Source organism: Roseateles sp. (genome assembly GCF_965262435.1).
Taxonomy (GTDB): domain Bacteria; phylum Pseudomonadota; class Gammaproteobacteria; order Burkholderiales; family Burkholderiaceae_C; genus Paucibacter_A.
Genome location: NZ_OZ253537.1, coordinates 7501 through 916794 on the forward strand (window position 1 = coordinate 7501; position 909294 = coordinate 916794).

Consider the following 909294-nt stretch of genomic DNA (forward strand, 5'->3'; position numbering starts at 1 on the left):
GGCCATGTGACCGGGCGTTTTGCTTAAATATTAGCCTGACGATGACCTACTTTCACACGGGAACCCGCACTATCATCGGCGCTGAGGCATTTCACTGTCCTGTTCGGGATGGGAAGGAGTGGGACCGCCTCGCTATGGTCATCAGGCTTAACTGGTTGGCTTCTTGTTGATTTTTAAATCAACAACAAACCCAATTTGTAGAGTTGCGCAGTATACCCGAGTATCTCGGGTATTGCACTTCGAATCAGCTTTGATTTTGATTGCGTTCACACGTTCAATTGAATGAACAGACTTCTGAAGAACAACATAACTTGCATTGACGACTCAATAGTCCTTGTCCGGCTCAGTGATCGACTCGCGTCGCTCACGAACTGTCAAAGTTATAGGGTCAAGCCTCACGGGCAATTAGTACTGGTTAGCTTAACGCATTACTGCGCTTCCACACCCAGCCTATCAACGTCCTGGTCTCGAACGACCCTTCAGGGGGCTCTAGGCCCCGGCAAGACTCATCTTGAGACGAGTTTCCCGCTTAGATGCTTTCAGCGGTTATCTCTTCCGCACTTAGCTACTCGGCGATGCCACTGGCGTGACAACCGATACACCAGAGGTGCGTCCACTCCGGTCCTCTCGTACTAGGAGCAGGCTCTCTCAATCTTGCAGCGCCCACGGAAGATAGGGACCAAACTGTCTCACGACGTTTTAAACCCAGCTCACGTACCTCTTTAAATGGCGAACAGCCATACCCTTGGGACCGGCTACAGCCCCAGGATGAGATGAGCCGACATCGAGGTGCCAAACACCGCCGTCGATATGAACTCTTGGGCGGTATCAGCCTGTTATCCCCAGAGTACCTTTTATCCGTTGAGCGATGGCCCTTCCATACAGAACCACCGGATCACTTTGTCCTACTTTCGTACCTGCTCGACTTGTCAGTCTCGCAGTCAAGCACGCTTATGCCAATGCACTATCAACACGATTTCCGACCGTATTTAGCGTACCTTCGAACTCCTCCGTTACACTTTGGGAGGAGACCGCCCCAGTCAAACTGCCCACCATACACTGTCCCCAATCCCGATAAGGGACCAAGGTTAGAACCTCAAACACACCAGGGTGGTATTTCAACGTTGGCTCCATGAGAACTAGCGTCCTCACTTCAAAGCCTCCCACCTATCCTACACAGATCTGTTCAAAGTCCAATGTAAAGCTACAGTAAAGGTTCATGGGGTCTTTCCGTCTTTCCGCGGGGAGATTGCATCATCACAAACATTTCAACTTCGCTGAGTCTCTGGAGGAGACAGTGTGGCCATCATTACTCCATTCGTGCAGGTCGGAACTTACCCGACAAGGAATTTCGCTACCTTAGGACCGTTATAGTTACGGCCGCCGTTTACTGGGACTTCAGTCAAGAGCTTGCACCCCATCATTTAATCTTCCAGCACCGGGCAGGAGTCACACCCTATACGTCGACTTTCGTCTTTGCAGAGTGCTGTGTTTTTAATAAACAGTTGCAGCCACCGATTCTCTGCGGCCCCATTCTGCTCACCAAGTCAATGGATCACATACTAGAGGCACACCTTCTTCCGAAGTTACGGTGTCAATTTGCCGAGTTCCTTCTCCAGAGTTCTCTCAAGCGCCTTAGAATACTCATCTCGCGCACCAGTGTCGGTTTGCGGTACGGTCGTCAATAGCTGAAGCTTAGTGGCTTTTCCTGGAAGCAGGGTATCACTCACTTCGTCTGCAAGCAGACTCGTTATCACGCCTCATCTAATTCCCCCGGATTTGCCTAAGGGATACGACTACACGCTTGAACCAACTATTCCAACAGTTGGCTGAGCTAACCTTCTCCGTCCCCACATCGCACTATTGATCGGTACAGGAATATTTACCTGTTTCCCATCAGCTACGCATCTCTGCCTCGCCTTAGGGGCCGACTCACCCTACGCCGATGAACGTTGCGTAGGAAACCTTGCGCTTTCGGCGAGGGGGCTTTTCACCCCCTTTAACGCTACTCATGTCAGCATTCGCACTTCTGATACCTCCAGCAGGCTTCACAACCCACCTTCACAGGCTTACAGAACGCTCTCCTACCACGTGCAATAAATTGCACATCCGCAGCTTCGGTAACTGGCTTAGCCCCGTTACATCTTCCGCGCAGGACGACTCGATCAGTGAGCTATTACGCTTTCTTTAAATGATGGCTGCTTCTAAGCCAACATCCTGACTGTTTTAGCCTTCCCACTTCGTTTCCCACTTAGCCAATTTTGGGGACCTTAGCTGGCGGTCTGGGTTGTTTCCCTCTTGAGTCCGGACGTTAGCACCCGGTGCTCTGTCTCCCAAGCTGTACTCATCGGTATTCGGAGTTTGCAATGGTTTGGTAAGTCGCCATGACCCCCTAGCCATAACAGTGCTCTACCCCCGATGGTAATACTTGAGGCACTACCTAAATAGTTTTCGGAGAGAACCAGCTATTTCCAAGTTTGTTTAGCCTTTCACCCCTATCCACAGCTCATCCGCTAATTTTGCAACATTAGTCGGTTCGGACCTCCAGCACCTGTTACGGTACCTTCATCCTGGCCATGGATAGATCACTTGGTTTCGGGTCTACACCCAGCGACTAATTCGCCCTATTCGGACTCGATTTCTCTACGGCTTCCCTATTCGGTTAACCTCGCCACTGAATGTAAGTCGCTGACCCATTATACAAAAGGTACGCAGTCACCCTTGCGGGCTCCTACTTTTTGTATGCATACGGTTTCAGGATCTATTTCACTCCCCTCCCGGGGTTCTTTTCGCCTTTCCCTCACGGTACTAGTTCACTATCGGTCGATTACGAGTATTTAGCCTTGGAGGATGGTCCCCCCATATTCAGACAGGATTTCTCGTGTCCCGCCCTACTTGTCTTACGCTTAGTTCCACACCGCAGCATTTCTCATACGGGGCTATCACCCGCTATGGCCGGACTTTCCATTCCGTTCTGATATACACGATGCTAAAACGTAAAGGCTACTCCAATTTCGCTCGCCGCTACTTTCGGAATCTCGGTTGATGTCTTTTCCTCGAGCTACTGAGATGTTTCAGTTCACCCGGTTCGCCACAATGACCTATGTATTCAGTCAGAGTTACCCCTCGCGGGGTGGGTTTCCCCATTCAGAAATCTCCGGATCAAAGCTAATTTGCCAGCTCCCCGAAGCTTATCGCAGGCTATCACGTCTTTCGTCGCCTGTAATCGCCTAGGCATCCACCATATGCACTTAGTCACTTGACCCTATAACTTTGACAGCGCTGACGGCACTGTCGGTCAAGAACTCGTACAGACCCCATTCATGAGTCCATACGTTTATTGAGTATTTACGCGTTACGCCGTTCTTCATACCTAAACAATTTCTTGCTCAGTTGAAGTCTTGTGTTTGACGCAATCAAAATGTTGCCGACGGCACGGTGTCTAGCCCCTCAAATCCGAAGATTCGCGAAGAAACTAAACTTTCCGTCGACAACGCTGATTCGACTCTACAAATTGTTAAAGAACAACAGCCAATAAAGGCTGGCAAACCACAACATCCAACCTGGACGCTTTGGTTTGCCAACTCTTGAATGAATAGTCTTGGTGGAGGATAACGGGTTCGAACCGTTGACCCCCTGCTTGCAAAGCAGGTGCTCTCCCAACTGAGCTAATCCCCCTCAAACCGCGCCATGCGTCGTTGCTCAACACTTCACATAGCGCTGCTATGCATCAGTGTCTCGCGCCTTGCCTGGCACGCTTTGTGTACGGTGGTGGGTCTGGCTGGATTCGAACCAGCGACCCCCGCCTTATCAAGACGGTGCTCTAACCAACTGAGCTACAGACCCACGCGTTCATCACTCGTGGCCTGCGGATCTGAGGCTTACCTGCTTTTCCAGCTATGAGGCTAGCTCCACAGGCTCACTTCTTCTATTCATTCACTGTTGTGATACAGCCGATAAGTGTGGGCGCTTCAATCTGAGTGCATGTGGATCTCGCTCATGACTTGTTGCATGCAACAAACCACTGCTCGACCATTTTCTAGAAAGGAGGTGATCCAGCCGCACCTTCCGATACGGCTACCTTGTTACGACTTCACCCCAGTCACGAACCCTGCCGTGGTAATCGCCCCCCTTGCGGTTAGGCTAACTACTTCTGGCAGAACCCGCTCCCATGGTGTGACGGGCGGTGTGTACAAGACCCGGGAACGTATTCACCGCGGCAAGCTGATCCGCGATTACTAGCGATTCCGACTTCACGCAGTCGAGTTGCAGACTACGATCCGGACTACGACCGGTTTTCTGGGATTAGCTCCCCCTCGCGGGTTGGCAGCCCTCTGTACCGGCCATTGTATGACGTGTGTAGCCCTACCCATAAGGGCCATGATGACCTGACGTCATCCCCACCTTCCTCCGGTTTGTCACCGGCAGTCTCATTAGAGTGCCCTTTCGTAGCAACTAATGACAAGGGTTGCGCTCGTTGCGGGACTTAACCCAACATCTCACGACACGAGCTGACGACGGCCATGCAGCACCTGTGTCTAGGTTCTCTTTCGAGCACTCCCAAATCTCTTCAGGATTCCTAGCATGTCAAGGGTAGGTAAGGTTTTTCGCGTTGCATCGAATTAAACCACATCATCCACCGCTTGTGCGGGTCCCCGTCAATTCCTTTGAGTTTCAACCTTGCGGCCGTACTCCCCAGGCGGTCAACTTCACGCGTTAGCTACGTTACTGAGAAGAAACCCTCCCAACAACCAGTTGACATCGTTTAGGGCGTGGACTACCAGGGTATCTAATCCTGTTTGCTCCCCACGCTTTCGTGCATGAGCGTCAGTACAGGTCCAGGGGATTGCCTTCGCCATCGGTGTTCCTCCGCATATCTACGCATTTCACTGCTACACGCGGAATTCCATCCCCCTCTACCGTACTCTAGCCATGCAGTCACAAATGCAGTTCCCAGGTTGAGCCCGGGGATTTCACATCTGTCTTGCATAACCGCCTGCGCACGCTTTACGCCCAGTAATTCCGATTAACGCTTGCACCCTACGTATTACCGCGGCTGCTGGCACGTAGTTAGCCGGTGCTTATTCTTCAGGTACCGTCATTAGCCCACTGTATTAGAGCGAGCCGTTTCTTCCCTGACAAAAGCGGTTTACAACCCGAAGGCCTTCTTCCCGCACGCGGCATGGCTGGATCAGACTTGCGTCCATTGTCCAAAATTCCCCACTGCTGCCTCCCGTAGGAGTCTGGGCCGTGTCTCAGTCCCAGTGTGGCTGGTCGTCCTCTCAGACCAGCTACAGATCGTTGCCTTGGTGGGCTTTTACCCCACCAACTAGCTAATCTGATATCGGCCGCTCCAATTGCGCGAGGTCTTGCGATCCCCCGCTTTCACCCTCAGGTCTCATGCGGTATTAGCCACTCTTTCGAGTAGTTATCCCCCACAACTGGGCACGTTCCGATATATTACTCACCCGTTCGCCACTCGTCAGCTTAACCTGTTACCGTTCGACTTGCATGTGTAAGGCATGCCGCCAGCGTTCAATCTGAGCCAGGATCAAACTCTACAGTTCGATCTTGATTTACTCAACGGAATCGACTTAAACCTCAAACTCACTTTTACATGAGCCTGCATAGTTCAAATCTATTTTCCGTGAGCGTTTAAAGTCCAAGAGACTTGAATACAGTCGCCTGCATTCAGCACTCATCTTCAAACGCCCACGCTTATCGGCTGTTAATTTTTAAAGAACCAAGAGAACCGAAGCTCATCTTGCTCAAGCCAGACTCTCATCTGATCTTGTCGCCATCAACTTGCGTCAACAGCACAGAAGCGAGATTATGACTGATTTTCTTTATACTCGTCAAGCTATTTGCTTAACTTGTTTTGAAACTCAAATCTCATCGGATCGCTTCGATCTTCACCACACAAAAGCAAGACTCTTTCGAGCCCTGCTGCCAAACCGCAGAAGCAGTCTTTGCGAGCAGCGAAGCCCTCTACTGTAGCACAGGAATTTTCGACTCAGCAAGAAGATCACGACTTTTGATCGTGCTCACGATTCGATTCACGCATGACAGCAGCACTCCGCCAGCAGCAGAGGCCACCTGACGGAACACAGCCTCACAGGAGGCTATTGCAAGGGGCTGCTGGACTTGTGCGCCGAGAACGTCGACTGCGCCTCGCGCTGCGGGTCTTCACTGGCCAGGACCGCGGCGATGCCGCGAGCAAGCCGAGATGCATCGGCTCGCAAGACGCGCTGCTTCACAGAGGGAATCTGCGAGGGATGCATCGAAAAGTTGCGCAAGCCCATGGCCAGCAACAGATCAGTAAAAGCAGGGTCGCCCGCCATTTCCCCGCACACACTGACCGATTTACCCGCTGCGGTCGCATCGGCAATCGAGCCGGAGAGCAGTTGGAGTACCGCCGGATGCCATGGGTCATACAGATGCGCGACCGCTTCGTCTGCACGGTCGATGGCCAAGGTGTACTGGATCAGGTCATTGGTTCCGATCGAGACGAAATCCACGTGCCGGAGTATCAAAGGCAGCATCACGGCGGCCGCAGGTATCTCTACCATCACACCGAGCTCGACACGCGTGAACGCCTGACCCGCGTCCGTCAACTGCTGCTGCACTTTTCTGACCGATTCCAAGATCTGACGAACTTCGCTCAGGTGGGCAACCATTGGAATGAGGAGTCGCACCTTGCCGAAGGCACTCGCACGGTAAATGGCCCGCAGCTGTTGCCGGAACATGCTGGGCTCGGCAAGGCTCCAACGGATGGCGCGCAAGCCCATAGCCGGGTTGAGCACATGCTCATGGCGCAACTCGCTGGCACTCATGCGATCCAGAGGCTTGTCCGCCCCAACATCCACGGTCCGGATGGTCACGGGCATGCCGCGCATGGCTTCGACTGCCGCACGGTAGGCCGCGAACTGCTCGTCTTCACTCGGCAGTTCACCATCGCGGTTCATGAACAAGAACTCGCTCCGGAAAAGGCCGACACCCGTCGCTCCGGATTCAACTGCACCAGCCGCGTCGGCAGGCAGCTCAATATTGGCATGCAGTTCGACACGCTCGCCATCCAGAGTGACTGCTGGCGTATGACGCAGGCGGGTCAGACGGGCTCGCTCAAGTTCACTCTGGCGCTGCCGGAAACGGTACTCCTCCAGCATGATGGGCGAAGGATTGACGATCACGGCACCGGCATCACCGTCGATGATGACCCAGTCATCATGGCGAATCAGGCGAGAAGCCTCGCGCGTGCCGACCACCGCGGGGATGTCCATGCTGCGCGCGACGATGGCGGTATGGGAGGTCTTGCCGCCGATGTCGGTGATAAAGCCGTGGAACACGCTGCGCTTGAACTGCATCATGTCTGCGGGCGCAATATCGGCCGCCACCAGCAGCAGCGGGTCCTCGCCGGCGAAATCACGTTGCACGACGCTGGCGGCGTCGACTGGCGTATGCCCTTGCTCGCGCGCCAGGGCGCTGAGCACCCGTTCGACCACCTGCTCCAGATCCGCCTTGCGCTCGCGCAGGTAATCGTCCTCCATCTCGTCAAACTGGCGAGCCAAGACCTCCAACTGCGCAGACAAGGCCCATTCCGCGTTGTAGTGGCGCTCGATGATCCACTGCTTGGTGGCGCCGGTCAGCGCCTCGTCGTGCAGCAACATCAAGTGGACGTCGAGCAGTGCGGCCAGCTCATGAGGCGCATCGCCGGGCAGGTCCTGCTTGAGCGCCTCCAGCTCCGCGGCAACTACGTCGCGCGCGCGCAAGGCCCGCGAAATTTCGGACTCGACCTGCGCTTCACTGATGAAGTAGTGCGCCACATCAACCCGACTGGACGCCACCAGCACTGCCCGGCCAATGGCCACGCCGCGCGAAACAGGGATACCGAAGACCTGAAAGCTCATGCGCCGACTTTAGCAGCGCAGCAGCCAGATCAGCGCCGTCATCGAGACGTCATTCCGGCGTCACGGCCTCGTCATTGCCGCCGCCGAGCATGGCGATGCCAACAACGACTTGCATGAGGCCACCATGAGGGATCTTCCGCTGCCCACGCTGCCCTTCTCCGATCTGCGGGCCCTGAAGAGCGAGCGCCGCCCTGGCTTGCCCCAACCTGAAGCGCGCCCCGCGCCAGCACGCCTGGACGTCAGCTGGGCCCGGCACGAAGAGGATGTACGCGAAGCCCAGCGCCTGCGTTACCGGGTGTTTGCCGAAGAGATGGGGGCCCGCCTGAGCGTGCCTGCCGGAGCGCCGGCTCGCCATGACATCGACAGCTTTGATGCCTTCTGCGAGCACTTGCTGGTCCGAGAGGTCGACGCCCATGGCCGCATCGGCCAAGTCATCGGCACCTATCGAGTCCTGACTCCGGCTGCGGCCAAACAGGCCGGCGGCTGGTACAGCGAAACCGAGTTCGACCTGACCCGCTTGCGCGGCTTGCGCGAACAGATGGTGGAACTGGGCCGCTCCTGCATCCACCCCGATCACCGCTCGGGCGGCGCCATCATGGCGCTCTGGGGCGCGCTGGCGGAATTCATGATGCGCAACAAGCTGGACACCATGATCGGCTGCGCCAGTGTCAGCATGCGCGACGGCGGCCATTTCGCCGCCAGCCTCTGGAAACAGCTGGAGCAAAGCCATCTGGCCAGCATCGAATGGCAGGTGCGTCCGCGTCTACCACTGCCGGTGGAAGAGCTGCGCCACGACCTGGTGGTGGAAGCGCCGCCGCTGATCAAGGGCTATCTGCGCTGCGGCGCCCGCATCCTGGGCGCGCCGGCCTGGGACCCCGACTTCAACACCGCCGACCTGCCCATGATGATGCGCTTGGCCGACCTGCCCTCCCGTTACCGCCGGCACTTCATGGGCGGACAGTAATCGCCGCCCCAGCCAGATTCACTGCCCCTCGCCAAACTTGTCATTGACGAGGGCCGTGATGGCGTCGTGAGCGGCCCGCTCATCGCTGCCCTCGGTTTCCAGCTCCACCTGCGAACCCAGGCCCGCCGCCAACATCATCACCCCCATGATGCTCTTGGCATTGACGCGCCGGTTGTTGCGACTCATGAAGACCTCGCACTGAAAGCTACCCGCCAGCTTGGTCAGCTTGGCCGAAGCGCGGGCATGCAGGCCCAGTTTGTTGCTGATGGTGAGCGTGGACTTGATCATTGAAACTCAGGACTCCAAAGAAGGGTTCACCGGCGGCATGCCTGCGACTTGCAAATTTCAGGATGCAGCCTCGGGTGTCTCGGCCAACACGATGCCCGCGTGGGCGCCGCTGACCGCACGCTCGGCCAAGCTCGCCAAAGGCTGACTTACGTAGCAGAGCGAACGCCACAGCATCGGCACATTGACGCCGCTGACCACCTGAACGGCGGCACTGCGCAAACGCAGCGCGGCGTTGCATGGCGTGGCGCCGAACACATCCGTCAGCACCAGGTTTTCGGCATGCCCGCCCGCATGCAACAGGGCCCGAGCGGCCGATTCCACCGCATCGGCCGACATCTCCGGCGTCACATCCAAGACCTGCAACTGCCGAGCGCAATCCGGATAGGTGTGCTCGGCCACGGCTTTGAGGGCCGAGGCCAGGGGCGAATGAGCGATCAGTAGCAATCCGGACATAGGTTTTCATTATCAATGCTGCGCGCGCCCCTCGGCCCCGTGCCGCACCACAGCTTCACCACCGAACTCACGTTTCCAGCTTCATAGAGTTGATGAAGTTGTCCCAGGCCGCAGGCTGGCGCTTGGGTGCCAGCATGACCGCTTGATAGACCCACACGCCGCGCGTGAACACCGCGATATCGGCCTCGGCCGCCCCGGAGCCCGCCAGCCCACCCAAGTGGATCTGTGAGGCCTCCGGACTGGGCGTCATGCCTGGCACCTGCAAAGCCTGACTGGCCGCTGGTGCGGCACTGCCAGCACCCAACTTGTTACGTAAGGCGTCGCGCATCTGTCGCATGGCCGGGCTGACCAGCGCCGGGTCCCGAACTTCCGCCCAAGACAAGGAAAACGTGATGCCATCGGCCTTGCACTGAGCCATGCCCATGCGAACAGGCTCGCTCGGTGTCGCGGGGCGGCTGTAAACCTCCGGCTTGCAAGGGAACATGAGCACCATGCCGGACTCGGCCGGGCGCACCTCACGCCAATCCAGGCCTGGGGAACAAGCCGACAAGCAAGCGGCAAACACCAGAAGCTGCGTCTGGCGCAAAGCCAGCCTGACACGTGAGTGCATTGAGTTCATACGGGCATTATCCGAGGCGGCGGCCCCGCACCGGGGCGCACAATGAATTGCATGGATACGCCCAGCCTCAAACCAAACAACTCCCCCACCCCACAAAACGCCATCCTGCCGGCGATGTCCCTGGCCGGTGTGCGCGTGCTCGACCTCTCTCGCGTGCTGGCCGGTCCCTGGTGCACCCAAACTCTGGCCGATCTGGGTGCGGATGTCATCAAAGTCGAGCGGCCCGGCAGCGGCGACGACACCCGCGCCTGGGGCCCGCCGTATTTGAAAGATGCCCAAGGCAGCGACACCAGCGAGGCCGCCTACTACCTGGGCGCCAACCGCAACAAGCGCTCCATTGCCATCGATATCGCTTGCAGTGAAGGTCAGGATTTGATCCGCCGACTGGCGACCCAGGCCGACGTGCTGGTCGAGAACTTCAAGGTTGGCGATCTGGAACGCTTCGGCCTTGATGCACAAACCCTGCAGGACGCCAACCCGCGTCTGGTGGTCTGCTCCATCACAGGATTTGGCCAAACCGGCCCTTACCAGGACCGTGCTGGCTACGACTATGCGATCCAGGGCATGGGCGGGCTGATGAGCATCACCGGCGAGCGCGACGATCGACCGGGCGGCGGCCCGCAGAAAGTCGGCGTGGCCGTGGCCGATCTCTTCACCGGGCTTTACGCCACCGTGGCCATCCTCGCCGCTCTGCGCCACGCCGAAGCCACGGGCCGGGGTCAGGTCATCGACATGGCCTTGCTGGACACCCAGGTTGCCATGCTGGCCAACGTCGGATCCAACTTCCTCTGCACAGGGCGCGCTCCCGGGCGCATCGGCAATGCCCACCAAAACATCGTCCCCTATCAGGTGTTCGAGGCGTCCGACGGCCACCTGATTCTGGCCGTCGGCAACGACCTGCAGTTCGCAAAGTTCTGCGACATCGCCGGCCACGCAGAATGGGCACGGGACCCTCGCTTTGCTCGCAACAGCGACCGAGTCCGGCATCGCGGCGAATTGGTGCCCTTGATCGAGGCCGCCATGCGCAGTCGCCCGCGCGATCTCTGGCTGCGCGCCCTGGAAACCGCCAAAGTACCCTGCGGCCCCATCAACAGCCTGGCAGAAACCTTTGCCGACCCCCAGGTGCAGGCGCGGGACACCGTCGTGCCACTGCCGCACCCCTTGAGCCCCGAACTGCGCGTGGTGGCCAACCCCATCAAGCTGTCCCTGACCCCCGTGAGCTACCGGCGCCCCCCGCCGCTGCTCGGTGAGCACTCGCGTGAGATCTTGCTGGAGGCTGGCTATGCAGAAGCTGAGATCGAAACCTTGGTCGCGAGCGGGGCCGTGCGCTGAGCTGAGCCGAACCGAAGCAAGCGGCTTCTGCAGTCAATTCACTGGCTTCGGTGTGCAGAATTCACCGAATTTTGATTCCAGGCTGCACCCACTCCAATTTCCCCCGGATCGGGGGATGGACGCTGCCAGGCTTCACCATGACCATGGCGACCGCTGCAGGAGAACCCTTAAGCCGGGAGTTCTATTCCTCCACCCATAAGCACAACAACGAGTCAGCGACACACCCCTCGCCTTCCAGCCCATGCGCAGCAACACCCCACCTTCCGCCAGCTCCGGCGCCGCGAACGATGTCGCCGGCGAGCCGAGCCATGCGCAATGGGCCGAAATCGTGCAGCAACTGGGCGCGGAAATTGCGGGGCCGCTGAGCGCGGCGCTGGAGCGCATCCACAAGCTGGTCAGCACCGGACAGATCGACCGTCAAAGCCTGCGCGCCTTGCGCGAAAGCGTCAGCCAGGCGCGCGAGGCTGGCATGGTCGGCCAGCAACTGGCGCGGTTGGCGTCGGGGCGCCTGCACCTGTCACGCGAAAAAATGCACCTGACCCAGGTGCTGCGCAGCGTGCTGGCCCAGCGCAGCCGCGAGACTCAGGCACGCGGTATCCAGGTGCGTCAGGTGCTCAAGCCCATCGAGGTGATGACCGATGGCTCCCTGCTATTCGCCCTGCTCAATGCCTTGATGGACTGGGCCTTGTCGAGCACGCACAGCTCGATCGACTTGCGCCTGGACCTGACGCCCTGGCCGGCCAAGGCTCGCCTGGTCTGCCGCTTTGCCCACCGCTCACTGGACCTGCTCGACGACCCCCGCGCGGCCGAAACACCGGCGGCCTTGAACTCCCTGGCCTGGCGCCTGGTGGAGCAGACGGCCATCACCCTCGGTGTGCTGCCCTTGCGAGAGGACGAAGCTGGCATCACGGTGCTGACGCTGGAGTTCCCGCACATCGTCGGCGACGAGACCAATGGCCTGGCCGCCACCGAACGCGTACTCGATGCCGAACCGGACGGAGAGCATCAACCGTCCAGCAATTCCAAGCCTCTGGCCGGCAGCCACGTTCTCATCATTGCCCAACGCCGCGAGTTGCGCAGCCAGTTGCAGATTGCGATGCAGCACATGGGCCTGATCGTCGACGGCGTTGGCAGCATGGAAGAGGCCCATCAATTCTGTGCCGAAGGCCTGCCCCATGGCATCGTCTTCGAGGCCCGCCTGCGCGGCCCTGAGTTCGACCGCCTCTATGCCGAAGTGATGCGCGAAGTGCCTGACTTCAGCTTCGTGGAGGTGCTGGACGAAGCACACAAGACCCAGCTTTCCACCGCCACGCCAGACGGCCTGGCCCGTATCTCGCGCCAGCATGTCAACGACGCTCTGCCCTCGGTGCTGCTGTTCGAACTGTCAAAAGGCCTGTGAAGGCGGCGCCACGGCGCAGGCTCTAAACTCCGGGGCATGAAGAAGACCTCTCGTTTGCTCGCCCCCGCCCTGCTGGTGCTGGCCCTGGCCGGCGGCGCCTACTTGGCATACCAAAGCCTGGGTGCCCGCGACACCGCGCCGCGCGTTGACTATGTGCTGCTGGACGGCAAGAAGGCTGATTCCAGCCAGTGGCGCGGTCAGGTCATGCTGGTGAACTTCTGGGCCACCAGTTGCACCACCTGCGTCAAGGAAATGCCGCAGATCGTCGCGACCCACGAGAAGTTCAAAGGCCGCGGCTTCGACACCCTGGCCGTGGCCATGAGCTACGACCCACCGGCCTTCGTCGCCAAGTTCGCCGAAAGCCGCCAGCTGCCCTTCGGCGTGGCCATCGACAACACCGGCCAGATCGCGCAGAGCTTCGGCCGCGTGCAGCTGACACCGACCACGCTGCTGATCAACAAGCGCGGCGAAGTGGTCAAGCGCTATGTCGGCGAGCCGGACTTCGCGGCCCTGCATGCGCTGGTCGAGAAGCTGCTGGCCGAATCGGCCTGAGGCCACTCCAACGTACGAGCATGTCGATGCCGTTGGCGCAAAACCCCAGACGCTGCCTCAGTGCCCTGCTCGCGGCGCTCGCACTCGGCACGCACATCCCGGTTTGGGCACAAGACGGTCCCAGCGCAAAACCCACTGCGCCCCTGGTCTTGGCAGGCGAGGACGATTGGCCGCCCTACAGCGCCGCGGAAAAACCAGGCGCCGACACGCAGCGCCCGCCGGTGGGCTTCAGCGTCGACCTGATCCGTGCGGTCCTGGCCACGCAAGGCGTGCAGGTGCAAATCATCACCGTGCCCTTTTCGCGTTGCATGCTCTACGCCAAGACCGGCCAGGTCGCGGGCTGCTTCAACGCCACCATCACCGACGACAACCGCAACGATTACATCTGGCATCAGCCGGCCATGTTCGAGGAAGAGCTGTCCATCTTCGGCCGGGCAGACGACCCCAGCCCAGAGATGCGCTTGTCCGATCTGCGCGGCAAGCGCGTGGCTTACACCAACGGCTACACCTACCCCAGTGAGTTCATACACGACGCGCGCATCCAAAAATTCAGCGCGGTGTCCGATTCAGCCCTGATCCGCATGCTGCTGAACAAGCGCGTGGACTACATCCTTTTGAACCGCACGCCGGCCTGGCTGCGTATCGACAACACGCCCGAGTTCCGCGGCCAGTTGCGCCGTACAGGACTCGTCTCCATGGATGGCTTCTGGATGGCGTTTTCCAAGCAGCACCCGCAGGGCGAGCGCTTGGCTCAGCAATTCAGCCTCGGTTTGGCGCAGATGCGCAAGGACGGCAGCTACCAGCGCTTGTTCGACGAGTTCAAGCGCCGGGTCCGCTACCGCTGAGGGCGGTGCCGACCCAGCCCTGACGAACCGATCTCAGGGTGCGACCGGAGCTTCGGCGCCGGCGGCCAGCACGCCGTGCGCCTGCTGGTCAGCGTGGTAGCTGCTGCGCACCATGGCGCCCACAGCGGCGTGGGTGAAGCCCATCTTGTAGGCCTCTTCCTCGAACATCTTGAAAGTGTCCGGGTGCACATAGCGGCGCACCGGCAGGTGGTGGCCGGAAGGAGCGAGGTACTGGCCGATGGTCAGCATGTCGATGTGGTGGGCGCGCATATCGCGCATGACCTGGAGGATTTCCTCGTCGGTCTCGCCCAGACCCACCATGATGCCGCTCTTGGTCGGCACGCCGGGCACTTCTTCCTTGAAGCGCTTGAGCAGGTTGAGGCTGAACTCGTAGTCCGAACCCGGGCGCGCTTCCTTGTAGAGGCGCGGCGCGGTTTCCAGGTTGTGGTTCATAACGTCCGGCGGTGCGGCCTTGAGGATGTCCAGCGCACGGTCCATGCGGCCGCGGAAATCGGGCACCAGCACTTCGATCTGGGTCGAGGGGCTGAGTTCGCGCACCTTGCGGATGCACTCGGCAAAGTGGCCGGCGCCACCGTCACGCAGGTCATCGCGGTCCACGCTGGTGATCACCACATACTTGAGCTTGAGCGCGGCAATGGTCTTGGCCAGGTTCTCGGGCTCGTTCACATCGAGCGGATCGGGGCGGCCGTGGCCGACATCGCAGAAGGGGCAGCGACGGGTGCACTTGTCACCCATGATCATGAAGGTGGCCGTGCCCTTGCCGAAGCACTCACCGATATTGGGGCAGGAGGCTTCTTCGCAAACCGTGTGCAGCTTTTGCTCGCGCAGGATCTGCTTGATCTCGTAGAAACGGGTGCTGGGCGAACCGGCCTTGACGCGAATCCAGTCGGGCTTTTTCAGCGTCTCTGCGGGCACGATCTTGATCGGGATGCGCGCCGTCTTGGCCTGGGATTTCTGCTTGGCCGTGGCGTCGTACGCCTCGCCTGTCTTTGCTTCGTGAGTGATGTTCTCGGTCGCCATGCCAGCCTCGTTTCGTCAACGCTCCAGCTGGGCTTGCAGCCGTTCCCCGAAGCGCTGGGCCACTTCGGGCCAATCCGCAAAAACCCCAAGTGTAACGAGGTCCACCGTGCGCAGCCCCGCATAGCCACAGGGGTTGATACCTGCGAAGGGTTGCAGGTCCATGGCCACATTGAGGGCCACGCCGTGATACGTGCAATGGCGCGTGACCTTGATGCCCAGGGCCGCCACCTTGCCCAGGCCACGGAAGGGGTCGTCGGCCGGCGCCGGGCCGGTGAGCGCCGCATGGGCAAACGGGTCGTCCAGGCGCACATAGATGCCCGGCGCGCCGGCCACGCGATGGCCGGTGACGCCGTAGCTGTCCAGCGTCTGGATCACCGCCGTTTCCAGGCGAAATACAAACTCACGCACATAAATGCCCAGGCGCTGCAGGTTGACCAGCGGGTAGGCGACCACCTGACCGGGGCCGTGGTACGTCACCTGGCCGCCGCGGTTGGTCTGCACCACCGGGATGCCGGCGGGCGCCAGCACATGGTCGGCCTTGCCGGCCAGGCCTTGGGTGTAGGTGGGGGGATGCTCGCAAAGCCAGAGCTCGTCTTCGGTCTCGGGCCCGCGCTGTTCGCTGAAGGCCCGCATGGCGTCGACCGTCTCGGCGTAGTCGACCCGGCCCAGGTTTTTCACAATCATGGCGACATGGTAGCCAAGCCTGCAGGGCGGCGTGAAATCGGCTACCGTCTGGCCCTTTCCGAAACGGAAGCTTTCACCGATGCCGACGATGCGCACTTTCTCTCTTTGGAAGAAAACCGTCTGGACGGCGGCCCTGCTCACCCTGAGCAGCAGCGCCGCGCTGCATGCCCAGGAAGCCCCAGCGCCCGAGCCTCCGCCCACAGCGCTGGAGCGCGCCGTTCAAGCCTACGAAGCCGGCGAGCTGAAAACCGCCGCGCGCGCCTTCACCGCCCTGTCGGCACAGGCTCGCCCCCTGCCCCTGGCCGACTACAACCTGGCCATGATGCATTTGCGCGAGGAGTTGCCCAAACCCAGCGCGCGCCGCGCCGAGCGCCTGCTGAAGCGAGCGGCAGCGGGCGGCTTGGTGCGCGCCGAACTGGCGCTGGCTCAACTCTATGAGCAAGGCCTGCTGGGCAAGCCGGACCTGGCCAAGGCCAAGGAATGGAATCTGCGCGCTGCCAAGCGCGGCAGCAGCGAGGCCCAGGTCGCCCTGGCCACGGCCTTTTACCTCGGCCGGGGCACGCCGGCGGACCCAGAACAGGCCGCGCACTGGTACCGAGAGGCCGCCAAGGCCGGGGACGTGGGCGCGCAATACCTCTTGGGCTCGATGTACGAGAGCGGCTATGGCGTGCCGGCCGACCTGCGCCTGGCGCGCTATTGGTACGACATCGCCGCGCGCAATGGCGATGAAGGCGCGCCCTACAAGATCAAGGCGATCGACGCGCAGCTGGGAAACTAAGCCCCAACCTGCTCAGAGCACGACCTTGACCATGGGGTGGGTCGTCAGGGTGCGGTAGAGCTCGTCGAGCTGTTCGCGGCTGGTCACGCGCACGGTGATGGTCAGACCCAGGTAGTTGCCGGCCTTGCTGGGACGCTGCTCCACGGTCGCGGCGTCGAAGTCCGGGTCGAAGGCCTGGGCCACCTTCACGATGGCCTCCACATAGCCCTCGACCTTGGCGCCCATGACCTTGATTGGAAAGTGCGAGGGGTAGGTGATCAGCGACTGCTCGGGCGGAATGTCCGGCGGCGGCTGCATGGGAGGGAATTGGCTCATGGTGCTTCTTCAATCAGTAGATTCAGATCAGTGGACGCAGATGCGTCGCTTCAGATCGATTGCAAGGGCTTGGCTCGCTGGTAAGCCTCGTACAGCCGGGCGTAGACCGGCCCGGGCTTGCCGTGCAGAGCGCCATGGCCAACCGGCTGGTGGTCCAGGCGCGTGACGGCCAGCACTTCCTTGCCGGCGGAGCTAAGAATGATCTCGTCAGCCGCAAAAAGCTCAGCCTCGGAGATGGGCCGCAAGTTGTAGCCGATGCCGCATTCCTCGCAGAGCTCGCGCAGCAACTCGACGCGTATGCCTTCGAGCAGGTCCTCGCTGCGAGGCGGGCCCAGCAGGGCGCCCTCTTTGACGATCCAGACATTGGAGGACGCGCCCTCGGTCAAGAAGCCGTCGCGCAGCAGAATCGTCTCGGCGGCGCCTTCGTCGGCCGAAATCTGCCGCGCCAGCACATTGCCCAGCAGCGAGATGCTCTTGATGTCGCCGCGCTGCCAGCGGAAATCACGCGCGCTGATGCAGGCCACGCCACGGTGCCGCTCTTCGGCCGACATCGGCTTGGACGGCATGCTGTAGGCGAACACCGTGGGCACGGCACCCTCAGGCATCGCATGGTTGCGCGGCGCGACGCCGCGGGTCACTTGCAGATAGACCAGCTGCTCGTCCGCTGCGACGCCGCGCACCAACTCACGCGCCAGCTCCAGCCACTGCGCGCGCAGCAAGGGGCTGGCGATGCGCAGCTTGGCGAGGTTGCGCTCCAGTCGCTCCATATGCGCTTCGAAGCGAAACAGGCGCCGCTCGTAGACCGGCAGCACCTCGTAGACCCCATCGCCGAAAATGAAGCCCCGGTCCATGACCGAGATCTTGGCCTCGGCCAGAGGCTGGTAGCTGCCGTTCAGGTAGCAGCGGACATCGGGCAAAGCAAGCATGCGGGCCTCCGGCAGCCAAGGTGAAGCGTCGTCGTCAAGCCCCGAGCTTACGCCCGGCACGGCCACGCCGAGGCAGGATCACTTGATCCACAAGCGCATGGCGTCCCAGGCGCGGCCCAAGATGCCGGCCAGCGGTACTTCTTCCAACACGACCAGAGGCACTTCGGCCACCGCCACGCCGCCAGCGGTGCTGACCTTCAAGGTGCCGACGCGCTGGCCCTTGCTCAAAGGAGCAACCAGGGGGTCGGTGCGTTCGATCTGGGTCTGCAGCTTGGCACCGTCGCCGCGTGGCACGGCCACAAAGACAGGGCCTGCGGCGCCGAGCTTGGCCTGCGGGCTGGCGCCCTTCCAGACCGGCACGGTGCTGATGGCAGCGTCCTTGTCAAACAGGCGCACGGCATCGAAGGCCGAGTAGCCCCAGTTCAGCAGCTTCTGGCTTTCGGTGGCGCGAGCTTCCTTGGAAGCCGTGCCCATCACCACACTCAGCAGGCGGCGCTTGCCATTGGGGAACTCGCGCTGGGCGCTGGAGACCAGGCAGTAGCCGGCGGCTTCCGTGTAGCCGGTCTTCATGCCGTCGACGCTGGGGTCGCGGCGCAGCAGCAGATTGCGGTTGTCCTGGCGGATCTTGTTGAAGGTGAAATCGCGCTGCGAGTAATAGCTGTAGTACTCGGGGAAGTCGCGGATCAGGCTGGAGGCGATCACGGACAGGTCACGCGCGCTGCTCTTGTGGCCCGGCTCAGTCATGCCGGTCACGTTCTTGAACTGCGTGTTCTTCAGACCCCAGGCCTGGGCTTGGCGGTTCATCAGCGCCACGAACTGCTCCACCGTACCGGCCACACCTTCGGCCAGGGCCACCGAGGCATCGTTGCCGCTCTGGATGATCATGCCGCGCAGCAGCTCGTCGACCTTGGGCGTCATGGTCGTGTTGATGAACATCAGCGAGGGGTCACCTTTGCGCTCGTCCCAGGCGCGGGTGGACACCGGCAGGGTTTGATCGAGGGTCAGGCGCTTGTCGCGCAGGGCTCCAAACACGACATAGGCCGTCATCAGCTTGGTCAGCGAGGCCGGGTCATTGGGCGTGTCGGCATCGCGCTCGGACAGCACGCGGTTGGCGCTCATGTCCAGCAGCAGGTAGCTGCGCGCGGCAATCTCGGGACCGGGCTGCTGCGCGGCTGCTTGGGCCGGGGCGGCCGGCGCCTGCGCCAGCACCACGGGCGAGACCAGGGCCGCAGCCGCGGCAATAGAGAAGGCGAGAGGGAGCGAATAACGATTCATCACAGGGGTTCTTTCGACTCGCGATCAGGCGAATCCAGGCAGGAAAACAGAGGGCAGCAAAAAGCTCAGGCGCGCCAGTTGCGCACGACCAGATCGCGCAGCAGCGGCAGCTGGCCGTGGAAGAAATGGCCGACGCCAGGCACCACGACCACCGGCAGCGACTGCGGCCGCGCCCAGTCCAGCACAGAGCTCAGGGGCACGACATCGTCCACTTCGCCGTGGATGACCAGGGTGTCCGAGGGCACAGGCGCGGTATCGAAGCGACTGGTCGCCGGGCCTACCAGCGCCAGCCTTTCGGCGCGCTGGTCTTCGGGCAAGCGCAGCGCGGCTTGCGAGGCCACATAGCCACCAAAGGAAAAACCGGCCAGCACCAGGGGCTCACCTGGCTCGCGCAGGGCAGCCAACACAGCCAGGGCGTCATCGATCTCGCCACGGCCTTCGTCCCAGCCGCCTTCGGACTTGCCAATGCCGCGGAAATTGAAGCGCGCCACCCGGTAGCCCAATTGCACAAAGGCGCGCGCCAAGGTCTGCACCACCTTGTTGTCCATGGTGCCGCCCTGCGTGGGGTTGGGGTGGCAGACCAGGGCCAGGCCACGCGTGGGCGGCATGGGCAGGTCGGCATGGCCGCTGGCCGGCTGGTCGATGGCGCATTCGATGGCACCGGCCGGGCCGGGTACCAGGCGCTTTTCGGTCAAGGAATTCATGGCGAGCGCGGCGACTCTTCAGCGGCCGACGTTGTCGGGCAGCACCAAGCGCTCGACCACTTCGCCGCCTTTGAGGTGCTTGTCGACGATCTCGTCGATGTCGCTCTGATCGACGTAGGTGTACCAGACCGCCTCGGGGTAGACCACGGCCACCGGGCCACCGGCGCAGCGATCCAGGCAACCGGCCTTGTTGACGCGCACGCCGCCCTGGCCGCCCAGGCCCAGATCGCGCACACGCGCCTTGCAGTGGTCGAAGCCTGCCTGCGCGCCGTGCTGAGCACAGCTGTTGTCACCGTTTTCGCGGTGGTTCAGGCAGAAGAAGATGTGGCGCTCGAAATAGCTCATGTCGCCATTGTAGGGAGCCAGGACAAGAAGCCCTGGGGTTCACCCTTTGTTTCAAGACTCGCGGCGGGCGATCACGCGCAGCAACCAGGCCAGGGCCGCAAACGGCCAGACCCATCCCAGCCATTGGGCCAGGCCGTACATATTGATGAAGCGGCCCAGTTCCCAGGTTTGCAGGCGCTCTTCGAGGTAGGGGTCGGTCGGCGCCTGGCTGACCAAGGCGATCAGGCTGCTCAACACGATCAGGCCCAGGGCCGCATTGACCCGGCGCGGCAAGGCACTGGCCGCCATGCCCAACAGCGCTCCAACCAGCAAGCCCGGCCCACTGGCCAGGGTCAACCAGGACCAGGCATGTTGTGGGCCGAAATTGAGGCCCGTGGAGATGGCCGTACCCAGGGCGCCCAGGCCCAAGGCGCCGAGTGCCAGCGCCAGCCGGCGCTTGCCCGGTCGCGCCACCGACAGCGCCACCAGGGTAGGCGCCAACAAGCCCAGGGCGATTGCAATCGCCTCCAGGCCAGGCGGCAGCGCGCGCACGGCGCTCTCGTTCAACTCGTCACCCCACTGCAAGGCCCAGGGGGTGCCAGCCAGCAAATCGACCGCCGCCACCTGCAGGCGCGGCAACCACTGGCCCAGACCCAGTGGCACCGGCGCAGGAAACAGCAAGCCCAAGGGCCAGAGCGCCAGCAGCGCCAACGCGCCGGCGCTGTGCGGCTGAAACCAGTAATCGCGCACATCCCCCCAACGCCGCAGACCGCCCAAGCGGTAGATCAACCAGGCCAGAAACAGCCCCAACCAAGCGCCGGCACCGTTCAGCAAAAAGTCGCCCAAGGCTGGCACCCGGTTGGGCAGGAAGTACTGCAAGGTCTCCAGGCCGTAGGACAGCAAAGGCCCGGCCACAGCGGTCACCAAAACGCCGGCGCGCAAGCTCCAGCCGCTGCGCATGGCGGCGGCAAAACACAAGAATCCGAGGGGCAGATAACCCAGCAGATTCGCCTGCAGGTCAAACCAGCTGAAATAGGGCGACCAGGGCAGGCGGAGCATGCCGCGCAAGTCCAGCCCGGGCGGCCACATCCAGGGGCCAAAGGGATAGAGGCTGGCGTAGACGATCAGCGCCAGATAGGCCAGCAGCAGCCAGGATGCAGAGCTTTGGCGGCGCATCGCTAGCGGGCCCGTGGGTCAGAAGGGCTTAACGACCACCAGGACGACGATGGCAATGAACATCAGCACGGCCGACTCGTTGAAGACACGGAACCAGCGGTGACTGCGGCGGTTGGCCGACTGCTCAAAACTGCGCAGGATGGACTTGCAGGCATGGTGATAGCCGATCACGCCAAGCACCAGCAACAGCTTGGTGTGCATCCAACCCTGGTTGAAACCGCTGAAATTCAGCGCCCACATCCAGCCGCCCAAAAGCAGGGCCGGGATCATCAGCAAGGTGGCAAACCGGTAGAGCTTGCGTGCCATCAAGAGCAGGCGCTCGCGCTCGGCATGGCTGTCGGCCGGCACCATGGCCAGGTTGACGAAGATGCGTGGCAGGTAAAAGAGACCGGCGAACCAGCTGGCCACGAAGACGATGTGAAAGGCTTTGATCCAGAGCATCGCCGCATTATGCGTGGCGGCTTGACGCGCGCGAGGAACCGCCAGAAGCGGTCGATTTCGCCGCGCGCAGACAAAAAAAAGCCCCGGCCATGAAGCCGGGGCGAGAAAGCCTTATCGCTGTCATCACGCTAAGGCTCCTGCTCAGGGAGGAAAAGCAGGGAACGACCACCTTGCGGCTATCATTCAAAGTGAATTTTAACATAAGCGTCATCCGGAGGTGCATCAGGGAAGTCGCGTAGATTGCGCAGTCCCTCACGCCGGCCCGAGCCTCCGCGCTGCGTGAGCCTAAAGCCAGCCCCAGCCTCCCGTTCATTACAACCTTGCCTCGCCCGGAGTTCCCTGTGTCCCTGCCCGCCCCCTACCCCGCCAGCCGCCCCCGCCGCCTGCGCCGCGATGCCTTCACCCGGGCCCTGGTGCGCGAGCACCATGTGCGTGCCAGCGACCTGATCCTGCCGGTGTTTGTGCATGAGGGTGAGAACCGGATGGAGCCGGTGGCCTCCATGCCCGGCGTGGCGCGCCTGAGCCTGGACCGCCTGCTCGACGTGGCGCGCGAATGCGTGGACCTGGGCATTCCGGTGCTGGCGCTCTTCCCGGTGATCGACGCCTCGCTGAAGACGCCCGACGGCCGCGAAGCCACCAACCCCGACGGCCTGGTGCCGCGCGTGGTGCGGGCGCTGAAGGAGCAGGTGCCGGAGCTGGGCGTACTGACCGATGTGGCCCTGGACCCCTTCACCAGCCACGGCCAGGACGGCGTGCTGGACGAACGCGGCTACATCCTCAATGACCCGACGGTCGAGATCCTGGCCCAGCAAGCCCTGGTGCAGGCCGCCGCCGGCGTGGACATCGTGGCGCCCAGCGACATGATGGACGGCCGCATCGGTGCCATCCGCACGGCGCTGGAAGCCCACGGCCACATCCACACCCGCATCATGGCCTACAGCGCCAAGTACGCGAGCGCCTTCTACGGCCCCTTCCGCGACGCGGTCGGTTCGGCAGCCAATCTCGGCAAGGCCGACAAAAAGACCTACCAGATGGACCCGGGCAACAGCGACGAGGCCTTGCGCGAGGTCGGCCTCGATCTGGCCGAGGGTGCCGATATGGTGATGGTCAAGCCCGGCATGCCTTACCTCGACATCGTGCGGCGTGTGAAGGACGAGTTCCGCGTGCCCACCTTCGCCTACCAGGTCAGCGGCGAGTACGCCATGATCAAGGCCGCTGCCGCCAACGGTTGGCTGGACCACGACGCGGTGATGATGGAATCCCTGCTGGCCTTCAAGCGCGCCGGCGCTGATGGCGTGCTGACGTATTTCGCGCTGGAAGCCGCCCGCCTGCTCAAGCACGCGAAAGCTGGCTGACCCCAGGCATGCGCCTGTTCCACATCCACGGCGACCAGTTCACCGAGCTGAACCAACTGCCGGCCGACTTGCCCAGCGATGGCTTCCTCTGGCTGGGCTATGGCCGGCGCGAGTTCGAACTGCAGCTGGGCGAGATCCAGCAAGGCCTGCAGCGCTGGGGCTGCGGTCAGGTGGTGGACCTGCATGTCTCCGACCTGCTCAACAACCAGCTGCCCTCGCATTTCGACTACACCAGCTGGTACGACCTGTTGGTGTTCCGGCGCCTGGCCGCTGCGCCGGGCCATGAGCACCTGCTGGCCGACCCCGAGCACGGCACGCTGCACAGCACCCATGAGGCGCTCAAGGCCATCGACACCAGCCCGGTGGGCTTTGCGGTCTTCGACCGGGTACTGCTGACCGTGCACCCGACCGACTGTCTGGTGCGCGACTACTTCGCCAGCAAGATGGGCGCCCTGGCTGAAGGCCGCGATCTGCGCGGCAGTGCCCGCCTGCCCAACAGCCCGGCCGAACTGATGCTGCGCATGGTCAACCACATGGTGGACAGCTATTTGGAGCTGCGCCGCCTGCTGACCCGGCAGATGACGGCGCTGCAGCGCACGCTGATGGACGCCAACAGCCATTTCGACGACTGGCCCCTGCTGCTCGAATCACGCGACGCCTTGCATCGGCTGGAGGACACCTGCGAGGATCAGCGCAGCGCCATCCAGGAATGGATCGATGTGCTGGACGATTGGCCTTCGGCCGAGGAGCCCGCGGCGCGGCGCGAGCGCGAGCTGCTGCGGGTGCGTTCACGTGATGTGCATGAGCACATCGAACGGGTACTGGCCCATGTGCGGCGCATGGAGTCATCCAGCGAGTCGGCGGTGCAGATGCACTTCTCGGCCCTGGGCCACCGCACCAACTCCATCATGCGCACGCTGACGGTGCTGACCGCCATCTTCCTGCCGCTGAACCTGATCACCGGCATCTTCGGCATGAACTTCGACGGCCTGCCGCTGATCCACAAGGCGGCCGGCTTCTGGGTCGCCTTCGGCCTGATGCTGGCGGTAGGGCTGGGCCTGGGCCTCTTCTTCTGGCGCAAGCGCTATTTAGGCACGCGCCACGGCTGAAGCGTCGTTTCAGCGTGCCGCGTAAGGGTCGGCAAAGCCCAAGGCCTGCATCAGTTCGCTTTCACGTGCCTCCATGCAGGCAGCCTCGTCATCTTCCTCGTGGTCATAACCCTGAGCATGCAAGGTGCCGTGCACCAGCATGTGGGCGTAATGCGCGGCCAGATCCAGGCCGGCCTCTGTCGCCTCACGCTCCACCACTTCGGCGCAGATGACCAGATCGGCCGTCACCACCGGCTCGTGGCTGTAGTCGAAGGTCAGCACATTGGTCGCGTAGTCCTTGCTACGGAACTCTCGATTGAGCTGCTGCCCCTCTTCGGCGTCGACGATGCGAACGGTGATTTCACCGGGCAGCTCGAGTGCCTTGCGAATCCAGCGCACCACCTTGTGGCGCGGCAGATGCACTTTGTGGCGCGGGTCGGCAAATTGCAGGGACAGACTCAGTTCGGGCAGACTCATGGCTGGGCTTTCTTCGCTTTGGGGCTGAGGTGGCGCGCCTCGTAGGCGTCAACGATGCGCGCGACCAAGGGGTGACGCAGCACATCCGCACTGGTGAACCGGGTCATGGCCACCCCATCCACCTGCGCGAGCACCTGCTCGGCATCGACCAGGCCGCTGCTCACGCCCTTGGGCAGGTCGATCTGGCTGGTGTCGCCGGTGACCACGCAGCGGCTGCCAAAACCAATGCGGGTCAGGAACATCTTCATCTGCTCGGGCGTGGTGTTCTGTGCCTCATCGAGGATGACGAAGGCATGGTTCAAGGTGCGGCCGCGCATGAAGGCCAGGGGCGCCACTTCCAGCTGACCTTTCTCGAAGGCCTTGGTCACCTTGTCAAAGCCCATCAGTTCGTACAAGGCGTCGTAGAGCGGGCGCAGATAGGGGTCGACCTTTTGCGTCAGGTCACCGGGCAGAAAGCCGAGGCGCTCACCGGCTTCAACTGCGGGGCGGGTCAGAACAATGCGCTGCACGGTGCTGCGCTCGAGCGCGTCGACCGCGCAGGCCACGGCGAGAAAGGTCTTGCCCGTGCCGGCCGGGCCCAGGCCCAGGGTGATGTCCTGGTTGAGGATGTTGTGCAGGTACTCATGCTGACGCGGCGTGCGCGCGGCCAGATCGGCACGGCGGGTGCGCAGCACGAGCTCAGTCGCCCGTGCCGGAGGCAGGGCGGCCGCGGACGTCTTGGGCACCGATCGCCGTGCCATACGGGCCGGCCCAAGTTCAGCCGCGGCTTCGGCCAAAGCCATCTGCATGAGCTCGGGGGCCAGAGCCCGGCGGCTGCGCTCGTAGAGGGCGGCCAGGAGCTGCAAGGCCCGCTCGGCGGCCGCCTTCGGCCCCTCGATGCGGAAACGCTCGTTTTGCCGACCGATGCGCACGGCCAGCGCCACCTCGATCTGCCGCAAATGCTCGTCCAGGCTGCCGCACAGATGGGCCAGACGCTTGTTGTCGACCGGGGCGAACTCATGACGAAGGATCACGGCGGCACTTTCTTCTAGGGATTTGGCAATAACAGCATTGTCACCCGGCCTTGTTCACTGCTGCAGCGTCACCGGCCTCCTGCACAATCGACGCCCATGCACAGCTTGTTACAGGAAGACTCGCCACGGAGCGTTTCGCGCCGGATGGCAACCACCGGCCCGATCGCACTGGCCCTCGCGCTCACTGGCGGCGCCGCCCAAGCGGCGGCCAGCCCGCCGCTGGGCGCCCTTCCCCTGGCCGGCCTGGCCGGCATGCTCCTGGTCATGGGGCTGGCTGTGGCCGCCTTCGCTTACCGGCACAGCCATGAGCGCGGTGCCGGCCTGGGGCTTGGTGCCTGGCTGCTCTGCTTGGCGCTGACGGCAGTGCTGACGGTGACCGGCGCGGGCCTGAGCCCCGGCCTGGCGCTGGGCTTGCACCTGAGCCTGGCGGCCTTTGGCACCTGGTGCAGCATCAAATTTCTGCTCCACCGGCCAGTGCCAATGCCGCTGTGGCAAGACCTGGCCCTGTTCGGCCAGTTGCTCTTGCTGCCCGCGCTGGCTGTCGCCCTTCGCAACCATGCCAACCCAAACGCAGCGCTTCTGCTGCACAGCGTGCCCTTGCTGCTGACCTTGGAGTCCTTGCTGGCCCTGACCCTCAGCTGGAAGCGCCGCGCCAGTCTCCATGTCGCCAAGGGCGGCAAGCCCGAGCCATCACCCGGCAGCCGGCGCCCCGAGGCGCGCTTTGCGCCGGCTTTGCTGGCGCTCTGTGGCCTGGGCTTGCTGGCGACCGCCGTCGCGGCCATGCCGGTGGCGCCGGGCCTGAACGGGCTGCAAGACATCAGCGCCTGGCTGGCCTTGCTGCTGCCGGCGGCTTTGCTGGCCATGGGTTTGCAATACCTGCTCGGCTTTGCCCGCGACCGGGTGGAAGCCGAAAAGGAACATGCGCAGTTCGAACAGCGCATGCAGGAGCGGGTCAGCGAGATGGAGCGAAACTTTGGCGTGATCGCCGAGCAACGCCTGGAGCAGGTGACCGAGCGCGAGCGCAAGCGTATCGCGGCCGACCTGCACGATGACCTGGGCGCCAAGCTCCTGACCATCGTGCACACCAGCGAATCGGATCGCATCTCCAGCCTCGCCCGCGAAGCCCTGGAGGAAATGCGGCTGTCGGTGCGCGGCCTGACCGGCAAGCCGGTTCAGCTGCTCGACGCGCTGGGTGACTGGCGTGCCGAGGTGGTGTCGCGCCTGGGCCAGGCCAATATCAATGCCGAATGGAAGTCGCCGTCCGAAGATCTGGTGCACACGCTTCCAGCGCGGGCTTACGTGCAAACCACACGGATCTTCCGCGAGGCGGTCAGCAACATCATCAAGCACAGCGGCGGCACCAACTGCATGATCAGCTGCTCGGTGCAGGACGGTGATTTTGTGGTCGTGATCCAAGACAATGGGCAAGGCATTCCAGCCGAGCTCGACGGCCGCCTGGACCGGGGTCATGGCATGGCCAGCATGAAGTCGCGCGCCAAGCAGATGCAGGGACAATGCTTGGTTGAATCGGGCCCGGGTTGGGGAACCGTGATCCGCCTCACAATCCCGCTCTGAATTCGAGCGTCGGCCGCCATGCCGCCTTCAGTTTCTTTTTTCATTTGTCGAAATTGCCGTATCGCTGGAACCGCTTCCAGACTCTTTGAATGCCACCCAGTAGGCACGCATACCGCGTGACCACGGGACGACCGAGACCGCCATGGACCACATCCTGCTGCTTGAAGACATTCCCGAGATCCGCGCCTGGCTGAAGGCCTTGGTGAAACAAGTGTTCGCCAATGCCCAGATCACCGAGTGCTCGCGCGTGCAAGACGCGCTGGCCTTGGTCAACAGCCAGCGCTTCAACCTGGCACTGCTGGACCTGGGCCTGCCCGACGGATCGGGCGTGGACGTGATCGCTGCCTTGCGTGAGAAGCAGCCTGAGGTGCAGTCGGTCATCGTCACCATCCATGACGATGACGAGCACCTGTTCCCGGCCCTGCAAGCGGGCGCATTCGGCTATCTGCTGAAAGAGCAGTCCCGCGAGCTGCTGGTCGAACAGCTGCAGCGCATGAGCCAGGGAGAGCCGCCGCTCTCACCCTCGATCGCCCGCAAGGTGATCTCGCACTTCGCCAACCAGAAGCGCCCGCAGGCGGCGGCTGTGTTGCACGAAGTCTCGCTGACCGACCGCGAAACCGAGGTGCTGCTGCGCGTGGCCAAGGGCTTCACCTTGCCAGAGATTGGTGTGCAGCTGGGCCTGTCCCGCCACACGATTGCCGACTACGTGAAGCAGATCTACCGCAAGCTCAACGTGTCCTCGCGCGCCGAAGCGGCACTGGAAGCGCAGCGCCTGGGCCTGTTCGGCAGGAACTGAAGCTCAGCCGCCGGGGGCGCACGATAATGCGCCGATGATCGGCAGACTCACAGGCGTCATCGCGGAAAAATCGCCCCCGCAGCTCCTCATTGATGTGCAGGGCGTCGGCTATGAGGTCGACGTGCCCATGAGCACCTTCTACAACCTGCCGGGCCTGGGCGAGCGCGTCGCGCTGCTGACCCATTTCGTCGTGCGCGAGGATGCGCAAATCCTCTACGGATTCCTGAGCAGCGAGGAGCGCGCCACCTTCCGCCAGCTGATCAAGATCAGCGGAGTAGGCCCCAAGATGGCGCTGTCCCTACTGTCCGGCCTCTCGGTCGCGGAGTTGGCGCAGGCGGTCTCGAAGCAGGAAGCCGGCCGCTTGGTCAAGGTACCGGGCATCGGCAAGAAGACCGCCGAGCGCCTGCTGCTGGAACTCAAGGGCAAGCTGGGCCCCGACTTGGCCCTGCCGGCCAGCCTGGTGAACGACAACCAAGGCGACATCCTGCAGGCCCTGGTGGCCCTGGGCTACAGCGAGAAGGAAGCGGCCGCGGCGCTCAAGCTGCTGCCGCCGGACGTGGGCGTCAGCGAGGGCATCAAGCAGGCCCTGAAGTCGCTGTCGCGTTGATGATCTTGATGGCCTGCTGCCGGAGCCTTTTCGCATGAGCATTCAAACCGACGACTTCGCCAGCCAGGTCAGCCGCGTCATCAGCGCCGCACCGGCTTCGCCGCGCGAAGAAGCGATCGAGCGCGCCTTGCGGCCCAAGCTGCTGGACGAGTACGTGGGGCAAGCCAAGGCGCGGGAACAACTCGAGATCTTCATTGGCGCCGCGCGCAAACGCGACGAAGCCCTGGACCATGTGCTGCTGTTCGGGCCGCCGGGTCTGGGCAAGACGACGCTGTCCCACATCATTGCCGCCGAGCTCGGGGTGAACCTGCGCCAGACCTCGGGGCCGGTGCTGGAGAAGCCCAAGGACCTGGCCGCGATCCTGACCAATCTCGAGAAGAACGATGTGCTCTTCATCGACGAGATCCACCGGCTCTCGCCCGTGGTCGAGGAAATCCTCTACCCGGCGCTGGAGGACTACCAGATCGACATCATGATCGGCGAAGGCCCGGCCGCCCGCTCGATCAAACTCGATCTGCAGCCCTTCACCCTGGTCGGTGCCACCACTCGCGCCGGCATGCTGACCAACCCGCTGCGCGACCGCTTCGGCATCGTCGCGCGGCTGGAGTTCTACACCGCCGCCGAGCTGCAGCGCATCGTCACCCGATCGGCCGCCCTGCTGAACAGCCCGATCGACACTGAGGGCGCGCTGGAGATTGCCCGGCGCTCGCGTGGCACGCCGCGTATCGCCAACCGCCTGCTGCGCCGTGTGCGCGACTACGCTGAAGTCAAAGGCGACGGCCGCATCGGCAAGGACATCGCCGACAAAGCCCTGGCCATGCTGGACGTCGACCCGCAGGGCTTTGACCTGATGGACCGCAAGCTGCTCGAAGCCATCGTGCACCGCTTCGACGGTGGCCCGGTCGGCCTCGACAATGTCGCCGCCGCCATTGGCGAAGAAAGCGGAACGATCGAAGACGTGATCGAGCCCTACCTGATCCAGCAAGGCTTTCTCCAACGCACTCCGCGCGGCCGCATTGCCACGCTGGCGGCCTACCGCCACCTCGGTATGACCCCACCGAAAGCACACGGGCAGTTGTTCGGGGACGAGTGAACCCTTTGAATCTCGGAGGCTGCCTCGGCAGGGATGTCGGTTCAAGGCACAAAGCAGCCTTCTTATTCTCCCTCGTGAGGCCCTGCAGTCCGGGCCGCCGCCGGGCTCATGGTTCCGGGGTCGGCCCTGGCGGGCCGACTACCTTGCGCTGCTCGCGCCTCGGGGCTGGCGCATAACTCTCTTCACTCACTGCGTTCGTTCCGTTCAGACAGACGCGCCAAGTCAGCGCTTGAAGCGCGCGGGTACGCGCGCGCCCCGAGGCGCTGCGCTGCTCAGCCCTTCACAAATCGCCCAGCGGCGGCCCGAACTGCAGGGCGCTTGCATCGCGATCGATGTGCCCCTCGACGGTGGAACACGCCACCTTCGGAGGTGGCTCGGCCCGACGACGGGCGATTTGTGCGCGGCCGAGAGCGCAGCGGAGCGGCTCAGGCGCGCATGAAGTGCGCGCTTCAAGCACTGACTCGGCGCCACTGTTTGACCACAGTGAGCGCAGCGAACGGAGGGAGTTTGGCGCCGCTGAGCCGCGCAGTGAGCCCCGAGGGGAGTCGGCTCGCAGAGCCGGCCCGGGCACCATGAGCACGGCGGCGGGCCGAGCCACCGCAGCGAAGAAACCAGGCCATCGAACTTCAGCTCTGTGCCGAATACAGACTCCCACATGCCATCCTGCCGAGCAATGAAAAGGCCGCCCGATCTTGCGATCGGGCGGCCTTTGTTTTGATCCGGAGCCCTTCTAGGCGCTCCGGGATCAAAGGGGCTGGCTTGTGGCCGCTGTTTACTCGGCAGCTGGCTCGGCGCCTGCGTCGACGCTGGCCATCTGCGCAGAAGCCAGTTCCTCGGCTTCTTGCTGAGCAATGGCGCGGCGCTCGGCGTCGTCCATCTTCTCTTTGGCGAAGCGGGCGCGGTGGAAGGCCATGCCGGTACCTGCGGGGATCAGGCGGCCGACGATGACGTTTTCCTTCAGGCCACGCAGCTCGTCGCGCTTGCCCATGATGGCAGCCTCGGTCAGCACGCGGGTCGTTTCCTGGAAGGAAGCGGCCGAGATGAAGGAATCGGTCGACAGCGAAGCCTTGGTGATACCCATCAGCACGTCGGAATAGGTGGCCGGAACCTTGCCTTCCTTGCGCAGACGATCGTTGGTATCGAACAGCTCCGAGCGTTCCACTTGCTCGTTGATGATGTAGCTGGAGTCGCCGGCATTGGTGATCTGCACACGACGCAGCATCTGGCGAACGATCACCTCGATGTGCTTGTCGTTGATCTTCACACCTTGCAAACGGTACACGTCCTGCACTTCGTCAACGATGTAGCGAGCCAGCTCTTCCATGCCCAAGAGGCGCAGGATGTCTTGCGGGTCGGCAGCGCCGTCCACAATCAATTCGCCGCGGTTGACCACCTGGCCTTCGTGCACCAGGATGTTCTTTTCCTTGGGCACCAGCTCTTCGTGCTTCTTGCCATCGGGGTCGGTGATTTCCAGGCGGTTCTTGCCCTTGGTCTCCTTACCGAAAGACACCGTACCGGTCAGCTCGGCCAGCACACCCACATCCTTGGGCGAACGGGCTTCGAACAGCTCGGCCACACGCGGCAGACCGCCGGTAATGTCTCGAGTCTTCTGACCTTCCATCGGGATACGTGCAAGCACTTCACCCGGGGCCAGGTCTTGACCGTCACGCACCTGCACCAGCGAGCCGACCGGGAAGCCGATGGTCACCGAGTGGTCGGTGCCAGGGATCTTCACTTCGTTGCCGTTCGCGTCCAGCAGCTTGACCTGCGGACGCACGACCTTGGCGGCACCGCGACGCTTGGGATCGATCACCACCAGGGTGGACAGACCGGTCACTTCGTCGACCTGCTTGGCCACGGTCACGCCTTCTTCCACATTCTCGAAGCGCGCCTGACCGGCGAACTCGGTGATGATGGGGCGGGTCAGCGGGTCCCAATTGGCCAGGATGGTGCCAGCCTTGATGGCCTGATCCGGCTTGATGCTCAGGATCGCACCGTAAGGTACCTTGTGGCGCTCGCGCTCACGGCCATGTTGGTCGGCAATGATGATTTCGCCGGAACGGGAAATCACCACCAGCTCGCCCTTGCCGTTCGTCACATAGCGCATGGTGGCGTTGAAGCCGATCAAGCCGTCGGACTTGGCGTCCACGCTCGAAGCCACAGCTGCACGCGATGCCGCACCACCGATGTGGAAGGTACGCATGGTCAGCTGGGTACCCGGCTCACCGATGGACTGGGCGGCAATCACGCCAACCGCTTCACCGATATTGACCAGGCCACCGCGGCCCAGATCGCGGCCATAGCACTTGGCGCACAGGCCGAAGCGTGTGGCGCAAGTCAGCGGCGTGCGGACCTTGACCTCGTCGGCGCCGGCAGCTTCCAGCATGTCGAGGTTGTCCTCGTCCAGCATGGTGCCTGCGGCCAGCAGCACGTTCTGAGTCTCGGGGTGCAGCACATCGATGGCGGCCACACGACCCAGAATGCGGTCGCGCAGCGATTCGATCACTTCACCGCCTTCGACCAGGGCGCGCATGGCGATGCCGTTGTCGGTGCCGCAATCGTCCTCGATCACCACCAGATCCTGCGTCACGTCAACCAGACGGCGGGTCAGGTAACCCGAGTTCGCGGTCTTCAGCGCCGTATCCGCCAGGCCCTTACGAGCACCGTGGGTGGAGATGAAGTACTGCAACACGTTCAGGCCTTCGCGGAAGTTCGCGGTAATCGGCGTCTCAATGATGGAGCCATCAGGCTTGGCCATCAGACCCCGCATACCGGAGAGCTGGCGAATCTGAGCGGCAGAACCACGAGCGCCGGAGTCGGCCATCATGTAGATGGAGTTGAACGATTCTTCGTTCACTTCCTTGCCATGACGGTCGATGGTCTTCTGCTTGGACAGCTGGCTCATCATGACCTTACCGACTTCGTCGCCGGTCTTGCCCCAGATGTCCACGACCTTGTTGTAGCGCTCGCCGGCGGTCACCAGACCGGAGACGTATTGCTGCTCGATCTCCTTGACTTCCTTCTCGGCGCGGGCGATCAGCACCGGCTTCTCAGGCGGCACCAGCATGTCGTCAACCGCGATCGAGATACCCGCACGCGTGGCCAGCTTGAAACCGGACTGCAGCAGCTTGTCAGCCAGCACCACGGTTTCCTTCAGACCGCACTTGCGGAAGGAAGTGTTGATCAGGCGCGAGATTTCCTTCTTCTTCAGGGCCTTGTCGATGTTCGAGAACGGCAGGCCCTTGGGCAGGATTTCGCTCAGCAGCGCGCGACCGACGGTCGTGCTCACCAGCTTGGTCTCGGGGATCCACTCGCCCTCGGCCTCGCCCTTGGTGTACTGAACCATGCGGACATTGATCTTGGCCGTGATCTCGACGGCGCCGTTTTCCAGCGCGCGGATCATTTCCGAGATGTCCGAGAACACCATGCCCTCGCCCTTGCCGTTGATGCGTTCGCGGGTCGCGTAGTACAGACCCAGCACCACGTCTTGCGACGGCACGATCGACGGTTCACCGGAAGCCGGGAACAGCACGTTGTTGGAGGCCAGCATCAGGGTGCGGGCTTCCATCTGCGCTTCGATCGACAGCGGCACGTGAACAGCCATCTGGTCACCGTCGAAGTCGGCGTTGAAGGCCGAGCAGACGAGCGGGTGCAGTTGGATGGCCTTGCCTTCAATCAGCACGGGCTCGAAAGCCTGGATGCCCAGACGGTGCAGCGTGGGCGCACGGTTCAGCAGAACCGGGTGCTCCTTGATGACCTCTTCCAGGATGTCCCAGACCACGGGGGTGCCGGATTCGACTTCCTTCTTGGCCGCCTTGATCGTCGTCGCGATGCCCATGGCTTCGAGGCGCGAGAAGATGAAAGGCTTGAACAGTTCCAGGGCCATCAGCTTGGGCAGACCGCACTGGTGCAGCTTCAGAGTCGGGCCCACGGTAATCACCGAACGACCGGAATAGTCGACGCGCTTACCCAGCAAGTTCTGACGGAAACGACCGCTCTTGCCCTTGATCATGTCGGCCAGGGACTTGAGCGCACGCTTGTTGGCGCCAGTCATGGCCTTGCCGCGACGGCCGTTGTCCAGCAGCGAGTCCACGGCTTCCTGCAGCATGCGCTTTTCATTGCGCACGATGATTTCAGGGGCCTTCAACTCGAGCAGGCGAGCGAGACGGTTGTTGCGGTTGATGACGCGGCGATACAGGTCGTTCAGGTCGGAGGTCGCGAAGCGGCCGCCGTCCAACGGCACCAACGGACGCAGGTCCGGCGGCAACACGGGCAGCACTTCCAGCACCATCCAGTTCGGCTTGATGCCCGAACGCTTGAAGGCTTCCATGACCTTGAGGCGCTTGGAATTCTTCTTGACCTTGAGCTCGGAGCCGGTCATGTCGTTGCGCAAGCGATCGATCTCGACGTCGAGATCCATCTCTTCCAGCAACTTCTTGATGCCCTCGGCGCCCATCAGCGCGATGAACTCGTCGCCGAATTCCACGCGCTTCGCGTCGTAGTCGTCCTCGGTCATGATCGCGAATTTCTTCAGCGGGGTCATGCCCGGATCAACGATCACATACGCTTCAAAGTACAGCACGCGTTCGATGTCGCGCAGCGTCATGTCCAGCACCAGACCCAAGCGCGAAGGCAGGGACTTCAGGAACCAGATGTGAGCGCAAGGCGCGGCCAGGTCGATGTGACCCATGCGGTCACGGCGAACCTTGGTCTGGGTGACTTCAACGCCGCACTTCTCGCAGATGACGCCGCGGTGCTTCAGGCGCTTGTACTTGCCGCACAGGCACTCATAGTCCTTGATGGGGCCGAAGATCTTGGCGCAGAACAGGCCGTCACGCTCGGGCTTGAACGTGCGGTAGTTGATCGTCTCAGGTTTCTTCACCTCGCCGAAAGACCACGAGCGAATCTTCTCGGGCGATGCGAGCCCGATCTTGATTGCGTCGAAATGTTCGTCGGGTGTGAACTGCTTGAAAAGGTCCAGCAAGCCTTTCATGCATAACTCCTTGGTTTTTTAGTCGGATACAAAACGTTCAGCTCAAAGGAAGGGGCACAGCCGAGCGCTTCATGCGCCACGGCGGAGACCCCCCGCCCTGCCTTAGTTGCGTTCCAACTCAATATCGATACCGAGCGAACGGATTTCCTTGACCAGCACGTTGAACGATTCCGGCATGCCGGCTTCGATCGTGTGCTCACCCTTGACGATGCTCTCGTAGACCTTGGTCCGGCCGTTCACGTCGTCGGACTTGACCGTCAGCATTTCCTGCAGGATGTAGGAGGCGCCATAAGCTTCCAGCGCCCACACTTCCATCTCACCGAAACGCTGGCCACCGAACTGAGCCTTACCGCCCAGCGGCTGCTGGGTGACCAAGCTGTAGGGGCCGGTCGAACGGGCGTGCATCTTGTCGTCCACCAAGTGGTGCAGCTTCAGCACGTGCATGTAGCCGACGGTGGTCGGGCGCTCGAAGCGCTCGCCGCTGCGGCCGTCCGACAGATAAGCCTGGGTGCGCGTGGCGGTCAGGCCCTTCTTGGCGGCGATGTCATCCGGGTAGGCCAGCTTCAGCATGGCGCGGATTTCATCTTCCTTGGCACCGTCGAACACCGGCGTCGCAAACGGCACGCCATGGCGCAGATTGCTGGCCATCTCGAGGATCTCGTCGTCGCTCAGGTCGTCCAAATGCTCGGCCTTGCCGCCGGACTTGTTGTACAGCTCATCGAAGAACTGACGCAGCTCGGACACGCGGGCGTGTTCCTGCAGCATGTCACCGATGCGCTGGCCAATGCCCTTGCCGGCCCAGCCCAAGTGAACTTCCAGCACCTGACCCACGTTCATCCGCGAGGGCACGCCCAGCGGGTTCAGCACGATGTCAGCCGGCGTACCGTCGGCCATATAGGGCATGTCTTCGATCGGAGCGATCTTGGACACCACACCCTTGTTACCGTGGCGGCCGGCCATCTTGTCGCCAGGCTGCAGGCGGCGCTTGACGGCCAGGTAGACCTTGACCATCTTCAGCACGCCAGCCGGCAATTCGTCGCCTTGCGTGAGCTTCTTGCGCTTTTCTTCAAAGCCCAGGTCGAAGCTGTGACGGGTCTGCTCCAGGGAGTTCTTGATCGACTCCAGCTGGTTGGCGACTTCGTCCTCGGCAGGACGGATGTCGAACCAATGGAACTTGTCGACGCCGGACAGATAGGCCTTGTCGATGACCGTGCCCTTGGCGATCTTCTGCGGGCCGCCGTTGGCCACGCGGCCAATCAGCAGCTTTTCGATACGGTCAAAGGCGTCGGCCTCGACGATGCGCAGCTGGTCGTTCAGGTCCAGGCGGAAGCGCTTCAGTTCATCGTCGATGATCTGCTGAGCGCGCTTGTCACGCTGGATGCCTTCGCGGGTGAAGACCTGCACGTCGATGACGGTGCCCGAGGTGCCTTGGTCGACACGCAGGGACGTGTCCTTCACGTCGGAAGCCTTCTCACCGAAGATGGCGCGCAGCAGCTTCTCTTCCGGAGTCAGCGTGGTCTCGCCCTTCGGCGTGACCTTGCCCACCAGCACGTCGCCGGGGTTCACTTCGGCGCCGACGTAGACGATGCCCGACTCGTCCAGGCGAGCCAGTTGCTGCTCGGACAGGTTGGGGATGTCGCGGGTGATTTCTTCGCTGCCCAGCTTGGTGTCACGCGCGTTGACCACCAGTTCCTCGATGTGGATCGAGGTGTAGCGGTCTTCGGCGATCACGCGTTCGGAGATCAGGATCGAGTCTTCGAAGTTGTAGCCGTTCCAGGGCATGAAGGCGACCAGCATGTTCTGGCCCAGCGCCAGTTCACCGATGTCGGTGGAAGCGCCGTCCGCGATGATGTCTTCAGCAGCCACATGGTCACCGCGCTTGACGATCGGGCGCTGGTGAATGTTGGTGTTCTGGTTGGAACGCTGGTACTTGATCAGGTTGTAGATGTCGACGCCGACTTCACCGGCCACGGTCTCCGCGTCATTGACGCGAATCACGATACGGTTGGTGTCCACGTAGTCCACGATACCGCCGCGGCGAGCTGCCACCACGGTGCCCGAGTCCTTGGCCGCCACGCGCTCGACACCGGTACCCACCAGCGCCTTTTCGGGGCGCAGGATGGGCACGGCTTGACGCTGCATGTTGGCGCCCATCAGTGCGCGGTTCGCATCGTCGTGCTCCAGGAAGGGCACGAGCGAGGCAGCAACCGACACGATCTGGGTCGGGGCCACGTCCATGTACTGGATGCGCTCGGGCGAGGTCAGCACCGATTCACCGTTTTCACGGGCCGAGACCAGCTCGTCGATCAGCGCGCCTTCCTTGCTCAGCGAGGCATTGGCCTGAGCGATGACGTACTTGCCTTCCTCGATGGCGGACAGGTAGTCGATCTGCTTGGTGACCTTGCCTTCGACCACGCGGCGATACGGCGTTTCCAGGAAGCCGTACTCGTTCAACTGAGCGTACAGCGCCAGGGAGTTGATCAGACCGATGTTCGGGCCTTCCGGCGTTTCGATCGGGCAGACGCGGCCGTAATGGGTGGGGTGCACGTCCCGGACTTCGAAGCCGGCACGTTCGCGGGTCAGACCGCCCGGGCCCAGAGCGGAAACACGACGCTTGTGCGTGATTTCCGACAACGGGTTGGTTTGGTCCATGAACTGCGACAGCTGCGAGGCACCGAAGAATTCCTTCAGTGCAGCCGAGATCGGCTTGCTGTTGATCAGGTCATGCGGCATCAGGGCTTCGGTCTCGGCCTGGCCCAGACGTTCCTTGACAGCCTTCTCGATACGAGCCAAGCCCGAGCGGTACTGGTTTTCGGCCAGTTCGCCCACACAACGCACGCGACGGTTGCCCAAGTGGTCGATGTCATCGACTTCGCCACGGCCATTGCGCAGCTCGACCAGGATCTTGACGACGTCCAGGATGTCCTCGTTGGACAGCGTCATCGCGCCTTCGGGCGTGTCGCGGCCAGCACGGGCGTTGAACTTCATCCGGCCCACGCGCGACAGATCGTAGGTGTCGGCGTTGTAGAACAGGCGGTTGAACAGGGCCTCGACCGCGTCTTCCGTCGGCGGCTCGCCGGGGCGCATCATGCGGTAGATGGCGACGCGGGCAGCCAGCTGGTCGACGGTTTCGTCGGTGGCCAGGGTTTGGCTGATGTAGGCGCCTTCGTCCAGTTCATTGGTGAACAGGCACTGCACGTCCTTGATGCCAGCCGAGCGCAGCTTCTTCAGCAGCGCATCGGTCAGCTCGTCATTGGCCTTGGCGATGATCTCGCCGGTGTCGCCGTCGACCATGTTCTTGGCCAGCACGCGGCCGAGCAGGAAGTCTTCGGGCACGGTGACGTGCTGAGTGCCGGATTGCTCCAGCTGGCGGGTGTGGCGCGCAGTGATGCGCTTGTCCTTCTCGACGATGACGGCACCGCTCTTGTCGGTGATGTCAAAGCGAGCGACTTCGCCCTTCAGGCGGTCGGCCACGAACTCCATCTGCGCACCCACGTCCATCAGACGGAAGTTGTCGAAGACGAAGAAGTGGGCCAGGATCTGCTCGGGATTCAGGCCGATGGCCTTGAGCAGGATGGTGACCGGCATCTTGCGGCGGCGGTCGACGCGGAAGAACAAGATGTCCTTGGCGTCGAATTCAAAGTCCAGCCACGAACCGCGGTAAGGAATGATGCGGGCCGAGAACAGCAGCTTGCCGGACGAGTGGGTCTTGCCCTTGTCGTGCTCGAAGAACACGCCGGGCGAGCGGTGCAGCTGCGAAACGATGACACGCTCGGTGCCATTGACGATGAAGGAACCGTAGTCGGTCATCAGGGGCACTTCGCCCATGTAGACCTCTTGTTCCTTGATTTCCTTGACGGTCTTCGCCTGGGGCGATTCACGGTCGTAAATGATCATCTGCAGACGCGCGCGCACGGCGGCTGCATAGGTCAAGCCCCGCTGCTGACACTCACGGGTGTCGAACGGTGGCTTGGCGATGTTGAATTCGAGGAATTTCATTTCCACGAAACCGTTGTGCGAAACAATCGGGAACGCGGAAAGGAAGGCTGCCTGCAGGCCTTCGGCCTTGCGTTTGGCGGGGGGAACGTCCTTTTGCAGGAAGGCCACATAGGCCTCTTTCTGCATGGTGAGCAAATAGGGAACGTTGAGAACGCTCTCGCGCTTGCCGAAGCTCTTGCGAATCCGCTTGCGCTCGGTATAGCTATAGGGGGTTGCTTGCGCCATAAACACTCCGTGTCGAGAGCCCACCCCTGGCCGTGGGACGGGCTTCGTCGGCGACTGGCTTCACGAGCCACATCCAGAACGGATGGCTCGATGCTTGGTGGTTGGCCACTACCAACCGCTGGCGGACAACCCTGGCATTGCACCTGGGCCCGACCAAACCGGATCTCTGCAGTCGGATCAGAGAACACTTGAAAGAACCGCGCATCATACCCCGCGCGAAGCTTTCAACTATTCTCAACAGGACTAACCCCTAAAACAGCAAAAGGGGGAGGTCCGTAGACCTACCCCTTTCAGGCTTTGACCGATGCTTCTTGCTGCTTGCTGGAATCCCCAAGACCTCGTCAGGCGGGACATCAACAAGAGCGCAGAGCCGGTCGCAACCGGGTCAACGGGGGAAGGCTGCAAAGCCCGCCCCCTGAGCCAATTACTTGACTTCGACCTTGGCGCCGGCTTCTTCCAGCTTCTTCTTGGCGGCTTCGGCATCGGCCTTGGCCACGGCTTCCTTGACAGCCTTGGGAGCGCCGTCGACCAGGTCCTTGGCTTCCTTCAGACCCAGACCGGTGATTTCGCGCACGGCCTTGATGACGGACACCTTGTTGGCGCCGGCTTCCAGCAGCACAACGTTGAACTCGGTCTGCTCTTCAGCAGCGGCTGCACCAGCAGCGGCGCCACCAGCGGCCGGAGCGGCCATAGCAGCAGCGGACACGCCGAACTTCTCTTCAATGGCCTTGACCAGGTCATTGAGTTCCAGAACGGTCATGGCGTCCAGGGCGGTGATGAATGCGTCTTTATCGAATGCCATTTGAGGCTCCTAGATTCAGTTAATGGTTGCTTTAACAGCAGATCGTTCAGGCAGCAGGCGCGGCTTCGGCCACTGCTTCGGCTTCGGCCGGAGCAGCTGCACCACCACGTTGCTCGGACACAGCGGCGATGACGCGTGCGAAACGCGACACCGGCGACTGCATGAGACCCAACAGTTGCGCCAGCAGGACTTCCTTGCTGGGGACCGATGCCAGGGCTTTCACGCCGTTAGCATCCAGTGCCTTGCCACCGTAGGCTCCGCCCTTGATGATCAGTTTGTCGTTGGTCTTGGCAAAGTCAGCGATGACTTTGGCCGCGGCCACAGCGTCTTCAGAAAAGCCATAGATCAGCGGGCCGACCATGCTCTCCGAAGCAGCCTCGAACGGGGTACCGGCGACGGCACGACGCGCCAGGGTGTTCTTCAGCACGTGAAGATACACACCCTTGGCACGCGCTTCGACGCGCAGCTTGTTCAAGGCTTCAACGGTGAGGCCACGGTATTCGGCCAACGCCAGGGTCTGCGACTTCGCCGCTTGGGCTGCCACATCCGTAACGACGGCTGCTTTCTCGTTGCGATTGAGACTCAAGGTCTACTCCTCACAAAAACGTGTCCTTTGCCTTGCGGCTCCGGACACACCCGGGTTCAGCGACCTTCTGTCCAGGAAACCCATCCTTCGCCCAGTTCAGAACGAAGAACAAATCAGACCTTTACAGCGGGACCGCCATCTGCGTTGGTTTCCGGCCCGGCTTGCACCTGGCTTTCGATTAAGCCGCGCCACTGAAAAGCGACGCGACACCAACGGTCTTGGATGACCTGAAGCTCGCGCATTTGCGAACACCCGGCCTTTGCGCTTGAGAGCACAAAGGCCTTCGGCGCGCACAAGACAGTCCGCTGGGAACTGTCTTCTGTCGAGCCTCAGCCCACCAATTCATCAGCGCGGCGCCAGACAAGCGCCGCACCTCATTTCTTCAAACTCAGGCCGAAGCTTGAGCGTTGATGCTGGCCACTTCCACGCGGGCGCCAACGCCCATGGTGGAAGAGATCGCGACCTTGCGCAGGTAGACACCCTTGCTGGTGGCCGGCTTGGCCTTGTTCAGGGCTTCGATCAGGGCGCGCAGATTGCCTTCCAGCTTGTCGTTGTCGAACGAACGACGACCCAGCGTGCCGTGAATGATGCCGCCCTTGTCAACGCGGAACTGGACTTGACCAGCCTTGGCGTTCTTGACTGCAGTAGCCACATCAGGAGTGACGGTGCCGACCTTGGGGTTAGGCATCAGGCCACGCGGGCCCAGCACTTGACCCAGGGTACCGACGATACGCATCGTGTCCGGGGACGCGATCACGACGTCGAAAGGCATGTCGCCAGCCTTGATACGCTCGGCCAGGTCTTCCATGCCGACCACGTCAGCACCGGCAGCCTTGGCTTCTTCAGCCTTGGCACCTTGTGCGAACACAGCCACGCGCTTGGTCTTGCCCAGGCCGTGAGGCATCACGACCGCGCCGCGAACGACTTGGTCAGACTTCTTGGCATCCACGCCCAGTTGCACGGCCACGTCGATGGACTCGTCAAACTTGGCGGTGGCCAGGCTCTTCACCAGGGCCAGCGCTTCGCTCAGCGGATACAGCTTGGTGGTTTCGACCTTGCCTTGCAGGGCCTTTTGGCGTTTAGTCAGCTTTGCCATCTCAAACACCCTCCACCAGCACGCCCATCGAGCGAGCGGAACCAGCAATCGTACGAACGGCAGCGTCCAGATCAGCAGCGGTCAAATCCTTGACCTTGATCTTGGCGATTTCTTCCAACTGGGCGCGGGTCAGCTTGCCGACCTTTTCCAGATGGGGCTTTGCCGAACCCTTGTCCAGCTTGACAGCCTTCTTGATCAGGGCAGTCGCCGGGGGCGACTTGATCACGAAGGTGAAGCTCTTGTCTGCGAAGGCGGTGATGACCACCGGCAACTTCATACCCGGCTCGTGGCCTTGGGTCTGAGCGTTGAACGCCTTGCAGAACTCCATGATGTTCAGACCGCGCTGACCCAGCGCCGGACCGACCGGAGGCGAAGGATTAGCCTTGCCTGCCGCAACTTGCAGCTTGATAAAGCCGACAATTTTCTTGGCCATGATTTCTCCTGACAGAGCCGCAGCGGCCGCGCCGCAACTCTTGAGTGCTAGCGCAAGGGACTGGAGGCTTGACGCCTTTTACCCTTGCTCCTCTTGCCCGCGTCTCGTCGCGGGCTGACTACGGACAGGATGCGCCGCTCTTGCGAGCGGCACGAGCCCTGTCAGGCTCTTGAACTTATGATGCCGATCAGACCTTCTCGACCTGCGAGAAATCCAGTTCGACCGGTGTGGCGCGGCCGAAGATGGTGACCGAGACGCGGACTTTGGACTTGTCGTAGTTGACGTCCTCGATCGCGCCATTGAAGTCGGTGAACGGGCCTTCCTTGACTCGCACCACTTCGCCGACCATCCACTCAACCTTGGGCCGGGGCTTCTCGACGCCCTCTTGCATCTGGCTGACGATCTTCATCACTTCGGCTTCCGAGATGGGCGCCGGGCGGTTCTTGGCGCCGCCGACAAAGCCGGTGACTTTGGACGTGTGCTTGACCAAGTGCCAGGTGTCATCTTCCATGACCATCTCCACCAGCACGTAGCCGGGGAAGAAACGACGCTCGGTCACGGCCTTCTTGCCGTTCTTCAACTCGACGACTTCTTCGGTCGGCACCAGGATGCGGCCGAACTTGTCTTGCATACCGGCGCGATCAATGCGCTCGCGCAGATTGCGTTCGACGGCTTTTTCCATGCCCGAATAGGCGTGCACAACATACCAGCGCTTGGGAAGCCCGACCGGGGCTGCCGCAGCCTCCGTCACCACTTGGCCTAGTTCTTCAGTCATTGCAATCCTTCAACGCTCTACAACGCTTGCCTTGCGGCTCAATTCCAGCGCGAAAGACGCCCGCAGGCGCCCATTCACGTTCGATCAACCCCGCCAACCCAGAATGAGGTCATAGATGACCCATTCCAGCGTCTTATCCGTGATCCACAAGAACAAGGCCATGACCACGACGAAGGCAAACACATAGCCGGTCATCTGGCGCGCTTCTTTGTGCGTCGGCCAAACCACCTTGCGCACTTCGCGCGACGAGTCGCGACCGTAGGCGATCAAAGACTTGCCGGTCTCAGAAGTGAAGAACGCCGCCAAAGCTGCCGCCAACAACGCCAGCAAAGCGCCCCACTGAACCCACTGGCCTTGCTTGGCAAGACCGTAATAGGCCACCAAGGCAGCAACCAGCAGCAGCGCAGCAACACCCAGCTTCGCCTTGTCGGCGCTGGTGGTCACGGTTTCGACTTGAGGATTCGACATTGATTCAATTCCATGCAGAGGCTTGCGACTCTGCATTCAGCATTTCGGTTTGGCGGTGGCAATACCCACCAGCAGCAAAGCCCGCCGGGATGCACTCCCGCGGGCCGATGTCTGGACCAACAAACCAACTTCCGCAATCAACGGTAGTTGGCAGGGGCAGAGGGTCTCGAACCCCCAACCTTCGGTTTTGGAGACCGACGCTCTGCCAATTGAGCTATGCCCCTGTGGCCGTACAAATCTTAAGCGAGGATGGTGGCAACCACACCCGAACCCACGGTACGGCCACCTTCGCGGATAGCGAAGCGCAGACCGGTTTCCATGGCGATCGGAGCGATCAGCTTCACGGTGATGCCGACGTTGTCGCCAGGCATGACCATTTCCTTGTCCGCGGGCAACTCAACAGCACCGGTCACGTCAGTCGTACGGAAGTAGAACTGGGGACGGTAGTTGTTGAAGAACGGAGTGTGACGGCCGCCTTCTTCCTTGCTCAGCACATAGACTTCAGCAGTGAAGTGCGTGTGCGGCTTGATCGAACCCGGCTTGCTCAGCACTTGGCCGCGCTCGACGTCTTCGCGCTTGGTGCCGCGCAGCAGGATACCGACGTTGTCGCCAGCTTGACCTTGGTCCAGCAGCTTGCGGAACATTTCCACGCCAGTCACGGTGGTCTTCTGCACGTCGCGGATACCGACGATTTCGATTTCTTCGCCGACCTTGATGATGCCGCGCTCAACGCGACCGGTCACCACGGTGCCACGACCCGAGATCGAGAACACGTCTTCCACCGGCAGCAGGAAGGCGCCGTCCACGGCACGCTCAGGCTGGGGGATGTAGGTGTCCAGGGCATCGGCCAGGCGCATGATGGCTTGCTCGCCCAGATCGCCCGTGTCGCCTTCCAGAGCCAGCTTGGCCGAACCCTTGATGATGGGGGTGTCGTCGCCAGGGAAGTCGTACTTGGACAGCAGCTCGCGCACTTCCATTTCCACCAGTTCCAGCAGCTCGGCGTCATCCACCATGTCGCACTTATTCAGGAACACGATGATGTACTTCACGCCCACTTGGCGAGCCAGCAGGATGTGCTCGCGGGTCTGGGGCATCGGACCGTCAGCGGCCGAGCACACCAGGATCGCGCCGTCCATCTGTGCGGCGCCGGTGATCATGTTCTTCACATAGTCAGCGTGGCCGGGGCAGTCAACGTGAGCGTAGTGGCGGTTGGCCGTTTCGTACTCAACGTGGGCGGTGTTGATCGTGATGCCGCGTGCCTTTTCTTCAGGTGCAGCGTCGATCTGGTCGTAGGCCTTGGCCTCGCCGCCGAACTTCTTCGACAGCACGGTTGCGATCGCAGCCGTCAGGGTCGTCTTGCCATGGTCCACGTGACCGATGGTGCCGACGTTGACGTGCGGCTTGGTGCGTTCAAACTTGCTTTTTGCCATTTCTGCGCTCCTGAGAAGGACTCGATCAGACTAGAAGAAGAAAAGAGGTGGTGCCCATGACGCGGATCGAACGCGTGACCTCTCCCTTACCAAGGGAGTGCTCTACCACTGAGCCACATGGGCATCGGCACAGGTTTGCAGGCAAGACAACCAACAAACCGGTAACGACACAAACAACAATACTGCACCTTGCCGCTCCACACCCGACGCTGGAGCGGGAAACGGGAATCGAACCCGTGTCATTAGCTTGGAAGGCTAAGGTTCTACCATTGAACTACTCCCGCCCGGGAGTCTTGCGACCTTGCTTGAGATCGAGCTGCCGGACCAGCCGACAGCTCGAATCAAGAAAAGTTTTGCCTTGGTGGAGGAGGCTGGATTCGAACCAGCGTACGCGTAAGCGGGCAGATTTACAGTCTGCTGCCTTTAACCACTCGGCCACCCCTCCGAGGCAAGCCTGCTACTGTAGCACAGCATTTTTCACTCGCCAAGAAATTTTCTGGATTTTGATGCATGCGGCCCATCGCGGTCCGCCGGGGCGACCCATCCGACGCAGACAGGAACCCAAGCTTGATGCAACGCGGGATGAAAGGCAGACCGGCCTTTCGAGCCATTGCACAGAAATGACCCCAGGCAGACCGGGCTCGATCAATCGTCAGACTTGTCACACAGCGGCCTTGACAGGCGCTCCCCTCACCGCCGCCCCGGTCAATACCAATGTGCTACCAAGAGTGCCGCCGATACCAAGGCTTGGCGACCTCCGACTGCCGCGGTTGAGCCCAGCTCCAGAAGCAACACAAGTCGCCAAAAGCATGGTGGCAACATCGCCACAGCAGGGAAAACACGAACCGAAAAGTGGTAGCAAAGTGGCACTACCGGGCCGTATAGTGGCATGGCATTGGTTGCATTCGTACGTCATAGGAGGCACCAGACACATGCCAATTTGCAGATTGGCATTGCACTGGTTCCGCGTCGTAACAGGCCGACTCATCCATTCCGGCCAATATCGAGGAGCAGTTATGAAGGTCAAGAAGAATCCCATCGCCGCGGCAGTCACGCTGACGCTGCTGGGCGCTTCGCTCGCCGCACAGGCGCAGCAAACGGAAGCGAAGCAAGACACCGCTCAGTTGGAGCAAGTTGTCGTCACCGGTATCCGCGCTTCACTGCAAACCGCAGTGAACATCAAGAAGAATTCGAACGCCGTTGTCGACGCAGTTTCTGCAGAAGACGTGGGCAAGTTGCCGGACGCCGACGTGGGCCAGGCACTGGGTCGCATTCCTGGCGTGTCTGTGGGCCGTGATTTCGGCGTGGGCGCCTCGGTGTCGATCCGTGGCACCGACCCGCAAATGACCTACACAACCTTGAACGGCCAGACCATGGCGTCGACGGGTTGGTATGACCAAAAGGCCATCGATCGCTCGTTCAATTATTCCTTGCTGCCTTCTGAACTGATTGGCGGCATGGAGGTGTACAAGACGTCGCAGGCCGATTTGACCGAAGGCGGCATTGGCGGCACCGTGATCGTCAAGACCCGCAAGCCCCTGGACATGGCGGCCAACACGGGCTTCGCCAGCGTCAAACTGGGCAAAGGTACGGTCAGCACCGACCTCAACAAAGAAGCGTCGGCTTTGTTCAGCTGGCGCGATGCGCAGAAGAAATTCGGCGTGCTGGTCGCTGGCGCCATGGAAAAGGGCGACTACATGCGCCGCGGCATTGAAGCCGATGGCCGCTGGTCCGGTGACGTGGTGCCGGGCACCTTCTTCCAGGAAAAGCAGCGCTCCGCCGTGAACGTCACCTTGCAGGCGCGGCCTGCAGCTGGCATGGAGTTGGGCCTGAACTACACCCGCCTGGAGTACAAAGCTCCTGCAGGAAACACCACGCACTACGCCTTCACCTTGCAAGATCCGGGCAAGGACTACGCCGACACCAAGGCTTGTACGCTGGCCAACCCCACAGCCGGCCTGCTCTGCTTGAAGACCAAGCTGGATGCATCGAACGCGTCGAGCACCTTCATGCAAACCTGGGCGCGTGACGCCACCATGAGCTCGGACAGCCTGGTGCTGAATGGCTCCATGAAGGGTGACAAGTTCAAGCTGGAGGCCGTTGCAGGCACCACCAAGGCCGACGGCGGCACCTCGCTGACCAGCAACTACAGCTATGTCGGCTGGGGCAATGCTCCCCTGCTGCCGAAGTGGGAAGGCACGACCGACGCCACCGGCAAGCAGATCGTGATGACCCCGAGCAAGGACATGAATGTCGGCCTCAACCAACTGCCGGCAACCTCGGGCCCCGAGTCCTGGGCAACCGCTCGCGGCCCCAACAAGGACAAGGAAACCTTCGCTCAAGTTGACGCCACCATCGACCTCGAATGGGGTGCGCTCACTTCGTTCAAGACGGGTGCCCGGACCACCAAGCACACCTTCAGCAAGACCGAGTTCCGCCCGACTTTTGTCACGCCTGGTTTGACCGCTTCGACAGCAAGCCTGTTCGACGGCTCGATGCCGGTCGGCACCGCAGGCTGGAACGTGCCCAAGCCCAATCTGTCCGCCATGTTTGACTTGGCCAACTCCAACGTCAAGGGCTGGGTGGAGTCACGCGGCGGCTTCGGCGAACTGGAGGAGAAAAACACCGCCTTGTACGGCATGTTCGACTTCGATCAGGACCAATGGCATGGCAACTTTGGTCTGCGTTACATCCGCACCAAGGCCACCGCCTCGTCCTACTTCTTTGACGGCAAGTCTGACATGACCAACGTCGTCGAAGCGAACCGCGGCTGGAGCACCACCAAGAAAAATGCCGACGCGACTTACAGCGACTGGCTGCCCAGTTTGAATGTGGTGTATGACCTGAACAAGGAAACGAAGCTGCGCTTCGCTGCCTCGTCGGCGATCACCCGTCCGAACTACGACAATATGTTCATTGGCGGTTCCACTGCAGGCTGGCAAGACACCTTGCCGGGCAACGAGACCGTGACCTTCGGCAAAGTGGGCCTCAAGCCGATGAAGTCGAACCAACTGGACTTGGGCCTTGAGTACTACTACGGCCGCGGCAATCTGGCTGCTGTGACTTTCTTCTACAAGAAGGTCAACAACTTCATCACCACCGACACCCTGCTGAATCAGCAGATCGGTTTGATCAGCCCAGACACCGGCAAGGACAACTGGACGATCAACACCTACAAGAATGCTGGTGGCGGTAAGATCACCGGCTTCGAAGCCCAGATCAACCACGGCTTCGGCAATGGTTTCGGTACATCGGTCAACTACACCTTCACCGACGCCACCGCGCCTGGCAAGAGCTACCAAGACGAGCTGAACGTCTTCACGCTCTCGTCCAAGCACAACGCCAACTTGGTCGGCTACTGGGAGTCTTCCACCTACTCTGCTCGCCTGGCCTACAACTGGCGCTCGAAGTACATGGTGCGCGAGACCGGCTACTACAGCAACCGCATGCATGACGCCTTCGGTTCGCTGGATCTGAGCCTGGGCTGGAACGTAACCGACAAGATCCGCGTGAGCTTCGACGCCACCAACCTGCTGAAGAGCGACGACATCCAGTACGGTGCCGCCGGTGCCAAAACCTCCTTGCGCGCATCTCTGAAGGAAGGCTACCCCGCCTGGTCGTTCATGGGTGAAACCACCTACCGCCTCGGCGTCAGCGCCAAGTTCTGATCGAACCAGCGCCTCACCAAGCAAAAGCCCGGCAGATGCCGGGCTTTTTTCTTGAGCAAACCAAACATCAAGAATCGAAGAAGGTATTGACCGTCAAACGACCTCGCCTTGGGTCTGCACACACACCGATGCCAGGATTGATACAAGCGCTGTGCAGCAAGCTCCCGGGGTAGACCACCAAACGATTGAACCGCGCAGGCATCATTCCTAAGAACTGGAAATGATCGTCGGAGTCATCAAAATACCGCGGCTTGGGCGGTGCCCGGTGCAATTCATCACTATAAACATCAGAATATGTCTGCAAATTCTCAGAGGTGATCCGCTGAAAACCAGTCGCCTTGTGCCGATAAAAACCTGTGCCTCCATGCTCGGGGCCACAGAGATACAACAACACAGCCATATGGTAGGGCGAACTCGAATCGAAATGAGGTGTTCGCTGCATCACGCCCAAGCGATCCGGCGCTACCGTGGTCAACGAGAACTCACAAGCACTTTTGTTCAAGTCCAACTGCTCAGGAACCTGAAAGTTAATCTTGATCAAAGGCTCCAGCAGCTCCACCAGCCGCAGCGAGTACTCAGAAGGCGCCGTAGCACGCAAACCAGGGTAGCCCTTGCCTTGCTCATAACCCGGGCACGGCGAGAACTGGCTTTGACACGCCGCTTCCACCATCTCCGTCGGCTCGGTCAAGAAATCATCGATGAACACCACCGCCTGCTCACCGATCTGGACCGACTGCACGTCAGGTGGCATGCGAATCGCAATAGTCATATTCATTCTTTCTACATCAAGGCCGGTATCAAGGGCCGCAAATTCTGGCCATGCACAAGCCTAGCGATTGTCGCCAATGGCTTCAGCCAGCTCATTTTCGCTGCATTTCTCGATATGCAGCCAAAAAGCCGGTCAACCATTCGCGGTGACCAATCAACTCGCCGGACAAGGCCTTTTCCAAACCCTTGACCTGATTAAGCTCTTGAGCGTAGGCCTGAACCTCGTTGGCAGTCATCGCGCGCGCCTTTGTCGGATACTTCATGCCATACAAAACAAAAAGGAAATTCTCGACATCAAAGAGGTCGAATCGACTGAAGAAATCCGACTTCTTCGGCGGATTCACACGCCACATGGCCAAACGCTGCGCGAGAACCTCGGATATCTTCGCCTCTTCGGTATTCAAACGCCAAAATTCGGAGTCGCGGCGGTCAGAAATACAGTAATGCAATTGCACAAAGTCCATGACCCGCTCCCAGGTGTAGGCGACCACCTGATTGCAGTACGCTGCCGCAGCCGACATGGTTTCTTTTTCGGGGGAGAAATTCCTCGCGAACAGTTCTGCAGCAAGATCCGTGACAAAGATCGAAGTCGCCTCAAGCGGCTCTACAAAACCCTGAGCCAAGCCAAGTGCAACCACATTTTGGTGCCAGAACTTTTCCCGGTAGCCAATCCGCATGCCGATCTTTCGGGGCGACAACTGCTCGGGGCACTGTCCGAGATGCGCCGCCAAGCCTTCCAACGCCTGCTCTTCTGGCATGAGCGAGCTCGCGTAGACGAAGCCAACACCGCGACGGTTGGTCAATGGAATATCCCAAAGCCAACCTGCCGTATGCGCTTTGGCCAAGGTATACGGCGGAATTTCGCAATGTAGCTCAGTCGGAACCTGAACGGTCAAGGCTGTATCCGTCAATATCTGCGAAGACTTGTCGACAAAGGGGACCTTGTACAAACCGCCGAGCAGCAAAGAATTGAATCCCGTGCAGTCAACGAAGAAGTCAAACTGCAACTGCTCACCTTCCTTGGTCAACAAATAATCAACATCGCCGCTTGAACTCAAGACGGCATCGACCACGGTCGCCTGTTTGCGATGCACACCGAGACGTTCCGTGGCATTTCTTGCGAGTAGCTGCCCGAACTTCAAGGCATTGAAGTGATACGCATAATTGATCGGTGCCTCAAACGGAGCCGAAGAGATTTTCTTCGGTGCCTTCATGGCATCCGCCAAGGCGGTCACTTCCGTCAGCGATGAAAACTCCATGTCAGCTGCGTTCTGCAAATACATGGCCGTCACATCAAGCCCGCCGGGGTACGGCGAGGAGAACGGATGGTAGTAAGAATTGGCGGCCTGATTTTGGCCCGGGGCCAGCCAATCGGTGAACTTGATGCCCACCTTGAAGGTCGCATCACATTCAGCCAGAAGCTCTGCCTCTGAGATGCCGAACTTCATCAAGGACTTGCGGATGTGCGGCACTGTGCCCTCACCGACCCCAATAATCCCAATTTCGGCTGACTCGATCACTGTGATCGAGATGTCCTGTTCCGCTCTCAACTCAACAGCCAAATGATTGGCAGCCAACCATCCGGCCGTGCCGCCACCAAGGATTGCAATTCTTTTGATGCGCATTCTCAAATCAACCTATCAATTGATGTTTGCCGCCCGACTGAGTGTGACCCCAAGATCCCGGTATTCCTCGTCGCGACATTTCAATACTGAACATCGGAGTAATCCTCAGCGGTGGCGGCCTGAACTTGGACGCTGAGGTGCGGAAAGAAGGGCACTTGTAACTATTCCCGGAAAAATGCTCTACGCCCTGCAGAACAGACCCATTTATCATCATGCCCGAGCTCCAGCAGTCATGGAATCCCTTCTTCAACCTAGATGTCGAACATTCGAGGCGATCCATGAGATTTGCAAACCGGGCAGCCCTGCTAGTATTGGGCGGATTGATGGCCGGATGTATAAGCCTGCCGAGCTCCACAGACGGTCTGCCAGACTTCAACCAGCAAGATATCGACTCCTGTAAGAAGCTCAGCCTTGCGACGGTGAAGCCGAATATCAGAGTGGTCGTGCCCGCGATTTCATTGCCAGACCGACTCAATTGCACTTCAGGGAGCATGCCGGGTTCGACAAGTTGTTCGACCATTCCCGGTATCAAATATCCCGCCATTGAAGAAGACCTCAATTCGGATGCTCGCGTCAATGTCCTGAGCGAGTGCTTGCTCGCCAAACTGCAGGCGCGAGCCGCATTGGCTGCTGCCCAACGGGGCGGCAACAGGCCGAGTTCGGCCCCAGCATTGGCAACGCCTCCAGAACTCAGCGCCCAGGTGGAAGCCAAAGCGCGGCAGCTGCTCGGAGCCCCCGCCTCAGCGGCCGCCCAAGCTGCCGACACCGTGAACGGCAGGCACATCCAAGAGCGCAAAGACTGCGCGATCTGCCCGGCGATGGTGTTGATTCCAGCGGGAAGCTTCAGCATGGGAAGCAGCAGCCAACTCACAGAACAGCCGATACACCAGGTCGCGATCTCAAGTTTCTTGCTAGGCAAGTACGAAGTGACCCAGGGGGAGTGGATGGCCATCATGGGCAGCAACCCCAGCGCCAATACAGCTTGTGGAGAGCGCTGCCCGGTCGAGAGGATCAACTGGAATGAAGCCCAAACTTTCATCCATCGCCTAAACCAACTCACGGGCTTGAACTACCGACTGCCCAGCGAAGCGGAATGGGAATACGCCGCCCGGGCCGGCACAACGCTGTCCACAGATCCTGAAGAAGAGGTGGAGCAACTGCAGCAAAACGCCTGGTACAGCAAAAACAGCAAAGGTCATGTCCACCCGGTCGGTCAGAAAGCGCCCAATCGATTTGGCTTGCACGATATGCAAGGCAATGTCTGGGAATGGGTAGAAGATGCGTTCCACGAGAACTACCTAGGTGCGCACACCGACGGCCAAGCCCGTCGGAGTCACAGCGAAACGACCAAGCGCGTGCTGCGCGGCGGTTCATGGTTCAACGAACACAAGCTGTTGCGCCCACATCACCGCAACTCGGACTCGCCCGAAGCCCGCTTTGTTTTCTTCGGCCTCAGATTGGCGCGAGATGTGACGCCCACTTCGGCCCGCTTAAAAGAGGCCCAGGCCGACCCCGCCACCACATCGGGCAAGGTCAATGCATCAGGCCTCACACCTTGATGTAAATCCCACGCCGATCCATCAGCTTCACGATCAGCGACCACACCGCCACGAATGCCAGCGCAAACGCCAGTGAGGCGTTGAACGGCCCGGCCAGACGGCCGATCCAGCCGAAGGCGCCGGCGTAGAGCGAGGCCATCAAGCCGAAACCTTCGAGCAACACCGTGCACATCCAGGCGCCGGCGTATGCGGCGATGGCGTTGACACCGAAACTGCGGCCCAGGGCCGGCCAGCCGGCTTGGTCGATCAGGCGGTGAGCCAGGGCCAAGGCCAAGGCGCCAAGGCCGCCGGTCCAGAGCACGAAGCTCGGGGTCCAGAGTTGCTTGTTGAGCGGCTGGAACTCAGCCACCAACAGGCCCAGGCAGGCACTGCCCAGACCCAACAGCCACAAGCTTGGCTGCTGGGCGCGGCGGAGGTATTGACCCGCTTGCAGACCCAGCAGACTGGTGGCCAGCGCGCCGAGGGTGCTGACCAAGCCTTCCGGATCGTGGCCCAAGCCGGTGGCGGCGTTCCACTCATAGCCGAAGCGACCGAACAAGGCGGCATCCCAGCGCGACGCGATGTTTCCCACTTTGTCGAGGCTGCCGCCCCAAGCCAGCAAGGCGCCGTAGCCCAAGAGCAGCGCTGCCAGCAAACCCCATTGCGAGGCCTGACGACGCAGTTGCAGGACGACCAGGCCCGTCACGCCAAAGCAGATGGCAATGCGCTGCAACACGCCGGGAATGCGCAACTCGGGCTTGCCCATCAGCCACCAGGCCAGCAGGTGCAGCACCAGACCCAGGGCCAGGATGCGTGCCGCGCGGATCAAGACCGTGCGGCGCAAGGGCGCGATCGGCGCCTGCGCATCAACCCGCGGTCCCAGGGCCAGGGCCAGCGAGACGCCGACGATGAAGAGGAAGAAGGGGAAGATCAGGTCGGTGGGCGTGCAGCCGTGCCAGGCCGAATGCTCCAAGGGCGCGTAAACATGACCCCAATCGCCGGGGTTGTTGACCAGCAGCATGGCCGCCACCGCCAGGCCTCGCAAAGCATCCACCGACGCAAACCGTTGGCTAGCGCTCATCTCGGTCCGCCCTTCCCATCGCATACAAACAAGAACACAGAGTCACTCGACCCAGCCGGCGTGGGCGAACGGTCAAGGCGACCGGATTCAAAAATCACACAGGCTGCTCAAGGCCGGCTCGGCCGCCGGCACCGTGTCCAACTGGGCCACGCCACCGGCGCGCAAACGCTTCACTTCAGCGTCCACCTCGGCCGGGCTCAGCACCTTGTTGCGGGCGTGAAAGACCCAGTCCACATCCTGCTCGTAGGCCCGCGCCTGGCCGCTGGCCGGCAGCAGACCGCCGGGCGAGAACCAGAGGTTGAAGTTGATAGACATCAGCGAGACCGGGTAGTTGCGACCGCCATGGGTCGCCAGCTGCCGGCCATCGAGGAAGAGCTTGACCTGGCCGCCCGAGACCTGCATCAAGAGCTGGTGCCAGCCATTCAGGTTCGTGAATTCCTCGTGCGACTGGTTGTAGCTCTTCCAGGGTTCGAGCTGCACGGTCTGCCAGGCGATGCCGTAGAGCCGCGTCTTCTCGCTGCCCCAACCACCGTTGGGCAGGTATTCCCAATCGATCTCACTGAACTCGGGATCGAAATCATGGCGCAGCGGTGCGACCACATAAAAGGTCTGGATCACCGGGTCGCCGTCAACGCCGCGCACGGGCACATCGCTGAAGCGCAAGCGGGCCGCATACGTGCCTTCCAAATACTTGCGCTGGTGGCAGATCTGGGCCTGCGCCGTGCCGGCGCCATTGCCGTCGGTGTGTGCGGCCAGACGCAGCAGGCGGTTACCGGCTTGCTGCGGATCATCAACCAGGCTCAGCTGCTCGGCGCTCCAGCGCGCACCCGTCACGCCGGGATGGCCGGCCTTGCTGCGTGGCGTCCAGCCCTGGGCCCAAAGACCGCTCAGCTCGCGGTAGCTGAAGTCATCGAAGAAAAGGCCGCCAGGCGCAGGTAGGGCGGCATGAGTCTGAACCGCCAGCAAACTTGCCGCAGCAGCGGCCAGGCTCAAAAAGAAACCTCGCATGGCCTCAGCGGCTCGCAGCTGGAGCGGCATCACCAGCCGCCGGAGCAGCCTCTGCCGCTTGTGCGCCCGGGATCTTCACGAAGAACATCAGAACCAAGGCCGGTACACCACAAGCAATCGTCCAAAGGAAAAAGCTCTGGTAGCCCATGGCCACCTGGATATCGCCGCTGATGGTCTTGGAAAAAATGAAACCGAGTTGCATGACGCCAGAGCCGAGCGCGTAATGCGCGGTCTGGAACTTGCCCGGCGCGACCGCCTGCATGATGTAGAGAATCATGCCGACAAAGCCGAAGCCGTAACCGAACATCTCCACGGCCACGGCCGCGCTGATGTGAAACATGTCCTGCGGCAGGCTCACGCTGAGGTAGTAGAAGGTCACATTGGGCACGGCCATCATCAAAATCAGCACTGGCATGGCGCGCTTGAGACTCAGCCAAGACGTGAAGTAGCCACCCAGGATGGAGCCGACCAGAAAAGCCGCCGTCCCCACCGTGCCATAGACGCCGCCCACCTGTTCGGTGCTCAGCCCCAAGCCGCCCTTGTCACGCGCCTCGATCAGGAACAAGGGGCCGATGGTCTGCACCTGCCCCTCGGCAAAGCGGAACAGCACGATGAACAAAATCGCCAACCAGATGCCCGGCTTGCGCAGAAAGTCGCCGATCACCTCGCGCAAGGTGCGCGCCACACCCGCGGCACTGATGTCGGCCGTCTCGGTGTTCAAGGTGCCGGGCAAGGCATAGGCGTTGTAAGCGGCCAGCAGCGCCAGCAACACCGCCAGCAAGACAAAGATGATGGACCAGGCGTTGAACACGCCGTAGCGGGTTTCCAGATGCCCGGCCAGAACCAACAAGCCGCCCAAGGTCAGAAACTTGGAGGCATTGAAGAAGGCGCCCTGCCATCCCGCGTAAGCGGCCTGCGACTTGGCATCGAGCGCAGCCATATAGAGCCCATCGCAGGCGATGTCGTGGGTGGCCGAAGCGTAAGCCAGCACGAAGAGCACGCCGATGGAGGCTGCAAACCACATCGGCAACTGCAGGGCCAGTGCCATCAGGCCGAGTCCAGCGGCACCGGTGAACTGCATGGCCACGACGATCAGCTTCTTGCTGCGTGCCAATTCCAGGAACGGGCTCCACAAGGGCTTGATCGCCCAGGCCAGTCCCAGCAAGCCGGTCCAGCGGGCGATCTGGTCATTGGCCACGCCCATGTTCTTGAACATCAGGCCGGCAATCAGCATGACGACAAAGAACTGCATGCCCTGCACAAAGTACAGGCTGGGAATCCATCGGATCGGGGAACGCCCTGCCGCGGCTGACGATTCTTGGCTCATGGCCGGTCTCCTCGTGTGTTGTTCTCAGGCTGACAAGGCGCGCCGGGCTCAGGCATCCAGACGCACAGGCGACTGCGCAGCAGCCACATGCTCGCCCTGCAACCATGCCTGCAGGCCGGCCAGAGCGCCATCGGCATAACCCCAGCTCACCACGGTCGGACCCGGCACATCCAGGGCCTGGAAGGGATTCCAGAGCACCAAGTGCAGATCGGGCGTCCAGGCGCGGGCGTTCTGGCCGTAGCGCATGCGGTGGGTCGAGGCGACGGTATTCAGGCGTCCGTCCTGCGGTACCGTGGCCCAGTCCAAGGCCAGGATGTCATCGACGAATTCGATCTGGGCATTCGGGAAGGCGCGGAACAGCTCGACGATTTGCGCACCCGAGGGGCCGGCTTCCGAGACGCCATCGGTCGGCACCTCGGGCTGCACGAACACGCGCAGCGCCGCATCGCGGGCCGGCGGCGTGGCGCCGCGCAGGGCCGTCAGGCCGGCAGCCCAGGCCTGGCGCATCAGGCGGTCATCGGCAGCGCGCGGCTCGCCCTGGTAGTCGTCGTGGCGCACCGGGTAGGCGGCGGCCAGCTTGTCCAGGCGGGCTGCGGCGATGCGGCCCTGCTCCAGCGTCAGCTCGCCGCGCTCGAAGGCGTCTTTCAAGGCTTGGATGGACCTGCCTTGCTCTTCCAGGTCGCCCTGGGCCAGGATCATGTCGGCGCCGGCCTGGATGGCCATCACGGCGGCGCGGGCGTAGCCGTAGCGCTCGAAGATGGCCTTCATCATCAGCGCGTCGGTGATGACCACCCCGTCATAGCCCCATTCGCGGCGCAGGATGTCGCCCAGGATCTTGGTCGACAAGGTGGCCGGGTGATCGGGGTCGATCTGCGGGTAGACGATGTGGGCGGTCATCACGGCCGGGGCGGCATCGCTGGGCTTGTGGCACATGGCCTTGAAGGGGCGCAGCTCCAGCGCGTCCAGCTCAGCACGGCTCTTGTCCACCGTCGGCAGAGCCAGGTGCGAGTCCACATGGGTGTCGCCGTGGCCGGGGAAATGCTTGACGCAGCAGGCCACGCCTTCTCGCAGCGAGCCGGCCATCCAGGCACCGGCCAAACGGGTCACATCATCGGCATCTTCCGAGAAGCTGCGCTCGGCGATCACCGGGTTGGCCGGGTTGTTGTTGATGTCCAGCACCGGCGCGAAGTTCCAGTTCACACCGATCGAGGCCAGGCCGCGGGCGACCGCGGCGCCGACCTTCTCGGCCAGGGCCGCATCATCGGCCGCGCCCAGAGCCATGGCCGAAGGCGCTTGCGGCAGGAAGGTGGCGCGCACCACCGAACCGCCTTCCTGGTCGAGGCCGATCAGGGCGCCGGGGCCCATCACCTCGCGCAGATCGCGGGTCAGTTGGCGCACTTCGGCTTCGGTGCCCAGGTTCTTGCGGAACAGGCAGACGGCGCGCACCTGGTTGGCGCGCAGGAACTCGGCGGTGGCCGCGTCCAGGGACTTGCCCTGGATGTCGACCATCACCAGCTGGCCGGGATGAAAAGCAGTCATGACAGCCGGCCCCGATCAGTTCGTCTTGGTGACCTTGGCCAGATGCGGCGGCGCATCCGGGTTGCGGCCGCGGGCGCGGGCCAGGGCTTCCACCATGGGGTAGAAGCTCTGCACCACGGCGATCGGGTCCAGGTCTTCATTGCCGGTGCAGGCCAGGGGCAGCTCGGCGCCGGGCGTGCCGGCCGGTGCGGCCAGCAGCACACGGGCACCACGGCCGCGCATTTCCTCGGCCAGGGCGATCAAGCCGGCCTGGGCCGGGCCACGCGGCGCGAACACCAGCATGGGGTAGCCCTCATCCACCAGGGCCATGGGGCCGTGCTTGACCTCGGCGCCCGAGAAGGCTTCGGCCTGGATGCCACAGGTCTCCTTGAACTTCAGCGCCGCTTCCATAGCGATGGGCAGACCCGTGCCACGGCCGATGACGAAGAGCTTGTCCGCGTCCTTGAGCACCTCGACGGCCACATCCCAGCGCTGCTTGGTGGCCTCCTCCAGGGCCGAGGGCAGCTGCTGCAGAGCAGCCTGCAGGTCTTCATCACCGCTCCAGGCGGCCACCACGCGAGCGCCGGCCACCAGCTGGGCGATATAGCTCTTGGTGGCGGCCACGCTCAGCTCGGGGCCCGAACGCAGCGGGAACACGAACTGCGCGGCATCGGCCAGAGGCGAGCTCTCGGCGTTGACGAAGGCCACGGTGCGGGCACCGCCTTCACGGAAGAATTTCGTCGGCGCGACCAGATCAGGGCTTTGGCCCGACTGCGAAAAAGCCAGCGAGACCAGGCCATCGCAGACGATCTTGCTCTGGTACAGGGTGATCAGCGACATCGGCAGCGAGGTCACCAGGCGGCCCATGCGCGCCATCATCAGATAGGCCATGTAGTGGGCGGCGTGGTCCGAGCTGCCACGGGCCACGGTCAGCAGGGCCGTGGGCGGCTGCTCGCGCAGGGCCTCGCCGAGCTCGGCATAGGCGTTCTGGTCATGGGCCAGCTGGTTCGCGACAGCGGCGGGGGCACTCAGGGCTTCTTGCAACATGCGCGAGGCATGCACCAACTCAGGCGAGGTCAATTTCTTCTCCTTCAACGACCACGCCTTGCAACTGCAAATCACGGTCCAGTACAACAAAATCCGCCCAAGCACCAGGCTGCAGGCGACCGCGATCTTCCAAACCCATGTAGTCGGCCGCGTAGGTCGACACGCGCCGCGAGGCGTCTTCAATCTCCAAGCCCAGGCCGACCAAGTTGCGCAAGGCCTGATCCATGGTCAGGGTGCTGCCGGCCAGCGTGCCGTCGGGCAGGCGCACGCCGCCCATGCACTTGGTCACGCGGTGGCGGCCCAAGCTGTATTCGCCATCGGGCATGCCGGCCGCGGCCGTGGAATCGGTGACGCAGAACATGCACGGGATCGAGCGCATGGCCACGCGGATGGCACCGGGGTGCACATGCAGCAGGTCGGGAATGATCTCGGCGTATTTCGCGTGAGCCAAGGCTGCGCCCACCATGCCGGGCTCGCGGTGGTGCAGGCCGGACATGGCATTGAACAAATGGGTAAAGCCACCGGCGCCATGGGCCAGGGCCTGCACGCCGTCTTCGTAAGTGCCGGCCGTGTGGCCGATCTGCACCTGGAAGCCTTCAGCACGCAGCTCGCTGATCAGCTCCAGCGTGCCGGGCAGTTCCGGCGCCAGCGTGATCAAACGGATCGGCGCCAGCGCATGCAGGGCATGGATCTCGGCCAGGGTCGCGGGCTTGGCAAAGTCGGGCTGGGCGCCGAGCTTGCCGGGGTTGATGTAGGGGCCTTCCAGATGCACGCCGAGCAGGCGGGCCGAGCCCGGCGCGCGCTGAGCGCAAAACGGGCCGAGGGCGCTGAGCGCCGAGCGGATCTCGTCCAGCGGCGCCGTCATGGTGGTGGCCAGCATGGAGGTGGTGCCGTGGCGCACATGCAAACGCGCGATTTCACCGGCGGCGTTGCCGCCTTCCATGGTGTCATGGCCGCCACCGCCGTGCACATGCACATCGATGAAGCCCGGCAGCACGATCTTGCGCGCACCGGCATCGTGCCGGACCTGGCTTTCTGTGACCGGGATGCCGTGGATGGCGCTCACGCGCCCTTCCGCGTATTCCAGTCGACCCCGTACAAAGCCTTGCGGCGTGAGGATGTCTGCGTCGATGTGCTGTACTGGGGTCATCCTTCGCCTATCCCTCGCGCCGCATCTCGGCGACAAAGTCGTAGTAATCGCTGCGGCAATAGGAATGCGTCAGCTCGACGGCATGACCCGATTCCAGATAGCCCACACGGGTGATGAACAAGACGGCCTGCCCCACCGGCACTTCCAGCAGGCTGGCGAGCTTGGTGTCGGCATTGATGGCACGGATGTGCTGCAGCGCGCGCACCGGGGCGCCGCCGAGCTTGGCCAGGTGTTCATACAAAGAAGCTTGCACCGCGGCCGGGTCCGGCAAGACCGTCTCGGGCAGCACGCTGACCTCATAGGCCATGACCACGGTGTCGGCCAAGCGCAAGCGCTCCAGGCGCGCCACGCGCTCGCCGGTGGACAGGCCCAGGCTCAGCTGCTCATCCGGTGCGGCCGGCGTGAAGCTGCGGGTCAGCCAGCGCGAGCTGGGCTTGAAGCCACGTTGTTGCAGCTCTTCCGAGAAGCTGGTCAGGCGCGAGAGCGGCTGCTCCAGCTTGGGCGCGATGTAGTTGCCCGAGCCGCGCTTGCGGATGATCAGGCCTTGTTCCACCAGGCGGTCGATGGCCTTGCGCGCGGTCACGCGCGACAGGTCCAGCGACTCCGACAGCACCCGCTCCGAGGGCAGCGCCTCGTCGGCGTGGTAGACCCCTTCGCGGATGGCCTGCGCCAGCTTGTGGGCCAGCTGCATGTACAGCGGCGAAGCGGCGTCCGGATCGGGCTTGAATTGAAATGCGATGCTCATCACGAAATCCTCAGCGTTGCAGTGCGCTGCGCACCAGGTGCAGCGCACCCTCGGCCGAGTCACCTCGAGGTGACACGCAGCGGGCACGAATGGTGCCTGAGAATTCAGAGCTCAAACGCACAGCGATGCTGCCGCACAGCGCCAGAGGCAGTTCAGATTGAGGATCCAGGGCGTGGGCGAGGCGTTCCAGCTCGCTCACGGCGTCGGCAACAAAGCCAGCCGCCACCGGATCGTTCGGGGCGTGATCAAAGACCAGCGGGGCCAGGCTGGCATAACCATGCTGGCCGGCGGCAGCGCACCAGGCCAGGATGGTGGCTCGATCCTGACCGGCCACGGCCCAGACGGCACGGGCCAGCGCACCAGGCTCGGCGCGGCCGTCCAAGGCCTGCTGGGCGTGGCGCATGGCCTTCAGACCCAACCAGGCACCGCTGCCTTCATCACCGCAAACCCAGCCCCAGCCGCTGATGTAGGCGCGCTCGCCATTGCGGCGCAGGCCTTCACCGACGGTGCCGGTACCGGCCGCGACCACCGCGCCGGGCTCGCCGCCATGGGCGCCCAGCAAGGTCGTGAAACCGTCGTTGTCCAAGGCCACCAGGGCATAGCCGGGCTGCAGGGCAGAGAAGGCCTCGACCTGCGCCTCCACGCCCGTGCCCGACAGGCCCAGACCGATGGCGCAACGCGAAAGGTCCAGCTCACCCAGGTCCGCTTGCGCAGCTGCGGCCTGCACGGCCTGCTGGATGTGACGCCAGGCTTGCTCGGCGCCTTGTCCCAAGGCCGAGGGGCCGGACTCGCCCTGCCCCAGAAGCACACCGGCCCGGTCGCTCAAGCGCACCCGGGTGCCGGTACCGCCACCGTCCACACCAATCAGGTAGAGCACCGCCGCCGAAAGATCGGAAGCTGTGGCGCCCTCGAGGGCCGGTGAACGAAGGATGACCGTTTTCATATTAATACCAGTTTAGTACCAAAAATGAAGACCCGTCAATTGCTGGAGAACCCTTGTTGCAGCTTTGCGCAAACCGGGCGTCAGAGGTGCAAATTGGCACAGCGCTGATCTTCAGCACCATACCAATTTAGAACCAAGCTGGCGACTGGTAGCAGCCCGGAGTGCATGCAAATCTTGAGTCAAGCTTGAGCAGGTCTTGAAGAGGTCTTTAGAGCAAGGCCCTATTGACCGGCGAAACGACAGATTGTCGTTGACGCCTCTTTCGTTTTTGAGCGTGCTGACTCGGGGATAGCCCTGAGCAGCGGCGTCAAAAAATCAGTCCAGCGACCAGTCCATGGCGCGGCCGTGCTGCGCCAAAAAGGCCGAGGCCGCACTGAAATGGCCGCAGCCGATGAAAGGCTGGGGCGGCCGCAGGGCCGACAGCGGCGAGGGATGGTTGGCTTGCAGCACGCAGTGCGGCACGGCGCACGGGCCTTGGGCTGCCGCGATCAGCGGCACCTTGGCCTGCGCGTACGCGCCCCAGAGCATGAAGACCTTGGGCGCAGGGTCGCGCGCGGCCGCGGCGATCAGGGCGTCGCTCAGAGCTTCCCAGCCCTGTTTGGCGTGGCAGGCGGGTGCGCCGTCCTCCACGGTGAAACAGCTGTTGAGCAGCAACACGCCGCACCGTGCCCAGGCCCCCAGATGCGGCGACATGGGCGGCTGCTGGCCCAGGTCGCGCTGCAGCTCCTTGAACAAATTGCGCAGGCTGGGCGGCGGCGTGATGCCCTCGGGCACCGAGAAGGCCAGGCCCTCGGCCTGCCCCGGCCCGTGGTACGGGTCCTGACCGAGGATGAGCACACGGGTCTCGGCCAGCGGGGTGAGGCGCAGGGCACGCAGCGGCTCGGGCGGATAAATCAGCGCGCCAGCCTCGCGGCGGCGCTGCAAAAAAGCCAGCAGGCGTTGGCCCTCGGCGCTGGCCGCCCAGGCATCGAGCACCGGCTGCCAGCCGGGATCCACGGGGGCCAGCAGGTCCAGGCTCACAGGCTTGCTTGCCAGGGCTTCAGGCGAACAAGGCGGCCAGCGCCTCACCCGGATCGGGCGCACGCATGAAGGCCTCGCCGACCAGGAAGGCATGCACGTTCGCGGCGCGCATGGTCTGCACATCGGCCGCAGCCAGGATGCCGGACTCGGTCACCAGCAAGCGCTCGGCCGGCACACGTTCCAGCAGACCCAGGGTGGTGTCCAGCGTGACTTCGAAGCTGCGCAGATTGCGGTTGTTGATGCCGACCAGCGGGGTCTTGAGGCGAAGGGCGCGGTCCAGCTCGGCACCGTCGTGCACCTCGACCAACACCGCCAGGCCCAGGCTTTGCGCCACGGCCTCCAGATCGGCCATCTGCGCGTCATCGAGGCAGGCGGCGATCAGCAAGATGCAGTCGGCCCCCATGGCCCGCGCTTCAAAGACCTGGTACTCGTCGACCATGAAGTCCTTGCGCAGCACCGGCAGCGCGCAGGCCGCGCGGGCCTGCTGCAGGTAGGCAACCGAGCCCTGGAAGAACTGCGCATCGGTCAGCACGCTCAGGCAGGCGGCGCCGTGGCGGGCATAACTCTGCGCGATGGCGGCAGGCTCGAAGTGGGCGCGCAGCACGCCCTTGCTGGGGCTGGCCTTCTTGATTTCGGCAATCACAGCGCTGCGGCCCGCAGCAATCTGGGCGCGCAAGGCCGCTTCGAAGTCGCGCAGGTCAGCGCGGCGCTCGGCGCTTTCCGCCTCCTCGCGCAGGCTGACCAGGGAGCGCTGGCGGCGCAGCAGGGCCAGCTCTTCATGTTTGACCGCAACGATGCGGCGGAGGATGTCGGACATGGTGTGGATCGGCAGATGGAAGATGCGAGGGCGCTCAGCCGCGGCCTAAAGCCTGTGTGGCGGCCACGAACTGGTCGAGCTTGGCGCGGGCCGCGCCGCTGGCAATGGCCGCGCGGGCGCGGGCGATGCCGTCGGCGATCGAGCTGGCCACATTGGCGGCGTACAAGGTGGCGCCGGCATTGAGCAGCACGATGTCGCGCGCCGCGCCGTCCTCATTGGCCAGGGCGCCGAGCAGCATCACGCGCGATTCCTCCGGGCCGGCCACGCGCAGGCTGCGGTTGGACACCATGGCCAGGCCGAAGTCCTCGGGGTGGATCTCGTACTCGCGCACCTCGCCGTTCTTCAGCTCACCGACCAGAGTGGCGGCGCCCAGCGAGATCTCGTCCATGCCATCCTTGCCATAGACCACCAGGGCATGCTCGGCGCCCAGGCGCTGCATCACGCGCACCTGGATGCCGACCAGATCGGGGTGGAACACGCCCATCAGGATGTTGGGCGCGCCGGCCGGGTTGGTCAGCGGCCCCAGGATGTTGAAGATGGTGCGCACGCCCATCTCCTTGCGCACCGGGGCGATGTTCTTCATCGCCGGATGGTGGTTGGGCGCGAACATGAAACCGATGCCGGTCTGCGCCACGCTCTCGGCCACCTGGGCCGGGCTGAGCATGATGTTGGCGCCCAGCTGCTCCAGCACATCGGCGCTGCCGGTCTTGCTGGAGACACTGCGGTTGCCATGCTTGGCCACCTGCGCGCCGGCAGCGGCAGCCACAAACATCGAGCAGGTCGAGATGTTGAAGGTGTGGGCGCCATCGCCGCCCGTGCCCACCACATCGACCAGATGCGGGTGCAGGGCCGGCTCCAGCGGCACCTTGTTGGACAGCTCGCGCATCACCTGCGCGGCGGCGGTGATCTCGCCGATGGTTTCCTTTTTCACCCGCAGGCCGGCCAGCAAGGCGGCCGACATCACGGGCGACATCTCGCCGGCCATGATGCGGCGCATCAGGGTCAGCATTTCGTCGTGGAAGATTTCCCGGTGTTCGATGACGCGGGTCAGGGCTTCGGTGTCGGTGATCGGCATCTCAATTTCCTCTCAAGCGAAGTACTCGCGCACGGCCGCCACAGCGTGGTCCACACCGGCCGCATCCACATCCAGATGGGTCACAAAACGCAGGCGATAGAGGCCCGTGGCCAACACGCCGCGCGACTTCAGATAAGGCAACAAGCCGGCAGCCCGCTCGCCCTGCGCCACATCCACAAAAACGATATTGGTCTGCGGCGCTTCCACGCTCAAGCCCGCAATGCCTTGCAGGCCCTGGGCCAGGTGCTGAGCCAGGGCATGGTCCTCGGCCAGGCGATGGACGTGATGGTCCAGCGCGTGGTGAGCCGCAGCCGCCAGCACACCGGCTTGCCGCATGCCGCCGCCCAGCATCTTGCGCCAGCGGTGGGCGCGCTGGATCAGCGCCGCCGAGCCGCAGAGCACCGAACCGACCGGCGCACCCAGACCTTTGGAAAAACAGACCGAGACGCTGTCGAAATGACTGCAGATGCGCCGGGCCGCGGCATACGGATCCGCGGCATCCACGGCCACCGCGGCATTGAACAGGCGCGCACCGTCCAGATGGCGCGTCAGCCCATGTTTCTGCGCCAGAGCCGAGGCCGCGGCCAGGTAGTCCAGGGGCAGCACCTTGCCGCCGATGGTGTTCTCCAGCGTCAGCAAGCGGGTGCGGGCGAAGTGAGCATCATCGGGCTTGATATTGGCTTCGATGTCGGCCAGCGACAGCGAGCCATCGGCCTGGTGGGGCAGCGGCTGAGGCTGGATGGAACCGAGCACGGCCGCACCGCCACCTTCCCAGCGGTAGGTGTGCGCGAACTGGCCGACGATGTACTCCTCGCCGCGCTGGCAATGCGCCATCAGCGCCGCCAGATTGCTCTGCGTGCCGGTGGGCATGAAGAGTGCCGCCTCAAAGCCGAGGCGCTCAGCCAGAGCCTGCTGCAAGGCATTGACCGAGGGGTCATCGCCAAACACATCGTCGCCCAAGGGAGCGGCCTGCATGGCCTCGCGCATCGCAGCCGTCGGCTGGGTCACCGTATCACTGCGAAGATCGACAACAGTGCTCATGGTGCTCAAAGGGCCCGTTGGAGAAAGTTCTTGAGCATCGCATGGCCATGCTCGCTGAGGATGGATTCGGGGTGGAACTGCACCCCCTCCATCGGCGCGGCGGTGCCGGCCAGCTCGCGGTGGCGCACGCCCATGATCTCGCCGTCCTCGCTGCGCGCGGTGATGTCGAAGACCGCGGGCAGCGTGGCCTCCTCGATCACCAGCGAGTGGTAACGGATGACGCTGAAATCACGCGGCAGGTCGTGGAACACGCCCTTCTGGTCGGTGCTGATGGTGCTGGCCTTGCCATGCATCTGGGTTTTGGCGCGAATGATCTTGCCGCCCATGGCCGCCCCCATGCTCTGGTGGCCCAGGCACACGCCCAGGATGGGCAGCTTGCCGGCGAAATGCTGGATGGCCGGCACGCAGATGCCGGCTTCCGCCGGAGAGCACGGCCCGGGCGAGAACACCAGGTGATCGGGCCGCAAGGCCTCGATTTCGTTCAGGGTGATCTCGTCATTGCGAACGACTTTGACCTCAGCGCCGAGTTCGCCAAAGTACTGCACCAGGTTGAAGGTGAAGCTGTCGTAGTTGTCGATCATCAGCAGCATTTAGAAGCCCTCCTCAACCAGTTCAGCGGCGCGCAGCAAGGCGCGGGCTTTCGCTTCCGTTTCTTTCCACTCCAGCTCGGGCACCGAGTCGGCCACGATGCCGGCCGCGGCCGAGACGTACAAAGTCTGATCCTGCACGATGCCGGTGCGAATGGCGATGGCCAGGTCCATATCGCCGGCAAAACTCAGGTAGCCGCAGGCGCCGCCGTAGATGCCGCGCTTGACCGGCTCCAGCTCGTCGATGATTTCCATGGCGCGGATCTTGGGCGCGCCCGAGAGCGTGCCGGCCGGAAAGGCGGCGCGGAACACATCCATATTCGACAAGCCCTCGCGCAGCCGGCCTTCGACATTGCTGACGATGTGCATCACATGTGAGTAACGCTCCACCGCATAGGCATCGGTCACCTTGACCGAGCCGATCTCGGCGATGCGGCCCAGGTCGTTGCGGGCCAGATCGATCAGCATCAGATGCTCGGCGCGCTCCTTGGGGTCGGCCTTGAGCTCGGCTTCCAGGGCCAGGTCTTGCTCGGGCGTGCCGCCGCGCGGCCGGGTGCCGGCCAGGGGTCGGATGGTGACCTGCTGGCCCTCGGCCGTGCGCTCATGCCGCACCAGGATCTCGGGCGAGGCGCCGACGATCTGGAAGTCGCCCATGTCATAGAAATACATGTAGGGGCTGGGGTTGAGCGAGCGCAGGGCGCGGTACAGGCTGAGCGGTGACTCGGTGTAGCGCTTGGACAGGCGCTGGCCGAACACGATCTGCATGCAGTCGCCGGCGGCGATGTAGTCCTTGGCCTTGAGCACGGCCGCTTCGAAATCGGCGCGCGCAAACTCGCGCTGCACCGGATGCGCCTGGCCGCGCTTCACCTGGGGCGCGCTGACGCTGTAGCTGAGCTTGTCGCGCAGCTCGGTCACGCGCTTCTTGGCTTTGTGGAAGGCCTCCGGCTGGGCAGGGTCGGCATAGACAATCAGGTAGAGCCGGCCCGAGAGGTTGTCGATGACGGCCAGCTCCTCGCATTGCAAGAGCATCACGTCGGGCGTGTCCAGGCCGCCGGTTTTCTCGGTCTTGGCCAGCTTGGGCTCGATGTAGCGGACCGCGTCGTAGCCGAAGTAGCCGGCTAGGCCGCCGCAGAAGCGCGGCATGCCGGGGCGCAGGGCCACCTTGAAGCGTTGCTGGTAAGCCTCGATGAAGTCCAGAGGGTCGCCTTCATGCGTCTCGACCACGGCGCCGTCGCGGATCACCTCGGTCGTGCGCCCATGGCTTTTGAGCACGGTGCGGGCGGGCAGGCCGATGAAGGAGTAACGCCCGAAGCGCTCGCCACCGACCACGGATTCGAGCAGAAAGCTGTGCTTGCCCGAGTTGCCGCCGTAGGCGCCAGCGCCTGCGCAGAGTTTCAGGTACAGGGACAGCGGGGTTTCCAGGTCCGCGAAGGCCTCGCTGATCAGCGGGATGCGGTTGTAGCCCAGGGCGGCCAGGCTTTGGAATTCAAGTTCAGTGATCATCACGTCAAACCCTTGCAGGCAGGCGACGCGCCCCGGCGCTTTGTCTGGGCGGTGTGGGCGGCGCGTCTTCATCATCAATGGCTTGTTCGCGGTCCACCCTGTGGCCTCGCACCCTGGAGGCGCGGGCGTTCAGCAAAGGTTCAGGTGGACATGGGCCGGGGCGAGGTCTCGGACAGCGCGCGCATCGCGCATCGCATCTCGAGGTTCACGCCCGCAGCAAGCAGCGGGCCAAGCGGCGTCTTCTTCAGCGGAGGAAGGCGAGCGGGCAACGCCAGGGCCAGGCTCCCCGGTCGTGCGACCCCTTGATGTGCTTGCGCGTGATGAACATAGTGCGGGCGAGTGTAGCAGCCCCATTCAAACAGGCGCTGGCAGAGCGGCCGGCTTGCGGCCATACTGCCGCTTACCTTTGCTTACCTCAGGGACAGCAAAGCTGAACACACCACAACAAAGACAACGGAGACACAACGAATGCTTGGAATTTCTCTTCAGGCCCGCCTGGCCGCGGGCCTGTTTGCACTGGCCGGCCTCTTCCTAACAGCCGCGGGCAGCGGCGCTCAGGCACAGACGGTGGATCTGGCAGGGGTGAAGTACGAAACCCAAGCCGACGTCGGCGGCCAGAAGCTGCAGCTCAATGGCGCCGGCATCCGCTACAAGGCCGTATTCAAGGTCTACACCGCCGGCCTTTACATGGCCGAGAAGAACAGCAATGCCGACGCCGTGCTGGCTGCACCCGGCGCCAAGCGCATCCACCTGGTCATGCTGCGCGAAGTGGACGGCAATGAGCTCGGCAAGCTGTTCACCAAGGGCATGGAGCAGAACGCGTCGCGCGAAGAGTTCGGCAAAGCGATCAACGGCGTGCTGCGCGTGGCCGAGATCTTCTCCACCCGCAAAAGCCTGACTTCGGGCGAATACTTCTGGATCGACTACATCCCCGGCACCGGCTCCACCGTCTTCCTGAACGGCAAGCCCATGGGCGCGCCGATCAAGGAACCCGAATTCTTCAGCGCCCTGCTGCGCATCTGGCTGGGCAAGTCGCCGGCCGATGACCAGCTCAAAGAGGCCCTGCTGGGCGTCAAGCGCTCTTTGCGGGACCGAGGCTGATCTGGTCGAGACGGTCCAGGTGCTGCAGAGCGGGCAGCGCTGTGATCGGCTCGCCATGGTTGTAGCCATAGCTGAGCAGCAACACCGGGCAACCGGCCGCCGCGGCGGCGCGCGCATCGTTGCTGCTGTCGCCAATCATCCAAGTCTCGGCCGGCGCCGTACCCAAGGCTTCGCAGGTCTTGAGCAGGGGCAAGGGGTCGGGCTTTTTGCGCTCGAAGTCGTCGCCACCGAACACAAGGTCGAAGAAGCCTGAGAGCTCCTTGCGCGCCAACAGCTCGCGCGCAAAGGCCGCCGGCTTGTTGGTCAGGCAGGCCATGGGCCGCCCGGTCGATCGCAAGAGCGTCAGGCCTTCGCGCACGCCGGGGTACACCTCGGAGAACTGCCCGTTGAGCTGGCGGTAATGAGCCTGATACGCCGCCCACGCCTGCTCGTAGCGCTGGGCCGGATCGGCGCCGACATGATCCAGAGTGCTGCGGATCAAATGCTCACTGCCTTGCCCCACCGTGCGCTCGACAAAAGCCCGCCGCACCTCAGGCAGGCCTAACTCCGTCAATACACGGTTCAGGACCGCGACAAAATCGCCAAGGGTATCGACCAAGGTGCCGTCGAGGTCGAGGATGAAAGCAGCGGGGGGGATCGTCGGAAGGTGCATCAGATTCAAGGAGACAGAGAAGAAAAAGGTCGAACTGCATCGGCCACGAGGGCGTGATTCAAGGCAGGCGCACGCGGTCGCGCTCCTCGACCCGAACTTCTTGCGTTCGACCACCGCCGACCGAGTAAGTGATCCACAAAACCTTGCGCTCGCCCGGCGCCGGGTCAAAACCGAACAGACGATTGCTGACCTCGACATCAAGGCGGTCGCGGCGCATCTGAGACTGCAGGCTGTCGGTCACGTCGCGGGTCTGGCGTCCGACGCCGTAGCGGGCGCTGATGATGCGCAGGTCGCCACGGTTGTAGGCTCTGTCATTGCCAGCGCCCTGACCCCAGCCGCCCTGCCACCCGCCATGGCCCCAGTTGCCGCCGCCCCAGCCGGTGAACTGGTTGCCGTCGACATGGCTGTATTCGGGGTAATCGAAGATGCGGGTCTGGCCGTCACGGCCACGGGCATAGATGCGCAAGATCTTGTTGCGGCCCGGATCCGGGTCGACACCGAAGACATTGTTCTCCAACTTGAATTGACGGTCCTGGCGGGCCAAGTCCTTGAGGCGCGGCGTCACATCGACATGGCGCCGCTCGGTGCCGTAGCTGGCTTGCAGAATTTGGTACTCGCCGTCATCACTGTTCTGGCCGCGGCCCTGGCCCCAGGCCGACGCGCCCGGGCGCACCGGACCTTCGCCCCAGCCGCCTTGCCAGCCGCCCTGGCCCCAGTTGCCGCCGCCCCAGCCGGTGAATTGGCTGCCGTCCACATCCCCGTGCTCGCGGTACTCGAACACATGCTGATCGCCGTCGCGGCCGCGTGTGTAGATGCGCAAGGTCTTGGTTTCGCCGGGCGCCGGGTCGACGCCAAACAGCTCGTTGACCAGCCTGAAGCGGCGGTCCTGACGGGCCAGCTCTTTGAGGCGCTGGGTGACGTCGACATGGCGCTGGGCTGTGCCGTAACTGGCTTGCAGGATCTGATACTCACCCTCATCCTCGTCGCGGTAGGCCGAGGCCGGGCCGACCAGGGACAGCAGCAGCGCCAGCGCCAGCAGCAGGCCCCGCCCGATGGCGTAGGGAAATGGACTTGGGGCAGATGTATTCACTGAGACAGACTCCATGCGGTGCGGCAAGCGCTGAGTTTCATGCATGGCAGTATCCACCCGCGTGCTCCGGCCGGCAGAGGCTGGACATTCAAAGTCGCAGGCCCGGCGCCCCCAAGGGCGCACGAGCCGGAACTCGGTTCATGTGCAAGTTTTGGCGTCCTGAACGCAGGCAGACTGTGCAGACTTCCCACATGCGTCCAAGCCCGCCGCCATGCCGCCCTTCAAGCCCTTCAAGCTTTCCCCGCTGTTCACCCGCGCAAGCTCATCCACCGCATGGGTCCGCCTCGCGCTGGGCCTCTGCGCCTTGCCTCTGGCCGCCTGCACCGCCGTGGGCGAAGTGGCCTACGACCTGCGACTGGAGCATGAACGCGATCGCTGCCAGGCCTTGCTGGCCAACAGCGAGCGCAACAGCTGCCTGGAGCGGGTACGCGATAGCGCTCGCCAGGCCGAGCAGGTGCGCAAACAACACGAAGACGGCAAAGACAAGCGCCCCGCCGACCGCGGGGATCTGTGCTTCACCCGAAGCACAGGCGAACGCGTCTGCCCCAATTAGAGGGGGGGGGGGTGAACAGGTGAACAAGTGAATGGGTGAAAGTGCAGCGACAATGTGGACAATTGTCTTCAATGAGGACATTTGTCTAGAATGCCGGCATGGACAGCAAAAAAGAGCTGCTGCTGGCATTACTGCAGCAAGATCCCTTCATCGGCCAGCAGGCGCTGGCCGAGCGCCTGGGCCTGTCGCGCTCGGCCGTGGCCGGGCATATCGCGGCGCTGACGCGCGAGGGCCGCATCCTTGGCCGGGCCTATGTGCTGCCGCAGCAGGCGCCGGTGCTGTGCATAGGCGGCGCCAATATCGACCGCAAGCTGCGCACCCTGGGCGCGCTGCAGATGGGCAGCTCCAACCCAGCCGTGATGAGCGAAAGCCTGGGCGGCGTGGCGCGCAATGTGGCCGAGAACTTGGCCCGCCTGGGCCTGCCCACCCAGCTGATCACCGCCGTGGGTGAGGACGCCGCCGGTCAGGCCTTGCTGGCGCAAGCGGCGGCCGTGGGCCTGTCCACCCAGGGCACGCTGCGCGCGGCGGACGCGCCGACGGGCAGCTACACCGCCGTGCTCGATGCGGCCGGCGAGATGCAGCTGGCCCTGGCCGCCATGCCTCTGGCCGAGCGCCTGGACCCGGAGTTTCTGCGCCGCAGCTGCGCCCAGCGCCAGCAGGCGCGCCTGATCGTGCTGGACCTCAATCTGCCGGCCGAGAGCATCGCCCTGCTGCTGCGCGAGGCGCAAGAGAACCCGGGCCGGCGCCTGCTGGCCGTGGCGGTCTCTGAGGCCAAGATGCGCCATCTGCCGGCCCAGTTGCAAGGCTTGACGACCTTGCTGCTGAACCGCGGCGAGCTGGCCGCCCTGCTCGGACACACCCTGCCCGCCCACGACCCGCAGCAGCCCCTGCCCGCCCTGGCCCAGGCCCTGGCCGAGCTCCATGCCCGCGGCCTGCCCCAGCTGGTGCTGAGTCTGGGCGAGGCCGGATTGATCTGCAGCGAGGCCGGCCAGGCGCCGCTGCATCTGCGCGCCCCGGCCGTGCCGGTCTGCGATGTCACCGGCGCCGGTGATGCCCTGGCCGCCGGCGTCTGCGCCGGCCTGCTGCAGGCCGAGGCCAGCTTGGCCAGCGCCTGCCGCCTGGGCCTGCGCCTGGCCGCCCTGACCGTGCAAAGCCCCCACACCGTTCACCCCGAGCTCAGCCCCGCGCTGCTGCAAGAGCAAGAAGACTTCACGAAGCCACACGCATGAACCCCACCTCCCGTACCACCCGCACCACCCCCTCCGCCGATTTCCTGGTCTTCTCCGCCGAAGTGGCCGCCGCGCGCGCCGCCGGCCAGCCCGTGGTGGCCCTGGAGTCCACCATCATTTCGCACGGCATGCCCTACCCGCAGAACGTGCAGACCGCCCGCGAGGTGGAGGCCCTCATCCGCGCCGAGGGCGCCGTGCCGGCCACCATCGCCATCCTGGACGGCAAGATCCGCATCGGCCTCTCGGACGCCGAGCTGGAGCTGCTGGGCCGCTCGCCCGAGGCGATGAAGGTCAGCCGCCGCGACCTGCCCTTTGTGCTGGCCAGCGGCCGCATCGGCGCCACCACCGTGGCGGCCACCATGATCTGCGCCGAGCTGGCCGGCATCGAGGTCTTCGTGACCGGCGGCATCGGCGGCGTGCACCGCGGCGCCGAGACCAGCTTCGACATCTCGGCCGATCTGCAGGAGCTGGCCCAGACCTCGGTGGCCGTGGTCTGCGCCGGCGCCAAGAGCATTCTGGACATCGGCCTGACCCTGGAATACCTGGAAACCCACGGCGTGCCCGTGCTCAGCGTGGGCCAGGACCACTTCGCCGCCTTCTACACGCCGGACAGTGGCTTCAAGGCCGACTTCCGCCTCGACACGGCCGCCGAGCAGGCCCGCTTTCTGCGCTGCAAATGGGACCTGGGCCTGCGCGGCGGCGTGGTCGTGAGCAACCCGGTGCCGGCGGCCGAGGCCATGCCGCGCGAGGAAATCGACGCCATCACCGCCCAAGCCCTGCAAGAGGCCGAGGCACAAGGCATCAGCGGCAAGGCCGTCACGCCCTTCCTGCTGGCCCGCATCAAGGCCCTGACCGAAGGCCGCAGCCTGGCCACCAACATCGCCCTGGTGAAGAACAACGCCCGTGTCGGTGCGCAGCTCGCCCGCGCCATGCAGGCCTTGGCCTGAAGACCAGGCCCGTTCACGGAGCAGCAATACACGCCATTTCTTGATCGCTTAAGCTCGGGCACCCCATTCCTCAGCGCACCATGTCCCGGTGCCTGCGCCGAAAGCGAACAAGAAATGCGCCTCAAGCCCGTCGCCCTGAGCACCGTCGTCCTGCTGAGCCTGGCCGGCGGCGGCTGGTACCTCCAGCAGCACAAGAAACCAAGCCCGGGCGCCGACAGCGCAGCGCCTGCCAGCCCTGCTTCCGCCGCGAGCAATGCAAGCAGCAAGAGCCCGCCGCAAACCGTGGGCGTCATGGCCGCCCGGCTGCAGGACGTGCCCGTGACGGTGGAAGCCAGCGGCACCGTGGCCTCGCTCAAGACCGTGGACCTGCGCGCCCAGACCAGCAGCGTGGTGCGCGAGGTGCTGATCAAGGACGGCGACACCGTGCGCCGGGGTCAGGTCTTGTTCCGCTTCGACGACCGGCCGGACCGGGCCAATGTCGAGCGCGCCCGCGCCCAGCTGGCCCGCGACCGCGCCAGCCTGGCCGATGCCGAGCGCCAGTACAAGCGCGCCCAAGAGCTGCGCGCCCAGAACTTCATCGCGCCCAGCGCCCTGGACAGCAGCCAGGCCGCGGTGGAAGCGCAACGCGCCGCCGTGCAGGCCGACGAGGCCGCCCTGCAAGCCGCGCAGCTGAGCCTGGGCTACAACGAGCTGCGCGCGCCCATGGACGGCCGCGTCGGCCTGATCAGCGTCAACCCCGGCAGCCTGGTGCAAGGCGGCAGCGCGGCAGCCACACCCCTGCTCAGCATCGTGCAGATGAACCCCATCGGCGTGAGCTTCAATCTGCCGGAAACCCAGCTGGCATCGCTGCTGGCGGCCACGCGCGCCGCGCCGGGCGAGAAGAACCCGCCCGCGCTCGATGCCCAACTGCTGATGCCCGGCGCGCGCGGGGGCAGTGATCAAGCGGCCAAGGAACAGCCCCTGAAGGGCAAGCTCGGCTTTGTCGACAACCTCGTCGACAGCACGACGGGCACCATCAAAGTGCGAGCCGAGTTCGACAACAGCCAGCAGACGCTCTGGCCCGGCCAGTACGTGCGCATCCGCATGACGCTGCGCACGATCAAGGACGCGGTGGTGGTGCCGCAGGCGGCCATCATCCAGCGAGGCAACGAGCGCTCCGTCTACGTGGTGGGCGCCGACAAGAGCCGCCGAGATGCGCCCGGTGCAGACCCGCTACCCCTTCGGTGACTGGGTGGTGGTCGAAGGCCTGAAGGCCGGCGACAGCGTGGTGGTGGAAGGCAAGCAAAACCTGCGCCCCGGCACGCCGCTCAAGCCCCAGCCGGCCCAGCTGAACCCGGCCCAGGGTGGCGGCGGCAAACGCGGGGCGGCTGCTTCTGCGGCTTCTGCGGCCTCCGCTGCGTCCAGTGCATCCGCCGCCGGAGCCTGAGCATGCGCCTGACGGAAGCCTTCATCCGCCGGCCGGTCATGACCGTGCTGCTCAATCTCGCCCTGGTGATCGCCGGCCTGGCGGCCTGGAGCAAGATCCCGGTGGCCGCCCTGCCCTCCTACAACACGCCGGTCATCAATGTGCAGGCCAGCCTGCCCGGCGCCTCGCCCGAGACCATGGCCTCCTCGGTGGCCCTGCCACTGGAGAAGCAGTTCTCCACCATTGCCGGCTTGAGCGCGATCTCCTCCAGCAGCATCCTGGGTTCCACTTCACTGACCCTGGAGTTCGACCCCTCGCGCAATATCGATGCGGCCGCGGTCGATGTGCAGGCGGCGCTGTTCCGCTCGCTGCGCGCCCTGCCCACCGAGATGACATCGCCGCCCAGCTACCGCAAGGTCAACCCGGCCGATGCGCCGGTGCTGCTGGTGGCGCTGACCTCGCCCTCGATCAATCTGTCCGAGCTCAGTGACTTTGCCGAGAACCTGATCACCCCGGCCCTGTCCACGCTGGACGGCGTGGCGCAAGTCTCCATCTTTGGCCAGAAGCGCTATGCGGTGCGCATCAAGGTCAAGCCCGAGCTGCTGCAGCAGCGCAACTTGACGCTGGAAGAGCTGCAGACCGCGATCCGCGGCGCCAATGCCAACACCCCGGTGGGCGTGCTCGACGGCACGCGTCAGACCCTGACCATCCAGGCCAACAAGCAGCTCAAGAACGCGCGCGAGTTCGGCGCCATCGTGGTGGGCAGCCGCAATGGCGCGCCCATCTTTCTGCGTGATGTCGCCGAGGTGCAGGACAGCTTCGAGACGGTCAAGTCCTTCGCCAGCTTCAACGGCGAGCGCTCCATCACCCTGGCCGTGCAGCGCCAGCCCGATGCCAACACCGTCAAGGTGGTCGATGCGGTCAAGGCCATGCTGCCGCGCTTCCAGGCCCAGCTGCCGGCCTCGGTGCAGATGAGCACCTTGAACGACCGCTCGCTCTCGGTGCGCGAATCGCTGCACGACGTCTACTTCACCCTGGCCCTGACCGTGGCCCTGGTGGTGATGGTGATCTTCATCTTCCTGCGCAAGGCGGTGGCGACGCTGATCCCGACGCTGTCGCTGCCGATCTCGCTGATCGGCGCCCTGACCCTGCTCTACGCCCTGGGCTACAGCCTGGACAACATCTCGCTGCTGGGCATTACCCTGGCCGTGGGCCTGGTGGTGGACGATGCCATCGTCATGCTGGAGAACATCGTCCGCCATGTCGAGGACGGCATGGAGCCGTTTGCGGCCGCCGTGCGCGGCGCGCGCGAGATGGCTTTCACCATCGTCTCGATCTCGATCTCGCTGGTGGCGGTGCTGATCCCCATCTTCTTCATGCCGGGTGTGATCGGCCTGCTGTTCCACGAGTTCGCGGTGGTGGTCAGCCTGTCCATACTGGTCTCGGCTGTGGTCTCGCTGAGCCTGGTGCCCATGCTCTGCAGCCGCTTTCTGCGCCACCACGAGCCGCAGGAGGAAGGCCGCTTCGGCCGCCTGTTCGAGCGCGGCTTCAACGCCGTGCTGGCCGCCTACACCCGCAGCCTGGACGCCGCCCTGCGCCACCGCCGCTGGGTGCTGGGCGTGGCCCTGCTGAGCTTTGCCGCCAGCGCCTGGCACTACGACCGCATTCCCAAAGGCTTTTTCCCCGAGGAAGACATCGGCCAAATCCAGGCCAGCACCGAGGCCTCCGAAGACATCTCCTTCAACGCCATGCAGGTGCTGCAGGAGCAGGCCGCCGAGATCGTGCGCAAGGACCCGGCCGTGGCCAGCGTCTCGGCGGCGCTGGGCGCCGGTGGTGGCGGCGGCAACGCGGTCAACACCGGCCGCATGTTCATCAACTTGAAAGCACGCGGCGAGCGCCCGCCGATGAAAGAAGTGGTCGAGGGCCTGCGCAAAAAGCTGCGCGCCGTGCCCGGCCTGGCCGTCTACCTGCGCCCGGTGCAGAACCTGCAGCTGGGCGGGCGGCAGAGCAAGAGCCGCTACCAATACACCTTGCAATCGGTGGCGGCGGGCGAGCTGAACAGCTGGGCCAGCAAGCTGCAGGAAAAGCTGCGCGGCGACCCCATATTCCGCGATGTGACCAGCGACTCCCAGCTGCGCGGCCTGCAGGCCAACCTCATCATCGACCGCGAACGCGCCGCCCTGCTGGGCGTGCAGATGCAGGACCTGCGCAGCGCGCTCTACGCCGCCTTCGGCGAGCGCCAGGTCAGCAGCATCTATGCCGAGAGCAACACCTTCCAGGTCATCATGGAGGCAGCCGACAGCGAGCGCCTGAACGAAGAGGCCTTCGGCAAGATCTATCTGCGCGGCAAGGGCGGCGCTCTGGTGCCGCTGACGGCCTTTGCCAGCGTGCAGCGCGGCCTGGGGCCCACCTCGGTCAACCACCAGGGGCAGCTGCAGGCCATCACCCTGTCCTTCAATCTGGCGCCCGATGTGCCCCTGGGCAATGCCACGGCCAAGCTAGATGGCTACGTCAAGGAGATCCAGCTGCCGGCCAGCATCATCACCAGCTATGGCGGTGATGCCGCGGTGTTCCAGGATTCGCAAGGCGGCCAGCTGCTGCTGATTGGCCTGGCGATTGCGGTGATCTATGTGCTGCTGGGCGTGCTCTACGAGAGCTATATCCACCCCATCACCATCCTGGCTGGCCTGCCCTCTGCGGCCGTGGGTGCGCTGATCACGCTGGAGCTGTTCGGCATGGACCTGACGCTGATCGCCACCATCGGCATCCTGATGCTGATCGGCATCGTCAAGAAGAACGCCATCATGATGATCGACTTCGCGCTCGACGCGCAGCGCCAGGGCGGCATGAGCCCGGAGGCGGCGATCCGCGAGGCCTGCATCCTGCGTTTCCGCCCCATCATGATGACCACCCTGGCCGCCTTGATGGGCGCTCTGCCCATCGCCCTGGGCCTGGGCGCCGGCGCCGAGCTGCGCCAGCCCCTGGGCCTGGCCGTGGTCGGTGGCCTGATCCTGTCGCAGGCGGTGACGCTTTACATCACGCCGGTGATCTACTTGGCACTGGACCGCTTCAGCGGCAAAGGCCCGGACACCCGGGTGGTCGATGAAGCGCCGGCCACGGCGTCCACCCATGCACAAACCGCCTGAAACCAGAGGGGTTAGCGCAAATCCACCACGCGCGCTGCGGCAAGTTCTTTGCTGCGGTGCTACCTTGTCGCACCTGCTGCCTTGCGCAGCGCCAACGAAATGAACACCTCCATGCTTTTTTCTGCCCTCCAAGTCGGCGCCCTGACCCTGCCCAACCGCATCCTGCTGGCCCCGCTGACGCGCACCCGCGCCGACGCCGGCCACATGCCCAATGCGCTGATGGCCGAGTACTACGCCCAGCGCGCCAGCGGTGGCCTCTTGATCACCGAATGCACCATGGTGGCGCCCCACACCTCGGCCTTCATCAATGAACCCGGCATCTACAACGCCGAGCAGATCGAAGCCTGGAAGCACGTCACCGCCGCCGTGCACGCCAAGGGCGGTCGCATCTTCATGCAGATCTGGCACGCCGGCCGCGCCGCTCACCCGGCCATGAACGAAGGCACGACCCCGGTGTCCTCAGGCTCGGTCGCCATCGAGGGCGAGGTGCACACCCCCAATGGCAAGGAAGCCAATGCCCAGCCGCGCGAGCTGCGCGCCGATGAGATCCCGGCCCTGGTCGAGGCCTATGCCCAGGGCGCGCGCAATGCCATCGCCGCCGGCTTTGACGGCGTCGAAGTGCATGGTGCCAACGGCTACCTGATCGACCAGTTCCTGCGCGACGGCGTCAACAAGCGCAGTGATGCCTACGGCGGCTCGCTGGAGAACCGCGCCCGCTTCCTGTTCGAGGTGCTGGATGCCGTGACGGCCGCCATCGGCGCCGACCGTGTGGGCCTGCGCCTGTCGCCGCTGAACAGCTACAACAGCATGGTCGACAGCGATCCCGTAGGCTGGATCGGCTTCCTGGCCGAGAAGGTCAGCGCCTACAAGCTGGCTTATCTGCACGTGATGCGCGCCGACTTCTTCCAGGTGCAAAAAGCCGATGTCTTGCCCGTGGCCCGTGCCAAGTACCAGGGCGTGCTGATCGGCAATATGGGCTACAGCGGCGAAGAGGCTGAGCAGGCCATCCAAGCCGGCCTGCTCGACGCGGTCGCCTTCGGCACCAGTTTCCTGGCCAACCCGGACCTGCCGGCCCGCCTCCAGACCGGCGCCGCGCTCAATGCACCGGATGCCAGCACCTTCTACACGCCGGGCGCCAAGGGCTACACGGACTACCCGACGCTCTGACTGAGCCTCTGAGCTGAGCAAAGCTCCACACATTTGCGGGCAGCCTCAGGGCTGCCCGCTTTGTTTTGGGGCCAGCGCCCGTGCCGCTGGCTAGGCACGAAGGAGGATGGCCGGCATGGTGACGACGATCAATCGCTGAGCTTTCTGCCTCCTGTTGGCGGCTGATTTCTCGACCATGCGCCGCATGATCTCGGGCCTGCGGCGACACGAATCACCTCGTGCCGAAAAACCGCCACGTCATGGTCGCTTGAGCGCAAGCGACCCGGCTTGGCCGTCTTTGCCCACTCAGGCGCGCGGCAGCGCCCCTTTGCGCCAGGCCTGACCCAGCGTCACCAGGCCACGTTCCAGCAGCATCAGCACCTGATCAAAACCGCTGGCCGGGCCAAAGTATGGGTCGGGCACATCCTGACCGGCCATGCCGGGCACCAGGTCCATGAACAGGTGCAGGCGATGCTGCAACTCGGGGGGACAGATCTTGCGCAGGGCGACCAGGTTGTCGGTCTCCATTGCCAGGATCAGCTCGTAACGCTGAAAATCCTCGGCGCGCACCCGACGCGAGCGCCACTTTTTGTCGATGCCCAGGCGCACACGCTCGAGCGCCGCCGCCGCCCGCTTGTCGGCCGGTTCACCGCGCGGACCGGCATGGACGCCGGCCGAAGCCACATCGACAAAGGCCGCATCGGCACCCGGGCCGAAGCCGCCCCGACGCGCCTTCAACAGCGCCTCGGCCATGGGCGAGCGGCAGATATTGGCCGTGCAGACGAAGAGAACGGCGGGCACGGCAATCAGCGCGCGAGTTCGGCGCGCATGGCGTCGATCACGGCCTTGTAGTCGGGCTTGCCGAAGATGGCCGAGCCGGCGACAAAGGTGTCGGCGCCGGCATCGGCGATCTGGCGGATGTTGTCGACCTTGACGCCGCCGTCGATCTCCAGGCGGATGTCACGGCCGCTCTTGTCGATGATCTTGCGCGCGGCTTCCAGCTTTTTGAGTGCGCTGGGGATGAAGCTCTGGCCGCCGAAGCCGGGGTTGACGCTCATGATCAGGATCAGGTCAACCTTGTCGATCACCCACTCCAGCACATCCAGCGGCTCGGCCGGGTTGAAGACCAAGCCGGCCTGCTTGCCCTCGGCCTTGATCAGCTGCAGGGTGCGGTCCACATGCTTGGAGGCATCGGGGTGGAAGCTCACCAGATCGGCACCGGCCTTGGCAAAGGCCACGGCCAGGGCATCGACCGGCTCGACCATCAGGTGCACATCGATGGCGGCGGGCGTTCCGTCCGGCTTGACCGAATGCTTGCGCAGCGCCTCGCAGACCATGGGCCCGAAGGTCAGATTGGGCACGTAATGGTTGTCCATCACGTCGAAGTGGATCCAGTCGGCGCCGGCGGCCAGGACATTTCGGACTTCTTCGCCCAGGCGAGCGAAATCGGCGGACAGGAGGCTGGGGGCGATGCGGTATTGAGGGGTGCTCATGGCTGGCTGCTGGCGCGCGGGCGCTCGGTGGGGCGGATGGGGGATTTTAGAAGCCCCCGGCCGGCCGCCTCGCTGCGGGCAGACAAAACTGGCCCGGAGCTCAGCCCGGCAGGTGGCAGACCGCCTCGATATTGTTGCCTTCGGGGTCGATGACGAAGGCGCCGTAGTAGTTGGGGTGGTAGTGCGGGCGCAGGCCCGGCGCGCCGTTGTCGCGGCCGCCGGCGGCGATGGCGGCGGCGTAGAAGGCATCGACCTGCGCCCGGCTGGCGGCGCGCCAGCAGAGATGGCAGCCCGTGGTCACCTCCGGGCCGCCGTAGGGCGAGGGGCCGTCGATGAACCAGACGTCGCTGCGCTTGCCCTCGGGCTCGCTGGCATCCGGGTGGCCGAAGCCGACGATGTTGGCGCCGAAATTGACCTCCAGCGCCAGGGTGTAGCCCAGCGGCGCCAGCGCGGCGGCGTAAAAGGCTTTGGCTTGGGCGATGTCACGCACGCGAAAGGTCATGTGGTCCAGCATGGCTTGGCTCCTGGCAATGAGGTTCGAGGCCAGGCTGGGAATCAACCGGGCACCAAAAGACTGTAATTTCATACAGCACTCCAAGCAATAGACCTAACGGCCTGCGCCATGGACTCCGGTGCGATTGCCGGCTCCGGCGCCGCGCCGGCAGATCGTCCCAAGCCGAGCCGAAGTTCAGGCCTTGCGCACCCGCTTGGTGCCGGCCGCAGCTGCAGCCTCTTGCCCCGAGGCCAGGCCTCCGAAACAGCTGAGCAGCAGGATGTCGATGATTTGCGCATCGCTGTACTGGCCGGCGGCCTTGAGCAGGCCCAGCACCGGGTCGCAGGCGCGAGCAAACAAGGTGTAGAGCAGCACCTCAGGCGGCAGCTCGGCGCGCAGGCTGCCGTCGGCCTGACCGGCTTCGATCCACTCGCCCAGCAGGTCGGACAGGCGCAGCAGCCGGTCCATATAGCCCTTGTGCGCCACCAGGGCGGCGCGCAGCGTCGAGTTCTGCGAGGGAAGCGAGGGCATCTCGCCCGCCAGCTGCACCTGCATGGTCCAGCGGGCCACGGCGCGCAGCTGCTCCATTGGCGCGGCGGGCTGCTGGCGCAGACGTTCCACCTCACCCAGGGCCAAGTCCAGCACGCGCACCATGGCGGCGGCGGCCAGTTCTTCCTTGGAAGCGAAGTGCTTGTAGAGGCTGGCCTTGGCGATGCCGACATCGGCCACCACCTCGTCCACCGTCATCAGGTCAAAGCCTTTTTCGGCCAGCAAGCGGTTGACGGACGCCACGATGGCGTCCTCACGCACTTGCAACACTTGTTCGCGAAAAGAGACTCTTGCCATGCGCAGATTCTAGGGGGCATCGGCCACCAAAACGACGGGGCAGTTCCTAAACGCCCGAATTCGTAACTTTTTATACGCAGCAGTTGACTTTGTGAACTACTCAGTTCACATTTCATCCCAAGCAGTACAGATCACTCACGACCCACGGGCCTCACACCCAGCACATTCGGCGAAACCTTCGCCCACCCAACCGGCACGCAGACGCAGCACAGCCCACGGAGACCCATCCATGTTGAACTGGCTCATCAATCCCTCCCGCCTGGCACGCCTGGCACGCAGCGAGCTGTTGCCCGACGGCAGCGCCTGCGTGTCGCCGCTCGCGCCTGCCCAAGTCAACATGCCGCGCCTCGAGCGTTGGCGCGAAGCGGTGCGCCTGGCCGGCATGGAGCGGGCCCTGGACCCGGCCGCCACCCAGGGCCAGCTCAGCCTGCTGGTGCCCGAGGACGCCGCCTTTGCCGCCTTCGAGGCCGAGCTGGAACAAAGCGGCAGCAGCTGGGCGGCGTTTTGCGAAGACCGCGCCGCCCTGCGCCGCTGGCTGCTCGGTCATGTGCTGCCCCAGCCCTGCACGGCGCAAGCGCTGCGCAGGCACCGCGGCGCAGCGCTGGACACCCTCGGCGCCCACGCCCTGCGCCTGGCCTCCGCCTCCGACAGCCTGGCAGCGCCCGCCCTGCTCGACGCCAGCGGCCGCCGCGCCCAGCTGCTGAGCAGCCGCCAAACCGGGCCGCAGCGCCATCTGCATGTGATCGACCGGGTGCTGCAGCCAGCGGCGCATGGCCTGCTGGACATGATCGCCCAGAACCCCGAGCACCGCGATTTCCTGGCCGCCCTGCGCAGCACCGGCCTGGACTCGCTGCTGGCCGGCAGTGGCCCCTTCACAGTACTGGCGCCCAGCAACGCCGGCATGGCCCGCCTGGCCCCGCGGCTGGGCCTGCGCGAGCGCGAGCTGGCACGGCGGCCGGAGCTGCTGCGCCAGGTCTTGCTGCAGCACCTGCTGCCGACTGACTGCCCCGTGAGCGAACTACCCTGGGGCGGTCAGCTGCGCACCGCGGCTGGTGAGGCCTTGGGCTTCAGCGCCTTGGGCCTGCTGGGCGAGGGTGAACAGCTCCAGCCCCTGCTGCCCGGCAGCGACCAGTTGGCGCGCAACGGCCGGCTGCATCTGGTGGAACAGCTGCTGATCCCGCCGTCGCTGCAGGACGATAGCGCGCCGGATGTTGCTGCCGACGAGCTGACTTCCATACCGCTGCCGCTCTGGCGTGCACCGCCCTGCGCGCCTCGCAGCCACGCGCACTGACGCCGGCGCCACGCCCTCGGTTCACTCCCCACTTTTTTCCTCCAGCCTCGCCCCCAGGCGCGGCCGGGCGGGCGCGAGCCTGCCTGCCTTGTTCGTTGTCTCTCGCATGGGCCTTGCCCTCGTCTTTCAAACACTCTCTCTCGTTCAATTCAAGTAAGGAGCACGACGATGTCAATCATCAGTTGGTTGAAACCTTGGATCCTGCTGGGCTCTGCAGCCCTGATGCTGAGCGCCTGCGGCGGCGGTGACGACCCCGCGCCGCCACCGAAGCCTGAGCCGACCCTGGTCGATGTGGCCAAGGCCGATGCGCGCTTCAGCATCCTGGTCGAAGCGGTGGTCGCCGCCGACCTGGCCACCACCCTGTCGGGCGCAGGCCCCTTCACCGTCTTTGCGCCGACCAACGACGCTTTCGCCGCCCTGCTGACCGAGCTGGGCGTGACCAAGGAGCAGTTGCTGGCCAACAAGGACCTGCTCAAGACGGTGCTGACCTATCACGTGCTGCCCGCCCGCGTCGCCAAGGCCAATGTGCCGGCCGGCAAGGCGATCACCACCGTGCAGGGCGGCATCTTCAAAGTCGATGTCGTGGGCAATGATCTGGTGATCACCGATGGCCGCAACCGCAAGGCCAAGATCACCGCCACCGATGTGGCCGGCAGCAACGGCCTGATCCACGTCATCGACAAGGTGATCTTGCCCGCCAACAAGGACCTGGTAGAGACCGCCATCGCCACGCCCGACCTCAGCATCCTGGTCGAAGCTGTGGTCGCCGCCGATCTGGGCAGCACACTCAAAGGCACCGGCCCCTTCACCGTCTTCGCGCCGACCAACGCCGCCTTCGCCGCGCTGCTGACCGAGCTGGGCGTCACAAAGGCCGAACTGCTGGCCAACAAGCCGCTGCTCACCAAGGTGCTGACCTACCACGTGCTCTCGGGCCGCGTGCTCAAGGCCGATGTGCCGATCGGCACCGCCGTCAACACCGTGCAAGGCGAAAGCCTGACGGTGGACACCAACCTCGACATCACCGACCGCAACGGCCGCAAAGCCCGCATCACCGCCACCGACGTGATGACGAGCAACGGCGTCGTGCACCTGATCGACAAGGTCATCCTGCCCAAGCAGTGATCGACCACCCCTTCACTTTTTCACTGTCCCACCCACCACCAAAGGCAACACCATGAAGCACTTCATCGCCATCACCGCCCTGAGCCTGAGCGCCCTGTCTGCCCAAGCCAAGGACATCGTCGACACCGCCGTCGCCGCAGGCAACTTCAAGACCCTGGCCACCGCCCTGCAAGCGGCCGGCCTGATCGACACGCTCAAGGGCAAGGGCCCCTTCACCGTCTTTGCCCCGACCGACGCGGCCTTCGCCAAAGTGCCCAAGGCCGATCTGGAAGCCCTGCTGAAGGACAAGGCCAAGCTGACCGCCGTGCTGACCTACCACGTCGTGCCTGGCAAGGTCATGGCCAAGGACGTCAAGGCCGGCAAGGTCAAGACCGTGCAAGGCAGTGAGCTGACCATCGGCACCACGGGCGGCGTCACCGTCGACCAAGCCAAGGTGACGGCCACCGACATCGCAGCCGACAACGGCGTGATCCACGTCATCGACAGCGTGATCATGCCCAAGTAAGACAGCGCCTCGCAGCGCAAACCGCCAGGGGTGATGAATCACCCTGGCGGTTTTTCGTTTTTCTGGCCAAGCCTCAGCACGGGGAGGACTGCAACCGGCACAAAGCAGCCGCCTTGGTCTCCCTCGTGAGGCCCTGCAGTCCGGGCCGCCGCCGGGCTCATGGTTCCGGGGTCGGCCCTGGCGGGCCGACTGCCTTGCGCTGCTCACGCCTCGGGGCTGGCGCATAACTCTCTTCACTCACTGCGTTCGTTCCGTTCAAACAGACGCGCCAAGTCAGACCTTGAAGCGCGCGAGTACGCGCGCGCCCCGATGCCCTGCGCTGCTCAGCCCTGCACAAGTCGCCCAACGGCGACCCGAACTGCAGGGCGCTTGCATCGCGGTCGATGTGCCCCTCGACGGTGGAACACGCCACATTCGGAGGTGACTCGGCCCGACGACGGGCGATTTGTGCGCGGCCGAGGGCGCAGCGGAGCGGCTCAGGCGCGCGCCGAAGCTTGCTTCAAGCGCGCTTCAAGCACTGACTCGGCGCCACCTGTTTGACCACAGTGAGCACAGCGAACGGAGGGAGTTTGGCGCCGCTGAGCCGCGCAGTGAGCAGCGAGGGCAGTCGGCTCGCAGAGCCGACCCGGGCACCATGAGCACGGCGGCGGGCCGAGCCACCGCAGCGCGAAAAACCGTCAAACGAGTTTCAGCGATGAGCCGACTCAGCCGCCTGCCGGCGAGCGAAACGCCGCACGCGCCGCAGCCACCTTCTCGCGCGTGATGCATCCCGGCGCGTGGTCATTGATCAAACCCATGGATTGCAAGAAGGCGTACATGGTGGTGGGCCCGACGAACTTCCAGCCGCGCTTCTTCAGGTCCTTGGACAAGGCGCGCGAAGCATCAGATTCGGTGACGATCTCGCCGGGCAAAGGTTCGGCGTGGTGGCTGGGCTCGAAGCCCCAGATGTAGCGCGAGAGCGAACCCTGCTCCGCCACCAGTTCCTGCGCGCGGTTGGCGTTATGGATGACGGCCTCGATCTTGCCGCGGTGGCGCACGATGCCGGCGTCCTGCAGCAGGCGCTCAATGTCGGTCGGGCCGAATCGCGACATGCGCTCGATCTCGAAGTTGGCAAAGGCCGCGCGAAAAGCCTCGCGTTTGTTGAGGATGGTGCGCCAGGACAAGCCCGACTGAAAGCCCTCCAGACACAGCTTCTCGAACAGGCGCCGGTCGTCCGCGACCGGAAACCCCCACTCGGTGTCGTGATAGTGCAAATAGGCTGCATCGCCGGCGGCGGCCGCACACCAGCGGCAGCGCGGCCAGCCATCGGCGGGCAAATAGAGGGTTTGTTGCGGGGTCATGACGCGATCCGGAAAAAGCGGCCAAGCCAGCAGCCGCGCAGGGGAATGGGCCGCAGCATAGCGCCGCCGTCGGACGATCAACCTAGAATCGGCGCCATGCCAAACCCTCAATTCAAATGCACGGTGCTTGTGCAAGTCCTGCCCGAGCAGACCGACGTCGCCCAGGGCGTGCACGCCTTCAGCTACACGATCACGATTGAGAACATCGGTGATGTCAGCGCTCAGCTGATCGGCCGGCACTGGCACATCGCCGACGCGCGCGGCCATGAGCAAGAAGTTCATGGCCTGGCTGTCGTCGGCCACCAGCCCTTGCTGGCGCCGGGCCAGAGCTTCCAGTACAGCTCCTGGGCGCAGATCGCCACGCCGCAAGGCAGCATGCGCGGCCGCTTCCTGTGCGCCACCGAAGACGCCACGGTGTTCTACGCTGAGGTGCCCGAGTTCATGCTGGCCGACAGCGGCGCCCTGCATTGATGCTGACGCTGCGCCCCGCCCCGAGCTGGGACCTGACGGCGCTGCTGAATGCCGCCGACGCGCGCGCCGAACTGGCCGCGCGCAACCTCTGGCTGGCCCGCCTGCTCGAATGGCTGCGCCACCCGGCCAGCCAAGAGGAACTGCGTAGCGGCGCCACCTTGCTGCCGGTGCTGCGCCTCAAGCACCTGCTCAATGTGCTGGAACGCAACCCGGCCCATGCCCAAGCCGTGACCCAGCTGCTCAACTCGATCTGGCGCGATCTCGATGCCAGTGGCCTGTTTGCCGATGTCGGTTTCGCGCCGCGTGTGGCGCTCTGGGCCGAGTTCCAGCACCGCCTGCAGCAACGCCTGCTGCCGCGCACCGCCGACACCCGCGATCTGGCCGAGCTGTTCGGCCTGCTCTTCCCCGAGCGCAGTGACGAACAATGGCTGCTGGCCCTCGATGAAGCGCTGCTGCTGCGCCTGGCCGCCCTGCTGAATCCGGCCCTGCCGGCGGCCGCCGAATGCGCCGCGGGCGACGCCGCCCCACAGTGGCGCGAAGCCATGCTACGCGGCCTGACCGTGCTGGTCAGCAGCGTGCGCGCGGCCGGCCTCTCCGGCCCTTTGCGCCGGCGCATGAGCCCAGATTTGCTGGCCGACCAGCCCTTCGAGCAGCTGGCCGGCGCCTGCGACGGCCTGATCCAGGCCCTGCAAAGCGGCGACGCCGCGCGCAGCGCCCAAGCCCTGCAGCTCCTGCGCGCCCTGCTCGACATCTGCCAGCGCGCCGCCTCCAGCGTGCCCGAGCATTTGGAAGCCTTCGGCGTGTCGGTGGACATCGTCTTCGCGGTCGAACAGATGCTGGCCCGCATCGAACGCATCGAAGCCTTGCTGGACTGCCTGGGCGCGGAACACCATCCGCGCGAGCTGGCCCGCCTGCTGGCCGGCCTGGTGCGCGTGGGCCATGAGCGGCGCAGCATCCGCACCCTGTTCTCCCACCATTACTCGCTGCTGGCCCGCAAAGTGGCCGAGCGCAGCGCCGAAACCGGCGAACACTACATCACCCGCAGCCGCGAGGACTACCGCCAGATGCTGCGCCACGCGGCCGGCGGCGGCGCCATCATCGCCGGCACCACCTTCGCCAAATTCATGGTCATGGCCCTGGGCCTGACCGCCTTCTGGGCCGGCTTCTGGTCGGGCGTCAACTACGCCGCCAGCTTCGTCATCATCCACCTGCTGCACTGGACCGTTGCCACCAAACAGCCGGCCATGACGGCGCCGGCCATGGCCGCCAAGCTGCAGCACATCAACACGCCGGCGGGTCTGAGCAGCTTTGTCGACGAGGTGGCCCACCTGCTGCGCTCGCAGATCGCGGGCATCCTGGGCAATCTCGCCGTGGTGGCGCCGGTGGTGCTGGCGGTGCAAGGGCTGAGCCAAGTCCTGACAGGCGCGCCCCTGGTGGGCAAAGAGAGCGCCGAGTACGTGCTGCATTCGCTCAGCCTGCTCGGCCCCTCGCCCCTGTTTGCGGCCTTCACCGGCGTACTGCTGTTCGCCAGCAGCTTGATTGCCGGCTGGGTGGAGAACTGGTTTGTGCTGCACCGGGTCGAAGCCGCCATCGGCTGGAACCCGGGCCTGATCGCTCGCCTGGGCCAGGCGCGTGCGCAACGCTGGGCGGCCTGGTGGCGTGGCAATGTCTCGGGCCTGGCGGCCAATATTTCGCTCGGTCTGATGCTGGGCCTGGCACCGGCCTTGCTGTCCTTTGTCGGCCTGCCGATTGAGGTGCGCCATGTGACCCTGTCCACCGGCCAGCTGGCGGCCGCCGTCGGCACCCTGGGCTTCGAGGTGCTGCAGCAGCCTGCGTTCTGGTGGTGCGTGGCCGGCATTGCCTTGACCGGTGTGCTGAACCTCGGCGTCAGCTTCTACCTGGCCTTGCGTGTGGCCCTGCGCTCGCGCGGCATTCAGCTGGCCGACCAGGCCTTGCTGCGCCGCTCGATCTGGCAGCGCTTCCGGGAGCAACCGCGCAGCTTCTTCCTGCCGCCGAAAGACTGATCCGGCCGGCCGACTTATTTTTCCTGTTCGTCCTGTTCCGGCAGGCGACGCTCGCCACCCTTGCGACCGGAAAACATGGTCCACCAGATGATGAACACGAACAGCGCCAAGGCCCCCAAGGCCTCTAGCAAAAGCAATCCCATCGCAGCCTCGATTTCCAGGAGTCAGTGGCTGCGGCAGGGCGCAGCCGGCGCGATTCTAGGCCTGCTGGCCGCTTGCTCCAGCACGCCACTGCCGCCCGAGCCCCCGGCTCGCCTGCCCGCAGCGGAAATAACGCCCGAACGCGAAGCGGCCAGCCCGAGCCGGCCACGTGAGGTGCTGCAGCGCGAACGCTCGCGCTGGGTGGCGGTCGACTGGAGCGAGCTGCCCGGCTGGGGCGAGGACCGTGCGGCCGAGCTCTGGCCGGCCCTGCTGCAGGGCTGCGCCCGGCCGGCCGCCGGCTGGGCCGAGCTGTGCGCGCGCGCGCTGCGCAGCGCACCAGGGGACGACCACGCGGTCACGCTCTGGCTGATGCAACATCTGCAAGCCTATCGGGTCGAATCGCCCGAGGGCGAGACCCAGGGCCTGCTGACAGGCTACTTCGAGCCCATGCTGGACGCCACGCGCAAGCCCCAGGGCGACTACCAGGTGCCGGTGCATGCAGCGCCGGTCGATTTGCAGCAGCGCCGGCCCTACTTCAGCCGCCAGCAACTCGAGGGCGAGCAGCGCCAGCGCCTGCGCGGCCTGGAGCTGGCCTATCTGGACGACCCGCTGGACCTCTTGATCCTGCAGATCCAAGGCTCGGGCCGGCTGCGCATCAAGGCCAATGCGAACGACGACAGCGGCACCTGGGTACGCCTGGCCTTCGCCGGCCACAACGACCACCCGTATCAATCGATCGGCAAGGCCTTGATCGAGCGCGGCGAGCTGCGCCCGGGCGAGGCCTCCTGGCCCGGCATCCGCGACTGGATGCGCCGCAAGCCGCAGCAGGCGCGTGAACTGCTGTGGGGCAACCCTCGCTATGTCTTCTTCCGCGAAGAGCCTCTGGCAGACCCCAATGTCGGCCCGCGTGGCGCCCAAGGCGTGCCGCTGACGCCAGGCCGCTCCGTCGCGGTGGACCGCGCCAGCATTCCCTATGGCACTGCGCTCTGGCTGGAAGCAGGCGACCCCCTGCAAAGCGGCAACTCGCCGCTGCGCCGCCTGGTCATGGCCCAGGACACCGGCAGCGCCATCACCGGCGCCGTGCGCGCCGATTTCTTCTGGGGCTGGGGCCGCGAAGCCGAGACCCAGGCCGGCCGCACGAAACAGCCGCTGCGGCTGTGGGCGCTGTGGCCGAGGGGGAAGACTTGAAGGGTGAACAAGTGAACGGGTGAACAGGTGAACGCCGGGTGTTCTCCACGATTCACCATTCACGACTCACCATTCACTTGTTCACCTGTTCACCTATTCACCACGCCCTCACTCCCCCACCACCACACCCTTCCAAAACGCATAACGCCCCCGAATGGCGGCAGCGGATTCGCTGGGCTCGGGGTAACTCCAGACCGCGTCGGCGTTCATCTCACCGTTGACGAACAGGCTCAGGTAGTGAGCCTGGCCTTTGTCGCTGCTGCTGCGGTGGTTGCTGAAGCTGGTGTACTCGCGCTTGAGCGAGTCGGCGGGGAAGTAGTGGTTGCCGTCCATCAGCACGGTGTCATCGCTTTCGGCGATCACGACGCCGTTCCAGATTGCTTTCATGCTTGCGGGCCTCCCCGAGTTGGATCAGGCCGGCATTCTAGGAGGCCCTCCCCCGCACACGGCGGTTTCAGTTGCGCCCGGCCATCACACCGCCGTCCACATCCCAGATCGCTCCGGTGACCCAGGCCGCGCGCTCTGACAGCAAGAAGGTGATGACTTCAGCCACGTCCTGCGGCGTGCCCACCCGCCCAATCGGGTGGAAGCTGTTGAAACCTTGCAAGGTACTCGCCACCTCGGCCTTGGGAATGAAGCTTTCGTAGATCGGCGTCTGCACCACCGCCGGCGACACCGCGTTGACGCGGATGCGATGCGGCGCCAACTCCATGGCCAGATGCTGGGTCAGCGCATGCAAGCCGGCCTTGGCCATGGAGTAGGCCGAGGACGGCGTCGCCGCAATCGCCTGCCGGGCCCACATGGAGCCGATGTTGACGATGACACCGGGCCGCTGCGTCTCGACCCAGCGCGCTGCCACCGCCTGAGTGATGAAAAAGGTGGCCTGATTCAGGCTCATGTATCGCTCGTAATCCGCCAGCTGGTGCTCGAGAAAGGGCTTGGGGGCAAACACCCCGGCGGCGTTGACCAGGAGGTCGATATCACCATGCTCGGCCCTCAGGGTTTCGATCAGCGCCGCGGTTCCGGCGGGGCTGGCCAGATCGGCATTCAAAGCGCTGACCGGGCCCAGGCGGGCCAGCTCCTGGCGCGCCGCCTCCGTCTTCTCGGGGCGCCGACCGACGATCAGCACCTTGCCGCCAGCGACCAGCACCTGGCGGGCGACTTCCAAACCCATGCCGCTGCTGCCGCCCACGACGCACAGCTTCTTGCCTTCGAACTCTGGCTTGCTCATCTGAAAACTCCAATGCTTGAATTTGAATAAAGAGGAAAGTACGAGCTCGGCTTGAGCTTGGCCACAGAACAAGAAATACTTTCTGTAGACCCAAGCTGACTCTGTGATCTCGCCAGGCCGCATAAAAGCGAAACAACGACAAGATGGGCGTATTCTTGGCAATCGAGGCCACGCCCACAAACCATAAAAACCTCAGCAACGAGATAGAAAAAGTTTTCGATCATGAAGCTGCCTGTCCACTTGAATGCCTTGCGCGCCTTCGAGGCGAGCGCTCGCCACCAGAGCTTTTCGGCCGCCGCCACCGAGCTCCATGTCACGGCGGCCGCGGTCGGTCAGCTGGTGCGTTCGCTGGAGGACTGGCTGGGCATGCCGGTGTTCCAGCGCGCCAGCAGCGGGCGCACCCGGCTGATCCCGACCGAAGCGGCCGAACAGGCCTTGCCCGAGATTCGCGCCGGCTTCGAGCGCCTGGCGAGCGGCCTCGCCCACCTTCAGGACGCGAGCCCCGGCCGCGGCGCGCTGACGGTGACTTGCAGCCCGGCTTTCGCCGCCAAATGGTTGTTGCCTCGCATCGAGCGCTTTCAAACCGCCTGGCCCGAGATCGAGCTGCGCCTCGACACCAGCCACAAGCCCGTCGACTTCATCGCCCAGCGCATCGACCTCGGCATCCGCTACGGTGCCGGTCGCTGGCCTGGCCTGCAGGCCGAGAAGCTGATGGACGAGGAGATCTATCCGGTGTGCTCACCGCGCCTCATGGCGCAGGCCCCGGAGCGCTTACGCCAGCCGGCCGATCTGCTCGGCCAGGTGCTGATCCATGACCTGTCCATGGACGGCCATGCCGACTTCCCGAGCTGGGAGCGCTGGCTGCAGCAAATGGGCGTTGCCGGCGCGACCGCGCCCCTGCGTGGCCTGAGCATCAACAACTCCGCGGCGGTCCTGCAGGCGGCCGCGGAGGGCCAGGGCGTGGCATTGGCCCGCAGCGTGATGGCCCACGATGACCTGGCTGCAGGCCGCTTGCTGCGGCTCTTTCCTGACCTGAGCTGTCGCAGGCCCTTGGCTTACCACCTCGTACATCGCGGTGAAGGCCGCTTGCCGCCCAAGCTCATGGCCTTCCGCGACTGGCTGTTCGCCGAAGCTGCTGCAGCCCCTGCCGCATCCACAGCGACAATGCCGGTGTGAAACGCTATTACTCGCACCAAAACAAAGACATCTTCGTCACGGCCGGCTCGGCCAAAGAGCTGGCACCGGGCAGCTTTGGTGTCTGCGCCATCGGCGGCGGCGCGGAGGGCTGGGCGGTGGTGCACATAGGCCCCGAAGGCGATGTCGCCGACCTCGGCGGCGAGTACTACTTCGCCACGCCCGAAGAGGCGCTGGAATTCGTCAAAGAGCTGATCGACCTCATGGTGGATGCGGCGGCCTGAAGGCTGTCGACCGACCCGCGCATCACCCGCCCCTTCCGCGTTGCGCACAAATGCGCAGTAGCGCGGCAAAACCCTGAGCCCAAGCCCGGAACCCCACCGCTATGCTCGCTCCGCCTCGGAGGCTAGGTCGTCTCCGGAGTGGGGCCGCTCCAGGCGCTGGAGCTTGTGTTCGCCCCGTGTGCCGTTTTCTGGTTTTTGTGGGCCCGACGCTGGTGCAGCGGCTGCCCGGCTCCGACTGTCTCGTGTGAATCCTGTGCCTCGCCCTGCTACCGCTGCTGCTACTGCTTGTTTCGCCTCTGTTCGCGCAGTCCGCCCCCTTCGCTTCCTTCGGTCTTCAGGCTCAACAGCGGCCACGAGGCTGGCATCCCTGCTCTGCGCCCTGGCCATGGGCCTTGGCGAATCCGCACTCGCGGCGCCCCGGGTGGCCTTGGCCGAACGAGTGGCCGAGCCTGAGGTCCACCAGATCACCTGGCTGATGCCCGACAGCAAGGTCGCCGGCCCGGGGCCGGGCCGCAGCCTGGGCTTCTCCGACCGACTCGTGGGGTTTCTGAGCGAGCGCATGCCCGAGGTCCAACACCGCAGCCTGGTGGCCAACAGCAAGCGCAGCTGGCAATTGCTGGCGCTTGGCGAGCCGGTTTGCATTCCAGCAGCCCTGCGCACGCCCGAACGCGAGGCCGTGGCCTACTTCATCGACGCCCAGTGGGTGCCGCCGCCACAGCTGATCGTGCGCCGTGACCGGCTGGAGCGCCTGCCGCGCAACAGCGCCGGCGAGGTGGACCTGGCCCGCCTGCTGGCCGACACCAGCCTGCGCGGCGCCTTGTTCGAAGGACGAAGCTACGGCCAGCACCTCGACGCCTTGCTCAAGCAGCCCCCCAAGCCCAATGCGGTCTCGCTTTACGCCCATGCCGGCGCGGCCGACAAGCTGCTGAACATGGTGCGAGCCGACCGGGCCGACTACACCCTCGACTTCAACTTCATGCTGCGCTTGCGCGCGCCCGACAACGACGCCATCCAGCGCAGCGCCCCCCGCATCCACAGCGAGGCTGAGCTCCTGACCCTGCCTGTGCAGGGTGCCGACGAAGGCATGATCGGCGCCATGGCCTGCCCCCGCAACGCCTGGGGCTTGGCCGCTCTGCAACAAGTCGACCGGGTGCTGGGCACACCGGCCGGCGCGCGCTTTCTGCGCGAGGCGGTCGAAGGCTTGCTGAGCCCCGAAACCCGCCGCCACTACGGCAGCAAGATCGACGCGTTCTACCGGGAGCGGGCCCGGCCGTCCAAGCCGGACTGAGCTGAGCTGGCGCCGGTGCGTAGCTGCCGGAGCGGCAGCTCAGGCCTGGGCCAACAGTGCCGCGCCCAGCGCCTCCGCCACCTCAATGCCATCGACACCGGCCGACATGATGCCGCCGGCATAACCGGCACCTTCACCGGCGGGGTAGAGGCCTTTGATGTTGAGGCTTTGGTAGTCGCGGCCGCGGGTGATGCGCAGGGGCGAGGAGGTGCGGGTTTCGACGCCGGTGAGCACAGCGTCGGGGCGCGAGAAGCCCTTGATCTGGCGCTCAAACGCGGGCAAGGCCTCGCGGATCGCGTCCAGGCAGTACTCGGGCAGGCTGCCGCGGCCTTTTTGCTGCAAATCGGTCAGGGTCACGCCGGGCTTGTAGCTGGGTTCGACATTGCCCAGCACCTTGGAGCGCTGGCGCTTGATGAAATCGCCGACCAGGGCGCCCGGCGCCAGATAGCCGCCCTCGCCGAGCTCGTAAGCGCGGCTTTCCCAGATGCGCTGGAAGGCCATGCCATCGAGCGGGCTGACCGGGCCTTCGTGCTTGCCGTCCTGGCGGTAGTCCTGCGGGCTGATGCCGACGACGATGCCGGCATTGGCATTGCGTTCGTTGCGCGAGTACTGACTCATGCCATTGGTGACCACGCGCTCGGGCTCGCTGGTCGCGGCCACCACGGTGCCGCCCGGGCACATGCAGAAGCTGTAGACCGAGCGGCCGTTCTTGGCGTGGTGCACCAGCTTGTAGTCGGCTGCGCCGAGGATGGGGTTGCCGGCGTTGGGCCCGAAGCGGGCCGCGTCGATCACGCTTTGCGGATGCTCGATGCGGTAGCCGATGGAGAACGGTTTCGCCTCCATGAACACGCCGCGCTGATACAGCATGGTGAAGGTGTCGCGGGCGCTGTGGCCCAAGGCGAGCACCACATGGTCGGTGCGGATCTGCTCGCCCGACTCCAGCGTCACACCGCGGATGTGCTCGCTGCCATCGGCGCCCTTCTCGATGCGCACATCGCTGACCTTTTGCTCGAAGCGGATCTCGCCGCCCAGAGCCTCGATCTCGGCGCGCATCTTGATCACCATGCTGACCAGGCGGAAGGTGCCGATGTGGGGCTTGCTGACGAACAGGATCTCTTCGGGCGCGCCGGCCTTGACGAATTCGGTCAGCACCTTGCGGGTCAGGTGGCGCGGGTCGGAGATCTGGCTCCAGAGCTTGCCGTCGGAGAAGGTGCCGGCGCCACCCTCGCCGAACTGCACATTCGATTCGGGGTTCAGGCGCTGCTCGCGCCACAGGCCCCAGGTGTCCTTGGTGCGCTCGCGCACCTGCTTGCCGCGCTCCAGCACGATGGGGCGCAAGCCCATCTGGGCCAGGATCAGGGCAGCAAAGATACCGCAGGGGCCGAAGCCGATGACCACAGGCCGGGGGCGCTCGCCCCCGTTGAAGAAGTCCGCCGGCGCATGGCCGACGAATTTGTAGCCGGTGTCGGGCGTGGGCTTGATGTGCGGGTCGCCGGCGAACTGGGCCAGCAAGCTCGCTTCGTCGCTGAGCTCGCAGTCGACGGTGTAGATCAGCTGGATGGCCGACTTCTTGCGCGCGTCATAGCTGCGCTTGAAAACGGTGAAGCCCAGCAGCGCCGCATCGCTTTGCAGCCCCAGGCGCTGCAAAACAGCCGGGCGCAAAGCGTCTTCGGCGTGGTCCAGCGGCAAGCGGAGTTCGGTGATGCGGAGCATGGTGTCTTGGGGTGGTTCAGGGTGAGCGCAGGGCAAAAATGTGCGGCTCAAAAAAACACAGGCCCCACCGGGAGGAAGGGCCTGTTGTCAGCGCAGAAGGGGCCGTCAGTCATTGCAAGCAAGACCTGGCTCCCTCGGCCACGGGGCTTCAGCCGCCGCTGCTGGGGCGCTTGCCCGGGTTCTTCTTGCTGCGGGTGTGCGCGCCGCGCTCCAGGCTGGACTTCTGGCCGTGCGGGGCAGTGAAGGTCACGCCCTTGGGAGCGGCGGGACGGGGAGTGGCGCGTGCTGCGGCTTCGGTGATGATTTTGTTGCCCATGATGGCTCCGGTACGGAAAAAGAAATCGGAAAAAACTGCAAAACCCGGGGTCTTGCCCACCAATCCACTGCCGCCGCCCGCACAGACTTTGAGCGGCTGCGGCAGGGTGGGTCGTGGATCGAACCTGGGATTTTACTGTGTTATCACGCGCGCCGGGCTTTTTGTCCCCTCATGCCCTGCCTGGAGCCTGCAGCAACTGCTCCAGGGCGACCGGCCGGTGCAGCAAATAGCCCTGGCTGAAATCCACTCCCAACGCACTCAGACGGCTGAGCGCGGCAGCGCTGTCGACACAGCCGGCCACGGTGCGCAGGCCGATGATCTGGGCCACGTCGACAAAGGCGCGCACGGCCGCTTCGTCGAGTGGATCTTCGGCCAGGTCGCGGCTGAACTGGCCGGCAATCTTCAGATAGTCGAGCGGCAAGCTCTTCAGATAGCCGAAGCCCGAGGCACCGGCGCCAAACTCATCAAGAGCCGCGCTGGCCCCCAGAGCCCTCACCTGCTCCAGGAACAGGGCGGCGTCGGCCAGGCCGGCCACGGCGGTGTGCTCGCTGATCTCGAAGCAGAGCTGGCGGCAGACCTCGGGCCCGGCCTCTTGCAGCAGCTCCAGCGCCCAGCGATGGAAGGCACGGTCGCCGATGGCCTGCTCCGACAAATTGATGCTCAGCTCGCCCACGCTGCGCGGCAGCAAGGCCTGCAAGCGCTGCACCACTTCAGCGAGCACCCAGCGGTCGATCTGCGCCGCCAGCTGGAAGCGCGCCGCTGCGGGCAGGAAGGCGCCGGGCAGCAAGAGCGGGTCGCCCGCCGGCGCCGGCTCTCCGACCATGCGCAGCAGCACTTCAGCACGCACATGGCCGGGCGCCAGGCGGTGCCCCGGCCGCAATGACACACGTTCCTGCGCCTGGTGCAGGTCCTCGATGCGCTGGCCGTGCAGCACAAAGCGGCCTTCGCTGAGCGCCCGGGCGATGCGCTCGTTCCACTGCAGCTCGCCGGCGCGAGCGGCGGCGGCGGCATTGCTGTCCTGCCAGACATGGACGCGGTTGCGACCGGCCTGCTTGGCGGCATAGCAAGCGCCATCGGCCGCCTTCATGGCCAGGTCAAGGTGGCTCCAGCGCGCATCGAGCGGCACCAGGCCGACGCTGGCGCCGACGGCAAAACGCCGGCCGTCATGGATGAACTGAAACGCCTCCATGCGCTCGCAGATCTGTTGCGCCACCCGTTCGGCCTGCAGCGGCGGGCAATGTTCCAGCAGCACCGCGAACTCGTCCCCGCCCAGGCGCGCCAGACTGTCGCGGCTGCGCACCACGCCCAAGAGCAGGCGCGCCACCTGCTGCAGCAGCAGATCGCCGACGGCATGGCCGCAGGCGTCGTTGACCGCCTTGAACTGATCAAGGTCGATGCACATCAACGCATGTTGGGCGGGCGCCGCCTGTGGCTGCGAGGCCTGCGCCTGCTCCAAGGCGGCCCGCACGCGCTGTTCGAACTCGCTGCGGTTGATCAGGCCCGTCAAGAGATCGTGGCTGGCCCGGAAGCTCATCTCGCCGGCCTGGCGTCGCTGTTCGGTGACGTCGTGAAAGACCAGCACCGCGCCGAGCAGTTCACCGCGCTCATTGCGAATCGGTGCGGCCGAATCGGCCACGCCCAAGCGGCGGCCGTCGAGAGCGATCAGCTGGGCTTGGCCCGCCAGGCCGGCCGGCTCACCGGTGGCCAGGCAGCGCGCCACCGGGTTCTCGACCAGCTCGCCGCTGAGCTCGTGGACCACATGGAAGACCTGCTCCAGCGGCCGGCCAAAAGCCGCCTCGCCGCGCCAACCGGTCATGCGCTCGGCGGCCGGGTTCAGCCACTGGACGCGGCCGCGGGCGTCGGTGGTGATGACGGCATCGCCGATCGAACGCAGGGTCACCCGCAGCAGCTCATGCTGCTCGGCCAGCTCGGCGGCCAGCTGTTCGGCGAGCTCGGCCGCCAAGCGGCGCATCTCGGTCAGGTCCCAGTTGCAGCCGACCAGGCGCAGGGCGCGGCCCTGCCCATCGCGGATGACGCGGCCGGAGGCGCGCAGATGATGGATGCTGGCGTCCGGCCAGACGATGCGGAACTCGATCAGAAAGGGCTGGCTGCCCTCGATGGCCTGCAGCACCGCTTGATGCACGTCTGCCAGGTCCTGGGGGTGGATGTGGCGAGTCCAGAGCTCGTAACCGTTCAGCCCCTCCTTGCCCGGGGCCGGCGGCGACAGGCCGTACAGCCGGTACATCCAGGCGTCCCAATGCAGATAGCCGCTGCTCAGGTCCCACTCCCAGATACCGATCTGGCCGCTGTCGGCCGCCACGGCCAGACGCTCCTCGCTGGACTTCAGCCGCGCCTGCATCTGCACCTGCGTGCTGACATCCTCGACCGTGCCGACGAAGCCGAGCAGCTGCTGATCCGGCCCCAGCACCGGCCGCGCCCGTGAATGCACATGGCGTTCGCTGCGGTCAGGCCGGCGCAGGCGGTATTGCTGGTCGAATTCGCACAGTTCCTTGGCGCAGCGCTGCCATTCGGCCAGGACGCGCCCGGCATCGTCCGGATGCAAGGTAGCCGGCCAGCCCCGCCCTAGGCTCTGAGCAAGACTGAGGCCGTAGATCTGCTGCCAGCGCGGGTTGGTATAGCTGCATTCGCCCTGCGGGTCGGTGCCAAACACCCCCAAGGGCGAGGACTCGCTCAGGGTCCGCAACCACACCTCGCGACGCGCGAGCTCGCGTGCATTGGCCCGGGCATCCAGCTCGGTACGCCGGCCCTGCAGTGCCAGCGCAGCCGCTACGGCCAGCAAGCGCAGCACGCCGGCCTGCGCCTCGCTGAGCCGGCGTGGCTCATGGTCGAGCACACACAAAGTGCCGACAAGATGGCCATCGCGCAAGCGCAGCGGCATGCCGGCATAGAAGCGCAGGCCGCGGCGCCCCGGGCCGCCGCGCACCACCGGGCTGTCGGCGAAACGCGGGTCCAGCGCCGCATCGGCCACCTCGAACAGATCGCTGCCCAGAATGGCGATGTCGCAACAGGTCAGCTCGCGCGGCAGCTCGCCCACATCGGCCAGGCCCACGCCGGCCTTGAACCAGACCCGCTGCGCGTCCACCAAGGCCAGGCGCGCCACCGGCGCCGCGCATGCCAGGGCGGCCGCCTGCACCAGGGCGTCAAACTCCGGCTCGGGTGGGCTGTCCAGCACCTCCAGGGCGTAGAGCGCGGCCAGACGCTCGGTCTCGGCGGCAGGCGCTGGCATCTGTGTCATGGCGGGCTCCCCCGGCTGGCGGGCCGGAGCCACCGACCCTGCCAGCAAATTGTTACGACTGATTGTGAGCCGGGGCGTCGCCTCCGGCACCCGGGTTCGCCCTGATGGCCCGTGCCCTGCCGGTGCGCTGGCGTACCGACGCCAGCCCGGGTCCGCGCCACATTCAAGCGCACTCACGCTCAGCCACCAGGATGGACCCCATGACCTACGCTCTACCCCCCCTCGCGGCACGCCGCCTCGTACCCGCGGCCGTCGCCGCCTCGCTCTTGCTCTTGCTCGGCGCCTGCAACCGGGCGCCCGAGACGCCGGTCACGCCCACGACTTCGGTGGGCAACCAGATCGACGACACGGTGATCACCACCCGCATCAAGACCGCCTTGCTCGAAGACCCCAGCATCAAGAGCCTCAGCATCGATGTCGAGACCCGCAAGGGCGAAGTCATCCTGAGCGGCCATGCCGATCAGCAAAGCCAGATTGACTTGGCCGGTCGCATTGCCACCGCGGTGGTGGGTGTGAGTTCGGTCGACAACCATCTGGCGCTCAAGGGCCCGTCCGCCTCGGTCGGTCAGACCACCGACGATGTGATCGTCACCAGCCGGGTCAAGACCGCCCTGCTCAATGAACCCCTGGTCAAGAGCTTTGACATCTCGGTCACCACCCTCAAGGGCGATGTGCGCCTGACCGGTTTCGTCAACAACCAGGCCCAGATCGACCGCAGCATCGCCGTGGCACGCGCCGTCGAGGGCGTGCACAGCATCCACGACGAGCTGACGATCAAGAAGTAAGCGATGCGGCCCGGGCGTTGAGCAGGGCCTGGGCCAGGGCTCGGCCGCTGCGCCAGGCACCTTCGACCTTGCCGCCCATCAGCCAGTCGCCACACAGGCCCAGGCCGGCGGCCGCATCCCAGTCGCAGCCCAGGGTCAGGGGCGGTGCGCTGTCGGCATAACGCCATCGATGCACGGCCAGTTGATCGGGCGCACGGCCACCCAGCTCGGCAAAAGCGGCCAGCAGGGGCTCGCTGGCCTGTTCGGGCGTCAGCTCCAGATTTGCCTCGCTCCATTCGGCCTCGGCATGCAGCAACCAGGTTTCGCCGCTGCCCGCCAGCGCACGGCCCGGCTTGCTGCTGTCGCGAGCCACCCAGCGCAAAGGCCCCTGGTTGACGAAGGCGGCATCGAAATCCAGGTCAAGCGCCTGCTCGTAGCGCAGCATCAGCGCCCAGCTGCCACGCATGCGGGCGGCAGCGGCACGGGCGCGCAAGGCTTCGCTGTGGCCGGCCAGCAAGGGCGCGGCCTGCGGCGCGGGCACAGCCAGCAGCACCGCGGCGAAGGCCTGCGCGGCCAGCGCCTGATGCTCGGCTTCGGCCAGCTGCAGCTGCCAGGCGCCATCGGCGCGGCGCTGCAGGCCTTGCACAGTGGCCTGGACATGAAGCGGCAAGGACTGCGCCAGCCAGCGCGCCGGCGCCGTCATCTGCGGCAAGCCGACGAAGCGCTCCGTCTCACTCTTCCCGCGCTCCGCTGGGCTGGGGCCGAACACGCGCAGGCGCGGCTGCCAGGGCGTAGCCACGCCAGCCGCCTGCCAACGCGCCAGCTCGGCGCGGAACTCGGGGTCGCGGGCGGTGAAGTACTGGGCGCCATGGTCGCATTGCCAGCCCTCGCCGCGGCGTGTGCTCATGCGCCCAGCCGGGCCTCGGCTCTTCTCGAACAGTTGCACGGGCACGCCGGCCGCCTGCAAGGCCTGGGCGCAAGACAAACCGGCCAGGCCGGCGCCGACGATGGCCACGGGGGCGAGAGAAGAGAGAGACATGGGCAGCGGCGCTCCGGGCAATGACGGCCACGATTGTCCGGTTCTAAGTGATCGAGGAGCTGGCCACCTCGGGATGCGCCGGGGCCCGGGTCGGGCATTGCCGGCCGGCGCTGCGGCGTGGCCACGCTTGGGCTAGGCTGCAGCCCATGTCATCCCCACACCCCGCCCCGCCCCTGCACCCCAAGAAGCTGCTGCACAGCAAATGGACTGCGTTGCAGCCGCAGCAGCGCGAGCGTCATTTCATGGTCAGCCGCGTCATCGCGCCCGAGATTGGCCCCAGCGGCCAGCCCGGCCCGGTCGAGTGGATCGAATTGGAGGCGGTGTTGTCCAAGCGCGTACAGCGCTTGGCCTGGCGCGACTTGCGCGACAGCGAGCGCTGGCGCCAGGGCTGGCTGGCATGAGCGACGTCGCCCCTTTCCAGGGCATGGCCAGCCTGCCCGAGGGCTACCGCGCCCTGGTGATCGGCGCCTCGGGCGCTTTGGGCGCGGCCTTTGAGGCCCAGCTGCAAGCCGACCCGCGCTGCGCGGGCGTCATCGGCCTGCACCGGCAGTCCGCGCCAGCCCTGGACTTTGCCGACGAGGCCAGCATCGCCACGGCCGCGCAAGCCCTGCGTGAACAGGCGCCCTTTCACATCCTCATCAACGCCGCCGGCCTGCTGCACAGCGCCGACTTCATGCCCGAGAAAAAGCTCGGCGAGCTCAGCTACGCCCAGCTGCAGGCCACCTTCCTGGTCAACACTTTCGGCCCGGCCCTGCTGCTGCGGCACTTCCTGCCGCTGATGGACAAGCAGCGCAGCGTGCTGGCCCTGCTCTCGGCCAAGGTGGGCAGCATCGAGGACAACCGACTGGGCGGCTGGTACAGCTACCGGGCGTCCAAGGCTGCCCTGAACATGCTGCTCAAGACCGCCGCCATCGAAGCCAAACGCAGCCTGCCCGGCGCGGCCCTGATTGCTCTGCACCCAGGCACAGTCAGCTCAGCCCTGTCACGCCCGTTTCGCGGCGACGAGATCGGCCGCGCGCCAGCCCTGGCCGCGCAAGAAATGCTGGCGGTGCTGGACCGCGTGCAGGCCGAGGACAGTGGCAGCTTCTTGAGTTACCAGGGCGAGCGCCTGCCCTGGTAAACGCATGCTCAGCGCGTGAGCAAGAGATTGCCCACGCCGTGGTTCATGGCATTGAGCAGATCGCCGTTGTCCTGGGTCAGCTCCCAGGCGAACAGGCCGGCCAGGCCTTGCTTGACGGCGTACCGGCCCTTGGCGATGACAGCGCGCGGATCGTCATAGCCCATCCAGAGCTTGTGCTTGGGGTGGAACAGGCTCCAGGACTGGGTCTGAGCATCGAACTGGGCCAGATAACCGTTCACGCCCTGGCCCTTGGGGCCTAGGTAGCGGGCGGCGATTTCGCGGTAGCCGGCCGAGCCATCGGCGCCGGGGTAGCCGCCGGTCTTGAAGGCACCCGTCTGCGGGCGATCAACGCCGGCAAAGCCACGGCCGTACATGGCCACGCCGCCCACCAGCTTGGCACGCGGCACACCGGCGGCCTCGAGGTTGCGCACCGAGCGGTCGAGGCTGTCGTCGGCCTCGATGCCGGCGGCGTTGCGGCTGCTCATCAACGTGCTGTGGTGGCCCGCCGCGGCTGACCAGTTGCCGTAGAAGTCGTAGGTCATCATGAAGATGAGATCGAGCGCCGGCGCCGCCTGCTTGAAGTTGATGCGCTTGACCACCGTCTCGCCACTGTTGATCGCGGTGCTCAGCAGATAGGGCCGGCCGGTCTCGGCCTCCAGGCGCTGCAGGCCACGGCGCAGGTCGACCATCAGGTCGGCATAGGCCTGGCCGTCGGTCGGGCTGCCCAGGGGCACGCCGTTGGCGGAACCGTTGTCGCCCGGGTGCTCCCAGTCGATGTCGATGCCGTCGAAGCTCGGGTGATCGCGCAGGAACTGCAGAGACGACTCGACAAAGACCGCGCGCTTGGCCGCATCGGGCGCCATATGGAAAAAGCCGTCCGAGCCGCCCCAGCCACCGACCGAGGCCAGCACCTTGACCTGGGGCTCGCGCGCCTTCAAGCGCGCAAAGGCGGCGTCGAAAGTTTTCTCGGCGCCGCCGGTGCTGAGCTGGAAGTCCTTCTTGCCCACGCAGCGCGCTGCGTCCTTGGCGATCTGGCCCGGGCCGCAGAGGCGCAGAAAGGAATACAGCAAGTGCGTCACGCTGCCGGCCGGGATGCGGTCGACGTGGGCAGCGCTCTCCCACATGGGCACGTAGACACCCACGACTTTGGCGCTTGTGCGCTCGACCGGCAGCGGCTTGCCGCCGAACACGGGGTAAGGCGCAGCATCGACCGCCTGGGCCGAGGCCGTCAACAAGGACAAACAAAGCGCGGTGGCCGCCAGGGCCGAACGGGAGGTGGACAGCGACAAAAACATGATCAAAAAACAAGCTCCAAACCAGGACGCTGGAGACTAGCAGGCGCCGGCGGCGCCCCATACCGGCAAGCGCCCGCGGGTCTCAAGATTGGCTTAAGCCACGCGCGAAAGGCAGCGCCGTTCGCCCAGTCACGGCGCCAGATCGACGCGCAGCTGCAGCTCGCGCTGGGTCTGCGATTCGGCCGCCCGGGTGCTGAACACGCCGCGTTCCTGCGCCTGCACCGCCGCACCGGTGCGCGCCACCGTCAGCCATTCGCCCAGGCGCAGCTGCACGCTGCTGTCGAGCTGGGTCTGGCCGGCCGGCTGGCCGTTCGGGCCGGGCTCGCCCGAGGGGGTTTGCACCTTGAGGTCCAGGCGCGCCGGCTGCTGGCCGCCGGGCCAGAACACGGCCACGGTGAAGCCACGCGTCTGCTCGACAAAGCCGCTGCGCGGCACGGCGCGCACGCGCGCATCCGCCATAGTGGGCGTGCCGCCCCCGGCCGCCGCCGCGCCGTCCATCTGCACCGACACATCGACCCACTGCACCGGCACTTTCTCGTTGAGCTGGAACTGCGCCTGCCGGCCGTTCAGCACCAGCACGCGCTGGGTCTGCTGGCCGCTCTGGCTGTGGCTGCTGGTGCTCAGGCTCACACCGGGCGTGGGCGAGACGCTGCCGCCCGTGCCCACCACCACGGCCCCGTCACGCACACCGGCCAGGCTGGCGCCGTCCATGCGGCTTTCCACCCAACGCATCTCAACCCAGAGGTTGCGGGGCGGCAGCTTGGCCACGGGCTGAGCCCAGCCGAGCATCGGCATCAGGCCCAGGGCAATCAGAAGCAAGCAGGCCCGGCGGGGAAGGAGTGAGTGGGATGCGTTCATGCGCCCAGCATAGGCCGCCGCGACTTAGCGCGCCAGCGCAGCCAGGGCCGGTATGCCGACCGGCGGCTGGGCACACCAGGGCAGCCAGAAGAGGCGCTGCGCCAGATGCTCGTCCGCGATGCGCTGCATCTGCCGCTGCTCGCCAGCCAGGCGGGCGCTCAAGAGCGGGTCGTGCGCGCCAGCGGCCAGCAGGCTGCGGTTCATGACCCAGGCAAAGGGCTCGATGCCGGCGCGGCGCAGATCGCTTTGCAGCGCTGCTGCTTGCGAGACCGGCGTCTGCTCGGCCAGGGTGACCAAGAGGATGCGGGTGTAGGCCGGGTCTTGCAAGCGCATCAGCGGTGTGATCAGTCGTGCGCTCGCACCACCACCACCGCCACCCTGCAGCTCGCGGCGCATCTGGCGGTCGTAGGCGCCGGTGGCGTCCATCAGCAGCAGCGAGTGGCCGGTGGGCGCCGTGTCCAGCACGACAAAGGCGCTGCGCGCCTCGCTGACCACGCGCGAAAACGCGTGGAACACGGCCACCTCTTCGGTGCAGGGCGATTGCAGGTCTTCCAGCAGCAGGGCGCGGCCGGCCTCATCCAGATCGCGGCCCTTGTGGGCCATGACCTTGGCGATATAAGCCTCGGTCTCGCGCTTGGGATCAATGGCATCGACGCGCAAACCGGGCAGCTCGCCCTGCAGCGTGGGCAGCACGTGGGCGGCCGGATCGGTCGTGCTGAGATGCACCGCATGGCCGCGCTGCACCAGGCCGATGGCCAGGGCGGCGGCGATGGTGGTCTTGCCCACGCCGCCCTTGCCCATGACCAGGAAGAGGCCCCGGCCGGCGGCGGCCAGCTCATCGCACAGGGCCGACAGGCGGGCGGCCTCATCGGGCGCCGCCAAGGCGGAAGCGCCCAAAGCTTGGGCCGGCAACGTTGTGGAGGGATCTTGAAACAAGGCGCGCAGCGCGGCCAGGCCCACCATGTCCATTGGCCGCAGCGGCAACTCTCGGCGCGGCAGTGCGGCCAAGGCTGCGGGCATGGCGGCCAGCGCCGTCTGGCCCTGGGCTTCGAGGGCGGCCGCCACCGGGTCATCCGAGACGCTGGCATGGAAGACGCCGTTGACCAACAGACGCTGGCGCTTCAGCCCCAAACTCTGCAGCTCGACGGCACTGCGCGCGGCCTCGTCCAGCGCGCCACGCTCGGGTCGGGCCACCAGCACCACCTCGGTCAGCGCCGGGTCGCACAAGGCCGCCAGCGCGGCCTGGAACCGTGCCTCCTGCATCTTCAAGCCCGAGTGCGGGCCCAGGCAGGAAGCACCGCGATCGTTGTCGGCCAGAAAGCCGCTCCAGGCCTTGGGCAGGCTGAGCAGGCGCAGGGTGTGGCCGGTGGGTGCGGTGTCGAAGACGATGTGGTCAAAGCCCGGCGCGCCTTCGGCCAGCAGGCTGGCGAACTCGTCAAAAGCAGCAATCTCGGTGGTGCAGGCGCCGCTGAGCTGCTCGCGCACCGTGTCCCGCTCGGCGGCACTGGCACCGGCGCCCAGCTGCGCCAGCACGCGCTGGCGGTAGTCCTCGGCGGCCTGGTTGGGGTCGATATTCATGACCGACAGGCCCGGCGCTCCGGGCACGGGCACCGGCAGCTGGCGCAGCGGGATGGCCAGCATCTCATCGAGGTTGGAGGCCGCGTCGGTGCTGACCAGCAGCACGCGCTGGCCGGCGTCGGCCAGGGCCAGGGCGGTGGCGGTGGAGCAAGAGGTTTTGCCGACACCGCCCTTGCCGGTGAAGAACTGGAAGCGTGGGGTGTTCGAGATGTCCATGGGCCCAGCCTAACGCAGCATCAAGGCCTTGACTGTGCGCTGGGTCATGCCGCCTGCGTTCTTCCCTTGCGCAAAGGCCACAGCAGATTCAGCCCCAGACCGGCCAACACCAAACCGGCGGCGATCAGCTTCCAGGCTGGCAGGCTTTCGCCCAAGACCAGGGCCGCAGTGCTCATGCCGAAGACCGGCACCAGCAAGGCCATGGGCACGACGGTGGCCGGCGCATGACGGGCCAGCAGCCAGCCCCAGGCGGCGTAGCCGAACAAGGTGTTGCCCAGGGCCTGCCAGAGCACGGCCGCCCAGGTGCCGAGATCCGCCTTGTGCAAGCCCGCCGCCATGGCTTGCGGCCCCTCGACCAGCAGGGACAGCAGCAGCAAGGGTGGCACGGCGAAGACACTGGTCCAGACCATATAGGCCAGCATATTCACCCGCCCGGCCTGCTTGCCGACCATGTTCGCGCAAGCCCAGCTGAAGGCCGCGGCCAGCACCATGGCCAGGCCCAAGGGCGTGGCGCTGCCGTCGGTGTGGCTGGCGATCAGGGCGATGCCCGAGGCCGCCAGGCCCAGAGCCAGCCATTGGTAGCACCGTACCGGCTCGCGCGTCAGGCGCATGGACAGCATGAGGGTGAAAAACACTTGAGTTTGAATCACCAGCGAAGCCAGGCCGGGCGAGATGGCGGGCTGCGGCCCGCGCATGGCCAGAAAGAGCAGGCCGAACTGACCGACGCCGATCAAGAGTCCATAGCTGGCGAGATTGCGCCATGGCAAGTCAGGCCGCTGGATGAAGAACACGGCCGGCAGCACCGCCAAGCTGAAGCGCAAGGTGGCGAACAACAAGGGCGGCAAGGCGTCGAGTCCGAGGCGGATGACGACGAAATTGCTGCCCCAGATGGCCACCACGGCCAGGGCGAGCAGGAAATGTTTGAAAGGCAGGCGGGCGCTGGCGCTCATGTCCGGGGGTTCACGAAGTGAAGACCCAGACTATCAGCTGGCTGAGGTCGCAGGGCCGGCATTGGGCGCTGTGCGCGCGCCAACCATGAGCCTCCTGCCTGCAGGGACCAAAGCCGGCAAGCGCAGCCCCGCCCCCGACTCAGGCGCCGCGCCGGCCGGTAGCCACCACCCCGGCCAAGGCCAGCAGCCCGGCCAGCAACAAAGCAGCAGCACCGGGCTCCGGCACCGGCGACACCTGACCGGCACCGTTGATGGTGTTGACGAAGCTGCCCATGTCCTTGTTCAGATAGCCGCTGGTCACCAGCACATAGCGGCCGCCCGCGTTCAGGTCAAAGTTCATGGTCGCCGGGCCGAAACCGAGGCCGCTGACGCCCTTGAGGATGTTGACGCGTGCGTCAGCCGGGTTGAATGCGGTCTGGTAGAGGAACAGGTAGTTGTCCCAGACGCCGCCGGTGGTGCCGGTGTCGCCGGGCACCAGGCTCTCGAAGCTGTAGCTGCCGGCTTGGTCGACACTGAACTCGAAGGCATTGAAATGCACCGCATTGGCCACGGAGGACAAATTGGGGCCGCTGCCGATCAGGCGTTGGAAGGTCGGGCTGGCGCTGATGTCGCCGCTGAACTGGTAGCTGGCAGCCTGCGCGGCACCGCCGGCGCTCAAGGCGCCAGCGGCACAAGCCAGGGCTGCAAGACGAAAACGGCTGTGGGTCTTGAGTTTCATGGAAAAGGTCTCCTCCTCGATCGATGTTGTGAGCGCGGGCCCCTGCGTGCAGACAAGGCACGAAGAAAAAGCCCGCGACGGCTCCAGCCAAGCTCCGCCCTAACGGTCGGTTCAGCCGGGGAGCGGAATATAGAGTTGTTCCGCCTCACTTCGCGTCAGGGAAAACCAGCCTACGCCGACAGAGAAGCTTTCAGCGCTGCCGCGCCGCCCGATCGGCCGGATAGATGACCACGCGCTGCAGCCAGAGCGCGAACTTGTGGCCGCGCGGCTGGGCCGTGCCCTGCAGGCCGGCCAGCAAGGCGTCCGCCCGCAGCTGCAGGCGGCGGCCGCTGGCGTCCATGCGGCAGCGGGCCGGGTCGAGCCGGGCTTGCACGATCCAGGATTCGGGCAGGTCCACCCCGGCACGGCGCACCTCCTCGCAGCTCAGCCAGGGCTGACCGTCCAGGTCGCGTTCGATGTGCAGGTAGGCGCCCATGAAGCTGTAGCGCTGCCCCTGGACATCGGCCCAGCGCGCCGGCGCGGCCCAGGCCCAGAGTTCAGCCAGGCCGGACAGCAGGGCCGGCAATAGCAAATAGGTCAAAGACAGGGCGCTGAACAGCGCGCCCCACAGGCCCACCCACCAGACGGGCAGCACGCAAAGCAGCAAGCCCAGCAGGAACTGGCCCAGCAGACGCGCACCCGAACGCTCGCCATCCGCACGCCGCCACGCCGCCTTCATGGCGCGGCGCAAGGCGTGGCTGCTACGGGCCGCAATCGCATCCAGCTCCGGCATGGGCATGGTGTGTCGCGCCTTCAGCCGCCGCGCAAATGCCGCAGCGGCACGCCGCCCCCGGCCTTCACTTCACCGAGCGAAAAGCTGGTGTGCACATCCTTGACGTTAGGCAGGTGCAAGAGGGTGTCGATGGTAAACCGGCTGAAGGCCTCCAGATCGGTGGCCAGCACTTGCAGCTCAAAGGTGCCGGCGCCCGAGATGTAGTGGCAGGAAATCACCTCGGGCAGCTTGCGGATGGCGTCCTCCAAGGGCTTGGTCGAGGTGCCGGTGTTGCGGTCGGCGTCCACGCGCACAAAGGCGAGCACGCCGAGGCCGATCTTGCGGCGGTCGATCTCGGCGCGGTAGCCGGTGATGAAGCCCTGTTCCTCCAGCCACCGCACGCGCCGCCAGGTGGGCGCGGTGGACAGGCCGATGCGCGCCGACAGTTCGGCATTGGAAAGCCGCGCATCCTTCTGCAGCTCGGCCAGGATGGCGATGTGATAGCGGTCCAGGGTGTCGCCCTGGGGCTGATCACCGGCCAGGCCGGCATCTCCCGGCGCCGCTGCAGCCTCGTCGGTGGACTGCGGGTTTTTACCAGACGACGACCTTCTGATTGCCATTTGTTTCCCGAATTTAGATTTCGGGAAAGATTATTGCTCAAGCAGCCGATTTGCAAGCCCAAATAGCAAGCACCGCTCGCCGCCCTTTCCCTACACTTCTGCCTGCCTTCTGACGCGGGCGCGGCCGGGCCGCGCCCTCTGTACATCAGGCCCCAGCACCGGACATACTGCCGGTCACCCGCACACGGGAGCATGGCCGCCACAAGCGGCAGCAGCCAGCCCGGTTCCACCCCGAGACAAGCCGAGACACCCCACATGAATGCTCCCCTGCCCGACCACATCCTGCGTGCGCTAGAGAAGGTCACGCTGGACGACAAATACGCGCTCGACGCCGGCCGCGCCTTCATGAGCGGGGTGCAAGCCCTCGTTCGCCTGCCCATGCTGCAGCGCACGCGCGATGGCATCCAGGGCCTGAACACCGCCGGCTTTGTGTCGGGCTACCGCGGTTCGCCGCTGGGTGGCTACGACCAGGCCCTGCAAGCGGCCAAGAAGCATCTGGCCAAGCAGAACATCGTCTTCCAGCCCGGCGTCAACGAAGAACTCGGCGCCACCGCCGTCTGGGGCACGCAGCAGCTGGACCTGTTCAAGGAAAAAGCCAAGTTCGACGGCGTTTTCGGCATCTGGTACGGCAAGGGCCCGGGCGTGGACCGCTGCATCGACGTGTTCAAGCACGCGAACATGGCCGGCACCGCAAAGCATGGCGGCGTGATCGCCATTGCCGGCGATGACCACATCGCCAAGAGCTCCACCGCCGCCCACCAAAGCGACCACGTCTTCAAGGCCGCCGGCTTCCCGGTGTTCTTCCCCAGCAGCGTGCAAGACATCCTGGACATGGGCTTGCATGCCTTTGCCATGAGCCGCTTCTCGGGCCTGTGGTCGGGCATGAAGACGATCCAGGAAATCGTCGAGTCGTCCGCTTCGGTCAGCGTCGACCCGGACCGCGTCAACATCATCCTGCCGGAAGACTTCCGCATGCCGGCCGGCGGCCTGCACATCCGTTGGCCCGACCCGCCGCTGGACCAGGAAGCGCGCATGATGGACCACAAGTGGTACGCCGCCCTGGCGTACGTGCGCGCCAACAAGCTGAACTACAACGTCATCGAGACCAAGCAGGACCGCTTCGGCCTGATCGCCTCGGGCAAGGCCTACAACGACACCCGCCAGGCTCTGCATGACCTGGGCCTGGACGACGACACCTGCCGCCGCCTCGGCATCCGCCTGCACAAGGTCAATGTGGTCTGGCCGCTGGAAGCGACCATCACCCGTGATTTCGCCGACGGCCTGCAAGAGATCTTGGTCGTTGAAGAAAAGCGCCAGGTCATCGAGTACCAGATCAAGGAACAGCTCTACAACTGGCGCCCCGATGTGCGCCCGCATGTGCTGGGCAAGTTCGACGACGACGCCGACTCCGGCGCCCTGGGTGGCGAATGGGGCATGGCCAACCCGAGCAAGAACTGGCTGCTGCGTCCGCAGGCCGACCTGACCCCGGCCATCATCGCCCGCGCGATTGCCAAGCGCCTGAAGAAGCTGGGCGTGGACGCCGATGTGTCGGCCCGCCTGGACGCCCGCGTGGCCCTGATCGACGGCAAGGAAAACGCCCTCAAGGCCGAAGAGAAGACCGCCGGCGGCGCCGACCGCACGCCCTGGTTCTGCTCGGGCTGCCCGCACAACACCAGCACCCGCGTGCCCGAGGGCTCGCGTGCCGTGGGCGGCATCGGCTGCCACTACATGGTCACCTGGATGCCGGGCCGCAACACCGCCACCTTCACCCAGATGGGCGGCGAAGGCGTGCCATGGGTGGGCCAGTCGGCCTTCACGAACGAGAAGCACATCTTCTCCAACCTCGGTGACGGCACCTACTTCCACAGCGGCATCCTGGCGATCCGCCAGAGCATCGCCTCGGGCGTGAACATCACCTACAAGGTGCTCTACAACGACGCCGTCGCCATGACCGGCGGCCAGCAGGTCGGTGAGCGCGCCGAAGGCCACAGCGTGCTGCAGATCATGCAGAGCCTGATCTCGGAAGGCGTGGCCAAACTGGTGATCGTGACCGACGAGCCCGAGAAGTACCAGGGCGTGTCCCTGATCGCCGGCGTCACCGTGCACCACCGCGACGAGCTCGACGCCATCCAGCGCGAGTTCCGCGAGATCCCGGGCACCACGGCCATCATTTACGACCAGACCTGCGCCACCGAAAAGCGCCGCCGCCGCAAGCGGGGCAAGCTGGTCGACCCGGCCAAGCGCGTGGTCATCAACGAGCTGGTCTGCGAAGGCTGCGGCGACTGCAGCATCCAGTCCAACTGCCTGTCCATCGAACCGCTGGACACCGATTTTGGCCGCAAGCGCCAGATCAACCAGAACAGCTGCAACAAGGACTACAGCTGCGTCAAGGGCTTCTGCCCCAGCTTCGTCACCGTCGAGGGCGGCGAACTGAAGAAGCCCAAGAAGGACAAGCGCCTCAACCCCTTCGACGCCTCGCTCGGCGCCGTGCCTCAGCCCATCATCCCTAACGCCGAAAAGGCCTGGGGCATTGTGGTGGCCGGCGTGGGCGGCACTGGTGTCATCACCATCGGCCAGCTGCTGGGCATGGCCGCCCACCTGGAAGGCAAGGGCGTGATCACGCAGGACGCGGCCGGCTTGGCGCAAAAGGGCGGCAGCACCTGGAGCCACATCCAGATCGCCAACAGCGCCGACGCCATCCACTGCACCAAGGTGGGCACGGCCGAGGCCGATCTGGTGATCGCCTGCGATTCCATCGTCGCCGCCAACAAGACCACCCTCGCCGTCATGCGCGAAGGCCACACCTTTGTGGCGCTGAACACCCACGGCTCGCCGACCGCCAGCCTGGTCAACAACGCCGACTGGAGCTTCCCCGGCGCCGCCTGCGAAGCCGCCGTCATGGCCGCGGTGGGCAAGGAGCATCTGGGTCTGTTCGACGCCGAAGAAGTGGCCGTCAAGCTGATCGGTGACTCGCTCTACACCAACCCCCTGATGCTGGGCTACGCTTGGCAAAAGGGCCGCGTGCCCCTGAGCTATGCCGCCCTGATGCGCGCCATCGAGCTGAACAATGTGCAGATCGACAACAACAAGGCCGCCTTCGAGTGGGGCCGTCGCTGCGCCATCGATCTGGCTGCCGTGCAAGGCCTGTACGCCGCCCGCCAGGTCATCAACATCGTCAAGCGCCCCAGCGTGGACGAGCTGGTGGCCAAGCGCGTGGACTTCCTGACCGGCTACCAGAACGCGGCCTATGCCGAGCAGTACAAAGCCTTCGTCGAGAAGGTGCGCGCGGCCGAGGGCAGCCTGAGCAGCACGGCGCTGACCGAGGCTGTGGCCAAGTACCTGTTCAAGCTGATGGCCTACAAGGACGAGTACGAAGTCGCCCGCCTGCACACCGACAAGAGCTTTGTCGAGAAGGTGGCCAGCCAGTTCGAAGGCAATTACAAGCTGGTGCACCACCTGGCCCCGCCGCTGCTGGCCAAGAAGAACGCCAAGGGCGAGCTGGTCAAGCAGCAGATGGGCGCCTGGGTTCGCCCGGCCTTCGGCCTGCTGGCCAAGCTCAAGGGCCTGCGCGGCACGGCACTCGACGTCTTCGGCTACACCGCCGAGCGCAAGATGGAACGCGCCCTGATCGGCGAGTACCGCGCCGCCATCGAAGCCATCCTGGCCAAGGGCTTGACCGCCGATCGCCTGAAGCTGGCCACCGAGATTGCCCGCATCCCCGAAGAAATTCGCGGTTATGGCCATGTCAAGGAGCGCCATGTCCACGCGGCCAAGGCCAAGTGGGAATCGCTGACGCATCAGTGGAAGCAACAGGCCTGATCCTCAGGCGCTAACCCGCTAACCGAAAGCCCGCCCTGATATGGCGGGCTTTTTCTTTGGGCCTTTGGGCCTTTGGGCGGCTGCGGTTGCGCTTGCGCTTGTGTTTGAACAGCCGGAACCGACCACATAGTCAAGGAGACACAGAGGAATTCAGAGGCGATGAGGGCTTCGACTTCTTTTCACCGTGCGCGCGATGATCGGCATTGATCCCAGCGCATGTTTGCGCTGAGCAAGCGGCTGCGCATGACGGTGCGGCAACTACGGCTTTGCAGCGGTTGCGGTCATCCGCTACTGTGAACCGAACTCACGATAGTCGTCATCAAGCGGTCACTGGGCTAGGTGACCGCGCGATGCACAAACGTCAGGTATTCGAGGTGCAAAGGCAGCTTTGCCCAAGCTGTTCTTGCCCACCGTCGCGGACCCGCGCAACCGCCCAGCTGCTTTACCATGACGCCGGTAAGACGCAAAGTGACGGGCATGAACCCGTGCGGCGTCGGCAGGCTCCATCGAGCCCGCACTAGCGTTTGGCAGAGGAGCAAGCGTTGACGATCCTTCAAGAAATCTACAACTGGTCCAAGATCCTGCCTTTATGGCAGCAAGACGCGATCCGCAGGCTCTACATCGACCGAACGTTGTCGGACACTGACCTTGAGGACCTCTACGCAATGGCCAAGGCGGAGCATGGCATCGTAGATCCTCAAAAGCGGACGCCAGCGGGATTGACGGCGGAACAGATCGCCGCGCCGTCCGTGCCAAACCGGCTCGTCCAGATCACCGCCATCAAGAATCTGCAGAACGTCAACGCGCTGGCCGAGGGTCAAAGCCTGCCAATCGCTCCCACCGGCCTGACCATCATCTACGGGGAGAACGGGGCGGGCAAATCCGGCTACTCGCGGGTGCTCAAGAAGGCGTGCAGAGCCCGGGACCAAGCCGAGGCAATCCTCCCCGACGCCCGGAAGCCTCGCGATCAGTCGACAGCGCCCGAGGCCACCTTCGACACCATAGTGGACGGTGCCACGACACCGCTTTCATGGAAGGGCGGCGGAACCTCGCCGGAACAGTTGTCGGAGATCTCGATCTTCGACTCGCACTGCGCGCACGCCTATCTGAACAACGACGGTGACTTCGCCTATGTCCCATACGGCCTCGACACCCTCGAAGCCTTGGTCAAAGCATGCGTCGCGGTAAAGCGGATGGCGACAGCCGAGCAGTCGGCCAACAAGGTCAACCTCGAACCGTTCGCCGTCCTGTCAAAGACGAACACCAAGACCGGCCGGCTTCTCGTCGGCCTTTCGGCGGCCACCAAGCCCAAGGAGATCGAGGAGCTCGCTGCCGTTACACCGCAAGACCTAGAGCGGCTCGCCATCCTGAACAAGACGTTGGCGGAGGCCGACCCCAAGCAGAAGGCCCAAGCGCTCCGGCTGCGGGCCAGCCGCTTCAATGGCCTAGCCGGTCGAATCGCGTCCGCCCTCGCCGTTGTGGACGACTCCAAGATAAAGGCTCTGCGGGATCTGGTCGAGAAATCCAACCGTGCGAAGCAAGCTGCTGAACTGGCGTCAAAGCAGTTCAAGGTCACCCCGGGCTTGCTGCCCGGGACGGGCTCCGAGCTATGGCAGGAGCTGTTTGAGGCGGCCCGGAAGTTCGCTGCGACCTCCCACACGGGGCATGCGTTCCCGTCCTTGCCCGAGGATTCCGCCTGCCCGCTGTGTCAGAACACGCTAGGAGCCGATGGCATTACCAAACTGGCGTCGTTCGACGCCTTCATCCAGCAGGAAGCGGAGAAGGCTGCCAAGGCGGCAAAGTCGACGGCGGCGGCTGCCTATCTCGCGATCAAGGACGCGAGCATCGACTTGTCAATCGACGATGCGTTGGGCAAGGAACTCGCGGACGCCTTTCCAGAATCCTCAGAATTGTTCGCGTCGTTCCAGAAGGCGATGCGGGAGCGCCGCGCCGCAGCGATGAATGCCGCCGGTGGCGCCATGCTATGGGACGACATCGCCGCGCTGCCGGCCGATCCGAGCTTCATGCTCATCGACATGGCCAAGGCACTCGGGATCGAGGCCCAGGCCCTAGAGGACTCGATGGACGAGAAAGCCAAGGCGGAGCAGGTCGCGGAACAGGCGGAGCTTGATGCCCGGGCGAAACTCGCCGAGATCAAGGCGACGGCGTTGGAAGCCATCGAGAAGCTGGTCCTGAACGACAAGCTGGAAGCATGTGCGACGGCGATCGTAACGACCGGCATCTCACAAAAGTCCACCCGGCTCTCGAACGAAATGGCGACGCAAGAGGTCGCAGACGCGCTGAACGCGGAGCTGCGCGCGCTGAACGTCCACGAGCTCCAAGTCGTGATGAAGGCGGCGACCGTCGGCGGGAAAGTCCAATATAAGCTAGCGATGCAGCTTCCCGGGGGCGGTAGGCCCTCGACGATCTTGAGCGAAGGCGAGCAGCGGGCCATCGCGATCGCGTCGTTCCTGGCGGAGGTGAAGCTGGGCAAGGGATTGGGCGGCATCGTCTTCGACGACCCCGTCTCGTCACTCGACCACCGCCGGAGGTGGCATGTGGCCACGAGGCTTGCCGAAGAGGCAAAGCACCGCCAGGTGATTGTTTTTACGCACGACATCTACTTCCTCTGCATCCTCCAGCAGGAGGCCGCACAAGCAGGCTGCGCCGAGTCGACGCAGTGCATCGGAAGAGGGCAAGCCGGCTTCGGCGTCCAAGCCAGCCGACTGCCGTTTGACACGCTCAGCACGTCCAAACGGGTGAAGGCCCTTCGGAACATGTGCGACGAGGTATTGCGGGTCCACAAGACTGGCGACGAGGCCGAGGCGACGCGGCTCAGCCGGGAGGCCTATTCGCACCTTCGGATGGCCTGGGAGCGTGCCGTGGAAGAGGTCTTGTTTCAGGGCGTCGTTACACGCTTCGCCGAAGGCGTCTCGACCCAACGACTCAAAAGCGTGATCGTCGAAGACAGCGACTACGACGCGGTCGACGCAGGCATGACCAAGAGCTCGAAATTCTCAGGCCATGATGCCGCCACGTCCGCGCAGCTTGCAACGCCGCATCCCGACGACCTGCGGTCCGATATTGACAAGCTCGAAGCATGGCGCGTGGCAGTGGAGGCTCGCAAAGCCACCGTCGAAGCGAGGCGGAAGTAGCTACTTAGGTATCGAATCCCGCAAGCTCTTATGGCTGCTTGTTGAAGAGTTCAGGCCGTTACACCTGCCACTGGTTGAGCGACTGAAGATGCGCAACGCGGCCGCGGTCATTCAAGCTACGCCAGGCTTACCGCATCGGGTGAGCGACCGGTCGCGGGAGCGCAGCGGTCCAAGCCAGCAGCGACCCGCCGTTGACCGCTTCCGGCGGTCGCGGACCTTCGTTCTGGCATAACGTACGACCGACACCAGCCTATAGCCGACACATCAGTTGCACTGGGCCCGCCAGCGAGTTGTGCAGCCATGGTCAGTGCAAACCGGCTCCCAGGGCCAACGAGGCCAGAGTCCGCACGCCTGGGCGCCGCCGGCGCACTCACCGGACATAGGACAACGACCGTGCCATCGTGAACTTCAGCACCTCCATCGCGAAGGTGGAGCCGACATCGAAGAGCTGCGTGCCAGCGATCAAGCGCTTGTAGTCCGCGTCGTAGGCGGCGATGCCGGGCACGAGGACGTGCAGCAGGTGGTTGACGTCGCCGCTCAACCGGTAGAAATCGACCACCTCGGGAAACGCCTGCACGGTGGCGAGGAAGCGATCGGACCAAGCACCAAGCTTTCCTGCATACGCGAGGCAGTACGCACCGAGACAAAACGGGGAAGCCGACATTGAGCGACTGCGCGCCAGAAGAAACAGGCCTGATCGCGGGCTGAAGCCTCAACCGCAAAAGTGCCCACTCGCAGGCCCGCCTCGTGGCCCTATCCCGCAGGCCTGAGTCGGTGTTTTTCCGGCGATGATGTTGCCCAGACACCCCGGAGCCCGCGCATGAGCAGCAGCAACAGCAGCCCCCCCGCCGCCCCCTTCGACCGCATCCACGCCCGCCGCACCGAGCTGGGCGAGGGTCTGACCATACGCCGCGCCCTGCCGACGGCGCAGCGGCGCCGCGTGGGTGCCTGGTGTTTTCTCGACCACATCGGGCCCGTGCAGTTTGAGGGTCAGGCGCTGGAGAACGGCGGCCTGCATGTCGGCGGCCATCCGCACATCGGCTTGCAGACCTTCACCTGGATGATCGAGGGCGAGATCCTGCACCGCGACAGCCTGGGCAGCGAGCAGCTGATCCGGCCCGGCGAAGTGAACTTGATGACGGCCGGCCACGGCATCGTCCACACCGAAGATGCGCCCGCCGGCACGGCGCGCATCCACGCGGCCCAGCTCTGGATCGCGCTGCCCCCGGGCGAGGAAGACCGGCCGCCGGCCTTCGAGCACCATGCCAGCCTGCCGCGCTGGCAGGAGCAAGGCGCGCAATGGACCCTGCTGGCCGGCAGCCACGCCGGCCGCACGGCGCCGCCGCGTGTCTACACGCCGCTGCTGGGCCTGGAGATCCATGCACCGAACGAAGCCGTCGAGCTGCAACTGAATCTGCGCAGCGATTTCGAGCATGGCCTGCTGCCGCTGGAAGGCGAACTGGGCCTGGCCGGCGAGACCCTGGGCACGGGCGAGCTCGCCTATCTGGCGCCGGGGCAGGCTCCCGCGTCCATCCGCCTCAGCGCCGGCGGCCGCCTGCTGCTGCTAGGCGGCGAGCCCTTCCCGGCCGAGATCGAGATGTGGTGGAACTTCGTCGGACTCAGCCGCGCGGCGGTGGCCCAGGCGCAGGCCGATTGGGATGCGCAACGCGAAGCCGGCGGCCCGCGCTTCGGCCGGGTGCAGGGCGACGAAGGCCGGCGCCTGGTGGCCCCGCGCCTGCCGGCCAGCGGCTACAGCCCCAGCACTCCGCAGGAGTAAAGCGTCAGGGGCGCCGGCAGACCATCTCCGGCGCCTGATAGCCCCAGACGATGCGGGCTTCGCCCTGGTGCTCCCAGAAGCTCTCATTGCGGCCGACGTAGCGGCTTCCGCTGGCGCTGCGCTCGGCAAACATCAGCGAGTTGCTGTCGCCGAATTCGGCTACCAGGGTCGGCGGCTCTGTGGCGAAGAAGTTCACCACCACCTCTTTGGCGGCATTGCCATCACAGGCCCAGCGGATCGGCCCCTGCGCCGGCAGCAGGCGGTAGCGAGCCTGCAGCTCGGCGATGCGGCGGACATAGCTGTCTTTCACGCAGGCCGGTTTGTCCTCGCTCTTCCAGCACTCGTCCCGGCCCTTGACCCAGCCGCGCTGCTCGGCCTTGAGCAGGGGCGGGCGCTCCTTGGCGGCCTTTTTCAAAGCCTGGCTGTAGACCTGACTCAGCTGCAGGTCCAGCTGCGCGAGGCCGGCATCGGCGCAAACCAGGGCGGCCATGCTGCCGGGCTGGACCTTGGCGCAGTCGAAGGCCGGGCGCGGCCCTGCCGGCGCAGCGGGCGCTGCGCCACAGAAGAGCGCCAGCAGCAGGCCCATCTGGCCTCGCCGCATGCGGCTTGAGCTACGCTGAGCGAGGACCAGGGAACGCAGGGAGAAGCAGAACATGGCAGGGGCTCCGAAAGTTAGCAGCGATCAGAGATTAAGCGATCTTGCCGCGCTGCCGGCGCTGAGCCGGCGCCGCCTGGTTCTGGGCCTGGCCCAAGCCGGTCTGCTCAGCCTGCTGCCCACGGCGGTGCATTGCGCGCCGGAGCTGTGGGTGCACAACGTCACCCGTCTCTACAGCGTACCGGTGGCGCGTATCGAGCGCCCTCGTTCCGCCCAGGACATCGCGGCCGCCTTGCGCGCCTGGCCGGGCCAGGTCGCTGTGGGCGGCGGGCATTTCAGCATGGGCGGTCAGGTGGCGATCACTGGCGGCCTGCAGCTGGATCTGCGCGATATGAAAGCCCTGGTCTGGCTGCGGGCGGAGCAGATGCGCGTGCGGGTGCAGGCCGGCATGAGCTGGCGGGATCTGCAAGACCATCTCGACCCACTGGGCCTGGCCGTCAAGACCATGCAGAGCTATTCCAATTTCAGCATCGGCGGCTCGGTCTCAGTCAACTGCCATGGCCGTTATGTCGGCCACGGGCCTGTAGGCCGCACGGTGCAGGCGCTGCAACTGGTGCTGGCCGATGGCCGCATCGTCGAGGCCAGCCGCAACGAGAACGCCGAGCTGTTCCGAGCGGCACTGGGCGGCTACGGGGCGCTGGCAGTGATCAGCGAGGTGGAGCTCGATCTGGCCCGCAACTGCAAGATCCGCCGCGAAGTGAAAAGCGTGGCGCTGGCCGACTACCCGGCCTACTTCCAGCGCGAAGTGCTGACTCGCGAGGACTGCGTGCTGCACAACGCCGATCTGCTGCCGCCACGATTCGACCGGCCGGTCGCGGTCAGCTGGCGCCGCTGCGCAGACAGCACGCCGCTGACCGAGACCGCCCGCCTGGTGCCACGCGGCGCCAGCTACCGGCTGGAGCAGAGCCTCATCTGGGTGATGAGCGAGCTGCCCGGTGGGGCCTTGTTGCGCAGCCAGGTCGTGCACCCCTTGCTCAGCGCCGGCACGGCCGTGCAATGGCTGAACCATGAGGCCAGCCTCGATGTGGCCCAGCTGGAGCCGCGCCAGCGCACACGCTCCAGCTATGTGCTGCAGGAGTACTTCATTCCGCCACGGCACTTCCTGGCTTTCGCCCGCTCCATGGCGGCGCTGCTGCAAAAGCACCGGGTGATGGCGCTGAACGTATCCATACGCCATGCACCGGCCGACACCGACAGCCTTCTACCCTGGGCCCGGGAGGACGTGTTCTGCTTCGTGCTGTACTACAAGCAGGGCACCGACGAGGCAGCCCAGGCCCGGGTGGCCGGCTGGACGCGCGAGCTGATCACCCTGGCCCTGGAGCACGAGGGGCGCTACTACCTGCCCTACCAGCTGCATGCCAGCCAAGCGCAGTTCGAGCAAGCCTACCCGGAGGTGAGCGAGCTGCGCCGGCTGAAGCAGCTGCACGACCCGGCCAAGAAGCTCAGCAATCAACTGTGGGCACTCTATCTTTGATTGCCTGCCAGAAAAGCGAGCCACATAGGCGGCCTCGCCCGCTGGAACCCGCCTTGGCTGACTCGCAACGGACCTCGGTCCCTACCCCCTTCCGGGGGTGTTGTCATTTGAATTCAAACGAATACACTGCCTCGCATCGGGTCTCCACAGGCCCGCAGGAGCAGGTCCATGACGCAAGTCCCGAGCACGACGATGGAGCCGCTGTCGGCGCGCATCCCCAGCGATCTTTACCTCTGGCTGGCCCAACTCAAAGTGGAAGGCGCCAACACCAACAGCGACAAACTGCGGGTGCTGCTGGGCCAGCTGAAGCGCCAGCACGACGGGGCCTTCGACTTCGTCACCGCCTTGGCCTGGTGCCGCGATCTGGCTGCCCGGCCACGCAATGCCCTGGCCCTGCTGGAGGCCGAAACCGGCCGGCACTCCGAGGTGCTGAGCCAGGCCCTGGAACACATCAGCCACGCGATGGCGCTGCTGATCAGCGCTGAGGTCGGCAGCCTCGAGCAGGCAGCCCAGCTGGAAGACAAGCTCGTGCGCCGCAGCTTGGCCCACACCGAATCCCTGCTGCGCCAGGCCACCACGCCGAGCGCTGCGGCCTTCGACCCCGATGTGGTGCAGCGTCACTTGAGCGGCACCCTGCAATTGGCGCAAGCCATCCAACGTCTGCAACACAGCAGCCCCCAAGGAGACTGATATGGCCGAGACCCTGAGATCCCGCGTCACCCGTGCAATGGCCGGCGGTGTGCATGCCTTGCTGGACCGCATCGAGGACCGCGCGCCCGAAGCGATGATGGAGCAGGCGCTGCGCGAACTCGACCAGGTGGTGGACGAGGTGCGCCACGAGCTGGGCACCGTCACCGCCAACCGGCATCTGGCCCAGCAGCGCCACGCCGAGCTGAACCGCCAGCACGACACGCTGAAAGTGCAGATCGACACCGCCCTGGGCCAGGGCCGCGAAGACCTGGCGCGCGCCGCTGTGGGCCGCCAACTGGACATCGAGACCCAGCTGCCGCTGCTGGAGGCCAGCCTGGCCGAGCTGGCCCAGCAGGAGGGCGAGCACCGCGGCTATGTCGACGCCCTTCTGGCCAAGCGGCGCGAGATGGAGGCAGCGCTGAGCCAGTTCCGCCAGAGCCGGGCCAGCAGCGCCGGCACGGCCGCCAGCCCCGGCAGCAGCGCCGCCCAGATCGAGCAACGCATGGCCGGCGCCACCGGCGCCTTTGACCGCATCTATGAGCGCCAGACCGGGCTCGGCGGCGTCGCCCGCGCCGGCCGGCTGGAAGATGCCAGCAAGCTGCAGACGCTGGAGGAACTGGTGCGGCAGACGCAGATCGAGGCGCGCCTGGCCCAGCTCAAGCTGCCCGGCACGGACGGCCAGGCATGAGCTTGTTCACCACCCCGGAGAACCTGCCTTTCGGCATCGCCTTCGCCATGATCGTCGGCATCGCCCTGCTGGAGGGCCTGGGCATGATGATCTCGATGAGCCCCAGCAACTGGCTGGACGACTGGCTGCCCGAAGCCGGCCATGACAGCGCGCTGGACCGGGTGCTGGGCTGGCTGCATCTGGGCCGGGTGCCGGCCCTGGTCGTGCTGCTGCTGTTCCTGACCGGCTATGCCTTGTTCGGCTACAGCCTGCAGCTGGTCAGCCGAGGTCTGGTCGGCCACTACCTGCCGGCCTGGATCGCCGGGCTGGCTGCGGTGCCGGCAGGCCTGACCACGACACGCGCCCTGGGTGCCCTGGTGGCCCACATCATCCCGCGCGACGAGAGCACGGCCGTCAGCGCCCAGAGCCTGCTGGGCCGGGTCGCCACCGTCTATGCCGGCCACGCCCGCCAGGGCCTGGCCGGGCAAGCACGGGTGCGCGACGAGCATGGCCGCGTGCACCACCTGCTGGTCGAACCCGACCTGGCCGACGAGGTCTTCGAGGAAGGCAGCGAGCTGCTGCTGGTGCGCAAGAACGGCGCCATCTACCGAGCCATCCGCAACCCGCACCCGGGCCTGGTCGAGCGCTGAGGCGCGGCACATCTGTTTCAAGGAGGAAGAGGAAACCCATGGACAACAATTTGATTGAACTCGGCAGCATCGCCGGCATCGCCCTGCTGGGCCTGTTTGCCATCGGCCTGGTGTTCGCGCGCTTGTACAAGCGCTCGACCAAGGAGACCGCATTCGTGCGCACCGGCCTGGGCGGGCAGAAGGTCATCATGGACGGCGGCGCCATCGTGCTGCCGGTGTTTCATGAGCGCGTGCTGGTCAATATGAACACGCTGAAGCTCGAAGTCATGCGCCGCGAACGAGAGAGCCTGATCACCAAGGACCGCATGCGGGTGGACGTGACTGCCGCCTTCTTCGTGCGCGTGCAGCAGACGGCCGAGGCCGTCAGCACCGCGGCCCAGACCCTGGGCACGCGCACCCTGGCGCCCGAGGCGCTGAAGTCGCTGGTGGAAGACAAGTTCGTCGACGCGCTGCGTGCCACGGCTGCCACCATGACCATCCAGGAGCTGCAGGACAAGCGTCGCGACTTCGTGCAGGCGGTGCAGAACGCGGTGGCCGAGGATCTGGAGAAAAACGGCCTGGAGCTGGAATCGGTCTCGCTGACCAGCCTGGACCAGACCGACAAGCAGTTCTTCAACCCCAACAATGCCTTCGACGCCGAGGGCCTGACCCGCTTGACCGAACAGACCGAGGCGCGCCGCAAGCAGCGCAACGATGTCGAGCAGGAAACCGAGATGCAGGTGCGCACCAAGAACCTGGAAGCGCAGCGACAGAAGCTGACCATCGAGCAGGATCAGGAATTCGCCACCCTGGCCCAGCAGCGCCAGGTCGAGACCGCGCGCGCCGAGCAATCGGCCCAGATCGCCACCCAACAGGCCGAGCGCAGCCGCGAGGCCGAGGCGGCCAAGATCGAGGCCGAGCGCCAGGTCGGGCAGAAGAAGATCGAGGCCGAGCGCGAGATCAAATCGGCCGAGATCGAGAAGAACCTGGTCGTGCAGACGCGCGAGATCGAGCTCGAACGCAAGACCGAGATGCAGCGCGCCGAGCAGCGCAAGCAGGTGGAGATCGCCCGCCAGGACATGGCGATCGCGATTGCCAACAAGAGCAAGGAACAGTCGGTGGCCGATGCCCTGGCCAACCAGGCGCGCGCCGATGCGGTCAAGGCCGAAGAAGGTGTGAACACCGCCCGTCAGGTGGCCGTGGCCGAGCGGGAGAAGAACATCCAGCTGATCGAGGCCAGCAAGGAAGCCGAGCAGCTGGCCATCGCGGTGCGGGTGTCGGCCTCGGCCGAGAAGGAAGCGGCGCTGGACCGCGCCGAAGCCCTGACCATCGAGGCGCGCGCCAAGCAGGCGGCCGCCCTGGCCGAAGCCGAGGGCCGGCGCGCGATCAACGAGGCGCTGAACACCTTGTCGGCCGCGCAGATCGATCTGCAAGTGCGAACCCTGCTGCTGCAGCAGCTGCCGCAGATCATCGAGCAGGCGGTGCGGCCGATGGAGAAGATCGATTCGATCCGCATCTTCCAGGTCAATGGCATGCCCGGTGCAGCCGGGGACTCGGGCAACCCAGGCGCTGGCACGCCAGCGAACGGCACCTTCCCCGAGCAGGTGATGAACTCGGCCCTGCAGTACCAGATTGCCAAGCCCATCGTCGACGCAGTGATGAAGGACGCGGGCCTGAGCAACGAGGGCATCACGGGCATGGCGCACAGCCTGGCCGGCATGCTGCAGCCGCCGGCCGAACTGCGCAGCTGATTGGAAGCCGCCGCGGGAACGCTGCGGCCTGCGCTCAGGCCTGCAGCTCCCGGTGCAACCAGGCCCGGGCCAGGGCCCAGTCGCGCTTGACGGTGGCGGGCGACAAGGCCAGCAGCTCGGCGATTTCCTCGATCTCCAGGCCGCCGAAGAACTTCAGCTCGACCACCTGGGCGGCGCGCGCGTCCACCTGCTCGAAAGCCAGCAAGGCTTCGTGGACGCGCAGCAGCTCCGGGCTTTCGCCTTCGGCAGCCACTTGCTGGGCCTCGGTGAGGGTCAAGGAGACCAGGGGCACGTCGCGCTTGAGCGCTTGTTTGGCCACGGCATGGTTGACCAGGATGCGCCGCATCATCAGCGCGGCCATGCCCAGGAAATGGGCTCGGTTCTGCCATTGGGTGCGGGTCTGGGCGGCCAGGCGCTCCCAGGCCTCGTGGGTCAGCGCCGTGGCGCTGAGGGTGTGGCCGGCGTACTCCTTGCGCATCTGGGCTCGGGCGCCGCGCTTGAGCTCGTCGTACAGAAAGGTGAACAGCTCGTTCACGGCGGCAGCGGGCGAGCCGGCCGGCTCCTGGCTGGCCAGCCAGCGGGTGATTTCCTGCGGGTCGAGCGCAGGAAGCGATGGGGCCGGGCTGCTCATGAAGTTCATTATCAAATGGGCAGGGCGCAGTCCGCTTGCGGGTGGACCCGCAGGCCCATGAGCCTTTTCGAACGGCCAGCCTGCGTTAGCAGGCAAGACCACCCATCGGTGGCCGCTGCGAAAGACGCCCATGAACTCTCTGTCACCCTTGTCTGCGTTGGCCAACTCATCCGGCCTGCCGCAATTGCTCTTGGCCCTGGCCCTGCTGCTGTTCAGCCTGCCCAGCCCGGCACGCGAACAGCCCGATCCGGTGGCCTTGGACGCCGCCTTCAAGCCCGCCGAGCAGGCGGCGCAGTTGCTCAGCCTCACCGAGGCCAAAGCATTGAAGGGACTCAAGCGGGTGGCGGTGTCGCAGTTCAGCGTCGAGTTCGTCACCAGCGACAGCGTCAGCGCCGAAACCTCTGGCTTTGCCGCTGCCGGGCGCGCCCGCGTCACGGCCCATCACCGTCTGGTCGGCGTCGGTCAAGCCGAGTTCCAGGCCCTGGGCGAAGCCATGCATGCTGAGTTCCTGCGCCAGCTGCAGGCCAGCGGTCTGGAGGTGGTGCCGAGCGAGCAAGTGCTGGCCGCCCCCAGCTACCGCAAGCTGGCGGCCACGGGCCTGGCGATGCCGGACATCCAGGACGGCGCCATCACCGTGGCCCCTGCCGGCATGACGCTCTACGGCGCCAACCGCCTGGCCGCACAGACGGCCCAGCCCGCGGGGATGTTCAGCGGCCTGCAGGCCTTCGGCAGCGCCATGTCGGCGATCGGCAATATCAGCGAGCAGCAGGCCTTGCAGGCAGAACTCGGCGACGCCGCCTTGCTGGACGTGCATCTGCGCGTGCATTTCGTGCAATTGACCAACCAGAACAAGGGCTTCTTTGGCCGCCTGGCCAGCCAGGCCTCGGTGTCGGCCCAGACCGCGCCCAGCATTCGCAGCGCCCGCATGGGCGTGCAGGTCGGCGCCTACAGCGCCCAGTTAGCGCTCAAGCAAGCTCTGACCCTGGACCCCAGCGCATTCAGCGAAGTGCGTGAATCGGCCAGCAGCAAAGCCGAGATCGCCGGCGCGGTGCTGGCCGGCCTGATCAGCCTGGCTAGACGCTCCGGCAGCAAGAACAACAGCGACAGCCAGCGCTTCGAAACCGTGGCCGAACCGAACCGCTACCGCGAGGTGCTCAGCACCGGCCTGGCCCAGACCCAGGCGATGCTGGTTGCGCGGCTGCAGGCGGAGCGCTGAGGCGGCGCATCAGCATCTCCAGCGGCCCTTGCGGAAAGCGGCGCAGCCAGGCCTGCGCACGCGTCTGGGCAGAGCTTTGGCGGGCGGCGCCAGGCACCCAGCCCGTGCCGTATCAGACTACGGCCGCCCAGAGCCTCAAAACATGGGGCACTCCGGACGCCACAGCGCTCAGGCCGTGCCCGCCAACACCCGGCTGATGGGGCTGACGCCACCCGCTTCCATCAAGGCCGTATGGATGGCGGCCACCAGCTGCTCTTCCAGCACCGGCTTGTGCAGCAGCACCAAGCCCGCGGCATGAGCTTCACGCAGGCGCTCGGGCGCGGTGTCGCCAGTGATCAGCACGGCCGGCAAACCAGGCAAAGCATTGCGCAGACTGTTCAGGGCTGAGATGCCGTCGTCGCCATCGCGCAGGCGGAAATCGGTCAAGACGATGTCGGGGCGGCGCACCATGCACTTGAGCAAGGCCTCACGGGTGCTGCCGGTGGTGACGACCTCGCAACCATGGCTGCTCAGCAAGGCCCGCATGGCTTCGCGCACTGGCGCCTCGTCGTCAAGCACCAGCACATAGAGATGCGGCAAACGCCTTGCCGCTCCGGCCGGCGCCAGCTCGGGCACGCCGCTGCCTTCGGCCGCGGCAATGCTGAGGCTGAAGCAACTGCCCTGGCCGGGCGTGGAGCAGAGTTGCAGCGGCAGGTCCAGCAGGTCGACCATGCGGCTGACGATGGACAGGCCCAGGCCCAGGCCCTTGGCGCGGTCGCGCTCGGCATTGCCGATCTGGTAGAACTCTTCGAAGATGCGCGCCTGCTCGGCCGGCGCAATGCCGCGCCCGGTATCGCGGACATTGATGCGCCAGATCAGCTCCTCGCCGTCCTCGTCATCGGCCTCGGCCACCACCTCGACATGAACGCCACCCTGGTCGGTGTACTTGATCGCGTTGTCGATCAGATTGCGCAGCACCCGCTCGAGCAGCAGAGGGTCGGTGTCCACATAAACCGCGGCCGGGCAGTCCAGCTTCAGGCTCAAGCCCTTGCCTTCGGCCGTCTGCGCCATTTCCTGGCACAGGCGCTGCAGCCAGCTGCTCAGGCAGAACACCTGGTTGGCCACCGGCACCACCTGGGCATCGAGCTTGGAGATGTCGAGCAGGCCGTCCATCTGCGAAGCCAGGGACTGCAGGGCGAGATTCATATGCCGGCCGATTTCACTGCTCTCGCTGTCCAGCGGGCGCCTCACCAGGGCCGAGCCGAGCAGGGACAGGGTGTGCATGGGCTGGCGCAAGTCATGGCTGGCCGAGGCCAGGAAGCGGGTCTTGGCCTCCATGGCCTGCTCGGCCTTTTGCAGGGCCAAGCGCAGCTGCTGGTTGGTCTGGGCCTGCTGCTGGCGGATCTGCACGGACTCGACGAACACGCGGTAGGCGTCGCGCCCGAGGCTGGCCAGAATCCAGGCGAAGCCAAGGATCAGTGCGCCCAGGGCGACTTCCAGCCAGCTGCTGTCCCGACCGCCGGCATGCCAAACCAGCCAGGACAGGCTGTTGGCCAGGCTCACCGGCAGCAAAAAGGCCAGCAGCACCGGCGCATAGCCGGCCGTGGTCGCGACCGAGCCGGCACACAGGCCCAGCAGCAGCATGGTTTGCACCATGCGCTGGTAGTCATCAAAAAACGGCACGAAGCTCAGCGACGCACTGAACACCAGGCCGTTGAGCAGGCTCAAGCCGATGGCAGCGCGCAAGCGTCGCGCCAGAGACAGGTGGTGCCAGCTGGCCAGACGACCCAAGCCCCACCAACGCAGCGCCAGCACGGCCAGCACCACAGCCAACCAGAGCAAGGTCAGCCAATGCCCGCTGCCCTGCCAGGCCATCACGCTGATCACCGCGGCGCTGATGCCTACCGGGTAAGGCATGCGCCGGCCTTGCTGCGCCAGCAAGCGCAGCAACTCCTCGTCAACACTGGCCTGTTCGGCCGCAATCGGTCGGTTCATGAAAGAAAGTCTGCCCTCAGGGCGTTCGCTGGGCGCCGACGATCAACGCGGTGCCGCCAGGTGCATGCCGGTGATCAGGGCGCGCAGGCGCAGCTGATCGATGTCCAGCCGGCGCATCTGAGCGCGCACATTGGCGCGCTCCTCATCGGTCTTGACCGTGCGCAAGACCTGCTCCAGGCGCTGCAGCTCGCCGTCATTGCGCTGCAACTGCTGCTGCAGGCTGTAGAGCTGCTGGCCCAGCTGGTAATGGTTCATGAAAGCGTCTTCGCCGGCCTGGCCGCGGCAGCCACCCCAGTAGGTCTGGTTGCGCAAGCCCTCGCGCCAACCCGAGCTGGCCGTGCAGTAGCTGCGAATGCCTTGCTCCCAACCCTTGTCCCAGGCGCTGCGATCGGGCGCGACGCCTATTTTGGCGCAGGCCTCCACATGGTCATCCAGGCGCTGCGCGCTGCGGCCTTCGCGCCCGTCGGCCAGGCCGCGGGCCGACCAGTCCGCCTGGCGGCATTGGGATTCACTCATGCTGGCGCAGCCGCTCAGCGCAAACGCCAACAGCAGACAGACCGCCACGCCGGTGGCACGGTTCCAACGCCTATTTTTCATGGGCAGGATGCTAGCCCATGGACAAGCTCCGGAACGCGAGTTTCGTCAAGCCAGCATCACGCGCGCGGGCTGCTTCGCATCTTGCAGCACCCCATCGAGCAGGTCGAGGTAGTAGGCCAGTGGCGGCGTGCGCTTGCCAGGGTGCTTGGCCAGGTCATCCCAGCGGCGCAGCTGGATGGCCCGCGAGGCCTGCGGCTGGGCCAGGAACAGCAAGCGCTCCTCGGCGTTCATGCGCCCGCCCTGCAAGGACAGCGAGTGCAGCGAGGCCGCCGACAAGCTCTCGGCATAGGCCGGGTCACTGCCGACCAGGAAGCGCTTGGCCTGCACATGGAGGCGGATCGGCTCCAGCACCTCGGCGCTGAAGCCGCCGCTGGACAGCAGCACCAGGGCGCGGCTTTCATGCTGGTCATCTTGCAGCACGGCCTCGGCAGGGGCGTCGAGCAGTTGGCCGAGATCGTGCAGAAAGGCAGCCGCCACCAGGGCATGGTCGGCATGGGCCCATTCGGCCAGCTGCGCGCACTGCAGCGCATGTTCCAGCGCACTCACGGCCTCACGGCGCTCCAGGCGCTGGCCCGTGTAAAGCAGGGCGCCACGGCGCTGAAACAGGGCTTCGATCTTGCTGACGATGTCCATGACAGGCACTCCGGTAAACACAACTTCCAACGGCAGGCATCTTGCGCCCGCGACCGTGACCGGGGCGTGACGCGGCCGTGAGCGCGCCGTGAAGGTGAAGATTGCACTAGGGCGGCATTCAAATTCCCTGAACCCTGGCGTCAAGCGCCATGAACCGCCGGGCCGAGGCAACGCCGCACACTGCCGACATTGCGACACGCCGGCGCCACGCGCCAGACCGCCATGACGACTTCAGCACCAGCTTCCGCCCCCGAATCCGCTATACAGCGCTACAGCCCGCTGGCCATGGCCTTGCACTGGCTGCTGGCCGTCCTGATCATCGCCACCTTCGGCTTCGGGGTGTACATGGCCGACCTGCCCTTCTCGCCCAGCCGCATCAAGCTCTACAGCTGGCACAAATGGGCCGGCGTGACCATCCTGCTGCTGTCCACCGTTCGCTTGCTCTGGCGCCTGGGCCACCGCCCGCCCGCCGATGGGCCCATGCCCGCTTGGCAGGCCCGCGCCGCCCACGCCACCCACCTGCTGCTCTACGTGCTGTTCTTCGCCGTGCCCCTGGCGGGCTGGGCCTACAGCTCAGCGGCCGGTTTCCCCATCGTCTGGTTCGGCGTGTTGCCCCTGCCCGACTTTGTGCCGGTGGACAAGGCCCTGGCCGACACCCTCAAGGAAGCCCACAAGCTGCTGGCCTTCGCCATGGCCGGCCTGGTGCTGATGCACATCGCCGCGGCCCTGAAACACCAGTTGCTGGACCGCGACGGACTGCTGCTGCGCATGATGCCGGCGCGCCGCTGAACCGAAGATTCACGAACCGAAAGCCCGAGCCATGAAAACCACGCGATTGATGCACGCCCTGCTGGCCGCCAGCCTGTTCGCCACCCTCCCCGCCAGCTGGGCGCAGAGCAAACCAGCCGCGGCCGCCAAGCCCACGGCTCCAGCCGCGGCTGCCGTGGCCGCCACGCCCCAGCTGCAAGCCGCGGGCAGCGAGTTGCTGTTCGTCAGCCGCCAGATGGGCGTGCCGGTGGAAGGCCGCTTCAAGAAGTTCGACGCCCAGCTTGCCTTCGACCCCAAGAAGCCCGAGACCGGCCGGGTCAGCTTCAGCATCGAGCTGGCCAGCGCCAGCATTGGCGCCCCCGAATTCGACGCGGAACTGGCCAAGGCCGCCTGGTTCGACAGCAAGCGCCTGCCCCAGGCCAGCTTCCAGAGCAGTGCCATCAAGGCCCTGGGCGGCGGCAAGTTCGAGGTCAGCGGCAAACTCAGCATCAAGGGCCAGAGCCGCGACCTGAGCGTGCCCATCAGCCTGACCCAAGCCGGCGGCGTGACCACGGCCACCGGCGCCTTCGTGCTCAAGCGTCTGGAATTCAAGATCGGTGACGGCGAATGGGCCGACACCTCCATGGTCGCCAACGAGGTGCAAGTGAAGTTCAAGCTGCTGTTCAGCGGCATTGCCCCGCTCTGAGGCCGGCCACCACCGCGTTTCCCTCCCGAAACCACCGTCAACCCTGCTTTTTTCCCAAGGAAGTCCCGACATGAAAAAGACCCTGATCGCCGCACTGACCCTGGCCGCCGCCGGCTTCGCGCAAGCTGAATCGGCCACCTACGCCATCGAGCCGACCCACACCTACGCCACCTTCGAGATCTCGCACTTCGGCGTGTCCACCAATCGCGGCCGCTTCGACAAGAAGGAAGGCACGGTCACCCTGGACCGCGCTGCCAAGACCGGCCGCGTTGAGCTGACCCTGCAGATGGCCAGCATCAACACCGGCTCGGCCGCCTTCGATAAGCACCTGCAAAGCGAAGACATCTTTGACGCCGCCAAGTTCGCCACCGCCAAGTTCGTGGGCGACAAATTCACCTTCGCTGGCGACAAGGTCACCGAAGTGGCCGGCGAGCTGACCCTCAAGGGCAAGACCGCCCCGGTGACGCTCAAGGCCGTCGGCTTCGGTTGCTACCAAAGCCCCATGCTCAAGCGCGAAGTCTGCGGTGGCGACTTCGAAGCCACCATCGACCGCACCCAGTGGGGCGTGGATTACGGCCTGGCCTGGGGCTTCCCCAAGGCCGTCAAGCTGGTGATCCAGGTCGAAGCCGTCAAGCAGTAATTCGGCACCGGCGCCCGACCGCCTGCCCGCCCGCCGAGCCCTCGGCCGGCGGGCTTTTTCATGGCGCTTCGTGAAGTCCGTCACAGAGGGCCGCGAGCGGCTTGGCGGAGGCTTCTGTACAGCCTGCCGGACTGTCGCCCGCTCCTGCAATTCAGCCGTCCACCCACACCGTGTGTCGCGGGCACATCGCTCGCCCCGTGCGGCTTGCGTACAGTGCGGCCAAAGACCCAAGGTTTCCCTCCGCCCATGCCGACCTCGCCCGCTTCATCTCCGACGCCCTACCAACGCTGGCAGCAGTTCTCCGCGCTGGTGCTGCGCTGGTTTCACATCTACGCAGGCTGGCTGGTCAGCATCAGCTGGAAGAACTTCATCATCCTGGCTGTCGCGCTGATCATCGGCGCCAATATGGTGTCGAACCTGCCGCCCTTCACCTGGCGTATCACCGAGCAGGTGGAGGACAGCTCCATCCCGCGCAGCAAGCTGCCGCGCCTGCCTCCGGCCCCCAAGGCCGAGAAGCCTGAAAAACCTGAGAAGGCGGCCAAGCCCGGCGGCGTTCACTACGAAATCAGCATCGACGAGCGCGGCGTGCGCGTCCTGCCGCGCACGCCTGGCAGCGAGAAAAGCAGCGAGGGAGCCGCCTCCGAGCCTGGCGGCGAGGAGGGTGGCGTGCACATTCCCTTCCCGGCCTCCACCGACCGCAGCGACATCCGCCGGGCCGTCGAAGAAGCCCGCGCCGCGCTGGAAAAGATTGCCGAGAACGCCCGCGAGGCGCAGGAGCGGGCCGAACAAGAAACGCAAGAAGCCCAGGAAGCCAAGCAAGCGGCCGAAGAGGTGCGCGCCGAAACCGAGCGACTGATCGAACAGGCGCAGAGCGGCGGCCCGCATTCGCGCGTGCGCGTCATCCATGCCGGTGACTTCCTGGTCGACCTGGCCGCACTCTGGGTGCTGGGCTCGGTGCTGATCAAGATCACCTACAAGGGACGCATCCAGGCCGAGGTGAAAGCCGCCCAGGCGACCGAAACGGCCGAGGCCGAGTCGCTGAAGCGCCAGGTCATCGAGGCACGCATGGCCGCCATGCAGGCGCAGGTGGAGCCGCACTTCCTCTTCAACACCCTGGCCTCCATCGACCATCTGATCGAAACCGACCCGCCGCGCGCCTCGCAGATGCAGAAGAACCTGATCGCCCTGCTGCGCGCCTCCATGCCCACCATGCGCGAGGCGAACGCCAGCGGCGTGCGTGATCTGGGCCGCGAGTTGGCCGTTATCAAGCCTTACCTCGAAATCCTGCAGATGCGCATGGAAGAGCGGCTGCAGACCGAGATCGCCGTGCCCGAGGGCCTGCTTTCGGCAGAGTTCCCGCCCATGATGATCCAGAGCCTGGTCGAGAACGCGATCAAGCATGGCCTGGAGCCCAAGGCTGAGGGAGGCAGTCTGCTGGTCAAGGCCGAAGTCACGCATGGCAAGCTGGCCGTGACCGTGGCCGACACCGGCCTGGGCTTCGGCCGCGCGGCCACCGCCGGCACCGGCGTGGGCCTGGCCAATATCCGCGAGCGCTTGATGATCCTCTACGGCTCGCGCGCCAGCGTCACCGTCACCGAGAACCAACCCAGCGGCACCGTGGTGACCATCACCGTGCCTTACCGCAGCCGTGCCGACGATCAAGAAGGAGCATCCGCATGAAGAGCTTTGCCAAATTCACCCTGGCCCTGAGCCTGGTTCTCGCCCTGGTGGCTGCGGTGTCAGGCATCTGGCTGTGGCAGGAGATGTTGGCCCACCCGGGCGTCAGCGTCAGCATCAACGGTGAAGACCTGGGCCTGCAGGAACTCGGCCTGCACGAGTTCGGCGTCGGGCACTGGGGCGAACTCGTGCTGGGCGGCCTGGCCGTGGGCTTTGTGATGGTGTTCGTCCTGCCCTTCGTGCTGCTGCTCGGCGTCGGCCTGCCGCTGCTGATCGTCGGCGGCGTGCTGCTCGGTGTGCTGGGCATGGGCCTGGCGGCCATGTTCAGCGTCGGTGCCTTGCTCGGCTCGCCCTTGATCGTGCTGGGTCTGCTGATCTGGCTGCTGCTGCGTGACCGCCGTGCCAAACCGCAAGCCCGCGCTTGAAGCCCGAATCCCGACATAACATCCGCGCATGAACACGCCGAACACCTCCACCGCCCCCACCCGCGTGCGCGCCATCCTGGCCGACGACGAACGCCTGATGCGCGAGCAGCTGCGCAGCCGACTGACCGAGGTCTGGCCCGACCTTGAGATCATGGCCGAGGCCAAGAACGGGCTGGAAGCGGTGGAGCTGGTGCGCGAGCACCGGCCGGATCTGGTGTTCCTGGACATCCGCATGCCGGGCCTGACCGGCGTGGACGCCGCGCGCCAGATCGCCCAGCTGCCCGAGGATGACAGCTGGCTGGTGCCCGAGATCGTTTTCATCACCGCCTACGATCAGTACGCCGTCGAGGCCTTCGAACAAGGCGTGGCCGACTATGTGCTCAAGCCCGCCGAACGCGAGCGCCTGCTGGTGACGGTGGAGCGCATCAAGAAACGCCTGGCCCAGCGCAACGAGGCCGCCGTGCCCGACACCGCCGAGCCGGCCGGCGCACCGCTGCAGCAGCTGCTGCACAAGCTCTCCGGTCAACTCAACCCCGGCGCCAAGCCCGACTATCTGCAATGGATCCAAGCCACGGTGGGCCCGGCCATCCAGATGATCCCGGTCGAAGACGTGCTGTTCTTCATCAGCGATGAAAAGTACACCCGGGTGCAGACGGCCCGGGTCGAGGCTCTGATCCGCAAACCCATCAAAGAACTGGTGGACGAGCTCGACCCCAGCCTGTTTTGGCAGATCCATCGCTCCACCCTGGTCAATGCCCGCGCCATTGATGGCATCACGCGCGACTTCCGCGGCCGCCAGATGGTGGGCGTCAAAGGCCTGTCCGAGAAGCTCGAAGTCAGCCGCAGCTACACGCATCTGTTCAAGGGCATGTAAGCCGGCGGCTAGGCCGCGCTCGGCTGCCCCAGGATGGCGGCGAGATGGCGCCGGATCATGGCTTGCATCTGGGCCTGCTCTTTTGGGCCGACGCTGCCCCATTCCAGATGCCGCATCACTCCGGCTCGGGCGACACGAAACACCACCATCTGCCCGAGCAGGGCGACCACCGTCAGCCGAGCCTCCGGCGCATCGCGCGTGGGGTCGGCGGCGCGCACCAGCTGGGTCATGGTGGCCAGCACGCGGCGCATGAAGCGCTCGTACACCAGGTCGAAAGCAGCTGTCGGCGCCTGTTGCTCGCGCATGATCAGGGCAGCCCAGGGGCCACTGCCGGGGTCGGCCAGCATGGCCACCATGGCATCGCACAGCTTACCCAGCGAGACCGTGGCCCGCGCCGCGGCGTCATTCTTGCCGCTGCGCGGAGCCAACATCTGCTCGAACTGGTCCAGGGCCGGCCCGATGCGCTGCTCCACCGTGGCGGCGATGTGCTCAAAGACGGCCAGGTACAGGCCTTCCTTGCCACCGAAGTGGTAGCCGATCAGGGCGGGGTGCACCTCGGCGGCGGCGGCGATATCGCGGGTGCTGACCGCGTCGAATCCGGCGCGCGCGAAGGCCTCGGTGGCGGCCTGGATGAGGGCGGTACGGGTGACTTCACTGCGCGACTGAGTGGCATGAGGGGTTCGGGCCATGGCCCGAATTAGAACCCAGCTGCTGAGCGGCGATCATCGACCAGCCGGCCTTGCTCCATGGTGAGGATGCGATCCGCAAGTGCGAGCACCTTGCTGTCGTGGGTGACCATCAAAACCGTGGTGCCGCGCTCGCGCGCCAGAGCCTTGAGCAGATGCACCACCTGCAGCGCAGATTCGCGGTCCAGGGCAGCTGTGGGTTCGTCCGCCAACACCGCGACGGGGTTGCCCACCAAGGCCCGCGCAATCGCCACGCGCTGTTTCTGCCCCCCGGACAGCTGGGCGGGCACATGGTGCAGGCGTTCTGCCAGGCCGAGCTGTGCCAGCAGATGACGACCGGCCTGCGCCCAGGCTTGAGCGGCCTCTCCACCATGCACGGCCAGGCCAAGCCGGACGTTCTGCAGCGCGCTGAGGCTTTCGTGCAGGTTGTGTGCCTGAAAAATGAAGCCGAGCTGGCGGCGCATCTGCACCCGTTGCGCTTCGCTCGCGCCACACAGCTCTTGACCAAGAAGGCGAACGCTGCCCAGCTCGACACTGCGCAGGGCGGCCACGAGCGTGAGCAAGGTTGTCTTGCCCGAGCCCGAGGCGCCCATCAGCACCGTCAGCTCGCCGGCATGGATGTCCAGATCGATGTCGAACAGGACCTGCTTGCGAGCCTCTCCGAGACCGAAAGCATGCTGCAAGCCGCGCACCGCCAGCGACACAGGGCCCACATCGTGTGGCGCAGCCATGCTCAGAACAGCTCCGCTGGATTGGCGCGGGCCAGGCGCCGCGTGGCGATCGCACCCGACAGCGCGCACATGGCCACCGTGCCCAGCAGGACCGCGCCGGCGCGCGGCGCGCTCATCGCCATCGGCAGCCCCGTCTTCCAGGCCACCACGGCATACAGCCCGCTGGCGATCAGCAGACCGGGCACAAAGCCGAGCAGGCCCAGAATCACGGCCTCCTCGAACACAATGCCCAGAAAGAAGCGCTGCGGGTAGCCGATCGCCTTCAAGGTGGCGTACTCCTTCAGGTGGTCGGCCACATCACTGGACAGCACCTGGTAGACGATCACCACGCCGACCAGGATGCCGATGACGATGCCGAAGCCGAAGATCAGGCCGATCGGGCGCTGGGTGGTCTGGAAGCGCTGGTCGTCGGCAATGACGGCATCGAGGCTGCGCACCTTCACATCCCCCGCAGCGCGGAAGCGCTCGCGCAGCAATGCCGCCACGACAGCAGGATCGGCCCCCGCTTGCAGCTGCACCAGGCCCAGATTGGGCGCAGCCGAGCTGCGGTTTGGAAAGAGGCGCAAGAAGGTCTGATCTGAAGCCAGAAGGTAGCCATCGGCCGAGAAGCCGCCACCGATGGCGAAGTGCCCTGCCACCTTCAGGCTGCGGGCGCGCAGTTCCAAGAGCCAGGTTGCATCGGGCTGTGCAGCCAGCACAGGCGCAGCATCGATGTGGCGAGTGCGCGCATCCATCAGCACTGTGTCCGCCAGGTTCAGCAGCCCCTGCTGCCGGCGAATCTCGACCTCATGCAGCGGTGTCTCCGAAGGGTCGAAGCCCAGCACGTCCAAGGCGCGCACGCTGCCGTCTTCCTGACGCCAGTCCAGGCGGCCCAGGAAAACGGCGCTGACCTGGCGCACGCCCGGCACGGCCGCGGCCTGCAGCAGGCGCACCCGCGGCAGCGGGCTGGCGTCGGCCAGGGTGTTCATGTCGGCGGCACTGATCAGGAGCTGCGCGTCCATGGCCCGGTAAGGCAAGGCCACGCTGCCCAGCAGCGCACCGTGGAAGCCCAGCTGCATCAGCACCAGCAGGCTGGCAAAGGCGACCCCGCCCAGCGCCGCGTACAAGCGCGTGCGGGAGTGGCTCAGCTGCAGCCAGCCGATCGGCAAACGCCCCAACAGGCGCTCCAGCCAGCGTCCGGGCCAGGCCCCAGGCAGGCGGCTCATGGCGCCCCCGGCGCCAGCGCAATGCGGGCACGCAGTTCAAGGCCGACCAGGGTGCGCGCGCGCGCCGAGGAGGCCGGATCCAGCTGCACCGTCACACGCAGCACCCGCGCGTCGGTGTTGGCGGCCGGGCTGGCTTCGGTCAGACGCTGGCGCCCGACGGACAGGCCGATCTGGCTGATGTGCCCTTGCAAGCGCGTGCCCAGGGCCGGCGCCTCCAGGCTGACCGGCAGGCCCGCGCGCAGATGCCGAACCTCATCCTGATGCACCTCCAGCTCTGCCGTCATCACCCGGGTGTCGCCAAACTCCAGCACGCCAGACGCTCCAGGGCGCTCGCCCACGCGGCTGCGCAGGGCGATCACCGTGCCCTCGTGCGGCGCCCGCAGCACGCTGCCGGCCAGGTCTTGCCGCGCCCGATTGAGCTCGGCCCGGGCCGCCTCCACGCCTTTCTGCGCCAGGCGCAGGTCGGGCTGCGTGGCCGCATCGCCGGCGTATCGCGCCTGGCCGGCCTGCGCGCGCGCCAGCAGCTCCAGCGCTTCGTCCCGCTGCGTGCGGCGCTGGTCGAGCGCCGTGGGCGACACAAAGTCCTGCGCGGCCAGGGCCTCCCAGCGCTGGTAGTCCTGGGCGGCTGCCCGCGCCACGAGCTCGGCCCGGCGCAGCTCCGCGGCGACCTGGGCCTGGGCCGAGGAGACCTCGCGTGCAGCCTGCTGCAAGGCTGCCTCACGGCTGGCCAGCTGGCGCTCGGCCACCAGCAGCGCCGCCTGGCGGGCCTCGGAGTTGCCAAAGGTGACCAAGCGCGCACCCGCGGCCACCTGCTGCCCTTCGTGAACATGAAGCTCGGCGACTGGCGCATCGCCGGCGCCAAACGGTGCGGCCAGCATGCGCAGTTCCCCCTGAGGCGCCAGCCGCCCCAGGGCAAGGACCTGGGTGGGCGGCGCCAGGCCAGGCTGCGCGGCCTTGGTGGCGGGCGCCGCCCACCACGAACGACTTGCCAGCACGGCACCGAGCAGGAGCAAGGCGAACGCGGCGGCGCCCAGTGCGGCCGGCCAGCGCGCGACAACCAGGGCCACCGAGGCGGATTCAGCCCGGTGCGCGCCAGCGCCGCCGCTCCGATCCACCACCAGCAGGGGCAAGCAGGGCGAGGCGGGAGCGACAGGCGCTGGCGGGCAAGCACGGGATTCGGCAGACATGGCAAGCCTTAATTTGTCCATTTGATCAAATTGTACGACTGGACAAATTAAAAACGCAAGATGCGTCCATCGCGACGGGCGCACGCCCACTCACACCAGCGGAACCGCCATTCAACGGACCTCTCAGCAGCCCATCTCCGAAGCGCTTGACAGCCGCCATTCTGCGATTAAAGTGATATCACCTTTAACGGAGGAGCGATCATGAAATCCGAACGTGAACTGCGCATCGAAACCCCCGCTGGCACCCACAACGGCTATCTGGCCGTGGCCCTGGGTTTGCTGGCCTTGATGGGCGGCATAGCCCTGGTGTTCGGTGCCGTGAACTTGGGTCCCAAGGCCCTGATCCCTGCACTGGCGCTGCTGCTGATTGGCGTGCTTGCTCTGGCCGGGCTCTATATGCAGCAGCCCAATGAAGCGCGCATCCTGACCTTGTTCGGGCGGTACAGCGGCAGCGACCGGCGCGAAGGCCTGCGCTGGGCCAACCCACTGATGATCAAGCGCAAGATCTCGCTGCGCTCGCGCAATCTCAATGCGCCCACGCTCAAGGTCAATGACAAGCGCGGCAACCCGGTGGAAATCAGCGCTGCCGTGGTCTGGCGCGTGCAGGACACGGCCCGTGCGGTCTTTGAGGTCGATGATTTCGAGGTCTATGTGCGCATCCAGGCCGAGGCCGCGATCCGCCATCTGGCCGCTCAGTTTGCCTACGACGAGGGCGATGATCTGAGCAGCGGCGAAACCACGCTGCGTGCCGGCCAGGACGAGGTGGCTGCGGCCCTGGTCAAGCAGCTGCAGGAGCGCTTCGGCGACGCCGGCGTCGAGGTGCAGGACGCCAAGATCACCCACCTGGCCTATGCGCCGGAAATCGCCCAGGTGATGCTGCGCCGCCAGCAGGCCGAGGCCATCATCAGCGCCCGCAAGAAGATCGTGCTCGGCGCGGTCAGCATGGTGGAGGAAGCGCTCAAGGGCCTGAGCGAGCGCTCCATCGTCGAACTGGACGACGAGCGCAAGGCCGCCATGGTGTCCAACCTGCTCGTGGTGCTGTGCTCGGACAAGGAGACGCAGCCCATCGTCAACACGGGTACGCTGTACAACTGAGGCCACCCCGGCCTCAGCCCACGACACCATGGCCAGCCCTGACAAAAAGAGCTTCGCCCTGCGCCTGGACCCGGCGCTCTGGGCCGAGATCGAGCGCCTGGCGGCGCAGGAGCTGCGCTCGGCCAATGCGCAGATCGAGTATTTGCTGCGCGAGGCCCTGGCGCGGCGCGGCATCAAACCGGCGGTGAACCGCAGCCCGCGCGGCCGGCCGCCCAAAGAAGGCGGCAGCGGCAGCGAGGACACAGACGCCAGCGAGCCTTGATCGATCAGCCGCCCGGCTTCTCGACCTGCGCCGCCTGCGCAGCATTGGACGCGGCGCCCTTGGCCGCAAAGGTCTCGCGCAGTCGCTTGAGCTTCTCGCGCGGGTCTTCCTTGCCCGAACCTTCGTTCAAGCGCATCTCGGTGATGAAGCGGCTCGGCACGCCCATCACCAGCTCACGGTTCTTCTTGCGCCGCCGCAAGGTGCTAACGGCCAAGGTGGTACGCGCCCGCGTGATGCCCACATACATCAGGCGCCGCTCTTCTTCCAGGCGCTGGGCGGTCATGTCCTCGTCATCGGCCTTGAAAGGCAGCAGTCCTTCGTTGACGCTGGCCAGAAACACATGCGGCCACTCCAGGCCCTTGGACGCATGCAGCGTGGTCAGGGTCACTTGGTCCTGCTCTTCATTGCGCTCGGACAGGGAGATGATGACACTGATGGTCTGCGCCACCTGCAGCACCGACTCCTTCTGCGCCTCCATGGTCGTGCCGCCGTCATTGGTGACCTGGCCGCCGCAACGCTTGGCCACCCAATCGACGAAGTCGAGCACATTGTTCCAGCGCGCCATGCCGACCTTCTCGTTCTCCTCGCTCTCGATCAGGTGCTGCTCGTAGCCGATGTCCTTGAGCCACTCCAGCAGCAGCGCCTTGGCCGGCTCGGCGCCCTCGGTGTGGCGGGCCCGGTATTCCAGCTCATTGACATAACGCCCAAATTCATGGAGCGAGCCGATCGCCTTCTTGCTCAGCACAGCCGCCAGACTCTCGGCGAACAAGGCCTCGTACATGCTGCACTTCCACTGACCGGCAAACTGGCTCAGCGCGCCCAGAGTCTGGTGGCCGATGCCCCGCTTCGGGGTGGTGATGGCGCGCAGGAAAGCCGGGTCATCGTCCTGATTGACCAGCAGGCGCAGCCAGGCACACAAGTCCTTGATCTCGCTCTTGTCGAAAAAGCTCTGGCCGCCTGAGACCTTGTAAGGGATGTTGGCGCGGCGCAGGGCCTGTTCGAAGATGCGCGCCTGGTGGTTGGCGCGGTAGAGGATGGCGAACTCCTTGAAGTCCTTGGCCTTGCCATCGCCGCGCAAGGCCTGGATGCGTGCCACCGCGCGCTCGGCCTCATGTTCCTCGCCATCCGACTCGATCAGGCTGACCGGCTCGCCGTCGCCGAAATCGCTCCACAGCTTTTTCTCGAACAGCTTGGGGTTGGTGGCAATGACATTGTTGGCCGCGCGCAGGATGGCGCCGGTGGAGCGGTAGTTCTGCTCCAGCGGGATCACCTTCAGATGCGGGTAGTCGACCGGCAGGCGCTTCAAGTTTTCAATGGTGGCGCCGCGCCAGCCGTAGATGCTCTGGTCGTCATCGCCCACGGCGGTGAACATGGCGCGCGGCCCGACCAGCACCTTGAGCAGGTCGTACTGCACGGCATTGGTGTCTTGATACTCGTCCACCAGCACATAGCGCAGCTGGTCCTGCCAGCGACCGCGCGCCTCGGCGTCCTCGCTGAGCAGGCGCAGCGGCAGGCTGATCAAATCATCAAAGTCCACCGCCTGGTAAGCGGCCAGGCGCTCCTGGTAGCGCTCCATGACAACGGCCGCGGCGCGTTCGTTGTCGTCGCGGGCCATGGCCATGGCCTGCTTGGGCGTCAGGCCCTGGTTCTTCCACATCGAGATGGTCCACTGCCAGGATTTCGCCTGGTTGGCGTCGACCGTGCCGCCGGCGTCGCGCAAAAGACCCAGCACATCGTCGCTGTCGAGGATGGAGAACTGCTCCTTCAGACCGACCCGCGTGCCCTCCTGGCGCAGGATGCGCACGCCCAGCGAGTGGAAGGTGGAAATCACGAGATCCTTGGCCGCGCGCGGGCCGATCAGGCTCTTGGCACGCTCGCGCATTTCCTGCGAGGCCTTGTTCGTGAAGGTGATGGCGCCGATGTGCTTGGCCGCATAGCCGGCCTGCAGCAGGCGCGCAATCTTTTGCGTGATGACGCTGGTCTTGCCCGAGCCGGCGCCCGCAATCACCAGGCAAGGACCATCCAAATGGTGGACGGCCTGGAGCTGGGCGGGGTTGAGCTTGGAGGCGGGCTTGGCGGACATGGCGAGCGGAGGGGAGGACGGGCGATGATAGCCATTCGTGGCAGCCGCCCGGCTCGCCGCCCATAAACTGCCCCGCATGCCGATGACCGCGCGCCTCCGTTCCACCGTCCTGCTGCTCTGTGGCCTGCTTTGCGGGGTGCTCGGCAATGCAGTCCAAGCCCGGGACCTGCTGGCCGTGGGCACACAGTTCCCACGTGTCCTGGAGCTGGACTCCAAAGGGCAGGCGCGCGGCATGGCCGTGGACCTGTTGAACAGGGCCGCGGCGCAGCAAGGCCACAGCCTGCGTTTCGAGATCCTGCCCTGGGCGCGGGCCCAGCTGATGGTGGAGCAGGGCCTGGCCGACGTCTTGATCGGCCCCTACCGCAGTCCGGAACGTCTGAGCCGTTTCCTGTTCTCTCAACTGCCTTTTTATGAGGACGCCCTGGTCTTCTACGCCAGCCCTGCCAAGGCCGAGCTGTGGCGCGGTGACTGGAGCAGCTTGTCCGGGCGCTCGGTCGGCCTGGTCCTGGGCTGGGCCTATGGCGAAGCCGTCGAGCATGCCCGCAGCAAGCTGCTGATCAGCAACCCCGGCGACGTCGCCACCGGTCTGCGCATGCTGCAACGCGGCCGCATCGAACTGCTGGCCAGCAACGAGCGCAACACCACGCCAGTGCTGGAGGCCCTGGGCCTGACGCAGCAGTTTGTGCCCTTGCAGCCGCCGATCGCCGTGCAGGCCGGGCACTTCGCCTACCCTCGCAACGCCCAGGGCGAAGCGCTGCGACTGGACCTGGACCGCAGCCTGGAGACGCTGCGCAGCACCGGCGTGCTGCGTGAACTGGGGCGGCAATGGGGAGTGAGGGTTCCGGATTGAGCCTGAGCAACAAGTCATGAGCCATGCGGGATGCGGGCTGAAACTGAGGCCGTGCGCCAATCAAAAGCTGCCGTCATCGGCGTCACGGAAACTGAGCCCGTCCACCTTTATGCTTCGCTCATGAACAGCTCAACGCCCTCCCCCCAGCGCCGTCGATTGCTTCTGAGTGCCCTGGCCGGCTCGACCGCCCCCCTCTTCATCCGCCACGCGCGGGCCGACTCGGTGGAGCGATTCGCGCTCGGTGTCGCCTCGGGCTGCCCGCGCCCGAGCACTTTGGTGCTGTGGACACGGTTGAGCGGGAGCGAGCTGCCGGCCCAGGTAAAGGTCGACTGGGAGCTGGCCGAAGACGAGGGCTTCACCAAGCCCGTGGCCAAGGGACAGGAGCTGGCTGTGGCCGCAGACGGCCACAGCGTCCATGCCGAGCCAGCCGGCCTCAAGCCAGACCGCTGGTACTGGTACCGCTTCACCGCCCTGGGCGCCCGCAGCATGACTGGGCGCACCCGCACGGCGCCGGCCGCAGATGCCAAGGTCAGCGAGCTGCGCTTCGCGATTGCCTCCTGCCAGCGCTGGGACCATGGCCGTTATGCCGCCTGGGCCGATATGGCGCGCCAGGAGCTGGACTTGGTGCTCTTCCTGGGCGACTACATCTACGAAAATGCCGCGGTCTCCAATGCATCGGCCAGCGGCCCGTCGCCACGCGTGCACCAAGGCGGTTTGTGCCGCAGCCTGGACGACTACCGGCAGCGCTATGCCCAGTACAAGAGCGACCCGGCGCTGCAGGCCATGCATGCCCGCGCCCCCTGGATCGTCACTTGGGACGACCACGAGGTCGACAACGACTGGGCCGGCGACAGCTCACAAGGCCTGGAGGCCGATTTTCCGCAGCGCCGCGTGGCGGCCGCCCAGGCGTATTGGGAACACATGCCATTCCCCAAAGCCTTGCGACCGCGCGGCCACGAGATCCGCATCCATGAGCGCTACGACTGGGGCCAGTTGGCGCGCATCATCAGCGTCGATGGCCGGCAATGGCGCGACCCGCAGGTCTGCCCCAAGCCCGGGCGCGGCGGCTCCAACACTTTGTCGATCAAGGACTGCCCCGACTTTCTCGATCCGCGGCGCAGCCTGCTGGGCGCCGCACAAGAACAATGGCTGGCGCAGAGCTGGGACGCTTCCCGAGCCTGGAATCTGCTCGCCCAGCAAACCTTGATGGCGCGCATGAACTGGCAAGAGAACCCCGAGCGCCCGGGCGTCTACTGGACCGATGGCTGGGATGGCTACCCGCTGGCCCGGCGGCGCCTGCTCAGCGAGATGGCGGCGCGCAAGCCTCGCAATGCCGTGGTGCTGGGCGGAGACGTGCATGCCAACTATGTGACCGATCTGCGCGCCGATTTCGACCTGCCCGTCGGCGCCGGCAACCCGGTGCTGGCGACGGAGTTCTGCGGCACCTCGATCAGCAGCCAGGGCCTGGACCAGAGCCGCATCGACCGGGCGCTGCCGCACAACCCGCATCTGCGCTATGGACGCGCCGACCAGCACGGCTATATGCGCTTCCAGCTCAGCCAAACCCAGCTGGAAGTGGAATTGCGCAGCGTCAAGGAACTCTGGGATGCGGGCAGCGCGCTCGAGGTCTCGGCACGCTTCGCGGTCGAATCAGGCCGGGCCGGCGCTCACTCGTTGAGCGAGACCTGACGTAGCTCGGCGCTGTCGGCCACCGGCGTGGCCCGCAAGGCACTGGCGCCTGTGGCCAACTGTTGGCGCGGGCGGTTCTCCTGCTGCACCGTGGGCGACGGCTGGGGTGCTGCCAAGGCCGCTTGGGTTTTTGCCATGGAGGTGGTGGCCGGGATGTTTTGTGCGGTCGCGGGCCCTTGCAGATACTGGCGCCCCAGCCAGCCGCCGACCAAGAGGCTGACCGCGATCACGCTGACCAGGGCCAATCGCTTGCTGCGCCGCGGCGACTCATGCAGTCCTCCGGCTCCTGCTTCCACAGTTTCCGTCGCGGCGTCAGCCGCGGCGGCGTCCTTGCCCGGCATCGGCGTCAGGCTCAGGGCGGAGTGATTTTCGCCCGCCAGCCAAGCCCGCAAATCGTCGGCCAAGGCCTCGGCGCTGACGTGACGGCGGTCGGCACGGGGTGCCACCGCCTTGTGCAGCAAGGCATCCAGACTGAACTGCTCGGCGCCACTGAGATTGGACCAACTGGCCGAGGGCGAGGCCTCATCGACATCGCCACCAAAAGCCGAGGGCAGCCGGCCATCGACCAGCATGTAGAGCAAGGCGCCGAGACCGTAGACCTCGCTGCCCAGGCTGGGCGGCTCGCCGGCCAAGGCTTCGGGGCTGGCGTAGCCGGGCACTGAGCCCAGGCCCATGCCGCGCTCAAACGGGTCTTCCGGGTCGGGCATGCGCATCAAGCCCATGCCCATCAGGGTGAGTCGCTGGTCGGGGGTGACCCAGATCATGCCGGGGTCCACCTCAGCCAGCAGCCAGCTTTGCTGGTGGGCATAGCGCAGCACCTCGCAAAGCTGCACCACCAGGCTCAAGCGAGCCCGCAAAGGCATGTGCGAACAGGCCCTGATGATGGGCTGGCCCTCGGCCCAGCCGAGGATCATGTAGGGCTGGCCCAAGGGCGTAACGCCGCTGTCGCTGGGCACGGAAATCTTGGCATGCGAGAGCTGGCCCAGGTCATGCGCCTGGTCGGCGAAACGCAGCATCACACCTGCGGCGCGTTCGCTGCGCGGCAGCACCAGCACGGCGCTGGACTGCCCCGTGGCCAGCGCATGTTGGGCGCGGTACCACTGGCCGCCGGGGCCGGCGTCGACGCCATGCACGGCGGCCGCGAGGCGCCAGACGCCCAGGGCTGTGCCTTCGCGCAGCGTGGTCGGTGCGGCCGGGGGGGGAAGGGCTAGTTCAGGCATTCGCATAGGGTTTGTGCTGACATGCTAGGGGATTGCGCCCGGCTTGGGGAAGAGGCGTGGCCCTCGAACCGGGGGGCCCCGCGCATTTGCTCACGCGATTCGGGGCTTATTCACACCCTCGGTGAGCCAGCACAAGCACTGCGGCCCAGGCCCGGGCTGCAATTCGGGTCGACTGGAGCCCGCCGTAGCCGTCTGGCCCTTGCGATACTGAAGCTTCATATGAGTGCCATTCTCGCCGTCACGCTGCCCTTTTTCGCCCTGGTCCTGTGCGGTTATGCGGCCGCTCGCCAAGGCCTGCTCGCAGAGAGCGCTATTCCGGGGCTCAACAGCTTTGTGCTGTTCTTCGCCCTGCCCTGCCTGCTGTTCCGCTTCGGCATGAACACGCCGGTGCTGCAACTGCTGAACCCGGCAGTGCTGGGCGTCTACTTGAGCGCCGCCCTGCTGGTCGTGGGTTTGTGCATTGCCCTGACCCTCTCGGCCCGGGTGCAGCTCAAGGATGCGGCCTTTGGCGCCCTCGTGGCCGCCTTTCCCAACACCGGCTTCATGGGCGTGCCCCTGCTGGTGGCCTTGCTCGGGCCGGCGGCGGCGGGGCCGGTGATCTGCACCATCCTGGCCGACCTGTTCTTCACCAGCTCGCTGTGCATCGCCCTGGCGCGCGCCCATGACGCGGTGGTCGGCGCTGATGGGCGCAGCGCCGCCGGCGCGGCAGCACGGCAAGCCCTGCGCGGCGCGCTGTCCAACCCCCTGCCCTGGGCCATCGCCCTCGGCGCGTTGGCCAGCGCCAGCGGCCTGCGCCCGCCCGGCCCCGTGGACAGCGTGATCCGCATGCTGGCGGATGCCGCCACACCGGTGGCCTTGTTCACCATCGGCGCCGTGCTCTGGCGAGCCGGCCGGCATGCGCACAGCCGCACACCGCCGGAGCTCTATCTGCCGGTGGCCGCGATCAAGCTGCTGCTGCATCCGGCCCTGGTGCTGGGCCTGGGCCTGGGCGCGCGCCGTCTGGGCCTGCCGTTGGGCGGCTTCGAGCTGACCGTTCTGACCCTGGCGGCCGCCCTGCCCAGCGCCAGCAATGTCTCCCTGCTGGCCGAACGTTATGGCGCCGACAACGGTCGCATCGCCCGCATCATCCTGGCCAGCACCAGCCTGGCCTTCCTGAGCTTCAGCGGCCTGGCCTGGTGGCTGCAAAGTCACCCGCTCTGAGCGCCCTCGTGAAGCCAGACACGGTCGGCGCTCGGTTCAAGCGCCCTCCGAAACTGCTTCTTGAGCTGCATCAAGGCAAGGCGGCCGCAGGGGTGAGAATGTGACGGATTCATGACAAACCGAATCACGCCATGAGCACAGCCGCACGCAAGACCGCACCCGTCGCCCCCAAGAGCCGCAGCAGCGCCACCAAGCCGGCGCCCCGCCGCAGCCGCAGCGGCGACACCGCCGGCCGCCAGGACCCGGCCGGCATTGCCCGCCACGTCGTCAAGGAGGCCGTGGCCGCCGCCCAGGCGCGCGAGTTGGAGGCCTTGAAGGACATCGTTGCCCGCCAGGGTCCGACGGCATTGGCTTCCTCGGTGCGCGCCGTCGTGGCCGGCTGCGCACCCGACGATGCCTTGGCCCTGCGCCAGGCCTTGCTGCAGGAGCTGCAGACACCCGAAGGCAGCGAAGCCGGCGTCGACCCCGACCAGGCCCTGTCCAGCCACTGGCGCCACGGCGCCTACCCTTACAAGAACCTGCTGTCGCGCAAGAGCTACGAGAAGCAGAAATACCAGCTGCAGGTCGAGCTGCTCAAGCTGCAGGCCTGGGTCAAGAACAGTGGCCAGCGCCTGGTCATCCTGTTCGAGGGCCGCGATGCCGCTGGCAAGGGCGGCACGATCAAGCGATTCATGGAACACGTCAACCCGCGCGGCGCCCGGGTCGTGGCGCTGGAAAAACCCAGCGAGGTCGAACGTGGCCAGTGGTATTTCCAGCGTTATGTGCAGCACCTGCCGACAGCCGGTGAGATCGTGCTGTTCGACCGCAGTTGGTACAACCGCGCCGGCGTCGAACGTGTGATGGGGTTTTGCAGCAACGACGAGTACACCGAGTTCATGCGCCAGGCGCCCGAATTCGAGCGCAATCTGGCGCGCAGCGGCACGCATCTGGTCAAGCTCTGGTTCTCGGTCAGCCGCGAAGAACAGCGCCGTCGCTTCAAGGAGCGCGAGGCCCATCCGCTCAAGCAATGGAAGCTCTCGCCGATCGACCTGGCCTCGCTGGACAAATGGGACAGCTACACCAAGGCCAAAGAGGCGATGTTCTTCCACACCGACATCGCCGAGGCGCCCTGGACCGTGGTCAAGTCGGACTGCAAGAAGCGCGCACGCCTGAACGCCCTGCGCCATGTGCTGCACCAGCTGCCCTATACCAACAAGGACCTCGACAAGATCGGCCCCCTGGACCCCTTGCTGGTCGGCCGGGCCAATGTGGTCTACGAGCGCGGAGAGGGCCAGGGCCAGGGCACCTGAGCGGCCATGACGCCGGCCTTGCGAATCAGCGGCCCCTCGGGGCCGCGGTCCAGCACAGCAGCCAGCAGGCCCGGCATGAAGTTTTCAATCTGGGCGCGGGGCTTGCCCTGGCCTCAATCGAGGCTGCTCATCAGCTGCGAATCGCCCGCCTGACGCAGGGGCAGGTAAATGTGGAAGATGGCGCCGGGGTTGTCGCTGCCGTCGTCGACGCGGTTCTCTGCGTAGATGCGACCCCCGTGGATCTCGATGATCTTGCGGCAGATGGCCAGGCCCAGTCCGGTGCCACCCGAGCCGTCCTTGGTCTGGCTCGACTGCACAAAAGCATCGAAGATCTTTTCCAGCTCCTTCGGCGGAATGCCTGGCCCTTGATCGGCCACGGAGATGTGGACCTCGCCCTGCGGCGCCAGAGCGGCGCGCACATCAAGGGCGCCACCCTCGGGTGAGAACTTGATGGCATTCGCCATGACGTTGCGGATCACTTGCTGAAAGCGCAGCGGGTCGACCTTGGCGGCCAGCGGCGTGGCCGGTTGGCGCAGCGACAGGCGCAAGGTCCGCCGCGCCATCAGCGGCTCGAGTTCGCGCATCACGCCCTGGATCAGGCCGCGCAGGTCGCAGCGTTCCAGGTCGAAAGTGCCGACCGAACTCTCGATCTTGGACACATCGAGCAGGTCGTTGACCAGGGCCAGCATGCGCTGCCCGGCCTGCTGGATGTCCTGGAACATGCCGCCCAGCTTGGCCTGCTCGCCCGAACGCGCCAGCCCGAGCTCGGAAAAGCCGAGGATGGACTGCAGCGGCGTGCGCAGCTCGTGGCTGATATTGGCGACGAACTCGCTCTTGGCGCGCGAGGCTTCCTGAGCGACGTCGCGGGCCTCGCGGGTGGCCCGCTCGGCGGCGCGGAACTCGCTGACATCTTCCAGCGTGCACAGAATGCCGGCGACCCCGCCGTTCTGATCGGGCACGCGCACCTTGGTGATCAGCATGTCGCGCAGGCTGCCGTCGCGGTGCTTGATCTGGGTCTCGTAACGGATGCGGCCGCCCTCACGCAGCAAGCGTGCGTCCTGCTCCTCATGAACCGAGCACTCGGCCCGGGGCATGAAGCCGCCGACCGCCTGGCCGATGGTGGCGAAGCGGCTGCGGCCGGTGAATTCTTCCCAGGCCTGGTTGACGGTGACGTAATGCCCGGCCACATCGAACATGGACACCGGCAAGGGACTCATCTCCTGCAGCAGCGCACTGAAAGCCAGCTGGTGCTGCAGGCTCTGCTGCGCTTCGCAGCGCTCGGTCACATCGACGGCGCTGCCGGCAAAACCCGTCAGGCCCTGGCCACGGACCTCCTGCAAGGGCAGGACGGACATCTCAAAGCGGCGCATCCGGCCATCGGGCGCCAACAAGGCGAACTGGGCCGTGCGCGCCTCTTCGAGCGGGCCGCGTGGGTCGAACAAGGCCTGCACCCTCGCGCGGTGTTCCGGAACCACCAAGTCGGCCAGGAACAGGCCCTGGGCATCCCGGCTCGGCAAGGCGCTGAGGCTGGCCCAGCGGGCATTGACAAAGCTGATGGCACCGCTGGCGTCGGTGCGGAACACAAACTCCTGCAGGCTGCGCAGCAACACGCGCAACTCCTGCTCGCGGGCCGCCACACGCTCATGAGCCCGGCTCAGCGCCGCCCGCCCGCGCGCACTGTTGCTCAGGCTGCGCAAGACCACCCAGGTCGTGCCGGCGATGAGCAGGATGCCGGCCACAGCGATGCCGAGCAAGACGTGGAGCATGTCGCGCCAGCCTTGCAGGGCCAAGTCCACGGGCTGCTCGACCAGCAGCACCAGCGGGCGGGTGCGCGAGGCGCGGAAGGCCACCACCTGAGATCCTGCAACCGCACCGGCGCCCACATAACTGCCAAACTCAGTTGCGGGCAGCCAGTCACTGAAGACCGGATGGGCACTCAAGCGGCTGCCGGGTGCCTGGGGCACGCTCTCACTGCTGGCCAGCAGCTGGCCGTCAAAGCTGCTCAGCAAGGCGGCGCCCTGCAGATCGGCCAGGGCCTGACTCTGGTAATTGGCCAAGGTATCGGGGTTGATCATGGCCAGCAACAGCAGGCGCCGACCGCCGCCCAGATTCAGCGGGCGCAGCAAGGGCAACATGCTGACTGGCGACGTCACCGGGCCGGCGTGCAGATCGCGCACGCCGCGGCCGGGCAAGAGACGGCCCAGGCGGTCAGAGCCCTCGCTGGGCCAGTTGCCCAGCAAGCTCAGATCAACCTGCAGTCCGGCCTCGCCCGCCTCCGAGCTGGCAAGCACCCGGCCTTGAGGGGTCAGCAGCGCCACACTGCGCAGCACCGTCTGCCCTTGCAGGGCCTGGCGCAGGCCGGTCTGGGTGGTGATGGCGTCGCCACTGCCGCTGGCAGCATCGGCGCTCAGCCAGTTCGGCAACGAAGGACTCTCGGCAAGAACACGCAAGCTCAGCGATGCGGCCTCGACGGCACGGGTGATCTGGTCTTCCAGCACCCGGCTCATCAGCTCGGCCCGGGCCCGCGCGGCGCTCAACGCTTCGTTGCGCTCGTACCAGGCCAGCACAGCCAGGGCCAGCAGCAAGGCCAAGCTCAACAAACCCGCGCTCAGGTAGACCCGCAGCCGCTGCCGCTGGGCCGGCCGGTCGTGGGTCTGGATCGTGGTCGTAGAGGAGCGCGTGCCCATGGTGCTCAACCTTCGTCGATCAGGGTTTCAAAACTGGGCGGATCCGCGTTGATCCGCTCGCGCAGCGCAATCATCTCGCCCGCGTTGGCCAGCAGCAGGTCCACCAGCATGGGGTCAAAAGCCAGGCCGCGTTGCTCGGCCAGCATCTGCAGCGCTATGGCATCGTCATACGCAGGGCGGTAGCAGCGGTCCATGGTCAGGGCATCAAAGAAGTCGACCACGGCGACGATGCGTCCCGAGAGAGGGATTGCCGCGCCAGCCAGACCCAAGGGGTAGCCGGCGCCGTCCCAGCGCTCATGGTGATTCATGGCCACCTCGGCGGCGAGCTGAAACAAGGGGATGCGGGAGCGACCGAGGATCTGTGCCCCCATCAGCGGGTGGCTGTTCATGATGCGCCGTTCCTCGGCACTGTAAGTGCCGGGCTTCTTCAGCACATGGTCGGGCACACCGATCTTGCCGATGTCATGCATGGGCGCGGCCCAGCGCAACATGCGCGCGGCCGGCGCCGTCTGGCCGGCCAGCAGCGCCAGCGCTTCCGCCAGGAAGCCGATGCGCAAGATGTGCACACCGGTGTCGTCGTCGCGAAAGTCGGCGGCGCGCGCCAGACGCAGCAAGGCCTCGTGGTGGGCGCGGGTCACCTCGCGCAAGGCCTCATTGCGCTCGTGGTACATGCGCCCCAGGTCGGAGATGATGCACTCCATCTGGGCCGAAGCGGCAGCATCGAACCGCAGGCTGGAGGGCTGAAGAAGTTCGGGGGCCGCCAGCAGATCGGCCGGATGCGCTGAAGTCGTCATGAGCATGATTGCAAAGCCTTCGCCGGAAACGTCAAGGCGGTGTTCAGTCGATCAGCCACAGCGCAGCCAGGCTGTCGATCAGCTGCAAGGGGCTGAAGGGCTTGACCAGATAGTCATGGGCGCCGGCCTTCAGGCCTGCTTCCCTGTCGCGCGCCTGGCCACGGGCACTGAGCAAGATGACATGGGTGTTGCGCAGCGTCGGGTCGGCGCGCATCTGGCGGCAAGCCTCCAAGCCATCGATGCCGCCAGGCATCATCACGTCCATGAGCACGAAGTCCGGCAGCAGCTTGCGGGCCTGCTCCATGGCGGCATCGCCGTTGGCCGCCTCGTGGATTTCGTAGTCCTCGAATTCCAGCGTCATGCGGATCAGCCGGCGGATGTCCGCATGGTCATCGACGATCAGGATCTTCTTCATGGCGGGGACTCCGGTCAGATTTCATTTCAGTGCGGCTAATTTATCATTTATATCAATTGATGGTCGGGAAAAAATGCGTGTGCTTCCGTATAAATTCGGCAAAATCACACAATGACTGAATCAAACAAGCGCAGTGACGAAGACAGTGCCGATTTCAGCACCATGGAAGTGGCGCGCATGCTGGGCCTGGCGGTGCGCTCGGTGCAGCTGATGGTGGACCGCGGCGAACTGACCGCCTGGAAGACGCCGGGCGGGCACCGCCGGATCTCCAGCGAATCGGTGCGTGCCTGGCAGCTGCAGCGCCAAGGCCCGGGCGCCCTGGCGCGCAGCGCAGCGCGGGCCGCCCTGCCGCAGCCCGACAACGGCACCGCGGCCAAAGCCAAACCCCTGCGCATCCTGGTGATCGAAGACTCGGTGCACTACCAGAACCTGATCGGCATGCTGCTCAAGCAGCAATTCCCCGAACTCGAATTGCACAGTGCCCACGACGGCATCGTCGGCCTGGCCATGGTCGGCCAGCTGCAACCCGAAGTGCTGATCGTCGACATCCTGCTGCCTGGCATCGACGGCGCCACCTTGATCACCAGCTTGCGCTCCCATGTGCAGTTTGCGCACAGCCGCCTGATCGTCGTCACCTCGCTGGACGAGGACCAGCGCCAACCCTTTGCCTTTGCCCTGAGTGGTGTGCCGGTGGTGCACAAACCGCGCCTGGTGCTGGACCTGCCCGCCGCCTTGCACGCGGCACTGGCCGCGGGAGCCGCCGAGTGAGCGCCCTGGCCCAAGGGTCCGCGCAGCGGCGCGTGCTGCTGGTCGAGGACGACCCCTCACTGCAGCGCTTCGTCAGCATGGTGCTGGAAGACCTGGCCGTGGAATTGACCGTCTGCGGCGATGTCGGCTCGGCCTTGCTGGCCCTGCGCCGCAGCGCATTCGATCTGCTCATCACCGACCTGATGCTGCCCGACCGCTCGGGCCTGGACCTGCTGGCCGAGCTGCAGGCCCTGCCAGCGCTGCGCGGCAGCGCGCGCCTCGTGGCCTTCAGCGCCGGCCTGCAGCCCGAGGTGCGCAGCCGCCTGCAGACCTTGAACGTCGAACGCTTGCTGTTCAAGCCCTGCAGCGTCGGCGAACTGGAGGCCTGCGTGCTCGAGGTCCTGGGCCCAGTGCCCGCGGCCAGCGATGCGCCCACGCCGCCGCCGCAGCAGCAGCCCGCGCCGCAGGCCGACCAGGAGGCCATCTTGCGCAATTTCGGCGGTGACGCGGCGCTCTACCGCGGCTTTCGGGCCGCAAGCCTGGAGCAGTTCGCCCAGGACCTGCAGGAAGGCGAACGCGCCTGCACGACTCGCGACACCCCGGCGTTGCGGCGCCTGGCCCACAGCCTCAAGAGCGTGCTCCTGATCCTTGGCCTGGACGGCAGCAGCGATCTGGCGAACCGCCTGGAACGGTTGCTCGAGCAAGCACTGAACGCAGGCAGCGCCTGGCCGGCCGAGGCAGATGGCCTGTGGCAGGAGCTCAGCCTGCAGCTGCGCGCCATCCGGGCCGACACGCCCGAGCCATGAGTCCACAGCGGCCGGCGGCTGATGCCATCGAGCCCGGCGCGGCCGAGCCCCGATTCGCAGCGCTGTACGAAGAGCTCAAGCTGATCGCCCGGGCGCGCTTGCGCCGCGCCGGCCCGTCACGCCTGCACCTGAACACGACCGCGCTGGTGCACGAGAGCTTTCTGCGCCTGAATCGCAGCGATGTCGCGCCCCACTTTGCCAGCTCCGGCCATTTCCTGGCCTATGCCGCCCGGGTCATGCGCTCGGTGATCGTCGACCTGGCGCGTGAACAAGCGGCCGAGCAACGCGGCGGCGGCCAGGCCGATCTGAGCCTGGACACCGAAGGCCTGGCCGCCCTGCCGGGCGCGAGCCCGGAGCCGGCCGTGCTGGCGGTGCATGAGGCCTTGCTGGCCCTGCAGGACCTGGAGCCGCGCTTGGCCCAGGTGGTGGAGCTGCGCTATTTCGGCGGGCTCAGCGAGGGCGAGATTGCCAGCAACCTGGGCCTGACCGAACGCACCGTCCGGCGCGACTGGCAAAAAGCCCGCGCCTTGCTGCTGAGCATGCTCACGGCTTGAACGGCGGCCCGGCCGCAGCGCTCCATGCACAAGCAGCCACCGCGCTGCGCAGCAAGGCGGCACGCCCATCCATGCTTGCCTGCGACGCGACGCCGCTCAGCGCCGGCTCCGGCCAGGCTTCACGCCACAGGCGCTCGGCCTGCGCCCAAGCTTGGGCCTGCAGCGGTCCGGCCGGCGTGGCGCAGCCCAGCTGCAGTCGCTGCGCGACCACAGCCCAGGCCAGCGGGTTGCGCAGGCCGATGCTGCCGCGCAGCAAGACCACGGCTTGATCCAAGTCCTCTCTAGGCCCGCTGCTGGCCTGAGGCAGGGCAGAGCGAACCTGTGCGCGCAGCGCCAGCAAGCGGGCGTGGTCCAAGGCGATATAGGGCTCCGCCTTGGGCAGCAAGGCCAGGGCCTGGTCCACGGTGAGCAGCGCCGCCCTTGCATCGCCCTCCTTCAACTGCAAGGCGGCCCAATGGCTGAGCGCAGCGATGCGGCCGCTGTCCTGCGGTGCCGCCTCGGCATAGAGACGCAGCGCTTGTTGCAGCACGGCACTGCGCTCGCTGGCGGCGAAACCACGCTCGACCAGCACATCGTGGCGCGCCAGGGTCCACTCGGCGCGCAGCAGGCCGGTGGCCGGCAGCTGCGTGTCCAACTCGCCCAGCACCCGAGCCGCGGCCTCGCGCTGATCCGCCGACCACAGGGCCCAGAACAAGGAGAGGCCGGCCTCCGTGCTGCGCGCATGACCCGCCCCGAGGCGCTGCTTGAGCAGGCGCCAGCGCAAACCCGCCAGCTCCAAGCTGCGCGCCTCATCGCTGAGATAAACCGCCACCGTGGCGCTGAGCCGCAAGAGTTCCTCGGCCAGCTCGGGGTCGCTGGGCAGGCGTTGCTCGATCTGCGCCATCTGCTGCTGCAGCAGGCGGCGCATGCCGGCGGCGGGGTCCTGGGCATCGGCCTGGCGCGGGTCCAGGGTCTTGAAGAGTTCCAGCAAGTACGTCTTGATCGCCTCGGCGCGGCGCGCCTGTTCGGCCGCCTCGCGCGCCTGCCACCAGCTGCTTGCCAGCCCCAGACCGAGGCTGAGGCTGACCGCCCCCGCCGCCGTCAGCAGCAGCCAATGCCGGCGCGCCGCCTTGAGTTGGCGCGCCAGCCAGGAGATGCGGCGCGCCTGCAGCGGCAGGCCCGCCAGGTGGCGACCGATGTCATCGCTGAAGGCCTGGACCGAACCATAGCGCTGGGCCGGTTCGCGCGCCAGGGCCTTGGCCAGCAAGGCATCGATATCGCCGCGCAGCCAACGCTGCAGGCGCCGCCGGCTCAAGCCGCAGTGCTCGGCATGACCGGGCTGCACCGACTCGGAGGCCAGCAAGGGGCCGGCGCTGTCTGGTACGGGCGGGCGGCCACACAGCAGCTCCTGCAGCACCGCCCCCAGTGCGTAAACATCGGTGGCCACGCTGATCGTGCCGCCCTGGACCTGTTCGGGCGCGGCATAGGCCGGTGTCGCCAACAGCAATCGGCTCGGCTCGCCCAGCGCGGGCTCGGGCCGCAGCAGCTTGGCAATGCCGAAGTCCAGCAGCTTGACCTCGCCATGCTCAGTCACCATCAAATTCGACGGTTTCAGGTCCCGATGCACCAGCAAGCAACCATGGGCGTGCTGCACCGCCGCCATCACCTGCTGCATCAGACGCAAGCGCTCCCGCGGCGCCAGCGCACGGGCTTGGCAGTGAGCGCTGATGTTCAGGCCCGGCACGTACTCCAGCGCCAGCCAGGGCTGCAGCTCGCCGCCGGGCAGTTCGGCCGTGCCGGCGTCATAAAACTGAGCGATATGGGGGTGCTGCAAGGCCGCGAGGATGTCACGCTCCTGGGCAAAGCGCCGCCGCCCCTGGCCCAGCAAAGCCAGGGCATGGGGCAGCTTGAGCGCCACCTGACGCTGGTAAGCGCCGTCACAGCGCTCGGCCAGCCAGACCTCGCCCATGCCCCCCTGTCCCAGTCGGCGCACAAGGCGCCAAGGCCCCAGCACCTGATCCGGGCTGAACTCAGGCTCGCCCACCGTCTCGCTGCCCAGCCGCATGGCGGGCAGCTCCAGGCGCGGCGTCGCCGGCCCGTCCTGCGCCAGCACCCGGGCCAGGGCCGGACGCAAATGCAGCGCAGCGGGCGGCAGCGCCTGCAACCAAGCGGCGCGCTCAGCCTCCGGCAGATCCAGGGCCGCGTCCAGCAGGGCCGAGAACTCGGGCCAATCCACAGCGGCGCAGGGCAAGCTCGTCATGGGCAGCCATGATGCCAGTGCGGCCGAACAGAACGTCAGGACTGCGGGCGGCGCCGTTGCTGAAGCCTCAGGCCAAGGCCCAGCAGACCGAGCGCCAGCAACGCCGCGCTGGAGGGCTCGGGCACGGCGCTGACCGTGAAGTCATGGCCGCTGGCACCGACCGTGTTGAGCGCCGCCACCGAAGGGCGCAGATAGAAATTCGCCGTGTGGCTGAAGTCGGACTGAGCCCAGCGCGCCAGAGTGGCACTGGAGTCGACCGAGGCGCTCGCGTACAACATGCCCGAGACCATCAAAGAATGGCCAACCTCGGTGTCCAGAGCCAGGCTGTACCAGCCCGTGCTCTGCGTCTTGGCGTTCCAGCTGAAGATCTTCTGGGTGTTGCTGGTCCGGTCCGTGAGGCGAATCTCGGCCAGGCCGTCGACGGCCAAGTGCCCACCCATCTCGAAAGAGGGCTGACTGATCTGCCCCTCGATCCACAGCAGCAATTCATAGCGCACTGGCGCGCCCAAGGCCAGCCCGGCGCCCTGAACCTGCACGGTGTCGGCAAAGGTGGCCTGGGCTGTGCCGAAAGAGTAGCCGTAGTAATGCGGCGCCGGGATGCCGCTCGGGTAGGCCGATTCGGCAAAAGCCTTGAGCCGTCCCATCGACGCCTCCAAGCTGGCCCAGCCATAGCCGCCATTGCTGCCGTCGACCCGGGCCGCCAGGCTCTGTGGCACTTGCGCCTCGGGCCGGTCCATCCAGTTGAAGTGCTCGGTGCGCGTGAGGTCCTCGCGCGGCCCCGGCGCAAAGGTCGAGGCCAGGGTGTTGACATGGCCGGTGATCTGGTAGTTCTGGGCCTGCGCACCGGCCGCCGCCAACAGCAAGCCCAGCGCCAGGCACAAGCCCGCACCGCTGCGTGTCATCGAGTTTTGGGTCTTCATCTTCCGCTCCTTGAATGCCGAACGCGCACCATGCGCACTCGCTTCAAGCCAACGGAAACCGGGCGCTGAACCCGGACATGGCGAACTAGGGGGGCCTGCGTTCAGACGCCGCTGTGCAGCATGCCCAAGGTGCGTGCACGTGTCACTGCATGGCGGCGCGAACCGGCGGCCAGCTTGCCGTACAGGCCCTTGAGGTGCCATTTCACGGTCTCAGTGCTGACCCCCAGGGACTGGGCAATTTCCTTGTTCGAGTAGTTGCGCGCCAGCAGTTGCAGGATCTGGCTTTCCTTGGGCGTGAGGGACTCGGGGCCGGCGCTGAGCGGACCGGGCGCCGGCTGGGTAGGTTCCACGGCCGGCCGCAATGACGGGGGCGCCACCGGCTCGCTGGCACGCGCGGCCAGCAGGCTGCGGTAGCCCAGCAGATGCAGCATGGTGCGCGGGTCCTTGAGCTTGAGTGCATCGCCCTGCTCGTGGGCCAGGCGGGCCAGGCGGGCGTAGGAGTAGGCCTGGGCCATCTCGTCGGCCTCGGCCCAGGCGTCGGCCAGATAGGCCAGCAGGGCCGGAGGTGGCTTCCAGCCCGGGATGCTCATGCCGCGGTGCAAGGCGGTCTGGGCGAAATGGATGGTGGCACTGGGCGCGGTCATGCCGGGCGGCGGCGGCAACTTGGCGCCGCCGTGGCGGTGCACCTCGGCCAGGGCTTCGGCCAGCTCGACGGCCAGCGCCGTGTAGCCAAAGCGTTCGATCAGCGCCTGCGCCTCGCTGGCCGCAGCCAGGGCCGCTTCGGTGGCGCCCAGCTGGGCCTGGGCGCGGGCCTGGCGCACCAAGTTCAGGGCCAGGTTCACATTCGACTGGGCGGCGCGGTAAAGGGCGATGGCCTCGTCCATCACCGCCACCGAGGCCGGCGCCTGGCCCAGGGACAGCAGGGTCAAGGCCAGCTCGCTGCAGGCAAAGGCCTTGATGGTGCCGGGCGGCGCCACCCGCAGCAGGGCCAGGGCTTCGTGCAGCACGGTCTGGCTTTCCTCGAAGCGGCCCAGATGGCGCAGCACCCGGCCGATCTGCGTCTGGCTGGTGCCCATCAGCACCGGCCAGCCGGTGCGCGCGGCCAGCTCGGCCGCCTGCTCGAAGCAGCTGGCGGCATTGTTCAGGTCACCGAGCTCCAGCCAGGCATTGCCGGCATTCATGGTGACGATGCAGACAAAGCGCCGCATGCCCATGCCGCGCGCCAGCTCGGCCGCGCGCAGGAACAGGCCCGCAGCGGTGGCCGGCTCGCGCAGGCACAAGGGGAAGGCCTGGGCTGCCAGCTGCCAGGCTTCGGCCGCCGGGCCGCCAGCGACCGGGGCACCGCTGGTGGCGGGCGCGTGTTCATCGGCCGACTGGCTGATGCTGAACTCACTGCAGGCCACCCCGCGGGCAATGCCGGCGCGCTGGGCGTCGCCGCTGGCGGCGCAGACCGACTCGGCCTGGCGCAAGGCCTGCAGCTCGCGGCTGCGCTCGCCGCTGGCCTTGGCCAGGGCCGCCTCGACCAGCCAGCAGTCGCCCACGGCCCAGGCGTAATCGGCCTCACTCAGGCCAAGCAGGCAGGCACGCGCACGGCGCAGCTGGGTGTGGGCCTCGTCCAAACGGCAGAAATGCACGGCGATCTCGCTGGCCGCCAGGGCCAGGCGCAGGCCCAGGCGCGCAGCCAGCGGCGGCGGCAGGGGCTTGCCTGCGGCCTGGGCGATGGCCAGGCGGCGCTCGCTCTCGGCGATCAGCTTGAGGGCACGCAGGCTGTCGCGCTGGCGCAGATGCCAGGCCATCTCGGCCAGGGCTTGCAAACGGGCGAGGCCGCCGGCGTCCTCCAGCTCCTGCTCCAGCCCGGCCAACTCCTCATCGCACAGCTCGAACTTCATGACCAAAGTCTAGGGGCAGCCCCAGGTCTGCCGCCTCAGGCAAAGCCCCCACCCATGGGGTCCGGCCGGGCCTCCAAAACCCTTGGGGTCAGCCCCAGTCCGCCCCGTGCTGCACCACTTTGCACCAGAGCGGTGCCCGGCACGCACGCGAGGGCTCAGGTTTTCCCGGGTGGGCGACGGTCACCCCTCCACCCGCGGCGGGGGGGGTGGGGCCAGACCCCGCTGGCTAAGGTGCGGGCATGCAGTGGGCCGGCCCGGCCCACCCTGGCATACACCGAACCGCAACGGAGGATTCCCCCATGAACCACAGCCCCCTGGCCGGGAGCGCGCGCATCGGCGCTGGCCTGGCCCTGCTGAGCGCCCTGCTGGCGCCCCAGGCGCAAGCCACCCAGCTGCCGCCGCAGAACCTGGCCCAACTGATCGCCCGCGCCGATGTCATCGTCAGCGGCCAGGTCACGGCGATGAAGGACGGCATCCAGGACGGCCTGCCCTACACCGAGATCACCCTCAAAGTCAGCAGCAGCGCCAAGAAGTCGCTGATGGCCAAGAGCGATTACACGATCCGCCAATACGGCCTGCTGCGCGCGCGCAAGCTCGACGACGGCCGCTACCTGCTGCCCGCCAAGATCGAGGGCATGCCCAGCTGGCAGGTTGGGGAACGGGTGATGGCCTTCATGAACAAGCCGGCGGCCCGCTCGGGCTTCAGCACCCCCGTGGGCCTGGCCCAGGGCAAGCTGACCATCACCGGCAACAAGGTCAGCAACGGCTTCAACAACGTCGGCCTGTTCGAGGGCATGGTGGTGGCACCGGGCCTGCTGCGCCGCAACGAAGCCCGCATGCTGGAAAACCGCGCCGGTGGTGTGGACCTGAACACCTTGCAAGGGCTGGTGCAACGCAGCCTCAAGAACAACTGGCTGGCCACGGGAGCAATGCGCTGATGAACACCCACTTCAAGACCACGCTGCTGGCCGGCCTGCTGCTGGCCGCCGCCAGCGCCCAGGCCGCCGGCCCGCTCTACCTGAACGACAAGCCGGGCAACCCGCAGCCCCTGCGCTGGGACACCAGCCAAGGCCCGATCAAGGTCTACACCGATGTCGGCGTGTTCACCCGCAAGAACGACGGCAGCGTGTTCCTTAGCGCCGAGCAGGCCAACGCCATCACCGCGTTCGCGCTCAAGCAATGGAGCTCGGTCGCCACCTCGACTTGGCGCGCCCAGACCGACCCGGCGCAGTTCACCCCCTTCACCGCCGTGCCCAGCATTGGTCGCGACGTCAATGACGCCGCCAGCGCCCAGTTGGTCTATGGCCAGTACAACCAGGGCGGCTTCTACGTCATCTACGACGAAGACGGCCGTGTGCTGGAGGAATTCTTCGGTGTGCCGCGTGACCAGGTGCTGGGCATCGCCATGCCCGAGTTCGCCGAAGACCGCGACGGCGACGGCTACCCCGAGACCATCGTCAAGGCCACGGCCTTGATGAATGGCTGGATGGTCGGCCACGAAAACCCGCCCGTCGGCCAACGCTCGGCACCGCCGGCCGACGTCAACGGGGCGCGTTATGCCGGTGTCTTCACACACGAGTTTGGCCACGCCATCAACCTCTCGCACTCGCAGGTCAACGGTCAGCTGGCTTTCATGAGCCAGCCAGGCTACGGCCGCGACCTCTACCCCGGTGTGCCCGGCTGTGTGGCACCGGTGCACCACTGGCTCTATGGCCCGGCCGCCAGCCATATCGACCCCAAGCAGGTCGAGACCATGTTCCCCTTCATCGACCCGCAAAGCGTGGCCAAGGGCCGCTCGATCGGCCAGGAGATGAGCACGGTGGACCGCGCGGACGACATCGCCGGCATCTCCAACCTCTACCCCACAGCCGACTACCAGGCCCGCACCGGTTCCATCGCCGGCAGCTTGCTGCTCAAGGACGGCAAGACGGGCTTCAGCGGCATCAACGTCGTCGCCCGCAACGTGCGCGACCCGCTCGGTGACGCGGTCTCGGCCATGTCGGGCGACCAGAGCCAGGGCAAGCTGGGCCCGGACGGACGCTTCCGCATCAACAACCTGAAACCGGGCGAGCGCTATCAGCTCTACATCGAGGAAATCAGCGGCGGCGGCTACCCGACCCGGCCGGCCATGCTCTTGTCCCAGGCCGAATACTGGAACAGCGGCGAGAGCCATGACCCGAAGCTGGACTCGCCCTGCCTGGCCGGCGCTATTGAGGTGCAGGCCGGCACGGTCAGCCCGGCCGACATTGTCTTCAACGGCCACCGCGACGGCGTGCAGTACGACTTCATCGGCGGTGTCTTCTTGAGCAGCATGTCGGCCGATGGCCAGCGCGCCGGTGGCGCCTACGGCTTCGGCTACCCGCTGTACTGGGACGCCAAAGAGGGCATTCAGCTGTTCCCGGAGAACCTGGACCTGCTGTCCTCCTCGAGCAGCAATATGTCCAGCGATGGCCGCAAGATGCTGGTGGAGGCCAATTTCGACGGCATCGTTCACACCGACCCCGATGGCTACAGCTACACCATCAAGCAGATGGCGCTCTGGGACTTCGACACCGGCCAGGCCAGCCCCATGGGCGCACTCAGCGATGAGTGCGGCCTGGGCGGCGCCGCCGGCGTGACCAGCAGCTATGGCTTCGGCATGAACGCCAACGGCACCGCCGCCGTGGGCTACAGCGGCCACAAGAATGCCGATGGCAGCTGCGTCATGCACGACTGGGACACCGACCTGGGCTTGCAGGTCGTGCCCTACCAGTGGACGGCCGCAGGTGGCGGCAAGGCCCTGAAGCTGGACGGCCTGGACCTGCGCGGCCTGCCCTGGATGCGCGCCAACGCCGTCTCCGGCGACGGCCTCGTGGTGGTGGGCACGGCCAACTACACCCGCGCCATTGGCTGGGTGGGCGACGCCAATCCGGTGGACCTGAGCGCCCTGACCGGCGCGATCAGCGCCGATGCAGTCAACTTCGACGGCAGCCGCGTGCCCCTGGCCACGGCCCAGGGCATGGTGATGTGGAACGCCCTCAAGGGCACGGGCCCCGATGCCTTCACGCCGCGCAGCAGCCCCAAGTACTGCATCGACATGCCCTTCATCAGCTGGGACGGCATCGACCACTGCGCGGTCGATGGCGCGGCCTGGGTGGAAGCCAATGCCGGCATACCGCAGCTCAACATCAGCGCCATCAGCGCCGACGGCCGCGTGGTGCTGGCCCGGGCCGGTGATTTCTTCACCATGTTCGCCGGCTTCATGTGGGTGGAGGACATCGGCTGGATCGGCCTGAACGACTTCCTGAAGAAGCAGGGCGTAGTCGAAGCAGACAAGTACGGCCTGGAAAACCCGATCGCCCTCAGCGGCGGCGGGCAGGTGCTGATGGGCGGACTGACCGGCGCGCAAGCAACCTGGCGCGTCGACCTGAGCACCGTCTACGTCTGCAAGAACGGCCAGTCCAGCGCCATCGCTTTCCCGGCCGGATTGAGCGACCCCATCAAGGCCGGCGCCAAGCTCGGCCGCTGCGAAAACCTCTGACCCTGTGACGAGGCGCTGCCTCGTCCCTAACGGAAGCCCCCCATGAAACTGCGCAACTCCTTCTTTTCTCTTCAGGCCCTGGCCCTGGCGGCCTTGCTGGGCAGCGCCTCTGCGGCGCACGCCGAGATGACGTTCTACAGCTCGCAAGCCTCGTTCCAGGCCGCCATCTCGGCGCCGGTGGTGGACCGCTTCGACGACCTCTTCTGGGCCCAGGGCCCGGGCTCGCTGTACCGCGAGCCGGGCGCCGGCTACGGCTATGTGGTCAATGCGCTGAAGTTCGACGGTAGCGACTACTCGAGCTTCTACAACGCCGGCAGCGATGCCGATGTCTGGCTGTCCACCGACCAGGCCACCGACGTCATCAGCTTCGACTTCAACTACACGGACAAGGTCTACGGCGTCGGCGGCTTTTTCTTCGGCACCGACGCGCTGGGCGCCTTTCAGCCGGGCCAGAGCATCAAGCTGAACGCCCTGGACGCCGACGGCGTCGAACAGGTGGTCTTCATCGAAAACGCCCAACCGGGCACCTTTTACGGCTTTGCCTCGACCAGCCAGATCCGCTACTTCGAGATCAGCGCCGTGCAGCCGACCGGCGGCCTGACCTGGGTGGCGGCCAATGATCTGGTGCTGGGCACGGTGGCGGCGGTGCCGGAGCCCAGCAGCGGCGCCCTGCTGCTGGGCGGGCTTGGGCTGCTGGGCTGCGGCGCCGCCCGGCGTTCGACAAAGGCGAAACCCAGGGCTGAGAATCCGAGAAATCCGCAAAACTGACAAACCGCTGCCAAGGGGGCTGCGCCAGCGCAGCCCCCTTGGAATGAGCGCTTCGAGGCCGCCTGAACCTGCGTGAACAAGCGCACGGCAGGCGGCCTTTTCAATTGATAAAGCTAGTTTTTATCATTTCTATTATTTAAAGTGGAGGCCTGTACCGCAAACCGAGGACGTCGACATGAGCGCGCTCCAAGTGATACCCGATCCCAGCGACCACGCGCTGTCCCCCGTGCGTGAGCGCCTCGACACGGGTCGCAGCCAGGAGTTCTTGAGCTGCCAGTTGGGCGGCGTGTCCTACGGCATCCCGCTGCGCTGCGTGCAGGAAATCCGCTCCTACGAGGCGCCCACGCAGATCGCCAACGCGCCGGCCTGGGTCAAGGGCATCGTCGATCTGCGCGGCGTGATCGTGCCCATCGTCGATCTGCGCATGAGCTTCGGCCTGCCCCAGGTGAACTACGACGCGCTGACCGTGACCGTGGTGCTGCACATGCGCGAGCGGGTGATCGGCGTGGTGGTCGACTCGGTCAGCGATGTGCTGGCCCTGAGCGGCCCACAGATCAAGCCCGCGCCCAGCTTCAGCCACGCACTGGACGCTAGCTACATCGCCGGCATCGGCACGCCAGACGCCGAGGACACACAGCGCATGCTGATCTTGCTGGACATCGAACGCCTGCTCGGTGGCGCCGCCATGGGCCTGCTGCCCGCCGACCTGCTGCCGCTGAACTGAGCCATGCCCCACGCCAATCACCCGCTGCATCGCGCCTTCAACCCCATCCGCCACCACCAAGCCTGAATCACACCATGAAGCTGATTGCCTCGCTGGGCATCACCCAGCGCCTCTACCTTGTATCCGCCGTGGTGTGCAGCAGCCTGGCCGCGGTGACGATTTACGCCTGGTCCAACTTGGGCTCGGTCACCGCCACCGCCCTGCAGACCGAGACCGTGCGCGTGCCACAGCTCTCGCGCATGAGCCAGATGGAGCTCAATTTGACGCACGCCTCGCTGGAGCTGCGCCACGCCATCCTGGCGCCCACGCCCGCGGAGCAGGCCAAGGCCTTGACCGAAATCCAAGCCCGTCGCCAGCTGATCCAGGAAGAGCTGGATGGCTTTGAGCAGCACCTGAGCACCGAGAAGGGCAGACAGATGTTTGCCGGCCTGCCCACCAAGCTGCAAAGCTTCTGGCAAACCGCCGAACAAGACATTCGCATGCTTGAAGAGGGCCGCAAGGCCGATGCCTACGTGCATCTGACAGACCAAACCGTGCCCAAACGCAATGAAGTGCTGGCCGTGCTGGAGCCCTTGGTCAACTACCAGACCGAATTGCTGGTGCGCGATCTGCAAAGCGTGGAGACACGCACCGTGCAGATCGAGCGAGGGCTGGAGCTGCTGGTCGTCGGCAGCATCCTGCTGCTGCTGAGCTCCACCTTCATGATCGGCCGGGCTTTGCGTCACCGACTTGGCCTGGCGCGGGCCGTGGCGGAACGCGTGCGCGACGGCGACCTGACGCCACTCGGCGAAGACCCACGCCGCGATGAGTTCAGCCCCTTGCTGGCTGCGCTGCGGCAGATGCAGTCCGGCCTGTCAGACCTGGTCACTCAGGTGCGGGGCAGCTCGGAGAGCGTGGCCACAGCCAGCAGCGAGATCGCGCAGGGCAGTTTGGAACTGTCCAGCCGCACTGAAGAGCAAGCCAGCGCCCTGCAGCAAACCGCAGCCTCGATGGAGCAGTTGGGCGCCACCGTGCGCCAGAGCAGCGAGAGCGCTCAGCAAGCCAACCAACTGGCCCAAGGCGCCAGCCAGGTGGCCATCCAAGGCGGCCATGTGGTGGGCCAGGTGGTCAGCACCATGAAGGACATCAACGAAGCCTCACAGCGCATCGCCGACATCATCGGTGTGATCGATGGCATTGCCTTCCAGACCAACATCCTGGCGCTGAACGCCGCCGTGGAATCGGCACGGGCCGGTGAACAGGGGCGAGGCTTTGCCGTGGTGGCCAGCGAGGTGCGCCATCTGGCACAGCGCAGCGCCGCTGCGGCCAAGGAAATCAAGAGCTTGATCACCGCCAGCGTCGAACGGGTGGAAAAGGGCTCGCAGCTGGTGGACGAAGCCGGCGCCACGATGGACGAAGTGGTGCGCGCCATCCAGCGCGTGACCAACATCATGGGCGAAATCAGCGCCGCCAGCGTCGAGCAAAACGCTGGCATGAGCCAGATCAGCGACGCCGTCACACAAATGGACCTCACCACACAGCAGAACGCGGCCTTGGTGGAAGAAAGCGCAGCCGCAGCGGACAGCCTGCGCTCGCAAGCGGCTGGCCTGGTGCGGGCTGTGGGGGTGTTCCATCTGAGCGAGCAGGACTCGCCGAAGCCGGCGCTGGAGCAGGTGCGCAGGCTCAAGCCGGTGGCACAGCCCCAGGCTTTTGCGCCCAGCCCCGCCTCGAACGCCGCCTGGGCTGGACAAGAGCGCCGCGGCGCCGATCGCGCAAAGAATGTGGTTCGACCCAACTTCAAGGCCGCGCCGACGAAAGCGTCGCACGCCAGCACGCACGTCGCCACCGCCACTGGCACGGACACCGATCAATGGCAGAACTCCTGATGCACGCCGCAGGCGCGCCAACAAGCCTGACCGAGCGATAGCGCACAGACCCGCGCCGGCTGCCGCGCCAGCATTCGGGCTTCTTGAGGAGCTCGATGATGAATGTGTCCAAACGCTTGGCTCTGGGCTTTGCTGCCGTGTTGATGATTCTGGTGATCGTGGCCGGCATCGCCATGGTGAAGGTCTACGCCATCGAAGGCGCACTCCAGGCCAACAGCCAGGAGCACACACAAATTCAGCGTTACGCCATCAACTTTCGCGGTTCGGCGCATGACCGCGCCATTGCCAGCCGGGACTATGTGCTGGCCAGCACAGCGGAGCAACGCAGCAAGGAGGCCAGCACCATGGCCAGCTTGGCCAAGTTCTATGCGGATTCGGCGGCACCGCTCGAAGAAAAGATCAGCTGGTCCGCGGACGCGCGCGAACTCAAGCGCCTGTATGGCGCGATCCAGGCGATCGAAACCGAATCCGTCGCTTCAAGCCAGGCCGTGATGAGCGCCATGGATCAGGGCGACACCGCGACAGCCGGCGCCGCGCTGTGGACGCGGGTGAAGCCGCAGTACGTGCGCTGGCTGGGCGCGATCAACGCGCTGATTGATTTCGAGGAGGCGCGGGTCCAGGCGCTCAACAAGGTGGCGATGGATGAGGCTGAGGGCTTTCGTGCCGTGATGTTGACGGCGCTCGCCTTGGGTCTGATCTGCGGCAGCGCCCTGGCTTGGTCCATCTCCGGAAAGATCTTGGGGCAGTTGGGGGCCGAACCGGCCCGCCTGAGCGAGGTGGCGCAGCGTGTGGCCGGGGGTGATTTGAGTGAGGTCGAGGGTGCGGCGCAGGCCACGCCGGGCAGCGTGCTGGCCTCCCTGGCCGCCATGCAACAGGCCCTGGCACGCGTGGTCGGCCAGGTGCGGCAGGCCTCGGACTCGATCGCCACCGGCTCGGCCGAAATCGCCAAAGGCAATCTGGACCTGTCGCAGCGCACCGAAATGCAAGCCAGCAGCCTGCAAGTGACCGCGGCCACCATGGACGAACTGGGCAGCACGGTGCGCAACAACAGCGACAGCGCCAAACAGGCCGATCAGCTCGCCAAGCAGGCCTCCGCGGTGGCCGGACAAGGCGGCGAGGTCGTGGGCAAGGTGGTCGCCACCATGCAGGACATCAATGAAAGCAGCCGCAAGATCGGCGACATCATCAGCGTCATCGACGGCATAGCCTTCCAGACCAACATCCTGGCGCTCAATGCGGCGGTGGAAGCGGCGCGTGCGGGCGAACAGGGGCGTGGCTTCGCCGTCGTTGCCTCGGAGGTCCGCAGCCTGGCCCAGCGCAGCGCCGAAGCAGCCAAGGAAATCAAGTCCCTGATCGGCCGCAGCGTCGAGCAGGTGGAGCAAGGCAGTGCCTTGGTCGGACAGGCCGGCCAGACCATGGGCGAGATCGTGCAGTCGATCCAGCGGGTGAGCGACATCGTGGCCGAGATCACCGTGGCCACCCTGGAGCAAGGCACGGGCATCGCGCAAGTGGGCCAGTCCGTCAGCCAGATGGACCGTTCCACTCAGCAAAACGCCGCCCTGGTGGAAGAAAGCGCCGCGGCCGCGGAGAGCCTGCGGGTTCAGGCCCAGGATCTGGTGCAAGCGGTCGCGGTGTTCCGCCTTCAGGGTGCGGGCCAGCCAGGCAGGCCGCCGCACCTTACGCCGCGGCCGGCCTGAGCCCGCTCAGATCGCCAGCGGGTCCACGTCCACCGCCCAGCGCAGCACGCCCTTGTGCTCGCGCTTGAGCAGGTGCAGCTCGGGCATCCAATGCCAGAGCAGGCGCTGCAAGTCGCCGCGGCTGCCGGCCTCGACCAGCATCTGCAGGCGCTCGACATTGGCCACCCGGGCGACGCTCATGGGGATGGCCGGGTAGATCAGCGTGCCGCGCGCCTCGGGCAGGGCCTGGGCAAAGGCGGACGCTGCTTTCAGAAAACCCAGGGCCGCCTCCGCCGTGCGCCCCTCGGCGCGCAGCAAGGCCAGATGGGCGAAGGGCGGCAGGCCGGCCGATTCGCGCTCGGCCAGCTGGCTCTTGGCAAAGGCTTCGAAATCATGGCTTTGCAGTGATTTATAGAGTGCATGCTCGGGGTGCCAGGTCTGCACCCACATCTCGCTGCGTGCCGCCGCTTCGGCGTCACGCCCGGCCCGGCCGCCGGCCTGCATCAGCAAGGCAAAGAGCCGCTCGGGCGCGCGGAAATCACTGCTGAACAAGGCGCCATCAGGGTTGACCGCTGCGACCAGGGTGATGCGGCGGAAGTCGTGGCCTTTGGTCACCATCTGCGTGCCGACCAGGATGTCGACCTCGCCGCTGTGCACGGCCGCCAGCTGCGCCTCCAGCTCGCCTTTGTGCTTGCTGCTGTCGGCATCGATGCGCAGCACGCGGGCGCCGGGCAACTGCTCCTGCAGCTGCTCTTCCAGCCGCTCGGTGCCGCGGCCCAGAGGTGCGATGTCCTGGTTGCCGCAAGTCGGGCAGGCGCTGGGCACCCGCTCGGTGAAACCGCAATGGTGGCAGCGCAGGGTGCGGTCGCCCTTGTGGAACACGCGCCAGGCGCTGCAATGCGGGCAGTCGCTCTTCCAGTTGCATTCGGCGCAGTGCAAGACCGGGGCATAGCCCCGCCGATTCAGGAAGATCAGGCTTTGCTCGCCGCGCGCCAGGCGCAGGCGCAGGGCCTCCAGCAGCGGGGCGGTCAGCGCCGTCGTGACGCCTTTGCTCAGCGGCAAGCGCTTCATGTCAAAGAGGCGCACGCGCGGCAAGGCGCCGCCACCGATACGACCCGGCAGCAGCAGGCGCTTGTAGCGCCCTTCATTGGCTTTTTGCCAGCTCTCCAACGAGGGCGTGGCCGAGCCCAGGATGACCGGGATTTTTTCCTGATGGGCGCGGTAGATGGCCAGATCACGGGCCGAGTAGCGGGCACCGTCCTGCTGCTTGTAGGACGGGTCGTGCTCCTCGTCGACGACGATCAGGCCCAGGCGCGGCATGGAGGCAAACACGGCCAGGCGCGTGCCCAGCACCAGATCGGCCTCGCCCATGTGCGCGGCCAGCCAGTTGCGCAGGCGCTGAGCCGGCGTCAAGGCGCTGTGCAGGGAGACGATGCGATGGCCGGTGGCACCATCGGCTTGCAGGCCACCGAAGCGCTCGGCAAAACGCGCTTCCAGCTGCGGCGTCAGATTGATCTCGGGCACCAACACCAGGACCTGGCGGCCTTGCGCCAATGCATGTTCGGCGGCGCGCAAATAGACCTCGGTCTTGCCACTGCCGGTGATGCCGTAGAGCAGCACGGGTGCGGGGGCACGGTCGCGGGCGGCATTCAGCAAGGCGTCGAGCTCGTCCAGCACCTGCTGCTGGGCCGGGTTCAGCGTGGGCCGTGCCGGTGCTGGTGCCGACGCATCGGTCGGCGTGGCCAGGAACTTGTCGAGCTTCTTGAGCCGCGCCCGGAGCTGGGCGCTGTCCAGCTCGCGCAGCTGCGGCGGCAGCACGGCCAGGGCCAGCTCACCAATGCTGCGCTGGTAATAGCTGGAGGCAAACTCCAGCAGCTGGCACCAGGCCGCGCTCAGGGGCGGCAAGCCCTCCAACTCGGCCAGGATGGGGCGCAGCATGGAGGTTTCGACCTGCCCCTCGGGTTCACCGGGCCACACGATGCCCATCAACTCGCGCCGACCCAAGGGCACACGAACCAGGCTACCCGGTGCGAGCGCCCGCTCACTGAGATAGTCCAGCGGGCCGCTGAGGCCGCTGTGTTGCGGCGCCTCGACCGCGACGCGGATGCGCAGCAAGCCGGCCAGCTCAGTCATGCGCGCAGCTCAGGCCGGGCTCGAGACCCGTCGCTTGAGAGTTTGAATGAGCTTTACGAGCTAAGTGCATGATTTAAAAGGGCCCGAAAAACAATGCACCAAATCTGTGGATAACTTTGTGGGGAAAGTTCGAAGAATGCACGCCGGCACGATGCGTCACCACACCGACCAATGCCAGACCATTCTCCTCCGCGCCGCGCCGCTGTCTTATAAATCAAGCACTTAGCGAGCAATCGGGAAAACACCAAGCTGCAGTGCAGCACAGGCCCCGGGTCTGTCTCGCTTCGAGAAAATTGGGGATAAGTCTCTACCCTGAGTGCTTACTTCACGTTTTGTGGCCGTGTTTTTTGGCCCGGCCGCAGCGGCCGCCGGGCCCGGGCCGCGCTCAGACGCCGGCGCGCAGGCGACGTGAGTGGGCATGCACCTCGTCCACCAGGGCCGTGACATGCTCAGGCGGGGTGAACTGGCTGATGCCGTGTCCCAAATTGAACACATGGCCGTCCCAGCCACCGTCGGCGCGCTGCGGGTTGCCAAAACTGTCCAGCACCGAGCGCACCTGCTCGCGAATGGCGTCCGGCGGCGCGAACAAGACATTCGGGTCGAGATTGCCTTGCAGGGCGACCCGGCTGCCGACCTGAGCGCGGGCGCGGCCGAGGTTGGCTGTCCAGTCCAGGCCCACCACATCGGCGCCGGCATCGGCGATTTCGTCCAGCCAGAGCGCACCGCCCTTGGTGAACAAGATGCGCGGGATGCGCTGGCCTTCATGCTCGGTCTTGACCTGAGCCAGCACCCGGCGCGAGTAGTAGAGGCTGAAGCGCTGGAACATGCCGTCGGCCAGCACACCACCCCAGCTGTCGAACAGCATCACGGCCTGGGCGCCGGCTTCGATCTGGGCGTTCAGGTACTGAGCCACGGCGTCGGCATTGACCTGCAGGATGCGGTGCATCAGGTCGGGGCGGGCGTACATCAGGCTCTTGACCTGGCGGTAGTCATCGGACCCGCCGCCCTCGACCATATAGCAGGCCAGGGTCCAGGGGCTGCCGGAGAAGCCAATCAGGGGCACGCGGCCGTTCAAGGCCTTGCGGATAGAGCTGACGGCGTCGAAGACGTAGCGCAGCTTGTCCATATCAGGCACGGCCAGGGCCGCCACGGCGGCCTCGTCACGCACGACCTTGGCAAACTTCGGGCCCTCGCCGATGGCGAAGGACAGGCCCAGGCCCATGGCATCGGGCACGGTCAGGATGTCGCTGAACAGAATGGCCGCGTCGAGCTTGTAGCGCTCCAGCGGCTGCAAGGTCACCTCGGTCGCGTAGTCGCGGTTGGTGGCCAGACCCATGAAGCTGCCGGCCTTGGCCCGCGTGTCGCGGTACTCGGGCAGGTAGCGGCCGGCCTGGCGCATCAGCCAGACGGGGGTGTAGTCGGTGGGCTGGCGCAGGCAGGCGCGCAGGAAGGTGTCGTTTTGCAGAGGTGCATTCATGCGCGGATTATCCGATGCCGCGATAGGCTGACCTTGCTGCAGAGCAAGCAGCACGCCTGGGACCTGTCATCAGTTACCGTCATCAAGCGCTGCGATACTCGGCCGGCACTTGATTTCGCAGGGCGGGCCGCCACATGCGGCGCTGTCCCTCGAACGATTACACACCGGAGGATATCCATGTCGGCCATCTCGATGACCAAGCGCGGCGCCACCACGACGGCGGCCGCCCTCGCCCTGACCCTTTCGCTCAGCGGCTGCGGCTACAACGAATTCCAGACCCTGGATGAGCAGGTCAATGCCAACTGGGCCGAGGTGCTGAGCCAGTACCAACGCCGCGCCGACCTGATCCCCAACATCGTCAACACGGTCAAGGGCGAGGCCAATTTCGAGCAGGAAACCCTGACCAAGGTGATCGAGGCTCGCGCCAAGGCCACCAGCATCCAGGTCACGCCCGAGCTGGCCAAGGACCCGGAAGCCCTGAAGAAATTCCAGGCTGCCCAGGGCGAGGTGTCGAGCGCACTCTCGCGCCTGCTGGTGGTCAGCGAGAACTACCCCAACCTCAAGGCCAACCAGGGCTTTCAGGACCTGCGCGTGCAACTCGAAGGCACGGAGAACCGCATCACCGTGGCGCGGAACCGCTACATCAAGTCCGTGGCCGACTACAACGTGCACACCCGCCAGTTCCCCAGCAACCTGACCGCCAAGGTGATGGGTTATGAGGTCAAGCCCAATTTCACGGTTCAGAACGAGGCAGCGATCAGCAACGCCCCGGCCGTGAGCTTCGACAAGCCGGCGTCCAAGTAAGGGCCGTCATGGCGATCTTTCGCCTGTTTCACCTCGGCCTGTGCTTGCTGCTGCTCGGCGGCCTCGGCCTGCCCGCCTGGGCGCAGGACGTCCGACCGGTGCCCGTGCTCAGCCAACAGGTGATGGACCAGACCGGCACGCTCAGCCCGGCTCAGCGCGAGGCCTTGACGAGCAAGCTGGAGCAGTTCGAGCGCGAGACCGGTTCGCAGTTGGTGATCCTGATCGTCGCCAGCAGCCAGCCCGAAGACATCGCCGCCTATGCTCAACGCGTCGGCGATGCTTGGAAGATCGGCCGCAAAGACGTGGGCGACGGTCTGCTGATCGTGGTTGCCAAGGACGACCGCAAGGTGCGCATCGAGGTGGCCAAGGCACTCGAAGGTGCGGTGCCCGATCTGGCCGCACGCTTGATCATCCAAAGTGCGATCACGCCAGCCTTCAAGGCAGGCGACTATGCCGGCGGCCTGAATCAGGCGGTCGATCAATTGCAAGCCCGCATCCGAGGCGAAGCCTTGCCGGCACCTTCAGCGCAGGGCCGCCAGACGGGCGCCGAGCAAGGCCTGGATTTCGAGTCGCTGGCAGCGCTGTTCTTCATCGGCGTCCCCGTGCTCGGTGCCGTGCTGACTGGCACCTTCGGCCGCAAGCTGGGCAGTGTGGCGACCGGCGGCATCGCCGGCTCGGCCGCTGGCTGGCTGGCCTCCAGCCTGCTGATCGGCAGCCTGGCCGGCTTCGCATCCCTGGTGCTGGTGGGCTTGATGGGTGTGGGCGCCTCGCGCGGCCGCAGCGGCCGTAGCGGACGCCACGATCTGCCCATCATCTGGGGCGGAGGTGGAGGCGGCAGCTGGGGTGGCGGCAGCAGCAGCGACAGCGGCGGAGGGTTTTCCTCCGGCGGCGGGGGCGATTTTGGTGGCGGTGGCGCCTCGGGGGATTGGTAAGGAAGATGAAACGCCTGACTCGATTGCTCAAGCACCGACTCTGGGATGAGTCAGACGCTCGCCGTGTTCTACCTGCAGCCGTGCTGCGGAAGTTCGAGCACCAAGTGTCCGCCAGCGAGACCCTGCATAGCGGTGAAATCAGAGTCTGCGTGGAGGCGAGCCTGCCGTTGTCTTATCTCTGGCGCAATGCGCCGGCAAGAGAACGCGCGATTGCCATGTTCGGCAAGTTGCGTGTCTGGGATACGGAACACAACAACGGGGTATTGATCTATTTGCTGCTGGCGGAGCGCCGCATTGAACTGGTCGCTGATCGTGCACTGAATCGCTGTGTCAGCGCAGAAGAATGGCAAAAGCTGGTGGACAGCATGAGCACGGACTTTCGCAAGCAACGGTTCGAGCAGGGTCTGGTCAACGCGATCGAAGGCGTAAGCACCTTGCTGATCAAGCATTTCCCAATCACTACTTACAGCCGCGGCATCAACGAGTTGCCAAACGCGCCGGACCTTTGCTAACGCAAAGGCCCGGCTGATGTCACTTACTTGCCCAGCTGAACGTCAGCGCCGGTGACCTTCAAAGCAACCAAAGCATCAATCAACTGCTGAATGTTGACTCGCACGGCGCCTTCATTCGCCAGCTTCAAGCGCTCAGAGCCCATGAATGCCTCATTCCATGCCGCTGTATAGGGCGTCGCAAGAGTCTTCTCTAGAACGTCTTTGTTAGTCGCACGATCGACAAGGGTGTAGCGAACCGTGGCAGTGACTGTCATGCTGGCGCCTGCAAACGGCTGGTCCAACTTACTCAAGTGAGCGACCAGAACATACTTGCTGCCCTGTTTGTTGTTCGACAGCAAACCAGCATCTTTCAAGGACAGCTCAAGCGCACGCTCAAAGTCGCTGCTGGAAACACTCGACACCCACATTGGATTGGTTTCCTTGCCGCCGGTGACGTCGCGAATTGCGACAGCCTCACGCAAGGGTGAATTGCTGACTGCTGTCCGCGTTGCCAAATTGGTGCTGGTCTGCATCTGCTCGACGCGAGCAGGAGCAGCACATCCAATCAAGGCCAAAGTCAGAGAGAGGGAGCCGAGGATACGAAGTGTTTGCATGTTGGTATCACGTCAATAGTTGGATCAGTTGGCAGCGGTCGGTGCAGCCGTTGTAACCGGAGTTTGTGAAGCCGTACCAGCTTGGCCGCAGCGCTTCTGAACAGAGGCCTGCTGAACTGCATCGTGCTCACCGCGAAGTCGTGCGTATTCGGCCTCTTGCTGCTTGGTGCCGCCCAGCGCGAACAATGCCGGCCAGAACAGGATCAAACCTACCCCTGTCAGTGTTTTGTCATTGGATGCAGCCTGATCCAGTCGGCCACCCAACTCCATATAACGACCTTGCAAGCGCTGAGTCTCTGCGCTCAGTTGCTGGCAATCGTAGCTTTGGTACTGAGTCGGCGAAACGTAGACCGCCGAGATGTCCTTGGTTGCTGTAGAGCAAGCGCCAAGGAAGGCGCAAAGGCTGACGATCAGGGTCAATCGCGAAGGCAGGCGTGCGAAAGCTGGGAGCATGGTCTGACAGATCCTGTGAGTTGGGTTTGACCGCTCTCGACATGCAGGCACATCAGGCTGCATCCATGAATTGCGATGAGCCCAAGTGACACTTCCACAGGAAATAGTCCAGCAAACGATCCTTGCGGACCGACATCTGTGACGGCAAGCAGCTATCGCTCTTTTTTATGCCGCCCCTGATCTGAAGCCGCCCTCCCTGGGCATGGCGCGAGGCCGGCGGGATGTTACCAAACGCAACAGGCGGAAAATCCAATCGGCCAACACCCCCAACGGGGGGATTTACCTCGCACTTTGCCTGGGCTTGCTCAGGTTCAACGCAGTCGGATCGGCTTCAGACTGCCGCTGAAATGCTCCGTCAGCGGCTTGCTGCCCAGGGCGGGAAACTTGAGTTTGGCTTGTGGCACGCGCACATCGGGCAGATGGTCGAGCAGGTGACGGATCAGGGTCAGTCGACCCAAGCGCTGGTCATTGAAATCCACCAGGGTCCAGGGCGCGCATTTCTTGTGGGTCGCCTTCAGCATGCGTTCACGAGCCAGCCCGTAGTCGGCATAGCGGGCCCGCGCTTCCAAGTCGATCGGCGAGAGCTTCCAGCGTTTCAGCGGGTCACCCAGACGCTCGGCAAAGCGCTGCTCCTGCTGGGCCTGATCGACGCACAACCAGTACTTGAACAAGAGAACGCCGTCGTCCACCAGGAGCTTTTCGAATGCAGGCGCCTGCTTCAGAAATGCCTCGGTCTGAGCTGGTGTGCAAAAACCCATGACGGTCTCGACGCCCGCGCGGTTGTACCAGCTGCGGTCGAACAAGGCGATTTCGCCGGCCGCCGGCAGATGCGGCACATAGCGCTGGAAGTACCACTGACCCAGCTCGCGTTCGCTGGGCTTGCCCAAGGCTACCGTGTGGCACTGGCGCGGATTCAGGGTTTCGGAAATCGCCGCAATCGTGCCGCCCTTGCCGGCCGTGTCGCGGCCTTCGACCAGCACCACCAAGCGCTTGCCCGTGTGCTGCAGCCATTGCGCCATGGCGTTGAGTTCCAGCTGCATGGGCGCCATGCGCTCCAAGTACTCGGACTTGCTGAGCTTGCTGCCGTTGCTGCCATTGCCGTTGGCGACGCCGGACTTGGGTTTCTTGCTGGCCATTGCTGCTGCTCCTGTAGGAAGGGCAAGCCTAGCGGAAATGCTGCCACTGCAGTGTCACCCGCGCCGCAGGATCTCGGCTGAGGCCCAGGGCCAGCACGCTGGCGCTACTGAGCCGCCGTTGCACAAGGGTCTCGACGGTCTGGCGTGACCCCTGCGGCAGCGACGGTACCCGCCGCCATTCAAGGCGGGCCCGCCAGTCGCCCTCGGCCCACAGCAGGCCAGCGTTGGGGGACCAGCCGCTGATGGCGGGGCGGCTCATCACTTCGAGGTCGAGAAAGGCAAAGGCCTGCAAACGGCTGCCGAAGTAGTGCGTGGCCTGCCCCAGGCCGGCACGGGCATAGGGGCGCAGCAGGCCGTCAGATTCGGGTTGTCGCGCGCCCAGCTTGATCTGCCAGGCATAGTCGAGCTCGCCGGGAAGCTGGGCGCCCCATTGGTTGAGCTTGCGCACCGAAAAGCCGCCGATTTCCTGCAGCCGCAGACGGTTCCCCTGCAGCCGCAGGTGGATGTCCGCCACCTGCAACTCGCCCGTATCAAGGCCATGCAGGCCGTTCAAGTCGAAAGCAATGCCGGTCCAGCGAAGACCCAGCGCGCGCCCCCTCTGGCGGCCCCGGACTCCGCCGAAGGCAAAGCGCATCGGCGCCGTACCGAGCGCAGGCGATGGCAGAGGCTGGGCTGGCGCGAGTTCGGCCGTGCCGACCGGCAGCGCCAGGCGCGCCAGCAGGATCCGCTGCTTGGCGGCCGTGACGGCCGCATGCTCGGCGTCCTGCAGGCCGGCAGGGTTCTTCCAGTTGGCCCAGCTCATCAGCAGTTCGAGCACACGTAGAACCTCGCGCGGCGCGAGTCCGCTCAGCGTCAGCTCAAGCCGCTGTGCGTCTTGCGCCACGGCCTGCTCGAAAGCGCTTCGCTCGGCCAGTGTGAGCTGGCGCAGCTGCTCGACGAGCTGGCGCTGGGCCGAGGGCTGGAAGCGCAGCACGCGGTACTGAGCCGGGCCGGCGGCATGGGCCTGCTCCAGGCGGTGAAACAGCTCCACCGGCACGTACCAGGATTCGTCGGCGCCCTGTCTCAGCTCGGTCGGCAGCACCAGCTCCAGTAGCTCGGCAAGGCGCCAGGCGCAGTTGCGGCTGAGGAAAAAATAGGTGAACTTCTTGCCGGCGATTTCCCAGACGTGCAGGACCAGCATTCGCAGCGCCCAAGGGTCGAGCGCCAACTCGTAGTTCCACATATCGCGGTTTTCACCTCGCACATAGACCTGGTCGTGCTCGGCAAAGTCCTTATCCGAGAATCCCGCCACATAGCCGCCGCTGAGTCCACGCGCGACGTAGACCAGCATGTTCTCGTCCTGCGGCACCAGGGCGCCAAAGTTGACGCTGAGGTCGGAGAGCCCGCCCGTGCGCTCGCCCGACCCCGCGTCGAATCGCAGCAAAGCGTGACCGAAGGCGGACGCCGGGTTGCCGAAATAACCGCTGACCAGCACGACCGAGGCTGACTTCAGCTGATCCAGATCCAGCCACTGCCAGATCTTGCCGCAGCGGCGATCGGGTTCCAGCCACTGCGGCAGATTGAGCTCGCTCGCCAGCCAAAGCTGCCGCGCCGGAAAGCGGCAGCGCGCATGTTCGCTCTCACCGGCAAAGGGCGCCAGCAAGGCACGCAGGGTCGCGACCAGTTCGGCGGCGGCATCCTCACGCCCGGTCGGGGCCAGAAAGAACTCATCACTGAGCACCTGGCTGGGCCCGCCATGGCGCGGCATGTGCAGCAGCAGGCGCCAACGCGGGTGGGCGTGCAGCCCCAGCGATCGGGCCTGCGCAATCAGGGCTTGCTCGTCGGCAGCCGACACGACGCTCGCGTCGGCACCGGCATGGGCGGGCACGAAGGTGCAGAACAAAAGCAGGAGGCCGAGCCAGACCCGGCAGCGTGCAAGGGAAATTTGGGTCAGCTTCACGACAGCGCGGCAGGCGGAGACGCCGCCTGAAAAGAGAAACGGCCCGTCCGGCATCGGACGGGCCGCAGCTCGAATGCCAGCATCACCCTGCGAGCGCCGGCGCAGTGCCGGCTAGCCACAGGGTCAGGGATTGCGTGCGATCAGATCGCGCAGCTGGCGTTGCGGGCGCTGCTGGCGGCTGCATCGAACAGGGCCGAGGCCTTTTCCATACGGCCTTGAGCGGCGTAGGCAGGCTGAGCCACCAGGCTGGCGAACTCACGGCGCAAGTTGCCACTGAACGCTTGCTGGCTGGCTGCGGAGCAGCCGGCAGCGACGTTCAGGGCAGCCAGGTGCTCGCCTTCACCCTTGGCCAGGTCGGTTTCGACTTGGGCGTAGGAGTTCAGCAGCAGTGCAGCAACCTTCTTCTTGCCGCCGGAGCAGCTATCGGCCGACGAGACGTTGGACGAGATGGCGGTGGTGCCCAGGTCCCAGGTCACGTTGGTGATCGCAGCAACTGCACTGTTGTTCGGTGCAATCATCGCGCCCAGACCGCATTCGGTGTAAATGTCGGAGAACTCACGCGCCTGCACGGCGCCTGCGCTCAGACCCAGCAGTGCTGCGGCCGTGGCGGCCAGTACTTTCTTCATCATGACAATCTCCCTCAGGGTGTGTTTTGAGTGTTTCACTGCCAAGGCCTCGCGCCCCGGAACGGTGCTCGCCTTGCGGGCGAGGCCGGCATTCTAGGGGGTGCGGGCACGCGTCAGGCGCAGCCGGCTCGTCTGTTATTACAGATCCCTGATGGGCCATCCTGCCTTGACGGGCGCTTACTGCCCGTAAGGGGCCCATGCCCACCCGGTCCTAGGTCGGCAGGGTGAGGCTCTGCCGGCCTACCCAACTCTCGCCCGGCGCCAGCTGCACCGGCTGGCGGATCTGGGCCGCCTCGATGCACAGCATCTGCTGGTAGCCCTCGGCCGGCATATCGGCCAGGGCTGCGCATTTTTCGGCGCCCGGGTTCCAGACCACCGTGTCTTCGAAGCCTTGTTGGCGAATCAGCAGCTGGCGGTTGCGGTTGATCAGCTGTTCCTTGAGGACCAAGTCTTGCTTGAGCCCATGGTAGATGCGGTCCAGATCGCCGCCGGGCAGCAGCAGCTCGACGCGCTGACGCTTGAGTTCGCCACCGGCGGCGCTGTCCTCGTACTGCAGACCGCTCAGGCCCTCGACGCTGCTGGAGTCCAGATCGTTCAAGCGCAAATAGATGTGCAGGGCGCTGGTGAAATCGAAGCTCGATTCGCCGGTGTTCTCGCAAGCCAGCTCAATCTGCAGCTCGCGGCCGCTGATGCGAACGCTGAGCTCCAACTCAAACGCGTGCGGCCAGAACATGCGGCTGGCGGCATCGTCGCTCAGGCGCAGCACGGCCAGGGCATCGTCGGCGCCCTGCTCGGCCGAAACCAATTGCCAGGGCTTGCTGCGGGCAAAGCCATGGCGCTTCAAAGGGCCGCGGGTGGCGAACTGCGGGAAGATCACCGGCACGCCGCCGCGGATCGCCTCACCGTTGGCATAGGCGGTTTTGGGCGAGACGTAGAGCTGCTCCTCACCGCCGGCCGGCACCCAGGACAGAAGGTGAGCGCCATGCAGCAGAACGGTCGCACGAGCGCCGTCGGGCGACAGCAGTTCAATCGCATCGAGGCCCTGGTGGCGGGTGATGGCAATGGACTTGGGCGTGGCGGCGGTCATGGCGAGGCTCTCGGCGATGAAGGGGTTGTTCTTGAGGATTTCAAAAGGACAACGCCCGCCTGACTTGCGTCGGCGGGCGCTGGGTTCAGAGCCAGAAAAGCGGAGCTTCCCGACCCTGGAACTTGCGAATTACTTCTGACGGAACTTGCGCAGCGCCGCGATCTGAGCCGCCATGGCAGCGAATTCGCTTTGCGCGGCAGCAAAGTCGATATCGCTCTTGGCGTTCTTCATCGCTTCTTCGGCCAACTTCTTGGCTTCGGTGGCTTTGGCTTCGTCCAGGTCCTTGCCGCGGATGGCGGTGTCGGCCAGCACGGTTACCGTACCCGGCTGCACTTCCAGAATGCCACCGGCGACGAAGACGAACTCTTCGCTGCCGTCGGCCTTCTCGATGCGCACGGCACCCGGCTTGATGCGGGTGATCAGGGGCGTGTGCTTGGGCAAGATGCCCAGCTCGCCGCCTTCACCCGGCAGCGCGACGAACTTGGCTTCGCCGGAGAAGATCTGCTCTTCGGCGGAGACCACGTCAACATGAATGGTTGCCATGATTTGTATCGTCCTTAGCGTTGAAAAAGAGAGTTAGCAGGAGCTGCCGCCGAAGGCTTGAGGCCTGCGGCGGCGAGATTCCATCAACCCAGCTTCTTCGCCTTTTCGAACGCTTCGTCGATGGTGCCAACCATGTAGAACGCTTGTTCCGGCAGGTGGTCGCATTCGCCAGCCACGATCATCTTGAAACCACGGATGGTTTCCTTCAGCGGCACGTACTTACCGGGCGAGCCGGTGAACACTTCGGCCACGTGGAAAGGCTGCGACAGGAAACGCTGGATCTTGCGAGCGCGGGACACGGCCAGCTTGTCTTCAGGAGACAGCTCGTCCATACCCAGAATCGCGATGATGTCGCGCAGTTCCTTGTAGCGCTGCAGCACTTGCTGAACGCCGCGGGCGGTCAGGTAATGCTCTTCGCCGACCACGTTCGGGTCCAGCTGACGCGAGGTCGAGTCCAGCGGGTCCACGGCGGGGTAGATACCCAGCGAAGCGATGTCACGCGACAGCACCACGGTGGAGTCCAAGTGGGCGAAGGTCGTGGCAGGCGACGGGTCGGTCAAGTCATCCGCAGGGACGTAAACGGCCTGGATGGAAGTGATCGAACCGATCTTGGTCGAGGTGATGCGCTCTTGCAGACGGCCCATTTCCTCGGCCAGCGTCGGCTGGTAGCCCACGGCGGAAGGCATACGGCCCAGCAGCGCGGACACTTCGGTACCGGCCAGGGTGTAGCGGTAGATGTTGTCCACGAAGAACAGCACGTCCTTGCCTTCGTCACGGAAGGACTCGGCGATGGTCAGACCGGTCAGGGCCACGCGCAGACGGTTGCCCGGAGGCTCGTTCATCTGACCGTAGACCATGGCGACCTTGGAGTCTTCGAGCTTCTCGAGGTTCACGACGCCCGAATCGGCCATCTCGTGATAGAAGTCGTTGCCCTCACGGGTACGCTCGCCCACACCAGCGAACACCGACAGACCGCTGTGGGCCTTGGCGATGTTGTTGATGAGTTCCATCATGTTCACGGTCTTGCCCACACCGGCGCCACCGAACAGACCCACCTTGCCGCCCTTGGCGAACGGGCAGATCAAGTCAATCACCTTGATGCCGGTTTCCAGCAGCTCTTGCGAGGGGCTGAGTTCGTCATAAGCAGGAGCTTGGCGGTGGATCGAAGCGACTTGCGCTTGATCAACCGGGCCACGCTCGTCGATGGGCGAGCCCAGCACGTCCATGATGCGACCCAGGGTGGCCTTGCCGACCGGCACCTGGATGTTTTCGCCGGTGTTGTACACCTGCGAACCGCGGCGCAGACCGTCGGAAGAGCCCAGAGCAATGGTACGCACCACGCCGTCGCCCAGCTGCTGCTGAACTTCCAGCGTCAGGGCAGAGCCCTCCATCTTCAGCGCGTCATAGATCTTCGGCATCTGGTTGCGCGGGAACTCCACGTCCACCACGGCGCCAATGCACTGAACGATCTTGCCAACCGCGTTGGTTTGAGTGTTCGACATATCGATTCCTTCAATCAGTATTCGTTGCGTATGGTTTGGCGAGCAGCGGGATCAACCCACCGCGGCCGCGCCACTGACGATTTCGCTCAGTTCCTTGGTGATGGCGGCCTGGCGGGTCTTGTTGTAGACCAGCTTCAGCTCACCAATCAAGGTGCCGGCGTTGTCGGTTGCGGCCTTCATCGCCACCATGCGTGCCGATTGCTCGGACGCCATGTTTTCCGCCACAGCCTGATAAACCAGCGCTTCGGTGTAACGCACCAAGAGCTCGTCGATCACGGACGCCGCGTCGGGTTCGTAGATGTAATCCCAGGCGTGCGAAGACTTGTCGGTGTTCGCGCTCTGCATGCCTTCGGAGCTCAGGGGCAGCAGTTGCTGCACCACCGGCTCCTGCTTCATCGTGTTGATGAAGCGGGTGTAGCAGAGGTAGACGGCCGAGAGCTTGCCTTCCGCGTACGCGTCCAGCAAGACCTTGACCGGGCCGATGATCTTCTCGATATGCGGCTGGTCACCCATCTGCGTGACATGCGAGACCACCTTGGCGCCGATGCGGTTCATGAAGCCCAAGCCCTTGTTGCCGATGGCAACGACTTCAGCTTTTTGACCGCCCGCTTCCAAGTCTTTCAACTTGGCCGTGGCTGCGCGCAAGAGATTGGTGTTCAGACCGCCGCACAGACCCTTGTCCGTCGTGACCACCACGAAACCGACCTGCTTGGCCGACTCGTTGGCGACCATGAAGGGGTGCTGGTACTCGGGGTTGGCCTTGGCGAGGTTGGCGGCGATATTGCCGATCTTCTCGCTGTAAGGACGGGCCGAGCGCATCCGTTCCTGCGCCTTGCGCATTTTGGATGCAGCGACCATTTCCATGGCCTTGGTGATCTTCTTGGTGTTCTCGACCGACTTGATCTTGCCGCGAATTTCCTTGCTTGATGCCATGATTTCTCCTGTTCAGATGGGGCGGTTCAGCGCTTGGTGCTTGTTCCGCCCCGTCATGGGCATTAAGCGAAAGACTTCTTGAACGTGGTGATCGCAGCGTTCAGCTCGGCTTCCGCATCCTTGTCCATGGCCTTGTCGGCTTCCAGCTTAGCCAGCAGAGCGGCGTGGCTGGTCTTCAGGAACTGGTGCAGGCCGTGCTCGAAAGCCAGAACCTTCTTCACGTCCAGGCTGTCCATGAAACCCTTGTTGACCGCGTACAGCGTCGAAGCCATCAAGCTGATGGGCAGCGGCGAGTACTGAGCCTGCTTCAGCAGTTCGGTCACGCGGGCACCGCGGTCCAGCTGCTTGCGGGTGGACTCGTCCAGGTCGGAAGCGAACTGCGCGAAGGCAGCCAGTTCACGGTACTGGGCCAAGTCGGTACGGATACCACCGGACAGGTTCTTGATCAGCTTGGTCTGAGCAGCACCACCGACGCGCGACACCGAGATACCGGCGTTGATGGCGGGGCGGATACCGGCGTTGAACAGGCTGGTTTCCAGGAAGATCTGACCGTCGGTGATCGAGATCACGTTGGTCGGCACGAAGGCGGACACGTCACCGGCTTGGGTTTCGATGATAGGCAGCGCGGTCAGCGAACCGGTCTTGCCCTTCACTTCACCCTTGGTGAACGCTTCGACATAGTCGGCGTTCACACGAGCGGCGCGCTCCAGCAGACGGCTGTGGAGATAGAACACGTCGCCAGGGTAGGCTTCGCGGCCCGGCGGGCGACGCAGCAGCAGCGAAACTTGACGGTAGGCCACAGCTTGCTTGGACAGATCGTCATAGATGATCAGCGCGTCTTGACCGCGGTCGCGGAAGTACTCGCCCATCGTGCAGCCCGAGTAGGCCGAGACGTACTGCATGGCAGCCGACTCAGAGGCCGAAGCGGCCACGACGATGGTGTACTCCATCGCGCCGTTGGCTTCCAGAGCGCGCACCACGTTCTTGATCGACGAAGCCTTCTGGCCGATCGCAACGTAGATGCAGGTCATCTTCTGACCCTTCTGGCTGATGATGGCGTCGATGGCCACGGCGGTCTTGCCGGTCTGGCGGTCACCGATGATCAGCTCGCGCTGGCCACGGCCGACGGGCACCATGGAGTCGATGGACTTCAGGCCGGTTTGCATCGGCTGGTCCACAGACTTACGGGCGATCACGCCAGGAGCGACCTTTTCGATCACGTCGGTCAGCTTGGCGTTGATCGGGCCCTTGCCGTCGATCGGCTCGCCCAGGGCGTTGACCACACGGCCGATCAGCTCGGGGCCGACGGGCACTTCCAGAATGCGACCCGTGCACTTGACGGTGTTGCCTTCGGAGATGTGCTCGTAAGCACCCAGAATCACGGCGCCGACGGAGTCGCGCTCGAGGTTCAGGGCCAGGCCGTAGGTCGGCTTGCCATCGGCACCGGCCGGGAACTCCAGCATTTCGCCTTGCATCACGTCGGACAGACCGTGGATGCGGCAGATGCCGTCGGACACGGACACGACGGTGCCCTGGTTGCGGACGTCCGTCGATGCACCCAGACCCTCGATACGGGACTTGATGACTTCGGAAATTTCAGCAGGATTCAAATTCATTGCTATGGCTCCCATCTGGACTAACGTCTGTTGCCAGAGCGGTAGACACAGGGATGAACGAAAGGGGGTGGCGTCGCGCTCAATCGCCTTGATCAGGCGGTGAGCGCCACTTTCATGCGCTCCAGGCGGGACTTGACCGAGGTGTCGAGCACCTCATCGCCAACCACCACCCGGATGCCGCCAATCAATGCCGGCTCCAGCGTGACATGGGCTTGCAGCTTGCGAGCGAAACGCTTCTCCAGCGCCGCCACGACCTCGGCCAACTGGGCCGGCTCGATCGGGTAGGCGCTGAAAATGGTCGCATCGGCCACGCCTTGAGCGGCATTGGCCAGCGCATGGAACTGCGCTGCCACCGCGGGCAAGGCTGCCAGGCGACCATTGGCGATCACTTCACGCAGAAAACTCTGCATGCCTTCGGCCAAGGGCTGATCAGCGGCCGCCGTCATGATGGCGAGCACCTGCTCAGGCTGGGCCTTAGGGCTGTCGGCAAACTGGCGCAGCTCGGCGTCTTGCGCCACCAGAGCCAGCGCAGAAATCTGCTGGCCCCAGGCCTTGACGTCAGCCTTCAGCGCGACTTGGTAGAGCGCTTCAGCGTAAGGACGGGCAATGGTTGCGAGCTCAGCCATGATTACAGCTCCGTCTTCAGACGGCCCAGCAACTCGGCGTGCACGCTGGCATTGACCTCGCGCTGCAGAATCTGCTCGGCACCCTTGACGGCCAGTGCGGCGACCTGCTCGCGCAGGGCCTCACGGGCACGCATGGCTTGCTGCTCGGCTTCAGCCTTGGCAGCGGCCACGATCTTGGCGCCTTCTTCTTCTGCACGCACCTTGGCGGCGTCCACGATGGCGGCGGCACGCTTTTCAGCGTCAGCCAGCTGCTTGGTGGTTTCACCGCGCGCTTGGGCCAGTTGCTCGTCGACCTTCTTGTTGGCCGTGGCCAACTCGGACTTTGCCAGGTCGGCAGCCTTCAGACCGTCAGCGATCTTCTGGGCGCGCTCGTCCAGTGCCTTGGTAATAGGCGGCCAGATGAAGCGCATGGTGAACCAGACAAGGATCGCAAAGACGATCGCCTGCAGGAACAGGGTTGCGTTGATATTCACAGCACGATCCTTTCAACCGTGAAAGGTTGGCCGTTCAATTAGATGGCGAAGGGCTTGGCGAATGCGAACAGCAGAGCGATAGCCACGCCGATCAGGAAAGCAGCGTCGATCAGACCAGCCAAGATGAACATCTTGGTTTGCAGTTCGTTCATCAGCTCAGGCTGGCGAGCCGAGGATTCCAGGAACTTGCCACCCATCAGAGCGATACCGATCGAAGCGCCCAGAGCGCCCAGACCAACGATGAGACCGCAAGCCAGCGCGACGAGACCGAGGATGTTTTCCATGATTAGCTCCAGAAGGGAAAGTAAAGAAAAAAGGAAAGGGACAAACGAACTTACAAACTTACAAACTCAACAGCAGGACAGCTGCAGCGATCAATGTTGATCGTGCGCCTGACCGGTGTAGATCAAGGTCAGCATCATGAAGATGAAGGCCTGCAGGGTGATGATCAGGATGTGGAACAAGGTCCACACCGTGCCCGCCACCAAATGGCCCAGACCCAGCCAGAAGCCACCCGACAGGGGGTTCAACTCCCAGGCCCAGACGCCACCCATCAGCGCGATCAGCATGAACACCAGCTCACCCGCAAACATATTGCCGAACAACCGCATGCCGTGAGACACGGTCTTGGCCGCGAACTCGATCAGCTGCATCAGGAAGTTGATCGGGTACAGGAACCACTTGTCGCCGAAGGGCGCTGCCAGCAGCTCATGCGTCCAGCCGCCAATGCCCTTGATCTTGATGCTGTAGAAGAAGCACATGATCAGGACGCTGGTCGACAGACCCAGCGTGGTGGACAGGTCGGCGGTCGGCACCACACGCATATAAGCGTGGTGGGCGTCATGGCCCATGGCGGCATAGGCATGCGTCCAAGCGGACGGCAGCAGGTCGACCGGCAGCATGTCCATGAAGTTCATCAGGAAGATCCAGACAAACACGGTCAGCGCCAGAGGCGAGATCACCTTGCGGCTGGCGGCGTTGTGAATCACGCCCTTGGCCTGGTTCTCGACCATTTCAGCCAGGATTTCCACGGCAGCTTGGAAGCGGCCCGGCACACCCGAAGTGGCCTTGCGCGCAGCGCGCCACAGGAAGAAGCAGCCGATCACGCCCAGCAACACCGAATAGATCAGCGAGTCGAGGTTGAACAGGCTGAAATCCACAATGCTGGTCTGCTTGACCGCTTCACCGGCAAAGTTCACTTGCATGTGCTGCAAGTGATGCTGGATGTATTCGCCCGCGTTCGGCGCGTGTCCTTCGGCTGCCATTGTCAGTTTCCGTCCCGCTTGGCGTGGCTTGAGGCCACGCGATTTTTGCTGAAACGACCCTGCAGAAGCAGGGCCACCCAATTAACTTTCAAACACCCGATCAGCCCAACCAGCAGTGCTGGCCAGTACAGCCCGGGCATCCATTTCGCAGCCGCGGCCAACATCGCCACGGCCAACATGATCTTGATCAGCTCCCAGAACATGAAGCCCAGCACGGCAGCGCCAGGAATCCCTCTGAAGAGCCCGGTCATACCCCATGCCATCAAGGCATTGGGCAGAACCACCGCCGCCACCCCACACAGGGCCGACCGCGCTTTTTCAAACCCACCCAGCACGCCGTCGCCGGCAAACCAGGCTCCCAACCACCACAGCACGATGATCAAACCACCGGCCACGGCCTGCGCCCCCACCACCCGCCAGGGTGACAAAGGCGGATGACGAGCCACCAAGGCTTGCGCTTCCTCCCGCGTGAGCGTCTTGAAAGCAGCCTCGTCGGCCCCATCCTCTTGAGCTTCTCCGCGACCGTCATCATCCCAATCAGCCGGACGGAACTTTCGCTCTGTCGCTGGCTTGGACTGCACCACCGGCGCACTTGCGGGCTTGGCAAGCTGTGAACCCCTGGAATCGCTCCGGTGTTCGCCCTCAAATTCGCTCATGTCTGGATGACGGCTGTCGGCAAAACCCAAAGATTATATGTGGAAACCCGTAGCCCTGGAAAGCCGAACCGTCGAGAGCACCCTCCAGACCCTCTGGCGCCGCCGGGCCATGGCTGCGCGCGCATGATCCGACTGGTCCATGACTTTTGCCTGACAGCCCGGGCTCCCGCCGGGGCAATCGACGCGAAATTGCTAGGCCCGGAGCCGATGCGGAGGCAGGCCCGGCACGGCCACACGCAGTTGCAACACACAGCCGGCCCAGGGCTGGGCGGCCAACTCTTCGGCCGGGCGCTTCTCGCGCGCCGTCGTCAGATAGAGCGTGTGCAGATCGGCCCCGCCGAAGGTCGGCATGGTCGGGCAGCGCACCGGCAGCTTGATTTCCATCAAGACCACACCCTCAGGTGAGAGTCGCAGCAGACGTTGCCCCTCAAACATAGCGACCCAGTAGCAGCCCTCGACATCGACCGCCGCGCCATCGGGCCGACCGCCATAGCTGTCCAGAGCCTGGCCGGCGGCACGCGGCTCGAAACGAGCGAACAACTCGCGCTCACCCAAGTGGCCGGTGTCCGCACTGAATGGGAAACGATAGATTTCGTGCGCCTTGGTGTCAGACCAATAGAGCTGGGTCTGATCCGGGCTCCAGGCCAGGCCATTGGAGGTGGTGATGCCAGCGGCCGCCTGACTGAAGCGACCTGACTCATAACGATACAGGGCAGCGTCAGGCGCTCGCGCGTCGTCGATGCTGCCAATCCAGAAGCGGCCGTGCGCATCCGGCTTGCCGTCATTGAAGCGCTGGCGCTCCGGCGCATAGGGAGGCGGAGCCAACAAACTGCAGTCGCCACTGGCCAGGTCAAGCCGGAACAGACCCTGGCGCTGCGCCACCGCCAGACCGCCGCCCTCGATCAAGGCGATGCAACCAGGCTCGCTCGCGACCGCCCAGCGGCGCAGCTCGCCGTTTGAGGGGTCGAGACGCAGGATCTGGCGCTCGGCAATGTCCACGTAGTAAAGCGCCTGCTCCTCAACGCACCAGAGCGGCGACTCGCCCAAAGTGGCGGCAGCCGGACCGGCCTGGGTGACAAGGTACAAAGGGGCGGACTCGGAACTCATACAGACCTGACGCAAGCGCAAAAGCGACATGCTACGGCCGTAACCCGATGAAACCCGGCAGGCCGGAGCTCAGTCCAGCTCGACGCGCAGATAGTGGGCGCCCGGGATGGGGTTGAAGTAGTAAGGCGGCACCGCGGCAAAACCCAGGCTCTCGTACAAGCCGCGTGCCGCTTCCATATCGTCCAGCGTGTCCAACAACATGGATGAATAGCCGGCCTGAGAAGCCCGGTCGATCAGGCCCTGAGCCAGCAGACGTCCCAGCCCAAAACGGCGGAAGGCGGGGCGGACGAACAAGCGCTTCATCTCGCAGGCATTGGGGTAGTCGACATCGGGCAGATTGCGAAAGCCTCCACAGCCGGCCACCGCACCGTCCACCAAAGCCAACAAGAGCAGACCTCCTGGCGCGGCGTACTGGCCGGGCAAGACGGCGAGCTCGGCCTCAAAGTCCTGGAAACAAAGATCCACCTGAAGGCTGGCGGCATAGTCACGCAGGATGTCGCGTGCCGCCGACCAGCTCGGGCCGTCGTCAGGCGTGATCAAGGTAATGTCGGGGCTTTCGTCCATGCAACGCCGCAGTGTAGTGAATGAATGCTGGCGGGCTCAAACGACCGGGGCAGGCGTCACCAAGAGATAGACGCCGGCGGCGCAGGCCGCCAGCAGGGTCAGGGCAAACAAGCGGCTGGCCCAGGTGTCGCGAGCCGGCGGCACGGCCGCCTGCAAGCGCTTGTCACCCGAGAACATGGGGCCGATCAGATCCTTGCTCCGCCCGAGGCGGTGGTAGGCAATCGCCGCCACATGCAAGGCCACCAGGGCGTAGAGCCCCCATTGCCCATAACTCTTGTGATAAGCGGTCCAGGCCAGGCTGATCTCCGAACTCACCTGGCTCACCAGCGGGCCGCTGAAGGCGATTTCGTCATCGGCCACCAAGCCCGAAGCCACCTGCAGCAGAAGCCAAGCCAACATGGCCAGCACCGAATACGCACCCAGCGGGTTGTGGCCGACCTCGAAATGGTCATCCGCGCGAGGGCGACCGCGCAGGTAGCGCAGCAGCGCCGCCGGGCTGTAGAGAAAGCTGCGAAAGCGCGACCAGCGCCCGCCCACCACACCCCAAAGCAGGCGAAAGCCCAGCAGCGCCAGCACCGCATAACCCAGGCGCATATGCCAGACCATGGCATTACCTCCGACCTTGGCACTGAGCACAGAGCCCAGGACACAGAGCACCAAGGCCCAGTGAAACAAGCGGGTCGGCAGGTCCCAGATCCGCACCCGCGTCAACAAGCCCTCGGACATGTGCAACCCTCCATTCAGCTGCGGCAACGATACCCCAGTCGCGCCCTGCCGACAGCCCTGAAAAACGGCCGGGTCTTCCGTACACTCAAGCCGGCCTTTGGCTGTACCGTCTGTTCAATCCACACCGAGGACGCAACGCATCATGACGACCCCGACCAAGCAACACCTGACCCTGGCCCTGCTCTGTCTTAGCGCATGGGCGACCAGCCTGCCGGCCCAGGCGCAATTCCAGAAACCGGAAGACGCAGTCAAATACCGCAAGGCGGCCTTCACTCTGATGGGCAGCCATTTCGGGCGCATGGGCGCGATGGTGCAAGGGCGCGCGCCCTTTGATGCCGCCGCAGCGGCCAGCAATGCGGACATCGTCGCCAACCTCTCGCGCCTGCCTTTCCACGGCTTTGTCGAAGGCACGGCCAGCAAGGAAAAAGGCGGTGCCAAGGCCGAGATCTGGAGCGAGCGCGCCAAGTTCGACGAGGCCGCCAAGAAGATGCAGGACGAGGTCGCCAAGCTGGCTGCGGCCAAACCCGCGACCGTGGAACAGCTGAAAGCCAGCTTCGGCCCGGCCGCCAGCACCTGCAAGTCCTGCCACGACAGCTTCCGCAACGACTGAGCCCTCGACGCCGCGCCGCCCTGCGGCTGAAGCTCAGGGCTGGCCGTTGGCGCCGTGCTCCCGGAAACCGGCGCGCTGCTCCAGGCGCGCCAAATAGGCACGGGCGGCGGGCACATCCGGCCGCCCCGCATCCTCCAAGGGAGCCACACGCCAGCGCTGCAGCGACAGACCCAACACCACGTCGGCCAAGGTGAATGGCTCGCCGCAGACAAAGGCGCCGGTCCGCGCCAACTGCGCATCGAGGATTCGGACATGGCGATGCCAGGCCGCCACGCCCTGGGCCAAAAGCTGCGGGTCTTGATGGGCCGGGCTGTGCCGCACCAGGCTCATGAAGGCGTAGCGCCAGGCGTTGTTGAACTCCCCGGCCTGCCAATCCATCCACTGCTCGACCTGCGCCCGAGCCTGCGGCCCCTGGGGCAGCAGGTCCAGGCGCTGCTCGCGTACCGCCAAATAGCGGCAGATGCTGTTGCTCTCCCAGAGCACGAAGTCGCCATCGATCAGCACCGGCACCATCGCGTTGGGATTGAGGCGAGTGAATTCGGGCGTGTCGGTCGCGGCAAAGCCCGAGCCCCAGTCTTCTCGGTCGTAAGCGAGACCCAACTCCTCCAGGGTCCAGAGGACTTTGCGGACGTTGATGGAGCTGGCTTTGCCCAGTAGTTTGAGTGTCATCGGAGTTTTGGAATGAGCGCCCAGCTGCCCGGGCAGGGCAAGACTCAGGCGAGCGCTGCGTTCACGGTCTGCGCAAAGCCCAGCACGACCCGCCGGGTCGAAGCCGACTTCTTTTCAATCTTGGTGACGGTCAAACCACCAATCTCAGCGGTATTCCCGACATGGGTGCCGCCGCAAGGCTGCAGATCGACGCCCTCGATGCGGAGCACGCGCACACGACCGGTTCCGCGCGGAGGCTGCACGCTCATGCTGCGAACCAGGCTCGGATTGGCGTCCAGCTCTTCGTCCGTGATCCAGCTGTGGCTGACGGCATGGGCCGCAGCCACCAGTCGATTCAAGCCTGCGGTCAGCGCCTCTTTGTCAAACGGCGCATCGGTATGGAAGTCGAGCCGCGCATAGCTCTCGGTGATGGAGCAGCCATCGACCGGATAGGGCAGCAGCGCGCAGAGCAAATGCGTGGCCGTGTGGAAGCGCATCAAGGCATGGCGGCGCGCCCAATTGAGGCGAGCCTGCACCTGCATGCCCGGCAGCAAAGCCGCCAGCAGCTCCTCCTGGCCCGAGGTCGGCACATGGAGGATTTCGCCCTCCGCCCCCGGCTCCTTGCTTTTGCGGGTGTCTGCAATGGCCAGCATCCGGCCATCCGGCAGCAGCACGTCGCCCGCGTCACCGGCTTGCCCGCCTCCCAGCGGGTAGAACACAGTGCGATCGAGTACCACGCCGCGTTCGTCGACGCGCAGCAGACGCGCCTGGCATTCCCGCAATGCCGAGTCCTCGCGAAACAAGGCTTCGGTCGCCTGACTCATCATCCCAAGCACTCCCGCGCGGCGTTGAGCCGCAAGCCTCCGCTTACAAGCGGACTTCGCCCGCGATCAGGGGCACGACGTCACCGCCGATCCAGGTCGCCTCCGCATCTCGCTGGACATGGATGCGCCCCGCTCGACCCAACTTGGCTCCTTGCGCGGCGACATAGCGATCGGGCGCCAGGCCCGCTTCGATCAACCACAGGGCCAGGCCGGCATTGAAGCTGCCGGTGACCGGGTCTTCCGGCACACCGATATCCGGCACGAAGGCGCGCACCTCAAATTGCTGCGGCGAAGCTGCCGGGTAGGCACCCACCACGCCGAGCTTCAGGCCCTGCATGGCCCCAAAGTCGGGCTGCAAGGCCAGCACGGCCTCGGCAGAGCGCAGGCGGGCGGCGATCCAGCCCGGCCCGTTGTCCACCCAGACCACATCCAGCACGGCATCGGCAGGCAGCCTCAAAGAATGCAGGACTTGCGCATGCAGCTCGGCCGAGACCGGGCCGGAACGCTTGAGCGGCGGCGCAGCGAACGCCAGGCGCTCGCGCTTGCGATCGCCGCCACGCTGGATCGTCACCAGGCCGATCTCGCACTCCTGCACCACCCGGCCTTTTTGCTTGGGCACTCCGCCGGCGCTCAGCCAGCAATGCGCCGAACCGAGTGTCGGGTGGCCGGCAAAAGGCAGCTCGCCACCGGGCGTGAAGATGCGCACCCGGTAGTCCGCCTCCGGCCGCGTGGGCGGCAGCAGAAAGGTGGTTTCGCTGAGGTTGGTCCAACGGGCAAAGCTGGCCATGGCGGCGTCGCTGAGCCCCTCGCCGTCGATGACGACGGCCAGGGCATTGCCCAGCAAGGGCATGGCGGTGAAGACGTCGACTTGGGCGAAGCGGCGCGTCTGCAAGCTCATGGGGTGGGCTGAGCGCCGTTGTCCAGCGCCTCGCGCAAGACCTTGCCCAGGATGGCCACACCTTCTTCGATCTGCGGCGGCGTCAAGGTCACGAAGGACAGACGCAGGGTGCGCGGATCAGGGTTCTGGGCGTAGAAGGCGGCGCCAGGCACGAAAGCGATGCCAGCATCGACCGCCTTGGGCAGCAGTTCCATGGCGTTCATGCCTTCGGGCAGGCGGATCCAGAAGAACATGCCGCCCTTGGGGCTTTGCCAGACGCAGCCCGGCGGCAGGTGCTTTTCCAGGCCGGCAGCCATGGCATCACGGTTGGCCTTGTAGCGGGCGCGGATCTTGGGCACATGCTCATCGAGGAAGCCGTTCTTGACCACCTCATAGACCACACGCTGGTTGAAGCCAGGCGTGTGCAGGTCGGCCGCTTGCTTGGCTTGCAGCAGCTTGGGGTAGAGCTCGCTCGGGGCGATGATGAAGCCCAGGCGGAAGCCGGGGGTCAACACCTTGGAGAAGCTGCCCAGGTAGATGGTGCCTTCGGGCCAGAAGGAAGCCAGGGCCGGCAGCGGCGGCTCGTCGAACCAGAGGTCGCCGTAAGGGTTGTCTTCGATCACCGGCACGCCGGCGGCCTTGGCCGCGGCCATCACGGCCTGGCGGCGTTCCAGGCTCATCACCCGGCCGGTGGGGTTCTGGTAGTTGGGCAGCAGGTAGGCGAAGCGGGTGCCGGGCGCGTCATGCGGCAGGCGTGCGAACTCGGCCGGATCCACGCCTTGCTCGTCACTGGCCAGGCTCACGAAGTTGGGCTCGTAGGGCGTGAAGGCCTGCAAGGCGCCGAGGTAGGTCGGCGTTTCCACGGCCACCGGCGCGCCGGCATCACAGAGGATCTTGCCGACCAAGTCCAGGCCTTGCTGAGAACCGCTGGTGATCAGCACCTGATCGGGGTTGACGGTCATACCCAAGCTGGCCATGCGGGCCGCCACCCATTCGCGCAGCGGCGCAAAGCCCTCGCTGGCCGCGTACTGCAGGGCTTCCTTGGCGTTGTGGCTGAGCACCTGGTCGCAAGCGGCTTTCAAGGCCTCGACCGGGAAGGTCTCGGCCGAAGGCAGGCCGCCGGCCATGGACAGGATGCCCGGTTTTTCGGTGACCTTGAGGATCTCGCGAATGATGGACGGGTTCATGCGCGCGGCGCGGCGTGCTTGGTTCCAGATGCTGCTCATGCTTCTTGTCTCCTGCTGATTCATTCAAGAAAGGCGATTCGTTCAATTCAAAAATTCTGGCCTGCCCAAGCCGGGCGCGGCGGCCTCACCCGGGCTTTTACCACCGAGCGGGGCCGAGTCGGCGTCGGCCAGCATCCAATCGACCGCCGCGCGTGCCTGCAGCACGGTCGAGTCGAAAAAAGGCAGGGGGCTCAGACGCTGCGCCTCGGCGTCAAGCAAGAGCCCGACTTCGGTGCATCCCAGGATCACGCCTTGGGCGCCGCGCGAGGCCATCTCCTCGACACAGGCCAGATAGTGAGCGCGCGATGGCGGTCGCAGCTGACCCCGGCACAGCTCTTCATAGATGACTCGGTTCACTTCTTCGGCGGCAGTGGCCTGCGGCGTCAGCAATTCCATGCCATGCCCGGCCATGCGCTCTTGGTAGAAGGAGTTGGAGGCCATGGTGTATCGGGTGGCGAGCAGGCCGACCCGGCGCAAGCCCTGGGCCTGCAGCGCGGCGGCCGTGGCGTCGACGATGTGCAACAAGGGCAGGCCAGCCTGCGCTTGCACCTCATCGGCCACCTTGTGCATGGTGTTGGTCGCCAGCAGCAGGGCTTGGGCGCCGCCGGCCTTGAGCCCGGCAGCAGCTTCGCCCAGCAGGCGGGCGGCCGCAGCCCAGTCGCCGCACTGCTGCAGCGCCTCGATCTCGGCAAAGTCCACGCTGTGCATCAGCAGGCGGGCGCTGTGCAGACCGCCCAGGCGCGCCGCCACCTCGCGGTTGAGCAGCGCGTACAGATGTGCGCTCGACTCCCAACTCATGCCACCCAAGATGCCCAACAATTTCATGGGCCCAGTCTAGCCGCCACAACCAATACAGAACCAATACACTCAGCCATACGTTTTGAGAATCTGTATCGGTATGAGCACCAGCACAGCCCTGTCCCGCAGCGCCAGCCTTTCGCTGGCCCAGCAATTGGCCCTGCGGTTTTCAGAGCGCATCCAGCAACGCCTGATCCTGCCCGGCGCGCGCCTGCCTTCGGTGCGCGAATGCGCGCGCCACCATGGCGTGAGCCCCTACACCGTGGTGGCCGCCTATGACCAGCTGCTGGCGGCCGGCCTGCTGGAGGCGCGCAAGCAGCGAGGTTTTTTCGTTCGCGATGTGCGCGATGCACGGACACCAAAGGTCAAGGCGGCCCCGGTCCAGGCCGTGCAAGCGCCGCCGACGCCGATCGACGCCAGCGCCCTGATCCGCGGCATGTTCCAGGCCGATGCGCGACACGCCCCCGGCCTGGGCACCTTGCCCGGCGAATGGCTGGACCTGCCGATGTTGCAAAGCGCCATGCGCCGCGTCGTCAGCCAGAGCGAAGAGCCGGACCAACTGGCCTTGCAGTACGGCGAGCCGGGTGGTGACCCGCGCCTGCGCAGCGCCTTGAGCCGGCGCCTGGAGGACATCGGCGTCCATGCGGCACCGGAGCAGATCATCAGCACCGTGGGCGCCACCCATGCCCTGGACCTGATCACCCGCTGCCTGCTGACGCCGGGCGACGCAGTGCTGGTGGACGACCCGGGCTGGGCGATCGAGTACGCCCGCCTGTCCCAGGCCGGCATGCGCCTGCTGCCGGTGCCGCGCGGGCCGCAGGGGCCGGACCTGGAGGTCATGGCCCGGCTGATCGCGGAGCACCGGCCGCGCATGTATGTGACCGTCTCGGTGCTGCACAACCCCACGGGCAACAGCCTCTCGCTGGCCAGCGCTCACCAGATCCTCAAGCTGGTCGAGGCGGCCGATATGTTGGTGGTCGAGGACGACACCTACGCCTTCCTGGCGCCCAACCATGCAGCACGGCTCTCGGCCCTGGACGGGCTCAAGCGCACGATTTACGTCTCGGGTTTTTCCAAGATCCTGACCCCGGCCTGGCGGGTCGGCTTTGTCGCCGCCAGCGCCCAGGTGGTGCACCAACTGACCGAGTTGAAGCTGCTGTCCACCCTGACCACCAGCCCGATGATGGACCGCGCCGTGGCCATCTGCCTGGAGCAAGGGCAGTTGCGCCGCCATGCCGAGCGGGTGATCTCGCGCCTGGATGCCGCGCGGCAACGCGTCGTGCACCTGGCCGAAGCGGCGGGCTGCCAATTCGTGACGCCGCCGCAAGGCCTGTTCGGCTGGTTGGAGGTGGGCGTGGACACCGAGCGCCTGGCTCAGCGCATGCTGGACGCCGGCTGGCTGATCGCGCCGGGCCTGCTGTTCAGCCCGACGCGCCGCGCCGGCACCCTGATGCGCATCAACTTCGCCACCTCACAGGACGCACGCTTCTGGCGCCTGCTGCAAGAGCTGCGCTGAGCCCTCGGCCCGTTTCGGGGCAGATGCCTGGTCATCCATGCTCTGCGCCGCGCTGCACTCAATCGTGCCAAGCTGCGCGGGGGACACCTGCATCAGTCGCTGCGCGACCAGGCCGATCAGGGACTTGTCTTGGCCCATGGGCCTTGCCCCGTCGATGGAGGCCGCCAAACCCACCGAGACCAAGGCCAGCGCAAGGGCTGGCGCCCACAGAAGCACCGAAGTGCTCCGAGCCATGGGCCACGCGCAATCTGTACTCCGAGTCATGCTGTTTTTCTCCCCACTGTCTGGCCAGTTTTGTTGCGTGGGATATTATTCCACCTCGCATCTCTGGGTCAATCTTGCGGAGAAGCCAAACCCTGCTTTGCGAGAGCTGGCCATGCGGCAATCGCACACGAGAAACAAAGCACTGCGGGCGCGCCGACACGCGGCAGCATCAAACGGGGGCTACCATTGAGGTTTGCTCCGCTGCATCAACTCAGGCAGCACCGACACAGACCGCCCTTGCCTTGCTCATGAGTGCCCCCGCGAACGCTGAACTCCGTTTTCTTGTCGTCGATGCCCTGGCCGGCGTGCAAACCTTTGCTCGCCAATTGCTGGAAGGTTTCGGCTTTCCGGCTCACAGCATCCGCTGCGCCAGCGACACCGACTCGGCCCTGGCCTTGGGCCTGGAATTCAAACCCGACTTCCTGATCACAGACTGGTTTGCCAAGGCGGGCATGAATGGCATCGCCCTCTACCAACGCCTGAAGATCGGCAACCCGGGCTGCCGTTTGGCCTTGCTCAGCTTCGAGGTGACACCCGCCCATGAGGCCGAAGCCCATGCCGCCGGCTCTCGCTTCCTCTTGCGCAAGCCCTTCACGGCCGACGACCTCAGAAACACCATGCAGCGCTCGCTGGAACTGCTGGCCACGGAGCGCCCCGAGTTGGCGCAACGCCTGAATGCCGTCATCAAGGCCCAGCAGGGCCCGGGCAAGCTGCCTGTCAAGCTGGCCTTGCCACCCTTGCCGCCTTTGCCACCCCAGCTGCGGGCCGGCGACCGGGTCCAGTACGGCAGCGCGACGGACACCGTGCAGTTCGTGGTGGTGCGCAGTGGCGAACTGGTGGTGCAACTCAAGGGCAAGCCCGAGCTGGTCCCCGCGCACAAATTGCAACGCCTGTGAGCCACCAGGATCTAACCCAGGATCTGGCCGCCCAACTGGCGCGCGCCTGGCGTGGTGAAGGCCTGCTGGATGCCCAGGCATGGCCCGCTGAAGCGCCGGATTCGCTGTGCGCCGACCAGGCCCTGACCGCCTTGGCCGCGCAACTGAACTGGCAGCCCACGGCGGCGGCGCAATTCTGGAAAAGCGGCGGGCCCTCGCGCCAGGCCAGCTTGAGCCATGCGCCACTGGCGCCGTCCGGTGTACGCATGGCACCCGCCGACTTCAGTGACCTGCGCCTTCAGCGCCCCGGTGTCGAGGCCGAAATTGCCCTGCGCCTGGGCCAAAGCGTCGATGCCGAATTGCTGACTCGCCTGGCACCCGAGGCCGCCGCAGAGCTGATCGATGCCGTTTGCGTGGCCGCCGAGTTGGTCAGCTCGCGCTGGCAGCAAGGCCAAGCCGCGCCGGCCTGGCTGCGTCACGCGGATGCCTTGTCCCATGGGGCTCTCGCCCTGGGTGAATGGCATCCACGCCAAAGCTGCACGGCCATTGATTGGTCACAGCAAGCCTGCAGCATTCAGCGCAACAGCGAAGCGCCACGGTGCGCACGCGGCAGCCATTCACTCGGCGACCCTTTTTGGGGCCTGCTGGGCTGGCTGCGCCATGCCACCCGCGATGGCCGCAGCCTGGCAGCCGGCTCGGTGGTGACGACCGGCGCCTGGCTGGTGCTCGGCGATCTGGCGGCCGGTGACCAGATCTGTGTGCGTTTCGACGGCCTCGGTGAGCTCCAGCTGAGCGTCTGAGTCAACAGACCTGGACTCAGTACCAGGCCAACAGCGCCAGCAGAATCGGGTAGGGCAAAGCGACCGTCGGCCGCAGGGCGGATTTCAAGTACTCCAGCAGCAGGCCAAGCCCACCGGGCCGCTGCTGCAGCCATTCGCTGTGCAACTGCATGGCTTCGCCCGACGTGGCGTCACAGCGGCGCAGGGCCTGCTCCAGACCCAGCAGACGATTCGACAAACGCGCTTGAAAGGTCTTGAGCACCGCCTCCTGCAACCAAGCCAAGATCAGCAAGGCCCAGAGCCAGGGTGCGCCCCAGACGGCGGCGCACAAGCCCATGGCGAACAACTTGAGCGCCAAGGCGGCGAGCTCGTACTGCTCATGGGCCTTGAACAAGGCCAGCCATTCCTGGCGCCGTGCCGCGTCGGCCACGTCAGCCCGCTCCGGACCGGCGTTGGCGCTCATTTCGCTTCCAGCTGTTCCCAGCGCTCCATCAAGACCAGCAATTCCTCGTCGATCTGGCCGGCCCGGTCGGTCACCTCGGCGATGCGAGCCGCGCCCTGGCTGTACAACTCGGTTCCGGCCAGCAAGGCATTGAGCTGCTTCTGCTCGGCTTCGAGCGCCGCCACCTTGGCGGGCAGCTCATCGAACTCGCGCTGCTCTTTGTAGCTGAGCTTTTTCTTGCTCGCCACCACCGGCGCGGGAGCAGGCGCTGGGGCAGGCGCGGCCGGCGTCGGGGCCGGTGCGGCCTTGGCCGCCAGGGCGGCCGCACGCTTGGACTGGACCAGCCAGTCCTGCACGCCGCCTTCGTACTCGCGCCAGCGGCCGTCGAGCTCGTTGACGATGGTGCTGGTGACCACGTTGTCCAGGAAGCGCCGGTCATGGCTGACCAGGAAGACGGTGCCGTCGTAATCAGCCAGCAGCTCTTCGAGCAGTTCCAAGGTCTCGATATCGAGGTCATTGGTCGGCTCGTCCAGCACCAGCACATTGGCCGGACGTGCGAACAAGCGGGCCAAGAGCAAGCGGTTGCGCTCACCACCAGACAAGCTGCGCACCGGCGAGTTGGCGCGTGCGGGCGAGAACAGGAAATCGCCCAGATAGCTCTTGACGTGCTTCTTCTGGTTGCCGATCTCGATCCACTCGCTGCCCGGGCTGATGGTGTCGGCCAGCGTGGCGTCGAGGTTCAGCGTGTCACGCATCTGGTCGAAGTAGGCCACCGTCAGGCGCGAGCCCTGGCGCACCTCACCGCTGTCCGGGGCCAACTCGCCGAGAATCATTTTCAACAGCGTTGTCTTGCCGGCGCCATTCGAGCCCACCAGGCCGACCTTGTCGCCCCGCAAAATGGTGGCAGTGAAGTCGCGCACGATGACGCGGTCGCCATAGCTCTTGCTGACGTTCTCCAGCTCGGCCACGATCTTGCCGCTGGCGCCGCCAGTGTCGATGTCCAGCTTGACCTTGCCCTGCACATCGCGCCGCGCCGCATGCGCCACGCGCATGGACTCCAGGCGCTGGATGCGGGCCACGCTGCGCGTGCGCCGCGCCTCCACGCCCTTGCGGATCCAGATCTCCTCCTGGGCCAGGATCTTGTCGAAGCGCGCATTGAACAGCGCCTCGTTCTCCAGCTCATAGGCCTTGGCCGCAGTGAAGGCGGCGAAGTTGCCGGGGTAACCGCGCAGCTGGCCGCGGTCGAGCTCGACGATGCGATTGGCCACATTGTCAAGAAACGCCCGGTCGTGGGTGATCAGCAGCAGCGAGCCCTTGAAGTCGTTGAGCAGGCCTTCCAGCCAGGTGATGGCGTCCAGGTCCAGGTGGTTGGTCGGCTCGTCGAGCAAGAGCACATCGGGCTGAGCCACCAAGGCCCGGCCCAGGGCCACACGCTTCTTCAGTCCGCCCGACAGCGAGCCCACCAAGCGCGAACCGTCGAGATTCAAACGGTGCAGGGTTTCCTCGACACGCTGTTCCCAGTTCCAGGCACCGATGTGTTCGATGCGCTCGGCCACCCATTCCAGATCATCCTCGGGATCGTGGATCTCGTAGCGCGCCCGCAAGGCCTTGGCCTCGGCCACGCCCTCGCTGACGGTGTCAAAGATGCTCGACTCGGCGTTCATCACCGGCTCTTGCGGCACATAGACGCTGGTCAAGCCTTGCTGCAATTGCAACAAACCGTCATCGAGTTTCTCGATTTGAGCCAGCACCTTGAGCAAGGAAGACTTGCCGGTGCCATTGCGGCCAATGAGGCCGACGCGCTCACCCGTTTCGAGTGAGAAGGAAGCGCCATCGAGAAGGGCCACGTGGCCGTAAGCAAGATGGGCGTTGGAGATGGATAGGACTGCCATGGGGGCGCATTGTCCTCGACCCGGAGCTCGACCCCGAAACACAGGGCGCCGAAGCCGCGAGAAAGGCGCCCGCCACGGGCGAAAGCCCAAGCTATTGGCGTTTCCCCTCCCCCTTCATCCCCAGGGGGTACCAGGGATTTCATGGGTTCGTCATAAAACCGGAGGATGTACAAGGAACGACGTGTCGTCCTGCACAGCTTTCATGAGCAGGGCCTCCGAATTCCCCCCGGACCTGTTGCCGGGCGCAATTTACGACTTGTATTTCAGGAGAAGAGCATGTCTACCGCTTCCATGTTTGCCCGCGCATTCATTCCCGCCCTGGTCGCCACTCTGGCTGCTGGCAGCGTCAACGCCGCCACGCTGAGTGAAGGCTTCGACACGGTCCTGCCGGCCGGCTGGACCGCCAAGAACAACAGCGTGCCCATCGGCACCACCAACTGGTTCCAGGGCAATGCCACGGTGTTCGGCTCGCAGTCGGGCGCCGCCAATTCCTACATCGGCGCCAACTTCAACAACACCGCCGGCGCTGGCGAAATCAGCAACTGGCTGATCACCCCGACCCTGAGCTTCAACAACGGCGACACCCTGAGCTTCTGGAGCCGCAGCGTCACCGATTCACTGTACCCGGACCGCCTGGAAGTGCGCTTCAGCAATGTCGGCGGCACCAATGTCGGCAACAGCGACACCAGCGTGGGCAGCTTCACCAGCCTGCTGCTGAGCATCAACCCGAACCTGGAACAAGGTGGCTACCCCGGTGAGTGGACCCAGTACAGCGCCACCATCAGCGGCCTGAGCGGTGCCACCAACGGCGCCATCGCCTTCCGCTACACCGTCAACTCGGGCGGCCCCGCTGGTGACAACTCCGACTACATCGGCATCGACAGCGTCAGCATCACGGCCGCCGTGCCGGAGCCGACGACCTGGGCCCTGATGGCTCTGGGCCTGGGCGCCATCGGCCTGCGCCGCCGCAAGCAGCTGCAAGCCCGCTGATCCCGGCCGGCCTTCGCGCCGACCGCAAACCCGCTCTGGCGACAGGGCGGGTTTTTTTCTGCCCGTGGCGCACAGGCGCCTCCGGGCTCGACCCTCAGAGCTGCAGCTCGACGCGATTGCGGCCCAGGGTCTTGGCGCGGTAGAGCGCTCGATCAGCCCGGCCGAACAAGCGGTCGGCGTCATCGCCGGTCTGCCACACAGCCACACCGATGCTGGCACTGCGTACGCCGGGCACGGCCGGCACTGGGGAGGCTGAACTGGCGATGGCGAACCGCAGACGCTCGGCCATCGCCAGAGCCTGCTCGGTGCCCATTTCGGGCAGCAAGAGCGTGAACTCCTCGCCGCCGTAACGGTAAGCCCGACCGGCCTTGAGTTCGGCTTGGAGGCACAAGGAAAACTGCCTCAGCGCCGCATCGCCGGCGCGGTGACCATGCTGGTCGTTGAAGGCCTTGAAATGGTCGATGTCCAGCATCAGTACCGCGAATGACTGCCCGGACTGCCGGGCCAGGCCCAATGCACGGCCCATGTCCTCATCCAGTGCGCGGCGATTGGCCAGACCGGTCAGACCATCGCTCAAGGCCAGTTCGCGCACCTCCTGCTCAGCCCGCATCTTGCACATCAGCAGAAAACCGAGGCTGCAGATCACCAGATAGACAAAGCTGAAAACGAAGACCGGCTCCTGCCAGCCCTTTGACAAGTCCAGATAGTCTGCTTGATCTGCCCCGAGGGCCAGCAGCAGGGCACGCAGCGGCAGGACCAAGCCCATCAGCAAATGCGCCAGGGCCACCAGTGTCTGGACCCTTGCCAGACCGCCCTGACCCGACAACGGGCCGCGCGGCGACGCGACCCGGCGATCGCGCCAAAGCACCCAGGCATTGAGCAACTGAAGCACGCCATAGGCAAAACCATTGAAGATGGTGGCGCCGACATAGCGCCCACCGAAGGCGACACCCACCGCCGTCACCGCCAGACCCATCAGCAGCAGCGGCTGCCAGCGCCAAGCCCGGCCGAGAAACTGACGAATGGCCACGAAAAGGAAGGCAACACTGAGCGCACCCAGGGCATTGGCCAGGCCGCCCGAGAGCAGCGCCGGCAGATGCCCGGCTCCGGCGAGCAAGGAATAGGACAGGCCCTGGGCGGCGATGCCCCAGGTCCAGGTGCGCAAACCATTGGCTTGATCCGCCGAGCTGCGGGCCAGCCAGAGCGTGACCGCGACAGTGACCAACAAAGCGGTCTGGGCAAGAAACAGAGTTCGAAGGTCCACGGGGCAGCAATCACAAGGGAGGCGGAGCGGCAGTTCCGCCGACATCCTAGCCGTCGAATCCATCGGCTGTTCGCTGGAACAGCACCCCAGGTCGGCGGCACGGCCTCGGTCTGCCAGCGCACGGTGGCAGGCTTGAGCGAGGCGCATGCTGCAGGCACTCTTTCACTGCAACTATGAGGTCGACACCATGTCCAAAGGTCAACGCGGCAACAAGGAAGTCAAGAAGCCCAAGCAAGACGGCGGCGGCGCCAAATCAGGCGCGCCGCTGGCCCTGCCCTCGGGCTTGGCTCCGATCACACCGGCCCGCGCCGAGCTGCCCCGCAAGAAGCCCTGAGGCCAGAGCCTCAGGCGCAGAGCTGCGCCGCATGGTGGCGCAAGTGGTCGTCGACAAAGCTGGCGATGAAATAGTAGCCATGGTCGTAGCCGGCATGGCGACGCAGGGTCAGGTCTTGCCCGGCCACGGCGCAAGCCGCTTCGAAGGCGTCCGGGAAGAGCTGGGTGGCCAGAAAGCCGTCGGCCAGACCTTGGTCGATCAAGATGCCGCCAGGGAACTGCGGCCGGCTGGCCTTGGCGTGCATGAGCATCAGGGCAGTTGCATCATGGGCGGCCCAGTCGGCCGCGTGCCCCCCCAGATAGCCCTGAAACGCCTTTTGGCCCCAGGGGCATTGCATGGGCGCGGCAATCGGTGCAAAGGCCGACAACGAACGGAAAGCGCCGGGATGGCGCTGCGCCAACACCAGAGCGCCATGGCCGCCCATGGAATGGCCGAAGACACCGGTCCGCTCTGCCGCCAAGCCGAACTCGCGCTGCACACCGGGCAGCAGCTCGTGCATCAGATAGCTTTCCATGCGCCAGTGCCGGGCCCAGGGCTGCTGCTTGGCATCCAGGTAGAAGCCGGCGCCGACACCGAAATCCCAATCCTTGGCTTCATCGGGCACTTGAGCGCCGCGAGGACTGGTGTCGGGCATCAACAGGGCCAAGCCCAGTTCGGACGCCAGACGCTGCGCCCCGGCCTTCATGGTGAAGGTCTCCTCGGTGCACGTCAGGCCGGCGAGAAAGACCAGCAGCCCCTTCGGCTGGGGCGGCAGGTAGAGCGCAAAGCGCATGGGCAAGCCGATCTCGGCCGAGGCATGGCGATAAAAGCGCTGCCGCCCGCCAAAGCTGCCATGCTCGCCAAGCAGCTCCAACGCTTGCAAAACACCCGCCACGCTCAGAACTCCACCACGGCGCGGATCGATTCGCCGCGCTTCATCAGATCGAAGCCTTCGTTGATCTGCTCCAGCTTGAGCTTGTGCGTGATCAGCGAATCGATATTGAGCTTGCCGTCCATGTACCAATCGACGATCTTGGGCACATCGGTGCGGCCACGGGCGCCGCCGAAGGCGCTGCCTTCCCATTTGCGGCCGGTCACCAGCTGGAAGGGCCTGGTGCTGATCTCGGCACCGGCCTCGGCCACGCCGATGATGATGGAGCGGCCCCAGCCCTTGTGCGTGCACTCCAGTGCATCGCGCATGACTTTGGTGTTGCCGATGCACTCGAAGGAGTAGTCGGCACCGCCATCGGTCAGCTGCACGATGTGGTCGACCACGTTGCCGACTTCCTTGGGGTTGATGAAGTGGGTCATGCCGAACTGGCGCGCCATGGCCTCGCGGCCCGGATTCAAGTCCACACCGATGATCTTGTCGGCGCCCACCATCTTGGCTCCCTGGATCACATTCAGGCCGATGCCGCCGAGACCGAACACCACGACATTGGCGCCCGCCTCGACCTTGGCGGTGAACAGCACGGCACCGACGCCTGTGGTGACGCCGCAGCCGATGTAGCAGACCTTGTCAAAAGGCGCATCCTCGCGGATCTTGGCCAGGGCGATACCGGGCACGACGATGTGGTTGGAGAAGGTCGAAGTGCCCATGTAATGGAAGATGGGCTGGCCGTCGATCGAGAAACGGGCGCTGCCATCCGGCATCAGGCCCTTGCCCTGGGTGCTGCGGATGGCCTGGCAGAGGTTGGTCTTGCGCGAGAGGCAGAACTTGCACTGGCGGCATTCCGGCGTGTAGAGCGGAATCACATGGTCGCCCGGCTTCAGCCAGGTGACACCCTCGCCCACTTCAAGCACCACGCCGGCGCCCTCATGGCCCAGGATGGCCGGGAAGATGCCTTCCGGATCGGCGCCCGAGAGCGTGTAGTAGTCGGTGTGGCAGATGCCGGTGGCCTTGATCTCGACCAGCACTTCACCGGCACGCGGACCACCCAACTGCACCTCTTCGATGCTCAATGGGGCGCCCGCTTTCCAGGCAACGGCGGCACGGGTCTTGATCATGGGAGGCTCCAAAAATAGTGGGGAAAGGGATGCTGAAACTTCAGGCTGCCGCAGCATAAACGGCCTGCCCCGAGTCTGCAGGCGGAGTTGGCCAAGAGCCTGAATTCGTGAACAAACGCACGCCAGCAAGCACCGAATCCTTCACCGATTCAAGGGGGATCGGCCCCTGAAGTCGTGACGCAGTTCACGAACAGCGAGCTCACCCCCGCAGGCGAACGATGTTGGCGCCCGCCGACCCTCCCTAGCATCCGCCCCGCCACACCAATACCACCCGAATACCAAACACACAGGGACCTCATGAACATCCGTCACATGGCCAGCAGCCTGATCCTTTCCCTGAGCGCCGCGACCAGCATGGCCGCGCCGGTGCTGATCGACTTCAACCAGCAGATCTCCACCAAGGTGGGCAACAGCCTGCAGATCAGTGAATTCCTGATCAGCGACGATTGCGCGGGCCTCAAGGGCCGGAGCGATTGCCTGGTCGGCCAAGTCGCCAACAAGAACTTCTCGCTCTTCAACAACTACGGCGGCTCCGTCACCAGGCTGAGCCGCGTCGATGGCAAGTCCTTTGACTTCCTGAGCATCGCCCTCGACCAGTACATCAACAACGGCGACAACGGCAAGACCCCGGTTGAATTCAAGTTCAACTACACCGACAAGAGCGGCGCCAAGTCCACCGTCAAGGTCGACCACAAGGCCGGCTGGGAGCAATTCAGCTTCAACCAAGGCCTGAGCCTGCTGAGCGTCAGCTGGACGGTGAAGAACTCGCAGTGGATGCGCTTCGACAACATCAGCGCCCAAGCCACGGCCAACAAGGTCCCCGAGCCGGCCACCCTGGCCCTGACTCTGCTGGCCCTCGGCGGCCTGGCTTACAGCCGCCGCAACAGCAGCAGCAACAAGCGCGGCTGAAGCCCGGCGGCCTGTGCCGCCGCCCCCCCCGCACGACCAAGCACCGTCAGCTCCAGCTGCACGGTGCTTTTTTATTTGCCTTCAGGCCTTGGCCAGCGCGCCCTCCAGCGCGTCGATGAACATGGCGGCCACGTCAAAGCCGGTCTGGTCGAAGATCTCCTGGAAGCAGGTCGGGCTGGTGACGTTGACTTCGGTCAGGTGGTCGCCGATGACATCCAGGCCCACCAGCAGCAGGCCGCGCGCCGCCAGCAGTGGGCCCACCGCCTCGGCGATCTCGCGGTCGCGCGCGCTGATGGGCTGGGCCACACCCTTGCCGCCCGCGGCCAGGTTGCCGCGCACCTCGCCACCCTGAGGGATACGCGCCAGGCAGAAGGGCACGACCTTGCCGCCGATCACCAGCACGCGCTTGTCGCCGTCCTTGATGGCGGGCAAGTAACGCTGCACCATGACGGTCTCCGCACCATCCTTGTTCAAGGTCTCGATGATGGCGCCGAGGTTGAGGCCATCGGCACCGACGCGGAAGATGCCCATGCCGCCCATGCCGTCGAGCGGCTTGAGGATGATGTCGCCCTGCTCGGCATGGAAGGCCCGGATGGCCGCCTCGCTGCGCGTCACCAAGGTGGTCGGGCAGAACTGCGGAAACTCCATCAGCGCCAGCTTCTCAGGGTGGTCGCGCAGCGCAGCCGGTTTGTTGAAGACACGCGCGCCCTCACGCTCGGCCTGGCCCAGCAGATGGGTGGCGTAGAAAAACTCGCTGTCGAACGGCGGGTCCTTGCGCATGACGATGGCGTCGGTCTCGGCCAGCACCAGCTCCTGGGTGGTCAAGACTTCAAACCAAGGCGAGACTTGACCGGTCAGCGCGATCGCGCGGGCCTGGCGCGCCACCACGCGGCCGCCGCTGCGCCAGACCAGATCCTGAGGCTCGCAAGCCCAGATCTGGTGGCCGCGGCGCAAGGCCTCGCGCATCATCACAAAAGTCGTGTCCTTGTGGATCTTGAAGGACTCCAAGGGGTCGGCAACGAACAGCAGTTTCATGGGGATGCACTCACACAAAAGGGTCAAAAAACAGAAACGGGGTCAGGTCTTGCGCAGCTTCTGCACGGCCAGGGCGGCCGAGCCGGCCACCACGCCCCAGAAGGCGGCGCCAATGCCCAGCAGGCTCAGGCCTGAGAGGGTGACGAGAAAGGTCAGCATGGCCGCGTCGCGGTGTTCGGGCTCGGCCAGGGCGCTGCTCAGGCCGCCGGCGATGGTGCCCAGCAAGGCCAGGCCGGCCACGGCCGCCACCAGCTCGCGCGGGAAAGCCGCCAGCAGGCCCACCACGGCGCCGCCCGCCAGGCCCAGGGCGATGTAGAACAGGCCGGCCGCCATCGCCGCGGTGTAGCGTCGGGACGGGTCTTCATGAGCCTCGCGGCCCATGCAGATGGCCGCGGTGATGGCCGCCAGATTGAAGGCATAGCCACCAAAGGGCGCCAGCAACAAGCCGGCCGCACCGGTGACGCTCAGGCTGGCCGACACCGGCGTGCGGTAGCCCGCCGCGCGTTGCGCCGCCACGCCGGGCAGGTTCTGCGAGGCCATGGTGACCAGGAACAAAGGCAAGGCCACGCCGATCAGGGCCGGCAGGCTGAACTCGGGCGCGGTCCAGACCGGCACCGCCCAGGCCCAGTCCACGGCCTCCAAATGCAGGCGCCCTTGCCAAGCCGCCGTCGCCACGCCGGCCAGCAGCACGCCGGGCACCGCATAGCGAGCCCAGAAACGCCGGCCCAGCAAATAGGCTGCCGCCATGACGAGCACCAAGCCGGGCGCGGTTCGGACCGTCAGCACCGCATCAAGGCCAAAGCGTGCCAGCACCCCTGCCAGCAAGGCCGAGGCCACCGCCAGCGGGATGCGGTCCATCAGGCGTTCGAACCAGCCGGTCACGCCGAACAACACGATCAAAGCGCTGCAGGCCAGAAAGGCGCCCACGGCTTCCGGCATGCTCAGGCCCGAAGTGGCCGCCAGCAAGGCCGCGCCGGGCGTGGACCAGGCGGTCAAGATCGGTTGGCGGGTCCACCAGGACAGGCCCAGGCTCGTCGCCCCCATGCCCAGGCCCAGGGCCCACATCCAGGAGCTGGTCTGGGCCGGCGTGGCGCCCAGAGCTTGTGCGGCCTGAAACACGATGGCCACCGAACTGGTGAAGCCGACCAGCACCGCCACGAATCCGGCCACCGCAGTGGACAGGGAAAGTTCCCGGTACCAGGCATTTTTTTTCAGCATGCGCGCAGCATAGCGGGCCGGCTCCGGCCTTGTTGTGGCAAGCTCAAGCCAGGACTTTGCGAACCCACCATGTGCCGTTTTCTCGCCTACCTGGGTGACACGATCTTTCTCGATGAGCTGGTCTGCAAACCGCAGCATTCCCTGGTGCGGCAGTCCTTGCGCGCCGACCAGGCCAAGGCGGTGACCAATGGCGACGGCTTCGGCATCGGCTGGTACGGCGAACGTGAGACGCCTGGGGTGTACCGGGAGGTGATGCCGGCCTGGTCGGACGAAAACCTGCTGGCCCTGTGCGCCAATGTGCGCTCCCACCTGTTCTTCGCCCATGTGCGGGCCGCCACCGGCACCGGCATCGCGCGGCAGAACTGCCACCCGTTTCACTACGGCCCCTACCTCTTCATGCACAACGGCCAGATCGGCGGCTACGGCCAGATCCGCCGTGCCATGGAGGCACGCCTGCCTGACCACCTCTACGCGCGCCGCCTTGGCGCCACCGATTCAGAGCTGCTGTTCCTGCTCATCATTGCCCGCATGGAAATTGGCGAGGGCGTGGCCGATGCCGTCAGCCAGGTGCTGCGAGAAACCATGGCCATGATGCAAGTGCTGAACATCCACGAACCGCTGCGCTTCGCCGCGGCTCTCGCCGACGGCGAGCAGGTCTACGCCTTCCGCTTCGCCAGCGACAAGCGCGCGCCGACGCTCTACATGCGAGAGGAACACGCGCGAGGCCTGGTCGTGGCCTCCGAGCCCTTGGCCGATGACCAGCAGGGCTGGGAGCTGATCCCGCAAGGCACCGTGCTGCTGCTGAGCCGCCAGGGCTTTCGACACGAAACCCTGGCCTGAGGCCGCTCAGCCCAGCGGGCTCAGATCTCGACCTTGGAGCCCAGCTCGACGATGCGGTTGGTCGGCAGGTGCAGGAAGTCGGCCGCGGCGGCCGCATTGCGGTGCATGCTGGCGAACAGCTTTTCGCGCCACAAGGCCATGCCGCTGCCAATCGTCGGGATGACGATGTCGCGCGAGAGGAAGTAGCTGGTTTCCATCTCGTCGAGGTGGACGCCGTTCTGCTCCAGCATCTTCAGCGCATAGGGCACATCGGGCTCGTTCTTGAAACCGAAGTGCAGGCTGACTGCCCAGCAAGCATTGCCCAGCGGCTCCACGTGCACCCGCTTGTCAAAACCGACCCAGGGCACCTCGTGGTGTTTGACCGTGACGAACAGGTTCTGCGCATGCAGCACCTTGTTGTGCTTGAGGTTGTGCAGCAAGGCGTTCGGCGTCACGCCGGCTTCGGCCGACAGGAACACCGCCGTGCCTTCGACACGCTGCGGCGGGCTGACGAACACAGCTTCCAGAAAGCTCTTGAGGTCGATCGCGTCTTCGCGCAGCTTGCTGCTGAGCAGGCGCCGGCCCTGCTTCCAGGTCAGCATCAGGGTGAACATGCCGATGCCAATCATCAGCGGGAACCAGCCACCGGCGAACAGCTTGAGCAGGTTGGAGCCGAGGAAGATCACATCGATGATGAAAAAGAACCCCGTGGCCAGCAGGCACAGCGGCAGCGGGTACTTCCAGCCGTAGCGGATGACGAAGAAGGTCATGACCGTGGTGATGGTCATGTCGATGGTCACCGCAATGCCGTAGGCTCCGGCCAGCTTGCTGGATGAACCGAACAACACCACGGCCAGCACGATGAAGACGAACAGACCCCAGTTGACGAAAGGCACATAGATCTGGCCCGTGTCACGCACGGAGGTGTGCAGGATGCGCATGCGCGGCAGGATGCCCAGTTGCACCGCCTGCTTGGTGACCGAAAAGGCAGCCGTGATCAAGGCTTGGGACGCCACCACGGCGGCGCAGGTGGCCAGGATGAAGAGCGGAATCTCGGCCCAGGCCGGCGCCAGATTGAAGAATGGGTTTTTCACCGAGGCCGGCTCGTCGAGCAGCATGGCACCCTGGCCGAAGTAGTTGACCACCAGGGCTGGCATGACGATGCCGTACCAGGCGATACGGATCGGCTTCTTGCCGAAATGGCCGAGGTCGGCGTACAGCGCCTCGCCGCCGGTCACCACCAGCACCACGGCGCCCAGGGCGACAAAGGCCACCCATTTGTATTCCATGCAGAAGGCCACGGCGTACATGGGGTTCACTGCCACCAGCACATGCGGGTTGGCAAGGATGTGCGGCAGGCCCAACAGGGTCAGCGCAGCAAACCAGAGCAGCATCACCGGTCCGAAAGCCTTGCCAATGCCGCCCGTGCCCAGGCGCTGCACGGCGAACAAACCCGCCAGCACCAGCAAGGTCAGGGGCAGGATGGCATCGTGCAGATGGGGCGCATAGACATCGATGCCTTCGACCGCGCCGAGCACCGTCATGGCCGGCGTGATCACCGCGTCGCCGTAGAAAATGGCGGTGCCGAACAGGCCAACCAGCATCAGCACACGGCGCAGGCGCGGGCTGCTGTTCACCGCATTGGTGGCCAGGGCCAGCATGGCGATCAAGCCGCCTTCGCCGTTGTTGTCGGCGCGCAGGATCAGCAGCACGTACTTGAGCGAGACGATGACGGTCATCGTCCAGAACAGCAGCGAGAGCACGCCGAGGATGTTGTCCGGCGTGGTGGCGACATGGCCCCCGTGAAAGACTTCTTTGAGCGCGTAGAGCGGGCTGGTGCCGATGTCGCCATAGACGACGCCCAAGGCACCGAGGGTCAAGCCGGCCAGGGCTGAGGGCGAGCGGGCCGTGTTGGAAGAACTCACGTGATGTTGCAGCACGCTTGCGGCGCCGCCGAGCCAAAAGTGCTATTTTGCGCCTGCTTTGCTGCGCTGCGGCAAAACTGATGAAACATCGGCATCGGCCGCCACAGGCTCGGCATCGGGCGGCACGGCAGCCAGCGCCTGCTGCACAAAAGCCACGGTGGCGCTGAACAGGAAGTCGCGGTTCTCGGCGCGGCTGAAGCTGTGCCCCTCGTCCTCGGCCGTCAGGAACCAAACCGGCGTGCCCGCCGCACGCACCGCCGCCACCATTTGCAAGGCCTCGCCGTAGGGCACACGCGGGTCGTTGCGGCCATGGACGATGAACAGCGGCTTGCGCACGGCCGCGGCCCGGCTCAGGGGCGAGATGCCTTGCAAAAAGGCGCGCATCTCAGGGTCGCGCTCGTCGCCGTATTCGGCGCGGCGGTTGTCGCGCCGGTAGCTCTCGGTGTTCTCCAGAAAAGACACGAAGTTGGCAATGCCCACGCGACAGATGCTGCCGGCAATGCGGGCCGACTCGTGCGTCGCCACCGCCAGCGACATGTATCCGCCATAGCTGCCGCCAGACACGATGACGCGGCGCGCGTCCATCTCGGGCCGGCTGGCGATCAGGTCCAGCAAGGCGCTGATGTCGCGCACCGCATCTTCGCGGCGGCGGCCGTTGTCCAGCTTGAGAAAGCGCTGGCCGAAGCCTTCGGAGCCGCGCACATTGGGCAGGATCAGGTGCATGCCCAGGGTCTCGACCAGGTAGCGCAAGCTGCCCGACAGATGCGTGGGCCGGGCCTGCGCGCTGGGCCCGCCGTGGATGCTGATGAACACCGGGCGCGGCCCCTTGAAATGGGCCGGCGGGGCAATGTGCAGGCCGCTGATCTCCAGGCCGTCGAAGCTCTGCCAGCGCAGCGGGGCGTATTCGGGCAACCACACCCCGGCCTCTGGTTCGGCCTCGCGGCCCGACCAAGCTTGCACGCCGGCGTCCTCAGGCGACCAGCTGAGGATGCGCCCCGGGCTGCTCGCCGAGCTGTGGTTGAAAGCCAGCAAGGGCAGGCGCGGGTGCCACTGCGGGCCCTGGATCACGCCGGCAGGCAGCTCAGCCGCCACCTGCTGCAGCGGCGGCTCGCTACCCGGCCGCGCCAGGCGCAGCACCGACACGCCCGCCTCGTTGTGCACCAGGGCTAAGGGCATGGCGCTGCCCGTCGGCGGCGCAGCCAGGGCTTCCAGATCGCCGGCCGGCTCGGGCAGATTCACGGCGCGGCGCTGGCCGCTGTTCAGGCGCAGCTGCACCAGCCGGCGAAAGTCCCCACCCATGGCCTGGCGCTGCAGCAGCACCTCCTCCTCGTCCTGGCCAGCTTCGGCGCCGCCAGGGGCGCCCAGGGCCCGGCCGCCCGGCGGGGTCGCCGGGTCCAGATCGAAGAGCAAGGTCTGGCTGCGCCCCTGGCGGGTGTGCAGGGCCACCACCGTGCCGGCCGCACTGATACGCAGATCGGTGTAGCGCCCACCGACTGTGTCGCCAAGCAGGCGCGCGCTCTCGGGCCGGGCCGGGTCCATCCAGAACAGCTGGCTGCGGGCACTGCGCGTGCGGGGCGATGGCGCCGCAGAAGTGTCTTCAGCATCGGTTTCCGATGCGTCGCTGGGCGCTGGATTGCGGCTGCCGTCCAGCTGATCCAGCACATAGACCAGACCCTCCCCCTGCGGCAAGAACTGAAAAGCGCTGACGCGCGCACCCGCCGGCGTCAGGGGCTGCGGCTCGGTCAGGCGGGCGGAGTTCGCCTCGGGCGGCTGCAGGCGGTAGAGCCGAAACGCCTCATCACCGCCACGGTCCCGGCTGAACACCAGGTACTCACCGCGGCGCGGTTCCCACTGCGCGCTGTCCACGCGCTCGCGCCCACCAGTCAGCGGCTGCGGGCGGGCACCGGGCTCGGCCAGGCGGTGCAGCTGCAGGCTGCCGCCCGCGCTGGCCAGCACCAGCATTTCGCGCTGCTGCGGATGCCAGCCGAGAAAGCGCAGCACCGGGGCTTCGACACCAGCGGTCACCACCCGCTGCAAGGCCGGCAGGCCATCGGCCTGAAGACCGGGCGGCGGCGACACAGGCCGGGCCAGAGCCAGGCCCATGCCCATGCCCGCTGCCGCCATGAGGAGCGAGACGCCCAGGCGAAGCCCCGTCTTGAAGTTCAAATCCATTGCGCGACACAAAAAAAAGGGGCGGCTGCTGACGCAGCGCCCCTGAAACCGACGCAGCATGGGCCGCGTTCGGGACTGACCGCTTGTTTACTTGAAGGTGTAGCTCGCGCTCACCGAGAAGCGACGACCCAGCTGACCGGCATTGCCCGCATCGTAGTAAGTCCAGGGCGAAACCGGGCCGCTGGTGTTGGGATAAGTCCCTTCCAGATTCAACACGCTGAAGGACAGCACCAGGTCCTTGAAGCCCTTGTAGCTGCCGCCGATGTCCACGGTGTTGGTGGCCGAGACGTAGCAATAGTCGTTGGCTCGCAGGAAGCTGTTGTAGGCCGAGGTCGAGGTCTGGCAGGTGTCGGTGGTCGAGCTCTTGAGCTTGTCCACATGGTTCAGGCGCGCGAAGCTGCTCCAGTCACCGAGCTTCCAGTTCAGGCTGACCGTGGCCTTGGTCTTGGGAATGTCGTTGGTGGTGGTGCCGACCGAGTAGGTGGTGTCGCCATTGGCCAGGATCTTGTAATCGAAGCGGCTGGTGTACGTGCCTTCGATCTTCAGCTTGAACTCACCGATGGATTCGGTGGGCATGCGCGCCGACAGCTCGTAGTCCAGGCCCGAAGTCTTGGTCCAGTTGAAGTTGCCGTACTCGCGCACCAACATCAGGATCGGGCCGCTGTTGGGCACGCCTGGCAACCAGGTCGCGGGGTTGGGATCACGGATGACCTGGCGATTCGGCGTGGACGGCGACTTGTTGGCGTCTTCCATGATGTCCACACCGCGCTGCGAGCGGATCTCGTTGTTGCGCTGGAAGTACCAGGCATCGAGGCTCAGGTCGACATATTTGGTCGGCGACAGGATCACGCCCAGGGTGAAGGAGCGCGATTTCTCGGGCTTCAGGTTGGGGTTGGCGCTGATGGTGGTGGCGATGCTGCCCGGGTTGGGCGTGCGCGAGCTGAAGCCCAGCACATTGCAGTCGCGGCTGTTCGCCGGGTCGGCCTTGCTGACGGGCCTGTCCGGGTTGCTCAGGTCGCAGCGCAGATTGTCGGCCACCGCATAGGTGCCGAAGCTGTGGAAGGACGAGGCGTAGGAGTTGCCGATCTGCGAGATCGAAGGCGCGCGGAAGCCGGTGGCGGCCGTGCCGCGCAGGGCAACGAAGGACGGCATGGCGCTCCACTTGAAGCCCAGCTTGCCGGTGTTCGCGCGGCCGAAGTCGCTGTACTTCTCGGCGCGCAGGGCGGCTTGCACTTCCAGCGCCTTGTGCACCGGCAGGCTCAGCTCACCGAAGGCGGCATAGGAATTGCGCGCGCCCGAGGTGCCGTTGGCCACCAGGCCGATGAAGTCACCGCTGGTATAGGCCTCGTTCGGGCTGGCCGACAGGGTCTCGCGGCGGAACTCGCCGCCCACGGCCACGCCGGCCATGCCGCCTGCCAGGTCGAACAGTTCGCGGCTGGCGCGCACATCGACGGACGCGATGGTGGCCTTGCCGTCGATCACCGCATCGGAGGCAACGCTGGCGATGGCCGCGGCGTCGTTGGCCTTGCCGAAGTGGTAGCTGTTGGAGGCGATCGCCTTCTTGAGCAGGGAGGAGCGCAGCTCATTGCTGCGCACGCGGCTCATATCCTGGCGTGTGTAGAGCAGCGCGCTGTCGATGTCCCAGTCGCCGATCACGCCGCTGATGCCGGCGGTGAAACGCGAGGCCTTGAGCTCGGTGGTGTCGAAGCGCGGCACATCGGCGAAGCGGTAGATCAGCTGCACGGCCTCGGGCTTGGCCTTGCCATTGGTCGGGTTGTCCGGGTGGCCGATGGGCAGGATGATGGTCGGGAAGGTCTGCAGCGAACCATCCAGCTTGGGCCAGGTCACCGCTGTGTTGGCGGTGGCGCTGCTGAAGATGCTGGTGGTCAGCGTGCGCGGCGCGACATAGGACTCGGTCGTGGTCTTGGACAGCATGACGTCGGCATACGCCGTCAGCTCCGAGTTGATGGCGAAGGTGCCGCGCACGGTGGCGCCGATCTTGTCCTGCTTGGAGATCGCCTCGGTGGCGCTGTCGACGTCGTAGCGGCACTGGCCCTTAGGCAGACTGGCCGTGCCGTAGTCGGTGGCACCCGGGCCTGCGGCCTGGAAGCCCGGCAGGCGCGTGGGCACGCCCTTGCCCACAGTCAGCTCATCGGGGCAACCCGCCAAACTACCGAGGAAGAACTTGCCTGAGCTGCTGTTGTTGGCCACGCTGAAGCCGTCAATGACGGTGCGGCCCGAGGTGCTGCTCGGCAAGCTGTAATAGTTACCCCAGAACGAGGCAGGGCTGGAAGGGCTGAAGCGGCTCAAGGATGAGCTGAGATTCAAGGCCTGGTCATAAAGCTCGGGGGCGCCGCGGTCGCGCAGGTCCGGGTACATCACGCGGTCGCGTTGGGAGACTTCCAGGCCACCGAAGACATTGAAACGGTCGCGGCTCAGGTCGCCGAAACCGAAGCTGGCGTTGGCGCTCTTGGTGCCGCCCACGCCCTTGTCATTGGCGCTGTAGGTGACGCCGGCTTCGGCGCCCTGGTAGTCCTTGCGCAGCACATAGTTCACCACGCCGACCACGGCGTCCGAGCCGTAGATGGCCGAAGCACCGTCCTTGAGGATTTCGATGCGGTCGATGGCGCCCTTGGGAATGGTGTTGACGCTGACCAGATTGCCACGGCCGAAGTTCACATCGACGGCAGCGGCCGGTGCGATGCGGCGGCCGTTGATCAGGGTCAGCGTGCCTTGCGAGCCGAAGCCGCGCAGCGAGATGGTGGACAGGCCGCTGACAAAGCCCGAAGCCGCGCCGTCACCGACCGAGCTCAGGTCGACCGCGCCGGTCGAGCGCAACAGCTCTTCGATGGTGCCGAAACCGGAGTTCTTGATGTCTTCGCGGCTGATGGTCTGCACCACCGACGGCGTTTCGCGGTCGGTGCGCTTGATCATGGAACCGGTGATGGTGACCCGCTCCAGCTCGGCCTTGGGCGCGCTGTCGGCGGCCTGCGCTTGAGCCTGGGTGGACGCAGCCAGGCTCAAGATGGCCAGGGCGATGAGGTGAGGACGCTGCTGTTGCACGAAGATTCTCCAACGGTTCTTTGATGTGAGGAGGCAGCCGGCGTCAGGGATACGGCTCCTGGCGTCAACGCTTGCGCAAACCATAAGAGCGCGTCACAAAATCGACATGAGTAAAGGTTTGTTAAAGTGAAAAAATGGTTATCTCCAGCGCTTCCCCGGCTCCATCGCTCGCTCCCGAAGCCGCTGAAACCTTCGTCGCCAAGCGCCTGAGCCTGCGTCATTTGCGGGTGCTGCAGGCCCTGGCTGACTCTGGCAGCCTCAGCGCGGCGGCCGATCTGCTGCATGTCACCCAGCCCGCCGTGAGCAAAGCCCTGGCCGAGATCGAACGCGGCCTAGGACAAACCCTGTTCATGCGCCGCGGCCGCAGCTTGCGCGCCACAGCGCTGGGCGAACGGCTTGTGGAACTGGCCCGCAAGCTCGAGATCGACCTGCAGCGCGGCGGCGGTGACATTGCCTCCATCGTGCGCGGCGCCTCCGGCGAGTTGCGCATCGGCGCCACCAATGCGGCCCTGCCGCAGATCCTGCCGGACGCCATGGCGGCCATGAAACAGGCTTATCCCAACATCACGCTGAGCGTGCGCACCCATGCGCTGACCGGCCTGATCGGCGAGCTGCGCGAAGGACGCCTGGACTTGGTGATCGCGCGCATCCGCCCGCATGAGGCGCCGGCCGATCTGGAGCCGCTGTGCCTGATCGCCCAGCCCGAGGTGGTGGCGATCAGCATCGTCCACCCCTTGGCCAAGGCCAGTGGCAAGCTGGGCTGGGAAACCCTCAATCAGCAGGCCTGGATCTGGCCCCTGCCCGGCACCCGTTCACGCAGCCTGCAAGACCGGCTGTGGCAGGACATGGGCTTGGCCCTGCCCACCAATCTGGTCGAAACCGGCGATGTGATGCTGACCCTGAGCCTGCTCAAGCGCATGCCCATGCTGACCCTGCTACCCCAGCATGTGGCCAAGCTGGCAGCACAGAACGGCATCGCCAAGATCTTGCCCCTGGACGCCGACCTCGGCCTGGCCGACCTGACCCTCTGGCATCTGCGCGAACCTCAGACCGAGGTGGTGGAGCGATTCAAGCAGTTGATGCTCGAAGCCAGCCAAAAACTGGGCTGAAGCGCCCCATCAGCTCGGTGCTCATACGTTTTTGTAGCGAGCGCCTGTCAGGCGAGGCTGAGCCGGGACTGATCAAGTCCTGAGGACTGGATCAGCCTGGCGAAGGCCGAGGCCTCTGGCCGAGGCGGACGGCGCGCAGTAAAAAACGTTCAGGCGTAGACCTCGGCTTCGGGGTCGGTCACTTCCAGCTCATAGCTCGCCGCCAGCATCGCCAGGCGAGCGATCACGCCGTACATATAGAAGCGGTTCGGGGCACTGGCACCGGGCTTTTCGCCCGGGCGCGGCAGCTGCGAGCTCTGGGCAAAGGCCAAGGGCACAAAGCTGGAACCCGGGGCATTGAGGTTCTCTTCGCTGCCGCGTTCGGCATGGATGCGGTAGAAGCCGCCGACCACATAGCGGTCCATCATGTAGACCACCGGTTCGGCCACGGCTTCATTGACACGCTCATGCGTGACCACGCCTTCCTGCACCAGCAGCTGGTGTGGCCCCTGCCCACTCTGGAACCAGTTCAGCGCCTCAGCGCCGCGCCGCCCCAGATCGGCCAGCTCTTTAGCATCGCGCAGCATCAGCGTGCCCTGGCTGTGGCCGCCGGCGTCCGGCTTGATCAGCACAAAAGGCTTTTCCTGGATGCCGTAATCCTTGTACTTCTTGCGCGTCTTGCTGAGCACCAGATCGACCTGGGTCTGCAGCGCTTCCAAGCCGTGACCGGCACTGAGATCCTCGCCGCTGACCGGCACCGACATCGGGTGGATCAGCCAAGGATCCATGCCCAGCAGCTTGCTGAACTTCTTGGCGACTTCCTCGTAGGACTTGAAGTGCTGGCTCTTGCGTCGCAGGGTCCAGCCCGCATGCAGCGGCGGCAGCAGGTACTGCTCATGCAGATGCTCCAGCACCCGCGGCACGCCTTCCGAGAGCTCGTTGTTGAGCAAGATGGTGCAGGGGTCGAAATCCTTCAGACCCAGCCGACCGCGCTGCCGCAGCAAGGGCTCGACGGTCAGGCTGCTGCCGTCGGCGAGACTCAGCTCCGTGGGCTCGGTGACGGCCGGGTCCAAACTGCCCAGACGAACGTTCAGCCCAGCTTGCGTGAAGATGCGCTTGAGGGTGGCGAGGTTGCTGAGGTAGAAGCTGCTGTGCGTCTGCTTGCCGGGGATCAGCAGCAGGTTCTTGGCCTCGGGGCAGATCTTCTCGATCGCCGCCATGGCCGCTTGCACCGACAGCGGCAGCATGTCCTGCGTCAGGTTGTTGAAGCCGCCAGGAAACAGATGGGTGCCCACCGGCGCGAGCTTGAAGCCGGCATTGCGCAGATCGACCGAGGAATAGAAAGGCGGCGTGTGCTCCATCCACTCGAGCCGAAACCATCGCTCGATGGCTGGCATGGATTCCAGGATGCGCTGTTCCAGCTCGTTGATGGGACCGGTCAATGCGGTGGTGAGATGGGGAACCATGGTCGGGGGGTGCTCGGGTCGGGCCGAAGGAGGGAAGGCAGTGCGGCGGGCTGCCTTCGATTCTAGGAGCACGCATGTGGGGCCGGCCCTGGCTTTGCCAAGCCGCCACAGTGAAAAAAGTTTTACCGCGAGGGATATGCTCGGCCGCATGAACACGCGCAGACCCGCCACTTCGCCATGAAGGCCAAGATCTTGATCGTCGAGGACCAGGCCGATATACGACGCCTGATCCGCTGGGCCCTGGAAGACACCGGGCATCAGCTCTACGAAGCGCCCAATGGCAGTCTGGCCATGGACTTGGCCCGCACCATGCAGCCCGACCTGGTCTACCTGGATGTGATGATGCCGGGTGGCATCGATGGCATTGAAGTCTGCCGCCAGATGCGCGCCGACCCAAGGCTCGCCCAGGCCCTGATCGTCATGCTGACCGCAGACGCCAGCCAGGCCACCAAGACCCGCGCCCTCGCAAGCGGCGCCAACTTCTTCCTCGCCAAACCCTTCAGCCCGGCCAAGCTGCTGGAGCTGACCGAGGTCTTGATCAAGAAACGCCAGGAAAGCGCAGCGCCCGATCCGGGGCCGTGATGTCAGCACTGGTGCTCGCGAGGGGCGGCAAGCGGCATAAAGCAGTCTTCATGTTCTCCCTCGTGAGGCCCTGCAGTCCGGGCCGCCGCCGGGCTCATGGTTCCGGGGTCGCCCCTACCGGGCCGACTGCCTTGCGCTGCTCGCGCCTCGGGGCTGGCGCATAACTCACTTCACTCACTGCGTTCGTTCCGTTCAAACAGACGCGCCAAGTCAGAGCTTGAAGCGCGCGGGTACGCGCGCGCCCCGAGCCGCTGCGCTGCTCAGCCCTTCACAAATCGCCCGGCGGCGACCCGAACTGCAGGGCGCTTGCATCGCGATCGATCTGCCCCTCGACGGTGGAACACGCCCCATTCGGAGGTGGCTCGGCCCGACGACGGGCGATTTGTGCGCGGCCGAGAGCGCAGCGGAGCGGCTCAGGCGCGTGTACCCACGCGCTTCAAGCACTGACTCGGCGCCACTGTCTGACCACAGTGAGCGCAGCGAACGGAGGGAGTTTGGCGCCGCTGAGCCGCGCAGTGAGCAGCGAGGGGAGTCGGCTCGCAGAGCCGACCCGGGCACCATGAGCAAGGCGGCGGGCCGAGCCACCGCAGCGCGACAAACCCGGCCATCGAACTTCCGCTATGTGCCGCCTGCAGCCGTCCGCGCCATTCAAAACAAAAGCCACCCGATCCGAAGACAGGGTGGCTTGTGGCCTTGCAGGGGCTGCGCTGGGCTCAAGCCCCGGCGCAGCCGAGGGCGCTCAGATCACTTGTGGTACGCCGTCTCGCCGTGCGAGCTGATGTCCAGGCCTTGGCGTTCGTCTTCTTCGCTGACGCGCAGACCGATGACCAGATCAACCAGCTTGTAAGCGACCACCGAGACGACAGCCGACCAGATCACGGTCACGCCGACCGCCTTGGCTTGTGTCCAGACCTGACCGGCGATGGTGTAGGCATCGGCCGTCACCATGCTGACCGTCACCCATTCAGCGACCAAGCTCGGGCCACCCAGATTGGGCGAGTTGAAGACTCCGGTCAGCAGAGCGCCGACGATACCGCCCACGCCGTGCACGCCGAAGACATCGAGCGAGTCGTCCGCGCCCAGCAGCTTCTTCAGACCCGACACGCCCCAGAGGCAGGCGAAACCAGCGATCACGCCGATGATCAGCGCACCGCCGACACCGACATTGCCAGCCGCCGGGGTGATAGCCACCAGACCGGCCACTGCACCAGACGCAGCGCCCAGCATCGAAGCCTTGCCCTTGTGCAGCGCTTCACCGATGGACCAGGACAGCACCGCTGCGGCCGTGGCCACCAGGGTGTTGATGAAGGCCAGGGCTGCGAAGCCGTTGGCCTCCAGCGCTGAGCCGGCGTTGAAACCGAACCAGCCCACCCACAGCAGCGAGGCGCCGACCATGGTCAGGGTCAGGCTGTGCGGGGTGAAGGCTTCCTTGCCGTACCCGATGCGCTTGCCCACCATGAAGGCGCCGACCAGGCCGGCCACGGCGGCATTGATGTGCACCACGGTGCCGCCGGCGAAGTCCAGCGCACCCCATTGCCAGAGCAGACCGGCCTTGCCGTTCATTTCATCGACCACACCTGCAGCGGTGTAGGCGTCCGGGCCCATCCAGAACCAGACCATGTGCGCCACCGGCAGGTAGCTGAAGGTGAACCACAGGGCCAGGAAAGCCAGGGCGGCGCTGAACTTGATGCGTTCGGCAAAGGCGCCAATGATCAGGCAGGCGGTGATGCCGGCGAAGGTGGCCTGGAAGGCCGCGAACACGATCTCGGGAATGACCACGCCCTTGCTGAAGGTGGCTGCGTTGGCAAAAGTGCCGGCCGCGTTGTCCCAGATGCCCTTCATCATCAATCGGTCAGTGCCACCGATGAAAGCATTGCCCTCGGTGAAAGCCAGGCTGTAGCCATAGATCACCCACAGCACCACGATCATCGAGAACGCCACCATGACCTGCATCAGCACCGACAGCATGTTCTTGCTACGCACCAGGCCGCCGTAGAACAGAGCCAGGCCGGGCACGGTCATCAGGATGACCAACAGGGTGGACAGCATCATCCAGGTGGTGTCGCCCTTGTTGGGGACCAGCACCGGTGCGGCAGCAGCAGCCTCGCTGGCAGCAGCGGCCGGGGCGGGTGCTTCGGTGGGTGCCGCGACCGGCGCAGCGCTGGCCTCGGGTGCCGAGGCCATGGCGGTGGCCGCAGCCACCGGGGCCGAAGCCGCACCGTCTTGCGCCCAGGCGGCCGGTGCGAGCACCGCGGCGGCCAGGGCCAAGGTGGCGAGAAGTTTCTTGATGATCATTGCAAATCTCCTACGGATTTGGGGGTGCCTTGCTGGCGTCTTGTTGAAGTGCGCTCGGGCGTGTTCAGAGCGCGTCCTGACCGGTTTCGCCGGTGCGGATGCGCACCACCTGGTCCAACGGAGAGACAAAAATCTTGCCGTCACCGATCTTGCCGGTGCGGGCGGCGCCCTCGATGGCCTCGATCACCTGCTCCACCACGGCGTCGGCCACAGCGGCTTCGACCTTCACCTTGGGCAGAAAGTCCACCACATACTCGGCGCCGCGGTAGAGCTCGGTATGGCCTTTCTGGCGTCCGAAGCCCTTGACCTCGGTGACGGTCAGGCCCTGCACGCCAATGGCGCTGAGGGCTTCACGCACTTCGTCGAGCTTGAAGGGTTTGATGATGGCGGTGATGAGTTTCATGAGGGTCTCCGGGGTCTTGGTTTCGATCAGACGAGCGATCGTTCAGTTCAGAAGGACTTCTTGGCCGAGAGCACGAAGCCGCTCTTGCCGAGGTTCTTGGCCGAGGGGCCGCCGACGTAGGCGTCGGTGTTGGTGCCGACCAGCGCCGCGCCGAAGGCGATGCCCGCGTACTCCTTGCTCAGGGTGAGCGAGTAGTCGGTGTAGGACGCGGCCGAGTTGTGCTTGACGTTCTGGCGGCCCAGATGCGGCACCAAGGTGAAGCCGTCGCCCAGGTCCAGGGTGGCGCTCAGGTCGAGGTAGCCGCTGCCCTTGCTGTCGGCCGTGCCGAACAGATTGGTCGTGCTGTGCGAGTACTTGGCGGTGAAGACGCCGTAGCTCAGCGCGCCGTAGACCTCGGTGGTGTTGGCACTCGGGTTCAGATCATTGCTGGGGTAGATGTATCCCAGCACGCCGACATCCAGCGTCAGGCCCGCGGCGATTTCGGTCTTGTAGCCGGCGTAGACATCCAGCTCCAGCGAAGCGCCGCCGTTGTAAGGCGCATCCTTGATCCACTTGATGGTCGAAGCCCAGGTGCCGATGTAGAAACCGTTGGCTGCCGCGTAGTCCGCACCGGCTTGCAAGGCCGGCTTGACGCGGCTCTGCGAGATGCCGCGATAGCGGTAGTCCGTGGTCACGCTGGCATTGAAGCTCAGCGGGCTGGCGGCTTCCTCGGCCTGGGCGGCCAGGGGCAGCACAGCGCCGAGCGCGAGAGTGAGGGCAGCAGCTTTGGCGAACGATGTCTTCATGCGGAACTCCTGGATGTCAACAAAAGGTGGAAGAGAAAAGCGGAGAAATGCGAGCACTTGGCGGTATGCAGTGCAGCTTCCGTGCCAGCTTTGCGCCGCAGCGCTTCGCGCTCAAGGCCTCCCGGTCTAGAGCGAAACCCGCAACTGGCGCACCAACTTGGCCTGCCCAGGCCGGGCGCCGCCCGAGCTCGGCGCACCCGATTGGTGCGGAGCACGCTTTGTGTGCCTGAAAGGCGCAGCAGCCGGGCACAATCAGCCCAGGGCCTGGCCTGCAGGGGAGCACAAGCGCACCATGTCTCTGGCAATCGTTCACAGCCGCGCACTGGATGGCCTGGCGGCCGAGCCGGTCCGTGTCGAGGTGCATCTGGCCAATGGCCTGCCCTCCTTCACCCTGGTCGGCCTGGCGGAGACGGAGGTCAAGGAGTCGCGCTGTGCGCGACAATTGATCGCGAGCTTTGACTCGTTATTAATCAATGACTTACGAGTCATTTTTCGCCGAAAAACGCCCTGAAATTAGTGATCTGGCAGGATCACTGGCAATTGTTTTTCCGGTTTCAAACAATGCCCCAAGCCCGCGCCCCACAACGCTCTATCCTGCCGCATTGCGCTGCTGCAGTTTTTCATACGGGATGAAGCTAGCGAAGGGCTGACATCACGAGGACGAGCAGGCCGCGGGGAGCAGCCATGTGACCTCCGCGGTTACATCTGTCCGGCCGCTTGGATCGCGTCGTAGATGTTCTTGCCGATGTTGGTGATTGATTCGACTGCAGGGAGGGACGCTAGAAGAGCTGTGACAACCGATTTTTTCGGCTTTCCCGAAGCGATTTGCTCCTCTATCGCGTCGACCACCTCGAGCGCCGCGTCCTTGTCGTCAGAGCTCAGGGCTGCTCTTTGGATTTCCGTACGAAGACTCTGTAGATGGTTCACAACCGAGGCATTGACGGTCACGACGTTTGTTGAGTGATCGGTTGACTGATAGTTGAACCTGGCGCTGTGGCCCGTCACGTTCACCGTCAGGTTCTGAACGGCACGTTCTGCTTCGGGCAGCCCAAGCTTGCGAACCTTCATCTGGTAAGAGGCGGGGATGCCACCAAACTTCTCGTGGAAGCCAGGATCCACAACCTGAAACGTTTCCTCTGCGCCATTCGACATCCGTCGGCGCACCAGATCATCGGGCTCAATGAGAAGGCCATCGGGGACGCCGACGATGTAGATCCCGCCTCTCTGCACGCTTGCCTTTATGCCTGACCTGACTTCACCGTTCTTCTTGAGCACCTCGATCGTGTCGGTCATCATGCTGCTGAAGGCCATCGTCGTCCCCTTCGTTAGATTGAGCTCGAAGTGTCTCATCCCAATGTGCCTCGGGTGGGGCGGCCAGGTCTGCTAAAGGGCAAGCATCCGGCCGATAACTTGACCGTCCTTGAAATACGCAGCCTTCACCGTCTCTGGCCCTTCTGAACTAGGTTCAGGCCATTCTTGAAAGCTTGTCATAGATGATCACACGATGATCTAGATTAATAAAGACCGTCCGCCTGTGCCCTGGAGGGCCAGAACTTTGAAAAAAGACCGTTCACCCCGTCCAAGCCCCTGCCTAGCCCATCTCCATTTGGGCAAGCAAAACTAGATCCTGTTTTGGCTGGTCATTCATCGCGTCATGTACACGGCTGGATCCGGATGTGCCAGTCGGTCGTTTGATGCAACCTTATCGATCAAGCCAGCAGGAATACGGATCGCAATACAGCCAGGGCAGCTTCGAGCTTTTCATTTAATCGGCACTGTTGGCTTCGGATGCCTTACCTCAATACGGCGCTTCACATGCGCATCATGATGAAAGGTAGCGCCCGCCCTTCCACCTACACATCTGCCATGGCTGCGCTGCAGAGAATTCACCCAAGTCGCCCGCGCTAGCAAGCGCCTTGCTGTGCAGCGGCATCGAATTGCGGGAAATTGCGGTGAAGTCCCGCAATTGCACCGCTCGGCCGCAATCAGTACCTCGCCGCCGCCATTGTCCGATCCGAAACCACAGCTGTTGAGCGTCCCAAACGCGGCATCCCGCAGGCGACAGTCCGGTGTGCAGCGGTAGCAGCCATTCGTACTTGCCGCTTGCGAGGTAGGCGCGTGCCCCAAACGGACATTCATAGCCAGGACCGGATGAGCGCCTCGGCCGGCGATTCGTCGTCTGGCTGCCAGTCCTTGAGGAGAGTCTGAGTCAGGCGCAAAGAGGCCGAACGGCCTCTGTTGTGGGCCATTGTCGAGCCCGGCAAGCCCCTGTCAGCGCTGTTCGCAGAGGATGCGGCAACCTATCGAGCCTCTCTTCGCCGGCCGGTGCCGTACATGCGCTGGATGGGACCGTTCCAGGTCATCGCTGAGTCTGCGGACAGTCACCGCACGAGGGTCTAGAGCTGTGTGCCAGCGGCGGTTGAGACCAATCAGTCTCGCTGATGAAAGAAGCGCGTACCAAATCGAGACTCATCGGAAGCCAGCGTGCTCAACAGCTTCCGCCGGAACGTTATTCGAGGCGCTCGAACGACATCGCGATCTGACCCATTTTGATGATGTGGCGCCGACGCAGCCCGCCGAAACTGAACACAATTCCATGGAGAGTTCACATGCGTACAGATCAAGTTCGTGCCGCGCTGGTAGCAACCTGCATGGCGCTGTTCGGTAGTTCGGCGCTGGCATGGGGTGCGCAGGGGCATCGCATCACGGGGCTGATTGCTCAGCGGTTGCTGACGCCGGAGGCTAACGCCGGCATCAAGGCGCTGACGGGAAATGCAGATTTTGCCGCCGCCGCCGTCTATCTCGACGTGAACAAGCTGGCGCTTGAGAAGAAGATCCCTGGCTCGCGCGAATGGCACTACGACGATCGGCCAGTCTGTGACGCGAAGGCTGCCAAGGCCGAATACTGTCCCAACGGCAACTGTGCGTCGACCCAAATCACGCGCCACTATCGCGCCCTCATCGACCAGCACGCTACAGATGACGAGAAGCGCTTTGCCGTCTATACGCTGGTCCACCTGATCGGCGATGTCCATCAGCCTCTGCACGGTTCGGATCATGACGACCGTGGTGGCAACGACATCAAGGTGCAATTCACGTTGCCGAGTGGGCAGAAGCGCACGACGAACCTGCATTCGGCCTGGGATACGGACTTCGTGAAGGCCACGTTCACCACGACGGACGAGCGCGTGATCGCTCAGGATCTCGTCAATCGTTTCAGCAGCGACTTCGGAGGATGGCAGCGTGGGTCAACGGCCAAGTGGCTCAAGGAAACCTACGACTATTCCAGCACCTTCGCATACGGGAAGCTGCCTGGGTTCGCATGCACCAGCGAAGACTTTGGCAACCAGAGGCTGATGCTGGATGACGAGTACGTCAGCCAAGCCATCGGCATCGTGCCGGAGCAGTTGGCCAAAGCAGGCGCTCGCATCGCCTACATCCTGAATCGTGCGTTCGCGAAGTAGCTGACGCGCCAGCCAGTTCGGCTGAGTTCGACCGCAGAACGCTCCCTCTACTTGCCCCTCTCCAGCAAGGGCGGGCGAGTCTCCACTTCCTCGACCAACCTGATCTGAGGTACTGACAAATGCCCGATATCCCTCCATGGCTGACCAGCATTGAAGACGTTGTGTTCTATGCGATTGACAAGGGCTCGAACTACGACCTGGCGTTGTATCCAACGAGCAACTCGATCGACAAGATCGCCAAACTGACGTTTGCACAACTGCTGATGGACAAGCAGGGCCAGGCGATGATGTGGAGCGTGTTGAACGCTGGCCTTGCCCTCCTAGACCGCTCGAAGATTGATCCAGCGGCGGCGTCGAAGTGCAAGACTGCGGCGGATGTCCTGGCAGCTGCGAAGGCGACCACATGATGCGTCGCTCGTACGTTGTAGTTGCCGCTGTCTTGCTCCAGAGCACGGGCGCTTGGTGCGCTGAGACGGCAAAGGAGAAGCCCGAGTGGAAGCCGTCACTGCTCGCGGACGAGGCGCCCGCGCAGAAGCCATGGGAAGACGGCGCCACGTTTGCCTACAAGTCGGTGGATGGCAAAGCGTCAGCCATCGCCGATGCGGTGTTCAAGCTTGAACGCATTGAGGACCGCAAAGTCACAGGTGGGTTCTCTCGCGTGTCTTGGGGGCCAGGCGTCTATGTTCATCGAAACAGCGACGCTGCCAAGCCAAACAATGACCGCGGCCTCATGCTCAGCGTCGCTGGTCTTTGGTTCGATGATGGGCCAGCAGACGGCGCACGCAAATCCTGGAGTTGGAGCGTCGAAGCCAAGGGCGGTAGGAAGCTGACCACCGAGGATGTGGCCGGCAAGAAAGCCTACTACGACAAAGATTCTCGTCGCGTCACGGCTGGCGGTCAGTTTGTCTACGCACCTTCGGCGGGGCAGCTTGATCCCAGCAATCTGAAGCAACAGGCCTTCATGTTTTTCACGGCGAGCGCCAAGCTCTACCTGGATCGAGTGTCGGGCGGCGTCACGAGCGCCTCAGGGCGCATCACCGGCGTAGAAGCCATGGCTCGCTTCGACATCGCGCCCTTGGGGTTGGATCCTTCTGTGACCAAGGTCAACAAAACAGGCCTAGGATTTGTGCCCAGCTTTGCCGTCTGGGGTCAGCGGCAGCAAGACTTCAGCGCATCCGGTGCGCGCGCCAGGGAGAACCGCAATCTCTGGGGAGCGAAGGCGCAGATGACCTTCAGCCAGCTGGACGGCAGCGGTGTGGTCCCGGCGCTGAGCCTTGAACGTACCAAGGGTGCCGATCTTCTGACGGGTCGCGAAGATTCAGATGTCACGAAGCTCTCGTTGACCATCAAGTATTGAAGCGGCGAGTTCCCCAGGGGGCCAGTTGCGACCGCACCGCGGCGAGTGTTTGTCTATGACTTTGTGGGCGAGCTGGCCGACCTAGTGGCAGCCCAGCCCCCATTTGTCTATGACTTTGCCGTCAGGCTACCGGAAGGTGAGGCGAGGTTCGCTGGTCCTCAACTGTCCGGACGGCTGCTGAAGGCAGGTCAGAGTCATTCGCCCCAGACGTTCTGAGTAAACGGTGCATAAGTAAGCCGACATTTGATGTTATGCAGTCTGCATGACGGCTGTGCACGCGAGACCAGGCACTTGATGAGCTTCGGAGCTCAGGCCGAACCGGAAGACCGGTCCGGCCGCCGGCGAACAATACTTCGCTGGTCTAGTTCGAGAGGCGCGATTTATCAGAATGAATGGTTCGGCCTGCAGCCAATTCAAGTACCGTCAGTTTCTTGGCATTAGATGCTTTGTCTAAGGAGACAAACATGGCGATTGACCATGCACGTATTGAGCAGATCCTTGCTGCGACCGCAGCGATGGGTTCAGCAGAGTCTGCCCTCTCTCCAATTCTGGTGAGTGCAGCAGTTCGAGCGATTCAGACCTCTGGTAAAGATGTTGACGATATTCAGAAGTGTTTCGGTGAGTTGGCCCGCCGGCTCAACAACGCCAAGTCTCATTCCGAACTGCAAGCTATTCTGCTTAGCGAAGATTCTGTCAAGTACGGGCTCGATGAGTTGTGCCGAGGTGAGGTCGCCGCTCGGCGTTTGGTCGCTACTCTCGATGGCTTTCGATCTGTTTCCTTTCCAGACATCAACAGCATCGACATTGGGCAATTACAAGCGCTCAATAACTGCGATCCAAAAGCTGTAGCCTGGCGCCTTGCTCGCGGACTAGCAAAGGCTGGATCTGCAACTGATGCCGATGTCATCGTGCGAACTGCGTTTGCTGCATTGGGCAAACTTACTGATCATCCTGTCGACCTTAAAGCCGCGTTAAAAGGCCTTGGCAAAGGTAAGGATGCCTTGACTGGCCTTATCGACGGATCCATCTCCCTGCCAGGCTCAGCGGCAGATGCCAAGCTGATCATGGGCCCCTTGATCGACGCTGTTGCTGGCTCTGCTGTTGCTCAGCAGGTTACAACGGCTGTCGCAGCCGTGCAGCAAGCTCAGAGTCTCGCGACCGCAGTTCAGAACTTCAAATGGTCCTCCGCAAGTCCATCTGACAGCTTTAAGTCCATCAACGCGGCTGCAACTTCTGCTTCTGGATTGCTTGCTGCACTGGGCAACGATGAAGCCTCCGAAGCCGTTGCCAAGGCCAGCGGCTATCTGCAGTCTGCTGCCCAGATTCAGCAATGCGCCATGTTGCTGATCAATCCTGCTGGTGGCATGGGTGCCGCGCTCGCAATTGCCGGTATGGCCGGCGGCCTCGGTGGGCTTGGCGCGTTTGGTGGCGCAGGAGGCCAGGATGTCGGCGCCCAGCAGCACGAACAAGTAATGACCGCCATTGCAAATCTCCAACAGCGAATGCTTGCGGAGTTTGGCAAGGTGAACGAACGCCTTGAGAAGATGACGGTCACTCTTGGAGAGATCCTCGAAGCCGTCAGAGCTGCCAACCTTCGGCTTGGGACCATTCAGTTGGCGGTTTCCAAGATGCAAGACACGCTTGACGTCATGCTCTTGTGGCAAGAAGACCGTGCTCTCGACATCATCCAAGAAATCCAGGAGGGTGAAGGTCGCAAGTGCCGAAGTGAAGCCAATGAAGACGCTGCTGATGGCCGACCTGTACTGCGCGGTCCTGGTCTCTCAGGGTGCATCTCCTTCTATTCTGATGTCGCTGGCGACGCTGCCAGCGACCGCGGCCAGATCAAGGCTGGGCCTGACACCGTCAACGCCAGCAACCTTCGCAAGGTTTTTGGGCGCTACGCTGACAACGCCCCCATTCATGTCGTGAATGAGGATCGCTGGCGCTGCATGTTGGTGCTCAAGGCCATGCTTGAATCGCGCGCCATTGCTCTGGCAGGAAGTCCGAGCAATGAGCCTATGCTGGTTGGCGCAGTGTCTGGACTGACCTTGCTGTACGGGCTCCTGGGGCGTGACACCTTCATGGCCATCAAGGACCAGAAGGCTGTCAGTTCTGCATTCAGCGTCGTACGCGGTGTTTGCCTCGATCATGCTCGGTTCCTCGATGACCTTCGTCGTCCTGAAACGGCCATTGAGTTGACGAAGATCTATTCAATGGAATTGGAGGCATTTCTCTCCGGCCTTGAACAACTTCGGACTCAATGTACCGATCAGTTGATCAAGCAGATCAAGGCTGCTGCGTCCCCCTACCAAATTATTCAGCCAATGATGTTTCGCAACAGCGAGACTCCCACCAATGTTGACTATGTGCTTTTTGCCAATGCAGACACAGAACCGCTGAAGCTCCTATTCACGCAAGTTTCTGGTGCTCCTTCTGAGGTTCAGCTTCGTGACGCCGGCTCCTACTCCGTAAAGGATCAGGGCGGGACTCGTTACATCGGTGTCTTTGACGCTCGAATCTTGATGGACGGTGACGTTGTCGTCGATTTTGTGAGGTTGCCTGACACGCGGCTACTGTTTGACGGATGTGACTATGCGACCCTTGATGCTCTGCTTGCAGCTCAAGACGTTGTCGGCTTCTTGTCAAAGACGAACGGGAGCGCCGGGTCCACGGGCCATGCAGACATCGTTGCTGGCAACATCAAATCCCTCATTGCCAATCAGCAGGACAAATTGATTGCCCATCAAAAGAAGTGCCTAAGCTCTATCGGTGCCGTCGATATATTGGTCGCTCGAACTTTGCTCGATGACAAGATGGATTGGGGTGAAGCCAAGGAAAAGCTTCAGCGCCTTGACGAAGCTTGGAACGCTGCCCTGCTTCTGAAGGCTGTTCTGCAGACCGGTCATGAGACCGCTTATGCCCAATGCGACTTGTTGCAAAGCATGCTGAACGGCAACAGCAACTACCAGCTCTTCAACTGGGATGTCATGCGAACTTGGGCAAGCAACCAGCCCAACGCTCCTCAGTCTGGTTCTGCTGATCTCGCTGCGTTGTCACGCGCAAGGTATCAGCAGCTGACACAACTCCTGGAGAAGTTCTTCGTCGAAGCGTCTACAAGCGGTCCAAGATTGTCCCTCGGCTTCACTGCCGCTAGCGATGCGCTAAGCGCCATGATCAAGGACTACTGACTCGAGTTGCCTGCTCGTTCGCATCCGCCGTAGTCATGAAGAACGTTGGTGTCGTTCAATTCATGGAATGCCGTAGACGACACCGTTCCTTAAGTCCGACAACGCCTTGCATGCCATCACTTCGCCCGAAAGCCCTGTTCGATAGCTTGATGTGAATCCCCCCGGGATTCTTAGAAACCGGCGCCAGTGGCTTCAGAGTCGAGGGCATCATCTGCGATGTTCTGGGCGACCGCAACGGCAAACCAGTTCGCGGCTGGCGCGATCAGTTCAGCTTCACGGGTTGGGCAGACAGTGGCCGAGACCCAAACCCTAGGCCAGCGTCGAAAAGCGCCCATGGAGTGCTGCCAGGCGCGGGATCGATAGCGAAAATCTTCTTGAACGGTCCACCGTTCAACGACGCATAGGCCTCAAAAGATGGGAAGTTTCCGACCGTGGCCTGAAACGCCAAAGTCTTTGCAGCCATGTCGTAGGTGATCGTGCCACCGTAGTCGATCTTCGGGGCGCCAAGAACGAGTGGGTTTCCGGCGCTGCAACCGACAACAATCTGGATCAGGTTGCCGGCCGCTGCCGGCTGCCCCATATGGCACGCCGTCGTCTGCGCCGTGGCGGCCGTCTCATCACCCCCGGTTGCGCACTTGCGCCGGACGGTCCTTCCCGCGGCGTGGATGACGCTTGCGGTTGGAGATGCGCCTGAGATCAGCTTCACCGCCGAGGAAAGGCGCGAAGACGCCGCGGGGTCGGCTGAAAACTCACGGTGGTCGGTGTCGAAGCACTGGCCCGTCGGCAGCACGTCAGGGACCATGAACATGCCGGATTGGCCAGGCACTGCCTTGATAGCTCCTGGAGAAGTCGGATGCGACTTCGGTATGAACGCGCGAACGACAAAGCGAACAGTGTCCTGTGCGCGTACGTCGACTCCGCTGCCGAGAAGGAGGCCGAACAGCAGCGATCCGATGACCGGGGTCAGGGCTTGTCGATCCACAGGACTCTCCAATTAGCGCTCAAGCGGTATGGAGCCATACAGTAACCATGACCAAGGTGTATGGCAATCGGCTTCGTCGCGGATCCGGCCCTCAACAACTATAAGGATGTCAGGCAGGCCGACGTGACCTGCCCCCTCCCGCAGTACCAGTCGCATGGCGGAAGTCCGGGTTGAAGGTTACTTGATCTCTTTGCTTGTAGCCGGTGGCGGAAGGTTCTTTGTGCGATGGTTTCGTGCGAACTCGGCTGGAGGATTCGTCCCAAGCTGGTGTGCGGCCGCACCTCGTTGTAGTCCTGGCGCCAAGCAGCAATCGCCGTGCGTGCTTGCGCCAGCGTCTCGAACCAATGCTCGTTCAAGCACTCGTCGCGGAACTTGCCGTTGAAGCTCTCGATGTAGCCGTTCTGCATGGGCCGCTCGGGCTGGATCAAGATGTGCTGTACGCCGTGAGACTGCGCCCAAGCGATGAAGGCCCGGCAAGTGAACTCCGGCCCGTTACGGCACGGAGGGAGCAGGTCAGCCTGTCGAAACCTGTCGCGCAGGCACTGCCCCTCATTGACCGGAGCGACCACTGATTCGATTACACATCGACGGTCCATGCTGACCATCCGGCCCAGCCTCACTTGACCACGAGGCGGCCCACCTTCTCATCAATATTCCCGGTGGCCAATAACAGTGACCGCTAAAGTGCACATCTTGCGGCCGTGTGTGATCAGGTCCTACCGGTCAACGGTAGCTAGGCTGTCAATTGTTATGGATCGAGACCTCGCACTTCCAAACAGAAGCCTGAGCCGGTCAGGCTGAGCAGAATTGAAGCTGCATGTCCGCCAGGATCATGCTGCGACTCGTGCAAGAGCCCGGTTGACTCGATGAGCTTCGTTTGAAGGCGTTGGCCTTCCTCAAAGCCGACGCTGGGGAATAACTGCTCAAGGCCGAGGACCGGGGCTTAAGAACCTCAAGCGGATTACCGCTATGGGCACACTGCTGGCATACGGGCGCCGACAGCGACCGTCAGCAACCGCTGCGTTGCTGCCGCTCCCGCGCCTCAGCCGCTGGTGCTCATGAACACTGGGTCGCGTGCCCATCGTGCCGCGCTGGATGCTCATGTCCACTGGAATACGCACCAGGTCTGTTGGGCGCTGGCACAATGGTCTTGCATGGTCGGTAGCGTAGTCTCGCATCGGCGCAGAGTTCTTAGATAGATGCGGTGACTCGAAGTCGATTTCGAGTCCGGCAGCGATTTGGTGGCCTCCGTGTGCATGGCGTTTGCCGATTAGGCAGCTTTGGTCACTATCTACTCCTAGGGGGCAGGCGTTGCGCAAAGAAGCGATCCAAGTTGAACAAATTCGTGGCAGTGTTCATGCCGTCGTGATCACGATTCGTCCTGACGAATACGAAGCACTAGAGAAGCGATTGCCTGATCCTCGGGCAGTCGAGGGAGGGAAGAACAGCTATGAAACGGCGCTTCTCCCAAACGGTACTTTTGGTGAGATCCGTGTCGCGTTGACGCGCTGCACCACACAAGGGAACTTGAGTGCGCAGGCAGTGGCCAACAACGTCATCGCCGATCTGGATCCGGCCTGGCTCATCATTACCGGAATTGCCGGCGGTGTTCCTGACGCGGAGTTCAGCCTAGGCGATGTGGTGTTGACTTCGGCTTTGCATGATTTCTCGTTTGGCGCGAGCGCTCAAGGCAACGTCACTCACGAGACCATGGGCGGTCCGATGCACCCGCGCGTTGAACGCTTCTTACAGACGAAGCCATTTGGCCGCAATGGAAAACGTCTGCTGGAATTGGCAGGCCTCGTTCAGGACGGTCTTCAGTCATCGCACCCGACTGTGCCAATGGATCATGTTGGGCTGTTTGCGGCGACGTACGGTTCCGATTCACATCGGCAGAAGGTCGTCGCCTCTTTGGCTGCACGCTTTCCAGAAGGGCACCGGACGGATGGCGTTCGCTTGTACGTCGGTTCTTGTGCGAACGGGAATCTCGTGCTGAAGGACACCGAACTTCTTTCCAAGTGGCAAGAGTCGGCACGGCAGGTGATCAATGTAGAAACCGAGTTGGCCGGTGTATATGCGGCCGCGCGCAGCGCAGGGCGGCAGTCATATCCGGTGCTCGCAGTTCGAGGGCTCAGCGACATTGTCGGCTTCAAGCGAAGCGCTGAATGGACGCAGTACGCGTGCGACAGCGCGGCAGCTGTGACTGTTGCGATTCTGAGCGCGGGCGATATTGACTTCCGGGAACAACTTCCAAACCCTTAGTAGGGCCTCCCGCAGCCCCAGCGGTGACGGCCCCGGATGTCAGGGGTGGCCAAGTAGACGAACGCGCCCGACTCCTAATACCCCTGGCGCGTAACGCTTCTTTTACGGGTCGTGCTAACGAACTGACCCGATTAAAGAAGGCGTTCGCAAAGGGTAGTACCGTCGCGATTGTTGGCCTTGGCGGCATGGGAAAGACTCAGCTCGCGCTTGAGTTTGCTCTCTCCGCGGCCGAGGAATACGAGTTGGTGGCTTGGGTACGGGCGGAGACACCCGACCTCCTTTTCAGCGACCTTGCAACGTTGACACTTGCGCTGGGAGGATCCATTCCAGTTGATGACGAGCCAGCGGTGTTGTTGGCGCTTCACCGCGAGACAGCCAAGCGGCGGAAGTGGCTGCTTGTTGCCGACAACGTTGTAGATGCGGGCAGCGTGCGGCGACTACTCCCCCACGGACAGAAAGGCCATCTCCTAATGACCTCCAGGCGTCTACATCTGGACGAAGCCGGAGCGACGCAGGCGATCGATTTGGAGAAGCTCAGTCTGCGAGATTCCAAAAAATTCATGCGTCGACGACTGGGGGTTACTCGCATAGTTCCAGCCGAGACAAATGCACTTGAAGAGTTGTGCATAGCGCTCGATGGCCTTCCGCTCGCCTTAGAGCAAGCCGCTGCCTACCTAAGAGATACCCGCGGTTCTATCGTCGAATACATGATTGCGTTTCGTCGACATGGTGTGCGATGGCTAGAGCAGCGCCCGCCAAGTCTTGGGGAGTATGCTGCCTCGCTGGCGACAACCTGGATTGTGAGCTTCGAGCATCTATCGGTTCAGGCACCGGCCTCAGTTCGGCTGCTCAAGCTGTGCTCGGTCATCGCCGCGGACCGAATCCCGCTGGGATTTTGTCGGCGCGACGATACTTCTGACAGGAGCCTCGATGATGTTATCGAGCCCCTCCTGCGCTTCTCTCTCGTGAAGCGGCAGCTAGCGTCCAATACATTCAACATCCATCGGCTGGTTCAGGATGTTGTTCGGGAGTCGATGTTTCCGCGGGAGCTTTCAGAGATTCTCCAGGAGGCTGCGTGCCGTCTCGAAAGGCACCTTCCGGCAAGCTCAGAGCGCAAGACTTGGCCTCAGTGGGAAAGCTGGCGGCCACATGTACAGCGCTGCACAGAAATGCACGCGGAGTACAAGCTTGCAGATAAGTTCACTGTCACCATGGCACACCGAATGGCGAGCTACCTTCATGGGAGGCACCGATTCAAATCTGCAGAATCCCTCTATCTCCGTGCGTTGGATGGCGTTGAAGACTGGCAGGGGCCCCATTCCATGGAGGCCCGGCCGATTCTGTGCAACTTGCAGAGTCTCTACTCCCACATGGACCGTCATCCGGAAGGACAGGCTGCAGCGGAACGGGCATTAAAAATCCTCGAACTGCATTGGGGCTCGGAATCCCAGGAAGTGGTCGTAGAGCGAATGCTGGTTCAGGGCTGGAATACAGATGACTCGGGAGCCCTGGAAAAATTAGTGAAGTTTCTCCCGAGCTCCCATCCAATGCTGCAGGAACTTCGAGGCAGGTTAGTGATCGTCTTGATGAATCAAGACCGATTCGAAGAAGCTAGGCGTCACAGTGACGCCATGGTACGGGCTGAGGAGGAGTCAAATGCACCCGATCACCTATATGAGCTTAGTGAGGCACTCGTGCTTCGCGGATTGATTGAGGAGGAGCTTGGTAACAATGAAGAGGCGAGACGCAGCTTCCGTCGCAGCGGGGCACTCCGGCGCCAACTGTATGGGGCGATCAGTGAGGAGTTTGCCGGAGCGCTACAGATCCTTTCGATTGCCAGCCCGCCCGCGGTAGCCGAACGCCTGCTATTTCGTGGCCTTGCAATCCTTGAAACACTAAGGGATCCGGAAGACGAACTGATTGCGGAGGCTCGGTTTTTGCTGGGAGGCTTTTTGGAATCGCACGGACACCCCGAGAGGGCCCTACCCTTCCTACGCGACGCGTTGACCGCGTACGAGGCGGCACTGGGACCTAATAGTCTTAGCAGCCAATACTGCGCTGTCGCGTATGCGAATGCGTTGGATGCCCTTGGCCGCCTTGATGAGGAGCCGGATATGCGATCGCGGCGTGCTTCATTCCAGAAAACTCTCGATTTGCAAGTTAATTCCGTTCCATCGCGAGTGTCCGCGAAACACGATCATGCGCAAGTTTCGGTGCGTGGAGTAAGCAACCCACACGGAACTTGATGTGACCTCGCTCGGCTCCTTGAAGAATGCAATACGGACGGGCGGCGTGCAGGCAGATCCCTCAAGATTATGTTCAGCGTCTTCTGAGCACGGAATCTGGCGCCTGATGAGCACCTTGTCCGGAGGTGTTGCGCAGGGCAGCGTGTCCGGCAACTTGACCACGCGGTCCAGCGCCGAGTGCGGAAATGCTGACCGCTTCAGGCTGTAAGCAGCCGGTCGCCCCAGGACATCTCGGCGTCAAATGGGTGCGAGGTCACATGCAGGTCAGCGGCCATTCGGCAGTGGCGGTGATCGACCCGGTGCGAATGCCGACTGCACCTAATGTGGCGCCACAAAGCTGCCGTTCGAGTTGAAGCTGAGCTGCGAACGGAGGCCTGCCAAAGGACGTTTGCGTGAGCGCCCGGCTATAACTGTCGAACAGCCATGCGAATAAAGTCGGCCAACCGTAAATGGGCAACCCACTCGGTTCCTTGCCAATCGCCGTGCAACTCGACCATTCCGTTGAGAAAATTCATTCGATCTGGCAATGAAGCCATTCCGAAGGAAATCTTCTTCGCGTGGATAAGCTTGTTACATGCCTCACGGAACCGTAGAGGAACCTCATCTTTCCGTCCCTCGCGAATGCTCCCCACCTCAGTCTCGGGTCGACGATCAACTCGAATCTCGTGAATGACATCCAGCGGCCATTCTCCACCGTCAAGCAGGTTTCTTAGGATGACAGCGACCTCGATCAGCAGTTTGGTTGCCTGTGCAATTTCGTGGCGCACCCTCAGTTTGTCGAACTCATCATGATCGTCACCCGTTGACAAGCGAGCCAAGCCTTCGCTACCGAAAACAACGGCGGCAAGGTCGTAGAGCGACGCGTAGATGAGCGGCCGCTCGATCAGTAGAGCTGTTGGAAAGGCTTGCACGAGGTAGTGTTCGAAGCGAATTCTGGTTGGGGGCCAACCGGCGGGAGCGCGGCAATGGTCATCGCGCTAGCCTACCTGAAAGCAGCCTGTTGCCACGGACTGCTCATGGCCGAGTGCGGGTGGTACGCCAGCGAACTTCGTCGCCATACCGCAGTCGTTCAAGATCACATCCTGGCCGTCCGTTTTAGTGCGAGCAAGTTAAACATTCAGCAGTCTCAGTTCGGCGATCAACGGTCTTCGATGAACGGCAGCGTCCTGACATCCCAACGCGACCGCAAACCGATCAACCGAACGGTGTGACGAGCAGATAGGCCCCACAGGCAGGCGACACACTGAGCGATTGAGGTGCGGTTCACGTGCCGAGACCTTCCGAGGGCAGAACCTCGGGAGCCTCGCGTGCGAGTCGTAAGCCGGTACTTGCTACCTGTCGCGAAGCAAGACGCTGGCGTCGTCACCTTTGGGGGGCTGGCGACCGCGCTGCCAGCCGAGATTACCGTCGCGCGCCTGGCGCCCCAGCAAACAAGTGGTTGAGGACTTCCTGCGCGGGAGCGAATCATGGCCGTCACCCGCAGCCCGGCCAGGGCCTGAGATGCGTCGGGTACTGCAGATCTGGCCAAGTAGACTCGTTCTATGTCATGCGGCTCCTGCTTCGATCGCTTCGCGAATAGCGTCCTCAAATCGAAGCATGGCAGCTTGAGCCTTGGGGCCTTGAGTTCTCGCCGCCGTCCGAATCTTTGCAGCCGCGGCCTTAATCACAGGGTCGTTTGACTCTCGGGTCATCTCCAACGCAGCGGCCTTGAGCACGTCATTCACCAACTGCTTGCCTTGTTTTGATAGGCCGACATAGACGATGTAGCAGTAGTTCTGAGTTGCAGTGAGCCCGAATCGGACGTGATCGGTGTACGGATGAAAGCGCGGATGAAAGAAGCCCGCAAACTCGCCGTGCTCTGGATAGTCCTGCGCCGTGAGTGAAATCGGTTGGTAGCCAGCGGCCTTCTTGATCCGATTGCATCGTTCGCACGCCACCGCAAGGTTCCAGAAGTGGAAGGAGAAGCGGCCGTACACCGAGGCCGGAAGGACATGATCCAGCTGGCGGGAATAGCCTCCAAGCAGCAGGGATTGACCGCAGTAACAGCAATCGTCATGTTGGAGACTGGACAAATGAGCCCGAAGGGCCGACATGATCGAAGCGCCGCTGATCTCCGCGTGCGTGCCAAGCCAGATGGTGTCCCGCAGCGCGCCCCATTCATTGGCGGTGCTTGGACGCGCAGCAGCATCAAAAAACTTCTCCTCCTCAAGGATCGCCCTCACGTCCGGTCTATCCCTTTTGGTTTTGTGGCAGACGGCCAGGTATGCCTCTTCTTCGTCCAGCTTGACGCGGCCTCCAGGCAGCGTCTTCAATTGGGCTCCTCCTCGAAGCTGGACTCTGATCGGACGCTTGTGAGTTGCTGTATCGCCTCGCGGGCCGCCTTGATCACCTCGAGGCTGCGCTCGATCCCAACCCTGTCCAACTGCGCCGAAGCGTCCCTGACCCTGCGACGCATGTCGCCAAGTTCTTTCAGCAGCGGCTGCAACTGTGTCTTGTCCGGAAGGTCCGTATTCATAATTCCAATGGCGTCGGCAACGATCGCCGCACAGCGCTCATGGATCAACCGGTTGTTGGCGGTATGAGTGCAGAAGCCCTTGAAAAGGACGCCTTCCACAGACCGTCGGTCTCGCGGTTCGATCGGAGTGAGTCGCTGCTTGCTGGCGGAGAGGCAGACACTCGAATCGTCGGAGACGCTGGAAATTAGTAGAGGCGAATGCGTGGCGACGAGGATGTCACATGAGAAGTATCGGGAAATCACCGACAGGACCCGCGGCAGAACTCGTTGCCAGCTCACGTGCAGACTGATCTCGGGCTCGTCGACCAAGAACAGGCAGTGTTGTTCGGCTTGGGCAATGATCTTCACCACCAGACTGACGATCTGCTGCTCGCCTGAACTGAGATCGCGAAACGGTGTAATGCCACCTTGGGATTCCGACCGCATAAGGGCAATCTGCATGGTGGATGCGCTGACGTTCTCGGTCTGCTCCTGATTGAGCAACGCGTCGCTGCCAAGCTCGATCGTGTGGTCCATGACCCAGTCGCGTTGAGCGTGGATGCCGGCGCCGCCTGCCTTCAATGGCATCAGATAGCGGCGAGCATCGAATTCAATGAGTCGAAGGACTTCCTCGAATACCCGCAGACGCTCTGTGGAGCGGTGAATCAGAAGGAATTTTCGGCATACGTCGGTGGCAAGCCGCTTGAGGTTGGCCGTCTGATCTGACGTGCGGGCTCCCTCATAGATAAAGTTCTCAAAGCCCGGTGTCGCCTCCGACTTCAGCGGGAACCGATCCGAAGTGCTGCACGAGATTCCGATGGTCTTGCGTTGATGCTCGCTTGAAGCTTGTGCGATCTCCCTTAGGAGCAAGCTCTTTCCCTCACCGTTGTTACCGATGAGATAGATCGTTCGACCACCACCGTTGCCAGGATGCAGCAAGTTCAGCAGGGGGGAGCCGTCTATACCCGAAAGCCACGCGCGGCGTGCCGGGGGAAGGACGTAGCGCAATGCCTGGAGCGCGTAGTCGTGCTGCCGGATCTCATCAGCCGAGACGACCCGGCAAAGGCCCTCAACGTTGCGATATCCATCGGTGAACTCTCTATCGAACAGGTACCGATAGTGGGCCGTAGAGTCCTCGCGACTTGACGTCGCCCAGCGGGAGGAGATTCCGGCACCAAGGAAGAGCCTCACGATCCGACCGGAGAACTCGGCCAGCGATCCGTACTCCTGATGGCTGGCCGGGATCCCCACTGCTGCGGTGTTGATCATCAGGACCTCATTTCCGGATCCCATCGGGCGTGGGCGGATCAGCCATGCAGTCTTCTCCATGCGTGTTCCGGCCGTTCGAGGGAAGTCAATGACCGCTGCGAGCTGCCCCTCATCCAGTAAGCGTCTACGAACGTCGATAAGCGAACGGCGAGTCGTTGTCCGCTCGCTTCCGGCGATGACCATCAGAACCAACTGTGCACGGAACTGCCACCGGAGAGGTTCAAGCATTTCCGACGGATTTGCCACGCCCCGGAAAACGTCGTCATAAATGAGCGACGGCATCACTTTGCGGGGGGGGACGTCGATTCGAAACAATGCAGCCGACCAAGAGTCTTCGCGAGCACTCAGCTTCTCAAAGGCGCGAGGATCCCTTTCGTGCATGACAAGCCTCAACCTCACCTCAAGGTCGAAAGATCCGATCTGGAAGAGATAGCCATACGGGACTTGTGAATGCCGCCGACGCCATCGTTCGTTCCCACTTGTCGCAAACAGATCGCCCGTTTCGCAAAAGACGTCAACAAAGGGATTGTTCGGGTCGTTGAGCGTATTGGCGAGTGATGCGGAAAAGTGCGAGACCAGACGGTTGGTTCCGGTTTCTCGCTCCGCAAGACGCATGAACCGGTAGTCAAAAAAGTAGGCGGCGGTGCGAGGAGGGACTTCGTTCAATCTCGATAGGAAGTCGAGCGCACGGACTAGGAACTCCGGTGCAACTGCATCCACGTTGAGCCGCTGATCTCGCGCGAGGCCCAACAGTTCGTTGAGCCTGCCAACTGCCTGCGCCCACCAGTCTTGAACCTCGCGGCTGGGATGTTCGAGCCTAGACCGGGGTGCCGGGATGGTGGCGGGCTGGTCCGCCCACAGAAAAAGCATCAGGAGCGTCGTCCGCTCGTATGCCGAAGTTCCGTTGCCGCGGTAGGCAGCACGGCATTCGCCGTCGAAATGTCTCCAGAACGCGCTCGCGTCGAGTTCAAGCTCTTCCATCTTCAATCACTCCCTCAGCATGTTTTATGGAAGCATAGTGGTCGACGCGGAAGAGCGGCAGGAAGTCAGTCGTCCTTGAGGGTTGGGCCTGGGACAGCACGTATGACGTTGTGTCGGGCAAAGACAACCTGCGACACCTCATTTAGGCAACCTGCCGCCCCAATCGCTCTTGCATGGGAGTGACCTAGAGCACACAGAAATAGTTTTCGCAAGACCTGCGGCGTCCACCGGTAGCAGAACAGCTCGACAAGAGACATATCAGTCCTTTATTCGGACCAATCACCCCTGATTTCGGACCGATTTTCAAGATCCGTGTCCAGAACGAGTCGGGGCGCGTTGCACCCCGGGCCTATGCAAAAGGTGGCCGCGCCATTTGTGCGCCAGCTTGGACCAGAACTAGGCAGCGAGACTTTGCTCGGGTGACTGCGTTGTAGAGCAGCCTGCGCTTCTGGTCATCGCTTCCAACGACAGCCGCCGGCCATAGCAGAATGACGTTGTCAAATTCGCGGTTCTTCGCGCCGTGGACCGTCATCGCTCTCCAACCTCGGTCGACTCCCTTGCTGATTCGGCGACGTTGTGAAAAGACTTGGTCGATGGCCTTAGTGATCTCATCCTTGGAGAATGTGCTTTTTGAGCGAGCACGTCGCTGCACATCCATCCAATCTGTCACTTCCCGAACTACACGTGGATCACCGGCATCGGCGAGAAGCGCGGTCACCGAAGGGATGTCGTTCATATCCTGCAATGCAAGACCATCAATGAATGCACTGGCCGCTTTGCTTTCAGACTCCTCCCAAGCGACAGCGTAAGGTCCAGCACCGTTTGATGTCGTATTGGCTGCTGACCAGGTGAGGGCGCTCCGGGCGAACGTACCAAGTGAAGGCGTGATGATCGCAACGCTCCGTCCTCCCCCGTAGTACCGCAAGTTGCCATTCAGCCATGCGCCAGCAAGTGGAGGTCGAGGCGTCAGCTGGACCTTGAACATGTTTCCGGTATGTGGCGGTTGGCCTGCGCGGATTGCCGCGGCGGCTTCGAGCAGCTCCGCCACATTGGTTCGTTGCGGTTGGTTGAGTTCTTCGGCTTGGCAAACTTCTTGGAGCCAGGTACATGCGGGGTTCGGGCGCAGTTGCTCATCGAGACACTGGAACTCGTCAGCTGCAACAAACACTTGGAGCCGCATGGCCAAGCCTTGAACAAGGCGCAGTCGAGCAGCAGTCAAATCTTGAGCCTCATCGACCAACAGAATCGGATAGGAGCCGGCGACCCAAGCCCTCACCTCGGCGATCTGTACGAGGTCTCCGGCCGCGTTGCATACCCGGTCATATTGGCTGGGATCGATATCCGCATGCCCGAGTCTTGACGCGAGAGATCTCCACCGCCGCACGAGCGACCAAGCGAAGCTGTCAAGCGTGGTGCAATTTGCTCGCTTTCGGAGAAGCGGAACTTGGGCGAGTCGCTCCTCAAGTCGGCGGCGCGAGCCATGCATGAAGGTCAGAGCAAGAACCTTTTGGCCTTCTGCCAGCGGCGAGGCCTCCAAGTGCGCGCTCAGAGCGCGCATCAGCTGATAAGTCTTCCCGCAGCCCGCGCCTCCTGAGAATGCCTGGATTGTCACGGTTGGAACACCCAAACCCCATCGCCGTCGCGCACAAAACGGGCAGTCGCGTTCGAGCCAGCACAGGCGCATGCCAAACCCGACAGAAGGTCCGCTGCTCTCTCGCGGCAGGTAGGCGTAGTCGCAATGGCCTCAGCGACAAGTTCGTAGGCGATGATGTCCACCTTCTTGGTCTTGAGGTACGCGACGGCGTCGGCCGCCGACGCCGGCGCTACCTCACCAAGCTCCGCGAGCTTCGGGACGGCAGCACCCTCGTCCGCCAGAAGAATCCAGCCTACAGCGTCCTCAATCATGGCGCCGTCGTTCCAACGGATGATGGACGTCGGTGGTGACGGCGCGTTGCGTAACTGCTCTGCGTACTGCAGGCCCGCCCCATCGCCGTCCACAAGGCAAGAGACGCTGCGGTGCAGCCTTGTCATAAGCAGGTGGGTCTCGATAACTTTGGCGTCTTCGGTTGGAACCACGCCAACTTCGATACCAAAGGGCCTGCTCATCGTATCGACCCAACCGGCCGTCATCATGAGAGGCCGCAAGATGCACCGTAGCAGCTGGAAATCAGCTCGACCCTCGGGAATTAGTAGCGAAGGCTGCATGAGCGCACTCAGCACATCAACGCGGCTATGCTGAAAGAACTTGCGTTGCCAGTTTGGCGCTGCGACGGGCAAAGGCGCTTCCAGGAACGGCTCGGCAGACATCTCACCATCGTGCTTCTTGAGAACCAGCACCGAGGTCGGGTCTGCCATGCTCGCGACCAGCGGCGAATGCGTGGTGACAAAAGTCTGCGTCGACAAGGCCTGCACACGCTGCACCAGTCGTTGCTGAGCCGAAGGCGGCAAATGGACCTCCGGCTCTTCCAAAGCCATCAAGAATTCACCTCCTGAAGCGGCGCGCGCACGGCCGAGTTCAAGAAGAAGCAGCAGCCCCTGCATTGACACTAAGCCACTGCCTTGTCTTCCGGCGGGAATGCTGAATCCGTCGGCAGCCGCAAAGTGGGCGGACACAGCCTCCATGACCGCGCGACTATCTGTTCCGGTCAGCCGGAGCTGAACTTTTGGTGCATTCGGAAAAGAAAGTGCCAGTTCATTGTTCAGGTTCTGAATCAGAGGCGCGATGCCAGGATCCTGATCGATCGGCTGCTCGGGCGCACGCAGCCGGTCGCGCTCGGATAGTAGCGCTGCGGCTGGCTGAGCCGCTGCCGCCAATATGGTCCGCTTGAAGAGCTCATTGCCGAAAGAGAACACCTTGTCCCAAGTGCGGCTGGCTCGGACTAGGTAGAAGCTCAACTCCTGAATGAGCTTTGCCGGAACAGGAGCTGGCGGCTCCTCAGTGAAGGGGTCAATCGGTTCGTCGTGATCGTGGAAGTAGCGAAGCATTTCCACGGAAAGAGATTCAGCGTCGAACCTCGCCTGCACAGCGATCTGGCAGCAGAGCTTCCAGGTTGGATCGTCGCGCTGCGGATGCACAGTTCCAGATGCCTCGTCCACCCACTTCACTACGGCTCTGCCATCGCGGAACCACTGGCTGCAGTGCTCCGGATCGTCGTTCGGAAAGTCAGTGATGGTGGCCATCAACTTGATTCGATCTTCTGGCTGCGGGCACGACCCGTAGAAATCGTGCTCCGTTAGTTCCCGGACCAACCGATCCCGTCCGAGCAAAAGGGTCAATGCTTCGATCAGCGTGGTCTTGCCGGTGTTGTTGTCGCCTACAAAGACTGGGTGTTTTCCGAATCGAATGAAGCCAGCTCGTACGCCGCGGAAATTTTCTATCTTGAGATTGGAGACTCGCATTTTTTGCTCTTGGTTTTTCGCGCACCTGCTCCGGCCGCGCCACCCAGCTACAGCCAAACAACTATTCGTTCCAGCTCAAGGGTTTCCTTGAGCATCTCCCCTGAACTCATCTTCAGCCGATATCGATTGGTGACCAAGGTGAAGTGCAGAGGCAAGTCTTTCACAACCAGCCAACTAGCAGGAACATTTGGAATTTCCAGAGGCGTATCAGTGATCATTACAGCTTATTCTCCAGCACGCGAAAAAGGCAAGCTCCATATATGAATCGAGCGGCAAGGGATCTGATGATCACAGCGTGGTTGCTGACCTGAGCGCGCTCACGCCTCGTTAATCGCAACGGACCACTGCACCTATAGCAATCCAGAGCATCTTCTGGATAATGGTAGCCATGGACCCAAACGATCCGAGCGTTGCTCGTGCAACGCACGGCCCGCACACGGAGCCGTGTCATCCGGTGCCCACCCTGAACGCAGCGTTGCATCAACGACTGCTGCAGGAAGGAAGTGTTCGGCCATCGACTTTCGAAAGCGCTATGGCGGCTCTGGCTCAGGTTCGTGCGCGCAGAGTGGCGGAAGTGCTCAATCTGGCCAGAGAAGTCGATCACGACAAAGACCAAGACGTGCCATGAGACCGGGAGGAGCTGGCTCCCCGGGAGATGACCATGCCCTATTCCGCGCGCGATATCGACCTGCGAAGCTTGGCGCTTCATCGCCTGGTGGTCCAAAAAATTCAGGCAGATCCGCAGTTGTTCGCGAAGGCACAAGCTACGCTTGAACGAATGGCGGCAGGAACGTTGGCGGCGACGCTTCCATACGTTTTCGAATGGTGCCGCGTTTTTGACCAAGGCATGGCAGAAGCACTCGCCCTTGCAGTTGAAGATTCCGAGCGCGGGCAAACCCTCCGGTCGACCTCTCCGTTTGCAGGGATCCTGGACGACTGCGAGCGGATTGAGCTTCTAAAGGCATGGGCTACCAGCGGTTAACACAAGACACGGTAGCTAAGCCGCGACGACCTACTGCGCTTGAGGATCACCTGCCCAACCGTGGGCTCAGAAGATTGCGGCGAATTGCGGCAGACATCCGCAATTGCGGGAATTTCCCGCAATCGTGCGTATATGGCTTACAGGGGACTTCCCGTCGCCTCAGATCGACCGACGAATTCAGTCAGCGAAAGGCTGACCTCCTTAACGGGCGTCGTGCGGGTCGGTGCCGGGTGCTCGCCTGGCCTACGCAGCCGTTCCGTCGAGCCACCGTCCAGATCGTCCCGCGCGATCCTTTCAAGACCCCGCTGCAGGGCCTGTCCGTAATCGATTTCACCAAGTGTCTCGTGCTTCTCATTGTTCATGATGTTCACTACTGAATCACCTATCGGCTGCTCTCGATTTGTTGAAGGAACGCTGACACCGCCACGAATCGATGCGTCAACCCTCATCGCCGAGCAAGATGACTTCATCCAAGGCAAGGTCCTTCCTCAGTTGATGGCTGAGCTCAGCGGTCCGTCTCTCGTTGCACCGCCTCTTGAACGCTTCCATCGATTCAACTCTCTTCTGATGGATTTCCATCTTCGCTACCCGCGCATTCGACATCGGCCGAACCTTCAGCGTGAGCGCCTCCTTGAAAAGCTCGATGATGCCGCCCTCATGGGTGAGCTTTGCGACAAGGATAGCGTGCACCGGGTTCAAAGTACCTGCGTCGTGCTCCATGATGCGTGCCGCAGCCATCTGTGCGGACTCGGTTCCAACGCCGATGCGTCTCAGGAAACCGGGCTCAAATTCTTGGGTCAAACGAAGTCGAATCATCTGCTCCATCTTTTCTGAATCCGTCCTACCGAAGGTTCTTGCCAGTCCTGCTTGGAGCGCGTAACGGAACTGCTCGCGATGGACAACAGGAATGCTGGCGCCAAGAAGTTCGTTCGCAGTTGCCGCGTACCAGATCTCTTCGTAACTGGCCCCGAGATGAATCTCTTGGTGAGGTTCTACCTTCAACATCTTCAACGCCCCCGGTGTGCGAGATGTCGTGAACAGTCGGCAGCCATGTTTTAGGCATGCGGTCACACCTGGCAGGTTGTGGCTCCGACGCCAAGCAGCGACGCCGTCGCTGAGTCGGTTCTCGCGAGCGCATTCCGGGCAATGATTGAGACAAAGCGTGCTCCACGGGCGCCTGCGTAGTTCATCCACTTCCGTCCCAACGCGCTTCAACTCCTTGCCTGTAGTGAAATGCCGAGCGTTGATCTCCTCACCAAGAAACGGCCTGGCAAATGGATAGAGCGTCATGTTCTCTTCAACCCACGACTTGTCTGCCAAGATCCCAGCAGTCGAATCGAGCGCAACGAATCGCGCGGCATTGAGCGCATGAAATGCGACTTGCCTTCCTGCCACAGCCTCGCAAAATGTAGATCGCTTGAGGCCGCTTAGAAGTAGCCATCGTGCGGCATAGCTGTAAAGGAGTTCGTCGGCAATCAGGCCAGGGGCAAAGTTAAGCATCGGTTTGGTGAGGAGTGGATTGGTTATGGGTCAGGCTCTCAGCTTCTTTCCAGCACCTGCTGACGACGAGACCATCTACAGTGCATGTGCTCGTTTTCATCAGCTCGCTGGGCGTTCAAATTCGGAAAGCTCTTCCGAGTTGCTGCTGGGTCACGCCGTCGGCGGGAGCGAGATCGACCTCGTCAGTGGGCTTCAGCACCTGCAGGAGGCGTCGTATGGGCTGATCCCGTGCAACCTGGAAACGCTGCGCCAGCGTTCGGTGCTCAGGGCCTACCTCCCATTCATGTCGGCGGCACGGCGCCGTCAGGTTCTGACGGCCTGTTCTTCCAGCCAGTCTCCGCTGCCAATACGAGCAGAGAGAGGTCTGACCTGGAGCTGCTCCATGCTGGAACACCACCTGCGTGCTTGTCCTGAGTGCGCCGCTGAGCATCTGCAAGCAGGGTTCGCATACTGGGTGACCGGGCACCAGCTTCCTGGCGTGTGGGTTTGCCTGCGTCATCGCTGCGCATTGAGATCGATGTGCCGCCGCGGCCATCGCAACATGACCTGGGCAACGGTTGCAGGCGCTAAGTTTGATGTCCGGCCAGAACCATCCCGAGACCTGTTCGCAGCGTTGTGCAACATCAGCACCTGCGTGGAATGGCTTAGTGCGCAACCCTCTGTCAACTTGGAGGTGCTGCTGATGCAGTTCAGATCCAGGATGAGAGAGTCTGGCTTCAGCCGATCGGATGTCAAAGTGACCGACGAAGAGCTTCGTCAGTTGCACGAACTCATGCACCTCACCATAGGTAGCGGCATCCCTCATTTCGCGGGCTACGACAAGGTAAATTGGATTCGATTGACAGTGAGAGACCTGCGTTTCGCGCATCCGCTGCACTGGGCGATGCTGCTCGCCTTCTCCGGCGATGCATGCGAAGCTTCTCTCGCGCAAGAATACGCAGACGCGCAGGCACGCCTGCCCGAACTTGAACTCTTCGAAGACCCGTCCGTCACGCGGAGGGCATGTGCCCCCGCCTCGCTTTACAAGGCGATGGAGCAGTTCGAACGGTTGGAGATTTGTGCTCAACGCTCGTCGCTTCGCATTGGTGAAGTCCAGAGGTGGCTGCTGCGCGATCCTGCTCTGGCCGAGCACCGCAAGGCCAGTGAATTCAAGATCAAGCATCGGGCTGCCACACAATGCATAGAAGGAGCTCTGCTGCACAACCCCTCTCTTACGAGAGTTGGCGTTCTGCGTCGGGTGCCGTGGGCATTCCGATGGTTGGAAGCACACGACCCCGAGCTTCTGGGACGCCTGACGCCCGCACCATACGGGCGCCAGAGGACGCTTTTCAGTAGTCCTTCGCAAAGCCATCCTTGCGCAGCTCCATCATGATGTCCTCGTAGGCCTTCTCCGAGTTGGGCTGCTGCTTGCGCAGCACCTTCAACCCCTTGTACAGACGGCGCAGACGAGATCGGTAGGCCGACGTGTAGTGCTCCTTCTTGAGGCTGGGGTCGCCGGCCCGAATGGCGATCCGGTGCGCTTCCTTGTGGAGCAAGATCATGACGTGCGTCACAGAAGCCGAGAGGTAGACCATGTACGCGATCAGCTTGGGGTCCGGCTGGATGGGCACGGGAGTCCACTGATACTTGAACAGCACCTCAGCGAACTTGCTTGCAAACTTTTGGGTCCTGGGGATGACGAATGCGCCATCGCTGTTCATACGGCGGATGGCTTCAAAGCTGTCCTCGAAACCGGCAGCTCCTTCGGGGGTGCCGGTGAAGATCACCGGACACTTGACCACATTCGCAAGCTGCACGATGAAATGGAACACACCATTCCTCTTCGAGCGCAGTTCCGTGATGCGTTGGAGGTCATCGACGTGAATCATCCCCAAGTTGTGGGTCTTCGCGGCGCGTCCCACAGCTTTCAGCAGTTTGGGGATGTTGGAGTTCCTGTGGTCATCTGCATAGGACTGCGCCGTGCCGACCAAGTTGGCCGCCTCGTCAATCTCGTCGAGCAGGGAGAGGAGCAACGACCTGAGCGATCCGCCGACCGGAGCCTCCACGCTGATCCACACCAGCTGGGTCGTGTGCAGCTTTTTCCCTTTGTACTCGTGATGCTCAATGGATCTGGGGTATCTGGCGAGGAGGACACGGACCAGCCGGGTCTTCCCCATGCCACTGCAGCCCTCGAGAAGCATCATCCCTGCGATCGGCGAGTCGTGCGCACCCTGCTGATGAATCAGACTCTTGTCGTCATACATTTCTGCAACGGACTCAACATTCATTGGGTTGCGCGTAAGGTATGCGTTGCGGATGAGTTCATCCATTGCCCCAGCCAAGCCTGCGGCGGCTTCGTTGGGAAGATAGATGCTGTCCAGCGTCTTCAGCATCGACCGACGTTCAGTCTGCGGCATGTCCGGAGTGATAGCGAAGTTCGCTGGAGGAACATTCGCGATGAGGCGGACGATCTCGTGCTCTTCCCGCCACGTCGGGAGGGCCTCAATGAATGGATTGCCCCGCATATGCGAAGGTACCTTCTCGACGCTGTAGTTGGCTTTTACTTTCATGGTTGATCTCCTGTGAGTGAGTCGATAAAGCTGACGTCCCAGTCGTCAAACTCGTTGTATGTGCTGTCCGACCGAGTCACGAGCTCATCAGTCCTCTTGTGGCCTTTGCCTGACCCATCCTTCAGATTTCCCGCCGCACCAATCAAGATGGCAGCCTTCACCTCGTGGATGTTTCCGACCTGATCGGCCAAGCTCCGGGTGTCGCCACTCTTGTCGAGCTTTGCCTTCTTTTCTGCGGTTCTGATCTCTGCTCGCCGATATGCTTCGTGGGTAGCCGCGATGCCACTGTTGTTGTGCTTCTCTTCCAAGCCGCAGAGCCTCGTGTACTCTTCGACCACGCGGACGTCCTCCAGAGCTACATCGTGGTCTTGGTAGTTGCGTGTATCGACCATCCGCATGTGACGGAGATCGCCTGATTGGTCGTCAACCAAGTAGGCGCCCAGTGGATCATCGGGATCGAGAAGCACTTTTCCGCGAGCAGATTCGCGCTGCTCGTAGTACCGATCGTCAGCCTTCATCCAGTCCGCGGTGAATCGGAGATCTTCAAGAAGCTCTGCGCCTCGACGGCTGAGAATCGACTCGATCGTCGGCAGAAGTTGTCGTGCGGCATCGTCGCGTGTGAACCACTCAGCAGCGGGATGGAGGTACTTCAGTCCGTAGTTCCAGAACTCCAAAGGAGTTGCCGTGATCTCATGCCGCAGCATGGCTGCGGACACATGCTTCGACATGTTGTGGGTCTGATTCCATTCAGCTGCGAGCGATAACATCAAGCGTTGAAGTCCATTGATGGAGAGAACACCGTCGTAACGGACGTCGCGTTCGCCTCGCTCTTTAGCCCGGTCCCTCACGCCACCTGGCGCCCAATGCAAGACTCTGTCGTTGATGATTCCGAAGAGCCGTTCCACCAAAGATTTCCAGTCAGCACGGTATGGGGCAGCCAGCCGAAGCGCGAACTTCATGGTTTTCGCCATTTCAAGTCCGGCTTTGCTGAGAATCTCACCTCGGTCGCAGAACAGCGCCGTCGGCTTGCACCCAGCCGGCAGCGCAGCCCCGAATTCGTGAGGAGCACCGAGGCTTTTGAGCCATGCATCTTTTGGCGTGACTGCGCGATAGAGCGCCACCTTCGCCTGATCGACATTTGATGTGTCGACCGTGACGTGGATCGACAGAATTACCGACGAGAACGCGTCGATGACTGCGTAGATCACCGGCCGTCCCACCAGGATCTTTCCGTCCATCGCGCAGACCAGGTACACATCGGCGATCGTCGAGTCGATCACGTAGACCTGACCTGGATATCGAATCCCGTCTCTTGCAGTGCCGATGAGCACTTCACGATCCTTGCTCCACTTGGATCTGCTCACCTTGACAATTGCCTGCTGCCGGGCCGACTCCAGCTTCTTGAGTGCGTACACGAACTGGCTGAGCGTGATGGCCTTGGTCGGATCTACGTCCATGATGGGTGTGCCATCCGAGAGCGATCCGACCATCCTGTCGATAAAGCGTGACTTGAACTCCTTGTAGAGCTCTGTCGGGCCCCTCGAATGCCTGTTCGGTGTTTGCCTCAAGAAGACCTCGATGTCGAACCTATGGCAGTCCTCGGTGTTGATCCCCGTGAGGTGCGGGGCATGTCCGCTCTTCACCAACTTCGGTGTTCGACCTAGCTTTTTCGTCACGCTCCTCGCTTTGACCAGACGACGATCACGAAAGATGCCCGCCATTGCTGCCTTGTGTGCATCCATGCCGAACTGGAAGTAGCGACCAAGCGCTCGCGTGAGCGTCATACGGTCACCATCCAAGTCGTTCAGATACGTTCTGTAAGTGCGATAGGTAAGGTCGTAAAGGAGCTTTTCGTGGTCGAATACGTCTAGGTAACGCGTCACGTCCCTCTGATACCTCGCGTCTTGTTCCTTGTTCAGTGACGTACGCAGCATCTCAGTCGCCGGCGGCATCTCCAGATCCACCGGGGTCGTGAGCTCAGAGGGAAGCGCTTTGATGCGTTCGAGAGGCTCTCGAACAGGGGTGGTGGCAAATGCCTTCTGCGCAAGCTGAAGTACGCCATCCTTCGACATTTGGACTGCGAGCTTGTAGAGCAGAAACTCTTGACGCAACTCGTTGTAGCCAATGACACGGAAGTGATCGTGACCATTGCCACTAGGCATGCGGATGATCTTGTTGAAGAGGTCTTTGGGACTCATCGCAGTGATCCTTCTGCTTCGAGTAGTTCGGTTGTGTCCTCGCTGTACGAGAAGACCTGCATGCGTGGCCAGACCTGTGACCAGTCCATCGCATACGCGGAAATGTCGAGACGGATTCGCCCTGTGGAGATGGCGAACTTCACGACGTCTGCCGCGACGGCCGTGGAGATTCCTCTGCGCCGACTGACGACTTCTAGAACATCCAGCATCGGCAGCACCACAGCCAGCTCAGCCACCTCCATGTGCAGATGAATGTTTTTGCGCCAGGGACATTCCTTGTGAAAGCACTCGAACAGGATGAGATTGCCTTTCGCGGTCTTGCTGATCTCACGCTCGGTGAACACAGTGAATGCAACGCCACGCTGGCGCCAATACTCCTCCTCGATCTTGCGCAACTCGTGGTTGCGTTTGACTGGGAGATCCTTCGCGTACTTCACGTGAACGGCCAGGGGGCGAGCGTCACGACGGTTGACGAGAAAGTCCGTCGTCATGGTCAGCGGCTTGCCGAGCCTGATCAGTGGATGCTTCAGCCCGAAGGTCTCGGCGATCTCCACACTGCCGCTTGCGTGAGGTGCGTTCTGCAGAAATTCGTCTTCGACGCCCTCGTGCAGCAGTCTGAACTGCTCACGAATGTCCCGGGGGTTCGTCAGCTGCAGCACCCGCAGTGCTTCGATTTCGAGGAGACTGAGAACCGTGACTTGACGGTCGAACAGGATTGAGGGACGCGACTCGGTGAGGCCATGAGACGCGAACTCGTTGCGCCCCACCTGGATCCAGGGTTTGTAGCTCTCGTTGGTACCCGAACTCCGGTTCTCGCGGATCGCTCGGTCTTCGCGGTATTCGTTGGATTTGAGGCGCCGTCTAGCCATGGCGGGTCTCCCCACGATGACCACCGCGGACCACGACCGCCTGGGCATGCGATGTTCTTGCGTTGTACGAGAGCAGAAACGTCGTGAGGAGCTCCTGGAAGGTCTTCAGGTCGATCTGGCCGTCCATGGGCGAAGCCACTTGCTCAGCCTTGGAAGGTTCCCACGCGTCGAATGGGAGCTGCATTTGCTCGAAGATTCGTTCCACCTGGGGCTTGGTACCAGACCGTGTGGTGCGTGCGCCAAGTGGGCGTGTTCGATCCTTGCGTGGACCGAGAGAAAATTTGGGCATGACTTCTCCCTTGCGCCTTCAGATGCGCAATCAATTTCGTTTGGACGAGACGGGGCCTTGACTCAGCCTGGGAGAAGAATTAACCTACTGGTGTCTAACGCCGATTTGGTTAACGCCTGCCGGGCAAAGAGCCAGCGACCCCGAAAGGGTTCGTTGGTTTTTTTGTTTGTGCTGTGTCTGAGTTGCTCCTTTTCTGTTTACGTTTTGGGCATTCCAGCATATGTAAATATGCAGAACGCGACAACAAGCGAGATTGCTTGATATCAAATGGTGCATTTAGTATTTAATACGCGAGCCGCGCAGTAAAACTTGAACGCACCTTCCCTCACGGGATCCAAAATGAGAAAAGAAACTGCCTAAAAACGGCTTGATATATGACGCCCATGCGGACGGATGACAACTCTGCCTATTCGCGGAGAGCGAAGGGCGTAGTCAGAGTTGGTATTTGCATCCGTGTAATTCATTTCAGAACGTAGTCTCCGCGAGGTGTCACGTGGCGCAAAGCTTTTTGTCTCAAAAATACAACGCGCGAAAACTTGACTGCACCTTCTGTACCTGTTCCTTCATCGCAGGTTTGTCGACACGACCAACTCAGGCAACCGCGCCAGGACCCTACCACGCCTGCTAGTCTGGCACGATGGTGCAGTGTGTCGCCGTTAGTTAAAGTTCAAAGCATGACCTGGCAATTGCCCCTGCTTTTTGGCGCGTGATGTTGGTCGTGACTAAGCTTTTGCGTTATTAAATTGTCCGATTCAGAGATATTCGAAAATAATTCCAAATTAAGAGCGAACCGACCATTGGAATAGGGTGTTTGATGGATATCACTCCAGACTGAGTCGTATCTAACACGTAAATGGTGCTCGTTTGGAGCTTTCGATCCCGCACGGCTCAATAAACCTTCAGGATTGACTAATTGAAGCCGAAAGTTTCATTATTTGAAAATTATTCTCATAATTTGATAATGATTGAGGTTGCACCCAGGCTGTTCTACGAAAAACAAGCCCGGGAATTACTCAAACAGTTTCGGGAAGACAAACAGATGACCTATGCCCAACTGGCCGAGAGGCTGCAGGAGCATGGCGTCACCTTGGAAACGCGCGCGTTGATCAACAAGATCAACCGCGTGTTGCCGCTGATGTAAATCCGCGCTTATTCGCTGGCGAGGACGCGGTTTTGTGCGACCGGTCTGCGAACATGGAAATGGAATAGAAGCCGCGGCCACGGAGCCTCCTACTGCCGCAATGCGCCGCGCGTCGAAACGGGTGCTTACGCAGACATCGTTGCCGCTGGCTGAAGTGATGGACAAAGGCTTACCCTGGGCCTTTCGCCTGCAGCCCCCACCATAGATTCGGACCGAGGTCTGTCGCCACGATGGCCCGCCGCGGGCCGGGGCGGGCGCAGACATCGGCTGCTGAGGAACAGAAGGCTGCTTCCAGCTGAACGTAAGGTCAATCCAGCGAAGCGGCCGTTCAAGCGCGAAGCTCGAACACCCGGAGCCGACCCGTTGCTGTCATCGGTTCAGACACGACGAGCGACAGCAAGGTGCCCATTGCGGGTATTCGCGCGGGCTCGGTGAATTCACACAATCGACCCAGAGCGGAGATACCCATCGCGGATTTCAACGTCTCAAATCCGCCGTTCAAGGCTCGGGCTCCCTTGATGGCCGTGCACCGCTCAGAATGTGAGCGACAGCTTGTCGTCGATAGAGCCGCATCACAACTAGTCGCAGACCGACAATTGCGTCGCAGGCCTGACGGCAGATTGTGATGGGGACGCGCGATGCACGGGCGCAGACGCAGAGCAAGTTGGCGGCCGTAAAGCGTCAGCCGGGGCGGATCTCTCCCTTGAGGTCCGTCACCAGGGGTTTGCCAAATGCCGGCACCTCGCATCCCAGGATCAGCGGTGCCCATCCGGAGTGGAAGTGGGCAGAGGCGCGCGTGTCTTCCAGCGGCGCGTCCATGGGGATGACTTCTGCGCTCTCCTTGGTGATGAAGCGCAGCCCCCGCACTACGCCATCATGCAGGTACACCTCACCGGAGCCTTCGATCCAAGCGACCAGCGAGTGCTGTTTGAACCCGAAGGTCACGGGCACGCGGTAAACGCATCCCTTCCATTGCTCTTCGCGGATCTCATCGTCCTCCAGTTCGAGGACGAAGGCCGGGAAGACCGGGCGCTCGCCCAGTGCCAGTATCGCTTCTAGGACGCCGAGGTTGCGCGCGAAAGTCTCGTCGGCTAGGTCGGAAAGCGTCACGTCGCTCAATGGAATCTTCAGTTGGTCGCAGACCAGTTCGATAGCTTCGATCGACCGGCCGAACCTGCTGACGTCGAAGGCCTCGACCGGCAGCAGCGGCCGGCCGGCCTCGTTGAGGCGTGCGCCGGGCCGCAGCATCCGCAGGAAGTCGAGCTGGCCCGAGTCGGCGAGAGTCCTGGCTCCTGCCCCCTCGACGCTGAAGCTCATGCGGTGGAGGTGCTGCCCGGAGTCGGCATCGTGCCGCGCATCGGTGATCCTCAGGACGAGACCCGAGGCACCGATGTAGGCGCGTTCGTCACCGACGCGACGCATCAGGAACGGGCTCTCCACTCTGTCCTCTCCGAGGCTAAGCTCGAACATAACCTCGTGCTCTGCCACCCCGGCCACCCACAGGGGGCCGTCGACGAGTTCCTTCACCGCGAAAAGGCTAGCGTGGAGGCGGTGTTCCGTCAGGATTTCTTCCAATCCGTCGGGGAAGGGCACGGGGCGGAACATCTTCGCAGCCAGGGCTTCGTGCTGATCCGGCTGAGCGCTCACGATCGACATCAGGTTGGGGACGACGACCGTCGCCCAGTCGCCGGCATCTCCGGAGTTCGTCCGCATCAGCGCGCCTGGGATCGCCTCCTCCAGCTGCAACCGGGCGCGGGCCTTCATGAACCTTGCCCGTTGCGAGTGGCGTGACAGGCTTGCCAACTCGTCGGAGAAGTCCTTGATGCCCTGGCGCATCGTATCCAGCCTCATGGAAATCGACTGGCGATCGGACCTGAGGAACTCCACCCAGGTCTCGAGCAGGGCGAGGTCGAGGAAGCGGAAGTGCACCTGCTTGTCGGCTAGCGCCACCGCCGCTGCGCAGAAGACTCCGGACTGGCGCAGCGCCGTTTCCACGTCCACCCGATCGAATCCGATCCGAGGTGCCTTTTCCGCGGTTGTCGCACGCACCTGGACAAGCGCGGCGAGACCGGTTATCTCCTCCTGGCCGTTGGCGGTCGGAAGCATCTGCTGACACAGGTAGTCGATACCGTAATCGTCCTGCAGCTTGTTGGCGCTGAAGTTACCTTCCGTCGCCCACTGCTCGAAGATGAGTTCGCCCTGTCGTCCGATCTTCTGGGCGATCGCCCTGCGCTTCGCATCAGTCATGTCTGCTGAACCTGCTTCGTCGTTCTCGGGATCGACAGTATGGAGTCCGTCCCTGCCGCGCCGGAAGTCGAACACCGTGGACTGCTGGCTCTTCGCCTGGACGCGCCTGCCGTCGACCGATACCTCGCGTGGGGCGCGGCTGCCCGGATCGAAGGACACGAGCCGTACTCCGCCAGGAGCCACGGACTTCGAGGTCTCACCATAGAGCGATGGCACGCGATCCACTGCTTACTGGAGCCACTCGCACACGGTGATGGTACCGTCGCCCCGAAGACGATCCGCCTTGCGTTGCACCAGCCCCTCCTGCAGCAGCGCGTAGGTCAGCAGGCCCTTGCCCTTCTCCGTATTCTCCCACGCTAGGTCATTGGGACGGGTCGATGCCTGCACCCGCACCCCTCGTCGTAGGCGAGCCGTCCGAGACCGCGCGCGCCCATGGGCCCAGGCTGAAGTCGGCCGACTCCACGCTGGCCGACGAGTGGCAACGGATTGCTGAAGAGGACTCTCACCATGGACCGCTCCTCGCCGGCAGCGGTTGTCGACCCGTTGCGGTCCGAGCGCATTCCGGCAATTCGGTACGTGCCCACCGCACAAGCCGCAGGCGCCAGAAGGCCTAGCCGCTGAGTCGCAGCCAGCAGGTTGGGACGCGCAAACAGGTCATCTCCCGTGAAGACCCCGGTCTTCACATCACAAATCACACACAAAAAGCGATTGAGCGGAACGGTTGCTGCGAGGAAGGGATCCCAGTCACCTTGCTGACCGCCGATCTCTTCGTAGACCTGCGGTGGTCTGACAGCAAGCACATCCACATCCGAGCGGCGGCGGTGTCCGCTATGACGGTGAACGACAAAGTTCCGCAGGGGAAAGAACCCATTCAGTCGGAGGTACCAGTAGGCAAGCCCTTCACCGTAGTTCATCAACCTCCTCCACGCTGCTATGGCCTACGCTTCCGAATCGCCGCAATCCATGCCTCAAGCGCTTCAATGTCTGCCTTCAATTCGGAGGCGGGCGGAACTGGCGCGCGGTCGGCAGCGGCCTTGTCATGGCCTGGCAGCCACTTCGAGCACTTCCCCATTCCAGCCTTGATGGTGGCGTAGTCCTGTGCATCGACATCGACGGACTCCAAGCGCAGTGTCTGAACGCCGACCCCGAACCTTTCGACCACGTTGTTGAGCAGGACCTCCTCGATGGCCCGCTCCCAGCCCTCGCGCAGCAGCCCGTAGAGGTATTTCGCCTCCTTCTCATACCTGTCCTGCTCGCCGGTACGCTCTAGCTTTTCGGCGGCTTGCCACTCACTTTTGATGTAGCCGATCTTCTTCTTGACCGGCATCGCGACCCACGGCAGTTCCTCCGAGCAGACTCCAGCACCTTGCGACTGGTGCCGGACATGCTGATCCAACTGTTCCACAGCCTCCGCCGCCGCATACTGCTTGAGCAGAAGCAGAAAGACGACGTCGTGCGTGAAAACGATGACCTGTCGTTTCTTCGCTTCCTCGACCAGGCGACGGGCCACGCCGTCGCGCCAACGAAAGTCCAGCGAGGAAACCGGATCGTCGAAGACGATGCCAGAAGGGTCGTCAGCCGTGCTCAGCTCTGCGAAGAAGGCGGCAATCGACAGAGTTCGCTGCTCCCCCTCGCTCACCACCTTCGGAAGGGTCACGCCAGGCGCGCGGGTCAACACCAGCTTGTGATACAGGACGCCCTCGGTCCCGCCGGCGTCTTTCAGCTCTACTTCTACATGCCGGAAGCCGAGCTTGCCTAGCTCATCGGCGAAGCTGGCCTTCAGTTGCTGGGTGACCACGGCCTTCGTCAAAGAAGTGCTCTTCTGGGTCACGGCCGCAAAGCTAGTGTCGTTCACACATTGGCCGTAAGCCGCATGCCTACGCTTGCGCTCGATCTCTTCCAAAACAAGCTGCTCATTGGCAGACAAAAGCTTTCGGGCTGCCAGCTCCTGTATCTCACCGGTCAGCTTCTTGCGCTCTGCCGCAACGTCCTTGGCGCCAAGCGCGGTGATACGCGCATCCAACTGCCCCTGCAACGCCTGGACAGCCAAGCTCGCCACAGCAACGATTGGACGTTCCGCTGATATGTCGACATCGTCTGTCAGGGCACTGACCACGGCAACACGCCGGCGCTCGTTCAATTCGATCGCGCTACGCACGTCGGCTACTAGCGCTTCGTGGTCGATGGTAAGTTCCGCGAGCGTTGACTCGACAACTTCCGTTGATGTCTTGAGATCGACAAACCCCCGGCGAAGCCGGGAGAACTTCTCTCTCAAGCCTCGGAGCTCCTGCTCGATGGGCGACGTGATAAAAGCTTCAAACTTCTTCAACCTCTCTGCAGATTCAGCCCGTATGTCCTGCTGACAAAGCACGCAACTTGCATCGCTGGCTACGACCGGGAAAGTGCTCTCCGGATAGGCATGCTCATGAGAAAAGCTGCGGGCGGACTCCCACAATGCCTTCCAGGACTCAGTTCCCGTTCCAGGCAGCAATCCCTCTAGCGTCGCCTCCTTCTGCTTGCGCGCAGCATCGCTCTTTCGCTTCCCTTCTGTGCGCGCAGCGAGAACAGCGGCGATCGCATCATCCGATAGCTCGCTCTCTACAGCCTGCAGATGAAGGATCAACGCCTTAACCCGTCCAAGTCGATTTGACAGCTGCTGCTTGACCTTCGCAGGGTCGTTCGCGTTGAGGTCCAGGAGAGACTTCTCCGCATTAGACAGCCGCTCAGCGTCTTCAGGCAGCAGCCGTGACAGAGCATGAACGGCCTCGAGTTTCGTCAGGCCGGTCAGCTTGCCAAGAAGTTGGTGAACTGACGTACCTTCGGGGATCTGCTGCAGCAACGGGACGATGAGGCTGGTGGCGATGGCCTTCTGCTCCAACTCTACGCGAGAGCGGACGGCTTTGCATGCTCTGACCAGTTTGTCGAAGAGATCAAGCCCAAGAGGCCGAAAAGCCACATCGGTCTTTTCCGTTAGGTACACGCCCGCCGACTGCGTGTCGAACACGCTCACACGAGCGACGCGGTCATCTGCACCAGCAACTGTCAAGTCATGTGCCGCATTCGCTCCCCCAACCTGAAATTTAATGGTGACGACAGGGGCAGGAGGCGCTGCGCCTGACGTGACGTTTCCCAGGATGAGTTCACGCCCGCGGGCCCGACACGCATTCTTGAGGATGCGGGTGTAGCCAGTCTTGCCGGCGCCGTTGTCGCCGTACACCACCGTCATGGACGGCCCGAACCGCAGCGTCTGCCCATCAGCGAGAGCGTTTACGCCGCGGTCATGGATGATGGAGGTCAGTCTAACTGCCTCGCCGCGCTTGCCTGGCGCCGGTAGATGATCCTTGGCTAGCGGATAGGCCGCACCAGCATCCACCAAACCGTGTGGGGTCTTGCAAAGCTGCACGAGTTCATCCAAATCGGACTCCGCCAACTCATTCGTCTGGACCAGACGCCGCAAAGCATCGCGCTGCCACATTGGCCGATCAACCGACCACTGGAGAACCTCTTCATGTACGTTCACTGCAACCCTCCTCCCTGAATGCGGTAGCGGGTACCCGAGCGTCCCCATAAGAGTTTGATGTCCTTGATTCTGATGGTCATGTTCTTTGAGGGAAGCTGGGGGGGCTGTGCCAACGAAAGCTCAGGCTAGTTTCTGGAAAACTCGACCGTCAATCCGCTCGATGTAGTGCGGCAGGTCGGTCAGATGCTGGTCAAGCCGTTCACGCTCCTCGCTGGTGAAGAGAATCACCTGCTGCCCGAACCGAATCGCCGAGGAGACTCTTTTCAAGAGCTTGACGAAGCTCACCGCGCTGCTGGATTGCTGCCGAGGCTCATCGAACAGCACCATACCGGGATGGTTGGTCTCAGCGACACGAGCTACTTCAAGCATTCCGTGCTGGTAGGCCCAAATCGTGCGAATCAGGTCGCTCGCAGAGATAGACGTCTGAAGTTCGAACCCCTCAACTTCCGGTCGATAGGTATGCGCTGACACCTCGAGCTCTTCGGTTTCAAGGCTCTTGAACTCATATTCCTTGAGCTGCTCACGAATGGACCTCTCCCAGAGCCGGAGCTTGCCTCTGTCGGCTTCGGACAAATCATCATCGGGGAGCCCCGCAATTCCCAGCTCGATAGCGCGCCACTCCTTTGCCAAGCTTTCAAAGACCGAGGTGGCTTGCTCGAACCCCTGCTGGAAGCGAATGTCCTGCTTCAGGTCGCGCTCGAGTTCGACGCGCTCGTAGACGGCTGCTAGGGATGGTGCTCGGCCATCCGAAATCAGACTTTGCCGGAGCTGTTGAACGCGCTCGCGCAGCTTGGTGATGGCTGTGCGAGAAGCCGTCACTTGAAGCTTTCGCGCAGCCACCACCTTGCGCGCTTGCTCGAGAACTCCTTGGAAAGTACGTGCTTGTTCCTGAAGGAACTGGATGTTCTCATCCAAGGACATCACCGGCTGGTCCGGGGCCAGGAGGACCAAAGCGTCTGCAACGCTCTGGTGGCAGACCGGACAGGCCCCTTGTGCGAGCGCAGAGTGTTTGCGGGACCCGAACTGCCGTAACGTACGCGAGTCCTGGTTCTGCCGTATGTCTTCCTTGATGGCGGCAAGGCGTTGCTCCACACGGGCGACCTCTTGTTGCTCTGCCGAGAGTTCTCCAATTAGTCTGGAGAGCACGGACTGCTCGTCCACAACACGGAATTCGGCGTCGGCCAGCTCTTTCCTTGCCGGCTCAAAGGAGCTGGCGGTGGACGGAATCTCTACTTGTTCAAGCGCGGCCTTGCGTCCGTTCAACGTTTGGATGCGCTCAGTCAGGCTCATCCAGCCCTTGCCTTGCGGCACGTTGATGGAAGGAAAGACTAGCGGTGGCCAAGTCGCAGTCGGGGACTCTGGCGCGGACGCAATCACGCCGCCTGCAGCTACCGCCAGCTCTTTTAGCTGGCGTATTTGGATGGACCAGCGCCCCTCGAGTCGTGTCTTGCGAAGCTGCAGTTCCTGCCGCGCGAGCGCAATTCTGTGGGCGTCCATTCCAAGCAGGAACTCGACAGCGCGCTTGTGAACATCACGAATCTGAAAGTGCGTCGGGACTGGTGGAAGGACGCTAGACCATCCGCGCGTCTGCTCCGTCATGAAGAATGGAAGGACACATTGAAGGTAGAGCGGAACTTCAGTGCCGTCGTAGCGTTGCACCGTGGGGAGGTCCCAACCTAGGAAGTTCGCTAGAAAGAGATGGAAGCCGGCGCTGCGCGTCGCGCTGCCCCCACGGTTCACGAAGAAGTCCTCATAGGCGTACTGTCCCTGGGCGGTGAGCGCCGGACCCATGTGGACGGTGATGAGGTTCTTGTCGCGCTTGCCCTTCACGGTGCGATGGACTACGACTCGTCGCCCATGGTCGTTCTCAATCTCAAGCCAGATGTCCGACTCGATGACAGGATGCGAGCCGGTGCCCCCGTCTAGTTTCACCGTCATGGCGGGTGTAAGCGGCAGGTCCTGAAGGGACGTCGTCAGCATCGCTTCCATTCCCAACGCGACCAGGATCGAGCGCGCGCAGGTGGACTTGCCCATAGAGTTCTCTGCGCGGATGACGACAAGCCCATCCGGGAAGTTAAGTGTCGTGCCGTAGGTGCCGTCCGTGGTCCCGACGACGATACGAAGTTGACGAAGTCGCATCATTCACTTCCTCTTCCCAAAAATTTCGTCCACTACTGACTCGGAGACTTTTTGCTTCAGCGAGGCGGCCAATGCCTTCTCAGCGACGTAGAGCTGCGCGTCGGCAAAGATTTCCTTTGAAAACTCCCGACCCGCTTTTGAGAGCTCAATTCGAGAGCCGTCGACGCGGTTGATGAGCTTCTCACCGATGGCTAGGTCAATCGCTCGGTTCACGGCCGGGTCAAAACGGACGATGAGCGCGTCCGGAGGTAAGGCGTGATTCACGAGCGACAGAAGGTCATCGTGGTTCGCCTTCGAGCGAACTGCCCAGCTCAGTACGTGAAGTCTTGTGAGACTCGAGCGTTGTTGCCTGCAGCACTGGCTAAGAAGGATGGCTATGAGTCCGATGCGCCACGCGGGTCTCAGATCTCCTGGAAGTGAAACTGGCCGCCGCTGAAAGGAGAAGCTCGTGTTGAACTCGGTCAGGTCAAGTTCAGTCATTGGTCTCCTCCGGGAAAGAGAGTGGACAACGAATGAGCCAATCCGCGATTGCTTCCTGTGCCAAGTTTTGGACGTTGAAACTGTGAAGTTCTTTTACCTCACTGCGCAGTTCTTCCTGAAAGGACCTGATGGTGTCGGACAGGTTTCCCTTAGATGCATCTCCGTCGAGACAGCTGAGAAAGAGTGACTCTTCGCGATGGGATTTGGTCTCTAGGACCTTGTAGTAGACCTCGGGGTACTCCCGAAGTTGCTCCAGCAGCTCCTGCCCAACCAGGTACCCCTTTAGGACGTTCAGAACGAGGGCATCGCGCTGCAATTCCGTCCGGACCGTGGGAAGCTTGGACAGCTTCTCACGAAGCCGGTCGACTAGTGCGTCGTTCGTAGAGGTGTAGGCGTCGATCGCTCCATCGGACACCTCAGGCCGAGGCAGTTTCAGTCCTTCGGGAGTCGTGTTGAGCAGTTGGTCTCTGGCCACCGAGAAGTCCGACTCCTGGACCACCATGACTCGAAAGTCGTTCGCCACATAGGGAAGTTTGGCGTAAATGACTTCCTGAGTTTTCGCCGCCGCATGCGCCGCGATTTCTTTGCTGTCGAAGGCCGGAACGAAGAGTATCCAGCGACTCATCTTGAGCGGTTTGAAGATGCCACTCAGGATGCCGTGGTTCTTGATGAACTTCCCAATGTCATCGGTCATCTTGTCGCGCTGCTTCTCGTAGCGCTCTTTGACCCCAATCGGCTCCTCGCATCCGTAGCATTGAAAGACAGAGCGCTGAGAGATACAAAATCCCTCGATGCCAGCGTCGCCTTTGTCCTTCGAAGGAACGCGCTGGTAATCTGTCGGGCCGAAATGATGGGATAAGAGGCGATTCGCCCAAGCCTCCCATTCGGTTCCGACCAGCCGGCCCGAAGCTGTGGCCATCCTTCACCCCCTTTTGTTCGAACTCTTGTTCATGGCTCACTGGCCAGCTTTTTAGCTTTTGGTGCCCGATCTTACGTTCTGTGAGTCGAGAAGCTGATTAGGTCGTTGGACGAGCTTGCCGGCACAGAGACCGCTCTGACGCACGTAGCCCGGTGTTGGCGGCGTCATGCTGCACCGTGCCTACCTCTTTGCCAACCGACGGGCCACGCGCATGAGGGTGCTCGTGCCGGCATCACGGGGTAGCAGGCGCCGCGGCGCCTGCACCGGGGCGTTTCGTCTGGCCCCGCGAGGTCACGTTGGAGCGGATGACACTGGCCAACCTCATCGAAGAACAGCACAAACGTCCCACCAACTTATATTTTCAGCCAGACAGGTTTTATTAATTTGGATCAGATTGGCCAGTTCCCGACTTCAGCACTCTGTGCCGACGCCAGAAGACCTTGAGCGTGGCCATCACGGCACGCCCCAACAGCACGGGCCTGCACCTGCTGATCGACAGCACCGGCGTGAAGATGTTGGGTGAAGGGGAATGGAAAACCAAGAAGCACGGTGCTGACTACCGGCGCCAGTGGCGCAAAGTGCACCTGGGCATCGATGCACAGACGCTGGAGATCCGAGCCATCGAGATCACGGACAACGCCATCGGCGATGCACCCATGCTCCCAGAGCTGCTCGCCCAGATCCCGGCTGGCGAGCCCGTGCACTCGGTCAGCGCCGATGGCGCCTATGACACCAAGGCCTGCCACGAAGCCATTGCCGATCGACAGGCCGCGGCCATCATCCCCACCCGCAGGAACGCAAAGCCCTGGGCGGATGCCAGGGCGGCAGCCCAGGCCCGCAACGAGATCTTGAGAACGACCAGCAAGCTCGGACGAGCCATCTGGAAAAAGTGGAGCGGCTACCACCGCCGAAGCCTGGTGGAGACCAAGATGGGGTGCTTCAAGAGGCTAGGAGAGCGTGTCATGGCACGCGACTTCGACCGGCAAGTTACAGAGCTGCAGGTGCGAGCGTCCATCCTGAACAGGTTCACCAGCCTGGGCACGCCCCGAACGATGCGCGTGGGATAAATCCGTCTGGGGTGAGGGGAAGCTCGACCTCAGATTGGGAAATGCAACAGCGCTATGCGCTACGCATCGCTGTTACCAGGATCACCGATGCTTTATCCAAAATTTTTCAGCACGTAAGCCATTGATTTTATTGAATCAAAAGATCAAAACAATTGTTTAAAGCTCAACATCAATTGTTTCGCACACGCGCGAACGTGTGCGTGCCGCCCTGCAGAACAGCGGGCTTTCATTCCCACACAACAAAAGAATCACTGTGAACCTGGCGCCGGCCGAGCTGCCCAAGGAAGGCGGCCGCTTCGACTTGCCCATCGCCCTGGGCCTGCTGGCCGCCAGCGAACAGATCGACCCGCAGCAACTGGCCCAGCTGGAATGTGCCGGTGAGCTGTCCCTAGGCGGCGAGCTGCGCCCGGTGCGCGGTGCCCTGGCCATGAGCCTGGCGCTGCGCCGCGAAGCCAGCAGCCGGCGCCTGGTGCTGCCCGAGGCCAGCGCCGCCGAGGCCGCCTTGGTCGAGGGCGTGGCGGTCCATGCGGCCCGCCATCTGCTGGATCTGGTCGCGGCCTTGCAGCCGGGCAGCGACAGCCCGCTGCCGCGCGCGCAGGCGCTGCCAACCGCCGCGCCCGCCGGCGAAGCACTCGATCTGCGCGACATCAAGGGCCAGGCTGGCGCCAAACGGGCCCTGGAGATTGCCGCCGCCGGCGGCCTGAGTTTGCTGATGGTGGGCCCGCCGGGCACGGGCAAGTCCATGCTGGCCCAGCGCCTGCTCGGCCTGCTGCCGCCCCTGAGCGAGGACGAGGCGCTGGAATCGGCCGCCGTGCTCAGTCTGGCCGGCCAGTTCCAGCCCGGGCGCTGGCGCCAGCGGGTGATGCGCAACCCGCATCACAGCGCCTCGGCCGTTGCCCTGGTGGGCGGAGGCTCACCGCCGCGGCCGGGCGAGATCTCGCTGGCCCAGCACGGCCTGCTCTTTCTTGACGAACTGCCCGAGTTCAACCGTGCCGCGCTCGAAGCCCTGCGAGAACCCATGGAAACCGGCCGCATCCTGATTTCGCGCGCCGCACGGCAGGCCGAATTTCCGGCCCGCTTTCAGTTGGTCGCCGCCATGAACCCCTGCCCTTGCGGCAACCACGGCAGCGCGCTGCGCGCCTGCCGCTGCTCACCCGATCAGATTGCGCGTTATCAATCTCGCCTCAGCGGTCCGTTTCTGGACCGCCTGGATCTGTTCGTCGAAGTTCCCGTGCAGGCGCCAGATCTGCTGCAGGCCGCCGCCGACGGCGAAGCCAGCGCCGTGGTGGCCGAGCGCGTGGCCCGAGCACGAAACCTAGCCCTGGAGCGCCAGGGCTGCAGCAATGCCGGGCTCAGCGCCGCGCAACTGGACCAGCATGCAGGCCTGGAACCCGCCGCCCAGGCCTTTCTGATCAAGGCCGCACAGCGCCTGTCCTGGAGCGCCCGCAGCCACCACCGCGTGCTGCGCGTGGCGCGCAGCGTGGCCGACCTGGCGGGCAGCGGCCGCATCGAGGTGCCGCACCTCAGCGAGGCGATTCAGTACCGGCGCGGGCTGGCGCCGGCCTGAGCACAGCGCTTCAACGCAGTGCCGCCGAAGCCCCACGCCAAGCCGGATCGGCCCAGCGCTGGAAGGCGCCGAGGGCTGTGGCGTCGGGCGACTGGCGCAGCGGCGTCAGGCTCGTGAGGTCAAGCTGGATGAAGCGGCGCGGGTTGTAGCGACCCTCGGCGCGCGACTCACTGGCCAACAGCAGCTCCCGGCCACCGGGCACCCAGCCGGCGAACTCGACATAACCCAGGCCGGGCGCAGCCAAGCTCGGCGGCAGCACATCGAGCGTCCAGCCCTGCGGGCCGGCGCGCAGCAACCAGAGCTCGCGCCAGCCATCCAGCGGCTGCGCCGCAAGGGCAATCGCCCGGCCTTCGCGGCTCAGCGTGGCCGAGGCCAGCGGCAGGCGGGCGACGCTGCACTTGCTCAGCAGCAGCTGGCCCTGCTGGCGCAGCTGCAGACATTGCTCGCCGGGGCTGCTGCCGGCCACCAGGCGCAGCTGCAGCTGGGCGGAGAGCTGGCGCTCCTGCATGGCCGGCAGCGCCAGCCAGCGCACGGCATTGACGCGCATGGCAGCGTCATTGAACTCGCCCTGGTCGTCTTCGGCCAGCTCGCCCACCTCGACCTGGGCCAACTCAGCCTGTGCTTCGGCGGCCAGGGCCGGGGCCTGGCTCAGAAACGCGCGGCTCGCGGCCACGGCAGCACGGCGGCTGCGCAGCCGGTTGGCCTGGTACTGCGGCAGGCCTTGCAACGGCGCCTGCTGCAAAAGCGCGGCGCGGGCCTCGTCGCTGGCCAGGCGCTGGCTGCCGCTGAGGGTCGTGGGGCGGCAGTCCGGCTGCGTCAGCGCCAGCGCGGCGCGCGCCTTGGCCGCGGGCGTGGCTGCCGGCAGCTTCAAGAGGGCGCGGTAGGCATCACCGGCATCGCAGAGCTTGACGCTGCCGTCGCCCTGTTCGAAGGCCTCGAAGCGCAGGCCATAACGCGCCGCCACATCGAGCAGGCCGGCGCGGCGCGCGCCGCTGCTGGCCGCGATGCGCTGGCCCAGCTGGCCGATCGCATCCAGCACCTCGGCACCGACCGCCGTGTTCAGCTCGGCCGCGGGTGCCGCCTGCACGAAGGCGCTGGCCAGTGCCAAGGCCAGGCCCTCCTGCCCCTCCTGCGGCAAAGCCAGTTGCAGCTGCGCCCGCAGCGCGGGCTGATCGCTCGGCAGCGGCAGCAGCTGGCCGCGCCGCACAAAGCCGCCGCGTTCGCGCCGGTAGTCCCAGACCTGCAGCCAGTCCAGCCGTTCCCCGCGCAGCTCCAAGGCCTCGCCTCGAATCAGGCGGGCCTGCTCAGGGCTGCCTTCCTTGGGCGCGATGCGCAGGGCAGCACCGTCTTGCAGGACCAACATCGCTTGATGCGACGGCGCTGCCCAGGCCTGCAGCGCACAGGCGGCCAATGCCAAGGCCACGGTCAGCGAGCACAGCCAGGCGCCGCGCGAACGTCTGCTAACGCGTATAGGCAACGGCTGACACCACAGCGGGCGCGCACGAAACAAAAGGGCGGGCTTGCGTTCACGCATGGCTCACTCCTGCACCTGGGTTTGAGCGACCACGGGCTGAGCGGCGTTGCCCAGCAGCCCCGAGCCGATGAAAGCACCGCTGGCCGAAGGCGGCGCGATGATGACCTGCACCTTGTCGGACAGCTTGTCGGCCATGGCCTTTTGCACCAGCAACGGATGCTGGCTCAGCAAAACGCCCTCGCGCGCCATACGCTCGGCATCGACCTTGCTCAGCTGGGCAATGCGGTAGGCCTCGGCATCGGCCATCTTCTCGCGCGCACGCGCTTCGGCCTCGGCCTCGATCTGGCGTGCGCGCGCATTGCCCTCGGCCATCTTGATGCGCTGGGCGTTGTTGGCCTCGGCCTCCAGCGTGCGCTGCTCGATCTGCTTTTGCTTGAGCGGCAGGATGTGCTTCATCGCCTCCTCCTGGGCGCGCGCCGCGATCAGCTGCTCACGCTCGGCCGCCTCAGCGGCGATCTCGCGGCGCGACTTGTCGGCATGCGCCTCCAGCTCGGACTGCTTGACCTGCTGCGCCTTCAGTTGCAGCGTGAACTGCATCTTCTCGGCGGCCAGGCCTTCGGCGAGCAGGCCGTCCATGCCGGCGCGGTAGTCGGCCGGCAGGTCCACATGGCCGATCTGCAGGCTGCGCAGCTCCAGGCCCTGGCTGGCCAGCTGCTTGCTCAGCGTCTGGGCAATCGCCTGCTCGATCTCGCGGCGCTTGCTGGAGAAGATCTCGCGCACCGTGTGCTGGGCCACCACCGGATAGATCGCCGACTGCAGGGCTGGTTCAATCAGGTCGCGCTCGATCTGCTCGGGCAAGCGCGTGGCCAGGCCCGGCAACTGGCGCGTGTCGATGCGCCAAGCCAGGGTCAGGTCCAGACCCAGCGACAGGCCTTCGAGCGATTGCAGCGCGCCGGCGCCATTAGCCGCAGCCATGCGGCTGGCATGGTAGGTCTGGTCGCGCAGGGGCAAGGCGCGCACCTCGTGGAAGCCCGGCAGGCGCAACAAGCGGCCTTCGTTGGCGCTGCTGAGGCTGCCGGTGAACAGATTGGTGCGCACCGCCACCTCGCCGCGCCCGACGGTGTAGAAGGGCGGCACCATCACCAGGCAGGCGCCCGCTGCAGCGAGGCCGCTGAGCAGCAGCAAGGCCGGCAAGCGGCGCTGCAGGCCACCGCCGAGGCGGGCGGGCAGGCGGCGCAGCGATTCGGGCAGATGCAGCGAGGGGAGCTTCATGGTGGTGGCCTCCTGGGCCGGTGGTAGGGGTGAAGTCACTGTCGCTTCTGCGGCCGCGAACACGCCATGCCGGCCACGGGCGGCTTTGCTCCGTAGCGCGGAAGAAAGCTTCCGAGGCAGCACCGTCCGCGCCTCACATAATCCCGCCATGACTCGCATTGCCGTGATCGAAGACGACCGCCCGACCAGCGACCAACTGGTCGGCTGGATCCGCAGCACCCGACCCGAGCTGCAGATCGACACCTGGTTCGACCGCGACAGCGCTGAAAGCGCGCTGAGCCGCGAGCGCTACGACTTGGTGCTGCTGGACATCGAGCTGGGGCGCGAACGCCATGCCGGCGTGGCCCTGATCAATGCCATCAACAAGCTGCACCAGGGCACGCCGGTGCTGGTGATCTCGGCCATGCCAGCGGCCATTTACCGCGGCATCATGAAGGCGCTGGACGCCTGGGACTATCTGCAGAAGACCACCTTCAGCGAGGCCGAGTTCGTCGACACCTTTCTGGACATGCTGCGCGCCGCGCGCGGCCGCCAGACCGCGCCGGAGGCGGTGCAGGGCCTGGTGCTGGACCCGCTGTGGCAGCGCTCGGCCATGTGGCGCGGCCAGCGCATCAACCTGCCGCTGACGGCGCAGCGCATCCTCGCCACGCTGGTTCAGCAAAGCGGTGAGGTGGTCAGTTATGAGTCCTTGTTCGACGTGGTCAAGAGCGGGCGCAGCAAGGACAATGTTCGCAAGCATGTGGCGGCCATCCGTGAAGCTTTCCGCGAGGTTGATGCGGAGTTCGACGGCATCGAGAACGTGCCCATGCGCGGCTTCCGCTGGACGGCCCGGTGAGTCTGCTGCGCCTACTGCCGCGGATGCCGCGGGTTCCGGACATGCCCCGCCTGCCGCTGCTGGCCTTTCGGAACCGCATCGTCTTCCACAGCGTCTTCCTGCTGCTGGCCCTGGCCACCTTGCTGCTGGCGGTGACCCTGCTGCGCGAAGAGAAAGAGCGCGCCTACCAACGCTATGCGCAAGGTTTCGAGCACCAGCTGCAAGCGCTGGCGGCGCGGCTGCGCCACCCCAGCGGCCAGTTGGCGCTGCTGAACCCACAGGCCGAGGCCGAGGATGGCCAGACGCCGCTGCTGCTGCCCTTCTCGACCATCGATTTCGACGACCCGGCCAAGACACGCAGCGCCGTCGAGATGTCCGGCTGCGCGCGCGACCAGGGCGAAGGCCGCAGCCTCTGCCTGGCGCTGGGTAGCAATGCCTTTGCCGGCGGTTTTGTCTATGCCATCGGCGCGCTGCCGGCCGGTCCGCTGCAAGGCCGCCTGCCGGGCCAGCTGCTGCTGGATGAGGTGCATCGGGTGCGCATCGGCGTGCAGTGGCGCGGCCAGACCCAGCAATGGCTGGCGCCCTTCGAGGCGCAAAGTGGCGGGCGCTTCCAGCAGCGCGGCCGGCTCACCGGCTTTGAATTGCCTCCCGGCGAGACCCAGCTGCGCCCGGCCCGCCCGGACCGCGATTTCCGCGGCTGGTTGTGGCGTGAAGGCCCGTGCCTGGCCGAAGTCGCCACCTCTACCGCCGACGATTGCCCGCGCCAAACCATGTTCTCCCTGCGCGTGCCTGTAGCGGCCTTGCAGCAGGCCCTGGCCGCGCCGCGCGCGCTGGTCTGGCCGCCGGCCGATCTGAGCCAGCTGCGCCTGCACATCGAGCTGCTGGGCCCGCAGGGCGCTGTGCTGTTCGACAACCAGGCCGGCCCGGCCCATTCACCGCTGACCCTGGGTGGTCTGGGCCACGAGTTGCAGCGGGGCGAACTGCTGCGCATCAGCCAACAAGGCCGCAGCGTGGCCGAGCTGCGCGGCGCCGCGTCCGAGCCACAGGACACCCTGCCCTCGCCCTGGCTGACCCGGCTGATCCGCCGCCTGCCGCTGAGCCAGACACCACCGCCCCCGCTGGCCGAGGCGGAAGTGCTGACGCCGCTGGGCCGCTACCAGCTGCGCCTCAGCGGCGACTGGCGCAGCGTCGACCAAGCGCTCAGCGCGGTGGCGACACGGGTGTCCTGGCTGGTCGGCGCCATGCTGGGCGCGATCTTTCTGGCCTGGGCCATCATCACCCTGGGCCTGATGCGCCGCATCGCGCGGCTCACGAAGCGCGCCGCGGCCGTGTCCTACAACATGCAGCCGGCCCGCATCGACGAACGCATCGGCGAGCTCGATGTGGCCGACCTGCGCGGCCGCGACGAGCTGGGCATCCTGGCCGGCACGCTGGCCGATCTGCTCTCACGCGCCAAGCTGGCGCTGCGCCGCGAGCAGCTGCGCGCCGAGCATGAACGCGATATGTGGCATGCGGTCGGCCATGAAATCATGTCGCCGCTGCAATCGCTGCTGGCCCTGCACCCGCGCGAAGACGACCCCAAGCGCCGTTATCTGCTGCGCATGCAGCAGGCGGTGCGTGTGCTCTACGGCACCGCCAGCCCCAGCGAGGCGCTGGCCGCCGCCGCCCTGAACCCGCAGGCCCTCGATCTGGCCGGCTTTGTGCAGCTGATCGCCGAGAACGCGGCGGATGCGGGCATCGCTGCGGTGCAGCTGACGCCCTGGCAGGCGGGCGCGCTGCCGGTCGATGCCGACGAACATGCGCTGGAGGATGTCATCGCCCATCTGCTGCGCAATGCCGATCGCCACCGTCACCCCGGCACCGCCATCCGGATGACGCTGGAGCAGGCCGAGGGCATGGCCCAGCTGCATGTGGACAACCAGGGCGAGGCCATCCCGGCTGCCCTGTTCGATCGCATCTTCGACTATGGCGTCAGCAGCGCCACCGAGGGCGCCGAGCACCGCGGCCAGGGCCTGTTCGTCGCGCGCAGCTACCTGGCCCGCATGGACGGCCGCATCGTCGCCGGCCATTTGCCTGATGGCGTGCGATTTTCGATCAGCCTGCCGCTGCGAACCGGCGCTTGAAGCGCCCGCTGCGGTCGCGGCAACAGTTCAAAGCTGGCGCTGGAACTGACCGTCACGAACTCGCAGCACCTCACCGACGCTGAACTGCGGATCGCTCTCGCGCACAAAGCTCTGCACGCGGCCATCGTCGAGCTTGACGCGCACCACCCAGACCCGGTGGGACTTCTGGCGCTTCTCGATCTCATTGCCGGCCATGCCGCCAGCCACGGCACCGCCGACGGTGGCGATCTTCTTGCCAGTACCGCCGCCGATTTGGTTGCCCAGCAGGCCGCCGATCACCGCGCCGCCGACAGCGCCCAGGCCGCTGGCCTTGCCTTCGCGGCTTTCTTCATGGACAGAGAGCACGCGAGCGCAGTCTGAACACAAAACCGGCATCTCGGCCTTGCGAGCTGCGGGCTCTCGCTCGGCCTTGCTTGGAGATGCCGCCGCTGTCGCCACAGGCGCAGGCGCAGCTTCAGCCGGCCCCTGTGAACGACCGACGGCATAGGCGCCGCCCAAAAGAACCACAGCGCCAAGGACGCTGGCCATGATTTGACTGGAAGAAAAGTGCAAAGGGGCTTTCATCAAGAGACTCCAGGCCCGCCAAAAGAAGTCAAAAACGGCGGGCAGGGTTCGAGGTTCCCACGTGCCTGTGCACTTCGCGCCTTTCTGCGCGTATCAGTTGTAAGCGGGCGTAGGCCCGCCCTGGCTGCCGCTCAGAGCAGCGGTGCCAGCGCTCGCTCGGCCGCTTCCTTGCTCAGCGCCATGCGCTGCGCCCAGTCGGACACCTGGTCTTCACCGATGCGGCCGACATTGAAGTAGGCCGCGTCCGGGTGGGCAAAGTAGAAGCCCGAGACGCTGGCCGCCGGGGTCATGGCCATGCTGTCGGTCAGGCCCATGCCGATCTCTTCCGGCGTCAGGGTCCGGAACAGCGCGCGCTTGACCAGGTGGTCCGGGCAGGCCGGGTAGCCGGGTGCCGGGCGGATGCCGCGGTAGGCTTCGGCGATCAAGGCCTCATGGCTGAGCGCCTCGTCCGCGGCATAAGCCCAGAACTCCGTGCGCACACGCTGGTGCAGGCGCTCGGCAAAAGCCTCGGCCAGACGGTCGGCCAATGCCTTGAACATGATGGCGGAGTAGTCATCATGATCGGCCAGGAACTGAGCTTCCTTCTTCTCCACGCCCAAGCCGGCGGTCACGGCGAACAAACCAATGTAATCGGGCACCACGCCCTTTGGCGCGATGAAATCGGACAGGCAGCGGTTCGGGCGCTTGACCCCGTCCACCACCGGCCGCTCGCTCTGCATGCGCAGGCCATGCCAGGTCATCAAGACCTCGCTGCGGCTCTCATCGCTGTAGATTTCGATGTCGTCGTCATTGACCTGGGCGGCCGGGTAGAGGCCGAACACACCGCTGGCCTGCAGCCAGCGGCCCTTGATCAGGCGCTCCAGCATGCGCTTGCCGTCGCTGAAGACGCGCTGCGCCTCGCTGCCGACGATCTCGTCCTTGAGGATGGCCGGGAAGGGGCCGGCCAGATCCCAGGTCTGGAAGAACGGGGCCCAGTCGATGGCTTCGGCCAGATCGGCCAGATCGTAGTTGCGGATCACGCGGCGGCCGATGAACTTGGGCACCGGCGGCTGATAACTTGCCCAATCCACGGCATGCTTGTTGGCGCGCGCCTCGGCCAGGCTGACCATGGGCGTCTGCTTTTTGTTGGCATGCAGATGGCGAACCTGCTCGTAGTCGCTGCGCAGATCGGCGATGAATTTGGCGGCGCGCTCGTCCGAAAGCAGATCGCTGCACACGCCGACGCTGCGCGAGGCATCGGGCACATAGACCACCGGGCCTTCGTAATGCGGCGAGATCTTGACGGCGGTGTGCACGCGGCTGCAGGTGGCGCCACCGATTAGCAGCGGCGTGCCGCGCGAGCGGAAATGCTCGTCGCGCTGCATCTCGGCGGCCACATGCTGCATCTCCTCCAGGCTGGGCGTGATCAGGCCGGACAGGCCGATGATGTCGGCGCCCTCTTCCTTGGCGCGCGCCAGGATGTCCTGGCAGGGCACCATCACGCCCATGTTCACGACCTCGAAGTTGTTGCACTGCAGGACCACGGTGACGATGTTCTTGCCGATGTCGTGCACATCGCCCTTGACGGTGGCGATGACGATCTTGCCCTTGGGTTTGGCCTCGCCGCCGGCGTCGATCAAGGCCTTCTTTTCGGCCTCGATATAGGGCAGCAAATGCGCCACCGCCTGCTTCATCACGCGGGCCGACTTGACCACCTGGGGCAGGAACATCTTGCCGGCGCCGAAGAGGTCGCCGACCACATTCATGCCGGCCATCAGCGGACCCTCGATCACATGCAGCGGCCGGCCGCCGCTGGCCTGGATGGCTTGCCAGGCTTCTTCGGTGTCGGCGTCGATGAAATCGGTGATGCCGTGCACCAGGGCGTGGCTGAGGCGCTGGTTCACGTCGCCAGCGCGCCAGGCCAGGCGGGCCGTGTCGTCAATGGCCATGCCCTTGGCGCGCTCGGCCACTTCGATCAGGCGCTCGCCGGAATCAGCGCGGCGGTTCAGCACCACGTCCTCGACGCGCTCGCGCAGTTCGGCATCAAGATCGTCGTAGACGCCCACCATGCCGGCGTTGACGATGCCCATGTCCATGCCCGCCTGGATGGCGTGATACAGGAAGACCGTGTGAATGGCCTCGCGCACCGGATCGTTGCCGCGGAAGCTGAAGGAGACATTAGAGACCCCGCCCGAGACCTTGGCGCCGGGCAGGTTCTGCTTGATCCAGCGCGTGGCTTCGATGAAATCGACCGCGTAGTTGTTGTGCTCTTCGATGCCGGTGGCGATGGCGAAGATGTTCGGGTCGAAGATGATGTCCTCGGGCGGGAAACCGACCTCGTTCACCAGGATCTTGTAGGCGCGCTCGCAGATCTCGATCTTGCGGGCGAAGGTGTCGGCCTGGCCCTGCTCGTCAAAGGCCATGACGACAGCCGCGGCGCCGTAGCGGCGCACCAGCTTGGCCTGGCGGCGGAACTCGGCCTCGCCTTCCTTCATCGAAATGGAGTTGACGATGCCCTTGCCCTGGATGCATTTGAGGCCGGCCTCGATCACGCTCCATTTGGAGCTGTCGATCATGATGGGCACGCGGGCGATCTCGGGCTCGCCGGCGATCAGGTTCAAAAAGCGCACCATGGCCGCCTGGCTGTCCAGCATGGCCTCGTCCATGTTCACGTCGATGACCTGCGCGCCGTTCTCGACCTGCTGGCGCGCCACGGCCAGGGCCTGCTCGAACTGGCCGTTGAGGATCATGCGCGCGAAGGCCTTGGAGCCGGTCACATTGGTGCGCTCGCCGACGTTGACGAACAGCGTGCCGGCGCCGATCTGCACGGGCTCCAGGCCCGAGAGCTTCATGGCGGGCGGAATCGATGCGGCGGGGGATGTGGTGTGGGTCATGGCGGCCTTCGACGCAAAGGCAGAGCCGCGTACTCACCGCAGCCCCGCACGTGCTCAATCAAGAAAACACAGAGGAATCGGTGAGCGTCGTTGCCGGGCGCCGGCCCTGCGGTTTCCCCGGGCTGCACCTGTCCGAGCCTGGCGGCACACTCGGCTGAATGTGTGAACCCGTCGCAACGCTCCTCGGACCGGCGCATTTTACGCACCCCTCCGCGCCCGAACTCAAGCAAAGCCGGGCAAATGCCGACAATCTCCTGTGAACCCTGAACGGCCATCTTGGACCTGATCCAACTCCCCCCCAACAGCCTGCGCGCGGGCCAAGTGCTCAGCTTCGCCCTTCGCGACGCCGGGGGCAATCTGCTCTTCGCCGCCGGCCAGCCCCTGCCCAACACACCTCAGGTGCAGGCCCTGATCGCCCGCGGTGTCTGGGTGCAGGCCCATGAAACCAAGGAGTACCAGCGCGCCCTGGCGCACAAGATGGACACCTTGATGCACCAGGGCGCGGTGCTCGCCGACATCGTCAAGGTTCAGGCCGACTTTCGCCAGGAAAAAGCGCAGAAGGTCGAGCTCGGCGAGCAGGCGGCTTGGGCCGATCTGCAGATGCACGCCCACAGCCTGCTGCGCGAGCCCAAAGCCGAGGATTTCAAGCCGCGCTTCCAGCAGCTGCACAACGACGCCCTGGCGCGCCTGAACGCCAAGCCCGATGCGGTCCTGCTGCTGCTGATCTTCGAGTCCAGCCTGAACACCCAGAGCTACAGCGACCGCCACGCCCTGCTCAGCCTGGTGCTGGCCGAGCTCTGCGCGCGCCAGCTGGGCTGGCCGGAAGACTGGCGCCTGGCGCTCACGCAAGCGGCGCTCAGCATGAACCTGAGCATCACCGCCCAGCAAGACCGACTGGCCTCACAGCAAGACGGTCCCAGCCATGCCCAGCAGCAAGCCCTTGTCTCCCATGGCGACCGCAGCGCCGAACTGCTCGGCAGCCTGGGGGTCAGGTCTGAACTCTGGCTGAAGACCGTCTGCCTGCACCACGACGCCGGGCCCGGCCCGCTGGCCGGCCGCGCCCCGGCCGAACAGCTGGCGCGCGTGCTGCGCCGCATCGACATCTTCGGTGCCCGGCTGAGCCCACGGCGCTCACGCCAGGCCATGGCCGGCGCCTCGGCCGCGCGCGCCGTCTTCCTGGACGAGTTGAAACAGCCCGACGAAGCCGGTGCGGCCTTGATCAAAACCACCGGTCTCTACCCGCCCGGCAGCTTGGTGCGCCTGGCCAATGGCGAAGTTGGCATGGTCATCAAGCGCGGCCACAGCGCCACCGAACCCCTGGTGGCCTCCCTGCTGGGCAAAAGCGGCAACCCCTTGAGCGAGCCGGTGCCACGCGACACCCGCCTGGCCAGCCAGGCCATCGCCGCCAGCCTGGCACCGCATGAGCTCAAGCTGCGTGTCAACGTCGACAAGCTGCTCAAGCTGGCCGGGGCCAGCTGAAGCCAGGCTCAGCCTTCAATCCGCCTTCAGGCGGCCTGCTCGGTCAGCTGGCTCAGGAACTTGGAGCCTGAGGGCCGTGGCTGGTAGGCCGACACACCCTTAGCAATCGCCGCGATGTGGTCGGGCGTGGTGCCGCAGCAGCCGCCGGCGATATTGAGAAAGCCGCTGCGCGCGAACTCGCTCATCAGTCGGCCGGTGACATCGGGCGTTTCGTCGAAGCCGGTATCGCTCATGGGGTTGGGCAGGCCGGCATTGGGGTAGCAACTGACCGCCACCGCGCCAGCCGCCTTGGCCAACTCTTCGATGTAAGGGCGCATCAACGTGGCGCCGAGCGCGCAGTTCAGGCCGATGGCCAAGGGCTTGGCGTGGCGGACCGAATGCCAGAAGGCGGTCACGGTCTGGCCCGAGAGGATGCGGCCTGAGGCGTCGGTCACCGTGCCCGAGATGATGATGGGCAGGCGCTCACCGGTGTCCTCCATCAGCTCATCCAGGGCGAAGATGGCCGCCTTGGCATTGAGCGTGTCGAAGATGGTCTCCACCAAGAACAGATCAACCCCGCCCTCCAGCAAACCCTTGGCCTGCTCGTAGTAGGCGGCGCGCAAGGTGTCGAAATCGACATTGCGAGCACCGGGGTCGTTGACATCGGGGCTGATGCTGGCGGTGCGGGGTGTCGGGCCGAGGGCGCCGGCAGCGAAGCGCGGCTTGTCTGGCGTGCTGTATTTGTCGCAGGCGGCACGGGCCAGGCGGGCCGCGGCCACATTCATTTCATAGGCATGCGCCTGCAGGCCGTAGTCTTCCTGCGCCACGGTGGTGGTGCCGAAGGTGTTGGTCTCGATGATGTCCGAGCCGGCGGCCAGGTATTGCTCGTGGATCTGGCTGATGACATCGGGCCGGGTCAGCACCAGCAGGTCGTTATTGCCCTTGAGATCGGTCGCGTGCTCGGCAAAGCGGGCGCCACGGAAATCGGCCTCGCTCAGCTTGTAGCGCTGGATCATGGTGCCCATGGCGCCATCGAGGATGGCAATGCGCGTTTGCATGATCTCGGCCAGGCGGCCGCCGCGGGTGTAGGTGCTGGCTGAGGTGTTCATGCCGGCATTGTAGGAAACCCGACTGTGCCAGGCTGAAGCAGGGGCGGGCCGAGCTGGGCCCCGACGCAAAAAAGGCCTGCAGCGCAGGCCTTTTCAGTCACCGGAGCGTCAGCTCACTGAGCCTGACGACGGCGACGCGCCATGCCGACCACGGCCAGGCCACCGGCCAGCATCAGCAGATAGCTGGAAGGCTCGGGCACGGCAGCAGCGATGGTGCCGTTGACGCCGAAGGGCAGTTCGACGCTCAAGCCGGAGCCGGCCTCGGTGAGGGCCTCGAAGGGAGCGCCAGACAAGGCTTGGGCTGCATTGCCCTCACGCGCGTCCGAGGTCGGCGGCTGCCACGGGCCAGATGCCAGCGAACCGGCCAGGCTCCAGCGCAGCCAGTAGGTTCCTGCGTCCAGGCTGAAATCGGCCACATCGGCTTGCGCCTTGTAGATGCCGCGCTGTGTGTTGGTCAAGGTGGTTTCGGTGACGCGGTAGCCCTGGCGGCCGCCGTTGGTCAAGGCCGTGGTACCCGAGGCCACCACGGTGCCGCTGTTCACATCGCCCGAGACAATGCTCCACGTGGCATTGGTGAAGGTGAAGCCGGTCGAACCGGTCTGGTAGCCAAAGAAGTCCAGGCTTTGAACATTCCAGACGCTGCCGGCGGCGACAGTGAAATCGTCGGCCACGGAAATGCCCGCGGCAGTGTTCATGCCAAAGCCGAAGGTCGAGGCCGGCGAAGTCAGCACCGACAGACCGTTGCCACCGACCACCGGGCCGTTGCTGTAGATCACGTCAGCGTGCGCGGCGCCGGCGGCGGCCAACAAGCTCAAGAGCATCAGTTTCTTCATATCCACTCCGTCATTGAATTGCGTTACCCGCAGCCCAGGGAGTCCAAGCCCCAGAACTGCATCCCTCGTTTGGCGCACAACTCCCGTCCGCCATCGAGCACACAAGTTAACAGCGACACAAATACTTCACATCCAAGGAACTACGCTCAGGTAATCCACAGCTTGACAAGCAAAACGGCCTGCTACAAGCAGGCCGTTGGCACGAGGATCTCGTCTCTGGGATTCAGCAGCTTCAGCGGCTGCCGGCGGGCCGGCCCTTGCCCGGGCCGCCGGGTCCGCGCGCACCGCGGGGGCCCGCGCCATCGCGACGGCCGGCAGGGCGGGCTTCGCCGCGACCCTCTCCGCCAGCGTGGCCACGCGGGCCGCGCGGCGCTTGGCGCGGGTCCCGCATTTCACGGGTTTCGCGCACCGGCTCTTCGGCGCGCTCCGCGCGTGCGATGTCCAGCAGCCCCGGCAACTCCTCGGCCGACACACCCTTGAGCACGCAGAAATTCGGCAGTGTCAGCGTGGTGCGCTCGAAGTCATAGAGCAGGCCGGCGCGGTTGCGGCGCTGGGTCTGGGCCAGATCACGCTCGGCCTGTTCGCTGGCGACCCGCTCCTGCTGCAGATTGCGCCGGCGGGTCAGCTCTTCGCGGGCCGCTGCACGGTGTTCGTCGCTGAGTTCGCCGGCCGGCTGGCCGTCCAGGTCGAAGCGCTGCGTGGCCTTGCTCAGGGCAATCAGGTAGCCGGTGTTGCCGGTGAAGCGGCGCAGAAAGGCAGACAGCTGGGCCTTGCTGAACTGGCCCGGAGCCCGCTCCTGGATATCGGCCTGCACCCGCAGCTTCAAGGGCTTGAAGGCACCGCCCCCGAACAAGGCCGGAAACAAGGCCTTGAGCTGGGCCGCACAGGCTGCCGGGCTCATCTCCGTTGCCGCGGCTGCAGCGGGCGCAGCGACCTCAGCAGGCGCAACCGTCTCCGGCGCCTGGAGCGGCGTGAGCTCGCCGTCAGCGGCCACGGTGGCGGCCACAACAGTGGCTTCGGCCTGGGCTTCCACCGGGACGATGGGAGTGGGCTGCGTCGAATCGGGAATGTCGTTCATGAGGGCAAGTGCGGCAAGACTGCAAAAGGAATCGAGCGCGTATTGTCCACCCAGCGGCCCAGGCGCCCGCAAACACGGTGCTCGGCCGCTTGCGCAGCCCGCACCGACGCTCGGACCTGAGCCTAGTTCAGGCCGCCAAAGACCTTCTTGAGCAGGGCGCTGCCGGTGCCCAGGGGATCCTGGCGGATCTTGCGCTCTTCCTCGCCAATGATCTGGAACAGGCCTTCGATGGCCCGGCCGGTCACGTACTGCTGGATATTGGCATCTTCGCCGCGCAGCAGGCCGAGCCCGGCCGCCTTGCCGGCCACGGCGTTGTACTTGTCGGCCAGGGCCAGCTTCTGGGTGGCCTGGCTGACGATGGGCAGGAACTTTTCACTCAGGGGCACGCGTGTCTTGCCGGCGAAGAACTGCGTCACCGCGTCGTCACCGCCCTTGAGCAGTTTCAGGCCATCTTCCACGCTCATGCCTTTGACGGCGGCCAGCAGCAAGGGCTGGGCCGCAGGCACGGCCGCTTCGGCGGCGCGGTTCATGGTCGTGAGCAGCTCATCGACCTTGCGCCCCTGCCCCAAGTTCTTGAGCAACTTGGCGGCATCCTTGAGATGGCCGGGCAGCTCGATACGCACGGCCGGGTTGGCCAGAAAGCCATCGGCGCGGCCGAGCTGGGCCACGGCCGCCGTGCAGCCACGCTCCAGCGCCGCGCGAATGCCCGAGGCGGCATCGCCCTCGCTCAGGCCCGCACGGGCCCAGGGGCTGCACAAGCTCAGCAGCGGCAACAAAATCAAGGGGCGGCGTTCCATCATTGCGTCTCCTGGGTCAGTTGGGGAAAAGCGTCAGGGTAATTCACCCGGCGGCCTCATCCAAGGACAGCACGTCCTGGTCGATGGCGCCAAACAGACTCAGGCCGTCACGGCCCTTCATCTCAATGCGGATGCTGTCACCGAACTTCATGTACTCGGTCTTGGCCGCGCCACTGTCCAGCGTTTCGATGGCGCGCTTCTCGGCAATGCTGCTGTAACCGTGGCTGCCATCCTGCTTGCTGACCGGGCCGGAGCCGACGATGCTGCCGGCGCGCAAGCGTCGGGTCTTGGCCGCCTGAGCGATCAGCTGGCCGAAGTGAAAACTCATCTCGGCACCGGCCTCGCAGTGGCCGACCTTGCGGCCGTTCCACATGGTCTGCAGACTCAGGTCGACCCGTCCCTCGCGCCAGGAGGCGCCCAGCTCATCGGGCGTCACCGCCACCGGGCTGAAGGAGGCAGCCGGCTTGCTGTGCAAGCTGCCACCTCCCCGGGCCTGCTCTGCCGGAGCCAGCTGGCGCAAGCACCAGCCATTGGCCAGCATCAAGAGCCGCACACCCTCAAGCGCCTCGCCGGGGCTCACGCCCCGCTCGACATCGCCGGTCACCACGGCCAACTCGGCCACGAAATCGATGCCCATGGCTTCGGAGGCAAAACGCGCCGGCTCGCAAGCCCCGAGGAAGTCGTCGCTGCCGCCTTGCGACAAGCAGGGTTCGCTGTGGAAACCGTCCGGCAGCTCGGCCCCGCGGGCCTGGCGCAGCAGGGCCTCATGGCTCAGATAGGCCGAGGCTTCGAGCCACTGGTAGGCACGCGGCAGCGGCGCCAGGCAGCGCTTGGGCTCGAAATTGAAGGCATGGCGCAAGCGGCCATGGTTGAGGTCGGTGTAGAGCGTTTCCAGCTGCGGCGACAGAAAACCCCAGTCGTCCAGCACCTGCTGCATCCGGGTGGCGATGCCGCTGGCGTAATGGGCCTGGCTCAAATCGCGCGAGACCAGCACGAGCTGGCCGTCGCGGGAACCATCCTGGTAGGTGGCAAGTTTCATCGATGGTGACAATACAGCGCTGCGATGACGGCATTGTCCAATGCGAAACGATGCGCCTTGAATTCTTCACCACTCAGCGCTGGCTTCTGGCCCGCCCCTGGCTGCTCGCCCTGGCCGCGAGCCTGGGCGCGCATGCCTGGCTCATGCAGGCCGGCAGCAGCACACCACGCAGCGCGGAGCGCGCCACACCCGGCATCGCCACGGTGCGGATGCTGAATCAAAAAGTCCCGGCGCCGGTCGCATCCGGCATGACAGCCGAGCCGGCCGCAACGCGCAGGCCAGACCGCCCGCGTCGACCAGGGCCCGCCATGCCTGCCGAAGCTCCGGCCGCCGCGCCTGAATCCAGGCCAGAAAGCGCACCCGATTCCGCAACCGGGCCGGCGCCCGTGCAGGCCCCACCGGCCAGCGTCCGCCTGGCAGCGCCCGGCGAGTGGCATTACATCCTGCTGCAGAACGGGCAGTACGGCCGTGCCCGGCTCAACTGGCAGCCGGGCGAGCGCGACTACAGCTTGCTGCTGGAGCGCGAGCTGGATGGGCGGCCGCTGCCGGCCTGGAAAAGCCAGGGACAGCTCGATGCGCAGGGCTTGAGCCCGGACCGCTACGTCCAGCAGCGCCGCGGCCGCGACATGGTTGCCACCAACTTCCGGCGCGAGGAAGGCTTGATCAGCTTCTCCGCCAGCAGCGAGGAAGTGCCCTTGCCGGCCGGCGTGCAGGATCGGCTCAGCTGGTGGATACAGCTCGCGGCCATGATCGAAGCCGCACCCGAGCGCTACCCGCCGGGCAGCGAGTTGCGCCTGCCCGTGGTCGCGCTGCGTGGCGAGGCGCGCGAATGGCGCTTCGAAGTGCTGGACCAGCAAACCCTGGAGCTGCCCGGCGCCAGCATTGCCCGCGCCCTGCATCTGCGTCGGGCCGCGCTCGGGCCCTACAGCGGCGACATCGAGGTCTGGCTGGACCCGGCGCGCGGCCATATCCCGGTTCAGTTGATCATGGACCTACCTGATGATCGCGGCTGGCAAATGCAGCTGAGTGCGCCAGCAGAGAAACCCTGAGGACCCCGCATCCACGTGTGTTTTTTGACGCTTCCAACATGAAATTTCTGCAGCGAAGCGCCGAACAGGGCTGTGATCTGACACTATTTACTCACGGCCAGGTGCAAGGGGCTGCCGATAAGCCTTGAAAGACGGCACGCTGGCCGCAGTTGACGCTGAAAGGAGCCGACCATGCACATGCTTTACAACTCCCCCAGTTTCAGTGTCGTCAAGTTCGACGTGCAAGTCACCGAACCGGTCCCCGGGGAATTCCTGCAAGCCAACCCCGAGCTGCAGCTGCACCGCGGCGGCTATGAGATCGTCGACAAATTCTCGCGCCGCGAGATCTTCATCGAGGGCGCCCTGGCCCAGCAGTTCCAGGACGGCGTCGAGGCCTTGATTGAACAAGACCCGAGCGAGGAAGACCTCGATGACTTCATCGAAGGCTATGCCAGCATGGGCCATCAGCCGGTGGTGATGCACTGAACTGGCGCTAAAAAACACCGCGCCAGGCCCTTGTCCTCGGCGCGAGGCTGCGCCAAGATGGGGCAGCGCCGGCTCTGAGCCGGCGCGCTTTCAGCAAGGGATGCAGCCCATGGTCAAGCGAACAGCGAGCCCCCGGCCCGCCAAAGCCAAGGCCCCCGCCAGCGGGGGCCCTGTTGTTCTTGGCAAGCCCGCCAGCGCCACAGCGCAGGCCGAGGTGCGCAGCGCTGTGCGCCTGCTGCCCTCGCCCGGCCTGAAGGACGCGCCGGTGCTGGACCGCATGTGTTCGCAGTTCGTGCTGACCTTGACGGTCAAGCATGCCGGCCGCTTCAACCTGCGTCGAGATTTCAATGGCCTGCTCTCCTTCACCGGCCGCCATCTGGTCTGGCCGCTGCGCGTGCTCGGCCGCCTGCGGGACTATCTGAGCCTGCGCTGCCAGGGCAATGAACTCTGGCGCGGCCATGAGCAACTCAGCGACGAGGCTTTTCTGCTGCGCCATGGGGTCTGGAACGGCCCGTTCTCGGAATCCACCCTGTTCTTTTATCTCGACGAATACGTCAAGGACGCACCCAAAGACATGCTGGCCTTGCTGGCCGCCACCAGCGAATGGCTGGACCGCCAGCTCAAGCGAGAATCCACCCTGGTCGAGAAGAACATCGACGCACTCGGCACCCTGCTGCAACTGAACCCGGCCGAACGAGCCCTGCTGCTCTACGGCACGCTGGCGCGCTACCAACGAGAACTGCGCGGCGCCTTGGTCGAGTTCAAGGTCAACACCGCCCAAGAAGCCTTCGCTGCGATTGCAGCCGTGGCCGGCGTCAATGAACAGGAAGTCGCCGAAGCGCTGCGAGCCGGCTCGCGCCTGGAGCGCATCGGCATGGTGGAAAACCTGATCTCCGAGCACAACATCACCGACCTGGCCGACCTGATGAAGGTCAGCGACCAGCTGCCGCCGGTGCTGATGCGCGAATACCCCGGGCCACACGACCTGATGGCCGTGTTCACCCGGCCGGCCACGCGCAGCCAGCTCTGTGCCGACGATTTCGAATTCGTGGCTGAAGACCTGGCCCTGCTCAACACCTTGCTGCGCCAGGCCGTGGCGCGGCGCGAGCCCGGCGTCAATGTGCTGCTCTACGGCCCACCCGGCACCGGCAAGACCGAGCTGGCCAAGGTGGCGGCGCAGGCCGCGGGCCTGGATCTGTACGAGGTGGAATATGCCGACCGGGACGGCAACAGCCTCTCGGGCCGTGACCGCTACCGCTCGCTGCAGATCAGCCAGGTCTTCCTCAAGGCCAGCGCTCATGTGGCCCTGCTGTTCGACGAGGTCGAAGATGTCTTCCCGCCTCTGTCCACGGACACCGCCCAGTTGATTGCACGGCTCGATTCGGCCGCCGAGGCGCCGACCTCGGGTTCAGTGTCCGGCAAGGCCTGGGTCAACCAGATCCTGGAGACCAACCCGGTGCCGGTGATCTGGATCACCAACCGCATCGAGCAGATCGATCCGGCCTTCCGGCGCCGTTTCCAGTACCACCTGGAGCTCAAGTCGCCGCCGCCCGGAGCGCGCCTGGGCCTGGTCAACAAGGCCCTGGCCGATGTCCAGGTCAGCGCCGAGTTCGCGGGCCGCCTGGCCGAACGGCGCGGCTTGACGCCGGCGCAAATCCGCACCGCGGTGCGCTTTGCCCAGCTGGCCGGCGACCGCGAAAACTGTGAGCAAATGATCGAGCGGCAGCTCGCCAATGCCGACAAAGCCTTGGGTCAGCGCGCCCAGGGTCGAGCCATCCGACCCACGGTGACGCAATACACGCTCGAGCTCTTGAACTGCGAGTCGCGCTTCGAGTTGCCACGCATCGTCACCGCCCTGCAGCGCCGCGGTGTCGGCAACCTCTGCTTCTACGGCCCGCCGGGCAGTGGCAAAACGGCTCTGGCCGAATACATCGCCCAGACCCTGCAGCGGCCGCTGATGGTGCGCCAGGCCAGCGACCTGGCCAGCAAATTCGTGGGCGAGACCGAGCAGAACATGGCCCGCATGTTCGAAGCCGCCGAGTCGGAAGGCGCCGTGCTGCTGCTGGACGAGGCCGACAGCTTTCTGCGCAGCCGCCGCATGGCCGAGCGCAATTACGAGGTCTCCGAGGTCAACGAAATGCTGGCCGGCATGGAACGCTTTGCCGGCATCTTCATCTGCACCACCAACCTCTTTGAAGAGCTGGACGAAGCCGCGCTGCGCCGCTTCGCCTTCAAGATCGGTTTCAAGCCCTTGCGCGTCGAGCAGCGCCAGCGCATGTTTGCCCGCGAAGCCTGCGGCGACGAGGCGGCCACGCTGGACACCGATCAGATCAGCCGTTTGGCCGCCCTGGATCAGCTGACCCCCGGCGACTTCGCGGCCGTGCGCCAGCAGGTGGAAACCTTGGGCGAGGCCTTGAGCCCCGATGAGTTCCTCTCGCAGCTGGAGGCCGAGCACCGCGTCAAGCCCGGTGTGCGGGCGCGCCGCAGCATCGGCTTCAAGCACTGAAGTTCCAGCGCAGCGCTACCAAGCTGTGGCATCGTCACGGCATGAACCACCCGCTTCTTGCCCGCCTGCTGATCCTGCTCACCCTGCTGCTCGGCGCCGCGCCAGCGCTGGCCAAGCCGCCTGCCTGTCCACCCAGCGCCACCGCCCCGAGCGCGGAACAAGCCCAAACCTTAGCCGCCCAGGCACCCGACCGCGGCCTGCTTTACCGCCTGCGTCGCGACGGCATCAACTCCTACCTCTACGGCACCCTGCACATCGGCCGCATGGAGTGGCTGTTCCCGGGGCCGCAGCTGCGCATGGCCATGGCCCAGACGCAGCTGCTCGCCCTGGAGCTGGACCTGCAGGACCCGGCCACGCTGAAGGTGCTCAGCCAGCCACCACGTCAACGCGAACCGCTGCGCCTGAGCGAGGCCGAGCGCCAGCGCCTGGCCGCCCAGGCGCGCGCCGCCTGCCTGCCCGAAGGCGCACTGGCGGGCCTGCATCCGCTGCTGCAACTGAGCAGCTACACGGTGCTGCAGGCCCGCTGGGACGGCCTCGACCCCGGCTTCGGCCAGGAGCAGATGCTCGGCAGCTGGGCGCGCCAGCAAGGCCGCAGCGTCCATGCCCTGGAATCGGCCGAGCTGCAACTGCTGGCTTTGATCCCGCAACAGACCCAACAGGCGCGCCAGCTGCTGCTCAAAGGCCTGACCCAGCTCGAACGCGGCCAGGTGAGGCCGGCGCTGCGGCGCCTGGCCGAGGCCTGGGCCGCGGGCGACCTGGCGACCCTGCAGGACTACGAGCGCTGGTGCGATTGCATCCACGACGCCCAGGATCGGGCCGAGCTGCAGCGGCTCAACGATGGGCGCAACCCCGCGCTGGCGCGTGGCATCGCCGCCCTGCATGCGCAAGGCCGGCCGGTGCTGGCCGCCGTGGGCGCCCTGCATCTGAGCGGTGAGCAATCCCTGCCTCTGCTGCTGGCCCAGCTGGGCTTCGAAGTCGAACGCCTGGTGCCGCCGTCAGACGTACGCTAGGGAAGCTCTGCATGAATCCGGGCGAGACCATGCAGTGCGGATCGGGATGGGCTGCAAGGCGCAGTTTGAAGCCAATAGCTGTAGCTATTGGCGAGAAGTGCAACGCCGCAGACCGCCCGAGGCCGCGCTAGCAGGGGCCGGGTTGATTCATGCAGAGCTTCCCTAGTTTGACGTCGTACCATGCAGGCCAGCCACCCACCCTAGGAGCACTCATGGCCGACACCAACAGCTTCAGCAAATTTGTCCCGGGTTTCGACTTCCTGCAAGGCCTGGTCAAGAACGCCGGCGCGGCCCTGCCCGGCATTGGCCAGTGGGTGGCGCCGACATTGAACCCTGAGGAGCTGGGCAAGCGCATCGAGGAATTGCGCACCGTGCAGTTCTGGCTGGAACAGAACGCGCGCATGCTGGGCGCCACCATCCAGGCCCTGGAAGTGCAGCGCATGACCTTGTCGACCCTCAAGTCCATGAATGTGCCCCTGGCCCAGCTCAGCGAGGCGCTCAAGGTGCCGGCGGCGGAGCCCACGGGCCTGGCCAGCTGGCCGGCCGTTCCACCGGAAATTCTCGCAGCGGCCAGTCAAGCGACCGCTGCGCCAGCGGCCAAGCCGAAGAAGGCAGCCGAGGCGCCGGCGCCCAGCATGCCCGTGGTCGACCCCATGCAGTGGTGGGGCGCTCTGAGCCAGCAGTTCACCCAGCTGGCGGCCACGGCCATGAAGGACAGCGCCACCGATGCGGCCAAGAACCTGGCCGGCAGCATCGTCAAGCAGTCTTTCGACGCAGCCGGTGAAACCCTGCGCAAGGCGGCCACTGTGCCCGGCGCCATGGCCGGCAGTGCGGTCGGCCTGGTGGCCAAGAGCCTGACACCCAAAGCACCCGCTGCGGCCGCCCGCAAGACCGCAGCCAAGGCGGCGCCGGCCCGCAAGCGCAAGCTCTGAGCGGGCCGATGCAGCCGAGCGTCGACCCGTCGCAACGCAGCCACGCGCAGGCTCGCCTGATCGCGGCCCTGTCAGCCGAGCTGCCGGCGCACGCCCTGCTCTGGCATGGCGAGGACACGGCGCCCTATGAATGCGATGGCCTGACGGCCTACCGGCAACGCCCGCTCGCCGTGGCCTTGCCGGAGAACGAGGCGCAAGTCGGCGCGGTGCTGCGCATCTGCCAGCGCCTGCTGGTTCCGGTGGTGGCGCGGGGCGCCGGCACCGGTTTGTCCGGCGGGGCCATGCCGCATGCCCAAGGGCTGACCCTGGGTCTGGCCAAGTTCAAGCAAATTCTCGAAGTGAACCCGGTGGCGCGCACCGCCCGTGTGCAATGCGGCGTGCGCAATCTCGCCATCTCGGAAGCGGCGGCCGTGCACGGCCTCTATTACGCGCCCGACCCGAGCAGCCAGATCGCCTGCACCATAGGCGGCAATGTGGCGGAAAACTCGGGCGGCGTGCATTGCCTGAAATACGGCCTCACCTTGCATAACGTGCTTCGTGTGCGGGGCTTCACCATGGCCGGCGAGGCCGTGGAGTTCGGCTCGGAAGCGCTCGATGCGCCAGGCCTGGACTTGCTCAGCCTGGTGCTGGGCAGCGAGGGCATGCTGGCCGTCATCACCGAGGTCACCGTCAAGCTGACGCCCAAGCCCCAGCTGGCGCGCTGCATCATGGCCAGCTTCGCCGATGTGCGCCAAGCGGGCGCGGCCGTGGCAGCCATCATCGCGGCCGGCATCATCCCGGCCGGTCTGGAGATGATGGACAAGCCCATGACGGCGGCGGTGGAGGATTTCGTCCATGCCGGCTACGACCTGGAAGCCGCGGCCATCCTGCTGTGCGAGAGCGACGGCACGCCCGAAGAGGTGGCCGAGGAAATCGAGCGCATGCAGGCCGTGCTGCTGGCTCACGGTGCAACGCAGTGCCAGGTCAGTGCCGATGAGGCGCAGCGTTTGAAGTTCTGGAGCGGGCGCAAGAACGCCTTTCCCGCCTCCGGGCGCATCAGCCCTGATTACATGTGCATGGACTCCACCATCCCGCGCAAGCGCCTGGCGGACATCCTGCTGGCCATCCAGCAGATGGAGCAGAAGTACCAGCTGCGCTGCGCCAATGTCTTTCATGCCGGCGACGGCAATCTGCACCCGCTGATCCTGTTCGACGCGCGCGACCCCGACCAGCTGCGTCGCTGCGAAGCTTTTGGCGCCGAGATCCTGGAGACCAGCGTCGCCCTGGGCGGCACGGTGACCGGCGAGCATGGAGTCGGCGTGGAGAAGCTCAACTCCATGTGCGTGCAGTTCTCGCCGGCCGAGCGCGAGCAGATGTTCGCGGTCAAGCGCGCCTTCGACCCAGCCGAGCTGCTCAACCCGGGCAAGGTCATTCCCACCCTGCATCGCTGTGCCGAGTACGGCCGCATGCATGTGCAACGCGGGCTGCTGGCCCACCCCGAACTGGAGAGGTTCTGAGTCATGCTGGGCGAGTTCCAGGAACGCATACGCAGCGCCGCCGCACAAGGCGGGGCGCTGCAGATCCAAGGCCAGGGCAGCAAGGCCTTTTATGGTGAGCTGCCAAAGGGCGAGCTGCTGGACGTCTCGGCCTTCGCCGGCGTCAGCAGTTATGAGCCCAGCGAGCTGGTGATCACGGCCAAGGCGGGCACGCCGATCCGCGAGCTTGAGGCCTTGCTGGCCGAGCAAGGCCAGCATCTGGCCTTTGAGCCACCCCGCTTCGGTGGCCGGGGCACGGTGGGCGGCATGGTGGCCAGCGGTCTCAGCGGCCCGACGCGCGCCAGCCAGGGCGCGCTGCGCGAGCATGTGCTGGGCCTGAGCCTGCTGAACGGCCGGGCCGAGCTGCTGAACTTCGGAGGCACGGTGATGAAGAACGTGGCCGGCTACGACGTCTCGCGCCTGATGGCCGGCTCGCTCGGCGTGCTGGGCCTGATCCTCGAGGTCTCGCTCAAGGTCATGCCGCAGCCGCTGGCGCGCGCTACTCTGCGCTTCGAGCTGGGCCAGAGTCAGGCGCTCAACCAGCTCAACCGCTGGGGCGGCAAGCCCTTGCCCATACAGGCCAGCGCCTGGTGGGACGGCGCCCTGCTGCTGCGCCTGGCCGGCGCCGCTGCTGCGGTGCGTGCGGCCCAGCAGGAGCTGGGCGGCGAGCCCATCCCCGAGGCCTTGGCGCAACCGTTCTGGGACGGCCTGCGCGACCACAGCGACGAGTTTTTCGCCGGCGCCGAGCGGGCCGTGGCCGGTGGCGCCACGCTCTGGCGGCTGAGCCTGCCGCAGACCGCGCCGGCCCTTCAGCTGCCCGGCGAACAATTGATTGAATGGGGCGGCGGGCAGCGCTGGGTCACTACGCCCCTGCCGGCGGCGCAGATGCGCGAGGCGGCGCTGGCAGTGGGCGGCCATGCCAGCATCTTCCTGTGCCGCGACGCACACAGGCACAGCGTTTTTGCCCCGCCCAGCGAAGCGCTCTTGCGCATCCAGCGCGGGCTCAAGCAATCCTTCGACCCCGACCGGGTGTTCAACCCCGGTCGGCTCTACCCCGAACTCTGAGCCGGCGCGCCCGCATGCAGACCACGCTTTCCGCCGAATTTGAGGGCACACCCGAGGGCCGGGCTGCGGTCGACATCCTCAGCCACTGCGTGCATTGCGGCTTTTGCACCGCCACTTGCCCGACCTACCAGCTGCTCGGCGATGAACTCGATGGCCCGCGCGGCCGCATCTATCTGATCAAGCAGGTGTTGGAAGGCGCGCCCCCCACGGCCGCCACTCAGCTGCACCTGGACCGCTGCCTCAGCTGCCGCAGCTGTGAGAGCACCTGCCCTTCGGGCGTGCAGTACGCCCAGTTGCTGGAGATCGGGCGGGACATCGTCGAAGCCAAGGTGGCCCGTCCGCGTGCCCAGCAAGCCGTGCGCTGGCTGCTCAAGGAGGGGCTGACTTCGCCCGCCTTCGGCCCGGCCCTGAAGCTGGGGCAGGCGCTGCGACCCCTGCTGCCGGCCGTGCTGAAGGACAAGGTGCCTAGCCCCGCGCCCGCCGGGGCCCATGACTGGCCGACCCGCTCCCATGCACGCAAAATGGCCTTGCTGCTGGGCTGCGTACAGCCGGCCATGGCGCCGAATATCAACAGCGCCACCGCCCGGGTGCTGGACGCCGCCGGCATCCAGACCCTGGTGGCCGACAGCGCCGGCTGCTGCGGCGCGATCCGCAGCCATCTCGGTGATCATGCCGGCGGCCTGGACGATATGCGCCGCAATATCGACGCCTGGTGGCCGCTGGTGCAGGGCCTGACCGAAGCCGGCCCGATCGAGGCCCTGGTGATGAATGCCTCGGGCTGCGGTGTCACGGTCAAGGACTATGGCCGCGCCCTGGCGCACGACCCGGCCTATGCCGACAAGGCGGCCCGTGTGAGCGCCGTCACCCAGGACTTGAGCGAACTGCTGCCCGGGCTGCTGCCCTTGCTCAAACCACGCCTCAAAGCTCGCCCTCAAGCGGACGGCGGCACGGCACGCGCCAAGCTGGCCTACCACCCGCCCTGCACGCTGCAGCATGGCCAGCGGCTGCGCGGTGAGGTCGAGGCCGGGCTGCGCGAGCTGGGCTTTGATGTCCAGTTGCCCAGTTGCGACGCCCATCTCTGCTGCGGCTCTGCCGGCACCTACTCGGTCTTGCAGCCGGCTTTATCGAAACAGCTGCGAGGTCAGAAGCTGCAGACCCTGGCGCCCCTGCATGCCGACACCATCGTCTCGGCCAATATCGGCTGCATCCAACATCTGCAGAGCGGCACGCGCACACCGGTGCGGCATTGGATCGAAGTTCTGGATCAAGCGCTGGCATGAGCACCGCCCGGCGGGCTCTTGCTGCGCGCGAGATGTGCGCAGAGCGCGCAAACTCGGGCAAGTACCGAGACCACTGCGGAACCAGTGTTTCCACAATCAGCTCCTCAATGCAGGAGGGTGGAGCCCTTGTACGAAGTAAGCTCCCAGCCAGCCAGCCCGGCCACAAGCGAGTGCAGCCAAGCACTTTGACACAGCGCTCCAAATATTTCTGCCGAGCCAGCCAGCCACAAGCGAACAGACCGGGTATCCCAGGGGGATCCCGGTCTTTTCTTTTTGATCGACCCCCTACCGAAGGCCCGCTGCGGGGCCAGTGAAAGCCGAGTCATCATGTGGACTGGATTGCTGTTTGCCCTCGGCGCCGGCCTGATGTGGGGCTTGGTCTTTGTGGCTCCGCTGCTGATGGCGGACTACCCGCCGGCCCTGTTGGTGGCCGGTCGCTACCTGGCCTTTGGCGTGATCGCCCTGCCTCTGGCCCTGATCGACCGGCGCAGCCTGCAGGGGCTGGCCCGCACCGACTGGCTGGAGGCCTGCAAGCTCAGCGTCATCGGCAATTTTCTCTACTACCTGTGCTTGGCGGCTGCCATCCAACGCGCCGGAGCGGCGCTGCCGACGGTCATCATCGGCACGCTGCCGGTGGTGATCGCCATCAGCTCCAATCTGCGCGATCACCGACGCGACGGCCGCCTGCCCTGGCTGCAGCTGAGCCCGGCCCTGGCCCTGATCGCCGGCGGCATCGCCTTTGTCAACCATGCCGAACTGCAGCGGCTGGCCCTCGGCCTGGAAGCCGGTCCCGAGGCCCTGCAGCGCTACGCCCAAGGTGCGGCGCTGGCGGTGGTGGCCGTGGCTTGCTGGACCTGGTATCCGATCCGCAATGCCGACTGGTTGCGCGCCCACCAGGAGCGCAGCCCGCGTGTTTGGGCCACGGCTCAGGGCCTGGTCACCCTGCCCATGGCCTTGCTGTGCTTTGCGCTGCTGGGGCTGCTGCCGCGCGATCTGGGCCTGCTGCCCGCCGGCTTCGAGCTGCCGCTGGGGCCGCGCCCCATGGCCTATCTGGGGCTGATGGCAGCCATCGGCCTGTTCTCATCGTGGATCGGCACCCTGTGCTGGAACGAGGCCAGCCAACGCCTGCCGACCAGCTTGGTCGGGCAGCTGATCGTCTTCGAGACCCTGGCGGCCCTGGCCTATGCCTTTGTGCTGGCCGGGCGCTGGCCCTCGGCGTGGACCTTGAGCGGCATCGCCTTGCTGATCGCCGGCGTGATCCTGGCGCTGCGCATCAAACCGCAGCCCAGTAGTGCCTGATTGCCGGCCTCTAAGTCAAAGCTTGGGAATACGGATGCGGCTCACCATCAGCGAGCCCGACACCGCATAAAGCAGCACCAGCGGGTGCAGGTAGAAGCCACCCAACTCCAGACGACCCAGCCACAGCTGATCACCGATCGCGCCCTGCGCTGCGGCGGCAGCCAGCACCATCACGAGCACCAGTGAGGTGGGGATGGGCGTGCCTTCGAAGTACTTGACCTTGTCGCCACCTTCGCTGAGTGCCTCGGCCGTGATGTTGAAACGCGCCAGGCGCGACACGCCGCAGGCCACGAAGAACACCAGCACGATGCGGTCATAGAGACCCTGCATGCCGCAGCCGTAGGCAATGGCTGCGGGCGCCACGCCGAAGGAGATGATGTCCGCCAGGGAGTCGAGCTCGCGGCCCATGGCCGAGGTCTGCTGGCGCCAGCGCGCAACGCGGCCATCCAGCACGTCAAAGACCAGGGCCACCGGAATCAGGGCACAGGCATAAAAAATGTGCACGACCGAGCCGGTCTGCAAATAGCTCATCACCGCGAACAAGGCGCCCATACCGGCGAAGGCGTTGGCCAGGGTGAACCAGTCGGCGAGATGGAACTCGCGGATCATGGCGAAAGGTTTGGGTCGGTTCATGGGCAGAAGCATAAGGGAAGGCGCAGCGCATCCCGTGACAGACTCGGCATGGGCTACAGGACAGGGCCTGGAGCGCCCCCTGTTCAGCGCGGGTCAGCGCGCGTCTTTTTGCAAGACCGAGGCCGATACCGTCGTCGGGCCCTTCCAGGCCTTGCGCACCAGGTGGACGAAGAGCAGATGCGGCGGCATGCGCAGCCAGTGGCCTCGGATGTAGAGCAGCTTGCGGCACAGCGGCGTGGCCCAGTCGCGGGTGCTGGCGTGCTGGGGGCGCAGGGTGCGGCTGTAGATGAAGTCCAGCGCATGTTCGGCCAGGCCGCGGCTGCGCTCAGCCCTGAGGGCGCGCAAGGCGGTGTCCGGCACGGGGCAGGCCAGGCACTGGGCCAGGTAGCGCAAGGCCAGGCGCAGCGGCCCCTGCAAGTCCATGAACGCGGCCCGAGCCACCAGCGCATCCCAGAACTGCGGCTCGGCCGAGAAATGGCGAAGCAACAGGTCCAGATCGCTCAGATCACGCAGCAAATTGTCCGACTCCCCCTCGTGGAACAGATGGCAAGCGCTGTGCAGCACCATATCGGTGGGCTGCAGCATGCGCACGCCAGGCCAGCCGGGCACCTCGACGCTGTCGCGGATCAGGGACTGAGCATCGGGCTTGAGCCGGGCCGTGGGCGGCAGGATGGTGTGGTGCACATCGAGCGCCGTGCCGCGGTGCATCTGCTGCATGGCCGGCAGCTCGTGCATCCATTCGCGGTAGTAGCGCTGGTCGTAGGCGTCGAGCTTCTCGCCAATCCAGCCGGTCAAGATCAGCGCCGACTCGACCTCGCCGATGCGCTCGCGCGGCACCAGGATGTCCATATCGGCAAACACCCGGCCACGGGCCGCCGGCAGCCCGGCCACCACATAGGCCGCGCCCTTGAGCAAAATCAGGGGCAGGCCTTGCTTTGCCAGGGTGTCGCGCAAAAAGCGGGTTTCATGTCGAACCAGCAGGTGCTGGCGCTCGGCCATCACCGCCGCCGACTGCATGTGATTGCGTGCCCGTTCGGGCACTTGAGCCAGCAGCTCGGCCGCCTCCAGACGCCGGTACAGACGGCCCAGCAAGTTGGCATGGCGAGCTTGGCGCACCAGCAGATCCCAGTCGAGGGCCCGCAGTCCGACGATGCGGCCGGGCTCCAGCAGAATGTCGCGCAGCAGGCTCATGGCAGATTCAGGCACCTGGAGCATCGGTACGACCGGCGGTGGATGCAGCCAATTGATCAAAGACCTGCATGGCTTCTTCCAAATCGCTGTACTCGAAGCTGAAATGCTGGCAACGGTCCACCAGCTCACCGACGGCGCGGAAGCCCTCGGCCGCGAGGATGTGATAGTTCATCGCATTGTCGGCAATCTTCATGAAAGCCTCGCCGCGCGGCATCGGCGTGAGCCGGGTCGCGGCGCCCGCCCGGTAGCGGGGCAGCACCATCCAGGCCGGCCAAGCCGGCTCATCGACAGCCTCAACGCTGGCCTGCGGCGCTGCCATCAAGGCCACGGTGCCCTTGGTCGTGTCATAGACCGGCGCGGTGAAGCGGGCCTGCGGCGCAAAGCGCTGGATCACATCGATCGAGGCATTCTTCAGATTGACCGGCCGTGCCATGCCCAGCATGGCGCCGGTGTCCAGGCGGATGATGGCCAGCTCATCGGACAGAAGGCGCCAGCCGCGATTCACCAGGGCCGCACACAAGGTGCTTTTCCCAGAGCCGGGCGGCGCCGGAAGTATCAAAGTGTGACCATTCCGCGCGACAGCCGCGGCGTGCAGAATCAACACATGGTTGCTGTAGGCCGTGATGCACCAGTTCAGGCCCCATTCGATCATGGCCACGGCTTGGTCGCGCGGCAGCGGCGTGAAGGGCTCAACCCCATCGACCGTGAACAAGGCCTGCGGTCGGATCCAGCGCCGCAGTCCGCGACCCGCCGTCACGTCCACGTGGAAGTCCATGAATTCATCCGGGCCGAGCAGCCGGTGGTGCGCATAACTCTGCGCTATTTCGGCAACGATCTCGCCCAGGTCAGATCGCAAGCAACAATGGAACGGGCCGGTGGCGATGCGAAGGCCGTCACCTTCCAGCGCTTCACGCAACTGGGGCAAGGTCAGCTGATCAACTCTCATGGTCGCCGCTCGTCAGAAGCCCAGCAGCGAGCAAGTTGTCCAAAGCCTCATGGACTTCGGCCCGGCAGCTCTCTACGGCCACATCAGGCTCTTCCTCATGAACCCGTTGTGCCAAGTCAAATTCAGTCAAGCCTTCAGGATGCGCCGCCAGCTGTTCGAGCAAAAAAGTGCCCAGGGGTGAAACCAGCTTGGTCTCCGCGCTGTCCAGGTCAAAGAAAAGGCAGCCGTCTTCGTAAGGCTTCCAGATCAACTGCTTGGGTCGCAGCGAAAACCTGCAGCTCAGGCCGCATTCGGCGCCATCCTGATTCACAAGGAACTAGCGACTTGCGATCAGACCGAGAGTCCCGTGAGGTACTTGAAGTAGGTCACCACCTCGGCACGCGACCAAGTCACCACAGGTGCCGTCACGGCGGTAAAGCGGCCGGCGCCTTCGGTGTCTTTCCACATCTTCTGCACCAAACTCATGTACGGGAACTGGTAGCCCCCATTGACGATGGATTGCAGATAAACCGCTGCAGCCAAGGCGCGGCTGTCACTGTTGGCGTTCGACAGGCAGAACAGGGACCAGAAAGTGGTGTTGTCCGAGCCGCCAAAAACGCTGGCAAACGTGGTCGATTTGGTAACGTCAGTACCGGAAAACTTGTTGGTCTGCACGTCAACCGCAAGCTTCCAGCCTGTGGGTTTCCGGCCAGGAGCGGCGCAGTTGTAGCTGCCGGTCTGACTGAAATTGCCCGAAGCCGTAAAACCGGAAGGCAGCTTGCAATTGCAGGCCAGCACCGGCGTCGAAGTCAGCGCCAACAAGGCCGGCGCTGCTGCGAGGCCTCCACGCAACAAGCGACGACGGCTGCCTGAAGGCACGGGACCGGCAACGGGGCTGGCCTCGGGGGAGGCTTGGCTCACTGGCTGGTTGTCTTCGAAGTTGTTCACGTTCTTGCCTCTGTTTCAGTGCGGTGCTCGCGGAATACTCGCCGGCCAGCAGTCTGACCTGCCGACCCGTCCGTCGCGCGAGACCTGGAGTGTCGCAGACGGCTTGCCCGATTGACCTGCAGCCAAGTCCATCAAAGCAAGCGTATGGTAGAGGACTCTGTGACTGCCCCAAATGACACCTGAGCCCTCAATCCGGGGGGGTCATGGCTACTTTTGGACACAAAATCGCGAGATCGTGAAAAGTTCCTTTCGGCGAAACTCGGCTGAGAGTGCCCAATAGAGCTTTGGGGCATCTCAATGACCTATCGCGCCCCTTCGAAGCAAGAGCCTAAGAGGCGGAACTTGATGAGTGGCACTCGTACGTTCTTCCAATTTTTGATCTGTATCGCGCTGATGTCGTCCGCCACCGTGTGGGCGCAGCCGCCTGCCTCGGCGGCGCCAGCCGAGCCCTTGACCGTTCTGCTTGAGCCTGTGCCGCCCTTTTCCTACGAGGACCCCTCGGGGCAGCCGGCAGGCTACGCCGTGGAATTGATGCAAGAGCTGCTCAAGCGCACGGGCCATGGCTACAAGGCAGAATTCAATTCCTGGGCACGGATCTATCAGCGCGCCCAATCCACGCCGCGCGTCCTGGTGGTCAGCATGGCGCGCCTGGCCGAGCGCGAGTCGGCGTTTTTCTGGATTGGCCCGACCGCCGCGCGTCGGGTGTTTCTGTACCGGCTCAAGTCACGACCCGAGGTCAACCCGACCACGCTGGAGGCCGCCAAGGCCTACAAGATCGCCGTGGTTCGGGAAGATGCCGCGGAGCGTGACCTGGTCGCCCTGGGTTTTGAACTGGGCAAGCAACTGGACCGCAGCCCCGACCACGCGGCCATGCTGCGCAAGCTTTTCATTCAGCGAGACGACCTGGTCGCTTTGAACAGCACGGTGGCCGCGGCCGTGACCGGCCAGTTCGGCTACGACTACAAGCAGATCGAGCCGGTGCTCAAGCTGTCCGAAAACTCGCTGTTCATGGCCCTGAGTCGCAGCAGCGGCGAAGGCTTGCACCTCCAACTGCTGCGCGCCTGGGACGGCATGAAGCGCGACGGCACGGTGGCGGCGATCGCAGCACGCCACCCTTTCGTGGTGCTGGACTGAGCCCGACTCAGCGCCCAGCTCAGAGCGCGGCCGCCTTGAAGCTGTCGCAGGCCTTCAGATCGCCACTCTCCAGCCCGCGCTTGAACCAACGCACCCGCTGCTCGCTGCTGCCATGGGTGAAGCTTTCGGGCACCACCGTGCCTTGAGCGCGCCGTTGCAAGGTGTCGTCGCCGATCTGCGCCGCCGCATTCAAGGCCTCCTCGATATCGCCCTGCTCCAACCAGCCCTTGCTGCGTTGCGAGTGGAAGGCCCAGACCCCTGAATAGCAATCCGCCTGCAACTCCAGGCGCACACTCAGGGCGCGGTAGTCTCGCTCACTGACGCGCTGACGAGCACGATCCAGCTTGGCCGTCGTTCCCTGCAGATTCTGCAGATGGTGACCCACCTCGTGGGCAATCACATAGGCCTGGGCAAAATCACCGGGCGCGCCCAAGCGCTCGCGCAAGGTGTCGTAGAAGCTCAGATCGATGTACACCTTGCGGTCCGCCGGACAGTAGAACGGGCCCATGGCGGCTTCGCCCGTGCCGCAGCCGGTGGGGGACCGGCCCGAGAACAGAACCAGATGCGGCTGCTCATACTGCTGCTGGCCGCGCGCGAAGTAGGCCGTCCAGACATCCTCGGTGTCAGCCAGCACGGTGCGCACAAAGCGCGCACCCGCATCCTGAGCCGGCGGCCCGCTGCGCTGCGCGGCCGGAGCAGCGACCGGCAACTCGCCGCCACCACCTTGCAAGAGCCCCAGGACCGTCAAGGGATTGATGCCCAGAGCCCAGGACACCAGCAGCGCCAGCACGATGCCCCCGAGGCCCAAGCCACGCCCACCAGGCATGCGCCCCCCGAGGCCACCGAGGCCCGCGCTGCCGCCGCCACCATCAGCCCGACGGTCCTCCACGTTCTCGCTTTCGCGCTGGCCTTCCCATTTCATGGCGCACTCCCGCTGCCCCGCCCGGCCCCGCGCCAGTCGTCAGCTTGCATCCTAGCCTGAGCCTCTTGCAGTCTGTCGCATAAACCTTGGCCACCAGCCGGGCCCTGCCGACACTGGCCACCAAGCCCACGCATCCCACGGAGACAGCTCATGCGCCTCAATCGCCACACCCCCCTGCTGGCCCTGTTCGGTCTGACCTTGGCCTGCAGTGCTGCCCTGGCCGGCCACGGCCAGGACGAGCAGGATTGGAACCTGCGCCTCAAGAAGGAAGGAAACGGCTGGAGCCTGAACTTCAGCAGCACCCAGGACTACGGCAGCGGCAGCGCGCGCCTCAAGGGTTCGGGAGCTTGGGTGGAGAAGCAGCGCAGCGTCGCCGCCTTCAGCAAGCTGCGCTTGGAGGGACCCCTCGATGTGCGCTTGAGCCAGGCCAGCGGCGACAGCGTCAAGGTGGCGGCCGATGACAACATCGAGCCCTTGATCGAAACCCGGGTCGAAGGCGACACCTTGGTCGTGCGCATCCAGAAGGACGCGGGCTTCCGTACCCGCCAAGCCCCTGTCATACGGATCGAGAGCAAGAACCTACAGGCCGTAGCGCTCGAGGGCTCGGGCGATCTGCAGCTGGACCGATTCAAGGGCGAGCGCCTGAGCCTCAGCCTCAATGGTTCCGGCGATGTTCGCGTCGGCCAGCTCGAAGTGCAGGAGCTGACGGCCAGCCTGATCGGTTCGGGCGACTTGCAAGTGGCCGGCCGCGCCGACACCCAGAGTTGGACGCTGAACGGTTCGGGCGATGTCGATGCCCGTGCGCTCAGCGGCCGCAAGGTCAAGGCGGAACTGAGCGGCTCGGGCGACCTGGCCCTGGGCGTGTCCGAGACTTTGGACGCCAGCTTGCGCGGCTCTGGCGATCTCAGCTACGGCGGGCGCCCGCAGTTGCGCCAATCCATCAGCGGATCGGGCGAAATCAGCCGGCGCTGAAGCGCTTTGCCCGCCCGGGCCGGCAGATGCAGCAAAATGCGGGCATCCGCCGGAGTTGCCCACTGATGACCACTGCCCCCGCGCCGCTGCCCCCGGGTCTGGCCGAAACCCTGCTCGAATTGCAGGAGCAGAGCCCGCTGCTGGTGGCCCTGTTCGACGCGCGCGATGTGCTCTGCCACGCCAACACGGCCTTCCGCGAGGCCTATTGCGTCGAGCCTGATGGTTTGCTCACCTGGGCCGACATGATGCGCGACAACCATGCGCAAGGCCATGGCGCCCTGATTGAAGCCAGTGACATCGACACCTGGCTGGCCTCGGTCAGCAGCCGGCGCGGCAAGCTGCCCTACCGGGCCTTTGAGGTCGACCTCTGCGACGGCCGCTGGCTCTGGGTCACCGAGACCACGCAAGCGCAAGGCTGGATGTTGCTGGTCGCCAGCGACATCACCAGCCTGCGCCAGGACAATCGCAGCCTGCGCCTGGCCCATGTGCGCGCCCTGGCGGCGGCCCACACCGACCCCCTCACAGGACTGAGCAACCGGCGTCACGGCATGCAGGTGCTGCAAGACGTGCTGGTGCGAAGCGAGCCCTGGCCGCTCTGCGTCGCGCTGCTGGATCTGGACCATTTCAAGGCCATCAACGACGGCCTCGGCCATGCAGCCGGCGACCGTGTGATCTGTGACTTCGCACGCCAGCTGCAGGCCAGCATCCGCCGCGAGGACGGCTGCGGCCGCATCGGCGGCGATGAGTTTCTCTTGATCCTGCCGGCCACCGGCCTGCCGCAGGCCCAGGCCATCATGGCGCGCTTGCAGGACAGGGTGCGCAAGGCCCGACCGCTGGAGGACGACGCGAGCCGAGACTCCCAGGGCTACACCTGCTCGATCGGCCTGGCCCAGGCCATCTGGGGCGAGAGCGCGACCAGCCTGCTGGCCCGAGCCGACGCCGCCCTCTACCAAGCCAAGACCGCAGGGCGCGACCGGATCTGCCTGGCCGACTGAAAAGCGCCTTGCGCAGCACGCCGTCCAGTGATTGCATCGGGCTGACGGCGTTTGCGCACGCGCCAGACGCTCAGTCAGATTCGCCCAGGAAGCCGCCGCTCTGGTGCGCCCACAGCCTGGCATACAAACCGCCCTGAGCCAGCAGGCTGGCGTGGTCGCCCTGCTCGACGATCTCGCCGCCGTCCATCACGATCAGCCGGTCCATGGCGGCGATGGTGGACAGGCGGTGGGCGATCGCCACCACCGTCTTGCCTTCCATGAGGCGGTAGAGGCTGGTCTGGATCGCCGCCTCGACTTCCGAATCCAGCGCGCTGGTCGCCTCGTCCAGCAGCAGGATGGGCGCGTCCTTCAGCATCACCCGGGCGATGGCAACGCGCTGACGTTGGCCGCCGCTGAGCTTGACGCCGCGTTCGCCGACATGGGCGTCAAAACCGCTGCGGCCTTTCGGGTCGCTGAGGCCGGCGATGAAGGCCATGGCCTCGGCCCGTTCAGCCGCCTGCACCATCTGCGCATCGTCGGCGTCGGGGCGGCCATAGAGCAGGTTGTCACGCACCGAGCGGTGCAGCAGTGAGGTGTCCTGGGTGACCATGCCGATCTGAGCGCGCAGGCTGTCCTGGGTCACGCCGGCGATGTCCTGGCCGTCAATCAAGATGCGGCCCTGCTCCAGGTCATGGAAACGCAGCAGCAAATTGACCAGGGTGGACTTGCCGGCGCCAGAGCGCCCGACCAGGCCGATCTTCTCGCCGGCGCGGATCTGCAGGTCCAGGGCCTTCAGCACCGGCTTGGTGCCGCCGTAGGCAAAGCTGACCTGCTCGAAGCGGATCTCGCCGCGGCTGACCTGCAGCGGCTGGGCGCCGTCCGCGTCGCGCACCGTCACGCCACGCGCCAGGGTGCTGATGCCGTCCTGCACCGTGCCAATGTGCTCGAACAGGCTGGACATCTCCCACATGATCCAGTGGGCGATGCCATTCAGGCGCAGGGCCATGGCCGTGGCCGCCGCCACGGCCCCGACGCCGACCTCGCCGCGCGTCCACAGCCACAGCGTCATGCCGGCGGTGCTGGCGATCAGGCCCATGGACAGCACATGGTTGACCACCTCGAAACCGCTGACCAGGCGCATCTGCCGGTAAGCCGTGCCGAGGAACTCCTGCATCGCGCCGCGCGCGAACTGCGCCTCGCGCTGGCTGTGCGAGAACAGCTTGACGGTGCTGATATTGGTGTACGCGTCGGTGATGCGGCCAGTCATCAGGCTGCGTGCATCGGCCTGCGCGCTGGCCGCTTGGCCCAGACGCGGCACGAAGTGGTACAGCGCCAGGCCGTAGCAAAGCAGCCAGCCCAGGAAGGGCAGCACCAGGATCAGATCGAAGCTGCCCACCACGCCCAGCATGGTGATGAAGTAGATGGTGATGAAGACCAGGATGTCGGTGACGATCAGCACGCAGTCGCGCACCGCCAGCGCCGTCTGCATCAGCTTGGCCGACACCCGGCCGGCAAACTCATCGGCAAAGAAGCTCATGCTCTGGCCGAGCAGATGGCGGTGAAAATTCCAGCGCAGGCGCATCGGGAAATTGGCCGACAGACCCTGGTACTTGCTCAAGGCCTGCAAGGCGATCAGCAGCGGGCTGAGCAGCAGGATGCCGGCCAGCAGGGCCAGTCGCTCCTTCTCCTGCGCCCACAAGCGGTCGGCCGGCACCTGGCTGAGAAAGTCCACGACCGAACCCAACATGGCGAACAGCAGGGCCTCAAAAGCGCCGATGCCGGCGGTCAACACCGTCATGGCCAGGATCAGGCCGCGCATGCCGCGCGTCGCCGACCAGACGAAGGGGAAGAAGCCCAGCGGCGGCTGCGGCGGCGGGCCAGCCGGGAAGGGGTCGACCCGGCGCTCGAACCAGGAAAACAGCATCAGCGAGCCAGAGCTGCGGGCGATGCGAACGGCAAGGGCAGCAGCCGGCCCTGCGACTGCGCCGGTGCCGGCACCTGCAGGATCTCGGCCAGGGTCGGCGCAATGTCCACCACCTCCACCGGCGTCTTCACCTCGCCGCGGCCCAGCCAGGCAGGACCCCAGCCCAGGATGGGCACATGCTGGTCATAGCGGTGCGGCGTGCCATGGGAGCTGCCCCCGGTGCGGGAGCTGAACAGCCAGTTGGGCTTGATGACGAACTGCACCGGCGCCGACACCTCGGGGTGCCAGGCCTTGCGCATGGCGTCCAGGAAGGGCGTGGCCGTGTCGGCGCTGCGCAGCTGTGCGGGCGTGAAGGCGGCAACGACGCCGTTCATACCGCGCAGCAGGCGGGCGGCTTCTTCATGAACATCAGCAGGCGCCAGGCCGCGGGCCGCGATCAGCTGGTGGTCAAAGAGCACGCCGGCGGCCGAAAACTTGACGGCCCAACGGCCCTCGCCGAACTTCTGCACCAGGCCCGCGTTGAGCGCCGTCATGACCAGGCCCGGATTGAGCAGCTCGGCGTCACGGCCCTGGGTCTTGGCCCAGTCCGGCGAATCCGCAAAGCCATGGTCAGCCGTCAGCATCACCAGGTAGTTGGCGCGGCCGACCCGCTGGTCCAGGTACTGGAAAAAGCCCTGCAGGTAACGATCCAGGTGCAGGAAATGGTCGTGCGAGAGGCGCGACTCGGGGCCGAAGGCATGGTTGACGTAATCATGGCTGGACAGGCTGACCGAGAGGATGTCGGTCTGCGCATCGGCGCCCAGCTGTTCGCCTTCGATGGCGGCGCGAGCGAAAGCCAGAGTCAGCTCATCGCCATAGGGCGAGGGCAGGATGTTGCCGTAGAACAGCGGGCCCGGCTTCTCGTGCTTGGCGCCCAGAACCGCCGGCAAGCGGTTGCCATTGCCGCCATTGAACTGCCAAGGCTGTCCGTCGGGCACCGAACCGGCGTAGGCCGACTCGGGCAAGAGCGGCGCCCAGGCCTTGCCGAAGAAGGCGTCAGCCGGCTTGGCGGCATTGAAATCGCGCACCCACTGCGGGTGGCTGCTCATGTAGTACGTGCTGGAGGCGAACTGTCCGTCCTCGCTCATATACATATACGCCGTGCCCTTGTGGCCGGCCGGCAGGATGGCGCCCCGGTCCTTGCCCGAGATGCCGATCACCTTGGACGCCGGCTGGCGCGTGCGCAGCACATCACCCACGGTCTCGGCGCGCAGATTGCGCGGGCTGGTGCCGGCCAGCGGGTCGGTTTTGTGATCGATGTACTGGTAGGCGGTGTCGCCGGTGTTGTAGACCGGCGCGAAGGTCTGCGCGTCGTTCCACTCATTGCTGATGATGCCGGTGCGCTGCGGGTAGGCGCCGGTCAGCATGGTGGCGTGGCCGGCGGCCGTGACCGTGTGGCCATGGGCATAACGGGCATCGGAGAACCAGGCGCCCTGGTCGAGGAAGCGCTTGAAGCCGTCGGCCTGCAGCTGCTCCCGGTAGGCCAGCACCTGACGCATGGGCAGGCCGTCCACCACCAGGAACACGACCAGCTTGGGCGGGGCCTTTGCCGCGGCGGGCGCACCGGCGGACTCGGCCAAGGGCGCGCTCGAACAAGCGGCCAGGGCCAAGGTGATGCTCAGGGCCAGGGCCGCGAGAGGAAGTCTGGGCAAGGGTGAGTGCATGGTGAGAACGTGGTGAAACAGGCCAGCGCGGAGGCGAAGAGGCGCAAGCTTAGTCGATCACGGCGGCCCCGCCGGCCCGCGCGGCGCCACGCGCGGCAGGACGATCTCGAATTGCGCCCCCTCGCCCGGGACGCTGCGCACGCTGATGCTGCCGCCCAGGGTGGCGGTGACGATGTTGTAGCTGATGTGCAGGCCCAGGCCGCTGCCGCCCTGCCCCAGTCGGGTGGTGAAGAAGGGGTCGAAGATGCGGCCGATGTTCTCGGCGCTGATGCCGCGGCCGTTGTCGCTGAAGAGCAAGCGCAGGCGCTCGCCGTCCAGGGCCTCGGCCTGCAGCTTCAGCAGCCCGCCCTTGCGGCCGTCCAGGCCGTGGACCATGGCGTTGATGATGAGGTTGGTCAGCACCTGGCCCAGCGGCCCCGGGAAGCTGTCCAGGGCCAGGCCTTCGGGCACCTCCAGGCGCAGCTCATGCTCTTCGCGGCGCAGGCGGTTGCCCAAGGTCAGGGCCACCTCGCGGCAGACCGTGGCCAGGTCGAAGACGCGACGCTGGTCCGAGGTCTGGTCCACAGCGATCTGCTTGAAGCTGGTCACCAGGCTGGCTGCCTGCCCCAGGCTGCGCACCAGCAGCTGGCTTGATTCTTCGGCCGTCTGGCAAAAGCGCTCCAGCTCCGAACGCCGCAGCGCGCCCGATTGCACCTGCTGCAAAAAGCGCTTGCTGCTGTCGCTCAAGGTGCTGGCCATCAAGAGGCTGTTGCCGATCGGCGTGTTGAGCTCATGGGCGACACCGGCCACCAGCGAGCCCAGGGCCGCCAGCTTCTCCTGCTCGACCAGCTGGTTCTGGGTGATCTGCAGGCGCCGGTAGGCCTCGGCATTGTCCAGCGCGACCGCGGCATAGGCGCCCAGGGTGCGCAGGATGTCCAGGTCTGCGGCGCCAAAGGCGCGCAGCCTGGGGCTCAAGGCGCTGATCACGCCCAGGACCTCGCCTTTGAGCATCATGGGCACATAGAGGCCCGAGTGCGCCTCGTCCGGCTCGGCGCCGCTCTGCAACTGGGCGCGCAGCGGCGCTGCGCCCTCAGGCTGCAGGACCCGGTTGTCCTGCTCCAAATCAGCCAGGTTGAGCTCGCGTGCCTGCAGCGCGCATTGGGCCGCCGGGCCGGGCCCGTCCAGCGAGCGCTGGTAGGGCTTGAAGGCCTGGCCGCGCTGCATGACGAAATCGAAGTTGATCTGGCGCGCCTGCCAGTCCACCAGGCCGACGCCGAACACGCTGCAATCGACCAACTCATTGACATGGCGGTAGAGCGTCTGCTGGATCGCGGCCACATCGAGCGAGGCGGTGATCTGCCGGCCGATCTCGCTGAGCAGGCCGATATCACGGCGCGCCTTCTCCGCCACCTCACGCTGCGCGTCGGCGGCCTGCTTCTCGCGCGCCAGCTGTTGCTGCTGCTCTTGCAGCTGCTCGGTGCGCTGCTCGACCAGCTCGCTCAGGCGCTGGCGGCTCTGCTGCAGCACGCGCACGCGCAATCGGTAGGCCAAAGCCATGGCCAGCAAGAACAGGCCCACCATGCCCGCACGCCACCACCAGCTGCGCCAGAACGGCGGCTGGACCGCGAGCTCCAGCAGCACACGGCTCTCGCTCCAGAGGCCGTCTGGATTGGCCGCCTTGGCAAGCAGGCGGTAGCGGCCGGGGTCGAGATTGGTATAGGTCGCCAGGCCCAGATCGCCGATGCCGTAGATCCAGTCGCGGTCAAAGCCCTCGAGCTTCCAGGCATAGCGCAGCAGCTGCCGCTGGTTGAAATGCAAGGCCGCCAGCTCGAAGCTGACCATGGTCTCGTGATGCGAGATCTGCAGGCTTTCGATCAGATGCAAAGGGCCATCCAGCCCCTTCAGGGTCGGCGCCCGGTCCGGCGTCGCCGCGGCGCCACTGGCCGCGGCACCAAGGGCGGGATCGACGGCACGCACCGAGCGGTTCAGGATCAACACATCGCTGAGCACCAGCTGCGGCGGCGTCGGGTTGTCGCGCAGCGCCTCGGGTTGGAAACGCAGCAACCCGGGCCCGCCAAAGTAAAGGCTGCCATCCGGCCCACGCGCCGCCGAGCCGAAAGCAAAGCCGCCGCCGAAACGGCTGCGCCCGGGGTAGAAGCGGGCGTGCCGGCGATCCGGCTGCACCCGCGTCAGACCCTGCTCATTGCTGAGCCAGATTTCGCCATTCAAGGCATCCTGGATGGCGCTGAACTCCCCCTTGGGCATGCCGGGCAGCTCGCGCCAGGACTTGATCTCCCAAGCGTCGCCACGCGCCAGCAACTGGTACAGGCCCATCTCGGTGGCCAGCCAGATCCGGCCCTGCGCATCCTGGCGCATGCCGAAGATCGGCAGCTTGCCCGGGGCCGGCATGTCGGCGCTGGGCAGCACCGGCTGGCTGAACTGCTGCTTCTCGGCATCCCAGAGCTGCAAGCCGCCTTTGCTGCCGACCCAGAGCCGGCCGTCGCGGTCCTCCAACAAGCAGTCCACCACGTCATGACTCAGACTGCCGGCCTGCCCAGGCTGACCGCGAAACACGCTGAGGCGGCGCTCGCCGTCCAGGCGGTAGAGCCCGCCGGCGCTGCCGGCCCAGACCTGACCCTGGCGGTCGCGCAGCAGCGCGCTGATGGACGCGCCGGCCGGCGTTCGGTGGCCCAGCTCCACGGCCTGGCTGCGGCCGCGCCGCGGGTCGTAGAGCAACAGGCCGCCATCGCCGCCCAGCCACAGGCGGCCATCCGGCTCGGCCAGCATGGCCTTGATGCGCTTCAAGGGCACGGCCGAGGCGTCGATGCGCTCGGTGTCACCGCTGGGCAGGTGCACGCGGTTCAGCCCGCCGCCATAGGTGCCCAGCCAGGCATGCTCGGGGCCATCGAGCAGGGTCGCCATGACCACTTCGTTGGACAGGCTGCGCGGATCGCCGGGCACCTCCAGATAGCTGCTGAAGCCGCGTGCGGCCAGGTCGGTCAGGCTGATGCCGCGGCCCCAGGTGCCCACCCAGAGCGTGCCGCTGCGGTCCTGCATCAAGGAGGCCACGCTGTCCCCGGCCAGGCTGCTGCTGACGCCCGGCAGGTGCACAAAAGACTCGCTGTGGCTCTGCCCGGCGCGCCAGCGGTGCAGCGCCGGTGAGGCCCCCACGCCAATCCACATGGCGCCGTCCTGATCGAGCAACAAGCTGTGGACCACGGCGCGCGGCAGGCGCAGGTGTTCGGGCAAGGCCTCGGGCTGAGGCGCCGAGCGGCCGTCGGCAGGAATGCGCCAGAGCTGCAGACCGGCAGCCAGGCCGACCCAGAGCCGGCCCTCGCGATCGAAGGCCAGGCGGCGTGCCAGCAGTTCGACCGGGCTGAACTGTCCGGTCGGGCTGCCTTGCAAGGTGTTGAGCTGTTGCTGCAGGCGCCCTTGCGCGTCGATGTGCACGACCCGGTGGCCTTGCGCCAGCCAGATCCCGCCTTGGCCGTCCGCCAGCAGGCTGCGCACACGCTGTTCGTCCTGCGGCTGCGCCCAGCCCTCGGCCTGCCAGCGTTCGAAACGGCCGCTGGCCGGGTCGAGCAGGAACAGGCCCATCGGGGTGGCCACCCACAGTCGCTGCGGCCCGGCCGGCGCCAGCCCCAGCACGGGCTGGTCCTGCAGGGCCAGCTCCTTGGGCATGGCGATGCGGCGCAAGCTGTCATCGCGCAGATCGATGCGGTCCAGGCCGGTGCGCGTGCCCACCCAGATCGCCTGGCCGGCGCGGTCCTCCATCAGGCTGTGCACCAGGCCATGACTGAGCTTGCCCGGCTGCTCGGGGTCGGGCTCCCAGACCTTGAAATGGCGGCCGTCAAAGCGGGCCAGGCCATTGCCTGTGCCGACCCAGACCAAGCCCCGGCTGTCCTGCAACATGGTCACCACGCCAGAGCCGGGCAAGCCGTCAGCGCTGCCCAGCTGGTTGAAGCGCAGGCCATGCAGGGCGGCCGCCTGGGCAAGACCTGGCCCCAGGACGAGCCAACCAGCCAGCAGCAGGCGCAATAGCGCGGCCTGCAAACGGCGGTACGGGGCTCGGGCGTGCATCAGCAAGACGGTCTCTCCCACGGGGCCGTGCAAGCCTAACCCGGAGGGCGGCAAAAAGACATCGGGGCAAATCGCGGCCAGGGCACTTCGCGGCCGGCGCAACAGCGCGCCCTTCACGTGGCCTCTCGCACTCCGTGGTGCGCTGGGCTCAGCTCGGCTCTGCCCGGCAGCCGCGCGGCTCGGCCTGCCAGCTCATGAGCTCGCCCCAGCTGGAGTCGGGCGCCGCCCGCTCCATGGCCGACTCGGCGGCCTGGCTCAGCTCCAGCCCGCTGGCACGCGGGCCGGTGGCAGCGGCGGCGCCGACGCGCAGGCTGGCGAACAGCAGTTCATCCTGCAGTTCATACGGCCCGCTCAAGGCACGCTGCAAACGCGCCTGGATCTGTGCCAGCGGCGCCCGCTCCATATTCTGCAGAACCACGGCAAAGCGCAAGGTGCCGATGCGCGCGACCACATCGTGGCCGCGCACCCGGCAGCGCAGGCGGGCCCCCACGGCCTGCAACAAGCCTTGCTGCTGCAGCGCTGAAAGGGCCTGGCCGCTGCGCTCGGCGCGCGCTTCGACCTGCATCAGCAACAAGGCCGGCCGGGTGCCGACCCGGCGCCCCTGGCCCAACTCCCGGTTCATCAGCGCGGCCAGGCCCAGCATGTCTTGCAACAGCTCCAGCGCCGGCAGCTCGCCGGCACGGCGGCGCGGTCGCTCCAGGCTGGCCGGCAAAGGCATTGGCATGGTGTTCCCTCGGTCCCAAACGGCAGTGATCTTGTTCACGGTCGCAGATTCTTTTTTTGATGGTTGGCAGCCCTGGCGCCAGCGGCGCCGGAGACAGCCGGCCCCTGACACCCGAACTGCGGGTGAAGGCACGACACCCTTCGACAGCCCCTTGTGTGGCCTCCCTGGAATCGACCAGCTGTCGTGCCTTCTCTTGTTAAAACGCAGCCCGAGTCGCGAACCCGACATGGCCGAGCAAAAATATTGAGCGCTCGGTCGGCTGCTAGAGTGCCTGCCCAATGAGCGAGATCACCCAACTGCTGCGCGCCGCCCAAGACGGCGACCGCCAGGCCACCGATCAGGTGATGGCCTTGCTCTACGCCGACCTCCAGCGCCTGGCCCGACGCCGCCTGCAGCAGGCCGGCCACCTGACCCTGCTCGACCCCACCGGCCTGGTGCACGAAAGCTATCTGCGCCTGCAGGCCAGCGGCCAACTCGCCTTCCCCGACCGCAAGCATTTCCTGGCCTATGCCGCCAAGGTGATGCACAGCATCGTCATCGACCTGGTGCGCAGCCGCCAGGCCGAGCGCCACGGCGGCGGCCTGGAGCAGCTGACCCTGAACACGGCCGTGGCCAATCTGCCGCCGCAAGGCGACGAGCAAATCCTGCGCGTGCACGAAGCGCTGGAAGAGCTGGCCGCCCTGGAACCGCGCCTGGCCCAGGTGGTGGAGATGCGCTACTTCGGCGGCCTGCTGGAAAGCGAGATCGCCGAAAGCCTGGGCGTGACCGAGCGCACCGTGCAGCGCGATTGGCAGAAAGCCCGGCTGTTCCTATCCATGTCCCTGAGCTGAACGGATGGCCGAGATCGACAAAGCCCGCTGGGCCCGCCTGAGCCCCCTGCTCGATGAACTGCTGGACCTGGCGCCCGAGCAGCGCCCCGCCCGCCTGCAAGCCCTGCGCCAGCAAGCCGAGCTGGGCCCCGAGCTGAGCACAGACTTGATCGAAGACCTGGCCGAGCTGCTGCGCCGGCAAGAGGCGCTGGAGGCCGAGGACTTTCTCGCCAGCCCGGCCCTCAGCGTGGCCGAGGCCGCCAGCGCCCACAACCAGGCCGGTCAGACCGTGGGTGCCTACACCCTGGAGCGCGAAATCGGCCAGGGCGGCATGGGCACGGTTTGGTTGGCGCGCCGCACCGATGGCCGCTTCGAAGGCCAGGTGGCGATCAAGTTTCTGACCACCGGCCTGCTGGGCCGCGGCGACGCCGGCCGCTTCGCACGCGAAGGCCAGATCCTGGCCCGGCTGACACATCCGCACATCGCCCGCCTGCTCGATGCCGGCGTGGCGCCCGAACACCAGCAGCCCTATCTGGTGCTGGAGTACATCGACGGCCTGCCCCTGGACCGCTTCTGCGTCGAGCGCGCTCTCGATTGCGAGGCCCGGGTGCGCCTGTTCCTCGATGTGCTGGTCGCCGTGGCTCATGCCCACACCCGACTGATCCTGCACCGCGACCTCAAGCCCTCCAACATCCTGGTGACGGCCACCGGCGAGGTGAAGCTGCTGGACTTCGGCATCGCCAAGCTGCTCAACCGTGCGACCGACGATGACACCACGCCCCCCGGCGCCGCCACCGAACTGACCCGCCTGGCCGGCCGCGCTTACACACCGCGTTATGCCGCGCCCGAGCAGGTGCAGGGCGGCGAGGTGACCACCGCCACCGATGTCTATGCCCTGGGCGTGCTGCTCTACCTCTTGCTCAGCGGCCAGCACCCGACCGAAGGCCGCGATGAAGCGCAAACCACGCCGCTGGAACGACTGCGCACCCTGGTGGAAGTCGAGCCCAAGAAGGTGTCGGAGCGCGTGCCCAGCGGCGTGGCGCGCCAGCTGCGCGGCGACCTCGACACCATCGTCGCCAAGGCGCTCAAGAAGGCGCCGGCCGAGCGCTATGCCAATGCCGCCGCGCTGGCCGAGGACCTCAAGCGCTGGCTGGCCCATGAGCCGATCAGCGCCAGGCCAGACCGCCGCGCCTACATTGTCGGCAAGTTCATCCGCCGCCACCGCCTGGCCGTGGCCGCCAGCTGCGCTGCTCTGCTGGCCATTGCCGCTGGAGCAGGCGCGGCCGTCTGGAAAGCCCAGGAAGCGCATGAGCAGCGCGTGCAGGCCGAGGGCCTGATCGAATTCATGCTCGGCGATCTCCGCAAGAAGTTGGACCCGGTGGGGCGACTCGATGTGCTCGATGCAGTGGGGGCGAAGGCGCTGGCTTACTACGCCCGTCAGCCGCTCACACGCATGGACGCCGAATCGCTGGGGCGCCGCGCCAAGGCCCTGCACCTGATGGGCGAGATCGCTGACAAGCGCGGGCACAAAGCCGATGCCCTGGCCCACTTCAGCGAGGCGGCACGCAGCACGGGGGAACTGCTCGCCCGCGCTCCCGGCTCGCCCCAGCTGATGTTCAACCACGGGCAGAGCGTCTACTGGATGGGTTACGCCGCCCGCGAGGAGGGTCGTCAGGCCGAAGCCCAACAGCAGTTCGAGCGCTACCTGGCCTTGTCCGAACAACTGGCCAGCAAGGAACCAGACCAACTGGACTGGCAGGTCGAGCTGGCTTACGCACACAACAATCTAGGCATACTCCTGCTGGAATCGGGTCAACCGGCAGCAGCGCTGCCGCGCTTCGAGGCCGCAGCCGCCATCTGGAGGCGGCATCAGAGCGAGCGTTCGAGCATGGCCAGCGAACTGAGTACCAGCCTGGGCTGGATGGCCAAGGCACAGGAAGACCTGGGCCTGCTGGATGAGAGCATTCGCAGCCACCAGGCGAAGCTGAAGCTTCTGCCTGTGGGCGAGGCCACCGGCGCGTCTGCCGAGAGCCGGGCGGCATCCTTCACCACACTGGGCCGTTTGCATCTCAACGCGGGGCGCGGCGAACAGTCACTGCAATATGCGCTGGACGCCCTCAAAGCCTATCTGGCGCTCAGCCAGCTGGACCCCGACAACCTCGATCTTGTGCAAGCCCTGTGCTTTGCCCGCATCCAGGTGATTGAAACTGCTTTGGCAATCGGCCAGAACGAGCGCGTGAAAAGCGAGTTGCACAGCGCTGGCCTTGAGCTGCAGCGACTGCTGGCGGCGGACAAGAGCAAACCCGCTCGAGCCCTGCGCCTGCAAGGCCGCTGGCTGACGGCACGCACGCAGCAGGCGCACCCGTCGCCAGAACAGGCGCGCAGCGCACGCGCAGCACTGGCTGCTTTTCTCCAGGGCTACCCAGCTCCCAACCCCGCCAAACCCGAGTCGGATCGTGACGCACCCAGCCGCCTGGTGCTGGCGGCGGCAGCCTTGCAACTGGGTGATGCCTGGGCGCGGGACGATGTCCTGCAAGCGCGTGCGGCATGGCATAGCGTGCTGCAACACCTGCTGCCTTCTGGCGAAGCCAACCCGGACCCGCGCGTGAATTGTTTGCGTGCCAAGGCGGCGCAACGACTTGGCCAGACTCAAGTCGCTCAGGCCTTGGTCGAAAGAATCATTTCCAGCACCAGCTTCCGCCACCCGGCTTGGATGGCAGATCTGAGCCCGATGCGCCAAAACTGAGTGAGTCTTCGCATGGGTTCGCGCTGCCTGCGTTCTCGTCCCATCCATCGAGCCCACCATGCCTCAAACCAATACGCCCATCCAGAACAATGTGTTCCCTGTCACCGTCAGTGTGGTCAGCAACCGCAGCGGACAGCTGTCCTTGATGTTCAACCCGGACACAGTGGAATTGAGCTCGGAGCGCAATGCGCTGATCACCTACACCCTGACCACAGCGGGCTACCACTTCCCAACCGATGGCTCGGCCCTGGTGATCTCGGGCGACAACAACGAGTTTCCAATTGCCTGGTATGTGGACGCCTGCAATATTTCTCTGGGCGACTACAACAACAACAGTGCCAGCTACAAGTACACGATGACCGTGGTGAACAGCAGTGACGGATCGACCATCACGACCGACCCCACCATCAAGAACAATAACGAATAAAGCACACGGCCTCGGAGCGCCGGGCCGAAGCAATCAACTGGGCGCTCTCAACAGTCCTCGCGCCCTGTGCACCTCGCCTCAGCTCCTGCCCTCATCGAGCTTCGCCTGAGCCAGCAGACGCTGCTGCTGCCCGCGCACATCAATCACCACCGTGTGCGCTGTCTTGTCCTGCAGCCCCTGCCGGTTCGGGTCCCAGAGGATCTGCAGCAGACCGATGCCACCGGTGACGGTGGCCGCGGCATAACCGCCAAAACGCCTGAAGCCCAGCATCAGGGTCATGGGCTTGCCGCTGAGTTCCTGCACGCGCAAGCCCAGCAGGCGTTTGCCCAAGGTCTGGCCCGGCCAGAGCAGGGGCAGCAGGCAAAAATACAGCGCCGGCGTCACGTAGTGGCGCAGCAGCTCATCGAGCCAGCGCTTGCCGGCCTTGAGCCAGCGCATGGCCTGGGGCTGGCCGGCCAGCACCACCTCTTCGCGCAAATGTTCCAGCTGTTTTTCCTGCGCCAGGACCAGGCCGTGCAAAGCCTGGTGGTGAGACTCGAATGTCTGGGCGCGGGCTGCGGCGGATGCCGCGGTCTCGGCGGCCTCAGCGGCCTCGACTCGTGCATCCGGCTCTTCCTCCGCCCGCTCACGCAACTCGCGCAGCTCGGCCTTGCTGAGTGTGCCGCTCGCTTGGCTGGCGGTCTCGGCCGCCGACTCGGCATCAGCCTCCGGGTCGCCATGAAACAGCATCACCACCCCCTGGTAGCTGAACCAGGCCACCAGCAGCCAGGACAACCAGCGCCGCCGTAGCGCTTGCGGCGGTGGCGGCGCCAAGACCGGGGCAGCATCCGCCGCGCGACCACGGCGCCAACGCAGGCGCGCGAAGACCTCAGGACGGGTCTGGCGCAGCCAGGTGTAGAGGCCCAGGGCCGCCGCCATCATCAGCCAGTTGTTGGCCAGCTGGCTCACGAGGGCGAGCACCGCCACATCGATGCCCATGGCCAGGGCCCGCTGGCGCGGCGTGGCCAGGGGCTGGCCGAGCAGCTCGGGCGCGACATTGAAGTCCTCGGGGGTGACGGTGGCGCGCGGGTCTTGGGGCATGGGAGGTGGAACAGGCAGTGGCGTGGCAGGGAAAGCAAGGCGGCCGAGGCCGTCGGCTGCACTCTAAGCGATGACAGCTGTAGCTCACAGGCCAGAACAGACAGTCGCCACCGCCGGCTCGAAAGAGCCAGAGCCCGAGCATTCGACCGGACTCGCGGGCACCCGCGGGTCTGAAGATCCGACCTACTGCTTGCCCCCCCCCAAAAGCATCACCTGCGCCTGGCCCGCATCGCCGCCCGGCTTTGAGGGCTTCGCTCCGGGTTGACCCGCTGTGACCAATGGGCGGCGCGAGCAGGGCGGCAAGAATGAGCACCCAGCAAGGCGGCTCTCCCTCCCATGAAACTCCTGATCCTCGGCGGCACCCAATTCCTCGGCCGACACATGGCCAAACAAGCCCTGGCCGCCGGCCACGAGGTGACCCTCTTCAACCGCGGCAACCAGGGCCGGCGCCTGCTGGCCGGCGTCGAACAGCTGCAGGGCGACCGACGCGGCGACCTGTCCATCCTGCGCGGCCGGCGCTGGGATGCAGTGCTGGACCCGAGCTGCTACGTGCCCAGTGCTGCGCGCCGCAGCGCCGAGCTGCTGCGTGATGCCGTCGAACATTACTGCCTGGTCTCCACCATCTCGGTCTACCCGCAGATCGACGCGGACACCGACGAGCACGCTGCCGTCGCCGAACTCAGCGCCGAACAGCTGGCGCAGGCCGAAGCGCAAGCCACAGCCCCCGGCTCGCAGTCGGGCGGCGGCTATGGCGCGGCCTATGGCGGGCTCAAGGTGCTGTGCGAGCGCACCGTTCAGGACTTGATGGGCGAGCGTGCCCTGATCCTGCGCCCGGGCTTCATCGTCGGCCCCTATGACTACAGCCCGCGCCTGCCCTACTGGCTGCAGCGCTTGGCCGATTCAGCCCGCGATGGCGAGCCGGTGCTGGCGCCGGGCCGGCCCGAGCGGCCGGTGCGCTTGATCGACGCCCGCGACATCGCCCGTTTTGCCCTGCAGCGGGCTGAGGCGCGCCAAGGCGGCCTGTTCAACACCGTCGGCGCCGACGGTCTCAATATGGGCGGCCTGCTGGATGCAGCTCGTACTGCCTGCAGCAGCAAGGCCGAGCTGGTCTGGCTGCCAGATGAAAGCCTGCGAGCCGCCGCCGTTCAGCCATTTGCCGACCTGCCCTATTGGCTGCCCGAAGCCGACAACGCCATGATGGACATGCGCAACCCAGCCGCCGAAGTGGCCGGCCTGCGCTTCACCGCGCTGGCCCAGACCCTGGCCGACACGGCGGCCTGGCTGAGCGCTGGCCCGCGCCTGAGCAGCCCATGCCTGAGCCGCGAGCGCGAGCGCGTACTGCTCGAAGCCTGGCGGCCGGCTGCGCTGGTAAACCCCTAACGCGCCAGCGCCACAGCAGGCCGCGAGGCGGGTTTCCACCGCTGGGCGCGGCGGGTCGCTCTGCGCAAACTGGTCGTTTGCAGCGCTTCATCCGGCGCAGCCAACCGCAGCGAGACCTGGCCACCATGAAACACACCCTGCCCATACTCACCGCCACCCTGGCCCTGCTCGGCCTGGGCCACGCTCCGGTTCAGGCGGCGGGCAGCCACGGCACGGTCGGCACGGGCATCGCCGGCCAGGAGATGGCCAGCCGCAGCATCGTGCGCGCCTATTTCCGCGACATCCAGCAGGCTCGCGCGATCGCCCACAGCCGCTTCGAGACCCTGGAGTCCAAGTACGAGCTTGGTTATGTGGTGGTGAACGCCAATGCCGAGGAGCAGCGCGAGCTGCGCGCCCTCGGATTCAGCCTGCAGGCCGATGCCAAATGGCAGGGTCGTCAGCTGGCCCTGGCACGCAGCGAAGAAAAAGCCGCCAAGCAGCGCCAGCAGCGCGCCCTGGGAGGGCCGCAGCCCAGCTTTGTCGGCATTCCGAACTACAGCTGCTACCCCACGGTGGAAGAGGTGTTCGCCGAGGGCGACGCCCTGATCGCGGCACGCCCCGACCTGGCCCGCTGGGTGGACATCGGTGACTCCTGGCAGAAGACCCAGGGCCAGGGCGGCTACGACCTGCGCGTGCTGCGCCTGAGCAACGCGGCCTACCCGAGCGGCAAGCCCAAGCTCTTCATCAACGCCGGCATCCACGCCCGCGAGTACGCCACCACGCCCCTGGTGCTGGAGTTCGCCAAGCGCCTGGTGAACGGCCACGGCGTCGACGCCGACATGACCTGGATCCTCGACCAACACGAGATCCACCTGCTGCTGGCCACCAACCCCGATGGCCGCAAGAAGGCCGAGACCGGCCTGCTCTGGCGCAAGAACACCAACACCGCCTACTGCGGCGCCAACAGCAACTCGCGCGGCGCCGACCTGAACCGCAACTTCGGCTACGACTGGTTCGGCACGGCCACCGGCTCCAGCGGCAACGCCTGTTCCGACACCTACCGCGGCCCGAGCGCGGCCTCTGAACCCGAGACCCAGGCCGTCGAGGCCTACATCCGCCGCCTGTGGCGCGACCGCCGCGGCCCCGGCCGCGACGACCCGGCGCCGGCGGACGCAAGCGGCATCCACCTCGACATCCACAGCCACGGCCGCCTGCTGCTTTGGCCTTGGGGCTCGAACGGCACGCCGGCGCCCAATGACACGCAACTGGCCACCCTGGGCCGCAAGTTCGCGTTCTGGAACGGCCACACGCCGCAACGCTCCGTGGCCCTGTACGAGACCGACGGCACCAGCGACGGCCCGAGCTATGGCGAGCTCGGCGTGGCCGCCTTCACCTTCGAGCTGGGCACGGCCTTCTTTGAGTCTTGCGGCTACTACCAGAACACCTTGCTGCCCAGCAATCTGCAGGCCCTGATCTATGCCGCCAAGGTCGTGCGCGCCCCCTACCAAACGCCCGCCGGCCCTGATGCGCTGAACGTCAGCGTCAGCGGCCTGGCCGCCACCGGTGTGCCGCCGGGCACCGTGTTGCAGCTCAGCGCCAGCATCGACGACACGCGCTACAACAACAGCAACGGCGTCGAAGCCTCGCAGAACATCACGGCCGCACAGTTCTATGTCGATTTCCCACCCGGCGGCCGCCAGGCCTCGCCGCGGCCCATGCAGGCCGTGGACGGCGCCTTCGACAGCAAGCAAGAGGCCGTGCGGGCCACCGTGGACACCAGCGCCTGGGCGCCGGGCCCGCATCTGGTCTATGTGCGCGGCCGCGACGCTGCTGGCAACTGGGGCGCTTTAAGCGCCGCCTTCATCCGCATCGACCCGAACGCCAGCACGGCGCCGGTGGCCACCTTCGACGCCGTGGCCCAGGAGCGCAGCGTCACGTTCACCGACCGCAGCGCTGACAACGGCCAGATCGTCAGCCGCAGCTGGAACTTTGGCGATGGCCAGACCGGCAGCGGCGCCACCGTCAACCATGTTTACGCGGCCGACGGCAGCTACACAGTGAACCTCGCAGTGACCGACGACGAAGGCAAGAGCAGCAGCACCAGCAAGACCGTCCGCGTGGCGGCCGACACCACGCCGGTGCTGAGCAATGGCCAAAGCCTCAGCGGCTTGGCCGGCAGCACCGGCAACTGGAGCTATTACCGCGTGCTGCTGCCCCAGGGTGCACGCAATCTGGTGGTCAACACCAGCGGCGGCACCGGCGACCTGGACCTGTATGTGCGTTACGGCCAGGCCCCCGACGCCGGCAGCTACGACTGCCTCAAGGAAAGCGGCAGCAACAACGAGACCTGCAGCCTGCCCACGCCGACTCCGGGTTACGTCTACATCGGCCTGTATGCCTATGCCAGCTACAGCGGCGTCACGCTCAGGGTCACTTACACGCCCTGAGAGCTTAAGAGCTTTTCTACTGCGCCACCGTCAGGCGTCGTTGGTCGGTTCTCGGAATCCTCACGTACAGGAAGTACGTTCCGGTTCCTGCGCGCCGGCCGCCTCGACCAGAGGCCGAGTCCTTTGCCAGGCAGATCAAGTCCTCAGGACTTGATCAGCCCGGGCTCAGCCTAGCCTGACGGCGGCTCGCTACGAAAACTCTCAAGCCCTGAAGCTACAGTGCGGGCCTTGTTCGGCCCATCTTGAAGCTCGCCCTGTGATCGACCTGCCCAAACTCAGCAAACCCGAAAGCGGCCCGGCGCCGCGCTGGTTCCACATCGCCGTGGCCGGCAGCATGGTGCTCAGCTCGGTGGCCGCCGTCTATGGCTCCTGGCGCACCAGCCAGACCATGGCGGCCCTGGTCAAAGAGAACACCCGGCTGGTGATGGCCAATTCGACACCGCTGCTGGAATTCGGCACCGGCAATCAGGTGGGCGGCAAGGCGCAGCTGAGTTTCACGGTGCAGAACGTGGGCAATGGCCCGGCACGGGTGGTGTGGTTCGAGCTCAAGTCGAACGGCAAACCGGTTCCGCATGTGATCGAGATGGTGAACGAGGTGGCGCCAGAGCTCGGGCGCAAGCCGCTGATCAGCACCACGACCATCGCGCCGCGCCTGATTTCGGCCGGCAAGGAAATCCAGCTGTTCGGCTGGGACCGCCCGCCCGAGTCCGACGCCGCCGGCTTGGCGGCCTGGAACCGCTTTGACCAGCACCGCCAGCGCAAGCTCAGCGTGCAGGCCTGCTACTGCTCGGTGCTCGATGCCTGCTGGATCTCGAACCTCGAAGGCGACATCCCGAAGCCGGTCGAACGCTGCGAGACCGAGGGCCGCCTCTCACCCCAAGGCTGAGGCGGCCTCGCTCCTTAGCTGCCGCAGGACGGCACTTGCGGCTTCTGGCTGGTCTTCATGCACTGCTTGAAACCTTGCGGCAGGTCACGCATCTCCTGCGTCTGACCTGCGGCCACCGTGAACTGGCGGATCACCTGATGGGTGCAGGTGGTGGCCGGCTGGCCACCTTCGCCTTCGGCCGTGCTGCAGCGGCTGGTGTAGAGCGCGTAATGGCATTCACCGCTGGGGCTGGCCACGCACTGGAAGTTGGCCGTGCCGGCGGCGTTCGTGCTCAGCTTGCTGCTGTTGCCGCCTTCGGTGTGCGTCACGTGGATGGCGCAGCCGGTGGCCAACAGGGCCAGCGCAGCGGCGGCGGAGAAAGACAAGAGGGAACGACGAATGGCGGTCTTCATGGATGGGCTGTCCAGCGTGGCGCTGGTTGTTGGTGGATGGTTGCTGAGTAGGTCGGTGATGACACTGCCGGTGATGTGCGGCTTGGAGCCTGGATCACTGCAGATGAACGCATCCTAGGAAGGGCCGACACGGCCGTCCTGCGTTTTGCGACCCACTGCATGAATCGAAGCCTGAAGCGTCATGCCGGGCGCACTTTCGTTTCGCTTCGCGCCTGATTCGTGCGTTCTGTGCCACCGTAGCTGCAGCCGGTCGGAGCTGGCTGGTTTGGCTCTAAGCTCGCCCCTACATTGCGGTCCATGCCCTCGCTACCGAGGGTGCCCCGCACAACTTCGAAAGGTCCGCCATGTCGACAAGCCCTCGCCTCTTCAGCAGCCTTGCCCTTTCCCTCAGCCTCGGTCTGGGCCTCATGACTTCGGCCGCACAGGCCGGCGACGACGCCAACAAGCCCAGCAAGTCCTTCAGGGCCGGCATGGACATCAGCGAACAAGCAGACCTCAAGGACATCGGCCTGCCGGCTTACCCCGGCGCGCGGATCCACCGCGACAAGAAGGACGACAAGAAGGAAGACAACGGCAACGCCACCATCGGCTTTTCCTTCGGCCCCTTCGGCATGAAGCTGGTGGTGTCCAAATTCGCCAGCAACGACGAGCTGGAACAAGTCAGCCGCTACTACCGCGAGGCCCTGTCCAACTACGGCACGGTGCTGGACTGCAGCCCCGGCAGCCCGGCCGCGCTGGAAGCCAAGGCCCGCAAGAGCCGCAAGGAGAAAGACCCCAACGGTTGCGGCGAGGTCAGCGGCGACGGTGACGAACGCGTCTACAAGGTCGGCACCGAGAAGAACTTCCGCCTGGTTTCGCTCAAAACCGTGGGCCGCGAAGTGCAGTTCCAGCTGATGAAGCTGGAGTTGCGAGGCCTCTAAATGCCGGCAGCGGAAGCGACCAGCATCACAGCAAATTGATCTTCCTCGCCGCCGCCCGCAACTCCTCCCGGAAGTTGGGGTGGGCGATGTTGATCAGCTCCAGCGCGCGCTGCTTGGCCGATTTGCCGCGCAGCTGGGCGACGCCGAACTCGCTGACGACGTAGTTGATGTCGTTCTTGCTGGTGCTCATATGCGTGCCCGGGGTCAGCGTGGGCACGATGCGGCTGATGCTGTCGTCTTTGGCCGTGGAGGGCAAGACGATGAAGGCCTTGCCGCCGCGAGAGCGGTTGGCAGCGCGCACGAAATCGCTCTGGCCGCCGGTGCCTGAATAGGGCGTGGGCCCAAGGCTCTCCGAGCCGCACTGGCCCAGCAGATCGATCTGCAAGGTGGCGTTGATGGCCACCAAGTTGTCGTTCTGGCCGGCCAGATAGGGGTCGTTGGTGAAATCGACCGGGTGCATTTCCAGGCCCGGGTTGCGGTCCATGAAACGGTAGAGCTTTTGCGAGCCCAGCGCAAAAGTGGCAACCATCTTGCCGGGCAGGTAGTTCTTACGCCGGTTGGTGACGGCGCCACTCTCGACCAGGCTCATGATGCCGTCGCCGATCATCTCGGTGTGCACGCCCAGGTCGCGCTTGGCGCTCAGCTGCATGACCACGGCGTCAGGGATGCCGCCATAGCCGATCTGCAGAGTCGAGCCGTCCTCGATCATGTCGGCCACGTATTTGCCGATCGCTTCCTGCACCGGGCCGATCTTGGGCAGCCCGACCTCGGCCACCGGCTCGCTGCTCTCGATCAGGCCGCTGACCTGGGAGATGTGCACGGTGCAAGCACCGTTGGCGAAGGGCACATTGGGGTTGACCTCGAGGATCACGGCGCGCGCTTTCTTGATGGCGGCCATGGTGTAGTCGGCCCCGAGGCTGAGCGAAAAGTAACCATGGGCATCCATGGGCGAGGCCATGGAAAGCACCACATCGGCCGGGATCTGGCCGCGCTCGATCAGGGACGGCATCTCGGAGAAGTAGCTGGGGATGAAATCGACCCAGCCTTCCTTGCCGCCGGCGCGCGAGGCGGCGCCGTAGAAGAAGGCCACATGGCGCACATGCTCGACGGTCTCGGGGTCGAAGTAACCGTATTTGCGCACGGCCAGGATCTGGCCCAGCTTGATGTCGTGGAACTGCCGGCGCGCGGCGGACAGCGCATGCAAGAGCGTCGGCGGCTCACCCACCCCGGTGGGGATGATGATGAAGTCGCCGTTGCGCAGCAGGCTCAGCGCATCTTCGGCCGTGGCCAGGCGGGTCTTGCGGTAGAGATCTTGGACGGACATGGGGGGCCTGCCTTTTCTATGCTGCTGGCGGCGCGGGCTTGCCCGCGCCTGGGACAATGAGAATCACCCTATCCTAGGCCGGGCAGCTTGCGGCGCGCTTGCAAAAGAACGCGCTTGCTGTGCCTGACCTGCCCCCCGCCCATGAGTTCCGACCTCCATGTACGCCCCTTCGTTCAGGAAACCCTGGGCACGCTGAGCCTGCAGTTCTCGCACAGCGCCATCCAGAGCCGCATGGAACTGCTGCGGCCCGACGCCCTGGACCTCAGCTACACCCAGCTGATGATGGGTTTTCTGCTGTTCCAGCCGGCCCCGGCGCGCCTGGCCATGATCGGCCTGGGTGGCGGCTCCCTGGCCAAGTTCTGCCACCGCCACCTGCCCGCGGCCCAGATCCAGGTGCTGGAGATCAACCCCCATGTGATCGCCCTGCGCCAGCGCTTCGGCGTGCCGGCCGACAGCGCGCGCTTCTTGGTCAGCGAGGCCGACGGCGCTGATTTCGTGGCTGTGCCGCCGGCACCGCTCGATGTCTTGATGGTGGACGGCTTCGACCGCGAGGGCACGCCGCCGGCCCTGTGCTCGCAGCGCTTCTACGCCGATTGCCACGCGGCCCTGGCCGCGGACGGCCTGCTGGTGCTGAATCTGCACAGCCACCATGCCGATGTGGAGCTGCATCTGGCGCGCCTGCAGGCCCTGTTCGGCGACGCGCTGCTGCAGGTGAACGACCCCGACGGCTGCAATCGCATCGTCATCGCCTGCCGGGGCGAACTGCTGAGCCAGCCACGCGCCCATCTGCTGCGCCAGCCGGCGGGCCTGGACGGCGAGGCCTGGGCCGACCTGCGGCCGGCCATGGCGCGGGTCCATGCCGCTTGGCTGCGCTTGCAGAGTCAGGTCCAGCCCTAGGGCCCGTGCAGCTGCCGCCCGCTCACGCCTGGCGCTGTCGTTTCACACCGGCCTCTGTCCATCCGTCGCAGCCCGCTGGGGCGAGGCGGGCCTGAGCCCTAGCATGCGGGCATTGAGATTCCCCAGAGCGAGGAGCCCGCATGAAACAAGAACTGCTGCAAGCGCAGGCGCTGCACAAACGCTATGGCACACGCGAGGCGGTGCGAGGCCTCAGCCTGACCGTCGGCGCCGGCGAGGTGCTGGGCCTGCTGGGCCCCAATGGCGCGGGCAAGTCCAGCACCATCGCCATGCTGGCGGGTCTGAGCCGGCCCGATAGCGGCTCGGTCACGGTGGGCGGCGCGGCGCTGAGCCAGGACGAGTTCGCCTACAAGCGCCGCATCGGCCTGGTGCCGCAAGAACTGGCCTTGTTCGAGGACCTGCCGGCCCTGGCCAATATCGAGCTGTTCGGTGCGCTCTACGAGCTGCCGGCGGCGCAACTGAAGGCGCGCGCCCTGGCGGTGCTGGCCCAGGTCGGCCTGGCCGAGCGGGCGCAGGACAAGCCGAGCAGCTTCAGCGGCGGCATGAAGCGCCGCCTCAACATCGCCTGCGCCCTGGTTCATGAGCCGGACGTGCTGCTGCTGGACGAGCCAACCGCCGGCGTCGACCCGCAAAGCCGTAACGCCATCTTCGAGCAGCTGGAAGCGCTCAAGCGCGCCGGCAAGGCCTTGATCTACACGACCCACTACATGGAAGAAGTGGAGCGCCTGGCCGACCGGGTGATCATCATGGACCACGGCCAACAGGTCGCCCACGGCAGCCTGGCCGAGCTCTACCGCCTGCTGCCGGCTGCTGAAACCTTGAAGCTGGAACTGGACCGCGAGATTGACGGCGCTCTGGAAGCCACGCTGCGCGCCCTGCCCGGCGTGCAGCAGTTGCAGGCGCGCGGCAGCCAGTTGCAGATTGGCCTGAGCGAGCTGGGCGCGGGCAGCGCGGCCGTGCTGGCGGCCCTGGCCGCAGCCGGCCTCAAGCCGCGCCACATCAGCTCGGGCCGGGCCAATCTTGAGGACGTGTTCCTCGCCCTGACCGGCCGCCAGCTGCGCGACTGAGAGCTTGTGAGTTTTCTACTGCGCGACTGCCATGCGTCGTTGGTCCGGTGCTCGGAATCCTCACGTACAGGAAGTACGTTCCGGTTCCTGCGCTCCGTCCGCCTAGCCTGACAGCCGCTCGCTACAAAAATTCTCAAGCTCCAAGGCCAGCGCCGCCACGACCTGACCCTCTGCCCGCCGACAAAGAGACCGCCGCCATGAACGCCTTCCTCGCCCTGGTCCGCAAAGACCTCTACCTGCATTTCTCCAACCGCCGCGCGGTGCTGATGAGCATCATCGCGCCCATCCTGATTGCGGCCTTCTTCGGCAGCCTGTTCGGCAGCAAGAGCGGCGGCAGCGGCAAAGCCAGCCCCGTGCCGATCGCCATCAGCGACCTGGACCAAAGCCCCCTGACGGCCAAGATCAGCGCCGCCCTGCAGGCCGACCCCAGCCTGGCCGTGCAGAGCCTGGACGCCGACGCCGCCTTGGCCCAGGTAAAAGCCGGCAAGCTGCGGGCGGCCATCGTGCTGCCGGCCGGCTTTGGCGAGCAGGCGGGCCGCGCCCTGTTCGCCGGGCCCGAGGGCAAGCGCCCCGAGATCACCCTGCACTACGACCCCTCGCAGGCCATGGTCCTGCCCATGGTGCGAGGCCTGCTGGCCCAGCATGTGATGCAGCTGGTCAGCGCCGACACCTTCAGCGGCCAGGGCGCGCCCGTGATGAAGGACATGCGCGCCCAAGTGGCCGACAACACGGCACTGCCGGCCGAGCAGCGCCAGGAGCTGACGGCCATGTTCGACAGCATCGCCCGCGTGCAGGAGCGCAGCGCCCGTGCGCCGCAAGCTGGCGCTTCAGCGGCAGAATCAGACCGCAGCGGCTTCGCCATGAGCCCGCCCTTCAGCACCCGCGAGCTGGAAGCCAGCGCCAAGGCCGATGTTCCGTACAACAGCTATGCCCATTCCTTTGCCGGCATGGGCGTGCAGTTCATCCTGATGATGGGCGTGGACATCGGCGTGGCCCTGCTGCTGATGCGGCGCCAAGGCCTGTGGCAGCGCCTGCGCGCCGCGCCTTTGTCCAAGGCGCGCTTGCTGGGCAGCCGCATCGCCAGCTGCACCCTGATCTCGCTGATCATCTTCGTGCTGATCTATGCGGTCGCCATCGCCGCGTTCGGTGTGCGGGTGCAGGGCAGCTGGCTGGGCTTCGCGGCCGTGCTGCTCGCCTTCTCCCTGCTGACGGCCAGCTTCGGCCTGCTGATCGCGGCCCTGGGCAAGTCGCCCGAGGCCACCCGCGGCCTGGCCATCTTGGCCACCTTGCTGATGGTCATGCTGGGAGGCGCCTGGGTGCCGTCCTTCGTCTTCCCCGAATGGCTGCAAACCGCCTCGCTCTTCATCCCGACCCGCTGGGCCGTGGACGGCCTCGACGCCATGACCTGGCGCGGCCTGCCCTTCAGCGAGGCGCTCGCCCCGGTCGGCGTGATGCTGGGCTTTGCCCTGGCTTTTGGCGCACTGGCGATTGCGAGGTTTAGCTGGGAGGAGTGAGGGGGGGGACTCAGTGAACAGGTGAACGGGTGAACAAGTGAGCCAAGCGATCGATCCGGCCACAACGATTCACGATTCACGATTCACGATTCACGATTCACCCATTCACCTGTTCACCTGTTCACCTGTTCACCCGTTCACCTGTTCACCGTTCCCCCCACCCTCACTTCCGCGCCGCCAGCACGCCGCCGTCAAGCCGCTCCGCGCTGCCCTCGATGCGGCTCAGGCGCGGGTAGCGCAGGCCGCCGCGGTAGTCGATCTTGACCTGGCGGTAGCGGTCGCCCTCGCGCAACAGCAGCTCCAGCGGCGCCGCGCCGCTCTTGTTGGCACTGATGGCCGCGGACAGGCGCTCGCTCTTGTAGGCCTGGTGGTTGACGGCCACCACGGTGACGGCTCGGCTGAGGCCGGCCTCGAAAGCAGGGCTGCCCCAAAGCACGGCCTCGACCTTGCCGTCGCGCTTGAGGTTGAGGCCCAGGCTGTAGGCGAAGTCGTCGTTCTTCCATTCGGAATCGTCGGCGCGGGCGAACTCGCTGGGCGTCTCGGCCCAGCTCAGGCGCCAGCCGGCACGGGCCAGACCGTCCAGCGGCGCCTCGGGGCCTTTGTGGTCAAGGCGTTGGCGCAAAAATGCGGCCCAGTCACGCGGCTGCACGCGGTTCAGGGTGGCGACGATGTCCTCGAAGGTGTAGGTCAGCGGGGCGATGCGGCCGTCCTCCACGCCGAAGAACAGGCGCGCGAAATCATCAAGGCTGCGCGCCCCGCCGCTCTGCTCACGAATCCAGGTGTCGGCGTCGAGCCAGATCAGTCCGCTCTCGGCGTAGTAGTCGGCGCCGCGCTGCCAGTTGCCCCAATCATTGCCGCTGCGGCTCTTGGCCATGGCGGCTTCGTAGGTGGTGTCCTGCAGATTGCGCCACAGCCGGCCGGCGCGGTGGCTGTAGGTGGCGGCGATCTCGGCCCAGGCGTCGCGCGCCTGCTCGGGGCTGACCAGGCCAGCGCGCACCGCCAGCACCCGGCCCCAGTAATCGGTCTGGCCCTCATACAGCCAGAGCAGGCTGTCCTGCATGGGCACGTTGTACTGCGGTGTCCAGAGGTCGGCCGGGCGGCGGAACTTGCCGTTCCAGGAATGGGTGTACTCATGAGGCAGCAGGCTGCGGCTGCCGGCGCGCTTGCCCCAGTCCTTGAAGTAGCCCAGGCCCACGCCGTTCTCGCTGCTCTCGTGGTGCTCCAGGCCGATGCCGCTCATGCGGCCGGAGATGGCCAGCAGAAAGTCGTAATGCTTGAAATGCCGGGAGGCGAACAGGCGGTCAGCCTGGACCACCAGGTTCTTGTGGGCCTGGATCTGCGCCTCGCTGGCCTGTAACTCGGCGGGGTCATCGGCCATCAGGTTGAGCACCACGGGCTTGGGATGGCCGGGCGGGTCCAGTTCGATGCGGCGGGTGTGGGCGCCGGCGAACAGAGGCGAATCGGCCAGGGTCTCCAAGCTGACCGGCTTGAAGCGCAGGCGCTGGCGGCCCGGCCCTTCCTCGACTTGGCCGTCCACACGCAAGGCGCTGGCCTGGGTCCAGCCAGCCGGCAGGCTCACCTCGGCCTGCATCTGGATGGCGCTGGCATGGTGGCCGGCCGGGTAGAGCAGCATGCTGATCCACTGCAGGTTCAGCATCTCGGGCGTCATCACCACCCGGCCGCCTTCGCGCTGCACCGGGCTCAGGAACTGGAAGGCCAGGTTCAGCTCATCCACGCCGGCCGGCACCTCGACATGAAAGGCAAAGGGGTCCACCGTGTCGCGCATCCAGGCGAGCTCTTGCGTGCCGGCGTGGACCTTGAGGCCGGCCAGGCGATCCACCGTGCCATAAGGGCCATGGGCGCCGGGCAAGTAACGCGGAAACAGCAGGGTCAGGCGCCCGGCCTTCACGGGCAGCTGCTGGCGCACCTGGAAGATGTGGCGGTCCAGATCGGTGGCATCGACCTGGATGCGGATGGGGCCCAGGTAGGGCTTGTCCTGGGGCGGCGGAATCGGATGCTGGGCCTGGGCGGCCCCGAGACTGCACAGACCGCAGAGGCTGAGGATGGCGCCCGCAGCGGCGACCCGCGTCAAACGGGCCCAGCCTTGCTGGATTGGCATCATTGAAATGTGCGGCATGGTGGGTTTCTCCTCCCTGGGCCGGCGCTTGCAAGGGCAAAGGCGCTGGCGATCTTGTGAACTGGATTCGATTCGGCGGCCCTGATCAGGCAGCCGCCACGATAGCGAGCGGCCACGCTTTGCAAATCCAGGTTGACCCGCCCTCGTGAGCATTCACACCCGGCACTGGCGGCCAGGCTCAAGTGAGGCAGACCGTAGCGCGGCCGCCTGCCCCGCTTGTTCACCCATTCACCCATTCACCTGTTCACCTGTTCACTCGTTCACCACACACCCCAAGGTGAACATTGCCACCCCCGCATTTCCCGCCCCGGCCGAGGCTTGGCCTCCGCTACAGTGAGGCCACGTCCCCCCGGAGCCGCCGCATGAGCCTGAAGAACCACGATCCGACGCAGGCGGATCACTCCGGTGAGAGCAGCAGCCACACCCCGGCGCCGGGCACTGACCCGACCGCCTGGCAACAGGCCGCCAAAGCCCGCACGCGCTCGGCCAGCCCAAAGCGCGCCGCCCACCCGGTGGCCACCGAACGCCGGCCCGGCTACATCGCCTCGCATTGGCATGGCGAGCAAAGTCTGGCGCAGAGCTTCTGGCTCAACAATGTGCTGCTGTCGGTGCCGCTGGCCATGCTGCTGACCGGCGTGATGAGCTGGATCAGCGTCAAGGGCGGCAGCTTGCAAATCAGCGCCATCACCGCCTTGCTGGGCTGGCCGCTGCTGATGGCCTTCAATGTCTGGTGCATCGTCGGCGCCTGGCGGGCCGCGCGCGAATACCTGCGCATGGGCGGCGCCGCGCTCTGGGCCTGGCTGGCTCGCCTGTCCCTGGGTGTGGGCGCGCTGCAGCTGGTGGTGTCCTTGCTGTTCGGCTTGCTGCCCGATCTGGGCGAGTACTGGCAGATGGCGCGCGGCATCGACCCGATTGGCCAGGCCACGTTGAAAGTGTCGGCGGACGGCCATGTCGTGCAGCTGCGCGGCCCGATCGGCATGGGCGACGCCGGCCGCCTGCAGCGCCTGCTCGAGGCCACTCCGAGCGTACGCCGCCTGGAGCTGGCGTCGCCTGGCGGCCGGGTCTATGAGGCCGAGCAGGTGGTGGCCTTGATGAGCAAGAGCCGCTACAACACCCGCGCCGTGGGCAATTGCGAAAGCGCTTGCACCCTGCTCTTTCTGGCCGGACGCGAACGCCAGCTGATGCCCGGCGCGCAGCTGGGTTTCCACCGCGCCTCCACAGGCACTTACAACCCGGTGTTCGACGAGCTGGCCAACCAGGAGCTGGCCGCCCTCTACCGGCGCATCGGTCTGCCCGAGGATTTCATCCGCCGCACGGTCAAGACGCCGTCAAGCAGCATGTGGTACCCGCACAGCGACGAGCTGGTGGCCCACGCCTTGATCGCCGCCCTGCCGCAAACCCTGGATGTGGCCCTGCCCGCTGGCCAGGACAACCAGGCCGCCGATTTCGCCGACGCGCTGCAAGGCAGCCCGGCCTGGCATGCGCTGGACCAGCGCTTTGCCGGCACTCTGGAGCGCCTGGCTGCGCGCATGCAGGCGGCCCGCGCCGCGGCCGCCAGTGACGAGGCCTTGCAAAGCCTGGGCTATGCCGAGCTGGCGCCGCGCATGCCCGAGCTGATCGCCTCGGTCAGCCCCGTCCAGCGCCGGCAATATGCGCAACTGCTGCGCGCCCAGCTCAAGACCGCTCTGGGCCAGCCGGGAAAAGGCAGCGAAACCTGCCTGGCCTTGCTTTCAGGCCAGGTGGCGCTGCGCCGCCAGCTGCCGCTCGAGCTGCAGATCCGCGAGACCGCCTGGTTGGTCGAGGCGGCGAACAGCGAGCCGCCGCGCTTTGCGCCCAAACCCGCCACAGCCATCGAGCTGGAAGTGATGCGGCGCACGCTCGGCTCGCACAGCCCGGGCTTGCTGGCCGGCTTGTGGGAGCAGACCGCGGCGCCGCCCAGCGGCCGCGCCGCCGCCAACCGCTGCGAGACTGTCATCCAGACCCTGGACCGCGCCGCTGCGCTGCCGGTGGCCCAGCGCGAACTCTCCGAACGGGTATTGTTTCAGCGCCTTTGAAGCTGGCAGGCCTTGCCAGGCAAGACCTGACCCCAAGGCCGGCCTGCAGACCCTGGCCCCAGACTGGCGCAGATCAGCACCGGGTCGCGGCAGCGCGCACCAGAAGAGGGCAAGCACCGGGCTGGCGCGTGAGCCGAGGCTCGCCCAGTCACCCCCTCAAGCGCGGGGTCTACAGGGAATACGCGTAGCGTTGACACGCGACTGTCACGGACGCTTGGGTATGCTGACCGTCGGAAAAGTGCTGGAGGAATGGAAGCGTGAGAAGGCGCTCCGGGCTGCCGGCAACAAGGGGCAAGTCTTGCCCTTGCGCCAAATGCCCGCCAAGGAGACCGTCTTCTCTCTTTTTCCATGATTCGCAAACGTTTGGCAGCTTGGATTCAGGCGTACAGATGTCTTGCAAATGCCCTTGCTAGAACTGCCTGGCGCAAGCCTCGCAGGCCAGTACCGTCCTGGAGTTCGATTTGCCGGTTTCCTTGGAAGCCGATCCCACGAGCTCGCGTTCAAACCCTTCAAGAGAGTCACATCATGTCCAAATTCAATATCGCCAAGCTGTCCATGGCTGCAAGCATCGCTGTTCTGAGCATCGGCGCACAAGCCGATGTCCTGACGCAATGGAGCTTCAACAACAACAACCTGCTGGCCACGACCGGCGCCGGTACCGCCAGCCTGGTCGGTGGCACGACCGGGTCTTTCGCCAGCGGTGCGGGTTCCTCGGACACGAACGGCAGGGCCTGGAACACCACGAGCTACGCTGCCCAAGGCACCGGCGACAAGACCCGTGGCGTGCAGTTTTCGATCAGCACCCTGGGCTTCGAGGACATCAGCTTCAGCTACGACAGCAAGCACAGCGGTACCGCATCGGCCAATGAGCTGGTTCAGTACTCGATCGACGGCCTGAGCTTCACCGACCTGGTCGTGTTCAAGAGTGTCGATATCAACTTCGCCAATGGCCGCCTGGTCGACCTGAGCAGCATCGCCGCGGTCAACAACCAAGCCAATCTGAGCATCCGCATCGTCTCGACTTTCGCGCCCAACAGCAGCCTCTATGCTGGCACCACGTCGAACTACGCCCCGGGCGGCACCATGCGCTTTGACCAAGTGACCTTCAACGGAACCGCGGTCAGCGCCGTGCCGGAACCCACGACCTACGCCATGCTGCTGGCCGGTCTGGGCTGCGTGGGCTTCATCGCCCGCCGTCGCAAGGCTGCCTGAGCCTTCTGCCCTGGATGAGCGAACGGCGCGGCCCACCGCCGCGCCGCCTCACCCTTGTTTTTCAAACCGGGGCGCCTGTGCTGTCGCAGCACAGGCGCCACCGGCATTTGCCCGATTTCCGCGCCGCAGCGTTGCAGCGCCACTTTGCCAGGTCGAACCACCATGCCCAGAAACGCCACCCTGCTCAAACACATTCCGCGCGCCATTGCGCTTTTGCTGAGCGTTTCTGCCGCCGGCATGGCGGTGTCCGGGCCTTTCAGCCCCGACCACCAAGAGTTTGAAGCCAGCCTCTACGTGCCCTACCGGGCCGATGCCAAGGCGATTGCCGAGGCCCGCAGCTTCATCCTGAAATTTGAATATCCGCAAGTCGCGCTGGCCCAGACCGTGTCCTGGCGCCTGGAGCTGCTCGACCCGCAAGGCCAGGTGGCCCAGCGCTGGTATGGCGTCGAGACCCTGGTCCGCGGCGAAATCGAGGTCAAGGTCGACTGGGCCGGCCGTCAGAACGGCATCGCCGCAGCCGACGGCGTCTACCAGGTCCGCCTGACCGCCTCCTCAGTGGAAGCGCAGGAACTGCCCTCCGTGGGCGTGATGGCTGATTTTGTCGAAGCCAATCTGAGCGCCGCCGATGCGGAGCTGGTCGAGCAGACCTGGGACATGCAGGTCGGCTACGTCGCGCCGCCGAAGATGCCCGCCTTCAGCCCCTTGCAGACCAGCGCTTCCAAGGCCGCGGCTGCCAAGCAGGTCGGCAAGCTCGGTGGACAAGCGCTGGCCGCACCGGTCACCGGCGGCCTGCCCTACACCGTCTACCTGGGCAATCTGCACAGCCAGACCGGTCACAGCGACGGCGGCGGCCCGATCGGCAACTGCAGCGGCGAACAGCACCCGCAAGCCAATATGGGCCAGGGCCCGGCCCAGGCCTACCAGTACGCCATGGAGCGCGGCCTGGACATCCTGCTGACCTCCGAACACAACCATATGTTCGACGGCTCCACCAGCACCAACACCGGCCAGACCCCGGCCTATGCCAAGGACCTGTACAAGGCCGGCCTGGCCGCGGCGCGCAACTTCAATGCCGCCAACCCCAAGTTCCTTGGCGTCTACGGCATGGAATGGGGCACCATCAGTGGCGGCGGCCACATGAACATCCTCAACTCGCCCGATCTGCTGGGCTGGGAGTACAACGCCAACGGCGAGCTGCTGGCCGATGTCTTCACCGAAAAGAACAACGCCGCCAAGCTCTACACCTTGATGGCTCAGCGCGGCCTGATCGGCCAGTTCAACCACCCGGCCAGCTCGGGCCAGTACCTGGTCAACGGTGTCGCCCTGGGCTACACGCCGGACGGCGAGCAAGCCATGGCCTTGTGCGAGGTGATGAACACGCCCGCCTTCTCCAACACCACGAACGAAAGCGACAACGGCAACAGCGGCTACGAAGGCGCATGCAAGAAGGCCCTGGAAGCCGGCTTCAAGATCGCCTTCACCACCAACCAGGACAACCACTGCGCCAACTGGGGTGCCTCGTCGATCAACCGCAACGGCATCCTGATCCCCAATGGCACGCCGCTGACCATGGACTCCTTCATGGAGGCCATCAAGGCCCGCCGCGTCTTCGCCACCATGGACAAGACTTCGCAGCTGGTGCTGACGGCCAACGGCCGTCTGATGGGCGAGACCTTCACCAACGCCGGCCCGCTGAACCTGGTCGCCAACTACGCACCGGGCGCCGGCAAGAGCGCCGCCACAGTCAAGATCTATGAAGGCGTGCCGCAGCGCAACGGCACCATCACCGAACTGTCCAGCAGCGCGGTCAACAACTTCACGCCCGCGGTCGGCAAGCACTTCTACTACGCCAAGGTCACCCAGAACGACGGCAAGATCCTTTGGTCGGCGCCGATCTGGGTCAACCAGGTGGTGGACAGCACGGCCCCGGTGGTCAGCGCCAGCGTCAGCGGCAGCAGCGGCACGCTGACCCTGAAGGCCGAAGCCAGCGACGACATTGGCGTCACGCGCGTCGACTTCCGGGTCGACGGCCAGCTCAAGGGCAGCGCCAGCAGCGCGCCCTACAGCCTGCAAATCGCCTCCAGCAGCCTCAGCAACGGCAGCCACAGCCTGAGCGTCCAGGCCGTGGACGCGGCCGGCAATGTCGGCAGCGCCAGCCCGGTGAACTTCAACGTCAGCAATGTGCTGGACGTGACCGCCAGCGTCAGCCTGCGCCAGTCCGGCCTGGTCTACAACCGCGTCACCCAGCTCTACAGCGGCAGCATCACCCTGAGCAACAGCAGCAACGCGGCCCTGGCTGGCCCGCTGCAGCTGGTGATCCAGGGCCTGCCGGCCGGCGTCACCCTGGCCAATGCCAGCGGCAGCCGCAATGGCCTGCCCTACATCAGCCTGAACGCTGCCAGCCTGCCCGCCGGCGCCCGCATCACCGTGCCGCTGAGCATCAGCAACCCCGGCAAGCTGGGCCTGAACTACAGCGCCCGCCTTTACTCCGGCAGCTTCTGATCTGCTGCACCCTCTTCAAGGACACTCCATGAACACGCCATTTTCTTTCCCCGCCCTGCAGCGCAGCGCACTCAGCCTGGCCCTGGCGGCCAGCGCTCTGTTCGCCGGTTCGGCCTGGGCCGACACACGCTTCCACGCCAGCATCAACACGGCCGCCTGGGCCGGCAACAGCGGCTGGCTGGACTTCCAGTTCAACCCCGGCCTGAACACGGCGCCCGGAGCCCTGGTCCAAATCAGCCATCTGAGCGGCAACTTCGGCAGCGAGTTCTTCCTGGACGGCCAAGCCGCCGGCAGCCTGGCTGCGGGCTTCAGCCTAGGCAATGGCAGTGCCTTCAACAGCCTGTTTCAGGCCGTCAGCCTGGGCGGTAGCTTCAGCTTTGACCTGACATTCAGCGGCGATGTCTTCAACACGCCAGGCCAGGTCGGCACGACCTTCAGCCTCGGCCTCCTGGCCGGCGACCAGCAAAGCTACCTCGGCAACCCCGACGGCGCGCTGTTCCAGATCGACCTGATGCCGGCCGACGCCGGCACGCCTGCTAGCACCACGCTGAGCCTGCTGGGCGGCCAAAGCATCGCCACGGTCAGCGCCGTGCCGGAACCGCAGAGCTATGCGCTGCTGCTGGCCGGCCTGGGCGTGGTCGGCTTGCTGGCGCGTCGCCAGCGCGCGGCTTAAGCCGGACCGGCTTCGGTCGGCCGCTCGTCACACCGAGCGGCCATCCAGGCCGCCACCGCCGCCCGCTGGGCCTCGCTGTAATGCAGGCCCAGCTTGGAGCGGCGCCACAGCACGGCCTCGGCATCAAGCGCCCATTCCTGCTCCCGCAGATAGTGCAGCTCGGCCTCGAACAGGCCTGGCGCCACTTCGGCACCCAACTCGGCAAGGCTGCGCGCTGCCCCCAGCAGCAGATCCACGCGCGAACCATAGGCTCGCGCCAGGCGCCGCGCCAGGGCCGGCGGCAGGTAGGCGTGGCGCGCCTGCAGCGCTTGCACAAAACGTTCGAAATCGCGGTCGGGGCGCTGCGGCGCACCAATCCACGCGGACAAATCGCCACCGGGCAGGCGGGCCGCAGCGGTCCAGGCCGGGCGCGCGTCCCCGAGCATTTCACCCAGCCGATCGGCAGCATCCTCGGCCAGCTTGCGGAAGGTGGTGATCTTGCCGCCCCAGACGCTGAGCAAGGGCGCACCATCACCATGGGTCTCTAGCAGATAGTCGCGCGTGACCGCGCTGGCGTCGCCCGAGGCATCGTCGAGCAGCGGCCGCACGCCGGCATAGCTCCACAGCACCTGGTCCGGACGCACCGGCTCCTTGAAGTAACGGCTGGCCTGCTCGCACAGGTAGGCGACTTCCTGCGCCTCGATCTCGGCCTTGGCAAAGCCGGAGATGGCGGCGTCGGGCAGCTCCACATCGGTGGTGCCGATCAAGGTGAACTCACCCTCGTAGGGAATGGCGAAGATGATGCGCCGGTCGGGGTTCTGAAAGATGTAGGCGTGGTCATGGTCAAAGCGGCGGCGCACGACGATGTGGCTGCCCTTGACCAGGCGCAGGCTTTTGGTCGCCAGAGGCTCGCCCGCGGCCGGCCGCGCCACCTGGCGCAGAAAGGTCTCGGCCCAAGGGCCTGCGGCATTGACCAGGGCGCGGGCGTGGACCTGACGCTCCAGGCCGCCCTCGCTCAGCGTCACACGCCAGCCACCGCCCTCGGCCGCGGTCTCGCGCTGCGCCGCCGTCACCGTGCAGCGGGTCCGGATCTCGGCCCCGCGGGCGCGCGCGTCCAAGGCGTTGAGCAGCACCAGGCGGGCGTCATCGACCCAGCCGTCGGAGTAGACGAAACCGCGCTCGAACTCAGGCTTGAGCGGCGCGCCCAGCGGGCTGCCGCGCAAGCGCAGGCCGCTGGAGCCCGGCAACCACTCGCGCCGAGCCAGATGGTCGTAGAGGAAGAGGCCGATGCGAATCATCCAGGCCGGCCGCATGGCTCGGTCATGCGGCATGACGAAGCGCAGCGGCCACATGATGTGCGGGGCGCTCTTGAGCAGCAGCTCGCGCTCCTGCAGCGCCTTGCGCACCAACGAAAACTCGTAGTACTCAAGGTAGCGCAGGCCGCCGTGAATGAGCTTGGTGCTCGACGATGAGGTGTGGGCAGCCAGGTCCGAGGCCTCGGCCAGCAGCACCCGCCAGCCCCGGCCCGCCAGATCGCGGGCGATGCCGGCGCCATTGATGCCGCCGCCGACCACCAGTACGTCAAAATGATCCATCCCCGGACTCTAAGCCAAGGGCTTGACGCCATGTCGTATTTGCTCGCTCTCGACCAGGGCACCTCCAGCTCGCGCGCCATCGTCTTCGAACGCAGCGGCCGCATCGTGGCCATGGCCCAGCAGGAATTTGCCCAGCATTTCCCCCAGCCCGGCTGGGTCGAGCACGATGCGCTGGAGATCTGGCAGAGCCAGCTGGCCACGGCGCAAGCCGCCCTGCGCCAAGCGGACTTGCGCGCCAGCGATATCGCCGCCGTCGGCATCACCAACCAGCGCGAGACCACCGTGCTCTGGGACCGCCGGACCGGCCAGCCCCTGCACCACGCCATCGTCTGGCAAGACCGCCGCACCGAGCCCTTCTGCGCCGAGCTGCGCGCGCAAGACCTGACCCCGATGGTGCGGGCCAAGACCGGCCTGCTGATCGACCCCTACTTTTCCGGCACCAAGCTCAAGTGGCTGCTCGACCACATCCCGGGCGCGCGCGCCCGGGCCGAGCGCGGCGAGCTGGCCTTCGGCACCATCGACAGCTGGCTGATCTGGAATCTCACGGCCGGCGACGTGCACGCCACCGATGTCAGCAATGCCGCGCGCACCCTGCTCTTCGATGTGCAGCGCAATCGTTGGGACGAGGAGTTGCTGGCCCTGATGGAGATTCCGCCTGCGCTGCTGCCCGAGGTGCGCCCGTCGAGTGGTGATTTCGGTCGCGTGGCAGCCCAGCACCTGGGCGGCGAGATCGCCATCGGCGGCGTCGCCGGCGACCAGCAGGCGGCCCTGTTCGGCCAGGCCTGCTTCCGGCCCGGCATGGCCAAGAACACCTACGGCACCGGCTGCTTCATGCTGATGCACACCGGCACGCAATTCCAGAGCTCGACCCATGGATTGATCAACACCAGCGCCGCCCAGACCACGGCGAGCCCTGAGTTCGCGCTCGAAGGCAGCGTCTTCGTCGGCGGTGCCGTGGTGCAGTGGCTGCGCGACGGACTGCAGATCATCCCGAACAGCGGCGCCGTGCAAAGCCTGGCCGAAAGCGTGCCCGATGCCGGCGGCGTGATGTTCGTGCCGGCCTTCACCGGTCTGGGCGCGCCCTATTGGCGGGCCGAGGCGCGCGGCGCCATCCTGGGCCTGAGCCGCGGCAGCACGCAGGCCCACATCGCCCGCGCCGCGGTCGAAAGCATCGCCTTCCAGAGCGCTGCCCTCTTGCAGGCCATGAGCCGCGACGCCCATGCCGCCGGCAGCGCCCCGCTGCAAGAGTTGCGCGTGGACGGTGGCGCCTGCGTCAACGACCTCTTGATGCAGTTCCAGGCCGATCTGCTGGGCATCGCCGTGGTGCGCCCGCGCGTGATCGAAACCACGGCCCTGGGCGCGGCCTATCTGGCCGGCCTGAGCTGCGGCGTCTATACCGGCCTGGATGAGCTCAGCGCCCAGTGGCAGGCCGAGCGGCGTTTCGAGCCCAGCGTTGACCGCAACCGCGCCGCCGCACGCATGGCCGAGTGGGACCACGCGGTGCGCCAGGTCACTGCGCCCTGAGCACCGTCTGGCCATGAAAAACCCCGCCGCGGCACGAGGCCGGGGCGGGGTCAGGGTCTAGCGCTGACGGTGCTTACTTGAACTGGTAGCTCAGGCTGCCGTACCAGAAGCGACCGCGCGGGTCAGTGAAGGACGCCGCATAACCAGCCGCATGCGAACCGTAGGACGAAGACGCGACATAAGGCGGCTCTTCGTCAAACGCATTGCGCACGCCCAGTCGCGCGGTCACGCCCTTGATGCCCTTGTAGGCGACCGACATATTGACGCGCTCACTGTTGCGGACCTGGTGCGGCTCGAAAACGCCAATATTGGCGCCCACCGAAGACGCGGACTCCAGCCAACCACGTGTGTAGACATGCTCCAGCGTCAGGCTGACATTGCTGTACTGCCATTCAGCGGTTGCCGTGTGCTGCCAGCGCGGCACGGGGGCCACGGTGCTGTCGCCGCCGGTGCCGGCGAAGTGACCGGTGGGGCCACCGGCGTACTTCTGTGCGTCGTACTTGATCACATAGGAGCCAGCGACGCCCAGATTCAGGCGGCCACCATCACCCAGGTTCAGACGGCCGCGCACATCCACGTCCACACCCGAGATGTTCAGATCGCCGAGGTTGTCGACCGGCGTCTCCACAAACAGGATGAACTTCTGCGCATTGCGCTTGACGCGGCTGCCGAAGCGCGAAAGCAAATCAGGCGTGGTCAGCAAGGTATCCGCAGCGATGACGCCGATCGTGTCCTTCTTCGTGATGTTGTAGTAATCCACAGCCATGGTGAGCGACTTGGACGGTTCAAAGACCACACCGGCCGAGAACTGACGGCTCTTCTCAGGCTTCAAGTTCGGGGCCGCAGAAGCCTTGATAGGCACTTGAGTGTTGCAACGGCCAGCCAACTCGGTCGGATCCGGGCAAGCTGGGTCTTCCACGCTGTCAGCGGTATTGCCGAAAGAAACGGGCGAGTTCACGTCCCACAGCGTCGGAGCGCGGAAGCCAGTACCAACGGCAGTACGAAGCACCAACTCTCGTGTGGGTTGGAAACGCACATTAGCGCGCGGGTTGAAAGTGGAACCGAAGTCGCTGTACTTGTCGAAGCGCGATGACAAGCCGAGTTCCCAGCCCTTGGCGAAAGGCAGAGACAGCTCAACAAATGCTGCCTTCAAATTGCGCGAGGCCTTGGTGGCGGGCACCGTGCCTTCGCCGCCAATGTGCTGGCCGGCAGCGTAGTCGGCATTGAGCGGCCGGTCATCGGCCTTCTCGTTGCGCAAGTCGATGCCTGCTGCCATCGCCATATTGCCACCCGCCATGGGCATCAACTCCTTGTTGACCTTGAAGTCAAAGGCGGTGGTGGTGCTGGTCGACTGGCGCATCTTGCCCTCCATCGCGGCCGAGGCCCAGAGCGCATCGTGTGTGGCATCGCCGGGACCGAAGGGGTTCAGGTTGCCGGTGGCAATTGCCTTCAGAAAACGAGCTTCATGGATGTAGCCCTTGTAGTCCAGCAGGCCTTCGGCACGGGCCACATTGATGGCGGTGTCGTAGTCCCAGCCGGCGAGCATGCCGGTGGAGCCGAAGACAAAACGCTTCTGGGTGTTGGTGTTGTCGCTGATGCGGTTGCCGGCCGGGATGGCGCGCAAGGCAATGCCGGCCATGCCGGTGGCGGGCACCTCATAGCCCAGCTTGGTCAGCAGCTCACGCGGGTAGTACTTGCTGGTCACCGGCATCAGCACCGGCTCGAAAGCAAACTTCTCAGCGTTGAAGGGGCCAAAGCCTTCGCGGATCGGGGTCGGGGCGACGCGGCCGATGCCTTGGTTGCGCCCAAACGAGCCTTCGACGAAGAGCTGGTGATCCTTGGCGGCGTTGAAGGTCACGCGACCGAACACATCGGCCTTGTCTTGGTCAGGCAGGTTGTCCAGGGTGGCCGCAAAGATGAAGCGGCAGGTGCGGCGCTCCAGACCGTTGGGCGAGGGGCCGCGCACGACGATGAAGGAGGTCGGTTCACCGCAGGGGGTGAAGCGCGGGTCGGCCGGGTACTCCGGATAGGCACCGGGGCCGATCAGGCCTTCGATATAGCCCGGGAACGGGGCGCTGGACGAGGGCTTGTCGGAACCCGGCACTTCGTCGACGCCGCGGTTGTAGAAGCCCTGGTCGATGGCGCGCAGGCGGGTGTTCTTCTGGACGTTGGCGGTCAGCAGCACATTGAAGCCATTGCTGGCGATGTCGCCAAAGCCCACGGCCAGGGTGGCGCCCTTTTCCGCGCCGCCGATGCCGGCTTCGGTATTGCCGTAGCGCACCGAAACCTCACCGTTGCGGTAGTCCTTGCGGGTGATGAAATTGATCACGCCGGCAACCGCGTCGCTTCCATACACCGCTGAAGCGCCATCACGCAGCACTTCGATCTTCTCGATGGCAGCAAACGGAATGCTATTCAGATCAACCGATGCGGCGCCGCCGATGCTACCGAACGGGTGGTTAGCCAAGCGGCGGCCGTTCAGCAAGACCAGGGTGGAGTTCGCACCCATACCGCGCAAATTGGCGTTCGAAGTGCCATAACCGGTGCCTTGACCGGTGTCAGACAGCATGGCGGAGTTGGCCGAGACGCGCTTGAGCAGCTCCTCGGTGTTGGTGGCGCCGCTGGCCTCAATCTGGGCTCGTGTGACCACGGTCACCGGCAGCGCCGTTTCAGAATCCAGGCGCTTGATCGAGGAACCGGTGATGGAGACACGTTCCAGGGTTTCCTGCGCCATGGCAGGCGCCATCAAGCTCAGTCCGCCGGCATAAACCAATGCCAAAGCGGTACACAAGCGTTTTTTCTTCAACATACAACACTCCTTCTTTGTTCGAATCATGTGCAGTGGGCTTGGGCCGTCAGCCAAGCTGTCGACGCAAGCCGCAAGGCCTCACGCGGATGGTGGGGTGGCAGGATTCTTCCCTTCGGTCCAGCCCGGTCGTGCGGGGGCAAACCCTTCGAGTTGCCTTTTCGCATCGCCTCACATCAGGGGGAGTGACTTTCCACACATGACAAGTGCATCGATGCGGCCTACCCGATCGCAGGCCTCGATTCCAAGCTGGCGGTGGACTCAGCCCGGCGGGTGGCCGTTCTGCTGGCGCCAGGCCTGGATGCCGGCGACCAGGGGGCCGAGTTCCCGGCTCAGGGCCAGCAAGACTTCGGGCAATTGGGCCGGCTCACCGCTTGGCCCGCTCGCCTGCTCCAAAGCCGCGGCCCGCTCGGCCAGGCGGACCAAGCCCAGATTACCGGCCAGGCCTTTGAGTCGGTGGGCGGCACTGCCCAGAGTCGCCGGGCCGCTGATGCGCGCCTCCTCGAACAGCGACTGATGCTGGGCATATTGCTTGGCAAAGGTGCCGAGCAATTTGGACAGCAGCTCATGGCGGCCGGCGCAACGCGTCAATGCGGCCTCGAAGTCGGTGCCGGGCAGCTCCGGCCAGGTGCTGTGGGCCGGAGCTTCAACCGGGCTTTCGACGGCCGCCCGCACCAGCGGCGCTTCGCCACCCGGGGCCGCCGCAGCGCCCCGGCGCGGCATTTCAGCCGTCAGGCTCAGCAAGGTGCGGATCAACTCAGCCTGGTCGATCGGCTTGCTGATATGAGCCACCATGCCGGCGGCCAGACAGCGTTGGCGTTCCTCGGCCAGCGCATGGGCGGTCAGCGCCACCACCGGCAGTTGCGGCGCCAGTTGGTGCAGACGGCGGGTGGTCTCGTAGCCGTCCATATCGGGCATCTGCACATCCATCAACACCAGGTCGATGCCGGACGGGCCGGCTTCGCGCAGACGGGCAATCGCCTGGGCACCGCTGTCGGCGCTGAGCACATCGGCGCCGGCCACGGTCAGCATGTCCTGCAGGATCTCCCGGTTGATGTCGACATCGTCGGTGATCAGCAGACGCAAGCCCTGCAGGCTGGCGCCGGCGGCGGCCTGCGGCGCATCCAGGCGCGCGGCCGGCACCGTGGCGCCGACCGGCAGCAGGGCCGGGTCCACGCGCTGCAAGGGCAGGCGCAGGGTGAAGCAGGAGCCACGACCGAGCACGCTGTCCACCTCGATCTCGCCGCCCATGGCGCGCGCCAGCTGGCTGCTGATGCTCAGGCCCAGGCCGGTGCCGCCGAATTGGCGCGTGGTCGAGCTGTCGGCCTGCTCAAAGGCGCGGAAGATGCGCGCCTGCTGCTCGGGCGCAATGCCCAAGCCGGTGTCGCTGACGGACAGGCGCAGCCAGTCCTGCTGCGCTTCCAGCGCCAGCGTGACCCGACCTTTGTCGGTGAACTTGATGGCATTGGCCAACAAATTGACCAGGATCTGGGTGACGCGCAGCGAGTCCAAAGCCACCCAGTCAAAGCTGCACTTGTATTCCATGCGCAAACGCAAGTTCTTGGCGTCGGCGCGCTCGGACACCAGGTCGATCACCTCCTTGGCCAGGTGCACCAGATTGCAGGGCAGGCTTTCAATGTCGAGCTTGCCGCTCTCGACCTTGGAGTAATCCAGGATGTCATTGATCACGCCCAGCAAATGACGGCCCGAGCGGACGATGCGCTCAAAGCCATTGCGGCTGGCCAGCGGGTCGCTGCTGCGGCTGACGCCCAGCTGGGCCAGGCCCAGCACGGCATTGAGCGGCGTGCGGATCTCGTGGCTCATATTGGCCAGGAAATCGCTCTTGGCGCGCGCCAGGCGCTCAGCCTCGTCCTTGGCCAGGCTGAGCTCGCGCTGCAAGCGCTTGAGCGAGGTGACATCGGTGCCCAAGTTCAGGATGCCGTAATGCTGCTTGCGCGCATCGACCAAGACCACCATGGTCAGCAAATAGTCGTGCGGGCCGTCCTTGGGATGCTGGATCTGCCGCTCGCTGCTCAGGCTGAGGCTGCCGGCCAGCAGCTGGGCATCGCTTTCGGCAATCTCGGCGGCCACCTCGGGCGCAAACAATTCGGCCGGCGTGCGGCTGAGCACCTGCTCGCGACTGAAGCCGCTGGCCAGCTCGAAGGCCCGGTTGACCAAGGTGTAATGGCCGGCGATATCGCGAATGCTCAGCGTGATGGGCAGGGCTTCGAGGATGTCCTGCATGCGCTGCTTTTCGGCCTGCAGCTCGGCGGTGCGCAGGCGCACATCGTCTTCCAGACGGCCCTGCTGCACCCGCAGCTCGGCTTCGGCACGCACCCGGGCGGTGATGTCGTGACCGAAGAGCACCACACAGGGCTGGCCGGCCAGCTGCATGCGGTCCATCTTCATGTCCCACCAGATCGGCTCGCCGTCGCGCCGGCGGGACTGCCACTCGAAGTACTGGGGGCCCTCGTTCAGCGTCCGTTGGACCCAAACCATCAGGGCCGCTTTCGAATACAGGCCGCCTGGGTGCATCAGGGCGGTATCCAGGTCGGTGGCGCGCTCGCAGCCGTATTTCTCCAGCGTCTGGGCATTGGCGAAACGCAAGGCGCCGCTGTCCCCTTCAAGGATCTGGATGCTGGTCAGCGAGCTGTCCAGCAGCATGCGCAGGCGCTCTTCGCTTTCGCGCAGCTCATGGGCCACTTTTTGCTGCGCGCGCACGGTGTCGGCCAGCAAGCGGCGTGAGCCCTCGAGCGAATGGGTGACCTCCCAGAACAGGGTGCCATAACGCAGCACCAACCAACCGATCAAACCCGCCGACACGCTGAAGACCACGGCATAGCTGGCCAGCGGTGGCGTGTTGCTGGCGTTCAGACCCGGAATCACGCCGATCCGCTCCAGCAACCACAGCGTGAGATAGCCCAGAACCGCAGCCAGCGTGCCGCGCACGGCGGCCTTGGCGCCGACCATCATGCCCAGCACCACCACCAAGGCGAGCGCGCCGGACATGCCGGACGAGCGCACACCATTGCCATACCAAGCGGCAGCACCAAACAGCACCAGCAGCAAGGCGCTGCTGAAGAAGGCCGCCGCCAGCCGGGCGCCCCAGCGCAGGGCAAACATCAGCGAGCACAGGCAGATCAACAGCACCGCCGAGCTGGTACCGATGCGCGTCAAGCGCATCGACCAAGGCAGCGAGGTCTCGCTCAGTGTGCTGGCAATCTGCGCCAGCGCGCCCAGCATCACCAGGGCCAGAAAGACCCGGGCATTGCGCGCCATGACCGCGTCCAGCCGCGACTTGAAACCCTGCAAGGACTGCTGTTGCGCCGCATCCAGCGGTGGCTCGATGGCGGAAGGCTCGTCAAAAGCCTCGGTCGTGCGAGCGTTGGAAGGCGCGAACATGGGGGCGATGGTCAGCGCAAGCCCGGCCCTGGCTCAGGCGGAGTGCTGGCTGAGCTTGTGGATCACCCGCCCCAGGAATTTCTCGACCTCCTGGCTCTTGCCCAGGGCGCCCATGGCCGCCTCCAGATGCTGCTTGATGATGCTGCTCAGGTGGTCCTCCTGCGACTGGCTCAGGCCGAGGTGCAGAAAGCTGTTCTCGACTTCGGCGTTGAGGCTGTCGAAGACCTGCTTGACCTCCTGGCGCTGCGCCTGGTTGCGGGCCGAGATGTCGGTCAACGCGTCACGCGTCATGCTGACGAGGTAGCGCACATCGGCCAGGTCCTTGGTGGCCACGACCGCCTCCAGGGCGCCGACCCGCTGCACCGCGCCCTCGACCAGCAGCGCAACATTGTCGATCGCCCGGCCCATGCGATCGGACTCGGCGCGGTCCATATCGGCGCCGCGGTCCATGCGCAGATCGCGCACGAACAGCACCACCCGTCCATAGGTAAAACCGGTGTGAGGTCCGAACGGGCGGATGCGCTGACCCTCGGTCTGACTCTGCAGATGATCGAGGATGGAATTCTCCAGCGCGCTGCAGGGGCCCTTGGCATTGCCGGAGTAGACCTCGCTGCCGCCACGGATGCGCACACAGCCGTCCAAGGCGTAGCGCTGCAAGGCCTCGATCATGGCGCGCGCCACCGCCTCGTAGCTGTCGCAACCCACCAACTGGCGCTGGAACTCCAGCACCACGCCGGCCTCGCCCACCATATCGGCGGAGGACAGCACGGCATTCATCACCTCGTCGAGCTGGCCGCTCAGCTCGCGCTGGCGGTCGCGGTGGGCCAGCACCAGATTGATCTTGGCCAGCAGTTCGGGCGCATCGAAAGGCTTGGACAGGTAGTCGGCACCGCCGGCCGCGTAGCCTTGCAGGCGCTCCTCGATGCTGGTGCGCGCGGAATGGAAGATCACCGGGATCTCGCTGCTGGCGCCACCGGCCTTGATCTGGCGGCAGGTCTCGTAGCCGTCCATCTCGGGCATGTCGACATCGAGCACCACCAGATCGGGTGGGTCACTCTGGCAGCGGGCCAGGGCCTCGACCCCGCTGGTCACTTGGCTCACCTGGAAGTCGCCTTCCAGCGTGGCCTCCAACATTTGCAAGGTCAGCTCGTCGTCATCGACCAGCAAGACATGAGAACGCACCGTCATATTGCTTGACTCCCCTGGCGATCATGCTCGTTCGAAGGTGGTTCAGACACCCCGAACCCGTCTCCAACAGCCTTCTGGTTTCGACGCCCTGGCGCCGAACTTGAGAAAGCAGAAGGAGGCCGGGCCATTGAACCAGCAAAGCCGCACAGTGACCAGCCCTGCGCACCGCCTCGCGAAGGAAGCTGGCGCCGGGCAGCAAGGTCTCCGCGCTCAGAAGCCCAGGCTTTGCCCTGCACCGGCCAGGGTGGCCAGGCCGATCACGGCGAAGATGGCCGCGGCAATGCCGTGGACCAGACGCACCGGAATCCGCCCGGCGATGCGCTCGCCGAGCAGCACGGCCGGCACATTGGCGATCATCATGCCCAGGGTGGTGCCGGCCACCACGGCCACAAAGGCCTGGTACTGCGCGGCCAGGGCGACGGTGGCGATCTGGGTCTTGTCGCCCATTTCGGCCAGGAAGAAGGCGACGATGGTGGTGCCCAACACGCCCAGCTTCAGGCCCTTGCCGCCCTCTTCTTCCTCGTCGATTTTGTCCGGGATCAGGGTCCAGACGGCCATGGCGAGGAAGCCCACGCCCAGCACCCAGCGCATCACGGTGGGGCTGACTTGCGCGGTGATCCAGGCGCCCAGGGCGCCCGCGCCGGCGTGGTTGACCACGGTGGCGATGAAGATACCGAGGATGATGGGCAGGGGCTTGCGAAAGCGCGCGGCCAGCAAAAAGGCCAGCAGCTGGGTCTTATCGCCGATTTCAGCGAGGGCAACGATGCCGGTGGAGACGAGGAAGGCTTCCATGGAGGGCGAACACTTTTCTTCCTGCGGCCGGCATGTAAGAACCCATTGACCACGCACACGCCGGCCGCAAAGCAGGTGTGGGTGGTCAAAGGTCTTGCCAGGGGTCAGGTCTTGCGTGTGGCGCAATCCTTGACACTGCCCGCGCCATGGTCGAACGCTCGACCAAGTGTGTTGACGCGGGCCGGCAGCCGGGGTGGCTGCAGCGGCTACTCCCCAATGACGGCGCGATTGTAGACGCAGAGGCCGGCGGCCCTGCCTACTTGCGGCCGCCGCGCTTCAGGGTCGGGCTGGCCAGGTCGACCTCCTCAGCCTTGAGCAACAGCGCATCGGGGAACTGCTGGCGCAGGGCCAAGCCGCCCTGCTTGAAATCGGCCACGATGACGGTGCGCAGGCGCTCGGCCTGCCAATGGCGGCTGGCCAGCAATCGGGTCGATTCGCCGTCCAGCGCCGCCAGCTCTTCGGGCACCCGGCTCAGCTCGGCCAAGGGGCGGCCGCGAATCAGACCATCAGCGGCCAAGCCGGCCAGGCCGGCCGTGGTCTCCAGCTGGCGGCCGAATTCACCGATCAGCACCGCGCGGCGCGCCACAAACTCGGGGTCGGGCACGCGCTCGGCGGCCATGCGGCGGATCTCCTGCTGCATCAGCGCGGCCACCTCGCCGGCGCTCTCGTGCTTGGTCTGGGCGCTGGTGATTAGCACCGCCCCGCCCGGCAAGGCCTCGATGCCGCTGGCCGCGCCGTAGCTGAGGCCGCGCTTGATACGCACCTCCTGGTTGATGCGCGAGGAATAGCCGACGCCCAGCACCGTGTTGGCCAGGGCATTGGCTTGCTGAGTCACCACCTCCAGGGCCTGCGTCTCGGCCTGCAGCTGGGCCAGCGGCACCGGGCTGGGCGCGGCGGCCGGCGCCATCACCAGCACCGCGCTCTGGCCCGCACCGGGCAGGTCCACCAGCACCGTCTTGGTGGCCAGGGGTTTGGGGGCCAGGGCGGGCATCTGCGGCAGGGCCGTGCGCGGCGCGCGCCACTTGCCGAAATGCTTGTCGGCCAAAGCGCGCGCCTGGGCCGGGTCGATGTCCCCGGCCAGGATCAGGGTGACCCGGTCGGGCCGCAGATGCAGGCGGTGGAAGGCGCGCACGTCATCGAGCTGGATGCGCGCCAGCGTGGCCGGTGTCGCCTGGCGGCCCTGTGGGCTTTCGCCCCAGTAAAGGCGGCGCGCCACTTGCGCCGCCAGCTGGGCGGGGTCGGAGCGGCCCAACTTCAGGGCGTCAGCGGCCTGCGCCTGCATGCGCGCGAACTCCTCCTCGCTGAGGCTGGGGTTGCGCAGCATCTCGGCCAGCAGGCCCAGGCTGGCGTCCAGGCGGTTGCTGGCCACGGTCACGCCGAGCTGGCTGCTGCGCGCACCGCTGCCGATCTCAAGCTGCGTGCCCAAGCCCTCGACGGCGGCGGCCAGCTCGGCCGCCGGCACGGCCTCGGCGCCACGCTGCACGCCCTTGCCCATCATGGCCACACTGAGCTCGGCCAGACCGGCTTTGCCCGGCGGGTCATAGACGGCCCCGGTCTGCAGCAGCAGCATGGCCGTCACCAGGGGCTGGCTGCGCCGTTCGACCACGGCCAGACCCAAGCCATTGGGCAGACGGGACTGTCTGAACGCCGGCAGTTCCAGCGCCTGGGCCGAAGCCGGCCGGGGCGGCGAATCAAAGCCCACCTGAGCCGCGACCCAACCCGGCAGCAAGCCCAGTGCGGCCGCCAAGGCCGCCTGAGCCGCGGGGCGCCACAGCCTTGCGAGCGCGCTCATGGCTTGCCCCCCTTCTTCTTGCTCGCCGATCCATCGGCTTCATACAGCACCGTCACGCGCGCACCGCGCAGCACATCTCGCTTGAGCACCCGCTGCACATCGGCGGCCGTGACGGCCTGCAAATCGTTCAACTCGCGGTTCACCCACTGCACATCGCCACGCAGCAAGGCCGCCTCGCCCAGCACCTCGCCCAGACCCAGCGGCGTCTGGCGGCGGATCAGGGCGGCGGTCAGCAGCTGGGCCTTGACCTTCTCCAGCTCGGCCGGAGCGATGGGCTCCTCGGCCAGCTTGAGCAGCTCGCGCGTCAGCGGCGCCACCAGATCGGCGGCGTTCTGCTTGCCGGCGGCAATCGCATGGGCCACCAGCAGGCCGGCATCGGCATTGAGCTGGGCCTCGAAGCCAGCGCTCTGCGCCAGTTGCTGGCGATGGACCAGGCTCTCGTTCAGACGCGAGGACTCGCCCATAGCCAGCAGGCCTTGCGCGACCTGCCAGACCGGCGCATCGACGCTCGAAGCCTTGGGGCCTTGCCAGATCAGCAGGGCCGCCGGCAGCGGCACATTGGGTGCCTTGAGCTGGTGCAGCTCGTCGCGCGCGCGCCGCGGCTCGGCCACCTGGACGCGCGGCACGGGGCTGCTGGGCGGGCGAATGCTGCCAAAGTAATGGTTGACCCAGCGGTTCAGCTGCACCGGGTCAAAAGCGCCGGTGACGATCAGCACCGCGTTGTCCGGCCGGTAGTACTGGGCATGGAAGGCGCTGACGTCCTGCACGGTGGCTGCGTCCAACTCTTCGATGCTGCCGATCACCGGGCGGCGGTAGGGATGCTGCAAGTAGCCCAAGCGCGGCACGGCATTGAACAGGCGGCCGTAGGGCTCGGCCAGCACGCGCTGGCGGTACTCTTCCTTGACCACGGCGCGCTCACTGTCGAAATTGGCCTGGTCCACGGTCAGGTTGGACATGCGCTCGGCCTCGGCCCAGAGCAGAGGTTCCAGATGATTGGCCGGCACGACGCTGTGGTAGGCCGTCATGTCATCGGCAGTGAAGGCATTGTTGCTGCCGCCGACATCCTCGGTCATGCGGTCGAACTGCTCGTTGGCCATGTAACGGGTGCGCTTGAACATCATGTGTTCGAACAGATGCGCGAACCCGCTGCGGCCGGCCGGGTCGTCCTTGCCGCCAACCCGGTACCAAAGCTGCACACTGACCGTGGCACCGGCCTGGGGCAAGGCGATCAGCTCCAGGCCATTGGCCAGGATGCGGCGCTCGAAGGCCAGCGGGGCGATCTTCAGCGGCGCGACCGCGCCGTCCTGGGCTGTCGCAGCCTGAGCCTGGGCCCAGAGCACCGGGCTCCAGGCGCTCAGCAAAGCCAAGCTGATGCCCGCTCGCAAACAGCGGCGCCGCGCCAGCCCCTCCTCGCCCCCTTTGTTTTCCGTTCTGTACTTGCTGCTCACGCTGATCCCATCGTCTGATGCTTCTGCTGCCATGCCTCGCGCAGGCGTCCATGCTGCCACAAGGGTGCGCTGTCTCCGTGAAAGCCGAAAGGTGAATACCGCCACGGCCGCTGCTGACAGCTCATGTCAGCAGCATCCTGGCAAGATGCCCAGGCCCTGATGTGCAGCCTTGAGGAGTCACCTGCATGAACTATGCCTACACCATTGTCTACGTGGCCGATGTCGCCGCTTCCCTGGCCTTCTTCGAGGCCGCCTTCGGACTGAAGCAGCGCTTCCTCCATGAGTCGGGCGCTTACGGCGAGCTGGACACCGGCGCCACCGCCTTGGCCTTTGTCGACCACGAAACCGCGCTGGACAGCGTCGGCCAGCCCTATGTGGTGGCGGCCGAGAGTGCCCGGCCGCTGGGCATGGAAATCGGCTTCAGCACCGATGATGTGCCGGCCGCCTTCGCCCGCGCCGTCGCCGCCGGCGCCACGCCGCTGAAGGAACCGGTCACCAAGCCCTGGGGCCAGACCGTCGCCTATGTGCGCTGCCCGGACGGCAGCCTGGTCGAGCTTTGCACGCCGATGGCGTGACGCGCATGCGCGGCCTCGGTCCCCGCAGCCAGGAGCAACTCGCAGCGCTCGGCATCCACGACCTGGCCCAGCTGCGCCAGCAGGATGCCTACGCGCTGTATGCACAGCTCAAGGCACGATGGCCCGGGGCCAGCCTCAATCTTCTGTACGCCCTGATGGGTGCGCAGGAAGACCGCGACTGGCGCGACATCGCCCGCGAGCGCCGCAGCGAAGCCCTGTTGCGCCTGGACGACCTGGGTCTGGCACCCCGCTGAAACCTGAGGAGACCCGCATGAAACCCGACACCCACACCGACCCTCTGGCCCACCACCTGCTCAGCATGGCCTACAACAATGCCTGGGCCAACCACCGCCTGCTGGCGGCCTGCGCCCGGCTGAGCCAGGCCGAGCTGCAAGCCACACGTTGCAGCTTTTTCCCAAGCATCCAGGCGACGCTGAACCACAATCTCTGCGTGGACTGGTTCTATGTCGACGCACTGGAGCGCGAACTGGCGGGCCAGGCGCCGCACCCGGACTGCTACCAGTTCTTTGCTGTCGACGAGCCGTTTCAGAACGCCGCCGAGCTGCAGCGCGAGCAGGCCGCCGTCGACCAGCGCCTGCTGGCCTATTGCAGAGCCTTGCGCGACGGCGAGCTGGGCCGCATCGTCACCATCGCCCGGCCCGGCGGTGCCCAGCAGGACAGCCGCACACGCCTGCTTTCCCATCTGTTCCAGCACCAGATCCACCACCGCGGCCAGGTGCACGCCATGCTGGCCGGCACCGCCATCAAGCCGCCTCAGCTGGACGAGTTCTTCTGCGCCGGCGAGGCGGATCTGCGCGCCGAAGAGTTCCGCGCGCTGGGCTGGAGCGAGGCCCAGGTCTGGGGCTGATCCGACCCTAGCTCAGACCTCCGGCGCGGCCGTCGGGCCCAGGGCCAGCAAGGCCTGGCGGGTGTCGTTGAGCACGCGCTGGGCGACTCTGCGCTCGGTCTCGGGCAGCTGGCGCGCCGCTTCTGCCTCCAGCAGCAAGGGCCGCAACAAGGCATTGGCGCTGGCGCGGAACTCCTGGCCCAAGGTGTCGAGCTGGGCAAAGCTGTCGGCTCGCATGGCTGTGAGGCGCTCGCGCAGCGCCGCCTCGAAGGCCTCGCGCTTGTGTCGCAGCTCCTCGTCCTTGCGGCTGGCCTTGTCCATCATCCACTTGAGCAGGCCAGCCACCAACAAAGCCCCGCCGGCCAGCGGCACGACCGGCGCGATCACCGGCAGCACGGCCGCTGCACCCAAGGCATAGACGGCCACACCCGAGCCGGCCGCCGCGACGGCACCGGCGCCCAAGGTCAGATCGGCCACGCTCTCGGTGGAATTCTTGAGCCGCGTGCTGATCTGCAGCGCCGGCATCAGGCGGCGCAGCTGGCTGTGGTGCGGGCGCTCCAGCACGCTGGCATGAACCAGGCTGAACTCCTCGCGAAACAGGCGCAGCTCTTCCTTCAGCAGGCGCAGCTGCCCTTCCTGGCGGCGGGCGGCGCGGTCCAGGCGGCGCTCCAGCTCCTTGGCAAAGGTCGAGCGCGCCATCTCGGCCCAGACCTTGTGCTCGGTCCAGTCGTCGGTGCGCAGGCGCTCCAGCATCTGCAGCTCGACGGCATTGCCGGCATCGTGGATCAGCTCCTCGAAGTCCTCCTCGAAGCTGCGTTTCTCATGCGCAATACGTGCCTCGACCATGGCGATGCGCTGGCCCACCTGCTGGAACAGCTGCTCCACCCGCTGCGAATAGGCGGCCGCCGAACCCGCATCTGGAACCGGCGCCAGCAAGCCGCGCTCGAACTCACTGAGGCGCCGAGCCAGCACGGTCAGGCTGGAGCTCATGCCTTGTTGCAAGACCTGCTCACTGCTGGCGCCGTCCAGATAACGGCCCACGCCCAGGGCCAGATCAACATCACCCGAGAGCCGCGCCGCCGTCTGCGCTGCCGGCAGCAAGGGCCGGCCGCCGAACAGGCGAGCCGACTGGCGGCTGACGGTCTTCCACAGCGAGGGCGCAGGGCCCAGCGATTCCGCCAGGCGCGGCAGCTCCTCACCGGGCAAGAGCAAGGCCTGCGCCAGCTCCTGGGCAAATTTGTAGGCCTGCTCACCCTGCAGCTGCAGCAAGGGCCGGGCATCAAGAAAGGCCTGGCGGCGCTGGGCCTCAGGCGCCTCGGCGCTGGCCCGCCTGAGCTGGGCAAACGCCGCCTTCTGCTCCAGCGGCGACTCCAGCGCACGCAAGGCCGCATGGGCACCCAAGGCCGAATCCTGCAAGCGCGCCGCCAAGGCCGACACCAACTCGTACTCGCCCAGGGTGACAAAACCATCGGCCGCGGCCAGTGCGGCCAGGGCACGGATGAAGGCAGCGGAGAAGCCGCCATCCGCGCGGGCAAACTGCTCCAGGTCAGGGCGGTCCAACGCCGTGCTGCTGGGCGTGACGAGAGGGCTGAGGGGCTGAGAAGAACTCACAGGGATGGCGCTCCGGGCTGATCGATCAGACCCGCATCGTCCCAGATTATTCCGAGCGCGCGCCTCAGCCTTGGGCTGGAGCGCGCAAATCCTGCAAGCACAGGCCGGCCGCGCGGGCCTCGGCCTCGTGCGCTTCATCGCGCCAGGTCTCGGCCAGGGCGGCGCGGTACCAGGCTTGCATGGCGGGCAGTTCCAGCAGCCGCTGAGCATAGGCTCGCGCGGGCTCGCTCAAAGCCGGGGCGTAGCTCTGCACCCGAAAGGCCACCGGCGCGAAAAAGGCGTCGACCGCGGTGAAGGCGGGTCCGGCGAGAAAAGGGCCGCCAAAACGCGTCAGGCCTTCCAGCCACAAGGCCTCGATGCGCTGCCAATCGGCCAGCAGGGCGGGCGACCAGTCGCCCACCTGCACACGCAAGCCACAGTTCATGGTGCAGACGTCGCGCAGGCGCTGAAAGCCCGAATGCATCTCGGCGCAGGCACTGCGCGCCCAGGCGCGGGCCGCGCGGTCCTGGGGCCAGACCCGCGGGTCGAGTTCGGCCAGGTATTCGACGATGGCCAGGGAATCCCAGACCGTCAGACCCTCATCTTGCAGACAGGGCACGCGGCCGGTCGGCGAAAACAAGCGGTAGTCACCGGCGCTGCCCGGCGCCTGGCCAAACACCACCAAGCGCTCGTCAAAAGGGATCGCCAACTGCTTCAGCAGCAGCCAGAGTCGCAGAGACCAGGACGAGTAGTTCTTGTTGGCGATGAAGAGTTGCAGCATGGCGAAAACTCGCAGGCAAGGTGACGAGCGCCAGCATAAGCCAGGGCGCCGCGCCCATCGGGCCGATCCGCAGCTCATCGTGGCCAAGCCTCCGTTTGTCGCTGCAGCTGGGTGAAGGATTCACAAGTTTGACTATGCTGCGAGCCTGCAGTTCCCGTCAGCCTGCTCTCGTGTCCGTAGGACGGAAAAACAGGATTCGACACCACCGTTTCTGCCATTCTTTCTTCTGAGGTACACATGACATCGTCTGTTTCCGCTTCTGCTTCCACGGTTCGCGCATTCGGTCCCTCCTTGCTGACCCTGGCCAGCCTGGCCCTGGCCGCCACCTTGTCCCAGAACGCCATCGCGGCGGCTACAGTCAAGGCCAGCGCTGAAACGCCGCTGATTGCACGCTCCGCCCTGTTCGGCAACCCGGTCAAGAGCGGCGCACAGCTGAGCCCGGACGGCCAGTGGCTGTCCTGGATGGCGCCTGTCAATGGCGTGATGAATGTCTGGGTGGCGCCGGCCGACAAGCCCGAGGCGGCGAAGTCCATCACCGAGTCCAAGGACCGCCCGATCCCGAGTCATTTCTGGTCGGGCAACAGCCAACAGGTGCTGTTCGTCAAGGACAACGCCGGCGACGAGAACTTCCACCTCTACGGCGTGGACATCAAGACCGGCGCCCAGCGCGACTACACACCGTTTGACAAGGTGCGCGTGCGCCCCACCGGCTTCTCGACCCGCCGTGTGGACGAAATCCTCGTCGGCATCAACAACCGCGACCCGCGCTGGCACGATGTGCACCTGCTCAACCTCAAGACCGGTGAGCTGAAGCTGGTCATGCAGGCGGACGGTTATGCCGGCTTCCAGGCCGACAACGATCTGAACCTGCGACTGGCTGTGCGACCCAACGGCGACGGTGGCATGGACTTCTTCAAGGTGCAAGACGGCAAGGTCGAAGACAAGCCCTATCTGAGCACCAATCTGGAAACCAGCAGCACCTCGCCCCTGGGCTTCACCCATGACGGCAAGACCCTGTACTGGATGGACTCCCGCGAGAGCGACACCACGGCCGTGATCGCCGAAGACGTGGCCAGCGGCAAGCGCACGGTGCTGGCGCAGGACGCCCGCGCCGACCTCGGCGCCACCCTGCGCGACCCGGCCAGCGGCGTGGTGCAGGCCTATGCCGTCGAGTACCTGAGCAGCGAGTGGAAGTTCCTGGACAAGACGCTCAAGGCCGACTTCGACTGGCTGCAAAAGCAGCTGGGCAAGGGTGAGGTCTATGTGTCGAGCCGCACCCGCAGTGACGACAAGTGGATTGTCGGCATCGACCCGGTGTCCAAGGTGGCCGCCACCTATCTCTACGACCGCAAAGCCAAGAAGCTGCAAGCGCTCTACGTCGCCCGCCCCGAGCTGCAAGGCGCGCCGCTCGTGGACATGCACGGCGTGGAGATCAAGGCCCGCGATGGCCTGATCCTGCCCAGCTACCTGACCCTGCCCAAGGACGCCGACAAGAACGGCGACGGCAAGGCCGACAAGCCTGTGCCCCTGGTGCTGTTCGTGCACGGCGGCCCCTGGGCCCGCGACGGCCATGGCTACAACGGCTACCACCAGTGGCTAGCCAACCGCGGCTATGCCGTGTTGGCGGTCAACTTCCGCGCCTCCACCGGCTTCGGCAAGAAGTTCCTCAATGCCGGCAACAAGCAATGGGGCCTGGCCATGCACAACGACCTGCTGGACGCCGTGGACTGGGCCGTCAAGCAAGGCGTGACCACCAAGGACAAGGTCGCCATCATGGGTGGCAGTTATGGCGGTTACGCGGCCCTGGCCGGCGTGGCCTTCACCCCCACCACCTTCGCCTGCGCGGTGGACATCGTCGGCCCCTCGAACCTGGAAACCCTGCTCGGCACCATTCCGCCCTATTGGGAAGCCGGTCGCAAGCAGATGTACAGCCGCATGGGTGACCCGACGACCGAGGAAGGCAAGGCCATCTTGCGCGCCGCCTCGCCGCTCTACAAGGCCGACCAGATCGTGCGACCTCTGCTGATCGGCCAGGGCGCCAACGACCCGCGCGTCAAGCAGGCCGAAAGCGACCAGATCGTCCAGGCCATGCAAGCCAAGAAGATCCCGGTCACCTACGTGCTCTACCCCGACGAAGGCCACGGCTTCAACAAGCCCAACAACCGCATCGGCTTCAACGCCGTGGCCGAGGCTTTCCTCGGCCAATGCCTGGGCGGCCGTGTCGAGCCCCTGGGCGAGACCGTGCGCCAGTCCACCGCACAAATCGTGACCGGTGCGGAGCATGTGCCGGGCCTGGAGGCTGCGGCGAAGAAGTAAGCCGCTAGGCCGCTTGCCATTTCACCGCCCGTTCATGGGCGGTGATCGCGCCCCTGGGTCTGCAAAGGTCCAGGGGTGTTTTCTTGCTGTCGCATCAAAGGCCCCCAGGACTCAGAGCGAGAGCCGGCACATGCCGACCTATTGGGTGTCCTGCAGGAGGTACTGCAATCCGAGCGAACGCAGGGCGCAGGGTTCGGCACCCCACTATCTACATCCCTCCACTGCGAGCCACGTAGCTGACTCACAACTCCCTGCAAGCGCTGTCTTGTTCGTTTCTTCTGCCGCACCCCTGGCTGCCGATGGAAGCGATCTCTGTGAACAAACTACCCAGTTTTCAGGCGGCCACGAAGTCCAAATATTGCGTTGATCACGAATACTTTATGAGCTTTACGTAACACATTATTTCTTTTGCACCCCCTATTTCTTGGAGCCTCAACCGAAGCACCTTCGCCTAGAGTGCGCGAATCAATCGCATATTGAGAATCCAGGGGGAATATGAAGTCAATTCACGCCTCGGCCACGCGCCTTCGAGCAGGTCAGCAGGGGGAAATCTCTCCGAAGAGCAGCAGATCGCCGCAGAGCATGGCATCACTTGGCAGAGCCATGTGCGTCACATTCTTGGCAGTGGCATCCGGAACGATTTCTGCTGATGCAGGTGACGAAGTTTGCTTTCCCTTGTATCGCAAAGCCCGCGCCATTCCGCTGACCAGCTCATGCCAGCTGAATGCATCGACGGCCAATGTCAACTTGGGAACCTAAGCAAACACAATGTCGTGTGAGATGAGGCTGAAATGCAAGATGCGCTGATAGGTTGGCTACGTGAAGTCGGCGAGTTATCTGATGCTGAGTTGGCTGCGCAGTTTGATCAGTCAGCCCATCAGCGCCTGGTGGATCTTGCTCGTTATTGCGTCGAAGGTGTGAGCGTGCCGGTGGATCTCACGGCAGACGAGTTTGCTCAATGGGTACGCGATCTTCAGCGCAGTCATTTTGAGTGGAACAGGGCTTTAGGCCAGGCGTTGTTGGATGCCGAAGATGCCCAATCCAAGGGGGACAAGGGTACAGCGGTGCAAGTGTTGACCGAGTTCGCTAGTGCGTGCTCGTGGTTGACCTTGAGGGACATTTCTGAGGGGGAGGCTCAACGCCATGGGTCAACTTGATCGTTGTTCTTTTATGCCTTGCGCTTTGAAGCGGTCGGCTTCTTGCCTTTGTCCTCGGGGGTGACGAACCCGATAGGCCGCTTGGGCGGTTCGGGTGGCGTCATCAACTCGCGCATCGAATCTGCAAGGGCGCCTGCTCGGGGAGTACGGCATCAATGCCGGCCAGATTCGGGCTGTGGTCGAGTACATCTGGCTGGACGAACAGCCCTTGGCAGCCGTTCGCCCACGGGTGGGTGCCACCGCCGACGCACCCAACAGCGAGCAAGAGGTGTTCGCCCTGCATAGTGACCACCTCGGCACGCCGCGCGTGGCGCTGGACACCGCCGGTCGTGTGCGTTGGCGCTGGATGGGCGGCGAGCCCTTTGGCGTGAACCCTGCGGAGAACAACCCCGAGGGACTGGGTGAGCTGAACCTCAGCCTGCGCCTGCCCGGTCAGCAGTACGACGGGTTTGTGGGCTGCATTACAACTACTTCAGGGATTACGATCCGACAGTGGGTCGATATGTGCAGTCAGATCCGATTGGGCTTCAAGGTGGCGTCAACACGTTTGCATATGTTGGAGGAAATCCGCTTTCGTATGCGGACCCATTTGGTCTAAAGAGCCGGCACGATCCAAACAGTCGAGTTTGCCAAGACCATAAGACTAAGATTTCCAACTACAAAACCGACATCAACAAAAGAATTCGAGAGTTAGCAGAAAATCCGGCAAATCTTCCTTACTATCCGCCTTATCCTGGTGCGCCACCGCGAGCAAGCCAGCAGGGCCACGAGGAATTGATACGTGATTTACGCGAAAAACTCACTGACCGTGAGAAAAAATACAAAAATGACTGCGAGGACAGCGATCCTCCACCTCCGTCACCGCCACCAGAACCGATCTGCGGCGAGAACTGCAAACGAGTACTCAAGGCGGTTCGCGACACAGTGACCGGCGCGATCATTTTCACGTTCGTACTTGTCTGCGCAACTTCCTGAAGCGGATGACTTCGCTATGAATACTGATATTGAAACTTTACTTGCAAGGTGCGACTTAAGCGGAGTGGACCTTGACAGTCACAACGTGTCCGGTTTCAGCTTTGCGGGGAAAAACCTCTCCGGCGCTTGCTTTGATGATGCCATTGCTATCCAAACAAATTTCCAGGGCTGCGATCTTTATTGGGCCAGGTTCTTCCGAGCGAATGCGCAAGGAGCTGATTTTCGAAAGGCACGATTGAATGGCGCAACTTTGGATTTGGCTGATTTCTCAAACACCGACTTAAGGGGCGCAGACTTTGGACCGGACAATCTAAACGGGCAGACATCTGCTGTCGAGACAAATTTTAAAGGTGCGAGATATGATCGGCATACAGTTTTTCCTGACGGGCTGACACCCAATTCACAAGGAATGGTTTTTTTTGAGCCTGATTAACTGTCAAGAACCGGGATATTCTTCACACGTTTGACGAAGAGTTCAGGGCGCATTCTTGACCAGTCTTGAGCACATGAAGGACGCCTCCTCGCCATCCTCAGCGCCGGCAACCAGAAGACGACGCGCATGTATGACGCGCAGGCCCAGCACGTCAGTCATGTGATCGGAACAAGCGTCGGCGGAGACACAGGAAGCCGCAGCAGCCACTTTGCCGATGTCCTGCAAGGCCAGTTGCTGGACGAGTACACGCTCAAGGGAACCCAGTACAAGCCCGTGATCGAGTACATCTGGCTGGAGGACCAGCCGGTCGCTGCGGTACGGCCCACGCCGGGCGCGCCGGCCAACGGGGGCAATAGTGCGCAAGAGGTGTTCTACCTCCACACCGACCACCTCGGCACGCCGCGCGTGGCGCTGGACACCGCCGGTCGGGTGCGTTGGCGCTGGATGGGCGGCGAGCCCTTTGGCGTGAACCCTGCGGAGAACAACCCCGAGGGACTGGGTGAGCTGAACCTCAGCCTGCGCCTGCCCGGTCAGCAGTACGACGGGTTTGTGGGGCTGCATTACAACTACTTCAGGGATTACGATCCGACGGTGGGGCGGTATGTGCAATCTGACCCCATTGGGCTTGAGGGCGGGAACAACACCTATGCGTACGTCGAAAGCAACCCACTGAGCTACACCGATCTCGATGGGCTACAGGTGATCAGGCCCAGGCCCGGCCTACCAGGATTTCCGGCTCCCGGCCGCCCTCCGGGTGGAATGCGTGACCCTGACTTCCCCCCAGGCGTTGGTCCTAACCAGAGTCCCGGACCGACTCCGCCGAGTTGGTCGCGAGACATCTGGTGGCCAGACAGGAAGACCGGCCAGTGGTCATGCAAGGCGAGAGCTGACTGTAATGACAACATTCCCGGTAACTGCCCGGAGGAACCATCGAAACGCTTTTCGTTCGGTGGCGGCACAGCGAATGACCTTGGCACAGCTAGAAATGTCGCCAAAGCAAATGCCACTGCAAATCTACAATGTCAGCCGAAGCATGTTTCGTGCAAGTGCACGGGGCCCAAGGGCGAGCAGTACTCCGGGGGATGTTGAAATGAGCACTGTCATCCGAGTAGGGGACCGCGTCAGACTACTCGGTCTTCCGGATTGGCTAACGCACGATCTACCCACAAGTGAGCAGCAGGAGATGTCTGCATTCGTGGGGCAGTCGGCTTTAGTGCTTGAAATCGACCCCCACGGGTACTTCTGGCTTGGCTTTGGCAGCACGACTGAAGCCGAACACTGTGCTCACTACAGCGGGCATTCCTTCGGCGTTCCTCGTGAGTCCATAGTGCCGTCGGACGGCTGACTTCGGTCGAACACGAGGCGGCAGGGTCATCGAGGCGAAAGGGTCCGGCGGCAGGGTCCGGCCTTCAACCTGTAGGCAAGTCCTGACCCTCACGCGGCAGAGCCTACACCGCCGTCTACAAGCACGAAGGCCGCTTGGCCCAGCTCACCAGCGCCACCGGCACCGTGATGAAGCTCAGCTACAACGCCCAGGGCCAGCGCGTCAAAAAGCAGATCGGCAGCCAGCCGGCCGTTTACTACGCCTACGACCTGCAAGGCCAGTTGCTGGGCGAGTACACGCTCAACGGAACCCAGTACAAGCCCGTGATCGAGTACATCTGGCTGGAGGACCAGCCGGTCGCTGCGGTACGGCCCACGCCGGGCGCGCCGGCCAACACAGGCAATAGTGCGCAGGAGGTGTTCTACCTCCACACCGACCACCTCGGCACGCCGCGCATTGCGCTGGACACCGCCGGTCGGGTGCGTTGGCGCTGGATGGGCGGCGAGCCCTTCGGGGTGAACCCTGCGGAGAACAACCCCGAGGGATTGGGTGAGCTGAACCTCAGCCTGCGCCTGCCCGGCCAGCAGTACGACGGGTTTGTGGGGCTGCATTACAACTACTTCAGGGATTATGATCCGACGGTGGGGCGGTATACACAATCCGATCCCATTGGGCTCGCCGGAGGGATCAACCCGTACAACTACGTGGACGGTGCGCCTACGATGTACACGGATCCGGAAGGGCTGCAGGCCATACCCGTGCCGCCACCGATCATTCCTGGCGTTCCGACACCGGGTCGGCCGTCCCCGCGCCCGGTTGATCCAACCGATCCAGGTGGCCCGCAATACACACCTGTTCCATCGCCTTCGTTGCCCGATTGGTTGAAGCGCATCTTGCCGAAGTCGGCGCTTGAGCGCTGTGAGGCCGATTGCGACGCGAAGTACGACGACGATCAGAAGTACTGCGAAGCGCATTGGAAGATGCATGGCCGCAACCCGGAGGCCTACCGCATGTGCATGAGCGGCGCCCGCAAGAGGTACGTGCAGTGCTATCAGGACTGCAAGAAGGAATGCGAGAAGTGAGGCTTGTATGAGCATCGACAGCACCACCCGCGAGCTGATCGCCGATTGCCTCTCTCGTATCGAGTCAGGCGACTATCGCGCGGCGTTCGACTTGTCATCAGCCTTTATGGGGCACTTGCACGAGAAGGACATCGACCTCAACCTGGCAGTTGTCCAAGCCCTTGCATTGTTGGCCAAGGGGCATGGATGTCGTGAAGCCGATGAGTTCCTTACCGCCGAGTGGCCGGATATGGAGCCCATCCTGCGCAAGCGCTGGGCTCGGGCTGGCTTCAGTAGTCCGGGCGAGTGTCCAACTGCCTGACGGCCGCAGCCGCCGAGACGATCCCGATACCCTGACGGCCGCCGATGCCGAGCAAGCCCGGTAGGCTGGGGTCAGCCCTGCGCACCCCAGCATGAGTCTTGAGGGTCAAGCTTTGCCTGTCGCCCCCCAAAGCCGCCCGCCCGTCAATCAGCTAGCGGCGCAGCCCACCCCTCAGCCAGCCGGCCGTTTACTACGCCTACGACCTGCAAGGCCAGTTGCTGGGCGAGTACACGCTCAACGGAACCCAGTACAAGCCCGTGATCGAGTACATCTGGCTGGAGGACCAGCCGGTCGCTGCGGTACGGCCCACGCCGGGCGCGCCGGCCAACGCAGGCAATAGTGCGCAGGAGGTGTTCTACCTCCACACCGACCACCTCGGCACGCCGCGCATTGCGCTGGACACCGCCGGTCGGGTGCGTTGGCGCTGGATGGGCGGCGAGCCCTTTGGCGTGAACCCTGCGGAGAACAACCCCGAAGGACTGGGCGAGCTGAACCTCAGCCTGCGCCTGCCCGGCCAGCAGTACGACGGGTTTGTGGGGCTGCATTACAACTACTTCAGGGATTACGATCCGACGGTGGGGCGGTATGTGCAATCTGACCCCATCGGGCTGGCAGGAGGCATCAACACATACGCATATGTCGGCGGAAATCCGATTAGCCGCGTGGATCCGACAGGGCTTGAACCTCCCGCTGGCGCAGTCGCACTGAGAGACTATTTCCGGAGCATTTTTCCGGCTTCTAGAGACCCCTCGTTGCGTCCTGATGGTTTGCCGTGCGGCTATGGTTGTGGCGATGCGAAAACGGATTCGCTTGTGCCAGATTTCTTTCCAAAGGCTTGCGAAGCGCATGACCAGTGCTATGCCGATCAAGGCGGCAAGGATGCGTGTGATACCAAGTTCAAAAAGGACATGAAGGCGGAAAAGCCGGGCATGTCAGGCATGGCTTCGTTTTACTACTGGGCTGTCTATTTCGGAGGTGGCGGCGCGTACAGGTCGGCGGGAACTAAGCCATGAACCTTCACCACCGCGCACGCGCATTGATTGCAGCCACGGCTTTCGTATTGGTCTGCGTCTTGGCAGTACCAGTGGTTCTACTTCGATTGTTTGGATACCTATTCTTTGCAGGTACGACGTCGACCTGGGCTATTGTTCCGGCGATGGTGCTACTAGCACTTGTTCCTGTTGCCGCCAGGCCATTCCCGTGGAGTCGAGTTGTTGCTGTGACCTTGGGCGCTGCATATTTTTGCAGCGTGCTCTTTTATGGTTGGGGGGACTTGCAGTTCCGGCTCTCTGAAGGTCAGAGTGGCGTGCTAGACGTTGTAGAAGCGGTGCTCATCCTGATCTTGGCGGCCCTATGCGTTACTCGCTCCTCTGACAATAGATGACTTGGCTCAGTGGTAGTTTTGTCGGCATCAACACATACGCATATGTCGGTGGTAGTCCGTTGAAATATGTAGATCCACTGGGATTGGAGAAGATTATTTTACTTCCCCCAAATGACCCCAATTATCCGGCCGCGGAAAACACTCGTGATGATCCAGAAGTGTGTTTAGTTATTTCGCATGGCAGCCCCCAATCGGTTAACCACATGAATGCCAAGGCACTTCACAAATTCCTTAAAGGAAAGTGTAAGCCGAAGCAGCCAGTTAAGTTGGACGCTTGCAGGACTGGGCAAGGAGAAGATTCGATAGCCGAAAAGTTGGCAAAGTTGCGCAAAACTCCTGTAGCTGCGCCAGATGAGCGGACTTGGACAACTCCGTGGAATACCAATTTTGACAATCCTTATCCGCCTATGTCGCCGGATCCCAAGTCTAATTGGAATAATGTGCCGGATATTCGCAAGCCAGGCACATGGCGCGAATTTAATCCGTGAGGCTGTGATGAAAAAATTGGGCGTGGGTTTAATGATGCTCCTCCTGTTTGGAGGATGCTCCAAGCAGGAGGAGGCTGAGTCACGCAAGTCATCTTTTACGCTGGGTACAGGTATTCAAGTTATAAGCCCAATAAAATGCAATCAAGAGTCTGCCAGAGTTGATGTTGATATTGCAAAGACTGCGCCGCGCGAGTATGTTTTAGGCTTTTCTTCTTATCTTTCGTGCGCTGGAGACTTGAGTGAATCGTATCTGACAGTTTCAAAAAATGGGAGGTCAACTCTTGTTGTGGGTACTGGGTCCAAGGATGGATGTGAATGCTCAAAATCTGTTTCATTAAAGATATCCAACAGATTGGATTCTGGTGAGATGGTGTACGTCTTGGCAGGTGGGGAGGTAATCGGTCACGTGTTGGTTCCATAGATGCTTGGAATCGATAGGTGTTGCAAACAACAAGGGCCGCTCTCGCGGCCCTTGTTCATTTGAAGCACGGTTCATCGAAGGCGACAGGGGCAAAAGCGCGGCAGGGTCAGACCTTAAACCTGTAAGCAAGTCCAGGAGGCAGAGGGTCAAGGAGGCAGAGGGTCAGACCTTAACTTTCAAGGCAAGACCTGACCCTCGACATGAGTTCGGGTTCATTGCAGCCTGCGCGGGGCGGCGGGGCGGCCGGTTCACACGGGCGGCGGGGTCAGCGGCGGCGTCGGGCCCTGAACCTGTAGGCAAGTCCCGACCATCACACGGCAGCGCCTACACGGCCCTCACCACGAAGGCCGCCTGGCCGAGCTGAGCTCCGGCAGCCTGGTCATGAAGCTGGCCTACGACGCCCAGGGTCAGCGTTTCAAAAAACAGACCGGCAGCAACCCTGCCGTCTACTTCGCGTACGACCTTCAAGGCCAGTTGCTGGGCGGATACGCGCGCCTGACCCGCTCCGCTGCGCTCTCGGCCGCGCACAAATCGCCCGTCGTCGGGCCGAGCCACCTCCGATGTTGGCGTGTTCCACCGTCGAGGGGCACATCGATCGCGATGCAAGCGCCCTGCAGCCCGTTCCGTTGCCGGGCGATTTGTGCGCGGCCGAGAGCGCAGCGGCTCGGGGCGCGCGCGTACCCGCGCGCTTCAAGCTCTGACTTGGCGCGTCTGTCTGAACGAAACGAACGCAGTGAGTGAAGAGAGTTATGCGCCAGCCCCGAGGCGTGAGCAGCGCAAGGAAGTCGGCCCGGTAGGGCCGACCCCGGAACCATGAGCCCGGTGGCGGCGCGGGCTGCAGGGCCTCACGAGAAAGACCCAAAGCCAATGTCGTACCGAAGGTGCCCTCGCTCAACCGCCAGACCCCAACATCCCCCGCTCCTCGATGAAACGCACCACCTCGGCCACGCCGGCCAGGGTCTTGAGGTTGCTCATCACGAAAGGTTTGCTGGCGCCGCGCATGCGGCGGGTGTCGGCTTCCATGATCTCGAGGTTGGCGCCGACATGCGGGGCCAGGTCGGTTTTGTTGATGACAAAAAGATCGCTCTTGGTGATGCCCGGGCCGCCCTTGCGCGGGATTTTTTCGCCAGCGGCGACGTCGATGACGTAGATGGTCAGGTCGCTCAGTTCGGGGCTGAAGGTGGCGGCCAGGTTGTCGCCGCCGGACTCAACGAAGACCACATCGGCGTCGGGGAACTGCGCCAGCATGCGGTCGATCGCCTCCAGATTGATGGAGCAGTCTTCGCGGATGGCGGTGTGCGGGCAGCCGCCCGTCTCCACGCCCAGGATGCGCTCGGCCGGCAGCGCGCCGCTGAGGGTCAGCAGGCGTTGGTCCTCCTTGGTGTAGATGTCGTTGGTGATGGCCACCAAGTCCCAGCGCTCGCGCATGGCCTTGCACAGCATCTCCAGCAAGGTGGTCTTGCCCGAACCGACCGGGCCGCCGATGCCCACGCGCAGAGGCGGCAGGCGCTTGCTGCGGCCGGGAATGTGGTGCAGCGGGGTCTGGTGCGAAGAGCTTGGATTCATGATCGGAACAGGCGGGAGTACTGGGTTTCGTGGCGGGCCGAGAGAATCGCCAGCATGGGAGAAAAAGCCTGACGCCGAGATTCATCGGTGGTGATGGCTTCGGCCACCGCTGCGGGAATCTCGGCGGCCAGGCGGGCCAGGATGCGCTGGCCGGCGCTCTGGCCCAGGGGCACCGACTTGATGGCCGCGCCGACCATGGCCTCGGCCCAGGCGAAGGCATAGGCCAGCAGCGCGTCCTCGGGCGCGGCCTCGCTGGCGGCCAGAGCCAGGGCCATCACCAGCGGGTAGCAGGGCTGGCCCAAAGCCTGGCACTGCGCGATCTGCACCGGCGTGGCGGTGTCGTGATTGCGCAGCCAGTCCAGCAGCGAACGGCCCATCTGCTCGGACTGCAGGCGCAGCTCGGCGCTCTCGCGGGTCTGCAGCAACCAGTCGTTCAGGCGACGCAGAGTGGCCTGGTCGTCTTCGCGCCAAGCTCGCAAGGCCTGGGCCGCCAAGGACAAGTCGCCGCGCGCCTGGCTCAGGCGCAGCTGCTGAGAGAGCCAGTGGGCGGTGCTGGCTTCGTCATGCACCCAGCCATGGGCCACGGCCGATTCGATGCCCTCGGAATAAGAGAAGCCGCCGATCGGCAAAGCCGGTGAGGCCAGCCAAAGCAGTTGCAGCAGGGCGCTCATGGGTGATCGTGATGATGATGAGCATGACCATGGTCGTGCCCATGGCCATGGCTGTGCCCATGCCCCGCCGCATAGGCCCCGCCCTCCGGCTCAAACGGCGCATCCAGCGCCTCCACCTGCAGATGCGGCTGGGCACGCAGCATGTCGGCCAGCACATGGTCGGGCTCGATCTGCAAATAGCCAGGCTGCAGCTCGATGGGCACATGGCGGTTGCCCAGGTGGTAAGCCGCGCGGGTCAAGTCAAAGGGCGAACCGTGCTCCGCGCAAGCGCTGATGCGCAGCAGCGCCTGGGGCGCCGCCTCGACGCGGATCAGGCTGCCATCCTCGGCCAGCAACACATCGCCGCCGCGCAGCTGGGTGCCGCGCGGCAGGAACACGCCCAAGGCCCGGCCGCTGGAGTCCTCGGCCTGAAAGCGGCTCTTCTGCCGCGTGTCCCAGTCCAGGCTGAGGCTGGCCGCACGGCGCAGCAGCGCTGGTGCCAAGCCCTGGCCTTGCGGGATCAGGCGGGCCACTTGCAAGCGCGCTGCGGCGCTCATGCCAGCGCCAAGGTCATGTAGCAGCTGTGGGGGTCGAGCCGGTAGCTGCCGAAGGGTCCGCAAACGACAAAGCCCTCGCTGGCATAGAGCTGGTGGGCCGGCTCGAAAAATGCCTGCGTGCCGGTTTCCAAACTCAGGCGGCGATAGCCGCGCTGACGGGCCTCGGCCAGCACATGGCGCAGCATGCGGCGCGCCAGACCGCGGCCACGCAGCGCGGCGGCGGTGCGCATGGATTTCAGTTCGGCGTGCTCCGCATCCAGGCGCTTGATCGCGGCAGTGGCGGCCAACATCGGGCCCGCGGGCTCGTTCAACCACGCCGTCCAGAAGGCGATGTCCGGCTGACGCAGCTTGTTCATGTCCAACGCATGCACGCTTTCCGGCGGCGAGGTGGCGCGCATGTCCTGAAGATGCTCTTCCATGAAGGCGGCAATGCGCGGGTCGCTGAGGTCATCGAGGCGGATCAGCAGGTCGGTTTCGGTGGGCATGGCAAGTGAGGACATCAGAACAAGAAATAGCGTTGGGTCATGGGCAGGCTCTGCGCCGGCTCGCAGCTGAGCAAGAGGCCATCCGCCCGCACGGCATAGCTTTGCGCATCGACCTCCATGCGCGGTGCGTAATCGTTGTGGATCATGTCGCGCTTGCCCAGACCGCGGATGCCGCGCACGGCAGCCAGCGTCTTTTGCAAGCCATAGCGCTGGCCCACCCCGGCCGCCAGGCCGGCCTGCGACACAAAGCTCAGCGAGCTGCGCGCCAGGGCGCCGCCGAAGGCCGCGAACATGGGCCGGTAGTGCACCGGCTGTGGGGTCGGGATGGAAGCGTTGGGGTCGCCCATGGCGGCCAGGGCGATGCTGCCGCCCTTGAGGATGATGCTGGGCTTGACGCCGAAGAAGGCCGGTTTCCAGAGCACCAGATCAGCCCACTTTCCGACCTCGACACTGCCCACCTCGTGGCTGATGCCATGCGCAATCGCCGGGTTGATGGCCAGCTTGGCCACATAACGCTTGACCCGCGCGTTGTCATTGCCTGGCCCGTCGCCGGGCAAAGGCCCGCGCTGCACCTTCATCTTGTGCGCCGTCTGCCAGCAGCGCAGGATGACCTCGCCGACCCGGCCCATGGCCTGGGAGTCGGAGCTGAACATGCTGATGGCGCCAAGGTCGTGCAGGATGTCTTCGGCCGCAATGGTCTCGCGGCGAATGCGGCTTTCGGCAAAAGCCAGGTCCTCGGCAATCGCCGGGTCCAGGTGGTGGCAGACCATGAGCATGTCGACATGCTCGTCCAGGGTGTTGATGGTGTACGGCCGGGTCGGGTTGGTGGAGCTGGGCAGCACGTTCGCCTCGCCCACCACCTTGAGGATGTCGGGTGCATGGCCACCGCCTGCCCCCTCGGTGTGGAAGGTGTGGATGGTGCGGCCTTTGAAAGCGGCCACCGTGTCCTCGACAAAACCGCTCTCGTTGAGCGTGTCGGTGTGGATGGCGACCTGGGTGTCGGTGGCCTCGGCAACGTTCAGGCAGTTGTCGATGGCGGCCGGTGTGGTGCCCCAGTCCTCGTGCAGCTTGAGGCCGATGGCGCCGGCCTCGATCTGCTCTTGCAGGGCCAGGGGCTGGCTGGCATTGCCCTTGCCGAGAAAGCCGAGATTCATGGGAAACGCATCGGCCGCCTGCAGCATGCGCTCCAGATGCCAGGCACCGGGCGTGCAGGTGGTGGCCAGGGTGCCGGTGGCCGGGCCGGTGCCGCCGCCCAGCATGGTGGTCACGCCGCTGGCCAGGGCTTCCTCGATCTGCTGCGGGCAGATGAAATGAATGTGGGTGTCCACCGCGCCGGCGGTGACGATCAGCCCTTCGCAGGCGATCACCTCGGTGCCGGGGCCGATGATGATGTCCACGCCGGGCTGGGTGTCGGGGTTGCCGGCCTTGCCGATGGCGACGATGCGGCTGTTCTTGAGGCCGATATCGGCCTTGATGATGCCCCAGTGGTCGAGGATCAGGGCATTGGTCATGACCGTGTCGACAGCACCCTCATCACGAGCACGCTGCGACTGCGCCATGCCATCGCGGATCGTCTTGCCGCCGCCGAACTTGACCTCCTCGCCGTAGCCGCCGGCGCGCAGGGTCAGGTCTTGCTCGACCTCAATGATCAACTCCGTGTCGGCCAGGCGCAGGCGGTCGCCCACGGTGGGGCCGTACATCTCGGCATAGGCACGTCGTCCCAGCGTAGCCATCACAAGCTCCCTTGCACCAGGCCGCGAAAGCCGTGGACGATGCGCGCGCCGGCCAGGTCCACCAGCTCCACGGTGCGCTGCTGGCCGGGCTCGAAGCGCACGGCCAGGCCAGAACCGATGTTCAGCCGCATGCCGCGCGCCGCGGCGCGGTCGAACTGCAGGGCCGCATTGGTTTCGGCGAAATGGTAGTGGGAGCCGACCTGGATGGGCCGGTCGCCCGCGTTCTGCACCACCAGGCTCAGCGTGCGCCGGCCGGGGTTGAGCAGGTGCTCGCCCTCGGGCGTGAACAGCTCGCCGGGAATCATGCGCCCACCACCCGCGCCATCAGAGCCAGGCCCAGCAGCGCAATGCCGCCGCCCAGCACGCGGCTCAGCGGCAAGGCCCAACGCGCCTGCGTGCGGCGCAGCCACAAGCCCAGGCCCAGGCCGGCCACATGGAGCAGCCAGGTCGCCAGCACCATGCCCAGCAAGGCCAGGCCGCCGTCCAGCTCTGCACCATGAGCCATGCCGTGGAAGCAGGCGAAGAAACCCACCAGGCCCATGGCCAGGGCGGGCGCCAGTGCGCGCCGGGTGGCGGCGAGCAGGCCCAGGGCCAGCACCGAGGCGGCGATCATGGGCTCGACGGCCGGCAGCTCCAGGCCGCTCAAACCCAGCAGCGCACCGACCAGCAGCAGCACGGCAAAGGCCAGCGGTGCCTGCCAAGGCCGGCGCAGGGCCAGGCCGCTCCACAAGCCCACGGTCAGCATGGCCGCCAGGTGATCGGCCCCGCTCAAGGGGTGGAAGAAGCCGGTGATGAAGTCATGGCCGTGGGCGGCATCGCCGGTGTGCGACACGGCCACCAGGGGCAGCAAGCCAGCGAGGGCGGAGACGAGAGCGCGTTTCATGAGGGCGGATTCCTGTCGGTGTCGTGGAAATGGATGAGGGGCGTTCAAACAATCGGTTGGTGGACCGTGACCAATTTGCTGCCATCCGGGAAGGTCGCTTCCACCTGGATGTCGGGAATCATCTCGGCCACGCCGTCCATCACATCGGCGCGGCTGAGCAGCTCGCGGCCCTCGCTCATCAGCTGGGCGACGGTCTTGCCGTCACGGGCGCCTTCCATCACGGCGGCGCTGATGAAGGCCACGGCCTCGGGGTAGTTGAGCTTGAGCCCGCGGGCGCGCCGGCGTTCGGCCAGCAGGGCGGCCGTAAAGATCAGCAACTTGTCTTTCTCTCTGGGCGTCAGTTCCATGGTGTCCTGCTCGGGTGGTGCAAGGGCCATTTGCAAGTCCCGTGCCGACTTGGAGACCGCAGCGCGCAGGCGGCACGAAACCTGCTCGCAGTTCGCCCATGAGCGCCCTGCCCCACGATGTGCCGCTGCCCCTGCATCCGCCCCTTCATCCGCCCGAAGCCGGACCGGCGCCGCAGCGCGTCATCAAGATCCGGCGCGACTACAACGCCTGGGTGGCGCGCGAAACGCTGGAGGACTACGCCCTGCGCTTCACGCCGCAGCGCTTTCGCCGCTGGTCGGGCTTCCGGGTCGCCAACACGGCCTTCGGCGCGGCCTCCTTCCTGATCCTGGAGGCCGTGGGCGCCACCTTGCTGCTGCAGTACGGCTGGGCCAATGCGGCCTGGGCCATCGTCGCCACCGGCCTGATCATCTTTCTGGCCGGCCTGCCCATCAGCATCTACGCCGCCCGCTACGGAGTGGACATGGACCTGCTGACCCGCGGCGCCGGCTTCGGCTACCTGGGCTCGACCCTGACCTCGCTGATTTACGCCAGCTTCACCTTCATCTTCTTTGCGCTGGAAGCGGCCGTCATGGCCTACGCCCTGGACCTGGCGCTGGACATCCCGCCGCGCTGGGGCTATCTGATCTGCGCCCTGGTGGTGATTCCCCTGGTCACCCACGGTGTGTCGGTCATCAGCCGCCTGCAGCTGATCACGCAACCGCTCTGGCTGGTCCTGTTGCTGCTGCCTTTCGCGGCCGTGCTGTGGCAAGAGCCGCAGGCCTTTGCCGGTGCACTGCACCATGCTGGAGCACTCTCGGGCACGGCCGGCTTCGAGTTGCGCCACTTTGGTGCAGCGCTGACCGTGGGCATTGCCCTGATTACGCAAATGGGCGAGCAGGCCGACTACCTGCGCTTCATGCCCGCCCTGCCGGCCGATGCCGCGCCGGCGCAGCGGCGGCGCTGGTGGGCGGCGGTGCTGGTCGGCGGGCCGGGCTGGGTGCTGCTGGGCGTGCTCAAGATGCTGGGCGGCGCCTTGCTGGCCTGGCTGGCGCTGAGCCACGCCGTGCCGGCCGAGCGCGCGGTGGACCCCAACCAGATGTACCTGGCCGCCTACGAATATGTGTTCCCGCACTACGGCTGGGCGGTGGCGGCCACGGCGCTGTTCGTGATCGTGTCGCAGCTCAAGATCAATGTCACCAATGCCTATGCCGGCTCGCTGGCCTGGAGCAATTTCTTCTCGCGCCTGACGCACAGCCACCCGGGTCGGGTGGTCTGGGTGGTGTTCAACACCTTGATCGCCTTCTTGCTGATGGAGATGAATGTCTTCGAGGCCTTGAGCGCTGTGCTGGGCCTGTACGGCAATGTGGCCATCGCCTGGATCATGGCCGTGGTGGCCGATCTGGTGATCAACAAGCCCCTGGGCCTGTCGCCGCCGCGCATCGAGTTCAAGCGCGCCCACCTTTACGACGTCAACCCGGTCGGCGTGGGCGCCATGGCCCTGGCCTCGGCACTGTCCGTCAGCGCCCACCTGGGCCTTTTCGGGCCTGATGCCCAGGCTTTCTCGGCCCTGATCGCCCTGGTGACGGCCTTGCTCGCCTCGCCCTTGATCGCCTGGGCCACGCGCGGGCGCTACTACCTGGCCCGTGCACCATTCGGCGAAGACCCAGACGAAGGCCGCCCCCTGCGTGCGCGCCGCTGCGTGATCTGCGAGCGCGAGTACGAAGGCCCCGACATGGCCCAATGCCCCGCCTACCAGGGCGCCATCTGCTCGCTCTGCTGCAGCCTGGACGCGCGCTGCGGCGATCTCTGCAAGCCCCAGGCCCGGCTCTCGGCGCAATGGTCGGGCGCGCTGCGCCGCCTGCTGCCGCGGCCGCTGTGGCCGGTGCTGGACAAGGGCCTGGGCCATTTTCTGCTGCTGATGGGCGTGCTGCTGCCCCTGCTGGCGGCACTGTTCGGCCTGCTCTACCACCAGGAGCTGCAAAGCCTGGGGTCCGGCGAAACGCCGGCCAGCCTGCGCGCTGGCTTCCTCAAGGCCTATGTGCTGCTGAGCCTGGGCCTGGGCATTGCCGCCTGGTGGCTGGTGCTGGCCCACCAGAGCCGCGAGGTGGCGCAAGAAGAATCCAACCGCCAGACCGAGGCCTTGATGCGCGAGATCGCCTCGCACCGCCGCACCGACGAGGCCTTGCAAGCCGCCCGCGTGCTGGCCGAGCGCGCGCAAGCCGCGGCCGAGGCCGCCAACCAGGCCAAGAGCCGCTACGTCAGCGCCATCAGCCACGAGCTGCGCACGCCCCTCAACAGCATCCTCGGCTATGCCCAGCTGATGGCCGAGGACACGCACGAGCTGCCGCCGCGCCGGCGCCAGGCCGTGCAGGTGATCAAGCGCAGCGGCGAGCACCTGCTGAGCCTGATCGACGGCACCCTGGACCTGGCCCGCATCGAAGCCGGCCGCCTGAGCCTGGAGCTGGCGCCCCTGCGTTTCGAAGACTGTATGCACGAGCTGGCCGAGATGTTTGAGCCCCAGGCTGCCGCCCAGGGCTTGCAATTCCGCTTCGAGGTGCAGGGCGAGCTGCCGGCCTGCGTGCGCGGCGACGAACGGCGGCTGCGCCAGATCCTGATCAATCTGATCGGCAATGCCATCAAGTTCACGCCGCGGGGTCAGGTCACCCTGCGCGTGCGCCATGCCCGCGAGCTGGCCCTGATCGAAGTGGAGGACAGCGGCCCCGGCCTGGACGCGGCCGAGCTGGCGCGCATCTTCGAGCCCTTCACCCGCGGCAGCAGCCGCGGCACCGGCGCCACCGTCGGCGCCGGCCTGGGCCTGACCATGGCGCAGATGCTGGCGCGGCTGATGGGCGGCGAGCTGAACGCGCGCAGCACGCCGGGACAGGGCTCGGTGTTCAGCGTGCGCCTGTTCCTGCCAGCCTTGCCGGACAGCGCCCTGCCGCCGGCGCGCGCGCCGCGCCCGCGTTTAGGCTATGCGGGGCCGCGCCGCCTGCTGCTGCTGGTCGACAACGAGGAGGCCGACCGCCAGCTGCTGATCGAGCTGCTGGCGCCGCTGGGCTTTGAGCTGCGCAGCGCCAGCAGCGGCCATGATGCGCTGGACCTGATCGTCAGCGGCGGCCTGCGGCCTGACGCCGTCCTGCTGGACCTGGCCATGCCCGGCATCGACGGCTGGGAGACCCTGCGCCGCCTGCGCGCCCTGAGCCTGCCCCAGCCGCCACGCGTGGCCATCGTCTCGGCCAATGCCTTCGAAAAAGGCCAGGAGCATGAGGGCGGCATCAGCGCCGCCGACTTCATCACCAAGCCGGTGCGCCATGCCGAGCTGCTGGACTGGCTGGGCCATGCTTTGGGCTTGCAGTGGCTGGATCGACCCACGGAAGCGCCGGCAGCATTGCCGCTGAAGCACACGCCCCTGCCCGCTGAACACCTGCCCGCCCTGCGCGAGGCCCTGGAGCTGGGCCACTACCGCGGCGTGCTGGCCGCCCTGGACCGCATGCGGGCCAGCCAACCCGACTGCCAGCCTCGTGTGGAGCAGCTGCGCGAGCAGGCGCGGCAGTTCCAGTTCGAAGCCATGCTGCAGAACCTGGAGGATGCGCCATGCTGACGCCGACATTCAGCGGCACTGACGGGCCGCGCAGCGAGCGCGTGCTGATCGTGGACGATGTGCCGGACAACCTGGCCCTCTTGCACGACGCGCTCGATGAATCGGGCTACACCGTCTTTGTTGCCACCAGCGGCGAGGCGGCCCTGGCCCGCGCACGCCAGGCCCAGCCCGACATCGTGCTGCTGGACGCGGTGATGCCGGGCATGGATGGCTTTGAGCTGGCGCGCCAACTCAAAGCCACCCCAGCCACGGCCGGCATCCCCCTGATCTTCATGACCGGCCTGACCGAGACCGAGCATCTGGTGGCCGCGCTCGAAGCTGGCGGCGCCGACTATGTGACCAAGCCCATCAAGCCCAAGGAGGTGCTGGCGCGCATGCAGGTCCATCTGCGCGCGGCCGCGCAAGCGCAGGGCGCCGTGCAGACGCGGCGAGCACTCGATGCCTTTGGCTACGCCAGCGTCACCGTGCGCCTCAGCGACGGCCGTCTGATGTGGCAGACACCGCTGGCGCGCGAGCTGCTGCAGCGCCACTTCCCGGCCGAGCCCGGCGGCCTGCTGCCCGCGCCGGTGCGCGCTTGGCTGGCCCGGCAGTCGATCCAGGCACAGGAACCGATGCGCGAACCACCGCGCTTTCAGCATGAGCAAGGCGCCTGCCGCCTCAGCTTTGCCCTGCACCCCTCGGGCCTGGAGAACTTGGACGAAGGCGATGAATGCCTGCTGGTCATGCGCGAGCACAGCGACGCCGCCCTGATCGAAGCCATGGGCCTGAACTTCCGCCTGACCGCGCGCGAGGCCGAGGTGCTCTACTGGGTGGTCAAGGGCAAGATCAACCGCGACATCGGCGACATCCTCGGCGCCAGCCCGGCCACGGTGAAGAAGCATCTGGAGCGCGTCTTCGCCAAGCTGGGCGTCGAAACCCGCACGTCGGCGGCGGCCATGGCCTTGAACCGCCTGCGCCAGCTGCACCCGCAGTGGGAGTTGTGAGCCCGCCCTCAGGCCGGCTAGATCAGCGTCGCGCGGCGAGCCAGTCCAGCAGCTCGTCCGGCGGCATGGGGCGGCCGAAGCAGTAACCCTGAGCCTCCTCGCATCCGAGTTCAATCAGGATCTGGCGCTGGCCCTCGGTCTCCACACCCTCGGCCACCACGGCCAGGCCCAGGGCCCGGCCGATGCCCAGCACGGCGCTGGCCAGAGCGCGGTCGTCGGCATCGGTTTCCAGATCGCGCACAAAGCTGCGATCCAGCTTGAGCTCGCTGACCGGCAGGCGCTTCAGATAGCCGAGGCTGGAGTAGCCGGTGCCGAAATCATCGAGCGAGAGCCGCACGCCCATGGCGAAAAGCTTGGCCAACTGACCCGCGGTGCGCGGATCGTGGTCCAGCAAAAGGCGCTCGGTCACCTCCAGCGTCAGCTGCTCGGGCCGCAGGCCGTGGCGTCCAAGCAGCGAGGCCACATGCGCGGCCACATCGTCCTGCTGGAAACGGGTGGGCGAGACATTGACCGACACCGCCCGGATGCTCACCCCCTGCTCGCGCCAAGCTGCGAGCTGCTCGCAGGCGGCTTCCAAGACCCAGGCGTCCAGCGCATTGACCAGCCCGCACTCCTCGGCAACCGGAATGAAACGATCGGGCGGCACCGGGCCGCGCTGCGGGTCGGTCCAACGCAACAAAGCCTCGGCACCGACCACCGCGCCGTCGCGCAGACGCAGCTTGGGCTGGTAGTGCAGGCGCAAGGCCTGGGTGGACATGGCCAGGCGCAGCGCGCCTTCCAGCGCCACGCGCTCGTCCAGGGCCTGGTTCATGGCTGGCAGGAAGAAGCGTGCGCAGTTGCGACCGGCCCGCTTGGCCTCGTACATGGCAATGTCGGCGTCCTTGAGCAGCTGTTCCGGGTCTTGCCCATCCTCGGGGAAGCAGCTGATGCCGATGCTGGCGCTCATCAAGAGCGGCGCCTGATTGGGCAGGAGCAGCGCTGGCTCCAGGGCCGCCAGCAGCTTGTCGGCGACTTGCATGGCCTGCGTGCCGCTGCAGCCGGGCAGCCAGGCCACAAACTCGTCGCCGCCAAAACGGGCCAGGGTGTCGGCCTCGCGCAGGCAGGCTTGCAGACGGATGGCCACCTGGCGCAAGACTTCGTCACCGATGGCATGGCCAAAGCTGTCGTTGACGGTCTTGAAACGGTCCAGGTCCAGCAGCAACAAGGCGGCCGGGCTGCCGCTGAGCATGGCCACCGGCAGGGCCTGGCCCATGCGGTCGTGGAAGAGGCTGCGATTGGGCAGGCCGGTGACGCCGTCGAAATAGGCCAGGCGTTCGATCTGGCGCAAGTGCTCGTCGTGCTTGAGCGCCACGCTGCAGAGCTGGGCACAGGCCTCGACCATGCGCCGGTGAAACGGCGCCACTTCGCGCGCCTCGCGGTAGTAGAGCGCGAAGGTGGCCGCGACACGGCTGCCGTCGAGCAAGATGGGCGTGGACCAGCAGGCGCCCAGGCCGGCCGCCAGCGCCAGCTCTTTGTATTCGGCCCACAGTGGATCCGTGGCAATGTCACGCACCTGCACCGCCTGCTTGCGCCAGGCGGCCGTGCCACAGGAGCCGGTTGCCGGCCCGATGGCCAGGCCCTCGAGCGCGTTGCTGTAGCTGAAGGGCAAGCTGGGTGCGGCCAAGGGGTGAAGGCGGCCCTGCTCGTCGATGGCCAGCACCGAGCAGATCACATCGGGCGCCAGCGCCTCGACGCGCCGGCACAAGAGGTCCATCACCACGGGCAGGGGGCGACCCATGGCCACGGCTTCCAGCACCTGGTTCTGCAACTGGGCCACGCTCTCGCGCTCGCTGCGCTCGTCCATGGGACGCAGGGCCAAGAGGGTCAGGGCCGGCGCCTCGTCGCTGTCATGGGCCTGGAACTGCAGCTCGAAGCTGGTCAGACCGCCGGCGGCCAGACGCAGCTGGGCATGAAAACTGTGGCGCTTCGGGCTGCGGCTTTGCGCCAGCAGGGCTTGCCAGCGGGTCGAACTGATGTCGGGAAAGCAATCGGAAAGGTTGGCCGCGGCCACCGCCTGATCGAGAAAGAATCGGTTGGCATGGCAGATGCGGCCCATGCCGTCCACCCACACCAGGCCCAGGAAGGCCTGGTCCAGCGATGCGCAGAGGGCTTGGGCGTCAAGCGACGCGAGTCGGGTCAAGGATTGCACGTCAGCCTGCTCGCTCCGGGTGGATCCTGGATCATGGTACGCCCCGCGCTGACGGGCCGAGCATCACGGTGTTGTCCCCGCGCCGCACTTGGGGCTTCAGTGGGCACGGGCGCTCACACCGTCTGGGGAAGCGGCCGCGGACGGCCGAGCAAGCGGCGGGCGCGCCGCTTCAGATCCAACCATTGCTTGGCGCGAGCGCGATCAGTGCGCTTGACATCGATCAGGGTCAGGTCTTGACAAGCCGACAGCGTGTGCAAGCCGGCCGGATGATCGGCTCGTGCCATACCACCTTGCAACAGCAGCCCAGTGGGCGCGCATTGCACACGCGCCAGGCTGAGCTGCTCGAAGCGCAGCATGCGGGTCGCGCCGCCGTAGGTCAGCGAGCTGTCCTGCACCGGCAACATCACCGCGCCATCGGCGGCATGGAAGGGCCGGCCGGCCGGCCGGGCACCGCTGCGGTCGACACGGATGGGGTTGCCCGCATGGAGTGTCCAGGGCCCAGTCAGCGCCGGCGCATGGGCCAGATGCAGCTCGCGCTGGTCGCGCGCACCTTTGCCCACCAGTGAGAAGAACATCCACCAGCGGCCCTGGTGCTCGATCAGCGAAGCGTCGGCCACCGGCAGATCGCTGAGCAGGGCGCCTTCGCGCTGCCAGTGGTTCAGGCTGTCGTCGCCGCGGTAGAGCGCCACTTCGCCGGCCTGGGCGCTCTCGGGCACCATGAAGGTGGCGCCTTCATGCTCGAAGACCTGGGGGTAGGACAAATGAAAGGGCCGTGCCAGCACCATGCGTTGGCCGCGCCATTGCAAATCAACGGCGGACAACTCGTGGCGCTCGATCACCGCGTGCTTGGTCCGGTAGTCGAAGGCTTCGACAAAGACATGCAGAGCATCGCCGCGGCGCAGGCCGAAAGGATCGGCCAGGTAGCGCCAGGGCCCGGCCGAGGGCAGCCAGACAATCGAGGGGGCCAAGACTTGCAGGCGAGCAGCGTCGATCGCCTCAATCGGCGCCGGCACGATGCCGACCTGCCAGAAGTCGGTGCGCGGCCGCTTAAACATGGGCCGTGCTATCCTGCAGCTGCGGCTGGGCGCCCGGAGCCTTGGCGCGGCGGCTCAGCACATCGCCGTAGAAGGCGATCACGCGGGCCACGGCCTGCGGGCGCTCATAGGCGCTGAGGCAGTAGTCCACACGCTGGCGGTCGACCGACTGGCCGGGCTGCGGGCGCAAGGCAGCCAAGCGCTCGCGCAGGGCGCGGCCCAGGGCCGCCACATCACCCACCGGCACCAAGGTGGCCGGCTGGCCGGCCAGCATTTCCGTCGGCCCCTGGGTGGCGGTGGACAAGATGGGCAGACCGGCCCGCATGGCTTCGAGGATGGCTAGCGGAAACGCTTCCTCGCGCGAGGCGGAAACAAACAAGTCCAGAGACTGCAAGGCCGCATCAACCTGAGCTCGGTAGCCCAGCAAGTGGATGCGAGGGTCGCCGCCGCAAAGGCGCTGCAAGGCCTTGCGCTCCTTGCCCTCGCCCAGAATGACCAGGGCCGCATCGGCAGGCGCCTCGGCCTGGAAGGCCTGGATCAGCAGATCCATGCCCTTGCTGGGATGCAAGCGACCGACCGAGCCGACCAGGAGCTGATCGGGGCGCAGACCCAGCTCGCGGCGCAAGCACAGCGACAGGGGCGCCGGCGCGCGCTCGGGCGCCCAGTTGTGGATCACGCTGACTGCGCCGTCGAAGGCCGGCAGCTCTTGTGCCTGGCTGCGGTTGACGCAGATCAGGCCGTCCTGGCGGGCGTGGTGATGGGCTTTGTAGCCCACATGCAAGGTGGCCACGCGGGCCGCACTGCGCACCTTGGCCACCGCCTTGCAGGCCGGGCCCAGGTGACCGTGGCTGATGTCGGCGCCCAGGCGAAGGGCCAGGCGGCGCACCCGGCAGGCGCGCAAGAGCGGCAGCGCCAGGCCGTGGAACTCGATGCCAGGCCCCAGCTCGCCGGCCACGGCCGAGCCGCGGCTGCCGATCACATGGACCCGGTGGCCCAGCGCGGCCTGGGCTTGAGCGAGGTCGATGCAATGGCGTTCACCGCCGGCAATGCGCGAGGAAAACACCACATGAACGATGGTGAGCGCGGGGCTGGTGGCGGGCGTGGCGAGCGACATGGTGAGGGTCTCGGAGGCGGGCGATGGGTGTATCGAAATGAAACAGCAGCAAATCTTAACAATGCTTAACATTTCAATTCCACCTTACAGACCCCGTGTTTGCTGGGGGTGGGGCCGAAGTTGCAGCGGGCAGACTGCCGAGGCGCGGTGTTTGAGACGCTCGCCGCGAGCTGGTTCACCGAGCGCACACATCGAAAGCTCTCGCGCCCTCGGCTTTGCTTTTTGTGGAGCCGCAGCGCGGGGCTTTCTCCACGACCGGCCGCGCCGCCTTTCGCCCGCATGCAGCTCGGCCCGCAGGGGCTACGGCACAATCCTGGCCCATGTCCAAGCGCCCCCCGCCCTCGGCCCCTCCGGCAGCGCCGCCGGCCCGGGCTTCTGCTCCATCGTCTGCCGCCCCCTCGGTGGCACGCCCCGCCGCAGCCGCGGGACCCGCCGAACAGCGCCGCCTGCAGATGGCCGACATCGCCCGCCTAGCCGGGGTCTCGGTATCGACGGTGTCGCGCGCGCTGAGTGGCAGCACGCTGGTCAATGCCGAGACGCGACAGCGGGTGGCCGAATTGGCCCGCTCGCTCAATTACTCGATCAACCTCGGCGCGCAAAACCTGCGCCTGCAAAAGAACCGCACCGTGGCGGTGGTCGTGCCTTTTGAAGCGGCTTCGCGCCAGCACATCTCTGACCCCTTCTTCCTGGCCCTGGTGGGCAGCATTGCCGATGCACTGACGGACCAGGGCTACGACATGCTGCTCTCGCGCGTCGACGCCGAGCACCTGGACCTGGCCGCGCAGTTCTACGACTCGGGCAAGGCCATCGGCGTCATCATGGTGGGCCAGTGGCGCCACCACGACCAGCTCAATGCCCTGGCCGCGCGCCAACTGCCCCTGGTGGTCTGGGGCGGCGCCCTGCCCCAACAGCTTTACTGCACCGTGGGCGGCGACAACGCCGATGGCGGCCTGCAAGCGACCCGCCATCTGCTCGGCCTGGGGCGGCGACGCATTGCCTTTCTCGGCGACGCCCAGCTGCCCGAAGTCTGGCTGCGCCGCGAGGGCTATCAACACGCCTTGAAGGAAGCCGGCCTGCGCGCCGATCCAGCGCTGGAACTGGCCCTGCCCTTCGAGCCGGCGGGCGCGCGCCTGGCACTGGAGCGCTGGCTGCCCGAGGCGCCGGACTTCGATGCCGTGGTCGCCTGCAGCGACTTGCTGGCACTGCAGGCCATCCACACCTTGCGGGCGCGTGGCCGGCAGGTGCCCGATGACGTGGCCGTGGTCGGTTATGACGACATGCCCCTGGCCGCCTACTGCGACCCACCGCTGAGCACGGTGCATCAGCCAGTGTCAGAGGCGGGCGCCGAACTGGTGGCCGCGCTGATGGCCCAGCTGCGCGGTGAGCGCAGCGCTTCACGCACCCTGGGCGTGAACCTGATCGTCCGGCGCAGCGCCGCCTGACGTTCGATTGCAAGAGTTTTTTCAAAAACCTTGTTGCAACAAGGCAGATACGCGTTTCCCCTTGTTTGCAATCGATTGCAATAAGTTCCAGAATGGTGCCCAAGAAGACGGCGGTGGTGCACGATGCCCCAAAAGGCAGCAAGCCCACCAGCGGTCTCGATGTTCCGCGGGGCACGCCGCCTTCCCTGAGCGTGCCCCGCCCCTCCAAGGAGACAGACACCATGCGACACCACCAGCCTTCCTTTGCCCGCCGCCCAGCTTTGGCTGCCATCACCCTGGCCCTGCTGCAACTGCCCGCCCTGGCCCAACAGGCTGCTGCGCCCGCTGGCGAGGCCGAAGCGGCCCTGGACAGCAAGCAAGACAAACTGAAACTGAACCAGGTGGTGGTGACCGGCAGCTCGGTGCGCACGACCAAGATGAAGCAAAGCCTGTCGGTCAGCTCCATCGACAGCGAGCAGATCGCCAAGGCCGGCGCCAGCAGCGCGGCCGAGCTGCTGCGCAGCGTGCCGGGCCTGCGCTCGGAATCGACCGGCGGCGAAGGCAATGCCAACGTCACCGTGCGCGGCGTGCCGCTGTCGGCCGGCGGCTCGCGCTATGTGCAGATGCAGGAAGACGGCCTGCCGGTGCTGCTCTTCGGTGATGTCTCTTTCGGCACCGCCGACCAATTCCTGCGCGCCGACTACAGCACGGCCCGTCTGGAGGTGGTGCGCGGCGGCTCCGCTTCCACCCTGGCTTCCAACTCGCCCGGCGGCCTCGTCAACTTCATCAGCAAGACCGGCGCCGGCAAGCCCGCCGGTGCCATCGGCCTGAGCGTGGGCCTGGACGACCGCCTGATGCGCCTCGATGCCGACTACGGCGGCAGCATCGGCAACGGCACCAGCTTCCACATCGGTGGCTTCCAGCGCATCGGCGAAGGCGGCCGGCCGACCGGCATGAATGTCGAGAACGGCGGCCAGATCCGCGCCAAGCTGACGCAGAAGATAGCCGCGGGCTATGTGAGCGTCAGCGTCAAGGCCCTGAACGACCGCACGCCCTCCTTCATGCCGGTGCCCGTCACGGTGGACAAGGGTCAGATCCGCACCATCTCCGGCATCGACCCGCGCACCGCCTTCTTCATCACCCCCAGCCTGGCCCGGGACAGCGGCTACAACAAGGACGGTGGCACCAGCACCAGCAACACCCGTGACGGCCTGCGCATCAAGAGCTTGGCCCTGGGCTTCGAGGCCGGCCTGGATCTGGGCAACGGCTTCAGCGTGGAAGAGAAGTTCCGCAAGGCCAGCAACTCGGGCCGTTTCATCGCACTCTTCCCAGCAGACAACGGCAACAACGGCGCCGACAAGTCCTTCACCGGCACCTTGTTCAACACCTCGCTCGACAACTTTGACAACACCTTCAACGACCTGAAGCTGAGCAAGGTGATGCAGAGCGACGGCGTCAAGACCACCCTGGTCGCCGGCCTGTTCTACGGCGTGCAAAACGTGGCCCAGACCTGGTTCTGGAACCAGTACAAGCTGAGCATGCAAGGCGTTGGTTCGCAGGTGCTGAACGCCGCCGGTCAGCCGGGCACCGGCCCGATCGCCGAAGGCTGGACCACCTGGGGCGGCTGCTGCACGCGAACCTTTGACGTGCAGTACACCCAGACTTCTCCCTACGCCGCTGCCTCGGTCGAGCTGGGCAGCCTGATTCTCGACGGCAGCCTGCGCCGCGATGAGCAAAAGGCCAGCGGCTACACCTTGTCCGGCAACAACACGGCCAAGACCTGGGATGCGGCCAGCCAGAAGACGGTCAACTACAAGGTCGGCCACACCTCCTATTCGCTCGGCGCCAACTACAGCGTGACGCCCAATCTGGCCGGCTTCGCCCGCGTCAGCAACGGTGTGTCCTTCAGCGCCGACCGCCTGCTCTACGGCAACCCGCTGGACGGCTCGGTGCCCATCAGCATCAACGAGATCGACCAGGTCGAAGGCGGCCTGAAATGGCGCCAGGCCGGCCTGAGCCTGTTCGCCACCGTGTTCAACGCGCGCACGACCGAAAGCAATTTCGAGCTCACCACCCAGAAGTTCAGCGCCAACAAGTACAAGGCCAGCGGCCTGGAACTGGAAGCGGCCTACAGCTGGGGCGACTTCAGCCTGAGCGGCGGCGCCACCTTCACCAGCGCCAAGATCAAGGCCTCGAACGACGCCAGCATCGTCGGCAAGAAGCCGCGCCGTCAGGCCAACTTCGTCTACCAGCTGGCACCCAGTGTGATGCTGGGCGAGATCGAAGTGGGCGCCGCCCTGGTCGGCTCGGGCAAGTCCTACGGTGACGATGCCAACACCATCACCATGAAGGGCTACACCCTGGTCAATGCCTTCGTGAATGTGCCCCTGGGTGACAAGGCCCAGCTCTCGCTCTCGGCCAACAATCTGTTCAACACCCTGGCTTACACCGAAATCGAGGGCGACGGCCATGCCGCACGCGCCTTCAACGGCCGCAGCCTGCGCGCCACGCTGAAGTACAACTTCTGATCGCGGCGGCCCCATGCAACAGCCTAGCTCTGCCGTCCTGCTGGTGGGCGAGGCGCTGGTGGACGAGTTCCACGAGCGCCAGATCGCCGGCGGCGCGCCCTTCAATGTGGCGCGCTCGCTGGGGGCCTTGCTGGCCGACGAGGGCGGTGGCTCAGCCCCGGTGTGCCTGGTCAGCCGCATCGGCCACGGCGATGCCGGTGGCGCCCTGATCCGCGCCAGCCTGCAACGTTTCGGCCTGGCGACCAAGGCGGTGCAGATCGACCCCACGCATGCGACGGGCCATGTCACCGTCAGCGAGCAGTTCGCTGCCGACGGCAGCCCGGCCGGCCACAGCTTTCACATCCACACGCCAGCCGCCTGGGACTTCATCGCCGCCGAGCCGGCCTTGGCCGCGCTCGAGGCCTTGCGGCCGCGCTTCTTCTACTTCGGCACCTTGGCCCAGCGTGGCGCGGTCTCGGGCGCCAGCATCCAGGCCCTGGCCGAGCGCGCCCGAGGCTTGGGCTGCACGCGTTACCTGGACCTGAACCTGCGCGCCGGCACCGACACGCCCGAGCTGGCCGCCGCCTCGCTGGCACAGGCCGACTGGCTCAAGGTCAACGACGAAGAGCTCGGCTTGCTCTTCCGCTGGTTCGGCCAGGCCGGTGATGCGCCGCTGAACCCGCTGGGCGATCCTCATGCGCTGAGCCCCGCTCTGGCGGCACTGATGCAGCGCTTCGGCCTGCAGCGCCTGATCCTCACCCGCGGCAGCGCCGGCTATGCGGCCTTCGCCGCTGACGGTGCGCTGCTGGCGCAAGGGTCAGGTCTTGCCATCGCCCAACTGGTCGACACCGTGGGCGCGGGCGATGCCTTCAGCGCCATGCTGCTGGCCAGCCAGATGCGCGGCCATGCGCTGCCGGCCAGCCTGCAAATGGCCAATGGCTATGCCGCGGCCCTGTGCGGCGAGCGCGGCCCCATGCCCGAGGACGACGCCTTCTTCCTGCCATGGCGGCAGGCCCTGCAGCAACAGACGCTGACGGAAAGCGCTTCATGAGTCATATGAACAAACCCAGACTCAGCTTCTGGCAGATCGTCAACATGAACATCGGATTCTTCGGCATCCAGTTCAGCTTCGGTCTGCAGCAGAGCAATATGAGCCCGATCTACCAGTATCTGGGCGCGGACGAAGCCAGCCTGCCCTTGCTCTGGCTGGCCGGGCCCATGACCGGCCTGCTGGTGCAACCCCTGGTGGGAGCCTTCAGCGATCGCACGGTCAGCCGCTGGGGCCGGCGCACGCCCTACTTCCTGATCGGCGCCCTGCTCTGCAGCCTGGGCCTGCTGGCCATGCCCTTCAGCCCGACGCTCTGGTTTGCCGCCGGCCTGCTCTGGATCCTGGATGCCGCCAACAACGTGACCATGGAGCCCTACCGCGCCTACGTCTCGGACCGGCTCAATCCCAACCAGCATTCCCTGGGGTTCCTGACCCAAAGCGCCTTCACCGGCCTGGCCCAGACCCTGGCCTATCTCGCGCCCACCTTGCTGGTGCTGCTGGGTATGGACAAGGACGGGCTCGCCAGCAACAACATACCCCACATCACGATAACGGCCTTTCTCATCGGTGCGGTGTTTTCCATCAGCACGGTCTGGTGGTCGGTGCGGCGTGTGCCCGAGTTGCCACTGAGCAGCGAAGAGCTGGCGCAGATGCGCCGGCAACCGCGTGGCCTGGGCGCCGCGCTGCGAGAAATCTGGAGCGCGCTGCGCGAAATGCCGCGCACCATGCGCCAGCTCTGGTGGATGAAGCTGTTCCAGTGGTACGCCATGATGTGCTACTGGATCTACATCGTGCCGTCCCTGGCGCTTACGCTGTTCCAAAGCAGTGACCCGCATTCCGCCGGCTTTCGCGAGGCCGGCTTGGTGAACGGCCAGATCGGCGGCTTCTACAACTTCGTCGCCTTCCTCGCGGCCTTCGCGATGGTGCCCTTCACACGGCGCTTTGGACCCAAGCGCGTGCATGCGCTGTGCCTGGTGCTGGCCGGCGCCGGCATGTGGGCCATCCCCGAAATCCAGAACCGCTGGTTGCTCCTGCTGCCCATGCTGGGCGTGGGTCTGGCCTGGGCCAGCATCATGGGCAACCCCTATGTGCTGCTGGCCGGGAGCATCCCGCCCGAGCGCGCCGGGGTGTACATGGGCATTTTCAATATGTTCATCGTCATCCCCATGCTGATCCAGATGGTGACGCTGCCGCTGATTTATCACAGCCTGTTGGGCGGCCGCCCCGACCATGTGATCCGCCTGGCCGGCGCCCTGCTGGTCTGCGCCGCGATCGCGATGCTGCGCGTGCAGACCACGCCCCAGCTTTCCCAGTCCGAATTGAAATCATGAAGAACCAAGTCCAACTGATCACCTACGTCGACCGCCTCGGTGGCCGCCTCGACGGGCAGGACCTGCAGCGCCTGCGCCGCCTGCTCGGTGCCGGTGGCGCCCTCGGTGAGGTCTTCGGCGGCGTGCACCTGCTGCCTTTCTTCCATGCCATCGACGGCGCCGATGCCGGATTCGACCCGATCGACCACACCCAGGTCGACCCGCGCTTAGGGAGTTGGGACGACATCAAAGACCTGACGGACAGCCTCGACGTCATGGGGGATGTGATCGTGAACCACATGTCGAGCAGCTCGCCTCAGTTCCTGGACTACTCGGCGCGCGGCGACGTCTCACCCTATGCCGGCCTGTTTCTGACCCTCGATGCGGTCTTTCCACACGGCGCCACGGAAGCTGATCTGCTGGCGGTCTACCGGCCGCGCCCCGGCCTGCCGGTGCAGATGGCCACACTGAAGAACGGCCAGAAGAAGCTGCTCTGGACCACCTTCACCGCCGCCCAGATCGACATCGCCGTGCACCACCCGCAGGGCCGCGCTTACTTGCTGAGCATCCTGCAGACCTTTGCCGACAAAGGCATCCGCATGGTGCGCCTGGATGCCGTGGGCTACGCCATCAAGAAGGCCGGCGCCAGCTGCTTCATGATGCCGGAGACTTTTGCTTTCATCGATGAGTTCGCGGCACAGGCGCGCAGCCTGGGCATCGAAGTGCTGGTCGAGATCCATGCTTACTACCAGCGCCAGATCGAGATCGCCGCGCGCGTGGACTGGGTTTACGACTTCGCCTTGCCGCCGCTGGTGCTGCATGCCTTCTTCTTCGCCCAATCCGGCCCGCTGCAGCAGTGGATCGCGCAGCGCCCCTGCAATGCGCTGACGGTGCTGGACACCCACGACGGCATCGGCATCATCGACATCGGTGCCGACGCCAGCGACCGCGAAGGTCAGCCGGGCCTGGTGCCGCCGGCCGAGCTGGACGCCCTGGTCGAGCGCATCCACAGCAACAGCGGCGGCGAGAGCCGCCAAGCCACGGGCGCTGCGGCCTCCAACCTCGATCTCTACCAGGTCAACTGCACCTTCTACGACGCCCTGGGCCGCGACGATGTGCGCTACCTGCTGGCGCGGGCGTTGCAGTTCTTCCTGCCGGGCGTGCCCCAGGTCTACTACGTCGGCCTGCTGGCCGGCCACAACGATATGGAGCTGCTGGCCCGCAGCGGCGTCGGCCGCGACATCAACCGGCACTATTACGACGAAGCCGAGATTGCCTCCGAGCTGCAGCGCCCCGTGGTGCAGCAGCTGATCCAGCTGATCCGCCTGCGCAACAGCCACCCCGCTTTTGCCGGCGAGTTCAGCAGCCAGGCCAGCAGCCCGCAAGACCTGACCCTGCGCTGGCAAGCCGGTGCCCAGGAGGCCATCCTGCATGTGAACTTTGCTACCCTGGCCCATGAACTGAGCCATACCGATGCGGCCGGGCAACTGCAGCGCCTGCAGTTCCACTGAAGCGCGGCGAAGACGGCTCGGGTCGGCACACAGCAAGGCACTTGTTCTCCCTCGTGAGGCCCTGCAGTCCGGGCCGCCGCCGGGCTCATGGTTCCGGGGTCGGCCCTACCGGGCCGACTGCCTTGCGCTGCTCGCGCCTCGGGGCTGGCGCCTGAGCCCATATCGTCACTGCACTCACTGCGTTCGTTCCGTTCAGACAGACGCGCCAAGTCAGAGCTTGAAGCGCGCGGGTACGCGCGCGCCCCGAGCCGCTGCGCTGCTCAGCCCTTCACAAATCGCCCAGCGGCGACCCGAACTGCAGGGCGCTTGCATCGCGTGCGATCTGCCCCTCGACGGTGGAACGCGCCACATTCGGAGGTGGCTCGGCCCGACGACGGGCGATTTGTGCGCGGCCGAGGGCGCAGCGGAGCGGGTCAGGCGGGCGCTTCAGCGCCCGCTTCAAGCGCTGACTCGGCGCCACTGCTTGACCACAGTGAGCGCAGCGAGCGGAGGGAGTTTGGCGCCGCTGAGCCGCGCAGTGAGCAGCGAGGGGAGTCGGCTCGCAGAGCCGACCCGGGCACCATGAGCACGGCGGCGGGCCGAGCCACCGCAGCGCGGGAAACCCTGCCATCGAAACTCGGAGATGTAGCGGAAACCGCCCTTGCCAAGCGACTCAGCGCGGCTCCGCCAACCAGTCGGTGATCAGCCCCACTGCTTCAGATTCCATGCCGACGAAGCCATGCCAATGCTGCGGCTCGCAGGGCTCGCCGCTGGCGGGTCCGCCGCCGTCGGCCCAGATCAAGCGCTTGACCTGAGCGCCGCTGAAGCGCTGCAGCAAGGCCGGCACTTCTTGCGGCTTGCACACCCAGCAGGCATCTTTCTCATGGTGCAAAAGCAGCACGGGCTTGCGTATCGCCGCCAGATCCAGGCTCGGCAGGGCGCCGGGCTTCTTCATGGCGACGATGCTGGAGCTGAGCACCAGGCCAGCGATCTGGTCGCCGAGGGCGATGGCGCCGGAGGCCGCCGAGATCGTGCCTCGGCTGGTGCCGACCAACCACAAGGGCCGGTCGCTGCGCGCCTTCAGCGCGGCCACGACATCGGCGATATCAGCCAGGTGCGCAGGCGATGTGCGGTCTTCGTAGCCGAGCTCGGCGCCGTCGGCGCGGCGGCCAAAGATGGCCACCTGGTAGCCGGCGGCTTGAAACGCAGCCGAGCTGCGCACGAGGAAGTTGCCGCCCTGCGGCCGGCCATCGACCAGTCGGCCAAAGCCGCCACCGCCGCCCGGAAACAGCAACACCGTGGCTCGCGCCTGCTCACGCTCGGCCCAGAACACGTTCACGTTGCTGCCATCCCGTGTGGGCACCTGCAGCAGTTGGCCCTGGGCGGGCGCGGCCACGCTCAACGCTGAGAAGCAGAGCAGTAGCAGCTGCAGCATCAAGAAGCGAAAGAGAGTCATGGGCATGGCAGCGCACGGATCGAGGTGCGCGGATCTTAGAACGGCCACCGCTCACTGTGCTGGTGCGTTGCCGCGCCCGCCTTGCCCCGAAATGGGGCGCTCGCCCTGTCCATGGGCAAAAAAAAGCCCCAGGCACAAGGCCTGAGGCTGAAATCCACCCAGGGGCGGTGGAGGAGACAACTGAAGTTGAGAGAGCTATTGCAGCTTCCGTGCCAACTTCCTTTCCACTCCTCCACAACTGCCTGACTGACTCCCTTTAGGGCTTCAAACCTTGCAAGCGCTGGTCCGAAGAACTGAGTCGGAAAGAACTGACGATGTCAGCCAGTTGCCGCGCTTGCGCCTTGAGGCTCTCCGATGCCGCAGCCGACTCTTCCACCAAGGCGGCGTTCTGCTGGGTGTTGTGGTCCAGCTGGGTGACCGCGGTGTTGACCTGGCTGATGCCCGCGCTCTGCTCGCGCGTGGCCGTGCTGATCTCGCCCAGCAAGGTCGTGACCTGGCGCACCTGGCCGACCAAAGCCTCCATGGTGCGGCCCGCTTCGGCTGCAACCTCGGAACCGCTCTCGACCTTGCTGACACTGTCACCGATCAAGCCCTTGATCTCGCGCGCTGCTTGCGCGCTGCGCTGGGCCAGGATGCGCACCTCGCCGGCCACCACCGCAAAGCCGCGCCCCTGCTCGCCGGCACGGGCCGCTTCCACGGCGGCATTGAGCGCCAGGATATTGGTCTGAAAGGCGATGCCATCGATCACGCCGATGATGTCCGAGATCTTCTTGGAGCTGCCGTTGATCTGGTCCATGGTGCTGACCACGCGGTGCACGGCCGCACCACTGAGCTCGGCCGTGCGCGAGGCCAGATGCGCCATCTCATTGGCCTTGTGGGTGGTCTCGGCATTGGTGGTCACCGCGGCGGCCATCTGATCCATGGAGGCCGCGGTCTGCTCCAGCGCGGCCGCCTGCTGCTCGGTCCGCATGCTGAGGTCATTGCTGCCCAGCGAGATTTCACCCGACGCGACGGACACCGCCTCCGCGCTTTCGCGGATCTGCTCCACCGTTTGCGAGAGCTGGCCCTGCATGCGCTGCATGGCTTGCAGCAGCTGGCCCATCTCGTCCTGGCTGCTGATCTCGACCGTCGCGCTCAGGTCCCGATTGCTGATCTGGGCCGCCACATGCAAGGCCTGGCGCAGCGGCTGCATGATGGACGCGATGATGCGCCAGGCCAGCACCACGCCGGCCGCCAGGGCCAGGACAAAGACGCCGAGCACCACCCAGATCGCTTGCTGGTAGCGCGCCTGACTGGCCGCGTACTCCTGCTCGGCCACCTTCAGCTGCTCGTCGACCAGGGCCGAGACGGCATTGGTGAAGGGGTCGATGGCCGGGTAGAGCTCGCGGGTGGCGAACTGCTCCAGGGCCTCGGCGTCGCCCGTCTGCAGCAAGCCCCGGAGCTTGAGCGTGGCAGCCTCGGCCTGGGCCCGCAGCGGCAAGGCCAGCGCCAGCAGCCGGGCTTCCTCGCCTTCGATGCGGGTGGAGGTGTAGGCCGCCCATTGCAGACGCACCAGCTGCTGCGCTTCGTCCACCAGCTTCAGGCCCGCTGCAGCCTCCAACTGCTTGGCGCGAACCTTGTGGGTGGTGTCGACGATGTTGACGGCGTAGGCATCCGACACCTGCTTGAGCTGCTTGAGCGGCACGACACGGTCCTTGTAAACCGTGTCCATGCTGTCGTTCATGCCCCCCATGCTGCGCAGGCACCAGCCCCCCACCACGGCCAGCAAAGCCATGAGCACAAAGGCCAGAAGAACCAGACGCGACTTGATGCTGCTCAATCGGTTCATGAAGTACCTCACTCGTCGCAAAGACACTCGCGACCGCATCTGCACTTTAAGACGGCGCTCACAAGATGGTGAAAATTTCGCACAAGCGATCCACGCCACTGTGCAAACCCGGCAAAAGTGCGCGATTCGCTCGCCAAGCGCTGCTCACGCCCACCACCCGCATGGTCGCGCGGCATCCACAGACCCCAGGCCCAGCGATTCCAGGGCCCGGGCCATCGCCTCGCTGCGCCGCGCGCTGATCTGAGGGGCGCGCTGAAGGCGGCCATGCTCGATGCTCCCTACGCCCCGTCTGTGTGCGCGGGCTTTGCGCCAGCTCAAGGTCGAGTCAGCTCGGAAAGCGCCCAATCCAGCCATGGGCCAGCCACACCACCGGCCTACAAGGAGCCAGCGATGAGCGTTTTCAAGGATCTGTTCACTTCCGATGTCGGCCTGATGAGTGCGGCCGTGCTCGCCATCACCCTGGGCATGGGGGCCTTCTATGTGCGCTACTTCCTGCGCCATATCGCCAGCGACAGCGCCGCCGCACAAAAGCCGAACTGAAAGCCGTCGGCGGAGCTTGGCGCAGGCCCGACGCTTCAGGCCTGAACGATGACATAACCATCTCGTCCCTCGGACTTGACGCGGTACATGGCCGAATCGGCCCGCGCCATCAGCGCCGCCGCGCCTTCGCCGGAGATGGCCAGGGCCAGGCCCAGGCTGGTGCGCACCGCCAGCTGCAGCCCGCCGGCCAGCACAAAAGGCTGGCGGATGGCGGCCAGCACCTTCTGCGCCAGGGCGTCCAGCTCATGCGCCCGCTGCACGTCTTCCAGCAGCACGGTGAATTCGTCACCGGCCAGTCGGGCCACGAAATCGGTCTGGCGAAGGCTCTGGCGCAAACGCCGGCCGAACTCCTGCAACACCGCGTCGCCGATGGCGTGTCCATGGCGGTCGTTGATCTGCTTGAAGCCGTCCAGGTCCAGAAAGCCCAGGGCCAGCTCGCTGCCGTGGCGCTGCGCCCGCAAGAGGCCTTGCTCCAGCTGCTCATGGAAGTGGCGCCGGTTGGGCAGGCCGGTCAAGGTGTCGAAGCGGGCCTCGGCGGCGAGCTGTAGCTCCAGCAGCTTCATTGCCGTCAGGTCACTGGCCAAGACGAAAAATCCCTGCACCGGGCCGCTGCCATCGAGGCAATCAGGCACATGGCTGAACTGCAAAAAGCGCCGGTCTTCGGGGTCCAGGGACCAGAGCCCGAAATCGCGGCGTTCCCCCTGCAGGGCCGCTTCGATATGTTCTCGGTGGCGGGCGTACTCGGCCTCGCCGAGCACCCCGCTCAAGGTCTGCCCCAACACCTCATCTTCGGGCCGCCCGGTCCACTCCATCACCTTGCGATTGCAGAACTGCACGCGCTGCTGTTCGTCGACATAGGCAATCACGGCCGGCACGTTGTCGGTCACGCCGCGCAGGCGAGCCTCGCTGATGCGCAGCGTGCGCTCCTGCTGCTCCAGCCGGGCGCGCTTGCTGCGCAGCTCGATCAAGAGCCCCACCTGGCGCGCCAGCACCGCCAGCGCATGGGTTTGCGAGTCGCTGAGTTCACGCGGCTGGGTGTCGATCACGCACAGCGCACCCAGGGCATGACCCTCGGATGTCAACAGTGGCGCGCCGGCGTAGAAGCGAACGTGGGGGGCGCCTGTCACCAGCGGGTTGTCGGCAAAGCGCGGGTCCAGCCGGGTATCGCGCACCTGCAGCATCTCATGCGGCTGGACGATGGCATGGGTGCAGAAGGACTGCTCACGTGGTGACTCGTTGAGGTCGAGGCCGCAACAGGCCTTGAACCATTGCCGGTCGGCATCGATCACGCTGATCGCCGCCACCGGCACGCCGCACCATTCGGCCGCCAGTTGGACGAGGTCGTCAAAGGCAGCCTCCCGGCCGCTGTCCAGCAGTTCCAGCGCCTGCAAGGCCTTCAGTCGTTCGGCTTCCTGGGCGGGCAAGGGGTAGGACATGACGGGCTCCGAGCGACAAGTCCGCGCCATATTAAGCGAGCGGCGCCTGGGCTCAGTTCTGCGTGATTTTGGCTCCGCGGATCTTCACATCCGTGCCACCCTTGACCTCGACCGTGCCACTGGCCTCGATCTGGATGTGGCCACCCTGGATCACGATGCTGCCGTCCTTTTTCAGCAGCAGCCGGGCTTTGCCAACCACCAGCTCCAGGGAGTCGGCCGCCTCGATGCGCACGTTGCGGCCGACGGTCACGGTCAGGTCCTGATCGACGTTCAGGGTCTGCGAACTCGTCAGGCTCAGGCGTTCGGGCGGGCGGGGTTTGGGATCGGAGGCCATGGCGTGAGACCCCTCAAAGGCCAGCGGCTACGGCCACCAGCTGGTCCAGCGCCGCGCCCCAGCCCTGCTGGAAGCCCATGGCCTCGTGGGTCTGGCGGCCAGACTCGTCGCTGTGCATGACCGTGGCGGTGTAGAGCGTGCCCCCATCGGCATGCGGGGCCAAGCTGATGACGGCGGTGAAGACGAAGGGATGGGCGGCCGCGTCGGCCGGGCGGAAGCCGGCCTTGAGCGCGCCGGTCCAGACCAGGCGCTCGTTCGGCACCAGCTCCAGATAGCAGCCTTCATTCGGGTGCTGATCGCCGGTGGGCGACTGCATGACGGTGCGAAAGATGCCGCCCGGGCGCAGATCGATCTCGCACTCGACGGTCTGCCAGGGCTTGGGGCAGAACCACTGCATCAACAGCGCCGGTTCGGTCCAGCAGCGCCAGACCTGGGCGACCGGGGTCGGGATGACGCGCTGCAAGACCAGGTCGAGATGGGGCATAGAGCTCATGGCAGGGTTCCGTTCGGCCAAGTGTGTGGGTGGGGTGGGAAGGCTGCAGGCGATTGTGACCACCCGCGCTGCCCGCGGCAAACCGGCGGCGGCTTTCCTGCGACAGGGCGGGCTCTGGGCGGTCCCGCGGTGGGCGCCATGTACGCCATCCGCCGTATATGCCAGCACGAGGCTGCTGCCTACATTGGCTTCGTCTGACCGCACCCTCCCACCACCCCGGAACCCTCAGGAGCCCGCCATGCCCGTCCCTTCCAAGACCCCCAGCCGCCGCGTCTTCTCGCTGAAAGCCCTGGCCGCCGCCAGCGCGCTCGCCGGCCTCAGCGTCACCGGCCTCTCGGCCCAAGCGGCCGACACCATCAAGGTCGGCGTTCTGCACAGCCTGTCCGGCACCATGGCCATCTCGGAAACCGTGCTCAAGGACACGGTGCTGATGGCCATCGACGAGATCAATGCCAAGGGCGGCGTGCTCGGCAAGAAGCTGGAACCCGTGGTCGTGGACCCGGCCTCCAACTGGCCGCTGTTCGCCGAGAAGACCAAACAGCTGCTCACGCAAGACAAGGTCGCCGTGATCTTCGGCTGCTGGACCTCGGTCTCGCGCAAATCGGTGCTGCCGGTGGTCGAGGAGCTCAACGGCCTGCTCTTCTACCCGGTGCAGTACGAGGGTGAAGAACTGAGCAAGAACGTGTTCTACACCGGCGCCGCGCCCAACCAGCAGGCCATCCCGGCGGTGGACTATCTGATGAGCAAGGACGGCGGCGGCGCCAAGCGTTGGGTGCTCTTGGGCACCGACTACGTCTACCCGCGCACCACCAACAAGATCCTGCGCGCCTACCTCAAGAGCAAGGGCGTGAAGGACACGGACATCGACGAGAAGTACACGCCTTTTGGCCACAGGGACTACCAGACCATCGTCGCCGACATCAAGAAATTCTCGGCCGGCGGCAAAACCGCCGTGGTCTCCACCATCAACGGCGACTCCAACGTGCCCTTCTACAAGGAGCTGGGCAATGCCGGCCTGAAGGCCAAGGATGTGCCCGTGGTGGCCTTCTCGGTCGGCGAGGAAGAGCTGCGCGGCGTGGACACGAAGCCCCTGGTCGGCCACCTGGCCGCCTGGAACTACTTCATGTCCATCAAGAACCCGGACAACACCGCCTTCATCCAGAAATGGAGCGCCTACGCCAAGGCCAAGAAGCTGCCCGGCCATATGGACAAGCCCCTGACCAATGACCCGATGGAGGCCACCTACATCGGCATCCATATGTGGAAGCAGGCGGTCGAAAAGGCCAAGAGCACGGACGTGGACAAGGTCATCGCCGCCATGGCCGGCCAGACCTTCACCGCGCCCTCGGGCATCACCTCCAAGATGGACGAGAAGAACCACCACCTGCACAAGTCGGTATTCATCGGCGAGATCAAGGCGGACGGCCAGTTCGGCGTGGTCTGGAAGACCCCGGCCCCGGTCAAGGCCAAGCCCTGGAGCCCCTACATCGAAGGCAACGACAAGAAGCCCGATGAGCCGGTGAAGAAGTAACTTTTCTATTGAGCTGATCAAACGGGCCGCGAGGCCCGTGGTCGGCAGCCTTCCTTTTTGAACCGCGGAGCCCTCATGGCCACACTCGTGCACCGCGCGGCCTCCCTGCTGAGCGCGCTGCTGCTGAGCTTGCTGATGCTGCTACCGACGCCGCCCGCGCAGGCACTGACGCTGGCGCATGCGCGCGCCATGGCCAGCGACGAAGACAGCGAGGCCCGCATCGCCGCGCTGCATGCCGCCTTGCTCGAAGCCGCGCAAGCACCCGACCCACGCTTGCAGGCCTTCATCCAGGCCCTGGCCGCCGAGCAACTGAAGACCAGCGGCACCCGCCTGCTGATCCTGCACGCCGACGGCAGCGCCGAAGACGCCCTGAGCGGCGCGCCGCTCAGCCCGGTCCCGCAAGACCTGGCCGAGGTGATGATCAACAACCGGCTGCGCGGCGAGTTGGATCAAGCCCTGGCCGCGCTGCAACTGTTCGGCGCCAAGCCTGCCGAACGCCTGGCCGCCGCTCAGGCCCTGCAGCAGAATGCCAGCGAGCAGCAGCTGCCCTTGCTGGACCGCGCGCTGGCCCGCGAGAGCCATGAAGACGTGCGGGCCGAACTGAGCCTGGCGCGCGCCGCCGCCTTGGCCGGCAGCAGCGACCCGAGCTTGCGTCTGCAAGCTGCGCGCGAGCTGGGCCGCTCGAACCGGCCCGCCACCCAGCTGCTGATCAACCAGCGCCTGGCCGAGGAGACCGACCCCAATGTCAAAAGCGCCCTGGCCGCCTCGCTGCGCAAGCTGGAATCCAGCCTGGCCTGGGGCGAGCGTCTGGGCGAGCTGTTCACCGGCCTGAGCCTGGGCAGCATCCTGCTGCTGGTGGCCTTGGGCCTGGCCATCACCTACGGGCTGATGGGCGTGATCAATATGGCCCATGGCGAGCTGATGATGATGGGCGCCTACGCCACCTATCTGGTGCAACTGGCCTTCCGCCAGTGGCTGCCTGCCGCTGCGTTTGACTATTACTTGCTGGCCGCCCTGCCGGCCGCCTTTCTGGCCGCGGCGGCCGTCGGCGCGCTGATGGAGCGCCTGGTGCTGCGCTGGCTTTACGGCCGGCCGCTGGAAACCCTGCTGGCCACCTGGGGCATCAGCCTGGTGCTGATGCAGGCGGTGCGCAGCCTGTTCGGCGCGCAGAACGTCAGCGTCGAGAACCCGGCCTGGATGAGCGGCGGCCTGCAGCTGCTGCCCTCGCTGTCCCTGCCCTGGAATCGGCTGCTGATCATGGGCTTCGCCCTGGCGGTGTTGGCCGGCATGAGCCTGCTGCTGCGGCGCACCCGCCTGGGCCTGTTCGTGCGCGGCGTGACGCAAAACCGCGCCATGGCCTCCTGCATGGGCGTCAACACCGCCCGCACCGACACCTACGCCTTCGCCCTGGGCTCGGGCATCGCCGGCCTGGCCGGCTGCGCCCTGAGCCAGATCGGCAATGTCGGCCCCGATCTGGGCCAGAGCTACATCGTCGACGCCTTCATGGTGGTGGTGCTGGGCGGCGTCGGCCAACTGGCCGGCACGGTCTACGCCGCCCTCGGCCTGGGCCTGGGCAACAAGCTGCTGGAAGGCATGGTCGGCGCGGTGCTCGCCAAGATCGCCGTGCTGGTGTTCATCATCGTCTTCATCCAGAAGCGGCCGCAGGGCATCTTCGCGATGAAGGGGCGAGTGGTGGAGGCCTGAATGTTGAGGTCTTCCAGCCTGTGTGAAGGAAGCGAACTCCGGCCGAGTGCCTCCGCTCATGTCCCCCGGGCGGGGCTGCGCCCCGCCCTCCTCCTGATGCCAGTCTCTTTCGCTTCGACACTCAGCCGAAGCCCGCTTCCTGCCAACGATGGGCGTTCGCGGTGCATGGGTGGTGGGCTGCCCGAAAGGAAGGGTGGCTGGGTGCTCTGTGGAGCGAAGTCAAGGGGGAGGCGCGGGCGCAGCCCGGGCCGGAGGACATGAGCGCAACAGAGCGCCTAGCCACCCTGACCACCCGAACCGAACAAGACCCCACTCAAGCGAGCCGCCAAAGACCATGAAGCCCCAATCCTTCCTCAGCCCCCGCGCCTGGCTGCTTGTGGTCTGCGCACTGCTGCTGATCTGCGTGCTGGCGCCGGTGCTGAACCTGTGGGTGCCCGAGGGTCAGGTCTTGCACTTGAGCGACTACGGCGTGGCCTTGCTGGGCAAGTTCATGTGCTACGCCATCTGCGCCCTGGCCATGGATTTGATCTGGGGTTTTGCCGGCATCCTCTCGCTGGGCCACGGCCTGTTCTTCGCGCTGGGCGGCTATGTGATGGGCATGCATCTGATGCGCCAGATCGGCCGCGAAGGCCAGTACCAAAGCACCCTGCCCGACTTCATGGTCTTCCTCGACTGGAAGACCCTGCCCTGGCATTGGCAGCTCAGCGACAGCTTTCTCGCCACCCTGGTGCTGGTGCTGGCGGTGCCGGGTGGCCTGGCCTTTGTGTTCGGCTACTTCGCCTTCCGCTCGCGCATCAAGGGCGTGTACTTCTCCATCATCACCCAGGCCCTGACCTACGCGGCCATGCTGCTGTTCTTCCGCAACGAAACGGGTCTCGGCGGCAACAACGGCTTCACCGATTTCAAGCGCATCCTCGGCCAGCCCATCCACACGGCGCAGACCCGCATGGTCTTGTTCGTGCTCAGTGGCCTGGCCTTGGTCGGCTGCTATCTGCTGGCGCGCTGGCTGACCCGCTCCAAGTTCGGCCGCGTGCTGCAGGCCGTGCGTGACGCCGAATCTCGGCTGATGTTCTGCGGCTACTCGCCCCTGCCCTACAAGCTCTGCATCTGGACCCTTTCGGCCATGATGTGCGGCCTGGCCGGCGCACTCTACGTGCCGCAGGTCGGCATCATCAACCCGAGCGAGATGAGCGTGGCCAACTCCATCGAGATCGCGGTCTGGGCCGCGGTCGGCGGGCGCGGCAGCCTGCTGGGGCCGATCGCCGGCGCCTTCGCCGTCAACGGCGCCAAGAGCTGGCTGACGGTCAGCGCGCCCGAGTTCTGGCTCTACTTCCTCGGCGCGCTCTTCATCGCCGTCACCCTCTTCCTGCCGCAGGGTCTGGCCGGACTGGTCACCCGTTTGAGCACCCGATTCAGCACGCTTCGAAAGGCAGGCCAGGCATGAGCCCCGATCTGCTCGAACAAGGCCAGGAACGCCTGGCCGAACAGCAAGGCAAACATGGTGGCGACCGCAGCCCCGGCTACGCCCGCCCGCACCGCGCCGGCGAGCTGGACCTGACCCACGGCCGCATCCTCTACCTCGAAGACGTGCACGTCGCTTTCGACGGCTTCAAGGCCATCAACGGTCTGTCCCTGGACATCGCGCCAGGCGAGCTGCGCTGCATCATCGGCCCCAATGGCGCGGGCAAGACCACGATGATGGACATCATCACCGGCAAGACCCGGCCCGACCGCGGCGAGGTCTTCTTCGGCGGCACCATCGACCTGCTGCGCCACAGCGAGGCCGAGATCGCCTCCATGGGCTTGTGCCGCAAGTTCCAGAAGCCCACGGTGTTCGAGGCGCTGAGCGTGTTCGAGAACCTGGAGCTCGCCCTGCAAGGCCCGCGCGGCGTGGCGGCGGCGCTGTGGCACCGGCTCAGCGGCGCGCAGCGCGATCGCCTGGCCGAGGTGCTGGAGCTGATCCAGCTGCAGGCCGAGGCGCAGCGCCCGGCCGGCCTGCTCAGCCACGGCCAGAAGCAATGGCTGGAGATCGGCATGCTGCTGATCCAGGAGCCGAAGCTGCTGCTGCTCGACGAGCCCGTGGCCGGCATGACCGACCAGGAGACCGAGCGCACGGCCGAGCTTTTTCTGCAGCTGAAGGGCCGGCACAGCCTGATCGTGGTCGAGCACGACATGGGCTTCATCGCCCGCCTGGGCGGCACCGTCACCGTGCTCTGCGAAGGCCGCGTGCTGGCCCAGGGCCCACTGTCCCAGGTGCAGGCCGACGAGCGCGTGATCGAGGTCTACCTCGGACGTTGAGCGGCATGCAAATCAGTTCCATCAACCCCTTCTCACCCTGCCTGCCATGCTGATCGCCCAAAACCTCCAGCAGTACTACGGCGGCTCGCACATCCTGCGCGATGTCTCGCTGCGCGTGCAGCCCGGCCGCATCACCGTGCTGCTGGGCCGCAACGGCGTCGGCAAGACCACCTTGCTCAAGTCCTTGATGGGCCTGGTGCCGGTGAAAAGCGGCGAGGTCCGGCTCCAAGGCCAGGACATCACGCGCGCCAAGCCCTTCGAGCGCGCCCGCGCCGGCATCGGCTATGTGCCGCAAGGTCGCGAGATCTTCGGTCGCCTCACCGTGGCCGAGAACCTGGCCTTGGGCCTGGCCACACGGCCGGCCGGCACGCCCATCCCGCCCGAGCTGTTCGAGCTCTTCCCGGTGCTGCAGCAGATGCTGCAACGGCGCGGTGGCGATCTCTCGGGCGGCCAGCAGCAGCAGCTGGCCATCGCCCGCGCGCTGGCGGCCGGGCCGCGCCTGCTGATCCTGGATGAGCCGACCGAAGGCATCCAGCCCAACATCATCCAGGACATAGGCCGCGTCATCCGCCGCCTGGCCGAGCGCGGCCTGGCGGCCAATGGCGGCCAGCCCATGGCCGTGCTGCTGTGCGAGCAGTACTACGACTTCGCCGAGGAATTGGCCGACGACTATCTGGTGCTGGAGCGCGGCGCCGTCATCTCGGCCGGCAGCCGCTCAGAGATGGTCAGCCGCGGCGTGCGCCAGCTGGTTTCAATCTGAGCGCCGAAGCGCTCAGACTCAGGGCCGCGGCCCGGGCGCATTGGCGCGCGAAGGCGAGGGCAACCACTCGCGGTAAAAGCTCTCGATGCGTGGCCCCTGCTTGCGAATCACCGCATTGATGCCTTCGATGGCGCGTGCGCCCAAGGCCGAGCGCGAACAGCCGACATGCAAGGTGGTGGCCGCGTCAGCGCCGCGCAGCGGCAGCAGGCGCAGCTCGCTGGTTGGCAGATTCAGCTCCCGGGCGGCAAAGCTGAGCTCGGACGGGAAGGCGACGATGGCGTCGACCTTGTCATCCACCAGCATGCGCAGCAGGCCCGAGACGCTGGGGTTGCCGTGGCGCACGCTCAGGCGGGCACCAACCGGCAAGGCCTTGATCATCTGGTCGTAGCGCAAGCCCAGCGAACGCCCACCGGCCACACCGACCCGCCAGCCCTCCTGCGGCAGGTGGCCGGGCGGCACTGCCTGCAAGAGCTCGACCAGGTCCACCCGGCCCTGGGCATCGGGCACCAAGCGCAAGCGGCCCGGCCGCTCGCGCTGCAAGGTGACCAGCTGGTAGGGCAAGGCGGTCAAATAGGGCTCGCTGAAATGCACAAAGGCTTCGCGCTCGGGCAAACGCAAAAAGGCCGCCACGCAGACATTGGGCTTGCTGCGCAACTCCATCGCAGCGCGAGCGTAGTTGCCGTCCAGCACCTGGTGCTGCAGTTCGGGCAGTCCGGCCTGGAACAGCAGCAAAGCCTTGTCGACAAAGCCCTGGCCCTGGGCTGCGCCTTGCAGAATGGCCGTGGGCGGCGAGTGCACCATGACCCAGAGCAGGGTTTCCTTGTCCCCCGCCAGGCCGGAGTCCGTGGCGGACAGCGGCGCCTGCGCCCTGGCCACAGGCAAGCCCAGCAGCGCCAGCGCAAAGCCCCAGGCGGCCGCCCGGGCCACAGCCCCTGCTCGATGCCTACCGGCCTTGTTCTGCCTCTTCTTGCTCTGGTCCACGCGCTGCGCCCGCTCTCGCCAACTTCTGGGGCCAGCATACCCGAGGCCGGCGGGGCGGTTCTCACATTGCCCAGAGCCGCGGCGAAGCCTCGTCCAAATTCCACAACTCGCGCCGCCAGGCCGCGCGGCACTGGCGCAGCAATTCGAAGGCTGGCTCCACCAGGGGCGCCAGCACGCGCAACACCAGCAGCCGCTCCTGCGCCGCCGTCACACCCGCGGTGTCGCGCAGCGGGTGGGCCTCGATGCAGGCACGCACGGCCTCAAGCGCGCGCTCACGCCGCTCGCGGGACAGCGCCTCGCCGCCAGCAAACACCAGGCTGGCCAGGCAGCGCCGCCCGGCCAGGCCCAGGGAGCCGTCCATCAGCAAGGCATCGCCGCCGTCGATCAGGCCGCGCTCCAGCCAGATGCCCGGAATCTCCAGATGCTGCTGGAACTGCCCCGTGTCAAAGGGCTGGCCGGCCTGAGGCAGGCCCAGGGCGGTCAGGTCCCAGGCCATCAGCTCGGCGCCCGGCGCCAGCTCGAAGCGGGCCTCGTTGAGCGCCCGGCAGCCCGGGTAGGCCAGGGCCTCCAGCGGCAACCATTCCAGGCGCGCGCCGGGGGCCAAGCGGGCGTGCAGGCTTTGCGTGGCCAGGGCGCCGGTGCTGCTGCGGTAGAAGCGGGTGGCGCCCGGCGTGCTCAGCAAGGCATGGGCGCCCTCGCCCACGCTCAGTTCAATCTCCAAGCGGTCACCCGCAACCAGACCGCTGGGCGGATGGACCAGCACGTTGTGGCAGATCGCCTCGCCCTCGGGGTAGAGGCTTTTCAGCACCCGCAGCGGCCCCTCGTGGCGGTGCCGCAGCAGACAGCGGCCGCCCTCCAGCCGATAGTCCAGCGCCAGCCGGGCGCGCCAACCGGGCGCGTCGGGCGGGCAGATCACGCCCTCGCCCCGCTCGGGCTGTGGCATGAAGAAGGCCGGATCAGATGGAAAAACGGGGATGCGCTGCATCCCCGTGTCGCTCGCAAGAAGCGGGCCAGTACCGACCCGCTCAGGCGGGAATCATCAATCAGCCGCGCTGGCGGCGACGCACCACGGCCAGCAGGCCCAGACCCAGGCCCATCAGAGCGTAGGTTTCGGGTTCCGGCACCGGGGCGGTGTTGATGACGAAGGACAGGTTGTCGGCATAGCCGTCGTTGTCGGTGGAGTTCAGGCGCTCCATGGACAGGCTCAGATTGATCTGCACCGTGCCCACGGGCACAAAACCCTGGGTCTCGCGGTACAGCAGGCCGGTCTTGTTGGCACGGTCAGCCGCAGTGACCGGGCCCAAGATGGCGGAGCCGATCTCGGTGGAGGCGCCGTCCAGGAAGGACACGTACACCAGCGCGTTATCGCCTTGGTTGGTCCAGCCGCCCAGGTAGCCGTCGAGCTTGAAGCTGGCGTTGCCGCTGCCGATCAGGCCGCTCAGATTGCTCACGTCATAGAGCTGGTAGCCGGCCGAGGCGGGCGAGCTTTGACCGGCGAACAGGAAGCGGCCGCGGTCCACCGGGCCCGGCTGGGTGGGCAGCACCCAGTTGTTGCCGTAGGCGACCGATTGGAACAGGTCGGTGCCGGCGAACGCGGTCCAGCCAGCAGCGCCGGCTTCGGCATTGCCGTTGACGATCAGGTTCTGGCCCAGGGTGGCGGCGTGAGCGCCGAAACCGGCGGCGAACAGGGAAAGCGCCAGGGCGCTGCGAGTGATGAGCTTGTTCATGGGTGGGAGGGTGAATTGGTGAATTGGTGAATTGGTGAACGGGTGAACGGGTGAACGGGTGAACGGGTGAACGGGTGAACGGGTGAACGGGTGAGCGGGTGAGCGGGTGAGCGGGTGAGTCGTGAGTGGGCCGTGCGGGCCCGTATTGCTCACGTGTTCACTTGTTCACCTGTTCATTGGCTTGCTCACCTGTTCACCGCAAGGCCATCGCGCCTCAAGCGCCCAAGCGGTACTGGTCCAGCAGGGCCGGGCCAGACATCGCCGGGTCGCTGATCGAGGCCTCGCCGGTTTCCATATGGCCGGCGAAGCGGCGGCTGTAGTCGCCCTGGCCGGCCACACGCACGCTGAAGTCGTACCAGAAGGCGCTTTCGCGCAGCGGCAGGCGCAGGGTGCTGCTGGTCTTGGCGGCCAGGTGGATCTGCTGGGCCGGCACGTTGTAGTACTTGTTGGCCGAGACGATGAAGGTGCAGGCGAAGCTGCCGCTGTTGCTCAGCTCGATCCGCAGTTCGCCGTTGGCGGCGTCCGGCGTGACCCGCACCTCGGGGTTGGGCTGGGCGGCGGCGGCCACGCGGCGGGCGTTGCCGGTGAAATGGCGGTGGTAGCCGTTCGGGCCGAGCACCCAGAGGTCATAAGCGCCGTTGGCGGCCGGCTGCCAGCTGCCGCTCAGCTGCTTGCCGGCTTCCACCGTGTAGCGGCGCGGCAAGGCGGCCAGGTTCAGGCGGTCGTAGACATGGAACACGGCGGCCGGGCCGCTGGTGTCGCCCAGGCCATTGCCGGTGTGCGCAAACTGCAGCTCGACGCGGGCGGCGCCGACACGACCGGCGCTGACCTTGACGGCGGCCGTGGTGTGCAACTCATAGGGCAGCGCGCGGGCCGGGCGTGGGCCGGCGGCCTGCACCGGCACGTTCAGCACGGTCGGCGTCGGCGGCGTGGTGGTGCCCGGCAGCGCGCGGGCGCGGTTGGCCAGCTCCAGGGTCTTGGGCAACTGGGCGAAGAAGGCGCTGTCTTCCGGGTCGCGGAAGTTAAAGGCCGAGCTCAGGTCGCCGGCCACGGCACGGCGCCAGGCGCTGATGTTCGGCTCCATCACGCCGAAACGCTTTTCGATGAAGCGGATCACCGAGGTGTGGTCCGCCACTTCGGAGTTGACCCAGCCGCCCTTGCTCCAGGGCGAGATCACATACATGGGCACGCGCGGGCCGAAGCCGTAGGGCTTGTGCTGGTGGGTGGCGGCGGTGCCGTTGAGGATGTGGTGGTACTCGCCCGTGGTGTCCACGGTGGAGTCGCCGGCCAGATCGGCCTTGGCCGGGTCGGCGTCCCAGGTGATGTAGCTGGGCGCGGCCGGCGGCGGCATGTGGTCGAAGAAGCCGTCGTTCTCGTCGAAGTTGATGAACAGCACGGTCTTGCTCCAGACCGCCGGGTTGGCGGTCAGCGCGTCCAGCACCTTGGCGGTGTAGTCGGCGCCCTGGGCCGGGCTGGACGGGCCGGGGTGCTCGGAGCCTTCGGCCGTGGCCACGATCCAGCTGACCTGCGGCAGCTTGTCGGCCAGCACGTCCTCGCGCAGCTTGTCCAGGTCACGGGTGCTGATGCCGCGGTCCTTCAGTTGCTGGGAGTAACCGGGGCGGCCGTACCAGGCGTCGCGGAAGGGGCGGAAGCCGGCCAGCGCGTTGTCGGTGAAGTTGTCCGCCATGTTCTGGTAGACCTGCCATGTGATGCCAGCGTCCTGCAGGCGCTCGGGGTAGGTGGTCCAGGTGTAGTCGTCCAGCGGGTTGGCGTTGAACCAGTCGTGGCTGTTGTCGGTGGACGGGCCATTGCCCTGACGCAGCGGGTCGTTCGTACCGGTCCAGAGGAACAGGCGGTTGGTGTTGGTGCCGGTCTGGCTGGAGCAGTGGTAGTGGTCGCAGATCGTGAAAGCCGTGGCCATCGCGAACTGGAAGGGCAGATCGGACTGCTTGAAATAGCCCATCGAGTGGTTCTGCTTGGCCTTGGGCCAGGCGTTCATGCGGCCCTGGTCCCAGCCGGCCTGGGCATCAGGCCAGGAGTGCGGCGTGCCCGAGACACGCATGTGCGCAAAGGTCTGCTGCGTGTTCAGGTGGAAGGGCGCCAGCGCCAGCGGGTTGACCGGCGGGCGGCCCGGCGTGGCCGTCACGGCATTGGGCTGCATCCAGACGCTCTTGCCGTTGATGCCGGTCTTGTCGGCCACGGGCACCGGGAAGGGGTCGGCAAAACCCCGCACGCCGTTCAGCGTGCCGAAGTAGTGGTCGAAGCTGCGGTTTTCCTGGGTCAGGATGACGATGTGCTCGACGTCATGAATGGTGCCGCTGCGCACATGGGCAGGAATCGCCAGAGCGCGTTGGATGGCGGGCGGGAAGGCGGTCAGCGCGGCTGCGGCGCTGGCGCTGCGCAAGAAACTGCGGCGGTCTTGGGTGGTCATGGATGGGGTCCTGAAAGACAGAAAACTGGGGCGGCCCGGCGCTGAAGCCGGGCCGGGGCGAGCCGGGCTTGGATCAGGCCTGGCGGCGGCGCACGACGGCGGCGATGCCGATCAAACCGCCCAGCAGCAGCGCATAGCTCTGCGGCTCGGGCACCGGTGCGGCGGTGAAGCTGAAGTCGTCCATGACGAACTCACCGTGGTTCTGACTCTTCACTTGCACGGCATCGACCAGGCCGGCGTAGCCGCTGGCCAGGAAGCTGGGCGTGGCCGAAGGGTCGAGGCTCTGCGAGCCGGCGACGCGCTGGCCTTGGTAGAAGAGCTCGAAGCTCAGCACGGCGCCGCTCTGGCCGGCGAACCAGGCGCCGTCGAAGCGCACCGCTTGGCCAAAACCGATCAGGCTGCTGGCATCGCTGGCCAGGAAGCCGCTGGCGACGCGGCCAGCGCCCGAGTGGGCGGTGTAAGGCTCGGCTTCGGTGGAGAAAGCCGTCCAGCCAAAGCGGGACCAATCCAGGCCACCATAGTTGAGCGGCACCAGGCCATCGGCCAGGTCGTCAAAGTGGAGCACGCCGGCGTGGGCGCCGCCGGCAAAAGACAGGCTGGACAACAGGGCGGCCGCGAACGCAAAGCGGCGCAGGGACAAGGAGCGGGGCATGGGTAATTCCTCACAAAGTGACAGCGGATGCCGCGCAATTTATGAAGAGGATTTGCCACCCTGATGACAAGGCATGGGCCGAATGGCAGGGGGCTTGCGAGCCCAGAGCCGAGCTCAGTCGCCGGCCAGCTTTTCCATGAACAGCGCAAAAGGATCGGCGCGGTGCGCGCCGAAAGGCCCGCAGCGGGCAAAACCCAGGCGCTCGAACAGGCGCTGGGCCGAACGCTGCTGCACGCCGACCTGCAGGCGCAGCAAGGGCTGGCCCGCGCGCAAGGCCTCGCGCTGCAGGGCTTGCAGCAGCATTTCGCCGACACCGCGGCCGCGCCAGCCCGGCAGCACCATCAGCGTCAGCACTTCGGCGTACTCGTCATGCAGCAGCAGGCCGCCGCAGGCGAGCACGCGCTCCTGGGCATCGCGCAGCACCAGCAGACGCGTCTGCGGGCCGCGCAAGACCTCCAGCTCCGGGGCGCAGGCCGCACGGCTGGCAGGGCAGAGCTGGTGGCGCTCGGCCTCGAACTGTTCGAGCAGCGCCCGCAGCTGCGGCTGATCGACGCGCTCGCGCTGCAGACTCAAGCCCTGCAAGCCGGCCACTGGGCTCCGGATGGCGGCGCGCGGCGGCGGGTCGCCGGCACGCGCCACCCAAATCTGGGACGAACCAAGACTGTGGAAGTTCATGGGGCGGGCCTCCGAGTTTGCGGCGACAAAAGCCATGCGCAAGGGCATGGCACCAAGAACTGGCAGGGCGGAACGGGCGTTGGCGAGACGGGGCATGGCAAGAGCCTTTTTGGGGTGACCTGCACCGCGAGCGAGCAGCGGACAGGCCAAAAGCGGAGATTTGGGCGGATTGCAGGGTTTGTACGCAAGCGCCATGCCAAGTGCGGCGGTCCCGCCTGCTCGCTAACCGACAATGCCCGCCATGCGCCGCGCCGACCGCCTCTTCCAGATCGTCCAGTTGATCCGTGGGCGCCGCCTGTCCACGGCCGAATTCCTGAGCCAGCGTCTCGAGGTCTCGGCACGCACCGTCTACCGCGACATCGCCGCCCTGCAGCAGCAAGGCGTGCCCATCGAGGGCGAGGCCGGCGTGGGCTACCGCATGCGTGCCGGCTTCGACCTGCCGCCGCTGATGTTCAGCAAGGACGAGGCCCAAGCCCTGGTGGCCGCCCTGCGCTTGGCCCAGGGCCAACTCGACAGCGTGCTGGGCCGGCAGGCGGAAGAAGCCATGTCCAAGATCTTGGCCGTGCTGCCGGCGCCGGCCCGTGCGGCGGCAGAGAGCCTGGCCCTGTTCGCACCGCTGACGGGTTTGGACGATGCCATGCGCGAACGCCTGGCGCGCCTGCGCGAAGCGACCGAAGACCGCCGCAAACTGCGCCTCGATTACCTGGACCTGGCCGGCAGCGCCAGCCAGCGCACCGTGCGCCCCCTGGCCTGCTACTTCTGGGGGCCCAGCTGGACCCTGGCCGGCTGGTGCGAGGTGCGCGAGGACTTCCGCAATTTCCGCGTCGACCGCATCCAGGCCCTGAGCGTGCTGGACGAACGCTTTCGCGACGAACCGGGCAAGACCCTGGCCGATATGCGGCGCGCTTTTGAGCAACGCGATGCCGAGGCGAACGGCCCCGCTTGAGCTGGATCAATGAGGGTGCCGGGTTTCAGGCACAGACTGAAAGCTCTGCAGGGCCGGAATCGTCTGCCTCTGCCCACCCAGGAGCACATCACCATGCAAGCCAATGTTGGAACTCTGGACCGCAGCCTGCGCATTGGCGGAGGCCTCATCCTCATCGCCCTGGCCGCCACCGGCACCGTCGGCCTCTGGGGTTGGATCGGGGTGGTGCCGGTGCTCACCGGCGTGTTCCGTTTTTGCCCGGCCTACCCCTTGATCGGCATGAACACCTGCGCACGCAAAGACCTCTGAAGCCCCGGGCCCATGGCCGAAGGGCTAGGCTGGCGCGTCTTTGCTGCCTGAGCTCCCGACCATGACCCTGCTTTCCAAGTTGACCATCGCCCTGCTGGCGGCCTGCGCCTCGGCCATCTCCCTGCCCGCTCGTGCGGCCGATTCGGCCACGCCTTTGGTGACCGTGGCCCAGGTCGACCTGGCCCGCTACGCCGGAGCCTGGTACGAAATCGCCCTGCTGCCCAACCGCTTTCAAAAGCAATGCGTCGCCGACACGCAAGCGCGCTACCGCCTCGATGGCGAGCGGGTGGAAGTGGTGAACCGTTGCCGCAAAGCCTCGGGCGAGGTGGAGCGCACCGCAGGACACGCCAAGACGGTCGAGGGCAGCGGCAATGCCAAGCTGCGCGTCACCTTCTTCTGGCCGTTTTACGGCAACTACTGGGTGCTGGACCTGGACCCGGACTACCAGCAGGTGCTGGTCGGCGAGCCCAGCCGCAAGTTCGGTTGGATCCTGTCACGCACGCCGCACATGGATGAAGCCAAGCTGCAGGCCTTGCTCGACAAGGCCGAAAGCCTGGGCTACGACCGCAAGGCCTTCCAGCGCACGCCGCAGACGCAGCCGCTGGACTGAAGAAGCTTTCAGGCGCGCAAAGTGCGCGGCCACAGGCGCATCAGCAGCGCCCCCAGGCGCAGGCGCCCGGCCGGCGCTTCGATCCAGCGATAAAAGGACACGGCGGCCAGATTGCTCAGGCCCCAGGCGGCCAGCATGGCCATCAGACCTGGCCAGCCGTCGCCGAGCTCATGGCGCTCGAACAGGGCGTTGATCAGCAGCAAGATCGGAAAGTGCACCAGAAACAGCGCATAAGAATGCGTGCCCAGATGGGCCAACAGCGGCTGCAAGCGCGCCGGCGTCAGCGCGGGCACGCCGGCTTCGTGGCGGCGCTGCAACCAGGCCAGCAGCAAGGCGGTGGCCAGGGCCAGAGCGATGCGCTCGCGGAAGTCCAGCAGCAAGGCGGCCAGGCCCAGCGCGGCCAGCAGCATCAAGCCGAGGCGGCGCTGCGGCAGCAGGCCCAGCCAGTGCACCAGGGCGCCGAGCCCATACGCACCGAAGAAGTAGACGCCCCAGTTGTCCAGCGCCGCATCGCGATTGAAAACCAGCAAGGAGGCCGCCGTCAGCAGCGCGACCAGGGCCGGCCCGATCCAGCGCCGCCAGCTGCGCGGCAGAGCCAGGCCGCGGCTGAAGGCGAGCAGGCCGGCCAACAGCGCAAACAGCTGCAGATCGATGGCCACATACCAGGCACCCACGGTCAGGGCTTCAAAACCCAGCACGCCCTGCAGCAGGCCGGCATGGGCCAGCAGCTGGCCCCACCCCACTTGCGCCGGCACCAACTCAGGCAGCCAGCGCGCCACCAGGGCCGAGCAGGCCAGGGTCAGCAGCACCGCGGCCATGAAGGGCAGGGCCAGACGCTGGTAGCGGCGGGCGATCAACCCGGCCAAGCTGCCTTCCAGCAACTGGCCGCGCGAAGACAGCGCGCGCGCCGAAAGGAAACCGCCCAGCACCAGGAACACCTGCACCGCCATGCGTCCGTACTGGTAGGCCCAGGCCATCAGCGTCGGCAAGAGCTCTTCCACGGCCTCGGCCACCGGCCCGTAGGCCGACAGGTGGTGCAGCACGATCAGCTGGGCCGCCACGGCCTTGAAGCCATCGAGGTGCAGGAGACGGGACGATGCGGCAGGCCGGAGGGCCGGCAGGCTCGCGGCCGACGGGTCGGCGGACGAATTCAATGCGCTCATGAACGAACAAACGCCCGTGTCGACAGACAGCGGGCGTGCGACTTCTCTCTTTACTCTTCTGGGCGATCTTCTCGTCAAGGCGATCGCGGCTGCGGGTGCGCTCCAGCAGGGCTGCGGGAGCTAGGAAAAACCCGCAATTCTAGGGCCTGCGGCCCCGCCGCCCCCGCCTGCGCTCAGAGCTTGAGTCCGGCCAGCTCGGCGCTCTTGCGCGGATGGATCAAATTGACGCGGCCCGGCTTGCCATCGGCCCCGTTCATGCGCTCAGCGCCTTGCAGGATCAGGGCCTTGACCTCCGCGGCCTTGAGTGCCGGCTTGAGCGCGATCAGCTTGGCCGCCAGATTGGCCACCTGGGGGCTGGCCATGCTGGTGCCGCTGAGCTTCATGCGCGCGCCACCAGGCACGTAGCTGTCGACCTCAAAGCCGTTGGCATGCACGACCACGGTCTTGCCGAAGGTCGAGAAGCTGGTCTCCTGGCCGGCCGTGTCCACCGCGCCGGCGGTGATCAGATTGGGCAGCTCAAAGCCAGCCGGAATGTATTCCTGGAAGTCGGCGCTGTTGTCTTCATTGCCCGAACCGGCGACGAACACGATGTCCGGCGCGCCGGCAATGGCCGCGCGCAGGGCGTCGCGCTCGATCTTGAACAGGCGGTTCGCCTCCGCCTTGCGCGCCTCGGGCGTGCCGCCGGCGTTGTGGAAGGCCAGCGCGCCCTCGTAGGCGCTGGGGCCATAACGCCAGCTCATATTGACCACGCGCACGCCGGCCTTCTTGAAGCTCTCGACCATCTGGCCATAAGCCTCGGCCGTGGCGCGGGCTTGCGCTTCGGTGGGCAGCTTGGGTTCCAGCTTGGCGCTCCAGAGCTGGGTGGCGGCGAACACGCGGGCAAAAGGGTTGCCTTCGACGGCGATGCCGGCGACATGGGTGCCGTGCACGTAGACGCTGGCCAGGCTCACGTCCTCGCTGAAGGCCTTGACCTGATCAGCCTTGAGGCTGGACATGGCGGCGCGGAACTGGCGCGAATCCGGCGTGTCCAGCGCTGCGCGCTGATCCATAGCGCCCTTGAGCATGCCGCGCAGCTGCGGCCAGCGCGCTTCGGCCTCACCCAGCGGGCGCAGCAGATGGGGGCTGGGCAGGCTCTCGACATCGAAAGCCAGGCCACGCGGCGTGGCCGGCTTGAAGAGGTTCAGGTCCACGCCCGAATCCCAGACCGCCACCACCACCGGCGTGGCTTTCGCCTCGGCCGGGATGGCAAAGGTGCGCGGCGTCCAGAGGTCGGCACGCGCTTGAGTCTTGGTGTTGGCATCGATCACCGCCTGCAGGCCCGCGACGATGGCGGCCTTGTTGGGCGCGAACAGCTCGGCCTGCAAGCGGCTGCTGATGATGGCCAGGGCGATGCTCTCCGGCACCACCATCTTGCCGTTGGTGGCCATGGCGTCGATCTGGCTGCGGAAGGCGCCCAGCACCAGCTCGGGGTTGTAGGTCTCGGCCCCGCCCTTGCCGGACTTGATGCTCTCCTGCACATCGGCCCAGGGCAAGGCGCCATAACGCTTTTCCACCTCGGCGCGCAGCCAGGCGGCGTCACGCTTTTCCAGGCGCTGCTGCGAGAGCAGGTCGGTCAGCAGGCCGGCGCTCAGCTGGCCGCCGATCTTTTCCTGCAAGGCGCGCGATTTGGCCGTCCAGGCCGGCACGGCCGCCCAATCGCCTCGCAGCTGGGCCAGCGTGGCCAGGGCCGAGTAGTAAGCGCGCAGGGTGGCGGCGTCCTGGATGTCATAGCGGGCCAGATCGGCCTTGACCTCGGTCTCCAGCTGCGCGCCCAGGGCGCTCAGCTCGCTCAGCGGTGCGCTCAGGTATTCGCTGGGCAGCTTGGCCAGGGTGACGGTGCGGCGCGGCAGCTGGTCGGCGCGGGTGATGGGCTGGCGGGCGGAAGTTGCGGCAGTGGCTGCCTCAGGCGCGGCAGCGGCGGCGGCATGGCTGTTCATGGTCAGCGGGCTCAGGGCGGCTGCGGCGGCCAGCGAAATCAAGGTCTTGGCGTTCATGTCTCAGGTGCTCCAGTTCGGCAAAAAGTGACGAGTGAGGGCACGATAGACAGGCAGCCCGGCCTCGGCCGAGGCCAAGCGACGAGCTGCGGAATGGCCGACATGACTGGCGGGCGGGCGGAGCCCACCCGGCAAAGCTCTAGATCAAGTGCTAACGCAGACGAACACGCGGCTGCGCACTCGCCTCGGCCATGCGGCCGACCACGGCCGCGCGGGCAAAACCATGGCGTGCGAACACCGCCTGCACCGCCGCCACCTCGGCCGGCGCGCAAGCCACGAGCAGGCCGCCGCTGGTCTGTGGGTCGCTCAGCAAGGCCTGGTCCTCGGGCGCGAAGCCGTTCGGCAGCTCCACCTCGGCGCCATAGGCGGCCCAGTTGCGGCCCGAGGCGCCGGTCACGTAACCCTGGCCGGCCAGGGCACGCACGCCATCCAGCAGGGGCACGGCCGCCCAGTCCAGCTCCAGGCTGCAGCCGGCGCCGCGCGCCATCTCCAGCGCATGGCCGGCCAGGCCGAAGCCGGTCACATCGGTCAGCGCATGGACGCCGTCCAGGGCCGCCAGATCGGGGCCGGGCGTGTTCAGGCGGGTGGTGCTGTCCAGCATCTGCGCATAGCCGGCGGCGTCGAGCGCGCCCTTTTTGAGCGCCGCGCTCATCACGCCCACGCCCAGGGGCTTGCCCAGCAGCAGCACGTCGCCGGGCTGGGCATCGGCATTGCGCTTGACCCGCTTGGGGTGGATCAGGCCCAGGGCCACCAGGCCGTAGATGGCCTCGACCGAATCGATGGTGTGGCCGCCGGCAATCGGGATGCCGGCCGCGCGGCAGATGGCCGCGCCGCCTTCCAGCACCCGGCCAATGGTGGCCACGGACAGGCGTGCGATCGGCATGGCCACCAGGGCCAGGGCCATGATGGGGCGGCCGCCCATGGCGTAGACATCGCTGATGGCATTGGTCGCGGCGATGCGGCCGAAGTCGAAGGGGTCGTCGACGATGGGCATGAAGAAATCGGTGGTGGCGATCAGCGCCTGCTCTTCGTTGAGCTGGTAGACGGCGGCATCGTCGGCGGTCTCAATGCCCACCAGCAGCTCCGGCGGCAGGGCCATGCCGGCCGTGCCACGCAGGATCTCCGACAGCACGCCCGGCGCGATCTTGCAGCCGCAGCCGCCGCCGTGCGACAGGGAGGTCAGGCGGGGTTCTTCAGTCGAGGTGTCGCTGGGCGAAACCGGGGCGGTGCTGGCGCTCATGGCGGGCTTTCTGGCGGGAGGGTCAAAGACGAAGACAAACGAAGCGGCGCGCAGCATAGCCGCTGCAAGAAAGCAAACAAGCGCCCAGGCCCGAGAATAGCGGCCTTGCCAACCCGCACACCCACCCCACCATGAAACCGATGACTGCCCTGCCCCGCCGCGCCCTGCTGGGCTCCGCCCTGAGCCTCTTGCTGCTGGCCGCCCTGCCCGGGGCCAGCCAGGCCCAGCAAGTGCTGCGCGTCACCGCCATCCCCGACGAGGCGCCGACCGAGCTGGCCCGCAAGGCCGCGCCCCTGGTCGCCTACCTGGAAAGCCGGCTGGGCATGAAGGTCGAGTTCACCCCGGTCACCGACTACGCGGCCGCGGTGGAAGCCCTGGCCAGCAAGAAGGTCGACCTGGCCTGGTTCGGCGGCTTCACCTTTGTGCAGGCGAATGTGCGCTCGGGCGGCAAGATCATCCCCCTGGTGCAGCGCGAGGAGGACGAGAAGTTCCGCTCCGTCTTCATCACCAGCGAGCCGGCCATCCAAAAGCTGGCCGACCTGAAAGGCCGCGACCTCAGCTTCGGCTCGCAGAGCAGCACCTCGGGCCATCTGATGCCGCGCAGCTTCCTGCTGCAAGCCGGCCTGGACCCCGACCGTGACTTGAAGCGCGTCGCCTACAGCGGCGCCCATGACGCCACCATCGCCGCCGTCGCCTCGGGCAAGGTCCAGGCTGGTGCGCTGAACATCTCGGTCTGGGACAAGTTCGTGGCCGAGAAGAAGGTGGACAGCGCCCGCGTGCGCGTGTTCTTCACCACCCCGCCCTATTACGACTACAACTGGAGCGTCCACGCCGACATGCCGGCCGCGCTGCGCGACAAGCTGAGCCAGGCCTTTCTGAGCCTGAGCCGCGACACCGCCCAGGGCAAGGACATCCTGGACCTGCAGCGCGCCACCCGCTTCATCCCGAGCAAGGTCGAGAACTACAAGGGCATCGAGGCCGCGGCCCGCAGCGCCGGCCTGCTTTGAAACTGGAGCTGCAAGGTCTGGCGGCCCGCCACCCGGCGGCCGCCGCCGGCCGGGCGCCCGCCCTGGCGCCGCTGAACCTGAGCGTCAGCGCCGGCGAGGCCCTGGCCGTGATCGGCCCCTCGGGTGCCGGCAAGACCACCTTGCTCCATGCCCTGGCCTGCGCCCTGCCGCCCAGCGCCGGCCGCCTGCAGCTGGACGACGCCGAGCCCTGGGCCTTGCCGCGGCGCGAGCTGCAGCGCCTGCGCGGCCGGCTGTTTCTGGCGCCGCAGACGCCGCCGCTGCCGCCGCGCCAGCGCGTGGTCACCGCCGTGCTGGCCGGCGCCCTGCCGCGCATGAGCCTGCTGCAAAGCCTGCGCTCGCTGATCTACCCGCAAGATCTGGCAGCGGCCCATGCCGCCCTGCAAAGTTTCGACCTGGCCGACAAGCTGTTCGAGCGCGTCGACCGCCTCTCGGGCGGCGAGCGCCAGCGCGTGGCCCTGGCCCGGGCCCTGCTGGCCCCAGCCCAGCTCTGGCTGCTGGACGAGCCGCTCTCGGCCCTGGACCCCAACCGCGCCAGCCAGGCCCTGGCCTTTCTGCGCGCCGAGGCCGGCCGGCGCGGCGTCACCCTGATCGCCTCGCTGCACCAGGTGGAGCTGGCCCTGGCGCAGTTCCCGCGCATCGTCGGCCTGCGCGAAGGCCGGCTGCAGTTCGACCTGCCGGCCGCGCAGGTGAGCCCGGGCCTGCTGGCCAAGCTCTATGCCCAGCATGAGGACGAGTTGCAAGCCTGGGCGCCGGCAGACCATGAAGAAGACCTGCCGGCCACCGCGCCGGCGGTGCTGATGCAATGCCGGTGAGCGCGCCTTCATCTTTGAAAGCGCCGCAGCTGCGCGACCCGGCTTGGCAGGGCCGCTTGTTCTGGAGCCTGGCCGGCCTGGCCCTGCTCTGGCCCTTGCTGCAGGCCACGGAGTTCCGCCCCTGGCTGCTCTGGCAGCCCGACAGCCTGCGCGCCAGCGGCCAGTTCCTGGCCGACTTTGTGCCCCCGGCCCACAGCGCCGACTTCCTGGCCCTGCTCCTGCGCGAGACCTGGCGCACCGTGGCCATGGCCACTGTGGGCATCAGCCTGGCCTTGCTGCTGGCCGTGCCGCTTGCCTTGGCTGCCACGCGCAGCCTGTCGATCTCGGCGCTGGCCGGGCGCATGGCGCGCGGCCCTTTTTGGCTGCGCCAGTTCCTGCGCGGGCTGATGGTGCTGCTGCGCAGCGTGCCCGAGCTGGTCTGGGCCCTGGCCTTGGTGCGGGTGTTGGGCCTGGGGCCGGCGGCAGGCGTGCTGGCGATTGCGCTGAGCTATGGCGGCATGCTCGGCAAGGTCTATGCCGAGATCCTGGAAAGCGGCGACGGCGCCGTGGCGCAGAACCTGCTGCGCAATGGCTGCTCGCGCCTGCAGGCCCTGGCCTATGGCCTGCTGCCGCAGAATGCCGCTGAGCTGGCCAGTTACACCGTCTACCGCTGGGAATGCGCGGTGCGCAGCTCGGTGGTGCTGGGCTTTGTCGGCGCCGGCGGCTTGGGCCAGCAAATGGACAACTCGATGAAGATGTTCCGCGGCGACGAGGTCTGCACCCTGCTGCTGGTCTTCGTCGCCCTGGTGGCCCTGGCCGACCGACTCAGTGCCGCGCTGCGCAAGGCCTTGGCATGAGGACAACAAATACAACGGAAAAAACGCCCGCGCCGCTGCTGGCTCTGCCGCCGGAGCTGCGCGCCGCGCGCCGCCGCGCCTGGGTATTGCTGCTGGCCCTGGCCGGCCTGGTGGTGGCCAGCTTCGCCTCGCTGGACCTGCCCTGGGGCCAGCTGCTCTCGCTGCAGGCCTGGCAAAGCATGGCGCGCTTTGGCGGCGAATTCTTCCCGCCCGAGACGCGGCCCGACTTCCTGCTCAAGGTCGCACGCGGCGCCTGGGAGACCCTGGCCATGTCCGCCCTGGGCACCCTGCTGGCGGTGGGCCTGGGCCTGCTGCTGGCCCTGCCGGCCGGCGCGCCAGGGGCGCTGCGCGTGCCCACCCGCTGGCTGCTCAATGCCTTGCGCGCGGCGCCCGAGCTGGTCTGGGCCAGCCTGCTGCTGATCTCGGTTGGCCTGGGCCCCATGGCCGGCACCCTGGCCCTGGCCCTGCACACCGGCGGCGTGCTCGGCCGCCTGTTCGCCGAGGCCCTGGAGAACCTGCCCACCGGCCCGGCGCAAGCCCTGCGCAACCAAGGCGTGGGCGCACTGAAAGTGTTCTTCTACGCCCAGCTGCCGCAGGCCCTGCCGCAATGGCTGAGCTACACCCTCTACCGCTGGGAGAACAACATCCGCGCAGCGGCGGTCTTAGGCGTGGTCGGCGCCGGCGGCCTGGGCCAGCAGCTGGCTTTCCACCTGGGCCTGTTCCAGATGGGCAAGACCGCCACGGTCTTGATCGCGATGCTGGGGCTGGTGGGGCTGGTGGATGGCTTGAGTGGGGTGTTGAGGTGGAGGTTGGGAAGGTGAGGCGGCGGGGGCCGAAAAACTTAGCAGCTGAGAATTGACCCAGATTCCAGGGCACGCGTATGTTGAGAGCTTTTGCAAAGCAGTCTAAAAATCGATCTATTGCTGAAGTCAACAGGGGATCAATAGTATTGAGGACGGAGACTTGAAATAGGAGTCTCCAGCTCAAATAGGCCACAGATGTGTTGGCCAATATTTGCAAAAGACGTTAAAGAACTGATGAAATGACACTGAAACTCAAGTGACGCAGCGATGAAGCCAATTGTTTCCATAAGTCTTCGACTTGCCGCCGCTGCAGCCCTGATAGGTTTCCTCTTTCTTGTGCGCCTTCGCACTCCGCCCGTCATTGAAATTCATGAAGTCCACAGGGATGTTGGTGTGGTGAGTTGCATCATCGCACACGGCGGTCGAAATACTACTGGAAAGTACATCATCAATGGAATCGAATACCTTGACAGCTATGGAAGAGTTTTCGGTTGGGCTGGCAGAGGTTGCAATAAATATGCGGTAGGCAGGCTCGCTGAGGTTTCCTGGGTCACTATCAACGGCGATGTCAATCAGCGCTTAGCTTTAGGCGTTAGAGATATTCATGCGCGTGTATGGCTGAGCGGCAATGAAATTGAGATGAAAAAGAAATGGGAGCGCGACATTAAGTCAAATGGATTTAGCGTTGAGTTTGACTATCCGTTTGGATTTCTCGCTATTTTTCTAGTACTCACCATTTTCATCAAGAGAAAGTAGATAGTCAACAATGGGCTTCAGAAGCCTGCTATGGAATATAGCCTTAATACTTAATACTTAATACTTAAGACTTGACCCCGAATTTCGGCCGCTGGACGAGTTTGGCCGGCTTCTGTCGAATTCGGGGTCAAGCCTTAAATATTAAGTCCTCATTTTTGACCTCTTCATCCATCTTCCGCGCCCGGTCAGCGTCACTCAAAAGTTTGCTCACCCGCGCCACTGTGGTTCCTCGTAGTTTCGTTTGGAACCTAGCACTGACAAAATTGCACATCCCTTAGGCCATTAGGGCCGGAAGTTGAGAGGTGGCTAATGGCGGCGCGATCAGGGAAACTTAATATTTAAGACTTGACCCCGAATCTCTCCCGCAAAAGGTGGAAAGTCATCTCCAGGGTGTGCGACCCTTCGTGGCTCTATACGCGTGGTACAAACCTCGGAAATCGACGGATCGATACGCTCGCTGCGATGACCAGTCGAGGTGCCAAGACAGAGTGTGGGCGTGGTCTCGGCAATATGCAGCACTTGAGTCGCCCGAAAACATAGTTAGACCTCCGAATTTCAATGGCCTGTACTCCGCACAAATCCAACGTACCAGGAGATTTCTACGTCGAAGACGGTTGTTGTACGTCTTGTGGAATGCCAACAACGGAGGCTCCCGATCTATTCGAATACGACCCAGACGGGCATTGCTATGTTCGCAAGCAACCCACGGCGACCGACGAAGTGGATCGCATGATTTTGGCGTTTGAAGTGCAAGACATCGGATGCATCCGCTACAAGGGTACAGATAGAGCAATTCAGATCCGCTTGGTGGAATCAGGCGAGGGCGAGCAATGCGATGTACTCAATCCCGACCTCAAAGAACGAAACGCAATTGTTCAAGCAGAGCGGGCTGCGCGATTTGCGACATGGAAGGCAAGTCAAGATTTGACGGGAAGCGCTTCATCTCACAAATCGTGTGGCGACCCAACAGTGTTCCGTCGCTTCCTCCATTGGCTCGGAATCGGAGCGTAGCGCGTGCGCACGTATTTCCTGCGCGGAAGGTCTAACCCTACGCTCGAGTGGACCTCCGCCAGCAGGCCGCGCTACGCTGCCTGTGTATTTTCAGCTCCGCGCGGCCAGCTGGCTCCGGCCCCTCAGCTTCAACGTTGAGCCTCTTGGCTGAAATCACCACGCGGCAAGAAATCAAAGAGGGAGCCATCGATGGTCGAAGATCGTGACGACGTTCCGCCAAACGCGCCTCAGTTCGTGAAGGAGCGTGAGGCTTGGTTCAAGGCCGGCGCAAACGCAATGGCTTCGATCGCCTTCTTGGCAACGTTTCTTGTTGGTGTGATTGTTAGCCTCGCGACATTAATCACTGGATTCGAGGCGCACATTGCGATTGCAGCCACCGTGCTGGGTACGTGGGTTTCACTAGCTATCGCGCATTTCTACATTGAAGTGACTGCACGTCGAACGGCGGCTCACGGAGGCGTGCAAGTTGAGAGATTCTGAGATGCCGAACCCCAAGGACGGAGTCAAGTCTTGATTCTTGATTCTCAAGGCAAGACCTGACCCTCGCTGCGAAGGCCGGACACGTCCCCTCCGCCTGATTCCAATTCCAACACGGGGCCGGGGTCAGGCCTCTAGTTTCAAGGCAAGACCTGACCCTTGGCGTATAGACGGGGACCCATGAGGCACCGAGTCTGCGCCAGCGCGGCAGCAAGGGACATACCTGCAAGGAACACGAGTTGAGTTCTGTTGTTTGCAAAAGAAAAGGAGTCTCAGCTTTGAAGCGATTCATGTTTGTTGCTTTCACCGAGCCAGATGACGGTGTAGTTCAGACGCCAGTAGATGCGTTGACGGGCTGCTCGCGGTGAACTTCGAACTGCTCGCCCCGCTGGCCGTACTGGCGCTGATCGATAGCACCAGCTTCGGCACTTTGCTCATCCCCCTGTGGTTGATGTTGGCTCCCGTACGCCCGAGACCGGGAAGGATTCTCTTGTTCCTTGGCACGGTGGCCGCGTTCTATCTGCTGCTGGGGATTGCCTTGCTACTCGGAGCTCCGTCGCTGCTCGCCGCCTTGCAGAAGGCGGAAAACTTGCAAGCGCTACGGGTCGCTCAATGGATTGCCGGTATCGGGCTGATGGTGCTCGGTGTACTCATGGAGCCTTGGACGAAAGCGGGCAAGGAGCGTCGCGAGGCCCGCCGCGCGGAAAAGATAGCCCGCCACGGGCCGAGCCTCCACATGCGGATGCGGGAGCGTGCGACCGATGCATCGGCCCCCGTCGGTGCGGTCATTGCGCTGGCCTTGACAGCAGCCGTCATCGAGGCGGCATCGATGATCCCGTATCTGGCTGCGATCGGTGTCTTGATCGCATCGGAGTTGTCGCTGGCGGGGCGCGCTGCGGTGCTGTTTGGCTATTGTCTGGTGATGATCGCTCCAGCATTGCTGCTACTGGCAGCGCGGCTTTTTCTACACGAGCATGTCGCGCCCATCTTGACCAAGGTGGAGGCATTTCTCTCCCGCAATGCAAACGAGGCGACGGCTTGGGTGGTGTTTTTGCTCGGCCTGTATATGGTGAGCGACGGCTGGAACGCGCTCGATGGGCCCTGAAGAGGCATTGTGTCGTCGCATGTAGCGAGGCGGGACAGGCCGAGGACAGGGCCATACCTTCAGTTTCAAGGCAAGACCTGACCCTCATTACGAATGCCGGGGCATCGCGATGCATTGCCTCGTGCTGCCTACCTGCGCCTTGATGCTTGGCGGCCGACCCGGGCTGGTTTGGATGGGCTTCGCCTAAACAGGACGGGTGCGCCCCATTGCAAATGAGAATTCATTTGCAATAATGCGGCAAGCGACCTTGCTTGCCACGCCTCCTCCAGCCCATGGAACGATCCACCCGCCAACGCACCGCCCTGCGCGCCGTCATCGACGCCGCGGGGCGACCGTTGTCGCCGCAGGAGGTGCTGGAAGCGGCTCAGCTGGAGGTGCCGGCCCTCTCGCTGGCCACGGTCTACCGCAATATCAAGGCGCTGCTCGATGCCGGTGAGATCAGCGCCGTGTCCTTGCCGGGCGACAGCCCGCGCTATGAATCCGCGCGCCATGAGCACCACCACCACTTCCAGTGCACCCAGTGCATGCGTGTGTTTGATGTGCACGCCTGCCCCGGCGATCTGTCCGGGCTCGCGCCGGCCGGCTTCCAGGTCGAACGGCATGAGCTGACCCTGTACGGCCGCTGCAGCGACTGCGCCACGCCAAAGAAGGCGTCGGGCAATAGCAAGACGCCGAATAGCAAGACGCCGGCAGGTCGGCATGCGCCGACTTGATGGGGGACGCTTGGCCACCCACGGCATGAACCTTGGCACGCGCCTGACTTCGATGATTCGCGGTCAGCGCTTGCCCCTGCGCCAGCTGCTGGTCCGCTTTCTCATGCTGGCCGTGTTGTTCAACGCGGCCGCCGGAAGGCCGGCCCACGAGGGCTCGCATCTGCGGCAGACGCTCGCTGCCGTCTCGACGCAGTCGACCACGGCCGCGGACCCCTCGGCCGACGGAGCCGCACACGGCAAAGCCCTCGAAGGCGCTTGCGCCTGGTGCTTTGCCTATGCCGATCTGGGCGTCGGGCTGACAGCGTTTGCCCCTCCGCACACACCGGCCTGGTTGGCCGAGCTGCCACGGCCGCAGCCGGCACGGGGCTTCGTCCCCAGCCCCGACTATTGGCCCTTCGCCGCGCGCGACCCTCCCGCCTGCTGAAGCCCGCCGTCCTGGCGGAGCGCTTGACCTCATCACACAGTTCCGTGCCCCGGCGTCCAGCTGGCGGCTCGGCATCGTCGTTCGTCTTTCCGAGTTTCTCCTCATGCTTTCCACACCCCGCTCCGCGCCCGGCGCGCGCCTTGCCGTTCTTCCCCTTCTTCCTCTGTCTCTCGCTGTGGCCGCCCTGTACACCGGACCCGTGAATGCCGAACCCGCCAAGACCGGCACCGAGGCCGCGCAGCTGCCTGCGGTCGAACTGGTCGGGCGCACGGAATCTGGCGCGTATCACGCAGCCGAAGCGGCCGGGGCCAAAACCGATCTCGCCTTGCGGGAGCTGCCGCAATCGGTGCGCATCGTCACACGCCAGGCGATCGATGACCTCGGTGCCACCAAGCTCGACGATGTGCTCGACTACGTCGGCGGCGTCTCGCGCCAGAACAGCTTCGGCGGCCTCTGGGACAACATCGCCATCCGGGGCCTGCCCGGCAACGAGAACACCGGCATGGCCACGCTGCTGAACGGCTTCTCCTCGAACCGCGGCTTCAATGCACCGCGCGATCTGGCCGGCGTCGAGCGGATCGAGTTTCTCAAGGGCACGGCGGCCGCGCTTTACGGCAGCAGCGAACCGGGGGGGACGCTGAACATCGTCTCCAAGCGCCCGCGCTGGAGTGCGGCCCATTCCGTCGAGGCCTATCTGGGCAGCTATGGCCTGCGGCGCGGCGCCCTGGACAGCACCGGGCCCATCGGCGAGAACCTCGCCTACAGGCTCAACTTGGCCGTGGAAGACCGCGACAGCTTCCGCGATCACATCAGCGCCAAGCGCGAAGTGCTCGCACCAGCCTTCAGCTGGCGACTTGGCCAGGCCACCCAGCTGGACTACGTGGGCGAACTCTTGCGGCATGCCAGCCCGCTGGACCGGGGCGTCGTTGCAGTCGACAACCGCTTGGGCGCCATCAGCCGCGACCGCTTCCTGGGCGAGCCGGCCGATGGCGAGGTGACGGTCAAGAATCAGACCCATCAGCTCATCCTCTCGCATGAGTGGAATGCCGATTGGCGCAGCCGCTTCGGCCTGTCCTACCGCGAAACTTCGATGGAAGGCTTCTCGACGGAGGCCACCGCGCTGCGCCCTGACAAGACCACGCTCACGCGCCAGCGGCGTTTCCGCGACTACGGCTCGGAAGACGTCGCGCTGCAAGCCGAGCTGCAAGGGAACCTCAAGACCGGCGCCATCGAGCATGAAGTGCTGCTCGGGCTGGAGAGCTTTCGCTTTCGCATGGACTCGGTGATGCGACGCGTGAACCCGACGGCCACGCAGGCCTACGCCATCGACATCCAGAATCCGGTCTACGGCCAGGCCCAACCGCTGCCCCTGCCCAACACCGACACGCTGGAGCGCCAGCGCAATACCGCGCTCTACCTGCAGGACGCGATCAAGCTCGCGCCCGAGTGGCGCCTGGTGGCCGGCCTTCGTTTCGATGACTACCGCCAGTCGCTGCACAACCGGCTCAAGGACAGCACCGCAAGCCAGCAGCCCTCGTCGAGCTCGCCCCGTGTCGGCCTCTCCTGGCTGCCAACGCCGCAATGGACCGTGTATGCCAACGCCGGCCGCTCCTTCCGACCGAATGTCGGCTCGGACTTCGCCTTGCAGGGCTTCGAGCCAGAGACCGGCCGCGCGCTCGAGCTGGGCAGCAAGTGGGAAAGCGCGGACCGGCGCATCGGTGCCACCGCAGCCTTCTTCGACATCCGCAAGCGCAATGTGTTGACCGCTGACCCGGTGAACGCGGGCTTCTCCGTGGCGGCGGGCGAGATCCGCAGCCGCGGCCTCGAGTTCGACCTGGCCGGGCAGCTGAGCGCGAACTGGCGCGTGAACGCCAGCCTGGTGCTCAACGACGTCGAGATCACCCAAGACAACAGCCTGGAAGTCGGCGGGCGCCTGCTCAACGTGCCCAAGGTCAATGGCAGCGTGCTGGCGGTCTACGAGAGCGCCTTGGCCAACGGCCAGCGCTTCAGCATCGGCGGCGGGTTCACGCACATGGGCGCGCGACTAGGCCAAGCGCGCACGCAGGCCGAGGCCAAGGCCGGCACGCCAGCCTTCGAGCTGCCGGCCTACACCACGGCCAAGCTGGTCGCCTACTGGCGCATCCAGCCCAAGCTGCGCCTGACGCTCGACATCGACAACCTGTTCGACACCCAGTACTACACCAGCTCCTACAGCCGCCTCTGGGTGGCACCGGGCACGGCGCGCAGCGCCACCGTGGGCCTGCAGGCCAAGTTCTGAGGCCCAGCACATGCACACCATGCCAGTGACCGCCACCACGGAGTTTCGTGAAGCTCCCTTGCCGCACGCCGCGGCCCTACGCCGGCCCGCCCTCGAAGCGCGCGGCGTGATCGCCGGCTATGGCGCCAGCACCATCTTGCACGGCCTGGACCTGCGGGTCGGGGCCGGTGAGATCTACGCCTTGCTGGGCGCCAACGGCGCCGGCAAGACCACCACGCTGAGCCTCTTCCTGGGCTTTGTTCAGGCCAGCAGCGGGCAGGTGCGCGTGAACGGCATCGACCCCATGGCGGACCCGAGCGCAGCCCGGCGCCAGCTCGCCTACATCCCCGAGAACGTCGCGCTCTACGAGCACCTCAGCGCGCGCGAGAACGTCGCCTATCTGCTGCACCTCGCGGGCCAGCCTGCGGGTGTGGCGGCCATCGACGCCGCGCTGGCAGCCGCCGGCCTGGACGCCGCCGCGCATGGGCGGCGCATCTCGGGCTTCTCCAAGGGCATGCGGCAGAAGGTCTCGATTGCTTTGGCGCTGGCGCGCCAGGTGCCGGCGCTCTTGTTGGACGAGCCCACCTCCGGCCTGGACCCGCAGGCCACCAGAGAGTTCAGCCGCCTGCTCGGGCTGCTGCGCGCGCAAGGTGTGGCCGTGTTGATGGTGACGCATGACCTGCTCAGCGCGGCCGATGTGGCCGATCGCATCGGCTTCATCGAAGGCGGGCGCCTGATCGAGGAGGTCGCGGCCGCCAGCCACACCGGCGAGGAGCGCTTCGATGTGCGCGCCCTGCACCGGCGCTACGCCAGCCAGGAGGCGCGGCGATGAGCGCGGTGCTGCGCATTGCACGCGAGGAATGGCGCCTGCTGCGGCGCGACCGCGTGGCCGTGCTGGGCCTGGCGCTGCTGCTCTTGCTGACGGCCGTGGCCGCCTTCACCGCCTGGGATCAGCGCCACAGCGCCGATGCCCAGCGCAGCCGCCACCAGGCGCAGGTGGATCACGAGTTCGAGGCCCAGCCCGAGCGGCACCCGCACCGGATGGTGCATTACGGGCACTTCGTGTTCCGGCCGCTGAACCCGCTGGCCGCCTTCGACTCGGGCGTGGACGCCTACACAGGCCACACGCTCTACCTTGAAGGGCACCGGCAGAACAGTGCCAACTTCGGAGATGTACGGCAATCTTCTCTGCTGCTGCGCTTCGGCCAGCTCACGCCGGCCTTTGTGCTGCAGGTGCTGGCGCCTCTGTTGCTGATCTTTATCGGCCATGGTTCTCTGGCGCGGGAGCGCGAGTCCGGCACCTTGCGCGTGCTGCTCGCGCAAGGCATTGCGCCGCGGCAGATCGTCGCGGGCAAGGTGCTGGCCCTGAGCGCCGTGGCCGCCCTGGCCATGCTGCCGGCCTTGCTGGCACTGCTGTGGATCGGGCTCACAACTCCGGCTCCTTTCAGCCTGGCGGCCCTGCTGGCCGCGGGCTACGGTCTGTGGCTGCTGATCTGGGCGCTGGGCATCGTCGCACTGTCGGCCTGGTTCGCCCGCGCCCGCGACGCTCTGGTGGCCCTGCTCGCGGTCTGGGTGATCAGCGTCGTGCTGCTGCCGCGACTGGCCCCCGAGTTGGCCACTGCCGCACTGCCGCTGCCGACGCGCTTCGAGACCGACATCGCCGTGACGCGCGATCTGGCGGCACTCGGCGACAGCCACAACGCCAACGACCCCTACTTCGCTGAGTTCAAGAAGAAGGTGCTCGCGCAGTACAGCGTCGGCCGCGTGGAAGACCTGCCGGTCAACTACAAAGGCCTGCTGGGCATGGAGGGCGAGCGGCTCACCAGCGCATTGTTCCTGCGCTACGCCACGGCCAGCTTCGAGCGCCAGGCCGCGCAGCTGCGATGGGTCGACCGCTTCGCCTGGCTGAGCCCGGTGATTGCGCTGCGCCGCCTGTCCATGACGGCAGCTGGCACCGATTTGGAGAACTACCGCCGCTTTGTCGAGCAGGCCGAGCGCCATCGCTACCGGCTGGTGCAGGAACTCAACCGGCTGCAGGCCGAGAAGCTCAGCTATGCCAGCGACCGCTCCAGTCGCGACAGCCGCATCAGTGCCGAGCACTGGCAGGGCATGGCCGATTTTCACTACGAAGCCGCAGCGCCCCGCGAGGCGCTGCGCCGCGCCGCGCCTGCTGCGGGCGTGCTGCTGCTCTGGCTGGCAGGCCTGGCAGGGGTGTTGGCGCTGGCCGCGCGCCGTCTGGGGAGGATCACGCGATGAACTGGCTTGCCCATGAATGGCGTCTGCTGCTGCGCTCGCGACTGGCGCTGATGGCGCTGGCGCTGCTGTTTTTGCTGTCGGCCCTGGCCGTGCTGTCGGGCCTGCGCGAAGTCAGGCACCAGCAGCAGACCATCGCACAGCTGGCTGAGCTGCAGCAGCAAGAGCTGACCGCACAGGCGCGCAAGTACACGCAGGGCGGCGATGCCGGCTCGGCCGCTTACTACACCTTTCACAAGACCTGGGACCCGCCCTCTCCGACCGCCTTTCTCGCGCTGGGCCTGCGCGACGCCGCGCCCTATGTGCTGCGCGTGCGGACCCTGGCGCTGCAAGCTCAGTTGCATGAGGGCGAAAGCGCCAACCCCGAACTGGCGCTGGCCGGGCGCTTCGACTTTGCCTTCGTGCTGGTGTATCTGGCGCCGCTCTTCGTGATCGCGCTCTTGTACGACCTGGTTTCAGGCGAGCGCCAGTCGGGCCGCCTCGATACCTTGCTGGCCATGGCCGGCTCCGGCCGGCGGCTGTGGCTGCGCCGCGCGGGTTTGCGCAGCGGGCTGGTCTGGGTCTGCCTCATGCTGCCGGTGCTCGCCGGCGCGCTGAGCAGCGGCACGCCAGTGGCCGCGCTGGCGGTCGTCCTGCTGAGTGCAGCGGCCTACCTCGCCTTCTGGACCGGGCTGGCGCTGATCGTCGCGACTCGCAAAGCCAGCTCCGCCGCCCATGCGATGACGCTGATGGGCTGCTGGGCGCTGTTGACGCTCATCCTTCCGACCCTCGCCAACGCGGTGCTGACTCGTGCCGTGCCGGTGAATCAAGGTGTGGAGCTGATGCTGGCGCAGCGCCAGGCCGTGCATGGCGCTTGGGATCTGCCGCCCGAAGCCACCATGCAGAAGTTCTTCCGCAGCCACCCCGAGTGGCGAGACACGGCGCCGCTGCCCAAGGGCTTTCACTGGAAGTGGTACTACGCCTTCCAGCAACTCGGCGATGAAAGCGTGGCGACGCAGGTGGCGGCCTATCGCGAGGGCCTGCTCGCGCGCCAGCACTGGACCTCGCGCCTGGGCTGGCTGCTGCCGGGTGTTGGCGTGCAAGCCGCGCTGCACCGCCAGGCCGAAACCGATCTTCAAGCGCAGCTGGCCTACCAGGACCGCATCGCCGACTTTCACAGTCGGTTGCGCGCCTTCTTCTACCCCTATGTGTTCAATGACCGGCGCTTCCGCAGCCAAGACTTCGACGCGCAACCGCGGTTCACTGCCGAAGCTCGATCAAGGCCTCAGCTGGGCGCTGAGTTGCTGGGCTTGCTGCTGATGGGGCTGGCGGCCGTGCTGCTGGGCGCCAAGGCAGCCGGGCGTGTGCGGCCGGCGCGAGGCTGAATAGCGAAGGCCGGATCTCAGGTCTGAGTCGTGAATGAACGGAGCAGGTGTCAGGCTTTACTTCCCGCAAATGGAGGAGAGTCACGCCCTGAAACTGCATCTTTTTGCAGCACCCATCGCGTGATGCAAACGCCGAAATTCAGCGGCTTGACTGAACGGCTCAGGGCTTACGCACAGTCTCTGCGCCCCGATGGCGGGAAGAGGCCGAAACCCTGGCCTTGGCTCTGCCGCTGCTTCCCGTCCCGCCGCTTGTCTTGCTTCTTCTCGGAGCCCCCGCCGCAATCGCAGCTGAACACATCGCAAAGGCTTGAGCCCAGCCCGCGCGGGCCGTGCAGATCGCAAGGCAGATCGCAAGGTAGATCGCAGCCCAGGTCGCAGTCCCCGCGCTGCGGCGCCAAAGGGCGCCGGGCCGCCACGGCGCCGTAGCGGCGGTGTACCTGACCGCAGCGTGCGGTGCGCTGCCGGATCAGGTCCAGGCCGCCGACAACGCCGTAGCGGCGCACGGCCCGCAAGCCCAGGGCCGAGCAACTGCGGCGGCCGGTATGCACACGGTAGGCGCAGACAAAGCCTTTGTGAGGCGAGACGTAGCGCTGATACAAGCGGATGGCGTAGAGGAGCAAGCGGCGCATCGGGATCCAAGAAAGGCAGAGGGCAGAGCACAGGCGACGCCTGCACGGGCGGCACGTGCAGTCATGGCAGCTCAACGCAGGTCAGCACGGTAGACGCGTTAGGAACTATACGGCCCGGCCAGTTCCGCTAGAAGCGGAATCCTCTTCCGGTTCCACGCGGCCACCCGGCAGTTCCAGCTGCAAAGCCTCGCGCATGAAGCGCACCAGCGCCCGCGCTGTCTCCGAGCCGGCGGGCATGGGCAGGCTCAGGGCCTGGATCCATTCGCCCTCCTGAACATCCAGGCGCCAGCCGGGCAGCAGCTCGACCAGGCCGCTGCCCGGTGCGACGCAGAAGTCGGGGCAGAGCACCACGCCGGCGCCGTGGCGGGCCATGGCCATCAAGGCGTCGAGATCATTGCCCCAGGCGCCGGCGCGCAGCTCCGTCAGCGTCAGCCGCTCGCCGCTGGGCTCGTGCAGCCAGCTCAGGCTCGTGTTGTCCTCATGCTGGCCGACCAGCAGGCAGTTCTGCCCCAGCAGCGCCTGCGGCCCGGCCAGCGGCACGCTGCCGGCCGCCGCATAGGCACGCACGGCGTAGCGCAGCAGGGGCTGGGCCACCCAGTCCTCGGGCGGGCGGGCGGTGGCGCGCAAGGCCAGGTCCACGCCCTCGGCCAGCAGGTCGACACGCCGATAAGTGAACAGCAGCTCGTAGCGCAAGGCCGGGTGCAGGGCCTGGAAGCGCGCCAGCAGCGGCGCCAGCACATGGATGCCGAAGACCGGCGGCGCGCTGATGCGCAAGGTGCCGCCGAGCTGATCGCGCTCGCTGCGCAGAGCCAGGCGGGCGCCCTCGGTGGCCTCCAGCACCACCCGGGCGCGCGCCTGCAGGCGCCGGCCGGCTTCGGTCAGGCCGAGGCTGCGCGTGCTGCGGGCGAACAGGGCCAGGCCCACCGCGGACTCGATGGCCGCCACCCGGCGGCTGACGGCCGCGCGCGTCAGCCCCAGCTCGCGCGCCGCGCGGGCAAAGCTGCCGGCCTGAGCAATGCGGGCGAACAGCTCCAGGGCATTGGCGTCCAGGGCCTGGTCGGCCGCCGTGCGGCGGCTCAGGGACAGCCTGGGGGCCTTGGGTTTCGGCGTCTTTGTCAATGAATCAGCACCAATGTGTCGAAGCAAAGCAGTCTATTCGCTTGATTGTTGCCAATCTAGACTGGGCCCCAGAGTTTTCCACCGGCCGGCACTTTTTTCCACGCTGATCCACGCGATTCCACACCGCGCCACGCCGCACCACCCCACGCCACCTTTCGCCACAAGAACCGAGCCCGCCCATGAACAGCCCCGCCCGCGCCACCCCCCTGCCCCCGGCCCAAGCCGTGCACCTGCGCTGCGCCGACGGCCGCCTGCTGCACGCCAGCTGGCAGGAGCCGGCCGGCCCGGTGCGCGCCCTGGCCCTGATCAGCCCGGCCATGGCCGTGGCCAGCCCCTTCTACCGTGGCTTTGCCGAATGGCTGGCCGGCCGCGGCTATGCGGTGCTGAGCTACGACTACCGCGGCATCGGCCGCAATCTGCAAGGCTCGGTGCGGGACGAACGCGCCGGCCTGCGTGAATGGGCGCAGCTGGACATGGCTGCCGCCCTGCGCGCCATCGAGCACCGGCGCCAACGCGAGCAGCGGGCGCAAGGCCAGGAGCTGGGTGTGCTGGCCATTGGCCATTCCTTTGGTGGCCAGGCCATCGGGCTGGCGCCCGGCTTCGAGCAGCTGGACGCAGTGCTGGGCGTGGCCGCCCAGGCCGCCGATTTCCGTTACTGGGCCGGCCTGCAAAAAGCCAAGGCTGCGCTGTTCTTCCATGCCCTGCTACCGACCCTGAGCCATCTGTTCGGCCATGCGCCGGGCTGGGTGCTGGGTGGCCGGGCGCAAGACCTGCCCAAGGGCGCGGCTCTGCAATGGGCACGCTGGGGCCGCCGCCGGGGCTACCTTTTCAGCGACCCGGCCGTGCAGGCCGACCTGGGCTACCACCGCTTCACCGGCCCGGTGCATTTGTGGAATGTGACGGACGACACCTTGTTCGGCCCCGGCCCGGCGGTGGACCAGCTGGGCCGGCAGTTCAGCAGCGCCGAGCTGCAGCGCCACACCCTGGACCCGCGCCAGCTCGGCCTGCGGGCCATCGGCCACTTCGGCATGTTCCGGCGCGAGCTCGGCGCCAAGCTCTGGCCCCTGCTGCTGGCGCCGGTGGAGCTGGCCACGCCGCGGCTGCGCGACCGCTTGCTCTGAGCAGGCATGGCGGAGGATGGCTGGCTACACTGGCCGCTCCCCAGCCATGGCCCCGCCGGGCCCAGGAGCCGCGCATGAAGAATGCCTTGATGAAGACACGCACCGTCGTCCCTCAGCTGCTGTGTGCAGCCTTCTTGCTGGCCGGCAGCGCGCTGGCCCAGGCCCAGAACATCAAGCCGGGCCTGTGGGAAATCAAGATGAACCCCCAGCTCAGCCCCGAGCGACAGGCGGCCATGGCCCAGGCCCAGCAGCAGCTGGCGCAGATGCCGGCTGAGCAGCGCAAGATGATGGAAGAGATGATGGCCAAGGCGGGGGTCAACGCCAACCTGGCCACCGGCGCCATGACGCTCAAGGTCTGCATCACGGCCGAACAGGCGGCGCTCAATCAACTGCCGGTCTCCAGCCAGGGCAATTGCAAGCACCAGTTGGAACGCAAGGGCGCACAGATCCTGAACCGCTTCAGCTGCAGCGAGCCCGAGCTCAGCGGCGAGGGCACGACCACCCTGAGCAGCCCCGAAGCCTACAGCTCCAACATGAGCACCGTCAGCCGCGCCGGCGGCAAGACCGAAACCCTGTCGGTCCAGAGCCAGGGCCGCTGGCTGAGCGGCGACTGCGGCGGCATCGCGCCGATGAAGACCAGCAAGTGAGCCAGCCAGTGAGTGCGCGGCGGCCGCGCCGTCTCACAGCTTGCCGGTGAAGATGCGGCCCAACCAGCCCAGATACCAGGCCAACAAAGCCTCGTACCAGCGCGGCTGAGGCTGGGCCGGGGCGGCTTTCTCTGAGGAGTTGGGTTCGGTCATGGCATGCGCCTGGTGCAAGAGCTGAAGCCATTGTGCGCTGCAGGCCCGCGCCGGGGCACTTACCATCGCCCCCATGGACAACGTCGATCTGCAAATCTTGCGCCAGGTGAGCGCCTGGCGCCACGAGGGCCGAGGCGTGGTGCTGGGCACCATCACGCGCACCTGGGGGTCGGCACCGCGACCGGTGGGCTCCTTGGTGGCGGTGCGCGATGACGGGCAGATCGCCGGCTCCGTCTCGGGCGGCTGCATCGAGGACGATCTGGTCGCCCGCCTGCGCGAGGGCGCCTTGCAGCTGGCCGCGCCTGAGCTTCTGCGCTACGGCGTTGGCGCCGAGGAGGCCACGCGCTTCGGCCTGCCCTGCGGCGGCACGCTCGAACTCCTGCTGGAGCCGCTCCATGCCGGCTCGCAGATCGACGAGCTGCTGGCCCGCCTGGACCGCGGCGAACGCGTGCAGCGCCGGCTCGACCGGGACAGCGGCCAGGTCGAGCTGCTGGCTCCCCACTCCAGTGCCGACGCCCTGCAGCTGAGCGAACAGGAACTGCGCAGCCACCATGGCCCGCAGTGGCGCCTGCTCATCATCGGCGCCGGCCAGATGAGCCAGTACCTGGCGCAGATGGCCCTGGGTCTGGACTACCAGGTGCTGATCTGCGACCCGCGTGCCGAGTACATGGAAGGCTTCGCCGTGCCGGGCACAACGCTGACGCGCGACATGCCCGACGATGTGGTGCAAGCCTTGCGGCCCGACGGCCACACCGCCATCGTCGCCCTGACCCATGACCCCAAGCTCGACGACCTGGCCCTGATGGAAGCCTTGCGCGGGCCGGCCTTCTACATCGGCGCCATCGGCTCGCGCGTCAACCAGAGCAAGCGCCGGGCCCGCCTGGCCGAGCATTTCGGCCTGCAGCCGGAACAACTGGCGCGCCTGCATGGCCCGGTCGGCCTGCACATCGGCGCACGCACGCCGCCCGAGATCGCCTTGTCTATCCTGGCCCACATGACGGCGGAGCGCTACGGCGTGCAGCTGCAGGGCAGCGCGGCGCTGCCAGCGTCAGCCGGGGGCAGCGCTTGCGAGACCTGAGACGCCTGCCCCTGCTGGGGCTGCTGCTGGCGGCATCCGGCCTGTGCTGGGCCGGGCCCGACCTGGCGCTGCGCGAACAGGAGATCCAGCAATGCCGGCCCGAGGACATCGTCACCTGGGGCGATGGCCAGGACCGGCCCGCCCTGGCCTCACCTCTGCTGCTGGCCTATTCGCATGCCGGTGCGCCGGCCTGGTTCACGCCGGCCCAGGTGCTGGCCACGCTGGAGCGGGCGGCTCAGAGCTGGTCGCGCTGCGGCGTGGCCAGCCGGGTCAGTCTGCTGCAGCCCGGCCAGGCCTTGCCTCCGGGCGGCGTCTTCGTGCAGTGGAGCGAGATCGGCAGCGCCGGCAATTTCGGCCTGGCCAATCTGAGCCGGCGCAGCCTGGTCATGAACCCGGCCATGTTCGCCCTGCTGCGCGAGCGCAAACCCAATTACCCGGCCGAGCAGACCCTGCAAATGGTGGTGTCGCACGAGATGGGCCACTTCTTCGGCCTGATGGCGCATTCGCGCCGCTGTATCGACGTGACCTCCTACTACAGCGACGGCAAGGGCGGCGAATGCCAGGTGGCCGACCGGGCCCTGCTCAAGGCCTTCGGCGAGTACCGCTCGGTGCTGCCCACGGCCTGCGATATCGAACGCTGCCGGCGCGCCAACATCCCGCCCCACCCCTGAGAAGCTTCAGTCGGGCGGGAACATCCAGCGCTCATAGATGCGCTTGGCCGTGCCGTCGTCGACCATGGTCTTGAAGACCGCGTTGACCTGGGCCTCGGCCCCGAGCTGGCTGGACTTCTTCGAAAAGGCCACGGTCAGATAGGTGGTGTTGAGCACCAGCACATCGCCGAATTCGGCCTCGAGCTTGAGCTTGTGGATGATGTGACCGATGGTGGACAGGGAACCGGCCACGGCCATGGCATCGCGGTCGGCCACGGCCTTGCGGATGGCCAGGGTGTAGTCGAGCACCAGGTCCTTGCGGATCTCGGGGTCGATGTCAAAGCGCGGGTCCACCTTGAGCCCACGTGGCGCACCGACGATGATCTTCTTCAGGTCCTCATAACTGCGAATCCGCACGCCCTTGCGCGCGCGCACGCCAAAGTCAAGAGGCACGAAGGCCGTGCCCCGATTGGCATAGGCGGCCCGCGCATCGCCCCAGGCCATGATGGAAAAATCGCAATCGCCCACTTCGAGGTCTCGCTCGACACGGGCATAGGGCGTCAGGGTCTGGATGGTGCTGTGGCCGCTGCGACGCTCGAACTCGCGCAGCAGGTCGACGATGATGCCGACATGGGGCTCGGCCGCGGTCGGGTCTGGATTCTTCTTGGCCCAGGGGTCGAACTGGATCAGGTCGACCTTGAACTCACGCGCCTGCGCGCCGGCTGCCAACAGGGCCAGACACAGGGCCCAGGCGGCCCACCGAGTTTGCCCACCACCCACAATGCCTGACCCTTTTCCTTTTTTGCTGCCTTGAACCTGGAAGCCCCTGCCAGCCAATCTAACAGAGCCACAGCGGCGGGGAATCAGGGCTCGGGCCGGTCGCGCGCCACGCGTGCCAAGTAGTCCTGGATTTCGCTGTCGCGCTCCTGCCCCGCCGCCAAGGGCTTGAGCAGCACACGCAGGCTGTTGATGCGGCGCCCGGCCGGCACGCCCTCGCGGCGGCGCAGCTCGACAAAGCCCTGGCGCTCCCAGAAGCGCTCGCCGCGCTGATTGCCGACCACCACCCCGAGGCGCATCCAGCGTGCACCGGCGCGGCGCGCCCAGTCCTCCAGGCCCTGGTAGGCGCGCGCCGCATCACCCTGGCCGTGGCGGGCGGTGGCGATGATGAAGAGGCCGAGGTGGCAGACACCTTCGGCCACCATGTCCTCCAGCAAGCTGCCATAGCCGACCATCGCGGCCTCGCCCTCGGCGTCAATGCCGAAGTGGCGCACGCGTCGATAGCTGAGCTCGGGCGGCGGCAGTTCGTCAAACTCCTGCTGCGCTTCGTCGGGACGCGGCGCCTCGTCACCCACGGTCCAAAAGTACTCGGGGTTGGCGTCGAGAAAGCGCTGCACGGCCGGAATGTCGGCTGCTATCAGTTCGCGGCAGGCGAGCGGGCCAGACTTGAATTGCAAAGGCGTGTCGCGCATGTCGTCAAAGGCGGCTGTAGATCTCGGGGTCCAGGCGCTCCATGAAGGCCTGCGGCTTGGCGGACGGCGTGAAGCCGTATTTGGCGTACAGGCCTGCGGCCGTGCTGGTCGCCAGCAGAAAGCGGCGCAGGTTCTGCAGGTCGGGGTGGGCCATCACGGCGTCCATCAAAGCCCGGCTGCACGCACGGCCCTGTTGCTCGGGCAGCACGAACACATCGCAAAGGTAGGCGAAGGTCGTGCGGTCGGTGACCACCCGGGCAAAGCCGACCTGGGCGCCGTCCAGAAACGCCCCGAAGCACAGGGAATGGGCCAGCGCCTGCGCCAGCGTCGCCTTGGGAATGCCCAGGCACCAGGGCGCCTGTTCGCTGAGGTAGCGGTGGATGACGTCCAGGTCCTGGTCCTGGAGTTCGCTGCTGATGCGGAAAGGGCTGCTGCTCATGGCGCTATTTCAGCAGAAGTGCGGCCCGGCGCTGTGCGCGCTGCGGACCTCGCGCCGGGGCGGCCCCAGCCTCAACGTTCGCGGCGCTGCTCGCGAATCTCACGCAAGCGCACGCATTCGGCATGGCCGGCAAAGGCCGGCTTCTCGCAGCGGCGGTCCACGCACCAGACGCGCAAGAGGATGTTCTCCTTGGCGCAGGCCTGGCGCGGGTCAAGCGGCGCGGTGGGGGCGCCCTCTGATGCGGCCGCGGCCGGCGGCTGGACCAGCTGAACCTGGGTGCTCGGAGCGGCGGCCGTCAGGCTGGCATCCTGCTGCGGCATGGCCGGCAGCTTGGTTGCGGCCTGTGCCTGGGCCGGCCCACCGTCCCGGGGTGGACGCCGGGCCTCGCTCTTGCCCGGCGGTGCCGAGGCCCGTGCGGCCGGCACTGCGGCCTTTTGAAGCGCAGGCGTCGTGGCCGATGCCAGCACCGCGGGCGAACTGGCTGGCGGCGCCTGTGCTGGTGCCTGCTCCGGATTCCAGGCCAAGGCCGGCACGGCGGCCGAGGCAGGCCCTGAGGCCGGATCCGCCAGCGCCAGCCCTGGCGACGCCGCGGGTACCACCGGCGCCGCGGGCCGCTGCAACAGCCACGCGCCCAGCGCCAGCAACACAGGCACGATCACCCAAGCCGCCCAGCGCCACGCGCCCGGCAGCCCCGTGCGCGCAGCCGGCACCGCAGCCGCTGCAGCCGCCGGCCGAGGCGTGCTGCGCCCGGCTGGCGCCGCCGCCCTGCGCGGCCGCGGCTCGGGCGCACTCAGCGGCAGGGGCAGGTCGGCCTCTTGCAAGCCCGGGGGCTCGATCACACCGGTCAAGGCGTCGCGGAAGGCCTCCATGCTCTGCGGGCGTTCGAGCGGGCGCACCGCCAAGGACCAATCGATCGCCGCCAGAAAGGCCCGCGAACAGCCCGCCAGCGCGCGGCCGGCCAGCGGCTCGTAGTCGTCGAACACCGCCCGCGCCGTGGCCGGCGGCGGTGGCTGGCCGGTCAGCAGGAAATGCAGCACCGCGCCCAGGGCGTAGACATCGGTCCAAGGGCCTTGACGCAGGGCCGTGCTCTCGGCGTACTGCTCGATCGGCGCATAGCTGGGCTTGAGGATGGCGGTGAAGGTCTGGGTGCGGTCACCGATGGCGCGGCGCGCGGCGCCGAAGTCCAGCAGGATCGGGTCCCCGCCATCGTCGGGCAGGAGGATGTTGTCGGGCGCGATGTCGCGGTGGAAGACCGCAGCCCCATGGAGCAGGCTCAGCGCTTCGAGCAAGGGCAGCAACAGGCGGCGCAGCGCGGCTTCGTCCAGGGCCGGGGCGCGGCCGGCGCTGATGTCATCGCGGCGTTGACGCAAGGTCTGCCCCTGCAAATAAGGCATGGCCATATAGGCCGTGCCATGGGCTTCCCAGAACTGGAAAACCTTGAGCAGGGAGCGGTGGTCGAAGCGGGCCAGCAGACGCGCCTCGTTGACGAAAGAGCGGCGGCCGATTTCGAAGGTCTCGCTCAGCGAAGCGGAACGCACCGACACCGCCGAGCCCTCGCCGCGCTGCGCCAGCTGGCCCGGCATGTACTCCTTGATCGCCAACTCACGCTCCAGCGCATGGTCGCGCGCCAGGTAGACGATGCCGAAGCCGCCCACACCCAGGGTGCGCAGAATCTCCAGGGAACCGAAGCGGGTGCCGGGCGGCAAGGCATTGACGTCCTCCACAGGCGCGCCCTGCGCGCGGAGGCCGGTGCGGTCAAAGGGGACGTCCGACATGTCAATTCAAGCTGGCTGGGCAAAAAAGAGGCCGGCTGCATCGCCAGGATGCCGCCGAGAAGTTCGCCAGCCTACCCGATTCAGCGAGGGCTGCAATTGAAGACGAAACCGAGTGTTAACCAGGATTCCGATCCCCACAGCGCCCCCGCCATCCGGCTCGCGCACCAGGAGCCGACGAAGCGCAGCGATGCTTCATCGTGCTGACTCTTCTTCTACACTGACCGCCACAGCCACAACCGCGAGATCCATGAACACCTCTTCGCGCCTTCACCCGCGTTTGCCACAGCTCAGCGCCCTCGCCTTGATGCTGCTGGCCAGCGGCCCGCTTTGGGCTCAAGCCGGTACAGAGCCATCCGTGACGGCGGCCAGCGCGCCGGCCTCAGCCCCGCTCAACATCCATCTGCGCATCAGCCGCCAAGTGAGCCCGGTCTACCCAGCGAAGGCACGCAAGGAAGGCATGCATGGCACGGTCAAGGTCGAAGTCGAGATCGATGCCGAAGGGCGCCAGGGCGAGATCAAGATCCTGGAAAGTCCCGGTGAGCTGCTCAGCGAGGCAGTGCGCCAGGCGATTCAGCAATCCCGTTACAAGCCGCTGGTCAAAGACGGGCAGGCGGTGGCGACCCGCATGCGGCAGGAGTTCCACTTCTACCCCTGAAGCGCTGAGCTTCCAGGCGCGCACACCCCAGCTCAGGGCGCCACGGGCAGCGCCTTCAGGTAATCGTGCAGCTCGCCGGCGATGCGTTGGCGCTCGGCCAGGCTCAAGCCGTCCGGCAGGGCCGGCATGGCGGTGCCGGGCTTGACGGACTGGGGCTGCAGCAGCCAGCTCTGCCAGGTGCGCGAGTCGATCAACTTGGCGCGCACGGCCAGATTGAGTGGCATCTTGGCGCCGCCGAAGCCGTTGATCTGGTGACAACTCAAACAGTATTTCTGCACCAGGGCGGCCTGCTCGACCCAGCGGCTGCTGTCCATGCCGGCCGGCAGCAAGGCCTCAGGCTTGACCGCGCGCAGGCTGATCTCGGCCACCTGGTAAGGCCAGTGCGTGCCGCCCTCGACCTGCAGGCTGGGCGCGGCGAGGTTGTCCCAGATCAGGTAGTAGGGACCGAGCGCCACGTTCTTCTCGTTCTGGGCCAGGTTGTCGACCGTGAAGGCCCGGCCATCGGCCAGGCTGAGGGCCAGAAAGGCGCGGTACTTCAGGAAGCGCGACACCGGCATGCGGGCGATGAAACCGTCCAGGGCCTTGAACTCGAGCTCACGGTCGGCCTGCGCACTCCAGTCCGGCCCGAGCACGCGCACCAGCACTTCCTCGATCGGGAAGGCCTGGTAACGGCGCTGCACGGCATGGTCCTTGCGGCTCAGATGCGGCTCGACCACGGTGATGGTTTGTAGCTTGAGCCCTTGAGCGGCCAGCTGCGCTTGCAAGACCGCCGGCGTCGGCAAGGCCTCGGCCTGCGCGGCGGCGGGTATCGAGAGTGCTGCCGCGGCCAGCCACAGAGCGCGCGCGGCGCTGCTCTGGAACCTTGAATGCTGCCTTGCCAATGTGCTCATGCCATGCTCCTGACCCGGGGCGGGTCTGGCCTGCATTGCAGCACAGACCGGCCCTGGGGACGGCTTCAGCCCGCCAAAGTGCCGGCCGACTTTCGCGCGTGGCGTCCTGTGCTTGCCGTGGCGCCCTTGAGCGTTGCCTCCGAATTCCAGCGCCAAAGTCGCGGAATACCCCCGAACTGGCGCGGAAAGCGTCGCACCTGAAAGTCAAGTTTCCCCAGAATCAGCCGATACGCACGTTGGGCAATCAGCCACCGGCCGGATCGCCCGACAAGACCTCACGCGTTGACACCTACCGAATGGGATCAAGATGAAAAAAATTGCACAACTGGGCGCCATCGTGGCGCTGACCCTGGCCGCTACGCTGGCCCAGGCCGACACCCCTGAGGCCGCTAAGTCCTTGATGGACGGCGCGATTGCCGAGGTCAAGGCCCGCGGCCTGGACAAAGCCGTCAAGGAAATCAATGGCGGCGGCAAGTGGAACAAGGGCCAGACCTATGTGGTGCTGGTCAACTTCGACGGCCTGATGCTGGCCCATTCGGCCAATGAAAAAATCGTCGGCAAGTCGATGATCGAGGCCAAGGACGCAGCCGGCAAGGCCTTTGTCAAAGAGGCGATCGCAGCGGCCAAGGGCGCAGGCGCCGGCCAGATCGAGATGCGCTGGGCCAACCCGGTGACCAAGCAAATCGCCGACGCCACCATGTTCGTCAAGCGGGTACCGGGCCAGGAGGCCTATGTCGGCTCGGTGGTCTTCAAGTAAGCGCTCCCTTGCGCAGGCACGCGTCAATTCTGGATAAGGCAGTCGACCATGAATCTTGATGACCTTTCGCTGAAGCTCAAGCTGGCGCTCGCACCAGCGCTGTGCCTGCTGGTGCTGATGCTGTCCGCCGGCGGTGCAGTGTGGGGCTTCTCGCAGCAGCGCTTGGCGCTGGACGCGCTCTACAACGAGCGTCTGCCCAGCTACGCCTTCGCCGCGAAGTTCGAGTCCGGCCTGCGCGACACCAACGCCTTGATCAACCGCTCGCTCGGCTACGAGGCGATGGGCTACAACGCCAAGGAAATCGAGGTCATCGACACCGAGTTGAGCCGCACGATTGCAACGCTCAAGAGGAGCTTGGCGGAACAGAAGGGCAGCGTGATGTCGGCGGAAGAGCAGCAGTCCTTGGACAAGCTCACCGCCCTCTTCGGCCGCTACGACAAGGCCATCAAAGACACCTTGGATATGCGCGTCAGCGGCGCAGTGATCGCGTCCACCTTTCTGAGCACGGCACAAAAGGAATATGACGGTCTGCTACAAGTGATCAACCACATCAGTCAGTCCAAGCTCGACCAGGCCGGCCGCGATGTGGCCCAGGCCAGCAGCTCGGCAGCCCGCGTGCAATCAGGCATCTACGCCGCCACAGCTTTGGCCCTGGTTCTGGGGGTGAGCTTGAGCCTGTTGCTGGCCAAGGGCATGCTGGGCCGCATGGCTCAACTGTCATCCAGTGTTTCCACCTTGGCCGGTGGCGATTTGTCCAAGCCCTTGCGGGCTTCGGGCCGCGACGAGGTCGGCCTCCTGATGCGCGACCTCGAAGCGCTGCGCGGGCAACTGGCCGCCTCCATCGGCGCCGTGCATCAGGGCGCCGAGAGCGTGCGCCTGGCCTCTAGCGAGATCGCCGCAGGCAATGCCGACCTCTCGCACCGCACCGAGCAGCAGGCCGGCAACCTGCAGAAGACGGCATCCTCGATGGAGGAACTCAACGCCACCGTGCGCAACAGCGCCGACACCGCTCGTCAGGCCAATGATCTGGCCAGTTCGGCCTCCACCGTGGCCGCAAAGGGCGGCACCGTGGTTGGAAACGTGGTGCAGACCATGGAGGCCATCACCGCCAGCAGCCGGCGCATCTCGGACATCATCGGCACCATCGATGCGATCGCCTTCCAAACCAACATCCTGGCGCTCAACGCTGCGGTGGAAGCCGCCCGTGCGGGTGAGCAAGGCCGAGGTTTCGCCGTGGTTGCCAGCGAGGTGCGCAGTCTGGCCCAGCGTTCGGCCGGGGCCGCGCGGGAGATCAAGACGCTGATCAACGACAGCGTCGAGAAGGTCGACACCGGCTCGCGCCTGGTGGCCGAGGCCGGCAGCACCATGGACGATATCGTCGTGCAGGTTCGCCGTGTGGGCCAGCTGATCAGCGAAATCAGCAGCGCCGCCAACGAGCAGACGGCAGGCATCGGCCAGGTCAGCGAATCAGTCACCCAGTTGGACCAAGTGACGCAACAGAACGCGGCCCTGGTGGAAGAATCCGCCGCCGCCGCCGAAGCCCTGCAACAGCAGGCTGCACGACTGGTGGACGCGGTCGGCGCCTTCCGGATTCACTCATGCGGCTGAACGCCTTGTCCTGAGCCCCGGCCTCAGGTCGGGTCATCAGGCCAGCCCATGCTGTCGCGGGCCTACCCGCGATGCCAAGCTGCACTGCGTGAGCCGGCTAACAAAAGCTGTCGCAGTGAGGATGCCCCTGCTCAAAACCTGAACTGCAAGCCCAAGGACAGCACGTTGATGTCGTTCTTCAGGAAGCGGTTGTACTCAAGCTGCAGACCCCAGCTGGGGTTGAAGTCATAGCCCAGGCCGGCGCCCAGGCTGGCTTCGCTGACCGAGTCGTGGCGCATGTTCACCAAGGTGGCTTTCATGGTCGTGCGGCCCACGCCCAGGCGGCCATACAACTGGAACGACTCGTTCAACGGTGCGCTCAGGCGCAGCGCGGCGCCAACATGGTCCTCGGGGTAGACATAGCCATTGGGGTCGAGAAAGCCGACCAAAAACTCGAAGTTGAGGGAGCGCGAGAACAGCTCAGCCGACAGGTTCGGATTGAAGCGGTAGCCGGCCGCGAAGCCAAAGGAAGGCTCCGACTTGCCGTCGTAGACCTTGGACTTGCCCTTGGCCGTGCCCAGATTTGCGCCCAGGTACCAGCCGCGGCTGTCGGCCTCCGGCCCGGCTTGCGCGGCGCCCACCGACAGCAAGACCGCCACCGCGACAGCAAACACTCGCACGCCCTGTTTCCCTTGATTCAGCACAGCCCTCTCCTCGTTCGTGATGAAGGCCGCAGGATAGCAGGGAGTCTGGGCGTTAGGCATCACCCCAAAGCAGGAGCTCGGCTCGGCACGGCACCCGGCGCCGGCTGGGTCAGCACGGACCAGTCACGGCGTGCCAGCTGCACCAGCACCAGACCGGCCAGCAGGGGTACCAGGTAGATCAGCGCATCGGCCAGCATCAGACCTGGCGAGGGCTGCAACCAGGGCGCCACGCCGGCTTGCAGGCCGTCCACCCATCTGCGGCCATACATGGCGAGCAGGGGCAAAACCAGGCCCAGCGCCAGTTTTTGCAGGCCGGGGCTCAAGGCCTGCCCCAGAGCCTCGCGCCCGGCCAGCAGGAACAGCGCGCCCATCACAAAGAAGACGGTGAAGAACATGCTGGCGATCGCCGCGGCAGCGCCCAACTCGGCACGCAAGGCCCAGAAGGGCAGCCAGGCCAGGCACAGCAGGCCCAGGCCCCAGGCGCTCTGGCGAGCACGGCGGTCGGCCAGGGCGTCGCTGATCTGCGCGGCCTCGGAGGCCGGCTTCTTCATCAGATGCATGAGCAACAGGCAGGACAGGCCGGCGACCGCATCGATCAGCAGCGTCACCGGGTAACCGAAGGACTCGATGGCCTGACCTTGCCAGGTCGACGTGTAGGCGATGGACAGGTTCATCAAAGCCATATAGGCGGTGAACTGGGTGGCCGCGACCTTGGGGTTGGTCACATCCATGAACAGGGCCGAGCGCACGCCGTACATCAGGCCCATGAAGACATTGAAAGCCAGCACCGAGATCCAGAGCGCGCTGACCAGGGCCGGCTCCACGGCCTGCTTGCTGTCGGCGGCACGCGGCATGACGTAGCCGTGCTGCTGCAAGACAAAGGCCAGATAGAGCACCGGCAGGCTCATCAGCACCACCGAGACGCTGAGCACCAGGCGGCGACCGATGCGATCGGACAACATGCCGCCGACCACCATGGCCACACCGCTGAGCACGCTGGTGGCCAGATTCATCCAGGCCACCTGGTCATCGTCCAGACCCAGCTCGACCGAGAGGTTCGATTGCAGGGCCAGGCTCAGCGACATGGCGCCGCAGGGCAGCAAAGCGAAGAAGACGCCGCCATAGGCACCGCGCGTGCCGATGAAGGAGCGGAAGGAATCCATGGCAAAACGGCGCATCTCGCCCAGGGCGTGACGCAAGCCCCGACCCGCCTGGCTGGCCGCATCGCCGGCCTGGGCCAGCGCCTCTTTCATGGGCATCACGACGAAGCCGGTGACGGCCAGGATGCTCAAGGCCACGAAGACGAAGCTGTTCTGGAAGCCAATGTAAGCCATCAGGAAGAGCACGCCGCTGCCGCCGACCGCCTGGCCCACGGCCGCGCCGGCAAACATCAGGCCATTGGCCAGGCCGCGCTCGTCCTCATGCAAGGTGTTGCAGGCCAGGGCGTCGATGGCCACGTCCTGCATGGCAGCAAAGCTGTTGTGCACCAGAAGGATGATGGTGAACAAGGCCAGTTGCTCAGGCAGCTTGACGAAGACCAGCACGCCCAGAGTGGCGGCCATGACCAGCTGCGTGCCCAAGATCCAGGCGCGACGATGGCCGAAGCGCTGGGAGCGGAACACATCGACCAGCGGACCGAAGGCCCACTTGAAGGCCCAAGGCAGGTAAAAGGCGGCAACGAAGGCGCCAATCTCGGCCGGACCCACGCCCATGCGGCGCAGCTGGGTGGCCACCGCGGTGGCGGCAAAACCGAGGGGGATGCCCTCGGTCATGTAGAGAAAGAAAAAGGCCGACAGCCGGCCGTTCCGGCTTCCCAGCAGATTGGGCAATCTCATGCGCTCTTCCGCGCGCCGGCGGGCGCGCCCCTCATGTTGTTGTGGGGCGGATTATCCCGGCGGGCCGCAGCCGCAGACATGCAGGCCTACCCGCAGGGCGGGCCCGGCAGAATCTCAGCGCGGGCGCAGGCTGGCCAGGGTTTCTACGCGCTTGAGCAGCTCGCGGTCGTTCCAGGGCTTCTTGAAGATGCCGTACAGACCTTGCACCTGGTGCACGCGCGCCTGCATTTCGTCATGGCCGGTGATGGCGATGATGGGCAGGTCTTCGGTCGCCAGGCTGCCCTGGACATCGGCAATCAGCTCGAACCCGTCTTTGTTGGGCATTTCCAGATCGGTGATCAAGACGGCAAAGCGCCGCTCGGCCAGGCATTGCAGGGCTTCCAGGCCATCCTTGGCCACGGTCACCTGGTAGCCGACACCCTCGAACAAGCGGGACAGCTTGGCACGCGCCACGGCCGAATCGTCGACCACCAGCAGCGGCACCGGGCCGGCCGGTGCCGGAGCAAGCGCTGGAGCGAGGGGCACAGCGGCCTGTGGCACAGCCGCCACGCGCTTCACTGGTGCATAGCCTTCGGGCAGCGGCGGCTGCACAGTGTTGTGGCCGGCCGGGGGAATCTGGTCGTCACCGCGGCGCACGCTGATGATGAAGACCACGATGGCCAGGGGCACGGCAATCAGCAGCGGCAACAAATAGGGACCCAGCAGATCCGGCACTTCAAAAGGCATGGTGAGTTCTCCGCCCTTCCCCGGCCTGGCCTTGTCAGACCGCGGGGAAAAGCTCGATGCGTCGGTGGAGCGCAGAATCTACCACCGCCGCTGCCGGGCCGGCGCGGGAAAAGCCCCGTCGCCGGCCGCTAGAACCGAGACTCAGGCCTTGGCCGGCGTACTGGCGATCGCCTTATAGGCCACGGCACCGAGCACCGCGCCGACGATGGGCGCGACCCAGAACAGCCACAGCTGCTCGATCGCCCAGCCACCAACATACAAGGCCACACCGGTGCTGCGCGCCGGGTTGACCGAGGTGTTGGTGACGGGGATGCTGATCAGATGGATCAAGGTCAGGGCCAGGCCGATGGCGATGGGCGCGAAGCCGGCCGGGGCGCGGCCGTCGGTGGCGCCGAGGATGATGATCAGGAAGAAGGCCGTCATCACCACCTCGGTCAGCAAGGCGGCCTGCAGCGAGTACTGGCCGGGCGAGTGCTCGCCGAAACCATTGGAGGCAAAGCCGCCAGCCAAGTCAAAGCCGGCCTTGCCGCTGGCGATCAGATAGAGCACACCGCCGGCAGCCAAGCCACCGAGCACCTGGGACACGATGTAGGGCAGCAGCTGGCTGGCCGGAAATCGGCCGCCGGCCCACAGGCCCACCGACACCGCCGGGTTGAAGTGGCCGCCCGAGATATGGCCAACGGCGTAGGCCATGGTCAGCACGGTCAGGCCGAAGGCCAAGGACACGCCATGCAGGCCGATGCCCACGCCGGGAAAGGCCGCGGCCAGCACGGCACTGCCGCAACCGCCGAGCACCAGCCAGAAGGTCCCCAGAAACTCCGCGCCATAGGCTTTTGTATTCATGCTTGCATCACTCCATCCGTTGATTTGAACCGTTCGCACCGGCACCTGGAGGCGCCGGCGGCGCGCCATGATGGACCAGGCCAGATGTCAAAGCAAGCACGGATACCCCTGGCTTTCGGCACAGGCCAGACCGCCGCCCAGCGGCGCCGCGGGCGCACCCCCACGCGGTCTCACAAGGTCGGCCAGGGGCGCTGCGGACCGCGCAGACGCTCGAACTCGGCGCAGACTTGCAGCACACCCAGGTCATCAAAACGTCGGCCAATGATCTGCAAGCCGATCGGCAAGCCGGCCGCGCTGTAGCCGCAGTTGATGCTGGCTGCCGGCTGCTCACTCATGTTGTAGGGCAAGGTGAAGGCGATGTGCTCGAAGGGCCGCGCCGGGTCATTGAGCGGACTGGCTTGCTCGGCAGCAAAAGCAGTCTCGGGGCTGACCGGGCTGAGCACATAGTCGAAGGGCTGGCAGGCCGCCACCGCCGCCTCGCGCAAGGCCTGCATCTGGCTGTAGCCCTGGAACAAATCATCCGCCGCCATGCCGGCCGCGCCCTCGACCCAGGCGCGGATATAGGGCAAGACCAAAGCCTGCCGTTCAGGCGGCAGAGCGCGGTAATCGAGCCAGGAGCGCATGCGCCAGAACTTGTCCAGGCCGTCGATCATGGCGCGGCGGCAGAACGGGGCCATGGGCTCCACCTGCGCACCGGCCTGCTCGAACAGGCTCGCCGCGGCCACGACGGCTGCGCGCATCTCGGCGCTGGCCGGTGTGCCCCAACCGGCGTCGAGCACAAGCCCCAAGCGCAAGCCCTTGAGCTCGCGGCGCAAGGCCAGCCAGTCCTGCGCCTGCGCGGGCAGGCTGCTGGCATCACGCCAGTCGGGCCGGCTCAGATGGGCCATCATGCGGGCCGCATCCGCGACCGTGCGCGTCATCGGCCCGGCCACCCGGCCGGCATAGGCGGGCTGGATCGGAATTCGGCCCAGGCTGGGCTTGAGCGTGAAGATGCCGCACCAGCCGGCCGGCAGGCGCAGGGAGCCGCCGATGTCGGTGCCAACATGGAGCGGCCCATAACCAGCCGCCGCAGCGGCCGCTGCGCCGGCGCTGGACCCGCCCGGGTTCTTGCTCAGGTCCCAGGGATTGCGGCACAGGGCATGGAAGCTGGACAGGCCCGAGCTCAGCATGCCGTAGTCCGGCATGGTGGTCTTGGCCAACAGCACGGTGCCGGCCTCGCGCAGGCGGGCGGCCGGCGGCGCGTCCGCCCGCGCCGGGCTCAGCAGGGTGGCGGCGCAGCCCAAGGGCATGGGCGTGCCGCGCGTGGCGATGTTTTCCTTGAGCGTGAGCGGCACGCCGTCCAGGGTGCAGGCCGGGTCCAGGCCCGGCGGGCACAAGGGTTCACCGCGCAGCCAACGTGCCTCGCTGGCCCGGGCTTGCGCCAGAGCAGCCTCGGCATCGAGGGCATAGAGCGCATGGAGCACGGGTTCGCGCCGCTCGATCTGCGCCAGCACGGCACGCGTCGCCTCGACCGGCGACAGCTGCTTGCTGGCATAGGCCGCAATCAATTCGGACGCAGACCAGAGCTGCAGGGGCTGGCTGGCAATGCTCATGGGCAGACGCCTTTCGCTTCATCGGGATGCAGGGGGGCCCGAGGATTGTGGACCAAGGTGAGGATCGGCAATCGCTCCGCTCGAGCGCAGCGCGCACGACTCCGACGGCGGCAGCCTGTCCAACCCGGAAGGGGGATGGCGCGGGCCCGGCAGCCATGCCACAGTGCGCCGGCATCCACGAGTGAGGGCGGCTCCGTCAGCGCGGCCGGCCCCATCCAAGCAAATCAAGGCAGCTCCAATAATGGCCCACCTGGACGGGCGCGAGGAACACCCATGAAGCCAAACAAGACAAGCACGAGCTGGCGGGCCCATGGCCTGCACGGCGCCGTCACCGCCCTGGCCCTGGCCAGTGCCCTGGTCCTGCAGGCCGGCTGCGGTGGCAGCCCGTTTGTGGACATTGTGGAAACGGTCGACTGCGCCGTTTTCAATTGCAAGGACTCCGAACTCATCCAGTCGGACGCCCTGAGCCCGCGCGCCACCATCCTGGGACAGGACGGTCTGCTGAATGTCAGCGTCAGCGTCGGCCAGAGCGCCAATCTGTTGACACGCATCCGTCTGACCGGCGCCGACCGCCTCTATGCCCAGACCGACAGCCAGCGCATCGAGCTGCGCGACAGCGACGGCCGCGGCAGCAGCTACACCGGCCAGCTGCCGACAAGCCTGGCGCAGCCGAGCATCAGCATCATTCTGGAGCGCCGGGGCGAGCAGCATGTCAACAGCGTCACCCTGCCCAAGAGCTTCAGCGTGCTCAGCCCCCTTGGGCCGGTGAACCTGGGCCGCAGCGCCGGCAAGCTGATGGTGCAGCTCGGCCAGGAGGCCGGCAGCTCGGTGGACAACCGCAGCAATCTGCGCTGCAAGCGCGCCGACGGCAGCAGTTTCTCGGGCGGCCTGAGCGAATCGGTCAGCCTGCCCTTTCTGATCGAGAACCAGGCCGGCGCACCTTGGGTTCGCATCAACACCCAAGATCTCGACCTGGCGCTCAACGAGCACAGCCGCAGCCTGGACAAGACCACGCCCAATCTGTCGGCGGTGCAGAGCTGCGAGATCGAGCTGAGCTGGCGGGTCTATCGCATGGGCAGCACCGCCAGCACCTTGTCGCGTTACACGACCGTGCGTGGCGAGCGCGCCGCCCAGCAAAGCATCAGCTACGACGCTCGCTTGTGAGCGCTCAGGCGCTCGGTTCTTCCAGGGGCAGGAGCAGCTGATCGGCCAACCAGGCCTGCAACAGGCCGACCACCGCCGGCGCGGCAGCGGTCTCACACCCAAGCTCCAGGGCAGCTTGCTCGCAGAGCTCGGCAAAGACGCGGCCAGCAGCCAGGGCGTGAAGCAAGCGCCCTTCCAGCGGCGGCAGCGAACGCCAACGGGTTTCCAATGCCGGGCGCCAGATCAGGCAGACATGGGCCAATGGCTCGGGCGCATTCAAGGTGGCCTCGCCCACGGGCCCCTCGGCGCGCAAGCGGCGCCAGGCCGGCGCCACCGCCCAGTCCAGGTTCAGCAACTGCACGCCGGGCCGCAGGCGCAGCCGCAGGCCGGGCCAGTCCTCGGGCGCCAGTCTCTGCAGGGCCTCGCGGCCCAGGGCCGGGCTGTCGGCGGCGTCGAAAGCCATGCGCAAGGCCCAGTCCATGCGGGCCAGGTCGACCAGGGCCGCATGGGGCAAGACCTGACCCCAGGACGAAGGCGATGCCGGCAGGCCCTCAGGCGGCCCGGCCAGCTGGCCAGCCATGAAGTCACCCAGGCGATCGCCCCACCAACGCAAGGACGGCGTGCGCGGCGGATGGGCATGCAGATAGGCCAGGCCCAGGGCCTGGAAATCCTCGTCGCCGAGGGCCCGGTGCAGGACCAGATAGTTGTCGCGCAGAGCGGCCAACAGACGCGCCTGATAGGCATCCTGGTACACCGCCAGGCCCTGGTCCGCGCCGGGCTCGCGCAGCAGGCCATCGCCCGCGCCGGCCTGCCCGCGCACGGCGGCTTGCAAGGCGCGTTGCTGAGCCGCAAGGGGGGTGTTGATCATCATGCCGCCTCCGTGGTGGGCACCAGGGCCTGATCGCTGCGCCGCCGGGCTTGGTCCAGTTCATCAAGCAAGACCTCCAGGGCCGGGATCTGGTCATCACGTTCGATCATGGTCGGCCGCGCACCCAGGCGCTGCACGGTGTAGGCATAGAGCTGCCAGACCGCTTCGCTGACCGGTTGGTCGTGGGTGTCGACCAGCAACCCATCGCGCATCTCATGACCGGCAAGATGGATCTGCCGCACCTGCGCGGCCGGCATGAGGTCGATGTAGGCGCGAGCGTCGAAGCCGTGGTTGCGACTGGAGACGTAGACATTGTTGACGTCCAGCAGCAGGCCGCAGCCACTGCGCCGCAGCAGCTCGGCCACGAACTCGGCCTCGCTCATCTCGTCGCCGGCAAAACAGACATAGCTGGACACGTTCTCCAGCAACAAGGGTCGCTGCAGGGCATCCTGAACCTCGGCCACGCGCGGCAGCAGATGCTGCAGTGCCGCTTCGGTGTAGGGCATGGGCAGCAGATCGTGCAGCTGCTGGTGGTCCACGCCGGTCCAGCACAAATGGTCGGACACCCAGGCGGGCTGCACGCGGTCAGCCAGGGCCTTGAGCTCGCGCAGATAGGCCCGGTTCAGCGGATCGCTGCTGCCGATGGACAGGGACACGCCGTGCATGACCATGGGGTAGTCGCGCCGCAGGCGGTCCAGGTGCTGCAGCGGCGGGCCGCCGGGCACCATGTAATTCTCGGAAATGATTTCCAGCCAATCGGGCCGCCGACCGGCGGGCAAAGGCTGGGACAGAGCCGCGTAATGTTCGCTGCGCAGGCCCAGGCCAAAGCCCTGGATGGAGGCTGAAGCCCCGGCCGGGCCCTGCGATCGAGTCAATGGAACAGGCATGGCAGGGCTCCGGTCGATCTTGCGTTGACTTGGGGCCGGCTTACTTCAGCACCTTGCCACCGGCGGTCTTGCATTCCTCGGCGGTCTTCTTCGAGACCCAGCCTTGGCCCTTGCAGCTGTTGTGGCCCTTGCATTCGCTCTTGGCGGTCTTGCACTCCGAGCTGCCTTTGCAGCTGTTGATGCCGGAACACTTGACCATGCCGTCGTCGGCCGCATGTGCGGCGCTGCTGAAGGCGGTGGTGGCGAACAGGGCTGCGGCGGCAGTGGCGATGCTCAGGCCGGTCTTGAGGGTGCTGTGGTTCATGGGAACTCCTGTTGAAGGTCAAGGGACAAAGTTGGAGGGAAACAAGCTCGACAGATCACGCTGTCCTGGTGTGAGTCGCCGCAGTGGCCTCGGCCTTACAGGCGTGCTCAAGTTTTTTTGCAGCTCTAGCGTCCGGCCCGGAAGATGAAGATTGGGCTAAGGCTATTGACCTCCATTGAGCCTCCCGCGGGAGGCCCTGCAGTCCGGGCCGCCGCCGGGCTCATGGTTCCGGGGTCGGCCCTGGCGGGCCGACTGCCTTGCGCTGCTCGCGCCTCGGGGCTGGCGCATAACTCTCTTCACTCACTGCGTTCGTTTCGTTCAGACAGACGCGCCAAGTCAGCGCTTGAAGCGCGCGGGTACGCGCGCGCCCCGAGCCGCTGCGCTGCTCAGCCCTTCACAAATCGCCCAGCGGCGGCCCGAACTGCAGGGCGCTTGCATCGCGAACGATCTGCCCCTCAACGGTGGAACACGCCACATTCGGAGGTGGCTCGGCCCGACGACGGGCGATTTGTGCGCGGCCGAGAGCGCAGCGGAGCGGCTCAGGCGGGCGCGTCAGCGAACGCTTCAAGCACTGACTCGGCGCCACTGTTTGACCACAGTGAGCGCAGCGAACGGAGGGAGTTTGGCGCCGCTGAGCCGCGCAATGAGCACCGAGGGCAGTCGGCTCGCAGAGCCGACCCGGGCACCACGAGCACGGCGGCGGGCCGAGCCACCGAAGCGCGGAAAGCCAGCAAGCGTAGTTCGCCAATGTGCCGAGAACCGACCCCGGGCTAGCTACCGCGAGGGTTTGTCTGCCCACCCGAGATGCATCTGACTGGCCGGCGACCAAGATAATGGGCGGCGCGAACTGAGTCGGCCGGTTGGGGCCGAACTCAGCGCGCCTGCCCCAGCCCTGCTGCCCCTGGATTGCCTGCCCTTGCCTGCCGCCCGCATGACCGCCCCACGTTCGCACGACCTGCCCCGCTCCCGCCAGCCCTGGCTCTGGATCCCTTCGCTCTACTTCGCACAGGGCCTGCCCTATGTGGTGGTGATGACGCTGTCGGTGGTCATGTACAAGAACCTGGGCTTCAACAACACGGACATCGCGCTCTACACCAGCTGGCTCTACCTGCCCTGGGTGATCAAACCGCTGTGGTCGCCCCTGGTGGAGCTGCTGGGCACCAAGCGGCGCTGGATCAGCGCCATGCAGTTTCTGATCGGCGCGGCCCTGGCCGGCGTGGCGCTGACGATCCCGGGCGAGCGGGCGCTGCAGATGACGCTGGCCCTGTTCTGGCTGATGGCATTCGCGTCCGCCTCGCACGACATCGCAGCCGACGGCTTTTACATGCTGGCCCTGCCGCAGCGCAGCCAGGCGGCTTTCGTCGGCGTCCGTTCCACCTTCTACCGCCTCGCCAATATCGGCGGCCAGGGCGGCTTGGTCTATCTGGCCGGCGAGCTGCAGGAGCGCACCGGCAGCATGGTCACGGCCTGGTCCTGGGTGTTCGGCGTGGTGGCGGCCTTGTTCGGCCTGCTGGCCCTGTGGCACAGCCTGTTCAGCCTGCCACGCCCGGCCAGCGACCGGCCGTCCGGCATCCAGCCAGGCCAGCTGCTGCCCGAATTCCTGCGCGTCTTTGCGCTGTTTTTCCAGAAGCCGGGCATCTGGGTGATCCTCGGCTTCCTGCTGCTCTACCGCTTTCCCGAGGCCCAGCTACTCAAGCTGGCCACGCCGTTTCTGCTCGACCCGCCGGCCCAGGGCGGCCTGGGCCTGAGCACCAAGCAGGTTGGCATCGCCTACGGCACCGTGGGCCTGACAGCCCTGACCCTGGGCGGCCTGGTCGGCGGCTGGGTGATCTCGCGCCTCGGCCTGAAGCGCGCGCTCTGGCCCCTGGTGCTGGCCATGCATGTGCCCAATGTGGTCTTCCTGGCCATGGCGCTGTGGCTGCCCGCCAATCTCTGGCTGATCAGCGGCGCGCTGGCCGTCGAACAATTTGGTTATGGCCTGGGCTTCACCGCCTACCTGATGTACATGATTCTGGTGGCCGAGGGTGAGCACAAGACTGCCCATTACGCCATCTGCACCGGCTTCATGGCCCTGGGCATGATGTTGCCGGGCATGTGGAGCGGCTGGCTGCAGGACCAGCTCGGCTACACCGCCTTCTTCGTCTGGGTGCTGGTGGCCACCCTGCCCTCTTTCGCCATGGCGGCCCTGCTCAAGATTCCCGCCGACTTCGGCAAGAAGATCGAAGCATGAGGCGGCGCCTGCTCCTCGCCAGCGGCCTGAGCCCGGCCCTCGGCTTGAGCTTGAGCGGCTGTGCCGACACACCGCTGCAAGGCGGCAGCTCGCAGGACCCGCCACGCCTGCGCAGTGCGCCCGAGCTGGCTGCCCTGGCGCCGGCCGCGCCGCGCGAGTTCCGCGCCGTCTGGGTGGCGACCGTGGCCAATATCGACTGGCCCAGCCGCAAAGGCCTGAGCACAGCCCAGCAGCAAGCGGAAGCCCTGGCCCTGCTCGACCTGGCGGCGCAGCTCAAGCTCAACGCCGTGATCCTGCAGGTGCGGCCCGCGGCCGACGCCCTCTATGACTCGCGCCGGGAACCCTGGAGCGAGTACCTGAGTGGCCGCCAGGGCCAGGCACCCGAGCCCTTCTACGACCCGCTGGCCTTCTGGATCAGCGAGGCGCACCAGCGCGGCCTGGAGTTGCACGCTTGGCTGAACCCCTTCCGCGCCCGCCAAAGCCAGGCCACCAGCGCGCCGGCGGCTGGCCACCTGAGCCGCAGCCAGCCGCAGTGGGTGCGAAGTTATGGCGACCAGCTCTGGATCGACCCCGGCGAGCCCGCCGCCGCCGAGCACACCCTGGCCGTGGTCGAGGACTTGCTGCGCCGCTACGACATCGATGGCCTGCATCTCGACGATTATTTCTACCCCTACCCGGTCAATGACAGCAGCGGCCGCGAGCTGGACTTCCCGGACGAGCCCAGCTGGAGCCGCTATCGCGAAGGCGGCGGCACGCTGGGCCGCAACGACTGGCGGCGCCAGAACGTCGACCAGCTCGTGCAGCGCCTGCAACAGACCGTGCGCGCGCTGCGCCCTGAGGTCCGCTTCGGCATCAGCCCCTTTGGCATCGGCAAGCCGGCGCTGCGCCCCGAAGGCATTGCCGGCTTCAGCCAGTACGACAAGCTCTACGCCGACGTCGAACGCTGGCTGACTGAGGGCTGGGTCGACTACCTCGTGCCCCAGCTCTACTGGCCGATCGCACAGAAGGCGCAAGCCTTCGGCACCCTGCTGGACTACTGGCATGGCCAGAATCCGCTCGACCGGCATGTCTGGCCCGGCCTGTTCAGCAGCAAGGTGACTGAAAAAGCCGACAGCTGGCCGGTAGAGGAACTCGTGCAGCAGATTGCGCTGCTGCGCGAACGCCGCCCGGGCAGCGGCCATGCCCACTTCAGCATGGTGGCCCTGGCGCAGAACCGCCGCGGCCTGGCCGATGCGCTGCGCCGTAGCAGCTACCCGCAAGCCGCCCTGGTACCGGCCACGCCCTGGCTGAAAACTGCGGCGGCCGAGCCGCCGACGCTGACTCTGGAACGCCGGACGGACGGGCTGCTGCGCCTGCGCCTGGCACCGCAGGCCGGGGCAGGCCTGCAGCGCTATGCCCTGTGGCTGCAGCGCGAGGGCGACTGGGAATTCCTGGCCACGGCCTACACCAGCGGCGACCGCGCCCTCGAACTGGAGCTGCCGGCCGCCGGGCTCAGTGGTCTGGTGCTGTCGGCGCTGGACCGCTGCGGCAACGAGAGCCTGCGCCTGGGCTACCGGCTGTTGTAGCGAACGACACCGTACTCAGAGTGCGCCGCGGGCCTCCAGCAGGTCGACCACACGCACGCCGCTGGCCTTCGGCCGCATGTCCTGCCGCTGCAGGGCAAGCAAGCGGGTCCGACCCAGCATGCGCTGGTCAGCCACCAAGGACTGCAGCAGCGCCGCGTGGTCCACGGCCGGCGCACCTGGCATCAAAGCGAGGCCAAGGCCGGCCCGCTGCAGCCGCTGCGCGCTCATCTGCTGCTCGGTGTGTATGGGCAGAGCCAGCTGCGGCTTGCCGGCCAAGGCAGCGGCGCTGACCATGCCCACGCTGCCGTAGTTGAGTGACAGATCGGCATCCCTGAGCGCCGCGTCGCTCTGCACTGGCCCCGCTGCAAAACGCAGATTGGGGCCGGCCAGGCGCTCGGCCGCCTGCGGTGCCAAGCCTTGCGCATACACCAGGCTGGGCCAGCCCAGACGCTTGAGCGCCGTCATGACCGGGACAAAGTCGGCCTGCTTGGCCTGCAGATAGGCGAACACCCGCGGCACATTACTGCCGGCGCCCCCCGGCCACTCCGGTGCCAGCCCGCGGTCACCGACATAGCTGGCGCCGAGCACCGGCATCTCCGCGTCATAGCCCTCGTAATGCATCAACTCAGGCAAGCTCAGTATGGCGCTGCGCGAAGGCGTGAACAGATCCTGCAAGGTCGCCAGCGGCGGGTCTCCGAGCAAGGCCAGGGCGCGATTGGCATGGCGCAGCAAGAGCGCGTCATAGCCGGCGCACTGCGCCTGCTCGCGCTCCAGCCAGAACTCCATGGGCGGAAAGCTGCCCCGGGTGGGTGGCAGCTCGAAACTATTGCCCACGGCCCAGGCTGGCAAGACCTGACCCCGTGCAGCCAGCAAGGCGGTGGGCGCATGGTCGGCAATCAGCAAATCCGGCTTGAGCTGGGCCCAGAGATTGCGCCAGCCGAGCAGCAGACCGGCGAGGCCTTCGGGGTCCAGCCAGCCGGCGGTGGCCAGCACAGCGCTGTAGTTGCCCAGGCGCGGCGGGTTGACCATCTGGGCCAGCCAGAGCGGCGACTGCAGCACCACAAAGCCTTCGGCGGCGATGCGCCCATGGGCGCGGGCCAGATCGCGCAGCGTGAAGATCACCTCATGGCCGCGCCGACGCAGCTCGCGCGCCAGCATCAGCATGCGGTCGATATGGCCCAGGCCCTGGCCTAACTCCCAAGCCAGAAGGACCCGACTCATGCGCAGGCCTCCGCCGCAGACAGCGCGCACTCGGCCTCGGGCAAACCCGCATCAAAGTATCCCTGCGGCATGAATTTGCGTGTCGGAAAACTTGGCATTTGGACTCTCCGCCCCATGGGCAAACTCATCAAACGTTTGAAAGCACAGGAGTTTCAGATCGGGGCATGGAAATTGCGTTTGCCAAGACCTTTGATCAACGCCACCAAGGAAACCCGTGAACAGTGCACATCGTTTGAGCATTCTCGCTGCCGCTATCGCTGGCCTCGCCACCCTGGCACCTGCCGCCTGGGCCAACCCGACCTTGAGCGTATCGTCCGGCGCCACCGCCGGCGCTTTCGACGCCACACCCAACGAATCCAGTTCGAGCACCCTGGTTTCTTCGTACAGCTACATCGACAACATCGCCGGCACGGGATCTGCCTACGCCTTCTCCAGCGCCACCGGCGCCTATGCCGTGTCCAGCAATGCCAAGGGCATGGCCAGCGCCGCCACCAAGGCCGGCTTTGCCTACTCGCTGCTCAACACCAGCAACGTGACGCAGACCTACACGCTCAAGTTCAAGATCTACGGTGGCTCCCTGAGCACGCAACTGCAGGGCGGGAGCTGGGAGGCTGGCGAGTTTCTGGAGTCGCGCTATGGCGCCTCGGTCCAGATCGGCAACACCGAAGTGTTCAGCAGCAGTGCCAAGCTCAGCGCCAACCAGGACGGCATCGTTCTGGACCGCGAAGGTGCCAACCTGAATGCGCTCGACGATGGCTCGGACGGCTATTACAGCTGGGACGCCTTCTACGTCGAGGTCGATCGCACCCTGGCCGCCGGCGACAGCCTGGAGTTGGCCGCCTACCTGAATGACGAAGCGTATGCCCATGTCGGCACCTATGAAGGCAATTGCGGCGGCAGCAACTACAACACCGTGGGTAGCTTGGTGCCCTTGAGCGGCCTGGAAGAAGGCAGCTGCTACAAAGGCAGCAGCTCGTCCTTCTACGGCGACCCCTTCAGCACTGACGCCATCGGCTTTGAAGTGACGATCAAGACCCCCAACAGCGTGCCGGAACCGGGCAGCTTCGCCCTGGCGGGCCTGGGTCTGGGTCTGGCCGCACTGGCTCGCCGGCGCCGCAACTCGACGAACTGAGGTTCTGCAGCACCGGGGCGCCAGCTCGCAGTGGCGCCCCTGCCTCAGGCCAAGGGCGCAAAGTCACTGAGCGGCAGGGGCAAGGTTTCCGCATCGCCATGGCTGGGCGCCACGCGGGGCAGCAAGAGCTCGAAGCAGCAGCCGGCGCCGGCCTCGCTGTGCAGATGGATCTCGCCGCACAGCACATTGCTGACCAGGTTGTGGCTGATGTTCAAGCCCAAGCCGGTGCCGCCGCGACCCATGCGGGTGGTGAAGAAGGGGTCGAAGACGCGCGGCTGGATCTCGGCGGCGATGCCGCAGCCGTCGTCCCGGATGCGCAGCTTCACATGGTCGGCATCGGGGCATTCGGCCTGGATCTGCAGCTGGCCCTCGCTGCGCCCCTCAAAACCATGGACGACCGCGTTCTGGATCAGGTTGCTGAGCACCTGGCCCAGAGCACCCGGGTAACTGTCCATTTCCAGTGACTCTGGCACCGCCACCTCGACCCGCAAGGGCAGGCGCTTGAGGGTAGGCTGCAAGGTCATCAGGATGTCGTGCACCAAGGTGCCGAGCACGAAGACCCGGCGCTGGGCGCTGCTGCCGTCCACCGCCACCTGCTTGAAGTTCTGCAACAGGTCGCTGGCGCGCTCCAGATTGCCTTGCAAGATCTGGCTGCCCGAGCTGACCCGGTGCAGGAACTTCTGCAGCTGCGAGCGGCGCAGACCGTTCTGCACAGCCGCCTCCATCTGTTCGGCCTCGGCCGCCAGAGTGGTGGCAGCCAGGCGGGCATTGCCAATCGGCGTGCCCATCTCGTGAGCCACTCCGGCCACCATGCGACCCAGGCTGGCCAGGCGCTCGGCGCGCAGCAGGCTGGTCTGGGTCTTGCTGAGGTCGTCGAGCGCCAGCACCAGCTCGGCATTGCTGGCATGGAGCTCGGCCGTGCGCTCTTGAACCCGGTCTTCGAGCAGATCACGCGCCTCCTGCAGCGCCAGAGCGTCACTCTTGAGCCGGGCCTCACGGCGCGCCAGCTCGGCGCCCATCTGCTCGAAGCTGCGGCCGAGCTCACCGAGCTCATCCTCGCGCGCCTCCGGCAGGGCGATGACGAACTTGCCTTCGGCCACGCCTTGCACCGCCGTCTGCAACTCAGCGATGGGCCGGCTGATCTGGCGCCGCACGATCCAGCCCAACAAGCTCATCAACACCAGCAAGGCAAGCACGCCGATCTGCAAGAGGTTGGCACTGCTGCGGGCCACACCAGCGTCCAACACGGCACGCGGATAGACCGTCACGAACAGCCAGTCCGGGCCGGCGATGCGCGCCAGCCCGAGCATCTGGCTGCCATCATGGCTGAAACTGACCGTGGCTTTGCCTTCGGCCGGCAGCGCCAGCGCGGCGATCTCGTCCAACAAAGGGTCACGCAGCTGATCCAGCTTGAGATTGCCCTGCGCCGCCTCGATGCGGGCGGCAAAGCCCGGGTGGGCGATCAGATGGCCATCACGGCTGAGAATGAGGTTGTAGGTGCCGGGCTGGCTCTCGCTGACGGTCCGCTTCAGCAGACTGGCGACCGAGACATCCTGGGAGACACAGGCCACCCAGCGCCCGGCCAGATCGACGGGCAGCACGGTCGACACCATGGAGATGCGTGCCTTGTCGTCGTAGTAGACCGGCGTCCACTGATTGCGCCGACCGGGGTTCTTCTCGGGCGAGGCGCCGGCCACCGGCGGATAGTCGAAGTTATTGCTCTCGGGCGTGGCCTCGGCACCCCAGTTCACCGAAGGCGAGAACATGATCAAGCCCTTGCCGGGCAGGTCGAAGTAAGCCGAGTAGTAGCGCGCGGTCAAGGGCGGTCCCCATTCGCGCAGCAACTCAAAGGCCACCCAGGTCTGCCACATCACCTCCTCGTTGAGCTCGACCTGCGGCCGCAGGTAGACGCTGGGCAGGCGACGGTGGTCATCGAGCTCGGGACGCACACGCATGAGCTTGTCGGGTGCGCGCGCAAACCAGCGACGGAACTCAGCCTGCCAGCCCGTCGGGCGAGGCGCAGCGAGACGCCGCAGGTACTCGAGCCGCAGCAGCTCGACATGGCGCTCGGCCAACGCGAAATCCTCGCCGGCAGCGCGAGCCCGCTCGCTGACGGTGCTGCGCAACTCGTCGAGCGCTTGGGCCTCGACATCGCGGCGGCTGAAGTGATTCACCAGCAGGGTCAGGCCCATCATGCTGAACACCAGGGCCAGGCTCAAGCGCCACAAGAGCCCGCGCGCCAGGGTTGCATCCGCGTGCACCCAAGCCTTCGTCCTGCACCACCAGTCCGCCGCTCGCCCCATGCGCATGACCTTGCCTCTGCGTGGAAGAGCCTGGATCATGCCTCAAGACCGCCATGGCCGCGGCCTGCGGCCCGTGGCGCCGGCGCTGCTCTCAGCCCAAGCCTTCAGCCCATGCCATCGAGGCTGTGCAGCCAATGACCATGGGCATGGGACCAGGCCAGTGCGCGCTGCCGCAAGTGCCCCTGTTCGGCCCATTGCAAGGTCCAGAGCGTGGCGCTGTCGGCCGACTCGCCTTCCGGGGCCGGCGGCAGGGCCAAGCCAGCCGGGCGCAGATCGGCGGTTTCGGCGCTGAGCCAGAGCAGGCCGTGACGGTGCATCAAGCCCTCGACCTCGGCCCGATGGGCGGCCAGGGCCGGCGCGTCGAAGTACGCCAGCACCCAGCTGTTGAACAGCACCGGCTGCACGCCAGCCGGCAAGGCCTCCAGCCACTCGGCCAAACGCAACAGCCCCTGGTCGGCCTGCTGCACCGGGTGGCGGGCGGCCCGCGCCTGCGCCAGCGCCTGATCCAGCCGGCGGGCGCGGGCGCGGTCATGCGGCCAAAGGCAGGCACGCAGCCAGCGCACCGCCGCTTCGTCCTGCACATCGACCGGGGCCAAATCCACCCCGAGCCGGGCTTGCAGGCGCCAGGGCGTGCGCGGCGGCTCAGCGGCGCTGCGCCACTGACAGGCCACGGTGGGCCGCTCTGGCGCCGCCGGGGCGCCGAGCTGGAAGTGGCCGTAGGCATAACGGTAAGCATCGACGCCCAGATTGAGGCCGGCACTGCAACCGAAATCGAACAGGGCCAGGTCTTGCCTGGCCGTCTGGGCGGCGATGGCGCTGAGCGCCGGCCAGAGCACGGCGCAGCGACCGATCTCATTGGTCTGGGTGCTGCGCAGGCGCAGATGCTCCAGCAGGCGCGGCCGCTCGGCCCGCACAAAGCGGTGCAGGGCATCGGACAGTTCCGCGTCGGGCGCACGCTCGCCACCGACGCTGGGGTAGTAGGCCGCCAGCGCATGGGGCACGCCGGCCAGCACCCGCTCGTGCAAGGCCGCCAGCAGCAGATTGGGCCGGGCCTGCTGCTGGGCCCGCACATGGGCCATCAAGGCCAGCAGCTCGGGTGAATCGGCCACGATCAGGCACAGGGCCACATAAAGCGGGTCGTTCGGGCATTCCTGCGCGGCGAACTGGCGGTACTGCCGGGCCCAGTGCTGCAGGCCGGTGGAAGGGGTCAGGTCGTCATCCATGGCGCCCAGCTTACGAGGCTGGCGCCCGGCACAATGTCGGGAACCCGACATTCAAGCAAAGACGCGCCTGCTGCTTGCACCATGGACCGCCCGCCCCCAGTCACCAGCGCCAGCGCCGCCCTGCAAGCCCTGATGTGCGCCAACTTCCCCGAGCTGGACGGCGCGCTGATGCCGGCAGAGGCCGTGCTGCAAGGCAGCGTCAGCCTGCGCCGCCTGGCCCGCGGCCGCACCCTGTTCGCTCAGGGTCAGCCGGCCTTGGCTTTCTACGGCCTGGTGGCGGGCGAGATCGAGGCGCGCTTCACCGGCCTGGACGGCACGGTCTCGGTGCTGGAGCATGTGCAGGCACCGCGGCTGTTCGGCCTGGCAGCCTTTGCGGCCGGCCAGGCTGCCAGCTATGAAACCCTGGCCACGCAGAGCAGCCAGGTGCTGGTGATCGGCCCGGCGGCCTACGCCTTGCTGATGGACCGCTGGCCCGGCTTTGCGCGCGCCCTGATGGCCGAATTCGCGCGCCGCTACGACGGCACCTTGCGCTTGCTAGAGGCCTCGCGTCACCGCAGCGCGCCTGAGCGTTTTGCATTGGCCCTGGCCCAGCTGCGCCGTGACCGCGCCGCCGGCCCGCCCGACGCCCAAGGCTGGCAGACCCTGCGCGCCACCCAGGCCGAGCTGGCCGCCGTGGCCAACCTCTCGCGCCAGACCGTCAACCAGCTGCTGCAGCAAGCGCAAGCCGAAGGCCGGCTGCGCTGCAGCTATGGCCTGCTGCATCTGCGCGTCGTGAGCTAGCCGCGGCAGCAAACCGGCAGCCAGGTCTGTGGCGCCGTGCTGGCAAACAAACCCAGGCGCGCCGGCAACTGGCCCGGGCGGTACACATAGCTGCCGAAGAGCTGGTCCCACAAGGGAATGGCGGTGCCGTAGTTGTGAGCCTCGGCCTCGAGCACGCTGTGGTGCCAGCGATGCAGCTCGGCGCTGCCGATCAGCCAATTCAGCGGCCCCAGGCTGCCACGCAGATTGGCATGCACGGCCAGGCCTTGCACCTGCATGAACAGGGCCGCCCACAACATCACCTCGGCGCTGAAGCCCAGCAGCAGCCAGGGCAAAAGCCGCGCGGCCTGGTTCCAGGCGGCATTGAGCGGGTGGGCCAGCACCGCATTGGCGGCATTGAGCTTGGCGGGCTGGTGGTGCAAGGCGTGGAAGCGCCAGAGCCCCTCGCTGCGATGGGCCCAACGGTGCAGGGCAAAAGGCCCCAGCTCGCCGATGGCGATGGCCAGAGGAAGAGCAAGGACGGCCGGCAGCGTCGCCAAACCGCCGGGTGAATCGGCCTGGCCGGGGGCCCAACGCAAGACCAGGGCGGTCAGCAAGAAGGCGCTCAGGCTGTCGACCATGGCATTGAGGCCCAGAAAGGCGGCGTCTCGGGCCAGCTCGGGCTGGCGGGCTTGCCAGTCAGAGCGCAGCGGCCACAGGCGTTCGGCCAGCATCAACCAGGCCAGGGCGGCCAGGCCGACCACGGCCAGGGTCTGCTCATGGGGCCAGCCGCGCAGCGCCCAAGCTGCAGCTGGCAAGGCCGCCAGCAAAAGCAAATGAGGCCAGTTGCTGGCGCGGAGCAGGCGCAGGGCGCCTTGGGTCAAGGTTCGCAGATTCATGCCGCCATGCTCGGGCCGGCGGCGCGCTCATGCATTAACCTCGGTTCATGCCTAAGTCAGAAACTGCCCCGACCTGCCCGATTTGCGGCCCGGCTCTGCTGGCCTATCTGCAGCAGTCGCCCGCGCGTCTGGCGCGCTGGGCCGCCCTGCCCCGCTTGGCGCTGCAACGGGGTCAGGTCTTGCTGCGCGCGGGTGAAACGCCGGCGGCGCTCTGGTGGGTGGAGCAGGGTTTGCTGCGCGCCAGCTTCCTCGACGCCAGCGGCCGCGAGCGCAACCATGCCTTCTATCCCGAACAGCAATGGCTGGGCCTGCCCGGCCCGCCCCAGACCAGCCCGGTGAGCCTGGAAGCGCTGGAGCCCAGCCGCCTGTGCGTGCTGCCCTACGCCGCGCTGCAGCAGTGGCAGGCCGAAGAACCAGGGCTGGCCGAGCTGCTCTGGCAAGGCCTGAGTGCCCAGGTCCAACGCCTGACGGCGCGCGAGCAGCAGTGCTTGATGCTGGACGCCGGCCAGCGCTACCAGCGCTTTCTGGCGGAAGAGCCAGAACTGGCGCGGCGCCTCAAGCAGCGCCAGCTGGCCAGCTATCTGGGCATCACCGATGTGGCGCTGTCGCGCATCCGGCGGCGCCTGCGCGAGCAGGCCGGGCTCAGCCTTTGAGGGCCGCCTCGATATCGGCACTCATTTTTTCAGGCGCGTCGTTGGGCGCATAACGCTTGAGCACCTGGCCATCGCGGCCGACCAGAAATTTGGTGAAGTTCCACTTGATGCCCTCGGTGCCCAGCAGACCAGGCTTCTCGGACTTGAGCCATTGCCAGAGCGGATGGGCATCGGCACCGTTGACCTTGACCTTGGCCATCATCGGGAAGCTGACGCCGTAGTTCAGCTGGCAGAAGGAGGCAATCTCGCTGTTCTCGCCCGGGTCCTGGCCGCCGAACTCATTGCTGGGGAAGCCGACCACCACCAAGCCCTGCTCACCGTAGCGCTTCCAGAGTGCTTCCAGGCCCTCGAACTGCGGCGTGAAGCCGCAGGCGCTGGCCGTGTTGACGATCAACAGCACTTTGCCGCGCTGGCTGGCCAGATCGGCCGGCGCGCCGGCAATGGATACCGCCTGGAAGTCATAGATGCTTTGGGCCATGGCGCAGATCCTCTCGATGTCATCAAGTTTCTATAGTAGCCGGGCGCGGTCGCTCCAGCGCCGAGAGCAAGGCCGCCGCCAGGATGCAGGCGCCGCCGACCGCAGTCTTGAGGTCCAACTGCCCGCCACCAAGCCAAAGCGCCGACAAGGCGGCCACCGGCACCTCGATCAGCATGACGATGGCGGTGACATTGGCCGGCAGGCGCCCGGCGCCGTACTGCAGGGACAGATTGGAAAAGAAGAACAGCACTGCCATGGCCAGCAAGGGCCAGAGCCAGCCGGCGTGAGGCAAAGCCGGCCAGGTGATCAGGCCGCCACCGGCCATGAGGATGGCCGCGCCGCCCGCCACAAACACACCGCCGCTGAACATGGCCAAGGCGCGGGCATGGGCGCTGCGCCCAGCCTCGCGGCGCAACATCACATTGTTCAGTGCAAAACAGAAACCGCCGAACAAGCCCAGACCATCGGCCAGACTGGCCGGCCAGGGCAGGCCGCCACCCTCAGGCGCCAGCACAAAGCCGGCGCCACCCAAGGCCAGGGCCATGCGCAGCAGAGCCAAGCCGGTCAGGCGTTCGCCCAGGATGAAACGCGCCAGCAGCACCGCCCACAGCGGCATCAAATAGAAGAGCAGCACCACCCGCAGCACATCGCCCAGGGCGACGCCCCAGTTGAAGGCGGTGTTGGTCAGACCGGCCGCCAGCATCACCAGCCAGAGCGAGGGCGTGCGCAGGAACTCGGTCCAGGCGCGGCGGTCGCTCAGCGACACCACCACGAGCGACAGCAGGTAGAGCGCGACCGTGGTCCAGAGCGGGTGCAGGCCGGCGGCTTGGAACTGGCGGAAGGGCCACCAGGACAGGCCCCAGACCAGGGCATTGAACATCAGGGCGAGAACAGGCATGAGCGGAGCAAGCCGAGCGCCGCGCAGCGACAGCCGGACCAGGAAAGCCAAGGGATGGGGGACGCGCTTGCAGCCGCCGGCCGCAAGCGGTTGGTCGGCCGCAACAGGGCGGCAAAAAAAGGCCGGGAAAGCGCTTGAAAACACTGGCCTCGATCGGGTCGGCCGGCCAACAATGCCCAGGGTTTATAGCATGGCGAAATAGGGCCGCCTGGCTTTCAATCGCTGCAAACCCGAGGGTGCTGCCCGCCCGGTCAGCTGCCCGCCCATCTGCAACGCTGAGCTTTGTAAAAAAGGGAGAGTCTTCCTTGGATCATCTGGCCTGCTTCAAGCCGGGGGACCTGCTGTCCACCCCGGCGCCTGACCTGACAAGCTACCGCTGGCGCCTGCTGGCCCAAGGCGATTCCTGGTTCTCGAACTCGGCCGCCAAGCTCAACGCCCATGCCAATCTGCTGCAAGAGATGGTCTTCAAGGCCCCCGTCTGCGCCGTCAACTGCGCCGGCTCGGGCGAGGCGCTCAGCCATATGGTGGACCTGGAGTCGGCGGCCGATTTCGTCGGCCTGCTGAGCGGCGAGGCGGCCCTGGCCTGGGACGGCGTGCTGCTCTCGGTGGGCGGCAATGACCTGATCTCCGCAGCCCAGACCCCGGCACACGGCGCCGACGGCCAGGATGTACCCCTGCACCTGCGTCTGATCCGTCATCAAACCGAATGGGGCGCGCCTTCCGCTGGCGTGGCCCGTTACTTCTCGGAACCCGGCTGGCAGACCTACAGCGATTACCTGCGCACCAATGTCCGCCATCTGCTGACCCTGCGCGACCAGGGCCCCTCGGCCGGCAAGCCGGTCTTCATGCATTGCTACGCCGTGCCCATGCCGCGCCCGGCCGGCGCCGACGACGGCGGCCTGGGGGCATCCGGCCCCTGGCTCTACCCGGCCCTCAAGGCCTATGCCCTGCCGAGCGCCGACTGGGCCGCGGTCAGCCGCCTGATGGTCTTCCACCTGGCCCAGCTGCTCAAGAGCATGGCGGCCGACAAGGAACAGTTCCCGGGCCTGCATGTTTTCGACTCGACCACCGTGCCCCTGGCTCCGGCCACACCGGGCACCAGCGGCAGCAGCGGCGACTGGCACAACGAGATCCACCTCAACCACAGCGGCTGCTTCAAGATCGCGCGCGCTTGGTCCGAGCACATCGAGGCGGTGCTCGGCGGTGTCAAGACCGTGGAGCCGGCCGCGCGTCGCCGCAACTGAAGGCCAGGCTGTGGCCGAAGAAAAGCCCGCCGCAAGAGCGCTTGCAGGCGGGCTTTCTTTTGCCGGTCGGAACGCGCCGGCTGCTCAGTGGCACTCGTCGCAGCGCGCCAGCACCAGCAGGCGCTCCACCTCTTCACGGTGCTGCACACAGTTGCGCTCATGCCAGCGCTTCACGATCCACATGGTCACGGCCACGATCAGGCCGAGGATGGAGATGGCGATGTAAGCCGACAGGCCGAACCGCGTCATGCCGGTGTAGAGCGCACCCAGGCCCAGGATGCAGGCCTGCTCGTTGAAGTTCTGCACGGCGATCGACCGGCCCGCGCCCATCAGGTTATGGCCGCGGTGCTGGAGCAGCGCATTCATGGGCACGACCAAATAGCCACCAATCATGCCCAGCACGATCAGGAAAGGAACAGCCGCCCACAGATGGGTGATGCCGTTCAGCACGATGATGAGCACGCCCATCAAGATGCCCAGCGGAATCACCTTGGTGGCGCGGTCCAGGCGCATATACATCGACGCGACGACGGCCCCGACCGCCGTACCCACCGCGACCACGCCGCCCAGATTGGAGGCCTGCGTGGTGCTGTAGCCCAGGGCCAGCGCCGCCCAGGAGAAGACGATGATGCGCAGATTGGCCGAGACACCCCAGAAAAGGGTGGTGGTAGCCAAGGAAATCTGGCCCAGCTTGTCCTGCCAGAGGCGCGAGTTGCAGGACGCGAAATCACGCACCAGTTCCACCGGGCTGTGCGCCAGCGGCTGCAGCGGCGCCTGGGTGCGCGGGATGCTCAGGTTGAACACCGCAGCGATCACATAAAGAATCACCAGGCTGCTGATGGCGGCCTCGGGCGCGGTGTCGATGCCGGTGGTGATGAAGGGCATGTCCAAACCCAGCAGGATGGGCGACAGATGCGGCCCCACCAGTTGTCCGCCGAGCAAAATGCCCAGGATGATGGACGCGATGGTCAGGCCCTCGATCCAGCCATTGGCCTTGACCAGCTGCGAGGGAGGAAGCAGCTCCGTCAAGATGCCGTACTTGGCCGGCGAGTAAGCCGCCGCACCCAGCCCCACCACCGCATAGGCCAACAAGGGGTGCGCACCAAACAACATCATCAGGCAGCCGAAGATCTTGATCAGGTTCGAATAGAACATGACCTTGCCCTTGGGCACGGCATCCGCGAATGCACCAACAAAGGGCGCCAGCACCACATAGAAGAGCGCAAACATCGGGCCCAGCGCGGGAATCTGCCAGGCCGGCGCTGCCGTGCTCTTCAGCAATTCGATGGCGCCGACCAGCAAGGCCTGGTCCGCCAGCGAGCTGAAGAACTGCGCCGACATGATGGAAGAGAAGCCTTTTTTCATGAACCCAATCGGTACTGCGGGGAAATGTCGAGCAAGGCGCAAGGCGACGGGTGCACGCCGGCGCTCACACTGGGACGGTCTGTTCCGGGTTTTCCCCAGGCTGCAGCCACGCCCGTGGCCGCGCCCGGTTTATAGCACGCAGCACTTTCACGCCGCGTTCGCCATCCCAAGAACAGGGCGGGCGGGGTGCCACAATATCGGGCATGCCACGCCCGATCGAAGCCCTCATCCACCTCCCCCACCTGGCCCACAACTTGGCGCGCGCGCGCGCCTGCGTGCCGGACGCCCAGGTCTGGGCCGTCGTCAAAGCCAATGCCTATGGCCACGGCATCGAGAACGTCTTCGAGGCCTTCCGGGCTGCCGACGGCATCGCCTTGCTGGACCTGGACGAAGCCCAGCGCGTGCGCGCCCTCGGTTGGCGCGGGCCCATTCTGCTGCTCGAGGGCTGCTTCGAGTCGCGGGATCTGGAGCTCTGCTCGCGCCTCAAGCTCTGGCATGCGGTGCACTGCGAACAGCAGATCGACTGGCTGGCCATGCACAAGACGCACGAGCCGCACCGCGTCTTCCTGAAGATGAACAGCGGCATGAACCGCCTGGGTTTCAGCCCGCAAGCCTTCCGCGCCGCCTGGACCCGACTCAACGCCCTGCCCCAGGTGGACGAGATTTCGCTGATGACGCATTTCTCCGATGCCGATGCGCAGCGCTTTGGCAAAGACGGCATCGCCCACCAGGTCGCCGCCTTCCAGGCCGCCACCGCCGACCTTCCCGGTGAGCGCTCACTCTCTAACAGCGCGGCTACGCTGCGTTATAACCAGCTTGAAGGCGTGCGGGCCGATTGGGTCCGCGCGGGCATCATGAGCTATGGCGGCGTGCCCGACTACCCCGAGCATGACGCCGCCCATTGGGACCTATTGCCCGGCATGAGCTTGCGCGCCAAGGTCATCGGCATCCAACATCTGCAGCCCGGCGACACCGTTGGCTACGGCAGCAGCTTCACGGCCGACCGGCCGATGCGCATCGGCACCGTGGCCTGTGGCTACGCCGACGGCTACCCGCGCCATGCCGGCAGCGGCACCCCGGTGCTGGTCGATGGGCAGCGCAGCGCCACGGTTGGCCGGGTGTCCATGGACATGCTGGCGGTCGACCTGACCTTGCTGCCGCATGCCGGACTCGGCAGCGAGGTGACGCTCTGGGGCTTGAGCAGCCGCGGCGCCGTGCTCGGCATCGACGAGGTGGCCAAGGCGGCCGGCACCATTGGCTACGAGCTGATGTGCGCTCTCACCAAGCGCGTGCCGGTCAGCGTCGTGCATGGCGACTGAGCGGCTGCGGGCGGCGCGGTGATCCTGAACTGGACACCCGCCGACTGGGAGCTGGACTTCAGCTTCATACGCGCCAGCGGCCCGGGCGGGCAGAACGTCAACAAGGTGTCGAGCGCCGTGCACCTGCGCTTCGACATCGAACGCTCCAGCTTGCCGCCCCTGATCAAGCAGCGCCTGCTGGCCTTGTCCGACCAGCGCCTCAACAACGAGGGCGTGATCGTCATCAAGGCGCAGGATTCGCGCAGCCAGGAGGCCAATCGAGCCGATGCGGTGGCCCGCCTGATCGATCTGGTCCAGAGCGTGGCCCACACACCCAAGGCCCGCAAGGCCACCAAGCCGACCTGGGGCTCCAAGCAGCGCCGCCTGGAGGGCAAGGCGCAGCGCAGCGGCATCAAGGCTGGGCGCGGCCGGGTGCAGGAATAGCCGATCCGCGGGTATACCCGGATTCCGTGCAGCTGAGGCCCCGAGCCTTGCAGTTCGTCGCAGGCCGCTGGCCCGACCCTGGCGGCCTGCGCACACTGGCTTCCATGGCAACTCGCCATGCAAGACCAGGAGCCCCGCATCATGTCTCTCAGCAACGAACTCGAACGCCTGGCCGAACTGCATCAGCGCGGCCAACTGTCCGACGATGAGTTTCAGCGCGCCAAGGAGCGGCTGCTGCAAGGGCAGGCCAGCGAGCCTTCCAGCGCCTCCAGCCGTGCCCAGAACCAACCGGGCCGCAAGGAGCAAGGCTTGGGTTCGGCCATCAACCGCCTGCAGCGCAGCCGCGATGAGCGCTGGCTGGGTGGCGTCTGCGGCGGCCTGATGGAGATCAGTGGCACCGCGGCCTGGATCTGGCGCCTGGTCTTCCTGTCCCTGCTGTTCTGCCACGGCGCCGGTCTGCTCGCCTACCTGCTGCTCTGGCTGCTGGTGCCCGAAGCGCCCAAGCCCGTCCCGGGCCAGGGCTGGCAAAACGACGAGGGCTCACGCAAGGCGCCCTCGCTCTGAGTGCCGACTCAATCGACGCGGAACGCAAACTCCTGCTCGAAGCGATGGTTGCCGGGGCAGACATAGTGCTCGCGCAGCGTGCTCTCGATGGCGCCCATCAGCTGGCGGCGGGTCTTGCCATCGAGGGCGCCGCGCGCGGCCAGCAGCTCGGTGGCCACCACGCGACCCTCACGCACGGTGGCCAGGATCTTGAACACCGCCTCGCCACTCCAACTCAGCGCAGGCAGCTCGGGCCGGGCCATCTGCGTGCAGACCATGCCGGCCTGCCGAATCGCCGGCTCGACCACGGGCGGGCTCTGCACGGGCTCGGCCACGTTCGGCCGCGGGCTGAAGTCCACCACCGGCGGGCCGTCGTAGCGGGCCTGGATGTCGTTGGGGCTGGGATCGCGCTGCACGTCGAACATAGGCACGGGCACTTTGATTGGCAAAGGAATGTCACGCAACTGCTGCGGCAGCTCCACCGCGATCGGCTGCGGCACAGGCTCGGGCGGCTTGGGCGCATCCATCAGAACCTCCACCTCGGTCTTGGCCGGTGGTTTGGGCAGGCTGGGTCGGGCAAAGCCCTGAATCAAGCCGACCACCAGAGCCACATGCACCAAGACCGCAATGCCCAGGCCGGTGTAGCGGGCCGGGCCCGGCTGAGGCTTCAGTGCAGTGTCGAATACAGAAGAGAGAGAAGTTGAAGAGGAAGCGAGCTGCTGAGTCATGCGATCCATCCTTTCGATCAAGGCAAGAGGGTCTTCGATGAAGGGCCTGACGTCTTCACTGGCGCGGGCCTGAGCCCAGGCTAAGGAGGAGCGGGGCCGCGCGTCAACGGCGAAACAGGACGCCCATCGAGCCTGTGGCTGCACGCAGACAAGCCCAGCCATGACCTCCGGGACCCCTTCGCGCTTGTGCCAAGCTCGGGGGTGCACCGCCCCCGCTTCGGGAAGAACGGCGGCACGCTTCAGGAGGCCCGTCCATGCCCGATTCCTCCGCCGCCCCGCAGCGGCTTGAACACGACAGCTTCGGCGACATCGCCGTTCCTGCCGAGCACCTCTGGGGCGCACAAACGCAGCGCTCCTTGCAGTTCTTCGCCATCTCCACCGAACGCCAGGCGCCCGAGCTGATCCATGCCCTGGTGCTGGTGAAGAAGATCAGTGCCCGTGTCAACGGCGAGTTAGGCCTCTTAGCGCCGGCCAAAGCCGAGGCCATCGTCGCGGCCGCCGATGAAGTCCTGGCCGGGCGCTGGGCCGAAGAGTTCCCGCTGTCGGTCTGGCAGACCGGCTCGGGCACGCAGACGAATATGAACGTCAACGAGGTGCTGGCCAACCGCGCCAGCGAGCTGCTCGGCGGCCCGCGCGGCCCCGCGCGCCGGGTGCACCCGAACGACGAGGTCAACCTCGGCCAGTCCTCCAACGACGTCTTTCCTACCGCCATGCACATCGCCGCGGCGCTGGCGATCGAGCAGCAGCTGATGCCGGCCCTGGACGAGTTGCGCAGCCAGCTGGACCTCAAGTCCCAGGCCTTTGCCGACATCATCAAGATCGGTCGCACCCATCTACAGGACGCCACACCCCTGACCCTGGGCCAGGAGTTTTCGGGCTATGTCGCCCAGCTGGCGCAAGGCCGGCTGCACCTGCAAGCCGCCCTGCCCCATCTCTACCAACTGGCCCTGGGCGGCACGGCGGTCGGCACCGGCCTGAACGCCCATCCCGCCTTTGCCGCCCGCGCTGCGGCCGGCATCGCCGAGGCGACCGGCCTGCCCTTTGTCAGTGCGCCCAATAAGTTTGAGGTGATGGCGGCGGCCGATGCCCTGGTGCACGGCCATGGGGTGCTCAAGACCGTGGCCGCCAGCCTGATGAAGATCGCCAACGACATCCGCTGGCTGGCCAGCGGTCCGCGTTGCGGCCTCGGCGAGCTGCAGATCCCGGAGAACGAACCCGGCTCCTCCATCATGCCGGGCAAGGTCAACCCGACCCAGAGTGAAGCCCTGACCATGATCTGCTGCCAGGTCTTCGGCAATGACGTGGCACTCAATTTCGGCGGCGCCAGCGGCAACTTCGAGCTCAATGTGTTCCGGCCCATGATGGCCCACAACTTCTTGCAGAGCGCCCGCCTGCTCAGCGACGGCTCGCGCAGCTTCAGCCAACACTGCGTCGCGGGCATCGAGCCGCGGCGTGAGCGCATCCAGCAATTGCTCAATGAGTCCCTGATGCTGGTGACGGCCCTGGCTCCCCATATCGGCTACGACCAGGCCGCACAGATTGCCAAACTGGCACATGCCCAGGGCAGCAGCCTGCGCCAAGCGGCCCTGCAACTGGGCCTCTTGAGCGAACAAGACTTCGACCGCTGGGTGCGCGTCGAAGACATGGTCGGCCGCTGAGTCAGGAGCGGCCATGAAAAAAGGCGAGCGGCCCGAAGGGCGCTCGCCTCGCAGAAAGCTGCGAACGGAGGTTCAGGCGGCCGCGCCGGGCGCCAGCTTGCGGCGGCGCGCCAGGGCGCCGATACCGGCCAGGCCCAGCGCCATATAGACATAGGTCGCGGCTTCCGGCACGGCCGTGACCGAGAAGCTGATCGGGATCTCGATCGCCTGGCCATCGACCACCTGCAGGTCGAAATGCTGGCCCTCGAAGAAATAGACATTGAAGTGGCCGACATCGCCACCGCCCACGTCATAGAGCATGCCGGCATCGGTGAAGTAATTGCCGCTGTTGGTGAACTGGTTGTCGTAGGCAAAGTTGCCGTCCTCGCCCAGGGGCACCAAGCCCAGGATGGCCACGCCGTTGCGGCTGCCGCTGATGCTGAGGATGTCCTCCGGTACCAGGGCGGCACCGGCGGTCGTGAAGGTGCCGGACGCGCTCACCCCGGTGCCCGTGTAAGACCAGGCCCAGCTCGTATCGGCCTGCGCCAGCCCGGAGGCCAAGAGGGCGGCTCCGCTCAGAAGTGCAGCAGCGACTTGCTTGAAAAACTTCATGGGACATCCTTTGCGTGAGTGGTGTCGCCCGCGAACCGGGCGGCTGAAAACCAAGTCACGATAGGCCGGGCTTTCAGCAGCGTCAACGCGGGCAAAGCCCGAGAGGGCTTGCCCGGCCCCTAAGTTCGATCAGCCCTGCCGACGCCGGCGGGCGATCAAGCCCAGGACACCCAAGCCGGACAGCAGCAAGGCATAGGTCTGTGGCTCGGGTACGGCTGCCACCGTGGCCAGGATGAGGTTGTCTGCGGTCGGCCACAGGGCGCCCGAAACCGGCCGAACGGAGGCCAGCGTGGCCGAAAGCAAGGGGCCGTTGGACACGAAGCCAATGAAGCTGCTGGTGGTGGCGCCCGTGATGGTCTGAGTGACCGTGCCGCTGGCGTCGGTGGCGGTCAGCACCACATCGCCGGCCGCAAACAGGCCCGAGATGTTGGAGCCGAAGAAGTTGCCGCCGATGGCGCTCACACCGCCGGTGAAACCATTGAAGGTCACGGAGTCGGTGGCGATATTGGTGGACAACCAGGGATTGGCCACGGTCCCTGCGCCAAAGAAGCTGCTGGTGCTAGCGGTCGCTGTGTAGCCGTAGGAACCGGCCGTGCGATTGATGGGGCTGGGGGTCGCGCCGCTGATGGAGAAGCCGGTGAAGGTGTCGACACCGGGCGCTGTGACGGCGGCCAGAAAGGACGCTTGCGTGGTGTAGACCGTCACCGTGGCCTGGGCGCTGGCTGCTGCGCCGAGCAGGGCGGCCAGGACCAGAGGCTGAAGCGCGAACTTGTTCTTGATCGACATGACTGATCTCCTGAGGAAGTACCGTTGAGTCACCGAAACGAAGCACCGGTGCGGCGCATCGAAGTTTCAGTGTCAGCAGCGTGACAAGCACCCACAAGTCTGCGAGCTAGGGATAACTGTCACCATCAACGGCCTCGGAGCAACCCTGAGTGTCAGACTGGCACACCGCCCATCAAGACACAGGCCGTGTGGCCAGGAAGATGCTGGCCAGACACAGCGCCATGCCAGCGAACGACAGGAGACTCGGCGCCCAGCCCTCGAGCGCGGCCGAGATGGCCAGGGCGATCACCGGGATCACCACGCCGGTCAGCGCCGCGCGCGCCGGACCTTGCAGCTGCGCGAGCTTGAAATAAAGCACGAAGGCCGTCACCGAGCCGAACACCGCCAGGTAGAGCAGGCTCAGCACATAGGGTGCATGCCAGTCGAAATGCAGGCCCTGGCCACTGAGCACCGACATCAGCAGCAGGAACACCGCGCCATAGCCCATGCTCCAGGCCAGGATGGGCACCAAGGGCAGGCCGCGCCGGGTCAGCGTCAGGGTCAGCACATTGCCGACGCAGGCGGCCAGCACGGCCAGCAGCCCCAGGCCCAAGCCCAGTGCCGCGGTCGGGCGCGCGCCGGTTTCGGCGATCTCGGGCCAGAAAATCATGACCACGCCGACCACCCCGCCGCTGGCGCACAGCAGGAAGCGGCGTGTCACGGACTGGCCGAAAAAGACCCGGCCGCTCAGCGCATTGCCGAACACCATCAGGCAGAACAAGACGGCCACCAAGCCCGTCGGAATATGGCGTTCTGCCTCGTAGACCGAGTAGTAGTTGCCGCTGTACTGGACGATGCCGGTGGCCAGCATCAACAGATGCGCGCCAACCGGCATGCGCAGCGATTCACGGCGCCAGAGCGCCAGGCCGAACAGCAAGGCGGCCGCGATGGCAAAGCGCCAGGCCACCGAGTTGAGCACCGGAACCCCGCTGTCCAGCTGGTACAGGATGACATGCCAGGTGCTGGCCCAGATCAGCGTGGGGCCCCAAAACAGCCATCGGGTGGAAATCGCAGAGGTCGACATGGAGGGTAGCCAAAAAAGCAAAGGCCGCCCGGAGCAGGCGGCCTGAGGAACATGAATCTGAGGAGCTGCAAGGAAAGGCCGGCGAAACGCCTCAAACACTCCGCTTGAAGCTGGCCAGCAAGGCGCCCGCCACCACGAACAAACTGCCGAAGGTGCGGTTCATGGCCTTGATGTGGGCGGGCGAACGCAGGGCCGACAGCACGCGCGCAGCCAGCACGGTGTAACCGGCCATCACCACCAGATCGGTGAAGCCCAGGGTGGCGGCGATCACCAGGTACTGGTGCAGCAAGCTGGCCTTGAGGTCGAGGAACTGCGGCACCACGGCCAGCAGGAAGACCGTGCCCTTGGGGTTGACGGCGTTGATCGCCCAGCCGCGCAGCACCAGTTGGCGGCGCGTCACCTGGGCCGCCTCGCTGCCGGCTGACACCATGGGCGTGGCCGGAGCGCGCCATTGCTGGATACCCAGGTAGACAAGGTAGACCACGCCGAGCCATTTGACGATGGCAAAGCCCAGGCTGGAGGTGGCAATCAGGGCGCCCAAGCCGGCGCCGACCAGCAGGATCTGGGTCAGGATGCCCAGGATCAGGCCAAAGGTGGTGAAGTAGCCGCGCCGAAATCCGTGATTGAGCCCCGAGCTCATGGCCGCAATCGCGCCGGCACCGGGCGACAGGCTGATGGCCCAGGAGGCGGCGAAAAATGCCAGCCAGGTCGAAAACTCCATTGACAACTCCTTAGTGCCCGCACAACAGGTCGGCCAGCCCGCCATTCTGGCACCTCATGCCAGCGCATGCTCGGGGCGAACATCGCCCCGCGGCAGCGCGGCACCCGCGGCCGCCTCGAGCGAGGACAATCGCCCCATGGCCAAAGAGAAATCCATCTACACCTGCTCCGACTGCGGCGGCATCAGCCCCAAGTGGCTGGGCAAATGCCCGAGCTGCGGCGCCTGGAACACCTTGATCGAGGGCGTGGCCGAGGCGCCCGGCGCCGGCGGCAAGAACAACCGCTACCAGGCCCTGGCCAAGAGCCAGCCGGTGGCCACGCTGAGCGAGATCGAGGCCACCGATTTCGAGCGTACGCCGACCGGCCAGGATGAACTGGACCGCGTGCTCGGCGGCGGCATCGTCGCCGGCGGCGTGGTGCTGATCGGCGGCGACCCGGGCATCGGCAAATCGACCCTGCTGCTGCAGGCCATCGACGACCTGTCGCAGAAGCTGCCGGTGCTCTATGTGACCGGCGAGGAATCGGGCGCGCAGATCGCCATGCGCTCGCGCCGCCTCGGCCTGGCCGGGCACAAGGTGCGCGTGCTGGCCGAGATCAGCCTGGAAAAAATCCTGGCCACGCTGGAGGCCGAGCGCCCGGCCTTTTGTGTCATCGACTCGATTCAGACGCTCTACTCCGAGCATCTGAGCTCGGCCCCCGGCTCGGTGGCGCAGGTGCGCGAGTGCGCGGCCCAGCTGACCCGCACGGCCAAATCCAGCGGCTGCGCCATGGTGCTGGTCGGCCATGTCACCAAGGAAGGCTCGCTGGCCGGCCCGCGCGTGCTGGAGCACATCGTCGACACGGTGCTGTACTTCGAGGGCGACACCCATAGCAGCTTCCGCCTGGTGCGGGCGATCAAGAACCGGTTTGGTGCCGTCAACGAGATCGGCGTGTTCGCCATGACGGAGAAGGGCCTGAAAGGCGTGGCCAACCCCAGCGCCATCTTTCTGAGCACCCATGGCGAGCCGGTGCCCGGAAGCTGCGTGCTGGTGACCCTGGAAGGCACGCGGCCGCTGCTGGTCGAGCTGCAGGCCCTGGTCGATGGCGGCGGGCCCAGCCCGCGCCGGCTCTCGGTGGGCCTGGACCGCGACCGCCTGGCCATGCTGCTGGCCGTGCTGCACCGCCACGCCGGTGTGGCCACCCAGGACCAGGACGTGTTCGTCAACGCGGTCGGCGGCGTGCGCATCAGCGAGCCGGCGGCCGACCTGGCCGTGCTGCTGGCCATCCAGAGTTCGCTGCGCGGCCGGCCGCTGCCCAAGGGCTTCATCGCCTTCGGCGAGATCGGACTGGCCGGCGAAGTACGACCGGCACCGCGCGGCCAGGAGCGGCTCAAGGAAGCGGCCAAGCTGGGCTTCAGCGTCGCCGTCGTGCCCAAGGCCAATGCGCCCAAGAAGCCGATCGAAGGGCTGACCGTCCATGCGGTCGAGCGCATCGAAGAGGCCATGGACTGCGTCAGGGGCTTGTGAACCCTTCGCCCGCGGCACCGCTCGCCGGGTTGCCCGAAGGCGATGCGGGCGAGGCAGACGGCGGGCCGTAGCGGCCCTCGCCCAGCCAGGGCCGACCGGCGCGCTTGTTGCGATACATGGCGTCGTCGGCGCTCTTGGCCAGGCTCAGCTCATCCTGGCCGTCCTCAGGGAACAGGGCCAGGCCCAGCGAACAAGTAATTTCCAGGCGCAAGCTGCCGAGCTCCATGGGCTGGGCCACCTGGGTGTAGATCTTGTCGGCCACGCCTTGGGCCGACTCGCGGCTCAAGGGCCCGGTCAACAGCACCACGAACTCGTCGCCGCCGATGCGGCCCACCGTGTCGGTCTCGCGCACGGCCGCCTTGATGCGCCGCGCCACGGTCTGCAGCAGCTGGTCGCCGACGGCATGACCGAACTGGTCGTTGATGGGCTTGAAACGGTCCAGGTCGAGCAGGATCAGGCCGATGGGCTCCTGGTAACGCCGCGCATTGGCCAGTGCAAAACGCAGGCGCTCGTCGAAATGAGCCCGGTTGGCCAGCTCGGTCAGGGGGTCGTGCAAGGCCATGAAGCGCACCCGCTCCTCGGACTGGCGGCGCGCATTGATGTCGGACAGGGTGCCGATCATGCGCACCGGCTTTTGCTGCAGGCTGCGCTCGACCACGGTGCCACGGGCCAACACCCAGTTCCAACGTGCGGCCGGACCAGCCACCCGATACTCGACCGAAAACTGAGCGGCCGTGCCCTCCAGGCAGGCTTGCGCCTCGCTCTGCACCCGGGCCAGATCCTCGGGATGGATCAGACCCCAGACCTGATTGATTGGGCATGCGGCCGGTTCGGCTGGCAGACCCATCAGCTGCTTCCAGCGCGCCGAGCTGCCCAGCTGGCCGCTGGGCAGATGCCAATCCCAGACACCGTCGCCAGCGCCCTCGACCGCGAAGGCCCAGCGCTGCTCGCTCTCGCGCAAGGCCTGGGTCATGCGCTCGGCCAGAGCCTGGGCGCGTTCACGCGCGCTGCCCAGCAGCCAGGCCAGCAAGGCCAGAAGCAGGCTCAGCACCACCCCGGCGCGCAGCACATTGGGCGCATAGTCCGCGCCGTGGCGGGCCGCAAAGCCTGGCCCCGCGGCCAGCTGCAGCGTCCAGGTGCGACCGCCCAGCACCAGAAACTCGCTGGCCTGACGCGCAGCCGGCGGCGGCGCCTCGGCCAAACCCAGAGGGTCAGGCCGCCAGCCAGCATCGGCACGGCGGTAGAGCAGTCGGCTTTCGTCCAGCTCCTGGCCGTCGAACAAGGCCAGGGACAGCGATGCGGGCAGCTCACCGTACAGGCTGGCCATCAGCTCCGCGGCCGCCACCGGCGCCAGCACCCAGGCCTGCAAGGCCTGGCGCCGCTCTTCGATCGAGGCCGGCATGCGCCCGCCTCGGTAGATTGGCAAGGCCAGCGCGAAGCCGGACTGCGCCGGTAGTGCCAGCTCGCGCAGATTCAACAGCGGCGACAGGGCCAGATGGCCCGAGTCGCGCGCCTGCAGCAAGGTCTGAGACAGGGCCGGTAGGCTGCCTAGATCAAGCGCCATCAGGGCGCGGTTGCGCAGCAGGCCAGGTTCCATCTGCTGGATCTTGAATGCCGGACCGGCGCGCGAGGCTTGCGGCAGCACGACGGCGATGCCCTGCAGGCCCGCGAAATCGGCGCCCAGGGGCAAGGCATCAACATAACGCTGAAATGCCGCAGCATCGAGCGGACCGTGCACGGACAGAAAGCCCTGCACGCCCTGCAGCAGATGCTGCTGCGCGGCCATGCGCTGCTCGATACGCTCGCTGAGTTCGCGCAAGCTGGAGTCAAAGGCCTGGCGCTGCACGGCCTGCTCGCGCACCTGCTCGGAATGCCAGAAGCTCAGGGTCAGGCCCAGGCTGAGCAGCAGGACCGCCAAGGGCAGGCCGCGCCAGCGCAGCCAGCTCGCTTGCGGGCTCAAGCCAAGGGCGCCGCTGAAACCGCTGACGCCAAAGCGCTTCATGGCAAGGCCACCATGGCGCGCGCCATCTCGGGCCGAAAGTACTTCTCGAAGATGCGCAGCAGGCTGCCGTCGCGGCGCATGCCTTCGATCAGCTCGCGCCAACGCGCCTGCTCGGCATCGCTGAGGCTGGCGCGCGACATGATCAGGCCATGGGGCACGGGCGCGTCGCCGAAGTCGAGCACCTGGGCCAGTTCGCGGATGCGCGCCGATTGCAAAGTGGGCAGGTCGAAGGGTTCGATGATCATGGCCTGAATCTGCCCGGCGCTGAGAGCATCGAACAAGGCACTGAGGCCGCTGGACTGCACCAGTCGTTGCTGCTCGGCCAATTTGTCGACCAGGCGGTTGGCGCTCTCGCTGTAACGGAAGCTGCGGATCACGCCCAGCTTCAAGCCGCGCTGCCGCTCGAAATCCTCGATCTTCTGGACCTGGCTGTCGCGCCTCAGCAGCAGCTGGTAACGGTTGCTGAAACACCAGGCGAAGCTGGCGAATTTCTCGCGCTGCGCATTGCTGATGCCGGAGAGGCTGAAGTCGAGCGCACCGCTTTCGATCAGCTGCCAGATGCGGGCGCGCGGCAAGAGCGAGACGAAGAACTTGCAGCCGCTGCGCCGGGCCATCTCGTCGGCAATGTCCTTGTCGATGCCGCTGCCGGTCTCGGCCGAGTAGAGCAGGCCATGGTCATGCAGGGCCAGGCTGAAGGGGCGCGAGCAATCGGGGCCGCTGGTGGCATGGGCCGGGGCCAAGGCGCCAAGCAGCAGCCCGACCATCAAGGCGCCGACCTTGATGCACCGACCAACTCCCTTGCTTGCGCTGCACAACTGCACTGCTGCGTCCTCTTTTGCTGAACCTGGGCCATCGCTCGCCCTCTGGCCAGCGGCACCCAAAGCCTGCTGCGGCGCGCTCTGCTGTTGAAGCGCGGCCGCAGCCCTCCTGGAAAAGGCTTCGAGAATACGCCAAAGCCATGACCGGCCCAAGACGACATCGTCAGAGGTCGTAGGATGCAGCCATGAACACATGGATCGGTATTGGTTTGGCGCTGATCGCCCTGCTGGGCGGTGGCTTTCTCTATGGTTGGCAAGGCGTGATGCTCGCCCTGACGGTGGTGGTGTTCTGGCTGCTGCTGCAGTTCTCGCGCCTGATGCGGGTGATGAAGGCGGCGTCGGAAGGCCCGGTCGGGCATGTTGACAGTGCGGTGATGCTGAATGCCAAGCTGCGCAGCGGCATGAAACTGGTCGAAGTGCTGCCGCTGACGCGCAGCCTGGGCCAGAAGATCAGCGAACAGCCCGAAACCTATGGCTGGACCGACGCCGGTGGCGCCCGCGTCGAGTTGCAGATGGAAAAGGGCACGGTGAGCCGCTGGCAGCTGATCCGCCCGGACGATCAAGCCTCGTAAAATCGCCGTTTTACGTCCGACCTTGTTCACACGAAAGCACCCTCCCATGAGCGAAGCCAAATCCATCGTCGAAGTCACGGCCGCCGATGTTCAAGGTCCGGGCGTCGTTGCCTGCCCCAACCCCAAGATGAGCTTGTGGAGCAGCCACCCCAAGGTCTTCATCGACATCAGCCACGACGGCCAGGGCAAGTGCCCCTATTGCGGCACCGTCTACAAGCTCAAAGCCGGCGAAACCCTGCACAGCCACCACTGAGCATGCAGCAGCGCAGCAAAGCCCAAGCCGCCGCACTGCTGGCCTCGCCCGAGGACACCGAACAGCAGTTCTACGAGGCCCTGCAACAGGCCGACCTGGAGCGGCTGATGGAGGTCTGGGCTGACGAGGAGGAAGTCTCCTGCGTGCACCCCGGGGGCCCGCGTGTGGTCGGCCTGGGCGCGATCCGCGCCGCCTTCGAGGCGGTGTTCCAGCAAGGCGCCATCCCGGCCCATCCCGAGCGCGTGCGGCGCCTGCATACCGGCGACACCGCCATCCACCAGGTGCTGGAGCGGGTGCAGGTGCAAGGCCCGGACGGCCAGCAAAGCGCCTGGGTGATTGCCACCAATGTCTATCTCAAGACGGCCTTTGGCTGGCGCATGGTCTTGCACCATGCCAGCCCCGGCAATGCGCATGACATTCAGGAAGTGATCGAAGAGCCCTCGGTCCTGCACTGAGCGCGCCGCGAACGATGCAGTATTCCGCGCCGCGCTGGCTGCCCGGCGGCCACGCCCAGACCATCTGGTCCGCCCTCTATGCCCGCCACAAGGGTGGCCCCGAGCTGCGCTTCCAGCGCCAGCGCTGGGACACGCCGGACGGGGACTTCGTCGATGTCGACTGGCTGAACTACGCGCCGCCCGAAGCACCGGCCGGTAGCTTTTTGGCCCACCCCGGTGCGAGCGATGAGCGCGTGCCGCCACTGCTGGTGCTGTTTCACGGCCTGGAAGGCAGCTCACAAAGCCAGTACGCGCAAGCCTTCGCCACCGTGGCCCGCTCGCGCGGCTGGGCTTGCGCCCTGCCGCATTTCCGCGGCTGTTCGGGCGAGATGAACTTAGCACCGCGGGCCTACCACTCGGGCGACTTCGAAGAGATCGGCTGGATGCTGGCCCGTTGCAAGCAGCAGCATGGCGGCCCGGTGCTGGCCGCCGGCGTCTCCCTGGGCGGCAATGCCTTGCTGCGCTGGGCCGAAGAAGCCGGCCAAAGCGCCGCCACCACGGCACGCGCGGTCTGCGCCATCTGTTCGCCGATCGACCTGGCGGCCTCGGGCCGGGCCATCGGACGGGGCTTCAGCCGCCTGGTCTACACCCGCATGTTTCTGCGCAGCATGGTGCCCAAGGCCTTGCGCAAGCTGGAACAGCACCCGGGCCTGTTTGACGGCGAACGCCTGCGCGCCGCGCGCGACCTGTACGAGTTCGACAACCTCTTCACCGCGCCCTTGCACGGCTTTCGCAACACCGAGGACTACTGGGCCCGCGCCTCGGCCAAACCCCATCTGAAGCGCATCGGCATCCCAGCCCTGCTGATCAATGCCCGCAACGACCCCTTTGTACCGGCGCACTGCCTGCCGCGGCAGCAAGACGTCGGCTCCTTCGTGCGCCTCTGGCAGCCGGCTCATGGCGGCCATGTCGGCTTCACCCACGGCAAGCCGCCCGGTGAAGTTTTCACCATGCCCGAGCAGGTCTGCGACTGGCTGGCTCAGGCGCTCTGAGAGCCCCACCCCTACACTGGGGCCATGGATGCCATCGTCGAAGCGGCCCTGAAGAAGTGGCCCAACGTTCCGCACTGCTATGGCTGGCTGGCCCTGGATGCGCGCGGCAACTGGTTTATGCGCGACGAGCGCTGCCAGGCGGCCGGGCCCTGTCCGCAAGTCAAAGGCAGCCGAGTCACACATGAAAAACTGCGCGAATTCATCGAGCGCAACTACGCCGCCGACGAGCGCGGCGCCTGGTTCTTCCAGAACGGCCCTCAGCGCGTCTATCTGCAACTGGAGGCCGCCCCCTGGATCTGGCGTCTGGACGGCGATGCGCTGGCCACACCATCGACAGTGCGCAGCCACACCGGCTTGAGCAGCACGGTCAGCGGAGTCTGGCTCGACGAACAGGACCGCCTGTTTCTGAGCACGCCGCTTGGCCTGGGCCTGGTGCACAGCCTGGACATGGACTGGGCGGCGCAAGCGGTCGAGCAAGGCTTGTGGGTGCCCGAGGTCCGCAGCCACGCAACCTTGTTGCAACAGTTCGGCATCGTACTGGCGCCCGCTGCCGACTGAGCCCTCCTGCTGTGGCCCGGGCGAGTCAACCCGCCCTCAGGATGCGACGTTCAGGAGCATTGCTGCTCAAAGGCCTCGCATGAAAAAAACAAGCCAGATCGTGCCCAAGCTCTGTGCCCTGGCCATAGGCGCCCTGCTGCTGGCCCCCTCGGCCTGGGCCTTCCGCTGCAACTCCTATGTCATCGACGCCGGCATGCCCAAGTTCGAGGTGCAGCGCAAATGTGGGCAGCCGAGCAATAAGGAGCAGCGCATCGACCGCCGCATCGTGCGCATACGGGTACCAGCGCCCGCGGGACCGAATCTGCCACCCGGCAGCCAGGTCGAGATCGAGCGCGAAGTGCAGGTCCAGATCGAAGAATGGATCTACAACTTCGGCCCCAACCAGTTCATGCAATTGCTGGTCTTTGAAGACGGGCGCTTGATGTCCGTGAAGGACATCGGCTACGGCAGCTGAAGCTCGGCCCCTGCCATGCCTCGGTCTGGCATCGACACATCAGAGGAGCGGGCACAAAAAAACCGGCCTGAGGGCCGGTTTTCAGCGAGTGGAGCCTGGCTCAGTTTGCAGCCGAAGCAGCAGCGGCCGGAGCCTTGGGTTCGTCGAACTTGGCACCGCCCTGGTTGGACAAGTAAACCACCGCGCGGGCGATTTCGAAGTCGCTGAAATCACCGCCGCCTTGAGCGCCCATGGCACCCTTGCCCTTGAGTGCCGAATTCAGCAGCGCTTCGTAACCGGTCTTCAGGCGCGGGCCCCAGGCGGCTTCATCGCCGAGCTTGGGAGCGCCCGCTGCGCCGGTGGCGTGACAGGCCGCGCATTGGGCCTGGAACACTTGTTCGCCGGTCTTGAGCGCTGCGACATTGTTCAAGTCCTTCAACTCGATCGCGCCGACCGGCTGGATGCGGGCCGCCACGGCTTGGGCTTCCAGGGCCTCGGTGCCGGCCGATGGCTTGCTGTCGGCCGTCACGTAGTTGGCCAGCATGATGATCACGATGATGGGCACGACAAAGGCGAAGAACACGGCCCAGGCCAGCTGCGTGGGCGTCTTGATCGGGCCTTCATGGGCTTCGTCAGCATGATCGTGCTCGTGTGCGTGATTCTGGTTTCCGCTCATGAAATCCTCGTTGGCGTCGGCAAGGGAAGATGCGCTGCCCGGCAAATCACCGGACGCAAAACCGTCAGATTATATCGTCGCCGACCCCGGAGCCTGGGCAAGCATTGAGCGTGATCACGGAGCTGCCAGCCACTGAGGTTAGAATGCGCGCTCCCGGCGACCGTGGTGAAGTGGATATCATTGGGCCCTCCGAAGGCTTAGGCGCAAGTTCGATTCTTGCCGGTCGCACCACCGGGACTCTTCTTCCCGCACCCCGCCATCCGGCTGCCTGATGGTGCTGAGCCCGCTGATTCACGCAACAGCCCCGCTCCTCCATCACCATGTCTGCAGACCGCGCTCAGTGGCAACGCTTATCCGCTCTGCTCCATGAGGCGCTGGATCTCAGCGCCGCCGCCCGCATTGCATGGCTGGAACGCCTGCATCAGGAAGACGCCGCCTTGGCCCGCCAAGTGGCCGACCTGCTCGCCAATGACGCCACCCTGCCCAGCGCCAATGTGACGCGACGGGCCGCTACTGCTGTTGCGCCTGAGTCGCCCACCAAGACCCCGGTCACATCGGAGCCGACGCACACGGCCACCCCCACCACACCGCAGCCACCGCCACGACCCCGGCTGGGCGCTTGGTGCTTGCTCGAGCGGATTGGCCAGGGCGGCATGGGCGAAGTCTGGTTGGCGGAGCGCGGCGACGGCCTGTATCAGGCGAAGGCAGCCATCAAGCTGCTGCGCAGCGATCTCGACGCCCGTCAGTTGAGCGCCCGTTTTGCTCGTGAGCGGGCCTTGCTGGGCCGCCTCAACCACCCGGCCATCGCGCGCCTGCTCGACGCCGGCATCGGCGAAGAGGGCCAGGCCTATCTGGTGCTGGAGCATGTGTCCGGCCAAGCGCTGGACGCCCATGTTCGCGAACATTGCCCGGGCGTGCGCGAACGTGTGCAGCTGCTGATTCGCGTGGCCGAGGCCGTGGACCATGCCCACGCCCAACTGGTGGTGCACCGAGACCTCAAGCCCTCCAATGTGCTGGTGATGGCCGATGGTCAGCCCAAGCTGCTCGACTTCGGCATCGCCTCTCTGCTGGAAGACAAGGGCAACCACGACCTGACCCGCCAAGCCGGCCTCAGCCTGACGCTGAACTATGCCGCGCCGGAGCAGGTGCTGGGCGAAGCGATCGACACCCGCGCTGACGTCTTCGCCCTCGGGGTGATGCTGTTTGAGCTGCTGAGCGGCCGCCTGCCCTTCGCGCCGCGCGGCAGCAAAAGGGCGGCCAGCGAGCATGCCTTGCTGCACGACGAGCCTCGGCGACTGAACCAGAAAGACGAGCACGGCGGAGGCCTGCAGGACCCACTCAGCCCGGGGGCGCCGATGGATGCCAAGCTGGCCCAGGGCGACCTGGAGGCCGTGGTCAGCAAAGCCCTGCGCAAACGTCCGGCCGACCGCTACGGCAGTGTGCGCGAGCTGATCAACGATTTGCAGGCCTGGCTGGAGCACCGGCCAGTCAGTGTGCGGAGCGAGGACTGGCGCCATCGCAGCCGCCTGCTGCTGCGCCGCCATGCCGTCCTGGCTGGCGCCACGGCCCTGGTGGTGTTGAGTCTGAGCCTCGGTTTGGGTGCAGCCACCTGGCAATGGCAGCGAGCCGAGCGCTCGGCTCGCCAGTCCGACCATGTGACCCGTTATCTGACGGACCTGCTGGCATCGGCCACACCGGAAGCCCATGGCGGCCAATGGCCGACGGTGTTACAGCTGCTCAATGAAAGCCGTGCCGAGCTGCCGCAGAAATTTGCGGATGACCCGGACACCCGACTGCGCCTGCTCGAGGTCTTGAGCAACACCTATGCAGCACTCAACCATTTCGATGCCGCATTCCCGCTCGCCGAGCAATGGCTGAAGTTGGCGCTGGAGCGCCATGGGGAGGGCACGCCCGAGGCCCTGAAAGCCCAGCTGGGGCAGGCCTGGCTGTGGCAGATCAGCGGCCACCATGTCGAATCGATGAAGTTGCTGGAGCCCCAGCTCGGCGCCATCGTCAAGACATTCGGCGAGGTCTCCGAGCCGCACAGCCTGACCCTGCAGGTGCTGGCTGCGAACGCCATGCACCTGGGCCGCTTGGATGATGCCGAGCGCATCCTGACCCAGAGTGGCGCCCTGCAGCAGCGCCTGCACCCGGGTGGCGCCTTGGAGCGCGCCGACTATCTGAACAATCTGCGCGTGCTGCGCAACGAGCAAGGCCGGCCGCGCGAAGCACTGGCCGCGCTGGAAGGCACACGCGACCTCTGGGACACGCGCGACCCCAAGCTGGCCATGCAGATGCTGGTGATCCGCCAGAACCACCTGACCGATTTGCTGCGCCTGAACCAGTTCGACGGTGCGCTCAGCACCCACCGCACCCTGGTGGAAGACATGAACCGGGTGCTGGGCCCGGGCAATGGCCTGAGCTTTCTGGAGCATCGCAGCTTCATCAACGAGTACTTCCTCGCGCGCGGCCAGTACGGAGACGCACAGCGCGAGCTGCAGGCCTTGGTCGAAAGGTCCGCACGCGAGAAGGCCTGGCCCGAGAGTTCACAGCTGCGCCTGCTCAGCATGGCCTTGCTGGCACGGACCCGCCACCAGTTGCAGACTGCAGGCGGCCAACAGCCGCCCAGCCCGCGCAGAGAAAACGCCATGCCGGCTCCGCTGCGGCAGGAGCTGATGCAGTTGCTCGATCGCCTACGCCAGAACAGCAGCTTCACCGCGAGGCAGCGCAGCGGAGTCGCCCTCGACCTGGCCGAGGTGGCCCTGGCTTACGACGAGACCGCGCTGGCCGAACTCTCCATGCAGTCCATTGAGACCAAAGACCGACGCGAGGCCAAGGGCAAGTCGCGCCTGCTGATGGTGGAAGCACAGCTCGCGCGCGGCCAGGGCGATCTGGTTCGCAGCCGCAGCTTGCAGGAGAAGCGCGTAGCCGCCCTTGAGGCCAACACCGACCCGGCCAGCGCTTTCAGCTGGTCAGCTCATCTGGATCTGGCTTACACCCAGCTGCTGCTGGGCGAGGCTCAAGCCGCCCAGGCCAGCCTGGAGCGCGCTCTCACACGCCGCCCCGCCACCCTGGCCAGCGGCCACCCGCTGGACAGCCTGAGCAGCGGGCTGCAGGCCTGGATCAAGGCTGGCAAGCCCCTGCCCAAGCCGCGGGCCTCGTTGGGCGCGGCGTTTCTCGGCGTTTGAGTTCAGAGCGCCGGGCGATCCACCACCGGCTTCACGATGTACGGGCTCTCCGCCAGGAGCCAGTGGGTGTTGAGATCCAGGCGCAGAACTTGGCCATCCTTGTCATCGCTGACTTCGATACGGGCAGGTTCACCGCTCTTGACGATCAGGGCTGGCTTGGCGACCACGCGGAGATTGCCGTGCCAGCCCTCACCCTTGGCTTCGGGCGCATCGAGGTCACCACGCAGGACGACCAAATCGAGACGAAAGCTATCGCCAGGCAGGGTGGTGGGCTGAACGCGGATCAACCAAGAGTTCGGGCTGGCCTTCTCTTCCGCCTTGCTGCTATGCAGCCATTGCCAGTTCGACTGCTGAGTCGTCACGCGCAAAGCTCGCTGCAACTTGCCGTCCAAGCTCAGGTCAGCATCGATCTCGATCAAGTGATAGCCCGCCTGCACCGGCGGCACGCTCGGCTTTTTCGCCGCAGCCTCCACCCCAGGCTTCAGGGCATGAACCAGGCCGGCACTGCCGAGGCTGAGCGAGAGGGTCAGTGCCAGGGCCAGGCGGCGGCGCCACTGGGGCAGGCGGTGGTGGTCTTTCAGCATATGAACTCTCTCCAGCAAAGGGTGTTGGGCCTGCCAGCTGCAGGCCAAGGTACTGCCATGGGAACTCGGCGTCAGGGACTGCAGGTCCTGGGCCTTGAGCAAAGCGCTGGCGTAGAGCGCCAAGGCGCTGCGCGGTTGCTGCTGCAGCACGCGGGCATCGCAGGCCAGTTCCTGGTCGGCGCGCAGGCGGCGCAGGCCCCGCCAGGCCAGCGGGTTGAACCAGTGCAGGGCGCAAAGCAGGCTGGCCAGCAGCTGGCTGAGGTTGTCGCGCCGGCTCTGGTGCACGCCCTCGTGAGCCAGGATCAAGGCCTGCTCGGCCGGGCTGAAACAGGCCTCGAAATCCTCGGCCAGGCACAGGCGCGGACGCAGCAGGCCGACCAGGGCCGGGCCGGTGCCGGCCGGCGAGCGCCAGCAGCCCGCCACCGCATCAAAGCGTAGCCGCCGCAGCAACTGAGCGTGCCGAAGGGCCAGCAAGCCCAGGCACAGCAGGGTTCCGAGCAGCCAGAACAGGCACAGCCAGGCCTGCATTCCCAAGCTCGCACTAGCTGTGGCGCCCTCGGGCATGCCAGGCCACGCGGGCAAAGCCTCGCTCCAAGTGCCCAAGGCCTGGGCCTTCAGGCGGAGGACCACGGTCGGGCTCCAGGCCTCGGAACTGGGCAGGGCCTGCGCCAGCAAGACCAAGGGCAGGGCCAGCCAGGCCGCATAGCTGGCACCGGCGCCCAGCAGACGCAGCAGTGCCGGCCGAAGCAGCCACAGCAGCAAGATCATGCCGCTGAGCATCAACGTTTGCACGCCCAGCCTGGGCAACAGCCACGAGAACATCGGGGCCAGGTCTTGGGCCTCAGTCATTTTCATAGTCCTGGATCAGCTGCTTGAGCGCCTTCAACTCGGCGGCGTCGAGCTTGCGCTGGGCCGAGAAGTGCGCGACCAGCGGCGTCAAGCGGCCTTGAAACAAGCGGTCCAGCAGCCCCATGCTCTGCGCACTGAGCCAGCTCTCGCGCTGCAGCACGGGGCTGTAGAGATAGCGCCGGCCGTCCTTCTCGGCGCTGATGGCGCCTTTGTTGAACAGGCGGTTGACGAGGGTCTTGATGGTGGCCAACTGCCAGTCTTGGCGCTCGACCAGGGCTTGAGCGATTTCATCCGTGCTCTGTGGATGGCGCTGCCAGAGCACCTCCATCACCTGGGCTTCGGCCTCGGAAATGCTCGTCGTCGCGGCTTGATCTGGCGGGCTCATGAGGATTGATTACTTTTGTAAACGATGGCGAATGTTTACTCGCGTAATCGACGGCGTCAAGCAGTTTTTTTGCTTGGCCTGTTTTTCCCCAGGTGCGCCATAGCAACATCTGACACCCCTGGCAAGCCCTGATATGCGGGTGTCACAGAGCCCACATAGACTCGCGCCCCAAGCGTGAACAAAGTCACATCCACAAGATAAGGGTTGACAGGCACGCAGTTGTAGATACTTGACACCCCAGGGAAGGGAATGCTCGTGGAACTCCTGGAAACCTCGGCCCTGCTGCGCATGCTGGCGCTGTACACCCATGTGCTGGCCTGCTTTGCCGCAGCCGCCGGCGTGGTTCTCGGCGATGTCGCCATCTTCATGCCCAAGCGCGTCGATCGGCTGCTCTTGCAGAAATCCACGCGCCTGGTCAGCTGGGCCTTGCTGGCACTCTGGATTTCCGGTCTTGGGCTGATCGGCATCGACACCGGCTTCGATCCGGCCGTCATGCTGGACAAGCCCAAGCTGCTGGCCAAGCTCAGCGTGGTCTTGGTGCTGACCCTCAACGGCTGGGCCCTGCACCGCTGGGCCTTCCCTCTGCTGGCCTCGCCCCAGGACGAGCCACAGAAGGCCGCCGGCCTGCCGGCCCTGCTGGGTGGCATCAGCAGCGCCTCATGGCTGTTCGCTGCGTTCCTGGGCGTGGCCAAGCCCCTGGCCATCGTCTTGCTCTACCCCGGCTTCATGGCGCTCTATGGCGCCAGCCTGCTGCTGGCCATCGGCGCTGCGCTGAGTCTGGGCCGCCAGCGCCTGGCGCGCCAGCTGTTGGTCAGTGACGACGACACCATCTACAGCGTGCTGCAGGACGAGCCACGCGGCATTCAGGCCACCTAAGGCCTGGGCTCGGATTTAGCCGGCGCGCTGAACCAGGCGCTGCGCGGCACGAACTTGGGGCTGGCCGGGTCGCTGCGGTAGTGGGGCGACATGATCTGCACGCCGTACTCGTTGAACACATCCTGGATGTGGGCGTGCAGATTGCTGAGCACCTCGGCACGCGGGCGAGGCTGGCTGGGCACGGCCTGGCAGACCAGGCGGTACTCGGGGTAGAAGTCCGAAAGCGCGGTCTGGAACACCCGCGCCGGTGGCGCATCCAGCACCCCTGGCGTGCGCCGCGCCGCTTCCAGCAGCATGGCCTCAACCTGGCGCCAGGGCGTGTCGTAGCCAATCGTCACCGTGGTGTCGACCACATAACCGCTGCCATCAACGGCACGGGAATAGTTCTTGGTGACCGAACCCATGACCAGAGAATTGGGCAGGGTCAGTTCCTCGCCCAGGCCGGTGCGGATGCGGGTGGTGAACATGCCCAGCTCGGTGATGGTGCCCTCATGCTCCTGCACCCGCACATACTCCCCGACGCGTATGGTCCGCGAAAACATCAGAATCAGGCCGCTGGCACCCTGACCGACGATGCTGGAGGCGCCCAGCGAAATCATCAGACCCAGCAGCACCGACATGCCCTTGAAAGCCTCGCTGCCTGAACCGGGCAGGTAGGGATACGCCATCACCAGAGCAAACAACCAGATGCCGGTGTTGATGATGCGGCGCGAGGGCCGCACGGTGTCGCAGTCCATCCAGCCCAAGCTGGCCTCGCCGGCCTCGATGCGGTCGAACACCGGCTTGAGCATGCCGGTCGCCGCACGCGCCATGCCAAAAATAATCAGGGCGATGAAGAGGTCGGGCAAGGCGCGCAACATGCCGCCGCCGATCTTCACCAGCACCTGGAGCAGGTAGGCGCTGAGTTGCTCGCCCCAAGGGCGTGTATAGGGGAACTGGCTCAGCACCAGGCTCAGCCACTCGTAGCTGAGCAGGGCAATCAGGCTCCAGCTCAAGCCCAGCACCAGCCAGTGACTGAAACTCAAGAGCTTGTCCCGCTGCAGCAGCGGCGTGCCGGCCAGATGCAAGGCGCCACTGCGCTGCGCCATCTGGGCGGCCAGACGCGCATCGAGCGCCCTCTGGCCGCGCCGCACGGCCCAGACCAGTCCGGCAAACACCAGGCTGCCCGCCAAACTGACCAAGGCAGCATGCCAAAGGCGCGACTGGTCACGGCTTTCGCGCGTCTCGGCGATCACGAGCTCCAGCTGGCGCTTGGCATGGGCCACAGTGCTGTCGAGCGTGGCGCCACTCGCCACGTCGACATCCTCGGGCGTCAGGATCAAGGCCATTTCGCCGTCCAGCATCAAGACCTGACCCTGTCCCTCCTTGCGCACCAGCACCACGCCAGGCCCCGACCGGGCCAGCACCTCGTTCATGTACAGATGGGTGCGGCGCGCCCGCTCCGCGGGACTGACGCCCAAAAACGGCGCACGGTACTCGGCGATGCGGCGGTTCAGGATCTGCACCGGCGCGTGGGTCGGCGCCGCCGAGGCAGCCGCTTCAGCCGCCAGCGCCTGGGCACGCGAGGACCCCGCCGAAATCGCCAGCAGCAGGGCCAGGACCCCGGAGCCGAACACAGACATCAATGACATGCGCATGCGACGACGCTCCCTCAGCGGATGGACAACCAGCACGCGGCTGGCGCGGCAAGCATATCGCCAGGCGCGCACCAATCTGTCGCAAGGCGGACGCACCAAAACCGGTCTCGCTGGCGCCAGGCACCAAAGAGGTTCATGCTGAGCCGGAGCAGGCCGCGGCGGCGCCGCCAGCCGGATCAGGCACAGCCCTTGCATTCATCGCCAGCACTGGCCACGGAGACACCATGCACGCCCTCACCCTGCCCGCCCCGGGTCATTACGACGAGATGCTGCTGCCCAGCGGCGCCCTGCGGCCGCACTACCAGTCCTTTGCGCACTGGTTGCATGCCCAGACCCCCGAGGCCCTGTCCAAGAAGCGGGCCGAGGCCGACCTGCTCTTCCACAAGGTCGGCATCACCTTCGCCGTCTATGGCGACGAAGCCGGCGCCGAGCGCCTGATCCCCTTCGACACCGTGCCCCGCATCGTGCCGGCCGAGGAGTGGCGCATGCTGGAAGCCGGTCTGCGCCAGCGCGTCAATGCACTGAACCGCTTCCTCTGGGACATCTACCACGACCATGACATCGTCAAAGCCGGCCTGGTGCCGGCCGAGCAGGTCTTCGCCAACGCCCAGTACCAGCCGGCCATGCAGGGCCTGGACCTGCCGCATGGCATCTACGCCCACATCACCGGCGTCGACCTGATCCGCCACTCCGACGGCGGCTACTACGTGCTGGAAGACAATCTGCGCGTGCCCAGCGGCGTCAGCTACATGCTGGAAAACCGCAAGATGATGATGCGGCTCTTTCCCGAGCTCTTCGCCAAATACCCGGTGGCGCCGGTGGCCCACTACCCCACCTTGCTGCTCAACACCTTGCGCCATGCCTCGGTGGCCGAGAACCCGACCGTGGTGGTGCTGACACCGGGACCCTTCAACAGCGCCTACTTCGAGCACGCTTTCCTGGCGCAGCAGATGGGTGTGGAGCTCGTCGAGGGCCAGGACCTGTTCGTCAAGGACGAGTTTCTCTATATGCGCACCACGGTCGGCCCCAAGCGGGTGGACGTGATCTACCGCCGCATCGACGATGCCTTCCTCGACCCACTCGCCTTCCGTGCCGATTCGATGTTAGGCGTTCCGGGCCTCTTGTCGGTCTACAAGCAGGGTCACCTGATCCTGGCCAATGCCATCGGCACCGGCGTGGCGGACGACAAGTCCATCTACCCCTATGTGCCGGACATGATCCGCTTCTACCTCGGCGAAGAGCCCATCCTGCACAACGTGCCGACCTGGCAATGCCGCAAGCCGGCCGATCTGGACCATGTGCTGAACCACATGGCCGAGCTGGTGGTGAAGGAAGTGCATGGCGCCGGCGGCTACGGCATGCTGGTCGGCCCAGCCTCGACAGCGGCCGAAGTGGCCGAGTTCAAGGAGCGGGTCAAGTCCAACCCGGCCAACTACATCGCCCAGCCCACGCTCTGCCTGTCCAGCTGCCCGACTTTTGTCGAGGCCGGCATCGCGCCGCGCCACATCGACCTGCGGCCCTTCGTGCTGACCGGCCGCGAGGTCAATATGGTGGCCGGCGGCCTGACCCGCGTCGCCTTGAAGCAAGGCTCCCTGGTGGTCAATTCGTCCCAGGGTGGCGGAACCAAAGACACCTGGATCCTGGAGAACTGACATGCTGTCGAGAACCGCCGCCCAGCTCTACTGGATGAGCCGCTATGTCGAGCGCGCCGAGAACCTCGTGCGCATGCTGGACGTCACCCATTCCCTGTCCCTGCTGCCGCAGTCGCGTGGCGCCATGACCGAGTTGGCGGCACCGCTGGCCGTCACCGGCACGCTGGAAGCCTTCACCGCCAGCCAGCAGCCGCTGGAAGCCGAGCGCCTGTTCAACTTCATGGCCCTGGACCTGGACAACCCGGCCTCGGTGCTCAGCTGCCTGCGCTCGGCGCGCGAGAACGCCCATGCGGTACGCGGCCAGATCACCGCCGAGATGTGGGAGGCCATCAACAGCACCTGGCTGGAAGGACGCGAGTTCCCGAAGCGCGGCATCGCCAGTGTCTCCAGCTTCTTCGACTGGGTGAAGGAGCGCTCGCACCTGTTCCGCGGCGCCACCTACGGCACCCTGCAGCGCAACGATGCCTACTGCTTCATCCGCCTGGGCACCTTCATCGAACGGGCCGACAACACCGCCCGCCTGCTCGATGTGAAGTCGCAGCTGATCGAGCCTGCGGTCGACAGCCTGATGCCCGTGGATGTGCCCCAGGAAAGCGCGCCTGATTTCTACGCCTGGAGCGCGCTGCTGCGCTCGCTCTCGGCCTTCGAGGCCTACCACGCCGTCTACCGCGACGCGCTGGACAGCCGGCGCGTGACCGAGCTGCTGATCCTGCGCCCTGATGTGCCGCGCTCGCTGCGCGCCTGCTGCGACGAGATCCGCGCCATCCTGCCGCAGATCGAGGCCCGCAGCGGCTCGCTGGACGCCGGCCGCCAGGTCAAGCAGCTGGCCGGTCGCCTGGCCCTGAGCCTGGAGTATGGTGAGGTCGGCGAAATCCTCGCCACCGGCGTGCACCGCTGGCTGACCGGCTTTCTGCAGGAGTCGGCCGAGCTCAGCGATGCGATTCGTGCGGCCTATCTGGAAGCGAACTGAGTCATGGGGTGAACGAGTGAACAGGTGAATAAGTGAACTTGGGAATACCAAGCCAGCACCTGCGACAACGCCCTCTCACCCTTCACCCATTCACCCATTCACCTGTTCACCTGTTCACCTGCCCCCCCCATGCACCTCGCCATCCACCACGAAACGGTCTACCGCTACCAGCACCCCGTGCAGCGGAGCACCCAGTATCTGCGTCTGACGCCGAGCGAGGGTGCGCGGCAGAAGGTGCTCAGCTGGGACCTGAGCCTGCCGGGCGCGGCCAGCCGATGCCTGGACGCCTACGGCAATGTCATGCATGTGCTGGCCCTGGACCGGCCGCACAGCGAAATCCACCTCTATGCCCGCGGCGTGGTCGAGACCGACGACAGCCCGCCGACGCCCGACCCGCAGGACGGCCGCTTCCCGCCCGAGGTGTTCCTGCGCGACTCGCCCCTGACCCAGGCCGATGCCGCCCTGCGTGACTTTGCTGCGGCCCACGCCGCCGCCGTGGCTGCCGACGCGCGCGAAGGCTTGATGGCCATGCTGCAGGCCTTGGCGGTCCACATGCCCTACACCCCCGGCTCGACCGACGCTGCCACGCCGGCCGCCGAGGCCTTTGCCGCGCGCCTGGGCGTCTGCCAGGACCATGCCCAGGTCTTCGCAACCTGTGCCCGTCTGCTCGGCGTGCCAACGCGTTATGTCAGCGGCTATCTGGCGGCAGACACCGAGCATGTGGCCAGCCACGCCTGGGCCGAGGTGCGCCTGCCCGGCAGCGCCGCCGAGGGCGGTGGCTGGTTGGGCTTTGATGTCAGCAACCAATGTCTGGCCGGCGGCCGCTATGTCCAGCTGGCCATCGGTGCCGACTACCTGGACGCCTGCCCGGTACGCGGCATGCGCTTGGGTGGCGGCAGCGAGGCCTTGCGGGCCAATGTGCAGGTGTCGGTCGCGCCTGCGCCTCAGCAATGAGCGGCGGCGGGGCGCGAAAGCAGCGGAGATAATCGCAGCGCCCCCGTTCTCCTGAACCTTACATTCCCCCGGCTGCCCCATGACCTACTGCGTTGCCATGCGTCTCGACGCCGGCCTCTTGTTCGCCTCGGACTCGCGCACCAATGCGGGCGTCGACCACATCGCCACCTTCCGCAAGATGAATGTCTTCGAAGCGCCCGGCGAGCGCCTGATCGTGCTGCTGAGCGCCGGCAACCTGGCCACCACGCAGAGCGTGATCAGCCTGCTGCGGCAGCGCCTGGAGCATGAAGGTGAGCATCTGCTGAACCGCAAGTCCATGTACGACGTGGCCGAGCTGGTGGGGCGCACGGTCAAGGAAATCGTCGCTCGCGACGCCAATTCGCAAAGCCTGGGCCAGGGCGTGGATTTCGGCGGCAACTTCATCGTCGGCGGCCAGATCCGCGGCGAGGAGCCTCGGCTTTTCCATGTCTACGCCCAGGGCAACTTCATCGAAGCCTGCGAAGACACGCCCTACTTCCAGATTGGCGAATCCAAGTACGGCAAGCCCATCATCGACCGCGTCATCAACACCGGCACCTCGCTGAAGGAAGCGGCCAAGTGCACGCTGATCTCGTTTGACTCGACCATACGCAGCAACCTCTCGGTCGGCCTGCCCATCGACATGCTGCTCTACCGCGCCCACAGCTTTGCACCGGCCGCACCGCACCGCGTCACCGCCGACGACCCCTACTTCAACAAGCTGCGCCGCGGCTGGGGCGAAGGTTTGAAGCGGGTGTTTGCCAAACTGCCTGACGAAGACTGGTTCGCCTGAGAGCTCGCCAGCTCAGGCTTTGTCGGTGGCCAGCAAGATGCTGGTCTCGGTGTTGGCAATGCCCTCGATCTGCCGGATGCCGTTGAGCACCTTGTCGAAGGCCTCGAGCGAATCGGCGCGCAGCTCGGCGATCAGGTCCCAGCGGCCATTGGTCGTGTGCAAAGCCACCACATGGGCATGGCCCCAAAGCGTACGGCGCACGGCAGCGGCATGGTTGCCCTCGACCGCGATGCTCATCATGGCCCGCACCCGCCCAGCCTCCACCTCGGGCTTGAGCCGCACGGTGTAGCCCAGGATCTGGCCTTCACGCTGCAGCCGGGCCAGGCGGTTCTGCACCGTCGCGCGCGTCACGCGCAGCTTCTGCGCCAAGGCCACCACGGGTAGGCGGGCGTCTTCACGCAAGAGGGCGATCAGTTGGCGGTCGGTGTCATCCATGGCGGCTCCTGCAGAGCAAAACGCTCAGGGCTACTATACAAATTGCACGGCTTGCCGCGCAGACTGATCAGTTTGCTGGCTTCAGTTTGGCGGGGCGGCGGCCAAGAATTTGGGCACTTCGACACCTGCCTTGAATTCGACGCCCGCCATGTCTCTCGCTTCCAAACTGCCCCGTAGCCCGGCGCCAGCTGCCCTCGTCATGGTGCGTCCGCACTGTTTCAGGCCCAACCCTGAGACCGCCGCCGACAACGGCTTCCAGCAGCAAGCCACTGCGCCCGAGTCTCATGCCGAGAGCCTGGCGATGCAAGCCCATGCCGAGCACAGCCGCGCAGTAGCGGCACTGCGCTCGGCCGGCCTGCGCGTGCACCTGTTCGAGGACCGGGGCGAACGCGACACGCCTGACTCGGTCTTTCCCAACAACTGGTTCAGCAGCCATGCCGATGGCACGCTCTTGCTCTATCCCATGCACGCGCCCAACCGCCGGCGCGAACAGCGCGAGGACATCCTGGCCCTGCTGCAGCGCGAATACCTGGTGCGCCGGGTGATCGACCACAGCGGCCTGGCTGCACAAGGCATTGCGCTCGAAGGGACGGGCGCCATGGTGCTGGACGCCGAGCAGCGCCTCGCCTTGGTGGCGCGCTCCAAGCGCACTCACGAAGGCTTGCTGGCCACCGTCTGTGCCCAGCTGGGCTACCGCGCCCAGATCTTCGACGCCCACGATGCGCTGGGCCTGCCGGTCTATCACAGCAATGTGATGCTCTGCGTGGCCCGGCATTTCGCCCTGGTCGGCCTGAGCCTGGTGCCCGACGCCGGTCAGCGCGAGCGCCTGCGCACCAGCCTCGCTGGCCAGCCAGGCAGGCCGCGCACGGTGATCGAACTCAGCCCTGAGCAGATCGGCGAATTTGCCGGCAATGCCCTGGAGCTGCGCAGCGCTGATGGCGAACATCTGCTGGCCCTGTCCAGCCGTGCCGAGGCCAGCCTGAGCGCGGCGCAGAAGGCGCAGATCCGGGCCTCGGCCACGCTGTTGCCTTTGACCGTGCCAACCCTAGAGCGGGCCGGCGGCTCGGTGCGCTGCATGCTGGCCGGCGTCCACCTGGAACGCCGGGCCCATCTAGAAGACGCGGCCTGAAGTGCTGCGTTCTCAGCCAGCGAGGCCGACGTACACCTCTTGCACATCGTCGTGCGCGTCGATGGCGGCCAGGAAGGCCTCAACCTCTTCCAGCTCGGCACCGCTCAGGCTGACGGTGTTCTTGGGCCGATAACCCAGCTTGGCCGAGACGACATTGAAACCATGTTGCGGCAGGGCTCGGCAGACCAGGTCCAGATCGGCAGCGTCGCTGAGGAAGACCGTGGGGGGCACTTCGCCGTCCTCATCCGCCTCGCCGAGCTCGAAGTCCTGGGCGCCGGCCTCGATGGCGGCGAGTTCGGCATCGGCACCGGGCTGGGCCGGGTTCGCCTCGATCAGGCCCAGATAGCTGAAGTCCCAGGACACCGAACCGGCAGCGCCCAGCTGGCCCTTGCGGAAAAGCACGCGGATCTCGGACACCGTGCGGTTGACGTTGTCGGTCAGGCATTCCACGATGACCGGCACGCGGTGCGGGGCAAAGCCTTCGTAAGTGACGCGCTCGTAGTGCACTGCGTCGCCGAGCAAACCAGCGCCTTTCTTGATGGCGCGCTCCAGGGTCTCGCGCGGCATGGAGGCCTTGCGGGCCTGCTCGACGACCATGCGCAGGCGCGGGTTCAGGTCAACGTCGGCACCGCTCTTGGCGGCCAACTGGATTTCCTTGGACAGCTTGCCGAAGATCTGCCCTTTGGCATTGGACGCCAAGTCCTTGTGCTTTGCTTTCCACTGTGCGCCCATGTTGCTCGGTCCTTTTTGTTGTTTCGAAGGGATGGCTCAGGCCCGATTGTCGCGGACGCGTGAGCTGCGCCACCCGGTATCGAAATTTGCATGCTTGGCACTGCAGCGGTGCAGTTGGCGCCCCTTTGGGGGGCAGGTCTTGCCTCCGACCGGGCCGCGGCACATCAGCAAGGCGTGCAGTTTGACAAGTTTTGAAACAAATCAAACCCGCATGAGGAATGGCAGACCAGCCACCAGCGGCGATATTTGAGTCCACACCACCCCAGCGACGCTGAAGCCAGGAGCCAGCCATGAACACCAGCGGTCCCACCGCCCCCAGTTTTCTCTACCGCAGCGAGGCCTTTGCCGAAGACCTGCCCGACCTGCCCGTCTGGAGTGCGTCGGAGCGCCGGCCGCGCCGGGTGCTGAGATCGCTGTGGGTGGCCGCGGCCTTGTTCATCGGCGCAGGAAGCACCGCCCTGGCCTGGATCGGCTACCGAATCTGAGAGTTCGCGCTTTCTTACTGCGCGACTGCCATCCGTCGTTGGTCCGGTGTTGGCTCCGACATCACATTCGCTCTGCGAATATGAGTCTCGCCGCAACTTCGTTGTCGGAATCCTCACGTACAGAAAGTACGTTCCGGTTCCTGCGCTCCGTCCGCCTAGGCTGACAGCCGCTCGCTACAAAAATTCGCAAACTCTGGGACGGCGCATTCCGGGGCGCTGCTCCCGCAGCACCCCGTTCACTTCACATCAAGGCATCAAGCGTCGCGACGACGCTTGACCGCGCCCAGCAAGCCCACCAGGCCCAAGGCCATCAAAGCGTAGCTGCTCGGCTCTGGCACGGGCGCCATGGCTGACAGCACGATCAGTTGAGACTTGACGCCGGGCAGGGCCAAGCCGCTCTGGTCCTGCTCGGCGACCAGGTAGATGGTGCCCTTCTCGTCAATGGTCACACCCTCAATGCCGTTGTTCGGCAACACATTGCTGAGATCGAAGCTGCTCAAGACCTGACCCTGACGGTTGACCTCGACCAGCTTGCGTGAGCCCAGGCTCAGCAGCAGCAGGTTGTCGGCACCGGCCGTGCCGACCAAGCTGTCCACGCCCGAAAGGCTGGCCACATCCGACAGCGTGCTCAGGCCCAAGCTGCTCGGGTTGAACAGGCTGCTCATGGCGGCCACACCACCGCCCGGCGGAGTGGAGCCATGGCCCGAAGTGGACGGCGGGTTGCCTGTGGCGGCGGCGAAGCTCAGGCTGCCGGCCAGAACATTTTGCGGCTCCTGCTGTTTGACGGTGATGAAGCTGCCGCCATTGCGGGCGTCATAGGCCAGGCCTTCAATGCCGTTGTTGCCGACCGCGTTGTTGGCGATCGAGACAAAGGCGCTTTTCAGCTGGGCTCTGCCGCCATCGACAAAGCTGAAGCGGTAGACATCTTGCAGCCGCTCTTCGCTCAGAGCCAGCACGCCGCCGCCCAGATAGGCCAGGCCTTCGGTGTCGTGCTTGGTGCTGCCGGTGCCGCTCCAATTGAAAGCCATCTTGCCCAGGGTCTGGCCGGTCAGCGAGATCTCGACCACGCCGGTGCCTTCGTCACCGACATAGAACAAGGTGCCGCGGTCGCGGGCATAGCTGACGGCCGAAGCTTCCAAGCCGGAAATCTGGCCGGCTGTCGTGCCACCGAGCAGGTCCAGCGCATAGCTGGCTTTGAACTGGTAGTTAGCGAGATTGAGGCTGTTGCCAGCCTGGGCCAGGCCGCAAGCAGCGGCGAGCATGGCGAGGAGCAGTTGTTTGATCTTCATGAAAAGTCGGGATCCGAAAAGTGAAGGGGCGCGGCGTGCCGACGATCAACGCGAGCGCTTGCGTGCGCCGGCGGCCAGCAAGCCCAGACCGGCCAGCATCAAGGCATAGCTTTCGGGTTCCGGCACGGCAGCGGCGATCAGGCCGGGCGAGCCAATTTCCTGACCATCAGCGGAGAGGAAGGCGCCGTTGACGCCGACCGCGCTGAGTTGGCTGATGGTGCTGTTGTTCAGGCCGGCTGCGTTGTCGAAGGTCTGCAGCGGCGCCGTGGTGCCCGATGCACCGAACGCCACCCGGGCTTGCAGCACGCCGCTGGCATTGAAGATGTTGACCGCATCGCCACCGGTGCTCAGGCCCACGCCGGCACCTTTGTACAAGCCAATCTGCAGGCCGACGGGGGCATTGGCGCCAAACCAGGTGCTCAGGAAACTGGCGCTCACATCCTTCTCGGTGAAGATCACTGACTCGCCCGCGGCGATGCTGGTGATGCCAGTCAGCGCCACCTTGGCCGTGCCGTTGGAGTTGTCGTCCATGGTCCAGCCGACCAAGCTCAGCGCGCTATTGCCCAGGTTCGTCAGTTCGAACCAGTCGGCGCCATAGGCGGAGTTGCCGCTAGCCCAGGCCGAGACCTCGGTGATCTTGAGTTGGGCCATGGCCGGAGCGGCACTGAGGGCCAGCAAGGCGACTGCCGTGCCGAGCGCGGAGAAACGACGGATGGAATTCATGATCTGCCTTCTGAAGTGGAGTGAGGCCCAGATGCGGGGCCGGCGGCACCTGCAGGGCCGGTGTCCCTGGGCGCGGCGCCAGTGTGTTCAGGCCCTGTGACAGCTTGATGTGACAAGCCGGTGTAGGCCCCCCGGTGGCGCTTTGACCCACTCGAATGCGGGGGGCCGGGCGTTGCGGCCTCCATGAATCACCGGCGGACTGCCAGGCATTGCTGCAGTGCACAATATGCCCACTGCCAACAAGCAAGGGGTCGTGCATGCGCCGTGTTGTGTTCAATCAAAAGGGCGGAGTCGGAAAGTCGACCATCACCGCCAATCTGGCCGCCATGGCCGCGCACCAAGGCCGGCGCACCCTGCTGGTGGACCTGGACCGACAGGCCAATTCCAGCCGCTACCTGATCGGCGACGCCGCCGACGAGGAACACGCCGGCGCGGCCGAGTTCTTCGAGACCACGCTCAAATTCAGCGTTCGCGCGCCCAAGACCAGCGACTTCATCGTCGCCACGCCCTGGGAGAACCTGCACCTGATGCCGGCCAGCTCGCTGCTGGACGAGCTGCACAGCAAGCTCGAGAGCCGCTACAAGATCTACAAGCTGCGCGACGCCCTGGCCGAGCTGAGCGAGGACTATGACGAGATCTGGATCGACACCCCGCCTTCGCTGAACTTCTACACCCGCTCGGCCCTGATCGCGGCCCAGAGCTGCCTGATCCCCTTCGACTGCGACGAGTTCTCGCGCCGCGCGCTCTATGAGCTGCTCGACAACGTCAAGGAAATCCAGGCCGACCACAACCGCGAGTTGCAGGTCGAGGGCATCGTCGTCAACCAATTCCAAGCCCGCGCCGCCCTGCCCCAGCGCACGGTGCAATCCTTGATCGACGAAGGCCTGCCGGTGCTAACGCCTTACTTGAGCGCGAGTGTCAAGATCAAGGAGTCGCATGAACTCTCGCGCCCCATGGTGCACCTGGACCCGCGTCACAAGCTGACGCTGGAATTCGCCGAGCTGTACGCCGGCCTGTCCTGAAGCGACCGATAGCAAGGATCCGAGAGCGGGAACCGGGCTGAAAACACAGCCCCAGGCTTCAAAAGCAAGGAAATCGTGACCGCGCGCCAGCGGCTGTCACGGTTGTGTCACAGAGCGTCCAAAGAATGGACCGCAGGTCGTGGTCAGGGTGCCTTAGCGCATGCCTCGCCGCCCCGGCCTGCGCCCATAGTTTGCCCCACTCTGAGGACTTTGCATTCTGTCTGCACTCCAACTCAAGCTGGGCATGCGCCTGGCATCCGCCCTGCCTGTCGCGCTCTTCCTCTCGCTCTCGCCCGCAAGAGCACAGGTGCTGGAAGTCGCCGGCTCGTCCACCGTGGCCAAGTCCATCGTCGAGCCCAGCCAGGCCAAGCTGCGTGAGGCCACAGGCATCGAACTGAAGATGCTGTCGGTGGGCACCGGCAAAGGCATGCAGATGCTGTTCGACGGCAAGGTCAAGGTGGCGGCCGTGTCGGCCTCGCTGGACGAGGCCGTAGACGACGCCAAAAAGGCCGGCAGCGTGGCCGCGCCCGCGGGCCTGAAGCTGCACACCCTGCTGACCGATCAGCTCGTGCCCATTGTTCACAACGACAACCCGGTGAAGGAGCTGAGCCGCGAACAGCTGCGCGGCCTGCTCAGCGGCAAGCTGCAGAACTGGAAAGAGGTCGGCGGCCCCGACCTGGCCGTGCTGGTCGTGACCGGCGCGCCCGGCTCGGGCACGCGCGGCGTGCTGGAAAAGCAGCTGCTGGCTGGCCAGGCCTTCGCCAGCGGCGCCAAAGAGCTTCGCACCAGCGCCGCCGAACTGGCCGAGGTGGCGCGCGACAAGGCCGCCATCGGCTATGTCGGCTCGGGCACGGCCGAATCGGCCAAGGGCAAGATCAAGGAATTGAAGGCGCCAGCGGTGTCGCGCCCCCTGGGGCTGGTGACGGTCGGTGAGCCCACACCGGAGGTGCGCAAAGTACTCGACTACCTGCTCAGCACGGAGGCCAAAAAGCTGTTCCTGCAATAGCGCCCCGCAGCCCGTTCGGATCCAGGGAGTTCAAATGAAAAAAGAGATCACGATCCAACGCACGCTGCTCGCCGCCTTCGCCGCCGTCATCCTGAGCCTGTCGGCTCTGGCAGGCGTGGCCTTGTGGCAGGTGCACGCCCTCAGCGAACAGCTGCAAGCGGCCACCCAAGACCTGGTGGCGAAATTGGCCTCGGTGTCCAGTCTTGAGGCCAACAACCTGGGCCGCGCCATCACCGTGCGCGACCTGGCCATCAACGAGGACATCAAGGTCCAAGCCCAGCTGCAGGCCGAGCTGAAAGCCCAGGCCGACGCACTGGGAGCATTGGCCGCGCAGCTGGACCAAAGCCCGTGGACGCCCGAGCAGGCAGCCCAATGGGCCCAGCTCAAGGCTGGCACGGCCGCCATGGAGGCGCTGACGCGCCAGCTGCCCGGCATGATCGACGAAGGCCGCTTTGACGACGTCAAAGCACTGGTGGTCGAAAAGGTCCGGCCGGCGCAACTGGCCCTGAACCAGGTCACGGCGCAGCAGCGCCAGCTGGTCAACCAGGAAGCGCAGCAGATGCGGGCCCAGGCCGAAGCCGCCATCCGCGAGGCCCGGCAGTCGCGGGCCGGCATCGTCCTCGGCCTGCTGCTGCTGGCCAGCGCCTCGATCGCCATCAGCCTCTGGGTGGCACGCCGCATCAGCCGCCAGCTTGGCGCCGAACCGCAGGAGCTGATGCGGGTCTGCCAAGCCCTGGCCCAGGGTGACTTCAGCGTGCCGCTGCAGGGCCGGCCGGGCAGCGTGATGGACAAGCTGGAGCACACCCGCCTGTCGCTGGCGCAGCTGGCCAGCGGCATCGCCCAAGCGGTGCAAAGCATGAGCCTGGCGGCGCAGGAGATCAGCGCCGGCAACCAAAGCCTCAGTGGCCGCACCGAGCAACAGTCCTCCTCGCTGCAGCAGACTGCCGCGGCCATGGAGCAGATGACCGGCTCCATCCGCGAGGCGGCCGAGCACTCACGTTCCGCCACTCAAATGGCCGACTCGGCGCGCAGCGTGGCCGAGCAAGGTGGCCAGCATGTGCAGCAGGTTGTGCACACCATGAACGAGATCGCCGGCGCCAGCCACAAGATCGCCGAGATCATCGGCGTCATCGACGGCATTGCCTTTCAGACCAATATCCTGGCACTCAATGCCGCGGTCGAGGCGGCCCGCGCGGGGGAACAGGGGCGGGGCTTTGCCGTGGTGGCCAGCGAGGTGAGGCAGTTGGCCCAGCGCAGCACCCAGGCCGCGCGCGAGATCAAATCCATGATCAACAACTCGGTCGAACGGGTCGAGGTGGGCAACCGCCTGGTCAACGAAGCCGGTGCATCCATGGAACGCATCGTCGACGAGGTCCGCCAGGTCTCGGCCCGCATCGCCCAGGTCACCCAGGCGGCCGAAACCCAGAGCCGGGACATCTCCCAGATCAACGCCTCCGTGTCCAGCATCGACGCCGGCACGCAGCAGAACGCAGCCCTGGTCGAACAGACCGCGGCCGCGGCCGAAAGCCTCAAGTTCCATGCCGAGAAGCTGGCGCAATCGGTGGCGGTGTTCCGCTTCGCCTGAGCCGGCTCGGGAGAAGTTCGGACATGAAAAAAGCGGGCTCTGCCCGCTTTTCCTTTTCTTAGCACTGGCCCCGCCGGCAAGCGGCATGGCCCAGACCGGGCTCAGACCTTGCGACTGCGCCTCGCCATGAAACCGACCACGCCCAGGCCCGCCATCAGCAAGGCATAGCTGCTGGGTTCCGGCACCGGGCTGACGTCGACGTTGAAGGTGTAGAAGCTGTTGTTGCGGTTGGCGATGCCGCTGACGGTGATGGTGTAGTTGCCGGCGACGGCCTCACCGGCACCTTCTAGGATTTGGAACGAATTGCCAGCCGTCAGGTTCAGGGCCTCGGGGGCGGGGAAGTTGCCGCCGCTGATGGTGGCCTGGAAGTTGGTGAAGGCGAACTCGGGGCGGGAGAAGTTGGCGCTGATCAGCACGGCCGCATCGCTGTAGGTGCTGAGCGTGAAATTCCAGGTGTCGCTGAAACTGACGCCGTTGGAAATGGATGCTGAGTTTTGTAGCGCGCCGGTGGCTGTGATGTCGCCGAGGTTGTAGACAGCGGCTTGTGCAGCCCCACCGGCCACCACCAAAGCGGCCGCGACGGTCAAGGTCGAGAATTTCATGTCAATGTCCTTCAACGAAAGCGAGGCGTTCGTGTGAGCACCCACGATTGAGTTCAAGAATAGCGCAGACCTGTGACAAATTGCTTCGCGAAAACGGGGGGGCTGGGAAAACACGGGGCCGAAGCGCCCATCAGACGGGGCCGTCCACCCGCATCGAATAGTCGATCGCACGGACATCCTTGGTCAGGCGGCCGATCGAGATGCGGTCCACACCGGTGGCGGCGATCCAGCGCAGCTGATCCAGGGCCACGCCGCCTGAGACCTCGAGCAGGGCCCGGCCGGCATTGAGGCGCACCGCTTCGATCATCTCGGCCTCGCTGAAATTGTCCAGCAACACGCTGACGGCGCCGGCGGCCAAGGCCTCCTGCAATTCAGCCAGGGATTCGACCTCGATCTGGATGTCCACGCCTGCGTTCAGCGCCTGGGCGGCACGCAAGGCCTCCGACACACCGCCGGCCGCGGCGATGTGGTTTTCCTTGATCAGGATGCCGTGGTACAGCGCCAGGCGCTGGTTGGCACCGCCGCCCACGCGCACCGCGTACTTCTGTGCCAGGCGCAGGCCGGGGAGGGTCTTGCGCGTGTCCAGCACCACGCAGCCGCCCGGGTTGCTGCTGGCGCCGGTGATGGCGTCGACATGGGCGCGGGTCAGCGTGGCAGTGGCCGAGAGCAGTTGCAGAAAGTTCAGCGCCGGGCGCTCAGCCGTCAGCAGCAAGCGGCCGTCTGCCTCAATCTGGCACACCCGGGTGTCGGCGGCCATGCGCGCGCCTTCTTCGTACAGCCAGTCGATGCGGCTGCTCGGGTCGAGGGCGGCAAACACCGCCTCGAACCAATCGCGGCCGCACAGCACCGCGTCCTCACGCACCCGCACATGGGCTTTGACCCGGCGGCCGGCCGGCACCAGCTGGGCCGTCCAGTCGCACACGCCGACATCCTCGAACAGGGCGTCGCGCACATTGCGCTGGCGGGCTTGGTCCAGGGTTTCGTTGTGGTCAAACATGGCGGGCGGCTTCCGGCAAAAACAAAGACCGAGAGTCTAGTCGGGCTCACCGATGCGCAGGCTCAGGGCCGGCAGGCCGTCGATATGGCCGCTGATCTCATCGCCGGGCCGCACGGCACCGACGCCGTCCGGCGTGCCGGTGTATATCAGGTCGCCCGGCTGCAGGTGGTAGTACTGCGAGAGGTTGGCGACGATCTCGGGCACGCTCCAGATCATGTCGGCGATGTCGCCGCGCTGCTTCTGCACGCCGTTGACGGCCAGGGTGATGGCGCCCGCTTGCAGCACGCCGGTGTCGCTGACGCGCACCAGCTCGGTGATGACGGCCGATTGCTCAAAGCCCTTGGCCGTGTCCCAGGGCCGGCCGTTGGCCTTGGCCTCGGCCTGCAGGTCGCGGCGCGTCATGTCCAGGCCGGCGGCATAGGCCCACACGGCGGCGCGCGCCACTTCCGGCGTGACCTTGAACACCGGTGCACCAATGGCGATCACCAGCTCCATCTCATAGTGGTAGTTCTGCGTGCCGGGCGGATAGGGCACGGTGGAGCCCGAAGGTACCAGGGCGCTGGCCGGCTTGCTGAAGTAGAAGGGCGGCTCGCGGTCGGGGTCCGAGCCCATCTCGCGCGCATGGGCGGCGTAGTTGCGGCCGACGCAGAAGATGCGGCTGACGGCATAGCGCGCGCTGCTGCCGCGCACCGCCACGCTGGGCTGTTCGGCCGGGGGGAAGATGTAGCTGAAGCTCATGTCGGGAGGTCCTGCATTGCCTTGTGAGGTTGCCAAGCATACGACCGGGCGGAGCCCCGGCGCTGCTGCGCACTTGGCAATCCGGTCGCCGGTGTGTAGGGTGGCGGCCATGTCGATCCGCCCCTCCGCGCCAACGCGTCCTTCTGCATTCCTTCACCTCCTCTCCGCCTGCAGCCTGGCCAGCCTGTTCGGCTGCGCCAGCGGCCCGTCCGGCACCGGCGAGCCCAAGCCCCGCGCCACTCCGGCACCCAGCGGCATCGAACGAGATGGCCCAGAAGCCATCATCCCGCCCGGCTTGGCCCAGGTGCCCGATGCCACGCCCAAGCTGGAGGCCATCCGCAAGGGCGGGCCCAACAAGCCCTACGAGGTCTTCGGCCAGCGCTACGAGCCCATGACCGAAGACCTGCCCCTGGTCGAACGCGGCCTGGCCTCCTGGTATGGCAAGAAATTCCACGGCAAGCCCACCTCCAGCGGCGAGATCTACAACATGTACGCCATGACCGGCGCCCACGCGACCATGCCCATCCCCGGCTATGCCCGGGTGCGCAATCCGGCCAATGGCCGCGAAGTGCTGGTGCGCATCAACGACCGCGGCCCCTTTCACCGCGGCCGCATCATCGACCTCAGCTACACGGCCGCGCTCAAGCTCGACATCCTGCGCGGGGTGAGCCCGGTCGAAGTGGAGCGCATCACTTTCGAAGACATCCGCAGCGGCGCTTGGCTGCGCCAGCGCCAACCCGATGCGCCCGCGCTGCCCGACCAGGAACCGGTCTACGCCGCGGCCGGCGCGGCCGGTGCCGCAACCCAGGAAACCACCCAGCAAATTGCCCGGGCCAGCCCGCCTGCGGCGGAAGCGCCACTGCCGCCGGCCCCCAAAGCCGCCGCGCGCGGTTTCTGGGTGCAGCTCGGTGCCTTCTCGCGCCTGGACGGCGCCGAGGCCATGCGCCGCGATTTGTTGGCGGAGCTGGGCTGGCTGGCGCCCCTGCTGGCGGTCTTCAAGGACAGCGGCCTGCACCGCCTGCAGGCTGGCCCCTATGCCTCGCGCGAGGACGCCCGCCAAACCGCCGAGCAGCTCAGGGCTGCTCGCGACCTGAAGGCGGTCGTGGTCGAGCGACGCTGAAACAGGCGGGCGAATCGGCCACAGTTTCGACGGCCGGGCCATTGTGTCGGCCGCGGGGCTCAGCGATCATGAGGCAGGCCATGCCTGCTGCCCCTCACTTGCCGTTCTGAGCTGTCGATGTCGCTGTTCGATGCCAATACCCTGCTGCAAGTGAGTGCCGCCTTCCACGGCTTCATGGCACTGGTCTGGCTGATCATGTCGCGGGTGTTCCGCATCGCCCCGACCGCGGCCCTGCTGCTGGCGGCGGCCTATTTCGCCATCATTCCGGCCCTGCTCTGCCTCGATTGCCAGGCTTGGTGGCCGGCCTTGCTGCAGGGCTGGTTGCAGAAGCTGCTGAGCCTGCTCGGCTTCAGCCTGATGGCCCTGGGCATACGCCGCATGATGCGGCTGCGCATGCGCTGGCTGGACATTGGCAGCGTCGCTGGCCTGGCCGCCTTGGCCATGCTGGCCGGTAACGCCAGCGGCCGCAGCGCCGCGGCCCTGGCCGCCACTTCGGCCGGCATGGGTTTGCTGACCTTGCTGGCCGCGAAAGACGTGCACACCGGCGGCCGCGCCACCCTGACCGACGGGGTCCGGCGCTTTCTGCTGCTGCCCTATCTGCTGCTGGCGGCCATGCTGCTGGGTCGCAGCGCCTCGCTGCTGTGGATGAACGAGCAGCGACCCTTCTTTGTGCAAGGCGACCACGCCAGCGCCTGGCTGGCCTGGGCCTATCTGCTGATGACCCTGGCCATCGGCATCGGCTTGGTCGGCATCGTCGTGACGCGGCTGATCGACCGCATCCAATACATGACCTTGCGTGACCCGCTGACCGATGCCCTGAACCGGCGCGCCCTGGGCAGCGAATTGCAGACCCTGCAGGCCCAGGCCGAGCGGGGCCAGAGTCACTGCCTGGTGGTGCTCGATGTCGATCACTTCAAGCGCATCAACGACAGCCTGGGTCACGCCGCCGGCGATGCCGCCCTGCTGCATCTGGTGTGCGTGCTGCGCGCCAATATGCGCGATCTCGACCGCCTCGGCCGCCTCGGTGGCGAGGAGTTCTGCGTGCTGCTGCCGCACACCTCCCTGGCCGACGCCAGCCGGGTGGCGCAGCGCATGTGCGAGGCCTTGCGACGAAGCCCTCTGATCTGGCGCGAGCAGCCCCTGAAGTTGAGCGCCAGCTTCGGCGTGGCGCCCTGCCAAAGTGGCGACCCGCAGGGCGAACACAGCCTGGCGCTGGCGGACTGGCTGGTCTACCGGGCCAAGTCGGAAGGGCGGGACCGCATCTGCGTCGCCGAGCCCGGCGCTGCCCTGGGCCGGGTGCTCAAGCCATGATCAGCAACACGCCCACCGATGCCCTGACCCTCTTGGCCGCCACGGTGCTGGAGTTTGGCGTGGCCAGCGTGTTCTGGGCGGTGATGGCGCAAGGCGCCCGGCTGGCGCCGCGCGCCTCCTTCGGGCTGGCAGCGGTGAATGCCTTGCTGGCGGTCTCGCTGAGCTTGCACGCACTGCGCGGCACAGCGCCGAACCTGCTCACCTTCTGGGCCTCGGACGTGCTGTCGATTGCTTCGCTGGCGGTGCTGCGAACGGTGCTGCCGACCCTGGTGCGGCAGCCGCTGGCCTGGCGCAGCGCCTTGGCGGTCCTGCTGATCGGCTCGGCGGTGCTGGCCACGCTCCCCTATACCGGGGACATGCGCATGGAAACCCGCTGCGTGTTCGCCAGCCTGTTCGCCTTGGCCCTGATGGCCAGCCTGGACACCTGGTGGGCGCTGCGCACGCGGGTGTCGGTGCAGATGTCCTTGCTGCTCTCGGGCCCGCTGTTCCTGATCAGCATCTTGCTGCTGGGCCGGCTGCTGGAGTCCCTGCTCCTGCCCAGCAACAACACCGACATCCTGGGCTCGGGCGATTTCAATATCGCCTGGCTCTGGTCCTTGCTGGCCATGAATCTGGTGCTCAACGCCACCATGGCCTTTCTGATCCTGGCCAAGCTGATCCGCCGCATCCAGCGCCTGACCCGCCACGACCCGCTGACCGATGTGCTGAACCGGCGCGCCCTCAGCGAGGCCATCGACACCGAGCACGCCCGCCTGCAGCGCGGCAAGCCCTATGCCCTGGTGATGATCGATATGGACCGTTTCAAGCAGCTCAACGACAGCCTCGGCCATGCCGCCGGCGACGCCGCACTGCTGCGCCTGGTCGAGGTGCTCAAGCCCTGCGTGCGCGAGGTCGATGTGCTGGGCCGTCTCGGCGGTGAGGAGTTCTGTGTGCTGCTGCCCCTGACCGACATTGCCGGCGCCGCCCTGGTGGCCGAACGCATGCGCCTGAACCTCGAAGAAAGCCAGTTCAGCTGGCAAGGCAAGGCCTGGCCCTTGACGGCCAGCTTCGGCATCGCCGAGGCGGAGGCCTCCGACCCCAGCGCCGACCACGTGCTCAGCCGCGCCGACCGCGCCATGTACCGGGCCAAGGCACAGGGGCGCAATGTGGTGCAGGCGCTGGACGACTGAAGACCATGGGCCAAATGACTCACGAAAACCTGTGAGGGCTTCCACGGGCTTGTCGTGATGGCTGAACAGAATGCGCCGGGCTTTCAACCAACCGGTCGCCACACTGCCGCCACCCATCATGTCCGAACAAGAATTCGCCCCCTCCCGCCGCCATCTGCTGAAGAGCGCCTCGGCTGCCGCCGCCCTGCCCTTCATCGCCACCCTCGGCGCCCTGCACAGCCGCGAGGCCCAGGCCGCCGGCAACACCACGCTGATCGACAGTCCCTACGGCCCGATCGCCCCGGTCAATGACCTGAGCACCGGCCTGCCCCTGCTGCAACTGCCGGCCGGCTTCAGCTACAAGAGCTATGGCTGGACCGGTGACGCCATGAGCAATGGCAAGCCCACGCCACGCGCCCACGATGGCATGGCCGTGGTGCAAAGCCGCCGCGTCGGCCGCAGCACCGAGCTGGTTTTGATCCGCAACCACGAGGTCTCGACCGGCCCGGACGCCAGCTACTTTGGCGCTCCCGCGGTGTACGACACCGGCATGTCCGGCAGCAGCTACTTCAACGGCGGCACCACCAATCTGGTCTTCCGTGACGGCAACTGGGTGCGCACCGACGCCAATCTGGGCGGCACCCGCACCAACTGCGCGGGCGGCCCCACCCCCTGGGGCACCTGGCTGAGCTGCGAGGAAGTCAGTTCCGACAGCATGAGCACCCAAGGCAAGAAGCACGGCTATGTGTTCGAGTGCGCCGCCGACCCCAGCCAGACCACCGGCCAGCCCATCGTCGGCATGGGCCGCTTTGGCCACGAGGCGGTCGCCATCGACCCCATCTCGGGCATCGCCTACCTGACCGAAGACCTGTCGGGCAAGTCCGGCTTCTACCGCTACGTCCCCTTGGTCGTGCCGGGCAGCCTGGGCAGCCTGGCCCAAGGCGGCCGCCTGCAAATGGCCAAGGTCAAGGGTCAGAACAACGTCAACATCGCCCCGGCCCAGCTGGAACAAAGCTATGAGCTGGAGTGGGTGGACATCGCCAACCCCGACCAGAACCGCGGCACCGCCCGGGGCTTGAACGGCGTCAACATCAACGACTGCGCCGGCCCCTTCGTGCAAGGCTGGGCACAGGGCGCGCTGCGCATGAACCGCGGTGAAGGCATCTGGCACCACGCCGGCAAGATGTATGTGATGGACACCTCGGGCGGCAATGTCGGCCGTGGCGCGATCTGGGAACTCGATCTGGCCACGCAAACCCTGGTCTGCATCTACGCCAGCGCCTCTGAGCTGGTCGGCGATGCCGGTGACAACCTGACCGTCAGCCCGCGTGGCGGCATCGTCATCTGCGAGGACGGCGGTGGCGCCACCGACAGCTTCGGCTTCGGCAGCCGCCTGATGAGCCTGACCCCGGAGGGCGACACCTTCATCCTGGTCAAGAACAACGTCAACCTCAGCGCCGCCCAGCTGAGCGCCGCCGGCAAGCTCAGCAGCCTGGCCGGTGACCGCCGCAGCTCCGAGTTCTGCGGCGCCTGCTTCGACCCGACCGGTCGCTACCTCTTCGTCAACATCCAGACCCCCGGCATCACCCTGGCCATCACCGGCCCTTGGGGCAAGGGCCCGCTCTGAAGCCGCCCCGCCCATTCACCGAACCCAGGACCCTTCCATGAACAAGATTTCCTCCATCGCCGCAGCCGCCCTGCTCGCCCTGGCCGGCCACGCCCATGCCGCCGTCTACACCGGCAGCAGCGCCAACACCGGCACCGCCAGCGTGGACGCCAGCTTCGCCAGCGCCAGCCAGCTGTTCTTTGATCTGAGCTTCTCCAAGCAAGGCCAGATCACGCTGAACTTCCTGGTCGAAGCCCAAGACCTAGGCCAGACGCTGAGCTTCAACGCCCTGGTCAGCAATCTGTCGGGCCTGGGCTTTGAGGCCGCCAGCGTGCGACTGAACGGCGTGCGCTTTGCCGCGCCGGCCGGCACCGTGAGCACCGACGGCTTCCAGCCGGTGCTGGCCTCGGGCCACGCCGGCGACAGCATCTGGGCCCAGTTCGGCGGCCCCGGCGTGACCACGCAGTTCTACATCGGCAACCCCTTGCTCGAAGCCGGCGCCCAAGACTGGTCGCTGGACCTGAGCGGCCGCCAGGTCGGCGATGCCTTCAGCATCACCGTGGCGGTGCCGGAGCCGCAGACCTATGCCCTGCTGCTGTCCGGCCTGGCCGTGCTCGGCTGGGCCGCACGCCGCCGCCAGCGCTGAATGCGCTGAAGACGCTCGCTGGCTCAGCGGGCGCTGCTTACGTCCAGCAGGGCAGTGGCCGCGCCGATGTCCTGCCGGCCCCGGTGACCACCGTGACCGGTCGGGCGCTCAAGCCAGGGCCACGCGGTTGCGCCCCAGGTGCTTGGCCCGGTACATGGCGCTCTCGGCCCGCGCCACCAGCAGGTCGGTGGCATAAGGCGGCGCATTGGCCAGGCCGATGCTCAGGGTCACGTCCAGGCCTTCGGCCAGCTGACCCCAGGGGTATTGCTCGACGGCCATGCGCAAGCGCTCACAGACCTCGACCGCACGGTCGGCCACAGTGTCCGGCAGGGCGACCAGAATCTGGTCGTCGGCCAGGCGCAGCAGCAGGTCGCGCGCGCGGGTGTTGTCGCGCAACATCTGCGCCAGCACCTGTAGCACCTGGTTGCCCACATCCAGGCCGTGCTGACGGGTCAGGGCCGTAAAGCGGTCGACATCGATCAGGGCCAGGGTCAGCGGTGCCGCGGTCAACTCGGCGGCGCGCACCAGGGCCGGCATGCGTGCCGCCATGCACTGGCGGTTGCCCAAGCCGGTCAAGGGGTCGCGCCAGGAGGCGTCTTCAGGTTCGGCCGGCTCGGCCAAGCCCTGAGTCGCCGGGCGGCGCTCTTCCAGCGAGCGCTCGGCCTCGACCCGGGTGACAAAGAAGCGGGCCTGGGCGGCCAGCTGAGCGACGGCGCGGCCTCGCATCAAGGACAGGTGCTGCTCCAGGTGGCGCAGCGCCAGACTGGCGTCGCCCTGCGCCTGCGCCGCCCGGTAGGCGGCATGGTGCAAGCGGATGCGGAGCTCGCTGAGCGCGCGGCCTTCCGATTCCAGCAGGATGGCGGCCAAGGCTTGCTGGGCGGCCGCCGCGTCGCCGCGCGCCAGCTGCAGCTCGGCCAGGGAGCAACGGACGCGCCAGCCGAGCGCCGGGTAACCATGGGCATCGATATCGGCCAGGACCTCATGCAGCACGGCCTCGGCTTCCTCATGGCGGCCCAGGTGCAGCAGGATCTCGCCGCGGTTGCTGTCGCTGATGGCCAGCACAAAACGCTCACCGATCGCCAGGGCATGAGGGCGCGCCGCCTGCGTGTGCTGCAGGGCGCGAGAGAGCGCATCCATGCCCTCGCGGCGCTGCTCGGCAGTCTCGCTGTAGCGCAACAGCTTGAAATGACTCAGGCCCACCGTGGCGAGGTTGTTGTGGGCGATCAGCCGCTCCGCCGCGCCGGCCTGTTCGCCCACCAGGGCGGCCGCTTCATTCATCAAGCGCTCGGCCTGCCAGGGGTCGCCCATGCGTTCGAGCACGGCACCGACGGCGTTCAGGGCCAGCGCAACCAGCTTGGGGTCAGCCAGCTCTCGGGCCCGCGCCAGGGTTTCATTGACATGGGCCAGGGCCGATTCGAAGTCGCCCTGCTCGGCGGCCGAAAACGCCATCCAGCGCAGCAGCTCGCACAGACAGGCGCTGTTGCCCTGCTCGCGAAACTGCGGCATCAAACGCTGGGCGGCGCTCAGCATCTCGACCATCTCGCCGCGCCGGTACAGATAGAAGCAGCGCCAGCGGCCAGCTTCCAGGTACTCGCTGAACTGGCCCTGGCTGCTGGCAATTTCCCAGGCGCGGGTGGCGGCGGCAAAGCCCAGGCTGAGATCGGCCTGCGCCTGGGCGCGCGCCACCTCCAGACAGGCGGTCAAGGTTTCACCGCTGGCTTCCTCGTCGCTGTGCAGAACGGCTTGCATGGGCGTCTCGATTCAATGGAGGCGCAAGCGTAGCCGATCTGCGACCCGGCTTTGCCCCCTCAGCCGGGCGGCGGGCCGAGTTTTTTCACCACGAGCCCCGCCGGCCTCAGCGGCCTCAGCGGCTGGTCGGCATCACAAACTCGGCGCCCTTGGCGACGCTGGCCGGCCAACGCTGCATCACGCTTTTCTGCTTGGTGTAGAAGCGCACGCCCTCTTCGCCGTAGGCATGCATGTCGCCGAACAAGCTCTTCTTCCAACCGCCAAAGCCCTGCCAGGCCATGGGCACCGGGATGGGCACATTGATGCCCACCATGCCGACCTGGATGCGGCGCACGAATTCGCGGGCGATGTGGCCGTCGCTGGTGTAGCAGGCCACGCCGTTGCCGAACTCATGGGTGTTGACCAGGTCGACCGCGGCCGCGAAATCGGGCACGCGCACACAGGCCAGCACCGGGCCGAAGATCTCCTCACGGTAGATGCGCATCTCGGGCCGCACATGGTCGAACAAGGTGCCGCCGGTGAAGAAACCGCCCTCATGACCGGCCACCTGATGGCCGCGGCCATCCACCACCAGGCTGGCGCCCTCCTCCACGCCCTGGGCGATGTAGCCCTCGATGCGCGCCAGCGCCTCGCGGCTGACGATGGGGCCCATCTCGGCATCGAGTTCCATGCCGTTCTTGATCTTGAGGCGCCGGGCCCGCTCAGCCACGACCGGGATGATGCGATCGGCCACATCGCCGACCAGCACCGCCACCGAGATCGCCATGCAGCGCTCGCCGGCCGAACCGTAGGCCGCGCCGATCAGGGCATCGACCGTCTGTTCGATGTCGGCATCGGGCATCACCACCATGTGGTTCTTGGCCCCGCCCAGCGCCTGCACGCGCTTGCCCTGGGCCGCGCCGGTTTGATAGATGTACTGGGCGATAGGGGTGGAACCGACGAAGCTCAGCGCCTTCACATCGGGGTGGTGCAGCAAGCCGTCCACGGCCAGCTTGTCACCTTGCAGCACATTGAAGACGCCATCCGGCAGGCCGGCGCGTTGCAAGAGTTCGGCCACGAACAAGCTGGGTGAAGGGTCCCGTTCGCTGGGCTTCAGGATGAAGCAGTTGCCGGTGACCAGGGCCAGCGGCGCCATCCACATGGGCACCATGAAGGGAAAGTTGAAGGGCGTGATGCCAGCCACCACACCGAGCGGCTGGCGCAAGGTCCAGTTGTCCATGCCGGCCGAGACCTGGTCACTGAAGTCGCCCTTGAGCAGCTGCGGCGCACCGCAGGCGAATTCGACGATGTCGATGCCGCGCGCCACCTCGCCCTGGGCGTCGGTGAAGACCTTGCCATGTTCGGCCGTGATCATGGCGGCCAGCTCGTCCTTGTGCGCGTGCAGCAGCTCCAGGAACTTGAACATCACCCGGGCGCGGCGCAGCGGCGGCGCATCGGCCCAGGCCGGGAAGGCGGCTTGCGCCGCGGCCACGGCGGCTTGCACATCGGCGGCATCGGCCAATTGCACCTGGCGCGCCACTTGGCCGGTGGCCGGGTTGTAGACCGGCTGGCTGCGCCCCGAGCTGGCGGCTTGTGCACGGCCGTTGATGAAGTGGCCGACATCGTCGCGGCGCTCGAAGGAAGGAACGGGGTTGTGGCTCATGGCTGGAGGTCTCCGGGTCGGTGACCCAGTCTAGGCAGGCCGGGCTGGGCTGCCAATCCATATTCAGCAACCTGATTGTTCGGCAAAATGAACAATCATGAAGTCACTCGCCAGCACTGAAGCGCGCCCTGACCAGCTCTGGGGCCAGCTCCACGCCCTCAGCGTGATCGCCCAGCTGGGCAGTTTCACCAAGGCCGCGCAGCGTCTGGGCCTGTCCAAGGCCGCGGTCAGCCAGCGCATCGCCGATCTGGAGCGCCAACTGGGTCAGAACCTGGTGGCACGCACCACGCGCTCGGTTCGCCTGAGCGAAGCCGGCCAGCGCCTGGTGGCCGAAACAGCCGCGCCGCTGGCCCAGATCACGGCCGCCCTGGGCGCCAGCCGCGACGCCGTCGGCCAGCCGCGCGGCCGCCTGCGCCTGAGCGCACCGGTGGCCCTGGGGCGCCAGCATCTGGCGCCGCTGTTGAATCGCTTTTGCCAGGACTACCCGGAGATCCAGATCGAGCTGGACCTGTCCGACCGCCTGGTCTCTCTGGCCCAGGAAGGTTTCGACCTGGCCGTGCGCCACTGCAGCGCGCCGCCCGACAGCCATGTCGCTGTCAAGCTCTGCGACAGCCGCGCCCTGCTCCTGGCCAGCCCGGCCTATCTGCGCCAACGCCCGGCGCCGCACCGCCCCGAGGATCTGGCGAAACACGCCTGCCTGGCTTACTTGCGCCCCGGGCCGGCGCAGTGGCTGTTCGAGCGCCAGGACGGCGGGCAGGAAGTGGAGCGAGTGAAGGTGCAGGTGCAAGGCCCGCTGCGCGCCGGCAACAGCGAGATCCTGCGCGAAGCGGCGCTGGGCGGCCTGGGCCTGGCCCTGCTGCCCGATTTCAGCGCGGCCGAAGCCTTGGCGCGCGGCGAGCTGGTCGAGCTGCTGCCGGACTGGCGGCCGGTCGGCTTCTTTGGCGACGCCATTTACGCCCTGCGCCCTTGGAGCAGCGCTACGCCGCGGCCGGTGCAACTGCTGGTGACGGCTTTGCGCCAGGCCTTGGCGGACGGCTTTGGCGCAGCCGCAGCGTCGGGGCAAAAAAAACGCCCACCTGGCAGGCCAGATGAGCGTTGAAAGTCCTCGAAAGGACGTCGTTGGGACGTTTGCAAGGGTTCGTGGAACGCCTCGCTTGGTCCGTACTCTAGGTGGCGAAAGCTGGCCTGGATATCCCCATTCGGTGGGAGTTCTCCGGCACTTGACCCGACAGCCGTGGACAAGCACAGCTTCCGCCGGACAATAGCGTCATGAATTCAAACACCAAGCCGCCGCGCCCACGTCCGCCTGCCCACGCCCCCCGACAGGCCCCCGGCCGTCGCCCTGGCTCGGCCCCAGGCCATGGACCCGCTGCGCGGAACGCTGCTCGGCCTGGCGACCGACCGGCACCGCCCGCCGCCGTGAAAGCGCCGGCCGAGCCCCTGAACGAGGCCGAACTCGAGCATTTGCAGACGCTGCTGGATCAGGTGCCGGCGCCGCTGGAACCGCTCGATGTGAGCATGCTGGACGGCTATCTGGTCGGCGTGCTGTTGCAGCCCAAGGCCGTACCGGCCTTTCAGTGGACCCGCCATGTGCTGGACAGCGAGGAAGGCCGCAACCCGCCCGAGCGCTTCGACAGCCGGCCGCTGCTGGCCCTGGTCAAGCGCCGCTACCAGCAGCTCAACCAGGCCATCGTCGACCGCCAGTGGTTCGACCCCTGGGTGTTCGAGATGCAAGGCGAGGATGAAGAAGACGAGGCCGAGCCCTCCGAAGTGGTCTTCCCCTGGGTGGCCGGCTTTGCCCTGGCCACCGAACGCTTCCCCGAGCTGATGCGCGAGGACGCAGCGGACCTGCTGGAGCCCCTGGCTGCCATCTTCATGCACCTGGACCCTGATGATCTTGAGGACGCCGACGACTTGCTCGAAGAGATCGAGTCGCTGGAGCCGCCCAAGGACCTGGAAGAGGCGGTCGAGGGCCTGGTCAGCGCCTGCCTGATGCTGGCCGATGTCAGCCGGCCTCAAGCCAAACCGGCCGCGCCACAGCGCCCGCCGGCCCGGCGCGGCCCGCCACCGCGCGGCCGCTACTGAAGCCGACTTAAGGCTTGGGGGCCCGCGGATCGCGGGTCTGGCGCTTCATCCAGTCGCTCATCTCGCGCAGCACATGGCCTTGCGACTCGCGCGCCGCATAGCCGTGTGACTCCAGAGGCAGAGTCACATAACGGACCTTGCCGCCGGTACCCGCCAGAGCCTGGTACAGGCGCTGGGTCTGGATCGGATAAGTGCCCGGGTTGTCATCGTTCTCGCCGTGGATCAGCAGGATGGGTTCCTTGAGCTTGTTGGCGTAGTTGAACGGTGACAGGCGCAGGTAGACGTCTTGCGCCTCCCAATAGGTGCGGCGCTCGCTCTGGAAGCCGAAGGGCGTGAGCGTGCGGTTGTAAGCGCCGCTGCGCGCGATGCCGGACTTGAACAGATCGGTGTGGGCCAGCAGATTGGCCGTCATGAAGGCGCCGTAGCTGTGGCCGCCCACCACCATCTGCGAGCGCTCGCTGACCCCCAGCTCCACCGCCTTGTCGATGATGGCCTGGGCATTGGCGGTGATCTGCTCGACAAAGCTGTCGTTGACCGTCTTCGGGTCGCCGACCACGGGCATGGTGGCGTCCATCAACACCACATAGCCGTCGAGCAGCAACATCAGCGGGCTGGTACCGCCGAAGGTGTTGAAGCGCGTGGCCGAGCCGCTGACCTGGCCGGCGGTGGAGGCATCGGTGAACTCCAGCGGGTAGGCCCAAACGAAAGTCGGGCGCGGCTCGTCCTTCTTGAAATCGGGCGGCAGGTAGAGCCAGAAGCTCAGCTCCACGCCATCGGCGCGCTTGAACTTGACCAGCTCGCGCTTGATGTCGCGCAGCTGCGGCGTCGGGTCGCGGTGCTGGGTCAGGGCCTGCATCTGGCCGAAATCGGCGCCGCTGCGCAGCAGCAGATTGGGCGGCTCGTTGAAGGTCTCGCGGCTGCTCAGCAGGCGGCCATCGGCCAGCAAGCTGATGGGCCGCTCATAGTGCGTGCTGCCGGACTGGAACAGGCGCTCGGTCTGGCCGGTCTTGAGGCTCAGGCGGTCGATGAATGGTCGGTCGCCGGCCGGGCTGGCGCCTTGGCCGACCAGCAGCAGGCGATCTTCGGCATCCAAGCGCGCGACGCTGTGGCCGTTGGGCAGCACGCGGGTCAGCGGCTGGCCGGGGTCCTTGTAGCGGTCACGCTGGGAGCGGTCCTGCAGGCGCTGCGGCGGCGCGCTGCCGTCCAGCGCCAGCAGGTCGACGCTGAGCCAGCGGCGGTCCCGGTCGAACTCGGCCACCAAGGCGCGTGGCTTGGACTCGACAAAACTCAGGTTGACCAGGCGGCCGGCGGTGCGATGGACCTCGCGAGCCTCGCCCTGGTAGGGCGCGTCCAGGCGCATCAGGCGGTCGCGATGGCTGACCTTGGTGTTCGGGTCACCGCCGTCCAGAGCTTCCACCCAGTAGACGGCGCCATCGGCCAGGGGCGAAGCCCAGTAATTGCGCGGGCCGGTGATCACACCCTCGACCGGCACGCCCTGGCGGATCTTGACGGCACCCAGGCTGCGCAACAGCTTGCCCTGGGCGTCGCGCAGCTCGACCTCGCGGCCGAAGTCGTTGGCGCCGACCTGGTAGCTGAAGGGCGGCACCAGGCGCTCGACCAAGAGCGCGCCTTGCGTGCCCACGGTATGCACCTGGGCAATCAGGCCCGACGCGCCGATCTCGCGCGAGGCGCCATTGCGCAGGTCCACCCGTCGCAGCACGGCGCTAGCCTGGTGCTGGAACAAGGCCTCGTCCTGGCGGTTCTTGAGCAGGTCCTGGCGCGTGAACTCGGGCGAGGTCTGGCCCATGGACTCCTGGATGGACGGACCGCTGGGGACGCTGAACTGCGGCGCCGGGCCGCGCTGATCCGGCACCGCCACCACCACCAACTCCTCGGCATTGAGCCAGGCCACATTGCGCTCGAACATGGTGTTCAGACGCAGGCCGCGCAACGGCTTGAGCGCGCCGGTGGCGACCTCACCAACCCAGAGCTCGATGGCCTTGTCGGTGCGGCGGTTGAGCAGAAAGCGGCGGCCGTCCGGCGACCAGCGCAGTTGGTGGAAAGCGCCATCGGCCGGCAGGCGCACCTCACGGGCCGGCGCCTCGGGCCGTGCCAGGTCACGCAGCTGCAAGGACTCAATCACGCTCAGCATCTGCGGGCCGCCGGCCGCGGCGTCATACCGGCCACCGGCCAGGCGATGGATGGGGCGGGCCAGCTCGGCGATGGTGCGGTGGCGCTGCAACTGAACCACCGCCAGCGTCTTCTGATCGGGCGAGAGCTGGTGCACCGGCAGGCCCGGCGCGTCGAGCACGGCACGCATGGCCGCCGAAGGCTGCTGATAGCCCTCGGCATCAGCCGCGGCCGTCGCTGCTTGCGGCGCTTGCGCGAACGAGGGATTCAGGCTGCCCAGGGCCAAAGCGATGGCCAGGGGCAAAAGACGGGGGGCGGGGCTGAAACGCATGAGTCTGTGTCGCCGTTTGGAAACGAAGCGAGGACTCTAGCAGCGCCAGCCACGGCGCCCCACCTGCCGGCTTTACTGAGTGAAGAGCCGTGCGGCGTGCAAACCCAGGCCGGTGGCGACCGACGCAAAACGGTCGCCGCGCACATGCTGAGCTTGCGGGTAGTCAGCGGCGATTTTCTCGGCCAGGAAGCGCAGGCCGGTGGAGCCGCCGGTGAAGTAGAGGGCATTGATCTGATCGGGCCGCAGGCCGGCCTGGGCCACGGCCTCGCGGCCAGCTTGGACGATGCGGCCGATGTCAGCCTCCAGCGATTGCACCGCCACCGTTTCGCTCAGGGCGACCTCAAGGCCGCTTTCGACCAGGGCAAGGTCGATGACGGTGTCGCCACCGCCGGAGACGGCAATCTTGGCGCCTTCGGCACGGCCAGCCAGTTCATGGCCGAGGTGGTCTTCCACCACCGTCATCAGGCGCTGGTGGTGCTTGATATTGCCGTAGAAGCTGCGCATCTGGCGCAGCTCGGCCACGCGCTGCGGGCTGTAGACGGTGTTGATCAGATGCCAGGTGGCGAGGTCAAAGTAGACGCCGCTGGGCACTTCGCGCGGCGGCGAACCGGCACGCTCGGGGCCGAAGCTGCGGTAACCGAACTCGCGCAGGATGCTGGCCAACTCGATGTGGCGGTCGAAATCGGTTCCGGCGATGTGCACGCCGTGGTTGGCCAGGATGTCGTCGCGGCGATCGAGGCGGTTCATGCGCTCGGGGCCGACACGCACGACGGAGAAGTCAGAGGTACCGCCGCCGATGTCGGCGACCAGCACAATCTGCTCGCGGTCGATCTGGTGCTCGAAATCGAAGGCCGCGGCGATCGGCTCGAACTGGAAATGCACCTCGTCGAAGCCGACCTTGTGGGCGGCCGCTTCCAGCGAGGCTTGCGCGGCGGCGTCGCGTGCCGGCTCACCATCGACAAAGAACACCGGCCGGCCCAGCACCAGCTTGTTCAGGGCACCGACGGCACCCGAAGCCTGCGCCGTGTTGCGCAGGCGCTTGAGGTAGCCGGCCAGGATGTCCGAGTACTTGACGCCTCGGCCGCCACCGACATCGGTGGTCTGCTCGATCAGGCCCGAGCCCAAGATGCTCTTCATCGAGCGCATCAGCCGGCCGTCCGCCCCCTCGACATAGGCCGCCACGGCGGCGCGACCAAAGGCGCGCGGCGGGCCGTCGGCGTCATGCCGGCCCTCCACAAAGTAGAAAACCGCGGTGGGCATGGTGGTGTTCGCGCCTTCCAGCTCCACCAGGCGCATGCCTCCACCCTCCTTGGGCACGGCAATCGCCGAGTTGGAGGTGCCGAAGTCAATGGCGCAGAAGGACGGGGCGGAAGCGTGGCTCATGGGAAATCGGCAGGAATGGGCCGAACGGCAGGGGGGCGCGGATTGTACCGGCCCGCCTGCGGCGCGCGCGCCCGCGCCGCCTGGCTCAGAGGCCCGAACCGTAGAAGTTGAACTCCATGGGCGGGCGGCGTCCGGCCATCAACTCGGCCAGGGCATGGCCGGAGCCGGCGCCATGGGTCCAGCCCAGGGTGCCGTGGCCGGCATTGAGCCAAAGGTTGGCGGCCTTCTTGCTGCGGCCGATGTAGGGGATGTTGGTCGGCGTACTCGGGCGCAGGCCGGTCCAGTAATTGGTTTCGCTGAGGTCGGCCACACCAGGGAACAGCTCTTCGTAGCGCTTGACCAGGGCCTCGCAGCGGGTGCGCGAGGTCGGGCGGTTGAGGTCGCTGTCGAAGCCGCAGAGCTCGGCCGTGCCGGCGATGCGGATGCTGTCGCCCAGGCGTGAGATGGCGATCTTGCGGGTGTCGTCGAGCAGGCTGACAACGCTGGCTTGCTCCGGCTTCTTGAGCTTGAGCGTGGCCGAATAGCCCTTGGCCGGGTAGATGTTGAGGAACTCGCCCAAGGGCTTCACCAGTGCGGGCGTGAAGGAGCCCATGGCGGCGACAAAAGCGTCGGCGCGCAGCTCACGCTTCTTGCCACTGCGCACGTCGGCAATCTGCACCGCGTCGATCTGCTGGCCGCTGTGCGAGAGCTGCAGGATGTCGTGCTCGTACAGGAAGGTGGCGCCACGCTGCTGGCAGAGCTGGGCCAGCTTTTGCGTGAAGACCTTGGCGTCGCCCGATTCGTCGCTGGGCGTGAAGGTGCCGCCGTGGATATTGCGGCCGAAGGCGGCCAGGGCCGGCTCGATCTTCAGCACCTCATCGCGGCCCAGCACGCGGCGGTCCACACCGTGACGACGCATGATCTCGGCACCGGCGGCGCCGGCTTCGAAATCGGCCTGCGAGGAGAAGAAGTGCAGGATGCCGCGCTCCAGGCGCTCGTATTCGATGCCGGTCTGGCTGACCAGGGTCTTGAGCGATTCATGGCTGTAGCGGCCCAGCTGCACCAGCTGTTCGACATTGCGCTCGAAGGCGGCGTTGCTGCATTGGGTCAGAAAGCTCAGGCCCCAGATCCACTGCTTGGGGTCCAGGCTGGGTCGGAACAGCAAGGGCGAGTCGTCGCGGAGCAGCCACTTGGCCACCTTGAAGGGTGCGCCGGCGTTGGCCCAAGGTTCGCAGAAGCTGACCGAGATCTGCGCGCCATTGGCGAAGCTGGTTTCCAGCGCCGCATCGGGCTGGCGATCCACCACGGTCACCTCATGGCCTTGCTCCAGCAGGTACCAAGCGGTGCTGATGCCGATGATGCCGGCTCCCAGGACGACGACTTTCATTGCGTGTACTCCACAAGTTCAAATTCAAACGCCAAGGGGACCCAGCAGCAGTTGTAATCCCAAGGCAAACATCAGCAAAGCGATCAGTGCGTCGATGCCGCGCCAAACCAACGGCCGGCGCAAGGGGCCGGCCGCCGCCGCAGCACCAAAACCCAAAAGCGTGAACCACATCACGGATGCCACGGAGGCGCCCGTCGCAAACGCCCAGCGCAAATCGGCCGGCTGCTGGTTGCCGAGCAGACCCAAGAGCACCACCGTGTCCAGATAGACATGCGGGTTCAGATAGGTCATGGCCAGCGCACTGAGCAAGGTGGCGGCCAAGCCGGCCGAACCGGCGGCGGCTTCGAGCGCACCGTCGCCGCGCCAGGCACGACGGGCCGCTTGCACGCCATACCAGAGCAGGAACAGGGCACCGCCGTAGCGAAAGGCGTTCATCAACCATGCACTGGAGGCGATGGCGGCGCCGAGGCCGAAGACGCCGAGGCAGATCAACAAGAGATCCGACACCGCGCACAGGGCCACCACCGGCGCCACATGGCTTCTCAGCAAACCTTGACGCAGCACCAAAGCGTTTTGCGCACCAATGGCCATGATCAGGCTGGCTCCGCTGAGCCAGCCTTGGGTCATGGCGCCGAGGGCGCTGGGGCTGCTATCCATCATGGGTGGCGGATTGTCGGCAGAGTCCGTGCAAACCAGAAGCGTGATTCATATTTGTCGGCGTACATTAGCCGGACTTATGAAAGACCTGGATTCCGCCGGACTGGACTGCTTGGCCGCCCTGGCCGATGAGCGCAGCTTCGAACGCGCCGCTCAGCGCTTGTCCATCACCCAAAGCGCCATCTCGCAGCGCCTGCGCAGCCTGGAGGCGCAGGTCGGCCAGTTGCTGGTGGTGCGCTCACGGCCGCTGCGTCTGACCGAGCCAGGCAAGGTGCTGCTGCGGTTTGCACGCCAGCTGCAAGCACTGCGCACCGACGTGGCGCGCGAATTGGGCGCGCAAGTGGCGCCGAACGAACGCATTGCCATCGCCATCAATGCCGACAGTCTGGCCACCTGGGTGCTGCCGGCGCTGGACCCGGTGGTGCAGGTTGGCCTGCGCGAGGGCTATGGGCTGGAGCTGGTGGTGGACGACCAGGACTTCACCCATGACTGGCTGCGCCAGGGCGAAGTGCTGGGCTGCGTCAGCACGGTCAGCCAGGCGCTGCGCGGCTGCCTGGTGCAACCGCTGGGGGTGATGCGCTATGTGGCGGTGGCCAGCCCGGATTTCCTGCGGCGGCAGCTGCCCGAGGGCCTGAACGAGGCCAATTTCGCCAGCACGCCCTTCCTGGTCTTCAACCGCAAGGACGACAGTCAGGTGCAGTGGGTGTCCAAGGCCTTCCAGGTACAGGCACCGCGGCTGCAGGAGCGCTATGTGCCGTCCAGCGAAGCCTATGTGCAGGCCGTCCGCATGGGCTGGGGTGTTGGCGTGGCGCCGGAGCTGCAGGTGCGGCCACTGCTGCAGAGTGGGGCGCTGGTGGTCCTGCGGCCGGAGTTGAGCGTCGATGTGACTCTGTACTGGCATCAGTGGAAACTGATGTCGGATCTGGTGGCAGCACCGGCAAGGGTGGCCTTGCTGGACCAGATCGGCCGGGCGCTGGCCCTGGGCGCGCGCGCAGCCTTGTCGGTGTGATGTGCGCTTATTCGGCCCGGGCCGACGATGCAGCCGGCGCCACCACGGCAGCCACCACCACATCAGCGCTAGCGACGCCCTGAGCCAGACGGCGGGCCACGGGGCGGTTCTGGTCCTGGACCGAACTGGCCAGCACCACGGCGCTACACATGACCAAACCGACCATGCTCAGGGCGAGCCACTTCATCAAAGATGCATTCATCGGGATTTCTTAATTGGTGTTCGTGACGCAGTTGGCGTCTTGGGAGCACGGAGAATAGCCACAAGGGCCTGTGCTGACCATCCACCCAAGGGGGGTATGAAGGGTTTTTCCCCTCACATCCAACAAAGGATATGTGGAAAGGCAATTTTGCCACTTCCAAAAACCGTGTCTTTTTACCAACTGCACTGCGAAGAGCACCCAGTTTGGGGGTTCGCGAACTCGGGCCATCGCGCACACTGGTTTCACAGCACCTGATGCCCGCTTTACCTACCGATGTGCGAGGTTTGACATGCGATTCGCCCCAGCTTTGCGCTTCTTCCGCCGCAACTCGCCCAGCGTGCATGAGCAAGACCCGGCCGACCTCGGTACTGCCTTCGGCATGGAGGCCAGCCTGGAAGATGGCGACGACTACCGCGCCAGCATCAGCGAGGTGGAACTGGAGTCGCAGCGCTCCCGCGCTGCGCTTGAATCCCCGCTGGCTTGGCTGTCTGCCAAGCGCAGCTGAAACGACGAGCTCAGCGCACCAGCAGCACCGGCACGCTGCAATGCGCCATCACTTTGGTGGCCACTGAACCGAGCACCAAGTTGCCGATCGCACTGTGGCCATGCGAGCCCAGGATGAGCAGATCGAACTTGCCTTTTTCGGCTGCACTGGCGATCACGTCGGCCGCTGGCCCCACCTTGTTGACGAACTCGGCCGGCAATTTCTGCTTGGCAAAGAAGGTGCGCAGCGTTTTCAGGACCTTTTCGCCTTCGTCGGCGTAATAGCCTTTAATCACATCCTTGTCGAGCACGGCGGCCGCCCGAGGCGGAATGGCCGGCACCGCATGCAGCACGGTGTACTGGTGCGCACCACCCAGCCATTCATCGTGAGCGGCCAGATAGGCCAGCATGCGCTTGGTGTAACTGCTTCCATCAACGGCAACGAGAATCTTCATCGACAACACTCCTTGATGCGCCGAGAACAAGTGTCCGGCTTCAACTCCGAAGTCTGACACAGGAGCGCACCGTCCTGCTGATGTCGGTCAAGCTCGATCGGGAAACACCTCGATCAACAAGAGGGGCTCGAAGCGCGCCGGTTCGCCCTTGCGACCGTGGCCACGCGCATTGCAGACCACCCGGGTGTGGCCGCCGGCATGCTCGAAGCGGTAGTCATTCTGGCAGTGCAGATGCCCATGCAACCACAGGCGCGCGCGCGGCAGCAGCGCTTCGTCGTCATTGCAGAAACTGGCTGTGCCGGGCTGCTTGCCATAGCGCGGGTCCGCACTGCGCAAGCTGGGCGCGAAATGGGTGATGACCACGGTGGCGTCCCAGTCCGCGCCATGTTCAGCCTGGCTCAGCGCGCCTTCCAACCAATGCCGGCAGCGCAGGGCTTGCTCACGCACGGCGGCAGCGTCAAAGGAAGCGCCGCCGCGGGTGGCGCCCATGACCCGCTGAAAGTAGCTGCCGGCGCGCATGGCGCGCTCGCGCTGCGCCGGGCCGAACGCGTCGAAATCACTCCAGCGCGTGCTGCCCAGAAAGCGCACGCGCCGCCCGGCAGCATCGCTGCGGATGCAGGCGCTGTCGTCGAGCAGGGTGAAGCCCAATTCGTCCGACAGGGCTCGCAGGCCCGAACGGGCCTGATCAAAGTCGCGCCCGTCGTATTCGTGATTGCCGGGCACAAACAAAACCGGCACGGGCCAATCGCGAAAGCGGCGCAAGCCGTCCCAGCGGCTGTCCACATCGCCGGCCAGCACCAGCAGATCGGCGCCGGGCGCCGGCTCAGGATCGAAGGACTCCGTCTCCAGATGGAGGTCGGACAGCAGTTGCAGGCGCATCAGGGCTGGGCCGGCTCAGCAAAGCCGCGCCACGCTCAGTTGGCGCCGTGGCACTGCTTGTACTTGCGGCCCGAACCGCAGTGGCAAGGGTCGTTGCGGCCGAGCTTGGGGCCTTCCCGGCGCAGGGTCTCGACGTGGTAGCGCTGTTCTTCGGTCAGATCGCGAAGGTCGGCCACCGTGACGATCAACTCTTCGATCGCCTCGTCCAGATCCTTGAGCGGGTGCTCGCGGTCCAAGGTGGCGACCACTTCCTTCTCTTCGTCCGTTTCTGCGGGCAGATGGCGGTAGAGGCGCGCCAGGGCGGCCATCACGGCGTCGTCCGGCATATCGGCCAGATCGGGGAAGCACAAAGCGGCATGCTGAAAACCCGCCACCCAGGGCATCAGCGTGCGCGAAATCAAGCTCATGCCGGCATAGGTGGCTCGGGCCTGGGCGTCTTCCTCGTTGGCGTCGGCAGGCGCAGGCGCTGCAGCATCCGCATCGCCCTCGGCAGGCTCTTCCAGGTCGAGCACGACGGGGTCGAACCAACCGTCTTCCACCATGGCCTTGTTGAGGGCGGTGTAGCGGCGCTCGACCAGTTCACGGATGCGGGCCAGCCAGGTCGCGTCGACTTCCTCGGGAAGCACGCCACCGTCGTAGTCGAAGATATTGGGCAGCCACTCCTCGATGTCGATCATGCGCGGCTGCACCAGCACGCCGCAGAGGTAGCCGTCCAACATGGACGCGTCCAGTGCCTGCAGCGGGGCGGGCGTGGTGGCAAGAAGTTCGTCGAGTTCGGCGAACTCGGTGTCGGTCAGGTCGATGCTCATGGTGCGATTGTCGCCGCAGTGGCTTCGTTCGCAAGCACTCCCACCGCCTGGGCTCGCCGCGCGGCCTCGATCACACGCTCACGGAGCCAGCTCTCGGCACTGCGCCCTTCGCTGCGCAAATGCCAGAGCATGTCCACATGAACCCGAGACAAAGGCACCGGCAAGGGGCGTTCGATCAACTGACTGCGGTAGCCCGTGGCTTCGATGAAGCTGGCGGGCAGCACCGTCAGCAAGTCAGATTGAGCCACCACCCGCCCGGCCGTGAAGAACTGGTTGACCGTCAACACGATACGACGGCTGCGGTTCACAGCATTCAGGGCTTCATCGACAAAGCCATGGGGTCGCCCGGAAAAGCTGACCAGCAGGTGATGGGCCGAGCAGTAGGCATCGAGGTCCAAGGTCTGCTCCGCCAAAGGGTGGCCGCGGCGCATGACGCAGACGTACTCGCTGTCGTAGAGCCGATGCTGGAGAATCACCGACTGGCTGCCCTGGGCGCGCAAGGCGGCCACAGCGCCGGGAAAGTAGCCCACGGCAATGTCCACCTCGCCTTGGTCGAGCAGGGCGCGCGGGTCGCGGGTGGTCAGCGGCAGCACATGGACATTGGCCAAGGCGCGCGCCTGCTCCAGCTGCGCCACCAGGGGCGGCAAGAGCAAGGCCGCCGTGGCGTCGGCCATGGCAATGCGAAAGGTGTGTTCCTCCTGCTCGGGCTGGAACTCCCCCGGCGCCAGCAGCGATTGCAGACGCTGCAAGATCAGGCGCACCTCGGGCCACAAGCCCTCGGCCCGCGAAGTCGGTTTCATGCCAAAGGCCTGACGGACGAAGAGATCCTCGCCCGTAGCCTCGCGCAGACGCTTGAGCGCGTGGCTGACAGCGGGTTGGGTCATGGCCAGACGCTGGGCCGCCCGGGTCAGGCTCTGTTCGGCCATCACCGCATCGAAGACGCGCAGCAAGTTCAGATCGAGATTGCGGAAGTTCACGGCATTCACCCTGACTCAAGATATACGGATTATTTATATCTTCAATTCCAACAATTCATTGGCAATCGCACTAGGGTTTACCCGACAATCACGCATCGGTTCAAAAAACCACCCAACAGGAATTGCCATGAGCATCGCGACCCAAACTTTCGGCCTCCCCGCACGTCAGAACCTGCGTCAAAACGTGCGTCATGGCGGCACCTTCACCGCCATCGGCGCCCGCGTCTGGCTGCGCTTGATGGAATCCGTCAAGGCCCGCATGGCCGCTGCGGCCGAAGCCCGCGCCCAGCGCGAACTGCTGGCCCTGGCCGACTTCTACCAAGACAGCATGCCCACTTTCGCCGCTGAGCTGCGCGCCGCCAACTGCCGCCGCTGAAACCGCTTCGGCAGCCTCGCGCTGCCTACGGACGTAAAAAAGCCCGCTTCTGCGGGCTTTTTGCTTTCCGAGCTGGCCTTTGCTGCGATTGCGGCAAAAGCCAAGCTCAGAGACCCATCACTCGGCGGCTAGGCGCGCTTCGATCTTGGCCTTGGTGGCGGGCAACTCGGCCGGCAGGTGATACGCCAGCTGGGCAAACAGCTCTTCATGCAGGCCCATCTCGACCGCCCAAGCGGCCTTGTCGATATGGGTGGTGATGTTGAACTGCTCCTGGCTGAAGTCCAAACCTTGCCAGTTGATGTCCTGGTAGCGCGGGGTGACGCCAAAGGCATGCTCCTCGCCCTGGCCCGTGCCTTCGACACGGTCCAGCATCCACTTCAGCACGCGCATGTTTTCGCCGTAGCCCGGCCAGACGAACTTGCCATCGGCTCCCTTGCGGAACCAGTTCACGCAGTAGATGGCCGGCAGCTTGGCGCCGGACGTCGCGCAAAGAGCCTGCAACTTCTTGCCCATGTCCAGCCAATGCTGGAAGTAGTCGCTCATGTTGTAGCCCATGAAGGGCAGCATGGCGAAGGGGTCGCGGCGCACCACGCCTTGCTGGCCCGCAGCGGCGGCGGTGGTTTCCGAGCCCATGGTGGCGGCCATGTAGACGCCTTCCACCCAGTCACGGGCTTCGGTCACCAGGGGCACGGTGGTCGAGCGGCGGCCGCCGAAGATGAAGGCATCGATGGGCACACCGGCCGGGTTGTCCCAATCGGCGTCGAGCGCCGGGTTGTTGATGGCTGAGACGGTGAACCGTGCATTGGGGTGCGCGGCCTTGGCACCGGTTTCCTTGGCGATCGCCGGGGTCCAGTCCTTGCCTTGCCAGTCGATCAGGTGGGCCGGCGGGGTGTCGGTCATGCCTTCCCACCAGACATCGCCGTCGTCGGTCAGGCCGACGTTGGTGAAGATCACGTTCTTGTTCAGGCTGGCCATGCAGTTGAAGTTGGTCAGCGTGTTGGTGCCGGGGGCGACACCGAAGTAACCGGCTTCAGGATTGATGGCGTAGAGGCGACCATCAGCACCGGGCTTGATCCAAGCGATGTCGTCACCGATGGTGGTCACCTTCCAACCGTCAAACGCAGCCGGCGGAATCAGCATGGAGAAGTTGGTCTTGCCGCAGGCGCTGGGGAAGGCGGCCGCGAAGTGGTACTTCTTGCCCGCAGGCGAGGTCACGCCCAGGATCAACATGTGCTCGGCCAGCCAGCCTTGGTCGCGACCCATCGTCGAGGCGATTCGCAGGGCAAAGCACTTCTTACCCAGCAGAGCATTGCCGCCGTAGCCCGAACCGTAGGACCAGATTTCACGGGTTTCCGGGAAGTGGACGATGTACTTGGTCTGGTTGCACGGCCACTTCACATCGGCCTGGCCTGCCTGCAGCGGCGCGCCAACGGTGTGCACGCAGGGCACGAAGGTCCCGTCTTGGCCCAGCACGTCCAGCACGGCACGGCCCATGCGGGTCATGGTGCGCATGTTCACGGCCACATAAGGGCTGTCTGACAGTTCGATGCCGATGTGGGCAATGGGCGAGCCGATCGGGCCCATGCTGAAGGGCACGACGTAGAGCGTGCGGCCGGCCATGGCGCCCTTGAACAGAGCCTTGTCGCCGGTCTGCAGCAGGCTGCGCATCTCGGCCGGGTCCATCCAGTTGTTGGTCGGGCCGGCGTCTTCGTTCTTGGCCGAGCAGATGTAGGTGCGGTCTTCCACGCGAGCCACATCGCTGGGGTCGCTGCAGGCGAGGTAGCTGTTGGGGCGCAGGGCGGGATTGAGTTTCTTGAAGGTACCGGCGGCGACCAGTTGGGCGCAGAGGCGGTCGTACTCTTCTTCAGAGCCGTCACACCAGTACACATCCTTGGCCTGGGTCAGTGCCGCGACCTCGGCCACCCAGGCGATCAAGCGCTGGTGTTTGACATAGGCCGGCACATTCAGGCGCAGCCCTTCCATCACGGGTTGGTTCATAGCGTTCCCAATCAATATAAAAGCAGAATTGGGTCAAGCTCGTAAGCATGCACTCACTTGATAGGGAGTACACGCAGGTCGGGCCTGACCCAATGCCGCTGATGACCAAGCCCGCTGTGACGGTTCCGGCTCTCTCAGGCAAGGCTCACTCCGGTGGGAGCAGCGCGCTTCGATCGATGCAATTCCCCCGTCGGTTCACGGCGGGAGGTCAATTGTCACTCCAATGTAACGACGCCGTAACTCTGGGAGAACCCGCTGTTATGCATTTCCAGAATGAAGTCATGCCCGCGTCGGATTGCAGTGGCATCGCTCGACCGAGGCGCGAGATTTGTCACACTTCAGCCCATGAGCAAACTGATCAGCATCAATGTGGCGGCCGCCCAGACCTTGCGCTGTCTGGACGGGCAAGAGGTGCGCAGCGGCATCGCCAAGCGCCCGGTTCAGGGCCCGATCTCCCTCAAGCCAATGGGGCTGACCGGCGATGAGCAGGTCGACCTGAGCGTCCACGGCGGACTCAGCAAGGCCGTGTACGCCTACCCTCAGGAGCACTACGCTTTCTGGCAAACCGTGCGCGCCCAGGCCGGCGCGGCTGCCTGGGGCGAAACGCTGCCGCCGGGCAGCATGGGCGAAAACCTGACGCTGACGGGCCTGCTCGAAAGCCAGGTCTGGGTGGGTGATGTGCTGCGCTTCGCCGCGGCCGAAGTGATCGTCAGCGAGCCGCGCCAGCCCTGTTTCAAATTCAACGCCGTCATGGGCTTCAACAAGGCCGCCAAGCTGATGAGCGAGAGCGGTTGGTGCGGCTTCTACCTGGCGGTCAAGACGGGCGGCTCCCTGCAGGCCGGCGAGAGCTTCGAGCTCCTGCCGGGGCCGCGGGAAGTGTCGATATCGGAACTCTTCAGGGCCAGGATGCGACGCTGACCCTCAAGCTAGACGGTGTAGCCAGCTCACCTATTCCCCGGGCAAACACCCATCGCCAGTTCCAGGACTGCATCAAAGAATGCGGGCCATTCCAAACAACAAGGGCCGCGAGGCCCGGGAGGCAGACAGGGATGGCAAATTTCAAGCGACGCAAAGTTTTGCAAGGCCTGGTCGGGGCTTGCTCTGTCACGACCCTGCCCTCCTGGGCGCAGACCCCAGCGGCATCTACAGCGGCATCCAGCCAGCCGCATCCACTGGAGGCCTTTGCCCGCCGGCCACTGATGCAGCAAGTGGCCATTTCTCCCAATGGTGAGCGCATTGCCGCCATCGTCAACAACGGCAGCACCAGCACGCTCGTGACGTGGGCCTTTGCTGGGGGTCCAGTGCAGACAGTCACATCAACCGACAACCTGGAATTCTTCTTCCAATGGTTCCGTTGGGTGAACAACGATCGACTGGTTCTCAGCCTGCGCTTCCCGGCCAAGCGCATGATCAATTTCGTGCAAAGTCAACCCACCCTGGAGACACGCTTGGTCGCCGTCAATGCAGATGGCAGCCAGTTGGTCAACCTGGTCAAAGCCAAAGTCGGGAGCAATGAGCTGCGGTGGGTGAGCAACCAGGACCGGGTCATCGATTGGCTGCCCGAAGACGGCAAGCACATTCTGCTCAGCTTGCCCAATAGCGAACGCAGCTACACACAGGTCATCTACAAGGTCAATGTGGACACGGGCGAACGCAAGTTCTATGCAGGAGGCCGCCCCGAAGCGATTGACTGGGTGACCGACAGCCAGCACCGGGCACGCGTCGCCATGACCATGAGCGAAGAGGGCGACTACACCATCTGGGTGTGTGACACCGACGGCAGCAACTGGCGAGTCCTGCGCAGTTTTGGTCCGCTTTCGCAGCGCTCGCTCGCGGTGCTCGGCTTTGGTCTGGACCCCCATCAGCTCTACGTGCTGGCAGAACACAAGGGGATGACCGCGGTTCAAGTGGTGGACCTGCGGGACCCAAGTCTGGCCATGACCGTCAAGCTCAGTGATGAACGCTATGACCTCGATGGCAGCTTGATTCATGACCCCAAAGGTGAAGCCGTCGGCATCAACACCACGCGCCTGGGTGATTCCAGCGTCTATTTTTGGGACCCTCGGTACAAGGAATGGCAGAAGGCCATTGACGAGGCCTTGCCGCAACGGTTCAACCAAATCGGCAGCGTCAGTGCCAATGGCCTGCGCTACGTGCTCCGGTCAAGCAAAGTAGGCCTCCCCGGCACTCTCTATTTGGGCGAGGAGGGAGACAACCCGAGCATCAAGACCTTGGCCCCGCTCTACCCAGAGCTCAATCTCCAAGCCCTGGCCTCAAAGCAATCGATTCAATTCAAGGCGCGCGACGGCCTGACCCTGCACGGCTATCTGACCCTCCCCCACGGCAGCCAAAAAGGCAAGGCCTTGCCCCTGGTGCTGTTTCCGCACGGCGGCCCGCAAGCCGACGACGGCCCGGAGTTTGACGAATGGGTGTCCTTCATGGCCGACCGCGGCTATGCCGTGCTGCAAGTCAATTTCAGAGGCTCCACCGGCTACGGGCGCGCCTTCATGGAAGCCGGTCTCCGTCGCTGGGGCCTTGAGATGCAGGACGACCTCAGCGACGCCGTTGCGGAATTCATCAAGCGAGGCATTGCAGACCCTGCCCGCGTGGCCATCGTTGGCGCCAGTTACGGCGGCTATGCGGCCTTGATGGGAGCGATCAAGACACCCTCGCTGTTTAAAGGTGCGTTTGCTTTTGCTCCGGTGACCGATCTCGTCGACCTGACGGAAGACGAAGGCCAGGACTCCAGCAAGGAAGCCGTACGTCGGCAGATTGGTCATTACCGAGATGACCGAGAACGCCTGCTCGCCACTTCGCCACGGCACCACGCTGACAAGATTCAAATTCCCGTCTACCTGATTCACGGCACCCATGATCGCCAGGCCGAATACCGCCACAGCGTTTGGATGGCGGAAGCACTGAAGGCGGCAGGCAAGTCCTACGAGTTCGTGACTCTGGAGAACGGCGACCACCAGTTGAGCCACTACCCCTACCGGCTGCGGCTGTTTGGCGACCTGGAAAAATTCCTGGCCAAGACAATCGGTCCCGGCCGTGTCTCCAGCTGAACGTCAGCCCCCCAGCGCCGGATAGTCCGTATACCCCTGCGCCCCGCCACCGTACATGGTGGCGCGGTCGGGGGTTTGCAGCTCGGCGTTGAGGCGCAGGCGGCGCACCAGGTCGGGGTTGGAGATGAAGGGGCGGCCGAAGGCGACCAGGTCGGCGCGGCGCTCCGTCACGGCTTGCAGCGCCATCTCGCGGGTGTAGCCGTTGTTGACCATCCAAGGGCCGGCGAAGCGTTCGCGCATGGCGGCGTAGTCGAACGGCGCGTAGTCGCGCGCGCCGCCGGTCTGGCCTTCCACCACATGCAAGAAAGCCAGCTTGAGCGGGGCCAGCTGCTCGGCCACATGGTTGAACAGCGTCTGGGCCTGGCTGTCGGGGCCGGCGTCATTGCTCGGTGTGACTGGGCTCAGACGCAGGCCGGCGCGGCCGCTGCCGATGGCCTGGCTGACCGCCGTCATCACCTCGACGGTGAAGCGTGCCCGGTTGGCGATGGAACCACCGTACTCATCGCTGCGGTCGTTGATGCTGTCGCGCATGAACTGGTCGAGCAGATAGCCGTTGGCGCCGTGCACCTCGACCGCATCGAAACCCGCCTCCATGGCGCAGCGGGCCGCGTGCGCAAACTGAGCCACCACGCCGGCGATCTCGTCGGTGCGCAGCGCATGCGGCGCGGAGTTAGGTACGAACCCGTCTTTCGTGAAGCTCTGGCCCGCAGCCTGGCGTGCGGTCGAGGACACCGGCGCCCGGCCTTCAGGCTGGAAGCTGGTGTGGGAGATGCGCCCCACATGCCAGAGCTGGGCGGCGATCTTGCCGCCGGCCGCATGCACCGCATCGGTCACGCGCTTCCAGCCCGCCACTTGCTCGGGCGTGTGGATGCCCGGCGTGTCGATATAACCCTGCCCTTCAGCGCACACCTGAGTGCCCTCGCTGATGATGAGCCCAGCCGTGGCGCGCTGGCGGTAGTACTCGACCACCAGCTCCCCGGGCACCAAGCCGGGTGAGCGGCTGCGCGTCAGCGGCGCCATGACGATGCGGTTGGCCAGCGAAACATCGCCGATCTGGATGGGGTCGAAAAGATTGGGCATGAGCAGCAACAAAGATGCGCCGGAACGCGACAGAAGAACGATGGAACACGTTGAACAGCTCGCAGATTAACCCGCCCGGAGCTCAGCCCCGCGGCTGCAAGTGTTTGCGTCCTGTGGCAGGGCCGGCTGGCGCCGGCCGAGATGGATAGACTCTGCCGCCATGCCTGCCGCCCCTGCTTTCATCAGCCCCCATCACCCGATCACACGGCGCCGCTGGCTGGCCGGCGCGCTCGCCTGCAGCGGGTTTGGCGCCTGGGCGCAGCCCCAGCAAGTGCTGCAGGTCGGCCCGCGCCGCGCCCTGCGCAGCCTGGCCGCCGCCGCGCAAGCAGCGGGCGATGGCTGCCTGATCGAAGTGGACGCGGGCGAATACAGGGCCGACGTGGCGCACTGGCCGCAGAACGGTCTGCATCTGCGCGCCGTGGGCGGCCGGGTGCAGCTCAAGGCCGAGGGCGCCCACATCATGGGCAAAGGCATCTTCGTCACGGCCGGCCAAGGGCAGCGCATCGAAGGCTTTGACTTCAGCGGCGCCAGCGTGCCCGATGGCAATGGCGCCGGCATCCGCATGGACCGCGGCTCTTTGCATCTGCGCGACTGCCGCTTCCACGGCAACCAAATGGGCCTGCTCACCAACAACGAAGCCGACGCACGCCTGCATCTCGAAGACTGCGAATTCGGCCCCATCCTGCCGGGCCAGCGCCACAACCACAACCTCTACGTCGGCCGCATCGCCGAGCTGCGCGTGATCGGCTGCCATCTGCACCACGGCCACTTCGGCCACCTGCTGAAAAGCCGCGCCGCCTTCACCCAGCTGCTCTACAGCTGCCTCAGCGACGAGCCCGATGGCCGCGCCAGCTACGAGCTGGAGTTTCCCAACGGCGGCCGCGCATGGGTGATGGGCAATCTGATCGTGCAAGGCGCGCAGACCGACAACCCGGCCCTGCTGGCCTACGGCGCCGAGGGCCAGGCCTGGCCCGAGAACGAGCTGATCCTGGTGCACAACACCTTGATCGACCGGCGGGCCTCGGGCGGCAGCTTTCTGCAGCTGAAGACAAATACCGGCCCAGCGCCGGTACGCGTGCGCCTGCTCAACAATCTGCTGGCCGGCCCCAGCCGCCTGGCGCTCGCCCGCGACTGGGAAGCCTCCGGCAACGGCCACGCCTCGTGGGACGATTTCGTCAACGCCGCCGCGGGCGACTACCGCCTGCGCCCAGGCTCGCGCTGGCAAGGCCGGGCCGTGGAAGCCGGCCTGGCCCAGGCCGCCGGCGGCCGGCGCCTGGCCCTGCGCCCCGAGCGCCAGTACCAGGCCCCGCACCACAGCGTGACTCTGACGGAAGCGCGCCAAAGCTTGAGCCCCGGCGCCTTTCCGCTCGATTGAGCACGCTTTCCCGCCCCCGCCCGGGCGAGCGAAACACCCTCGCGCGGGCCACGCACGCTACAGTTCGCCCATGCTCGCCTATCGCCACGCCTTCCATGCCGGCAACCACGCCGATGTTCTCAAGCACCTGGTCCTGACCCAGGTGCTCCGCTATATGGCGGAAAAAGAGAAGCCCTACACCCTCGTCGACACCCATGCGGGTGCCGGCGGTTACTCGATCGAAGGCAAGTACGCGCAGAAGAAAGGCGAATACGTCCACGGCGTCTCCAAGCTCTGGGATGCCAAGGACCTGCCCGAACCCCTGGCCCGCTATATGGAGCCGATCCGCCTGTTCAACCCGGACGGCCAGCTGCGCCAGTACCCGGGCTCGCCGGCGATCGCCAACCTGCTGATGCGCGAGACCGACCGCCTGCGCGTCTACGAGCTGCACCCGACCGACTACCGCATCCTCGAAACCTACCTCGCCACCCGGCCCAACACCCAGGTCAGCGACAAAGACGGTTTCAGCGCCATCCGTGCCGAGCTGCCACCACCCTCGCGCCGCTCGGTGGTGCTGATGGACCCGTCCTACGAGCTCAAGACCGACTACGCCAAGGTCGTCACCGCCTTGCGCGAAGGACTGGAGCGTTTTGCCGAAGGCGTATTCCTGATCTGGTACCCGCAGCTGCAGCTGCTGGAGGCCGCGCAGCTGGTCCAGCGCCTCAAGGCCGCCGCCGATGCCGGCGCCAAGAAGGGCTGGCTCCATGTGCGCCTGACCGTCGAGCAGCAAGGCGATGTGCGCGGCTTCGGCATGCTGGGTAGCGGCATGTTCGTGGTCAACCCGCCCTTCACCCTGCACGACGATCTGCAAGCCTGCATGCCCTATCTGGTCGACAAGCTGGGCCAGTACGACGGCGCCAACTTCGTGCTGGAGCAGCGCACGTCCTGAGCGCTCGAGCTCAATAGGCCACGGTGAAGCGTTCGCGGTGATGCCGCGGCGCCTCCAGCTCATCCACCAAGGCCACCGCCAGGTCGGCCACGCTGATGCGTGACTGGCCCTGCGCATCGCTGAGCAGCTCCTCGCCGCCCAGGCGGTACTGGCCGCTGCGCTCGCCCGGCTCCAAGTGCGCCGGCGGCGAGACGAACACCCAGTCCAGTTCCTGCTCGCCGCGCAAGCGGTTCAGCGCCTCGCGTGCCGCCAGGGCGCCTGCTTTCCACTCCGCCGGGAACTGGGGCGTATCCACCAGCTGCACCCCGGGCGCCACGTAGAGGCTGCCCGCGCCACCCACCACCAGCAAGCGCGCCACGCCGGCCTGCTTGACGCCGGCCGTGATGGCGGCCGAGCCGCGCAGGAACTCATCAAACAGCTCCGGGTGGCCCCAGCCGGGGTTGTAGGCGCTCAGCACCGCGTCCACGCCTTGCACCGCCGTAGCCACGGCCTCGGCCTGGGTGGCATCGGCCTGATGCAGCTCCAGACCCGGCTGCGCTGCCAGCTTGGCCGGGTCGCGCAACAGCGCGCGCACGCTGTGGCCACGCGTCAGCAATTCCTTCAGCAGCGCCGAGCCCACAAAACCGGTGGCGCCAATCAATGCGATCTTCATAGTCAGTCCTTCAGTCCATTTGCCAGCCACAGCGGCCGGCGTGTTGTGATGGGCTCAACTTTATGGACTTCACAATCAAGCCATAAGTCCTCAGAATCACCTTGGACTCTTTAGAAAAACTTCATGCTGGACCAACTCAAGCGCATGGCCGTACTGGCCACGGTGGTGGAGCAAGGCAGCTTTGTCGCCGCCGCGCGCCAGCTGCAGACCACCACCTCAGCTGTCAGCCAACAGGTGCGGGCGCTGGAACGCGATATGGGCGTCACGCTCTTGCACCGCAGCACCCGCAAGCTCAGCCTGACCCCTGCCGGCGAGCGCTTTCACGCCGGCTGCGCCGCCATGCTCAGCGCGGCACGCGGGGCGCAACAGCAGCTGATCCAGCTGCGCGATGCGCCCGAAGGCGAGCTGCGTGTCGCCGCGCCCGTGGGCTTTGCCCGCCAGCTGGGCCCGGCCCTGGCGCCCCTGCTGCAAGCCCACCCGGGCTTGAGCCTGCATCTGGAGGTGGAAGACAGCTTCACCGACCTGGTCGACCGGCGCATCGATCTGGCCATCCGCTTCGGGCGCCTGCCCGACAGCAGCTGGGTGGCGCAGCGCATCGGCGAAAAAAGCATCGGCCTCTACGCCGCACCGGCCTACCTGGCACAGCGGGGCGTGCCGGCCCTGGTATCGGATCTGGCCGACCCGGGCCACGACTGGCTGGCCCTGCGCAGCGGCACCGACCAGCCGCTCGCCCTGAGCCTGCGGCGCGGCGACGAAGCCCTGCAGCTGAACCTGCGGCCGCGCGCCAGCAGCAACAACCAGCTCAGCCTGCAGCAGCTCTGCGAAGCCGGCCTGGGCCTGGCCATGCTGGGCGGAGACGATGTCCACGCCTCAGTCCAGGCCGGCCAGCTGCTGCCTTTGCTGCCGGGCCTGCAACTGCCGCCCCTGCCCATCCATGCGCTGACGCCGCAGCGCGATGCCCAACCGGCCAAGGTGCGCTATGCGATTGCCGCGCTGCGCGCCCATCTGAGCCCCGCCCCACCGGGCTGACCCCGGGGGAAGCCGTCATGGTTTCGCGGTACGCTGCGCGTCTTGTCCGACCCACCAGCGACCATGAAGACAGCCCCTCCCCTCGGCCTCAGCGCCGCCGCCCTGGCGCGCAGCATTCCCTTTGCGCTCTTCATGGGCTTGCTGGCCTTGCGTGGCGCGCTGCCGGCCGGCGGCGCCCTGGACCCGCGCTGGGTCTACGGCCTGAGCGTGGCCATCGTCGGCGGCGCCTTGTTCTGGTTCTGGAAGGACTACGGCGAGCTGGCCCGCCAGAACCGCCCCAACGCCCGCCAGACGCTCTGGAGCGTGGGCATCGGCGTGGCCGTGTTCGGCCTCTGGATCCACCTCGACGCGCCCTGGATGCAGCTGGGCGAGGCCACGGCCAGCTTTGTGCCGGTGAACGACCAAGGCCAGCTCGACTGGCCGCTGATCGTGCTGCGCTGGATTGGCGCGGCCCTGCTGGTGCCGGTGATGGAAGAGCTGTTCTGGCGCGGTTTTCTGATGCGCTGGATCGAAAGCCCGCAGTTCGAAACCGTGGACCCGCAGCGCGTCGGCCTCAAGGCCATCGCCCTGTCGACCTTTGTCTTCATGCTGGCCCACACCTTGTGGCTGGCCGCCATCGTCGCCGGCCTGGCCTATGCCTGGCTCTATGTGCGCACCGGCCGGCTCTGGTGTGCCGTGATCGCCCATGCCGTGACGAATGGCTTGCTGGGCATTTGGGTGGTCCATTCGGGGCAATGGCAGTTCTGGTGAACCCCAGCGCTGCCCTCCTCGACTGTTTGTCTGCCCGCCGCAAGACCTGACCCCCCACGCCGGAACCGCCACCCATGTCCCATGCCGATTCGACGCACAGCAGCCAGTTCGCGCTGCTGCGCCAGCGCCGCTTCGCGCCCTATTTCTGGGTGCAGTTTCTCAATGCCGGCAATGACAACCTCTTCAAGTTCCCGCTGATCATCCTGATCACCTACCAGCTGCAGCTGGACTGGTTGCCGGCCACGCAGGCCGGGCTGTTGATCAACGCGCTCTTCATCCTGCCCTATGTGCTGTTCTCGGCCACCAGTGGGCAGCTGGCCGACAAGCTGGACAAGGCGCGGCTGATGCGCTGGGTCAAGTCGGTGGAGATCGCCATCATGGCCCTGGCCGCCTGGGGCTACTTCACGACGCACGTGCCGGTGCTGCTGGCCTGCGTGCTCTTGATGGGCTTGCACTCCACCCTGTTCGGCCCGGTCAAGTACGCCTACCTGCCGCAGCAGCTCAGCGAGCGCGAGCTGCTGGGCGGCAATGGCATGGTCGAGATGGGCACTTTTGTCGCCATCCTGCTGGGCCAGGTGCTGGGCGGCATCTTGATCGCCATGCCCGGCGTGGGCGCGCAGTACGTGGCCATCGCCTGCCTGCTGACCGCCGTGCTCGGCCGCTGGCTGGCGCACTACATCCCCGCCTCGCCGCCCACCGACCCCGGCCTCACCATCAACTGGAACCCCTTCACCGAGACCTGGCGCAACCTCAAGCTGGCACGTGAAGAGCCGGTGGTGTTCCGCTCCCTGCTGGGCATCTCCTGGATGTGGTTCTTCGGCGCCGTCTACCTGAGCAACTTCCCGGCCTTTGCCAAAGAGGTGCTGCATGGCGACGCGCAGGTGGCCACCGCCTTGCTGGTGATGTTCTCGGTCGGCATCGGCATCGGCTCCCTGCTGTGCGAGCTGCTCTCGCGCCGCGCGGTCGAGATCGGCCTGGTGCCGGTCGGCGCCATCGGCATGACACTGTTCTCGGTGGACCTGTACTTCGCCTCGCGCGGCCTGCCGGCCAAGGCGGCACTCGAGGGCCTGTCGGTCTTCTTCGCCCAGCCCGCGCATTGGCGGGTGATGGCCGACCTGGGCCTGCTGGCCCTGTTCACCGGCCTCTACAGCGTGCCCATGTACGCGCTGATCCAGCTGCGCTCGCAGCCTGCCTACCGCGCCCGCATCATCGCCGCCAACAACATCCTCAACGCCCTGTTCATGATCGCCAGCTCCCTGGGTGCCGGCCTGCTGCTCAGCGCCGCCGGCTTCAGCATTCCCGAGCTCTTCCTGACCGTGGGCCTGGCCAATCTGGCCGTCAGCCTCTACGTCTTCATCCGCGTGCCGGAGTATCTGCAGCGCTTTGCCGGCCTGCTGCGCGGGCACTGAGCGCGGGCCAGCATTCAATGGGATTGAAACCAGGCTTCAAGGCAGCGCACTGACGGCCCGCCTGGCCCGCTCTACAGTCAGGCCACCCCCACCGCACCGGAGCCCGCACCATGAGCCACGTCAGCAGCCAAGTCCTCGACCAAGCCTTCCGCCAAGCCCGCACCTTCAACACCTTCCGCCCCGAGCCGGTCAGCGATGCCCTGCTGCAGCAGGTGGTCGAGCTGGCCCAGTGGGGCCCCACGGCCATGAACGGCCAGCCGGTGCGCTGGACAGCCGGTGCGCTATGTGTTCGTGCGCAGCCCCGAGGCCAAGCAGCGCCTGGCGCCGGCCCTGGCCGCCGGCAATCTGGCCAAGACCCTGGCTGCGCCCGTGACGGTGATCGTGGCCGCCGACAGCCAGTTCTTCGAGCACCTGCCGACCCAGTTCACGGCCGTGCCCGGTGCGCGAGACATGTTCGCCGGCAATGCCGCCATGGCCGCCGGCACCGCCAGCCGCGACTCGCATCTGCAAGGCGCCTACTTCATCATCGCCGCCCGTCTGCTGGGCCTGGACTGCGGCCCCATGGGCGGCTTCGACAATGCCAAGGTCAATGCCGAGTTCTTCCCCGACGGCCGTTTTCAGTCGCAGTTCCTGATCAACCTGGGCTACGGCGACCCGGCCGGCAACTACCCGCGCGGCCCGCGCCTGGGCTTCGACCAGGTCGCGCAAATTCTCTGATCGGAACGCTCGCTCAGGCCTGGCGAAAGCGGCGCCACTGCAGGCGCAGCAGCCTGCGCATCGCCCGGGCCTGGCGCCAGACCCAGCTGGCGTGCAGCCAGCCCAGGAGCCTGGCCTTCCACAAGCCCCAGCGCTGGTAGCCGCGGGCGAACCAGGCCAGCTGCATCAGCGCGGGCCGGGTCAGGCTGAACAGGCGCGCGAGCACGGCCGTGCCCAGCAGCTTGGCGAGCACGATGAGGATCAGCCCCAGGCCGGCACGGCCGCTGCCGATCAGCCACAGCGCGCCGATCTTGACCGGCAGCAGCGCCAGTGCCGGCAATAGCAGCACGGCCAGCGCGCCATAGGCCGGCAGTCGGCCAATGGCCGCCTCCAGGCGCCGCAGCGGCGGCCACTGCGCCAGGCGCGCGAGTTGCCGGGCCAGCGGCTCCCAGCCCCATTCCTCGAACAGGATCAGCAGCGCCAGCAGCAGGCGGATCACGCCGCGCAGCGGCAGCCACAAGAGTCGCAGCGGCAAGAACTTCATGGTGAGCCCATCATGGGGCAGCGCTGCGGGCGCTCACCGTGCCAAAGGACACCCTGGGCGCCCGGATGGCCGTCAATGCCGGCGTCAGTTCGCGCCGTGGCACAGCGGATAGGGTCGGCCACTGCCGCAAGCACACAGCGCCGGCGCCACTGACGCGGCGGCCGCCTCCGCGGCATCGCGCTGGCCCTGCCAGTAGCGCTGGATCTGCTGCGCCTGCCGTACCAGCTCGGCCGCGGCTTGGTCGTGCGCCGCTTCGCTGGGCGGCTGCTGTTCCAGGCGTTCCCAGCCGGCCTCGCTGCCGTAGAGCTGCAGGGTCTCGAACCATTCCGGGTGCGCCAGCAGCAGCGGCTGCCAAGCCGGCGCGTCCAGCTGAATGCCGCACAAATAGCCCTGGCACCAGTCGTCGAGGATGACCAGCGGCTGGCCGTCTTCGCCCTCGGTGCAGCCGAACAAGGGCTGGTAGACCTGCCGCTCGGGCTCGCGCAAGGCCGCGGCCGTGGCCTGCCACTGCTTGAGCAGCAGGGCTTGCAGCTGCTGGGCTTGGGCCGGGTCGGCGAAGCTGGGCTGCTGCTGGCCGTGCTCGGCATCAAAGACCCAGGCCAGGGCCTGCTCGGGCGCCACATGCTTGGGGCCGCTGACCAGGGCGCAGATGAAGCCGTCGATCATGGGCGCCTGCATGGGCTGATCGAGACCGACGTCGTCGGCAAACAAGGCGTCTTCAAGCGCGGCGATGTCGTCCAGCGACCAGCCCAGCTCGACATTGAGCGCCTTGAGGGCGAACACCGAACTAGACCCCTCGGGCGCGGTCGGCCGCGAACTTGGCCTGGAATGCCGCGAAACCGCCCACATCCAGCGCATCGCGCGCTTCCTGCATCAGGTTCAGGTAGTAGTGCAGGTTGTGAATGCTGGTCAGCATGGGGCCCAGCATCTCGCCGCAGCGGTCCAGATGGTGCAGGTAGGCGCGGCTGAAGGTCTTGCAGGTGTAGCAGGTGCAGGTTTCGTCCACCGGCCGCTCGTCGGTCTTGTAGCGGGCATTGCGCAGGCGCAGATCACCGAAGCGGGTGAACAGATGGCCGTTGCGTGCATTGCGGGTGGGCATGACGCAATCGAACATGTCGATGCCGCGGCTGACGCCTTCGATCAGATCTTCCGGCGTGCCCACGCCCATCAAGTAACGCGGCTTTTGCGCGGGCAGCTGGTGGCCGATATGGGCCAGCACGCGCTGCATGTCTTCCTTGGGCTCGCCCACCGACAGGCCGCCGATGGCGTAGCCGGGCAGGTCCAGATCGGCCAGGCCGGCCAGGGAATGGTCGCGCAGGTTCTCGAACATGCCGCCCTGGACGATGCCGAACAGTGCGTTGGGGTTCTCCAGGCGGGCGAACTCGTCCTGGCAGCGCTTGGCCCAGCGCAAGCTCATCTCCATGCTCTTGCGGGCTTCCAGTTCGGTGGTGATGTGGCCCTTGCTTTCGTAGGGCGTGCACTCGTCGAACTGCATGACGATGTCGGAATTGAGCACCGTCTGGATCTGCATGGAGATCTCGGGCGTCAGGAAGAGCTTGTCGCCGTTGACCGGCGAGGCGAACTTGACGCCCTCTTCGCTGATCTTGCGCATCTCGCCCAGGCTCCAGACCTGGAAGCCGCCGCTGTCGGTCAGGATGGGCTTGCTCCAGCTCTCGAACTGATGCAAGCCGCCGAACTTGCTCATGATGTCCAAGCCCGGCCGCATCCACAGGTGGAAGGTGTTGCCGAGGATGATCTGGGCGCCCATCTCCTCGAGCGAGCGCGGCATCACGCCCTTGACGGTGCCATAAGTGCCCACCGGCATGAAGATCGGCGTTTGCACGACCCCATGGTTGAGCGTCATCTGGCCACGGCGGGCGTGGCCTTCGGTCTTGAGCAGTTCGAACTTCAGCATAGTGCCGCGATTGTCGCAGCTGTCTTCCGGCCGTAAACTGCCCGCACAGGGGCTATCGAAGATCCGCCCAGCGGACGAGCCAGCAGCCGCGGTTGCTCAGCTGCCATGCCAAGACCCATTCTCTGCCTCCTGACTCTGCTGGCCCTGTGCGGCCAGCCCAGGGCCGCCGATGTAGCCCGGCCCTGCGGCACCTACACCTTGGCCTACTACCAGCTGGGTGCGCTCTTCTACCGAGACGCCGATGGCAGCCATGCCGGCATCGACAAGGACGTGGTGGAAGAAATGTCGCGGCGCAGCGGTTGCCGCTTCCAGGTCGAGGTGGAGTCGCGGGTGCGAATTTGGGATCAGCTGTCCAAGAACTTGCTGGACCTGAGCGTCTCCGGCATCCCGACGCCCGAACGCGAGCAGTTCGCCAGCTTCATCCCCTACTTTCAGACCCGGAACTACGTCCTGCTGCGCCCTGAACTCAGCGGACGACTGAGCACGCCGGAAGCGTTTTTGGCGGAGGGGCGGAGCTTGGTGGGCGTGGTCAAGAGCTTCAAGCACGGCAGCTTCTACGACAGCTGGCTGAAAAGCCTGCGCGAGCAACACCGCGTGGTCGAGCTGGCTGATTTCGAAACCGCCGTGCGCATGTTCAAGCTCGGCCGTATCGATGCGCTGCTGGCCTTGCCCACCAGCCTGAGTCGCTTGCTGCGGCAGGAAGGCCTGCAAAATCAGGTGAAGGTGATGGACTGGGCCCCCAAGGAACGCATCATTCATGCGCTGATCGTGTCGCGCCAACGGGTCCCCGATGCCGACCGCGAACGCCTGCGGACCGCGCTGCGCGCGATGCAGGCCGACGGCAGCCTTCACGAAATTTTCAAGCGCCATGTCGGCGATGCCCTGGCCCGCGACATGCAACTCGAGACGCACCATGTCCCTTGAACTGCGTCCGGCTCGCATTGCGGGCTCGGCCCTGACGACCTCCCTGACCCTGCTCCTCGCAAGCCTGGGCCTGGCGCCGGCCAGCGCCGCGGCCTGCGGCCCTTACAAGGTGGCGCTCTACGAGTTCGGCAGCCTCGGCTACTTCGACACCCAGCGCCAGCCGCAAGGCGTGGACAAAGACGTGATCGACGCGCTGGCGCGGCGCAGCGCGTGCGTGCTGAACACCCATGTCGACTCGCGCGCGCGCATCTGGGAGCAGCTCAAGCAGGGCAGCCTGGAGATGACGGTGTCGGGGGTGGCAACGCCCGAGCGCGAGCAGCTGGCCGAGTTCTGGCCCTACCTGAGCACCCGCAACTACGCCCTGATGTCGCGCGACACCGCTCGCCACCTGGCCAGCTTCGACGATTTCCTCGCCGACCCCAAGCTGCAGCTGCTGGTGGTGCGCAGTTTCAAACACGGGCAGCAGATCGACGCCTGGATCGAACAGCTGCGCGCCCAGAAGCGCGTCAGCGAGGTGGGTGACTTTCCAACCGCCCTGAAGGTCTTGAAAGCCGGCCGCGGCGACCTGCTGTTTGCCCACCCCATGGTGCTCGAACATTGGCGCGGCGACGCCATGAAGGGCCTGACCATGCTCGACTGGGCGCCGGGCGACAGCGCCATCGGCAGCATCGTCGCCTCCAAAACCCTGGTCAGCGCGGCCGACCGCCAGCTGCTGCGCCGCCATCTGGCCGCCATGGTGGCCGAGGGCGAGGTCGAGCGCATCCTGAGCAAGCATGTGGGCGCGGACATGGCCAGCCGCCTGCGCCTGCCGCCCGGCAGCCAGCCCTGAGGCGCATTCAGCGGCCTTCGAAAACCCCCAGCGCCTGCTGCGTCGAGCCCCAGGCCAGCCAGACCGCCAGTGCCAGCGGCGGCAGCCAGCGTTCCAGGCCCTTCAGGCTCAGCGCCTCGGGCGAGCCCCAGGCGTGCAAGCCCTCGGGCAGCAGCCAGAGCAAGGCCGCCGCGGCCACACCCAGGGCCAGCGGCATCAACCAGGCCAGCAGCCGGGTGGCCGCCGAGGGGACCGAGGGTGCCGCGGGCAGCGCCAAGGTCACCGGCGCCCGCTGCTGCGCCGGCAAGGCCGCCAGCACCGCGGCGCTGAAAGCAGCTTCTTCGTCCAGCACCGCCGCCTCCTGAGCCAAGTCGGCCGCTGCCTCGCGCAGCAGGCCGTCCAGCCAGGCCTCGTCGGCAGCGTCCAGCCGGTCGCTGGTTTGCATCGATGGTGGGGTTGGGGTCATGGCAACACCTCTTCAGTCGCGTGCGGCGCCCAGGCCTGCAGAAATTCCTTGAGCTTGATCTTGCCACGCAGCAAATGGGTCTTGAGCGTGCCCAGCGGCCAGCCCAAGAGCGCCGCCGCCTCGCTGTGCGAGAGCTCGGCCAGATAGCAATGCACGATGGCCTCCTGCTCCGGCGCGCTCAGCCGCGCCAGCGCCCGGCCCAGGTCCAGGCGCAAGGCCACCTGCTGGGGCAGCTCGGCCTGCGCGCCGGCGGCAGGCTCCCACGCCCCATCGTCCTCCGCCAGGCTTTCGCTGCGCTGAGCCAGCTCGCTCGCGCCCAGGCGCTGCTGCTGCAAAAAGCAGTTGCAGGCGATGCGGTAGAGCCAGCTGCGAAAGCGCGCCTCGCCGCGAAAAGCGGGCAGCGCCCGGTAGGCCTGCAAAAACGCCTCTTGCGCCAGCTCGTCGGCGCGCGCCGCGTCGCCCCGGGTCAGGCGGCGCAGCAGGGCGCGCACCATGCCTTGGTGGCGGCGCAGCAGGCAGGCAAAGGCGGCACGGTCGTCGTGCTGCTGCACCTGGCGCACCCAGAGGCGGTCCTGGGCGTCTTGTGCGTCCTCGCGGCTGAAAGCCTCGTCGACCATGCGCGGAGCCTGATCTCAGGCGTTCGCCTGAGGGTCCTTCTGGCCGCGCGTCTCCACCCGCCACACGATCAACAAAGCGATGCCGATGAAGCCCGGCAGGCAACCGATGGCCCAGAGCCAGCTGCCCGGGTTCATCAGATAGAACATCACGGCCAAGCCCAGGCCTGCGGCCACATTGATCGCGCCTGCTTGCAGGCCGGCGTTCGTGCGCCGCCGCTGGGCATCGATGCGCGCCTGGCCGTCGCCGGTGAGCTGATTCAAGAGTTCCGGCGGCAGCGGCTGGCCCTTGTCGGCCAGTTGGCGCAGGGTTTCGTGCAGCAGCTGCTCACGCCGCATCTTGGCCTGGATGCCCATGATGATGGCCACGATGGGAATCATCAGCGCCACGATGGGCACCAGGAAGGGAAGGACGTGACGCAGATCGATGAAGTCCATGGGCGCGGCTCCTGAAACGTGGTGAATGGCGGGCCGATCAAGTCACAGAAAAAACTGATCGGGACGCAGGCTTGGATGCGTGGGCGGTGGCGTTTGGATTCAAGCCACGCAAAGTTTTTTTGGAGCGGGCTCTCTTGCCTTCAGCACCGGCCCGGCCCGGCGGCAAGCCCCGCCAGCCCTGCCGCGAGAATAGCGCCCATGTCTTCATCGCCTTCGAGCTTCTCCATCGCCCAGGCCGTCCACAGCGAGCTGATCATCAAGAAGAGCCGCTTCATCGGCTGCGTCGAGCCCTGCAGCGGGCGCGAGGCGGCGCTGGCGCGGGTGCAGGAGCTGCGGGAGCAGCACCCCACGGCTGTTCACGTGTGCTGGGCCCTGCTGGCCGGCGGCCAGTCGGCGGCGGTGGACGATGGCGAACCCAGCGGCACGGCCGGGCGGCCCATGCTGGAGGTGATGCGCCACCAGGAACTGGAGGGCGTGCTGGCCACCGTGGTGCGCTACTGGGGCGGCACCAAGCTCGGCGCCGGCGGCCTGGTGCGCGCCTACACCGACAGCGTGGCCCAGGCCCTGCTGCAGGCCGAGAAAGTGCCGCGCGTCGCCCTGCACACCCTGCGCTGCACGGTGCCCTATGCCTTCGAAGGCCTGCTGCGCCGCGAGATCGAAGGCGCCGGCGCCGAGCTGCTCGGCGTGCAGCATGGCAGCCAGGTCGAGTTCCGCTTTGCTTTGCCTCTGCCTGCCGTGGCGCCCCTGCTGGCGCGGCTGCAGGAGTCGGGCCAGGGGCGCATTGGCTGGCTCAAGGATGAGGGGTCGGACGAGGCTTGAGCCTCACCGCAGTCAGGCGCTCAACTCGTCAGAACAGGCTGCCCTGCGGCGGGCCTGCGCGCAGCCGGGAGAGCAAGGCATCGGTGTGCTCGGCCGGGCCCAAGTCAAACTCCTCTGGCGCCGGCAGGCGCTCGGCCGCAAGCAAGGCCTGCGCCTCGCTGACCGAGCCGCGCAACCAGGCCTGCCAGTCCTCGGGCCGGATGGTCATCACGGCGCGTTTGTCCTGCGCATCGGGCGGCTGGGCCGGGTCGGGCTTATGCAGTCGATTGAGCAGCGGGTGTGCGTCGCAATTAAGCGTCAGCATAGAGTAGTTGGGGATCAACTCGCCCGTCTCGGGGTGCTGCCACTCGGACCAGATGCCGGCCAGCGCCCAGGGCAGGCCATCGGCGCGGCGCAGCGGCCACCAGATGTTGCGGCCGGTCTCCCAGTTGGGCTCCTGGTAGCTCTGCGCCGGGATCAAACAGCGCCGGCCGCTGCGCCAGGCATCGCGGTAGGTGGGCCGCTCGGCCACCGATTCGATCCGCGCGTTGTTCGTCAGAATCGCCCGCCCCGCCGGCCGCGGCTGCTTGGAACGCGGCGGCACCATGCCCCATTGGCCGATCACGGTCTCGCGGCCCGGTTCATCGCCTTCAGCGGCGGTACTGTCAGCCCGGATGAACAGGCCGCGCCCGAAGGGACCCACCGGCGCCTGCGGGTAGGCCTCTTCGCCCGCCCCACCGACTTTCACCACCACCCGGAAATGCCGCTCGACCTCTTCCTTGGGGCTGACGTTGTAGAGATTGCACATGGCGGGGCGACTGTAGCGAGGAGGAAGCGCCAGCGCGGGAACTCCAGACCAAACGGCATGGGACTTCAAATTTAAGGCCTGACGCTCGCGGCCCGCTATTTAGCCTCCGGCAAAGCCTCCTGGGACTTCAAACTTAAGGTCTGACCCTCCCTGCCCTTGACCCTCCCAGCCGGAGATGCGTTTGGCGGTGTCATCCGATTCGACGCGCCAGCCGGTTACCTAACGGCACAGCGGGCAAAACAGCCAGGGACTTCAAATTTACGGTCTGAGCCTCGCGACTCCTCTTGAGGGGGGCGGCAAATGGGTGACCCTCGTGTGGCCCTTGCCCCTAATGTCATCCCATCACTTGACGCCGATCCAAGCGCTCAAAGAATGATCAATCAAACGCCCGGAACTCTTCGTCAAACGGGTGAATACTCTCCTGAGTCTTGGCAACTAGCCCAAGAATTTCTGGATTGCAACTGCAATAGTGCTACCAGCAGCGATTGCAGGCAGCGCTTGCTTTATGCCGTTCCAAACTATTCTCAGCATACCAACCTTCGGTTCTGGCTTGCTTGCCTCTTCAACGAATGCTTCGTAGAGATCAGTCAGTTCCGGCTTGCCTTCACCTGCAATCAGTTTCCCGAGATCCTCGAGTGCGACTGCCAAATCTTCGCTTTTCTCTTGACGAACAGTATTCAACGAACTTGTGACTATAGATCTATTTATTATAGTTCCGCCGGAAATATCCTTAAAGGTATCACCCATGATTGTGCTTCCTGAGATATAGGTATAAGTATTTGAACTTCTATTCTGCTTGATTAAAGCGGCGATCGCATCAAGGATTTCCTGTTGGGTTGATGGTGTACGCAACTCAGACAATTGCCCACTGCCTGCATACTTCGATTTAGCAAGGGTCTCGACCTTTGCCAAGAACTTTGACAGATCATTGGCCATGGCTATCTCGAGTCATCGGCCCACAAGTTTCGACAAAAGATCGATATTCAGCGCGGTCTTCTCCAATTCCTTCAAGAGAAGTGCCATCAATACAACTCGCTCATCTCCTTGCACAGCATCGAGTTCACGTAGTAGCAAGTCCGCCTGCTCTGTCTTCTGAGAAAACTTGAAGCTCAACAGGTAACGGATCTTCGCCTGTCGCTTGTACATTCCTTTTCTAGTTTTTCGAAACTGATCATCTGACATTCGAAATCGCTCATCAGGGATAGAAAAGTACGGAATTCTCTTATCTTCGAGTACGGTCTTTAGTGCAATTGCTCGCCCCCTCGAATCCCTAAACAGAGGATTGTTGATACATATCCAGAGCTCGTCATAAAATGCATCCTCTGGAAGGTTTTGCTGAACCAAAGATGTCAGAAGCTCTATCACTATACGCTCGTATCGAGCTTCTAGAGTTTTTTCCTCATTAGAAGAGATAATCGCCTCAATCTCAAGCTGCTCGCTCGATTCAGCGGGATCAAAATTTTCAGCCAGATATCTGAGTACGCGAGATTGATTTACCTCTTGGCCTTTGCAAATTATTTCCATGTAGGCCATGCAGAGATTACCTAGAGACCCTTTACCTTGACTTAGCACTACATCAATCTGTTGACACTGCTCTTTCACTTCGATCATGCGAAACCTCCGTTTGTGTGGGCACCCTGGGGCGGGAACTTTTAATTGAGATGGCTGACGAGGCTGCCCAACAACCCGAAACCCACAACGCACCCACCAGCACATGGTGCGGATGAATGATCGCGTTTTTTAGTTTCTGGATCTGCGGGTAAATTTGGATCAGTCGGCCGACATTTTCGAACATCCATTTCGGATTGTGCCGCTTGTTGGCCGCGTTACTGAACCCCGGTTTTCCCGACTCGCGCTTTCGATGTTTTTCGATTTTGTGCATCATGTAGCACAGGCTCCGTTGCATCCGGACCCTGGTCTGACCACGGTAGTTCAGCCGAGTCAGCAGCTTGCCTCGCCGCAGATTGGCAAACAATGCCAATGGCCCGAGGGTCAGGCCTTAAGTTTCAAGTCCTCGTATCGAGTAGCTCCTGCAATACAAAAGGCCCTGCACTTTCGCCTCCGGCAAAGCCTACTGGGACTTCAAATTTAAGGCCTGAAGAATCATCTAGCCCGAATTGCCGATCCCCATTCACGGGCCTACCGTTTGGTTTCCAGATCAAGCGGGCGAGCCCGCGAAGGAGACCGACATGACACTGTACGCAGCGATTGACCTTCACAGCAACAACAGTGTGCTGTGCGTGCTGGACGAGACGGATCGGATTGTCTTCAGCAAGCGGCTTCCCAATGACCTTGCCAAGATCGAGCAATCGCTTCGGAGTTGCCCCGGCTCGATCGAGGGCGTCGCCGTTGAGTCCACGTTCAACTGGTACTGGCTCGTCGATGGCCTTCAGGACGCCGGCTTCACCGTTCACCTGGTCAACACCTGTGCCGTCAAGCAGTACGACGGCCTCAAGCACAGCGGTGACTTCGACGATGCGCGCCATCTGGCGCACCTGCTGCGCCTGGGCATCTTGCCCACCGGCTACATCTACCCGCGCCATGAACGCGCCTTGCGGGACCTGCTGCGCAAATGCAGCCAACTCGTGCGTCAGCGCACCAGCCAGATCCTGAGCATGCAAAACCTGGTGGCTCGCAACCTGGGCACCAACGCCAGTGGCAACGAGATCAAGCGCTGGACGGACGAGGGCATTGCCACCATGCCGATGCTGCCCTCTCAACGCTTGGCGCTCATCACCAACCGTGCCGTCATGGAATGCCTGGACGATCAGGTCAAGCGTCTGGAGAGCGCGATTCTTAGCCAAGCGCGCGAGCGAGCCGAGTACCAAGCGCTGCATACCGTGCCAGGCATCGGTCGGACGCTGGCCTTGACCATCGCGCTGGAGAGCGGCGACATGGCCCGCTTCGCCGACGCGGGCCACTTTGCGTCCTACGCCCGCACGGTGGACAGCCGGCGCGAGTCCAATGGCAAGAAGAAGGGCAGCGGCAACGCCAAGTGCGGCAACAAGCACCTGGCCTGGGCCTTCATCGAGGCGGCGCACTTTGCCGTGCGCTACGACGAAACGATACGGCGCTGGTTCCAGAGGAAATGCGCCAAGAGCCTGCAAGTGGTGGCCATCAAAGCCGTGGCGCACAAGCTGGCCCGGGCTTGCTTTCATGTGATGAAGACCGGGGCCGCGTTCGACGTGACGCGTGCCTTCGGCTGACCGATGAGATGTGACGAGTGAAGGGACGACACGGGTCAAGCAGCCAAAGGGTTGGCAGAACCATCAGGCCTGAATGCAAGCCCGCGTCGATCCCGCCCAAGATCGAAGAGTTCGCAGCGCCCGTGCCGTGAGCCAAATGGGGTTGGAGCGCCAAGACCGTGAGGCACGGCGGCGCAGCCACAAGACCTGTGCAGGGCCCAATGCCCGCGATGATTGGACACGGCGCGGCACAGAGGGTTTTCTGGGGCAGCCAAAGCTGCCAGGGGCGCGCGTGTCTACCAACACGAACCGCCTTGATCCTGATGGGTGACTGGTGCGCTGCGGCGCAACCATGCATTGAGAACCAAGTGCGCGGTGAGTTCGACGAGCAGGGAACTCAGTCTTGAGTGAGGAGGAGAACAAGTGCGCTCTTGCGGTGCAGGGGCGTGTGTTTGCTACTTGACGGGGGCGGCTAATGGGTGACCCTCTCGGTCTCTCCTGGGACTTCAAATTTAAGGCCTGACCCTCTCGGTCTCTCTCGGTCTGTGTGACCCTCTCGGTCTGTGCCCCTCTCGGTGACAGACCCTCACGGTGACCTTGTCCCTCGCGGCCTCCTTTTGCCGGCCCGATCGGCGAAATTCAGAGCAGGACTAACCCTGGCTCACGTGGAGGGGGACAAGACATCAAAGTCGCACATCGCCAGCTGATAATGCGGCGCCTTTGTGCATGGGCCATCCATGCCGCGTTGGCCCTTGAAGCAATCTGCACGAACCCACCCTGATCGACTTGGCCGAATGTGCCGCGGCACCAAGGTCAACGATCGGCTTGTTGATCAACCTCTCACACCGCAGAAACATGTTCGCCACCCGCGCCAGAAGCGCCTGTCTGCTCCTCATTGCCCTGATCCTCACGGCTTGCGCAACGCCACCCGATGGTGCCCCTTTGCTGGGTGGCACCGAAGCCACCAAACTCGGAGAGGGCCGCTACCAAGTGTTCGCTTCGATCAATGGCTACACCCACCCCGCCACGCTGAAAGGCTTCATCAGCCGACAGGCACAGAAGACTGCTCGCGCTGAAGGTTTTCAAGCTTTCGAAATCGAGCGAGCGATTCAACCATCCACGGTCGACGGCTGGCACATGGTCGCGCTGGTGGCATTTTCAAAGGCATCTGCGGTCAACGGCGCTCATGCCTACACAGTCTCTGCCGAGGCCAACCCGATACCCACTCCCTTCGGAACAGCCCTCGACATGAAGCGCCCGGCGAAACTCTCCGGCTTCAGCCGTCGCGATGGCCTGACCCACTGGGAATCGTTCATGCCCTTGTTTCTGGATACCGTGGACGTGGACCACAACCCGCTGCGTGACATGAGTGGGGGGCTCACCGCGGCCATCTTGAGCGTCCCGGCCGGTGAGCAGGTGATCGTGGTTCAAGCACGCGTGAATCGCGGGTTTGGTGGTGGTGGCCCGTGGACCCATAACCTGCCCATCACAGCCACACTCAATCCAGATGGGGATTACATCGTCACAGGCGCTGTCGTGAACGAAGACCTGGAAGTCTGGGTGGAGGATCGCAGCACCGGGGCACCGGTCAGCCAGCGGTCCAGAACCAAGCTTCAACAAGCCCGCAGTGCTGAAATCCCCTTGCGTTAAGTACGCTGGCTAGACACCGCTCCTGAACACCCTCCCCCCCTCAAAAATCGACGACAAGTAAAACACCATGCGCAGAACTTTCACCACGAGCCTTCTGCTGGCCGGCCTCACGCTTTTCACGGGTTGCGCGGGCCTCGGTGCCGACTCGGTCCCGCCGTCAGGACTCAACATCACTCGCGGCACAGAGGGCTGGCTGGTTGGGTCGATTTCGCGCGCCAAGCCAAGCCCATTCACCCAGTACTCAGTCGGCTACATGCTCGTCGGTGCAGACAGCGCACAGAAAGGCGGCCAGCTTCGCTTCACAGCCACCGGGATTCCTGGTTTGGACACTCGCGAAGACTTCAACACGGACAAAGAGCAGGGGCAGGTCTTTGCCATCTCACTGCCCCCGGGTGAATACAAGCTGACCCATGCGATTGCCTTTGCGCCTTACGGCATTTCTGGCGGCAGCGTGATGTACCTCAGCCGCATTCCCGAAGCAAAGTTCCAGATCACATCGGGCAAGTCCACCTATATTGGCAATCTTCAGATTTCACCTTCGGGCCCACGAAGCGGCTTTGGTTTGCCACTGTCTGCCAACGTTCAGAAACTCAACACCTTGGAACGCGACTTCTCGGTGCTGAAGGCCAAAGGCGATACCTCCGTCGCCGCGCCCGTGGATCAATGGCTCTACACCTTGGATCTGACTCTGAAGCAGTCTGAAAAGTAAGTAGCCGGGCACCACCGCACGGCGCTCGGGCGCTGGCGGCAACTTGGTTTGGACAGGGCTTGAGAGCCCAAGGAGCGTGTTCAGGTCAGAAGATGCCGAAACTGGCTCTGCGCCAGGCTCGCAAACTGGGTCACGTCGCCGAATCGGCAACAATGCCCTCGCTCCGACCCTTCGACCGAACGCTCCCCTGCGCCATGCCCACCCGTCGCCTCTCCCGCCCGCTCTCCGCCCTATCCACCGCCGCCCTCGCCCTGCTCCTCAGCGCCTGCGCGACGACCACCCCCAGCACCCCATCGGAACCCGCCGGCCCCAAGATCGACCGGACGTATACCTCCGTGGCGCAAGACAGCCGGGCGCTGTTCATCGTCTTGCATTACACGGCGCTGGATTGGGAAAAATCGCTGAAGGTGCTGGCCACGGGCGGGCAGGTGAGCGCGCATTACCTGGTGCGGGACGAGCCGGCGGCGATTTACCAGCTGGTGGATGAGAACCGGAGGGCCTGGCATGCGGGGGCGAGCTTCTGGGCGGGGCACAGCAATCTGAATTCGGCGTCCATCGGCATCGAGATCGTCAACCCGGGCTACAAGGACACGGAGCTGGGCCGCGTCTACCCGCCCTACCCGCAGGCGCAGGTGGACGAGATCATTGCCCTGGTGCGCGACATCGCCAAGCGCCACAACGTGCGGCCCGAGCGCATCATCGGCCACTCGGACATCGCACCCGGCCGCAAGCAGGACCCAGGCCCGAGCTTCCCCTGGAAGCAGCTGGCCGATGCCGGCCTGATCCCCTGGCCCGATGCGGTGCAGGTGGCAGCCAAGATTCCGCTCTACGCCGCCCTGCCGCCGGACGCGGCCTGGTTCCAGGACAAGCTGACCCGCGTGGGCTACAGCACCTCGCGCAGCGGCATCGAGGACGATCTGACCAAGGCGACGATTGCCACCTTCCAGAGCAAGTACCGCCCGCGCGACTGGAGCGGCGCGATGGATGCCGAAACCGCCGCCCTGCTCGATGTGGCCACCAGCCCGGGCGGTATGCTGCTGGCCAAGTCCATGGCGGCGCCGGCGAACGAGCCGACCAAGCCGCTGAGCTCGCGCTTCTGAGTGCCTCTGGAGAAAGCCAAGCTGAATACGAACGCAGAGCCAACAGCCGAGCAAGGCAGAGGCCTTCGTCAAGGGGCCAAGCCTTGATGAACCTGCTCTACGCTGCGGCCTCTGCGCTACTCTGCGGCCTCCGCGACCTGCTTTTTTCTTGGCCGAGCCCATGGCCTCGGTCGCTTGCTTCATCCTCTTGATTCGCCCCGCCCCCTCGTGCTGACCTTTCTGCTCAAGCGACTTGCCACCCTGCTGCCCACGCTGCTGGGCATCACCCTGGTGGCCTTTGGCCTGATCCGGCTGGTGCCGGGCGACCCCATCGAGATCATGATGGGCGAGCGCCGCCTGGACGCCGCCACCCACGCGGAGCTGATGGCGCGCATGGGCCTGGACCAGCCCCTGCATGTGCAGTACGGCCAGTACCTGGCGCAGCTGGCGCGCGGTGACCTGGGCCAGAGCCTGGTCAGCCGCGAGCCGGTGGCCAAGGAGTTTGCGGCCCTGTTCCCGGCCACGGTGGAGCTGGCCCTGGCGGCCCTGCTGCTGGCCGTGAGCCTGGGCCTGCTGCTGGGTGTGACGGCCGGGCTCAAGCGCGGCTCGCTGCTGGACCAGGGCGTGATGGGCGTGGCCACGGTGGGCTACTCGATGCCGGTGTTCTGGTGGGGGCTGATCCTGATCATGTTCTTCTCGGTGCAGCTGGGTTGGACGCCGGTGTCGGGCCGCATCGGCATCGAGTACGACGTGCCCGTGCGCAGCGGCTTTTTGCTGATCGACAGCTGGCTCTCGGGCGAGGAGGGGGCCTTCCGCTCGGCCTGCCTGCACCTGCTGCTGCCGGCCACCGTGCTGGGCACCAGCACCATGGCGGCGGTGGCGCGCATGACGCGCTCCAGCATGCTGGAGGTGCTGCGCGAGGACTACATCCGCGCCGCCCGCGCCAAGGGCCTCAGCCCGGCGCGCGTGGTGCTGCGCCACGGCCTGCGCAACGCGCTGATCCCGGTGCTGACGGTGATCGGCATGCAGACCGGCAGCCTGCTGGCCGGCGCGGTGCTGACCGAAACCATCTTCTCCTGGCCCGGCATCGGCAAATGGCTGATCGACTCGATCGCCCGGCGCGACTACCCGGTGGTGCAGGCCGGCATCCTGATCTCGGCCCTGACCTTCATCGGCGTGAACCTGCTGGTGGATGTGTTGTACGGCGTGGTCAACCCGCGCATTCGCAATGAACGGTGAGGTAGCCCGGATGTTTCACGAGGTCGGCCCTGTCTGCCCTACAAGATCAATGCTTGTTGAGATTTGTGCGCTCAGCACGGCATCCAACGGGGACACAAGGGCCTACGCGGGCTTGCGGGGCCCATCCCTTGCCCCTGACGCCTCAACTCCTCGCCGATGCCACCGGGCATCGGCTGCGGCCGTCTCGGCGCCATTGGCGGCGGCCTGGGCGCCCGCAATTCCCGCGTCCCTCGTGAAACATCCGGGCTAGGCATGACGACCCCTTCGACACCGACGCCGCTGACCCCCAGCGCGCACGAAGAAGAGCAGCTGCTTTCACAACAGCCGCCCGGCCCGCTGCGCGAGTTCTGGCAAGGCTTTGCCGCCAACCGCGGCGCCCTGGCGGCGCTGGCCGTGTTCGCGCTGATCGCCCTGGCCGCGCTGTTCGCGCCCTGGGTGGCGCCGCACAGCCCGATCGAGCAGTACCGCGAGCACATGCTGCAGCCGCCGGTCTGGGCCGAGGGCGGCAGCGCGCGCTTCCTGCTCGGCACCGACGAGCTGGGCCGCGACATGCTCTCGCGCCTGCTGCATGGCGGGCGGGTATCCCTGGGCATCGGCCTGGCCTCGGTGCTGCTGTCCCTGCTGCCGGGTGTGCTGCTGGGCCTGCTGGCGGCGTTTCACCAGCAGTGGCTGTCGCCGGCCATCATGCGGGTGATGGACATCATGCTGGCCTTGCCGGGCCTGCTGCTGGCCATCTGCGTGATCACGGTGCTGGGCCCGGGCCTGGTGAACACGGTGATCGCCATCGCCATCGGCGCCCTGCCCGGCTACACGCGGCTGACGCGCGCCGCCGCCCTGGCCGAGATCCACAAAGACTACGTCACCGCCAGCCGCGTGGCCGGCGCCGGTCCCTTGCGCCTGATGTTCAGCGCCGTGCTGCCCAACTGCATGGCGCCGCTGATCGTCAACGCGACGCTGAGTTTTTCCTCCGCCATCCTGGAAACCGCGGGCCTGGGCTTTCTGGGCCTGGGCGTGCAGGCACCCACGCCCGAGTGGGGCACCATGCTCAGCGCCGCGCGCGACTATATGCAGCGCGCACCCTGGGTGGTGACGCTGCCGGGCCTGACGATTCTGTTCAGCGTGCTGAGCATCAACCTGATCGGCGACGGCCTGCGCGACGCGCTCGATCCCAAACTGAAACGGACGCGCTGAGCCATGGCCGAGGACGCATTGCTGTCGCCACCGTCATCACCCTTGCTGCGCATCGAGAACCTGCGGGTCGAGTTCGGCCGCTTCCCGGCCGTGGACGGCCTGGACCTGAGCCTGGCACCGGGCGAGCTGCTGGGCATCGTCGGTGAATCGGGCTCGGGCAAATCGGTGGCCATGCTGGCCTTGATGGGCCTGGTGGACGCGCCCGGCCGCGTCAGCGCCGACCGGCTGGAGTTCCAGGGTCAGGACTTGCTGCGCTTGAACGCGCGGGAACGCCGCCGCCTGATCGGCCGCGACATCGCCATGGTGTTCCAGGACGCGCTCTCCAGCCTGGACCCGAGCTACACCGTGGGCGCGCAGATCGCCGAGGTGCTGCAGACGCACCTGGGCCTGCGCGGCGCGGCCGCAAGGCAGCGGGTGGTGGAGCTGCTGGAGCTGGTGGAGATCCCCGATGCGGCGCGCCGCGCCGAGGCCTACCCGCACCAGCTCTCGGGCGGCATGAACCAGCGCGTGATGATCGCGATGGCGATTGCCTGCGGCCCCAAGCTGCTGATCGCCGACGAGCCCACCACCGCCCTGGACGTGACCATCCAGGCCCAGATCATGGAGCTGCTGCTGCGCCTGCAACGCGAGCAGGGCATGGGCTTGCTGATGATCACCCACGACCTGGCCGTGGTGGCCGAGATGGCCCAGCGCGTGGCCGTGATGTACGCGGGCCAGGTGGTCGAAACCGGCCCGCTGCCGGCCCTGTTCGACGCGCCGCGCCACCCCTACACCGCCGCCCTGCTGGCCGCCATCCCTGAGCACAACCGCGGCGCCCGCCGCCTGGCAGCCCTGCCCGGCATCGTGCCCGGCGCGCTGGACCGCCCGGCCGGCTGCCTGCTGAGCCCGCGCTGCGCGCAGGTGCAGGGGCGCTGCCGCAGTGAACGGCCCAAGCTTGAAAGCGCAGGCACAAGCCCGACGCTCACGAGCGAGGGTGTCCGTTGCTTCTTCCCGCTGCCGCCTGCGGCCCGATTGGAGGCGCAGCATGAGCAATGAACACGTGAGCCAGCCGGTGCTGCTGCAAGCCGAGAACCTGAGCCGCCACTACCGCGTCAGCCAGGGCCTGTTCCAGCCCAAGGCCACGGTGCGTGCGCTCGATGGCGTCAGCTTCAGCCTTCGCCCGCGCCAAACCTTGGCTGTGGTGGGCGAATCGGGCTGCGGCAAATCGACCCTGGCGCGCCAGCTGACCCTGATCGAGCCGCCCAGCGCCGGCCGCCTGCTGCTGGGCGGCGAGGCCACGGCCGGCGCCGACGGTGCGCGCCTCAAGGCGCTGCGCCAGCAGGTGCAGATGGTGTTCCAGAACCCCTTCAGCTCGCTCAACCCGCGCAAGAGCATTGCCGCCACGCTGGGCGAACCGCTCCTGATCAACACCGCGCTCAGCAAGGCCGAGCGGCGCGAGCGCATCGAAGCGCTGATCACCCAGGTGGGCCTGCGCCCCGAGCATCTGGCGCGTTACCCGCATATGTTCAGCGGCGGCCAGCGCCAGCGTATTGCCATCGCCCGGGCCATGATTCTGCAGCCGCGCATCGTGGTGGCGGACGAGCCGGTGTCGGCCCTGGATGTGTCCATCCAGGCGCAGATCCTCAATCTCTTCATGGACCTGCAGGAGCAGTCGGGTACCAGCTATGTCTTCATCTCCCACAACCTCAGCGTGGTCGAGCATGTGGCCGACGAGGTGATGGTGATGTACCTGGGCCGCGCCGTGGAGCTGGGCGAGAAGCGCCGCATCTTTGCCCAGCCCCTGCACCCCTACACCCGCGCGCTGATGAGCGCCACGCCGGCCCTGCACGCGGCCGAACGGCGCGAGCGCGTGCTGCTCAAGGGCGAGCTGCCCAGCCCGCTCAACCCGCCCAGCGGCTGCGCCTTCCACAAGCGCTGCCCGATGGCGGTGGCACGGTGCGCGCAAGAGGCGCCGGTGCTGCGTGAGGTGGACGGGCGGCAGGTGGCCTGCCACCAGGTCTGAAGCGCGGTAAGCCCGGCCGAGAACCCTAAGCTCGGCTTTCACCGACAATTTGCCTTTGTTGCGCAGCCAACTATTTGCGCATCCCACACCCAAGCCTCACTCAAGCCATGCTGACCGACCTGATCGCCGCCTCCGCCGAAGACGCGACCGTGATTCCCCACACCCCGGGCCACGCCAACATCTGGCCCACGCTGGAGGTCTCGGGCGTCGAGCCCACGCAATGGGCCAGCCTGCGCCTGATCCTCAAGCAACAAGCCCTGCCCGGCGCCATGGACGCCGCCCCGGTGGCCCTGAGCCATGCCATGCAAGATTTTGAGCGCGTGGGCCCGGCCGGCGAGCAAGGCGACCCCTGGCTGGTGGCCCTGCCCGAGGAGCTGGGCACCTTGCTGGCCCAGCTCTCGGAAGACCAGTTCCCCGCCCTAGCCCGCGCCTGGTTGACGGCCGAGGCCGAGCGCCGCCCGCATTGGGAAGCGGAAGCGCTGGAGTTTCTCGTCGCGGACTTGGCTGCGTTCTCCGCGACCGCGGTCGCGCAAGGCCACCGCCTGTTCTTGTGGATCTGCCCCTGATCGCTCCCTGATCGCGGCGGTGCCGGGCTTTGTTGAACGGAGCGATGACGATGAGCCACTTTGCTTTTCTCAGCCAGAACGCCTTCATGGGCCTGCAGCCTTCCAAGCAGGAAAACAGCGACACGCCCTTCGGCCTCGCCGGCATCGCCTGGGACGGCTGCGTCACCAACCGGCCCGGCGCGCGCTTCGGGCCTTCGGCCATACGCCAGGCCAGCCAGATGCTGTGCGACGGCATCCACCCGCTGTTCGACACCACGCCCGAGGGCCAGCTCCACGACCACGGCGATCTGGCCCTGCCCAACACCAGCCTGGAGGCCATGCGCGCGGCCATGATGCCGCTGATCGCCCCGCTGATCGCGCGCCAGCACATGGTCTGGCTGGGCGGCGACCACAGCATCACCCTGCCTTTGCTGCGCGCCTACCGGGCGCAGCACGGCCAACCGCTGGCGGTGATCCATTTCGATGCGCACTGCGACACCTGGGTGGACCATTTCGGCGAGCCCAGCGGCCATGGCACCTGGGTCTATGAGGCGATTCAGGAAGGCCTGGTGCGGCCCGAATGCTTTGTGCAGTTCGGCATCCGCTCGGCCGGCCAGCGCGAAGCGCGCGAGTACGTGGCCGACCAAGGCGGCCTGATCTTCAACGCCCGCGCCCTGCGCGGCCTGGACAGCCCCGCCCAGCTGGCGCCGCTGCTGCAACAGGTGCGCGAGCGCATGGCCGCCCACGGCAATCCGCCGGTCTACCTGAGCCTGGACATCGACTGCCTGGACCCCGCCTTCGCCCCCGGCACCGGCACACCCGAGCCCGGCGGCATGAGCAGCAACCAGGTCTTCAGCATCCTCGAAGAGCTGGTGCCCCAACTCAACTTCGTCGGCATGGATTGCGTGGAAGTTTCGCCGCCTTACGACCACGCCGAATTGACCAGTTATGCGGCCGCCCAATTTGTCTGGACCTATCTGTGCGCGCGGCTGGCACGCTCGATTCCTTGATGCACTGAGGCCATGCTTCTGAGCAACTTCACACCCGAAGAGCGCGTGGCGCTGGCGGGCTTCCGGCTTGAAAAGCTGGCGCCCCAGCACGCCGAAGCCGATTTCGCCGCCGTGCGCAGCAGCGCCGATCGCATCCGCCATGTCTTCGGCCCCGACAACGGCTGGCCTTCCGCCACGCTGAGCTTCGAGGAGAACCTGGCCGATCTGCAGCGCCATGCCGCCGAGTTCGAAGAACGGCGCGCTTTCAACTACGCCCTGTTCTCAGCCGAGGGCCAGGACTATCTGGGCTGCCTCTACCTGAAGCCCATCAAATCACGGCTGGAGCATGACGCAAGGCGTGAACGCTTCCGGGCCCAGCTGTTCTTCTGGCTCAGCGAGGCCGGGCTGAAGGTCTTGAGCGAAGACGATGTGCTGAGCACGCTGCAAGCCTGGCTGGCGCGCGACTGGCCCTGGCCGGCTGGCGCGGTCGCTTGCCCGGGCCGGGTGCAGAGCTGGCCGGAATGGGCCGCCCTGGCCGACGCGAAGCGCTGAAGCCGCCGCCGGCGCACAAGTGCGCAGCATTGCTGGTTTTCCAGGAACACCGGCCATCTGTGCCGAATCCCCCTGCCCCAGCTCATGCAAAATGGCTCTCCACTCGGGTGGCCGCGAACCATCGCGCCTCACCCCCACGCCACCAAGGACGCGCCGCATGAAGGTCTCTCAAATCACCCTGCGTGAGCACGACGATATGAGCGCCACCCTGGCGGACTGGCAGCCGGAAGCACCCGATCTGCTGCTGGCCTTCAGCGCCATCCCCTTGCTGCAAGGCCTGGCCGAACCGCTGGCGGCCCGCTTCCCCCACGCCCTGCTCCTGGGCTGCTCCACGGCCGGCGAGATTTCCAAAGACGGCGTCAGCGACCACAGCTGCGTGCTGACCGCCCTGCATTTCGAGGCCCGCGAGGGCAGCGCGCCGAGCCGCGCCATCGAGGCCAGCACCCAGCTGCTGGGCATGGCCGACTCGCAAGCCGCCGGCCGCCGCCTGGCCGAACAACTGCCGCGGGCCGGCCTGCGCGCGGTGCTGCTGCTGGGCCAAGGTGTGGCGGTCAATGGCAGCGCCCTGATCGCCGGCATGGTCGAGGTGCTGGGCCCCGACCTGCCCATCACCGGCGGCCTGGCCGGCGACGCTGCGGCCTTCAGCGAGACCTGGGTGCTCAACAGCGCCGGTGTGCGCAATGACCAGTTGGTCTGCGTGGGCCTGTATGGCGAGGCGCTGCTGTTTTCGCACGGCTCCTTCGGCGGCTGGTCGCCCTTTGGTCCGGCGCGGCGCGTCACGCGCTGCGAGGGCAATGTGCTGTTTGAGCTGGACGGCGAACCGGCCCTGGCCGTCTACAAGCGCTACCTGGGCGACTACGCCAAGGACTTGCCGGCCTCCGGCCTGCTGTTCCCCTTCGCCATGCTGGGCAGCGACCACAGCGAGGTCGGCCTGATCCGCACCATCCTGGGCATTGACGAGGCCGTGGGCAGCCTGACCCTGGCCGGTGACATCGACCCCGAGGGCTACCTCAAGCTCATGCACGCCAACACTGATGCCTTGGTGGACGGCGCCGAGGCGGCCGCTCAGGCCGCGGCCCAAGCCGCCGCCGTGGCCCAGGCCGGCGGCCAGGGCCTGGCCTTGCTGGTCAGCTGCGTCGGCCGCAAGCTGGTGATGGGAGAGCGGGTGGAAGAAGAGATCGAGGCCGTGGCCGATGTCTTCGGCCAATCGGCCGTGCTGACGGGTTTCTATTCCAACGGCGAGATCAGCCCCTTCACCGGTAACTTGGAGTGCAAGCTGCACAACCAGACCATGACCATCACCTACCTCGGCGAGCGGCCTTAAGGCCCGCGCCGCGCCCACGTTCGCTGGCTCGACCGACTTTCGTCATCCACATGCACAAGCTACTGGCTCGCCAGATCAAGCGCTTGCTGGGCAGCGAGGAGCAGCAACTGCCCGAGCTGCTGCAGGAGCTCTTGCAGCTGTCCTTGCAGCCGGGCCTGTCGCCGGCCGCAGCGCGGCTGCTGGGCGGCCTGGGCAGCTTCTTTGACCGGGTGGACGGGGCCTATGAGCAGAGCGACCGCGACCTCGACCTCAAGACCCGCAGCCTGGAGCTCAGCTCGGTCGAGCTGAGCGGCAGCAACGACCGCCTGCGCAGCGAACTGGCCAGCCGCACCCGGGCCATCGAATCGCTGCGCAGCACCGCGCAAGGCCTGCTGCAGTCGACCGGCACGGCGCTGCCACCCCTGCATGACGACAACAATCTGGAAGCGCTGTCGCAGCTGATGTCCGAGCTGGTGCACCAGCGCGAGATCAGCCAGCAAGAGCTGCAGGAAGCCCTGGGCGAGCTGGCACTGCAGCAGTTCGCGCTCGACCAGCATGGCATCGTCAGCATCACCGACCTGGCCGGCAACATCAGCTACGTCAACGACAAGTTCTGCCAGATCAGCGGCTACAGCCGCGCGGAGCTGCTCGGCTGCAACCACCGCATGATCAACTCGGGCCACCACCCGCGCAGCTTCTTCGAGAACCTCTGGGACACCATCTTGCGCGGCGAGGTCTGGCACGGCGATGTCTGCAACCGCGCCAAGGCCGGCCACCTCTACTGGGTGCAGGCCACCATCGTGCCGCTGAAGGGCGCGTCCGGCCTGCCGGAGCGCTTCATCGCCATCCGCACCGAGATCACCGAGCGCAAGTCCATGGAGGCCGCCATCAAGGCCGCCGAAGCGCGGCTGCGCCACATCACCAACACCGTGCCCGGCGTGGTCTACCGCTGCCGCGTCAATGTCCGCACCGGCCAGACCCATTTCACGTTTGTCAGCGACCGGCTCAAGGAAGTCCGCGGCCTGGAGCCGGCGGCGCTGCTGGCCGACGGCCGCATCTCGGCGGCCCAGATTGCGCCCGAGTACCGCGAGCGCTGCATCCAGGGCGTGCTGCAGGCGGCTGCTCAGCGCGCCCCATGGCGCGAGGACTACAAGATCATCCTGCCCGATGGTCAGCAGCGCTGGCTGCGCGCCGAGATCCGGCCCGAGCCGGAGCTGGCCGAGGACGGCTCCATCATCTACACCGGCATCTGGCAGGACGTCAGCCAGCTCAAGGAAGCCGGCGTGCGCCTGCGCGACATCACCAACAGCATCCCGGTGGCCGTGTTCCAGGCCCACCGCTCGCCGGCAGCACGCTACGCCATCCCCTTCTGCAGCCGTGCGCTCGAGCGCATCTGCGGCGTCTGCCCCGAGGAGGCCATGGCCGACACCCGCCAGCTGCTGGCCCTGCTGGACCCGGCGGAGGCCGCGCAGCTGCAAGGCGTGTTCGACGCCTCGGCCACGGACCTGCGCCCCTGGGCCCTGGACTTCCGCCTGCGCCACAAGCTCAGCGGCGAGACCGTCTGGGTCCATGGCGAGGCCCAGCCCAAGCGGGCGGCCGATGGCGGCGTGCTCTGGAACGGCTATCTGGCCGACATCAGCGAGGCCAAGCGGGTGTCCGAGGAGCTGCGCCGCGCCAAGGAAGGGGCGGAGAGCGCCAACCGCGCCAAGAGCGACTTCCTGGCCAATATGAGCCACGAGATCCGCACGCCCATGAACGGCATCATCGGCATGGCCGAGCTGGCCCTGGACGGCCCGCTGGAGGCCAACCAGCGCGAGTACCTGAACATCGTGCAGAGCTCGGCGGAATCGCTGCTGCGGGTGATCAACGACATCCTCGACTTCTCCAAGATCGAGGCCGGCAAGCTGCAGATCGAACAAATCCCCTTCGAACTGGGCCACAGCGTGGCCGACACGCTCAAGACCCTGGCCCTGCGCGCCAATGACAAGGGCCTGGAGCTGGTCTGCTCGCTGGCGCCCGAGCTGCCGCGCCAGGTGCTGGGCGACCCCGGGCGGCTGCGCCAGGTGCTGATCAACCTGATCGGCAACGCCATCAAGTTCACCGAGCATGGCGAGGTGGTGCTGCGGGTCAGCCTGGCGGCCGGGGCCGAGGCAGACGAGCCGCCGAGCGTGCTGTTCACCGTCAGCGACACCGGCATCGGCATCCCGCCCGAGAAGCTGCAATCCATCTTCGACGCCTTCTCTCAGGAAGACAGCAGCATCACGCGCCGCTACGGCGGCACCGGCCTGGGCCTGACCATCTCAGCGCGCCTGGTCGAGGCCATGGGCGGCAGCATCTGGGTGGACAGCGAACTGGGCCGCGGCAGCAGTTTCAATTTCGTCCTGCCCTTCGCCACCGCACCCGAGCCCGCCGCCACCGGCGAACTGCCGGAAGCCCAGCGCATCCAGGACAGCCTGGGCGCCCTGCTGGCCGGCACGGCCCTGCCGGGCGAGCAGCCGCAGATGGAGGTGCTGCTGGTCGAGGACCACCCGGTCAACCAGCAGCTGGCCTGCGCCTTGCTGCAGCGCTGGGGCCACCGCGTCAGCGTGGCGGACAACGGCCAGCTGGCCCTGGAGCAGCTGGCCCAGCGCCGCTTCGACCTGGTGCTGATGGACATGATGATGCCGGTGCTCGACGGCCTGGAAAGCACCCGCCGCTTCCGCACCCTGGAAGCGCAGCAGCGCCCCGGCGAACGCACGCCCGTGATTGCCATGACCGCGCGCGCCACGCCGGCCGACCGCGAGCTCTGCCTGGCCGCCGGCATGGACGACTACCTGTCCAAGCCCATCGACGTGAAAGAGTTCCAGCGCTTGGTGCAGCGCTATGTGATGAACAAGAGCCCCAAGCCGGCCGCACTTCCGCCCGCCAGCGTTCCCGAGCCGCAGCGCGAGCGCGCCGCCGCGGCCGCCGCATTCGATTACGCCCAGGCCCTGGCCGAGGTCGACCAGGACGTGGTGCACATCGTGCGCGCCATCTTCATCCGGCGCTGGCCTCTGGACCTGGAGAAGATGCGGACCGCCCTGGCCGAGCAGGACTGGGAGGCCTTGATGCACTGCGGCCATGCGCTCAAGGGCACACTCGGCATGTTCGGCGCCCGGCCGGCGGTCGAGCTGGCCCGGCAGATCGAGAACGGCGCCGAAACTCGCAGCACCGCAGGCCTGGCCGAGCGCGTGCAGGCCGTGGCCGTGGAAGTCGACAAGGTCGTGCAAGCCCTGGCCGCTTTGGCCCCACCCGAATCCCCACTATGACGCACAGCCAACGCCACATCCTGATCGTCGACGACAGCGAGATCAATATCGCCCTGTTCGAAGCCCTGGTGGCCAAGCTGGGCGCGGGCGAGGCCAAGTCCTTCAGCTCGGCCAGCGAAGGTCTGGCCTGGGCGCAGACCCATGAGCCGGACCTGATCATCGTCGACTACATGATGCCGGAGCTCGACGGTGTCCAGTTCATCGAACGCCTGCGGGCCACGCCCGGCAAAGAGGCGGTGCCCATCTTGATGATCACCGCCAACGACCAGAAGCAGGTGCGCTACCGGGCGCTCAATGTGGGCGCCTCTGACTTTCTGATCAAGCCCGTGGACCGGGTCGAGTTCCTGGCCCGCTGCGCCAATCTGCTGGCCATGAGCGAGATGCGCCACAAGCTGGACGACCGCGCCGCCTGGCTGGCCGAGGAGGTGCGCAAGGCCACGGCCGAAATCCTGGAGCGCGAGCGCGAGACCGTGATCCGCCTGGCCAAGGCGGCCGAATACCGCGATCCCGAGACCGGCGCCCACATCTTGCGCATGGCCCACTACTCGCGCCTGATCGCCCAAGGCCTGGGCCTGAGCGAGGCCGAGCAGGACCTGCTGCTGCAGGCCGCACCCCTGCATGACATCGGCAAAGTCGGCATCAGCGACAGCATCCTGCTCAAGCCTGGCCGCCTGAGCCCGGCCGAATTCGAGCTCATGAAGCAACACGCCGCCTATGGCTACGAGATCCTCCAGGACAGCAAGTCCGCCATCCTGCAGGCCGGCGCCTCAATCGCCCTGGGCCACCACGAGAAGTTCGACGGCAGCGGCTATCCGGCCGGCCTGGCCGGCACGGCGATTCCGATCTTCAGCCGCATCGTCGCCGTGGCCGATGTCTTCGACGCGCTGACCTCGGCCCGCCCCTACAAGCCGGCCTGGGAGCTCCGGGATGCAGCCGCCCACATCCAGGCCCAATCGGGCAGCCATTTCGACCCCGACTGTGTGCGCGTCTTCTTCGAGCACTGGGGCGCGGTGCTGGACATCCGCGCGCGCTTCCAGGACGAAGACACCTTGTTCACCTGAGCCCCACGTCGCCAGCCTCCTCACAGCCGCCCCATGTATCGCCTCACCATCGCCGAGAGTTTCCAGGTCCAAATCGAAGGCCGCCCCGCCCGCACCTGGTATGCGCTGGAGGGCGAGTTCGAGTCCGAGCAGCAGCTGCCGCCGCTGGGCAGCCTGCTGCTGCTGCAAAGCCCCGATGGCCGCACAGTGGCGGCCCAACTGGCCGGGCGCTCACTCTGGGAACGCGAGGCCTCGCTGCGTTTCAACGAGCTGGAGGCGCAGACATTCGAGCCCGGCTCCCTGGTCTTGTGGCGCAGATCGCCCAGCTGAGCTGGCGCCCGTAGAGAGTTTTCCCGAAGCTGACATGCGGAGGTCGTCCAGATCGGTCAGAATCGCGCCGCCCGGATCGAATCCCATGAGCCGCCGGGCAGGCCTCGCAATGACTCGTTAGCTGCGAGCACCTGGCTCAGGAGATTCTTGCCATGCATCCGATTCGCCACCTCGCTTGCCCTGCCCTGACCCTGGCCACCGTGCTGCTGATGAGCGCCTGCGGCAGCTATGAGCCGCCCAAGCCGGGCACCTACACCGAGATCGGCAGCAGCAAGGTCGAGTACGCCTGCGGCACCGAGACGCCCACGGCCACGCGCTTCAGCGTGACGCGTTGCCACAATATTGCCGACGCCAAGGCACGCGGCGAAGCCAGCCGCGAGGCCGCCGACTCCCTGCGCGCGCCGCCGCCGGACGTGCGCTCGCGCTGAGATCGGCGCTGAGCAGCGCCGAGCACGGGCAAGCATGGCGGGGGCTATAGTCCCTTCCGACCCTGCTTCCCTGCCCGCAATGAGCCCGACACGCCGCTTCCGACTGCGCCTTTCCAACGCCACTGCTCTGCCTGCCACTGCAGCGCTGAGTCTGGCCCTGGCCGCCGCCCTGCTGCCCAGCAGCGCCCTGGCGGCCAAGCCCCTGATCTTCTGCGCCGACGCCAGCCCCGAGGGCTTTGACCCCGGCCTCTGGGACAGCTCGACCACCAACAACGCCAACCGGCAAATGTTCCAGGGCCTGCTGGCCTTCAAGCGCGGCAGCACCGAGCTGGTGCCCAAGCTGGCCACGGCCTGGCAGATGTCGCCCGACGCCAAGACCCTGACGCTCACCCTGCGCCGCGGGGTGCAGTTCCACAAGGCCGCCGGCTTCACGCCCAGCCGAGCGATGAACGCCGACGACGTGCTGTTCACCTTCGGCCGTTTCCTGAACCCCGAGCACCCCTTCAACAAGGCCTTCCCGGCCACCTTCGTCTACCCGCAGAACATGGGTCTGGCGCAGATGGTCGAGGGCCTGGACCGGGTGGACGACTACACGGTGCGCTTCCGGCTGAAGCAGGCCAATGCCAGCTTCGCCAGCAATCTGGCCATGGTCTGGGCCTCGATTCATTCGGCCGAGTACGGCGCCCAGCTGCTCAAGCAAGGCCGCGCCAACCAGATCAACAACCAGCCGGTCGGCACCGGGCCCTATCGCTTCAAGTCCTACGCCAAGGACGACGTGCTGCGCATGGAGCCCCACCCCGAGTACTGGGGCAGCAAGCAGGGCGGCGCTCTGGTGTTCAGCATCAGCCGCGAGGCCAATGTGCGGGTGCAGAAGCTGGTGGCGGGCGAATGCCAGGTGGCTGCGGCCCTGCGCGACGTGGACCTGGCCGCACTCGACGGCAAGCCCGACATCACGGTCATGAAGACCCAGGCGCTGAACATCTCTTACCTGTCCTTCAATCTCAAGAAGGCGCCCACCGACCAACGCGAGGTGCGCGAGGCCCTGGACATTGCCATCGACCGCAACGCCATCTTCAAGGCCTTGTTCCCGCGCGGCGATGCGCTGCAGGCGGTCAGCGCTTTCCCGCCCTCCATCCCCGGCTACAACAGCAAGCTCAAGAACGAATACAACCCGGCCCGCGCCCGCGAGCTGCTGGCCAAGGCCGGCCTTGCCAAGGGCCTGGAGCTGGACCTCTGGGCCCTGCCCGTGGCCCGGCCCACCAACCCCAACGGCCAGCTGATGGCCCAGCTGATCCAGCAGGACTGGGCCAAGATCGGCGTCAAGGCCAACATCAAGACCTACGAGTGGGGCGAGTACCTCAAGCGCGCCAACCAAGGCGAGCACAGCGTCTATATGAGCGGCTGGAGCGGCGAAACCGGCGATGCCGACGAATTCCTGACGCCCAATCTCAGCTGCGCCGCCAACCAGAGCGGCATCAAGTTCTGCAACAAGGAATTCGATGCCCTGATCGATGCCGCCCGCGCCACCCCCGACGCCAAAAAGCGCCAGGCCGCGTACGAAAAAGCGCAAGAGATCTTCAAGCGCGAGCGCCCCTGGATCACCATGGCCCACTCGGCCATCTACATGCCGGTGCGTCGCGACGTCAGCGGCTTCATCATGGCGCCGAACGGCAGCGTCGATTTCGAGAACGTGCAGCGCAAGTAAGCGACACGCCGAGACGGTCCAACCAGGATCGTCTGGGTTCGGCACGAAGCAGCCTTTTTGTACTCCCTCGTGAGGCCCTGCAGTCCGGGCCGCCGCCGGGCTCATGGTTCCGGGGTCGGCCCTGCCGGGCCGACTGCCTTGCGCTGCTCGCGCCTCGGGGCTGGCGCATAACTCTCTTCACTCACTGCGTTCGTTTCGTTCAGACAGACGCGCCAAGTCAGAGCTTGAAGCGCGCGGGTACGCGCGCGCCCCGAGCCGCTGCGCTGCTCAGCCCTTCACAAATCGCCCAGCGGCGGCCCGAACTGCAGGGCGCTTGCATCGCGGTCGATGTGCCCCTCGGCGATGGAACACGCCACCTTCGGAGGTGGCTCGGCCCGACGACGAGCGATTTGTGCGCGGCCGAGAGCGCAGCGAAGCGGCTCAGGCGCGCGTACCCGCGCGCTTCAAGCGCTGACTCGGCGCCACTGTTTGACCACAGTGAGCGCAGCGAACGGAGGGAGTTTGGCGCCGCTGAGCCGCGCAGTGAGCACCGAGGGCAGTCGGCTCGCAGAGCCGACCCGGGCACCATGAGCACGGCGGCGGGCCGAGCCACCGCAGCGCGGCAAACCCGGCCATCGAACTTCCGCCAAGTGCCGACTGCTGAAGCTCGCAGCGCTTACTTCAAACACGGAGACGCCGGCAAGGCATAGGGGCGGATCAGCTCGGCGGTGCGGCCGCTGCGGCAGAGTTCGCCCAGGGCCGCGTTGAAGCGCTTGAAATCGGCGCCGCTGACACGCTGCCGGATCAGGCCGAAGCTGTAGCTGAACTGCTTGGCCACGCCGGCCGCCTGCAAGCCGGTCAGACCGTACTCACGCAACAGCCACAGGGCCACGTTCTCGTTCATGAAGGCCAGACCATCGGGGCCATAGCGACCGCTGATGAGCTTGCGCAGCACGGTCAGGTTGTCGGGCTCCAGCACCAGCTGCGCCGGCTCGGCTGCACTCTGGCCCTCGATCAGGGCCTGCAGGCTGATCGAGCTGCCCGAAGGCCCGTAGACGCCGATCTGACGGCCGGCCAGGGAGTTTGCGCCGGTGTAGGAAAAGGCTTCGCCGGCGCGCGCGAACACGCTGTAGCGGGCGTCCAGCACCGGCAGAGAGACATGCGCCAGGGCCTTGCGCTGCGGGGTGTCCAACACGGTGAACAAGCCGTCGGCCTGACCGCGCTCGGCCATGGCCAGGGCGCGCCGCCAGGGCAACAGCTCGATGCGACAGGACCAGCCCAAGCGGGCACAGGTCGCTTTGAGCACATCGACCATGGGGCCGGCCGGCTCGCCGTTCTGCGCGAAGGTGTAGGGCGGAAAGGATTCGGTGACGAACAGCCGCTCCGGCGCCGTTGTCAGGGCCACAGCCGAAGCCACGCCGACCGCGAGAAACAGTCCACAAAACGGGATCGCCAGCCTCAGCTTGCGTCGCACATTGCACTCCTTGTTCTGACTCGTCTCAGCACCGCATGCTTGATGCCGTCAGCCAGCATAGCGCCATGCCGGAGCGAAGCGGCACTGCAGCTGCCGAAGGACCCCGTCATTCGCCCGCCATCACACGGAGCGAAGGCAGGCAAAAGATGGCGCAAGGGAGGTGGCGGGCCTTGGCCTGAGCGGCCGGCACGGCCTGGCTACTGGCGCGCCACCCAATCGGCCAAGGCATCGAGCACCGGCCGGCCGCGCCGCCCGGCCTGCTCATCGTTCAGAAACGCCACCAGCACCCAGGTGCGGCCGCGTCGGTCCGGCACGTAACCAGCCAGGGCCACGGTGTCGCGCAGGCTGCCTGTCTTGAGCCTGGCGCGGCCCTCGGCCGGGCTGCCCTTGAGGCGGCGGCGTAGCGTGCCGTCTACGCCGGCCAGGGGCAGGCCGCTCTGCAGCTCGGGCGCCAGCGGCAGGCGGGCCGCGCGCGCCAGCACGGCGGCCAGCAGCTCGGGCCGCATGCGTTCGCGCCGCGACAGGCCGGAGCCGTTTTCCAGCACCAGGCCCTGAGCGTCCAAGCCTTGCCCGGCCAGCCAGTCCCGCACGGCACGCTCGGCCGCGGCCAAGGTCTCCTCGCCGGGGCGTGCGACCGACGCACCGAGGCGCAGGTAGACCAGGCGGGTCAGCGGGTTGTCCGAACTTTTCAGCGCGCCGCGCAGCAGCTCGCCCAGCGGCCGGTCCTGGTGCTGGGCCAGCAGCTGTGCGCCCACGGGTGTGGCGGCTTCCTGCACGGCCGGGCCCAGGCTGCCGCCCAGCTCTTCCCACAGCGAGCGCACGACCAGGGGCACGAGGGCCTGGCGGTCAAGCAAGTTCATGTCCTGACGCTGCTGACACTGGCGCGGAAAACTGCCCTGCAAGCGCAGCAACCAGCCCTGGCCCTCGGGCGCGGGCAGCAGCAGCGGGCGGCCGAAATCGAGCTCCCAATCGGCGCAGGGCCGCTCGCTCCAGGCCAGGGCGCTGAGGTCCAGCTGCAAGCCGCGCCAGGCGGGGCTCAAACGGCCGCGCACCGTTTGCGCATCGGAGCTCAGGCTCAGTCCGAGCAGATTGCCGTTGAGCATCAGAGCGTCGGGCACCATGTTGTAGGCCGACTCGGGGTATTCGTCGAAGGGCGGCAGGGCCGGGTCGGGCCGCGTGGGGCGGAACAGAGTTCGGTCCAGCACCAGGCCGGCCGGCACCTCGCGCACACCTTGCTCGCGCGCCTGGCGCAGCATCAGCCAGAGCGCACCCCAGTCCAGCTGGGCGTCGGCACCGCCGCGCAGGTAGAGCGGGCCGGCCAGGCGGCCCTCGGCATCGGGCGGGCCTTCGCTCAGCAGCTCGGTGCGGCCGCGCGAGGCGGCGCCCAAGCGATCGAGCGCGACCACGGCGCTCAGGATCTTGATGGCCGAGCTCGGGGCCATGGAGCGGTCGGCCTGCCAGCGCAGGGCCGGCGTCCGGTGCATACGCCCACCGGGCCGGGCCGCCTCGTCGAGCGGAAAGGCCACCACGCCCAGCGCCGTGGCCGGCAGACCGGCCTGCTCCAGCGCCGCCTGCACCGAGGCAGGCAGCTCAGCAGCCTGGGCCGACGCGGCCGCCAGCGCCAGCAGCACGCTCAGCAGCCAGCCGGGCGCGTGGCGGAGCTGGGCGCTGCCGCTCACTTCAGCGAGCGCACAAACTCCAGCACCTGGGCCACCATGGGCGCATTGGACTGGGGCGACTCGATGTCTCCGGCCAGCACATGCTGGTTGGGACTCTGGCTGTAGTCCACCTCGATCAGGCGCTTGTCCGGGTGGCTGAAGCGCGTGAAGGCCTCGCGCGCGGCCTGCACATTGATGACCTGGTCGCGCGGCGACAGCATCATCAACATCGGCGCCTTGACCTTCTCAAGTGCGCTATCACGCACCCTCGCCACCAGCGCCATCATGGGGAACAGGGCCGAGGTCGGGTACTCCGAGGTCCAGTAGCGGGCCTTGGCCGGGCTGCTGGGCGTCCAGCGGCTGGTTTCGCCGTGGAACCAGCGCGCCAGGATGCGGCCCCAGGGCCAGTTGATCACCGAAGCCCAGATGTTTTTGGGCCCGAAGTTCGGCGAGACCATGACCCAGCCGGCCACGTCCTGTGCCTCGGGGCGCAAGGCCAGCCAGGCCGACAGGGTGGCGCCGGTCGAGGTGCCCATGACCAGCACGCGATCGCCCAGCTGGTGGCCGATGGCCAGGGCTTCCAGCGCGTCGGCTTTCCATTCGCTGACCGTCATCTTGCCCATGGCGGCGCCGGGCCGGCCATGGCCGGCCAGACGGGCGTAGTAAACATGGCCGCCCAGTTCCTTGGCGATCAGCTCGGGCACGGGGGCCAGCTCTTGCCGCGTGGCGCTGAAGCCATGCAGATAGACCACCACCCAAGGCGCGCGCTGGCGGCCCGCCGGGCCCCAGACGATGTGCTTCTCGGCACCCGGCGTGACGTCACCCAGGCGCGCCTCGGCGGCGGCCAGGTGAGCGTCGAACTGGTCCAGCTGCGAAGGCAGCGGCGCCACCGTGTCCGGCGGCAACCAGGCTTGGTCGGCGTTGCGCGGCCCCATCAGCAGCACAGCGCCAAGCAGGGCAGCGACAAAGAGGACCGGGCCTTTGCGCTTCAAGCCAGCACAGCGGCCATGGCGCTGGCCGTGGCCTCAACGTTCTTGTTGTTCAGGCCGGCCACGCACATGCGGCCCGAGCGCACCAGGTAGACGGCGAACTCGTCCTTCAGGCGGTCCACCTGGGCGGCGGTCAGGCCGGTGTAGCTGAACATGCCGCGCTGGGTCAGGAAGTAGTCGAAGTTGCGGCCCGGCAGCTTGGCCGCCAGCACCTCGTACAGGGCGTTGCGCATGGCGTGGATGCGCTCACGCATCTCGGTCACTTCGCCTTCCCAGAGGCTGCGCAGCTGCGGATCGCTCAGAACGCGGGCGACGATCTGGCCGCCATGCAGCGGCGGGTTGGAGTAGTTGCGGCGAATCATGAACTTCAGCTGACCGAGCACCAGAGCAGCCTGGGCCGCATCAGGGCAGACCACGCTCAGTGCGCCGCAACGCTCGCCGTAGAGGCTCATGCTCTTGGAGAAGCTGTTGGCCACGAAGAAGGACAGGCCAGCATCCAGCATGGCGCGGATGGCAAAGGCGTCTTCGTCGATGCCGTCGCCATAGCCCTGGTAGGCTAGGTCCAGGAAGGGCAGCAGCTCGCGCTCCTTCAGCACCGGAATCAGCTCGTCCCACTGCATGGGGCTCAGATCCACGCCGGTCGGGTTGTGGCAGCAGGCGTGCAGCAGCACCACGCTCTTGGCCGGCAGGGCGCGAATGGCCTCCAGCATGTCCGCAAAGCGCACGCCGCCGGTGGCCGCGTCGTAGTACGGGTAGGTCTTGACCTCGATGCCGGAGCCTTCGAACACCGCGCGGTGGTTGTCCCAGGTCGGGTCCGACACATAGATGGCGCTGGCCGGGAAATAGCGCTTGATGAAATCAGCACCGACCTTGAGGCCACCGCTGGAGCCCACGCTCTGGATGGTGACGATGCGGCCTTCGGCGCGCGCCGGGTGGTTTTCACCGAAGAGCAGGCCTTGCACGGCGCTGCGGAAATTGGCCGCGCCTTCCATGGGCAGATAGGGGCGGGCGCCAGCGTCGGCCACCACGGCCAGCTCGGCACGGCGGACCGAATCCAGCATGGGGATGCGGCCTTCGTCGTCGAAGTAGATGCCGATGGACAGATTGATCTTGCCCGGGCGGCTGTCCTTTTGATAGGCCTCGTTGAGGCTCAGGATCGGGTCGCCGGCGTAGGCGTCAACGTGCTGGAACATGGTGCATCACTCCAAGGGCAGGAAATTAAGCGGCATTATCGGCGCTGCGCTGCAAAAGCATGGCGTCGCCGTAGCTGAAGAAGCGGTAGCGCTGCGCAATCGCGTGGCGGTACAAGGCCATCACCCGCGCATGGCCGGCCAGCGCGCTGACCAACATCATCAAGGTGCTCTTGGGCAGGTGGAAGTTGGTGACCAGGCTGTCGACCACGTGGAACTGAAAACCCGGGGTGATGAAGATCTCGGTCTCGCGCGCGCCGGCCACCAGCGTGCCGCCTTGCGCGGCGGACTCCAGCGCGCGCAGCGTGGTCGTGCCCACGGCCACCACCCGGCCGCCGCGCGCCCGACAGGCGGCCACGGCGGCCACCGTTTCAGGCGGCACTTCGAACCATTCGCTGTGCATCTTGTGTTCGCTCAAGTGCTCGACCCGCACCGGCTGGAAGGTGCCGGCACCGACGTGCAAGGTGACATGGGCCGTGGCGATGCCGCGCTCGCTCATGCGGGCCAGCAGGGCTTCATCGAAATGCAAGGCCGCGGTCGGCGCGGCCACGGCGCCGGGCTCGCGGGCGAACACGGTCTGGTAACGGCGCACATCATCGGCCTCGTCGGCATGCTCGATGTAAGGCGGCAGCGGCACATGGCCGTGCTGCTCCAGCAGGGCGAAGGGGTCGCTGGGGAAGCGCAGATGGAACATGCCACCATCGGGCCCGCAGCGGCCCAACACCTCGGCATCGAAAGCCTCGTTGAAGCGGATCCACGTGCCCGGCTTGGGGGACTTGCTGGCCCGCACATGAGCCCAGACTTCCAATGTGCCAGGAAGCACCCGCTCGATCAGCGCCTCGACCGAGCCGCCGGTCGCCTTGGCGCCGTACATGCGCGCCTTGATCACCTTGGTGTTGTTGAAGACCAGCAGGTCGCCGGGCTGGAGCAGATCGGGCAGCTCGCGGAACACGCGGTCCACGGGCGCCTCGCTGCGGCCATCGAGCAAGCGCGAGCCGCTGCGCTCGGCGGCCGGGTGCTGAGCGATCAGCTCGGGCGGCAGTTCGAAATCGAAATCGCTGACGGTGTAAGCGGGGGTGGAGGTGGGCGTGGAGGCGGGCGTAGAAGCGGGAGAGGTAGAAGACATGGGGGGTTGAGGGCCGGACGGACCCGTGCCAAACGGTGAAAGAGCGGGCGATTTTCCCATGCGGCCGGCAGCCAAGAAAAAGGGCCGGGGCGCTCTGCAGCGACCCGGCCCCCAAGCCCCTTGGCGTGAGGCGCCCGATTAATTGCCGCCCGTTCCCGTGGCCAGCAGCGTGCCTTCATCGCCCACGATCCAACCGGTGCGGATGTCCATCACTTGGACGCTGCGCAAGGTCTTGCGCGTGCCCGAAGCTTGCGGGGTCCAGGTCTTGCCACCGTCACGGGTGACCAGGATGGTGCCCTGCTCGCCCACGATCCAGCCGTTCTTGGCATCGAGGAACTGGATGTCCATCAAACCGGCCTGTGAGGGCACGGGCACCCGCTGCTGGGTCCAGCTGAGGCCGGCGTCATCGGAGCGCAGCACCGTGCCGGCAGCACCCACGACCCAGAACACCTTGCCGTCGAAGGAATACAAGCGATTCAGAGCTTCACGCAGGCCGGTGTAGCGCAGGGTCCAGGTTTTGCCGTCATCGCTGCTTTGAGCAATGCCACCACCCGAGCCGACAGCCGTCAGGGCAGTGCCCGCGTCGACACGAAGGTCTGCAGTCGAGAAGCTCGGCGGCGGCGTCAGCTCGGTCCAGTTGCTGCTGCCGTCGCGGGTCAGCCAGAACTTGCCCGCATCGGTGCGCGCCCAACCCTTGCTCTCGTCGGAGAAGCCCATGGCCGTCCACAAGGTACTGCCCAGGCCGGAAGCCCAGGTCTCGCCACCATCGCTGGTCTTGTAGAGGCGGCGGTCGAGGCTCAGCAGGTAGCCGGTCTTGGCGCTCAGGAACTGCAGGCGGCCGGCGCTATAGGGGTAGTAGTTGCCGCTGCTCAAGTCGGAGCGCTTGAGCGTCCAGGTTTTGCCGCCGTCGGCGCTCAGGAACAACTCGCCCCGGGTGTTGACCATGGCTCCGTTCTTGGCATCGCGGAAAGCCACCGAGTGTGGCGAGCCTTGTGCGCTGGCATTGCCTTCACGCACAAGCACCCAGCTGGCGCCCTGATTGAGGCTGACAAAGCTGCCCCGTTCGCTGTCGACCAGCATCAGGGCCGCGCCCGCTTCACGGAAGGCCAGGGAATAGAAATAGTTGTTGCCCTTGAAGGAAGCGGGCAGAGTCAGATCCTTCCAGTTGCGGCCCAGGTCATCGCTGTAACGCAGCGCATAGTCCCACTGGGCATAGACCCGAGCACCTTGGGCAAAGACGCTGCGCACACCGTAGGTCCCGACCGGCGAGGCTTGCGCCCAGCTGGCGCCGCCATCTTCGGAGCGGTAGAGCACGCCGCCCACCTGGCCCACCAGGGTCTTGGCGGCGCCGTCCAGAGCGCGCAGCTGGAGCAAGTCTGACTCATTGGCGAGCCCAGTGGCTGCAAGGCGTGACCAGCTCAGGCCTGCGTCATCGCTGCGCCAAACGGCTTGCCGGTACACATACTGAAAGGTGACCGGATCCCAGCTGCCGTAGTTGCGGGCGCGCACGATGACGGTCTTGTCGCCGACGGGGCTGATCGAGCTGCTGTAACCGTAGAACGAGCTCCCGTCAGTGTCCTTGAGTTGCAACACATCGACCGCCGTGCCAATGACGCTGCTGTAGCGCACCAGCTTGTCGCCAGACAGGCTCAGGTAGGCGCCGCCGGCCGTGCCCACCAAGGCATTGCCGTTGCCGCCCATGCTCCAGGTCTTGCCAGCATCGGCGCTGAGGTAGACCGTGCCGTAGGCGCTGTACTGCAGGCTGCCATCGGCCAAGATGGAGAGCTTGCCGCTGTCGTTGTCGAATTGCCAGGGGGCCGCCAGCGCCGTCCAGGTGCTGCCGCCGTCACGGGTGCTCAATAGCGTGCTGTTGCTGCCGCGGATCCAGCCGATCTTGTCATCGGCGAACACCACCTCCTGCAGGTCCGCGGTCACGCCGCTGCGCTGACGTGCCCAGGTCTGACCGGCATCGACCGTCTTGAAGATTTCACCAAAAGCGCCGACGCGCCAGCCCGTGGTGGAGGTGGCAAAAACAATCGAGCTCAAGGCGTGGCCGGTGGGCCGCGGCGCCTGCCAGCACCAGCCGGTTTCCTGCACGCCGCTGCACTCCAGGCCGCGCACCGCCGCCTGGTTGTTGACCGACACGGTGGTCTTGACTTCCTTGAACTGACCGGCCTCATTGCTGACGCGCAGCTTCACTTCGTAATCGCCGGGCTTGGCAAACACATGCTTGGGCGCTGCTTCGGTGCTGACCGTGCTGCCGTCGCCGAAGTCCCAGCTGTACTGCAGCTTGACCAGGCTCGCGGCGCTGTTGCCGAAGACGGTGGGCTCCGCGATATCGCCAATGGCCGGCGCCGTGATGCTGAGGTTCTCAGGCACCGGCGTGGGCGGCACGGGCACGGGGACGGGAACAGGAGGCGGCGCATCCGCCCCCCCGCCACCGCAGGCGGCCAGCAACAAGGCCAGGCTGGGGGCCAGGGTCAGGCGCGCCGCGCGCGCTGCGAATCGATAGCTCATAGGGATCCCTCTCTCCAGTGATGTGCGGCCCGTCGCCTCATGCGCCGGCCTGTTTTTTTCAGGCGCGATGATAGGTGCGCGCAGAGTCGTGTCGCCTCCCCCATAAGTGGGTGTTAGCTCGCCCGACCGTGCACCCACGCAGCTGTTGACCCAGGTCAACACCGGCCGGCCCGAGACTGCCAAGATGGCGTCAAGGAGATCGCCATGAGCACCCCCCTCAATCACGAACAAATGCAGCGGCTGCGTGCGGAACTGCTGCAGCGCCAACAGCGCCTGGAGCAAGAACTGGACGGCCTGCTGGGCCATCAAAGCCGGGCCGAGCATGCCCGGGAACAGCTGCTGCAGGACGGCGACGGCAATGGCCAGCGCGAAAGCGCACTGGATGCCGAGCGCGAAGTCGACCTGGCGCGCAGCGATCTGACCCTGCAATCGCTGCGCGAAGTGCGCACGGCGCTGGCCGCCTTGGACAGCGAAGGCTTCGGCCTCTGCCAGGACTGCGGCGACTCGATCGCCTTTGCTCGTCTACTCGCCAGCCCCGAGGCACGACGCTGTGTGAGCTGCCAAGGCCGACATGAAGGTCAGGCCCCGGCGCACGCACAGACAGCACGCCTCTGAACAGCTCTGATCTAGCCCATGCCGCGCCGCATGCCTGCGGCCCGGCAGTCCGGTTCCACCGTTTCTCAATCCCCACACCCGCAAGGACCCATCCATGAGCACATCGCAAGCCACTTTTCACGCCGTTGTCTGGCTGGACCATCAGCAGGCCAAGGTTCTGCAGTTCGACGCCGAGCATGTGCAGGCCGAGAAGATCAAGGCCCACAGCCACCACACCAAGCAGCATGGCAGCGCCGTGCGCAGCGAACATGAGTTCTTCGGCGAGGTCTGCGATGCCTTGAACGGCATCGAAGAGATCCTGGTCGTCGGCTCCAGCACCGCACAAAGCGATTTCAAGCACTACGCCGACAAGCACCGCCCGCTGATCGCCAAGCACATCGTCGCCTACGAAACCGTGGACCACCCGACCGAGCCACAGCTGGTGGCCAAGGCGCGCCAATTCTTCGTCAAATACGACCGCATGGCCGGCACGCCGTCGCCGATGTAAGCCAGCGCACGGTCCGGCGACCGTAGACTGCGTTCTTCGCAGCTCTTGAGCCATGAACGTGGGTCGTCGATATCTGCGCCTCACCGCAGGCGCCTCGCATCATGCTGCGCCGTGAATGCGTGTTGCAAGGCCTGGCCCTCGGCCTCGGCTCCGTCTGCGGAACCGGCCTGCTGAGCGCCTTGGGCATGAGCCATTCGGCTCATGCCTCAGGGCTGGCGGCCACGGGCATCTCATCCCTGCAAGCCTTCACCGAACATCTCCCGCCCCTGAATTTTCAGGATGAGGGTGGCCGGGCTGCGGGCTTCAGCACCGAATTGCTGCAGCTCATGGCAGCCAAAGCGCGCACCCAGGTGGACATCCAGGTACAGCCCTGGCCGCGCGCCGTGCAGGCAGCCGGCGCACTGCCCAACAGCATCCTCTATTCCCTGACCCGCCTGCCCGAACGGGAAAGCAAATACCGCTGGGTCGGCCCCATCAGCGAGCGCCGCATCATGCTTTACAGCCTGAGCAAGCGCCGCGACATCCAGCCGCTGAAAGACCTGCGTGATTTGCGCGATCTCAAGGTGGGCGTGGTGCGCGAGTCGGCGGCCGCGCGCCTGCTGCAAGCGGAAGGGCTGCGCCCCGGCGAGGAGCTGGAGCTGGCGCTTGATGACGGCAGCAATCTGCGCAAGCTGCTGGCCAGTCGCATGGACCTGATCGTGCTGCTGGACTGGGCGGCCGCCTGGCATCTCAAGCAGCTGCGCCTGGACTACAGCACCCTGCGACCGGTGCTGGAGCTCGACAGCCGCCACAGCTATTGGTACGGCCTGCACCTCGACAGCGACGAACGCGTGGTCCAAACGCTGCAGACCGCGCTCGATCAGCTGCGCAGCGAGGGCCGCTACGCCCGCCTGCGCCAGCGTTACTTCGGCTGAGCTGCGGCCCGGTAGATGCTGCGCCCGGCCTTGATGGTCTCGCGCACCTGGATGCTGCGGATCAGCGCCGCTGGCACGGTCAGCGGGTTCTTGGACAAGACCACCAGATCGGCCAGCTTGCCCACTTCCAGCGAGCCCTTGTTCGCCTCCTCGAAATGCTGCCAGGCGGCCCACAAGGTGATGGACTTGAGCGCCACCTCGACCGGCAGGCGCTGGTCCGGGCCCAGGATGTCGCCGCTGCGGGTGCGGCGGTTGACCACGGCGTCGAGGATGGCGATGGCGTCGGGGAAAGCCACCGGCGCATCGTGGTGCTGGGTGAAGATCATCTGGCGGCGCAGCGCCGATTGCGCCGGCGAGATGCGGTCGCCGCGCACCGGGCCCAGGGTCTCGTCGCGGTGCCAGTCGCCCCAGTAGTAGGCATGCATGCCGAAGAAACTGGGCGTCACGGCCAGGCGCTTCATGGCGTCCAGCTGGTCCTCGCGCACGGTCTGGGCGTGGATCATCACCGTGCGCCGGTCGGCCGCGCCGTAGGTGGCCGTGGCCGCCTCGACGGCGCGCAGCATCTGGTCGGATGCCGCATCGCCATTGGTGTGCACCAGCAGCTGCCAGCCCTTGGCATAGGCCTGGTTCACCGCCTGCTGGGTGGCCTCGTCGCTGAGCGCGGGGTAGCCGCGGTAGTCATCCGCCTTGCCGGCCGGCGGGTGGTGGTAGGGATGGGTCAGGAATGCGGTCTTGCCCTGGGGCGAGCCGTCCAGGCTCAGCTTGACGCCGCCGATGCGGAAACCGCCCTTGTAGTCTCGGCTCCAGTAGCCCCCTGGCTGGTTCATCAAGCCGGCGGTGAAGGGCAAGGTGATGTCGGGGTAAGAAACCAGGTCGATCAGCATCTTGCCGCTCTGCGACAGCGCCACCCAGGTCTTGTTGCTGTTTTCGTCCGAACGGCCGTCCTGGCCGGTGGTGAAGCCGAACTTGGCGTACAGCTTCTGGCCCTCCAGCAGCATGGTGGCGTAGTCCTGCGGCGAAGGTTGGACCAGGCCCATGCCGGCGCTGAACCAGGCGGTCTCTTCCAGCACGCCGTTGGGCGTCTTGCCATCGGCCTCGCGCTGGATGTGGCCGCCTTCGGGGTCCTTGCTGTCGGCATTGAGACCTGCCAGCTGCAAGGCCTTGCTATTGAGCACACCCAGATGGCCGCTCTGGTGAATGATGATGACGGGCAAGTCCTTGGACACGGCGTCAAGTTCCTGGCGCGTCGGCGCCCGTCCTTCCTTCAGCTGCGCCTCGTCATAGCCGAAGCCGAGGATGATCTTGTGGCTGCGCGCGACCGAGCCCTTGGCGTAATCGCGCAGCAGGCCCTGAATGGCGGCCACGCTGCTGCCCTTGCCATCGGGCGGCGGCAGCAGATTGGCCGACACCGCCTGCAAACCCGTCAACGAGACATGACCATGGGCATCGACAAAGCCCGGCAGCAAGGCCTGACCCTGGAGGTCCACCACCCGCGTCTTGGCGCCGTGGAAGGCGCGCACCTCGGCCTCGCTGCCCACCGCCTGGATTCGGCCGGCGCGCACGGCCAGAGCTTGGGCGCGCGGCTGAGCGTCGTTCATGGTGATCACATCACCGTGCAGATAAATGGTGTCCGCCGGCGACGGCGCAGCGGCCTGCAAATTCAGGCTGATGGCCAAAGCGCTCAGCACCAGAGCACGCGGAAGATCGACAGGACGCATGGGCAAGGCTCCCGGGGCGCCAGGCCCCATTCGTGGAAGCGCCAAGAATACTTGAGGGCCATGACCGCAGGCTCGGCCCGCGATCCGTCAAAGCACGGCGTAACGCCCCGGCTTGTGGTTGACCGCGATGAAGAGGTTCATCACCACCGCCGCCAGCACCGAATAGGCCACGCGGGTCGGATCCACCACGGTCAGCGCCAACAGCACGATCACGCAGTCGATGCCCATCTGCACCTTGCCGGCCCGCCAGCCCTTGGCATGCTGCAGGTAGAGCGACACGATGGTGGCGCCGCCCAGGCTGGCGCGGTGGCGAGCCAGGAACAGGCAGCCCGAGCCGAGCAGCAAGCCGCCGAGCACGGCGGCGTAGGCCGGGTGCAGGCGCTCGATGGCGAAGAGTTTGGGCGACCACTCGGTCAGCGCCGACAGCCAGGCGATGGCAATGAAGGTCTTGAGCGTGAACTCGCGCCCCATGCGCTGCCAGGCAAACCAGTAAAAAGGGATGTTGATGACGAAGAACAGCTTGCCCAGGCTGATGCCGGTGGCGTAGTGCAGCACAAAGGCCGCGCCGGCCGTGCCGCCGGTCATGAGGCCGACCTGGGCGAACAGGATCAGGGCCAGGGAGACGAAGAGCACGCCGGTGAAGATGGCCTGTGCATCCTCGAACAGGCTGTGGGCGTGAATGCTGGGGTCGAAGTAAGGCTCGGAGTGCACCGCGCCTGCGGTTTGCGGCTTCGGGGCAGGTGGGAATTCAGGGGCCGGTGCTTCGCTCATGACGCAGTTTTGCATGAAGCGGCAGGCTCGGGAAGACAGCTGCGGCTCTCACGCCCACCGACAAGCCCCGCGCCAGCCCCGCATCAAGCCGCGCCGCAGCTCCGGCTCGCCCGCACACCCTTGAGGAAGGCCCGGCGAACGCCGCCGGCGGTGATGGCTGCGGCCACCTGGCGCGAGTGGCGTTCGGCGCCGCTCAGCTTGCGTATCCAGCCGCGGAAGGGGATCACGCCCTCAGCCGTGCGCTGCAGGGCGCCGACAGCGGCACCCGAGCCGGCTTCGGCGCCGCGCTCCAGCAAGCCCGGTTGGCTGTCCGATACCGGGGCATCGAGATCCGGGCCCAGCACCTCGTCCAGGGCCCGGATGTCCAGCGCCAGGCCGGCGCAATCCTGTGCGGCCGGCAAACCGTAGGGTGCACGCTGCGCCGCCGCCAGCACGGCGGGTATGGTGGCACTGACCAGATTCAGGTCACTCAGCGGCGTGGCGACGGCCGTGCCGGCCTTGCCCTGATCGGTGCTGGAACAGGCAGCCAGCAGGCACAGAGCGGTCAAGGGAATCAAGGGTTTCAGGCTTCGCATGAGCGGCACGATAGCAGAGCACTGGCCGTTCAGAGGGCCACTCCCGACACCGACTCGGCTCGCCGGATCGCCCGCATCGCCCAGAGAAAGTCAGCACCGAAGCGCTCGGCATCGGCCGGCTGCGCATGCATCGGCCGCAGGCTGGCGATCTCGAAATGCCCGCCCCAGATGGCGCGCAGCTGCATTTCGCTGTAGCCCAGGCCTCCCGCGAGGGTGCCGCGTTCATAGACCTCGGCATCGCTGAGACCGCTGCCGCCTTCAGGCCTAAAGCAGCAAAGGGCCAGCACGCCGCCGGGGCGCAGCCAGGCATGAATGCGCGCGATGTAGAGGGCGCGCCGATGCGGCGGCAGGTGATGAAAGCAGCCGGAATCACAGACTAGGGCGTAGTGTCCCTGGGGCCGCTGCAGATCGAAGACCGAGCCCTGCTGCAATGGCAGGTCGACGCCGGCCTCCTGCGCGCGCTCGGCAGCCCAGCGGATCGCGGCCGCGGAGTAGTCCACCGCTTCGACGGCAAAGCCGGCGCGCGCCAGGTAGAGCGCATTGCGGCCATTGCCGCAACCCAGGTCCAGGGTCGGCCCCGCGGCAAGCTGGCCGGCTTCCACCCAGGCAGCCAGGTGCTCGTCGGGGGCACGGCCAAAGAAGGGCACGGGCCGCTCGCGCTGTGCATAGAACTGATCCCACCAGTCGCTGCGGCGCTCGGCCAGCAAGGCATCGAGGCGCGAGATTTCCTGGGCGTCGGGTGGCTGTAGATAGAGCGTCATGTCGCCAGCGTAGCAGGCGCTGGAACGCTGCATTCAGAGGCGCTTGATCAGCTCCACGCGTCGGTTCCTGGCCCGGCCTTCCTCGCTGCGCCGGTCGGCCACCGGCCGGTCCGCGCCATGGCCGAGCGCCGACAGCCGCGCGGGCGCGATGCCCTGTGCACAGACGGCGCGCAGCACCGCTTCGGCGCGCTGCAGCGAGAGCTTGCGGTTGTCGGCGGCCGAGCCGATGTGATCGGTATGGCCTTCGATGGACAGCTTGAGCGTGGGCTCGGCCCGCATCAACTGGGCCAGCGCCTGCACGGCCGCCAAGCCGTCGGCCTTGAGATCGGCCCGGCCGGTGTCGAACTGCAGGTGCAAGGTGGCCAGGCCACGGCTCTGGATCTCGGCCGCCAGCTGGCCGGCGGTGACGGCCTGGACCAGGGCCGCCGGCTCGACGATGGTGAGCACATAGCGGTAGGTGTCCGAGCCCAGGTCCAAGGCCACCCAGCGGCTGGCCGGGCCCTGCCCCAGCTGGAACAGAAAGCGGCCGCCTTGGGCGATTTGCGCATTCGACAGCCCGGTGTTCAGCGCCTGCGCACCCAGGCTGGCCAAGGCTTGGAGGTGGTTGCGGTAAATGGCCAGCACCGAGCCGCGTTCCTGCTCGTCGATGTAGGCGATCTCGGTCACCCGCCCCTCCACCTCGATCTGGCCGCCGGGCAGGCGCACGGTGCCGGGCAGCACCTGGCCTTCGCCGCCGAAACGGCGTGCGCCGAAGGCTTCTTCCTTCTTGTCCTCGATCACATAGCCGGGCATGCGCGTGAGCAGGGGGTGGTCGCTCTGCGCGGCGGCTGTCGCTGCTGTGGCGGCCGGTGCGGGTACGGCGGATGCGTCGGATGTGGCCGCGCCGAGCACCAAATTCAGTGCCAGCACCCAGCGAGCGCAAGGGCGCGAGGCCCAAAGAAGTGAAGTCACGGTCAGATGTCCTTGCTTGCCCACGGCGGGGCCTGTGGGCCGCGAGTCTAGGAGCGGCAGCGCTGCCGGCAGCCCATATTGCAAAGTTGTCGCAAATCGTCATCTGCGGTGCAAGTTGGTGGCCAGCGGGGCAAGTCCAATCGATCACACCCCCTCCGGCATTGCCGCCCCAGGGCGGCGTGCCCCAGCATCCCGAACGGAGTTCCTCATGCACAGCCAGACTTCATCGCCATCGCCATCGCGCTCCAAGCTCAGCTCCGTGCGGTGCCGCGGCCTTCAGGCCCTGACCGTCGCCACCCTGGCCCTGGCCTGCCTGGCCGCCAGCGCCGCCGGGCCCTGGCGCGAAAGCCGTCAGAACAGCCAAAGCAACCTGGGCGGCGAAGGCATGCTGACCCTGAACTACCAGGGCGAGCCGCGCAGCTTCCTGCTGCGCCTGCCCGGCTCGCTGCCGCGCGATGGCGCCCGCCTGCCCTTGGTGATCGCCCTGCATGGCGGCGGCGGCCATGCGGCCAATATGGAAGAGATGACGGGCTTCACGGCCAAGGCGCGGCAGGAGGGCTTCATCGTCGTCTACCCGGAAGGCAGCGGCCGCCTGCGCCACAGCTTCTTGACCTGGAACGCCGGCCACTGCTGCGGGCAAGCCATGGAAAAGCGCGAGGACGATGCCGGCTTCATCCGCGCCCTGATCGAGCATCTGGAGGCCAACTACCCGGTCGACCCCATGCGCATCTACGCCACCGGCATGTCCAACGGCGGCATGATGACCCACCGCCTGGGCAGCGAGCTCGGTGACCGCCTGGCCGCCATCGCGCCGGTCGTGGCCACGGTGTTCGGCGACGAGCGCCGGCCCCCACACGGCGTGCCGGCGCTGATGATCAATGGCGGGCTGGACCAATCCGTGCCTCCGGCCGGTGGCCCCCCGGGCGGCGCGTTTCCCGGCGCCTGGGACGGCACCCCGACCCTGCCCGCCCTCGCCCAGCTGAGCTTCTGGGCCGGTGCCAATGGCTGCGTCGGCGAGGCGCAGACATCGGTGCAAGGCGTGCTGAGCCGCTGGCGCCACAGCTGCCCGGCCGGCCACAGCGCCGAGCTGCTGCTGGTCGGCGACAACGGTCACGCCTGGCCCGGCGGGCGGTCCGGCAGCCGGCGCGGCGACACGCCCAGCAGCGCCGTCAATGCCACCGACGAAATCTGGGCCTTCTTCCGCCGCCACAGCAAGTAGGCGGCGGCCAAGCCCCGGCCTGGTTTCGGTTCAGCTGCGATTCAAAGGCAGGCGCACCGTCACCCGGTGCCGCCCCGCCTCATGCGCAAAGCTCAGGCGGCCCTGCATGCGCTCCACCACCCGGCTGACCACGGCCAGACCCAGGCCGGTGCCTGGGTGGCTGCGCGCCGGGTCGCCGCGCGCAAAGGCTGGCAGCAGTTCGCTGACGGGGCCGGGCAGGCCCGGGCCACCATCGCTGACTTCGATGCACACCTCGTCACGCTCGCAGCTCAGGCGCAGACGCACCGGCGGCAGGCCGTGCACACGGGCGTTGTCGAGCAAATTGGCCAAGAGGCGCTCCAGCAGCAAGGGGTGGCTGGCGGGCAATAGCAAGGTCGAAGCGGACGGCGGCAGATCCAAATCCAGCTGCACGGCCGGGCCCCGCTCCGGCTGCGGCGGCAAGGCGGCCAGCAGCTGGCGCGCCAAAGCCAGCAGATCGGTGCTTTGATTCAGCGGCAACTCACCGGCGCGCACATGGTCGAGAAAGCTGCCGATCAGGCGATCGGCCAGCTCGGTGTTGCGCACGATGGACTCCCGCCAGCTGGCGGTGTCGGCGCTGTCCGGCAACAAGCCGGCGGCGACACGAATGCGCGCCAGGGGGCCGCGCAGGTCATGCGAAACCCCGGCCAGCAGCAGGGCACGCTCCTGCTCATGCAGGGCCAGGCCTTGCAGCAGGCTTTGGTAGGCGGACTCGATGGCCTGCAGCTCGGGGGGCGAGCTGAGCAGCGGCGTGCTGGCAGCCGCCGTGCTTGCAGCCGATGCCCCAGCCGCCAGTGCCAGGCCCGGGCGATAGCCCTGCATGCGCAGGCGCAGGTCCTGCAGCGGCCGCATCAGACGGCGCGTGAAGACCCAGCTCAGGCCCACGCACAAGAGGCCGGTGATCAGCAGCGCCAGCAGCAGACGGCGCGACACATTGGGCAGCAAGGCACGGTCGTTCAGGCCCAGCCACTGGCGCTGCCCCGCCGGCCCGGCCACCTCCAGCCACAGCATGGGCGCACCGGCGCCGCGCGTGATGCGCGCCGCTTGCACCGGCACGCCCTGGCGCTCCAGCTCCTCCACCAAGGCGGCCATGCGCGGCCCCATCAGCAGTGAGCGCATGGCCGGCGGCGGCGCCTGGCGGCCGTACTGCAAGGGCCGCGCTTGGCTCAGGCCCGGCTCGGGCCAGCCGGCGGCCTGGCGCAGGCTGGGCGCCCAGCGCTCGCCCACCAGGCGCGCCACCGCCTTGTTGCGCTCCATATAGACCAGGGCACCGAACACCAGCATCAGCAGCAGGGCCAGCAGGATCTGCAGCAAGAGCAGGCGGGCGAACAGGCTGTCGAAGCGCCGCCAGCCCTGGACACGCTTGGGGTCGCTTGGGGAGCCGATGGAGGGGCGCGCACTCATGGTTCATGCGGGTAAAAAAACATAACCCTCCCCACGCACGGTATTGATCCAGACCCGATCAGGGCTGGCCTCTTCGAGCTTGCGGCGCAGCCGCGCCACCTGCACATCGACGCTGCGGTCCTGCGGCCGGTAGCGGCCGGGCTGCACCGCCTCGCTGAGCGCTTCGCGCGGCAGGATCTGCCCGGGCACCCGGGCCAGGGCGGCCAGCAGCTTGAACTCGATGCCGGTCAGCGCCACCACCCGCTCGCCGACGCGCAACTCGCGCTTGAGCAGATCAATGCTCAGGCCCTCGAAGCGCAGCAGACCGGCCTCGCTACGCCCGGGGGTCTGGCGGCGCAACAGGGCCCGCACCCGAGCCACCAGCTCGCGCGGCTCAAAGGGCTTACTCAGATAGTCGTCAGCACCGAGCTCCAGGCCCAGCACGCGGTCCATGGGCTCGCCGCGCGCGGTGAACATCAGGATGCCCAGCTCCGCATGGCTGGCACGCCAACGGCGGCAAAGCTCATAGCCGCTGCCATCGGGCAGCATCACATCCAGCAAGACCAGATCGGGGCGCAGCGCGCGCAAGGCGCGTTCGCCGTCGCCGCCGGTCAGCACCGTGTGCACCTCCCAGCTCTCGCGGCCCAGCAGCGTGGCCACCAGGGCGGACAGTTCGGCGTCGTCATCAACGATCAGGATCAGGGGTTTGCCTTGCTGCATGCGGGCGCAGTGTAGAGGCGGCGGCGGGCCTGAAGGCCGAGGTTTCAGAAACGTCACAAAACTCGCGGCGCGCAGGCAGGCAGGCAGGCCCATGGCGCCGACCTATCATCGCCAGCGCCAGCCGGGCGCTGCCCGGCCTTCCCTCACGATCAAGGCGCCGGACTCTGATGATGATGAACACATTCGCTGCGGCACACGCGCCCGGCCGGCCGCGCTGGCGGGCTCTGCTGAGCTTGGCCCTATGCCTGCCTCTGTGCCTCCCGGTCACCGGCGCCAACAGCGAGCCGGCGCCCGCCTTCCAGTGGCCCGGCGGCGCCAGGGCGGCCGTCAGCCTGTCCTACGACGACGCCCTGTCCAGCCAGCTCGACAACGCCATCCCTGCGCTGAACGCGCTGGGCCTCAAGGCCACCTTCTACCTGACCCTGGCCAGCCCGGTCGTCCGCCAGCGCCTGCCGGAATGGCGGCGTGCCGCGGCCGCCGGCCATGAGCTGGGCAACCACACCCTGTTCCACCCCTGTTCCCGCTCGGCGCCCGGCCGCGATTGGGTGGCACCGCACCGCGATCTCGACAAGATCAGCGTGGCCCAGATGCTGGAAGAGGTGCAGCTGGCCAATGCCTATCTGCATGCCATCGACGGCCAGACCCAGCGCACCTACACCGCCCCCTGCACGGACCCACTGGCCGGCGGCAAGCCTTACCTCCCGGCCGTGGCTGGAGAGTTCCTAGCCATGAAGACGCGCGTGGGCGGGGTCGTGCCCTCGCTTGCCACGCTGGACCTGGCCGATGTGCCCACGGCCGGCCCGGTGGGCTCCAGCGGCGCTGAGCTGATCGCCATCGTCCAGCAGGCCGCCGCCCAGGGCACGCTGGCCAGCATCACCTTTCACGGCATTGGCGGCGATCACCTGAGCGTTTCCAAGGAAGCGCACCAAGCCTTGCTCCAGCATCTGGCGGCCCACCCCGAGCTCTATTGGGTGGACAGCTTCGTCAAGATTGCGGCCTACCTGCGAGCCCAGCGGCAACCTTGAAGGCGCGGCAGACTCAGGCCGCGCCGCGCCACTGGGCCAGCAAGTCCAAGGCCTGGCGCGAGGTCTCCTGCCGTGTGTCTTGCAGCTGCACACGCAGGGCCAGGGCCTCGGTGATGCGCAGTTCCGCCTCGTCGAAGCGCCCTTGCTCCGCCAGGCTGCGGCCCCAATGCTGCAGCACCATGGCCTGCAAACGCCCCCAGCCCGCCGCCTGGCATTGCGCCACGGTGCGGGCAAAGATCGGCTCCGCCTCGGCCCGCTGACCCAGGTACTGCAAGGCGGTGGCGTAGGCGCACCAGAACCAGCCGAGGACCTCATGCGCCTCGGCGCCATCGACCTGATTCAGGGCCTCGGCCCGGGCCTCATGAGCGCGCAGCAGCTGCAAGGCCTCGCCCTCCTGCCGGGCGGTGGTCAGCAGGCCGGCCAGATCGGCCACCACATCCAGCATGGTCTCATCGGCTGCTGCCGACTGCCGAGCTTGCGTCAGCTGTTCGCGCAGGTCCAGGATCTTGTGGGCCAGGGCCTCGGGGTCGGGGGCGGTGAAGCGCAGAAATTCGGGCATGGTCTGAAACTTTCTCATTCCGCATCCACGATCTGCACCCGCGGCCACCGTTGCGCGTACTGCTTCTGCGCCACCCGCTGGCGAAAGGTCTCGACACTGACCCGGGCCGGGTTGCGGCGAATGCGCATGGCAAACAGGTCGTCCAGGCCGTAGGGGGCGATCACGGTCAGCGTGTCGTCGGTCTCCAGGCGAACAGCCACCGCGGTCGCGAACTCGGGCCAGGAGGCGACCGCGTCCTGAAGCGAGCGAAGCGGTGCCACGGCATGGCCGAAGCAGGACTCGAACCAGAGATGCACATGGGCCTGGTTCGTCAGCTCCCAGGGCAGGTCCGGACAGACACGCGCCAAGGCGACCTGGTGGGCAGTTTCCTTGCCAGGCGGCTCCTCGAGATCGAAATAGGCCAGATCCACATCGGCCAGCGCTGAGGGCGCGGTGTGGCCATGCAGATGGTCCCAGACCCGATTGCGCAGCGCCCCGGCGCCGATGCACCACTGGCGCAGGCCCAGATCACGGGCGGCCTGGAGCGCCTGCATGAGCCAAGGAGAACTGCGCACGATGGCCTGCAGCTCGTCCTGGCGATCGGGGTGCCTGGCGTTCATCCGAGCCACCCTATGCCCGAAGGCGCAGTCGCGCAGGCGTCCGGGCTTTGGCGCTTCTTGCTGATAAACTGGATATTCATACAGTATTCGTATCGCACGCCGAGCCAGCGGGGCCTGAGTCTGAATGTCAGCCTGTGGCACCGAACGAAAACACCATTATGTTGCCGGTCTTGAGCTCCAAAGAGGCTTGAACATGCAGATGCCAGCGCCCCGCACCAGCTCGACGCCTCGGCCGGGTTTCGAACTCCGCCCGCAGGGCAAAATCCCGCCCATGCCTTCTTCGGCCCCCCAGCCTCCTCAGTCGCCAGCCGCTTCGCCTGCTGCATCAGCCGCCGCCAGCAAGCCCAAGTCCGCGCCGCAGAAGGCCATGGAGAAGCTGGGCCTGCTGCGCGACATCGACCTGGCCCTGCACCTGCCGCTGCGCTACGAGGACGAGACCCAGATCACGCCCATCGGCCGCACGCGCGAGGGCGACACCGTGCAATGCGAGGGCGAGGTGATCGAGTGCCGCATCGAAACGCGCGGCCGGCGCGTGCTGCTGGTGCGGCTGGAAGACGAAACCGGCGATCTGCTGCTGCGCTTCATCCACTTTTACCCCTCGCACCAGAAAAGCATGGCCGTGGGACAGCGCATCCGCGTGCGCGGCGAGCTGCGCCACGGCTTCTTCGGCCGCGAGATGGTGCACCCCACTTTCAAGGCCGTGCAGCCCGACACGCCACTGGCCGAGGCGCTGACGCCCGTCTACCCGGCCAGCGCCGGCCTGCCGCAGACTTACCTGCGCCGCGCCATCGCCTCGGGCCTGCAGCGCGCCGATCTGCGCGAGCTGCTGCCCCAGGGCACGGTGCCCAGCAGCCTGCCGCCGCTGCGCGACGCGCTGAATTTTCTGCACCACCCGCCGCCACAGGCGCGCCTGGGCACGCTGGAAGACCACAGCCACCCGGCCTGGCAGCGGCTCAAGTTCGAGGAGCTGCTGGCCCAGCAGATCAGCCAGATGCAGGCCCAGCGCGAGCGCGCCCTGCTGAAAGCCCCGGCCCTGCGCGCCAAGCCCGGCGGCCTGGTCGAGCGCTTGCTGGCCGTGCTGCCCTTCGGCCTGACCGGGGCGCAGCAGCGGGTCAGCGAGGAGATCGCGCAAGACCTGGCCCTCGGTCAACCGATGCACCGGCTCTTGCAAGGCGATGTGGGCTCGGGCAAGACGGTGGTGGCGGCCCTGGCGGCGGCCGTAGCTATCGACGCCGGCTGGCAATGCGCGCTGATGGCGCCGACCGAAATCCTGGCCGAGCAGCATTTCAAGAAGCTGATCGGCTGGCTGGAGCCCCTGGGCCTGCAAGTGGCCTGGCTGACCGGCAGCGTCAAGGGCAAGGCGCGCCAGAAGATGCTGGACGCGGCGGCCAGCGGCGCGGCCCAGCTGGTGATCGGCACCCATGCGGTGATCGAAGACAAGGTCACGTTCGCCCGCCTGGGCCTGGCCATCATCGACGAGCAGCACCGCTTCGGCGTGGCGCAGCGCCTGGCTTTGCGGCGCAAGCTGGCGTCGATGGATTTGGAGCCGCACATGCTGATGATGAGCGCCACGCCCATCCCGCGGACCCTGGCCATGACCTACTTCGCCGACCTGGCGGTCAGCACGATTGACGAGTTACCCCCGGGCCGCACGCCCATCGTCACCAAGGTCTTCGCCGATGGCAAACGCCAGGACGTGATCGAGAAAATCGCCCAGGAGGTGGCCGGTGGTGCCCAGGTCTACTGGGTCTGCCCGCTGATTGAAGAGAGCGAGGCCCTGGACCTGAACAACGCGACCGAAACCCATGCAGAGCTGGTCGACGCGCTGCCGGGCTTCGAGGTGGGCCTGCTGCACGGCCGCATGCCGCCGGCCGAGAAGGCCGCCGTGATGGCGCGCTTTTCGGGTGGCGAGGCCAGCGTTCTAGTCGCCACCACGGTGATCGAGGTCGGCGTGGACGTGCCCAATGCCAGCCTGATGGTGATCGAGCATGCCGAGCGCTTCGGCCTCTCGCAGCTGCACCAGCTGCGCGGCCGGGTCGGCCGTGGCGCCGTGGCCAGCGTCTGCGTGCTGCTCTACACCGGCCCGCTGTCCGACAGCGGCAAATCGCGCCTGCGCGCCATGGCCGAAACCAACGACGGCTTCGAGATCGCCCGCCGCGACCTGGACATCCGCGGCCCCGGCGAATTCATGGGCGCCCGCCAGAGCGGCGCCGAACTGCTGCGCTTTGCCGATCTGCAGGAAGACTCCCTGCTGTTGCAAGCCGCCCGCCGCCTGGCGCCCCAGCTGCTGGACAAATACCCCGAGGCCGCGCAGCGCCAAGTGGCACGCTGGCTGGGCTCGAAGGCGGAATTTCTGAAGGCTTGAGGATCGCTCGGCGGCGGGCCCTTGAGCCTTCGCGAAGTGCCCACACCAGCGCGTTGCTCAGCTACCGTACCGGGCCTTGATGGCCTGGAATATCTGTTGTGCCTTGGCCTCGGTACTGGGGCTGACTGGATTCGTCAGGCTGGCCACCAAAGCTGAGCTGTTTTTCGGGTTCTTTGATTGCCGCACACTGGCCCAGCTGATGGCGACATCCATATAGGAATTGGCAAGAACAGCGACACGCTCGTCATGCCTGGCCTTTTGCAGAGCCTGCGTGATCGCCTGATGCAGATCCGGAGCAATGCCCAGTTCCTCCGGCGACCGCCAGATCAGCTGCGTGATCGATTCGATATCACCGAGCTGCGCATCTGCGCTCAGTCTTTCCGCCACGATGGAGGTCAAACGCGGATCCAGCGCCAGCTGTGCAGCAGCAGCGCCTGGCACCCCACCCTCCACGGCAAGAGCGAGCAAGGCAAGCTGTTTCTCCGCCATTTCACCGTCCACGGTCTGACATTGACTGGCTCTCGCCTGCATAGCCTGATATTTCTCGACATGTGCCTGGCGAACTTTCAGATCGGAAGATGACGAAACAGCTCGCTGCTCTGAGTCCATTTGCATGCCTGAAAACTCACACTCTCTCAGTGCCTTAGCCGCCTTGTAAGCTCCATAAGGATCTTTGGCAGCAAGAACCTCGTCTATAAAAGTACCCAAACCCCTAGGAAACTTCAAGCCATCAGAGCCAATCGCTGCGTTGCCTGCAGTTGATTCGGTTTGACGGGTTTCATTTTTCCGCTCTGGTTGTCTGATCAATTCCACATCTCTAGATGCAGATAATTTGGGCTCCAATTCGCCTACTCGAACCGCCGACGGAAGGTCTTGCTTGTCATCCGTATCGCGCTGATCTGTTTGAAACACAGCCAAAACTGCAATTGCGATTGCAATTACAGTTACCAGCGCACAAGCAACAACCGCTTTTACCCCCATATTCACACCTTCAGCATCATTTTATGCATCGATTGTATTCAACAGTATTTTCATCCATTTTCTGAACAATGCTTGAATACTCTTTATTTATACATTCTCGTATTTCTGACTTAATAGCACTACTAACTGCAACTCCTGCCAACACACTACGAACCGCATCGGCGATTTGCCCCGTAATAGGCCGCTCAACGCACATCGTAATTAGGCCTTGAGCCCATATTTTCGTCGCCTCTTTTCGAGTTTCGTCAGCTCGATCACAGTCCCGCTTTTTTTCCTCGGGAGTTTTCTGTGGAGGAGGCGGCACCTGCCCGGCCCCGCTGCCACTCCCGCCACCGATATCCGTTGAGCCCCCGGCGGATCCGCCGCCAGAGCCCCCGCCACCAAATCCGCCATCGGGATCGTTCTGCCAGGGGTCATAAGGCTTAAACCTGTTTCCCGAAACGCAAACCCTGCCATCTGGACAACCATCTTGCGCATGAGCTGCAGATGCCGCCATCAAGCAAGACACGAAGAACAACAGGCTACAACCGAGTTTAGAAGTACGCATTAACCCTCCCAGGTTCATTTTGAGGGGGGGGGGTGCTACCTAGAGAATTGAAGTTATGCGGCAAGTGTTTACCCTTGAATTTCCTCAAGGCGAACACCGCATAGCTTGAATCAAGGGACTAATTTTCTGTGGTCAGGGGTCTCGGAAAGAGGCTGACGCGCCGCATCCACCGGCTCCGCCACCACCCGCGCATAGCGCTGGAAACTCCAGTAGGCCCAAGCCCAGTCCATCAGCACGACCAGGCGGTTGCGGAAGCCGATCAAGAAGTAGATGTGGACGAACAGCCAGAACAGCCAGGCGAAGTAGCCCGAGAACTGGACGAAGCCCAGATCGGCCACGGCCGCCTTGCGGCCAATGGTGGCCAGGGCACCGTAGTCGCGGTAGCGAAAAGCGCCGGGCGCATCAGCCGGCAAGGGAGGCAAGACCTGACCCTGTGGCGCCCGCAGCGAGTGCAGGATCTGACTTGCTGCGTATGCGCCCATCTGCTTGGCCGCGGGGCTGACGCCAGGCACGGGCTTGAGCGTGCGGCCATCGGCCTGCCGGCTTTGGGCGGCGGCCAGGTCACCGATGACAAAGACTTCCGGGTGGCCGGGGATGTTGAGCCGGCCGTCGACATGGACACGACCGGCGCGGTCCAGCGGCACGTCCAGCATGCGGCCCAGGGGCGAGGCGGCCACGCCAGCCGCCCAGACCACGGTGCGGGCAGGGATGCGCTCCGTGCCCACGGTGCCATCCCCGGTCTCCACCTCCACCCCGCCCGCATCAATGCCAACCACGCGGCAGCCGGTGCGCACCTCGACACCCAATGCACGCAGCTGCGCTTCAGCCTTGGCCGAGAGCTCAGGCGGCAAAGCCTGCAGCACGCGCGGCGAACCCTCCAGCAGCAGCACACGGGCGCTTGCCGGATCGATGCGGCGGAACTCGTTCTTGAGCGTGTGTCGGGCGATCTCGGCCAGGGTGCCGGCCATCTCAACCCCGGTGGGGCCGGCGCCGATGACGACAAAGCTCAAGCAGGCGCGCTGCTGCGCCGGGTCGGGCGAACTCTCGGCCTGCTCAAAAGCCTTGAGCACGCGGGCCCGCAGGGCAAAAGCGTCTTGCAAGGTCTTGAGCCCCGGCGCATGGGCGGCCCATTCGTCGCGGCCGAAATAGCTGTGCGTGGCGCCGGCGGCGACGATCAGGTACTCATAGCCCAGGCTCTGGCCATCGGACAGGCGAACCTGTCGTTGCTGGCGATCGATGCAGCAGACCTCGGCCATCAGCACTGTGGCATTGCGCTGGCCGCGCAGCATGTGGCGGATGGGCGCAGCAATCGAAGGCGCCGACAGGCCGGCCGTGGCCACTTGGTAGAGCAAGGGCTGAAACAGATGGTGGTTGCTGCGGTCGATCACCGTGATGTCCACCGGCGACCCGGCCAGAGCGCGAGTGGCGGCGAGGCCGCCGAAGCCGCAACCGATGACCAAGACCCGAGGTCGCGCTGCGGGATTACCTTTGCTGCTGGTGCTTGTGCTCATGCGGCGATTCTGGCCGTCCAGCCTGCCCGCTGGCGCTGCCATACGCAATGGGAATGACTTGCAGCGGTGCCGGGCATGGCTGACCGGCACCACAGACGATCATTTGCAGCCGCTCAGTTGCAACCGGGAGGGGGCGGTGTGGCAGGGCCGGTGTAACCGTCGCTGAGGGTGCGCAGAAAGCAAAGGATGTCGGCGATGTCGGCATCACTCATCGTCCGCCGCGGGCCAAAGGGCGCGTTGCGTTCGACATTGGCTTGCAGGGCGAGCGGCAGATCGTCGTAGAGCTGCACTTGGCCAGCGACGGTCGGGTACCACTGCGCCGGGTCGGTGTCGCGGGTGGCGTAAAAGCGCAGCACTTGCTCCAGACTGTTGAATGTGCCGTTATGGAAAAACACCGGCCGGTGCTCGACATTGCGCAGGCTGGGGATGCGGAAGAAGCCACAGGACTCAACGCGGCCCTTGACGGCGACATGGGGCGACTGGCAGAGACCCAGATCAAACGCCGCCGCGTCGGCATTGCTCTGCAGCGCCGTGTTGCGCGGCACGGCCAGGGCCGAGTAGCCCAAGGTGGTGAACACGATGGGTTGCTTGTTGAGGCTGAAGGATGGATGGCAGCTGGCGCAGTGCCCGCGTTGGGTGTCGTTGAACACGCGCAGGCCGCGCGCTTCGGCATTGCTGAACTGCGCCCGCCCCTGCTGCACCCAATCGAACTTGGAGTCGTAGGGATGGAAGCGCGGGTCTTCGATCTGGAAGCTCTGCAGCGCCTGGCTGGCCTGGGTGACCAGGCTGTCGTCGTCCGGGGCCGAGGCACCAGCGGCGGGCGGGAAGGCGCGCCCGAAGTCGCTGGCATAGGCGGCGCCGCGCAGCTTGCGGGCCAGGATGGCGGCATTGCCGTTGTCCATCTCGCGCGGGTTGAACCAGGGAAGCTTGACCTGCTCGGCCAGGGTGTCGACCCGGCCATCGGCCATCAGGCCGCCGCGCAGATCGGCCACGGCGGTCTGGGCCGTGCCAGTGAAGGCGGGCAGCCGCTCCAGATAGCGCAGCGAGGGCGCGGCACGCGTGCCGAATTCGGTCTCGAAGGCCCCGCCCACTTGGACCGGAAGACTGTTCGGCGGCCCGTGGAAGAAGGCCGGGTCATGACAGGTGGCGCAGGACATGCGGCCGGAACCGCTGAGGTTGCGGTCATGAAAGATCCTCTCACCCAGCTGGGCCTGCAAGCTCAGCGGCTTGGGCGTAGGGGACGGCGCCGAAGCCGGTGGGCTCGGGCTGCTGGCTGCGCCCGCCGGCGCGGCTGTGGGCGAAGACCCACCACCACCGCCGCAAGCGCCGAGCAAGAAGAGCAAGCCCAAGCCCAGAAACGATGCGCGACGGGGCAAGACGAACAGGGTTTCAAGGGCCACGGGCATGCTGCTGATTGTCGAGCTTAGGCCTGGATCCGGCCGCCTAGGGAATTCACCCGGGCCCAAGTGCGGGTCCACCGCGTCCAATTCCTGTCACACCAGCTTTGGCTGTCATCTGCTTTCCAGGCAGCGCCCACCATGACCGAACACCACGACTGTTGCGCCCCTCCCGAGCCCCCGCCCTGCCCGCGGCCGCAGCGGCGCCAACTCCTGTTGGGCGCCGGCCTGGCCGGTCTGCTGCAGGCCTGCGGTGGTGGAGGCGGCTCCGAGCCCGCACCTGTGCCCACGCCGGCACCGGTTCCGCCAGCACCCACACCACCCACACCACCCGCGCCCACCCCGCCGGCACCCACACCCACACCCACACCCACGCCCACGCCCCCGGCCCCGAGCCCAGCCACAGCACCCTTCTGGGGCAGCTACGGTGGCAACGCCCAGCACCAGGCCCAGACCCTGGTCGCCACCCAGGCCTTGCAGCGCATTGTCTGGAGCACACCGGTGGACCTGGCGCCGCCCTACCGGGCCGGCGGTTTTCTCTTGATCCACTACGGCACACCAGTGATTTCGGGCGGCAACACGGTGCTGGTGCCGGTCAAGACCACGAGCATTGGCGATTTCGAGGTCCAGGCTCGCAAGGCGGCCGATGGCAGCTTGCTCTGGACCCTGAAAAGCGACTACCTGCTGCCGGCCAGCAGCTGGACGCCGTCCTGGAACATCGGCCTGGACTTCAAGGGCCGGCTGTTCGCCCCGGCGGCCGGCGGCCGGCTGCTGATTCGCGACGCGGTGGACAACGCCAGCGGCAGCGTCCAAACCCTGGCCTTCTACGGCAACGCTGTGTTTGACGCCGACAGCGCCAACTACCGCGACAAGGTCCGCATCAACACGCCGCTGAGCCTGGACAGCCAAGGCACGGTGTTCTTCGGCTTCACCGTCAAGGCCGGCGCACCGGGCGGCCTGAAAGGCGGCATCGTGCGCCTGGCGGCCGATGGCCAGGCAGTCTGGAAATCTGCCGCCGAGCTCAGTGGCGATGCCAGCATGTTCCAAACCGCCATGAACGCGGCACCAGCCCTGTCGCTGGACGAGAAGACGCTCTACATCGCCGTCAACAGCGACCCCGCCAGCGGCAGCATGCAAAACGGCTACCTGCTGGCCCTGGACGCGAGCACCCTGGCACTCAAGGCCAAGCAGCGCCTGATCAACCCGGCCACCGAACTGGTTGCGCGCATCAGCGACAGTTCCACCGCCTCGCCCACGGTGGGCCCCGATGGTGATGTCTTCTACGGCGTGTTGGAGAACACCCGCGCCGACCACAACGGCCGAGGCTGGCTCTTGCACTTCAACGCCGATCTGAGCCAGCTCAAGACCCCGGGCTCCTTCGGCTGGGATGACACGCCCTCCATCGTGCCGGCGAGCGCCGTGCCCAGCTACGCCGGTGCGTCCAGCTATCTGCTGCTGGTCAAGTACAACAACTACTACGGCATCGGCACGGGCGACGGCCAGAACAAGATGGCCGTGCTGGACCCGCAGGCCGGCCAGGCCGACCCGATCAATGCGGGCGTCACCGTGATGAAAGAGGTGCTGACCATCGTCGGCCCCACCGCCGATGCCGACACGCCCGGCGGCGTGCGCGAGTGGTGCGTCAACACCGCGGTGATCGATGTCAAAGGCCAATCAGCCCTGGTCAACAACGAGGACGGCGTGCTCTACCGCTGGGACTTCATCAGCAACCGTTTTACCGAAAGCGTCAAGCTCAACGCTGGCATCGGCCAGGCCTACACGCCCACCGTGGCCGGGCCCGATGGTCTGGTCTACAGCATCAACGGCGCACAGCTACACGCTGTGGGGCGCTAGGAATTAAGCAACTTCGCCCGGCTCCAGCAAACGCGCGATCAAGGCGCCTTGAAGCTCCGCCGGCAGCTGCAGGCTGACCTGCACGCCGTTGCCGGCAGCCGCCTGCACCGGCTCGCCCTCGCGGCCGCGCAGGGCCTGCAAGGTGATCTCGCGGTTGCCGCTGGGGTGGATGATCTCCAGCCGGTCGCCGACGGCAAAACGGTTCTTCACCTCGATCGCCGCCCAACCATCGGCGCCCACCGGCCCCACCTCGCCAACAAACTGGCTGCGCCGGGCCTTGGAATGCCCGTCGAGGTAGTTCTGCAAGTCCTGGCTGCGGTGGCGCTGGTAGAAGCCGCTGGTGTAGCCGCGGTTGGACAGGCCGTCCAGCTCGCCCAGCAGGGCGGGGTCGAAAGGCCGGCCGGCCACGGCGTCGTCGATGGCGCGGCGGTAGACCTGGGCGGCGCGCGAGACGTAGTAGCGGCTCTTGGTGCGGCCCTCGATCTTCAGCGAATCGACGCCGATCTCGACCAGGCGCTGCACATGCTCGACCGCGCGCAGGTCCTTGGAGTTCATGATGTAAGTGCCATGCTCATCCTCCTGGATGGGCATCAGCTCACCGGGGCGCTGCGACTCTTCGATCAGGTAGGTGCGATCGGCCAGCGGATGGCGAGCCGTGCCGCCGGCCGCGGCGAAGTCTTGATCGGCCTGCTGCACGGCCTGATGGAAGTCGAACTGAATCGGCTGCGCCTGGCCGGCTTCGTCCTCAAAGGCTTCGCCTAATTGGTAATCCCAGCGGCAGGCATTGGTGCAGGTGCCTTGGTTGGCATCACGGTGGTTGAAATAGCCCGACAAGAGGCAGCGGCCCGAGTAGGCGATGCACAGGGCGCCGTGGACGAAGACCTCCAACTCCATGTCCGGGCATTCCTGGCGAATCTGCGCCACCTCGTCCAGACTCAGCTCGCGCGAGAGGATCACTCGCTTCAATCCCTGCTTCTGCCAAAACTTCACACCGGCGTAGTTGACCGTGTTGGCCTGCACCGAGAGGTGGATGGGCAACTCGGGCCAGCGCTCGCGCACCATCATGATCAGGCCGGGGTCGGCCATGATGAGAGCGTCGGGCTTCATCGCCACCACCGGCTCCATATCGGCCAGGTAGTTCTTGAGCTTGCCGTTGTGCGGCAGGATGTTGCTGGCAACCAGGAACTTCTTGCCACGCGCATGCGCTTCGGCAATACCGGTCTTGAGGTTCTCGAGCTTGAAGTCGTTGTTGCGCGCGCGCAGGGAGTAGCGCGGCTGGCCCGCGTAGACCGCATCGGCGCCAAAATCAAAGGCCGCGCGCATGCGCTCCAGGTCGCCCGCGGGCAGCAGCAGTTCGGGGGCAGCAAGTGGTGGCGTCGTCATGGCGGAGCTCGGTCGGGACAAAGAGGCGCGGCAGTCTAGCCAGCGCCTGCCCCACATGCCTTGCCTCAGATCAAGCCGACAGCTCGACGCAGGCGCTGGGCGCCACACCCAGCTCTTCATGGCTGACCAACAGCAAGAGCCGGTCCGTGGCCTGAGCGGCGCGTGACAGCTCTTTGCGCAGGTGCGTGAGCGAGGCGGCATCGAGCGCATTGAGCGGCTCATCCAGCAGCAGCAGAGGCGTGCCCAGGGCCAAGGCCGTGGCCAGCGCCGCCTTGTGCTGCGTACCGGTGGAGAGGCTGCGCAGCGGCTGGCTCAAAAAGGGCTGCAGACCGAAGCCCTCGATATGGCCGTGCCAGGTCGCCGCATCGGCACGCGGGTAGAGCCCGCTCAGAAAGGCAAAGTACTCGGCCGGGCTCAGGTGCTCGAACGGCGGCGGCTCGGCGCCGACGAAAGCAACCTGGCGCCGGTAGTCCAAGGGCTGCCGCAGCAGATCGCAACCCTGCAACTCGGCGCTGCCGTACTGCGGCTCCAGCGCGCCGGCCAGCAGCTTGAGTCGGGTGGACTTGCCCGTGCCATTGGCGCCGCGCAACCAAACCAGACCGGGGCCGAAGTCCTGGCTCCAGAGGTCGACCACGCGCCGCGCCTGGCCGGGGTAGGCAAAGCTCAGGGCGCGGACCTGCAGTTGGAATTCAGGGGGGTGAGCGTCGGGCATGGCTTCAGAGGATGACTTCACTGGCGAGGGCAACCCAGACGCCCCAGGACAAAGGCCAGCGGCCGGCGCGTGCCTCGGGGCTCAGGGCTTCGGGTCGCCAGAGGGCCAAGGCGGGCGCCACGGCGGCGGCGACAAAGAAAGCAGGTGTGGCACGTGGGCCCAAGGACCAGGGGCCCAGCGCCAGCAGCGCGGCCCAGCCCAGCCAAGCCGCCAACGCCGGCATCAGAGCCAGGGCATAGAGGCGCAGCGACCAGGCGCTGGGATTCAAGGGCAACATGGCGCTGGCCGCCTGCAGCGGCGCATAGCATTGCCGGGCCTGGGCCTGCAGCCGGGCGCAAAAGCCCTGGGTCAGCAAGGTGGAGAAGGCCAGCGCCCAGGCTGCATGCACCGGGAAATGCCAGGCCGCGACGATGCAGAGCAGCAAAGCAAGCAGCGCAGCCAGCAAGCCATGCAGCACCGGCCGTGCCGGGCCGCGCCACAGCGGCAGCCAGAGCAAGGCGGTCCAGGTCGAGACGGTCTGGCGGCCAGTGGCCTTGCCCGCCGCCGCTGCACGCCGGGCCGTACGACCGGAGCGGCGGCGCCACTGCATCAGGGCCAGAGCGCCCACGGACGAGAACAGCAGCGAGATCGCGAAGCCGAGCACCGCTTGCAGCCACAGACCCTGCATCCATGCCGGGCTGGCCGCCCGCCAGGCGGCGAATGAAATGAGGTTGAGCAAGGCCCAGGGCAGCAGGGCCAAGGCCAGCACGCCGAGATCGGCACGCACGATGTCCACCCGCTGCAGCGGCAGCGCGCGCTCAAACGGAATCCAGCGCGCAGGCAGCAAGGCCTCGCGCAAGCCCCAGGCCAGCAGCAGGCCCGGCAGGGCATGGCACAGCAGCGCAGCGAATGAGAGAACGGGCGGCGTGTCGGCCTGCATGGCCCAAAACAGGGGCAAGGCCGGCCAGCCGATCAGGGTGCTGATGAAACTGCCCAGCACCGCAGCCACCACAGCGAGAAAAGCCGCCCAGCGTCGCAGAAGGGCGGCCAATTCAGCGCGGCTCCATTGCAGGCGCATGCGCGCCAGGCTCAGGGCCGCGGGCTGAGAAGGGACTACTGCAGTCTTTGCACCCAATAGATCAGCACTTCCTGGCGCGGCCGCGAGACATCGGCATCGGCGTAGTAGTAGGTGGGCACAGCATTGATGGCCTCGACCGTGGCCATGCCGGAGATGACCCGTCCGAACACGGCGTAACCAGGCTGGGTCGGGCTCTTGTAGTCATTGCCCGGATTGTCTTTCACATTGACGAAGAACTGGTTGGTGGCGCTGTTGGGCTCGCCGCGTCGCGCCATGGCCAGGGTGCCGGGCAGATTGGCCAGGGTGTTGTTGCTCTCCAGGGGCACGGGCCCGTAGGTCGCGCGGCGCTCGTACATGCCGCTGGTGTAGCCGCCGCCCTGGATCACAAAGTCGCGCTCGACGCGATGGAATAAGGTGTTGTTGAAGTGGCCGTCGGCCACATAGCGCAGGAAGTTGGCCACGGTGGCCGGCGCGTACTCGGTGTAGAGCTCGAAGACGATCTCGCCGCTGCTGGTCAGCATGCAGACGGTGGAGAAGCGGCTTTGCGCCGATTTGGCCAGGCCCTCGTTGCTGCAGCTGTTGGTGTTCGGGCGCGGGTTCGGGTTGGGCACCGGCACGGGCACCGGGTCCGGGCGGTAGTGATCGCCGTCACCACCGCCGCCACCGCAAGCGGTCAAGGTCACCAGGGCGGCCACAGCGGCCAGGCGCAAAACAAAAGAGCGCATGAGACAGACTCCTCAACAAGGTGTCTGCTCAACGCGCTCGACTGCAGCGCCGCTGACGGCGCTGACATCTGCTTACCCTTGCGGGTGAAAGTCAGCTTATTTGAGCTGTGTGGCCCAGTAAAGCAGCACTTCGGTGCCGGTCATGTCGGCGCCGGCGTAGAGCTGCGGCTCGGCATTGATGGCGTCCACCGTCGCCAGGCCCGAGATGATGCGGCCGAACACGGCATAGCCGTTCTTGCCCGAGATGGCGGCGCTGTAGTCCAGCGTCTTGTTGTCCACGGTGTTGAAGTAGAACTGGCCGGTGGCCGAATCGACGGCGTTGGTGCGCGCCATGGCGATGGTGCCGCGCACATTGGACAGACCGTTTTGGTTCTCGAGCACGATGGGCGCGAGCGTGCCGGTCTTGGCCACATTGCCGCTGGTGAAGCCGCCGCCCTGGGCGACAAAACCGGGCACCACGCGGTGGAAGATGGTGTCCTTGTAGTAGCCGCTCTTCACATAGGCCAGGAAGTTGGCCACGGTGATCGGCGCCTTGACGCTTTCCAGCTCGATGACGATCTCACCCTTGCTGGTCAGCATGCAAACCGTGGCCGCGGCCGGGCTGGCGTTCGACGCGGCGATGCCGGCCGAGCTGCAGGTGGTGGTGGGCGCCGTCGGGACCGGGTTGGGCTTGGGCGTGGGCAAAGGCTTGCCGGCATCGGCCGAGCTGCCGCCGCCGCAGGCGCTCAGCAGGGTCAGGGTGCTCAGGCCGGTGGCCAGCAATGCGGCCTTGGCAATGGAGAAGCGGGGTGTGGTGTTCATACGGGGCTCAAAAAAATGGCGGTAGATCAACAAACAAGCCTGGCTGCAAGCCAGCGACCGGAACGCAGTATCCACGCAGCAAAGCGCGCAGGACCGCCATTTTGAGCGCACAGCGCACACACGTGGGAAATTTTCCCACCACTCAATTCAAGCTGGCAAACACCCCCCCGGATCAGAGCTCCAGGTTGTCGATCAGCCGGGTCGCGCCCAGCTTGGCAGCGCCCAGGGCGACCAGGGCCTGGCCCTCGCGGGCGGGGCTCAGGTCGTGCTGGCAGCGCAGGGTCAGGTAGTCGGGCTGCCAGCCGGCGTCGCGCAGGGCCTCCATGGCCTCGGCCTCGAGCGCAGCCAGATCGCGCTCGCCGGCCTGCCAGCGGGCGATCAGCTCGCGCAGCGTGCGACTCAGGCGCAGGGCTTCGGTTTTCTCGGCCTCGCTGAGGTAGCCATTGCGCGAGGACAGGGCGAGGCCTTCCGGGCTGCGAGTGGTCTCGCCAGCGCGGATCTCGATCGGCAGCGCCATTTGCGCCACCATGCGGCGCAACACCATCAGCTGCTGGTAGTCCTTCTTGCCGAACAGAGCCAGGCTGGGCTGGACGATGTTGAAGAGCTTGGCCACCACGGTGCAGACACCGATGAAGAAGCCGGGCCGGAAATGACCTTCCAGGATGTCGGCCAGCTCGGCCGGCGGGTGGACCTTGTAGCCCTGCGGCTCGGGGTAGAGCTCGCGCTCGTCGGGCGCGAAGACGAGGTCGCAGCCGGCGCCTTGCAAGAGCTCGGCATCGCGCGCCAGAGTGCGGGGATAACGGTCAAAGTCCTCGTGCGGCGCGAACTGCAGGCGGTTGACGAAGATGCTGGCCACCACCAGGGCATCGGGGCCCACGGCCGCACGGCCCTGGCGCACCAGATCGAGGTGCCCTTCGTGCAGATTGCCCATGGTGGGCACGAAGGCGCGGCGCGGCTGCGCGGCCAGGGCCTGGCGCAACTCGGCGATGGTGTGGATCACTTGCATGGGGTTCGGAGAGAAAAGAAAGGGTCGGCTTCAGTAGCCGTGCAGATCGTCCTGCGGGAAGGTCTGGGCCTTGACCGCGGCGACATAACGCAGCACCGCGTCCTGCACCGAGGCCGCGCCCTGCATGAAGTTTTTGACGAAACGCGGGCGGCGGCCCGGGGTCACGTCCAGCATGTCGTGCAGCACCAGCACCTGACCCGAGCAGGCCACGCCGCCACCGATGCCGATGACCGGGATGCCCAGGCTTTGGGTCAGCTCGGCCGCCAGGCTTGATGGCACCATTTCCAGCACCAGCATCTGCGCACCGGCCTCGACCAGCTCACGCGCATGCTGCTTCATCAGCGCGGCGGCCGCTTCCTCGCGGCCCTGCACCTTGTAGCCGCCCAGCATGGTGGCGGTCTGCGGCGTCAGGCCCAGGTGAGCACAGACGGGAATGCCGCGCTCGACCAGAAAACGCACCACCGGCGCCGTCCAGCCGCCACCTTCGAGCTTGACCATGTGGGCGCCGGCCTTGACCAGGGCGGCCGCGCTCTTCCAGGCTTCCTGCGGTGAGCTCTGGTAGCTGTCAAAAGGCAGATCGCCAATCACCCAGGCGCTCTTGCGGCCACGGGCGACACAGCGGGTGTGATAGACCATCTCATCCAGCGAGACCGGCACGGTGCTGCTCTGGCCCTGCAGCACATTGCCCAGGGAATCGCCGACCAGCAGCACGTCGACGCCGGCTTCGTCCAGCAAGGTGGCAAAAGCGGCGTCGTAGCAGGTCAGCATGGCGATCTTGTCGCCGCTGGCATGCATGTCCAGCAGGCGCTGCAAGGTCATGGGTTTGCGCTCGGTCATGGGGCCACCTCGGTAATCGGAACTGGGGCGCAAGCGCCTGGATCACAGGCCGCTTGCAAAGGTCGGCCGCAGTGTAGCCGGGCACCTCAGGGTTTGCGCTAGGGGCGCAAAACTAAGCGCGCCATGCAGCAAGGTGGCCCAGGCCGGGCCGCTTGTGTCGCTTGGATCGCCTTGCGCCGCGCGATTGCACATGCCCATAATGCCGGCGCAAGCGGCGCTGCTTGCGTGCGTGACTGGGAGCAGCATGGCCGGGAACGATCGCGAATGGGCACTGGGCGCAGGACCTGAAGGCGCCGCGGCGCTGCAACTCGTTTTCGACAGCCGCCACCTGCTTTCCCCCCTGCATGCTGAAGCCAGCTGCCACCAGGTGTGCGAGGCGCTGTGCGCCGCCCTGCCCCAACCCCCTCGTGTGCTGTGCCAGCTGGACTCCGGCGACGGCTTGCTGCTGACCGCCACCGACACCCAAGCCCTGGTGCACGCCGCCCTGCAGTTGCAGGCAAAGCAAAGCCAAGGTTTTGCGCAACGCCAGCTCGCCTTTCGCTGCGGCATCCATGCCCTGGCCGACGCCGGCCAGCCCCAAGCCGAAGAACTGCGCCTGCTGCGCCAGGTGGCGGCCACGGCCGACTTCGGCAGCGTTTGCCTGAGTGCACAGGCGGTTGACCAGCTCGATCGATCCTGGCAGCTCACGGTGCACGAGCAGGTCAGCGGCGACAGCGAGGCGCAGGCGGGCGGCGACCCGCTCCTGCGCTGCTTCCGCGTCGAAGAGCAGGCCGGGCCGAACCCGCTGCCGCGAGAGCCGGACGCGGGCCTGGGTCTGGTCTTGGCGGTGCTGCCACCTGATCTGGGCGGCAGCACGCCCAAGCTGCTTGGCATGTCCGACCTGGTCGCCGACTTCCTGATCCTCACCCTGTCACGCGCCTCGCAGCTGCGCCTCGTGTCGGCACGCTCCAGCCGTGGCCTGCGTCACTCCCGGCACGCCCTCGACGATGGTTTCCAGCTGCTGCAGGCGCACCATGTCCTGCAATGCAAGGGCAGCGTGGGCCTCGGAGACCAGCTCTTTCTGGAGCTCAGCCTACATGCGCAGGCCGGCGGACGCCGGGTGTGGCACGAGCGCCTGGAATGCCGCCTGGAAGACCTGCTCTACGGCGACGCCACCGCCTTGCAACAAGCGTGTGCCGACATCCACCGCCTCTTGCTGCATGCCAATCTGGCGGTTAGCAAGACGGCGGCCTGGGAAACCCTGGAGCATTACCAGGTCTTCAGCGCCGCCACCCAGCTGATGCACAGGCTGTCCCCCGGTGCGCTGGAGCAATCCGGGGCCATGCTGTCCTGGCTGGTGGCGCAAGAAGCCCATGCCACCGAACCCCGGGCTTGGCTGGCCTTCTGGCACCTGCTGCGCGGCGTTCAAGGACAAGAGCCCATGAACGAGGCCATGGCGCATATGGCCTCGTTCGCCGAAAGCACCTTGGCCCGCGACGCCCAACACGCCCTGGCCCACACCCTGCTGGGTCATGCCCTGGCCATGCAGGACGGGCAACTCGACCGCGCCCTGCAAGCACACCAGAGCGCACTGCAAAGCAACCCGAGCTGTGCACTGGCCTGGTCCTTCCAGGCCCTGGCACTGAGCTATGCCGACCGGACCCGCGAGGCCTGCGAATCGGCCCATTTGGGTTTGGCCTTGTCGCCGCTCGATCCCTGGCAGTACTTCATGGAGGCCGCCCTGGCCCATGCCCTGCTCGCCCACCAGCATGACGAACCCGCCCTGCTGCACGCGCAGGCCTCGCTGCGCCTGTCTGCCAGCCATGCGCCGTCCTGGCTCTACCTGACAGTCGCATTGCAGCGCCTGGGCCGCCGCGACGAAGCCGCCGTCGCCCTGCTGCGCCTGCGCCAGCTTTGGCCGGCGTTCACAGTGAGCAGTTTCCAAAACCGCTACTGGGGCCGCCAGGCCCCTCACGCACAGGCCTTTGCACAGGCGCTGGCACAAGCCGGCCTGCCGCTGCAGTGAATCTTGTCCAACCCGGGAGTGCCCTGCATGAACCCTTTGAGTCTTCTTGAACTGCTGGGCGGCGTGGGGCCGAATGGCGGCGTGGGCCCGTCCGGGGGGGTAGGCCCTTCGGGCGGGGTCGGGCCGTCCGCTGCGGCCTTGTGGGCCAACGCCACGGCCGGTGCCAGCGAGCTTGGCAGCGTCTGCCTGGTGCGCACGCAAGGCTATTTGACGCAAGGGCTTGAAGACCCGGAAGCCCCGCCGCCGGGCCCGGGCTTCGCTGTCGCCCCGTGGCTGTACTACGGGGCCGGCCCGCGCACGCAATCGCTCCTGCTGGAAACCCTGGGCGGCCTGCGTGTCCGGGCCGACGCCGGCAGCGAAACCGCCCTGCTGGAGCAGCTGGGCGAGGGCCCAGCCGGACTGGCCTGGCGGCCCCTGCTGAGCCTGCGGCGGCCGCCGCAGGACTACTTCATCGCCCAGGCGCGCCTGGTCGACGACCTGCTGCCCTTGCGGCAAATCCGCCTGGCCGAAATCCACGCCCAGGCCAGCAATGCGCTGGGCTTTCTGCTATCGGTGGCCCAGATGCCCTGGCACCGGATGCCGCGCACCCTGGAATTCCTGGACACCGCCCTGGCGGTGCTGATGGCCGTGCAGATGCGCATCAAGCAGACCCTGGCTTGCCCGCGGCCGCACCAGATTCGCCCCAGCTTGATGCCCATGATCGACGCGCCCAGCCATGGCAGCCTGCCCAGCGGCCACGCTGGCGAGTCGCATCTGGTGGCGGCCTTGCTGGCCCATCTGATGGCGCGCGCGCAAAGGCCCCGGCTGCAAGCGCAGATGCTGCACCGGATGGCGCTGCGCATTGCCGAGAACCGCGTCGTCGCCGGCGTGCATTACCCGGTCGACAGCCTTGCCGGTCGCCTGCTCGGGGAAGGGATTGCGCGCTTTCTGCTCGCCAGCGTGGGCGAGTTGGCCAGTGCGCCGGACCTGCTGCGCTTCGGCTACCGGCCATTTGGTGCCGCGGCGCTGGCCCAGCCCACGGAAGACCTGGCGCCGGCCGCCAGCGCCGAGTGCGACAGCGTCGCCGCCGACGCGGCGGCTCCGCCCTTGCCTCCTTTGCACGACCTGCGCCGCTTGTGGGCCCTGGTCCTGGACGAGTGGCCGGTCGACACCGAGGCTGCTGCAGCATGAAGCGGGCGGCCCGGGTTCCCCTTTCCTCGCCGCCGGTGCCCCCGCCGCAAGCCAGCACCGGCGGGCTCAGGGCCGCCTGGGAAGCGGCCTGCCCAGGACCGAGCGCAGGCGGTGACCCTTATCTCGATTGGGCCCTGGCCACGCAATGGCAGGGCTTTGTCGGTGCGCCCCGCTGGATCCCCCTGATCGCCCCACGCGGGCCCGCATGGCAGCGCGTGCTGACACGCGAGGGCGAGCGGGTGCGGGCCTGCCCGCTCGGGCCCGGCGATGGCAAATGGGGCGTCCTCTGGGTGCAGGCCGAGCGCGTCGCCGAGGTCGGCGCGGCCCTGCCCCGCTGCGAGCTCTCTCAACCAGTGCCGGTCCGTTTCGAGAAAGCGCGCCCACCCAGCCGGCCCGGCCGCTCGGGCCAGGGGCGGCACATACCGGTGGTGCTGGGCTCCATCGATCGCGGTGGCGCCTTCCTCAACCAAGTCTTTTGTGCCCCGGGGCAATCTGGGCGCTGCCGCATCCTGTCCTTTTGGGACCAGGAAACCCTGCCTCCCAAGTCCGGCCGCAGCCCTTGGAAAGTGCCACCGGCTGGCTATGGGCGGGAGTTGGACCAGGCCACCCTCTCGCGCCTTCAGCGGCGCAGCGCGGGCGATCCGCGCCAGGAGGCGGCGCTGTACCGGGCCCTCGACCTGCCCGACTTGCTGGCAGCCGCAGCCCGTGAGCAAGCCGATCACGCCACCCATGTCCTGGACACCCTGGCCGGCCTGCCCGCCCTTCGCCGCAACCCGGCCAATGCCAAGCCCAGTGTGATCGATGCCGCGGCCGTCGCGCCCATGGTGCTGGTGTCGGTACCCAGCAGCCAGGCGGGGCAGACCACCGGGGCCGCCGGCGTGGCCCACATCCTGGCCGCCTTGCAGCACATCCTGGCCGAGGCCCAGGCCGTGGCACCACAGGCCGCGGTGCTTGTGAACATCAGCCTGGGCGCTTTGGCCGGCCCGCAAGACGGCAGCTCTGCCCTCGAGCAAGCCATCGACGCCCTGATGCGCCGGCAGCCACGCCTGCTGGTCGTGTTTGCCGCCGGCAACCACGGCGGCGATCTCTTGAACGACCCGAGCAGCGGCACCAATGCCGGCGGCGCCCTGGCCCCGGGGGCCAGGGCCCGGCTGAGCTGGCGCCTGCAGCCCCAGGACCCCACCGACAGCTTTCTGGAAATCTGGTGCGCCGGCCAGCCCAAAAAGGCCGGCGCAGCACTGGAGATGCGCGTGCTGGAGCCTTTCGCCTCGCCCTGGCTGAAAACCGGCGCGATGCAGGACCTGCGTGCAGACGGCCGCTTGCTGGGCCGCATGCAGCTCCAAAGCCGGCCGGGCGGAGGCTGCCGCGCCCAGCTGTCGCTGGCGCCGATCGCCGGCCCGCGCGGCGGCTTGCCGGCCGGGCGCTGGCTGCTGGAGTTGCGCAATGCCGGCACCCACGAGCTGGCCGTGGAGGTGCGGGTTCAAGGGGATGTGCCGCGCTGGACCGATCCCGCACCGGTCCAGTCGGTGCTGGCCGATGCCCAGGGCCTGCTGCTGGGCGGCGCTGGCAGCATGAACGGCCTGGCGACCGGGCGCCTGCCCCTGCGCGTCAGCGCCGCCCATGCCGATGACCAGCGCGATGCGATCTACACGGCGCGCAACAAGCCCGCCGGCCGGCGGCACACCCTGGTGCGTGCCGTGGCGGACGAGGCGCCATTGACGGACGGGCTGCTGGCGGCCGGCGTGTTCTCCGGCAGCCAGGTGTGCATGAGCGGCACCAGTGTGGCCGCACCGGTGGCCGCGCGCCTGTGGGCGGATCGGCTGGCAGCGGGGGGCCTGCCGGCCTCGCCGGCGTCCTGGCTGGTGTTTCTGACCGGGCAGGGCGCGCATACGGCGGCCGCCCGCGCATGGCCGCACGGCACGCCGCCGGCCGATGCCGTGGCCTCCAAGCGAAGTGCAGCGCCGCTGCGTCCCGCGCGCGGATGAGCGGTCCGCCACGGGTGCATCGCCAGGCTTGCGCGCCGACAGCGCTCAGGCCCTGCACAATGCGAGGCATGGAGACGCCCGCATGACCCTGACCGAGTTGCGTTACATCGTTGCCGTGGCCCGCGAGCGCCATTTCGGCCGTGCCGCCGAGGCCTGTTTCGTGTCCCAACCCACGCTCAGCGTGGCCATCAAGAAGCTCGAGGAAGAGCTGGACGTGCGCATCTTCGAGCGCGGCGCCAACGAGATCAAGGTGACGCCGCTGGGCGAAGACATCGTGCGCCAGGCCCAGTCGGTGATCGAGCAGGCCAGCGCCATCCACGAAATCGCCAAGCGCGGCAAGGACCCCCTGGCCGGCGCCCTGCGCCTGGGCCTGATCTACACCATCGCACCCTATCTGCTGCCCGAGCTGGTCAAGGGCGTGATCGAGCACTACCCGCAGATGCCACTGATGCTGCAGGAGAACTTCACCGTCAAGCTGCTGGAAATGCTGCGCACCGGCGAGCTGGACTGCGCCATCATGGCCGAGCCCTTCCCCGACACCGGCCTGGCCGTCGCCCCGCTCTATGACGAAGACTTCATGATCGCCGTGCCGGCCAACCACCCTTTCGCCGGGCGCGAGTCGGTGTCGGCCGAGGAGCTCAAGAGCGAAACCATGCTGCTGCTCGGCGCCGGCCATTGCTTCCGCGACCATGTGCTCGAGGTCTGCCCTGAGTTCGCCCGTTTCAGCAGCGATGCCGAGGGCATACGCAAGAGTTTTGAAGGCAGCTCACTGGAAACCATCAAGCACATGGTGGCCTCAGGCATGGGCGTGACCGTGGTGCCGGCACTCAGCGTGCCGGTGCTGCCGCCCGCGCATCTGCGCTTCGTGCCCTTTGCGCCGCCAGTACCCACGCGCCGCGTGGTGCTGGCCTGGCGCAAGACCTTCACCCGCTACGAAGCCATCGCCGCGCTGCGCAATGCCGTCTACGGCTGCAGCCTGGCCGGAGTGAAGCGTCTGTCATGAAACCCGCAGCCGCAGCCAGGTACCTGGAGCTGCGGCTCTACGAGCTCGATGGCGAGCTCGCCACCCTACGCACCGGCCGGGACGACACGCTGAGCGAGGCCGAGCGCTGTCGCCTGCTCGTCGCTCTGGCCTGGCATGAGCGCGAGCGCAACACCCCGCAAGCCCTGGCGCGGGCCGAGGCCGCTGAGCAGGCCCTGGCCGCCACGCCGGCGCTGCCCGCCGAGGAAGGCGCGGCCTTGCGGCGGCGCCTGCGCCTGACCCGGCTCGACGCGCTGCGCCTCCATGGACGCTTCGCCGAGGGCCTGCCGCTGGCGGCCGAGCTGCTGGTGGAAGCCTCCGCCGCGCAGGACTGGCTGGCCTGTGCCGACGCCGCTTGGCTGAAGTCCCTGCTGCACAGTGGCGCCGGGCAAATGGACGACAGCTGCGCGGCGCTGGAGCAGGCCATCGCCTGGGCCGAGCGCGCCTGCGACCGCACACGCCAATGGATCTTCGAATGCAGCCTGGCGCGCAGCGCCGGCCTGCAAAACCGTGAAGCCGCCGAATTGCGTTGGGGCCAGCATTTCCCGGCCGAGCTCAGCGGCCTGCATGCCAGCGCGGCCGTGCTGATCGAGCTTTACCAAGGCTACCGCGCCCTGCGCGCGCGCGATTTGAAGCTGGCTGTGCGCCGCTTTTCCGTCCTGATCCAGCCGCTGCAGGCCGCCGGCTATGTACGCGAAACCATCAATACCCTGGGCAATCTGGGCAGCGCCTTCAACGACCTGAATGACCCGGAGTCGGCCCTGGAATGGATGGAGCGCGGCTTGGACATGGCCCGTGCCTCGGGCTGGTCGATCAGCTTGGGCGGCTGCCTGATGCAGATGGGCGAAACCCTGCGTCGCCTGGGCCGCCTGGAGCTGGCGCGCAGCCTGCTCGACGAAGGCACACAGATCTTTGCGCCCCAGCCCGACTCGCGCAACTACGCGGTCTGTCTCAGCTACCAAGGCCTACTCAGCCTGGACCTGGGCGAGGGCCAGCGGGCCCTGGACTATTTCGAAGCGCTGGATCGCCACCCGGGCGGCTATCTGGACTTGCGGCGCAATGCCCGCCGCGGCCATGCCCGTGCCCTGCTGCTGCTGGGCCAGCTGGAGCCGGCCCGCCAGATGGCCCGCGAGGACCTGGCGCGCGCCGAGGCCGAAGGTGCAGCCGAGGCCGAGGTGGAGCTGCGCATGGTGCTGGCCCAGATCGCCCAGCAAGACCCCGGCCCGAACGGCCGGGCCCAGGCCTTGCAGCAACTGGAGCTGGCGCGCGAGCGCGCCCAGTCAATCGCAGGCAACAAGGACAGCGCCGAACTGCTGGCGGCCTTGGCGCAAGCCTATGCCGGCACCGGCCGCTACCGCGAGGCCTTTGAGGCCAGCCAGCTGGCAGCCAGCGCCCGCGCCAGCATGCTCGGCCGCAGCTCGGCCGACCGCGTCGAGGCCCTGCAGCTGCGCCATCTCAATGAGCGCGCGCGCAGCGAAGCGCAGCATCTGCAGGACATGGCCGAGGCCGAGCGCCAAAAGGCCGCGCTGATGCAGCGCAACAGCCTGACGCTGGAGAAGCTCGGTCTGATCGGCCTGGAGCTGACCCAGCACCTGGATCTGGACTCGATCTTCGACGCCCTGAGCCGCCACATACCGGCCCTGCTGGATGCGCGGGCCTTCGAAATCTATCTGCTGGACGCAGATGGCGAGAGCCTGAATTCGGTGTTCGGCCTGGAAGACGGCCAGCCCCTGCCGCACGACTGCATTGCGCTCAGCGACACCGACTCCAACGCGGCCCGCTGTGCGCGCGAACGGCGCGAGCTCTCGGTCCATCTGGCCGCCGACGGCAGCGACCCCAGCCAGGTGCCCGGCACCATGCGCACGCTGAGCGCCATGTTCGCGCCGCTGCTGATCCAGGAGCGCCTGCTGGGCGTGGTGACCGTGCAGTCGCCGCTGGCCGATGCCTACGGCGAGCATGAGCGCATGGTGTTCCGCTCGCTCAATGCCTTCACCGCCATCGCCCTGGACAATGCCCACGCCTACCGACGCCTGCAGCAGGCGCAGAGCCAGCTGGTCGCCAAAGAAAAGCTGGCCGCCCTGGGCTCCCTGGTCGCCGGCATTGCCCATGAGCTGAACACGCCGCTGGGCAACAGCCTGCTGATGGCCAGCACCCTGGAACAACGCAGCCGCGAGGTGGAGCAAGCGGCCGAGGCCAAATCACTGCGGCGCAGCGAGCTGGAACTGTTTCTGCGCGAGACCCAATCGGTGGCGCACCTGATCATGCAGGGCCTGCAGACGGCGGCCGAGCTGATCACCAGCTTCAAACAAGTGGCCGTGGACCGCACGGCCGAACAGCGCCGCCTGTTCGACCTGGCCCTGCTGTGCGAGCAGGTCACCGCCACCTTGCAAGCCGGCATCCGCAACAAGGGTCACCGCCTGGAGTTGCAGGTGCCCGAGGGCCTGCTGCTCAACAGCTTTCCCGGCCCCCTGGGCCAGGTGCTCAGCAACTTGGTCAACAACGCCATGCTGCACGGCTTCGGCGCCCGGCGCGGTGGCCTGATGCAATTGAGCGCCCGGCCGCTCAAAGACAGCCGGGTCGAGCTGCGCTTTCGCGATGACGGAGTCGGCATCAGCGGCGCCCATGCCAGCCGCGTGTTCGAGCCCTTCTTCACCACCAAGTTCGGCCAGGGCGGCAGCGGCTTAGGTCTGTCCATCAGCCACAACATCGTCAGCTCCCTGCTTGGCGGCAGCCTCACGCTGGACCCCGCACCGGGGCCGGGATGCTGCTTCGTCCTCTGCCTGCCGCTGCAGGCGCCCGAGGCCCGGGACCGAGAGGAACCGGGCAGCGCGGATGCAGGCGCAGCCCTCTGAGGCCCGGGCTGCGCAGTCGGGCGCAAGAACCGGGTGGTCGGCCAGTGGCGCGCCCGGCACACTGCCGCCATGAACAGCCCCCGATATGAACGCGTCCGCCAGGCCCTGGAGCAGCTGAGCCAGGGCCCGGTGCCCCTGCAAGCCCTGGCCGATGCTGCCGGCCAAAGCCTGTTTCATTTCCAGCGCAGCTTTGTCGAGCTGGCCGGGGTCACGCCCAAGGAGTTCGAGCAGGCCCTGGCGCTGGAGCGGGCCAAGCAAAGCCTGCGCGCGGCCGAGCCGGTGCTGGACGCGGCCCTGGCCGCCGGCCTCTCGGGACCCTCGCGCCTGCATGACCTCTTCCTCAGCGTCGACGGCATGACGCCGGGTGAATTCAAACAGGCAGGGCGCGGCCTGCTGATTCAATGGACTTGTGTGGACAGCCTGCTCGGCCTGGTCTGGCTGGCCGCCAGTGCGCGTGGCCTGCACCGGCTGGCCTTTCTTCAGGACGACAGCCCCGAGGCCCTGGTGCAGGCGGCGGCGGAGCAAGTACCCGAGGCCCGCTGGCAGCGCGATGACGCCGCGCTGCGGCCGCTGGCCGAGGAGTTGCAACAGCGCCTGGCCGGCCTGAAACCCAGCCGGCCCATCGGCCTGGCCCTCAGCGGCACGCCGCTGCGCCTCAAGGTTTGGCAGGCCCTGCTGCGCATTCCCGAGGGTCAGGTCTTGAGCTACACCCAGCTGGCCCGCCTGGCCGGCGCGCCGCAGGCGGTGCGGGCGGTGGCCAGCTGCGTGGCGGCCAACCCGATCGCCTGCCTGATCCCCTGCCACCGGGTGATCCGTGCCAATGCCGAGTTCGGTGAATACCGCTGGGGCCCGCAGCGCAAGCGGACCCTGCTCGGCCTGGAGCTGGCGCGGGCCGATGCCCGCAGCGCCTCAGCGCAAGTCTGAAGCCGCGTGCCGGCGGCCCCGGCGCCAGGCCCGGGCCAGCGCCAACCCGCTCAGGCCCAAGCCGCTGAACACCAGCAGGATGGCGGCGGCCGCTGCGGCACGCAACCAGCCGTTGTTGAAGTCCTCGCCACCCTGGTAGTCCATCACGTGCAGGCGCCAGAAAAAGTCGTAAAGCACCCAGGCCTCGTTGCGCACGGCCAGCAGCTCGCCGCTGCGGGGGTCAAAGTAGAAGCGGCTGCTGAAACGGTCATCGAAGCGGGCCCGCCAGACCGGCCCTGATCGCTCGCCCAGCTCCCGCACCAACCCCAGCCGCTGCGGCACGGTCTCGATCAGCTCAAGGCCCAGCCAACGCCCCTCGCCGATGTAGAGCGAGCGGGCAAAGGCTTCGATCTCGGCCGCGCCCGGCGGGCTCAGACGCTCGCCACCGGCGCGCATCCAGACCTCGCCGCCCTCGGCATAACGCAGCTTGAGCGCGGGGCCGGCCGGCGTCGCCACGCTCTGCAGGGCCAGCAGCGCGCCCCGGTCGCCGGGCAGATCCTGCTGTTTCAGTTGCCAGCCCACGGGCAGCGAGAGCTGCGGCTTGCGCAAGACCTCGCCGCCCTTGACCCAGGCCTGGAAGGGCAGCCAGGCAAAGATCAGCCCACCCAGGATCCAAGCCAGCACCTGCACGGCCACCAGGTAAGCCAACCAGCGGTGCCAGCGAAACAAAAAGGGACTCCAACGCATGGCCATGCTCATGTTTTCCTTGGAAGATGGGCGGCGATTGTCAGGCGCGCAAGCTTTTGGCTATCTGCAAGTTAAAACTATTCAATTGGCCATCTTGATAGAAGAAACCTAAAGTCCGTTCATCCCAGCCCCCACCCCTCACTTCAGGAGAGAAGCCGCCATGTCGACCGAATCCAAATGCCCCTTCCACCACGCCGCCGGCGGCGGCACCAGCAACCGCGACTGGTGGCCCAAGCAAGTGCGCGTGGATTTGCTGAATCAGCACTCCGCCAAGTCCAACCCGCTGGGTGAGAACTTCAGCTACGCCGAGGCCTTCCAGAAGCTCGACTACCACGCGCTCAAGGCCGATCTGGTCAAGCTGATGACGGACAGCCAGGATTGGTGGCCGGCCGACTTCGGCCACTACGGCCCGCAGATGGTGCGCATGGCCTGGCACGCCGCCGGCACCTACCGCACGCTGGACGGACGTGGCGGCGGCGGCCGCGGTCAGCAGCGCTTCGCCCCGCTGAACAGCTGGCCCGACAACGTCAACATCGACAAGACGCGCCGCCTGCTCTGGCCCATCAAGCAGAAGTACGGCCAAAGCATCTCCTGGGCCGACCTCTTCATCCTGGCCGGCAATGTGGCGCTGGAGAGCATGGGCTTCCGCACCTTCGGCTTTGCCGGTGGCCGCGAAGATGTGTGGGAACCGGATCAGGACGTCAACTTCGGCGCCGAGACGAAGTGGCTGGCCGACGACAAGCGCTTCCACGGCGAGCGCCAGCTCGACGCCAACCTGGCCGCCACCCATATGGGCCTGATCTATGTGAACCCGGAAGGCCCGAACGCCAGCGGCGACTACCTGGCCGCGGCCCATGACATCCGCATCACCTTCAACCGCATGGCCATGGACGACGAAGAAATCGTCGCCCTGATCGCTGGCGGCCACACCTTCGGCAAGGCCCACGGCGCCGCCCCCGAACACCACAAAGGCCCCGAGCCCGAAGGCGCCGGCATCGAAGCCCAAGGCCTGGGCTGGCAGAGCAATTTCGGCAGCGGCCACGGCAAGGACACCGTCTCCAGCGGCCTGGAAGTGACCTGGACCACCACGCCTGCGCAGTGGAGCAACAACTTCTTCGAAAACCTGTTCAAGTTCGAATGGGAGTTGACGCACTCGCCTGCCGGCGCCAAGCAATGGGTGGCCAAGGACGCGCCCGAGATCATTCCGGACGCACACATCCCGGGCAAGTTCCACAAGCCCACGATGCTGACCACCGATCTGACCCTGCGCTTCGACCCGGCCTTCGGTGCCATTTCCAAGCGCTTCCACGAAGACCCGCAGGCCTTCGCCGACGCTTTTGCTCGCGCCTGGTACAAGCTGACCCACCGCGATATGGGCCCCAAGGCCCGCTACCTCGGCCCGGAAGTGCCGAAGGAAGAACTGATCTGGCAAGACCCGCTGCCCGCGGCCACGCACCAGCCCACGGCCGCCGATATCGCGGCACTGAAGGGCCGGATCGCGGCCTCCGGCCTGTCGGTGAGCGAGCTGGTCTCGGTGGCCTGGGCCTCGGCTTCGACCTTCCGCGGCAGCGACAAACGCGGCGGCGCCAACGGTGCCCGCCTGGCCCTGGCACCGCAGAAAGACTGGGCCGTCAACCAGGCCGCCGTCCAGGTGCTGCCCAAGCTGGTCGAGATCCAGAAGGCCGCGGGCACCGCTTCGCTGGCTGATGTGATCGTGCTGGCCGGCGTGGTCGGCGTCGAGCAGGCAGCGCAAGCGGCCGGTGTCAGCATTGAGGTGCCCTTCGCCCCAGGCCGGGTCGACGCGCGCCAGGACCAGACCGATGTCGAATCCTTCGCGGTGCTGGAACCGCTGGCCGATGGCTTCCGCAACTACAAGCGCGGCCCAGTCGGCGCGCCGACCGAAGCGCTGCTGATCGACCGTGCCCAGCAGCTGACGCTGACGGCACCGGAGCTGACCGCGCTGATCGGTGGCCTGCGCGTGCTGGGCGCCAACTTCGACGGCAGCGCGCACGGCGTTTTCACCCAGCGGGTCGGCGTGCTCAGCAATGACTTCTTCGTCAACCTGCTCGATATGGGCACCGCCTGGAAGGCCAGCGACGCGAGTGACGAGCTGTTCGAGGGCCGCGACCGCCAGAGCGGCGCACTGAAGTTCAGCGCCAGCCGTGCCGACCTGGTGTTCGGCTCCAACGCGGTGCTGCGCGCCTATGCCGAGGTCTACGCCAGCGCCGATGGCCGCGAGAAGCTGGTCCGCGACTTCGTGGCAGCCTGGACCAAGGTGATGAACCTGGACCGCTTCGACCTCAGCAGCCGCTGAAGCAAGGAGTCAGCCCATGGACATGAAGATGCGCCGAAGCTGGCGCCTGCTGGCCGGCCTGGCCATCCATTGCGGCGGCGCTGCCGCTGGCCTGGGCATGCTGCTGCAGTTCACGCAAAACCAGCCGCATTGAACGCTGGGCCGCGAAAGCGGCATTGATGCACATCAAGAAGGGCCCGCTTCATCAGCGGGCCCTTCGTTTTGGCACTGGCGGGCTGACAGAATGCGTGCCATGCAGCTGATCCTGACCGACCTTGAGTTCGCCCGCCTGGAGGCGCGCGTCAGCACCGCCAGCCCGGCCGCAGCGCTCGGTGATCGGGTCGCCTGGGCCTGGCATCTGCGCGAGCGCGACACCCGCCGCGCCCTGCAGATGATCGAGCCCTTGCTGGAGGACTTGAACGGCGATCGCCCGCTCGCCTCCGCCCAGGCCGATGCGCTCTTGCGCCTGCGTCTGCAGCTGCTGAAGGCCGAATGCGCCTGGCTGTTCGCCGAGTTGGACTCGGCCCAAGCGCAAGCCAGCACCGTGGTCGAGCAGGCGCGCAAGCTCGGCGATATGGCGGTGCTGGCCGACGCCCATCTGCTGCTGGCCCAGATCGCCGGTGACCGCTACGACCTGCCTTTGCGCTGTCGCGAGCTCGATGCCGCTGCCAGCGTCGCCGTCGGCAGCGACGACGAGCTGCGCATGGAGTTCGCCCAGCTCAATGTCGCCCTGGCCGCCCTGCGCCAGGATGGGCCGGCCGCCTCGGCGCAGTGGATGGGCCATGTGCGCGAGCTGCGGGCCCGCCCGGCGCACCCGGCCCTGCATCTGCTGTGCAATGAATTCATGAGCTTCGAGGCCCTGCGCCATTCCGATTTCAGCACGGTGCTCCGACTCTGCAGCGACACCGTCACCGAGCTCACCCAGGCTGGCATGCGGCGCCAACTGGCCCTGACCCTGACCACCATGGGCGTGGCCTTCTCCAATCTGGGTGACGAGCGGCAGTCCATGGAATGGATGCAGCGCTGCCTGGACATCGCGCGGCCGACTGGCTGGCCCCTGGTGCTCGGCCTGGCCCTGCTGCAGGTGGGTACGGTGCAATGCCGGCTCGGCCAGCTGGAGGCTTCGCAGGCCTCGCTCAATGAAGGCCTGAGCTTGCTGGCGCCCGTGCAGGGCTCGCGGATCTACACCATGGGCCTGCTCTACCTGGCCGAGCTGCAACGCGACCAGCGCCAGTATGAGGCGGCCCTGGCCACGGCCCTGCGTCTGGAGGCGCCCGGCGCCATCCCGCGCAGTCTGGACCTGCGCCTGAGCGCGATGGTGGTGGCGACCGAATGCCTGTCCGAGCTGGGCCGCGCCGAGCAGGCCTGGGCAACCGCACAGCGGGCGATCGAACTGGTGGCCGCCACCGACATGGCCCTCGACCACGCGGAAGCCCTGCGCAGCATGGCCAAGCTGCACGGCCGTCATGTGCTGCCGGCGCCGCCGGACCTGCGCGAGGCCAGTGCCGGCCTGCACTACCTGCTGAAAGCCCTGGCCGTGTTCCCGGCCGACGCACCGCACAACGTGCCGCCCAGCTTCTATGACGCCATCGCTGTCGAGTACGCGCGCCTGGGCCAAGGCCAGCAAGCCTATGTCTACGCCTGCAAGGCAAGGGCGGCCACCGAGGAGGTGCATCGCCATGAGGTCAGCCGGCGCCTGCTCTCGGTCGAGGCCAAGTTCCAGAACGAGCGAGTCAAAGCCGAGAGCGAACATCTGCGCCAGCTGGCCTCGGCCTCGGCCGAGCGCGCCGAGCTGCTCAGCCAGACCGGCGCCACGCTGGAAAAGCTCAGCCTGATCGGCCAGGAGATCACCGCCCATCTGCAGGAGCAGGCGGTCTACGCCACCCTGGACCGCAATGTCCACGGCCTGCTGAGCACCCAGCATTTCGCCATCTACCTGCTCGACGCGGAGCCCGCCGAGCTGCGTCTGGCCTATGGCACCGAGAACGGCCGGCCGATCACCGCCTTTGCCATCGCCCTGGACGCCAGCGACTCGCAGGTCGCTCGCTGCGCCCGCGAGCGCTGCGAGATCTTTCTCGACATCGCCCCCGACAGCACGCCAAACCTTGCGCCCGGCACGCAGCTGACCCTGAGCGCCATGTTCATCCCCTTGCTGGCCAATGAGCGCGTGCTGGGTGTGATGTCCATCCAGTCCACCCAGGCTTTTGCCTATGCCGACCGCGAACGCCTGATCTTCCGCAGCCTGGCCGCCTACAGCTCGATCGCGCTGGAGAACACGCGCAACTACCGGCGCCTGGAGGCCACGCTGGCCAGCCTGCACGCGGCGCAGGCCGAGGTGGTCGAAAAGAATATGGAGCTGGAGCGGGCCTACCAGTCGCTGAAAGACATCAGCCTGACCGACCCGCTGACCGGCCTGCGCAACCGGCGCTTTCTGGAACAGCACCTGGCCACCGAAGTGGCGCAATGCCTGCGCCTGTACCAGGACTGGCGGCGCCAGCCAGAACGGCCACGTCCGACGGAGTCCGACCTGGTCTTTCTGCTGGTGGACATCGACCATTTCAAGCGGGTCAACGACGACTGGGGCCATCCGGCCGGCGACGCCGTGCTGGTGCAGATGCGCGAGCGCCTGCGCCGCGCCTGCCGCGAGTCGGACTATCTGGTGCGCTGGGGTGGCGAGGAGTTCCTGGTGGTGGCGCGCGCCGTGGACGCCGAGAGCGGGCCGCTGTTCGCCGAACGCATCCGCGCCGCTGTGGCCGAACAGCCCTTTGTCATCGATGGCGGCAGCCTGGCCCTGAGCTGTTCGGTCGGCTTTGCCGCCCTGCCCTTCATCGCCGAGCAGCCCGAGCGCCTGGACTGGCAGCAAATCGTCAGTCTGGCCGACCAGGCCCTCTACATGGCCAAGCGCGCCGGCCGCAACACCTGGTGCGGCCTGTCACAGAGCGCCGAGAGTGGCACGCTGGCCGATCTCAGCGAGCTGCTCAGCGCGCCGCAGTCCTGCGTCGAGCGGGGTTGGCTGCGACTGAGCCGACCGGCCCTCACTTCCAGGCACTGAGCAGGGTCAAGGCCGCGGCAGCGATCAACAGCAGGCCCACGCCCGCCAGCAAGCCGCGTTGGGCACCCGCGCCCGGAGCCGCCACGCGCCGCGCGCCGAGCGCGCTGAGCAGCACCGTGCCGTAGATGACGATCTGGTTGCCGGCAATGATGGCGCTGAGCAGGGCCGCCTGGGCCAGCACGCTGCGCTCCTGGGTCTGCAAGTAGGCCGGAAACACAGCCAGCATGAAGGCATAAGCCTTGGGGTTGAGCAGGCAGTTCAAGACGCCTTTGCTGAAGATCGCCAGGCTGGACCGCGGCAGGCGGGCAGGCTGGCTGACGTCCTCGGCTGCAGCAGCAACAGCCGGCTGCCAGGCCGCGCGCACCATGCCCCAGCCGATCCAGGCCATATAGGCCGCACCCGCGAGCAACAAAAGATTGAAGGCCGCCGGCCACCAGAGCAGCAAGGCCGCCAGCCCGCTGAGGTTGATCAGCACATGGATCACGCCGCCGACGACGATGCCAGCCAGGGCCACGCCCCCGGCGCGCGCGCCCGCCGCCACGGCCGTGCCGACGATGAAGGCCATGTCCAGGCCCGGCAGGACGATGATGCCGAAGGTGAGGACAAAGAAGATCCAGAGGCTGTGGGTCGGTTCCATGGGAGGCAGAGGAAAGCTGAAGGGCTGCATGCTCGGGGGCACAGGCCGCCAGTCTAGAAGGCATACCGGACATAATCCGCCCGGTATGCAACAGGAGAACCCGACCCGACGCGTCCTGGCCCTGCTGGAATTGCTGCAGGCCAAGGCCTTGAGCCCGGGGCCTGAGCTGGCGCAAGCCCTGGGTGTCGATGTGCGCACCCTGCGGCGCTACATCGGCCATCTGGTCGAGCTGGGCATTCCGGTGGCGGCGCAGCGCGGCCGCGACGGCGGCTACGGCCTGAGCGCCGGCCACAAACTGCCGCCGCTGATGTTCAACAGCGACGAGGCCCTGGCACTGGCCATGGGCTTGCGGGCAGCGCGCGAGCTGGGCCTGGACGGCATGCTGCCGGCCGTGCACAGCAGCCGCGCCAAGCTCGAACGGGTGCTGCCCGCGGCGGTGAAGCGCCGACTCAGCGATGTTCACGAGACCGTGGCCCTGGACTTGCGGCGCGGCGCAGCGCCGTCCGATGGGCGGCCAGCGGGTGTGCAAGCGGAACTGGCGCTCTTGAGCGCAGCCGCCCGGGCGCAGCAGCGCGTCAGCCTTCGTTATCAGGACCGCGACGGTAGTTGCAGCGAGCGCCAGCTCGATGTCTACGGCCTGGGGCTGCGCGGTGGCGCCTGGTATGCGGTGGGCTTCTGCCATCTGCGCCAGGCCCTGCGCTCCTTCCGCTTGGACCGGGTGTTGGCGGTGCAGCCTCTGGCCGCCAGCTTCGGCCGCCCGGCAGAGTTTGATGTGCTGGCGTTTCTGAATGAAGCCCTGGCCCGCCTGCCGCGTGCCCACCAAGTACGCCTGCTCCTGTACACCGAGCTGGACGCCGCCCGCCGCGCCCTCTACCCCGAGCTCGGCCTGCTGGAAGCGCGCGCCGAGGGCGGCGTGGTGCTGAAGGCCCAGATCGACGATCTGGCCAGCCTGGCGCGCGAGCTGGCGGCCCTGCCCTTTGATTTCGAGATCATGGAGCCGGCCGCGTTGCGCCATGCCCTGGCCGACCATGCCCGCGCCCTGCTGCGCCGCAGCCAGGACTGAAGGCGCGCGACACGCCAAGCCTGACGCCGCCGCTCTATAGTGTTTGCCAGCCCGTCCATATTCTTTACTCTCGAACAGGAGTCCTCATGGCCAAGAAGCCCGTCGCCGCCAAGTCCAACGCCAGCAGCATCAATATCGGCATCAGCGAAAAAGACCGCGCCGCCATCGCCGCCGGCCTGTCCAAACTGCTCGCAGACACCTACACGCTCTACCTGACCACGCACAATTTCCACTGGAATGTGACGGGGCCGATGTTCAACACCCTGCACACCATGTTCATGGCCCAGTACACGGAGCTGTGGAACGCGGTCGACCCGATCGCCGAGCGCATCCGCTCGCTGGGCCATGTGGCGCCGGGCTCCTACGCCCAGTTCGCCCAACTCAGCAGCCTGCCCGACGCACCGACCCAGCCGCCCAAGGCCCTGGAGATGGTGCGCATCCTTGTCGAAGGCCATGAGGGCGTGGCCCGCACGGCACGCAGCCTGTTCGCCGCCGTGGACAAAGCCAGCGACGAGCCCAGCGCCGACCTTCTCACCCAACGCCTGACGGTGCATGAACAGACGGCCTGGATGCTCAGGAGTCTGCTGGAAGACTGAGCAGACAAAGGGCGAAGCCCGATGGTGCGCCAGCACCGGGCGGCTATCGGCGCAGCCAAGAGACGGCCTGGATGCTCAGGAGTCTGTTGGAGGACTGAGCAGACAGAGGGCGCAGCCCGCCGGTGCGCCAGCACCGGGCGGCTGTCGGCGCAGCCAAGAGACGGCCTGGATGCTCAGGAGTCTGTTGGAGGACTGAGCAGACAGTGGGCGCAGCCCGACGGTGCGCCACCTGCACCGGGCAGCTGCCGGCACAGGCCCGAAAACCGCATGGATGCTCAGGGGCGTGTTCAAGGACTGAGCATCCACTGAGTCGATCGCCTTCGCCGTTCAGGCAGTGGCTTTGAGGAACTCCATGCGAAGGGCGTCGTCGTCAAAGGCGACCACCTGCCCTTGCAGCTCGGATCGCACCGAAAGGGCCTTTCGAATCAGCGCCTCATTGGAAACCTGACCCATCTGTGCCCGTGCGGCATCGCCGAAGAGATGGGTGATGACCATGCGCACCGTCAGTGGATCGCGCTGCGCCCGCTCCAGCAAACCCTTGAGTTCCCGGCTCCCCAGCTCATTGCCCAGCCATTCAGGCAGCCTGTCTTCATAGATCAGTTGCCTGCCATGCGCATCGAAACACAGCTGCTGATCCCTCATGGACAGCACCAACTCTTGGGTGGTGCTGAGGGCAGCGACCGCCCAGACATTGTTTCGAAAACGGTGCCATAACGCCGAAATGATCCGGTATAGGTCAGACTCATCGCGCCAGGACCCTCCTGCCGCCTGTGCGCAAGGCAGATGCCCTGACAGCATGACTTGCTCTCCTGGCATGTTCTGTCAGTGGAAAGTCACTAACATCCCGCTCCCTCGCAGCCCCAAGTGGCGGCGCGATCTGAACCACCCATCTCAGCGGATTCCGCCTGTTCCATCTTCATGCACATCCTCACTATCCGAGAACTACTCGCGCTGCGCGGCCTGGACCTGAATCAGAAAATCAAGCTCGTGCGCCACAAGCACAAGGCGCAGAGCATTGCAGAGCTGCGCTGCGCCGGGCTCTTCGATGCCTACCAGGCCATCCAGTCCGCCGCGGTGTTCGAATGCGATGTGATCGTGGCTTTCGAGGCCCTGGAAGCTGGCACGCAGGCCAAGTTGATCGGCGTGTATCAGGTGGAGTCAAAGCGTCCGGCTGTGGCGAGCGATGTTCCGACAGGGCTCCGCGGCCTGCAGTTCAAGGAAGGTGACATTCATTACCAGCTGCGCCGCCTTGACGCTTTCGACGCCTTGAGCGACCGCGTTGTCATCGACTGGGGCAACAGCGCCCTGGCTTGGCACCAATGGTTGAACGATGGCAAAGGCACAGCCCACGGAATCGACAAGCCCGTGGTCGGCCTGCAAGAAGCGGGGTCCATGGGCAGCTTCCCGGGCTACTCGGAACTGCTGCTCAGCTTCACTGAACTCCGGCGACTGATGGCACACCCCACGGCCAACCCAGATTGGCTGGCCAAACTGCAAGCGGTGAAGGCCGTTTACCTGATCCAGCATCGGCAGACGGGCCAGTTGTATGTGGGCTCTGCCGCGGGCGCCCTAGGGCTGTGGGGACGCTGGAGCGACTACGTTCAGTCGGGTCACGGCGGCAATATCGGCCTTCAAGAACTGCTGAGTCACAACCCGCAGGCACACCATGACTTTCTGTTCTCGGTGCTCCGTGTACTGCCATGGAACGCGACCAGCGAGGAAATTCTGCGCAGCGAAAGCCTGGAGAAATCCAAGCTGGGCACGCGCGTTCATGGCCTGACTCGCAACTGAAGATGCACGACCGATCACCACCCTTCGAGGCCCCCGAGTATCTGGCCCTCTTCGACGCCGAAGGCCGTGTACACGTCCGGGTTCAATTCGACCCCAAGGGACCCAGCATCGCCGCACGCCGCTGCGAGCCAGAAACCTTGCTCCGACTGATCGATCCCACAACGCAGCTGCCTTGGACGCACATGCGTTTTGACGGGCATTTGTGCCGACTTGAGCAAGTGACGTGGAAGCCCGCCACCCAACGATTGACGCTGCATGCCCGCCCAAGCGAGCAGGACAGCAACGACAAAGCCCGTGAAGGAGCGCTAGCGTGAACGCAACAGGCTCACGCTACGCCAAGACCTTGGCCCGCATCCAATCAGGACTGATGAGCCGGGACGAGCTGCAGCAATTGGGGCGCAACGCAAAGACCAAAGCGGAGGCCGGAGACCATGAAGCCGAGGAGGTGCTCCAGGCATTGGTCACCGCGACTTGCGTGGACACCGAGTACGTGTTCCTGGGCTTTTGTCCTGATGCCCAGTTCGAGAAGCGCCAAGACTTGGAGTGGCGAACGTCAGGGCACTGCAGCTTTGACTTCTTGGAAGACAAGGCGCAAACCTCACGCTTCCAGCGAATCGTCGCCGGCGACCTCATCGTCCTCAAGAAACGCCACGAGTTCGGCAAGACGATGAAACTCTACGGCCATGGGCGCGCACGGTCGCCTGCACGGATGCAGGGCGGCGTGCTGCTGATCGATGTGCAATGGTCGAATCAAGCCGAAGTGATTGAAGTCCCGCTCTTGGGCTGCAACACCACCGTGGATGTGCGTTCACTCGAAGTGCTACGGACGCAAGCCATGCCGCCCAGCTTCTTCGAATGGCTGAAGGTTTGAACGTTCTCCTGAGGACACAGGGCCGGCGTCTGGCGGCGACCGTCGTAGCTCGGCTGCTGTGATCATCAGTTCTTGTGCGGCGGGCTTTTCAGCGTACACATACCTTCACGTGCGTCGAGCCAGCTCCAGATACTTCGGATCCTCATAACGGAAAGCCTGCTCGCCTGCGCTTTTCAGCACCGCTTGCAGGAGCGGCAAGGCCTCGGCCTCCCGGCCCTGCTCCACCAGGCATTGGCCCAGGCGCAGCTGCGGCAAGGGCTCGGCCCGGGCCGACTCGAAGCTGGCCAGCAGGGCGCTGAAGGTGTCGCCACTGGCTTCAAAGTCCTCCAGCAGGAACTGCATGTCGGCGATCGAGAACAAGAGGGTCTGCGCCTGAGCATGGGCAGACCAAGGCTCGGGCAGCAGTTCCAGCGCCTGCTCGAACAGGTCCAGCGCGGCCTCAAACTCGCCCTCGTCCGCGCGCTCATCGGCGCGCTCGACCAGGGCGCGAACGCGCGCCACTTCGGCGGGTGACAGATCAGCCATGGCCGATCAACCCAGCACCGCCGCCATGCCCGCCAGGCCCAGGCCCAGCGCGGCCAGGGCGTCGCCGGCGATCAAACCACCACCGACCAGGGAGGTGCTGCTCATGTCCGAAGGCAGCTCGTTCTCGCCCGGCTTGGGTTTGGGAGCGAAGGTGTTGATGGCACTGGAGATCACACCACCGGCAGCAAACCACATCGAGGTGTGCAGATTGACGAAGCCTCCGAAGGACGAAGCGTAGGGGCTGGGCAGCACCACCGCGTCGAGCATGAAGTCGGTGGCGAAGCCGGCCTTGCTGCCCGCAGCGAAACGCTGGTAGCTCTTGTTGGCTTTGATGATCTTGCGCAGCAGCTCGGTCACAAAGCCGATCAGCACGCCGATCAGGATGGCCTGCGTCTGGTAGGGCTTGGGTTCGGTCAGGCTGCGCAGGGCACCGACGAATTTGTAGGTCATGGCCGAGGTCCATTGCGCGGGAGCCTGGTCGGCGCTCATCACGGTCTGGTCCAGCTGCAGCACCGGGTAGGCGGTCATGAAGAACTTGGCCACGGCCACCGCCAGCACCGAGCCCAGCAGCAGGCCGGCCACCTGGAAGCGGAATTGCAGGGTCCGGTTCGAACCCAGGCGCCAGCCGGTCGAGCGGTCCTGCTGCATATCGCCGGCCACACTGGCCGAGACGAACACCACCATCGCGGCCATCAGGCCCAGCATCGGGTCCTTGAGGCCGATGCTGGCCAAGATCAGCACGGTGACGACAAAGGCACTGGAGATCGGGTTGGAATCGGTCAGGCCCAGGGAGATGCCGTTGACGATGACGAACAGGTAGACCAGGGCCACGGCCAGGATCATGTAGCCCAGGGGCTCGTTGAAGAACTGCACGCCGCAGACGATGGTGGCCACAGTCCAGACACCCACCCAGGCGAGCAGGCGCGGCAGGCTGGCCTTGGGACCCGTGCGTTGCTCCTCGGGCACGACGACGCGCTCGCCCGGCTGGGTCAGGCGGCGGGCGACGCGCCAGAAAATCAGGCTCAGGTCGACCACGGCCGCGCCCAGGATCAGACCCAGGGCGATCAGGAAGGCGATCTTGCGGAAGGGCTCACCGTCTTTCAGCCAGCCGATGCTGACGAAATACGGCGCCAGCGCCCAGAAGATGCAGCCGCCGACGATGGCCGGAATACCGACCCGGGCGCCGACGATCAGGCCGGCACCGAAAGTGGAAGCCGACAACTCGATGGCACCCAGAAAAGCCAGCTTGGCCGCACCCACGCCGCCCAGTAAACCGGCCCCCATGCCGCCGAACAAGCGCGACACCGATTGCTTGAGCAGCACCGGGTCGGTCAGCGCGCGCAGGATGTTGGCCACGGCCAGGCCCGAGGGGAAGGTCAGCTGCATGCGCTCGACCAGGATGGGCGTGTAGAGCATGCCGATGCCGGCGGCCATCATGCCGATGCAGAGCATGTAGGTGACCAGCTGCCAGGCCGGCACCTCGGGCATGCCCATCCAGGCCATGGCCTGGATCAGGGTGCTCATGGCCATCATGCCGGCCACGGACGCGGCCGTGGTCTGGATGTAGTTGGCGCCATGCTTGCCCTCGGCGCCGTAGCCATAGGTGACCACCGAGCCGAGGATGCCGGCCAGCACCTGGCCACCGACATAAAAGCCAATCGAGAAATTCATGAAGGCCGCCGCGATCCCGCCCAGCGGGCCCAGGATCAGCATGCCGATGGCGGCCAGCAAGGTGTAGTAGCCCCAGGTTCCCACCGGCGGCAACCAGGCCCAGCGTCGGGTGTCGATCGAAGCGCCCGGGGGCGGAAATACGGGTATGGCGGACATGTCAGCTCAAGAAAATAGGGAAAGCCATGGCGCGCGAATGCGCCGGGGAGTGGCGCGCAATGTAACCCCGGCCTCACAATCAGGCCATGCGTGAAGTCACCCCCACCGGTCTGAACGCACCCGCCTCCACACGGGTGGCCATCGTCTGCTTCGATGGTTTCGACGAGTTGGACTGCTTCATCACCCTGGGCTTGCTGAACCGCCTGCGCCCCCTGGGCTGCTCGGCCGAGCTGTGCGGGCCCGGTAGCGCCATCAGTTCGATGAATGGCGTGCAGCTGCAACTGCAACGGCCCCTGGAATGGGCCAACGAAGCCGAGGCCGTGCTGTTCGGCTCCAACCTTTACAACCGCGCACTGGCCGAAAACTCGGCCCTGCTCGACCGCCTGCAGCTCGACCCCTTGCGCCAGCGCGTCGGCGCCCTCGGCTCCGGCAGCTTGCTGCTGGCCCGCCTGGGCCTGCTGGGCGATATGCCGGCCTGCTGCGATGCCGCCACCCGCCCGTGGCTGCTGGAGGCCGGTGTGCGGGTTCTGGAGAACGAGCCCTTTCATGCCCACGGCCCTGTGGCCACGGCCAGCGGCGGCCTCGCCGCGCCCTTGCTGGCGGCCTGGTTGATGCTGCATCTGCAGGGCGAGGCGGCCACGCGCGAGGCCTTGCGGCCGGTCGTCGCGGCAGGTGCGCGCGAGCCTGCGGTGGACCGCCTGCTCGCCCAGGTGCGCAGTGCCTGCGCGGGCGGCTGGGAGCATCCGGCGTGAACGCCCGCACCGCCCGACCTGCGGCTTTGGCTCTGGCTGCGGCTTTCCATACCTTACCGCTGCACGCGAGCGAGCCAGCAGCGCGCCCACCTGCGCTGCGCATGGCCCATACCGAGGCCATGGCCTACCCCTTGCTCACCGTCAGCGGCCCGAACAAACTCAGCGGTGGTTTTCTCAAGGAGCTGGGCGATCTGATCGCTGCCGAGCTGGGCACACAGGCCCAGCATCAGCTGGTTTCACGCCGCCGCATGCAGGCCACGGTGATGGGTGGCGACACCGACATCGCCTGCTACTTCAGCCCGCTCTGGATGCCGGGCACGGGCGAGAACTGGACCGTGGCCGTGGTACCCCAGGTCGAGCGGGTGGTGTCCCTGGCCACAGCACCGCTGGCCTTCGAGAGCCACCAGGACCTGCACGGTCGGCGCGTGGCCGTGCTGCTGGGCTACCAGTACCCGCAATTGCAGCCTGCGTTTGAGGCCGGCCTGGTCACCCGGCTTGATGAGAGCCAGGTGGACCTGCTGTTCCGGCGCCTGCGCCTTGACATGGCCGATGCCCTGATCACCTCGGAGGTGGAAATCGCCGGCTATTTCAAACGCTACCCGCAGGAGCGCGAGCGCTTCCACATCAGCAGCCGCAGTTTCTCCGTCACCGACACCCAATGCCTGGTCTCGCCCGCCTCGCCCTGGCGCCTGGCCGCGATCAACGAAGCCCTGCATAGGCTGATCAAGAGCGGCGCGGTGGCAAAGCTGGCGCAGCGCTACGGCATGAGCAGCGGGCGCTAGGGCAGCAAGCGCCGGGCTGCCCAGGTGCTCAGCGCGCCGCGGGCTCCAGCGCGGCCAGGGCTGCCTTGGCCGAGGGCAGCTCAGGCTTCAATGCCAGTGCGCGGCGATAGGCCGCGGCGGCTTGTTGCTTGTCACCCAGGCTGAGCAGAACCTCGCCCAGGCTGTCCCAGGCATTGGCCGACTCCGGGTTGAGCTGGGTGTTCAGGTCCAGCAGGGCGCGCGCCGCCGCCTTGTTGCCGCCGCGCAGTTCGCGATAGCCTTGGTTGGTCAGATAGGACTCGCTGCCGGCTTCGTCACCGGCATCACGCAGGGCCCGGTAGGCCGCCAAGGCAGCCTTGGCCTCGCCCGCCAGCAGCAGCTCGCGCGGCGTCCGCTCGGCCTCGGCCAGGCGTGCCAGCACCTGGGCTGTGCCGTCTCGGCGCTCCAGCTTCAACTGCCAGCGGCCTTGGGCATCCGGGGTGAAGCTGCGCGCCTCGTCCTGCTCGCGTTGCAGATAGCGCCCGCCAGCCACCGGCACCAGCTCGTGCGCCGTGTCGCCGCCACGAGCCATGAAGAGCTGCTCGCCCTGGCGCGTGATCTGGATGAACTGCTCGCCGTTGACGCGGTAGCGGCCGGGCGCCTTGTCCAGGGCTTCCGCGCTGGCCGGCAGCGGCTGGTGGGCCTTGAAGCCGGGCCAACGGTATTCAAAGGCGACAGCGCGGCGCAGTTCGTCCATCAAGGCCGGCTGGTTGGCGTTGATCATGATGGCCATACCGACGCCGGCGCTCGGGTGGGCCATCAGGCTGGCGCAAAAGCCCTCGTTCCAGCCGCCGTGGGCGAAGTAGACCTCGCCCTCTTCCTCGGGCAGACCGAAACCCAGGCCGTAGCCGCTGCCGGCACGCTGGCTGAGCATGTCCTTGACCATGGGCGTGGACAGCAGCGCTGTCTTGTCGCCGCGCCAGGCGGCCTGCACGCCCAGGGCGAATCGGGCCAGGTCCTGCGAGGTGGTCCACAAGCCCGCGGCGGCCAGCTCCGGGTAGCTGTGGCGCTTGCCGAGCACCGCGCGACCATCCGGCAACACACCGGCCGCGGCGCGCGCCAGCAGCGGCGCCGGCAAGGGCTGGGCGAAAGTGCTCTCGGCCATGCCCAGCGGGCCCAGCACGCGGCGCTGCATCAGCTCGGCAAAAGGCCGGCCGTCGGCTTCGCTCATCAAGAGCTGGGCCACGGTGTAGCCGCCGCCCGAGTAACGAAAGGCCTGGCCCGGCAGCTGATTCACGCGCACGGCATCCGAGTTGGCCGGCGGCTTGCCGTCCAGCACGGCAGTCACATCGGGCAGGGTCTGGCCCGGCGCATAACCACCAAAGCCGTGGACCGTGAGGCCCCCGGTGTGGCTGAGCAGATGGGCCAGGGTGACCGGCACCTGGGCGGTCCAGGCATTGTCGGGGATGCGCCAGGCCTTCAGGCGCGCATTGACCGGCTCCTGCAAGGCCAGCTTGCCTTCCTGCACCAGGGTCAGGGCAGCAAAGGCGGCAACAGGCTTGCTGATGGAGGCCGCCTGGAACAAGGTGTCCGGCCGCACCGGCAGGCCGGCATCGCGATCGGCTAGGCCGTAGACGCGGGTCCAGGCCAGGCCGTTCTTGTCGATCACCGTGATGCTGAGACCGGGCACACCGTAATGCTTCATGCGCTCCTGCAGCGTCCAGGTCGAATCGCCGACAAAGCTGACCGGCGGCCGCAAGCCGGCCAACACGCGCGCGATGCGGGCTTCCTGCGGCTGCACCTCGGCCGAGCCTGGCGCCGGGCTGGTGGCCGGGGCCGCCTGAGCTGCGTACGCCCCGGACAAGGCAAGCGCCAGCAGTGGCCGGCGGAAGGAGCGCAGCGTGGGTGTTGAGGCAGCGGCGAGGCGTCGGCGGGTCGGTGGGTGCATGTCAGGGATCCGGGCGTTGGCGGAGGAAGACGCAGCGTAGTCAGGCGATGCCTGACCGTCCAGGCCGGCAGGACAGAATGCCGCCAAGCCGGGATCAGCTGCGCTTGCGGCCGACCGGGGGCTGCGCTGCGATAATCCGCCCCTTTCCCAGATCCGCGCGGCCCCGCTGCGCCCCGCCGCCATGTCCGCCGATCAGCAGCCCGACCACATCCCGTCCCACATCGAGAGCGAAGTCAAGCGTCGCCGCACCTTCGCCATCATTTCCCACCCGGACGCGGGCAAGACTACGCTGACGGAAAAGCTGCTGCTGTTCTCGGGCGCGATCCAGATCGCCGGCTCGGTGAAGGCGCGCAAGGCCTCGCGCCACGCGACCTCTGACTGGATGGAGATCGAAAAGCAGCGCGGCATCTCGGTCGCCTCCTCGGTGATGCAGATGGAGTACCGCGACTGCGTGATCAATCTGCTCGACACCCCAGGCCACCAGGACTTCTCGGAAGACACCTACCGCGTGCTGACCGCGGTCGACGCGGCCCTGATGGTGATCGACGCGGCCAATGGCGTGGAGCCGCAGACCCGCCGCCTGCTGCAGGTCTGCCGCGCCCGCAACACGCCCATCCTGACCTTCGTCAACAAGATGGACCGCGAGGTGCAAGACCCGCTGGCCCTGATGGACGAGATCGAGCGCGAGCTGGGCATGACCGTCGTGCCCTTCACCTGGCCGGTCGGCATGGGCAAGCATTTCCACGGCGTGATGGACCTGCGCGAAGAGCGCATGCGCGTGTTCTCGCCCGGCGAGGACCGCGTGGCCGGTGACGAAGAGGTGCTGGAAGGCATCAACAACCCGGCCTATGCCGAGCGCTTCGGCATGCAGTACGAGCAGGCGCAGGGCGAGATCGAGCTGGTGCAGGACGCGGCCGCGACCTTCGACCTGGACGAGTTCCTGGCCGGCCGCCAGACGCCGATGTTCTTCGGCTCGGCCGTCAACAACTTCGGCGTGCAGGAAATCCTCGACGCCCTGGTGCAGCTGGCGCCGCCGCCGGGTGAGCGCGCCGCCATGCAGCGCGTGGTCAAGCCCGAGGAAACGAAGTTCACCGGCGTGGTGTTCAAGATCCAGGCCAATATGGACCCGGCCCACCGCGACCGCATCGCCTTCCTGCGCGTGGCTTCGGGCCACTTCGAGCGCGGCATGCGGCTCAAGGTGGTGCGCTCGGGCAAGGAGTTACGCCCGAACACCGTGGTGAGTTTCCTGTCGCAGCGGCGCGAGCTGCTGGACGAGGCTTTTGCCGGCGACATCATCGGTATTCCCAACCATGGCGTGCTGCAGCTCGGCGACACCATCACCGAAGGCGAGGCCCTGCAGTTCACCGGCCTGCCCTTCTTCGCGCCGGAAATGTTCCGCTCGGTCGAAGTGGCCGACCCGCTCAAGACCAAGCAGTTGAAAGCCGGCCTGCAACAGCTCGGCGAAGAAGGCGCGATCCAGGTCTTCCGCCCCATGGCCGGCAGCGTGCTGCTGCTGGGCGCCGTGGGCCAGCTGCAGTTCGAAGTGGTGGCCCACCGCCTCGAGCACGAGTACGGCTGCAAGGCCCGCATCAGCGGCAGCCGCTTCCAGGTGGCGCGTTGGGTGACCTGTGACGACGAGAAAGAGCTCAAGCGCTTCATCGACGCCAACGATCACCGCATGGCCCTGGACGCTGTTGACGCGCCCACCGTGCTGGTCGAGTACGCCCCCGAGCTGCGCGCCATCGAAGCCAACTGGCCCAAGATCAAGTTCCACGCGCTGCGGGAGCACGCAGGCCTGGTCTTCCAGAAGCGGCTGGAGGGGTGAACCGGGACCGAGCTTGATGCCTGCGCATCAAGCGACGCCCGGTGAACGCCGTGCACGTCTTGCGTGCAAAGGCCGGGCAGAGTTGGGACAGAGCCAAGGCACTGCGGCCTTGGCGTCGCAAAAACACGCATCCCTCTGTGCTAGCCTGAAGCCACAGGCCCGGTGGCCCATGGAGCTGCAATGCAAACCCTGAACGAGATGCTGGCGCTCAAGCTGCTGACCCCGGAGCAGCACTTCGAGATCCTCAGCTGGACCACCCGCGCCAAGACACCCGAGAAGATCATGGAGATGCCGCCGCATCTCTGGCGCTCCTTGGAGCTGGCGGCCGTCTTGATGGGCTTTGAGGGCGAGCCAGCGCAGGCGCTCTGAGCTGTTCACAGCTTCTTACACCGAGCCGCTCCCGGCCTCTGCTATCGTCAGGTCAGCCGCGCAGCTGCCAATCGGGCAGCACTGCGCTTTGTGCCGGCAAGCCGGCGGCCCTTGGGCGAGCCGTGCCCCGAACTATCGCAATGACCACACAACGCCCCCACCCGGCACGGCCGCAGCCGCGCAAGACCTGGCCCCTTCTGATCAGCGCGGCCACGGCCGCAATTGCGAGTGGCCTGACGGCCCCGGCGCAAGCTGGCAATGGCACGCTGGACAGCATTCGCAGCAGCGGCGAACTGGTGATCGGCTACCGCGCCGACGCCATTCCCTTCTCCTACGATCTGCCCGGAGCCAAGCAGCCGGTGGGCTATGCCATCGAGATCTGCAAGCAGCTGGCCGAGGGCATGAAAAAAGAGCTCAAGCTGAAAGAGCTGAGCCTGCGCTACAAGGCGGTGGACAGCAAGCAGCGCTTCCCGGCCGTGGCCGAGGGTCAGGTCGACTTGGAATGCGCCAACACCACCAACAACCGCGAACGCCGCGACAAGCTGGGCATGGCCTTCACCATCCCGCACTACATCGCCGGCACCCGCATGCTGGTGCGCAAAGATTCCAATATCGAGCGGGTGGAAGACCTGGGCGGCAAGCGCGTCATCACCACCAAGGGCACGACCTCGGCGCCCCTGATCAAGGCCAAGGCGCAAGACCTGAGCCTGAGCATCAAGCTGCTGGAATGCGACGACGACCAGCAATGCTTCAACGCCGTCGACAAGCGCCAGGCCGATGCCTATCTGATGGACGACATCCTGCTCTACAGCTTCCGCGCCAGCGCGCCCAAGCCCGATGAGTTTGCCGTGGTCGGCAAGTTGCTGTCGATCGAGCCTCTGTCCATCATGATGAGCAAGAAGGACGCGGCGCTGAAGAAGTTCGTCGACGTAGAGATGGCCCGCCTGGTCCGCAGCGGCGAGGTGGCCAAGCTCTACAAGCAATGGTTCGAGGCTCCGATCCCGCCCAAGAACATGAATCTCAATGTACCCATGAACTACCTGACGCGGGATTCATTCAAGTTCCCGACCGACCAGGTCGGGGACTGAAGCTCAAGCGCTCGGCTGCGGCTCCAGCACCCGGCCCAGCAGCAGCTTGACCAGCACGAGGATCACGCCCGCGGCCGCCACCAGCACGGCATGCAAGGCCCAGAACTGCGTGCCCGGCAGGACGTCCAGCAGGCCGGCCAGCCAGCCGACAAAGGTGTTGCCAATGAAGAGGTGCAGGTAGTAGATGCCGATCATCAAACCCTCCATCCGGCGCGGCGCTGCGCGCGAATAGAGCGCTAGACCGACCGGCAGGATGTTGGCAAAACCGAGGTCATTGAGCAGGGCATAGCCGACCGTCCAAGCGAAGCTGATCTTCTCGCCGGTGGCCTCAATCTGGGCCGCGGCGATCACCAGCAAGGCCGGCGCACAAGCTGCCATCAGGGCGCCCAGCGCCATCTTGGTGATTTCGTCCGGCTCGCGTCGGCGCGTCGCCCACCAGCGCCAGAAAGCCAGCGAGGCGATCATGGTGGCCGTGCTGAGGAAGGCGTCCACCGCCTGCAACCAGGTCACCGGCACCTGCCAGCCGAACATGACCAGGTCCATATGCTTTTGCGACCACAGCGGGAAGGCATTGTTGAACTGCTGGTTGCCGACGATGGACAGCATCAGCACCGGGATCAGCGCGATCAGCAAGATCAAGCGGGCCAGCTCATTGGCCGTCATGCGCGGCTTGGCCTCAAGCGTGTTCTGGGCGGCGCTGACCCGCGGCGCCTCGGCCGGCAGCCAGCGGCGGCCGGCCAGATAGACCACCAGGCCGATCAGCATGCCCACGCCGGCGGCGCCAAAGCCCCAGTGCCAGGCCACCTTTTCACCGAGCGTGCCGCAGACGATGGGCGCGAGGATCACCGCCACCTGCACGGCCAGCATGAAGATCTGGAAGGCACTGGCACGGCGCTGATCGCCGGGCACATAGAGCGCACCGACCTGGGCAGCGATATTGCCCTTGAAGCAGCCGACGCCGATCAGCAAGCAGGCCAAGGCAGCCAGGAAGCTGGCCTCAAACGCCATCAGGAAATGGCCCAGGGCCATCATGCTGGCGCCGATGACGACGGTCCTGGTGCGGCCCAGCCAACGGTCGGCCAGCAGGCCGCCGAACAAGGGCGTCAGGTAGACCAGGCCGGCGTAGAGGCCGAACACCACCGAGGCCAGCTGCTGCGGCGAGCGCGGGCCGGTGACGCCCTCGATCCAGGCGCGCAAGGTTTCAATGCCGGCGACATGGCCGATGTTCTCGGGCAGGAACAGGTAGTTGCTCAGATAGAGCACCAGCAAGGCCTGCATGCCGTAGTAGGAGAAGCGTTCCCACAGCTCGCAGAAAGCCAACCAGCCCAGGCCGATGGGGTGGCCAAAAAAGGCGCGGTCGCTGGCCGGCAGGCCGGATGCGGGGGAAAGCGTCGAGGAAGTGCTCACGGGCGGCGGCCGCGCGCGCCGCAGCCGCTGCAGGCGGCCTCAGCCCGCATGGCAGAGAGTGGACATCAGGCCGGCACTCTCGCCCAAAGCCCACAGCTCGGCAATCGGCACAGACCAGCAGTCCGGCCCGCCGGGGCGCTCAGCGCCCGCTGAAGCCCCAATTCTGGATTGAATGCAGGACCTCGGGGCCCTCAGCGTCAGGGCTTGCTGGAGTAATTCGCCGGGACCCAGACATAGCCCTTGCCGTCGGCACGCAGGCGGCCGATGCCGGGGAAGGCCACATGAGCCACGCCGACGTAATAGCCGTTCTTGGCGGCATCGGCATAGGCCTTCTCGCGCTGCGGACGGGCGGCTTTGGAGTCACTGTCGAACTGGATGGTCACCGAAGGGTCGGGGAACTGCACGGCGGCCACATGCATCAGGTCACCCCAGATGGCCAGCTTCTGGCCCTTGCTTTCGGCCACGTAGACATTGTGGCCGGGTGTGTGGCCGTAGGTGGACACGGCGCGCACGCCAGGCACCAGCTCCACGCCTTGCGGCGAACCCTCGAAGGGCTTGAAGCGGCCGGCCTCCTGGTAGGGCTTGATCGACATCATGGCGCCCTTGAAACCGCCTTGTGCGGCCTCGGGAGCCTTGGCCATACTGGCCTCGCTGAGCCAGTAGTCGGCCTCGCGCTGATCGATGCGCACCACGGCATTGGGGAAGGCCGGCTTGCCCTCGCTGAGCAGGCCGCCGACATGATCGCCGTGCAGATGGGTGATGTAGATCTCATCGACCTGCTCGGGCTGGTAACCGGCCGCCTTGAGGTGGCCCAGCAGCTTGCCCAGGGTGGGGCCGAACAAGGTGGCGGCACCCGTGTCGACCAGCACCAGCTTAGCTCCGGTGTTGATCAGATAGCCGTTGACCGAGGTCTCCAGCGGCGTGCCCAGGTAAGCGTGCTGCAGGGCGCGCAAGACCTGACCCGGCTTGGCGCCGGTCAAGAGTTTGTCCATGGGCAGATCGACCGTGCCGTCGTTCAAGGCCGTGACTTCGAAATCCCCCAGCATCATGCGGTAGTAACCCGGCGCCTGGGTCTTGACCTGGGGCGCGGCGGCCTCGGCGCTGTGAGGAAGGCCGGCAAGCAGCAATGCGGCGGCCAGAGCAAGACTCGAAGTGGCAAGGCGGGACATGGCGATGTTCCTTGGGCAGGTGAACAAATGGCTGGTTCAAGCCGGGTGCTGCTGAGCATAGCAAGCCGGCTTGCTGCGGGTAGGTGCCGGTGACAATGCCCCCACGAGGACGGAATCCATGAAAAAAATCGGCATCGTCGGCGGCGTGGCCTGGGCACACCGGCGCAGGCCCGCGACTGTGCCGTCTGTCTGGCTTGCACTGAACTGCCGCTGGCTTACCCGGACCAGATCGAGGCCACCAGCTTTGAAGCCGACGGTCTTCGCTACCGCAACACCTCGAACATCTTGGCAAGGGCGGCGTTTACCAGAGCTATGGATGAAAACTGACCCCGTGACCCGCTGAACACCCCTTGCGCCACCACCCGACTCACGACTCACGACTCACGACTCACGACTCACGACTCACGATTCACGATTCACCCATTCACCCATTCACCTGCTCACCTGTTCACCCCCCTCCTTGACATCCCCCGCCCCCATCACCAAGCTTCACGCCATGTATTCATTCGACGTGCAGATGAGCGAGATCCATGTGCTGCTGGCCTGGTGCAGCGTGGCGCTGTTCCTGGTGCGCGGCCTGGCCTTCCAGTTCGGCGGCCAGTGGGCGCTAGACAGCCGCCTCAGCGTGCTGGTCTTTGGCATCGATCTGCTGATGACCATCACCGGCCTGAGCCTCTGGGCCCTGCTCTACATGAACCCCTTTCTGCGCGACAGCTGGCTGCTGGCCAAGCTGATCGCCCTGGCGGGCTACACGGTGTGCGCGCATTGGGCCATGGGCCAGGGTGAGTTCCGCAGCCTGGGCTATCTGCTGGCCTTGCTGGCCCTGGCCTACATGTTGGCCTGCTCGATCACGCGCAGCCCCTGGCTGGGGCTGTGAGCTGCGGGGCCCTCACCCTGACCGCGCAGCTGACATTCGGTGGCCGGCACACACCGCCGGTTTCATACGTTACAGAAGACCAATATAAAACCAGATAAACCCCAATCAAAAACCACTTGTGCGCCCTGCGTGCACTGCGCAGAATCGTCCGACCCCAACAAGGAGGACCTTATGCGCTTCCGTTCCCTCGCTCTGGGCCTGCTGGCAGCCGCGCTGCCCGTCTTGGCCACCGCCCACGGTTACATCAGCGCGCCCGAATCGCGCAGCCTGCTCTGCAGCAAAGGTGGCAACAGCAATTGCGGCCCCGTGCAGTACGAACCGCAAAGCCTGGAGGGCAGCTCGGGCTACCCGGCCGGCGGCCCGGCCGATGGCCGCATCGGCAGCGCCGGCTTGACGCAGTTCGGCGCCCTGGACGAACAGACCAGCACACGCTGGACCAAGCGCGCCATCAAAGCCGGCGCCCAGACCTTCGCCTGGACCTTCACCGCCAACCATGCCACGCGGAATTGGCGTTACTACATCACCCGCGCCGACTGGAACCCCAACCTGAAGTTGAGCCGGGCGTCCTTCGAAGCCCAGCCCTTCTGCACCGTGGACGGCGGCGGCAAGCAGCCCCCCAAGAACGTCAGCCACAGCTGCACCGTGCCGGCACGCAGCGGCTACCAGGTCATCCTGGGCGTCTGGGAAGTGGCCGACACGACCAACAGCTTCTACAACATGGTGGACGTCACGTTCGACGGCACACCGCCCCTCACGACCTGGAACCCCAAGGGCACCATCTACCCCTCGGTGGACCTGGCCGCCGGTGACAAAGTCGCCACCCGGGTGTTCGACGCCCAGGGCGAGCGCGCCGAGTTCCAAACCCGCATCACCATCGCCAACAGCACGGACGGCCAACGCAACACCTGGCCCTACCTGCTGGCCGGCCGCATCAATGCCGAGCAGAGCCAACTCAAGGCCGGCCAGAAAGCCGCCGACGGCAGCATCAGCCCGGCCTATGGCCAGAACGAGGTCTTTGTGCGCAGCGACAGCAGCCTGGCGCGGGTCGAGATCCAGATCGACAAGGCGCCGCCGCCCAATGTCGACCTGCTGGTCAACGGCGTGGCCGCCGAGTACACCGCGCCGGCCAGCGGGCCTCTGAACCTCAGCTTCAGCGTCACCGCGGTGGGCGAGCTGGACGTGAGCGCGACCTTGTTCGACGCCGCCGGCAACAGCAAGGCCCAGGCCAGCGTGTCGCTGAACAACAGCGGCCAGACCCTGAACCTGGCGCTCAACCCCGCCACCGCCGGCGCCTACAGCCTGGTCGTCAAAGGCAGCCCCAAAGCCGGGGGCAATGTGCTGCAAAAGACCTATGCCATCACCGTCAAACCAGCCGGCGGCAGCACGTATGACCATGTGTTCCCGAACAACCTGGCCAGCTACAAGGGCGGCACCAAGGTGTTGCAGCCCAAGAACGGCAAGGTCTACGAGTGCAAGCCCTTCCCCTACGAAGGCTGGTGCCGGCAGTGGAGCAGCAACTCCACCGCCTATGAGCCCGGCGTGGGCGCGTACTGGAGCGATGCCTGGATCGCGCGCTGACGGCAAATGAGCTGAGCCGCAGGACGCCGCCAGGCGCTGCGGCCCTCTGCCCCCGACACGCCCAGCCGCCTGCGCTGCGGGGCGGGCCGGGGGCAAGCCCTTAAGGCTGCCTTCATCGGCATCGGTTCCAATGCGGGGATGACCGCCTTTGCCCACTCCCGGACCTCTGGATCCCCCTCTTCCCGCCGCCGTTTCACGCTGGCCCTCAGCGTTGAGCAGCTGCTGCTGATCTCCAGCCTGTTCTGGCTGTTCAGCGCCAACCGATTGTTCTTCGCCGCCGCGCTCAAAGACCGCGTCGCCGGCGATGCCAGCAGCTGGAGCTTCGGCCTGGCCATCGGCGTGATGGTGCTGGCCCTGCATGTCTTGCTGGTCGGCCTGGTGGCCCACCGCTGGACCATCAAGCCGGTGCTCGCCGTGCTGCTGATCGGCACCGCCTGCTCCACCTTCTACATGCAGACCTACGGCGTCTACCTCGACCCGACCATGCTGCGCAACACCTTGCGCACCGACCCGGCCGAGGCCTCCGAGCTGCTGAGCCTGCGCATGGCCGGCCATGTGCTGCTCTGGGCCGGCCTGCCCTTGCTGGCGCTGTGGCGGGTAGAGATCGTGCGCCGGCGCAGCTGGCAGCGCGCCTTGCTGGTGCGCCTGGGCGTGCTGTTGCTGGCCCTGGCCACGGCGGTGGCGGCCATCATGTCGGTGTTCCAGCCTTTCTCCTCGCTGATGCGCAACAACAAGGAGATCCGCTACCTGATCACCCCGGCCAACTACATCTGGTCCCTGGGCGCGGTGATCGCGCAAGACCTGAAAGGCGCGGCCAAGCCGCGCCAGCCCCTGGGCCTGGACGCGAAGCCGGGTGCGCAGATGAGCGCCCGCGCCAAGCCCCTGGTGCTGGTGCTGGTGGTGGGCGAGACCGCGCGCGCCGCCAACTGGGGCCTGAACGGCTATGCCCGCCAGACCACGCCGCAGCTGGCCCAGCTGCCCGAGCTGATCAGCCTGCCGCCGGTCGAGGCCTGCGGCACCAACACCGAAACCTCCCTGCCCTGCATGTTCGCGCCCATCGGCCGGCGCGATTACGACGAGGCCCGCATCCGCGGCAGCGAATCCCTGCTGCATCTGCTGGCCCGCGCCGGCGTGCAAGTGCAGTGGCGCGACAACCAGAGCGGCTGCAAAGGCGTCTGCGACGGCCTGCCCAATGACTTTGTGAGCGAGCAGAACGCGCCCGGCCTGTGCGACGGCAAGCGCTGCATGGACGAAGGCCTGATCGCCGACTTGGACGCCCGCCTGAGCGCCGCCAAGAGCCAGTCCGCATCCACCCACCTCTGGGTCATGCACCAGCTGGGCAACCATGGCCCGTCCTACTTCCGCCGCTACCCTGAGGCGTTCGAGCGCTTCAAGCCGGCCTGCCAGAAAGACGATCTGCGCCTGTGCAGCAAGGAAGAGATCGTCAACGCCTACGACAACGCCCTGCTTTACACCGACCATGTGCTGGCCGAGCTGATCAAGAAGCTCAAGGCCCGCTCGGACGAGGTGGACACGGCCCTGATCTACGTCTCCGACCACGGCGAATCGCTGGGCGAGAACGGCCTCTTCCTGCACGGCATCCCCTATGCCATCGCCCCCAAGCAGCAGACGCAAGTGCCCATGCTGATGTGGGCCAGCCCCGGCTTCGGCGCCAATGCCGGCCTGGACATGGCGTGCCTGCGCCAGCGCGCCCTCCAGCCGCAGCCGCCGACCCGCCATGACCATCTTTTCCACACCATGATGGGCCTGCTCGACGTGCACAGCAGCGTGTTCGCCCCGGATTGGAACTTGGCTCAGAACTGCAAGACAGGAGCCGCCAAGTGAGTGCCAACCCGCCGGCCTGGCGCCGTGATGTGCTTGTCACCCTGATCGCCCTGGCCTTGCTAGCCGCCTGGGAATGGAGTGGCCTGGACCTGAGCATCTCGCGCCTCTACGGTGATGCCAGCGGCTTTGCCTGGCGCGAGGCCTGGCTGACCGCGGGCCTCGGCCACCAGGGCGGCCGCAGCCTGGCCTGGCTGATCTTCATCGCCCTGATCATCGACGCGATCCGGCCCTGGATCGCCCGCCCCGACCGCTCGCCCCTGCCCAGCCCGGCGCGCAGCGAGCGGCGTTTCTGGCTGCTGGTGACCCTGGCCTGCCTGATCGCCATTCCTTCGCTCAAGCAGGTCAGCCAGACCAGCTGCCCCTGGGATCTGCAAGAGTTCGGCGGCAGCTCACCCTATGTGCCGCACTGGCTGCTGGGCGTCAAGGATGGCGGCGGTGGCCATTGCTTCCCCTCGGGCCACGCGATTGCGGCCTTTGCCTTCTTCAGCCAGTTCTTCCTCTGGCGCCAGGATCGCCCGGCCATCGCCCGGCTCTGGCTGGCCGGTGTGCTGGTCTTCGGCACCCTGTTCGGCTGGGCCCAGCTGGCGCGCGGCGCGCACTATGTGAGCCACACGATGTGGTCGGCCTGGATCTGCTGGGCGATCTGCGTGGCGGCCGCGGCCTGGCAGGCACGGCGCCAACAGGCGAGCTAGGGCCGCGTCAATCGGCGAGGCGGCGGCGGATGTCGGCGCGCGCCGCCTCGGCGGCGACCAGGGCCGCGACGCAGTCAGCGTCCAGCCGGCCCGCCGCCACTTCGCGCTGCAGCTCGGCCAGGCAGTCGGCCTCGCTCCAGCGCGGCTTGTAAGGCCGCTCGGTGGACAGTGCGTCATAGACATCGGCCACAGCGACGATGCGCGCCACCAGCGGAATCTCCGCCATGCGCAGGCCCAGGGGATAGCCCGAACCGTCGCCACGCTCATGGTGACCGCCCACCACCTCGCGCATGGTTCGCGCCATCGGGTCGTCCTGCAGGCCGAGGTCGGCCAAGATGTGCTCGACCAGCTCAAGCCCGATCTGCACATGGCGCTTCATGTGCGCGTACTCCTCGGCGTCCAGGCGGCCGGGCTTGAGCAAGATGCGATCCGGAATGCCGACCTTGCCGATGTCATGCAGGGGCGCGAACAGGTGGACATACTCGACCTGCTCGTCGCTGAGCCCATGGCTGGGTGCCAGGGATTTGGCGACCAGGCGGGCATAAGACGCCATGCGTTCCAGATGCAGGCCGGTCTCGACATCGCGGATCCGGGCCAGGCCGGTGGCGATGTCCACCGCGCCCACCAGGGTGTTCACCGCGGCCAGGCGCAGCAGGTAGAGCTGGCTGACGATGTCGGCAAAGATGTCCAGAAAACCCGTGACCTCGGGCCCGAAGGCATTCACCTCCTTGGCATCGAAGAACAGAAAAGCCGCCAGCTCATGGCCGCTGAAGATGGGCAGGGTGTAGCTGCTGCGGTACTGCTGGCCGCGCAGCCAGGCCGTGTGCGCGGTGGGGTGGGAAAAGCTGGCCTCGATGTCCTGCACCACCCGGGTACGGCGCTCGTTCTTCAGCTGCAGCAGCGAAGGCACCTCAGAGAGCCGCGCCTCATAACGCTGCAGCGCCTCGCCATCTTCATTGCTGCTGGCAAAGGTCTTGAGCGCATCGCTGACCGGGTCGTACAGCGCCAGCGCCATGCGGCTGATGGCAGGAAAGCGCGCCTGGATGATGCCGTGCAGGCTGCGCAAGCGCCCGGCCAAGCCAGACTTCTCGACTTCCAACTGGTGCAGAGCCCAGGTGGACGATGCTTGAATCATGAAGGGCCCTCCCAGGCCGCCTGCCCCCCAGGTCAGCGGCCGCCTGGGCCCATCCTAGCCCTGGATGCCCTTGAATCCAGCAGAAGATGGCCCGGCTTTCGAGGGCATATTGGGCAAGACAGGCTTCTTGCGAAAGACCAGCACATTGCCCGCCATCACGCAGGCCAGGCCCAGCAGCGCCGGCAGCGTCCAGCGGTAGCCCTCGAACAGGGCCGAGACATTGAGCGCCACCACCGGGAACAGCACCGTGCTGTAGGCCGCGCGCTCAGGGCCGAGGCGGCCGACCAGGGTCAGGTAGGCGGTGAAGCCGATCACCGAGCCCGGGATCGCCAGATAGAGCAGCGCGCTGCTGTAGCGCCAACCCGGCTCGTAGGCAAAGGGCACGCCCTGCAGCAGGCAGTAGCTGAGCAGCAGCAGGGTGCCGACCAACATGCCCCAGGCATTGGTCTGCGCCGGCTTCAGGCCCTGGCCCTGCAAGGCGGCCGAAAGCAGATTGCCGGTCGAAAAACACAGCGTGCCGCCGAGCGCCCAGGCCAGGCCTTGCAAGGTGCTGGCACTGGCGCCGTGGGCGCTGATCTCGGGCCAGAACAGCAGCAGCAAGCCCCCCAGGCCGAGCGCGCCGCCGGCCAGCACCTGGGGCGCCAGGCGCCGGCCATGGATCAGGCGAACCAGCAGCGCGTTCCAGAGCGTGGAGCTGGAGAACACCACGGCCACCAGGCCGCTGTGGATCAAGGCGCTGGCATTGAGAAAGCAGACGAAGTTGAAGCAAAACAGGCACAGGCCCTGGCCCAGCACCCACAAGCCCGCACGACCGCGTGGCCGCTGCAGCTGGCCTCGCCAGGCCAACCAGGCGAACAGAATCAGGGCGGCCAGGCCGAAGCGGTAGGCAATCGACAAGGGGATGGGCACCACGCCCAGCTGCCACTTCAGGGCAATCCAGGTCGTGCCCCAGATCAGCACCACCAGGGCGTACAGCATTGCATTCACGAAATCGGCTCCTCGGAATCAGGGCCAGAGCATGCCGGCCACGCCCTGCCGGGGATTGCACATTCCTGCGCTTTTTGCGCGCGGCGGCGGGCACTGCAAGCCCGCGCCGCCGAAAATCGCGCCATGTCCAGAGACCTCGCCCCGCCAAGCCCTGCTGCCGGCACCGCCCCACCGCCCCAGGTGTTCGCGGTGCTGAGTCAGTCGCGCGCGCAGCTGGAGCGCCAGGCGGAACTGGGCGGCACCTTGCGCCTGGCCCAGTGGCGCAACTGCGAGGACCACACTGGCTACAACCGCCCCGGTCACCACACCTTGTCGGTCTATTTGCAAGGCGGCCAGGATGTGCGCGTGGTCGGCGAACGCAGCCCACTCGATGCCGCGCACGGCCAGCCGGGCACCTTTTGCATCCTGCCGGCCGACCATGAGTCGCAGTGGCAAATTGCCGGCCCGCTGCGCTTTGTGCACCTGTATCTGTCCGACAGCGCCTGGGCGCAGCGCATCGTCCGCCTGCTCGACGCCGAGCCGCGCGCCTACACCCTGGCGCCGCGCTTCTTCGGCCAGGACCCAGCCCTGGCCGACTGGGCCCGCCAGGTCAGCGCGCTCGACTGGGGTGACACCTCACAACGCCTGCAGGCCCATCAGCTCAGCGAAGCCGCTTTGGACCGCTTGGTGCTGATGGCCGCCCAGCCCCATGCGCGAGAACGCGCCCTGCATCTGGCCAAGGGCGGCCTGGCCCCGGCCGCGCGCCGGCGCGTGCTGGAGCAGATCGAGACCCAGTTGGCGGCGGGCCAGACCGAGGGCCTGAGCCTGGCCGAACTGGCGGCCGAAGCCAACCTCTCCGAGTTCCACTTTGCCCGCATGTTCCGCCACAGCCTGGGCTGCAGCGTGCACGGCTGGATCAGCCAGCGCCGCAGCGCCCGCGCGCAAGCCCTGCTGCGCGAGCGCCCCAAGCTGAGCTTGGCCGAGGTCGCCGCCCGATGTGGCTACGCCAGCGCCAGCCACTTGAGCCGCAGCCTGCGGGCGGATCTGGGGGCGACGGCGGGGGAGTGGCGAAGAGCAGGGGTGTGACCGATTCGCACCGGCATGACCCGTGTGACTGTGGGCGGCACTCAGTCGGCCGCGCCACTCTGGCCATGCAGGCCCTGCTGTGCCAGCCACACCATGCCCGCATCAAAGGACGGGCTCAGTTGGTAACGCGCCAATTGACCGGCACGTTCAGCCAGCGACCTGACCATGGCTTCGTGGAATTGCGTGGGCAGCACATCGGTGACTGCCACCATGCCATGACGGACGCAGTCCTCGAAAAAACTCCACCACAGTTGCAAGGCCTCGGGCGTGCCACCCTCCCATTCCAAGGCGTCGCTCAAAAGCCCCCAAGGCTTGGCTTGGCCATCGGCTTGCAGACCGCGCTCCGCCCACAATTTTCGGGCTTCTTGATGCAGATTGCGCGAGGCGATGTCATTCCATGTCCCGCCATATCGGGCCACAAGAACGTCACCTTGCCAGCACAAAGAGAAACTGCCGTGTTGCGCCCATACAGTCATGATGGATGTTGCAGTGAAGGTGTACTTAGAAGCCCGCCCTCAGTGTAGTGGGCCCGCATGCCGTCACGCCACATGCCAAGATTCAACTTGCGGCAGCGCCTGCACGAGCGGCTTGCACGCAGCGATCCGCCCTGCCGCCGATGCAGGCCGGGCGCCTAGAATTCGTGGCGCTTCGCCACTCTTGCCCTCCTATGTCTACCCATTCCACCCTCGATTTCGCCGGCCGGGCATGGCGCGTGCGCCGGCCCAAGCCTTTTGTGCTGGTGATCGAGGGACTGGCGCCGCCTGAAGCAGGCGCGGCGATCGCGCCCAGTGACTATCTGCACGAGATCCTGCTGCAGCCCGAGTGGCGCGAACCGTTCTTCCAGCTGGCCGATGCCACCGGCCTGGTGGTCTGCTTGAATCTGGACAGCCGGCACCCAAGCTACCGCGATGTGCGCGGCCGCTCCAGCAAGGGCCGGCTGAGCCAGGGCGAGTACTACCACCACGACGGATGCTCGGGCCCGACCAAGCCGCGCTTTGTCGAGATCCGCTGCCCCTACCAGCCGCAGACCCGCTCCATCGCCACGGCCGTGGCGCCCCACCATGCGGTGGTGGCGGCCATGGTGCAGGCCTTGTCCGAAGAGCTGAAAGCGGCGCCCGCGCTGCAGGCGCTGATGCAAGACCGCGATCTCTCTCCAGCCGCCGTGCAAACCATGAGTTATGAGACGCTGGACCAGCTGCAAGGCCAGATCACCCGTACCGTGCGCCGCAAGCTGGACGCCGAAGGCGCACGCGCCTACTTCCGCGAAGTGGACCGCCTGGCGGACGCTTACTTCGAGCCCTGGCAGCCGGGCGAGAGCCGCATCATCGCCAATGCCAATGGCGGCCTGACCATGCAGCACCGCCGCGCCTACCAGGAGCTCCATGCCGGAGGCGTGGCCAACGGCCATCTGGTCAAGCGCTGGCCCAACGAAGAGCTGCCCTTGCCGGGGCAGGCCCTGGACACGGCCCTGTTGGCCTCTTTTTGCAGCGAGGAAGACGGTACGTGCTGGCGTGCCGAAACCGGGGGCCAGGCAGGCGCCGCTCAGGCCCAGATGCGGTAAGGCCAGAAAGCCTCGTCCTCTTCAATGCGCCGGCGCAGCTCTTCGGGGCTGAAGCCGGTGACGCGGCGGGTTTCGCGGCAAAGATGGGCCTGGTCGGTGTAGCCCGCGTCCTGGGCCAGGGCGCTCCAGACCACCTCACCGGCCTCCATCTCGCGGCGCACCTGGAAGAAGGTGGCCTCGGCCCGGCTGATGCCGCGCAGAGCGCGAAGGCTCTGACCGCTCCATTGCTTGATGCGCCGCTCGATCTGCCGTAGGCTGGCGCCATGGCCGCCGGCTATCGCGCGCAGGGCCAGGTGTTGCATCCAGTCGCGGTAGCGGCCGCGCTCGGGCGCGGTGGCACGCTCCTGCTGCAAGGCCCGCCAGCGCGGCAGGAAAAAGGCCTCCAGCAGCGCCATGCACTGCTGCTCGTCCTGCGCGGCCAGCATCTGGGTATTGAGCTGGCGCCAGTCATCGCCAGGCAGAACGTTTTCGATGGGCACATAACGGTCCAGCAGGGCGGCAAGGTCCAGCCCGGTCAAGACATGCAAGGCCTCGGGCTGCAGGGCCACCATGAAGCTGCGGATGCCAGCCTCGGAGCGGAAATGCGCCGGCCGGCTGCGCGGACCGCCGAGCAAGGCGCGGTGTTGGATGGGCCGCAACTGGCCTTGTGCCTCCACCTCCCAGCCGCCGCCCTGCAGCGTCCAGGTCAGGCCGCACAAGGGGCTGGCCGCGAAATGGCTGTCGCGCTGGGCCGCGCTGAGCGGGGCAGCCACTCCGGTGGTGTCACGCCACAGGCAGGCCCGCACGCAGCCGGCCAGGGCCAGGCTGGGCACCAGCAAGCGGGCAACGGCGTCGGGGTGGCGGTCGGAGGGCATGGCGGAAGTGTAGGCAGCGCGCCAGCAGGTACCTGCACGCCCTCCGCACAAGAACCGCCTCATGTCGATTTCGTTCAAGACGCGCTCACTGGGCCTGGCCATGATGCGCCGCATGGACGAGCACAGCACCACCCAACTTCCTGCCGACGCCGGCAAGGCAAATCACCCTCAAGCCGCCTCAAGCAAGCCCGGCGCTTCCGGCCCGCGCGGCATCGGTTTTCTGCAGCTGCGCGCCCTGCGCCAGGATTACCTCGGCACGGTGCAAGGCTGGCACCGGCGCTGGGGCGATGTGGTGCAGCAGCGCTTGCTGCTCTACCGGGACTTCAGCTTTGTGAACCCCGAGCATGTGCGCGAGTTGCTGGTGCAATCGCACGAGGGCCTGCTGCGCTGGCCGCGCGCGACCGAGATCTTTGCCTCGGCCCACGGCCAGAGCGTGCTGGTGGCTGAAGGCCCCGCCTGGAAGCGCCAGCGCCAGATGCTGCAGCCGGGCTTTGCGCCCAAGCGGGTAGACGCGCTGCTGCCGCTGATGGTGAGCGCCGGACAGCAAGCTCTGCAACGCTGGGATGGCTCCGGCCGCGAGGCCTTCGGCTTCGAGGCTGCCATGACCCAGCTGACCATGGAGCTCATTCTGCGCAGCCTGTTCTCGCGCAGCGACGAAGCCCAGGGTCGCGCTGCCGCCGAGGCTGTGCATGTGCTCAGCGTGGTGGCCATGGGCGAGTTTTACTGGCCGGTCAGCAGCCCGCTGTGGGCGCCCTGGAAAGCGCCCAAGCGGCGCGCCCTGGCGACGCTGGATGGTTTCATCCGCCGAGAGCTGGCGCGCCGGCGCGAGGACGACGCGCCGCACGACGACCTGCTCGCCATGATGATGCAAGCGCGCGATGCCGAGGGCCGCGGCTTTGACGAACACGGCCTGCGCGACGAGTGCATGACCACCTTTCTGGCCGGCCACGAGACCACGGCAGCCGCACTCACCTGGTGGGGCTGGTGCATGGCCAGCCATCCGCAGGAGCAGCAAGCGATTGCCGAGGAACTGGACCAGGTGCTGGCCGGGCGCGCACCGACAGCGGCCGATCTGCCCCGGCTGCCACGCCTGAACCGCAGCATCAAGGAGACCTTGCGGCTCTACCCGCCCGGCGCGGCCCTGATCACCCGCGTCGCGGCCACGCCCTTGCGCGTGGCCGGCTGCGAGATCCCGCCCGGCGCCATGGTCCGCCTGACCCCGGCCCTGACGCAGCGGGACCCGCGCTGGTTCCAGGAGCCCGAGGCCTTCCGCCCCGAGCGCTTTGACCCGGACAGCGGCCATGGCGAGATCCCGCGCGGTGCCTACCTGCCCTTCGGCGCCGGCCCGCGCGTCTGCCTGGGCAGCCATTTCGCCAGCACCGAGATGATGGTGATCGGCGCCTTGATCCTGCAGCACTACCGCCTGCACCCGGTGCCAGGGCTGCCAGCACCCAGCCCTCGCTTGGACATCACCTTGCGGCCCAGCCAGCCCCTGAAGCTGCGCTTGCAGAGGCGCTAGCGGCGCGGCATGGTGCAGAAGGAAATGAAAATCGCCGCTCAGCACCCGAGGGCTGGCGGCGATCGAATGCGGGCCGGGCCCGCGCGGATCTGAGTTCGGCGGCCGAAACCGCTGGCACGCTCAGCGAGCTGCGTGGCCCTTGCGGCGGCGTGCGGCCAGCATGCCAAGCAGGGCGATGCCAGTCAGGGCGAAGCTGGCTGGCTCGGGCACCTGGGCGCCGCTCGACTGATTGAAAGCCAGGCGGAAGGCGACATCGGGGCAATCGCTGTGGCAGCCGGCCCAATTGGCACCGGCCGCGGCGCTGCCGCTGTTGTCGTAGACGAAGCTGCCGTTGGCATAGTTGTTCTGGAAATTGCTCGTGCCCATGAAGACACCGTCGCCCTGGCCATCGAAGAGACCGGCGGCGCTGAAGTAGGCCACGTACTGCTTGCTGGCGTCCAGGTTCAGGCCACCAGTGTTGACGGCGATCTCGGTGAAGTTGTTGTAAACGCCCGAGAACTCCGTGCCCGCGAACAGGTTCGGGCCGACGATGCCGCTGCCACCCCACTCGGCCACATAGGCGCGCAGTCGCGAGGTACCCAAACTGCTCTTCAGCCAGAAACTGAAGGAATCGAGCCGCGTGTTGCTCGCGTCCGCCACTTTGAAGGTCTGGCCATAGCTGGTGGTGGAGCCTTCACCCAGCGAGTTCCAGTGGATGCTGCCAGCCAGAGGGTTGACGATCACGGCGTCGGCCGAGGCGCTCAGGGGCAGCAACGCGCTCAGCGATGCGATGCCGAGGGCCAGGGCGGAGAGAGCGTTCTTGCTGTTCATGATGATGAGGTCCGCGATGCTGCGTTGGGAGGGGCCGGGTGAGGCGATTGCCTGTACTCGGGCTGGACTTCATTGTTGGCTGCGACCTGGCCCCCTGTGCCCCCCGCGCCTGCGGGTGAAAACAGGGGAGCCAGGAGCAAGTCGTGATGAAAGTCGCGATTCCCAGCCGCGACTCAGCGCCGCCATAGCGGCTTCAAGGGCCGGGCTCGGCCAGCAAGCGCTGAACCAGGCGGCGCGTCAGCGGCGCCAGCAGCAACACAGCTGGGAAGGCGATCAGCCAGGCCGGCCACCAAGCGCCCAGCCAATGGGTGAAGAAGCCAGGGCCAGGGCCGAGCGCGCGCAAGGTCGCCACGGCCGAGACCAGCAAGGACATCAGGCCCGAGAGGATGAGGCCGAACAGCAAGGGCGCGAGTTTCTGGGCTGCGCTGCGGGCGGCGCTCATGAGGCGCGGGCGGTCAGGGCCGCTGCCGCTGCCGCTGCGGCGGTGTCGGCTTGCGGGCTGCCCACGCGCAGCAGGCTTTGGGCGAAGTGAGCGCCGAACATGCGAGCGGTCTTGATGTCGCCGGGCGCCATCGCTTCGGCCGGGGCGCCGTGCTCGGCTTGCGCCATCAGGCCGGACCAGGAGCCGAGGCGGTTGGCCGCTTGCTCATAGGGCACGCCGGCATGCTGCTCGGGCAAGATGGGGTTGCCGACCCAGAGCATGCCGTGCTGCATGCTGAACACGAACATCGACAGCAGGGTCGATTGCTTGTCTCCCGCCGGCAGGGAGGACACGGTGAAGCCGGCTGCCAGGCGGCCCTTGAGCGCCTGCTGGCTCCACATGCGGCCGGTGGCGTCCATGAAGGTCTTGAAGACCCCGGACACGCCGCCGAGGTAGGTGGGCGAGCCAAAGATCAGGCCATCAAAGGCGAGCAGCTCGGCCGGTTTCAGGGTCAGGTCTTCGGCCTTCAGCAGCTGCGCCTGGACCCCGGGCACGCTCTCGGCGCCCAGCAGGATGTGGCGCGCGATGTGCTCGGTGTGGCCGTGGGCGCTGTGATAGACGATGGCGAGGGTTCTGGGTTTCATGAGGGGGGTGCTCCAGTTGAGACAACAAGGACTTCAGGCGAACAGGCAGGCAAGGCTCCGCCGGCGCGAAGTCCGGGCGCCAACGGAAGGGAACAAAAGGTGGATTGCTGGCGGCCGCGCGGGTGCGCTGCGCCAGCTGCGCCGGCTCAGCGCATCAGAGGCGCCAAGGCCAGGGTCGCGAGGTAGAGCCCAAGGCCGAACACCAGATGGTTGGCCAGGCTGCGCAGGCAGTTCTTCAGCGGCGTGGCGGTTTTGCGGGCAAAGAAGCCGGCGCCCAGGGCCGGCTGCATCAGGCACAGCGGCATCAGCACCGTGGCCATGCCGAAAGCCAGGGCCGGCCCCAGGCTGGGCCGCTGCAGCCAGGCCGGGCCCTGCCAGGCCAGCAGGCCGGCGGCGAAGCCAAGACCCACGGCGTAGTGCAGCAGCCAACCCAGGGCCAGCTCATGGCGCACGGGCTCGGCACGGGCGATGGCCGTATGAGCAAAGCGGCCGCGCGCCATATGGCCCAGCCAGCGGCCGATCAGGCCGAAGCTGGCCGTCGGCACACGCAGCAGCTTGTTGAGCAGCAACAGCCAGGCGTCGAAGAAGGCGGTGGCGGCAACGCCGATCAGGGCCGCGGCCAGGGTGGGGTGGGCTGAGGCGGCGATTGCGGGGGCACTATCGGGCATCCAAGACATGGTGATCTCCTGCTGAGGCTTGACGTTCGGGGACTGTTGCAGTCACTATAGAAGTTGAAGTCAACTTCAAGTCAAGCGGGAGATTGAGCAGATGGAGACAATCCTGGACATCGCCGAAGTGGCGAGGCGCAGCGGTGTGGCCGCCTCGGCCCTGCGCTACTACGAACGCCGGGGCCTGATTCGCTCGCTGGCAGGCAGCGAAGAAGGCGCCCGCCGCAGGTTCGCGGCCACGGTGCTGGACCAGTTGGCCCTGATCGCCCTGGGCCAGGCTGCCGGTTTTTCATTGGACGAGATCGGCGCCATGCTGACCCATGGCGCATCGGGGCCCGGCCCGAAGATCGACCGAGGCCTGCTGACGGCCAAGGCCGACGAGCTGGACCGCACGATACGGCAACTGCGCGCGATGAGCGCGGGCCTGCGCCATGCCGCCGCCTGCCCGGCACCCAGCCATGCGCAGTGCCCGTCATTCCAGAAGCTGTTGAAGGCGGCGGCCGGGCGGGCGCTGGAGCGACAACAGACATCGCGTGCCCGGAGCCGCCCGGCACGAGCTCCGATCAAGAATGCTGCGGACTTGGCTCCATGGGATGCCCGCCCCCACCCGAAACGGCATTGAAGGGCCCAGGTGGGGCGTCGTGACCCCCATGTTCACCGCTGAGCAGATCGCCATATGGCTCTGCGCCAAGGGGGCCGCCCACGGCCCGCGCAGTCAGCGCGCGAAGTCCACCTCGCCGATCGGCAGCTGCGGTGCCTCCCAGCGATAGCGCGGGTCGAACACATTGCGTGCCGGCTCCATGCCCGGCCATTCGATGCGCAGGAGCTCGGCCAGGGTCCAGCCCGTCCAATCGGCCCGAAAAGGCTGCTGACCGCTGCCCGGGGCAAAGGCTAAGGGCGTGCGCCACAGCATGGCCGGGATCCGATAGCCCGCTTCTGTGCCTGGGCTGTGGCCGGCGTGATCGATGCGGTGGCCGACCTCCTGCCCATGGTCCGACAGATACATCCAGGCGGCCTCGCCGCCTGCCGGCACATGGCGTTTGAGCATTCGCAAGGTCTCGGCAACCACCCCGTCGTGGTAGTGAATGACTGCGTCATAGTCCTGCCGCTGTTCGCGCAACCAGACGGGACGCTGCTGACGCTGCATCTCGCGCTCCACCGCATCGCCGCCCTGCTCGAAAGGCCGCAGCGCCTCGGGCGCTCGCAAGCGGTAATGCGGGTGCGCGCCGAGCAGATGGAGCACGATCAGCTTGCGCGGCGCGGAACGATCGGCCAAAGCCTCCTCCAGGGAGTCCAGCAGCTCGCCATCCAGCATGGATGAAGAGCGCCCTGGCTCGCGATTGATCATCTCGACGGTGTCGGCCAGTTGGGCATGCTGCTGCTCGATGGCGAGGTCGTCATGGTTGCTCATCCACCAGACGCGGTAGCCGGCCGCGCGGGCCAAAGCCAGGATGTGACCCGGCGCAGGCGCCGCCGAGCCAGGCTGTGCCGCCATGCTGCCGCCGAAGCTGAACAAGCCGTCGAGCGCCGCCACCGTCGTGGCCTGCACCGACCAAGCGTGGGGCAGCACCAGCAATCGCGCGCCCTCTTCACGGCTCAAGGCCTGCAACTGCGGAGTGGTCTCGCGCTGATAGCCATACAAGCTCATATTGTCTCGGTTGACACTGTCGGTCAGCACCAGCACCACCGTCGAAGACTCAGCGCCCAGGGCGCGCACGCCCGAGGCCCGGGCCTGTTCCAGCAGGAACTCACGCTGGCGGCTCTGGTCAGACCAGTTCATGCGCAAGGTCTCGACCGACACCGCCCAATGTGGCCAGAAGGCCGCCGGGTGATGGCGCCGCCAGGGCTTGCTGGCATGGGCCACGAAGCACAGCAGCAGCAGGCCCAGCCACAGCCAACGCGAGCCGGTCCCCAGCGGGCGGGGCGGCTGCTGGCTGGCCAGGCGCACCAGGCCGAGCAGCAAGCCCAGCGCCAGCAAAAGCGCCACCAGAGCCGGCCACCATTGAGCCCCCTGCGCCATCAGGTACTCCAGGGCCTCGCGCGGGCTGGTATTGGCTGCAGCAGTGAGCACCAGGGTGCTGTCCGGCACGGCCGCATAACGCTGGCGCAGATAAGCACGCAAGAAGCCATCGAGCAGAAAAACCCCGAGCAGCAGCGCCACACCGAACAAGCGCAGCCGCCGCCAGGACGGGCTGCGCACCGGCCAGCGCAGCCAGATCAGGCCGGGCAGCGCAAGCAGCAACATCTGCGGCACGCGCAGGCCTTCATGCCCGAGGCTGGCCGACAGCAAGAGCAAGACGGCCAAGGCGGCAATGCCGACAGACGGGCGGCGCCGAAGCAGTTCGGCGAACCAAACTCGCATCGGGGAAATGATGTTCATAGCAAGGGACGAAGGCCTCGGGGTCCTGGATGGTAAAGCGGCTGATCGTCTACTTGAGCAGGGCCACGGGAGCCCGGGACCTAGCCCGGGACATTGCCGTGACCGAACAATGACCTGTCGATCTGGTGCCGTGCTGCTGCAACGCTGCATGCGGGCAAGCCACTAGCCCGCAGCGCGCGGCCCTCGTTAGCATCGATTCCTTCCCAGGGACCCAGGAGCAACCGACGATGAGCCGCCAATTCTTCAAGGCCAGCTTGCTCGCCGTAGCGCTGGGCCTCTCGGCCGCCACCAGCGTGCCCGCCCAAGCCGCCGCCCTGCGCTGGGCGGCCCAGAACGACATCCTGACGCTGGATCCCCACTCACAGGACCACAACACCTCCAACACCATCGGCGCCCACATCTACGAAGGCCTGACCCGCCTGGATGCCAAGTACCAGGTCGAACCGTCGCTGGCCACCAAATGGACCTACATCACGCCCTCCCAGGTGCGCTTCGAGCTGCGCCAGGGCGTCAAGTTCCATGACGGCAGCGCCTTCACGGCCGACGACCTGCTGTTCAGCTTCGAGCGCATCCGCCAGCCCCTGGGCACCAAGCAGACCTACGTCTCGGGCATCAAGGAGATCAAGAAGATCAACAGCCACACCGTGGACCTGATCCTCGAAGCGCCCACGCCCATGCTGCTGACCAACCTCAGCAACTTCTCCATCATGAGCAAGGCCTGGGCGAGCAAGAACAAGGCCGAGAGCATCTCCGACTACAAGTCCAAGGACGAGAACTTCGCCTCGCGCAATGCCATGGGCACCGGGCCCTACAAGCTGGTGGGCTGGCAGCCCGACCAGAAGGTCAGCCTGGTGGCCAACAAGGACTGGTGGGACAGCAACAAGGGCAATGTGACCGAGCTGAGCTACCTGCCCATCAAATCGGCGCCGACGCGCGTGGCGGCCCTGCTCTCCGGCGATGTGGACATCGTCACCGACCTGCCGCCGGCCGACTTTCTCAAGCTCAAGGAAGAGGGCAAGGTCAAACTGATCGAAGGCCCCGAGGTGCGGACCATCTTCTTCGTCATGGACCAGGGCAGCGACGAGCTGCGGGACTCCTCGGTCAAGGGCAAGAACCCCTTCAAGGACCGGCGCGTGCGCGAGGCGCTCAACCTGGCCCTGGACCGGGAAGCCATCAAGCGCAGCATCATGCGCGGCCTGTCGGTGCCGGCGGCCCTGATGATTCCGCCGGGTGTGAACGGCCACGACGCCGCGCTCGATGCGCCCCTCAAGCCCGATGTCGAGCGCGCGCGCAAGCTGCTGGCCGAGGCCGGCTATCCGCAGGGTTTCGAGGTGCCGCTGAACTGCCCGAACAACCGCTATGTCAACGACGAACAGATCTGCCAGGCGGCGGTGGCCATGTGGGCCAGGATCGGCGTCAAGGTGCGCCTGATCACCCTGCCCTTTGTCACCCACAGCCAGACCTTCCAGCGCTTCGAGTCGCCCTTCTTCATGCTGGGCTGGGGCATCTCCACCTACGACGCGCTCTACGGCATGCAGGCCTGGGGCCACACCCGCAGCAGCGGCGCCGACGGCAACTTCAATTTCGGCAAGGTCAGCGATGCCAAGCTCGATGCCCTGATCCAGCAGATCAAGTTCGAGCCCGATGTGGCCAAGCGCAATGCCCAGATCCGCGCGGCCTTGCTGCGCCTGCGCGACGAGCACCTGTTCATCCCCCTGCACCACCAGGTGCGTCCCTGGGCCATGAAGCCCGGCGTCGAGACGCTGCACCGCTCGAACGATCAGTTTGAGGGGCGGTTCACGTCCATCAAGTAAACAGGGCCCGCGCGGGTCTGCGAGCGAGGCCAGGCCGGTGTCGGCCGGACCTGGCTGTGGCGATGATCAGCGCAACACCGACTTGCGCCGTACGGCGGCAGCCAAGGCCAGCAGTCCGCCGAGCATCAGCAGCGCACTGGTCGGCTCAGGCACCGGCTGCGAAAGCACATCGCCGTCGCGCACGGCCAGGGCCGAGTACTGCTGGTCCTTGGTCTGGTAGTACTGATTGCCGTAGTAGGCATAGAAGTACCAGGCCTGGTTCGGGCGGTTCGGCAGCTCGGTGCCAGACCAGAACACAAAGGTCGACAGGCCGGTGAAGGGGCCGAAGTCTTTCTGCTCCCAGCCCGGCTGGATAGCGCAAGCGTCATTGCCGGCCGGGGTCGGCGTGCAATAGCCCTTGTTGCCCAGGGTCACATAGTAGAGGTGGCCCATTTCTGAGGCCTTGCCCCAGCCTTGGCCGGTGGCGGCCACACCGTAGTCGGTGCTGCCGTTGTTGCTGTTGCCGTAGCGGAAAGCCTGGCCGTTGACCGGCGTGACCTTGGGCAAACGCCAGTTGTCGAAGCCGTAAAGCGATTGGGTGTTGAGCTGGGCGATCCAGCTTTGGGCACCGTCCCAGCTCAGGCGACCATCGGCCTCGAAGCTGCGGACCGCACCGAAATCAGCCAGCCAGCTGATGTTCAGTTCGGTGTCGTAGTAAGCCTCGAAGCCAGCTTTGGCTGGGTCGAGATCACGCCCTTGCAGGGCCGCTTGTGCGCTCTGCAGCGCGGCCAAGGCCATACCCATGCCCAGGCCGATTGCGGCCAGGAACTTCTTGTTGGTCTTCATCTCTCTTCAACTCCCTCTGCATGGCTCTAGCACCCCACGGTGCGAGCCCCTCATAGATCTGCACTCGCTTTAACAAAGTGCCCGGCGACAAGCTGGACATGATCAACGTCATGTCTTCTTGCTTGTTCTGCAAACTCAAGCGAGCTGCTGCTGCTTTTTGTCTCGCGCAAGATTGTATGAGGCTGACCGTGTACTCCAGGGCCGCTTCTGCGCGGTGAATGCGAGGACCCCGCCGCTGAAACCGTGGCCATGCAAGGTGAGCTCGGAGACAAAGCCGGCGCGAATCTCCAGCCAAAGCAGAAGCTTGTGGGTCTGGGCCTGATCTGAGCAAGGTCAGCCGCGCTGGGCTTGCTTGCTCAAACCCCACTGGAACTACGAGATCTGTACCCGCACCGTTCACTCACCTGGGCTCCGCCATTGAACAAGGGCTTGGCTTGCGACGTCGAAGACTCTCAACCGGTACTTGGCCACTCGCGAGCAAGGTGCAATGCAATCTTTCACTTGCCAAGAGTGAAAACGCTTGCAGTCAACCCCCCGGAAGTTGGAGATGAAAAATAGAGACATTTGACTTTCGTTTTTGCGATTTACCGAAAGAACACCGGCCGAGAACTTCTTTCGAAGGGATAGGACACGATGGCGCTTTTTATACTTGGCCTGCCGACGAAGAGCGGTTTGTGTTTCGAGGGAGTAAATAATGAAAGCAGTTGCAACAGAGCTGGCCGTGCTGGTTCTATGTCTCTTGTTATCGGGTTGCGCAATGTCTACGGCCGGAAGAGAGCATTCACAGGGCGGGGAGAGTCAAACTCAGTTCGACATGGACCTGAGTGAATGCCGGCGCTACGCCATGATCGACGCCTTGCTCGCACCCACTGGGCACCAAGCTCCAAGCAAGGGACAGCATCCAGAACCAGGCAATGCAACTGGCAAGGACAGCTCAGAGTCGGTCACCCATCGCTGCATGGCGGCCCGCGGTCATTCGCTGCCCCAGTGACTGATAGCAAAGGGTTCGGCCAACGCGGAGTTCACCTAGGTCCAGCAGGCCTATGAAGCGATCAGGAATCCGCACTGGCAAGGGGGAAGCAGCAGGCCGGCACTCCGTCCAAACATCATCCATCGCCTGTTTTTTGGACACTTCTGTCACTCACGCTGTCTGAAAAAAAGCCATCGCCCGCTCGGCCGGCCTTGTTTTGCGCAAAACCTCACGCCCTCTCGCGTCATTTGCGCCCCAAAACCGAGCCTGTAACACCTCAGCCGGGCGGCTGAAGGGCCTCTTGGACTAGTGGTTTGCACCAGTCTGGGTCGCATGCCCGCTTCGTGGGCACAGCTATTGCAGAAGCAGTGCGTCGCTGCAGCCGTTTGGTCCGTGGACCCCTGGATCGAGCCACCGTTCGATTCATTCCACGGCAACCAGCAACAACAAACCGACGAGCCGAGCCAAGAAGAGCACGGCCGCTCCTTTTTCCTTTTGCAGCTGCAGCAGCCAGACCTAGATCACAAGCAAGCCACCCCACGGAGACAAACCGATGCGCTTCACCACCACACCTAAGACCGCCCCAAACTCCTCCGCCCGCAGCGAGCCAGCCCATGGCCAGATCCGCCTCTCGCCGCTGAGCCTGGCCATGGCCGCGCTGTTCGCCTTGCCGCTGAGCGCCCAGGCGCAGACCAGCGCGGAGGCTGCGAAGGCAGACACAGCAGCAGCAACAGAAGCCAGCACCAACAAGCTCGAAGCCGTGAAGGTGACCGCCCGCCGCCGCGAGGAAACCCTGCGCGATGTGCCGGTGGCGGTGACCGCCCTCAGCGCCACCGCGCTGGAAGCGCTCAATGTGAAGAACCTCGGCGACCTGCAAGGCCAGGTGCCCAACCTGACCGTGTACGCCGCGCGCGGCAGCAACTCCACCATCACCACCTTCATCCGCGGCGTCGGCCAGGCCGACCCGCTCTGGGGCGTGGACCCGGGCGTGGGCATCTATCTGGACGATGTCTATATGGCCCGGCCGCAGGGCGCGCTGCTGGAAGTGTTCGATGTGCAGCGCATCGAAGTGCTGCGCGGCCCGCAGGGCACGCTCTACGGCAAGAACACCATCGGCGGCGCGATCAAGTATGTATCGCGCCCGCTGGGCACAGCGACCGAGGGTTCGCTGAGCTTCTCGACCGGCAACTACGGCCAGGCCAATTTCAAGGGCTCGGTCGGCGGCTCGACGGCCGACGGCCAGATCCGCGCCCGCTTCGCCGTGGCCAGCCTGAACCGCGAAGGCTATGGCAAGAACCTGACCGATGGCAGCGATGTCAGCAACCAGGACACCACGGCCGCCCGCGCCACCGTGGGCTACTACGCCAAGGACATGCCGCTGACCGTGGTCTTCAGCGCCGACCGGGCGCTTGATGAATCCGGCATGCGCGGCTTCAAACGCTTGAACGCCAACCCGCCGGTGGAGAGCAACTACGACATCGCCACCGGCATGGCCAACCAGAACAGCACCGACACGCGCGGCCACTCGCTGACGGCGACGCTGAACCTGTCCAACGAATGGACGGCCAAGTTCGTCCACGCCAACCGCCGCGGCCTGACCAACACCGGCATCGATTTCGACGGCCTGCCCGCCAAGACCGCCGATGTGCTGGCCCGCTATGCCGACAAGCAGACCAGCAACGAGCTGCAGTTCAGCTACGACAGCGGCAGCGGTCACGCCGGCGTGCTGGGCCTCTACCAGTTCGACGGCGAAGCCGGCGGCACGGTGCTGAACAACTTCTTCAACCTGCTCTTCGGCAGCACCAATGGCACCGTCTACACCAAGGGCAAGGCGGCCTACGCCGACTGGAGCTGGCGCCTGAGTCCGGCCTTCAGCCTCAGCACCGGCCTGCGCTACACCAAGGAAAGCAAGCGTGCGCGTGTGCTGAACCAAGGCTTCAAGGACGCCACCTTCAGCCAGGTGACCGCCGCCACGGCCGACTTCGACAAGACCCGCGAGGTCAGCAACACTGCGCCCAAGCTGTCCCTGGACTACAAGCTCAGCGGCACGACCAACCTCTACGCCAGTGCCTCGCGCGGCTTCAAATCGGGTGGCTACAACGTGCGCGCCCAAGCCACGGCCGTGCCGCGTTCGGCCGAGCCCTTCAACGACGAAACCCTGGACTCGCTGGAGCTGGGCGCCAAGACCGTGCTCGACAGCGGCCGTCTGGAGATCAACAGCGCCGTCTTCCACAACAAATACAAGAACGTGCAGCTGTCCATCTTCACGTCCTACACCGCCGCCAACGGCGTGCCCAGCTTCTTCGGTGACTTCACCAACGCCGGCCAGGCCACGGTGCAGGGCGCGGAAGTGGAGTTCGCCTGGCGCCCCGACTCGGCCTGGTCCATCAGCGGCAATGTGGCCTACGTGAACGCCAAGTACGACGAGTACATCGACCGCGGCGTCAACGTGGCCAAGGACAAGAAGTTCAGCAACACACCCAAGCTCCAGGGCGCGCTGAACATCGAATACCGCACCGGCCTGGCCCTGGGCGGCGTGCTCAAGACCCGCCTGGGCCTGAACTACCGCACCAAGGTCTACCCGACCACCGACCTCAGCGAAGTGATCGCCCAGAATGCCTACGGCCTGGTCTCGGCCGGCATGATCTGGGAGAAAACCGAGCGCCTGAGCTTCTCCCTGCAAGGCAGCAATCTGGCCAACAAGGCCTACCGCACGGACGGCTACAACATCGCCTCGCTGGGCGTGCTGAGCGGTTTTTACGGTGCGCCGCGGACCATCACGGCGGGCGTCGGCTACAAGTTCTGACAAGCACGTGATTTTTCTACTGCGCCACTGCCAGGCGTCGTTGGCCGGGTGCTCGGGATCCTCACGTACAGGAAGTACGTTCCGGTCCCTGCGCCCCGTCCGCCTCGGGCAGAGCCCTCGGCCTTCGCCAGGCAGGCCGAGTCCTCAGGACTTGGCCTGTCCGGGCTCAGCCTCGCCTGACAGCGGCTCGCTACGAAAACTCACGCGCTTGTACGCCGGCTCCACACCATGATTTGTCCACCGGGCGAGGCTGCTACATTGCAGCAGCCTCGCCCTCCGACCATGCCCATCGCTGTCTCGAAGAACAACGCCCCGATCCCTGAACTGCCCGCCGATGCCGACGGCGTGCTGCGCATGGCTGCGCAGTCCTTGTTCGATGTGCTGGCCCAGGCCACCGAGGGCATGATGGTGGTGGACCGCTCGCACCGCATCGTCTGGATCAGCGAGGGCTACAAGCGCTTTCTACCGGCCCTGGGTTTTGGTGACGAGACGGAATTCGTCGGCCGCTCGGTCGAGGAGGTGGTGCCCAACACCTTGATTCCGCAAGTGATCGCCTCGGGCAAGCCGATGCTGATCGACCTGCTGACCAACCGGGCCGGCACTTTTCTGGTGACCCGCCTGCCGCTGCGCAACGAGGCCGGTGAGGTGATCGGCGCGCTCGGCCTGGTGCTGCTGGACCACCCCGAAACCACCATGCAGCCGCTGATCTCCAAGTTCGGCCGGCTGCAGCAGGAGCTGGACGACACCCGCCGCCAGCTTGCTGCCGAGCAAAGCAAGAACCGCCGCTCCAAGCACACCATCGCCAGTTTCATCGGCAGCAGCGCCCCGGCGCTGGAAGTCAAACGCCAGGCCCGCCGCGCCGCCCTGAGCAGCTCCACCGTGCTGCTGCTGGGTGAGACCGGCACCGGCAAGGAGTTGCTGGCCCATGCCATCCATGCCGCCTCGCGGCGCGCGCACAAGCCCCTGGTCAGCATCAATATTGCCGCCGTGCCCGACACCTTGCTGGAGGCCGAATTTTTTGGCGTCGCCCCCGGCGCCTACACCGGCGCCGACCGCAAGGGCCGCGAGGGCAAGTTCAAACTGGCCGACGGCGGCACCCTGTTCCTGGACGAAATCGGCGACATGCCGACCACCCTGCAAAGCAAGCTGCTGCGCGTGCTGCAGGAGCAAGAGGTGGAGCCGCTGGGCAGCAACACCGTGATCCCGGTCGATGTGCGCGTGATCGCCGCCACCAGCCGCGACCTCGGCGCCATGGTCGCGGCCGGCGAGTTCCGTGCCGACCTGTACTACCGCCTCAATGTGCTGCCCCTGCGCGTGCCGGCCTTGCGCGAGCGCCTGGACGACATCGAGGCCTTGGCCGAGGCGCTGCTGGAGGACATCGTGCGACGCGCCGGCATGGCCTCGCGCAGCCTGGCGCCCGATGCGCTGGAGCTGCTGATGCAGCAGGACTGGCCCGGCAATATCCGCGAGCTGCGCAATGTCCTGGAACTGGCCTGCCTGATGGGCGACGAAATGCTGCTGCAGGCCGCTCAGCTGGCGCCCTATCTGAAGCCCGCCACGGGTGCCACAGGTACGTCGGGCCGCAACGTGACGCTCGCGGGCAGTGAACTGCGCCCGGTGCCGGCGCTGCCGGCCCCACCGGTCCATGGCCCCGATGACGCCAGCCTGCTGCGCCCCCTGGCCGAGCAGATCGCCGAGCTGGAACGCAGCGCCCTGCGCGCCGCCTTGCGCGCCACCGGCGGCAACAAGTTCGCCGCGGCCAAGCTGCTGTGCATGTCGCGTGCCTCGCTCTACGACAAGCTGCCTCTGCTCACGCAGGAATGAGGAACCAGGCGCGGCGGGTTCAACGGTAGCTGGGGTTCCAGGCCAGATCCTGCACCGCACGACTCAACCCGGCGGGCTGGAAGTCACCCAGATTACCCAGGGCCACAACGGCGCGGCCTTGGCCAGGGAAGCGCTCGAAGCGCGCCGAGAAGCCCTCACTCTGGCCCTCGTGCCAGCAGTGCAGCGGGCCGCCCGGGCCGCGCTTGAAGCTCCAGCCCAGGCCATAACTGTCGCCCGAGTCGGTGCGCACGCCCTGGGCCCAGAGCTTCTCGAACACGCGTCGATAGGGCTTGAACGGCCCCCAACCTTGCAGGGCGCGCTCCCACTGAATCATGTCCCGCAAGTTCATTTCAAAGCCGCCGCAGCCGGCCGCCATCCAGCTGCGCACGCCAGGCGGCTGCTGGGCCCCGATGTCAACGACCCCACCGCCGGGGCCACGCTGATGCGGGGCCGCCATGTCGGCAAAGCCGGGCGCGGGCTGCATCAGGCGAGCACTCTTCATGCCCAGGGGTCCGAACAGCCTCTGCGCCAGCACCTGCTCATAGGGCCGGCCAGCCAGCCGGCCGATGGCGCTGGCCAGAACGTTGTAGCCCACATTGCTGTACAGGAAACGTTGGCCAGGCGGGCTTAGCAAGGGCTGGCGCATGACGATCGGCAACCATTCGGCCTCACCATAGTTGCGCGGAAACAGGGCCTGCACATCCGGGTCGCCGAAATCGACGTTCTTGGGCAGGCCCGAGGTGTGCTGCATCAGCTGGCGCAAGGTGATGGCTTGCCAGGCCACGGGCAGGCCGTCGAAGAGACCGGCCAGGCGCTGGTCCAGGCGCAGCTGCCCGTCTTCCACCATCAGTTGCGCGGCGCAGCACAACAAGGGCTTGGAAATGGAACAAGTGGCAAAACGCATGTCTTCGGTGACCCGGCGCTGCTGTCCCACATCGGCCCAGCCCAGGCCGCGCGCGTAGATGGGCTCTCCGTCCTGGATCAGGGCCAGGGCCAGGCCGGGCATCTGCTGGTCGCGCAGCTATTGCTGGGCGTAGACATCCACGCGGTCCAGGGCGGCGGCCGAGGGCGAGATGCGGGCCAGCGCGGCGCCTGCGCGGCCGGCCAAGCCCAGGCCTCCGGCGGCCAGCAAGGTCTGCAAGAGCTGGCGTCGCTGCGGTGACTGACTCATAGAGCTGGGCTCCTCGTTCCTCGGCGAATCGTCGGCAGGGCAGGCCAGTGCCTGACTGAGAGACAAGCGGGCCAGGCAAGACCTGAGGCCCAAGCGCGCCAGAACCAAGCGCGCCATGGTAGGACGCAACAGCGCAGGCTGCGGACCTGCTGCGCACCGGATTTACGCCCGTTTGGGCGCCCTGCGGACCGGGCTGGCATGCCGCAGGCAAGGGCCATGCGCCTGGATGCCAGGTGCGGCTGAGCGCGAATTGCGCGAGATTAGGCTGCCTGATCGCGGCTTAGCCCCATTGCCAAACCATGAGACATGGTCCGATAGTCCAGACAGCGCAGCTCCCATCACCTGCAATGTGGGCGGCCGGCTGCAGAAAAGGCCCCTGACTCACGGAGACGATATGGGACACCTGATGTTGGCGACACGGCTTCGACTGGCCATCGTGGTGGCGGTCTTGGGATTTCTTCTGCTGATCTTCTGGCTATCCCAGAGAGAAGCTCGCAGCCTGATGAGCGTGAAGATGCTCACCACGGTCGAACAGGTCAAGCAGGCCGAAAAAATCGCCTCGGCATATGCCGACAAAGCCAAGTCTGGCGCCATGAGCGAAGCCGAGGCCAAAACTGCCGCCGCTGCCGAGATCGGCAAGATCCGCTACTCCGGCAGCGAGTACATCTGGATCAACGACATGGGGCCGCGCATGGTCATGCACCCCATCAAGCCCGAGCTCAACGGCAAAGAGTTGAGTGACACCAAGGATCCCAAAGGGAAGTACCTGTTCGTCGAGATGGTGCAAGTGGTCAAGGCCAGCGGCAATGGCTATGTCGACTACATGTGGCCCAAGCCCGGCGCGGCAGATCCGGTGGCCAAGCGCTCCTATGTGCAAGCTTTTGGCCCTTGGTCTTGGGTGCTGGGCTCCGGCATCTACATCGACGACGTCGAGGCGATCGCCCAGCAAGATGCTTCGGTCGGGCTGCTGCTGGCCTTGCTGGCGGGTGGCGTTTCGCTGGTCGCCGTCGAAGTGTTCGTACGACGGTTGCGCCAACGCCTCGGTGCCATGCAGCAGATGATGCAGGAAGTGGCCGATGGCAATCTGAGCGGCCACATCGAGACGGGCCAACGCGACGAGATCGGGCTGGTGGCCCTGCAAGTGCTGGCCATGCAGGCCAGGCTGCGTGAACTGGTCACGGCCATTCGTGGCGCCACCGACTCCATTGGCCACGCATCCAGCGAAGTCGCCCTGGGCAGCCAGGACCTGTCCATGCGCACCGAACAGGCCGCGGCCAACCTGGAAGAGACGGCGGCTTCCATGCAAGGCCTGACAGATCAGGTGCGCCATACGGCTCAGGCGGCGCGCCAGACCAATCAGCTTGCCGATACCGCCGCTGCCCGCGCCCGTGACGGTGAGGCTGTCATGCAGCAAGTGGTGGGCACCATGGAAGGCATCTCGGCTGCCAGCCGCAAGATCTCGGACATCATCTCGGTGATCGACGGCGTGGCCTTTCAAACCAATATCCTGGCACTGAACGCCGCCGTCGAGGCGGCGCGGGCCGGCGAACAAGGGCGCGGCTTTGCCGTGGTGGCCTCCGAGGTGCGCGCACTGGCCCAGCGCTCGGCGCAAGCCGCCAAGGAGATCAAAACCTTGATCAATGACTCGGTCGAGCGCGTCAATGCCGGCACCCTGCAGGTCAGCCGAGCTGGCAGCTCCATGGGCGAAATCCTGGAAGCAGTGCAGCGGGTCACCACCACGGTGAACGAGATCACCACGGCCAGCGCTGGGCAATCGGACGGCATTGACCAGATCAACCAAGCAGTCAGCCAGCTGGACAGCATGACCCAACAAAACGCCGCCTTGGTGGAAGAGACTGCCGCCGCCGCCGAATCCCTGAAGCAACAAGCCCAAGGGCTCAATGAAACGGTGGCCGTGTTCAGAACCTGAGCCCCCCCAGCCCAGCCCCAAGACCCGCCGTCTGAAATTCGGACGGCGACTGAAATTCAGACACTCGCCAAACGCGTCTGTTTGTTTTTCAAACATTGTCCGGCGCAAGAGTGCGCATCTCCACCGGCCGGCGCAGCCTGTGGCCTCGCGCATGGCCGTGAAAGCCCCGGCTTCAATGCGGCAAGCACCCTCAGCCTCAGTGTTTGCACCAAGCCGGGCCCGCTGAAGCCAGCTCCGGCATGGTCATTGCGTAAGCTCCTGGACCACCCGCTCGCTGCAAGCGAGGCGGGCGACCGCAGCCCATAGGAGATCGCCCCATGCCCCCGAAATTGACCACCCGCCTGACCCTGACGCGCTGCCTGAGCGTGCTGGCCGTCATGGCTGCCCTGCTGGGCACGACCGAGGCAGGCGCCCAAAGCTCCGGCAAAGAGCTGCGCGTCGCCCTGATCTACAGCAAGACCGGCCCGCTGGAGGCCTACGGCAAGCAGACCCAGACCGGCTTCATGATGGGCCTGAACTACGCCACCGGCGGCACCATGACAGTGGGCGGCAAGAAGATCGTGGTGATCGAAAAAGACGACCAGGGCAAGCCCGATGTGGGCAAGAACTTGCTGGCCACGGCCTATGGCGACGACAAGGCCGATCTGGCCGTGGGCCCCACCGCCTCGGGCGTGGCCCTGGCCATGCTGCCGGTGGCCGAGGAGTACAAAAAGATCCTGCTGGTCGAGCCGGCCGTGGCCGACTCCATCACCGGCGACAAGTGGAACAAATACATCTTCCGCACCGGCCGCAATTCCTCGCAAGATGCGATCTCCAATGCCGTGGCCCTGGACAAGGCCGGCGTCACGATTGCCACGCTGGCGCAGGACTACGCCTTCGGCCGCGACGGCGTGAAGGCGTTTCGTGATGCGATCAAAAAGGCCCGCATCGTCCACGAGGAATACCTGCCCACGACGACCACCGATTTCACCGCCGGCGCCCAGCGCCTGATCGACAAGCTCAAGAACGAGCCTGGCCGCAAAGTCGTCTTCATCCTCTGGGCCGGCGTGGGCAACCCCTTCAAGATCGCTGACCTGGACTTGAAGCGTTATGGCATCGAGATCGCCACCGGCGGCAACATCCTGCCGGCCATGACGGCCTACAAGCAGTTTCCCGGCATGGAAGGCGCTGCGTACTATTACTTCGGCATCCCCAAGAACCCGGTCAACGAATGGCTGGTCGCCAACCACTACAAGCAGTTCAAGGCGCCGCCCGACTTCTTCACCGCCGGCGGCATGACGGCCGCTATCGCCGTGGTGGAGGCGCTCAAGAAGACCGGCGGTGACACCAACACCAACAAGCTGATCAAGACCATGGAAGGCATGAGTTTTGAAACGCCCAAGGGGAAGATGACCTTCCGCCCCGAGGATCATCAGGCGATGCAGGCGATGTATCACTTCAAGATCAAGGTGGATCCCGCATTCGCTTGGGGTGTGCCGGAACTCGTACGAGAGATCAAAGCCGAAGAGATGAATGTGCCGATTCGGAATCAGCGGTGATGGGTTGTTAGGCTGATTCGATTGGAGCGCCGGATGCTCGGCTACTGCGCGACTCCAGGCCGTCGTTGCGGGTCCCCCCGCGAATCCTCACGTAGCGCCGCTACGTTCCGGTTCTCGGGTCCTCCCGCGCCTAGTCCTGAAGCCGCTCGCTACGCCTCGGGCGCTGGCACAGGGGGCGAACCCGTGAAGCTCAAACGATAAAACACGGAAGGGCCGAAAGCAACGATAGCGCCGACGTTCGGCACGCGCATCGCTAGCGCGCGAGGCGTAGCGAGCGGTCGTTGGGCTAGGCGCGGGGGGACCCACAGACCGGAGCGTAGCGGCGCTACGTGAGGATCTGTGGGAGGACCCGCAACGACGTCCAACGGCCGCGCAGTAGCCGAGCTTCCAGCGCTCTAACTCAAAAGAATTCCCGGAGCACCACCGTGCTTGAAACAAAGAACCTCTCCATCCACTTCGGCGGCCACAAAGCGGTGGACGCCGTGTCTTGCAGCTTCCAGCCCGGCACCCTGACCGCCATCGTCGGCCCCAACGGCGCCGGCAAAACCACCTACTTCAACCTCATCTCAGGGCAACTGAAAGCCAGCAGCGGCAGCGTCTGGCTGGACGGCCTCGACCTGACCACCCTACCCGCGCCGGCCCGCACCCGCCTGGGCCTGGGCCGGGCTTTTCAGCTGACCCAGCTGTTCCCGCATTTGAGCGTGCTCGAGAACGTGCGCCTGGCCGTGCAGGCGCGGCGGGGCCTGGGCCTGCGCATGCTCTCGGTCTGGCTGCAGCACCAGGACCTGATCGACGAAGCCATGGCCATCGTCGAGCGCGTGCGGCTGCAAACGCGCGCCCAGGCCACGGCCGCCAGCCTGCCGCACGGCGACCAGCGCAAGCTCGAAGTGGCCCTGCTGATCGCCCTGCAACCCAAGGTCTATATGTTTGACGAACCGACCGCCGGCATGAGCGTGGACGAAGTGCCCGTGGTGCTGGACCTGATCCGCGAGCTGAAAGCCCAGGGCCAGCACACCATCCTGCTGGTCGAGCACAAGATGGATGTGGTGCGCGAGCTGGCCGACCGCATCATCGTGCTGCACAACGGCCAGCTGGTGGCCGACGGCGAACCGGCCGCCGTGATCGCCTCGCCCGTCGTGCAGAACGCCTACCTGGGCGCAGCACTGCCCGCGGCAGAGATGGAAGGCGCCAGCGCATGAGCACGAATACGGCCACAACTACTAGCGCCACTTCGCTGCTGACCCTGCAGGGCGTGCACACCCACATCGGCGCGTATCACATCCTCCACGGCGTGGACCTGGAGGTGCCGGCCGGCCAGGTCACCATGCTGCTGGGCCGCAATGGCGCGGGCAAGAGCACCACCCTGCGCACCATCATGGGCTTGTGGCAAGCCAGCCAGGGCCGCATCGACTTCGACGGCCAGCGCATCAGCGCCAGCAGCCCGCGCGAGCCGGCGCAAACACCCGAGATCGCCCAACGCGGCATCGCCTATGTGCCCGAGAACATGGGCATCTTTGCCGACCTCAGCGTGGCCGAGAACCTGCTGCTGGCCGCGCGCGGCGCGCGCCGCCTGAGCGAACTGGATGGGCAGCGCCTGGACTGGCTGTTCGGCCATTTCCCCGCGCTCAAGAAGTTCTGGCTCTACCCGGCCGGCAAGCTCAGCGGCGGGCAAAAGCAGATGCTGGCCATCGCCCGCGCTCTGATCGAACCGCGCCGCCTGCTGCTGATCGACGAGCCCAGCAAGGGCCTGGCGCCCGCCATCATCCTGAATCTGATCGAGGCGCTGCGCGAACTCAAACGCGGTGGTGAAAACGGTCAGGCCCCCACGACCGTGCTGCTGGTCGAGCAGAACTTCATGGTGGCCCGCGCCCTGGGCGACCGGGTCGCGGTGATGGACAACGGCCGCGTCGTCCACGCCGGCGCCATGCAGGCCTTGGCCGAGGACGAGTCCCTGCAGCAGCGCCTGCTGGGCCTGAGCCTGGCGGCTCACCAATGATGAATGAGCAAGAAGCGCCCCTATGAGCACGCACGCTGAACCCATGAGCACCCTCCCTTCCGCGGCGGATGCCGCCGCCATCCCCAAGGCCCGCTTCGACCTACGGCCGCTCTGGCTGCTGGCCGCCCTGCCCCTGCTGGCCCTGCCCCTGGTCGGCAGCGGCAGCACCTGGCTGACGCTGACCATCGCCGGCCTGGCCATGGGCCTGATCATCTTCATCATCGCTTCGGGCCTGACCCTGGTGTTCGGGCTGATGGATGTGCTGAACTTCGGCCACGGCGTCTTCATCGCCCTCGGGGCCTTCATGGCCACCACGGTGTTGGGCGCCATGAGCAGCTTCACCGAAACACCCCACCTGGGCGCCAATCTCTTCGCTGTGGCCGTGGCCTGCAGCGCCGGCATGGCGGTGGCGGGCGCGGTGGGCCTGCTGTTCGAGCGCGTGCTGGTGCGGCCGGCCTACGGCCTGCACCTCAAGCAGATCCTCATCACCATGGGCGGCATGATCATCGGCGAGGAGCTGCTCAAAGTGGTCTGGGGCGCGCAGATGATTCCTCTGCCCCTGCCGGAGGGTTTGCGCGGCTCCCTGCTGCTGGGTGAGGCGGCGGTGGAGAAGTTCCGCATCGTCGCCGTGCTGGCCGGCCTGGCCGTGCTGCTGGCCCTGCTCTGGCTGCTCAACCGCACCAAGCTGGGCCTCTTGATCCGCGCCGGCGTGCAGGACCGCGAGATGGTCGAGAGCCTGGGCTACCGCGTGCGGCGCCTCTTTGTGGCGGTCTTCGTCGGCGGCTCGGCCCTGGCCGGCCTGGGCGGCGTGATGTGGGGCCTGTACCAGCAAGGCGTAACGCCGCAGATCGGCGCACAGGTCAACGTGCTGATCTTCATCGTCATCATCATCGGCGGCCTGGGCTCCACCGTGGGCTGCCTGGTCGGCGCCCTGCTGGTGGGCCTGCTGGCCAACTACACCGGTTTCCTCGCGCCCAAGCTGGCCCTGTTCTCCAACATCGGCCTGATGGTGGCGGTGTTGATGTGGCGGCCACAAGGCCTGTACCCGCTGGGTCAGCGTTGAACAGCCAGGGACCTCAAGCCATGCATTCCACCTTCTCCCTCAAGAACCTCCTGTCCCACGACCTGCCGCGCAGCCGCTGGCTGGCCCTGCTGCTGAGCCTGAGCGTGCTGGGCCTGGCCCTGCTGCCCTTCATCTTCCCCTCGACCAAGGCGCTCAATGTCGCGGCGAAAGTGCTGGTCTTCATCGTGCTGGTGGCCAGCTACGACCTGCTGCTGGGCTACACCGGCATCGTCAGCTTTGCCCACACCATGTTCTTCGGCATCGGCGCCTACGGCATTGCCATCGCCAGCAGCCGCATGGGCGCGGGCTGGCCGGCGCTGGCCACGGGCTGGGCGGCCGGCCTGGCCTTGTCCCTGCTGCTGAGCCTGGTGATCGGGCTGTTCAGCCTGCGCGTGAAGGCGATCTTCTTTGCCATGATCACCTTGGCCGTGGCCTCGGCCTTTCTGACCCTGGCCTCGCAGCTGTCTGACTTCACCGGCGGCGAGGACGGCCTGAACTTCAAGCTGCCCGCCGCCCTGCAAGCTTCGACCGAGTACCTGGAAGAGCCGCTGCTGGGCGTGACGATTGACGGCCGCCTGCTCAGCTACTACCTGCTGTTCTTCGCCGTGCTGGGCCTGGTGCTGCTGCTGCTGCGCATCGTCAACTCGCCATTTGGCCGCGTGCTGCAAGCCATCCGCGAGAACGAGTTCCGGGCCGAGGCCATCGGCTACCGCACCGTCGTCTACCGCACCTTGTCGAATGTGCTGGCGGCCCTGTTCGCCAGCAGCGCTGGCGCCTTGCTGGCCATCTGGCTGCGCTACGCCGGGCCGGACACGGCCATGTCTTTTGAAATCATGCTGGACATCCTGCTCATCGTCGTCATCGGCGGCATGGGCACCATCTACGGCGCGGTGCTGGGCAGCCTGGTGTTCGTGCTGGCGCAGAACTATCTGCAAGACCTGCTGCGCCTGGGCGAAGGCGCGCTGCAGGGCGTGCCCCTGCTCTCGCAACTGGTGTCGCCGGACCGCTGGCTGCTCTGGCTGGGCATTCTTTTCGTGCTGGCCGTGTACCACTTCCCCAGCGGCATCGTCGGGCGCCTTCGCCTGGCGGCGGCACTGCGGGCTCACAAGCAGACAGCCACATCGGCGGAGGTGTCCTCATCATGAACCCCAGCTCCCACTACCTGCGCTGCGAAGGCCGCGAGCTGCACTACACCGAATGGGGCAGCGAGCACCGTGAATGCGTGATCGCCTGGCACGGCCTGGCCCGCACCGGCCGCGACATGGACGAGCTGGCCCGCCACCTGTCCACGCATTACCGCGTCATTTGCCCGGACACCCTCGGCCGCGGCCTCTCCGAGTGGAGCCCGGCGCCGGCCACCGAGTACTGCCTGGCTTTCTATGTGCAACAGGCCACGGCCCTGGTGGACCAGCTGGGCCTGAAAGACTTCCACTGGGTTGGCACCTCCATGGGCGGCGCCATCGGCACGCTGGCGGCGGCCACCCGTCTGCGCGGCCGCATCCGCCGCCTGGTACTCAACGACAACGGCCCGCAGCTGGCCGAGGAAGCGCTGCAGCGCATCCGCAGCTATGCCGGCCAGCCGGCGGCCTTTGCCACCGTCAGCGAGCTGGAGCAGTACTTCCGCAGCGTCTACAAACCCTATGGCTGGCTCAGCGACGAGCAGTGGCGGCAGCTGACCGAGACCTCGGTGCGCCGCCTGCCCGATGGCCGGGTCACCCCGCACTACGACCCGGCCATGGCCCTGCAGTTCACCCACCACCCGGACGACTACCTGCTCTGGGACGCCTGGGACAGCCTGGCCTTGCCGGTGCTGTGCCTGCGCGGCGAGCATTCCGACCTGCTGCTGGAAAGCACGGTGCAGGCCATGCGCGAGCGCGGCCCGGCCGCGGCCGTGGTCACCATCCCCGGCTGCGGCCATGCGCCCGCCCTCAATGTGCCGGAGCAGCTGGACCTGGTGGAGCGCTTTCTGCGCGCCGACGGGGTGGCCGCATGAGCCGGCATGCGGGTATGTCCGCAGCGTGCAGCCCCCCGGCTTCATCGGCAGCTGGGCACTCTGCTGCTACGCTTGATTCGTCCCATGAACCGGCGAACGTCTGACGATGAGCGAACTGATTCTTGAAACGCGAGGTCTGAGCAAGGACTTCAAAGGCTTCACCGCCGTGGACGGGGTGAACCTGCAAGTCGCGCGCGGCGCCATCCATGCCTTGATCGGCCCCAACGGGGCGGGCAAGACCACCTGCTTCAATCTGCTGACCAAGTTCCTGGAACCGACGCGCGGCCAGATCCTGTTCAACGGGGTGGACATCACCGGCGAGCGGCCGGCCGAAATTGCGCGGCGCGGCGTCATCCGCAGCTTCCAGATCTCGGCCGTGTTTCCGCACCTGACGGTGCTGGAGAACGTGCGCATCGGCCTGCAGCGCTTCACCGGCACCAGCTTCCATTTCTGGAAGGGCCTGACCGGCCTGAAGCAACTGGACGCGCGCGTGCTCGCCCTGCTGGAACTGGTGGACCTGCGCGAGATGGCCAGCCTCAAGGCCGGCGACCTGCCCTACGGCCGCAAGCGCGCGCTCGAGATCGCCACCACCATGGCCATGGAGCCGGCGCTGATGCTGCTGGACGAGCCGACCCAGGGCATGGGCCACGAGGATGTGGACCGTGTCACCGCCCTGATCAAACGCGTGGCCGAGGGCCGCACCGTGCTGATGGTTGAACACAATATGAAGGTCGTCAGCACCATTGCCGACCGCATCACCGTGCTGGCGCGCGGCTCGGTGCTGGCCGAGGGCGACTACACCGAAGTCTCGCGCCACCCCGCCGTGCTGGAGGCGTATATGGGCACCGAGGCGACCGAGTTGCAGGGAGCACACGCATGAGCTCGGCCGACACTGCATTGGAGATCCGGGACCTGCACGCCTGGTATGGCGAGAGCCACATCCTGCATGGCATCCATCTGTCCGTGCAGCGGGGTCAGGTCTTGACCCTGCTGGGCCGCAACGGCGCCGGCCGCACCACCACCTTGCGCGCCATCATGGGCCTGACCGGGCGGCGCCAGGGTTCGATCCGCGTGCACGGCGAGGAGACCATCGCCCTGCCCACCCACCGCATCGCCCACCTGGGCTTGGGCTACTGCCCGGAGGAGCGCGGCATCTTTGCCTCGCTGACGACCGAGGAAAACCTGCGCCTGCCGCCGCGCCTCAGCGGTGGCCGCGCCACGCCCATGACGGAAGCGCAGATCTACGAGATGTTCCCCAATCTGGCCGAGCGCCGGAACAGCCCGGGCACGCGGCTCTCGGGCGGCGAGCAGCAGATGCTGGCCGTGGCCCGCATCCTGCGCACCGGCGCCGACATCCTGCTGCTGGACGAGATCTCCGAAGGCCTGGCCCCGGTGATCGTGCAGGCCCTGGCGCGCATGATCACCACGCTCAAGGCCCAGGGCTTCACCATCGTCATGGTGGAGCAGAACTTCCGCTTTGCCGCGCCGCTGGCCGACCACTTCATCGTCGTCGAGCACGGCGAGGTGGTGGCGTCTTTCCCCGCTTCCGAGCTGGCCGCGCAGCAGGCCAAGCTGGACGAATTGTTGAGTGTGTGAACCCTTGATCCATCGACCCCATAAAAGGAGACCGTCCATGAAGTCCATCAAATTCAAGCATGTCGCACTGGCCAGCCTGCTGGCCTGCGGCAGCGCCGCCCAGGCGCAAATTTCCGGTGATGTGGTCAAGATCGGCATCATCACCGACATGTCCAGCGTGTATGCGGACATCGACGGCGCTGGCGGCGTCGAAGCGATCAAGATGGCCATCGCCGATATGAAGGGCATGGTCGCCGGCAAGAAGATCGAGCTGATCTTCGCCGACCACCAGAACAAGGCCGACGTGGCCGCCAGCAAGGCGCGCGAGTGGATCGACACCCAGGGCCTGGACCTCTTGATCGGCGGCACCAACTCGGGCGCCAGCTTGGCCATGGCCAAGATCGCGGCCGAGAAGAAAAAGCCCTTCATCGTCATCGGCGCCGGCTCGGCCCGCCTGACCAATGAGGACTGCTCGCCCTACACCATCCACTACGCCTACGACACCGTGGCCCTGGCCAACGGCACCGGCGCGGCCGTGACCAAGGGCGGCGGCAAGAGCTGGTACTTCCTGACCGCCGACTATGCCTTCGGCGCCTCGCTGCAGGCCGACACAGCCGCGGTGGTGGCCAAGAGCGGCGGCAAGGTGGTGGGCAGCGTCAAGCACCCGCTCAATGCCAGCGATTTTTCCTCCTTCCTGCTGCAAGCCCAGGGCTCGGGCGCACAGATCCTGGGCCTGGCCAATGCCGGCGGCGACACCATCAATGCGGTCAAGGCCGCCAACGAGTTCGGCGTCACCAAGACCATGAAGCTGGCCGGTCTGCTGATGTTCATCAACGACATCCACTCCCTGGGCCTGAAGACCACCGAAGGCATGTACCTGACCGACAGCTGGTACTGGAACCAGACGCCCGAGGCACGTGCCTGGAGCCGCCGCTTCTTCGAGAAGATGAAGCGCATGCCCTCCTCGCTGCAAGCGGCCGACTACTCCGCCGCCTGGAACTACCTCAAGGCCGTGGAAGCCACCAAGACCGACGACGCCGACAAGGTGATCGCGCAGATGAAGGCCACGCCCATCAACGACTTCTTCTCCAAGGGCCAGATCCGCAAGGAAGACGGCCGCTTCGTCCACGACATGTTCCTGCTGCAGGTCAAGTCGCAGAAGGACTCCGTGGAACCCTGGGATTACTTCAAGGTCGTGACCCGCATCCCCGGTGAAGAAGCCTTCACCAAGCTGGCCGACTCAAAGTGCCCGGCGGTGAAGAAGTAAGGCACGCGAGTTGTTGAGCATGAGCGCAGACAGGCCCAGAACATGACGGACTTTTTCGGTATCCCCCTGCCCGCCCTTCTGGGCCAGCTGCTGCTGGGCCTGGTGAACGGCTCGTTTTACGCGATGCTGTCCCTGGGCCTGGCCGTGATCTTCGGCATGCTCAACATCATCAACTTCGCCCATGGCGCGCTCTACATGATGGGCGCCTTCCTGGCCTGGATGGGGCTGGAGTACCTGGGCCTCAATTACTGGGTGATGCTGCTGCTGGCGCCGCTGCTCGTCGGTGTGCTGGGCATCTTGATCGAGCGCCTGCTGCTGCAATGGCTGTACAAGCTCGACCACATCTACGGCCTGCTGCTGACCTTTGGCATCACCCTGGTGATGGAGGGCGTCTTCCGCAGCTTCTACGGCGTCTCGGGCCAGCAGTACGCGGTGCCTGAGGCCTTGCAGGGCGCCACCAACCTGGGCTTCATGGTGCTGCCCAATTACCGCGCCTGGGTGGTGGTGGCCTCCATCACCGTCTGCCTGGCGGTCTGGGCCCTGATCGAGAAAACCAGCCTGGGCGCCACCCTGCGCGCCGGCACCGAGAACCCCAAGCTGGTGCAGGCCTTTGGCATCAATGTGCCGCGCATGATCACCCTGACCTACGCCGGCGGCGTGGCCCTGGCCGCCTTTGCCGGCGTGCTGGCCGCGCCCATCCTGCAGGTGACGGCGCTGATGGGCAGCAACCTCATCATCGTCGTCTTCGCAGTGGTCGTGATCGGCGGCATGGGCTCCATCCTCGGCTCCATCCTCACGGGTCTGGGCTTGGGCCTGGTCGAGGGTCTGACCAAGGTCTTCTACCCCGAGGCGTCCAGCACGGTGGTCTTTGTCGTCATGGCCCTGGTCCTGCTGGTCCGCCCCGCCGGTCTTTTTGGTAAAGAAAAATGAGCGCCACCCCGACCCGCAACCCCTTGCTCGGCTACGGCCTGCTGTTCGGCGCCATCGCCCTGCTGCCGGCCCTGGGCGTCTACCCCATCTTCGTGATGAAGGTGCTGTGCTTCGCCCTGTTCGCCTGCGCCTTCAATCTACTGGTGGGCTTCACCGGCCTGCTGAGCTTTGGCCATGCGGCTTTTCTCGGCACCGCCGCTTACGGCGCCGGCCATGCACTCAAGGTCTGGGGCCTGCCCACGCCTATGGGCTTGCTCTTCGGCATGCTGGCGGCCGGCGGTGTCGGCCTGATCTTTGGTCTGCTGGCGATTCGCCGCACCGGCATCTACTTTTCGATGATCACCCTGGCCCTGAGTCAGATGCTGTTCTTCGTCTTCCTGCAAGCGCCTTTCACCGGCGGCGAGGACGGCCTGCAGTCGGTGCCGCGCGGCCATTTTCTGGGCCTCGATCTGGCGAGTGACCTGACGCTGTACTACGTGGTGCTGGGGCTCTTCATCGCCGGCTTCTGGTTGATCTACCGCACCGTGCACTCGCCCTTCGGCCAGGTGCTGACCTCGATCCGCGAGAACGAGCCGCGCGCGATTTCGCTGGGCTACGACGTCGACCGCTTCAAGCTGCTGGCCTTTGTGCTCTCGGCCATGCTGGCCGGCCTGGCCGGCGCCACCAAGACCCTGGTGCTGGGCTTCGCCACCCTGACCGACGCGGTCTGGACCACCTCGGGCCTGGTCATCCTGATGACCCTGGTTGGCGGCATGGGCACCCTGGTCGGGCCCATGCTGGGCGCGCTCATCATCATCGCGCTGGAGAACAAGATCGGCGACCTGGGCAAGGCCCTGGCCGATGTCTCGGGCATCGCCTGGTTCAACGGCCTGGGCGAATCGGTCAGCCTGGTGACCGGCCTGATCTTCATCGTCTGCGTGCTGGCCTTCCGCCGCGGCCTGGTCGGCGAGGCCCTGGCCTGGTGGGAGCGGCGGCAGGCGCCGGCCGGGCGCTGATGCCCCAACGCCCGCGAGCAGGCGGCTCGCTTTCAAGTTGGCACTGGGTCTGAGTCTCGGGCTGGCCGGCCTGCTGCTGGCCATGCTCGATGCCTGGGCCGCGAGCCGAGCTCCGCGGCACGGCTGAGACGGCGCTGCGGGCCCGGGCCACGCCGGTGAACACCGCCGGTCTGGACGAAGTGCCCCCCGGGCCCATGCGACACTGAGCGCCATCTGATTCCAAGAGCCCACGCATGAACTCGCAGCCCCCCTTGACGCCGCAAGCCCGGCGTCAGGCAACCGCATGAGCAGCAGCAGCAGCCACCGCGGCCCGGTCGGCATCGAGGAGCTGCCTCGCTTCGACTGCCTGATCGACGCCCGCTCGCCGGCCGAATTCGCGCTCGACCACATCCCCGGCGCCATCAACTGCCCGGTGCTCGACGACGAAGAGCGCCGCATCGTCGGCACGCTCTACAAGCAGCAAGGCGCCTTCGAAGCGCGCCGTGTCGGCGGCGCCATGGTGGCGGCCAATCTGGCGCGGCATCTGCAATCCGAGGTCTTCAAGAATCAGCCGATCGGCTGGAAACCGCTGGTCTATTGCTGGCGCGGCGGCTTGCGCAGCGGCTCCATGGTGCAGTGGCTGCGCCTGGTTGGCTGGGACGCGCAGCAACTGGCCGGCGGCTACAAACGCTTCCGCCAGCATGTGATGGAGACGCTGGACCAGCGCTGCCCGGCGCTGCCGCTGCGCGTGGTCTGCGGCGCCACCGGCAGCGCCAAAACCCAGCTGCTGCTGGCCCTGGCCCGGCAAGGCGCCCAGGTGCTGGATCTGGAAGGCCTGGCCTGCCACAAGGGCTCCATGCTGGGCGACCTGCCCGATCAGGCCCAGCCCTCGCAAAAAGCCTTCGACACCGCGCTGTATGCCGCCTTGGCCGGCCTGGACCTGAGCCAGCCCGTCTACATCGAAGCCGAGAGCCGCAAAATCGGCCGCATCACGGTGCCCTCAGCCCTGCTGGAGCGCATGCGCGCCAGCCCTTGCATCGAGCTGCGCGCCAGCGAAGAGGCGCGCCTGGAATTCCTGCTGCGCGACTACGCCTATCTGGGCGCAGACGGTGCCGGCCTGGCCCGTATCCTCGACCGACTGCGCCCCAGCCACGGCCATGAAACCGTCAATCGCTGGCAGGACTGGGCGCGCAGCGCCACCCTGGCGCCGCTGTTCGCCGAGCTGATGCGCAGCCACTACGACCCGCACTACGCACGCTCCCAGGCCGCCAACTTTCAGCAATGGCCACAGCGCCAGGTGCTGGAGGCACAGGCCCTGCTGCCGCAAGACATCGAGGCCTTAGCCCAACAGCTGCGTCAGTCCTGAGCGGCGGGCGGCTGTCCGCCTCCGCCCTCGCCTCCACTTGCACTCTCACCCGCACCGAGCCGGCGCATGGCCTGGTGCAAAAAGGCCATCTGCTCCTCCACCGTACGGCAGTTGCGGCACATCACCAGATGCAGTCGGAAGCGGGCGCGCGCGCTCGGTTCCAGCGTTTGCTCATGGCGATCGCTGATCAGGCGAGCCACCTCGCGGCAATCGAACATCAGCTTCATGCCTGCACCTGGAACCAGTTCTTGTCCAGGCATTCGCGCAGCGACATGCGCGCCCGGTACAGCATCACGCCGCAGTGGTTGCTGGTGATGCCCAGCTCGCCGCAGATGTCCTCGACCTCCTGGTCCAGGCTTTCCCGCATCATGAAGACCCGCCCGACCTTGGCCGGCAAGCGGTCAATGCAGGCTTGCAAGGTGGCGAAAAACTGCTGCTGCTCCAGCGCCCGCTCGGGCTCGCGCCAGGCGGCCTGCGGCTCCTGCCAATGGCCGTGGCTGGTGAACAGCGCGTCGAGTGCATCGTCCATGCTCTGCTCATCGAGCGGCTCGATATGGACCTCGCGCCCGCGCTTGCGCAGCAGGTCGATGATCTTGAACTTGAGGATGCCGGTGGCGTAAGTCCGCAGCGAGCTGCGCCCCTCGAAGGCCTCGGGCTTCTCCAGGATGGCCAGAAAGGTCTCGGACACCGCGTCCTCGGCCAGGCTGTCATGGCGCAGCTGCAGCTGCGCAAAGCGCAGCAAGGGCTGGTGCAGAGCCGCAAGTTGGGATTCCAGGGTCATGGGCAGGCCGGTGGCGAGGAATGAAGCTTCCGCTTGGTCGGCGGAAGGATGACCCACATTACAGCGCAGAAGTCAGCGCATAAGACGGGCAGCGCCGCGGCGACAATCGCGGCCATGAGTTCCAACGTTTCGCCTACCCGTTTTCGGCTCTACCTGAACCTGATCCGCTGGGACCGGCCCGCCGGCTGGCTGCTGCTGCTCTGGCCGACGCTCAGCAGCCTCTGGATCGCGGCCGACGGCTGGCCGGGCTGGCACCTGCTGGCGGTCTTCATCGGCGGCACCGTGCTGATGCGCTCGGCCGGCTGCTGCGTCAACGACGTCGCCGACCGCGATTTCGACAAACACGTCAAACGCACCGCCCAGCGCCCCGTCACCAGCGGCGCGGTGTCGGTGAAGGAAGCCCTGGCCCTGGGGGCAGGTCTTGCCCTGCTGGCTTTCGGCCTGGTGCTGACCACCAATGCGCCGACCATTCTGCTGTCCTTCGCCGCCCTGGCCGTGACCCTGCTCTACCCCTATGCCAAGCGGGTGCTGAACATGCCGCAGGCGGTGCTGGGCGTGGCCTTCAGCTTCGGCATCCCCATGGCCTTCTCGGCCGCCCTGGGAGGCACCGAATGGAGCCTGGCCGCCATCAACGCCGCCGTGCCGCTCTCGGCCTGGGCCCTGCTGGTGGCCAATCTGTTCTGGGTGCTGGCCTACGACACCGAGTACGCCATGGTCGACCGCGACGACGACATCCGCATCGGCATCAAGACCTCGGCCCTGACGCTGGGCCGCTTCGATGTGGCCGGCGTGATGGCCTTCTACGCCATCTACCTGGCTGCCTGGACGGCCCTGGGCCTGCGCCTGGGCCTGGGCCGCGTCTTTCTGCTCGGCATGGCCGTGGCGGCGGCGCAAGTGGTCTGGCACTACAGCCTGATCAAGGACCGCAGCCGCGAGGGCTGCTTCAAGGCCTTCCGCGAGAACCACTGGGTCGGCCTGGCGGTGTTCGCGGGCACGGTGGCGGATCTGGCGCTGCGCTGAGGGGCCCGGGGCTGACCCGGTCCCTTCAGCGCGCCGATAGGGCCGGCGTGCCGTGCCTCAGTGCCGGTGGCCCAGGCTCTGAGCCGGTGAATCCGGCCAGAAGCCCACGGCTGTCAAATCCTGCCAGCAGGCCGCAGCGGCGTCTTCGGTCCAGGCGCGGCCCGAGGCATTGCCCTTGGCCTGAGCCGCTTGAAGCGGGTCCAGTGCCTTGGCGCTGACATCGGCCAGCTCGGCCCAGTGGCCACGGGCCGTGCTTTCGCGGGCGCTGCCGGCGGCGCTGGCGAAGCGCTGGCTCAGACGTTTGAGCTCAGCCCGAATCTGGGCGCGGCCATCGTCCATGCCGGCGCCTTCACCGAGGCGTGAGGCCAGCAACTCGACATAAGAGCGCTGCAGATTGCGGCGCGCCGCCAGCGGGCTGCTGCCCTGGGCCAGCTCACCAAAGACACCGCCGCGCAGATCGGCCAGCAGCTGCTCGACGCGGTAGGCGCGCTCGCCGAGCGCGCTCTCCTGACCTTGCAAGCGCACCAGGCGCGAGCGATCCAGCAGATGGCTGAGCATGCCGCGCTGCAGGTTCAAGAGCGCACCGCTGGGCAGGGTGGGCGTCAGGCGCTCCACCACGGCAGGCTCGAACAACCAGCTCGGCGTCTTGAACAACAGCTCGTTGATCAGAGCCACGGCACGCGCCTGCTGGGCCTTGTTGGCCGGCTGGCTGATGGCCCCGACCTGCGAGCCATGCTTGTTCTGGTAGTCATAACCGCCCACCAGCGCGGCCACATGGCCCAGCTCATTGCGCCACTGACCCCAAACGGCCTTGTACAGCTCTTCCAGATCGCGGTCGCTCTCGCCGGCGCGCAGGGTCATCTTGGGCAGGTTCTTGACGATGCGCTGCAGGTTCTTGGTGCCCAGCTCGGTCGCGCGCACCGCGTCGGCATCGCCCACGGCCTCCATCACCACGCCGTAGTCGCCTTCACCCTTGGGCGATTGGAAGCGCAGCCAGGGCTTGCCATCTTGCTCGCGCGCCCAGGCGTCCAACACCGGCTTCTCGGCAGCCGGCGTGCTCGCGTTGGGGATGGGGGTGTAGCCCCACTTGGTGGCGTAGATGTCGTAGGGGCCAACCTTGGGGATCAGCAGGGCCGGGTCAATCCTGTCCTCGGGTTGGACCACATAGTTCATGCGGCTGTAGTCCATGATGGAGGAAACATGGCCCATGGTGGCCAGCCACTTCGCATCGCGCAGCTTCTCGAAGGGGTACTGCGAGCTGGCCTTCATATTGTGCTGAAAGCCCAGCGAGTGGCCGACTTCATGCGTCACCACATAGGCCACCAGATCGCCCATCAAGTCGTCGGGCAGAGGCAGCTGCTGGGCGCGCGGATCGACGGCACCGGCCTGGCTGATGTACCAGTCACGCAGGATCTTCTGGATGTTGTGATACATCACGATGTTGGCATTCAGTATCTCGCCGCTGCGCGGGTCGCTGAGGTGCGGGCCATAGGCATTGGGGATGGACGAGGGCACCCAGCGGATGATGCTGTAGCGCACGTCTTCGGGGTCGAACTCGGGGTCGTCTTGCTTGCTCGGGAAGAGCCGGGCCTGCACCGCGTTCTTGAAGCCGGCGGCCTCGAAGGCCACATTCCAGGCCTCGATGCCCTTCTTGACGTAGGGCACCAGGGCGGTGGGCGTGCTCTTGTCGATGTACCAGACGATGGGCTTGACCGGCTCGCTCAGGGCCGCCGCCGGGTCCTTCTTTTCCAGGCGCCAGCGAGTGATCAGTCGCTCGCGCTCGACGCCATGGCGGTCGCTGCCAAAGTCGGTGCGGCTGACAAAAAAGTAGCCGATGCGATCGTCCATCAGGCGCGGCATCATGGCTTGTTCCGGCAGCTCCACGAGGCTGTAGGCCAGGTTCATGCTGGCCGAGCGAGCCGGGAAATGCGGCGGCGCCTTCATCGGGCCCACGGGCGTTTGCACCATCGCCGGCGCGGTGTAGGTGTGAACCGCGTCGATGCGCAGGCTGCCCGGGAAGGCACGGCTGCTTTCCACAAAGCTGCGCGAGGCATCGAGCGAAGTGCCCTGGATCAGGCGGCGGGCCGTGAAATCCCCGACCTCGGACGTGAACAGGCGGCCGACCTCGATCACCGGCGCGCCATCGGCCGCAAAGCTCTCGACATTGAAGGCCAGCAGGATGGCATCGCGCTGCGAATCGCGCACCGCCTGGGCATTGGGCCGCGAGGCCTCGGACACATAGGCATGGTCCACCGCATGGAAGTAGACCTTGTTGCCCTTGAGGCTGAAACGCACCACCTCCTGGTTGAGCGATTTGCCGACATGGTCCACATCGGAGGGTACGGCCGTGGCGTTGGCCACCATCAGCAGCTGCTTGTCGAGCAGCTTCTTGGGGATCTCAAAGTACAGCTTCTGCTTGACGCTGTGCAGGGTGATCAGGCCCTTCTGGGTCTTGGCTTCCTTGGTGATCACCTTGTCGTAGGGCTTGGGTTCCAGGGCGGCCTCGGGGCCGGCCGGAGCGCCCGGCTTGGCCGCGGCAGTGCCGGCGGCGGCATCGGCCGCCGGGGTGGGCGCGGGTGCGTCCTGGGCCAGGGCACTGCTGCTCAAGGCCAGACCGGCAGCCAGCGCCAGCAGGCTGCGCGCGAAGGGAGAGTGGGCGGGGTGTGAGTGCTTCATGGTGGGGGCAGGCAGGGGTGGGGAAAGGAAAGACCGGGTGCGGCAAGGCTTGCCCGCAAGGAGCCGCGCCCTTGTGGGCGGCAGCCTCGGAGCTTGGGTCTGGAGGTGGGCGGCCTGCGGGCCGGACCGGCGTGCGGCCCGAACCCGCAAGCTCAGCGTCAGAAGCGTTTGCGCAGGGTGAAGGTGTAGCGCAGCATGCGCGGGTCGACGCTGCCATTGACATTGCCCGTGGGGCTCAGCGGCGGGGCGGTGTCCAGCGCATTGATCAGGCCGAAAGAAACCCGCGTGTTGTGCAGCCAATGACCAAGCCAGCCATCGCGCTCATGCAGACCGCCGGTGCCGAAGTCGTACCAGACATTGGTGTTGAACTGCTGGGTCTTGGGGTAGTCGACCACGGGCGGGAACAGGCTGACCGGAAAGCCGGCCTGGCGGATCATGGTCATGCTGGCACCCAAGCCACGGTAGCTCCAGCTCAGGCTGCTGACCGAGCGGGTCGGGCGCAGCCGGGCCGAAACGTAGGGGCTGGGCGTGGCGGCCGGCGTGGCCATGCTCTCCAGGCGATCGGTCTTGGTGATCTTGCTGCTGAAGATGAACTCGCCCCAGGTCGTCTGGCGCTGGAAACGCAGCGCGTAGTCATAGCCCGAGCTGCGGAACTTGGCGATGTTCATGGAGCTGTTGTCCACGCCATTGATGCGGCCCACGGTGTAGCCCGCGGCCGCGTCAGCGGCGCTCAGCGGCGCGCGCGTGTAGGTCTCGGGGAAGTAAAGCAGGCGCTCCTGGCGAGTCAGGCTGCCGACCCGATCGAGGATTTCCGACTGCCAGCGGTCCACCGAGAACGAGAAGCCCTTGGCCGCCTCCCAGGGCGCCTCGAACACCAGGCCGATATTGCGGTGGGTGGAGCTTTCCGGCTTGAGCAGAGGGTTGCCGCCCACCGTGGTGGGCAACACGCCGACAAAGGCCTCATTCTTGCGGTAGGTGTCGATCAGGGCGCTGCTGCCCGTGGCCGGCACCGTCTGGTTGCTGACAAAACGCGGCCGCGTGATGTCGATCAGGTAGGGCACTCGAAAGGCCTCGTTGTGCGAGGCACGCAAAGCCAGCCAGGCGGTGGGTTTGAACAGCAGGCCGTACTGCGGTTTGGTGGCAGCGCCGAAATCGTTGTAGTGATCACGCCGCACGGCGCCGGTGACGCTCAGGCTGTGGGCCAAGGGCAGGCGCAGATCGGACTTGGTGGACAGCAGCGGGATCGCCACTTCCAGGTACTGCGCATCGACCTTGCGGTCCTGCTTGGGCTCGGCCGCTTCGGTGCCGTTGGACTGGGTCGAGCTGTTGAAGAATTGGACCGACTCGACCCGTTGTTCGGCACCCACGGCCAGATTGACCGGGCCAGCCGGCAGCTGCCAGATCGGGCCGTCCAGATTGAGCGCCGTGCTGCGCGTGCGCGGCTGGTCCTGGCGCGAATCCTCAAAGTACAAGGCCTCCAGCACACCGGCGGCGTTGGGGCCCTTGCCCGAGCCGAGCAAGGCCAAGCTGTCGTGCAGCAGCACGGGCTTGCTGGCGCCGTTGATGGCGGCCATCAGCTTGCCGCCGTCAAACTGGTACACGCCCTCCGGCAACTCGGGGTTGCTGCGCGCATCGGCCAGGCTGAAGTGATAGCGCCAATCGCCAGGCAGATCGCCGCGCAAACCCAGGGTGGTCGATTGCTGCGAGTAGCGGTAATGGCGGGCGGGCGTGCCCAGCTCCCACAGGTATTTGTCCACCATGATGGGCACACCGAAGGGGTTGCCCGGATAGCCAGCGGGGATGCGGGTGTTCAAGCGCACCGGATCGCCAGGCGCCTCCGATTCATTGCGCGACCAGTTGTAGCTGGCATACAGCGTGGCCCAGGGGGCGAACTGGTAGTCGGCATACAGATTGGCCACCTTGCGGGTGTAGGGGTTGATCGCGTTCAGGTGCTTGGCCGCGTCATAACGCTGGGTTGCGGCGGCACCGGCGAAATCCTTGACCGTAGCAGTGCGGCCATTGGCGCCAGCAGGGACGAAGGCGGTGGACGCCCCGATGCCCGGCAGCTGGCCACTGACGGCGCTGACCACGCCACCAATGGCCGGGTTGTTGCGGGTGTTGTCCGCACCGCCCCAAGGGCGGCGGTCGTCCGAAGCCAGCCATTCGCGGTCGCGCAAAGCCAGGGCGTTTTGAGTCTCGACAGAGAGCATGCCGCGCGCCGAGAAGCCACTCTTGCGGAAGGCATGGCTCAGAGCCAGGCGGTCGTTGGCCGCGTCCCGATCAACCGTGTTGTCGCGGGCGTACTCGATCTCGGTGCCCGAGTAGCGCTTGCGGGTGATGATGTTGACCACGCCGCCCACGGCATCGGCGCCATAGATGGCGCTGCCGCCACCGAGCAGCACTTCCACCCGCTCGATGGCCGACATCGGGATGCCTGTCGCCTCGTAGGCCTCGGCCACGCCGCGCGAGCCGGTCTTGGGCAGGCGCATGCCGTCCACCAGGATCAAGGTGTTGCCCGCGCCCAAGCCACGCAGATCAAAGAGCAGGCGCCCGTCCGGCGAACCGCGCGAGCTGTTGCCGTCAAAGCTGGTCGAGGCTCCGACCGAGAGTTGCGGGATCAGATTGCGCAGCTCGGCCAAGGTCGTGACACCAGAGCGCTCGATGTCCTGACGCGTCAGCACCGTGACCGGGTTGACACCCTGCTCACCGAGGATGGAGCGCAGGTGCGAGCCCGTCACCTCGACGCGAGCGATGGTCTCCAGGCGCCGCACCACATACTCGCCGGTAGCGACTTGCACGCCCACGGCCAGGCGGGTGTCGGCCAGCAGGCGCTGAAAAGCCTGCAAGGTGGTGAACTCGCCGCTGATGCGGTTGGTGCGCACGCCGCTGAGTTCGTTTTCCTTGAAGCTGACCGAAACACCGGCCAGGCGGGCTGCCTGCTGCACCGTCTCCAGCGCATCGCCGGCAGCCAGATCAAAGCTGTGAACGCGGCCGGCCGATTCGGCCAGCACTGAGGCCGGACGGCGCGATTCAGGCACCTCACCACCGTCACCGCCTCGGCCCTGCTCCAGGGCGGCCGACGCGCCCGAAGCCCGGAGGCCCGGCGTCGACCCTCCGGGAGCACGCAAAGTTGCCGCGTTAGGGCCGGTGTCGATGATCTGCAGACCGCTGCCTTCCAGCAAGCGGGCCAGAGCCTCACGCGGGCTCATCACGCCGCTGACGGCCTTGCTGTTGAGGCCGCGCAGCAGCTCGGGCGCGTAGAGCAGCTGGAAGTTCAGCTGCTTGACAAAGGTCTGCAAGGCCTGGGCCGTGGGCTGGGCGGGAATCTCGATGGCCTGGGGCTTGGCAGTGGCCTCGGCCCCAGGCGTAGTCTGGGCCTGAGCCGGCAGCTGCAATGCCAGCGCGGCGGCCAGAGCCAGGGGTCGAAGATCAAAAGAACGGAATCGGGGCTGCAAGATGGTGGCTCCAATGACAGAGGTGGTTCGGGCGTCGCGCACAACTGCTATGTCGACGCGCCAGCCACCACCTCCCCCCAAAGGACAAACCCTGATATCGGTTTTCCGTACAAGCAAAGATCAACCGCGACTGACGCGCCAGCGCTGATCCTGCAAGCGCACCTTGAGGCCGAAACCCTGCTCCAGGCTGCGCAGGAACACGGCCACATCACGCGTGGCGAAGGCTCCCGAGATGCGCAGATCCTGCAGCGTCGGGTCGGCCAGCTCGATGGGCTCGGGGCTATAGCGGTTGACCTCTTCCAGCGCCAGGCCCAGGCTACTGTTGTCAAACACGATGCGGCCTTGCTGCCAGGCCAGCTTGCGCTCCAGCTCGGCCGGCGAGGCTATGGACAGCTGGGTCTGGCGCAGCTGATCCAGCGCCACCTGGCCGGCGCCCAGGCGCAGGGGCTGTGCATCGGGCTCGCCCTCTGCCTTGGCCGCCTTGCGCAGCTCGACCACGCCCTCGTACACCGTCACCTCGACACTGCCGTCGCGGTGACGCTGCACCAGAAAGCGCGTGCCCACGGCTCGCACCACGGTATGGCCGGCCACCACCTCGAAGGGCCGGCTCTTGTCCTTGGCCACCTCGAACAGGCCGACGCCGCGCTCCAGCACCACACGGCGGCGCGCCTCGCCGTAGACCACGCCCAGGGACGAGGCGGCATTGAGCTCGGTGCGCGAGCCATCGGGCAGCAACAAGACCTGCTGCTGACCCACCGGCGTGGCGTGCTGGGCGGCGAACTGGTTCTCGGGCGGCGCGGGCGTCCAGGGCTGGCGCAGGATCAGCACCAGCAGCAGGCAGGCGGCCGCCAGACCACCGGCGGCCGAAGCCCAAAGCCAGGGGCGCCGGCTCCGCGCCGGGCGTGCCGGTGCAGGACTGGCCGCTTCATCAGGAAAACGCGCCTGGCCAGCGGCTGCCCAGATCAGGGCATGCTCGTCCAGCAATCGGGCGTGGGCCGGATCGCTCGCCAACCAGTCCTTGAGCTGTTGGCGCTCCGCAGCGCTGAGTTCGCCGGCATCGATGCGCACCACCCAGCGGCGCGCCGCCTCAGCCGAATCGCCGACGCGACCGAAAGGCAAGACCTGCCCCTCGGCTTGATGAGACGGCCTGTCTGGCGTGCGGCTCATCGGCGCTGGCCCTCCCGGCGCTGCAGCTCGCCATCGTGTTCGGCCATGGCCTCGTGACAGAGCTGCAGGGCACGCGTGATGTGGCGCTCCACCGTCTTGGGCGAGATGTCCAAGCGGCGAGCAATCTCGGCGTGTGAGAGATTGTCGACCTTGCGCATGCGAAACACTTCCAGGCACTTGGGGGCCATGCGTTCCATGGCGGCCTCGACGGCGGCCACACGTTGGCGTTGTTGGATCAGGGCCTCCACACTGGGCCCTGTGTCCTCAACGCGCAAGTCGTCCCATTCCCCCACAGCGTCGGTGGCACGAGCAATGCGCTTGCGCAACTCGCTCAGCGCCAGATTGCGCGCCACCGTGTAGAGCAAGGCCTCGCTGACCGGCGTCTGCTCGCCGAGCTCGGCGGCATAGACGCGCAGGAACGCCTCCTGCGACACCTCGGCCGCCTCATCGGCATTGCCCAGCAAACGCTGAACATAACGTTCCAGCAGCTTGCGGCGCGCGCGATAAATGTCGAGAAGGCTCATGGGGCGGCGACTATATGCCATCCCCCCACAGGGCAGCACCATGCGGCATGCCCAGCTCGCCCATTCGCCTGGACGAGGCCTTGATTTTGGCCCTCGATGTCGACACCGAAGCCCAGGCCTTGACCGTGATCACCAGCCTGCTCGACGCCGATCTGCCCGAGATCGACCTGCACTAAAGGCCAGTTCCAGTGCGAGTCACGGGTGAGGCTCGGCGGCAAAGAAGCCTGGCCCCGTCATGCGCCTCAAGCCATCCAACAACTCCTGCCGAGCCTGGTCGCGGCCCTCGCTCGCGTAGTCCTGAGCGTCTGCGGCCAGCCTCTCCATCTGGGCATTGCAGGAAGCCCGGCACGCCTGCATTTGCTCGCTGCGCGACTCGGGCAGCTCGCCACGCCGTGGCTCCAGCAGATAAGTGCCCGGTGGGTCAAGCGCCACGCGCTCGATCCGCTCATGGCAGAGCGCCGCGCACGAGAGTGTGGCCAGATGCGCGCTGCACTGGGCGCCATCGTCCTGTGCCGCTTGAATCGCCAGCCAGGAGCGACTCCCGGCACCAGCCCTGGGCAGCTTTTGCAGGCTGAGCTGTTCGGGTGCATCAGCAGCGCGCAGACGCAGATGCAGGCGGTGGAGCTGGGCAGTCTTCAAAGAGGCCAGCAGCTCCGGCGCTCCCAGTGCCAGCAGTTCATGCGTTTGCAAATCCAGATAGCGGCTCCGGCGTAAGGCATGAAGACCGTTCACCCATTCGCTGCTGAACAGCAGGGACGCCTCGCCCCTCTTCTGCTGACGCGCCTGTTCAGCCCAGACCGCCCGGAACAGCTGCGGAAACTGCGCGGCCAGTTCCAGCGGCAAGCGCACCGGCGCCTGACTCCAGGACCAGGGCGCATCCCTGCCTTTCCAGCTCAGCGACGGCAGGGTGGGCAATCCCGCCAAGCGGTACTCCCCCGCCGAACCCGACCCGGCTTGCAGATCCAGCACGTAAAGGACGAGCTCCGCCTCCGACCTGGCATCGGCCAGCAGCCAGGCCCGCAGGGCCAAGGTTTGCGCATCCGCGGGCAAGTCCGTCTGCCAGGCCGGCTGTTCGCAGTCGGCGTCGGGGCAAAGGGCGTGGAGCAAGTGCTCGCGCTCAGTCGATCCATGCAAAGCTGGCGGGGGCGGCGGCAAAGCGCCCCAGCGCAGCGAAAACTGACACGGCTCAGGCTCACGCCGCAGCTGCAGGCGGGGCGCGGCAAAGCGGTCGATCTTGCGCAAGCCGGCGGCATCGACCTCGCGCCAGGGCGAGCCCGCCGCGCCGGGCCGGGCGCCGTCCCGCAATCGAAGCGTCAGCACTCGCCGGGGCCTGTCCAACAGCAAGAGGCCCAGGCTCACACCCGGCAGACTGTCGGCATCGGCACGGCCGACGATCACGGTTCCAGTCTCGGCGGCCTGAGTCGGTACAGCCGCCAGGACCACAGCAGCCCAGCTGGCCCAGCACAAAAGCACACGCCGCAGCCAGGGCCTGCCAAAAACCTGGCAAGTGCCGATGTTCCGCTCCGCTCCTTCCTTCTCGCTTTTCATCTCCAACATGCCTCCCTGCATGGGGCGCCAGCCGCCCTGCGCCGGCACTGTAGCGCCGCCACGCTCACTCAGCATCAGCAGGCAAGCCCTGACCCTCGGGCTTGTCAGCATGACGGCGGCGCCGAACTTGCGCACACTGGGCAGCCATGAGCATTCCACCCGCTTGGCCGGACGTCCGGCAGCTGTTTGACGCCGCCGCGGGCCTGCCGGCGGCCGAGCGCGAAGCCTTTGTGCGCGCCAGCGCGGCCAGCGCCGAGCTGCAGGCCGAGGTCCTGTCTCTGCTCGCACACAGCACCGGCGGCGGCGCCGAAGACCCGGGCTTTCTGGCCCAGGCGGCGCTGGCCGAGGCTGGCGCACACACGAAGGAAGAAGCGGATGCCGTGGCCTGGCCGGGCCTGCGCTTGGGAGCCTGGGAGCTGATCGACGTCCTGGGCTGCGGCGGCATGGGCGAGGTCTGGCGCGCGCGCCGGGCCGACGGCGCCTACCAGGGCGAGGCGGCGGTCAAGCTGCTCAAGCGCGGCATGGATTCCAGTGCCGTGCTGCAGCGCTTTGCGCAGGAGCGCCAGGCCCTGGCCCGGCTCGACCACCCGCATATCGCGCGCCTTTTTGATGCGGGGCTCAGCCCCAGCGGCCTGCCCTATTTCGTCATGGAGCTGGTGCAGGGCCGGGCCATCGACCAGGCCTGCGAAGGCCTGAGCCTGGAGGCGCGGCTGGCGCTGTTCCTGCAACTGGCCGACGCCGTGTCCTATGCGCACCGCCATCTGCTGGTGCACCGCGACCTCAAGCCCGGCAATGTGCTGGTCAACGGCGAAGGCCAGGTCAAGCTGCTGGACTTTGGTATCGCCAAGGCCCTGGACCCGCAAGAGGCCTTGCCGGGCCAGCAAAGCCCGACCGACCAAACGCAGGCCGGCCAGCGCCCCTTCACACCCAACTACGCCAGCCCCGAGCAGGTGCGCGGCGACCCGGTCAGCACCGCCACCGATCTTTATTCCCTGGGTGTGCTGCTCTATGTGATGTTGACCGGCGTGCGCCCCTATGGCCGCCAGGCCAGCACGCCGCTGCAGGCCGCGCATTGCGTGCTGGAAGAGCTGCCGACCCGGCCCAGCAGCCTGTCGCCCGAGCTGATCAAGGACCCGCAGTGGCTGAATCGGCGCAAGCGCCTGCGCGGCGATCTCGACAACATCCTGCTCAAGACCTTGGAGAAGCAGAGCAGTGCGCGCTATGCAAGCGTTGACGCCTTGGCCGCCGACCTCCGTGCCCATCTGCAGGGCTACCCCGTCAGCGCGCGCAAGCCGCGCCTGGGCTATCTGCTGGGTCGTTTTGTCAGCCGCAACAAATGGCCGGTGGCAGCCGGCAGCCTGGCCTTGGCGGCCGTAGTCGGCGGTGCCGGCCTGGCGCTCTGGCAGGCGCGCGTGGCGCAGGCGCAGAGCCAGCTGGCCGAGCGGCGCTTCAACGACGTGCGCCAGTTCGCGCGCCTGATGCTGTTCGAGGTGGACACCGCCTTGCGCGACGGCCCGACCGCCGGCCGCGAAAAGCTGGTCGCCGGCGCGCTCAGCTATCTCGACCGCCTGGCCAGCGAGCGCCTCGAGGACCGCGAGCTGCTGCGCGATGTGGCCGAGGGCTATGAGCGCATCGGCGACATCTTCGGCAACAGCATGCAGGCCAACCTGGGCCGGCCCCAGGAGGCCCGCGCCGCCTACGAGAAGGCCTTGCGCATGCGCGAGGCCCTGGCGGCGCTGGACCCGCTGGACCTGAAGAATGTGCAGGGGCTGAAGTCCATCAACGAGCGCTTTGGCGACAGCGCCCGCGCCGCCGGCAAGCTGCCCGAAGCCAAGGGCTTTTACCGCACGGCAGCCGCCCATGCGGCCAGCCTGGCGCAAGCCCAGCCGCAAGACCTGGCGGTGCAACTCAAGCGCATCGAGGCCGACCGTTACCTCGCTTCGGTCGACTACTGGCCCTTCAAGGAAAGCCTGGGCCTGTACCAGCCGGCACGCCAGCGCATCGAAGCGCTGGACCGCGAGATGGACGGCCTGCTGCAGCGCCACCCCGAGCGCAGCGAAGTGCTGGAGGCTTACGGCGGCCTGCTCAACCAGCTCTCCGACTTCCAGCGCGTGGCGGGCGAGTTCCCGGCCAGCCTACAGACTCAGCTCAAGAGCCACCAGCTGGCGACCCGCCTGCTCGCCAGCGCGCCCGACAACCCGCGCTGGCAGCGCTGGCTCTACCTGGCCGAAGGTCGCCTGGCCGATGCCTTGCTGGAAACGGGCGACACCGAGCGCGGCCTGGCCATGTGGATCAGCTCGATCGAGCGGCGCGAACGCGGCGCCCGCGCGGACCCGAGCAATGAGCGGGCGCAGCGCAACCTGGCCAATGGCTATGGCCCCCTGGCCGAGGCCCTGGACAGCCTGGGCCGCCCGGCCCGCGCGCTGGTCTGGTACCAGCGCGAGTTCAAGCTGCTGAGCGAGCTGCGGCAGAAGTTTCCGCAAGTGAAGGCCTTGGCGCCGCGCCTGGACGAGTCGGAGCGCGACCTGACCCTGCAGCTGTCCCTGGCCGGCCGGCATGGTGAGGCGGTCCAGCGCTGGCGCGCCCTGACCGAGCGGCGCGCGGCCGCCGGCGCCAATGACGACCCCGAGGGCGAAGCCAAGTACGGCCTGGTCGAGGCCCGCATCCTGCTGGCGGCCCCGGCCGCCATGCTCAGCCCGGCCGCGCGCGCCGCGGCGCGCCAAGCCGGCGAAGCGGCGCTGAAGACCTTGCGCGCCTCAGCCCAACGCGAGCCCTTCAACGCCTTGTTCGCCCGCGAGGCTCATCTGGCCGAGTTCTGGCTGGGCCGCGCGCTACAAGGCCCGGCCGCTCATGACCCGGCCGCCGCCTGCGCCCTGCTCAAGGCGGCCGCGGCCGGCCTGGCGCGGCTGCGCACAGAGCAGCGCCTGCCGGCCAATCTGCAGGCCTTGGACAGCCAAGCCCAAAGCCTGGCTCAGTGCAAGGCGGATTCGAAGGGGTAGCGCACGCCCAGCTGGGCGCGGATCTGGTCCATCCAGGCCAGGGTGGCCAGGGTCTCGCTGAGCGGCATGTGCGCGCTTTCGCTGCGGCCGGCGCGAATGCAGGCTGCCGCTTCGAGGATCTCGCCCTCGAAGCCATTGATCTGGAACGGCGCCTGCACGGTCTGCTCCGGCTGACCGGCGACCTGCAGCCGAGCTTCGGTCGCCTCCCAGAAGTTGCGCGGCAGCTCGATCACGCCACGCTCGCCGAAGATGCGCAGGCCGTTGTCGGCCATGCCGTCGAAGGCGCAGACGAACTGAGAGCTGATGCCGCCGGGAAAGTGCAGGCTGGCGGCCAGACGCTGGTCGACCCCGGTGGGCGCCAGCACGCCCTGGGCTTGGATCTGCAGCGGCTCGGGGCATGCACCGAGCGCCTGTTGCAGCACCCAGCGCGTCATGCTGAGGTTGTAGATGCCGATGTCCAGCAAGGCGCCACCGGCCAGGGCCGGGTCAAAGCAGCGGCTGCGGGCGTCGAAAGGGATGGAGAAACAAAAGCTCGACTGAATGGCCCGCAGCGGGCCGATCGCATCGGCTTGCAGCCAGGCTCGCACTTGCGCGTAGACCGGCAGAAAGCGCGTCCACAGCGCTTCCATCAAGAACAGCTGGCGCTGCTGCGCCAAGGCCACCAGGGGCAGGGCCTGGGCAAGACCTGGCACCAAGGGCTTCTCGCACAGCACCGACTTGCCGGCTTCAAGGGCGGCGGCCACGGCCAAGCCATGCTGGGCATGGGGCGTGGCGATATAAACCGCATCGACCTCGCTGCTGGCCAGGGCGGCCTGCAGCTCGGCCGCATCGGCGGCCAGAGCCAGACGCGGCGCCGGCCGGTCGCTCGCGCAATGCTCGGCCACAAAGGCCTGCGAACGGGCCAGGTCGCGCCCCAGCACCAGGCTCAGCTCATGACCGGGCAGGCCTTGCAAGGCCTGGACAAAGCGCCCGGCGATATTGCCGGGGCCGACCAGGGCCCAGCGCAAGGCCCGCGCTTCAGGCACGCGCGCTCTTGGCGGCTGTCTTGCGAACAGCGGGCTTGGCGGCGGCTTTCACAGCCGCCTTCGCAGCAGTCTTCGCGGCCGGCTTGACTGCAGCTTTCGCCGCAGCTTTCACGGCAACTTTGGGCGCCGCCTTGCTGGCCGGCTTGGCGGCTGCCTTGGGTGCAGCCTTAGCAGCCGGCTTGGCGGCGGCTTTGACTGTCGCTTTGGGCGCGGCCTTGGCTGCCTTGGGCGCCTTCGCTGCCGGCGCTGCGGCGATGATGGACTTCAGCTGCTCCTTCAAGGCCTTGCCCTCGGCGCGCTTGGCGCGGGTGGCGGCGCGTTGGTAGGCTTCTTCGGCCGACTCACGCAGGGCCACGGCCTTGGCCAGGGCGGCTTGGTACTTCTCCACCGTGTAGGTGTTCTCGGTACCGATGTAGACGCTGCGGCCACGCGGCGAACCGCCGAAGCGAGGCAAGGACACGGCAAAGCTGCAGTCGCGCACGCGGCTGCTGGCGCGCTGGCGCACGATGGGGCCAGAGATGCCGACCGGCAAACCACTGCCCTTGTTGCCGCTGGGGCGGCGTTGCAAGCGCGAAGGCGCAGGCAAGGTGGCGATGCGACTCAGCAAGGCCTTGGTGGCTTCGGCCAAGGCCGCCGCAGCACCGCTACCGTCTTGCGAGTGGTCGGAGAAAAGCTTGGTGCCGCCATAACGCAGCTGCCAACCGTGCGTCGACTGATGGTCGATACGCTGAATGCATTGCGGCACAGCGAATTGCTGGCCACTGAAAATAACGACGTCACGAGTTTTCATGAGATTCCTCAAAACAGCTGATGAACCTCCCTACCTTATTGTTCTAGGCCCTATTGTTACGCCTCTTTACACACCTAACGCGACCAACTGTCGGCATATTTCCTGCCAGTTCCGGCACAAATAGCTCCATCACCCGTAACTGAGCCCCGCAGCGGCTGAAAACAGAGTTGCGTGACCACAACATTTGGGCCGATGCGGGGCTGCCGGTGGCGGCCAACCACTGCTTTTCCATCTGCCGGCGGGTGTGGCCGAAGCGGGACAGACGGCGCGGCCGCAGCTCGCTGCGCCGCACGCGCGGGTCGGCATAGAGCAAATTGGCCAGCGGCCGGGGGCCCAGGCCCTTGAGGGCGCGCCAGGGGCCGGCCAGGGCGCTCTGATGCAGGCTGGAGCGCGCCCAGACCAGGGGACGGCCGTCGACGCTGAGGATGACCTCGCGCACCACGGTGCAGCCGTGCCGCGGCAGGCCCAGGGCCTTGAGTTCGGCCGTGCGCAGGGGCGCGGTGCGCTGGCTGAGCACCGTCACTTCAAAGCGTTCGCCCAGGCAGGCCAGGCGCCGGCTCAGCGAACCGGGGGCGTGCAGCCATTTGCGCAAACTGTCGCGGCTGGCTATGCCCAAAGCAGCACCCTCAGGGTCAGCGGCAAGGTCGAGTTCAAGGTTCCGTGGGACATCGCTGTCAGCTTGGGGTCAGGTCGTGCTCGCGTCTGTCGGGTTTGGCGGGTCGGTTCAAGCCGCAAACTCATCACCGAGCTCGCGAGCGCGCGCTTGCGCGGCCAGCACGGCGCGCTGCACGGCCGCGCCGACCTGGTCGGCCTGCAAGCTGCTGATGGCGGCATGGGTGGTGCCGCCCTTGGACGTGACACGCTCGCGCAGCACGGTCGGCGACTCGCTGGAGGCCAGGCCCAGGGCGGCCGCGCCGCGGCAGGTGGCCAATGCCAGCTCGCGGCCCTGCGCTTCGCTGAGCCCCATGTCCACCGCCGCAGCCGTCATGGCCTCGACGACGTAGAAGAAATAGGCCGGCCCCGAGCCCGACAAGGCAGTGACCGCATCCAGATCGGCCTCCGCATCGACCCAGATGCAGCGGCCAGTGGGTGCCAGCACCTGCTCCACCCGGGCCCGGTCGCCGGCGGACACCGCAGCGCGGGCAAACAGGCCGGCGATGCCTTTGCCGATCAGGGCCGGCGTGTTGGGCATGGCGCGCACGATGCGCTCGCTGCCGGTCTTGGCCACCAGGGTGTCGCTGCGGATGCCCGCCATCACGGACAGGTGCAGGGCCCCGTGCAGCAATCCGGCCAGAGGCGCGGCCGCTTCGCCAAAGAGCTGGGGCTTGACCGCCCAGACCACCAGTCCCGCCTCGGCCAGACTGGCATCGGCGGCGGCGAGCACATGGAGGCCCGGGAAATCGGCCTGCAGGCGGGCGCGCTGCGGCTCGTAGGGCTCGACCACCCAGACCCGCGCCGGGTTCAGGCCGGCGCGCAGCAAGCCGCCGATGATGGCGCTGGCCATATTGCCGCCGCCAATGAAAGCTATGGGTGAACTCATGGCTGACGCCGCTTCCTGCTCATGGGATGGAGGTCGAAGTGTAGGCGCGCCGCGCAGGACTCGGGCCCGGCACCGATGGTCAAGCCGGCCGACACCGGCTACGCTGCCCGCGTCGCGAAAGTTCCCAAACCACAAGACGCGACGGAGGAGAAACCACCATGACCGAGACCCACGAACTGCCCGCTCCTGCCATGGAGCCCCTGCGCGACTACCGCGAACTGCCGCCCGAGCAGATGCTGGCCCAGGCGCGCGCCCACTACCAGCAGCAGCTGCGCCGCCGCACCGTGCGCGATTACGACAGCCGGCCCGTGCCGCGCGAGGTGATCGAGCAATGCCTGCTGGCCGCCGGCACCGCGCCTTCGGGCGCCAACCAGCAGCCCTGGCATTTCGCCGTCATCAGCGACCCGGCGATCAAGCACCAGATCCGCATCGAAGCCGAGGAAGAGGAGCGCACCTTTTACAACGGCCGCGCGCCCGAAGAATGGCTGCGCGCGCTGGCGCCCCTGGGCACCGACGCCAACAAGCCTTTTCTGGAAGAGGCGCCGCTTTTGATCGCCATCTTTGCGCAGAAGTACGGCATCGATGCCCAGGGCGAGCGCTACAGCCACTACTACGTGCCCGAGTCGGTGGGCATTGCCACCGGTTTCCTGATCAGCGCCCTGCACGACGCCGGCCTGGCCACCCTGACCCACACGCCCAGCCCCATGGGCTTTCTGAGCAAGATCTGCGGCCGGCCGGAATCAGAAAAGCCGGTCATCCTGCTGGTCGTGGGCTACCCCAAGCCGGGCTGCCTGGTGCCGGTGCATGGTGGCATCAAGAAACCGCTGGAGGCGATCAGCAGCTGGTTCTGATCACTCGCTCGCCAGCTGCTCCAGCAGCCGCCGTTCCCAGGCCGGCTGCTCGTTGACCGAGATCCAGCCCGAGGCCTCGGCGCGGTAGACGTAACGCGGCGCACTGGCGGCATCGGCATGGCGCTGGCGCAGCGGTGCCCAGCTGGCCGTGGCCTGCTCGGGGCGGCCCAGGCGGGTCTGGGCGGCGCCCTGGATGATGAGGGCCAGGTCGGTCCAGGGGTTCAGGGCCAGGGCGGCCTCGGCCTGGCGCAGAGCACCGGCAGCATCCTGGCCCAGCAGCGAAGCCCAGGCCTGCAGCGCCAACACGCCGGCGTCCTTGGGGTCCAGCAGCGCCGCTTCCTTGAGCTGGGCGCGGGCGGGCTCCAGGCGGCCGGCGCGCAGCAGGTCGCGGGCCAGATCGCGGCGCAGCTCGACAAGGCCGGTGCGCAGGCGCAGGGCCTGCTCGTAGACGGCAAAAGCCTCGTCCCAGCGCTCGGCCTGGGCCAGGGCGGCGGCCTTGCCCCAGAGGGCCTCGGGGCTGTCGCTCTGGTAGGCCAGGGCCGACTCAAACGCGGCCAGGGCCGGCCCGGCCGCACCCAGGCGCAGCTGATGCCCACCCAGGGCCAGGTCGACGCGCTGCCGGTCTTCGCCCTCCAGGCCCTGGGCTTGTGCGCTCAGCTGAGCCGTCAGCTCGGCCAGGGGCTGGCCGCTGTGCCACAAGGCTTCCAGCGCTGAGCTCAGCACCGCGCCGCCGCGCGGATAACGCGTTTGCACCTCGGCAGCCAGGCGGCGCACGGCGTCCACATCCGCGGCCAAGGACGCGCCGTAGAGCGCGGCCGTCAGCACCAGCTCGTCCTGCGGCGCCACGCTGCGGGCGCGCTCGAAAAAGCCGCGGGCCGCGACCAGCTCGCCGGACTCCAGACGATGGTGGCCGGCATTGACCAGGGCGATGGGCAGGCTGGCGCGGGTGTCGGTCTGATGGAAGAGGCGCTGCACCAGGGCCAGCAGTTCCGGGTCCTGCGCCTGCAGACGCTCGCGCACGATCTCGCGCGTGTCGAAGGCATCGCGGCGCGGCGAGTCGAGCGCGTTGGCGCCCTCGGCGAAATACTCCCAGACCGAGCCGCCGGCATAGCGCGACAGAAAGCCGTTCTTGCTGCGCTCGTCGCGCAGCTTGGCGCGGCGGTACAGCTCCTGGATCTCGCGCGCGGCGTCGGCCGTCAACACGCCGTGGACCTGGTGGCTCAGCTCATGCAGCACGGTGTTGTAGCGGCCGAAGATGGAGCGCTCGACGTCCTCGATGCCGGTCACGGTGTTGAAGCCGCCCATACCGCGCACATCGTCCCAGAGGCGCGAGTCGTAGCCGATGCGCTGGTCCTTGAGCGCCAGCGCGCCGGGGGTTTCGGACAGGCGCATGTCCAGGGGCTTGATGAAATGCGTGGCGCCGCCCTCGACCAGCACCGGAATGAAGGCCTTCCAAGGCGCCAGCGACAGGGCCACGCGCTTCTGGTGGCGCGGCGAGAGCTGGGCCCAGTTCAGCACATAGCGCTCGATGGCGGGCACCTGCGGCATGGGCGTGGCGGCGAAGCGGGCTTCGTCGGCCGCGCGGTGTGGATCCTGGCGCAGGCGCAGGCCTTCGATGGCCTTGGCCAGCACCGCATGGGCGCGGCCATGGCCGGGGCAGCGCGCCAGGGCACTGGCAGCCAGACGGCGCGCGGCCAGCAGATCGCCCCGGTCAAAGGCGCGCGCGGCGCGACGGATCAAGGTGTTGGCGGCAGCAAAAGCGCCCGGCGCCTCGGCCGCCAGCTCGCTGTAGTTCTTGCGGGCATAGCCATTGCCGAGGTGGTAATGCGCTTGCTCGTGGAAGGGATCCAGGGCCACGGCGCGCTCGGCGGCAGCCACAGCCTCGGCCGTTCGGCCCAGGCGGATCAGGGTCTCGGCCAGAGCTTGCTCGCCATCGGCACTGGGCTGCAGGGCCAGGGCTTGCTGGTGCAAGGTCAGGGCCGCGTCGTAGCCACGCCGCTGGTAGGCCAGCTGGCCCTGGCCGCGCAAGACGCTGGCGCGCTCGGCCGGGCTGCGCGCGCTGTGCTGCGCCCGCTGCAGGCAGGCCTCGGCCCGTTCGAAATCGCGCAGCTCCAGGGCCAGGCGCGCGGCGGCCAGCAGGTCGGCGGCCGTGGCCGCAGCGCCATCCTCCAACACCGCGGCCGTGCGGCGGCCGACCTCGGCGAGGTTCTCGCTGACGAACAGCCAACGGTAGAGCAGCTCGCCGGCCTCGCTGTCCAGCGCCTGGCCGGCCGCATGGCGGCGCAGCAGCAGCTGCAAGGCCGGCCGCGCGGCGCGGTAGTCCTGCGCTTGCAGTTGCTGGCCCAGGCGCTGCCAGGCCGGCAAGACGCTCGCTGCGGCTGGCAGCGACAGCGCTTCGGCCGGCGCCGCAGCCACGGGCTGGCCTGCGGTCAGCAGGGTCCAACCCAGCAGGCCAGCGCCGCCGAGCCGCAGCAGCCGCGAGCGGCCGCGCATCAGTGCAAACCGGCCAGCAGGGCCGCGTTGCCGCCGGCGGCCGCGGTGTTGATGGTCAAGGTCTGCTCGGCGCTGAAGCGGTATTGCTGAAGCGGGTCATGCACTTCCTGCGCCGTGATCAGGGGGCGGATGGCGCCATCACCGGCGGCCAGCTGACGCAGCAAGGCGCGCTCGGCCGGGCGGTCGGGTGCGGCCAGCACCACGCCGGCGACGCGCTCGTCGTCGAGCAAAGCCGCCACCGTGGCGCTGCCTGCCTGGGGCAGGATCAGCAAGGCCTCGGCCGGCAGGCCGGCGGCACGCAGACGGGCTTGCACCAGCTCAGCCTCGGCCGGCGCATCGCAGAGCAGGGCCACGCTGTTGCCGGCCACCAGAGCGGCAGCCAGGCTCAGGGCCAGCTCGGGCAGGGGCGCCGACTGGGCCAGCAGCAGCAAGACGCCGCGGGCATGCAGACGCAGCTCATTGCTCTCGCCCGTCGGGCCGGGCAGGCGCAGGTCGGCCAGCACGCGCTCGGCCAGGCTCAAGCGAGCATTGACAGACAGGCCACCGGCCTGGCCTTCGAAGGCACGGCGCAGCACGGTCGCACGCTCGGTCAGCGGGCGTGAGGCCCAGGCCTCGTGGCCCGCGGCCAGGGCGGCCACGGTGGCGGCCAAGCCGGCAGTAGCGGCGGCCTCCGGCTTCAGACCGGCACCTGCGGCAGGTGCCACCACATGCGGCAGCGCGCAGAAGCGGTAAAGGTAGTTCGGGCCGCCGGCCTTGGGGCCTGTACCGGACATGCCTTCGCCGCCAAAGGGCTGGACGCCGACCACGGCGCCGATGACATTGCGGTTGACGTAGACGTTACCAATGCGGGCCAGCTCGGCCAGGCGCAGGGCGCGGCTGTCGATGCGGGTCTGGATGCCCAGGGTCAGGCCGTAGCCGAGCGCGTTGATCTGCTCGACCACCGCGTCGACATCGCCACCCCAGCGCACCACATGCAGCACCGGGCCGAAGATTTCCTGGCGCAGGCTGCCGATCGATGCAATCTCGAAAGCCACCGGCTGGATCAGGCGCGGCAGGGCATCGTGCACCGGCGCTTCGGCGATCAGCTTGGCCTCGCGCTTGAGGCGGGCGACGTTCTTGGCGATGTTGTCGAAGGCCTCGTCGTCGATGACCGGGCCGACATCGGTGGCCAACTCGGCCGGGCGACCGACCCACAGCTCTTGCAGCGCGCCCTTGAGCATCTCGATCACGCCGTCGGCGATGCTCTCGTGCACGCACAGCAGGCGCAGGGCCGAGCAACGCTGGCCGGCCGAGCGGAAGGCCGACTGCACCACGGCATCGACCACCTGCTCGGGCAGGGCGGTCGAGTCGACCACCATGGCGTTGAGGCCACCGGTCTCGGCGATCAGGGGCACGACCGCGCCGTCCTTGGCGGCCAGGCTGCGGTTGATGATCTGCGCCACTTGTGTGGAGCCGGTGAAACAGACGCCGGCGGTCTGCGGCGCCGCCACCAGGCCGGCACCGACAGTCTCGCCCGGGCCGTGCAGCAGCTGCAGCGCCGTCTGCGGCAGGCCGGCGGCGTAAAGCAGCTCGACGAACTGCTGGGCCACATAAGGCGTTTGTTCAGCGGGCTTGGCGGCCACGGTATTGCCCGTCACCAGGGCGGCGACGACCTGGCCGGCGAAGATGGCCAGGGGGAAGTTCCAGGGGCTGATGCAGACGAAGACGCCACGGCCTTGCATACGCGGGCCATCCAACTCGGCCTGGTCGGCGTAGTAGCGCAGAAAGTCGACGGCTTCGCGGACTTCGGCCACGCAGTCGCCTTGGGTCTTGTAGGCTTCCTTGACCAGCAGGGCACAGAACTCGTGGATGCGACCGTCCAACAAATCGGCGGCGCGACGCAGGATGTCGGCGCGCTCATGAGCGGGCGTGGTGTTCCAGGGCGTGAAGCCGGCTTGCAAGCGGACCATGGCCTCGCTGACCTGCTCGGCCGTGGCTTCGGGCACGGGCTTGATCTCGCTGCGGGCCAAAGCGTCCAGGTAAGCCTGGCGCTGAGCCAGGTCGGTCAGGTCAGCGCCGGTGGAGTTGGCGCGGCCTTCGCCCTTGGGGTCTTGATAGAGCGAGCGCGGCAGCGGCAGGGCACTGTAGGGCTGAACTTGCTCGACCGGCGAGCCGAGCAGCTCGGGCACCTGCACGTTGACATCGGCCAGCTGGTGGACGAAGGACGAATTGGCGCCGTTTTCGAGCAGGCGGCGGACCAGATAGGCGAGCAGGTCGCGGTGTTCGCCGACCGGAGCGTAGACGCGGCAGGGAATCGTGCCGGCCTTGAGCACCTCGCGGTACACGCCTTCGCCCATGCCGTGCAGACGCTGCATTTCGAACTTGGCGTTGGCCGACTTGGCCATCTGCACGATGGCGGCGATGGTGCCGGCGTTGTGGCTGGCGAACTGCGGATAGATCACATCGGCGTGTTCGATCAAAGCCTGGGCGCAGGCCAGATAGGACACATCGGTGTGCTGCTTGTGGGTGAATACGGGGTAGGCGGCCAGGCCCAGCTCTTGGGCGCGCTTGATTTCGCCGTCCCAATACGCGCCCTTGACCAGGCGCACCATGAAGCGCAAGTGGTGCTTCTTGGCGATGGCGGCCACCTCGTGGATGACGGCCAGAGCGCGGGTCTGGTAGGCCTGCACGGCCAGACCGAAGCCGCGCCATTGCGGGTAATGGCTGGCGATGCGGGCGGCCAGGGCGTCCAGCACATCGAGCGAGAGCTCGAGGCGGTCGACTTCTTCGGCGTCGATGGTCAGGTTGATATTGGCCTGCGCGGCCAAGGTGATCAGCTCCCAGACGCGCGGCAGCAGCTCGGCGAACACACGCTCGCGTTGCAGCACTTCATAGCGCGAGAACAGGGCGCTGAGCTTGATCGAGATGCCGTCCGCCGCTTCCGGTGAATCGGCTTTGGCGCCGGCGGCGATGGCCTTGATGGCGCCAACGTAGGCGGCCTGGTAGCGGCGCGCATCGGCCTCGGTGCGGGCGCCCTCACCCAGCATGTCGTAGCTGAAGCGCAGCATAGGCTGGACCTTGCGCGCAGAAGCGGCCTCGTCCATGGCTTCGCCGATATTGCGGCCCAGCACGAACTGTCGGCCCAGCAGCTGGATGGCACGCACCGTGGCGCCCACCACGGTCTGCGCGCCCAAGCGGGTCAGCAGGCCGCCCTGGCCTTCGGCATCGGGCAGGAATTTCTTGGACAGCGAGATGGCCGAGGCCGAGAGGCTGGACCAGAGCTTGTGCGGGCCGTCCGAGCCGCCGTCGAACTGGCCGCGGCCGAGCTGGTCGGCCGTCAGGGCGATCGCGGTGGGGGCGTCCGGCACGCGCAGCAGGGCTTCGGCCAGGCGCATCAGGGCCAGGCCTTCGGAGCTGGTGATCGGGTATTCGCGCAGCAGCGATTCCATGGCCCAGAAGGGCGCGGGGTTGGCGCGCACCTGCTCCACCCAGGGGGCGGCTTGCTCGATGACGGCGGGCCAATTCAGGCCGGCGCCCAGGCTCTGGGCCAGCGCGTTGACCACGCCGATCTCGTCGCGGTAGGGGTCAGGCAGGCGGGCGGCTTCGGGCGGCAGGGCGAAAGCGGTCATGGAAAACCTCGTAATGGGCGAAACTAGCGAAGCGTCGAACTTTATGTGGGCTGGCCCTGAATTAAATTCAGAACATCAGCACACCCCTAGTCGAAAATTCAGCATGAGCAGCGACACCCCCACCCTGGACAAGACCGATGCCCGCATCCTGCGTGTGCTGCAGACCGACGGCCGCATCTCCAATCTGAAATTGGCCGAGGCCGTGCACCTCTCCCCCACCGCCGTGCTCGAGCGCGTCAAGCGCCTGACCCGCGAGGGCTACATCCTGGGCTACGAAGCGCGGCTGAACCCGGAAAAGCTGGGCGCGGCCATGCTGGTCTTCATCGAAATCCTGCTCGACCGCACGGTACAGGACGTGATGGACAACTTCAAGGCCGCCGTCCAGGCCCGCCCCGAGATCCTGGAATGCCATCTGGTGGCCGGCGGTTTCGACTACCTGCTCAAGACCCGCGTGTCCGATATGGGCGCCTACCGCGAGTTCATCGGCAGCGTCATCTGGACCCTTCCCGGCGTGCGCGAGACGCGGACTTACGCGGTGATGGAAGAGGTGAAGAACACGACGGCGTTGCCGTTCTGAGGGGCAGGATCAGCGCCCGATTGGCCGCGCCGGCAAAGCCGCCAGGCCCAAACGGCGCATGCCCAGCGAGCCGACCAGGGCACCCGAGGTCTTGCTGAACACGACAGCACTGAAACGGCAGCCCAGGTTCTTGAACACGGCCATGGAGGGCACATTGGTCGCGCGCACATGAGTGACCAGGCGTCTCAGGCCCTGCTCACGCATGCCTTGCTCGGTGGCCGCGATCAGCAGCTGCGCCGCGCCCCGACGGCGGAACTCGGGCCAGGTGTAGAGGAAGCCGAGAAAGCCGTCACCCTCGGCCAGTTGCAAGGCCAGCTTGGGGTCGTCCACATCGCAAACCGGGCCGGTCTCGATATTGAGCTGCGCGACCACCGCCTCGCCGCACAGCAAGGCGTGGATGCTGCAGCCGCGCAGCAGAAGCCGTTCCGGTTCGGCACCCGACTGGGCGGCGATCTGGGTCGCGGTGGCGGCAGACAGGCGCGCATAGTCGGCAGGGCTGGACAAACGCAGATAGGCCCAGTCGGCCGGCAGGGCGAGCGCCGCCCTGGCTTGCAAGGGCTTGCTCGCAAAGCGGAAGACCTCGACGCCGCTGAGCAGCTTGAAGCCGAAAAACACCGAGGCTGCAAAGCCGCCGGGGCCCAGCAGAAAAGACAATCGTTGATTCATGCGGTGGCGCCCGCTCAGGCCAGCGAATCGAGGCGGACCGTCCAGGACGGCAAGGCCTTCTTGGCCGCCCAGGCCAGCAGACCCCCGATCAGACCCGGCTTGAACACCATCACGTCATGCAGCAAGGACGCGTCTTGCGCGCCCCAGCGCTGCTTGTAGCCGGAGTCGCCCTGGCCCCAGTCCAAGGTCTGCTTGCCGCGCGCGACCGCATCCTGCAAGACATCCATGGTCAGGATCGAGCCTGGGCTGTGGCTCTTCCACTGTTCGTCGTAGGAGTTCGCGAGGATGTAAACCGCGGTCTCCGTTTCGAGATGGGCCGAGAACGCGACCGGCTGGCCGCCGCAGCGCAGCACCCAGAACACCGCCTCCGAGTGGCCATCAGGGTTCTGACCCATCAGTTCCCAAAAACGCTGGTTGGCCGGCCCGATGAACTTCAGCTCACCACCTTTCTTGGCCAGCCAGGACTGCGACTCAATGGCCGCCAAGGTGTCGAGGATGTCGAGCGAGCGGCCCATCACATGGCGCTCCACGCTCACCTCGCCCACCGTCTTGCCCAGGCGCCGCCGCGAATACTCGATGTGCTTGAGCAGGGAGCTGCTGAACTTCTGCTTGAGCGCGTCCATGCCTAGCGAGAGATCCAGCTCGAAAACGGCGCCGGTTTCCCGGCACAGATAGCGCCAGCCCTGGCGAGTCAGCTCGCGCAGGACGGCATGCAGAGCGGCATCGCGACTGGACACTGGCCCGAAGCGCAACACGGCGCCCGGCGGGCGGCGTGCCAGCTCACGCCCCAGCGCCTCGGCGGCTGCCAGGCCCGGCGCTTTCTGCGCCGCCACAAACAAGGTTCGGAACGGCCAGTAATAGCCCGCCAGCGAGTGGATAGAAAACAGCGCGATCTTCTGCTTGGCGAAGGGCACAAAGGCCTGGATGGCGCCGTGCTCACGGCTCACCACATGGCACAGCGGGCCACTCCAGCCGCGCCCGGGCAAAAAGGCCTGCGCCCAGGCGCGCAAGCTCGTGGGGCTGCAAAAAGCCTGATCCTTGAACTGATGTGTCGGCCAGGTGCCGGCCCCGGCTTGAGACAGCTCCTCGTCGCTGATGAACGCACGACCCCCCGATGTATTCATGTCACTTCCGACTCAAGAATCAAGACCAAGCGCGCCGGCTGCGAAACCAACTCAGGCACCGAAACGCATCCATTGGCGAATGCGTGTCTTCAAATTGTGGCGCTCGAGAAACTCACCGAATTTCTCGACGGCCACATTGAAATTCCGGTGACTCTGCACCAGTAACCAATGGGTGAAGCTGCGGCGAATGAAAAACACATCGGCGCATTGCCGGTGGCCGGTGGCAAACAGCTTTTTGTGCTCGGATTCGCCTTCGGTGAAATCAAAAAACTTGTGCTTGTTCTCGGCGAATATTGTTTCCAAGGCCTGCCATTGCAGCACGGTGCCCACCGACAACTTCATATAACCGGGGTCATAGCCGAGATATGAATAGACCAGCACGCCCTCTTCGATCGGGCAATACAGGTAAGAAACCGGCTTGCCCTCATGGAAAATGATGTAGGCGCGCACCAGGTCCTGGGCTGCTAATTTCATCACCTCAGCCGTGAACTCCTCTGAATTGGGAATACCGGCATCGAGCAATTTCTCCTGATAGGTCAGGGCCGAAACCTGGCGCGCCAGTTTCAGGAATTCGATCATCTCCTCGGGGCGCGTGTACTGGCGCCAATCCAAAGTGCCGCCGCAATGTTCGGCGAACTTCTTGATCTTGCGGTTGATGGTCGAACGCGTCTTGGCTGAAAACTTCGCCTTGTAATCGTCAAACGACTGGTTCAGGTCGATGAAATAGCGCGGGTAATGCTGGCGCACATACACCAGATAATGGCCCTGCTTTCCCAGAACCGGCAAGGCGGCCTGCACAGGCAGCGAGCGAATCAAATAGCCGGCACAGTCGGCCGGCAACTCCCGATCCGGCGCGACCGGCTGCAGCACCGGCTCGCCCGGGTCCGACAGACGCACCTGGCTGCACTGCAAATTCAAATTGAATCGAAACCAAGTCCAGTCGCTGAGCTGAAACTTGAAAGGCACCTGCGCGACAAACCAGGAATTCACAGATATCTCCGGCGATACGCTTGTTCCAGCGTTCGCATCCCGGTTTTCCAACGCGTGGAAACCAAGGGCAAGGGTTGGGCTTGAACCGTCCGGGCATTCAAGCCATGAAAGCCCGACATATTGAAATTCGCGCGATTGTCGCTGATGAAGCGGCACAGCTTTTCGAAGCGCTTCACCACCACCGCATCGGCCCGGTTCTTGGCCGGATTCAGCAATTCGAAGTTGTGCGAGAGGATGACGAACTCGGACTGACCGCGCTCCAGGGCCTGCCACAACAGCGCTTCCATTTCAGCGCTGGAGGTGGCGGTCAACTGGGCATGGCGGAGACGGCCGAAGCCATCGTCATAAACCGTCATGGGATGCTCCAACACCCCCTCAAAAGCACAGCAATCGGTCAGCAGGGTGCCGGGCGCCAGGCCGCTGTCGGGGCCGAACATGGTGGCGTTGTAGCTGGAGTCGTGGCGCAAACCATGGGCCTCCAAGGCTTGCAGGGTCAGGTGGTTGAAGCCGAAGCTGCCGGCACGGAAGGCATTCGGGCGCCGCGCACCCGCCTGGGCCAGATAGTCCATGCCGATGCCGATCAGCTGCGTCTGCTCGGCCAGGTCGAACATGCGCAGGTACTGGCGTTTGTGCGTGCTGTTGGGAAGGATGGTCGGCCGCCCTTCATCCACCCATTCGGTGTGAAGGTGCAGCTGCACTTCATGGCCGGCCGACTCAATCAGGCCGACGACTTCCCGCAATGGCTCGATCCCGAACCGCGCGGCAAACAAGGGTTCGACAAAAAACACGCCGGTCAGGCCATGCTCACTCAGCAGTTTCAACTGGAAAGGCAGCCCAAAGTTACCAGCAGCCGTCGGCCCGTACATATAGCTCTGGAATGCGGCGGGAAACTTGGAATCAATATCGTTCCAACCGTCACACCACACTTCCACGTCGACTGTGTAAAAAACATTGAGCATCAGCAGGTCCGTCCATTTCGCGCTGCGGCAGCATACGCGACTTGCCCTGACTTTCTATGAGGCCAAGGCACCTGCTTGCGGGTCAGAAAGCGACGTCCCTGCACCACCCCACCTTGGGGGAGATGCTGCTGACAATCCTCGCCAGCCCCCCCCTCACTCCCCCATCCCCCGGCCCGAAGTGTGATGGGAAGCACGCTTCGCGTCGCCGAATATGAGTTCCAGACGCCGGGCACTGGCTCCAAACCAGGCCGCCGGCACCGGCAACAAGTCCTCTGGAGAAACTCGCCATGCGAATTCAAGCCACGCCGAGCACCGCCGCTCCCCGCGCTCACACGCAGCCCCAAACCGCGCTGGATGCCGAGGAGGCCAGCAGCGGCTGCGGATGGTTCGACTCCAGCTACGAGCTCAGCCAAGGCCTGGTGGTGACCGAGGACACCGACACCTGCCTCCTGCAACTCTGGGCCCAGGCCCTGCAAATAAGCCGGGTCTGTCACTGAAACCAGCGCCGAACTGCGGGCACGTCAATCAGGAGGGCTCGCGCTGCAGTTCCAGGCGTTCGAAAGGCTGGCTGCGGCCGGACAGCTGCAGCGCCCAGTGAATGACCCAATCGTGACTGCGCGACAAGGGTGCCGCCACGGGCAGCAAGAGCAGCACGGCAAGAGCAGCCAGCGGCAGGCTGCGCGGCAGGGGGCGGCGCAATGGCGGCGCCAGCCACAAGCTCAGGCCGCTGGCCGCTGCGCCGAGTAGAAAGCCCGTCACAAGCTCAGAGGCAGAGTGGGCACCAACTTTGAGACGTGAATACGCGATCAAGGCGGCCAGCAGATAGGCCAGGGCGATGCCGGCACGGGCGCGCCCGGCCCAGGGCCGACCCGGCTCGCGCGCCGGGCCGTGAGCCGCCAGTGCCAGCCCGGCCAACAGGGGCAGAACGGCGGCCGCGAACATGGCGTGGCCGGAAAAACCGGTGAAGTCAAACCGGGCCCAGCCCAAACCCCAGCCCATGAACGCAAGCTTGCTGGCGGTGGTCACGGCGATGACGGCGGCCAGCAACAGCAGGCTGCGCGCCACCCAGGCCCGCTGCACGGCGCGGGCACCCGCGCTGCGCCAGACCCAGACCAGGGCCAGCAGCAAGAGCGGGAGCAAAAACTGAGCCTCGCCCAGGCGAGTCAACCAGGGCCAGAAAGGCGGAAACGACAACATGCCGCCATGCTAGCCGGTGAATCAGTACAACTCGGGCACCACCATCTGCGGCGGCACCGGTTGCCGTTCATAGTCCTCATGTCGCTCGCGCGAGGGCAGGATGACCGGGTCATGCGGCACCTCGTGGTAGGGCATCTGCGCCAGCAAATGGGCCATGCAGTTGAGGCGGGCCTTCTTCTTGTCGTCGGCCTGCACCACCCACCAGGGCGCCTCATTGATGTGGGTGCGCTCCATCATCACTTCCTTGGCCTTGGTGTAGTCCTCCCAGCGGCGGCGCGACTCCAGGTCCATGGGGCTGAGCTTCCACTGCTTGAGCGGGTCGTGGATGCGACCCAGGAAGCGGGTGTGCTGCTCCTCGTCGGAGATCGAGAACCAGTACTTGATGACCTGAATGCCGGCGCGCACCAGCATCTTTTCGAACTCGGGCACCGAGCGGAAGAACTCCTCGTACTCGTCGTCGCTGCAAAAGCCCATCACCCGCTCGACGCCGGCGCGGTTGTACCAGCTGCGGTCAAACAGCACCAGTTCACCGCCGGCCGGCAGGTGCGAGATGTAGCGCTGGAAGTACCACTGCGTGCGCTCGCGGTCGTTCGGTGCCGGCAGGGCCGCCACGCGGCAGACGCGCGGATTCAGGCGCTGGGTGATGCGCTTGATGACGCCGCCCTTGCCCGCCGCATCGCGGCCCTCAAAGATGATCACGGCCTTGTGCTTGGTCGCCACCACCCAGTCCTGCAGCTTGACCAGCTCGCCCTGCAAGCGGAACAGCTCCTGGAAATAGGCGCGGCGCTGCAAGCGCTGCTCGGCCGTGAAGCTGCTGCGGACCGCGTCTTCGTCGAAGCCACGGTCGTCGATTTCCATCTCCAGCTCTTCGTCATAGCTGTCGATCAGATCGGCCTGCATGCGCTGCATCATGTCGGCAGGGTCGGCGGGCGGCTGGGTGGGCGTGCTCATGGCGTCGATTTCAAAAATGAGGGAAGAGATATGCGCTGCAGACTGCCAGCGCGGCGTGACAGGCGCGTGACCTCACCAGCTCCAGCGCTGATTGCTGCCACCGTTGCAGCGCCACAGCAGCACCGGCTGCTTGGGCTGGGCGCGGCCTTCCTTGATGTCCAGGCATTTGTTGTTCATGCGGCTGCGGATCTCGCTGCCCTGGCGGCTCCAGCGCTGGTTGGCGCCGCCATTGCAGGGCCAGGCGATCACCCGCGCCCCATCATTGCGATCCCCCTCGGCAACATCAAGGCACATGCCATCCACGCGCAATTCGCCTCGGCCGCTCCAGCTGAAACGCTGGTTGTTGCCGCCATGGCAGTTGTAGACGATGGCCTCGGTGCCTTGCTGCACCCGCCCGGCCATGTCCAGGCACAGGCCATTCTTGCCGCGGATCTGCTGGCCGCCCCACTGAGGGCGGTCTGGGCCTTGCCAGTCGTTGTTGTTGTCCTTGTCCTTGCCGGACTTAGACGCCAACAAGGCGATCGCGGCCACCGCCGCCACACCGGCCACCACGGCGCCGGTGCTGATGCCCGAGGACTCCTTGTTGCCTTCCTCGCCGTTCACGGCCTGGCCAAACAGTTTGAAGCGGGCGGCGCAGCCATCGTTGACCCAGAGCTCTCGGTTGCCCAGATCGAAACCCCAGCTGCGGTTGAAGCGGCAGGCGCCGCTCAGCTGCTGGTCCAGCTCGACATCCAGGACCTGCTCATCCAAGCGCAGCGATTCATAGCGACCTTGGGAACGCAGCTCCACCGTCTTGAGCTCGACGCCGCGATTGGCAGGCTCGGCGGCCAGGGCCGGTGTGGCCGGCGCGAGCGAGAGCGCCAGCGCGCTCAGACTGCAGACAAGACGGTTAAAGGGGCGGGGCATGGCTTCTCCTTGGCTGGGCCGCGGCCGCTGGCGGCCGCCTGGCCCTCAAGCGTAACGCAGCAAGGGTGCGTCATACCCAGGGCCTAACACCAGCCCAGCCCTGCTCCCAGCCTCAAGCCAGCTGCAAATGCCGCAGCGTGCGCCGCGGGCCGTCGGGCACGGCGTGCGGGACCAGCACGAAGTCCTCGGCCGGCATGGGGCGGCCGAAATGCCAGCCCTGGGCCCAGTCGCAGCCCTCACGCTGCAGCCAGGCGGCCTGCTCGGCGGTTTCCACGCCCTCGGCCAGCACATCGAGGTTGAGGCTGCGCGCCAGCACGATGACGGTGCGGGCGATCGCCGCCACATGCGCGTCCTGGCCCAGCTCGGAGACGAAACTGCGGTCGATCTTGAGCGTGCGCACCGGCATGCGGCGCAGATAGGACAGCGAAGAATAGCCGGTGCCGAAGTCGTCGATGGCGACACGCACCCCGCGCGCGGTCAGCGCGCCCAGCAGCTCGATGGCGGCCTCGGCGTCTTCCAGCAGCAGGCTTTCGGTCACCTCCAGCTCCAGGGCATGGGCCGGGCAGCCGGTCTCGGCCAGGATGAAGTCCACGGTCTCGATGAAATCGGGCTGGCGCAGCTGGCGCGCCGACACATTAACGGCCACCTGCTGCGGCTTGCCCGGCTGGCCCTGCCAGCGTGCGGCTTGGGCGCAGGCGGTTTCCAGCACCCAGCGGCCGATGGGGATGATCAGACCGGTGTCCTCCGCCAGGGGGATGAACTCGGCCGGCGAGATCGGCCCGCGGGTCGGGTGGCGCCAGCGCAGCAAGGCCTCGGCGCCGATCAGGGCACCGTCGGACAGGCGCACCTGGGGTTGGTACTCCAGGCGGAACTGCGCCGCCTCGTTGGCGTGGCGCAGCGCATGGGTCAGCTCGAAGCGCTGCTGCACCGCCTGCGTCAGCTCGGGCCGGTAGGCCTGCACGGTGTTGCGGGCATGGGCTTTGGCCCGGCACATGGCCGCCTCGGCATTGCGCAGCAACTCATCCACGCTGACGCCATCGGCCGGGAACAGGGCCAGGCCGATGCTGGCGCCAAGCGTGAAGCTCTTGTCGCCCATCAGAATGGGTTCGCGCATGGCGTCGATCAGGCGCTCGCCCAGGCGCATGGAGGTTTCTTCGTCCACCAAGCCGGACAGCACGACCACGAACTCGTCCGCGCCCACCCGGGCCACCGAGTCGCTGGCGCGCACCACATTGATGAAGCGGGCGGCGGTCTCCTTGAGCACCGCGTCACCGGCGGCATGGCCGGCGATGTCGTTGACGTCACGGAAGCCGTCGAGGTCGATGTAGAGCACGGCCACGCAGGTGTGGTCGCGCTGGGCCAGGCCGACCTGGCGCTCGATGCGGTCGCGCAGCAGGGCCAGATTGGGCAGGCCGGTCAGGCGGTCATGCAGCTTCTGGTGCAGCAGCTCGGCCTCGGTCTGCTTGATGCGCGAAATGTCGGTCAGCACCGACAGGTAGTGCGGCTCGCCATGGGCTTCGGCCGGCGGCACTTTGACGATGGTGGCCCAAAGCGGCACGGTCTCGCCATTCTTGTGGCGGTCGGTCAGCTCGCCACTCCATTTGCCATGGGCGGCCACCTCGGCCCAGAGGCGATCGAGGAAATCGGGGTCCTGCTCGCTCAGGCGCAGGTAGTGAGGCATGCTGCCTTCCAGCTCCTCGCAGCTGTAGCCGGTGATGGCGCACAGGGCCGGGTTGACGTCTCGGATGCGCAGGTCGGCGTCCATCACCATGATGCCCTCGCCGCAATGCTCAAACACAGTCACCGCGCGGTGCAGCTGGCTCATGGCCTCGCGCAGGGCGGTGACGTCGCGCGCCACCCCGACCTGACCCAGGCACTGGCCCTCGTCAAAGACCGGCGCCTGCACCACGTCCAGGCAGGCGCGGCTGCCGTCCGCCTGGGTCAGCCAGCTCAGTGTGCGCTGCGGCCCGCGCTGCTCGGCAGCGGCAAGATCCAAAGCCTGGCTCCAGGCCGGGCGATCGGCCAGTTGATCATCGCGGCGGCCGACCAGATCGGCCTCGCGCAAGCCCGTGCATTGCTCGAAGGCCGGGTTGCAGCCCTCGTAGGCGCCGCTGGCGTCCTTGAAATAGACCGGGTCGGGAATGGCATTGAGCAAGGCGCTCAGCTTGGTGCGCTCGCGCCGCACCAGCAGCAGCTCGGCGCGCCGCTGGCGCAGGCGCAAACGCTGGTACTGCACCAAGCCCAGCACCAGGCCCAGGCCGAGGGCGCCGAGCAGGCCGAAGACGCTGAGCCAGAACATCGGGCTGCGCAGGTCGAGCGAGATCACATCGCCGCCGCCCGCGGGTGCCTGCGCCCAGGCCGCCGGCGCGCAACCCAGCAGCAGGGACATCCCAGCCGGCAGCCTGAGCCGCCAGCGATTGAAAAATTCGCTCATTCCTGAAACCCGTCTCGTCGGTCAGGACTCGCTGTGCGCCACCGGGTTCATGGCCCGTGCGCTGCGTTTCGCCTGTTGTGTTTTGTCGATCCGACGCCACCCCGCAACACAGGTGACCCCTCGTTCTCGCCGTTTCGGTAGTGTCCGTGGCGGGCTTGAGGGTGGCTAGGGTTTACAGGGTCGCTGCGAGCCGGGTTCCCTGCAAGATTGCACGCTTTGCATCCAATTCGCCGGCCTCGAGGGCGCCGCCGATCACATGGACGCGGGCGCCTGCCGCACGCAGCGGTGCTTCCAGCTCGCGCAGCGGCTCCTGGCCGGCGCACAAGATGATGCTGTCGCAGGCGATCAGCTCGCTGTCGACATGCTTCTCGCCGTAGCTGACCCACAAGCCTTCGGGCGTGATGGCCTCGTAGTTGACGCCGGACAGCATCTCCACCTGCTTCATCTTCAGCGCGGCGCGGTGGATCCAGCCCGTGGTCTTGCCCAGGCCGGCGCCCGGCTTGCCGGCGCGGCGCTGCAGCAAGGTGATGGCGCGGGCCGGCGCGGCCGGCTCGGGCCGCACATAGCCGGCGCGCAGCAGCTGCGGGTCGCCCACGCCCCATTCGCGCTGCCAGGCCGGCAGGTCCAGGGTCAGCGAGTGGCCGTCCTCGGCGCCCGCTTCGGCCAGGTACTCGGCCACATCGAAGCCGATGCCGCCGGCGCCGACGATGGCGACGCGCGCGCCCACGGGCTTCTTGTGACGCAACACATCGATGTAAGTCAAGACCTGACCCCGTGCCTGGCCTTCCGCCTGGCCTTTGATGCGCGGGTCGCGCGGCGTCACGCCGGTGGCCAGCAGCACCTCGTCGAAGCCCAGCAGCGCGTCGGCGTCGACGCGGCGGTTCAGATGCAGGTGCACACCGGTCAGCTCGATGCGGCGCGCGAAATAGCGCAGGGTCTCGCGGAACTCTTCCTTGCCCGGGATGCGGCTGGCCATGGTGAACTGGCCGCCGATCTGCGCCGCGGCGTCGAAGAGATGGACCTCATGGCCGCGCTCGGCCAGGGTGGTGGCCGCCGCCATGCCCGAAGGCCCGGCGCCGACCACGGCCAGCTTCTTGCGCGGCGCTTTCAGCGCGGCAATCGGGATGATGGGCAGCTCCTGCTCGTGGCAGGCGCGCGGGTTGACCAGGCAGGAGGCGATCTTCTGCTGGAAAGCATGGTCCAGGCAGGCCTGGTTGCAGGCGATGCAGGTGTTGATCTCGTCGGCACGGCCCTCGCGCGCCTTCTTCACAAAAGCCGGGTCGGCCAGGAAAGGCCGGGCCATGCTGACCATATCGGCCGCGCCCTCGGCCAGCAGGTTCTCGGCCACCTCGGGCATATTGATGCGGTTGCTGGTGATCACCGGCGTGGTGATGCCCTCGGCACGCAAGGCCGCGCGCAGCTTGGCGGTCACGCCGGCAAAGGCCGCGCGCGGCACCGAGGTGGCGATGGTGGGCACGCGAGCCTCATGCCAGCCGATGCCGGTGTTGATCAAGGTAGCACCGGCCTTGACCACACCGCGCGCCAGCTGCAGCACTTCGTCCCAGCTGCTGCCGTCGGGGATCAGGTCCAGCATGGACAGGCGGTAGATGATGATGAAGTCCGGGCCCACGGCCTCGCGCATGCGGGTGAGGATCTCGAGCGCAAAGCGCATGCGATTGGCATAGCTGCCGCCCCACTCGTCCTGGCGGTGGTTGGTGTGGGTGACCAGGAACTGGTTGATCAAGTAACCCTCGGAGCCCATGACCTCGACACCGTCGTAGCCGGCCTCGCGGGCCAGCTTGGCGCAGCGAATGAAGGCGCGGATCTGCCGCTCGATGCCGCGGGCCGAGAGCTCGCGCGGCGTGAAAGGCGTGATCGGCGACTGGATGCGCGAGGGCGCCACGCACAGCGGCGAGTAGCCGTAGCGGCCGGTGTGCAGGATCTGCAGCGCGATCTTGCCGCCCTCAGCATGCACGGCCTCGGTGACCACCCGGTGGCGGCGCGCCGCGCCGCTGGTGGCCAGGGTGCCGGCGAAAGGCTTGGTCCAGCCCTCGATATTCGGCGCATAGCCGCCGGTCACCATCAGGCCCACCTCGCCGCGCGCGCGCTCGGCGAAGTAGGCGGCCATGCGGTCGAAATGCTTGCGGCCATCTTCCAGGCCGGTGTGCATGCTGCCCATCAGCACGCGGTTCTTCAGCGTGGTGAAGCCCAGGTCCAGCGGTTCAAGCAGGTGCGGGTAGTTCATGGCGGCGGCTCGCTGAAGTTGGCATTCGGTGGCAGGACAAAAAGGCTGCGGGCGATGCTAGCAGCGCCCCTCCGCGGTGCGCGCCAGCGGGCGGGGCTTTGGAGAGCTGCCCCCAAATGTAAAGAACCACCCCAGCAACACAAGTTCACCGGCCCGACACCTCGCCACACGGCGGAGCAACACGCGGCCCGCCCAATCGCGCCGGTACGCCCTGCCCCGCCCCCTGTTCCAACTTTTTCGGAGTTTTCCTCGATGCGATTCAAGCAAATTTGGGGCTCAGCAAGCCTGAGCTGCCTGGCCCTGTGCGCCGCCACCCTCCTGAGCGCCTGCGGCGGCAGTGGAGGCAGCAGCGGCAGCAGCACCCAAGTCCGTCTGCTCAATGCCAGCGTCGGCTACAGCTCCCTGGACCTGAGCGTCAACAGCGCCGCCACCAACACCGGCGTGGCCTACGGCAGCGTGGGCAGCTATGCCAGCGTCGACACCAGCGCCACCAGCACGCAGATCTTGACCAGCGGCGTCGGCGCCACCGTGGCCAACCTCACGCCCACGCTCGCGGCCGACAGCCACTACACCATCATTGCCTACGGTTGGGGCGGCGCCGTGCGCAACAGCCTGCTGCAGGAGGTTGAGGCCGCAGCCGACGCCAACAAGACCAAGCTCCTGGTGCTGAACCTGGCGCCCGACGCCGGCGCGCTCGATGTCTACATCACCACCGCCAACAACAGCGACAGCCTGGAGACCGCCACCCCCGTGGCCAGCGCCATCGCCGGCGGTACCGGCAGCGGCTACAACAGCCTGAACGCCGGCACCTTCCGCATCACCCTGACCGGCACCGGCAAGCCCAGCGACATCCGCCTCGACCTGCCCAGCGTCACGCTCGACTCCACCGGCGTTGCCACCCTGATCGCCACCGCCACCTCGGGCGGCCGCCTGGTCAACGGCATGGTGCTCAAGCAGCAGAGCACCGTCAGCAATCTGCCCACCGCCAAAGCCCGGGTGCGCGTGGCCGCCACGCTGTCCTCGGCCAATGCAGCATCCGTCAACGCCAGCATCGGCGGCCTGAGCGTGCTGCCCTCCACCCTGGCGCCGCAGATCGGCGCTTACACCACGGTGGACGCCGGCGCCCCGGTGCTGGACCTGCGCGTCAACGGCATCGCGCTGAACACCAGCAACCCCACGCTCAAGGCCGGTGGCGACTACACCTTGTTGGTCTGGGGCACGGCCGCCGCGCCACAGCTCAGCGTGCTCAGCGATGACAACCGCCTGCCCACCGCCAGCGGCACCGCCAAGATCCGCCTGATCAACGGCCTCTCGGGTGCCGCCACCGGCCTGGGCATGGCCATGGACTACAGCAGCATCGCCAGCAACGTCACGCCCGGCAGCAGCTCCAGCGCCGCCGTGGTCAACGCCAGCGCCACCGCCTCCCTGCTGACCGTCAACTCACCCGCCTCCAGCACCGCCATCTACAGCAATGCCAGCCTGATCGTGCCGACCAGCGCGGTGTTCAGCCTGTTCATGCTGGGCGACCCGACGGCGCCGATCGGCCAATTGGTGCGCGACGACCGTTAAAACGCAAAGCAAGGCGCAGGGCTGGCAAGATGCCGGCCATGCCCTCGCATTCGCCCACTTCTTCTTCGCCCTCCGCCCCTCACCGCCTCAGCCTCTGGGCCGGCCTGGCCGTCATCCTGGCCTGGGGCCTGAACTTCCCGCTGCAGAAGACCCTGCTCACGGCCATGGGCCCGGAGGGCTTTCTGTTCCTGCGCTTTGCCCTGATGCCGGTCTTGGTGACCGGCCTGCTGCTGCAACAGCATGGCCTGCGCTGGCCGCGGGTCTCGCGCGCCGACGCCTGGGCGCTGCTGCGCCTGGGCTTTCTGGGCCAGGGCCTGCACCTGGCCTTGTCCAGCTACGGCATCCATTTCTCCACGCCGTTTTCCAGCTCGGTGCTGCTGGCCTGCGGGCCGGTGTTCACGCTCTTGATCCTGCGTGCCTGGGGCCTGGAGCGCCTGCGCCGGCCGCAGCTGCTGGGCATGGCCGTGGCCGCCGCGGGCGCCTTGCTTTTCATGTCCGACAAGCTGCTGGCCGCCAACTGGCGCGCCGGTGGCGGCGACCTGGTGCTGCTGACGGCCGCAGCCTTGTTCAGCTACTACACCGTGGCCGCCAAGCCGCTGATCGAGCGCCACGGTGCCGTGCTGGTGATGTGTTATGCCTCGCTGGCCGCCACCGTGCCCGTGCTGGCCTATGCCACGCCGGCGGCCTTGCGTGTGGACTGGGCCGCGCTCAGCCCCTGGATCTGGCTGGGCGCGCTCTGGGCCATCGTCGTGATCGGTTTCCTGACCTGGCTGGCCTGGGGTTGGGTCAACGCCCAGCGCGGCGTGGCCCGGACCGCCCCCTTGATCTACCTGATGCCGCCGATTGCGGGCCTGGCCGCCTGGGTGAGCACCGGCGAAACCTTTGGCGCCGTCAAGCTCGGCGGTGCCGCCTTGGCCCTGGGCGGCGTGGCCCTGGCCCAGTTCGCCGGCCAAGCGCGGCCCGCCGCGGTCGAAACCGGCACCGCCCCATGAGCCCTGCCTCACCATGAACATCGCCTACACCGTGGAGGCGCTGAGCGCGGATCAGTTCCCCGAGTTCATTGCCTACCTGAACGCGCATCTGGCCGAGAACGGCAGCCCCGAGACCGGCTACTTCCAGCCCCAGCCGCGCGGCCTGGCCGAGTTTCCGCCCGAGCGGGCCGCCGCTTTCGAGCGCGGCCTGGGGCTGAGCGTCGGCGAGCCGGGCTGGCGTCGCGCCTGGTTGGCACGCAGCCAGGTGGACCGCGCCATCCTCGGCCATGTCGATCTGCGCGCCCAGCCCATGCCCTTTGCCGAGCACCGTGCCCTGCTGGGCATGGGTGTGCACGCGAGCGCACGCCGCCAAGGCCTGGGCCAGTCCCTGATCGCCCATGCCCGCGACTGGGCCGAGGCCCAGGGCTGTCTGGATTGGATCGAACTGCAAGTGCTGAGCAGCAACCCCAACGCCCAGCGGCTCTACCTGCGCATGGGCTTCGTCATCTGCGGCGAACGGGCCGACCGCTTCCGCATCGATGGACAAAGCCTGGGCGACATCAGCATGAGCCTGAACTTGCGTCAAGCCTGAGCCCACCTCACGCAACGTCCACTCGCCGCGGCACTGGACCGGGCCCTGTCAATTTGCAGGCGATTAGCGCTGACCCTGGGGGAAGCGTCTACGGTGGACCAAGGCAGGCCGGCAGTTCAGGCCCGCATGAGCCGGGACCACCAGGAGCGGGGAGCTGGCTCCTCCGCGAGCGCCGGCGCGCCGTGCGCCTGAAGCGCTGCGGTCACAGCAGCCAGGCCGACCCGCTGCGCCGCCATCATCGGCGTGGCCTGGTCAAACTCGGACGGCAGATTGGGATCGGCGCCGGCCCGCAGCAGGTAGAGCGCCACCGCTTCCTGCCCGGCCAGGATCGCCGCGACCAGGGGCGTGCTGAGGAATTCGGGATGGGCGTAGTTGATGTCCACACCACACTTGACGTGATAGTCGACCAAGGCCAGATCGCCCGCCTCAGCGGCCTCGAACATTTCTTTCCAATTGCCTCCGGACATGGCCCGCGCTCCCCTCGAAAAGATGCCAGTACGGCACAGAGCCTAACTCAGCCACTCAACGCTGCGCAGGCGGGCAAACACGGCCATGACAGAGGAATCCAGGCCGCTCGGTGCCTCGGCTACTTCAAATCTCCTGAATCGCGGGCGGGAAGCGCGGCGCTCGCTTGGGCCGGCGGCTGTGGCGCGGCCAGCACCTGCAAGCGAAAGCGCTGCGTGGCCGCACGGCCGCCTTCCGCGTCGGAAAGCACGGCCACGCGGAAGTTCAATGGGCCGGGCAGCACAGGAACGCCGGCGAGCATGCCGTCCGGGCTCAGCGTCAGGCCGGCGGTTTCCAGGTCCCCGTTCAAGAGCAGATAGCGGTACGGAGGGCTGCCGCCCTGGGCATCCAGTCGCTTCGAATACGGACGCCCGAGCACAGCGGCTGGCAGCCCGATGCCCTTGTCCTGTGGCGTGAGCGCTCTCTTTGCGCCGGGCTTTGCACTGGCTGCGGCCAAGGACTGCCTCGCTTTCGCCGCGTGTGCATCCTGTGCTTGCGCCCATCCATCCAAGGGCATCAATGACAGACAGGCGAGAAAAAGCGCGGGCAGGAGCCCAGGCAAGAGGCAGTGGGCAGTGCTGCGGCGTGGCAGCGACAGGGCACGAAACATGGGTGATAACGTGGTGGGTGGGCTTTGCGGATGCTCAGGGGCTGGCCGCAGAAACGCCAGCTTGCGGGATGCGCGCCAAGGTAGCGGCCGAGAGTTCGGCAGCGGCACCGGCGGCCGCAGTCTTGCAGGATTAGCCCTGGGGCAGGTCGCGCGAAAGCGGTGCATTCAGATCCAGCCGGCCCTCGCGCACCAGTTGCAGAGCCAAGCAGGCCACGGCCGGCTGGGTCAAGGGTGCGGCTTGAAACAGGGGCGGCGCGTGATCGACACGGCGGGCGCTTTCAGCGAACGGGCAGCGCCATCACCTCCGCACAGGCCGGGCTCGGCACGGCCACATACTGCCCGGCGAAGCGCGGCAAGCCTGTGGCGGCATCGACGGCAAACACCGCGACATGGTCGCTGCGCTGGTTGCAGACATAGAACCAACGGCCGCAGGGCGAGAAGCGAGCGCTGCGCGGGTAGGAGCCGCGCGTCCATTCATGCGCGATCAGACGCGGCGCACCGTCCGCAGCCAGGGCGAAGACCGCGATGCTGTCGTGCAGGCGGTTCAGGGCGTAGAGAAAGCGGCCGTCGGCCGAGGCGATCAAGTCGGCGGCGAAGTTGGTGCCGGCAAAGCCCTGGGGCAGGCTGCTGATCTCGGCGCGCTGGCTCAGGCGGCCGCTCTGCGGCTCCATCTGCAGCCAAGCCAGGGTGGAGGCCTGTTCGTTGAGCAGGTAGAGCTGGGTCGCGTCCTTGGGGTGGAACACGAAATGCCGCGGGCCGGCGCCGGGGCTGAGGGCCAGGTCTTGCCTGCGGCCCAGGGCACCGCTGTCCGGGTCGAAGGGCCAGACAGCGAGCCGATCGCGGCCCAGGTCGCTGGCCAGCACGAAGCGGCCATCGGGCGTGCTCAGCGCCATGTGCATATGCGGCGCCTCATGGCCGCTGAGGGCAAAGCTGCCCGGCGGCCCGGTGAGCGCGCGAGCCGGGCCGAGCCGGCAATCCTCGGGCTGGCTGCGGTCACAACTCGGGTGCAGGCCGACGGGGCTGAGTTGGCCGTCGGCCGCGCGCCGCAGCACGGCCAGCTCGGCGCTGCCGTAATGGGGCACGAAGGCAAAGGGCGCCGTCGGATGCAGGCTCAGATGCACGGGGCCCTCGCCACCGCTGGGCAGGGCTTGCAGCAGCTGCAGCGACACGCCATCGGCCTGCTGACGGTAGACATGAACGCTGCCGCCGCCTTCATTGGCCGCATACAGCAGCCCGGCCCGGGCCGGGTCGGCCTGCAGCCAACTGGGGCTGTGCGGATTGGGCGTGAGGCCGGCCGGGCGCAGATGGCCGGTGGCGGCATCGGCGGCAAAGCGGTAAATGCCCTCGCAAGTCGGGGCGTAGCCACCAACATAGACGCTGAAAGGCGCCGTCGAAGCGCCGGCCAGCGACACCATGGGCGTCAGCGCCGCCATCAGCAGCAGGGCCCGGCGTTGCCGGGCATGGGGAGCATGGAGTTCATGGGGCACAAGCAGGCGATCACAAAACCGCTGAAGCGAAGGGGACGGGGCGCAGTATCACCCGGCCGGCCCGGCCGCTGGCAGACACAAAAAAATGCGGGCCTTGCCGGGCCGGGTGCCCGGGCAAAGCCCGCTCAAATCCGCCGCTTGCAAGTGCGCGGCGGAGAGGAGACAGGGTTTTCCAGCGCGCTCAGTAGTTGACGGTGGCGCGCACGCCGAACATGCGCGGCGGGTTGTAGCTGTTGAAGGTGTAGCCGCCGGCCATGCCCTGGCCCATCCAGTTCTTGATGATGTTGTTGCTCAGGTTGGTGCCCCAGAGCTCGACATTCCACTTGTCGCCGGCCGGCGACAGGCGGATCGAGGCATTCCAGTCGGTGTAGGCCTTCTGGAAGTCGCCGATCTTGTCGTTGTCGAGGTTGCGCACGGTGAAGTACATGCGGCTCTGGTGGCGCATGCCGACCGTGGGCGAGAGGCTGAAGTCGCCCAGCTGGATGTCATGCGAGTAGTTCAGCGCGAACGAGGTCTTGGGTGCGTAAGGCAGTTGGTTTCCGGTCACGTCCAGGATGCGACGGCCGCGCTTGCTGGGGTCGCTGCCCAGGTAGACCGGCGCGCATTCGGCGGCTCCGAACTCCTGGCGGTAGCCGCACATCCAGCTGTCGTCATAGGTCGGGTAGGACTTGACCTTGGCGTCAAGCCAGGCGAAGTAGCCCGAGAAGTTGCCGCCGGCCCAGGGCAGCAGCTTGAACTCCAGCTCCAGGCCCTGGATCTTGGCGTCGCCGATGTTCTCGGTCTTCCATGCGTTCACCACATCGCAGGCCGGCTCCCAGTCGGCGCAGACGCGGGTCAGCTTCTTCTGGCCGACGGCGGTGGAGCCGGTCACGTGCATGCCCTTGTACTGGGTATTGAAGTAGGTGGCGCTCAGCTCCAGCTTGTTGTTGAAGTGGCGGCCCTTGTAGCCCAGCTCGAAGTTCTTGGTGGTCTCGGGGCCGTAGTCCAGGAAGCTGTACTTCTTGCTGCCGCCGTCCACGCATTCGCCACCGCCGCAGGTGTCGAACTTGTCACCGAAGCCGCCCGGCCGGTAGCCGGTGGCCAGCGAGGCGAAGACCATATCGGTCTTGTTCAGGTCGTACTGCAGACCCAGGCGGTAGGTGCTCTTCTTCCAGCTCTTGCTGTAGCTGTTGACGACCGGCTCGGGGTAGACGCCCAGCCCAGCAAACGGGCCCATGCCCAGGGTCAGGTCTGAACCATTGTGCGGCGTGCACAAGCCGGGCTCGCAAGGCGGCTTGAACTTGCCGTTGTAGTACCAAGGCGTGCTGGCGTCCCAGAGGCCAGCCGAGATGCCGCCGTTGTCGCTGCGTTTGTCGCGGCTGCTGCGCACGCCGAGGGTGGCGGTCAGGCGCTCCGTCAGGGCCAGATCGCCTTGGGCGAACAGGCCTTGCGATTCGATGCGGCGGTCCGGCTGGGCGTAGAACTGCCCCTGCGGCATGGCGTATGGCGCGGCGACCAGATTGTCCTGGGCGAAGTTGATGGCGTTCTTCTCGTTCAGGAAGAAGGCGCCGGCGACATAACGCCAATCCTTGGTCTGCTGCTTGAGCTGGAACTCATGGACCCAGGACTTGTAGTTGGAGTCCAGGGTGTAGCTGGCCTGGTCGATAGCGTGCTGGCGGCCCCAGTTGCCCCAAGGCTGCATGATGTCGACCTCGCTGTCCAGCCAGGTCTGGCCGCCGTCGTCGTCATGGTGCTGGGCGCGCTTTTGCACCGCGTAGGCCACCTTGTAGCCCAGTTCCGTCTGGGCATCGAGCTTCCAGACCAGGTTGCTGCGCACGGTGTCGATCGTCATGTCGATCTTGCCGGGCACATTGATGATGGTGCTCCAGTGGCCCTTGGGGCCGCAGGCCCATTTGGTGCCTTCGGCCTGGGCGCAGTCCTTGAGGCCGATGTCGCCGGCGCCGCTGTTCTGGAAATGCTCGAAGCCGCCGGTCCATTCCAGCGCCTTGCTGATGGCCCAGCGCGCGGTCAGGCGGGCGGCCCATTGGTCGGAGTTGCCGTAGGCGTCGGCGGCACTGACCTTGCGGTTCAGGCGCTGGTCGGTGTCGGGCTTGCCATCGGGCGTGAACTGTCCCTTGCCATCGGCCGAGGGCAGCTTGACGCCGCGGTCGCGCAGGTCCTGCTCCTGCTTGATATAGCTGTCGCGCTTGTCCACCATGAAGGCGGCGCGCAGCGCGAAGTTGTCGCCCAGGCTTTGGTTGTGGACCACGCGCAGCTGCTTGGCGTTGTAGTTGCCGAGCTGGGCCGAGGCCCAGCCGTAGTTGCTCTTGAAGTCGGGCTTGGCCGGGATGATGTTGATGACACCGGCCGTGGAGTTGCGGCCGAACAGCGTGCCCTGGGCACCGCGCAGCACCTCGACCTGGTCCAGGTCGAACATCAGTGCCAGCGATCCCTGAGGGCGCGGCGAGTAGAAGCCGTCGATGTGGATGCCCACGGCCGGGTCACCGATTTCGGTGAAGTTGGTCGAGGTGACGCCGCGGATGGAAGCCAGCACGCCCGAGTCGCCGTTGGACAGGCCCAGCTGCAGATTGGGCACGGCGCCGCTCAGATTGAGCAGCTCCTTGACGTTCTGGCGCACCAGCTCGTCGCCCTGCAAGGCCGTCACCGAGACCGGGGTCTTGAGGGCGTCGGTGGCCACGCGGGTGGCGGTCACGGTGACCTGGGGCAGCTCGGTCTTTTCGAGCTTCTTGGCGTCTTTCTTCTCGTCCTTGCCGGCCTCGCCTGCGGTCTGCGCCAGGGCGGGCAGGCTCAGCAGGCTCACCAGGGCGGCGGCGGCCAGGGCGGTCGGGGTCATCAGGCGTCGGGCGCGGGGTTCAGCGGGGCTCATGTTTTTGTCTCCATGCGTTTTTGCTAACGAAAACTCGTCGGTCTCGGTTCCATCACGTCAGGGTCGGCCAACTGCTCCAACACTCACTCGTTCACTCGTTCATTCCTTCATGCACTCGGTCTTGGCTGGAGCCTTCAGCAACCCAAAGGCTCGCTCAGCGGCACCTCCAGCAGGCTGCTTGCGCGGCGGTAGAAATCGATGCGGCGGTTCAGCTTGCGCAGGGTGTTGGGGTCGGCCCCCTGGTCGCACTCGATCACGCCATTGATGGCCCGGGTGGTGGCGCCGAAGCCCTTGCCGGCCAGCATCGCCTCGTGGGCCGACTGCGGCGCCACGCCAGGCTGGGTGGTCCAGTACCAGAGCGCGGTCTGCCAGGCCACGGTGGCATCACGCGCCACGCGGTCGGGGTCGGCCCAAAGGTCCAGGCCCAGGGCCTCGCCGGCGGCCTTGTACTGGTAGTTCCAGCTCAGCTGGATGGGGCCGCGGCCGTAGTACTGCTGGCCGGGTGCGCAGCTTTCGCCGGGGCCCTGGCGGCAGTACAGGCCCCAGTTTTCACGGCGGTACTCGCGCTGCGCCTTGAGCTGGTCGGATTCATGCGCAATCTGGCCCAGAAAGGCGGCCATCTCTTGGCGCTTTTGCTGCTCGCTGCCGCGCGCGGCGAAGGCCGGCGTCTGGCGCACGGCCTGGGCAAAACCTTCATAGCTGTAGAAGGCGATGCGCTCGGGGAAGAGCTGGTCGAACTGCGCTGGGCTGGGCAGGAACTGCGCCGAGGACTGCGCGGCCGCCCAGGGCGCCAGCAGGGCCAGGGCCGGCGCGACTCCGGCTGCTGCCATGCGGGCAAGTCGGGCACCTCGGCTGAGGGGCCGCGCTTGCTGCGTCGCTGTCGTACCGGGCTTCATATGCATTCGGGGAGGCGAAAGGAGTGAAGATGCTGGCAGCGCTCGGCGGGCCCAAGCGGGAGCTGGTGAGGCTGCGGGAGCGACTATCCAACGCCTTGCCTACACGGATCGATAAGACATCATTAAGGTCACCTTAAGACCCTGCCCTGTCGGCCGGCCCCCGGCATTGCTAGAGTCGCCGCCATGAAAATCTGTTTGGTGGAAGACGATCTGGAGCTGGGCCGGGCCGTGCAGGCCCTGCTGCAGGACGCCCAGCACGAGGTGATCTGGCTGCGCCGGGTCGCCGACGCCCGCTTCTGGACGGCCGAGCAAGACTTCGACGCCGTGGTGCTGGACCTGGGCCTGCCCGACGGCAACGGCATGGACCTGCTGCGCAGCCTGCGCCAGGCAGACCGCAAGCTGCCCCTGATCGTCATCACCGCGCGCGACAGCATCGAAGACCGGCTCAGCGGCCTGGACAGCGGCGCCGACGACTACCTCGTCAAACCCTTCGCCGGCCCCGAGCTGCTGGCCCGACTGCGCGCGGTGGCGCGCCGCGCGGGTGTCGAAGAAGGCGAGGACTCGCCCCACCAATGGCAGTTCAAGGATCTGCTGCTGGACGAACACCGCATGGTGCTGAGCCGGGGCGGCGAGCGCATCAACCTCTCGCGCAGCGAGTTCGCCCTGCTGCTGACCCTGCTCAAGCTGCCCGACCGCGTGGTCACGCGCCGCCAGCTGGAAAGCAAGGCCCTGAACCAGACCGACAGCCGCAGCCTCGATGTGCACATGTCCAATCTGCGCCGCAAGATCGGCGAGGGCTATATCCGCACCGTGCGCGGCATCGGCTACCTGATCGAGACCGGCCCATGAACCCCGGCCCTGCACCCGACGCCGCCGCCCCGCGGCCGCCGGCCCACCGCTCGCTGTTCAAGCGCAGCCTGGGCGCGGTGTTCGCGGTGATCTTCCTGACCTGGGCGGCCCTGATCGCCCGCGAGCTGATCGACATCGGCCTGCTGCAAAGCCGCAACGGCCAGGCCGAGAACCAGCTCTGGGCCGAGCTGGCCAAGCTGCAGGCCCTGCCCCATCTGCAGCAGCCAGCCGCCCTGGCCGAGCGCATGAACGGGCTGGACGGGCTGCTGCGCGACGAGTGGCGCCACAAAGGCCACCGCTCACCCTTCTACCTGCTGCAGGTCTGGCATGAGGGCCGGCTGCTGTTGCGCCTCGACCCCGACCTCAGCGGCCGCGACCGAGCCCAGCCGCAAGAGACGCTCTACGCCAGCGACGCGCGCTGGCTCTATGCCGAGGCCAGCGAGCCCGAGCAAGGCCTGATCGTGCGGCGCTGGCAGGAGCGCCCGGGCGACTGGCATTTCTCCCTGGCCGGCTTCAGCTACTACGCCCGCCCCCTGCTCTACGGCCTGCCCCTGCTGATCTTGCCGGTCTGGCTGCTGTTCCGGCTCGGCTTCGCGCCGCTGCAGCGCATCGGCCAGCAGATCTCGCAGCGCTCGGCCAAGGACTTGTCGCCCCTGCCCGACTCGCCCTATGTGGAACTGGCGCCGGTGGTCAACGCCGTCAACTCACTGATGGCGCGCCTGCAGCTGCGCCTGGACCGCGAGCGCGAGTTCCTGCTCGACGCGGCCCATGAGCTGAAGACGCCGCTGGCCGTCGTCAAGCTCAGCGCCGAAGCCCTGGACCAGGGCAGTGATCCGGCGCGGCGCGCGGCCTCGGCCCAGCGCCTGCACCAGGGCGTGGACCGCGCCACCCACACCGTGCACCAGCTGCTGGCCCTGGCCCGCTCGGGCGCCGATGCGCAGGACATGGCGCAGCGCGAGCATGAGCTGGTGGCCCTGGTCAGCGACCGCGTGGTGCTGGCCACGCCCATGGCGCTGAGCCGCGACATCGAGCTGGAGCTGCAGGCGCCCGAAGAATGCTGGCTGCGCATCAACCGCGAGTCGGTCGGCGCCCTGATCGACAACCTGGTGAGCAATGCCATCAAGTATTCGCCCGCCGGTGGCCAGGTGCTGGTGCGCATCAGCGACACGCCCGAGGCCGTGATGCTGGAGGTGCTGGACCAGGGGCCAGGCATTCCGGCCGAGCTGCAGGCCAAGGTTTTCGAGCGCTTTTACCGCATCCCCGGCCAGGAAGAGCACGGCAGCGGCCTGGGCCTGGCCATCGTCGAGCGGGCGGCCGCCCAGCATGGTGCGCGCGTGCAGCTGGGCGTCGGCTTGGGCGGCCGGGGCCTGGCGGTGTCCGTGCGTTTTGTGCGTCAGGCCGCGTCGGCGGCCGCACCCAAGCCCACGGCTGAGGCCTGAGCGGCGAGCCGGGGGCGACGGGCAGCCACGGCCGCCGCTATAGTCCCGCCCTCCCTCGCTGACCCTACGTTCTCAACAAGCCCCACTTCATGAGCCTGGCCGACCTCCGCGCGGCGCTGCATGCCGAACTCGCGGCCACGCCCGAGTACTACGACTTCAAGGTCCTGCGCAGCGAGCGCGAGGGCCCGCTCTGGCGCGTCAGCCTGGAGCCGGGTTACGTGTTCGCCGAGGGCCAGCGCCCCGGCACCGCCTCGGCCCAGAGCCTGCTGGACGACAGCCTCGACGGCGCCGCCGCCTGGTGGGGCGCGCCGGTCAAAGGCGGCGCCAGCGTGCTGGCCGTGCTGCCCGAGGACGACCAGCTGCTGCTGCAAAACGCCAGCAGCCCGCCGCCCGGGCCGGACGCGCTGATCCGCCTCTACCCCAGCCGCTTTCTCAAAGCCGTGAGCGATGCTTGGTGGGACACGCCCTGGGCCGAACGCGCCCTGGACACCCTGCCCGCCCTCGGCGCACCGCCCGCCTGGCCCGAGGGCCCGCTGCTGACGGGCGCACCGTTTCGCTGGCTGCGCCCGGGCCAGCGCCAGGCCCTGGGCTTGCTGCAGCAGCAAGCCGCCTTCCTCTGGGGCCCACCCGGCACCGGCAAGACCACCACCTTGGGCGTGATGCTGGCCGAATACCTGGAGCAGCGGCCACTGGCCCGCGTGCTGCTGCTCTCCAGCACCAACCAGGCCGTGGACCTGGCCACCCTGGCGGTGGACAAGGCGCTGGAAAAAGGCCGGCGCGAGCCGCTGCGCGCCAGCGTGCAGCGCCTGGGCACCCGCTTCGACGCGGCGGCGTTTGAGGGCCGCGAGCACCTGATCCCGGCCCAGGACCGCGAACTGATCCAGCGCCTGGCACGCGCCGAGGCCGCCCGGCCCAGCGGCCGCGCCAGCGCCGGCGAGGCCAGCGCGCTGAAGGCCTGGCACGACCGCGTGCAAGACCTGCGCGAGCAGCTGCGCGCCTCCTCGCTGCAAGTGCTGCAGCGCTGCCGCCTGGCGGCCATGACCACCACCCGCGCCGCCTTCACGCTCAAGACCCTGCGCGCCCTGGCGCCCGAGGGCCAGGAGGACACGGCACCGCCCTTCGATTTATTGGTCTTCGACGAAGCCAGCCAGGTCAGCCTGGCCCATGCCCTGGTACTGATGCCGCTGGGCCGGCAATGGCTGTTCGCCGGCGACCCGCAGCAGCTCTCGCCCGTGCTGCGCAGCCGCGAGCGCGAGGCGCGCCGCTGGCTGGGCCGCTCGGCCTTTGCCGAGATGCCGCGCCAGGGCCCGGCCCTGGCCTTGCTGGACGAGCAATCGCGCATGGCCGCGCCCATCAGCGACCTCGTCAGCCAGCTCTTTTACGAAGGCGCTTTGCGCGTGGCCGCCGACGCCAGCGCCTCGCCCGCCTGGCTGCAGACGCGCCAGCGCCGCTTCGCCGAGGTGCCGGCCGAGACCCACATCCATGTGCAGACCATGCGCGCCTCGGGCGCCTGGTCGGCCGCCGACCGCGGGCCGCTGCGGCGCGAGTCGGCCGAGGCGATTGCCGACATGATCGAAACCGCCCTGGCCGAAGGCCCCGGCGGCGGCTGGCAGCCGCATGAGCTGGTGGTGCTGACGCCCTTCCGCGCCCAGCGCGCCCTGATCCGCCAGCGCCTGCGCGCCCGTGGCCTGCCCGAAGCGCAGATCAAGGTCAGCACCGTGCACCGCGCCCAGGGCAGCGAGGCCCCGGTGCTGCTCTTCGACCCTGTGGACGGCAGCCAGCCCTTTTTGCAGACCGAGGAAGCCCAGCGCCTGTTCAATGTGGCCTGGAGCCGCGCGCAGGCAAAGCTGATCGTCTTTCTGGCGCCGGGCGACAGCGCCCACAACCCGTTTTTGGCCCCCATCGTCCAGCGCCTGCGCCTGGCCGGCGACACCCGGCCCGTGCACGCCCTGCTGGAGCTGGCGGCCCAGCCCGGTTTCCCGGCCAATGCGCTCGGTTTGCGCGTCAGCGCCGGCCGCTTGCACGGCGAAATCAGCCAGCTCAGCCCCGACGGCCGCCAGCTCGTCTTGATCAATGAGCGCAGCGGCGCGGCCGTGCCCATCGATGTGGCCTTCTGGCGCGGCAAAGCGCTCAATCAAGCACAGGCCTCAACCGGGTGACAATGCCCGCCATGGCACAAGGCAAACGCATCTCCGTGGACATCGACGAACAAGCGCTGTCCTCCATCCGCGCCCTCGGCGCGGCCGCGAAGCAGGCCCGGCTCGCCGCCGGCGAAGGCCAGGCCACCGCGGCCACCCGCCTCGGCGTGCATGTGCAGACCATCGCCCGGATTGAGTCGGGGGAGCCCGGGGTGTCGGTGGGGCATATGCTGGGCTTGTTGGCGCTGTATGGCTTGACGGTGACGCTTCAGCCGCCGAGCGACCACTGAGCCGCAAAGCAAGGGCCGCACGGTGCCTACCCGCTTAACTCCCGCACTTCACACGAGGACAAGCCCGCATGCAGCACACCGGTTCCTGTCACTGCGGCGCCATTCGGCTCACCTTGCCATCCACCCCCGAAAACGCGACATCTTGCAACTGCTCGCTGTGCCGACGCGTCGGCGGCCCCTGGGTGTATTTCGAATGGGGCACGGTGACGATTGATGCGGCGCCTGATGCCATGCAGGCTTACGTACAGGGTGACAAGAGCCTGCGCACCATGCGCTGCCGGCACTGTGGCTGCGTGACGCACTGGGAGCCAATCTCCGCAGAGCCGGGTGGCAAGCACGGCGTTCATCTGGGCAACTTCGACCCGGCCTTGATCGCCTCCGTGCGAATTCGCAAGTTCGACGGGGCGGAGACGTGGAAATTCTTGGATGATTGAGGGGCACGCTGGCCCGTGCGCGACTTGCTGGACCCAAGATTGGGCAAAATTCGTTAATGATCGGCAGATAGCAAGTTAGACCTCATGTATCCCATCAGTGAAGCCGATCGTCCGCGAGAAGTCTCTGAGTTCCCGCAATCATCGGTAGGCGCCCCTTGCCCGATGCTGATAGCGGATGAGCACACTCTGCGTATTTGCTACTACCTCGAAGAAAGTCGACTGTCATCGGCTTGGCTGCAATCTGAGATTCGACCAGCTTCTTCAGGTGATTCCGATGATCTGTGTGCCATGGTGACGTTCTCTTTGGTGCACGCACATATGTTCGGACCACCGAACGACGAAGCATTCTCAGGTCATCCGCTCGCAAGCCGTGGCTTAGAGCCGTATGGCGCTTTTGAAGTTGAGCACTCTTCTTGGCTACGCTCACTTGAGCGGATGAACTCTGTGCACCCGTACCATCGTCCGGAGCGATTCGATCTTTACAGGCATTTCATCCTCTCATTCCATGACACGACCTTGGAGTGCATTGCCGAGTCCTTCAACGTCACCCTACGCCGAGGGAGTGTCTGGCGAGTCCTGGCTGGTGCGCTGAATGAGGTCTAACAGGGCGCTCGAGTGGACCTCCGCCAGCTGGCCGTTACGCGAGAGCGATTGCGGCGCCTGAGGGCGGTGAGGCTGGCATGGCGTCGTTTCACGGAGCCTTCGCGGGAGTGCTGCAGCAACTGGGGCGCCATGGTGACGCCTTGGAGCAATTCCGGAAGGCCTTGGTCGCGGAATTGGCTCTAGTCGAGGCCTTCAGGCTCAAGCCTTCCGCCCCGCGCTCGCTCATAAACTAGCGCCCAAAGCAAAGCCCGTTGAGGCGAGGGAGAACCCATGATTCGTTCGCTACTTGCAGGTACCGGCATGGCCGTGGTGTCTTGGGCTTCGCATGCGGCCGACTCCTGCGCGCTGGAGGCCGCGCGTCGGGTGTCGCAAGGCCATTTCAGCGGGCTGGCGGCGATGTTCGCCGAGCCGAAAGATAGCGTGGGCCTGGCTCGTTCTCTGGAGCAGTTGGCGCGCCCGCTGGGGTCGATCGACGAGGTGCTTCCGCTGTCGCGCCAGACGGCTGGCGTGTCCGCTCGGCGGTCTGTGGCGCTGGCCTCGCTGCCTGCGAGCTACCCCTTCGAGGGAAGTTGGGCGCTCGCCATCACGCGCGGCGGAGCGCGCTATGAGTTCCAGGCCTCATCGGAGCCAGGCTCCTCATGCAAGCTGCTGGCACTGCATGTGGGCCGCCTGGCGAGTGAATAAATGCGGTGACTCTTCGCACAGCGCCGGGCATGACTTGTCGCATCATGTGCAAACGCTGGCATAACTGGTTAATTAAACATCTATCCTGACTCGAACCATCCAGCCGTCCCGATATCTGTCGATCCAATGCAACGCGAAACCAAACTCTTCGCCTGGTTTGCCATCACGCTCGGTGCTGCAGGCATCCTGATGGGGCTGGCTTCACTTCTGGGCCGGCCCGTCCAGGCATCCGGCACCAGCTGCAAAGCCATCTGTGGCCTGAGCTTGCTGTTCACAGAACTGCTCGGCGACCGCGCGGGGATGTGGGTGGGAGGTCTGCTGTGGCTGGCCGCGGGCTTGGCCTTTTCCGGTTTCGGCTGGCGAATCCTCAAAGAGCGGGCTGCTTGATGAAGGGTCTTGCCTGGGTCCGCCGCCCGCGCTCGACGGTGAGCAACACCAAGTATTTGAAGGCTCGAACTTGAGCTCCTTTGCCATCGGCATCTTGTTCCTGGTGAGCATCGCTGTGCTGTCTGCAGGCCTGGCAGGCGTCCTCCGGCAGCTGGTGTTTGTGCGGCGCGCACGCAGGGTGGAGGGGCGCGTGGTCAGCGAGTGGTGCTATCGCATGTTTGGCCGCACCCGGCGGTATTACCGCGTGGAAGTCGAGCTTTCAACGGGACAGCGCGCCCAATTTCGAAGCACCGTCACCAGTTCGCCCGAGACCAGCCCCGCACTGGGCCAGGCCGTGCCGGTTCTGCTCATCGAGCGAGCGGGTCATGCACCCAAAGCAAAGATTGGAACCTGGCTGGAGCTGTGGTTCTCTTCGGCCCTTTTGCTCTTCATCGGCTCCATCGGCTTCCTCGCGGTCGCCCTGCCAAGCGGTTCCAGCATCTGAGTCACCGCAACTCATAATCCCGCATGAAACTCATCGTGGCTGTTCATTTCGAAGACGCACAAGCGACGGCTGCTGCCGTGGCTTTCGACGCCTGGGATGCGGCGGAAGCGACCCGCACTTACCTCTCGCACATCGCCCATGTCGAGCCGGCGGTCCGGGGAGCGCTGGACCTGCGCGAGCTGCCCTGCGTGATGCAACTGCTGCGCGAGCACAAGCTGGCGCCGGAGCTCATCTTGATCGACGGCTTCGTTCATCTGGATGCCGATGAGACGCCGGGCCTGGGCCAGCACATCTTTCACGCCCTGGGCGGCAGCGTGCCCATCGTCGGCGTTTCGAAAAAGCGCCTGCCGGGCCTGACGGCGCAGTTCGAGGTGATACGGGAAGAGGAGACGCAGCCGCTGCTGGTCACTTGTGCGGGCATCGACATCGGCGCGGCCAAGGCTCGCCTGCGCGCGATGCACGGCAGGAAGCGCGTGCCCACGCTGATGAAGCTCGTGGCGCGCCTGGCGAAGAACAAGGGCTGACTGCTGCCGGCGTCAAGACCATGCAGCGCGTTCTCTTCATCTGCAGCATGAACCGCTGGCGCAGCCCCACGGCCGAGCAGATCTTCTCCGAGCTTCCCGGCGTCGAGACCAGCTCTGCCGGGCTGAACCATGGCGCGGACAATCCGCTCACGCCTGAGTTGCTGGAGTGGGCGGACCTGATCTTTGTGATGGAACGCAGCCACAAAGACAAACTGGCCCGTGACTTCAAGCCCTATCTGCTCGGCAAGCGTGTGATCTGCCTGAACGTCCCGGACCACTACAAGTTCATGGATCCGGCACTGATCAAGCTGCTCCATGCAAAAGTCGACCGGTTTCTTGGCCGGGCGACAGGGCCATCTGCCCGAGCGCAGCGAGAACCGTGCGGCCCTGGCGCGTGACCAGCACATGCTTCCCGTGGTGACTTGAATTGCATGGGAAAGACATGCTCTTTCCCTGATGGCGGCCAGCCGCCGAGTGCACAATCGCGCTCAAACTGCGTGCAGCCAGCCGGGCAACTGAGCCTTGAACTGCGGCGCGGCGCGAGGAACTGCGGGTCGTGCCCCTTGTCCATCACTTTTGACTCGGAAGTGTTTCATGAACATCTTGAAGCGAAACAATGTCAAGGTCATCGGTGAGACCGGGCCCGTGCTGCTCTATGCCCACGGCTTCGGCTGCAACCAGGACATGTGGAGCCGCGTCACGCCCGCCTTTGCCGCCACCCACCGTCAAGTGATGTTCGATTACGTCGGCAGCGGCCAATCGGAACGTGCGGCCTTTGACACCCAGCGATATGCCGACCTACGTGGCTATGCCCAAGACGTCATCGAGGTCTGCGAGGCACTGGGGCTGCACGAAGGCGTGACCTTTGTGGGGCATTCAGTCAGTTGCAGCATTGGCATGCTGGCATCGATCGCGCGGCCGGAGCTGTTCGACAAACTCATTCTGCTGGGCCCCTCGCCTTGCTTCCTGAACGATCCGCCCGGCTATTTCGGTGGCTTCGAGCGCGAAGATCTGGAAGGCTTGCTGACCCTGATGGACCAGAACTACATGGGCTGGGCCCAGTACCTGGCGCCGGTCGTCGCCGGCGCCTCCGGAGCGGGCGAAGTGGCGAGCACCCTGAGCGACAGCTTTTGCTCCACAGACCCTGCGGTGGCCCGCGTATTCGCGCGCGCCACCTTCTTCGCGGACAACCGCGCAGACTTGCCCAAGGTGCCGCGGCCCTCGCTGCTCTTGCAGCACCGACGCGACAACCTGGCCCCCGTGAGCGTCGGGGAGTATCTGCACGCCCACATGCCGGCCAGCACCTTGCGCATCCTCGACGTGGAGGGCCATTGCTGCCACATGAGCAACCCCGCACTCGTGATCGAGGCGATGCGGGACTACATGGCTTCTTCTCCCATCGCCGGCTCAGCGGCCTGACATGAAGCCTTCACCATGACGCCTTGGGACGAGCTGCCGTGCGCCGTGGTGATCACGGCTGCGACGGGCCACGTGCTGGACGTCAACTCTGAGCTTCTGATCCTGGCGGGCGGCTCGCGTGAGAGCCGCATCGGCGCGTCGATCGAAGACCTGCTGCCACCCGCCGGCCGCATCTTCTTGCAGACCCATATCTGGCCGACCCTGCTGCGCGATGGGCGCATTCAGGAGATTCACCTGCAGCTGGTCGGCACTGAGCGCACGCGCGTGCCGGTGCTGTTGAACTGCCGGCTGGGTTCACATTTGGGCCAGCCGGCCTACTACTGGACCCTGTTTGCCGCGCGCGATCGCCACCGCTTCGAGGCCGAGCTGGTCGAGCAGCGCAATCTGGCGGAAGCGTCGAATCGGGCGCTCGTCGACAGCCAGCGCTTCATCAAGGCCATCACCGACGCCATTCCAGGGCTGGTCGCTTACTGGGACAAGGACCTGCGCTGCCGCTTCGCCAACAAGGCGTATGAGGATTGGTTTGGGCGGCGCCCCGAAGAATTGCTGGGCGTGTCGATGAGAGAGCTGCTCGGTGAGCATGTGTTCGCCTTGAATTCGGTCTACATCAACGGCGCGCTGGCCGGCCAGGAACAGCAGTTTGAGCGCCAGCTGACCAAGGCGGACGGCAGCATTGGGCACACCTGGGCTCACTACATTCCGGATCTCGTCAACGGTGAGGTTCGAGGCTTTTTCGTGACGGTCGGTGATGTCACCGCGCTCAAGTCGACCCAGCTCGCACTCGAAGAGGCTCAGCGACTGGGGCAGGCCGGAAGTTGGAGTTGGCGTGTGGACGGCGACCAGGTCGTCTGGTCCCCGCAGATGTATGCCATCCTGGGCTGTGACCCCCAGGCAGCGGCGCCGAGCTTTGCGGAGCAGGCCAGCCTCTACGCCGAGCCGGACTACGCCAGGCTCCGCGCCCAGGTGGAGCGCACGCTGCAGACCGGCGAGCCCTACACCTTGGAGCTTCGCTACCGTCAGCCGAACGGCCAAGGCGGCTGGGTGGAGGCCCGCGGCGAGACCGTTCGCAGCGTGTCGGGGCAGGTCACCGGCCTGCGCGGGACCGTCCAGGAAATCACGCAGCGCCGCGAACAGCAACTGGCGCTGGAGCTGGCGCAAGACCGCTTGCAAGCGATGTACGAGACCACGCCTGCCATGCTGCATTCGATCGATGCCAAGGGCCGATTGCTGCACGTCAGTGATGCATGGCTGGCTTGCCTGGGCTACCGCCGCGACGAAGTGATCGGGCGGCTGTCTTCCGACTTCCTGGCCGAAGAGTCGCGCGTGCGCGCCAGCCAAGAGGTGCTGCCCAGATTCTTTGAGACGGGCCGCTGTGACGACGTGCCCTACCAAATGCTGACGCGCGCGGGCGAAGCGGTCGATGTGCTGCTGTCAGCCATCCTCGAGCGTGATTCAAGGGGTCAACCGGTTCGCAGTCTGGCCGTCGTCCAGGACGTGACGCTGCGTCGACGCGCCGAGCGCGAGCTCGCCAAAGAACACGCGCGCCTGCGCAATCTGATCGAAGGCACGAACGCCGGCACCTGGGAATGGAACGTGCAGACCGGCGAGCTGATCGTCAACTCGCGCTGGGCCGCCATCCTGGGCTGGTCCCTCGAAGAGATCGGCGCGGTGACCAATCGCTTCCGCGCCGACATTGCGCACCCCGATGAACTGCCTGAGACGCGCAAGCTCCTGAGCGAGCACTTCCATGGCAACAGTGACGCTTACGTGGCTGAGGTGCGACTTCGCCACCGCGAGGGCCATTGGATCTGGGTCGAGGATCGCGGGCGGTTGATCACGCGCTCGGCCGACGGTAGCCCTGAGTGGGTGTTCGGCATCCAGATTGACATCACGGAGCGCAAGCGCCGCGACGAGGTCGTGCTGCGCCTCAGCGCAGAGCTGGCGGAACAGCATGAATTGATGCGGGTCACCTTGGAGTCCATTGGCGACGCGGTCATCACGACCGACGCCGCTGGCCTGATCAACTGGCTCAATCCCGTGGCCGAGCGGATGACGGGCTGGCTGTCCTCGGAGGCGCTGGGCCGGCCGGTCCTCCAGGTCTTTCAGATCGTCAATGAAGAGACCCGCGAACCCGCGCCTGACCCGGTGGCCGCGTGCATGGCCGAAGGCCGCATCGTCGGCTTGGCCCACCAGACGATCCTGATCTCGCGGGACAACACCGAGTACGGCATCCAAGACTCTGCCGCCCCCATCCTGAACGCACGGGGAGACATGCTGGGCGTCGTGCTGGTGTTCCATGACGTCAGCGAGCAGCGCCGCCTGAGCGGCGAGATGACCTACCGCGCCACCCACGACGCTCTGACCGGCTTGGTCAATCGGGCCGAGTTTGAGACGCGCATGCTGCGCACGCTGCGTAATGCACAAGAGAACGACAGCCATCACGCGCTGATGTACATCGATCTGGATCAGTTCAAACTGGTCAACGATGCCTGTGGCCATGCCATCGGCGATCAGCTGCTGCAACAGGTCAGCAAGCTGCTGGCCGACGCCGTGCGCACTCGCGACACCCTGGCTCGCCTCGGCGGTGATGAGTTCGCGATCATCCTGGAACACTGCACGATGGAGCAGGCGAGTCGCGTCGCTCAGAAGATCTGCGACCGCATGAATGATTTCCGCTTCATCCACGAGGACCGGCGCTTCCGCATTGGCACCAGCATCGGCCTCGTGCCCGTGGACAAGCGCTGGGCCAGCACCGCGGCCATCCAGCAGGCCGCGGACACCTCGTGCTACGCCGCCAAGGAAGCCGGCCGAAATCGTGTCCACGCCTGGTTCGACAGCGACGCCGCCATGCGCGCCCGGAGCCACGAGATCCAGTGGACCTCCAGAATCGAGAGCGCGCTGGATGGCGATGGTTTCGAGCTGTTCGCGCAACGCATCGAATGCCTGAAGGGGCAGGCGCAAGGCATTCATGCCGAGGTCCTGCTGCGCATGCGCAACGCGGATGGAACCCTGGTTCAGCCTGGCTCCTTCCTGCCAGCGGCCGAACGTTTTCATTTGGTCTCGCGGGTGGATCGTTGGGTGCTGAGCCGATCGGCGCAGTGGCTGCGAAACCTGGCTTCGCCCGAGCGCATCGAGAGTCTGAGCGTCAACCTTTCAGGGCAATCGGTCGGGGACCGGGCCTTCCACGCCTGGGCCTACGAACTGCTCGCCCAGCTGGGGCCGGCGGTCTGTTCCAAGCTGTGCCTTGAAATCACCGAAACCGTTGCGGTGACCAACCTCGCCGACGCGGCGGTCTTCATCGAGCAGGTCCGAGCAGCCGGGGTGAAGGTTTCGCTGGACGACTTTGGCGCGGGTGCCTCTTCGTTCGGCTATCTGAAGGCCTTGCCGGTGGACTACCTCAAGATCGACGGACAGTACATCCGCACCTTGGTCAGTGACCCGTTGAACGACGCTGCAGTGCGCTGTTTCAACGATGTCGCCCGGCTGATGGGCCTGAAGACCGTGGCCGAATTCGTGGACAGCACCGACGTGCTGAATCGCCTGCAGGCCATCGGCGTGGACTATGCGCAAGGCTATCTTCTGCACCGCCCTGAGCCCATCGGCAGCCTGCTCGAAGCCAGGGTGCAAGCCCTGACCTGAAGACCATTGAATGCCTCGCCCGCGGTCACGGACTGGCGGCGCGGCCATCCGCAAGGGCCGGAATCACCGCTGTGATCTTTGCGGGATCGATCGCCAGCTGCTCGGCCAGCCGATCGACACAGCGATCGAGATCCGCAGAGCAGCTCAGGATGCGATGCGCCAAAGCAGACACAGCGCAGACGGCCCGATGGCTGTCTTGGCCGGGCAGTTCCAGCGTCCGGTGGAACTCCACATGGTGGCGCACGCTGTGAACCGCGGAAGGCCGCAAACCCCAGGTCTCGCACAGTGCGGCGCCGAGAATGTCGTGCGAAGCGCCGAACGCGTGCTGCTCCAAGGCGATCAACACGCCGTCGTCACTCGATGCTTGGGCCCACAGGCTGCGATAGCGTGCTGGCGCGTGGCGAAACAGCAGGGCCTTGCCGCACTCTTCGAACAGTCCGGCGGAATGCGCTGCCCAGGCATCAAAACCAAGGGACTGGCCCAAGGTTCCCATCAACTCGGCGCGCGCCGCAGCGCGTTGCCAAAGAAGGTCCAACTCAGGAACCTGCGGGAACGCGGCACGCAGGCCATGCTGCAAGGTGATGCCGCCCACCTGCCGAAAGCCAAGGTAGTTGATCGCTTCGCGCACCGTCTGGATTCGGCCTGACAGCTTGAACAACGCCGAGTTGACCGTTCTGAGCAGGGCCGAGGCCAGCGCCATGTCGGACTCGATCAACTCACTCAAGGTGGCGAGGTCGCAGGTCGGCCGCGCCAACAGCGCCGCCATCTGCGCGAGCGCCGCCGGTGGTGCCGGCAGATCCAAGTCCAGTGCACTGCGCCCGGCATCCATCGATTGATATCTCAAACACAAGCTCCTGATGCCGGCGGCCTTGGCCGAAATTACCCACCGCCCGATGCGAACGCTGTGCGGCAGATCCTAGCGGAACCCGACACCTGACAGTCCATGCCCGGAGGCCAGCAAACCCCTCTTTCTCAAGCGAGGGCCCTCGATTGCACCTACCTCTCCAAGGCAGGACACCATGGCCGTTTGGCTCGGGCTACCCACCCTGCCGATACTGCGCCCGATAGCCCTGCGGCGTCAGCCCCGTGGTCTGCTTGAACATGCGGTGCAAGGCGGCCTCGGTGCTGAAGCCCAGGTCTTCGGCCAGGCGCTTCAGGGGCTCGGGGCCACGCGAGAGGCGCTCGGCCACCTGGCGCAGTTTGACGCGGCGCAGCCAGCTGGCGGCGGGCAGGCCGGTGGCGGCTTGCACATGGCGGCTCAGGGTGCGCGGTGACAACTTCAGCGCTGCTGCTGCGGCCGGCACGGTCAGCGCCACGGCCGGGGTGCGCTGGGCCCAGAGCAGCAGCTCGCGCAGCCAGGGTTCGCGCAGCGCCATCAAGCTGACCGCGGCAAAGGCCGGGTGGCGCTGGCGCGGCTGGGGCAGCATCAAGACCTCTTGCACCTCGCGCAGACTCTCAATCTCCATGCGGCGCGCCAGCTGGTCCAGCATCAGGGCCAGGTAGCCGTTGGCACCGGCCGCGGTGACCGTGCTGTCGCTGTCCACCAGGGCCTCGTCGAACTGCCAGGCCACCTGAGGGAACAAGGCCTGAAGCTGCGGCGCCAGCCACCAGGTGGCCGTGGCCGCTCGGCCCTGCAGCCGGCCGCTGGCGGCGAGCAAGGGCACGCCGGCGCAATAGCTCCAGAGCGCGCAATGGGCGGGCAAAGCGCGCAGGGCGGCGATCTCGGCACGGCGGGCCTGCAGGGTCTGTTGCAAGCCTTCCAGGGAACTGACCCACAGGCCGGGCAGCAGCAGGGCATCAAGCTCATCCGCGCTGTCGACCAAGGCGCCCGCCGGTGTCAGCGCTGGCCCGCCCTCGCCTCCATTCACCGGCCGGCCATCCACCGTCAACCAGCGCCAGCGCATCAACTCCCGGCCGGCGCGCAGATTGGCCGCGCGCAGCAAGTCGGCCACGGCGAACAAGCCGGCCGGCATGCAGCCCTCGAACAGCAGCAGGCCCAGGGTGAAGGGCGGGCCTGCGGCCGTGCGGCGAATTGAAGATGGCATGAATGGCTAATTTAATTTCCGATTCAGCCATTTTGCGGGCGGGTTGAACTTTCAACAATGGCGCCATCCCCTCTCACACCGGTCCGCCATGAAGATCACCCAGCTCCGCAATGCCACCGTCGTGCTCGAGTTCCACAGCCAGGGTCAGGACATCACGTTCCTGGTCGACCCCATGCTGGCCGAAGCCGGCGCCCTGCCCGCCCTGCGCTACTTCGGCGGCCAGCGACGCCGCAATCCGCTGGTGCCCCTGCCGCCCGGCAGCGAAGCCCTGCTGGGCCGCGTCAGCCACGGCCTGATCACGCATTGCCAGCGAGGCCATTTCGACCATCTGGACCGCGCCGGCAAGCGCTGGCTGCGCGAAGCCGCCGTGCCCGTGCTGGCCATGCCGCGCGATGCCGACTACTTGCGCCAGCGCGGCCTGCAGGTGCAGGCCCTGCAAGGCCCGGGCCGCCAGCCTCTGCTGCCCGCGCAACTCAGCGGCGCCTTCATCACGCCGATTCCCTGCGTGCATGGCCGCGGCATCGCCGGCCTGCTGATGGAGCATGGCCACGGCTATCTGATCGAGGTGGACGGCGAACCCAGCGTCTACCTGGCTGGCGACACGGTGATGTGCGAGCCGCTGCGTTACTGCCTGAGCGAGCTGCGCCCCGATGTGGCGGTGCTGCCGGCCGGCGGCGCCCGCTTCGACCTGGGCGCCGAGATCCTGCTGACGCCCGAGGAGCTGATCGAGGCCGCCGCGCTGTGCCCGGGCACGCAAATCGTCGCCAACCATCTGGAGGCACTGGACCATTGCCCCGGCACGCGGGCAATGGTGCGCGAATTGGCGCGGGCGCGCGGGCTGGAGGATCGGGTCTGGGTGCCGGAGGATGGCGACACGCTGAACTTCCCAGCCGGCGCAATCGCTCAGGCACTCAGTCTTTCAGGTACTTGTCGTAAATCGCCTGAAAACGCCCCGAGTCTTTGAGCTGCTTGAGGCCCAGGTTGAAGTCATCGCGGATGCGCGGGTCGCGGAAGACTGGGCGGTAATCCTGCGGGTTCAGCTTGACGAAGGCGGTTTCGTCCACGGGCTGCAAGTCTGCAAAGCCTTCTTGCTTGAGCTGCAGGCTGAAGTACTTGAAGATATTGCGGTCGCTGAGCACCACGTCGTAGCGGCCCAGCATCAGGGTCTTGACCTGCACCGACTGGTCGTTGATCTCGGTGTAAAGCCCGGCGCGACGCACCGGCCCCAACCACTCGGAATAACGCTTGATCGCACCGGCAAAGGACACCACGCTCAGCCCCTTCAGGTCGGCGGGAGTGCTGATTTTGAGCTGGCGCCGACTCAGGGTGATGAAGACGTTGTCGTAAGTCACGGCTGGGTCGGCGTAGTGGCCGCCGGCGGGGCTCAGGTCCTGACCGAGGTCGGTCATGACCGCATCGACCGTGCCGTCGCGGAAGGACACCGGGATGCGGGCAAAGGGAAAGTACTGCGGCTTGAGCTGGTGCCCTTTGTAGGCCAGAGCACCGCGGATCACCTCCAGCTCGATGCCGCTGTCGGTCTTTGGGAAGCAAAAGGGCGGGATCTTCTCGCCGAAGGCCATGCGAACTTCGGCCGCCGAAGCCGCGCCGGGCAGCAGAGCCAGCAAGACGGGCACAGCCACCGCGAACAGCGCCCGCGGGTGGAAATATCTGCGCTCCATCGTCATGGTCTACCCCTCCCACGGAGAACTCATCCGACAGGGGAAAGGCTATCACAGGGTCAGGCCGGCGGCTCAGGCGCGTGCACCACTCCAGCGCCGCAAGCTCAGCAGCAGCACCAGCATCACCACGCCCGTGCCCAGGCCCAGGCCCAGCAACTGCGGGCTCAGCGCTCCGAAGCGGAAGACCTCGCGCAGCGGTGCCAGCCAGAACACGGCGGCCAGCAGCGCACCGGTGGCAGCCAGCACCTGCCACAGCACGCGGTTGGGGCGCAACAGGGCCTCGCGCCAGCGCCCGCCCAGGCTGCGGCTGGCCAGGATCAGGGCGATATTGCAGCTGACCAGGGCAACGAAAGCGGTGGCGCGCAAGGCCGCCTCGTCCAGGCCGCGCTGCAAGAGAAATGCGTACAAGCCGCCCACCACCGCCAGGATCAGCCCGCCTTGGGCCACGCTCCAGGCGATCAGCCGGCCCGAGAACAGCGGCGCGGCCGGGTCGCGCGGCGGCCGCGTCATGACATCGGCCTCCTCTTCCTCGGCCTCGAAGACGATGGAGCAGACCGGGTCGATCAGCAGCTCCAGAAAGGCGATGTGCACCGGGGACAGCAGCAGTGGCCAGCCGAACAGCAAAGGCAGCACGGACAGGCCGGCAATCGGCACATGGACGGCCAGCACGAAGGCCATGGCCTTGTGCAGGTTGTCGTAGATGCGCCGGCCCAGGCGCACCGCGCCGACGATGGCCGAGAACTGGTCGTCCAGCAGCACCAGGCTCGACGCTTCGCGGGCCACATCGGTGCCGCGGCCGCCCATGGCGATGCCGATATGGGCGGCCTTCAGCGAGGGCGCGTCATTGACGCCGTCGCCCGTCATGGCCACCACCTCGCCCTGGGCTTGCAAGGCCTCGACGATGCGCAGCTTCTGCTCCGGCTTGATGCGGGCGAACACGCTGGCTTGGGCCAGGCGCTGGCTCAGCTCGGTGTCGGACATTTCCGCCAGCTCGGCGCCGGTGATGGGCGCCTGCTCGGTGTTCAGGCCGGCCTGGGCTGCGATGGCGCGCGCCGTGGCCGGGTGGTCGCCGGTGATCATGATGACGCGCAGGCCGGCGGCGCGGCACTGGGCAATCGCCTCGGGCACCTCAGGGCGCAGCGGGTCGGCAAAAGCCAGCAGGCCCAGGAACTGCAGCTCGAAGTCCTGCAGGCCGGCGGGCCACGGGGCGGCCTGCAAAGAGGTGTCAGCCTGCGCCACGCCCAGCACGCGCAGGCCGCGCTCGGCCATGGCCTGCGTCTCGGCCGCCACCTGCGCGCGCTGCGCCTCGCTGAGGCCGCACAGCGCCGCCACCGCCTCGGCCGCGCCCTTCACGGCCAGGCGCGAACCGGCGATGCCCGCGCCCTGCCAGACATGGCCCATGGCCGGCAGCTCGGGGCTGAGCCCGTACTCGTGGGCCAGGGTCCAGCCGGCATGGCGGCGTGCGGCCGGCAGCTGGCCTTCGGCCAGGCCATGCAGGGCCCGTTCCATGGCATCGACGGGCGCGATTTCGCTGGCCAGCAGGGCCACTTCGAGCAGGTCCAACAAAGCCTCGGGCACCGGCTGGCCCTGGGCGCTGACCCAGCGGACCGGGCTCTCGCCGAGGCGGGCCAGTTCGGCCACGGCCATCTCGTTGACGGTCAGAGTGCCGGTCTTGTCGCTGCACAGCACGGTGGCCGCGCCCAGGGTCTCGATGGTGGCGGCGCGCCGCGCCAGCACGCGCTGCTTGGACAGGCGCCAGGCGCCCATGGCCATGAAGACGGTCAGGATCAGCAGGAACTCCTGCGGCAGCATGGACATGGCCAGGGTGATGCCGGCCAGCACACCGCCCAGCCAGTCGCCGCGCAAGAGGCCGAAGAGCAAGAGCACCAGCACGCTCAAACTGAGGCCCAGGATGGAGAACAGGCGCACCAGGCGGCGTGTCTGCTGGTTCAGCGGCGTGGGCAGGATCTCGATCTCGGCCAGCGAGCTGCCGATGCGGCCGATCTCGCTGCGCGGGCCGGTGGCCGTCACGCGCGCCCAGCCCTGGCCGCTGACGACCAGGGAGCCACCGACCACGCGCGCCTGCTCGGCCGTGCCGCCCAGCCGCTTCTCCACCGCCACCGATTCGCCGCTGAGCAGAGACTCGTCGGTCTGCAGGTCATGGCTGCTGAGCAGCTCTGCATCGGCCGCCACCCGGTCGCCTTCTTCCAGCAGCAGCAGGTCACCGCAGACCACCTCGCGGCCGGCGATGCGCAAGGTCTGCCCGCCTCGCCGCACCAGGGCGCGCGGGCTGGTCAGGTCGCGCAGGGCTTCCAGCACCTTGGCCGTGCGTTGCTCCTGGCTGACGCTGATGATCACCGTCAGCAACACAAAAGCCAGCAGCATCAGCGCCTCGCCGCGGTTGCCCAGCAGCAGGTAGATGGCGCCGGCCGCCAGCAAGAGCTGCAGCATGGGCTCGCGGATCAGCTCGGCCAGGATGTGCCAGACCGTGCGGTGCTTGGGCGGGCTCAGCTCATTGGGCCCGTCTTGGGCCAGCAAGCGGGCAGCCTCGGCCGGGCTCAGGCCGGCGTCCTGGCTGTCGGTTTTTTCCACGTCGTCCGTTGCGGCTGCTTGGGGTGCATTCATGGTGACAGAGTATGGCCAGAGCCGTGACACAGGCATGTAGGAGAGCGCCGCGCTCGGCTTTACCGCGCCGCTTAAGAAAGCGCTAAGCCTGGGCGAGCAGCATGGATGCATTGAACGAGGAATGCACCATGTCCCACGCTCCGAATCCCCAAGCAAGCCGCCTCTGGCCCGCCGCCGTTTTCAGCCTGCCGGCACTGGCTTTGGCGCTGAGCCTGCCTGTGCCCGCCCGGGCCGCCACGCCGGCCGAATTGCTGGACGGCTATGTGGCCGCCGCCCGCGCGCCGGCCGATGCCCGCCGCGGCCAGGCTTTTTTCACCCAGCGCCATGGCGGCGAGTGGAGCTGCGCTTCCTGCCACCAGGCTCTGCCCACCCAGGCGGGCAAGCATGCCGGCACCGGCAAGGAGATCGGCGCCCTGGCCCCGGCCTTCAACCCACGCCGCTTCAGCGAGCCGGCCAAGGTGGAGAAGTGGTTCCGCCGCAATTGCAAGGACGTGTTGGAACGCGAGTGCAGCGCCGGCGAGAAGGCCGATGTGCTGGCCTGGCTGATGACGCTGAAGCCCTGAGCCCGGAGGCCCACCCATGAAGACCCGCTTTCTTTTTCTTTGCCTGGCCCTGGCGCCAGCGCTGAGCCCGGCCGACGAAGGCCGGCACCTGAGCGTGCCGCTGCTGCCGGCCTACCAGCAGGAATGCGCGGCCTGCCACATCGCCTACCCGCCGGGCCTGCTGCCGGCGGCCTCCTGGCAGCGCATCAGCCAGAACCTGGCCAAACACTACGGCAGCGACGCCTCGCTGGACCCGGCCACGGTGGCCCAGCTGAGCCAGTGGCTGACGGCCCATGCCGGTAACGGCAAGCGCGCTCGGGAGGCACCGCCGGAAGACCGCATCACCCGCAGCGCCTGGTTCATCCGCGAGCACGACGAGGTGCCCGCCGCCACCTGGAAGCGCGCCTCCATCAAGAGCGCCGCCAACTGTGCCGCCTGCCATGGCGGCGCCGAGCAAGGAGATTTCAATGAACACCGCATCCGCATTCCCAAGTGAGAGCACACCGGCTGGCACGCCGGCTCCGCAGCGCCGTGTCATCGACGCGCCGACCCGCGTGCTGCACTGGCTGCTGGCCCTGAGCTTCAGCGGCGCCTACCTGACGGCCGAGAGCGAGCGCTGGCATCTGGTTCACATCACCCTCGGCTATACCGCCCTGGGCCTGGTGCTGGCCCGCCTGCTCTGGGCCCTCGTCGGGCCGCGGCGCGTGCGCGCCTCGGTCTGGACGGGCAAGCTGCGCGCCCTGCCCCAGCAGGCTCGCGCCTGGCTGGAGGGCAAGGGGCAGGTGCAGGCCAGCTTCCAGGCCCTCAATGCCTTGCTGATCGTCGCCATGCTGGCCACCGTGCTGCTGAGTGCTTTCAGCGGCGTGGTGCTGGAGCAGGAATGGTGGGGCACGCTGCTGGAAGATGTGATGGAAGAAGCCCATGAGCTGACGGGCAATCTCGTGCTGCTGCTGGTGCTGGCCCACCTGGGCCTGGTGCTGGGGGTCAGCCTGCTGCGGCGCCAGAACATGGCCCTGCCCATGATCAGCGGCAAGACCCCCGGGCGCGGCCCGGACCTGGTGCAGCGCAATCTGCTGCCCCTGGGCTTGGCCATCGTCGCCCTGGTGCTGGCTTTCTGGGCCTGGCAGTGGCAGCAAGCGCCCAGCGCCAGCCCGGACGGCAACACCCACGGCAGCAGCCTGCGCAAAGAACGCGCGGGCCACGATTCGGACGATGACTGAGGACGCCCGCAGCACGGCCGCAAAATAGCCCCATGCGCATCCTTCTTGCCGAAGACGACCCCCTGCTTGGCGACGGCCTGCGCGCCGGCCTGGGCCAGCAGGGTTTCCAGGTCGACTGGGTGCGCGACGGCCTGGCCGCCAGCCGCGAACTGCGCAGCGAGGCCTACGCCGCCGCCGTGCTCGACCTGGGCCTGCCGCTGCGCGATGGCTTCGAGGTGCTGAGCGAGCTGCGCGCGGCCGGCGTCAAAGTGCCGGTGCTGGTGCTGACGGCCCGCGATGCCGTGCCCGATCGCATCCGCGGCCTGGACCTGGGCGCTGACGACTATGTGCTCAAGCCGGTTGACCTGTTCGAGCTCGGTGCCCGCCTGCGCGCCCTGGTGCGGCGCGCCCATGGCCAGGCCCAGGAGCTGCTGCAGGCGCAGGACGTCTGCCTGGACCCGGGCGCGCGCACGGTCAGCCGCGCCGGCGAACCGGTGCCGTTGTCGACGCGCGAATTCGACCTGCTGCATGCCCTGATGCTGAGCGCCGGCCGCGTGCTCTCGCGCGAGCAGCTGGAGCAGCAGCTCTACGGCTGGGGCCAGGAGGTGGAGAGCAATGCCGTCGAAGTGCATGTCCACCACCTGCGCAAGAAGCTCGGCGCTGGCCTGATTCAAACCGTGCGCGGTGTCGGTTATGTATTGATGCGAAGCGGGCCCAGCGCATGAAGACGCTGCACAGGCTGCCGCCGCGCTCGCTGCAAGCCCGCCTGCTGGCCTTGGTGCTGAGCCTGGTGCTGCTGATCTGGGCGGCCGCCAGCGTCACGGTCTGGTTCGACGCACGCCATGAACTCGACGAGCTGCTGGATGCCCACCTGGCCCAGGCGGCGGCCCTGCTGGTGGCGCAGCAGCCGCGGCTGCTGGGGCATGAGAGCGACGATGACGAGAGCGATGGCGAGGGCGAGGCCGCGCAGGAAGAGGCCGCGCCCGAGCTGCACCGCTACGCGCCGCGCGTGGCCTTCCAGGTCTTCCACGAAGGCCGGCTGAGCCTGCGCTCGCGCAATGCGCCACTGCAGCCCATGGTGGGCGAGGAGCAGGGCTTTCGCACCGGCCTGCGCTCGGTGCAGATCGCCGGTGAGACCTGGCGGGTGTTTGCCAGCCATGGTGCCGAACGCGATGTGCAGGTCTATGTGGCCGAGCAGCAGCGCTCGCGTGGCGAAATCCTGATGGCCTTGCTGCGCGGGGCTTTCGGCGCCCTGCTGCTGGCCCTGCCCTTGCTGGCGGCCACGGTCTGGTGGGCGGTGCGCCGCGGCACCCGGCCGCTGCGCGAACTGAGCCGCACGCTGGCGCAGCGCGCGCCGGACGCGCTGGAGCCCGTGCAGCTGCGCGACACGCCCAGCGAGATGGAAGGCTTGCTGCTGGCCCTGAATCAGCTGCTGCAGCGCAGCCAGGCCATGATGGCGGCCGAGCGCCGCTTCACCGCCGACGCCGCCCATGAGCTGCGCACCCCGATTGCCGCCATCCGCGCCCAGGCGCAAGTGGCCCAGGGCGCCCTGCGCCAGCAGGACAGTGCGGGCCAAACAGCCGCCCTGCAGGCCACGCTGCAAGGCTGCGAGCGCGCCAGCCGCCTGGTCGAGCAGCTGCTCACCCTGGCGCGGCTGGAGCATGAAGGGCAGTGCCTGCTGCCGGGCCAGCCGGTCGACTTGGCCCTGCTGGCCCGCGAGGTGGCGGCCGAGCTGGCGCCGACGGCGCTGCAGCGCGGCCAGGACCTGAGCCTGGACTGCAGCGGCCCTTGCACGGTGCCGGGCAACCCGGCCCTGCTGGCCGTGCTGATCCGCAATCTGCTGGACAACGCCCTGCGTTACAGCCCCGACGGCGCCCGCATCGAGCTGCAGCTGCGCGGCGCGGCGGGCCAGGTCGAGCTGCAACTGGCCGACAGCGGCGCCGGCCTGGACGAGGCCCAGCTCGCGCGTTTGGGAGAACGTTTTTTCCGCGCCCTGGGCAGCGCGCAGCCAGGCAGCGGCCTGGGCTGGTCCATCGTGCGCCGCATTGCCGAAGCGCACCGGGCCCGCATCAGCGTTGGCAGCAGCGCCGCGTTGGGCGGGCTGGAAGTGCGTGTCAGCTGGGCGGCGCCGGGCTGATCAAGCGTGGCGCCGGCGCGGGCCGGCGTTCTTGCGCTTAGACGCTCGGGCGGCTGCGGCGGCGTGTGGCGGCCAGGGCCAGCAAGGCCATGCCGCTGAGTGCCCAGCTGGCCGGCTCGGGCACTCGGTTGCCGAAGACCTGGACGTTGACATCGCTGCGGAAAGCACCGCCGACGCAGCCGGCGTCCTGGCCGGTGCAGGCAAAGCCGGTGAAGTCGGCCGTGCCGGGAATGCTGTCGCTGAGCTTGAACTGGCGGTACTGACCGTCGGCGCCCGCCTGCGGCAAGCCGCTCAGGGCCGCGTTACTGGCATGGGCCACCGTGCCCAGGCCGCCTTCCAGGTCGATGCCGAACTGCACCAGGGTGTTGGACGCGTAGTGCAAGCCCAAGTTGTCGAAGTCCACGCGGTAAAGCGCACGCGGGCCCTCGGGGCTGTCAAAGGTGCTGCCATCGACATAGGCCACGCGGGTGGCGCTGATGCTGGGGCCGCTGCCCGGGGTGGCGTCGCTGCCGGCGCTCAGATTGGAGAAGGCCAGGCGCTGCATGCCATCGCCATCGGCATCGCCGATGTAGAAAGCCAAAGAACTGTAGAGGTCACCGAGAAAGCTGTCGGTGGCGCCGCCCACCACCCAGGTGCTGAGCTTGTTGATGTTCCAACCGAGCAGGTTGTCGCCCAGCTGGAAGTCGTCGCCCGCGAACTCGCGCGGCGCACCGACATTGACGGCCGTGTTGCTGCGCGGGCTGCCGGCCGGGCTGTTCAGGTTGGCCGTGGGCAGGCCGCGGTCCACCAGCAGCGTGGGCATGGCCAAGGCGCTGCCGACGCTGCCCAAGAACACACCAGCGGCGGCCAGGGCGGTGATGGCGAGGCGGCTGGGCATGGCGGCAGCAGCGGCAAACGTGTTCTTCATGGGGGCACTCCACTTTTTTCGTCAAAAAACAGCACCGAGGGCCACGCCTCAAGGGCAAGGCGCTGCGGCGACGGGTCTGCTGCGAGGGTATCGCCTGGGGCCGAGCTTGTCCCCCCTAGGACATGGGAAAACCCCGGCCAATTCGCTGCGGATCGCACCTCTGCCCCGTGGCGCGCCGCGGGGTCAGGTCTTGCCACCCAGGTTTGGGCGAAGCTCGACCGTGGCCTTGAGCGTCAGCGGCACCCCCTTGCGCAAGGAACACACGCCCACCACCGAGCGCACATGGCGGCCACAAGCCGGGCCGAACAGCTCCAGCAAAAGATCGGACGCCCCGTCCAGCACTTCGGCATGGGCCTCGAACTCGGGCACGGTGTTGAGCGAACCCTGCAGCTCGACGCACTGGGCCACCTCGTCGAGCGAGCCCAGCTCGGCCCGCAGCGCCGCGATCAGCTCCAACGCGGCCGAGCGCGCGAAGGCATAGCCCTGCTCGGCGCTGAACTCGCGCCCGAGCTTCCCCCGGGGCAAAACCCCGTCGACCGGCGACGGTGCCTTGCCCGACAGAAACAGCAAGGAGCCGCTGCGCAGCGCGGCGGCATAGCTGCCGGCGGGCGCGCTGCAGGGGGGCAGTTCCAGGCCCAACTCGGCCAGGCGTTGTTCGACGGTCATGGGGGTGATCTCGGGTGTAGGGGGAGTGAACGGGTGAACGGGTGAAGGGGCGAGTTCAGGCGGTGGGAGTAGTGTTGCGGACGGCATTCAGCTCGCGCCAGGCGTCGGAGCCGATCCAGCGCGCGCTGGGCTCGGGGCGCTCGCGCAGTCGATTGGCCACCGTCAGGGCCTGTGCTCGCAGCACCGGGTCGCGCTTGCCGATCTGGCGCAGCGCCCAGCTGACCGACTTCTTGACGAAATTGCGCGGGTCGGCCGCAGCGGCTTCGATCAAGGGGAACTGGGCGGCGAAGGCTGCATCCGCGTAGACCTTGCCATGCACGGCCAGCACCGCCAGCAGCGAAAACGCCGCCCGCTTGACGAACTCCGGCTCGGCCCCCGCCCAGGCTTCGATGCGCCCCCAGGCCAGCGGCGTGCGCCGAAAGGCATTGAGGCAGGCCTGGTCGCAGACATCCCAGGCTTGCATGCCCTGGGCCCAGTGGTCCATCTCGGCCGCGCTCAGACGCCCCGGATCGGCCAGCAAGGAGGCGAGGATTTGCGCATCCGGAATGCCGCTGTCCCAGAGCGCCAGCGCCAGCTCATGGTCGCGACCCAACTCCTTGCCAAGCGCGCGCAAGGTGGGCACGGCCAGACCCAGGCGGCTAGCCCCGGTCAGCCCGAAGCGCGCCATGCCGGCCAGCTGCTCGGGGCGCGCCTCGGCTTGCAAGCGAGCCAAGGCGGATTGGAGGCGCTGAGCGAGCGGGGGGCGGGATGGAGAGGAAGGAACGAGGCGGAGCTGGGGCATGGCGGGCTTGGCTTTGCTGGCTGGAGCTTGATCATGCATGGGAACTAGGAACTTGCGCATCCGCGAAAGAGCTTGCGCACAGGTGATGCGCTTGCAAGGCACAAAGGCGGAGATTGGGCAGCGTTGCCCGCGTCAATCCCATTTCAAATCCATCGCTTAGACTTCCGAGGCCGTTTGACGTTATGCCGCAGTCGCGGTGGGATGCGGCAACTAGCGCGCCGCACAAGCGAGCTGTTTCACCGGAGACATCAATTGCTCAAGTTTCTCGGCCGCTGCATTTTTTCCTTTTGGGCTCAGCCCTGGTCGCCGACGTCGCACTCCCGACACGCATTGAGAACCTGTTGGTGGAACAGCACACGAGCCAAACGCAGACGGCTCACCGCTCCACGCCAACTACAGACAGCATGTGGGCGGATACCAGCTACAAGCTCCACCTCAGCGGGGGCGTCCTTTCGTCTTGCTCGGTTGCTTACTCTACGTACTCAAAGCTCAAGGACGGTGACTCGATCGAGGTGCGATCAAGCAAGGTGTTCAGGACTTGCGTCCATATTGCTCGCAGGGAAGCAATCTTCGAATCCGATGGGCTCTGGAAGTGGATCACCCTGTTTTCTTGATTGCTGCTTCCTTTGGTTGGATCAAGAGCGACAGCGATGAGGGCGAGGGTTTCAGCATTCGGCTTTGAATGCTTGGGTTGGCATCGCTGCTACTTGCGGCTGACGTGTTTTGGTGAAGGTCTATTCAAACGAAAGGATTCATTTCTTATGCGCATCCCTATTTTGTTGACGCTGGTGACGTCGATCAGCGCTTGCGCTGTGCAACAGCCACCCCCGCTGAAGCCGAGCCCGCAACAGGCTGCTTTCTCCTTCTGCTCGGAATCACGCCGGGGCGAGTCTTTCTCTGGTCCATTGGCACCAGAAGCCGTTCCGCCTGAGGTATCCATCTTGGCCGAAGCTCGCTACCGAGACGAGCTGCGACAGGACCCACCGGGCGGTGCTTGGTATGGAGGGTCAGAGCGCTCGTATCTGTTCTGCAGCTATCGCCTGAATAGCCCGAAGGCTTGCGGCTCCGAGAAGCATTTCTATCGCCGAGCGGGCGACACGTGGGCGCCCGCCGAACATGACATGCTGACCTGTGGCTAGGGGAGTCTTACAGCATTCGCCGATGCACTAGAGGAAGCTGAGGGAGTCTCTGGCCCCCATGGCTTGCTGAGCGCCTGCCACGAACTCTGGACAGATCCATCGCTTAGATTTCCGGAGCCATACGACGTTATTCCGCTGTCGCTGCAGCGCACTGCCGAGGGTGTTTCAGAAACTCAGCTTGGCCTTCAGAAGACATCTGGCTATGAAGCTCCGCAACGACCTTCCTGACACGACGGCGTTTCCCAGGACCAAGCTGCTTTGGCCCTTGGTGGCGCCTGTTTCTGTCCTTGCTTTCGCCTTGGCTGCGGAGGGTGCCGGACATGCTTGGAATGTGCACGGCGACCTCATTGCGCTCATTCTTGTTTTCTCCGCAGCCCTGCTCATTGGGCTGATTTCCCTGCTCTTTGCACTGCCGCAGGCCATTCGCATGCTGTCGCACTATCCATCGCTTCGCACAGCCTCAAACCTGGTCTCCACGGGCCTGGCCCTTGCTTTCGTGGGGGTGGCGATGCTGCTGATCCTCTATGCCTTTTTCAAGGTCACTGCTTCATGAACCGCAAGGCCTATCTGAGGGCTGCAGCGAGCGCCTTCCGTTTCAAACGCCAATGGCAAGTCCTGACCCTTCGGGGTCTCACGCCATACCCCCACATCACCCATGAGCCCGATCAAACTTTCTCAAGAAGCCCATGACCTCCCACTTTCTTGGAGGTCCAAGGTGGTCGGCCATGCGGCTGGAGCCAACATCAAGGTCTTGCGCATGGACGCCTCCGCGTATCCGAATGAAGTGCATGACTTTGTCGAAGCCCTGCTCGTGATCGAAGGCCAGATGAACCTGGAGATCGAGGGCGAGACTATTTGCGTTCAGACGGGCGAGGTTTTCATGGTTCCCGCTGGTACACCACATGCCGTGGCCGCAGGAAGCCGAGGAACCCTGGTCATCATCGACCAGTGACGACCCAAACTGCTTGCTTTCCTTTGATCAGCCCCCCCCGACCTCAGGCTTAACCCTCACATCCATCGGAGCCCCCCATGAAAATCACCGTCTCCACCCTCGTCGCTGCCCCCTTGCCCGAGGTCTGGCTCGCCTACACCACGCCGGAGGACATCAAGGTCTGGAACACGGCCTCGCCGGATTGGCACACGACGGCGGCCACAGTGGACCTGCGGCCGGGCGGCAAGTTCGCCTCGCGCATGGAGGCTAAGGACGGCTCCTTCGGTTTCGACTTCGCGGGCGAGTACACGCAAGTCATTCCGCAGCAGCGGATCGAGTACCTGTTCGGCGACCGCAGCGGCATCGTTGAGTTCAGCGAGAGCGCCGCGGGCGTCCACGTCACTGTTATTTTTGACGGCGAAGACAGCCACTCGGAAGAACAACAGCGAACGGGCTGGCAGGCGATCCTGGACAACTTTGCGTGCCATGTGAAGGGCAAAGTCGCCAGCGAATAGGCATCGGCAGTGGGTGGGGTCAAGCGCTCAGAGGGCCTGGCCGCATACGCCCTACTTTGGGCACTCACCGGCCCCGATCTTTGCCGCCAGCCAGCCATGGAGAGAATGCATGCTTTGCCTGACACCGAACATGAGAGCTTTCGCGCTGATCACATGGACCCTGTGCGCCCTCACGTCCGTGCACGCACTCGAGCCTGAACGGCGGCCGCCAGCGGGCATGGTGGGCGTGGTGCGCTTGCCCGAGCTCTTTGGAGACCCTTGCGAGCGCATTCAGCACAAAGCGGTCAAGCTGTACTCGGCACCACGCACGACGACGCCCATCGGCACGATTGAAGTGACGCAGCCGGGGGTGCTTGACGAGTACGGCAGCTGCGGTGGGCTGGAAGTGGGTCTGCTCATGCGCGGTGGCCGCCCCGCTGAGGCCCTGGTGACGGTAGAGGCCAGCTATGAAGAGTACGCTGCCATCGTCATCGCCAAGTCGGGCCCTTGGTGCCAGCTGTATCGGCACTCGGGCTCCGCATGGATCCACGAGGAATGCGAATCTGGCTTCATCTCGATTGAGAAGCTCTTGGACAAGCAAATGCTCTATCTGCTGGAGGGCGCGATGGACCAGGCCCGCAGCCAGCCCGGCGGATCAGGCCCAAGGCCAGCGGCCCTGCTTGTTGCCGCTCACCACGACGAGCAGTCCCTGTCTGCACGCTTGCTGGGCCACAAAACTGTCGGCGGGCACACCTGGCTGCACTTGGAAGCGAGCTGGGTCAATGACTGCGAACGACGCCCGACACCAAAAGAGATGTTCAAGTTCTGGCTGCCTTTGCGTGATGCCAGCGGGCGACCGAACGTCTGGTTCCATGCGCGGGGCTGTTAGTGAGCGGACCCTACAGCGCCTGCCGGTAACGCTGCCCCTTGAAGCGAAGCACCAACTCGCGTTGGCCGATCTGCTCAAGCACATGGTCGGGGCCGAGCTTGGCGCCTTCGCGCATGACCTCGCCATTGGCGATCAGGAAGCGGCTGGCCGGGTCTTCGGAGTAGACGGAGCCGCTGATCGCCAGCTTGGGCAAGTCGCGGCGGATGCTCTCGGGCAGCTCGGCCAGGCGTGGGATGGGCGGCGCTTCCGCTGCAGCCGTGCCCGCGGGAGCGACGACCTGTGGCTTGGCCGGCGCGATCGGCAACGCAGCGATGGGCGACGGGGCGGTGAGCGGCGCTGTCGGCGCGGCCGCCGGGACGGATGAAGGCGGCGACACGGCGGGTGCGCCCGAGATCAGGGGCTGCGCTTGCGGTATCGGCACCGCTTCCGCGCGGCGCTCCGGCTGAAGCGCAGGCGCAGCATGCGACTGCGGCCTAACGGGAAAGTCCGCCGGTCTGCTGCTGGCCCACCAGCTGCCCGCGCCCACGCCAGCCAACACTAACAAGACGCCGCCACCGACCCAGGGCCACCAGCGGCGCGGGCTGACAGCAGCACCAGCCGCTGCAGCACCGCCCGCGGATGACTGGGCGTGCAAGCCCGGCACGTGGCCGCGCTCACGTTCGCGGTCGGCTTCGGCACGGCGCAGGGCGTCGAGGATGTAGGACATGGCGGCTCGGTTGATCGGTCTGGTTGTCGGTCGGTAGGTCGGTCTGTCTGTCGGGCTGTCGCCAGCTTCGTTCAGCGCGCCGGGTCCAGGCGCGGTTCGCTCACGCCGGCGGCCCGGTTGAGCTGCATCAGCGTGATCGGGCCGACGCGGCCGTCCGGCTGCAGGCCTTGGCTGGCCTGGAAGGCCTGGATGCGTGGGCTCAGCTCGGCCCAGTTGGGCGACGCTGCGGAGCTGGCCGGCACGGCGCTACCGGTCAGCGGGTCTAGATGGCTGGCCAGCCACTCGCGCAGCGGCCCGGGATTGACGGCGCGTTCGGCATAGCCCGGTGGTGCGCGCCAGAAGGTGCTGAACTCACCGCGCCAGGCAGTGGCCAGCTCCGCCAGCGCCAGCCGGCGCGGCCGGCCCTCCACCCACAGCGTCACATCCTGCCCATCCAGCCCCACCAGCGCGGCCAGGGCCGGTGGCTGGCCGCGGCGTTGCAGGGTCAGGAGTACGGGCCGGTCCATCAAGCGGATCAGGGACAGGCTGCCGCTCACGCTGCGGTAGCACTGCAGGCCTTGCAGCGCAGCCGCGTCGCAAGGTTTCGCCTCGTTCGGCGGCAACTGCAAACCCCAGCGCTGGGCCAGCGCGGCCCAAGCGGCGGCGTCCGAGGCGGTCCAGTCGGCCAGCTGCAGCGGCTCGGCAGCGGGTATCGCGGGCGGCTGCACGCTGCTGGCGGCTGAGGCTGGCGGCACAGTGGGCACAGCCGCTGAACTCGCTGCCGTCGCTGCGCTGGAGGCAGCAGGGGTCACCGTGGCCACGGCAGTTGCGGCGCCAGGCTTCCCGCGGCTTGCCTGCGATTGCATCTGCAGCGCCCAGCTCAGCCCTGCGCCGACCACAGCCACCGCCGTCAGCACGGCCAAGCCGCCACCCACCCGCCGCAGCCCGCGCCCCGGGGCCGCCGGTGGCGCGTCGAACACCTCGGCCGCGGCCTGGCGCACGATGGCCGGCGTGACCATGGCCTGGCTGCCCGCGTAAGCGCCCAGCAGCGCGCGATCGCATAGCAGGTTGATGCGACGCGGCACACCGCGGGTCAGGCGATGGACCCAGCGCAGAGCGGCGCGGTCCAGGGGCAGCGGGCCGCTGAGGCCGGCCACCTTCATGCGGTGCTGGATGTACTGGGCCGTTTCGGCCTCAGACAGGGCGCCCAGATGGAAGCGCGCAATCACGCGCTGCGCCAGTTGCTCCAGCTCCGGCCGGGCCAGCATGCCGCGCAGCTCGGGCTGGCCGATCAGCACCACCTGCAGCAGCTTGCGCGTGGCGGTTTCGAGATTGGTCAGCAGGCGCAGCTGCTCCAGTACATCGGCCGAGAGGTTCTGCGCCTCGTCGATGATCAAGACGTTGTTGCGGCCGGCCGCATGCTGGGCCAGCAAAAAGGCATTGAGCGGGTCGAGGTAGTCCTTGACCGTCTGCGCGCCCGCGGGCACCGGGACATGGAACTCGTCGCAAATGGCCTGCAGCAGCTCGCTGACGGTGAGCTTGGGGTTGAAGATGTAGGCGACGTTGCAGTTCGCGGGAATCTGCTCCAGGAAGCAGCGGCAGACCGTGGTCTTGCCGGCGCCGATTTCGCCGGTGAGCAGCACGAAGCCGCCGCCGCCGTCCAAGCCATAGAGCAGATGGGCCAGGGCCTCGCGGTGGCGCTCGCTCATGAACAGGTAATGGGGATCCGGCGCGATCGAAAACGGTGCTTGCTTCAGGCCGAAATAGGACGCGTACATGGGGCGGCAGGATAACCGCTGGCCCGGCTGGCGCTGCGGGTCGCCAGCAAACCCGGCTTGGCGGCTTGCGGTGCGATAGGCGCATGGCATCCACCACAAAGCGCCTAAGCTCAGGAGCGCCCCGCATAGGCAAGACTTGGCCAGTCGCCCCACAATCCTCCATCTTCATTTCCGCTGCCTCGGTCCACGCCGGCCAGAGGCGGCGCACCGAGCGAGACCATGAACCAGCCTTTTTCCACCCGCCCCGCCGCGCTGCTGCGCCCGACCACCCTGGCCCGCGCCGCGGCGCTGAGCCTGGCCCTGATGAGCGCCGGTGGCGCCAGCACCTGGCTGCCCACGGCCCAGGCGGCCGCCAGCGCCACGGCCAGCGTGGCCTGGCTGCCGGCCGCCGGCGATGCCGACATCGAACGCGCCTTTGCCCAGGCGCGCGCCGAGAAGAAGCCGGTGCTGCTGTACTGGGGCGCCAAATGGTGCCCGCCCTGCAACCAGCTGAAAGCCACCCTGTTCAACCGCGTGGATTTCATCGAACAGACGCGCGCCATCGTGCCGGTGCACATCGACGGTGACCTGCCCGGCGCGCAAAAGCTGGGCACGCGCTTCAAGGTGCGCGGCTACCCGACCATGATTCTGTTCAACCCCGAAGGCCAGGAGCTGACCCGCCTGCCGGGCGAAATCGATGCGCCGCAGGTCATCAAGGTGCTGCAGCTGGGCCTGGCTGGTGGCCGCCCGGTCAAGAGCGTGCTGGCCGATGCGAAGGCCGGCAAGAAATTGAACGCCAACGAATGGCGCCTGCTGAGCTTCTACTCCTGGGAAACCGATGAGCAACAGCTGGTGCCGCCCGCCGAGCTGCCGGGCCTGCTGGCCCAGCTGGCCGCTGCCGCCCAAGGCGTGGACGGCGAGGCCGGCACGCGCCTGTGGCTCAAGGCCGTCTCGGCCAATGACAGCGGCAAGGCGCTCAAGGTGGACGCCGCCCTGCGCGAGCGTGTGAGCAAGGTGCTGGAGAGCCCCGAGCAAAGCCGCGCCTTGATGGACGTGATCACCAACGGCGCGCCCGACATCGTCAAGACCCTGGCGCCGGCCGCCGGCCCGGAGCGCACGGCCTTGCTGGCCCAGTTCGACACCGTGCTCAAGCGCCTGGAAGGCGATGCCAGCCTGTCGCGCGGCGACCGCCTGCAGTCGCTGCTGGCGCGCGTGCAACTGGCCCGCCTCGATGTGGCGCCGACCGAGCTGCACCCCAAGCTGAGCCCGGCCTTGCTCAAGGAAGTGAAAGACCACGCCGCCCGTGCCGACCGCGAGATCACCGATGGCTACGAGCGCCAGGCCGTGATCACCTCGGCCGCCTACCTGCTGGGCCAGGCCGGCCAGTGGAAGGACAGCGACGATCTGCTCAAGGCCAGCCTGAGCAAGAGCCACTCGCCCTACTACCTGATGAGCTCGCTGGGCGGCAACGCCAAGAAGCAGGGCCGCAAGGACGAGGCCCTGAAGTGGTTTGAGGAGGCCTTCAACAAGAGTGAAGGCCCGGCCACCCGCCTGCAGTGGGGCTCGGGCTATTTCGCCGCCCTGACCGAGCTGGCGCCGCAGGACGCCGCCCGCATCGAGAAGACCGCCGCCCAGCTCTTCAACGAAGCGGCCCAGGACAAGGGCAGCTTCTACGAGCGCAGCGCGCGCTCGCTGCAGAAGGTGGGCAGCTCGCTGGCCAAATGGAACGACAAGGGCCAGCATGACGCCGTGCTGGGCCGCCTGAAGACCCAGCTCGACGGCATCTGCGCCAAGGTCGACACGGCCGACAAGCAGCGCGAGACCTGCGAAGCGCTGGTGAAGGCGCCGGGCAAGAAGGCCTGAGAGAAACCGAGCCCGAGCCCGGCTGTGACTGGGCTCGGGCAGTGCGGAGCCAGTGCCCGGGCCGGGGCCTGGCGGTCAGCGCGGCTGCTCGACGATGACTTCCGGGTCGAGCGTGAAGGTGACCTGGCGTGTGCCGATCTTGACCGTCAGCACCGCGCTGACTTCGTAGGCACACTCGCTGCTCGACACCGAAGTGAGCAGCGGCTGGCTGCTCAAGAACTGGATCGCTCCGTCTTCATTCGAGGTCAGGAACTGCGTGCCGTCGAAGACGATCGGCGTGACGCTGTTCTCGCCGTCTTTCACTGTGGACGTGGTGAAGGGAAAGGCGGCAGGCGGCGTGCCGCGCAGCAACACGGCCTGCAGCTCGGCCGAGATCAGCTCGACCTGGTATTCGGCGGTGCTGCCATTGCTATTGGCCAGGACCTGCACGTTCAAGTTCTGGGCGGACTGCATGACATAGGCACCCGCACGCGCGCCGGAGTTGCAGAACAGGCTTTGCAGGCTGCTCTCGTTGCTCAAGTCAAACCACAGGGCGCGCCCCTGCTGTTCGACATGGAAGTTCAGCTTCAGGCGTGCAGCGGCGTTGGCTGCGGGGCGGCTCTCGATCGGGCTCATGATGATTGCTTCTCCTTGGGGCTCCACTGGTGGTAGCGCGAATCACGTCGCAGCGCAGCCAGATCGGCCTCCTGCTCGATGAAATGCGCCGGGTAACCCTGGGTTCGCGCTTGCAGCAGGCGGATCAAGGCCTGCTCACGGTCGCCGCTCAGTTCGGCCGCGACAGCCGTGCGGAACAAGACATCCGGCGCTTGCGGCGCCAGAGCCAGGGCTTTCTGCGACCAGAGGCGCGCGCGCCCCGGGTCATGGATGCGGGCGGCATACAAGGCGGCCCGGCTGAATTGCGCGCTGTCCTGGGCATGGCGTTCCAGCAAGGGCAACAGCTGCTCCAGCGCATGGCGATAGGCGCGCCGGGCGTCCTCGCCGCGCCCGGGCAGCACGCGCAAGGTGTCGGCTAGGTTCGCCCACATGCGGTAGTCATTGGGCCGGCCCTTCTCGGCCGACAGAGCCCGCTCAAAGGCCACGGCCGCTTCCGCATAGCGCGCGCGGCCATAGAGCACATTGCCCAGATTGGTGTAGAGCTGGCTGCTGGGCCGCAAACCCAGCCCTTGCTGCAAAACCGTCTGGGCTTCTTCCAACCGATTGCTGCGCACCAGAACAGCACTCAGATTGGCATAGCCGGACACGGCATGGGGTATGGCCACGATCACGCGCCGGAACGCGGCCTCGGCTTCGGCCAGCGCGTTCTGCTCGTAGAACAGCTGACCCATGCCGTTCAAGAGCAGGGCCTGGTTGGGATGGAAAGACAAGCCGCGCTCGAGCAAGGCCCGGGCAGGCGCCACCCGCCCGCGCGCCAACTCCAGCATGGCGTAGCCGTGCAAGGCCAGGTCGGACTGCCCGTCTAGCAACAAGGCCTGCTCGAAAGCCTGCGCGGAAGCCTCGGGCTTGCCTTGCAGGCGCAAGACCTGGGCTTGTGCGATGTGCGACAGCGCCAGCTGGTCTTCAAAAGCCAGCGCTTGCTGGGCGCTGGCATCGGCCCGCTGCAGCCAGGCTTCGTCACGCGATTCCTGGCTGTACTTGCTGGCGTAGACCAAGGCCAGCAGGGCCTGAGTGCGGGCGTTCTTCGGCTGTTCGCTCGCCACCGATTCAAGCTGGGCGGCGATGCGGTCGAGCGCCACGCCCTCTTCCTCGAGGTTGCGGTAGAGCTGCTCGGCCTGCGCCAGGCGGACGGGCCAGGGCGCTTGGTTCGCCGCTTCGCCCTGCCAGCGCCAGGCTGCCACGCCGAGCAGTGTCAGCAGCAGGCCGGTGGCAAGCAGCATGCGCAGGCGGGTGGCTCGCGCAGGCTGCAAGGAGCCCGGCAAGCTCAGCCAGCGCCTGGCCGCCGCGCGCGGTACCGGCAGCAAGGCCCTGCCCTGACTTTGGGCCACAAGCGCTCTCAGAGCCTGGCTGACTTCGACCATGCTAGCCGGCCGCAGCGCGGGCTGACGGCTGACCATGCGCTGCACCAAGGCGGCCAGTGGCGCCAAGCCGGCCGGCAGCTCGGGCAAGGCCAGGATCAGCTCGCTGCCATGCAGCTTGTGATGGGCCAGGGCCAGGGGGTCGGGCTGCTGGAAGGCGCGCTGGCCGCTGAGCATCTCGCCCAGCACCAGGCCCAGGGCATAGATGTCGCTCGCCACGCTGGCCGGCCGGCCCAGCATTTGCTCGGGCGCCATATAAGCCAGGGTGCCGGACACCTGGGGCTGGCCTGTAGGGTTGTTGACGGTGCTGCCCGGGCCCAGGGTGGCCATGCGGTCGATCAGGCGGGCGACGCCGAAGTCGAGGATGCGCAGCTGGCCGCCTTCATCCACCATCAGATTGCCGGGCTTGATGTCACCGTGGGCGATGTTCAACTGGTGGGCCTCGGCCAGGGCCTCGCTGGCCTGCAGCGCCCATTGCACAGCCTGCTCGACCGGCAGCGGGCCGGCGGCCAGCACCCGGCTCAGGCTGCGGCCCTGGACCCGCTCCATGACGATATGGCCAGCGCCCTGGTCGACGAAGACGTCGTAGACGGTGACAAAGGCGCGGTGGCTGACGCGGGCGGCCAAGCGCGCTTCCTGCACCCAGGCTTCGGCATCACCGCCCGCGCCGACCTGCAGGTTCAGGCGTTTGAGGGCCACGCTGCGTTGCAGGCGGCTGTCCCAGGCCTCAAAGACGGAGCCGTAGCCGCCCTCGCCGAGCAGCTCGCCCAGTTCATAACGGGCAAAGTCCACGCGCCCGCTGCTGGGCACGCGAACCACCGGCCGCAGCGCATGGGGCGTCATAGGCGCCGTGGCCGCATCCGCCAAATTGTCAGCCCCGTCCACCATGCGCTGCGCGTCCCCAAGCTTCGAGTGATGTTTCAGATTGAAACAGGTCGCCCCGAACTAACGCGACAGTTGCGGGGTGTCCGCGTCATTCTCAGCGGCGGCAGGCCGCCAAGCCCTCAGGGTTTGCACCGGACGCCCCCAGTTTGAAACAAGGCGCCGGCCGGGCCGGCCTCAGCAGGGCGCGAGGGGCAGATCGCCCGAGCCGACTTTTTGCAGCGTCAGTGGGCCCAGCAAGACGCGTTTGTCTACATCGAGCAGCAGCAAACGAAGCTGCGGCTGGCCGTCACTGCCCTGGCTCGTCACCTCGGCCAGCGCCGTGCCGGCCTGGGTTTGCGTGCCCTGCAAAAAGCCGCCGACAAAAGCGCTGCCTCCGGACTTGAGCTGACTCCACTCGCCCTCGAAGCTGCGTCGCGGGCAACCGCCGCTGACACGCACCTGGTTGCCCTCGAAGACCACCAGGTAGTCCGGTGCTGCCGCCGCGCTCGCGTACTGCACACGCAAGGTGCCGGGGTGGTTCTCGCCGATGGCCACGCTGTTGCCACAGTCGAGCCGGCCCTTGGTCCAGCTGGCGGCGCAGACCGGCTGGGTCTGTGCCTGGGCGAGCTTGAGATAGTCTTCCTGGGCGCCGGTGCCGACCGTGCCGGGACCGCAGGCGGTCAGGCTCGCCAACGCCATGGCCGCCAGAGCACGCTTGAAAAAGCATGAAGGATCGATGGGCTGGTTCACGAGGATTCTTCCTTTTCCGAATAGAAGTACACGCCGAAGCGCACCCGGTGCTGGCGCGCCGCAGGCGCGGCTTCGACGGCATCAAGGTCAAAACGTGTTTGGGTTTCGCGCATCACTTGGTCGAAGGCCAGTTTCCAGGCCTGGCCCGCCACCGCTTGAAGGTGCTGCACCGAGGCTTCGCTGAGTTCGTCGGAGTAGACCGAACGCTCGAGGAAGCTCTGCTCGCCGAGCAGGTTGGCGCTGCCGGCCGCCAGGTGATCGCGCAGATTGAGCGCAAAGGCCTCGGCCATCTCCTCGAAGCCGAGGCGGGGCGCGAAGCCGTCGACCACCAGATGCACGCCCTCGGCGTCTTCGCGGGCCACGCCCAGGCGCTGCATCTCGTCGAGCACGGCGCGGGGGCGCACATCCCGGCTGACCTCGGCCACCAACTGGTCAAAACCGCCACCCTCGGCTTGACGAGGCAGGGCGCGAGCCCGGCCGTCCGTGCCGCGAAACGGGGCGGCGCTCATCCAGCGCGCCACGATCTGGCCGACCAGATTGAGCGGCTCCGACATGCCGACCCCCTCCTCGGCCGCCCGCCCCAAGGTGCGCACATCGCGCCGGTGCACGCCCGAAAGCAGGCTGACGGCACTGTCGGTCTGCGGCATGGCCTGCGCCGCCAGCTCGGTCTTGGCGACCGACAGGAACACCGGCTTCAGCGCCTGAGCGAACTCCGGATAGCCCACGCCCTGCTTGACCAGCAGGCGCGCCAACGGCTGCATGACTCGCAGCACGCAGCGCAGGGCAAGAGAGGCTTTGGTGTTTGGGCTCATGGCTCAGGAATTCGCGTGGGACATTGTTCCACACGCCCGCAGCCCCAAAAGCGAATTACCAGCGACTGCTGAGGTTCACGGCCAGCAATCGCCCTTGTCGTTCGGCATAGCTGCCGCTGCCGCGCAGCTCCAGGCTGCGGTGGTTCAGGGCATTGCTGAGCAAGAGGCGCAAGGTGCTGGGCTGACCGCCCAGCTGCAGGGGCCAGCGCAGGCCCAGGTCCAGCTCGCTGAGGGCGGGCAGCTCGACCCGGTTGTCACGCGTGGCCGGCATGCGGCCGGTGTGCGAGAAACCAGCGTCCAGGCTCAAACCGCCCAGCTCGGCCGGGCGATAGACCGCGTTGAGCTTGAGGATGCGCTCGGCCTGGCCAACCGGGCGCGGGCCGACCCGGCCCAGGGCCACACCCTCGCCGCGCACGCGCGGCTGCATCAGCACCGCGCCGGCCACCAGCTGCCACTCGGGCGCCGGCCGGCCATTCAGCGAGAGCTCAATGCCACGGTGGCGCACATCGCCGAGCTCGGTGAAAAGCTGCTGGGCATCGAGGTTGTAGTAAGGCTTGCGCACATCGAACACGCCCGCCACCAGCTTCAGCCGCGGGCTCATCTGCCAACGCAGGCCGGCGTCCATCTGCGTGGTCAGGATGGCCGGCAGCGCCTGGTTGCGGTTGCTGGCGTTGCCGGGCGCGACGCCGCTTTCCTCCAGGCCGCGGGTCAGGCCGGCATAGGCCGCCAGCTCGGGGCTGAAATGCCAGGCGGCGCTGAGGTTGTAGAGCCAGGGCGTGGCTTCGGTCTCGGTCAGCGGCAGGCCGGGGCGGTCGACACGCTTGCGGTAGTCGCTGTGCTGCAGGCCGGCATTGAACTCCAGCTGCTGGTTCCAGCGCAGCTCGTAGGACAGGCCCAGCCAACGCTGCTTGACCTCGTCCAGGCTTTGCACGCCGAAGGCAAACACGGGCTGCGGCGGCTGGAAGGGCTGGAGCTGGCTCATCGTGCCGTAGTCCAGGCTTTGCGAACCGCCGGTGCGGCGGTCGCGGGCACGGCCGGCCAGCTGCAGATGCAGGCGCTGCGCCCAGGGCGCCGGGGCAAAGGCCCAGCTCAGGCGCAGCTCACCGCTGTTGGAGGCCACGCGGCTGGCCGGGTCGGCAATCACCAGGCGCTGGGCCTGGCCCTGGGCGTCCATGCCCAGCAGCAGATTGCTGAAGCTGGCGCGGTCGTCGTTTTCGGAGTGGAAGATGCCCGCGCGCAGCTGCCAGGCCGGATTGAAGGCATGGCGCAAGGTGGCGCCGTAGTTGCGGCCGACGCCGCTGTAGGCCGCCCAGTCGGGGCCCTTGAAGACCCGCGCCTCGCCCAGCGGTGGCAGGCTGGGGGTGGCGCTGGAGACCTGCGGGCCCATTCGGTCATAGGGCGTGTCGATGGCCGAGGCGAACACCATGGCCTCGGTGTGCACATCGGGCCGCCACCAGACCGCCAGGCTGCCGGTGGAGAATTCACCGTCGGTGCCGTTGCCGTATTCCACATGGGCTTTGGAGAAGCCACCGGTCACGGCCCAGCGGCCATCGGCGCTCAGCGGGTGGCTGAAATCCAGATCGACATAACGGCCCCGCCACTGGTCCAGGCCCAGCACCAGCTGCGCGCTGGGCTCGGCGTCGGGCCGGCGCAGGCTGAGGTCGACGATGCCGGTGGGCGCGGGGAAGACAAAGCCCTGGGCCGACAGGCCGACGCGCACATTGCTGGACTGGCGCAGGCGCGCGCTCAAACCCCAGACCTGGTCGAAGTAGAGGCCGTCGATGCGCACATTGCCGGCCGCCGTGGGCGAGAAACCGCGCACGCTGCCGCTGGTGTAGAGGCCGATGGTCTCGCGGCCGATGCTGGTGCCGAAGGCATCGCTGGCGGCCTGCACCGCGGCGTCGTTGGCACGCGCGGCCCCCGGGGCCAGGGACAGGGCCGCCATCACCATCACAAGGCTGGCGGCCAGCGGGGTCAGAGGCAGGGCGGGAGCGGCAAAAGAGCGATCGGGCATAGGGCGCAGCGGAGTAGCAGGCAAAGCTGCGCAGTGTAGGTGGCAGGTCCGCCGCAGGCGAAAGCCACGGGGGAATGTGAACGAGTGAACAGGTGAACCAGTGAAGGGGCTGCGCCCCACCATTCACCATTCACCATTCACCATTCACCATTCACCATTCACCATTCACCATTCACCATTCACCATTCACCTGTTCACCCATCCACCCAGCCATCCCCTCACTTCAGCAAGCCTTCGGCCTTCATCGCTTCCTGCACGGCGGGGCGGGCCGCCACGCGGGCGCGGAAAGCCACCAGGTGCTCGAAGCCGCTGACGTCCACACCGACGTACTGGCCCCAGTTGCTGACCACGAACAGGTAGGCGTCGGCCACCGTGAACTGATCGCCCATCAGGTATTGCTTGCCTTCCAGCTGGGCGTTGACCCAGGTGAAGCGCGCCATCAGCGCGGCGCGGGCGACCGGCTTGTAGTCTTCCGGGGTGGCCGGGTTGAACAAGGGCGAGAAGCCCTTGTGCAGCTCGGAGGTGATGTAGTTCAGCCATTCCTGCAAGCGGTAGCGCGCCATGCTGCCGGCGGCCGGGGCCAGGTTCGACGCGGGCGCCAGGTCGGCGATGTACTGGACGATGGCCGGGCCTTCGGTCAGGCGCTCGCCGTTGTCCAGCTCCAGCACGGGCACCGAGCCCTTGGAGTTGATGGCGTAGAAATCGCTGCCGTCCTGCAACTTCTTGGTCTTGGTGCTGGCCAGCACCAGATCAAAACTCAGGCCCGCCTCGCGCAGGGCGATGTGGGGGGACAAAGAGCAGGCGCCGGGGCTGTAATAGAGCTTCATGGTTCAGGGTTCCTTGCAAGAACTTGCCGGCGGACCTGCCGGCAAAGCCCGAACCATACGCCGCTTTGCCGAGTCTTGCAGGAGGGCCCTGAACTGGGCCGGGCTCAATCCTGTGGCACGAAGATCCAGAGCAGCAGGTAGACGAACAAGCCTGTGCCCACGCACAGCACCAGCAGGGTGAAGAGCAGACGCCAGACCCAGGAATCCATGCCGGTGATGCGGGCCAAGCCGCCGCAGACACCGCCCAGCCAGCGGTCTTCACGGCTGCGGCGCAGTTCGTTGAGGCCGTTGGCGGCCGGCGCAAAGCCCGCGCTGGCGAAGGCGCCTGGCGCTGCCTCGCCGCTCAGCAGCCGGGCCTTGGCCTGCGCGAATTCAGCGTCACTGAGCACACCGCGCTGGTGCAGCTCGGCCAGTTTGTGGAGTTCTTCGGCGACGGACATCTGGGTTCCTCCTTCTGAGTGGCGGGGCTGTTGTTGCCCCAGGCCTCAATCTAACGCGGTTGGCGGGCTGAGTCCGTGCGCTGCGACAAACTGCAGGCGCGGGTGCCTGAACGGCCGCCCCGCATTCCCCGCAGCTTGTCGCCGCGTTCTGCCATTCGCCGCAGGCGGGGGCTTGAGCGCTGCAGGCGCTGCCCATAATCCGCCCCCATACAAGCACCCATGTCTGGAGACGACGCTTATGTGGAAACGATCTGGAGGCGCCCCGCTGCTGAGCGGCCTGGCCCTGCTGCTGGGCACAGGCCTGGCCACCGCCGCGAGCGAAGGCGGCACGAGCAAGCCGGGCAGCAGCCCCACCCATGCCTGCCGCATCGAAGGCATGCCCAATGAGATGCAATGCGGCAGCGTGATGCGGCCGCTGGACCCGGCCAAGCCGCAGGGCACACAAATCGAAATCCACTACCTCGTGGTACCCGCCATGGCGCGCAACAAGCAGCCTGACCCGGTGCTGATGCTGGCCGGCGGCCCCGGCCAGAGCGCCATCGCGGTGGCGCCGCGGGTGTTGGGCGTGCTCAAGCGCCTGAACAACCGGCGCGATCTGGTCTTCATCGACCAGCGCGGCACCGGCAAATCGGCACCGCTGCAATGCGCCGACGACAGCAAGCTGCCGGTCGCGGAAGGCCTGGACCCGCAAGCCCAGGAGCGCCGCCTGCGCGACTGCCAGGAAAGCCTGAGCCGGCTGCCCCATGGCGACCTGCGCATGTACACCACCACGATTGCTATGCAGGACTTGGAGGCCGTGCGCGTGCAGCTCGGTGCGCCGCAGTGGAACCTCTACGGCGCCTCTTACGGCACGCGTGCTGCGCTGGAATACATGCGCCAGTTCCCGAAGCAGGTACGCCGCGCCCTGATCGACGGCGTCGCGCCGCCGGACATGGTGCTACCCGCCAGCTTCTCGACCGACAACCAGGCCGCACTGGACGCCGCCTTCAGCGCTTGCGAGAAAGAGCCGGCCTGCCAGGCCCGCCACCCGCAGCTGCGCGCCCAGTGGCAGGCGCTGCTGGCCAGCGTGCCGCGCCAGATCACGGTGCGCCAGCCCATGACCGGCAAGCTGGAGCAGTTCACGCTGACCCGCAGCCAGCTGCTGCGCGCCGTGCGTGGCCCGCTCTATATGCCGGCCCTGGCCGCCGCCCTGCCCGCCGCCATCGGTGAGGCGGCCGAAGGCCGCTTCGACGGCCTGATGGGACTGACCAGCACCATGAGCTCCAACAAGAGCTCGCGCCTGGCCATGGGCATGCACTTCTCGGTGGTCTGTGCCGAAGACCTGCCCCGCCTGCCGCAAGCGAGCGACAAGCCGGGCGCCGACTACGGCAACAGCGACGCCCTGCTCTACAGCGCCGCCTGCAAGACCTGGCCCCGCGGCGAGGTGCCCGAGGCCTTCTACCAAGTGCCCAAGGCAGCCATGCCCGTGCTGGTGCTCAGCGGCGGAGCCGACCCCGTAACCCCGCCCCGCCACGGCGAGCGGGTGACAAAAGCCCTGGGCGACAAGGCCCAGCACATCGTCGTGCCCGAGGCCGGCCACGGCGTGGCCACCATCGGCTGCATGCGCGATGTGATGTTCCGCTTCTTCGACGCCAAGACCGACGCCGCCGCCCTGCCCCAGGACGCCGCCTGCGCCACCCGCATCCCGCGCCCGCTGGCCTTTGTGCCGGTGCAAGACAGCAGCGCCACCACCACCCAGGTGAAGCCATGATCGAAATCAAGAACGTCAGCAAGAGCTTCGTCAGCGCCAGCGGCGGCTCCATCTTCAAAAAGGGCAAGAAGCAGATCGTGCAAGCGGTGCGCGATGTCAGCTTGAGCGCGCCGAACGGCCGCATCACCGGCCTGCTGGGCGCCAACGGCGCCGGCAAGACCACCACCTTGCGCATGCTGGGCGGCTTGTTCGAACCCGACCACGGCCAGATCAGTGTCGACGGCATCCAGGTCAGCCAGGCGCCGCGCCAGGCCCTGGCCCGCATGGGCATCCTGGGCGATGCGCATGGCCTCTACCCGCGCCTGAGCGCCCGCGAGAACATCATCTACTTCGGCCGCCTGCAAGGCATGGAACCCGATGCCGCCAACGCCCGCGCCGAGGAGCTGGCGCGCCTGCTGGACATGCGCCACATCCTGGACCGCCGCAGCGATGGCTTCAGCCAGGGCGAGCGCATGAAGACCGCCCTGGCCCGCGCCCTGGTGCATGACCCGGCCAATATCGTGCTGGACGAACCGACCAACGGCCTCGACGTGCTGGCCACCCGGGCGCTGCGCGAGGCCCTGCGCCATCTGCGCTCGCCCGAAGGCGGCGGCAAGTGCATCGTCTTTTCCACCCACATCATGCCGGAGGTGGAACAGCTCTGTGAGCATGTGGTGGTGGTGGCGCAAGGCCGCAGCGTGGCCGAAGGCTCGGTGCCCGAACTGCTGGCCCTGGCCGGCGAGAAGCATTTCGAAGATGCCTTTGTGAAGCTGGCCTTCACTCAGCAGCAACAGCAACAACAACAAGAGGTGGCGGCATGAGCGCGAGCATCACCAACAACAACAGCAGCAACAACAGCGGTAGCTCCAGTCTGCTGAGAAGCTTCTGGATCGTCTTGCGCAAAGAGGTGGTCGATGCCTTGCGCGACCGCCGCACCCTGCTGCGCCTGGCCATCCCGGCCGTGCTGATGGGCCCCCTGCTGCTGCTGGCGCTCTCGGGCCTGATCTCTTCGCTGGAAGGCCAAGCCGACAAGCGCGAGGTGCAGGTGGTGGGCATCGAGCATGCGCCCAGCCTGCGCAACTTCCTGGAGCGCCAGACCTACACCCTCAAGACCGCCCCGGCCGACTACGAAGCGCGGCTGCGCGCCAGCACCTTGCTGGAGCCGGTGCTGGTGATCGGCAAGAACTTCGAGGCCGAACTGTTGGCCGGCGACAAGCCGACGGTGGAGCTGGTCAGCGACAGCGCCAACCAGCGCGCCAGCGCCGGCGTCGGCCGGCTGGAACGCCTGGTCAACGCTTTCAGCCAGGAGCGTGCCGCCATCAGCCTGGCCCTGCGCGGCGTCTCGGGCGAGTTGCTGCAGCCGGTGGCCATCGAGGAACGCGACCTGGCCAGCGTGCAGGCCCGCGCCGCCCGCATCACCGGCATCATCCCCATGTTCATCATCATGGCCGTGCTTTACGGCGCGCTAACTGCCGCTCTCGACAGCACGGCCGGCGAGCGCGAACGTGGTTCGCTGGAGCCCCTGCTGATGAACCCGGTGCAGCACATCGCCCTGGTGCTGGGCAAATGGGGTGCGGTGGCCTTGCTGGGCATGGCGGTGGCGCTGATTGCCTGCGTCAGCTTCGTGCCGGCGCAGTGGCTGCTGCAGAGCGACAGCCTGCAAGCCATGTTCCAGTTCGGCAGCTACGAGGTGATGGCCTTCCTGCTGCTGCAGCTGCCGCTGGCCGTGGGCATCAGCGCCGTGCTGATGGCCCTGGCCATCCGCTCCAAGACCTTCAAGGAAGCGCAGGCGGGCAGCACCATGGTGATGACGGCGGTGAGTCTGATGCCCATGGTCACCTTGCTCAACCCGGGCGGTGAAGCGCCTTGGTACCTGTGGGTGCCCGGTCTGGCACAGAACACCTTGATGATGTTGGTGCTCAAGGGTGAAGCCTTGAGCCTGGCGAAGGTCTTGCCCAGCGTGCTGGTGGGCCTGCTCCTGATGGCCGGCGGCCTGATCTTCGTCGCCCGCTCGATGCGCGGCGCCGTCTCCAAGTAAGCCAGCGCGGCCTACTCTCCCGCCCGCCCTTCAAGCCCAGGCCCGCCTGGGCTTTTTCTTGGGCGCTGCAGGTTTGGGTCCGCAATCGGCACAAAGCGGAACCTCGACGGCCGGGTTTTCGCGCTGCGGTGGCTCGGCCCGCCGCCGTGCTCATGGTGCCCGGGTCGGCTCTGCGAGCCGACTTCCCTCGGTGCTCTCTCCGCGGCTCAGCGGCGCCAAACTCCCTCCGTTCGCTGCGCTCACTGTGGTCAAACAGTGGCGCCGAGTCAGCGCTTGAAGCGCGCGAGTACACGCGCCTGAGCCGCTCCGCTGCGCTCTCGGCCGCGCACAAATCGCCCGTCGTCGGGCCGAGCCACCTCCGAAGGTGGCGTGTTCCATCGCCGAAGGGCACATCGGCCGCGATGCAAGCGCCCTGCAGTTCGGGCCGCCGCTGGGCGATTTGTGGAGGGCTGAGCAGCGCAGCGCCTTGGGGCGCGCGCGTACCCGCGCGCTTCAAGCTCTGACTTGGCGCGTCTGTTTGAACGGAACGAACGCAGTGAGTGCAGTGAGTTATGCGCCAGCCCCGAGGCGCGAGCAGCGCAAGGCAGTCGGCCCGGTAGGGCCGACCCCGGAACCATGAGCCCGGCGGCGGCCCGGACTGCAGGGCCTCACGAGGGAGAGCAAGAAGGCTGCTTTGTGCCGAACTCCGTCTTTCCTAGGTTCAGTTGCTCAGTGGTAGCCAAGGGCCCGCTGAACCTCATACTGCCAGGGCAAGGTGTGCACGATCTCGTTGAGGCGGCGTGCGGACTCCAAAGGCGCCAGCACCTCGCCACGGGCATTGAGGAATTGCAAATTGGTGACCAGGGCCATGGGGTCCACCATAGCGACCACCCCGGCCGACATGCTGACCCAGTCCCAGGCCACGCCAGCCAAGGCCTCACCGTCGTCCCCTTGCCACAGAGTTTGCCCCATGGCGGGCTGCCCGCCTTCGCCATTGATCAAGACCTGGGTGCTCAGATGCGCAAACTGCAGTCGTGGCACCTCCTGGGCATCACAGAGTACTCGGGGCCATGCATACACAATCCAGGCTGGAGTCATAGAGGGGTAGGTTTTGAAACCATCGAAAGCGGGATTCCGTAACTGTTTGTGCAGTGTGCAGATGAGGCCCGCAAACGAACAGCTGTAAACCTTGTCAGGGGTATAACCGAGTTGACCGCAAGCCCGCGGTTTATTGCAATGCGCGCCATGGATGTGAGCAATTCAATGCTGCAAGGGGGGTACCAGGCCGTGCTGGAGGCACGCAGCCGCGAGGAATTTCGCCATGAGGTGATCCGCTTCGCGCAGGGCCTGGGTTTCTCCACGGTGTCGGCCACTGTGGTGCTGGACCACACCGTCGGGGAGTCGGAGTTCGAGACGGTGGACAACACGCCGGAATCTTTTGCCTCGACCTATTCGGACCGCAGCAGCTGGCGCCATGACCCTGTGGTTCAACATTGCAAGCGCCAGAGCGTGCCCATCGTCTGGAACCAGAACACCTATTTGGCCAGCGGCCAGGCCAGCATGTGGGAAGAGCAAGCCCGCTTTGGCTATCGCACCGGCATCGCCCTGGCCCTGCATCTGCCCGAGGGCCGGCATTTCATGCTGGGCATGGACCGCGCCGAGCCGCTGCCCAGCCATCCGGGCGAACTGACCCGGCTGGTGGCGGATTTGCAGCTGTTTGCCGTCTATGCCCAGGATGCGGCCTGGCGCGTGGTGATGCCGCGCGAGCCTGAGCAGAACAGCAACCCGACCCGGCTGACCCCACGCGAACTTGAATGCCTGCGCTGGACCATGGACGGCAAGACCGCTTGGGAGGTCGGGGGCATTCTGAGCATCACCGAACGCACGGCGGTGCTGCATCTGAACAACGCCATGCACAAGCTGGGCTGCACCACCAAGCACCAGGCGGTGTTGAAGGCGCTGCGCATGGGCTTGATTCGCTAACGGAAAACCCGCAGGCCAGGCGCTACGAGCCTGACATACGCTCTGGGCTTGGCGCAACTGTAAGAGTTGACACTGCCCGAGCCATCTTCAACTTGCTCAAATCCGGACCAAGCACTCGTTGGAGTGTGTTCAACGAACGGATTCCATCATGAAACTGCAAAACACCACCCCTTCTTCTGAACTGAACACAACCGTCCCGGCACCGGTCGAACTGAGCCTGGAGCAGCTGCAAGATGTGGCCGGCGGCGGCACACCTAAGGGCGGCTGGGGCCCGGTCCCCGACGCCGCCCAGGCGCCGTCGTCTGAGCCCCCAGTCCCAGGCACGCCCAAGGGCGGCTGGTAATCCTCTGCCCACTGTCATCACCCGCTCCCTGAGCGGGCTCTGACGGAGAAGGCAAGCACCGGTCTTCACCCAACACATGCTGTTTCGCCGCGAGGCCTTGCAAGGCCAGCAACACAGCGGTTTGGGCAGGGTGCAAGTCCTGCCACCGCTGTCTCTCACACTGCTCACGGCTGTTGCCGTGGGCAGTGTTGCTTTGGTCGTTTCCTTTCTGTGCACGGCGGAATACACGCGCAAAGCGCGGGTCAGCGGCTATCTCGTGCCGGACCGTGGCGTGCTGCGCATCCAAGCGCCCCAATCGGCCACGGTGCTGAGCCGCGAGGTCGGCGAAGGCCAGACGGTCAAAGCTGGCGATGTGCTGTTCGTGCTGGCCCTGGACAGCGCCAGCCAGACCATCGAAGGCATCGCTCAGACCCTGCAAAGCCGTCAGCTGAGCTTGCAAGGCACGGCCAACCAGCAGCTGGCCTTGGTGCGCACCCAGCTGCAAACCCTGACGCAAAAGCGCGCCGGCCTGCTGCGCGAACAAGCCCAGCTGCAGGTCGAGCGGCAGCTGCACGGCGAGCGCCTGGCCCTGGCGCGCGAATCGTTGGAGCGGCAGGAAAACCTGGCCCGCAACAATTTCATCTCGCCCGCCCAGCTGCAAAGCAAGCGCGAGGAACTGCTCGGCCTGCAATCGCAAACCCAAGCCCTGGCCCGCCAAGGCGAGGCCCTGCAGCGAGACTTGCAGGCGGCCGAGGCGCAGATGCGCGAGCTGCCGCTGCGCAGCGAGGTGCTACAGGCCGAAATCGCGCGTGACCTGGCCGAGCTGAAGGAAAAAGGCCTGGAGACCGAAGGCCGACGCCGCCTGGTGCTGCGTGCGCCCAGCGACGGCGTCGTCTCCACCTTGCTGGCCGAAGCCGGCCAAAGCATTCAGGGCGGCGCGGCCTTGGCCCAGCTGCTGCCGGCACGAACCCAGATGCAGGCCCAGCTGTTCGCGCCGTCCAGCGCAGTCGGCTTTTTGCAGGCACAACAAGCGGTGCAGCTGCGTTACCAGGCCTTTCCGTACCAGAAGTTCGGCCAGCAAAGTGGGCGCGTGCTTCAGGTCTCGCGCACGCCCCTGGCCCCGGCCGAGTTGGCCACCCTCAACCTGCCGGCCGCGCTCAGCCAGGGCGCAGGCAGCGAGCCGCTCTACCGCATCACCGTCAGCCTGGACCACCAAACCGTCAGCGCCTACGGACAGCCCCAAGCCCTGGCCGCCGGCATGCAGCTCGATGCCGATGTCATGCTGGAGCGGCGGCGCCTGATCGAGTGGATTTTCGAACCCCTGCTGAGCCTGGCCCAACGTGTCTGATCCCGCGCCTGCCCCCGACGCCGCACCTGGCCTGCTGTCTCGCCTGCACCTGGGCTGGCAGCGCCGTGGCCGGGTGCCTGTGATTCTGCAGACGGAGGCGGCCGAATGCGGCCTGGCCTGCCTGGCCATGGTGGCCAGCGCGCGTGGCCTGCATCTGGACCTGCCGGAGCTGCGCCGGCGCTTCTCGCTCTCGCTCAAGGGCGCGACCATGGCCGACCTGCTGCGCATGGCCGCGCCCCTGGGCCTGGCCGGGCGTGGCCTGCGCGCTGAGCCCGAACATCTGGCGCGGCTCGAGCTGCCGGCCATCCTGCACTGGGATTTCAACCATTTCGTGGTCCTGGTTGAGGTGCGCGGCCAGCAGGCCCTGATCCACGACCCGGCCCATGGCCGGCGACAGATCCCCCTGGCCGAGCTGTCGCGCCACTTCACCGGCGTGGCCCTGGAGCTGCGCCCCGGGCCGGACTTCACACCCCAGGCTCCAGCGCCGCGCCTGCGCTGGCGCCAGCTGTTCGGCCGCATCAGCGGCCTCAAGCGCTCGCTGGGCCAGATCCTGCTGCTGGCCCTGGCGCTGGAGCTGCTGGCCCTGCTCTCGCCCTTTTTGCTGCAATGGGTGGTGGACGGGGTGCTGGTCAGCGCCGACCGCGACCTGCTCGTCACCTTGGGCCTGGGATTTGGCCTGCTGGTGCTGCTGCAGACCGCCATCAGTGCCCTGCGCTCCTGGGCGGTGCTGGTGCTGTCGGCCTCGCTCAATCTGCAGTGGCTGACCCAGGTCTTCGGCCACCTGCTGCGCCTGCCGCTGGCCTGGTTCGAAAAGCGTCATCTGGGCGACATCTGGTCGCGCTTTTCCAGCGTGCAGCAGATCCAGCGCACCCTCTCCACCCGCTTTGCCGAAGCGCTGCTGGACGGCGCCATGGTGCTGCTGACCCTGGCCATGATGGCCGTCTACTCGCCGCGGCTGAGCGCCGTGGCGCTGACCGCGGTGCTGGGCTATGGCCTGCTGCGCTGGGCTTACTTCGGCCCGCTGCGCGAGGCCAGCGAAGAGGCCCTGGTGTTCGAGGCCAAGCAGAACAGCCATTTCCTCGAATCGCTGCGTGGCGCCCAGGCCATCAAGCTCTACAACGCCGAGGCCGAGCGCAGCGCTGCCTTTGCCAATCTGGTGGTCGAGCAGATGAACGCCAGCATCGCCACCCGCCGGCTGGACCTGGGCATGGCGGTAGGCCAGCGCCTGCTGTTCGGCCTGGAGCGGGTGGCCATCGTCTGGTTGGGCGCCCTGTTGGTGCTGGACCGTGAGCTCTCGGTCGGCATGTTGTTCGCCTTCCTGGCCTACAAAGAGCAGTTCAGCACCCGCGTGGCCGGCCTGATCGACAAGGGCGTGGAGCTGAGCATGCTGCGCCTGCAGGGCGAGCGCCTGGCCGACATCGTGCTGAGCGCGGCCGAGCCGGCCGACCTGAGCGCGGGCGCCAAAGTGAGCGCCGGCTCTCCGGAAGCGCTCGAACTGGTGGACCTGAGCTTTGCGTACGCGGAAGGCGAGGCGCCGGTGATCCAGGGCTGCAGCCTGCGCATTGAGCCTGGCGAGGCGGTGGCCATTGTCGGCCCCTCGGGCTGCGGCAAGACCACCTTGCTGAAGCTGATGCTGGGCATCCACAGCCCGCAGCGCGGCGAGATCCGCATTGGTGGCCGGCCACTGGCCCAGCTGGGCCTGGCCGCCTGGCGCGCCCGCATCGGCACCGTCATGCAGGACGACCAACTGTTCGCCGGCAGCATTGCCGACAACATCAGCTTCTTCGACCCCGAGGCTGACGCAGCCTGGGTGCAGGAATGCGCGCGCATCGCCTGCGTGCACGAGGACATCAGCGCCCTGCCCATGGGCTACCAGAGCCTGGTCGGCGACATGGGCAGCAGCCTCTCGGGCGGGCAGCGGCAGCGCGTGCTGCTGGCGCGCGCACTCTACAAACGGCCGCAATACCTGTTCCTGGACGAGGCCACGAGCGCGCTCGATGTCGAGAAAGAGCGCCAGCTCAACGCCTCGCTGCGTGCGCTCAACCTGAGCCGCATCGTCATCGCCCACCGGCCCGAAACCATCGCCTCGGCCCAGCGCATCATCGCCTTGCAAGGCGGGCGCGTGGCGCAGGATCTGCGCAGCGTGCCGCCAGCCAGCAACCAGGCCGGTTGAGCACGGGCTATTGCCGCCATCGAGATTGCCAAATGGACGGCGAGCGGCCGCACTTTTAGCATTCACCTATTGAAATCAAAGCATCAATAGGTAAACCCACCATGGCCAAAACCGCAAGCTTCGGCGTCCTCCATCTGGGCACCTCTTTCGGCGTCACCTACGCCCTGACCGGCAATGTGGCCGTGGCCGGCGCGGTGACCTTTGTGGAGCCGGCCGTCAACACGGTGATGCACCACTTCTTCGACAAGTACTGGGGCCACCCGCGCTTGAAAGCCTGGTTCGCCGGGCGCCGCCTGCGCCGCAACGCGGGAGCAGCCCAGATCAATCCGGCTTGACCTTGGCCCGGTTCAGCACCGGCTTCCAGCGCTGCTGTTCCTGGGCGATGAAGGCGGCAAACTGAGCCGGGGTATTGCCCACGGCCTCGGCCGAATCGGCGCTCAGGCGTTCGGTCGACGCGCTGCTGCGGATGGCCTTGGCCGATTCCGTGGCCAGGCGATCGAGATGGGCCGGGGCCAGATTGGCCGGCGCCAACAGGCCATACCACTGCGTCATCTCAAAGCCCGGAAAGCCCTGCTCCGCCACGGTCGGCACATCGGGCAGCTGCGGCAGGCGGGCTTTGGAACCGGTGGCCAGGCAGCGCAACTTGCCGGCCTTGATGAACTGCAGCACGGCCGGTGCGCCGACCGAGGCGGCATCGAGGCGGCCGGCAAGCAAATCCGTCAGCTGCGGGCCGGTGCCGCGGTAGGGCACATGGACGATGAAGAGCTCGGCCGCCATCTTCAAATACTCCATGGCCAGATGGCCGGCGCTGCCATTGCCGGCCGAACCGTAATTCAGGCGGCCCGGCTTGCTGCGCGCCAGGGCCACAAATTCCTTGAGGTTGCGAGCCGGCACATCGGGGTGGACCACGTAGAGGCTGGGCACCTTGGCCAGCAGCGTCACGGGCTTGAAGTCCTTGACCGGGTCGTAGGGCAGCTTGTCGTAGATGAAGGGGTTGACGGCCAAGGTGCCGATATGGCCCAGCACCAGGGTGTGCTGGTCATCGGCGCGGGCCACCTCGGCCATGGCGATATTGCCGCTGCCGCCAGGTTTGTTTTCCACGTAGACGGTCTGGCCCAGGGTCTTGCCCAGCTCGAAGGCGGTGGCGCGGGCGACGATCTCCGAGCTGCCGCCCGGCGCAAAAGGCACGACCAGGCGCACGGAACGGCTGGGCCAGGCCGCCTCGGCCCAGGCCGGCAAGCCCAAGCCGGCGGCCGCACCGACGAGGCCGGTCTGTAACAGAAACTGGCGGCGGGCCCGCGAGTCGGGGGGAGCGTGAGGGTCGTTCAGGTCCTGGGTCATGGCTCTTGTCTCCGGTGGATGTTTTTTTGGGGAACCGTGTCGTCGAGCCAGTCTAGGACGCGGGCCTGTCAAGGCGCTGTCGCCTGCTCCATCCAGCCCAGCCAACGCATGGCCTGCTCGCGCGACTCGCCGCACATCTGCTCGCTGGGCTGCAGCGAGCCGCAGACGGCGGGACGATCCGGGTGACCAAAGATCTGGCAGCGGTCTTGCGCATCGAGCTGGATGCAGCGCACGCCCGCCGGCTTGCTGACCCCGTTGATGACGGGCATGCCCGGGATGGGCGAGCTGATCGAAGGCGCAATGCAGCAGGCGGCGCAATGGGGACGGCATTTCATCGCGATATTGTCGGCGCAGGGATGGCCGGCGGCCGTGACTTATCCACAGCCGATCCGTAAAATCACGGGTTTGCCCGCGCCAGCTTTGGCGACGTGGAAACTGGCCCAAAGCGAGCGCTTGCGGGGGCCGCCTAGACAGCAGCGAGAGAGCAGCAAACCCCATGCAATACCCCAAGGAATTCGATGTCATCGTGGTCGGTGGCGGACATGCCGGCACCGAAGCGGCGCTGGCCGCCGCCCGCATGGGCTGCGCCACCCTGCTGCTCACCCACAATATCGAGACCCTGGGGCAGATGAGCTGCAACCCCTCGATCGGCGGTATCGGCAAAGGCCATCTGGTCAAAGAGGTGGACGCGCTAGGCGGCGCCATGGCCGCGGCCACCGACGAGTCCGGCATCCAGTTCCGCATTCTCAATGGCTCCAAGGGCCCTGCCGTGCGCGCCACCCGCGCCCAGGCCGACCGGGTGCTCTACAAAGCTGCCATCCGCCACCGCCTGGAAAACCAGCCGAACCTCTGGCTGTTCCAGCAAGCCGTGGATGACCTGCTGGTCGAGTCCGACGGCCAGGGCGAGCGCGTGGTGGGCGCCGTCACGCAGATGGGTTTGCAGTTTCGCGCTCGCGCCGTGGTGCTGACCGCCGGCACCTTCCTCGATGGCCGCATCCATGTCGGCCTGCAAAACTACAGCGCCGGCCGCGCCGGTGACCCGCCGGCCATCAGCCTCTCGGCCCGGCTGAAAGAACTGAGGCTGCCGCAAGGCCGGCTGAAGACCGGCACGCCGCCGCGCATCGACGGCCGCAGCATCGATTTTTCCAAGTGCGAGGAGCAAGGCGGCGACCTCGATCCCGTGCCCGTGTTCAGCTTTCTCGGCGACGCCGCGCAGCACCCGCGCCAACTGCCCTGCTGGATCACCCACACTTCGGAGGCAACGCACGCCATCATCCGCTCCGGCTTCGACCGCAGCCCCATGTTCACCGGCGTGATCGAAGGCGTGGGCCCGCGCTACTGCCCCAGCATCGAGGACAAGGTCAACCGCTTCGCCGACAAGGACAGCCACCAGATCTTTCTGGAACCCGAGGGCCTGACGACCCACGAGTACTACCCCAACGGCATCTCCACCTCCCTGCCCTTCGACATCCAGCTGGCCGCCGTGCGCTCAATCCCGGGCATGGAAAACGCCCACATCATGCGGCCGGGCTATGCCATCGAGTACGACTACTTCGACCCGCGCGGCCTGAAGTCCAGCTTCGAAACCCGTGACATCGGCGGCCTGTTCTTTGCCGGCCAGATCAATGGCACGACCGGCTACGAGGAAGCCGCCGCTCAAGGCCTGTTCGCCGGCTTGAATGCCGCCCTGCAAGTGCGCGGCCAAGGCCCCTGGTTGCCCGGCCGTGACCAAGCCTATCTGGGCGTCTTGGTGGATGACCTGATCACCAAGGGCGTGACCGAGCCCTACCGCATGTTCACCAGCCGCGCCGAGTTCCGCCTGCAGCTGCGTGAAGACAACGCCGATATGCGCTTGACCGAAGCCGGCCGCGAGCTGGGCTTGGTGGATGACGCCCGCTGGGAAGCCTTCAACCGCAAGCGCGATGCTGTTTCACGTGAAACAGAGAAGCTGAAGTCGACCTGGGTACACCCCAGCATCCTGCCGGCGGCCGATGCGGAGCGCCTGGTCGGCAAAGCGCTGGAACGCGAATACAACTTCATCGACCTGCTGCGCCGCCCTGGCGTGGTCTACGACACACTGGCCGAAGTGGCGGCCATCGCCCGCCCGGAAGCCGCTGTTTCACGTGAAACACTGACTGCCGATTTGGGCAAGACCATGGCCGATGCCGTCATCGAGCAAATCGAAACCAGCGTCAAGTACGCCGGCTACATCAACAAACAGGTCGAGGACGTGGCTCGTGCGGCCAATCTGGAGAACCTGCGCCTGCCCGCCGAACTGGACTACAACGAAATCCAGGCCCTGTCCTTCGAGGTCCGCCAGAAGCTCAACACCCACCGGCCTGAGACCCTGGGCCAGGCTTCTCGCGTCTCTGGTGTCACGCCCGCCGCCATCTCCCTGCTGCTGGTGCACCTCAAAAAGAAGCGCTTCAAGGGCTTCAGCGAGGCCCACGACAAGGTCGGCGCATGAGCAAGAGCGAACCGGCGCTCGATCTGGAGCTAGCCGCCCTGCTGGTGATTGATGTGCAGTGCGGCGCCTTCGATGGACGACTGTGCCCACCCATGCCAGACGGCGACGGCCTGCTGAGCGCCTGCCGCAGCGCCCTGGACTGGGCCCGGCAGCAGCGCGTGCCGGTGTTCTGGATCCAGCATTCCGAGCCCGGCGGGCCGATGGACGGCCCCGGCTTCGAGATCGATCCGCGCCTGAACCCAAGCCCCAACGAGCCCCGCTTCACCAAGACCGTGCCCAATGCTTTCGAGGAAACGAGCCTGGCCCAAAGCCTGCAGCAGGCCGGACGCAACCAGCCCATCCTGATCGGCTTGCAATCCGATTGCTGCATTGAGGCGAGCGCCCGCGGCGCGCTGGCCCTGGGTTTGCAAGCTTGGCTGGTTCCCGACGCCCACCACACCTGGCCGGACCGCGGCTTGAGCGCCGCGGCCTTGCGCGACCAGGTCTCGCAAGCGCTGGCGCAAGCTGGCGTCCCCTTGATTCCCATCACCCAGCTGACCCACCTCGCATGAGTTCCGACGCACCCGACACCTTGTTCGCCCCTTTGCGCGATGCCGCCCAGACCCTGGGCCTGAACCTCAGCGAGGCCCAGTTGCACCAGCTGCTGGCCTACCTAGCGATGATCAGTAAGTGGAACAAGGTCTACAACCTGACCGCCGTACGCGAACCCCAGGCCATGCTGACCCAGCATCTGGTCGACAGCCTGAGCCTTCTGCCCGCCCTGAGGCGCCATAGTCAGAGCAGCGGGCAGAGCAGCCTGCGCCTGATGGACGTGGGAAGCGGCGGCGGCCTGCCAGGCGTGGTGGTCGCCATCTGCGAACCGAACATCGATGTCACTTGCGTGGATGCCGTGGCCAAGAAGGCCAGCTTCATCAAGCAGGTGGCGGCCGAACTGCGCTTGCCCAATCTGCATGGCGAGCATTCGCGCGTCGAAGCGCTGAACACCCCGCCTTTCGACCTGATCACCTCGCGAGCCTTTGCCTCATTGCTGGACTTCACGACCTTGACCCGCCAACACCTCAAGCCTGGCGCCATCTGGTTGGCCATGAAGGGTCAGCATCCGAGCGATGAGCTGGCCGCCTTGCCCGCCGACTTGGATGTGTTTCACGTGGAACAACTGCAGGTGCCCGGCCTCGATGCGCAGCGCTGCCTGATCTGGATTCGCCCCAAGGCCTGAAAATGTGCGCCGAGCGCGGCCACTTAGACGCCTCGCTACAAATGCACGCCCCATCTGCCGCTACCATCACGCCTGCTTAGAAAAACGAGACCATGGCCAAGATCTTCTGCGTTGCCAACCAAAAGGGCGGAGTCGGCAAGACCACCACCACCGTCAACCTCGCCGCCGGCCTGGCCAAGGTCGGCCAGCGCGTGCTGGTGGTGGACCTGGACCCGCAGGGCAATGCCACCATGGGCTCGGGCATCGACAAACGCGCCTTGGAGCTCAGCGTCTACGACGTGCTGCTGGAATCGGCCTCAGTCAAGGAAGCCAAGCAGACTAGCGAAAAGGTCGGCTACGACGTGCTGGGCGCCAACCGTGAGTTGGCCGGTGCCGAAGTCGAGCTGGTTGATCTAGAGCGCCGCGAACGCCGCCTCAAGGGCGCCCTCGCCGCCGCCAACGACGACTACGACTTCGTCTTGATCGACTGCCCGCCCTCGCTGTCCATGCTGACGCTGAACGGCCTGTGCTGCGCCCACGGCGTGGTCGTGCCCATGCAGTGCGAGTACTTCGCGCTGGAAGGCCTCTCGGACCTGGTCAACACCATCAAGCAGGTGCATGCCAATCTCAATGCCGACCTGCAGATCATTGGCCTGCTGCGCGTGATGTTCGACCCGCGCATCACCCTGCAGAACCAAGTCAGCGACCAGCTCAAGACACACTTCGGAGACAAGGTCTTCGACACCGTAATCCCGCGCAATGTGCGCCTGGCCGAAGCACCCAGCTACGGCCTGCCCGGCGTGGTGTTTGACCCCGCCTCCAAGGGTGCCCAGGCTTTCGTCGAGTTTGCACGTGAAATGGTGCGCCGCGTCGGCAGCATGTGAATGGGTCGGCGATGAGCGAAGAGGCTGCGCTGCTGACCGGCGACTGGGACCTGGCTTGGCGGGCCGAGCAGGCCGGGCTCAATGCCAGCGCCCCACCCCAGCAGCAACGTGTCGAAGGATGGCTGATCCGCCTCTCACCCGGCAAGGCCAAGCGTTCGCGCTGCATCAATGCGCTGGAAGCCGGCAGCCTGCCGCTCGATGACTTGCTGTCGCGCTGCCAGCACGCTTTCCAGGCCGCTGGCCTGCCCTTGATCGTCCGCCTCACGCCCTTCACCCAGCCGGCTGATCTGGATGCCACGCTGAGCGCCAAAGGCTGGGCCCGTTTCGATGCGGCCGATGTGATGGTCCGCGCTCATCTGGACGAACTGCCCGCCGCCCTGCCCCCAGGCCAAAGTCTGGAGCTCTTGGACGCGCCCTCGTACGCAAACTTGGTCGGAGCCTTGCGCGAATCCAGCGCCGTCGAGATCGAGGCCCATGCCCAACGCCTGCTCGCCTCGCCGGTGGTCTACCAAGGCCATACCTTGCGCGATGAGCACGGTGAACTGCTGGCCTGCGGACAGCTGGCCTGCGAAGGGGCCATGGCGGGCCTGTATGACGTCTTCACGCCGCCCGCCAGGCGCGGACAGGGGCATGCCAGGGTCTTGTGCGCGGCCCTGCTGGAGCGCGCCAAATCCAAGGGCTCGACCCAAGCCTATCTGCAAGTCGGAAGTGACAACGAAAGCGCTCAGCGCGCCTATCGTCATCTGGGCTTTGCCGTCGCCTACCGCTACCACTACCGCTCGCCCGAACCGTCTGTTTGAGCGGTGCCGGGGCGTTTCAGTCGCGCGATTTCCAGACCTTCAAAAGGGTGTGGCGGGTGAAGCCCGGTACAAGATCGTGCACATGGCTGATGCAGACATAGCCGAGGTGTTCGTAGAGCGCGGCCGTGTCGTCGGAGAGGGTTTCGATCAAGGCGTCGACACAGCCACGACGCAAGGCCTGGGCCTCGATCTGGCGTAGGCAGGCGCTACCCCAACCCAGACCCCGCAAGTCCTCCCGGACCCACAGATAGTCGACGTAAAGCCTTTGGAACTCGGTGCGGCCGCTGGCGCCTACCAGCAGCTCGCCTTGTTCATCGAAGCGAGCGCAGGCGATGTCTAGCGCATCACTGCCCTGGGTCTGCTGGCGGCCGAACAGGCGCACGTGGTCGCGCAAGGCCTGCACTGCCGCCGACGAGACCTCCTCATCCCGCCACCAGCGCTCGGCCTCACCGCGCAGCGCCGGGCTCACACCAGACCCAGGCTTTCTTCCAGACCCAGGTGCACATTCATGGCTTGCACGGCGGCGCCGCTGGCGCCCTTGCCGAGGTTGTCCAGGCGGGCCATGACAAGGATCTGCGTCTCGGAGCCGAAGACGAACAGGTCCACCCGGTTCGTGTCATTGCAGCCCTGCACATCGAAGAAGCCCTCGGCCAGCGTGTCGGCATCGCGCAACGGCATCACGCGGATGAAGCGCTCGCCTTCGTAATGCGCGGCCAGGGCCTGCTGCACATGCTCGGCCTGGGTGCCGGCACGCAGCTGGCTCAGGTGCAGAGGCACGGTCACCGCCAGGCCCTTGTAGAAATTGCCGACGATGGGCATGAAGACCGGCGCGCTCTTAAGGCCGGTGTGGGCCATCATCTCGGGCAGATGCTTGTGCGCCAGACCCAGGGCATAGGGGCGGGGCGAGAGCAGCTTGGTGTTACCGCCCGCTTCGTACTCGCCAATCATGCCCTTGCCGCCACCGGAATAACCGGTGATCGAGGTGGCCGACACCAGGGCCTCGGGCGCCAGCAAGCCGGCATCGACCAGAGGGCGCAGGGCCAGGATGAAAGCGCTGGCATGGCAACCCGGGTTGGCGATGCGCTTGGCTGCGCGGATGGCGTCGCGCTGGCTCTTGCACAGCTCGGGCAGGCCGAAGGCCCAGCCGGGCACGGTGCGGTGCGCGGTGCTGGCGTCGATCAGGCAGGTCTTGGGGTTGCTGATCATGGCCGCGGCTTCACGTGAAGCGGCATCAGGCAGGCACAAGAAAGCCACATCGGCGGCGTTCAGCAGGCGCGCACGCTCGGCCGGGTCCTTGCGCTTGTCGGCGTCAATGCGCAGCACTTCCACATCCTGACGCGCGGCCAGGTACTCATGGATGCGCAGACCCGTCGTGCCCTCTTGTCCATCCACAAAAACCGCGTACGTCATGACTTCTCCAGCACAATCAAATTCAAAGAAGTGAAAGCATAAGGCAAGCGAATGAAAGCAAGCACCGTCCTCCTGCTGCCCGGCTGGTTGAACTCCGGCCCTGGGCATTGGCAAAGCCTCTGGGAAGCGCAATTCGACCACCTGCGGGTCGAGCAATCCGACTGGGAGCGGCCGCTGCGCGGCGACTGGATGGCGCGCCTGGATGAGGTGCTGCAAGCCCAGGATGAACCCGTGGTCTTGGTGGCCCATTCCCTGGGCTGCCAGCTGGTGGCCAGCTGGGCCTCGCATTCCCGGCATACGGCGCGCGTGCGCGGCGCCTTGCTGGTCGCACCACCGGACACCGAGGCGCCAGGAACTCCGCCGCAGCTGCACAACTGGCGCCAGATCCAGCGTGCCCGCCTGCCCTTCCCGGCCATCGCCGTGATCAGCAGCGACGACCCTTTCTGTGCATCCGAGCGCGGCGCGCAGATGGCGGCGGACTGGGGCGCCAGCCTGGTGCTGGCCGGCCCGCGCGGTCATCTCAATGCCGACTCCGGCTTGGGCGATTGGCCCGAGGGTCAGGTCTTGCTGGCCCAGCTGATGCGCGCCGAGTCATAAGGGACAATCGCACCCATGGTCACCAAGAAACCCAAAGGCCTCGGCCTCGGCCTCGAAGCGCTGCTCGGCCCCAAAGTCAACGAAGCGGAAGCCGCCGCCGCACGCGAAGGCAGCCCCAGCCAGCTGCGCCTGGAGCAGATGCAGGCCGGCAAATACCAGCCACGCACGCGCATGGACGAAGGCTCTCTCTACGAGCTGGCCGAGAGCATCAAGGGCCAGGGCATCATGCAGCCCATCCTGGTGCGCCCGATCGCCCCGCCCTCGCCGCTCAGCGATGTGCGCTATGAAATCATCGCCGGCGAACGCCGCTTCCGTGCCGCCAAGCTGGCCGGTCTGCGCGAGGTGCCGGTGCTGGTCAAGGCCGTACCGGACGAAGCCGCGGCCGCCATGGCCCTGATCGAAAACATCCAGCGAGAGGACCTGAACCCGCTGGAAGAAGCCCAGGGCCTGCAGCGCCTGGTCAACGAGTTCCACCTGACCCATGAGCAGGCCGCGCAAGCCGTGGGCCGCTCGCGCAGCGCCGCCAGCAATCTGCTGCGCCTGCTGCAGCTGGTCGAGCCGGTGCAGAACATGCTGATGGCCGGCGACATCGACATGGGCCATGCCCGCGCCCTGCTGCCGCTGGACGGCGCGCACCAGATCACCTGCGCCACCGAGATCGCCGCCAAGAAGCTCAGCGTGCGTGAAGCCGAGAAGCTGGTCTCACGCCAAGGCGCCGGCCGCCAGACGCCGCTGCTGCGCGTCAAGGGCGACAAAAGCCGCGACCTGCTGCGCTTGGAAGAGGAGTTATCTGACCTGCTGACTGCGGTGGTCGAAGTGCGGGTCAAGAAGCGCACCAAGCGCGGTGAACAGGGCGAGCTGTCCATCCAGTTTGCCTCTCTGGACGAGCTCAACGGCCTGATTGAACGCCTGCGCAAAAACGACTGAAGCAGAGGGCAAAGGCGGCGTCACACCAAAGTTTGCAGATCGGCGTAGCATCGCTCCATGCTTGGTTTCAGCGGGCGATTTGAACTGCGGCGATTGCCGCGCTTTTTGACCCTTTGAACGGCACCAGCCGCGCCAAGCTGGAACCACTGCCCCTGTTCCCGGAAAGCTCTGATGACGCCCCCAGCCACCGCCATGGCTTGTGAGCGCAAGGACTTCATCAGAACTTCCCAGGTGATGCGCTGACGAGCCGTGTCTGCGTGCTGCCCGGGACCTTACCGGAGGTCAGCATGGACGTGATCAGCAGCTTCACCAAGCGCTACGAGCGCACCCGCGTCGAAGAGCTTTCGCTCGAGGATTACCTCAACGAGTGCAAGCGCAACCCCCTCGCCTACGCCACCGCGGCCGAGCGCATGCTCAAGGCCATCGGCGAGCCGGAAATGATCGACACGCGCCACGACGCGCGCCTGTCCCGCCTGTTCGCCAACAAGACCATCAAGATCTACCCCGCCTTCGCCGAGTTCTACGGCCTCGAGGAGGCGATCGAGCAGGTGGTCAGCTACTTCCGCCACGCCGCGCAAGGCCTGGAAGAGAAGAAGCAAATCCTCTACCTGCTGGGCCCGGTCGGCGGCGGGAAAAGCTCGATTGCCGAACGGCTCAAGAGCCTGATGGAGGAGGTGCCTTTTTACGCCCTGGCCGGCTCGCCGGTGAACGAGTCGCCGCTGGGTTTGTTCGATGTGGTCGAAGACGGCCCCCTGCTGGAGCAGGAGTACGGCATCCCTCGGCGTTATCTGAACCGCATCCTCAGCCCCTGGGCGGTCAAGCGCCTCGACGAATTCGGCGGCGACATCCGCCGCTTCAAGGTGGTCAAGCGCTACCCCAGCGTGCTCAAGCAAGTAGGTGTGGCCAAGACCGAGCCGGGCGACGAGAACAACCAGGATATCTCCTCCCTGGTCGGCAAGGTCGACATCCGCAAGCTGGAAACCTATGCCCAGGACGACCCCGATGCCTACAGCTACTCGGGCGGCCTCTGCTTGGCCAACCAAGGCCTGCTGGAGTTTGTGGAAATGTTCAAGGCACCGATCAAGGTGCTGCACCCCTTGCTGACCGCCACACAGGAAGGCAATTACAAGGGCACGGAAGGTTTCGGCGCCATACCCTTCGATGGCGTGGTGCTGGCCCACAGCAATGAGAGCGAGTGGAAAACCTTCCGCAACAACAAGAACAACGAAGCCTTCCTGGACCGCATTTACATCGTCAAGGTGCCTTACTGCCTGCGTGTCAGCGAAGAGGTCAAGATCTACGAAAAGCTGATCCGGGGCTCCTCCCTGGCCGAGGCCAAATGCGCGCCCGGCACGCTCAAGATCATGAGCCAGTTCGCGGTGCTGACGCGGCTGAAAGAGCCCGAGAACTCCTCGCTCTATTCCAAGATGCAGGTCTACGACGGCGAAAGCCTCAAGGACACCGACCCGCGCGCCAAGAGCTTCCAGGAATACCGCGACTACGCCGGCGTCGACGAAGGCATGAGCGGCATCTCCACCCGCTTCGCCTACAAGATCCTGTCCAAGGTCTTCAACTTCGACAGTGCCGAGGTGGCGGCCAACCCGGTGCACCTGATGTATGTGCTGGAGCAGCAGATCGAGCGCGAGCAGTTCCCGGCCGAGGTCGAGCAGAAGTATGTCGGCTTTATCAAGGAAGCGTTGGCGCCGCGCTATGCCGAGTTCATCGGCAAGGAGATCCAGACCGCTTATCTGGAAAGTTATTCCGAATACGGCCAGAACATCTTCGACCGCTACGTCACCTACGCCGACTACTGGATCCAGGACCAGGAGTACCGCGACACCGACACCGGCGAGGTCTTCGACCGCGTGGCCCTGAACGCCGAGTTGGAGAAGATCGAGAAGCCCGCGGGCATCAGCAACCCGAAAGACTTCCGCAACGAGATCGTCAACTTTGTGCTGCGCGCGCGCGCCAACAACGCCGGCAAAAACCCGGCCTGGACCAGCTACGAGAAGCTGCGCACGGTGATCGAGAAGAAGATGTTCTCCAACACCGAGGAGTTGCTGCCGGTGATCAGCTTCAACGCCAAGGCCAGCGCCGACGAGGCCAAGAAGCACGAGAACTTCGTGCAGCGCATGGTGGACAAGGGCTACACGGCCAAGCAGGTGCGGCTGCTGTGCGAGTGGTATTTGAGGGTTCGCAAGAGTTCTTGAAGAAGGAAACGAAGGCGACGAAGGCGACACGCAGGAGCAAGCACCCATGCTGCAGCAGATCATCGACCGACGGCTCTCTGGAAAGAACAAGTCCATCGGCAACCGTGAGCGCTTCCTGCAGCGCCACAAGACACAGATCCGCGAGGCGGTGCGCCGCGCAGTGGATGGCCGGGGCATCCGTGACATGGAGCGCGGCGAGGATGTGCACATCCCCAAAAAGGACTTGAGCGAGCCGGTATTTGGACACGGCGAGGGCGGCGTGCGCGAGGTGGTGCGGCCGGGCAATACCGAGCATGTCAAAGGTGACCGTGTCGCCAAACCCAAGGGTGGCGGTCAGGGCCAGGGGGGCGGCCAGGCCAGCGATTCCGGTGAGGGCGAGGACGACTTCGTCTTCCACCTGAGCCGCGAAGAGTTCATGCAGGTGTTCTTCGAAGACCTGGCCCTGCCCAATCTCGAACGCACCCAGCTGGCCGAAACACCGGAGTGGAAGAGCCACCGCGCCGGCTTCACCAACGACGGCACACCGACCAACCTCCATGTGGTGCGCTCCATGCGCGGCGCTTTGAGCCGCCGCATCGCCCTCGGCACGGGCAAGCGCCGCGAGCTGCACGAGCTGGAGGAACGTCTGGCCCTGCTCAAGCGCGAGAACCCGGCCGAGCTGGAAGTGCAGCGCATGCTCAAGGAAACCGAGGACCGCATCGCCTTCCTCAAGCAGCGCATTGCGGCGATCCCTTTCCTCGATCCCATCGACCTGCGCTTTCGCAACCGGGTGCGCACGCCGGTGCCGACCAGCCGGGCGGTCATGTTCTGCCTGATGGATGTGTCCGGCTCCATGGATGAAGGCCGCAAGGATCTGTCCAAACGCTTCTTCATCCTGCTCTACCTCTTCCTGACGCGGCATTACGAGAAGATCGATGTGGTCTTCATCCGCCACCACACCCAGGCCCAGGAGGTGGACGAGCAGAACTTTTTCCACGCCACCGAGACCGGCGGCACCGTGGTCTCCAGCGCCCTGGTGCTGATGGAAGAAATCATCCGCGCGCGCTATTCCCCAAGCGAATGGAACATCTACGGCGCCCAGGCCAGCGATGGCGACAACTGGCACCACGACAGCGGCCGCTGCCGCGAGCTGCTGGCGCAGCAAATCCTGCCGCTGTGCCGCTACTTCGCCTATGTGCAGGTGGCCGAGCAGGAACAGAACCTCTGGGACGAGTACAGCAAGCTCAGCGAAGAGGTGCGCCACTTCGCCATGCGCAAGGCCACCGAGGCCGCGCAGATCTACCCGGTCTTCCGTGAGCTCTTCAAGAAGGAAGGGGCACAGGCATGAGCCAGATCGAAAACCGCCGCCAGATCGGCATCGCACCCTTGACCGACGAATTTGGCGGCCGCCGCGCCCGCACGCCGCTGCGCGAGATGAAGCCCGCCGGCCCGCGCCCGGCTCAGCCCCTGCCCTCGCCCAGCGACTGGACTTTTGAGCTGATCGACGAGTACCACGACGTCATCCGCGCCACCGCCGAACGCTACGGCCTGGACACCTACCCCAACCAGCTCGAGATCATCACCGCCGAGCAGATGATGGACGCGTATGCCTCGGTGGGCATGCCGGTCAATTACCGGCACTGGAGCTATGGCAAGGAGTTCATCGCCACCGAGCGCAATTACAAGCGCGGCCAGATGGGCCTGGCCTACGAAATCGTCATCAACTCCGACCCTTGCATCGCCTACCTGATGGAAGAGAACTCCATGGCCATGCAGGCCCTGGTGATCGCCCACGCCAGCTACGGCCACAACAGCTTCTTCAAAGGCAACTACCTGTTCCGCATGTGGACCGACGCGTCCAGCATCATCGACTACCTGGTCTATGCCAAGAACTTCGTGGCCGACTGCGAGCAACGCCACGGCCTGGCTCAGGTCGAGCAGGTGCTGGACTCCTGCCATGCGCTGATGTCCTACGGCGTCGACCGTTACCGCCGCCCGGCCAAGCTGTCCCTGGCCCAGGAACGCAGCCGCCTGGCCGACCGCGAGGCCCATGCCCAGCTGCAGATCAACGAGCTCTGGCGCACCCTGCCCAAGCGGGCAGACAAGGCCGATGAGGCCGCCGAAGCCCGGCGCTTTCCAGACGAGCCGCAGGAGAACCTCCTCTACTTCATCGAAAAGAACGCCCCCCTTCTGGAACCCTGGCAACGCGAGATCGTGCGCATCGTGCGCAAGATCGCCCAGTACTTCTACCCGCAGCGCCAGACCCAGGTGATGAACGAAGGCTGGGCCACTTTCTGGCACCACCGCCTGCTGAACCAGATGTACGACGACGGCTACCTCAGCGACGGCATGATGATCGAATGGCTGAAGTCGCACACCAATGTGGTGGCGCAGCAGCCCATGGCGAATCTGAATCCCTATGCCCTGGGCTTTGCCATGTACACCGACATCAAGCGCATCTGCGAAAAGCCCACCGAGGAAGACCGACGCTGGTTCCCAGATATCGCCGGCGGCGACTGGCTGCCCACGCTGGACCACGCCATGCGCAACTTCAAGGACGAGAGCTTCATCGGCCAGTACCTGAGCCCGCATCTGATGCGCGAGTTCCGGCTCTTCTCCATCCTCGACGATGAAAAGCAGTCTGAGTACGAGATTTCGGCCATCCACGACGAGAGCGGCTATCAGCATGTGCGCGAGGCTTTGTCGCGCCAGTACGACCTCAGCACCCGCGAGCCCAATATCCAGGTCTGGAACGTCAATCTGCGCGGCGACCGCTCCCTGACCCTGCGCCATACCCAGCATATGGACCGGCCCCTGCACGACAGCGCACAAGAGGTGCTCAAGCATGTGGCCCGGCTCTGGGGCTTTGGCGTGCAGCTGGAGAGCGCCAATGACAAGGGCGACATCACGCGGCGTTGGAGCGTGCCGCCGCCCGCGCACTGATGCATCCGGCTCAGGCCGGTCGGCGTCAGCCGCACAAGTTGATCGCCCCTCCGACCAAGGCCGCTGCCGCCGACCTGGTCCGCCGGAGCAATGAGCCCAGCAGCGCCGAAAGCGATTGGCGCAAGGTCCAAGCTGAGACCATCAGCTGCAGTAGCCTGGGCACCACCACGATACGCAACTGCACGGGGTCCATCGTCATGGACACCATTGTCAGCAACGGCGACAGCAGCAATTTCAGCCTGGGCAGTAGCGAAGTACGCGCCGCCCATTGGAACGACAGCAAAGGCTATGTCGACACCCAGTTCAGCAACTGGCAAAGCAGCAACGGCCGTCCTGTGCAAGGCTCGAGCGCCACGTTGATGGCCGGCCAGGACAAGGCGCTGATCACGGTCGAATCGAGCAGCAGCAGCCAAGTCAGCTACCGCGTGCAGCTGAGCAGCGGCGTCGTTGCCAAGAGCTACCAGGTGCTGGCCAGCTACAGCGGCAGCACGGTCAGCTACAGCGTCAAGGCCTTGTGATGGCGCGCGGCCTGCGAGGTGCCCCGCCCCCTCAGGCCGCGAAAATCTTGCCCGGATTCATGATCTGAGCCGGGTCCAGCGCAGCCTTGATGCTGCGCATCAGGCCCACCGCGCCCGGCCCGGCCTCGTCGACCAGAAAGCCCTGCTTGTGCAGGCCGATGCCATGCTCGCCCGTGCAGGTGCCGCCCAGGCGCAGGGCGCGGGCCACCATCTGCGCACTCAGGCGCTCGGCCAGCTCGCGCTCCGCCGGCTGCTGCGGGTCGATCAGATAGCCCATATGGAAATTGCCGTCACCGACATGGCCGACGATGAAATAGGGCAGATCGGTGGCCTCCACCTCGCGCACCGATTCATTGATGCTCTCGGCCAGGCGTGAGATCGGCACGCAGGTGTCCGTGGTCACGCAACGGCAGCCCGGACGGGTCTGCAGGGCTGACAGGTAAGCATGGTGGCGCGCGGTCCACAGCCGCGTACGCGCCTCGGGCGTGCTGGCCCATTCAAAGGCCTCGCCACCCTGATCCGCAGCCAGCGCCTGCACGCTCTGCGCCTGCTCGGCCACGCTGGCCGCCGAGCCATGGAACTCCATCAGCAACATCGGCGATTCACGCAGGCCCAGATGGTCATGGGCATTGACGGCACGCACGGCATGGGCGTCGAGCAACTCACAGCGGGCGATCGGGATACCCATCTGGATGATGGCAATCGTGGTCTGCACCGCCGCGTCGATGCTGGGGAAAAAGCAGATGGCGGCCGACACCGCCTCGGGCAGCGGGTAGAGACGCAGGGTCAGCTCGGTGATCACGCCCAGGGTGCCCTCGCTGCCCACAAACAAGCGGGTCAGGTCATAGCCGGCGCTGCTCTTGCGCGCGCGGCTGCCGGTGCGGATCTGCTCGCCGCTGGCCGTCAGCACGGTCAGGCCCAGCACGTTCTCGCGCATGGTGCCGTAGCGCACCGCGTTCGTGCCGCTGGCGCGCGTGGCTGCCATGCCGCCCAGCGAGGCATCTGCCCCTGGGTCGATGGGGAAAAACAGGCCGCTGTGGCGGATCTCCTGGTTCAGCTGCTGGCGGGTCACGCCGGCCTGCACCGTGACCGTCAGGTCTTCCGGATGCAGTTGCAGGATGGCTTTCATGCCGCTCAGGTCCAGGCTGATGCCGCCCTGCACCGCCAGCAGATGCCCTTCCAATGAAGTGCCGGTGCCGTAGGGGATGACGGGTACGCCGTATTGCTGCGCCAGCTGCAGGACGAAGGCCACGTCCTCATTGGTCTGGGCAAACACCACCGCGTCGGGCGGCGCCACGTCAAAGGGGGACTCGTCCCGGCCGTGGAGCTCACGCTGTGCCAGCGCGGTGCTGCAGCGGGCACCGAAGCGCCCCTGCAGGGCCGCCAGCATCTCGGCTGGCAGCACACGGGCCTGCATGATTGGCTCGGTCATCACGCGCTCAAGGGCAAGCTGCTTGATCCAAGCGTTAGCGGATTGCTGCCGCCACTGCCACCGCAGTCCGTCACAGACAGAAAGGCTGGCGCATCGATAAAACCAGGGTTGCTACGGAAGGGCTTACCCGACCTTGTCCGTTTTTGCATGAAGATGTCTCCAAGGTGACTACCGCCGCTGGGTAGATCGCTCTAATTCAGCATCCGCAAGGGCGAAGAATGACGCCCCACGCTATCATCAAAACGGTAAAAAGCCCGAAAAATGGCTCACCACAACAACACTGGAGACATCATGAAATTCAAGCTTTCCGCCTTGGGTCTGGCCGTCGTCGGCAGCCTGTGCGCACAAGCCGCCATGGCCTCGGGCTACCACTTCGGTTCCCAATCGGCCGCTGCCCAAGGCACGGCCAACGCCAACACCGCCGAGGCCTCCGACGCTTCCGTGCTCTTCTACAACCCCGCAGGCATGACCCGCCTGGACGGCACCCATGCCTCCGGCGTCCTGAATGTGGTCGTGCCGCGCGGCAGCTACACCGACCAGGGCAGCATCACCAGCTTCGGCCTGCCCATCAAGAATGGCAATGACGGCGGCACTTTCGTCAAAGCGACAGCCGTCCCGCATGCCTACCTGACTCACAAGCTGAACGCCAACACCTCGGTGGGCTTCGCCTTCTTCGTGCCCTTTGGTTCCAAGAGCGAGTACGACGAAAGCTGGTCCGGCCGCTACAACGCCATCGGCACCGAGCTGAAGACCATCGCCTTGAATCCTTCGATCGCCTACAAGGTCAACGAAAAGCTGAGCTTTGGCGCTGGCGTGACCGCACAGCACATTGAAGGCGTGCTGGCCAAGGCCGCCGACTTCGGCTCGGGCGCCATGGGCTTGATCGTCGAGCAGCAAGTGGCAGCTGCCATGGCAGCGCAGCCGGGTGTGCCCGCGGCCATGGTCCGCGCGGCCGTGCTGAACCGCCTCGGTGGCCTGATCCAGAACGTCTCCGGCAACCCGACCTACTCCGGCCGCGTCGACGTGGAAGGCAAGGACTGGGGCGTGGGCTACAACCTGGGCCTGATGTACAGCCCCAACGAAGACACACGCTTCGGCATCGCCTACCGCTCCAAGATCAGCCACACCCTGAAGGGCGATGCCAAGTGGACAGTCGCCACACCGGCCGGCAATCTGGCCACCCTGCTCAACGCTGCGCTGCCCGGCACGAATGCCGGCACCACGGTGCAGCAGCGTCTGGTGGGCCTGTACACCGACAGCGACGCCAGCCTGAAGGTGGACACCCCCGAATCGCTGTCGCTGTCCTTCTTCAAGCAGCAGGACAAGCTGGCTGTGATGGCCGATGTCACCCTGACCCGCCACTCGCGTTTCCAGGAACTGCGTATCGACTTCGCCAACAACCTGCCCGACTCGCTGACGCCTGAGCGTTGGGTCAAGACCGTGCGCGGCTCCTTTGGCGTGAACTACCAGTGGAGCGACACCATCAAGCTGCGCGGTGGCATTGCCTTCGATCAAAGCCCGGTCAGCGAAAGCAACCGCACGCCGTCGATTCCGGACAATGACCGCACCTGGGTCTCGGCCGGTATGAACTGGAAGCTGGACGCCAAGAACTCGATCGATTTCGCTGCCAGCCTGATCCACGTGGCCAGCAGCCAAATCAATATGTATGACAACGGCGCGCAAGTGAACGCCGCCGGCGCACCAACCTGCAACGCGGCCGGCAACACCTCCAGCTGCGCCACCATCAAGGGCCGTTTCAAGCTGAGCTCGGGTCTCCTGGGCGTGCAGTACAACCGCCAGTTCTGAATCGCCTGACTGAGTTCAGTGCAACAAGCCACCGGCCAAAAGCCGGTGGCTTTTTTCTTGACCAAAACTGAGCCAAGTCATGGACGGCAAGCCCCTCGAGTGCCACCATTGCTGCATCGGCGAATTGCCGAAACGCGATGGAGGCTTTGAACATCATGGCTGATCTTTCGACCTTGCTGATCCTGCTGGCCTTGTTGCTGGCCCTGCTTGGCGCCTTGCGGCTGGATTTGTTGCGACTGGCCTTCAAGAACCTGCTGGACAAGTTAGCTCCCAAACCGGACTCCGTATTGGGTGACCCTGGCTTGAAAGTCAGCACACGCTCCGAAACCCCTCGCCAGGCCCAGACCCCAGGTCAAAAGCCTGCCTTCCACCGCAGCGGTCGTCGCCACTGAAAGCCCCAGGCCATTGAATCTGGGGCAAGATGCCGGCCTCTTCACTGCAAGCGCCGGATCCGGCAAGCCCCATGGCCAATCGACTTTCAAACATTGCCACCCGCACCGGTGACGACGGCAGCACCGGCCTGGGTGACGGCAGCCGCGTACCCAAGAACCATCTGCGCGTGCAGGCCATGGGCGATGTGGACGAGCTGAACTCCAACCTTGGCGTGCTGCTGGCCGAGCCCCTGCCCGAAGATGTGCGCGAGCTGCTGGTGACCATCCAGCATGAGCTGTTCAACCTCGGTGGCGAGTTGTGCATGCCGGGCTACGAGCTGCTCAAAGAAGCTGCCGTGCTGCGCCTGGACGAGGCCCTGGCCCACTACAACGCCGCCCTGCCCCGGCTGAAGGAATTCATCCTGCCTGCCGGCACCCGCAGCGCCGCCATCGCCCATGTCTGCCGCACCGTGGCCCGCCGTGCCGAACGCGCCGTGGTCACTCTGGCCGCCTCGGAAACCCTCAATGCCGCGCCACGCCAGTACCTGAACCGCCTGTCAGACCTGCTGTTTGTGCTGGCCCGGGTGCTCAACCGCGCCAATCTGGACGGCCTGGGCGGCGACGACGTCTACTGGCACAGCGAACGTCTGGCCCGCCTCGACACCCAGGACTGAAGGCAAAAGCGCCTCAGTCAGGCAGCGCCGCTGCCGCCGCTCGCAGGCGCTTGGCATAGGCTGTACGCAGGGCCGCCGGGCCCTGCACCTCGACTTGCCCAGCATGACGCAGCAGGTCCATCAGCAGCTCGGTCGCGTCCGCATAGGGCAACTCCAGGCGCCAGCGGCCATCGGCCAGCCATTCGCTGCGCTGAGCCGGATGCCACTCCTCCTTGCTCACCCAAGCCGCGGCCTCAGCACTGAACACCAGCTGGGCTTGCTGCACCTGGGCTGCGGCGAAGATCCCGTAGCCCTGATCGAGCTCCGCTTCCAAATGCTTCAGTGGCACCGCCTTGGCGCGCTCCACCAGCAGTTCAACCCCGTCCATGGCATCGAGTGCAAAGCGGCGAAGGCCCTCGCTTTCATGACACCAGGCATCGAGATACCAGGTGTTGCGGTAATGAACCAGGCGCTGCGGTGACACCTGGCGGCGACGCAGCTGACCGCCCTGCCCACGGCTGCGGTAGCCGATGCTCAAGCGCTGGCGTTTGACGACCGCGCTGCCCACCGTCTCGAAGCAGGCCGACACCACACGCCGCCTGGCCGTGCTGATCAGCTTGATGCGCTGGGTCAGGGCAGCGGCTTCGGCTGCATCGACACCGAGCATGCCAGTCAACTTGTCAAACATGGGTTGAAGGTGACGGCTGAGAATGCCCTCTTCATCGAGACTGGACAACATCTGGTGCATGGTCAGCAAGGCATGCAGCTCCTTCTCGCTGAACCAGACCCCGGGAAGCTCATGCTGGCGACCGCGCCACTGCTGGCCGAAACGGTAGCCATTGGCCGCTGGGTCATATTCAATCGGTGCGTCCATGCGCTCGCGCAAGTATTGGATGTCCCGCTTCAAGGTTGCCGGCGACACCTCCAGGGCCTCGAGCAGACTGGCAAAGCTGACGCACTCGCGGCTGCGAATCAGCAGCTCGATCTTGTAAAAACGCTCGGTTCTGTCCACCGCATCCTCCGCTTTGAAGTACTGGCTCACGCTATGAGCCAGCTGACCCAGACACTGTGCCACAAGGTCGCTCCAACATCGTGGTGACCGGCAACCGGAGCATCCTCATGGCACAGATCGCAAACACTTCAGCATCAGCAGTCACGACACAAGCGGCCGCAGCATCCAAGCAGCAAGACCTGGCCTTCGAGGCCCAGGCCGCCACAGCGCTGCCACTGCCGGCCCATCTGGTGCACGGCCAGACCCTGGGCTGGGACTATGCCCACCATGGCCTGACCCCGCCGGTCGCCCTGCTCTATGCCAACTCACCGGTACGCCAAGGCTGGCTGGCCGGTGCCGCCACGTTTGGACAGCGAACCTTGCCTGCCAACGCCCACACACGGCGCTACCTGGCCTTGCGCAGCCACGCCTGGACACGCGGCCGCAGCTTTGAACTGGTGCAGCTGACGCCCAACTTCCTGCAACAGATCGACGCCGACTTCTGCCCGATCCTCCGTCTGCGCCTGAACGATCAGCCCGGCAGTGAGCAACAACGATCGATTGACCGGGTGCGTGACGATGCCGGCTATGCCGCAGGCAACTTGGTCACTCTGAGCCGTTCCGCCAACCAGGCCAAGGCTGCCCACAACTGGGCCAGCGCCACCGCCCTGGCGCACAGCCTGCAACAAGGCCCGATCCACAGCACAGCAGGCCTGAACGCCGAGCAATGGACACGAGTCGCCACCCTGTGCAGCTTCGTCACCGCCCTGCCCCACGAGGAGGCCGCCCGCATCCCCCTGCATGTGCTGCCGCCCAACCGCCTGCGCCTGTTCAACCCCATCCAGGCCCTACAGGCGCTGGTGACCCGACAGCTGGCGACGCCGGGCTGGAGCCAACGCCTGGCACGCATCGAAGCCCTGCTGCCAGGCGACAAGCTGCGCGGCGATTTCAATCGCTTTGTCCTGGCCCTGGCACCCCGCGTGCTGGCCGCCCAGCATCTGAACCGCGAAGAAGAGATCCGTTGGGCACTCGAAGATGCCTGGACCGACCCGCTTTTGCAGCGCCGCTGGACCTTGTTTGCCCTGCAACTGAGCCCAAGCCAGGCCGAAGCCCTGGTGCAACGCGCCGCTGCCAAAAAGCTGAGCGCCCAGCAGGTACACAGCCACTGCAAGGACAGCGCCACCGAGGGCTGGGGGCTGGAACAACAAGGCTTCTGCACGGCCGCCATCCGGCCGCAGCTGCACTGAGCCTAGCGCTCAGCCCGGCAAGCCGACGGTCAAGCGCTCGAGCTCACCGCTTTGGTCCTGCAAGGCGACGTGATATCCGCGCTCGCCGAACCAGCTGGCCCATTGCCGGGCCAGACTTTTGCTGGTCAACCAGGGCCCGGACCGATCCAGGCGCACGCGGTTGGCACGGCGCTCGTAAAAGACGACGCGCCACATGCCGGTGGTGCTGGAAGCTTGATCGAATCGATTCATGGGGAATCGAAGAGCCTAGCAGACTAACTCGTTACATCCTGTCCAAAGCATGACAAGCTGGCGAGAAACTCATCGCTGCTGAGGCTGCGAACAGCACCCGGCTGACGCCTGAGCCAGGCGCGCTGGCAACGGCCACGCTCCTTCGGGCAATCACTGACCCAGGTGCTGGCGCGCGCCTGCTCGGACAAGGCCAGCTGCAAGCTCGGCGAGGCCTCGCGCGGCCGCCGCCCCGTAGCCAGAGGCTGCACCACCTCGGCATAGGGCAAAAAATCAGCCAGCAACTCCTGCTGCTGCGCAGCACTGAGCTGCAAACCCGGAAAACTCAGGGCCGAAATCAAGGACTGCGCCACCTCGGCGCTGACCAAGGGCAGACAGTCGGGACCTTGCCAGGCCTGACGCAAAGCCTGCGACTTGGCATCGCTGCACAGCAGGGCCTGAAGCAACACGGGCAAGTCCAGGGCCACCCGGCGGGCAGACACCGCCCTCGCCTTCATCGCCCAGCCGCCTTGCCACTGCTGCGGCCGAAGACCTGGCGGGCATTCAGGGCTGCGCTGCCGCTGGCCTTGCTGGCTGGTGCTTTGCGGCCACTCGATGGTTTTGCCAGCGCCTTGCTGACGGTCTTCTTCGCCGCGGCGGGCTTGGCCTTGGCTTCACTCAATGGTTTTGCGGCCGTTTTCGTGGGCGCTTTTTCGGGAACTTTTGCGGGTGCTTTTACAAGCGCGCCTTTTCGCGACGGCGCTTTCTCTCTCGCCGCAGGTTTAGCGGCCGCGGTTTTTTTGGCCGCGGGAGCGAGCTTTTTCCCGGCCCAGCTCAAAGCGGTCTCAATGGTTTTGGCGTCGATTTCCAGCTCGGCCAGCTTGGCCCGGAGGGCGTCGCCACGCTGGATCCGCACGGGCGTGAGGATGATTTGTCCGGCCTGGGTGTGCACTTCGAAGTACTGCACCGGCCCCAAGGGCTCGGTCACGCTTTTTGGCAAGGTCAATTGGTTCTTGGAAGTCAGCTTGGCCAGCACTTGTCGTCAATTCAGAAAGTAAGGGGCCATTACTTTACCCCGTCCTTGCATGCAATCTGATCCATGTTCAAAGAAGAAACCTGAATCTAAATCACCAACGGATAGTCAGCCTTTATAACAAGTTACTTACATTCTATTCATGCGAAAAAAAACCAGCGACCCGAAGGTGGCTGGTTGTTCCGGAGCCTGCTGTCGCGCGCCGCAGCGGCGCGCTCACCATCAGACCAGGGAGCGATGCAGGCGAATCTCTTCCAGACGCACGCCGCTGACCTCGGTGGTCTTGGCGCTGCCGAGCTCGCGCTTGAAACCGGCCAGGTCAAAGAAACGCAGGGCGCGCTCGTTGCGCAGATAGCTCCACAGCGTGACCTTGGTGCAGCCCTCTTCCTGCAAGCCGTCGCGTGCAGCGTCCCAGAGTGCCAGGCCGACACCCTTGTCCCAATGGATGGGGTTGGCATACATGGCCCAGATCTCGCCGGTGCTGGACGGTGTGCCCTTGTCGCGCGAACGATCGAAGCCGACAAAGCCCATCAACTCGTTGTCGATATGGGCCACCACCACCTGGGGCTCGCAGAGATCAATGGCTTCGCGCCAGAAGGCTTGGCGCTTCTGCACGGACAAGGCATCCAACACGGAATCGGGCAGCAAGCCCTTGTAGGCGTCTTGCCAAGCCGCGACATGGATTTCTGCAATGCCCTTGGCATCACGCAGCGTGGCGGGGCGAACCTGAATACTCGACATACAAGGAAGAACTCAAAAGGAAACCAAGAACGAACCACTCCCGAAGTTCCGAACCTATGGCCAAGAGCCTGAGACAGGCCGTGGCGACAAGTGCTCAGGCGCGGGAACACGAAACGGAAGGGCGGTATTTTGCTTGCCAATGCGGCCGGGGCTGGCGCTTGACAGCGCGATTTTTTCTAGGCTGAAAGCGAGGCACTCGCTGCTTGATGCTCGCGGGCATGGCTTTGCACCGCTCGCTGCAAGGCCGTCTTGCTGCAACGCTGCAGGCGGCTCAAGAGGCCATGGTCGGGTCTGCAAACGCCCAGGTCAACCGCAAAGCGATCGGCAAGGTCGGCCTGTATGCGCAGCAGCAGATGGGCGGTACTCATCGCATCGGCCAAGGCCCGGTGCGCACGCCCGGTGTCCGGCAGTTGAAAATGGCGCACCAAGCTGCCGAGCTTGCAGTTGGGCGCCTCGGGATAAAGGCGGCGGGCCAGAAGCACGGTACAGGCGAACTCATGAGCCGGATCAGGTGCACATCCGGCCAAGGCCATTTCCGCTTGCCAGAAGCCGCGATCAAAGGCCGCGTTATGCGCCACCAAGGGGCAGCCCTGGGTGAACCGCGCCAGTTCCCGCATGACCTCGGCAGCCGGCGGCGCATCAGCCAGCATCGCATTGCTGATGCCTGTCAGCTGCTCGATGAAGGGTGGCACCCAGACGCCGCTGTGCATCAAGCTTTGAAAGCTATCGACGATGCGGCCTTCACGAACCAGCACCGCTGCAATCTCGGTCGCCCGCCCGCCGCTGCTCGGCCCCAGGCCGGAAGTTTCAAAGTCAATGACGGCAATCGTCTGCATGGCATGGCGGCTGCCGTCGCAGCACAAACAAAAAATGAGAAGAAGAAAAGTTCAGGAATTCAGGCTACGGGGTGCTTGATCGCATTCAAGGCCAGCTTGCGCTCCACGGCTGCCGCCATATCAACGCCGGTGTGATCGGCAATCTGAAGCAGGTAGAGCATGACGTCCGCAATCTCTTCGCCCAGGTGTTGATGCTTGAGCGGGTCTTGCGCAATGCCTTGCGATTCCTCCGGCGTCATCCACTGAAAGATCTCGACCAGTTCAGCCGCCTCCACCACCATGGCCATGGCGAGGTTCTTGGGGGTCTGGTAAGGCTGCCAAGCACGTTCGGCAGCAAAACTGCGCAAGCGCTTTTGCAGGTCTGGGATGTCCATGGGGAGCAAGTGTGGCATGGCCAAGCTAGGTCCAGACCCGGCTGTGCACATTCCAAGAAATCTCGGCCGCTCTCTTATTCATAGCAATTTCAATATTTCAAATTGGTAGTCTTAGTAGAGGGGCCACTTTTCTGTGGACAAGTCAGTTTTTCTTTTTTCTATCAATGAGTTAACGATCCACAAACCATGTGGGCACGACCCTGCAATTTAGAGACGCGAAACGATAACAAGTCGGGCCAAACGATCCAGCCTGTGGATAAGCCATGGTTTGTCCTTTTTTTATCCACAAGTTGTACCTTGACAGTCCAGAGCAAGACTGCATTCCAGTTCCGGCCCCGCCCTCCCGTGTCCCGCGTGTGACAAGTTCTTGGAGGAATCACTCTAAATTCCGTGTTTCTGGCCCAATTCAGGCCTTGTTCTGGGGCAAACACGCAGGCTCAGGGGCCAACTTGGTGCCTAGAGTTCGCCTCAGCCCCAAGATGGGCCGCCCAGCTCGGGCCCCTGTCGCCACTCTTCAAACAAAGGTTGTTCCATGCAGCAGTTTCAAAAACTTCTCGTTCCACTGGCCGTTGGCTTGGCCCTGACAGCCTGCGGCGGCAGCGGCGACTCCATCCCCGACGCACCGGCTCCGGCCAAGATCACGGCCGTCAAGGTTTTCGGTGACAGCCTGGCCGATTCAGGCACCTTCGGTTTCCGTTTCACCGTGCAAGGCGCTGAAACCCAGATCTACCCGGAGCGCATTGCTGCCAGCTTCGGCACCACGCTTTGCAATTTCTACGCCTTCACCGGCACGACCTTCACCACCAACAGCAAGCCCGGCTGCGGCAACTACGCCATCGGCGGCGGTGTCATCAACCAGGCCAATGGTTCGGACCCGCGCGGCATCGTTTTGCAGATGATCACAGCCTCCCTGTCCGGCCCTTACAAGGCTTCGGACCTGGCCTTGATCGACGGCGGCGGCAATGACGCGGCCGACCTGGTCGGCGCCTATCTGAAAGCCCCCACCGACAAGGCCGCGGCCTATGCCGCCCTGCTCGGCACGGTGCTGAGCGCCAGCCAGGTCAGCACCATCATGAGTGGTGGCGCCGCGGGCATGGCCACCGGTGGTGCGACCTATATGGAAGCCCTGGCCGACAAGTTCGCCGATGGCATTCAGAGCTATGTGCTCGACAAGGGTGCGCAGCAGGTGGTGATCCTGAATGTGCCCAGCATCACGGTCACTCCGCGCTTCCAACGCGTGCTGGACGGCATCGCGCTGGCCAGCGGCGGCGGCACGGCCGGCGCTACGGCGCGCGCCCAGTCCGAGGGTCTGTTCAAGAGCTGGATCACGGCCTTCAACAAGCGTCTGGACACCCGCTTTGCCGGTCAAGCGCGCGTGGCCGTGGCCGACTTCTACAGCGCCCTCAACGACCAAGCCGCCAACCCGGCCCAGTACGGCCTGAGCAATGTCAAGAACACGGCCTGCCCGCAGACCGGCACCGGTGCCGATGGCCTGCCGACCTATACCTTTCCGACTTGCTCATCGACCGCCCTCTCGGCTTCGATCCCGGTCGGTGCGACCGGTGGCGCCAACTGGTGGAAGACCTATGCCTTCTCGGACGGTTTCCACCCCACGCCTTACGGCCACCAGCTGATCGCTGAACTGATCGGCCGCAGCCTGGCCGCCAAGGGCTGGAAGTAAGAAAAAGACCGGCGGCGGGGCGTTTCAGCCCCGCAGGCGCTGGACAGCAAATAGGGAGCCTTGGGCTCCCTTTTTTTCATGCCTTCCAGGCCATCCCTGAATCACTCGATGCCGATGACCTTGTGCATCTGCACCGACATGCGCCACTGCGGGTGTTGCATGCAGTAGTCCACCACCTCGCGGGTGTGCTGGGTCTTGAGCACGCTGTCCAGCGGCTGCAGGAAGAAATGCTGGAAGTCCAGCCCGGCAAAGCGCTCAGGTCGCGCCAGCGGCTGGGGATAGACCAGCTTGAGCTCATGGCCACGGGTCAGCACCAGCTCCGCATCGGCCTTGGGGCTGACGCAGATCCAGTCCAGGCCCTCGGGCGCCGGTTGGGTGCCGTTGGTCTCGACTGCGATCTCGAAGCCGCGCGCGTGCAGGGCCTCGATCAAGGGCGTGTCGAGCTGCAGCAGAGGCTCACCCCCGGTGCAGACGACATAAGGCCTTCCAGGCCGGTCTGCGGGCCAGCGTGAGGCAATCGCGTCGGCCAAGGCCTCGGCCGTGGCGAACTTGCCGCCACCTTGGCCATCGGTGCCGACGAAATCGGTGTCGCAGAAGTTGCAGACAGCGCGGGCGCGGTCTTCCTCACGCCCGCTCCAGAGGTTGCAGCCGGCAAAGCGGCAGAACACCGAGGCCCGGCCCGCTTGTGCGCCCTCGCCTTGCAAGGTGTAGAAAATTTCTTTGACGGCGTAAGTCATGCGTGTGTGATGGTTGGTTCTCGTCGACAGGCGTTCAAACCGGGATCAGGTCCACCGCGGTGGCCACGCTGACGATGGAGCCGCAGCCGCGTGTCTCGTACATGTCCACACGGTCCAGCTGAGGCAGGCCGACGCGGGCCTTGCCCAGCACCCAAGCCGCCAGGCTGGCGGTGTCGCCATCGGGCAGATCGGCAATCTCGTAAAGCGGCCGGTGGTCGATGGCCTTGAAGATGGGGTCGAACAAGGTCTTCACATCGCCAAAGTCCACGGTCCAGCCCATCACTGCATCGAGCTCGGCGCTCAGGTGCAGGCGCAAGGTGTAGGTGTGGCCGTGGATGGCACGCAGCGGGCTGTCGGCCGGCGCGGCCTTGAGCTGGATGGCGCTGTCCAGGGTCAGCTCCTTCCAGATGCGGTAGTTCTGGCCGTCGAAATTGGCACCGCAAGAGCCAGTTTCGTAGACGGTCAGCCAGCTCAGCTCGGGCAGCAGCGGCTTCATGCGCGCCCACAACCAGGCCGAGATCACCTCGCTGGTCGGGTTGCTCAGGCCCTCGATCTCGTTCAGGCAGTGGTAGTTCAGCTCGGCATGGAAGGGCGCCCAGACCTCGTCCAGATGGTCGTAGTCGATGCTGATGTCGCGCTCGCCGAGGTCCTGGTTGGCATGGACGATCACCTCGAAGCCATGGCCATGCATGCGGCCGCATTTGTGGCCCATCGGCACATTGGGCAGCTTGTGGGCCGCTTGAAAACGATAACGGCGCCAGACATGGGCCATGCCGTTCACGTCCAGGTCGACCCCGCTGTGCTGCGTGCTCTGGATGCCCACTTGCTGAATGCCGGGCACACCGAACTCATGCTCGAGGCGCTGGCGGATCCAGCGGGCGATGTTCTCGTCGGTCGGCTGTTCGATGGTCTGGTTCAGCAGCGCATGGTCCAGCGGCGCCACGCAGGCTTCCAGCCGGCGTCGGAGTTCTTCAACTTCTGCGCCAGGAAAGGGCGCCCAGCCCGCGGGCAGCTGGGCCCGGATGGTGGCGAAATAGCTGTGCCCGTGCAGGCCGCGGCTGCGGTGGCCCGAGGGCAATGCCGGGATCTGGCAAGCCGACTCAAAGCCACAGGAGGCGGAGTACAGGATGTCGGTGTTCATCAAAAACTTCGCCTTGCAATATCAATAAGGATTTAGAACTTTAAGAATGGTAGTCGTAGTAAGGGTGAACCCTGGCTGTGGACAAGCGCAATTTTCTCAGTCCTGACAAGTGTTTGGCAGCTTCCAAAACTTGTGGAGGCCTGCCCTTGAACTTTCGGCTCGACCGATAACAACTTGGCGGATCGCCGCCGGCCTGTGGATAAACATCAACTTGTTCAAGTTTCGTCCACAGCCTTGTCCACAGGCTGGTGCTCAAGCCTGTATTTCACCGGCCACCATGCCCTGGTGGTGGCTGAGAAAGACCTGACCCTCGAACCATTGCTGCCAATTGGCCGCACGCAGACGGTCCAGAACCGGCCCCTTGACCTCACTCAAATCCAGGCGCAAACCCTGCCGTTTCAAGTGGGCGTGCAGTTCGCGCAAGGCTTCCAGGCCGCTGAAGTCGATGCTGTTGACCGGCGACATCAGCAGCACGACCCGGTGCACTTTTTCTTGCCCCACCTGCCGCTCCTGGTTCAGCAAACCCTGCACCACATCGCTGAGACTGCGGGCATTGGTGAACAAAAGACTCTCGTCGATGCGCAGGCCCAGCACCCCGGGTTGGCACTCGACCGCATGGCGGCCGACATTGCGGTAATGCTCGGTGCCCGGAACTCGGCCGATCAAGGCCACATGGGGTTGGGCTGTGCGTTGCAGCAGCAAGGCGATGGAACCCAGCACCCCGAGCGCCAGCGCGGCGGTCACGCTCCAGCACAACACGATGACGCTCACGCCGGCCATCAGCAGGGCTTCCGGCCGTGCATAGCGCCAGGCTTCGACAAAGGGCTGGAACTTCAGGCCCGAGAGCACGGCCACCAGAATCGTTGCCGCCAGCACCGACTTGGGCAGCCAGGCCAAGGGGCCTGCCAGCAGCAGCATGGCCAGGCCCATGAACAGCGCGATGAACACGCCGCTGGCACGGCTGCGGCTGCCCGCCTCGTGCAGCAACACGCTGCGCGAGAAGCTGCCCGCCACCGGCATGCCGCCGCTCAAGGCCGCACACAAATTGGCCGCGGCCAGGCCGCGCAGCTCAGCGCCGGCCCGCACCTTCTCGCCGCGCCGGCGCGCCAGCGCCTCAGCCACAACCAAGCTGGAGACATAGGCGATCAAGGCGATCAGCAAGGCACTGGGCGCCAGCTGCCACCAGAGCTCGCCGTTCAGACGTGGCAGGCTGAGGTGCAGGTCCAACGGTGGCAAGGTGCCCACCAGGGCGACACCGCGCGAGACACCGTCCAAGGTCCAGGCCAGGCCCATGGCGGCCAGCAGCAGGGCCATGGGCACCAGGCGAGCGCTACCCGGCGGCAGCCAGCGGCGGCCGGCCAGCAAGACGGCACAGGCCAGCAGGCCAAAGCCCGCGCTCAAGCCATGCCAGGCAAAGCCGCTGGCCTGCATGGACGCCCACATACCGGGCAACTCAAAGCCCTGAGCAGGACTGCCCAGCAGCACCGGCAGCTGGCTCATGGCGATGGTCAGCGTGGCGCCGGTCTCGAAACCATGGAGCACTGGCACCGACAGCAAGGAGGCGAGGGCGTCGAGACGCAGGGCCGAGGCCAGCAAGAGGATCAGGCCGACCTCGGCCGCCAGCACCAGGGCCGCTTCCGAGGGGCTGACCCCGGCCGGCAGGCCGCCCAGGGCTTGGGCAATCATCAGGGCCAGCACCGCCACCGGCCCGACGCCGAGCACTGGGCTGGAGCCCCAGACCGCGTAGGCCAACAAAGGCAGCAAGCTGGCATACAGGCCGATCTGTGGCGGCAGGCCGGCCAGCATGGCATAGGCCAAGCTTTGGGGAATCAGCAGCACGCTGACCAGCAGGCCGGCCAGCAGATCGCTGCGCAAGTCATCGCGGCGGTAGGTCTTCAGCGTCAGCAGCCGCTGCGCGATCCATGGCTTCGAGGCAAGCTTCATCGTCCGCATTGTCTCAGCCGCTCCAGCGCTGCCGGCTCAGGTACCGCTCGGCCCCAAGATCTGCTTGAGGCTGACCCGCTCGGAAGAGCAGGCCGCATCAAAGTCGGCCGCGATGGCGGCCAAGGCTTCGGCATCGGGCGCATGAACCGTCTCGATGCCCATGGCTCGATTGCGGCCGCGCGACTTGGCGCTGTAGAGCGCCATATCGGCCCAGTTGACGGCCTGCTCCCAGTGCAGCAGCAGCTCGCTCGGAGGCAGGGGAAAGCGGGCAAAACCCAGGGATACGGTGATGCGCAGCGGCCCGTCGGTCGTCGTCACCGGTGTGCCGGCCACGCTGTGCAGGATGCGCTCGGCCAGCGCGCACAGCTGCTCGGCACTGACGTCGGCGGCAAACACCAAGAATTCCTCGCCCCCCCAGCGCACCACCAGGTCGTTCTGGCGCACCGCATGCGAAAGCCGGCGCGCCACTTCACAGATCACAACATCGCCGATGCCATGGCCGTGTTCGTCGTTGACATGCTTGAAATGGTCGATGTCCACCATCAGCAGGGCGCCGTTGAAGGCGGGCTGGGCCTGCTGGTTCATGACCGCCAGAAAGTGCCGGCGGTTGGCCAGGTCGGTCAGCGGGTCGCGTTCGCTCTGGGCGCGCAGCAAGAGTTCATTGGCCTTGAGCCGCTTGTTGGCCAGGTGCACGCGGCGCACCATCACCGCACCGAGCAAGAGTGACAAGCCCAGCAGGGCTGCCACCGCATAGCCGACCTGGCTGGCCAGTTGGCGGTTGCTGAGCTGGCGGTCGACCAAGGCCTGCTTGCTGACCAGCAGGGCCAGGTCTCGCTGCTTGCGCTCGCTGTCGTACTTGAGCTTGAGCTGCTGCAGCGAGCTTTCGCGATGGCGCGCGGTCAGCTGGGCATTGAGCTTGCGCTCGGCGTGATAGGTCAGGATGGCCTCGCGCGTCTGGCCGGCCTCGGCCCAGGCTTCGCCCTGTTCGCGCAATTCCACGGACTGCTCGACCAGCTCGGTGTGCCCCTGATTCAACTCACGCAGGCGCGCCAATTCCTGGCGAGCGCGCTCGAACTGGCGCAGCTGGATGCGCGCCACGGCCAGGTTGTTGCGCAGGGCGCGTTCGATCCGCGCATCGGGCTGGCGCGCCAACCAGTCCAGCGCCGGCCCGGCTGCCTGCAGGGCGCGCAGAGGCTGCTTCTGCTGCATATAGAAATCGATCAGGCCGACATGCAGCTGCGCCAACAGCCGGCGATTGCCGGTGCTGCGGGCGATCTGCAGGCCTTCGTCGAGGGCCTGGCGCTGCGCCCCCAGATCGCTGTTGCGGGCGGCCATCGTGGCCTCGATGACCTTGATCTGGCCCAGGGTCTGTGCGTCGCCCTGCGCCGTCTGCAGGGCCAGGGTCAGCCAGCGCCGGCTTTGCTCGGTCTGGCTCAGCGACTGGTGCACCTGGGCCAGGCTCGCCATGCTCAAGGCACTGCGCTCCGGGTCAGCGCCGGCCTGCGCCAATTCCAGGGCGCTGCGCAGCTGCACCTCGGCCAGCGAATACGCGCCTTCGGCCGTGCGCTGGCGTGCCAGCAGGCGCAGCGCCGACCAGGCGCTGCGGTAGTCGCAGCGGTCTTGCTCTATGGCTGTTTTCAAGCTGCCCTCGGGGCAGCCCGCTTCCAGGATCAGCCAGGCTTGCCCTGCCCAGTCGGCAGCGGCCTGCAGCCTGCCTTGCCGTGCCGCCTGCTCGGCGCGCAGCAAGGGACTCAGGGCCTGAAACCCCGGCTGGGCCGCCAAACGGTCGGCCAGGCGCAGCGCGGCCTCGCTGTTGCCCTGGGCCAGCAGCAGACGCGCCTCGGCCAGATCAAAGTCGGCGCGAGCCCGGTCGTCGAGCACGCCGTCGGTGGCCGCCGTCTGGCGCCAGGCTTGCAAGGTTTTGAGGGATCCAGGCTGTTGGTCCGTCTGGCCCTGTTCCTGCCGGACCAACAGGTCGAGTCGGGCGGCCAGGGCCTCAGCTTGAGCCGGTCCGGGGCTCGCTGTTGCTGCTTGCACCTGGGCCAGGCCCAGGCTCCAGCCCAGCAAGACCCAGAGACAACTCAGGCGCAGACGGCGGACCCTGCTCATTGCCGGCTGTCCTCGAAGCGCACCGGGCCATGCAAGGTGATCAGCTCCAGCTGCCCGGCCTGCCAGGAGGCTTGCATATCGGCCGCCAGCGCTTGCAACTGCGCCTCATCGACGGCGGCCACAGACGCGATGCCGTAGGCTTGGTTGCGGCCATGGGCTTTGGCCAGATACATGGCTGTGTCCACCAGATCGATGGCACGCTCCCAGCCCAGTACCAGTTCATTTGGAGCCATAGGGAAACTGGCGAAGCCGATCGAGGCCGTCACCGGAATCATCTGCGCGCCGTGCTTGACCATCGGCCAGGCCATCTGGTCCAACAGCCTTTGCGCCAGGGCGCTGGCATAGCTCGCCTCGCGGGTGCTGACGAGGATCAGGAACTCCTCGCCGCCCCAGCGCACCAGCAGGTCCTCGTCGCGCAAGCAGGATCGCAGGCGCTGCGCGATCTCGACCAGCACGCTGTCGCCGGCGGCATGGCCGTGGCGGTCGTTGATGCGCTTGAAGTGGTCGATGTCGATCAGGAACAAGCTGCCACTGATTCGGCCATGCTCGGCCAGGCGCTTGATGGCGGCCAGGAAATGGCGGCGGTTGGCCAGGCCGGTCAGGGGGTCGCGCTCGCTGGCCGTCTTGAGTGCGGCATTGCTGTGCGCCAGGGCCTGGTTGGTGCGACGAATGCGCTGGTAGGCCAGACCCAGCAGCACGGCCGAGAGCACGATGCAGCCGCCCAGGGCTGCCCACAGCCAGAGCTGCAGATCGCGTGCGCGCAGCTGCTCCTGCTTCAGGCTGTTGCCTCGGTTGAGCAGCTCGATCTCTTTCGCGCGGCGTTCGTCCTCATAGCTTTCCTGGCTTTCCAGCAAGGCCTTGCGGGTTTCATTGCGCAGGACCTGGTCGATGCGGCGGCGGTGCTGGTGGAAGGCGTCCACGGCGGCTGGCAGGTCACCGGCGCGCTCGAGATGCATGCCCAGCTCCAACCAGGCGCTGGCAACGGTGGTGTCGGCACCGCGCTGCTCGTCGCGCGCCAGCGCATCCAGCACCTCGCGTTTGCCTTCCTCGATCCGCTTCAGGCCGATCTTGGCAATGCCGCGGTTGTGGCGTGACAGCAGCTCGTAGTCGATGTTCTGACTGGCAATGGCCAGGGCCAGCGCCTGCTCGGAGAACTTCAGCGCTTGCGGGTAGTTGCCCTGGTTGAGGTGGAAATCAGCGAAATTACCCAGGGCCAGGGCGCTGAGGGCGTCCGAGCCACTTTGCCGGGCGGCGTCCAGGGCGGCTTGCTTGGCCTGCTGAGCTTGCTCCACCAGACCCTGGGTCAGCAGGATGATGCCGCGGGTGGTGTGGACGTCGTAGAGCAGGGCCGGGCTCGGGTCCAAATTGGCTTCGGCCTGGGACTGTTCGCTGAACCGCTGCGCCAATTCCAGCTGCTGCGCCTGGTGGTAGGTGAAAGCGAGATTGCTCATCACTTGGGCGCGCCGCCAAGGCTGGCCCATGCCATCGGCCAGGCGCAGCGCTTCGTTGGCACTGGCGATGGCGTTATCGACCTGACCGGTTTCGGCCTGCAGATAGGCCACGAAGTCATGGCAGCGCAGCAGCAGGCGCGGCCCGGTCTCGCGCACGCTGTAACCGGCCAGAGGCGCCATGGTCCGGTCGGCCTGGCGCAGGTCGCCGCTGAAGCGCTGCTGCCGGGCGCGCACATAGAGCAGGGCCAGGTGGGCAGCGCGGCGGCTGGCCTCGGCCGGCCATTCCTCGAGGTCCTTGAGGATGCTGGCGGTCAGCCCCGCATTGCGCATCTCCGTGGCCAGATAGCCCCGCTGCGCCAGCAGTTGCACGCGGGCCAGGCTGCCCGGCGCTGTGCGCGGCTGCAACTCGTGCAGCGCGTGTTCGCTGGCCGTCGGATGGCTGCGGCCCTCGCGTTCGATGCGTTCCAACTCTTGCCAGATCGGTTGCTTGAGTTCCTCCTCCAGCGCACTCGCACCGGGCACAGCAGCGACCTGCACGGGACCGCCTGAATCGGCATCGGGCCCGGCCGGCTGGCAGGCACTGAGGCTGAGCAGGCTCAGCAACAGGCCGGCGCGCACGCTCTCGAGCAGACAGACGCGCGCACGGCGCCGCCCGGGCGCAGTGGCAGCGCGCGTGACAGCGGTTGCTCGGCTCATGGACGGCGGTATCGGCACGGGAGGGGTGGAGTTGAGGGCAGGCTCGGGGCTGTGAGCGGACCGGTGCGCGCAAGCGCGATTTCCTTGGCAGCCCGGGGCGTCGTGGCGAGCGCGCAGGCGGCAGTGTAGTGAGGCGGCCCCGCCCCGCAAGTGCTGATTTCCCCGGGGCCAGCGCTTGGCCGGCCCGGCCGCCTCAGGCGCGCACCAGCACCATGGTCGCCTGCATCAAGGCCACCACCTTGTACTCGCTGGCGCCCTCGTTCAGGAAGGCACGCACCTCGCCGCTGCACACCGTCAGCAGGCGGCCGGCGTTCTGCACCTTGCCCACGGCCAGGAAATGCGTGCCGATGGCCGGCCGCATCAGATTGATCTTGAACTCTGCCGACACCACCTCGAACTCTGGCGCCGCCCGGCTCAGCGCGGCGTAGCCGCAGGCGCTGTCGACGATGCTGGTGACCGCGCCAGCATGGACATAGCCATGCTGTTGCGAGACCTGGGGCGAGTTGGGCATGGCGATGTGCACCTCACCATCTCCGACCCATGCCAGGCGCGCGCCCAGCGTGGCCATCAGGCCCTGGGCTTCGAAGCTGCGGGCGATGCGTTGTTCGATCTCTGGACTCATGGGATTGGCGATGGGAAGCGCTGGCGATGCGCTTCACTGTAGCGGCACGATTCAGCGCCGCCGCCGCAAGGCCATCACGGCACTGGCCGCCAGAAGGCGCCCGGCGACGGGGCCGCTCAGTGCTTCTTGCCGCCGAACAGCAGCAAGGCCGCGCCCAGGGCGATTGCGCCGATGCCGGCCCAACTCGGAATATTGACCGACTCCTTCTCCTTGACCGCCAGTTCGATCGGCCCGAGCTTGAGGTCATGGGTCTCCTTGGTGAAACTGAAACCACCGTAGACCAGGCCCAGCACCCCGGCTGCGATCAGCAGGGCGCCCAACAGTTTGACGATGTTCATGAGGGAGGGGTGCTTTCAAGAAGTTGGGCTGGCCGGATCCCTTGACCTGGACCCGTGCGGGCTGGCGCATTGAACCATGTCTGTGCCGCTTCAAGGTTCAGTCCGCCGGCACTGAGTTCCGGCGGGCAAGGATCACCACGTCCACGGTTTTTTGCGAGGCATTGGCAGGACTGGCGATTCGGTCGAGGCGGAGGACCGAGAAGCCGGCCTCGTTCAGCCAAGCCGCGATGGTCTCCGGCTGGCGGTAGAACATGTGGACCCGGTCGCCGCTGCTGCTCAGCTGAGGGCCACTGTCGACCGGGTCGCCAGAGATGGTGCTCAGCAGCAGGCTACCGTCGACGCGCAGCAGGCGGGCCAACTCGGCCAGCACCTGGCGGGCGTCTTCATCGTTGAAATAGCTGAGGCCGAAGCAGAACGCAGCGGCGTCGAACCCTGCGCTTATGGCCGAGAGATCGCGGCAATCGGCTTGCTCGGTGGCGATGCCGGGCAGGCGTTGCTGAGCAGCAGCCAGCATGGCGGCCGACTGGTCGACGCAAAGGATCTGGGCATCCGTGCGGGCCTGGCGCACAAAGGCTGCGACATTGCCGGCGCCGCAAGCCAGATCGAGCAGGCGCACAGGGCCGCTGGGAAGCCGCTCGAGCAGAGCCTGGTAGAAACGGTCGTAGTTGCGCAGGTCGAAGTAGTTCTCGGCATAACGCTGCGCATGCTTGTCAAAGCAGGCCACCGACTCGGCGTTGTGGTCCTCGGACATGGCACCCTCCATACGGGCCACATGCTAGCCGCCTGCCTGCCGCGTTCAGCGGGCTTTAGCGCTGGTAGCGCAGCAAATGCCCGCTGTACTTCTCAGCGGCAAGTGCCAGCGAGCGCAGCGGCTGGTCGTCGAGCTCGAAGCCCAGGCCGGCCATGCGCTTGCTGAAGGCCGGGCGGTTGCCGCGGTTGGGGTCGATGATCAGCACCTCGCAATGCGTCTGGGCGTGGCGTTCGATGAAGCCGGCCAGGGCGCCGCCCTCGTCGCGCTCATAGAGGATGTCGCTGCCCATGATGAGGTCGAAGCGCCCTTGCACGCGCGGCCGCCGGCGCGCCGGACCGGTCTGGCTCAGGGCCTGGGCGAGGGCTTCCTCGTCCCAGCTCTGGCCCGACCAGTCGCCGTGGCAGTAGCGCATGGGCGGCAGCTCGTTGAGGCGCAGGTTCTCGAGCAAAAAACTGGCCGCCAGCGGGTGGCAGTCGCTGGCCGTGACCAGGGCGCCGCGCCGGTGGCTGACCAGGCTGGCCAGGCCCAGACCGCAGCCGATCTCCAGGATGCTTTCACCTTCCAGCAAGGGCCGCAGTGCCATGGCCTCGGCCAGGCGCAGACCCGAGGGCCAGAGCAGGCCGAACAGCGGCCAGGCGGCCGAGGAAATGCCCAGGGCTTCGGCCTCGCCGCCGGGGTCATTGAACTGCTGGCGGTCCAGCAAGGAGCGGATCAGCAGGTCCGCAGCACCGGCGATGGCGATCGACTCCTGCTTGTAGGCCAGGGGCGGTTCGTCGTGGGTGACTCTGGAGTTGGGCATGGGTACAGCTTTCGTGTTTCCCACATCCAACCGGGATGTTCGGTACCTACTTTGGGTGAACGGGTGAACAAGTGAGCGGCGCTGCGCGCCTGGTGAACCAATCACCCTCACCCCTTCACCTGTTCACCCCTTCACCTGTTCACTCGTTCACGACTCACGACTCACGACTCACCGCCGCCCGCCCCGCGTCTGCCACAACGGCTTCTTGCCCTTCAAGTGGCGCTCGATGCCGTCGTTCAGGCGGCTGCGCAGGTCCACCACCTCGGCAACTTGGCCATAGACGCCAGGGAAGCGCAGGTCCAGCCAGAGCCACAAGGTGCAGCTGCGCAAGGCCTGCTCCATGCGATCGAGCCGGCTGTGTTCGTCCACATCCTGCAGGAACCAGGGCGAGCCAGCCTTGCCATTGAGGGCGTGGCGGTGGGCCCAGTCCAGGTATTCCTGCACCTGGGCATCGGTGCGGCTGTCCACTGGCGCTTGCGCGTAGATGAAGCGCTGCTTCATGGTCAGGGCGCCGGCCGCCTGGTCGAGCTGACCGGCCAGATCCAGCATCTGCTCCAGCTCGGCCACCGCGAAATGGGCGTCGTCCAGGCGCAGCTGTTCCATGAAGACATTGAGCACCTCGCGCAGGCGCTTCAGGCCCAGGCGGCTGGCGATGGTGTTGACATGCCACCAGTTCGGCGCCACCGCGGCCTTGAAGTCGCGCGGCGCACGCGGGCTCTTGGGCAGCAGCTCCTTCAGCACCTTGGCCGCCTGCGGCTCGGCTTCGCGCAGCACGCCGCAGAAGCCTTCGTCGTGCATGCCATAACGCCCAGCCCGGCCGGCAATCTGGTGCACCTCGGAGACGGTCAAGGCGCGGTCACCCTGGCCGTCGAACTTGCTCATGGTGCTGAACAGCACGCGCCGAATCGGCAGGTTCAGGCCCATGCCGATGGCGTCGGTGGCGACCAGGATGTGGGCGGCGCCGACGGCAAAGCGCTCGGCCTCGCGCCGCCGCACCTCGGGCGGCAAGGCGCCGTAGATGACCGAGACCGGGTGGCCGGCCTGGGCGATCTGGTCGCGCAGCATCAGCACCTCGCGGCGGCTGAAGGCCACGACCGCATCGCCCTTTTTGAGCGAGGCGATCGGCAGCGGCGCGGGCAGCAGCTGCACCTCCTGCTTGCGCTCGAAATGCTTGACCGTGCAGCGCTCGCCGCATAGACCCAGCAGGTTTTCGATCGCCGGCACGGCATAGGCCGAGCAGATGATGATCACCTCATTGGCTGGCACCGCGACGATGGCCTGGGTCCAGGCCCAGCCGCGGTAGAGGTCGAAGAGCATCTGCGCCTCGTCGATCACCGCCACGTCAATGGGCTTGTTGGTGTTGACCATCTCGATGGTGCTGGAGACCACGCGGGCGTTGTCGGCCGGCACGTTCTCCTCGCCCGTCAGCAGCGAGCAGGGAACGCCGCGGCCGACCAGGCGGTCGCGCCCTTCCAGGGCCAGCAGGCGCAAGGGGGCGAGGTAGCAACCTTCATGTGCTTGCGCCAGGCGCTCGAAGGCGGCGTAGGTCTTGCCGCTGTTGGGCGGGCCCACGTAAAGCGTGACTGTGCGCTGCAGGCGGCGCGCGGCATCGAAGGTGTCGGGGTAGCCTTGAAAGGCCAGCTCGCTGTTCAGGCCGGCCAAGGTGTTCAATTCGGCGACCCGGTTTTCCCAGCGGTCCTGGGCGCGCGTGCAGCCGGCTTTGAGCAGCTCGAAGGTCTGGGGCGTTGCGCATTCGGCCTGCAGGCGCGGCAGCAGGGACTCTAGATGCTCGGGGTGGCCGGCCTCGCTGCGCGCCAGCAGCTGGGCCAGATGGGCTTGCAGCTCGGCCGCATGCACATACGGTGGCTGCTGACCCAGGGCGGCCTTGAGGGCGTGCAGGTCGCCGTCACGGTAGAAAGCCCAGACCGGCGCATCGTCATCGAGCGGCACACGGAAGGCGAGCGGAATCAGCCAGCCCGGCTGGGCCAGCTTGAGGTTGAGGCGGCAGAGCCGGCTCCAGCCCAGGCCTTCGCGGCTCAGGCCCAGGCCGTCGAGCAGCACTTGGCGCTGTTGCATCAACGCGCGCACGGCCGGCGCCGTGCCCACCACATCGAGGTGGGCCAGGGCCGTGGCCATCAGCTGCGGCGCGATCCAGCGGCTCGGCCGGGCACCGGCCACGGCTTTTTGCAAAAGCACCAGGCCGGCGCGGTCCAGCGCGTCTTCGCTGGCGCCGCCCTCGGCACCGGCCACGCCGAAATCTGCCGGCGTCAACACCTGGGGCAGCTGGTAAGCGGCCTGGCGTATGCGTAGCAGTTGCTCGGGGCCTATGCCGGCCGGCAGGCGGCTGGCATGGCGCGGGTTGGGCAGGTTCAGCGGCGTGGGCTTGCCGGCGCCCGGGGGCACAGCAGCCGCGGGGGAACTTGACGTGGACGTAGAAGAGGAGGGGGTGGCGGTCGTGGCCGCGTCTTTAGAAATATCACTCACCCCGGGAGTTGACCACATGTTCAAGCCGGGCACGAAGCCAGACAATGCGCGCGAACTCAGCCCCAAGCCGGAACCCGCGATGGCCACAACCGCTTCGTCCTACATGCTTTTGATCGTCGAACCCACCGGCCAGCGCCAAGAGCGCGGCCGCGAGGGAGGCGAGCAAGCCTATGCCCGCATGCTGGCCTTCACTGCGGACTTGCAAGCCCGCGGTCTGCTGGAAGCGAGCAATTCCCTGGCCTCGACGCGCCAGGCCGTGCGCCTCCAGGTGCGCGAGGGTCAGACCCAGCTGGTCGATGGCCCCTTTGCCGAGGCCAAGGAAATGATCGGCGGTTTCTTCCTGCTCAAGAACTGCAGCCGCGAACAGGCGCTGGAGATGGCCGCCCTCTGCCCGGCCGCCGAGTGGGCGACGGTGGAGCTGCGCCAGGTCGGGCCTTGCTTTGAGGATGCCGAGCCGCTTTGATGACCGGGTATTTACCCTGATTCTCTACATCAGCGGTCGAGAAGCGCTGCCTAGCTTCGTCGTGTGTGGGTGGGCCGCAAGCGGCGGCTCTGCTTCCATTGGCTCAGGAGACTCTCATGCGATTCATGATCATCGTGCGCGCCACCGCCAGCAGCGAGGCCGGCATCATGCCGTCGGCCGTCGACCCGCTGATGGCGGACATGGCCCGCTATCACGAAGAACTGGCCAAGGCCGGCGTGCTGCTGGACGGCAACGGCCTCAAGCCCAGCCGCGAGGGCTGGCGCCAGCGCTACCGGGATGGCCAGGCGCAGCTCATTGACGGCCCCTTTGCCGAAACCAAGGAGTTGATCGCCGGCTATACCTTGATCCAGGTGCGCTCCCGCGCCGAGGCCATGGAATGGGCGCGTCGTTTCCCTGCGCCCTTTGGCAGGCAAGGCGACGGTGGCGAGATCGAAGTGCGCCAGCTCTACGAGCTCGACGACTTCACGCCCGGCCCGGCCCTCGATCAGATGAAGGCGCTCGAGGCCGAGCAGGCCAGCCAGAACGCTGGAGCCGCATGATGTGGGCGAGCCTGTTCAAAGCCGTTGGCGGCCTCTTGCTGCTGGTGCTGCTGGTCTTGCTGATCCAGGCGGCGCGTCAACCCGATCAGTTCCGTGTCGAGCGCAAGCTCCAGATTCAGGCCTCGCCCGAGGCCTTGTTCGCCTTGATTCAGGATCTGCGCCAGTTCAACCGCTGGAACCCCTACGAGAAGAAAGACCCGCAGATCCAGGGCCAGTACAGCGCCCAGACGGCCGGCCCCGGTGCTCGCTACGCTTGGCAGAGCAAGGAGGTGGGCGAGGGCAGCATGGAGATCACCGCGCAAGAGGCGCCGCAGCGTGTGCAGATGCGTCTGGATTTCCTCAAGCCTTTCGAGGCCCACAACCTGGCCGAATTCCAGATCGTGGCGCAGCCGGGTGGTGCTTCTGAAGTCAGCTGGTCCTTGAGCGGCCCCTCGCCCTTCATCAGCAAGCTGATGGGCGTGATCTTCAATATGGACCGCATGATCGGGCGCGACTTCGAAGCCGGCCTGCTGAACCTCAAGGCCCTGGCCGAGGCGTCGCCGCCTGCAGCCGCAGCCGCCGCGCAAAAATGACTCTGACCCCAATTCAGGAGGCTTTCACCATGCATCAACAAATCTTCGTCAATTTGCCGGTTCGGGACTTGGCCGCTTCGCGTGCGTTTTTCGAGGCCATGGGCTACCGCTTCAACCCGCAGTTCAGCAATGAGCAGGGCGCCTGTTTGGTCTTGGGCGAGCAGCTGTTCGCCATGCTGCTGACCCATGAGTTCTTCCAGGGCTTCACGGCCAAGCCCATCGTCGACGCGCGCCAGGGCACCGAGCTTTTGCTTTGCCTGTCTTGCAGCAGCCGGGCCGAGGTCGACGCTCTCGTGGCCAAGGCCGTGGCCGCCGGCGGCGCGGCGCCGCGAGCGCCGCAGGACCATGGTTTCATGTATGCCCACGGCTTCGAGGATCTGGACGGCCACATCTGGGAGCTGTGCTTCATGGACGTCAGCGCTTGTGCCGACCCAGGCAGTGATGCCTGAAGGCTGCGCTATGCGCGACACCGTGGCGGCCATCTGGCGCCAGGAGTCGGCGCGCATCGTCGCCCATGTGGCCCGTCTGGTGCGTGATCTGGACCGCGCCGAGGAGCTGGCGCAAGACGCCTTGCTGGCCGCCCTGGAAACATGGCCACGTGATGGCCTGCCGGACAAGCCGGCCGCCTGGCTGATGACCACGGCCAAGCATCGCGCGCTGGATCACCTGCGCCGCGTCGCCATGCAGGCGCGCCAGGAGGAAGCCCTGGCCCAGGATCTGCAAACCTTGCAAGCCGATGTGGAGCCCGATTTTGCGCCCGAGCTGATCCGCAGCCTCGATCAGGCCGCCGATGCCGTCCACATCGATGACGACCTGCTGCGCCTGCTCTTCATCGCCTGCCATCCGGTACTGCCACCGGCAAGCCGGGTGGCCCTGACCCTGCGTCTGCTGGGTGGCCTGAGCACGGCCGAGATCGCCCGCGCCTGCCTGCAGCCCGAGGCCACCGTGTCCCAGCGCATCGTCCGCGCCAAGCGCACGCTGGCGGACAGCGGCCTGCCTTTTGAGCTGCCGCAGGGCGCGGCGCGCCGTGAAGCCCTGGGCTCGGTGCTGGCCGTGGTCTACCTGATGTTCAACGAAGGCCATGCCGCCAGCAGTGGCGAGGACTGGCTGCGCCCGGCCTTGTGCGAAGAGGCGCTGCGCCTGGCTCGGGTGCTGGCCGGCCTGAGCCCGCTTGAGCCCGAGGTGCAGGGTCTGCTGGCCTTGCTCGAGATCCAGTCCTCGCGCCTGGCCGCCCGGGTCGATGCCCAGGGCCGGCCAGTGCTGCTGATGGCCCAGGACCGACGCCGCTGGGATGCCTTGCTGATCCGCCGTGGTCTGGCCGCCTTGTCACGAGCCCAGACTCTGGTGCAGGCCGACCCGGCCGGCCCCGGGCCCTATCAGCTGCAAGCCGCCATTGCCGCCTGCCATGCCCGGGCCGCTACGGCCGAGGCCACCGACTGGCCCGCCATCGTGGCCGCCTACGACGCCTTGGCGGCGCGCTTTCCTTCGCCCGTGGTCAGCCTGAACCGCGCGGTGGCGGTGAGCATGATGAGCGCGGAACAAGGCGGCGGGCCGGCAGTGGCCCTGGCTTTGCTGCAGCCCCTGCGCGAGCAGCCGGCGCTGCGCGACTACCCCTGGCTGGCCAGCGCCGAAGCTGATGTGCTGGCCCGCTTGGGCCGCTGCGGCGAAGCGCGCGAGGCCTTCGAGCGTGCCGCCCGTCTCAGCGGCAATGCCCAGGACCAGGCCTTGCTGAGGGCTCGGGCGGCCGAGCTGCCCGCCGGCTGAGCCGCGCCGCTCAGCGGTCCGCCGTGCGCTCGCCCAACATGCGCTGCATCAGGCTGAAGAAGCGGTCGTAGAAGGCCCCGGCCGGGATGGTTTCGCTGGCCACCTTGACCAAGGATTCGTCGGTCGATGACATGGGCACCGAGATGGACCCCAGGGCGCTGACGCCAATGCTGGTCGAGTTGCTGCTCTTCTTGAGCGAGTAACGGTCTTGCTGGGCGGAGACGAACGCTGTGGTCACCAGGTCCTGGCGGCCGTCGGGCGCACACACGACATTGAAGCTGATCTCCACATGGACCTCGCCGTCCGGCTGGAAATGCTTGCGGCCGGTGACGGAGCTGTTGTTGCTGCTGGCCGGCACGGCATTGGACGGTGTCGGGCTGATCACATAGCCCTGGCTCAGCAGGGCACGGCGGGCTGCCTCGCAGGTGTCTTCGACCGTGCCATCAAACAGGCGCGAGAAGGTTTCGTCGGCCTGGAAACGTTCGTTCTGGTAGACGGTGGTCTTGCTCACCTTCTCGGCCGGCGGCTGGAAGGGCAGTTGCACCGCACAGCCGCCGAGGCAAGCAGCGGCGACGCCCAGGCCGAGCAGGCGGGTCCGGACGCCGAAGCTCCGGGCTTGCCGTGTCATCGGGCTGGGTGGCAACCGGGCTGGCTGCATCATGGCAAAGCGCTCCTTGTTCGTTCCGCGGGTCTCAGACGCCATCGTCTGCGGCCCGCGCATCGGCGGGCTGGGGGCATTATCTCGCCTGTGCGCGTCGAGCCCGGCCTCGGACCGTGCGCTGGCCGCGCGCAAGCGGCGCCTTGGGACCGGCGTTCGAAACGGCCCCTGGCTACACTGCCGACCGGATTGCTCATCACCGAGCGCTTGATTGATGGACAGACGGATGGATTGCCATGACCTCGAACTTCCCTGTACGCCCGCCGCTGCGCACCCTCGTGGCTTGTCTGGTTCTGGCATTCTCGGCTGCGGCCCCGGCCGGTGCGGCTGAGGCGGCTGAGGCGGCCGCGAAGGCGCCGTCTGCGGCCCACCCTCCGGCTGCCGTTGCTCATCAAGCCTTCGAGCGGGAAGTCGATGCCTTTCTGAAGGACTACTGGCGCCTGGTGCCCGAGATGGCCGTGGCCGCCGGCCAGTACGCGGCCGCAGCCCAACTGCCTGCGCCGACCGAGGCCTTGCGCCAGGCGCAGCTGGCCTTTGCCGAACGTTGGTTGAAGCGCCTGCAAGCATTGCCCGCCAAGCTGGCGCTTGACGCCGGCCAGCGCAGCGATCTGGCCCTGCTGGACAACCACCTGCGTGGCCTGCAGTGGAGCTTGAGCGAGCTGCGCAGCGACCAGTGGAACCCCTCCGAGTACAACGTCGCCAATGGCTTCTCCGAGCTGCTCAGCAAGGAGGACTTCGCGCCCCTGCCGAAGCGCCTGGCCCTGGTGGAGCGCCGCCTGCAGCAGGTGCCGGCCTACTACCGCGCCGCCCTGGCCAAGCTCAAGGAACCCAGCCCCATGCATCTGCGTCTGGCCATCCGCCAGAGCGAAGGTGCGCTCGACACCTTCCGCAGCAGCATCCCCGAGGCAGCCGCCAAGGCCAAGCTGGCGCCGGCACGCCAGGCCGCCCTGCTGCGCCATAACGCCGCCGCGCAGCGCAGCCTGGAGCAGTTCATCGCCGAGCTCAAGGCCCTGGATGCACGCCAGACGGCGGCCGGCAGCGGCCGTGATTTCCGCCTCGGCCGCGCGCTGTTCGAGAAGTCGTTTGGCTATGAGATTCAGGCCAGCGTCGATGCCGATGGCCTCTACCAGCGCGCTCTGGCCGAAAAGGCCGCCCTGCACCAGAAGATGGGTGCGCTGGCCCTGGGCCTGTGGCCCCAGCTCTTCCCCGGCGTGGCCGTGCCAACGGAGCGCCTGGACCTGATCGCCCGCGTCATCGACAAGCTCAGCGAGCGCCACGCCACGCCCGAGGGCTTTGTGGACGAGATCAAGGCGCAGATCCCCGCGCTTTCGGCCTGGGTCACCGCACATGACCTGCTGACCCTGGACCCGAGCCGCCCTCTGCTGGTGCGCGAGACCCCGGCGTATATGCGTGGCGTGGCCGGCGCTTCGATCAGCGCGCCCGGCCCGCTGGATCCCAAGGGCATGACGTATTACAACGTCGACCCGCTGGACAAGTACAGCCCGGCCGAGGCCGAGTCCTTTCTGCGCGAGTACAACCACTGGACCCTGCAGGTGCTGAGCATTCACGAAGCCGTGCCGGGCCACTATGTGCAGCTGCTGTACTCGAACAAGTCCAGCTCCAAGGTCAAGAGCCTGTTCGGCAACGGCGCCATGATCGAAGGCTGGGCGGTCTACGCCGAGCGCATGATGATGGAAAGCGGCTGGGGCTCCGTCAACGGCCAGCCCAGCCCCGAGATGGGCCTGATGTACGCAAAGTGGAACCTCCGCGTGGTCTGCAATGCCATCCTGGACTACCAGACCCATGTGCTGGGCCAGGGCGAGGCCGAGGCCATCCAGCTGCTCGAGCGTGAAGCCTTCCAGGCCAAGACCGAGGCCAAGGAAAAGTGGCACCGCTCCCAAGTCAGCGCCGTGCAGCTGAGCAGTTACTTCGCGGGCTTCTCGGAAATACTTGCTTTGCGCGAGCAGCTCAAGGCCGCCCAGGGCCCGGCTTTCAAGCTCAAGGCCTTCCATGAGAACTTCCTCAGCTACGGCAGCGCGCCGGTCAAGGTGGTCAGTGAGGCGATGTTGAAGGCGGCCAAGGCGGCGAAGCCGTGAGTCGTGGCGGGCTGGGCTTTGTCAGCCTGGCTCGCCAATGGCTTGTGAAGGCTTCTTTCCGGGCTCGCACACGAGTGATGGATGGACTCGTCTGAACTGCTGGCGTCAGGCGATGCCTGTATGGGGTCAGGCTTGCAAACCTGAATCCCCTTGAAATTTAAGGTCTGACCCCGTTGGGCTGGGCGTCGGAGCACTGAGTGCGGAGGGTACCAACATGGGCCATCAAAATCGCGAAGTGATGGCCCATGTTGGCGTCCGCGTTGAACCGACAGTTAGACCTCATTCGCGCTCCTGCTCTTTGTCTGCAACGGCCTTGGGGATGACCCACCAAGACCCGCGCTTTGGTGGGACAAGCCTCTCGATTGCCACACTTTCAAGCTCATCGACTGGGATAGATGCCACTTCCGGTGCGTCAGGCGCTTTTGCGAAAGACTTGAGGTGTTCGACCAGCTTACGCTCAGCTTCTGGGGTAAGTGCGGGGCTTGGCGGTTGGTCGCTAGGCATGCGGTGATGCTTTTCCCACATTGCAACCACGAGATTGCTTGCGTCGCCTGGAGGCCTTGGCGCGAGCTTATGGAGACCTTGTTGCCGTTCAGCTTCCGTGGTTGACGATAACTGTTGATTGATAGCGGTCAGTGCGGCTTTGAGGTCTGGCCCCCAAAGAAAGTCTTGCTTCGTTGTAAGGAATGTGGGGGCGCAGCGTTGATGGAGCTTGTCTCCGGAGACAAACAGGTGGCAAAAAGGCAGATAAAAGAGATACGCAATGTCTGCTCTGTTTGATGCGCGCTCTGTGGAGATAAGGTTGGCGGCAAGGGCAATTTGGAAGAAAAGCTCCACTGTCAGCACATGCGCAGCAAATGGGGCATGGGAGGCAAGCGGCGGGAATCCAGCGGAGGACCACGTGTGAAGAATTCGCCCTCTCAGGTGAGCCGGTACGTTTAGAAATGAGAACAACAATCCAACTTGCACTTCCGGTTCTGCGCGCGAATGCACAAGGCCTGCTGCAATGCCATAGGCCTCTTTAATTGATTTGCAAGTCTTTGGCGTGATGCCGAGCTGGCGCATGCCTTGAGCGACCTCAGGCAGATTCAGGCTTGCCAACATGGCGCGCCACGACGATGCTGTATCTCGCTCGACCTCAAAGAACTCGCTTCGTTGCCAACGAGAAAATGATTCGGCCTCGGGAGAGTTTTCGAAGACAACCCCCGGTTTGCCATCTTTGTTTCTGACCGGACGACCTCCAGCAAGAGGGACTTGGCCGAGCTGCGGTGCCGGGTGACCAAGTAGATTCGATATTGCCAAGTGCATGTGATGTACGCATGGTGATGCAGACATGACAGGCGACTTATCGGCAAGTATGCGTACTTCGTCTTGAGGGGTCCTCGTAGATCCTGCCCTTGGCTGCTTTGTCAGATCGGCGAGCGTTTCAACAAAGAAGATTGGGCAAACCACTGGCATGAAAAAGTGATCAAACCACACAGCCTCATCGACAGTGAGCGACTGGAGGAATGATTTGTCAAAAAGCGCAATGGGTCCCATTTCTTTTCTCGATGAGGTGTAACGTCAAGGCTCAGCGGTCGGCGCAGCCGTCCGCGGGAGCGAAAGGTTGGACAGCACGCGGTCAGCAACTTGTTCGACTAGTGCCGCTGGCGTTCCGCGCTATGACAGCCTGACATAAGTTTCGGCAACAGCCTCCAAGTTTCCGTCTGGGCGCGATATTTGAAATACCGTCATCTCTTGGCTTCCGCCCTGTCGCCATTCCTTCTTATTGGCCTTCAACGCTCGTGCCTCCAAGTGGTGCGATATGCATCACTGGCGACCCAACCAGCGAACCCACTGCAAACAAGCGATGTGAAGTCCTCTAACACCGCCATTGGTTCAACGGGAACTTCTTGCCTACCGTCGTAGGCAGCGGCAAGAAACGATCTGAAGGGTTGAAAGTCAAGATCAGTCGCTCTCGCTTTGATGTTGTGTGCCACCTTGTTTCTCAAGCTGTTTAGGTGCTTGATAGCTGCAATGGTTTCTGCTCCGCGGGGGAATACCGACGGCGGGAACAGCGAGCATTTTTGGGAAAACGTTAGCCTTGCAGCCTCCCACTTCAAACGAGTACCGAGCGTCATGAGGAACTCATCGAGGTAATGCTCGATCACCAGATGACAGCTCAGCAAGTAGCCAAGGAACTCAAAATCAACACCCTCGAGCTTTTGAAGCTTCAGGTGATTGCCTTCAATGCCGCCGACGACTGGTGGGAGAGAGCGCATGGGTCTAACTTGGTTGTATGCGGATCGTTGACGAATTCTGCCCAACATTTGAGCAATCGATCCGCGTGCTGGCCACAGATTCTTAGCGCAGCAGAGCTGCCATCCGCCATCGCCTGCATTTCTGGGTCAGCGGCAGGCTCAATCCAATAACAGACAACTCGCTTCACCTCCGCTCCACAGCATCAGATCGATCGCACTAGCGACTGCAGCGCCAACTCAGTGGGCACGTAGAAGAATTTGGGCGCAAGACCAGGGTCAGCCGGTCTGCGGCCTGGATCGAACCCGCCTGTGCCTTGTTCAGCATGGCAAGGCAGAACCCAAGGCGTTGAGGTTCGGCGTTAGAGCCGCCGCATCTCAAAGCTCGCCTCACCATCGGCGTCGATGCCCAGGTAGGTCCAACCCGTAGCCCGATAGAAGGCCTCGGCGCGGGTGCCCGGTGCGGTGCCCAGGTTCAGGCGCTCCAGGCCCTCGCTGAACAGCCAGTCCACCATGACGGCCTGCAACTGGCGGCCGAAGCCGCGGCCTTCGTGTTTGGGGTCCACGAACAAGGCCCAGATATTGCCGGTTTGGCCATTGCCCACGGCAAAGGCGCGCACTTCCCCGGCTTCCTCGACCACCCAGCCGCGGCCGGTGCTCTCGATCGCGGGGATGTAGTGCTCTTCGCGGATCACATCGCTGGTCAATGGGTTCTCGCGCACGGCTCGGCGCACCCGGTGCATGCCAGGGATGTCGCTGCGCAAGGCCTGGCGCAGCAGGCAGGGGGGTGTGCTGTTGTTTTCAGTCATGGGGATCACTTGGTTTCGAAATAGCTGTAGCCGGCGCGGTGGCTGATGCGCGCTACATGGCAAGGTGCCGGCGCATGAGCCCATCCTAGGCGGCGGATTGTGGCGGCACAGGAAGTCATGCGGCACGCCTACACTGGACCGATGAACAGCTGGCTCTTGATCAAGTATCTCGCCACGGCCGCGGTGGTGGTGGCGGTGTCGGAGTTCGCCCGGCGTAATGACAGGCTCGGCGGCCTGATCGCCGCCCTGCCCTTGGTCACCTTGCTGACCCTGATCTGGTTGCAGCTGGAGCAGCAGCCCATGGACAAGATCGCCAACCACGCGCGCTACACCTTCTGGTACGTGCTGCCGACCCTGCCCATGTTTCTGCTCTTCCCGGCCCTGCTGGCGCGCCTGGGTTTTTGGCCGGCCTTGCTGCTCAGCGCCTTGTTTGCCCTGCTGTGCTTTGTGGCGTTCGCCGTGCTGATGCGGCGTTTTGGGGTGGAGCTGCTGTGAGGCGAGCCGCCGCTGCATTAAGCTGGCGCTTCATTTGCACTGACCTGTCGGCTCGCTCATGTTCGGCACTCAAGACCTGACCCTCTTCATCATCTCCGGCCTGCTGCTCAATGTCGCGCCGGGCCCGGATTCCCTGCTCATCATGGCGCGCAGTGCCAGCCAGGGTTGGCGTGCGGGCTCGGCGGCCGCGCTCGGTATCGGCACGGGGACCTTTGTTCATGTGCTGGCGGCGGCCCTGGGCCTGTCGGCCTTGATGGCGGCTTCGAGCTGGGCCTTTGGTCTGGTCAAGCTCCTGGGCGCCGCTTACCTGGTCTATATGGGCCTGGGCTTGCTGCTCAAGCGTGCCGCGCCCGAATCGAGCGATCAAGCGCCGGCGCTACCCACGCCACGGCCTTTGCGCAGCATCTATCTCCAGGGCTTGCTGACCAATGTGCTGAACCCCAAGGTGGCGCTGTTCTTCCTGGCTTTTGTGCCTCAGTTCATCGCGCCCGATGCCGCCAGCAAACCGCTGGCCTTTGTCTTTCTGGGCCTGGTCTTCAATGTCAACGGCATGCTCTGGTGCCATTTTCTGGCCTGGTCCACGGCGCAGGCCAGCCGGCGCATCAGCGCCAGTCGGCGTGTGGTGAGCTGGTTGAACCGGGCCATCGGCGCCTTGTTCCTGGGTTTTGGCCTCAAGCTGGCCCTGACCGAGCGCTGAAACCATGGCCATGGCCCGCTTCAACACTCAACGCCTCTTGTGGGGCGCGGCTCTTGTATTCGGCCTGCTGCTCTATGCCAGCCCCTATCTGGCTCTGCTGCAGATGCGCCAGGCGGCTGGCGTCCGCGATGGTGCGGCCCTGGCCGCCTGGGTTGACTTTCCCAGCCTGCGCGCCAGCGTCAAGCTTGGGGTGCAACAGCGTCTGGTCGGCCCGCGCAGCCCTGGTTCGGCGGAGCCGCCCAGCCCGGCGCGCGCCATGGGCGCGGCCGTGGCCAGTGCCTTGTTGGGCCCCATGGTCGATGCCCTGATCACCCCGGCCAGCCTGGCTCGCTTGCTGCAGGGCGTGCCGCCCGCCAGTGCGGCCCTGCCGCGCCCGCAAGGCAGCGAAGCGGCCGTGCCGCCGCCCCGGGTCGAGACGGCGATGGGTTATGAACACCCGCAGCGTTTTGTCTTCAGCATCCGCCAGGCGGGCGAAGACGAAGAGCCGGTCGAGCTGGTCCTGCATCGCCAGGGCTTGTTCGGCTGGCAGATTGCCGAGTTGCGCCTGCCCTGAGCCCGAGGGCCGAGCTCAAACTTCCATGCGCTCCGGCGCCAGGTATTGCTGGCGGTAGGCCTCAAACGGCAAGGTGTCCGCTTGTTCGATGCGCGCCTGCTCCGCCAGTGAGGCGGCGGCTTGCTCGGCGAAGCGCTGCGCCAGCTCGGCGCTGTAGGGCAGGTCCAGCATCAGGGCGCGGGTGGCCTCGGACTGCTGGCGGACAAAGCCGACGTAGGAGTTGTCAAAGCGCTCGGCCATGGCCGCCAGCACGCGGGCCGACGGGGTGCTGTCGGGCTCGGCCAGGGTCTGGCGGGCGGCGTCCAAGGCGGCGCGGTAGTCCTCGCCTCCATGGGCGGCATCGAGCGCGGCCGCCATGGGCGCGCAGGCTTCCAGCAGCTCCGTGCCCCAGTCCTGCAGCGTGCGGCTGCCACCGTCCGGGGTTTGCAGGCGCAGGCCCGGCTCGCGGCCGCGTGCGGCCACCAGGTGCTGGTTCTGGCCCAGGGCGCGGATCTCTTCGGGGGTGTCCGGCGGGCTGTCGCTGAGCAGGCAGTGCAAGAGGAAGACGTCCAGGAAGCGCACGGTCTGGGCGGCGATGCCCACCGGCACAAAGGGGTCGAGGTCCATGCAGCGCACTTCTACATACTCGACGCCGCGCTCGCGCAGCGCATGCAGGGGGCGCTCGCCCGAGCGGATCACGCGCTTGGGCCGGATGGTGCCGTAGAACTCGTTCTCGATCTGCAGCAGGCTGGTGCTGAGCTGGTTGTAGTCGCCGCCGGGGTTCTGCACGCCGATGGCCTCATAGGCCGGATACGGCCGCGTCAGCGCTTCTTGCAATGAATCGGCATAGCTTTCCAGGCAGTTGTAGCTGACCGCCAGCGAGGCCTGGGCATCGCTCTGGTAGCCCAGGCGGCCCATGCGCAGCGAGGTGCCATGCGGCATGTAGAGCGTGCCGCCATTGAGCGACTGCAGCTCATGCTGGCGCCCCTGCACAAAGCTGGAGCACAGGGCCGGCGAGGCGCCGAAGAGGTACAGCAGCAAAAAGGAGTGGCGACGGAAATTGCGGATCAGGGCGAAGTACTGCTCGCTGCTGACGCCGGGCAGGGACCAGTTGTAGTGGATGCCCGAGATCGTCTGCATGCGCCGGCCGTAGCGCTGGCCCAGTCCCATGCGGTAGACGCTCTTGCTGCGGCCGACATTGGAGTGGCCGTAGCGGCCCAGGGGGATGGTCTCGTCGGTGGGCAGGCCGCAGGGCATGGAGCCGACCCAGAGCCGTTCTTCCTCGCTGCTTTGGCCGCAACAGCTCATTTCGTGCAGGGTCTGGTAGACAGCCTGGTGCACCTCGGTCAATTCCAGCAGGCAGCTGTCCACGCCGGCGTGCACGCCGGTGATCAGCTCGACCTGGGATTCGCTGAAGTCGGTGGTGATGTGGGGGTGGGTCAGGGCTGAGCCCAGGGCCGCCGGGTGGGGCGTGAGTGCCAACTGACCGCCCGGGCGCGCGCGCAGGCTTTCTTTCTCGATGCCCCGGCGTATGCCCAGCAAGTCCGCCCGAGTCAAATGCTCCAGGCGCTTGTTTGCTTCGCTCATTTTGTATGTCCCCAATCACCCTCTGTGCAGTCGCGCACAGTAACAGAGCGCCGTGAATTCTGCCCGCGCCGGGCTCAAGCCGAACTTGTGTTAAGGCCGTAAGTTGGCCCGCCCACATCGGGTTTTCCCGCTCCCCCACAGGCAGGGCTGCCGCTGCGCTGGGCTCTGCGCTACGCTGCGCCCTCGCATGAAAGCACGCAACGCCGACGCCGCCATCCGCTGGCTGCCCCTGACCGTCATCCTCGCCCTGGCTTTGCAGGTCGCGGTGCTCTGGTTCGACCGGCTCAGCGATGCCGAAACGTCCTGGCTGCCCGGCTTGGCCGAGGCCAGCCTGGTGGTCAATCTCTTGCTGGCGGCCCTGGCCACCTTGGCCCTGCGGCGCGCGCGTGAGCGAATTCGGGCCGCCAATCGCAGCCTGGAGGAGGCCATCGATGCCTTGCCGGCCAGCGTCGAAATCTTTGATCAGGACGACCGCCTGGTCGCCTACAACAAGCAGCTGGCCGCCAACTACCCGCATATGGTTCAGGCCTTCCAGCGCGGGGACAGCTTCGAAGCGCTGGTGCGCCGCTCGGTGCGCGAAGGCGCGATCCCGGCCGCCGTGGGCCGCGAGGAAGCCTGGCTGGCCGAGCGCTTCGCCGACCGTGCGCGTGGCCAGGAAGCGCTGCTGCAACGCCTCAGCGACGGCCGCTGGCTGCGCATCTTCGAGCGCCGCACGCCCTCGGGCGGTACGGTCGGTGTGCGTCTTGATGTCAGCGACCTGATCCTGGAGCAACAGCGCCTGGCCGCCAGCCAAGCCCACCTCAAGGCTTTTGTGCAGGCGGCGCCGAACGGCGTGCTGACCCTGGACACCGAAGGCCATGTGCTGGAGCTCAACCCGGCCGCCGAACGCTTGTTCGGCTTCCGCGCCGCCGAGCTGCGTGGCAGCCACATCGACCTGCTCTTCGGCATCTGCATGGGCGAGAGCCCGGCCGAGCTGCTGGGCGAATCACGTGAGCTGAGCACGCGCCGCCGCGACGGGCAAGAACTGACCCTGCAGCTCAATATGGCCGAGGTGCGCACCGACACCACCCACCGTTTTGTCTGCATCATCACCGACCTGACCGAGCGCAAACGCCAGGAAGTCGCGCTGCAGCTGGCCAATGCCCAGCTGGCGCGCCAGTCCACCACCGACGGCCTGACCGGTGTCGGCAACCGCCGCCATTTCGACCACCTGCTGCAGCAGGAATGGCTGAACAGCGCCAGTGAAGGCCGCAGCCTGGCCTGCTTGATGGTCGACATCGACCACTTCAAGCAATACAACGACCACTACGGCCATATCGCCGGCGACGAGACCTTGCGCCGCGTGGCCGAGCTCTTGCACACCTGCGTGGGCCGCGGCGGCGGCACGGTCTGCCGCTTTGGCGGCGAAGAGTTTGTGCTGCTGCTGCCCGACACCGATGTGGCCGAAGCCCAGACCCTGGCCCAGCGCTGCTTGGACAGCCTGCGCTTGGCTGCCATCGAGCACGCCGCCTCGCCCCTGCGGCGCAGCCTGAGCCTGAGCATTGGCGTGGCGGCCTGCGTGGCTGAGGCCCATGCCAGCCCCTTGCGCCTGGTCGAGCAGGCCGATGCCGCGCTCTACGCCGCCAAGCAGAACGGCCGTGCCCGTCTGGTCAGCGCGCCTTTGAATCGGGCCGCTTGAACGGGGCGGCCTGAGCCCCAAGCCTGCTGCTCACCCGCCCGTTCGCTACCATTGGGCTCTCCCGCCCTCTGGATCATCTGGCCATGCCCACCTCTGTCGACGCTTCGGTCTGCGCCTATCTGCGCAGCCACATCCGCACCGTGCCCGATTGGCCCAGCGCCGGCGTGCAGTTCCGCGACATCACGCCTCTGCTGTCTAACCCGCGTGTGTTCCGGGTACTGATCGACCAATTCGTGCACCGTTATTTCGATCGTAAGCCTGATGCCATCGCCGGGCTTGATGCGCGCGGCTTCATCATCGGTTCGGTGCTGGCCTATGAGCTGAACATCGGCTTCATCCCCATCCGCAAGAAAGGCAAGCTGCCCTTCACCACGGTGGAAGAAACCTATGAGCTGGAATACGGCAGCGCCACGGTCGAGATGCACACCGACGCGGTGCGCCGGGGCGAGCGCGTGGTGCTGATCGACGACCTGATCGCCACCGGCGGCACCATGGGCGCCGGCGCCAAGCTGCTGCAGCGCCTGGGCGCCGAAGTGGTGGAGTGCGGCGCCATCGTCGACCTGCCGGAGCTGGGCGGTTCGGCCCAGTTGCGGGCGGCGGGGCTGCCTTTGTTTACTTTGGTCGACTTCGCCGGCCACTGAACCGGGCTCAAGCAAGGGACAATCGCGCCATGGCAAAACCCATCCCCCGTCTCAGCGCTGAAGAAATCAAGCGCGTCATCGCCACCGCCTGGACCGACCAACCGCCCTACAGCAAGGTGCTGATGGAGCATGGACTCGGCCAGGGCGAGCTGGTGCAGCTGATGAAGCGCGAGCTGACCTCGACCGCCTACAAGATGTGGGCCGCCCAAGGCAAGAGCGCCAAGGCGCCGACGCGTAAGGCCCAGTGGCCTTACGGCAAGTAAATCAGCAGTCTCAGCCTCGCCCGGCCGGTGCCGGCGGGTCCAGCGGGAACTTGGTGCAGCCCAGCCGGGTCGAGATGTCGCGGCTGGCGGTGGTCAGCATGGCGATGATCTCCGGCGCCTTCTCCTCGTCGTAGCGGAAGGTCGGGAAAGAGATGCTCATGCCCGCGATCGGCTGGTTCAGCCGGTCGAAGATGGGGATGCCCAGGCAGCGGATGTGGTCGTCGAACTCTTCGCGGTCTTCACCGAAGCCCTGGGCACGCACGCGCTCCAGCTCGGCCAGATAGGGGCCGCGTTCGACGATGGTCTTGTCGCGGAAGCGCTTGAACTCGGCGCCGTCGAGGATGCGCTCGCGTCGCTCCGGGTGTTCCCAGGCCAGCAGCACCTTGCCGATGGCAGTGCAGTGCAGGGGCGCGCGGCGGCCGACCTTGGAATACATGCCCAGGGTGTGGCGCGAGTCGATCTTGTGCACATAGATGATCTCGCTGTCGATCAAGGTGCCCAGGTGCACAGTCTCGCCGGTCTTGTCGGCCAGCATTTGCATGTGGTGCTTGGCCAGGTCCACCAGGTCGGGGTATTGCAGCGCCTTGGCGCCCAGCTCGAAGGCTTTCATGCTCAGGCCGTAGCGCTCGCTGTCGGCCTGCTGGCGCACATAGCCCAGGGTCATCATGGTCTGCAGGAAACGGTAGACCGTGGCCTTGGGCATGGCCAGGCGCACCGACAGCTCGGAGATGCCGGTTTCGCTGCGCTCTGACAAGGCTTGCAGGATGGCAAACACCTTGAGCACCGCGGCCACCGATTCGGGCTGCTTGCCGCCGCTGTCGACTGAATCGTCATCCATTGTTTTGTTTTCCCCGGGCTGGTGTTTCATTTGAAGTGGATTGTCCACGGCTTGGCGTTTGCGCTCTACCGGGCTAGCCCGGCCCCCGCTCCGGCGCGCACCCGGCCTTCGACCTGATCGGCCGGCTCGACCGGCGCGGCCACGAGGGGCTGCCAGCCCAGGTCACTGGAAATCACCGCGCCCGGGTTGGCCGCGCGCAGTTCGGCCAGCAGGTCCAGCGGCTGGCCGTTGTGCAAGGAGCCGCGGTCGGCGAAATGCTGGCCCTTCCACCACTTCACCAGCTGCCGGCTCGACAGGCCCGGCGCGCTGCGCCAGACATTGGCCTCGCTGAGGACGCGCGAATGCACGCCCACGCCGATGCTGTAGTCATAGGCCTTCAGGTCCGGCACGCTGAACAGATTGTTGTAGAGGTGCACCTGGCCGTAGCGCACGCGCGGTGTGCGCGCCTGGGTGCGCTCCCAGTGGTTGTGGTGGAAGCTGACGCGCAGATGGCCGGCGTCTTCGCTGCGGCTGTCGCTGCTGCCGATCAGATGGGTCTTGTCGTGGTCGCGGAAATGGCTCCAGCTGACCGTCACCAGATCGGATTGCTGGGTGATGTCCAGCAGGCCGTCGTGGTGCTGCATGGGCCGGCCCAGGGCCCAGCGCTCGGTGCGGTCGGGGCGTTCGCCGTCGTCAAAGGTGCAGTGGTCCACCCAGACCCGGCGCGCCCCGCGCAGCGAGAGGTTGTCGTATTCGGAGTTCCACTCGCCGCTGGCATTGTCCTTGGGGTCCCAGGCGGGGAAAAAGTCGTAGGCATCGGAGAGATGCAGGCCGCGCACGATGATGTTCTGCACCCCGTCCAGCAGCAGCATGCCGTTCTTGAAGCCGGCGTCCGGGCCCAGGCCGACCAGGGTGGTGTCGGACGGAATGCGCACCGTGGTGTGGGCCGATTGCCGGCGTGCCGAGCGCAGCCGCGCCTCTTCCTGCGGCCCGCTCGGTGGCACCTTGCCCCAGGTGGACGGGGCGTAGGCAGCCTCGTAGGCGGGCCAGCTGAAGGCGGGGTCGCGGAAGTCTTCGGCCTGCAGCGGCCGGCCCTGGGCATCGGCGCTGAGGTCGATGCGCCCGCGCACCTGGATGATGCGCGGCCGGGCCGGGCCGGCCAATGCGGCCAGCAACTCGCTGCGGCTGCTGACGGTGACCACATCGGCTGCGGCGGCATCGGCGCCACCGCGCGTGCCGCCGTTCAAGGAGGCCCAGCCGTCGCCAGGCGCCAGCACGCTGCGGGCCCAGGGGCTGAGTTCGGTGTTGGCTCGCTCGACCGGCAGGACGCTGCAAGCGATCAAGGTGCAGGCCGGCAGGATGAGAAGAAGGCTGCGGCGGAGGGGCTTCATGGCAGATCCTGGTTGCGGTGTTCGAACAGGCGGTTCGCTGCGGCGCCCTCGGTCCGGTGCGGCCGGCGCGCGGTGGAGGGGCCCCAGACGCCCTCGCGCCGGGCGTGGATGTGGGCGCCGATGCGGCTTTCGCGCACCACGGCCAGGCCATTCGGTACCGCCGGGCCGGCGCGCCACTCGCCCTTGGCCACGCCCTGGTCCCAGGCGCGGCCGAGCCAGACGCTGCCCGGCGCCAGACCGGCTTCGGCCAGGAAGCGGCTGTCCTGCACGAGGAAGCCGATGGGCTCCTTCGCCGCCGTGCTCGGCGCCAGCACGATGCCGCCCTCGCCCGGCGTGCGCCGCCCGGCGCGGCTGAGCACGGTGCAGCGCTCCAGCAGCAGGCGGGCATCGCCGAAGATGAAATCGACGTCGCCGGCGATCAGGCTGTCATGCACCCAGACGCGGCTTAAGCCCTCACCCTCACGGCGGCGGCTGGCATAGAAGGTGTCCTGATGGCCCCAGAGCTGAACCCGGTCCAGCTCAATGCGGTCACCGCGCGTCATCAAGGCCACGGCCTGGGCGCCGCCGCCCTCGCCCACCTCGGGCGGGTAGCCCTGGCCAGCGCGCACGCCGTCCAGGGCGCTGTTGACGATGCTGAGTTGGCGCAGCGTGACCTCGTCGCTGAACACGGCCACGCTGGCGCTGCCGGCCGTGCCGTGGCGGGGTGCGCTGCTGGCTGGAAAGCAGGGCGAGGCGCCGCCGGCTTCGCGCGGCTGGGCGGCAAAGCGGCCTGCCACCAGGCGCACCTCGCCGGGCTCGCGGCCGGCGCCGTAGATCGTCAGCGGCGGCTTGTCGTGGATGCAGACGTTCTCGACGTAGCGGCCCGGCGCCAGGCGGATGAAGTAGCGTGCCGGCGCACCGGCCACCGGCGCAGCGCTGCGCGAGGGGATGGCGTCGAGGGCCGCTTGCAGGCTGCGGTGGCTGCCGCTGCCGTCGGCCGCCACGCTGAAATGGGCGGGCAGCTCGGCGAGTGGCGCGGCCGCTGCGGGCAGCCAATCTGCGAGGAGGGCGGCGCGGGTGTGCAGCCGGGCTTGTGCATCGGGGAGCTGCGGGCGCAGAGCCGGGCTGGCTTGCGCCTTGCCGGCCAAGACGAGCAGAGCCAGCGCTGCAGCACCGCGCGCTGAGAACAAGACGCTCACTCCAGATCAACCAAATACAGCGCCGGCTCGCCCTCGGCGTCCGAGCTGAACAGCACCTGGCGCTGGTCGGGCGTGAACGAGGGGTGCGGGTGGGTGACCTGGCGGTTGCCCTTGTGCACGCGCCAGGAGCTGTTGTGCCGGGCGATGGGCCGGCTGCTTCCGGCGCGCAGGTCGAAGAGGTGGAGAAAGGGGTCGTTCTGGATCTCGTGGCCGCGCGTGTTGGCCACATCGGTGGGCGTGCCGCTGCCGTCGCCCACCAGCAGGCTGCCGTCGCTATTGCTCATCAGGTGCGAGCAGGGCGGCATGGCGCTGAGGCGGCGGCTTTCCAGCGTCACCGGGTCGAGCGAGCAGATCCAGCGGTCCGTCTGACCTTCCAGGTAGGAAACAAACATCATGGACGAGCCATCGGGCACCCAGAACTCATGCGTGATGCTCTCGCCCGGTTCGTGCTCGCGGCCGCAGCGCAGGCCGCTCCCGTCCTCGTTGATGAACCAGATGCGGGCGTCGATCAGGTCGTGCGGGCCCTCGTGGCAAAAGGCCACCGTGTGGTCGTCGAAGGGGCGGTACTGCGGGTGGCCGAGCCAGCCCTTCTTCTCGAGGATCACCTGGCGCTCGCCGGTGGCCAGGTCGATGCGGAACAGGCGGCAGCGCGGCTGCGCGTGGTACATCTGGTGGAACTTCTGCCAGTCCGACAGGGGGAACCAATCGTCGGCATGGATCTCGATGCCCACCATCTGCGTGCAGGCGCTGTTGGACACCCAGGTGCCGTAACCGACCCAGCCCTGGGGCACGGTGTAGACCACCTCTTCGCTGAGGTCGCCCAGGTCCAGGCGGATCAGCTGGCGCTCGGCGCGCACGAAGTAGAGGTGGTGGTCGTCGGGGCTGAGGAAGCCGCCGAAGGTGTTTTCACCCGCGCCATCGCTGAGCTGGGTGGCGACCTGGCTTTGCAGGTCCAGCAGGTGGTAGTTCCAGTCCGTGCCCGGGCCGAACTCGGCGCCGAAGATCAGGCGCTGGCCATCGTTGGTGAAGCACTTTTGATAGAAGTAGTTGCGATGGCAGGTGATGTCGGTCGGCGTCAGGCGGGTGACGCGGCCGCCCTCGCTGGCGCTCAGGCGCAGCTGGGGGCAGTCGGTGAAGTGGAGCTGGCGTTCGGTGCGTTTCATCGGGTCGTTCCAGGCAGGGGCGGGGTCACTTGATGCGCTGCAGCAGGGCATTGCCCTCGGTGATCAGGCGGCGCGCGGCGTCTTCGTCGCCGGTCTTGCCGTAGGCGATGGTCTCGAACACCTCGCGCATGAATTTGTGCAGGCGGGCATGCTCGAACAAGGGCGCCGGCAGGGCGATCTGGCCGGCCGCGCGCTGCTGGCGGATCTGCTCATGCGCTTGCAGCTCCAGCGGCGGCAGCTTCTTGGCGGCCAGCAGCACCTCGACCTGGGCCTTGGCGACGGGCACGCCGCGGGTGCGGCCGAGGATCAGCGCCGCCTCGCGGCTGGTCAGCAGATAACTGAGCAGCTCGGCGGCCAGCGCGGCATTCTTGCTGTTGCGGCCCACGGCCAGCATCACGGTGGGGCGGCCGAACATGCCGCTGTTCTTGGCACCAGGCAGGGTCGGGTAGTCGCCCAGCACCAGGCGCTGCTTCTTGTCCAGCGTGGCAGCGCGCAGGCCGATCACCGAATCCCAGGTGTAGTTGCCGGCCCAGTTGCCGACCACCCAGTCCTGCTGCTGCTCGGTGGCCTTGTCGGCGCCGCCCAGGCTGGCGCGGAGCTTCAGCGGCGTGGCGACATGGCCGTCCACCAGGCGGCGGTAGGTGCGCACCCAGTCCAGCGCGGCGGCGAAATCCATGGCCACGCGCGGCGAGGCCGGGTCGACGTAGGGCGTGCCGTGCTTTTGCTGCACATAACTCTGCGACAGCAGCATCATGTCGTAGAGCTCGCCGTCCAGCGGGTAGGCCTGCGGGCCCAGGCGGGCGCGCATGGTCTCGCCGGCCGCGAACAGCTCGTCCCAGGTCTTGGGCAAAGGCATGTTGGCGCGATCAAACGCCGCCTGGTTCCAGAGCAGCACGCGGGCGCTGTAGCTGACCGGCAAGGCGTTCAGGTGGCCGGCCACCATGCCGGTCTGCACGTCTTCGGCTTCGAACTGGTCCAGGGCCAGGTGCTGGCGCTGCTGCAGCAGGTCGGCAAAGCCATTGCCGCGCTTGGAGAACATGGCCAGCCAGGCCCAGTTGATCTGCATGAGGTCGGGCTCGGAGCCACCGGCGATCTGGGTCGTCAGGCGCTCCAGATACCCATTGAAACCCATGTACTCGCACTTGATCTTGACGCCCGGGTGCGCGGCTTCGAAAGCGGCGACGGCCTTGAGCGTGGCCTCATGCCGGCTGGCGCCGCCCCACCAGGCAAAGCGCAGCACGGTCGGAGCGCCTGTGCTGGCGCTGCCGTCCGGCCCGCTCGGCGAGCAGCCGGGCAGCAAGCTGCTCGCGGCACCGGCCATGCCGGCGGCCAGCACCGTTCGCCGTTGCAGCAGGGCGGGCTTCACAGCAGCAGGTTCGCGCCGGTGTCGGCGTCGAACAGGTGGGCGCAGGCCATCTGCAGGTGAAAGAGGTGGCTGTCGCCGCGTTGCTTGTCGGCCAGGCCGTTGAGCTGGTCGGCCGGCACGCGCGCCGTCAGCGGCTGATCACCGATGGACAGGTGAACAAAGACTTCGCTGCCCATATGCTCCATGAAGCGCAGCGTGGCCGGCACGGCCAGGCTGTCGCCCTGCGGCCGGGCCTGGGCGCTGATGTGCTCGGGCCGCAGGCCGAACTTGATGGCGGCGCCACGGCCGTGCAGCTTGGCGGCCTTGGCGGGAGGCAGCGGCAGGCGCTGGCCGCCGAGCAGCACGGTCAGGCCCTCTGCGCCGGGCACTTGCTGCAGCTGGGCCTCGAGGATGTTCATCTCGGGTGAGCCGATGAAGCTGGCCACAAAGGCATTGGCCGGGCGGTCGTAGAGCGCGGTGGGTGTGTCCACCTGCTGGATCACGCCGTCCTTGAGCACGCAGATGCGCTGGCCCATGGTCATGGCCTCGACCTGGTCATGGGTCACGTAGATGACGGTGGCCGGCTGGCCCGATTCGCGCAGGGTGCGGTGCAGCTCGGTCAGGCGCACGCGCATGGAGGCGCGCAGCTTGGCATCGAGGTTGGAGAGCGGCTCGTCGAAGAGAAAGACCTCGGGCTTCTTGACGATGGCGCGGCCCACGGCCACGCGCTGGGCCTGGCCGCCGGAGAGCTGCTTGGGGTAGCGGTCCAGCAGATGCTCCATCTCCAGCAGCTGGGCGGCCTGGCGCACGCGCTGGTCGACCTCGGCCTTGGGCGTGCCGGCCAGCTTGAGGCCGAAGGCCAGGTTGTCGTACACCTTCATATGCGGGTAGAGCGCATAGTTCTGGAACACCATGGCGATGCCGCGCTGCTTGGGCGCCAGATCGTTGACGCGCCGGCCGCCGATTTGCAGCTCGCCGCCCGAGATGGTTTCCAGGCCGGCGATCATGCGCAGCAGCGTGGACTTGGCGCAGCCCGAGGGCCCGACAAAGACCATGAACTCGCCGTCCTGCACTTCCAGGTCCACGCCATGCACGGCCTTGAAGCCATTGGGGTAGACCTTCTCGATTTTCTTCAGGCTCAGGTGGGCCACTGTTGTCTCCGTCAGATTTCTATTCGGTCGATTTGTGAAAGGTCTGGACGGCAGGGCGCCCTATTCCGCTCATGTCCCCCGGCCTTCGGCCTCCTCCTTTACTTCGCTTCATAGGACCCCCTGCCGTCCAGCCCCGCCCCATGCTCCCGAAGCGCGCCACTCATCCCTTCACCCCACTCGAAGTCGCCCCTTCGATGAAGTGCTTCTGTGCCAGGAAGAACACCGTCACCGAGGGCACCAGGGCCAGCACGGAGATGGCGATGACGCTGGCCCATTCGACCTCTTCGGTGGCGCCGATGCTCATCTTCAGTGCCAGTGAGACCGGGTATTTTTCGACCGTGGAGAGGTAGATCAGCGGGCCCATGAAATCGTTCATGGTCCAGATGAACTGGAAGACGATGACCGAGATGATGGCCGGCTTGAGCAGGGGCACGATGATGTGCCAGAGCAGCTGCAGGGCGTTGCAGCCGTCGATCTGCGCGGCCTCTTCCATGTCGCGCGGGATGCCGCGCAGGAACTGCACCAGCATGAAGACGAAGAAGGTGTCGGTGGCGAAGGCCGAGGGCACGATCAGGGGCAGGTAGGAATCCAGCCAGCCCACCTCCTTGAACACCAGGTACTGCGGCAGGCGCAGGATGATGAGCGGCAGCATCATGGTGCCCACCATCACCGAGAACAGCAGCTTCTTGCCCCAGAACTCGAAGCGGGCGAAGGCGTAGGCGACCAGCACGCAGGAAATCACCGTCACGACGATGCGCGGGATGGTGATCAGAAAGCTGTTCAGGAAGTAGGTGGCGAAGGTGTACTCGGTGCTGGTCTTCCAGCCCTTGGCGTAGGCGCCGAAATCAAAGCGGGCCGGCCAGAAGCCGATCTCGGTGTAGATCTCGGTGTTGCTCTTGAACGAAGCGCCCACCAGCCAGATCAGCGGGTAGAGCATGACGATGGCCACGGCGCCCAGGGCCAGGTAGCGCAGCCAGGGCCGGCCGCGCTCGCGCACCAGGATCAGTTCGGAGGCGCCGCTCATCGCTTGCTCTCCTTCTCGCCGGCGTAGAACACCCAGTAGCGCGAGCTCCAGAAGGACAAGCCGCTCAAGGCCGCCACCAGGGCGAACAGCACCCAGCTCAGCGCCGCGCCGTAGCCCAGGTTGAAGAAGCGGAAGCTCTGGTCGTAGATGTAGAGCGCCAGCACATAGGTGGAGCTCAGCGGCCCGCCCTCGGTGATCATGTAGGGGCCGTTGAACTCCTGGAAGGCGTGCACCATCTGCATGATCATGTTGAAGAAGATCACCGGCGTGATCAGCGGCACGGTGATGCGGAAGAACTGCTGGCGCTTGCTGGCGCCGTCGCATTCAGCGGCCTCGTAGAGCGCGATTGGCACGTTCTGCAGCGCCGCCAGAAAGATCACCATGGCCGAGCCGAACTGCCAGGTGAAGAGCAGCACGATGGTCCACATCGAGAAGTGCTCGTCGGCCAGCCAGGAGATCGGCTCGATGCCGAACTTGCCCAGGGCGATGTTGACCAGGCCATGCTGGGAAAAGATGAAGCGCCATAGCACGGCCACCGCGATCGAGCCGCCCAGGATGGAGGGCAGGTAGAAGGCCGAGCGGAAGAAGTTGATGCCGCGCATGCGGAAGTTCAGCACATGGGCGATGAAGAGCGCGAAGCCCACGCGCAGCGGCACCGCCAGCATGGCGAACAGCAGGGTCACACCCAGCGATTTGCGGAACAGCGGGTCCTGCGTGGCCAGCTCGCGGTAGTTGTCCAGGCCCACGAACTCGGGCGGGTTGATGATGTCGTACTGCGTGAAGCTGAGCGCCAGGCTCATCACGAAGGGAAACAGCTTGAACAGCAGCACGCCCAGCACAAATGGCAGGACGAACAGAAAGCCCAGCTTCTTGTTCTCATACATACACCGTGTCTCCGGCGGTCTCGTCGTCTGTCGCGACGGTTGGGGGGCAGGGCGCAGTCGCGCCCTGCGAGTGGGTCCAGATCAGCGGGCGAGCCAGCCGCCGTCGACGGCGACGGTATAACCATTCACATAATCGGACGCTTTCGAGGCCAGAAACACCACCGGCCCGGCCAGATCCTCGGGCAGGCCCCAGCGGCCGGCGGGGATGCGCTCCAGGATGGCGGCGCTGCGTCCTTCGTCGGCGCGCAGCGGCGCGGTGTTGTTGGTGGCCATATAGCCGGGCGCGATGGCATTGACGTTGATGCCATGGTTGGCCCATTCATTGGCCATGGCCCGGGTGATGCCCATGACCGCGCTCTTGGAGGCGGTGTAGGAGGGCACGCGCACGCCGCCCTGGTAGGACAGCATGGAGGCGACATTGATGATCTTTCCGCCGCTGCCCTGGGCGATGAAACAGCGCGCCACGGCTTGCGAGAAGAAGAACACCGACTTGAGGTTGAGGTCGATGACATCGTCCCAGTCGGCTTCGCTGAACTTGATCGCGTCCTCGCGGCGGATGATGCCGGCGTTGTTGACCAGGATGTCGACGCGGCCGGTCAGGCTCTTGGCCTGGCTGAGCAGGCCATCGATGCAGCCGATGTCGCTGAGGTTGGCGCGCAGGTCGAGGAAGCGTCGGCCGGTGGCTTCGACCTGGGCGCGCGTGTCCACCGGGTCGGTGACGTTGACGCCGACGATGTCAGCCCCGGCCTCGGCCAGCGCCACGGCCATGCCCTGGCCCAGGCCGGTGTTGCAGCCGGAGACGATGGCCACGCGGCCCTGCAGTTGAAATTGATCGAGGATCATGAAGTGCTTTCGTATGAGGTGGCGTGGCGTTCAGCGCAGCGCAGTCATGGGCACATGGTCCATGTCCTTGAAGACCTGGTTCTCGCCCACCATGCCCCAGATGAAGGTGTAGGCCTGAGTGCCGACGCCGGAGTGGATGCTCCAGCTCGGGCTGATCACTGCCTGCTCGTTGCGCACCACCAGGTGCCGGGTCTGGCTGGGCTCGCCCATCATGTGGAAGACGGCGGCGTTCTCGTTCATGTCGAAGTAGAAGTACACCTCCATGCGCCGGTCGTGCGTGTGGCAGGGCATGGTGTTCCACAGGCTGCCGGGCTCCAGCTGGGTCATGCCCATCAGCAGCTGGCAGGTGGGCAGCACATCGGGCACCAGGAATTTGTAGATGGTGCGGCGGTTGCTGGTCTCGGGCGCGCCCAGGGTCTCGGGCGAGGCCTCGGCCAGCGTCACCTTGCGGTGTGGGTAGGCGGTGTGGGCCGGCGCGCAGTTGAAGTAGAGCTTGGCCGGTTGCGCCGGGTCCACGCTGCTGAAAGCCAGCTCGCGGGCGCCCTGGCCCACGTACAAGGCCTCGCGCGGGCCGATCTCGAAGACCTGCTCGTCGACGCTGACACGGGCGGCGCCGCCGATATTGATGAGGCCCAGCTCGCGGCGCTGCAGGAAGAAATCGGTGCCGGTGTGCTTGCCCAGCTCGGGTGCAAAGCGCACGGCCTGGCCGACCGGCATGATGCCGCCGACGATGATGCGGTCGATCTGGCTGTAGGTCAGCGTCGCTTGGTCGGGCTGGAACAGGTCCTCGACCAGGAAATGGCGGCGCAGGCCCTCGGTGTCCAGGGTTCGTGCGTGTTCGCTGTGGATGGGTTGGCGGATGTCCATGGCTGGGGTCCTAGCGGTCGGGCGGGAGGCCGGCGAAGCCGCGCGCGTCAGGCGGCGGTCGGGGTGCGGGGTGGTGGGCAAGCCCAGGCAGAAGGCCTGTGGCGCTGCGAATGGGTGCAAGCCTAACGCAGCTCAGGACTTTCCTGGAATTATGGTTTCTATTTAGTGAACCGCTGTTTCATTTATTTGGCGGGGCGCTATAGTCTGAGCCATCGATGCGTGAAACGGCCGTTCGCGCCGCAGCAGGAGACGTCCCCGATGAGCACACCGTACTTCGACAACGCCAGCAGCGCCTGGACCGAGCTGGGCGATGGCATCCGCCGCAAGATCGTGGGCCACACGCCGGAGTTGATGTCCGTGCTGGTGCATTTCGACCAGGGCGCCATCGGCAGCGTCCATGCCCATGATGCGCATGACCAGATCGCCTTTGTGGTCAGCGGCTCTTTCGAAGCCGATGTGGCCGGTATCAAGAAGATTCTGCGCGTCGGTGATGCCTTCACCGCGCCGCGCCTGACCCCGCACGGTGTGGTGGCCCTCGAGGCCGGCAGCACCTTGCTCGACCAGTTTTCCCCTCCTCGGCAGGACTACCTCTAAGCCTCTGCCACCGGAGGCGGCCGCACTGCAGCGGCTCGCCCCGGCTCTCCCGATGTAGCGGTGCCCTGCGTGCGCCCTCCAAGCCAGACCCGAACCGGCCAAGCCGCACAGACGGCGCCGGGTCGTGCGAAACCCGCATCAGAGCGTCAGCCGGCCCCGACCGAGCGACGCCGCCCCAAACCATTGGAGACAAGCCATGACCTCGCGCCCCGCTTCGCCGCAGACGCCCCAATTCACTTGCCGCCGCAGCCTGCTCTCGCTCGCCTCGCTGGCTGCCCTCAGCACTTTGGCCGCCGGCGCCCAGGCGCAGAGCGCGCCGCCACCGGCCGCCCCGGCTGCCGAACAGCCCGCCAAGGCCAACCTGGACACCGTCACCGTCACCGGCCTGCGGGCCTCGCTGGAAAGTGCGCTGCGCGCCAAGCGCGATGACAACAGCATCGTCGATGTCATCAAGGCCGAGGACATGGGCAAGTTCCCCGACACCAACCTGGCCGAATCGCTGCAGCGCGTGCCCGGCGTGGTGATCGACCGCGACGCCGGCGAGGGCCGCAACATCACTGTGCGCGGCCTGGGCCAGGATTTCACCCGCGTGCGCATCAACGGCATCGAGGGTCTGGCCACCACAGGCGGCACCGACAGCTCCGGCGGAGCCAACCGCTCGCGCGGCTTCGACTTCAATGTCTTCGCTTCCGAGTTGTTCAACTCGCTGACCGTGCGCAAGAGCAGTTCCGCCGATGTGGACGAAGGCTCGCTGGGCGCCACGGTGGACCTGCAAACCACCCGGCCTTTCGACCTGAAGGGCTTCAAGGGCATGGTCTCGCTCAAGGGCGGCTACAACGACCTTTCGGCCAAGACCACGCCGCGCGCTGCCTTCCTGCTGTCCAACACCTTTGCCGACAACAAGCTGGGCGTGCTGATCTCGGGCGCCTACTCGCAGCGCAAGGTGCTGGAAGAAGGCTTCAGCACCGTGCGCTGGGACAACGGCCCCTCCTCGGGCGGCTGGTGCGCCCCACAGGGCGTGACGCCCGCCAACCCGACGAACTCGAGCGCCACCACCTGCGGCCCGGCGGCTCAGGGTGTGCTGCGCCTGCCCAACACCGCCGCCAATATCGCGACCTACAACGAGGCCAGCAAGGCCGAGAACTTCCACCCCCGCCTGCCCCGTTACGGCCGCCTGACCCATGACCAAGATCGTCTGGGGGTGACCGCCGCCGTGCAGTTCAAGCCGGCCGATGGCACCTTGCTGACCCTGGACCTGCTCTACTCCAAGCTCGACGCCACCCGCCAGGAAGACTTCCTGGAAGTGATCTCCTTCAGCCGCAACGCCGGCCAGGGCGGCAAGCCGCAGACCAGCGTGGTCTCGGCCAGCTATGCGCCCAACGGCGCCCTGCTCAAGGGCGTGTTCAACGGCGTGGATGTGCGCGCCGAGTCGCGTTTCGACGAGCTCTCCACCACCTTCACCCAGCCCACCCTGACCCTGGAGCAGGACTTCGGCGATCATGTGCGCCTGACCGCCCGGGCCGGCCGCGCCACCAGCAAGTTCCGCAACCCGGTGCAGACCACCACGACGCTGGACGCGCTCAATGTCAACGGCTACAGCATTGACTTCAGCGCCGACGACCGCGCCCCGGCCATCAGCTACCCCTTCGACCCCACCCAGGCCGGCGGCGCCCTGACCCTGGTCGGTGTGCCGGTGGCCAGCAGCGGCACACAGGCCGGCACCATCGCCAACACCACCAGCAGCGAAATCCGCATCCGCCCGCAAGGCGCCAGCAACACCAACGATGTGTTCCATCTGGACCTGGCCTGGGACGTGGTGCCGAACAAGCTCACGTTCAAGGGCGGGGTGGACTACAAGAAGTACAGCTTCGACTCCTACGAGTTCCGCCGCGTCAACCAGAACGACACCATATTCCCGGTGCCGGCCGGCAGTACGGTGGCCAGCCTGACGACCAGCCTCAGCGGCTTCGGCAAGGGCCAGAACCTGCCTGCTGGCACGGCCACCAGCTGGGTCATCCCCAACCTGGCCGCCATCGCCCAGGCCTACGACATCTACTGCAATTGCATCAAGAGTGGCCCGGCCGGCGGCCCTGGTGACTTCACGCTTTCGTCCATCACCAACGGCAATGCGCGCGGCAACAACCGCAGCGTCACCGAGCAGGACGAGGCGGCCTTCTTCCAACTGGATTTCAACACCCGCCTCGGTGACATCCCGGTGCGCGGCAATATCGGCACCCGCTACGTCAAGACCCGGCTCGCAGCCACCGGCTACCAGGCCACCAGCGGCGGCACCGCCGTGACCGTGGACCATCTCTACGACGACCTGCTGCCCGCCGCCAACCTGGCCGCGACGCTGAGCAAGGACGTGATCGTGCGCTTCGCCGCGGCCAAGGTCATGGCCCGGCCGCAGCTGGGCAATCTGAGCCCGGGCGGCACGGTGTCCACCACTGGTACCTTGTCGGTCACCAGCGGCAACCCCCTGCTCAAGCCTTTCCGCGCCACCACCTTCGATTCCAGCATCGAGTGGTATTTCGCCAAGAACGCCTTCCTGGGCCTGGGCCTGTTCCAGAAGAACATCAGCACCTACATCCAGAGCATCCGCAACAACATCCCCTTCAAGCAGACCGGCCTGCCCATGAGCCTGCTGCCGAGCAACTTCACCGGCGACGAGGTCTTCCAGGTCACCGCCCCCATCAACACCGACGGTGGCAAGCTGCAGGGCTTCGAGCTCAACTACCAGCAGCCCTTCACCTTCCTGCCCGGCTGGGGCAAGAACTTCGGTGCCCTGCTGAACTACACCTATGTGAAGAGCAAGATCGAGTACGTGGTCTCGCCCACCAGCACGGCCACCATCACCGACGACTTGATCAACCTCTCGCCCAAGTCCTGGAACGCCACGCTGTACTACGACGACGGCGCCTTCAGCGCCCGCATCTCCGGCTCGCAGCGCTCCGGCTTCGTCACCCGTGTGCCGGGTCAGAATAACAACGATGTCGAGGGCAAGAACAAGACCTTCAACGTCGATGTGTCCCTGAGCTACAAGTTCAATGACAAACTGGAAGTGACCCTGGAAGGTGTCAACCTGACCAACCAGGCCAACGACCAGTTCATCAGCCGGGCGCGTGACAGCGTGGTGGTCAACAACGTCACCGGCCGTGAGTTCCTGGTCGGCTTGCGTTACCGCTTCTGAGGCGGCGATGCGGCGGGTCTGGGGACTTGGGCTGCTGGCGCTGGCCAGCACCCACGCTTGGGGCGAGCCCGGGGCGGCTCAGGTGCTCCAGGCCCGCGTGGTCCTGGTGGGTGACTCCACCCTGGCCACGCGCAGCGGCTATGGCGACGCTTTGTGCGCCCGCTTCAGGCCGGAGCTGCAATGCCTGAACCTGGCGCGCGGCGGCCGCAGCAGCGCCAGCTTCCGGGCCGAGGGTTTGTGGGATGCCTTGCGCGAGCGCTTGCGCCAGGAACTGCTGCGGCCGACCTGGGTGCTGATCCAGTTCGGCCACAACGACCAGCCGGGCAAGCCCGGCCGCTCCACCGATCTGGCGACCGAGTTTCCCGTCAACCTGGCCCGTTACTTGAGCGAGCTGCGCGAGCTGGGCGCGACGCCGGTTCTGCTGACTCCTCTGACCCGGCGCAGTTTTCGCGAGGGCCAGCTGCTCAATGACCTGCGCCCCTGGTCCGAGGCCGCGCTGCGGGTGGCGGCTGAGGCCGCGCCGCCCGTCGCCGCCATCGACCTCAATGCCCTGAGTCATGCCCTGGTGCAAGCCATGGGCGAGGACGAGGCCGACCGCCTGGCCATGGCACCCAAGCCCAGCGCGGCCGAGCCGGTGGCTGCAGCCGCGTCGGCGGAACGTGCGGGCGCTGCCAAGAGCGCGTTTGATCGCACCCATGTGGGCGAGCGGGGCGCGCAGCTGTTCTCGGCCCTGGTGCTGCGCGAGTTGCTGCGAGTGCAGCCCGCGCTGGCGCCCTATGCCTTGAGCCCTGCCTCGGGCAATTGAGGCTTCGCAGGCAGACAGCCTCGCCGCCGATGCCGCCGCTGGCGCCGAGCACCAAGCCCGAGAACAGCCGCGCGCGGAACTGCCGACGATGTGCCAGCGGCTATACAGTTCTGCATGGACTCCAAGAACAAAGATCCCGAAAGCAGCGCCAGCAGCAACAAACTCGGCAAGGACATCGGCTGGGAGCTGTACCGAACCTTCCTCGGCGTGCTGCAGGAGGGCTCGCAATCGGGCGCCGCCCGCGCCCTGGGCCTGGCCCAGCCGACCGTGGGCCGGCATATCGAAGCGCTGGAGCAGGCTCTCGGCCTGCCGCTCTTCACCCGCTCGCAGCAAGGCCTCTTGCCCACCGAGGCGGCGCTGACCTTGCGAGAAGGCGCCGAGGCCATGGCCCGCCAGGCCGCCGCCCTGCAGCGTTTGGCACAAGAGCGCCAGCTCGGCGCCCAGGGCCAGCTGCGCGGCGTGGTGCGGGTGACGGCCAGCGAGGTCATGGGCGTGGAAGTGCTGCCGCCCATCCTGGCCCGGCTGGCGCAGGAGGAGCCCGGCCTTGTGATCGAGCTGGTGCTCAGCAGCCGCATGCAGGACCTGCTGCAGCGCGAGGCCGACATCGCCGTGCGCATGACCGCGCCCACGCAGGAGCAGCTGATCGCGCGCCGCCTGGGCACGCTGGAGCTGGGCCTGTTCGCCCGCAGCGACTACCTGGACCGCGCCGGCCGCCCGGCCATGCTGGAGGATCTGGCTGCGCACCGCCTGGTGGGCTATGACCAGGAAACGCCCTTCATCCGTGCCGCCCGCCAGGGCTTCCCGAGCTGGCGCCGTGAGGCCTTTGCCCTGCGCAGCGACAGCGATCTGGCCCAGCTGGCCTTGCTGCGCGCCGGCGCCGGAATCGGCGTCTGTCAAGTTGCCCTGGCGCGGCGCAGCCCGGGTCTGGAGCGCGTGCTGCCCGAGCAGCTCAGCCTGCCGCTGGAAACCTGGCTGGCCATGCACGAAGACCTGCGCCAAAGCCTGGCCTGCAAGCGCGTGTTCGAGGCGCTGGCCGAGGGCTTGAGTGAAATGATGGCGGCACCGGCCTGACGGGGCCGCTGCAAATCGCGGAAAATGCCGGCATCCAGCCCCGCCCGGGGCCTTTTGTTTTTTGACGATTGCTGCCGCCATGACCGACACCGCCGCTCCCACCGACCGCCCTGCCATTCCCGACCACCTGTCCATCGACCCGCGCAGCCCGCACCACGATGCCGCCGTGTTCCAGCACGACATCGGCATCCGCCTGAACGGCAAGGAGCGCTTCGATGTGGCCGAGTACTGCATCAGCGAAGGCTGGGTCAAGGTGCCGGCCGGCCGCACCGTGGACCGCAAGGGCAACCCGGTGATGATCAAGCTCAAGGGCACGGTGGAAGCTTTCTACAGCTGAAGCTCCGCCCGAGCCTGCCCCCGCCAGGCCGCGCGCTGCCCGCATGCTGGACCCCGCGTATTTTTCTGCCGCGCAGATTTTTGGTTATGTCGCCTTCGCCTGCGGCGTGGCCTGTTTTGCGCAGACCGACGATCGCCGCTTCAAGGTCTTCATGGCCCTGGAGTGTTTCGCCTATGTGCTGCACTTCTGGCTGCTCGGCCAGCCTACCGCTGTTGCCAGCAGCCTGGTTTCGCTGGGCCGATCGCTGGCCTCGCTGCGCAGCCGCTCGCCCTGGGTGGGCCTGGGCTTCATCGGCCTGAGCGCCGGCCTGGGCCTGTGGCTCCAGCAGGGCTGGCTCTCGCTGCTGCCGATCGCCGCCTCCAGCATCGGCACGACGGCGCTGTTTTTCCTGAGCGGGCTGCGCATGCGCCTGCTGATGCTGCTGGGCACCTTGCTGTGGCTGGTCAACAACTTGGTGGTGGGCTCGGTGGGCGGCAGCCTGCTCGAAGCCACCATCGCCCTGACCAACAGCTGGACGCTGTGGCGGCTTTGGCGCCGCCCGCCGGAGGCCGCTCAGGCCGTGTGAGCTGCGATGCGCGTCAGCGCCCGCGGCGGAACAGCGAGGCCCAGCCGGCGCGGGGGCTCATGTCATCCAGATTCCAGGCCTCGGGCTGAAACGCCTGCTTGCTGGGCGCGTAGCGCGGGTAGCCGCTGGCGTTCTGCAGCTCGCTGTCGATGATCTGGCCACGGCCTTCGGCCACATCGGACAGCAGCTTGAAATCAATCGGGTCGCGGTCCCAGGGCCGGGCGCCCACGGCCAGAGGCAGCTCCGCCTCCAGGCGCCGTGCCGGCAGGATGCGGCTCAGCGGCAGGCCGGCGGGCAGCTCGGGCGCCTGCAGTTGCAGGATGCGCGCTTGGCCGGCGCTGTAGATGCCGGTCTGGGCCACGGCGGCGCCGTACTCGTCCACCGCCAGGTTGTCGTGCAGGAACAGCGCCACGTCGCCGTGGCCGCCGAGTGCGAACAAGGGCGTGTTGGGCCGCGTGTCCGGCCCCTGGCGGTAGGCATTGCCGATCAGGCTGATGCGGCCGGTCTGCCAGGGGTGGGTGGCCCACTCGTGCGCGACCAGGTTGTAGTGCACCGCCTTGTTGCCGGGGTTGTAGATCAGGTTGTTGACCATGGCCGCCTGCACGCCGCCTTTGAACAAGGCATTGCGCTCGCGGTTGGAGGCGTAGAGATTGGCGTAGAGCAGGATGCCGCTGGCGTTGTCGTGCACCAGTGTGCCCTTGGAGTGCTCGCCCTTCTCGTGCACCGAAGTGCCCAGGCCCTCGTAGATCAGGTTGTGGCTGTAGGTGATGGCGTGCGAGGTGTTGCGGCGCCAGTCCTCAGGCGTGGCGCCCTCGAAACGCGGGCCGCCGACCGACAGGTTTTCGTCGCTGGCCCAGGACAGGCTGCAGTGGTCGACGATGATGTGGTGGGCCGCGCCCTGGGTGGAGATGCCGTCTTGGTCGGCGCCGCTTTTCTTGGCGCGGCCGAACTCTCCGGGCCGGAACATCAGGTGCTGGACGATCACCTGATGGGTGGCGATATTGGTCTCGCCCTTGATCACGGTGATGCCAGGCTTGGGGGCGGTCTGGCCGGCAATGGTCAGGTAGGGGTGGCGGATGTTGAGGGTCTGGCCGGCCAGGTCGATGACGCCGCCGACTTCAAACACCACGATGCGCGGCCCCTCGGCCTCCAGCGCCTCGCGCAGCGAGCCGGGGCCGGATTCCTTGAGATTGCTGACCCGCAAGATGCGCCCGCCACGGCCGCCCACGGTGCCGGTGGCCCAGCCTTGCACGCTGATGCCGGCGGGGTCCAGCTGGGGTCTTGGCGGGCTCTCGGCGCTGGCAGGGAAAGGCAACAGGGCCAGCAGGCAGACGCTGGCGAGCAGATGTCGACGACGCATGGTGCTGCTCATGACTGGGGCTGCAGCAGATCGGCCATCAGGGCCGGCTCGATCAAGGCGCCGCGATGCTGGATCACGCGCGCGGCCAGGCGGTTGCCGAAGCGTGCCGATTCCACCGCCGGGCGGCCGCGCAGGCGCTGGCTCAGATAGCCGCCGGCAAAGGAGTCGCCGGCCGCCGTGGTGTCGACCACGCGCTCGACGCGTTCGGTGGCGGCTTCCCGCCAGTCCGGGGCGCCGGCTTCGGGCGCGCGCACCAGGGTGGCTTCGGCGCCGCGCTTGATCAGCAGCTCGGGCGGGGCCAGGTCTTGCGCGGCGGCCACCGCCTCGGCCAGGCTGGGCAGCTCGAACAAGGCCTGGTGGTCGTCGGCCGTGATCAGGCCCACATTGGCCAGCTCCAGCGCGCGGCGGAAGACCGCCTGCGCCTCGGCGCGGCTGGCCCAGAGCCGCGGCCGGTAGTTGTTGTCGAACACCACCATGGTGCCCCGCGCGCGCAGCGCCTCCATCAAGGCAAACACGCGCTCGCGCCCGGCCGGCGGCAGGATGGCCAGGCTGATGCCGCTCAGGTAGAACAGGTCCCAGTCGGCGGCCTGGTCCTCCAAAGGCGTGCGCTCGCTCTCAAAGTAGGCCTTGGCGGCGCTGGTGTCGCGCCAGTAGTTGAAGCTCCGCTCGCCGCGCGCATCGACCTCAATCATGTAAAGCCCGGGCATGCGGCCGGGGATCTGGCGCACCAGATCCAGGGCCAGGCCTTCGGCCGCCCAGCGCTCCATCAGGCCACGGCTGAGGCCGTCCTCGCCCAGGCCGGTGGCGTAGTGCACGGTGTAGGGCGCGGCGGCCTCGGCCTCGTTCTTGCCTTGATCCGCAGCACAGCGCGCCAGATAAACGGCGGTGTTCAGGGTGTCGCCGCCAAAGCCTTGTTGCAGCGTGCCAAAGGCCGGGCCGACCAGCTCCAGCATGCATTCGCCGAGCACCGCCACCTGCTTTGTTGAAGCTACCCTCATGGAATCCCTTAGTTATTTGGAACGCTGTTTCGTTATTCTATTTGCGAGCGAACGAATTTCGAAACAAGGGCTGACCCTGATGCGCCGAGGCTGAGGCCGCGCGCGTGCCCGGGCAGACCCCCCCTGACTCGCCCGGAGACGCCCCCCATGTTTTGCCCCCGCTTCAAGATCCTGCCCGCTGCTGCCTTGCTGGCCCTGGCGCTGACCCAGCCGGCCGCCCAGGCCCTGACTCTGCGCGCCGCCGATGTGCACAACAGCAATGAGTACCCGACCGTGCTGGCGCTCAAACGCATGGGCGAGCTGCTGGAGCAGCGCAGCGCCGGGCGCATCAAGCTCAAGGTCTTCAACAAGGGCGCGCTCGGCACCGAGAAGGAAACCATCGACCAGCTCAAGATCGGCGCGCTCGAGCTGACCCGCGTGCACATCAGCCCCATGAACGCCATCTGCCCGCAGACCCAGGTGCCGACCATGCCCTTTTTGTTCCGCTCGGTCGCACAGATGCGCCGCGCGCTGGACGGCCCGGCCGGCGAGGAGATCCTGCGCGCCTGCGAGCCACAGGGCTTCATCGGCCTGGCCTTCTACGACAGCGGCGCCCGCTCCATCTATGCCCGCAAGCCGATCAAGATCCCGGCCGATGCCAAGGGCTTGAAGATCCGCGTGCCGCAGTCGGACCTCTGGGTGGCGGTGGCCGCGGCCCTGGGCGCCAATGCCACGCCCATGCCGGTGGGCGAGGTCTACACCGGCCTCAAGACCGGCCTGGTCGACGCGGCCGAAAACAACCTGCCCTCGTTTGAAGGCTTCAAGCATTTCGAGGCGGTCAAGTTCTACTCCCGCACCGAGCACTCCATGGCGCCCGAGCTGCTGCTGATGAGCAAAAGGGTCTACGACGGCCTGCCGCCCGCGGACCAGCAGCTGATCCGCGCCGCGGCCAAGGAATCGGTCGCCTTCCAGCGCTTGCGCTGGGACGAGCAGGAGGCCAAATCGCTGGCCCTGGTGAGAGCCGGCGGCGCGCAGATCGTCGACGTGGACAAGAGCGCCTTCCAGGCTGTGATGCCGCCGGTCTACGCCCGCTTCATGAACACGCCCGAGCTGCAGCGCCTGGTCAAGACCTTGCAGGAGACACCGTGAACTTCACAGCACTCACGCGCTTGTGTGCCGCCCTGTCCAAGCTGGCGCTGGTGGCCGCCGTGGTCTGCCTGATCGCAGTGCTGCTGTGCGTGCAGTTGCAAGTGGTAGGCCGTTATGTCTTCAACGACACGCCCACCTGGACCGAGGGCCTGGCCATGCTGTTGGTGCTCTACGTCACCGCCTTCGGCGTGGCCGTGGGCGTGCGCGATGCCGGCCACATCGGCCTGGAGTCTTTGCTGGTGCTGCTGCCCGAGCGCTGGCGCCTGCGTCTGGAGCTGTTGGTCCATGCCCTGGTGGCGGGCTTTGGCGCGCTGATGGCGCAGTCGGGCTGGGTCTGGACGCAGCTGAAATGGAGCGAGCCCAAGCCCATGCTGGGCGTGCCCGAGGGGCTGGACTACCTGCCGCTGCTGATTGCCGGCGTGCTGATCGTGCTGTTCTCGCTGGAGCATATGCGTGCGCTCTGGCGCGGTGAGGCGGTGCTCCCGTCCTGGTACTGAACCAAGCGCAGCACACCGCCTGGCGAAGCCTGCCCCCCTTTTGATTCACAAGGATTTGATGCGATGGAACTCTGGGTTCTGGGTCTGAGCTTTGCCCTCTTGCTGCTGCTGGGCGTGCCGGTGGCTTTTGCCATCGGCCTGTCCTCGGTGGCCACCATGTTGGCGGCCGATCTGCCGCTGGCCCTGGTCTTTCAGAAGATGGTCGGCGGCATGCAGGTCTTCTCCTTCCTGGCCATTCCCTTCTTCGTGTTCGCCGGCGAGCTGATGCTCTACGGCGGCATTGCCGACCGCATCGTGCGCTTCGCCAACAGCCTGATCGGCCATGTGCGCGGCGGTTTGGGCATGAGCAATGTGCTGGGCTGCACCTTGTTCGGCGGCGTGGCGGGATCGCCGCTGGCCGATGTCTCGGCCATGGGCTCGGTGATGATTCCGCTGATGAAGAAGGAGGGCTACCACGCCGACTACGCGGTCAACGTCACCACGCATGCGGCCTTGGTCGGCGCCCTGATGCCAACCTCGCACAACCTCATCATCTTCGTGCTGGCCGCCTCTGGCATTGCCTCGGTCAGTGTCTTCGGCCTGATCCTGGCGGCGCTGATTCCGGCCTTGCTGCTGACCCTGGCCAATCTGGCCGCGGCCTACGGTGTGGCCGTGCGGCGCGGCTACCCCACGCACGGCGCCTTCCCGGGCTGGGCGGCGGTGGGCCGCGCTTTTGTCGGCGCCCTGCCGGGCCTGCTGGTGGTGGTGATCATCTTGGCCGGCATCCTCAGCGGCGTCTTCACCGCCACCGAGTCGGCCGCCACGGCGGTGTTTTGGGCCCTGGGGGTGACGGTCTTCGTCTACCGCTCGCTGAGCTGGCAGAACTTCCTCAAGGCCTGCGCCAAGGCCTGCAAGACCACGGGCGTGGTGCTGCTGCTGATCGGCATCTCCTCGGCTTTCGGCTACTTCATGGCCTTGTACGAGGTGCCGCAGCGCACCGGTGAGCTGATGCAAAGCGTGAGCCAGAGCCCCTGGGTGATCTTTCTGATGGTCAACCTGCTGCTCTTCGTGCTCGGCACCTTCCTGGACATGGCGGCCACCATCCTGATCTGCACGCCAATCTTTCTGCCCATTTGCCAGCAGTACGGCATGGACCCGCTGCAGTTCGGCATCCTGATGCTGATCAACTGCGCCCTGGGCCTGAACACGCCCCCGGTCGGCAGCACCCAGTTCGTCGGCTGCGCCATCGGCGGCATCTCGGTCGGCCAGGTCATGCGCTCGATCTGGCCCTTCTACGGTGCCTTGCTGGCCACGCTGGCGCTGGTGACCTTTGTGCCGGCGATCTCGCTCTGGCTGCCGACGCTCATGAAGTGAGCGGCTCCCTCACTTGCCAATACAAAACTTGCTGAAAATTTCTCCGAGCAAGTCGTCGGCCGAGAAGGCCCCGGTGATCTCGCCCAGGGCGTCGTGGGCGAGGCGCAGTTCTTCGGCCAGCAGGTCCAGCGCCGGCGGCTGCTGGTGGGCCACGGCTTGGGCCATATCGAGATGCTCTCGAGTTCGGCGCAGGGCCTGCACATGGCGCTCGCGGGCGATGTAGAGGCCTTCGGGCGTGGCTTGCCAGCCCACTTGCTGCAGCAGGCGCTGGCGCAGGGCTTGCAGGCCGGCGCCGGACTTGGCGGACAGGCTCAGCGCGCCCTCGGGCACCGGCGCGGCATTGGGCGCATCGCTCTTGTTGAAGACTTGCAGGATGCGCTCGGCTGACACGTTAGCCAGTCGGGCTGAAATCAGACGGTCTTCGGCCTCGTAGTCGGCCTGGCCAACGCGGGTCAGGTCGTGCAGGAAGAGCAGCACATCGGCATCGGCAATCGCCTCCCAGCTGCGCGCCACGCCGATGCGTTCGACCTCGTCTTCGGTGTCGCGCAGGCCGGCGGTGTCGCTGATGTGCAGGGGCACACCTTCGATCTGTATGGTCTGGCTGACCTTGTCGCGCGTGGTGCCCGGGATGGGCGTGACGATGGCCAGCTCGGCGCCGGCCAGGGCGTTCAGCAGCGAGCTCTTGCCCACATTGGGCTGGCCGGCCAGCACGACCTTGATGCCCTCGCGTAGCAAGGCGCCCTGGCGTGTGCGGTCCAGCACGGCGTCCAGGCGCTGCTGCAGCCGGCTCAGGCGGCCGAGTGCATCGGCTTGCTGCAGGAAATCAATCTCTTCTTCCGGGAAGTCCAGGGTCGCCTCGACCAGCATGCGCAGCTTGATCAGGGCGTCGCGCAGCTCGCCCACCTCGCCCGAGAGCGCGCCGCCCAGCGCCCGGCTGGCGCTGCGGGCCGCGGCCTCGGTGCTGGCGTCGATCAGGTCGCTGACGGCCTCGGCCTGGGCCAGGTCCAGCTTGCCATTGAGAAACGCGCGCTGGGTGAACTCACCCGGCTCGGCCAGGCGCAGGGCCAGGCCCTGCTCACGCCCCGCCTCCAGGCAGCGCGCCAGCAGCAGCTGCAACACCACCGGGCCGCCATGGGCCTGCAGCTCCAGCACATGCTCGCCGGTGTAGGAATGCGGCGCCGGAAACAGCAGGGCCAGGCCCTGGTCGATGGCCGCGCCGGCTGCGTCGCGAAAAGGCAGATACGTCGCCTCGCGCGCCTTCAGGGCTTTGCCGCAGACGGCGGCCACCAAGGGGGTCAGGTCTTGCGGGGAGGACACCCGGACGATGCCGACGGCCCCTCGACCCGGGGCGGTGGCGATAGCGGCGATGGGGTCGTGGTGGCGGGAGAGCATGCCGAATTATCGGTGGCCTGTACCAAGCGAAGACGCCGGCGTTGCTTTGGGCAACGTCGGCGTCAAGTCTTCAGTATGTGGCGCGGGGGAGGCCGGGGCCCAGCGCTCGCGTGAGCCTGGATCTCGGGCCTGGGTCCATCGTCCGGAGTCGGCGATGAAACTCTGCCCCGCATGATCGGATTGGAGGCTTATCTCGCTCAAGAAAAAAGCCCCCAGCTATGGGGTAGCTGGGGGCTTCGTGAACTATTGCAAGTGCCGGGCACTTGCGAGGGGCTGGAGCAGACCTAGTTCTGCACGCCCAGTTTCTTGTTGATGTACCACTGCTGGGCGATCGACAGGATGTTGTTCACCAGCCAGTACAGCACCAGGCCCGAGGGGAAGATGAAGAACATGAAGCTGAAGGCCAGCGGCATGATCCACATCATCTTGGCCTGCATCGGGTCCGGCGGCGTCGGGTTCAGCCAGACCTGGAACAGGCTGGAGGCCGTCATCAGCAGGGGCAGGATGAAGTAGGGGTCCTTGACCGACAGGTCGGTGATCCAGCCCAGCCAGGGCGCGCCACGCATTTCCACGGTGGACAGCAGCACCCAGTACAGGCCCATGAAGAAAGGCATCTGCAAGAAGATGGGCAGGCAACCGCCGATGGGGTTGACCTTCTCCTCGCGGTAGATCTTCATCATCTCCTGCTGCATCTGCTGCGGCTTGTCCTTCAGGCGCTCGCGCATTTCCTGAATCTTGGGGCCGACGGCCTTCATCTTCGCCATGCTCTTGTAGGCGCTGGCGTTCAGCCAGTAGAAGGCGATCTTCAGCAGCACGACCAGGGCGATGATGGCCCAGCCCCAGTTGCCCAGGATGGAGTGCAGCTTTTCCAGCAGCCAGAACAGAGGCTTGGCCAGGATGGCGAAGATGCCGTAGTCCTTCACCAGCTCCAGGCCCGGGGCCAGAGCGGCGAGCTTGTTTTCTTCCTGCGGGCCAACGAAGAGCTGGTCCACCTTGGTGGCGGTGGCGCCCGGAGCCAGCTGGGGCAGGGTGAAGACCATGCCGACGGCGAACTGCTCGGGCGCGGCACCCTTGATCTTGTTGACGAAGAACTCGCGCGGCGCGGCATCGGTGTGCAGCCAGGCGCTGGCGAAGTAATGCTGGACCATGGCCACCCAACCGTCGTTGGCGGTCTTGTCGTGCTCGGCCTTGCCCTTGGCCAGGTCGCTGAACTCGAACTTCTGGAACTTGTTCTTGTCGGTGTAGATGGCCGGGCCGGTGAAGGTGCCGGTGAAGGCCGTACCGCCGGGGCCTGCCACGCCGTCACGCACCAGCTGCACATAGACCTGCGGGGTCAGGGCGGCTGCGCCCTTGTTGATGACCTCGTGCTTGACGCCGATGACATAGTCGCCGCGCTTGAAGCTGTAGGTCTTCACATAAACCACGCCGCCGACTTCGGCCGACTCCAGGCGCACCAGCAGCTCATTGGCGCCATCGGCCAGCTTGCGCTCGGGCGTGGTCACCGTCATCAGCGTGTTGTGCGTGGGCAGCTGTTCGCCGCGCGTGCCGACCAGGCCTGTCTGGGCCTTGTAGCTTTGCGCGGCCGCGTCCATCAGCACGATGGGCTTGGGCTCGACCTTGGGCTTTTCCTTCAGGCCCACGGCTTGCAGCAGCGGGTCGAACAGGCCGGGCTCGGGCGAAGCCAGGTACTTGGGCAGCTCGACATGGGTGACATCACCGCCCTGGGTGTCCAGGGTGATGGTCATGACATCGGTGCTGATGTTCAGCTTCTCGCTGCGGGCGGCGACGGGCGCACCCGGCACGGCCGTGGCGCCAGCGGCCAGGCCCGCGGCAGCGGGCACACCCGGCTGCGCGGCCGAACCGGCGGCGGCCACCGGCTTGGCGGCCGGCGGGCTGAACATCGACGGATGTCCGTTGTGCTTTTGCCAGCCGTCCCAGAGCAGGACGAGGGACATGGTGAACACCACCCACAGGACGGTGCGGCGAATATCAGTCATGAGGAGGCTTCTGATTGGGTGGAATTGCGGGAGGGAGAAGAGGCATTCGGCGCGCACAGCCCGAGTCGGCTGAACAGCGCAGGCGGATTGTCAGGCACAGCGTCATGGCCGCCGGCACACAAAGGGTGGCAGCGCAACAGACGGTGCACGGTCAGATAGCTGCCGGCGGCGGCGCCATGGCGCTGCAAGGCCTCGATCGAGTAGACCGAACAAGTCGGCTCGAAACGGCAGGCGCTGCCCAGCCAGGGGCTCAGCAGCAGGCGGTAGCCACGCACCAGGCCGACCAAAGCGCGCTGCGCAATCGAAGGGGCGGCGGGGTCGTGGGCCATGGCGGCTGGCAGGAATGCGGCAGCCGCTCAGGGCTGAGCCGGCGTGTTGCGTGGCAACAGGCGGTTCAGCAACTGGGCGAGTTCGGCGTGCGCAGCAGCACGCAGCGCATCGGAGGCGGCGCTGGGGAACTGCTTGCGATCAAAAGGCGTGCGCAAACGCACCACCCACAGACCCGGCGGCAAAAGCGGCTGGTCGGCAAAGGCGGCGCGGATTTGGCGCTTCAGCAGGGAGCGCGTGACGGAGCGGCGGGCATGGCGTTTGGGCACGATGACCCCCAACCACTGGCCGTCCGGCAGTGCTTCATCCACAGGGCTGTGGGCTTCTTGTGCATCGCCTGTTGATAACTTACCTGCAGCGGTGGATAAGACCTTGGCAGGCAGGCTCGGCGAGGCCGACAGATGGTGCACGGCGAAGTGACTGCTGCGCACGCGGCTGGGGCGACCCAGCACGCGTTCAAAGTCGGCCGATCGCACGATGCGGCCGATCATGATTCAGGAAGAAAGAACCTGAATTAGACAGCCAGACGCTTGCGGCCCTTGGCGCGGCGCGCGGCGATGACGGCACGGCCACCGCGGGTCTTCATGCGGACCAGGAAGCCATGGGTGCGGGCGCGACGGGTCTTGGATGCTTGGTAAGTACGTTTCATGATGGAGGCCTCTTGAGAAGGTCTAAGGTCGTCGGATGACGCTTTAGCTGTGGTTGGCGATCAATCGCCGGGTGCAAAACGAGTTGCGGATTGCACCTCAAGCGTCGGCTGGTTCAGGGCTGGTGCTCTGCAGGGCGATGGATCGCCCGGCGGTTTACAGCTCTTTCACCAACAGCCACTGATGTGTGCCGCGCCGGGGCGCCGCTCATGCGTTGGCAACATCGAAACCCTGAGCCGTCAGCGGACCTGTGTACAAGTCGCGCCGCCGGTGGCAGAAATTCGATGCTGCGTTCATTGCCAAGTTCGGCCAAAGCCGAAGTCAGCCATTGTCGCAAGGATGATTGCCTGGCGCCGGGTATGGGCTCACGGTTTTCGGATCCGCTGCTTTGGCTGGCATTTATGCAATGCAGCTCGCCAAGGCAGCAGGCCCAAGGAATGTGCCCACCTGTGCACCAAACACCCGACCCAAGGTCCGCAGCGTCCGGAAAACCCGCGATTACACCAAAGAATGCGGCCGCGGTCAATGCCCGGGCATTTGCTAGCGGGGTTTACCGGGGATTGACCGCGCCGAAAAATCTGTGGATAACCTTGGATCCGGCGGCCTTGAACCCGTACAATCTGGCCGCTCTAGAACAAGTTTTCCACAATGAGCGCAGACATGTTTGGCGCTGAGGGCATGAGCCCGCAGCCGGTGCCGGAGCAGGGCTTTGACCAGGGGTTCGACCTCTGGCAACGCGGCTGCGAGAGGCTGGCCGCCGAGTTGCCCGAGCAGCAATTCAACACCTGGATCCGCCCCTTGCCGCCCGCCGTGGTGGCCGATGGCGCGGGTGCCGAAGGCCTGGTCGTTTCCCTGCGGGTGCCCAACCGCTTCAAGCTGGACTGGATCCGCAACCAGTACGCCGGCCGCATCGAATCCATCCTCAGCGAACTCGCCGGCAAGCCAGCCCGCCTGGAGCTGGCCCTGGCCGCCCGCGAACCGATGGCGCCCATGGGCCGCCCGGCCACCTTGAGCTCGCCGTCCAGCCCGGCCATCTCGGTCGGCCAGGTGCTGCACAACGGCCTGCGCCCGGTTTCTCACCCAGCCGACCCGCGCCCTGACTCCCGCAGCGCCGCGGCCGGCGCGTCGCCCGCCCAGGCTCAGCAGGTGGCCATGCCGGCTGCCAACCTGCCGCCGAGCGCCAGCCGCCACCGCATCAACAGCGCGCTGACCTTTGACAACCTCGTGCCCGGCCGCGCCAACCAGATGGCGCGCACCGCCGCCCTGCACGTGGCCGGTGCGCCCGGTGCCATGTACAACCCGCTGTTCATCTACGGCGGCGTCGGCCTGGGCAAGACCCACTTGATCCACGCCGTGGGCAATGCCTTGCTCAAGGACAAGCCCGATGCGCGCGTGCTGTATTTGCACGCCGAGCAGTTCATCTCCGACGTGGTGAAGAATTACCAGCGCAAGACTTTTGACGAGCTCAAGGCCAAGTACCACTCGCTCGACCTGCTGCTCATCGACGATGTGCAGTTCTTCGCCGGCAAGGAGCGCACGCAGGAGGAGTTCTTCAACGCCTTCGAGGCCCTGCTGGCCAAGCGCGCCCACATCATCATGACCAGCGACACCTACCCCAAGGGTCTGGCCGATATCGATGAGCGCCTGACCAGCCGCTTCGACGCCGGCCTGACGGTGGCTATCGAGCCGCCCGAGCTGGAGATGCGCGTCGCCATCCTGATCAAGAAGGCGGAGGCTGAAGCCACGCCCATGCCCGAGGACGTGGCCTTCTTCATCGCCAAGAACGTGCGCGCCAATGTGCGCGAGCTGGAAGGTGCCCTGCGCAAGGTCTTGGCCTACAGCCGCTTCAGCCACAAGGAAATCAACATCCAGCTGGCGCGCGAGGCGCTGAAAGACCTGCTCTCGATCCAGAACCGGCAGATCTCGGTGGAGAACATCCAGAAGACCGTGGCCGATTTCTACAAGATCAAGATCGCCGACATGTACAGCAAGAAGCGCCCTGCCAGCATCGCCCGGCCGCGCCAGATTGCCATGTACCTGGCCAAGGAGCTCACGCAAAAGAGCCTTCCCGAGATCGGCGAGCTGTTCGGCGGCCGCGACCACACCACGGTGCTGCACGCCGTGCGCAAGATCGGCGGCGAGCGTCAGAAGAACACCGAGCTGAACCAGCAGCTCCACGTGCTCGAGCAGACCTTGAAGGGTTGAAAAACCGCCGGGAGCAGCCAGCTCTTCAGGGCCCAGCCCCTCCCGGTGCGCTCACTGTGCAAAGACAGGGTTCCCACCCCCGGGAAACACCCCATTCCTGGGTCAAAATGCGGGTTGTTTCCGCGCGCGCGGTCTGAATGAAGCGTGCCCGTGGACTTGGGTTTGATCTCAGCGCCGCTGAACAGACCGACGTACGAACAAATAAGCAAGCAAACAAGCGACAGAGCGAGGTTGACATGATTGTGTTGAAAGCCACCCAGGACAAGGTGCTGAGCGCCCTGCAGGCGGTCGCCGGCATTGTGGAGCGGCGCCACACCCTGCCCATCCTCGCCAATGTGCTGATCCGCAAGACCGGCGGCCAGCTGGAGCTGACCACCTCCGACCTGGAAATCCAGGTCCGCACCTCGGCCGAACTCGGCGGCGACGCCGGCGACTTCAGCACCACGGTCGGCGCCCGCAAGCTGATCGACATCCTGCGCTCCATGCCAGCGGACCAGACTGTCTCGCTGACGGCCAACGGCTCCAAGCTGACCCTGCAAGGCGGCAAAAGCCGCTTCACCCTGCAGACCCTGCCGTCCGACGACTTCCCCCTGGTCCAGGAAGCGGCTGACTTCGGCCCCGCCTTTGCCGTGCCGCAGAAGACCCTCAAGCACCTGATCAACCAGGTGCACTTCTCCATGGCCGTGCATGACATCCGTTACTACCTGAACGGCATCCTGTTCGTCGCCGAAGGCAAGAACCTGACCCTGGTCGCAACCGACGGCCACCGCCTCGCCCTGGCCCAGGCCGAGCTGGAAACGGAAATCCCCAAGCAAGAAGTCATCCTGCCGCGCAAGACCGTGCTGGAGCTGATGCGCTTGCTGAAAGACGGCGCCAAGGCCGACAAGGGTGGCGAGGGCGAAGAGGCTCCCATCGAAATGCGCTTCGCCGGCAACCAGGCCAAGTTCAGCTTCTCGGGCATGGAGTTCGTGACCAAGCTGGTCGAGGGCAAGTTCCCCGACTACAACCGCGTCATCCCCAAGAACCACAAGTTCAACGTCACCCTGGGTCGCCTGCAATTGCTGTCCAGCCTGCAGCGCGCCGCCATCCTGACCAGCGAGAAGTTCAAGGCTGTGCGCCTGTCCTTCGAGCCGGGCCTGCTGAGCATCGCCTCCAGCAACGCCGAGCAAGAGGAAGCCAAGGAAGAAATCGAAATCGATTACGGCGGCGACCTGATCGAAACCGGCTTCAACGTGACCTACCTGATGGACGCGCTGCAGAACATGAGCCAAGACATGGTCAGCATCGACCTGAACGACAGCTCCGCCAGCGCCCTGATCACCATCCCCGAGCAGAGCGGCTTCAAGTACGTCGTGATGCCCATGCGGATCTAGGCCACAGCAAGAAAACCAACAGCGGGCGTGGGCTTCAGAAGCCCAGCCCGCTTCAGTGCTTTTAAGGGGCGGTATTTTTGCCCCGTGAGTGAGAGAGAGAGTTCCCGATGAGTGATGTGCCGAGCAACGAAACAAACCCCGAAGGCCTGACCGACAAGCAGCAGGCTGCCGCCGATGCGGACGTGAGCTCTGGCGCGGTCTACGGCGCCGATTCCATCCAGATCCTCGAAGGCCTGGAGGCCGTGCGCAAGCGCCCCGGCATGTACATCGGTGACACCTCCGACGGCACCGGCCTGCACCACCTGGTCTTCGAAGTGGTGGACAACTCCATCGACGAATCCCTGGCCGGCCATTGCGACGACATCGTCGTCACCATCCACACCGACAACTCCATCAGCGTCAGCGACAACGGCCGGGGCATCCCCACCGACGTCAAGATGGACGACAAGCACGAGCCCAAGCGCAGTGCCGCTGAAATTGCACTGACCGAGCTGCACGCCGGCGGCAAGTTCAACCAGAACAGCTACAAGGTCTCGGGCGGCCTGCACGGCGTGGGCGTGTCCTGCGTCAACGGCCTGTCCAAGAGCCTGCGCCTGACCGTGCGCCGCGACGGCAAGATCCACCAGCTGGAGTTCAAGCAAGGCGTGCCGCAAGACCGCGTGCTGGAAATGCGCGAGGGCTTCGAAGTCAGCCCCATGAAGATCGTCGGCGACACCGACAAGCGCGGCACCGAAGTCCACTTCGTGCCCGACACCGAAATCTTCCAGACCAACAACGAGTTCCACTACGACATCCTGGCCAAGCGCCTGCGCGAACTCAGCTTCCTGAACAACGGCGTCAAGATCCGCCTGGTCGACGAGCGCAACAACAAGGAAGACAACTTCGCCTATGCCGGCGGCGTCAAGGGTTTTGTTGAGTTCATCAACAAGGGCAAGAACACCCTGCACCCGACCATCTTCCACGCCCAGGGCGACAAGATCAGCGAGAACGGCACCAATGTCGGCGTTGAAGTCTCCATGCAGTGGAACGAGAGCTACAACGAGAACGTGCTCTGCTTCACCAACAACATCCCGCAGCGCGACGGCGGCACCCACCTGACCGGCCTGCGCGCCGCCATGACCCGGGTGCTCAACAAGTACATCGCCGACAACGACCTGGCCAAGAAAGCCAAGGTCGAAGTGGCCGGCGACGACATGCGCGAAGGCCTGGCCTGCGTGGTGAGCGTCAAGGTGCCCGAGCCCAAGTTCAGCTCGCAGACCAAAGACAAGCTGGTGTCCAGCGAAGTGCGCGCCCCGGTGGAAGACATCGTCAGCCGCCTGCTGACCGACTTCCTGCTCGAGAACCCGATCGACGCCAAGATGATCTGCGGCAAGATCCTCGACGCCGCCCGCGCCCGCGAAGCCGCCCGCAAGGCCCGCGAAATGACCCGCCGCAAGGGCGTGCTGGACGGCCTGGGCCTGCCCGGCAAGCTGGCCGACTGCCAGGAAAAAGACCCCGCCCTGTGCGAGATCTACATCGTCGAGGGTGACTCCGCCGGTGGCTCCGCCAAGCAAGGGCGCGATCGCAAGTTCCAGGCCATCCTGCCGCTGCGCGGCAAGATCCTGAACGTCGAGAAAGCGCGTTATGAAAAGCTGCTCACCAGCAATGAAATCCTGACGCTGATCACCGCCCTGGGCACCGGCATCGGCCGCGGCGCCGGCAGTGACGACTTCAACCCCGACAAGCTCCGCTACCACCGCATCATCATCATGACCGACGCGGACGTGGACGGCGCCCACATCCGCACCCTGCTGCTGACCTTCTTCTACCGCCAGATGCCCGAGCTCTGCGAGCGTGGCCACATCTACATCGCCCAGCCGCCGCTCTACAAGGTCAAGGTCGGCAAGCATGAGCAGTACCTGAAGGATGGCCACGAGCTTGACGGCTTCCTGCTCAAGATCGCCATGCAAGACGCCCACCTGCACACCGGCATCGGTGACCAGGTGCTCAGCGGCGAGGCCCTGGAAACCCTGGCCCGCCAGTACGTGGCTGCCGAAAGCGTGATCACCCGCCTGTCCAACTGGATGGACTTTGAAGCGCTGCGCGTGCTGTCCGGTGGCCTGGCCATCAACCTCGACAGCAAGGAAGCCTCAGAAGCCGCCGCCGCCGCCATGCAGGCCGCTCTGCACCAGGCCGAAGTCAGCAGCGAGTACGACGAACGCAGCGACAAGCACCTGCTGCGCATCAGCCGCAAGCAACACGGCAACACCCGCTCCAGCATCATCAATGCCGACTTCGTGCACAGCGCCGACTACGAAGTGCTCAGCACCGCCGGTACCTCCTTCAAGGCCTTGATGGCCGAAGGCGCCACCGTGCGCAAGGGCGAGGGCGAGAAGGCCAAGGAAAGCAAGGTCAGCGACTTCCGCGCCGCCATGGCCTGGCTGATGCAGCAAGCCGAAAACTCCGTCGGCCGCCAGCGTTACAAGGGTCTGGGCGAAATGAACCCCGAGCAGCTCTGGGAAACGACGATGGACCCCAACGTCCGCCGCCTGCTGCGCGTGCAGATCGACGACGCCATCGAAGCCGACCGCGTGTTCACCATGCTGATGGGCGACGACGTGGAGCCGCGCCGCGACTTCATTGAGACGAATGCGTTGAGGGCGGGGAATATTGACGTTTGAGCTGCCTGTCCAAGCGAGATGGGTTGCGGTGCGGCCATGCACCGCAAGCTGACTGGTCACCTCATTTCGTCAGGGCAGTTCAAAAACCACGCTCATAGGCCCACTGCTCTCGTGTGACTGGTACCGTACTCGACCGTGGTAGACAAACGGCGCCGCTTTGCCACCTGCCAATTTGCCATCTCTGACGAACAAGTGAATGGCAATGCTTTTGGCTTCGTGATGAATGATTTCCTGCCCGCGCTTGCTTTCAGGCGTTGTTGAGTTCTGACTTTGCCAATGGAATCGCTCATCACTGATCCAGTGGTCCAGGTACTTGTGTTCCTCAGCCTTGCCCTGCTTGTTCAAGGTCACCAGCAGGACATGTGCCTTGAGGTCATTCAACACGACATGTCCAACGTTCCATATGCCAGGATTGAACGCAACTCCAAATAGGGGTGGAATCTGCTCGCGCTGGAACGATTGACCTACTGCAAGGTCGAGTGGATCTAACACGTTGCGCAATCTCGCCAGCGTGCGCATGTCATCGGTTGCGACCATGTCTCCATACTCGGGATTGTTGGCCCTGAGCACGTATTGACCGTTGCCATCCTTCAGGACAACACGCAGCAGATACTGACTATCCCCGCTATCGTCCTGGCGTTCGATGGCGACGATATGTCCAGTTATGGATCCAGCTCGTTGAGGGCTGATGAGTTCTAGAAGCAGGAAATCGCCATCGTGAACGGGCTGCTTGCCGCCGTCCATAGAGTTGCCGTTAGCCCTTGCAATGAAGTGGCGGGCTGGGTCCAACGCACCGTAGGCTGCTGGAAGTACGCGATGCTCTTCAACGTCAGTGCGCCCCGTCTTGAAGTGCCCGCAGGCAATCCTGAGATTGGGAAAGTAAGGCAACTCCACCACATTGCCTTTACGGCCATGGAAAGGCAGCACGTTGTCCGGCCTAACTTCTGCTGCACGGCGAACTTCATATGCTGCAAGGCGGAAGTTCACAAGCTCCTGCAACATGCTGGATACAGCAGAAACCAACAAGGTCGGCACTGGCTTCCTGAGAGCGAACTGATCATTGATCAGATGGAAGTGTGTCGGCACATCTGAAGGCCGATTGCCTCCAACCCAGGCGTTGACTGGGTTGTCACGCCAGTAGCGGGCCCACCCAGCAGAAGCCGCAGACAAGGCGCGCGTTTCGGCGCTCAGATCAAGCAACAGAGGACGGCGCCGGTCCATAACGTCCCGCGACCGCGCCGATAGCATCTGGAGTGAGACCGGCTCCTCTAGTCCGTTGAGCTCTAGCAGCGCCTCTAGCAAAACCATTTTGAAGCACTTTGTCATCTGCGTAATCTCAACGTCACGCAGCAAGGCGCTGAATTGCTGCGCAGCAGCTTCTTCCTCTGGGCCCAGGTCTTCCATGGACCGCACTAGCTCAAACCAGTGACCTTCCTGATTGCGCATTGCTTGGATACTGATGCCAGACCGGTAGAACTCACTGAGTGTTGGTCGGCGGCCTAACGCGCTGCGTAGTGCTTCGTAGTCTTTTCTCGGGCCGGTGCTGTCGAGGGCCTTCAGGAAGTCAATGATGATCAGGTCGTAATTGACATAGCAGCCCTCTGGCAAAGTCAATGTTCCTTGTTCAACACTACGAGCGAACCTCGCCAGCGCTTGGTAGCTGCTACCCACCTCGAACAGCGCCTGTGGTTTTCGCAAGAAGCTGTGGTGATTGCCGATGAAGTCGAGCACTACTAGATGTGTCTTCGCATCATGACGGCGCAACCCACGCCCAAGCTGTTGCAGAAACATAATCTTGGATTCAGTGGGCCGAAGCATCATGACAGTGTCAATGCTCGGTAGGTCTACGCCTTCATTGAAGAGGTCCACTGAAAATAGCACCTGTACCGTTCCTGCATCTAGCATTTCAAGCGCTTGGGTTCGGCCTACTGCAGAGCCGGAATACACCGCAGCAGCGGCCACTCCCGCCAAACTGAACTGTTCAGCCATGAAATCGGCGTGCCGCGTGGAAACGCAGAACGCCAAGGTGCGACGCTGCGCCCGAGCGCGCCACTCCCGTAGCACATGGCGAGCGCGCGCCAACGTCGCAAGCCTGTGAGACAACTGCTCTGGGTCGAACCGGCCATTTCGCCAAGGTACCTCAGAGTAGTTCACGGATTCGTCAGCGATGCCAAAGTAGTGAAACGGCGCGAGCAGCCGTGCCTCGATGCCTTCGAAGAGGTGGCAGGAGTAGACAAGGTTGTCATCACACAGCGACAAGATATCCGACTGGTCGGTTCGATCTGGCGTGGCGGTAAGACCCAGCATGAACCCAGGCGCGAAGTGACTCAGCAAGCGCCGATATGTGTCGGCAGCTGCGTGGTGAAACTCGTCAATTACCACATAGTCGAAGTGCTGCGGTGAAAAGCGCTGCAGATGCTCGGCTTTGGCTAAGGTCTGCACAGACGCGCAAAGTACGTCTACTTCAGCATCCCGGTTGCGGCCCGTGTAGTAACCCACTCGCTTGGACGGCAAAATCCGAATGAAGGTCGCTGCAGCCTGCCCTAGGATTTCTTCCCGGTGCGCCACGAAAAGAATGCGCCTGGCCCCGACGCGCACCGCGTCAAAGGCCGCGAGCCATGTCTTGCCTAGGCCCGTGGCCAGAACGACCAGCCCTCGCCTGAAACCTTCATTTCGGCTCAAGTCCAATTCAGCAAGTGCTGCATTCTGGATGGCAGTGGGTTCAGGCGGGTCTTCCTGTTCGTGGCTTCCGGGTGCGACAGCACGAGAAGGCGGTAGGCGCCTTCTCTCATAGGCCTCGATCCACGCGTCCGTAAGTGCCACGCAGTTTGGCAGCGCGAACAAATTTTCGAACCCCTGGCTAGCCTCCAGGAATCCTTGGTCGCTAGGGAAGACGACTCGGTAGTTCCACTCCAGACCATTTTGAAGTGCCTGCCTGCTGATATTGCTCGATCCAATAAATGCAGTGCCGGCAACAAGTCGGCCGGCTTCGTGCCGGCCGAAGATGTAAGCCTTCAGATGAAAGCTCCCAACTTCAGTCGTAAAGACCCGGACGTCGGCCCCACGCTCGACCAACAACAAGAGCAAGCGCAGCGCTTCTGGGTCGGTGATGTCCAGGTAGTCACTCGTCAAAACACGCAGTCGATAACCCTCACCTGCGTCTGCGACTGCCTGCAACTCAGGCAACAGCAGGCGCAGGCCGGTTGCTTTAATGAAAGCTACCGCTAAGTCCACATGGGTGGATCGAGAGAAGGCTTCAGACAAATGCGGCAAGAAGTGGTCTGTTCCCCCTGTCACCAAACGCTGAGCTGTCACTGGCTCACGTCTTGCAATGACGTTTATCCAACTGTCGTCTCGATCAGGCCGCTGATCCTTGGTCAGCCAAACATCAATGCCCAGCACACCTGGCAAGGTGGCAAACCACTGGCGAATTAACTCTTCATTGGCGTCAGTGAATCGCCGGCCGTTGTGGATTCGCTCACCCGAACCGCTTTTGAAGCTAAGGTACACGCGGCCACCAGCGCGCAGCGATTGCCAAAGGCGCGCGAGAGTTCCGGGCAATGCTGTCGGCGGTACATGCAGCAGGCTTGCGCAGCACCAAATGGCATCGTACTGAGCGACCTCACACAGGTCCTCGAACCGGCGAAGTTGCACATCAAAGCCACAGTGATCGCTTGCCAAACGTACCAACTCAGCTGATGCGTCAAAAGCCGTGACGCGATAGCCTAAGTCGGCAAAGGCCCGGGCATCTCGTCCCGATCCGCAACCTGCATCAAGAATATGGGCCTGGGGCGCCAATCCCTGTAGGAAGCGGTGGTGCAGCGGCTTCATATCTACACCGACAGTCTCAGCAAAAAAATTAGCGGCGTACCGCTCGTAGTAGCTGGCAGTGATGTCCATCCGCGATCAGTCCGATTCCGTAGGAAGCCTGTGGAGGCTAAAAGCTGCTTTGATGCTGGCGGCAGTATTGCAGCCCGCCGTACCGTGCGGCTTGGTTCCAGCAGAACCGCCCTTCGGCATAGCTGAGCTTTGCTTGGCAGTTTGCGCAAACCAGCTTGCGGTAGAGCGGATGCCCTGTTGCATCCGTGATCTCAATTGCAGCCGCCCGTGTGACCGGAGGGGCGGATACAGACGGACTTGCATTGCCTGCAGCCTTTGGCTGATTGAATGTTGGCGCGGTCACTTTGGGTTTCATGAACTCGGGCAGTTCCAGCGGGTTCTCTGGCAGATGTTCGCGCGCCAACTTTTCCGCCCAGGCTTTGAGGCTACCCTCGCTGTGTAGTTTCAACAGGTTGCCAAATACCTGGACGGCGTTTAGGCCTTCTACGTACTCATCATGCCAGCGGGCAATCATGTCCGCCTTGATCACGTTCCGCGTATCAAAGCGCTTGGCATCCGGCCGATGTATGACGGCTTTTGGATGCACGAGGACGATATGGTGAAAGCTGAAGGCGCCACCCGCGCGAGCGTTGATGCCCAAACGATCTAGCACCTTACTCAAGATTCGCTCGTGCCGGCGGCTTTGCTCCAAGGGAGATGGCACGCCAAAAACGCGTTCGCCGGGATACTCGACGGAAAACTCTCCCTGTTCGTTGATGTGCATCTGGCCGTTGAAGCACTTCGTCTCAAACAGGTAAAAGCGTTGAGTGCGGCTGATCACCAGATGATCGATCTGGGCGGTTTCTCCATCGGCCAGCAAGCGCAAATCATGCAAAACGGCGTGGGTGTCGCTGTCCCTTTTCCAAGAGTCGATGTAGAAGGCGGCGTCTCTTTCACCCTGCCAGCCACGCTGTTGCCGCTGCAGCTCGGATTTGAGCCAGTTCTCCTGGAAGGTATCGAGCAAGGCTGACTGTCGAAGCTCGGTCAACAGCTTGAGTCGGGGACTCTTGTCGTCAATGGATTTGATCAGCATGACATGGAATGACGTTTTACCTGTACGGCATTCTGCCTGCTGCGTCCTGTAGTGCCATGCTGGCTCATCTGGTGAGCCAGCTGTCGCCGAAACTTCGCCACACCCCAGCCAAACCAGAGCCATGAAGGGATATCCAATGAGCCACCAGAACGACCCCAGCGAAACCTCCACCCCCCGCGGCAAGTACGACGACCTCGCCATCGAACTGGCCGATCGCCTGGAGGCCCAGTTCAGCCTGCTCTATGTGCTGGGCGGAAACAAGGGCAATGGCATGTCCGTCCAGCACCTGTACGCCGAGGAAGAAAAGCCCGAGAAGATGCGGCTCATTGCCAAGACCTTCGACTTCCTGGCAGATTGGGCGCGCAAGGAAGCGGGTGATCGGGCCTCGCATTGAACATGAGCGGTGGAGCAAGCGCCTTGAAATCAATGAATACGAATACGCCAACCCTGAAGTTGCGCTGCCCGGCCTGCGGGCAGATCGAGGGCGTGGAGCTCCTGTTCGGCATGCCGTCTAAGGAGGCGATGGCCGCGGCAGAGCGCGGCGAGATCGCGCTCGGTGGCTGCTGCATGCCTTGGGAGCCGTTGAACTATCGCTGTCTGAATTGCGAGTTTGAATGGGGCAAGCCGGAGGAGCCCGGTGAGCCGGGTCGGTGATGCCTGCCAGTGAGCCCCGCGACGAGCCCCAAGCGCCATCTCAGGATAATCACGAGATCCGTCCATCCACCGTCCCACCCCAGCCGCCCAAGCCACCCATGAGCGAATCCCCACTCCCCGAACGCCTGCACGCGCTGCTGGATGAGCGCGTGTTCAATTTTGCGCAGGCGGCGCAGCGGCACTTCAAGACCAATGACTTGGTGGTCTTGCTGGATTTCCGAGCCGAGACGCCGGAACTGGAGGCCGTGCCGCGCCAGGCGCTGGCCGAGGCCGAGGAGCTGTCGCTGGAGGTCAAGCTGAAGCTCGCGCGGCCGGCGTCAGCCTTGAGCCCGGTGTTCGGTGCGCCCGAGCAGCAGTTCTGGTTCTTGGTGATTTATGAAGATGAGGACTCCGACTGCAGCGCCATCAGCGCCGCAGAACAGGGCGCTGCGTTTGCGGACAAGCTCTCGCCCGGCGCTTGATGCTCGCTCAGGGCGCTTTTCTTTTTTGCCTTCATGGTTGACGGCCCGTCTTCACTGCGGGTTGAATGGCGGACATGGACGACAGCACTCAGGCCTCTCACTTTTCATTCTTCATCACCAGCCGCCGGCCGCAGCTTGCTGAACTGTGCCAGCGCCACCACGCCCGCACGCTCCATCTCTTTGGCTCCGCCACGCGGGCCGATTTCAGGCCTGCTGACAGCGACCTGGATTTTTTGGTGGACTTTGACGGGGCTTTGCCGCCAGCCGCTTATTCCCAGGCCTTTTTCGCACTCAAGCAAGGGCTGGAAGATTTGTTCAATCGCCCGGTCGACTTGCTGACGCCGGATGCTCTGCGCAACCCCTATCTGCGGCGCCGCATCGAGTCGGAACAGCTTGCTTTGTATGGCGCCTGATTCAGCCAAATACCTTGGGGATGCCCCGCTGAGAATGGCAGGCTAGTCCGCACTGCGCGCATCACACGCCAATCCGGAAACCCCGAAGAAGTCCTTGCCCGACAAGGACTTGTTATCACATTGCCAGCGTCATACGGCTCCAAATGAAACCCTCAGCCCTGCGTCGCCTGCTCGCCTAGCGCTTCCTCTTCTTCCTCGCCACCTGATGTACACCCTTCGCTGCACTCGAAAACTGCTCGACCGCGGCCTTGCTCCGAGCTCTGGTCCTGAGCAGGCGCCGACCACGGTGTTGGGCGATTGGTACGCGACTTTGCTGCCCCTCCGGCCCCAGCAGCTGGTGCTGTGTGTCAGTGAGCGCAGTCTGCTGCCTCTGGTGCTGCCGGCGCGCGAAGCTCGCTCGTTGCCGCAGCGGCTGGCCCAGGCTCTGCCCGAGCTGCTGGCCGCCATCGAGGTGCCCAAGGCATCCATCGAAGCAGAGTTGCTCGCCATGCAAGACGCTTCGCGCATCGGCACGACCGCCAGCCGCAGTGTGCTGGGCTCCTTGAACCAACTGAGCTATTTGCTGGAAGGCTATGCAAGGCAGTACCCGGGCCGGACATTGCTGGAACACAGCTTGCATTTGGCCGGGACGCCGATGACGGCATTGGGTCGCGACGCGCCATTTCCGGATATCGCCACACGTGCAGCCTTCAGCGCTGCCGGCTTGTTTGCTCGCATCGCGGCCCGCACATGAAACCCTCCCCCCTGCGCCGCCTGCTCGCCCAACGGGCAGCCTCCGCCGCCACACCCGGGGCTGCCGCCGCGGCGCCGGACCTGCCTCCCGAGCTGGCGCAGGCTCGCGCCTTGATCGCCGCCATCGACGCCGGCGGCATTCCGCTCTACCCGGGCAAGGTGAACCAGATCGCGCGGGCGCTGGGGTTGGAGGTGTCGCGCGAAGCGCCGGTGGAGGCGACGGTGGCGCGGATACGGGCGCTCTTGCAGGCTGAGGGCGGCTGAGGAGACGGCCCTGCCTTAGCCCCAACCGCATCCCCGCCGCCAGCCCGTCACGGCTGCAGGGCGCCGCTGGGTTCGGGCACGGCCCGGCTCCAAATGTCTTGCCAGCTGCGCAGGGCGGCGTGGTCGCCGCGGCGTTCGGCGGCGGCCATGCCTTCGCTGATCAGGGGCTGGACCATCTCGCGGGCGAGGGCGCGGCCGTGCACGGCTTGCAGGGCGCCGCAGTAGGCGCGCACAAAGCGCTGCTGGGTTTCGGCGTCATCTGCGCCTTGCACCTTGTCGAGCGCCAGCAGGCGCTCGGCCAGGGCCGGGGTGACGCGGCCGGCTTGCACCTCCATGTAGATGACGGTGGCGGCGAGCTCGGTCATCAGATTGCGGTCGTTGTTGCGCGGGTTGTGCGGGCTTTGCCAGCGCGCGTCGAGGAAATGATCGAGGTAGAAGCGGTAGAGCGGCAGGTGGCCGCTGCGCGTGCCGCCGGCGCTGAGGCGCATGGCCATGGCCTGCGGGTCGGCGCGCTCGCGCAGCATCAGCGCGTGGTCCAGCTTGTAGTGGCCCTGGGCCTGGCCGGGCCTGCCGCCCGCGTCCAGGCGCTGGCGGTGGCGGGCGATGGCGTCCGGGTCGGCGCTCAGCGGGTCCATGCCCTGCCAGGACAGCTGCGACCACCACCAGGGCCGGGGCGCGGCGGCTTCCAGCTCGGGCCAGGCGGGCCAGCTTGCTTCGATGCGCTGGTCTTCGGCACGAGCGGCCTGGGCGCGCCAGACGGGCAGCTGGCCGATCAAGGGCGGCAGCAGCAGGGCGGCCAGCAGCAGCACATACAGGCGGCGCGGCCTTTCGCTGTGTTGGTAGGCGGCCCGGCTCATGGCCCACAGCCCCAGCAGCCAGCCGCCCGCCAATACAAAAGGCAGGGCCAGCTGCGCGGGCGCGGCCACCAGCAGGGGCTCGTCGGCGCGGCGCAGCGGCGCCAGCAGCACGGGCAGGCGCTGGCCGGTTTCGACCCAGAGGTGCAAGACGGGCGTCAGCTCGCGAAAGCGCAGGGTCTGGCCAGGGTGATCGGGGTCGGGCACTTGCACGATCACATCGAGGCGGGTGGCTTGCCGGGTGCTGCCGGGGTGGCTGCCGGCGATGCGCTCGTCGCTCACCGGCATGGCGATCACCGTGCCCTCCAGGCGCAAGCCGCTTTGGAACAGGCGCAGCCGGTCATGGATCAGCCAGCCCAGCAGCAGGGCGCTGATCAGCAGCGCGAGGGTGAAGCCCTGTTGCAGGGCGCGCGAGTCGCCGCCCGGCTGGGGCGCTGGCACGGATGCTGATTCAGGGGCGAGCTTGGCGCGGTGCAGGGGGTGCTTCCGGTTCATGGCGGCGGGCCACACAGAGGTGGCACAAATGAGGGCGCCACGCTGGGCGCCCTCCGGGGGGGGGGCAGACTGGGTGGCGCATGATAGCTAACCATCCAGCGCGACGGATGAGCGCCGCGCCGCCCTCGCCCGCCGTGGTGCCCGATGCCGCCGCACCGGGCACCACGGCCGGGCTGGCTTACCAGCTCAGGCTCAGCGAGTAGGGCACGGCTGTGCTGCCGCTGTAGTAGACGACCCGGACGAAGAAGTTCTGCGTCGTCGCGCTCGCGTTGCGGTAGCTGGTGCTGTCGGTCGCGCCAACATCGAGTTCGCTGCGTGCCACCACGGTGCCGGCGTTGTTGTAGATCTGCAGGTCGTAGTCGGTGCTGCCGTTGGGCATGGGCAGGCTGGCCCTCAGCGTGCGGCCGGCCGGCAGGCTGACGCGGAAGTAGTCGGTGTCGCTGCTGGTGCCCAGGGCGGCGCGCAGGGTGCGCGGTGCCGCCACGGCGTTGGCTTGCGCCCGCGTGTTGTTGGGCTCGGCTTCATCGAATGGCGGTGGCGGGGTGTCGGTCATGGCCAGCACGGCGGCGTTGGCGTCGAGCAGGCCGGTGCCGCATTGGCTGCAGCTGCCCGGGAAGGGGCGGGCGCTGCTCTTGAGCTTGCTGGCGATTTCATCGGGCGTGGCCGTGGGCTTCTTGCTGAACATCAGCGCGGCGACGCCGGCCACGTGGGGCGCGGCCATCGAGGTGCCTTGGTAGAAGGCGTAGCTGTCGGCGCCCGGCGAGCTGGTGCCGGCGTTGAGCGTGGACAAGATGCCGTTGCTGGTGCCGGCGCCGGTGTTGCCGCCGGGCGCGGCCAGGGCCACCACCGCGCCGTAGTTGGAGTACGGGGCGCGGGCGCCGTAGCGGTCGGTCGCGGCCACGGTGATGGCGCCGGGGCAGTTGGCCGGGGTGAAGTTGGCGGCGTTGGCATTGGAGTTGCCGGCCGCCACCACCACCACCGCGCCGCGCGAGCGGGCGCCGTTGATGGCGTTCTGGCTGGTGTTGTCGCAGGCGCCGCTGCCGCCCAGCGACAGGTTCAAGACCTTGGCCGGCGTGGCATTGGCCGGCACGCCCGGCACGCTGCCGCCCGAGGCCCAGATCATGCCGTCGGCAATGTCAGAGTTGTAGCCACCGCAGCGGCCCAGCACGCGCACGGCCTGCACTTTGGCGTTGAAGGCAATGCCGGCGATGCCGGTCGCGTTGTTGGTGCGCGCCGCGATGGTGCCGGCCACATGGGTGCCGTGCCAGGAGCTGTTGCGCGCACCGCCGCCGCCGCATTGGCCAGAGGTGTTCCAGTCGCCGGGGTCGCTGGGGTCGCTGTCGCGGCCATTGCCGTCGTTGGCGGTGGCCACGTCGGCAATCATGTCGTAGCCGGCCACGGTTTGGCCGGCCAGGTCGGCGTGCGGGCGGATGCCGGTGTCGATCACCGCCACCACCACGCCGGTGCCGGTGGCTTGGTCCCAGGCGGCCGGGGCGCGGATGCCGCCGGTGGCTTCAGACAGATCCCATTGCTGGTTGTACTGGCTGTCGTTGGGGGTCAGCAGGGCGTACATCTTGCGGTCGGGCTCGGCGTATTCGACCGTGGCGTCTTCGGCCTTGATGCGGGCGGCCAGGGCTTCCACCTCGGCCACGGGCAGGGCGCGGTCCAGGCTCAGCACATGCGAGCCCAGGCCGCTCTGGCGCACCAGGCTCAGTTGCAGGCCGCGTTGCGCAGCCAGCTGCTTGGCCCGGTCGACACGCTGGTTCAGCGCGTTCGCGTCCAGGGCGCGGGCCCGAATCACCTTGCGGCCGTCTTCCATCGCAGCTTCGCTGGCGTCGAAGTACTTGACGATCAGTCGGTCGGTGTCGCTGCTCTGGACGACTCGGGAGCCGGGCGCATCAGCCTCGGCGACCGATTGGCCGGCCTGGGCGGCGCCGGCCGCTGCCAGCAGGGCCAGGGCGAGGGTCACCGGCTTGGGGCTGAAGCGTTGGGGGCGGCGTGAGGAGGAAGAGGAATGGGAAGTCATGGGGCAACTCTCTCAATCAAGCAAGACCGGCGCGCAAGGGCAGTTCAAGTCGATGGTTGTGCCGAACGCGTCGTGGCGCTCCCGGTTGGGAGCCTGAACCCGCCAGCACGAGCGGGGGCTCGGCGGCGGCACCACTTGCGGCGTGCAAGTTCTCGAGCACCTGCAGCCGGAAGCGGGCGCAGTTTAGGCAGGGCTGCCGCCGAAAAACCGCCGACCTGTCAGAGCTCTCAGCTAGGGCAATCCCATGTCAAAAACTGGCACATAGGCCTTGACATCGGCGTTCTGAGTCATTGCTCTGCGGAGCAGCGCGTGCATCAAAGCGGCTTGAAGAAAGGCCCCAAGCCCTGTTCTGCCTCGCTCATGAGCTGGACTTCAGGACGGCGCAGAAAGCGCCGGTCGAGGGGGCGGGCCTGACGGATGCGGTCCAGGCGGAAGCATCGGGTGGCTTGTTTGTTCACATCCCAGGCCAGCAGGTACCAGGCTGGTGCGTTGATCAGCAGGTAATGGGGCTCGATCTCGCGCTCGCTGCTCTGGCTGGTGCCGTCCTGGTAGCGAATGTGCAGGCATTGCTGGGCGAAAAAGGCTTGCTGCACCTCGGCCAGCGCGGCCGGGCGCGGCGGGCGCCAGTCGGCGCGCACGGCTTCGGAGGCGGCGGCGCCTACACGCACACGCTGGCGCAGCGCTTGTTGGGCGCCGCGTTCAGCGCCGCTGAAGACCAGGCCCATCATCACGGTGATCAGCTCGCGCTGGCTCAGGGCCGTGCGAGGCAGGCTGCTGCGCCGCGCCAGGCGCACGCCACCGCCACGTCCGGGTTCGCTGTCCAGAACACAACCTTCCTGCTGCAGCTGGGCCAGCCCACGCCGTACGCTGCGCACGCTCAGGCCCAGCTCCTGCGCGAGCAGGGCGGCCGTCCAGCGTTCGCCATTGGCCAGGAGGCCCAGCAGGCGTTCGCTGCTACGACTGCTCACCGGGCACTCGCCGCGGGCAAAGGTGACAGTTTTTGGCAGCTTAGCTTTTCAGAATGGAAACCCAGGCGCTCGGTACAGGACCGGTCGCCGCTTGAGGGCAAGCCCGGCTCTGCCGTTGAACCGCTTCGCGGGGCGGCAGCGTTCAGCCCGCTGGGCAGTTTTGAAAGACAAGAGGAACTGATGATGAGTGCAGCCATTGAAGTGGTTATGTTTGCCGGTGTGAACGGCGTGTCCAGGCAGCAGATGCAAGCCGCGGCCGCCGCGGTGACGCCCAGCTTGCAAAAGCTGGCCGGTTTTGTTTCGCGCAGCTTTGGTGTGAGCGCCGACGGGCGCTATGTTGACATCGTCTATTGGCATGATCAGGCGGCGGCGCTGAGTGCTGCCGAGCAGGTCATGAGCCTGCATGATTTCCGCAGCTTCTTCGCCTTGATCGAGCCGGGCTCGGTGCAGATGATGCATTTCGAGCAGGGTTGAGTCGCTGCCCAGAGGCGACGCCTCAGTTTGCGGCCTGTGTGACCGGCAGGCTGGTGCGCGCAATCACCTGCTGCAGCACAAAGCTCGAGTGCACGCCGGTGACGCCCTGGATGCGAGTCAGCTTGCCCAGCAGCAGGCTTTGGAAATGGTCCATGTCGCGGACGATGATCTTGAGCTGGTAGTCGGCCGCCTGGCCGGTGATGAGCAGGCATTCCAGCACCTCGGGCAGCACCCGCACCGAGGCCTCGAAATTGGCAAAGCGCTCGGGCGTGTGCTGGTCCATGGAGATGTGCACCAGGGCCATCAGCGCCAGGCCCAGCTTTTTGGCGTCCAGCAGGGCGCGGTAGCCGGTGATCAGGCCGCTTTCTTCCAGCGCCCGCACCCGCCGCAAGCAGGGCGAGGGCGAGAGGCCCACGCGCTCGGCCAGGTCCTGGTTGGCGATGCGGCCGTCTTCCTGTAGTACATCGAGAATCTGGCGGTCAATGCGGTCCAATTCCATGGTGATGCTCTTGTTGATTTGAATGGCGCAATTTTCTGCCAAACAAAGACAGAAGTCTGCCATCTTCGCAATTTTCTGCCCGAGCCCGCGGCCTACACTGAAAGCACTGCGAGAGATCGCGACACACCACCGCCGAGCCGGACCCCGGCCCGGCGGACATGCAGCCCCGCGGCATCCCCGCGCGGTGCAGGGCCGGCGCCAAGAGCGCCGCAACTTCAGCCCCTGCAGCCCCGAGAACCCCGAGCACCACAAGCGCTTGGGGTTTTTTCTTTGCGGCTGACTCTTTCATTCACTTCCCTAGGGCGTGCGCTTTGCGCAGAAGCCCAGCCCAGCCGTGCCCGGGCCGGCCCCGAAGCTGGGCACAATGGCGAGCGCGCAACCGTTTGCGCGTGGATGGCGAGCCGCTTCGGGCCGTGCATCCTGGCCCTCCCTTTCTCTCTGTTTCTCTCCGTTTCTTTGAGCTGGATTCCTCTTGCAGATCGCTTTCCGCCCCCTCGCCTCCCTCGCCTCCCTCGTTTCTTCAGCTCCTTCCGCCTCCTCCCTCCCACGCTTTCGCCCGCTGGCGCTGCTGGCCGGCTTGGCCCTGGCCGCGCCGCTGCTGCTGAGCAGCGCGCCGGCCCAAGCCTGGGGCGCCGAGGGCCACCGCCTGGTGGCCAGCGTGGCCGAGCAGGGCCTGAGCCCCGCCGCCCGCGCCGAGGTGCAGCGCCTGCTGGCGCTGGAGCCCGGCAGCACCCTGGCCTCCATCTCCACCTGGGCCGACGAGCACCGCTCGCCGCAGACCGGGCCCTGGCATTACGTGAACTTCCCGCGGGGCGGCGACTGCAGTTTTGAGCCAGCGCGAGACTGCGAGGACGGCGCTTGTGTGGTCGGCGCGATCGAGCGCCAGGTCGAGGTGCTGAAGAACGCCCGCGCCACGGACGAGGCGCGCCTCAAGGCGCTCAAGTACGTGGTCCATCTGGTGGCCGATGTGCACCAGCCCCTGCACGCCGGCTTTGCCGACGACCGCGGCGGCAACAGCTACCAGGTGCAGGGCTTCGGCCGCGGCTCGAACCTGCATTCGCTCTGGGACTCGGGCTTGATGCGCAACCGCGCCGGTGGCGCCGAGGCCTTGCAGCAAGAGCTGAGCGCCGGCCAGGGCAGCCAGCGCATGCCCGCCGCCGAGAGCCGCGCGGCGGCGCTGTGGGCGGGCGAGTCCTGCCGCCTGGTGGCCGCGCCGGGCTTTTACCCGGACGGCCACAAGGTCGACCAGAGCTATGCCGATGCCCATGAGCCGGCCCTGCGCCAACGCCTGAGCGAGGCCGCGCGCCGCTTGGCCGGGGTCTTGAACAGCAGCCTGCAGTAAGGCGGCCTATTTGCCGACGCGCAGCTCCACCAGGTCAGAACCCTGGTGCCGCTGGGCGCTGAAGTGCAGGCGCAAGCCGCCGAGATCGAGCGCGCCCAGGGACTCCAGCGCCGGCGCGACGCTCTCGCGTGTCAAGGGTGGCTTGGCCCGGCGCAGGCCCTCAGCCAGGACGCGGGCTGCCACATAACCTTCAAGGCTGATGGAGTCAAAGTCATGCTCGCCGGCCGCCAGCATGGCTTGCTGGTACTCGGCCACGAGGGGTAGCTTGCGGTTCTCGGCATCGGGCATGACCTGGGCCAGGGTCAGGCCCTTCATGCCGGCGCCCAGCGCCTCGCGCAGTGGCTCCAGGCCGGCAAAAGAAAGGGTGTAGAAGCGGCCGCGAAAGCCTTGTTGCCGCGCTTCCCGAACGATGGCCGCGCAGCTGGCATAGCTGCTGACCATGAAGATGGCCTGGCTGCTGCCGGCGCTGGCGCTGCTTCGCTCCAGCAGCTCGCGCACCGGGCTGGCGACATCGGCGCTGTTGCGCTTGACGGTGATCACCTGGCCCAGCTGCAGCTTGGCCTTCTGGGCGGCATCGCGGATAGCTTCCAGGCCGGAGCGGCCGAACAGATCGGCCTGGTAGATCACGTCGACCCGACGCACGCCGTCGCGGCGCATGGCCTGCGCCAGCGCCACGCCTTCCTGGGCATAGCTGGCCCGGACATTGAACACCTGGGCGTTGATGGGCTCGCGCAGCGCATCGGCGCCGCTGTAGGCGCCGACAAACGCCAGCTTGCTGCGCTTGACGAAGGGCAGGGCCGCCAGAGACGTCGGTGTGCCGACATAACCGAACAGCGCCAGGGTGCGGGCCTGTTCGATCAGCTGTCGGGTGTTGGCCTCGGTGCGCTCGGGTTCGTAGGCGTCATCGAGCAGGTCCAGCACCAGGCGTGAGCCATGGATGCCGCCATGCTGGTTGAGCTGCTTGAAATAGGCTCGCGCGCCGGCGTGGTAGCGCAGGCCCAAGGCGGCCGCAGGGCCGCTGAGTGCGGCCGAGGCGCCAATGTGGATCTCGGCCTGGCTGGGATCGCTGGCCCCGGCCGGCAGCGCGGCCAGCGCCAGTGTGCCGATCAGCGCGCCCAGCCCGGCCAGCCAAGCGCGGCGTGGAGACGCAAGAGGCCCGGAGGTCGAAGCAAGGTTGCGAGGCGAGTGGGCAAAGAGCATGGCTGAGGCGGGCGGCTCGGTCGGGTTCAGCTGGCCTGGAACCGCTGGATCCAGTCTAAGCGCTCGCTCGCCCGCTTTCGGGGCAGCCCGGCAGGGAAATTGCTGCTTGGCCCCTGCTGCCCGCGTCAATCGAAACCCGTCACTCGCTCCGTCTTTCGTTTCCCCGCCCGCCCGTGCTCCCTCATTACCGGGCCCGGTGAAAGACGCTGGTGGAACGCCGCCATGCCCAATTCAGTCTTTGACGCCCGAAGCCGCTGCTGAGCAAATCTGCTTGGCCTTGGCGTTTGCCCGGCTGCCGTGCGGCCCGGCTTCACGCCATCACGGTGCCGCAAACTCCTGCTCGTGCAGCCATGCAGCGTGCTTGACGGTGCGGCGGGTGCGGCTCCACTCCTCGATCATGGCCGGTGCCAGCTCGCGCAAGCGCTCCAGCTGACCCGGCTTGACCGTGTTGGCCGCCAGCTCGATGCGGTGGCCGTTGGGGTCGTGCAGGTAGATGGACTGGAAGATCTCGTGGTTGGTCGGGCCCACCACGTCGATGCCCAGGGCCACGAGCTTGGCCTTGGTGCGCTCCAGCGTGGCCACATCCTCGACCTGGAAAGCCAGGTGCTGCACCCAGGCCGGGGTGTTCTCGTCGCGGCCTTGCGGCGGCGACTCGGGCAGCTCGAAGAAGGCCAGCACATTGCCGCGGCCGGCGTCGAGGAAGATGTGCATGTAGGGGTTGGCCTCCTTGGTCGAGGGCACGCGGTCCTCGGAGATGGCCAGCAGCAGGTCCATGTCCAGCGCCTCTTTGTAGAAGCGGATGGTTTCCTGAACGTCGCGGCAGCGGTAGGCGACGTGGTGAATGCCTTGGGTCAACATGATGGTTGTGGCTCCGTCAAGTTTGTGAGTTAGATAACGCCGCGGCGTTCCTGGTCTTTTTCGAGGGAGCGAAAAAGGGCACCGAAGTTGCCTTCGCCGAAACCGAGGTTGTTGCTGCGCTGGATGATCTCGATAAAGATCGGGCCGATGATGTTTTTGGTGAAGATCTGCAGCAGATAGCCCTGCTCGTCGCCATCGACCAGCACCTGGTGCTGCTGAATGCGGGCATGGTCTTCTCGCACACCTTGCACGCGGTCGAAGACCTCCGCGTAGTAATCGGCGTCGATTTCCAGGGTCTCGATGCCACTGCCTTGCAGCTGGTCCAGCGAGCCGAGGATGTCGTTCGTCAGGAAGGCCAGATGCTGAACGCCCGGGCCCTTGTACTCGCGCAGGTATTCGGCGATCTGGTCTTTGTCGTCCTTGGGCTGGTTGATGGGGATGCAGAAGCTGCCATCGGGCGAGCGCAGGGCGAAGCTGGTCAGGCCGGTCTTGGCCCCCTGGATGTCGAAGTAGCGCACTTCCGTGAAGCCGAAGATGCCTTTGTAGAAGGCGGCCCACTTGTCCTGCTCGCCCGGGGGCACGTTGTTGGTCAGGTGGTCCACGGTCAGGAAGCCCTTGTCCGGCTGGATCACCGGAGCATCGAGTGCCACGAAATCGCGCTCGTAGATGCTGGCGCCGGCCGGGTGGGCCTCGATGAAATAGATGATGGATTCGCCGATGCCCCAGACGGCTGGGTAGGCATGGTCTTTCATGGCAGCGGGCACGGCCACGGCGCCGCGGGACACGGCGGCGGCCAGGGCAGTAGCGGCGTTCTCGACACGCCAGCCCATGGCGCTGATCGAGGGGCCGTGGCGGCGCGAGAACTGGGCCGAGTGGCCCGCGCGTTCGCCGTTGAGCAGGAAGTGGATGTCGTTCTGGCGGTAGTAGCTGATGGCCTTGCTCGGGTGGCGGCGCAGCTTGGAGAAACCAAAAGAAAGGAAGAGCGCGTCCAGCTGCTCCAGAGTCGGGCCGCAGAATTCGGTGAATTCGATGCCGGTCAGGCCGACGGGGTTGCTGGGGCTGATGATGCTCATGACGCGGGTCTCCAGGTGTTGGTGTTGGCTTGTGGCTTCGCCCCTCGTGGCGATGGAGCGCATTCTTCGCTCGCCGATGCTTCAAAGAAAGCGAATTTCTTCGTCGTTCTTGATCAATAATTTCGAACATGAAGTTGGATCTCGAAGCCTTGTCTGCACTGGACGCGGTGGTGCGCCATGGCAGTTTTGCGCGCGCCGCCGAGGCCTTGCACAAGGTCACGTCGGCCGTCAGCTACCAGGTCAAGAAATTGGAAGAGCAGCTGAACCTGACCTTGGTCGACCGCAGCGCCTACCGTGTTCGCCTGACGGCCGAGGGCGATGCCGTGCTGGCTGAGGGCCGGCGCCTGCTGCGCCAGGCCTACCAAGTCGAGGCCCTGGCCCAGCAACTGGCCTCGGGCTGGGAGGCTCGCCTGCTGGTGGTGGTGGACGGCATCCTGCCTCTGGCCGACACCTTGCGGGCGCTCAAGCAACTGGTCGACGAAGGCGTGCCGACCCGGGTGCAGCTGAAGATCGAATTTCTGGGTGGCGTGCAGCACCGCTTCGAAAAGGAGCAGGCCGATCTGATGTTGGTCAAGGAGTACCAGCCCTCGGCGCTGCTGCAAGCCCAAGCGAAGGACGACGTGGAGTGCGTGCTTTGCGTGGCGCCCGAGCATGCGCTGGCCCGGCTGGCCGCGGACGCCGGGCGGCCCTTGCGGCTGGAGGAGTTGCAAGACCATGTCGAGCTCAGCGTGCAGGACAGCAGCGACCAGGGCAGCGACCGCCAGATGTTCGGCGGCGAGCGGGTGTTCTACCTGTCTGGCTTTGTTGCCAAGCGCCAGGCCTTGCTGATGGGCATGGGCTTTGGCTGGATGCCTCGCTACCTGGTCGACGAGCCCTTGGCCGCTGGCCAGCTGGTCGAGCTGCCCTACCAGGGCGGCTCTCGATTTCGCTTCACCCCCTGGCTGGTCCAGCGCCTCGACCGCCCACCCGGCCGCGCTGGTCAGCGTCTGATCGAGCTGCTCAGCCGGGCTGCTTGATTGGATCGTTAGTTCCTGGCGACTGGAAGCAGCACACAGCAGCCTCCTAGTTTTCCCTCGTGAGGCCCTGCAGTCCGGGCCGCCGCCGAGCTCATGGTTCCGGGGTTGGCCCTCACGGGCCGACTGCCTTGCGCTGCTCGCGCCTCGGGGCCGGCGCATAACTCACTGCACTCACTGCGCTCGTTCCGTTCAAACAGACGCGCCAAGTCAGAGCTTGAAGCGCGCGGGTACGCGCGCGCCCCGAGCCGCTGCGCTGCTCAGCCCTTCACAAATCGCCCGGCGGCGGGCCGAGCCACCGCAGCGCGCAAACCCGGATACCGAACTTCCGCTATGTGCTGCGACCTGCCACTCGCGCTGCCCAAAAAAAGAGGCGCAAGCCGCCTGAAGCTGCTTGCGCCTTGTAAAACCGGGCAGGTGAGGAGTCGGGCCGGAGCCCGGCCCGCCCGGGCCAGGGAAAGTCGAAATCGAGTTCTGTGAAGCGGATCAGGACTTGGCCGGCGTGGCTTCAGTCTTGGCCGCAGCTGGGGTGGCGCTGGGCGTGGTCACCGCAGCAGCAGCCTCCGTGGCAGGCTTCTTGGGCGTGGCCGGGCCGGCACCGTCGGTCTTGTTCACCGGGCTGGGCATGGCTGTTGCTGCCACCGGGGCGGCGGTAGCGGCCGGCGTGGCTGCAGCGGTGGTGGCCGGCTTGGCCGTGGGGGCTGCTGTCACAGTCGGGGTGGCAGTCGCGGCAGCCGTGGTCACAGAGGCTGCTGCTGGCGTGGCTTGGCTGGTCTTGGCAGCGGCCGGGGCAGCTTTGTGGGCGTGGGCCTTCTTGTGCTCGGCCTTGTGCTCCATCTTCGCTGCACCGGTATGCTGCTCGGTTTTTGCGTTAGCCTCCTTGGTGGCAGGTGCCGCGGTCGTTGCGGTGGCAGCCGGTGCCGTGGTGGTGGCTGCGGTGGCCGTGGGGTTGGCGCTGACCGGCTTGGTAGCTTCGGCGGCCATGGCGCTACCCAAGGACAGAGCCAGCAGCGCGGGGATCAGAGCGGTCTTCAGAGCGTTGGACTTGGTGTTCATCAGGATTTCTCCAAGGGTTGCGAAAGGTACCTGCACAACGACGCCCGATGAGCCGTCGTTGACCCTGTTTCCTCTTCCTTGCAAAGCGTTACACGTGTCACATATCGGCACTTCGATGGGTCGGGGTAAATAAAAAGGGGCGCAAAACGCGCCCCTGTGGGTGTTGGCCGCCGCTGCGCTGATCACCAGATCTTGCAGCGCTTGCTCTCTTCCTTGACCATTTTTTGACCCGGCTTGCATGCGAAAGCCTGGGCAAACTCCGGCATGTTCACGGCCACACCGTTGATGCGGTAGCGGCCCGGCGAATGCGGGTTGGTCAGGGCTTGCACGCGCAGCGCCTCGGGGCGGGCGGTGTTGCAGTCCCACTGACCGAAGCCGATGAAGAAACGCTGCTCGGGCGTCAGGCCGTCGATGGGCGCCAGCTTCTGCGTGGCGGTCTGCTCGCGCCAGGCGGCCAGGGCCAGCACCATGCCGCCCAGGTCGGCCAGGTCCTCGCCCAGGGTCAGGCGGCTGTTGATCTTGATGTCATCGACGATGGTGTACTGCGCATATTGCTCGACCACGCAGGCGGCGCGCTTTTCAAACGCGCGGCCGTCCTTCTTGGCCCACCAGTCCTTGAGATTGCCCTTGGCATCGAACTGGCGACCCTCATCGTCGAAGCCGTGGATCAGCTCATGGCCGATGGTGCCGCCGGTGTTGCCATAGCTGGGCGCGTCGTCGAGCTTGGTGTCGAACAGCGGCGGCTGCAGCACGCCGGCGGGGAAGTTGATGTCGTTCATCTGCGGGTTGTAGTACGCGTTCACCGTCTGCGGCGTCATGCCCCACTCGCCGCGGTCCAGCGGCTTGCCGATCTTGTTCAGCTGGCGCCGCGCTTCGAAGGCATTGCCGCGCTGCACATTGCCCAGGAAGTCATCGCGCTTGATCTCCAGCGCGCTGTAGTCGCGCCAGACATCGGGGTAGCCGATCTTGTTGACGATGCTGTGCAGCTTCTCCAGCGCACGCGTTTGCGTGGCCGGGCTCATCCATTCCAGCGCCTTAACGCGCTGGGCCATGGCGCGCTCGATCTGTTCGGTCATCTGCTGGGTCTTGGCCTTCAGCTCGGGGCTGAAATTGCGTGCCACGAACTCCTGGCCCAGGGCTTCGCCGATCTGGTTGTCCACCAGCTCGACACAGCGCTTCCAGCGTGCCTTGAGCTGGGGCACGCCGTTGAGCGTCTGGCCAAAGAAGTCGAAGTTGGCCTGCACCACGGCCTGGTTCAGATGCGGCGCCTGGCTGCTCAGGGTCTGCCAGCGCAGGTAGGTCTTGATGTCGTCCAGGCTGCTCTTCTTGAGCAGGCCGGCCAGGGCCTTGAAGAAGGCCGGCTCGGTGACGTTGAAGACCCGGGTGGAAGCCGGCACGCCCAGGGCCTGCTGGTAGGCCGCCCAGTCGAAGCCGGGGGTCAGGGCTTGCAGGCCGCGGGCGTCGAACTTGTGGAAAGTCTTGTAGGGGTCACGCTTGTCCACACGGCTCAGGGTGGCGCGGGCCAGGGTGGTTTCCATGGCCAGCACGCGGGCGGCGGCCGCCTGAGCCTGGCTTGCGCTGCTGCCGCCAAGCTCGAACATGCGGGCGATGTGGGCGCTGAACGCTTTCCGCATCTTGAGCGATTTCGCATCGCTCTTCAGATAGTAGTCGCGGTCCGGCAAGCTGATGCCACCGGCCATGGCAAAGGCAATCAGCTGGCTGGAGTCGGCCAGGTCCTGGCTCGATGTGAAGGCAAAGAACAGGCGCTCGTTGTTGCTGGCCAGCTGCAGGGCGGCCAGCAGGGCCGGCAGCTCCTGCTTGCTGCTCAGGCCGTCGATGCGGCTCAGCAGCGGTTGCAGGGCTTGCAGGCCACGGCGCTCGGCCGCGCCTTCGTCCATGCAGGCGGCGTAGTAGTCGGCCATCTGAGCCTGGCTGGCGTTCAGCTGCGCGGCCGGGCTGCTTGCCAGACGCTCCAGGATGCCCCAGAGATAACGCTGGTTCTCATCGGCCATCTTGGCATAGACCGACCAGCGCGACTGGTCGGCCGGCACCGGGTTCTTTTCCATCCAGCCGCCGCAGACGTACTGGTAAAAGTCTTCGCAGGGGTCGACGCTGCGGTCCATGGCCTGCAGGTCCAGGCTGGGCGTGTAGGGCAGGCTGGTCAGGGGCTGTTCCTTGGCGGCGCTGTTGTTGCCATCACTGGTCTGGGCCTGGGCCAGCAGACTCAGCGTCCCCAGGCTCAGGGCGCTCAACAGGGCTTTGAAGGGCGCACTGCGGCGCATGGGCTGGGAGATCTTGGGCATGGGGGGCGGCATCGTTGGCGACCGTCATGGGTCGAAGCCTCGGATTCTCCGCCAAGCGCGACGCGCGCTGGCGCAGTTCAGCGCGCGGTCTGCTTGAGCACTTCGTCCTGCCAGGTCTCGCGCAGCTTCTTCATCTCCCAGGCCCAGACAAAGGGGCGCAGGGCGCGGGCGCGGCTGTACTGGGCCGGGTCCAGCAGGCGCTGGCGCAGCTCGGGCGGCAGGTCCAGGTGAGCGATGCGAATCGGCCGGGCATAGCCGCGCGCCAGCTGCAGCTGGCCGGCGTCGCTGAAGATGTACTCGCGTGCCAGCTGCGCGGCATTGGGGTGCGGTGCGTGGCGGTTGATGAGGGTGGTGTAGCCGCTGGTGACCGAGCCGTCGGTGGGAATCAGTACTTCGTAGTCGGCAGGCTGCGTCAGGCGGCTGCGATGGCCCAGGGCGACGAAATCCCAGAGCAGGAAGACATCGGCCTTGCCGCGCTGCAAGTCGTCCACCGTGGCATTGCTGTGAATCAGCCGGCCCTGCCGGGCCAGCTTGGCAAAGGCCTCCAGCGCCGGCTGCAGGCGCACTTCATCGCCGCCCAGTGCGATGGCGGCCGCCAACACATTGGCGCTGGCCTGGGCCGAGCTGCCGACGCCGCCGACCTGCACCGTGTAGGGGCCATCAAACAGCTCCTGCCAGCTGCGCGGCACCCGCCCGCCGTGCCGCTTCTTGTTGACGGCAAAGGCAATCGTGCCGGTGTAGGCCAGGGCCCAGTAGCCATCTTCGTCGCGCGCCCAGGCGGGGATCTGCTCCCAATACTTGGGCTTGTGCGGCCGGCTGATGCCACGCCCGCGCGCCACCGCGCCATATTCGAAGCCGACATCGCCCAGGTCCACGGTGCCGCGGCTGCCGTCGCGCGCCATGCGCTCGATCTCGTCGGCGCTGTTCATGTTCTCGTCGCTGTGCTCGATGCCGTAGAGCCGCTTCAGGTCGGCCCAGATGCCCGCCCAGTTGGCCCAGCTGTCGGGCATGCCCAGGGTGTGGAGTCGGCCCTCGGCACGGGCCGCGGCTTCCAGCTGGCGCTCTGCGCTCAGCGCCGGCAGGCCGGGTGCGAGCGGTGCGGACGCCGCCAGCTGCGCCAGCGCCTGCCCGGTGGGCAGGCTCAGGGCGGTGAGCAGTAGGCGGCGTTGCATACGTAGATTGTTACAGTTTGTGCCCGCGCGACCCAGGGCACAGCGCACGGATCAACCGAGAACGCGCAAGATCTCCTCGCCGTACGCTTCCAGCTTCTTCGCCCCCACGCCGCTGATGCCGGCCAGCTCGTCCAGGCTTTGCGGGTTCTGCCGGGCCATCTCGGCCAGGGTGACGTTCTGGAAGATCACATAGGCGGGCAGGCCGTGCTCCTTGGCCACTTCGGCGCGCCAGGCCTTGAGCAGTTCGAAGCGCGCCAGGGCATCGTCGTCGAGCTCGATCGGCGCGCTGCTCTTGCCACTGCTGCCAGTGCCAGGTTTGCCATTGCGCGTCAGCCGGCCGCGTTTGGGGGCCACGGTGGGCACGCGCAGCAGCAGCTGCACCTCGCCCTTGAGCACGGCGCGGGCGCTGTCGGCCAAGGCCAGGGTCATGTACTCGCCCTCGGTGAACACATGGCCCAGAGCGATCAGCTGGCGCAGCACGGCGCGCCACTGGGTCTCGGGCAGGTCAGCGCCGATGCCCCAGGTGGACAGGCTTTGGTGCCCGTACTGCGTGACCTTGTCGGTGACCTTGCCGCGCAGCACATCGATCAGATGGCCGGCACCAAAGCGCTGGCCGCCGTTCTGGTGAAAGCGGTAGATGCAGCTGAGCAGCTTGCGGGCGGAATCGGTGCCGTCCCAGGTGGCGGGCGGCACGAGGCAGTTGTCGCAGTTGCCACAAGCGGTACTTAACTCACCGAAATAACCGAGCAGCCGCACGCGCCGGCAGTCGGTCGCCTCAGCCAGAGCCAGCAAGGCGTCGAGCTTGCCGCGCTGCCCTTTCTTGAATTCCTCGCCGGCCGGGCTTTCGTCGATCATGCGGCGCTGGTTCACCACATCGGCCAGGCCGTAGGTCATCCAGGCATCGGCCGCCGCCCCGTCGCGGCCGGCGCGGCCGGTCTCCTGGTAGTAGCTCTCGATGTTCTTGGGCAGGTCCAGGTGGGCGACGAAGCGCACATCGGGTTTGTCGATGCCCATGCCGAAGGCGATGGTGGCCACCATGACGATGCTGTCTTCGCGCAAGAAACGGTCCTGGTGGCGCTGGCGCACGGCGGCGTCCAGACCGGCGTGATACGGCAGGGCCTTGATGCCGGCGCTTACCAACCAGTCGGCCGTCTCATCCACTTTTTTGCGGCTCTGGCAGTAGACAACGCCGGCGTCCTCGCCATGTTCGTCCTGGATGAAGCGCAGCAGCTGATCGCGCGGCTTGCTGTCCTTTTCGACGATGGTGTAGCGGATGTTGGGCCGGTCGAAGCTGCTGATGAAGATGCGCGCCTCTTCCAGGCGCAGGCGCTCGATGATGTCGGCGCGGGTCAGGTCGTCGGCGGTGGCGGTCAGCGCGATGCGCGGCACCTCGGGGTAGCGCTCGTGCAGCAGACTGAGAGCCAGGTACTCGCTGCGGAAATCATGGCCCCATTGGCTGACGCAGTGCGCCTCGTCGATGGCGAACAGGCTCAGCAGGCCGCGCTCCTGCAGCGAATCGAGCTGGGCCAGGAAGCGCGGGTTGGTGATGCGCTCGGGCGCGGCGTAGAGCATGACCAGGCGGCCGCTCATCATCTCGCGCTCGACATGGGCGGCCTGCTCGCCGCTCAGGCTGCTGTTCAGGAAGGCGGCGTGCACACCGGCTTCTTCCAGCGCGCCGACCTGGTCGTGCATCAGGGCGATCAGGGGGCTGACCACCACGGTCACGCCTTGCTGGCTGCGGTGGCGCGCGATGGCGGGGATCTGGTAGCAGAGGCTTTTGCCACCGCCGGTGGGCATCAGCACCAGGGCGTCGCCGCCGGCCACCACATGGCCCACGATGTCGGCCTGCGCGCCACGGAAGGCGCTGTAGCCGAAGACTTCATGCAGGATTTTCTGCGGGCTGGCGTCGGGGGAAATGGAGGGTGCTTTCATCGAGTCCGCAATGGTACGCCCCCGGCTCGCCATGATCCGTTAGGCCTTTTGCCGTCATCGCGCTGTCGCTTGAGTTCTGCACATTTCGCGCTGCGCTGGCGGAAGCCGGCCATCACCGCCGTGAATTTCCGTAAGTTACCCCCAACGACAGCAGCAGGAGCCATCCATGAAGGGCATCAAGCACCCCCGCAATGACGAGACGATCAATCCGTCCGGCAATGCATCGATTTACGACATCATCGACGGCATCGACAGCAGCCGCCGTACCTTCATCAAGGGCTCGGTCGGTACCACCGCCCTGGCCGCCGCCGGTGGCCTGACCCTGTCGGGCCTGGTTGGTACCGTGCAAGCCGCGCCCGTGCCCGCAGGCCTGGGTTTCCCTGGCATTGGTTTTGAAAGCGTGCCCGCCAGCGTGTCCGTCACCACGGCGCCTGCAGCGTCGGCCGTGGCCGACAAGATCACCGTGCCGGCCGGCTACACCGCCGAGTTGTTCGTGGCTTGGGGCGACGCGATCATGCCCGGTGGCGTGCCTTTCGCTTCTGACGCCAGCAACACCGCCGCTGAGCAGGCCAAGCAATTTGGCGCGCACAACGACGGCATGGCCTTCTTCCCCTTCACCGGCGCGGACGGCAAGCCCACCTCGGACCGTGGCATTCTGGCCATCAACAACGAGTACACGCCTGAAGAAATCTTGACCCCTGCCGGCATTGCAGGCGCCAACCTGGCAGCGGTGCGCAAGTCGCAAGCCGCCCATGGCGTGTCCATCCTCGAAGCCCGCCGCCGCAATGGCAAGTGGGCCGTGGTCAAGAACTCGCCCTATGGCCGCCGCCTGACCGCCAACACCAAGACCCGCATCTCCGGCCCGGCCGCCGGCCATGCCTTGATGAAGGCCAATGAGTACAGCATCAACGAGAACGGCAGCTTCCCCACCGGCAAGCAAACCGATGGTTTCACCGCTTACGGCACCATCAACAACTGCGCCAACGGTGTGACGCCCTGGGGCACCTACCTGACTTGCGAAGAGAACTTCAACGGCAATTTCGGTGCCAACACGGCTGTGCCTGCGCCCACTTCCGGCGAAGTCGGCAAGATGTTCAACCGTTACGGCCTGACCAAGGACGGCTTCAACTACAAGTGGCACACCCAGGACCCGCGCTTTGACCTGAACGGCAACCCCAACGAAGCCAATCTGTTTGGCTGGGTGGTGGAAGTGGACCCCTACGATCCGAAGAACGTGCCGGTCAAGCGCACCGCCCTGGGCCGCATCAAGCACGAAAGCGCCCAGTATGTGGTGGACAAGGACGGTCATCTGGCCGTCTATATGGGCGACGACGAGCGCAACGAGTACATCTACAAGTTCGTCAGCGCCGGCAAGTACAACCCGGCCAGCCGCGCTGCCAACCGTGACCTGCTCGACGCCGGCACCCTGTACGTCGCCAAGTTCGCCTCCGACCTGAGCGGTCAATGGCTCGCACTGTTGCCCGGCACCATCGGCACGGACGGCCTGGCCTTGCGTGACAACGCCAACTTCGCCGGCGCCGACGACGCCGAAGTGCTGGCCAAGATCCTGATCAAGACCCGCATGGCCGCCGACGCTGTTGGCGCCACCATGATGGACCGCCCCGAGTGGACCGGTGCCCGCCCACGCATCGGCGGCTTCAACAAGATCGAGATCTACTGCACGCTGACCAACAACAACCGCCGCGGCAGCAGCGCCACACCGTCGTCAAACAAGGCCGATGGTTCGACCGCCGCTGGTTCGGCCCGCCCCGCCGTCGACGCAGCCAACCCACGCGAAGACAATATCTACGGCCACATCATCCGTTGGCAAGAAGATGCCGACACCGTCAAGGCCACCAGCTTCACTTGGAACCTGTTCCTGCAAGCCGGTGACACCAAGACCACCAAGCCGGCCAAGCCCACCAACAACTACAAGGGCAATATCGTCGCCGACCCCTTCGGCAGCGCCGACTTCGGCGCGCCGGACGGCCTGTGGTTCGACCACTTCGGCCGCCTTTGGGTGCAGACCGACCAGATCGGTGACGCTTCCGGTGACTGGAAGAACATCGGCGCCAACTGCATGGTCTGCGCCGACCCGAACACGGGCATGGCCCGCCGCTTCCTGACCGGCCCGAACGGCTGCGAAGTGACCGGCATCGCCATGAGCCCGGATGGCAAGACCATGTGGGTCGGTGTGCAGCACCCCGGCGAGGACGCATTGCCAAGCAACCCCGAGTTGAAGTCGCGCTGGCCTGCAAACCAGTGGGGCGTGGAGTCCGACGGTGTCACCTCGGTGCCGTTTGGCCGCCCCCGTTCGAGCGTGGTCGTGATCACCAAGGACGACGGCGGCATCATCGGCAGCTGAGTGCTGAGGGCCTGAACAGGCCCATGCGGCGGGCGCGAGCGCGGTGCCTTCGAGGCCCGACCACTCGCCCGCCGCACCCCTGCAACTCACCTTCACTCACTCCTCTGGAGCAAGACCCATCATGAAAACCCAAATCAAGACCCTGGCCCTGGCGGCCTGCCTTTTGCTGGCCGGCGGCGCCCATGCCGACGCCGTTGATTCCGATGCCGGCTTCGGCACCGCCCTGCGTGTGAGCTTCAACAGCTTCGACGGCCTGCTCACCGGCAACACCGTGGAACTGGGCCTGGCCGAGACCGGCTACAACGTCTTCCTGCAGCCCGGCCAAGGCACAGAAATCGGCGCCAACCTGCGTGACTTGGGCGAGAACGGCCTCTGGGGTGCCCGCGGCAACCCCGTGGACGGCTTGACCCCGACGCCCACCGGCAGCGGCAACTTCCTCGCCAGCAGCGGCGGCCCCCTGCACTTCAGCTTCGGCGCGGCCGTGAGCAGCGTCGGCGCCTACCTGAACCAGTACCGCACCGACGGCCAGGCCAACAGCTTGGTGCTGACCGCCTACGGCCAGAACGGCGCCGTGCTGGAGTCCTTCAGCTACAGCATCCAGACCACGTTTGACAGCTACAACGAAGGCAAGTTCCTCGGCTTCGTGCGTGGCCAAGCCGACATCTACAGCTTCAGCGTGGCCGGCAGCGATGTCAGCCTGGACGAACTCAGCTTTGCCGCTCCCGTGCCTGAGCCGCAAAGCGCGGCGCTGCTGTTCGGCGGTCTGGGTCTGCTGTTCGCCCTGGCTCAGCGCCGCCGTTCCAAGGTCTGATCAAGGCCTGCGCTTCTCCAAGGCCCGCTCGCGGAGTACCGAACGCCGCGGCGGGCATTGGTGTGCAGCGAGTTTTCGGTCAAGATGGCAGCCACCATCCGGTGTAGCAACAGCAGAGTGGGCGCCACCATGACCGAAGACTCAGAAGACAAGGCCGCGGAGCTGCGGCTGAAGCTGATCCGCAATTTCCTGGAAGTGCCGCGCGAGCGCTACCTGCGCCCGCCGCGCTACGACAGCCTGGTCGGAGCCGTGTCCGAGGGCACCGTGGCGCGCAAACTCGGCTGTGGCGTGGACACCGTGGCGCCCGGGCAGCAGAGCTGCCCCTACCACTTTCACCACACGCAAGAGGAGATGTTCATCGTCCTCGAGGGTCAGGGAACCTTGCGGGTGGCCGATGAACTGCTGGCCATCAAGGCCGGCGACGTCATCTTCATTCCCTGCGGGCCCGAATACCCGCACCACATCCTCAACACCTCGGACGCCGAGCTCAAGTACCTGAGCATCAGCACCCAGGACCGGCCCGAGGTCTGCGAATACCCCGACTCGGGCAAGATCGCTGTGTTCTCCAAGGGCCCGGCCTTCGTCCATCGGCGCGAGCACGGTCTCGATTACTGGGACGGCGAGCCCTGAGCGCAGGCCCGGCCTGAGCGGGACAGGTGCAGCAACTCAGCCGACACCGTTCACCAGCTTGTCGTGCAGACGGGTGGCATGGGCGTCGGACAGCCCGGCCAGTTGGTCGGCAATGACTCTCATTTTCTCGGTCTCGCTCCCAGCCCCCGCGTAGGCCGCAAGGGCTTCGTCGCGCAATAAGCGCTTGGGTGTGGTGACGCAGGCCTCGAACAGCTCGCGCAAGACGAGTTGGCCGCGATGCTCTTGCATCTGGACCTGGGCACGGTCGTAGAGGCGGCGCTGCACCAAGGCTTGCAAGCCACCCAGAAAGACTTGAGCCTGAGGCAGCAACTGCACCTGCCAGGCCAGCAGGGCTTCCTCGTGGCCGGGCAGGGGTTCCACTTCGGCGGACACCACCAAGGCGTTCACCAGGGTGCCTATGGCGCGCTTGCGTGCCGGTGTCGAGCTGCCGAACAAGGCCTGGCCGATGCCGTCGATATCGCCCAGGTCCACCGCCTCGGCCCAGCTGCGATCGAACTCGATCGCCTCCCAATCCTCGCGGGCGATCTCGCCCAGGGTCAGGCCATCTTCGAACTCATGAACGCCCTGTGCAATCCCGGCCGCCAGCTGAACCAGGCTGGCATCCAGGCTGCCAGGTCCGGCGTGGCCATGCTGATGCTCCGTCGCCGCACGCCGGGGCATCAGCAGGCGATCGGCTTCCGGGCCTTCCAGGGGCATGAGAACCCAATCCACCAGGTCCTGGTCTTCGTCGTAAAAGCCCTGGGGCGGTGACCAGTGTTCGCGCAGCGGCACCATGCCGGGCCCGGGCTGCTGTCGCGAGCGGGGCGACAGCAGCCGCGACCAGGGGCAGGGGCGGTCCAGCATGCCGAGCAAGAGGCGGCGCGAGGGGTCGAGGCCGAAGCCTTCGGCATAGGGCTCCTGGCGTGCCAACAGACGGATGCTTTGCGCGCGCGTCTCGAAGCCGCCATGCTCGTGCATCAGGCAGTTGAGCATGATCTCCCCGCCGCGGCCAAAGGGGGCCGCGCCCAGTTCGCGTGCAAAGGCAATGGACTCCAGCAAGTTCGGGTCCGGCAGCAAGGCCACCCAGGGCTCCGAGCGGGAGTGCAAGCCCTCCAGGGCCCTCAACAAACCACGCGCCAGCTGCGCGGTCTCCAGCGCATGGGTCAGTCGCGAGCGCATGACTTCGCCCTCGTCGAGACTGGGCCAGCTGAGCTTGCCCTGCAAGCGGCGGAAGGAGCTGCAGTGCAGCACGCGGGCACGGTCGCGGGCGAAAGGGTTGCGGTAGCTGCCTCGGGCCCGTTGAAGCTCCGAGCCGGAGCGCCGAACCAGCCATTGCATGCTGCCGCGCAGTTGCCTGAGCTGTTCGCTCAGCGTGGACGTTTCGGGCGTGGAGCTCATGGCATCTCCTTTCGCCCGGCCATCGGTCCGCCAGCGATTGCGGCGGCATGCGGTGCCGGGTGCTCGTCGGCACACGATAGGCTTGCACGCTCAGCTTTGCACAGTGCCCACCATGGCGCCGCCGTGGACTTTGACCGGTTTTCCGGCAGGGCCGCGGCTGTCAGCGCCTTGCAAGCTCCTCCAGCGGCGCGCGGGCCTCACTGCTACCGCCGCCGCTGTTGCTGTTGCTCGGCACTGCGCGGGCGTTGCTGGCCTTGTCACCGCGGGCGTTGATGCGCGAGATGCCAGAGGACTGGCGTTGCACCTCGGGCCGGCCCCAGTAGTCGACCTGGCCGAAGCCCGAGACCGAGATGGCCAGCTGTTCGGTGGCCCAGACCTCGGCCTCGCCGATGCCACTGATGCTGAGGGCCGCGCGATGGGCCTGCAGGTTTTCGGCCTGCAGCCGCCCCTTGCCGGAGATGCGCAGCGACAGCATGTTCACCTGGCCGCTGATGCTGCCGGTGCCGGCACCGGAGATGCCGAAGTTCAAGCGCTCGGCATTGAGATCGTCGAAACGTGCCGTGCCGGCGCCCGAGATGCTGACCGTCAGCTGGACGCAGCGGAATGCGCCGGGCGCGTGCAGATCGCCCGCGCCTGACAGGATCACTTGATGGAGCCGGCGCAGGGTGACGTCGATCTGCGGCCTTTGGTTGCGCCACATCTTCCAGCCGTCGACTGAGCGGATCTGCAGCTTGTCGCCGCTGTAGTCGAGCTCGATCTGCTTCTGTGCCTCGGCGTCACCGACCACGAAGACCTGGTCGCGTTCGCCCTGGATCAGTCGCACATTGGCGGTGCCGGAGAGCTCCAGGCGCTCGAAGGGGCGGCCGACGTAGAGCTTGCCCTCGGCCGCCGGCGGGGCCGGTGGCGCCACGGCCGCAGGAGCCGCGGGCGCTGCAGGCTTGGCCGGAGCCGCTGCGGCGGGCGCCCCGCCGGGCTGAGCGGCCACCCACTCGCTCATCAGACAGGCCAGCAGGCCGGTGGACAGCAGCTTCCAGCTCATATCGATTGCTCCCTCAGTTTCTTGGACACATCGCGGTTGGCCGTGAAGCGGCTGCCATCCTGCATTTGCACGATCAGTTGCGAGTTTTCGTCCGGCGTCATCGAGACCACGAAGTCGAGATTGACGATGCAGCTGCGCTGCAGCTTGATGAAGCGGCTCGGGTCCAGGCGCTGTTCGAAGGCCGTGATGGGCAGATTGACCAGGTACTGGCGGCCACCGCTGGCCACGGCCGTGTACTTGATGTCCGAACGCAGATATTCGACGGTGTCCACCTGGATCGGGAAGATCTTGCCCTGGTCGCGCACCAGCAGCCGGGTCATGGGTGAGTTGTCGGGCTTGGCCGCGGCCTCCAGGGCCTGGGTGCTGCCGACCGTTTCGGCGGCGGTGCTGCGCTGCAGCGCATGGCCGACGGCCTCGTTGAAGCGCTCCTGCGAGAAGGGTTTGAGCAGGTAGTCGGCCGCGTGCAGCTCAAAGGCGGTGATGGCGTGCTCGTTGTAGGCGGTGGTGAAGATGACACGCGGTGCCGGGCCGCCGGCGCCGTCCTCGGCCAGGGCGCGCAAGACCTGCAGGCCGCTCAGCCCCGGCATATTGATGTCCATGAAGACCAGCTCCGGCCGCAGGCTGCGGATCTGTTCCAGCGCGCTCAGACCGTCGGCACAGCAGGCAAGCAGCTCCAGCTGCGGCAGCTGCGCGACCCAGTCGGCCAGGGCTTCGCTGGCCAGGGGTTCGTCCTCGGCGATCAGGGTGCGTATGCGGGGTGTGGCGGTGGTGTTCATGGGGGTCATGCGGTGAGGGCTTGCGGAATCCACAGGTCGACGCGGAAACCTGCGCCGGGTGCGGTGTGGATGTGCATGCGGGCGCGGCCGTCGAAGTCCAGTGCGAAGCGGCGGCGCAGGGCGCCCAGGCCGATGCCGCCTCCGCGGTGGCCGCCGCCGACATGGGCGGCGTCGCTGGGCGAGGCCACTGCGTCCTGCGCGTTCAGCCGGGCCGGGTCGCAGCCGGCGCCGTCGTCTTTGACGGTCAGGGCCAGGCCCTGCGTCAAGGCATCGCGGCGCGCGCTGATGCTGATGCAGCCGCCCTTCACGCTGGGCGAGATGCCGTGGATGATGGAGTTCTCCACCAGGGGCTGCAGGGTCAGCGGCGGGATCTCGTCCTGCAGAGTCTGCGGGTCCAGCGCCCATTCCACGCTGAGGCGCTGCCCCAGGCGCAGGGACTCCAGGGCCAGGTAGTCGCGCACAAAACCCAGCTCTTCCTCCAGGGTCACGCGGTCGGCCACACCGCGCTTGCTGTCCAGCACATAGCGCAGCATGTCGGAGAAACGCAGCAGGGCGGTTTCGGCCGCCTTGGCGTCTTTGCGGGTCAGGGCGATCAGGGAATTCAAGGTGTTGAAGAGGAAATGCGGGTTCAGCTTGCCGCTGATGGCGGCCAGCTCGGCGCGGGCCAGCGCGCTCTCGGCCTGGGCCGCGGCCACCGCGTTGCGGCGGGCGCGCCGGGCATTCAGCACGGCCGCAAAACCGGTGGACACCGGCACATAGACGAACACCCCGGTGATGGCGCGCCAGAGCGCCGTCTGCATCAGCGTGGCCTCGGCGTGCTCGGGGCCGAAGAGCAGGCTGGCGAGCACGAAATCACTGGCCAGCCAGACCGTGCTGAACAGCAGGGCGGCGGCAGCGTGCAGGGCGGCCAGGCTGAGCAGACCGAAGTCGCGCTCATGCAGCCAGCGCACCCAGGGGTAGACCAGCACGCCCATCAGCATCGGCGCCCAGAGCGTCAGCGTGGCCTCGTAGACGGCGGACCAGAGCTGCCACACGCCTTGCTGGCCGCGTTGGTAATCGAGCCCGGCCACCACATACAGCAGCCAGGTCAGCAGGCAGGCACCGCCATAGGCCAGCCAGAAACGCCGGCGGCTGCCGGTGTTCCAGCTCTGGCTCGGGTTCAGGGGCGTGCGGCTGTCCATGTCGGCATCTTAGGCAAAGCCTGCGCCGCGCCGGGCGCCGGCCTGACTAAGTGCGGGATGCAGGGCGCGAACTGCGGCGCCCTGGGGTTTGGGCTCATGCGGCCCCGTGCAGGCGGGCCAGCCGCGCTCGCTCGCAGGTGTAAGCCTGAAGCCACTACGGGCTCAAGTTTGGGCAGGGCAGCGGGGGCAGCGGCATAATCTCGCGTTTATCGCCAGCGGAGCGCAATATGGCCTCGGTCAACAAAGTCATTCTCATCGGCAACCTGGGGCGCGACCCTGAGCTGCGCTACAACCCCAGCGGCGTTGCGTTCTGCACCATCAGCCTGGCGACCACGCGCAACTGGAAAAACCGCGAATCCGGCGAGAAGCAGGAAGAGACCGAATGGCACCGTGTGGTGTTCAACGACAAGCTCGCTGAGATCGTTGGTCAGTACTGCAAGAAGGGCCGCCCGCTCTACGTCGAAGGCCGTCTGCGCACTCGCAAATGGACCGACAAGGAAGGCAAGGAGGTCTACACCACCGAGATCATCGCCAATGAGATGCAGCTGCTCGGCGGCCGTGACTCTGGCGATGAAGGCGGCGGCGGTGGTGGCGGCTACGGTGCCCGCGAAGGGCGTGGCGCAGGTGCTGCGGCCGGCGGCGGCGCTGCGTCCTACGGCGGTGGTGGCGACGACTACGGCGACGCACCTGCCCCTCGCGCCCCGGCTCGCCCGGCCGCTCGCCCCCCGGCAGCCCGCCCCGCGCCCGCCCCGGCGCCGCGCCCGGCGACCGGTTTTGACGATATGGATGACGACATCCCTTTCTGATCGTCCCTTCGGACGACGATATGGATGACGACATTCCGTTCTAACCAACACCTTGTTGGTGTTCTGTGGATTCAAGGCCCGCGCTCCGAGAGGAGGTGGGCCTTTTGGTTTGGACGTCACCGAACCGAAAGTCGCTTGGCGTCTTCCAATCGTGAACACTGGCGCTGGAATCGCTGTTTTTCGGCCCCTGTGCTTGACCCCTGGGCTGCGCCCCGACAAGATGGAGCGCTATGAGTATCAGCAGGCCCGACGTAGAGCATTGGCGACAGGCGATCGAACAAGGTTGGTTCGGCGTTTGGGATCTGGACACGCGTCAAGAAACGGTTCACTACTCGCCGCGGTGGAAGGAACACCTCGGCTTCCCCTACGCCCGTTCGGCCGACCACACGGCTTTTTGGCGCTGCCGCGTCCACCCCGACGATCAGGCGCAGATGTTGAGCGCCATGCAGGCTTACCTGGATGGCAGGCTCCCCAGCTACGAGGCGAAGTTCCGTCTGCGGAGCAATGGTTCGGGCTACCGCTTGATGCATTCCCGTGGTGTGGTGCTGGAACGCGATGTCCACGGCAATGCCACGCGCATGGTCGGAACCATGGTGGATTTGAGCGAGCGGCCGGCCTCGCCGGCGGGGCGGCTCTTGGTGGAGGACGCTGCGGCCATGCCCAGGCTTCAAATCAGCGCTGACCGGCCCTTCCATCAGTTGCTGGACGATCTGCAGGCGTCGAATCCCGCCCCACTCGGCATCGCAGGCCGGGAGCCGCTGCTGGGTGTGGTGGCAGGCCTTCTGGATCGGTCTTTGCGTCAGGTGAGCGTCAAGGTCTGAAGTCCGTTCTGGCGAGGCTCGGGGTCGTCCGGTTCAGCGATAGTGTGGGATGTTGGCACCTGCTGCCAACTTGACCCTCCCGATCGCCCGAACCTCCTCAACGCCATGCCCGCTTCCGCTCACCCATCCACCAGCAAGCCTACGCAGCCTCTGACAGAACGCTGGCAAGTCTGGATCGACCGCGGCGGCACCTTCACCGATCTGGTCGGCCGTGCGCCCGATGGCCAGCTGCACACGCTCAAGCTGCTGTCCGAGAACCCCGAGCAGTACCCTGATGCGGCGGTCGAGGGCATACGCCGCCTGTTGGGATTGCGGCCCGGCGAGGCGATCACGCCGGCCCAGGTCGAGTGCGTGAAGATGGGCACGACGGTGGCCACCAATGCCTTGCTGGAGCGCAAGGGCGACCCGACCCTGCTGGTCACCACCCGCGGCTTTCGCGATGCGCTGCGTATCGCCACCCAGGCGCGGCCGCAGCTGTTCGCGCGCCAGATCGTGCTGCCCGAGCTGCTCTACAGCCGCGTGATCGAGGCGCAAGAGCGCATGGGCGCCGACGGCGAGCACGTGCAGTCCCTGGACGAAGCCGAACTGCGCGTGCAGCTCTTGGCCGCCTACGAGGCCGGCCTGCGCGCGTGCGCCATTGTCTTCATGCACGGCTACCGCTTCCCGGCGCACGAGCAGCGGGCTGCTGCTTTGGCGCGCGAGATCGGCTTCAGCCAGGTCTCGGTCTCGCACGAGGTCAGCCCGCTGATGAAGCTGGTGCCGCGTGGTGACACCACCGTGGTCGATGCTTACCTGTCTCCCATTTTGAAGCGTTATGTCGAGCAAGTGGCCTCGCAAATGCCGGGTGTCCCGCTGTTCTTCATGCAGAGCTCGGGCGGCCTGACCGAGGCGCGGCGCTTCCAGGGCAAGGACGCGATCTTGTCTGGCCCTGCAGGCGGCATCGTCGGCATGGTGCGCACGGCTCTTGCCGCCGGCCATCGCCAGCTGATCGGCTTTGACATGGGCGGCACTTCCACCGATGTCAGCCATTACGCGGCCAGCGCGGCATACGACACCGCGCCGGCCTACGAGCGCGCCTTTGAAACCGAGGTGGCCGGCGTACGCATGCGCGCGCCGATGATGAGCATCCACACGGTGGCCGCCGGTGGCGGCAGCATCGTGCGTTTCGATGGCGCACGCCTGCGCGTCGGGCCCGAGTCGGCCGGCGCGAACCCTGGCCCGGCCTGTTACCGGCGCGGCGGCCCCTTGAGCACCACCGACGCCCAGCTTCTGCTGGGCCGCATCCAGCCCGAGTACTTCCCGCGCTTGTTCGGTCCGCAGGCCGATCAGGCGCTGGATCTGGCGGCGTCACGCGCGGGCTTCGAGGCCCTGGCGGCGCAGATGAGCGCGGCCAGTGGCCGCAGCCTCAGCGCTGAAGAGGTGGCCAGCGGCGCGCTGGAGATCGCGGTCGGCGCCATGGCCAATGCGGTTAAGAAGATCTCGGTGGCGCGCGGTTATGACGTCAGCGACTACAGTTTGCAGTGCTTTGGCGGCGCCGGCGGCCAGGCCGCTTGTCGGGTGGCCGATGCCCTGGGCATGAGCGTGGTGCTGGCCCACCCACTGGCCGGCGTGCTGAGCGCCTACGGCATGGGCCTGGCCGACCAGATCGCACTGCGCGAGGCCTCGCTGGAGCTGCCTCTGGACGAGGCCGGCCTGTTTGCCGCGCGCGCCTTGGCCGAGCGCTTGCACGAGGCCGCCCGCGCCGAACTGCTGGCCCAGGGCCTGGCCTGTGATCAGCTGCTGCAGCAAACCAAGCTGCAGCTGCGTTACCAGGGCACGGACACGGCGCTCAGCTGCCCGCTCGATGCCGGCGCCACGCTGGCTCACTTGCAGGCCGCTTTCGAGGCGGCTTACCGCCAGCGCTTTGCCTTCCTGATGCCGGGTCGGGCTCTGGTGATCGAGGCTGTGGCGGTGGAGTGCAATGCGCCCGGTGCCGCCTTGGCGGCCACAGCCCCGGCGCAAGACCTGACCCCACATGAGCCACGGGCGACCGCCGAACTGGCCATGTACTGCCCGGCCGATGAGCAGCCGGCCGGCTGGCGCCCAGCACGCCTCTACCAACGCGAGCAGCTGCAGCCCGGCGACCGCATCGGCGGCCCGGCCATCCTGGCCGAACGCAATGCCACCACCGTGGTCGACCCTGGCTGGCAGGCCGATCTGCAGGCCGATGGCCTGCTCGTGCTGCGCCGTGTGCGGCCGCGCGTGAGCGCCCACGCCATTGGCACCGAGGCCGACCCGGTGATGCTGGAGGTCTTCAACAACCTGTTCATGAACATCGCCGAGCAGATGGGGTTGCGCCTGCAGAACACGGCCTACTCGGTGAACATCAAGGAGCGGCTCGATTTCTCCTGCGCGCTGTTCAGCGCCGCTGGCGAGCTGATCGCCAACGCGCCGCACATGCCGGTGCATCTGGGCTCGATGAGCGAGTCGATCAAGACCGTGATCGAGCGCAACCCGGACATGAAGCCCGGGGATGTCTATGTGCTCAACGACCCGTATCACGGCGGCACCCACCTGCCGGATATCACCGTGGTGACGCCGGTCTATCTCGAGACTGCTGTTTCGGATGCCAGCCCCGACTTCTACGTCGCCTCGCGCGGCCACCATGCCGACATCGGCGGCATCAGCCCCGGCTCCATGCCGCCGTTTTCCACATCGATCGACCAGGAAGGCGTGTTGATCGACAACTTCAAGCTGGTGGAGGCAGGCCGCCTGCGTGAGGCCGAGCTGCTGGCGCTGCTGGCCAGCGGCCCGCATCCTTCGCGCAACCCGCAGCAAAACCTGGCGGATTTGCGCGCCCAGATTGCCGCCAACGAGAAGGGCGTGCAGGAGTTGCAGGCCATGGTGGCCCAGTACGGCCGCGCCACGGTGGCGGCGTACATGCAGCATGTGCAGGACAACGCCGAGGAATCGGTGCGCCGGGTCATCACCGCCTTGCGTGACGGCCAATTCACACTGAGCCTGGACAATGGCGCGCAGATCCAGGTGGCGGTGCGCGTCAACGCTGCCGAGCGCAGCGCCTGCATCGACTTCAGCGGCAGCAGCGCCCAGCAGCTGACGAACAACTTCAACGCACCCAAGGCCATCACCATGGCGGCGGTGCTCTATGTCTTCCGCACCCTGGTGGACGACCAGATCCCGCTCAATGCGGGCTGCCTGAAGCCGCTGCGGGTGATCGTGCCCGAGGGCTGCATGCTGAACCCGCGCGCGCCAGCGGCCGTGGTGGCCGGCAATGTCGAGACCTCCAGCTGCGTCACCAACGCGCTCTACGGCGCTCTGGGCGTGCTGGCGGCCAGCCAGTGCACCATGAACAACTTCACTTTTGGCAACGCGCGCCACCAGTACTACGAGACGATTTCCGGCGGCTCTGGTGCCGGCCCGGGCTTTGATGGGACCAGCGTGGTGCAGACCCATATGACCAACTCGCGCCTGACCGACCCCGAGGTGCTGGAGTTCCGGTTCCCGGTGCGCCTGGACGCTTACGAAATCGTGCCCGGCAGCGGCGGCGCCGGGCGTTGGCGCGGCGGCCATGGCGGCGAGCGCCGGATCCGTTTCCTGGAGCCCATGACGGCGGGCATTCTGAGCAATGGCCGTCTGCGCGGCGCTTTCGGTCTGGCCGGTGGCGCCGCCGGGGCGCCCGGGGCCAACTGGGTGGAACGCGCCGATGGCCGCCGCGAGAACCTGCCCCATATCGGCCAGGCCGAGATGCAGGCCGGCGATGTGTTCGTGATTCGCACCCCCGGAGCCGGGGGGTTTGGCGCCATAGATGGTGAAAACGGCACTGAAGCGAGCGTAAGCACACCAGAAAAGCCTCGTGAGCCGGGCAAAATGTAAATAAGACCGCGCCCGCATCGGGCTCGGGTGCGGAAGAGAAAACGAGTGACGGCCATGAAATCGGTTCAGCAAGCAGGCGCAAACAGGCGGTTCACCGCTTGGGCCGCTGCCATGGCTGAGGCCGTTCTTCGGCCTGTTGGCTGCGCCTTGCTGCTCTGCGGCGCGGCCACGGTCAGCGCCGAGCCGGTCATCCAGTCGCCCATGGCGCCGGTGGACATCAGCAAGCTCTTGCAGAACCCCTACGCGGCCTCAGCTCCGGTGGAGAGCCAAGGCTTTGGCCGGCGCGTCGAGATGTCGCAGCCCTTCAAGCCGAGTTTCGGCGTGGGGCAGGCGGCGCCCGGCGAGGCCGACTGGCAGGCGGCGGCGGCTCAGGTGCTGGCCGCCCCGGCTGCGGACGGCAAGCCTGCGCGGCCTCAGACCGAGCCTGGCAATGGCCAGGGTGCTGCCCGCACGCGCCCCGATGCTTCAGCGGCGGGGCGCCCGACACGCGATGCGGCGCAGCTCGGTGATCAGCTTTTGATCAATGACGCCTTGCGCGAACTGCGCGACAGCAGCGAGCTGCGCGACTTCAAGGACTTCTGGCGTGACGCCCGTGCCGAGCTGAGCCAGTTCCGCGGCGGTCTGCTGTTTGAAGAACCCAGCGAGGAAGAGATGGAGCGGCGCCGCAGCAGCCGGCAGCGCTCCGAGTTGTCAAACTCGTCGGGGGGCTTCGGCCACGGTGGTGGTGCCGACCCCGGCGCCCGCCCCCGCAGTGAAGCCGAGATCCGGCGCGATTCGATTCTGGTCTCGGTGATGCTGAAACAGCTCGTCGACGAGCTCACGCCCTGGGTCATCGGCCTGGTCTTGAGCTTGGCACTGGGTCGTGGCGCTTGGGGCTACTGGCGTATGCAAAAGCAGGCGCAGCGTCGCAGCAAGAGCAGCGTCCAGCCTGCCGGCCGCCGCAGCGCCTCCCAGCTCTGACCCGCGGGCCCCGAACGCTTCAATCCTGCCGCAAGCACTCGATCGGCAGCAGGCGTGAAGCCCGCCGCGCCGGGTAGAAGCCGAAGAACAGGCCCACGCCGCTGGCAAAGCCGATCGCCACCATGATGTGCTTGGGCGCCAGGCTCATGGCAAACGAAGTGTTGGCATTGACACCCCAGGCGCCCAAGGCGGCGATGCTCAGGCCGATCAGGCCGCCCAGCAGGCACAGCACCACCGCTTCGCCGAGGAACTGCCAGAGTACATCGCGCGGCTTGGCGCCGATGGCCATGCGGATGCCGATCTCGCGCACCCGCTCGGACACGCTGACCAGCATGATGTTCATGATGCCGATGCCGCCCACCAGCAGCGAGACCGCGCCGATCAGGCCCAGGCCGATGGACAGACCGCCGGCGATGGCTTCGCCCGACTTGGCGATGCTGGCCAGATTGGTGACCACGAAGTCATCGACCTTGTCGCCGGTGATGCGGTGGCGGTCGCGCAGCAGCTCCTCCACATCGAGCTGTGCCTCGGCCAGGCCGGAGGCGCTGTGGGACTGCACGCTGATGTAGTGCACGCTGCCCGGGCGCTGCAAGCGCATGGGCATGGCGCTGATGGGCACCAGGATCAGCTCGCCCAACTCGGTGCCGTCCAGGGTGCGGCCGCTGCCGCCCAGCACGCCGATGATGGTGAAGGGCTGTCCGTCCAGGCGCACGGTTTGGCCCAGGGGGTTGCGGTTGCTGAAATGGTCGGCCGCCAGCTTGGAGCCGATCACCGCCACCCGGGCGGCGGCCTGCACATCGCGTTCATCCAGCGGCACGCCCTGCTCCACCTGCCAGCTGCGCAGGGCCAGCATGGCCGGTGTGGTGCCTAGCACCGTCTGGTTGCTGTTGCTCTCGCCGTACTGCACCTGGAAAAATCCCTGCAGTGCCGGCGCCGCACCCTTGAGGCTGGGCAGTTCGGCCAGGGCGCGGGCATCGGCCACCGTCAGGGCCGGCACCTCGCCGGTGCGGCGCTTGACCCCGCCGCCATCCACCGGTGTGCCGTTCTGCACGATCAGCTGGTTGCTGCCCAGCACGGCCAGCTCCTTGTCGATGAAGGCGCGCACGGCATCGCCGACGCTGAGCATCAACAGCACCGAGGCGATGCCGATCACCACGCCCAGCATGGTCAGGGCGCTGCGCAGGCGGTTGGCGTTCAGGGAACGCAAGGCCTCGAGAAAAATCTGCATCGGGTTCATGCGTGCGCCTGTTCGGAAGGCAGGCCATCGAAGGCGACGCGGCCGTCTTTCAGACGCACCAGGCGTTTGGCATGCAGGGCCACATCGGGTTCATGAGTCACCAGCACGATGGTCAGGCCTTGTTCGCGGTTGAGTTTTTCCAGCACGGCCAGCACCTCGACCGTGGTCTGGGTGTCGAGGTTGCCAGTCGGTTCGTCGGCCAACAGCAGGGGCGCTTCATTGGCCAGGCTGCGGGCGATGGCCACCCGCTGCTGTTGGCCGCCGCTGAGCTGGTTGGGCATGCGCTGGGCCAGGGCGCCCAGGCCCACGGCTTCCAGCAAGGTTTGCGCCCGCGCCTTGGCCTCGCTGCGGCTGCGCCCGCCGTAGATCAGGGGCAGGGCCACGTTTTCGAGCACGCTCATGCGCTTGAGCAGGTTGAAGCTCTGGAACACAAAGCCGATCTCGCGGTTGCGCAGCGTGGCGTGCTCGGTGGCGCTCAGCTGGCTGACGTCGCGGCCTTGCAGCAGCAGCTGGCCGCTGTCGCAGCGGTCGAGCAGACCCATCAGGTTCATCAGCGTGCTCTTGCCCGAGCCGCTAGAGCCCATCAAGGCCAGGTAGTCGCCGCGCTGCACGGTCAGATCGATGCCGTGCAAGACCGGCGTTCGCACATCGCCGCTGAGGTAGCTCTTGGTGATGCCGCGCAGCTCCAGCACTGGGGCGGCGCCGAGGCTCACAGCTCCTCCTTCTTGTCCTTGGACGCGCGCCGGGTCACCACGGCATCGCCGCGCTTCAGGTCGCCGCTGAGCAGCTCGGTGAAGCGGGTGTTGGAGATGCCGACCGTGATCTCGTGCGCCTTGAGGTTTTGCTCGGCGTCCACGGTGTAGACCTTGTAGACACGGGCGTTGCCGCGCAGATTGCTGAGTACGCCGTCGTCGTCAGGGCGGGCGACTTCAGTCTTGTGGGCCGAGGCGGCGGAAGCAGCGGATGAGGCCGAGGCTGCAGCTTTGGCGGCCTTGCCCTGCGGCTTGAGCTCGTCTTCATCGGGCTTGAAGCGCAGGGCAGCGGTGGGCAGGCGCAGGGTCTTGCTCTTGCTGGCCACCACGATGCGGGTCTGCGCCGTCATGCCGGGCTTGAGGATGCCATCGGGGTTGGGCACGTTGACGATCACGGTGTAGGTGACCACGCCCTGGGTGTTGGTGGCGTTCAGGCGGAACTGCTCGACCTTGCCCTCGAACTCGCGGTTGGGGTGCGCATCGACCACGAAGCGCACCACCTGGCCGTTCTGGATCAGGCCGGCATCGGCCTCGCTGACATTGGTCTGGATGACCATCTCGCGCAAATCCTTGGCGATCAGGAACAGCTCGGGCGTCTGGAAGCTGGCGGCCACGGTCTGGCCGACATCAACGCTGCGCTTGATCACCACCCCGTCCACCGGGGCGCGGATCACGGTGTTGCCGAGGTCGGTCTCGGCCGCATCAAGCTGGGCGCGGGCGATGCCCAGGTTGCCGCGGGCCACCTCCAGCTCTCGCAGGCTCTGGTCGCGCTGCGGCGCGGCGATATAGCCCTGGGCCTTGAGCGCCTCGTTGCGCTCCAGGTTGCCGCGTGCAAACGCCACCTGGGCCTCGGCCGAGGCCAGCTGGGCCTTGGCCTGGCGCACCCGGGCCTGGAAATTGGCCGGGTCGATGCGCAGCAAGACCTGACCCTTCTTGACCGTGTCGTTGAAATCGACCAGGCGCTCGGCCACCGTGCCGCTGACCGCTGCGCCGACCACCACTGTGGTCACCGGCTGCAGATTGCCGTTGGCCATCACCACCTGGGTGATGGCGCCCTCGTCGATGGCGGTGCTGCGGAAGCGCTCCGGCGGCGGCTTGTGTTCTCCGCGGTTGAAGGCCACCCAGCCGGCGCCGGCCAGACCGAGGACCACGAGGGCGACGACGCTGCGCCGGGCGAAGAATTTTTTGAGCGAGGTGGAAAGTGCCATGCCGGCTTTCTAACCGCGAAGTGCGTGGTGGAGAAGCGATGGGGCGGGAATTTGCGACCAATCGACGTTGGCGATGTCTGAATGGCGGTGGGAGCGCACGCCCGCCAGGGTTTCCCCGGGGGGCTGACTTTCAGCGCGCGCGCGCTCGCACGACACAATTCCGAAATCAGGAATCACCCCCGGGCCGAGCCGGTCGACAGCCGCCGGCCGGTGCGCGGGGCCCTGAGCAGACCCGGGGCCACCGCCCCCGCAAAGGAAAACCACCCATGTCCTTGAAACTCACCGGCCCCGTGGCCACCGCCATGGCCTTGGCCATCTCCAGCTTGGCCGCCCTGTCCGCGCAAGCCGCCGACCCCAAGCAGGCGCCCGAGGCGCCGGCCGGCGCCGCTTCTGCAGCGGCCGCCAAGCCGGCCACGCCGCCGGCCGCACCCGATGCCAGCGAGCCCAAGCCTTTCGACAAGGTCATCACCGCCGAGGCCAAGACCCAGACCGGCCTGTTCAACATCCACAGCCTCAAGGGCAAGACTTATTTCGAGATCCCCAAGGCTCTGCTTTCCAAGCCCCTGCTGATGGTGGCCACGGCCACCGCCGTGCCGGCCAATGTCGACCATGTCGGCAAGGAGTTGAACACCGAGGTGGTGCGTTTCACCCAGCAAGGCAACCGGGTCTATCTGCAGGTGATGTCGCACGCCTTCGTGGCCGACCCGAGCCGTCCGATCGCGCCTTCGGTCGACGCCTCGCAGCGCGACACCATCGTGCTGAGCTTCCCGGTCGAGGCATTTGCCAAGAGCGGCGCGCCGGTGATCGAAGTGACGCGTTTGTTCAACAGCGAGGTCGGTGACTTCTCGGCCCGCGGCATTCTGCGCGGCAACTCGGTGGACCCGAGCCGCAGCTATATCGACACCACCAAGGCTTTCGCCGGCAGCCTGCGTATCGACGCGGTGCACACCTACGGCGTCACACCCGCCCCCGTCATCCTGCCGCCGGGTCTGCCGCCGGGCTTCCAGCTGCCGCCGCAGCCGCCCAAGTTCGCCAGCGTCAATGTGGCCTACAACCTGGTGCAACTGCCCGAAACGCCGATGCAGCCGCGCATCATGGACGACCGCGTTGGCTTCTTCAGCATCGGCCGCGTCGACTTCGGCAGCGATGCCCAGGAGAGCAAGCGCGAGCGCCTGATCACGCGCTGGCGCCTCGAGAAGAAGGACCCGGCCGCCGCGCTGAGCGAGCCGGTCAAGCCCATCGTCTGGTACATCGACAGCTCCACCCCGAGCAATCTGGTGCCCTATGTGAAGAAGGGCATCGAGGCCTGGAATGTGGCGTTTGAGGCCGCCGGCTTCAAGAACGCGGTGCAGGCGCGGACCTTCCCGACCAAGGAAGAAGACCCCGAATTCGACCCCGCCGATGTGCGCTACAGCATCATCCGCTGGGTGCCGAGCCCGATTGCCAATGCCTACGGCCCCCACCTCAGCGACCCGCGCAGCGGCGAGATCCTGAACGCCAACATCGTGATGTATCACAACATCATGCAGCTGCAGCGCGACTGGTATGTCACCCAAGCCGGTGCCGTCGATCCGCGCGCCCAGCAGCTGCCGCTGCCGGACGATTTGATGGGCGAGCTGGTCGGCTATGTGGTGACGCACGAAGTCGGCCACTCGCTGGGCTTTCCGCACAATATGAAGGCCAGCTCGACCTACCCGGTCGACAAGCTGCGCGATGCCAAATGGCTCAAGGAAATGGGCCATGTTCCCACCTTGATGGACTACAGCCGCATCAACTACGTGGTGCAGCCCGAGGACAAGATCGACCCGGCTCTGCTGATCCCCAAGATCGGCCCCTACGATATCTTTGCCACCCAATGGGGCTACACACCCATCCCCGAGGCCAAGACCGCGGCGGCCGAAAAGCCGGTGCTGGACCGCTGGATCCGAGAGCAGGACAGCAAGCCCTGGTTGCGCTTCACCTCGCCCAAGGGTGAGGGTGAGTACGGCGACACCACCGAAGCCGTGGGCGACGCCGATGCGGTGTACTCAACCGGCCTGGGCATCAAGAACCTGCAGCGCATCGTCAAGCAGCTGCCCAAGATGGCTTTGAAGGACGGCGAGAGCGACAAGCCGCTGGAAGACCTCTACCGCGCCACCTGGGGCCAGTGGGGCCGTGAGCTGGGTCATGTGACCGCCATCGTCGGCGGCTACAACTTCCACAACAAGCATGGCGGCCAGGCCGGCGCCGTCCACACTCCGGCCACCAAGGCCAAGCAGGCCCAGGCCGTGGCTTTCCTGAACGAGCAGTTGTTCAAGACCCCGAGCTGGTTGTTCGAGCCCGCCATCCTGGAGCGGGTCAAGCCGGCCGAGCCGGGCGCCATGCTGCTGACTGCACAGCGCAACACCTTGCGTGCGCTGTTGGACCGGGCCCGCACCACCCGTTTGCTGGCGCAAGAAGCGGCCGCGGCCGATGCCGCCAAAGCCTACCGGGTCGACGAGCTGCTCGGCGATCTGCGCGGTGGCGTGTTCACCGAGCTGAACCAGCCCGGCGCCAAGCTGAGCGTGCCACGTCGCAATCTACAGCGTGCGTATGTCGAGCTGCTGAGTGAGCGCCTGCTTGCTGCCGGCGCCAGTGGTCCGGATGAAGCGAAACCGGCCATCCGTGCCGAGCTCAAAGGCCTGAAGTCCTTGTTCAGCGCCAAGGCCTCGGGCAGTGGCGACAAGGTCTTGCGTGCTCATCTGGACGAACTGGCTGACACCGCCACCAAGGCCCTGGATCCGCGCAATGCCCCGAGCACCAGCGCCGCAGCCACTCCGCCGACCCGGCCTGGTTTCGAGGCCGAGAGCGCGGCAAACGGCGTGCATCAGCACACGGAAGCCTGCTGGCCGCAGCTGCGCTGACCGAGCCGGTCGTCTGACAAGAGCGGCTGCGGCCGCTCTTCAAAATGGGGTCAGAGTCAATTGAAAATGACTCTGGCCCCATTTGTTTTCGTCTCTCAATTCCAGCCTTGCAGCACCAGCTTTCCCTGAGTGTGCTGACCTTCTAGCAGTGCATGGGCGCGTTTCAGCGTGTCGGCATTGATGGGGCCCAGCACATCGGTCAATGTGCTCTTGAGGCTGCCTGCATCGACACGCCGCGCCACTTCGGCCAGCAGGGCGCCGACCTCGGCCACGTCGTGGCTGGCGTGCAGGGCGCGGGCGAACATCAGCTCCCAGTGCAGGGACAGGGCCTTGCCCTTGAGCGCCATCACATTGACGGCCTCGGGTGGGAAATCGTCGATCAGGCCCAGCCGGCCTTGCACCTCCAGCGCCTCGACCAGATCCGCAAAATGCTGGCCGGTGTGGCTCAGGCTGGCGGCGTAGCGGATCGGTGGAAGTTGGTGCTTGCTCACAAGATCCTTCAGCTGTGGCGCCAGGGGCTGGCGGTGGTCCACCACATGGTGGGCGCCCAAGGCTTGCAGGCGGGCGGCGGTTTCGGGCCGGCTGGTGCTGGCGATCAAAGTCAGATGGGGCAGCTGGCGAGCCAGTTGCAAGAGGATGGAGCCCACCCCGCCATTGGCCGCCGTGACCAGCAGGCTGACCGGGCGCTCGGGCTGGTGTTGCACCTGCAGGCGGTCGAACAGCAGCTCCCAGGCGGTGATGGCGGTCAGCGGCAGGGCGGCCGCCTCGGCGTCGCTGAGCGAGGCCGGCGCCCGCGCGGCCAGGCGGTGGTCCACGGCCTGGAACTGGGCGTAGCTGCCCGGGCGGTTGATCTCGCCGGCGTACCAGACCCGGTCGCCCGGCTGGAAGCCCTGCACCTCGGGCCCGACCTCGCGGACGATGCCCACCGCATCCCAACCCAGCAGCACGGGCGTCTTCGCATCGGCGGCCGGGCGGCTCAGGCGCACTTTCACATCGACCGGGTTGACGGCGATGGCGCTCACTTCGACCAGCAGGTCGCGCGGGCCGGGGGTGGGGCGGGGCAGCTCCAGGTCCAGCAAGGACTCGGGTGCTGTGAGGGGCAGGTTCTGGAAATAGGCAACAGCTTTCATGGGTGGACTCCTGTGGGGCCGGGACGATCCCGGCGTTGGACGCTATCCTCGGTCTGTTTGGCTTTCGGAAAAAGCCATGGTTCGAAGCGACTGTTTCAAATGAAAATTGAAAATACCGACGAGCTGCGCCTGCTGCTGGAGTGCGCCCGGGGCGGCAGCCTGACGGCGGCCTCCAAGGTCATGGACATCACGCCGGCGGCGGCCAGCGCCATGCTCAAGAAGCTGGAAGCGCGGCTGGGTCTGCGCCTGGTGGAGCGCAGCACGCGGGCCCTGCGCCTGACCCAGGCCGGTGAGCAGCTGCGCGAGCATGGCCAGCGTGCGCTGGAATTGCTGGACGAAGGCCTGGCGCTGGCGCTGGAGGCCGACCCGGTGGCGGCAGCCGCGGCCGGTGGTGGCCGTGGCGCGGCCGGCGAGGTACGGCTGCGTGGGCGCATTCGTGTGTCGGCCTCCAGCGATCTGACGCGCCAGCAGCTCCTGCCCCTGTTCGACAGTTTTCTGGCCCAGCACCCGGCGGTGGAACTGCATCTGAGCGTCAGCGATTCCTTGCTGGACATCTACAAGGACGAGGTTGATCTGGCCTTGCGCTACGGCCAGCTGGCCGATTCCGGCCTGGTGGCACGGCGCCTGGTCGAGCTGCGCCGCATGGCGGTGGCCAGCCCCGCCTATCTGGAGCGCCACGGCCGGCCTGCGCATCCGAGTGAGCTGGCCGGCCATGAGTGCCTGACCTTTCGCATGCGCAACCGCCATGAACGCGAATGGCGCTTTCACGCCCGCGGGCCTCTTGGCGAAGCGGCCGCTGGCCCGGCGCTGCGCGTGGCCGTGCGCGGCACCCGCAGCACCGACGACGGCGCCATCGCTCACCAATGGGCCCTGCAGGGCCTGGGGGTGAGCTACAAGAGCGAGCTCGATGTGCGCCTGAGCCTGGCCAGGGGCGCCCTGGTCGACCTTTTCCCCGACTGGCTCGGCGACCCTCTGCCCCTGCAGGCCGTCATGCCCAGCCAGCGCTTTCTGCCGCAGCGGGTGCGGGCCCTGGTGGACCATCTGGCTCAGGGCTTGGCCGCTGGCTGAGCAGCGGCCGCCGCTCGCTTCATCGCGCTGGCCGTCGATTCGCGCCCGCCGCTGACAAGCCGTCGCATGGCCTTGGCTTGCGCTGCGCTGCGCCGCCAAGATGCAGCCATCACACAGCCCAGGAGCACCGAAGCATGAGCCACTGCCTGCACCCCAGCGACCCCGCCATCAAGGGCACAGATCCCGAAGCCGCCTTGCTGCAAGAAGCCCAGCAACGCGTCGACGCCTTGATGGGTTTCCTCGGCCACCTGATGGTCTTTGTGGCCGTCAACCTGGGCCTCTACCTGCTCAGCGGGCTGCACCAGAGCTATTGGACCGCCTTCCCGCTCTGGGGTTGGGGTCTGGGCCTGGCCATCCATGGCTTGGCCACCCTGGCCAAGCTGCGTGGCCCGCGCCTGCGCCAGCACCTGATGGCGCGCGAGCTGGCGCGTCTGCGCGACGCCGCTGCGCGCTGAGGCGGCCACGCGACGCGGGCCTGTCATGAAAGCGAGGCCTGCGCGTCACGGGTGGGTCATCAGCGCTCGTTAGCTTCAGGGCATCTCTCCGAACGGAAGCGGCCCTCGGGTCGCCCAGGATGCCCGACCATGGCTGCGACCGATCTGCTGCTGACCCTGAACGCCGGCTCTTCTTCGCTGAAGTTCTCGCTTTACAAAGCCCAGCCCGAACTCAAGTTGCTGGCCCACGGCCAGGTCGAGGGCCTGGGGGACAGCCCGCAGCTGCAGGCCGAGCTCGGGGCGGGCACCCGCCTGCAGCAGTCCCTGTGCCATGACGCCACCGTGGGCGACCATGAGCTGGCTTTGCAAGCCATCCTCGACCTGCTGACCCACCATTTCCACGGTGAGGTGGTCAGCGCCGTCAGCCACCGGGTCGTGCATGGCGGCCCGGAGTTCGCTGCACCGCAGTTGATCGACGCCGCCCTGCTGGCCCAGCTGGAGCGCTTCTGCCCGCTTGCGCCGCTGCACCAGCCCCACAACCTGGCCGGCATCCGCGCCGCGCGCGCCGCCTTCCCCGATGCGCACCAGGTCGCCTGCTTCGACACTGCCTTCCACCGCAGCCACCCCTTCGTCGCCGACACCTTTGCCCTGCCGCGCCGCTATTACGAGCAGGGCATACGGCGCTATGGCTTTCACGGCCTGTCTTACGAGTTCATCGCCCGCCGCCTGCGCGAGCTCGAACCCGAGCGCGCACTCGGCCGTGTGGTGATCGCGCATCTGGGCAATGGCGCTTCCATGTGCGCCCTGCGCAGCGGCCGCTCGGTCGCGTCCACCATGGGTTTCACGGCGCTCGACGGCCTGCCCATGGGCACCCGCTGTGGCCAGCTCGACCCCGGCGTGCTGCTCTACCTGATGAGCGAACAAGGCATGGACCCGGCCGCCCTCAGCGACTTGCTCTACAAGAATTCGGGCCTGAAGGGCTTGTCCGGTGAGTCGCACGATGTGCGCGTGCTGCAGGCCTCCGGCAGCGCCGCGGCACGCGATGCGCTGGCCTACTTCGTTGACCGTGGCCGGCGCGAGCTGGCCGGCCTGGCCGCCTGTCTGGGCGGCCTGGACGCCTTGGTGCTGACCGGCGGCATCGGCGAGAACGCCGCCGAACTGCGCGCCGATCTGCTCGCCGACATGGAATGGATGGGCCTGCGGCTGGACCCCGAGGCCAACCAGCGCGGCCAGGCCCTGATCAGCCACCCCGATTCCAAGGTCCACATCCGCGTCATCAAGACCGACGAGGAACGCATGCTGGCCGAGCATGCGGTCGAGCTGCTGTGGGCCTGAGCTCGCAGTCCCCAATCACTTCAAGGCGAAACCCCATGACCCCCAATTTCAGCGTCAACAATCTGGGCCAACGCCAGCGCGAGGACACCGACATCTGGTCGCGCCAGGCTGAGCGCCTGAACACGGCCCAGGCGCAGCATGCCGAGCGCATCCAGCACAGCCACGGCGAACGTGGCCAGCAGCTCTGGGCCGATTGGCTGCGCCTGGGGCAAGACCTGGCCCTCGCGGCCTGCCGCGGCCATGGGGCGCGTGACGCGGCGGCCTATGGTGTCGACGCGGCCCAGCGCCTGCTCTTGACCCTGGACACCTTGCGCGAACGCGGCCAGCAGGACCTGGACCACGAGGCCGCCGGCACGCCGCCGGTGCTGGACTACGACTATGAGGAAGTCGTCGACGGCCGCCAACTGCCGCGCCCGGTCAACTACCGCCTCTTGCGCATCACGCCGCCGGCCGGCGTCGAGGTGATGGACTGGAAGCGGCCCTACATGATCATCGACCCGCGCGCCGGCCACGGCGCCGGCATCGGCGGCTTCAAGCATGACAGCCAGGTGGGAGTCGCCCTGCGCGCCGGCCACCCGGTCTACTTCGTCGTCTTCCGCCAGCACCCCGAGCCGGGCCAGACCCTGGCCGATGTCATGCGCGCCGAGGCCGGCTTCATCCAGGAGATCCGCCGCCTGCACCCCGAGGCGCCTAAGCCCGTGGTGGTGGGCAACTGCCAGGGCGGCTGGGCCACCCTGGTGCTGGCGGCGGCCAACCCCGAGATCTCGGGCCCTCTGGTCATCAACGGCGCGCCGGTGGCCACCTGGTCGGGCAAGCTCGGCGAGAACCCGATGCGCTACAACGGCGGCCTGCTCGGCGGCGCGCTGCCGGCGCTGCTGATGTCGGACCTGGGCCACGGCGAGTTCGACGGCGCCCACCTGGTCTCCAACTTCGAGCAGCTCAACCCCAGCCGCAATTTCTTCGGCAAGTACTTTGACCTCTACCGTGAGGTCGACACGCGGCGCCAGAGCTTTCTCGACTTCGAGCGTTGGTGGGGTGGCTTTCATTTCTCCAACGAGGCCGAGATCCGCTGGATCGTCGAGCAGCTCTTTGTTGGCAACCGCCTGTCGCGCGGCGAGGCCCAGCTGGAACCGGGCCGCCACCTGGACCTGAAGGCGATTCGCTCGCCCATCATCGTGTTCGCCAGCCGCGGCGACAACATCACACCGCCGCAACAGGCGCTGAACTGGATCGTCGACACCTATGCCGATGAGCATGAGATCCGCATCCGCGGCCAGCGCATCCTCTATATGGTCCACGACAAGGTCGGGCATCTGGGCATCTTTGTCTCCTCCTCGATCGCGAACAAAGAGCACGCCGAGATGGCCTCGACGCTGAAGACCATCGAGACCTTGCCGCCGGGCCTGTACGAGATGACCATCGACGCGGTCCATGGCGAAGGCCATGCCGAGCATTTCGTCGTCAGCTTCCACGAGCGCAAGCTCAGCGACATCAGCGGCGCGGAGTTTCAAGACCGCGAGCAGGAGCATGACTTCGCCGCCGTGGCCCGTTTGTCCGCTTTGGGTACCGATGCCTACGAGCTGGCCCTGCGCCCCATGGTGCAAGCCCTGGTCACGCCGCAGCTGGCCCAGCTGATCCGTGACGCCCATCCTGCACGCACCAGCCGGCGCGCCTTTGCCGATGACCACAACCCTGCGATGAAGTGGCTGGGCGGTCTGGTTCCGCAGCTGCAGGCCCACCGTCAGCCGGCCGCGCCGGACAACCCCTTGCTGGCGCTGGAGCAGCTCTCGGCCCAGGGCCTGATGCAAGGCATGGACCTGCTGCGCGACCTGCGCGATGCAGCCTATGAAAGCAGCTTCTTGGCGCTCTACGGCACGCCCTTCATGCAGTGGTTGGGCAAGCCCTTCGCGCGCGAGCGCATCCACAAAGACCCGGCCGAGTTGCGCTACCTGCCCGAGGTGCAAGCCATGCTGCTGGGCTTGGACAACGGCGGCTACCGCAGCACGGTGATCCGCATGCTGATTCTGCTGGCCGAGTCGCGCGGCTCGGTGCGGCGCGACCGGCTGGAGCGCTCCGCCGAGGTGCTGACCCAGCGCGAGCCCTTTGCCTCGCTAACGCCCGAGCGGCGCGCGGCCATGATCCGCGAGCAGTCGGTCATCATCGAGTTCGAGCCCGAGGCTGCCCTGGCCGCCCTGCCGCGCCTGCTGCCGCAGCGCGAGGAGCGGGTGGCGGCCCTGCAAGTGGTTGAGTACATCCTCGGCGATGTCCGTGAGATGGAGCCCCGCACCGTCGCCCTGCTCCAGCGCATGCGCGAGCTGTTTGAGCTCGCCACACCAATTACTCCCGCGCCCGAGGCGCTCACCAGCCTAGAGGAGGCCTGAAGCCATGAAACACGACAACACCTCTCGCGACCCCCTGCCCAAGATCTGGGACGAGGACACCCGCATCGGCGACATGCTCAAGGGCAAGCGCGGTCTGGTGGTCGGTGTGGCCAATGGCGACAGCATTGCTTTCGGCTGCGCCGCCAAGCTGCGTGCGTTTGGCGCCGAGATTGCGCTCACCTACCTCAACGACAAGGCTCGCCCCCATGTCGCGCCCCTGGCGGAGGCGCTCGATGCGCGCCTGCTGATGCCGCTGGACGTCAGCCAGCCGGGCCAGATGCAAGTCGTGTTCGAACAGCTGCGCGAGACCTGGGGAACGCTGGACTTCGTCATCCACTCAATCGCCTTTGCGCCGCGCGATGACCTGCACGGCCGAGTGATCGACTGCTCGCAGGCCGGCTTTCTGCAAGCCATGCAGGTGTCCTGCCATTCCTTCATCGAAATGGCGCGTTATGCCGAGCCCTTGATGAACCCCGGCGGCGCGCTGATCACCATGAGCTATCACGGCGCTGACAAGGTCGTGGATCACTACAACCTGATGGGCCCGGTCAAGGCCGCGTTGCAGTCCAGCGTGCGCTACCTGGCCAGCGAGCTGGCCGAACGCCAGGTTCGCGTCTTTGCCGTCTCCCCCGGCCCGCTGCGCACCCGCGCGGCCTCCGGCATTGACCACTTCGACGAACTGATCGACATGGCCGTCAGCCGCGCGCCTGCCCACCGCCTGATCGATATCGCCGAAGTCGGCCGCCTGGTCGCCTTTCTCGTCGGCGGCGGGGCCTCGGGGATGACGGGGGACACGTTGTATGTGGATGGGGGGCTGCACCATATGGCGTGAGGGGGGCTGGCCGGTGTGAGCTTGCGCCTTCGGCT

Annotated in this window: 797 protein-coding genes, 7 tRNA genes, 3 rRNA genes, 6 pseudogenes and 2 riboswitches; of the genes and pseudogenes, 390 read left to right on the forward strand and 423 right to left on the reverse strand. The window is 66.0% G+C overall.

Translation table 11 applies throughout. The annotated features are described in order from the left end of the window. Positions 1 to 33: 33 nt before the first annotated feature. The 6 genes from rrf to ptsP all read right to left on the reverse strand — a co-directional run bounded on the left by rrf (position 34) and on the right by ptsP (position 7907). Positions 34 to 146: ribosomal RNA gene (gene rrf, locus ACQY39_RS00035) — 5S ribosomal RNA — on the reverse strand. A gap of 238 nt (positions 147 to 384) precedes the next feature. After that, positions 385 to 3265, reverse strand: a 23S ribosomal RNA gene (locus ACQY39_RS00040). Positions 3266 to 3602: 337 nt separating this feature from the next. Continuing rightward, positions 3603 to 3678: transfer RNA gene (locus ACQY39_RS00045), tRNA-Ala, on the reverse strand. Between the two features lie 91 nt (positions 3679 to 3769). Next, positions 3770 to 3846 (reverse strand) — tRNA-Ile (locus ACQY39_RS00050). Between the two features lie 197 nt (positions 3847 to 4043). After that, a 16S ribosomal RNA gene (locus ACQY39_RS00055) occupies positions 4044 to 5567 on the reverse strand. Together the 16S, 23S and 5S rRNA genes with 2 tRNA genes alongside form the textbook arrangement of a ribosomal RNA operon. A gap of 555 nt (positions 5568 to 6122) precedes the next feature. After that, positions 6123 to 7907: a phosphoenolpyruvate--protein phosphotransferase gene (gene ptsP / locus ACQY39_RS00060; protein ID WP_428502896.1), complete on the reverse strand. Its 1785-nt coding sequence runs from the start codon at positions 7905 to 7907 to the stop codon at positions 6123 to 6125. Positions 7908 to 8031: 124 nt separating this feature from the next. On the opposite strand from ptsP, the gene ACQY39_RS00065 reads away from it, so the two are divergent. After that, a complete protein-coding gene (locus tag ACQY39_RS00065; protein WP_428502897.1) occupies positions 8032 to 8871 on the forward strand; it encodes a GNAT family N-acetyltransferase in 840 nt (279 codons plus the stop codon). An 18-nt stretch (positions 8872 to 8889) separates the two neighbouring features. Here the strand turns inward: ACQY39_RS00065 and ACQY39_RS00070 are convergent, their stop codons facing one another. From ACQY39_RS00070 to ACQY39_RS00080, 3 genes are all read right to left on the reverse strand, one after another. Beyond that, a complete protein-coding gene (locus ACQY39_RS00070) occupies positions 8890 to 9159 on the reverse strand; it encodes an HPr family phosphocarrier protein (protein WP_428502898.1) in 270 nt (89 codons plus the stop codon). A 57-nt stretch (positions 9160 to 9216) separates the two neighbouring features. After that, positions 9217 to 9612 (reverse strand): PTS sugar transporter subunit IIA, encoded by a 396-nt coding sequence (locus ACQY39_RS00075; protein WP_428502899.1) that lies wholly within the window; start codon positions 9610 to 9612, stop codon positions 9217 to 9219. Between the two features lie 67 nt (positions 9613 to 9679). Then, positions 9680 to 10231 (reverse strand): hypothetical protein, encoded by a 552-nt coding sequence (locus ACQY39_RS00080; protein ID WP_428502900.1) that lies wholly within the window; start codon positions 10229 to 10231, stop codon positions 9680 to 9682. 114 nt (positions 10232 to 10345) lie between these two features. Between ACQY39_RS00080 and ACQY39_RS00085 the strand changes: the two genes are divergently transcribed. From ACQY39_RS00085 to ACQY39_RS00100, 4 genes are all read left to right on the forward strand, one after another. Beyond that, a complete protein-coding gene (locus ACQY39_RS00085) occupies positions 10346 to 11563 on the forward strand; it encodes a CaiB/BaiF CoA transferase family protein (protein ID WP_428510675.1) in 1218 nt (405 codons plus the stop codon). Between the two features lie 241 nt (positions 11564 to 11804). Continuing rightward, positions 11805 to 12962 (forward strand): hypothetical protein, encoded by a 1158-nt coding sequence (locus ACQY39_RS00090; RefSeq protein ID WP_428502901.1) that lies wholly within the window; start codon positions 11805 to 11807, stop codon positions 12960 to 12962. A gap of 36 nt (positions 12963 to 12998) precedes the next feature. After that, positions 12999 to 13514, forward strand: coding sequence for a TlpA family protein disulfide reductase (locus ACQY39_RS00095; protein ID WP_428502902.1), 516 nt, complete (start codon positions 12999 to 13001; stop codon positions 13512 to 13514). A gap of 20 nt (positions 13515 to 13534) precedes the next feature. Further along, a complete protein-coding gene (locus ACQY39_RS00100; RefSeq protein WP_428502903.1) occupies positions 13535 to 14359 on the forward strand; it encodes a substrate-binding periplasmic protein in 825 nt (274 codons plus the stop codon). Positions 14360 to 14392: 33 nt separating this feature from the next. Here the strand turns inward: ACQY39_RS00100 and lipA are convergent, their stop codons facing one another. Next, positions 14393 to 15400: a lipoyl synthase gene (gene lipA / locus ACQY39_RS00105; RefSeq protein ID WP_428502904.1), complete on the reverse strand. Its 1008-nt coding sequence runs from the start codon at positions 15398 to 15400 to the stop codon at positions 14393 to 14395. Between the two features lie 15 nt (positions 15401 to 15415). Beyond that, on the reverse strand, positions 15416 to 16084 hold the full coding sequence (gene lipB / locus ACQY39_RS00110) for a lipoyl(octanoyl) transferase LipB (protein WP_428502905.1): 669 nt from the start codon (positions 16082 to 16084) through the stop codon (positions 15416 to 15418). Positions 16085 to 16172: 88 nt separating this feature from the next. Here lipB and ACQY39_RS00115 point away from each other — a divergent pair, with 88 nt between their 5' ends. After that, positions 16173 to 16862, forward strand: coding sequence for a tetratricopeptide repeat protein (locus tag ACQY39_RS00115; protein ID WP_428502906.1), 690 nt, complete (start codon positions 16173 to 16175; stop codon positions 16860 to 16862). A 12-nt stretch (positions 16863 to 16874) separates the two neighbouring features. Here ACQY39_RS00115 and ACQY39_RS00120 read toward each other — a convergent pair whose 3' ends face one another. From ACQY39_RS00120 to ACQY39_RS00150, 7 genes are all read right to left on the reverse strand, one after another. Beyond that, a complete protein-coding gene (locus ACQY39_RS00120; protein ID WP_263520865.1) occupies positions 16875 to 17177 on the reverse strand; it encodes a DUF493 family protein in 303 nt (100 codons plus the stop codon). A gap of 50 nt (positions 17178 to 17227) precedes the next feature. Beyond that, positions 17228 to 18103, reverse strand: coding sequence for a D-amino acid aminotransferase (locus ACQY39_RS00125; RefSeq protein ID WP_428502907.1), 876 nt, complete (start codon positions 18101 to 18103; stop codon positions 17228 to 17230). A 78-nt stretch (positions 18104 to 18181) separates the two neighbouring features. Further along, positions 18182 to 19378, reverse strand: coding sequence for a D-alanyl-D-alanine carboxypeptidase family protein (locus ACQY39_RS00130; RefSeq protein WP_428502908.1), 1197 nt, complete (start codon positions 19376 to 19378; stop codon positions 18182 to 18184). Between the two features lie 65 nt (positions 19379 to 19443). Next, positions 19444 to 20082 (reverse strand): alpha/beta hydrolase, encoded by a 639-nt coding sequence (locus ACQY39_RS00135; protein ID WP_428502909.1) that lies wholly within the window; start codon positions 20080 to 20082, stop codon positions 19444 to 19446. A gap of 18 nt (positions 20083 to 20100) precedes the next feature. After that, positions 20101 to 20427 (reverse strand): (2Fe-2S) ferredoxin domain-containing protein, encoded by a 327-nt coding sequence (locus tag ACQY39_RS00140; protein WP_428502910.1) that lies wholly within the window; start codon positions 20425 to 20427, stop codon positions 20101 to 20103. A 51-nt stretch (positions 20428 to 20478) separates the two neighbouring features. Next, positions 20479 to 21582 (reverse strand): VanZ family protein, encoded by a 1104-nt coding sequence (locus tag ACQY39_RS00145; protein WP_428502911.1) that lies wholly within the window; start codon positions 21580 to 21582, stop codon positions 20479 to 20481. An 18-nt stretch (positions 21583 to 21600) separates the two neighbouring features. Continuing rightward, a complete protein-coding gene (locus ACQY39_RS00150; protein ID WP_263520877.1) occupies positions 21601 to 22023 on the reverse strand; it encodes a CopD family protein in 423 nt (140 codons plus the stop codon). Positions 22024 to 22364: 341 nt separating this feature from the next. Between ACQY39_RS00150 and hemB the strand changes: the two genes are divergently transcribed. Together hemB and ACQY39_RS00160 are read left to right on the forward strand one after the other, a co-directional pair. After that, positions 22365 to 23378 (forward strand): porphobilinogen synthase, encoded by a 1014-nt coding sequence (gene hemB, locus ACQY39_RS00155; RefSeq protein WP_428502912.1) that lies wholly within the window; start codon positions 22365 to 22367, stop codon positions 23376 to 23378. A gap of 8 nt (positions 23379 to 23386) precedes the next feature. Continuing rightward, positions 23387 to 24487 carry a magnesium transporter CorA family protein gene (locus tag ACQY39_RS00160; RefSeq protein ID WP_428502913.1) on the forward strand — a complete coding sequence of 367 codons (1101 nt, stop codon included), beginning with the start codon at positions 23387 to 23389 and terminating at the stop codon, positions 24485 to 24487. A gap of 9 nt (positions 24488 to 24496) precedes the next feature. Here the strand turns inward: ACQY39_RS00160 and ybeY are convergent, their stop codons facing one another. Together ybeY and ACQY39_RS00170 are read right to left on the reverse strand one after the other, a co-directional pair. Next, a complete protein-coding gene (ybeY, locus tag ACQY39_RS00165) occupies positions 24497 to 24943 on the reverse strand; it encodes an rRNA maturation RNase YbeY (RefSeq protein ID WP_428502914.1) in 447 nt (148 codons plus the stop codon). Then, the gene (locus tag ACQY39_RS00170; protein ID WP_428502915.1) at positions 24940 to 25956 is read right to left on the reverse strand and encodes a PhoH family protein; all 1017 of its coding nucleotides are present in this window, start codon (positions 25954 to 25956) and stop codon (positions 24940 to 24942) included. The genes ybeY and ACQY39_RS00170 overlap by 4 nt, the downstream gene beginning before the upstream one ends. 897 nt (positions 25957 to 26853) lie before the next feature. On the opposite strand from ACQY39_RS00170, the pseudogene ACQY39_RS00175 reads away from it, so the two are divergent. The 4 genes and pseudogenes from ACQY39_RS00175 to ruvB all read left to right on the forward strand — a co-directional run. Next, a pseudogene (locus tag ACQY39_RS00175) lies at positions 26854 to 27531 on the forward strand (sensor histidine kinase); the annotation flags it as partial. A 142-nt stretch (positions 27532 to 27673) separates the two neighbouring features. Continuing rightward, entirely contained in the window at positions 27674 to 28327 is a 654-nt protein-coding gene (locus ACQY39_RS00180) for a response regulator (RefSeq protein ID WP_102769750.1), read from the forward strand. Positions 28328 to 28361: 34 nt separating this feature from the next. Beyond that, positions 28362 to 28934 (forward strand): Holliday junction branch migration protein RuvA, encoded by a 573-nt coding sequence (ruvA, locus tag ACQY39_RS00185; RefSeq protein ID WP_263520894.1) that lies wholly within the window; start codon positions 28362 to 28364, stop codon positions 28932 to 28934. Between the two features lie 34 nt (positions 28935 to 28968). After that, entirely contained in the window at positions 28969 to 30027 is a 1059-nt protein-coding gene (gene ruvB / locus ACQY39_RS00190; protein ID WP_263520896.1) for a Holliday junction branch migration DNA helicase RuvB, read from the forward strand. A gap of 772 nt (positions 30028 to 30799) precedes the next feature. Here ruvB and rpoC read toward each other — a convergent pair. The 13 genes from rpoC to ACQY39_RS00255 form a co-directional block, all read right to left on the reverse strand. After that, a complete protein-coding gene (gene rpoC / locus ACQY39_RS00195; protein WP_428502916.1) occupies positions 30800 to 35020 on the reverse strand; it encodes a DNA-directed RNA polymerase subunit beta' in 4221 nt (1406 codons plus the stop codon). Positions 35021 to 35122: 102 nt separating this feature from the next. After that, positions 35123 to 39244, reverse strand: coding sequence for a DNA-directed RNA polymerase subunit beta (gene rpoB, locus ACQY39_RS00200; protein WP_263520899.1), 4122 nt, complete (start codon positions 39242 to 39244; stop codon positions 35123 to 35125). 424 nt (positions 39245 to 39668) lie between these two features. Next, a complete protein-coding gene (gene rplL / locus ACQY39_RS00205) occupies positions 39669 to 40046 on the reverse strand; it encodes a 50S ribosomal protein L7/L12 (RefSeq protein WP_263520900.1) in 378 nt (125 codons plus the stop codon). A gap of 46 nt (positions 40047 to 40092) precedes the next feature. Continuing rightward, positions 40093 to 40632, reverse strand: a complete 540-nt coding sequence (rplJ, locus tag ACQY39_RS00210) for a 50S ribosomal protein L10 (protein WP_428502917.1) — start codon at positions 40630 to 40632, stop codon at positions 40093 to 40095. A 388-nt stretch (positions 40633 to 41020) separates the two neighbouring features. Beyond that, entirely contained in the window at positions 41021 to 41728 is a 708-nt protein-coding gene (gene rplA, locus ACQY39_RS00215) for a 50S ribosomal protein L1 (RefSeq protein WP_263520904.1), read from the reverse strand. A 1-nt stretch (position 41729) separates the two neighbouring features. Then, on the reverse strand, positions 41730 to 42161 hold the full coding sequence (gene rplK / locus ACQY39_RS00220) for a 50S ribosomal protein L11 (protein ID WP_263520905.1): 432 nt from the start codon (positions 42159 to 42161) through the stop codon (positions 41730 to 41732). Between the two features lie 187 nt (positions 42162 to 42348). Next, on the reverse strand, positions 42349 to 42936 hold the full coding sequence (gene nusG, locus ACQY39_RS00225) for a transcription termination/antitermination protein NusG (RefSeq protein ID WP_263520907.1): 588 nt from the start codon (positions 42934 to 42936) through the stop codon (positions 42349 to 42351). A gap of 84 nt (positions 42937 to 43020) precedes the next feature. Continuing rightward, the gene (secE, locus tag ACQY39_RS00230) at positions 43021 to 43404 is read right to left on the reverse strand and encodes a preprotein translocase subunit SecE (RefSeq protein ID WP_428510677.1); all 384 of its coding nucleotides are present in this window, start codon (positions 43402 to 43404) and stop codon (positions 43021 to 43023) included. 148 nt (positions 43405 to 43552) lie between these two features. Next, positions 43553 to 43628 (reverse strand) — tRNA-Trp (locus tag ACQY39_RS00235). 15 nt (positions 43629 to 43643) lie between these two features. Further along, positions 43644 to 44834: an elongation factor Tu gene (gene tuf / locus ACQY39_RS00240; protein ID WP_428502918.1), complete on the reverse strand. Its 1191-nt coding sequence runs from the start codon at positions 44832 to 44834 to the stop codon at positions 43644 to 43646. A gap of 48 nt (positions 44835 to 44882) precedes the next feature. Continuing rightward, positions 44883 to 44957, reverse strand: a tRNA-Thr gene (locus ACQY39_RS00245). An 87-nt stretch (positions 44958 to 45044) separates the two neighbouring features. Further along, a tRNA-Gly gene (locus ACQY39_RS00250) sits at positions 45045 to 45118 on the reverse strand. Between the two features lie 75 nt (positions 45119 to 45193). Continuing rightward, positions 45194 to 45279: transfer RNA gene (locus ACQY39_RS00255), tRNA-Tyr, on the reverse strand. 571 nt (positions 45280 to 45850) lie between these two features. Here ACQY39_RS00255 and ACQY39_RS00260 point away from each other — a divergent pair. Beyond that, positions 45851 to 48502, forward strand: a complete 2652-nt coding sequence (locus ACQY39_RS00260) for a TonB-dependent receptor (protein ID WP_428502919.1) — start codon at positions 45851 to 45853, stop codon at positions 48500 to 48502. A gap of 67 nt (positions 48503 to 48569) precedes the next feature. On the opposite strand, the gene ACQY39_RS00265 is transcribed toward ACQY39_RS00260, so the two are convergent. Together ACQY39_RS00265 and ACQY39_RS00270 are read right to left on the reverse strand one after the other, a co-directional pair. After that, complete coding sequence (locus tag ACQY39_RS00265; RefSeq protein ID WP_428502920.1) at positions 48570 to 49271, reverse strand: DUF6445 family protein; 702 nt, start codon at positions 49269 to 49271, stop codon at positions 48570 to 48572. Positions 49272 to 49362: 91 nt separating this feature from the next. After that, positions 49363 to 50895 (reverse strand): tryptophan halogenase family protein, encoded by a 1533-nt coding sequence (locus ACQY39_RS00270; RefSeq protein WP_428502921.1) that lies wholly within the window; start codon positions 50893 to 50895, stop codon positions 49363 to 49365. A 278-nt stretch (positions 50896 to 51173) separates the two neighbouring features. Here ACQY39_RS00270 and ACQY39_RS00275 point away from each other — a divergent pair, with 278 nt between their 5' ends. Then, positions 51174 to 52454, forward strand: coding sequence for a formylglycine-generating enzyme family protein (locus ACQY39_RS00275; RefSeq protein ID WP_428502922.1), 1281 nt, complete (start codon positions 51174 to 51176; stop codon positions 52452 to 52454). Here the strand turns inward: ACQY39_RS00275 and ACQY39_RS00280 are convergent. From ACQY39_RS00280 to trpE, 14 genes are all read right to left on the reverse strand, one after another. Then, entirely contained in the window at positions 52444 to 53514 is a 1071-nt protein-coding gene (locus ACQY39_RS00280; protein ID WP_428502923.1) for an acyltransferase family protein, read from the reverse strand. The two genes, ACQY39_RS00275 and ACQY39_RS00280, sit on opposite strands and share 11 nt — an antisense overlap. 87 nt (positions 53515 to 53601) lie before the next feature. After that, the gene (locus tag ACQY39_RS00285; protein WP_428502924.1) at positions 53602 to 54522 is read right to left on the reverse strand and encodes a glycoside hydrolase family 16 protein; all 921 of its coding nucleotides are present in this window, start codon (positions 54520 to 54522) and stop codon (positions 53602 to 53604) included. A gap of 4 nt (positions 54523 to 54526) precedes the next feature. Next, positions 54527 to 55849: an MFS transporter gene (locus tag ACQY39_RS00290; protein WP_428502925.1), complete on the reverse strand. Its 1323-nt coding sequence runs from the start codon at positions 55847 to 55849 to the stop codon at positions 54527 to 54529. A gap of 48 nt (positions 55850 to 55897) precedes the next feature. Then, the gene (gene nagZ / locus ACQY39_RS00295; RefSeq protein WP_428502926.1) at positions 55898 to 57388 is read right to left on the reverse strand and encodes a beta-N-acetylhexosaminidase; all 1491 of its coding nucleotides are present in this window, start codon (positions 57386 to 57388) and stop codon (positions 55898 to 55900) included. 15 nt (positions 57389 to 57403) lie between these two features. Then, the gene (locus ACQY39_RS00300) at positions 57404 to 58414 is read right to left on the reverse strand and encodes an SIS domain-containing protein (RefSeq protein WP_428510679.1); all 1011 of its coding nucleotides are present in this window, start codon (positions 58412 to 58414) and stop codon (positions 57404 to 57406) included. A gap of 19 nt (positions 58415 to 58433) precedes the next feature. Then, complete coding sequence (gene nagA, locus ACQY39_RS00305) at positions 58434 to 59564, reverse strand: N-acetylglucosamine-6-phosphate deacetylase (protein WP_428502927.1); 1131 nt, start codon at positions 59562 to 59564, stop codon at positions 58434 to 58436. Between the two features lie 7 nt (positions 59565 to 59571). Continuing rightward, positions 59572 to 60309 (reverse strand): GntR family transcriptional regulator, encoded by a 738-nt coding sequence (locus ACQY39_RS00310; protein ID WP_263517681.1) that lies wholly within the window; start codon positions 60307 to 60309, stop codon positions 59572 to 59574. Positions 60310 to 60319: 10 nt separating this feature from the next. Then, positions 60320 to 61252: a BadF/BadG/BcrA/BcrD ATPase family protein gene (locus ACQY39_RS00315; RefSeq protein WP_428502928.1), complete on the reverse strand. Its 933-nt coding sequence runs from the start codon at positions 61250 to 61252 to the stop codon at positions 60320 to 60322. A 315-nt stretch (positions 61253 to 61567) separates the two neighbouring features. After that, the gene (locus ACQY39_RS00320; protein ID WP_428502929.1) at positions 61568 to 62272 is read right to left on the reverse strand and encodes a uracil-DNA glycosylase; all 705 of its coding nucleotides are present in this window, start codon (positions 62270 to 62272) and stop codon (positions 61568 to 61570) included. A gap of 19 nt (positions 62273 to 62291) precedes the next feature. Next, a complete protein-coding gene (gene trpC / locus ACQY39_RS00325) occupies positions 62292 to 63089 on the reverse strand; it encodes an indole-3-glycerol phosphate synthase TrpC (protein ID WP_428502930.1) in 798 nt (265 codons plus the stop codon). A 34-nt stretch (positions 63090 to 63123) separates the two neighbouring features. Then, positions 63124 to 64164 carry an anthranilate phosphoribosyltransferase gene (gene trpD / locus ACQY39_RS00330; RefSeq protein ID WP_428502931.1) on the reverse strand — a complete coding sequence of 347 codons (1041 nt, stop codon included), beginning with the start codon at positions 64162 to 64164 and terminating at the stop codon, positions 63124 to 63126. Between the two features lie 12 nt (positions 64165 to 64176). Next, the gene (ltaE, locus tag ACQY39_RS00335) at positions 64177 to 65205 is read right to left on the reverse strand and encodes a low-specificity L-threonine aldolase (protein WP_428502932.1); all 1029 of its coding nucleotides are present in this window, start codon (positions 65203 to 65205) and stop codon (positions 64177 to 64179) included. A gap of 5 nt (positions 65206 to 65210) precedes the next feature. Beyond that, positions 65211 to 65795 carry an anthranilate synthase component II gene (locus ACQY39_RS00340; protein ID WP_428502933.1) on the reverse strand — a complete coding sequence of 195 codons (585 nt, stop codon included), beginning with the start codon at positions 65793 to 65795 and terminating at the stop codon, positions 65211 to 65213. Continuing rightward, positions 65796 to 67295, reverse strand: coding sequence for an anthranilate synthase component I (gene trpE, locus ACQY39_RS00345; RefSeq protein ID WP_428502934.1), 1500 nt, complete (start codon positions 67293 to 67295; stop codon positions 65796 to 65798). A gap of 468 nt (positions 67296 to 67763) precedes the next feature. On the opposite strand from trpE, the gene ACQY39_RS00350 reads away from it, so the two are divergent. Continuing rightward, positions 67764 to 68396: a chalcone isomerase family protein gene (locus ACQY39_RS00350; protein ID WP_428502935.1), complete on the forward strand. Its 633-nt coding sequence runs from the start codon at positions 67764 to 67766 to the stop codon at positions 68394 to 68396. Here ACQY39_RS00350 and gph read toward each other — a convergent pair. Then, entirely contained in the window at positions 68368 to 69048 is a 681-nt protein-coding gene (gph, locus tag ACQY39_RS00355) for a phosphoglycolate phosphatase (protein WP_428510681.1), read from the reverse strand. The two genes, ACQY39_RS00350 and gph, sit on opposite strands and share 29 nt — an antisense overlap. 58 nt (positions 69049 to 69106) lie before the next feature. Beyond that, a complete protein-coding gene (locus ACQY39_RS00360; RefSeq protein ID WP_428502936.1) occupies positions 69107 to 70138 on the reverse strand; it encodes a hypothetical protein in 1032 nt (343 codons plus the stop codon). Between the two features lie 211 nt (positions 70139 to 70349). Here ACQY39_RS00360 and ACQY39_RS00365 point away from each other — a divergent pair, with 211 nt between their 5' ends. From ACQY39_RS00365 to ACQY39_RS00395, 7 genes are all read left to right on the forward strand, one after another. Then, positions 70350 to 70691 carry a hypothetical protein gene (locus ACQY39_RS00365; RefSeq protein ID WP_428502937.1) on the forward strand — a complete coding sequence of 114 codons (342 nt, stop codon included), beginning with the start codon at positions 70350 to 70352 and terminating at the stop codon, positions 70689 to 70691. Positions 70692 to 70789: 98 nt separating this feature from the next. Beyond that, on the forward strand, positions 70790 to 71920 hold the full coding sequence (locus ACQY39_RS00370; RefSeq protein ID WP_428502938.1) for a PfkB family carbohydrate kinase: 1131 nt from the start codon (positions 70790 to 70792) through the stop codon (positions 71918 to 71920). Further along, positions 71917 to 72867, forward strand: a complete 951-nt coding sequence (locus tag ACQY39_RS00375) for a pseudouridine-5'-phosphate glycosidase (protein ID WP_428502939.1) — start codon at positions 71917 to 71919, stop codon at positions 72865 to 72867. Before ACQY39_RS00370 ends, ACQY39_RS00375 begins: the two co-directional genes overlap by 4 nt. Before the next feature lie 114 nt (positions 72868 to 72981). After that, positions 72982 to 74094 (forward strand): efflux RND transporter periplasmic adaptor subunit, encoded by a 1113-nt coding sequence (locus tag ACQY39_RS00380; RefSeq protein ID WP_428502940.1) that lies wholly within the window; start codon positions 72982 to 72984, stop codon positions 74092 to 74094. Next, positions 74060 to 74293: a hypothetical protein gene (locus ACQY39_RS00385; protein ID WP_428502941.1), complete on the forward strand. Its 234-nt coding sequence runs from the start codon at positions 74060 to 74062 to the stop codon at positions 74291 to 74293. Before ACQY39_RS00380 ends, ACQY39_RS00385 begins: the two co-directional genes overlap by 35 nt. Positions 74294 to 74295: 2 nt before the next feature. Further along, positions 74296 to 77418 (forward strand): efflux RND transporter permease subunit, encoded by a 3123-nt coding sequence (locus ACQY39_RS00390; RefSeq protein ID WP_428502942.1) that lies wholly within the window; start codon positions 74296 to 74298, stop codon positions 77416 to 77418. Between the two features lie 111 nt (positions 77419 to 77529). Then, positions 77530 to 78585, forward strand: coding sequence for an alkene reductase (locus tag ACQY39_RS00395; RefSeq protein WP_428502943.1), 1056 nt, complete (start codon positions 77530 to 77532; stop codon positions 78583 to 78585). 285 nt (positions 78586 to 78870) lie between these two features. Here the strand turns inward: ACQY39_RS00395 and ACQY39_RS00400 are convergent, their stop codons facing one another. From ACQY39_RS00400 to ACQY39_RS00415, 4 genes are all read right to left on the reverse strand, one after another. Next, positions 78871 to 79365 (reverse strand): low molecular weight protein-tyrosine-phosphatase, encoded by a 495-nt coding sequence (locus tag ACQY39_RS00400; RefSeq protein ID WP_428502944.1) that lies wholly within the window; start codon positions 79363 to 79365, stop codon positions 78871 to 78873. Between the two features lie 5 nt (positions 79366 to 79370). Next, a complete protein-coding gene (rpe, locus tag ACQY39_RS00405) occupies positions 79371 to 80057 on the reverse strand; it encodes a ribulose-phosphate 3-epimerase (protein ID WP_263517702.1) in 687 nt (228 codons plus the stop codon). A 100-nt stretch (positions 80058 to 80157) separates the two neighbouring features. Continuing rightward, positions 80158 to 80571, reverse strand: a complete 414-nt coding sequence (locus ACQY39_RS00410; RefSeq protein WP_428502945.1) for a VOC family protein — start codon at positions 80569 to 80571, stop codon at positions 80158 to 80160. Positions 80572 to 80745: 174 nt separating this feature from the next. Next, positions 80746 to 81396 carry a TetR/AcrR family transcriptional regulator gene (locus ACQY39_RS00415; protein WP_428502946.1) on the reverse strand — a complete coding sequence of 217 codons (651 nt, stop codon included), beginning with the start codon at positions 81394 to 81396 and terminating at the stop codon, positions 80746 to 80748. A 229-nt stretch (positions 81397 to 81625) separates the two neighbouring features. Here ACQY39_RS00415 and ACQY39_RS00420 point away from each other — a divergent pair, with 229 nt between their 5' ends. The 3 genes from ACQY39_RS00420 to ACQY39_RS00430 all read left to right on the forward strand — a co-directional run bounded on the left by ACQY39_RS00420 (position 81626) and on the right by ACQY39_RS00430 (position 84314). Further along, entirely contained in the window at positions 81626 to 82687 is a 1062-nt protein-coding gene (locus tag ACQY39_RS00420; protein WP_428502947.1) for a fasciclin domain-containing protein, read from the forward strand. Between the two features lie 168 nt (positions 82688 to 82855). Then, positions 82856 to 83809, forward strand: a complete 954-nt coding sequence (locus tag ACQY39_RS00425; protein ID WP_428502948.1) for a fasciclin domain-containing protein — start codon at positions 82856 to 82858, stop codon at positions 83807 to 83809. A gap of 52 nt (positions 83810 to 83861) precedes the next feature. Further along, positions 83862 to 84314, forward strand: coding sequence for a fasciclin domain-containing protein (locus tag ACQY39_RS00430; RefSeq protein WP_428502949.1), 453 nt, complete (start codon positions 83862 to 83864; stop codon positions 84312 to 84314). Between the two features lie 704 nt (positions 84315 to 85018). On the opposite strand, the gene ACQY39_RS00435 is transcribed toward ACQY39_RS00430, so the two are convergent. Then, positions 85019 to 85654, reverse strand: a complete 636-nt coding sequence (locus tag ACQY39_RS00435) for a DNA-3-methyladenine glycosylase I (RefSeq protein WP_428502950.1) — start codon at positions 85652 to 85654, stop codon at positions 85019 to 85021. Between the two features lie 96 nt (positions 85655 to 85750). Here ACQY39_RS00435 and apaG point away from each other — a divergent pair, with 96 nt between their 5' ends. From apaG to mltA, 3 genes are all read left to right on the forward strand, one after another. Then, positions 85751 to 86125 carry a Co2+/Mg2+ efflux protein ApaG gene (gene apaG, locus ACQY39_RS00440; RefSeq protein ID WP_263517710.1) on the forward strand — a complete coding sequence of 125 codons (375 nt, stop codon included), beginning with the start codon at positions 85751 to 85753 and terminating at the stop codon, positions 86123 to 86125. Continuing rightward, positions 86125 to 88149, forward strand: coding sequence for a site-specific recombinase (locus ACQY39_RS00445; RefSeq protein ID WP_428502951.1), 2025 nt, complete (start codon positions 86125 to 86127; stop codon positions 88147 to 88149). Before apaG ends, ACQY39_RS00445 begins: the two co-directional genes overlap by 1 nt. A gap of 90 nt (positions 88150 to 88239) precedes the next feature. Continuing rightward, on the forward strand, positions 88240 to 89478 hold the full coding sequence (mltA, locus tag ACQY39_RS00450; RefSeq protein ID WP_428502952.1) for a murein transglycosylase A: 1239 nt from the start codon (positions 88240 to 88242) through the stop codon (positions 89476 to 89478). A gap of 108 nt (positions 89479 to 89586) precedes the next feature. Here mltA and ACQY39_RS00455 read toward each other — a convergent pair whose 3' ends face one another. Both ACQY39_RS00455 and ACQY39_RS00460 read right to left on the reverse strand, forming a co-directional pair. Beyond that, positions 89587 to 89865, reverse strand: coding sequence for a DUF427 domain-containing protein (locus ACQY39_RS00455; RefSeq protein WP_263517713.1), 279 nt, complete (start codon positions 89863 to 89865; stop codon positions 89587 to 89589). A gap of 67 nt (positions 89866 to 89932) precedes the next feature. Further along, positions 89933 to 90709, reverse strand: a complete 777-nt coding sequence (locus ACQY39_RS00460) for an SDR family NAD(P)-dependent oxidoreductase (protein ID WP_428502953.1) — start codon at positions 90707 to 90709, stop codon at positions 89933 to 89935. A gap of 222 nt (positions 90710 to 90931) precedes the next feature. On the opposite strand from ACQY39_RS00460, the gene gcvA reads away from it, so the two are divergent. The 3 genes from gcvA (at position 90932) to ACQY39_RS00475 (ending at position 93415) form a co-directional block, all read left to right on the forward strand. Further along, positions 90932 to 91885, forward strand: a complete 954-nt coding sequence (gene gcvA, locus ACQY39_RS00465) for a transcriptional regulator GcvA (RefSeq protein ID WP_428502954.1) — start codon at positions 90932 to 90934, stop codon at positions 91883 to 91885. Then, entirely contained in the window at positions 91882 to 92127 is a 246-nt protein-coding gene (locus ACQY39_RS00470) for a hypothetical protein (RefSeq protein WP_428502955.1), read from the forward strand. The genes gcvA and ACQY39_RS00470 overlap by 4 nt, the downstream gene beginning before the upstream one ends. Positions 92128 to 92512: 385 nt before the next feature. After that, positions 92513 to 93415 carry a hypothetical protein gene (locus ACQY39_RS00475; RefSeq protein WP_428502956.1) on the forward strand — a complete coding sequence of 301 codons (903 nt, stop codon included), beginning with the start codon at positions 92513 to 92515 and terminating at the stop codon, positions 93413 to 93415. 39 nt (positions 93416 to 93454) lie between these two features. Here ACQY39_RS00475 and ACQY39_RS00480 read toward each other — a convergent pair whose 3' ends face one another. From ACQY39_RS00480 to ACQY39_RS00490, 3 genes are all read right to left on the reverse strand, one after another. Continuing rightward, a complete protein-coding gene (locus ACQY39_RS00480; protein ID WP_428502957.1) occupies positions 93455 to 95128 on the reverse strand; it encodes an NAD(P)/FAD-dependent oxidoreductase in 1674 nt (557 codons plus the stop codon). A 148-nt stretch (positions 95129 to 95276) separates the two neighbouring features. Next, a complete protein-coding gene (locus ACQY39_RS00485) occupies positions 95277 to 95444 on the reverse strand; it encodes a hypothetical protein (RefSeq protein ID WP_263517722.1) in 168 nt (55 codons plus the stop codon). Positions 95445 to 95613: 169 nt separating this feature from the next. Further along, positions 95614 to 98700, reverse strand: coding sequence for an EAL domain-containing protein (locus tag ACQY39_RS00490; protein ID WP_428502958.1), 3087 nt, complete (start codon positions 98698 to 98700; stop codon positions 95614 to 95616). A gap of 200 nt (positions 98701 to 98900) precedes the next feature. Between ACQY39_RS00490 and ACQY39_RS00495 the strand changes: the two genes are divergently transcribed. Then, a complete protein-coding gene (locus ACQY39_RS00495) occupies positions 98901 to 99485 on the forward strand; it encodes a BON domain-containing protein (protein WP_428502959.1) in 585 nt (194 codons plus the stop codon). Here the strand turns inward: ACQY39_RS00495 and ACQY39_RS00500 are convergent. Then, positions 99475 to 100503, reverse strand: a complete 1029-nt coding sequence (locus ACQY39_RS00500) for an NAD(P)/FAD-dependent oxidoreductase (protein WP_428502960.1) — start codon at positions 100501 to 100503, stop codon at positions 99475 to 99477. The genes ACQY39_RS00495 and ACQY39_RS00500 overlap by 11 nt on opposite strands. Positions 100504 to 100649: 146 nt before the next feature. Here ACQY39_RS00500 and ACQY39_RS00505 point away from each other — a divergent pair, with 146 nt between their 5' ends. Both ACQY39_RS00505 and ACQY39_RS00510 read left to right on the forward strand, forming a co-directional pair. After that, positions 100650 to 100904, forward strand: a complete 255-nt coding sequence (locus ACQY39_RS00505; RefSeq protein ID WP_263517726.1) for a TIGR02450 family Trp-rich protein — start codon at positions 100650 to 100652, stop codon at positions 100902 to 100904. Continuing rightward, complete coding sequence (locus ACQY39_RS00510; protein WP_428502961.1) at positions 100901 to 101623, forward strand: SDR family NAD(P)-dependent oxidoreductase; 723 nt, start codon at positions 100901 to 100903, stop codon at positions 101621 to 101623. Before ACQY39_RS00505 ends, ACQY39_RS00510 begins: the two co-directional genes overlap by 4 nt. An 8-nt stretch (positions 101624 to 101631) precedes the next feature. On the opposite strand, the gene ACQY39_RS00515 is transcribed toward ACQY39_RS00510, so the two are convergent. The 7 genes from ACQY39_RS00515 to ACQY39_RS00545 all read right to left on the reverse strand — a co-directional run bounded on the left by ACQY39_RS00515 (position 101632) and on the right by ACQY39_RS00545 (position 108609). Next, the gene (locus ACQY39_RS00515) at positions 101632 to 102918 is read right to left on the reverse strand and encodes a glycoside hydrolase family 18 protein (RefSeq protein ID WP_428502962.1); all 1287 of its coding nucleotides are present in this window, start codon (positions 102916 to 102918) and stop codon (positions 101632 to 101634) included. Positions 102919 to 103047: 129 nt separating this feature from the next. After that, the gene (locus ACQY39_RS00520; protein WP_428502963.1) at positions 103048 to 103776 is read right to left on the reverse strand and encodes a hypothetical protein; all 729 of its coding nucleotides are present in this window, start codon (positions 103774 to 103776) and stop codon (positions 103048 to 103050) included. 24 nt (positions 103777 to 103800) lie between these two features. Next, positions 103801 to 105570: an arsenical pump-driving ATPase gene (arsA, locus tag ACQY39_RS00525; RefSeq protein ID WP_428502964.1), complete on the reverse strand. Its 1770-nt coding sequence runs from the start codon at positions 105568 to 105570 to the stop codon at positions 103801 to 103803. A gap of 44 nt (positions 105571 to 105614) precedes the next feature. Continuing rightward, positions 105615 to 106502 carry an EamA family transporter gene (locus ACQY39_RS00530; protein ID WP_428510683.1) on the reverse strand — a complete coding sequence of 296 codons (888 nt, stop codon included), beginning with the start codon at positions 106500 to 106502 and terminating at the stop codon, positions 105615 to 105617. Between the two features lie 157 nt (positions 106503 to 106659). Beyond that, the gene (locus ACQY39_RS00535; protein ID WP_428502965.1) at positions 106660 to 107238 is read right to left on the reverse strand and encodes a hypothetical protein; all 579 of its coding nucleotides are present in this window, start codon (positions 107236 to 107238) and stop codon (positions 106660 to 106662) included. A 190-nt stretch (positions 107239 to 107428) separates the two neighbouring features. Beyond that, on the reverse strand, positions 107429 to 108016 hold the full coding sequence (locus tag ACQY39_RS00540) for a hypothetical protein (protein ID WP_428502966.1): 588 nt from the start codon (positions 108014 to 108016) through the stop codon (positions 107429 to 107431). Positions 108017 to 108030: 14 nt separating this feature from the next. Then, complete coding sequence (locus tag ACQY39_RS00545; protein WP_428502967.1) at positions 108031 to 108609, reverse strand: Lrp/AsnC family transcriptional regulator; 579 nt, start codon at positions 108607 to 108609, stop codon at positions 108031 to 108033. Positions 108610 to 108864: 255 nt separating this feature from the next. On the opposite strand from ACQY39_RS00545, the gene ACQY39_RS00550 reads away from it, so the two are divergent. Together ACQY39_RS00550 and ACQY39_RS00555 are read left to right on the forward strand one after the other, a co-directional pair. Beyond that, positions 108865 to 112428, forward strand: coding sequence for an indolepyruvate ferredoxin oxidoreductase family protein (locus tag ACQY39_RS00550; RefSeq protein WP_428502968.1), 3564 nt, complete (start codon positions 108865 to 108867; stop codon positions 112426 to 112428). Positions 112429 to 112970: 542 nt separating this feature from the next. Continuing rightward, positions 112971 to 115583 carry an AAA family ATPase gene (locus tag ACQY39_RS00555; RefSeq protein ID WP_428502969.1) on the forward strand — a complete coding sequence of 871 codons (2613 nt, stop codon included), beginning with the start codon at positions 112971 to 112973 and terminating at the stop codon, positions 115581 to 115583. A 370-nt stretch (positions 115584 to 115953) separates the two neighbouring features. Here ACQY39_RS00555 and ACQY39_RS00560 read toward each other — a convergent pair whose 3' ends face one another. Continuing rightward, positions 115954 to 116247, reverse strand: coding sequence for an Lrp/AsnC ligand binding domain-containing protein (locus ACQY39_RS00560; RefSeq protein ID WP_428502970.1), 294 nt, complete (start codon positions 116245 to 116247; stop codon positions 115954 to 115956). Between the two features lie 156 nt (positions 116248 to 116403). Here ACQY39_RS00560 and ACQY39_RS00565 point away from each other — a divergent pair, with 156 nt between their 5' ends. Beyond that, positions 116404 to 117360, forward strand: a complete 957-nt coding sequence (locus tag ACQY39_RS00565; RefSeq protein WP_428502971.1) for a pirin family protein — start codon at positions 116404 to 116406, stop codon at positions 117358 to 117360. A gap of 4 nt (positions 117361 to 117364) precedes the next feature. Here ACQY39_RS00565 and ACQY39_RS00570 read toward each other — a convergent pair whose 3' ends face one another. Then, positions 117365 to 118015 carry an MliC family protein gene (locus ACQY39_RS00570; RefSeq protein ID WP_428502972.1) on the reverse strand — a complete coding sequence of 217 codons (651 nt, stop codon included), beginning with the start codon at positions 118013 to 118015 and terminating at the stop codon, positions 117365 to 117367. On the opposite strand from ACQY39_RS00570, the gene ACQY39_RS00575 reads away from it, so the two are divergent. From ACQY39_RS00575 to ACQY39_RS00595, 5 genes are all read left to right on the forward strand, one after another. Beyond that, positions 118014 to 119489, forward strand: a complete 1476-nt coding sequence (locus tag ACQY39_RS00575; protein WP_428502973.1) for an FAD-binding oxidoreductase — start codon at positions 118014 to 118016, stop codon at positions 119487 to 119489. The two genes, ACQY39_RS00570 and ACQY39_RS00575, sit on opposite strands and share 2 nt — an antisense overlap. Positions 119490 to 119657: 168 nt before the next feature. After that, entirely contained in the window at positions 119658 to 120179 is a 522-nt protein-coding gene (locus ACQY39_RS00580) for a hypothetical protein (protein WP_428502974.1), read from the forward strand. 1 nt (position 120180) lies between these two features. Continuing rightward, positions 120181 to 120867 (forward strand): PspA/IM30 family protein, encoded by a 687-nt coding sequence (locus tag ACQY39_RS00585; protein ID WP_428502975.1) that lies wholly within the window; start codon positions 120181 to 120183, stop codon positions 120865 to 120867. Further along, positions 120864 to 121496, forward strand: a complete 633-nt coding sequence (locus ACQY39_RS00590; RefSeq protein ID WP_428502976.1) for a YqiJ family protein — start codon at positions 120864 to 120866, stop codon at positions 121494 to 121496. The genes ACQY39_RS00585 and ACQY39_RS00590 overlap by 4 nt, the downstream gene beginning before the upstream one ends. Positions 121497 to 121534: 38 nt before the next feature. After that, the gene (locus ACQY39_RS00595; RefSeq protein WP_428502977.1) at positions 121535 to 123226 is read left to right on the forward strand and encodes a flotillin family protein; all 1692 of its coding nucleotides are present in this window, start codon (positions 121535 to 121537) and stop codon (positions 123224 to 123226) included. 34 nt (positions 123227 to 123260) lie between these two features. Here ACQY39_RS00595 and ACQY39_RS00600 read toward each other — a convergent pair whose 3' ends face one another. Further along, positions 123261 to 123857, reverse strand: a complete 597-nt coding sequence (locus tag ACQY39_RS00600; RefSeq protein WP_428502978.1) for an ECF-type sigma factor — start codon at positions 123855 to 123857, stop codon at positions 123261 to 123263. A gap of 130 nt (positions 123858 to 123987) precedes the next feature. On the opposite strand from ACQY39_RS00600, the gene ACQY39_RS00605 reads away from it, so the two are divergent. Beyond that, positions 123988 to 125073, forward strand: coding sequence for a hypothetical protein (locus ACQY39_RS00605; RefSeq protein ID WP_428502979.1), 1086 nt, complete (start codon positions 123988 to 123990; stop codon positions 125071 to 125073). Positions 125074 to 125241: 168 nt separating this feature from the next. Here ACQY39_RS00605 and ACQY39_RS00610 read toward each other — a convergent pair whose 3' ends face one another. From ACQY39_RS00610 to ACQY39_RS00620, 3 genes are read right to left on the reverse strand one after another with little or no spacing between them, the layout of a single operon-like run. Further along, positions 125242 to 127047 (reverse strand): ATP-binding response regulator, encoded by a 1806-nt coding sequence (locus tag ACQY39_RS00610; RefSeq protein WP_428502980.1) that lies wholly within the window; start codon positions 127045 to 127047, stop codon positions 125242 to 125244. Between the two features lie 42 nt (positions 127048 to 127089). After that, on the reverse strand, positions 127090 to 127644 hold the full coding sequence (locus ACQY39_RS00615; RefSeq protein ID WP_428502981.1) for a DUF2799 domain-containing protein: 555 nt from the start codon (positions 127642 to 127644) through the stop codon (positions 127090 to 127092). Positions 127645 to 127689: 45 nt separating this feature from the next. Further along, the gene (locus ACQY39_RS00620; protein WP_428502982.1) at positions 127690 to 128277 is read right to left on the reverse strand and encodes an HD domain-containing protein; all 588 of its coding nucleotides are present in this window, start codon (positions 128275 to 128277) and stop codon (positions 127690 to 127692) included. Positions 128278 to 128499: 222 nt separating this feature from the next. Here ACQY39_RS00620 and ACQY39_RS00625 point away from each other — a divergent pair, with 222 nt between their 5' ends. The 6 genes from ACQY39_RS00625 (at position 128500) to ACQY39_RS00650 (ending at position 133346) form a co-directional block, all read left to right on the forward strand. Continuing rightward, complete coding sequence (locus ACQY39_RS00625) at positions 128500 to 129066, forward strand: cytochrome b (protein WP_428502983.1); 567 nt, start codon at positions 128500 to 128502, stop codon at positions 129064 to 129066. A 31-nt stretch (positions 129067 to 129097) separates the two neighbouring features. Then, complete coding sequence (locus tag ACQY39_RS00630; protein WP_428502984.1) at positions 129098 to 129730, forward strand: YceI family protein; 633 nt, start codon at positions 129098 to 129100, stop codon at positions 129728 to 129730. A 70-nt stretch (positions 129731 to 129800) separates the two neighbouring features. Next, positions 129801 to 130370: a YceI family protein gene (locus ACQY39_RS00635; protein ID WP_428502985.1), complete on the forward strand. Its 570-nt coding sequence runs from the start codon at positions 129801 to 129803 to the stop codon at positions 130368 to 130370. 246 nt (positions 130371 to 130616) lie between these two features. Further along, a complete protein-coding gene (locus ACQY39_RS00640; RefSeq protein ID WP_428502986.1) occupies positions 130617 to 132050 on the forward strand; it encodes a histidine kinase in 1434 nt (477 codons plus the stop codon). Beyond that, the gene (locus tag ACQY39_RS00645) at positions 132047 to 132472 is read left to right on the forward strand and encodes a hypothetical protein (protein ID WP_428502987.1); all 426 of its coding nucleotides are present in this window, start codon (positions 132047 to 132049) and stop codon (positions 132470 to 132472) included. The genes ACQY39_RS00640 and ACQY39_RS00645 overlap by 4 nt, the downstream gene beginning before the upstream one ends. Before the next feature lie 28 nt (positions 132473 to 132500). Continuing rightward, on the forward strand, positions 132501 to 133346 hold the full coding sequence (locus ACQY39_RS00650; protein WP_428502988.1) for a LytR/AlgR family response regulator transcription factor: 846 nt from the start codon (positions 132501 to 132503) through the stop codon (positions 133344 to 133346). Between the two features lie 8 nt (positions 133347 to 133354). On the opposite strand, the gene ACQY39_RS00655 is transcribed toward ACQY39_RS00650, so the two are convergent. Genes ACQY39_RS00655 through ACQY39_RS00670 form a run of 4 tightly spaced genes read right to left on the reverse strand, consistent with a single transcriptional unit; the run spans position 133355 to position 137155 of the window. Further along, positions 133355 to 134035, reverse strand: a complete 681-nt coding sequence (locus tag ACQY39_RS00655; RefSeq protein WP_428502989.1) for a CerR family C-terminal domain-containing protein — start codon at positions 134033 to 134035, stop codon at positions 133355 to 133357. Between the two features lie 8 nt (positions 134036 to 134043). After that, entirely contained in the window at positions 134044 to 134763 is a 720-nt protein-coding gene (locus ACQY39_RS00660; RefSeq protein ID WP_428502990.1) for an ATP-binding cassette domain-containing protein, read from the reverse strand. A 2-nt stretch (positions 134764 to 134765) separates the two neighbouring features. Then, positions 134766 to 135968, reverse strand: coding sequence for an ABC transporter permease DevC (devC, locus tag ACQY39_RS00665; protein WP_428502991.1), 1203 nt, complete (start codon positions 135966 to 135968; stop codon positions 134766 to 134768). Continuing rightward, positions 135965 to 137155 (reverse strand): HlyD family efflux transporter periplasmic adaptor subunit, encoded by a 1191-nt coding sequence (locus ACQY39_RS00670; RefSeq protein WP_428502992.1) that lies wholly within the window; start codon positions 137153 to 137155, stop codon positions 135965 to 135967. Before ACQY39_RS00670 ends, devC begins: the two co-directional genes overlap by 4 nt. A 201-nt stretch (positions 137156 to 137356) precedes the next feature. Between ACQY39_RS00670 and ACQY39_RS00675 the strand changes: the two genes are divergently transcribed. Then, on the forward strand, positions 137357 to 138250 hold the full coding sequence (locus ACQY39_RS00675) for an SPFH domain-containing protein (protein ID WP_428502993.1): 894 nt from the start codon (positions 137357 to 137359) through the stop codon (positions 138248 to 138250). Positions 138251 to 138278: 28 nt separating this feature from the next. Then, positions 138279 to 138512 carry a hypothetical protein gene (locus ACQY39_RS00680; RefSeq protein ID WP_428502994.1) on the forward strand — a complete coding sequence of 78 codons (234 nt, stop codon included), beginning with the start codon at positions 138279 to 138281 and terminating at the stop codon, positions 138510 to 138512. Positions 138513 to 138516: 4 nt separating this feature from the next. Here the strand turns inward: ACQY39_RS00680 and ACQY39_RS00685 are convergent, their stop codons facing one another. Continuing rightward, positions 138517 to 140595, reverse strand: a complete 2079-nt coding sequence (locus ACQY39_RS00685; protein WP_428502995.1) for an ATP-dependent helicase — start codon at positions 140593 to 140595, stop codon at positions 138517 to 138519. A gap of 82 nt (positions 140596 to 140677) precedes the next feature. On the opposite strand from ACQY39_RS00685, the gene ACQY39_RS00690 reads away from it, so the two are divergent. Continuing rightward, positions 140678 to 141445, forward strand: a complete 768-nt coding sequence (locus ACQY39_RS00690) for a substrate-binding periplasmic protein (RefSeq protein ID WP_428502996.1) — start codon at positions 140678 to 140680, stop codon at positions 141443 to 141445. 120 nt (positions 141446 to 141565) lie between these two features. Next, on the forward strand, positions 141566 to 143134 hold the full coding sequence (locus ACQY39_RS00695) for an alkaline phosphatase D family protein (protein ID WP_428502997.1): 1569 nt from the start codon (positions 141566 to 141568) through the stop codon (positions 143132 to 143134). Here ACQY39_RS00695 and ACQY39_RS00700 read toward each other — a convergent pair. After that, positions 143113 to 144354, reverse strand: coding sequence for a serine/threonine protein kinase (locus ACQY39_RS00700; RefSeq protein ID WP_428502998.1), 1242 nt, complete (start codon positions 144352 to 144354; stop codon positions 143113 to 143115). The genes ACQY39_RS00695 and ACQY39_RS00700 overlap by 22 nt on opposite strands. Positions 144355 to 144573: 219 nt before the next feature. On the opposite strand from ACQY39_RS00700, the gene ACQY39_RS00705 reads away from it, so the two are divergent. Then, complete coding sequence (locus tag ACQY39_RS00705; protein WP_428502999.1) at positions 144574 to 145554, forward strand: AEC family transporter; 981 nt, start codon at positions 144574 to 144576, stop codon at positions 145552 to 145554. Between the two features lie 131 nt (positions 145555 to 145685). Then, positions 145686 to 146843, forward strand: coding sequence for a polyphosphate kinase 2 (gene ppk2 / locus ACQY39_RS00710; RefSeq protein ID WP_428503000.1), 1158 nt, complete (start codon positions 145686 to 145688; stop codon positions 146841 to 146843). Between the two features lie 113 nt (positions 146844 to 146956). Here the strand turns inward: ppk2 (ACQY39_RS00710) and ACQY39_RS00715 are convergent, their stop codons facing one another. From ACQY39_RS00715 to ACQY39_RS00725, 3 genes are read right to left on the reverse strand one after another with little or no spacing between them, the layout of a single operon-like run. Further along, a complete protein-coding gene (locus ACQY39_RS00715; RefSeq protein ID WP_428503001.1) occupies positions 146957 to 149530 on the reverse strand; it encodes an ATP-binding protein in 2574 nt (857 codons plus the stop codon). A 5-nt stretch (positions 149531 to 149535) separates the two neighbouring features. After that, positions 149536 to 150324 carry an HD-GYP domain-containing protein gene (locus ACQY39_RS00720; RefSeq protein WP_428503002.1) on the reverse strand — a complete coding sequence of 263 codons (789 nt, stop codon included), beginning with the start codon at positions 150322 to 150324 and terminating at the stop codon, positions 149536 to 149538. A 43-nt stretch (positions 150325 to 150367) separates the two neighbouring features. After that, entirely contained in the window at positions 150368 to 150739 is a 372-nt protein-coding gene (locus ACQY39_RS00725) for a response regulator transcription factor (RefSeq protein WP_428503003.1), read from the reverse strand. A gap of 111 nt (positions 150740 to 150850) precedes the next feature. On the opposite strand from ACQY39_RS00725, the gene ACQY39_RS00730 reads away from it, so the two are divergent. The 3 genes from ACQY39_RS00730 to ACQY39_RS00740 are packed head-to-tail and all read left to right on the forward strand — an operon-like array spanning position 150851 to position 152846. Further along, positions 150851 to 151507 (forward strand): response regulator, encoded by a 657-nt coding sequence (locus tag ACQY39_RS00730; protein ID WP_428503004.1) that lies wholly within the window; start codon positions 150851 to 150853, stop codon positions 151505 to 151507. Further along, positions 151504 to 152292, forward strand: a complete 789-nt coding sequence (locus ACQY39_RS00735) for a response regulator (RefSeq protein ID WP_428503005.1) — start codon at positions 151504 to 151506, stop codon at positions 152290 to 152292. The genes ACQY39_RS00730 and ACQY39_RS00735 overlap by 4 nt, the downstream gene beginning before the upstream one ends. Then, positions 152289 to 152846 carry an ECF-type sigma factor gene (locus ACQY39_RS00740; RefSeq protein WP_428503006.1) on the forward strand — a complete coding sequence of 186 codons (558 nt, stop codon included), beginning with the start codon at positions 152289 to 152291 and terminating at the stop codon, positions 152844 to 152846. Before ACQY39_RS00735 ends, ACQY39_RS00740 begins: the two co-directional genes overlap by 4 nt. On the opposite strand, the gene ACQY39_RS00745 is transcribed toward ACQY39_RS00740, so the two are convergent. The 3 genes from ACQY39_RS00745 to ACQY39_RS00755 all read right to left on the reverse strand — a co-directional run bounded on the left by ACQY39_RS00745 (position 152836) and on the right by ACQY39_RS00755 (position 157894). Beyond that, on the reverse strand, positions 152836 to 155085 hold the full coding sequence (locus tag ACQY39_RS00745) for a protein kinase domain-containing protein (protein WP_428503007.1): 2250 nt from the start codon (positions 155083 to 155085) through the stop codon (positions 152836 to 152838). The two genes, ACQY39_RS00740 and ACQY39_RS00745, sit on opposite strands and share 11 nt — an antisense overlap. 35 nt (positions 155086 to 155120) lie before the next feature. Then, positions 155121 to 156005 carry a PEP-CTERM sorting domain-containing protein gene (locus tag ACQY39_RS00750; protein WP_428503008.1) on the reverse strand — a complete coding sequence of 295 codons (885 nt, stop codon included), beginning with the start codon at positions 156003 to 156005 and terminating at the stop codon, positions 155121 to 155123. A gap of 101 nt (positions 156006 to 156106) precedes the next feature. Further along, positions 156107 to 157894, reverse strand: a complete 1788-nt coding sequence (locus ACQY39_RS00755; protein ID WP_428503009.1) for a LuxR C-terminal-related transcriptional regulator — start codon at positions 157892 to 157894, stop codon at positions 156107 to 156109. Positions 157895 to 158193: 299 nt separating this feature from the next. Here ACQY39_RS00755 and ACQY39_RS00760 point away from each other — a divergent pair, with 299 nt between their 5' ends. The 6 genes from ACQY39_RS00760 (at position 158194) to ACQY39_RS00785 (ending at position 166468) form a co-directional block, all read left to right on the forward strand. After that, a complete protein-coding gene (locus tag ACQY39_RS00760) occupies positions 158194 to 158832 on the forward strand; it encodes a hypothetical protein (protein WP_428503010.1) in 639 nt (212 codons plus the stop codon). Next, complete coding sequence (locus ACQY39_RS00765; RefSeq protein ID WP_428503011.1) at positions 158832 to 161414, forward strand: hypothetical protein; 2583 nt, start codon at positions 158832 to 158834, stop codon at positions 161412 to 161414. The genes ACQY39_RS00760 and ACQY39_RS00765 overlap by 1 nt, the downstream gene beginning before the upstream one ends. Before the next feature lie 42 nt (positions 161415 to 161456). Further along, entirely contained in the window at positions 161457 to 162182 is a 726-nt protein-coding gene (locus ACQY39_RS00770) for a PEP-CTERM sorting domain-containing protein (protein ID WP_428503012.1), read from the forward strand. A gap of 175 nt (positions 162183 to 162357) precedes the next feature. Continuing rightward, positions 162358 to 162906, forward strand: coding sequence for a chemotaxis protein CheW (locus ACQY39_RS00775; RefSeq protein ID WP_263517785.1), 549 nt, complete (start codon positions 162358 to 162360; stop codon positions 162904 to 162906). Between the two features lie 74 nt (positions 162907 to 162980). After that, the gene (locus tag ACQY39_RS00780; protein ID WP_428503013.1) at positions 162981 to 164771 is read left to right on the forward strand and encodes a methyl-accepting chemotaxis protein; all 1791 of its coding nucleotides are present in this window, start codon (positions 162981 to 162983) and stop codon (positions 164769 to 164771) included. A gap of 98 nt (positions 164772 to 164869) precedes the next feature. Then, positions 164870 to 166468 (forward strand): methyl-accepting chemotaxis protein, encoded by a 1599-nt coding sequence (locus ACQY39_RS00785; RefSeq protein ID WP_428503014.1) that lies wholly within the window; start codon positions 164870 to 164872, stop codon positions 166466 to 166468. A gap of 6 nt (positions 166469 to 166474) precedes the next feature. Here ACQY39_RS00785 and ACQY39_RS00790 read toward each other — a convergent pair whose 3' ends face one another. Then, positions 166475 to 168580: a primosomal protein N' gene (locus tag ACQY39_RS00790; RefSeq protein WP_428503015.1), complete on the reverse strand. Its 2106-nt coding sequence runs from the start codon at positions 168578 to 168580 to the stop codon at positions 166475 to 166477. 385 nt (positions 168581 to 168965) lie between these two features. Next, a complete protein-coding gene (gene hemE, locus ACQY39_RS00795; protein ID WP_428503016.1) occupies positions 168966 to 170057 on the reverse strand; it encodes a uroporphyrinogen decarboxylase in 1092 nt (363 codons plus the stop codon). Positions 170058 to 170234: 177 nt separating this feature from the next. Between hemE and ACQY39_RS00800 the strand changes: the two genes are divergently transcribed. The 3 genes from ACQY39_RS00800 to ACQY39_RS00810 are packed head-to-tail and all read left to right on the forward strand — an operon-like array spanning position 170235 to position 172305. After that, positions 170235 to 170861, forward strand: coding sequence for a LemA family protein (locus ACQY39_RS00800; protein WP_411969966.1), 627 nt, complete (start codon positions 170235 to 170237; stop codon positions 170859 to 170861). An 8-nt stretch (positions 170862 to 170869) separates the two neighbouring features. Beyond that, on the forward strand, positions 170870 to 171793 hold the full coding sequence (locus tag ACQY39_RS00805) for a TPM domain-containing protein (protein WP_428503017.1): 924 nt from the start codon (positions 170870 to 170872) through the stop codon (positions 171791 to 171793). A 5-nt stretch (positions 171794 to 171798) separates the two neighbouring features. Continuing rightward, positions 171799 to 172305 carry a TPM domain-containing protein gene (locus ACQY39_RS00810; protein ID WP_428503018.1) on the forward strand — a complete coding sequence of 169 codons (507 nt, stop codon included), beginning with the start codon at positions 171799 to 171801 and terminating at the stop codon, positions 172303 to 172305. Between the two features lie 23 nt (positions 172306 to 172328). Here the strand turns inward: ACQY39_RS00810 and ACQY39_RS00815 are convergent, their stop codons facing one another. The 18 genes from ACQY39_RS00815 to ACQY39_RS00900 form a co-directional block, all read right to left on the reverse strand. Then, entirely contained in the window at positions 172329 to 172898 is a 570-nt protein-coding gene (locus tag ACQY39_RS00815) for a hypothetical protein (RefSeq protein ID WP_428503019.1), read from the reverse strand. 24 nt (positions 172899 to 172922) lie between these two features. Further along, on the reverse strand, positions 172923 to 173318 hold the full coding sequence (locus ACQY39_RS00820; RefSeq protein ID WP_428503020.1) for a hypothetical protein: 396 nt from the start codon (positions 173316 to 173318) through the stop codon (positions 172923 to 172925). Between the two features lie 344 nt (positions 173319 to 173662). Beyond that, a complete protein-coding gene (gene ppk2 / locus ACQY39_RS00825; RefSeq protein ID WP_428503021.1) occupies positions 173663 to 174487 on the reverse strand; it encodes a polyphosphate kinase 2 in 825 nt (274 codons plus the stop codon). A gap of 28 nt (positions 174488 to 174515) precedes the next feature. After that, a complete protein-coding gene (locus ACQY39_RS00830; RefSeq protein WP_428503022.1) occupies positions 174516 to 176426 on the reverse strand; it encodes a DUF4105 domain-containing protein in 1911 nt (636 codons plus the stop codon). Positions 176427 to 176566: 140 nt separating this feature from the next. Then, positions 176567 to 177055: a DUF3015 family protein gene (locus ACQY39_RS00835; RefSeq protein ID WP_428503023.1), complete on the reverse strand. Its 489-nt coding sequence runs from the start codon at positions 177053 to 177055 to the stop codon at positions 176567 to 176569. A 208-nt stretch (positions 177056 to 177263) separates the two neighbouring features. Beyond that, entirely contained in the window at positions 177264 to 178139 is an 876-nt protein-coding gene (locus ACQY39_RS00840; protein WP_428503024.1) for a D-hexose-6-phosphate mutarotase, read from the reverse strand. Between the two features lie 129 nt (positions 178140 to 178268). Further along, positions 178269 to 178682, reverse strand: a complete 414-nt coding sequence (locus tag ACQY39_RS00845; RefSeq protein ID WP_102769300.1) for a F0F1 ATP synthase subunit epsilon — start codon at positions 178680 to 178682, stop codon at positions 178269 to 178271. A gap of 83 nt (positions 178683 to 178765) precedes the next feature. Beyond that, complete coding sequence (atpD, locus tag ACQY39_RS00850; RefSeq protein ID WP_263518134.1) at positions 178766 to 180190, reverse strand: F0F1 ATP synthase subunit beta; 1425 nt, start codon at positions 180188 to 180190, stop codon at positions 178766 to 178768. Between the two features lie 45 nt (positions 180191 to 180235). Next, the gene (atpG, locus tag ACQY39_RS00855; protein WP_428503025.1) at positions 180236 to 181117 is read right to left on the reverse strand and encodes a F0F1 ATP synthase subunit gamma; all 882 of its coding nucleotides are present in this window, start codon (positions 181115 to 181117) and stop codon (positions 180236 to 180238) included. Between the two features lie 62 nt (positions 181118 to 181179). Further along, positions 181180 to 182733 (reverse strand): F0F1 ATP synthase subunit alpha, encoded by a 1554-nt coding sequence (gene atpA / locus ACQY39_RS00860; protein ID WP_263517794.1) that lies wholly within the window; start codon positions 182731 to 182733, stop codon positions 181180 to 181182. A 92-nt stretch (positions 182734 to 182825) separates the two neighbouring features. Then, positions 182826 to 183359, reverse strand: coding sequence for a F0F1 ATP synthase subunit delta (locus ACQY39_RS00865; protein WP_428503026.1), 534 nt, complete (start codon positions 183357 to 183359; stop codon positions 182826 to 182828). A 2-nt stretch (positions 183360 to 183361) separates the two neighbouring features. After that, on the reverse strand, positions 183362 to 183832 hold the full coding sequence (locus ACQY39_RS00870; RefSeq protein WP_428503027.1) for a F0F1 ATP synthase subunit B: 471 nt from the start codon (positions 183830 to 183832) through the stop codon (positions 183362 to 183364). A 38-nt stretch (positions 183833 to 183870) separates the two neighbouring features. Then, entirely contained in the window at positions 183871 to 184116 is a 246-nt protein-coding gene (atpE, locus tag ACQY39_RS00875) for a F0F1 ATP synthase subunit C (RefSeq protein ID WP_058721792.1), read from the reverse strand. Between the two features lie 90 nt (positions 184117 to 184206). Then, positions 184207 to 185097: a F0F1 ATP synthase subunit A gene (gene atpB, locus ACQY39_RS00880; protein WP_428503028.1), complete on the reverse strand. Its 891-nt coding sequence runs from the start codon at positions 185095 to 185097 to the stop codon at positions 184207 to 184209. A gap of 2 nt (positions 185098 to 185099) precedes the next feature. After that, on the reverse strand, positions 185100 to 185753 hold the full coding sequence (locus ACQY39_RS00885; RefSeq protein WP_428503029.1) for an ATP synthase subunit I: 654 nt from the start codon (positions 185751 to 185753) through the stop codon (positions 185100 to 185102). Positions 185754 to 185945: 192 nt separating this feature from the next. Next, complete coding sequence (locus ACQY39_RS00890) at positions 185946 to 186860, reverse strand: SMP-30/gluconolactonase/LRE family protein (protein ID WP_428503030.1); 915 nt, start codon at positions 186858 to 186860, stop codon at positions 185946 to 185948. A gap of 69 nt (positions 186861 to 186929) precedes the next feature. Further along, complete coding sequence (locus ACQY39_RS00895; RefSeq protein WP_263517800.1) at positions 186930 to 187424, reverse strand: GNAT family N-acetyltransferase; 495 nt, start codon at positions 187422 to 187424, stop codon at positions 186930 to 186932. Between the two features lie 36 nt (positions 187425 to 187460). Beyond that, positions 187461 to 188150, reverse strand: coding sequence for a cytochrome b/b6 domain-containing protein (locus tag ACQY39_RS00900; protein WP_428503031.1), 690 nt, complete (start codon positions 188148 to 188150; stop codon positions 187461 to 187463). A gap of 142 nt (positions 188151 to 188292) precedes the next feature. Here ACQY39_RS00900 and ACQY39_RS00905 point away from each other — a divergent pair, with 142 nt between their 5' ends. After that, a complete protein-coding gene (locus ACQY39_RS00905; protein WP_263517802.1) occupies positions 188293 to 188760 on the forward strand; it encodes a c-type cytochrome in 468 nt (155 codons plus the stop codon). 33 nt (positions 188761 to 188793) lie between these two features. Here the strand turns inward: ACQY39_RS00905 and ACQY39_RS00910 are convergent, their stop codons facing one another. Genes ACQY39_RS00910 through ACQY39_RS00930 form a run of 5 tightly spaced genes read right to left on the reverse strand, consistent with a single transcriptional unit; the run spans position 188794 to position 193160 of the window. Beyond that, positions 188794 to 189429, reverse strand: coding sequence for a glutathione S-transferase family protein (locus tag ACQY39_RS00910; protein ID WP_428503032.1), 636 nt, complete (start codon positions 189427 to 189429; stop codon positions 188794 to 188796). A 44-nt stretch (positions 189430 to 189473) separates the two neighbouring features. After that, a complete protein-coding gene (locus ACQY39_RS00915) occupies positions 189474 to 190232 on the reverse strand; it encodes an alanyl-tRNA editing protein (RefSeq protein WP_428503033.1) in 759 nt (252 codons plus the stop codon). Between the two features lie 43 nt (positions 190233 to 190275). Then, positions 190276 to 191124, reverse strand: a complete 849-nt coding sequence (locus ACQY39_RS00920; RefSeq protein ID WP_428510686.1) for a PhzF family phenazine biosynthesis protein — start codon at positions 191122 to 191124, stop codon at positions 190276 to 190278. Between the two features lie 2 nt (positions 191125 to 191126). Next, positions 191127 to 192335, reverse strand: coding sequence for a PLP-dependent aminotransferase family protein (locus ACQY39_RS00925; RefSeq protein ID WP_263517805.1), 1209 nt, complete (start codon positions 192333 to 192335; stop codon positions 191127 to 191129). Between the two features lie 42 nt (positions 192336 to 192377). Beyond that, positions 192378 to 193160: an aspartate/glutamate racemase family protein gene (locus tag ACQY39_RS00930; protein WP_428503034.1), complete on the reverse strand. Its 783-nt coding sequence runs from the start codon at positions 193158 to 193160 to the stop codon at positions 192378 to 192380. 73 nt (positions 193161 to 193233) lie between these two features. Between ACQY39_RS00930 and ACQY39_RS00935 the strand changes: the two genes are divergently transcribed. The 3 genes from ACQY39_RS00935 to ACQY39_RS00945 all read left to right on the forward strand — a co-directional run bounded on the left by ACQY39_RS00935 (position 193234) and on the right by ACQY39_RS00945 (position 196588). Continuing rightward, positions 193234 to 194649, forward strand: coding sequence for a PLP-dependent aminotransferase family protein (locus ACQY39_RS00935; protein ID WP_428503035.1), 1416 nt, complete (start codon positions 193234 to 193236; stop codon positions 194647 to 194649). Between the two features lie 512 nt (positions 194650 to 195161). Then, positions 195162 to 195809, forward strand: a complete 648-nt coding sequence (locus tag ACQY39_RS00940; protein WP_428503036.1) for a response regulator — start codon at positions 195162 to 195164, stop codon at positions 195807 to 195809. Continuing rightward, positions 195806 to 196588: a fumarylacetoacetate hydrolase family protein gene (locus ACQY39_RS00945; RefSeq protein WP_428503037.1), complete on the forward strand. Its 783-nt coding sequence runs from the start codon at positions 195806 to 195808 to the stop codon at positions 196586 to 196588. Before ACQY39_RS00940 ends, ACQY39_RS00945 begins: the two co-directional genes overlap by 4 nt. Positions 196589 to 196604: 16 nt before the next feature. On the opposite strand, the gene ACQY39_RS00950 is transcribed toward ACQY39_RS00945, so the two are convergent. Together ACQY39_RS00950 and ACQY39_RS00955 are read right to left on the reverse strand one after the other, a co-directional pair. After that, on the reverse strand, positions 196605 to 197030 hold the full coding sequence (locus ACQY39_RS00950; protein ID WP_428503038.1) for a hypothetical protein: 426 nt from the start codon (positions 197028 to 197030) through the stop codon (positions 196605 to 196607). Then, positions 197027 to 198901, reverse strand: coding sequence for an ATP-binding cassette domain-containing protein (locus ACQY39_RS00955; protein ID WP_428503039.1), 1875 nt, complete (start codon positions 198899 to 198901; stop codon positions 197027 to 197029). The genes ACQY39_RS00950 and ACQY39_RS00955 overlap by 4 nt, the downstream gene beginning before the upstream one ends. 276 nt (positions 198902 to 199177) lie before the next feature. On the opposite strand from ACQY39_RS00955, the gene ACQY39_RS00960 reads away from it, so the two are divergent. Continuing rightward, on the forward strand, positions 199178 to 199891 hold the full coding sequence (locus ACQY39_RS00960; RefSeq protein ID WP_428503040.1) for a choice-of-anchor J domain-containing protein: 714 nt from the start codon (positions 199178 to 199180) through the stop codon (positions 199889 to 199891). A gap of 94 nt (positions 199892 to 199985) precedes the next feature. Here ACQY39_RS00960 and ACQY39_RS00965 read toward each other — a convergent pair whose 3' ends face one another. Continuing rightward, entirely contained in the window at positions 199986 to 201155 is a 1170-nt protein-coding gene (locus ACQY39_RS00965; RefSeq protein WP_428503041.1) for a diguanylate cyclase, read from the reverse strand. A 187-nt stretch (positions 201156 to 201342) separates the two neighbouring features. Here ACQY39_RS00965 and ACQY39_RS00970 point away from each other — a divergent pair, with 187 nt between their 5' ends. Continuing rightward, positions 201343 to 201489, forward strand: coding sequence for a hypothetical protein (locus ACQY39_RS00970; protein WP_428503042.1), 147 nt, complete (start codon positions 201343 to 201345; stop codon positions 201487 to 201489). A gap of 10 nt (positions 201490 to 201499) precedes the next feature. Here the strand turns inward: ACQY39_RS00970 and fghA are convergent, their stop codons facing one another. Beyond that, on the reverse strand, positions 201500 to 202363 hold the full coding sequence (fghA, locus tag ACQY39_RS00975) for an S-formylglutathione hydrolase (RefSeq protein ID WP_428503043.1): 864 nt from the start codon (positions 202361 to 202363) through the stop codon (positions 201500 to 201502). Positions 202364 to 202365: 2 nt separating this feature from the next. Next, positions 202366 to 203472 carry an S-(hydroxymethyl)glutathione dehydrogenase/class III alcohol dehydrogenase gene (locus ACQY39_RS00980; RefSeq protein ID WP_428510688.1) on the reverse strand — a complete coding sequence of 369 codons (1107 nt, stop codon included), beginning with the start codon at positions 203470 to 203472 and terminating at the stop codon, positions 202366 to 202368. A gap of 300 nt (positions 203473 to 203772) precedes the next feature. On the opposite strand from ACQY39_RS00980, the gene ACQY39_RS00985 reads away from it, so the two are divergent. Then, a complete protein-coding gene (locus ACQY39_RS00985) occupies positions 203773 to 204384 on the forward strand; it encodes a PEP-CTERM sorting domain-containing protein (protein ID WP_428503044.1) in 612 nt (203 codons plus the stop codon). A gap of 81 nt (positions 204385 to 204465) precedes the next feature. Here the strand turns inward: ACQY39_RS00985 and gshB are convergent, their stop codons facing one another. Beyond that, positions 204466 to 205419, reverse strand: coding sequence for a glutathione synthase (gene gshB, locus ACQY39_RS00990; RefSeq protein ID WP_428503045.1), 954 nt, complete (start codon positions 205417 to 205419; stop codon positions 204466 to 204468). 42 nt (positions 205420 to 205461) lie between these two features. Beyond that, on the reverse strand, positions 205462 to 206637 hold the full coding sequence (locus ACQY39_RS00995) for a benzoate/H(+) symporter BenE family transporter (protein WP_428503046.1): 1176 nt from the start codon (positions 206635 to 206637) through the stop codon (positions 205462 to 205464). Positions 206638 to 206706: 69 nt separating this feature from the next. Here ACQY39_RS00995 and ACQY39_RS01000 point away from each other — a divergent pair, with 69 nt between their 5' ends. Beyond that, a complete protein-coding gene (locus tag ACQY39_RS01000; protein ID WP_428503047.1) occupies positions 206707 to 207477 on the forward strand; it encodes a class II glutamine amidotransferase in 771 nt (256 codons plus the stop codon). Between the two features lie 20 nt (positions 207478 to 207497). Here the strand turns inward: ACQY39_RS01000 and ACQY39_RS01005 are convergent, their stop codons facing one another. From ACQY39_RS01005 to ACQY39_RS01015, 3 genes are all read right to left on the reverse strand, one after another. Continuing rightward, positions 207498 to 209381, reverse strand: coding sequence for a potassium transporter Kup (locus tag ACQY39_RS01005; RefSeq protein WP_428503048.1), 1884 nt, complete (start codon positions 209379 to 209381; stop codon positions 207498 to 207500). Positions 209382 to 209423: 42 nt separating this feature from the next. Further along, positions 209424 to 211553 carry a S9 family peptidase gene (locus ACQY39_RS01010; RefSeq protein ID WP_428503049.1) on the reverse strand — a complete coding sequence of 710 codons (2130 nt, stop codon included), beginning with the start codon at positions 211551 to 211553 and terminating at the stop codon, positions 209424 to 209426. An 87-nt stretch (positions 211554 to 211640) separates the two neighbouring features. After that, entirely contained in the window at positions 211641 to 214616 is a 2976-nt protein-coding gene (locus tag ACQY39_RS01015) for a TonB-dependent receptor plug domain-containing protein (protein ID WP_428503050.1), read from the reverse strand. Positions 214617 to 214750: 134 nt separating this feature from the next. Between ACQY39_RS01015 and ACQY39_RS01020 the strand changes: the two genes are divergently transcribed. Next, a complete protein-coding gene (locus tag ACQY39_RS01020) occupies positions 214751 to 215725 on the forward strand; it encodes a LysR family transcriptional regulator (protein ID WP_428503051.1) in 975 nt (324 codons plus the stop codon). A gap of 149 nt (positions 215726 to 215874) precedes the next feature. Here the strand turns inward: ACQY39_RS01020 and gshA (ACQY39_RS01025) are convergent, their stop codons facing one another. After that, positions 215875 to 217170, reverse strand: a complete 1296-nt coding sequence (gene gshA / locus ACQY39_RS01025; RefSeq protein WP_428503052.1) for a glutamate--cysteine ligase — start codon at positions 217168 to 217170, stop codon at positions 215875 to 215877. A 177-nt stretch (positions 217171 to 217347) separates the two neighbouring features. On the opposite strand from gshA (ACQY39_RS01025), the gene ACQY39_RS01030 reads away from it, so the two are divergent. Then, positions 217348 to 217752, forward strand: coding sequence for a response regulator transcription factor (locus tag ACQY39_RS01030; RefSeq protein ID WP_428503053.1), 405 nt, complete (start codon positions 217348 to 217350; stop codon positions 217750 to 217752). A 744-nt stretch (positions 217753 to 218496) separates the two neighbouring features. Here the strand turns inward: ACQY39_RS01030 and ACQY39_RS01035 are convergent. The 3 genes from ACQY39_RS01035 to ACQY39_RS01045 all read right to left on the reverse strand — a co-directional run bounded on the left by ACQY39_RS01035 (position 218497) and on the right by ACQY39_RS01045 (position 221235). Next, a complete protein-coding gene (locus tag ACQY39_RS01035; RefSeq protein WP_428510690.1) occupies positions 218497 to 220041 on the reverse strand; it encodes an ammonium transporter in 1545 nt (514 codons plus the stop codon). 70 nt (positions 220042 to 220111) lie between these two features. Next, the gene (gene glnK, locus ACQY39_RS01040) at positions 220112 to 220450 is read right to left on the reverse strand and encodes a P-II family nitrogen regulator (RefSeq protein WP_102769267.1); all 339 of its coding nucleotides are present in this window, start codon (positions 220448 to 220450) and stop codon (positions 220112 to 220114) included. Positions 220451 to 220497: 47 nt separating this feature from the next. Then, positions 220498 to 221235: a TorF family putative porin gene (locus ACQY39_RS01045; RefSeq protein ID WP_428503054.1), complete on the reverse strand. Its 738-nt coding sequence runs from the start codon at positions 221233 to 221235 to the stop codon at positions 220498 to 220500. A gap of 292 nt (positions 221236 to 221527) precedes the next feature. On the opposite strand from ACQY39_RS01045, the gene ACQY39_RS01050 reads away from it, so the two are divergent. Further along, positions 221528 to 221746, forward strand: a complete 219-nt coding sequence (locus ACQY39_RS01050; RefSeq protein ID WP_428510944.1) for a hypothetical protein — start codon at positions 221528 to 221530, stop codon at positions 221744 to 221746. Between the two features lie 188 nt (positions 221747 to 221934). On the opposite strand, the gene ACQY39_RS01055 is transcribed toward ACQY39_RS01050, so the two are convergent. Next, positions 221935 to 222546, reverse strand: a complete 612-nt coding sequence (locus ACQY39_RS01055; RefSeq protein ID WP_428503055.1) for a hypothetical protein — start codon at positions 222544 to 222546, stop codon at positions 221935 to 221937. A gap of 1298 nt (positions 222547 to 223844) precedes the next feature. Here ACQY39_RS01055 and ACQY39_RS01060 point away from each other — a divergent pair. From ACQY39_RS01060 to ACQY39_RS01075, 4 genes are all read left to right on the forward strand, one after another. Continuing rightward, positions 223845 to 224699, forward strand: coding sequence for a S1/P1 nuclease (locus ACQY39_RS01060; RefSeq protein WP_428503056.1), 855 nt, complete (start codon positions 223845 to 223847; stop codon positions 224697 to 224699). 119 nt (positions 224700 to 224818) lie between these two features. Next, positions 224819 to 225106 (forward strand): hypothetical protein, encoded by a 288-nt coding sequence (locus ACQY39_RS01065; protein ID WP_428503057.1) that lies wholly within the window; start codon positions 224819 to 224821, stop codon positions 225104 to 225106. Continuing rightward, on the forward strand, positions 225103 to 226056 hold the full coding sequence (locus tag ACQY39_RS01070) for a hypothetical protein (RefSeq protein WP_428503058.1): 954 nt from the start codon (positions 225103 to 225105) through the stop codon (positions 226054 to 226056). The genes ACQY39_RS01065 and ACQY39_RS01070 overlap by 4 nt, the downstream gene beginning before the upstream one ends. Before the next feature lie 464 nt (positions 226057 to 226520). Next, positions 226521 to 229244 carry a hypothetical protein gene (locus ACQY39_RS01075; protein WP_428503059.1) on the forward strand — a complete coding sequence of 908 codons (2724 nt, stop codon included), beginning with the start codon at positions 226521 to 226523 and terminating at the stop codon, positions 229242 to 229244. Positions 229245 to 229506: 262 nt separating this feature from the next. On the opposite strand, the gene ACQY39_RS01080 is transcribed toward ACQY39_RS01075, so the two are convergent. After that, positions 229507 to 230226, reverse strand: a complete 720-nt coding sequence (locus tag ACQY39_RS01080; protein ID WP_428503060.1) for a DUF3238 domain-containing protein — start codon at positions 230224 to 230226, stop codon at positions 229507 to 229509. Positions 230227 to 230403: 177 nt separating this feature from the next. Then, positions 230404 to 230717 (reverse strand): annotated as a pseudogene (locus tag ACQY39_RS01085) (integrase core domain-containing protein); the annotation flags it as partial. Between the two features lie 820 nt (positions 230718 to 231537). Between ACQY39_RS01085 and ACQY39_RS01090 the strand changes: the two are divergent. Together ACQY39_RS01090 and ACQY39_RS01095 are read left to right on the forward strand one after the other, a co-directional pair. Continuing rightward, complete coding sequence (locus ACQY39_RS01090) at positions 231538 to 232488, forward strand: hypothetical protein (RefSeq protein WP_428503061.1); 951 nt, start codon at positions 231538 to 231540, stop codon at positions 232486 to 232488. A 23-nt stretch (positions 232489 to 232511) separates the two neighbouring features. Further along, positions 232512 to 234734 carry a tetratricopeptide repeat protein gene (locus ACQY39_RS01095; RefSeq protein WP_428503062.1) on the forward strand — a complete coding sequence of 741 codons (2223 nt, stop codon included), beginning with the start codon at positions 232512 to 232514 and terminating at the stop codon, positions 234732 to 234734. Positions 234735 to 235138: 404 nt separating this feature from the next. On the opposite strand, the gene ACQY39_RS01100 is transcribed toward ACQY39_RS01095, so the two are convergent. After that, positions 235139 to 235645: a hypothetical protein gene (locus tag ACQY39_RS01100; RefSeq protein ID WP_428503063.1), complete on the reverse strand. Its 507-nt coding sequence runs from the start codon at positions 235643 to 235645 to the stop codon at positions 235139 to 235141. A 54-nt stretch (positions 235646 to 235699) separates the two neighbouring features. On the opposite strand from ACQY39_RS01100, the gene ACQY39_RS01105 reads away from it, so the two are divergent. Next, positions 235700 to 235945: a hypothetical protein gene (locus tag ACQY39_RS01105; protein WP_428503064.1), complete on the forward strand. Its 246-nt coding sequence runs from the start codon at positions 235700 to 235702 to the stop codon at positions 235943 to 235945. 333 nt (positions 235946 to 236278) lie between these two features. Here ACQY39_RS01105 and ACQY39_RS01110 read toward each other — a convergent pair whose 3' ends face one another. The 4 genes from ACQY39_RS01110 to ACQY39_RS01125 form a co-directional block, all read right to left on the reverse strand. After that, a complete protein-coding gene (locus ACQY39_RS01110; protein ID WP_428503065.1) occupies positions 236279 to 237046 on the reverse strand; it encodes an HNH endonuclease in 768 nt (255 codons plus the stop codon). Then, entirely contained in the window at positions 237043 to 239478 is a 2436-nt protein-coding gene (locus tag ACQY39_RS01115; protein WP_428503066.1) for an AAA family ATPase, read from the reverse strand. The genes ACQY39_RS01110 and ACQY39_RS01115 overlap by 4 nt, the downstream gene beginning before the upstream one ends. Before the next feature lie 349 nt (positions 239479 to 239827). Further along, positions 239828 to 241162 (reverse strand): ATP-binding domain-containing protein, encoded by a 1335-nt coding sequence (locus tag ACQY39_RS01120; RefSeq protein WP_428503067.1) that lies wholly within the window; start codon positions 241160 to 241162, stop codon positions 239828 to 239830. Next, on the reverse strand, positions 241087 to 242877 hold the full coding sequence (locus tag ACQY39_RS01125; protein WP_428503068.1) for an ATP-dependent nuclease: 1791 nt from the start codon (positions 242875 to 242877) through the stop codon (positions 241087 to 241089). The genes ACQY39_RS01120 and ACQY39_RS01125 overlap by 76 nt, the downstream gene beginning before the upstream one ends. Positions 242878 to 243538: 661 nt before the next feature. Here ACQY39_RS01125 and ACQY39_RS01130 point away from each other — a divergent pair. Continuing rightward, the gene (locus ACQY39_RS01130) at positions 243539 to 243859 is read left to right on the forward strand and encodes a hypothetical protein (protein WP_428503069.1); all 321 of its coding nucleotides are present in this window, start codon (positions 243539 to 243541) and stop codon (positions 243857 to 243859) included. Between the two features lie 137 nt (positions 243860 to 243996). Here the strand turns inward: ACQY39_RS01130 and ACQY39_RS01135 are convergent, their stop codons facing one another. Together ACQY39_RS01135 and ACQY39_RS01140 are read right to left on the reverse strand one after the other, a co-directional pair. After that, entirely contained in the window at positions 243997 to 244221 is a 225-nt protein-coding gene (locus ACQY39_RS01135) for a hypothetical protein (RefSeq protein ID WP_428503070.1), read from the reverse strand. Positions 244222 to 244297: 76 nt separating this feature from the next. After that, a complete protein-coding gene (locus ACQY39_RS01140; protein ID WP_428503071.1) occupies positions 244298 to 245359 on the reverse strand; it encodes a TniQ family protein in 1062 nt (353 codons plus the stop codon). A gap of 25 nt (positions 245360 to 245384) precedes the next feature. Between ACQY39_RS01140 and ACQY39_RS01145 the strand changes: the two genes are divergently transcribed. Beyond that, positions 245385 to 246731: a TniQ family protein gene (locus tag ACQY39_RS01145; protein ID WP_428503072.1), complete on the forward strand. Its 1347-nt coding sequence runs from the start codon at positions 245385 to 245387 to the stop codon at positions 246729 to 246731. Here ACQY39_RS01145 and ACQY39_RS01150 read toward each other — a convergent pair. Genes ACQY39_RS01150 through ACQY39_RS01165 form a run of 4 tightly spaced genes read right to left on the reverse strand, consistent with a single transcriptional unit; the run spans position 246688 to position 251102 of the window. Further along, positions 246688 to 247908 (reverse strand): ATP-binding protein, encoded by a 1221-nt coding sequence (locus ACQY39_RS01150; protein ID WP_428503073.1) that lies wholly within the window; start codon positions 247906 to 247908, stop codon positions 246688 to 246690. The two genes, ACQY39_RS01145 and ACQY39_RS01150, sit on opposite strands and share 44 nt — an antisense overlap. Next, positions 247905 to 250106, reverse strand: a complete 2202-nt coding sequence (locus ACQY39_RS01155) for a hypothetical protein (RefSeq protein ID WP_428503074.1) — start codon at positions 250104 to 250106, stop codon at positions 247905 to 247907. The genes ACQY39_RS01150 and ACQY39_RS01155 overlap by 4 nt, the downstream gene beginning before the upstream one ends. Further along, on the reverse strand, positions 250103 to 250975 hold the full coding sequence (locus ACQY39_RS01160; RefSeq protein WP_428503075.1) for a TnsA endonuclease N-terminal domain-containing protein: 873 nt from the start codon (positions 250973 to 250975) through the stop codon (positions 250103 to 250105). The genes ACQY39_RS01155 and ACQY39_RS01160 overlap by 4 nt, the downstream gene beginning before the upstream one ends. Next, positions 250968 to 251102 (reverse strand): hypothetical protein, encoded by a 135-nt coding sequence (locus tag ACQY39_RS01165; protein ID WP_428503076.1) that lies wholly within the window; start codon positions 251100 to 251102, stop codon positions 250968 to 250970. The genes ACQY39_RS01160 and ACQY39_RS01165 overlap by 8 nt, the downstream gene beginning before the upstream one ends. 1075 nt (positions 251103 to 252177) lie before the next feature. Between ACQY39_RS01165 and ACQY39_RS01170 the strand changes: the two genes are divergently transcribed. Further along, complete coding sequence (locus tag ACQY39_RS01170) at positions 252178 to 252405, forward strand: DUF6471 domain-containing protein (protein ID WP_428503077.1); 228 nt, start codon at positions 252178 to 252180, stop codon at positions 252403 to 252405. Positions 252406 to 253086: 681 nt separating this feature from the next. Here ACQY39_RS01170 and ACQY39_RS01175 read toward each other — a convergent pair. The 5 genes from ACQY39_RS01175 to ACQY39_RS01195 all read right to left on the reverse strand — a co-directional run bounded on the left by ACQY39_RS01175 (position 253087) and on the right by ACQY39_RS01195 (position 261710). Continuing rightward, positions 253087 to 254811: a hypothetical protein gene (locus ACQY39_RS01175; protein WP_428503078.1), complete on the reverse strand. Its 1725-nt coding sequence runs from the start codon at positions 254809 to 254811 to the stop codon at positions 253087 to 253089. A gap of 772 nt (positions 254812 to 255583) precedes the next feature. Further along, positions 255584 to 258172: an AAA family ATPase gene (locus ACQY39_RS01180; RefSeq protein WP_428503079.1), complete on the reverse strand. Its 2589-nt coding sequence runs from the start codon at positions 258170 to 258172 to the stop codon at positions 255584 to 255586. A gap of 120 nt (positions 258173 to 258292) precedes the next feature. Beyond that, a complete protein-coding gene (locus ACQY39_RS01185) occupies positions 258293 to 260314 on the reverse strand; it encodes a hypothetical protein (RefSeq protein WP_428503080.1) in 2022 nt (673 codons plus the stop codon). Next, positions 260315 to 260791, reverse strand: coding sequence for a hypothetical protein (locus ACQY39_RS01190; protein WP_428503081.1), 477 nt, complete (start codon positions 260789 to 260791; stop codon positions 260315 to 260317). Further along, positions 260784 to 261710: a hypothetical protein gene (locus ACQY39_RS01195; RefSeq protein ID WP_428503082.1), complete on the reverse strand. Its 927-nt coding sequence runs from the start codon at positions 261708 to 261710 to the stop codon at positions 260784 to 260786. The genes ACQY39_RS01190 and ACQY39_RS01195 overlap by 8 nt, the downstream gene beginning before the upstream one ends. 386 nt (positions 261711 to 262096) lie before the next feature. Between ACQY39_RS01195 and ACQY39_RS01200 the strand changes: the two are divergent. Both ACQY39_RS01200 and ACQY39_RS01205 read left to right on the forward strand, forming a co-directional pair. Then, positions 262097 to 262777 (forward strand): annotated as a pseudogene (locus ACQY39_RS01200) (IS5 family transposase); the annotation flags it as partial. 175 nt (positions 262778 to 262952) lie between these two features. Next, positions 262953 to 264344: pseudogene (locus ACQY39_RS01205) on the forward strand (YifB family Mg chelatase-like AAA ATPase); the annotation flags it as partial. Positions 264345 to 264354: 10 nt separating this feature from the next. Here ACQY39_RS01205 and ACQY39_RS01210 read toward each other — a convergent pair. Then, positions 264355 to 265878 carry a hypothetical protein gene (locus ACQY39_RS01210; protein ID WP_428503083.1) on the reverse strand — a complete coding sequence of 508 codons (1524 nt, stop codon included), beginning with the start codon at positions 265876 to 265878 and terminating at the stop codon, positions 264355 to 264357. Positions 265879 to 265881: 3 nt separating this feature from the next. Next, on the reverse strand, positions 265882 to 267090 hold the full coding sequence (locus ACQY39_RS01215) for an SPFH domain-containing protein (protein WP_428503084.1): 1209 nt from the start codon (positions 267088 to 267090) through the stop codon (positions 265882 to 265884). Between the two features lie 148 nt (positions 267091 to 267238). On the opposite strand from ACQY39_RS01215, the gene ACQY39_RS01220 reads away from it, so the two are divergent. Then, positions 267239 to 267925, forward strand: coding sequence for a response regulator transcription factor (locus ACQY39_RS01220; protein WP_428503085.1), 687 nt, complete (start codon positions 267239 to 267241; stop codon positions 267923 to 267925). A gap of 41 nt (positions 267926 to 267966) precedes the next feature. Further along, a complete protein-coding gene (locus ACQY39_RS01225; protein ID WP_428503086.1) occupies positions 267967 to 270027 on the forward strand; it encodes an ATP-binding protein in 2061 nt (686 codons plus the stop codon). 27 nt (positions 270028 to 270054) lie between these two features. Here ACQY39_RS01225 and ACQY39_RS01230 read toward each other — a convergent pair whose 3' ends face one another. After that, positions 270055 to 270372, reverse strand: a complete 318-nt coding sequence (locus ACQY39_RS01230; protein WP_428503087.1) for a glycine zipper 2TM domain-containing protein — start codon at positions 270370 to 270372, stop codon at positions 270055 to 270057. 350 nt (positions 270373 to 270722) lie between these two features. Beyond that, positions 270723 to 273464: a methionine synthase gene (metH, locus tag ACQY39_RS01235; RefSeq protein WP_428503088.1), complete on the reverse strand. Its 2742-nt coding sequence runs from the start codon at positions 273462 to 273464 to the stop codon at positions 270723 to 270725. A gap of 75 nt (positions 273465 to 273539) precedes the next feature. Then, positions 273540 to 273655: riboswitch (S-adenosyl-L-homocysteine riboswitch) on the reverse strand. A gap of 85 nt (positions 273656 to 273740) precedes the next feature. Here metH and ACQY39_RS01240 point away from each other — a divergent pair. Next, a complete protein-coding gene (locus ACQY39_RS01240) occupies positions 273741 to 274943 on the forward strand; it encodes a hypothetical protein (protein WP_428503089.1) in 1203 nt (400 codons plus the stop codon). Positions 274944 to 274969: 26 nt separating this feature from the next. Here the strand turns inward: ACQY39_RS01240 and ACQY39_RS01245 are convergent, their stop codons facing one another. The 5 genes from ACQY39_RS01245 to ACQY39_RS01265 all read right to left on the reverse strand — a co-directional run bounded on the left by ACQY39_RS01245 (position 274970) and on the right by ACQY39_RS01265 (position 279778). Continuing rightward, a complete protein-coding gene (locus ACQY39_RS01245) occupies positions 274970 to 276031 on the reverse strand; it encodes a homocysteine S-methyltransferase family protein (RefSeq protein WP_428503090.1) in 1062 nt (353 codons plus the stop codon). A 113-nt stretch (positions 276032 to 276144) separates the two neighbouring features. Continuing rightward, positions 276145 to 276864 (reverse strand): PEP-CTERM sorting domain-containing protein, encoded by a 720-nt coding sequence (locus tag ACQY39_RS01250; protein WP_428503091.1) that lies wholly within the window; start codon positions 276862 to 276864, stop codon positions 276145 to 276147. A gap of 232 nt (positions 276865 to 277096) precedes the next feature. Next, complete coding sequence (locus ACQY39_RS01255) at positions 277097 to 277942, reverse strand: ProQ/FINO family protein (protein ID WP_428503092.1); 846 nt, start codon at positions 277940 to 277942, stop codon at positions 277097 to 277099. Between the two features lie 122 nt (positions 277943 to 278064). Then, positions 278065 to 278739 carry a DUF4197 domain-containing protein gene (locus ACQY39_RS01260; RefSeq protein WP_428510692.1) on the reverse strand — a complete coding sequence of 225 codons (675 nt, stop codon included), beginning with the start codon at positions 278737 to 278739 and terminating at the stop codon, positions 278065 to 278067. Positions 278740 to 278782: 43 nt separating this feature from the next. After that, positions 278783 to 279778, reverse strand: coding sequence for a fumarylacetoacetate hydrolase family protein (locus ACQY39_RS01265; RefSeq protein WP_428503093.1), 996 nt, complete (start codon positions 279776 to 279778; stop codon positions 278783 to 278785). A 50-nt stretch (positions 279779 to 279828) separates the two neighbouring features. Here ACQY39_RS01265 and ACQY39_RS01270 point away from each other — a divergent pair, with 50 nt between their 5' ends. From ACQY39_RS01270 to ACQY39_RS01310, 9 genes are all read left to right on the forward strand, one after another. Beyond that, on the forward strand, positions 279829 to 280827 hold the full coding sequence (locus ACQY39_RS01270) for a DUF3108 domain-containing protein (RefSeq protein WP_428503094.1): 999 nt from the start codon (positions 279829 to 279831) through the stop codon (positions 280825 to 280827). 171 nt (positions 280828 to 280998) lie between these two features. Then, entirely contained in the window at positions 280999 to 281292 is a 294-nt protein-coding gene (locus tag ACQY39_RS01275) for a BTH_I0359 family protein (protein ID WP_263517839.1), read from the forward strand. Between the two features lie 109 nt (positions 281293 to 281401). Next, entirely contained in the window at positions 281402 to 283798 is a 2397-nt protein-coding gene (locus ACQY39_RS01280; protein ID WP_428503095.1) for an ATP-binding protein, read from the forward strand. A 41-nt stretch (positions 283799 to 283839) separates the two neighbouring features. Continuing rightward, complete coding sequence (locus ACQY39_RS01285) at positions 283840 to 284808, forward strand: TraB/GumN family protein (RefSeq protein ID WP_428503096.1); 969 nt, start codon at positions 283840 to 283842, stop codon at positions 284806 to 284808. 212 nt (positions 284809 to 285020) lie between these two features. Continuing rightward, positions 285021 to 285740 carry a PhaM family polyhydroxyalkanoate granule multifunctional regulatory protein gene (locus ACQY39_RS01290; RefSeq protein WP_428503097.1) on the forward strand — a complete coding sequence of 240 codons (720 nt, stop codon included), beginning with the start codon at positions 285021 to 285023 and terminating at the stop codon, positions 285738 to 285740. 8 nt (positions 285741 to 285748) lie between these two features. Beyond that, the gene (locus ACQY39_RS01295; protein ID WP_428503098.1) at positions 285749 to 287236 is read left to right on the forward strand and encodes an FAD-linked oxidase C-terminal domain-containing protein; all 1488 of its coding nucleotides are present in this window, start codon (positions 285749 to 285751) and stop codon (positions 287234 to 287236) included. Between the two features lie 3 nt (positions 287237 to 287239). Next, positions 287240 to 288319: a glycolate oxidase subunit GlcE gene (glcE, locus tag ACQY39_RS01300; RefSeq protein WP_428503099.1), complete on the forward strand. Its 1080-nt coding sequence runs from the start codon at positions 287240 to 287242 to the stop codon at positions 288317 to 288319. A gap of 14 nt (positions 288320 to 288333) precedes the next feature. Continuing rightward, on the forward strand, positions 288334 to 289599 hold the full coding sequence (gene glcF, locus ACQY39_RS01305; RefSeq protein ID WP_428503100.1) for a glycolate oxidase subunit GlcF: 1266 nt from the start codon (positions 288334 to 288336) through the stop codon (positions 289597 to 289599). 327 nt (positions 289600 to 289926) lie between these two features. Further along, positions 289927 to 290898 carry a DMT family transporter gene (locus ACQY39_RS01310; RefSeq protein WP_428503101.1) on the forward strand — a complete coding sequence of 324 codons (972 nt, stop codon included), beginning with the start codon at positions 289927 to 289929 and terminating at the stop codon, positions 290896 to 290898. Positions 290899 to 290913: 15 nt separating this feature from the next. Here the strand turns inward: ACQY39_RS01310 and pssA are convergent, their stop codons facing one another. The 5 genes from pssA to ACQY39_RS01335 all read right to left on the reverse strand — a co-directional run bounded on the left by pssA (position 290914) and on the right by ACQY39_RS01335 (position 294595). Continuing rightward, a complete protein-coding gene (gene pssA, locus ACQY39_RS01315) occupies positions 290914 to 291531 on the reverse strand; it encodes a CDP-diacylglycerol--serine O-phosphatidyltransferase (protein ID WP_263517847.1) in 618 nt (205 codons plus the stop codon). Between the two features lie 93 nt (positions 291532 to 291624). Beyond that, positions 291625 to 292722, reverse strand: a complete 1098-nt coding sequence (locus ACQY39_RS01320) for a nucleotidyltransferase domain-containing protein (RefSeq protein WP_428503102.1) — start codon at positions 292720 to 292722, stop codon at positions 291625 to 291627. Between the two features lie 7 nt (positions 292723 to 292729). Further along, on the reverse strand, positions 292730 to 293668 hold the full coding sequence (locus tag ACQY39_RS01325; protein WP_428503103.1) for an HprK-related kinase A: 939 nt from the start codon (positions 293666 to 293668) through the stop codon (positions 292730 to 292732). Then, positions 293658 to 293918, reverse strand: coding sequence for a hypothetical protein (locus tag ACQY39_RS01330; RefSeq protein ID WP_428503104.1), 261 nt, complete (start codon positions 293916 to 293918; stop codon positions 293658 to 293660). Before ACQY39_RS01330 ends, ACQY39_RS01325 begins: the two co-directional genes overlap by 11 nt. Before the next feature lie 80 nt (positions 293919 to 293998). Next, positions 293999 to 294595: a hypothetical protein gene (locus ACQY39_RS01335; RefSeq protein ID WP_428503105.1), complete on the reverse strand. Its 597-nt coding sequence runs from the start codon at positions 294593 to 294595 to the stop codon at positions 293999 to 294001. 450 nt (positions 294596 to 295045) lie between these two features. On the opposite strand from ACQY39_RS01335, the gene ACQY39_RS01340 reads away from it, so the two are divergent. Next, positions 295046 to 295729 (forward strand): substrate-binding periplasmic protein, encoded by a 684-nt coding sequence (locus tag ACQY39_RS01340; protein ID WP_428503106.1) that lies wholly within the window; start codon positions 295046 to 295048, stop codon positions 295727 to 295729. A gap of 19 nt (positions 295730 to 295748) precedes the next feature. Here ACQY39_RS01340 and ypfJ read toward each other — a convergent pair whose 3' ends face one another. Further along, a complete protein-coding gene (gene ypfJ, locus ACQY39_RS01345; protein WP_428503107.1) occupies positions 295749 to 296651 on the reverse strand; it encodes a KPN_02809 family neutral zinc metallopeptidase in 903 nt (300 codons plus the stop codon). 150 nt (positions 296652 to 296801) lie between these two features. On the opposite strand from ypfJ, the gene ACQY39_RS01350 reads away from it, so the two are divergent. Next, the gene (locus ACQY39_RS01350; protein ID WP_428503108.1) at positions 296802 to 297623 is read left to right on the forward strand and encodes a head GIN domain-containing protein; all 822 of its coding nucleotides are present in this window, start codon (positions 296802 to 296804) and stop codon (positions 297621 to 297623) included. A 65-nt stretch (positions 297624 to 297688) separates the two neighbouring features. Beyond that, entirely contained in the window at positions 297689 to 298618 is a 930-nt protein-coding gene (locus ACQY39_RS01355; protein ID WP_428503109.1) for a diguanylate cyclase, read from the forward strand. A gap of 70 nt (positions 298619 to 298688) precedes the next feature. Here ACQY39_RS01355 and ACQY39_RS01360 read toward each other — a convergent pair whose 3' ends face one another. The 4 genes from ACQY39_RS01360 to ACQY39_RS01375 form a co-directional block, all read right to left on the reverse strand. After that, the gene (locus ACQY39_RS01360; protein ID WP_428510694.1) at positions 298689 to 300518 is read right to left on the reverse strand and encodes an ABC transporter ATP-binding protein; all 1830 of its coding nucleotides are present in this window, start codon (positions 300516 to 300518) and stop codon (positions 298689 to 298691) included. Positions 300519 to 300520: 2 nt separating this feature from the next. Then, on the reverse strand, positions 300521 to 302212 hold the full coding sequence (locus ACQY39_RS01365; protein WP_428503110.1) for an alkaline phosphatase family protein: 1692 nt from the start codon (positions 302210 to 302212) through the stop codon (positions 300521 to 300523). A 69-nt stretch (positions 302213 to 302281) separates the two neighbouring features. After that, positions 302282 to 306283 carry a two-component regulator propeller domain-containing protein gene (locus ACQY39_RS01370; RefSeq protein ID WP_428510696.1) on the reverse strand — a complete coding sequence of 1334 codons (4002 nt, stop codon included), beginning with the start codon at positions 306281 to 306283 and terminating at the stop codon, positions 302282 to 302284. A 148-nt stretch (positions 306284 to 306431) separates the two neighbouring features. Further along, complete coding sequence (locus ACQY39_RS01375; protein ID WP_263563931.1) at positions 306432 to 307007, reverse strand: diguanylate cyclase domain-containing protein; 576 nt, start codon at positions 307005 to 307007, stop codon at positions 306432 to 306434. A gap of 278 nt (positions 307008 to 307285) precedes the next feature. Between ACQY39_RS01375 and ACQY39_RS01380 the strand changes: the two genes are divergently transcribed. From ACQY39_RS01380 to ACQY39_RS01390, 3 genes are read left to right on the forward strand one after another with little or no spacing between them, the layout of a single operon-like run. Beyond that, positions 307286 to 307837 carry an ECF-type sigma factor gene (locus ACQY39_RS01380; protein WP_428503111.1) on the forward strand — a complete coding sequence of 184 codons (552 nt, stop codon included), beginning with the start codon at positions 307286 to 307288 and terminating at the stop codon, positions 307835 to 307837. Positions 307838 to 307841: 4 nt separating this feature from the next. Next, positions 307842 to 310562 (forward strand): protein kinase domain-containing protein, encoded by a 2721-nt coding sequence (locus tag ACQY39_RS01385; RefSeq protein ID WP_428503112.1) that lies wholly within the window; start codon positions 307842 to 307844, stop codon positions 310560 to 310562. Positions 310563 to 310620: 58 nt separating this feature from the next. Next, positions 310621 to 310989 (forward strand): hypothetical protein, encoded by a 369-nt coding sequence (locus ACQY39_RS01390; protein WP_428503113.1) that lies wholly within the window; start codon positions 310621 to 310623, stop codon positions 310987 to 310989. Between the two features lie 78 nt (positions 310990 to 311067). On the opposite strand, the gene ACQY39_RS01395 is transcribed toward ACQY39_RS01390, so the two are convergent. Continuing rightward, a complete protein-coding gene (locus ACQY39_RS01395; RefSeq protein WP_428503114.1) occupies positions 311068 to 312069 on the reverse strand; it encodes an RDD family protein in 1002 nt (333 codons plus the stop codon). Between the two features lie 336 nt (positions 312070 to 312405). Here ACQY39_RS01395 and ACQY39_RS01400 point away from each other — a divergent pair, with 336 nt between their 5' ends. From ACQY39_RS01400 to ACQY39_RS01410, 3 genes are all read left to right on the forward strand, one after another. Beyond that, a complete protein-coding gene (locus tag ACQY39_RS01400; RefSeq protein WP_428503115.1) occupies positions 312406 to 313449 on the forward strand; it encodes an NAD-dependent epimerase/dehydratase family protein in 1044 nt (347 codons plus the stop codon). A gap of 125 nt (positions 313450 to 313574) precedes the next feature. Then, positions 313575 to 315875, forward strand: a complete 2301-nt coding sequence (locus ACQY39_RS01405) for a M14 family zinc carboxypeptidase (protein ID WP_428503116.1) — start codon at positions 313575 to 313577, stop codon at positions 315873 to 315875. A 256-nt stretch (positions 315876 to 316131) separates the two neighbouring features. After that, positions 316132 to 316761: a hypothetical protein gene (locus ACQY39_RS01410; RefSeq protein ID WP_428503117.1), complete on the forward strand. Its 630-nt coding sequence runs from the start codon at positions 316132 to 316134 to the stop codon at positions 316759 to 316761. Between the two features lie 14 nt (positions 316762 to 316775). Here the strand turns inward: ACQY39_RS01410 and ACQY39_RS01415 are convergent, their stop codons facing one another. Beyond that, positions 316776 to 317153 carry a hypothetical protein gene (locus ACQY39_RS01415; RefSeq protein ID WP_428503118.1) on the reverse strand — a complete coding sequence of 126 codons (378 nt, stop codon included), beginning with the start codon at positions 317151 to 317153 and terminating at the stop codon, positions 316776 to 316778. A 344-nt stretch (positions 317154 to 317497) separates the two neighbouring features. On the opposite strand from ACQY39_RS01415, the gene ACQY39_RS01420 reads away from it, so the two are divergent. Beyond that, positions 317498 to 318073, forward strand: coding sequence for a hypothetical protein (locus ACQY39_RS01420; protein ID WP_428503119.1), 576 nt, complete (start codon positions 317498 to 317500; stop codon positions 318071 to 318073). 25 nt (positions 318074 to 318098) lie between these two features. Here ACQY39_RS01420 and ACQY39_RS01425 read toward each other — a convergent pair whose 3' ends face one another. Beyond that, a complete protein-coding gene (locus ACQY39_RS01425) occupies positions 318099 to 319397 on the reverse strand; it encodes an acetyl-CoA hydrolase/transferase family protein (protein ID WP_428503120.1) in 1299 nt (432 codons plus the stop codon). Positions 319398 to 319538: 141 nt separating this feature from the next. Here ACQY39_RS01425 and ACQY39_RS01430 point away from each other — a divergent pair, with 141 nt between their 5' ends. From ACQY39_RS01430 to ACQY39_RS01440, 3 genes are all read left to right on the forward strand, one after another. Continuing rightward, positions 319539 to 320294: a hypothetical protein gene (locus ACQY39_RS01430; protein ID WP_428503121.1), complete on the forward strand. Its 756-nt coding sequence runs from the start codon at positions 319539 to 319541 to the stop codon at positions 320292 to 320294. Positions 320295 to 320434: 140 nt separating this feature from the next. Next, positions 320435 to 321379 (forward strand): ABC transporter ATP-binding protein, encoded by a 945-nt coding sequence (locus tag ACQY39_RS01435; RefSeq protein WP_428503122.1) that lies wholly within the window; start codon positions 320435 to 320437, stop codon positions 321377 to 321379. 197 nt (positions 321380 to 321576) lie between these two features. Beyond that, positions 321577 to 322893, forward strand: coding sequence for an ABC transporter permease (locus ACQY39_RS01440; protein WP_428503123.1), 1317 nt, complete (start codon positions 321577 to 321579; stop codon positions 322891 to 322893). 163 nt (positions 322894 to 323056) lie between these two features. Here ACQY39_RS01440 and ACQY39_RS01445 read toward each other — a convergent pair whose 3' ends face one another. Then, entirely contained in the window at positions 323057 to 325030 is a 1974-nt protein-coding gene (locus tag ACQY39_RS01445; protein ID WP_428503124.1) for a M61 family metallopeptidase, read from the reverse strand. A 362-nt stretch (positions 325031 to 325392) separates the two neighbouring features. Here ACQY39_RS01445 and ACQY39_RS01450 point away from each other — a divergent pair, with 362 nt between their 5' ends. From ACQY39_RS01450 to ACQY39_RS01470, 5 genes are all read left to right on the forward strand, one after another. Next, entirely contained in the window at positions 325393 to 327084 is a 1692-nt protein-coding gene (locus tag ACQY39_RS01450) for a hypothetical protein (protein ID WP_428503125.1), read from the forward strand. 220 nt (positions 327085 to 327304) lie between these two features. Beyond that, positions 327305 to 327436 carry a hypothetical protein gene (locus ACQY39_RS01455; RefSeq protein ID WP_428503126.1) on the forward strand — a complete coding sequence of 44 codons (132 nt, stop codon included), beginning with the start codon at positions 327305 to 327307 and terminating at the stop codon, positions 327434 to 327436. A 173-nt stretch (positions 327437 to 327609) separates the two neighbouring features. Next, entirely contained in the window at positions 327610 to 328296 is a 687-nt protein-coding gene (locus ACQY39_RS01460; RefSeq protein ID WP_428503127.1) for a PEP-CTERM sorting domain-containing protein, read from the forward strand. Between the two features lie 162 nt (positions 328297 to 328458). Further along, positions 328459 to 330798: a CehA/McbA family metallohydrolase gene (locus ACQY39_RS01465; protein ID WP_428503128.1), complete on the forward strand. Its 2340-nt coding sequence runs from the start codon at positions 328459 to 328461 to the stop codon at positions 330796 to 330798. A 28-nt stretch (positions 330799 to 330826) separates the two neighbouring features. Then, positions 330827 to 331471 (forward strand): NF038129 family PEP-CTERM protein, encoded by a 645-nt coding sequence (locus ACQY39_RS01470; RefSeq protein ID WP_428503129.1) that lies wholly within the window; start codon positions 330827 to 330829, stop codon positions 331469 to 331471. Here ACQY39_RS01470 and glpD read toward each other — a convergent pair. Beyond that, positions 331468 to 333045, reverse strand: coding sequence for a glycerol-3-phosphate dehydrogenase (glpD, locus tag ACQY39_RS01475; RefSeq protein WP_428503130.1), 1578 nt, complete (start codon positions 333043 to 333045; stop codon positions 331468 to 331470). The genes ACQY39_RS01470 and glpD overlap by 4 nt on opposite strands. Positions 333046 to 333075: 30 nt before the next feature. Here glpD and glpK point away from each other — a divergent pair, with 30 nt between their 5' ends. Continuing rightward, a complete protein-coding gene (gene glpK, locus ACQY39_RS01480) occupies positions 333076 to 334569 on the forward strand; it encodes a glycerol kinase GlpK (RefSeq protein WP_428503131.1) in 1494 nt (497 codons plus the stop codon). Positions 334570 to 334642: 73 nt separating this feature from the next. On the opposite strand, the gene ACQY39_RS01485 is transcribed toward glpK, so the two are convergent. The 6 genes from ACQY39_RS01485 to ACQY39_RS01510 all read right to left on the reverse strand — a co-directional run bounded on the left by ACQY39_RS01485 (position 334643) and on the right by ACQY39_RS01510 (position 345997). Further along, complete coding sequence (locus ACQY39_RS01485; protein WP_428503132.1) at positions 334643 to 337378, reverse strand: TonB-dependent receptor; 2736 nt, start codon at positions 337376 to 337378, stop codon at positions 334643 to 334645. A 258-nt stretch (positions 337379 to 337636) separates the two neighbouring features. Further along, positions 337637 to 340777 (reverse strand): ATP-binding protein, encoded by a 3141-nt coding sequence (locus ACQY39_RS01490; RefSeq protein ID WP_428503133.1) that lies wholly within the window; start codon positions 340775 to 340777, stop codon positions 337637 to 337639. Positions 340778 to 340810: 33 nt separating this feature from the next. Beyond that, positions 340811 to 341965, reverse strand: a complete 1155-nt coding sequence (locus tag ACQY39_RS01495) for a response regulator (protein WP_428503134.1) — start codon at positions 341963 to 341965, stop codon at positions 340811 to 340813. 210 nt (positions 341966 to 342175) lie between these two features. Next, positions 342176 to 342757, reverse strand: a complete 582-nt coding sequence (locus ACQY39_RS01500) for a TMEM165/GDT1 family protein (protein ID WP_428503135.1) — start codon at positions 342755 to 342757, stop codon at positions 342176 to 342178. 99 nt (positions 342758 to 342856) lie between these two features. Beyond that, a riboswitch (yybP-ykoY riboswitch) is annotated at positions 342857 to 342984 on the reverse strand. 29 nt (positions 342985 to 343013) lie between these two features. Then, positions 343014 to 344549, reverse strand: a complete 1536-nt coding sequence (locus ACQY39_RS01505) for a M16 family metallopeptidase (protein ID WP_428503136.1) — start codon at positions 344547 to 344549, stop codon at positions 343014 to 343016. Continuing rightward, positions 344546 to 345997, reverse strand: coding sequence for a M16 family metallopeptidase (locus tag ACQY39_RS01510; RefSeq protein ID WP_428503137.1), 1452 nt, complete (start codon positions 345995 to 345997; stop codon positions 344546 to 344548). The genes ACQY39_RS01505 and ACQY39_RS01510 overlap by 4 nt, the downstream gene beginning before the upstream one ends. A gap of 185 nt (positions 345998 to 346182) precedes the next feature. On the opposite strand from ACQY39_RS01510, the gene ACQY39_RS01515 reads away from it, so the two are divergent. From ACQY39_RS01515 to ACQY39_RS01525, 3 genes are read left to right on the forward strand one after another with little or no spacing between them, the layout of a single operon-like run. Beyond that, positions 346183 to 346572 carry a VOC family protein gene (locus ACQY39_RS01515; protein WP_428503138.1) on the forward strand — a complete coding sequence of 130 codons (390 nt, stop codon included), beginning with the start codon at positions 346183 to 346185 and terminating at the stop codon, positions 346570 to 346572. 5 nt (positions 346573 to 346577) lie between these two features. Beyond that, complete coding sequence (locus ACQY39_RS01520) at positions 346578 to 346826, forward strand: TfoX/Sxy family DNA transformation protein (RefSeq protein WP_428503139.1); 249 nt, start codon at positions 346578 to 346580, stop codon at positions 346824 to 346826. Positions 346827 to 346843: 17 nt separating this feature from the next. Next, the gene (locus ACQY39_RS01525; RefSeq protein ID WP_428503140.1) at positions 346844 to 347440 is read left to right on the forward strand and encodes a DinB family protein; all 597 of its coding nucleotides are present in this window, start codon (positions 346844 to 346846) and stop codon (positions 347438 to 347440) included. A 12-nt stretch (positions 347441 to 347452) separates the two neighbouring features. Here the strand turns inward: ACQY39_RS01525 and ACQY39_RS01530 are convergent, their stop codons facing one another. Together ACQY39_RS01530 and ACQY39_RS01535 are read right to left on the reverse strand one after the other, a co-directional pair. Next, on the reverse strand, positions 347453 to 349030 hold the full coding sequence (locus ACQY39_RS01530) for a hypothetical protein (protein WP_428503141.1): 1578 nt from the start codon (positions 349028 to 349030) through the stop codon (positions 347453 to 347455). Between the two features lie 64 nt (positions 349031 to 349094). Further along, entirely contained in the window at positions 349095 to 349790 is a 696-nt protein-coding gene (locus ACQY39_RS01535; protein WP_428503142.1) for a glutathione S-transferase, read from the reverse strand. A gap of 237 nt (positions 349791 to 350027) precedes the next feature. Between ACQY39_RS01535 and ACQY39_RS01540 the strand changes: the two genes are divergently transcribed. After that, positions 350028 to 352106 (forward strand): S9 family peptidase, encoded by a 2079-nt coding sequence (locus tag ACQY39_RS01540; protein WP_428503143.1) that lies wholly within the window; start codon positions 350028 to 350030, stop codon positions 352104 to 352106. 536 nt (positions 352107 to 352642) lie between these two features. On the opposite strand, the gene ACQY39_RS01545 is transcribed toward ACQY39_RS01540, so the two are convergent. Then, positions 352643 to 352852: a hypothetical protein gene (locus ACQY39_RS01545; RefSeq protein ID WP_428503144.1), complete on the reverse strand. Its 210-nt coding sequence runs from the start codon at positions 352850 to 352852 to the stop codon at positions 352643 to 352645. A 45-nt stretch (positions 352853 to 352897) separates the two neighbouring features. On the opposite strand from ACQY39_RS01545, the gene ACQY39_RS01550 reads away from it, so the two are divergent. The 9 genes from ACQY39_RS01550 to ACQY39_RS01590 all read left to right on the forward strand — a co-directional run bounded on the left by ACQY39_RS01550 (position 352898) and on the right by ACQY39_RS01590 (position 359250). Then, complete coding sequence (locus ACQY39_RS01550; RefSeq protein ID WP_428503145.1) at positions 352898 to 353263, forward strand: hypothetical protein; 366 nt, start codon at positions 352898 to 352900, stop codon at positions 353261 to 353263. Positions 353264 to 353357: 94 nt separating this feature from the next. Next, complete coding sequence (locus ACQY39_RS01555; RefSeq protein ID WP_428503146.1) at positions 353358 to 353861, forward strand: hypothetical protein; 504 nt, start codon at positions 353358 to 353360, stop codon at positions 353859 to 353861. Then, positions 353768 to 354238 carry a hypothetical protein gene (locus tag ACQY39_RS01560; protein WP_428503147.1) on the forward strand — a complete coding sequence of 157 codons (471 nt, stop codon included), beginning with the start codon at positions 353768 to 353770 and terminating at the stop codon, positions 354236 to 354238. The genes ACQY39_RS01555 and ACQY39_RS01560 overlap by 94 nt, the downstream gene beginning before the upstream one ends. Positions 354239 to 354254: 16 nt before the next feature. Then, positions 354255 to 354671, forward strand: a complete 417-nt coding sequence (locus ACQY39_RS01565) for a pentapeptide repeat-containing protein (RefSeq protein WP_428503148.1) — start codon at positions 354255 to 354257, stop codon at positions 354669 to 354671. A gap of 126 nt (positions 354672 to 354797) precedes the next feature. Further along, a complete protein-coding gene (locus ACQY39_RS01570; RefSeq protein ID WP_428503149.1) occupies positions 354798 to 355760 on the forward strand; it encodes an RHS repeat domain-containing protein in 963 nt (320 codons plus the stop codon). A 390-nt stretch (positions 355761 to 356150) separates the two neighbouring features. Beyond that, a complete protein-coding gene (locus tag ACQY39_RS01575) occupies positions 356151 to 357077 on the forward strand; it encodes an RHS repeat domain-containing protein (protein WP_428503150.1) in 927 nt (308 codons plus the stop codon). 7 nt (positions 357078 to 357084) lie between these two features. Next, positions 357085 to 357378, forward strand: a complete 294-nt coding sequence (locus ACQY39_RS01580) for a hypothetical protein (RefSeq protein WP_428503151.1) — start codon at positions 357085 to 357087, stop codon at positions 357376 to 357378. Between the two features lie 215 nt (positions 357379 to 357593). Beyond that, entirely contained in the window at positions 357594 to 358391 is a 798-nt protein-coding gene (locus ACQY39_RS01585) for an RHS repeat-associated core domain-containing protein (RefSeq protein ID WP_428503152.1), read from the forward strand. Between the two features lie 367 nt (positions 358392 to 358758). Next, complete coding sequence (locus ACQY39_RS01590) at positions 358759 to 359250, forward strand: hypothetical protein (protein ID WP_428503153.1); 492 nt, start codon at positions 358759 to 358761, stop codon at positions 359248 to 359250. Between the two features lie 1312 nt (positions 359251 to 360562). Here the strand turns inward: ACQY39_RS01590 and ureG are convergent. The 8 genes from ureG to ACQY39_RS01630 are packed head-to-tail and all read right to left on the reverse strand — an operon-like array spanning position 360563 to position 365892. Beyond that, positions 360563 to 361237, reverse strand: a complete 675-nt coding sequence (gene ureG / locus ACQY39_RS01595) for an urease accessory protein UreG (RefSeq protein WP_428503154.1) — start codon at positions 361235 to 361237, stop codon at positions 360563 to 360565. Next, the gene (locus ACQY39_RS01600; protein ID WP_428503155.1) at positions 361234 to 361908 is read right to left on the reverse strand and encodes an urease accessory protein UreF; all 675 of its coding nucleotides are present in this window, start codon (positions 361906 to 361908) and stop codon (positions 361234 to 361236) included. Before ACQY39_RS01600 ends, ureG begins: the two co-directional genes overlap by 4 nt. After that, positions 361905 to 362444: an urease accessory protein UreE gene (gene ureE / locus ACQY39_RS01605; protein WP_428503156.1), complete on the reverse strand. Its 540-nt coding sequence runs from the start codon at positions 362442 to 362444 to the stop codon at positions 361905 to 361907. Before ureE ends, ACQY39_RS01600 begins: the two co-directional genes overlap by 4 nt. Next, the gene (locus ACQY39_RS01610; protein ID WP_428503157.1) at positions 362441 to 362929 is read right to left on the reverse strand and encodes a GNAT family N-acetyltransferase; all 489 of its coding nucleotides are present in this window, start codon (positions 362927 to 362929) and stop codon (positions 362441 to 362443) included. Before ACQY39_RS01610 ends, ureE begins: the two co-directional genes overlap by 4 nt. A 14-nt stretch (positions 362930 to 362943) precedes the next feature. Then, positions 362944 to 364662 (reverse strand): urease subunit alpha, encoded by a 1719-nt coding sequence (gene ureC / locus ACQY39_RS01615; RefSeq protein WP_428503158.1) that lies wholly within the window; start codon positions 364660 to 364662, stop codon positions 362944 to 362946. After that, entirely contained in the window at positions 364662 to 364967 is a 306-nt protein-coding gene (locus tag ACQY39_RS01620; protein ID WP_171828416.1) for an urease subunit beta, read from the reverse strand. Before ACQY39_RS01620 ends, ureC begins: the two co-directional genes overlap by 1 nt. Next, positions 364964 to 365545 carry a HupE/UreJ family protein gene (locus ACQY39_RS01625; RefSeq protein WP_428503159.1) on the reverse strand — a complete coding sequence of 194 codons (582 nt, stop codon included), beginning with the start codon at positions 365543 to 365545 and terminating at the stop codon, positions 364964 to 364966. Before ACQY39_RS01625 ends, ACQY39_RS01620 begins: the two co-directional genes overlap by 4 nt. A gap of 44 nt (positions 365546 to 365589) precedes the next feature. Continuing rightward, on the reverse strand, positions 365590 to 365892 hold the full coding sequence (locus ACQY39_RS01630; protein ID WP_428510698.1) for an urease subunit gamma: 303 nt from the start codon (positions 365890 to 365892) through the stop codon (positions 365590 to 365592). Positions 365893 to 365990: 98 nt separating this feature from the next. Between ACQY39_RS01630 and ACQY39_RS01635 the strand changes: the two genes are divergently transcribed. Together ACQY39_RS01635 and ACQY39_RS01640 are read left to right on the forward strand one after the other, a co-directional pair. Continuing rightward, positions 365991 to 369473 (forward strand): hybrid sensor histidine kinase/response regulator, encoded by a 3483-nt coding sequence (locus ACQY39_RS01635; RefSeq protein ID WP_428503160.1) that lies wholly within the window; start codon positions 365991 to 365993, stop codon positions 369471 to 369473. Then, complete coding sequence (locus tag ACQY39_RS01640) at positions 369467 to 370456, forward strand: response regulator (RefSeq protein WP_428503161.1); 990 nt, start codon at positions 369467 to 369469, stop codon at positions 370454 to 370456. The genes ACQY39_RS01635 and ACQY39_RS01640 overlap by 7 nt, the downstream gene beginning before the upstream one ends. 22 nt (positions 370457 to 370478) lie before the next feature. On the opposite strand, the gene ACQY39_RS01645 is transcribed toward ACQY39_RS01640, so the two are convergent. The 3 genes from ACQY39_RS01645 to ACQY39_RS01655 form a co-directional block, all read right to left on the reverse strand. Continuing rightward, positions 370479 to 372644 carry a putative bifunctional diguanylate cyclase/phosphodiesterase gene (locus ACQY39_RS01645; protein ID WP_428503162.1) on the reverse strand — a complete coding sequence of 722 codons (2166 nt, stop codon included), beginning with the start codon at positions 372642 to 372644 and terminating at the stop codon, positions 370479 to 370481. A 113-nt stretch (positions 372645 to 372757) separates the two neighbouring features. Beyond that, entirely contained in the window at positions 372758 to 373699 is a 942-nt protein-coding gene (locus tag ACQY39_RS01650) for a glucosamine inositolphosphorylceramide transferase family protein (RefSeq protein WP_428503163.1), read from the reverse strand. Continuing rightward, complete coding sequence (locus tag ACQY39_RS01655) at positions 373692 to 374792, reverse strand: glycosyltransferase (RefSeq protein ID WP_428503164.1); 1101 nt, start codon at positions 374790 to 374792, stop codon at positions 373692 to 373694. The genes ACQY39_RS01650 and ACQY39_RS01655 overlap by 8 nt, the downstream gene beginning before the upstream one ends. Before the next feature lie 320 nt (positions 374793 to 375112). Between ACQY39_RS01655 and ACQY39_RS01660 the strand changes: the two genes are divergently transcribed. The 5 genes from ACQY39_RS01660 to gtfA all read left to right on the forward strand — a co-directional run bounded on the left by ACQY39_RS01660 (position 375113) and on the right by gtfA (position 382589). Then, positions 375113 to 376234, forward strand: a complete 1122-nt coding sequence (locus ACQY39_RS01660; protein WP_428503165.1) for a LacI family DNA-binding transcriptional regulator — start codon at positions 375113 to 375115, stop codon at positions 376232 to 376234. Between the two features lie 221 nt (positions 376235 to 376455). Continuing rightward, positions 376456 to 378741: a TonB-dependent receptor gene (locus ACQY39_RS01665; RefSeq protein ID WP_428503166.1), complete on the forward strand. Its 2286-nt coding sequence runs from the start codon at positions 376456 to 376458 to the stop codon at positions 378739 to 378741. Between the two features lie 13 nt (positions 378742 to 378754). Further along, positions 378755 to 379771, forward strand: a complete 1017-nt coding sequence (locus ACQY39_RS01670; RefSeq protein ID WP_428503167.1) for a PfkB family carbohydrate kinase — start codon at positions 378755 to 378757, stop codon at positions 379769 to 379771. Between the two features lie 5 nt (positions 379772 to 379776). Further along, a complete protein-coding gene (locus tag ACQY39_RS01675; protein ID WP_428503168.1) occupies positions 379777 to 381099 on the forward strand; it encodes an MFS transporter in 1323 nt (440 codons plus the stop codon). Then, on the forward strand, positions 381096 to 382589 hold the full coding sequence (gene gtfA, locus ACQY39_RS01680) for a sucrose phosphorylase (RefSeq protein ID WP_428503169.1): 1494 nt from the start codon (positions 381096 to 381098) through the stop codon (positions 382587 to 382589). The genes ACQY39_RS01675 and gtfA overlap by 4 nt, the downstream gene beginning before the upstream one ends. Before the next feature lie 652 nt (positions 382590 to 383241). On the opposite strand, the gene ACQY39_RS01685 is transcribed toward gtfA, so the two are convergent. Next, complete coding sequence (locus ACQY39_RS01685; RefSeq protein ID WP_428503170.1) at positions 383242 to 384024, reverse strand: alpha/beta hydrolase; 783 nt, start codon at positions 384022 to 384024, stop codon at positions 383242 to 383244. A 256-nt stretch (positions 384025 to 384280) separates the two neighbouring features. After that, positions 384281 to 385852, reverse strand: a complete 1572-nt coding sequence (locus tag ACQY39_RS01690) for a methyl-accepting chemotaxis protein (RefSeq protein ID WP_428503171.1) — start codon at positions 385850 to 385852, stop codon at positions 384281 to 384283. 390 nt (positions 385853 to 386242) lie between these two features. Between ACQY39_RS01690 and ACQY39_RS01695 the strand changes: the two genes are divergently transcribed. Beyond that, positions 386243 to 386392, forward strand: a complete 150-nt coding sequence (locus ACQY39_RS01695; protein ID WP_428503172.1) for a DUF3149 domain-containing protein — start codon at positions 386243 to 386245, stop codon at positions 386390 to 386392. A gap of 35 nt (positions 386393 to 386427) precedes the next feature. Here the strand turns inward: ACQY39_RS01695 and ACQY39_RS01700 are convergent, their stop codons facing one another. Genes ACQY39_RS01700 through ACQY39_RS01710 form a run of 3 tightly spaced genes read right to left on the reverse strand, consistent with a single transcriptional unit; the run spans position 386428 to position 388655 of the window. Next, positions 386428 to 387828 (reverse strand): diguanylate cyclase domain-containing protein, encoded by a 1401-nt coding sequence (locus ACQY39_RS01700; RefSeq protein WP_428503173.1) that lies wholly within the window; start codon positions 387826 to 387828, stop codon positions 386428 to 386430. Between the two features lie 52 nt (positions 387829 to 387880). Next, a complete protein-coding gene (locus tag ACQY39_RS01705) occupies positions 387881 to 388162 on the reverse strand; it encodes a hypothetical protein (RefSeq protein WP_428503174.1) in 282 nt (93 codons plus the stop codon). 13 nt (positions 388163 to 388175) lie between these two features. Then, positions 388176 to 388655: an SRPBCC family protein gene (locus ACQY39_RS01710; RefSeq protein ID WP_428503175.1), complete on the reverse strand. Its 480-nt coding sequence runs from the start codon at positions 388653 to 388655 to the stop codon at positions 388176 to 388178. A 238-nt stretch (positions 388656 to 388893) separates the two neighbouring features. Between ACQY39_RS01710 and urtA the strand changes: the two genes are divergently transcribed. The 5 genes from urtA (at position 388894) to urtE (ending at position 394948) form a co-directional block, all read left to right on the forward strand. Beyond that, positions 388894 to 390186 (forward strand): urea ABC transporter substrate-binding protein, encoded by a 1293-nt coding sequence (urtA, locus tag ACQY39_RS01715; RefSeq protein ID WP_428503176.1) that lies wholly within the window; start codon positions 388894 to 388896, stop codon positions 390184 to 390186. Between the two features lie 75 nt (positions 390187 to 390261). Then, positions 390262 to 391890, forward strand: a complete 1629-nt coding sequence (gene urtB, locus ACQY39_RS01720; protein ID WP_428503177.1) for an urea ABC transporter permease subunit UrtB — start codon at positions 390262 to 390264, stop codon at positions 391888 to 391890. Positions 391891 to 392224: 334 nt separating this feature from the next. Next, positions 392225 to 393334 carry an urea ABC transporter permease subunit UrtC gene (urtC, locus tag ACQY39_RS01725; protein ID WP_428503178.1) on the forward strand — a complete coding sequence of 370 codons (1110 nt, stop codon included), beginning with the start codon at positions 392225 to 392227 and terminating at the stop codon, positions 393332 to 393334. After that, complete coding sequence (gene urtD / locus ACQY39_RS01730) at positions 393331 to 394188, forward strand: urea ABC transporter ATP-binding protein UrtD (RefSeq protein ID WP_102769179.1); 858 nt, start codon at positions 393331 to 393333, stop codon at positions 394186 to 394188. Before urtC ends, urtD begins: the two co-directional genes overlap by 4 nt. Before the next feature lie 46 nt (positions 394189 to 394234). Further along, positions 394235 to 394948: an urea ABC transporter ATP-binding subunit UrtE gene (urtE, locus tag ACQY39_RS01735; protein ID WP_102769178.1), complete on the forward strand. Its 714-nt coding sequence runs from the start codon at positions 394235 to 394237 to the stop codon at positions 394946 to 394948. An 18-nt stretch (positions 394949 to 394966) separates the two neighbouring features. On the opposite strand, the gene ACQY39_RS01740 is transcribed toward urtE, so the two are convergent. From ACQY39_RS01740 to ACQY39_RS01765, 6 genes are all read right to left on the reverse strand, one after another. Beyond that, positions 394967 to 395875: a hypothetical protein gene (locus ACQY39_RS01740; RefSeq protein WP_428503179.1), complete on the reverse strand. Its 909-nt coding sequence runs from the start codon at positions 395873 to 395875 to the stop codon at positions 394967 to 394969. 115 nt (positions 395876 to 395990) lie between these two features. Then, complete coding sequence (locus tag ACQY39_RS01745) at positions 395991 to 396872, reverse strand: urease accessory protein UreD (RefSeq protein WP_428503180.1); 882 nt, start codon at positions 396870 to 396872, stop codon at positions 395991 to 395993. Between the two features lie 100 nt (positions 396873 to 396972). Then, on the reverse strand, positions 396973 to 397656 hold the full coding sequence (locus ACQY39_RS01750) for a PEP-CTERM sorting domain-containing protein (RefSeq protein WP_428503181.1): 684 nt from the start codon (positions 397654 to 397656) through the stop codon (positions 396973 to 396975). Positions 397657 to 397870: 214 nt separating this feature from the next. Next, positions 397871 to 400087 carry a phosphocholine-specific phospholipase C gene (locus ACQY39_RS01755; RefSeq protein WP_428503182.1) on the reverse strand — a complete coding sequence of 739 codons (2217 nt, stop codon included), beginning with the start codon at positions 400085 to 400087 and terminating at the stop codon, positions 397871 to 397873. A 73-nt stretch (positions 400088 to 400160) separates the two neighbouring features. Then, entirely contained in the window at positions 400161 to 400739 is a 579-nt protein-coding gene (locus ACQY39_RS01760) for a PEP-CTERM sorting domain-containing protein (protein ID WP_428503183.1), read from the reverse strand. Positions 400740 to 400853: 114 nt separating this feature from the next. Next, positions 400854 to 401510, reverse strand: coding sequence for a GNAT family N-acetyltransferase (locus ACQY39_RS01765; protein WP_428503184.1), 657 nt, complete (start codon positions 401508 to 401510; stop codon positions 400854 to 400856). A 145-nt stretch (positions 401511 to 401655) separates the two neighbouring features. Between ACQY39_RS01765 and ACQY39_RS01770 the strand changes: the two genes are divergently transcribed. From ACQY39_RS01770 to ACQY39_RS01780, 3 genes are all read left to right on the forward strand, one after another. Further along, positions 401656 to 402360, forward strand: a complete 705-nt coding sequence (locus tag ACQY39_RS01770; protein ID WP_428503185.1) for a helix-turn-helix transcriptional regulator — start codon at positions 401656 to 401658, stop codon at positions 402358 to 402360. A 93-nt stretch (positions 402361 to 402453) separates the two neighbouring features. Continuing rightward, positions 402454 to 402648: a YgaP family membrane protein gene (locus ACQY39_RS01775; RefSeq protein ID WP_263517926.1), complete on the forward strand. Its 195-nt coding sequence runs from the start codon at positions 402454 to 402456 to the stop codon at positions 402646 to 402648. 61 nt (positions 402649 to 402709) lie between these two features. Then, positions 402710 to 403258, forward strand: a complete 549-nt coding sequence (locus ACQY39_RS01780) for a lipocalin family protein (protein ID WP_428503186.1) — start codon at positions 402710 to 402712, stop codon at positions 403256 to 403258. 8 nt (positions 403259 to 403266) lie between these two features. Here ACQY39_RS01780 and ACQY39_RS01785 read toward each other — a convergent pair whose 3' ends face one another. The 3 genes from ACQY39_RS01785 to selD form a co-directional block, all read right to left on the reverse strand. After that, positions 403267 to 404421 carry an acyltransferase family protein gene (locus ACQY39_RS01785; RefSeq protein WP_428503187.1) on the reverse strand — a complete coding sequence of 385 codons (1155 nt, stop codon included), beginning with the start codon at positions 404419 to 404421 and terminating at the stop codon, positions 403267 to 403269. 173 nt (positions 404422 to 404594) lie between these two features. Beyond that, the gene (locus ACQY39_RS01790) at positions 404595 to 406454 is read right to left on the reverse strand and encodes a S8 family serine peptidase (RefSeq protein WP_428503188.1); all 1860 of its coding nucleotides are present in this window, start codon (positions 406452 to 406454) and stop codon (positions 404595 to 404597) included. A 151-nt stretch (positions 406455 to 406605) separates the two neighbouring features. Beyond that, a complete protein-coding gene (gene selD / locus ACQY39_RS01795; protein WP_428503189.1) occupies positions 406606 to 407694 on the reverse strand; it encodes a selenide, water dikinase SelD in 1089 nt (362 codons plus the stop codon). Between the two features lie 140 nt (positions 407695 to 407834). Here selD and ACQY39_RS01800 point away from each other — a divergent pair, with 140 nt between their 5' ends. From ACQY39_RS01800 to ACQY39_RS01865, 14 genes are all read left to right on the forward strand, one after another. Further along, the gene (locus ACQY39_RS01800; RefSeq protein WP_428510700.1) at positions 407835 to 408701 is read left to right on the forward strand and encodes a putative selenate ABC transporter substrate-binding protein; all 867 of its coding nucleotides are present in this window, start codon (positions 407835 to 407837) and stop codon (positions 408699 to 408701) included. Next, on the forward strand, positions 408698 to 409534 hold the full coding sequence (locus ACQY39_RS01805) for a phosphonate ABC transporter ATP-binding protein (RefSeq protein ID WP_428503190.1): 837 nt from the start codon (positions 408698 to 408700) through the stop codon (positions 409532 to 409534). The genes ACQY39_RS01800 and ACQY39_RS01805 overlap by 4 nt, the downstream gene beginning before the upstream one ends. Next, the gene (locus tag ACQY39_RS01810; protein ID WP_428503191.1) at positions 409525 to 410370 is read left to right on the forward strand and encodes a PhnE/PtxC family ABC transporter permease; all 846 of its coding nucleotides are present in this window, start codon (positions 409525 to 409527) and stop codon (positions 410368 to 410370) included. The genes ACQY39_RS01805 and ACQY39_RS01810 overlap by 10 nt, the downstream gene beginning before the upstream one ends. After that, on the forward strand, positions 410367 to 411191 hold the full coding sequence (gene phnE, locus ACQY39_RS01815) for a phosphonate ABC transporter, permease protein PhnE (protein WP_428503192.1): 825 nt from the start codon (positions 410367 to 410369) through the stop codon (positions 411189 to 411191). The genes ACQY39_RS01810 and phnE overlap by 4 nt, the downstream gene beginning before the upstream one ends. A 249-nt stretch (positions 411192 to 411440) precedes the next feature. Continuing rightward, positions 411441 to 411929: a hypothetical protein gene (locus tag ACQY39_RS01820; RefSeq protein ID WP_428503193.1), complete on the forward strand. Its 489-nt coding sequence runs from the start codon at positions 411441 to 411443 to the stop codon at positions 411927 to 411929. 558 nt (positions 411930 to 412487) lie between these two features. Next, on the forward strand, positions 412488 to 412940 hold the full coding sequence (locus ACQY39_RS01825; protein ID WP_428503194.1) for a ferredoxin: 453 nt from the start codon (positions 412488 to 412490) through the stop codon (positions 412938 to 412940). Between the two features lie 189 nt (positions 412941 to 413129). Further along, complete coding sequence (locus ACQY39_RS01830) at positions 413130 to 413420, forward strand: hypothetical protein (protein WP_428503195.1); 291 nt, start codon at positions 413130 to 413132, stop codon at positions 413418 to 413420. A 361-nt stretch (positions 413421 to 413781) separates the two neighbouring features. Further along, positions 413782 to 414522 carry a GAP family protein gene (locus ACQY39_RS01835; RefSeq protein WP_428503196.1) on the forward strand — a complete coding sequence of 247 codons (741 nt, stop codon included), beginning with the start codon at positions 413782 to 413784 and terminating at the stop codon, positions 414520 to 414522. A 272-nt stretch (positions 414523 to 414794) separates the two neighbouring features. Continuing rightward, complete coding sequence (locus ACQY39_RS01840) at positions 414795 to 415235, forward strand: Fur family transcriptional regulator (RefSeq protein WP_428503197.1); 441 nt, start codon at positions 414795 to 414797, stop codon at positions 415233 to 415235. Between the two features lie 25 nt (positions 415236 to 415260). Next, positions 415261 to 415659, forward strand: a complete 399-nt coding sequence (locus ACQY39_RS01845) for a hypothetical protein (protein WP_428503198.1) — start codon at positions 415261 to 415263, stop codon at positions 415657 to 415659. A gap of 103 nt (positions 415660 to 415762) precedes the next feature. Beyond that, on the forward strand, positions 415763 to 417937 hold the full coding sequence (locus ACQY39_RS01850) for a TonB-dependent siderophore receptor (protein WP_428503199.1): 2175 nt from the start codon (positions 415763 to 415765) through the stop codon (positions 417935 to 417937). A 19-nt stretch (positions 417938 to 417956) separates the two neighbouring features. Then, entirely contained in the window at positions 417957 to 418748 is a 792-nt protein-coding gene (locus tag ACQY39_RS01855; protein ID WP_428503200.1) for an ABC transporter ATP-binding protein, read from the forward strand. Beyond that, complete coding sequence (locus ACQY39_RS01860; RefSeq protein WP_428503201.1) at positions 418745 to 420172, forward strand: ABC transporter permease; 1428 nt, start codon at positions 418745 to 418747, stop codon at positions 420170 to 420172. Before ACQY39_RS01855 ends, ACQY39_RS01860 begins: the two co-directional genes overlap by 4 nt. Then, positions 420169 to 421533: an ABC transporter permease gene (locus ACQY39_RS01865; protein ID WP_428503202.1), complete on the forward strand. Its 1365-nt coding sequence runs from the start codon at positions 420169 to 420171 to the stop codon at positions 421531 to 421533. The genes ACQY39_RS01860 and ACQY39_RS01865 overlap by 4 nt, the downstream gene beginning before the upstream one ends. 167 nt (positions 421534 to 421700) lie before the next feature. Here ACQY39_RS01865 and yidD (ACQY39_RS01870) read toward each other — a convergent pair whose 3' ends face one another. Both yidD (ACQY39_RS01870) and ACQY39_RS01875 read right to left on the reverse strand, forming a co-directional pair. Beyond that, complete coding sequence (yidD, locus tag ACQY39_RS01870; protein WP_428503203.1) at positions 421701 to 422162, reverse strand: membrane protein insertion efficiency factor YidD; 462 nt, start codon at positions 422160 to 422162, stop codon at positions 421701 to 421703. 105 nt (positions 422163 to 422267) lie between these two features. Beyond that, the gene (locus ACQY39_RS01875; protein ID WP_428503204.1) at positions 422268 to 423281 is read right to left on the reverse strand and encodes a LysR family transcriptional regulator; all 1014 of its coding nucleotides are present in this window, start codon (positions 423279 to 423281) and stop codon (positions 422268 to 422270) included. 179 nt (positions 423282 to 423460) lie between these two features. On the opposite strand from ACQY39_RS01875, the gene ACQY39_RS01880 reads away from it, so the two are divergent. The 4 genes from ACQY39_RS01880 (at position 423461) to ACQY39_RS01895 (ending at position 426951) form a co-directional block, all read left to right on the forward strand. Beyond that, entirely contained in the window at positions 423461 to 424402 is a 942-nt protein-coding gene (locus ACQY39_RS01880; protein ID WP_428503205.1) for an alpha/beta hydrolase family protein, read from the forward strand. A gap of 74 nt (positions 424403 to 424476) precedes the next feature. Then, on the forward strand, positions 424477 to 425049 hold the full coding sequence (locus tag ACQY39_RS01885; RefSeq protein WP_428503206.1) for a DUF3617 domain-containing protein: 573 nt from the start codon (positions 424477 to 424479) through the stop codon (positions 425047 to 425049). Positions 425050 to 425275: 226 nt separating this feature from the next. Beyond that, the gene (locus ACQY39_RS01890; protein ID WP_428503207.1) at positions 425276 to 426280 is read left to right on the forward strand and encodes an XdhC family protein; all 1005 of its coding nucleotides are present in this window, start codon (positions 425276 to 425278) and stop codon (positions 426278 to 426280) included. Further along, positions 426268 to 426951 carry a hypothetical protein gene (locus ACQY39_RS01895; protein WP_428503208.1) on the forward strand — a complete coding sequence of 228 codons (684 nt, stop codon included), beginning with the start codon at positions 426268 to 426270 and terminating at the stop codon, positions 426949 to 426951. Before ACQY39_RS01890 ends, ACQY39_RS01895 begins: the two co-directional genes overlap by 13 nt. Before the next feature lie 6 nt (positions 426952 to 426957). On the opposite strand, the gene ACQY39_RS01900 is transcribed toward ACQY39_RS01895, so the two are convergent. The 4 genes from ACQY39_RS01900 to ACQY39_RS01915 form a co-directional block, all read right to left on the reverse strand. Continuing rightward, positions 426958 to 427659 (reverse strand): transporter substrate-binding domain-containing protein, encoded by a 702-nt coding sequence (locus ACQY39_RS01900; protein WP_428503209.1) that lies wholly within the window; start codon positions 427657 to 427659, stop codon positions 426958 to 426960. Between the two features lie 134 nt (positions 427660 to 427793). Then, positions 427794 to 428399: an N-acetyltransferase family protein gene (locus ACQY39_RS01905; RefSeq protein WP_428503210.1), complete on the reverse strand. Its 606-nt coding sequence runs from the start codon at positions 428397 to 428399 to the stop codon at positions 427794 to 427796. Between the two features lie 4 nt (positions 428400 to 428403). Beyond that, complete coding sequence (locus ACQY39_RS01910) at positions 428404 to 428838, reverse strand: GNAT family N-acetyltransferase (protein WP_428503211.1); 435 nt, start codon at positions 428836 to 428838, stop codon at positions 428404 to 428406. Positions 428839 to 428909: 71 nt separating this feature from the next. Next, entirely contained in the window at positions 428910 to 430613 is a 1704-nt protein-coding gene (locus ACQY39_RS01915) for a serine/threonine protein kinase (protein ID WP_428503212.1), read from the reverse strand. Positions 430614 to 430860: 247 nt separating this feature from the next. On the opposite strand from ACQY39_RS01915, the gene ACQY39_RS01920 reads away from it, so the two are divergent. Then, positions 430861 to 431268, forward strand: a complete 408-nt coding sequence (locus ACQY39_RS01920; protein WP_428503213.1) for an energy transducer TonB — start codon at positions 430861 to 430863, stop codon at positions 431266 to 431268. A gap of 32 nt (positions 431269 to 431300) precedes the next feature. Here the strand turns inward: ACQY39_RS01920 and ACQY39_RS01925 are convergent, their stop codons facing one another. Beyond that, positions 431301 to 432158: a hypothetical protein gene (locus tag ACQY39_RS01925; protein ID WP_428503214.1), complete on the reverse strand. Its 858-nt coding sequence runs from the start codon at positions 432156 to 432158 to the stop codon at positions 431301 to 431303. Between the two features lie 307 nt (positions 432159 to 432465). Here ACQY39_RS01925 and ACQY39_RS01930 point away from each other — a divergent pair, with 307 nt between their 5' ends. Beyond that, the gene (locus tag ACQY39_RS01930) at positions 432466 to 432915 is read left to right on the forward strand and encodes a cache domain-containing protein (RefSeq protein WP_428503215.1); all 450 of its coding nucleotides are present in this window, start codon (positions 432466 to 432468) and stop codon (positions 432913 to 432915) included. 48 nt (positions 432916 to 432963) lie between these two features. Further along, on the forward strand, positions 432964 to 434523 hold the full coding sequence (locus tag ACQY39_RS01935) for a methyl-accepting chemotaxis protein (RefSeq protein WP_428503216.1): 1560 nt from the start codon (positions 432964 to 432966) through the stop codon (positions 434521 to 434523). A gap of 131 nt (positions 434524 to 434654) precedes the next feature. On the opposite strand, the gene ACQY39_RS01940 is transcribed toward ACQY39_RS01935, so the two are convergent. The 5 genes from ACQY39_RS01940 to ACQY39_RS01960 form a co-directional block, all read right to left on the reverse strand. Beyond that, the gene (locus tag ACQY39_RS01940) at positions 434655 to 435182 is read right to left on the reverse strand and encodes a porin family protein (protein WP_428503217.1); all 528 of its coding nucleotides are present in this window, start codon (positions 435180 to 435182) and stop codon (positions 434655 to 434657) included. A gap of 83 nt (positions 435183 to 435265) precedes the next feature. Beyond that, positions 435266 to 437041, reverse strand: coding sequence for an MFS transporter (locus tag ACQY39_RS01945; RefSeq protein WP_428503218.1), 1776 nt, complete (start codon positions 437039 to 437041; stop codon positions 435266 to 435268). A 114-nt stretch (positions 437042 to 437155) separates the two neighbouring features. Next, entirely contained in the window at positions 437156 to 437767 is a 612-nt protein-coding gene (locus ACQY39_RS01950; RefSeq protein WP_428503219.1) for a response regulator, read from the reverse strand. Positions 437768 to 437908: 141 nt separating this feature from the next. Beyond that, entirely contained in the window at positions 437909 to 438610 is a 702-nt protein-coding gene (gene aqpZ / locus ACQY39_RS01955; protein WP_428503220.1) for an aquaporin Z, read from the reverse strand. Positions 438611 to 438780: 170 nt separating this feature from the next. Then, complete coding sequence (locus ACQY39_RS01960) at positions 438781 to 440202, reverse strand: amidase (protein ID WP_428503221.1); 1422 nt, start codon at positions 440200 to 440202, stop codon at positions 438781 to 438783. 273 nt (positions 440203 to 440475) lie between these two features. On the opposite strand from ACQY39_RS01960, the gene ACQY39_RS01965 reads away from it, so the two are divergent. Continuing rightward, positions 440476 to 441366 (forward strand): hypothetical protein, encoded by an 891-nt coding sequence (locus ACQY39_RS01965; protein ID WP_428503222.1) that lies wholly within the window; start codon positions 440476 to 440478, stop codon positions 441364 to 441366. A gap of 4 nt (positions 441367 to 441370) precedes the next feature. On the opposite strand, the gene ACQY39_RS01970 is transcribed toward ACQY39_RS01965, so the two are convergent. Genes ACQY39_RS01970 through ACQY39_RS01980 form a run of 3 tightly spaced genes read right to left on the reverse strand, consistent with a single transcriptional unit; the run spans position 441371 to position 443404 of the window. Further along, positions 441371 to 442216: a putative DNA-binding domain-containing protein gene (locus ACQY39_RS01970; protein WP_428503223.1), complete on the reverse strand. Its 846-nt coding sequence runs from the start codon at positions 442214 to 442216 to the stop codon at positions 441371 to 441373. Next, positions 442213 to 443100, reverse strand: a complete 888-nt coding sequence (locus ACQY39_RS01975) for a DUF692 domain-containing protein (RefSeq protein ID WP_428503224.1) — start codon at positions 443098 to 443100, stop codon at positions 442213 to 442215. The genes ACQY39_RS01970 and ACQY39_RS01975 overlap by 4 nt, the downstream gene beginning before the upstream one ends. 40 nt (positions 443101 to 443140) lie before the next feature. After that, complete coding sequence (locus ACQY39_RS01980) at positions 443141 to 443404, reverse strand: hypothetical protein (RefSeq protein ID WP_428503225.1); 264 nt, start codon at positions 443402 to 443404, stop codon at positions 443141 to 443143. 931 nt (positions 443405 to 444335) lie between these two features. On the opposite strand from ACQY39_RS01980, the gene ACQY39_RS01985 reads away from it, so the two are divergent. Beyond that, positions 444336 to 445634 carry an AmpG family muropeptide MFS transporter gene (locus ACQY39_RS01985; protein WP_428503226.1) on the forward strand — a complete coding sequence of 433 codons (1299 nt, stop codon included), beginning with the start codon at positions 444336 to 444338 and terminating at the stop codon, positions 445632 to 445634. Continuing rightward, positions 445631 to 447199 carry a glycoside hydrolase family 10 protein gene (locus ACQY39_RS01990; RefSeq protein WP_428503227.1) on the forward strand — a complete coding sequence of 523 codons (1569 nt, stop codon included), beginning with the start codon at positions 445631 to 445633 and terminating at the stop codon, positions 447197 to 447199. Before ACQY39_RS01985 ends, ACQY39_RS01990 begins: the two co-directional genes overlap by 4 nt. A 15-nt stretch (positions 447200 to 447214) precedes the next feature. Here ACQY39_RS01990 and ACQY39_RS01995 read toward each other — a convergent pair whose 3' ends face one another. Then, positions 447215 to 448420: a glycosyltransferase gene (locus ACQY39_RS01995; RefSeq protein ID WP_428503228.1), complete on the reverse strand. Its 1206-nt coding sequence runs from the start codon at positions 448418 to 448420 to the stop codon at positions 447215 to 447217. A 214-nt stretch (positions 448421 to 448634) separates the two neighbouring features. On the opposite strand from ACQY39_RS01995, the gene ACQY39_RS02000 reads away from it, so the two are divergent. Beyond that, positions 448635 to 449552, forward strand: coding sequence for a PEP-CTERM sorting domain-containing protein (locus ACQY39_RS02000; protein ID WP_428503229.1), 918 nt, complete (start codon positions 448635 to 448637; stop codon positions 449550 to 449552). A gap of 44 nt (positions 449553 to 449596) precedes the next feature. Here ACQY39_RS02000 and ACQY39_RS02005 read toward each other — a convergent pair whose 3' ends face one another. Beyond that, entirely contained in the window at positions 449597 to 451813 is a 2217-nt protein-coding gene (locus ACQY39_RS02005) for an ATP-binding protein (protein ID WP_428503230.1), read from the reverse strand. 146 nt (positions 451814 to 451959) lie between these two features. Then, positions 451960 to 453078, reverse strand: a complete 1119-nt coding sequence (locus ACQY39_RS02010) for a DUF2332 domain-containing protein (protein WP_428503231.1) — start codon at positions 453076 to 453078, stop codon at positions 451960 to 451962. Positions 453079 to 453159: 81 nt separating this feature from the next. On the opposite strand from ACQY39_RS02010, the gene ACQY39_RS02015 reads away from it, so the two are divergent. Next, on the forward strand, positions 453160 to 453858 hold the full coding sequence (locus ACQY39_RS02015) for a Crp/Fnr family transcriptional regulator (RefSeq protein WP_428503232.1): 699 nt from the start codon (positions 453160 to 453162) through the stop codon (positions 453856 to 453858). Here the strand turns inward: ACQY39_RS02015 and ACQY39_RS02020 are convergent. Next, positions 453855 to 454715 carry a sterol desaturase family protein gene (locus tag ACQY39_RS02020; protein WP_428503233.1) on the reverse strand — a complete coding sequence of 287 codons (861 nt, stop codon included), beginning with the start codon at positions 454713 to 454715 and terminating at the stop codon, positions 453855 to 453857. The genes ACQY39_RS02015 and ACQY39_RS02020 overlap by 4 nt on opposite strands. A gap of 47 nt (positions 454716 to 454762) precedes the next feature. Between ACQY39_RS02020 and ACQY39_RS02025 the strand changes: the two genes are divergently transcribed. Then, positions 454763 to 455368, forward strand: coding sequence for a Crp/Fnr family transcriptional regulator (locus ACQY39_RS02025; RefSeq protein ID WP_428503234.1), 606 nt, complete (start codon positions 454763 to 454765; stop codon positions 455366 to 455368). Here the strand turns inward: ACQY39_RS02025 and ACQY39_RS02030 are convergent. Beyond that, positions 455358 to 455846, reverse strand: a complete 489-nt coding sequence (locus ACQY39_RS02030; RefSeq protein ID WP_428503235.1) for a glutathione peroxidase — start codon at positions 455844 to 455846, stop codon at positions 455358 to 455360. The two genes, ACQY39_RS02025 and ACQY39_RS02030, sit on opposite strands and share 11 nt — an antisense overlap. A gap of 22 nt (positions 455847 to 455868) precedes the next feature. Beyond that, positions 455869 to 456744, reverse strand: a complete 876-nt coding sequence (locus ACQY39_RS02035; RefSeq protein ID WP_428503236.1) for a DMT family transporter — start codon at positions 456742 to 456744, stop codon at positions 455869 to 455871. Between the two features lie 305 nt (positions 456745 to 457049). Here ACQY39_RS02035 and ACQY39_RS02040 point away from each other — a divergent pair, with 305 nt between their 5' ends. After that, the gene (locus ACQY39_RS02040) at positions 457050 to 457988 is read left to right on the forward strand and encodes a hypothetical protein (RefSeq protein WP_263517982.1); all 939 of its coding nucleotides are present in this window, start codon (positions 457050 to 457052) and stop codon (positions 457986 to 457988) included. 84 nt (positions 457989 to 458072) lie between these two features. Here the strand turns inward: ACQY39_RS02040 and lplT are convergent, their stop codons facing one another. After that, entirely contained in the window at positions 458073 to 459353 is a 1281-nt protein-coding gene (gene lplT / locus ACQY39_RS02045; protein ID WP_428503237.1) for a lysophospholipid transporter LplT, read from the reverse strand. A 203-nt stretch (positions 459354 to 459556) separates the two neighbouring features. On the opposite strand from lplT, the gene alr reads away from it, so the two are divergent. The 3 genes from alr (at position 459557) to ACQY39_RS02060 (ending at position 461659) form a co-directional block, all read left to right on the forward strand. Next, on the forward strand, positions 459557 to 460672 hold the full coding sequence (gene alr / locus ACQY39_RS02050; protein ID WP_428503238.1) for an alanine racemase: 1116 nt from the start codon (positions 459557 to 459559) through the stop codon (positions 460670 to 460672). Positions 460673 to 460690: 18 nt separating this feature from the next. Then, the gene (gene arfB, locus ACQY39_RS02055; protein ID WP_428503239.1) at positions 460691 to 461095 is read left to right on the forward strand and encodes an alternative ribosome rescue aminoacyl-tRNA hydrolase ArfB; all 405 of its coding nucleotides are present in this window, start codon (positions 460691 to 460693) and stop codon (positions 461093 to 461095) included. Positions 461096 to 461236: 141 nt separating this feature from the next. Next, complete coding sequence (locus ACQY39_RS02060) at positions 461237 to 461659, forward strand: PspC domain-containing protein (protein ID WP_428503240.1); 423 nt, start codon at positions 461237 to 461239, stop codon at positions 461657 to 461659. 8 nt (positions 461660 to 461667) lie between these two features. Here ACQY39_RS02060 and ACQY39_RS02065 read toward each other — a convergent pair whose 3' ends face one another. Then, positions 461668 to 462366, reverse strand: a complete 699-nt coding sequence (locus tag ACQY39_RS02065; protein WP_428503241.1) for a hypothetical protein — start codon at positions 462364 to 462366, stop codon at positions 461668 to 461670. 254 nt (positions 462367 to 462620) lie between these two features. Between ACQY39_RS02065 and fumC the strand changes: the two genes are divergently transcribed. Continuing rightward, entirely contained in the window at positions 462621 to 464024 is a 1404-nt protein-coding gene (fumC, locus tag ACQY39_RS02070) for a class II fumarate hydratase (protein WP_428503242.1), read from the forward strand. A gap of 72 nt (positions 464025 to 464096) precedes the next feature. Here the strand turns inward: fumC and ACQY39_RS02075 are convergent, their stop codons facing one another. The 4 genes from ACQY39_RS02075 to ACQY39_RS02090 all read right to left on the reverse strand — a co-directional run bounded on the left by ACQY39_RS02075 (position 464097) and on the right by ACQY39_RS02090 (position 467185). Then, positions 464097 to 464615, reverse strand: a complete 519-nt coding sequence (locus tag ACQY39_RS02075) for a PEP-CTERM sorting domain-containing protein (protein WP_428503243.1) — start codon at positions 464613 to 464615, stop codon at positions 464097 to 464099. A 129-nt stretch (positions 464616 to 464744) separates the two neighbouring features. Further along, positions 464745 to 465401 (reverse strand): PEP-CTERM sorting domain-containing protein, encoded by a 657-nt coding sequence (locus ACQY39_RS02080; RefSeq protein WP_428503244.1) that lies wholly within the window; start codon positions 465399 to 465401, stop codon positions 464745 to 464747. A 172-nt stretch (positions 465402 to 465573) separates the two neighbouring features. After that, positions 465574 to 466464, reverse strand: a complete 891-nt coding sequence (locus ACQY39_RS02085; RefSeq protein ID WP_428503245.1) for a DMT family transporter — start codon at positions 466462 to 466464, stop codon at positions 465574 to 465576. Between the two features lie 91 nt (positions 466465 to 466555). Next, complete coding sequence (locus ACQY39_RS02090; RefSeq protein ID WP_428503246.1) at positions 466556 to 467185, reverse strand: LysE family transporter; 630 nt, start codon at positions 467183 to 467185, stop codon at positions 466556 to 466558. Between the two features lie 136 nt (positions 467186 to 467321). Here ACQY39_RS02090 and radA point away from each other — a divergent pair, with 136 nt between their 5' ends. Next, a complete protein-coding gene (gene radA / locus ACQY39_RS02095) occupies positions 467322 to 468689 on the forward strand; it encodes a DNA repair protein RadA (RefSeq protein WP_263517996.1) in 1368 nt (455 codons plus the stop codon). On the opposite strand, the gene ACQY39_RS02100 is transcribed toward radA, so the two are convergent. Together ACQY39_RS02100 and ACQY39_RS02105 are read right to left on the reverse strand one after the other, a co-directional pair. Further along, positions 468676 to 470691 carry a diguanylate cyclase domain-containing protein gene (locus tag ACQY39_RS02100; protein ID WP_428503247.1) on the reverse strand — a complete coding sequence of 672 codons (2016 nt, stop codon included), beginning with the start codon at positions 470689 to 470691 and terminating at the stop codon, positions 468676 to 468678. The two genes, radA and ACQY39_RS02100, sit on opposite strands and share 14 nt — an antisense overlap. Beyond that, positions 470688 to 471455, reverse strand: a complete 768-nt coding sequence (locus ACQY39_RS02105; protein ID WP_428510702.1) for a substrate-binding periplasmic protein — start codon at positions 471453 to 471455, stop codon at positions 470688 to 470690. The genes ACQY39_RS02100 and ACQY39_RS02105 overlap by 4 nt, the downstream gene beginning before the upstream one ends. Positions 471456 to 471694: 239 nt before the next feature. Between ACQY39_RS02105 and ACQY39_RS02110 the strand changes: the two genes are divergently transcribed. The 6 genes from ACQY39_RS02110 to ACQY39_RS02135 all read left to right on the forward strand — a co-directional run bounded on the left by ACQY39_RS02110 (position 471695) and on the right by ACQY39_RS02135 (position 474832). Continuing rightward, positions 471695 to 472081, forward strand: a complete 387-nt coding sequence (locus ACQY39_RS02110) for a hypothetical protein (RefSeq protein ID WP_428503248.1) — start codon at positions 471695 to 471697, stop codon at positions 472079 to 472081. A gap of 46 nt (positions 472082 to 472127) precedes the next feature. Continuing rightward, positions 472128 to 472334, forward strand: a complete 207-nt coding sequence (locus tag ACQY39_RS02115) for a zinc-finger domain-containing protein (RefSeq protein WP_263518000.1) — start codon at positions 472128 to 472130, stop codon at positions 472332 to 472334. Positions 472335 to 472336: 2 nt separating this feature from the next. Continuing rightward, positions 472337 to 472789, forward strand: a complete 453-nt coding sequence (locus ACQY39_RS02120; RefSeq protein WP_428503249.1) for a YybH family protein — start codon at positions 472337 to 472339, stop codon at positions 472787 to 472789. 14 nt (positions 472790 to 472803) lie between these two features. Next, the gene (locus ACQY39_RS02125) at positions 472804 to 473820 is read left to right on the forward strand and encodes a YheT family hydrolase (protein WP_428503250.1); all 1017 of its coding nucleotides are present in this window, start codon (positions 472804 to 472806) and stop codon (positions 473818 to 473820) included. A 24-nt stretch (positions 473821 to 473844) separates the two neighbouring features. Beyond that, positions 473845 to 474378 (forward strand): DUF2946 family protein, encoded by a 534-nt coding sequence (locus ACQY39_RS02130; protein WP_428503251.1) that lies wholly within the window; start codon positions 473845 to 473847, stop codon positions 474376 to 474378. 79 nt (positions 474379 to 474457) lie between these two features. After that, positions 474458 to 474832, forward strand: a complete 375-nt coding sequence (locus ACQY39_RS02135) for a DUF2845 domain-containing protein (RefSeq protein WP_428503252.1) — start codon at positions 474458 to 474460, stop codon at positions 474830 to 474832. Positions 474833 to 474932: 100 nt separating this feature from the next. Here ACQY39_RS02135 and ACQY39_RS02140 read toward each other — a convergent pair whose 3' ends face one another. Continuing rightward, complete coding sequence (locus tag ACQY39_RS02140) at positions 474933 to 475487, reverse strand: c-type cytochrome (protein WP_428503253.1); 555 nt, start codon at positions 475485 to 475487, stop codon at positions 474933 to 474935. Between ACQY39_RS02140 and ACQY39_RS02145 the strand changes: the two genes are divergently transcribed. From ACQY39_RS02145 to ACQY39_RS02155, 3 genes are all read left to right on the forward strand, one after another. Further along, on the forward strand, positions 475486 to 475623 hold the full coding sequence (locus ACQY39_RS02145; RefSeq protein ID WP_428503254.1) for a hypothetical protein: 138 nt from the start codon (positions 475486 to 475488) through the stop codon (positions 475621 to 475623). The two genes, ACQY39_RS02140 and ACQY39_RS02145, sit on opposite strands and share 2 nt — an antisense overlap. A gap of 20 nt (positions 475624 to 475643) precedes the next feature. Beyond that, positions 475644 to 475718, forward strand: a tRNA-Arg gene (locus ACQY39_RS02150). Between the two features lie 89 nt (positions 475719 to 475807). Beyond that, entirely contained in the window at positions 475808 to 478675 is a 2868-nt protein-coding gene (locus ACQY39_RS02155; RefSeq protein ID WP_428503255.1) for a serine/threonine-protein kinase, read from the forward strand. 2 nt (positions 478676 to 478677) lie between these two features. On the opposite strand, the gene ACQY39_RS02160 is transcribed toward ACQY39_RS02155, so the two are convergent. Beyond that, on the reverse strand, positions 478678 to 480108 hold the full coding sequence (locus ACQY39_RS02160) for a M56 family metallopeptidase (protein ID WP_428503256.1): 1431 nt from the start codon (positions 480106 to 480108) through the stop codon (positions 478678 to 478680). Then, positions 480101 to 480493: a BlaI/MecI/CopY family transcriptional regulator gene (locus ACQY39_RS02165; protein WP_428503257.1), complete on the reverse strand. Its 393-nt coding sequence runs from the start codon at positions 480491 to 480493 to the stop codon at positions 480101 to 480103. Before ACQY39_RS02165 ends, ACQY39_RS02160 begins: the two co-directional genes overlap by 8 nt. 255 nt (positions 480494 to 480748) lie before the next feature. Between ACQY39_RS02165 and ACQY39_RS02170 the strand changes: the two genes are divergently transcribed. Then, positions 480749 to 481369 carry a hypothetical protein gene (locus ACQY39_RS02170; RefSeq protein ID WP_428503258.1) on the forward strand — a complete coding sequence of 207 codons (621 nt, stop codon included), beginning with the start codon at positions 480749 to 480751 and terminating at the stop codon, positions 481367 to 481369. On the opposite strand, the gene ACQY39_RS02175 is transcribed toward ACQY39_RS02170, so the two are convergent. Beyond that, complete coding sequence (locus ACQY39_RS02175; RefSeq protein ID WP_428503259.1) at positions 481366 to 483006, reverse strand: mechanosensitive ion channel family protein; 1641 nt, start codon at positions 483004 to 483006, stop codon at positions 481366 to 481368. The genes ACQY39_RS02170 and ACQY39_RS02175 overlap by 4 nt on opposite strands. A gap of 224 nt (positions 483007 to 483230) precedes the next feature. Here ACQY39_RS02175 and ACQY39_RS02180 point away from each other — a divergent pair, with 224 nt between their 5' ends. The 4 genes from ACQY39_RS02180 (at position 483231) to ACQY39_RS02195 (ending at position 487393) form a co-directional block, all read left to right on the forward strand. After that, a complete protein-coding gene (locus ACQY39_RS02180; RefSeq protein ID WP_428503260.1) occupies positions 483231 to 484658 on the forward strand; it encodes a circularly permuted type 2 ATP-grasp protein in 1428 nt (475 codons plus the stop codon). 1 nt (position 484659) lies between these two features. Further along, complete coding sequence (locus ACQY39_RS02185) at positions 484660 to 485628, forward strand: alpha-E domain-containing protein (protein ID WP_263518017.1); 969 nt, start codon at positions 484660 to 484662, stop codon at positions 485626 to 485628. Positions 485629 to 485757: 129 nt separating this feature from the next. Continuing rightward, positions 485758 to 486582 (forward strand): transglutaminase family protein, encoded by an 825-nt coding sequence (locus tag ACQY39_RS02190; protein WP_428503261.1) that lies wholly within the window; start codon positions 485758 to 485760, stop codon positions 486580 to 486582. A gap of 79 nt (positions 486583 to 486661) precedes the next feature. Next, positions 486662 to 487393, forward strand: coding sequence for a peptidase (locus ACQY39_RS02195; RefSeq protein ID WP_428503262.1), 732 nt, complete (start codon positions 486662 to 486664; stop codon positions 487391 to 487393). Between the two features lie 12 nt (positions 487394 to 487405). On the opposite strand, the gene ACQY39_RS02200 is transcribed toward ACQY39_RS02195, so the two are convergent. After that, complete coding sequence (locus ACQY39_RS02200; RefSeq protein ID WP_428503263.1) at positions 487406 to 487828, reverse strand: Lrp/AsnC family transcriptional regulator; 423 nt, start codon at positions 487826 to 487828, stop codon at positions 487406 to 487408. 148 nt (positions 487829 to 487976) lie between these two features. On the opposite strand from ACQY39_RS02200, the gene ctlX reads away from it, so the two are divergent. Then, positions 487977 to 488957 carry a citrulline utilization hydrolase CtlX gene (gene ctlX / locus ACQY39_RS02205; RefSeq protein WP_428503264.1) on the forward strand — a complete coding sequence of 327 codons (981 nt, stop codon included), beginning with the start codon at positions 487977 to 487979 and terminating at the stop codon, positions 488955 to 488957. 12 nt (positions 488958 to 488969) lie between these two features. Here ctlX and ACQY39_RS02210 read toward each other — a convergent pair whose 3' ends face one another. Then, positions 488970 to 489689 carry a YebC/PmpR family DNA-binding transcriptional regulator gene (locus tag ACQY39_RS02210; protein ID WP_428503265.1) on the reverse strand — a complete coding sequence of 240 codons (720 nt, stop codon included), beginning with the start codon at positions 489687 to 489689 and terminating at the stop codon, positions 488970 to 488972. A gap of 290 nt (positions 489690 to 489979) precedes the next feature. Between ACQY39_RS02210 and ACQY39_RS02215 the strand changes: the two genes are divergently transcribed. Beyond that, a complete protein-coding gene (locus ACQY39_RS02215) occupies positions 489980 to 490174 on the forward strand; it encodes a hypothetical protein (RefSeq protein ID WP_263518021.1) in 195 nt (64 codons plus the stop codon). A 254-nt stretch (positions 490175 to 490428) separates the two neighbouring features. Here the strand turns inward: ACQY39_RS02215 and ACQY39_RS02220 are convergent, their stop codons facing one another. Continuing rightward, positions 490429 to 491463, reverse strand: coding sequence for an SdiA-regulated domain-containing protein (locus tag ACQY39_RS02220; RefSeq protein WP_428503266.1), 1035 nt, complete (start codon positions 491461 to 491463; stop codon positions 490429 to 490431). 45 nt (positions 491464 to 491508) lie between these two features. Next, entirely contained in the window at positions 491509 to 492186 is a 678-nt protein-coding gene (locus ACQY39_RS02225) for a lamin tail domain-containing protein (RefSeq protein ID WP_428503267.1), read from the reverse strand. A 257-nt stretch (positions 492187 to 492443) separates the two neighbouring features. On the opposite strand from ACQY39_RS02225, the gene ACQY39_RS02230 reads away from it, so the two are divergent. From ACQY39_RS02230 to ACQY39_RS02240, 3 genes are all read left to right on the forward strand, one after another. Further along, the gene (locus tag ACQY39_RS02230) at positions 492444 to 493208 is read left to right on the forward strand and encodes a ParA family protein (RefSeq protein ID WP_428503268.1); all 765 of its coding nucleotides are present in this window, start codon (positions 492444 to 492446) and stop codon (positions 493206 to 493208) included. A 244-nt stretch (positions 493209 to 493452) separates the two neighbouring features. Then, the gene (locus tag ACQY39_RS02235) at positions 493453 to 494214 is read left to right on the forward strand and encodes a substrate-binding domain-containing protein (RefSeq protein ID WP_428503269.1); all 762 of its coding nucleotides are present in this window, start codon (positions 493453 to 493455) and stop codon (positions 494212 to 494214) included. 34 nt (positions 494215 to 494248) lie between these two features. Continuing rightward, on the forward strand, positions 494249 to 495799 hold the full coding sequence (locus ACQY39_RS02240; protein WP_428503270.1) for a methyl-accepting chemotaxis protein: 1551 nt from the start codon (positions 494249 to 494251) through the stop codon (positions 495797 to 495799). Between the two features lie 101 nt (positions 495800 to 495900). Here ACQY39_RS02240 and ACQY39_RS02245 read toward each other — a convergent pair whose 3' ends face one another. The 3 genes from ACQY39_RS02245 to ACQY39_RS02255 form a co-directional block, all read right to left on the reverse strand. Then, the gene (locus ACQY39_RS02245; protein WP_428503271.1) at positions 495901 to 496401 is read right to left on the reverse strand and encodes an FxDxF family PEP-CTERM protein; all 501 of its coding nucleotides are present in this window, start codon (positions 496399 to 496401) and stop codon (positions 495901 to 495903) included. Between the two features lie 130 nt (positions 496402 to 496531). Further along, positions 496532 to 497398 carry a carboxylating nicotinate-nucleotide diphosphorylase gene (gene nadC / locus ACQY39_RS02250; RefSeq protein WP_428503272.1) on the reverse strand — a complete coding sequence of 289 codons (867 nt, stop codon included), beginning with the start codon at positions 497396 to 497398 and terminating at the stop codon, positions 496532 to 496534. Between the two features lie 36 nt (positions 497399 to 497434). Next, positions 497435 to 498136, reverse strand: coding sequence for a fumarylacetoacetate hydrolase family protein (locus tag ACQY39_RS02255; protein ID WP_428503273.1), 702 nt, complete (start codon positions 498134 to 498136; stop codon positions 497435 to 497437). 109 nt (positions 498137 to 498245) lie between these two features. Between ACQY39_RS02255 and ACQY39_RS02260 the strand changes: the two genes are divergently transcribed. From ACQY39_RS02260 to ACQY39_RS02280, 5 genes are all read left to right on the forward strand, one after another. Further along, positions 498246 to 499256: a septal ring lytic transglycosylase RlpA family protein gene (locus tag ACQY39_RS02260; RefSeq protein WP_428503274.1), complete on the forward strand. Its 1011-nt coding sequence runs from the start codon at positions 498246 to 498248 to the stop codon at positions 499254 to 499256. A 117-nt stretch (positions 499257 to 499373) separates the two neighbouring features. After that, entirely contained in the window at positions 499374 to 500567 is a 1194-nt protein-coding gene (locus ACQY39_RS02265) for a GGDEF domain-containing protein (RefSeq protein ID WP_428503275.1), read from the forward strand. Continuing rightward, positions 500564 to 501736 carry a GGDEF domain-containing protein gene (locus tag ACQY39_RS02270; protein ID WP_428503276.1) on the forward strand — a complete coding sequence of 391 codons (1173 nt, stop codon included), beginning with the start codon at positions 500564 to 500566 and terminating at the stop codon, positions 501734 to 501736. Before ACQY39_RS02265 ends, ACQY39_RS02270 begins: the two co-directional genes overlap by 4 nt. Before the next feature lie 118 nt (positions 501737 to 501854). Continuing rightward, positions 501855 to 503342 (forward strand): PhoX family protein, encoded by a 1488-nt coding sequence (locus ACQY39_RS02275; protein ID WP_428503277.1) that lies wholly within the window; start codon positions 501855 to 501857, stop codon positions 503340 to 503342. 37 nt (positions 503343 to 503379) lie between these two features. Further along, positions 503380 to 503967, forward strand: a complete 588-nt coding sequence (locus tag ACQY39_RS02280; protein WP_428503278.1) for a PEP-CTERM sorting domain-containing protein — start codon at positions 503380 to 503382, stop codon at positions 503965 to 503967. Positions 503968 to 504075: 108 nt separating this feature from the next. On the opposite strand, the gene ACQY39_RS02285 is transcribed toward ACQY39_RS02280, so the two are convergent. Next, positions 504076 to 505716, reverse strand: a complete 1641-nt coding sequence (locus ACQY39_RS02285; RefSeq protein ID WP_428503279.1) for a diguanylate cyclase — start codon at positions 505714 to 505716, stop codon at positions 504076 to 504078. 115 nt (positions 505717 to 505831) lie between these two features. Further along, positions 505832 to 507358, reverse strand: coding sequence for a CoA-acylating methylmalonate-semialdehyde dehydrogenase (locus tag ACQY39_RS02290; RefSeq protein WP_428503280.1), 1527 nt, complete (start codon positions 507356 to 507358; stop codon positions 505832 to 505834). 97 nt (positions 507359 to 507455) lie between these two features. Between ACQY39_RS02290 and ACQY39_RS02295 the strand changes: the two genes are divergently transcribed. Together ACQY39_RS02295 and ACQY39_RS02300 are read left to right on the forward strand one after the other, a co-directional pair. Further along, on the forward strand, positions 507456 to 508457 hold the full coding sequence (locus ACQY39_RS02295) for a LysR substrate-binding domain-containing protein (RefSeq protein WP_428503281.1): 1002 nt from the start codon (positions 507456 to 507458) through the stop codon (positions 508455 to 508457). A gap of 320 nt (positions 508458 to 508777) precedes the next feature. Next, positions 508778 to 509443, forward strand: coding sequence for a YecA family protein (locus ACQY39_RS02300; RefSeq protein ID WP_428503282.1), 666 nt, complete (start codon positions 508778 to 508780; stop codon positions 509441 to 509443). A 7-nt stretch (positions 509444 to 509450) separates the two neighbouring features. Here the strand turns inward: ACQY39_RS02300 and ACQY39_RS02305 are convergent, their stop codons facing one another. The 4 genes from ACQY39_RS02305 to ACQY39_RS02320 all read right to left on the reverse strand — a co-directional run bounded on the left by ACQY39_RS02305 (position 509451) and on the right by ACQY39_RS02320 (position 515313). Next, a complete protein-coding gene (locus ACQY39_RS02305; RefSeq protein WP_428503283.1) occupies positions 509451 to 511904 on the reverse strand; it encodes an alpha/beta hydrolase family protein in 2454 nt (817 codons plus the stop codon). A 72-nt stretch (positions 511905 to 511976) separates the two neighbouring features. Next, positions 511977 to 513287 carry an Hsp70 family protein gene (locus tag ACQY39_RS02310; protein WP_428503284.1) on the reverse strand — a complete coding sequence of 437 codons (1311 nt, stop codon included), beginning with the start codon at positions 513285 to 513287 and terminating at the stop codon, positions 511977 to 511979. Between the two features lie 85 nt (positions 513288 to 513372). After that, positions 513373 to 514653: a D-amino acid dehydrogenase gene (locus ACQY39_RS02315; protein ID WP_428503285.1), complete on the reverse strand. Its 1281-nt coding sequence runs from the start codon at positions 514651 to 514653 to the stop codon at positions 513373 to 513375. A 24-nt stretch (positions 514654 to 514677) separates the two neighbouring features. Further along, complete coding sequence (locus tag ACQY39_RS02320; protein ID WP_428503286.1) at positions 514678 to 515313, reverse strand: LysE/ArgO family amino acid transporter; 636 nt, start codon at positions 515311 to 515313, stop codon at positions 514678 to 514680. A gap of 76 nt (positions 515314 to 515389) precedes the next feature. Between ACQY39_RS02320 and ACQY39_RS02325 the strand changes: the two genes are divergently transcribed. After that, positions 515390 to 516319, forward strand: a complete 930-nt coding sequence (locus ACQY39_RS02325) for a LysR family transcriptional regulator ArgP (RefSeq protein WP_428503287.1) — start codon at positions 515390 to 515392, stop codon at positions 516317 to 516319. A 7-nt stretch (positions 516320 to 516326) separates the two neighbouring features. Here ACQY39_RS02325 and ACQY39_RS02330 read toward each other — a convergent pair whose 3' ends face one another. Next, on the reverse strand, positions 516327 to 516521 hold the full coding sequence (locus ACQY39_RS02330; RefSeq protein ID WP_428503288.1) for a hypothetical protein: 195 nt from the start codon (positions 516519 to 516521) through the stop codon (positions 516327 to 516329). A 289-nt stretch (positions 516522 to 516810) separates the two neighbouring features. Between ACQY39_RS02330 and ACQY39_RS02335 the strand changes: the two genes are divergently transcribed. Beyond that, positions 516811 to 517026 (forward strand): hypothetical protein, encoded by a 216-nt coding sequence (locus ACQY39_RS02335; RefSeq protein WP_428503289.1) that lies wholly within the window; start codon positions 516811 to 516813, stop codon positions 517024 to 517026. 10 nt (positions 517027 to 517036) lie between these two features. Here the strand turns inward: ACQY39_RS02335 and ACQY39_RS02340 are convergent, their stop codons facing one another. From ACQY39_RS02340 to ACQY39_RS02355, 4 genes are all read right to left on the reverse strand, one after another. After that, the gene (locus tag ACQY39_RS02340; protein ID WP_428510704.1) at positions 517037 to 517459 is read right to left on the reverse strand and encodes a universal stress protein; all 423 of its coding nucleotides are present in this window, start codon (positions 517457 to 517459) and stop codon (positions 517037 to 517039) included. Between the two features lie 87 nt (positions 517460 to 517546). Continuing rightward, positions 517547 to 518338: a metallophosphoesterase gene (locus tag ACQY39_RS02345; RefSeq protein ID WP_428503290.1), complete on the reverse strand. Its 792-nt coding sequence runs from the start codon at positions 518336 to 518338 to the stop codon at positions 517547 to 517549. A gap of 35 nt (positions 518339 to 518373) precedes the next feature. Next, entirely contained in the window at positions 518374 to 519147 is a 774-nt protein-coding gene (locus ACQY39_RS02350) for a UPF0149 family protein (protein WP_428503291.1), read from the reverse strand. Further along, the gene (locus tag ACQY39_RS02355) at positions 519144 to 520124 is read right to left on the reverse strand and encodes a LysR family transcriptional regulator (RefSeq protein ID WP_428503292.1); all 981 of its coding nucleotides are present in this window, start codon (positions 520122 to 520124) and stop codon (positions 519144 to 519146) included. Before ACQY39_RS02355 ends, ACQY39_RS02350 begins: the two co-directional genes overlap by 4 nt. Before the next feature lie 127 nt (positions 520125 to 520251). On the opposite strand from ACQY39_RS02355, the gene ACQY39_RS02360 reads away from it, so the two are divergent. Continuing rightward, positions 520252 to 520500 (forward strand): hypothetical protein, encoded by a 249-nt coding sequence (locus ACQY39_RS02360; RefSeq protein WP_263518046.1) that lies wholly within the window; start codon positions 520252 to 520254, stop codon positions 520498 to 520500. A gap of 117 nt (positions 520501 to 520617) precedes the next feature. On the opposite strand, the gene ACQY39_RS02365 is transcribed toward ACQY39_RS02360, so the two are convergent. Continuing rightward, positions 520618 to 522498, reverse strand: a complete 1881-nt coding sequence (locus ACQY39_RS02365) for a phosphoenolpyruvate carboxykinase (GTP) (RefSeq protein WP_428503293.1) — start codon at positions 522496 to 522498, stop codon at positions 520618 to 520620. Between the two features lie 345 nt (positions 522499 to 522843). Here ACQY39_RS02365 and ACQY39_RS02370 point away from each other — a divergent pair, with 345 nt between their 5' ends. Both ACQY39_RS02370 and ACQY39_RS02375 read left to right on the forward strand, forming a co-directional pair. Continuing rightward, positions 522844 to 523416, forward strand: a complete 573-nt coding sequence (locus ACQY39_RS02370; RefSeq protein ID WP_428503294.1) for an MOSC domain-containing protein — start codon at positions 522844 to 522846, stop codon at positions 523414 to 523416. Positions 523417 to 524435: 1019 nt separating this feature from the next. Beyond that, positions 524436 to 525563 carry an alpha/beta hydrolase family protein gene (locus ACQY39_RS02375; protein WP_428510706.1) on the forward strand — a complete coding sequence of 376 codons (1128 nt, stop codon included), beginning with the start codon at positions 524436 to 524438 and terminating at the stop codon, positions 525561 to 525563. A gap of 3 nt (positions 525564 to 525566) precedes the next feature. On the opposite strand, the gene ACQY39_RS02380 is transcribed toward ACQY39_RS02375, so the two are convergent. Next, a complete protein-coding gene (locus ACQY39_RS02380) occupies positions 525567 to 526643 on the reverse strand; it encodes an alkene reductase (protein ID WP_428503295.1) in 1077 nt (358 codons plus the stop codon). Positions 526644 to 526803: 160 nt separating this feature from the next. Here ACQY39_RS02380 and ACQY39_RS02385 point away from each other — a divergent pair, with 160 nt between their 5' ends. Beyond that, entirely contained in the window at positions 526804 to 528018 is a 1215-nt protein-coding gene (locus ACQY39_RS02385; RefSeq protein ID WP_428503296.1) for a hypothetical protein, read from the forward strand. Between the two features lie 70 nt (positions 528019 to 528088). Further along, positions 528089 to 528946, forward strand: a complete 858-nt coding sequence (locus ACQY39_RS02390; RefSeq protein ID WP_428503297.1) for a 23S rRNA (adenine(2030)-N(6))-methyltransferase RlmJ — start codon at positions 528089 to 528091, stop codon at positions 528944 to 528946. A 10-nt stretch (positions 528947 to 528956) separates the two neighbouring features. Here ACQY39_RS02390 and ACQY39_RS02395 read toward each other — a convergent pair whose 3' ends face one another. Continuing rightward, the gene (locus ACQY39_RS02395) at positions 528957 to 529598 is read right to left on the reverse strand and encodes an NAD(P)-dependent oxidoreductase (RefSeq protein ID WP_428503298.1); all 642 of its coding nucleotides are present in this window, start codon (positions 529596 to 529598) and stop codon (positions 528957 to 528959) included. 123 nt (positions 529599 to 529721) lie between these two features. Here ACQY39_RS02395 and ACQY39_RS02400 point away from each other — a divergent pair, with 123 nt between their 5' ends. The 4 genes and pseudogenes from ACQY39_RS02400 to ACQY39_RS02415 all read left to right on the forward strand — a co-directional run bounded on the left by ACQY39_RS02400 (position 529722) and on the right by ACQY39_RS02415 (position 533503). Next, complete coding sequence (locus ACQY39_RS02400) at positions 529722 to 530627, forward strand: LysR substrate-binding domain-containing protein (protein ID WP_428503299.1); 906 nt, start codon at positions 529722 to 529724, stop codon at positions 530625 to 530627. 63 nt (positions 530628 to 530690) lie between these two features. Then, positions 530691 to 531377 carry a CAAX prenyl protease-related protein gene (locus ACQY39_RS02405; protein WP_263518054.1) on the forward strand — a complete coding sequence of 229 codons (687 nt, stop codon included), beginning with the start codon at positions 530691 to 530693 and terminating at the stop codon, positions 531375 to 531377. Between the two features lie 74 nt (positions 531378 to 531451). Beyond that, positions 531452 to 532762 (forward strand): annotated as a pseudogene (locus tag ACQY39_RS02410) (MFS transporter); the annotation flags it as partial. Between the two features lie 134 nt (positions 532763 to 532896). Further along, positions 532897 to 533503: pseudogene (locus tag ACQY39_RS02415) on the forward strand (malonic semialdehyde reductase). 13 nt (positions 533504 to 533516) lie between these two features. On the opposite strand, the gene ACQY39_RS02420 reads toward ACQY39_RS02415, so the two are convergent. The 3 genes from ACQY39_RS02420 to tgt form a co-directional block, all read right to left on the reverse strand. Further along, entirely contained in the window at positions 533517 to 534026 is a 510-nt protein-coding gene (locus ACQY39_RS02420; RefSeq protein WP_428503300.1) for a hypothetical protein, read from the reverse strand. An 84-nt stretch (positions 534027 to 534110) separates the two neighbouring features. Continuing rightward, on the reverse strand, positions 534111 to 534809 hold the full coding sequence (locus ACQY39_RS02425; RefSeq protein ID WP_428503301.1) for a UPF0149 family protein: 699 nt from the start codon (positions 534807 to 534809) through the stop codon (positions 534111 to 534113). 4 nt (positions 534810 to 534813) lie between these two features. Continuing rightward, positions 534814 to 535941 carry a tRNA guanosine(34) transglycosylase Tgt gene (tgt, locus tag ACQY39_RS02430; protein WP_428503302.1) on the reverse strand — a complete coding sequence of 376 codons (1128 nt, stop codon included), beginning with the start codon at positions 535939 to 535941 and terminating at the stop codon, positions 534814 to 534816. Between the two features lie 105 nt (positions 535942 to 536046). Here tgt and ACQY39_RS02435 point away from each other — a divergent pair, with 105 nt between their 5' ends. After that, the gene (locus tag ACQY39_RS02435) at positions 536047 to 536865 is read left to right on the forward strand and encodes a substrate-binding periplasmic protein (protein ID WP_428503303.1); all 819 of its coding nucleotides are present in this window, start codon (positions 536047 to 536049) and stop codon (positions 536863 to 536865) included. Then, positions 536855 to 537694, forward strand: a complete 840-nt coding sequence (locus tag ACQY39_RS02440; protein WP_428503304.1) for a substrate-binding periplasmic protein — start codon at positions 536855 to 536857, stop codon at positions 537692 to 537694. The genes ACQY39_RS02435 and ACQY39_RS02440 overlap by 11 nt, the downstream gene beginning before the upstream one ends. 7 nt (positions 537695 to 537701) lie before the next feature. Here ACQY39_RS02440 and ACQY39_RS02445 read toward each other — a convergent pair whose 3' ends face one another. The 3 genes from ACQY39_RS02445 to ACQY39_RS02455 are packed head-to-tail and all read right to left on the reverse strand — an operon-like array spanning position 537702 to position 539191. Further along, a complete protein-coding gene (locus tag ACQY39_RS02445; RefSeq protein ID WP_428503305.1) occupies positions 537702 to 538139 on the reverse strand; it encodes a hypothetical protein in 438 nt (145 codons plus the stop codon). After that, positions 538136 to 538756 carry an RNA polymerase sigma factor gene (locus ACQY39_RS02450; protein WP_428503306.1) on the reverse strand — a complete coding sequence of 207 codons (621 nt, stop codon included), beginning with the start codon at positions 538754 to 538756 and terminating at the stop codon, positions 538136 to 538138. Before ACQY39_RS02450 ends, ACQY39_RS02445 begins: the two co-directional genes overlap by 4 nt. Positions 538757 to 538771: 15 nt before the next feature. Further along, positions 538772 to 539191 carry a DUF6249 domain-containing protein gene (locus ACQY39_RS02455; RefSeq protein WP_428503307.1) on the reverse strand — a complete coding sequence of 140 codons (420 nt, stop codon included), beginning with the start codon at positions 539189 to 539191 and terminating at the stop codon, positions 538772 to 538774. Between the two features lie 198 nt (positions 539192 to 539389). Here ACQY39_RS02455 and ACQY39_RS02460 point away from each other — a divergent pair, with 198 nt between their 5' ends. Then, positions 539390 to 540010 carry an IMPACT family protein gene (locus tag ACQY39_RS02460; protein ID WP_428503308.1) on the forward strand — a complete coding sequence of 207 codons (621 nt, stop codon included), beginning with the start codon at positions 539390 to 539392 and terminating at the stop codon, positions 540008 to 540010. A gap of 28 nt (positions 540011 to 540038) precedes the next feature. On the opposite strand, the gene ACQY39_RS02465 is transcribed toward ACQY39_RS02460, so the two are convergent. The 4 genes from ACQY39_RS02465 to ACQY39_RS02480 form a co-directional block, all read right to left on the reverse strand. Then, positions 540039 to 540797 carry an SOS response-associated peptidase gene (locus ACQY39_RS02465; RefSeq protein WP_428503309.1) on the reverse strand — a complete coding sequence of 253 codons (759 nt, stop codon included), beginning with the start codon at positions 540795 to 540797 and terminating at the stop codon, positions 540039 to 540041. A gap of 435 nt (positions 540798 to 541232) precedes the next feature. Then, positions 541233 to 541733, reverse strand: a complete 501-nt coding sequence (locus tag ACQY39_RS02470) for a hypothetical protein (protein WP_428503310.1) — start codon at positions 541731 to 541733, stop codon at positions 541233 to 541235. A gap of 12 nt (positions 541734 to 541745) precedes the next feature. After that, positions 541746 to 542408, reverse strand: a complete 663-nt coding sequence (locus tag ACQY39_RS02475) for a hypothetical protein (RefSeq protein WP_428503311.1) — start codon at positions 542406 to 542408, stop codon at positions 541746 to 541748. After that, entirely contained in the window at positions 542374 to 542682 is a 309-nt protein-coding gene (locus tag ACQY39_RS02480; RefSeq protein ID WP_428503312.1) for a hypothetical protein, read from the reverse strand. The genes ACQY39_RS02475 and ACQY39_RS02480 overlap by 35 nt, the downstream gene beginning before the upstream one ends. 304 nt (positions 542683 to 542986) lie before the next feature. Here ACQY39_RS02480 and ACQY39_RS02485 point away from each other — a divergent pair, with 304 nt between their 5' ends. From ACQY39_RS02485 to ACQY39_RS02565, 17 genes are all read left to right on the forward strand, one after another. Then, positions 542987 to 544003 (forward strand): IS110 family transposase, encoded by a 1017-nt coding sequence (locus ACQY39_RS02485; RefSeq protein WP_428503313.1) that lies wholly within the window; start codon positions 542987 to 542989, stop codon positions 544001 to 544003. A gap of 834 nt (positions 544004 to 544837) precedes the next feature. Further along, complete coding sequence (locus tag ACQY39_RS02490) at positions 544838 to 545632, forward strand: hypothetical protein (RefSeq protein ID WP_428503314.1); 795 nt, start codon at positions 544838 to 544840, stop codon at positions 545630 to 545632. A 67-nt stretch (positions 545633 to 545699) separates the two neighbouring features. Then, positions 545700 to 546341 (forward strand): hypothetical protein, encoded by a 642-nt coding sequence (locus ACQY39_RS02495; RefSeq protein WP_428503315.1) that lies wholly within the window; start codon positions 545700 to 545702, stop codon positions 546339 to 546341. Between the two features lie 194 nt (positions 546342 to 546535). Continuing rightward, on the forward strand, positions 546536 to 547441 hold the full coding sequence (locus ACQY39_RS02500; RefSeq protein ID WP_428503316.1) for an N-acetylmuramoyl-L-alanine amidase: 906 nt from the start codon (positions 546536 to 546538) through the stop codon (positions 547439 to 547441). Positions 547442 to 547648: 207 nt separating this feature from the next. Further along, complete coding sequence (locus tag ACQY39_RS02505) at positions 547649 to 548659, forward strand: ABC transporter permease (RefSeq protein WP_428503317.1); 1011 nt, start codon at positions 547649 to 547651, stop codon at positions 548657 to 548659. Positions 548660 to 548911: 252 nt separating this feature from the next. After that, positions 548912 to 549850 carry an ABC transporter permease subunit gene (locus ACQY39_RS02510; protein ID WP_428503318.1) on the forward strand — a complete coding sequence of 313 codons (939 nt, stop codon included), beginning with the start codon at positions 548912 to 548914 and terminating at the stop codon, positions 549848 to 549850. Between the two features lie 3 nt (positions 549851 to 549853). Then, complete coding sequence (locus ACQY39_RS02515; RefSeq protein ID WP_428503319.1) at positions 549854 to 550885, forward strand: ABC transporter ATP-binding protein; 1032 nt, start codon at positions 549854 to 549856, stop codon at positions 550883 to 550885. Further along, positions 550875 to 551852 (forward strand): peptide ABC transporter ATP-binding protein, encoded by a 978-nt coding sequence (locus tag ACQY39_RS02520; protein WP_428503320.1) that lies wholly within the window; start codon positions 550875 to 550877, stop codon positions 551850 to 551852. Before ACQY39_RS02515 ends, ACQY39_RS02520 begins: the two co-directional genes overlap by 11 nt. Before the next feature lie 107 nt (positions 551853 to 551959). Continuing rightward, positions 551960 to 552418: a hypothetical protein gene (locus ACQY39_RS02525; protein ID WP_428503321.1), complete on the forward strand. Its 459-nt coding sequence runs from the start codon at positions 551960 to 551962 to the stop codon at positions 552416 to 552418. Between the two features lie 44 nt (positions 552419 to 552462). Beyond that, positions 552463 to 553407 (forward strand): agmatinase, encoded by a 945-nt coding sequence (speB, locus tag ACQY39_RS02530; protein ID WP_428503322.1) that lies wholly within the window; start codon positions 552463 to 552465, stop codon positions 553405 to 553407. Positions 553408 to 553419: 12 nt separating this feature from the next. Then, positions 553420 to 553938, forward strand: coding sequence for a hypothetical protein (locus tag ACQY39_RS02535; protein ID WP_428503323.1), 519 nt, complete (start codon positions 553420 to 553422; stop codon positions 553936 to 553938). A gap of 157 nt (positions 553939 to 554095) precedes the next feature. After that, positions 554096 to 555262: an FIST signal transduction protein gene (locus ACQY39_RS02540; RefSeq protein ID WP_428503324.1), complete on the forward strand. Its 1167-nt coding sequence runs from the start codon at positions 554096 to 554098 to the stop codon at positions 555260 to 555262. 50 nt (positions 555263 to 555312) lie between these two features. Beyond that, on the forward strand, positions 555313 to 558528 hold the full coding sequence (locus ACQY39_RS02545; protein WP_428503325.1) for a PAS domain-containing protein: 3216 nt from the start codon (positions 555313 to 555315) through the stop codon (positions 558526 to 558528). Beyond that, entirely contained in the window at positions 558525 to 559589 is a 1065-nt protein-coding gene (locus tag ACQY39_RS02550) for an HD domain-containing phosphohydrolase (RefSeq protein WP_428503326.1), read from the forward strand. The genes ACQY39_RS02545 and ACQY39_RS02550 overlap by 4 nt, the downstream gene beginning before the upstream one ends. Before the next feature lie 33 nt (positions 559590 to 559622). Next, on the forward strand, positions 559623 to 559898 hold the full coding sequence (locus ACQY39_RS02555; protein WP_428503327.1) for a hypothetical protein: 276 nt from the start codon (positions 559623 to 559625) through the stop codon (positions 559896 to 559898). Positions 559899 to 560050: 152 nt separating this feature from the next. Further along, positions 560051 to 560326, forward strand: a complete 276-nt coding sequence (locus ACQY39_RS02560; RefSeq protein WP_428503328.1) for a hypothetical protein — start codon at positions 560051 to 560053, stop codon at positions 560324 to 560326. Between the two features lie 79 nt (positions 560327 to 560405). Next, on the forward strand, positions 560406 to 562031 hold the full coding sequence (locus ACQY39_RS02565; protein WP_428503329.1) for an ABC transporter substrate-binding protein: 1626 nt from the start codon (positions 560406 to 560408) through the stop codon (positions 562029 to 562031). Positions 562032 to 562686: 655 nt separating this feature from the next. Here the strand turns inward: ACQY39_RS02565 and ACQY39_RS02570 are convergent. The 6 genes from ACQY39_RS02570 to ACQY39_RS02595 all read right to left on the reverse strand — a co-directional run bounded on the left by ACQY39_RS02570 (position 562687) and on the right by ACQY39_RS02595 (position 570964). Then, positions 562687 to 563484 carry a substrate-binding periplasmic protein gene (locus ACQY39_RS02570; protein WP_428503330.1) on the reverse strand — a complete coding sequence of 266 codons (798 nt, stop codon included), beginning with the start codon at positions 563482 to 563484 and terminating at the stop codon, positions 562687 to 562689. A 197-nt stretch (positions 563485 to 563681) separates the two neighbouring features. Further along, entirely contained in the window at positions 563682 to 565163 is a 1482-nt protein-coding gene (gene dacB, locus ACQY39_RS02575; RefSeq protein ID WP_428503331.1) for a D-alanyl-D-alanine carboxypeptidase/D-alanyl-D-alanine endopeptidase, read from the reverse strand. Next, positions 565160 to 566134 carry an alpha/beta hydrolase gene (locus tag ACQY39_RS02580; RefSeq protein WP_428503332.1) on the reverse strand — a complete coding sequence of 325 codons (975 nt, stop codon included), beginning with the start codon at positions 566132 to 566134 and terminating at the stop codon, positions 565160 to 565162. The genes dacB and ACQY39_RS02580 overlap by 4 nt, the downstream gene beginning before the upstream one ends. After that, the gene (locus ACQY39_RS02585) at positions 566131 to 567324 is read right to left on the reverse strand and encodes an aromatic amino acid transaminase (protein ID WP_428503333.1); all 1194 of its coding nucleotides are present in this window, start codon (positions 567322 to 567324) and stop codon (positions 566131 to 566133) included. Before ACQY39_RS02585 ends, ACQY39_RS02580 begins: the two co-directional genes overlap by 4 nt. A 25-nt stretch (positions 567325 to 567349) precedes the next feature. Continuing rightward, complete coding sequence (queA, locus tag ACQY39_RS02590; RefSeq protein WP_428503334.1) at positions 567350 to 568447, reverse strand: tRNA preQ1(34) S-adenosylmethionine ribosyltransferase-isomerase QueA; 1098 nt, start codon at positions 568445 to 568447, stop codon at positions 567350 to 567352. 138 nt (positions 568448 to 568585) lie between these two features. Beyond that, positions 568586 to 570964, reverse strand: coding sequence for a YCF48-related protein (locus ACQY39_RS02595; protein WP_428503335.1), 2379 nt, complete (start codon positions 570962 to 570964; stop codon positions 568586 to 568588). Between the two features lie 204 nt (positions 570965 to 571168). On the opposite strand from ACQY39_RS02595, the gene ACQY39_RS02600 reads away from it, so the two are divergent. The 3 genes from ACQY39_RS02600 to ACQY39_RS02610 all read left to right on the forward strand — a co-directional run bounded on the left by ACQY39_RS02600 (position 571169) and on the right by ACQY39_RS02610 (position 572980). Then, positions 571169 to 571579 carry a TraR/DksA family transcriptional regulator gene (locus tag ACQY39_RS02600; RefSeq protein ID WP_428503336.1) on the forward strand — a complete coding sequence of 137 codons (411 nt, stop codon included), beginning with the start codon at positions 571169 to 571171 and terminating at the stop codon, positions 571577 to 571579. Between the two features lie 94 nt (positions 571580 to 571673). Beyond that, the gene (locus ACQY39_RS02605) at positions 571674 to 572066 is read left to right on the forward strand and encodes a hypothetical protein (protein ID WP_428503337.1); all 393 of its coding nucleotides are present in this window, start codon (positions 571674 to 571676) and stop codon (positions 572064 to 572066) included. A 101-nt stretch (positions 572067 to 572167) separates the two neighbouring features. Then, positions 572168 to 572980, forward strand: coding sequence for a substrate-binding periplasmic protein (locus ACQY39_RS02610; protein WP_428503338.1), 813 nt, complete (start codon positions 572168 to 572170; stop codon positions 572978 to 572980). Here ACQY39_RS02610 and ACQY39_RS02615 read toward each other — a convergent pair. From ACQY39_RS02615 to ACQY39_RS02635, 5 genes are all read right to left on the reverse strand, one after another. Continuing rightward, positions 572968 to 574698: an amidohydrolase gene (locus tag ACQY39_RS02615; RefSeq protein ID WP_428503339.1), complete on the reverse strand. Its 1731-nt coding sequence runs from the start codon at positions 574696 to 574698 to the stop codon at positions 572968 to 572970. The genes ACQY39_RS02610 and ACQY39_RS02615 overlap by 13 nt on opposite strands. Positions 574699 to 574785: 87 nt before the next feature. After that, positions 574786 to 575469, reverse strand: coding sequence for a YitT family protein (locus tag ACQY39_RS02620; RefSeq protein ID WP_428503340.1), 684 nt, complete (start codon positions 575467 to 575469; stop codon positions 574786 to 574788). Between the two features lie 83 nt (positions 575470 to 575552). Next, the gene (locus tag ACQY39_RS02625; protein ID WP_428503341.1) at positions 575553 to 576044 is read right to left on the reverse strand and encodes a hypothetical protein; all 492 of its coding nucleotides are present in this window, start codon (positions 576042 to 576044) and stop codon (positions 575553 to 575555) included. A gap of 29 nt (positions 576045 to 576073) precedes the next feature. After that, the gene (locus tag ACQY39_RS02630; protein ID WP_428503342.1) at positions 576074 to 576838 is read right to left on the reverse strand and encodes a class I SAM-dependent methyltransferase; all 765 of its coding nucleotides are present in this window, start codon (positions 576836 to 576838) and stop codon (positions 576074 to 576076) included. Then, positions 576839 to 577756, reverse strand: a complete 918-nt coding sequence (locus ACQY39_RS02635) for an OmpA family protein (protein WP_428503343.1) — start codon at positions 577754 to 577756, stop codon at positions 576839 to 576841. 208 nt (positions 577757 to 577964) lie between these two features. Here ACQY39_RS02635 and ACQY39_RS02640 point away from each other — a divergent pair, with 208 nt between their 5' ends. Beyond that, positions 577965 to 578975 carry an extracellular catalytic domain type 1 short-chain-length polyhydroxyalkanoate depolymerase gene (locus tag ACQY39_RS02640; protein ID WP_428503344.1) on the forward strand — a complete coding sequence of 337 codons (1011 nt, stop codon included), beginning with the start codon at positions 577965 to 577967 and terminating at the stop codon, positions 578973 to 578975. 30 nt (positions 578976 to 579005) lie between these two features. Here ACQY39_RS02640 and ACQY39_RS02645 read toward each other — a convergent pair whose 3' ends face one another. Together ACQY39_RS02645 and ACQY39_RS02650 are read right to left on the reverse strand one after the other, a co-directional pair. After that, on the reverse strand, positions 579006 to 580397 hold the full coding sequence (locus ACQY39_RS02645; RefSeq protein WP_428503345.1) for an ATP-binding protein: 1392 nt from the start codon (positions 580395 to 580397) through the stop codon (positions 579006 to 579008). Positions 580398 to 580400: 3 nt separating this feature from the next. Continuing rightward, positions 580401 to 581096: a response regulator transcription factor gene (locus ACQY39_RS02650; protein WP_428503346.1), complete on the reverse strand. Its 696-nt coding sequence runs from the start codon at positions 581094 to 581096 to the stop codon at positions 580401 to 580403. Positions 581097 to 581263: 167 nt separating this feature from the next. On the opposite strand from ACQY39_RS02650, the gene ACQY39_RS02655 reads away from it, so the two are divergent. Next, on the forward strand, positions 581264 to 582121 hold the full coding sequence (locus tag ACQY39_RS02655; protein ID WP_428503347.1) for a polysaccharide deacetylase family protein: 858 nt from the start codon (positions 581264 to 581266) through the stop codon (positions 582119 to 582121). 13 nt (positions 582122 to 582134) lie between these two features. Here the strand turns inward: ACQY39_RS02655 and ACQY39_RS02660 are convergent, their stop codons facing one another. After that, entirely contained in the window at positions 582135 to 582680 is a 546-nt protein-coding gene (locus tag ACQY39_RS02660; RefSeq protein WP_428503348.1) for a hypothetical protein, read from the reverse strand. A gap of 14 nt (positions 582681 to 582694) precedes the next feature. Then, on the reverse strand, positions 582695 to 583279 hold the full coding sequence (locus tag ACQY39_RS02665) for a nucleotidyltransferase family protein (protein ID WP_428503349.1): 585 nt from the start codon (positions 583277 to 583279) through the stop codon (positions 582695 to 582697). Between the two features lie 271 nt (positions 583280 to 583550). Here ACQY39_RS02665 and recG point away from each other — a divergent pair, with 271 nt between their 5' ends. Then, entirely contained in the window at positions 583551 to 585644 is a 2094-nt protein-coding gene (gene recG / locus ACQY39_RS02670; protein WP_428503350.1) for an ATP-dependent DNA helicase RecG, read from the forward strand. A 57-nt stretch (positions 585645 to 585701) separates the two neighbouring features. Here the strand turns inward: recG and ACQY39_RS02675 are convergent, their stop codons facing one another. The 4 genes from ACQY39_RS02675 to ACQY39_RS02690 all read right to left on the reverse strand — a co-directional run bounded on the left by ACQY39_RS02675 (position 585702) and on the right by ACQY39_RS02690 (position 590089). Continuing rightward, positions 585702 to 586625, reverse strand: a complete 924-nt coding sequence (locus ACQY39_RS02675; RefSeq protein ID WP_428503351.1) for a hypothetical protein — start codon at positions 586623 to 586625, stop codon at positions 585702 to 585704. A gap of 16 nt (positions 586626 to 586641) precedes the next feature. After that, positions 586642 to 587172, reverse strand: coding sequence for a hypothetical protein (locus ACQY39_RS02680; RefSeq protein WP_428503352.1), 531 nt, complete (start codon positions 587170 to 587172; stop codon positions 586642 to 586644). Between the two features lie 110 nt (positions 587173 to 587282). Next, complete coding sequence (locus ACQY39_RS02685; RefSeq protein WP_428503353.1) at positions 587283 to 588683, reverse strand: NAD(P)/FAD-dependent oxidoreductase; 1401 nt, start codon at positions 588681 to 588683, stop codon at positions 587283 to 587285. 113 nt (positions 588684 to 588796) lie between these two features. After that, entirely contained in the window at positions 588797 to 590089 is a 1293-nt protein-coding gene (locus tag ACQY39_RS02690; RefSeq protein ID WP_428503354.1) for a cytochrome-c peroxidase, read from the reverse strand. 132 nt (positions 590090 to 590221) lie between these two features. Between ACQY39_RS02690 and ACQY39_RS02695 the strand changes: the two genes are divergently transcribed. Then, entirely contained in the window at positions 590222 to 591934 is a 1713-nt protein-coding gene (locus ACQY39_RS02695) for a hypothetical protein (RefSeq protein ID WP_428503355.1), read from the forward strand. A gap of 3 nt (positions 591935 to 591937) precedes the next feature. On the opposite strand, the gene yegQ is transcribed toward ACQY39_RS02695, so the two are convergent. From yegQ to panB, 7 genes are all read right to left on the reverse strand, one after another. Continuing rightward, a complete protein-coding gene (gene yegQ / locus ACQY39_RS02700) occupies positions 591938 to 593317 on the reverse strand; it encodes a tRNA 5-hydroxyuridine modification protein YegQ (protein WP_428503356.1) in 1380 nt (459 codons plus the stop codon). A gap of 70 nt (positions 593318 to 593387) precedes the next feature. Further along, on the reverse strand, positions 593388 to 594029 hold the full coding sequence (locus ACQY39_RS02705) for an ABC transporter ATP-binding protein (RefSeq protein WP_428503357.1): 642 nt from the start codon (positions 594027 to 594029) through the stop codon (positions 593388 to 593390). A 4-nt stretch (positions 594030 to 594033) separates the two neighbouring features. After that, positions 594034 to 595086 carry a hypothetical protein gene (locus tag ACQY39_RS02710; protein ID WP_428503358.1) on the reverse strand — a complete coding sequence of 351 codons (1053 nt, stop codon included), beginning with the start codon at positions 595084 to 595086 and terminating at the stop codon, positions 594034 to 594036. Positions 595087 to 595121: 35 nt separating this feature from the next. Next, positions 595122 to 595811: a peptidylprolyl isomerase gene (locus ACQY39_RS02715; RefSeq protein WP_428503359.1), complete on the reverse strand. Its 690-nt coding sequence runs from the start codon at positions 595809 to 595811 to the stop codon at positions 595122 to 595124. Between the two features lie 96 nt (positions 595812 to 595907). After that, complete coding sequence (locus ACQY39_RS02720; RefSeq protein ID WP_428503360.1) at positions 595908 to 596612, reverse strand: peptidylprolyl isomerase; 705 nt, start codon at positions 596610 to 596612, stop codon at positions 595908 to 595910. A gap of 172 nt (positions 596613 to 596784) precedes the next feature. Next, positions 596785 to 597618: a pantoate--beta-alanine ligase gene (gene panC / locus ACQY39_RS02725; RefSeq protein ID WP_428503361.1), complete on the reverse strand. Its 834-nt coding sequence runs from the start codon at positions 597616 to 597618 to the stop codon at positions 596785 to 596787. Between the two features lie 30 nt (positions 597619 to 597648). After that, positions 597649 to 598455 carry a 3-methyl-2-oxobutanoate hydroxymethyltransferase gene (gene panB, locus ACQY39_RS02730; protein WP_428503362.1) on the reverse strand — a complete coding sequence of 269 codons (807 nt, stop codon included), beginning with the start codon at positions 598453 to 598455 and terminating at the stop codon, positions 597649 to 597651. A 244-nt stretch (positions 598456 to 598699) separates the two neighbouring features. On the opposite strand from panB, the gene ACQY39_RS02735 reads away from it, so the two are divergent. From ACQY39_RS02735 to ACQY39_RS02760, 6 genes are all read left to right on the forward strand, one after another. Further along, positions 598700 to 600460 carry a hypothetical protein gene (locus ACQY39_RS02735; protein ID WP_428503363.1) on the forward strand — a complete coding sequence of 587 codons (1761 nt, stop codon included), beginning with the start codon at positions 598700 to 598702 and terminating at the stop codon, positions 600458 to 600460. 27 nt (positions 600461 to 600487) lie between these two features. Continuing rightward, positions 600488 to 601630, forward strand: a complete 1143-nt coding sequence (locus ACQY39_RS02740) for a phosphatase PAP2 family protein (RefSeq protein WP_428503364.1) — start codon at positions 600488 to 600490, stop codon at positions 601628 to 601630. 35 nt (positions 601631 to 601665) lie between these two features. Continuing rightward, positions 601666 to 603615, forward strand: coding sequence for a S8 family serine peptidase (locus tag ACQY39_RS02745; RefSeq protein WP_428503365.1), 1950 nt, complete (start codon positions 601666 to 601668; stop codon positions 603613 to 603615). Between the two features lie 82 nt (positions 603616 to 603697). After that, positions 603698 to 604618 carry a hydrogen peroxide-inducible genes activator gene (locus tag ACQY39_RS02750; RefSeq protein WP_428503366.1) on the forward strand — a complete coding sequence of 307 codons (921 nt, stop codon included), beginning with the start codon at positions 603698 to 603700 and terminating at the stop codon, positions 604616 to 604618. Continuing rightward, positions 604615 to 607488: an ATP-binding protein gene (locus ACQY39_RS02755; protein ID WP_428503367.1), complete on the forward strand. Its 2874-nt coding sequence runs from the start codon at positions 604615 to 604617 to the stop codon at positions 607486 to 607488. Before ACQY39_RS02750 ends, ACQY39_RS02755 begins: the two co-directional genes overlap by 4 nt. Positions 607489 to 607557: 69 nt before the next feature. Further along, positions 607558 to 608412: a bifunctional transcriptional activator/DNA repair enzyme AdaA gene (locus tag ACQY39_RS02760; RefSeq protein WP_428503368.1), complete on the forward strand. Its 855-nt coding sequence runs from the start codon at positions 607558 to 607560 to the stop codon at positions 608410 to 608412. Here ACQY39_RS02760 and ACQY39_RS02765 read toward each other — a convergent pair. Continuing rightward, complete coding sequence (locus ACQY39_RS02765; protein ID WP_428503369.1) at positions 608398 to 609138, reverse strand: hypothetical protein; 741 nt, start codon at positions 609136 to 609138, stop codon at positions 608398 to 608400. The genes ACQY39_RS02760 and ACQY39_RS02765 overlap by 15 nt on opposite strands. A 160-nt stretch (positions 609139 to 609298) precedes the next feature. On the opposite strand from ACQY39_RS02765, the gene katG reads away from it, so the two are divergent. Both katG and ACQY39_RS02775 read left to right on the forward strand, forming a co-directional pair. Beyond that, positions 609299 to 611452 carry a catalase/peroxidase HPI gene (katG, locus tag ACQY39_RS02770; protein WP_428503370.1) on the forward strand — a complete coding sequence of 718 codons (2154 nt, stop codon included), beginning with the start codon at positions 609299 to 609301 and terminating at the stop codon, positions 611450 to 611452. 232 nt (positions 611453 to 611684) lie between these two features. Continuing rightward, positions 611685 to 614483: a diguanylate cyclase domain-containing protein gene (locus ACQY39_RS02775; RefSeq protein WP_428503371.1), complete on the forward strand. Its 2799-nt coding sequence runs from the start codon at positions 611685 to 611687 to the stop codon at positions 614481 to 614483. Here the strand turns inward: ACQY39_RS02775 and ACQY39_RS02780 are convergent. After that, positions 614467 to 615120: a LysE family translocator gene (locus ACQY39_RS02780; RefSeq protein ID WP_428503372.1), complete on the reverse strand. Its 654-nt coding sequence runs from the start codon at positions 615118 to 615120 to the stop codon at positions 614467 to 614469. The genes ACQY39_RS02775 and ACQY39_RS02780 overlap by 17 nt on opposite strands. Positions 615121 to 615205: 85 nt before the next feature. On the opposite strand from ACQY39_RS02780, the gene ACQY39_RS02785 reads away from it, so the two are divergent. Beyond that, on the forward strand, positions 615206 to 616183 hold the full coding sequence (locus tag ACQY39_RS02785) for a helix-turn-helix transcriptional regulator (protein WP_428503373.1): 978 nt from the start codon (positions 615206 to 615208) through the stop codon (positions 616181 to 616183). A gap of 86 nt (positions 616184 to 616269) precedes the next feature. Further along, positions 616270 to 616779 carry a Dps family protein gene (locus tag ACQY39_RS02790; RefSeq protein WP_428503374.1) on the forward strand — a complete coding sequence of 170 codons (510 nt, stop codon included), beginning with the start codon at positions 616270 to 616272 and terminating at the stop codon, positions 616777 to 616779. A gap of 327 nt (positions 616780 to 617106) precedes the next feature. On the opposite strand, the gene ACQY39_RS02795 is transcribed toward ACQY39_RS02790, so the two are convergent. Continuing rightward, positions 617107 to 617577: a hypothetical protein gene (locus ACQY39_RS02795; RefSeq protein WP_428503375.1), complete on the reverse strand. Its 471-nt coding sequence runs from the start codon at positions 617575 to 617577 to the stop codon at positions 617107 to 617109. Between the two features lie 120 nt (positions 617578 to 617697). On the opposite strand from ACQY39_RS02795, the gene ACQY39_RS02800 reads away from it, so the two are divergent. Then, positions 617698 to 618570, forward strand: coding sequence for a GIY-YIG nuclease family protein (locus tag ACQY39_RS02800; protein ID WP_428503376.1), 873 nt, complete (start codon positions 617698 to 617700; stop codon positions 618568 to 618570). Positions 618571 to 618880: 310 nt separating this feature from the next. Then, positions 618881 to 619441: a hypothetical protein gene (locus tag ACQY39_RS02805; protein WP_428503377.1), complete on the forward strand. Its 561-nt coding sequence runs from the start codon at positions 618881 to 618883 to the stop codon at positions 619439 to 619441. Between the two features lie 105 nt (positions 619442 to 619546). On the opposite strand, the gene ACQY39_RS02810 is transcribed toward ACQY39_RS02805, so the two are convergent. Beyond that, the gene (locus tag ACQY39_RS02810) at positions 619547 to 619966 is read right to left on the reverse strand and encodes a tetratricopeptide repeat protein (protein ID WP_428503378.1); all 420 of its coding nucleotides are present in this window, start codon (positions 619964 to 619966) and stop codon (positions 619547 to 619549) included. A 6-nt stretch (positions 619967 to 619972) separates the two neighbouring features. Beyond that, entirely contained in the window at positions 619973 to 621793 is a 1821-nt protein-coding gene (locus ACQY39_RS02815; protein ID WP_428503379.1) for an OPT/YSL family transporter, read from the reverse strand. 86 nt (positions 621794 to 621879) lie between these two features. Between ACQY39_RS02815 and ACQY39_RS02820 the strand changes: the two genes are divergently transcribed. Then, on the forward strand, positions 621880 to 622545 hold the full coding sequence (locus tag ACQY39_RS02820; protein WP_428503380.1) for an AraC family transcriptional regulator: 666 nt from the start codon (positions 621880 to 621882) through the stop codon (positions 622543 to 622545). Continuing rightward, the gene (locus tag ACQY39_RS02825; protein ID WP_428503381.1) at positions 622542 to 623327 is read left to right on the forward strand and encodes a substrate-binding periplasmic protein; all 786 of its coding nucleotides are present in this window, start codon (positions 622542 to 622544) and stop codon (positions 623325 to 623327) included. The genes ACQY39_RS02820 and ACQY39_RS02825 overlap by 4 nt, the downstream gene beginning before the upstream one ends. Positions 623328 to 623355: 28 nt before the next feature. Here the strand turns inward: ACQY39_RS02825 and ACQY39_RS02830 are convergent, their stop codons facing one another. Next, a complete protein-coding gene (locus ACQY39_RS02830; protein ID WP_428503382.1) occupies positions 623356 to 625233 on the reverse strand; it encodes a serine hydrolase domain-containing protein in 1878 nt (625 codons plus the stop codon). Between the two features lie 181 nt (positions 625234 to 625414). Here ACQY39_RS02830 and ACQY39_RS02835 point away from each other — a divergent pair, with 181 nt between their 5' ends. The 3 genes from ACQY39_RS02835 to ACQY39_RS02845 all read left to right on the forward strand — a co-directional run bounded on the left by ACQY39_RS02835 (position 625415) and on the right by ACQY39_RS02845 (position 628515). Continuing rightward, a complete protein-coding gene (locus tag ACQY39_RS02835) occupies positions 625415 to 627058 on the forward strand; it encodes a peptide chain release factor 3 (protein WP_263515750.1) in 1644 nt (547 codons plus the stop codon). A gap of 180 nt (positions 627059 to 627238) precedes the next feature. After that, on the forward strand, positions 627239 to 627427 hold the full coding sequence (locus ACQY39_RS02840) for a hypothetical protein (protein WP_428503383.1): 189 nt from the start codon (positions 627239 to 627241) through the stop codon (positions 627425 to 627427). Positions 627428 to 627567: 140 nt separating this feature from the next. Then, positions 627568 to 628515, forward strand: a complete 948-nt coding sequence (locus ACQY39_RS02845) for an amino acid ABC transporter substrate-binding protein (RefSeq protein ID WP_428503384.1) — start codon at positions 627568 to 627570, stop codon at positions 628513 to 628515. Positions 628516 to 628518: 3 nt separating this feature from the next. Here ACQY39_RS02845 and ACQY39_RS02850 read toward each other — a convergent pair whose 3' ends face one another. Both ACQY39_RS02850 and ACQY39_RS02855 read right to left on the reverse strand, forming a co-directional pair. Next, positions 628519 to 629922, reverse strand: a complete 1404-nt coding sequence (locus tag ACQY39_RS02850; protein ID WP_428503385.1) for a peptide MFS transporter — start codon at positions 629920 to 629922, stop codon at positions 628519 to 628521. 197 nt (positions 629923 to 630119) lie between these two features. After that, on the reverse strand, positions 630120 to 631091 hold the full coding sequence (locus ACQY39_RS02855) for an MBL fold metallo-hydrolase (RefSeq protein ID WP_428503386.1): 972 nt from the start codon (positions 631089 to 631091) through the stop codon (positions 630120 to 630122). A gap of 496 nt (positions 631092 to 631587) precedes the next feature. On the opposite strand from ACQY39_RS02855, the gene ACQY39_RS02860 reads away from it, so the two are divergent. The 4 genes from ACQY39_RS02860 to ACQY39_RS02875 all read left to right on the forward strand — a co-directional run bounded on the left by ACQY39_RS02860 (position 631588) and on the right by ACQY39_RS02875 (position 636083). Continuing rightward, entirely contained in the window at positions 631588 to 631968 is a 381-nt protein-coding gene (locus ACQY39_RS02860) for a SirB2 family protein (RefSeq protein ID WP_428503387.1), read from the forward strand. A 171-nt stretch (positions 631969 to 632139) separates the two neighbouring features. Further along, positions 632140 to 633546, forward strand: a complete 1407-nt coding sequence (gene gbpA / locus ACQY39_RS02865; protein WP_428503388.1) for an N-acetylglucosamine-binding protein GbpA — start codon at positions 632140 to 632142, stop codon at positions 633544 to 633546. 138 nt (positions 633547 to 633684) lie between these two features. Next, on the forward strand, positions 633685 to 635391 hold the full coding sequence (locus ACQY39_RS02870; protein WP_428503389.1) for a phosphoethanolamine transferase: 1707 nt from the start codon (positions 633685 to 633687) through the stop codon (positions 635389 to 635391). Beyond that, on the forward strand, positions 635388 to 636083 hold the full coding sequence (locus tag ACQY39_RS02875; protein WP_428503390.1) for a phosphatase PAP2 family protein: 696 nt from the start codon (positions 635388 to 635390) through the stop codon (positions 636081 to 636083). Before ACQY39_RS02870 ends, ACQY39_RS02875 begins: the two co-directional genes overlap by 4 nt. 7 nt (positions 636084 to 636090) lie before the next feature. Here the strand turns inward: ACQY39_RS02875 and ACQY39_RS02880 are convergent, their stop codons facing one another. Both ACQY39_RS02880 and ACQY39_RS02885 read right to left on the reverse strand, forming a co-directional pair. Further along, the gene (locus tag ACQY39_RS02880; RefSeq protein WP_428503391.1) at positions 636091 to 637218 is read right to left on the reverse strand and encodes an HD-GYP domain-containing protein; all 1128 of its coding nucleotides are present in this window, start codon (positions 637216 to 637218) and stop codon (positions 636091 to 636093) included. Positions 637219 to 637272: 54 nt separating this feature from the next. After that, positions 637273 to 638196, reverse strand: coding sequence for a DMT family transporter (locus tag ACQY39_RS02885; RefSeq protein ID WP_428510708.1), 924 nt, complete (start codon positions 638194 to 638196; stop codon positions 637273 to 637275). A 132-nt stretch (positions 638197 to 638328) separates the two neighbouring features. On the opposite strand from ACQY39_RS02885, the gene ACQY39_RS02890 reads away from it, so the two are divergent. Then, positions 638329 to 639270 (forward strand): helix-turn-helix domain-containing protein, encoded by a 942-nt coding sequence (locus ACQY39_RS02890; RefSeq protein ID WP_428503392.1) that lies wholly within the window; start codon positions 638329 to 638331, stop codon positions 639268 to 639270. A gap of 41 nt (positions 639271 to 639311) precedes the next feature. On the opposite strand, the gene ACQY39_RS02895 is transcribed toward ACQY39_RS02890, so the two are convergent. Next, the gene (locus tag ACQY39_RS02895) at positions 639312 to 639623 is read right to left on the reverse strand and encodes a hypothetical protein (protein WP_428503393.1); all 312 of its coding nucleotides are present in this window, start codon (positions 639621 to 639623) and stop codon (positions 639312 to 639314) included. A gap of 314 nt (positions 639624 to 639937) precedes the next feature. Between ACQY39_RS02895 and ACQY39_RS02900 the strand changes: the two genes are divergently transcribed. After that, on the forward strand, positions 639938 to 640831 hold the full coding sequence (locus ACQY39_RS02900; RefSeq protein ID WP_428503394.1) for a hypothetical protein: 894 nt from the start codon (positions 639938 to 639940) through the stop codon (positions 640829 to 640831). Here the strand turns inward: ACQY39_RS02900 and ACQY39_RS02905 are convergent. Continuing rightward, a complete protein-coding gene (locus ACQY39_RS02905) occupies positions 640813 to 641685 on the reverse strand; it encodes a helix-turn-helix domain-containing protein (RefSeq protein WP_428503395.1) in 873 nt (290 codons plus the stop codon). The genes ACQY39_RS02900 and ACQY39_RS02905 overlap by 19 nt on opposite strands. 61 nt (positions 641686 to 641746) lie before the next feature. Between ACQY39_RS02905 and ACQY39_RS02910 the strand changes: the two genes are divergently transcribed. Beyond that, a complete protein-coding gene (locus ACQY39_RS02910; protein WP_428503396.1) occupies positions 641747 to 643204 on the forward strand; it encodes a cytochrome P450 in 1458 nt (485 codons plus the stop codon). Between the two features lie 120 nt (positions 643205 to 643324). On the opposite strand, the gene ACQY39_RS02915 is transcribed toward ACQY39_RS02910, so the two are convergent. The 4 genes from ACQY39_RS02915 to ACQY39_RS02930 form a co-directional block, all read right to left on the reverse strand. Continuing rightward, positions 643325 to 644014, reverse strand: coding sequence for a PEP-CTERM sorting domain-containing protein (locus tag ACQY39_RS02915; RefSeq protein WP_428503397.1), 690 nt, complete (start codon positions 644012 to 644014; stop codon positions 643325 to 643327). A 193-nt stretch (positions 644015 to 644207) separates the two neighbouring features. Next, entirely contained in the window at positions 644208 to 644456 is a 249-nt protein-coding gene (locus ACQY39_RS02920; RefSeq protein WP_428503398.1) for a DUF2798 domain-containing protein, read from the reverse strand. Then, a complete protein-coding gene (locus ACQY39_RS02925) occupies positions 644453 to 645079 on the reverse strand; it encodes a flavodoxin family protein (protein ID WP_428503399.1) in 627 nt (208 codons plus the stop codon). The genes ACQY39_RS02920 and ACQY39_RS02925 overlap by 4 nt, the downstream gene beginning before the upstream one ends. 146 nt (positions 645080 to 645225) lie before the next feature. Then, the gene (locus ACQY39_RS02930; RefSeq protein ID WP_428510710.1) at positions 645226 to 645747 is read right to left on the reverse strand and encodes a DUF2938 domain-containing protein; all 522 of its coding nucleotides are present in this window, start codon (positions 645745 to 645747) and stop codon (positions 645226 to 645228) included. A gap of 112 nt (positions 645748 to 645859) precedes the next feature. Between ACQY39_RS02930 and ACQY39_RS02935 the strand changes: the two genes are divergently transcribed. Continuing rightward, positions 645860 to 646369: a helix-turn-helix domain-containing protein gene (locus tag ACQY39_RS02935; protein WP_428510712.1), complete on the forward strand. Its 510-nt coding sequence runs from the start codon at positions 645860 to 645862 to the stop codon at positions 646367 to 646369. Between the two features lie 93 nt (positions 646370 to 646462). Here the strand turns inward: ACQY39_RS02935 and ACQY39_RS02940 are convergent, their stop codons facing one another. Further along, a complete protein-coding gene (locus ACQY39_RS02940; protein ID WP_428503400.1) occupies positions 646463 to 648127 on the reverse strand; it encodes a sulfatase-like hydrolase/transferase in 1665 nt (554 codons plus the stop codon). Positions 648128 to 648354: 227 nt separating this feature from the next. Here ACQY39_RS02940 and ACQY39_RS02945 point away from each other — a divergent pair, with 227 nt between their 5' ends. After that, complete coding sequence (locus tag ACQY39_RS02945) at positions 648355 to 649941, forward strand: ABC transporter substrate-binding protein (protein ID WP_428503401.1); 1587 nt, start codon at positions 648355 to 648357, stop codon at positions 649939 to 649941. Between the two features lie 66 nt (positions 649942 to 650007). Here ACQY39_RS02945 and ACQY39_RS02950 read toward each other — a convergent pair whose 3' ends face one another. Next, the gene (locus ACQY39_RS02950; RefSeq protein WP_428503402.1) at positions 650008 to 650766 is read right to left on the reverse strand and encodes a DUF1566 domain-containing protein; all 759 of its coding nucleotides are present in this window, start codon (positions 650764 to 650766) and stop codon (positions 650008 to 650010) included. A gap of 1523 nt (positions 650767 to 652289) precedes the next feature. On the opposite strand from ACQY39_RS02950, the gene ACQY39_RS02955 reads away from it, so the two are divergent. After that, positions 652290 to 654542 carry a TonB-dependent receptor gene (locus ACQY39_RS02955; protein WP_428503403.1) on the forward strand — a complete coding sequence of 751 codons (2253 nt, stop codon included), beginning with the start codon at positions 652290 to 652292 and terminating at the stop codon, positions 654540 to 654542. A 282-nt stretch (positions 654543 to 654824) separates the two neighbouring features. Continuing rightward, entirely contained in the window at positions 654825 to 656366 is a 1542-nt protein-coding gene (locus ACQY39_RS02960) for a sigma-54 interaction domain-containing protein (RefSeq protein WP_428503404.1), read from the forward strand. Between the two features lie 19 nt (positions 656367 to 656385). Here the strand turns inward: ACQY39_RS02960 and ACQY39_RS02965 are convergent, their stop codons facing one another. After that, positions 656386 to 657372 carry a serine hydrolase domain-containing protein gene (locus ACQY39_RS02965; protein WP_428503405.1) on the reverse strand — a complete coding sequence of 329 codons (987 nt, stop codon included), beginning with the start codon at positions 657370 to 657372 and terminating at the stop codon, positions 656386 to 656388. A gap of 15 nt (positions 657373 to 657387) precedes the next feature. Next, complete coding sequence (locus ACQY39_RS02970; protein ID WP_428503406.1) at positions 657388 to 657537, reverse strand: hypothetical protein; 150 nt, start codon at positions 657535 to 657537, stop codon at positions 657388 to 657390. Positions 657538 to 658039: 502 nt separating this feature from the next. Between ACQY39_RS02970 and ACQY39_RS02975 the strand changes: the two genes are divergently transcribed. The 13 genes from ACQY39_RS02975 (at position 658040) to mnmH (ending at position 672169) form a co-directional block, all read left to right on the forward strand. Beyond that, a complete protein-coding gene (locus ACQY39_RS02975) occupies positions 658040 to 659467 on the forward strand; it encodes a methyl-accepting chemotaxis protein (protein WP_428503407.1) in 1428 nt (475 codons plus the stop codon). 317 nt (positions 659468 to 659784) lie between these two features. Further along, complete coding sequence (locus ACQY39_RS02980; RefSeq protein ID WP_428503408.1) at positions 659785 to 661005, forward strand: substrate-binding domain-containing protein; 1221 nt, start codon at positions 659785 to 659787, stop codon at positions 661003 to 661005. A gap of 425 nt (positions 661006 to 661430) precedes the next feature. Beyond that, positions 661431 to 662204 carry an ABC transporter ATP-binding protein gene (locus ACQY39_RS02985; RefSeq protein ID WP_428503409.1) on the forward strand — a complete coding sequence of 258 codons (774 nt, stop codon included), beginning with the start codon at positions 661431 to 661433 and terminating at the stop codon, positions 662202 to 662204. Then, positions 662201 to 663001 (forward strand): ABC transporter ATP-binding protein, encoded by an 801-nt coding sequence (locus ACQY39_RS02990; protein ID WP_428503410.1) that lies wholly within the window; start codon positions 662201 to 662203, stop codon positions 662999 to 663001. The genes ACQY39_RS02985 and ACQY39_RS02990 overlap by 4 nt, the downstream gene beginning before the upstream one ends. A gap of 43 nt (positions 663002 to 663044) precedes the next feature. After that, on the forward strand, positions 663045 to 664064 hold the full coding sequence (locus ACQY39_RS02995) for a branched-chain amino acid ABC transporter permease (protein WP_428503411.1): 1020 nt from the start codon (positions 663045 to 663047) through the stop codon (positions 664062 to 664064). Positions 664065 to 664084: 20 nt separating this feature from the next. Beyond that, positions 664085 to 665209 (forward strand): branched-chain amino acid ABC transporter permease, encoded by a 1125-nt coding sequence (locus ACQY39_RS03000; RefSeq protein ID WP_428503412.1) that lies wholly within the window; start codon positions 664085 to 664087, stop codon positions 665207 to 665209. Beyond that, positions 665206 to 666057: an alpha/beta fold hydrolase gene (locus ACQY39_RS03005; protein ID WP_428503413.1), complete on the forward strand. Its 852-nt coding sequence runs from the start codon at positions 665206 to 665208 to the stop codon at positions 666055 to 666057. The genes ACQY39_RS03000 and ACQY39_RS03005 overlap by 4 nt, the downstream gene beginning before the upstream one ends. A 106-nt stretch (positions 666058 to 666163) precedes the next feature. After that, entirely contained in the window at positions 666164 to 666937 is a 774-nt protein-coding gene (locus ACQY39_RS03010; protein ID WP_428503414.1) for an ABC transporter ATP-binding protein, read from the forward strand. Then, entirely contained in the window at positions 666934 to 667653 is a 720-nt protein-coding gene (locus tag ACQY39_RS03015) for an ABC transporter ATP-binding protein (protein WP_428503415.1), read from the forward strand. The genes ACQY39_RS03010 and ACQY39_RS03015 overlap by 4 nt, the downstream gene beginning before the upstream one ends. 37 nt (positions 667654 to 667690) lie before the next feature. Continuing rightward, positions 667691 to 668899, forward strand: coding sequence for an ABC transporter substrate-binding protein (locus ACQY39_RS03020; RefSeq protein WP_428503416.1), 1209 nt, complete (start codon positions 667691 to 667693; stop codon positions 668897 to 668899). Between the two features lie 42 nt (positions 668900 to 668941). Next, a complete protein-coding gene (locus ACQY39_RS03025; protein WP_428503417.1) occupies positions 668942 to 669829 on the forward strand; it encodes a branched-chain amino acid ABC transporter permease in 888 nt (295 codons plus the stop codon). After that, on the forward strand, positions 669826 to 670824 hold the full coding sequence (locus ACQY39_RS03030) for a branched-chain amino acid ABC transporter permease (protein ID WP_428503418.1): 999 nt from the start codon (positions 669826 to 669828) through the stop codon (positions 670822 to 670824). Before ACQY39_RS03025 ends, ACQY39_RS03030 begins: the two co-directional genes overlap by 4 nt. 283 nt (positions 670825 to 671107) lie before the next feature. After that, positions 671108 to 672169 carry a tRNA 2-selenouridine(34) synthase MnmH gene (mnmH, locus tag ACQY39_RS03035; protein WP_428503419.1) on the forward strand — a complete coding sequence of 354 codons (1062 nt, stop codon included), beginning with the start codon at positions 671108 to 671110 and terminating at the stop codon, positions 672167 to 672169. Here mnmH and ACQY39_RS03040 read toward each other — a convergent pair. Further along, positions 672160 to 672396 (reverse strand): zf-HC2 domain-containing protein, encoded by a 237-nt coding sequence (locus ACQY39_RS03040; protein WP_428503420.1) that lies wholly within the window; start codon positions 672394 to 672396, stop codon positions 672160 to 672162. The two genes, mnmH and ACQY39_RS03040, sit on opposite strands and share 10 nt — an antisense overlap. Then, complete coding sequence (locus ACQY39_RS03045) at positions 672393 to 672950, reverse strand: sigma-70 family RNA polymerase sigma factor (RefSeq protein ID WP_428503421.1); 558 nt, start codon at positions 672948 to 672950, stop codon at positions 672393 to 672395. Before ACQY39_RS03045 ends, ACQY39_RS03040 begins: the two co-directional genes overlap by 4 nt. A gap of 114 nt (positions 672951 to 673064) precedes the next feature. On the opposite strand from ACQY39_RS03045, the gene ubiA reads away from it, so the two are divergent. After that, on the forward strand, positions 673065 to 673970 hold the full coding sequence (gene ubiA / locus ACQY39_RS03050; RefSeq protein ID WP_428503422.1) for a 4-hydroxybenzoate octaprenyltransferase: 906 nt from the start codon (positions 673065 to 673067) through the stop codon (positions 673968 to 673970). Positions 673971 to 674027: 57 nt separating this feature from the next. Here the strand turns inward: ubiA and ACQY39_RS03055 are convergent, their stop codons facing one another. The 4 genes from ACQY39_RS03055 to ACQY39_RS03070 all read right to left on the reverse strand — a co-directional run bounded on the left by ACQY39_RS03055 (position 674028) and on the right by ACQY39_RS03070 (position 681792). After that, positions 674028 to 676646, reverse strand: a complete 2619-nt coding sequence (locus ACQY39_RS03055) for a zinc-dependent metalloprotease (protein ID WP_428503423.1) — start codon at positions 676644 to 676646, stop codon at positions 674028 to 674030. A 158-nt stretch (positions 676647 to 676804) separates the two neighbouring features. Continuing rightward, entirely contained in the window at positions 676805 to 680101 is a 3297-nt protein-coding gene (locus ACQY39_RS03060) for a TonB-dependent receptor domain-containing protein (protein WP_428503424.1), read from the reverse strand. A gap of 120 nt (positions 680102 to 680221) precedes the next feature. Then, the gene (locus ACQY39_RS03065; RefSeq protein ID WP_428503425.1) at positions 680222 to 681268 is read right to left on the reverse strand and encodes a FecR family protein; all 1047 of its coding nucleotides are present in this window, start codon (positions 681266 to 681268) and stop codon (positions 680222 to 680224) included. After that, positions 681265 to 681792, reverse strand: a complete 528-nt coding sequence (locus tag ACQY39_RS03070) for an RNA polymerase sigma factor (protein ID WP_428503426.1) — start codon at positions 681790 to 681792, stop codon at positions 681265 to 681267. Before ACQY39_RS03070 ends, ACQY39_RS03065 begins: the two co-directional genes overlap by 4 nt. Before the next feature lie 47 nt (positions 681793 to 681839). Here ACQY39_RS03070 and ACQY39_RS03075 point away from each other — a divergent pair, with 47 nt between their 5' ends. Beyond that, positions 681840 to 681968, forward strand: a complete 129-nt coding sequence (locus ACQY39_RS03075) for a hypothetical protein (protein WP_428503427.1) — start codon at positions 681840 to 681842, stop codon at positions 681966 to 681968. A 19-nt stretch (positions 681969 to 681987) separates the two neighbouring features. On the opposite strand, the gene ACQY39_RS03080 is transcribed toward ACQY39_RS03075, so the two are convergent. Continuing rightward, positions 681988 to 683349 (reverse strand): hypothetical protein, encoded by a 1362-nt coding sequence (locus ACQY39_RS03080; protein WP_428503428.1) that lies wholly within the window; start codon positions 683347 to 683349, stop codon positions 681988 to 681990. 137 nt (positions 683350 to 683486) lie between these two features. Here ACQY39_RS03080 and ACQY39_RS03085 point away from each other — a divergent pair, with 137 nt between their 5' ends. After that, positions 683487 to 686339 carry a serine/threonine-protein kinase gene (locus tag ACQY39_RS03085; protein WP_428503429.1) on the forward strand — a complete coding sequence of 951 codons (2853 nt, stop codon included), beginning with the start codon at positions 683487 to 683489 and terminating at the stop codon, positions 686337 to 686339. Here the strand turns inward: ACQY39_RS03085 and ACQY39_RS03090 are convergent. The 4 genes from ACQY39_RS03090 to proC form a co-directional block, all read right to left on the reverse strand. Continuing rightward, a complete protein-coding gene (locus tag ACQY39_RS03090) occupies positions 686312 to 687364 on the reverse strand; it encodes a Gfo/Idh/MocA family protein (protein ID WP_263515797.1) in 1053 nt (350 codons plus the stop codon). The two genes, ACQY39_RS03085 and ACQY39_RS03090, sit on opposite strands and share 28 nt — an antisense overlap. After that, complete coding sequence (locus tag ACQY39_RS03095) at positions 687357 to 688154, reverse strand: hypothetical protein (RefSeq protein WP_428503430.1); 798 nt, start codon at positions 688152 to 688154, stop codon at positions 687357 to 687359. Before ACQY39_RS03095 ends, ACQY39_RS03090 begins: the two co-directional genes overlap by 8 nt. A gap of 43 nt (positions 688155 to 688197) precedes the next feature. Beyond that, the gene (locus ACQY39_RS03100) at positions 688198 to 688770 is read right to left on the reverse strand and encodes a chorismate--pyruvate lyase family protein (RefSeq protein ID WP_263515799.1); all 573 of its coding nucleotides are present in this window, start codon (positions 688768 to 688770) and stop codon (positions 688198 to 688200) included. Between the two features lie 108 nt (positions 688771 to 688878). After that, positions 688879 to 689694 carry a pyrroline-5-carboxylate reductase gene (proC, locus tag ACQY39_RS03105; RefSeq protein ID WP_263515800.1) on the reverse strand — a complete coding sequence of 272 codons (816 nt, stop codon included), beginning with the start codon at positions 689692 to 689694 and terminating at the stop codon, positions 688879 to 688881. A 158-nt stretch (positions 689695 to 689852) separates the two neighbouring features. On the opposite strand from proC, the gene ACQY39_RS03110 reads away from it, so the two are divergent. Next, complete coding sequence (locus ACQY39_RS03110) at positions 689853 to 690545, forward strand: nitroreductase family protein (protein ID WP_263515801.1); 693 nt, start codon at positions 689853 to 689855, stop codon at positions 690543 to 690545. Here ACQY39_RS03110 and ACQY39_RS03115 read toward each other — a convergent pair whose 3' ends face one another. After that, on the reverse strand, positions 690546 to 693038 hold the full coding sequence (locus ACQY39_RS03115) for a tetratricopeptide repeat protein (protein WP_428503431.1): 2493 nt from the start codon (positions 693036 to 693038) through the stop codon (positions 690546 to 690548). Beyond that, a complete protein-coding gene (locus ACQY39_RS03120; RefSeq protein ID WP_428503432.1) occupies positions 693038 to 696646 on the reverse strand; it encodes an L-glutamate gamma-semialdehyde dehydrogenase in 3609 nt (1202 codons plus the stop codon). Before ACQY39_RS03120 ends, ACQY39_RS03115 begins: the two co-directional genes overlap by 1 nt. Positions 696647 to 696749: 103 nt before the next feature. Between ACQY39_RS03120 and ACQY39_RS03125 the strand changes: the two genes are divergently transcribed. Continuing rightward, positions 696750 to 697223, forward strand: coding sequence for an Lrp/AsnC ligand binding domain-containing protein (locus ACQY39_RS03125; protein WP_263515810.1), 474 nt, complete (start codon positions 696750 to 696752; stop codon positions 697221 to 697223). Positions 697224 to 697232: 9 nt separating this feature from the next. Here the strand turns inward: ACQY39_RS03125 and ACQY39_RS03130 are convergent, their stop codons facing one another. Genes ACQY39_RS03130 through ACQY39_RS03145 form a run of 4 tightly spaced genes read right to left on the reverse strand, consistent with a single transcriptional unit; the run spans position 697233 to position 700962 of the window. After that, positions 697233 to 697889, reverse strand: coding sequence for a GNAT family N-acetyltransferase (locus tag ACQY39_RS03130; protein ID WP_428503433.1), 657 nt, complete (start codon positions 697887 to 697889; stop codon positions 697233 to 697235). Positions 697890 to 697903: 14 nt separating this feature from the next. Then, on the reverse strand, positions 697904 to 699013 hold the full coding sequence (locus tag ACQY39_RS03135; protein WP_428503434.1) for a GNAT family N-acetyltransferase: 1110 nt from the start codon (positions 699011 to 699013) through the stop codon (positions 697904 to 697906). A 51-nt stretch (positions 699014 to 699064) separates the two neighbouring features. Next, complete coding sequence (locus ACQY39_RS03140) at positions 699065 to 700003, reverse strand: GNAT family N-acetyltransferase (RefSeq protein WP_428503435.1); 939 nt, start codon at positions 700001 to 700003, stop codon at positions 699065 to 699067. Further along, positions 700000 to 700962, reverse strand: a complete 963-nt coding sequence (locus tag ACQY39_RS03145; RefSeq protein WP_428503436.1) for a polysaccharide deacetylase family protein — start codon at positions 700960 to 700962, stop codon at positions 700000 to 700002. The genes ACQY39_RS03140 and ACQY39_RS03145 overlap by 4 nt, the downstream gene beginning before the upstream one ends. A 287-nt stretch (positions 700963 to 701249) precedes the next feature. Here ACQY39_RS03145 and ACQY39_RS03150 point away from each other — a divergent pair, with 287 nt between their 5' ends. Next, positions 701250 to 701459, forward strand: a complete 210-nt coding sequence (locus ACQY39_RS03150; protein ID WP_428503437.1) for a hypothetical protein — start codon at positions 701250 to 701252, stop codon at positions 701457 to 701459. Between the two features lie 28 nt (positions 701460 to 701487). Here ACQY39_RS03150 and ACQY39_RS03155 read toward each other — a convergent pair whose 3' ends face one another. The 5 genes from ACQY39_RS03155 to ACQY39_RS03175 form a co-directional block, all read right to left on the reverse strand. Then, positions 701488 to 702159, reverse strand: coding sequence for a phosphatase PAP2 family protein (locus tag ACQY39_RS03155; protein WP_428503438.1), 672 nt, complete (start codon positions 702157 to 702159; stop codon positions 701488 to 701490). A gap of 21 nt (positions 702160 to 702180) precedes the next feature. After that, complete coding sequence (gene ppk2, locus ACQY39_RS03160) at positions 702181 to 703071, reverse strand: polyphosphate kinase 2 (RefSeq protein ID WP_411969924.1); 891 nt, start codon at positions 703069 to 703071, stop codon at positions 702181 to 702183. Positions 703072 to 703182: 111 nt separating this feature from the next. Further along, entirely contained in the window at positions 703183 to 704016 is an 834-nt protein-coding gene (locus tag ACQY39_RS03165; RefSeq protein ID WP_428503439.1) for a lectin, read from the reverse strand. Between the two features lie 112 nt (positions 704017 to 704128). After that, entirely contained in the window at positions 704129 to 706405 is a 2277-nt protein-coding gene (locus ACQY39_RS03170; RefSeq protein ID WP_428503440.1) for an EAL domain-containing protein, read from the reverse strand. A gap of 217 nt (positions 706406 to 706622) precedes the next feature. After that, on the reverse strand, positions 706623 to 708695 hold the full coding sequence (locus ACQY39_RS03175) for an FAD-dependent oxidoreductase (protein WP_428503441.1): 2073 nt from the start codon (positions 708693 to 708695) through the stop codon (positions 706623 to 706625). Between the two features lie 252 nt (positions 708696 to 708947). Between ACQY39_RS03175 and ACQY39_RS03180 the strand changes: the two genes are divergently transcribed. Genes ACQY39_RS03180 through ACQY39_RS03190 form a run of 3 tightly spaced genes read left to right on the forward strand, consistent with a single transcriptional unit; the run spans position 708948 to position 711827 of the window. Next, positions 708948 to 710264, forward strand: a complete 1317-nt coding sequence (locus ACQY39_RS03180) for a DUF4397 domain-containing protein (protein WP_428503442.1) — start codon at positions 708948 to 708950, stop codon at positions 710262 to 710264. A gap of 38 nt (positions 710265 to 710302) precedes the next feature. Continuing rightward, positions 710303 to 711256, forward strand: a complete 954-nt coding sequence (locus ACQY39_RS03185; RefSeq protein ID WP_428503443.1) for a DMT family transporter — start codon at positions 710303 to 710305, stop codon at positions 711254 to 711256. A gap of 13 nt (positions 711257 to 711269) precedes the next feature. After that, the gene (locus ACQY39_RS03190) at positions 711270 to 711827 is read left to right on the forward strand and encodes an N-acetyltransferase family protein (RefSeq protein WP_428503444.1); all 558 of its coding nucleotides are present in this window, start codon (positions 711270 to 711272) and stop codon (positions 711825 to 711827) included. A 116-nt stretch (positions 711828 to 711943) separates the two neighbouring features. Here the strand turns inward: ACQY39_RS03190 and ACQY39_RS03195 are convergent, their stop codons facing one another. The 5 genes from ACQY39_RS03195 to ACQY39_RS03215 form a co-directional block, all read right to left on the reverse strand. Continuing rightward, entirely contained in the window at positions 711944 to 712294 is a 351-nt protein-coding gene (locus tag ACQY39_RS03195; RefSeq protein ID WP_428503445.1) for an ankyrin repeat domain-containing protein, read from the reverse strand. A 119-nt stretch (positions 712295 to 712413) separates the two neighbouring features. Continuing rightward, positions 712414 to 712788: a hypothetical protein gene (locus ACQY39_RS03200; protein WP_428503446.1), complete on the reverse strand. Its 375-nt coding sequence runs from the start codon at positions 712786 to 712788 to the stop codon at positions 712414 to 712416. Positions 712789 to 713219: 431 nt separating this feature from the next. Then, positions 713220 to 714428, reverse strand: a complete 1209-nt coding sequence (locus ACQY39_RS03205) for a lactonase family protein (protein WP_428503447.1) — start codon at positions 714426 to 714428, stop codon at positions 713220 to 713222. 181 nt (positions 714429 to 714609) lie between these two features. After that, positions 714610 to 717294 (reverse strand): TonB-dependent receptor, encoded by a 2685-nt coding sequence (locus ACQY39_RS03210; RefSeq protein WP_428503448.1) that lies wholly within the window; start codon positions 717292 to 717294, stop codon positions 714610 to 714612. Between the two features lie 134 nt (positions 717295 to 717428). Next, positions 717429 to 718124 carry a chitinase gene (locus ACQY39_RS03215; protein ID WP_428503449.1) on the reverse strand — a complete coding sequence of 232 codons (696 nt, stop codon included), beginning with the start codon at positions 718122 to 718124 and terminating at the stop codon, positions 717429 to 717431. A gap of 249 nt (positions 718125 to 718373) precedes the next feature. Between ACQY39_RS03215 and ACQY39_RS03220 the strand changes: the two genes are divergently transcribed. The 12 genes from ACQY39_RS03220 to ACQY39_RS03275 all read left to right on the forward strand — a co-directional run bounded on the left by ACQY39_RS03220 (position 718374) and on the right by ACQY39_RS03275 (position 731080). Beyond that, positions 718374 to 719039, forward strand: a complete 666-nt coding sequence (locus ACQY39_RS03220; protein ID WP_263562117.1) for a response regulator transcription factor — start codon at positions 718374 to 718376, stop codon at positions 719037 to 719039. Beyond that, on the forward strand, positions 719036 to 720478 hold the full coding sequence (locus tag ACQY39_RS03225) for an ATP-binding protein (protein ID WP_428503450.1): 1443 nt from the start codon (positions 719036 to 719038) through the stop codon (positions 720476 to 720478). Before ACQY39_RS03220 ends, ACQY39_RS03225 begins: the two co-directional genes overlap by 4 nt. 89 nt (positions 720479 to 720567) lie before the next feature. Next, positions 720568 to 722637: a DEAD/DEAH box helicase gene (locus ACQY39_RS03230; RefSeq protein ID WP_428503451.1), complete on the forward strand. Its 2070-nt coding sequence runs from the start codon at positions 720568 to 720570 to the stop codon at positions 722635 to 722637. 11 nt (positions 722638 to 722648) lie between these two features. After that, entirely contained in the window at positions 722649 to 722906 is a 258-nt protein-coding gene (locus ACQY39_RS03235; RefSeq protein ID WP_171826479.1) for a helix-turn-helix domain-containing protein, read from the forward strand. A gap of 68 nt (positions 722907 to 722974) precedes the next feature. Continuing rightward, positions 722975 to 723340, forward strand: coding sequence for a GFA family protein (locus ACQY39_RS03240; RefSeq protein ID WP_428503452.1), 366 nt, complete (start codon positions 722975 to 722977; stop codon positions 723338 to 723340). Between the two features lie 873 nt (positions 723341 to 724213). Beyond that, positions 724214 to 724627 (forward strand): hypothetical protein, encoded by a 414-nt coding sequence (locus tag ACQY39_RS03245; protein ID WP_428503453.1) that lies wholly within the window; start codon positions 724214 to 724216, stop codon positions 724625 to 724627. 126 nt (positions 724628 to 724753) lie between these two features. Beyond that, a complete protein-coding gene (locus ACQY39_RS03250; protein WP_428503454.1) occupies positions 724754 to 725014 on the forward strand; it encodes a hypothetical protein in 261 nt (86 codons plus the stop codon). A 70-nt stretch (positions 725015 to 725084) separates the two neighbouring features. Further along, the gene (locus ACQY39_RS03255) at positions 725085 to 725498 is read left to right on the forward strand and encodes a hypothetical protein (protein ID WP_428503455.1); all 414 of its coding nucleotides are present in this window, start codon (positions 725085 to 725087) and stop codon (positions 725496 to 725498) included. Positions 725499 to 725521: 23 nt separating this feature from the next. Next, positions 725522 to 726022 carry an endonuclease V gene (locus tag ACQY39_RS03260; protein WP_428503456.1) on the forward strand — a complete coding sequence of 167 codons (501 nt, stop codon included), beginning with the start codon at positions 725522 to 725524 and terminating at the stop codon, positions 726020 to 726022. A 20-nt stretch (positions 726023 to 726042) separates the two neighbouring features. After that, positions 726043 to 726420: a low molecular weight protein tyrosine phosphatase family protein gene (locus tag ACQY39_RS03265; protein ID WP_428503457.1), complete on the forward strand. Its 378-nt coding sequence runs from the start codon at positions 726043 to 726045 to the stop codon at positions 726418 to 726420. A 196-nt stretch (positions 726421 to 726616) separates the two neighbouring features. Next, positions 726617 to 727441 (forward strand): alpha/beta fold hydrolase, encoded by an 825-nt coding sequence (locus ACQY39_RS03270; RefSeq protein WP_428503458.1) that lies wholly within the window; start codon positions 726617 to 726619, stop codon positions 727439 to 727441. Between the two features lie 15 nt (positions 727442 to 727456). Beyond that, on the forward strand, positions 727457 to 731080 hold the full coding sequence (locus tag ACQY39_RS03275; RefSeq protein ID WP_428503459.1) for a PAS domain S-box protein: 3624 nt from the start codon (positions 727457 to 727459) through the stop codon (positions 731078 to 731080). A gap of 25 nt (positions 731081 to 731105) precedes the next feature. Here ACQY39_RS03275 and ACQY39_RS03280 read toward each other — a convergent pair whose 3' ends face one another. Both ACQY39_RS03280 and ACQY39_RS03285 read right to left on the reverse strand, forming a co-directional pair. Then, positions 731106 to 731909, reverse strand: a complete 804-nt coding sequence (locus tag ACQY39_RS03280) for an HDOD domain-containing protein (protein ID WP_428503460.1) — start codon at positions 731907 to 731909, stop codon at positions 731106 to 731108. Positions 731910 to 732117: 208 nt separating this feature from the next. Beyond that, complete coding sequence (locus ACQY39_RS03285; RefSeq protein WP_428503461.1) at positions 732118 to 733125, reverse strand: GlxA family transcriptional regulator; 1008 nt, start codon at positions 733123 to 733125, stop codon at positions 732118 to 732120. 88 nt (positions 733126 to 733213) lie between these two features. Here ACQY39_RS03285 and ACQY39_RS03290 point away from each other — a divergent pair, with 88 nt between their 5' ends. Beyond that, positions 733214 to 734089: an MBL fold metallo-hydrolase gene (locus ACQY39_RS03290; protein WP_428503462.1), complete on the forward strand. Its 876-nt coding sequence runs from the start codon at positions 733214 to 733216 to the stop codon at positions 734087 to 734089. Here ACQY39_RS03290 and ACQY39_RS03295 read toward each other — a convergent pair. Beyond that, a complete protein-coding gene (locus ACQY39_RS03295) occupies positions 734037 to 734810 on the reverse strand; it encodes a substrate-binding periplasmic protein (RefSeq protein ID WP_428503463.1) in 774 nt (257 codons plus the stop codon). The genes ACQY39_RS03290 and ACQY39_RS03295 overlap by 53 nt on opposite strands. A 66-nt stretch (positions 734811 to 734876) precedes the next feature. Then, positions 734877 to 737429, reverse strand: coding sequence for a cation-translocating P-type ATPase (locus ACQY39_RS03300; RefSeq protein ID WP_428503464.1), 2553 nt, complete (start codon positions 737427 to 737429; stop codon positions 734877 to 734879). A 128-nt stretch (positions 737430 to 737557) separates the two neighbouring features. On the opposite strand from ACQY39_RS03300, the gene ACQY39_RS03305 reads away from it, so the two are divergent. From ACQY39_RS03305 to ACQY39_RS03325, 5 genes are read left to right on the forward strand one after another with little or no spacing between them, the layout of a single operon-like run. After that, positions 737558 to 737992: a DUF1924 domain-containing protein gene (locus ACQY39_RS03305; protein WP_428503465.1), complete on the forward strand. Its 435-nt coding sequence runs from the start codon at positions 737558 to 737560 to the stop codon at positions 737990 to 737992. Positions 737993 to 738008: 16 nt separating this feature from the next. After that, positions 738009 to 738467 (forward strand): diheme cytochrome c, encoded by a 459-nt coding sequence (locus ACQY39_RS03310; protein WP_428503466.1) that lies wholly within the window; start codon positions 738009 to 738011, stop codon positions 738465 to 738467. Beyond that, a complete protein-coding gene (locus tag ACQY39_RS03315) occupies positions 738439 to 739191 on the forward strand; it encodes a cytochrome b/b6 domain-containing protein (RefSeq protein WP_428503467.1) in 753 nt (250 codons plus the stop codon). Before ACQY39_RS03310 ends, ACQY39_RS03315 begins: the two co-directional genes overlap by 29 nt. Before the next feature lie 32 nt (positions 739192 to 739223). Then, positions 739224 to 739895 (forward strand): winged helix-turn-helix domain-containing protein, encoded by a 672-nt coding sequence (locus tag ACQY39_RS03320; protein WP_428503468.1) that lies wholly within the window; start codon positions 739224 to 739226, stop codon positions 739893 to 739895. After that, positions 739892 to 741307: an ATP-binding protein gene (locus tag ACQY39_RS03325; RefSeq protein WP_428503469.1), complete on the forward strand. Its 1416-nt coding sequence runs from the start codon at positions 739892 to 739894 to the stop codon at positions 741305 to 741307. The genes ACQY39_RS03320 and ACQY39_RS03325 overlap by 4 nt, the downstream gene beginning before the upstream one ends. 37 nt (positions 741308 to 741344) lie before the next feature. Here ACQY39_RS03325 and ACQY39_RS03330 read toward each other — a convergent pair whose 3' ends face one another. From ACQY39_RS03330 to ACQY39_RS03340, 3 genes are all read right to left on the reverse strand, one after another. After that, on the reverse strand, positions 741345 to 742214 hold the full coding sequence (locus ACQY39_RS03330; RefSeq protein ID WP_428503470.1) for a PEP-CTERM sorting domain-containing protein: 870 nt from the start codon (positions 742212 to 742214) through the stop codon (positions 741345 to 741347). 183 nt (positions 742215 to 742397) lie between these two features. After that, positions 742398 to 742880 carry a RidA family protein gene (locus ACQY39_RS03335; protein ID WP_428503471.1) on the reverse strand — a complete coding sequence of 161 codons (483 nt, stop codon included), beginning with the start codon at positions 742878 to 742880 and terminating at the stop codon, positions 742398 to 742400. A 55-nt stretch (positions 742881 to 742935) separates the two neighbouring features. Further along, positions 742936 to 743592, reverse strand: a complete 657-nt coding sequence (locus ACQY39_RS03340) for a DNA alkylation repair protein (protein WP_428503472.1) — start codon at positions 743590 to 743592, stop codon at positions 742936 to 742938. Between the two features lie 1410 nt (positions 743593 to 745002). Here ACQY39_RS03340 and ACQY39_RS03345 point away from each other — a divergent pair. From ACQY39_RS03345 to ACQY39_RS03360, 4 genes are all read left to right on the forward strand, one after another. Continuing rightward, positions 745003 to 745353: a hypothetical protein gene (locus tag ACQY39_RS03345; protein WP_428503473.1), complete on the forward strand. Its 351-nt coding sequence runs from the start codon at positions 745003 to 745005 to the stop codon at positions 745351 to 745353. Positions 745354 to 745455: 102 nt separating this feature from the next. Then, on the forward strand, positions 745456 to 745752 hold the full coding sequence (locus tag ACQY39_RS03350) for a cupin domain-containing protein (protein WP_428503474.1): 297 nt from the start codon (positions 745456 to 745458) through the stop codon (positions 745750 to 745752). Between the two features lie 77 nt (positions 745753 to 745829). Then, positions 745830 to 746246, forward strand: coding sequence for an SRPBCC domain-containing protein (locus ACQY39_RS03355; RefSeq protein WP_428503475.1), 417 nt, complete (start codon positions 745830 to 745832; stop codon positions 746244 to 746246). A 130-nt stretch (positions 746247 to 746376) separates the two neighbouring features. Beyond that, positions 746377 to 747114 (forward strand): hypothetical protein, encoded by a 738-nt coding sequence (locus tag ACQY39_RS03360; RefSeq protein WP_428503476.1) that lies wholly within the window; start codon positions 746377 to 746379, stop codon positions 747112 to 747114. A gap of 10 nt (positions 747115 to 747124) precedes the next feature. Here ACQY39_RS03360 and ACQY39_RS03365 read toward each other — a convergent pair whose 3' ends face one another. Beyond that, positions 747125 to 747820: a general secretion pathway protein GspB gene (locus tag ACQY39_RS03365; RefSeq protein WP_428503477.1), complete on the reverse strand. Its 696-nt coding sequence runs from the start codon at positions 747818 to 747820 to the stop codon at positions 747125 to 747127. A gap of 71 nt (positions 747821 to 747891) precedes the next feature. Next, complete coding sequence (locus ACQY39_RS03370; RefSeq protein ID WP_428503478.1) at positions 747892 to 749577, reverse strand: AAA family ATPase; 1686 nt, start codon at positions 749575 to 749577, stop codon at positions 747892 to 747894. Between the two features lie 219 nt (positions 749578 to 749796). Here ACQY39_RS03370 and ACQY39_RS03375 point away from each other — a divergent pair, with 219 nt between their 5' ends. Then, positions 749797 to 751419 (forward strand): thioredoxin family protein, encoded by a 1623-nt coding sequence (locus ACQY39_RS03375; protein ID WP_428503479.1) that lies wholly within the window; start codon positions 749797 to 749799, stop codon positions 751417 to 751419. Between the two features lie 75 nt (positions 751420 to 751494). On the opposite strand, the gene ACQY39_RS03380 is transcribed toward ACQY39_RS03375, so the two are convergent. The 7 genes from ACQY39_RS03380 to ACQY39_RS03410 form a co-directional block, all read right to left on the reverse strand. Continuing rightward, positions 751495 to 752034, reverse strand: a complete 540-nt coding sequence (locus tag ACQY39_RS03380) for a hypothetical protein (protein ID WP_428503480.1) — start codon at positions 752032 to 752034, stop codon at positions 751495 to 751497. Next, the gene (locus ACQY39_RS03385) at positions 752031 to 754319 is read right to left on the reverse strand and encodes a protein kinase domain-containing protein (protein WP_428503481.1); all 2289 of its coding nucleotides are present in this window, start codon (positions 754317 to 754319) and stop codon (positions 752031 to 752033) included. The genes ACQY39_RS03380 and ACQY39_RS03385 overlap by 4 nt, the downstream gene beginning before the upstream one ends. A gap of 171 nt (positions 754320 to 754490) precedes the next feature. Beyond that, entirely contained in the window at positions 754491 to 755045 is a 555-nt protein-coding gene (locus tag ACQY39_RS03390) for a hypothetical protein (protein ID WP_428503482.1), read from the reverse strand. Further along, complete coding sequence (locus tag ACQY39_RS03395) at positions 755042 to 755857, reverse strand: DUF6502 family protein (RefSeq protein WP_428503483.1); 816 nt, start codon at positions 755855 to 755857, stop codon at positions 755042 to 755044. The genes ACQY39_RS03390 and ACQY39_RS03395 overlap by 4 nt, the downstream gene beginning before the upstream one ends. 55 nt (positions 755858 to 755912) lie before the next feature. Further along, the gene (locus ACQY39_RS03400) at positions 755913 to 757871 is read right to left on the reverse strand and encodes a TonB-dependent siderophore receptor (protein ID WP_428503484.1); all 1959 of its coding nucleotides are present in this window, start codon (positions 757869 to 757871) and stop codon (positions 755913 to 755915) included. Positions 757872 to 758089: 218 nt separating this feature from the next. After that, on the reverse strand, positions 758090 to 758698 hold the full coding sequence (gene gstA, locus ACQY39_RS03405; RefSeq protein ID WP_102768814.1) for a glutathione transferase GstA: 609 nt from the start codon (positions 758696 to 758698) through the stop codon (positions 758090 to 758092). A gap of 104 nt (positions 758699 to 758802) precedes the next feature. Then, complete coding sequence (locus tag ACQY39_RS03410; RefSeq protein WP_428503485.1) at positions 758803 to 759138, reverse strand: PspC domain-containing protein; 336 nt, start codon at positions 759136 to 759138, stop codon at positions 758803 to 758805. A 238-nt stretch (positions 759139 to 759376) separates the two neighbouring features. Between ACQY39_RS03410 and ACQY39_RS03415 the strand changes: the two genes are divergently transcribed. The 3 genes from ACQY39_RS03415 to ACQY39_RS03425 are packed head-to-tail and all read left to right on the forward strand — an operon-like array spanning position 759377 to position 762905. Beyond that, complete coding sequence (locus ACQY39_RS03415; RefSeq protein ID WP_428503486.1) at positions 759377 to 760888, forward strand: alpha/beta hydrolase; 1512 nt, start codon at positions 759377 to 759379, stop codon at positions 760886 to 760888. Further along, positions 760885 to 761688 (forward strand): ATP-binding cassette domain-containing protein, encoded by an 804-nt coding sequence (locus ACQY39_RS03420; protein WP_428503487.1) that lies wholly within the window; start codon positions 760885 to 760887, stop codon positions 761686 to 761688. The genes ACQY39_RS03415 and ACQY39_RS03420 overlap by 4 nt, the downstream gene beginning before the upstream one ends. Further along, positions 761685 to 762905 carry an ABC transporter permease gene (locus ACQY39_RS03425; protein ID WP_428503488.1) on the forward strand — a complete coding sequence of 407 codons (1221 nt, stop codon included), beginning with the start codon at positions 761685 to 761687 and terminating at the stop codon, positions 762903 to 762905. Before ACQY39_RS03420 ends, ACQY39_RS03425 begins: the two co-directional genes overlap by 4 nt. 708 nt (positions 762906 to 763613) lie before the next feature. On the opposite strand, the gene ACQY39_RS03430 is transcribed toward ACQY39_RS03425, so the two are convergent. Beyond that, positions 763614 to 763925, reverse strand: a complete 312-nt coding sequence (locus ACQY39_RS03430) for a hypothetical protein (protein ID WP_428503489.1) — start codon at positions 763923 to 763925, stop codon at positions 763614 to 763616. 204 nt (positions 763926 to 764129) lie between these two features. Between ACQY39_RS03430 and ACQY39_RS03435 the strand changes: the two genes are divergently transcribed. The 5 genes from ACQY39_RS03435 to ACQY39_RS03455 all read left to right on the forward strand — a co-directional run bounded on the left by ACQY39_RS03435 (position 764130) and on the right by ACQY39_RS03455 (position 769045). Next, entirely contained in the window at positions 764130 to 764867 is a 738-nt protein-coding gene (locus ACQY39_RS03435; RefSeq protein WP_428503490.1) for an autoinducer binding domain-containing protein, read from the forward strand. A gap of 148 nt (positions 764868 to 765015) precedes the next feature. After that, positions 765016 to 765210: a hypothetical protein gene (locus ACQY39_RS03440; RefSeq protein ID WP_428503491.1), complete on the forward strand. Its 195-nt coding sequence runs from the start codon at positions 765016 to 765018 to the stop codon at positions 765208 to 765210. A 76-nt stretch (positions 765211 to 765286) separates the two neighbouring features. Next, a complete protein-coding gene (locus ACQY39_RS03445; RefSeq protein WP_428503492.1) occupies positions 765287 to 766537 on the forward strand; it encodes an HlyD family secretion protein in 1251 nt (416 codons plus the stop codon). Continuing rightward, the gene (locus tag ACQY39_RS03450; RefSeq protein WP_428503493.1) at positions 766530 to 768710 is read left to right on the forward strand and encodes a peptidase domain-containing ABC transporter; all 2181 of its coding nucleotides are present in this window, start codon (positions 766530 to 766532) and stop codon (positions 768708 to 768710) included. Before ACQY39_RS03445 ends, ACQY39_RS03450 begins: the two co-directional genes overlap by 8 nt. A 101-nt stretch (positions 768711 to 768811) precedes the next feature. Next, complete coding sequence (locus ACQY39_RS03455; RefSeq protein WP_102768805.1) at positions 768812 to 769045, forward strand: DUF2061 domain-containing protein; 234 nt, start codon at positions 768812 to 768814, stop codon at positions 769043 to 769045. Here the strand turns inward: ACQY39_RS03455 and ACQY39_RS03460 are convergent. Further along, the gene (locus tag ACQY39_RS03460; RefSeq protein ID WP_428503494.1) at positions 769032 to 770051 is read right to left on the reverse strand and encodes a Bug family tripartite tricarboxylate transporter substrate binding protein; all 1020 of its coding nucleotides are present in this window, start codon (positions 770049 to 770051) and stop codon (positions 769032 to 769034) included. The genes ACQY39_RS03455 and ACQY39_RS03460 overlap by 14 nt on opposite strands. Before the next feature lie 68 nt (positions 770052 to 770119). Beyond that, positions 770120 to 770386 carry a YkgJ family cysteine cluster protein gene (locus ACQY39_RS03465; protein ID WP_428503495.1) on the reverse strand — a complete coding sequence of 89 codons (267 nt, stop codon included), beginning with the start codon at positions 770384 to 770386 and terminating at the stop codon, positions 770120 to 770122. 161 nt (positions 770387 to 770547) lie between these two features. Here ACQY39_RS03465 and mnmG point away from each other — a divergent pair, with 161 nt between their 5' ends. The 5 genes from mnmG to ACQY39_RS03490 all read left to right on the forward strand — a co-directional run bounded on the left by mnmG (position 770548) and on the right by ACQY39_RS03490 (position 775397). Further along, complete coding sequence (gene mnmG, locus ACQY39_RS03470; RefSeq protein WP_428503496.1) at positions 770548 to 772518, forward strand: tRNA uridine-5-carboxymethylaminomethyl(34) synthesis enzyme MnmG; 1971 nt, start codon at positions 770548 to 770550, stop codon at positions 772516 to 772518. Next, positions 772515 to 773069: a cysteine hydrolase family protein gene (locus ACQY39_RS03475; protein ID WP_428503497.1), complete on the forward strand. Its 555-nt coding sequence runs from the start codon at positions 772515 to 772517 to the stop codon at positions 773067 to 773069. The genes mnmG and ACQY39_RS03475 overlap by 4 nt, the downstream gene beginning before the upstream one ends. Next, on the forward strand, positions 773066 to 773734 hold the full coding sequence (gene rsmG / locus ACQY39_RS03480) for a 16S rRNA (guanine(527)-N(7))-methyltransferase RsmG (protein ID WP_428503498.1): 669 nt from the start codon (positions 773066 to 773068) through the stop codon (positions 773732 to 773734). Before ACQY39_RS03475 ends, rsmG begins: the two co-directional genes overlap by 4 nt. A gap of 92 nt (positions 773735 to 773826) precedes the next feature. Next, positions 773827 to 774597: a ParA family protein gene (locus ACQY39_RS03485; RefSeq protein ID WP_428503499.1), complete on the forward strand. Its 771-nt coding sequence runs from the start codon at positions 773827 to 773829 to the stop codon at positions 774595 to 774597. A gap of 11 nt (positions 774598 to 774608) precedes the next feature. Beyond that, on the forward strand, positions 774609 to 775397 hold the full coding sequence (locus ACQY39_RS03490; RefSeq protein ID WP_428503500.1) for a GNAT family N-acetyltransferase: 789 nt from the start codon (positions 774609 to 774611) through the stop codon (positions 775395 to 775397). A 16-nt stretch (positions 775398 to 775413) separates the two neighbouring features. Here the strand turns inward: ACQY39_RS03490 and ACQY39_RS03495 are convergent, their stop codons facing one another. Together ACQY39_RS03495 and argC are read right to left on the reverse strand one after the other, a co-directional pair. Then, entirely contained in the window at positions 775414 to 775866 is a 453-nt protein-coding gene (locus ACQY39_RS03495) for a GNAT family N-acetyltransferase (RefSeq protein WP_428503501.1), read from the reverse strand. Continuing rightward, positions 775863 to 776807, reverse strand: coding sequence for an N-acetyl-gamma-glutamyl-phosphate reductase (gene argC, locus ACQY39_RS03500; RefSeq protein WP_428503502.1), 945 nt, complete (start codon positions 776805 to 776807; stop codon positions 775863 to 775865). Before argC ends, ACQY39_RS03495 begins: the two co-directional genes overlap by 4 nt. Positions 776808 to 776858: 51 nt before the next feature. Between argC and ACQY39_RS03505 the strand changes: the two genes are divergently transcribed. Both ACQY39_RS03505 and ACQY39_RS03510 read left to right on the forward strand, forming a co-directional pair. Further along, positions 776859 to 777404 carry an RBBP9/YdeN family alpha/beta hydrolase gene (locus tag ACQY39_RS03505; protein WP_428503503.1) on the forward strand — a complete coding sequence of 182 codons (546 nt, stop codon included), beginning with the start codon at positions 776859 to 776861 and terminating at the stop codon, positions 777402 to 777404. Positions 777405 to 777419: 15 nt separating this feature from the next. After that, the gene (locus ACQY39_RS03510; protein ID WP_263515913.1) at positions 777420 to 778331 is read left to right on the forward strand and encodes a ParB/RepB/Spo0J family partition protein; all 912 of its coding nucleotides are present in this window, start codon (positions 777420 to 777422) and stop codon (positions 778329 to 778331) included. A 20-nt stretch (positions 778332 to 778351) separates the two neighbouring features. Here ACQY39_RS03510 and ACQY39_RS03515 read toward each other — a convergent pair whose 3' ends face one another. Next, positions 778352 to 778549 carry a hypothetical protein gene (locus ACQY39_RS03515; protein WP_428503504.1) on the reverse strand — a complete coding sequence of 66 codons (198 nt, stop codon included), beginning with the start codon at positions 778547 to 778549 and terminating at the stop codon, positions 778352 to 778354. Positions 778550 to 778618: 69 nt separating this feature from the next. On the opposite strand from ACQY39_RS03515, the gene ACQY39_RS03520 reads away from it, so the two are divergent. Genes ACQY39_RS03520 through ACQY39_RS03535 form a run of 4 tightly spaced genes read left to right on the forward strand, consistent with a single transcriptional unit; the run spans position 778619 to position 783981 of the window. After that, complete coding sequence (locus ACQY39_RS03520) at positions 778619 to 780541, forward strand: PrkA family serine protein kinase (RefSeq protein WP_428503505.1); 1923 nt, start codon at positions 778619 to 778621, stop codon at positions 780539 to 780541. A gap of 46 nt (positions 780542 to 780587) precedes the next feature. Beyond that, positions 780588 to 781868 carry a YeaH/YhbH family protein gene (locus ACQY39_RS03525; protein WP_428503506.1) on the forward strand — a complete coding sequence of 427 codons (1281 nt, stop codon included), beginning with the start codon at positions 780588 to 780590 and terminating at the stop codon, positions 781866 to 781868. Further along, the gene (locus ACQY39_RS03530; protein WP_428503507.1) at positions 781865 to 783463 is read left to right on the forward strand and encodes a SpoVR family protein; all 1599 of its coding nucleotides are present in this window, start codon (positions 781865 to 781867) and stop codon (positions 783461 to 783463) included. Before ACQY39_RS03525 ends, ACQY39_RS03530 begins: the two co-directional genes overlap by 4 nt. Then, positions 783463 to 783981 (forward strand): hypothetical protein, encoded by a 519-nt coding sequence (locus tag ACQY39_RS03535; RefSeq protein ID WP_428503508.1) that lies wholly within the window; start codon positions 783463 to 783465, stop codon positions 783979 to 783981. Before ACQY39_RS03530 ends, ACQY39_RS03535 begins: the two co-directional genes overlap by 1 nt. A 31-nt stretch (positions 783982 to 784012) precedes the next feature. Here ACQY39_RS03535 and ACQY39_RS03540 read toward each other — a convergent pair whose 3' ends face one another. Next, positions 784013 to 785413 carry an FAD-binding oxidoreductase gene (locus ACQY39_RS03540; RefSeq protein ID WP_428503509.1) on the reverse strand — a complete coding sequence of 467 codons (1401 nt, stop codon included), beginning with the start codon at positions 785411 to 785413 and terminating at the stop codon, positions 784013 to 784015. Positions 785414 to 785704: 291 nt separating this feature from the next. Between ACQY39_RS03540 and ACQY39_RS03545 the strand changes: the two genes are divergently transcribed. From ACQY39_RS03545 to ACQY39_RS03555, 3 genes are all read left to right on the forward strand, one after another. Beyond that, complete coding sequence (locus ACQY39_RS03545; RefSeq protein WP_428503510.1) at positions 785705 to 787219, forward strand: OmpP1/FadL family transporter; 1515 nt, start codon at positions 785705 to 785707, stop codon at positions 787217 to 787219. A gap of 155 nt (positions 787220 to 787374) precedes the next feature. After that, positions 787375 to 787611: a hypothetical protein gene (locus tag ACQY39_RS03550; RefSeq protein WP_263515920.1), complete on the forward strand. Its 237-nt coding sequence runs from the start codon at positions 787375 to 787377 to the stop codon at positions 787609 to 787611. A 71-nt stretch (positions 787612 to 787682) separates the two neighbouring features. Then, on the forward strand, positions 787683 to 788264 hold the full coding sequence (locus tag ACQY39_RS03555; protein WP_428503511.1) for a cob(I)yrinic acid a,c-diamide adenosyltransferase: 582 nt from the start codon (positions 787683 to 787685) through the stop codon (positions 788262 to 788264). A 13-nt stretch (positions 788265 to 788277) separates the two neighbouring features. Here the strand turns inward: ACQY39_RS03555 and ACQY39_RS03560 are convergent, their stop codons facing one another. Continuing rightward, complete coding sequence (locus ACQY39_RS03560; protein WP_428503512.1) at positions 788278 to 789285, reverse strand: helix-turn-helix transcriptional regulator; 1008 nt, start codon at positions 789283 to 789285, stop codon at positions 788278 to 788280. A gap of 77 nt (positions 789286 to 789362) precedes the next feature. Here ACQY39_RS03560 and ACQY39_RS03565 point away from each other — a divergent pair, with 77 nt between their 5' ends. Then, positions 789363 to 790481, forward strand: a complete 1119-nt coding sequence (locus ACQY39_RS03565; protein WP_428503513.1) for a hypothetical protein — start codon at positions 789363 to 789365, stop codon at positions 790479 to 790481. A 9-nt stretch (positions 790482 to 790490) separates the two neighbouring features. Here ACQY39_RS03565 and ACQY39_RS03570 read toward each other — a convergent pair whose 3' ends face one another. The 6 genes from ACQY39_RS03570 to ACQY39_RS03595 all read right to left on the reverse strand — a co-directional run bounded on the left by ACQY39_RS03570 (position 790491) and on the right by ACQY39_RS03595 (position 793672). After that, entirely contained in the window at positions 790491 to 790712 is a 222-nt protein-coding gene (locus ACQY39_RS03570; RefSeq protein ID WP_428503514.1) for a hypothetical protein, read from the reverse strand. Between the two features lie 23 nt (positions 790713 to 790735). Further along, a complete protein-coding gene (locus ACQY39_RS03575; protein WP_428503515.1) occupies positions 790736 to 791191 on the reverse strand; it encodes a hypothetical protein in 456 nt (151 codons plus the stop codon). Between the two features lie 11 nt (positions 791192 to 791202). Next, positions 791203 to 791724 carry an AbrB/MazE/SpoVT family DNA-binding domain-containing protein gene (locus ACQY39_RS03580; RefSeq protein WP_428503516.1) on the reverse strand — a complete coding sequence of 174 codons (522 nt, stop codon included), beginning with the start codon at positions 791722 to 791724 and terminating at the stop codon, positions 791203 to 791205. 219 nt (positions 791725 to 791943) lie between these two features. Further along, on the reverse strand, positions 791944 to 792462 hold the full coding sequence (locus ACQY39_RS03585) for a GNAT family N-acetyltransferase (RefSeq protein WP_263515927.1): 519 nt from the start codon (positions 792460 to 792462) through the stop codon (positions 791944 to 791946). Positions 792463 to 792638: 176 nt separating this feature from the next. After that, positions 792639 to 793298, reverse strand: a complete 660-nt coding sequence (locus tag ACQY39_RS03590; protein ID WP_428503517.1) for a 3'-5' exonuclease — start codon at positions 793296 to 793298, stop codon at positions 792639 to 792641. Between the two features lie 59 nt (positions 793299 to 793357). Further along, the gene (locus tag ACQY39_RS03595) at positions 793358 to 793672 is read right to left on the reverse strand and encodes a nucleotide pyrophosphohydrolase (RefSeq protein ID WP_428503518.1); all 315 of its coding nucleotides are present in this window, start codon (positions 793670 to 793672) and stop codon (positions 793358 to 793360) included. Between the two features lie 532 nt (positions 793673 to 794204). On the opposite strand from ACQY39_RS03595, the gene ACQY39_RS03600 reads away from it, so the two are divergent. Then, positions 794205 to 795353: an SGNH/GDSL hydrolase family protein gene (locus tag ACQY39_RS03600; protein WP_428503519.1), complete on the forward strand. Its 1149-nt coding sequence runs from the start codon at positions 794205 to 794207 to the stop codon at positions 795351 to 795353. A 101-nt stretch (positions 795354 to 795454) separates the two neighbouring features. Here the strand turns inward: ACQY39_RS03600 and queE are convergent, their stop codons facing one another. The 10 genes from queE to ACQY39_RS03650 form a co-directional block, all read right to left on the reverse strand. Continuing rightward, complete coding sequence (gene queE, locus ACQY39_RS03605; RefSeq protein ID WP_428503520.1) at positions 795455 to 796090, reverse strand: 7-carboxy-7-deazaguanine synthase; 636 nt, start codon at positions 796088 to 796090, stop codon at positions 795455 to 795457. A 34-nt stretch (positions 796091 to 796124) separates the two neighbouring features. After that, positions 796125 to 797231: a 6-carboxytetrahydropterin synthase gene (locus ACQY39_RS03610; RefSeq protein WP_428503521.1), complete on the reverse strand. Its 1107-nt coding sequence runs from the start codon at positions 797229 to 797231 to the stop codon at positions 796125 to 796127. A 252-nt stretch (positions 797232 to 797483) separates the two neighbouring features. Continuing rightward, positions 797484 to 799175: a SulP family inorganic anion transporter gene (locus tag ACQY39_RS03615; RefSeq protein WP_428503522.1), complete on the reverse strand. Its 1692-nt coding sequence runs from the start codon at positions 799173 to 799175 to the stop codon at positions 797484 to 797486. A 36-nt stretch (positions 799176 to 799211) separates the two neighbouring features. Next, the gene (locus ACQY39_RS03620) at positions 799212 to 801284 is read right to left on the reverse strand and encodes a diguanylate cyclase (protein WP_428503523.1); all 2073 of its coding nucleotides are present in this window, start codon (positions 801282 to 801284) and stop codon (positions 799212 to 799214) included. Further along, positions 801281 to 803431: a diguanylate cyclase domain-containing protein gene (locus ACQY39_RS03625; protein ID WP_428503524.1), complete on the reverse strand. Its 2151-nt coding sequence runs from the start codon at positions 803429 to 803431 to the stop codon at positions 801281 to 801283. Before ACQY39_RS03625 ends, ACQY39_RS03620 begins: the two co-directional genes overlap by 4 nt. 193 nt (positions 803432 to 803624) lie before the next feature. After that, the gene (locus ACQY39_RS03630; RefSeq protein ID WP_428503525.1) at positions 803625 to 804053 is read right to left on the reverse strand and encodes a PaaI family thioesterase; all 429 of its coding nucleotides are present in this window, start codon (positions 804051 to 804053) and stop codon (positions 803625 to 803627) included. A 116-nt stretch (positions 804054 to 804169) separates the two neighbouring features. Beyond that, positions 804170 to 804391: a hypothetical protein gene (locus ACQY39_RS03635; RefSeq protein ID WP_428503526.1), complete on the reverse strand. Its 222-nt coding sequence runs from the start codon at positions 804389 to 804391 to the stop codon at positions 804170 to 804172. 97 nt (positions 804392 to 804488) lie between these two features. Continuing rightward, positions 804489 to 805142 (reverse strand): class I SAM-dependent DNA methyltransferase, encoded by a 654-nt coding sequence (locus ACQY39_RS03640; RefSeq protein ID WP_428503527.1) that lies wholly within the window; start codon positions 805140 to 805142, stop codon positions 804489 to 804491. Between the two features lie 55 nt (positions 805143 to 805197). Further along, complete coding sequence (locus ACQY39_RS03645) at positions 805198 to 805941, reverse strand: class I SAM-dependent methyltransferase (protein WP_428503528.1); 744 nt, start codon at positions 805939 to 805941, stop codon at positions 805198 to 805200. A 168-nt stretch (positions 805942 to 806109) separates the two neighbouring features. After that, on the reverse strand, positions 806110 to 808344 hold the full coding sequence (locus ACQY39_RS03650; protein ID WP_428503529.1) for a helicase-related protein: 2235 nt from the start codon (positions 808342 to 808344) through the stop codon (positions 806110 to 806112). Between the two features lie 160 nt (positions 808345 to 808504). Between ACQY39_RS03650 and ACQY39_RS03655 the strand changes: the two genes are divergently transcribed. From ACQY39_RS03655 to ACQY39_RS03675, 5 genes are all read left to right on the forward strand, one after another. Continuing rightward, positions 808505 to 808888 (forward strand): YciI family protein, encoded by a 384-nt coding sequence (locus ACQY39_RS03655; RefSeq protein ID WP_428503530.1) that lies wholly within the window; start codon positions 808505 to 808507, stop codon positions 808886 to 808888. 116 nt (positions 808889 to 809004) lie between these two features. Beyond that, positions 809005 to 809448, forward strand: coding sequence for a YciI family protein (locus ACQY39_RS03660; RefSeq protein WP_428503531.1), 444 nt, complete (start codon positions 809005 to 809007; stop codon positions 809446 to 809448). Continuing rightward, entirely contained in the window at positions 809445 to 810020 is a 576-nt protein-coding gene (locus tag ACQY39_RS03665; RefSeq protein ID WP_428503532.1) for an SRPBCC family protein, read from the forward strand. The genes ACQY39_RS03660 and ACQY39_RS03665 overlap by 4 nt, the downstream gene beginning before the upstream one ends. A gap of 29 nt (positions 810021 to 810049) precedes the next feature. Beyond that, positions 810050 to 810469 (forward strand): VOC family protein, encoded by a 420-nt coding sequence (locus tag ACQY39_RS03670; RefSeq protein WP_428503533.1) that lies wholly within the window; start codon positions 810050 to 810052, stop codon positions 810467 to 810469. 10 nt (positions 810470 to 810479) lie between these two features. Beyond that, on the forward strand, positions 810480 to 811784 hold the full coding sequence (locus ACQY39_RS03675) for an RNA polymerase sigma factor (RefSeq protein WP_428503534.1): 1305 nt from the start codon (positions 810480 to 810482) through the stop codon (positions 811782 to 811784). Between the two features lie 10 nt (positions 811785 to 811794). On the opposite strand, the gene ACQY39_RS03680 is transcribed toward ACQY39_RS03675, so the two are convergent. After that, positions 811795 to 812445 (reverse strand): DUF2242 domain-containing protein, encoded by a 651-nt coding sequence (locus ACQY39_RS03680; protein WP_428503535.1) that lies wholly within the window; start codon positions 812443 to 812445, stop codon positions 811795 to 811797. A 233-nt stretch (positions 812446 to 812678) separates the two neighbouring features. Between ACQY39_RS03680 and ACQY39_RS03685 the strand changes: the two genes are divergently transcribed. After that, the gene (locus ACQY39_RS03685; protein ID WP_428503536.1) at positions 812679 to 814538 is read left to right on the forward strand and encodes a DUF885 domain-containing protein; all 1860 of its coding nucleotides are present in this window, start codon (positions 812679 to 812681) and stop codon (positions 814536 to 814538) included. Between the two features lie 279 nt (positions 814539 to 814817). Here ACQY39_RS03685 and ACQY39_RS03690 read toward each other — a convergent pair whose 3' ends face one another. The 3 genes from ACQY39_RS03690 to ACQY39_RS03700 all read right to left on the reverse strand — a co-directional run bounded on the left by ACQY39_RS03690 (position 814818) and on the right by ACQY39_RS03700 (position 817584). After that, positions 814818 to 816077, reverse strand: a complete 1260-nt coding sequence (locus tag ACQY39_RS03690; protein WP_428503537.1) for a hypothetical protein — start codon at positions 816075 to 816077, stop codon at positions 814818 to 814820. Between the two features lie 236 nt (positions 816078 to 816313). Next, positions 816314 to 816799: a hypothetical protein gene (locus tag ACQY39_RS03695; RefSeq protein WP_428503538.1), complete on the reverse strand. Its 486-nt coding sequence runs from the start codon at positions 816797 to 816799 to the stop codon at positions 816314 to 816316. Between the two features lie 338 nt (positions 816800 to 817137). Continuing rightward, positions 817138 to 817584 carry a GNAT family N-acetyltransferase gene (locus ACQY39_RS03700; protein ID WP_428503539.1) on the reverse strand — a complete coding sequence of 149 codons (447 nt, stop codon included), beginning with the start codon at positions 817582 to 817584 and terminating at the stop codon, positions 817138 to 817140. Between the two features lie 141 nt (positions 817585 to 817725). Between ACQY39_RS03700 and ACQY39_RS03705 the strand changes: the two genes are divergently transcribed. Genes ACQY39_RS03705 through ACQY39_RS03715 form a run of 3 tightly spaced genes read left to right on the forward strand, consistent with a single transcriptional unit; the run spans position 817726 to position 819329 of the window. Next, positions 817726 to 818079: a DUF3147 family protein gene (locus ACQY39_RS03705; protein ID WP_428503540.1), complete on the forward strand. Its 354-nt coding sequence runs from the start codon at positions 817726 to 817728 to the stop codon at positions 818077 to 818079. Positions 818080 to 818137: 58 nt separating this feature from the next. Beyond that, positions 818138 to 818776, forward strand: a complete 639-nt coding sequence (locus ACQY39_RS03710; RefSeq protein WP_428503541.1) for a LysE family translocator — start codon at positions 818138 to 818140, stop codon at positions 818774 to 818776. Between the two features lie 4 nt (positions 818777 to 818780). Continuing rightward, positions 818781 to 819329, forward strand: coding sequence for a DUF2939 domain-containing protein (locus ACQY39_RS03715; protein WP_428503542.1), 549 nt, complete (start codon positions 818781 to 818783; stop codon positions 819327 to 819329). 15 nt (positions 819330 to 819344) lie between these two features. Here ACQY39_RS03715 and gshA (ACQY39_RS03720) read toward each other — a convergent pair whose 3' ends face one another. After that, a complete protein-coding gene (gshA, locus tag ACQY39_RS03720) occupies positions 819345 to 820895 on the reverse strand; it encodes a glutamate--cysteine ligase (protein WP_428503543.1) in 1551 nt (516 codons plus the stop codon). 187 nt (positions 820896 to 821082) lie between these two features. On the opposite strand from gshA (ACQY39_RS03720), the gene ACQY39_RS03725 reads away from it, so the two are divergent. The 3 genes from ACQY39_RS03725 to ACQY39_RS03735 all read left to right on the forward strand — a co-directional run bounded on the left by ACQY39_RS03725 (position 821083) and on the right by ACQY39_RS03735 (position 823477). Continuing rightward, complete coding sequence (locus tag ACQY39_RS03725) at positions 821083 to 822573, forward strand: diguanylate cyclase domain-containing protein (protein WP_428503544.1); 1491 nt, start codon at positions 821083 to 821085, stop codon at positions 822571 to 822573. A gap of 83 nt (positions 822574 to 822656) precedes the next feature. After that, a complete protein-coding gene (locus ACQY39_RS03730) occupies positions 822657 to 823214 on the forward strand; it encodes an adenine phosphoribosyltransferase (protein ID WP_428503545.1) in 558 nt (185 codons plus the stop codon). A gap of 29 nt (positions 823215 to 823243) precedes the next feature. Next, positions 823244 to 823477, forward strand: coding sequence for a DUF2805 domain-containing protein (locus ACQY39_RS03735; protein ID WP_263515962.1), 234 nt, complete (start codon positions 823244 to 823246; stop codon positions 823475 to 823477). 10 nt (positions 823478 to 823487) lie between these two features. On the opposite strand, the gene kdgR is transcribed toward ACQY39_RS03735, so the two are convergent. From kdgR to kduI, 10 genes are all read right to left on the reverse strand, one after another. After that, the gene (kdgR, locus tag ACQY39_RS03740; protein WP_428503546.1) at positions 823488 to 824315 is read right to left on the reverse strand and encodes a DNA-binding transcriptional regulator KdgR; all 828 of its coding nucleotides are present in this window, start codon (positions 824313 to 824315) and stop codon (positions 823488 to 823490) included. Positions 824316 to 824380: 65 nt separating this feature from the next. Further along, positions 824381 to 825685, reverse strand: a complete 1305-nt coding sequence (locus ACQY39_RS03745; RefSeq protein WP_428503547.1) for a pectate lyase family protein — start codon at positions 825683 to 825685, stop codon at positions 824381 to 824383. Then, a complete protein-coding gene (locus ACQY39_RS03750) occupies positions 825682 to 826854 on the reverse strand; it encodes a pectinesterase family protein (protein ID WP_428503548.1) in 1173 nt (390 codons plus the stop codon). The genes ACQY39_RS03745 and ACQY39_RS03750 overlap by 4 nt, the downstream gene beginning before the upstream one ends. A 5-nt stretch (positions 826855 to 826859) precedes the next feature. Then, the gene (locus tag ACQY39_RS03755; protein WP_428503549.1) at positions 826860 to 828026 is read right to left on the reverse strand and encodes an oligogalacturonate lyase family protein; all 1167 of its coding nucleotides are present in this window, start codon (positions 828024 to 828026) and stop codon (positions 826860 to 826862) included. 25 nt (positions 828027 to 828051) lie between these two features. Then, on the reverse strand, positions 828052 to 829392 hold the full coding sequence (locus ACQY39_RS03760; RefSeq protein WP_428503550.1) for an ABC transporter substrate-binding protein: 1341 nt from the start codon (positions 829390 to 829392) through the stop codon (positions 828052 to 828054). After that, on the reverse strand, positions 829389 to 830522 hold the full coding sequence (locus ACQY39_RS03765) for an ABC transporter ATP-binding protein (protein WP_428503551.1): 1134 nt from the start codon (positions 830520 to 830522) through the stop codon (positions 829389 to 829391). Before ACQY39_RS03765 ends, ACQY39_RS03760 begins: the two co-directional genes overlap by 4 nt. A 160-nt stretch (positions 830523 to 830682) precedes the next feature. Continuing rightward, on the reverse strand, positions 830683 to 831546 hold the full coding sequence (locus tag ACQY39_RS03770) for a carbohydrate ABC transporter permease (protein WP_428503552.1): 864 nt from the start codon (positions 831544 to 831546) through the stop codon (positions 830683 to 830685). Then, positions 831543 to 832430 (reverse strand): carbohydrate ABC transporter permease, encoded by an 888-nt coding sequence (locus ACQY39_RS03775; RefSeq protein ID WP_271007768.1) that lies wholly within the window; start codon positions 832428 to 832430, stop codon positions 831543 to 831545. Before ACQY39_RS03775 ends, ACQY39_RS03770 begins: the two co-directional genes overlap by 4 nt. A gap of 81 nt (positions 832431 to 832511) precedes the next feature. After that, entirely contained in the window at positions 832512 to 833273 is a 762-nt protein-coding gene (gene kduD / locus ACQY39_RS03780; RefSeq protein WP_428503553.1) for a 2-dehydro-3-deoxy-D-gluconate 5-dehydrogenase KduD, read from the reverse strand. Positions 833274 to 833303: 30 nt separating this feature from the next. After that, entirely contained in the window at positions 833304 to 834140 is an 837-nt protein-coding gene (gene kduI, locus ACQY39_RS03785) for a 5-dehydro-4-deoxy-D-glucuronate isomerase (protein WP_428503554.1), read from the reverse strand. Between the two features lie 258 nt (positions 834141 to 834398). Between kduI and ACQY39_RS03790 the strand changes: the two genes are divergently transcribed. The 6 genes from ACQY39_RS03790 (at position 834399) to ACQY39_RS03815 (ending at position 840702) form a co-directional block, all read left to right on the forward strand. Then, complete coding sequence (locus ACQY39_RS03790) at positions 834399 to 834734, forward strand: cupin domain-containing protein (protein WP_428503555.1); 336 nt, start codon at positions 834399 to 834401, stop codon at positions 834732 to 834734. 196 nt (positions 834735 to 834930) lie between these two features. Continuing rightward, positions 834931 to 837924, forward strand: a complete 2994-nt coding sequence (locus ACQY39_RS03795) for a TonB-dependent receptor (RefSeq protein ID WP_428503556.1) — start codon at positions 834931 to 834933, stop codon at positions 837922 to 837924. 7 nt (positions 837925 to 837931) lie between these two features. Further along, positions 837932 to 838729 (forward strand): rhamnogalacturonan acetylesterase, encoded by a 798-nt coding sequence (locus tag ACQY39_RS03800; RefSeq protein WP_428503557.1) that lies wholly within the window; start codon positions 837932 to 837934, stop codon positions 838727 to 838729. Between the two features lie 114 nt (positions 838730 to 838843). Then, positions 838844 to 839800, forward strand: a complete 957-nt coding sequence (locus ACQY39_RS03805; protein ID WP_428503558.1) for a LysR family transcriptional regulator — start codon at positions 838844 to 838846, stop codon at positions 839798 to 839800. Positions 839801 to 839879: 79 nt separating this feature from the next. Beyond that, positions 839880 to 840137, forward strand: a complete 258-nt coding sequence (locus tag ACQY39_RS03810) for a DUF3297 family protein (protein ID WP_263515976.1) — start codon at positions 839880 to 839882, stop codon at positions 840135 to 840137. 43 nt (positions 840138 to 840180) lie between these two features. Continuing rightward, the gene (locus ACQY39_RS03815) at positions 840181 to 840702 is read left to right on the forward strand and encodes a YgjV family protein (RefSeq protein WP_428503559.1); all 522 of its coding nucleotides are present in this window, start codon (positions 840181 to 840183) and stop codon (positions 840700 to 840702) included. 13 nt (positions 840703 to 840715) lie between these two features. Here ACQY39_RS03815 and ACQY39_RS03820 read toward each other — a convergent pair whose 3' ends face one another. Continuing rightward, entirely contained in the window at positions 840716 to 842074 is a 1359-nt protein-coding gene (locus ACQY39_RS03820; protein WP_428503560.1) for a pectate lyase family protein, read from the reverse strand. After that, positions 842071 to 843060 carry a sugar kinase gene (locus ACQY39_RS03825; protein ID WP_428503561.1) on the reverse strand — a complete coding sequence of 330 codons (990 nt, stop codon included), beginning with the start codon at positions 843058 to 843060 and terminating at the stop codon, positions 842071 to 842073. The genes ACQY39_RS03820 and ACQY39_RS03825 overlap by 4 nt, the downstream gene beginning before the upstream one ends. Before the next feature lie 147 nt (positions 843061 to 843207). Here ACQY39_RS03825 and ACQY39_RS03830 point away from each other — a divergent pair, with 147 nt between their 5' ends. The 3 genes from ACQY39_RS03830 to ACQY39_RS03840 all read left to right on the forward strand — a co-directional run bounded on the left by ACQY39_RS03830 (position 843208) and on the right by ACQY39_RS03840 (position 846038). Beyond that, on the forward strand, positions 843208 to 844188 hold the full coding sequence (locus ACQY39_RS03830; RefSeq protein ID WP_428503562.1) for a TRAP transporter substrate-binding protein: 981 nt from the start codon (positions 843208 to 843210) through the stop codon (positions 844186 to 844188). After that, positions 844185 to 844685, forward strand: a complete 501-nt coding sequence (locus tag ACQY39_RS03835; protein WP_428503563.1) for a TRAP transporter small permease — start codon at positions 844185 to 844187, stop codon at positions 844683 to 844685. Before ACQY39_RS03830 ends, ACQY39_RS03835 begins: the two co-directional genes overlap by 4 nt. Before the next feature lie 63 nt (positions 844686 to 844748). After that, the gene (locus ACQY39_RS03840; protein ID WP_428503564.1) at positions 844749 to 846038 is read left to right on the forward strand and encodes a TRAP transporter large permease; all 1290 of its coding nucleotides are present in this window, start codon (positions 844749 to 844751) and stop codon (positions 846036 to 846038) included. 9 nt (positions 846039 to 846047) lie between these two features. Here the strand turns inward: ACQY39_RS03840 and mnmE are convergent, their stop codons facing one another. The 5 genes from mnmE to rpmH form a co-directional block, all read right to left on the reverse strand. Next, positions 846048 to 847430, reverse strand: coding sequence for a tRNA uridine-5-carboxymethylaminomethyl(34) synthesis GTPase MnmE (gene mnmE / locus ACQY39_RS03845; protein WP_428503565.1), 1383 nt, complete (start codon positions 847428 to 847430; stop codon positions 846048 to 846050). A 284-nt stretch (positions 847431 to 847714) separates the two neighbouring features. After that, complete coding sequence (gene yidC / locus ACQY39_RS03850) at positions 847715 to 849427, reverse strand: membrane protein insertase YidC (protein WP_428503566.1); 1713 nt, start codon at positions 849425 to 849427, stop codon at positions 847715 to 847717. Further along, positions 849424 to 849756 (reverse strand): membrane protein insertion efficiency factor YidD, encoded by a 333-nt coding sequence (gene yidD / locus ACQY39_RS03855; RefSeq protein ID WP_428503567.1) that lies wholly within the window; start codon positions 849754 to 849756, stop codon positions 849424 to 849426. The genes yidC and yidD (ACQY39_RS03855) overlap by 4 nt, the downstream gene beginning before the upstream one ends. Before the next feature lie 27 nt (positions 849757 to 849783). Continuing rightward, positions 849784 to 850245: a ribonuclease P protein component gene (locus ACQY39_RS03860; protein ID WP_263562241.1), complete on the reverse strand. Its 462-nt coding sequence runs from the start codon at positions 850243 to 850245 to the stop codon at positions 849784 to 849786. A gap of 23 nt (positions 850246 to 850268) precedes the next feature. Continuing rightward, entirely contained in the window at positions 850269 to 850403 is a 135-nt protein-coding gene (gene rpmH / locus ACQY39_RS03865) for a 50S ribosomal protein L34 (RefSeq protein ID WP_054021782.1), read from the reverse strand. A gap of 676 nt (positions 850404 to 851079) precedes the next feature. On the opposite strand from rpmH, the gene dnaA reads away from it, so the two are divergent. The 3 genes from dnaA (at position 851080) to gyrB (ending at position 856639) form a co-directional block, all read left to right on the forward strand. Next, complete coding sequence (gene dnaA, locus ACQY39_RS03870; protein WP_428510714.1) at positions 851080 to 852606, forward strand: chromosomal replication initiator protein DnaA; 1527 nt, start codon at positions 851080 to 851082, stop codon at positions 852604 to 852606. A 236-nt stretch (positions 852607 to 852842) separates the two neighbouring features. Beyond that, positions 852843 to 853979, forward strand: a complete 1137-nt coding sequence (gene dnaN / locus ACQY39_RS03875; protein ID WP_428503568.1) for a DNA polymerase III subunit beta — start codon at positions 852843 to 852845, stop codon at positions 853977 to 853979. 107 nt (positions 853980 to 854086) lie between these two features. Continuing rightward, a complete protein-coding gene (gene gyrB, locus ACQY39_RS03880; RefSeq protein WP_428503569.1) occupies positions 854087 to 856639 on the forward strand; it encodes a DNA topoisomerase (ATP-hydrolyzing) subunit B in 2553 nt (850 codons plus the stop codon). 69 nt (positions 856640 to 856708) lie between these two features. Here gyrB and ACQY39_RS03885 read toward each other — a convergent pair whose 3' ends face one another. Both ACQY39_RS03885 and ACQY39_RS03890 read right to left on the reverse strand, forming a co-directional pair. Beyond that, entirely contained in the window at positions 856709 to 860539 is a 3831-nt protein-coding gene (locus ACQY39_RS03885; RefSeq protein WP_428503570.1) for a DUF3427 domain-containing protein, read from the reverse strand. A 37-nt stretch (positions 860540 to 860576) separates the two neighbouring features. Further along, positions 860577 to 861551: a nuclease-related domain-containing protein gene (locus tag ACQY39_RS03890; protein WP_428503571.1), complete on the reverse strand. Its 975-nt coding sequence runs from the start codon at positions 861549 to 861551 to the stop codon at positions 860577 to 860579. A gap of 136 nt (positions 861552 to 861687) precedes the next feature. Between ACQY39_RS03890 and ACQY39_RS03895 the strand changes: the two genes are divergently transcribed. The 6 genes from ACQY39_RS03895 (at position 861688) to ACQY39_RS03920 (ending at position 864075) form a co-directional block, all read left to right on the forward strand. After that, entirely contained in the window at positions 861688 to 861945 is a 258-nt protein-coding gene (locus ACQY39_RS03895) for a hypothetical protein (RefSeq protein WP_428503572.1), read from the forward strand. Positions 861946 to 861968: 23 nt separating this feature from the next. After that, positions 861969 to 862205, forward strand: a complete 237-nt coding sequence (locus tag ACQY39_RS03900) for a hypothetical protein (protein WP_428503574.1) — start codon at positions 861969 to 861971, stop codon at positions 862203 to 862205. A gap of 98 nt (positions 862206 to 862303) precedes the next feature. Next, on the forward strand, positions 862304 to 862666 hold the full coding sequence (locus tag ACQY39_RS03905; RefSeq protein ID WP_428503576.1) for a hypothetical protein: 363 nt from the start codon (positions 862304 to 862306) through the stop codon (positions 862664 to 862666). 74 nt (positions 862667 to 862740) lie between these two features. Continuing rightward, positions 862741 to 863079, forward strand: a complete 339-nt coding sequence (locus ACQY39_RS03910) for a nucleotidyltransferase family protein (RefSeq protein ID WP_428503578.1) — start codon at positions 862741 to 862743, stop codon at positions 863077 to 863079. 205 nt (positions 863080 to 863284) lie between these two features. Then, positions 863285 to 863812, forward strand: a complete 528-nt coding sequence (locus ACQY39_RS03915) for a DUF6933 domain-containing protein (protein ID WP_428503580.1) — start codon at positions 863285 to 863287, stop codon at positions 863810 to 863812. Then, positions 863809 to 864075, forward strand: coding sequence for a hypothetical protein (locus ACQY39_RS03920; protein ID WP_428503582.1), 267 nt, complete (start codon positions 863809 to 863811; stop codon positions 864073 to 864075). Before ACQY39_RS03915 ends, ACQY39_RS03920 begins: the two co-directional genes overlap by 4 nt. 47 nt (positions 864076 to 864122) lie before the next feature. Here the strand turns inward: ACQY39_RS03920 and ACQY39_RS03925 are convergent, their stop codons facing one another. The 3 genes from ACQY39_RS03925 to ACQY39_RS03935 all read right to left on the reverse strand — a co-directional run bounded on the left by ACQY39_RS03925 (position 864123) and on the right by ACQY39_RS03935 (position 868418). Then, complete coding sequence (locus ACQY39_RS03925; RefSeq protein WP_428503583.1) at positions 864123 to 865424, reverse strand: hypothetical protein; 1302 nt, start codon at positions 865422 to 865424, stop codon at positions 864123 to 864125. Between the two features lie 178 nt (positions 865425 to 865602). Beyond that, complete coding sequence (locus ACQY39_RS03930) at positions 865603 to 867450, reverse strand: S8 family peptidase (RefSeq protein WP_428503585.1); 1848 nt, start codon at positions 867448 to 867450, stop codon at positions 865603 to 865605. A 314-nt stretch (positions 867451 to 867764) separates the two neighbouring features. Continuing rightward, positions 867765 to 868418, reverse strand: coding sequence for a helix-turn-helix transcriptional regulator (locus tag ACQY39_RS03935; RefSeq protein WP_428503587.1), 654 nt, complete (start codon positions 868416 to 868418; stop codon positions 867765 to 867767). Between the two features lie 183 nt (positions 868419 to 868601). On the opposite strand from ACQY39_RS03935, the gene ACQY39_RS03940 reads away from it, so the two are divergent. After that, positions 868602 to 868892: a hypothetical protein gene (locus tag ACQY39_RS03940; RefSeq protein ID WP_428503589.1), complete on the forward strand. Its 291-nt coding sequence runs from the start codon at positions 868602 to 868604 to the stop codon at positions 868890 to 868892. 22 nt (positions 868893 to 868914) lie between these two features. Here ACQY39_RS03940 and ACQY39_RS03945 read toward each other — a convergent pair whose 3' ends face one another. Next, positions 868915 to 869391: an Lrp/AsnC family transcriptional regulator gene (locus ACQY39_RS03945; protein WP_428503591.1), complete on the reverse strand. Its 477-nt coding sequence runs from the start codon at positions 869389 to 869391 to the stop codon at positions 868915 to 868917. Between the two features lie 472 nt (positions 869392 to 869863). Between ACQY39_RS03945 and ACQY39_RS03950 the strand changes: the two genes are divergently transcribed. Then, the gene (locus ACQY39_RS03950; protein WP_428503593.1) at positions 869864 to 870733 is read left to right on the forward strand and encodes a S1/P1 nuclease; all 870 of its coding nucleotides are present in this window, start codon (positions 869864 to 869866) and stop codon (positions 870731 to 870733) included. A 6-nt stretch (positions 870734 to 870739) separates the two neighbouring features. On the opposite strand, the gene ACQY39_RS03955 is transcribed toward ACQY39_RS03950, so the two are convergent. The 3 genes from ACQY39_RS03955 to hppD all read right to left on the reverse strand — a co-directional run bounded on the left by ACQY39_RS03955 (position 870740) and on the right by hppD (position 873864). Further along, positions 870740 to 871933: an ABC transporter substrate-binding protein gene (locus ACQY39_RS03955; RefSeq protein ID WP_428503595.1), complete on the reverse strand. Its 1194-nt coding sequence runs from the start codon at positions 871931 to 871933 to the stop codon at positions 870740 to 870742. 318 nt (positions 871934 to 872251) lie between these two features. Then, positions 872252 to 872791: a VOC family protein gene (locus ACQY39_RS03960; protein WP_263561740.1), complete on the reverse strand. Its 540-nt coding sequence runs from the start codon at positions 872789 to 872791 to the stop codon at positions 872252 to 872254. A 29-nt stretch (positions 872792 to 872820) separates the two neighbouring features. After that, complete coding sequence (hppD, locus tag ACQY39_RS03965) at positions 872821 to 873864, reverse strand: 4-hydroxyphenylpyruvate dioxygenase (protein WP_428503598.1); 1044 nt, start codon at positions 873862 to 873864, stop codon at positions 872821 to 872823. Between the two features lie 128 nt (positions 873865 to 873992). Here hppD and ACQY39_RS03970 point away from each other — a divergent pair, with 128 nt between their 5' ends. Next, entirely contained in the window at positions 873993 to 874880 is an 888-nt protein-coding gene (locus ACQY39_RS03970) for a LysR family transcriptional regulator (RefSeq protein ID WP_428503600.1), read from the forward strand. 483 nt (positions 874881 to 875363) lie between these two features. Here ACQY39_RS03970 and ACQY39_RS03975 read toward each other — a convergent pair whose 3' ends face one another. The 4 genes from ACQY39_RS03975 to recQ form a co-directional block, all read right to left on the reverse strand. Further along, the gene (locus ACQY39_RS03975; RefSeq protein ID WP_428503602.1) at positions 875364 to 875933 is read right to left on the reverse strand and encodes a hypothetical protein; all 570 of its coding nucleotides are present in this window, start codon (positions 875931 to 875933) and stop codon (positions 875364 to 875366) included. Between the two features lie 182 nt (positions 875934 to 876115). Continuing rightward, a complete protein-coding gene (locus ACQY39_RS03980; protein WP_428503604.1) occupies positions 876116 to 878236 on the reverse strand; it encodes a M13 family metallopeptidase in 2121 nt (706 codons plus the stop codon). Positions 878237 to 878313: 77 nt separating this feature from the next. Then, entirely contained in the window at positions 878314 to 879408 is a 1095-nt protein-coding gene (locus tag ACQY39_RS03985; RefSeq protein ID WP_428503606.1) for an ABC transporter substrate-binding protein, read from the reverse strand. A 51-nt stretch (positions 879409 to 879459) separates the two neighbouring features. Next, on the reverse strand, positions 879460 to 881340 hold the full coding sequence (recQ, locus tag ACQY39_RS03990; RefSeq protein ID WP_428503608.1) for a DNA helicase RecQ: 1881 nt from the start codon (positions 881338 to 881340) through the stop codon (positions 879460 to 879462). 166 nt (positions 881341 to 881506) lie between these two features. Between recQ and ACQY39_RS03995 the strand changes: the two genes are divergently transcribed. The 3 genes from ACQY39_RS03995 to ACQY39_RS04005 all read left to right on the forward strand — a co-directional run bounded on the left by ACQY39_RS03995 (position 881507) and on the right by ACQY39_RS04005 (position 885146). After that, positions 881507 to 883705: a PhoX family protein gene (locus tag ACQY39_RS03995; protein WP_428503610.1), complete on the forward strand. Its 2199-nt coding sequence runs from the start codon at positions 881507 to 881509 to the stop codon at positions 883703 to 883705. A gap of 121 nt (positions 883706 to 883826) precedes the next feature. Then, positions 883827 to 884516 (forward strand): PEP-CTERM sorting domain-containing protein, encoded by a 690-nt coding sequence (locus ACQY39_RS04000; protein ID WP_428503612.1) that lies wholly within the window; start codon positions 883827 to 883829, stop codon positions 884514 to 884516. A 129-nt stretch (positions 884517 to 884645) separates the two neighbouring features. Then, the gene (locus ACQY39_RS04005; protein WP_428503613.1) at positions 884646 to 885146 is read left to right on the forward strand and encodes a cupin domain-containing protein; all 501 of its coding nucleotides are present in this window, start codon (positions 884646 to 884648) and stop codon (positions 885144 to 885146) included. A 36-nt stretch (positions 885147 to 885182) separates the two neighbouring features. Here the strand turns inward: ACQY39_RS04005 and dgt are convergent, their stop codons facing one another. From dgt to ACQY39_RS04025, 4 genes are all read right to left on the reverse strand, one after another. Further along, positions 885183 to 886544: a dGTP triphosphohydrolase gene (gene dgt, locus ACQY39_RS04010; protein WP_428503615.1), complete on the reverse strand. Its 1362-nt coding sequence runs from the start codon at positions 886542 to 886544 to the stop codon at positions 885183 to 885185. A 160-nt stretch (positions 886545 to 886704) separates the two neighbouring features. Beyond that, complete coding sequence (locus tag ACQY39_RS04015) at positions 886705 to 887583, reverse strand: head GIN domain-containing protein (RefSeq protein ID WP_428503617.1); 879 nt, start codon at positions 887581 to 887583, stop codon at positions 886705 to 886707. Next, complete coding sequence (locus tag ACQY39_RS04020; RefSeq protein WP_428503619.1) at positions 887580 to 888359, reverse strand: LytR/AlgR family response regulator transcription factor; 780 nt, start codon at positions 888357 to 888359, stop codon at positions 887580 to 887582. Before ACQY39_RS04020 ends, ACQY39_RS04015 begins: the two co-directional genes overlap by 4 nt. A gap of 5 nt (positions 888360 to 888364) precedes the next feature. After that, entirely contained in the window at positions 888365 to 889540 is a 1176-nt protein-coding gene (locus ACQY39_RS04025) for a sensor histidine kinase (protein WP_428503621.1), read from the reverse strand. 227 nt (positions 889541 to 889767) lie between these two features. Between ACQY39_RS04025 and ACQY39_RS04030 the strand changes: the two genes are divergently transcribed. The 4 genes from ACQY39_RS04030 to ACQY39_RS04045 all read left to right on the forward strand — a co-directional run bounded on the left by ACQY39_RS04030 (position 889768) and on the right by ACQY39_RS04045 (position 896000). Next, on the forward strand, positions 889768 to 890346 hold the full coding sequence (locus tag ACQY39_RS04030) for a single-stranded DNA-binding protein (RefSeq protein WP_263516071.1): 579 nt from the start codon (positions 889768 to 889770) through the stop codon (positions 890344 to 890346). 230 nt (positions 890347 to 890576) lie between these two features. Then, entirely contained in the window at positions 890577 to 891167 is a 591-nt protein-coding gene (locus ACQY39_RS04035) for a PAS domain-containing protein (RefSeq protein WP_428503623.1), read from the forward strand. Between the two features lie 105 nt (positions 891168 to 891272). After that, entirely contained in the window at positions 891273 to 895040 is a 3768-nt protein-coding gene (locus tag ACQY39_RS04040) for a hydantoinase B/oxoprolinase family protein (protein ID WP_428503625.1), read from the forward strand. A gap of 111 nt (positions 895041 to 895151) precedes the next feature. Beyond that, complete coding sequence (locus ACQY39_RS04045) at positions 895152 to 896000, forward strand: hypothetical protein (protein WP_428503627.1); 849 nt, start codon at positions 895152 to 895154, stop codon at positions 895998 to 896000. 19 nt (positions 896001 to 896019) lie between these two features. Here ACQY39_RS04045 and ACQY39_RS04050 read toward each other — a convergent pair whose 3' ends face one another. From ACQY39_RS04050 to ACQY39_RS04060, 3 genes are read right to left on the reverse strand one after another with little or no spacing between them, the layout of a single operon-like run. Beyond that, positions 896020 to 897237 carry an ABC transporter permease gene (locus tag ACQY39_RS04050; protein WP_428503629.1) on the reverse strand — a complete coding sequence of 406 codons (1218 nt, stop codon included), beginning with the start codon at positions 897235 to 897237 and terminating at the stop codon, positions 896020 to 896022. Next, complete coding sequence (locus ACQY39_RS04055; protein WP_428503631.1) at positions 897234 to 897950, reverse strand: ABC transporter ATP-binding protein; 717 nt, start codon at positions 897948 to 897950, stop codon at positions 897234 to 897236. Before ACQY39_RS04055 ends, ACQY39_RS04050 begins: the two co-directional genes overlap by 4 nt. Beyond that, positions 897947 to 899197, reverse strand: coding sequence for an efflux RND transporter periplasmic adaptor subunit (locus ACQY39_RS04060; RefSeq protein WP_428503633.1), 1251 nt, complete (start codon positions 899195 to 899197; stop codon positions 897947 to 897949). Before ACQY39_RS04060 ends, ACQY39_RS04055 begins: the two co-directional genes overlap by 4 nt. A 266-nt stretch (positions 899198 to 899463) precedes the next feature. Between ACQY39_RS04060 and ACQY39_RS04065 the strand changes: the two genes are divergently transcribed. Continuing rightward, a complete protein-coding gene (locus ACQY39_RS04065; protein WP_428503635.1) occupies positions 899464 to 902079 on the forward strand; it encodes a zinc-dependent metalloprotease in 2616 nt (871 codons plus the stop codon). Between the two features lie 95 nt (positions 902080 to 902174). On the opposite strand, the gene ACQY39_RS04070 is transcribed toward ACQY39_RS04065, so the two are convergent. After that, a complete protein-coding gene (locus ACQY39_RS04070) occupies positions 902175 to 903209 on the reverse strand; it encodes a zinc-binding alcohol dehydrogenase family protein (RefSeq protein WP_428503637.1) in 1035 nt (344 codons plus the stop codon). A 99-nt stretch (positions 903210 to 903308) separates the two neighbouring features. Here ACQY39_RS04070 and ACQY39_RS04075 point away from each other — a divergent pair, with 99 nt between their 5' ends. From ACQY39_RS04075 to fabI, 5 genes are all read left to right on the forward strand, one after another. Then, entirely contained in the window at positions 903309 to 904277 is a 969-nt protein-coding gene (locus ACQY39_RS04075; protein ID WP_428503639.1) for a LysR family transcriptional regulator, read from the forward strand. A 134-nt stretch (positions 904278 to 904411) separates the two neighbouring features. Continuing rightward, the gene (locus ACQY39_RS04080; protein ID WP_428503641.1) at positions 904412 to 904732 is read left to right on the forward strand and encodes a 2TM domain-containing protein; all 321 of its coding nucleotides are present in this window, start codon (positions 904412 to 904414) and stop codon (positions 904730 to 904732) included. Between the two features lie 129 nt (positions 904733 to 904861). After that, the gene (locus ACQY39_RS04085; protein WP_428503643.1) at positions 904862 to 906046 is read left to right on the forward strand and encodes an acetate/propionate family kinase; all 1185 of its coding nucleotides are present in this window, start codon (positions 904862 to 904864) and stop codon (positions 906044 to 906046) included. A 35-nt stretch (positions 906047 to 906081) separates the two neighbouring features. Continuing rightward, on the forward strand, positions 906082 to 908427 hold the full coding sequence (locus ACQY39_RS04090; protein WP_428503645.1) for an alpha/beta fold hydrolase: 2346 nt from the start codon (positions 906082 to 906084) through the stop codon (positions 908425 to 908427). 73 nt (positions 908428 to 908500) lie between these two features. After that, positions 908501 to 909259 carry an enoyl-ACP reductase FabI gene (gene fabI / locus ACQY39_RS04095; protein WP_428510716.1) on the forward strand — a complete coding sequence of 253 codons (759 nt, stop codon included), beginning with the start codon at positions 908501 to 908503 and terminating at the stop codon, positions 909257 to 909259. Positions 909260 to 909294 lie beyond the last annotated feature (35 nt).

Coding starts and splice junctions, on each gene's coding strand:
- ACQY39_RS00625 (WP_428502983.1), top strand. CDS start 128,500: ATGACGACTTCAGCACCAGCTTCCGCCCCCGAATCCGCTATACAGCGC.
- ACQY39_RS01540 (WP_428503143.1), top strand. CDS start 350,028: ATGACATCGTCTGTTTCCGCTTCTGCTTCCACGGTTCGCGCATTCGGT.
- trpC (WP_428502930.1), bottom strand. CDS start 63,089: ATGTCCGACATCCTCCGCCGCATCGTTGCGGTCAAACATGAAGAGCTG.
- ureE (WP_428503156.1), bottom strand. CDS start 362,444: ATGAGCGCCGCAGCGCGCTTGCAAGTGGCCCGCCTGATCCCGCAAGGC.
- ACQY39_RS02215 (WP_263518021.1), top strand. CDS start 489,980: ATGAACACCAGCGGTCCCACCGCCCCCAGTTTTCTCTACCGCAGCGAG.
- ACQY39_RS03630 (WP_428503525.1), bottom strand. CDS start 804,053: ATGAGTCCAGAGATCGAACAACGCATCGCCCGCAGCTTCGAAGCCCAG.
- ACQY39_RS00670 (WP_428502992.1), bottom strand. CDS start 137,155: ATGTCTGCCGAATCCCGTGCTTGCCCGCCAGCGCCTGTCGCTCCCGCC.
- lipA (WP_428502904.1), bottom strand. CDS start 15,400: ATGGCGACCGAGAACATCACTCACGAAGCAAAGACAGGCGAGGCGTAC.
- ACQY39_RS02995 (WP_428503411.1), top strand. CDS start 663,045: ATGAGCACCCTCCCTTCCGCGGCGGATGCCGCCGCCATCCCCAAGGCC.
- ACQY39_RS00910 (WP_428503032.1), bottom strand. CDS start 189,429: ATGACACTCAAACTACTGGGCAAAGCCAGCTCCATCAACGTCCGCAAA.
- atpB (WP_428503028.1), bottom strand. CDS start 185,097: ATGGCAGCCGAAGGACACGCGCCGAACGCGGGCGAATACATCCAGCAT.
- ACQY39_RS03130 (WP_428503433.1), bottom strand. CDS start 697,889: ATGAATCAACGATTGTCTTTTCTGCTGGGCCCCGGCGGCTTTGCAGCC.
- ACQY39_RS01135 (WP_428503070.1), bottom strand. CDS start 244,221: ATGAACAATGAGAAGCACGAGACACTTGGTGAAATCGATTACGGACAG.
- ACQY39_RS01830 (WP_428503195.1), top strand. CDS start 413,130: ATGGTCGAAGATCGTGACGACGTTCCGCCAAACGCGCCTCAGTTCGTG.
- ACQY39_RS00445 (WP_428502951.1), top strand. CDS start 86,125: ATGCTGACGCTGCGCCCCGCCCCGAGCTGGGACCTGACGGCGCTGCTG.
- ACQY39_RS01195 (WP_428503082.1), bottom strand. CDS start 261,710: ATGGCCACAGCTTCGGGCCGGCTGGTCGGAACCGAATGGGAGGCTTGG.
- ACQY39_RS03400 (WP_428503484.1), bottom strand. CDS start 757,871: ATGCCCGATCGCTCTTTTGCCGCTCCCGCCCTGCCTCTGACCCCGCTG.
- ACQY39_RS03860 (WP_263562241.1), bottom strand. CDS start 850,245: ATGATCGGCCGCATCGTGCGATCGGCCGACTTTGAACGCGTGCTGGGT.
- ACQY39_RS03565 (WP_428503513.1), top strand. CDS start 789,363: ATGGCACAGATCGCAAACACTTCAGCATCAGCAGTCACGACACAAGCG.
- ACQY39_RS03820 (WP_428503560.1), bottom strand. CDS start 842,074: ATGAGCAGCACCATGCGTCGTCGACATCTGCTCGCCAGCGTCTGCCTG.
- ACQY39_RS03040 (WP_428503420.1), bottom strand. CDS start 672,396: ATGAAGCTGATGTTCGATTGCCGCGAGGTGGCTCGCCTGATCAGCGAT.
- ACQY39_RS01280 (WP_428503095.1), top strand. CDS start 281,402: ATGGTCAAGCGAACAGCGAGCCCCCGGCCCGCCAAAGCCAAGGCCCCC.
- ACQY39_RS03320 (WP_428503468.1), top strand. CDS start 739,224: ATGCGCATCCTTCTTGCCGAAGACGACCCCCTGCTTGGCGACGGCCTG.
- ACQY39_RS00560 (WP_428502970.1), bottom strand. CDS start 116,247: ATGTCGGCTTCCCCGTTTTGTCTCGGTGCGTACTGCCTCGCGTATGCA.
- ACQY39_RS01355 (WP_428503109.1), top strand. CDS start 297,689: ATGACCACTGCCCCCGCGCCGCTGCCCCCGGGTCTGGCCGAAACCCTG.
- ACQY39_RS00455 (WP_263517713.1), bottom strand. CDS start 89,865: ATGAAAGCAATCTGGAACGGCGTCGTGATCGCCGAAAGCGATGACACC.
- ACQY39_RS02645 (WP_428503345.1), bottom strand. CDS start 580,397: ATGAGTGCGCGCCCCTCCATCGGCTCCCCAAGCGACCCCAAGCGTGTC.
- ACQY39_RS01780 (WP_428503186.1), top strand. CDS start 402,710: ATGACCCTGCTTTCCAAGTTGACCATCGCCCTGCTGGCGGCCTGCGCC.
- ACQY39_RS02860 (WP_428503387.1), top strand. CDS start 631,588: ATGTATTCATTCGACGTGCAGATGAGCGAGATCCATGTGCTGCTGGCC.
- ACQY39_RS02130 (WP_428503251.1), top strand. CDS start 473,845: ATGGATGCCATCGTCGAAGCGGCCCTGAAGAAGTGGCCCAACGTTCCG.
- glcE (WP_428503099.1), top strand. CDS start 287,240: ATGCTGGGCGAGTTCCAGGAACGCATACGCAGCGCCGCCGCACAAGGC.
- ACQY39_RS03185 (WP_428503443.1), top strand. CDS start 710,303: ATGCCCTCGCATTCGCCCACTTCTTCTTCGCCCTCCGCCCCTCACCGC.
- ACQY39_RS03700 (WP_428503539.1), bottom strand. CDS start 817,584: ATGACTGAAAACAACAGCACACCCCCCTGCCTGCTGCGCCAGGCCTTG.
- ACQY39_RS00640 (WP_428502986.1), top strand. CDS start 130,617: ATGCCGACCTCGCCCGCTTCATCTCCGACGCCCTACCAACGCTGGCAG.
- ppk2 (WP_411969924.1), bottom strand. CDS start 703,071: ATGATGCAGCGCATGCAGGCCGATCTGATCGACAGCTATGACGAAGAG.
- ACQY39_RS02440 (WP_428503304.1), top strand. CDS start 536,855: ATGTCCCTTGAACTGCGTCCGGCTCGCATTGCGGGCTCGGCCCTGACG.
- secE (WP_428510677.1), bottom strand. CDS start 43,404: ATGTCGAATCCTCAAGTCGAAACCGTGACCACCAGCGCCGACAAGGCG.
- ACQY39_RS00385 (WP_428502941.1), top strand. CDS start 74,060: ATGCGCCCGGTGCAGACCCGCTACCCCTTCGGTGACTGGGTGGTGGTC.
- ACQY39_RS03110 (WP_263515801.1), top strand. CDS start 689,853: ATGACCGAGACCCACGAACTGCCCGCTCCTGCCATGGAGCCCCTGCGC.
- ACQY39_RS03945 (WP_428503591.1), bottom strand. CDS start 869,391: ATGGAATTGGACCGCATTGACCGCCAGATTCTCGATGTACTACAGGAA.
- ACQY39_RS00545 (WP_428502967.1), bottom strand. CDS start 108,609: ATGGCAATCAGAAGGTCGTCGTCTGGTAAAAACCCGCAGTCCACCGAC.
- gbpA (WP_428503388.1), top strand. CDS start 632,140: ATGCGCTTCCGTTCCCTCGCTCTGGGCCTGCTGGCAGCCGCGCTGCCC.
- ACQY39_RS00790 (WP_428503015.1), bottom strand. CDS start 168,580: ATGACTGAGCTGGCCGGCTTGCTGCGCATCCGCGTCGCGGTCGAGGCG.
- ACQY39_RS00120 (WP_263520865.1), bottom strand. CDS start 17,177: ATGAGCCAATTCCCTCCCATGCAGCCGCCGCCGGACATTCCGCCCGAG.
- ACQY39_RS01075 (WP_428503059.1), top strand. CDS start 226,521: ATGGCGATTGACCATGCACGTATTGAGCAGATCCTTGCTGCGACCGCA.
- ACQY39_RS00685 (WP_428502995.1), bottom strand. CDS start 140,595: ATGTCCGCCAAGCCCGCCTCCAAGCTCAACCCCGCCCAGCTCCAGGCC.
- ACQY39_RS01415 (WP_428503118.1), bottom strand. CDS start 317,153: ATGAAGACCGCCATTCGTCGTTCCCTCTTGTCTTTCTCCGCCGCCGCT.
- ACQY39_RS01755 (WP_428503182.1), bottom strand. CDS start 400,087: ATGACCACCCAAGACCGCCGCAGTTTCTTGCGCAGCGCCAGCGCCGCA.
- ACQY39_RS03915 (WP_428503580.1), top strand. CDS start 863,285: ATGTACACCCTTCGCTGCACTCGAAAACTGCTCGACCGCGGCCTTGCT.
- apaG (WP_263517710.1), top strand. CDS start 85,751: ATGCCAAACCCTCAATTCAAATGCACGGTGCTTGTGCAAGTCCTGCCC.
- ACQY39_RS01430 (WP_428503121.1), top strand. CDS start 319,539: ATGAGTTCCGACCTCCATGTACGCCCCTTCGTTCAGGAAACCCTGGGC.
- ACQY39_RS01295 (WP_428503098.1), top strand. CDS start 285,749: ATGCAGCCGAGCGTCGACCCGTCGCAACGCAGCCACGCGCAGGCTCGC.
- ACQY39_RS02315 (WP_428503285.1), bottom strand. CDS start 514,653: ATGAAAGTCGTCGTCCTGGGAGCCGGCATCATCGGCATCAGCACCGCT.
- ACQY39_RS01950 (WP_428503219.1), bottom strand. CDS start 437,767: ATGCCTTTTGAAGTGCCGGATCTGCTGGGTCCCTATTTGTTGCCGCTG.
- ACQY39_RS00740 (WP_428503006.1), top strand. CDS start 152,289: ATGAGTCCACAGCGGCCGGCGGCTGATGCCATCGAGCCCGGCGCGGCC.
- ACQY39_RS03070 (WP_428503426.1), bottom strand. CDS start 681,792: ATGAGCCTTCTCGACATTTATCGCGCGCGCCGCAAGCTGCTGGAACGT.
- ACQY39_RS00390 (WP_428502942.1), top strand. CDS start 74,296: ATGCGCCTGACGGAAGCCTTCATCCGCCGGCCGGTCATGACCGTGCTG.
- ACQY39_RS00495 (WP_428502959.1), top strand. CDS start 98,901: ATGACCTACGCTCTACCCCCCCTCGCGGCACGCCGCCTCGTACCCGCG.
- ACQY39_RS01800 (WP_428510700.1), top strand. CDS start 407,835: ATGACTGCCCTGCCCCGCCGCGCCCTGCTGGGCTCCGCCCTGAGCCTC.
- ACQY39_RS01710 (WP_428503175.1), bottom strand. CDS start 388,655: ATGAGCTCTATGCCCCATCTCGACCTGGTCTTGCAGCGCGTCATCCCG.
- ACQY39_RS03175 (WP_428503441.1), bottom strand. CDS start 708,695: ATGAACTACCCGCACCTGCTTGAACCGCTGGACCTGGGCTTCACCACG.
- ACQY39_RS04090 (WP_428503645.1), top strand. CDS start 906,082: ATGACCCCCAATTTCAGCGTCAACAATCTGGGCCAACGCCAGCGCGAG.
- ACQY39_RS02345 (WP_428503290.1), bottom strand. CDS start 518,338: ATGCGCCTGCAACTGCTGTCCGACCTCCATCTGGAGACGGAGTCCTTC.
- ACQY39_RS04035 (WP_428503623.1), top strand. CDS start 890,577: ATGAGTATCAGCAGGCCCGACGTAGAGCATTGGCGACAGGCGATCGAA.
- ACQY39_RS02465 (WP_428503309.1), bottom strand. CDS start 540,797: ATGTGCAATCTCTACAACGTCAGCCCCAAGGAAGAGGTCGAGCGGCAT.
- ACQY39_RS02455 (WP_428503307.1), bottom strand. CDS start 539,191: ATGGACTTCATCGATCTGCGTCACGTCCTTCCCTTCCTGGTGCCCATC.
- ACQY39_RS01320 (WP_428503102.1), bottom strand. CDS start 292,722: ATGAGCCTGCTGCGCGACATTCTGCTGGAGCCCGGCCGCATCGTCGGA.
- ACQY39_RS03285 (WP_428503461.1), bottom strand. CDS start 733,125: ATGCCATCTTCAATTCGCCGCACGGCCGCAGGCCCGCCCTTCACCCTG.
- ACQY39_RS03590 (WP_428503517.1), bottom strand. CDS start 793,298: ATGCAGACGATTGCCGTCATTGACTTTGAAACTTCCGGCCTGGGGCCG.
- ACQY39_RS02750 (WP_428503366.1), top strand. CDS start 603,698: ATGACCCTGACCGAGTTGCGTTACATCGTTGCCGTGGCCCGCGAGCGC.
- ACQY39_RS01375 (WP_263563931.1), bottom strand. CDS start 307,007: ATGCCAATGCCTTTGCCGGCCAGCCTGGAGCGACCGCGCCGCCGTGCC.
- hemE (WP_428503016.1), bottom strand. CDS start 170,057: ATGAATGCACCTCTGCAAAACGACACCTTCCTGCGCGCCTGCCTGCGC.
- ACQY39_RS00800 (WP_411969966.1), top strand. CDS start 170,235: ATGTCGGCCATCTCGATGACCAAGCGCGGCGCCACCACGACGGCGGCC.
- ACQY39_RS00275 (WP_428502922.1), top strand. CDS start 51,174: ATGAGATTTGCAAACCGGGCAGCCCTGCTAGTATTGGGCGGATTGATG.
- ACQY39_RS00915 (WP_428503033.1), bottom strand. CDS start 190,232: ATGAGTCAGGCGACCGAAGCCTTGTTTCGCGAGGACTCGGCATTGCGG.
- ACQY39_RS03010 (WP_428503414.1), top strand. CDS start 666,164: ATGAGCGAACTGATTCTTGAAACGCGAGGTCTGAGCAAGGACTTCAAA.
- ACQY39_RS03790 (WP_428503555.1), top strand. CDS start 834,399: ATGAGCACACCGTACTTCGACAACGCCAGCAGCGCCTGGACCGAGCTG.
- ACQY39_RS03115 (WP_428503431.1), bottom strand. CDS start 693,038: ATGCGCGGCCGCTCGCGGCTGCTGCGGCTCGGCGGCGCTGGCCTGCTG.
- ACQY39_RS03800 (WP_428503557.1), top strand. CDS start 837,932: ATGCGGCGGGTCTGGGGACTTGGGCTGCTGGCGCTGGCCAGCACCCAC.
- ACQY39_RS03145 (WP_428503436.1), bottom strand. CDS start 700,962: ATGCTCAATGTTTTTTACACAGTCGACGTGGAAGTGTGGTGTGACGGT.
- ACQY39_RS02680 (WP_428503352.1), bottom strand. CDS start 587,172: ATGCGTACTTCTAAACTCGGTTGTAGCCTGTTGTTCTTCGTGTCTTGC.
- ACQY39_RS03210 (WP_428503448.1), bottom strand. CDS start 717,294: ATGAGCCCCGCTGAACCCCGCGCCCGACGCCTGATGACCCCGACCGCC.
- ACQY39_RS01820 (WP_428503193.1), top strand. CDS start 411,441: ATGAAGCCAATTGTTTCCATAAGTCTTCGACTTGCCGCCGCTGCAGCC.
- ACQY39_RS02360 (WP_263518046.1), top strand. CDS start 520,252: ATGAGCATCGCGACCCAAACTTTCGGCCTCCCCGCACGTCAGAACCTG.
- ACQY39_RS01670 (WP_428503167.1), top strand. CDS start 378,755: ATGCAACAGCCTAGCTCTGCCGTCCTGCTGGTGGGCGAGGCGCTGGTG.
- ACQY39_RS01505 (WP_428503136.1), bottom strand. CDS start 344,549: ATGAGCGCGCTCGCAAGGCTGTGGCGCCCCGCGGCTCAGGCGGCCTTG.
- ACQY39_RS03250 (WP_428503454.1), top strand. CDS start 724,754: ATGCAACGCGAAACCAAACTCTTCGCCTGGTTTGCCATCACGCTCGGT.
- ACQY39_RS01695 (WP_428503172.1), top strand. CDS start 386,243: ATGAGCGTTTTCAAGGATCTGTTCACTTCCGATGTCGGCCTGATGAGT.
- argC (WP_428503502.1), bottom strand. CDS start 776,807: ATGACGTACGCGGTTTTTGTGGATGGACAAGAGGGCACGACGGGTCTG.
- ACQY39_RS01030 (WP_428503053.1), top strand. CDS start 217,348: ATGAAGGCCAAGATCTTGATCGTCGAGGACCAGGCCGATATACGACGC.
- ACQY39_RS02420 (WP_428503300.1), bottom strand. CDS start 534,026: ATGAAGTTCTTGCCGCTGCGACTCTTGTGGCTGCCGCTGCGCGGCGTG.
- ACQY39_RS03810 (WP_263515976.1), top strand. CDS start 839,880: ATGACCGACACCGCCGCTCCCACCGACCGCCCTGCCATTCCCGACCAC.
- ACQY39_RS03015 (WP_428503415.1), top strand. CDS start 666,934: ATGAGCTCGGCCGACACTGCATTGGAGATCCGGGACCTGCACGCCTGG.
- ACQY39_RS02695 (WP_428503355.1), top strand. CDS start 590,222: ATGACCGAACACCACGACTGTTGCGCCCCTCCCGAGCCCCCGCCCTGC.
- ACQY39_RS02965 (WP_428503405.1), bottom strand. CDS start 657,372: ATGCCCGGCCTGGCCCTGGCCCTGATCCAGGACGGAGAGCCCATCTAC.
- ACQY39_RS03165 (WP_428503439.1), bottom strand. CDS start 704,016: ATGCCCCGCCCCTTTAACCGTCTTGTCTGCAGTCTGAGCGCGCTGGCG.
- ACQY39_RS02180 (WP_428503260.1), top strand. CDS start 483,231: ATGCACGCCCTCACCCTGCCCGCCCCGGGTCATTACGACGAGATGCTG.
- ACQY39_RS02540 (WP_428503324.1), top strand. CDS start 554,096: ATGAAGGTCTCTCAAATCACCCTGCGTGAGCACGACGATATGAGCGCC.
- ACQY39_RS01140 (WP_428503071.1), bottom strand. CDS start 245,359: ATGCTTAACTTTGCCCCTGGCCTGATTGCCGACGAACTCCTTTACAGC.
- ACQY39_RS01070 (WP_428503058.1), top strand. CDS start 225,103: ATGATGCGTCGCTCGTACGTTGTAGTTGCCGCTGTCTTGCTCCAGAGC.
- ACQY39_RS00765 (WP_428503011.1), top strand. CDS start 158,832: ATGAACACCCACTTCAAGACCACGCTGCTGGCCGGCCTGCTGCTGGCC.
- nadC (WP_428503272.1), bottom strand. CDS start 497,398: ATGTTTGACCACAACGAAACCCTGGACCAAGCCCGCCAGCGCAATGTG.
- ACQY39_RS03980 (WP_428503604.1), bottom strand. CDS start 878,236: ATGCCCAAGATCTCCCAGCCCATGCGCCGCAGTGCGCCCTTCAAAGCC.
- ACQY39_RS03695 (WP_428503538.1), bottom strand. CDS start 816,799: ATGCGCTCTCTCCCACCAGTCGTCGGCGGCATTGAAGGCAATCACCTG.
- ACQY39_RS02610 (WP_428503338.1), top strand. CDS start 572,168: ATGCTGCGCCGTGAATGCGTGTTGCAAGGCCTGGCCCTCGGCCTCGGC.
- ACQY39_RS01215 (WP_428503084.1), bottom strand. CDS start 267,090: ATGAAGCTCCCCTCGCTGCATCTGCCCGAATCGCTGCGCCGCCTGCCC.
- ACQY39_RS03190 (WP_428503444.1), top strand. CDS start 711,270: ATGAACATCGCCTACACCGTGGAGGCGCTGAGCGCGGATCAGTTCCCC.
- ACQY39_RS00145 (WP_428502911.1), bottom strand. CDS start 21,582: ATGCGCCGCCAAAGCTCTGCATCCTGGCTGCTGCTGGCCTATCTGGCG.
- phnE (WP_428503192.1), top strand. CDS start 410,367: ATGAGGACAACAAATACAACGGAAAAAACGCCCGCGCCGCTGCTGGCT.
- ACQY39_RS02190 (WP_428503261.1), top strand. CDS start 485,758: ATGCACCTCGCCATCCACCACGAAACGGTCTACCGCTACCAGCACCCC.
- ureC (WP_428503158.1), bottom strand. CDS start 364,662: ATGGCTACGCTGGGACGACGTGCCTATGCCGAGATGTACGGCCCCACC.
- ACQY39_RS04065 (WP_428503635.1), top strand. CDS start 899,464: ATGTCCTTGAAACTCACCGGCCCCGTGGCCACCGCCATGGCCTTGGCC.
- ACQY39_RS01450 (WP_428503125.1), top strand. CDS start 325,393: ATGAGCCTGAAGAACCACGATCCGACGCAGGCGGATCACTCCGGTGAG.
- ACQY39_RS02255 (WP_428503273.1), bottom strand. CDS start 498,136: ATGAGCTTCAGCTACATCTTCCCCCCGGCCGAACAGCCCAGCGTGGCG.
- ACQY39_RS01945 (WP_428503218.1), bottom strand. CDS start 437,041: ATGAGATTGCCCAATCTGCTGGGAAGCCGGAACGGCCGGCTGTCGGCC.
- ACQY39_RS01255 (WP_428503092.1), bottom strand. CDS start 277,942: ATGAACGACATTCCCGATTCGACGCAGCCCACTCCCATCGTCCCGGTG.
- yidC (WP_428503566.1), bottom strand. CDS start 849,427: ATGACTGATATTCGCCGCACCGTCCTGTGGGTGGTGTTCACCATGTCC.
- ACQY39_RS00700 (WP_428502998.1), bottom strand. CDS start 144,354: ATGCCTGAACTAGCCCTTCCCCCCCCGGCCGCACCGACCACGCTGCGC.
- ACQY39_RS02930 (WP_428510710.1), bottom strand. CDS start 645,747: ATGCCCGATAGTGCCCCCGCAATCGCCGCCTCAGCCCACCCCACCCTG.
- ACQY39_RS02445 (WP_428503305.1), bottom strand. CDS start 538,139: ATGACCCCAACCCCACCATCGATGCAAACCAGCGACCGGCTGGACGCT.
- ACQY39_RS02200 (WP_428503263.1), bottom strand. CDS start 487,828: ATGGATGACACCGACCGCCAACTGATCGCCCTCTTGCGTGAAGACGCC.
- mnmH (WP_428503419.1), top strand. CDS start 671,108: ATGAGCAGCAGCAGCAGCCACCGCGGCCCGGTCGGCATCGAGGAGCTG.
- kduD (WP_428503553.1), bottom strand. CDS start 833,273: ATGATCCTCGATCAATTTCAACTGCAGGGCCGCGTGGCCATCGTCTCC.
- ACQY39_RS02280 (WP_428503278.1), top strand. CDS start 503,380: ATGAACAAGATTTCCTCCATCGCCGCAGCCGCCCTGCTCGCCCTGGCC.
- ACQY39_RS00100 (WP_428502903.1), top strand. CDS start 13,535: ATGTCGATGCCGTTGGCGCAAAACCCCAGACGCTGCCTCAGTGCCCTG.
- ACQY39_RS02235 (WP_428503269.1), top strand. CDS start 493,453: ATGCGCCTGGCATCCGCCCTGCCTGTCGCGCTCTTCCTCTCGCTCTCG.
- ACQY39_RS03600 (WP_428503519.1), top strand. CDS start 794,205: ATGCAGCAGTTTCAAAAACTTCTCGTTCCACTGGCCGTTGGCTTGGCC.
- ACQY39_RS02600 (WP_428503336.1), top strand. CDS start 571,169: ATGAGCACCCCCCTCAATCACGAACAAATGCAGCGGCTGCGTGCGGAA.
- dnaN (WP_428503568.1), top strand. CDS start 852,843: ATGATTGTGTTGAAAGCCACCCAGGACAAGGTGCTGAGCGCCCTGCAG.
- ACQY39_RS00940 (WP_428503036.1), top strand. CDS start 195,162: ATGAGTGCCCCCGCGAACGCTGAACTCCGTTTTCTTGTCGTCGATGCC.
- ACQY39_RS03505 (WP_428503503.1), top strand. CDS start 776,859: ATGAAAGCAAGCACCGTCCTCCTGCTGCCCGGCTGGTTGAACTCCGGC.
- ACQY39_RS01935 (WP_428503216.1), top strand. CDS start 432,964: ATGAATCTTGATGACCTTTCGCTGAAGCTCAAGCTGGCGCTCGCACCA.
- ACQY39_RS01130 (WP_428503069.1), top strand. CDS start 243,539: ATGCCCTATTCCGCGCGCGATATCGACCTGCGAAGCTTGGCGCTTCAT.
- ACQY39_RS03985 (WP_428503606.1), bottom strand. CDS start 879,408: ATGCAACGCCGCCTACTGCTCACCGCCCTGAGCCTGCCCACCGGGCAG.
- ACQY39_RS01490 (WP_428503133.1), bottom strand. CDS start 340,777: ATGTTCGCGCCTTCCAACGCTCGCACGACCGAGGCTTTTGACGAGCCT.
- ACQY39_RS04045 (WP_428503627.1), top strand. CDS start 895,152: ATGGCTGAGGCCGTTCTTCGGCCTGTTGGCTGCGCCTTGCTGCTCTGC.
- ACQY39_RS03350 (WP_428503474.1), top strand. CDS start 745,456: ATGAGCCCGATCAAACTTTCTCAAGAAGCCCATGACCTCCCACTTTCT.
- ACQY39_RS01515 (WP_428503138.1), top strand. CDS start 346,183: ATGAACTATGCCTACACCATTGTCTACGTGGCCGATGTCGCCGCTTCC.
- atpA (WP_263517794.1), bottom strand. CDS start 182,733: ATGAATTTGAATCCTGCTGAAATTTCCGAAGTCATCAAGTCCCGTATC.
- ACQY39_RS03555 (WP_428503511.1), top strand. CDS start 787,683: ATGGCCAATCGACTTTCAAACATTGCCACCCGCACCGGTGACGACGGC.
- ACQY39_RS02105 (WP_428510702.1), bottom strand. CDS start 471,455: ATGGTCGGGCTGCTGCTTGGCGCCTTGGCCCCGGCCCATGCCACCAGC.
- ACQY39_RS01980 (WP_428503225.1), bottom strand. CDS start 443,404: ATGAACCACAGCACCCTCAAGACCGGCCTGAGCATCGCCACTGCCGCC.
- ACQY39_RS02615 (WP_428503339.1), bottom strand. CDS start 574,698: ATGCGTCCTGTCGATCTTCCGCGTGCTCTGGTGCTGAGCGCTTTGGCC.
- ACQY39_RS01640 (WP_428503161.1), top strand. CDS start 369,467: ATGCTGACGCCGACATTCAGCGGCACTGACGGGCCGCGCAGCGAGCGC.
- ACQY39_RS03930 (WP_428503585.1), bottom strand. CDS start 867,450: ATGACTTCCCATTCCTCTTCCTCCTCACGCCGCCCCCAACGCTTCAGC.
- ACQY39_RS03520 (WP_428503505.1), top strand. CDS start 778,619: ATGGACGTGATCAGCAGCTTCACCAAGCGCTACGAGCGCACCCGCGTC.
- ACQY39_RS00280 (WP_428502923.1), bottom strand. CDS start 53,514: ATGAGCGCTAGCCAACGGTTTGCGTCGGTGGATGCTTTGCGAGGCCTG.
- ACQY39_RS01310 (WP_428503101.1), top strand. CDS start 289,927: ATGTGGACTGGATTGCTGTTTGCCCTCGGCGCCGGCCTGATGTGGGGC.
- ACQY39_RS04025 (WP_428503621.1), bottom strand. CDS start 889,540: ATGGACAGCCGCACGCCCCTGAACCCGAGCCAGAGCTGGAACACCGGC.
- rpe (WP_263517702.1), bottom strand. CDS start 80,057: ATGAGCACCCCTCAATACCGCATCGCCCCCAGCCTCCTGTCCGCCGAT.
- ACQY39_RS00340 (WP_428502933.1), bottom strand. CDS start 65,795: ATGCTGCTGATGATCGACAACTACGACAGCTTCACCTTCAACCTGGTG.
- ACQY39_RS03465 (WP_428503495.1), bottom strand. CDS start 770,386: ATGAAATGCCGTCCCCATTGCGCCGCCTGCTGCATTGCGCCTTCGATC.
- ACQY39_RS03265 (WP_428503457.1), top strand. CDS start 726,043: ATGCAGCGCGTTCTCTTCATCTGCAGCATGAACCGCTGGCGCAGCCCC.
- ACQY39_RS00950 (WP_428503038.1), bottom strand. CDS start 197,030: ATGAGCGCCAACGCCGGTCCGGAGCGGGCTGACGTGGCCGACGCGGCA.
- ACQY39_RS00585 (WP_428502975.1), top strand. CDS start 120,181: ATGGCCGAGACCCTGAGATCCCGCGTCACCCGTGCAATGGCCGGCGGT.
- ACQY39_RS01435 (WP_428503122.1), top strand. CDS start 320,435: ATGAAACAAGAACTGCTGCAAGCGCAGGCGCTGCACAAACGCTATGGC.
- ACQY39_RS01245 (WP_428503090.1), bottom strand. CDS start 276,031: ATGAACACCTCAGCCAGCACCTACACCCGCGGCGGCCGCCTGGCCGAG.
- ACQY39_RS00985 (WP_428503044.1), top strand. CDS start 203,773: ATGAACATCCGTCACATGGCCAGCAGCCTGATCCTTTCCCTGAGCGCC.
- ACQY39_RS04020 (WP_428503619.1), bottom strand. CDS start 888,359: ATGAACACCACCGCCACACCCCGCATACGCACCCTGATCGCCGAGGAC.
- kdgR (WP_428503546.1), bottom strand. CDS start 824,315: ATGGATGACGATTCAGTCGACAGCGGCGGCAAGCAGCCCGAATCGGTG.
- ACQY39_RS02240 (WP_428503270.1), top strand. CDS start 494,249: ATGAAAAAAGAGATCACGATCCAACGCACGCTGCTCGCCGCCTTCGCC.
- ACQY39_RS03920 (WP_428503582.1), top strand. CDS start 863,809: ATGAAACCCTCCCCCCTGCGCCGCCTGCTCGCCCAACGGGCAGCCTCC.
- ACQY39_RS04060 (WP_428503633.1), bottom strand. CDS start 899,197: ATGGCACTTTCCACCTCGCTCAAAAAATTCTTCGCCCGGCGCAGCGTC.
- ACQY39_RS00410 (WP_428502945.1), bottom strand. CDS start 80,571: ATGCTGGACCACATGACCTTTCGCGTGCGTGACATCGCCCAAGCCAAA.
- ACQY39_RS02385 (WP_428503296.1), top strand. CDS start 526,804: ATGCCTGCCGCCCCTGCTTTCATCAGCCCCCATCACCCGATCACACGG.
- ctlX (WP_428503264.1), top strand. CDS start 487,977: ATGTCTCTCGCTTCCAAACTGCCCCGTAGCCCGGCGCCAGCTGCCCTC.
- hppD (WP_428503598.1), bottom strand. CDS start 873,864: ATGAGCATCATCAGCCCCAGCAACCCCGTCGGCCTGACCGGCATCGAA.
- ACQY39_RS01285 (WP_428503096.1), top strand. CDS start 283,840: ATGAACCACCCGCTTCTTGCCCGCCTGCTGATCCTGCTCACCCTGCTG.
- ACQY39_RS03295 (WP_428503463.1), bottom strand. CDS start 734,810: ATGACGATGGAGCGCAGATATTTCCACCCGCGGGCGCTGTTCGCGGTG.
- ACQY39_RS01400 (WP_428503115.1), top strand. CDS start 312,406: ATGAAACTCCTGATCCTCGGCGGCACCCAATTCCTCGGCCGACACATG.
- ACQY39_RS03905 (WP_428503576.1), top strand. CDS start 862,304: ATGAGCGAATCCCCACTCCCCGAACGCCTGCACGCGCTGCTGGATGAG.
- ACQY39_RS00650 (WP_428502988.1), top strand. CDS start 132,501: ATGAACACGCCGAACACCTCCACCGCCCCCACCCGCGTGCGCGCCATC.
- ACQY39_RS03270 (WP_428503458.1), top strand. CDS start 726,617: ATGAACATCTTGAAGCGAAACAATGTCAAGGTCATCGGTGAGACCGGG.
- ACQY39_RS01810 (WP_428503191.1), top strand. CDS start 409,525: ATGCCGGTGAGCGCGCCTTCATCTTTGAAAGCGCCGCAGCTGCGCGAC.
- ACQY39_RS00260 (WP_428502919.1), top strand. CDS start 45,851: ATGAAGGTCAAGAAGAATCCCATCGCCGCGGCAGTCACGCTGACGCTG.
- ACQY39_RS04030 (WP_263516071.1), top strand. CDS start 889,768: ATGGCCTCGGTCAACAAAGTCATTCTCATCGGCAACCTGGGGCGCGAC.
- ACQY39_RS03815 (WP_428503559.1), top strand. CDS start 840,181: ATGCTGGACCCCGCGTATTTTTCTGCCGCGCAGATTTTTGGTTATGTC.
- ACQY39_RS03460 (WP_428503494.1), bottom strand. CDS start 770,051: ATGACCCAGGACCTGAACGACCCTCACGCTCCCCCCGACTCGCGGGCC.
- ACQY39_RS02955 (WP_428503403.1), top strand. CDS start 652,290: ATGCGCTTCACCACCACACCTAAGACCGCCCCAAACTCCTCCGCCCGC.
- ACQY39_RS03335 (WP_428503471.1), bottom strand. CDS start 742,880: ATGACCGTCGAACAACGCCTGGCCGAGTTGGGCCTGGAACTGCCCCCC.
- speB (WP_428503322.1), top strand. CDS start 552,463: ATGACGATGAGCCACTTTGCTTTTCTCAGCCAGAACGCCTTCATGGGC.
- ACQY39_RS02075 (WP_428503243.1), bottom strand. CDS start 464,615: ATGAAGTTTTTCAAGCAAGTCGCTGCTGCACTTCTGAGCGGAGCCGCC.
- ACQY39_RS03710 (WP_428503541.1), top strand. CDS start 818,138: ATGTTCGGCACTCAAGACCTGACCCTCTTCATCATCTCCGGCCTGCTG.
- ACQY39_RS01855 (WP_428503200.1), top strand. CDS start 417,957: ATGCCAGTGACCGCCACCACGGAGTTTCGTGAAGCTCCCTTGCCGCAC.
- ACQY39_RS02550 (WP_428503326.1), top strand. CDS start 558,525: ATGACGCACAGCCAACGCCACATCCTGATCGTCGACGACAGCGAGATC.
- ACQY39_RS00725 (WP_428503003.1), bottom strand. CDS start 150,739: ATGAAGAAGATCCTGATCGTCGATGACCATGCGGACATCCGCCGGCTG.
- ACQY39_RS03485 (WP_428503499.1), top strand. CDS start 773,827: ATGGCCAAGATCTTCTGCGTTGCCAACCAAAAGGGCGGAGTCGGCAAG.
- ACQY39_RS00615 (WP_428502981.1), bottom strand. CDS start 127,644: ATGAAAAATAGGCGTTGGAACCGTGCCACCGGCGTGGCGGTCTGTCTG.
- ACQY39_RS01060 (WP_428503056.1), top strand. CDS start 223,845: ATGCGTACAGATCAAGTTCGTGCCGCGCTGGTAGCAACCTGCATGGCG.
- ACQY39_RS00970 (WP_428503042.1), top strand. CDS start 201,343: ATGTCCAAAGGTCAACGCGGCAACAAGGAAGTCAAGAAGCCCAAGCAA.
- ACQY39_RS02665 (WP_428503349.1), bottom strand. CDS start 583,279: ATGAACGCCAGGCACCCCGATCGCCAGGACGAGCTGCAGGCCATCGTG.
- ACQY39_RS01250 (WP_428503091.1), bottom strand. CDS start 276,864: ATGAAGAAACTGATGCTCTTGAGCTTGTTGGCCGCCGCCGGCGCCGCG.
- ACQY39_RS03680 (WP_428503535.1), bottom strand. CDS start 812,445: ATGATGCAGCCAGCCCGGTTGCCACCCAGCCCGATGACACGGCAAGCC.
- ACQY39_RS00115 (WP_428502906.1), top strand. CDS start 16,173: ATGCGCACTTTCTCTCTTTGGAAGAAAACCGTCTGGACGGCGGCCCTG.
- ACQY39_RS00380 (WP_428502940.1), top strand. CDS start 72,982: ATGCGCCTCAAGCCCGTCGCCCTGAGCACCGTCGTCCTGCTGAGCCTG.
- ACQY39_RS00580 (WP_428502974.1), top strand. CDS start 119,658: ATGACGCAAGTCCCGAGCACGACGATGGAGCCGCTGTCGGCGCGCATC.
- ACQY39_RS00270 (WP_428502921.1), bottom strand. CDS start 50,895: ATGCGCATCAAAAGAATTGCAATCCTTGGTGGCGGCACGGCCGGATGG.
- ACQY39_RS02735 (WP_428503363.1), top strand. CDS start 598,700: ATGGCCGGGAACGATCGCGAATGGGCACTGGGCGCAGGACCTGAAGGC.
- ACQY39_RS03670 (WP_428503533.1), top strand. CDS start 810,050: ATGCATCAACAAATCTTCGTCAATTTGCCGGTTCGGGACTTGGCCGCT.
- ACQY39_RS01395 (WP_428503114.1), bottom strand. CDS start 312,069: ATGCCCCAAGACCCGCGCGCCACCGTCACCCCCGAGGACTTCAATGTC.
- ACQY39_RS02195 (WP_428503262.1), top strand. CDS start 486,662: ATGACCTACTGCGTTGCCATGCGTCTCGACGCCGGCCTCTTGTTCGCC.
- ACQY39_RS03065 (WP_428503425.1), bottom strand. CDS start 681,268: ATGAGCCGCACGCCAGACAGGCCGTCTCATCAAGCCGAGGGGCAGGTC.
- ACQY39_RS00720 (WP_428503002.1), bottom strand. CDS start 150,324: ATGACGACTTCAGCGCATCCGGCCGATCTGCTGGCGGCCCCCGAACTT.
- ACQY39_RS02305 (WP_428503283.1), bottom strand. CDS start 511,904: ATGCGTTTCAGCCCCGCCCCCCGTCTTTTGCCCCTGGCCATCGCTTTG.
- ACQY39_RS02925 (WP_428503399.1), bottom strand. CDS start 645,079: ATGAAACCCAGAACCCTCGCCATCGTCTATCACAGCGCCCACGGCCAC.
- lplT (WP_428503237.1), bottom strand. CDS start 459,353: ATGAAAAAAGGCTTCTCTTCCATCATGTCGGCGCAGTTCTTCAGCTCG.
- ACQY39_RS02400 (WP_428503299.1), top strand. CDS start 529,722: ATGCTGGACCAACTCAAGCGCATGGCCGTACTGGCCACGGTGGTGGAG.
- ACQY39_RS01370 (WP_428510696.1), bottom strand. CDS start 306,283: ATGCACGCCCGAGCCCCGTACCGCCGTTTGCAGGCCGCGCTATTGCGC.
- ACQY39_RS01665 (WP_428503166.1), top strand. CDS start 376,456: ATGCGACACCACCAGCCTTCCTTTGCCCGCCGCCCAGCTTTGGCTGCC.
- ACQY39_RS00490 (WP_428502958.1), bottom strand. CDS start 98,700: ATGACACAGATGCCAGCGCCTGCCGCCGAGACCGAGCGTCTGGCCGCG.
- ACQY39_RS03310 (WP_428503466.1), top strand. CDS start 738,009: ATGAAGACCCGCTTTCTTTTTCTTTGCCTGGCCCTGGCGCCAGCGCTG.
- ACQY39_RS02350 (WP_428503291.1), bottom strand. CDS start 519,147: ATGAGCATCGACCTGACCGACACCGAGTTCGCCGAACTCGACGAACTT.
- ACQY39_RS03795 (WP_428503556.1), top strand. CDS start 834,931: ATGACCTCGCGCCCCGCTTCGCCGCAGACGCCCCAATTCACTTGCCGC.
- ACQY39_RS02915 (WP_428503397.1), bottom strand. CDS start 644,014: ATGAACAGCAAGAACGCTCTCTCCGCCCTGGCCCTCGGCATCGCATCG.
- ACQY39_RS02970 (WP_428503406.1), bottom strand. CDS start 657,537: ATGAGTCAGTCACCGCAGCGACGCCAGCTCTTGCAGACCTTGCTGGCC.
- ACQY39_RS01055 (WP_428503055.1), bottom strand. CDS start 222,546: ATGGCCTTCAGCAGCATGATGACCGACACGATCGAGGTGCTCAAGAAG.
- yidD (WP_428503567.1), bottom strand. CDS start 849,756: ATGGCCCACGACCCCGCCGCCCCTTCGATTGCGCAGCGCGCTTTGGTC.
- ACQY39_RS02845 (WP_428503384.1), top strand. CDS start 627,568: ATGACCACACAACGCCCCCACCCGGCACGGCCGCAGCCGCGCAAGACC.
- recQ (WP_428503608.1), bottom strand. CDS start 881,340: ATGAAAGCACCCTCCATTTCCCCCGACGCCAGCCCGCAGAAAATCCTG.
- ACQY39_RS00865 (WP_428503026.1), bottom strand. CDS start 183,359: ATGGCTGAGCTCGCAACCATTGCCCGTCCTTACGCTGAAGCGCTCTAC.
- ACQY39_RS01660 (WP_428503165.1), top strand. CDS start 375,113: ATGTCCAAGCGCCCCCCGCCCTCGGCCCCTCCGGCAGCGCCGCCGGCC.
- ACQY39_RS01455 (WP_428503126.1), top strand. CDS start 327,305: ATGCTGACCGTCGGAAAAGTGCTGGAGGAATGGAAGCGTGAGAAGGCG.
- ACQY39_RS02470 (WP_428503310.1), bottom strand. CDS start 541,733: ATGGCCAATGATCTGTCAAAGTTCTTGGCAAAGGTCGAGACCCTTGCT.
- ACQY39_RS03775 (WP_271007768.1), bottom strand. CDS start 832,430: ATGTATGAGAACAAGAAGCTGGGCTTTCTGTTCGTCCTGCCATTTGTG.
- ACQY39_RS03370 (WP_428503478.1), bottom strand. CDS start 749,577: ATGTACGCGTCCTATTTCGGCCTGAAGCAAGCACCGTTTTCGATCGCG.
- ACQY39_RS03455 (WP_102768805.1), top strand. CDS start 768,812: ATGGCCAAAACCGCAAGCTTCGGCGTCCTCCATCTGGGCACCTCTTTC.
- ACQY39_RS02870 (WP_428503389.1), top strand. CDS start 633,685: ATGACCGCCTTTGCCCACTCCCGGACCTCTGGATCCCCCTCTTCCCGC.
- ACQY39_RS03375 (WP_428503479.1), top strand. CDS start 749,797: ATGAACCAGCCTTTTTCCACCCGCCCCGCCGCGCTGCTGCGCCCGACC.
- pssA (WP_263517847.1), bottom strand. CDS start 291,531: ATGAACCGACCCAAACCTTTCGCCATGATCCGCGAGTTCCATCTCGCC.
- ACQY39_RS02495 (WP_428503315.1), top strand. CDS start 545,700: ATGCGCAGAACTTTCACCACGAGCCTTCTGCTGGCCGGCCTCACGCTT.
- ACQY39_RS03150 (WP_428503437.1), top strand. CDS start 701,250: ATGCGAATTCAAGCCACGCCGAGCACCGCCGCTCCCCGCGCTCACACG.
- radA (WP_263517996.1), top strand. CDS start 467,322: ATGGCCAAAGAGAAATCCATCTACACCTGCTCCGACTGCGGCGGCATC.
- ACQY39_RS00125 (WP_428502907.1), bottom strand. CDS start 18,103: ATGCTTGCTTTGCCCGATGTCCGCTGCTACCTGAACGGCAGCTACCAG.
- ACQY39_RS03515 (WP_428503504.1), bottom strand. CDS start 778,549: ATGAAGTCCTTGCGCTCACAAGCCATGGCGGTGGCTGGGGGCGTCATC.
- ACQY39_RS02370 (WP_428503294.1), top strand. CDS start 522,844: ATGAGCAAACTGATCAGCATCAATGTGGCGGCCGCCCAGACCTTGCGC.
- ACQY39_RS02480 (WP_428503312.1), bottom strand. CDS start 542,682: ATGATGCACAAAATCGAAAAACATCGAAAGCGCGAGTCGGGAAAACCG.
- ACQY39_RS02640 (WP_428503344.1), top strand. CDS start 577,965: ATGCACAGCCAGACTTCATCGCCATCGCCATCGCGCTCCAAGCTCAGC.
- ACQY39_RS00290 (WP_428502925.1), bottom strand. CDS start 55,849: ATGAGCCAAGAATCGTCAGCCGCGGCAGGGCGTTCCCCGATCCGATGG.
- ACQY39_RS04040 (WP_428503625.1), top strand. CDS start 891,273: ATGCCCGCTTCCGCTCACCCATCCACCAGCAAGCCTACGCAGCCTCTG.
- ACQY39_RS03490 (WP_428503500.1), top strand. CDS start 774,609: ATGAGCGAAGAGGCTGCGCTGCTGACCGGCGACTGGGACCTGGCTTGG.
- tgt (WP_428503302.1), bottom strand. CDS start 535,941: ATGCTGAAGTTCGAACTGCTCAAGACCGAAGGCCACGCCCGCCGTGGC.
- ACQY39_RS00510 (WP_428502961.1), top strand. CDS start 100,901: ATGAGCGACGTCGCCCCTTTCCAGGGCATGGCCAGCCTGCCCGAGGGC.
- ACQY39_RS02880 (WP_428503391.1), bottom strand. CDS start 637,218: ATGATTCAAGCATCGTCCACCTGGGCTCTGCACCAGTTGGAAGTCGAG.
- ACQY39_RS01275 (WP_263517839.1), top strand. CDS start 280,999: ATGCACATGCTTTACAACTCCCCCAGTTTCAGTGTCGTCAAGTTCGAC.
- ACQY39_RS01750 (WP_428503181.1), bottom strand. CDS start 397,656: ATGAACAAGCTCATCACTCGCAGCGCCCTGGCGCTTTCCCTGTTCGCC.
- ACQY39_RS01975 (WP_428503224.1), bottom strand. CDS start 443,100: ATGCCTGTTCCATTGACTCGATCGCAGGGCCCGGCCGGGGCTTCAGCC.
- ACQY39_RS01685 (WP_428503170.1), bottom strand. CDS start 384,024: ATGACTCTCTTTCGCTTCTTGATGCTGCAGCTGCTACTGCTCTGCTTC.
- ACQY39_RS02375 (WP_428510706.1), top strand. CDS start 524,436: ATGACCGTCAAGCTCAGTGATGAACGCTATGACCTCGATGGCAGCTTG.
- ACQY39_RS03290 (WP_428503462.1), top strand. CDS start 733,214: ATGAAGATCACCCAGCTCCGCAATGCCACCGTCGTGCTCGAGTTCCAC.
- ACQY39_RS01890 (WP_428503207.1), top strand. CDS start 425,276: ATGGACAACGTCGATCTGCAAATCTTGCGCCAGGTGAGCGCCTGGCGC.
- ACQY39_RS00480 (WP_428502957.1), bottom strand. CDS start 95,128: ATGCTCCGCATCACCGAACTCCGCTTGCCGCTGGACCACGCCGAAGAC.
- ACQY39_RS02910 (WP_428503396.1), top strand. CDS start 641,747: ATGTCGATTTCGTTCAAGACGCGCTCACTGGGCCTGGCCATGATGCGC.
- ACQY39_RS03330 (WP_428503470.1), bottom strand. CDS start 742,214: ATGAAGAACACGTTTGCCGCTGCTGCCGCCATGCCCAGCCGCCTCGCC.
- mltA (WP_428502952.1), top strand. CDS start 88,240: ATGAACACGAACAGCGCCAAGGCCCCCAAGGCCTCTAGCAAAAGCAAT.
- ACQY39_RS03635 (WP_428503526.1), bottom strand. CDS start 804,391: ATGAACATCGTCAAACTGTTGGGCGCCCTGCTGATCGCAGCCGGGGTG.
- ACQY39_RS00075 (WP_428502899.1), bottom strand. CDS start 9,612: ATGTCCGGATTGCTACTGATCGCTCATTCGCCCCTGGCCTCGGCCCTC.
- ACQY39_RS01930 (WP_428503215.1), top strand. CDS start 432,466: ATGAAAAAAATTGCACAACTGGGCGCCATCGTGGCGCTGACCCTGGCC.
- ACQY39_RS00675 (WP_428502993.1), top strand. CDS start 137,357: ATGAAATCCGAACGTGAACTGCGCATCGAAACCCCCGCTGGCACCCAC.
- ACQY39_RS01880 (WP_428503205.1), top strand. CDS start 423,461: ATGAACAGCCCCGCCCGCGCCACCCCCCTGCCCCCGGCCCAAGCCGTG.
- ACQY39_RS01700 (WP_428503173.1), bottom strand. CDS start 387,828: ATGTCCTACCCCTTGCCCGCCCAGGAAGCCGAACGACTGAAGGCCTTG.
- ACQY39_RS03215 (WP_428503449.1), bottom strand. CDS start 718,124: ATGGCAGCAGCCGGAGTCGCGCCGGCCCTGGCCCTGCTGGCGCCCTGG.
- ACQY39_RS01675 (WP_428503168.1), top strand. CDS start 379,777: ATGAACAAACCCAGACTCAGCTTCTGGCAGATCGTCAACATGAACATC.
- trpE (WP_428502934.1), bottom strand. CDS start 67,295: ATGATCACTGAACTTGAATTCCAAAGCCTGGCCGCCCTGGGCTACAAC.
- ACQY39_RS02595 (WP_428503335.1), bottom strand. CDS start 570,964: ATGAGCTATCGATTCGCAGCGCGCGCGGCGCGCCTGACCCTGGCCCCC.
- ACQY39_RS01440 (WP_428503123.1), top strand. CDS start 321,577: ATGAACGCCTTCCTCGCCCTGGTCCGCAAAGACCTCTACCTGCATTTC.
- ACQY39_RS03380 (WP_428503480.1), bottom strand. CDS start 752,034: ATGAGCCCGATCGAGAGCCGCCCCGCAGCCAACGCCGCTGCACGCCTG.
- ACQY39_RS02365 (WP_428503293.1), bottom strand. CDS start 522,498: ATGAACCAACCCGTGATGGAAGGGCTGCGCCTGAATGTGCCGGCCTAT.
- ACQY39_RS03585 (WP_263515927.1), bottom strand. CDS start 792,462: ATGTCGAGTATTCAGGTTCGCCCCGCCACGCTGCGTGATGCCAAGGGC.
- queE (WP_428503520.1), bottom strand. CDS start 796,090: ATGACTTACGCCGTCAAAGAAATTTTCTACACCTTGCAAGGCGAGGGC.
- ACQY39_RS01960 (WP_428503221.1), bottom strand. CDS start 440,202: ATGAGCATTGCCAGCCAGCCCCTGCAGCTCTGGTCTGCGTCCGAATTG.
- ACQY39_RS00885 (WP_428503029.1), bottom strand. CDS start 185,753: ATGAGCGAATTTGAGGGCGAACACCGGAGCGATTCCAGGGGTTCACAG.
- ACQY39_RS00375 (WP_428502939.1), top strand. CDS start 71,917: ATGAACCCCACCTCCCGTACCACCCGCACCACCCCCTCCGCCGATTTC.
- ACQY39_RS02210 (WP_428503265.1), bottom strand. CDS start 489,689: ATGGGCGCACAGTGGAAAGCAAAGCACAAGGACTTGGCGTCCAATGCC.
- ACQY39_RS01525 (WP_428503140.1), top strand. CDS start 346,844: ATGAAACCCGACACCCACACCGACCCTCTGGCCCACCACCTGCTCAGC.
- ACQY39_RS00135 (WP_428502909.1), bottom strand. CDS start 20,082: ATGAATTCCTTGACCGAAAAGCGCCTGGTACCCGGCCCGGCCGGTGCC.
- rpoB (WP_263520899.1), bottom strand. CDS start 39,244: ATGGCGCAAGCAACCCCCTATAGCTATACCGAGCGCAAGCGGATTCGC.
- dnaA (WP_428510714.1), top strand. CDS start 851,080: ATGAGCCCGCAGCCGGTGCCGGAGCAGGGCTTTGACCAGGGGTTCGAC.
- ACQY39_RS03275 (WP_428503459.1), top strand. CDS start 727,457: ATGACGCCTTGGGACGAGCTGCCGTGCGCCGTGGTGATCACGGCTGCG.
- ACQY39_RS03770 (WP_428503552.1), bottom strand. CDS start 831,546: ATGAGCGGCGCCTCCGAACTGATCCTGGTGCGCGAGCGCGGCCGGCCC.
- ACQY39_RS02500 (WP_428503316.1), top strand. CDS start 546,536: ATGCCCACCCGTCGCCTCTCCCGCCCGCTCTCCGCCCTATCCACCGCC.
- ACQY39_RS01065 (WP_428503057.1), top strand. CDS start 224,819: ATGCCCGATATCCCTCCATGGCTGACCAGCATTGAAGACGTTGTGTTC.
- ACQY39_RS02265 (WP_428503275.1), top strand. CDS start 499,374: ATGTCGCTGTTCGATGCCAATACCCTGCTGCAAGTGAGTGCCGCCTTC.
- ACQY39_RS01290 (WP_428503097.1), top strand. CDS start 285,021: ATGGCCGACACCAACAGCTTCAGCAAATTTGTCCCGGGTTTCGACTTC.
- ACQY39_RS01635 (WP_428503160.1), top strand. CDS start 365,991: ATGAGCGCCCTGCCCCACGATGTGCCGCTGCCCCTGCATCCGCCCCTT.
- ACQY39_RS03420 (WP_428503487.1), top strand. CDS start 760,885: ATGATCGAAATCAAGAACGTCAGCAAGAGCTTCGTCAGCGCCAGCGGC.
- ACQY39_RS01885 (WP_428503206.1), top strand. CDS start 424,477: ATGAAGAATGCCTTGATGAAGACACGCACCGTCGTCCCTCAGCTGCTG.
- metH (WP_428503088.1), bottom strand. CDS start 273,464: ATGACCCACACCACATCCCCCGCCGCATCGATTCCGCCCGCCATGAAG.
- ACQY39_RS03530 (WP_428503507.1), top strand. CDS start 781,865: ATGAGCCAGATCGAAAACCGCCGCCAGATCGGCATCGCACCCTTGACC.
- ACQY39_RS02135 (WP_428503252.1), top strand. CDS start 474,458: ATGAAAAAAACAAGCCAGATCGTGCCCAAGCTCTGTGCCCTGGCCATA.
- ACQY39_RS00550 (WP_428502968.1), top strand. CDS start 108,865: ATGAATGCTCCCCTGCCCGACCACATCCTGCGTGCGCTAGAGAAGGTC.
- glpK (WP_428503131.1), top strand. CDS start 333,076: ATGTCGTATTTGCTCGCTCTCGACCAGGGCACCTCCAGCTCGCGCGCC.
- ACQY39_RS01925 (WP_428503214.1), bottom strand. CDS start 432,158: ATGAGCACATTGGCAAGGCAGCATTCAAGGTTCCAGAGCAGCGCCGCG.
- ACQY39_RS03415 (WP_428503486.1), top strand. CDS start 759,377: ATGTGGAAACGATCTGGAGGCGCCCCGCTGCTGAGCGGCCTGGCCCTG.
- ACQY39_RS02065 (WP_428503241.1), bottom strand. CDS start 462,366: ATGACTCAGCAGCTCGCTTCCTCTTCAACTTCTCTCTCTTCTGTATTC.
- ACQY39_RS02945 (WP_428503401.1), top strand. CDS start 648,355: ATGAGCCGCCAATTCTTCAAGGCCAGCTTGCTCGCCGTAGCGCTGGGC.
- gshA (WP_428503543.1), bottom strand. CDS start 820,895: ATGAGCGAAGCAAACAAGCGCCTGGAGCATTTGACTCGGGCGGACTTG.
- ACQY39_RS01445 (WP_428503124.1), bottom strand. CDS start 325,030: ATGCCGCACATTTCAATGATGCCAATCCAGCAAGGCTGGGCCCGTTTG.
- ACQY39_RS01865 (WP_428503202.1), top strand. CDS start 420,169: ATGAACTGGCTTGCCCATGAATGGCGTCTGCTGCTGCGCTCGCGACTG.
- ACQY39_RS02245 (WP_428503271.1), bottom strand. CDS start 496,401: ATGAAATTCTCGACCTTGACCGTCGCGGCCGCTTTGGTGGTGGCCGGT.
- ACQY39_RS01125 (WP_428503068.1), bottom strand. CDS start 242,877: ATGCGAGTCTCCAATCTCAAGATAGAAAATTTCCGCGGCGTACGAGCT.
- ACQY39_RS00460 (WP_428502953.1), bottom strand. CDS start 90,709: ATGAGCAAGCCAGAGTTCGAAGGCAAGAAGCTGTGCGTCGTGGGCGGC.
- ACQY39_RS03155 (WP_428503438.1), bottom strand. CDS start 702,159: ATGTTGTCGTTTCCGCCTTTCTGGCCCTGGTTGACTCGCCTGGGCGAG.
- ACQY39_RS01120 (WP_428503067.1), bottom strand. CDS start 241,162: ATGCGCCTGTGCTGGCTCGAACGCGACTGCCCGTTTTGTGCGCGACGG.
- ACQY39_RS00420 (WP_428502947.1), top strand. CDS start 81,626: ATGTTGAACTGGCTCATCAATCCCTCCCGCCTGGCACGCCTGGCACGC.
- ACQY39_RS01185 (WP_428503080.1), bottom strand. CDS start 260,314: ATGATGCGACTTCGTCAACTTCGTATCGTCGTCGGGACCACGGACGGC.
- gshA (WP_428503052.1), bottom strand. CDS start 217,170: ATGGTTCCCCATCTCACCACCGCATTGACCGGTCCCATCAACGAGCTG.
- ACQY39_RS02975 (WP_428503407.1), top strand. CDS start 658,040: ATGAGCGTGAAGATGCTCACCACGGTCGAACAGGTCAAGCAGGCCGAA.
- ACQY39_RS00815 (WP_428503019.1), bottom strand. CDS start 172,898: ATGCAAACACTTCGTATCCTCGGCTCCCTCTCTCTGACTTTGGCCTTG.
- ACQY39_RS03540 (WP_428503509.1), bottom strand. CDS start 785,413: ATGACCGAGCCAATCATGCAGGCCCGTGTGCTGCCAGCCGAGATGCTG.
- ACQY39_RS02270 (WP_428503276.1), top strand. CDS start 500,564: ATGATCAGCAACACGCCCACCGATGCCCTGACCCTCTTGGCCGCCACG.
- ACQY39_RS00535 (WP_428502965.1), bottom strand. CDS start 107,238: ATGAAACTCAAGACCCACAGCCGTTTTCGTCTTGCAGCCCTGGCTTGT.
- ACQY39_RS04005 (WP_428503613.1), top strand. CDS start 884,646: ATGACCGAAGACTCAGAAGACAAGGCCGCGGAGCTGCGGCTGAAGCTG.
- ACQY39_RS00645 (WP_428502987.1), top strand. CDS start 132,047: ATGAAGAGCTTTGCCAAATTCACCCTGGCCCTGAGCCTGGTTCTCGCC.
- nagZ (WP_428502926.1), bottom strand. CDS start 57,388: ATGACTGCTTTTCATCCCGGCCAGCTGGTGATGGTCGACATCCAGGGC.
- ACQY39_RS02290 (WP_428503280.1), bottom strand. CDS start 507,358: ATGAGCCACAACCCCGTTCCTTCCTTCGAGCGCCGCGACGATGTCGGC.
- ACQY39_RS03025 (WP_428503417.1), top strand. CDS start 668,942: ATGACGGACTTTTTCGGTATCCCCCTGCCCGCCCTTCTGGGCCAGCTG.
- ACQY39_RS02980 (WP_428503408.1), top strand. CDS start 659,785: ATGCCCCCGAAATTGACCACCCGCCTGACCCTGACGCGCTGCCTGAGC.
- ACQY39_RS03735 (WP_263515962.1), top strand. CDS start 823,244: ATGGCAAAACCCATCCCCCGTCTCAGCGCTGAAGAAATCAAGCGCGTC.
- ACQY39_RS02380 (WP_428503295.1), bottom strand. CDS start 526,643: ATGCCCAATCTTTTCGACCCCATCCAGATCGGCGATGTTTCGCTGGCC.
- ACQY39_RS01650 (WP_428503163.1), bottom strand. CDS start 373,699: ATGTTTAAGCGGCCGCGCACCGACTTCTGGCAGGTCGGCATCGTGCCG.
- ACQY39_RS00745 (WP_428503007.1), bottom strand. CDS start 155,085: ATGACGAGCTTGCCCTGCGCCGCTGTGGATTGGCCCGAGTTCTCGGCC.
- glnK (WP_102769267.1), bottom strand. CDS start 220,450: ATGAAACTCATCACCGCCATCATCAAACCCTTCAAGCTCGACGAAGTG.
- recG (WP_428503350.1), top strand. CDS start 583,551: ATGCCTTCTTCGGCCCCCCAGCCTCCTCAGTCGCCAGCCGCTTCGCCT.
- ACQY39_RS00370 (WP_428502938.1), top strand. CDS start 70,790: ATGGACAGCAAAAAAGAGCTGCTGCTGGCATTACTGCAGCAAGATCCC.
- yidD (WP_428503203.1), bottom strand. CDS start 422,162: ATGCGCCGCTTGCTCCTCTACGCCATCCGCTTGTATCAGCGCTACGTC.
- ACQY39_RS03640 (WP_428503527.1), bottom strand. CDS start 805,142: ATGTCCGAGGACCACAACGCCGAGTCGGTGGCCTGCTTTGACAAGCAT.
- ACQY39_RS02120 (WP_428503249.1), top strand. CDS start 472,337: ATGCAGCAGCGCAGCAAAGCCCAAGCCGCCGCACTGCTGGCCTCGCCC.
- gstA (WP_102768814.1), bottom strand. CDS start 758,698: ATGAAGCTCTATTACAGCCCCGGCGCCTGCTCTTTGTCCCCCCACATC.
- ACQY39_RS03315 (WP_428503467.1), top strand. CDS start 738,439: ATGAACACCGCATCCGCATTCCCAAGTGAGAGCACACCGGCTGGCACG.
- ACQY39_RS03355 (WP_428503475.1), top strand. CDS start 745,830: ATGAAAATCACCGTCTCCACCCTCGTCGCTGCCCCCTTGCCCGAGGTC.
- ACQY39_RS03525 (WP_428503506.1), top strand. CDS start 780,588: ATGCTGCAGCAGATCATCGACCGACGGCTCTCTGGAAAGAACAAGTCC.
- ACQY39_RS02720 (WP_428503360.1), bottom strand. CDS start 596,612: ATGAACACCACACCCCGCTTCTCCATTGCCAAGGCCGCATTGCTGGCC.
- ACQY39_RS04075 (WP_428503639.1), top strand. CDS start 903,309: ATGAAAATTGAAAATACCGACGAGCTGCGCCTGCTGCTGGAGTGCGCC.
- ACQY39_RS01990 (WP_428503227.1), top strand. CDS start 445,631: ATGAGGCGGCGCCTGCTCCTCGCCAGCGGCCTGAGCCCGGCCCTCGGC.
- ACQY39_RS02405 (WP_263518054.1), top strand. CDS start 530,691: ATGAAGACAGCCCCTCCCCTCGGCCTCAGCGCCGCCGCCCTGGCGCGC.
- ACQY39_RS00810 (WP_428503018.1), top strand. CDS start 171,799: ATGAAACGCCTGACTCGATTGCTCAAGCACCGACTCTGGGATGAGTCA.
- ACQY39_RS01160 (WP_428503075.1), bottom strand. CDS start 250,975: ATGGCTAGACGGCGCCTCAAATCCAACGAATACCGCGAAGACCGAGCG.
- ACQY39_RS01590 (WP_428503153.1), top strand. CDS start 358,759: ATGACTTGGCTCAGTGGTAGTTTTGTCGGCATCAACACATACGCATAT.
- ACQY39_RS03225 (WP_428503450.1), top strand. CDS start 719,036: ATGAACCCCGGCCCTGCACCCGACGCCGCCGCCCCGCGGCCGCCGGCC.
- ACQY39_RS00770 (WP_428503012.1), top strand. CDS start 161,457: ATGAAACTGCGCAACTCCTTCTTTTCTCTTCAGGCCCTGGCCCTGGCG.
- ACQY39_RS00300 (WP_428510679.1), bottom strand. CDS start 58,414: ATGTTGCAAGAAGCCCTGAGTGCCCCCGCCGCTGTCGCGAACCAGCTG.
- ACQY39_RS00890 (WP_428503030.1), bottom strand. CDS start 186,860: ATGAGTTCCGAGTCCGCCCCTTTGTACCTTGTCACCCAGGCCGGTCCG.
- dgt (WP_428503615.1), bottom strand. CDS start 886,544: ATGAGCTCCACGCCCGAAACGTCCACGCTGAGCGAACAGCTCAGGCAA.
- ACQY39_RS02020 (WP_428503233.1), bottom strand. CDS start 454,715: ATGAATCTGCGAACCTTGACCCAAGGCGCCCTGCGCCTGCTCCGCGCC.
- ACQY39_RS02435 (WP_428503303.1), top strand. CDS start 536,047: ATGCCAAGACCCATTCTCTGCCTCCTGACTCTGCTGGCCCTGTGCGGC.
- alr (WP_428503238.1), top strand. CDS start 459,557: ATGCCACGCCCGATCGAAGCCCTCATCCACCTCCCCCACCTGGCCCAC.
- ACQY39_RS03995 (WP_428503610.1), top strand. CDS start 881,507: ATGAAGGGCATCAAGCACCCCCGCAATGACGAGACGATCAATCCGTCC.
- ACQY39_RS02755 (WP_428503367.1), top strand. CDS start 604,615: ATGAAACCCGCAGCCGCAGCCAGGTACCTGGAGCTGCGGCTCTACGAG.
- ACQY39_RS03975 (WP_428503602.1), bottom strand. CDS start 875,933: ATGAACACCAAGTCCAACGCTCTGAAGACCGCTCTGATCCCCGCGCTG.
- ACQY39_RS02795 (WP_428503375.1), bottom strand. CDS start 617,577: ATGCTGTCAGGGCATCTGCCTTGCGCACAGGCGGCAGGAGGGTCCTGG.
- ACQY39_RS02155 (WP_428503255.1), top strand. CDS start 475,808: ATGTCTGCAGACCGCGCTCAGTGGCAACGCTTATCCGCTCTGCTCCAT.
- ybeY (WP_428502914.1), bottom strand. CDS start 24,943: ATGAGTCTGCCCGAACTGAGTCTGTCCCTGCAATTTGCCGACCCGCGC.
- ACQY39_RS02990 (WP_428503410.1), top strand. CDS start 662,201: ATGAGCACGAATACGGCCACAACTACTAGCGCCACTTCGCTGCTGACC.
- ACQY39_RS02035 (WP_428503236.1), bottom strand. CDS start 456,744: ATGCCTGTTCTCGCCCTGATGTTCAATGCCCTGGTCTGGGGCCTGTCC.
- ACQY39_RS02450 (WP_428503306.1), bottom strand. CDS start 538,756: ATGGTCGACGAGGCTTTCAGCCGCGAGGACGCACAAGACGCCCAGGAC.
- ACQY39_RS01155 (WP_428503074.1), bottom strand. CDS start 250,106: ATGAGTCCCAAAGACCTCTTCAACAAGATCATCCGCATGCCTAGTGGC.
- ACQY39_RS03705 (WP_428503540.1), top strand. CDS start 817,726: ATGAACAGCTGGCTCTTGATCAAGTATCTCGCCACGGCCGCGGTGGTG.
- ACQY39_RS00090 (WP_428502901.1), top strand. CDS start 11,805: ATGCGCAGCAACACCCCACCTTCCGCCAGCTCCGGCGCCGCGAACGAT.
- ACQY39_RS02650 (WP_428503346.1), bottom strand. CDS start 581,096: ATGCAGCAAGGCAAACCCCTGATCCTGATCGTTGATGACGACGCCGAA.
- ACQY39_RS02855 (WP_428503386.1), bottom strand. CDS start 631,091: ATGTCCCGCCTTGCCACTTCGAGTCTTGCTCTGGCCGCCGCATTGCTG.
- ACQY39_RS01105 (WP_428503064.1), top strand. CDS start 235,700: ATGGTCATCGCGCTAGCCTACCTGAAAGCAGCCTGTTGCCACGGACTG.
- ACQY39_RS02630 (WP_428503342.1), bottom strand. CDS start 576,838: ATGCAGCGTTCCAGCGCCTGCTACGCTGGCGACATGACGCTCTATCTA.
- ACQY39_RS03570 (WP_428503514.1), bottom strand. CDS start 790,712: ATGAATCGATTCGATCAAGCTTCCAGCACCACCGGCATGTGGCGCGTC.
- ACQY39_RS01570 (WP_428503149.1), top strand. CDS start 354,798: ATGTATGACGCGCAGGCCCAGCACGTCAGTCATGTGATCGGAACAAGC.
- ACQY39_RS01655 (WP_428503164.1), bottom strand. CDS start 374,792: ATGTCGCTCGCCACGCCCGCCACCAGCCCCGCGCTCACCATCGTTCAT.
- ACQY39_RS02905 (WP_428503395.1), bottom strand. CDS start 641,685: ATGCCCTCCGACCGCCACCCCGACGCCGTTGCCCGCTTGCTGGTGCCC.
- ACQY39_RS03890 (WP_428503571.1), bottom strand. CDS start 861,551: ATGCTGATCAAATCCATTGACGACAAGAGTCCCCGACTCAAGCTGTTG.
- ACQY39_RS00955 (WP_428503039.1), bottom strand. CDS start 198,901: ATGGCAGTCCTATCCATCTCCAACGCCCATCTTGCTTACGGCCACGTG.
- ACQY39_RS03345 (WP_428503473.1), top strand. CDS start 745,003: ATGAAGCTCCGCAACGACCTTCCTGACACGACGGCGTTTCCCAGGACC.
- ACQY39_RS02285 (WP_428503279.1), bottom strand. CDS start 505,716: ATGCAAGCCGTTCTGCACAGCGACGAGGAAGCCAGCGGTGAAACCTTG.
- ACQY39_RS00570 (WP_428502972.1), bottom strand. CDS start 118,015: ATGTTCTGCTTCTCCCTGCGTTCCCTGGTCCTCGCTCAGCGTAGCTCA.
- ACQY39_RS02030 (WP_428503235.1), bottom strand. CDS start 455,846: ATGGCCCAAAGCATCTATGACTTCCAGGCGGTATCCATTGCCGGCGCG.
- katG (WP_428503370.1), top strand. CDS start 609,299: ATGTCGACCGAATCCAAATGCCCCTTCCACCACGCCGCCGGCGGCGGC.
- ACQY39_RS01325 (WP_428503103.1), bottom strand. CDS start 293,668: ATGAGAGTTGATCAGCTGACCTTGCCCCAGTTGCGTGAAGCGCTGGAA.
- gph (WP_428510681.1), bottom strand. CDS start 69,048: ATGCACCTTCCGACGATCCCCCCCGCTGCTTTCATCCTCGACCTCGAC.
- ACQY39_RS01045 (WP_428503054.1), bottom strand. CDS start 221,235: ATGAAGACATCGTTCGCCAAAGCTGCTGCCCTCACTCTCGCGCTCGGC.
- ACQY39_RS03655 (WP_428503530.1), top strand. CDS start 808,505: ATGGCCACAACCGCTTCGTCCTACATGCTTTTGATCGTCGAACCCACC.
- ACQY39_RS04070 (WP_428503637.1), bottom strand. CDS start 903,209: ATGAAAGCTGTTGCCTATTTCCAGAACCTGCCCCTCACAGCACCCGAG.
- gcvA (WP_428502954.1), top strand. CDS start 90,932: ATGAAGCTGCCTGTCCACTTGAATGCCTTGCGCGCCTTCGAGGCGAGC.
- ACQY39_RS00565 (WP_428502971.1), top strand. CDS start 116,404: ATGAGCAGCAGCAACAGCAGCCCCCCCGCCGCCCCCTTCGACCGCATC.
- ACQY39_RS03970 (WP_428503600.1), top strand. CDS start 873,993: ATGAAGTTGGATCTCGAAGCCTTGTCTGCACTGGACGCGGTGGTGCGC.
- ACQY39_RS03245 (WP_428503453.1), top strand. CDS start 724,214: ATGATTCGTTCGCTACTTGCAGGTACCGGCATGGCCGTGGTGTCTTGG.
- ACQY39_RS03395 (WP_428503483.1), bottom strand. CDS start 755,857: ATGAGCCCAAACACCAAAGCCTCTCTTGCCCTGCGCTGCGTGCTGCGA.
- ACQY39_RS01760 (WP_428503183.1), bottom strand. CDS start 400,739: ATGCCCCGCTCCTTGTCCCTGCGCCGCTTTGCGTTCGCGGCCGCCCTG.
- ACQY39_RS03080 (WP_428503428.1), bottom strand. CDS start 683,349: ATGTTGGAGATGAAAAGCGAGAAGGAAGGAGCGGAGCGGAACATCGGC.
- ACQY39_RS02090 (WP_428503246.1), bottom strand. CDS start 467,185: ATGGAGTTTTCGACCTGGCTGGCATTTTTCGCCGCCTCCTGGGCCATC.
- ACQY39_RS02840 (WP_428503383.1), top strand. CDS start 627,239: ATGCAAACCCTGAACGAGATGCTGGCGCTCAAGCTGCTGACCCCGGAG.
- ACQY39_RS02225 (WP_428503267.1), bottom strand. CDS start 492,186: ATGAATTCCATCCGTCGTTTCTCCGCGCTCGGCACGGCAGTCGCCTTG.
- ACQY39_RS02175 (WP_428503259.1), bottom strand. CDS start 483,006: ATGCGCATGTCATTGATGTCTGTGTTCGGCTCCGGGGTCCTGGCCCTG.
- ACQY39_RS03125 (WP_263515810.1), top strand. CDS start 696,750: ATGAGCAGCGACACCCCCACCCTGGACAAGACCGATGCCCGCATCCTG.
- ACQY39_RS03240 (WP_428503452.1), top strand. CDS start 722,975: ATGCAGCACACCGGTTCCTGTCACTGCGGCGCCATTCGGCTCACCTTG.
- fabI (WP_428510716.1), top strand. CDS start 908,501: ATGCTCAAGGGCAAGCGCGGTCTGGTGGTCGGTGTGGCCAATGGCGAC.
- ACQY39_RS03220 (WP_263562117.1), top strand. CDS start 718,374: ATGAAAATCTGTTTGGTGGAAGACGATCTGGAGCTGGGCCGGGCCGTG.
- ACQY39_RS02025 (WP_428503234.1), top strand. CDS start 454,763: ATGCCTAAGTCAGAAACTGCCCCGACCTGCCCGATTTGCGGCCCGGCT.
- rplL (WP_263520900.1), bottom strand. CDS start 40,046: ATGGCATTCGATAAAGACGCATTCATCACCGCCCTGGACGCCATGACC.
- ACQY39_RS00960 (WP_428503040.1), top strand. CDS start 199,178: ATGTCTACCGCTTCCATGTTTGCCCGCGCATTCATTCCCGCCCTGGTC.
- ACQY39_RS02160 (WP_428503256.1), bottom strand. CDS start 480,108: ATGACTGAGGCCCAAGACCTGGCCCCGATGTTCTCGTGGCTGTTGCCC.
- urtD (WP_102769179.1), top strand. CDS start 393,331: ATGAGCCCCGATCTGCTCGAACAAGGCCAGGAACGCCTGGCCGAACAG.
- ACQY39_RS03075 (WP_428503427.1), top strand. CDS start 681,840: ATGCCCAGCTCGCCCATTCGCCTGGACGAGGCCTTGATTTTGGCCCTC.
- gtfA (WP_428503169.1), top strand. CDS start 381,096: ATGAAGAACCAAGTCCAACTGATCACCTACGTCGACCGCCTCGGTGGC.
- ACQY39_RS00635 (WP_428502985.1), top strand. CDS start 129,801: ATGAAAAAGACCCTGATCGCCGCACTGACCCTGGCCGCCGCCGGCTTC.
- ACQY39_RS00780 (WP_428503013.1), top strand. CDS start 162,981: ATGAAGCTGATTGCCTCGCTGGGCATCACCCAGCGCCTCTACCTTGTA.
- yegQ (WP_428503356.1), bottom strand. CDS start 593,317: ATGACGACGCCACCACTTGCTGCCCCCGAACTGCTGCTGCCCGCGGGC.
- selD (WP_428503189.1), bottom strand. CDS start 407,694: ATGAGCGCCAGCACCGCCCCGGTTTCGCCCAGCGACACCTCGACTGAA.
- arsA (WP_428502964.1), bottom strand. CDS start 105,570: ATGGACATCTCGAACACCCCACGCTTCCAGTTCTTCACCGGCAAGGGC.
- fumC (WP_428503242.1), top strand. CDS start 462,621: ATGCCCGATTCCTCCGCCGCCCCGCAGCGGCTTGAACACGACAGCTTC.
- ACQY39_RS00425 (WP_428502948.1), top strand. CDS start 82,856: ATGTCAATCATCAGTTGGTTGAAACCTTGGATCCTGCTGGGCTCTGCA.
- ACQY39_RS02920 (WP_428503398.1), bottom strand. CDS start 644,456: ATGAGCGCCGCCCGCAGCGCAGCCCAGAAACTCGCGCCCTTGCTGTTC.
- ACQY39_RS01495 (WP_428503134.1), bottom strand. CDS start 341,965: ATGACGGTGCGTTCTCATGTCTTGCTGGTCGATGACGACGAGCTGACC.
- ACQY39_RS01150 (WP_428503073.1), bottom strand. CDS start 247,908: ATGAAAGTAAAAGCCAACTACAGCGTCGAGAAGGTACCTTCGCATATG.
- urtC (WP_428503178.1), top strand. CDS start 392,225: ATGAAGCCCCAATCCTTCCTCAGCCCCCGCGCCTGGCTGCTTGTGGTC.
- ACQY39_RS01825 (WP_428503194.1), top strand. CDS start 412,488: ATGGCCTGTACTCCGCACAAATCCAACGTACCAGGAGATTTCTACGTC.
- ACQY39_RS03960 (WP_263561740.1), bottom strand. CDS start 872,791: ATGTTGACCCAAGGCATTCACCACGTCGCCTACCGCTGCCGCGACGTT.
- gshB (WP_428503045.1), bottom strand. CDS start 205,419: ATGAAACTGCTGTTCGTTGCCGACCCCTTGGAGTCCTTCAAGATCCAC.
- ACQY39_RS01790 (WP_428503188.1), bottom strand. CDS start 406,454: ATGAACGCCAAGACCTTGATTTCGCTGGCCGCCGCAGCCGCCCTGAGC.
- ureG (WP_428503154.1), bottom strand. CDS start 361,237: ATGAATCCAAGCTCTTCGCACCAGACCCCGCTGCACCACATTCCCGGC.
- ACQY39_RS02485 (WP_428503313.1), top strand. CDS start 542,987: ATGACACTGTACGCAGCGATTGACCTTCACAGCAACAACAGTGTGCTG.
- ptsP (WP_428502896.1), bottom strand. CDS start 7,907: ATGAGCTTTCAGGTCTTCGGTATCCCTGTTTCGCGCGGCGTGGCCATT.
- ACQY39_RS03910 (WP_428503578.1), top strand. CDS start 862,741: ATGGACGACAGCACTCAGGCCTCTCACTTTTCATTCTTCATCACCAGC.
- ACQY39_RS00785 (WP_428503014.1), top strand. CDS start 164,870: ATGAATGTGTCCAAACGCTTGGCTCTGGGCTTTGCTGCCGTGTTGATG.
- ACQY39_RS04080 (WP_428503641.1), top strand. CDS start 904,412: ATGAGCCACTGCCTGCACCCCAGCGACCCCGCCATCAAGGGCACAGAT.
- ACQY39_RS00140 (WP_428502910.1), bottom strand. CDS start 20,427: ATGAGCTATTTCGAGCGCCACATCTTCTTCTGCCTGAACCACCGCGAA.
- ACQY39_RS02145 (WP_428503254.1), top strand. CDS start 475,486: ATGAAATCCTCGTTGGCGTCGGCAAGGGAAGATGCGCTGCCCGGCAAA.
- ACQY39_RS03545 (WP_428503510.1), top strand. CDS start 785,705: ATGAAATTCAAGCTTTCCGCCTTGGGTCTGGCCGTCGTCGGCAGCCTG.
- ACQY39_RS00365 (WP_428502937.1), top strand. CDS start 70,350: ATGCCGCCCTTCAAGCCCTTCAAGCTTTCCCCGCTGTTCACCCGCGCA.
- ACQY39_RS03660 (WP_428503531.1), top strand. CDS start 809,005: ATGCGATTCATGATCATCGTGCGCGCCACCGCCAGCAGCGAGGCCGGC.
- ACQY39_RS00085 (WP_428510675.1), top strand. CDS start 10,346: ATGTCCCTGGCCGGTGTGCGCGTGCTCGACCTCTCTCGCGTGCTGGCC.
- ACQY39_RS02560 (WP_428503328.1), top strand. CDS start 560,051: ATGCATCCGATTCGCCACCTCGCTTGCCCTGCCCTGACCCTGGCCACC.
- ACQY39_RS01845 (WP_428503198.1), top strand. CDS start 415,261: ATGAACCTTGGCACGCGCCTGACTTCGATGATTCGCGGTCAGCGCTTG.
- ACQY39_RS01775 (WP_263517926.1), top strand. CDS start 402,454: ATGCAAGCCAATGTTGGAACTCTGGACCGCAGCCTGCGCATTGGCGGA.
- ACQY39_RS00435 (WP_428502950.1), bottom strand. CDS start 85,654: ATGACCCCGCAACAAACCCTCTATTTGCCCGCCGATGGCTGGCCGCGC.
- ACQY39_RS00285 (WP_428502924.1), bottom strand. CDS start 54,522: ATGCGAGGTTTCTTTTTGAGCCTGGCCGCTGCTGCGGCAAGTTTGCTG.
- ACQY39_RS01860 (WP_428503201.1), top strand. CDS start 418,745: ATGAGCGCGGTGCTGCGCATTGCACGCGAGGAATGGCGCCTGCTGCGG.
- ACQY39_RS01425 (WP_428503120.1), bottom strand. CDS start 319,397: ATGTCCGTCCAAGATCTCTACCGCAAGACCCGCCTGGCCACGGCCGAA.
- ACQY39_RS02565 (WP_428503329.1), top strand. CDS start 560,406: ATGAGCCCGACACGCCGCTTCCGACTGCGCCTTTCCAACGCCACTGCT.
- ACQY39_RS00095 (WP_428502902.1), top strand. CDS start 12,999: ATGAAGAAGACCTCTCGTTTGCTCGCCCCCGCCCTGCTGGTGCTGGCC.
- ACQY39_RS01785 (WP_428503187.1), bottom strand. CDS start 404,421: ATGAGCGCATTGAATTCGTCCGCCGACCCGTCGGCCGCGAGCCTGCCG.
- ACQY39_RS01000 (WP_428503047.1), top strand. CDS start 206,707: ATGTGCCGTTTTCTCGCCTACCTGGGTGACACGATCTTTCTCGATGAG.
- urtE (WP_102769178.1), top strand. CDS start 394,235: ATGCTGATCGCCCAAAACCTCCAGCAGTACTACGGCGGCTCGCACATC.
- ACQY39_RS02765 (WP_428503369.1), bottom strand. CDS start 609,138: ATGCGTTGGAGTCCCTTTTTGTTTCGCTGGCACCGCTGGTTGGCTTAC.
- ACQY39_RS01550 (WP_428503145.1), top strand. CDS start 352,898: ATGCAAGATGCGCTGATAGGTTGGCTACGTGAAGTCGGCGAGTTATCT.
- ACQY39_RS00150 (WP_263520877.1), bottom strand. CDS start 22,023: ATGCTCTGGATCAAAGCCTTTCACATCGTCTTCGTGGCCAGCTGGTTC.
- ACQY39_RS00485 (WP_263517722.1), bottom strand. CDS start 95,444: ATGGGCAACAAAATCATCACCGAAGCCGCAGCACGCGCCACTCCCCGT.
- ACQY39_RS02330 (WP_428503288.1), bottom strand. CDS start 516,521: ATGAATGCATCTTTGATGAAGTGGCTCGCCCTGAGCATGGTCGGTTTG.
- ACQY39_RS00575 (WP_428502973.1), top strand. CDS start 118,014: ATGGCAGGGGCTCCGAAAGTTAGCAGCGATCAGAGATTAAGCGATCTT.
- ACQY39_RS00130 (WP_428502908.1), bottom strand. CDS start 19,378: ATGAATCGTTATTCGCTCCCTCTCGCCTTCTCTATTGCCGCGGCTGCG.
- ACQY39_RS03095 (WP_428503430.1), bottom strand. CDS start 688,154: ATGAAAACTCGTGACGTCGTTATTTTCAGTGGCCAGCAATTCGCTGTG.
- ACQY39_RS01850 (WP_428503199.1), top strand. CDS start 415,763: ATGCTTTCCACACCCCGCTCCGCGCCCGGCGCGCGCCTTGCCGTTCTT.
- ACQY39_RS02230 (WP_428503268.1), top strand. CDS start 492,444: ATGCGCCGTGTTGTGTTCAATCAAAAGGGCGGAGTCGGAAAGTCGACC.
- ACQY39_RS02810 (WP_428503378.1), bottom strand. CDS start 619,966: ATGGCTGATCTGTCACCCGCCGAAGTGGCGCGCGTTCGCGCCCTGGTC.
- ACQY39_RS03055 (WP_428503423.1), bottom strand. CDS start 676,646: ATGAAGCACTCACACCCCGCCCACTCTCCCTTCGCGCGCAGCCTGCTG.
- ACQY39_RS01265 (WP_428503093.1), bottom strand. CDS start 279,778: ATGAAACTTGCCACCTACCAGGATGGTTCCCGCGACGGCCAGCTCGTG.
- lipB (WP_428502905.1), bottom strand. CDS start 16,084: ATGATTGTGAAAAACCTGGGCCGGGTCGACTACGCCGAGACGGTCGAC.
- proC (WP_263515800.1), bottom strand. CDS start 689,694: ATGAGTTCACCCATAGCTTTCATTGGCGGCGGCAATATGGCCAGCGCC.
- ACQY39_RS00660 (WP_428502990.1), bottom strand. CDS start 134,763: ATGGCTGCGCCACACGATGTGGGCCCTGTGTCGCTGGCGGTGCGCGGC.
- ACQY39_RS02660 (WP_428503348.1), bottom strand. CDS start 582,680: ATGCCCGAATTTCTGCGCTTCACCGCCCCCGACCCCGAGGCCCTGGCC.
- ACQY39_RS03725 (WP_428503544.1), top strand. CDS start 821,083: ATGAAAGCACGCAACGCCGACGCCGCCATCCGCTGGCTGCCCCTGACC.
- ACQY39_RS02115 (WP_263518000.1), top strand. CDS start 472,128: ATGAGCGAAGCCAAATCCATCGTCGAAGTCACGGCCGCCGATGTTCAA.
- ACQY39_RS00515 (WP_428502962.1), bottom strand. CDS start 102,918: ATGTTTTTGTCGCTGTCCACCTCCCGTTCGGCCCTGGCGGCCACCGCG.
- ACQY39_RS00430 (WP_428502949.1), top strand. CDS start 83,862: ATGAAGCACTTCATCGCCATCACCGCCCTGAGCCTGAGCGCCCTGTCT.
- ruvB (WP_263520896.1), top strand. CDS start 28,969: ATGAGCATTCAAACCGACGACTTCGCCAGCCAGGTCAGCCGCGTCATC.
- ACQY39_RS03235 (WP_171826479.1), top strand. CDS start 722,649: ATGGCACAAGGCAAACGCATCTCCGTGGACATCGACGAACAAGCGCTG.
- ACQY39_RS03135 (WP_428503434.1), bottom strand. CDS start 699,013: ATGAATACATCGGGGGGTCGTGCGTTCATCAGCGACGAGGAGCTGTCT.
- ACQY39_RS01620 (WP_171828416.1), bottom strand. CDS start 364,967: ATGATTCCCGGCGAGCTGTTCACGCCCGAGGGCGAGCACCTGCTCAAC.
- ACQY39_RS02760 (WP_428503368.1), top strand. CDS start 607,558: ATGAACAGCCCCCGATATGAACGCGTCCGCCAGGCCCTGGAGCAGCTG.
- ACQY39_RS00750 (WP_428503008.1), bottom strand. CDS start 156,005: ATGAAGACCCAAAACTCGATGACACGCAGCGGTGCGGGCTTGTGCCTG.
- ACQY39_RS00755 (WP_428503009.1), bottom strand. CDS start 157,894: ATGAAGTTCGAGCTGTGCGATGAGGAGTTGGCCGGGCTGGAGCAGGAG.
- ACQY39_RS01840 (WP_428503197.1), top strand. CDS start 414,795: ATGGAACGATCCACCCGCCAACGCACCGCCCTGCGCGCCGTCATCGAC.
- ACQY39_RS01020 (WP_428503051.1), top strand. CDS start 214,751: ATGGTTATCTCCAGCGCTTCCCCGGCTCCATCGCTCGCTCCCGAAGCC.
- ACQY39_RS02310 (WP_428503284.1), bottom strand. CDS start 513,287: ATGAGCCACGCTTCCGCCCCGTCCTTCTGCGCCATTGACTTCGGCACC.
- ACQY39_RS02820 (WP_428503380.1), top strand. CDS start 621,880: ATGCGTGAAGTCACCCCCACCGGTCTGAACGCACCCGCCTCCACACGG.
- ACQY39_RS02960 (WP_428503404.1), top strand. CDS start 654,825: ATGCCCATCGCTGTCTCGAAGAACAACGCCCCGATCCCTGAACTGCCC.
- ACQY39_RS01600 (WP_428503155.1), bottom strand. CDS start 361,908: ATGAGCGCCCTGCTGCAACTGCTTTGGCTGGCCTCACCGGCTTTGCCG.
- ltaE (WP_428502932.1), bottom strand. CDS start 65,205: ATGAGCACTGTTGTCGATCTTCGCAGTGATACGGTGACCCAGCCGACG.
- ACQY39_RS02625 (WP_428503341.1), bottom strand. CDS start 576,044: ATGCGAAGCCTGAAACCCTTGATTCCCTTGACCGCTCTGTGCCTGCTG.
- ACQY39_RS02060 (WP_428503240.1), top strand. CDS start 461,237: ATGTCTCTCAGCAACGAACTCGAACGCCTGGCCGAACTGCATCAGCGC.
- glpD (WP_428503130.1), bottom strand. CDS start 333,045: ATGGATCATTTTGACGTACTGGTGGTCGGCGGCGGCATCAATGGCGCC.
- ACQY39_RS03085 (WP_428503429.1), top strand. CDS start 683,487: ATGAGCATTCCACCCGCTTGGCCGGACGTCCGGCAGCTGTTTGACGCC.
- ACQY39_RS00935 (WP_428503035.1), top strand. CDS start 193,234: ATGAGCACCAGCACAGCCCTGTCCCGCAGCGCCAGCCTTTCGCTGGCC.
- ACQY39_RS00350 (WP_428502935.1), top strand. CDS start 67,764: ATGCTTGGAATTTCTCTTCAGGCCCGCCTGGCCGCGGGCCTGTTTGCA.
- ACQY39_RS02510 (WP_428503318.1), top strand. CDS start 548,912: ATGACGACCCCTTCGACACCGACGCCGCTGACCCCCAGCGCGCACGAA.
- rplA (WP_263520904.1), bottom strand. CDS start 41,728: ATGGCAAAGCTGACTAAACGCCAAAAGGCCCTGCAAGGCAAGGTCGAA.
- ACQY39_RS02475 (WP_428503311.1), bottom strand. CDS start 542,408: ATGATCGAAGTGAAAGAGCAGTGTCAACAGATTGATGTAGTGCTAAGT.
- ACQY39_RS01350 (WP_428503108.1), top strand. CDS start 296,802: ATGCGCCTCAATCGCCACACCCCCCTGCTGGCCCTGTTCGGTCTGACC.
- ACQY39_RS01745 (WP_428503180.1), bottom strand. CDS start 396,872: ATGCCACAGCCCGAGCGGGGCGAGGGCGTGATCTGCCCGCCCGACGCG.
- ACQY39_RS00930 (WP_428503034.1), bottom strand. CDS start 193,160: ATGAAATTGTTGGGCATCTTGGGTGGCATGAGTTGGGAGTCGAGCGCA.
- ACQY39_RS00680 (WP_428502994.1), top strand. CDS start 138,279: ATGGCCAGCCCTGACAAAAAGAGCTTCGCCCTGCGCCTGGACCCGGCG.
- ACQY39_RS00695 (WP_428502997.1), top strand. CDS start 141,566: ATGAACAGCTCAACGCCCTCCCCCCAGCGCCGTCGATTGCTTCTGAGT.
- ppk2 (WP_428503021.1), bottom strand. CDS start 174,487: ATGGCCAGCAAGAAACCCAAGTCCGGCGTCGCCAACGGCAATGGCAGC.
- ACQY39_RS03690 (WP_428503537.1), bottom strand. CDS start 816,077: ATGGGACCCATTGCGCTTTTTGACAAATCATTCCTCCAGTCGCTCACT.
- ACQY39_RS01705 (WP_428503174.1), bottom strand. CDS start 388,162: ATGGCCTCCGATCCCAAACCCCGCCCGCCCGAACGCCTGAGCCTGACG.
- ACQY39_RS03230 (WP_428503451.1), top strand. CDS start 720,568: ATGAGCCTGGCCGACCTCCGCGCGGCGCTGCATGCCGAACTCGCGGCC.
- ACQY39_RS03645 (WP_428503528.1), bottom strand. CDS start 805,941: ATGCCCAACTCCAGAGTCACCCACGACGAACCGCCCCTGGCCTACAAG.
- ACQY39_RS00845 (WP_102769300.1), bottom strand. CDS start 178,682: ATGGCAACCATTCATGTTGACGTGGTCTCCGCCGAAGAGCAGATCTTC.
- ACQY39_RS03195 (WP_428503445.1), bottom strand. CDS start 712,294: ATGTCCGGAGGCAATTGGAAAGAAATGTTCGAGGCCGCTGAGGCGGGC.
- ACQY39_RS00655 (WP_428502989.1), bottom strand. CDS start 134,035: ATGGCCCGAACCCCTCATGCCACTCAGTCGCGCAGTGAAGTCACCCGT.
- ACQY39_RS03425 (WP_428503488.1), top strand. CDS start 761,685: ATGAGCGCGAGCATCACCAACAACAACAGCAGCAACAACAGCGGTAGC.
- ACQY39_RS00070 (WP_428502898.1), bottom strand. CDS start 9,159: ATGATCAAGTCCACGCTCACCATCAGCAACAAACTGGGCCTGCATGCC.
- ACQY39_RS03730 (WP_428503545.1), top strand. CDS start 822,657: ATGCCCACCTCTGTCGACGCTTCGGTCTGCGCCTATCTGCGCAGCCAC.
- ACQY39_RS03410 (WP_428503485.1), bottom strand. CDS start 759,138: ATGTCCGTCGCCGAAGAACTCCACAAACTGGCCGAGCTGCACCAGCGC.
- ACQY39_RS00690 (WP_428502996.1), top strand. CDS start 140,678: ATGACCGCGCGCCTCCGTTCCACCGTCCTGCTGCTCTGTGGCCTGCTT.
- ACQY39_RS02185 (WP_263518017.1), top strand. CDS start 484,660: ATGCTGTCGAGAACCGCCGCCCAGCTCTACTGGATGAGCCGCTATGTC.
- ACQY39_RS03475 (WP_428503497.1), top strand. CDS start 772,515: ATGAGCAAGAGCGAACCGGCGCTCGATCTGGAGCTAGCCGCCCTGCTG.
- tuf (WP_428502918.1), bottom strand. CDS start 44,834: ATGGCAAAAAGCAAGTTTGAACGCACCAAGCCGCACGTCAACGTCGGC.
- ACQY39_RS03440 (WP_428503491.1), top strand. CDS start 765,016: ATGAAACTGCAAAACACCACCCCTTCTTCTGAACTGAACACAACCGTC.
- ACQY39_RS01460 (WP_428503127.1), top strand. CDS start 327,610: ATGTCCAAATTCAATATCGCCAAGCTGTCCATGGCTGCAAGCATCGCT.
- ACQY39_RS02785 (WP_428503373.1), top strand. CDS start 615,206: ATGCAACAGGAGAACCCGACCCGACGCGTCCTGGCCCTGCTGGAATTG.
- ACQY39_RS00160 (WP_428502913.1), top strand. CDS start 23,387: ATGCGCCTGTTCCACATCCACGGCGACCAGTTCACCGAGCTGAACCAA.
- ACQY39_RS02715 (WP_428503359.1), bottom strand. CDS start 595,811: ATGCGCTCTTTTGTTTTGCGCCTGGCCGCTGTGGCCGCCCTGGTGACC.
- ACQY39_RS01390 (WP_428503113.1), top strand. CDS start 310,621: ATGCCTCAAACCAATACGCCCATCCAGAACAATGTGTTCCCTGTCACC.
- ACQY39_RS03325 (WP_428503469.1), top strand. CDS start 739,892: ATGAAGACGCTGCACAGGCTGCCGCCGCGCTCGCTGCAAGCCCGCCTG.
- ACQY39_RS01165 (WP_428503076.1), bottom strand. CDS start 251,102: ATGGACGGCCAGATCGACCTGAAGACCTTCCAGGAGCTCCTCACGACG.
- ACQY39_RS02275 (WP_428503277.1), top strand. CDS start 501,855: ATGTCCGAACAAGAATTCGCCCCCTCCCGCCGCCATCTGCTGAAGAGC.
- ACQY39_RS01225 (WP_428503086.1), top strand. CDS start 267,967: ATGCCCCGCCTGCCGCTGCTGGCCTTTCGGAACCGCATCGTCTTCCAC.
- atpE (WP_058721792.1), bottom strand. CDS start 184,116: ATGGAAAACATCCTCGGTCTCGTCGCGCTGGCTTGCGGTCTCATCGTT.
- ACQY39_RS00595 (WP_428502977.1), top strand. CDS start 121,535: ATGGACAACAATTTGATTGAACTCGGCAGCATCGCCGGCATCGCCCTG.
- ACQY39_RS04050 (WP_428503629.1), bottom strand. CDS start 897,237: ATGAACCCGATGCAGATTTTTCTCGAGGCCTTGCGTTCCCTGAACGCC.
- ACQY39_RS01630 (WP_428510698.1), bottom strand. CDS start 365,892: ATGGAACTGACGCCCAGAGAGAAAGACAAGTTGCTGATCTTTACGGCC.
- ACQY39_RS02085 (WP_428503245.1), bottom strand. CDS start 466,464: ATGTCGACCTCTGCGATTTCCACCCGATGGCTGTTTTGGGGCCCCACG.
- ACQY39_RS01995 (WP_428503228.1), bottom strand. CDS start 448,420: ATGAGTCGGGTCCTTCTGGCTTGGGAGTTAGGCCAGGGCCTGGGCCAT.
- ACQY39_RS00925 (WP_263517805.1), bottom strand. CDS start 192,335: ATGAGCAGCATCTGGAACCAAGCACGCCGCGCCGCGCGCATGAACCCG.
- ACQY39_RS02140 (WP_428503253.1), bottom strand. CDS start 475,487: ATGAGCGGAAACCAGAATCACGCACACGAGCACGATCATGCTGACGAA.
- ACQY39_RS01385 (WP_428503112.1), top strand. CDS start 307,842: ATGGCCGAGATCGACAAAGCCCGCTGGGCCCGCCTGAGCCCCCTGCTC.
- ACQY39_RS00610 (WP_428502980.1), bottom strand. CDS start 127,047: ATGAACCGACCGATTGCGGCCGAACAGGCCAGTGTTGACGAGGAGTTG.
- ACQY39_RS02675 (WP_428503351.1), bottom strand. CDS start 586,625: ATGGGGGTAAAAGCGGTTGTTGCTTGTGCGCTGGTAACTGTAATTGCA.
- ACQY39_RS00900 (WP_428503031.1), bottom strand. CDS start 188,150: ATGTCCGAGGGCTTGTTGACGCGGGTGCGGATCTGGGACCTGCCGACC.
- ACQY39_RS03045 (WP_428503421.1), bottom strand. CDS start 672,950: ATGACCCTGGAATCCCAACTTGCGGCTCTGCACCAGCCCTTGCTGCGC.
- ACQY39_RS03030 (WP_428503418.1), top strand. CDS start 669,826: ATGAGCGCCACCCCGACCCGCAACCCCTTGCTCGGCTACGGCCTGCTG.
- ACQY39_RS00895 (WP_263517800.1), bottom strand. CDS start 187,424: ATGGACGAAAGCCCCGACATTACCTTGATCACGCCTGACGACGGCCCG.
- ACQY39_RS01485 (WP_428503132.1), bottom strand. CDS start 337,378: ATGTTGAAGAAAAAACGCTTGTGTACCGCTTTGGCATTGGTTTATGCC.
- ACQY39_RS02740 (WP_428503364.1), top strand. CDS start 600,488: ATGAACCCTTTGAGTCTTCTTGAACTGCTGGGCGGCGTGGGGCCGAAT.
- ACQY39_RS01260 (WP_428510692.1), bottom strand. CDS start 278,739: ATGGAACGCCGCCCCTTGATTTTGTTGCCGCTGCTGAGCTTGTGCAGC.
- ACQY39_RS03895 (WP_428503572.1), top strand. CDS start 861,688: ATGAGCCACCAGAACGACCCCAGCGAAACCTCCACCCCCCGCGGCAAG.
- ACQY39_RS01765 (WP_428503184.1), bottom strand. CDS start 401,510: ATGCCCCGTCTCGCCAACGCCCGTTCCGCCCTGCCAGTTCTTGGTGCC.
- ACQY39_RS02885 (WP_428510708.1), bottom strand. CDS start 638,196: ATGCTGTACGCCCTGGTGGTGCTGATCTGGGGCACGACCTGGATTGCC.
- ACQY39_RS01470 (WP_428503129.1), top strand. CDS start 330,827: ATGAACACGCCATTTTCTTTCCCCGCCCTGCAGCGCAGCGCACTCAGC.
- ACQY39_RS03535 (WP_428503508.1), top strand. CDS start 783,463: ATGCATCCGGCTCAGGCCGGTCGGCGTCAGCCGCACAAGTTGATCGCC.
- ACQY39_RS02585 (WP_428503333.1), bottom strand. CDS start 567,324: ATGTTCCAGCACGTTGACGCCTACGCCGGCGACCCGATCCTGAGCCTC.
- ACQY39_RS02015 (WP_428503232.1), top strand. CDS start 453,160: ATGGACCGCCCGCCCCCAGTCACCAGCGCCAGCGCCGCCCTGCAAGCC.
- ACQY39_RS01915 (WP_428503212.1), bottom strand. CDS start 430,613: ATGTCGGACGTCCCCTTTGACCGCACCGGCCTCCGCGCGCAGGGCGCG.
- ACQY39_RS03260 (WP_428503456.1), top strand. CDS start 725,522: ATGAAACTCATCGTGGCTGTTCATTTCGAAGACGCACAAGCGACGGCT.
- ACQY39_RS03365 (WP_428503477.1), bottom strand. CDS start 747,820: ATGTCCTACATCCTCGACGCCCTGCGCCGTGCCGAAGCCGACCGCGAA.
- ACQY39_RS02335 (WP_428503289.1), top strand. CDS start 516,811: ATGCGATTCGCCCCAGCTTTGCGCTTCTTCCGCCGCAACTCGCCCAGC.
- ACQY39_RS03745 (WP_428503547.1), bottom strand. CDS start 825,685: ATGAAGCCCCTCCGCCGCAGCCTTCTTCTCATCCTGCCGGCCTGCACC.
- ACQY39_RS02775 (WP_428503371.1), top strand. CDS start 611,685: ATGCAGCTGATCCTGACCGACCTTGAGTTCGCCCGCCTGGAGGCGCGC.
- ACQY39_RS01580 (WP_428503151.1), top strand. CDS start 357,085: ATGAGCATCGACAGCACCACCCGCGAGCTGATCGCCGATTGCCTCTCT.
- ACQY39_RS02790 (WP_428503374.1), top strand. CDS start 616,270: ATGGCCAAGAAGCCCGTCGCCGCCAAGTCCAACGCCAGCAGCATCAAT.
- rplK (WP_263520905.1), bottom strand. CDS start 42,161: ATGGCCAAGAAAATTGTCGGCTTTATCAAGCTGCAAGTTGCGGCAGGC.
- ACQY39_RS00315 (WP_428502928.1), bottom strand. CDS start 61,252: ATGAAAACGGTCATCCTTCGTTCACCGGCCCTCGAGGGCGCCACAGCT.
- panB (WP_428503362.1), bottom strand. CDS start 598,455: ATGACCGAGCGCAAACCCATGACCTTGCAGCGCCTGCTGGACATGCAT.
- ACQY39_RS03510 (WP_263515913.1), top strand. CDS start 777,420: ATGGTCACCAAGAAACCCAAAGGCCTCGGCCTCGGCCTCGAAGCGCTG.
- ACQY39_RS02520 (WP_428503320.1), top strand. CDS start 550,875: ATGAGCAATGAACACGTGAGCCAGCCGGTGCTGCTGCAAGCCGAGAAC.
- ACQY39_RS01905 (WP_428503210.1), bottom strand. CDS start 428,399: ATGCGCGACACGCCTTTGCAATTCAAGTCTGGCCCGCTCGCCTGCCGC.
- ACQY39_RS00605 (WP_428502979.1), top strand. CDS start 123,988: ATGAACTCTCTGTCACCCTTGTCTGCGTTGGCCAACTCATCCGGCCTG.
- ACQY39_RS02165 (WP_428503257.1), bottom strand. CDS start 480,493: ATGAGCCCGCCAGATCAAGCCGCGACGACGAGCATTTCCGAGGCCGAA.
- ACQY39_RS03005 (WP_428503413.1), top strand. CDS start 665,206: ATGAACCCCAGCTCCCACTACCTGCGCTGCGAAGGCCGCGAGCTGCAC.
- ACQY39_RS02555 (WP_428503327.1), top strand. CDS start 559,623: ATGTATCGCCTCACCATCGCCGAGAGTTTCCAGGTCCAAATCGAAGGC.
- ACQY39_RS03610 (WP_428503521.1), bottom strand. CDS start 797,231: ATGAACACCGACATCCTGTACTCCGCCTCCTGTGGCTTTGAGTCGGCT.
- panC (WP_428503361.1), bottom strand. CDS start 597,618: ATGCAAGTGATCCACACCATCGCCGAGTTGCGCCAGGCCCTGGCCGCG.
- ACQY39_RS01565 (WP_428503148.1), top strand. CDS start 354,255: ATGAATACTGATATTGAAACTTTACTTGCAAGGTGCGACTTAAGCGGA.
- ACQY39_RS03120 (WP_428503432.1), bottom strand. CDS start 696,646: ATGACCGCTTTCGCCCTGCCGCCCGAAGCCGCCCGCCTGCCTGACCCC.
- ACQY39_RS00775 (WP_263517785.1), top strand. CDS start 162,358: ATGAGCGCGCTCCAAGTGATACCCGATCCCAGCGACCACGCGCTGTCC.
- ACQY39_RS03445 (WP_428503492.1), top strand. CDS start 765,287: ATGCTGTTTCGCCGCGAGGCCTTGCAAGGCCAGCAACACAGCGGTTTG.
- ruvA (WP_263520894.1), top strand. CDS start 28,362: ATGATCGGCAGACTCACAGGCGTCATCGCGGAAAAATCGCCCCCGCAG.
- ACQY39_RS03925 (WP_428503583.1), bottom strand. CDS start 865,424: ATGAACCGGAAGCACCCCCTGCACCGCGCCAAGCTCGCCCCTGAATCA.
- rpoC (WP_428502916.1), bottom strand. CDS start 35,020: ATGAAAGGCTTGCTGGACCTTTTCAAGCAGTTCACACCCGACGAACAT.
- ACQY39_RS03280 (WP_428503460.1), bottom strand. CDS start 731,909: ATGGATGCCGGGCGCAGTGCACTGGACTTGGATCTGCCGGCACCACCG.
- ACQY39_RS01190 (WP_428503081.1), bottom strand. CDS start 260,791: ATGACTGAACTTGACCTGACCGAGTTCAACACGAGCTTCTCCTTTCAG.
- nusG (WP_263520907.1), bottom strand. CDS start 42,936: ATGACTGAAGAACTAGGCCAAGTGGTGACGGAGGCTGCGGCAGCCCCG.
- kduI (WP_428503554.1), bottom strand. CDS start 834,140: ATGGACATCCGCCAACCCATCCACAGCGAACACGCACGAACCCTGGAC.
- ACQY39_RS04000 (WP_428503612.1), top strand. CDS start 883,827: ATGAAAACCCAAATCAAGACCCTGGCCCTGGCGGCCTGCCTTTTGCTG.
- ACQY39_RS02890 (WP_428503392.1), top strand. CDS start 638,329: ATGTCCAGAGACCTCGCCCCGCCAAGCCCTGCTGCCGGCACCGCCCCA.
- ACQY39_RS00995 (WP_428503046.1), bottom strand. CDS start 206,637: ATGCTGAAAAAAAATGCCTGGTACCGGGAACTTTCCCTGTCCACTGCG.
- ACQY39_RS02295 (WP_428503281.1), top strand. CDS start 507,456: ATGAAGTCACTCGCCAGCACTGAAGCGCGCCCTGACCAGCTCTGGGGC.
- ACQY39_RS03885 (WP_428503570.1), bottom strand. CDS start 860,539: ATGGACATCACTGCCAGCTACTACGAGCGGTACGCCGCTAATTTTTTT.
- ACQY39_RS02515 (WP_428503319.1), top strand. CDS start 549,854: ATGGCCGAGGACGCATTGCTGTCGCCACCGTCATCACCCTTGCTGCGC.
- ACQY39_RS00590 (WP_428502976.1), top strand. CDS start 120,864: ATGAGCTTGTTCACCACCCCGGAGAACCTGCCTTTCGGCATCGCCTTC.
- ACQY39_RS02535 (WP_428503323.1), top strand. CDS start 553,420: ATGCTTCTGAGCAACTTCACACCCGAAGAGCGCGTGGCGCTGGCGGGC.
- ACQY39_RS02260 (WP_428503274.1), top strand. CDS start 498,246: ATGTCGATCCGCCCCTCCGCGCCAACGCGTCCTTCTGCATTCCTTCAC.
- ACQY39_RS01970 (WP_428503223.1), bottom strand. CDS start 442,216: ATGATGATCAACACCCCCCTTGCGGCTCAGCAACGCGCCTTGCAAGCC.
- ACQY39_RS01535 (WP_428503142.1), bottom strand. CDS start 349,790: ATGCTGCAACTCTTCATCGCCAACAAGAACTACTCGTCCTGGTCTCTG.
- ypfJ (WP_428503107.1), bottom strand. CDS start 296,651: ATGAAATGGGAAGGCCAGCGCGAAAGCGAGAACGTGGAGGACCGTCGG.
- ACQY39_RS03360 (WP_428503476.1), top strand. CDS start 746,377: ATGAGAGCTTTCGCGCTGATCACATGGACCCTGTGCGCCCTCACGTCC.
- ACQY39_RS03755 (WP_428503549.1), bottom strand. CDS start 828,026: ATGAAACGCACCGAACGCCAGCTCCACTTCACCGACTGCCCCCAGCTG.
- ACQY39_RS00630 (WP_428502984.1), top strand. CDS start 129,098: ATGAAAACCACGCGATTGATGCACGCCCTGCTGGCCGCCAGCCTGTTC.
- atpG (WP_428503025.1), bottom strand. CDS start 181,117: ATGGCATCAAGCAAGGAAATTCGCGGCAAGATCAAGTCGGTCGAGAAC.
- ACQY39_RS00705 (WP_428502999.1), top strand. CDS start 144,574: ATGAGTGCCATTCTCGCCGTCACGCTGCCCTTTTTCGCCCTGGTCCTG.
- ACQY39_RS03615 (WP_428503522.1), bottom strand. CDS start 799,175: ATGAAGCTTGCCTCGAAGCCATGGATCGCGCAGCGGCTGCTGACGCTG.
- ACQY39_RS02460 (WP_428503308.1), top strand. CDS start 539,390: ATGTCTTCATCGCCTTCGAGCTTCTCCATCGCCCAGGCCGTCCACAGC.
- ACQY39_RS00065 (WP_428502897.1), top strand. CDS start 8,032: ATGAGGGATCTTCCGCTGCCCACGCTGCCCTTCTCCGATCTGCGGGCC.
- nagA (WP_428502927.1), bottom strand. CDS start 59,564: ATGACCCCAGTACAGCACATCGACGCAGACATCCTCACGCCGCAAGGC.
- ACQY39_RS02940 (WP_428503400.1), bottom strand. CDS start 648,127: ATGAACATCATTTCCCCGATGCGAGTTTGGTTCGCCGAACTGCTTCGG.
- ACQY39_RS03625 (WP_428503524.1), bottom strand. CDS start 803,431: ATGAGCCGAGCAACCGCTGTCACGCGCGCTGCCACTGCGCCCGGGCGG.
- ACQY39_RS00475 (WP_428502956.1), top strand. CDS start 92,513: ATGGGCCTTGGCGAATCCGCACTCGCGGCGCCCCGGGTGGCCTTGGCC.
- ACQY39_RS01270 (WP_428503094.1), top strand. CDS start 279,829: ATGCGCCTTGAATTCTTCACCACTCAGCGCTGGCTTCTGGCCCGCCCC.
- ACQY39_RS03180 (WP_428503442.1), top strand. CDS start 708,948: ATGCGATTCAAGCAAATTTGGGGCTCAGCAAGCCTGAGCTGCCTGGCC.
- ACQY39_RS03620 (WP_428503523.1), bottom strand. CDS start 801,284: ATGAGCAGGGTCCGCCGTCTGCGCCTGAGTTGTCTCTGGGTCTTGCTG.
- ACQY39_RS03000 (WP_428503412.1), top strand. CDS start 664,085: ATGCATTCCACCTTCTCCCTCAAGAACCTCCTGTCCCACGACCTGCCG.
- ACQY39_RS01465 (WP_428503128.1), top strand. CDS start 328,459: ATGCCCAGAAACGCCACCCTGCTCAAACACATTCCGCGCGCCATTGCG.
- ACQY39_RS03595 (WP_428503518.1), bottom strand. CDS start 793,672: ATGGACATCCCAGACCTGCAAAAGCGCTTGCGCAGTTTTGCTGCCGAA.
- ACQY39_RS01380 (WP_428503111.1), top strand. CDS start 307,286: ATGAGCGAGATCACCCAACTGCTGCGCGCCGCCCAAGACGGCGACCGC.
- ACQY39_RS01220 (WP_428503085.1), top strand. CDS start 267,239: ATGACTCGCATTGCCGTGATCGAAGACGACCGCCCGACCAGCGACCAA.
- glcF (WP_428503100.1), top strand. CDS start 288,334: ATGCAGACCACGCTTTCCGCCGAATTTGAGGGCACACCCGAGGGCCGG.
- ACQY39_RS01910 (WP_428503211.1), bottom strand. CDS start 428,838: ATGAGCAGCAGCCCTTTCCGCATCAGCAGCGAACTCCAGGACCAGGAC.
- ACQY39_RS02685 (WP_428503353.1), bottom strand. CDS start 588,683: ATGAGCACAAGCACCAGCAGCAAAGGTAATCCCGCAGCGCGACCTCGG.
- ACQY39_RS02545 (WP_428503325.1), top strand. CDS start 555,313: ATGCACAAGCTACTGGCTCGCCAGATCAAGCGCTTGCTGGGCAGCGAG.
- ACQY39_RS02830 (WP_428503382.1), bottom strand. CDS start 625,233: ATGCACCCACCGACCCGCCGACGCCTCGCCGCTGCCTCAACACCCACG.
- ACQY39_RS03955 (WP_428503595.1), bottom strand. CDS start 871,933: ATGCTCTTTGCCCACTCGCCTCGCAACCTTGCTTCGACCTCCGGGCCT.
- ACQY39_RS00840 (WP_428503024.1), bottom strand. CDS start 178,139: ATGACCGCCGCCACGCCCAAGTCCATTGCCATCACCCGCCACCAGGGC.
- ACQY39_RS00505 (WP_263517726.1), top strand. CDS start 100,650: ATGTCATCCCCACACCCCGCCCCGCCCCTGCACCCCAAGAAGCTGCTG.
- ACQY39_RS03550 (WP_263515920.1), top strand. CDS start 787,375: ATGGCTGATCTTTCGACCTTGCTGATCCTGCTGGCCTTGTTGCTGGCC.
- ACQY39_RS00500 (WP_428502960.1), bottom strand. CDS start 100,503: ATGTCTCTCTCTTCTCTCGCCCCCGTGGCCATCGTCGGCGCCGGCCTG.
- ACQY39_RS02900 (WP_428503394.1), top strand. CDS start 639,938: ATGTCTACCCATTCCACCCTCGATTTCGCCGGCCGGGCATGGCGCGTG.
- devC (WP_428502991.1), bottom strand. CDS start 135,968: ATGAGCCGCCTGCCTGGGGCCTGGCCCGGACGCTGGCTGGAGCGCCTG.
- ACQY39_RS01520 (WP_428503139.1), top strand. CDS start 346,578: ATGCGCGGCCTCGGTCCCCGCAGCCAGGAGCAACTCGCAGCGCTCGGC.
- ACQY39_RS02010 (WP_428503231.1), bottom strand. CDS start 453,078: ATGGATGACGACCTGACCCCTTCCACCGGCCTGCAGCACTGGGCCCGG.
- ACQY39_RS01920 (WP_428503213.1), top strand. CDS start 430,861: ATGAACACCTCTTCGCGCCTTCACCCGCGTTTGCCACAGCTCAGCGCC.
- ACQY39_RS01010 (WP_428503049.1), bottom strand. CDS start 211,553: ATGGATTTGAACTTCAAGACGGGGCTTCGCCTGGGCGTCTCGCTCCTC.
- ACQY39_RS03435 (WP_428503490.1), top strand. CDS start 764,130: ATGGATGTGAGCAATTCAATGCTGCAAGGGGGGTACCAGGCCGTGCTG.
- ACQY39_RS02705 (WP_428503357.1), bottom strand. CDS start 594,029: ATGCCCGACGCTCACCCCCCTGAATTCCAACTGCAGGTCCGCGCCCTG.
- ACQY39_RS02320 (WP_428503286.1), bottom strand. CDS start 515,313: ATGATGGATAGCAGCCCCAGCGCCCTCGGCGCCATGACCCAAGGCTGG.
- ubiA (WP_428503422.1), top strand. CDS start 673,065: ATGAGTTCCAACGTTTCGCCTACCCGTTTTCGGCTCTACCTGAACCTG.
- ACQY39_RS00620 (WP_428502982.1), bottom strand. CDS start 128,277: ATGGACATCGTCAGCAAGATCGAAGCCCTGTTTCAGCGCCGTGGCGCC.
- ACQY39_RS03830 (WP_428503562.1), top strand. CDS start 843,208: ATGTTTTGCCCCCGCTTCAAGATCCTGCCCGCTGCTGCCTTGCTGGCC.
- ACQY39_RS03805 (WP_428503558.1), top strand. CDS start 838,844: ATGGACTCCAAGAACAAAGATCCCGAAAGCAGCGCCAGCAGCAACAAA.
- ACQY39_RS01500 (WP_428503135.1), bottom strand. CDS start 342,757: ATGGAAGCCTTCCTCGTCTCCACCGGCATCGTTGCCCTCGCTGAAATC.
- urtB (WP_428503177.1), top strand. CDS start 390,262: ATGGCCACACTCGTGCACCGCGCGGCCTCCCTGCTGAGCGCGCTGCTG.
- ACQY39_RS01145 (WP_428503072.1), top strand. CDS start 245,385: ATGGGTCAGGCTCTCAGCTTCTTTCCAGCACCTGCTGACGACGAGACC.
- ACQY39_RS02710 (WP_428503358.1), bottom strand. CDS start 595,086: ATGCGCCTGCAATGGAGCCGCGCTGAATTGGCCGCCCTTCTGCGACGC.
- ACQY39_RS02605 (WP_428503337.1), top strand. CDS start 571,674: ATGAGCACATCGCAAGCCACTTTTCACGCCGTTGTCTGGCTGGACCAT.
- ACQY39_RS00080 (WP_428502900.1), bottom strand. CDS start 10,231: ATGAACTCAATGCACTCACGTGTCAGGCTGGCTTTGCGCCAGACGCAG.
- mnmE (WP_428503565.1), bottom strand. CDS start 847,430: ATGCTCTCCCGCCACCACGACCCCATCGCCGCTATCGCCACCGCCCCG.
- ACQY39_RS00760 (WP_428503010.1), top strand. CDS start 158,194: ATGAACCACAGCCCCCTGGCCGGGAGCGCGCGCATCGGCGCTGGCCTG.
- ACQY39_RS00905 (WP_263517802.1), top strand. CDS start 188,293: ATGACGACCCCGACCAAGCAACACCTGACCCTGGCCCTGCTCTGTCTT.
- ACQY39_RS01420 (WP_428503119.1), top strand. CDS start 317,498: ATGTCGACAAGCCCTCGCCTCTTCAGCAGCCTTGCCCTTTCCCTCAGC.
- ACQY39_RS01625 (WP_428503159.1), bottom strand. CDS start 365,545: ATGAAACGCGCTCTCGTCTCCGCCCTCGCTGGCTTGCTGCCCCTGGTG.
- ACQY39_RS00805 (WP_428503017.1), top strand. CDS start 170,870: ATGGCGATCTTTCGCCTGTTTCACCTCGGCCTGTGCTTGCTGCTGCTC.
- ACQY39_RS02220 (WP_428503266.1), bottom strand. CDS start 491,463: ATGAAGATCAAACAACTGCTCCTCGCCATGCTCGCCGCTGCTTGCGGC.
- ACQY39_RS02620 (WP_428503340.1), bottom strand. CDS start 575,469: ATGAGCGAAGCACCGGCCCCTGAATTCCCACCTGCCCCGAAGCCGCAA.
- ACQY39_RS04085 (WP_428503643.1), top strand. CDS start 904,862: ATGGCTGCGACCGATCTGCTGCTGACCCTGAACGCCGGCTCTTCTTCG.
- ACQY39_RS00180 (WP_102769750.1), top strand. CDS start 27,674: ATGGACCACATCCTGCTGCTTGAAGACATTCCCGAGATCCGCGCCTGG.
- ACQY39_RS03675 (WP_428503534.1), top strand. CDS start 810,480: ATGCGCGACACCGTGGCGGCCATCTGGCGCCAGGAGTCGGCGCGCATC.
- ACQY39_RS00835 (WP_428503023.1), bottom strand. CDS start 177,055: ATGATGAAGAAAGTACTGGCCGCCACGGCCGCAGCACTGCTGGGTCTG.
- ACQY39_RS03665 (WP_428503532.1), top strand. CDS start 809,445: ATGATGTGGGCGAGCCTGTTCAAAGCCGTTGGCGGCCTCTTGCTGCTG.
- ACQY39_RS03840 (WP_428503564.1), top strand. CDS start 844,749: ATGGAACTCTGGGTTCTGGGTCTGAGCTTTGCCCTCTTGCTGCTGCTG.
- ACQY39_RS00540 (WP_428502966.1), bottom strand. CDS start 108,016: ATGCCCATGCCGGAGCTGGATGCGATTGCGGCCCGTAGCAGCCACGCC.
- ACQY39_RS02080 (WP_428503244.1), bottom strand. CDS start 465,401: ATGTCGATCAAGAACAAGTTCGCGCTTCAGCCTCTGGTCCTGGCCGCC.
- urtA (WP_428503176.1), top strand. CDS start 388,894: ATGCCCGTCCCTTCCAAGACCCCCAGCCGCCGCGTCTTCTCGCTGAAA.
- ACQY39_RS02110 (WP_428503248.1), top strand. CDS start 471,695: ATGAACACATGGATCGGTATTGGTTTGGCGCTGATCGCCCTGCTGGGC.
- ACQY39_RS03715 (WP_428503542.1), top strand. CDS start 818,781: ATGGCCATGGCCCGCTTCAACACTCAACGCCTCTTGTGGGGCGCGGCT.
- ACQY39_RS02490 (WP_428503314.1), top strand. CDS start 544,838: ATGTTCGCCACCCGCGCCAGAAGCGCCTGTCTGCTCCTCATTGCCCTG.
- ACQY39_RS00265 (WP_428502920.1), bottom strand. CDS start 49,271: ATGACTATTGCGATTCGCATGCCACCTGACGTGCAGTCGGTCCAGATC.
- ACQY39_RS03940 (WP_428503589.1), top strand. CDS start 868,602: ATGAGTGCAGCCATTGAAGTGGTTATGTTTGCCGGTGTGAACGGCGTG.
- ACQY39_RS02325 (WP_428503287.1), top strand. CDS start 515,390: ATGAAAGACCTGGATTCCGCCGGACTGGACTGCTTGGCCGCCCTGGCC.
- ACQY39_RS00310 (WP_263517681.1), bottom strand. CDS start 60,309: ATGAGCATCGCATTTCAATTCAAGCCCGATCCGGACGCCGCTTCGCCG.
- ACQY39_RS02395 (WP_428503298.1), bottom strand. CDS start 529,598: ATGAAGATCGCATTGATTGGCGCCACCGGTTTTGTGGGCTCGGCGCTG.
- ACQY39_RS04015 (WP_428503617.1), bottom strand. CDS start 887,583: ATGAGCTGGAAGCTGCTGTCCACCGGCCTGCTGGCCTGTCTGATGAGC.
- ACQY39_RS00600 (WP_428502978.1), bottom strand. CDS start 123,857: ATGAGCAGCCCGGCCCCATCGCTTCCTGCGCTCGACCCGCAGGAAATC.
- ACQY39_RS02390 (WP_428503297.1), top strand. CDS start 528,089: ATGCTCGCCTATCGCCACGCCTTCCATGCCGGCAACCACGCCGATGTT.
- ACQY39_RS01210 (WP_428503083.1), bottom strand. CDS start 265,878: ATGCGTGAACGCAAGCCCGCCCTTTTGTTTCGTGCGCGCCCGCTGTGG.
- ACQY39_RS01115 (WP_428503066.1), bottom strand. CDS start 239,478: ATGGAAGAGCTTGAACTCGACGCGAGCGCGTTCTGGAGACATTTCGAC.
- ACQY39_RS03170 (WP_428503440.1), bottom strand. CDS start 706,405: ATGTCCCTGCTGCTGGGTTGCGCGCCGGCGGCCTGGGCGCAGGCACCC.
- ACQY39_RS02525 (WP_428503321.1), top strand. CDS start 551,960: ATGCTGACCGACCTGATCGCCGCCTCCGCCGAAGACGCGACCGTGATT.
- ACQY39_RS02835 (WP_263515750.1), top strand. CDS start 625,415: ATGTCCGCCGATCAGCAGCCCGACCACATCCCGTCCCACATCGAGAGC.
- ACQY39_RS03685 (WP_428503536.1), top strand. CDS start 812,679: ATGACCTCGAACTTCCCTGTACGCCCGCCGCTGCGCACCCTCGTGGCT.
- ACQY39_RS03305 (WP_428503465.1), top strand. CDS start 737,558: ATGTCCCACGCTCCGAATCCCCAAGCAAGCCGCCTCTGGCCCGCCGCC.
- ACQY39_RS02655 (WP_428503347.1), top strand. CDS start 581,264: ATGATGATGAACACATTCGCTGCGGCACACGCGCCCGGCCGGCCGCGC.
- gyrB (WP_428503569.1), top strand. CDS start 854,087: ATGAGTGATGTGCCGAGCAACGAAACAAACCCCGAAGGCCTGACCGAC.
- ACQY39_RS03020 (WP_428503416.1), top strand. CDS start 667,691: ATGAAGTCCATCAAATTCAAGCATGTCGCACTGGCCAGCCTGCTGGCC.
- ACQY39_RS02100 (WP_428503247.1), bottom strand. CDS start 470,691: ATGAAGCGCTTTGGCGTCAGCGGTTTCAGCGGCGCCCTTGGCTTGAGC.
- queA (WP_428503334.1), bottom strand. CDS start 568,447: ATGTCTTCTACCTCTCCCGCTTCTACGCCCGCCTCCACGCCCACCTCC.
- rsmG (WP_428503498.1), top strand. CDS start 773,066: ATGAGTTCCGACGCACCCGACACCTTGTTCGCCCCTTTGCGCGATGCC.
- ACQY39_RS01610 (WP_428503157.1), bottom strand. CDS start 362,929: ATGCCCACCGAAACCGACCTGCTGATCCGCCTCGATGACCTCAGCGAC.
- ACQY39_RS03300 (WP_428503464.1), bottom strand. CDS start 737,429: ATGAATGCACCCCAAGCAGCCGCAACGGACGACGTGGAAAAAACCGAC.
- ACQY39_RS00715 (WP_428503001.1), bottom strand. CDS start 149,530: ATGGGCACGCGCTCCTCTACGACCACGATCCAGACCCACGACCGGCCG.
- ACQY39_RS00415 (WP_428502946.1), bottom strand. CDS start 81,396: ATGGCAAGAGTCTCTTTTCGCGAACAAGTGTTGCAAGTGCGTGAGGAC.
- ACQY39_RS01690 (WP_428503171.1), bottom strand. CDS start 385,852: ATGAACCGATTGAGCAGCATCAAGTCGCGTCTGGTTCTTCTGGCCTTT.
- ACQY39_RS00730 (WP_428503004.1), top strand. CDS start 150,851: ATGACTGAATCAAACAAGCGCAGTGACGAAGACAGTGCCGATTTCAGC.
- ppk2 (WP_428503000.1), top strand. CDS start 145,686: ATGAGCACAGCCGCACGCAAGACCGCACCCGTCGCCCCCAAGAGCCGC.
- ACQY39_RS02340 (WP_428510704.1), bottom strand. CDS start 517,459: ATGAAGATTCTCGTTGCCGTTGATGGAAGCAGTTACACCAAGCGCATG.
- ACQY39_RS03825 (WP_428503561.1), bottom strand. CDS start 843,060: ATGAGGGTAGCTTCAACAAAGCAGGTGGCGGTGCTCGGCGAATGCATG.
- rpmH (WP_054021782.1), bottom strand. CDS start 850,403: ATGAAACGTACTTACCAAGCATCCAAGACCCGTCGCGCCCGCACCCAT.
- trpD (WP_428502931.1), bottom strand. CDS start 64,164: ATGCCGATCACCGACACCGAAGCCCTGACCCGCGTCATCGAACACCGG.
- ACQY39_RS00395 (WP_428502943.1), top strand. CDS start 77,530: ATGCTTTTTTCTGCCCTCCAAGTCGGCGCCCTGACCCTGCCCAACCGC.
- ACQY39_RS02950 (WP_428503402.1), bottom strand. CDS start 650,766: ATGAAGACCAACAAGAAGTTCCTGGCCGCAATCGGCCTGGGCATGGGT.
- ACQY39_RS02125 (WP_428503250.1), top strand. CDS start 472,804: ATGCAGTATTCCGCGCCGCGCTGGCTGCCCGGCGGCCACGCCCAGACC.
- aqpZ (WP_428503220.1), bottom strand. CDS start 438,610: ATGAATACAAAAGCCTATGGCGCGGAGTTTCTGGGGACCTTCTGGCTG.
- ACQY39_RS01405 (WP_428503116.1), top strand. CDS start 313,575: ATGAAACACACCCTGCCCATACTCACCGCCACCCTGGCCCTGCTCGGC.
- ACQY39_RS00520 (WP_428502963.1), bottom strand. CDS start 103,776: ATGAACGCATCCCACTCACTCCTTCCCCGCCGGGCCTGCTTGCTTCTG.
- mnmG (WP_428503496.1), top strand. CDS start 770,548: ATGCAATACCCCAAGGAATTCGATGTCATCGTGGTCGGTGGCGGACAT.
- ACQY39_RS01965 (WP_428503222.1), top strand. CDS start 440,476: ATGAAGCCAAACAAGACAAGCACGAGCTGGCGGGCCCATGGCCTGCAC.
- ACQY39_RS02690 (WP_428503354.1), bottom strand. CDS start 590,089: ATGCCCGTGGCCCTTGAAACCCTGTTCGTCTTGCCCCGTCGCGCATCG.
- ACQY39_RS01770 (WP_428503185.1), top strand. CDS start 401,656: ATGCGCCGCGCCGACCGCCTCTTCCAGATCGTCCAGTTGATCCGTGGG.
- ACQY39_RS01050 (WP_428510944.1), top strand. CDS start 221,528: ATGTCTCTGGCAATCGTTCACAGCCGCGCACTGGATGGCCTGGCGGCC.
- ACQY39_RS02780 (WP_428503372.1), bottom strand. CDS start 615,120: ATGGAACCGACCCACAGCCTCTGGATCTTCTTTGTCCTCACCTTCGGC.
- ACQY39_RS02800 (WP_428503376.1), top strand. CDS start 617,698: ATGCACATCCTCACTATCCGAGAACTACTCGCGCTGCGCGGCCTGGAC.
- ACQY39_RS03385 (WP_428503481.1), bottom strand. CDS start 754,319: ATGGTGGACGGGGCTGACAATTTGGCGGATGCGGCCACGGCGCCTATG.
- ACQY39_RS01985 (WP_428503226.1), top strand. CDS start 444,336: ATGACCGCCCCACGTTCGCACGACCTGCCCCGCTCCCGCCAGCCCTGG.
- ACQY39_RS02815 (WP_428503379.1), bottom strand. CDS start 621,793: ATGTCCGCCATACCCGTATTTCCGCCCCCGGGCGCTTCGATCGACACC.